Genomic DNA, 909,002 nt, shown 5'->3' with positions numbered 1-909,002 from the left:
TGCGCAGGTTGCGACTTGTGCGAAGAAGAACATTCCCGCGCTTGCAGCGGCTTACGGTCCAGCCGAGATCGACAAGGCGATCCTCGATGCGCTGCTGCGCGCTGCCGAGACCAGCTTTTTCGACGGGATGGCCGCTAACATCGCGGGCATCGATGCGCGGCTGTCGCCTGACCTGAGCGAGAGGGACATCAGGACGTTTCTCTCCGGCCGGACGCGGCTGGAGCGTGTTGCCATCAGGCATACCGTCGGACTTGATGATGCGATGGAAGGTGAGGGCGGTGTTGCCGATCCCCGCGAGAACGCCGGTGCTCGCTATTTCAAGCTCAAGCTCTCGGGAGATCCCGCAGTCGATGCAGCGCGGCTGGCGCGGATCGGCAAGGAGCTCGAGACGTTGGGACTTGGTTACAAGGTGACGCTCGATGCCAACGAGCAGTACGCCGATCTCGCGGCGCTGCAGGCGCTGATGGCTCGACTCGATCATGACGCCGCGTTGCGGCCGATCGCCAAGCGCCTGCTCTATGTCGAGCAGCCGATGCCGCGCGACATCACAAGGCAGTCGCCGTTGGGCTCGCTGGCCACACGTGGCTTCATCATCGACGAAGCGGATGATTCCTATGACGCCTTCCGGGCAGCGCGGGCGCTCGGCTATCGCGGCATCTCATCGAAATCCTGCAAGGGCCTCTACAAGTCCATCATCAATGCCACGCGCGCGGCGAGATGGAGCGCGGAAGGCGAGACGTTCTTTGTGACCGGTGAGGATTTGACCTGCCAGGCCGGCCTTGCCGTGCAGCAGGATCTCGCGCTCGGTGCCCTGATCGGCGTCACCCACGCGGAGCGGAACGGCCATCACTATGTCGACGGCTTCGGCGACACGCCGGCCGCAGAAGCGCAGGCCTTCGCCGCCGCGCATCCCGATCTCTATGCCGATGCCGGACAGGGCATCCGGCTGTCCATTCACGACGGCGATCTCCGGACGGGATCGCTTCATGCTGCGGGCTTCGCCAGCTCGGTCCATCCGGACTGGTCGGCGCTCCGCCCGCTCGAACAGCCAAAATCACTTCAGGAGCAATTGTCATGACCACCCAGCGCCTCGGCCTCATCATGAACGGCATCACCGGCCGCATGGGGCTCAACCAGCATCTGATCCGCTCGATCGTCGCGATCCGCGAGCAGGGCGGCGTCCGCTTGAAGAACGGCGACCGCGTCATGCCCGATCCGATCCTGGTCGGCCGCAGCGCCGAGAAGGTCGAAGCTCTGGCCAAACGCTACAACATCACGCGCTGGACCACTGATCTGGATGCCGCGCTCGCCGACAAGAACGACACCATGTTCTTCGACGCCGCGACCACGCAGGCCCGACCCGGCCTCCTGACCCAGGCGATCAATGCCGGCAAGCACGTCTATTGCGAGAAGCCGATCGCGACGAACTTCGAGGAAGCCGTCGAGGTCGTGAAGCTCGCCAACGCCAAGGGCGTCAAGCACGGCACGGTGCAGGACAAGCTGTTCCTGCCCGGCCTGAAGAAGATTGCTTTCCTGCGCGACTCCGGCTTCTTCGGCCGCATCCTCTCGGTGCGCGGCGAGTTCGGCTATTGGGTGTTCGAAGGCGGCTGGCAGGAGGCGCAGCGGCCGTCCTGGAACTACCGCGACGAGGACGGCGGCGGCATCATTTTGGACATGGTCTGCCACTGGCGCTATGTGCTCGACAACCTGTTCGGAGAAGTCGAGAGCGTGAGCTGCATCGGCAACACCGATATTCCCGAGCGCTACGACGAGCAGGGCAAGAAATACAAGGCGACCGCGGACGACTCGGCTTACGCGACGTTCCAGCTCAAGGGCGGTGTCATCGCCCACATCAACATGTCCTGGGTGACGCGGGTCTATCGCGACGACCTCGTCACCTTTCAGGTCGACGGCACGCTGGGCTCGGCGGTCGCAGGGCTCACCGACTGCATGATCCAGGCGCGGCAGGCGACGCCCCGTCCGGTGTGGAATCCCGACGAGAAGCGGCTGCACGATTTCTACGGCGACTGGCAGAAGATGCCCGACAACGTCACCTACGACAACGGTTTCAAGGAGCAGTGGGAGATGTTCATCCGTCACGTCTACGAGGATGCTCCTTACAAGTTCACGCTGCTCGAAGGCGCCAAGGGCGTGCAGCTCGCCGAATGCGCGCTGAAGAGCTGGAAGGAGCGGCGCTGGATCGACGTCGCCCCGATCAAGGCCTGAGGTCTATTGGATAAGCCCCGATGTCTACTAAGCCGTCATTGCGAGGAGCCCGCGACAAAATTGCGAAGCAATTTTGCGCTGGCGACGAAGCAATCCAGATTGTTGCCGCGGAGGCATCCTGGATTGCTTCGCTTCGCTCGCAATGATGAGGAGAGGTTCGAAGTCATGAACAAGCCCGTCCAGCCCAAGCCTGTCCCTTCAAAGTCGTCATTGTCGCTAAAATTGCCGAAGGCCGACCGGTCGATCGAGACCTATCGGCTCGCGGCCTCGCGCACGTTCCCCGCAAAGCTCGAGGGGCCGCTGAACCGCATCGCCTTCTCGGCCGTGCACACGGTGGCCGATCCCTTCGCGGACAATGATCCCTGGCTTTCGGTCGCTGTCGACTGGGACAAGACCATCGCCTTCCGCGAGCACGTCTGGGACCTCGGCCTTGGCGTCGCCGAAGCGATGGACACCGCGCAGCGCGGCATGGGGCTGGACTGGCCGACCTCGCTGGAGCTGATCACGCGATCGGTGTCTGCCGCAAAGCGCCGCAACGCGCTGGTGTTCTCCGGAGCCGGCACGGACCACCTCGCAGTCGAGGATGCCAAGAGCCTCGACGACGTGATCCGCGCTTATGAGGAGCAGATCTCGGCAGTCGAGAAGGCCGGCGGCCGCATCATCCTGATGGCCTCGCGTGCGCTCGCCAAACTCGGCCGCAACGCCGACGACTACGCAAAGGTCTACGACCGCGTGCTGTCGCAGGTTCGGGAGCCCGTGATCATTCACTGGCTCGGCGACATGTTCGATCCGGCGCTGACGGGATATTGGGGCACCAAGGATCTCGACAAGGCGATGGATACGGCCACGGCCATCATCAACGGCAACGCCGCCAACGTTGACGGCGTCAAGGTGTCGCTGCTCGACAAGCAGCGTGAGATCGACATGCGCCGCCGGCTCGACAAGCGCATCAAGATGTACACCGGCGACGATTTCAACTATGCAGAGCTGATCGCCGGCGACGATCAAGGCTTTTCGCATGCGCTGCTCGGCATCTTCGATGCGATCGCGCCGGCAGCCTCCTACGCGCTGTCGCGGCTGGCAGCCGGCGACGAAGCCGGCTTCCATGACGTGCTGGGGCCGACCGTGCCGTTGTCGCGCCACATCTTCAAGGCGCCGACGCGCTTCTACAAGACGGGCGTGGTGTTCATGGCGTATCTCAACGGCCACCAGGACCACTTCACCATGGTCGGCGGCCAGGAGAGCGCGCGCTCGATGTTGCATCTGGCCGAGTTGTTCCGTCTGGCCGATCAGGCCGGCCTGCTCGCCAATCCGGAACTGGCGACACAGCGGATGAAGACTGTGCTGGCCTCGCACGGACTGGAAGACTGATGCGCGATTTTTCGTCCGACCATCGCTGGCTGTCGCTGAACACGGCGACGGTCCGCAAGCAGGGTGACCTCGTCGAAATCATTGAAGCCTGTGGCAGGCAAGGCATCCGCGCCATCGATCCCTGGCGCGACCAGGTTGCCGCCGTCGGTCTCGACCGTGCCGCACGCGCGGTGCGCGATGCCGGTCTCGATCTCTCAGGCTATTGCCGCGGCGGTATGTTTACTTCGGATGCGTCGCGTCGGAGCGAAGTGCGCGACGACAACCGCCGCTGCGTCGATGAAGCCAAGGCGCTCGGCGCGCCCTGCATCGTGCTTGTCGTCGGCGGCCTGCCGCAATATTCGCGGCCGGGCAGCGAGGCGTCGAAGGACATCGCCGCAGCGCGGGGGCAGGTCGAGGAAGCGCTCGTCGAGATGCTCGACTACGCCAGACAGGCAGACCTGCCGCTGGCGATCGAGCCGTTGCATCCGGCCTATGCAGCCGACCGCGCCTGCGTGAACACCACAAAACAGGCGCTCGACATCTGCGACCGGCTCGACCCCGGCCGCAGCGGCATGCTCGGCGTCGCGCTCGACGTCTATCACATCTGGTGGGACCCGGAGCTGATGGGGCAGATCGCGCGCGCCGGCCAAGATCGCCTGCTCGCCTTCCACGTCTGCGATTGGATGGTGCCGACCAAGGACATCCTCAACGACCGCGGCATGATGGGCGACGGCGTCATCGACATCAAATCGGTGCGTCAAGCGGTCGAAGCACAGGGCTTTGCCGGCTATTCGGAGATCGAAATCTTCTCCAATGACTGGTGGGCCAAGCCGATGGACGAGGTGCTGCGCACCTGCATCGCGCGGCATAAGACGGTGGTGTAAAGCGTTTTCGAGCGAAGTGGATATTCGAGCGAAGTGGATACCGGTTCGCGTGAAGAAAACGCGTCAAAACAAAAATCTAGAGCGCCGGTTCTGATTCAATCAGAACCGATAGTGCTCTAGCAGGCTGTTGAAGAAGTCTCTGGCGGGATGGCAGTGGACGTGATTCTCTCGATAGTTGAATCGGGAGGCCATGATGCGGGGATCGGACGAGCGGTCTGGATCGCTCTTCAGTTACGTGGATCTTGAAGCGCGGGTTCGCCCGGATCACGCCTTACGGAAGATCCGAGAGATTGTGAACGCTGCGCTGGACGATCTATCGAAGGCATTTGCGGGGCTTTACACGGACTTTGGCCGACCCTCGATTGCACCGGAGAGGCTGCTTCGGGCGATGTTGTTGCAGGCGTTCTATGGCATCCGCTCGGAACGACAATTGATGGAGCGGCTGGAGTTCGAGCTGTTGTTCCGCTGGTTTGTCGGTCTTGGCGTGGACGATCCGGTGTGGGACCACTCGACCTTTTCCAAGAACCGCGACCGGCTGCTAGAGGGTGAGATCGCCGCTAAGTTCCTCTCCGCGGTAATGGCTCAGCCGAAAGTGAAGCGGCTATTGTCGAGCGACCACTTCTCGGTGGACGGCACGCTGATTGAGGCGTGGGCTTCGATCAAGAGCTTCCGCAGAAGGGATGGAGGCGACAACGACAGTGGGGGGCCGGGACGTAACGCTGAGCGCAGCTTCCACAAGGAGAAGCGTTCAAACAAGACGCACCAAAGCACCACCGATCCGGAGGCTCGGCTGTACAAGAAGGGCGATGGGCAGCCGGCCAAGCTCTGCTACATGGGGCATGCTCTGATGGAAAATCGCCATGGTTTGGCGGTCGGCGGCATTGTCAGCCAGGCCACCGGTACGGCCGAACGAGAGACAGCGCTGGCGTTGATTGATAATTGCCATCCCAGAGGCCGGCGGGTCACGCTCGGCGCGGACAAGGCTTATGACGTTACGCAGTTCGTGCACGACTTGAGAGAACGATCGGTGACGCCGCACATCGCAATCGACGGACACCTCAGCAAGACAGGCGTCCCGCGCAAGACGGCGGTCGATGCCCGCTCCACCCGCCATGCCGGCTACGAGATCAGCCAACGCTGCCGCAAGCGGATTGAGGAAGTGTTCGGATGGATCAAGAGTTCCGCCGGTCTGGCCAAGGTAAAGCTGCGAGGGCGCGAGCGTGTGGACGCCGTCTTTACGTTGGCGCTTGCCGCCTACAATCTGATCCGCCTGCCCAAGCTGCTGGCGGTGCAGCTATGAGCGTGCGGGGCAAATGGCGCGTCGTGGAAACGCCCGATCACGACATGGCCGGGTCGGGCTCTTACATCCTGTTCACAAACGACGGTGGCGAGTTCGCCCTGGATTGTCTCACCGGGGCAATATACGGCCGTTGCGAAGGCGATGCCGTCGAGTTCACATGGGATGGCAACGACGAGATGGAGCCCGCAAAAGGCCGTGGTTGGGCAGAAGAGCTCGCCGATGGCTCGCTCGAAGGTAAGATATGCCTCGAAGGCGGCGACGACATTCCTTTTATCGCCCGCCGATTGGCTACTTCTTCAACAGCCTGCTCTCATGTTTGCTGTCAAGGGACTCGATCAAGCGGAGCCGCTTCCGGCTGAGCGCCCGGACGCTGGACTTCGAAGGTGCCCACGGTAGGAGGCAGAGCCAAAGACGACGGTTGATCAAGCTCTCATGCGCGGGTTGGGTACCGCATGACCGTGGTTTCGTCTTGGGGCTGCCTCGGTCTAGGGGGCGAGCGTCGGCGATGCCGGCTCATAACAGGCCACGAGGATTCCCCACCGCGCCCTGCCTCCTGCCCTGGGCACCGATATGGTCGAGCAGCGCTCTTCAGGCGGCCGGCCCGAGTTGTACTTGGCGAGTGATCGCCCACAGGAAGCCGACCATCTCGCGTGCAATGGCGGTGGTGACGATCACCTTAGGTTTGCCGCTCGCCGACAAGCGGCGATAGCGGGCGCACAGCCTGACCTGGGCCTTCCAGGCGATATCGCGGATAGCTTGTGGCAGACGCTCGTTACGGTCATGGAGCTTGCGACTGACGCGGGCTTGCATGCGATAGGTCCATGCCCCCTCGATCAGAGCCCGCCTGGCCAGAGCGTTGCCAGCCTTGGTGATGCCGCCGCGTCGGATGGTGGCGCCGCTCGAATGCTCCGACGGCACGAGACCGAGAAAGGCCATCAACTGGCGGGGATTGTCGAAGCGGGAGAAGTCGCCGACCTCAGCAACCACCGTCACGGCAACGATGAAGGCGACGCCGCGCATGGCCTGCACGGCCTCAACGAATGGCGTCATCGACCATTGTGGCGCCAGCTCTTCGATCCGCTTGGTCAAGCAATCCACACGGGCCTCAGCGTCGGTCATGGCATGAATGTAGTCCTGCAGAACGATTTGGCTTGCCGGGTGATCGAAGCGCACCGTGGTGAGCCAGCGACGATAAGCCAGGGTCCACCCCTTCTTCCCGGCATAGATGCGCCCATGCCGCAGCAGGAAGCCTTGGAGATGTTGCCGCGCCTTGCCGAGCACACGCATCGCTGTGGCGCGGGCTCTCACCAAGTCGCGCATGGCCTCATGCGCCGCATCCGGAACCCACACCGCTGTCAGCTCGCCGCTCCGGTGCAGCTTGGCCAGCATCGCCGCATCGCGCCGGTCGGTTTTTATCCGATCCCCGGCCTTCATTGGGATCAGCGAGGGGGCTACCACGATGCAATTGTGCCCCAGTCCCGTCAGTTGGCGATGCAGGCCATATCCGCAGGGTCCGGCTTCGTAGCAAAAACTTACCTGCCGGTCACCCTTGCCAAGCTTCTTCGCCAGCTTGTCGATCTGATCCGCGTGATTGGGGATGATCCCGAAGTTACGAACTTCCCCGCCGCGCATCCCTTCGGCCACCGCAACCGAAATCGTCGCCTTGTGCACATCCAGCCCCACGAAAATGCTATCGTTCATCAGGCCCGCTCCCCATGCTTGAGGCTCGGCGCCGGACCATCCGGCGCAACCCTCGATAGGAGCTTGCCGCGGGGCGGGCCGCCCGTCACCTCAGAGGGCGAACATAGGGTCTAGGTCACGCGCGCGCTGCCCTCACGGGCTTGCGACCTGTTGCAGCGTGTTGAAGCGCGCCTTCTGCTCGCTGCTCAGCGTGGCGTAGAACTCGTCCAGCGCAGGTTCGACCAGCTTGGCGGCCGTCAGCATGGCCTCGAGCCGGCGCTGCATTGCCTCGAGCCGTCCGACCGGCGTTAGCGGCACATCGTTCGGGCAGGCTGCCTGCAAGTCCTGAACGCCCTTCGCCGTCGCTTCGCCCAGGCGGTCGAGCGCCTCCTTCTGCTTGCCTGCGGGGTGGAGCACGGCCTCGATCCTCTGGATCGGCAACTGGGTCAGGCTGGACTTGGGATCACCGCAGCCCTCGGCACTGGCTTGCTGCTGCTGTGACGAGCGGTCGCCGACATTGGGGCCGAGCGCGTTGAAGCGGGCCTGCTGTTCGTCACTGAGCGAGTTGTAGAACTTCTCCAGCGCCGGTCGCACGATCTTGACGGCTTCCAGCGTCGCGCTGATGCGGTTCATCATCGCGCGCAAGCGGCCAGGCGGCGTCAGTGCATAAGTCTCCGCGCAGGAATCCTTGAACACACCGGCAGCTTCGGCCGCCGCAGTCTTCAACTCGTCGAGCAGCGCGCGTTGCTCCGGCGTGGGCTGCACTGCTTTCGCGATATCGGCAAGCGGCCAAGCGGTGATGCCCTTGTCCGGCGTGCCGCACAATTGCTGTAGCGTTTGCGGGCTCACGCTGGCGCGCGGACGCGCGCGGCCACCGCCGCCGGCTTGCGGATAGTCATACGGGGTGGTGCTGGCAAAGGCGGAATAGGGGCCGCCACCGCCCCAGAACACGGTGTCGACGAAGTCGTCATACGCGTACGCCCAATAGCCGGGCTCATAAGCATAGGACCAGAACGTGTAGTCAAAAATGTCGGAGTAAGCGTATGGCCAGAACACCGGCCCAAGCCACGCCACGAATACCGCGGGATGGCGGTGACGCCAGGCCTGCCGGGGAGCCCAGCCGCTCTGGCGAGTGAGGAGGGCGGCTTGGGTCTGCGGAGCGGCCTGCTCACGGAAGCGCTCCGCAAACCGCCCGCGCTCGGCGGCCTGCACAGCGGCGGCCGTGGCGGCTCGCCCAACTGTCGTCGGCTCAGGTCCCAACCGCTGCAGGCGCGCCTGATCACTTTGCTGCAAGCGCTGTTCGCGCTGCAGCAGCCGGTTCTGCGTCTGCAGCATCTGCTCCTGCGCGCGTTGCGCCCGCAGGCCTTCCGGCTTCTGCGACTGCAGTTGCTGGACGCGCTGCTGCAAGCGGTCGATGCGGGTCTGCCGTTCTGTGCTCTGGCGCGACAGCATCTCGCGCTGCCGCTGCTCGACGTGCTGCTCGCGCTGTTGCACTCGCTGCTCGCGTTCAAGCAGCCGGCTCTGCGACTGCAGCAACCGCTGTTGCTCGCGTTGCGCCCTTGCGCCTTCTGGTGGCTTTTGCGACTGCAATTGCTGCACGCGCTGCTGCAAGCGGTCGATGCGGCCCTGGCGTTCCGCGGACTGGCGCGACAGCGTCTCGCGCGGCGGTCCCGGTCGCTCACTCACGGCCGGGGGTGCACTTGGGCGCGAGGGGGCGGCGATATGCGGCGTCCGCTGGGGTGCCATGGCCGGACGCTGCGTTGCTGCCGGCGCCCGATGGATTTCAGGCCGCGGAGCCGCCACGTGCGGCGCCGCCCGCGACGGCGGTGCAGCGAAATGTGGTGTCGGGCGGGACGGCGGTGCAGCGAAATGCGGGGTCGGGCGCGATGGCGGTGCGGCGATATGCGGCGCCGAATGTTGCGGCATGGCCGGTCGTTGCGACATGGCCGGGGGATGGAATGCCGGCGCGGCGGGACGCGCCATGGCTGGCGGCGCCGCCGGACGGGCCATGGCCGGTGGTGCTGCTGGCCGAGCTGCCGGCGCTGCGCCCGCACCGGGTGGTCCGCCCCTTCCGTGTCCCTGGCCGGGTCCTTGGGCGAACGCACTGAGGCTCGCCGACAGCATCGAGACACCAACTAAAACAGCCGTAAGGCAAAAGCCACGCGGAAGCATGATTGCAGCTCCCAGCTCGTAATCGCCCACGACGTTTCAACGCGCAGCTGGCGGAATCGTTCGTTGTTGGCCGCTTCAGGCATTGCGATCTTCCGACGCAGGCGGGCTCAAGAGAAATCCTGCGTCAGGGTGGTGGCGAGCCGCTCCAGCGCCCAGTCGACCTGGTCGCTGGTGATCACCAGCGGCGGGGCGATGCGGATCGTATGCTCATGGGTATCCTTGGCGAGGATGCCCTTGGCCTGAAGCGCCTCGCAGTAGCGGCGGGCGCGGCCGGCCTCGGGATGTAGCTCGACCGCCAGCATCAAGCCGCGTCCGCGCACCTCGCGGATCGTGTTGGCACGAATGTCCTTCAAGCCTTGCAGAAAGCGCGCGCCCTGCCTGGCCGCGTTGTCGATCATGCCTTCCTCGACCAGCACGCGGATCGCCGCGCGCGCCACCGCGCAGGCAAGCGGATTGCCGCCAAAGGTCGAGCCATGCTGCCCGGGTCTCAATGTCCCGAGCACGTCGTTGTTCGAGAGCACGGCCGACACTGGATAGAAGCCGCCGGACAAGGCCTTGCCGAGCAGCGTCACGTCCGCCTCGATTCCCTCGTGCTGTTCGGCGAGCAGCTTGCCGGTGCGGCCGAGCCCGGTCTGGATCTCGTCGAGCACCAGCATCACGTTGTTGGCGGTGCAGAGCTCCCGCACCTCAGTGAAATAGCCGGCTGGAGGAATGACGACACCGGCTTCGCCCTGGATCGGCTCGACCAGAAAGGCGACGGTGTTTGGCGTGATGGCCTCTTCCAGCGCCGCGGCGTCGCCGAACGGGATGATCCTGAAGCCAGGCGCGAACGGACCGAAATGTGTGCGTGTCTCGGGATCGGTTGAAAAGCCGACGATGCCCAGCGTGCGTCCGTGGAAATTGTTGGCGCAGACGATGATCTCGGCCTGGCCGTCCGGCACGCCCTTCACCTCATAGCCCCATTTGCGGACCGACTTGATCGCGCTTTCGACCGCCTCAGCCCCGCTGTTCATCGGCAGCACCTTGTGGGAGCCGGTGAGCGCCGCGATCTCCTCGTAGAACAAGGCGAGCTGGTCGTTGTGGAAGGCCCGCGAGGTGAGCGTCAGCCTGTGCGCCTGTTCGACCATCGCCGCCAGGATCTTGGGGTGGCAGTGGCCCTGGCTGACCGCCGAATAGGCCGAGAGGCAATCGAGATAACGGTTGCCCTCGGTATCCCAGACCCAGACTCCTTCGCCACGCGACAGGACGACCCCGATCGGCTCGTAATTACGGGCCCCAAAGCGTGCCTCCGTTGCGATGAAATCAATGACCGACACGCTCATCTGTCGCCACTCCATTGCTGCGCGCAGGGCGTCAACCGACTGCACCGGCGGCCTTCAGCTTGATCTGGGGATCGGACTATCGCCTTGGAAGCCTTCGTGCGCCCGATTGCGTGCCGCGGCCTGATTTTCCTGAAATGTCAGGTAGTTCTGCGGAGCATCAGGGCATGGTTCGCCGACCCAGGGTCTACTGTGCATGGGGTTGTTTTCGTCATTTTTGTTTGGAGGCCTCAGCCGATCGCGCAGGGCACGCTCAAAAAGCCGCGAAACCGGACCCGTCCGCCCCGGACCGGCTGCCCGCTCACGGCATAGTTCGGGAAGCGCGCCAGGAAGCGCGCGATCGCGATCGCGCCTTCCAGCCGCGCCAGTGCCATCCCGGCGCATTGATGCGCGCCGGTGGCGAAGGCGAGGTGCCGGTTCGGCGTGCGCGCGATGTCGAAGCGTTCGGGGTCCGGAAACTGCGCGGGGTCGCGGTTGGCCGCCCCAATACACAGCGTCACCGACGTGCCGGCGTCGAGCACGACGCCGCCGAGCTCGACCCGTTCGGTCGTCATGCGGTTGCCGAGCTGGTTGGAGCTCTCGTACCGCAGCATCTCCTCCACGGCGGTCTTGATCATGTCGGGGTTGTCGATCAGGCGCTGCTTCTGATCCGGGTTCCGATGCAGCGCGACGAGGCCGTTGCCGATCAGGTTGGTGGTGGTCTCGTGACCGGCATTGAGCAGGAAGATGCAATTGTGCAGCAGCTCCTTCTCCGTCAGCCGCTCGCCGTTCTCCTCGCCGCTCCCTTCTCCTTGGATCAGGCGCGTCAGCACGTCGCGCTCGGGATTGCCGGGCTTTTGGCGTCGGCGCGCGACCAGCGTCTCGAGATAGGCGAGGAAGTCCTGTACCGCCTTGTTGCCGCGCGCAGCCGCTTCGGGCGTCACCACCGGTTCGAGCGCGCCCAGGATCGCCAGCGACCAGTCGCGCAGCGGCGCGCGTTCCTCGTGAGGCACGTCGAGCAGATTGCCGATCACCTCGATCGGAATGGAGGCGGCAAAGTCCTCGATCAGCTCGCAAGCCCCCTTGGCGTCGATGGCGTCGAGCAGGCCGTCGACCAGCTTGATGAGGTCGCCCTCCATTCCGGCGATGGCGCGCGGCGATAACGCGCCCATGATCAGGCGGCGCACGCGGGTGTGAGAGGGCGGATCGTTGAAGACGAGGCTCGTGGTGTGGTGCTCGTAGAGCAGGCTGTCGCCGTATTTCGGCGCGAACTCGCGCTTCTTGTCCGAGCTGAACGATTTGGTGTTCTTGTAGGTGGTGACGAGGTCGTCATAGCGGGTCAGGAACACGGTGCCGTTCGGCAGGCGCTTGACCGGCTCGTTCTCCCGCAGTGCACGATAGGTCGGATAGGGGTTGTCGTAGAACTCAGGCGTCAGCTTCTCGAGATCGAAGCTTGCCGCCAGCTCCTTCGCATCTGCGTTCATCCCGTTATACTCGCCGGTTAAAGCCGATATGCCGTTTTTGTTGTTCTGATCGACGCACGCATGCGTCTACAGTCGCGCCGTCTTTGCTAGCCGACCGGACAGGAAAATGCACGCGCGCGCTGACGCTCCCGACACGGCCCCGAATTGGCCCGACGATATTTTCGCGACATTGCAGCGCTTCGACGTCCGGCAGGTGCCGTATGTGCCCGACGCCGGTCACTCGAAGCTGATTCAGCGCGTTCTGGCCTCCTCCACGATGCGCGGCATTGCGCTGACGACGGAGGAGGAGGGCGTGGCACTTCTCGCTGGCGCCTGGGCGGGCGGACGGCGCGGCGTGTTGCTGATGCAGTCGAGCGGCGTCGGCAATTGCATCAACATGCTGTCGCTGATCCCGATCCTGCGCTTTCCCTTCCTCACCCTCGTCACCATGCGCGGCGAGTGGGGCGAGTTCAATCCGTGGCAGGTACCGATGGGATCGACCACGCAGGGCGTGTTCGAGCTCTCCGGCGTCAAGGTGCTGCGCGCCTCGAACGCGGCCGAGGTGCCGGCCGTGTTGGAGGCGGCTGCAGCGCAGGCTTACAACGCGCTCACCCCCACCGCCGTCCTGTTGTCGCAGCGCCTGATCGGCGCCAAGGTTTTCACCAAATGAGCAAGGCCAATCTTCTCGACCGCCGCCAGGTGGTGTCCACGCTGCTCGCGGACCGAAAGGACATCGTTGCGATCGGCGGCTTAGGTGCCTCCACCAACGACATGTGCGCGGCCGGCGACCACGCGCGCAACTTCTATCTCTGGGGCGGCATGGGTGGCGCGGCGATGATCGGGCTCGGGCTCGCACTGGCGCAGCCAAAGCTGCCGGTGCTGGTCATCACCGGCGACGGCGAGATGCTGATGGGCATGGGCGGCCTCGCCACGATCGGCCTGCAAAAGCCGGCCAATCTCTCCATCGTCGTGCTCGACAACGAGGCCTATGGCGAGACCGGCGGCCAGACCAGCCATACCTCCACGGCCGCCGACCTCGTCGGCATCGCCAGGGCCTGCGGCATCGAGGACAGCCGGGCCGTCACGACCATGGCCGAGGTCGAGGCCTTCGCAAAGGCCGTCCACGACGTCTCCGTGGGCCCCCGCTTTGCCAATGTGAAGATCGACAGCGCCAGCGTCGAGCGGATCTTGCCGACCCGGGATGGGACCTACATCGTCAACCGCATCCGTGGCGACCTGGGCTTCCAGCCGATCTAGGTCCAGCCTTGCCCGGCCCCCCATCCTGCTCGTGCGCCGTGTACTCTAGCCAGTTTCCACTGAATCCAGAGGTTGCGATGCAACATATTGCTTGACTTCTGCGTGGGTGAGTGCTTACTCACTAACATGAGCTCATTGCGTATGACGAGCGACCTGAGGCGTCAATTGATCCTCGGTGCCGCGAAACGTTGCTTTGCCCGACACGGCTATAACGGCACCACGACCAAGAGCGTGGCGGCCGCCGCTGCCATTTCCGAGGCGCTGCTGTTCAAGCATTTCCCGTCCAAGGCGGCGCTCTACGCCGAGATCCTGAGCGACGAATGCGAGGCCGATCCGGCCCTGATGGAGTTGCTCGAACGGGAGCCATCGACGGCTACCCTGGTCGAGCTGATCCGCGGCATGGTCCAGCATTTCCTCGCGATCGCGGACGGGCCCGACCAGGAAGAGGCGCAGCGCCTGCGGTTGATGGCCACGAGCCATTTGGATGATGGTGAATTCGCCCGTTTGCTTTACGCCAAGATCGAGACGCTGATCGGGGCTGTCTTCGTCACTTCGCTCGAGCGCGCGATTGCGGCCGGGGACGCGCGGCCGTGTACTGGCGATCCGCTCAACCTGTTCTGGTTCGCGCATCATTCGGTGATGACCGCGGCGCTGACGAGGCTGCCAGCCGCGCCCTGTCTCGCCTACGGTAAGGCAAACGATCTGGAGCGGCAGCTCTGTGAGTTTCTCCTGAGGGGTATCGGACTTAACGACGCCGCAATTGCTTCGCATCTGAGCCACAATCAGGCGGCGGATGCCGGCAAGACGGCAATTGCAGAAAGTGCATGACATGAACATCGTAGCCGAACACAAGATTTCGGGCCAACCGATCGACAACAAGGCTCCCAAGCGTCCGGTCAGGCCGGTGCGCTGGTTCATCATCGTCGGCACGCTTCTGGCCGTGCTCGTCGGTGGTCTCGTCTGGTTCAATTATTTCCGCGGCCAGATGATCAAGCAGTTCTTCGCCAACAACAAGCCGCCGCCGGTCGCCGTCAGCGCCGCCGAGGCGAAGTCGGAGGTGGTGCCGAACCTGCTCACCGCGGTCGGCGGCCTTGCCGCCGTGCACCAGGTCGACGTCTCCGCCGACGTCAACGGTCGCGTCACCGAGATCAAGTTCGAGCCGGGTACGCGTGTCGAAGCCGGCACGCCGCTGGTGCAGCTGTTCGACACGCCCGAGCAGGGCGATCTCGCCAACTACAAGGCGCAGGCGACCGTCGCCCAGCTGTCGCTCGACCGCGCCAAGCAGCTGGCCTCGCGTCAGTTCGGTCCGCAGGCGACCGTCGACCAGGCGCAGGCCGCCTACGACCAGGCGCAGGCGGGCATCGCCAAGACCGAGGCGCTGATCTCGCAGAAGCTGGTGCGCGCGCCGTTCTCCGGCGATCTCGGCATGCGCAAGGTCGAGGTCGGCCAGTATCTGACGGCCGGCACCGCCATCGTGTCGCTGACCGATCTGTCGGAGCTTTGGGCCAACTTCACGGTGACGGAAAAGGATTCCGGCAGCCTCAAGGTTGGACAGGTTGTGCGGTTGAAGGTCGATGCCTATCCGGGCCGCACCTTCGAGGGCAAGATCACCACGATCGAGCCGCAAATCTCGACCGACACCCGCAACATCCGCGTGCAGGCGACGATTGCCAATCCGGAGAGGATCCTGAAGCCGGGCATGTTCGTGACCACCACGGTGGTGTTGCCAGACAAGCCGGCCGTGATCACCGTGCCGGAGACGGCGGTCGACTACACGCTGTACGGCGACTCGGTGTTCGTGATCACCGAGAAGAAGGAAGCGGATGGCAAGACCAGCCTCTCCGCGGTGCGCACCTTCGTGCAGACCGGCAACCGGGTCGAAGGTCGCGTCGAGATCGTCAAGGGCCTGAAGCCGGGCGACAAGGTCGTCGCCGTGGGCCAGCTCAAGCTGCAATCGGGCGCGGCGGTGTCGATCTCGACCGATCCGGCCCCGGCAATCCCGGCGCAGCCGCCGCGCTACTGACAAATACATTCACGTGATCCGGCTCGGCCGGATCACGCCTCTTGAGACATAGAAATCGAGATCGCCGCGATGGCCTTTACCGACATTTTCATCAAGCGACCGGTCCTGTCGGTCGTTGTTAGCCTGCTGATCCTGCTGATCGGCTTGCGCGCGGCGATGGTGCTGCCGATCCGGCAATATCCCAAGCTATCGAACACGGTCATCAACATCACGACCGTCTATCCCGGCGCATCCGCGGACCTGATCCAGGGCTTTATCACGACGCCGATCGAGCAGGCGGTAGCTTCCGCCGAGGGCGTCGACTACATCACCTCGTCCTCGGTGCTCGGCACCTCGACGATCCAGGTCTACATCAAGCTGAACTTCGATCCGAACCAGGCGCTCACCGAGGTGCTGGCCAAGACGAACTCGGTCAAATACCTGATCCCGAAGGAATCCAACGACCCGATCGTCACCAAGACCACGGGCCAGACCACGGCCGTGATGTATCTCGGCTTCTCGTCCGAGGAGCTATCGGGCTCGGCGATCTCGGATTATCTGACGCGCGTGGTGCAGCCGGTGCTGTCGACCGTCGACGGCGTGGCCTCGGCCGACATTCTTGGTGGTCAGACCTTCGCGATGCGGCTGTGGCTTGATCCCGTGAAGATGGCCGGCCGCAATGTGTCACCGGCCGACGTCGCCGCCGCGATCACTGCCAACAACTTCCAGTCTGCGGCGGGCCAGGCCAAGGGCTATCTCATCGTCTCGAACGTCTCGACGAATACGGGCCTGACCGACGTCAACCAGTTCAAGAAGATGATCGTCAAGGCCAAGGACGGCGGCTTCGTGCGGATGGAGGACATCGCCACCGTCGAACTTGCGGCCCAGAGCACCGATGCGAGCGTTGCCTTCAACGGCGAGCACGCGATCTTCATCGGCGTGCAGGCAACGCCGCAGGGCAATCCGCTGACGCTGGTCAAGGGCGTGCGCGCGCTGTTCCCCGAGCTCGAACGCAATTTGCCCCCGTCGATGAAGATGAAGGTCGCCTACGACTCGACCAAGTTCATCCAATCCTCAATCGACGAGGTGGAGAAGACGCTGGGCGAAGCCGTGATCATCGTGATCGTGGTCATCTTCCTGTTCCTCGCCTCGCTCCGCTCGGTCATCATTCCCGTCGTCACCATCCCGCTGTCGATGATCGGCGTCTGCACCCTGATGCTGGCGTTGGGCTTCAGCTTCAACCTCCTGACCCTGCTCGCGATGGTGCTCGCGATCGGACTTGTGGTCGACGACGCCATCGTCGTGGTGGAGAACATCCACCGCCATCTGGAGGAGGGCAAGACGCCGGTCCAGGCGTCGCTGCAGGGCGCGCGCGAAATTGTGGGGCCGGTCATCTCGATGACCATCACGCTCGCCGCCGTGTACGCGCCAATCGGCTTCCTTGGCGGTCTCACCGGTTCGCTGTTCCGCGAATTCGCGTTCACCCTGGCGGGCTCGGTGATCGTGTCGGGCGTGATCGCGCTGACGTTGTCGCCGATGATGTGCTCGGTGCTGCTCAAGAACACCGAAGAGGGCCGCTTCGCCAAGCTCGTGAACCGGGTGTTCGGTGCAATCACGAGATGGTACGGGCGCAAGCTCGATCGCTCGCTGGACTACAAGGCCATCACCGGCCTGTTCGCGGTGACGATCCTCGGGCTGGTCGGCTTCCTCTACATGCACACCTCGAAGGAGCTAGCGCCGGAGGAAGACCAGGGCATCGTGTTTGCGGTGACAAAGGCGCCGAAATACGCCAACATCGACTATGTCGATTTCTATGGCGAGAAGCTCGACAAGGAATTCCAGAAATTCCCCGAGACCGATCTGCGTTTCGTGCTGAACGGCATCAACGGCCCGCAGGGCGGCATCGCCGGCATGCTCTTGAAGCCCTGGGACGAGCGCAAGCGTTCGTCGATCCAGCTGAAGCCGCTGGTGCAGGCCGAGCTCTCAAAGATCGAGGGCGTGCAGGCTTTCGCCTTCAACCTGCCGCCGCTGCCGGGCGGACCGGGCGGTCTGCCGATCCAGATGGTGATCAACTCCACCGCCGGGTTCCAGACGGTCTATGAGCAGATGGAGAAGCTGAAGGACGCCGCGCGCAAGAGCGGCATGTTCATCGTCTCCGACAGCGACCTCGCCTACAACCAGCCGAACGTGAAGGTCACGATCGACCGCACCAAGGCGCAGGACCTCGGCGTCAACATGCAGAACCTCGGCTCTACGCTCGCGGTGCTGCTTGGCGGCAACTACATCAACCGCTTCAACCTCGAGGGCCGTTCCTACCAGGTGATCCCTCAGGTGCCGCGCGGCAAGCGTCTGTCGCCGGAATCGCTCGGCGGCTACTATGTGACGACCAACACCGGTCAGCAGCTCCCGCTGTCGACGGTGGTGTCGATCGAGACCAAGACCGACCCAAATTCGCTGACGCATTATAATCAGCTCAACTCGGCGACGTTCTCGGCCGTGCCCATGCCCGGCGTGACCGTTGGTGCGGCGGTCGACTTCCTCGAAGGCGAGGCCAAAAAGCTGCCGCAAGGCTTCAGTCACGACTATCTGGCCGATAGCAGGCAATACGTGCAGGAGGGCAACCAGCTCGCGATCACCTTCGGCTTCGCGCTGATCATCATCTTCCTGGTGCTGGCCGCGCAGTTCGAGAGCTTGCGTGACCCGCTGGTCATCATGATCTCGGTGCCGATGGCGATCGTCGGTGCGCTGATCCCGCTGTTCTTCGGCGCGGCGACGATGAACATCTACACCCAGGTCGGCCTGCTCACCCTGGTCGGCCTGATCACCAAGCACGGCATCCTGATGGTGGAGTTCGCCAACGAGCTCCAGGTCAACGAGCGGCTCGACCGCCGCTCGGCCATCGAGATGTCGGCCCGCATCCGCCTGCGGCCGATCCTGATGACCACGGCCGCGATGGTGACGGGCCTGATCCCGCTCCTGACCGCGACCGGCGCGGGCGCGGCCAGCCGCTTCTCAATCGGTCTGGTCGTCGTCGCCGGCATGTCGATCGGCACGCTGTTCACGCTGTTCGTGCTGCCGGCGGTCTACGTGGTGCTGGCGACCGACCATCGCGCGGCGGCCGATTCGGAGCGGAACAAGCAGGTGGCCGATCTCGACCTCGGCTCCGACAAGGCCCTGCGGCCGACCTGAGGCCCATCCGAGCGAATCCAGAGGGCGGCAATGGGTTGCCGCCCTTTTTCGTTCTCGGCTCCAGCAAGAGTCCGTTCCCGCGCTTGCGAGAGACAAGGTCCGGTCTTCTTGCTAGGTTCCGAGGGATGAGCCTTTCCCTCCATCCCGACACCCCGCAAGCCAGGACGCTGCCGAGCGCGGCGCCGGGGGAGGGCGCGTCCGGCGAAGCGGCGGGCCGCGGCATCAGGACCCGGCTGTTCACCAAATATGTCGCGCTGTTCGTGGCAGTGGTCGCCGTCGCGCTGCTCGCCAACGGCCTGTTCGAGGTCTTCTTCTATTATCGTGAGCACAAGGCCTCGCTGATCCGGGTCCAGCACGAGCAGGCCGAGGCAGCCGCGGCCAAGATCGGCCAGTTCGTCAAGGAGATCGAGAGCCAGCTCGGCTGGACCACGCAACTGCCCTGGTCGGGGGGCTCGATCGAGCAGCGCCGCTTCGACGCGCTGCGGCTGCTCCGCCAAGTGCCTGCCGTCACCGAGCTCGCCCAGGTGGATTCGACCGGCAAGGAGCGGTTGCGCGTCTCGCGGCTGGCGATGAATGCGATCGACAGCGGGATCGACCTGTCGAACGATCCGAAATTCACCGAAGCGCTCGCACACAAGGTCTATTATGGACCGGTCTATTTCCGCCGGGAGTCCGAACCCTACATGACGCTGGCGCTGGGCGGCGCGCGCAAAGATGCCGGCGTCAGCATCGCCGAGGTCAATCTCAAGCTGATCTGGGACGTCGTGTCGCAAATCAAGGTCGGCGAGCACGGGCATGCGTATGTGGTCGGACCGGAAGGGCGCCTGATAGCTCATCCCGATATCAGCCTGGTCCTACGCAACACCGACATGTCGGGTCTTGCGCAAGTGCGCGCCGCGCAGGCCGGCAGTGGCCCCACCTCCGACGCGCTTCCCGAAGCGCGCAATATCCAGGGGCAAACGGTGTTGACCGCATCGGCCCCGATCGCGCCGCTGGGCTGGACCATGTTCGTAGAGCTTCCTGTCGAGGAGGCCTATGCCGCGCTTTATGCCTCGTTGCAGCGGCTCGCGATCGTGCTGCTGGCGGCTTCGATTTTCGCGGTGCTTGCGGGGATCTTTCTCGCGCGCCGCATGGTCGGGCCGATCCAGGCGCTGCGCAGCGGCGCCGAGCGGATCGGCGGCGGCGACTTCTCCCAGCGCATCTCGATCAAGACCGGCGACGAACTCGAAGGCCTCGCCAACCAGTTCAACGAGATGGGCGCGCGCTTGCAGGAATCCTATGCCGACCTCGAAAACAAGGTCGAACGGCGCACAGCGGAATTGAGCGAGTCCCTGCAGCAGCAGACTGCGACCGCCGACGTGTTGAAAGTCATCAGCCGTTCGGCGTTCGACCTGCAAGCCGTGCTGAACACGCTTGTTGGCTCGGCAGCTCGCTTGTGTGACGCGGACGAGGGGACGATTTTCCGGCCCAACGATGGCGTTTTCTATTTGACGGCAAGCTGCGGACTCGACGCGGAACAGGAAAACAAGCTTCGGACATTCGCCTCCGTGCCTGAACGGGGAAGTGTAGTCGGCCGCACGCTGCTCGATGGCAAGACGGTTCATGTCCCGGATGTGCAGGCCGACCCGGAATATGCGCCCTCGTCCGCCCGAAGGCGCGCCAACGTGCGTACGATGCTGGGTGTGCCCCTGCTTCGAGAGGGAGCACCGATCGGGGTGTTCGTTCTGACACGACACGAGGTGCGGCCGTTTAGCGCGAAGCAGATCGAACTCGCTACGACCTTCGCAGACCAGGCCCTTATCGCGATCGAGAATGTCCGATTGTTCGAAGAGGTCCAGGAACGGACCAGAGAGTTGTCGCAGTCGCTCGACGACCTCCGCGCCGCCCAGGATCGCCTGATCCAGACCGAGAAGCTCGCCTCCCTCGGCCAGCTCACGGCGGGCATCGCCCACGAGATCAAGAACCCGCTCAATTTCGTCAACAACTTCTCCGCGGTGTCGACCGAGCTGATCGACGAGCTCAAGGAGACCCTGCAGTCGGCCGCGCTCGATGGCAAGACGAAGGAGGGGGTCGAAGAGCTGACCGGCATGCTCAGGGCCAATCTCGAGAAGGTGGTGCAGCACGGCAAACGCGCCGACTCCATCGTCAGGAACATGCTGCTGCATTCGCGCGAGGGCTCCGGCGAGCATCGCGCGGTGGATATCAATGCAGTCGTGGAGGAGAGCCTCAATCTGGCCTACCACGGCGCGCGTGCCGAAAGACCGGCCTTCAACGTCACGCTTCAGCGCGAGCTCGACCCGGCCGCCGGCATGGTCGATATCTATCCGCAGGAGATCACGCGCGTCTTGCTCAACCTGATCTCCAACGGCTTCTATGCCACTGCCAAGCGCAAGGAGAGTGCGGGCGAGGCGTTCGAGCTGACCTTGCGTGCGGCAACGAAGAACCTCGGCGACAGGGTCGAGATCCGGATCCGCGACAACGGCACCGGGATTCCGCCCGAGGTGAAGCAGAAGATGTTCAATCCATTCTTCACCACCAAGCCGGCCGGCGAGGGCACCGGGCTCGGCCTTTCCATGAGCCATGACATCGTCGTGAAACAGCACGGCGGCACGATCGACGTGAACACCGAGCCCGGTGTATTCACCGAATTCATCATCACGCTGCCGCGCACGATGGCGGCAGGCGGAACTACTGGAGACGAGACTTGAACGTTTACATCCTGGTCGTCGATGACGAGCCCGACGTCGAGGCGCTGTTCCGGCAGCAGTTCCGGCGGGAGCTGCGCGTGGGACGCTTCCAGATGGAATTTGCGTCCTCTGCGCCCGATGCACTCAAGCGCGCCGCCGAGGTTCGCGATCCCTCGCTGATCCTGATTCTCTCGGATATCAACATGCCCGGCATGAGCGGGCTCGACATGCTGCCGAAGGTACGTGCCGCGCATCCGGACGTTCCCGTCATCATGATCACTGCCTATGGCGACGCCGAAACGCGCCGCAAGGCGATCGAGCGCGGAGCCGTCGGGCTCCTGACCAAGCCGATCGACTTTGCGCTGCTGCGGCAGGAGATCGACACGAGGCTCGAGCAAGCCGCATGACTGCGACCATCCTCTTCGTCGATGACGAGCCGGACCTTGAGGCGCTGATCCTGCAAAAATTCCGCAGGCAGATCCGGGAGGGGCGCATCGATATCATGTTCGCGCGCGACGGCCTCGAGGCGCTGCAATCGCTCGAACAAAATCCGCATGTCGATATGGTGGTCTCCGACATCAACATGCCCAGGATGGACGGACTGTCGCTGCTCGCGAAGCTCCAGGAGGCCGAGGAGAAGAAGTCGACCATCATCGTCTCCGCCTATGGCGACATGAGCAACATCCGCACCGCCATGAATCGCGGCGCATTCGACTTCCTCACCAAGCCGATCGATTTCGCCGATTTGGAAGCCACGATCGATAAAACCATTCGCCACGTCGAGATGCTGCGCGAGGTGCGGCGGCGCCAGATGGAGGCCGAGCGCGCCCATGCGTCGCTGTCGCGCTTCTTCTCGCCCGAGATCGCCAGGCGCCTGGCGGCGGATGTCGCCGGCGACGGCATGGACGTGCAGTGGCGCGAGGTCGCGACCATCTTCACCGACATCACCGGCTTCACGTCACTGGTGGAGAGCGCGGCGCCCCAGATGCTCGGCGAGCTCCTCAATGAATATGTCGGCGGTATGACCGAGATCGTCTTCGCGCATGAGGGGACGGTCACGAAAATCATCGGCGATGCGATCCAGGTGCTCTTCAACGCGCCGGGGGACCAGCCGGATTATGCGACGCGTGCGGTCGCCTGCGCCCATGATCTCGATGCCTGGGCGGAGGACTTCTCGGCGCGTTGGAGGGCGAGAGGCGTGAATTTCGGGACCACGCGGATTGGCGTGCATGCGGGCCCGGCGCTGGTCGGCAATTTCGGCGGCAATCGCTTCTTCGACTACACCGCCTACGGCGACACCATCAATATCGCGGCGCGGCTGGAGGCTGCCAACAAGCATCTGGGAACGCGCATTTGCGTCAGCGCCAGCGTCGCCAAGTCGGCTGAAAACTTCCAAGGCCGCCCCATAGGCGAGCTGATGCTGCGCGGACGCAGCGAGCCGCTGCGCGCGTTCGAACCGCTGCCGCAGGCCAAATTCGAAGCGCCTGAGACGGCGCTATATTCGGAGGCTTTTGCCAAGATGGAGGCCGGCGATGCCGCCGCTATGCCGGCCTTTGCTGCGCTGGTCGGCATGCACGCCGACGATCCCCTGGCCGGCTTTCACCTAAGACGCCTGCTCAACGGCGCCAAGGGCATTCGCATGCAACTGGAATAGGAGTCTGTCATGATCCGTGAGTTCTCTGCCGGCAACTATCGTTTCATTCCGTCCGTGTTCCAGTACTCGGCGGGTGCCGCCGCAGATGACGGCTACGAGATCGAGCGCGTCCGGTTCGACCGCCTGGTGCCGCTTGCGGAAGGATTTGCGCTGGCGGCGAAGTTCATCCAGCAGGCCGGGCGGCCGTTGACGGCATTCTGTGCCTGCGAATTGCGCTCGCCGGCGGCTTTCAGCGAGGAAGGCTTTCGGGCGTTCAACCTGCACTATGTGAAGACGCTGTCGGAATGGGGCATCTTCGACGGCACCACCAATCCGGTGGCACGCAGCAATGTCTGTCCCGAGATCGATCCGCCCTCCGAGCCGTCATTTTATGCGTTCTCCTTCACGCGCCCAACCCGCTCGACAGCGCCGAGCTTCGTGATCGCCGGCGGCGCCGAGGCACGCGAGGGCAGCGGGACCTATGTCGAGCGCACCGTGCGCTACCGCGATCTCAGTCCGGAGGGACTTCGCGAGAAGGTGCGCTTCACCACGACGTCGCAGATGGAGAACCGGATGGGGGCCTTCGGCTTCGGCTGGAAGGACACGACCGGCGTGCAGGCTTATTCGGTGCACGACTTCCACCACGCGCTGGTCGACGAGCTGGTCCGTCGCGGCGCGCTGCGCTCCGGCCTGACCTGGCATTTTGCCCGGCCTCCCGTGGTCGATCTCGAATATGAGATGGATTGCCGCCGCGTGATGCGGGAGGTGGTGATTTGAGATCCTCATCCTGAGGAGCGGCCGCCAGGCCGCGTCTCGAAGGATGGCTACAGGTGACAGTCGGGCCTTCATGATTCGAGACGCGCGTATCACCATGAGGGACAGCTAGCGCTGGCGCGGGTCGAGTGCGTCGCGCAGGCCGTCGCCGAGCAGGTTCAGCGACAGCACCACCAGGAAGATCGCAAGCCCCGGCCAGATCGCCATCCAGGGCGCCTGGGTCAGGAAGCGCTGTGCGGCATTGAGCATGCTGCCCCATGACGGTGCCGGCGGCTGCTGGCCGAGGCCGAGGAAGGACAACGCCGCTTCGGCGATGATGGCCGCCGCGATCGATAGCGTCGCCTGCACCAGCAGCGCCGGCAGGATGTTCGGCAGGATATGCGAGAACGCGATCCGCCACGGCGGATTGCCGAGCGCGCGCGCGGCCTCGACATAGTCCTCGGCCTTGACGCTGAGCACCTGGCCGCGGGTCAGGCGGATGAAGATCGGGGTCGCCGAGATGCCGATCGCGATCATGGCATTGCCGAGGCTCGGGCCGAGGAATGCCGCCAGCGCAATCGCCAGGATCAGGAACGGGCAGGCGAGCATCGCGTCGGTGATCCGGCTGATCAGCGCATCGGTGAAGCCGCCGCGATAGCCGGCGAGGAGGCCCAGCGGCAGGCCGATGCCGAGCGCGATCGCCACCGAGATCAGACCGGCGAGCAGCGAGGCGCGCGCGCCGTAGATGACGCGGCTCAGGATGTCGCGGCCGAGCTCGTCGGTGCCGAACCAGTGCGCGGCGGTCGGCGGCTTGCGCACCAGGCTCCAGCTCGTCGCGACGGGATCATAGGGAACGACGACCGGTGCAAGCACCGCAAGAAGGATGAACGCGATGATCACGATGAGGCCAAATACAGCGGCCTTGCGCTTGAACAGACGCCGCCGCGCGCGGCGTGCGGGGCTGTCCGGCTCGTGAGCTTGCGTGATGGAACTGGCGAGCGCCGTGTCAGTCATGGCACTAGCCCCGTAGCCGCGGATTGACGAGGATATAGGCGACGTCCGCAATGAGATTCAGCGTGATGTAGACCGTGGCCGTCACCAGCACCACGCCCTGCACGACCGCATAGTCGCGGTTGAACACGGCATCCACGATCAGCTTGCCGAAGCCGGGGATGGAGAAGATTTGTTCGGTCAGCACCGCACCCGACAAGAGTGTGCCGAGCTCGAGCGCGCCGAGCGTGATGATGGGCGTCAGTGCGTTACGCATCGCGTGCTTGAGGATGACCGACCGTTCCGACAGTCCCTTGGCGCGCGCAGTACGGACATAGTCGCTCTCCAGCACCTGGAGCATGGCGCTGCGGGTATGACGCATCAGGATCGCGGCAATCGCATTGCCGAGCACGAAGGCGGGCATGATGGTGGCCGCCAGGCTCGCGCGCCAGTTTTCGGTGAGCGGCACATAGCCCGAGGCCGGCAGCCAGCCGAGCTCGATCGAGAACAGGAAGATCAACATGATGCCGAGCCAGAAATTCGGCGTGGAGATGCCCCACAGCGCGAAGAAATTGGCGCCGTAGTCCCAGGCGGTGCCTTTCTTCACGGCCGCGACGATGCCGGCGGGAATGCCGATGCAGAATGCGATCAGGATCGCCATCGAGCCGAGCTGCAGCGTCACCGGCAGCTTCTGCGTGATCAGCTCGCGCACTGGCATCTTGTTGCGCAGCGACTCGCCAAAGTCGCCCGACAGGACGCCCTTGATCCAATAGGCATACTGCACGGGAACCGGTTGATCGAGCCGGTACTGATGCCGGATCTGCTCGATCACCGCAGGATCGCGCTCTTCGCCCGCCATCACCAGCGCGGGATCGCCCGGCAGCAATTGTTGCAGCGAGAAGATCAGCACCGACACGAAGAACAGCGTCGGCACGATCTGCACAAGGCGGCGGGCGAGGAAGTTCAGCATCCCTTCGGCGTCACTTCAGCTTGAGACCGACCACGCGCACGAGGCCGTCGGGCATCTGCCTGTAACCTTCGAGCTTGGTCGTGTGCGCGATGATGATGCGGCGATGATAGATGTAAAGGAGGGGCTCTTCCTCCTGGACCAGTTTCGCCAGAGCTTCGTAACTGGCCTTGCGCTTGGCGGGATCGGTCACCGCTCGCGCATCCTCCAGCGCCTTGTCGGCCTGTGCATTGTTCCACGCGCCGTAGTTCTGCGGCGCACCGCTGTGCAGGAAGACGTAGGTGTTGCCGTCGGGATCGACGCGGCCGCTCCAGGCGAGCATGTAAGCCTGGTAGTCGCCGGCCTCAGCCTGCTTGAGCCCGGTCGCGAATTCGGTGAGGCGGATCTTCATGTCGAAGCCGGCTTCGGCCGCCATCGACTGGATCACCTGCGCCGGCGTCTCCGTCTCGGCGCCCTTCGGCACCAGGAAGTCGACGCTGACTGGCGGCGTCACGCCGGCTTCCTTCAGCAGCGCCTTGGCTTTCTCGACATTGCGGGGACGGACCGGAAGGGATTTCTGATAATAGGGATGATCAGGATTGACCCATTGATTGCCAACCTGAAACTCGCCGTTGAACACGACCTGGTTGATCGCCTCGCGGTCGATGGCGAGATCGAGCGCCTGTCGCACCTTGGCGGACTGGCTGAGCGGCCCCTTGGCCTTGTCCTTGCCGATGTTGAGGGTGACCCCCTGATAGCCCAGCTCGATGGCGGTCGCGACCTTCAGCCGCGAATCCGCGCGAACCTCCTTGAGGTCGGTGGCGAGCACGCGCTCGATCAGGTCGAGTCCGCCGGACTTCAGATTCGCGAGCCGCACCGTGGCATCGACGATCGGCTGGAACACGATGCGGTCGATGAAGACGTTGTTCTTGTTCCAATAGTCGGCGAACTTCTCGAACACGATGCGGTCCTGCTGCACGCGCTCGACGAATTTGTAGGGACCCGCGCAGACCGGACGCAGGCCGAACTTATCGCCGGCTTCCTTCGCCGCCTTCGGCGACACCATCATGCCGGCACGATCGGTGAGCTGGGCGAGCAGCGGCGAGAACGGCGACTTCAGCACCAGCTTGATGGTGAGGGGATCGACGGCGTCGATGTGGTCGACCGAGGCCAGCTCTGGCTTGCGGAAGGAGCCCGGGAAGGTCAGGTGGCGCTCCAGCGAGAACTTGGCGGCCTCGGCATCGAACGGCTCGCCGTCGTGGAATTTCACGCCAGGGCGGAGCTTGATGACGAGCGCTTTGCCATCATCGGCCGTTTCGCTGGACAACGCGAGCTGGGGCACGATGTTGAGCTTCTCGTCGATGTCGAACAGCTTATCGCAGAACGCGGAGAACACGATGCGGCCGACATAGGTGCGCGCCATCGATGGATCGAGGATGTCGGGGTCCTCGGCAAGACCGATGCGCAGTGTGGTTTGGGCTTGCGCTGTTACGACCGACAGCAGGAAGGCGGTGGCCGTTGCGGCCAGGCGAAACATCTTCATCGGACAATTCCTATTGCTTCGGCTACGTCGCTGTGGGCGCGGTGTCTTGTATACCAACCCCGGAGACGGCTGTGCCTTCCGTCTTTTGGCTGAAGGCCGCGACCAATTTTGCAAGTGCTGGCGAAAACCCGCCGGCCGCCGGCAGGATGGCGTCGGCAGACGGCAGCTCGCCTACGCGGTGACAGGCGGCGGCGTGGCCCGCGCGGTCCGCCACGAGCTCCGGCGTCTCGGTGCGACAGCGCTCGATAACGAAGGGGCAGCGGGTGTGGAAGCGGCAGCCGGCCGGCGGATTGAGCGCGCTCGGGATCTCGCCCGTCAATAGGACCGCCGTTCGCTTCGCTTTCGGCTGTGGCAGGGGGATCGCGGACAACAGCGCCCGGCTATAGGGATGGCGCGGTGCTGCGAAGAGCGCGTCGGCCTCCGCGGTCTCGACGATCTGGCCGAGATTCATCACCGCCACGTGGTCGGCGATGTGCTTGACCACGGCGAGGTCATGCGAGACGAAGATGTAGGCGAGGCCGAGCCGGTCCTGGAGCTCGCACAGCAGATTAAGGATCTGCGAGCGGATCGAGACGTCCAGCGCCGAGACCGGCTCGTCGCAGATGATCAGCTTCGGCTCGACCGCGAGCGCACGGGCGATGGCAATGCGCTGGCGCTGACCGCCGGAGAATTCATGCGGATAACGCTGCGCCAGCCGCGGCTCCAGCCCGACCAGCCGCAGCAGCTCCACGACGCGCTCGCGCCGTTGCTTCGGCCGTACCAGATCGTGCAGCGCCAGCGGCTCGGTCAGGATCTGGCCGACGGTCATGCGCGGATTGAGCGAGGCGTAGGGGTCCTGGAAGATGATTTGAGCTTCGCGGCGGAAGGCGCGGAGTGCATTGGCGTCGAGGGAGAGAAGATCACGGCCGTCAAAGCGTACCGTGCCCGCATCCGGCTCGATCAGCCGCAGCACCAGGCGGCTGACGGTGGATTTGCCGCAACCGGACTCGCCGACCAGGGCCAGCGTCTTGCCGGCTTCGACCGAGAAGGAGACGCCATCGACGGCTTTGACATGCGCCCGAGCGCGGCCGAACAGCGAGCGTTCGGCGACGAAATGCTTGACCAGGCCTTCGACCTCGAGCAGTGCCATCACGACACCAGACGTTCGAGCGGCGCGCGGATGCAGCGCGACAGGTGACCGGGGCTGACTTCGATCAATGGCGGCGGCGCCTTGGTGCAGGCGTCCAGCACGAACGGGCAGCGCGGGGCGAAGCGGCAGCCGACGGGCGGCTGCGCCATGTTCGGCACCATGCCTTCGATCGTGGCGAGTTGCTCGGCGCGATGGTCGAGGCGCGGGATCGAGCCGAGCAGGCCGACGGTGTAGGGATGCTGCGGTGCCGAGAACAATTCGTCCACCGGCGCGCGCTCGACGATCTCGCCGGCATACATCACCGCGACCTCGTCGCAGACCTCGGCGACGACGCCGAGATCATGCGTGATCAGGATGATGGCGGCACCGCTCGCGGCCTTCAACTCCCGCATCAGCTCCAGAATCTGGGCCTGCAAGGTGACATCGAGCGCCGTGGTCGGCTCGTCAGCAATCAAGAGGCGCGGATCGCAGGCAAGCGCCATGGCGATCATCACGCGCTGGCGCATGCCGCCGGAGAGCTTGTGCGGGAATTCGTCGATCCGACGCTCGGGTGAGGGGATGTGGACGCGGCGCAGGAGCTCGATCGCCCGCTCGCGCGCATTGCGCTGCGAGCCGCCGCGATGGCGCAGGATCGTCTCGATGATCTGGTCGCCGATGGTCAGGCTCGGGTTGAGCGAGGTCATCGGCTCCTGGAAGATCATCGCCAGACGGTTGCCACGCAGGTCACGTAGCGTCTGGTCCGGCGTCTGCGACAGGTCGAGGCCCTCGAAGCGGATCGTGCCCGATATCTCCGCGCTTTGCTTCGGCAGCAGGCCCATGATCGCCAGCGACGTCACGCTCTTGCCGCAGCCGGATTCGCCGACGAGGCCGAGCGTGGCGCCATTGGCGACGCTGAGATCGACGCTGTCGACCGCATGGGTGATACGGCCATCGTCGCCGTGGAAGCGAATGCGCAGATCCGTGATCTCGATGAGGGGACTGGCGCTCATGACTGTCTTGCGCGGGCTGCTTTGATGCTGGCGTCGATGACGCTGCGATCGGTGTTGCCGGCCGGGTTCTGCCGTGTCGGCATGGAGGCGCGGAAGTGCACCCAGAGCTCGTGGCTGACCCGCTCAAGTCGTTCGAGTTCCCCGAGCGGATCGGGATGATCGTCAGCGCGAATGTCCAACGCCGGCCATTCCTCCTCGCCATGGATCAGCAGCGCCGCCGACTGCTTGCCCCGCTTGTCACCGCCGGCGGCTTCGCCTGCGCGCATCGCCGCGAGCAGACGGCGCGGGAAGGGCAGGCTGTCATTGGCGATGTAGGTCTTTGCGGTCTCGTCGAGCACGTCGGCGCCCGCAAGCATGTTGCCGGCGATGGAGAAGCCGCTGCCCGCGATGTGTCCGCACCAGTCGATACAATCGCGCCCGGTATGCGGGGCGATCTCGCCGCTCGCGTCCATGATGTGGATCTGGCGGCTTTCGCGGCCGTCGTCGGCAGCGAGCAGCGCGGCAAGCACGTCGTGTGCATTGAGGCCTTCGCGCAGCAGCTTGACGCCGTCGATGCCGTAATAGGGATTGACCAAGGCCTGCGTGGCGATTGCCCCGAGTCCAGCGGCAATGTACGGGACACGCGCGCCCACGGCGAAGAAACGCGTCGCAACGGCAATGCCGAACTGGTCGGTGGCAGGATCTCGCGCGATGATCGACCAGGTCATTTTCTGCCCATCAGCGTCCTACGGCGTAGCCCTGCATGCCGCGGGGATTTGCGGCAGCGCGCCGGCGCACGCCGACGCGCGAGGCCGCGGTGAGGCGGCCTTCCGACCAGTCGGGACCGACCTCGACGATGTGCCCGCGCTCGCGAAGGTTCTCGATCGTGGCCTTCGGCACGCGGTTCTCGACCACGAGCACGCCCGGTCGCGCGGTGCGCGGCCAGAACGAGATCGGAAAATGCTCGGAGTGCCAGGCCGGCGCGTCGATCGCCTCCTGGAGATTGAGGTTGCAATGGACGTGGCGCAGGAAGAACTGCGTGATCCACTGGTCCTGCTGGTCGCCGCCGGGCGAGCCCCAGGCCAAGTACGGCTCGCCATCGCGCAGCGCCATGGTCGGCGACAGCGTGGTGCGCGGCCGCTTGCCAGGCGCGAGCGCCGCGGGATGGTCCTCCTCGAGCCAGAACATCTGTGCGCGGCTGCCGAGACAGAAGCCGAGCTCGGGAATGATCGGCGAGGATTGCAGCCAGCCGCCCGACGGCGTCGAGGACACCATGTTGCCGGACTTGTCGATGATGTCGAAATGCACGGTGTCGCCGCGCACTTCGCCGAAGCGCCCCACGGTCGGCTCGCCGGCACCGAGCGCGCCGACCGCCTCGCGCTGGCCCTCGGCGCGGCGAAGCTTGACCACGCCGCCAAAGCCCTCGACCGAGCCGGGGCGGAAGTCGAGCGAGGCCTTTTCGGTGACGAGCTTGCGGCGCTCGTCGTTATAGGCATCCGACAGCAACGTCGTGATCGGGATCTCGTTGAATTTGGGATCGCCGTAGAACTTTTCGCGGTCGGCGAATGCCAGCTTGGCGCATTCGATCTGGAGATGGATGAACTCCGGCCCGGTCGGATCGAGCCCGTCGAGCGCAAAGCCTTTCAAGAGAGCGAGCTGCTGGAGCGTAACCGGGCCCTGGCTCCAGACGCCGGCCTTGCAGACGGTGTAGCGACCGTAATCGTAAGTGAGCGGCGCCTCGATCGTCGGCTGCCAGCGTGCCATGTCGTCGGCCGAGAGGACGCCGCGATGCGGCGAGCCGCTAACGTCCATGACCTCCTGGGTGCGGCAGAATTTGTCGATGGCTTCCGCAACGAAACCTTGCGACCAGGCTTTTCGCGCGCGCTCGATCTCGGCGTCGCGGCCGCCACCGCCGCTCTCGGCCTCGCTGAGAATGCGGGTATAGGTCGCAGCCAGCGTCTTGTTGGTGAACAACGTTCCGGGCCTCGGCACCTCGCCATTCGGCAGGTAGACGCCGGCCGAGGTCGGCCAATGCTTGCGGAACAGCTGCTCGACGGTCTGGATCGTGGCGCAAGCGCGCTCGACCAGCGGATAGCCGTCACGCGCATAGGAGATCGCGGGCTCCAGCACATCGCGCACACGCATTGTGCCGTAGTCGCGCAGCAGCATCATCCAGGATTCGAAGGTGCCGGGAACGCAGGCGGCGAGCAGACCGGTGCCGGGCACCATGTCGAGGCCTTCGCTCTTGTAGTGCGCGATGGTGGCGCGTGCCGGTGCCGGGCCTTGACCGCAGATCACTTCGGTGCGGCCGCGCTTGACGTCATGGACGATGACAGGCACGTCGCCGCCGGGGCCGTTCAGATGCGGCTCGACCACCTGGAGCGTGAAGGCGGTGGCGACACCGGCGTCGAAGGCGTTGCCGCCCTTCTCCAGGATGCTCATGCCAACGGCGGTCGCAATCCAATGCGTGGTGGCGACGACCCCGAAGGTGCCTTCGATCTCCGGCCTCGTCGTGAACGGATCGGGATTGATTTTGCTGGTCATGGGCTACCTCATTTGCGACGCGCGCAATTGATCACAGGGCCACGCCGCCGCCAAATGCGCAGGCTGCATGGCACGCGCGCGTCACGCCGGGACCGGCGCGGTGTTGACCGCGTGGCAGGCGACGCCGTCGATCAATTCCGGCGTGTCCTTGCGACAGAGATCGAACGCCAGCGGACAGCGCGGGTTGAAGGCGCAGCCGGAGGGGGGATGTATCGGGTTCGGGATCTCGCCTTTCACCGGAACGCGCTGGCGGCCGCTCATGGCGAGATCTGGCACGGCACCCAGCAGCATCTTGGTGTAGGGCATGCGCGGACGGGCGAACAGCTCGCGTCCTTCCGCGATCTCGACGATGCGGCCGAGATACATCACGCCGACCCGGCTCGCCATGTGGCGGACCACGGCGAGGTTGTGGCTGATGAACATGTAGGTCAGGCCGAACTTGTCCTGGAGATCGCGCATCAGATTCAGGATCTGGGCCTGCACGGAGACGTCGAGGGCCGAGGTCGGCTCGTCGCAGACGATGAACTCGGCGTCCGATGCGAGCGCGCGCGCGATCGCGATGCGCTGACGCTGGCCGCCGGAGAACTCGTGCGGAAATTTCAGCCTGTCGTCGGGGTGCAGGCCGACGAGGCTGAGCAGCTCGCCGACGCGAGCCTGGATGTCGCGTTCGCCCTGGATCAGGTCGAAGGCGCGGATCGGCTCGGAGATGATGGCGTCGACCCGGAAGCGAGGGTTCAGGCTGGCATAGGGGTCCTGGAAGATCATCTGGATGCGGCGGCGTAGCTTCCGCCGCGCCGACGCCTGTCGCGGATCGGTCATCGACACGCCGTCGATCAGCACATCGCCAGAACTCGGCGGCAACAGGCCGACGACCATGCGCGCCACCGTCGTCTTGCCGGAACCGGATTCGCCGACCAGGGCGAACGTCTCGCCCTTCCTGATCTCGAAGCTAACGTGATCGACCGCCTTGAGGTATTCGAGACGCCCACCTTCGAGCACGCGGTTGAGCCATGGCTTCGAGACGTCGAAGACGCGGCGCAGATTGGTGGCCTGGACGAAGGGAACGCTCATGCCGCGCTCTCCGCGGGCACATTGTCATAGAGGTGGCAGGCAACCGACTGCGCGCCACGTGGGAGCGGCTCCGGCCGTTCCACCCGGCAGCGGTCGAAGGCGAAGGCGCAGCGCGGATTGAACGAGCAACCCGGCGGAATCGCCGACAGGCGCGGCATGGAGCCGGGAATCTGCACGAGACGCTTGTCGTCTCCGGCCAGCGTCGGGATCGCGCCCATCAGCCCCCTGGCGTAGGGGTGCAGCGGATTCTTCACGACGTCCTGCACCGGACCGATCTCGGCGATGCGGCCGGCATACATCACCGCGACCCGGTCCGACGTCTCCGCGATCACGCCCATGTCGTGGGTCACCAGCATCACGGCGGTGCCGTGGTCGCGCCCGAGCCGTTTGATCAGGGAGATGATCTGCGCCTGCACGGAGACATCGAGCGCGGTGGTCGGCTCGTCTGCGATGATCAGTTCCGGCTCGGCGCAGATCGCCAGCGCAATCACCACGCGCTGGCGCATGCCGCCGGAGAATTCGTGGGGATAGCCGTCGATGCGCTTTTCCGGCGCGGGAATGCCGACTTCGGCCAAGAGATCGATGGCGCGGCGGCGCGCCTCTTGTTCGGAGAGATTGAGGTGGGTCCGGATCGTCTCCACGATCTGGTCGCCGACCCGGTAGAGCGGATTGAGCGAGGTGAGGGGATCCTGGAAGATCATGCCGATGCGCTTGCCCCGGATGCGGCGCATCTCCTCCGGCGGCAGATTGTCGATGCGCAGGCCCGCGAGATGAATCTCGCCGCCGGCGATGCGGCCGGGCGGATCGATCAGGCCGATCACCGAGAGGCCGGTGACGGACTTGCCGGCGCCGGATTCGCCGACCACGCCGAGCACCTCGCCCTTGGCGATGTCGAAGGAGACGCCGTCGATGGCGCGCAGCGTGCCGCGGCGGGAGGCGAACTCGACCTGGAGGTTGCGCACGGAGAGAACGGGTTCGGTCATGGGCGAGGCATACTCATCGAAGTTTTGGATTGAGCGCGTCGCGCAGCCAGTCGCCGAGCAGATTGATCGACAGAATCAGCGCCGCGAGCGCGAGCCCTGGAAAGGCGACGATCCACCATTCGCCTGCGAACAGATAGCCATTGCCGATGCGGATCAGCGTGCCGAGCGACGGCATGGTTTCGGGCATGCCCGAGCCGAGGAACGACAGCGTTGCCTCGGTGATGATGGCGAGCGCGAGATTGATGGTAGCGATCACGAGGATCGGTCCCGTGGTATTCGGCAACACGTGGCGCAGCATGATCACGGGGGCGGGCAGGCCGATCAATTGCGCTGCTGCGACATAATCCTTGTTCTTCTCGACCAGGACCGAGCCACGCACAGTACGCGCGTACTGCACCCAAAAACTCAGGCCGATCGCGAAGACCAGAACCGCCAACATGCTCATCTCGTCGAGCTTGTTGCCAAAGACCGATTTAGCGATGCCGTTGATCAAGAGTGCAATCAGGATGGCCGGGAAAGAAAGCTGCACGTCGGCGATGCGCATGATCAATCCATCCACTGCGCCGCCGAAATAACCCGCCGTCAGCCCGAGCAGGATGCCGAGTACGCCAGACAAGACCACGCCGAGGACGCCGACGAGCAGCGAAATGCGCAGGCCGTAGAGGATCGCGGACAGCACGTCACGGCCCTGCTCGTCGGTGCCGAGCAGGAACGGGCTCTGACCGTCGGCGGTCCAGAGCGGCGAGATGCGAGAATTCATCAACTGAAGCTGCGCCGGATCGAATGGATTCTGCACCGACAGCACCGAGGCGAAGATCGCGAGCAGGAAGAACAGAAGCGTTACCCCCGCAGCGATCATGGTGATCTTGGAGCGGCGGAACGAATAGAACAGGTCGCTGTCGAGCGCGCGCCTGAACCAGCCAGGTGCGGCCGCGGCGCGCTTCTCGACACTATGCGGAACGACGGCCTCACTCATGTCAGTGCGCCCGGCTGACCGTCGAGCGCAGCCGCGGATCGACGATGGTGTAGAGGATATCAACCACGAGATTGATGGTGACGAAGATCAGGGAGACCATCATCAGGTAGGCCGCCATGATCGGGATATCGACGTTCTGAACGGCCTGCACGAACAGGAGCCCCATGCCCGGCCACTGGAACACGGTCTCGGTGATGATTGCGAAGGCAATGACCGAGCCAAATTGCAGGCCTGCCACGGTGATGACAGGAACCAGCGTGTTGCGCAGCGCGTGACCGAAATGGATCGCCCGCGTGGTCAGTCCGCGCGCACGGGCGAAGCGGATGTAGTCCGTCCGCATCACTTCCAGCATCTCCGCGCGCACGAGGCGCATGATCAGCGTCATCTGGAACAGGCCAAGTGTGATCGCGGGCATGATCAACGCTTTCAAGCCCGACAACGTCAGAAGGCCGGTCGTCCACCAGCCGATATGCACGACGTCGCCCCGCCCGAACGAAGGCAACCAGCCGAGCGTCACCGAAAACAGGTAGATCATGAGAATACCGATCAGGAAGGTCGGCAGCGAGATGCCGATCAGCGAGACGGCTTGAAATATGTGCGCGAGCCAGCTGTCACGGCGCAGCGCCGAATAGACGCCCATCAGGATGCCGCTGACCATCGCGAAGATGGTGGCGCAGATCGCGAGCTCCAGCGTCGCGGGCATCCGCTCCATCAGCAGATTGTTGACGGGGAGGCGGAACTGGTAGGACACGCCGAATTTGAACTGCGCGGCGTTGCCGATATAGCGGCCAAACTGCACGAGAACGGGGTCGTCGAGGCCGAGCGATTTGCGGATCGCGGCGCGTTCAGCGCCCGACGTGTCCATCCCGACCATCTGGTTTACGGGATCGCCGGCAAATCGGAACATCGAGAACGCGATGATCCCGACGGCGATCATGACACCGATGGCCTGGATGGCCCGGCGCAGTGTGAAAGCGAGCATCTGTTCCTTTCACATCTCTTTAGCAGCACGCATCATTGCGTTAACCCGAAACGGCAAGTCCCGGAAGCCAAGGCTTCCGGGACTTCACAACTTGTCGACACTTACTCTTCCTGCTTGGTCGCCCAGTAGAGCATGACCATGTTGTCCGCACGCTGGGTCAGCTTCACCTTCTTCGACACGCCCCAGGCGAGCGCCTGCTGGTGCAGCGGCACGTATGCCCAGTCCTTCATCGAGAGCTCGAAGGCCTGCTTGATCAGGAGATCGCGCTTGGCCGTGTCGGATTCCACGAGAACCTTGTCGGCGAGCTCGTCGAACTGCTTGTTGCAATAGCCGGCGAGATTGGCTTCGCCGCGGTTGGGATCCTTGGGATCGTCCCGGCAACCCATGATGTCGTGCAGCACGTTCTGGGAATCGAGCGTATCCGGGGTCCAGCCCAGCATGAACAGCGAGGTCTTGTAGCCGCCGGGCTTGAGCACCTTGGCGAAATATTGGGCCTTGGGCTGCGCCAGAAGATCCACCTTGATGTTGATGCGGGCGAGCATGCCGACGATGGCCTGACAGATCGCGGCGTCATTGACGTAGCGATCGTTCGGGCAGTCCATCGTCACCTCGAAACCGTCGGCATAGCCGGCGTCGGCAAGGAGCTTCTTGGCGGCGTCGGGATCGAATTTCGGCCGGGTGAAGCCCTTCGACGGATAGATCTCCGGTGCGACCATCAATGCGGACGGCGTGGACAGCCCGCGCATGACGCGGTTCTTGATCAGGTCGACATCGATCGCCCGGTAGACGGCTTCACGGACGCGAACGTCCTTGAACGGGTTCTTGCCCTTGACGTTGGAATACAGGAGCTCGTCGCGCGCCTGATCCATGCCGACGAAGATGGTGCGGAGCTCAGGTCCCGTCAGCACCGTGGCGTTGGGGCTCGCTTTGACGCGCTCGATGTCCTGCACCGGTACCGGCTCGATCACGTCGACTTCGCCCGACAACAGCGCCGCAACACGGGTGGCGGGGTTGGCGATCGGCGTAAAGATGATCTCCTTCAGATTATGTTCCGGCTTGCGCCACCAGTTCGGGTTGACCTTGAAGACGGTCTTCACGCCCGGCTGATGGCTTTCGATGACGAACGGACCGGTGCCGTTTTCATGGAGCGACGCATAGCTCGGAGTCGTGGCGGCCGCTGGCGTCGGTGCCACCGCATCGTTCGCCTCTGCCCATTTCTTGTCCATGATGTACCAGGTCGCCCATAGCGCCGTCAGGATCGGATTGGGCGAGGTCAGGATGAAATCGACGGTGTAATCGTCGACCTTGACGACCTTGGCATCGGCGGGAACGCGGCTCTGGAAATTCGAGCCTTTTGCTCGTACGCGCTCGGCCGAGAACACCACGTCGTCAGCGGTGAAGGGGTCGCCATTGTGGAATTTCACGCCCTTGCGCAGGTGAAAACGCCAGCGTGTCGGTTCCGGCGTCTCCCAGCTTTCGGCGAGCGCCGGGACGATCTTCAGGTCCTTGCCGCGGGCGACCAGGCCCTCATAGACATGACCGAGATGCGCGCTGGTGGTCGACTCGTTCAGCGTGTAGGGATCGAGCGACTTGAGCTCACCCTGGTTGGCGTAGCGCAGCGTCTGGCTCGACGCCGGCGAGACCGCCAACGCAAGCGCACCGGCGAGCGTCGCCGCAAACAAACTTCGTCCGACTGACATTCTTGACCCTCTCCACTCGCCCCGACCGTCATTTTTGATTGTTCGGCGGGGCCGATCGATCCATGTTGCCCAGAGTTCACGACCCGTGCAAGCGCCATTCCAGCAAGGAACGCGCCAAGTTGCACCGCTGTGCAGCAATGCTGCCCGGCAATCTAGGGGAGGCTGGCGCGCAAACGACATCCGACTTTCGACCTGTGAAGTCCTCCGGAACGATGGAGATGGGCCCTGGCGGCCCTCTTCGTTTCAGCCGTCCGCTGCGGTCGCGCCGGACAATGGTCGCGCCGGACAATTTGATTGACCATTCCCGTCGATTGCGAAAGCCGGTCGCCGCAGCTTCCCCTCAGGTCGCTTGCGTCGCACCACAACTCGCGGCGATACTGGCGGCAGGCCGCTCGAATCTCATCAGGAGGGGATATGAAAGTTAACATCGAAATCGACTGCACCCCCCTCGAGGCCCGCCAATTCTTTGGATTGCCCGACGTGTCGCCGATGCAGACGGCGGTGATGGACAAGCTACAGCAGCAGGTCTTGAGCAACATCGACAAGGTCTCGCCCGAATCGTTGGTTCAGAGCTGGTTTACATACGATCCCAAGCTCGCCGAGCGATTTCAGGACATGTTCGTCGCGATGGCCGGCCTCGGCGGCACGCGCAGTAGCGACAAGAAGAAATAGTGTCGTCAGGGCCGGACGGGACGCTGGATCCAGGCCGGCTTCGTCCGCCGGGTGTCGGACTGCTGCTTGCCGAGGCGCGGGGCCTGTTCGAACTCAATGCGAGCCTGCTGCTGTCACCGCTGCTGATGCGCGCACCAAGGGGCGACGGCCATCCGGTGCTGGCGCTACCGGGCTTCCTCGCCAGCGATCTCTCGATGGCACCGATGCGGCGCTATCTCAGCGAGCTCGGTTACGAGACACATGCCTGGCGGATGGGCCGCAATCTCGGCGGGCTCGGACGGATGCGGGACGCCTTGCGCGTTCGTCTGGGCGAAATCCATGCCGCGTCCGGACGCAAGGTCAGCCTGGTCGGATGGAGCCTCGGCGGCGTCTATGCCCGTGATCTCGCACTTCAGGCGCCGGAAATGGTCCGCTATGTCGTCACGCTCGGTAGCCCTTTTGCTAACGACGTGCGGGCGACCAACGCCACGCGGCTGTACGAGGCGCTGTCCGGCGAGCGGGTCGAGGATTTTGCCGAACAGCGCGAGGCGATCGCCGGCGATCTGCCGGTGCCTACGAGCTCGATCTATTCGCGCGCCGACGGAGTCGTGAACTGGCGGACCTGTCTGCTCCGTCCCTCCGATCGTGCCGAGAACATCGAGGTGCACCTGGCGAGCCATATCGGGCTCGGGGTCAACCCCGCGGCGCTATGGGCCGTGGCGGACCGCCTGGCGCAACCGGAGGGAGAATTCTGGCCATTTGACCGGGCCGGGCCGTTTGCCATTGCATATGCCCCGCCGGAACAGGCAGTATCGGCCTGACGAGAAGCGCCGACCAAGGCGCCCGTCGAAATCCTGCGGGAGGGAACTATGGCTGACGGGAAGAAGCTGTCGTCGCTGGACGCGTCGTTTCTCTATCTGGAAACGCCGGAAATGCCGATGCATGTCGGCAGCATGGCGATCTTTCGCCTGCCCGACGATTACAAGGGCGACTTCTTCGAAGACTTCAAGGCGATGATCGTCTCGCGCCTGCACATCGCGCCGATCCTGAAGGCGCGGCTGGAGAAGGCGCCGCTCGACATCGATCATCCCTCCTGGGTCGAGGACGACCAGTTCGACATCGACCGCCACATTTTCCGCGCCAGCCTGCCGCAGCCACGCGACCGCGCCACGCTCGAACGCATTGTCGGCTGGATGCATGCCAAGCTCCTGAACCGGGCCCGTCCGCTCTGGGAGTTCTACGTGTTCGAGGGTATGAAGGACAACGAGGTCGGGCTTTATTCCAAGATGCATCATGCCGCCATCGACGGCGGCGCCGGTGCGGCCCTGACCAACATGATCTACGACATCTCGCCGATCCCGCGGAAAGTCGATCCACCGACGGCAGGGGCCAAGCCCGGACAGGAGCCGCGCGACATCGCCGCCAACCTGCTCGATTCCTATCAGCAGCTCTTCAGCCAGCCGCTCGATGCGTCGGCGGCCGCGAAGAACCTGCAATTGCCGCGCACCGGCAAGAGCGACATCGGCTCGATCCTGTTCGACAACGCGATGTACCAGATCGAGAGCGCGGTTCGCTTTGCCGGTAACATCCCGACCGTGCTCAAGAGCGTCTCCGACGTGCTCGGCAAGGTCGCCGACCCGAAGTCGCGCGAGAGCCTCGCCAGCATGGTATCGCCGCCGACCATGCTCAACAAGACCATCTCGTCGGAGCGCAGCTTCGCCGGCGTATCGATTTCACTTTCACGGGCGAAGGCGCTAGCCAAGCAGGCCGGCGGCAAGCTCAACGACGTGGTGCTGGCGCTCGCCTCAGGCGTGGTCCGCCGCTATCTGCAGCAATATGGCACGCTGCCGGCGAAATCCCTGACGGCTGCCGTGCCGATCTCGCTGCGCGAGGAGGGCAACACCGAGGCCAACAACCAGGTGTTCGGCATGATCTGCTCGATCGCGACCAACATCGCCGATCCAAAGGCGCGGCTCGAAGCGATCATCGCGCAATCGACCAAGTCCAAGGAGATGTCGCATCCGCTGCGGGCACTGATGCCGCAGGTCTCGAATATCTCGATGCTGGGCGCACCGATCATGGTGCAGATCCTGGCGCTGCTCTACAGCCGCTCCAACCTGTCGGACGTGCTGCCGCCGGCCGCCAACATCACGGTGTCCAACGTGCCGGGACCGCGGCAGACGCTCTATGCCGCAGGGGCCGAGCTGCTGCACATCTTCCCGGTGTCGATCGCGACGCATGGGCAGGCGCTCAACATCACCGTGCAGAGCTATCGGGACCAGCTCGATTTCGGCTTCATCGTCGGCGCCAACATCATTCCGCATGTACAGGTGATGTGCGACATGCTGCCGGAAGAGTTCGCCGCACTGGAGGCGGCCTATGTGCCGCCCGCGGCCGACGTCAAGAGCGCTGCCGAGTAGGAAGGTCGCCATGATTGAAATGCCACCGCTCAAGTTCGCGACGACGAACGGAATCCGCATGGGCTATTACGAGGCTGGCCCGGCCGATGACGAGCCGCCGATGGTGCTGTGCCACGGCTGGCCCGAGCTCGCCTTCTCCTGGCGCCACCAGATCAAGGCGTTGAGCGAGGCCGGCATCCGCGTGATCGCGCCGGACCAGCGCGGCTACGGTGCGACCGACCGGCCCGAGCCGGTCGAGGCCTACGACATCGAGAACCTGACCGGCGATCTCGTCGGACTGCTTGATCATCTGCAGATCGACAAGGCGATCTTCGTCGGTCACGACTGGGGCGGCTTCGTCGTCTGGCAGATGCCGTTGCGGCACATTGACCGGGTCGCCGGCGTGGTCGGCATCAACACGCCCCACACCAATCGCGCCTGGGCCGATCCGATCGAGCTGTTGCGTGCACGCTTCGGCGACAAGATGTACATCGTGCAGTTCCAGGATCCGGCGCGCGAGCCGGACAGGATTTTCGGCAGCCGTGTCGAACAGACCTTCGATGCGTTCATGCGTAAGCCGGTGCCGCGCCCGGCCGACGCGCCGCCGGAGGAGGTGGTCGCCGGTGTCGGTGCTTCGCCGCGGCTCAATCTGGCATTTCCGCAGATGATTGCCGCCTATGACGCGAAGCACGATCCGCGTACGCCGATCCTGTCGCCGGAAGAGAAGAAAGTCTTCGTCGATGCCTTCACCAGAACCGGCTTCACCGGCGGCATCAACTGGTACCGCAACATGTCGCGCAACTGGACGCGTGCCGAAGGGCTCGATCATACGGTCCGCGTGCCGTCGATGATGATCATGGCCGAGAATGACGCGGTGTTGCCGCCATCCTCCGCTGATGGCATGGACAAGCTGATTCCCGATCTCGAGAAGTATCTCGTCAAGGACAGCGGCCATTGGACGCAGCAGGAGAAGCCGGAGGAGGTCAGCGCCAAACTGATCGAATGGCGTAGAAGGCGGTTTGGCTAGGTCGTCATTGCGAGCGAAGCAATCCAGGAATGCGTCCGCGGAGAGACTCTGGATTGCTTCGTCGCGAGAGCTCCTCGCAATGACGAGGGTTACTGAGGGGGAAACGCTTTTCATGTCATCCAAGAACAGACTGGACCCGATCCCGCATCCGCCGACCAAGCCGGTGGTCGGCAACATGTTGTCGCTGGACTCGGCCGCCCCCGTGCAGCACCTGACGCGGCTCGCCAAGGAACTCGGTCCGATCTTCTGGCTCGACATGATGGGCTCGCCGATCGTCGTTGTCTCCGGCCATGATCTCGTCGACGAGCTCTCCAACGAGAAGCGCTTCGACAAGACGGTGCGCGGCGCGCTGCGGCGTGTGCGTGCGGTCGGCGGCGACGGCCTGTTCACGGCCGATACCAAGGAGCCGAACTGGAGCAAGGCGCACAACATTCTGCTCCAACCGTTCGGCAACCGCGCCATGCAGTCCTATCATCCGAGCATGGTCGATATCGCCGAGCAACTCGTCCACAAATGGGAGCGGCTCAACGCCGACGACGAGATCGACGTCGTCCACGATATGACCGCATTGACGCTTGATACGATCGGCCTCTGCGGTTTCGACTACCGCTTCAATTCGTTCTACCGCCGCGACTACCACCCCTTCGTCGAGTCGCTGGTGCGCTCGCTCGAAACCATCATGATGACGCGCGGTTTGCCGTTCGAGCAGCTCTGGATGCAGAAGCGGCGCAAGACCTTGGCCGAAGACGTCGCCTTCATGAACAAGATGGTCGACGAGATCATCGCAGAACGCCGCAAGAGTGCGGACGGGATCGACGACAAGAAGGACATGCTGGCCGCGATGATGACCGGCGTCGACCGCGCGACCGGCGAGCAGCTCGATGACGTCAACATTCGCTACCAGATCAACACCTTCCTGATCGCGGGCCACGAGACCACCAGCGGCCTGTTGTCCTACACGCTCTATGCACTGCTCAAGCATCCGGACATCCTCAAGAAGGCCTATGATGAGGTCGACCGCGTCTTCGGCCCCGACGTCAATGCGAAGCCGACCTATCAGCAGGTGACGCAGCTCACCTACATCACGCAGATTCTGAAGGAGGCGCTGCGGCTGTGGCCGCCGGCGCCGGCCTATGGTATCTCGCCGCTCAACGACGAGACCATCGGCGGCGGCAAGTACAAGCTCAGGAAGGGCACCTTCACCACCATCTTGGTGACGGCGTTGCATCGCGATCCCAGCGTCTGGGGACCGAACCCGGATGCGTTCGATCCCGAGAATTTCAGCCGCGAAGCGGAAGCGAAGCGGCCGATCAATGCCTGGAAGCCGTTCGGCAACGGCCAGCGCGCTTGCATCGGCCGCGGCTTTGCCATGCACGAGGCTGCGCTTGCGCTCGGCATGATCCTGCAGCGCTTCAAGCTGATCGATCACCAGCGCTATCAGATGCACCTCAAGGAAACGCTGACGATGAAGCCGGAAGGCTTCAAGATCAAGGTGCGCCCACGCGCCGATCGCGAGCGCGGTGCTTACGGCGGGCCCATCGCGGCTGTGGCCTCGGCACCGAGGGCGCCGCGCCAGCCGACCGCGCGGCCGGGCCACAACACGCCGATGCTGGTGCTGTACGGGTCCAATCTCGGCACCGCCGAGGAGCTGGCGACGCGTATGGCTGATCTCGCCGAGATCAACGGCTTTGCCGTTCACCTTGGCCCGCTCGACGATTACGTCGGCAAGCTGCCGCAGGAAGGCGGCGTGCTGATCATCTGCGCCTCCTATAACGGCGCGGCGCCTGACAATGCGACGCAGTTCGTCAAATGGCTCGGCGGCGACTTGCCGACGGATGCCTTTGCCAATGTGCGCTACGCCGTGTTCGGCTGCGGCAATAGCGATTGGGCTGCGACCTATCAGTCGGTGCCGCGCTTCATCGACGAGCAATTGTCGGCGCATGGCGGGCGCGCCGTCTTCCCGCGCGGCGAAGGCGATGCGCGCAGCGATCTCGACGGCCAATTCCAGAAATGGTTCCCGGCGGCTGCCCAGGTCGCGACCAAGGAATTCGGCATCGACTGGAATTTCACCCGCACCGCGGAGGACGATCCGCTTTACGCGATCGAGCCGGTGGCGGTGACTGCCGTCAACACCATCGTCGCCCAGGGCGGCGCGGTGGCGATGAAGGTGCTGGTCAATGATGAGCTTCAGAACAGGAGCGGGGCCAATCCATCGGAGCGTTCGACACGCCACATCGAGGTGCAACTGCCGTCCAACGTCACCTATCGCGTCGGCGACCATTTGAGCGTCGTTCCGCGCAACGACCCGACACTGGTGGATTCGGTCGCCCGCCGCTTCGGCTTCCTGCCGGCCGATCAGATCAGGCTTCAGGTGGCCGAAGGCCGCCGTGCGCAATTGCCGGTCGGCGAGGCCGTGTCGGTCGGCCGTCTGCTCAGCGAATTCGTCGAGCTGCAGCAGATCGCGACGCGCAAGCAGATCCAGATCATGGCCGAGCACACCCGCTGCCCGGTCACCAAGCCGAAGCTGTTGGGCTTCGTCGGCGAGGAGGTCGAGCCGCTCGAGCGCTACCGCGCCGAGATCTTGGCCAGGCGCAAATCGGTGTTCGACCTGCTGCTCGAATATCCGGCCTGTGAATTGCCGTTTCACGTCTATCTGGAAATGCTCTCGCTGCTGGCGCCGCGCTACTACTCGATCTCGTCCTCGCCGTCGGTCGACCCGGCGCGATGCAGCGTCACCGTCGGCGTGGTCGAAGGTCCGGCAGCCTCCGGTAGCGGCACCTACAAAGGCATCTGCTCGAACTATCTCGCCAACCGTCGCGCGGGCGATGCGATCTATGCGACCGTGCGCGAGACCAAGGCCGGTTTCCGGCTTCCCGATGATTCATCCGTGCCGATCATCATGATCGGGCCGGGCACGGGACTTGCCCCATTCCGCGGCTTCCTTCAGGAGCGCGCCGCGCGCAAGGCGAAGGGGGCCACGCTCGGTCCCGCAATGCTGTTCTTCGGCTGCCGCCACCCCGGCCAGGACTTTCTCTATGCGGACGAATTGAAGGCGCTGGCGGCAAGCGGCATCGCCGAGCTCTTCACGGCGTTCTCGCGCGCGGATGGACCCAAGACCTATGTGCAGCACGTACTTGCCGCGCAGAAGGACAAGGTCTGGCCCCTGATCGGGCAGGGCGCCATCATCTACGTCTGCGGCGACGGCGGTAAGATGGAGCCCGACGTGAAGGCAGCGCTCGTCGCGATCCACCGCGAGAAGAGCGGCAACGATGCCGCGGCCAGCGCACGCTGGATCGAGGAGATGGGTGCGAAGAACCGCTATGTGCTGGACGTCTGGGCGGGCGGATAGGGCGAGATTGTAGGGTGGGTTAGCCTTGCGAACGCGCGAAGCGCAGTTCGCTGGGTGTAACCCCATCAAGGTCTCTTACCGCGGATACAGAAGTGGTGGGTTACGCCTTCGGCTAACCCACCCTACGATTTCCGATCGTGCTAAAGCTCTCCCATGATTCCCTGGGAAAAGATCGACACCGCGCAAATCCCCGGTTCCGACGGTGAGCTGCGCCTGATGCGGCGCGGCAAGGAGTTCTCCATCAAGCTCGGCAGCAACGAGCTGATGAACAGCCGCTTGTCGGGCTCGGAGGCGGCGCTCGCGACGCTGGCGGCAAAGCAGATCGAGAATGTCTTAAAGCCCGTCGTCCTCATCGGCGGCCTCGGCATGGGCTTTACGCTGCGTGCGGCGCTTGCCGTGCTCGGAAGCAACGCGAAGGTCGTGGTCGCCGAACTCGTGTCTGCGGTGGTGGCCTGGGCATGCGGCCCGATGGCGCAGGTCTTCGGCGACAGCCTCGATGATCCCAGGGTGAGCATCCGGGAGACCGACGTTGGCGAGATCATCCGGGCGCAGCGGTCCGCCTTCGATGCCATTCTCCTCGACGTCGACAACGGGCCGGAAGGGCTGACCCGGAAGGGCAATGATGCGCTCTACGACGTGAGCGGGCTCACGGCGGCGAAGACGGCGCTGCGGCCTGGCGGCGTGCTCGCTGTCTGGTCGTCAGGACCCAACCCCGCCTTCACCAAGCGCCTCGGCCGTGCCGGCTTCGACGTCAACGAAGTCAACGTCCGCGCCACCGGCAGGGGCGGCGGCGCGCGCCACGTGATTTGGATCGCGCGGAAGCGCTAGGCCCGTATCCGCAGCGCCGGTTCTATCCGTCAGAACATCGTGTTGTTGTTTGCGGGATTTTCAGGAATGTCCTGAACGACGTCCCAGTGTTCGACGATCTTGCCGTTTTCGAGCTTGAAGATGTCCACTATCGCGCGCCCCTTGGTGCCGGGCTCGCGAACGGAGTGAACGTGGAGGATCACAAAGTCGCCATCCACGAAGCTGCGCTTGATCTCGCTATGCGAGTTCGGAAACTTTTCGTGCAGGAAGCCGATGAATTTTCGGAAGCCGTCCGGTCCATCGGCCGCGTTTGGATTGTGCTGGACGTAGCGGTCGCCGACATGGGTGAGGGCCGCATCAGCGTCCTTCTGATTGAGCCCCTTCTCATAGAAGGCCAGAACGGTTTTGCGATTGGCTTCTTCTTGCGCGCTACCGGCCATCGCGGCGCTACTGGCGAGCGAGAGCATGAGAATTGCAGCAGTGATCATTGCGCCTGGTCGGACGATCGAATGCATGTGAGCTCCGAGAGGCCGCAGCCTCTTTGCGATTGAGGAAGGCCTGTATAGCTTCCGTGCCGGCTTTCGTTAAGAGAGTAACCAGCCGCTCACATGGTCACCGTAAGGAGACCGGCGGTCTACGCCGCCTGCGCCGCTGCCCCATGCGCGTGCTTGTCGATGGCGCCGATGATCTCCGGCCAGAACCGCATCGGCAGCGCGTGGCCCATGCCTTCGATCATCAATAGCTTGGCGCCCGGAATTGACGCTGCCGTGTCCTTGCCGCCTTCGGGATGGACCAGGGGATCGACGGTGCCATGAATGACCAGCGTCGGCGTCTTCACGCCATGCAGCCGCTCCTTGCGGCTGCCGGAGGCGAGCACGGCGCGGAGCTGCCGGCCGACACCGGCCGGATTGAGTCCGCGCGCGAACACCCGCTCGGCACGACCAGGGTCGAGCGCTTCCTCCTCGGGAAAATGCCCGACGCGCAGCACCTTCCAGGTCTGGCCGAAGCGGACCATGAATTCCTCCTTGCTGCGTGGCGGCGGCGCCATCAGCATGGCGGCCGCCTCGCGTGTCGGCGGCGGCACGCGCGGATTGCCTGTCGTTGACATGATCGAGGTCAGCGAACGCACGCGCTCGGGGAACGATAGCGTCACTTCCTGCGCGATCATGCCGCCCATCGAGGCGCCGACCAGATGCGCCGACTTGATGCCGAGCGCATCCATCAGCCCGACCGTGTCCCTGGCCATGTCGATCAGCTTGTAGGTCGCTGCCACGGGAATCCTGAGGAAGCGCAGCTTCAACAGCTCGAGCGGCGTCAGCCGTTTGCCGCCAGTCAGGTGGCTCGACTTGCCGATATCGCGATTATCGAAGCGGATCACGCGAAAGCCGCGCGCGGCGAGCTGCTCGCAGAACGCATCGTCCCAATGGATCATCTGCGCCCCGAGCCCCATGATCAGCAGCAGCGGCTCGGCATTGTCGTTGCCGAAGATTTCGTAGCAGATGTCGATGCCGTTGGCGCGTACGGTCTGGGGCGGCTGATGGACGGTCACGGTCGCGATCCCTTGCTGCTGACCAATGTTGTATTGCACGGTTTCCCGCGGCAAAGAAGCCGCGTGTGCGGCACTGGGCCGCTTGCCGGTTGACCGGCCCCTCGCAACGGTGTGGTATGGCCAAAAAGAAGGGCATCGAAGCTCTCGATATCTGGAGGACGCCGATGACCGACAAGACCAACGACCCCGTCGCCGTGTGGCAGAAGATGGTGGGCGAGATGGAGAAGGGGTTCAACTCCTTCGCCAACCAGGCCATGTCATCGCCCGAGTTTTCACAGGCGATGAACCGTGCGGGAGGAGTTGCTGCAGGTGCTCAGAAGCAGCTCGGCGAGCTCGTGGAGAAATACCTCGTCGCAATGAACCTGCCGAGCCGGGAGCAGGTCACGGGTCTTGCGGAGCGGCTCCAGTCCATTGAAGCCCAGCTCGGCGAGATGAAGTCGATGCTGAGCCAAATGGCGGCGAGTTCGGGCATCTCGCAAGGCTCCGATGGGACGCCACGGCCGCCGCGGACGAAGCGTCCGCCCTCCGAAAACGGAGAGCAGAAATGAATGCGCCGACGGGACTTGATTTCGCATCTATCCCGGAGCGCATCCAGACCGAGGTGCAGCGCGCGATCCAGCGCAGCATCAAGGGTGTCGAATATTTCTCGACCTCCGGCCCCACGCTCGGCTCGACACCGAAGGACGTGCTGCATTCGCGCGGCACGATGAGCCTCTACCACTACCGGCCGATGTCGGACGAGATCTACCGCATCCCGGTGCTGATCGTGATGGCGACGACCAATCGCGGCTACATTCTCGACCTCGTCCCCGGCCAGAGCTTCATCGAGTTCCTGCTCAAGCGCGGTTACGACGTTTACATGCTGGACTGGACCGCACCGCGGCCCGAGGAGAAGAGCCTGCGGATGGAGGACTACGTCCTCGACTTCATCCCGGATTGCGTCCGTCGCGTCCAGCAGGATTCCGGCGAGCAGGACGTTTCCATCATCGGCTATTGCTTCGGTGGCGTGCTGTCGCTGCTCTACGGCTCGATCCACAAGGACGGGCCGATGAAGAATCTGATCTGCTTCACCACGCCGATCGACTTCCGCGAGATGAAGCTGTTCTCGAATTTCTCCGACCGCCGCTATTTCGATGTCGACCATCTCGTCGACAGCGTCGGCAATGTGCCGCCGGAGATGATCTTGTCTTCGTTCGAGATGCTGCGCCCCGCCTCGCGCACTGTTAGCCAGATCCAGCTTTGGGAAAACATCTGGAACGACGAGTTCGTCAAGTCTTACCGCATGTTCGACCGTTGGGCGACCGACACGCTGCCGCTGGCGGGCGAGTATTTCCGCACCATCACCAAGGACCTGATGTGGGACAACAAGCTGTTCAACGACACCATGTCGGTCGCCGGCCGCGCGGCGAAGCTCGAAAACATCAAGGTGCCGATCCTACACGCTGTCGCCGAGCACGATCACATCGTGCCTTATGACGCCGCAAAGCACCTGATCGCGAAGATCGGCTCCGAGGACAAGGAAGAGGTGATGTTGAAGGGCGGCCACGTCTCCCTCGTCGCCGGTGCCAACGCGGTGAAGCGGCTGTGGCCGAAACTGGACTCCTGGCTGGGAAAGAGATCGACATGAGTGAGCAGCGTTCCTATCCGCGTCACACCAAGACCGATGCTGGTGATATCGAGATCCGCCTGATGTCGCCTGGAGACGAAGCCGCGGTGCTCGCCTTCGGCCAAGGTCTTCCGTCCCACGATCTGTTGTTCCTGCCACGCAATATCAGTGAGCCGAAGGTGCTCTCCGCCTGGGTCAAGGAGATCGAGCGCGGCGCGATCACGAGCCTGCTCGCGGTGAGGGACGGCAAGGTCGTTGGCTGCGGCACGCTGGTGCGCGATCCGTATTCCTGGTCGCCTCATGTCGGCGAGATCCGCATGGTGGTCTCGTCCGACGTGCGCGGGCAGGGTGTGGGGAAGGCGCTCTCACAGGAGACCTTTGCACTTGCACTCGGTGCTGGCCTGGAAAAGCTCTCGGTGCAGATGACGGTCGACCAGCAGGCGGCGGTCGCCCTGTTCGAAGGCCTCGGCTTTAAGGCCGAGGCGCTGCTGCGCGACCACGTGCGGGATATCAACGGCAAGACCCATGACATTGTCGTGCTGGGGCACAACATCGCGCAGGTTCAGGCTCAGATGGAGGCCTATGGATTGCCAGGCGCGGTCCAGCACTAAGGCGAAGATCGGTCCGGTACGGACCTAATTTGTCCGAGACGGCCTCCAACTAGGGCAGTGTAGCGCCTTTTGTTAAGGCTTTTCACTATTTCGTGATATCGCAGTGCAATACGAATATTGCATCGCACAATTCACTATGCCATATAAGCCGTGCCCCGGGCCGATGCGGACGGGGTGAGCCCATAGCTCAGACCAATGAGGATGGAGAGAACCCCATGACCACTGAAACCAACACCGCTTTCGAGGGCTTCAAGGACGCTTTCAAGAACATCCAGAATCTGGAAGTTCCCGAGGCCGCCCGCGAGTTCGTCAAGAAGACCGCCAATACCGCCAAGGACCGTGCTGCCGAAGCTTTCGCCGGCTCCGAGCGGGTGACCGCCGCCGTCGAGAACGCGGTGACCGAATCCGTCGCCGAGGCCGGCAAGATCAGCCGCAACATCCAGCAAGCGATCTATGAGGACGCCGAGGCGTTCTTCTCGGGCATCGACAAGCTCGCGTCCGCCAAGTCGGTCAGCGAGGCCGTCGAGATCCAGTCGAGCCTGCTCCGCGCCCGCGGTGAAGTGTTCGTCTCGCGTGCCAAGGCGACCGCCGACTATCTCGGCAAGCTCGCCGCCAACGGCGCGAAGTCCGCTCAGGACAATTTCGCCAAGGTCTACAACAAGACCGCGTGATACGGCGCCCGACGACAAACTGAATTTGAGGCCCGCTTCGGCGGGCCTTTGTTTTGCGCTGCCGCAGTCGTCGTTGCGAGGAGCCCTTGCGACGAAGCAATCCAGAGTCTCTCTGCGGAAAGATTCTGGATTGCTTCGCTTCGCTCGCAATGACGGGTAGGGTGATGCAGTCATGGGTTCATCAGGCACCTATCTCTTCGACACCCCCGGTGACGCCGAACGCGCGGCGGAGCTACGGCGCGTGAAAGCGCTGGCGACGCTGGTGTTGGCCTCGACACTCGCTCTGTTCACTGTCGCAAAACTCCTGCTGAACGTGCATCCCGTGTTCGGCTTCATCGCGGCCTTCGCGGAAGCCGCGACCATCGGCGGGCTCGCCGACTGGTATGCCGTGGTCGCGCTCTTCAAACGGCCGCTCGGCCTGCCGATCCCGCATACCGCGATCATCCAGAGCAACCAGGCCCGCATCGCCGACAAACTCGGCGAATTCATCCAGGTGCATTTCCTCGAGACCGGTCCCGTCGAGGCCAAATTGAAGGAAATCGATTTCGGCTCCTTCGTTGCCGACTGGCTGCGTGATCGCAAGCGCAGCGACGATCTCGCGCGCTTTGCGCTCCGCCTGCTGCCGGAGGCGTTCTCAGCGACGGAAAGCTCGGGCCTGATGACCTTCATCATCCGCCGCATGTCCTCCCAGCTCCAGGCGATTGATCTTGCACCGCTTGCGGCCGGCACGCTGCGCGGCTTCGTGGCGGAAGGACGGCACCAGATTCTGTTCGACGATCTCCTGCGCGTGATGCACGACACGCTGAATCAGAAGGAGACGATGGCGATGATCCGCGAGAAGGTGCGCGCGGAATTGCCGACGTTGCTGCGGCTCTATCGCGCCGACAAGTTTCTGGTGAACAAGATCATGGCGTCTGCCACCGCTTTCTTCAATGAAGTGCGCAGCGACCCCAAACATCCGTTCCGCGGCGAGTTCGATCGCATGGTGTTGAACTTCGTCGACCAGCTCGGCACCGACCGAGCCTATATCGACCGCATCGACGGCCTGAAGCGCGATCTGCTGGCGCGGCCGGAGCTTGCCGATCTCGCCCGCACCGTCTGGGCTAACACGCGCTCCTTCATCGAGCGCAGCGCAAGCGGCGAGACGCAAGTGCTCCAGCATCATCTCGCCGGCATGTTCGTCGCGGCGGGCGAAGCGCTCGCCGGCGATGCCGAACTGCGCGGGGAGATCAACAAGGGCCTGGTGACCGTGCTGCGCAGCGTCGTCGCCGATCAGAAGGGCGGTGTCTCGACTTTCATCTCCGACCAGGTCAAGGCGTGGAATATGACGCAGTTGATTTCGCTGATCGAAATCAACATCGGCCGCGACCTGCAATACATCCGCTTCAACGGTTCGCTGATCGGCGGCCTCGCGGGACTTGCGCTCTACTCCGTAGAATTCCTGCTCCGATTGCTGTGACTTTTGCGTCACGGCCATTAGCATTAACGCGCGGGCCTATTGTCGCCTTGCGTCTCTCCCGCTTGAATGTCGGGAACCGGCCGCCTAGCTGATTCATGTTGCGCTGCGGAACGATCAAGAAGCCGGCGTATTGGAATTCACGCCCGTTTGCCGGCATCGCAGCCGGCGGCCTTTCCAGGAATTCGTCCCAGGGGAAACATTGATGACCGCAACTGCCCAGACGCTGCGTCCGCCGTCCCGCACCCTGATGTTTCTGGAGGGGCGTGCGATCCATGAGTTCGGCGCATTCCTCGGCGCGCTGCCGCTGTTGAGCCTCGCGCCCCGCGGCGATGGGCATCCGGTGCTGGTGCTGCCGGGCCTCGTGGCCTCCGATGCGTCCACGCGCGCGCTGCGTGCGTTTCTGACCAGCAAGGGCTATGCGGTGAGCGGCTGGCGCCAGGGTCGCAACTACGGCCTGCGCCCCGGCGTCCAGCACGCGATGGTCGATCTGGTCCAGGAGCTCAGCGACAGCCATGGCCGCAAGATCAGCCTGGTCGGCTGGAGCCTCGGTGGCCTCTATGCGCGCCAGCTCGCCAAGATGATGCCGGAGCGCGTACGCCAGGTGATCACGCTCGGCAGTCCCTTCGCTGGCAATCCGCGCTCGACCAATGCCTGGCGCGTCTATGAATGGGCGAGCGGGCGCAAGGCCGACGAGGTCGATCCGCATTTCGGCGGCGAGCTCGCCGTCCCGCCGCCGGTGCCGACCACCGCCATCTTCAGCCGCACCGACGGTGTCTGCGCCTGGCAGGGCTGCATGGAGAAATCGGGAGCGCAGACCGAGAGCATCGAGGTCGAAAGCAGCCATTGCGGCATGGGTCATCATCCCGCCGTGGTCTATGCGGTCGCCGACCGCCTCGCGCAGAAAGAAGGCCAGTGGCGGCCGTTCGACCGCAGCGGCTGGCGGAGCCTCGCCTATCCCGATCCGCACAGGTAGATCGCTTCCTTCGGAGGCCGACACGCGAAGCGTGGCGGGTGAGGGGGAATCTCCGCGAGTCCGTCTGCTACTGAGTTTGCTGATATAGCCCCTCACCCCAACCCTCTCCCCGTAAGAACGGGGAGAGGGAGAAGAGGAAGCGCCGTCTCGAAGGATCGAGCCTGGCTCTCGCCTCGTCGCTCCCGTCCATTGTCGCGCCCGCACCAAACGCGCTATGCCTCGCGCATGGCGCATCCGTTGTCCCGCATCATCGACCAGCTCAAGCGCGAGCCGTCGCGCACCGGCTCCATCATCATCACCGTGTTCGGTGACGCCATCGTGCCGCGCGGCGGTGTGGTGTGGCTCGGCACGCTGTTGGAGTTCTTCGAAAGCCTCGACATCGACAGCGGCGTGGTGCGCACCGCGATGTCGCGCCTTGCGGCCGATGGCTGGCTGACGCGTGAAAAGGTCGGCCGCAACAGCTTCTACCGGCTGGCCGAAAAGGGACGCCAGACCTTCGAGGCCGCGACGCGCCACATCTACGATCCGCCGCCGTCCGACTGGACCGGGCGCTTTGAGCTGCTCCTGATCGGCAACGGCGAGGACCGCGACGCCTCGCGCGAAGCGCTCCGCAATGCCGGCTTCGGCACTCCGCTGCCGGGCGTATGGGTCGCGCCGTCGGGCGTACCGGTGCCCGACGAGGCCGTGGGCGCGATCCGTCTTGAAGTCTCAGCGGAGGATGACAGCGGCCGCCGCCTGCTTAGTGCGAGCTGGCCGCTGGACCGCACTGCGGATGCCTATCTGAAATTCATGAAGACGTTCGAGCCGCTCCGTGCCGCGATCGCGCGCGGCACGGATTTATCCGAGGCTGACGCCTTCACCGCCCGCATCCTCCTGATCCACTATTACCGCCGCGTCGTGCTGCGCGATCCGCTCTTGCCCGAAAGCCTGCTGCCGGCGGATTGGCCGGGCAGGGCAGCGCGTGCGCTTTGTGGCGAGATCTATCGCGCACTGCTGGCTCCGTCGGAACAATGGCTCGACAGCCATGGAACCAACGAGAGGGGACCCTTGCCGGCGGCGCGGAAGCTGCTGGAACGGAGGTTCGGCGCCTGATCTATATGTTACAGAAATATCTTGCATAAACTAAATTCTGTTATATATTTCCTCCCAACAAATCGGGAGGATGCGCATGTACACGCAGGCGCTGAACACGGCCGAGACCGACGATCGCGGTCTTGAGGACGCGGCCAGGGCTGCGCAATTCCAGGCCCGCATCGATGCCGAGGAGCGCATCGAGCCGAACGACTGGATGCCGGCGGCCTACCGCAAGACGCTCACCCGCCAGATCTCCCAGCACGCCCATTCCGAGATCGTCGGCATGCTGCCGGAGGGCAACTGGATCACCCGCGCGCCGACGCTGCGCCGCAAGGCCGCGCTGCTCGCCAAGGTGCAGGACGAATGCGGCCACGGGCTCTATCTCTATGCCGCCGCCGAGACGTTAGGGACCTCGCGCGAAGAGCTGGTCGACGCCATGCTGGCGGGGAAAGCCAAATACTCTTCGATCTTCAACTATCCGACGCTGACCTGGGCCGACATCGGCACCATCGGCTGGCTGGTCGACGGCGCCGCGATCATGAACCAGATCCCGCTGTGCCGCTGCTCCTATGGCCCCTATGCGCGCGCGATGATCCGTGTCTGCAAGGAGGAGTCATTTCACCAGCGCCAGGGCTACGAGATCATGCTGACGCTGTGCCGCGGCTCCGACGAACAGAAGGCAATGGCGCAGGATGCGTTGAACCGCTGGTGGTGGCCGGTGCTGATGATGTTCGGCCCGCCGGATGCGACGAGCCAGCACAGCGACACCTCGACGAAGTGGAAGATCAAGCGCTTCTCCAATGACGAGCTGCGCCAGAAGTTCGTCGATGCCACGGTGCCGCAGGCGCAATATCTCGGCCTCACCATTCCCGATCCAGCCATGACGCAGGATGTGGACGGGCACTGGCGCTACAGCGAGATCGACTGGACCGAATTCAAGCAGGTGCTCGCCGGCAACGGCCCGTGCAATCGCGATCGCATGGCCGCGCGCCGCGAGGCGCACGAGGAGGGCGCCTGGGTGCGTGAGGCGGCAGCCGCTTACGCGGCAAAGCGCGAGCAGCGTCACACCGCACAAGCCGCGGAATAGGGAGATCACGATGGCCACGCCGAACACGCCGCTGTGGGAAGTCTTCATTCGCAGCCGCAACGGGCTTGCGCACAAGCATGTCGGGTCGCTGCATGCGAGCGACGCGACGATGGCGCTGCAGGCTGCCCGCGACATCTACACCCGCCGCGGCGAGGGCCTGTCGATCTGGGTCGTGCCGTCCACCGCGATCACCGCGAGCGATCCGGCCGACAAGGGCATGATGTTCGAACCGGCGGAGTCGAAGATCTATCGGCACCCGACCTTTTATGAGGTGCCCGAAGAAGTGGGGCACATGTGATGCCAGCCGCCAACATCCAGGTCTCCGAAACGCCGCTGGTGCGCTACGCGCTGCGCCGCGCCGATGATGCGCTGATCCTCGGCCACCGGTTGTCGGAATGGTGCGGGCACGCGCCGATGTTGGAAGAGGACATGGCACTGTCCAACATCGCGCTCGACCTGATCGGCCAGGCGCGCGAGCTTTACACTTACGCCGCCAAGGTCGAAGGCAAGGACAACGACGAGGACAAACTCGCTTATCTGCGCGACGTCAGGCAATACCGTAACCTACTGCTGGTCGAACAGCCGAACGGCGATTTCGCCCAGACGCTGGTGCGGCAGTTCTTCTATTCCGCTTTCGCCGACCTCTATTGGCGCGCGATGATGACCTCGCGCGATACGACGCTTGCCGCCATTGCGGCCAAGTCGGAGAAAGAGAGCGCCTATCATCTGCGCCATGCGTCGGAGTGGATCATCCGGCTCGGCGACGGTACGGACGAAAGCCACGCCCGGGCGCAGGCCGCGATCGATCATCTCTGGGCTTTTACCGGCGAGATGTTTGCAGTGGACGAAGCCGAGCGCGCCCTGATCCATGCCGATATTGCCATCGATCCGGCGAGCTTGCGCGGTCGTTGGTTGACGACGTTGTCTGATATCGTCAGAGAGGCGACACTTGAGCTGCCGCAGAACGACTGGATGCAGCAGGGTGGCCGCTCTGGCCGGCACGGCGAGCATCTCGGCCATCTCCTGTCCGAGCTGCAATCGATGCAGCGCACCTTCCCGGGGCTGACATGGTGACCGTGCTGGAACGCGATAGCGAGCTACGCCGGCGAGCTTGGGATGCCGCGGCGAGTGTGGTCGATCCCGAGATTCCGGTGCTGACCATCGCCGATCTCGGCGTGCTCCGTGACGTCATTCTGGACGGCGATCGCGTCGAGGTCGCGATCACACCGACCTATTCGGGCTGCCCGGCCATGAACATGATCGCACTTGAAATCGAGCTTGCACTAGAGCGCGCCGGCTTCCGTCGTCCGGAGGTGCGCACGGTGTTGTCGCCGGCCTGGACCACCGACTGGATGAGCGAGGAGGGCCGCCGGAAGCTGCGCGCCTACGGCATCGCGCCGCCGCAGGCCTCAAGCTCGCGCCGCGCGCTATTCGGCGGACAGGCCGTCGCGTGTCCGCAATGCGGCTCTGACAAGTCCGAACTCTTGTCCGAATTCGGCTCGACCTCTTGCAAGGCGCTCTGGCGCTGCAAGGCCTGCCGCGAACCCTTCGATTATTTCAAGTGTCATTGAGAAATGTGCGATGCCAACCTCATCGTCATTGCGAGCGCAGCGAAGCAATCCAGACTATCTCCGCGGTGGGACTCTGGATTGCTTCGCTGCGCTCGCAATGACGGCGGTGAGACTAGTGTAGGGTATCTCTGATGTCAGCAGCCGCACCGCGCTTCCATCGATTGGCCATCAACGACCTCCGCCGCGAGGCCTCGGATGCCATCTCGATGACCTTCGCCATCCCCGGCGAACTCGCCAGCGACTATGCCTTCACGCCCGGCCAATACCTGACGCTCCGCGCCACTCTCGATGGCGAAGAAGTGCGCCGTTCCTATTCCATCTGTTCCGGGCCCGACGACGGCGAGATCCGCATCGCCGTGAAGAAGGTCGACGGCGGCGCGTTTTCGAGCTGGGCGGCGGACGAGCTGAAATGCGGCGACGAGCTCGACGTGATGACGCCGACGGGGCGCTTCGGCTTGGTCCCATCAGCGGAGACCGGCCGTATCCATGTCGGCTTTGCCGCGGGCTCCGGCATCACGCCCATTCTCTCGATCGTGAAGGGCACGCTCGTGCGCGAGCCTGACAGCCGCTTCTTCCTGTTCTACGGCAACCGCGCCACCGACAACATCATGTTTCTCGAAGAGTTGGAGGAGCTGAAGGACCGCTTCATCGACCGCCTTTCGATCTTCCACGTCATCTCCGGCGAGGAACAGGATATCCCGATCCTGCATGGCCGGCTCGACGGCGACAAGGTGAGGGTGCTCTTGCGTTCACTGGTGCCGGCGGAAAGCGTCGATCATGTCTTCATCTGCGGTCCATCAGGCATGAGCGAGGACGTCGAGGCGACCTGCCGCGACCTCGGGATTGCGGAAGAGGGGATCCATGTCGAGCGCTTCGTCTCCGAATTCGGCGGCAAGCCGCGGCCGAAGAAAGCCGTTGCGCCCGACGCGCCGCCGAAGGCGGTCGCGTCCCTGATCATCGACGGCAAGCGCCGCGACGTGCCTGTTGCCGCGGACGAGGCGATCCTCGATGCCGCGCTGCGCGCCGGCGTCGATCTGCCCTTCGCCTGCAAGGGCGGCATGTGCTCGACCTGCCGCGCCAAACTGGTCGAGGGCGAGGCGCCGATGGACATCAACTACTCGCTGGAACCCTGGGAGCTGAAGGCCGGCTTTATCCTGACCTGTCAGGCGAAGCCGTCGTCGGAGCGGGTCGTGGTCGATTACGACCACGTTTGACAGTTTTGGCCAAGCAGCAGAGCATGATGGATAGACACTTGCCCGGGAGAAGCGCGTGAACGTCAAAGCCACCTTGTCGCCCGAGGATATCGCGCGGGCCTGCGCCGATGCAATGTGGGCGGAGGACGATGCCTCCAAGGGACTCGGCATGGAGATCGTCGAGATCGGCCCGGGCTTTGCGACGCTGGCGATGTTGGTGCGGCCGGACATGGTCAATGGCCAGCGTATCGCCCATGGCGGCTTCATCTTCACGCTCGCCGATTCCGCTTTCGCATTTGCCTGCAACTCGCACAATGAGCGCGTCGTCGCGGCGCAGGGGCAGATCACTTTCATCAGGCCGGGCAAGCTTGGCGATCGCCTGATTGCGATGGCAAGAGAGATCACCCGTGGCGGCCGCTCCGGAATCTACGACGTGCGTGTCACTGTAGGCGACACCGTGATCGCGGAATTCCGCGGGCATTCGCGTGTCATTCCCGGCACGTGGCTGCCGGCGCAGGATCAATAAGAGACCAAAGAAAAGAACAAACGACAATGTGGGGAAACGAGGATGGCTCTGACGAGACGCAAGGAAGGTGGCAACACCTATCGCGCCGAGATGGACGCGCAGGAGCGCGCCTCGCGCGACGAGATCATGGCGCTGCAAAAGCGGCGGCTGGCTTGGTCGCTGAAGCACGCCTATGACAACGTCGCGCATTACCGCAAGGCCTTCGACAAGGCCGGCGTGCATCCGTCTGATTTTCGCGAGCTCGCGGATCTCGCAAAATTCCCGTTTACCGTGAAGACGGATCTCCGCGACAATTATCCTTTCAACATGTTCGCCGTGCCGCGTGAAAAACTGGTGCGCGTGCATGCCTCCTCCGGCACGACGGGTAAGCCGATCGTCGTGGGCTATACGCAGGCCGACATCGACACGTGGTCCAACGTGATGGCGCGCTCGATCCGCGCCGCCGGCGGCCGCACCGGCATGATCATCCACAATGCTTATGGTTATGGTCTTTTCACCGGCGGCCTCGGTGTGCACTACGGCGCCGAGAAGCTCGGCTGCACCGTGGTGCCGATCTCGGGCGGCATGACCGAACGGCAGGTGCAGCTCATCAACGATTTCCGACCCGACATCATCACGGTGACGCCGAGCTACATGTTGGCGATCCTCGACGAGTTCAAGCGTCAGAAGCTCGATCCGCGCCAATGCTCGCTCAAGGTCGGCATCTTCGGCGCTGAGCCCTGGACCAACGCCATGCGCGGCGAGATCGAGGACGCCTTCGACATGGATGCGACCGACATCTATGGTCTCTCCGAGGTGATCGGCCCCGGCGTGGCGCAGGAATGCATCGAGACCAAGGACGGGCTCCATATCTGGGAGGACCATTTCTACCCCGAAGTGATTGACCCTGAAACGGGTGCGGTGCTGCCGGATGGTGAGAAGGGCGAGCTGGTCTTCACCTCGCTTACCAAGGAAGCCTTCCCGGTGATCCGCTATCGCACCCGCGACCTGACGCGGCTGTTGCCGGGCACGGCGCGGCCGGGCATGCGGCGCATGGAGAAGGTGACGGGGCGCTCGGATGACATGATCATCCTGCGCGGGGTCAATCTGTTCCCGACCCAGATCGAGGAGGTGTTGCTCGCGACCGATTGGTGCGGCGGCCACTTCATCCTGGAACTCACCCGCGAAGGCCGCATGGACGAGCTGACGATCATCGCCGAAGCGCGTCCCGAAAGCTGGGACGGTCGCGGTCTCGTCGATCACGCCGACAGGGTATCGACCCACATCAAGAACACGATCGGGATCAGCTCCAAGGTTCAGGTGGTCGCGCCGGCCACGCTGGAGCGCTCGCTCGGCAAGGCCAAGCGGCTCTACGACAAGCGGCCCAAGGACTGACTTGACGGATTGACTTGACCAGCCCCAAAGGCGACAAGGCCCGCAAGAAATCACGGGTCTTTCGATGTCGCCAGCCGATACCAAAACCGTCGAAGCGCGCTGCGTCCGCCTCAATGCCAAGGCCGAGAACGCCGCGGCACTTGCGCCGGTGGTCGAGCCTCAGACGCTCACGCGCGGTCCGAACGATCTCCTGATCGAGGTGAGGGCCGCTGCCGTCAATCCATCCGACGTCAAAGCCGCAACGGGGTTGATGCCTTATGCTGTCTTCCCGCGTACGCCCGGCCGTGACTACGCCGGCGTGGTGATCGACGGGCCGGCCGGGACGATCGGGCGCGAGGTGTTCGGTTCCTCCGGCGATCTCGGCATCCGCCGCGACGGCACCCACGCAACCCATCTCGTGGTCGAAGCCGATGCCGTGGTGGAGAAGCCGAAGACGGTGTCCTGGGAGGAAGCTGCCGGCATCGGCGTGCCCTTCGTCACGGCCATGGAAGGCTTTCGTCGCGCCGGCATTCCAAAGCCCGGCGAGACCGTTCTGGTCTTCGGCGTCAACGGCAAGGTCGGCCAGGCCGCCGTGCAGATCGCGACTTGGCAGGGCGCGCGCGTGATCGGCGTGGTGCGCAAAGCGGAGGCCTATGAAGGCCACACCAACGCGTCGCTCGAGGTGATCGATGCTTCGACGACCGATGTCGCCACGCGCGTGCGCGATTTGACCGGCGGCAAAGGCGCGGACATCGTCTTCAACACGGTCGGCGACCCCTACTTCCAGGCGGCGCACAAGTCACTTGCCCTGCGCGGCCGCCAGATCCTGATCGCCGCGATCGACCGCATCGTGCAGTTCAACATTCTCGAGTTTTACCGTGGCCAGCACACCTACGTCGGTATCGACACGCTCGGCCTTTCGTCGGTTGCGACCGGTGCGGTGCTTCGTGATCTCGGCCCGGGCTTCGCAAGCGGGCATCTGAAACCGTTCCCGATCAAGGCGAGCGCTGTTTTTCCGCTGGAGCGCGCCAGGGATGCTTATGTCGCTGTCGCTGGGTCGTCGCGCGACCGAGTGATCCTGAAGCCGTAACACACACCGTCATTGCGAGCGCAGCGAAGCAATCCAGAAATGCACCCGCGGAGACAGACTGGATTGCTTCGCTCCGCTCGCAATGACGGAGATTGGCGAGAGTTCTGAGAACAACCGATGGAATCCACGCAACTCGTCATCCTCGCAGGGCTCGTCATCGGCCTGATCTATGGCGCTGTCGGCCTGCTCAGCGGCTTCTGCCTGATGAGCAGCATGCGTGGCTGGCTGGCGCAGAGCGACGGGCGGCTGGTGCGCACCTATGCGCTGGCGGTTGCCGTTGCGATTGCCGCCAGCCAATTGCTGGTGGGCAGCGGCACGGTCGATCTCGGCAAGTCGATCTATCTGCAACAGACGTTCTCCGCTCCGGTGCTGTTCCTCGGCGGCCTGCTGTTCGGCTACGGCATGGTGCTGTCGAATGGCTGCGGCTCGCGGGCGCTGGTGCTGCTCGGCCGCGGCAATCTCCGTTCCTTCGTCGTCGTGATCGTGCTTGCGATTGCCGCGCAGATGACGCTCAAGGGCCTGATTGCACCGGCGCGTATCGCGCTGGTTCAGGCTTCTCAAACCACCATCAACGCCAATTCGCTGCCGGCGCTGCTGGCAACGCTTGGCCCGGCTGAAGCTCTTTCGCGCGCGCTGGCCGCTGCCGCGCTTGTCGTCGGGCTGATCCTGTTTGCATTCGCGCATCCGGCATTTCGTCGCTCGCCGGGCCAGATCGCCGCGGGCGTCGTCGTCGGCCTGCTCGTCGCCGCCGGCTGGTTTGTCACCGGCTCTCTCGGCGCCGACGATTTCAATCCGGTGCCGGTGACTTCGCTCACCTTCATCGCGCCGATCGCCGATAGCCTGCAATACGCCATGCTCTCGACCGGTCTGACACTCAATTTCGGCATCGCGACGGTTGCTGGCGTTTTTGCGGGGAGCCTGGTCACCGCGCTCGCCACAGGTCGTTTCCATCTCGAAGGCTATTCCTCGCCCCGACACATGCTGCGTTCGGCCGGCGGCGCCGCGCTGATGGGAATCGGCGGCGTGATGGCGTTCGGCTGCTCGATCGGGCAGGGACTCACCGGCATGTCGACGCTGGGGCTGGGCTCATTCGTCGCGGTCACCGGCATCCTGCTCGGCACGACGGCAGGCCTGCGCGGTGCGTTGCGCGTTCAACCCTTCGAGGCGGTAACCGGGGCAGGTTCGCCGGCCGCTTGAATTACTCCACGGCCTTCGTCACGATGCGAATCTCCGAGGTCAGCGTCCGGTGCACCGGGCACTTGTCGGCAATCTCCATCAACCTGTTGCGCTGCTCGGCATCGAGCGCGCCCTCCATTGCAATGTCGCGATCGATCTGGTCGAGCATGCCCTCGCGCGTCTCGCATTCCGCACAGTCCTTGGCGTGGATCTTGGAATGCTTCAGCGTGACGGTGACGCGGTCGAGCGGCAACGATTTGCGGTCGGCATAGAGGCGCATGGTCATGGAGGTGCAGGCGCCGAGGCCTGCGAGCAGGAAATCATAGGGCCCGGGACCAGCGTCCTCGCCGCCGGCAGCCACAGGCTCGTCCGCCACCAGACGGTGCGGACCGACCGAGATGATCTGGTTGAACTTGCTCTTGCGGGTCTCCTGCACCACGACCTGGCGCGGCGTCTCGGGGAGATCCATCGCCTTCGCGGGCTTTGCGGTATCGATGTAGCGGCTGGCCCAGGCCGCGATCACATCGGCCGCATAGAGAGCGTCGGCAGGCCTGGTCAGCAGATGGTCGGCGTGGTCGAGGGAGACGAAGCTCTTGGAGTGCTTCGCCGACACGAAGATCTTGGTCGCATTGTCGATGCCGACGGTGTCGTCGACCGGGGAGTGCATCACCAGAAGCGCCTTGTGCAGGCCGGTGACGTCCTTCATCAACTCATGCTCGATGATGTCGTCGAGGAATTCACGTCTGATCCGAAACGGGCGGCCCGCCAGCGAGACTTCCACTTCGCCCTGCGCGCGGATGTTATTGATGTGCTCTTTGAATAGCCCGGTGACGTGGGCGGGATCGGACGGCGCCGCGATGGTCGCAACCGCCTTGGCTTCAGGGATATGTCCTGCTGCCGCGAGGATCGCGGCACCGCCGAGGCTATGGCCGATCAGGACGGACGGCGCCTTGCGCGTTGCGCGCAGATGATCGGCGGCGCGAACGAGATCGGTCACATTGGAGGAAAAGGTGGAATTGGCGAAATCGCCCTCGCTGGAGCCGAGCCCGGTGAAGTCGAACCGCAGCACTGCAATGCCCTTGGCCGCGAGCGCGACCGAGATACGCTTGGCGGCCAGCGTATCCTTGCCGCAGGTGAAGCAATGCGCGAACAGCGCGAAAGCCGCGGGCTCACCGTCCGGCAGTTCGAGCGCGGCCGAAAGCTGATGGCCGCCTTCACCCGTGAATTGAAAGCGTTCCGTCGGCATTGGACTTCCCCCGTCCTTTGTTGAACCTAATCGCCTGAATAGCGCTGCTCGGCCCAGGGATCGCCGCGGTTGTGATAGCCGCGGACTTCCCAGAAGCCCGGCGCGTCCTCAGTCAGGAATTCGATGGCCTGGAGCCATTTGGCACTCTTCCAAAAATACAGATGCGGCACGACCAGCCGCACCGGGCCGCCATGCTCGGCCGACAGCGGCTGGCCCGACCAGCTGTGGGCGAGCAAAGCGTCCTCGGCGGCGAAGTCATCCAGCGCGAGATTGGTGGTATAGCCATCATAGGAATGCAGCACGACGAAGCGAGCATCCTCGCGCGGCTGGCAGGCCGCGAGCAGCTCGCGCGTTGCGAGCCCTTCCCACTCATTATCGTAGCGTGACCAAGTCGTCACGCAGTGGATATCGGAGGTGAAGCGGGCCTGTTTCTGTGCGGTGAATTCGGCAAAGGTCCAGAACACGGGGGCATCGACCGCGCCATAGACGTCGAGGCGCCAGCGTTCACGCGACACCGGCGGCACGACGCCGAGATCGAGCACAGGCCAATCCTTGGTGAGGTGCTGGCCGGGCGGCAGCCTTTGGTCCTCCGGTCGCGTGATCTTTCCCGTGAGGAAGCGGCCCTCGCGCGCCCATTTCTCCTTGGTGCGCGTCAGCTTGCTGTCGGGCGGCTCGTTGTCATCAACCATGGCCTACTCGTGCCGATGCATTGCGGAGGCGTGCTTGGTGTCGCGCATGGTAGCATAGATGATCAGCGACAGGCAGATGATGCTGGCAAGATAGAAATAGAACCATTCCTCGTGCCCGATGCTCTTGAAATAGAGCGCGATCGCCGGCGCCGTGCCGCCGAAGATCGAGACCGTAATGGCATAGGGCAGACCGACGCCGAGCGCGCGGACATTAGTCGGGAATAGCTCGGCCTTCACCACCGCATTGATCGAGGTGTAGCCGGCGACGAACAGCCAGGCGGCACAGATCAGGATGAACGCCACGAAGGGCGACTTGGTCTCCTTCAGCGTCATCAGCAGCGGCACGGTCGCGAGCGTGCCGGCGATACCGAAGAAGATCAGCAGCGGCTTGCGTCCGATCCTGTCGGAGATCGCGCCGTAGATCGGCTGGAGGATGGTCGCGAAGATCAACGTGCCGAAGATCACGAAAGTGGTCTGGTCCTCGGTCAGACCGACCGAGAGCTTGACGAAGGTCTGCATGTAGGTGGTGAACGTATAGAACGCCGCAGTGCCGCCGGCGGTGAGGCCGACCACCAGCAAGAGCTCGCGTGGATAACGCAGCAGGTTGGTGATCGATCCGGTCGGCTTCACCACCTTCTTGGCCTCCTCGAACGCCTCGGTCTCGTGCAGGCCACGCCGCATCACCGCAGCGAAGATCGCAAGCGCCGCGCCGATTGCGAAGGGGATACGCCAACCCCAGTCCTTCAGCTCCGCCGGCGTGAGGAAGACTTTTTGCAGGAGCAGCAGCACGATGATTGCGGTGAGTTGGCCGCCGATCAGCGTCACGTACTGAAAGCTGGAATAGAAGCCGCGGTGCTTGGGGTCGGCGACTTCGCTGAGGTAAGTGGCACTGGCGCCATATTCGCCGCCGAGGCTCAAGCCCTCGATCACGCGGGCGAGCGCCAGGATCACCGGCGCCGCAAAGCCGATCGTGGCATAGGTCGGCGTCAGCGCGATGATCAGCGAGCCGAAGCACATGAACACGACGGACAGCGTCAGCGAGATGCGGCGGCCGAAATGGTCGGCGATATAGCCGAAGAACCAGCCGCCCAGGGGGCGCATCAGGAAGGTCGCCGCGAATACGACGGCGACGTTCAATTGCTGGACGACGGGGTCGTTACCAGGGAAGAACGCGGGAGCGAAGTAGAGCGCAAACGCCGTATAGGCGTAGAAATCGTACCACTCGACGAGATTGCCGATCGAGCCGATGAAGATCGCCTTGATCCGCCGCTCGGCGTCGGCGAGGTCAAAATACGCAGAGGCCGGGTTCGTTGCTTGCTCTGTCACGTCCGGCCTCTCCGTATCGTTGTTTGGAGAGGCCTACATCGCCTTTCCAAGCAGAAATGGCAACTGGCGGGGACCTCTCACCGTGCCTTGCGACCAGGTTACGGTGCCTGCCGGGTCGAGGGCGAAATCCGGAATCCGCTTCAGCCATTCCTCCAGCGCAACCTGCATTTCCATGCGCGCAAGGTTGGAACCGACGCAGCGATGGATGCCGAGGCCGAAAGCGGCGTGACGGTTCTCGCGGCGGTCGATCACGACTTTGTCAGCGTCCGGAAACATCTTGGGATCGCGGTTCGCGGCGGGGAAGGATAGCAGCACCATGTTGCCCGACTTCACCGGGCAGCCCGAAATAGTCGTGTCCTTGACCACCTCGCGCGCCATCGTCACCGGGGAATAGGCGCGCAGCAGCTCTTCCACTGCGGTTGGAATCAACCCGGGCTCAGCGATCAGCCGCTCGCGATCGGCGGGCATTTTCGCAAGATGCCAGAGCGAGGAACCGATCGCGCTCCAGGTGGTGTCGATGCCGGCGATCAAGAGCAGGCGCAGCGAGCCCAGCACGTGGGAGTCCTCGAGCGGATTGCCGTCCTTGTCCCTGGCGTTCATCAGGTAGGAGATCAGGTCGTCGGTCGGCTTCGTCTTGCGCGCCTCGATATGACCGCTGAAATAGGCGCTCATCTCCTGTACGGCCTGGAGCAGCTTGGTCTCGTCCTTGATGCCGAGCTCCAGGATCATGTGGATCCAGTTGACGAAAAGATCGCTGTCGCTTTCGGGAATGCCGAGCATGTGCGCGATCGCGCGCACCGGAATGTGCTTCGTGTAGCGCGCCGCGGCGTCCACGCTCTTCTCGGCGATGAAGTCGTCGATCAGCTCGTTGCAGATGGCGCGAACCCTCGGCTCGAGCTTCTTCATCGCGTCCGGCGTGAACGGCGGCAGCAGCAATTGCTTGGCTGGCTTGTGCACGGGCGGGTCGGAGGTGATCGGCGGGGCCGCATTCCTGGCGATCTCCGGGCGCACGTCGCGGACGATGATGCGGCGGGAGGAGAAATGCTCGGTGTCGTTGGCGATCTCGCGCACGGCTTCATAGGTCGTCGGCAGATAGCAGCCGAGGAAGCGTTCTGTATGCACGACCGGGCTTGCGGCGCGCAGTTCGTCCCAGATCGGGAAGGGGTCGTCCGTCCATTGCGGATCGGTGTGGTCGAAATCATGGACCCAGTCGGTCACGGGCGGATGAGCGGCGGGTTGGCTGACGTCGGACATCTCGGAATCCCCAGGGGCTCGTGTTCGCTGAAGGCACGCACGACGCGGAAAGCGCGCTACTCTTCGATCACATCGATTGCGATCTCCGGACAATTGGACTTGGCAAGCCAGGCTTTGTCTTCCAGTCCCGGCGAGACGGTGCCGTCTCCAGCTTCATGGGCGTTGCCGTATTCGTCGAGCTCGAACAGCTCCGGCGCGAGCGCCTTGCAGCGGGCGTGGCCCTGGCATTTGTCGGGATCGACGTGAACCTTCAGTCGCTCTGTCATTGCGGCTTCCTCGGTCGTGTGCGCGCGAGGCCCGAAGGCGGCGCGTTTCCTCATCTGCGTTCTATAAGTTATATCCTATTACATTCGCGGTAGGCTTCCCCTGTCAAGCGCAAACTTATAGGCTCGCCCCGACATGCGCTCACAACTCGCCCGCAAGCCCGAGAAGACCTACCACCATGGCGATCTTCGCGATGCCTTGATCAAGGCCGCGCTGCGCGAAGCGGAACGCGGCGGCGCCGAGGCGATCAGCATCAAGGCGCTGGCCAAGCAGCTCGGCGTCTCGCAGCCGGCGCCATATCGGCATTTTGCCGACCGCGAAGCCTTGCTTGCGGCGGTGACGGCGGAGGCGTTCCGGCAGCTCAGTGCAACCTTTCGGGCGGCGATGGCGAAACCGTCAGAGCAGTCGAAGCTGTCGCGGCTGGCGCAGGCAATGCTCGACTTCGGATTGCGCCGCAACGGCATCTATCGCCTGATGTTCGCCTCGCGCATCGTGTCCTGCGCCGCCAAGGGCAGCGAGCTGCATGAGGCCACGCGCGAGACGTTTGCGCTCGTGATCGAGGCCCTGGAGGTGCCTGCCGTCGGCTATTTGCGCGAACGGCAGGCCCTCAAGATCTGGGCGGCGCTGCACGGCGTGGTGATGCTGGCCGAGCAGGGCCTGTTCACCGGCGAGGCCGCACATGCCACGCGCGAGGACCTCGTCCAGGATTTCGTGAGCGAAACGAAGGCCGCGCTCGCAGTCGCGATCAAGGATGCCCGGCGAAAAAAGAACGGCGCTTAAGCCTTCGCCGTCAGCAGGCTCATCAGCTTCTCGACGGCGCTGTCCGGCGTCGTCACGACAGGGCGGCCGGTGGCTTCCGCAACCAGCGGCGCCGTTGCCGCGATGCTGAACTGGGCCAACGCGATAACATCGCAATCGCGCAAATCGCGCGAGGCCTCCACAATCAGCCGGTCGTGCGTGGCGCGGTCGCCGCGGTCGAGAGCGGCCAGCGCGCCCTCGGCAAGTTTCGGCACGATTTGGACGGACGCAGGAAATTCCGGCGGCATCGAGACCAGGGTCGGCGGGAAGGTCGAGAGCAGCCCGATGCGCTTACCCATGGTCACGGCACGTTCGATCATCGCCTCGTTCGGCTTCAGCACCGGCATCGGCGCATGCGCCCGCGCGACCGCATCGATGCAGGGACCGAAGGCCGAACAGGTGAACAAGATCCCGTCCGCCCCCGTCGCGACGGCGTAATCGCCGAGCGCCAGGAAGCGCTCGGTCATGGTGTCGGTGAGCGCGCCGTCGCGCGCCAGATCCGCGGATAGGCTGTCATCGAGCAGGTTCATCAGCCGCGCCTCGGGCCACGCCTGCGCGAACGCCGCCTCGATCGGGGCGATGGAGTGCTTGAGGGCGTGGATGAGGGCGATGCGCATGGGATGTCTCGTCTCCCTCGCCCCGCTTGCGGGGAGAGGGTGGGGTGAGAGGGAGTCTCCGCGGGGACGGTGAGAGTTGGACTCGCGGAAGCTCCCCCTCACCCGGCCGCTGCGCGGTCGACCTCTCCCAGCAGGCGGGGAGAGGTTAAGCACCGTCTACTTGAACGGCAGCGCGTACATCAAGCCGCCCTTGCTCCAGAGGCCGTTGAGGCCGCGATCGAGCTTGAGCGTGCTGGCCTTGCCGACGTTGCGCTCATAGATCTCGCCATAATTGCCGGTGGCCTTGATCGCCGTGACCAGCCATTTGTTGTCGAGCCCAAGCCGCGAGCCGAGGTCGCCGGAGGCACCGAGGAGCCGCTGGATCGCGGGCGTCTGCGACTTCGCCATCTCGTCAACATTGGCTTGCGTGACGCCGAGTTCTTCGGCCTCGATCAGACCGTAATGCAGCCAGGTGATGATGTCGCTCCAGACCTCGTCGCCATTGCGGGTGAAGGGGCCGAGCGGCTCCTTGCTGATGGTCTGCGACAGCACGACGTAGTCGGCCGGGTTCGGCGCCGCGGTCGTCACGGCACCAGCCAGCGCGGAGGCATCCTGGGTCATGGCATCGCAGCGGCCGCCGAAGAAGGTCTGATACATGGTGTCGATGCGGTCGAACACCAGCGGCTTCCAGTCGATGCCGTTGGCGCGGCCGTAATCACCCAGCGTGACCTCATGCGTGGTGCCTTGAGCCACGCAGACGGTGGCGCCCTTGAGGTCCTTCAGCTCCTTCACACCGAGATCTTTCTTCACGACAAAACCCTGGCCGTCGTAGAAGTTGATCGGACCTTGCCGCAGGCCCAGCGTCACGCCGCGCAAGTATGTCTGGGTCGAGTTGCGGTAGAGCACGTCGATCTCGCCCGATTGCAGCGCGGTGAAGCGGTTCTGCGCGGTCAGCGAGACGTAACGCACCTTGTTGGGATCACCGAGCACGCCGGCCGCGAGGGCGCGGCAATAGTCGACGTCGAGACCCTTGTAGTTGCCTTGCGAGTCCGGCGCGGAGAAGCCGGCAAAGCCGGCGCTGACGCCGCACACCAGCGTGCCGCGGCTCTTCACGGTGTCGAGCGTCGCGGCCGAAGCGACGACCGTCGATGCCGCGAGCACGCCCGCTGCGATAACCACTTTCCTCATCATGCTAGTCTCCCCTCAGTGATTGACACTACGCAACACGTTGTCGACGGCCGTGCCGAGCCTGTCGACGATCAGATCGATCTCGTCTGCGGAAGCGATATAGGGCGGCGCCAGCAGCACGTGGTCGCCGCGCACCCCGTCCACGGTGCCGCCGCCGGGATAGCAGCCGAGCCCGTTGGCGAGCGCCTCCGCCTTGATCTTCTGGTGCAGCTTGAGCGTTGGATCGAACGAGGTGCGACTGGCGCGATCGGCGACGAGCTCGATCGCCCAGAACAGCCCGCGGCCCCTGATGTCGCCGACATGGCGGTGATTACCGAAGCGTTCGGTCAGCCGTTGCTCGAGTTGTCGTCCGCGTTCCCTGACCTGATCGAGCAGGCCATCTTCGCGGATCACGTTTTGCACCGCGAGCGCGGCCGCGCAGGCGAGGGGATGCGCCAGATAGGTGTGACCGTGCTGGAACGCGCCGGAGCCGGCGCGGATCGTGTCGACGATCTTGCCGCTCGCGAGCATCGCGCCGATCGGCTGATAGCCGCCGCCGAGACCCTTCGCGATGGCCTGGATGTCGGGCGCGACACCTTCCTGCTCCCAGGCGTGCGTTGTGCCGGTGCGGCCCATGCCGCACATGACCTCGTCGAGGATGAGCAGCGCGCCGTGGCGGTCGCAGATCTCGCGCATGGCCTTGAAGTAGCCGTCGGGTGCAGTCACGGCGCCGGCGGTGGCGCCGACGACGGGCTCGGCGAGGAACGCCGCGACGGTGCCGGGGCCAAGCCGCTGAAACTCGGCCTCGAGCTCGGCGGCAAGGCGCGCGACGAACTGCGCATCCGACTCGCCCTCGCTCTTCTCGTGATAGGCGAAGGCCGGCGTCACGTGGCTGAATGCCGCCGAGAGTAGCGGAGCATAGGGCGCGCGCCGCCAGGCATTGCCGCCGGCGGCAAGCGCGCCCAGCGTGTTACCGTGATAGCTCTGTCGCCGCGCGATGAAGTGTTGCCGCTGCGGCTCGCCGCGCTCGATGAAATACTGCCGGGCGAGCTTGATGCTGGCCTCGATCGCCTCTGATCCGCCGCTGACGAAATAGGCGTAGGCGAGCCCGCCAGGCTCATGTCCGACCAGCACCTCAGCCAGTGCCTCGGCCGGCTCGGAGGAGAAGAACGCCGTATGAGCATAGGCAAGCGTCGCGGCCTGCTTCGCCATCGCCGCGATCACGCGCGGGTGCTGGTGCCCGAGGCAGGAGACCGCCGCGCCGCCGGAGGCATCGATGATGCACCGGCCGTCCTCGGCGAAGAGATAGACGCCTTCGCCGCCAATCGCCTTGGGCGGCGTTTCGCGCAACGAGCGGTGCAGCACGCGGCTGGTGCGAGCGGCCATGGGTCAACCTTTCTCTGGGACGTAAGTGGAGGTCGCAGCGAGCCGCGCCTCGGTACTTTCCAGACGCTTCTTCGCGGTAACGCCGCCGAGCGCGAACGTGACCGCCGCGAGCGATTGCGCGATCGCAATCGCGCCCGTGAGGCTAGGAAAGAAGCCCGGAGAGGAGGCCGCCTCGAACAGCAGCACGTGGTCGGCGCCCTCGGCCATTGGTGCCGAGAGGCTATCCGCGATGGCGATCAGTGTCGCGCCGGCGCGATAGGCCGCCTGTGCGACGCGGACGCTTGCATGCGTGTAGGGTAGGAAGCCGACGACGATGACGGCTTCCCCGGGCCGGAACGCGCCGAGATCGAGGTCGTCGGGCCCGGAAGCACCGACGAGCTGGACCTGCTCGGGCCGAAACAGTCGCAGCTCGTAGTTCAGCAATTCCGCGACGCTGCGGCAGCTGCGATAGCCGGCGATCCAGATCCGCTTGGCATCGTGCAGCGCGCGGGCAGCTTCTGCGATCGGGTGTGCCGGGATCCGCGGAAGGCCGGCGGCCTCGGCCTCGAGCTTGTCGGTGACGAGCGCGACATCGGCGTTCGGCCCGTGGCGACGGCCTCTTGCGCGGCCGGAGAAGGGCGCGGTCTGCGACGGTCGCCGCGCCTCGGTCAGCGCCGCGCGCAACGCCTCCCAGCCCGAATAGCCGATCGCCTTCGCAAGCCGCGTGAATGCAGCAGGATCGGCGCCGGCTTCCGCCGCGAGATCGCGCATCGAACGGGTGGTGGCGTCGTAGTCGTTGGCGGCGACGAAGCGTCCGACCTCCTGCAAGCGCATCGGGAGCGATGGCAATGCAATACGCAGCTCGCTCAACGGCGAGGATTTCGCGGGCTCGGCCATGAAACATTTGTTGCATGAATCGAAGTTTGGTGCAACAGTTGACGTGCGCTGCCGGAAATCGCTGCCCTTTGAGAAGGATTTTTGTGCCGTGACCTCAGATGCGCCGAGACCGCCGCCGCGCCGCCGCTTCTTCGGCGCCTTCGGGCGCCGCGAGCTGAAGGGCCTGTTCTGGCAGGTCCTGGTCGTCGGCATCGCGGTTGCGGTCGTCGCCTTCCTCTGGTCCAACACCGTCACCAACCTCTCGGCCCGCCGCATCACCACCGGTTTTGCCTTCCTCGGCCGCGAGGCCGGCATGCCGATCGCCGACAGTCTGCTCGCCTATAGTCCGAGAGACACTTACCTCTGGGCGTTCGTCGTCGGGGTCGCCAACACCTTGCGCGTTGCCGTGATCGGGATCGTGCTCGCGACGATTTTGGGCACGCTAATCGGCATTTCGCGATTGTCGGCGAACTGGCTGCTGTCACGGCTCGCCGCGGTCTATGTCGAGACGCTTCGCGATATCCCGCTGCTGCTTCAGCTCCTGTTCTGGTACGTGTTGATGCAGGCGCTGCCGGCCGCACGCGCTGCGTGGCGACCTGTCGAGGGTGTGTTCCTCTCCAATCGCGGCTTGATCCTGCCGGCGATCCCGTTCGGCCCGCCGCAGCTCGCGGTCCTCGGCACCGCGGTGCTGGGTTGCGCGGTGTTCTATGTCGTCCGGCGATGGCTGGTCGCGCAGCAGATGCGCGATGGCAAGCCGCGGCCAGCGTGGCCCTTTGCGGTTGCGCTGGTGATTGCGTTGCCGGCGCTGGTGTCTGTGCTGCTCGGCGTATCCTGGCGGATCGAATGGCCTCAGCTGCGCGGCTTCAACTTCGTCGGCGGGCTGACGCTGGCGCCGGAATATTTCGCGCTGCTGATCGCACTCGTCACCTACACCTCGGCCTTCATCGCCGAGATCGTGCGCAGCGGCATCCAGTCGGTGCCGCGGGGACAGTGGGACGCCGCCAACGCGCTCGGTCTGCGCCGCAGCTTCATGCTGCGGCAGATCATCTTGCCGCAGGCCCTACGCGTCATCGTGCCGCCGATGACGAGCCAGTACCTCAATCTGACAAAAAACTCTTCGCTCGCGGTCGCGATCGGCTACCAGGATGTCGTTTCGATCGCGAACACCACGCTGAACCAGACAGGTCAGGCGATCGAGGCGATCGCGTTGATTATGGCGGTATTCCTAACCATCAGTCTCGGCATCAGCTTCTTCATGAACTGGTATAATGCGCGCATCGCGCTGGTGGAGCGCTGAGGATGACGGCGATCAGCGATATGCCGGACGTGCCGCGGGCCGCTCGCCGCCCGCAAGTTGGTAATCCGATGGTGCGCTGGCTGCGCGCCAACTTGTTCTCGTCGATCCCGAACGGCATCCTCACGATCGTGCTGCTGGCAGTGCTCGCGAAGGGCGTGATCAGTTTCGTGCAATGGGGCATTGCCAGTGCAGTCTGGCTTACGCCGGTGAATGATTCCAGCGCTTGCCGCGCGGTGCGCGGCATCGGCGCCTGCTGGGCGGTCATTCCTGAAAAGTACCGCTTCATCCTGTTCGGCACCTATCCGTTCGACGAGCAGTGGCGGCCGGCGCTGTCGGTCGTGCTGTTCATCGCGCTGTTCTATCTCTCGACCCGCCGCGCCCTGTGGCGGCGCGAGCTCGTTTTCATCTGGATCGGTGCGCTCGCACTAATCAGCGTCCTGATGTGGGGCGGGGTGCTGGGACTCTCTTTCGTCTCGCAGGATCGCTGGGGCGGATTGCCGGTCACGCTGATCCTGGCGACGTTTGGACTCGCGTTCGGCTTTCCACTCGGCATCCTTGTCGCGCTCGGCAGGCGTTCAAAGCTTCCAGCGATCCGTTCGCTCAGTGTGCTCTATGTCGAGCTGATCCGCGGCGTGCCGCTGGTGAGCCTGTTGTTCATGGCCAGCGTGATGTTTCCGCTGTTCATGCCCAGTGGGTTCAACATCGACAAGCTCCTGCGCGCACAGATCGCGATCATTCTGTTCGCGGGCGCTTATCTTGCTGAAGTCATCCGCGGTGGCCTTCAGGCCGTGCCGCGAGGGCAGTATGAGGCCGCCGACGCGCTCGGGCTGTCCTACTGGCGCAAGAACCGGCTGATCATCCTGCCGCAGGCGATCCGCCACGTCATCCCGCCGCTGGTCAACACCTTCATCGCCTTCTTCAAGGACACCAGTCTCGTGCTGATCATCGGCATCTTCGACCTGCTGACGACGGCTAAGACCGCGATCATCGATCCCGCCTGGCAGCAGTTTTCCGTCGAGGTCTATATCTTCGTCGCCGCAATCTATTTTGTCTTTTGCTTTGCGATGTCGCGCTACAGCCGGAGTCTTGAGGCGACGAGCGGGAGGTGAGGTCTCGTGTCCCGGACAAGGTGCAGCGCGTCAGCGCTGCGCCGCAGAGCAGGGACCCAGGAGATGCACGGGAGGTCTCGGCGAGGTGGGCCCCGGCTCTGCAGCGCACCGCTGAAGGAGCGCTGCGCTGCGTCCGGGGCACGAGCGTGAGATTAATTCTTCACCCTCGGATCGATCGGTGTCGTGCCGCGCAGGCCCAATATATCCTCCAGCACTTTCGCGCCTGCGATCACTTGCGCATCCGCTCGTGGTGCGCCGACCACCTGCACGCCGACCGGCAGGCCTGACGCCGTGAAACCGCAGGGCAGCGACAGTGACGGGCAGCATGCGAGCGTGATGGCGTAGACGATGCCGAGCCATTCGACGTAATTGTCAAATCGCTTGCCCGCGCATTCGGCGACATAGCGATTTTCGACTGGGAAGGGCGGCACGATCGTGGTCGGCACCAGCAGGAGATCGTAGGTCCTAAAGAACTCGACCGCGCGCGCGGTCATGCCGACGCGCTGGGCCTCGGCACGTTCGAGCTGCTCGACGGTGAGCTTGAGGCCTTCCTCGATGTTCCAGATCACCTCGGGCTTGAGCAGGTCACGCTTGGTGCGGAGAAGTTGTGCCTTGCTGATCGCGAAGTCGAAGGCGCGCAGCACGTGGAAGCATTCGTGCGCCTCGCGCCAGTCCGGATGCGCCTCCTCGACGGTGACGCCGGCCTCGGCGAAGCGTTCAGCCGCCTTGCGTGTGATCGCCTTGACCTCGGGATCGACCGGCGTGATGCCGAGATCGGGCGAATAGGCGATGCGCCTCGGCTTCTTGCCGGACTGGGCAGCTGACAGGAACGAAGTCAGCGGCGCCGGCAGCGACAGCGGATCGGCGGCATAGTCGCCGCTCATGGCATCCAGCAGCAGTGCGAGATCCTCGACATTGCGGGCCATCGGGCCCTGCACGCCGAGATTGCGGTCGATGCCCGCCTTGGGCGTATGCGCGACGCGGCCGATGCTCGGCCGCATGCCGACGATGCCGCAGAAACTTGCCGGACTGCGCAGGCTGCCGCCCATGTCGGAGCCCTGCGCGAGCCAGGCCATGCCGGTGGTCAGCGCCACTGCCGCGCCGCCGGAGGAGCCGGCGGCAGATTTCGAAGTATCCCAGGGATTGAGGGTCGCACCGAACATCTCGTTGAAGGTGTTGGCGCCGGCGCCGAATTCCGGCGTGTTGGACTTGGCGTAGACCACCGCGCCATTGGCTTCGAGGTTCTCGACCATGAGGTCGGATTTCGCGGGGATGTTATCCTTGAAGATCGGCGAGCCCTGCGTGTTCAGCACGCCCGCAACGTCGGTCAGATCCTTGATCGGCACCGGCAGGCCCGCGAGCAGCCCGCGCGCGCCGGCCGGCTTCTGCATCAGCGCCTTGGCGTTATCCCGGGCGCGATCGAAGCACAGCGTCGGCAGCGCGTTGACCCTGCCATCGACCTCGCTGATGCGCTTCTCCACCATATCCAGCAGTTCAAGCGGCGAGACGTCGCCAGACCGCAATTTGTCGACGACGGCGCACGCGGTTTCGCGGATCAGCTCTTGAGACAACTATTTTACTCCTATGCTTGTACTTGGTGCCGTCATTGCGAGCGAAGCGAAGCAATCCAGTCTTTTCACCGCGGGGGCATTTCTGGATTGCTTCGCTTCGCTCGCAATGACGGGGATAGAGTTAGCCCCACCCGGCGCTGATGCCGCCATCGACGGTATAGATCACCCCCGACGTATAGCCCGAGCGATCCGACGCCAGGAACGCCATGAGATCACCGATCTCGCGCGCATGCGCAGGGCGGCCGAGCGGCAGGCTCTTCTGGAATTCCCTGTAGCGGCTCTCGTCGCCGAACTGGTGCTTTGCCCGCGTCTTGAGCAGGGTGACGTGGCGGTCGGTGCCGACAGGTCCGGGATTGATGCCGACCACGCGGATGTTGTCGGCGAGACTTTTTCCACCGAGCGCACGGGTGAAGGCCATCAGCGCGGCATTGCCGGCGCTGCCGCAGATGTAATTGGCATCGAATTTCTCGCCCGCCGCGCCGATGTCGTTAACGATCACGCCACCACCCTTGGCCTTCATCTGCGCGTAGATCTGCCGCGTGAGGTTGATGTAGCCGAACACTTTCAATTCCCAGGCGTGCCGCCAGGTCGCTTCGTCGATCTTGTCGATGGACCCGCCAGGGATGTCACCGGCATTGTTGACGAGGATGTCGATGTCCGCAGCCTCGTTGGCGAGCCGCGCGATGTCCTCGGCTTGGCGTAGATCGACGGCACTCGTCGCAGCATCAACCTGGTGCGCGGAGCGCAACCGCTCCGCCAGCGCCTTGAGCTGCTCGCCGCTGCGGGCAGCGAGCAGCAGATGCGCGCCTTCCTCGGCAAACGCCTCGGCGGCGGCCGCGCCGATGCCCTTGGATGCGCCCGTGATTAGGACGCGCTTGCCACGCAGATGCAGATCCATGAAGGGACTCGCAGGATAGGAACAGCATCAAATCAGTAGGCGCTCGGTCGCGCCATGGTCAACATTGCAGTGCAGCGTTGCACTGCCGCCGCGTTTGGTCCATTGCAGTGCGATCAAAAGGCGGCGGCTGCCGAACCAATCAAGGACGTTCTCGATGAGCAAGAAACAATACCGGATCGCGGTCATTCCCGGCGACGGCATCGGCAAGGAAGTGATGCCTGAGGGCCAGCGCGTTCTGGAGGCGGCGGCGAAGAAGCACGGGGTGTCCCTGCAATTCGACCATTTCGACTTCTCGTCCTGGGACTATTACGAGAAGCACGGCCAGATGATGCCGGATGACTGGAAGGAAAAGATCGGCAAGCACGATGCGATCTATTTCGGTGCGGTCGGTTGGCCGGCCAAGATTCCGGACCACGTCTCGCTGTGGGGCTCGTTGATCAAGTTTCGCCGCGAGTTCGACCAGTATGTGAACCTGCGCCCGGTGCGGCTGATGCCCGGCGTGCCGTCGCCGCTGGCGAACCGCAGGCCCGGCGACATCGATTTCTGGGTGGTGCGCGAGAACACGGAAGGCGAATATTCCTCCGTCGGCGGCCGCATGTTCCCGGACACCGACCGTGAGTTCGTGACGCAGCAGACGGTGATGACCCGTATCGGCGTCGACCGCATCCTGAAGTTCGCCTTCGAGCTTGCCCAGTCGCGGCCGAAGAAGCACTTGACGTCGGCGACGAAATCGAACGGCATCTCCATCACGATGCCCTATTGGGACGAACGCGTGGAGGCGATGGCCAAGAAGTTCCCGGGCGTGAAGTGGGACAAGTATCACATCGACATCCTGACCGCGAACTTCGTGCTGCATCCGGACTGGTTCGACGTCGTGGTCGGCTCCAATCTGTTCGGCGACATTCTCTCCGATCTTGGTCCGGCCTGCACCGGCACCATCGGCATCGCGCCGTCAGGCAATATCAATCCCGAGGGCGATTTCCCCTCGGTGTTCGAGCCGGTGCACGGCTCGGCGCCTGACATCGCGGGGCAGGGCATCGCCAACCCGATCGGCATGATCTGGTCGGGCGCGATGATGCTCGAGCATCTCGGCGAGAAGGAAGCCGGCAAGTCGATCGTCGACGCGATCGAGCGCACGCTCGCCGAACGCACGCTCCGGACCAAGGACCTCGGCGGTAACGCCGACACGACGGCCTGCGGCAAGGCCGTCGCGGAGATGGTCGACTAGCTCGGTGCTTCACCCTCTCCCCTTGTGGGAGAGGGTGGCTTCGATGCGGAGCATCGAGGCCGGGTGAGGGGTCTCTATCCGCGGAGACAGGCCTCTCATTTGAAGGACACCTCGTGGAGCGAACCCCTCATCCGGCGCCATAGCCGATGCGAAGCATCGGCGTTCCCAAGAACGGCGGCCGAAGGCCGCCTATGCCACCTTCTCCCACAAGGGGAGAAGGGAGGGCAGCGCGGAAAATGACTCTTCCATTCCCGCGCAGCAGATTACTTACCCCACGATCTTCTCGATCGCGGCCCGATCCAGCCCGAACCGCTTCCCGGCATCCAGAATTTCCTGCCAAGTGTTCGGATCGACCTGAATGCCTTCGGCCAGCCGCTGCTTCTTGATCTCGCGTTCGGGCTCGCCGGCAATCTTCACCTTGTCGACGCCGGGGGCGGGTGGCGAGCCGGTGTGCCAGGCGACGAAGCTCTCGACTTCGCGAGCGAGGTTCTCGCCGGTGCCGAGCTTGTTGGGATCGATGATGATCGAGAGCATGCCGTTGAGGACGCGGCGCTTGCCGTCGGCCGGACCCTTGACAACCTCGCCACCCGAGAGCGCGCCACCCAGGATTTCGCACACCAGTGCGAGGCCGGAGCCCTTGTGCTCGCCGAACGGCAGGATGGCGCCGTGCGGCGCGATCACGGTGTAACGCGGGTTCGTCGTTGGTTTTCCCTCGTTGTCGATGATGGTGCCAGGCTCGAGCGCGACGCCTTTGTTGTGAGCGACGCGGGTCTTGCCCTGCGCGATCTTGCTGGTGGCGAAGTCGAGCACGATCGGCTCGTGGCCCGCGCGCGGGATGCCGACGCAGAAGGGGTTGGTGCCGTGGCGCGCATCGCTGCCGCCCCAGGGCGCCACGATCGGGCGCGAGATCACGTTGACGAAGTGGATCGAGACCAGCCCGTGGTCGATGCACTGCTCGGCCCAGTGGCCGATGCGGCCGATATGGTGCGAGTTGGAGAGGCCGACGACGCAGACGCCGTTGCGCTTGGCGCGCTCGGCGCCGAGCTCCATCGCCTCATGACCCATCACCTGGCCGTAGCCGGTCAGGCCGTCGAGGGTCAGCAGGGGGCCAGTGTCCATCACGATCTTGACGTGCTGGTTGATGGCGAGACCGCCCTCGGCGACCGCCTCGGCATAGCGCGGAATCATGCCGACGCCGTGCGAGTCGTGGCCTTTCAGATTCGCTTCGACGAGGTTGGTGGAGACCAGCTCGGCTTCGCGATCGGTGGATCCGCCGGCCTTGGCGATGGCATAGATGACACTGGTGAGCGGCTCTGCCTTGATGGTGCGATAGTCGGCCATTTGTTATTGCTCTTATCCTCTTACGATCCGGCGGGGGGCGTAGGGCGGGTTAGGCGAAGCCGTAACCCACCTCTTCTGCCCCAGCGGAAATAGACAGTGGTGCGTTACGCTTCGCTAACCCACCCTACGAACTTACGATTCGGCGGCAGTGCTCCCACGCCGCTTCAATCAGGTTCTCGCTCGCCTCCGGCGTGCGGAAGGCGGAATGCGCCGACAATGTCACATTCGGCAATTTTGTCAGCGGATGATCGCCTGGCAGCGGCTCGATGTTGAAGACGTCGAGACCGGCATGGCGGATGTGGCCCGACTTCAGCGCGTCGATCATCGCAGCCTCGTCGACGATCGCGGCGCGGGCGGTGTTGATGAGGATGACGCCGCGCTTCATCGCAAGGATCTTCTCGCGCGTGATCATGCCGCGCGTCTCATCGTTGAGCAGCAGATGCAGCGACACGACGTCGCTCCTTGCCAGCACGGTGTCGAGATCGGTGAATTCCACGCCACGACAGCTCTTCGGCGAGCGGTTCCAGGCGATCACCTTCATGCCGCTGCCGGACGCAATGCGTGCAACTTCCGCGGCAATGCCGCCGAAGCCGATCAGTCCGAGCGTCTTGCCGGTGAGCTGCATGCCGTCCTCGCGCAGCCAGTTGCCGCCGCGCATCTCGCGATCCATCATCGCGATGAGGCGGGCGGAGGCCCACATCAGCGCGATCGCGGATTCCGCCACCGCCGTGTCGCCGTAGCCCTTGATCAGATGCACGGAGATGCCGAGTTCGGCCAGTTCCTCCGGATTCATGTAGCTGCGCGCGCCGGTGCCGAGGAACACGACGTGCTTCAGCCCGGCGCACTTCTTAGCGACGTCGGTCGGCAGCGCGGTGTGATCGACGATGGCGATCTCGGCGCCGTCGAGAATATCAGGGTACTGCTCGGGCTTGATGTCGGGATTCCGGTGGATCCGCACCTTGGGATCGCCCGGCTTCTCCAGCCGCTCCATGATCACGGCAAGAGTTTCATTGGCGTCGACGAAAACTCCGCGCATGGCTCTCTCCGGTCAGGACGCGACGCCGGCGATCGCCAGCACGGTATGCATGAGAACGTTGGTGCCCGCGGCGCAGTCGGGCTGCGTCGCGTCCTCCAGCTCGTTGTGGCTGATGCCGTCCTTGCAGGGCACGAACACCATTGCCGCCGGCATGACGGTGTTGAGGTTGCAGGCGTCGTGACCAGCTCCGGAGGTGATGCGGCGAGACGAATAGCCGAGCGTCTTCGCCGCGTTCTCGACCGCCGCAATCAGCTTGGGATCGAAATGCGTCGGCGGCTTGCGCCAGACCAGGTCGATCTTGACCTCGACCTTGCGGCGCGCGGCGATCTCGGCAATCGCGGCGCGCAAATCGCGATCGAGCGCGTCCATGATGGCGCCATCCGCGCTGCGGCAATCCATGGTGAAAGCGATCTCGCCGGGAATGACGTTGCGTGAGGGGTTTGCGATCACGGCCTCGCCGATGGTGCCGACCGCGTTCGGCCCGTGCTTCTTCGCGATCTCCTCCATCGCCAGCACGATCTCCGACAGTGTCGCCAGCGCATCACGCCGCAGCGGCATCGGGGTCGATCCCGCATGGCTCTCGAAGCCGCTGATCTTACCGTCGTACCACAGCACGCCCTGACCGGAATCGACCACGCCGATGGTCTTGCCTTCGGCCTCAAGGATCGGGCCCTGCTCGATGTGCAGCTCGACGAAGCAGCCAAGCTTCTGGAAACCGACCGGCTTGTCGCCGCGATAGCCGATGCTGTCGAGCGCCTGGCCGACGGTCGTGCCCTCGGCGTCCCTGCGCGACAAAATGTCATCGGTGGTGAAATCGCCGACGTAAGCCGCGGAGGCCATCATCGCCGGTGCGAAGCGCGAGCCTTCCTCATTGGTCCAGTTGACGACACAAATCGGCGCTTCGGTTTCGATGCCGGCATCGTTCAGCGTGCGGATCACTTCGAGTGCGCCGAGCGTACCCAGAATGCCGTCATACTTGCCGCCGGTCGGCTGCGTGTCGAGATGCGAGCCGATGCCGACGGGCGGCTTCGACATGTCGCGTCCCTTGCGCAGGCCGAACATCGAGCCGAGCGCATCGACATGCACCTCCAGGCCCGCGTCTTCGCAGGCCTTGCGGAACCAGTCGCGGACCTGCTTGTCCTCGGAGCTCAGCGTCAGCCGCCGCACGCCGCCCTTGACCGTCGCCCCGAACTGCGCGGTGTCGTGGATGGAGCCCCAGAGGCGGGCGGAATCGATCTGCAGGTTGGTGGCGGCTCGGCTCATGCGGTCAGTCTCTCAATTGTCCGGCGCCTTTTTCAATGACGCGCCAGCGTGGGCGCGTCAACCGTGAGGCTGCTCTGCGCAATTTGCCGTGCCAGCTCGGCAACGCGCTCGACGGCCACGACGTCGGGCGAGGCGAGCCAGCTCGCGGTGAAGGTCAGCGGCGCGATCGCGAGATCGGTGTCGAGCAGTTGCAGCCGCCCGTCGGCAAGCTCGTTCTCGACGATGGCGTCGGGGATCACGGCGATGCCGAGTCCTTCGACCGCCATGTGGATGACGGTGGCCAGCGAGGCGGAGGCGTGCAGCCGGATCGGCGGCAGCTCAGGCCGGTCGAACACCTCGCGCACGACCTCGTAAGGCTTGGTCTTGCGCGGGAAGGTGATGATCGGAAATCGCGCGAGCTCCGCCGGCGTCACCGGACCCTGGCCGAGGCCGAGCGAGGGGCTTGCGAGGAAGCCGATCGGATAATCGGCGAGCACGCGATTGTGCACGCCGGAAGCGGACAGCGGTCCCACCACAAACGCAAGCTCGATCTCCTGCGCGAGCAGGCGCGCGGTGAGGTTCGGCGTGATGTCAACCTCGATCTCCAGCGACAGGTTCGGATAGACCTCGTTCACGCTCTTCACCAGGCGCGGCAGCCAAGTGTGCACGATGGTCTCGGCGACGCCGAGGCGCATGACGCCGCGCATCGCCGAGCGGTCGCCGATCTCCGCCATCATCGCGGCACGCAGGCCGATCAGCTTCTCCGCATAGACCATCATCTGCCGGCCGCTCGGCGTCGGCGAAGCGACGCGATGATCGCGATTGAGGAGCTTCACGCCCATCTCGCGCTCGAGCTGGGCGATGCGCTGGGAGATCGCCGGCTGGGTGGTGTTGAGCCGTTGTGCAGCGCCCCGAAAGCTGCCGAGCTTCACAACCCAGAGGAATGTCTCGATCGACCTGAAGTCCAGCATTGGAAGGATTTTCCCAGTCGATAAATCAGATTTATCGAGATTGATTAGAAACGACGATTAGACTTTATAGCACGCTTGGTGTTGGCTTGTCTTTGTCGAGTTTATAGGCAGGTCGATCCCATGACTGTTTTGGTGGCAGCGCAGCAAACTGAAACGCCCGACATGCTCCCGAGCCGCAAGGCCCGGCTTGCCTATCGCGAAGGGCTGGTCGCCTCCACCGCCGGTGTCGCCCCCGGCTTCGTTCAGGGCAATCTGGCGATCCTGCCGGCGGAATATGCCAGTGCCTTCCACCGCTTCTGCCAGCTAAATCCGAAGCCGTGCCCGATCATCGGCATGTCCGACGTCGGCAGCCCTTACATCCCTTCGCTCGGCGCCGATCTCGACATCCGCACCGACGTTCCGCGCTATCGCGTCTGGCGCGACGGCGAGGTCGTGGACGAACCGACCGACGTGACGAAGCATTGGCGCGACGATCTCGTCACCTTTGTGCTCGGCTGCTCCTTCTCGTTCGAAGAGGCCCTGCTCGAGGAGGGAATGCCGATCCGCCACATCGAGAAGAACGTGCGCGTGCCGATGTACCGCACCAACATCGCCTGCGGCGAGGCCGGACCGTTTGCCGGCCCGATGGTGGTGTCGATGCGTCCGTTCAAGCCGGCGGATGCGATCCGCGCGGTGCAGATCACCTCGCGCTATCCCGCCGTGCACGGCGCGCCGGTACATCTCGGCCATCCGCATCTGATCGGCATCAAGGATATTGCCAAGCCAGACTACGGCGATCCCGTGCCGGTCGCCGATGAAGAGATTCCGGTGTTCTGGGCCTGTGGCGTCACGCCGCAATCCGTCATCAACGCCGCAAAGCTGCCGTTCGCGATCACGCATTCGCCCGGCCTGATGCTGGTGACGGATCTCAAGAACAGGACCATGGCCGTGATTTAGCAGGCAGCGTTTGCTGCTTGTTCGGGCTTTACCGCAGCCATCAATCACTTCATTCGATCAGCCGAAATTCAGTAACAGGGGACTTTGCCATGACGATCTCTCGCCGCGACGTGTTGTTGGGAGCTACCGCTACAGCTGCGCTGGTGCCGCTGGCCGCGCGCGCACAGACTTCGGAAGTCGTGATCGGCGTGATCTATCCGTTCTCCGGCGGCAGCGCACAGCAGGGCGTCGATGCGCAGAAGGCCTATGAGACCGCGCTCGAGGTGATCAACAAGGACACCGATTTCGACCTGCCGCTGGCGAAAGGTGAGGGCCTGCCGGGCCTCGGCGGCGCAAAAGTGCGCCTCGTGTTCGCCGACCATCAGGCCGATCCGCAGAAGGGCCGCGCCGAGGCCGAGCGCCTGATCACGCAGGAGAAGGTCGCCGCCATCATCGGCACCTATCAGAGCGCGGTCGCCGTCACCGTCAGCCAGATCTGCGAACGCTACCAGATCCCGTTCGTCTCCGCCGACAATTCCTCGCCGAGCCTGCATCGCCGCGGCCTGAAATACTATTTCCGCGCCGCGCCGCATGACGAGATGTACTCGGCCGCGATGTTCGACTTCTTCGATGCCATGAAGAAGAAGGGCACCAAGATCGAGACGCTATCGCTGTTCCACGAGGACACTATCTTCGGCACCGATTCCGGCAACGCCCAGGCCAAGATCGCCGGCGAGCGCGGCTACAAGATCGTCACCGACATCAAGTATCGCGCCAACTCGCCGTCGCTCTCGGCCGAGGTGCAGCAGCTCAAGACCGCCAATGCCGACGTGCTGATGCCCTCGAGCTACACCACCGACGGCATCCTCCTGGTCAAGACCATGGCCGAGCTCGGTTACAAGCCGAACGCGATCGTGGCGCAGGACGCCGGCTTCTCGGAGAAGGCGCTCTATGATGCCGTCGGTGACAAGCTCGAAGGCGTGATCTCGCGCGGCACCTTCTCGCTCGACCTCGCGCAGAAGCGCCCGATGGTCGGCAAGATCAACGCGATGTTCAAGGCGCGGTCGGGCAAGGACTTCAACGACCTCACCTCGCGCCAGTTCATGGGCCTGATCATCCTCGCCGACGCCATCAGCCGCGCCAAGTCGACCGACGGCGAGAAGATCCGCGATGCGCTGGCGGCGACAGACATCCCCGGCGAGCAGACCATCATGCCCTGGAAGCGCGTCAAGTTCGACGAGGCGGGCCAGAACAACGATGCCGACCCGGTGCTGCTCCAATATGTCGGCGGCAAGTTCGTCACCATCTTCCCGCCGCAGGCCGCGATCGCCGAGGCGATCTGGCCGATGAAGTAAGCGGGACGCAGCGCCGGGGCAGGGAACCAAGCACTGTGAGAGCCGAGAAAATCGAGCCGCTAACCGCATTCTCCGTCATTGCGAGTGAAGCGAAGCAATCCAGGAATGAATCCGCGGAGACAATCTGGATTGCTTCGTCGCATCAGCACAAAATTGCTTCGCAATTTTGTCCCGAGCTCCTCGCAATGACGGAGCCCTACCGTGACGTTTTTCTGGTGGAGGCAAAGCAGTGACAGCCCAAGCCATTATCCAGAGTCTCGCGAGCGGCCTGCTCATGGGCCTGCTCTACGGACTGATCGCGGTCGGCCTCGCGCTGATCTTCGGCCTGATGGACGTCGTGAACTTCGCCCATGGCGAGTTCCTGATGATCGCGATGTATGCGAGCTTCTTTCTGTTCGCCTTCTTCGCCATCGATCCCTTGCTGTCGGCGCCATTGGTTGCCGCGGCGCTGTTCGTGTTCGGAGCGGTGGTCTACCTGCTCATTGTACGCTTCGCCATGCGAGCCAAGGCCAATGCCGGCATGGTGCAGATCTTCTCCACCTTTGGCCTTGCCATCGTGATGCGCGGCCTAGCGCAGTTCTTCTTCACACCGGATTATCGCAGCATTCCGCAGTCATGGCTCGGCGGCAAAACTATTTCGGTCGCCGGCATCTTCCTGCCGGAGCCGCAGCTGATCGGCGCGCTGGTTTCGATTCTCGCCTTTGCCGGCCTCTACTTCTTCATCCATCGCACCGATTTCGGCCGTGCGCTGGAAGCGACGCGTGAGGATCCCGGCGCGGTGGCCCTCGTCGGCATCGACAAGAACCGCGTGTTCGCGCTGGGCTGGGGTCTTGGCGCCGCGCTGGTCGGTCTCGCCGGCGCCATCATGGCGGTGTTCTTCTACATCTATCCCGATGTCGGCGCCTCCTTTGCGCTGATCGCCTATGTCACGGTGGCGCTGGGCGGCTTCGGCAGCGTGTTCGGCGCCTTCGCTGGCGGCATCATCGTCGGCCTCGTGGAAGCGGTCACCGCCTTGGTGCTGCCGCCGTCGCTGAAATCGGTCGGCATCTACGCCGTCTACCTGCTCGTCGTCTTCATCCGGCCGCGTGGCCTGTTCGGGTCGATGTGATGGACAAGAATTTTGCTGCGCGGCGCCGCCGCGACCTCATCATCGCCGCCGTGCTGGCCGGGCTCGCCGCGCTCGCGCCGCTGTTCATCAAGGATGTCTACGTCCAGAACATCCTGATCCTGACCTTGATGTATGCGGCACTGTCGCAGAGCTGGAACATTCTCTCCGGCTATTGCGGACAGATCTCGCTGGGCCACGCGCTCTATTTCGGCATCGGCGCCTACACCACCGAGCTCTTGTTCACCAAGTTCGGCGTGCTACCCTGGTTCGGCATGCTCGGCGGCGGCGTGATTGCCGCCCTGATCGCGATGGGCCTCGGCTATCCCTTCTTTCGCCTGCGCGGCCATTACTTCGTGATCGCGACCATCGTCATCGCCGAAATCGGTCTGCTGCTGTTCCAGAACTGGGAGTGGGCGGGAGCTGCGATGGGCATCACCATTCCGATCCGCGGCGACAGCTGGCTGAAATTCCAGTTCCTGCGCACCAAGCTGCCGTACTTCTATTTCGCGCTGGCACTCTGCTGCCTCGCCTGGTTCGTCACCTGGTGGCTGGAAGACTCCAAATGGGGCTTTTGGTGGCGTGCGGTGAAGGACAATCCGGAGGCGGCCGAAAGCCTCGGCGTCGTCGTGTTCAACTCCAAGATGGGCGCGGCGGCCGTCTCCGCCTTCCTCGTCGCCATTGGCGGTGCCTTCTATGCGCAGTTTCTCGCCTATATCGATCCAGAGAGCGTGATGGGCTTCCAGTTCTCGCTGCTGATGGCATTGCCGGCCGTGCTCGGCGGCATCGGCACCCTCTGGGGGCCGGTTTTAGGGGCCGCCATCCTGATCCCGATGACCGAGCTGACGCGCTCCTATATCGGCGGCTCCGGGCGCGGCGTCGATCTCATCGTCTACGGCGCCCTGATCGTGCTGATCTCGCTGGCGCTGCCGCAGGGTCTGGTGAGCCTGTTCTCGCGTACCAAGGCGAAGGGGGCCACGCGATGACCGCGCTCCTTGAAACCCGCGGCGTCTGGCAGCGTTTTGGTGGCCTCGTCGCCAACAGCGACGTCTCGATCTCGGTTGGACGCGGCGAGATCGTCGGCCTGATCGGCCCGAACGGCGCCGGCAAATCGACGCTGTTCAACCTCATCGCCGGCGTCTTGCCGCCGACGCAAGGCTCGATCTGGTTCGACGGCGAGGATGTCACCCATATGCCGGCGGCCGAGCGCTGCCAGCGCGGCATCGGGCGCACCTTCCAGGTGGTCAAGAGCTTTGAGACCATGACGGTTGTCGACAACGTCATTGTCGGCGCTTTGGTTCGTAACACCGTGATGCGCGAGGCGCGCCGCAAGGCGCATGAGGTGCTGGAGTTCACCGGCCTTGCCGCGCGCGCCGACGTGCTCGCAAGCGACCTGGTGCCGGCCGAGAAGCGTCGCCTCGAAGTCGCGCGTGCGCTCGCGACCGAGCCAAAGCTGCTGCTGCTCGACGAGGTTCTCACCGGCCTCACTCCGACCGAAGCACAGACCGGCGTGGCGCTGGTGCGCAAGGTGCGCGATGCCGGCATTACCGTGCTGATGGTCGAGCATGTCATGGAGATCGTGATGCCGCTGGTCGATCGCGCCATCGTGCTCGACCTCGGCAAGGTGCTGGTCGAGGGCAAACCTTCCGAGGTCGTCCGCGATCCCAAGGTGATCAGCGCATATCTGGGAGATCGTCATGCTGTCGGTGCGTGAAGTCACGACGGCCTATCAGGGCCTGGTCGCGATCTCCGCGGTCTCGATCGAGGTTCAGAAGGGCGAGATCGTCTGCGTCGCCGGCGCCAACGGCGCGGGCAAGTCGACGCTGCTCAAATCCATCGCCGGCGCCGAGCGCCCGCGTTCGGGCTCCGTGACGTTCGACGGCAAGCGCCTCGACGGCATGGCGCAGCACCACATCACCGCCACCGGCATCGCCTATGTGCCGGAGAACCGCCGGCTGTTTCCGCGCCTGTCAGTGCGCGACAATCTCCGCCTCGGCAGCTATCTCTATCGCGGCGAAGTAAACCGCGAGCAGCCGCTCGATCTCGTCTTCAACCTGTTTCCGCGCTTGTCCGAACGCCTCGAGCAGCGCGCCGAGACGCTCTCCGGTGGCGAGCAGCAGATGCTCGCGATCGGCCGCGCGCTGATGACGCGCCCGCGGCTGTTGATGCTGGACGAACCCTCGCAGGGCATCATGCCAAAGCTCGTCGACGAGATCTTTCAGGCGGTGAAGCGCATCCGCGACGCCGGCATGACCGTGCTGATCGTCGAGCAGCGCATGGCCGAGTGCCTCGAGATCGCCGACCGCGCCTACATCCTGCAGACCGGCCGCGTGCTGATGCGCGGCCCGTCCGCGGAGATCAAGGGCAATCCCGACGTCAGGAAGGCGTACCTCGGATTATAGCCGCTCGCTACGATCCCTATCCTGATTGCTTTTTGTTCCGGTTCTTGCTTGCGCCGCGCAGCGTTGACGCGGGTGCCGAGGGTTGCCCGAAGCCATTCATCTGGATGCAGGAGAGAAGGTCGACATAGCTTTCGATGCCACCGGCGGAGGCCTCGGCGTAGCATTGGGTGCGAATTTTCTCCGGCGTTGTCGTCCAGATGGACCCGAGCTGTTGCTGTGCGGTTTGCTCGTCGCTCATGCAGGCCTCGTAGGACTGCGGCTCGGTCAGCGACTTGTCGATCTCCTGAGTTGCCTTGCAATTGGCCTCGACCTTGAGATCGGGGACGCCGCCGCGCGCGGACGTCTGGGCGTTTGCGGAAAGTGGCAGGGCAATAAAGCAGGCGGCAGAGAGGAGGGCGCAGGATATTTTGAAATCCATGACAATTCTCCTAGCGATCGATGAAAAAACTCCTTCAGTCAATTACAGGGGGATCATGTGCTCGCGATCCCGGTGATGCAAATCAATTCCGGTCCGCTGGTCCCGCATATCGCTCCGCCCATGCCGGCTACTGTCGTCACCACATCCTCCGTCATTGCGATCGCAGCGAAGCAATCCAGAGTCTCCCGCGAAGGATTCTGGATTGCTTCGCTAAGCTCGCAATGACGGGGTTAGAGCCGGGCTAATGCCCATCCCCATGCTCCGGCAACGTCACCCCGAACACCTTCACCAGATCCGTCACCTGCTCCGGCGACAGGTAGCGCGGGTTCATCCCGCGCAGCAGCAGGTACAGCTTTGCCGTTTCCTCCAGCTCTTCCGTCGCGAACACCGCGGCTTCCAGCGTGTCGCCGGCGACGACAGGGCCGTGGTTGGCGAGCAGCACGGATGAATATTTCCCCGCCAGTCCCTTGATCGCGTCCGCCACCGCGGGATCGCCGGGGCGGTAATACGGCACGAGCGCGGTGGCGCCGCATTTCATCAGGTAATAGGCCGTCATCGGCGGCAGCGCGGCGCGCGGGTCGACCTCGGGCAGCATCGAGAGCGCGACCGAATGGGTCGAGTGCAGGTGCACGATCGCGCGCGCGCTCCCGCGCGTGTCGTAGAGCGCGGTGTGGAGCGGAACTTCCTTGGTCGGCGCATCCCCCGAAACCAGCCGTCCCCTTCTATCCAGCCGCGACAGCCGCGCCGGATCGAGGAAGCCGAGCGAGGCGTTGGTTGGTGTCACCAGCCAGCCGTCATCGTCCAGCTTGACGCTGATATTGCCGGAGGAGCCCGGCGTCAGTCCGCGCTCGAACAGCGACCGCCCGAAGCGGCAGATATCCTCACGCAGCCGTGTCTCGTTGTTCATGGCCGTCATGCCTGCTTGTCTCACGCTTTGGCAGCGCGGCCAAGCCGTGTTATCGGTGCGCCGAGCCGCCGCAAAGGGCGGCCGTCCGGGAAACGTTTCGCAAGGGTTAGTTGCATGTCCGCCTCCACGCCACAAAATCAGCGTACCGCCGTGATCGGGCTCGGCTCGATGGGTTTTGGTATGGCGACCTCGCTGAAGCGCGCCGGCCATGCCGTGACCGGCTGCGACGTTTCGGCGGATGCCGTCGCGCGCTTCGTGAAGGACGGCGGCGCAGGCGCCAGGACGCCGGCCGAGGCGGCCAAGGACGCCGATATCGTCGTCAGCGTCGTGGTCAACGCCGCCCAGACCGAAACCATCCTGTTCGGCAAGGACGGCGCCGCAGAGACCATGCCGAAGGGCAGCGTCTTCATATCCTCGGCGACCATGGACCCGGATATCGCGCGGCGCCTTGCCAAGCAGTTGGAGGCCACCGGCCGGCATTATCTGGATGCGCCGATCTCCGGCGGAGCCCAGCGCGCCGCGCAAGGCGACCTGACCATCCTCGCTTCCGGCAGCTCCGCCGCTTTTGCCAAGGCGCGTCCAGCGCTCGATGCCATGGCCGCAAAGCTCTATGAGCTCGGTGATGCCGCGGGGCAGGGCGCTGCCTTCAAGATGATCAATCAGCTCCTCGCCGGTGTGCATATCGCTGCCGCCTCGGAAGCGATGGCGTTCGCGGCCAAGCAGGGCCTCGACATCCGCAAGGTCTATGAGGTGATCACGGCCTCTGCCGGCAATTCCTGGATGTTCGAGAACCGGATGCCGCATGTGCTCGACGGCGACTACACGCCGCGTAGCGCGGTCGAGATCTTCGTGAAGGACCTCGGCATCATCCAGGACATGGCGCGCAGCGCCAGATTCCCGGTGCCGGTCTCTGCCGCCGCACTTCAGATGTTTCTGATGACATCAGCCGCCGGCATGGGCCGCGACGACGACGCGTCGGTGGCGCGGATGTATGCGCAGGTCACCGGCGTCAAGCTGCCCGGCGACAAGTAGAACTGAGAGGACTCCGATGCCCCGTTTTGCCGCCAACCTCTCGATGATGTTCACCGAGGTGCCGTTCCTCGACCGCTTCGATGCTGCCGCGCAAGCCGGCTTCGCCGCCGTCGAGTTTCTCTTTCCCTACGAGCATCCGGCCGAGGCGGTCGGCGAGCGCCTCAAGCGTAACGGGCTGACCCAGGCGCTGTTCAATCTGCCGCCGGGCGACTGGAATGCCGGCGAGAAAGGTTTTGCGGCGTTGCCAGCGCGCTTCTCCGATCTCAAGGCGAGCCTGGAGACGGCGCTGCCGTATGCCAAGGCGACCGGCGTCAAGCGCCTGCACCTGATGGCTGGTATCGCCAACCGCGGCGAGCGCGTCGCGATCGAGGCGTTCTACAAATCGGTGGCGTGGGCCGCGGAGTTCTTCGCGCCCCACGGCATCGATATCGTGCTCGAGCCGATCAATGCACGCAACGTGCCCGGCTATTTCCTCAACGATTTCGGCTTCGCCCGCGACCTGATCCAGGAGTTGCGACTTCCGAACCTGAAGCTCCAGTTCGACATCTATCACTGCCAGATCATCCATGGCGACGTCACCATGCGGCTGCGCGAGATGATGCCGATCATCGGCCACATCCAGATCGCCAGCATCCCCTCGCGCAACGAGCCCGACGGCGAGGAGCTGAACTATCCGTTCCTGTTCGAAGAGCTCGACCGGCTCGGCTATGCCGGCTTCGTCGGCTGCGAATACAATCCGCGCGGCAAGACAACGGATGGGCTCGCTTGGTTCAAGCCTTACGCTGGAGTGAAGCCGTGACACTTGCGTTGGGCTGCATCGCCGACGACTACACCGGCGCCTCCGATCTCGCCAACACGCTGACGCGCGCCGGCCTGCGCACTGTGCAGACCATCGGCGTGCCTGCCGATGATCTGGCGTTGCCCGAGGTCGATGCCGTCGTTGTGTCACTGAAGAGCCGCTCGATCGAGGCGGGCCTTGCCGTGTCGCGCTCACGCGCGGCGGAGACATGGCTGCGCGGCCGCGGCGCCGGCCACGTGCTGTTCAAGATCTGCTCGACCTTCGATTCCACCGACGCCGGCAATATCGGCCCCGTCATGGACGCGCTCCGCGCCGATTGCGGCGAGGCGACCGTGCTGGTGACGCCGGCCTTTCCGGAGACGGGCCGCACCGTCTATCAGGGCAACCTCTTCGTCGGCGCCGTGCCCTTGAACGAGAGCCCGCTGAAGGACCATCCGCTCAACCCGATGCGGGATTCCAACCTGGTGCGCGTCTTGGCGCGCCAGAGCAAGACGCAAATCGGCCTCGTCGATCTCGCCACCGTCACGCGCGGGGCAGATGCGGTGCGGGCGCGGCTGGTTGAACTCGCGGGCAAGGGTATCGATGCCGCGATCATCGACGCTGTGTTCGACCGCGACCTCGAGACCATCGGCCTCGTTGCCGCCGAGCATCGGCTGTCGGTCGGCGCCTCCGGCATCGGCCTAGGCCTGGCGCGGGCGCTGGTGTCGACCGGAAAGGTGCGGTCGAGCGCGGCGGGCAGCGACGCTGGTGCGGCGGTTGGCGGCCCGGCGGCCTGCCTTGCCGGGAGCTGCTCGCAGGCGACGCTTCAACAGATCGCCAATGCCGAGCGTGTCATGCCGGTGTTACATCTTGATCCCGAGCAGATCGTTGCAGGTACTGGCGAAGCGCAGCGCGCGCTCGCCTGGGCGCGGCCGCGCCTGGCGGATGGTCCTGTTCTGATCGCCTCGAGCGCGACACCGGAAGCCGTTGCCGCCGTTCAGGCGCGTCACGGCCGCGACGCGGCCGGGCATGCCATCGAGCAGGCGATGGCCGACATCGCCGAGGACTTGGTGCAGGCCGGCGTCCGGCGCCTGATCGTTGCGGGCGGCGAGACGTCGGGCGCCGTGGTCGACCGGTTGAGGATTCCTGGGTTTCTCGTGGGCGTGGAAATAGCCGCGGGCGTCCCGGTGCTGCGTGCGGTGGGTGCGCAGGCAGGCGAGATGTTGCTCGCTTTGAAATCCGGTAATTTTGGCGGTCCGGAGTTTTTCTCCGACGCGCTTGGGCTCATGCGCTGAGCGCAGAGCATTCTTAGTCGCCCGTTCCAGCGTCCGCGTGATCGGCGACCTCCGTGCCGGAGTCATCACCTACCGCAACGTGATCCTCGAGCACATGCTGTCGGAGACGCTGGAGGAAAAGCTTGCGGCCGAGAAAACCCTGGCAACAGTGGTCGAGGCGAACACAAAATTCCGCAAGTCTTACGAGGTATGATCACCTCGCCCGAAGAACGAGCTCTATACAGCGAGCGAGTGGTCCAAAAAGTGGGAAGAATACAAGAAGGGCACCCAGGAGTCCGTCGCTGCGATCCGGGAAATCGGCGGCTCCATCGCGCGCTTGTCCGAGATCGCATCGGCGATCGCGGCGGCCGTCGAAGAGCAGGGCGCGGCGACCCAGGAGATCGCCCGCAACGTCCAGCAGGCTGCTCAAGGCACCCAGCAGGTCTCCTCCAACATCACCGACGTCCAGCGCGGCGCCTCCGAAACCGGCTCGGCCTCGTCTCAGGTACTGTCAGCGGCACAGATGCTGTCGCGCGATTCCAACCGCCTCAAGCTCGAGGTCGGCAAGTTCCTGGACTCGGTCCGCGCTGCGTGAAGCACGTGCCGCATGGCTGCAATGTAGATTTCGCAGTGCGGTAGCAGGGAAGTGAATGCGCGAAGGCCGCCGGAGGTTAGCGTTTCCGGCGGTGCTCGGGTAAAGGGGGAAATGGGGATCGCCCGGGGGCGGATTCCACATCCTCGTTGACCTGGAATTGTCTGGCGCATGATTGCTCTGGTCCGTATTGCCCTGAGCCGGCCCTATACTTTCGTGGTGCTCGCGCTGCTGCTGCTGATCATCGGACCGCTCGCGGCACTGCGGACCCCGACCGACATCTTCCCGGACATTCGCATTCCCGTGATCGGCGTGGTCTGGCAGTACACCGGCCTGCCGCCCGACCAGATGTCCGGCCGCATCACGACGCCGTTCCAGCGCGCGCTGACGACGACGGTCAACGACATCGAGCACATCACTGCCAATTCCTATAACGGCTTTGGCATCATCAAGATCTTCTTCCAGCCCAACGTCGATATCCGCACCGCGAACGCGCAGGTTACCGCGATCTCGCAGACGCTGCTCAAGCAGATGCCGCCGGGCGCGACGCCGCCCTTGATCCTGAACTACTCCGCCTCCACCGTGCCGATCATTCAGGTGGCGCTGTCGGGCGAGGGGCTTACCGAGCAGAACCTCGCCGATATCGGCATCAATCAGCTTCGCACGCCGCTGGTCACCGTGCCCGGCGCGGCGATCCCGTACCCGTTCGGCGGCAAGCAGCGCCAGGTCCAGATCGATCTCGATCCGACCGCGCTGCAGGCCCGCGGCCTCTCGGGCCAGGACGTCGCCAATGCGCTGGCCGCCCAGAACCTGATCACGCCGGTCGGCACCCAGAAGATCGGCCAGTTCGAATACAACATCCAGCTCAACAACTCGCCGCTCCGGATCGACGAACTCGGCAATCTGCCGATCAGGACCGTCAACGGCGCCATGGTCTATGTGCGCGACGTCGCAAGCGTGCGCGACGGCAACCCGCCGCAGACCAACATCGTCCATGTCGACGGCAACCGCTCGGTGCTGATGATGGTGCTGAAGGCGGGCGCGACTTCGACGCTCGACATCATCGCCGGCATCAAGCAGAAGGTGATCGACGTCAAGGATCAGCTACCCGACGCGCTGAAGATCGGCTTCATCGGCGACCAGTCGGTGTTCGTCCGCGGCGCGATCCAGGGCGTCGCCTTCGAAGGCGTGATCGCGGCGCTGCTCACCAGTGTCATGATCCTCTTGTTCCTCGGCAGCTGGCGCTCGACCATCATCATCGCGGTCTCGATCCCGCTGTCGGTGCTGGGCGCCATCATCATGCTGTCGGCGATTGGCGAGACGCTCAACATCATGACGCTCGGCGGCCTCGCGCTTGCGGTCGGCATCCTCGTCGACGACGCCACCGTGACGATCGAGAACATCAATTACCATCTGGAGCAGGGCAAGCCGGTCGAGCAGTCGATCCTCGACGGCGCCAACCAGATCGTGACGCCGGCCTTCGTGTCGCTGCTCTGCATCTGCATCGTGTTCGTGCCGATGTTCTTCCTGACCGGCGTCGCGCGCTTCCTGTTCGTGCCGATGGCGGAAGCCGTGATGTTCGCGATGATTTGGTCGTTCATCCTGTCGCGCACGCTGGTGCCGACCATGGCGAACTACCTGCTGCAGGCGCATATCCATCACGACGGCGGGCCGCCGAAGTCGCGCAATCCCTTCGTTTGGTTCCAGCACGGCTTCGAGGCCCGGTTCGAGCGCATTCGCGGCGGCTATCGTGGTTTGCTCGGGTTCGCGCTGGCGCACCGTGCGGTGTTCGTGATCGGCTTCCTCTGCGTCGTCGGCGCGTCCTTCGCGCTGGTGCCGTTCCTCGGACGCAACTTCTTTCCTGCGGTCGACGCCGGCAACATTTTGATGCACGTCCGCACCCAGGTCGGCACCCGGGTCGAGGAGACCGCCAACCAGCTTGCCGACGTGCAGAAGGCCGTCCGCAAGCTGATCCCGGGCGAGATCGAGACCATGACCGACAATATCGGCATGCCGATCTCTGGCATCAACATGACCTACAACAACACCGGCGTCATCGGCCCGCAGGACGGCGATATCCAGATCAAGCTGAAAGAAGGCCACAAGCCGACCGAAGAACATGTGCGCGTGCTGCGTGAGCAGCTGCCGCGATTGTTCCCCGGCGTCAGCTTCGCGTTCCTGCCCGCCGATATCGTCAGCCAAATCCTGAATTTCGGCGCGCCGGCACCGATCGACCTGCAGATCCGCGGCGCCAATCTCAGCGCCAACTTCGCTTACGCGAATAATCTGCTGGCAAAGGTCCGCAGGATTCCCGGTGTTGCCGATGCGCGCATCCAGCAGTCGCCGAACAATCCGACCTTCAACATCGATGTCGATCGCACCCGCGCGCAATATGTCGGCCTGACCGAGCGCGACGTCACCAACAGCCTCGTGGTCAATCTCGCCGGCTCCTCGCAGGTGGCGCCGACCTACTACCTCAACCCCGACAACGGCGTGTCCTACTCGATCGTGATGCAGACGCCGCAATACCAGATCGACTCGCTCAGCGCGCTGCAGACGCTGCCGATCACCGCCGCCGGCAATGCGCAGTCGCCGATCCTCGGCGGCATCGCCGACATCAAGCGCTCGACCTCGAGCGCCGTGGTCTCGCAATACGACATCCAGTCGATGGTGCAGATCTTCGCGACCACGTCGGGCCGCGATCTCGGCGCGGTCGCCGCCGATATCCGTCAGCTGATCGCCGACACCGCCAAGGAGGTGCCGAAGGGGTCCTCCGTGGTGCTGCTCGGTCAGGTGCAGACCATGAACAGCGCCTTTACTGGTCTCCTGTTCGGCCTGCTTGGCGCCGTCGTGCTGATCTATTTCCTGATCGTCGTGAACTTCCAGTCCTGGTCCGATCCCTTCGTGATCATCACGGCGCTGCCGGCGGCGCTCGCCGGCATCGTCTGGATGCTGTTCATGACGGAGACGACGCTGTCGGTGCCGGCGCTCACCGGCGCCATCATGTGCATGGGCGTTGCCACCGCCAACAGCGTGCTCGTGATCTCCTTCGCGCGCGAACGCTACGCGGAGCTCGGCGATCCCGTCGCCGCTGCGCTCGAAGCCGGTTTCGTCCGGTTCCGGCCCGTCTTGATGACCGCGCTCGCCATGATCATCGGCATGGCGCCGATGGCCATGGGGCTCGGCGAGGGCGGCGAGCAGAATGCGCCGCTCGGCCGCGCCGTGATCGGCGGCCTGATCTTTGCAACCTTCGCCACGCTGATGTTTGTTCCTGTCGTGTTCAGCATGGTACACAAGAAACAAGGCGCCAAAGCCGCCGCCTCATTGGAGACCCCGCATGTCGCCCACTGAACCCCGCTCCCCGGTGTCGCGCCGGAAACTGGGCATCTTCGGCGTGGTGGCGCTGATCGCGGCTGGCCTCGTCGTGGGCACCGGCATCCGTGCCCGCGAGGAGCAGGGCTCCAAGCTAAAGGAATGGACCGATGATCAGGCCGTTCCCAGCGTTGCTGTGACCCAGCCCAACGCCAAGGTCCTCAACGCCACCATCGATCTGCCGGGCCGGCTGGAAGCCTATTACCGCGCCCCGATCTTCGCGCGCGTGTCGGGCTACCTGAAGAGCTGGAACGCCGACATCGGCGCCCGCGTCAAGGCAGGGCAGGTGATTGCCGAGATCGAGGCGCCAGACCTCGATCAGCAGCTCTTGCAGGCCCGCGCCGACCTCGCCAGCCAGCAGGCCAGCGCCAGGCTGTCCGAGGCAACGCTGAACCGGCGCAAGACGCTGGTCGCCTCGAACTTCGTCTCCGCGCAGGAGATCGACGAGCGCACCGCCGATCTCTCCAACAAGAACGCCGCCGTGCATTCGGGCCAGGCCAATGTGGAGCGCCTGGAAGCGCTGGCCGGCTACAAGAAGATCACCGCGCCGTTCGACGGCGTCGTCACCGCGCGCGACACCGACGTCGGCGCGCTGATCAATGCCGGCGGCGGGGCGGGCCCGGCGATGTTCGTGGTCTCCGACATCACCAAGCTGCGCGTCTACGTCAACGTGCCCCAGAATTATGTTCCGGCGATCAAGATCGGCGCCAAGGCCACCATCACGCTGCCGGAATATCCGAACCGGACGTTCCTGGCGACAGTGGAAGCCTCCTCCCAGGCCGTCGACGTCGCCTCCGGCACCACGCGCATGCAGCTCGGGCTCGACAATTCCTCAGGCGAGCTGATGCCCGGCGGCTATGCCAGCGTGAAGCTGAACCTCCAGCGCGATGCCGCGCCGCTCAGCATCCCCGCCAGCGCGCTGATCTTCAACGGCAGCGGCCTGCGCGTTGCGACCGTCGGTCCCGACGACAAGGTGCTGTTCAAGACCGTGACCATCGCCCGCGACCTCGGCCGCGAGATCGAGCTGGCTTCAGGGATCGCAGCGGATGATCGCGTCGTCACGGCACCGCCGGACGGCTTGTCGGATGGGGATGCGGTGCGCGTGGTTGGCGCCAAGGCCAAGCCGGCGACAGCTTCGGAGAAGCAGGCGCCAAGGAGCTGAGGCAGTATCGTAGGGTGGGCAAAGGCGCTCTTGCGCCGTGCCCACCATTACGTCCGCCATCGTGGCAAGATGGTGGGCACGCTTCGCTTTGCCCACCCTACGAGAGCTACGCCACCCGCCACTCCGGCACGCCATCGGCAGCCATCGCGATCTCGCCGAGCGAGCCCACCGGCGTGCGATCCATGTTGAGCAGATGCGCTAGCGTCGCGCTGTCGCTCGCCGGAATCCGCGCCAGCGTGCGCCGGTCATCCTCCGTGCGCAGCATCACCACGCCGTGCTCGACGTCGCCGCCGCGGCCGTAGAGCGCGGTAAAACTCTCGACCTTGCCTTTGCCAGTTGCCTCCGTGACGAACTCCGGCACCGTGCGTTTGTTGCGGTCCGCCACCGCCTGCACGCTCGTCTCCTGCACCAGCGCCTCGTGCGGCGGCGCCTTCGACACCACCAGCGCATGATGCTTGGTGACGAAGCCGCCCTGGCCGTAGAGCAGGCCGAGCCTGGCGCCGTCGCGCACGCGGCGGACCATCGCGCAGGCCGCGTGCGTCATGTAGGTGTTGAGCGGGGCGCCGAAGAAGGTGAGGCCGCCGGTCACGGTCGGCTGCACGTCGGCGCCCAGGCCCAGCGTCCGCCGCGCCATCTTGGGCACGCACGGAAAGCAGCTGTAGAGCTCGATGGCGTCGAACTGTTTGCCGTCGCCGCCGGCGAGGTCCATCACGGCCTTCAGCACCGCGTTCTGCGGGTGGCTCTCGTAGAACTGGTCGCGTAGGAGATAGTCGCGCGGCTCCTCCGCCGAGGCGCCGCCGAGCGGATAGACCAGTCTGTCCTCGGCGATCCCAGCGGCCCGCGCCTTGGCGAGGCTCGTGAGCAGCAGCGCGCCGCCCATGTTGACGCTGGGATTGGCGACCATGAGCTTGTTGTAGGGCCACGCGATCAGGCGGTTGTCCGCGGCCGGTGTCGTGATCTCCTCAGGCGCATAGCGCCGCTTCAGCCAGGCATTTGGGTTTTGCGCGGCAGCTTCCGAATAGCGCGACCACAGCGTGCCGGATTCCGCCATCGCCTCGCGTGGCGTCTGGCCCCAATGCGCGGAGGAGGCCGCCTCATAGAACGGATAGACGGTGACGGGGCGAAACACGCCGAGCTTCACAGCGAGCGGCTTCTGGAACGCCGCGCCGCGCTTGGGCTCCTCGACGTCGTGCGCGAACGGCGTCCACGGCAGCTTGACGCCGGCGCGCTCTGCCTTGGTCACGGTCGACTGCGCCTCGGCGCCACAGATGGCTGCCACGGTGCATTCACCCCGCGCGATGCGCTTTGCGGCTTCGTGGATGTAGCGGATCGGGCTCTCGCCGCCGACCGGGCCGTAGTAGCAATGCGACGGCGAGATGCCGAGCCGTTGCGCCAAAAGCCTCTCCGGATCGCGATAGCGCCAGCTCAGGAAGTTGACGACGTCGAGCGACTGCACCTCGCCGAGCAGCTTTGCGCCGGCGTCTGCTTCCGCGCGCCGCAGTGCCTGCTCCAGGAGATCGAGCGGCTCGAGGCCATCAGTGATCTCCTTGGGGCGGTCGACGATCTCGCCGATGCCGACGATAACGGGGATGCGGTCTGCGGGGATAGAGGAGTTGTTCATTTTCTTCTTGCTTCACGTTTCAGATCTTGGGCACGCCGTCGCCCTTCGAGGGCCGCTGAAGAAGCGGCCACCTCAGGGTGACGGCTACGGGGGAAGCGTCATCCTGAGGTGCGAGGCTGACGGCGCAACGCGCGGTCGGGCGAGCCTCGAAGGATGGGCCACGGGCGCTAGTGCGGCCACACACCATTACTCCGCCACCAGCGCATTCATGTGCTCGACGGCTTCGGCGAACTCTTCCTTGAACTCCTGCACCACGGCGCCGGCCGATTTCACGCTGTCGATCAGCCCGACGCCCTGGCCGACGAAATAGCTGACGAGATCGCGCGCCTTGGCGTTGCCGCTCGCCGCCGCGCGGTCGATGGAGTTGAAAGCGTCGCGGCTGATGATGCTCTGGAGCGGCATCGGCAGCGCGCCCGGGCTGTCCGGCGCGCGGTCCCAGGCATCGGTCCAGACCGAGCGGAGCTGTCGCGCCGGCTTGCCGGTCCGGCCCTTCGAGCGCACCGCGTCGCGCGAGGACGCCGCAATCATCTTCTCGCGAAAAATCTCCGTGGTCTCGGCCTCGACGGTGGCGAGCCACACCGAGCCGGTCCAGGCGCCGGCCGCGCCCATCGCCATGCAGGCCGCCATCTGCCGTCCGGTCATGATGCCACCGGCCGCCAGCACCGGCACGTCGCGGATCGGCTTAATCGCCTTGATCACCTCCGGCACCAGCACCATGGTCGAGACCTCGCCGCAATGGCCACCGGCCTCGGTGCCCTGCACGACGAGGATGTCGACGCCGGCCGCGACCTGGCGCAGTGCGTGCTCCTTGGCGCCGACAAGTGCGGCAACGGGCACGCCATGCTTTTTGCCCATCTCGATCATCGCCTTCGGCGGCACGCCCAGCGCATTTGCGATTAAGCGGATTGGATGATTGAAGGAGACCTCGAGCAATTGAAGTGCGGTCTTCCCGTCGAACGGTTGCGGCTGATTGTCTGCCACTTCAGTGGCGGTCAGCTCGATATCGTATTTCTTCAGAAGATCGCGTGTGTAGTCGCGGTGCTCTTGCGGCACGCGCGCCTCCAGGCTCTTCCAGGTGACGTCCTTTTCGCCCGCGGTGGAGATGTTTTCGGGGATCAGCACGTCGATGCCGTAGGGCTTGCCGTCGACGTGATCGTCGATCCACTTCAGTTCGCGTTCGAGCGTATCGGGCGTGTGCACGGTGGCGCCCAGCACGCCGAAGCCGCCGGCGCGGCTGACGGCGGCAACGACATCGCGGCAATGGCTGAAGGCGAGCAGCGGGAACTCGATGCCCAGCATGTCGCAGATCGGCGATTTCATGGCTCTCTCCCGGCGGCGGGCCTTCGCTTGCTCTTGTTGCTTTCCTCGGGCGAAGGCATCCCGACGCTAGCCCATCACCACCGGCGATGCCACGCCGGATTCTGAGGCGCATCTTGCGTGCAGGCGCCATGTGCAGGACGGGTTGCAGGGACGAGTGCCATGACGAAATGGAGAGCGACCCCGCCCGGCAATGCATGTCGGCGCCCTTGTCAATTTTACCGGTCTCGCTAGCTAACGTTGCACGCGCCCTTCCGCGCCGGAGCATTTTCATGACCGATACCCCCTACGTACCGCCCAAAGTCTGGACCTGGGACAAGGAAAATGGCGGGCAGTTCGCCAACATCAACCGCCCGATCGCCGGGCCCACCCACGACAAGGAGCTGCCGGTCGGCCGCCACCCGCTCCAGCTTTACTCGCTGGCGACGCCGAACGGGGTGAAGGTCACGGTGATGCTGGAGGAGCTTCTGGCGCTCGGCCATAAGGGCGCCGAATACGACGCCTGGCTGATCAGGATCGGCAACGGCGACCAGTTCGGCAGCGGCTTCGTCGACATCAATCCGAACTCCAAGATCCCGGCGCTGATGGACCGCTCCGGGCCCGAGCCGATCCGCGTGTTCGAGTCCGGCTCGATCCTGTTCTACCTCGCCGAGAAGTTCGACGCCTTCCTGCCGAAGGACGTCAAGACCCGCACCGAGGCGATGTCGTGGCTGTTCTGGCAGATGGGCAGCGCGCCCTATCTCGGCGGCGGTTTCGGCCATTTCTACGCCTACGCGCCGACCAAGATCGAATACGCCATCGATCGCTTCGCGATGGAGACCAAGCGCCAGCTCGACGTGCTCGATCGGCGGCTCGCCGACAACGAGTATCTCGCGGGCAGCGAGTACACCATCGCCGACATGGCGGTGTGGCCCTGGTACGGTGCGCTCGCCAAGGGGCTGGTTTATGGTGCCGGCGAATTCCTCTCGGTGCAGGACTACAAGAACGTGCAGCGCTGGACCGACCGGATCGCCAAGCGCCCGGCCGTGAAGCGCGGCCGCATGGTCAACCGCGTCTCCGGCGATCCCGCCAGCCAGCTCCACGAACGCCACGATGCGAGCGACTTCGAGACCAAGACGCAGGACAAGCTCGTGCCGGTGACGTAAGGCGGTTCTCGCCTCTCCCCGCCTGCGGGGAGAGGCCGACGCGCTCTGGGCGATGCGAGGCATCGTCCTGAGCGCGGCGGGTGAGGGGGAGTCTCCGCGAGTCCATCTGTCACCGTCCTTGTGGAGAGTCCCCCTCGCCCTGACCCGCTCCCCGCAAGCGGGGAGAGGGGAAAGATAGAGCGGCGCCTCACGCCATGCTCAGCTCGTGGCGCCCCACCACCATCCAGTGCACCTCGTCCGGACCGTCGGCGAAGCGCAGGTGACGGACGTCCTGGTACATCTCGGCCAGCGGGGTCCAGTGCGAGATGCCGGTGGCGCCGTGCATCTGGATCGCCTGGTCGATGATCTTGCAGGCGCGCTCCGGCACCATGGCCTTGACCATGGAGACCCAGACGCGGGCCTCCTTGTTGCCGAGCACATCCATCGCCTTCGCCGCCTTCAGCACCATCAGCCGCATCGCCTCGATCTCGCAGCGCGCCTGCGCGATGATCTGCATGTTGCCGCCGAGATGGGCGATCTTCTTGCCGAAGGCCTCGCGGGTGAGGCCACGCTGCACCATGAGGTCGAGCGCCTTCTCGGCCTTGCCAATGGTGCGCATGCAATGGTGGATGCGCCCCGGTCCGAGGCGGAGCTGCGAGATCTCGAAGCCGCGGCCTTCGCCGAGCAGCATGTTCTCCTTGGGCACGCGGACGTTGTTGAAGCGCATATGCATGTGGCCGCGCGGGGCGTGGTCCTGGCCAAACACGTACATGGGGCCGAGCACCTCGACGCCGGGCGTGTCGCGCGGCACCAGGATCTGCGACTGCTGCTTGCTCGGCGCCGCATCCGGATTGGTCTTCACCATCACGATGAGGATCTTGCAGCGGGGATCGCCGAGACCTGAGATGTAGTACTTCTCGCCATTGATGACCCATTCGTCGCCGACGAGCTTGGCCGTCGTCGAGATGTTCTTGGCGTCGGAGGAGGCGACGTTCGGCTCGGTCATGACGTAGGCCGAGCGGATCTCGCCGTTGAGCAGAGGCTTCAGCCACTTCTCCTTCTGCTCCTTGGTGCCGACGCGCTCCAGCACCTCCATGTTGCCGGTGTCGGGCGCCGAGCAGTTCATGGTCTCCGAAGCCAGCGGGCTCTTGCCGAGCTCGGCCGCGATATAGGCGTAGTCGAGATTCTTCAGGCCCTGGCCGGTCTCGTCGTCGGGCAGGAAGAAGTTCCAGAGGCCTTCCTGCTTGGCCTTGTTCTTGGCCTTCTCCAGCACCTCGAGCTGCTTCGGCGTAAAGCTCCAGCGATCCTCCTTGCTCTCGCCGGCCTTGGCAAACTCGATCGACATCGGCTCGACGGTGTCGCGGATGAACTTCTTGACGTGATCATAGAGCGGCCGGACCTGGTCCGACATCCTGAGGTCATTGAGCTCGTCGCCGGGATTGAGAGTGTAGTTGGTGGTGCGGGGAATGTAGGTGTGTTTTGTCATTGTTCCTCCCGGATCGTTGAGACTGCTGAGCCGGAGAATAGTCGCAGCGCTGCCAAAGTGCGAGCGCGCATTTCTCACGCGCGCCATGCCATGCGATGGAATTTCGCGAGGGCGTTTGAAATGTTGTTTGAATGGTGCTGGGCGAGAGGCGGCAGGCGCGCGCCTCACTCTCCGCTGTCATCGTCCGGCGAAGACCGGGCGATCCAGTATTCCAGAGACCGCAGTGATTGAATCGAGAAGCCGCGGCGTACTGGATTCCCCGCTTTCGCGGGGAATGACAGCGGTGGATGTAGCTAGCTCACGCCGGCAGCCGATGCATCGCGCAGATCTTGTTGCCGTCGAGATCACGCAAATAGGCGAGGTAGAGCTTGCCGCCGGGGCCCTGGCGGATGCCAGGCGGATCCTCGATCGATTTTGCACCGGCGGCGACTCCGGCCGCGTGCCAAGCCTCGACCTGCTCCGGCGAATTGCAGGCAAAGCCGATCGTGCCGCCATTCGCGCAGGTTGCCGGTTCGCCGTTGATCGGCTTCGACACCGAGAACACGCCGGTCTTGGTGATGTAGAAGATGCGGTGGCCGTCGACCCTGGCCGGCCGTACCTCGAGCGTGCCGAGCAGCTTGTCGTAGAACGCCTTGGCCTTGTCCAAGTCGTTGGTGCCGATCATGACGTGCGAGAACATTTGCCCATTCCCTTCTGCGCTGACAAAACGAGAAGCCGTAGGGTGGGCAAAGCGCAGCGTGCCCACCACGACATTGGAAGATGCCTATGGTGGGCACGGCGCAAGAGCGCCTTTGCCCACCCTACAAAAAATCAGAACGCCGTATAGCCGCCGTCGATCACGAACGTATCGGCGGTGTGATACGACGACGCCTTGCTCATCAGATACACGGCAATGCCGCCGAAATCGGATGCTTCGCCGAAGCGCCGCACCGGAATGCGCGGCATCACATTGGCGACGAATTTGTCGTTCGCCATGATGCCGGCGGTCATGTCGCTCTTGATCCAGCCTGGCAGGATCGCGTTCGCGGTGACGCCGTAACGCGCCAGCTCAACGCCGAGCGCGCGCACCAGCGCGTTGATGGCGGCCTTGGTCGCCGCATAGTGCTCATTGCGCGCGGTGCCGAAGATCGAGGCGAGGCTCGAGGTGGCAACCAGCCGGCCGAAGGGATCGCCGGCATTGGCGCGCTCGGTCATGTGCTTTGCCGCGGCCTGGAACGCATGAAACACGCCGTCGAGATTGGTCGAAAACATCGTGCGCCATTCCTCCTCGGTGCGCTCGATGAAGGAGCGCCTTCCGCCGCCGCCGATGCCTGCATTGGCAAAGCAGCCGTCGACCCGGCCGAACGTGTCGAGCGTCGCCTTCATCGCGGCATTGACCGAGGCCCGATCGGTGACGTCGCAGATGCGGGTGTCAACCTTGCCGGCAAGGCCGGCCAGGCTCGCGGCAGCGCTTCTGTTCTTGTCAGGATTGCGGCCCCAGATCGAGACGTTGCAGCCCTGGCCGGCGAGCGCCTGCGCGATGCCGAGCCCGATGCCGCCATTGCCGCCGGTGATCACGGCGACGCGGCCGGTGAGGTCGAAAAGGTTCATGGCGCGTTTCCCATATTTGGCATGGCGCGCGTCAGCCGCTGCGCACAAGATTGCTTGCTATGTCCCGATCACCATGGACAAGGCCGCGACAAAAATCAAATATGCGCCCCGGAACAGGCAAATTCCGGTCTGCGAAACATCGCGGCCGCAACTGACGAGGAAACAATGCAGTTCAAGCACGTCACGCTCGATTTCGATGGTTCGGTCGCGATCCTCAAGCTCGACCATCAGGAGGTGATGAACGCGGTCTCGATGGACATGCTCGGCGGCCTTGCCGAGGCGCTCGACACGATCGAGGAGAAGAAGGACGAGGTGCGCTGCGTCGTGCTGACCGGCGTGGGCCGCGCCTTCTGCACCGGCGCGAATTTGCAGGGCCGCAACAACCAGTCGAGGAAGACCAAGGCCGGCCTGACGCTGGAGACCGGCTTTCACCCGTTCCTGCGCCGCATCCGCAATCTGCACTGCCCCATCATCACTGCGGTCAACGGCCCGGCCGCCGGCGCCGGCATGAGCTTCGCGCTGCTCGGTGACATGATCCTGTGCGCGCGCTCGTCCTATTTTCTGCAAGCCTTCCGCCGCATCGGCCTCGTGCCGGATTGCGGCTCGACCTGGCTGCTGCCGCGCCTGGTCGGCCGGGCGCGCTCGATCGAATTGTCGCTGATGGGCGAGCGGCTGCCGGCCGAGAAGGCGCTGGAATGGGGCCTCGTCAACCGCGTCTACGATGACGGCGTGCTGATGGAGGAAGCGATGAAGCTCGCGCGCGAACTCGCCAACGGCCCGACGGTCGCGCTGTCGCTGATCCGCAAGCTCTATTGGGACAGCCCTGAAAACTCGTTCGAGGATCAGCTCAATCTCGAATTCCAGTGCCAGCTCCGCGCCGGCGACACCCAGGATTTTCGCGAGGGCGTCGGCGCGTTCCTGGAGAAGCGGCCCGCGCAGTTCAAAGGCAAATGATCGAGGCGGAGCTTTCACGCAGCGTCCAGCGCTGGTGCCCGGGCGCGACCGGCGTCACCGGCGCGGCAAAGCTCTCGGGCGGCGCCAGCCAGGAAACCTGGCGCTTCGACATCGTGCATCCCGATGGGCCGATCGGCGCGATCCTGCGCCGTTCACCGAAGGGGTATGGCGCGGCGCCAACGCGTGCGGCAGGCCTTGGCGCTGAAGCGCAGCTGATGCAGCTCGCCTATGAGGCCGGCGTGCCGTCGCCGCGGGTGATGCATGTGCTCACGCCGGAGGACGATCTCGGCACCGGCTTCATCATGCAGCGGGTCGAGGGCGAGACCATCGCCCGCAAGATCCTTCGCGATGACGAGTTCGCAGCTGCACGGCCGCATCTCGCGCGGCAGATCGGCGGCGTGCTCGCCGGCCTGCACAAGCTGCCGCTGGACAAGCTGCCCGAGCTGCGTCGCATGACCGCAACAAAGGAAATCGGCGAGTTCGAGCGCGACTATCGCAGCCTGAACTGGCCAAAGCCCGTGTTCGAGCTGGCGCTGCGCTGGCTGCGCGATCACGATCCCGGCCCATCGGCCGTGGAGACGCTGGTGCATGGCGATTTCCGCAACGGCAATCTCATCATCGGCGCCGACGGTGTCCGTGCGGTCCTCGATTGGGAACTCGCCCATCTCGGCGATCCCATGGAGGATCTCGGCTGGGTCTGCGTCAACTCCTGGCGCTTCGGCGAGATCGACAAGCCGGTCGGCGGCTTTGGCTCGCGTGAGGAACTGTTCGCAGGTTATGAGGCCGCCGGCCGCAAGGTCGATCCGGCGCGCGTGAAATTCTGGGAAGTGATGGGGACGCTACGCTGGGGCATCATGTGCGGCGGCATGATGCAGCGGTTCCGCGAGGGGCCCGACCATTCCATGGAGCGCGCCATGATCGGCCGCCGTGCCTCCGAGACCGAGATCGATCTGTTGCGGCTGCTCGCGCCGCGCGGGAGTTGACCATGCAGGACGAACCCACACCGATCGAGCTGACCAAGTCAGTCGCAGATTTCTTGCGCAACGACATCACGCCGCTGATCTCCGGCCACCAGGCCTTCAAGCTGCGCGTCGCCATCAACATCCTCGACCTCGTCACGCGGCAGCTGACACGGGAGGAGGAGAGCGATGCAAGGGAGGTGGAGCGGCTGCGCGCGCTGCTGGGCGTGGACGGCTCCGTCGCCGAGCTCAATCAAGCGCTCGCCGATCGCATCGCCAAAGGCGAGGTCGATCTCGCAACGCCGGGCCTTGCCGAGCACCTCTGGGCGACCACGATGGACAAGCTCGCAGTGGATCAGCCGAATTACGCGTCCTACAAGCGAGAGCTGCCGCGAGGCGGGTAGGCGTAGCCACCTGCTCCGTCATTGCGAGGAGCTCGCGACAAAATTGCGGAGCAATTTTGCGCTGATGCGACGAAGCAATCCAGACTGCTTCCGCGGAAAGATTCTGGATTGCTTCGCGGAGCCTCTCATCGGGCGGCGCTTCCCGCGGCGCTGGCTCGCAATGACGAGTTTGTGGTACTCGTCATCCAAGCTCTCAGCTGTCATCGCCCGCGCAGGCGGGCGATCCAGTATTCGAGAGACGGCAGTGACATACGGAGAAGCCGCGGCGTACTGGATGCCCCGGTCAAGCCGGGGCATGACATCGGTGATGTTGGGGCGCGCGGAATGACGGCGCCGAGCGCGGTCACTTCCCCACCCATTTCGGCGGCCGCTTCTCCGAGAACGCCTTCGGGCCCTCGATGTAATCCTGCGACGCCGCCATCGCCTTCACCGCCGGGTATTCGCGCTGCTCCTCGATCGCCTGCTCCAGGGAGACGCCAAGCCCCTTCTGGATCGCCTGCTTCGAGGCTCGGATCGACATGGGCGAGTTCTTGGTGATCATCTCTGCCCAACGCAGCGCGGCGTTGAGCGCTTCGCCTTGCGGCACCACCTCGTTGACGAAGCCGAGGTCAAAGCCTTCCTTGGCACTGACGTGGCGTGCGGTGAGGATCATGCCCATGGCGCGCTTGAGCCCGATCTGCCGCGGCAGCCGGTGCAGGCCGCCGGCGAGTGCGGCTAGGCCGACGCGCGGCTCGGGCAGAGCGAAGGTCGCGTTCTCCGAGGCGATAATGAGGTCGCAGGCCAGCGCGATCTCGAAGCCGCCGCCCATCGCCACACCATTCACCGCAGCAATGATCGGCTTGTCGCAGTCGAACCGCGAGGTCAGGCCGGCAAAGCCGCCCTTGTCCCAGCCGCGCTTGCCGCCCGCCGCCTGCCACTTCAGATCGTTGCCGGCGCAAAACGCTTTGTCGCCGCTACCCGTGACGATCGCGATCCATTGCTCGGGATCGGCGGAGAAGTCGTCGAACACCTTGTTGAGCTCGAAATGCGCATCGGTGTGCAGCGCGTTGTAGACCTCGGGGCGCGACAGCGTGACGATCGTGATCGGGCCCTTGCGTTCCACCTTCGAAAATTTCAGCTCCATGATCGCTCCCGCATTTTCTCGTGAAGGAATATTGCCGTCATACTAGCGCGCGGGTGCGTCTGAACACCATCGAATTGCGCAAGCGCGCCTTGCGCGCCTCACACGTCTCGGCTTGCTTGACTTGGATGCGCTCTTCTCCGCTTAATCATGCGAAGCAAGAATGCGCGTAGCGCCTTAACGCAAAACGGAAAAATCATTCCGGGAGAGAGCCCTTGGATTTCTCATTGCCTGCCGATCTCGTCGCCTATCTCGGAGAGCTCGACCGTTTCATCGAACGCGAGATCAAGCCGCTGGAAGAAGCCGACGACAACATCCGCTTCTTCGATCACCGCCGCGAATGGGCGCGCACCGATTTCGAGAATGGCGGCCTGCCACGCCACGAATGGGAGGTGTTGCTGCGCAAGGCCAAGGACCTTGCGGACGCCGCCGGCCATCTGCGTTTTCCAGTGCCGAAGCAATATGGCGGCAAGGACGGCTCCAATCTCTGGATGGCCGTGATCCGCGAGCACTTTGCCGCAAAGGGTCTCGGCCTGCACAACGACCTCCAGAACGAGCACTCCATCGTCGGCAATTTCCCCGTCGTTACCATGCTCGACCGCTACGGCCGCGACGACCAGAAGGCGATGATCGACGGCTCGATCAAAGGCAAGTACCGCATCACCTTTGGCTTGACCGAGCCGCATCACGGCTCGGACGCGACCCACATGGAGACGCGTGCGGTGCCGGCGACCCGCGATAACGTCAAGGGCTGGATCATCAACGGCGAGAAGATGTGGACGACCGGCATGCATGTCGCCACGCATTGCGCGCTGTTTGCGCGCACGAGCGGCAATGATGGCGATGCGCGCGGCATCACCTGCTTCCTGGTGCCGGCGAAGAGCCACGGCGTCAAGGTCGAAGAATACATGTGGACCTTCAACATGCCGACCGACCATCCCCGCGTCAGCTTTACCGACGTGTTCGTGCCGGAGGATGCGCTGTTCGGCGAGGTCGGCCGCGGCCTGTCCTTGGCGCAGTGCTTCGTGCACCAGAACCGTATCCGGCAGGCCGCGAGCTCGCTGGGAGCTGCGGTCTACTGCATCAACGAGAGCGTGAAGTACGCGCGCGAGCGAAGGCCGTTCGGGAAGGCACTTGCCGAGAACCAGGCGATCCAGTTCCCGCTGGTCGAGCTGGCCACGCAGGCCGAGATGCTGCGTCTTCTGATCCGCAAGACCGCCTGGGAGATGGACCAGCTCACCGAGGAGCAGATCGAGCGCACGCTCTCCGACCGCGTCTCGATGTGCAACTACTGGGCAAACCGCCTCTGCTGCGAATCCGCTGACCGCGCCATGCAGGTCCACGGCGGCATGGGCTACTCACGCCACAAGCCGTTCGAGCACATCTACCGCCACCACCGGCGTTATAGGATCACCGAGGGCAGCGAGGAGATCCAGATGCGGAAAGTGGCGGGGTTCTTGTTCGGCTATATGGGGCCGGGGAAACATTAGCCGTCATTGCGAGCGGAGCGAAGCAATCCAGAGATTTTCCGCAGAGACAGTCTGGATTGCTGCGAGCGAAGCGAAGCAATCCAGGAATGTCGCCGTGGCGGGATGCTGGATTGTTCATCGCTTCGGTTTCGCAATGACGATCAATTCACCCTTCGGTCCTTCCCCGCCCAATACGGCTCGCGCAATTGCCGCCGCAAGATCTTGCCTGATGGATTGCGCGGCAGCGCCGGCAGGAACTCCACGCTCTTCGGCGTCTTGTAGCCGGCGATGCGCTCGCGGGTGAAGTTGATGATGTCGGTGGCATTCGCCTGCTTGCCCGGCTTCATCACCACGACGGCCTTCACCGCCTCGCCCCATTTGTCGTCGGGCACGCCGATCACGGCGGCCTCGGCGACATCGGGATGATCGCACAACGCACTCTCGACCTCGGCGGGGTAGATGTTCTCGCCGCCGGAGATGATCATGTCCTTGATGCGGTCGTGGATGTAGAGATAGCCGTCCTCGTCCATGTAGCCGGCATCGCCGGTGCGCAGCCAGCCGTCCGAGCGCAGCGTCGCGGCGGTCGCCTCGGGCAGGTTCCAATAGCCGGCCATGTTCGAGCCGGAGCGCGTCGCGATCTCGCCGACCTCACGCGGCGGCAGTGGCTTGCCGTCCACGTCCAGGATCGCGATCTCGACGCCCGGCAGTGCCTTGCCGGCCGAACGCATCCGCTCCAGACCCTCGACGTGGTCTTCCGGCGGCAGGGCGACGATCGTGCCCGTGGTCTCGGTCATGCCGTATAGCTGCACGAAGCCGCACTTGAAAACCTCGATGCACTCCTTCAGCAGCGCCGCTGGTATCGGCGAGGCGCCATAGAGCATGTATTTCAGGCGCGAGAAATCGACCGTCCTGGCGCGTGGCTGCCGCACCACGAACTGCATCGCCGCCGGCACCATGAACAGCTTTGTGATCCCCGACTGCTCGAGGAAATCCAGCACTTTTGTCGGATCGAACTCGCGCGCGATCACGCCGCGGGCGCCGTGATAGAGCCCCATCACGCCCCAGCCCGAACCGCCGATGTGGAAGACCGGCATCGCCACCAGCGAGACATCGTCGGTTGACCATCGGTTCCACTCCGGCTTGTCTTCGGCATTGCCTGACTGCACCAGGTTGAGGAAGTTTGCGTGCGACAGCATCGCGCCCTTCGGCTTGCCCGTCGTGCCCGACGTGTAGAGCTGGATCGCGATGTCGCGGGTAGCGATCGGCACCTTCGGGTCCTCACCGCTCTGCGCATCGCGCCAGGCCGCAAAATCCGGCCATTCCGGCGCGCCGCCCTCGGTGGTGATGATTGTCCGTACGCTCGGTAGCTTGTCCTTGATCTGGCGGACGAGCGTGATGAACTCCGGCCCGACGAACAGCACCGGCGCCTTGCAGTCCTCCACGATGAATGCGACCTCGGGTCCCGCGAGCCGCCAATTCACCGGCGCCATCACCACGCCGGCCTTCATCGCGCCCATCAACAGCTCGAAATAGAAGTCGCTGTTCTTGCCGAGATAGGCGATGCGGTCGCCTTTCTTCACGCCCATGGCAATCAGTGCGTTGGCGACTTGGTTCGTCTTGATATCGAAGTCTGCAAAGCTGGTGAGGCGGCCCTCGAACTCGTAGGCGATGGCGTCGCCGCGGCTTCTCGCGCGCTCGCGCACCATGTCGGCGAGATTGGCCAATGGCTGTGTGGTCATGTTTCTCCCGTCGCGTCTTGTTTTTATGCGGGGAAGTGTGGCGTCATCCGCAGGTGAAGACAAGGTGGGGGAGGGAGAGTGCGCAACTCTCTCAACGCCGTCGTCCCGGCGACGGTCGGGACCCATAACCACTGAACGCAATTTGACGAAGACTGGTCGTGACCAATCTTCGCCAAACAAAATTCAGTGCGTATGGGTCCCGGCCTTCGCCGGGACGACCATCGAAAATTCTCGTTGTCCTGGACAAGCGCAGCGAAGCGGAGCGCCGATTCAGGACCCATTGCCACCGAGTGCAATTTGGTGGCTATGGGTCCCGGCCTTCGCCGGGACGACCATAACTACCCCCGCTTTGCCCGGTCCTTCTCGTTCTGCGCCATGATGCTCTCGCGCGCGGCTTTCCAGTCGTCGTCGCTCCAGTCGCGGAGCTGATAGAAATTGCCGCCCATCGCGAGCGCCTGCGCGCCATCCATGGCGATGGTCTCGCCGTTGATCCAGTCGCAGCCGCCGGAGATCAGGAACACTGCGAGGTTCTGCAGTTCCTCCATGGTGCCGACGCGGCCCATCGGGTTCATCGCCTTGGTGCGTGCGCCGGCTCATCACCGGGCTTGATCCGCTTGCTCATGCCTTCGGTCGGGATTTCGCCCGGCGCGATGGTGTTGAGGCGGATGCCGTAGCGGCCCCATTCGGTGGCGAGCGACATCGTCATGGCGTGGATTGCCGACTTGCTCATCGCCGATGGCACCACGTAAGGAGAGCCGTTGCGCACCCAGGTCACGGTGATCGAGACGACGTTGCCGGGCTGCTTCAAGGCGATCCAGCGCTTGCCGATCGCATGGGTGACGTAGAACGTGCCGTGCATGACGATGTTGGCGACCGCATCGAAGCCGCGCGGCGACAGTTCCTCGCTGCGCGAGATGAAATTGCCGGCGGCATTGTTGATGAGGTCGGTGAGGGGACCGTCGCGAAAGATGGTCTCGATCATCTCCTCGACCGCGAGCGCGTTGCGGATATCGACGCCGTGGCTGGTGACGCGGCCGCCATAGAGATCCATCAATTCGGTCGCGGTCTCGTCGCAGACGATCTTGCGCCGGCCGCAGATGTGCACCTCGGCGCCGAGCTGGAGGAACCGCGCCGCCATCGACTTGCCGAGCCCAGTGCCGCCGCCGGTGACGAGAATGCGCCGTCCGGCCAGAAGATTTTCCTTGAACATGGCTGTTTCTCCCGTACGGATTGTCAGTTAATTGGTCGATTGACTAAATCTGGCCGCCGGCTTCCTGTAAAGCGGCACTGAACAAGAACAGGGGAGAATTCATCCATGGAAGAGCGCGTCTCGATCTCGATCTCGGAAGGCGTTGCCGACGTCCGGCTGGTGCGCGCGGACAAGATGAATGCGCTGGATCAGGCCATGTTCGAGGCCCTTGTCGCCGCAACCGAGCGTCTCTCGAAGGACAAGAGTGTGCGCGTCGTCGTGCTCTCAGGTGAAGGCCGCGCCTTCTGCGCCGGGCTCGACATGGGGCGTTTCGCTGCCATGAAGGAAAAAGGTGGCAACGGAATTCCGGGTGGCGAAAATCGTGATCTCACCAAGCGCACCCATGGCCAGGCGAACTTCCCGCAACAGGCGGTGTGGGGCTGGCGCCAGCTTCCGGTGCCGGTGATCGCGGCCGTGCACGGTGTCGCTTTCGGCGGCGGCTTCCAGCTCGCACTCGGCGCCGACATGCGCTTCCTCGCGGCGGATGCGCGGATGTCGGTGATGGAGATCAAATGGGGCCTCGTCCCTGATATGGCGGGCACGCCGATCCTGGCCTCGCTCGTGCGCGACGATATCTTGCGCGATCTCACCTATACCGGCCGCATCTTCTCCGCGCAGGAGGCGATGACCTACGGTCTCGCTACGCGCATCTGCGACGACCCGCGCGCTAGCGCCCTCGAAGTCGCGCGCGAGATCGCCGGCAAGAGTCCCGATGCGATCCGCGCCGCCAAGCGTTTGCTCAACAATCTCTCGGTCGATCCGGGCCCCGCGCTGCTCGCCGAATCCGTCGAGCAGCAGAAGCTGATCGGCAGCGCCAACCAGACCGAGGCGGTCCGCGCCAATCTGGAGAAGCGCGCGCCGAAATTTGCGGATTAGCAACTTGTCATTCCGGAATGCGCCGTAGACGCAGGCCCGGAATCCATCGAGCCGCATTTTTTGAGGTGAAATGGATTCCAGGCTCGACGCTTCGCATCGCCCCGGAGCGACGGGCTGGTGGTCTCCACATTTCTTAACCCGACGAAAGATCGGAAAACAAAAATGAGCGAAACGTCCCACTTCCTCGGCATCGTCTCCGGCGAGCGCCGCCGTGCCCACGCCGAAATCGCAAGCCGCGCCGACCGCATCGCCTCCGGCCTCGCCAGGCTCGGCGTCAAGCCAGGCGATTGCGTCTGCATGCTGATGCGCAACGACATCGCCTTCCTGGAGGCCGCCTACGCCGCGATGCGGCTGGGCGCCTATGGAGTGCCGATCAACTGGCATTTCAAGCCGGAGGAGATCAACTACATCCTCGGAGATACCGGCACGTCCGTGCTGATCGGACATGCCGACATGCTGCACCCCTTGCGCGATGCGATCCCCAAAGGCGTCACCGTGCTCAGCGTGCCGACCCCGCCGGAGATCCTCTCCAACTACAGGATTGGTCCTGATCATCTGGCGACGCCGGACTTTGCGATCGATTTCGAGTCCTGGCTCACGCAGTACCAGCCTTATGACGGGCCGGTCGTGCCGCAGCCGATGAACATGATCTACACCTCGGGCACCACAGGTCATCCCAAGGGCGTACGCCGCAATGCGCCGATGCCGGAGCAGCAGGCCGCCGGCGAACGCATGCGCGCGATGATCTACGGGCTCAAGCCCGGCGCCCGCGCGCTGCTGCCGGGCCCGCTCTATCATTCCGCGCCGAATTCTTTCGGCATCCGTGCCGGCAAGCTCGGCGGCGCGCTGGTGCTGATGCCGCGTTTCGAGGCGGAGGAGTTTTTGCAGCTGATCGAGCGCTACAAGGTCGACACCATCTTCATGGTGCCGACCATGTTCATCCGCCTGATGAAGCTGCCGGAGCAGGTGCGCAAGACGTACGACGTCTCTTCGCTGCGCCACGTCATCCACGCCGCCGCGCCATGTCCGGCCGACGTCAAGCGCGCCATGATCGAATGGTGGGGGCCGGTGATCTATGAATTCTACGGCTCGACCGAATCCGGCGCCGTCACCTTCGCGACCTCCGAGGACGCGCTGAAGACGCCCGGCACGGTCGGCAAGATCTCGCCCGGCGCCGAGCTGCGCTTCCTCAGCGAGGACGGCCGCGTGCTCGGCGTCGGCGAGATCGGCGAGATCTATTCCCGCATGCCTGACATGGCCGATTTCACCTATCACAACAAGCCGGAGAAGCGCGCCGAGATCGATCGCGACGGCTTCATTACCTCCGGCGATGTCGGCTATATCGACGAGGACGGCTACGTCTTCATCTGCGACCGCAAGCGCGACATGGTGATCTCGGGCGGCGTCAACATCTATCCGGCCGAGATCGAATCCGTGCTGCATGCCGTGCCCGGCGTGCACGATTGCGCGGTGTTCGGCATCCCCGATGCCGAATTTGGCGAAGCGCTGATGGCGGTGATCGAGCCGCAATCCGGCGTCGCGCTCGATGCCGCCGATGTCCGCGCGCGGCTGAAGACGTCACTCGCCGATTACAAGGTGCCGAAGCACATCGAGATCCGCTCGGGATTGCCGCGCGAAGACTCCGGCAAGATATTCAAACGCCGCCTGCGCGATCCCTATTGGGAGCAGCTGGGACGGAAGATCTAGCCGCAGTTCGTAGCCCGGATGGAGCGAAGCGTAATCCGGGACCGTCGCAGCTTGTGGCACGACCCCGGATTGCGCTGCGCTCCATCCGGGCTACGTCCGTCTTAGCGGCGACAGATTTCGAGCCTATATAGACGTGGTCATCCACTTCCGGATCATCCCATGGCCCCCGTTTCCATCCTGCTCAACCTGCTCTGGATCCTCATCGGCGGCGCCTGGATGGCGTTCGGCTGGCTGGTCGCTGCGATTATCATGGCCATCACCATCATCGGCCTGCCCTGGGCGCGGGCAGCGTTCAACATCGCGGTCTACACGCTGCTGCCGTTCGGCTCGCGGGCGGTCAGCCGCTACGAGGTCACGGGTGTCGAGGATATCGGTACCGGCCCGCTCGGGGTGATCGGTAACATCATCTGGTTCGTGCTGGCCGGCTGGTGGCTGGCGCTCGGCCACCTGGTGACCGCGCTGGTGCTCGCGGTCACCATCATCGGCATCCCCTTCGCCTGGGCCCATCTCAAGCTTGCGGGCATCGCGCTCTGGCCGATCGGAAAGGTGATCGTGCCGGCTTAGGCGTAGATGTAGGATGAGTGGAGCGCCAGCGAAACCCATCGATTCGTCCGCTGCTTACGAAAGTCTAAGGACGCAATGCGTTTGATTTTGCACTTGGTCGTCGGATTGATCTGCGCGCTGGCCGTGATTGCAATAGGTGTTGTTAGTCACGGAGCTGCAGAGCCCGTTTTCGCAGTCGTCTGGATGCCAGCAACCTGGCTGGTTCGTCTGTCGAACGTGCTATGTCCACCGATAGGCGTGAGATGCGTTCTGGGGTCGGTCAGCCAAGGCGCACATCACCTTTGGTTCGGGCTCTGCCTCCTTGGCTTCTGGTGGATCGTAATGTCATTCGCGATCTGGCCACTCTTCCGCCTACGTCGATCGTCTTCGGAACCTTAGTTCGTAGAGCCTGTGAGCCAATTCGTTTGTTTCGGCATGGACCTCAAGGGGCGTTAGCGTCCCTTGAGGTCGAAGCCGGCGGCGTCAGGCCGTCGGTATGCTGCTGCGGTCTATGCCTTTACGAGACGGTGTCCCTGCAGGATGTTGTTGGTGAGGGCGTACCAGAGCACAACGGCACGGACCTTCGCGATACCGCGCACGGTTAATTGCCTGAGGTCCCAGTTCCGCCATCGGGCATGGATGCATTCGCAGATTGTGCGGGCTTGGTACTGTGCCTTGCCGGCTTCGCTGGCCATGCGAGCACGCCAGGCCGCTACGCCAGGACCGTCGTTGCTCCGGGGTAAAAAGGGATCGACACCGCTCCTGGATTTGGGAGGAGGACAGTAAACCTCGATACCTTCGCCATGCGCCCATTCGATGTCCTCGCCACTGCAAAACCCGCCATCGGCGAGGTAGCGGCGTGGCAAGCGCTTCAGCCGAGCGCGCGTTCGCTCCAGCATCGGTCGCATCAAGCCGCGATCTGAGCCGCTGTTGTCGACATCGATCGCGACCACGATCAGTTCGCCGGCCGCGCTAGCCACCTGCACATTGTAGGCTGGACGGAAGCCGGCATCCGCCATCTTCATCACCCGTGCCTGCGGGTCGGTGGTAGAGGCCCGTGGCTCTTTTGGCTTTTTGCCGTTGCCGCCCTTGTCATCGAGCTGTTTTCGCTTGCGCTTGATCTCAGCCAGCGCCGCTTGCGCGGCCTGCACCCGCTCGCTGCGTTCCCGCGCCGCGCGCTCCTTAGCGGCCCGGATACGCCGATTGCTGGCTTCCGGATCCGCATCGACCTCGCGCTTGAGCTCTTCCACCACGGCCCCGGCCTGTGCCATCTGCCGATCCAGCGTCGCCTCCCGCCGGAACGATCCGGTTCCCGCACTCGCCCGTATCCGCACCCCGTCCTGGGTCAGCTTCTCCAGATCAACCAACCCTGCCTCGTTCAGGGCCACCAGATGTTCGACCAGCAAACGGTCGAGCAAGTCGGCACAGCCGACCCGGAAGTCCGATAGCGTATGATGGTTCAAAGACACGCCGCCGCAGAGCCAGCGGTAGACGTCGTGACTGTCGCAGAGCCGGTCCAGCGCCCGCGCGCTGCCAACGCCATCGCTCGTGGCGTACAGCCAAAGCGCCAGCAGCAACCGTGGCGATGGCGCCGGATAACCCGGCCTGTTCTCCCGCGCCTTGACGCGATCTTCCAGCTCGCTCAAGTCGAGCCCTTCGACATAAGCCCAGATCACCCGCACCGGATGATCCTGCCCGATCAGGCTATCGATATCGACCGCTCGCAATTCGACCTGATCGCGCACAGGCTCGCGCAGCCGAGGTGCGCCCCGCGGCACCACTTCGGTGCATGGCGCCGACTGTTCCGGCAATTCGCCAAAAAGTCAGTCGTCAGCCATCATTCTCTCCAGCAAATCAATCTGCTTAGAGAATCATATCCGCCTGACGCTCGATACGGAAAAGAGTCACAGCCTCGTAGGATGGGTAGAGCGTAAGCGAAACCCATCAATCCGCCAGGCGATGACGAAGCGATGATGGGTTTCGTAAGGGCTCAACCCATCCTCCGTGCTAGATTTGCTCAGGTTGAGTTCTTCGCATTCGGACCCGTAGCCGACATCACTTCTCCGGCCCCCGGCGAGCCGCATTGAACTCGCCAGCTTCGCTCGCCATGTGTGGGAGACAGCTTGGAGCAGACAATGAAGAAGCTTTTCACCTGTGTGGCGATCCTGGGCTGCCTGGTCGCCTTCCACTCCGTCGCGCAAGCCCGCTCTGCATTCGACGGCTCCTGGGGCCTCGTTTTCGTGACGCAAAGAGGACCTTGCGATGCGACCTATAATTTCACGGTCAACATCACCAACGGAATAGTGACACATCCGAATTTAGTCAGGTTCAGAGGCTATGTGGCGCGTTCCGGCGCAGTTCGGGCGTCGGTGACAGTTCAGGATAAATTCGCCTCCGGCTCAGGGAGGCTCTCCAGCAATTTTGGCCGCGGGACGTGGAGCGGCCATTCAGGAAACGCGCGCTGTTCGGGCTACTGGATCGCACAGCGCAATTGAGGGCGCTGAGCCAAGGCCGGAGGTCGCCCGCAGGGCGCAGAGCTCGCAGGATGGGTAGAAGCGAAACCCATCAATTCCCGCCTTTGACGCAGCATGATGGGTTTCGCAAGGGCTCAACCCATCCTACGTGCTGCGTTTGAGGCCGTGGGCTCCCGCCTGCGCAGCGCCCGCTCATGAAAAGCGAAGTGGATCACCCCTGTTCCGAAGGCAGACTAAACAGAAACACGGCCCCGCGTGGTTCATTCGCACGGGTCCAAAGTCGTCCTCCGTGCGCCTCGATGATCGTTTGGCAGATCGACAACCCCATGCCGGTCCCGTCCGGCTTGGTGGTGTAGAAGGGCTCGAACAGGCGGTCAACCATTGCCACGTCAAATCCGGGACCGTTATCCCGCACGGCGACAACTACTAGACTTGAGGCATCTACAGCCGTGCTGATCCGCAGCTTCCGTCTCCCGACGTCGAGGCAGTTCATTGCCTCGATCGCGTTGAGGATCAAATTGAGAACAACCTGTTGCAGCTGGACGCGATATCCGTTCACGAGCGGCAAGCCCGGGGCGAGGTCAGTCTGGATCAAGACATCATGTTTGAGCAGTTCGCTCCGGGCTATGGTGATCACGTCCAGGATTGCACCATTGATGTCGACGCTCTCCTTCGGCGCCGGAGTTTTCTTGATCAGGGAACGGATCCAACCGATGATCTCGCCGCCTCGCTTGGCTTCTGCGACAATGGATGCGAGCGCCTGCCGTGCCTTTTCGAGATTCGGAGATTGAGTTCCTAGCCAGTTCAGTGCGGCTTCTGCGTTGCAGAGCATCGCAGTGATTGGTTGGCTTAATTCGTGTGTCACCGAAGCCGTGACCTGGCCCATTGCCGCCGCGCGATTGGCGCGTGTTAGTTCAGCCTGCATCTCGCGGAACGTCTCGGCGGTTCGCTTCCGTTCGGTGATGTCGCGGCTCAGACAAATGATCCGTGACTGGCCGCCTTCGCAGAATTCCCGCATACGCACTTCGACGGGAAACACAGTGCCGTCCTTTCGGCAATAGCGACTCTCGAGCGTAGCGATGCCGCCGGCCTTGAGGCGCTCGCGGTTGATCCGCCAGGTCGCTTCATCCATCTCCAGATCGAACAAGGACGCAGTTGCCCCGACCAGTTCGCTCCGGCTGTAGCCGAGGCTTTCGCAGGCATTTCGATTCACATCGAGAACGCGACCGTCTTCACTGTGGAGCATGAACGTATCGGTCGCGTGGTCCACGAAGGTACGGAAACGGGCCTCGCTCTCGATCAGCGCCTGTTCGGCGCGCTTGCGCTCCGTGATGTGGCGCCCCACACCGCGGTAGCCCATGAACTGCCCCATCTCGTCAAAGATGGGCAGCCCAGAGACGGAAACATAGCGCTTGCCGCCGTCGGGCGTCGGCCGCGCGAGCTCGAAATCACGAAACGGGAGGCGGGCATCGAGTATCTCCCGGTGCTTGCGCCAGCCCTCTGCACCAGGCTCCAGATAAGGGACCTCCCATCGTGTCCTGCCGATCTCGGAGACCGGCGGTTCGGGAAGTGTCTCAGCGAACTCCTGGCGGATGAAGCGATGCTGCGCGTCAGTTTCCCAGTACACATCAAAGGAGAATTGCACCAAAGTGCGAAAGCGCTCCTCGCTCTCGCGCAGTGCCTCCTCGGGGCGCTTGCGCCCATTCGAATCGAGCGCGACCGACGGCACTTGAATCGGATGTTGCATAATCACCTCTTGCTCACGAGCGATGAATCAACCGACGCATCTCTCGTACCGGCTTGCGGGGCTGTTTCTCGCCCCCGGAGTGGCAAATAGCGCCGGCGATCGCTAACGATGCACGGCGGGTCGAACCTGGCCTCGCAGCGGCCAATGATCGATCAGGAATGTGCCTTGTGACGACTATACTCACGTATACAAGGCTTCTCTGAGCCATATTGCTTTGACGCCCCCAACCCGAAAACAACGCGAGCTGAACTCCGGTTCCATCAACGCATGCGTGTGGGGCGGAGCCTGTTTCTTGTGCCGCTGGCATCGACCAATGTCCGCCGCCAGTGGCCGACCGAGTAAGGTCGCCTGTTGGCACTCACGCGAAGACCTTAGGGACCTCAGCTGATTGGGGGTGAATCAGACCTCATTCGTGGGCACTTGAGCCGGCGCTATTTTACCCGGAGCGGACCGTACCACGGGTGGTCGCCGCTCCGCCGTGTGCTATGAACACTCATGAGCCGCGAGACCACTTTGCGACAGCGCCTTTCATTTGGCCCGCCCGACTTGACCGCTGACTTGTATCTTTACCCGACCAGTGCGGGTGGAAGGAGGCAGCTCGGCCGCCCTTCGCTCCCAATCCCTCGCGCTGCCCGATGGGCAAAACACGCCACATGCAGGTCAAGGGACCGGGCCACAAAATATTCTGATTGACCGAATTCACGCTTTCGGTTAAACCGCAAGGCATCCCGGCTCGTCAAAGGGACGTTTCGCGATCGTCACGATACGTAGGCCGGGATGCGATGGACGCGGTAGCGCCGGCGCGTGACGAGGTGGCAGGGCGGGCTACGCCTGTGAGCCATCGCGATCCGCGCGATCGACACGGCGTGGTCACAGCGTTTCCTTTCGGCTTCGGGGGCGAGCACGCGCGAGCTTCCGAATGTTTGGGAGGGACGTCCGCGGCGGCAAAAGCGTGTGGTCCTGACGCCCGGGGTCTGTGCGTCAAGGCTTGCGGTGGTGAAGCGGCCCGACCGGGTGCGCGCATCGATCATCCGCAAGGCGACGGGGGCAATAGTGCATCGCTCCCCGGGGAGAGCGCGCCATAAGCCGTAAAACCGTTGCGCAGGGAAGGCCGGGATGTCCCGGCGTCACCTGTGGTCACCCCGCGTGCGTTTCTCGCGTGCGGACCCTGGGTGCCAGCCGGCGCCCGGCCTTCCCTGCGCCCTTTCTTCTCGATGAGGGCGAAACGGACAGCAAAGCTCGGGCGCCTGCGCCGCGAGACCGAGGACGTGTGTACGCTGTTCTGCCGCGCCGCCACCAAGTTCATCTTGCACTGCGGCAGAAAAATATCGCACACTCCTCCGGACCGAGGAGCCAGGGAGCTCTTAAAGGGGAGCGAGCCATGTCCCTCCAGACCATATCATCCGACGCCACTGAGCATCGTCCCAACCGCCCGGAGGACGTCCAGGCGATGGAAGCGGATGCGCGCCTGCGCGATGACATCCGCCTGCTCGGGCGCATCCTGGGCGATACCGTGCGCGACCAGGAGGGCGCCGACGTGTTCGATCTGGTCGAGCGCATCCGCCAGACCTCGATCCGCTTCCATCGCGACGAGGACCGGCTCGCCCGCCGCGAACTCGAGCAGATCCTCGATGGCATGTCGACCTCCGAGACGGTGCGGATCGTCCGCGCCTTCAGCTATTTCTCCCATCTCGCCAACATCGCCGAGGACCAGAACAACATCCGCCAGATGCGTGCCCGCGGCGCGGGCAAGAACGGCGGCTCTGGCGTGCTGGCGGAAACGCTCGCCCACGCCAAGGCGGCAGGCATCGGCCCCGACGCGCTGCGCACTTTCTTCAAGTCCGCGCTGGTCAGCCCGGTGCTGACCGCGCACCCGACCGAGGTCCGCCGCAAGAGCACCATGGACCGCGAGATGGAGATTGCAGCCCTGCTCGACCGCCGCGAGCGCGTTGCGCTGACCGCGGAGGAGGCAGCCGCAAGCGACGAGCAACTCCGCCGCGAGGTGCTGACGCTGTGGCAGACCAATCTCCTGCGTCGGACCAAGCTCACCGTGCTCGACGAGGTCTCCAACGGCCTGTCGTTCTACGACTACACCTTCCTGCGCGAGGTGCCGCGCCTGGTCAACGCGTTGGAAGACCGGCTGGAGGAGGGCGGCGAGCAGGCGGCAAGCGAGCTCGCCTCGTTCCTGCGCATGGGCAGCTGGATCGGCGGCGATCGCGACGGCAATCCCTTCGTCACCGCCGACGTGATGCGCGGCACGCTGCGGCTGCAGTCGAGCCGCGTGATGCAGTTCTATCTCAACGAGCTGCACGTGCTCGGCTCCGAACTTTCCATCGCAGCCCATCTCGCCGACGTCTCCGAAGAGCTGCGCACACTCGCGGAACGCTCGCCGGACACCTCGCCGCACCGAAGCGGCGAGCCTTATCGCCTCGCAGTTTCGGGCATCTATGCGCGCCTCACCGCGACCGCCGAAAAGCTCGAGGTCGAGATCACGCGGCGACCGGTCGGCAAGGGCAAGCCTTACGAGAGCGTCAAGGAGCTGCAAGCCGATCTCGACGTGCTGCACCGCTCGCTGATTTCCAACAATGCCCGCGTCATCGCCCGCGGCCGGCTGCGGCGCTTGCGGCGCGCGGTGGACTGCTTTGGCTTCCATCTGGCGCGGCTCGACATCCGTCAGAACTCGGCCGTGCATGAGCGCACCATTGCCGAGCTGATGGACGCTGCCAACCCTGGCATGTCCTATCTCGCGCTCGGCGAGGACGCCCGCATTTCGCTGCTCACCAACGAATTGCGCTCGACGCGCGCGCTGGTCTCGCCCTTCGTCAAGTACAGCGACGAGACCATGGGCGAGCTCAACGTGTTCCATGCCGCCGCGGAAGCGCATGCGAAGTTCGGTTCGGACGCCATCCCCCAATGCATCATCTCGATGTGCAAGGGTATGTCCGACATGCTCGAGGTCGCGGTGCTCTTGAAGGAGGTGGGCCTCGTCCATCCCTCCGGGCGCAGCGCCATCAACATCGTGCCGCTGTTCGAGACCATCGAGGATTTGCAGGCTTCCGCCGGCATCATGGACCGCATGCTGTCGCTGCACGATTACCGCCGTCTCGTCGACAGCCGCGGCAGCGTGCAGGAGGTCATGCTCGGCTACTCCGACTCGAACAAGGACGGCGGCTTCGTCACTTCGGGCTGGGAGCTCTACAAGGCCGAGATCGGCCTCGTCGAGGTATTCGAGCGCCATCATGTGCGGCTGCGTCTCTTCCATGGCCGCGGCGGCTCGGTCGGTCGCGGCGGTGGGCCGAGCTATGACGCCATCATCGCGCAGCCCGGCGGCGCCGTGAACGGCCAGATCCGCATCACCGAGCAGGGCGAAATCATCTCGTCGAAATATTCCAACGCCGAAGTCGGCCGCAACAATCTGGAGATCCTGGCCGCCGCGACGCTCGAAGCGAGCTTATTGCATCCGCGCCAGAGCGCTCCGCGCCGCGAATACCTGACTGCGATGGATGAATTGTCGAACCTCGCTTTCAAGGCCTATCGCGGCCTCGTTTACGAGACCGAGGGCTTTGTCGACTATTTCTGGGCCTCGACCGTGATCAACGAGATCGCCACGTTGAACATCGGCAGTCGCCCGGCCTCGCGCAAGAAGACCCGCGCGATCGAGGATTTGCGCGCGATCCCCTGGGTGTTCTCCTGGGCGCAATGCCGCCTGATGCTGCCGGGCTGGTACGGCTTTGGCAGCGCGGTCGAGCAGTGGATCGCTGATCATCCCGACCAGGGCATGCCGTTCCTGAAAGAGCTCTACAGGGAATGGCCGTTCTTCCGCATGCTGCTCTCGAACATGGACATGGTGCTGGCGAAAAGCTCGATCGCCATCGCCTCGCGCTATGCCGAACTCGTGCCGGACGAAGCCCTGCGCGAGAAGATCTTCGGTCGTATCCGCCGCGAATGGCATTCCTGCATCGAGACGCTGCTCGACATCATGGGCCAGGATCGGTTGCTTCAGAGCAACCCGCTGCTGGAGCGCTCCGTGCGCCACCGCTTCCCCTATCTCGATCCGCTCAACCATGTGCAGGTCGAGCTGTTGAAGGAGCACCGCGCGCAGAACCCGGATGAGCAGGTGCTGCGTGGGATCCAGCTCACGATCAACGGCATCTCGGCGGGGCTGAGGAATACGGGATAGGGTCGACGCAGGTGCCACACCCTCGCTCGTCATGGCCGGGCTTGACCCGGCCATCCACGTGCCTCTGCAACAGCGGAACAGGCGTGGATGCCCGGGTCAAGCCCGGGCATGACGAACAGGGTGCGGGGCAGTCAACAGAAATGCGCGCCCTGCGTCTCCACATACACGGCATAGAGTGACTGACTTGCGGTCATGAACAGGCGGTTGCGCTTCTTGCCGCCGAAGCAGACATTGGCGCAGGTCTCGGGCAGTAGGATCTGGCCGATGCGTGCACCATCGGTCGGCGCGAACACCTGCACGCCGTCATAGCCGGGTCCGACCCAGCCGGCGCCGACCCAGATGTTGCCTTCGGTATCGACGCGCAAGCCGTCAGGGAAGCCTGACTTGCTGTCGAGCTTCATGTCGATCAGCTTCTTCGGGTTCGACAGCTTGGCACCGTCGATGTCGTAGGACCACACCACGTTCTCGGCCTGCGGATAATGTGTGATGCCGGTGTCGCAGACATAGAGCTTCTTATAGTCGTGGCTGAAGGCGATGCCGTTCGGCTTGAACGGCTCGTCGGCGACTTTCGCGACCTGCCCGGTCTGGGTGTCCAGGCGATAGACAGCTTCCTTTTGATGAGGTTGGAGCGAGCCGGTGTTGGCAAGCTTGCCTTCGTAGATGCTGATCGCGCCATAACCGGGATCGGTGAACCAGATCGCCTTGTCGTTGGGATGCACCACCATGTCGTTCGGGCCGTTGAGCGGCTTGCCGCCTGCCTGCTCGGCCAGCGCCGTTACCGAACCGTCGTGTTCGTAGCGGACGAGGCGGGTCCGCTCGGCGCTGATCTGGCGTCCTTCGGTGTCGAACGAGTTGCCGTTGGCTTCGTTCGACGGCTTGTGGAACTGCTCGGAGATGTGACCGTCGTCGTCGAGATAGCGAAGCTGACGGTTGGCTGGGATGTCGCTCCAGACGAGATATTGCCCCTGCGCATTCCACGCCGGTCCCTCCGCCCACAGGCAGCCGGTATAGAGCCGCTTGATCGCGGTGTTGCCGACCTTGGCCTTGAAGCGCTTGGGGTCGATGACGACGATGTCGGGGTCGGGATAGCGCTGCGGCTCGGCATTGGCGCCGAAGTCGCGCGCGTTGGCCTGCGAGGCGAGGACGGTGGAGGCGGCGAGAGCCGCCGTGCCTTTGAGGAGAGCGCGGCGCCCAAGGCCGCCGGTGGCAGAGATGTCGGGGTTAGTCAGTATTCTTGTCATGGTTTCCTCCCAAAGTTTGTTGGGAGGGCACCATCCGCCCGCATTCGGGCGTAAAGCAGGGCGATCTCAGGCCGAGGCAGCCGGAGATCGCAGGGCAGGGATGCCGGAAACGCGGCTAGACGGGATCCCAGGTGAAGATGTCGGCGGAACGGTCGAGCTTGTAGAACGAGCCCTTCAGCGCCGGCATGCCATGTTCCGCGATCGACTGCGGCGTCCAGCCTTCGCTCCGCTGCACCGAGCGGATCGGACGGTTCTGGCTGAACAGGAAGATCTCGTTCATGCGCACGCCAAAGATCTGCCCGGTGACGTCCTTGGCGGGATCTGAGAGAAGATAGCCGCAGAGCGGGGCGATCTTCTCCGGTCCCATCTGCTTGATCTTCTCGACGCGCGCCTTCTCGGCTTCGGTCTCGGTCGGGATGGTGCCGATCATGCGGGTCCAGGCGAACGGCGAGACGCAGTTGGAGCGGACGTTGAAGCGGCCCATGTCGAGCGCGATCGATTTGGAGAGCCCGACGATGCCGAGCTTGGCGGCGGCGTAATTGGCTTGTCCAAAGTTGCCGATCAGGCCGGAGGTCGAGGTGAAGTGCACGAAGGAGCCCGATTCCTGCTCGCGGAAGATCCGCGCCGCGGCGTGGGACACGTAGAACGAGCCCATCAAATGCACCTTGATGACGGCCTCGAACGCTTCCACGCTCATCTTGTGGAAGATCATGTCGCGCAAGATGCCGGCATTGTTGACGACGCCGTCGAGCCGGCCGAAATGGTCGGTCGCGGTCTTCACGATCTTGCTGGCGGGAATTGCTTCGGCCACCGACTCGAAGTTCGCAACCGCAGTACCGCCGCGCTTCTTGATCTCCTCGACCACTTCTTCCGCGGGCGCGGCGTTCGAGCCGGCGCCGTCGGCGGCACCGCCGGGATCGTTGACCACGACCTTGGCGCCTTCCGCGGCGCACAGCAGCGCGATCTCCCGCCCGATGCCGCGGCCTGCGCCGGTGACGATGATGACCTTGTCTTGCAGTGATTTGCTCATGTGAACTACCTCTCGTTCGTAAACACGATCGTGCCTGATGCCGCGAACATGCCGCCGACGCCGTGACACACCGAAATCTTCGCGCCAGGGACCTGCGCCGGCGCGATGCCGCGCATCTGGCGCACGCTCTCCTGAAGCGCGTACATGCCGTACATGCCGGAGTGCATGTAACTCAATCCGCCGCCATTGGTGTTGAGCGGCAGCTTGGCCCCCGGCCGCGTGTTGCCGTCCGCGATGAACCCGCCGGTCTCCTCATAAGGCATGAAGCCGAGATCGCCGAGACCGAACAGCGGCAGATGTGCGAACGCGTCGTAGATCATGAGATGGTCGACGTCCCCGTGCACGATGCCGGCTTCCTTGAAGGCGAGGGGCCCTGCGGTCTTGAACGCGCGCGAGGAGTTGAAGGTCTCCATCTGGCTGACCATCGGCGTCTCGACGCTCTCGCCGGTGCCCATGATGTAGACGGGCTTGCGCGGAAAGTCCCTGGCCCGGTCGGCCGAGGTCAGGATCAGCGCGCCGCCGCCATCGGTGACCAGGCAGCATTGGAGCAGGCGGAACGGATAGGCGATCATGCGCGAGTTGAGGACATCGGCGACCGTGATCGGGTCCTTCATCATCGCGCGCGGATTCTTCGCCGCCCATTCCCGCTGCACCACTGCGACCGAAGCCAGCTGTTCATGCGTGATGCCGTAGGTCTTCATGAAGCGCAGCACGGGGATCGGGAACATGCTGGGCGGGCCGTAGACACCATAGGGCGCCTCGAACTGGCCGTTGAGGCTGTCTGCCGGTGTCGAGCGCGGCAATTTGCCGATCATCGACTTGCCGCTCTCGGCATGGGTGATCAGCACCGTCTTGCACAGGCCGGCCTCGATCGCCGCGGCGGCATGCCGGACGTGCAGCATGAAGGAGCAGCCACCAACCGAGGTGCCGTCCACCCAGGTCGGCTTGATGCCGAGATAATGGCAGACCTGCTGCGGTGTTTCGACCGCGGTGGCAAAGCCGTCAATGTCGGAGAGTTTCAGCCCGGCATCGGCGATGGCATTGAGCGCCGCGTCGGCATGGAGCTGGAGTTGCGAGGCGTTGGGGATGACACCGAGCTCGGTGGTCTCGGCCGCGCCGACGACGGCAACCTGGTTCTTGCGCATGGCTTACCCCTTCGCCGGACGGAAGACGGGGAGGGTGATCTTGTCGTCGAGTTTCTCAAAGGCGACCTCGAGCTTCATGTCGAGCTCGAGTGCTTCCGGCGTCTGCGGGCAGTCGATGATGTTGCTCATCATCCGCGGCCCCTCGGCGAGCTCGACCACCGCGATCGCGTAGGGCGGCGTGAATCCGGGCGCAGCGGGACGATGGTTGATCACGTAGCTGTAAAGAAAGCCCTTGCCGCTTGCCTTGAACACCGAGACCTTGCGCGAGGCGCAGGAAGGGCAGAACGGGCGCGGCGGGAAGTAGACATGCGCGCAGGCGTCGCAGCGCTGCAGGCGCAATTCGCCGACTTTCGTGCCGTCCCAGAAATGCTGGGTTTCCGGCGTTGGTTTCGGTCGCGCGCGCTGCGGTTCGGCCATATCGGCAGCTCCTCCCAAGAGACAGGCTTCGCGCCCGCCTGTTTCGATCTTGATGCGACAATCGACTATAGTGCGTCAACGGTCCAGCAATGCACATGCATGCCATCATGCGCACAATGCTTGTGTCGAACTGAGCCAGCGCTATAGATTGCGCGCGCCAATATTCCGTGAGACAGACATGCCCGATTTTCCGACGCTGGCGAAGCTCGCCGAAGACCTCGAAAGCGGCCGCACCACCTCCCGCAAGCTGGTCGAGGCGTGCCTTGCCAGGATCGCCGATCCCACCGGTGAGGGCCAGCGCGCCTTCATCCATGTCGATAAGGACGCCGCACTCGCGGCTGCTGACGCGATGGACGGCTTGCGCAAGGCCAAGGCCGCGCCATCGCGCTATGCCGGTATTCCGATCTCGATCAAGGATCTCTTCGACATCAAGGGGCAGACGACGCGCGCCGGCTCCCGCGCGCTCGACGATTCCGATCCGGCGGAGCACGACGCGGCGGCGGTTGCGCGGCTGCGCGGCGCCGGCTTCGTCGTGATCGGGCGAACCAACATGACCGAGTTCGCCTATTCCGGCATCGGCATCAATCCGCATTACGGCACGCCGAAGGGCGCCTGGAACCGGGCGGAGGGCCACGTCCCCGGCGGCTCGTCCTCGGGCGCGGCAGTGTCCGTGCTCGACGGCATGGCGCATGGCGCGCTCGGCACCGATACCGGCGGTTCCTGTCGGATTCCGGCCGCCTTCAACGGCATCGTCGGCTACAAGCCGACGCAGCGCCGTGTGCCGCTCGACGGCTCTGTGCCGCTGTCGTTCTCGCTCGACAGCATCGGCCCGCTGGCGCGATCGGTCAGTTGCTGTGCCATACTCGATGCGGTGCTCGCCAACGAGCCGATCACCGCGGTGAAGCCGCGCCCCGTAAAGGGCATGCGGCTCGCCGTGCCGACCACGATCGCGCTCGACGACCTCGACACAGCCGTCTCTGAAACCTTCGAGCGCGCGCTGAAGGCGCTCGCCGATCACGGCGCCATCATCGAGCGCATCGAGATGGCTGAATTCCACGACATCGGCCCGATGAACGCCAAGGGCGGCTTTGCCGCGGCCGAGAGCTATGCCTGGCACCGCTATCTCATCACGTCCAAGGGCGATGTCTACGATCCACGCGTCGCTGTCCGCATCATGCGCGGCGAGGCGCAGAGCGCGGCCGACTACATCGATCTGCTCAACGAGCGCCGCTCGCTGATCGCCCGCGTCAATGCACGCATCGCGCCCTATGACGCCCTGGTGCTGCCCACCACCGCCAACACGCCGCCGAAGATTGCCGATCTCGCCGACGACAAGGCGTTCACCACCCAGAACCTGCGTGCCCTGCGCAATTGCACCCTGATCAACATGATCGACGGCTGCGCCATCTCGCTGCCTGCGCATCGTCAGGGCGCCGTTCCCGTCGGCCTGATGCTGGCCGGCGCCGGCGGATCCGACCGCCGTATCTTCGAACTTGCTGCCGGCATGGAGGCCGTGATCCGTGTTTGACCTGACCTTCACCGTCGACGCCCAGGACACCACGACGCCGCTGACGCTGGCGATCGACCAGATGATCATCGCCGGCTGGACCGGCCGCGATCCTGTCGCGCGCGACAAGCACATCGCCGAGCTGCAAGAGATGGGCATCGCCCCTCCGGCCTCGACGCCGATCTACTACCGCGCCTCGGCGCGGCGGCTGACGATGGAAGACCGCATCGAATGTACCGGCGGCGAGTCGTCCGGCGAGGTCGAGTTCGTGCTGATCGGCTGGCAGGGCCGCATCTTCGTCGGCTGCGGCTCCGATCACACCGACCGCAAGGTCGAGGCCTATAGCGTCACGGTCTCAAAGCAGATGTGCGACAAGCCGATCGCCTCCACGCTGTGGGAGCTCGAGGACGTCATCGGCCATTGGGACAGGATGATTTTGCGATCCTACGCCACGATCAACGGCGAGCGCGTTCTCTACCAGGAGGGCACGCTCGATGCGATGCTCCCGGTCCCTGACCTCATCACGCGCGGCTTTCCGGGCGGGAAGCTGCCCGACGGCTGCGCCATGTTCGGCGGCACCTTCGCCGCCAAGGGCGGCATCCGCCCCGCCGGCCGCTTCGATTTCGAGCTGGAGGATCCCGTGCAGAAGCGCACGATCAAGCACGGCTATGACGTGGTGACGCTGCCGGTGCTGGGTTGATAGCTCTCCATCGTCATTGCGAGCGAAGCGAAGCAATCCAGACTGATCTTCCCCCAAAAAAGTGGACAGCGTTCAAGCCGATTTTAGCTCCATCTCGACTGGGCTGATATAGCCGATGGCCGAGTGTCTGCGGTGTTGATTGTAGAAGCCCTCGACGTAGGCGAAGATGTCGCGCTCAGCTTCATCGCGGGTCGGATATTGACGGTGATGGATCAGTTCGGACTTGAGCGTGTGGAAGAAGCTTTCCATCGGGGCGTTGTCGTAGCAGTCGGCTCTGCGGCTCATCGAAGGCCGGACGCCGGCGGCTTGCAGCGCTTGGCGGTACTCGGTTGAAGCATATTGGATGCCGCGATCGGAGTGATGGATCAGGCCGGCGCCGGGCTTTTGCCCCTTGATCGCCATCCTTAATGCGGCGAGCGGCAATTCGGCGCGCAGATGGTCGTCCATCGCCCAGCCCACGATACGGCGACTGTACAGATCCATGATGGCGGCCAGGTACAACCATCCTTGGCCGGTCCAGACATAGGTGATGTCGGCGAGCCAGACCTGATTGCGCATGGCGGCCGAGAAGTTCCGGCCGAGCAAGTTGGGCGCGATCGGGAAGCCATGCCCGCTATCGGTGGTGCGCCATCGTCGCGGCCCGGCCGAGATGGCTCGAACGCCATGGCAGCGCATCTGCCGCTCGATTCGGCCACGGCTTGCATGGTGTCCCTGGGCCTTGAGTTCGACATGAATGCGCGGGCTGCCATAGCGACCATGACTGTCGCGATGAACCCGCTTGATGTCCTGCAGCAACTCTCGATTGGCAGCGGCCCGGGGGCTTTCCGGGCGCGACCGCCAAGCATAGTAGCCCGCAGGCGAGACGCCGAGGACACGGCACATGATCTTAACCGGATAGTCGGCGCGGCGATCTTCGATGAAGCGGAACTTCATGTCCTGGGTCCAGCAAAGATCGCGATCGACTTTTTTAAAATGTCGCGCTCCATACGCAACTGTTCGTTTTCCCGCTGCAACCGGGCGATCACGTCAGCTTGGGCCGCCGACGGCACCGCCGCTTGCGACGTGGGCGCCGCGGCGCTGCCGCCGGCTGCTACCGTGCTCCGCTCCTTCACCCATCGGCTGAGCACGGAGCCGTCCAGCCCGAGCTCCTTCGATACCGACTTCGCCGAACGGCCGCTCGACAAAACCAGATCAACTGCCTGCCGCTTGTACTCGTCCGAATACGAGCGTCGCTGCCGTTTCGCCATCTGACACCTCTCGCTGCCTAAGCTATAGGTGTCCACCGATTTAGGGGAGGCTCAGACTGGTTCCGCGGAGGGACTCTGGATTGCTTCGTCGCAAGGGCTCCTCGCAATGACGGGAAGATAGTCGGAAATCGGGTGGCGGCGGAGGGCGGCATATTGCGAGAGTCGTAGCCATGACAGCAACAGCACGCAAATCAGCCCCTAAGCTATCCCTCGACATTGCCTCCCACGTCGACATCCTCGACTGGCCGCAGATCACCGCCGAACTCGACAGCCAGGGCTGCGCCGTCCTGAAGAACCTGCTCACGCCGGACCAATGCCGCGCCGTGACCGCCCTCTATCCCGACGACACACACTTCCGCAGCCGCATCGTCATGGGCCGCCACGGCTTTGGCCGAGGCGAGTACAAATATTTCTCCTATCCACTCCCCGACTTGATCGCGCAGATGCGTCCGGCGCTCTATGCGCATCTTCAGGGCGTCGCCAACCGCTGGAACGAGGCGATGGGGATCGACATCCGCTATCCCGCCGCGCACGCAGCTTTCCTGAAGCGCTGCCACGAGGCCGGCCAGAGCCGGCCGACGCCGCTGCTGCTGCAATATGAGGCCGGCGACTACAATTGCCTGCATCAGGATCTCTATGGCGAGCACGTGTTCCCGATCCAGGTCGCGATCCTGCTGTCAGAGCCTGGGCGCGATTTCACCGGCGGCGAGTTCGTCCTGACCGAGCAACGGCCACGCATGCAGTCCCGCGCCGAGGTGGTGCCGCTGGCACAGGGCGATGCGGTGGCCTTTGCCGTGCATCACCGGCCGGTGCAGGGGACACGCGGCACCTACCGCGTTAATCTCCGCCATGGCGTCAGCCGTATCAGGTCCGGCCAGCGCCACACGCTGGGTGTGATTTTTCATGATGCCAAATGAGCGCTGCGATTGATGGGTGATCTGTTCGACAGCGTCGCCGAGGCGCAGCCATCGCGCGAGGAGATCGCCGACGGCGCCGTGCTGCTGCGCGGCTTCGTCAAGCCGATCGAGAGCGAGCTGCTCGAAGCCGTGCGCGCCATCGTGGCGCAATCGCCGTTCCGGCGCATGACGACGCCCGGCGGCTACCAGATGTCGGTGGCCATGACCAATTGCGGCGAGCGCGGCTGGATCACCGATCACACCGGCTATCGCTATGATCCGATCGATCCGCGAACTGGCGCGTCTTGGCCCGCGATGCCGCCCGTGTTTCGGGCTCTAGCCCGCCGCGCGGCGGAGCAGGGCGGCTTCAAAGACTTCGCGCCCGATGCCTGCCTCGTCAACCGCTACGAGCCCGGCACGCGGCTGTCACTGCATCAGGACAAGGACGAGCTCGACTATTCGGCCCCGATCGTCTCGGTCTCGCTCGGCCTGTCCGCGACTTTCCTGTTCGGCGGCCTGGCGCGCAGCGACAAGCCGCGCCGCTTCCGCCTGGTGCATGGCGACGTCGTGGTCTGGGGCGGGGCTAGCAGGCTCGCTTATCACGGCGTTGCGCCGCTCGCCGACGGCGAACATGCGCTGCTCGGGCGGAAGCGGATCAATTTGACCTTCCGCAGGACGCGCTGACGCTTACGGCTTCGGTGGGTGAATGAACGCCCACGGACTGACTTCGGAGTCCCGCGTCACCTCGACCGAGATCAGATAGGGCCCGCCATGGGCGAGCGCCTTCTCCATCGCCGCCTTGAACTGGTCCGGCGCGGTGATGCGCGCCGCCGCAACGCCGAAGGATTCCGCGAGCTTGACGAAATCCGGATTGACGAGATCCGACGCCACCACGCGGCCGTCAAAGCGTTCGCGCTGGTCGCGGCGGACATTGCCGTAGGCGTTGTTGTTGAACACCAGCGTCACCACGCCGATGTTGAACTGCACGGCGGTCGAGAGCTCCTGCACGCCGAACATGAAGCCGCCGTCGCCGGTGATCGCCACCACCGGCTTGTCGGGGTTGGCGATCTTGGCGCCGAGCGCAGTCGGAAAGCCGGAGCCGAGCGTGCCCTGATAGCCTGACGTGATGAAGGTGCGCGGCTCATAGACCGGAAAGCCGTACCAGGAGGCGAAGCCGAACTGCGACAATTCATCTGTCACGATTGCATTTGCCGGCAGCACCTCGCGCAGGATGTTGAGATACGCCATCTGCGGCTGGATGCGCTGGATCTCCGCTTGCGCGGTTGCGGTGGCCTCGCGGATGTCTTCGCGCCGGCCGCGGCTTCGCGCATAGCCGGCCTTCTTCACGGCTGCGACGAGATCGGCTGTGCCGGTCTTCGCGTCGGCGACAATAGCGGTATCGGAAGCGAGCCGGCGCATCTCGGCCGGATCGATGTCGATCCTGACAGATTTCAGTCCCTTCGGCTGATAGGGCCAGCGGAAGCCCGAGGCCGGCAGCTCCGCGCGGGTGCCGATTGCGATCATCAAATCGGTCGTGGGCCACAGCTTGTAGGCGGCGGCCATGGTGAGTCCGAGCTCGTGCGCGTTGGAGATGATGCCGCGGCCGCTGCGGAAGGCAACGACGGGCGCATCGATCATCTCGGCGAGTTCGAGGATCTCCTCGCGCGCATCGATGGCGCCGCTGCCGACGAAAATCATCGGCGCTTTGCTGGTCTTGATCAGCGCGGCGGCCTGCTTGATCAGGTCAGGATCGGGCTGCGGCGCAGGCAGCGGTTCCAGCACCTGTGCGGCCGCGGTGTCGGCGCGTTGGGTGAAAACGTCCCAGGGCATCTCGACAGAAGCAGGCCCGCGGCGGCCGGAGGTCATCTCCTGGAACGCGCGCGCGACGACCGTCGGCGCGTTGCCGGGATATTCGATGCGATCGGCCCATTTCACATAGGTCCGCACGGTCGCGAGCTGGTCCGGCATCTCATGCAGATGGCCGCGGCCCTTTCCCAAAAATGGCGTCGGCACCTGGCCGGTGACGCAGAGCACCGGCTCGTTGCAGCCGAAGGCGGTGAGCAGCGCCGCGCTGGCGTTGAGCACGCCGGGGCCGGGCACCACGCTGAACACGCCGGGCCTGCCGCTGGAGCGCGCATAACCGAAGGCCATGTAGCCGCAGGCCTGCTCGTGCCGCGCGCCGATCACCTTGAGCTGGGCCTGATGGAAAGCGTCGAATAGGCCGTAGACCTGCGCGCCGGGCAGGCCGAAGACGGTGTCGACTCCGTGAGCAACGAGGCCGCTTACGATCGCTTCGCCGCCGGTGAGGGTGGTCATGGTGCTATTCCACTTCGAGTGTTGTCCGGGCTTCATCGACGACGCAGTTGCGCATGCTTGCGATGCCCTCGGCTTCGACGTCGATCACGTTCCCAAATGCGAGTGTGGCAAAGGTCGAGATGTCCCTGCCAGGGCAGGGAATGGGAACGTCAGCCGGGCTGCGCCTTCGCTTTCAGGGCGTCATGGATGTTGTTGCGCTTCCAGCTCGTATCCTTGTCGTTGATCTGCATGTCGAACGACAAGGCAAACCTGCTGGCCGCGAAGACGGGATCGAGATGTCTGGAGAGCGCCTGGAAGACGTGCTCGCCGGCCTTCTGACGCGTCTTGAGGTCGCGGCCCTCGCCGATGCGCAGCACCATGTCGAGAAAGCCGTATTCTTGCCGCGCATCCGCGATCGCGTAATGCTCGCACTTGACGGCGCGAACGCGGATGCCGCCGAGCGGGAAGATCCCGGTCTCGACCGCCGCCTTGCGCACGACTTCGCATACCAGGCCCATGTCGAGGCGGCCATCGAGATTGGCCGAATATTCGATCGTGAAATGCGGCATCGCGGTTTCACCCTGTCTTCTTGTTCGCCTAAGCGAAGTAGCAGCTCACCGAGCCGTAGGCGCCATAGTCGGCCTGAATTGTGTCGCCCTTGCGGGTCTCGATCGGGCGGATGAAGGAGCCGGCGAGCACGACCTGTCCGGGCTCCAGCGCTAGCCCAAGCGGCGCGATCTTGTTGGCGAGCCAGGCCACCGCAGTTGCGGGATGGTTGAGCACGCCGGCGGCAAGGCCCGTCTCCTCAAGCTGACCGTTCCGGAAACACAGCGCGCCGATCCAACGTAAATCGGCCTCCAGCGGCCGGATCGGCCGTCCGCCGAGCACGATGCCGGCATTGGCCGCATTGTCGGCGATGGTGTCGAAAATCTTTCGCGTCGCCTTGGTCTTGGCATCGACGCGCTCGATGCGCGTGTCCAAAATCTCCAGCGCGGGCACTACGAAGTCGGTGGCGTTGAGCACGTCGAACATCGTGCAGTCGGGTCCTGCGAGGCGCTTGCTCATGACGAAGGCGAGCTCCGCTTCCACGCGCGTTGCGATGAAGCGCTCGGTCGGAATGATGCCGCCGTCGGCAAAGAACATGTCGTCGAGTAGCACGCCGGAATCCGGCTCATCGATATTGAGCGCGTTCTGCATCGCCTTCGAGGTCAGGCCGATCTTGTGGCCTTTGACGACGCGTCCCTCGGCGATCTTGAGGTCGACCCAGGCCTTCTGAATCGCGTAGGCATCGGCAATGGTGATCTCGGGAAAATCCTGCGAGAGCTGCCGGATCTGCGTGCGGGTCTTCTCCGCCTGGTGCAGACGCCTCGCGCAAGCTTGGATATCGTCGGTGGAAAGCGCCATTTGTGATCTTACAAATCGTAGTGCCTGAAGATAGTTAACATGTTAAGTGAATGCGTCAAACACAAATTGGGCTTGCTGCACTGCAAACATTTTGCGGCTTGAAAGGGCGTTATGACGAAGAAATCCGCTGATCCCGCCAACGGAAGCTCGCCTGCCGCGCGCCAGGTGCCGATGCGAGACTTCTCGCGCTCGCTGCCGATGTCGTTGCTACGGGCGCGGGAGGCGGTGATGCGGCAATTCCGCCCTTCGCTGCGCGAGCACGGCTTGACCGAGCAGCAATGGCGCATCTTGCGCGCGCTCGCGGCCATCGAAGCGGTCGAGGTCACGGAACTCGCGCGCACCGCGTTCCTGCTCGGGCCGAGCCTGTCACGCATCCTGCGCGATCTCGAGGCCCGCAATCTGATCGAGCGCAAGACCGCGAAAGCGGACCAGCGCCGCAGCATGGTCTCGATCTCGAAAGAGGGCGTGAAGCTGATGGCCTCCGTGGCGCCGACGTCGGAGGCGATCTATACCGAGATCACGCGACGCTTTGGCGCGCGCAAGCTCGCCGAGTTGCAGGACATGCTCGGCGAGCTCGAGCAGAGTCTCGCAGGCCTCGGCGCCGGCGAGGAGGCAAGTGCCGAGGAGTGAAAGCAGATATGCGCGAGCGCGCGGCAACAGCCATGGACATAGCCGCGTTTTTTCGCTCAAAGTGCCGCCCAAGCCGATCGCTAGAAAGTCGGCGCCGGGACCGATGGCGCCTCTCCTGTTATCGCGAGCGTAGCGCGGCGATCGAGTTCGCGGTAATAACGGCATCGCCTTGTCGCGGCACTCGTCATGGTGACGACGGTCCAAACAACAAAGAAGGAAGGCAACGTGGCGAACAAAGTCAAAGAGATCTGGAAGTCGGGCAAGGCCGTGGTCAACGCGTGGCTCGCAATTCCCTCCGGCTTCTCGGCCGAGATGATCGCGCAATGCGGCTTCGACAGCGTCACCGTCGACATGCAGCACGGCGTGCAGGACTATCTGTCGATGGTCCAGTGCTTCCAGGCCATGGACAAGCATCCGATCACGCCGATGGTCCGCGTGCCCTGGAACGAGCCCGGCATCATCGGCAAGGTGCTCGACGGCGGCGCCTATGGCGTGATCTGCCCGATGGTCAACACGCCGCAGGAAGCCAGGAACCTCGTCTCCTATTCGAAGTATCCGCCGAAGGGCGTGCGCTCCAACGGTCCGATCCGCGCCGGCATGTACGGCACCGCGGGCTCCTACCAGAAGACGGCCAACGACGAGATCGTGCTGCTGCCGATGATGGAGACGAGGACCGCGGTCGAGAACATGGAAGCGATCCTCGACGTCGAAGGCATCGACGGCGTCTATATCGGTCCGTCCGATCTCGGCTTCTCCTACGGCCTCGAGCCCAAGCTCGATCGCAGCGAGCCGGAGATCCTCGCGATCTATGAGAAGATCATCAAGGAGTGCGGCAAGCGCGGCCTCAACCCGGGCATCCATTGCAGCGGCGCCGAAGGCGCAGCGCGCGCCATCAACATGGGCTTCAAGCTGGTGACGCTCTCGAACGAGGTCGGCCTAATGACGACCTACGCCAAGATGCAGGTCAACGCGACCCGCAAGGAGTCGGGCGGCAAGGCCTGATCTCTCTCCTTTCCCTCTCCCCGTTCTTACGGGGAGAGGGTTAGGGTGAGGGGCCTCTCTCAACACGGACTAATCTAACGATCGAGCGCGCAGCTCGCCCTCACCCGGATCGCATTGGACGATGCTTCGCATCGCCAAACGCGATCCGACCTCTCCCCGCAACAGCGGGGAGAGGTGAAGTAAGACCGAAGGAGATACCCATGACCATCAGCCCCGTCATCCGCCTGCATCCCGATGATGGCGTGGTGATCGCGCGCGCGAGCCTGCCGCCCGGCACGGTGGTCGCCGACGGCGTGACCACGATCGACCGCATTCCCTCCGGCCATAAGGTCGCGATCAAGCCGATCGCATTGGGCGAACCGGTCAAGCGCTACGGCCAGATCATCGGTTTTGCCACCCAGGCCATCGCGCCGGGCCAGCACGTGCACACGCAGAACTGCGGCATGGGCGATTTCGCCAAGGACTATGCCTATTGCGCCGACGTCAAGCCGACGCCGAACTTCGACCTGCCCGCGACCTTCGAGGGCATCCGCCGCCCTGACGGCCGCGTCGCCACGCGCAACTATATCGGCATCCTCACCTCGGTGAATTGCAGCGCGCATGTCGCGAGCCTCGTCGCCGACGTCTTCAAGAAGAATCCCTTCACCGGCGACAATCCGCTGGCCGACTTCCCCAATGTCGATGGCGTGGTCGCGCTGACCCACAAGACCGGCTGCGGCATGACGCAGAACGAGCCTCTGGCGCTGCTGCGCCGCACGCTCGGCGGCTATGCGCGGCACGTCAATTTCTCCCACGTCATCGTGCTCGGCCTCGGCTGCGAGGTGAACCAGATCGGCGGCCTGATGGAAGAGCAGAAGCTCGCCGGCCGCTTGCGCGCGATGGACATCCAGGAGGTCGGCGGCACCCGCAAGACGGTGGAGGCGGGCATCGCCTTCGTGCGCGAGGCGCTCGCTGACGCGAACAAGGTCAAGCGCGAAACGGTGCCGGCAAGCGAGCTCACGGTAGCCCTGCAATGCGGCGGCTCGGACGGTTATTCCGGCGTGTCTGCCAATCCGGCATTGGGTGCGGCGAGCGATCTCATCGTTCGTCACGGCGGCACCGTGATCCTCTCGGAGACGCCCGAGACCTACGGTGCCGAGCATCTGCTGACGCGCCGCGCCGTCAGCCGCGAGGTCGGCGAGAAGCTGGTCGACCTCATGCGCTGGTGGGACGCGTATACCGAGCGCGAAGGCGCCGAGATGAACGCCAATCCAAGCCCCGGCAACAAGGCCGGCGGCCTCACCACCATCCTGGAAAAGTCGCTCGGCGCGATGGCGAAGGCCGGCACCACCAATCTCGTCGAGGTGCTGCGCTACGCCGAGCCCGTCACCAAGAAGGGTTTCGTGTTCATGGACACGCCCGGTTACGATCCGGTCGCAGCAACCGGCCAAGTGGCAGGCGGCGCCAATCTCGTCTGCTTCACCACCGGGCGCGGCAGCGTGTTTGGCTGCAAGCCGGCGCCGTCGATCAAGCTTGCCACCAACACGCCCATGTACAAGCGCATGGAAGAGGACATGGACGTCAATTGCGGCACCATCCTCGAAGGCGAGGAGAGCGTCGAGAGTTGCGGCCAGCGCATCTTCGAACTCATCCTCAAGACCGCCTCGGGACAGCCGACCAAGAGCGAGAGCTTCGATTTCGGCGGCGCCGAGTTCGCGCCGTGGGTGTTAGGGGCGACGATGTAATCTCCTCATCGTGCGCCGGCGGTAGCTAAACACTGCACGGCGACGCACCTAGGTAATGATACGGAGGCGTCAAGTGATCGCGCTGGTTCCCGTGGTCACGCCTGATTAACATCTCTCGCCGTAGTTCTGCAGAGATGCGAGCTCCACTCACTCGGGGCATTCGCCCTTCGTGAGGATTCGTCAACGATGACGCGTGCGATACGGCCGACCGGCGTGGAAAATCTCCTCGGGGAGGAGGAGCTGATCGTATCGAAGACTGATCTCAAGGGCCGCATCACCTACGCCAACGACGTTTTCCTCCGCATGGCGAAGTACAGCTATGCCGAGCTGATGGGCGCTCCCCATAGCCTGATCCGCCACCCCGACATGCCGCGCTGCGTCTTCAAGCTGTTGTGGGATACGCTCGAGGCCAAGCAGGAAATCTTCGCCTACGTCGTCAATCTCGCCAAAGACGGCAGCCATTATTGGGTGTTTGCTCACGTCACCCCGACGCTGGACGATCGCGGCAATATCATCGGCTACCACTCCAACCGCCGCAAACCCGATCCTGCGCAGATCGAGCGCATCAAGCCGATCTACAAGGCGCTATGCGCCGAAGAGGCGCGCCACGCCAATGCCAAGAACGGCATGCGCGCGAGCTTCGAGATGATGGTCGGCCTGCTCAAGCAAAACGGTGTCGCCTACGATGAATTTGTGCTCTCTCTCTAAGGCGCAAGCCGCTGCTGGCCTTGCCTGCCTGCTCGCCGTCGTTGTCCTCACGTTGTCGATTGCGGGCGCATTGACTGCTGCTCCGGCCGCTGCGCTGCTCGGCGCCATCGTGCTGCTGCTCGGCTACACGGTCTGGAACCAGCGCCGTTCGCTGGCTGCGATCGAAGAGGTCGCGGAGGTATGCCGCAAGGCCGCCCATGGCGACCTCGAAGTGCGCGCGTTCGGCGATCGGCAACCCGGCCGCATCGGAATGATTCAGAAATCGGTCAACGACATGCTCGACGTCACCGATGCCTTCGTCCGCGAAGCTTCGGCGTCGATGGACTATGCGAGCCGCGGCAAGCATTTTCGCAAGATCCTGGCGCGCGGATTGCCCGGCTCGTTCCGCCGTTCGGCTTCCGTGATCAACTCCGGCACCGACAGCCTCGGCCGCCGCGTCGTCGAGATCTCAGAGCTCGCAAAGCAGTTCGGCACGCATCTCGACCAGGTCGCCGGCGGCCTGATGAGCGCCGCGACCGATCTCGAGGCCGACGCCGGCCAGATGGCCGCGGCGGCCGAGACGACCAGCCGCCAGACGTCCGGGATGCGCAGCGCGTCCGACCAAGCCTCGAACAACGTCGCGACGGTGGCGAGCGCGGCGGAACAGCTCGCGTCCTCGATCGCCGAGATCAGCCGCCAAGTGGCCGGCTCGACCACGAGCACGGGGCGGGCGGTGAACGAAGCCAATCGCGCCGGCAGCGAGATCCGCACGCTCGCGGACGCGGCGCTGCGGATCGGCGACGTCGTCAAGCTGATCAGCGAGATCGCCGAGCAGACCAACCTCTTGGCGCTCAACGCCACGATCGAGGCGGCGCGGGCGGGCGAAGCCGGCCGCGGCTTCGCGGTGGTGGCGTCCGAGGTGAAAAGCCTCGCCAACCAGACTGCGAGGGCGACCGAGGAGATCAGCGCCAAGGTCGGCGAGATGCAGCAATCGACGACCAACTCGGTTGCGGCGGTCGAGGCGATTGCGCAAACCATCGCAGAGATCGACGGGATCACCGCCAGCATTGCGGCGTCGATCGACCAGCAGGGGGCCGCGACGCGCGAGATCGCCCGCAACGTCCAGGAGGCCTCGTTCAGCACGACGCAGGTGTCCTCCAACGTCACCGGCATCAACGAGGCCGCCGCCGACACCGGCCGCGTCGCGAGCCGCGTCAACAGCGCCTCCGAACGCGTCCATGGCGAGGTCGAGACGCTCCGGCGCGAGGTGACGCAGTTCCTGCAGCGGCTGACCTCGGCGGCGTAACGCTGCGCCACCCACCGCTGTCGTCCCGGACAAGCGCGTCCTAAAGCGCGCGCCGATCCGGGACCCATAGCCACCGGCAGAACCGTAGTAGGGTGGGCAAAGGCGTTCTTGCGCCGTGCCCACCATCGATCCACATTGCAACAGAAGCGGTGGGCACGCTTCCGCCTTCGCTCTTCGAGCTACGGCGGACAAGTCGCTTTGCCCACCCTACGATACTGCCCGCGTAGCGCGGATACTTCCTAGGCACGGTCTGCCCGTTGTTAGTGCTTGATCGCATTGACATCAGGTGTTCTGCTCAAAAAAGCTGCTGGAGCACCGCACCCCGTGTCGATCTACGTCGCATTACACCACGTCACGCACTACAAATACGACCGCCCGATCGATCTCGGCCCGCAGACCATCCGCCTGCGGCCGGCGCCGCATACGCGCACGCCGATCCTGAGCTATTCGCTGAAGGTCACGCCATCCAATCATTTTGTGAACTGGCAGCAGGACCCGCAAGGCAATTGGCTCGCCCGCTATGTCTTTCCGGAGAAGACGACCGAGCTGAAATTCGAGGTCGATTTCACGACGCAGATGACCGTGGTCAATCCGTTCGACTTCTTCGTCGAGCCCTATGCCGACAGTTTTCCGTTCGACTATCCGAAGGATCTGAAGACGGAGCTTGCGCCGTATCTCGAGACCATCAAACCCGATCGCCTGTTTGCGAAATATCTCGATACGATCCCGCACGAAGCGCCGAACACCGTCAACTTCCTGGTCGAGCTCAATCGCGAGCTGCAGAAGAAGATCCGCTACATTATCCGCATGGAGCCGGGCGTGCAGACGCCGGAGGAGACGCTCGCCTCCGGCGCCGGCTCGTGCCGCGACTCCGCGTGGCTCTTGATCCAGACGCTCCGCCATCTCGGGCTCGCCGCGCGCTTTGTCTCCGGCTATCTCATTCAGATCCGTCCCGACATCGACCCGATCGAGGGACCGCCGGAAGTGGAGAACGATTTCACCGATCTGCACGCCTGGGCCGAGGTTTACCTGCCTGGCGCGGGCTGGATCGGTTTTGACGCGACCTCCGGCATGCTCGCAGGCGAGGGGCACATCCCGGTTGCGGCCACGCCGCACTATCGCTCGGCCGCGCCGATCTCCGGTGGCGCCGGCTTTGCCGAGGTCGAGTTCGCTTTCGACATGAGCGTGAAGCGCATCCGCGAGGCGCCGCGCATCACGAAGCCGTTCTCCGACGAAGCCTGGGCGCGGCTCAACGATCTCGGCGAGCAGGTCGACGGCGACCTCGCCGCGCAGGATGTGCGGCTCACCATGGGCGGCGAGCCGACCTTCGTCTCGGTCGACGATCTCGAGGCAGGCGAGTGGAATACCGAAGCCGTCGGCCCCACCAAGCGCGCGCTTGGTGATGATTTGATCCGCCGCCTGCGCACGCGCTTTGCGCCGGGCGGGCTGCTGCATTACGGCCAGGGCAAATGGTATCCGGGCGAGAGCCTGCCGCGCTGGGCCTTTGGTCTGTATTGGCGCAAGGACGCCGTTCCGATCTGGAAGAACGCCGACCTCATCGCCAGGATCGAGAATCCCAGGCGGCCGGAGGTCAAGGACGCCGAAGCCTTCATGGAAGGCACCGCGGCGCGGCTCGGGCTCGATCTCGGCTACATCATGCCGGCCTATGAAGACCCCGCCTATTGGCTTCAGAAGGAAGCCGAGCTTCCGATCAACGTCGACCCCACCGATTCCAAATTGTCAGATCCCGAAGCGCGCGCGCGGATGGCGCGCGTGTTCGACCAGGGCCTTACCACGCCGCGCGGCTTCGTGCTGCCGATCCAGCGCTGGAATGCGCCGCCGCGCTGGCGCAGCGAGCGCTGGCCGCTCCGGCGCAATCACCTGTTCCTGTCACCGGGCGATTCACCGCTTGGCCTGCGCCTGCCGATGGGCTCGCTCGGTCACGTCCCGCCGAACCAATATCCTTACATCGTCGAGCAGGACCCGATGGAGCCGCGTGGCAGGCTTCCCGTGTTCACCCGCATGGCGCGACCGCCATCGCCGCCGCGCACCGCCCCCGAGCATCTCAACACGGCAATTCCAGTGCGTACTGCAATGGCCGTGGAAATCCGCGACGGCGTGCTCTGCGCCTTCATGCCGCCGGTCGAGCGCATCGAAGACTATCTCGAATTGATTTCGGCGCTGGAAGACACCGCCGAGGAGATGCAGCTCCAGGTCCACGTCGAAGGCTACCCGCCGCCGTTTGATCCGCGCATCGAGGTGATCAAGGTGACGCCAGATCCCGGTGTCATCGAGATCAACATCCAGCCGGCGAAGAGCTGGCACGATGCGGTCGACATCACCACCGGTCTCTACGAGGATGCTGCGAAGGTGCGGCTCGGCGCCAACCGCTTCCTGGTCGACGGCCGCCACACCGGCACCGGCGGCGGCAATCACATCGTGGTCGGCGGCTCTAGCCCACAGGATTCGCCGTTCCTGCGGCGGCCCGATCTCTTGAAGAGCCTCGTGCTGTACTGGCAGCGGCATCCGTCGCTGTCCTATTTCTTCTCCGGCCTGTTCATCGGCCCGACCAGTCAGGCGCCGCGTATCGACGAAGCCCGTCACGACAGCATCTACGAGCTCGAGATCGCGCTCTCGCATGTGCCGCCGCCGGGCACCCAGACGCCGCTGTGGCTGGTGGACCGGCTGTTCCGGCATCTGCTCGTCGACATCACCGGCAACACCCACCGCGCCGAGATCTGCATCGACAAGCTCTATTCGCCGGAAGGTCCGACCGGCCGCCTCGGCCTCGTCGAATTCCGCGCGCTCGAAATGCCGCCCGATCCGCGGATGTCGCTGGCGCAGCAGCTCCTGATCCGCGCGCTGATCGCAAAATTCTGGAGCGAGCCGCAGGCCGGCAAGTTCGTGCGCTGGGGCACCGCGCTGCATGACCGCTTCATGCTGCCGCATTTCATCTGGGAGGATTTTCAGGACGTGCTCACCGAGCTGAAGCAGTTCGGTTATGCCTTCGAGCCGGAATGGTATCTGGCCCAGCTCGAATTCCGTTTCCCCGCCTTCGGCCGGGTCCATCATGGCGGCGTGACGCTGGAGCTGCGCCAGGCGCTGGAGCCCTGGCACGTGCTCGGCGAGGAGGGTTCGGCCGGCGGCACGGTGCGCTATGTGGACTCATCGGTCGAGCGGCTTCAGGTCAAGGCCGAGGGATTTATCGAGGGCCGCCACATCGTCACCTGCAACGGCCGCCGGCTGCCGATGACATCGACCGGCCGCTCGACTGAAGCCGTGGCGGGCGTCCGCTTCAAGGCCTGGCAGCCGGCCTCCGGCCTGCACCCGACCATTCCGGTCCACGCACCCCTGACCTTCGACCTGATCGACACCTGGAACGGCCGCTCGCTCGGCGGCTGCGTCTATCACGTCGCCCATCCCGGCGGCCGCAACTACGATACCAAGCCGGTCAACACCTATGAGGCCGAGGCGCGGCGGCTGGCGCGCTTCCAGGACCACGGCCATACGCCCGGTCCGGTCCAGCCGCCGCCGGAGGAACGCACAAATGAGTTTCCGCTGACCCTCGACTTGCGGACCCCGCTCCTGCAATGAGTATGATGGTGGGGCAGGGAGAGGCGCATGGGCGAGGGCGCAGCCGAACAGGACGACCAGGCGGGCAGGGCGCAAGGTCAGCGTGACGGCCAGCGCCGCCTGGCGCAATGGGTCCGCGACTATAGCCGCCTGCCCGGCATTCCCGACGAGTTCCTGGGACCCGACGGCGCCCCGCGCGCGGTCTGGAGCCGCTTCTTTGACGCCTTCGGCGCGCTCGCGCCGGACGAGGTCGAGCGTCGCTTCGGCATGGCCGACCGCCATCTCCGCGAGGCCGGCGTCACCTATCGTGCGCCCGGCGACAGCGCCGACCGGCCGTGGTCGATCAGCCATCTGCCGCTCTTGATCGACGAGGCCGACTGGCAGCAGCTGTCCGCCGGCATCATCCAGCGCGCCGAGCTGCTCGAGCTCGTGCTGCGCGACATCTATGGCGAGGGCCGTCTCGTCGCCGAGGGCGCGCTGCCGGCGGCCGCGATCGCCGGCAGTCCCGAATATCTTCGTCCCGTCTGCCGCGTGCCGCCGCCCGGCGGGCGGTATCTGTCGATCTACGCCGCCGATGTCGGCCGCGGGCCCGACGGCCGCTGGTGGGTGCTCGGCGACCGCACCCAGGCGCCCTCAGGCGCGGGCTATGCGCTGGAGAACCGCCTGGTGCTCTCGCGCGCCTTCTCCGACCTCTACAAGTCGATGAACGTGCCGCGCGTCGCGCCGTTCTTCGAGGCGTTTCGCGACAGCTTGCGTGCGCGGGCCGACCGCGACGAGCCGCGCATCGGCGTGCTCACCCCGGGTAGTTTCAGCGAGACCTATTTCGAACACGCGACGCTGGCGCGCTATCTCGGCTTCCTCCTGGTCGAGGGCGACGATCTCGCCGTCAGCGACGGCCGTATCCACATCCGCACTGTCGCCGGCCTGAAGCGGCTCGACGTGCTGCTCCGCCGCGTCGATTCCAACTCGCTCGATCCGCTCGAGCTTGATGCCTCCTCGCGGTTAGGAGTTCCCGGCCTGATCGACGTGCTGCGCAAGGACGGCGTCGTCGTCGCCAACATGCCGGGCTCCGGCGTGCCGGAAGCCCGGGCGCTACTGGGCTTCCTGCCGGCGCTGAGCCGCCGCCTGCTCGGCGAGGAGCTGAAGATGCCGCACATCGCGACCTGGTGGTGCGGCCAGCGCGCAGCGCGCGATGAGGTGCTGGCGCGGCTCGACGAGGTCGCGATCGAAGGCGCCTACCGGCGCGGCGTTCCCGGCTTCGACAGCACGGGGCCGGTGCTCGCGAGCGAGTTGGATGCGAGCGACCGCCAGCGCCTGATCGACGCCATCACCGCGCGGGGCATGGACTATGTCGGCCAGGAGGTGGTGCGGCTCTCGACCATGCCGGTGTGGGAGCACGGGCAGCTCACGCCGCGGCCCTTCGTGCTGCGCGTGTTCGCAGCCGCCACGCCCGATGGCTGGGTGATCATGCCCGGCGGCTTCTGCCGGATCGCCGAGCAGGCCGATGCGCGCGCGGTGTCGATGGGCGACGGCGCCCGCGCCGCCGACGTCTGGGTCGTCTCGGACAAGCAGGTCTCGACCGCGACGCTGCTGCCGGCGACCGACAAGGTGCGGATCCGCCGCATCGCCGGCGTGCTGCCGAGCCGCGCGGCCGACAATCTGTTCTGGCTCGGCCGTTATCTGGAACGCGCCGAGGCGACGCTGCGCCTGGTGCGCGCGCTGGGCTCGCCGAGCGGGCCCAACAAGGGCACCGCGGCCTCGCTGCAATCGGCCGAACGCATCCAGCGCCTGCTGGTGGCCTGGGGCGCGATCTCGCAGACCTCGCGCGCGGCGCCCGGACCTATCGTCGCCGAAGCGTTGCAGAGCCCGGAGCGTCTCGGCTCGGCACTGTCGCTGGTCCGCGCGGCCCAGCGCACCGCGACCTCGTTGCGCGAGCGCCTGTCGCCCGATGCCTGGCAGGTCATCACCGAGATGACCGAGCGTCTCGCCTACGAGGTCGAGGACGACGACAGCGTGCTGAGCGCTGCCGAACTGACCTTGCAGGAGCTTGCGAGCTTTGCAGGCCTCGCGCAGGAGAACATGAACCGCGCCGCCGGCTGGCGCTTCCTCGACGTCGGCCGCCGCGTCGAGCGCGCCATCAACACCACGCGCTTCACGCGTCAATTCGCCTATGACGAGGCCGGCGACGAGGATCTCGACATCCTGCTGACGCTGGTGGATTGCCAGATCACCTATCGCTCGCGCTATCTGCTGGCGCCGATCCTGGCGCCGGTGCGCGACCTCGCCGTGCTCGATCCCTACAATCCGCGTTCGGTGGCGTTCCAGGTGGCGGCGCTGAACGAGCACATCGCCGCGCTGCCGAGCCTTAAGGAGCACGGCCTGATCGAGAAGCCGCAGCGGCTTGCGGTGGCGATGCAGGCCATGCTCGCGACCGCGGAGGCCGAGAAACTCGAGGTCAAGATGCTGTTTGCGCTGGAGCAGGATCTGCTCAGCCTCGCCGAGGCGATCGGGCAGCACTACTTCCCGCACGGCCCCAATGCCAGCCGGCCGGAAAAGCTGACGGGGCTGGCGTGATCTACGACATCCGCCACGTCACGACTTACGAATATGAGAATCCGGTCAGCTTCGCCCGCTGCACGCTGCGGCTGGAGCCGAGAAGCGGCAATGGCCAGGAGCTGATCTCGCACAGCGTGGAGATCCGTCCGCGTCCGGTCGAGCGCAATGTCCGCCGCGATTTCTTCGGCACGCTCACCGAGAGCGTGGTGATCGAAGCTGCGCACCGCAACTTAAGGATCGATTCACGTTCGCGTGTGTCCGTCTCGCGACAGCCGCCGGCGCGCGATGCCTCTAGCCCGCCCTGGGAGACCATTCGCGACGTTGCCTTCGAGGCGACGAGTCTCGGGCCATCCTCGCCGGTCGGCTATGTCTTTGCGAGCCCGCTGGTGCCGGTGCTGCGTTCGGTCAGCGCCTATGCGGCGGTGAGCTTTGCGCCCGGCGCGGGCATCCTCAAAGGCGCGGTCGATCTCATGCATCGCATCCGCAGCGAATTTCGCTACGATCCCAAGGCGACGGTAATTTCGACGCCGCTCGGCGAGGTCTTCGATAAGCGTCACGGCGTTTGCCAGGATTTTGCCCATGTGATGATCGCAGGGCTGCGCGGGCTCGGTCTGCCCGCGGCCTATGTCAGCGGCTACTTACGTACCACTCCGCCGCCGGGCCAGCCGCGCCTGCAAGGGGCGGACGCCACCCACGCCTGGGTGTCGCTGTGGTGCGGGGCTGAGCTCGGCTGGGTCGATTTCGATCCGACCAATGATCTCCTGATCGCCAACGACCACATCGTGCTCGCGGTCGGACGCGACTTTTCCGACGTCTCGCCTGTCGATGGCGTCATCGTCGGCTCGCCGAAACAAAAGCTCGGCGTCGCCGTCGACGTGCTGCCGGTCGAATGACCTCAATCTTGCGGTCTGGACGCCGGCACCTCTAGGATGTGTCGCCCCATCGCTGCAATCGCGATATGGCGGAGCGCAACTGCAATATATTTTCGTGTTCTCGTTCCGGGATTTGGTCCCTCGGCCCAAGATGGGCTATGCTGACTGGTGCGCCGAGGACAAGAATGAAACGTCGGGAGTTGGCGTGGAATACCATCGACAGACGGGGCTGCATCCATGATGACGTTACCGCGACTGGCGGCCGAGACCCTGGAGAAGATGCTGGGCTCGTTCATGCGTCGCCGGTACGACGAGCCCTCTGCCCGGGTGCTAGAGGGTTCGACGCGCACCGCGATGGAATGCATCGGCAACAGCGACGCGCTGTACCACAACATCGAGCATACGATGCTGGTGACTCTGGCCGCTCAGGCGATCCTCACGGGACGCAATCTCCATGCGCATCTTGCGGCGGACGACTACCTCCATATCCTGATCGCCTGCCTTGCGCATGACATCGGTTATGTCCGCGGCTTGTTTCCGGAGGATGACGACGACGGTTTCATCATCAACGAGGCCGGGACCAAGGTGTCGCTGCCGCGGGGCGCGTCGGATGCCAGTCTGATGATGTATCACGTTGATCGCTCGAAACTCTTTGTGCGTCGGCGGCTGCCGCCGATCCGCGGCCTCGACTCTGAGCGCATCGCGCGCGCCATCGAAGGTACCCGCTTTCCGGCCCGCGAGGGCCAGGAGTACGACGACGAGGCCTCGATCCTGCGCGCCGCCGATTTCATCGGCCAGCTCGGCGATCCCAACTATCTGCGCAAGGCCAACGCGCTCTATTACGAGTTCGAAGAGGTCGGCATCAACCGCCAGCTCGGCTACGACTCGCCCGCCGACATCGTCAACCGCTATCCGCAGTTCTACTGGAACAGCGTCGCACCGCACATCCAGACCGAGATCGGCTATCTCAACAAGACCGAGATCGGCCGGCAGTGGATCGCCAATCTCTACAGCAACGTGTTCCGCGCCGAACGCGACATCTCGCTGTCCGGTCCGCAGAGATAGATCAGCTCGTCGTCTCTTGTGGCCCGCATGGAGCGAAGCGGAATGCGGGATGCCTGCATCCGCGAATCCCGTATTCCGCTGCGCTCCATCCGGGCTACGACATCGCGTCAATCGGTGAGCAAATCATGCAACAAAAAACTATCACCACCGATGTCCTCGACATCGCCTATCTCGACTACGGCGCGCCCGATGGCTGGCCCTGCATCATGGGCCACGGCTTTCCCTATGACGTGAACGCCTACGCGGAAACCGCGCCGTTGATCGCACAAGCCGGCGCACGGGTGCTGGTGCCCTGGCTGCGCGGCTACGGGCCGACGCGGTTTCGTGCGGCCGAGACGCTGCGCTCCGGCGAGCAGGCGGCGCTCGGCGCCGACCTGCTGGCCTTCATGGACGCACTTGGCATCAAGCGCGCAGTCGTCGGCGGCTATGACTGGGGCGGACGCGCCGCCTGCGTGGTATCAGCACTCTTTCCGGAGCGCGTGATCGGACTCGTCTCAGGCAATTCCTACAACATCCAGAACATCGCCCGCGCGATGGAGCCGGCCTCACCGCCGGAGGAGGCCGCGCTCTGGTATCAATATCTGTTCCACAACGAGCGTGGCCGCCGCGCGCTGGAGCGCAACCGGCGCGGCTTTGCGCGTCAGCTCTGGTCGATGTGGTCGCCGAAATGGATGTTCGACGACGCCACGTTCGAGAAGAGCGCCGCGTCGTTCGACAATCCCGATTTCGTCGATGTCGTGATCCACTCCTATCGCCACCGCTATGCACTGGTCGCAGGCGATCCCGCCTATGCCGCGATCGAGGCCAAGCTTGCAAGCCAACCGCCGATCCGCGTCCCGACGATCGCGATTGACGGCGACAGCGACGGCGTCAATCCCGGCACCGCCCATCACGCGCGTAAGTTCGAGGGCTTTTTCGAACGGCGCGTGTTCGCGGGCGCCGGTCATAATTTGCCGCAGGAGCGGCCGGCCGAATGGGCGCAGGCCGTGCTCGACGTCCGGAAGGCGGCCTCATAGAGCCGGGCTCTCGTCTCGCGGCTGGCTTGTCTGTCGTCCTTCCGATTTTTCCTGATCCTGGGAACCTTTTGCGATTGCAGCCGTCCAAGCTGTGGGGCCGCCTCTGTGTCGCGGCTCGTTGCAGGGAGGATCTAGATGAAGTCGCAAGTGCGCAAGCTGGAACGTGTCGCGGTGGCGCAGAGGCCAACCGAGCGACCTGATCGGGCGGAGGTCGAGCAAGCGGTCCGGACGATGATCCGCTGGGCGGGCGATGATCCCGCGCGCGACGGCCTGCGCGACACGCCGGATCGGGTTGCGCGTGCCTTCGAAGAATATTTTTCCGGCTATGCGCTGGATCCGACCGAAATCCTGCAAAAGACCTTCGAGGAGATCGAAGGCTATGACGAGATGATCGTCCTGCGCGGCGTCCGCTTCGAAAGCCATTGCGAGCACCACATAGCACCGATCGTTGGCCGCGCCTGGGTCGCCTATATCCCGCAAGGGCGCGTGGTCGGCATCTCCAAGCTGGCGCGGGTCGTGGACATCTATGCCAAGCGCCTCCAGATCCAGGAGAAGATGACTGCGCAGATCGCCAACACCATCAACGACGTGCTGGAGCCTCAAGGCGTCGGCGTCATCATCAAGGCGACGCATCACTGCATGACCACGCGCGGCGCGTACAAGCCCGGGACCGATCTCGTCACCAGTCGCATGCTGGGGGTGTTCCGTGACAATGCGCTGACACGACAGGAGTTGTTGGGGTTAGCCAATTCGGACACGTGAGCCACGCGGCGCGAGCCAAGGAGACGGTGCCATGACCGAGGACAACAAGCCGAGTGGACCCGATCTGACCAGGGGCGTGTCGCCCGCCGATTTCAAGGACGGCAAATTGCTCGGCCATGTCGGCGAGGAAGACGTCCTGCTGGTGCAGTTCGGCAGCGAGATTTTTGCGATAGAGCCGGCCTGCAGCCACTACCACGGCCCGCTCGCCGAAGGGCTGGTGGTCGGCGACACCATCCGCTGTCCATGGCATCACGCCTGCTTCTCCCTGCGCACAGGCGAAGCCTCCCGCCCGCCGGCGCTGAACGCGCTGGCGGTGTGGGAGGTCACGCGCGATCGGGACAACATCATCGTTCAGCGCAAGCAAGAGGCACCGAAGCCGTCGGCAGCACGTCGCAGCGCGCCGACGCCGGAGAAATTCGTGATCGTCGGCGGCGGCGCGGCTGGCTTCGCCGCGGCCGACACGCTCCGGCGCGAGGGCTTTGCCGGCGCCATCACCATGCTGAGCAGTGACGGCGCGATGCCGGTCGACCGGCCGAATCTCTCCAAGGACTATCTTGCCGGCAACGCGCCGGAGGACTGGCTGCCGTTACGGCCCGAGGATTACTATCGGGACGCCGGCATCGATCTCAGGCTCAACACGAATGCTTCTGCGATCGATCCCAAATCTCGCAGCGTCACGCTGGGCAATGGCGACAGGCTGCCGTTCGACCGGCTTCTGCTTGCGACCGGGGCCGAGCCGGTGAAGCTCCAGATCCCCGGAGCCGACCAGCCGCATGTCCACACCTTGCGATCCGTCGCCGACAGCCGCGCCATCATCACGGCGGCGGGCAGCGCAAAACGCGCGCTCGTGATCGGCGCGAGCTTCATTGGTCTCGAGGTCGCGGCTTCCTTGCGCGCGCGCAAGCTGGAAGTCCATGTGGTCGCGCCGGAAGAACGGCCGATGCAGAAGGTGCTCGGCGCCGAGATGGGCGATTTCGTCCGGTCACTGCATGAAGAGAATGGCGTCATCTTCCACTTGAAGGATACGGTGGAAAAGCTCGATGGCATGCGCGCGACGCTGAAGAGCGGCGCGGTGATCGAGGCCGATCTCGTCGTGGTCGGCATCGGCGTCAAGCCGCGCCTCTCGCTCGCCGAGCAAGCGGGCCTTGCCGCCGATCGCGGTGTGAGCGTGAGCGAATATCTCGAAACCAGCGTATCCGGCATCTTCGCCGCCGGCGACATCGCGCGCTGGCCCGATCCGCATTCACGGCAGACCATCCGCGTCGAGCATTGGGTGGTGGCGGAGCGGCAAGGTCAGACCGCGGCGCGCAACATGCTCGGCAGGCGCGAGCGCTTCGATGCGGTGCCGTTCTTCTGGTCCCAGCACTACGACGTGCCGATCAACTATGTCGGTCACGCCGAGAACTTCGACGACGTCGCGATCGACGGCAGCATACCCGGCAAGGACTGCCTGCTGAAATACCGCAGGGGCGGCCGGGTGCTCGCGGTTGCTTCGATTTACCGCGATCTCGACAATCTCAAGGCCGAGCTCGAGATGGAGCGGTCGCGCGCCTGACGCGCCGCATCCGATCTTGATTTGCGTCAATGTTGTTGCCGTCAGCGGCTGCTCTGCTGGCTGTCGTCCCGGATCGACCTGTGCTATCCTGGCGAGTGTCTCCGGGCTTCGCATGCAGGAGTGGCGTCATGACAAGTGCATCGGATACCTCCCATCGTCTTGGCCTTGGCTCTGGCATCGCGGCGCTGCATGCCAAATGGGGCTGGATCGTCGCGCTCGGTGTCATCTACCTCGTCGCCGGCTTCGTCGCGCTCGGCAGCGTGGTGATGGCGACGGTGGCGAGCGTGATCGTGGTCGGCGCGATGATGATCGTCGCCGGCGCGGCCGAGATCATCGGCGCATTTCAGATGAAGAGCTGGGGCAAGTTTTTGGTCTGGGCCTTGCTCGGCGTGCTCTATGTCATCGCGGGCTTCCTGACCTTCGAGAACCCACTGTTCGCGGCAGTCCTGCTGACGCTGTTCCTGGGCGCATCGCTGGTCGCCTCGGGCGTCGTCCGGCTGTTTCTCGCTTTCAGCATGAAGCGCGAAAGCCCCTGGGTTTGGGTAGCGCTGTCGGGTGCCATCACGCTGCTGCTCGGCCTTTTGATCGTGGCGCGCTGGCCGGTGAACAGCGTCTACATCCTCGGCCTGTTCCTCGGCATCGACCTGATCATGGCGGGTGCCGGCTGGATCAGCCTCGGTTTCAGCTTGAAGCGGCGCCGCTAGAGTGGAAGAGGCCATCAGCAACTCGACGCAAGACCATCTTGCGGAACTCCGCTGAGCTGGCGCGCTGACAAGAAGCAGCGCGCCGCGTGACCGCCTCGCGCGGACGAAAGATCACCGGGAGAAACCATGAAAGCCGCTTTGGTCTTGGCCGCAGCGCTGGCTGCCGCCTGTCTGTCCACGCCCGCTGCCGCGCAAAAATCCTACGGTCCCGGCGTCACTGACACCGAGATCAAGATCGGCAACACCATGCCCTATAGCGGGCCGGCTTCTCCGCTCAGCATCACCGGCAGGGTGATCGCGGCCTATTTCGACGAAGTCAACGAGAAGGGCGGTGTCAACGGACGCAAGCTCAATCTCGTCTCGCTCGATGATGCGTTCTCGCCGCCGAAGACCATGGAAGCGGCGCGGCGGCTGGTCGAGGGCGAGGGCGTCGCCTTCATCTTCGCCACCATGGGCACCGCGCCGAGCTCGGCGATCGCAAAATACCTGAACAGCAACAAGGTGCCGCAGCTGTTCTTGATCAGTTCGGCCTCGAAGTGGAACGATCCCGCCAACATGCCCTGGTCGATGGCGCTGCCCTGGGCGCCGAATTACACCAGCGAAGCCGCGATCGACGTCGCCTATGCCCGCGCCAAGAACCCGAATGCGCGCTTTGCGGTGCTCTATCAGAACGATGACGCCGGGAAGGAATATCTGCGCGGCATCAGGGAAGCGCTCGGTGCCGACGCCGACAAGGCGATCGCGATGGCCTCGAGCTTCGAGGTCGCTGACCCTACCGTCGATTCCCAGGTGCTGACGCTCGCCAATACCAAGGCTGACGTCTTCATGATCTATTCGGTGACGCCGCGCGCCTGTGCGCAGGCGATCCGCAAGGCCCATGAGGTCGGCTGGCAGCCGACACGCTTCCTCGCCTCCGGCTGCGCCAACAAGGCGACCGTGATGGTGCCGGCGGGCCTCGATGCCGGGAAGGGCGTGCTGTCGCTCGGCGCGCTTAAGCCTTTCGTCGAGCAGCCGAAGGACGATCCGGCGATGTCCGCCTATATCGACTTCATGAAGAAACGCCTGCCCAATGCCGACGTCAACAACGTCGCCGGCCTCTACGGCTACACCGTCGCCGAGGCGCTGGTGGTCCTGCTGAAGCAGTGCAAGGACAATCTGACGCGCGAGAACATCATGGCGCAGGCATCGAACCTGAAGAACGTGCCGCTGTCGCTGCTGATGCCCGGCATCACCCTCAACACCACGCCGCAGGATTTCCGCCCGATCAAGGACGGCTACATGCTCCAGTTCGACGGCAATGACTGGGTCGTGGCAAGCGAGCTGCTGCGCGGCACGTGAGCGGTGGCGAACGCCACAGAGGCCCTCTCCCCTTGCGGGAGAGGGTGGATCGCCGCGAAGCGGCGAGCCGGGTGAGGGGTATGTCTCCGCGGGTCCAACTCTTATTTGGACGCAAGGAGAGATACCCCTCATCCGGCGCTTCGCGCCACCTTCTCCCGCAAGGGGAGAAGGGAAGAGGAGGCCACCATGGACTTTCAACACTCTCCCCGTTCGCTCGAGCTCCAAGACCGCGTCCGCCAATTCATGCGGACGCATGTCGAGCCCGTCGAGGAGCTCTATTACGAGCAGGTCAAGCCGGAAGCTGCGCGCTACAAGACGCCGCCCGTGCTCCAGGACCTGAAGCGGCTGGCGCGGGAGCAGGGGCTCTGGAACCTGTTTCTCTCCGGTGAGCACGGCCCAGATCTTCCCAACTCAAGCCTGACCAATCTCGAATACGCGCCCGTGAAGGAGATCATGGGCCGTATCCTGTGGGCGCCCGAGGTTTTCAACTGCTCGGCTCCTGATGTCGGCAACATGGAGGTGCTGGCGAACTACGGCACGCCCGCCCAGCAGGAGCGCTGGCTGAAGCCGCTCTTGGAGGGACGCATCCGCTCCGGCTTCTCGATGACGGAGCCGCAGGTTGCCTCCAGCGATGCCACCAACATCCAGTGCGAGATCAGGCGCGACGGCGGCGACTACGTCATCAACGGCCGGAAGTGGTTCACATCTGGCGCGATGAACGAGGATTGCGAGATCCTGATCGTGATGGGCAAGACCGCGCCCGACCATCCCGATCGTCATCGCCAGCAATCCATGATCCTGGTGCCGAAGGCGACGCCCGGCGTGCGCATCGTCCGCGACATGCTGACCTACGGTTACGACGACGCGCCGGTCGGCCATCCCGAGATCGTCTACGACAACGTCCGTGTGCCCGCCGAGAACATCCTGCTCGGCGAGGGCCGCGGCTTCGAGATCGCGCAAGGAAGGCTCGGCCCCGGCCGCATCCACCATTGCATGCGGCTGATCGGCTGCGCCCAGCGTGCGCTCGAACTGATGTGCCAGCGCGCGGTTTCCCGCACAGCCTTCGGCAAGCCGCTGGCCGAGCAGGGCTCGGTGCGCGAGGACATCGCCAACTCCTTCTGCGAGATCGCGCAGGCGCGGCTGCTCACCCTGCAGGCCGCCGACAAGATGGACCGCGAAGGAAACAAGGCCGCACGCGATCTGATCGCGGCCGCCAAGATCGTGGTGCCCAGCATGGCCGCCCGCGTCATCGACCGTGCCATCCAGATCCACGGCGCGGCCGGCGTCTCGCAGGACACGTTCCTCGCCCGCGCCTACGTCTACGCCCGCTTCATCCGCATCGGCGACGGGCCGGACCAGGTGCATCTGGCGGCGGTCGGCAAGGAACTGATCAGGCGGGGCGGGGTGATGGCGGGGTAGGGCTGTTACCCTCTTTTAGGGCGCGTACGCTAAAGACGCAGATGCCCGATGGATGCGGATGTCCGCTTAAGGCTCCACGGGCTGCTTTGAAAGAGAAGGTCACGCCGTGGGTCTGCTAGATGACAAATTCAGCGCAAAACGACGTTGGATTGTCGTGGCTGCGATCCTCCTGGCGGCCTTGGTCATTCAAATCCCGCTCGTTCTCAACGCGGATTTGGGCTGGCTCCTGACTGCAAACGAAAAAATCCTGGATGGCCGGAAGCTTGGGGTCGACCTCTTCGAGTCCAACCCGCCCCTGTCGGTCTACATGTACATGCCGGCGGTGATGCTGTCCCGAATGACCGGCGTTGCAGCCGAATTCATCGTCATCGTCCTCGTGATTATCGAGATCGCCGGTGCGCTTCTGATGATGGACCGAGCAGCTGCGGCCGCAAAGCTGGGAGCCCGGGAGCGAAGTATTTCAACATGGTCGTTTGCGCTTCTGCTCGCAATTCTACCAGGTGCCATATTCGGACAACGTGAACACATCGCGGTCATCGCACTGACCCCGTTTGTCGCCATCACCGCACTGCGCTGGCGTGGGCTCGATCCTGGATGGATCGCGATCGTCGCCGGAGCGGGCGCGGGGCTGGCCATGAGTATCAAGCCCTTCTTTGCTCTGGTGGCAGGCCTCCCAATCCTCCTGGGCGCGCTCCGCCGGCGTTCTCTAAGGCCCTTGTTCACCTCGGAAGCATGCACGGCCGCCGCTGTTGTCATCGGCTACGGAGCGGTGGTCGTCGTCGTCTTCCCCGCCTATCTCTCCACCTATGCCCCGATGGTCGCCGAGGCCTATCTGCCGATCAGAAGGGAATTTGGTAGCCTGCTCCCCATTCCAATTGCCGTGATAGGGGCTTCCATCGGCTTCCTGTGCCTGTTTGGCCGTGAAACGCTGGAAATGCGGAGTGATGCAATCCCTTGGCTGGCCGCAGCGATCGGCGGAGCCGCGGGTTTCCTTGTTCAGGGCAAGGGTTGGCCATATACGGCTTTCGCGCTTTGCCTGTTTGCGATTGCGGCGCCGTTGCTACAGGTTTGCACGAAGTCGGTGCGAATGCCCATCGTGATCGGTGGCCTCGCTACGATTGTGGCCCTCGGGCTCTATTTGTCCTCACCGGCTCCGGGGTTTCCGCCGCTGCAGGAGCGTGTCGAGGCCGTCGTGAAGCAGCCGCGACTGCTTACGATCACCGACCACATCGGTCTGGGGCATCCGCTCGTCCGTCAGATCGGCGGCACTTGGGTGGGCAGCTCGTGTGCGCAGCTCTTGGCGGCTGGCGCAATACTGCGCGAGAACAGCTCGCACCCGACCGAAGAGGAGCGGGGAAAATTGGGCAGCATCATCAATTTCGAACGACGGCATTTGCTGGCGGATCTGCGAAACGGCCGGCCAAATGTCATTCTCGTGGATACCTATCTGCTGAGCACGTTCGAGTTCAACTGGTTGGCCTGGGCCAATTCGGATCCCGAACTGCAAAAGGAGCTCAGTCACTACCGCGAGATCGAGGACGTCGGCCGCGTTCGCATCTTCGTCGATCAATCACTGCAACGATAGGCCGCTCTCGTTTTCGACTTTTTCGCGAACGGGCCTTGCCGTGCGTTCAGCCGGCCTTGGCGTTGCGGCCGTCCGCCGCGCCCGAGCGCAGGTTCTGGAAGAATTTCTCCACCTCGCGCGACAGCGTGTCCGCCGTCTCCGTCAGGCTGCTCGCCGCCGTCAGCACAGAGGTCGCCGCCGTGTCGGTCTCGCCGATGGCGTCGCGCAGCGAGGTGATGTTGGCGACCAGGGTCTCGTTGCCCTGCGCGGCCGATTGCGCGTTGGAGGAGATCTCGCGCGTGGCGGCGTCCTGCTGGCCGATGGCGCCGGCGATCGCCGAGGTGACCTCGTTGATCTCGCGCACCGCGCCGCCGATCTCGCGGACGGCGTCGACCGCATTGCGGGTGGAGGCCTGGATCATCGAGACGTTCTCGCCGATCTCGGCGGTGGCCTTGGCGGTCTGGCCCGCGAGCGCCTTTACCTCATGGGCGACGACGGCAAAGCCGCGGCCGGCATCGCCGGCGCGGGCGGCCTCGATGGTGGCGTTGAGCGCGAGCAGATTGGTCTGCTCGGCGATCGCCTGGATCAAGTTGAGCACGCCGTCGATGCGTTGCGTGGCGGCGGCGAGGCTCTCGATCTCGGAGATCGACTTCTCGGTGCGCTGGCCGGTCTGCTCGACCGCGCCGGCGGATTGCCGCACCTGGCGGCCGATCTCTTCCACCGAGGCCGACAGTTCCTCGGCGGCGCTCGCCACCGCCGAGACGTTGTGCGAGGCCTGCTCAGTGGCGTTCGCCGCCGTGCCGGCGCGACTATTCGCATCCGCAGTGACGCGCGTGATGGTCTGCGCGGTCTCGCGCATGGTGGAGGCATTGTCGCTGAGGCCGCGCATGATGGCGCCGATCGCTTCGCGAAATGCCTCGACGGATCTTTCGATATGGCGGGCGCGCTCCTCGCGCGCGGCGGAGTCGTGCGAGACCTGGGAGGCGAGATTGCGGTTGCGGCCCATCGCCTCCTGGAAGACCTCGATTGCGCGTGCCAGCGCGCCGATCTCGTCGGCGCGGCGGCTGTAGGGCACCACGACGTTCTCGGTCCCGTCTGCGACCTGCTTGATGGTCGCGGTGATGGCCGAGAGGGGCCGTGCGATCGAGCGGGCGATGATGACGATGCCGATCACGACCAGGGCCAGCGCCACGCCGCCGAGGCAGGTCAGGACGAAAGACAGCGTGCGATTGGTCTCGGTCTGCTGGGCGATTTGCCTCGCGCGTTCGGCGTAGACCTTGGAGAGAGCTTCGAGATCCTTGTTCAACGCCGAGCGCACGCTGCGATTGGCATCGTTGTCGCCCCATTCGCGGCCCGCGGCCGCATTGATCTCGATGCCGCGGCGCACCAGCTCCTTGCGGAACTCGACGAACTGCTCGATGCGCTTCTTGAAGGTGGAAAACTGCTCGGCGTCGTCGGCCTTGACGATGGTCTCCCAGCGCTTCACGACGTCGAGGATCTGCGCGTTGAACTTGAGCAGGCCCTCGCCGTATTTCTTCACCACGGCGGGCTCTGTCGACATGTAGACGCCGCGCGATTCCATCACGACCGCATAGACCAGCGAGTTGACGCGCTCGACGTTCTGCGCGGCGGCGTTGGCCGTCTCGATCGCGCTCGTCAGCTCGGCGCTGCGGCGGCTGTTGTAGTCGGACAGCATTGCGATCGCCGCCGTGAGCAGCGCAAACAGCGCGAAGATCGCGTAGAGCTTGGTGGCAAGCGTGAAACGGCCGGCGAGCCCGGCGGCATTCCCAGATCGGTCTGATGTCATGGTGTTCAAGAAGCCCGAGATGGCCTGGAGCGGCCGGTGAGCGCGGTCGTTTGAATTTGATGCAAAATTATGCAGAACGAAGATGGATGCGGCGTTAACGCCGCAGCCTCCGGAAGAGCCGGCCGGCCGGCGGAAATACGAAATGTTTCAGCCGGTTGCGAATGCCTCATCGATCTCCGGCAGATCGCGCCCGGGGGGCCGGCGCGACGCCCCCAAAGATCGGCGTGCACTGGGGCTGCCAAGAGCGTATTCCCTGTCGTCGGGATCGCGCTCGAGATTGAGTTTGGACTCGGCCACTGGCCGATAACCCCTGGAGAGGCCCTTGGTCTACCGCCACACCATCGACGCCACGACCTACACGTTCCCGGACCTGCGCGACCTCCTCGCCAAGGCGACGCCGCCCCGCTCCGGCGACCGGCTGGCCGGGATCGCGGCCGCCAGCGCCGAGCAGATGATCGCGGCGCGGATGGCGCTCGCCGATGTCCCGCTCGGACAGTTTCTGCAGGAAGCCGTCATTCCCTATGAGGCCGACGAGGTCACCCGCCTCGTCATCGACAGCCACGACGCAAAGGCCTTTGCGCCGGTGGCCTCGCTGACGGTCGGAGCCTTCCGCGACTGGCTGCTGTCGGACGCCGCCACGCCCGAGGCATTGAAAATGCTCGCGCCCGGCATCACGCCGGAAATGGCGGCCGCGGTCTCGAAGCTGATGCGCAACCAGGATCTGATCCTGGCGGCGCGGAAATGCGAGGTCACCACCGCCTTCCGCAACACCATCGGGCTGAAGGGCCGGATGAGCACGCGGCTCCAGCCCAATCATCCGTTCGACGATGCCAGGGGCATCACCGCCTCGATCCTCGACGGCATCCTGTTAGGGGCCGGCGATGCCTGTATCGGCATCAACCCGGCGAGCGACGATCCCGCAGTAATCGCCCAATTGCTGCGGTTGCTCGACGAGATCATCGCGCGACTGAAGATTCCGACGCAGGGCTGCGTGCTCACCCATGTCACGACGACGCTGTCGCTGATCGGGCAGGGCGTGCCGGTGGATCTCGTCTTCCAGTCGGTTGCCGGCACTGAAGCTGCCAACCGCAGCTTTGGCGTCGACCTCGCGCTCCTGAAGGAGGCGCAGGAGGCCGGGCTGTCGCTGAAGCGCGGCACGGTGGGGCAGAACGTGATGTATTTCGAGACCGGCCAGGGCTCGGCATTGTCGGCGGGCGCCCATCACGGCGTCGACCAGCAGACCTGCGAGGCGCGCGCTTATGCGGTCGCCCGCGCCTTCGCTCCGCTGCTGGTCAACAGCGTGGTCGGCTTCATCGGCCCGGAATATCTCTACGACGGCAAGGAAATCATCCGGGCCGGGCTGGAAGATCATTTCTGCGGCAAGCTGCTCGGCCTGCCGCTCGGGGTCGACATCTGCTACACTAACCACGCGGAGGCGGACCAGGACGACATGGACAATCTCCTGACGCTGCTCGCCGCCGCCGGCGTCACCTTCATCATGGGCGTCCCCGGCGCCGATGACGTCATGCTGAACTATCAGTCGACGTCCTTTCATGACGCGCTCTATGTCCGTGACGTCTTCTCCCTGCGCCGCGCGCCGGAATTCGACGATTGGCTGGTGCAGGCCGGTATTGCGGGCGCCGACTTCCGCCTTGCCGGCGATGCAGGCCTATTGCCCGATTTTGCCTCACGGCTGATCGCGTGAGGCGGCGGAAACGCCAGCTCCCCAGGAAACAATTGGCGGCCCTCGCGAATTGAGTGGGTGCCACAATATTGAGAAATTCCAGCAGCCGCATTACGGTATGTGTCTGGCTGGCAATTTCCGCACCATCGGTCGAGCGTGGCGGGGGAGCATAGATGCGAGCTGAAAGTAACGGAACGTCCCGGCGGATTCTCTGTGTGTTTCCGCGTTACACCTCCTCATTCGGGACGTTCGAATATTCCTATCCCCTGACCGACGGCGTTCGCGCCTTCATGCCGCCGCAGGGGCTGCTGCTGATTTCCGCCTATCTTCCGAAAGAGTGGCAGGTCAAATTCGTCGACGAGAACCTTCGCAGCACGACCAGGGAAGAGTTCGAATGGGCGGAGGTGGTCTTCGTCAGCGGCATGCACATCCAGCGCCAGCAGATGAACGACATCTGCCGCCGCGCCCATGAATTCGATCTGCCCGTCGCGCTCGGCGGTCCCTCGGTCAGCGCCTGCCCGGACTATTACCCGACCTTCGATTATCTCCATGTCGGCGAACTCGGCGACGCCACCAATCAGCTGATCGAGATCCTGTCGCGCGACACGTCGCGGCCCGAGCAGCAGGTGGTGCTCGCCACCAACGACCGCGTGCCGATGACGGAGTTTCCGATCCCGGCCTACGAGCTCGCCGACGTGAAGAAGTACTTCCTCGGCAGCATTCAATATTCCAGCGGCTGTCCCTATCAGTGCGAGTTTTGCGACATCCCCGGCCTCTACGGGCGCAATCCCCGCATCAAGACGCCGGAGCAGATCATCGCCGAGCTCGACCGCCTGCGCGAATGCGGCATGACCGACACGGTCTATTTCGTCGACGACAATTTCATCGGCAACCGCAAGGCCGCGATGGATCTGTTGCCGCATCTGATCGAATGGCAGAAGCGGACCGGCTACGTGGTGCGGCTCGCCTGCGAGGCGACGCTCAACATCGCCAAGCGGCCCGAGATCCTGGAGAAGATGCGCGAGGCCTTTTTCATCACCATCTTCTGCGGCATCGAGACGCCGGATCCGGATGCATTGCATGCGATGCACAAGGACCACAACATGATGGTCCCGATCCTGGAGGGCGTGCGCACCATCAACTCCTACGGCATGGAGGTCGTGTCCGGCATCATCATGGGGCTGGACACCGACAAGCCGAACACGGCGGACGCACTGCTCGCTTTCGTCGAGGAATCGCAGATTCCGCTGCTCACCATCAATTTGCTCCAGGCGCTGCCCAAGACGCCGCTGTGGGACCGGCTGGAGCGCGAGGGGCGTCTGGTCCACGATGAGGGCCGCGATTCCAACGTCGAATTTCTGCTGCCCTATGACGAGGTCGTCTCGTCCTGGAAGCATTGCATGGAGGTCGCCTACGCGCCCGAGAAGGTCTATGCGCGCTATCAGCATCAGTGCGATTACACCTATGCCAACCGCCTCAACGTGCCGGTGGCACCGGAGATGAAGACCTGGCCCAACATCAAGCGCGGCCTGATCATGCTGCGCAACATCTTCTGGCAGATCGGGGTGCTCGGCGACTACAGGCGCGTGTTCTGGAAGTTTGCCTTGGGGCGAATCCGGCGCGGCGATCTCGAAGGCCTGATCGGCTGCGCCACGATCGCGCATCACCTCATCACCTTCGCGCGCGCGGCTTCGAGCGGCAAGCAGAACGCCTCGAACTACTCGATCCGCCTGCGCGAGGCCGCCGTTCCCGCCGAATGATGCGACATGTCTGATCCGGCCCCGCCGCGCCGTCCGACGCTCGATCTGCGGGCGTTCACGCCCGCGCGCGTTGCGCTGGGCCGCAGCGGCGCAAGCGTGCCGACAAGAGCGCTGCTCGACTTCACGCTGGACCATGCCCGCGCCCGCGATGCCGTGCATGCCGCCTTCGATGTGCCGCCTCTGGTCGCCGATCTCAGTGCACTTGGCCTGGTCGTGACCGAGGTGAGGAGCCGGGCGGTCGAGCGCAGCGACTATCTGCGGCGGCCGGACCTCGGACGACAGCTTGATGCCGGATCAGCGGAGCTTCTAGCACGAGGTGCCTCGGCGCCGTGCCAGCTGGCAGTCGTGATCGGCGACGGCCTGTCGGCGGCAGCGGTCCACGCCCATGCGGTGGCGCTGCTGACGCGTCTGCTGCCGCTGCTCGCGGCCGATGGCGCCGTCGCGATCGGCCGTGTCGTTGTCGCCTCAGGCGCGCGCGTCGCCCTTGGTGACGAGATCGGCGCGATTCTCGGGGCGCACATGGTCGCGATGCTGATCGGCGAGCGGCCGGGCCTGTCGGCGCCTGACAGTCTCGGCGCCTATCTGACCTTCGCGCCGAAGCCTGGGCGCACCGATGCCGAGCGCAATTGCGTGTCCAACATCCACCATGCTGGGTTGAGCTATGACGAGGCCGCCTTCAAGATCGCCTGGCTGGTGCGCGAGGGGCTTGCCCGAAAGGTTACCGGCGTGGCGCTGAAGGACGAGAGCGCGGACCGTGCGCCACGTCGAATTGGCACGGCTTGGCCCGAATGACGGGCGTTCCGGCAAAATCGCCGCATCTTGATCGATTTGGCCACATTTCGCCGGCTTGCGAGAGGGGTGATTGACCTGCTAAACCCTCGCGGCGATTTTCCGCGCATTTTCAAAGGGCAAGCCTCCCATTGGTATGGCGTTTTCAAGCCGTTCGCGGGGCGCAATAAGCTCACAAGACGAGCCGATTTAGGAACTGGACAAGGCATGCTCGAAAAGCACAGCGAGAATGAGGTTCACGTCGACAAGGTCGAGCAGGGACCTGCGTCCTCGATCGCCTTCGGGCTGGAGCGGCTCGGGCTGATCGCCGTCCGGACCCCGATCGTTTCCTGTATCGTCCTGCTCGCGCTGATCGTCGGCGCCGTGTTCGGCATCCAGCGGATCAAGATCGACGATTCCCTGTCGCAGCTGTTCCGCTCCAACACCCGCGAATTCCGCCAATACGAAGAGGTGACCAAGAAGTTCCCGGCCGAGGAGTTCGACGTTCTCGTCGTGGTTGAGGGCAAGAATCTGCTGGCGCGGGACAACCTTGAGAAGCTGCGCGACTTCATCACCGACATGCAGCTCGTCGAAGGCACCCGCGGACTGGTTTCGCTGTTCTCGGCGCGCCAGGCGCCGGCGCCGGGCAAGCTGCCGGCGGCACTGTTCCCGCCCGAGCTGCCCGAGGGCGCGGCCTATGACAAGTTCATCGAGACCGTCAAAAACAACGAGATCATCCGCGGCAAGCTGTTGTCGGAGGACGGGACACTTGCGTTGGTTGTGCTGTCGCTGGATCCGGAAGTGGTCGCCTCCAGCAAGCTGACCAAGACCGTCGCCGACATCCGCGCCCTGATGAAGGAGGACCTCGGCGACACCGGGCTCAACGTGCAGCTCTCCGGCGTGCCGGTGATGCAGCTCGAGATCCGCAACGCGGTCGAGCGCGACGGGCTCACCTACAACGTCCTCGGCATCCTCGCCGGCTGTATCATCGCCATCATCTTCTTCCGCAAGATCTCGTTCATGGTCGCGGCGGCATTCCCGCCGATGATCGCGATCCTGCTGGCGCTCGGTGTGCTCGGCTGGGCCAATTTCAATCTCAACATGTTCCTGAACGTGATGACGCCGCTCATCATGGTCATCAGCTTCTCGGACTCGATGCAGCTGACCTTCGCCGCGCGCGATCGGCTGATCGCGGGCCAGGACAAGTTCACCGCATTCAAGAACGCGGTGCTGGTGGTGGGCCCGGCCTGCGTGCTGACGCACGGCACCGCCGGGATTTCCTTCATCGCCCTGCAATTCTCCGACTCCGACCTGATCCGCAAGTTCGGCGAGGCCGGTCTTGCCGCCACCATCATCGCGCTGGTCGCGGTGCTGTCGCTGGTGCCGGTGTTCGGTGTGCTGTTCGTGCGCAATGAGAGGGTCTTTGCGGTCAAGTTCCAGGGCGCCGATGCCGGCGTCCAGGCGCTGCGCAATTTCTGCTACTGGATCGCGGTGCGCATGGTCGGCCGGCCCGGCCTGTTCAGCCTGATCGCGGTGCTGTTCGTCGGCGGCCTCGGCGTCATCTACGCCAATCTGGAGCCGCGCTACCGGCTCGCCGACCAGGTGCCGGACAAGCGCCAGGCGGTCGCTGCCAGCGATCGGCTCGATGCCAAGCTGACCGGCGCCAATCCGGTCAACGTTCTGATCGCGTTCCCCAAGGGCGAATCGCTCTATTCGCCGGAGACGCTCCAGACCATCGCCGACGTGCATGCGACCGTGGAGAAGGCGGCCGGTGTCGGCAACGTCTGGTCGCTCGAGACCCTGCGCCGCTGGCTCGCGGAAAAGGCCGGCAGCGCCGACGTCGCGACGCTCAAGGAATATGTCAACGTCATCCCCGAGCATCTGGTGCGGCGCTTCATCGACGCCGAGCAGGACGCGGTCGTGGTGGCCGGCCGCGTGCCGGACAAGGATTCCAGCCAGCTCCTGCCAATCGTCGACAAGCTCGATACCGAGCTCGACACCATCCGCAAGAAGCATCCCGGCTACGAGATTGCGGTGACGGGCCTCGCTGCGATTGCCGCGCGTAACTCGGCCAGCATGATCGAGAAGCTGAACCGTGGTCTCACCGTCGAATTCGCGCTGGTCGCGATCTTCATTGGCCTTGCCTTCCGCTCCTGGGTGGTGATGTTGGCCTGCATCCTGCCGGGCATCTTCCCGGTGGTGATGTCGGGCACGGTGCTGTGGGCGATGGGCGAGGGCCTGCAATTCGCCAGCGTCGTTGCGCTCACCGTCTCGTTCGGCCTGGGCTTGAGCGCCACCATCCACTTCCTCAATCGCCTGAGACTCGAGAGCAAGCCGGGCGTCGGCTCGGGGCTGGCGGTGGAGCGGGCGACCGTGCTGGTCGGTCCGGCGCTGATCCTGACCACGGTGGTGCTCGCCTGCGGCCTCGTCGTCACCGTGTTCTCCGATCTGCCGTCGCTACGGCTGTTCGGCTGGCTCAGCGCCTTCTCGATGGTCATGGCCCTCGTCGCCGACCTCTTCATCCTGCGCCCGACGGCGATGTGGCTGATCAATCTGCACGCCAGGCTTCAGGGACCCGACAAGCCGGCGATCTGAGCGCGCAGGGAGCGCTACAGCAAAAAGCCCCCGGCTCGCGAGAGCCGGGGGCTTTGTTGTTCGTGAGCGGAAAGGGCGTCAGCCCTTCGTCATCGTGATGTTGACGCCGCGAATCTCGCCCTTGGAGGAGATCTGCACCGTCTGCTTGCTGCCGTTGGTGCGCAGTGACAGATTGGCGGCGAAGCCGTTGGCCTCGACGAACACGTCGATCTGGCCGCCGCCGGCGGTGCCCTGCAGGTTGCCGAAGATGTTGCGGCTCGCCTCGCTCCAATTGCCGGAGATGCGGTCGCCCTGGCTCGTCACGTCGCTGGTGAGGTCGAACTTGTAGCTGTCGGACGCGCAGTGCAGCGCCTGTTTGAGGCTGAGGCCGCTGCCGGCGACCTTGTAGTCGGCCTTGCAGCGGATGCGCTCGGTGGAGCCGTCGGACAGCGACACCGTCCCGGTGCCGGTCCACGCGCCGTCGAAACCGGCAAATGGCCCGGACGATTGAGCATGGCTTGCCGACACCGAGAAGAGCAGCGCAGCCCCGATGCCCGCCGCCTTGATTGCCAGTCCAGATCGCCCAAAGAATGTCATCTCAAATATCCCGTTTTGGAACGACGCCCGCTTACGATTGAGAACGTCTCGCCACATCGAAAGTTTAGTGTTCCCAGCCCCTGTCAGGTTCAACGCCTGACTGCCTGAGATGGCGGTCCCACCCGGTCCTCGCACCGTGGTGCGACCCTGCAATTTCCTGTGTTTCGGTGTGTTTCTGGCTGTAACGGCGGGCGGAGAGATGCAGCTCTGCAACAGCCGTGCAGTAAAATGCGGCGTTCCTGAATTATGACGTAGTATCAAGCCCTTACATCTGCCAATGAAGGCGTAGGGAAGACCTGATTTGGTGGGTGTGGCGCCAATTTGGCCGCATTTGCCAGTGCTTGTGCCTTCTCTGAGGCCGCACCTCCCGCGGCGACTTGCCATCAGAACAATCCCGTTCCGGCCATCCGCCCTGTGCAGCCCGGGATCGGTGCGATTCTGTCGTCAGAATGAAGGAATACAATGCGTAAGCTTCTCGTCGCTCTCACCCTGCTGTCGGCCTCCCTTTCGACGGCTGCGCTCGCTCAGCAAGGGCGTGGCACGGACGCCGAGCAGAAGGCCTGCACGCGCGATGTGCAGAAGTTCTGCCGTCCGGTCATCGACCAGGGCGATTTCACCGTCCTGGCCTGCCTCAAGGAGAACCGGGCCAAGATCTCGCAGGCCTGCGACCAGGTCCTGAAGAACCACAACCAGTAAGCTCGGCCGCTGGCCCACAAAGGCGGCTCCCGGGCCGCCTTTTCGGGTGCGATCCACGAAGGGCAGCCATCGAGAGACAGGATTGGTTTTGCGGCCGTATTCCCCTATATGGGGGCCGCGGCGGCACTGCTGGCATGAGCCCGCGCGAGTGAAAAAGCCCTTCCTGTCCAAACGATTGTAAACCAGCCCTCGATGACCTCTGCGAGCGAATTGCGATCCGGTAAGGGTGACCGCGACGAGAATTTTCCCGTCGCGTCCTGGATCATTCATCCGCGTCATCGCGCGCTGATTCTGGCGTATTACAATTTCGTCCGCACCGCCGACGACATTGCCGACCATGCGACGCTGCCGCCCGACGAGAAGCTCGCTTATCTCGACCTGCTCGAGGCGGAACTGCTCGGCAAGGGCGACACCCAGGCCGAAGCCGTCACCCTGCGCCGTGCGCTGGCCGAGCGCGGCATGGCGCCGCGCCATGCGCTCGACGTGCTCATCGCCTTCCGCATGGACGTGACCAAGCTCCGCTACGAGAATTGGGACGACGTCATCCACTATTGCCGCTACTCGGCGATGCCGGTCGGCCGCTTCATGCTCGATGTCCATGGCGAGAGCACGTCGACCTGGGCTGCCTCGGATGCGCTTTGCGCGGCGCTCCAGATCAACAATCACCTCCAGGATTGCGGCAAGGATTTTCGCGAGCTCAACCGCGTCTATCTGCCGCGCGATGCGCTGGCTGCGAGCGGCGCCTCGGTCGAGCAGCTCGGGCTGACGCAGTCGCCGCCGGCGATGCTGGCCTGCCTTCAGGCGCTCGCCGTGCGCAACGAAGCGCTGCTGAACGAGAGCAAGTCGCTCAGCGCGGAGGTGAGGGACTTCCGCCTCGGCGTCGACATTTCGGTGATCCAGGCCTATGCCGATCGCATCGTGCGCCTGCTCAAGGTACGCGATCCCCTGCGCGAGCGCGTGCATCTGAACAAGCTCGAGCTGCTCACCTTCAGCCTCGCCGGCATGATCGGCGAAGTCGGCCGTCGCGCCATCGGACGTAAGGCCATTTCCAGACCGGGGACTGCACATGACGCTTGAGGCGACCTCGCCCGGCGCCAATTACGGCTCGACCGCGTCCGGCAGCTCGTTCTACGCCGCGATGCGCATCCTGCCGCATGACCAGCGCGAAGCGATGTTCCAGATCTACAGCTTCTGCCGTCAGGTCGACGACATCGCCGATTCCGACGGCCCGCGCGAGGAGCGGCTCGCCGCACTTCAGCAGTGGCGCAACGACATCGATGCGCTCTATCAGGGCAATCCGCCGCCGCGGCTGAGGGACTACGTCGCCTCGGTGAAGACCTTCGGGCTGAAGCGCGAGGACTTCCTCGCCATCGTCGACGGCATGGAGATGGACGTGCCGCAGGACATCCGCGCGCCCGACATGGCGACGCTCGATCTCTACTGCGATCGCGTCGCCAGTGCCGTGGGGCGCCTGTCGGTGCGGGTGTTCGGCCTGCCGGAAGAAGACGGCATCCTGCTCGCCCATCATCTCGGCCGCGCGCTCCAGCTCACCAACATCCTGCGCGACATCGACGAGGACGCTGGCCTCGGCCGGCTCTATCTGCCGCGCGAGGCGCTGCTGCATGCCGGCATCACCTCCGACGATCCCAGCCGCGTCATCACCGAGCGCGCGCTGCCGAAGGTCTGCCTGCCGCTGACGCAGCGTGCGAAATCGCATTTCGAGAAGTCAGACGAGATCATGAACCGCAACAAGCGCCGCACCGTGCGCGCGCCGCGGATCATGTCGAAATATTATCATTCCATTCTGGACCTCCTGATCGCGCGCGGCTTCAACGCGCCGCGCGAGCCGGTGCGTGTGTCGAAGATCACACGCATTCTGATCCTGCTCCGTTACGCTTTCATCTGATGCAAAAGACAGCTCACATCATCGGTGCTGGAATTTCCGGCCTCTCCGCCGCCGTGCGGCTCGCCAATGCCGGCTTCAAGGTCGCCGTGCACGAGGCGACACATCAGGCCGGCGGCCGCTGCCGGTCCTATTTCGACGGCGCCACCAATCTCACCATCGACAATGGCAATCATCTGCTGCTGTCGGGCAACAGCCATGCGCGCGCCTATGCGCGCGCGATCGGCACCGAAGCCGGCCTTGTCGGCCCCGAGCGCGCGCAGTTTCCCTTCGTCGACATCAAGACCGGGCAGCGCTGGCAGATCGACCTCGGCGATGGCCGGCTGCCGACCTGGGTTCTCGACGAAAGCCGCCGCGTGCCCGACACCGGCCTCACCGATTATCTCAAGCTGGCGCCGCTGGTCTGGGCGTCGGAGGAGACGCTGGTCGGCAAGTCGATTCCTTGCGAGGGCATCCTCTATCAGCGTTTGGTGCAGCCGCTGCTGCTCGCGGCGCTCAACGTCGATCCGCCCGAGGGCTCGGCCGGGCTCGCCGGCGCGATCGTGCGCGAGACGCTGCTCGCGGGCGGACAGGCCTGCCGTCCCCTGATCGCGCGCGACGGCCTCAGCGCCGTGCTGATCGAGCCTGCCGTGAAATTCTTGGCTGAGCGCGGCCACACGGTTCAGCTCGGCCATGAGCTGCGTTCGTTTGCAACCAGTGACGGCAAGGTTGGTGCGCTGAATTTCGGCGGCGAGGACGTGATCCAGCTCAGCGAGGGCGACGTCATCGTGATGGCGGTGCCGCCGCGCGCTGCCGCGAGCTTGCTGCCCGGCCTGAAGACGCCGACCGAATTCCGCGCCATCGTGAACGCGCATTTCCGCTTTGAGCCGCCGCCGGGCTCTGCGCCGATCCTTGGCGTGATCGGCGGCGTGGTGGAATGGCTGTTCGCGTTCCCGAACCGGCTTTCCGTCACCATCAGCAACGGCGACCGCCTGGTCGACATGCCGCGCGAGGAGCTCGCGCAGGCGATCTGGGACGACGTCTGCAAGGCCGGCGGCCTCTCCGGTGAGCTGCCCCCTCAATTGCCCCCTTGGCAGATCGTGCGCGAGCGCCGCGCCACTTTTGCCGCGACGCCGGCGCAGAATGCCTTGCGTCCGGCGCCGGTCACCGCGCTGAAAAACCTGTTCCTCGCCGGGGATTGGACTGCTACGGGATTGCCTGCAACCATCGAGGGATCGGTCCGATCGGGCGATCGCGCCGCCGATCTGATTCTCGCCGCACAGCGGCCCTGACGGGCAAATGTCCCGGTCAATTTCAATCGACTATCGGAGCAATCGAGCGACATGGATTCCGTGAACGCGACCAGCCGCGAAGCCCTGGATCCGAGCAGCTTGGAATCGAGCATTGCATCGGCAACGCAAGGCGTCCTCGGCTTCCAGCAACCGGACGGCCATTGGGTGTTCGAGCTCGAGGCCGACTGCACGATTCCGGCCGAGTATATCCTGCTGCGCCATTATCTAGCCGAGCCCGTCGACTCGGTGCTCGAGGCCAAGATCGGCAACTATCTGCGCCGCGTCCAGGGTGCCCATGGCGGTTGGCCGCTGGTGCATGACGGTGAGTTCGACATGAGCGCCAGCGTGAAGGCCTATTTCGCGCTGAAGATGATCGGCGATTCCATCGATGCCCCGCACATGGTGCGTGCGCGCGAGGCCATTCATGCCCGCGGCGGTGCGATTCATAGCAACGTCTTCACCCGCTTCCTGCTCGCGACATTCGGTGTGGTGACTTGGAGCGCGGTGCCGGTGCTGCCGATCGAGATCGTGCTGCTGCCGTTCTGGTCGCCGTTCCACCTCAACAAGATCTCCTATTGGGCGCGCACCACTATGGTGCCCCTGATGGTGATCGCCGCGCTGAAGCCTCGCGCGAAGAATCCGAAAGGGATCGGCATCGACGAGCTGTTCCTGCAGGATCCGCGCTCGATCGGCATGACCGCGAAGGCGCCGCACCAGAGCATGGCCTGGTTCCTGCTGTTCCGCTCGCTCGATGCGATTCTGCGCGTGATCGAGCCGATGTTTCCCAAGAGCCTGCGCAAGCGCGCGATCGATGCGGCGCTCGCCTTCATCGAGGAGCGGCTCAATGGCGAGGACGGCATGGGCGCGATCTATCCGCCCATGGCCAACATCGTCATGATGTACGACGCGCTCGGCAAGGACGCGAATTATCCGCCGCGCGCGATCACGCGCCGGGGCATCGACAAGCTGCTCGTAATCAGAGACGACGAAGCCTATTGCCAGCCCTGCGTTTCGCCGGTGTGGGATACGACGTTGACTGCGCATGCGCTGCTGGAAGCCGGCAATGCGCAAGCCGTGCCGGCCGCCAAGCGTGGCCTCGACTGGCTGATCCCGAAGCAGGAGCTCGAGGTGAAGGGCGACTGGGCGGCGAAGCGGCCCGACGTGCGTCCGGGCGGCTGGGCTTTCCAGTACAACAATGCCCATTATCCCGATCTCGACGACACCGCTGTCGTGGTGATGTCGATGGACCGCATGCGCCGGGAGCACGGGGTGACCGGCTATGACGCCGCGATCGCCCGCGGCCGGGAGTGGATCGAGGGCATGCAGAGCGACGACGGCGGCTGGGCCGCCTTCGACGTCAACAATCTCGAATACTACCTGAACAACATTCCGTTCTCCGACCACGGCGCGCTGCTCGACCCGCCGACCGAGGACGTCACCGCGCGCTGCATCTCGATGCTGGCCCAACTCGGCGAGACCGAGAAGTCCAGCAAGCAGGTGGCCGATGGCGTTGCCTATCTCCGCAAGACCCAGCACCCGGAGGGCTCCTGGTACGGCCGCTGGGGCATGAACTTCATCTATGGAACCTGGTCCGTGCTCTCTGCCCTCAACATGGCTGGCGTCGACCACAAGGACCCCATGATTCGCAAAGCCGCGGCCTGGCTGGCCTCGATCCAGAACGAGGACGGCGGCTGGGGCGAGGACGCCGTCAGCTACCGCCTGGATTACAAGGGCTGGGAGGCCGCGCCCTCGACTGCTTCGCAAACGGCATGGGCTTTGCTTGCCCTGATGGCGGCAGGCGCGGTTGATCACCCTGCCGTCGCCCGCGGGGTGGAGTACCTGATTGCAACACAAAACAAAAAAGGACTGTGGGACGAGCAGCGGTACACCGCCACAGGCTTCCCCCGCGTCTTCTATCTACGGTATCATGGTTACCCAAAGTTCTTCCCGCTGTGGGCGCTGGCGCGGTATCGGAACTTGCGGAACACCAACAGCAGGGTGGTAGGGGTCGGAATGTGACTTTGGGGACGGGGGACTATTTTACCGCGGGTAATGCCATCGACCCGCGGCCGATACTGATCGTGACTGGACTGGTTCAGGAGGCCCGCATTGCAGCCGGGCCGGGAATGGCGGTCATCTGTTCATCCAGCAGCCCGACCCAGTTGCGGGCGTTGCTGACGGTGGTAGATCCCGAGACGATTCGCGGCGTGATCTCCTTCGGTGTGGCCGGCGGGCTCGACCCGACGCTGCGCTCCGGCGACGTCGTGCTGGCAACCGAAGTGCTGTCCGGCGACACCCGCTGGGCCGCCGGGCTGTCGCTCGGCGACGATCTCATCGAACGCCTGACCTCGGGACGCCGCCGCGTGGTGCGCGGCAGCCTCGCCGGTGCCGAGGAAGTGGTCACCGGGCGCTCCTGCAAGGCGGCGCTGCATTCGGAGACCGGAGCCGCGGCCGTCGACATGGAAAGCCATATCGCGGCCGCCTATGCCGCCGAGGCCGGACTGCCCTTTGCCGCGGTCCGCGTCATCAGCGACCCCGCCCACCGTGCGCTGCCGGCACTCGCTCGCGCCGCGATCAAGCCGAACGGCCAGATCGACCTTGCGGCCGTGCTGCGCGGCATCGTGCGCAACCCGGCGACGCTGCATGCGCTGGTCTCGACCGGCCTCGACTTCAACCGCGCCCTGCGTAGCTTGCGCGGCTGCCGCGACTACCTGATCGGCACCGAGCTGGTCGGCAGCGAGGCCCTGGTCTCCGAGGCGGCCTGAGCGGGGTAGGCGCACTTTCTCCCGTCATTGCGAGCGAAGCGAAGCAATCCAGAGTTGTTTCCGCAGAGACAGTCTGGATTGCTTCGCTCCGCTCGCAATGACTATGCGGAGGCAGTAAGCGTCCCACTCTCCGCTGTCATCGCCCGGCGCCGTTCGCCGGCTGCGTTTCTACTGTGCATGGGGTTGTTTTTCACTTTTTTGCAGGAGGGCTCCTGAGCCGGCCACGCGAGGAACGAAGGGGCCTCGCCTACGCACCGCGCTGCTCTTCCCCTGGCGCCTGAGCTGAACAAAAGAAAAGGCCCGGTCGCGATTCGCGACCGGGCCTTTTTTCGTTGGTGCCGACCAGCGCGCTTACGCGGCGGTCGAAGCCTTCTGCGCGGCCTTCGCCTGCGCGGCAGCAGCCTCGTCCTTGCGGATCTCGGAGAGCTTCTTCTGGACCTGCTCCGAGAAGATGTACTGCGCCGGGCGCTGCTTGGACATGTCGATCTCCGGCGCCATCGGGCCCGACGTCTTGATGCCGCGCAGCGACACCCACATCGCCTTCAGCGGGTTGTGGAGGGCTGCGGTGGCCGCGGTCGGCTCGTAGCCGCAATGGGCCATACAGTCGGCGCACTTCTCGTATTTGCCGGTGCCGTAGCTGTCCCAGTCGGTGGTCTCCATCAGCTCCTTGAAGGTTTTTGCGTAGCCTTCACCGAGCAGATAGCAGGGCTTCTGCCAGCCAAAAATGTTGCGCGCGGGCATGCCCCACGGCGTGCACTCGTATTCCTGGTTGCCGGCGAGGAAGTCCAGGAACAGGCCGGAGTGCATGAAATTCCACTTCTTGCCCTTGCCCATCGCGAAGACGTCGCGGAACAGCTTCTTGGTCTTGGTGCGGTTGAGGAAGTGCTCCTGGTCCGGCGCGCGCTCATAGGCGTAGCCCGGCGACATCGAGACGCCGACGCCGAGCTCGACGGTGAGGTCGAGGAATTTCGCGATCTCCTCGGCCGGATGGCCGTCGAAGATGGTGGCGTTGACGTTGACAGTGAAGCCGCGCGCCTTGGCCGCCTTGATCGCGGAGACGGCGCGGTCGAACACGCCCTTCTGCGACACTGCCTTGTCATGGTGATCGCGCAGGCCGTCGAGATGCACCGAGAAGAACAGATACGGCGAGGGCTCGAACAGATCGAGCTTCTTCTCGAGCAGCAGCGCGTTGGTGCAGAGCGAGACGAACTTCTTGCGCGCGACGAGGCCGCGCACGATCTCGCCGATCTCCTTGTGGATCAGCGGCTCGCCGCCGGGAATCGCGACCATCGGCGCGCCGCATTCGTCGGCGGCATCCCAGCACTCCTGCGCCGTCATGCGGCGGTTGAGGATCGCGTCGGGATAATCGATCTTGCCGCAGCCGACGCAGGCGAGGTTGCAGCGAAACAGCGGCTCCAGCATCAGCACGAGCGGATAGCGTTTGCGGCCAAGCAGTTTCTGCTTGAGCAAATAGCCGCCGATACGCATTTCCTTGAAGAACGGGATAGCCATTACAAGTTTCTTTCTGGGCTTTGAATTCGGGTGAGTCAGCTCGCAGCCAATTGGGCCGGAAGCCGGAATTCGATGTTTTCCTCGCGGCCCGGCAACACCGAGACCTTCACTGGTCCGATCCGCCGCATCGCTTCAATCACGTCATCCACGAGTACCTCGGGCGCCGAAGCGCCGGCCGTGACGCCGACGGTCCTGGCATCCTTCAACCACGCCGGATTGAGCTCGCTGCCGTCGGCAATCAAATAACTCGCGACGCCGGCTTCGGTGCCGATTTCGCGGAGCCGGTTCGAGTTCGAACTGTTGGCAGCGCCCACCACCAAGATCACGTCGACCAGCTTGCTCAAATCCCTTACCGCAGTTTGGCGGTTCTGTGTCGCATAGCAGATATCCCGGATATCCGGACCTTGAATATCTGTAAAGCGGGCGTGGAGGGCCGCGATGATGTCCTTGGTGTCGTCGACCGACAGGGTGGTCTGGGTGATGTAGGCCATTGGCGTATCCGCCGGCAGCGTCAGGGCGTTAACCTCTTCAACGCTTTGAACAAGCTGCACTGGCCCCGGGACCTGGCCCATCGTGCCCTCGACCTCGGGATGGCCGGCATGGCCGATCAGAATCAGCGTGCGGCCCTTGGTGATGTAGCGTTTCCCCTGATTGTGAACTTTCGTGACCAGGGGGCAGGTGGCGTTCAGCACCGGAAGATCGCGCGCAGCGGCCTCTTCCTCGACGCTGCGGGCGACGCCATGGGCGCTGAAAACGGTCACCGCCTTCGGCGGCACTTCGGTCAATTCCTCGACGAAGATCGCGCCCTTGTTCTTCAGGCTCTCGACCACGTATTTGTTGTGCACGATCTCATGGCGCACGTAGACGGGCGGACCGTACTTCTCCAGGGCCCGTTCCACGATCTCAATCGCACGCACCACGCCCGCGCAGAAGCCGCGCGGCTGCGCCAGATAAACTTCCATTGGACGCCCATCACGCAAGTTGCATCAATCCGCTTCAAAGTTCCCGGCAGCACCTCGCTACTGACCAATGAGGTGCAATATCCGCACCATTGGTCTCGCGCAGCGGGTAGCCACCCACCCCCGTTTGGGCTCCGGCGCATGGAGGCGCAATACTTTGTGTCAAAAAATCGGCAGCAAGGGAAGTCGAACGCTCCTTGAGTTCCCAGAGAAAGGCAGTTCGATGGTATTTTGGTAGGTCATTCCCGGTGAGCAACATGGCGACATTTGGCTCACTCTTTCGTCACTTTCCCGCCTCAACTCCCCGGCTATACCGACCGCCCCGCATGATTTTGCCGCGGGTCCTCCGCCGTTTACCTCGAACCTTGTCGCGGCGAGAACCACTCAAACAGCAATAGGTTTCGCCCGGGAACTCCGATAAACAGCGGGCGTTTCCGGCAAGCTGTTAACCGCAGAAAGAAAAGAAGTGCTGCAAAGCGTCGTTGTTGCCATCGTCAGGGCCTGTACCCGGTTTGCCTCCCTCGTCGTCATTTTCGGGCTCCTGCTGTCGGTGGGAGCGGGCTATTACGCTGCGCGCCACTTCGCCATCAACACCGACATCAATTCGCTGATTGCCCAGAATCTGGACTGGCGCCAGCGCGACCAGCAGTTCGACCGCGCCTTCGACCGCGACGCGACCATCACGGCGGTCGTCGAAGCCAAGACGCCCGAGATGGCGAGCGCGGCAGCGGATGCGCTCTTTGCCAAGCTCAAGGACGACAAGACCAACTTCCAATCGATGCAGCAGCTCGGCAGCGGCGAGTTCTTCGAGAAGAATGGCCTGCTGTTCCTGCCGACCGAGGAGGTCGGCAAGATCACCGGTCAGTTCGATTCGGCAGCGCCCTTGATCGAGATCATGGCGGGCGACCCCTCGATCCGCGGCCTGACCGGCGCGCTCGAGACCGGACTTGCCGGCGTCAAGCGCGGCCAGGTCAAGCTCGACAACACGGAGCGGCCCTTCAACCTGATCGCGCAGACGGTCGAGACCGTGCTCAACAAGGGCAATGCCAGCTTCTCCTGGCGCGAGCTCGTCAGCGACGAGCCGTTGAAGGATTCGGACAAGCGCGCCTTCATCGAGTTCAAGCCGATCCTCGACTACAACGCGCTGGAGCCGGGCAAGGGCGCCACCGACGCGATCCGCAAGGCCGCAGCGGATCTGGATTTCCCGACCAAATACCAGGCGCGGGTGCGGCTGACCGGCCCGGTCCCGATCGCCAACGAGGAATACGCGACCGTCCAGGAAGGCGCCGTCGTCAACGGCATCGGCACGGTTCTCGTCGTGCTGCTGATCCTGTGGCTGGCGCTGCATTCGGCGAAGATCATCTTCGCGGTCTTCGTCAATCTCTTCGTGGGCCTCGCGATCACGACCGCGGCCGGTCTGATGATGGTCGGCTCGCTCAATTTGCTGTCGATCGCGTTTGCGGTGCTGTTCGTCGGCCTCGGCGTCGATTTTGGCATCCAGTACAGCGTCCGCTACCGCTCCGAGCGCTACAAGTACGACGATCTCTCGGGCGCGCTGGTGCTGGCGGCCAAACGCTCGGCGGTGCCGCTGTCGCTCGCGGCGATGGCAACGGCCGCGGGCTTCCTCTGCTTCATGCCGACCGACTACAAGGGCATCTCCGAGCTCGGCCAGATCGCCGGCGTCGGCATGCTGGTCGCGTTCCTCTCGTCGATCACCGTGCTGCCGGCGCTGTTGAAGCTGTTGAACCCGCCCGGCGAGCCGGAGCCCGTCGGTTACGCCTTCCTGGCGCCGCTCGATCACTTCCTCGAAAAGCACCGCGTGCTGATCGTCGGCGGCACGCTGCTGCTGGCGCTCGGCGGCCTGCCGCTGCTCTACTTCATGAAGTTCGACTTCAACCCGATGAACCTGCGCAATCCGCATGCCGAATCGATCGCGACCTTCCTCGACCTGCGCAAGGATCCCAACACGGGCGCCAATGCCATCAACGTGATGACGACGTCGGAAGAGCAGGCGAAGCAGGTCGAGGCGAAGCTGGAGAAGGTGCCCGAGGTATTGCGGGTGATGTCACTCGACAGCTTCGTGCCGCAGGACCAGCCGCCGAAACTGAAGCTGCTCGCGCAGGGCGCCAAGGTCTTGAACCCCGCGCTCAATCCCGACCAGATCGACGCGGCGCCGTCGGACCAGGAAAACGTCGAAGCGCTGAAATCCTCGGTCGACAATCTGCGCCGGACCGCGGGCGATGCGAAGGGACCGGGTGCGCTCGCCTCGCGCCGGCTGGCCGATGCGCTCGAGAAGCTCGCTAATTCCGATGAGGCCACGCGCAACAAGGCGCAGGACGTGTTCGTCACACCGATGAAGATCGTGTTCGACCAGCTCAAAAACGCGCTGCAGGCCGAGCCGGTGACCCTGAAGTCGCTGCCGCCGGATCTCGTCAGCGCCTGGAAGAGCAAGGACGGCGTCATCCGCGTCGAGGCGCTGCCCAAGGGCGATCCCAACGACAACGACACGCTGCGCAAGTTTGCCGCGGCCGTGCTCGCGGCCGAGCCGACCGCGATCGGCGGGCCGGTCTCGATCCTGAAATCCGGCGACACCGTGGTGAAGGCGTTCATCCACGCCGGCGTCTATGCACTGCTGGTGATCGGCCTGCTCTTGTGGATCACGTTGCGGCGGTTCGTCGACGTGCTGATGACGCTGGTGCCGCTTCTGGTTGCCGGCGCGGTGACACTCGAGATCTGCGTGTTGGTCGGCCTGCCGCTCAACTTCGCCAACATCGTCGCATTCCCGCTGCTGCTCGGCGTCGGCGTCGCCTTCAAGATCTATTATGTCGTGGCGTGGCGCTCGGGCAGGACGAATCTGCTGCAGACCAGCCTGACGCGTGCGATCTTTTTCAGCGCGCTGACGACGGCGACTGCGTTCGGCAGCCTGTGGCTGTCCAGCCATCCCGGCACGTCCAGCATGGGCAAGCTGCTCGCACTGTCGCTGGTAACGACGCTTGCCGCCGTGCTGCTGTTCCAGCCGGCCCTAATGGGCAAACCCCGCAATCTCAGGGAGTAGGCAGATGTCGCCGACGGGGTCGGCGGCGCCCTTCTGACCGGGCTTGACCGCGCCGGCGGCCTTCGGGGCTGCCGGGGCAGCTGCTGTGGCGCCCGTCGTGCCCTGGGCTTTCGGTGCCGCGCCGGTGGACTTCGGCGCGCCCTTGGCCATCGCGTTGGCGGGGCTCAAGGGGATCGGCGGACCAACCCGGGTCCAGGTCTCGCCCCCGCAGAGAAAGCCCATCACGCAGCCCTTGATTTCGAGCTGGTCAGTCCCGGCCGGCGTGATGGTCGCGCTGTAGAGCTGGCCGTCCTTGGCGTTGTAGACCTGTCCTTCCCACTGATCGACGCCGGGCTTCTTCTTCATGTCGATCAGGGTCGGCATGCCCAGCGTCGGCCTGTTCTTTTTTGACACATCCGGGTTATTCTCGTCGCGGCCTCCGGGCTGCTTTTCCCAGGAGACGGCACCCCACATGCTGCCACTGCATTGGGCGACACGGATGTTGGCGACGCCGTCGGCGACCCGCCAGTCGCCGGTCGGGTCTGTGGCGAGCGCGGGGGTCAGACAGGTGTAACCGCCAGCCAGTATTATTCCGGTGTAAAGGGCTAAACGCATGATAGTTCCTTGGCAGTGCAACATGGTTTAAAGCTGTGCTTGCGAAGATGGTCCGAAAAAGGGCAAAAGGCCGCACAGACCGTTTCGATAGCGGTCCGTTTTCAGTTGACTAGACGGCCCTCAACCGAAGTATGTAGCGGATGCACAGTCCAAATCCAGACATGTCTGAGCTCTTCGCGGACCGTCAGGCCCAGCGCAGCGCCCTGCATAATCGGTATCTGAACGAGCAGTTCGTTCGGGTTCTCAAGACCATCGGTTACGATGTCGGCTTCCAGAAGGGGCAGGGGCAGTACCTCTACGACCGCGAGGGCGCGCGCTATCTCGACCTGTTGTCCGGATTCGGCGTGTTTGCGATCGGGCGCAATCATCCGGTCATGCGCGAGGCGCTCAAGAGCGTGCTTGATGCCGACCTGCCGAACCTCGTCCAGTTCGACGTCTCGACGCTCGCCGGCGTGCTCGCCGAGCGCCTTCTGAAATACGTCCCCTATCTCGACAAGGCGTTCTTCGCCAATTCCGGCGCTGAATGCGTCGAGGCAGCAATCAAATTCGCGCGCGGCGCGACCGGCCGTCCCGGCATCGTCTATTGCGCCCACGGCTATCACGGCCTGACCTATGGCGCGCTGTCGCTCACGGGCGACTCGAACTTCCGCACCGGTTTCGAGCCGTTGCTGCCGGGCTGCACCCCGATCCCGTTCAACGATCTGGCTGCGCTCGAAAAGGCGCTGGCCTCACGCGAGGTCGCGGCCTTCGTCGTCGAGCCGATCCAGGGCAAGGGCGTCAACATGCCCACCGACGAGTTCCTGCCCGGCGCGGCCGCGCTCTGCAAGAAATACGGCACGCTGTTCGTCGCCGACGAGATCCAGACCGGCATGGGCCGCACCGGCCGCTTCCTTGCGGTCGAGCACTGGAACGTCGAGCCCGACATTGTGCTGCTGTCGAAGTCGCTGTCCGGCGGCCACGTGCCTGTCGGCGCGGTGCTGACGCGCAAGAGCATCTTCGACAAGATCTTCAATCAGATGGACCGTGCGGTGGTGCACGGCTCCACCTTCTCCAAGAACGACCTCGCGATGGCGGCGGGCATCGCCACGCTCGACGTCATGGAGTCCGAGAAGCTGATTGAGGCCGCGGCCAAGCGCGGCGCCGAGCTGCGCCTGGCGCTGACGCGCATGGTGCCCGGCTACGAACTGTTGAAGGAAGTCCGCGGCAAGGGTCTGATGATCGGCATCGAGTTCGGCCCGCCGAAATCGCTGCGCCTGCGTGCCTCCTGGAACGTGCTGGAGACTGCCAACAAGGGCCTGTTCTGTCAGCTCATCACCGTGCCGCTGTTCAAGGATCACAAGATCCTGACCCAGGTCGCCGGCCACGGCAGTCACACCATCAAGCTGCTGCCGCCGCTCACCATCACCGAGGAAGACTGCAGCTGGATCGAGCGCGCCTTCGACGACGTCATCGCCGGCAGCCACAAGGTCCCCGGCGCGATCTGGTCGCTGGGCAAGACCCTGGTGGACAACGCGGTGAGACGGTCGGCCTGATTTTTGGCCGAGCCATCTCGGCATTCGTCATTGCGAGCGAAGCGAAGCAATCCAGACTATCTCGGCGGAGGCAGTCTGGATTGCTTCGTCGCTTCAGCGCAAAATTGCTGCGCAATTTTGCCGCGAGCTCCTCGCAATGACGGTGCGGGGTGAATCTACCCCTCCACATTCGCCCTCATCGCCGCCTCGAACTTGTCGACGAACTCGGCGAGCTCGTCGGCGGCGATATCGCTGACGGCCCAGAAATTCAGGCCGCGATTGCCCCAGCGGCGGCAGTTGAAGCCTTGCATGGTCTCGGTCTTCGGCGCGCGATATTCCACGTTCGATGTCTGCGATACGAACAGGTTGATGACGTGCTGCCGGCGCCGGTAGACGACCGCGCCGATGGCGCGCGCGTCGATGTAGTCGAGCCGGCCGCCGACCAGCGTAAAGCCCTGCGCGGTGAGATCGATCACGGGCGGGGCGACGTCGAGCTTGCCGTTGAACCACGGCTTGACCGTGTGCTGGTCGGTCGAGACCACGTCGGTGAGGTGGCCGGCCTGCAGCGAGCGCAGATGCGCGGAGACGACCTCCGACAGGATGCGCTGCTGATCATCCTGGCGCAGTACCAATGCGACGACGCCGGAGGCGGCGAGCGCGGAGACGGCCGAGCCCATGGCAAAGCCGCGCAGCAAGGAGCGGCGAGTCGGTTGGTGCTGTGCTTGCGGCAGTGACGCCTCGATCCGAGCGCGGAGGCTCGCGGGCGCGGTGTAGCGCAAATCGGTGTCGGCGAGCACGCGCTGCATTTCGCGCTGCGCGGCGAGCTCGGCGGCGCAGGCCGGGCAGCTGACGATATGCGCTTCGACCTCGCGCGCATGGCCGGCATCGAGCTCATTGTCGAGCAGCGCGTGAAGCAGGATTCTTGCTTCGTCGCAGGTCATCTTGCTCGCTCCTCTTCCGCCGTCCAGGCCGCCCGCAGCATGGCGCGGGCGCGGGCGAGGCGGGACATCACGGTGCCGATGGGTGCACCGACCGTCTCGGCGATTTCACGATAGGACAGATTGTTGATCTCCCGCAGCACGAAGGTCTCCTTGAACGGTTCGGCGAGCGTGTCGATCAGCTTGCGGATCGCGCCGGCATCGCGGCTGCGCAGCACTTCGGTTTCCGGGCTTGCCTCGCTCTCCTGCCAGATCGGCGTCTGCTCCGCGGCGCCGGGTGTATCCTCGATCGCGCTGGGCCTGTGCGCCCGCCGCGCATATTCTGCGTTGCAGACGTTGCGCAGGATCGCGAACAGCCAGGGTTTCATCGCCGGCCCGCGATAACTGTCAAAGTGCTTCAGCGCGCGCAAATAGCACTCCTGCACCGCATCCTCGGCGTCGGAGGCATCGCGCAGAAGGTAGCGCGCGAGCGTGTAGACGTCGTCAAGATGGGGCAGTGCCGCTTCGCGGAAGCGCTGCGTCTTCTGCATATCGTCGGTGGCGGGCATCGCTCCTCGCTTTGCCTCTTGCTTTGCTGCTTCTTCTGCCGCGATCGAAGACGTCCGAGCCCGGCCGGCGTGGGACCACCGGCCGGGCAAGACGTTGATGTCTCGGCTCGAGATGTTACTCAACCTTGATCATCCCCGTCATGTGCGGATGCAACGAACAAAAATATTTGTAATCGCCCGCATTGGTGAAGGTGAACGAGAACTTGTCGTCGGTGTCCAGGGTCTTGGACCTGAACTTGCCGGCCGACACGATGGTGTGCGGAATGTCGTCCCGGTTGGTCCAGGTCACGGTGGTGCCGGCCTTGATCTTGAGCTCGGCCGGCTGGAAGACGAAATTGTCGATATGTACCTCCATGTCGTCGGCGCGGGCAGTCGTTGCGGGCAGCAGGATGGCCGCGGCCAAAGCGAGACCGAAGTCGACTCCGAAGTCGCGGCGATTAAGTGTCTTCATGATCAGCCTTTCTCTCAGCCCTGGAGCGGCGTATCGATGATGGCGAGGCGCTGCTCGTTCTGCTTGAAGTTGATGCTAGCAACGCCGAGCATGGACCGGAGTCTAGCGTCCTCGACCTTCATCGGCCCGGGCGAGGGAGCGGCCCCCGGCGCCGGCTGCGGGAAGGCGGTCGAGCGCGCGGTGTGGAAGGTGACGTTGCCCTCGACCTTCTGCATCACCTGATGGATGTGCCCGTTGAGCACGGTGACCGAGCCAAAACCCTTGACGTATTCCAGTGCGCGGCCGCCATCCTCGGTGCCCCAGCCCCATTGCGGGTAGACGGTCCAAAGCGGGATATGGGCGAACAGCACGATCGGCGTCGATTTCGACTTGCCGCGCAGATCGTCTTCGAGCCAGGCGAGCTGCTCGGCGCCGAGATTGCCAAGGCCGCCGGCCTTGAGGTCGACGACGTTGACGAGGCCGATGAAGTGCACGCCGCCGGCATCAAATGAGTACCAGCCGTGCCCCTTGGTGCCGCGACCGTAGCGTTCGCGATAGAGCTTAACCTCCTCGTCGATGAAGTCGTGCTCACCCGGCACGTAGTGCACGTCGAGCTTGGTCTGCGAGATGATGCGTTCGGCGTTATCGAACTCGGTGACCTTCGACAAATGGGTGATGTCGCCGGTATGGATCATGAAGGACGGCTTGATCGGCATCGCATTGATCTTGCCCACGGCTTCCTCCAGCGTGCCGAGCGCGTTGGGATTGGCCGGCTTGTCGAAGCCGACATGGCTGTCGCTGATCTGGAGGAAGGTCATGCCGGGCGCAGCCGCGGTTGCGGCTTGCGCGGTATCGATGATGCCCAGCGAGCGCGGCACCCCGCCGGTGATGGTCCAGAGCACCCCGGTGCCCGCCCAGGTCATGCATTCCAGCACCTTGCGGCGGTTGACGCCGTCTTCGCCATGGTCGTGTCCGCTCATCGCGCATCTCCTCTGGCCCGAAATTGGGCTTGCCGCGAGGTGATCGGGAGAGGGGCGGGTTTATTCCCGGGCTCCAGATAGAATGGATCGGGACCGGCTAATCAACTTTCCGAGAACCGGTTTACCCCGAAACAGGTGGTCTCCGCACCGCGGGACGCCAATGGTGGCGCAGCTGAGCAACCATCTCGCGCTGTGGAAGCCGTTGCCAGGCCGTCGTTTCTTGGTGCTTGTGCAACGATCAGGATGCAGCATTCAGCCGCAGCAATCATCCGCGAATCGACGAGACTGACTTCGGTGTCAGAAACTAACTCGCTCGAAGGTGAGCTCGCATCGCAAGAATAGGAACAGCTGGAGATCAACTGAATTCAAGGTTCGCCAATGACGCAGGCTGCCGAGTTTGACGCCTTGGCGAACGCAACTGAAGAGGAGTTGATGATGATGAGAACACTCGCGATCCTTGCGGCAGGCGCATCACTGCTTGCAGTCTCTTGCCCGAGCTATGCAGCAGACCATCTGTTCACCGCCGTGGCTGCGGGCGGACTGTCGAATACCCCCGGCCAAGAAAGCCAACCATTCCTGAATGGACTCAACAATCCGGGTCGACCGGGTGACGAAGTCCCAGGTCAAGGCAGCGTATTTCAGGGCGAGGACCATACCGTCCCGGCAACGGATACGACGACCGGGGTGAAGATGCTTAAAACGCCTCCGCCAGCGCAGAGCGGGACGAAGACTGTGCCGACGGGCAGCCCTTCGGTGCCCTAATCCAGCCACTGCGATCGCTTCGGGGCGGGCCAGAAGCGGCGCGTTCAGTCTCAGCTCTTCTGGTCTGATCACGCCGCCTGCGGCATCGTCAACGAGGGGGCAACGTTCAGCGTGGAGCGCCGCAAGAGCTAATGCGGCGAAATTATCATTCGCACGGATAATCAATTGACATCGCCCCGAAGCCTTCTGATGCGCGCAGCATTGGGGGGCTGCGTGGTTGCCGCTGCCTATCCGTTGTGGGCTCCGGACAGCTCGCTCACAGCTGCCGGCGGCGACCATGATGATCTGCGCTATGTTAGCATTGCCCGCGACAACGTCATTCAGAACGTCACCGCTGCCGGAACGCTCGAAGCCGTTGATACCGTCGAGGTCAGCTCGCAGCTTTCGGGGCAGGTCGCCAAGCTGATGGCCGACCACAATTCCATCGTTCGGGCCGGCGAGCCCCTTGCTGCACTCGACAGCGCCACTTTCGAAGTCTTGGTCAAGGAAGCAGAAGCCTCGCTCACCGTCGCGCTCGCACAACACGAGGAGGCCAAGGCAGCCGTCGATGGCGCGCAGGCGCACTACGATGACGCGTTGCGCGATCTTCAGGTCAAGAGCTCACTCAGCAAGAACGGCAGTGTTTCCCAACGCGACGCCGAGCGAGCGCAGATGACGGCTCGCTCGCTCGGCGCTGAATTGTCCGCGGCGCAGGCGCGCGTGCAGGTACGCGCGGCCGGTGTGATGGTTGCGCGTGCCTCCCTCGAACGGGCTCGACTTGATCTCGAACGAAGCACCGTCAAGTCGCCGATCGATGGAATAGTCATCCGGCGCAGCGTCGAGCTTGGCCAGACAGTGGCTGCAAGCCTCCAGGCGCCGACCCTCTTCACCATCGCGCGGGATCTGTCGGACATGCGCGTCAGTGCGTCCGTCAGCGAGGCCGACATTGGCGCGGTGCGAACCGGCCAGCGTGCGCTGTTCAGTGTCGATTCCTATCCGGGACGGACCTTCGAGGGCCGCGTACTCGAGATCCGGAAGGCAGCACGGATGGTACAAAACGTGGTGACCTACACCGTGATGATTTCGGCGCCCAATCCAGAAGATCTGCTGCTTCCCGGGATGACGGCTGATGTTCGCATCGTAGTTCAAGAGCAACACGATGTGATGGTTGTTCCCAATGCCGCACTCAGCTTTCGCCCGGTACGGGACGGCGCAACCGATCGCGGCCCCGGACAGGGAGTGATCTGGATCCGTACGAAGTCCGGCCATCTGGACCCAGCCTCGGTCTCATTGGGCGCCACCAGCGACTCTCTGACCCAGATCCTGTCGGAGGACGTCCAAATCGGTCAGCGGGTCGCCATCGGTTATCGTAGCAAGCCATGACATCGCTCGTCATCCTGGACCATATCCACAAGCGACACCGGCTCGGCAGCCAAAGCGTTCACGCGCTGTCGGACATAACCATGCAAATCGATCCGGGAGAGTTCGTTGCCGTCGTGGGCCCGTCCGGATCAGGAAAATCCACCTTGCTTTCGATCATAGGCTGCCTCGATCGACCCTCCTCCGGAGGCTACTTTCTTCACGGTCAGGATGTACTTGCGCAGTCAAGGCGCCGGTTGAGCGAACTGCGAAACCGGCGCTTCGGTTTTGTGTTTCAGAACTTCAATCTGTTGCCACGCCTGACCGCACTCGAGAATGTAGGGTTGCCCTTGTTCTATCGGCGTGACGGGCTGCGCAATCCGATCGCAAGGGCACGCGTTGCGCTCGAGCGGGTCGGTCTCGGCAGCAGGATGCAGCATATGCCTAGCCAGCTCTCGGGCGGTGAGCAGCAGCGAGTCGCCGTCGCGCGTGCGATCGTCAACGAACCCGACCTTCTCTTGGCCGACGAGCCGACCGGGGCACTCGATACGAACACACGCGATACCATCCTCTCGATACTCGCCGAACTCCGGCGTGGCGGCCTCACGGTCATGCTTGTAACCCACGACGCCGAAGTCGCGGGGCGCGCGCAGCGCACGATCAGGCTCCGGGACGGCGCAATCGTCGGCGACTCGATATCTCTCGGCGCGTCCTCAACTTCGACCATCGCGGAGGTTTGATGCGATCGCTCGGCTACGTCTATCTGGCGTTTCAGTCGATACGTGCGCACATATTGCGCTCTGTTCTCGCGATAACGGGCATTGTCATCGGCATTGCCGCCGTGCTGATCGTGGTCGCCGTGGCGGAAGGGGCGCGTGCCGAGATTTCGAGACAGATCAATTCGCTTGGATCGAATCTATTGCTGGTGCAGCCCGGTGCGCAAAACGCGCAAGGCGTGCGACAGCAGGCGGGCACCGTCCTGTCGCTGACGACAACCGATGCGCTCGCGGTTGCTCGCGAGGTATCCGACGTTGTCATTGCGGCGCCATTCGTGGGCGGACAAAAGACGGTCATCGCGAGAGACTTGAATTGGTCAACCCTTGTTGCCGGCGTGACCCCGGAGTTTTTTGAAGCCCGTGGGTGGCGAATAGGGGAGGGGCAGCTGTTCAATCAGGATCAGGTTGCATCAGTCGCAAAGATCGCGGTGATCGGAGGTACGGTCGCGCGCGAACTGTTCCGCGATAGCGATCCGCTCGGCCGCTTCATCCGTATCGACCGCACTTCATATGTCGTGATTGGGGTGCTTGCCGAGAAGGGGCAGGACTTCACCGGCCGCGACCAGGACGACGTCATCTTCATTCCCCTGTCGTCCGCAAGAATCTTCGCCACCGGACGGAGTCAAGCCAATCCGGATGCCGTGCATACGATTCTGGTGAAGACCGATTCCACCCAGTCAATGGCAGCGGTGGGAGGTGCGATTGCCCGCGTCCTGCGGCAGCGTCACAAGATCATGGGACACAAGGACGACGATTTCCGGATTCAGAACCTCATCCAGATCGCCCAGACGCGCGATCGGACCTATCGCCAGTTCACGTTGCTGGTATCCGCGCTTGCGGGAATCTCGCTCCTGGTCGGTGGCATCGGCGTGATGAACATCATGCTCGTATCGGTGACCGAACGGTTCAATGAGATCGGCATTCGCCTTGCGTTTGGCGCCCGGCCACAAGATATTCGGAAACAATTTCTGATGGAAGCGGTGCTCCTCTGCACCATCGGCGGCCTGTCGGGTCTCGTAGTCGGCTACGCCTGCACGCGCGTTGTGCCCTCCGCGTTGGGCTGGCCCGTCGAGTTCAACGCAGGGATGGCGCTGGTCGCCGTCGCCTGCTCCAGTCTCATCGGCATTATCTTCGGTCTTCTGCCGGCCGAGCGGGCTGCGCGCTTGGATCCGGCGGCGTTACTAAGGTCCGGTTAGAAGGACGAACCCCTCGAACAGCTGCACCGGCTCGCTTCAAGACTCTCGACCTGCTGGCTGACGGCTCCGGGCGTGACGCAGAGCTCGTCGGATGCCCGCTTGAAACTCAGGTGACGGAAACACCAATTTTCACGGCATAGAAAATCTCAGTCAACACGTCAGAAGATCTGGTTTGATCCGGGGATGGCGGCGTGAAACAAGCTCCCACCGAACCATGAAACAGGTGAGCGACAATGGTTGATGCGAGCGAAGTTGTTATCAGTCACCTGCAGCGCCGGAAGATCGAAGGGCGCGTGCTGATCCCGTTCATTCAGGTATTGCGTGACCGGTTCGGTCAAAGCGCAATGCGCGAAGTCGTTGACGAAACGATCCGCAGGCTCGCCGCCGAGGACGGCGCGAGATGGGCAGCAACCTACGGCAAGACGACTGCGTCGCTGCGAACCGTGGCACAGGAGCTCTGGGCGGGCGGCGGCAGCATGGACGTCGAGGTGGTCTCGGAGTCCGACGATCACCTCGATTTCAACGTTACGCGCTGCCAATACGCCGCGTTCTACAAGGAGCTGGGTCTCGCTGATCTCGGCATTCGCGTCCACTGCAATCGTGATCATGCCATGCTGGCCGGCTTCAACGACGAACTCGAACTGTCCCGAAGCCAGACGATCATGGAGGGCGGAGCCTGCTGCGATTTCAGGTTTCGCAAGCGGTCGTAGCGCTACGCCGAAAATTCCCGCACAGCCCGCACCACGACGGCCGGCGCTTCCTGCGCAACGCAATGGCCGATGCCGGCGAAGGCCTGCGTGCTGACGCACGGAATGAGTGACACGGCGCGCAAGGCCATCTCCTTGTAGATCGCACCCGAGGCCTCGGCGGTCGTCACGCGCACTGGGCAATCGATCTCGATGAGCCGCGCGAACGGGTTTCCGCGGGCGTCGCCGGTGTAGATCTGGTCCATTGCCTCGAAGATCGGCCGCAGGATCGCTGACTCGATCTCTGGCGTGCAGCAGAGCCGCACCCGGCCATTCTCCAGAGGCGCGAAGCCGTTCTTCACATAGGCCCATAGCGAGGTCTCGGTCCAATCCGCGAACGCCGGCGCGGCGCGGTAGCGCTTGAAGACCGCCTCAAAACTGTCGAACTCGGCCTGGCGCCGCAGCACGCCTTGCACGCCGGCGGCGGCCCATTCGCTCAATCCCGCCGACGCATCGCGCGCCGCGCGCGGGTTCATCACGGTCGGCTCCATCACGAACAGGCGCGTGAAGCGGTCCGGTCTCAATCGAGCGGCGAGCAGGAGATCGGTCGCGCCCGCGCCGTGGCCGATGCCGTAGATGTCGCGCAGCTCCAGCGCATCGATCACCCGGCAGACGTCGTCGGCGTAATCGAGGAAGTGATATGCGCCGGGCTTGTGGCTGGCGCCGTGGCCGCGGCGGTCGAGCGCATAGACCGTGTAGGTCGATGCAAGCTCGCGCGCGACCTCGTCCCAGACGTCGGCGACGAAACCGGTGCCGTGCAGAAGGAGGGCGGCCGGTTTGCCGCGCTCGCCCCACTGCAGCATGGCGATCTCGGAGCCGGCCGGGCCGATGGAAAAGCGGTGCGGATCGATCATTGTGGCAAGATGCTACTTCGCATCCTCCAGGATCATCGTCGCGCCTTTCTCGGCGATCATCGCGGTCGGCGTGTTGGTGTTGCCCGAGGTGATGGTCGGCATGATCGAGGCATCGACGATGCGAAGGCCGGAAAGGCCGTGGAAGCGCAGGCGCTCGTCGACCACCGCCATCGGATCGTTCGCCGCACCCATCTTCGCCGTGCCGACGGGATGGAAGATGGTGGTGCCGATGTCACCGGCAGCCTTCGCGAGCGAGGCATCGTCGTCACCGACGGAGGGGCCGGGCAGATATTCGCTCGGGCGGTACTTTGCGAGTGCCTTCTGCTGCATCAGGCGGCGCGTCGTGCGGATTGCGTCGGCGGCGACCTGGCGATCGTCATCGGTCGACAGATAGTTTGGCGCGATGATCGGCTTCTCGTCCGGGCTCGCCGAGCGCAGCCGCACGGTGCCGCGCGAGGTCGGCTGGAGATTGCAGGCGCTCACCGTGATCGCGGGGAAGCGGTGCAGGGGATCGCCGAACTTGTCGAGCGACAGCGGCTGCACGTGGAACTGAATGTTGGCGCGTGCGCGCGTCGCATCCGAGCGCGTGAAGATACCGAGCTGCGACGGCGCCATGGTCAGCGGACCGCGGCGGCGGAAGGCGTAGTCGAGCCCCATCAGGCCGCGGCGGAACAGGTTGTAATAGGTCTCGTTCAGCGTGCGCACGCCCTCGACCTTGTAGATCGCGCGCTGCTGCAGATGGTCCTGTAAGTTGCGCCCCACACCGGGCTTGTCCATGACGACGTCGATGCCGAGTGGCGACAGCCAGTCGGCGGGGCCGATGCCGGAGCGATGCAGCACTTGCACCGAGCCGATCGAGCCGGCCGAGAGGATCACCTCGCGCTTCGCCCGTGCCTCGATGATCTCGCCATTCTGGATGAAGCGCACGCCGACGGCGCGGCCCTGCTCGATGATGACACCGTCGACCAGCACATGCTTCTCGAGCCGCAGATTGGGGCGGTTCAGCGCGGGCTTGAGGAAGCCGCGGGCCGACGACCAGCGCCGGCCACGCTTCTGGTTGACGTGGAAATAGCTGGTGCCTTCGTTGTCGCCGGTGTTGAAATCCGGGATGCGCTTGATGCCCATCTCCTCGGCGGCATCGCCCACCGCGTCCAGAATCGTCCACGATAGCCGCGGCGCCTCGATGCGCCAGCCGCCGCCGGCGCCGTGATGCTCGCTCGCGCCCAGGAAGTGATCTTCCAGCCGCTTGAACAGCGGCAGCACGTCGTCATAGCCCCAGCCGGTCATGCCGAGCTGGCGCCAATGATCGTAATCGGCGGCCTGTCCACGCATCGAGATCATGGCGTTGATCGACGAGCAGCCGCCGATAACCTTGCCGCGGGGATAGGCGAGCGCGCGGCCGTTCAGGCCCGGCTCAGCCTCGGTCTTGAACATCCAATCCGAGCGCGGATTGCCGATGGCAAAGAGATAGCCGACCGGGATGTGGAACCAGATCCAGTTGTCGTCGCCGCCGGCCTCGAGAATGAGGACACGGTTCTTCGGATCGGCCGAGAGCCGGTTCGCGAGGATACAGCCCGCCGTGCCGGCCCCGACGACAATGTAGTCAAACTCACCTTCGAGCCGTCTTGGCATTCTGCGTCCACCCAAACAGGCGTCATGCCCGGGGCTTGTCCCGGGGCTCCAGCGCTTTCTGTCCTAATAGTCGGACGTGGATGGCGAAGACAAGCTCGCTACAAGCCCGGCCATGACGAGAGGACAGGGCTACCCTCGATCCGCGGCAGTTAGGTGGACCGGCGCTTGCATGGTAGACAGTCCTGTATTCCCAACAAAGCTTGAGACCCTCCATGCCCATCGTGAACCGCGTCGCCGACCTCCAACCCGATATTCAGGCCTGGCGCCGGGACATCCATCAGCATCCGGAGCTGCTTTATGACGTTCACCGCACCGCAGCATTCGTTGCGGACCGTTTGCGTGAGTTCGGCTGCGATGAGGTCGTGACTGGCCTTGGCCAGACCGGCGTGGTCGGCGTGATCAAGGGCAGCAAGCCGGCCGGCGAGGGGCTCAAGGTGATCGGCCTGCGCGCCGACATGGACGCGCTGCCCGTCGAGGAGCAGACCAACCTGCCTTACGCCTCCAAGACCCCGGGTAAGATGCACGCCTGCGGCCATGACGGCCACACCGCGATGCTGCTGGGCGCGGCGCGCTACCTCGCCGAGACCCGCAATTTCGCCGGCGATGCCGTGGTGATCTTCCAGCCGGCCGAGGAGGGCGGCGCGGGCGGTGCGGCCATGGTCAAGGACGGCCTGATGGAGCGCTTCGGCATTGAGCAGGTCTACGGCATGCATAACGGCCCGGGCATCCCCATCGGCTCGTTCGCGATCCGGCCGGGTCCGATCATGGCGGCGACCGACGAGGTCGACATCATGATCGAGGGCGTCGGCGGCCATGCCGCGCGTCCGCACAAATGCGTGGACTCCGTGTTGGTCGGCGCGCAGGTGATCACCGCCTTGCAATCGATCGTCGCGCGCAGCGTCGATCCCTTGGAATCGGCGGTGATCTCGATCTGTGAATTCCACGCCGGCAATGCCCGCAACGTCATTCCGCAGACGGCGACGCTGAGGGGCACCATCCGCACGTTGTCGCCGGAGGTGCGCAAGCTGGTCGAGAAGCGCGTGCACGAGGTTGTGGCAGGCGTGGCGCAGATCACGGGTGCGAAGATCGATCTGCGCTACAAGCGCAACTATCCGGTGGTGAACAACCACGCTGCGGAGACCGAGGTGGCAAGGCGCATCGCCAAGCAGGTCGCAGGGGACGCCAACGTGCACGAGATGCCGCCGCTGATGGGCGGCGAGGATTTTGCCTATATGCTGGAGGCGCGGCCCGGTGCCTTCATCTTCTGCGGCAACGGCGACAGCGCCGGCCTGCATCATCCCGCTTATAATTTCAACGACGAGGCGATCGTCTACGGCACGTCCTACTGGGTCAAGCTGGTCGAGGAATCGCTGGCTGCGTCGTAGTTCACCTCGCCCGCTCTTGTCCGCCGAAGCCTCGGCGAAGGCGGATGCGGGGAGGGTCGGAATGCGCGCGTAGCGCGGATTCCGGGTGAGGGGGACTCTCCGCGAGTCCGTCTCTCACCGTGATTGTGGATGCAGCCCCCCACCCTAACCCTCTCCCCGTAAGAACGGGGAGAGGGAAAGAAGTTCAGAACATCCGCGAGAAGATCACGTAGAGCGTGGCCGACAGCATGATCGCGCAGGGCAGGGTCAGCACCCAGGCCATCAGCAGGTTGCGGATCGTCGACCATTGCAGGCCCGAACCGTTCGCCGCCATGGTACCGGCGACGCCGGACGACAGCACGTGGGTGGTCGAGACCGGCAGGCCGAACACGTCGGCAGCGCCGATCGTGGCGGCGGCCACGAGCTCGGCCGAGGCGCCTTGCGCGTAGGTGAGATGGCTCTTGCCGATCTTCTCGCCCACGGTGATGACGATGCGCTTCCAACCGATCATGGTGCCGAGGCCGAGCGCGATGGCGACCGCGATCTTCACCCAGTTCGGGATGAACTTCGTGGCGGCATCGAGCGAGCCCTTGTAGGTGTTGAGCACCGCGATCTCATCCTTGTTGAGATCGTTCGCCTTGTCCTTCATCAGGAAACGGATCGCTTCCGACGTCAGGTACATGTCGTTGCGGGTGTTGCCGACGGCTTCGGCGGGGACCTTGCTCAGCGTGCCGTATCGGGCAACCTGATCGCCGACGTCCTTCACCAGCACGGCGAGCGAGGGATAGGTACCGTCGTTGAGCTCGTGCAGGGCGATGTACTGCGTCACCGCCGGACGAGGATCGCCGATGATGCTGTGGCCCGCGCCTTTCGCCGAGATCACCTTGGAGGCAGCCTCGGAGGTCTTCTGGAACTGGGCGACCTGGGATTCCGGCAGCGCGCGGTTGAGGGCGTAAGCCGTCGGCACGGTGCCGATCAGGATCAGCATGATCAGGCCCATGCCCTTCTGGCCGTCGTTCGAGCCGTGCGCGAAGCTGACGCCGGTGCAGGTTGCGATCAGAAGGCCGCGGATCCACAGCGGCGGCGCCTTGTTGCCTTCGGGCGCGGCATAAAGCGCCGGGTTGCGCACGATGAACTTGAGCAGCAGCAACAGCACGGCGGCGCAGATGAAGCCGAACAGCGGCGACAGCAGCAGCGCGTAGCCGATCTCGGTCGCCTTGCTCCAATCCACGCCCGAGGTGCCGTCGCGGCCGCGCATGACGGCGTTGGCAACGCCGACGCCGATGATCGAGCCGATCAGCGTGTGCGAGGAGGAGGCCGGCAGGCCGAAGAACCAGGTGCCGAGATTCCACAGGATCGCGGCGATCAGAAGCGCGAACACCATGGCGAAGCCGGCGCTGGAGCCGACCTGGAGGATCAGCTCGACCGGCAGCAGCGAGACGATGCCGAAGGCGACCGCGCCGGAAGACAAGAGCACGCCGAGGAAGTTGAAGAAGCCCGACCACATCACCGCGACTTCGGCTGGCAGCGAATGGGTGTAGATCACGGTCGCCACCGCATTGGCGGTGTCGTGGAAGCCGTTGACGAATTCGAAGCCGAGCGCGATCAGGAGCGCGACGAACAGGAGGATGTAGGGCAGGTAGGTCGTCACCCGCGTGCCGGTCGCGTTGATGTCGACATAGATGCTGTAGGCGACGAACAGCAGGCCGGCGGCGAGGATGCCGAAGAACAGGATCAACGTCAGCGGATTGAAGCCCTTGTCGAGATTTGGCCGCGAGGCCGGCTGGACGGGCGCGGGATCTGTTACCGCGCGGTCAAATGCAACATCGGTCATGTCTGGACGCCCCTTAACTTTCAAGTAAGGGTATTGTCCGCGATGGATTTGAAGGCCGGATGACAACTAAGGCGTGAAGGCCGTTTTTGCTGCCAGTATTAGGCAGCCCGTGCAGCCTTCTTCTGCAAGCCGGCCGCGATCTTCAAATCGTCGACAAAGCGCTGATATTCCAGCACCTTGGTCTCGGGATCTGGCAGCCGCAGCAGATAAGACGGATGCACTGTTACCAAAGCCTTGCGGCCGTCGGGTAGGTCGATGAGCCGGCCTCGGTTTTTGCCGATTGGGGTGATCTTGCCGAACACGCTTTGCGCGGCGGTGGCGCCCATCGCCACGATGAGATCGGGCTGGATTGCCGAAACTTCCCGCTCGTACCATTGCCGGCACGCCCGGATCTCCGGCGTAGTCGGCTTCTGGTGCAGGCGGACCTTTCCGCGTGGCACGAATTTGAAGTGTTTGACCGCGTTGGTGACATAGACCTTCTTGCGATCTACGCCGGCCTCCTCCAACGCGCGGTCGAGCATCTGGCCGGCCGGGCCGACGAAGGGATGGCCGGCCAGGTCTTCCTTGTCGCCGGGCTGCTCGCCGACCAGCATGATGTTGGCGGACTTCGGGCCTTCGCCGAACACGGTCTGGGTTGCGTCCTTGTAGAGATGGCAGGCGCGGCAATGCGCGGCCTCCTTACGGAGCGCGTCGAGATCATCGGCAGCTAGCTTGCGTTTCATCGGAGCCTCCGGCCGCGGGGTGATCCACCCGCCGGTCCAGCGTTCGGCATCGGCGAGCAGCGGTTCAAGTATCGAGGCTTTCGACAGGTTCCTGTGACTCTTCTTCGGCGCTTCCGGCATGATCGGTTGGTCTGGCCGAAAGTGGCGGCGCCAGGTTTCCTCCAACCGGTTTGGGGCGGGCATCTCCATCTGGCTGATGCCCGGGGTGAAGGAGATCGCGTGGCCGTCCCAATGGGCGCAAATATCGGGCGTGAGGATCGACCAGGGCATGTCGGCGTAGCGGCGCGCGAAGAAGGGGGCGGTGAATTCGACGATGTGATGCTCCGGCACGAACCAGGCCGCGTAATGTGCGTTGTGCTCGCGTCCGATCTCGCGGAAGCGAATGACATCGCGCATCCGCTGCATGTCGCGATGCACGCTGACGGCCATCGCTGTCGCCTGCGCGACGTCCGGATCGGCCCTGGTCTCGAGCAGATCGTGGTCGGTCCGTAACCGCCACAGCAGGCGATAGAGCAGCGCAAAGCGTTCACCGTCGCGGTGCAGGGCCGCGATGCGGGCGAGCTCGATGAAATTGGCCGGCACGCTGAAGGTGCCGTCGGTTTCGATCGGCGGAATGCCTGGCGCTTCGCATAGACCGGCCGGCACCGCCTCTTTCGCGCGGCCCTGCACGCTCCAGGTCACGTCGGCCGGTGCGATCTGATGCAGTGCGAGCGCGCGGGCGGTTTTGCGCCAGCTCTCGAAATCGGTCTGGCTGTCGAGAGTGATGAGGTACATGGCACTTGAATCCTCTTGATTCTGCTCATGAATCCGACTGAGCGCCAATTCGATTGACTCTCGGGGCGCCGTTAGCTTTATATTAGAACATATCATGAACAAATGAGCCAGCCGTTGGTTCTTCTTTTAGGACCACGGCATCAATCTCTGAAGGAGCGGCGAGCATGAGCGGCGCACGCATCAGCGCGCTTGCGACCTTGCGCAGCCAAATCGAGCGCATTGAGACGGCGGAGGTCGTGCATCATCGCGATCGCGTCGCGCTCGGCCACAGCGAGGCGGATACCGCGCTGAAGGGCGGGCTTGCACGCGCGGCGATCCATGAGGTGTTTTGCGAGGGCCGGCAGGGGACGGTCGCGACGGGCTTCGTCATGGGGCTTGCGGGCCGCGTGACGGCACGCAAGCCGCTGCTGTGGGTGCGGCAGGATTTTTCGGAAATCGAAACCGGCGCGCTGTCGATGAGCGGGCTTGCCGAACTCGGTCTCGATCCGCGCCGCGTGGTGATGGTGCGCGCCGCCGATGTCGAGAGCGCACTGCGCACTTCAGCCGACGCGCTCGCCTGCGATGCGCTGGGGGCCGTGGTGCTCGAGCTCTGGGGCGAGATCAGGCAGTTCGATCTCGTGGCGAGCCGCAAGCTGACGCTGGCCGCGCAATCTTCCGGCGTCACCGGGCTCTTGCTGCGCATGGCCGCGCAACCGATGCCCTCGACCGCGGAAACACGATGGATGCTGCGCGCGGCGCATTCACCGCCGGGCCCGGTGTGGAGTGCCTGGGGGGCGCCGCGCTTCGATGCCGAGCTCTTGCGCAATCGTCATGGCCCATGTGGCCGGTGGATCATGGAATGGAAATGTGATGAGTGCCAGTTCAGTGAGCCGTCGACGTGTCCTCAGCCTGTGGCTGCCGCGCCTGCCAATCGACCGGATTCAGCGGTTCTTTGGCAACGTCGGACTGCATAAGAGCAATGATCCAAGCATCGTCGTCATCAAGGACAACAATGCGCTGGTGATTCATGCGCTGGACGAGGCCGCCGAGCGCCTCGGCCTGTATATCGGTCAGCCGCTGGCGAATGCGCGGGCGATGTGCCCGGACTTACGTGTGTTCGACGCCGATGTCGTGGCCGATGCGAAGACGCTCAGCGATGTCGCGGACTGGTGCGACCGCTTCACGCCGCTGGTGGCGCTCGATCCGCCGCACGGGCTGTTCCTCGACATCACCGGCTGCGCGCATCTGTTTGGTGGTGAGGCCGCGTTGTTGCGGACGTTGGTCCGCGCATTGGCCCGGCAGGGGTTTACCGTCAGCGCGGCGATCGCCGGCACCTCGGTCTGCGCGCGCACGTTGACGCGGCAGGCCACGGGCACCATCGTGGCCGATGGCGAGGAGGCGGAGGCGATCAGCCGGTTGCCGATATCCGCGCTGGGCGCAGGCGAGACCATCACCACTGGCCTGCGCCGTGCCGGGCTGAAGACCATCGGCGATGTCGCCGCGCGCACGCCGAGCGAGATCACGGCGCGGTTCGGCGCGCGGTTCTCCACGCTGCTGGCGCATGCGCTGGGGCAGGGCGATGCGCCGATCAACCCGCGCAAGCCGCTGCCCGACTACATCGTGGAAAAGCGCTTTGCCGAGCCGATCGCGACCGACACCATGATCGCGATGACGCTGTCGCGGCTCGCCGACACGTTGATCGCGTCCATGGAGAAGCAAGGCAAGGGCGCGCGGCGCCTGGAAGCCGCCTTCTTCCGCACCGACGGCGTGGTGCGCGCGATCACGGTCGAGACCGGACATCCGGTGACGCGAAGCGCGGTCATTGACCGCCTGTTCCGCGAGCGCCTCGACGCACTCGCCGATCCGCTCGATCCCGGCTTCGGCTTCGACATGGTGCGGCTGTCGGCGAGCCGCACCGAGATCGTGGTCCAGGAGCAGCGCGATCTCGACGCTCATGTCCACGACAATGACGAGCTCGCCGCACTGATCGACCGCATTGCCGCACGCATCGGCGGCAAGCGTGTCGTCGTGCACCTGCCGCAGGACACCCATATCCCTGAATGCGCGGTGCTGGCCGCGCCGGCGCAGCATCATCTCGCCGCTGCCATGCAGGCCGAATGGCCGGCACGTGCCGAGAGCGAGCCGCCGCTGCGCCCCTTGCGGCTGTTCGACAAGCCAGAGCCAATCAAGGTGCCGTTCGCGACCGTGCCAGACGGTCCGCCACATCAGTTCACCTGGCGCCGCGCGCTACATGCGGTGGTGCGGGTGGAGGGACCCGAGCGCATCGCCATGGAATGGTGGCGGCAGGACGGCAAGCAGCTCACGCGGGATTATTTCCGTATCGAGGATGCCGAAGGCCTGCGCTTCTGGATTTTTCGCGACGGTCTTTATGAGGGGGAGTGCTTCGATCACGACGGCAAGCCCGTTCCTCCCAGCTGGTATGTGCACGGTCTCTTCGCATGAACACGCCTGCCTATGCCGAGATTGGCATCACCACCAATTTTTCCTTCCTGCGTGGCGGCTCGGATCCGCGCGCCTATGTGCATCAGGCCAGCATCCTCGGCATCCCCGCGATCGGCATCGCCGATCACAACACGCTGGCCGGCGTGGTGCGCGCCTACAAGGAGCTCGACAATGCCGAGGTGCTGCACAAGCCGAAGCTCCTGATCGGCGCACGCATCGTCTTCATCGACGGCACGCCTGATATCCTGGTCTATCCGCGCGACCGCGCAGCCTATGGCCGGCTTTGCCAGCTTCTCACCAAGGGCAAGCGCGGCGACGACATCACGCGGATCGAGAAGGGGGAATGCCGTCTCACCTTCGCCGATCTCCTCGCGTTTTCGGAAGGTCAGCTCCTGGTCCTGACGCTGCCGCATCGTTTCGAACCCGCGCAGGCGCTGGATGTTCTTGCGAAACTCAAGGACAGCCGCGCCGAGGGCGTGTGGCTGGCGGCGAGCCTGATCTATCGTGGCGACGACCGGCGCCGGCTGGCGCGGCTCGATGATCTCGCGGCAGAAGCACGAGTGCCGCTGCTCGCGACCAACGAGGTGCTCTATCATCATCCGGCGCGCCGTCCTTTGCAGGACGTGCTGACCTGCATCCGGGAAAAGACCACGATCGAGGCGGTCGGACGGAAGCTGGAAGCCAATGCCGAGCGGTTCTTGAAGACGCCCAGGGAGATGTCGCGGCTGTTCCGCGATTTCCCTGAGGCTATCGCGGAGACCATGCGCTTTGCAGACGCAATCGACTTCTCGCTCGATCAGCTCAAATACCAATATCCGGACGAGCCGGTGCCGCCGGGCAAGACCGCGCAAGGGCATCTGGAGGACCTGACCTGGGCGGGCGTCGACAAATATTTCGGCGGCATCACCAAAATCGACGAGAAACTGTACGCGACGCTGAAGAAAGAGCTCGCGCTGATCGCCGAGCTGAAATACGCGCATTACTTCCTCACCGTGCACGACATCGTGCGCTACGCGCGCAGCCAGAATATCCTATGCCAGGGGCGGGGATCGGCGGCGAACTCGGCCGTGTGTTACGTGCTCGGCATCACCTCGGTCGATCCGACCAAGGTCGATCTGTTGTTCGAGCGCTTCATCTCCAAGGAGCGGCTGGAGCCGCCCGATATCGACGTCGATTTCGAGCATTCGCGGCGCGAGGAGGTGATGCAATATGTCTATCGCCGCTACGGGCGCCATCGCGCCGCGATCATCGCCACCGTCATCCATTACCGCCCGCGCAGCGCCATTCGCGACGTCGGCAAGGCGCTGGGCCTGACCGAGGACGTCACTGCCGCGCTCGCCGACACCGTCTGGGGAAGCTGGGGCAAGGGCCTCAATGACATGCAGGTCAGGCAGGCCGGACTCGATCCCAACAATCCCATGATCAACCTCGCGGTCGAGCTCGCAACCGAGCTGATCGAATTCCCGCGCCATCTCTCCCAGCATGTCGGGGGCTATGTGCTGACGCAGGACCGGCTCGACACCTATGTGCCGATCGGCAATGCCGCGATGGACGACCGTACCTTCATCGAATGGGACAAGGATGACGTCGATGCGCTCAGCATGATGAAGGTCGACGTGCTGGCGCTGGGCATGCTGACCTGTATCCGCAAATGTTTCGATTTGATCGCGGAGCACAAGGGCGAGCGCTGGGTGCTGGCGAGCGTTCCGCAGGACGATCCCAAAGTCTATGACATGCTTTGCGACGGGGAATCCCTCGGCGTGTTCCAGGTCGAGAGCCGCGCGCAGATGAACATGCTGCCGCGCCTGAAGCCGCGCACCTTCTACGATCTCGTCATCGAAGTCGCGATCGTACGTCCGGGGCCGATCCAGGGCGATATGGTGCATCCTTACTTACGGCGGCGGAACGGTCAGGAGGAGGTGCGTTATCCCTCGCCGTCGCCCGAGCATGGTCCTGCGGACGAGCTCTACAAGGTGCTGCATAAGACCAAGGGCGTGCCTCTGTTCCAGGAGCAGGCGATGCGCATCGCGATCGAGGCGGCAAAATTCACCTCCGAGGAGGCCAATGGCCTGCGCCGCTCGATGGCGACCTTCCGCAATGTCGGCACCATCGGCAAATATGAGGACAAGCTGATCGGCAACATGGTCGCGCGCGGCTATGATGCCGACTTCGCCAGAAGCTGCTTCGACCAGATCAAGGGCTTTGGCTCCTACGGTTTCCCCGAGAGCCACGCCGCGAGCTTCGCGCAGCTCGTCTATATCTCTTCATGGCTGAAGCATTACCATCCCGACGCCTTCTGCTGCGGCCTCTTGAACTCGCAGCCGATGGGCTTTTATGCCCCGGCACAGATCGTCGGCGATGCCCGCAAGAACGGCGTCGAGGTGCGCGACATCGACGTGTCCTACAGCTTTGCGCAGAACACGCTGGAGCAGGGGAGAGACAAATATTGCGCCGTGCGCCTCGGTTTCCGCCAGATCGACGGATTCCACTGGCTGGATGAGGATGAGGAACGCCTGAAGCGCTCCCAGCTGTCATTCCGAGGGACGCGGCCTATCCGCCGAAGCTCTGAGAGTGAAGGCGGAAGCGCGAACGCGGAATCCATGAGGCCGCGTATGCCTGGAGGAGGAATGGATTCCGGGCTCGCGCCAAGTGGCGCGCCCCGGAATGACGATGGGGAGGTAGCTCAGAACAATACGGAGAGAGCCCAGGACTGGGTCGATCGCATCGTCGCCGCCCGCAACCGCCGTCCCTTCACCTCGCTCGAAGATTTTGCGCGCGATACCGGCCTGCCCAAGCGCGCGCTGATCCTGCTGGCGGATGCCGACGCGTTTCGCTCGCTCGGGCTCGACCGTCGCGAGGCGCTATGGCAGGTGCGGCGGCTGCCCGACGACGTGCCGCTGCCACTGTTCGAGGCAGCCACCGCGCGCGAGCAGCCGGACGAGCACGCAAAACCATTGCCGGTGATGCCGCGCGCCGAGCAGGTGGTCGCCGACTATCAGACCATCCGGTTGTCGCTGAAGGGACATCCGATGGAGTTCCTCCGCGAGATGTTCTCGCGCGAGCGCGTCATCGCCTGCAAGGATGTCAGCCATGAGAACGAGCGGCGCCGCGTTCGCTGCGCCGGCGTCGTGCTGGTGCGGCAGCGGCCGGGTAGCGCCAGCGGCGTCGTGTTCATGACGCTGGAGGACGAAACCGGCATCGCCAATGTCGTGGTGTGGCCCAAGATCATGGAGCAGTACCGCAAAGAGGTGATGGGCGCGCGCCTCATCCTGGTCGAAGGCTATATCCAGAGCAGCCCCGAAAAGGTGACGCATCTCATCGCCCAGCGCATGATCGATCGCTCGCACGATCTGATCGGCCTCGCCAACGATGCCTTAAGCCGCAAGCATCCGGTGCCGTCAGGCGCCGACCTGATCGAGCCCCTCAACGACGACCCCCGCGCTCACGCCGATACCCCCGCGCAAAAAATCCGCCATCCCCGCAACGTCCGCATCCTGCCGCCGTCGCGAGATTTTCATTGAGGTTTGTTCAGCTCGCGCAATCTCTCGCCGTCACCCTGAGGCGGCCGCTTCTACAGCGGCCCTCGAAGGGCGACGGCCCGGCTGCATCGTGGCCGTTCATCCTTCGAGGCTCAGCCTGCGATGCTTTGCATCGCAAGCTTCGCACCTCAGGATGACGGGCGGTTACGAACCTTGTCGCCCCTAAAAATTCACCCGGTTCGAAATCGCGCCATCCACGACGAGATTGGACCCGGTCGTGAACGATGACACCGGGCTCGCCAAGAACACCGCCGCGCTCGCGATTTCCTGCGGCGTGGCCATGCGGCCGGTCGGATTGCGGCTCATCGCATCCTTGTAGCGCTCGGGCATGTTCTGCTCGATCATGTTCCAGACGCCGCCCTTGAAATAGACGGTGCCGGGCGACACCACGTTGACGCGGATCTTCTTCTTCGCATATTGCCGCGACAGTCCCTTGGCCATGTGGATCAGCGCCGCCTTGATCGGGCCGTAGGAGCTGGCGAGGTCAGCCTGTGCGGCCGAGATCGAGGAGATGATGACGAAGGCCGCATCGCCGCTTCTCTCGCCGCTGGCTTCGAGGAATGGCCGCGCGGCATCGAACGCATGCACGGCGCCGAGCACGTCGAGCCGAAAATTCTGCTCCCAGGACGCGGCATCCTGGCCCTGCGCCATCGCGCCGGCATTGGAGAACAGCAAATCGATGCCGCCGAGTTCTTTCGCGACATTCTCGATCCAGCCTTTCAGCGCCGCGCCGTCGGTGACGTCGACGGGGCTGCCGATGGCGCTGACACCGCTTGCCTTCAGTTCAGTGACGGTGGCCGCAACCTGATCGGCGTTGCGAGCGCATACTGCGACATTGGCGCCTTCACCGGCGAGTGTCGCCGCAATCGCCCGCCCGATGCCGCGCGTGCCGCCGAGCACGATGGCGTTCTTGCTTTTGAGACCGAGATCCATTGTTTGGCTCCTTGTTTGTTTCTTGGTCGCAGGAAGTGTAGCTGCTTAAGTGGATACGCTGAAGCCTCCACATCGTCATTGCGAGGAGCTTTTGCGACGAAGCAATCCAGACTGCTGCCGCGGAAAGATTCTGGATTGCTTCGCTCCGCTCGCAATGACGATCCTCACTCCGGCGCCGCGCCCACCGGCGGGCCGCCGGGTGGGCGATGCAGGAAGGTCAGCGAGACGTAGGCACCGGCCCAGGAGCCGATCGCGGCGAAGGCGACATAGAAGGCGTTCTCGGTGTAGCTGATCACAGCGTAGGAGGAGAGCAGGTACCAGATCGCGCTCCAGGTCGCGGCCGGTACGCGCTTGCGAGCGACCACGGCCGAGGTGAACATCACATAGACCGCGTCGGTGGCCGCCGTTGCGACGAACACGGCGCCCGCGGTGAGGGGATCGATGGCGGCCATTGCAATCCTTTCTCTGAACGTGGGATGGTCGCGAAAACTAAAGGGAGAGAAGCGGCTATGCAAAGCTCCGCCGACGTTCTCAGGGATATCTGGACCTCCGCAGGCGGCGATCCGGCTGCGCTCGGCCGCGTGCAGCTGACGGGCGAGGAGCCGCAGATCCCATCCTCGTTTCGCGTCGCCGTCGCCGGCCAGACGACGATCGCTGCCGCCGGCCTCGCCGCCACCGAAATCTGGCGACTGCGCAGCGGCGAGGCGCAGGACGTCTCCGTCGACATGCGTCACGCGGTCGTCGAATGCCGATCCGAGCGCTATTTGCGCGTCGACGACAAGCCGCCGCCCCCGGCCTGGGACGCCATCGCCGGCGTCTACAGGACCGGCGATGGCCGCTTCGTCCGCTGCCACACCAATTTCCCGCATCACCGCGACGCTGTCTGCAACGTGCTCGGCTGCGTGCCCGAGCGCGAGAAGGTGCAGGCGGCGCTGATGCGATGGAAAGGCGAGGATTTCGAAACTGCGGCTTACGCTGCGGGCGGCGTCGTCGCCCTGATGCGCAGCTACGACGAATGGTCGGCGCTGCCGCAGGCGCGTGCGCTCGCCGAACTGCCGCTGGTCTCGATCGAGAAGATCGGCGAGGCCCCGGCGAAACCGTGGCCCCAAGGATTGTCGAACAGCGATCGTCCGCTCGCGGGCCTCCGCGTGCTCGATCTCTCCCGCGTCATCGCAGGCCCTGTCGCGGGCCGCACGCTCGCTGCGCACGGCGCGGACGTGCTGCTCGTCTCGGGGCCTGAATTACCCGCCATCCCCTGGCTCACCATCGACACCGGCCGCGGCAAGCTCACCACCTTCATCGAACTGAAGAGCGAAGCGGGCAGGGCGCAATTGCACGCGCTGTTGAAAGACGCCGACGTCTTCTCGCAAGGCTATCGTCCGCGCGCGCTCGCCGCTCTCGGTTTCGCACCGGAGGACGCGGCGCAAATTAGTCCCGGCATCGTCTATGTCACGCTGTCGGCCTATGGCCATGCCGGCCCCTGGGCGGAGCGGCGCGGCTTCGATTCACTGGTGCAGACCACGATCGGCTTCAACCAAGCGGAAGGGCTGGCTGCCGGCATCGACGGTCCCAAGGAATTGCCGGCGCAGATGCTCGACCACGCCACCGGTTATCTGATGGCGTTCGGCGCCATGGTGGCCAAGGCGCGCCAGGCCCGCGAAGGCGGCAGCTGGCACGTGCGCGTATCGCTGGCGCAGACCGGACGCTGGCTATGGAATCTCGGCCGCCTTGACGGCGGACTGAACACCCCGGATCTTACGGGGGACGCTGTACATGCAGCGTTCATCGAAAGCATGCCATCTGGCTTCGGCACGTTGAAGGCGGTGCGTCATTCGGCGGTGCTATCGACAACGCCGGCACAATGGAGCCGTCCGGCGATGCCGCTCGGCAGTCATCCGGCACAGTGGCCGGCGCGAAGCTGACATGAAGCTGACACGTCGCAAATTTTTAACGCCAACCGAGAGGCGCCCAGCGTTTTTTAGGTTGTCTGAAATCTGAATTCAGCACTATTAGCGCGACCGATGAGGCAGTCATTTGCCGAGATCGTCGCAGACACGACCGGGCTCAATGGTAGTTGAAAATACCAAGCGATTGCAGGTGCTTACAAAACCACGGGTGATCACCTCCGTAGTTTTACTAGCTCTCGTCGGTGCCGGGGCCTACGGCTTCCTCCAGGCGGGGCCCAAGGAAAAGAAGCACTCCGACATCTCCAGCCAATCGCGCAGGAATGCGCAGACCTTCACGCCGACGCCGTCCGAATGGGCAACGCTGACGATCGAGCCGGTCAAGGCCAAGAGCTTCCGGGCCGAGTATGTCACCGAGGGCAAGGTCGCGGTCGACGAGGACCGCTCGACGCCGGTGTTCTCGCCCTATGCGGGCCGGGTCACCAAGCTGCTCGCCAAGCCGGGCGAGACCCTGAAGCAAGGCCAACCGCTGTTCACGATCGAAGCCGCCGACACCGTGCAGGCCCAGAACGATTTCGTTGCGGCGATGACGTCGCAGAACAAGGCGAGGTCGGCGCTCGAGCTCTCCGACATCCAATTCAAGCGCGCCAAGGATCTCTATGAGGGGCATGCCATTCCGCTGAAGGACTATCAGCAGGCGGAAGCGACCCAGGTCCAGGCGCAGAACGACATGCGCTCCTCGATGACGGCGCTGGAAGCCGCGCGCAACAAGCTGCGCATCCTCGGTTTCACCGACGAGACCATCAAGGCGTTCCAGGAGAAGGGCGCGATCAATCCGGAAATCACGATCTATTCGCCGATCGCAGGCACCGTCGTGCAGCGCAAGATCGGCCCCGGCCAGTACGTCAGTTCCGGTGCCAGCGATCCGGTCTTCGTGATTGGCGACCTCTCCACGGTCTGGCTCACCGCGTTCGTGCGCGAGAGCGATGCGGCCGCGGTGTGCATCGGTCAGGACATCACCGTCAACGTGATGGCGCTACCGGGTCGGCCGCTGACCGCCAGGATCAACTACGTCGCCGCCGCGATCGATCCCAGCACACGCCGCCTCCTGGTCCGCGCTACCATCGACAACAAGGACGGCCTGCTCAAGCCGGAGATGTTCGCCAACGTCACGATCTACTCGGCCGGCGACCGTGCTGCGCCGGCGGTGCCGAAGCAGGCTTTGATCTATGAAGCCGACAAGGTCCGCATCTGGGTCGCGCGCGAAGACAAATCGGTCGAGCTGCGCCAGATCAAGATCGGCCTCATCAACGGCAACCTCGTCGAGGTCACCGGCAATCTGAAACCCGGCGAGCAGATCGTCACCAAGGGCAGCCTGTTCATCGACCGCGCGGCGTCCGGCAGCTGATCGACGACCCAAGAAAACTGAAGACCTGATGGATCGTCTCGTTGCTCTTGCCGTCAACCGGCGCTTCCTAATGGTCGGCATGTTCGTCGCCGTCCTGATCGGCGGCCTGATCGCGTTCAACCAGCTCAACATTGAAGCCTATCCCGATCCGACCCCGCCGATGGTCGACATCGTGACCCAGAGTCCGGGCCTGTCGGCCGAGGAGATCGAGCGCTACATCACCATCCCGATCGAGACCCAGGTCGCCGGCCTGAAGAACCTCACGACCATCCGCACCATCTCGCTCTACGGCCTTTCCGACATCAAACTCCAGTTCTCCTTCGCCTACACCTATGACGAGGCGCTGCAGCAAGTGCTGAACCGCCTGGCGCAGCTCGCGCCGCTGCCCGGCAACGTGCAGCCGCAGATCTCGCCGCTGAGCCCGATTGGTGAAATCTTCAGGTATCGTCTCGTCGGACCGCCGAACTACAGCGTGCTCGACCTCAAGACCATCCAGGACTGGATCCTGCAGCGCCGCTTCCGCGCCGTACCCGGCGTGATCGACGTCACCGGCTGGGGCGGCAGGAGCAAGACCTACGAGCTCCAGGTCGATTTCAACAAGCTGGTCGCCAACGGCCTGACGCTGCCGCAATTGCTCCAGGCGGTCGGCAATTCCAACGTCAATGTCGGCGGCAACACCGTCAATATCGGCCAGCAATCGGCCGTGGTGCGCGGCGTCGGCCTGATCCGGTCGATCGACGACCTCGCCAACACCATGGTGGCGCAGTCCGGCGGCAATCCGGTGCTGGTCAAGGACGTCGCCACCGTCACCGTCGGTCAGAAGCCCCGTCTCGGCATTGCCGGCCTCGACGAGTCCGACGACATCGTGCAGGGCATCGTCCTGATGCGGCGCGGCGAGCAGAGCTCGCCGACCATCAAGCGCGTCCACCAACTCGTTCAAACCATCAACAGCTCCAGCATCCTGCCGCCCGGCGTGCGCATCGAGCGCATCTACGACCGCGGGGACCTGATTGAGCTCACCACCCACACCGTGCTGCACAACATGGTGGTCGGCATTATGCTCATCGTGCTGTTGCAGTGGATCTTCCTCGGTGATTTGCGCAGCGCGCTGATCGTCGGCGCCACCATTCCGTTCGCGCTGTTCTTCGCCGTTATCATCCTGGTGCTCCGCGGAGAATCGGCGAACCTGCTGTCGGTCGGCGCCATCGATTTTGGCTTGATCGTCGATGCCACCGTCATCATGGTGGAGGCGATCTTCCGCCGCCTGACCCAGACGACGCCGATGTCGGAAACCGAGCAGATGTCGAATGAGACGCTGTTCGGCATGAAGAGCCATGCCATCCTCAGCGCCGCGGCGGACGTTTCGCGCTCAATCTTCTTTGCAGCGGCAATCATCATCGCGGCCTTCCTGCCGCTGTTCACGCTATCGGGCGTCGAGGGCAACATCTTCGGGCCGATGGCGCGCACCTACGCCTATGCGCTGGCCGGCGGGCTGCTTGCGACCTTCACCGTCACCCCGGCGCTATCCGCGATCATCCTGCCCGCCCATGTCGAGGAGACCGAGACGAAGGTGATGCTGATCCTGCATCGGTTGTATTCGCCGCTGCTGCATTGGGCGGTCGCCAACCGAAACATCGTGCTCGGCGGCGCCGTCGGCCTCGTGCTGATGACGGTGGCGCTCGGCCGGCTGCTCGGTCTCGAATTTCTGCCAAAGCTGGAAGAGGGTAATCTCTGGATCCGCGCCACGCTGCCGCCGACCATCTCGCTCCAGGAAGGCAACACCTACGTCAACGAGATGCGCAAGGTCATCCGCGCCCGGCCGGAGGTCGAGTCCGTGGTGTCGCAGCACGGCCGTCCCGACGACGGCACCGACGCGGCCGGCTTCTTCAACGCCGAGTTCTTCGCGCCGCTCAAGCCTGCGAGCCAATGGCCCGGCACGCGCGACAAGGAGGAGCTGACCGCCGAGCTGCTCAAGCAGCTCGACGACCGCTTCCCCGGTGTCGAGTTCAACTTCTCGCAATATCTCCAGGACAACGTCTCCGAGGCCGTCTCCGGCGTGAAGGGCGAGAACTCGATCAAGCTGTTCGGCAGCGACCTCCAAGCGCTGACCGACACCGCCAACAAGATCAAATCGGTGCTGGCCACCGTACAGGGCGTCACCGACCTCGCGGTGTTCACTTCGCTCGGCCAGCCGACCATCCAGATCGACATCGACCGTGCCAAGGCCGCGCGCTATGGCCTCGCCCCCGGCGACATCAACGCCACGATCAAGGTCGCGATCGGCGGCGACACTGCGGGCGATCTCTATGAGCCGGGCAGCGACCGCCATTTCCCGATCATCGTCCGCCTCGCGCCGGAATACCGCAGAAGCGCGGAGGCGATCCAGAATTTGCGGATCGGCGCGCCGGGGCCGAACGGCACCGTCACGCAGATCCCCCTGAGCGAGGTCGCCAATATCAGCCTCGTCTCCGGCGCCGCCTACATCTATCGCGAGCAGCAGGAGCGCTATCTGCCGATCAAGTTCTCGGTGCGCGAGCGCGATCTCGGCAGCGCCATCCGCGAGGCGCAGCAGAAGATCGCCGAGCAGGTGCAGCTGCCGCCCGGCTCGCACATGGAATGGGTCGGCGAGTTCGGCAATCTCCAGGACGCGATCCGGCGGCTGTCGATCGTGGTGCCGATCTCGCTGGCGCTGATCGGCATCCTGCTCTGGTTCAATTTCGGCTCGATGACCGACACGCTGCTCGCGATGAGCGTGATCCCGATGGCGATCTTCGGCGGAGTGCTGGGCCTCTTGATTTCCGGCACGGCATTCAGCGTCTCCGCGGCGATCGGATTCATCGCGCTGTTCGGCATTGCCGTGATGGACGGCATCATCATCCTGTCGCAGTTCAACCAGCTCATCGAGGAAGGCATGGACCGCATGAGCGCGGTGGTGCGGACCGGTGAATTGCAGCTTCGTCCAGTGCTGATGACCTGCGTCGTCGCGGGCGTCGGCCTGCTGCCGGCGGCGCTGTCGGAAGGTATCGGCTCGCAGGTGCAGAAGCCGCTCGCGGTCGTGGTCGTGACCGGCATGATGCTGGCGCCCGTGGTGATCCTCGTGACCTTACCGGTCCTGATCTCCTTCTTCTCCCGCCGCGCGCGCTGACCGTCAGAACCCGTAGAGCCGCGCCGGATTGTCGACCAGGATCTTCTTGCGCACATCCGCATCCGGCGCCCACACCGGCAGCTGATTGAGCAGCCGGCCGTCGTCGATCTGATAGAGCGGCGCGATGTCGGTGGGCTTGCGTCCCTCGACGCGGCTGGAATCCGGATGCGGCCAGTCCGTGCCCCAGACGATGCGGTCCGGGTTCGCCGCGATCAGCGCCTTCGCGAACGGCACCATGTCCTGATAGTCGGGAGCGAGCTTTGATGACCGGTAGGCGCCCGAAATCTTGACATAGGCCTTGCCGGATTTCACCAGCGCGACGAGATCGGAGAAGCCCGGCTGCTCCAGGCCCTGCGAGGCTTCAAGGCCGCCAAAATGGTCGAACACGACGGGCACCGGCGCCGTCTCGACGAGGTCCTTGATCGCCGAGATCATGGCAAGCGTGGTGTAGAGTTGCACGTGCCAGCCGCGCGCCTTCATGCGCTCGACTGCGGCAGTGAAGCGCGGTCGGCCGACATTGGGATCGTTCACGCCGCCGGTCGCCAGATTGAGGCGGATGCCGCGGAAGCCGTCCTGATGCATCGTGTCGAGCGCGCTCTCCGGTGTCTTATCGTCGATCACGGCCACCCCGCGCGCGGTCGCGCCGCGCGCCTTCATGCCGAACAAAGTGGAGGAATTGTCGGTGCCGTAGACGCTCGGCGTCACGATCACCACGCGCTCGATATGCAGCGCCTTGTGCAGCGCGGCCATTTCTTCGGGACTCGCCGGCTCCGGCGTGTAGACGCGTCCCGCGAAGAACGGAAACTTTTCGACGTCGCCATGGATGTGGGTGTGACAATCGCAGGCATGCGCCGGGACGTCGAAATTGATCAGCGTCGCGGGCTGCGCCGCACGGGCGTGGGCTTTGCTGGTCATGGCTACTCCGGCGGCAAGGGAGGCAAGCAGGACACTGCGTCGGTTGAGCACGGTTTCTCTCCCTGTTTATTTTTTTAGAGGCAAGCTCCATAAGAATATCACATCAGCCCGGCAACCCGCTCCGCTTCGCTGCATACCTGCTCGACAAGCTCGGCAAGCGGGCGTGAGCCGTCAACGCGTACGACCGGGCAAGACAAGCCCGCGAGCCACATTTCATGCTTTGCAAGATTGCGGCCTTCGCGATCACCGGCTTCATAATGGGAAGCCCATTCGATGAAGTCTTCGGTCTCATCATGACGCCAGCCGCCGGGCGCGACGGCGTCGGTGCCGAAATGGGCGGCCTCGCGAGCGCGCAATCGCTTCAGGCGCATTTCGCGCGGCGCGGTCACGAAGACGACGAGATCAAAGAATGGAACGAACTCGTCGCCCCAGCCGGTGACAGATCCGCTCAGCACCCAGTCTATACGCGGCAGAAACATCTCGCGCATCAAGCGTAGACGTTCGGAGGTGAGGCGCGTCGTCTGGTAGGGCGGCACGGTCGGCAGCCAGAAATAGTCATCGCTGTCGTGATGCGGCAGCGCAAGCCGATCGGCGAGCGCGCGACCAAGCGTCGTCACGCCGGATCCCGAAGCTCCCATCAGATGGATGCGGCGGCTTTTCATCGGTACCCCGCCAGGAGACTTGAAACTACTGCCCCGACAAACTACTGCCCCGACGGCGTGCGCAGGCCGTGCCAGGCGTCGCGGACCTGCTGGTAGTGCACCTCGGGCAGATAGTCCGGCGTGTTCAGATTGAGCGTCTTGACGTCGAGATGGCCGACGGCGCTGAGCAACGTGTAGGAGGCGATGACGCGATCGCGCAATGCGCCGATCAGGCGGGCCTTGGCCTGGATCAGGTCGGCCTGCGAGTTCAGCACGTCGACCGTCGTGCGTTGTCCGCCGGCGGCCTCGCGTTGCACGCCCTGGAGCGCGACGGTCGCCGCCTTCACCTCGGACTCCGAGGCCGAAACCGTGATCTTGGCGCCTTCATTGGCAACCCAGGCGCTGACCGCGGCCGTGCGCGTCTGGTTGCGCACCTGGTCGAGCACGAGCCGGCTCTGCGCCGTGATCTCCTTGGCCTGCCGGGTCTGCGCCGCGGCCTGGCCGCCGTCGTAAATCGGGGCTGTGACGTTGGCGACGATCGAGGCCTGGTCCTCGGCGAAGGTGCCGAGCGTCGGGTCGTTGTTCCGGCTCTTGCTGGCGCTGCCCTGGATGCTGGCGCTCGGCAGCAGCGTGCCTTCGGCGATGCGGATGTTGGTGGAGGCGACGTCGACGTCGAAGCTTGCGGCCATCACCGCCGGATGCTGGCGGATCGCCATCGTCATCGCGTCCTCGCGACTCTTCGGCAGATAGCGGTCGACGACCTCGGCGGGCCGAAGCTGCGACGGCGCATTGCCGATCACCTGCGCATAGGTTGCCTGGCTGACGGCGAGCGCGACTTCGGCGGCGTTGAGATCGGCAAGACCGCGGTTGAGGCGCGCCTCGGCCTGGGCGGTATCGGTCGGCGTGACATCGCCGGCGTTGAGCCGGCGCTGGGTGACGGCGAGTGTTTCGCGCAGGAAGGCGACGTTGGAGCGCTGCGCTTCGACCAGCGACTGGTTGGCGAGCACGTTGGTGTAGGCGGTGACCGCATCGAGCAGCACACCCTGGCCGACGTTGCGCAGCGCCTCGCGGCCCGACTGCACCTGGAGTTCGGCGGCCCGCACGCTGTTGGCGGTGCGGAAGCCGTTGAACAGGGTCTGCGTCACGGTGACGCCGATGATCCAGGGTTTCAGATTGGCGGTCTGGATGGTGTTGTCGGGCAGCAAATTGCGCACCGATTGCAGGCCGGCGCTGAGGCTGGCCACGATCTGCGGCCGATAGCCGGCAAGCGCCTGCGGCACGTTCTCGTCGGTGGCGCGCTGCCGCGCGCGCTCGGCATTGAGCTGGGGGTTGGTCTGGTAGGCCTTGGCCAGCGCCTCGGGCAGGGCTTCCGCCGATGCGGCCGAGGGCAGGGCGCAACAGAGCGCCAGCGTGGTCCATGTCGTAAGCACAGGAGCCACGCCCGATCGATGCCGCGTCATCACGCGACCAGCTCTGGCGGCACGCCCAATCATGTAATCCCGCAAAACCCTGGCTGTCCGCCCCCGCCGACGGCGGCCCTCTTAACTGTTTAACCAGCGCAGGTCCCGCAGGCAAACTGCCGCGGGGAAAACCCCCATGAAATGCGTGCTTGTTGCAGCTACGTCACAGGGGTCCTTAGGGGAGCGAGAGAGTCTTACACCAGCCTTGCAAGCCTTGCCGGGGTTTGGCTTTACCGGTTCTTGTTCACCGGCTTGCGCTTCTCGATGAACGCCGCCATGCCCTCGGAGCGGTCTTCTAGCGCGAAGGTCGAGTGGAATAGGTTGCGCTCGACGCTCATGCCTTCGGCGAGCGTGGTCTCGAACGCGCGGTTCACCGCTTCCTTGGCCATCGCAGCGGCAGGGCGCGACATCGCGGCGATCTTCTCGGCTGCCGCCATCACCTCGTCCATGAGCTTGTCGGCGGGCACGATGCGGCTGACGAGGCCGCTGCGCTCGGCCTCCGCCGCATCCATCATGCGGCCGGTGAGGCAGAGGTCCATCGCCTTCGACTTGCCGATCGCGCGGGTCAGGCGCTGGGTGCCGCCGATGCCCGGAATGGTGCCGAGCGTGATCTCGGGCTGGCCGAACTTTGCGGTGTCGGCTGCGATGATGACGTCGCACATCATGGCGAGCTCGCAGCCGCCGCCGAGGGCGTAACCCGCGACCGCGGCGATGGTCGGCTTGCGGCAGCGTGCGACGCGGTCGCCGCCGATCGCGGCAAAATCCTCGGAGAACATGTCGATGAAGCCTTTCGGCTGCATCTCCTTGATGTCGGCGCCGGCGGCAAAGGCTTTCTCGCTGCCGGTCACGACGATGCAGCCGATGGCCTCATCGGCCTCGAGATCATCGACGGCGGCCGCAATCTCGCGGAAGACGCCGAAGGAGAGCGCGTTGAGCATTTTCGGCCGGTTCAGCTTGATGATGCCGACCGCGCCTTTGCTCTCGACGATGATATGTTCGAACGTGCTCATGTTCCACCCACGCTTTTGATTGGGCGGGCAATGTGCCCGCTGGCGTGGTGGGCTTCAAGAGGGCCGGACGCAGGACGCGCGGGTCGCGCGTCCTGGCGGAACTGACGGTCAGGCCATGAACATGCGCGCGGCGGAGGCCAGCGTCAGCAGCGTGCCGACGCCGATGAAGATCTTGCCGATCAGGGAGCTCTGGTCCCAGGCCGAGCTCTGCTGGGCGCTTGCCATCACCGGTGAGGGGCGCGGCTGTGCTTCGGTTGCGGCGATCACAGCCTTCTGCGCCGGTGGGCTGTCCTGTTGCAGGGCGCGGTCGATGTCGTTGAGCTGATCGGGGGCCACCACTTGGGTGTCGGCGTTCGGCGCGGTGTTATTGGCGGTATCATCGGCCGCCGCCTGGACGTTGTCGTTGGCGCGGCCCGTCATCGCGGAGGCCGCAGCCGCGGTCGGCGTATCGGCGGCGACCTGCGCATTGGCGTTGGCGACTTCCGGCGGCATCTGGCTCGAGGCCGGCACGCCGTTGTCGGCCTTGGCCTCGGCGGTATTTGCCGCAGCATCGTTCTTGTCGGCCTTGTCGTCGGATTTCTGCGCCGTCTTGCTGCTGCTGGTGCGGCGAGACTCATGGCGCCGGTGCTTGCTCGGCTTGGCCGCGTCGGCTTGCTTGCCTGCGCTGTCGGAGTTGCTGCTTGCGGCTGAGCTCGGCGCCGCCTGTGCAATGCCCCCAAACAGCAAGAAAAGTCCGGCCAGAACGATCAGGGCCGCGCGCCCGATGGCTTTGATCATGTTGACGATCTCCCCAATTCCGCCCGTCCCAGGAACGAACAGAGACCCTGGGGCGTGACCACAGCGGGGCAGAAAATGGGAATCTTCTGGCTACACCGGGCAAAAGCGGGGCAAACCGCCCCTCGCGGCCGGCCGCCGGATGCGGGCCGGACTGATCGGTGTTATGAGCCGTCGCGGGCTCTTACGGCCGCACCGGATGCGGAGGCTCGGCGGCGATCACGAATTCGTGATAGCTCGGGTGCAGGGGTAACAAATTGAAAGAGCGGCCGAATTGCATGGTGAGGGGCGCGCGTGCGCGGACGTGAGGACGAATGGACCGGCCTGATGCGGTCGGCCATGGCTGGCGACGATGCGGCGTATCATCGCCTGTTGAAGGCGGTCACGCCGGTGCTGCGCGCTGCTGCGAGGCGTGGGCTGGCGCGGGCCGGCCAGTCTCCCGACCAGGCCGAGGATATCGTGCAGGAGATCTTGTTGGCGGTGCATCTGAAGCGACACACCTGGGACAGCGAAGCTCCCTTCGCGCCCTGGCTGTTCGCGATCGCCCGCAACAAGCTGATCGATACGCTGCGGCGGCGCGGCAGGCGCGTCTTCGTCAACATCGATGATTTCGTCGAGACGCTGCCGGGCGAGGCATCGCAGGAAACGGCTTCGGCGGGCGAGGTCGCCGCACAGCTGAGCACTCTGCCGCAGCGCCAGCGCGACGTGTTGCAGTCGATCGCGGTCGAGGCCGCCTCGATCAAGGATACGGCGGCAAAGTTTGCGATGAGCGAAGGTGCGGTGCGGGTCGCGCTGCATCGCGGACTTGCTGCGCTGACTGCCAAACTGCGGGACCACTAGGCATGGATACCGATCAACTCATTCGCTCGCTCGCGGCCGACAACGTCCATCGCGCGCCGCGCGTCGGCGCCGTGCTGACCATGGCGCTGCTGGTGGCCGCGCCGCTGTCGATCCTGATCTTCGCGACGTTCCTCGGCGTGCGCCCGGACGTGATGAGCGCGATGCGCAACCCGTTTTTCGACATGAAGTTCGCGGTGACGCTGTCGCTCGCGATCCCCGCGATCATCGTCAGCCTGCATCTGTCGCGTCCCGAAGCCCTGCTGCGCGGCTGGGGCTGGCTCTTGCTGCTTCCCGTCGGACTGCTTGCCGTGGCGATCGGCAGTGAGGCGATGATGGCGCCGGCCATGCCGATGACCATGCGCTTGATGGGCAAGAACTCCAGGGTGTGCCTGCTTGCGATCCCCGCGATGTCGCTGCCGCTGCTTGCGGGGGCGCTGTTCGGCCTGCGCCACGGCGCGCCCTCGCGCCCCGCGCTCGCCGGCGCGCTCGCCGGCCTGGTCGCGGCGGGATTGGCCGCGACGCTCTACGCCTCGCACTGCACCGACGATTCCCCGCTGTTCGTCGCGACCTGGTACACGATCGCGACCGCGGTCGTGACCGCGATCGGCGCGGCGGTGGGCTCCAAAGTCCTGCGATATTAAGGAGCCAGCTTCACGCCGCCGGCGTCGTGCCCCGCTGCATGCGGTGGAAGCGCAGCACCTGCTGCGCGGTCGAAGAGCGCAGGGCTTCGTAGGTGTCTCGCAGCGCCAGCATGTCGGTCTGCGAGCCGCCGGAGAGCTTCTCGCGCATGGCGATGATCGCGCGCACGCTCGACCACGACATCCCCGCGACCTTGGCGAGGATCATCACGCCCTCGGTCCGGCTGTCGATCATCATGGTCTCGGCGGTCTCGACCGCGACGCCTGCGAGCGCCGCCAGCCCCGCATTGGTCTCGTCGAACTTGCCTTGCTCGGCGAAGGTGCTGACCTGGAATTCGTTGAGGCGACCGTCCGCGTGCAGCGACTTCACCAGCGCACGCGCCATCTCGGTCTGCCTCGTCGTGGCGGCGGCACGGACCCGCTGGGCCGCTTCCTGGACCACGCTCGATACTTCGTCCGCAAGTTCGGGGTGTGCGGCCTCTAACTTCCTGCGCACACTCAAGGAGGCCTTCGCGACCAGCTTCAAATAATGATGACGCGGCAGGTCGGGCCGCAGGCCGATGCAGGTGGCGAGGTCGTCGTCGCGTTCGGCGCGGGTGACGAGGTCGGTGAGACTTCCCTCGGAGAGGCGCGCGCCCGGATTGCTGACGGTCGACTGCACCACGTCCTCGTTGCCGCGCGTCACCAGCAAATCGGTCAATGCCTCCGACAGCACTCGCCGCAGCGAGATCGCCTTGAGATGCGCCTGGCCCCTGGTGCGCGCGATCTCGATCAGGGTCGCCTCGTCCAGCCGTTCCGATTTCGACAGTACCGGGCTGGAGACCTCGATCACCTCGTCGAGCGCGAGCGTGCGGATGATCTTCGGCGGCGCGGAGGCGATCGGTGCGAGGCGTTCGGCGAGCAGTGCCTTAGCCGAAATCTCGATCTGCTCGATCAGGCACTGGAACACGTCGTCGAACACCCGGACGTGGTCGTCGGAATAATCCACCGCGTTGCCCACGAAGAGATCGGTGACGCGGCGCAGCGTCTCGACCCGGCGAGCCACGGTGCCGTGCGAGAGCGCGGCCTGCAATTCCTCGAGCAGGTTCTCGGATGGTGTTGCCGATTTCGATCTCATTGCCCTGTCCTGGAGCGTTTGGCCCGGCGGCGTCTTCTCACGCGCCGGAAAAATGAATTGGTCAGCCCGTTGCAATGCGGTTGCGCCCTTGCGCCTTGGCGGAATAGAGCGCGTGGTCGGCGCGTGCTAGAAACGTGTCGGCAGTATCGTTGTCGCGCAGCGTCACGACGCCCGCGGAAATGGTCACGCGCAGGCCGGGGGAAAATGCGCTCCAGTCGAGATCGGCGATGATTTGGCGCAAGCGCTCGAGCATGCGCGATGCCGCTTCGCCATCGGTTCCGGGCAGCAGCAGCAGAAATTCCTCGCCGCCGTAGCGGCCGAAGCAGTCGGCTTGGCGGATGTTGGCGAAAATGGTGATCGCGAAGGTGCGCAGCACCTCGTCGCCGATGGGATGGCCGTGGGCGTCGTTGACGCGCTTGAACCAGTCGAGATCGATCAGCGCGATTGCGCAAGGCGTTGACGCCTGCCGCGACTTTTCGATCGCGGCGTCGAGAAGCCGCATGATGCAGCGGCGATTGTAGGAGCCGGTGAGCTCGTCGAGCTCGGCCAGTTCCTCGATGCGCTGATAGGCGGCCTTCAGCTCGATGCTGCGCCGGTACAGGATCTTGCGCAGCGTGGCGCCGAACAGGCCGAGGAAAGCGCACTGGCCGATCACCAGCACGAAGCACAGCATGGAGGCGGTCCGCTGCAACCGGGTCGTAACCGGCAGGCCAATCGGCAGATCCGAACCCAGGAAGACAAAGGCGAGCCCGCAGGTGGCAAGACCCCAGGTGAGCATCGCCTGGCTCGATGTCATCCGCAGCGTACCGAACGCGAAGATCAGAAACAGCACGGCGACGAACGCGACCCCGACCGTCGGCACTGCGAGCAGGAATACCAGTTGCAGCGCCATATGCGCCGAGATCTGGAAGACGGTGAGGTAATGATCTTCGAACCGATCGCCGAAGCCGGCTTCCGACAGCACGGTGAACGTACCGATGATCAGGAGCCCGCCGAGCCAGAACAGCGACGGCACACCCATGGAGATCGCACCGTCATAGGCGTACAGCAGCAGGACGGAGGCGCCGAGCGAGTAGCTCGCGACCTGGCCGATATACATCTGGCGGCGCTGGCGGGCCCGGCGCGCCGGGACTTCCGGAGCCGCCGCCGCGGGCGCGAGGACGAGATCCGCGACTTCAGCGGCACTCCTCTGCGGAAAGGACGGCGCGGCCGTGTTCATTGTCCTGCCAATGGTGGATGTCAGCTCAAAAATCTACGTGGCAAGCCTTTAGGTTTGGTATCCTTCGAAATCGAATCCGAACCGTGCAGCGCGGAACAGGGGAATGTCGGCCGGCAGCGAAATTTGCCGGCGGTTAAGCATCGGTTTGCGATGCGGTCGAGCCAAAGCAGGGGTTCGTGAGACATACACCGTGCAGGGCTGCTATGGATCCAGGTTGACCGGGCTGCCTGTGCCGGACAGTCCTTCCGCAGGGAAATATTTCAGTATTATGTTACCGATCTGGATCGAGGCGGGTCGCCGCCGGTGGAACAAGAAAAATGCGCGTATGTGGGGTGGATCACATAAGCTCCCGTATGCGTGCGGTAGCTTGAAGAATTTCGCCCCTTTGGTCGAACCCTCCGCCGCACCGACCCGACCAACTTTGCGAGACGGCCTTTGAGCGTGACACAGGCGGCTTCGGACGAGGTCCTGATCGCCAGGATCGCTCAAGGCGACCGGCTCGCCATGCAGGTGTTGTACGGGCGGCACCATGTCAGGGTTTACAGGTTCGGGCTCAGGCTCGTGCGGACGAGCAGGCGGCGGAAGACCTCATCAGCGAGGTGTTTCTCGACGTCTGGCGTCAAGCCGGCAAATTCGAGGGCCGATCCGCCGTTTCCACCTGGCTGCTGGCAATCACCCGATTCAAGGCCCTGTCTGCGCTTCGGCGCAGGAAGGATTTCGAGTTGGACGAAGAGGCCGCCAACGCGATCGAGGATACGTCCGACGATCCGGAAACGGTGGTGCAGAAGAAGGATACCAGTGAGGCGTTGCGGGAGTGTCTGACGGGCCTTTCGCCGGAACACCGGGAAATCGTCGATCTCGTCTACTACCACGAGAAATCCGTGGAAGAAGTGGCCGAAATCGTCGGGATACCGGAGAACACTGTGAAGACGCGCTTGTTCTATGCGCGCAAGAAACTGGCCGAACTGCTGAAGGCAGCCGGCGTTGAGCGAGGCTGGCCATGATGGCTTTGAGCAAGAAGATGCTGGAGCAAGAGCCCAGTGAAATTGAACTGCTGCTGCCCTGGCACGCCGCCGGCACGCTGAACGCGCGCGATGCCCGCCGCGTCGAGGAAGCGCTGGCGCGCGATCCGGAGCTTGCGAAGCAATATGCCGCGATCCGCGGCGAGTACGAAGAGACCATTCATCTGAACGAGAGCCTGGGGGCTCCGTCGGCGCGCGCGATGCAGAAGCTGTTCGCCGCGATCGACGCCGAGCCGGCGCGGGCGACCGGTTCGCTGCCGCTGTCGGCGCGCATCGCGACCTTCTTCGCGAGCCTGTCGCCGCGGACGCTGGTCTGGTCGGCGAGCCTCGGCGCCGTCGCGCTCGTACTGCAAGCCGGAATTATCGGCGCCGTGCTGATGAAGAACCAGCCTGCGACCTTCCAGACGGCTTCACTCTCGACCAGTGCGCCGATCACACGCGAACTTGGTAGCACGGCCGCGCCGGCGCGCGCGCTGGTGCGCTTCACCCCCGAGGCGCGCATCGCCGACATCACCGCGTTGCTCGACAGCTATCAGGCGTCGATCATCGACGGAGCCAAGGGCGGCATGTTCCGCCTCCAATTCAACAAGGCGATGAGCCAGGACGAGCTCGCCTCGCTGCTCGGCAAGATGCAGCGCGAGAAGTTCGTCAATCTGGCCGTCGCGACGCCCTGAACGTGCCACTGAACCGATGACGCGCAAGTCCGAGAGCTGGGTACGCGCCGGGGCCTACGTTTCGTCGGTTGGAGCCGTGCTGCTGCTCACAGCCTGTCTCGGCGCCGAGCTTGCGCAGGCGCAGGCGATCATGCGTACGCCCACGATCAGCGTTCCCTCGCGCACGCCGACCATCTCTTCGAGCATTGCCCCGCGTGTCAGCCCCGGTGTTGCCGCACGTGCGGTCAGCGTCGGCCGCGGCCCGCGGACGATCGCGGCCATCCCCCGCACCACACCGTTGCGCATGCGGACGACGCCGGTGCTGCCCTATGCGCGCTATTCGCCGAACCTCTATCCGGCCTGCACCGCACCCTATCGCGATGCCGGCGGCGAATGCCTGGCGCAGCCGAACGCGGGCGGCGAGGGCGGTGGAAAATCAGGCAAGAAGAGCGCCGGCAAGGGGCGTGGCAACAGCACGCCGGCCGCGGTGAACCTGCGCAGCTTCGCCAACGAATTCGTCGCCGAGATCGACAGCGCGCTGTCGCCGGCCGAGGCCGACGAGCTTGCGCGTCGCCACGGCCTGACGCGCGTCGCCTCCGAGAATTTCCCGCTGATCGGCGCCACTTTCGGCCTGTTCCGCATCACCGACGGCCGGCCGTACGAGACGGTGCGGCGCGAATTCGCGGCCGACGGCAGTGTGCGCTCGCTTCAGCCGAACTTCCGCTATGTGCTCCAGGACCAGACATCGTCGGGGTCGAACGAGGGCGATCCTGCGCAATATGCACTGACAAAGCTCCGTCTGCCGCAGGCCCATACGCTGGCGCACGGCGTCAACGTCACGATTGCCGTGATCGACTCCGGCATCGACGCCAGTCATCCCGAACTCGCCAATTCCATCGCCGACAATTTCGATGCGCTCGGCAGCGCCGAGGGGGCGCACGTTCACGGCACCGGCATCGCCGGCGCCATCGTGGCGCATGCGCGGTTGATGGGCAGTGCGCCCGAGGCGCGCATCATCGCGATCCGCGCCTTCGGCGGCACCGCCGGCGGCGCCGAGAGCTCGTCCTACATCATCCTGCGCTCGCTGAACCATGCCGCCGAGCACGGCGCGCAGATCGTCAACATGAGCTTTGCCGGTCCGAAGGACGCGGTGATCGAGCGGGCCATCGCAGCGACCGCTGCGCGCGGGCTGGTGCTGATTGCGGCCGCCGGCAATGCCGGCGCGAAATCGCCGCCGCTCTATCCCGCCGCCAATCCCAACGTGATCGCGGTCAGCGCCACCGATCAGCAGGACCGGCTGTTCACCGCCTCCAACCGTGGCAACTACATCGCGGTCGCAGCCCCCGGCGTCGACATCTTCCTGCCGGCGCCCGACGGCAAATATCAGATGACGTCGGGCACTTCGTTCTCGGCCGCCTATGTTTCCGGCGTCGCGGCGCTGCTGCTCGAGCGCAACCACGCCTTGAAGCCCGAAGCGCTGCGCATGACGCTGGCGAAGACCGCGCGCGACCTTGGTTCACCCGGGCGTGATGATCTCTTCGGCGACGGCGAGGCCGATGCATTTGCCGCGGTCATGGCCGTTCCCCCCGACAGCGCGACGCCGGTTGCGGCGGCATCCGGTACAACAAAACGTGAAGACGCCGGCAAGCGTCGCGACGAGCCGGGCAGCCGCGCGATCGAGCAACCCTCGCTGTCGAGCGCAGACGAGAAATCCGCGATTTCTCAGGCGGATAGGCCGGCGACGCGATAGCCGCTGCGACAAAGATGCGCACGCGGCGAAGGTCAAAAAAGCAAACCCCGCGTTGAACGTTCAGCCAGCTGCCACGACCAAATTATGTGGGAGCGGTCATCCCTCCCCATCAGTCATATCAGGCGCGAGCGCCCATCCACCCCAAGCGCCCATATGGCTCGACCCGTCCGGTTGTCCCCCCGGACGGGTCTTTTCTTTTGGGCATCTGATCTTTTGAAGCTTGGCGCTCGTTCAGCTTCCGGTTGAAGGATCGCGCCCGCGTTCGTGCCGATCGTCGACTCGGCACGCCGCAAGCCCGTCATGCTTGTGCGAAGCTTGACTCGAAAACACAGGAAATCTCCGCACGACTACGGTGTTTGATGACGGGCGCGGCGTCGTTGCTGGACAAGTCAAAACTTTTCCACAAAATATTCATGTCGCGTCTAAATTGATTCGTGTGCGTTGCGTCCCCGCGTCCGTGTTTTCTCCTGACGGGCTGGTTCATGACACATCGCCAAGAAGTCGTTCGCGACGTGGCTGTTAGCCGCGACATCGCGGCACGCTGGTGCGTTCTCGCCGAGCAGCGGCTGCAACATCTGTCCGAAATGTTCGAGACCGGACGCTGGCGCCGCTACCACTCCGAGATCGCATTCCTCGAAAATATCCAGGAGGCCAAGCGCGCGGTCCAGACCTGGCGCGCACTTGCAACGGGCGCGGACGTCGCTGCGGCAGCCGCGAGCGTGGCGCCCGCCTTCGGCTGGTCGCCGGCGACGATGCCGCGCGTGTTTCCGCGTGAGCAACAGGCGCAGACCGTGCAGCCGAAGGCCGTCCACATCGCGCCCGAGACCGCCGTGCCAGTCAGGCTCGATCCCGAGCCGGACGTTCTCGCCGACATCACCGACGCCCCGATCGCACCGCTCTCCGCGCCGCCCGCGATGGCACCGATCACGGCACCTGCCGTGATGGCACCGCCGACGGCGCCGGCCACGATGGCAACGCTTCTGCCGCAGTTCTCCCCGCCCGCGGCCGAAATCGTCGCCGCCCCCGAGCGCGTCGTCGAATTCACCTTCAGCCTCGACGGCCTGCAGGCAAAATACCCGCTGCTGCGGAACGCGTTCTAACGCCGCACTGCATTCCCCCCGACCACCACCTGCGCGAACCGCTGCGCACCGTCGGCCGACAGGTCCGACGTCACCGCACGCGCGTGATCGAGGCCGACCACGGCGCCGCGCGGGGTCTCGGAGATCATGTTGTTGTTGACGAGCGCGGTGCCGGCGCCCGGCACCACGGAGACGCCGACGCCGGCCAGCGCCTTGCGGATCACGTTGCCTGTGATCGCGACGTCGCGCAAATATTTGCCCCAGCCGGCGACGATGCCGTAGGATGGCGCGTTCTCGATCACGTTGCCGGTCACCGATGAATCCGCTTCGATGTAGATGCCGACGCCGGCATCGTCGTCGGGTGCGGTGCCGATCGGGCGCTTCGGGAGCAGATTGCGGATAATATTGCCCTGGACAACGGCGATGCGGCCGCCCTCGTTGAAATTGCAGACGGAGACGCCGACGGCGGCGCCGTCGACGGTGTTGTTGGCAATCACCGCAGCTTCGAACGCGAACTCGGAATAGAGCGCGACCTCGCGCACGTCGCTGACACTGTTGCCGGTGATGTGGATGTTGGAGGCGGAGTTGCCGCGCACGGCTGAGTAGTCGCAATTCCTGATGCGGTTGCCGCGCACGATCACATTGCCGGCGCGAAAGGCGTTGATGGCGTTGCCGTACTGGCCGGAGCCGCCGGGGCCGGCCTTGATGTCCTCGATGCGGTTGTCAGCGACCAGCGTGCCGTCATCGCCAATCGCGGTGCGCAGGATCTCGATGCCGTTGTCGTTGGTGCCGGTGATGGTGTTGCGGGAAACGCTGAGGCCCCTGGCGTCGAACGAGACCACCGCCGTCACCGCGATATTTGTGAAGATATTGCTGGAAATGTCGCCCGAGACCTGCTCGAGCCAGATGCCGCTGCCGCCGGATCCGGTGATCGCGCAATCGGTGATGCCGACGTCGCGGCCGCCGAGGACGTGAATCAGGCCGCGCCGCGCCGGCAGCGGAATGTTGCCGCCGTCGAAGGTGATGCCGGTGAGGCCGATCGCATCGGAACCATCGCTCTGGATCGCCGAGGCGCCGCCGGTGAAGACGAGTTTCGTCGCACCGCGCACGCCGATCAGTTGCGCGCCGTTCGGGAGCCGCAACAGGCCGGTCCGGTAGATGCCCGGCGGCAAGGCGAGCGGCACCTGTGCTCGCGCGCTCTCGTCGATCGCACGCTGAAGCGCTCGCGTCTGGTCTTCGCTGCTGCCGGGCCGCACGCCGTATTGCGTGGCGTCGCGGCCGAGCAGGGATGTCAGGGGCGCCGCGCGGGCAGCGTCAGCCGGCATGGCGAGCGCGCCGGCGATGCCGGCGGTCGAGGCTCCGATGAGATGACGGCGATTGAGGTCCATGACGCGTCCTTCGGCGGACGCGGGAAGTGTCCGCGCCGACTAGGTAGCGCAGCGCGGCCGGTGGCGTGAGGATTGTTCGCGGTAGGGTTAAATGTTTACGCAAGCGAGGTGCGGTAGGGTGGGCAAAGCGCAAGCGTGCCCACCATTGTCACCTCGGATGAAGATGCATGGTGGGCACGGCGCAAGAGCGCCTTTGCCCACCCTACGAAATCGGCGTGTTCCGCTCCTTCCTTGCCAACCGCACCATCTCCATCAACATTGCTTCGCCAGCATCCACCAACTCGTCCAATGTGATCCGCGGCGCGCCCTTGCGGCGCACGGCGCCGCTGCGCGCGAGCAGGGGAATGTGGATGAACGCCGCAAGCCTCGGCCCGCCCGCTCTCACATTCTCGATCGCGCGCCAGCTCAGATAGTTGCAGAGATAGGCGCCGGCATCGCGCGAAGAGCGCGCATCGATGCCGGTGAGACGTGCGGCGCGCAGCAGCCGTGCGGTGTGCGGACCGAACGTCATCGCGTCCGCATGGCCAGCGATGCCGCGCTTGCTCGAACGGGTGTTGGCGGCATCCGGCCAGAGCATGGTGACGGCATTGCGGGCGCGGGTCTCGATGCGCAAGTAAGACGTGCGTGCGGCGAGGCCGAACATCAGAAGCGCATCCGGCTTCACCTTCGTGAGCACGTCAGGCAATTGCCGGTCGACCGCAGCATAGGTGACCGGGAAGATGTGACTTGCAATCGTGACATCGTCGAGTGCCGGGCGGCGCAGCTGCGCCAGTCGCGCCACCAGCGGCTGCGTTGGGTTATAGGGCGCGCCGGGAAACGGTCCGAATCCGGTCAGGAGAACGCGGAGCTTTTCGCTCATTGCAGCAACTCCAAGATCTGCTCGGCGGCAAGCGCCGGCGTGAGATGGCCGTCGGCCACCTCCGCCTCGATCTTCCGGACCTTGGCCCGCACCGATGCCTCGCTGCGCAGCCGCGCCAGCATCCGCTGCTCCAGCATCGACCACATCCATTTCACCTGCTGATCGCGCCGACGCGCGGCAAACTCGCCGGATGCGCTCATCGCCTTGCGGTGATCCAGAACCTTCTGCCAGAGCTCGGCGATGCCGGTGCCGGTGAGCGCCGAATAGGTCTCGACCGGTGGGTGCCAATGCTCTGACCGGGGACTGAGGATATGCAGCGCGCCGCGATAGTCGGCCGCGGTGATCTTGGCGCGCTTGAGGTTGTCGCCATCGGCCTTGTTGATGGCGATCATGTCGGCGAGCTCGACCAGACCCTTCTTGATGCCTTGTAGCTCGTCGCCGCCGCCCGGCAGCATCAGGGCGAGGAAGAAATCGGTCATGTCGCAGACCGCGGTCTCGGACTGGCCGATGCCGACGGTCTCGACCAGCACGACGTCGAAGCCGGCGGCTTCGCAGAGCAGCATCGCCTCGCGCGTCTTGGCGGCGACGCCGCCGAGCGTGCCCGAAGACGGCGAGGGGCGGATGAAAGCATCAGTGGAGGCCGCCAGCCGCGCCATCCGCGTCTTGTCGCCGAGGATCGAGCCGCCGCTGCGCGCCGAGGACGGATCGACCGCGAGCACGGCGACCTTGTGGCCCTGTTCAATCAGATACGTCCCGAGCACGTCGATCGTGGTTGATTTGCCGACGCCTGGCGATCCGGTGATGCCGACGCGGACCGCCTTGCCGGTGTCGGGCAGCAGCATCTGCACCAGCTGGCGCGCCAGCGCCTGATGGTCACCGCGTCGGCTCTCCACCAGCGTGATGGCCCGCGCCAGCGCCGCGCGGCTGCCGGCGCGGAGGTCGCGGGCGAGAGATTTGATGTCGAGCGTCTTGGGGCTGGTCATCGTTGCAGGCGAGCGGGTGGATGCATCATCAGTTGGATGCCCGAATGCACCGTTCAACGAAAGATTTCAACAGCGGAAGGTGATCTTGAACGATGGCTCACACAATTCCTACGTCTGTTGCATGGTACGCGTGGCGCAAGTGATTGCCGAAATCGACCATTCTCCGTCTTGTCTGCAGTGAAGAGGTCGAGGTTGTAGCCTGCCAGCAATGCCTCGATCTCAACGATGGCTTCGAGAATGTCTCGCAACCGGTCTTCCGCGGTCGGCGGCATCAAGGCGGGAGCAATCTTCTTGAGCTTCAGAACAATTGTCTGAAGCGGAATGTCGGCGACCTCGGTCATGGCTGGATACTAGCACAAAGCCGCCAAGCGGCCCAGCGCCGGACTTAGGGGCGTCTCGATCGGCAGGCGAGGGCCGCTCGCCTGGAATCACCGGGATGTTCCCGCGGCCGTCTGGAGCGGTTTCATCTTGCGCCAGATCCACACCATCACCGGCCACAGCAGCGCGCCGATCGCCATCGCGGCAAGGATCGCCGCGACCGGGCGCTCGAAGAACGGCAGGATGCTTCCGTCCGACTTGATCAACGACGTGACGAAAGCCTGCTCGACCATGGTGCCCATGACGATGCCGAGCACCATGGCTGCGACGGGGTAGCCGTTGGCCTCCATCACATAGCCGATCACGCCGAAGGCGGCGACGGTGACGACGCCGAACATGTTGTTGCCGATCGCGAACGAGCCGACCGCGCAGCACAGCATGATGATCGGCATCACGGTGGAGCGCGGCGCCAGCAGGATGTAGGCGGCAACGCGGATCATGGCGATGCCGAGCGGAATCATCAAAATGTTCGCGATGATGAACATCAGATAGATCGCATACATGCTCGACGCCTTCTCGGTGAACAGCGTCGGGCCGGGATTGAGGCCCTTCATGTAGAGCACGCCGATCGCGATCGCGGCGATGGTGTCGCCGGGGATGCCGAACAGCAGCGAAGGTACCCAGCCGGAGGCGATGCTGGCATTGTTGCTGGCGCCGGCCTCGACCAGGCCTTCGACGTGACCGGTGCCGAACTTTTCCGGCTCCTTGGAGAACCGCTTCGACATCGCGTAGGAGACCCAGGCGGCCATGTCGGCACCGGCGCCGGGCAGCACGCCAATGATGATGCCGACGATGTTCCCGCGCGTCATCTGCCAGTGATAAAGCTTCGTCAGCTTCCACTGGCCGGCCATGATGCTCCCGAATTTTCGCCGTGGCAGTGGTGGCGGCTCGGGTGTCAGCATCGCGCGCATCACCTGCGCCACCGCGAACACGCCGACCAGCGCCGGAATCGGCTCGATGCCACCGAACAGATCGGTGATCCCAAAGGTGAAGCGCGGGATGCCGCCGGGATTCTCGATGCCGATGCAGGAGACGAGCAGGCCGATGAACATCCCCGCGATCGCCTTCACCGGCGAGGAGCGCGCGACCAAAGTGGCGCACATCAGGCCGAGCAACGCCAGCCAGAAATATTCGAAGGTCGAGAACGACAGCGCGATCTCGGCGAGCGGCGGCGCCAGGATCATCAGCGACAGCACCCCGGCGATGCCGCCGACCGCCGAGAACCAGACGCCGGCTCCGAGCGCAAGCTCGGCCTGGCCCTTGCGGGTCATGGCATAGGCTTCGTCGGCATAGGCGGCGGAAGCCGGCGTGCCGGGAATGCGTAGCAGCGCGCCGGGAATGTCACCGGAGAAGATCGCCATCGAGGAGGCCGCAACGATGGTCGCGATCGCCGCGATCGGCGACAGGTAGAAGGTGACAGGGACGAGCAGGGCCGTCGCCATCGTCGCCGACAGGCCCGGCAGCGAGCCGATCACGAGCCCGTACACGGAAGCCGCGAACATCGCGATGATGACCTCCCAGGTGGAGATCAGTGCGAACGCATCAATCAGGGTTTTCAGCATGGGATTACCAGGGCGTCGGCAGCAGGCCGGCAGGCAGCGGCACGCGGAGCAGCTTGCCGAAGATGAGGTGAATCGCGAACGGCGAGAGCGCCGCGAGCGGCAACGCCAGCTTCCACTTCGCCCCTAACGCGGTCGAGGTCACGTAGACCATGATCGCCGCGGTGATGATGAAGCCGAGCCGGTCGGCGGCAAAGACGTAGAACAGCAGCAGCGCCGGCGGCAGCAGCGCGCGCAGGCCGTAGAGCTTGCCCTGCGGCGGCGGTCTAGCTGCCTGGCCGTCCTCGAACGGGATGAGCTCTTCCTCCTCCTCGAAGGAATGGCCGATGCCGAACACGATCGCGAGCCCGCATAGCGCGAGCCCCGTGCCGATCACCAGCGGAAACACGTTGGGGCCGACCGGTTGCCCCGGCACCGGCGGCAAGATCCAACCGCCATAGGCGGCGGCCGCGCCGAGTGCGACGAGAAACGATCCCGTGACGGAGTCGGGAAGACGCATGGGGGAGTCCTACAAAGAGTTGTTCTCCCGCTCCCCGCGCGCGGGGAGAGGGTTGGGGTGAGGGGGGCCCTCCGCGAGGACGGTGAGAGTTGGATTCGTGGAGAGTCCCACTCACCCGGAATCCGCGCTTTGCGCGAATTCCAGCCTCTCCCCGCAGGCGGGGAGAGGCGATCAGAGCGTCGCAGTACCAGGTCACGCCTTGCTCAGGCCGGCCGCCTTCATTGCCTCGCCCATCTGGGCGTCGCCCTTGTCCATGAAGCCGGCGAAATGGGCGCCATCGCCCCACACGGTGCCAAAGCCGCGATTGCTCATGAAGTCCTTGAACTCGGCGGAGTCGTAGACCTTCTTCAGGGCCGCGGTGAGTTTTGTTGCGATCTCCGGCGGCAGGTTCTTGGGTGCGCCGATGCCGCGCCAGGCGCCGGTCGCGTAATCGATGCCCATCGCCTCCTTCAGCGTCGGCACGTCCTTGAAGATCGGATTGCGCGCCGGTGCCATGATGGCGAGGCTCCTGGCCTTGCCGGCCTCGATAATGGCGCGCGCTTCCGGCACCGAGCAGGTGGTGAGGTCGAGGCCGCCGGCGGCGAGATCCTGCATGGCCGGCGCCGCGCCGTTCGAGGGCACCCAGGCGACCTGGTTGGCGGGCAGGCCCATCGCCTGCATCCAGCCGACCAGCGCCAGATGCCAGATGCCGCCCTGGCCGGTACCCGAAGCCTTGAACTTGCCTGGGGGCGCCGCCTTGATCGCCTCGGCGAGCTCCTTGACCGTCTTGTACGGCGAGGAGGAGGAGACCTGAATGCCGGGGGGATCCTCGTTCATCAGCGCCAGCGGCGTATAACTCTTCGGCGTCAGGTCGGTGAGGCCCTGCCAGTGCATCATCGAGATTTCGACCGTGAGCATGCCGATGGTGTAACCATCGGGCTGCGCAGTCGCGATTGCGCTATGGCCGACGACGCCGGAGCCGCCGGTGCGGTTGACCACGTTGAAGGGCTGGCCGAGATCCTTCTCCAGCAGCGCCGCGACGATGCGCGCGGTCGCGTCGGTGCCACCGCCTGCGCCCCAGGGCACGATCACGGTGACCGGACGCGCCGGATAGGTTTGCGCGCGTGCGGGCTTGAACCCGAACACGGCGGATGCCGCAACGGCGGCGGATGAAGCCGCAAAGGTGCGGCGCGAAATCTTGGACATTGAATGCCTCCCAGCGGCGCCCGTGACGTCGGGCGCTCTTGTCAACGGCGGCATTCTAGTCGGCTTTGCGGCGCCGCTGCAAGGTAGCGCTACCAACGAGATCGCAGTGTTGTGTGAAAGCTGGAGGCCCATCGGAAAGGGCAGTCGGAAATCGGGTGGGTTTTGTCCGCGCAAGTCGCCAACCTCAGCGCGTAACGAAAGCCAAAGGCACGCTTCCGATGACCCAAGCCTATTACAGCGCCGTGTTGGACCACCCGATGGACGAAGTCTGGTCGCTGATCCGCGATTTCAACAACTATCCCGCTTACATCGACGGGGTGAGCGAGAGCGTGATCGAAGACGACAAGCGCGGCGACGAAGTCGGCGCCATCAGGCGCTTCTGCTATCGCGGAAACTGGATCCGCCAGCGCTTGGTCGATCACTCGGACCGGCAGCACACCCTGACCTATGCCGGTCTCGAAGCGCTGCCATATCCGCAAGATGACGGCAGCCAAGCGGGGAGCCAAGCGCCAGCGCCGACGCGCTACCAGGGCACCATGCATCTGCGCCCGATCATCGAAGGCGACCGCACTCTCATCGAATGGTCGGTCGCCCTCGATACGGAACCTGCGGACGCCGATCGCTGGCAAGCGCTGTTTGGCTCCTGGATTCCCGATTGGACGGACTCACTTGCGCGGACATTGGCTCGCGTCAGTCCGCGATCGCGTTAGCGAGCACTCACTGCTCATCCGCGTCGTCCTTCGGCCGTGCGCCGCCGATAATCCGCAGACCTTCCGGCGTGAGATAGGGCTTCAGCGTTTCCCACGGCACAAAGGCGACGTATGCACCTTCGGCATAGGGGCCGACGGCGTAGGGGGGATAGTGGAAGGTGAGACCGGGGCTCTTTCCGATCTCAGTTGACGGCGCGAGCGTCACTGCGCCGATCTTCAAGAGACTTGGTTTGAGATTTTTGATCCACTCGTCGCTCGTGTCGGCCACATCGCGCTTCTTCTTCTCGATCGTGAGCGAGGCGATCACGGCTTTCAACATCGCTTTCATGGTGGGGCCGTTGTCGGCCGTTTCGATGAAGAACGGTCGGATCGAGATGCGCTTGCTCTCGGTTCTGTCCCACAGAATCGTGTCGACGTCGGAATTGGGATGTGCGCCGTGAGTGTCCGTATAATCGGATCTGACGATGCTGATATAGCGATCGCCCACCACCGAACGAATGCCATAATTGCGCTCGAACTCCCACGCACCATCCCTGAAGAGCACCGGATCGGTCTTGCGTGTGGCGGCCGCTTCCGCCGCGCTCTTGTCGAGCCACTTTCTCGCCTCAGTGAGACAATCGGCCGTGAGGACGGCATCGGCTCTGATCGTGTCGTCGAGCAGGACACGCGCCTCGATGTTCCTGTTCTTGAGGACGGCATCGGGCTTGGGACCGGTGGCGAGCGTCGGCGAGCACAGCAGCATCGTCGCCACAACGGTCGTGGCGATAGCGGCGCATCGCATCAAGCTTTTCCTCTGCGCGTACGCGCCATCCTGCAACTTAGCCAATTTATGAGTCCTCAAGCGTTGGTCGCGCGCCATCGGCAGCGTCATCAACCGGTATGCGGTTGGTCGCACCTCCGTGCTTCCGGTTCAATCCGGATGCGTTTATCGAGGGCTGACTTACTCCGCCGCCTCGCTATGCCCGAGCCGGGCGTTCAGCTTGCGGATCAGCTCCTCGGCTGCGTCCGCAATCACGGTGCCGGGCGGGAAGATGGCTTCGGCGCCGGCGGCATAGAGCGCGTCGTAGTCCTGCGGCGGCACCACGCCGCCTACGATGATCATGATGTCGTCGCGGCCCTGCTTCTTCAGCGCCGCCTTCAGCTCGGGCACGGCGGTAAGATGGGCGGCGGCGAGTGAGGAGACGCCGAGGATATGCACGTCGTTCTCGACCGCTTGCCGCGCGGCTTCATCCGCCGTGGCGAACAGCGGCCCGATGTCGACGTCGAAGCCGATGTCGGCGAAGGCTGACGCAATCACCTTCTGGCCGCGATCGTGGCCGTCCTGGCCGATCTTGGCGACCAGGATGCGCGGCCGGCGGCCCTCCGCCTCTTCGAAGGCGTCGATCAGCGCCTGAACCTTCTCGACCTGGTTACCCATGCTGGACGCCTCCCGCTTGTAAACGCCGGTGATGGATTTGATCTCGGCGCGGTGCCGGCCGAACACCTTTTCCATCGCCTCCGAAATCTCGCCGACGGTCGCCTTGGCCCGCGCCGCGTCGATGGCGAGTGCGAGCAGATTGCCGTTGCCTTCGCCGGCCGAGCGCGTCAGCGCGGCAAGGGCGGCATCGACGTCCTTCTGGTTGCGCTCGGATTTCAGCCGCGTCAGCTTGTCGATCTGCAAGCGGCGGACATTGGTGTTGTCGACCTTGAGGATGTCGATGGGAGCTTCGTCAGTCGGCTTGTATTTGTTGACGCCGATCACTGCCTGCTTGCCGGCATCGATCCGGGCCTGCGTCTTGGCCGAGGCTTCCTCGATGCGCAGCTTGGGCACGCCGGCCTCGATGGCCTTGGCCATGCCGCCGAGCTCCTCGACCTCCTGGATGTGGCCCCACGCCTTCGCCGCGAGGTCGCGCGTCAGGCGCTCGACGTAATACGAACCGCCCCAGGGATCGATGATGCGGGTGGTGCCGCTCTCCTGCTGGAGGAACAGCTGGGTGTTGCGGGCGATACGCGCCGAGAAATCGGTCGGCAGCGCCAAGGCCTCGTCCAGCGCATTGGTGTGCAGCGACTGAGTGTGGCCTTGGGTGGCCGCCATCGCCTCAACCGTGGTGCGCATCACGTTGTTGAAGACGTCCTGCGCCGTCAGCGACCAGCCCGAGGTCTGGCTATGCGTGCGCAGCGACAGCGAGCGCGGGTCTTTCGGGTTGAAGGGCTTCAGCAGCTTGGCCCAGAGCAGGCGCGCGGCGCGCAGCTTGGCGACTTCCATGAAGAAGTTCATGCCAATCGCCCAGAAGAACGACAGGCGCGGCGCGAACCGGTCGACGTCGAGGCCGGCGGCAAGGCCGGCGCGCAGATATTCGACGCCGTCGGCGAGCGTATAGGCGAGCTCGAGGTCCTGCGTCGCGCCGGCCTCCTGCATGTGATAGCCGGAGATGGAAATAGAGTTGTATTTCGGCATCCTCGTGGAGGTGTAGGCGAAGATGTCCGAGATGATCCGCATCGAGGGCGCGGGCGGATAGATGTAGGTGTTGCGCACCATGAACTCTTTCAGAATGTCGTTCTGAATGGTGCCTGAGAGTTTCTCCGGCGGCACGCCCTGTTCCTCGGCGGCCGCGACATAGAGCGCGAGGATCGGCAGCACCGCGCCGTTCATGGTCATGGACACGCTCATCTGGTCGAGCGGAATCCCTGCGAACAGCGTGCGCATGTCGTAGATGGAATCGATGGCCACGCCGGCCATGCCGACGTCGCCGCCGACGCGCGGATGGTCGCTGTCATAGCCGCGATGTGTAGCGAGGTCGAAGGCGACCGAGAGGCCTTTCTGTCCGGCAGCCAAGTTGCGACGGTAGAACGCGTTGGAATCCTCGGCCGTGGAGAAGCCGGCATATTGCCTGACGGTCCAGGGCTGGTTCACATACATGGTCGGGTAGGGACCACGCAGATAGGGCGCGATGCCCGGATAGGTGTCCAGGAAATCGAGTCCGGCGACATCGGCCTCGCCATAGGCGGGCTTCACCAGAATGCCCTCGGGCGTCAGCCACGGCTCGGCGCTGCCGGTCGGTGCGGCGGGGGTTGTCCGCGCGAAGGCCACGTCTGCGAAATTGGGAATGCGGCTCATGGTCTCAACCATATCATAGACGCTCAATCATGATCCGGATGCTGATGGCTGACGATGGTCGCCATCTTCTCCGGTCCGTAATTCTGTTGCGTGGTCTGGCTCGGCAGGTTGGCGATGCCGACCACCCAGCCGAGGCGGGACTCGGTGCCGAACTGCCGCGTCGGTATCACCCGGTCGGGATGGTCGAAAGCGCCGGTCATGATCTCGATCCGGTCGCCGTCGATGCGGCCAAAGCTCAGCGGGGTGCCGCAGGCGGCGCAAAAGCCGCGCTCGGCGATCGAAGAGGAGCGGAAGAACGAGGGTTGCCCCTTGGTCCAGGCAAAGTCCGTCTTGTTGATGTCGGCGAAGGAGGCGAATGGCGCGCCAGCCGCCTTCTGGCACATCCGGCAGTGGCAGATCGAGATCCTGGTCGGCGCAGTCATGACTCCAAAGCGCACGGCGCCGCATTGGCAGCCGCCGGTGAGAACGGGTTTGCTGGTTTCGGTCATGCCTGTTCCATCCGTCGATAGGCGTCTTGCAGCGTCGCAAGCGCATCGCCGCCGGCGAAGACGAAACCGGTGACGCCGGCCGCGCGCAGCGCCGCCTCGGTATCGGTCGGGCGGCCTGCCAGATAGATATGACGGCTGCCGGCCGATTGCAGGGCCTTCGCCGCAGCCTCGGCGTGTTCCGCATAGACCTTGTCGCTGGAACAAAGGCAGGCAAGCGCGACGCCGGAGGCCTTGAAGGCGGCGGCCAGCTTGGCCGGATCGGCAAAGCCCTCGCTGTCGACGGCCTGGATGCCGCCGGCTTCGAAGAAGCTCTTCGCAAAGGTCGCGCGCGCCGTGAAATCGGCGGGCGTGCCGAGATTGGCCAAGAACACTTTTGGCCGCGCGCCACGCGCCTTCAACGCGGCATCCGACTTGTCGCGCAGTGCCTCGAACGGTTCCGCCAGCCGGATCGGTGGCAGCGCATCGAATTTGTATTTTTGCTCACCGTAAGGCGGAAGCGCGACAGGCGTAGCCTTCAGCACGACCGTCTCGCTTTCATGCAGATTTGGAAACTCGCTGGCGCCTGTCAGCACGTCGCGGCGCTTTGCGATGTTGGCGTCGCGCGCCTTTCGCGTCGCCGCGACCTTGCCCTGGAACAGACCCTGCTGAAGCGCTGCGAAGGCGCCGCCCGCTTTCTCGCTCTCCTGGAACAGCGCCCAAGCGGCGTCGCAGAGCTGCGCCGTCAGCGTCTCGATGCCGCCGGCGCCGGCGGCGGGATCGCTGACCTTGGCGAGGTTGCTCTCTTCCAGCAGCAAAAGCTGCGTGTTGCGCGCCACGCGCCGCGCGAACGGATCGGGTAGCCCGAGCGCCAGCGTATGCGGCAGCACGGTGATCGCATTGGCGCCGGCAAGCCCCGCCGCAAAGGTCGCGATGGTCGCGCGCAGCATGTTCACGTAAGGGTCGCGCTGCGTCAGCATGCGCCAGGCCGTATCGGCGGCGATGAACAGCGGTTTTGGCGTGAGCCCGCACGCCGTCTCGATGCGCTCCCAGAGCAGCCGCAGCGCGCGGAATTTGGCCATGGTCAGGAACTGGTCGGCATCGGCGGACAGCCGCGCATAGACCATGCCCTGCGCCTGCTCCAGCGCAATGCCGGCGCCTTCGATCGCGCGCAGATAGGCAACGCCGCAGGCGAGCACGAAGGCGAGCTCCTGCACCTCGGAGCCACCGGCATCGTGGATCACGCGCCCGTCGGCCGACGCGAACGGTCCCTTGAAGCCGAGCGCCACCAGGCCCTTGATGGCGCCGGCGACGGCGGGAACAATTTCCTCCCACGTATAAGGGCTGTGACCCCACACGGCGCCAGCCGCGAGCGGGTCGAGCCCGAAACGGATGTTGCAGGCGGCGGGATCGAGGCCAGCGCTCTTCACATATTCCGCGACATGGATCGCGGCCATCCGCGATTGCGGACCGATCTGGAGCTCGAGGCCGATGCCGGCATCGAGATGGATGTCCTTCAAGACTTTTGCGACCGCATCGGCCGACGGTTCCAGGCCGAATCCATGGGCGCCGCTGCCGCCGGCGAACACCAGCGCAAGCCCCGTCGCGCCATTCTCGAGATCGGTCAGCGCCTGTGCGTTCGCGGCGGCCGCATCGGGATGATCGATCCGCTGCATGATCTGCCAGGGCGCAGCCAGCGGCCGGCCCGCCACGGGCGCAACGCCCTTGGCGCGCGGGTAGAGCGGTTCGATCTTCAGGCCATCATAGGTCTTGCCGACCAGCTTCTCGAACGGCGCGCCTTTCAGCACGCCGTCGACCAGCTTGCGCCAGTCTTCGATCGTGGCCTTGGGGAATTCCGCCGCCAGCGGCAGGTCGTCAGTCATGGAGGTCATGCGGCGAGGGGCTCCCGACAATCTTGTTATTCGCAGGCGAAATTGCCACGGCGGACCGTTCCTGCAAACGGTTGTTTTTGGTTAACCGGTATCCGGAAGCCGCTCAATGCCTTGCGTCGAGACGCTGGCGAGCCCGTCACGCACACGAATGCCTGATATCACGCGGTCGGGCGCGATCTCGGCCAGCGGCACCAGCACGAAGGCGCGCTCGAACAGGCGCGGATGCGGCAAGGTCAGATCGGGCTTCTGCAAGCTGACATCGTCATAGGCGATCATGTCGAGATCAAGCGTGCGCGGTCCCCAGCGCCGCTCCTTGTCCCGCGTGCGGCCGAATTTCTGCTCGACCTTCTGCAGCACGAACAGCAGCGCATGCGGATCGAGGCTGGTCTCGATCTCGATGCAGGCATTGATGAAGAGCTCCTGGTCCTCGTCGCCCCAGGGCGGCGTCGTGTAGTCCGAGGACCGCGCAATTAGTGCGGCTTGCGCCATGCCGCAGATATGGGCGATCGCCTTGCCGAATGTCGCGCGGACATCGCCGACATTGCCACCGAGTGCGATCAGCACGCTTGCCATATCAGGGATGCCGCGAGCGCGTCAGCATGATGCCGACGTCGTCGAAGATCGCGGCGATCGGCGCATGCGGCTTGTGCACGGTGATCTTCACGGCGCGGATGCGCGGGAAATGCGACAGGATGGCATCGGCGACCGCGCCGGCCGCGCGCTCCAGGAGCTTGTAGTTGGTGTTCTTGAACGCCGCCGTGGTGGTCGCCACGACCTCGGCGTACGAGACGGTGTCGGCGAGCCGGTCGCTCCGCGAAGGCTCCGACAGGTCGGTATAGAGTTCGAGATCGATGACGAAGCGCTGGCCGACTTCGGTTTCGTGATCCATGACGCCGTGGCGGGCATGGATCGACAGGCCGGTCACGAAGATCGTATCGGTCATGGCTTGCTCTCGATTGCGTGCGCCACCCGCAGGGCCTGCAAGGTTTCGGCGACGTCATGGGTCCGGATGATCTTTGCGCCGCGCTGCGCGGCGATGAGGTGCGCGGCGATCGAGCCGGCGAGCCGCTCTTTCGGCTCCGACGGCGACACCGAAGCGATGAAGCGCTTGCGCGAGGCGCCGACCAGGATCGGTAGGCCGAACATGTCGAGTTCACGCAGCCGCGCCAGAGCGATCATGCTCTGCTCGGCGGTCTTGCCGAAACCGATGCCGGGATCGAGCACGATTTTTTCCCGCGCGATGCCGGCCTTGGCCGCAATATCCAGCGAGCGCAGGAAGAAGGTCTTCATGTCCGTGACGATGTCGATGGTGGGGTCGGCATTGTCGCGGTTGTGCATGACGATGACCGGAACGCCTTTCGCAGCGACCAGCGGTGCCATGGCGGCGTCGCGTTGCAGACCCCAGACATCGTTGACGATGGCCGCGCCCTGGTCGAGTGCGAAGGCCACGACCTCCGCCTTCATGCTGTCGATCGAGACGGGCACCCCAAGCGCCACGACACCAGCCAGCACCGGCTTCAGCCGGGCGAGCTCGTATTCCGCCGTGACCGGCTGGGCGCCCTTGTAGGGTCGGGTGGACTCGGCGCCGATATCGATGATGTCGACGCCATCAGCGATCATCGCCCGGGCTCGCGCGAAGGCCTGCTCAGGCGCGATGAACTCGCCGCCATCGGAGAAGGAATCCGGGGTGACGTTGAGCACGCCCATCACAGCCGGAAGCGGCCGTTCCAGCAGTGTCCGCAGCACGTCGGCCCCGGCCGAGCCGGCCGGCGGGACGGATGGAGAGGGCGAGGCACTCATGCGGGTGGCTTTAGCGGTCGGGGAGGGGGAGTCAAGACGGAAGGGGGCATCCGGCCGTTCCGACGCGCTCAGGGGCACGAGAGGGAGGAGGTTCTTGCCCGCACTCCGTCATTGCGAGCCAACGGGTCCGCGCGAAGCGCGGCCCGATGACAGGCTCCGCGAAGCAATCCAGACTGTCACCGCGGAAAAATTCTGGATTGCTTCGCTACGCTCGCAATGACGATCTGGGAGCAGCGGTACCCTATCTCTCCAGCTTCGTCCTCGCTCAATACGTAATCTTCGGCGGCAGCTTCTTCGCTTTGGCGATGATGTCGCCGACCGACTTCTCGGAAGGCAGGATGCGGAGGAGCTTCTTCTTCTCGTTGGCGTCCCGCATGCTCTGGGCGAGCCTTGCCGGATTTCGATAAGCAAGCTCGCGCACCGTGGTGACGCCGGCGGCACGGACAAGGCCGACCTTGGCCCGGCCCATGCCGGGGATGCGCATGTAGTCCGAGACGTTGGCCCATTCCAGCAGCAGCTGCTCGCTGATGCCGGTCTTGGCGGACAGCGCCTTGCGGCCCTTCACGGTGGAGGCAGCCTCGAGCAGCGCGTCGGTGGTGCGGATTCCTTGCGCCTTCAATTTGTTGGCGGCGAAGGCCGACAGGCCGTCAATCTCGGAGATCGGATATGTCATGATACTCGAATATGAAATGCGTGGCTTCAGGCGAACTGGCTGAGGCCCGGCGTCCCCGCGATGATCTTGCCCATCTGATCCGCTCCGATTTTGTCTCGGCCGAAGCGGAAAAGTTCACGGGCGACGTTTTGAATCTCCGACATGCCCAGTCCAAGGCCCATCAGGCGCGAGCCGACGGCCATCAGGCCGCCGCCCATCAGCCGCGACAGTCCGCCGCCGCTCTTGCACGCCTCGATCGCGGCTTCTGCTCCGGGGATTTGATCAATCAGGGCCTGAACGCTGTCGGAAGGACCCTCGCTTCGGAGGAAGCCCAGGATAATGCCGACGGTCTTTTCCGCGACAGCACTATCTATGCTGGCGTTTGTCGCCAGCCGTCCGATCAGCTCGTCCATATGGCCTGCCCCTCAGCCGGTTCACATGCCGGAGTATTGCTTGCGAAAATGATCTTGAGCCGGTGCGATGTGAAATTCAAGCGATGAACGCACGCCTCGCCGCGATTCATCTCCGAACGCATAAACAGTGTTGCAGCGGTGCAAGAGCGGAGATGGAATCAGCAAAAAAATACCGCGGTGCGAACGCTCCATTCCGACTTTCGGCTGATATTTCCGCCAATGTCGCATGTTTGGGACGCGTTGAATGGTTTTAATCGACGCACAACATGCGTTAAACTACGGAACTAATGCATTCGAGTTTCGATACGCGAAACCTGCAGAGATCAGTGAGAATTATGACCGCACAGGACAGCAAGCTCGGTGACACCGACGCCAAGATTTTCGTCGGCAAGGGAGACGAGCAGGCCTGGCTGACGCTGGCGCTCGCCAATCGCCACGGGCTCGTCACCGGTGCAACCGGAACCGGCAAGACGGTGTCGCTGCAAGTGATGGCGGAAGGATTTGCGCGCGCCGGTGTTCCGGTCTTCGCCGCAGACATCAAGGGCGACCTCTCCGGCATCTCCGAGGTCGGCGAAGCCAAAGATTTCATCGTCAAGCGCGCCACCGAGATGGGGCTGACCTTCCAGCCCGACCAGTTCTCGACGGTGTTCTGGGACGTGTTCGGCGAGCAGGGCCACCCGGTGCGGGCGACCGTCACGGAAATGGGGCCGCTTCTGCTCGCGCGCATGCTCGATCTGAACGACGTGCAGGAAGGCGTGCTCAACGTCGCCTTCCGCGTCGCCGACGACAACGGTCTTGCCTTGATCGACATGAAGGACCTTCGCGCGCTGCTCGACGCCATCGTGCCCGATAGCGGGAAGAAGGCAGCGGACGCGGAGGAGGATCCGTTCGCCGTCATCCGCAAAGCCGCCCAGGGCTTCGGCAATGTCACCAAGGCGACCGTCGGCACCATCCAGCGCCAGCTCCTGGTGCTGGAGAACCAGGGCGGCACCAAATTCTTCGGCGAGCCGGCGCTGACGCTGAAGGACTTCATGAAGACCGATCGCGACGGCCGCGGCATGGTCAACATCCTGGTCGCCGACAAGCTGCTTCAGAGCCCGCGACTTTATGCGACATTCCTGTTGTGGATGCTGTCGGAGCTGTTCGAGGAGCTGCCCGAGGCCGGCGACCTGCCCAAGCCGAAGCTCGTGTTCTTCTTCGACGAGGCGCATCTGTTGTTCAACGACGCGCCCAAGGCGCTGATGGACAAGATCGAGCAGGTGGTGCGTCTGATCCGCTCCAAGGGCGTTGGCGTCTACTTCGTGACGCAGAACCCGGTCGACGTGCCCGACCGCGTGCTCGGGCAACTGGGCAACCGGGTCCAGCATGCGCTGCGCGCCTTCACCCCGCGCGACCAGAAGGCGGTCACCGCCGCAGCCCAGACCTTCCGGCCCAACCCGAAGCTCGACACCGCCAAGGTGATCACGGAGCTCGGCAAGGGCGAGGCGCTGGTGTCCTTCCTCGAAGGCAACGGCACCCCTTCGATGGTGGAGCGGGTGATGATCCGGCCGCCTTCGGCCCGGATCGGACCGATCACGCCGGAGGAGCGCAAGGCGATCATGGCGGCGAGCCCGGTCATGGGCAAATACGACACCGCCGTCGATTCCGAGTCCGCCTATGAGATCCTTCAGAAGCGCCTCGCCGGCACGGCGGCAACGGCCGACGGTTCGGCAGGCGGAAACGGTGGCGGCGTCCTCGGCCAGATCGGCTCGATCGTCGGCACCATCTTCGGCACCAACGTCAAGCGTGGCCGGCTGTCGACCGGCCAGGTCATTGCGCGCGACGTGACGCGATCGGTGACTAACCAGGTGATCGGGGGGATGGCCGCAAATATCGGCAAGTCGGTCGCCGGCCAGCTCGGCGGCTCGATCGGCCGCACCCTGGTTCGCGGCGCGCTCGGCGGATTGCTGCGGCGGTAGGCAGCAGATCCGGCCGTGACGCTGCGGAAGGTCTAGCGGCCATCGGGGAGGCCATCACCACCGGCACAAATTCCGGTGAGGGACTCTCCAAACATCCGTCCGTCTGCTACGTGGTAGTCCGCCGCCGACTGGACCCCACCGTGATCTCCACCGCCCCGTTAGCCAAACCCGAAGCGCCGAGACGCCTGTCGTTGCGTGCGCCGCTGGACCTGCTTTTCCTGTTCTGCTGCCTCCTCCTGACTGCCGACGTGCTCATTCCCGAGATCTTCGGCCACGGCAAGACCAAGGATTATGGGCTGTGGTACTGGGCCGGGCAGCAGGTCTTGCAGGGGCGGCCGCTCTATCCCGGTGACATCAGCGACTATTTCGAGTTCATCTATCCACCGCTGCCGGCGGTCCTGCTGGCGATCCCGAGCTGGTTCGGCAAAGTCCCGCTCTATGTCGTCCTGTCGATCCTGAATGCGATGGCGTGGTGGTGCACCGGGACGTTCTCCCAGGTGTTGGCCGGATCGGACCGCAGGGCCGGTCCGTGGCTGGAAGCGCTGCCCGCCTTCGTCACCGTCACCTTCGTGTTCGACATGTTCGACCTCGGCCAGCCGAACCTCGTCCTGCTCGCGATGATGCTCTACGGCTTCTGGAGCTTGCGGCATCAGCGCCCCTGGCTTGCCGGCTTCATGTTCGCGCTCGCGACGGCCATCAAGGTGTTTCCGATCGCGGTGCTGCCCTATCTGATCTGGCGGCGGAAGTGGGCGGCCGTGGTCGCGACCGTCGCCTTCATCGGCATTCTTCTTTACGTCGTGCCGGCGCCGATCCGCGGCTTCGAGCGCAACGCGGCCGAACTTGCGACCTGGTACCAGGCCATGGTCGGGAGCAGCTCGGAAAAAGGCTTTGGCCAGCGCGGCGAGCAGAACTGGTCGTGGGTCAACCAGTCCCTCATTGCCGTCACGCATCGCCTGGTCCGGCCGATCAATTACAATCTGGAAGATCCCAACAAGCCGCCGCGTACGATGAACGTCATCGACGTCGACTACCGCACGGCGAACTGGATCGTGCTCGCGCTATCGGCATTGCTCGGGCTCGGCTTCATCGCGATCATGCCTCGGCAAGCGCAGCGCACGGCGCGCTCCGATGCCGAGGAGCTCGGCATCCTGTTCTGCCTGATGACGATTGCCTCGCCTCTGGCGCGACAATACTATTTCATGTGGTTGTTCTTCCCGATGACGGTGCTGATGCATCGGGCTGCCTTCGACGCGCGGGCGAATGTGCGGCTTGGAACCTGGCTTGCTTTGGGCGCGGCCGGCATCCTCATGCTGCTGTCGCTGCCGTGGTTTCCCAATGTCATCCAGGCCTGGGGCAATAATCTCGTTGCGACCGCCATCCTTGCCGGCAGCCTCGCATGGCACATCCGGCACCCGCCGGTAGCGACTGGCCCCAAGGCCGCGCCGGCGCTAAAAGCGCAGACACCTTGAGCCCCGATTTCTTGAGACTCGAAAGTCAGGATCACGACCATGGCCAATGCGCAGCTTCAATCCGTGCTCGACCACATCGACAAGGATTTCGACAACAGCCTGGAGCGCCTGTTCTCGTTGTTGCGGATCAAGTCGATCTCCGCGGATCCGGCCTTCGCCGCCGATTGCAAGGCGGCGGCCGAGCATCTCGCCAAGGACATCGCGAGCCTCGGTGTCGCCACTGAAGTGAGGCCGACCGCGGGCCATCCCGCCATCGTCGGCAAGACCGGGGCAGGCGGACGGCCGCACGTGCTGTTCTACGGCCATTACGACGTGCAGCCGGTCGATCCGCTTGATCTCTGGCACCGTCCGCCGTTCGAGCCTGTCGTCACCGACCATGCCGATGGCCGCAAGATCATCGTCGCGCGCGGTGCCGAGGACGACAAGGGCCAGGTCATGACCTTCGTCGAGGCCTGCCGCGCCTGGAAAAAGGTGACGGGCTCGCTGCCGATCGACATCACCTTCCTGATCGAAGGCGAGGAGGAGGTTGGCTCGAAGAATTTCGTGCCCTTCATCGAGGCCAACAAGAACGAGTTCAAAGCCGACTACGTGCTGGTCTGCGACACCGGCATGTGGGACCGCAACACGCCGGCGATCACGACGTCGTTGCGCGGCTTGCTCTATGAGGAGCTGAAGATCACCGCCGCCAATCGCGACCTGCATTCCGGCGTGTTCGGCGGCAGCGCGATGAACCCGATCCGGGTGCTGACGAAAATTCTCGGCGGCCTGTTCGATGACGACAACCGCATCACGATCCCCGGCTTCTATGACGGCGTGAAGGACCTGCCGCCCGATATCCTCGAGCAGTGGAAGAAGCTCAATCTCACGCCGGAGATGTTTTTGAAGCCGATCGGCCTGTCGATCCCGGCGGGCGAGAAGGGCCGGCTGCTGATTGAGCAGGCCTCCTCGCGTCCGACCTGCGACGTCAACGGCATCTGGGGCGGCTATATCGGCGAGGGCTCCAAGACGGTGATCCCGTCGCATGCGTCTGCCAAGGTCTCGTTCCGTCTGGTCGAGGGGCAGGATCCCGCAAAGATCCGCAAGGCTTTCCGCGACTATGTGACGGCGCGCATTCCGGGCGACTGCAAGGTCGAGTTCGGCGACCATTCCGCCGCGCCCGCGGTCGCGCTCGACTGGAACATGAAGCCGCTTGCCGCCGCCAGCAAGGCGCTGACCGAGGAATGGGGCAAGGAGACCGTGCTGATGGGCTCGGGCGCCTCAATCCCTATCGTCGCCGATTTCAAGCGCACGCTTGGGCTCGACTCGCTGCTGGTCGGCTTCGGCCTCGACGATGACAACATCCATTCGCCGAACGAGAAGTACGACCTCCGCAGCTTCCACAAGGGCATCCGCTCCTGGGCCCGCATCCTCGCCGCGCTCGCCGAGGTGAAATAAAGGCGGTGTCGTAGGGTGGGCAAAGCGCAGCGTGCCCACCGCTTCCGAGGCGAGCTGCGAGATGGTGGGCACGGCGCTATGCGCCTTTGCCCACCCTACGAGAGCGCCTTCCGTCATCCTGAGGTGCGAGCCGTGGAGCGCAACGCGCTTCACGGTGAGCCTCGAAGGATGCACGGCCCCGATGCAGCCGGGCCGTCGCCCTTCGAGGCTCGCCGAAGAGGCGAGCACCTCAGGGTGACGGTGATGGTGATTGCGAACGCCGCCCCAAATAAAAACGCCGCCCGGAATTGGGCGGCGTTTCATTCCAAAAGGCGTAGAGGTTCGTTGATCGCTACCCTACACCAAACTTCGAAAATCTCAAGAGCGGTAGCCGGGAAGCTCGCGGTCGAGCTTGCGCAGCAGCGGCGGCCACACGAGGTTGGTGGCGCGCAGCTCGGCGCGGTCGCGGTTCGACAGCAGCTCGGTGTTCTTATCGATCGCGACGTGGTCGACCGGATAGACCGGCGTGCCCAGCGCGCGCGTGCGCACCTGCATCGAGCATGCGCGCTCGAGGTGATACATGCGCTCGAAGGCGGAGGCGACCGAGCGACCGAGCGTCAGCGTGCCATGGTTGCGTAGGAGCATGTGGTTGTGGTCGCCGAGGTCCTTCTGAAGCCGCGGCCGCTCGTCGTGGTCGAGCGCGATGCCTTCATAGTCGTGGTAGGCGAGGTCGTGGGTAACTAGCTGGGCGGTCTGGTTCAGCGGCAACAGGCCTTCCGCGCTGCTCGACACAGCGGTGCCGTCGAGCGTGTGGAGATGCAGCACGCAGATCGCGTCCTCGCGCACCTCGTGGATCGCCGAATGGATGGTGAAGCCGGCCGGGTTGATGCTGTATTCGCTCTCGGAGAGCTGATTGCCGTGCAAGTCGACCTTGACGAGGCTCGACGCCGTGATCTCGTCGAACATCAGTCCGTAGGGATTGATGAGGAAGTGATGGTCGGGGCCGGGCACGCGCGCGGAGATGTGGGTGTCGACCAGATCGTCCCAGCCGTACAGCGCGACCAGGCGATAGCAGGCGGCGAGATTGACCCGTTGTTGCCATTCGGCCTCCGTCATGTTCGACGGCACTTCCTTCCGGCGCGCTTCCGCTGGCGACATGGCTGATCTCTCCGAACATCGTTGTTGCGGGGTGGGAGCGTAGTCTTGGGCCGGGTTGACGGCAAGGCGCAAGGAGCGTGGCTGTCGCGCGCAGCCTGCATGGAGCTTCCGCCGTAGCTCGAAGAGCGAAGGCGGAAGCGCAATGCGGGGGCGCCTGATCCCGGATTTCGCTGCGCTCCATCCGGGCTCCGGTCGAAAGAAAATTATTACGGCGCCGGGATCGACAGCAGGCTGGAAATGCTGCGGCCGCGGATATCGTAGACGCGGGCGAACACCACGTCGTCGCGCTTGATCTCGACCATGACGGGCGCGGTGAGGCCCTTGCAGTAGAACTCGCCCAGCGTCATCGCGAAATCGGCCGCATTGGAATCCCAGCCGATGGTGAAGTCGGGTCCGAGCGCGACCTGGGCCGGACGCTGCGGACCGCACACCGCGACCTTCCATTTGCGATTGACGGGCGGCACTTCCTGGCGCTCGATCAACTGCTCGCGCAATTCATCGGAAGCCTGCTTCAGCGCCAGGCCCCAATAGTCCAGCATGAAGCGGTCGTCGGCGCCGCGCACGGTGCCGGCGATGTGGTTGAAGTGGGTGTATTGATAGGGATGCAGCCGGATCATCTCGGCGAGCGACAGCGCAAGGCCGAAGCAGAAGGTGGCGAGCACGACCGGCTGCCAGGTGCGGTGATTGGCGCGCAGGCGCTCCATGGCCCAAGCAAACGCGACGCCGCCGAGCACCGCCATCGGCGGGATCACGAAGACGAAATGGCGGATGCCATTGTACAGCGCCGGCCGCTTCACCATTGCGATCGCGAGCGGCAGGGTCGCGGCCAGCGTCAGCATCAAGAGGATCGTCTTGCGGCGCGCGGGAACCTCGCGCCGCGGCAGCAGTACGAAGGTGCCGATCACGGCGCCGGCCATCAGCACCAGCATCACCTCGGGCAGCTGCAGCGCGAACAGCGTCGGCAGATAGGACCAGGGCATGTCGGGCACGGACACGATCGCGCCGTCGAACATCTCCTTCCAGGGCTTCTCGAAGAAGTGCGAGAAGTAGGTCAGCGCCTCGAAGGGATTGCCGGGCTGCATGATCGACCACGGCCAGATCAGCCCCATCACGAGGTAGCCGAGCACGAGGCCGGGCAGCAGCACGTAGACGACATGGACGAAGCGGCGGATCGACTCGCGCGGGCCCTCGCTGCGCAGCTCCTCCAGGAACAGCGGCAGGAAGCCGAGCACGGCGTAGACCAGTGCGAGACCGCCGAGAACGCGGCAGCCCAGCGAAAGTCCGGCACCCAAGCCGACGATCAGGATCGTGCGTGGCGACGGCTGCGGATATTCCTCCGCGAGGCGGGCGAGGCCCAGCATCAGGATGATCATGGCCACCGCGAAGGGCGCATCCTTCGGGTTCATGAACATGTGGCCGTAGAAGATCGGGCAGAGCGCGAGCAGCAAGAGTGCCGCAAGACCGGCAAGGGGGCCGCCGATGCGGCGGCCGAGCCGCCACGTCACCGCAAGCCCGATCACACCGACGATGGCGCCGACCAGACGTCGCGTCTCGAACAGTTCGAGCGGAATGATCTTGTGCAGGAGAGCGGCGACCATGTCGAAGCCGCCGCCATACATGTAGAGATTGGCGAAGGAGAGCGCCGCCGTGTCCCTGAAGCCGGAACCGAACATGCGCAGCAACAGATCGGCATATTCAGCGTGGGTGTAATCGTCCCAGCCGAGCCCGTAGTCGCGGAAGGTCAAGCCTGCAATGACGGCAACCGCAGCCAGCACCAGCATGGCGAGATCGTCGCAAGTCCGTTCGACCGAGCGCCGCAGAGGCGTGTCGATCGCCGAAGTCGTGATGGATGTCATGGCTATTGGTGACCCGGAATCCCCTCTCGGCCCTGCTGGTGCGCGCGGGCCTGCTCCCCGGAATCCCTATAGCGCAGTTCCATTACCAAGTAATTGGGCATTATGGCTAAATTCCTGATGCGACGCAGCAAAAACCAGAAACTTGGAGCACTGTAGCAGTAGCGAGCCGCAGCTGAAGGGAATGTGAATAAGTCCCTGATTTCTTTCCCTTTAGGAACAGTGCCCACAATTGGCCGTTGGCGTGGAACGCCGTATGACGGTATCGTGGCGTGGCGAGTGTCGCGTGTGGATGCGCGGCCGGGGGTGAGTTCGATGACCTTGGCATTGTTGATCGTGGGGATTTTCGCCGTTCTGGCGGGCCTCCTTGCGATCCTATTTGGCTACACAGTCAGGGAATTCAGTGTCGGCAGCACCCTCATAATCTCCGGAACCATCGGCGTCTGCACTGGAATGCTACTGGTCGGCCTGCATCTCCTGCTGCTCGAGCTGAAGGGCATCGCCCGCCGGCTGGTCGCCGGAACAGCCGCATCAGAGGTTCCGGTCAGGCCCGTGCTGCCGGGGCTGGCGATGCCCGGCGCGCCTGCGCCCGAGCCGGCACTCGCCCAGCCTGCGAAGATCGAACCGGTGCCACCGCCGCCACCACCAGCCGCGGCTCCTCCGCCGTGGCAGAGCGAAGCCGCCGCGCGCGAGCGTTCGCGCGTCGAGGCGCCGGAAGCTCCAACGCCTCCTGCGGCCCCGGAAGCGCCGCGCCGCCGCAACCTGCTATTCGCTTCGACCTCGCGCAAGGAGCGTGAGCGCGCGGAGGCGAAGGCCACCGAGGGCCCACCGCCGCCTCATGAGGAACCAGCAGCACCCGCCGCCGCGAACGTTCCGCCTGCCAGTTTCGAGGACGCCTGGCCGAAACCGGAACGCATGCGCCCGCCGGAGCCGCCGGTCACCTCGCGCCGGCCGCCGCCGCACTCGCCCTCGACCTTTGCGGAAGCCGCTCCCACGCCGCCGCCTGCACCTGAGCCGCCGCGCGCACCTGAGCCGGCGGCTGCGGCCGAGCAGGCGCCCGTCACCGTGCTCAAGTCCGGCGTCGTCGATGGCATGGCCTATTCGCTCTATTCCGACGGTTCGATCGAAGCCCAGATGCCGGAGGGCATGATGCGCTTTGCCTCGATCGACGAGCTCCGCGCACATCTCGACCAGCGGGGCTGAGCGCCGCCGCGCAGAAAGTAAAGCGCCGCCGTTCGCCAGTAATCAGCTCTTCCTCGACAGTCGTCGTGGTTCCGCCGAACGTATTGTTGACAGGGAATACTCTGGCGTCGTCAATCCCGTGAGAAGGATGGCGGAGAAAGGGGGGCGCATGTCGGATGCAGGGAACAAGAATTTCATCGAGCTGACGGCGAGCATCGTGTCGGCCTATCTCAGCAACAATCCGACGCCGTCGGCGGAGATTCCCAACCTGATCAGCCAGGTGCATGGCGCGCTCCTGCGGGTCTCGTCGGGTCGTACCGAGACCGCGCCGCTCGAGCCGGCCAAGCCGGCGGTCTCGCTGAAGAAGTCGATCGCGCCGGATTATCTGGTGTGCCTGGAAGACGGCAAGCGCTTCAAGTCGCTGAAGCGCCATCTGCGCACCCAGTACAACATGACGCCGGAGCAATATCGCGAGAAATGGGGCTTGCCGGCCGACTATCCCATGGTCGCGCCGAACTACGCGGTGGCGCGCTCGCAGCTGGCGAAGCAGATGGGCCTCGGACAGCAGCAGCGGAAGCGGAAGTAAAGATTTTCGTAGGGTGGGCAAAGGCGCTCTTGCGCCGTGCCCACCATCTTTTTTCGATTGCACGCGAAATGGTGGGCACGCTTCGCTTTGCCCACCCTACGGCTTTTTGCTGCGTGGTTCGAGACCTGCGCTCCTCACCATGAGGATCTTACGACGCTTCCGCGAGCGCCTCTTTGGCGTCGGTCTTGATGCGCTCGACCATCGAGCGCAGGCCATTGGAACGCTGCGGCGTCAGATGATCGCGAAAGCCGAACTCGTTGAACACGGCGATCGCGTCGGTGTCGAGGATCTCCTGCGGCGTGCGGCCGGAATAGAGCGCGAACACGATCGCAACCAGTCCGCGCACGATATGCGCATCACTGTCGCCGCGATACTTCAGGATCGGCGCGCCATTGCCGCGCTCGACCAGCTTCTGGAGCCAGACCTGGCTGACGCAGCCTTGCACCTTGTTCGCGGCAGAATGCTCCGCCTCCGGCATCGGTTCCAGGGTGCGGCCGAGCTCGATGACGTACCGGTAGCGGTCGTCCCACTCGTCGAGAAGTTCGAAATTGTCCCTGATTTCGTCGATCGTCGTCATGCTGGCCCATGTTCCCTTTCAGGCCAATATAGGGACGCGAAGCCGCGAAATCGATAGGGTTTGGGGCTAATTTGCGGCCGCAGGTCCGCGCCATTCCAGCGCGAGGTCGTCCTGGGTCAGGGTGTCGCGCGGCGCCTCGCTCGCAACGGCATCGCCTTCGCCGGCCAGCGCGATCGAGCCGGTATGGTCGGGCGCCTTCTTGTCCGTCTTGTCGTTCTTGTCGTTCTTCTCGTTGGTGATCTGCTCTTTCTTGTCGTTGATGATCTGGTAGATCTTGCGCGCGCCGTCCTGGGCGCGCTGGCCGATGATGGTCGCGGCCTGTCCGCCGACCTCGCAGGCCGCCGGCTGGCGCTTGCAGAACTGGGTCACGTCGGAGACGGCTGCGGTCGCAGCCTGCACCGCATCGGCGGCGCCGATCTGCGGCAGCTTCTCCGATTCGGGCGTCTTGTCCCGCGGCAGCAGCACCAGCACCAGCCCGAGCCAGAATGTGATGCGGAGCAGAAAGCGCATCTTGCGACCTGTACGTTCGATCCCGCCGCGGCGATCTCCGCGGATGTCGGACCTAGCAACCCTCGATAAATCGCAAGTGATTGCCTTGAGCTTAATTCGCGGAAAATTTACGCAAAAATCTTCGGGATCGACGGTCTCGTAAATTTTCGATTGACGCCCGCGCCCGTGATTCTGCTGGCGCCCCGGATCCACCAATTCGAAACCATGCCGAGGAGAGTGAAACTCTGTGTTCACCATCCGCAGCGAAGACGTCGCCAAATCGTCTAAAAAGCCCCGCGATGCCGCGGTGTCCGGCCGCACGCCGCGCCGCCTTAGCACTCGTTTAAGGTCGCTCTGACACGGTGGCTCAACGATAAGGAGGCGTTCCGGCGCGTCTTCTAAAGACGATTGAGCCGAAGCGCGAGACCCGTGACCGTTTTGAGTATCATCCGCGATTGTCTCGATGCGCTGCTGCATCCCTCCGCGCGTTACGATGCGCTGACGCGAGCGCGCCATCGTGCCTTCATGGCGCCGCGGCTGCTTGGCAGCCTGGCCGCCTTCGCCGCATTCCCGATCTATCTCGTCCTGCGCGGCGCGCCGAGCGCGATCGAGGTCGCCGCCTTCGCCTGGCTGATCGCGCCGATCCTATTGTCCTGGTTCCTGTCGCGCACCGGTCGCTATGAAGGCGCGCATGTGCTGTCGTCGTTGGCGCTTGCCGGCCTGATCATGGCGGTGGCGGCCACCACCGGCGGCATCGAATCCTTTGCCGCGATCTGGCTGGTCGTGGTTCCGCTCGAAGCCGCGCTGTCGGCCTCGCGCCGCGTCGCGGCCTTCGCCTCGCTGCTCGCGCTGTCTTGTGCCGGGATCCTGATCCTCGTCAGCCAGCTCGGCTGGCTGCCGATCGACCTGCCGAGCGCCACAGAACGCGGCGTGCTGATGGCGCTCGGCGTCGCCTCGGCGACGCTCTACGCCGCGGGCCTCGCCTTCGGCGCGGAATCGCTCGCGCGCACCAGCGCTGCGCTGCTGTCACGCGAGGAAGAGCGCTATCGCCTGCTCGCGCGCAACATGAGCGACGTCATCTCGCGGCATCAGCGCAACGGAGCGGTGCAGTTCATCTCGCCGGCGGCGGAGACCATGCTCGGCATGCCGGTCACGCAACTGCTTGGTCACGGCCTGTTCGATCGCGTGCACGTCGGCGATCGCCCGGCCTATCTCACGGCTTTATCGGACGCGGCGCGCGGCGACGTGTGCAGCGTCGAGTTCCGGCTGCGGCGGGAACCTGCCGGCTCCGAGCGCGGCCAGATCGACTTCATCTGGGTCGGGATGCGTTGCCGCCCGCTCGACCCAGACAGGGTTCGCGACGTCGCCGGCGAGGCCGAAGTCGTCGCCGTGATGCGCGACATCACCGACCGCAAGCTTGCCGAGCAGGCGCTCGATCAGGCCCGCAGCGCCGCCGAGGCGGCCGACGCCGCCAAGACGCGCTTCCTCGCCACCATGAGCCACGAGCTGCGCACGCCGCTCAATGCCATCATCGGCTTCTCCGAGATGATCGCGCAGGAGCAGACTTTGATGCTGGGAGCGGCCCAGCGCAAGGAATATGCCCAGCTCATCAACGAGTCCGGCCAGCATTTGCTGTCGGTCGTCAACGGCATCCTGGACATGTCCAAGATGGAATCTGGCAATTTCGAGATTGCCTCGGAGCCGTTCGCGCCGCGCGCCTCGCTGATGCATTGCTGCAATTTGCTGGCACTGAAGGCGCGGGAGAACGGCATCGACCTCATCACCGATGCGCCGCAGGATCTGCCTGTCATGACCGGCGATCCCAGGGCCTTCAAGCAGATCGTGCTCAATCTCGTCGCCAACGCGATCAAGTTCACCGAGCGCGGCGGCCAGGTCACCGTGACGGCGGCGGTGTCGGGTTCGCAGCTCGCGCTGCGCATCAGCGACACCGGCGTCGGCATCGCGCCCGACGATCTCAAGCGCATCGGCGCGCCGTTCTTCCAGGCCGGCAAGACCTATCAGCGCCGTCACGAAGGCACCGGCCTCGGGCTTTCGATCGTGAAGAGCCTCATAGCGTTGCATCTCGGCGAATTGACGGTACAAAGCAGGTTAGGCGAGGGCACCGCCGTCACCGTCAAGCTGCCGCTCGTCTACACGCCGCCGCAGGCCAAGCCGGCGGAGAGCAAGATCGCGACGCTGATGCCGGTGCTGCGCCAGGAATCTCACAACCAATCTCACGAAGAATCTCACGACCAACTTCACGAAGAATCTCACGACCAACCTGCGCTGGTGAAGAAAAGTGCCTAAGAAGTCTGCAAAGGGCGAAGCCGCTCCGCGCCGTCGTGGTGCCAAGGCGGCGGTCATCGACGTCGAGACCGAGCGCAACCTCGTCATGCGCGTGCTGCTGCATAGCCCCAAGGATACGCTGGCCGGCCTCGTCGCCGTCGCCGCGATCGGTGCGATCGTTGCCAATGCGCTGTTCCTGCAGACCGGCCGGCATCCCGCGCCGATGTTCGGCACGGTGATCAATCTACCCGCGCCGTCGTCCGTGCCGCTGGCGAACCCCTTGCCGCGTCCGCGTCCCGTTGGCGCCGAGACGTCGCCGCTCGAGCCGCGCGCGACGGAGTTTCGCACCGAGCCCAAACCTGCCGAGCGCGCCGCCGAGAAGCCGCCCGAAAGGCCGGTCGAGGCGACCGCCTCGACGCGCTCGAACGATCCGATGACCAATCTGGTCAAGGCGACGACCTCGACGCCGCCCTCGGCCCTGCGTCCGCCGGCGCCGATCCCGGTGCAGAGCCCAGCCGCGCGACGTATCACCGGCGTGCAGCGCGCGCTGTCCGAATATGGCTACGGGAATTTGAAGATCACGGGCACGATGAGCGGCGAGACCCAGTCCGCGATCCAGAAATTCGAGCGCGAGCACAAGATGCAGGTCACCGGCCAGGTCTCAGACCGCCTGCTGCGCGAGCTCGCGGCCGCGATCGGTCATCCCGTCGAATAGCCGCACGAGCTGAGGCTGGCGTGAGACCGCGCGCTGGCCTATCGTCGGATTCATGCGTTTGAAATCCAACATATGGGTGGCGGCCTATTTGCGTCGCTGCCAGACCGAAGGCGTGTTCGGCGCGGTGCGCCGCCGCGGCGCCGAGGAGGCGGGCGCGGTGTTCGTGAAGGTCTCGCTGCTCGACGGCAATGCGATGCTGTATACGCCGGCGCCGCAGGCGGTCTATGACGACGGCCGTCCGGTCGATCGCTTCTTCGTGCCGGTCGCGCCGCAGCCTCTGCCGGAGCACACCATCGAGGAGCGGCTGACCAAGGAAATCCGCTTCGATCCGGACGCCTGGATCGTCGAGACCGAGGACCGCGCGGGCCGGCATTTTCTCGAGCTGGCGCGGGCGTGATGCGGGCGCGATAGCCGTTGTTTGCCACGATCAGCCCGCAGGCTCTTAACCTCTCCCGCTTGCGGGAGAGGGAGCGCACCGCCTTCTCAGCGACAAACCAATCTAAATCTTCTAGCGATCCGACGATCCGCCGGTGCCCCTGCGCACCGTCGGGCTCGTGCCCGGCTGCACGCCCGGCCGGGTGTGGCTCGCACCGGCACGTGCACGCTGGCGTTCGCCGTCATGTAGCGAGGCCTGGTACTTTGCGCGGGTCACCGCGAGCGTCGAGCCGCGCCAGGCCGCCAGCATCACCAGCGCGGAGCGGTCGCTGAGGCGGTCATAGAGCCGCGACAGCCGGTACACGTCGTTCACGGAGGTCCCGATCTCCGGCTTGAAGAACAAGAGGATGCGCTGGAACACCGGGCTCGGCATGTCGAGAGCGCGCGCGGCGACCGCGAGCGCCTCGCCGCCGGCATCGTCGACGATCTGGGCCGCGACGCGTGAGGGCAGGATCAGGCTGTCGCCGAGCTCGAAGGTGAAGTTCTCGATGTCGCCCGCGATCGCCGCCATCTCCAGGATCTGGATCGCGCGCTTGGCGCGCATGGTCGGAATCCGCGGCGCGGCCTTGAGCGGCGTCTGCGCCAGATTGTGCAGGATCAGCGCGCGCTCGGAGGTGCCGGCGCGGAAGAACATGTCGTGGATCTCGGCGGCATCCTTCGGCTGCATCGCCATGTTCGAAGCCAGCCGCTGCTCGGCCTCGGTGGGCGTGCGGGCCGGGGCGGGTGCCGGCGGCGAGGTGGGAATCTCTCGCGCCAGCGGAACCCTGCGGCCTTCCTGGGCGGCGACCAGTCCGAGCTTCTGGAGGATCGGGACCGGCGTCGTCGGATAGACCGCAAGCCGCGCCTTGACGGCCGCGCGCGTCGCGTCGTCGACCTGGTCGATCAATCGCGTGGCGAGCTCGACGAACTGCCGCTGTTCGTCGTCGCTGTGGACGCGCGTCTGCACATAGAGATCGGTCAGCACGCGCAGCAGCGTCGGGCGGATGTCGACGCCTTCGCGACGAGAGAGGGTCATCAGCCCGTCGAATCCGGGAAACAGCGACTTGGTCATGGAGGCGTACGCAACTCGGGAGAGATCCTTGTCGCGAGCCTATCGCAGGTTCTTTTAAAGCCTCGTTAAGGAAAATGAGGCGTGAAGCCGGCCCGGCAATTTAAGGCGTTGTCGTGCCGCAACGGGACGGCGCGGCACGCTCCGTGCGGTTACGGTCCGGAAAGGGCGTTTACATCCCGTTAACCATAACTGATCTTAATGAATGCATGTTGCATGAAGCGCCTTTGGTCGCACGGCAATTGATAGAGAGCTGGATATGGGGACGATCATCGAATTTCCGGCCGGTCGCCGGGCAGGCTCGTCGGGGGATGCCGCACCGCGCACGGAAACGGGAACGGTTCTGATCCTCCCGGCGATCCGTATCGAGCGCGAGGCGGACGAAACCAGCGGCGATCGTGGGCCGGAGCAGGGCACAGCGCCGGGGCGCCGTCGTCGCCGCCGCTGACTTCAGGCTTTTGCAATGCCGGACACCATCCGCCAGATCCGGCCCTTCGTATCGGCCGTCCTGCTCGCGCTGCTTGGCGCTGCGCTCGGCGCCTGTAGCGGCGGTGATTTCGGCCGCACCCGCGCCGACATGCGCAGCGACGACATGCATCGCTGGTTAGGGGCGGAGGTTACCTCCAGCGTCGGCCTGAAGCCCTCGCAATTCCAGCTCACCGACGAAGAACGCCAGCTCCGCGATCTCGCCTATCCCATGATCGAGCCGCCGCTGTCGCGCCCGGCGTGGAAGAGCGTGTTCGGCGACTACAAGCCGCTGCCCTCGCCCTGGCGGCAGAAGATCGTGTTCGACCGCACCATGTATGGACGCACGCTGATCGACGAGCCGCACCGCTCGCATTCCGCGCGCTATGCGCAGCTGATCGAGGACGTGCGCAACGACATCACCCGTTTCGAGCCGTTCTTCGCCAGCGCAATCCGCGTCATCGATCTCGACAGGAAGCGCGATGCCAGCATGGCGCGCGTCTCCGCGCTCTCGCCAAGAGAGAGGGACGACGCGGTCGCGCGCATGCAGGAGAACTCGTTGATCGTGCAGTGGGTGCAGCAGTGCCTGGAGCAGCGCGTCTCGTCCTATCGCTGGGCGCTGGAGCGGCTGGTGATCCAGGCTCCCGACGGCATGGCCGCCGACGCCGACCGCCTGATCGGCGAGCTCGCAGCCCAGACCGCCAACCCGCCGGTCGCAGCGCAGCCGCCTTACGGCCGCGCGGTGGTCTCGAAGGGCTGAGCGCGCAAGCCCGCTCGACTTACACGCCTCAACGCCGGCAATGTAGGTGAGATCCTCCAGTCGTTTCGAGCTGGTGGTTTGCGGTTCCGTTCGACGGTGAACTCTTCGTGACGCGCGGTGGCGATTTGAGGGTAAAGCTCGGATTGACAGCTCTGCCATCACGGTTTCTATTTGCGGTGACGGGGGTTCTGCGATCCCCCCGCGAGGCGACATGCCGAAGAATCGCGTCCTGATCTTCACCAGGGACGCAGCATGTCATTTTCGACCTCCAAACCATCTTCAACCTCCAGGCCGTCCCACAAATTGTCCCGACTGATCGGCGCGCCGCGCCGACACGCGATAGGCGAGGGCATCGCGTGCTGGTACCCTGTTGCGCGTCGTGGCCTTTGTCCGGAGACGATGTCACTGAGCGGGCTTCACCTGGGGCGGGGAATACCACCGGGAGAACGATCATGCGTACACCAGCGATCTTTCAAGCAGTCCTGCTTCTGGCGACTGCAGGCGGGCTCTCGAGCGCACATGCGCTGACACAGGAGGAGTTCGTCGCCAAACTCCAGGCCGCCGGCTATTCGCAGGTCAGCGACATCAAGTCGACCGCCGAGGGCACGACCGCAAAGGCCGTGAAGAACGGCAAGGACGTGCGGCTCGTCGTGGACAGTAGCGGACAGATCAAGGAGCAGAAGTGAACCCTTGGGGGCGCGAGAGCCTGAAACCAAGCTCAAGGAGTAGATCAATGCGAAAGACGATCTCGGCGCTGATCGGCGTCAGTGCCTGCTTCATCGCGAGCGCTCATGCGCAGGATGTTGACTGGAAGAAGGTCGACGAAACGCTGGGCCGGAAGCCCAGTGTTGCGGACGATGTCCACCGCTACGGCTTCCCTCGTAGCGATCTCACCGTGACGTTGGACGGAGTCACGATCAAGCCGGCGCTCGCGCTTGGCGGCTGGCTCGCGTTCAAGCCTGCGCATGGCGGTGCCATGGTCATGGGTGACCTTGTGCTCCTCGAGACCGAGATCAATCCTGTGATGGCGAAGATGATCGCGAGCGGTATCGAGATCACCGCCGTGCACAATCATCTCCTGCGCGCGAGCCCGGCGACCTTCTACATGCACGTCGCCGGACATGGCGATGCCGTCAAGCTGGCCTCGGCAATCCACGATGCCCTCGCCGAAAGCAAAACCCCCCTGACGGTCGCGGCGGCGGGCAACCCGCCTGCGATCGATCTCGACACGGCGAAGCTCGACCAGATCATCGGCGTCAAAGGGCAGGGCAATGGCGGCGTCTACCAGTTCAACGTCAAGCGGCGCGACCCGATCACGGAAGACGGCATGACGCTGACCCCCGTCGGCCCGATGGGTGTTGCGATCGCCATCAACTTCCAGCCGACCGGCGGCGGCAAGGCGGCCATCACCGGCGACTTCGTCCTCACCAGCGACGAGGTGAACCCGGTAATCGTGGCGCTGCGGACGCACGGCATCGAGGTGACGGCGCTGCATAGTCACATGCTGGACGAGCAGCCACGGCTCTTCTTCATGCATTTCTGGGCAAACGACGATGCCGTCAAGCTTGCTGAGGGCTTGCGGGCGGCGCTGGACAAGACCGCCAGCACGAAAAGCTGACGCGAAGCCGAGCTGGTGATTATCGCTCGCCGCGCGTGACGACTGCCGCCATCGTGGCCGCGCCTATCGCTCAAGCCGAGCGGCCGGCCGCAAGCTCGCGCGTGATCCACTCGGTAAAGGCGCGGATCGCCCGACGCTGCTGGCCAGCGCGGGGAAAGACCAGATGATGGCCGACATAGCGAATGTCGGTGGAACGTCTGGCAAGTGGCGCCACCAACAGCTTGGTCGCAATCTCGCGTTCGGCGAGTCGCGTTGATTCCAGCGTCACGCCAAGTCCGCTCGACGCCATCGCGATCGCCAGGAAGCTGCGATCGAAGCGCATGCCGTGGATGGCCGGCGCTTCGAGACCGTTGGCCGTGAACCATTGATGCCACTGCACCTGCTTGACGTCCGAGCGGATCAATACCTGGTCGAGCAGGTCTTTCGGCTTGCGGATTTTCTTCGCGAGCTCGGGCGTGCAGAGCGGCGTCACGGTCTCTTCGCCCAGCGGAATGATCTCGACTCCCTCGGCCCTCGGCTGGCCGTAGACGATGTCGATGTCGAAATCGTCGTTGCTGAACCTCGCATATTCCGTGTTGGCGGCGAGCCGAACCTCGAGCTTGGGCTCGGCGGCCATGAAGCGGGCGAGCCGCGGGGCGAGCCACTGGGCAGCGAAGCTCGGTGCGCAGTGCACCCGCAGCAATTGCGGGCCGCGGCCTGCGACCTCCTCGATACCTCGGCGCAGATTGTCGAACGCGGCGCCGGCATGACGCATCAGGTTCTCGCCCGCCGGCGTCAGCCGCACCGCCCGGGCGCTGCGCTCGAACAGGACGGTGCTCATCGCGCTTTCGAGCTTGCGGATGGCGTGGCTGACCGCGCTCGGAGTGAGATGCAGCTCGTTCGCCGCGTCCCGGAACGAGCCGGTGCGGGCGGCCGCCTCGAAGGCGCGGATGGACGATATCGGGATACTGGACAGCAGCATCCGACAAGTGAACCAAATTCACCCATGCAAGACAACAGCGCGTTTGTCCGAAAGCGCGCTGCCGCATAATCAAACGGGTCAAGAACGGCGGCGCCGTCGGGTGCCAGGCAACAGCCAATCAGGGAGGACCACAATGCTGCTACGCGGCAAGACAGCCATCATCACCGGAGCGGCCTCTCCGCGAGGCATTGGCCTTGCAACCGCCCGCCGCTTTGCGGCCGAGGGAGCCCAGGTCGCCATTCTCGACATCGATGGTGCGGCCGCGGAAGACGCCGCGAGCGGCCTCGAACCGGTCGCTGGCGAGCCGCATCTCGGCGTTGCGTGCAACGTCGCCGACAAGCAGGCCTGCATCAAGGCAGTCGAAGCGGTGATCGCGAGATTCGGCCGGATCGACATCCTCATCAACAATGCCGGCGTGACCCAGCCCGTAAAACTTCTCGACATCAAGCCGGAAGATTGGGACCGCATCCAGGACGTCAACCTCAAGGGCATCCTGTTCCTGTCGCAGGCCGTGATCCCGCACATGCAGAAGCGCAGAAGCGGTTCGATCGCGTGCATCTCGTCGGTCTCCGCCCAGCGCGGCGGCGGCATCTTCGGCGGACCGCATTATTCGGCGGCGAAGGCCGGCGTGCTCGGTCTCGCCAAGGCGATGGCGCGCGAATTCGGGCCCGACGGCATCCGCGTCAACTGCGTGACGCCCGGCCTGATCGGCACCGACATCACCGCGGGCAAGCTCACGGACGAGATGCGAGCGAAGATCCTCGAAGGCATTCCGCTCGGCCGGCTCGGCGAGGCCGCTGATGTCGCCGGCATCTACACCTTCCTCGCTTCCGACCTCTCGGCCTACGTGACCGGCGCCGTCATCGACGTCAACGGCGGCATGCTGATCCACTGAGCGGAGGAGGGGAGAGACGATCATGGCAACACCAACGCTCGCAAACGCGCCGACGCTTGCACAGCGCGCCCGCAACATCCGCCGCAACGCCCTGCTGATGGGCGAGGTCCAGGGCCAGGGCTATATCGCGCAGGCGCTCGACATCGCCGACGTCTTGGCTGTGGCATATTTTCACGCCATGCGTTTTCGCGCCGAAGATCCCGCCTGGGAAGGCCGCGACCGTTTCCTGCTGTCGAACGGGCACTATGCGATCGCGCTCTATGCAGCCTTGATCGAGGCCGGGATCATTCCCGAGGCCGAACTCGAAACCTACGGTTTCGACGAGAGCCGACTGCCGATGTCCGGCATGGCGTCCTATACGCCGGGCATGGAGATGTCGGGTGGCTCGCTCGGCCTTGGTCTTGGCGTCGCCGTCGGCATGGCGCTCGGGCTGAAGCGCAAGCGGTCGGCGTCGCGCATCTTCACGCTGTTCTCCGACGGCGAGCTGGACGAGGGCTCCAAATGGGAGGCCATCATGTCGGCGGCTCACCACCAGCTCGACAATCTGATCGCGATCATCGACGTCAACAATCAGCAGGCCGATGGTCCATCGAAGCAGATGCTGGGCTTCGAGCCGCTGGTCGACAAGCTCGAGGCGTTCGGCTGGTTTGTGCAGCGTGTCGACGGCAATGATCTCGACGCGGTGGTGGGCGCCTTCGATGCCGCGATGGCGCATCCCGAGCCAAAGCCCCGCATGATCGTCGCCGACACGTTGATGGGCAAGGGCGTTCCTTTCCTGGAGCAGCGTGAGAAGAATCATTTCATTCGCGTCGAGCCGCATGAATGGCAGCTGGCGCTGTCGGCGCTGAACGCGGGAGAGCAGTCATGAAGTCCGTGGGATCGACACCGTCCGGGAAGCCGCGGCTGACGACGTCGGCCATGATCGCCTCGATTGCGGCGGAAGGGCAGCGCACCAGGCCGGCGCCGTTCGGGCATGCGCTGGTCGAGCTTGCCCGCAGCCGCGAAGACGTCTTGGGCATGACAGCCGATCTCGGCAAATACACCGATCTGCACATCTTCGCGCAGGCCTTTCCGGATCGCTACTATCAGATGGGCATGGCCGAGCAGCTTCTGTTCGGCGCAGCCTCGGGTCTCGCCGCCGAAGGTTTCATGCCGTTCGCCACCACCTATGCGGTGTTCGCCTCGCGCCGCGCCTACGACTTCATCCACCAGACCATCGCGGAAGAAGACCGCAATGTGAAGATCGCCTGTGCGCTGCCTGGCCTGACCTCGGGCTACGGGCCGAGCCATCAGGCCGCCGAGGACCTCGCGCTATTCCGCGCGATGCCCAACATGACGGTGATCGATCCCTGCGATGCCCACGAAATCGAGCAGATCGTTCCGGCCATCGCCGCGCATCGCGGACCGGTCTATATGCGCCTGCTGCGCGGCCAGGTGCCGCTGGTGCTCGACGAGTACAGTTACCGTTTCGAGCTCGGCAAGGCGGCGCTGCTACGCGATGGCACCGACATTCTGATCATCTCTTCGGGCATCATGACCATGCGTGCACTGGAGGCGGCCCAGTCCCTCCAGGACGATCGTGTCAATGCGGCCGTCCTGCACGTGCCCACGATCAAGCCGCTCGACACCGAGACGATTCTGCGCGAAGCGGGCAAGCTCGGCCGCCTGGTCGTGGTCGCCGAGAACCACACCGTGATCGGCGGTCTCGGCGAAGCCGTCGCTGCGCTGCTGATGCGCGCGGGTGTTCACCCGGCGTTCCGGCAGATTGGGCTCCCCGACGAATTTCTCGCCGCCGGCGCGCTTCCGACCCTGCACGACCGCTACGGCATCTCGACCGCGGAAGTGACGCGGCAGATCAAGGAGTGGCTGCGCTAACGCAGCGGCCACCTTTCGTAACTGACCAGATCGACATGCTTCGCGGCAACGCTGTGGAGAACGAGAGCCGCTGTCCAATGCCGGCGCATCGAGAGCCGGCCAGCAGCAACAGCTGGTGGCGGAAGCCGTCGCTGCACATCAATCCATGCTCAACAGGAGGAAACGATGACCTTGCGCAAGCCGACCACCCTCAGCCGTCGCAGATTGCTGATGGCAGGCGTCGCCGTGCCGTTGTGTGCCGTTCTCACGCGCCCGGCGTCGGCGGCGGAGTTCACCTACAAGCTCGCGACGGGGCAGGACCCGACCCATCCGGTCAACGTTCGCGCAAAAGAGGCGATCGACCGCATTCGCGAGGCGACGAGCGGCCGGCTCGAGATCAACCTGTTTCCGGCCAACCAGCTCGGTTCAGACACCGATCTCCTGACGCAGGTGCGCAACGGCGGCGTCGAGTTCTTCAACCTGTCGTCCCTGATTCTCGCGACCCTGGTCCCGGCCGCAGGCATCGTCAATCTCGGCTTTCTCTTCACGAGCTATGACGCGGTCTGGAAGGCGATGGATGGCGAGCTCGGCGCCTATATCCGCGCACAAATCGCCAAGACGCCGATCATGGCGGTGTCGAGCCCATGGGACAACGGCTTCCGTCACGTCACCTCGTCGGGCCGCGAGATCAGGACACCGGAGGACCTGAAGAACTTCAAGTTGCGCGTGCCGGCCGCTCCCAATCTGACCTCGCTGTTCCAGGCCCTCGGTGCAGGACCTGCGCCGATCAATTTCAACGAAGTGTACTCGGCGCTCCAGACCAAGGTGGTCGACGGGCAGGAGAACCCGCTGCCGATCATCGCGACCGCCCGTCTCTACGAGGTGCAGAAGACCTGCTCCCTGACCGGTCATGTCTGGGACAATTATTGGATCCTCGGCAACAGGCGCGCCTTCGCGAAATTGCCGAAGGACGTGCAGGCGATCGTGACGCGCGAGTTCGATCGCTCGGCCAAGGACGAGCGCGCCGACATCGCGAAGCTGAGCGACTCGCTGCGCGCGGATCTGACCGCCAAGGGCATGCAGTTCATCGAGGTCGACCGCGGCGCGTTCCGGCAGGCGCTCGCCAAGACGAGCTTCTACGCCGACTGGAAGGGCAAGTTCGGCGAAGAGGCTTGGGCGCAGCTCGAGAAAGCGGCGGGCAAGCTGTCATGACGGCCGTCAACCATACGCCCAACATCGACGAAGGTGCCGCTGTCGCGGCACCTCAATCTGGTGTGCGCCTGTGGGCCGTCAGGGCCAACAAGCTGCTTGGTCATGTGGTTGCGATCCCGGCCGCACTCCTGGTGCTGGCCGAGATTGTCGTGCTGTCGGCCGGCATTGTCGGCCGATACGTGTTTCATGCCCCGATCATCTGGGCCGACGAGCTCGCCGGCATCCTGTTCCTGTGGCTCGCCATGCTGGGATCTGTGATCGCCTTCCAGCGCGGCGAGCACATGCGGATGACGGCCGTCATCGGCATGCTCCGCGCCGATGCGCGCGCATTCCTGGATGTCGTTGCCGCCGCGGCGTCACTGGCATTCCTGCTGCTGGTGATCCATCCCGCCTACGAATTTGCGGCCGACGAGGTGTTCGTCACGACGCCGGCGCTCGAGATCGTCAACAGCTGGCGTGCCGCGGCATTGCCCGTCGGCATCGGATTGATGCTGGTCGCGGCGGTGCTGCGGCTCGTTCGCATCGCGGGACTGCGAAGCTTGCTCGCGGCCGTGGCGCTCGTCGCCGGCGTCATCGCTGCGCTTGTGCTCGCGGCGCCGCTGCTGAAACCGCTCGGCAATCTGAACCTGCTCATCTTCTTCGTGGTCATCGTCGGCGCCATGGTGCTGGCGGCGGTGCCGATCGCGTTCGCGTTTGGCCTTGCCACCGTCGGCTATCTGACGTTGACGACGAGCACGCCTGATGTGGTCATCATCGGACGGATGGACGAAGGCATGAGCCATCTGATCCTGCTGGCCGTGCCTCTGTTCGTGTTCCTCGGCCTGCTGATCGAAATGACCGGCATGGCGCGGGCCATGGTCGGCTTTCTCGCCAGCCTGCTCGGCCACGTGCGCGGCGGCCTGCATATGTCCTGGTCGGGGCGATGTACCTGGTGTCGGGCATCTCGGGGTCGAAGGCGGCCGACATGGCGGCAGTGGCGCCGGTCTTGCTCCCCGAGATGACCAAGCGCGGCGCCAAGCCCGGCGATCTCGTCGCGCTTCTTGCGGCAACCGGAGCGCAGACCGAGACCATTCCGCCGTCGCTGGTGCTGATCACGATCGGCTCGGTCACCGGCGTGTCGATCGCGGCGCTGTTCACCGGCGGTCTGCTGCCTAGCATCGTGCTGGCGATCGGTCTCTGCTCCGTCGTCTGGTGGCGATATCGCGGCGAAGATCTGTCGCATGTGAAGCGCGCGACGGGGAGGGAGATCGGCCGCGCCTTCGTCATCGCAATTCCGGCCATGGCGCTGCCCTTCGTCATCCGCGCCGCGGTGGTCGAGGGCGTCGCGACCGCGACCGAAGTGTCGACCATCGGCATCGTCTATTCGGTTCTCACCGGGCTCCTGATCTACCGCCAGTTCTCCTGGCGCCGGCTTTATCCGATGCTGGCGGAGACCGCGTCGCTGTCCGGCGCGATCCTGCTGATCATCGGCGCCGCGACCGGAATGGCATGGGCCCTGACGCAATCGGGCTTCTCCGCATCGCTCGCCAAGTTCATGACCGCGCTACCGGGCGGAACGCCGGTCTTCCTCGGCGTGACGATCGTGGCCTTCGTCATTCTCGGCAGCGTGCTCGAAGGCATTCCGGCGATCGTGCTGTTCGGGCCGCTGTTGTTTCCGATCGCCCGCCAGGTCGGCGTGCACGAGGTGCACTATGCGATGGTCGTCGTTCTCGCGATGGGCATCGGCCTGTTCGCCCCGCCATTCGGGGTCGGCTATTATGCAGCATGCGCGATCAGCCGCATCAGTCCCGACGAAGGCATCAAGCCGATCGTCGGCTATATCGTGGCCTTGCTGATCGGCACGCTGGTGGTCGCCGCGATCCCGTGGATTTCGACCGGGTTCCTGTGATGCGGGAGATCTTGTCGGCGCGTGTCGCGGCTTGCCGCTACGGCTGCGGGGGAAAGCGGTCGAACGCCGGCAGTTCGTGCGCATGCTCCATCCAGCGAAGCCGCTCGGCGACCTGGATCTGCATCGTCGGCGGGACGGAATCGGGATCGTCATAGGTCGCGCTCTGGACGTCGATAATCCCAGGCATGCTGGCATTGACATAGAACAGGCCGGTTCCGCAGTCAGCGCAGAAGTGCCGCCGCACATGTTCCGAAGACCGGTACGCCTTGGGCTCACCCTTGGTCACCTTGACGGCATTCTCCGCGTACATCGTCCAGCCGACCACCGGCGCGCCGGCGTGAAGCCTGCAATCGCGGCAGTGGCACAGTGCGTGCACGATCATCTCGCCTTCGATCTGATAACGGATTGCGCCGCAGTGACAGCCGCCGGTGATGGTGCTCATGCGTTCCTCCCGATTGAAGGCATCGCCGATCGATAGCCCTCGAGGCTTGCTGCTTCAACGGCGCAATCGATTTGCGATTGCGTCCTACTGCCGCCTGACAGCCATGTCGAGCTTTACGGTGCCGTCGTCCGCTTCCCATATGCCGACGATCGCGTCAGGAGCGGTCGGCTCGCCATGGGCCATCGGAATGAGCGCGGTGTCAGCAGACTGAAAAGACCTGCCGAGTATGGCTAAGCGGTGTCCGGTCCAGCTCGTTCAACCTCTGCTCCCACATGAAAACACCCGCGACGGACTGCTCCGCGCGGGTGTGACGAACTCTCGATGATGCCAGTATGCCGGTGTTTTGCCCGACGTGTCAAATTTCCGAATTCTTGATGCGAGTCCGCAGCGTCGGTTTTTGGGTGGTCGGATAGCCCAACTATTTCAATGCCCCGCTACTGTGCATGGGGTTGTTTTCGCACTTTTTTGTGTTGCACCGCCGAAGCGGCCCGCTTCAACGCCGGCCGCGCGGCGCTTCGGCCTTGGCGGGCGGCTCGGTCTGCGGGGCGCAGGTCGCAGCCTGAAGCGTCGCCTGCGCCTGCTGCATCAGGCCGGGCTCGGGGGCGAGCGCCTTCATCACGATCAGGCCGGTGGTAGCAGGGGAGTCAATGATCAGCCGGTCGGCCGCGGTGACCTCCTCGTCCTCGGGCAGCTCGTTGTGCTGCGCTTCCGTCATCAGGTCGAGCTCGATCACCTTGCGGCCCGCCGAGCGGTCGTTGATGGCGTAATAGGCGATCTCGTTGCGGGTGTAGAACGACACCGAGGTGTAGGCCTGGCTCACCGGCACGGCCAGCTTGATCGGACCGCCCGACAGATCGTAGCGGCAGATCGCGAGCGCAAAGGCCGGGTCCATGAACGGCATCGGCGAGGTCTGCGGATCGGCGAGGGGCAGCTGGGTGACGGCGTTCACCTTCGTCATCGGCGTCAGCCGCGAATAGGCATCCTGGGTCGCGATCCGCGGCAGCGCCAGCACGCTGACGAGATGGACCACGAGGCCCAAAACGATGCCGGCAAGGATGGTGAACAGCAGCCGGATCATGAGCAGCCCACCGTCGTGATCGTAGGCATCGGCGCATCGCGCTGGGTACGGGTGGCAACGCCGACCGGGGTGTCATAGAGGCGCAGCATCAAGGCGTAGCGCTCGATGCCGCCGGTCGGCAGCCAGTTGCCGGCGCGCGAGCGCGAGGCGATGCGGATCTCGAACGAGCCGTCGGACTGGCGCACGATCTCCTGGCTGGTGAAGCCGTAGCGGGCAAGCGAATTGGCGACGAGATGGCCTTTGCGATCGTACAGCGTCAGCGTCCAGAACCGCGCCGGCGGTGTCACGCCGGAGACGACGACGTCACAGCGGCCGTCGAGCGCCTTCTTCTTGTCATCGGCGGTCGCGGTGAAGGCGACGCCATCGCCGGTGCCGATCGGCAGCTCGCCGTTGCGCACGATGGTGGCGCGTGAATACGGATCGACGTCGGCCGTGCCGGTGCGCGGACGGGCGGTCCAGGGGCCGATGGTCAGCGCGCCGATCTCGGTGCCGCGCGTCGTCGTCATCCAGGTCGCGCCGACGCCGACGACGGTGGCGAGCAGAAGGGCCGTCAATGTGATCAGGATCAGCCGCACGGGTTTCGATCAGTTCTTGCGCGGGGCAGAGGTGTTGGCGTTCTCTTCCGCATAATTCTGCGGGAAGGCGAGCGCATTCGTCGACGAGGCCGGCTTGGTATCGGCGGCCGCCGATTTGTTCGCAGTCTTGGCCGCATCATCAAGCAGCTTCTCGACGCGCACCAGAATGTCGGCGCCGCGCTTGGTCAGCACCGGCGGCGGACCGGGCTTGGTCTCCAGCACCTTCGGCGCCGCATTGGCCTGCGCGTTGGCGATCTGCTGCGGCGGCAGCTTCTGGCCCATGCCGATGCCGGGGATCTCCCGGACCTCGACGCCCTGATGCGCCGCGACCATGATGTCGTGCCAGGTCTGCGCCGGCAGCGAGCCGCCGGTCATGCGGTTGGTCGGCGAGTAATCGTCGTTGCCATACCACACCGCGCAGGTGAAATTGCCGGTGTAACCGACGAACCAGGCGTCGCGATACGCATTGGTGGTGCCGGTCTTGCCTGCGGTCGGAATGCCGTCCAGCGCGGCGCGGCGTGCGGTGCCTTCGCTGACGACGTGACTCATCATGCCCGCCATGTCGGCGGCGATGTTCGGCGGAATGGCCTGCTTCGGCTTCGGCCCGTCGCGATCCCAGCGCCACACGAGGTCGCCGGCGCCGGTGCGCACCTCCAGCACCGAATGCGGCGTCACCGCTTTGCCGCGGTTCGGGAAGGTCGCGTAGGCGACGGCGTGCTCCAGCACGGTGACTTCGTCCGAGCCGATCGGCAGCGACGGCGTGTCGGGCAGCGGCGCCTTGAGGCCGAAGCGGCGAGCGACTTCGACGATCTTGGCCCGGCCGATCTTGGCCGGGTTCGGCGCCTTCGGCTGCTCCTTCTGGCCGATCGCGATCGACAGTTTTACGGGCACCACGTTGATCGAGCGCGTGATCGCCTGCGTCAGCGTCACCGAGCCGGAATAGGAGTGACCATAGTTCTGCGGACACCAATTGCCGATGCAGACAGGGCCGTCGACCACGATCGAGTTCGGCGTGAAGCCGTTCAGGAGCGCAGTGGTGTAGACGTAAGGCTTGAATGAGGAGCCGGGCTGGCGATAGGCGTCGGTGGCGCGGTTGAACTGGCTGGCGCCGTAGTCGCGGCCGCCGACCATGGCGCGGATGCCGCCGTCGAGATCGGCGACCACGGTCGCCGCTTGCGTCGCGTGATAATCGCGGCCGAACTGGCGCAGCTGGTTCTCGATCGCGTCTTCGGCGGCCTTCTGCACATTGGTGTCGATCGCAAGCCGCACCACGAAGACGCGTTCGGTGTACGACTTCGGGAAAGTGTCGACCAGCTTGCGCATCTCGTCGAAGGCGTAGTCGAGATAATAGTTCGGCGAAGCCTCGTCGCGGCGGTCGACCGCGAAGGCCGGGTTGCGGCGGGCGCCGAACACCTGGCCCTCGGTCATGAAGCCGGCATCGACGAGGTTGTCGAGCACGACGTTGGCGCGCGCGCGCGCGGCCGGCAGGTTGATGTGCGGGGCGTATTTCGTCGGCGCCTTGAACAGGCCCGCGAGCATCGCCGCTTCCGCCAGCGTCACGTCGCGCGCCGATTTGTTGAAGTAGAAATGCGCAGCGCCATCGACGCCGAAGGTGCCGCCGCCCATATAGGCGCGGTCGAGATAGAGCTTGAGGATCTCGTTCTTGGTCAGGCGCCATTCCAGCCAGACCGCGAGGAAGGCTTCGTTGACCTTGCGCTCGATGGTGCGCTCGTTGCTCAAGAACAGGTTCTTGGCGAGCTGCTGGGTGATCGAGGAGCCGCCCTGGCGGACGCCGCCGGCCTGGGCATTGGTGACGAGGGCACGCGCCGTGCCGGCGATGTCGATGCCGAAATGGTCGTAGAAGCGGCGGTCCTCGGTCGCCAGCGTCGCCTTGATCAGCACGTCAGGAAAATCTTCCAGCGGGATCGAGTCGTTGTGCTTGATGCCGCGGCTGCCGATCGGGTTGCCGTAGCGGTCGAGGAAGGTCACCGCGAGGTCGGACTTCTTCAGCCAGTCCTCGTCCGCGGTCTCGCGGAAGGCGGGGATGGCGAGCGTCAGCATCACGACCAGGCCGCCGAGGCCGAGGGTCGCGGCCTCCGACAGCGGCTCGATGAACACCCAGCGCTTCCACCGGCCGACATAGAACCGGTCCATGAAGGTCGAGTAGCGCTCGTAGAGCTCACGGATGCCCTTGGCCGAGGAGAACAGCGAGGAATCGATGCGCGCATCGAGATCCAGGAAGAAATTCCGGACCTTCTGCTTCCAATGCGGTGGTATGATCTGGCGCACCTAGAACCCTTGCGGCTTGCTTCGAAAGCGTTCAAGCACCCGGCCGGGGGCGGCATCGGAACGTCTTGCGGGAATGTTGCGGCAAACCCAAGGCGCCCGGTTCGCGTCCTTCGGGGACTTGCTGTTCCTTCTAGCCGAGCAGGGCCCATAAACCAATGGCCACGCTCGCGATTTTGAACAACAGGCCTAATTGACCCCGGGACATTACGGGCCTTCCGAGGGCGTTGCTTGCACCGTCACGGCCGCTCGCTCTAGATGACTTCGCCGTAGCTCTTTCGAACCTTTGTTGAGGCGCATGACCGCAGCTCCCAAACGACCTTCAGGCCAGGAAGGATTCTTCTGGAAAACCAAGACGTTGGAACAGCTGTCGGCGGCCGAATGGGAGAGCCTGTGCGACGGCTGCGGCCGCTGCTGCCTGAACAAGCTCGAGGACGAGGACACCGGGCAGATCTATTTCACCCATATCGGCTGCAAGCTGCTGGATGGGGCGAGTTGCGCCTGCAAGGACTACCCGAATCGTTCCGACAAGGTTCCGGACTGCGTCCGCCTGACCCCGGCCAATGTCCGCACCCTGAACTGGCTGCCGCCGAGCTGCGGCTACAAGCTCGTCGCCGAAGGCCGCGACCTCTATTGGTGGCACCCGCTGGTGTCGGGCGATCCCAATACCGTGCATGAGGCCGGCGTCTCCGTGCGCGGCCGGGTCGAGGGCAGCGAGGAGGAGATCCCCGACGAGGATCTCGAGGATCACATCGTGCAATGGCCGGCCGTGCTGCCGAAACGGGCCCGTCTGAAGCGACGTCCGAAGGACTGATCCGCCGCGCGCCTCGGATCACGTGTTCGGGATGACCCTGCGGTGGGATGCACCCATGCGCCGCGGTGTCTGCCCGGGAAGGATTTTGCTGTCTACATTGGACTGCATAGAACGAATCCTTCGCGGCGTTGTGCCGCCCCACGACGTCCGATCGAGATGAACAAGTTCGACCGGCAGAGCAGTTCTGCCGACATCCAGCCGTTGCCTGACGACATTGCCGAAGAGCTGTCCCGCCTTCCGAGCGAGGTCATCAGCGTCGATGATGCGCCGTCCATCGCTCCGCCGGTGCCGCTGTCGCAGGACGAGGTCCGCACCATCGTCATCAGCCTGATGCTGACGATGTTCCTGGCAGCGCTCGACCAGACCATCGTTGCGACCGCGCTGCCGACCATCGGACGCCAGTTCCAGGACGTCTCCAGCTTGTCCTGGGTGATCACGGCCTATCTGCTCGCCTCGACTGCGGTCGCGCCGGTGTTCGGCACGCTCAGCGACATCTACGGCCGCAAGGCCATGATCATCACCTCGCTCAGCCTGTTCGTCGCGGGCTCGGTGCTGTGCGCGATCGCGCCGAACATGCCGATGCTGATTCTGGCGCGCGGCCTTCAGGGCCTCGGCGGCGGCGGCATCATGCCGGTGGTGCAGACCGTGATCTCGGACGTTGTGAGCCCACGCGAGCGCGGCCAGTACCAGGCCTATTTCTCCAGCGTCTGGATGGTCGGCGGCATCCTCGGCCCGGTCATTGGCGGCGTGTTCGCCGAGCATCTGCACTGGTCGATGATCTTCTGGATCAACCTGCCGCTCGCGGCCGCCGCGATCGCGCTGCTGCTGCCGAGGATGAAGAAGATCCCGGTGTTCCACCGCAAGCGCAAGGTCGACTGGCTCGGCGGCGTGTTGCTGATGGCCTCCGCCGTCGTCTTCATGCTGGTGCTGACCTGGGGCGGCACGCGCTATCCCTGGCTGTCGCCGACAGTGCTCGCGATGGTCGGCGGCGCGGTCGCACTCGTCGTCAGCTTCGTCTGGCACGCGCGGCGGGCGGACGAGCCGTTCCTGCCGCTGCCGCTGCTCGGCGGAAGTGTCGTACCATTTGGGCTGATGGCCGGCGGCTGTGCGCTCGGCGCGATCACGGGCCTCACGGTCCAGCTCCCGCTTTATTACGAATCCGTCTATCACCTCAGTGCCAGCGAGGCGGGCCTTGCGCTGATTCCGCTCGCGGCGGTGTCGACCTGCGGTGCGGCCATCGCCGGGCGTACGATGGCGCGGGCCAAGCACTACAAGCGCGTCGCCATCATCGGCACCTCCTGGGCCGCGCTGTGCGGCCTCGGGCTCACGTTGACGACGCTGCCGCTATGGGGCCTGCTGACGCTGATGGCCGCGTTTGCGCTCGGCCTCGGCACCACCTTTCCGGTCTGCGTGGTCTCGGTGCAGAATTCGGTCGCGCGGCCGCAGATCGGCACCATCACCGGTGCGTTGAACTTCTTCCGCTCGCTGATGTCGTCCTTCACGGTCGCGGCGTTCGCGGCCATCCTGCTGATCGCGCTCGGTGCCGATATCCCGCTCGGCGAGCATCACGCCGCCGTCAGCACGATTCCCGCCGACGACATGCGGCATGCGTTCCGCTACGTCTTCGGCGCCGCCACGGCGCTGATGACCGGAGCTGCGCTCTGCCTCATTGCGATGGAGGAGCGGGCGCTGGCCGGTCCCTCGGCGAAGCAACCCGTCGAGATGGCGGAGTAGGGCTTAGCCGCCGCCTGCATCCGCAAAACTGCTCTTCCGTGGCAGCCGGATCGTGAACTCCGTGAACGCGCCGGGCTCCGTCGCGACGTCGATCGTGCCGCCGTGCTGCTTCACCACGATATCGTGGCTCATCGATAGCCCGAGGCCCGTGCCTTCGCCGGCCGGCTTGGTGGTGAAGAACGGATTGAACATCTTCTCCCTGACCTCGTCGGGAATGCCGGTGCCGTTGTCGCGGATGCGGATCTCGATGCTGTCGCCGCGGTCGCGCGTCGCGGCGATCACCATCGGCTCGTAGTCGGCGGCGCCCTCCGCCTTGCGCTTGGTGACCGCGTGGAAGCCGTTCGAGATCAGGTTCAATAACACTCGTGTGATCTCCTGCGGAAACACTTCGGCTTGCCCGACCGCGGGATCGAGCTCGCGTTTCAGCGTTACGTCGAACCCTGCCTTCTCGGCGCGTGCGCCGTGATAGGCGAGGTTGAGGCTCTCTTCCACCAGCGCGTTGATGTCGCTCAGCCCATGCTCGCCGCCGCCTTCGCGCGAATGCAGCAGCATGTTCTTGACAATGGAATCGGCGCGGCGTCCGTGCTGCACGACCTTCTGCAGATTGTCCTTCAGAAGCCCCGTCAGCTCGTCGACCTCTGCGCGGATCTCGTCTGCGAGCTTAGCCGGCGCAAGCACCTCGTTCAGCTCGTCGGTCAGCTCGGCGGAGAGCGAGGCAAAATTGTTCACGAAGTTGAGCGGGTTCTTGATCTCATGCGCGATGCCGGCGGTGAGCTGGCCGAGCGAGGCAAGCTTCTCGGTCTGGATCAGCCGGTCCTGCGCGGCGCGCAGATCATCGAGCGATTTGGCGAGGTCCTGCGTGCGGTCCTGCACCTCGTTGAACAGGCGCGTGTTCTCGACCGCGATCACGGCCTGGTCGGCAAAGGTCTTGAGCAGGTTGATCGCCTTGTCGGGGAAATGACCGGGCTCCGGCCGCGTGACGGCGATGGTGCCGATCGCAACGCCGTCGCGCAGCATCGGCACCACGAGGATGCTGCGATAGCCTCGCGTCCGCGCCAGCTCCTTCATGGCCTCGGTGAGATCAGGTTCGCTCTGCATGTCGCTGCGGAACGCATATTGGCCGCTCCTTGCCACCCGGCTGTGAATGCCTGACGCCGACAGCGGCGTCGGGAACGAGCTGAGCAGGTCCGCATTGCCGGCCTCGTTGTCGGTGGTGAAGGCCGCCAGATGCAGCATGCGGTCGATGACGCGGGTGACGGTGGAGGAGTGCCCGCCGATCAGCGCCTTGGCGCTGTCGGAGATGGCCTGGAACACCGGCGTGACGTCGGCAGGCGAAGCCGCGATCACCTTGAGAATGTCGGCGGTCGCGGTCTGGCGTTCCAGCGCTTCCCTGGTGGCGTTGAACAGGCTGACATTCTTGATCGCGATCACTGCTTGGTCGGCGAAGGTCTGCAGCAGCCGCACGTGATGCTCGGCGAAGCAGCCGGTCGCGCGGCGTGTGGCGATGATGATGCCGATGGCTTCGCCCTCGCTCATCAGCGGCGTGAACAGCATGCTGCGATAGCCCCGGGCGCGCGCGATGTCGCGCGCGGCCGGCTCGAGCTCGGTGTCGGGCAGTTGCGCCGCGGCACCATTGGCCACGAGTTGGTAAGGCGGGAATTGTGCAAACGGCACTGGAAACGAGGCCTGGAGCACGCGATCGCCCGCGGGATCAGTCGGCGTGAATGCCGCAAGATGCGCGCCGCCGTCGACATAGCGCAGCACCGCCGTGGAGAAGCCGCCGATCAGGCGATTGGCGTTGGCAGCGATGGCCGCGAACACCGGCTGCACGTCCGAGGGCGAAGCGGCCATCACCTTGAGGATGTCGGCGGTTGCGGTCTGGCGCTCCAGCGCCTCGCGCGTCTCGTTGAACAGGTTCGCATTCTCGATCGCGATCACGGCCTGGTCGGCAAAGGTCTGGAGCAACTGCACGAGATCGGGCGCGAACGCGCCGGGCTCGGCGCGCGTGACGCTGATCATGCCGACCGGCGCGCCCCGGTTCATCAGCGGCATGAACAGCACGCTGCGGAAGCCGCGCAGCCGCGCCAGCTCCCGGTTCAGCTCTGGGACGTCGGCGGCCTCGCTGTCGGGAAACTGGATCGTCTCGCCGTCGCGCACGAGCGCAAAAGTCGGGAAGTCCGCGATCTTGCGCGGGAACGACGCCTTGAGTCCTTCGTCCGCCTCCGGGCTGGTCGGCGTGAACGCCACGAGGTGCAGCTCGTCACCGATGAACTGAAGTACGGTGGCGGAGAAGCCGCCGAGCAGGCGCTTCGAGCTGGACGCGATCGCCGCGAAGACCGGCCGAGCATCGGAGGGCGAGGCCGCGATGGTGCGCAGGATCTCGGCGCTGGCGCTCTGGCGATCACGTGCAACCGCAAGCTCGCCGCGCAGCCGTGCATTCTCGGCTGCAGCCGACTGCAATCGGCGCTCGAGTTCCTCGATTTCGTTGGAAGGGGCGGTCATTCCTAATCCGGCTTGATGCCGCGGTTTGCGCGGCACTGGGCCGGATTATCACATCTTGTGCGGCCGGAGCCAGCGCCTGCGGCCCCGTTCACGTGCCGGGCCGCGACACCTCGGTCTCCTTGCTGGTGATGAACTCCAGCAGCACCGGCACGCCTTCCTGCGTCTTCTGGATGCCGCGCTTGATCGCGGGCACGATCTCCTCCGGCCTCGTCACCCGCTCGCCATAGCCGCCGAAGGCGCGCGCCATCGCGGCGTAGTCGCCGGAGATGTCGGTCGAGCGATATTTCTCGGTCGAGACCGGCATCACCTTCAATTCGATCGCCATCGAGAAATTGTTGAGCAGGATCGACATGATCGGGATGCGCTCGCGCACCGCGGTCTCGAAATCCATGCCGGTAAAACCAATGGCCGCATCGCCCCAGACATTGATGCAGAGCTTGTCGGGCTTTGCGAGCTTGGCGCCCATCGTGAGCCCAAGGCCATAGCCGAGCTGCGTGGTCTTGCCCCAGCCGAGATAGCTGAGGGGCTCGACCGATTTCCAGAACGGCGAGAGCTGGTCGCGCGGGCTGCCGGCATCATGCGTGATGATGGTGTTGTGGATGTCGACGGTGTGCTGAAGATCCCACAGCACGCGATAGGGGTTGAGCGGCGCGCCATTGCTGGTGAGTTTCGGCATCCATTTTGCCAGCCACTCTTTGTGCGAGGCCGCAATCTCGGCCGCGACCGCCGAGGCGTCGCGATCGGATGTCACCGACTTGCCGATTTCCTCCAGCAGTGCATCGAGCACAAGACCGGCATCGCCGACGAGGCCGATCTTGGCTTCCACATCCTTGTTGAGATGGTTCGGGTCGAGCGTGGAGTGGATGATGGTCTTGCCCTTCGGCATCGCGATGCCGAAATTGGTCTCGGTGAAGGAGCAGCCGATGCCGAAGATGACGTCGGCCTCGGCCAGAAACTTCGGCACCGCGCGCGGCACCGCGAGCCCGCCCGAGCCGAGCGAGAGCGGATGCGTTTCCGGAAACGATGATTTGCCGCCGAGGCTGGTCGTGACGGGAATCGCCAGCCGTTCGGCGAGCCGCTTCAGTTGCGGCCACGCCTGCGCGTAATGCACGCCTTGGCCGGCATAGATCACCGGCCGTTTTGCGTTCACGAGCAGGTCGGCTGCTTCCTTTACGTGAACAGGGTCGGCGCCGTAGCGGGTGCGCAGCACCGGCGTGTAGTTCAGCGGCTCCGGCACCTCCTCGTTCCACATATCGGAGGGGATCTCGACGATGACAGGCCCGCCGCGGCCGTTCTTCAGCTTGGTGAAGGCGCGGCGAAAGATATTGGCGACTTCGGCGGCGAGAATGATTGGCTCGGAGGATTTCGCGAACGGCTTCATCGCCTCGCTGGAATTGAAGTTCGGCTCGATATGCGCAAGCCGGCGCTGATAGCCCATCGGCAGCACTAGCACGGGAACGGATTCGCCAAAGCACTGCGCAACGCCGCCCATCGCGTTCTCCGCGCCCGGCCCATGCTGCATGCAGAACGCGCCGATGCTGCGGCCCGACGTCACCCGCGAGATCGCATCCGCCATGTGGATGCCGACACGCTCCTGCCGCACCATCACGGGTCGGATCTCGGCTTTCGCCGCATGCTCGATCAGATGGTTGACTGGATAACCGCAGAGGATCTCGATCCCCTCACGCCGCATGATTTCTGCGATGGCGGTGCCGAGCTTCATGGCGTCTCTCTCCCTGGGCCGGCCGGTTGGTCCGGCTGATTGGAGGAGAGAGGATCAGGAAATTGGAGAGGCGTAAAGCGCAGTTGATCGCGCCTGCAGGTAGGTCAGCCATGCAGGAGGTGTACGGACCGTCATCGCAACTCTGCGGTTCGCAGTGTCGTCGCCAAATCGATCAAGCTGCCGCGCGACGAGAAGGCGTACTCACGCGATGCGCTGCTGTCGAAAGAGGCAGCTCAACGCATGCAGGCTGCCCCCAAATGCAAACTCGCTGCGGTTATCGTGCGAATTTGAAAGTAAGCGCAGATGCGGTGGGGATTCGGTTTGACAGTGTTGAAGCTTCGTAGGCACGCTTAGTTCCAACGTTGCGAAGGGACACGACGTCGTTCCCGAGATGCCTCTGCTCTGGGTGCTGCGCGACGAGCTCGGCATCACCAGTCCCAAATATGGCTGCGGCGTCGCGCAATGTGGCGCCTGCACCGTCCAGATCGACGGAATGGCGGTCCGATCCTGTCGGCGCGGAAGCGGTCCCGTGCTCGACCTGTCACATGACCTCCACCCAGGCGAACGAGCCGGCACCATCGCCGCCGCGCGCCGGCATCGACTGGCAGCTCGCTCCGGTCGATTTCATCTGGTTCGGCAAGAGCGGCGCCGAGATTTGCGCGCAGATGAAGGATCCCAAGCGGAATGGCGGTCGTGACGCTGCCGGTCTCGTCGAGCACTTGCGGCACGATGCGTCGCTGAGCGGCTTCATTCCGCGGGGCTGGGCCCCTGGAGCCGGCCGCGCGACGCCGCCGGGCATTTTCGAAGATCACGTCAAGGACATGGCCGTGTGGGGCGCCGCCGGACAACCCTGTCCGAACTGACGCGTTCGCCAGCCCCAGCAAGGCCCCGTGTGAGCGCAGACGCTTGACCCAGGTCAAGCCGGCAGCCGGTTGCGGCATGCCATGATGGCGTTGAGGGGCGAGTTGACGGCCCTCATCGTTCAATTGCTCCTAGGGACCCATGGACTTGAGCCTCGCGAGCTATCCTGACAGCCCCGTTGTCAACGGGAAACACAATGATAAGCCGCCGTGCCCTTCTCACACCGATGGCCGGCGATGCAGGGGCTGACCGCGCCCGAAGCGCAGGCACGGCTGAAGGCCGAAGGCTTCAATGAGCTGCCTCGCACGGAGCGGCGAACGATCGTGCAACTCATCCTTGAGGTGCTGCGCGAGCCCATGCTGCTGTTGCTGCTGGCGGGCGGGCTGATCTACTTCGTCCTGGGCGATCTCGGCGAAGCGCTGTTGCTCCTCGTGTTTGCATCGATCTCGATTGTCATCACCATCGTGCAGGAGGCACGCACCGAGCGCGTGCTCGAGTCGTTGCGCGATCTGACCAGCCCCCGCGCACTCGTGATCCGCGGCGGCGAACACATCCGCATTCCAGGCCGCGAGGTCGTTCGCGGTGACCTGATCATGCTCTCCGAGGGAGACCGCGTGGCGGCGGATGCTACGATCGTTCGATGCGACGATCTCCTGCTGGATGAATCGCTGCTGACGGGGGAATCCGTCCCGGTCCGCAAGCTGGCGCATTGCGCGCTCGATCAGCCGGTGGCGCCGCATGCTGGTGGCGATGACCATCCATTCGTGTTCTCCGGGACGCTGGTGGTGTGCGGAAGCGGCGTGGCTGAAGTCACGTCGACCGGAGTCCGAAGCGAGATCGGCAAGATCGGACAATCGCTGCATTCACTGTCGACGGAGGCGCCCCGCCTGAAACAGCAAACGACGCGCCTGGTGGCAATGTTTGCGATCGCCAGCGCCTTCGTGATCGCGTTGACCGTGCTCCTGTATGGACTCTATCGCGGCGGCTGGCTCGAGGGCGTGCTTGCCGGCATTGCGCTCGGCATGTCGATGCTTCCCGAGGAGTTTCCGGTCGTTCTGACGGTGTTTCTCGCCATGGGCGCTTGGCGCATCTCGCAGGCTCGCGTGCTGACGCGGCGGGCCTCGGCCATCGAATCGCTCGGAGCGGCAACCGTGCTCTGCACGGACAAGACGGGCACGCTGACCGAAAACCGCATGACTGTTGCTCGTCTGGTGCTGCCCGATGGTTCACAATACACGCCTGACATCGCGGCGCGCGCGGAGCATACGTTCGATTCATTGATTGAGACTGGCGTCCTGGCCTGCGTCCCGCAGCCGTTCGATCCCATGGAGAAGGCGCTGCATTCGCTCGGGCCGGGGACCGGCACCGGCCGACGACTTGTGCAAAGCTACGGCTTGCGTCCCGACCTGCTCGCCATGTCGAACGTGTGGCGCGGAGGCGACGGTGAATGCGTCGTCGCGGCAAAGGGCGCGCCCGAGACGATCGGCATGCTTTGCGGGATGAGCGCGGAAGAGCTGGCTGAATTGCGGGCACGTGTGGACGCCCTCGCGCGGGAAGGGCTTCGCGTGCTCGGCGTGGCGCGGGCGACTTGCGCGGAGACTGATCTTCCCGAGACGCAACGCGGCTTTTCCCTTGGCTTCTGCGGCCTGACCGGCTTTGCCGATCCGCTGCGGCCTGAGGTGAAGGGCGCCGTCGCCGAATGCCGGTCCGCTGGCATCCGTGTGGTCATGATCACTGGCGATTATCCCGCGACCGCATCTGCGATCGCGACGCGAGCGGGCCTCGATCCCGAACGCATCCTGACGGGGGCGGACGCCGAAGGCATGGCCGATGCCGAACTTGCCCAGGCGGCGCGGGGACAAGCCGTCTTCGCGCGAATTGCGCCGGCCCAGAAACTGCGCATCGTCAATGCGCTCAAGGGCGCCGGCGAAATCGTTGCCATGACCGGCGACGGCGTTAACGACGCGCCCTCGCTGAAGGCTGCCCATATTGGCGTCGCCATGGGCGGGCGCGGCACCGACGTGGCGCGCGAGGCGTCCTCGATCGTTCTGCTTGACGACGATTTCGGCTCCATCGTGAAGGCGATCCGCCTCGGCCGCCGGATCTATGACAATCTTCGCAAGGCGATGAGCTTCATCCTTGCGGTCCACGTTCCGATTGCCGGACTTGCGCTGCTGCCGTTGGTGACCGGACTGCCGCTCCTGTTCGGGCCAGTCCACATCGCATTCCTCGAAATGATCATCGATCCCGTCTGCTCCCTGGTATTCGAGGCAGAGACCGAAGAGCGCGACGTGATGCAGAGGCCGCCGCGCTCGCCGGACGAGCCGCTGCTGCCAAGGTCCCTGCTGGTCTGGTCGGCGCTGCAGGGTGCGCTCGCGTTGGCCCTGACCGGGGGCGTGATGGTGACGGCGAATGCCTACGGCATGCCGGCGAACGAGGTGCGTGCCCTGACGTTCTTCTCGCTGGTGTTGGTGATCGTGAGCCTGATCTTCGTCAACCGCTCGTTCTCGACGTCGCTTATCGAAGCCTTTACCCGGCCGAACCGGACACTGGTCATCATTGTCGTGTTCGTGACCACCGTGCTCTCCCTAAGCCTTGCGTGGCCGGCCGCCGCCGACCTATTCCGCTTTGGCCCGCTGCATTCCGACGATCTCGCCGTTACGGTGGTGGCAGCGCTTGTGTCCCTGGTGTTGCTGGAGCTATCGAAATACCCGTTGCGTCATCGCTGGCCTGTCTCAGTCCCGTAGCCCGGATTTCGCTGAGCTCCATTCGGGCCACGAGCTTGCCAGCCGCATGCCGCAGGTCGGTTTCACCAGCGGCTGACAAACCTGCTATTTGCAGTTCTTGCAAATCGTCAGCTTTCGTTGCAACGCCTCGTCTTCCTGATCGATCGACGATTGTCCGGCGAGGCCGTTCGTATCCGGATTGGACCTGGAGCCCTTTGCTGCGCGTGACCTCACGGGCGGCGTCACCCGACTTGGGGTGTCATTGTCGTCAGTGCCGACGCTGAAGCCATCGTAGTCGGCGGCCGGATTCGGCACCTGTGGAAGCCCGCCGACCACAGGTGGCGAAGCCTCTCTGCCGGATGTCGCCGGCGGAATTCTTGAATTTGTGGCGCTCCCGCGTGGCGGCAATGCATTGGGCGGGGCAAGCGAAACCGGCGGCGCGGCCGAGGTCTGTCCTCTCGCGCCGTCGCCCGACCAGACGCCGACAAACATGAGGCTGAGCGCCAACAGCGTCACGCTTCTCATCTGCATCCTTCAAGCAGCTCTGGTTCATCGTTAGACAGCATGGCTCGTCGAGCCAAGCCGCGGTTGCAGAACGAGAATCCCGTAAGCAGACATTCGAGTCAATGGAACCGCGGCGTCGCTCCACACTCTGTCATTGCGAGCGCAGCGAAGCAATCCAGAGTCTTTCCCGCCGAGGGATTCTGGATTGCTTCGCGGAGCCTGTCATCGGACCGCGCTTTGCGCGGACCCGGTGGCCCACAATGACGGAATTGGGGAGGTGGCATGCTCCGGCAAGGCCGCCGCGAGCCATGCTGAAGTCAACGCATAGGGACGTCGCCTCAGGCCAGGGCGGCCGTTACTTCAGCGACGAACTGATCGAGTTGAACTTGTTGTTGAGGAGCTGGCTGCCCGTGTTGTTCACTACGGTTACGATGGCCAGTGCAATGCCGGCGGCGATCAGGCCGTATTCGATGGCGGTGGCGCCAGTCTCATCGGCAAGGAAAGACCTAAGCAAACTCATTGCCAACTCCTCTTCATCCGAACCAATGTATGGCCGCGTCGTTTTCGAACTCGTAAATCGATCGAATAGATTTTCTGCGCGCCAAAAGAATTAAATCCGGGCGAACGCGCCTCTGTTTCATACGGTGACATTCATTAAATTAAGGTTCCCTCATCCCATCCAAATGGATCCAAATCGGCGCGCTCTCTGCGACAGCCGCAGCGTCCGCTAGGACGTGATCGCGGCGCCGGGAAGGCGGCGTTTCAACATGGCGGTGAGGCGGCCAACGAAGTCCTTTACCGCGCCCCGCTGCGAGCGCGCCCCCGTCCCCGCGGTCCGCTCGCTCTCGCGTGCGTCGTTCACGATGCTGATGTAGCTCTTTCTGACGTCCTGCTGCTGCACGGCACGCGTACCTTGGCTCGATCGGGGCTGGCACCATGCTGTGCGCAAGGACAACCGGTGCTTAATTTTGTCTCCCGTAGGAATACCCTGGTTCATGCGCAGAGCTCCGCCGTATCGGTAAACGACGGTCGCGCTTAACGGATTATTGAGCCTATTCGTCAACGGCCCGGCAAGCATGCTGCTGAAGGGGCCGACTATCGCCCTCATTCGCGCCGTCCGTCCGCATTCAGCGCCCGCAACATGGCGATGCGGGCGAACATCATCCAGCCCCCGCCGGTCTCGGCCGCATTGATCAAGGTCTCGATCGCGGTCTGCCAGTGCGCCTCGTGCTGGGCATCCTCAGGCAGCCGCATGACGTAGTCCGCCGCCTCTTGAAGCGTGAGCAGCTTGCGTTTGTTGCTCACGCGAACCGGATCGTCGAACTCCGCCGACCAGGGCATGTCAGTCCGGCCGACCGGCGAGGGGGGACATCACGGTGCGATTGTTAGGTGCGATGCGTCTAGCTGGCCTTCTTCGCCCGCGCCGGCGCGCGCACCGGCTTGTCGGCCTTCTTCGAAGCCTCCTTGGGCGCAGTCTTCGCCGCGGTGTCCTTGCCGCCCTTGCCGGCGATCGGCAGCAGCATTTCGCGTTGGCCCTCGACGCGCTTCTTCGGCTTCTTGCCCTTGACGGGCTCCTTGACGACCTTTGCCGCGGGCACCGCCTCCTTCTCGCTCGCGAGACTCTTCTTCAGCGCATCCATCAGGTTGATGACATTGCCGCCGGTCTTCGGCGCCGCCTTGGCGGTGATCGGCATGCCGCTGCGCTTCTTGTTGATGAGATCGATCAGCGCGGTTTCGTAATGATCCTCGAACAGCCCGGGCTCGAACGCGCCGGACTTCTTCTCGACGATGTGTTTTGCGAGGTCGAGCATGTCCTTAGTCAGCTTCACGTCCTGGATGTCGTCGAAATACTCGGTTTCGCTCCGCACTTCGTAGGGATAGCGCAGCAGTGTGCCCATCAACCCGCTCTCGAGCGGCTCCAGCGCGATGATGTGCTCGCGGTTGGTCAGCACCACGCGGCCGATTGCGACCTTGTCCATGCTGCGGATGGTTTCGCGGATCACCGCATAGGCGTCGTGGCCGACCTTGCCGTCGGGCACGAGGTAATAGGGACGGATCAGATAGCGGTTGTCGATATCGGCCTTCGGCACGAACTCGTCGATCTCGATCGTGTGCGTGGAGTCCAGCGCGATGTCGTCGAGTTCGTCCTTGGTGACCTCGATATAGGTGTCGGTGTCGACCTTGTAGCCCTTGACGATGTCCTCGGACGTGACCTCGTCACCGGTCTCGGCGTCGACCTTGAGGTACTTGATCCTGTGGCCGGTCTTGCGGTTGATCTGGTTGAAGGAGACCTTCTCGGTATCCGAAGTGGCCGGATAGAGCGCGACCGGACAGGTCACGAGCGACAGACGCAGAAAACCCTTCCAATTGGCGCGGGGGGCCATGGGCTACTCCAAACGCAACGGGGACAGATGACAAGGATACCATCGGGGAACAACGAATCATAGCAAGACGGGTTGCTCAATCTTGCAACTGCGTTAACCGGCCGCTGGGCCTGAGGTTGCTGCCGATCCGCGGGCAAAGGCCGGAACATCATATCCAATCACGCGTTGGCTCCGGATATCGGCTGCGAGGAGGTCGTGGCTATCTGAAGCGACATCCAAAGATTGAGGGCATCATGGCAACCACGCGAGAGCGGCATCAGATCGTGGAAACTCCGACCGAGGCCCGTCAGGGCGAGCCCGGGCCGTCGGTGGCGGCGCTGCTTGCCATCTCGACCGGCCTTGCGATCCTGATCCTCGCCGTCATCTGGTTCGTGTTCTTCCGGACCTGATCGGCCGGGTCCGAACGCCTCGGACCCTTCCTATTCGCCGCGTGACGCGGCACATTGCGCCCGCCATGCCGTCGGCTCGTCCGGTTGCCTGGCGGGCGCAGTCGCGTCGGCGCGTGGGAGGTCGTATATGACCAAAAAGTAACGTGCCGGTTCCCCGCGTTCATATTCAGTTCACGCCGGAATTGCTCATCTCTGGCCGTGGTCATGCAGCCTGTTCTTGCAGCCAATCTTTGGAGAGAAGCGTGCGCCTGCTCGTTGTTGAGGACGACCCCGATCTCAATCGCCAGCTCACCAAGGCGCTGACCGACGCTGGTTATGTCGTCGACCGCGCTTTCGACGGGGAGGAGGGGCACTATCTCGGCGACAACGAGCCGTATGACGCCGTGGTGCTCGACATCGGCCTGCCGAAGAAGGACGGCATCTCGGTGCTGGAGGCCTGGCGCCGCAACGGCCGCACCATGCCGGTCCTGATCCTCACCGCGCGCGACCGCTGGAGCGACAAGGTGCAGGGGTTCGACGCCGGCGCCGACGACTATGTCGCAAAGCCGTTCCACCTGGAGGAGGTGCTGGCGCGCATCCGCGCGCTGCTGCGCCGCTCGACCGGTCATGCCCAGAGCGAACTCAGCTGCGGCCCGGTCACGCTCGATACCAGGACCGGCCGGGTCAGCGTGTCAGGCAATCCCGTGAAGATGACCTCGCACGAATATCGGCTTCTGGCCTATCTGATGCACCATTCCGGGCGCGTGGTCTCCCGCACCGAGCTGGTCGAGCATCTCTACGACCAGGATTTTGACCGCGACTCCAACACCATCGAGGTCTTCGTCGGCCGCATCCGCAAGAAGCTCGACGTCGACATCATCCAGACCGTCCGTGGCCTCGGCTATCTCCTGACCCCGCCGCCCGCACCCGGCGCTTGAGTCCGTCTCGGGCTTGACGGGAGGCCGAACAGGGCCCTTGGTCCGGTCATGACGTCCAACGCCCTGATATCCTGCGCCCGCCGGGACCCTGCCGATGGCTGCTAGCTCACTCGCCAATCGCCTGTTCCTGTCGGCGACCGCCTGGCTCGTGGTGATCCTGGCCATCACCGGCGTGGTGTTGTCGTCGGTCTACAAGAACGCCACCGAGCGCGCCTTCGACCGTCGTCTCAATCTCTATCTCCGCACGCTGATCGCCGAGGTTGCGACCCCCGACGAGCCGCCCGACCGCCAGTTCCAGTCGCTCGGCGAGCCCTTGTTCGAGCTGCCGCTGTCGGGCTGGTACTGGCAGATCACGCGGACCGACACCGAGAAGCCGGAGGTGCGCTCGTCGCGCTCGCTCTGGGACAAGAAACTGCCGAAGCTGGAAGAGCAGGGGGCCGAGCTCACCGCCGCCGGCATCCGGCTCGCTTATGTCGATGGTCCGGAAGGGCAGAACCTGCGCATGGTGGAGCGGCCGGTCGATCTCGGTGCCGACGGCAAGTTTCTCGTCAGCGTCGCCGGCGACGACACCGAGATTTTCGACGAGACGCGGAGCTTCGACTACTATCTCGGCGGCACGTTTACGGCGCTCGGCATCGTGCTGCTGCTGACCACCGTGTTCCAGGTCCGCTTTGGCCTGGCGCCGCTCAAGCGCATCTCGGAATCCATCGCCGACATCCGCTCCGGGCGGGCGGAGCGGCTCGAGGGCGAATTTCCCGTCGAGATCGCGCCTTTGGCGCGCGAGACCAATGCGCTGATTGACGCCAATCGCGAGATCGTCGAGCGGGCGCGCACCCATGTCGGCAATCTCGCCCATGCGATCAAGACGCCGCTCTCGGTCATCGTTAACGAGGCCGGCGCCCACGCGGCCGATCCGTTCGCGTCCAAGGTGATGGAGCAGGCGGACGTGATGCGCGACCAGGTCGCCCATCATCTGGAGCGCGCCCGCATTGCGGCGCGGGTCTCGGTGGTCGCGACCGTGACGGAGGTGGCGCCCGCCATCGAGGCGCTGCGGCGGACCATGGAGAAGATCCATCGCGACCGTGGCATCGTGGTCGAGGCCAAGGCCGATCCGTCTGTGAAGTTCCGGGGCGAGCGGCAGGATCTGGAGGAGATGGTCGGCAATCTCGTCGACAATGCCTGCAAATGGGCGGCCTCGCGCGTCTTCATCGAGGTTCTGGTCGAGACGCCACACCAGACCGGCGCCGGCCCGCGCCTGCGGATCATCGTCGATGACGACGGCCGCGGCCTGTCGGAGACCGAGCGCGCCAAGGTCTCCCGGCGCGGCCAGCGGCTCGACGAATCCAAGCCCGGCTCGGGGCTGGGGCTGTCGATCGTGACCGATCTCGCCGCGCTTTATGGCGGCAGCCTCTCGCTCGGCGGGGCGCCGATCGGGGGCCTGCGGGCCGAACTGGTCCTTCCCGGGCTATAGTCCATTGTTCTTCCTGGATTTTTCGTTGCGTTCGATGCCCCTGCAGGAGAAAACCGGAGGCATTCGAGGCGACTTCCTAAACGGCTTCTTAAGTGGGGACCTCTTAAGATCGCGCCCGGACGCATCCCATGTCCGCCATTTTACCGTGCATGACCCGGGCGCATGAGCCAGACATCGATCGAGCGGCTGAGGGAATATCTCGCGCAGCTCCCGCCGCAGTCGCAGGCGCTGCTGATGCGGGAGTTCGAGCGCGCGCTGGAGCGTGGCCAGGACACGGCTGTCGCGACCCTCGTGCTCGAGCAGTTGCGCAAGATCGTCCGCAAGAGCGAAGCCGACGAGGCCCCGCCGCCGCGTACGGACGATCTGTCGCGCCTGCTGTTCCAAGTGTTGGAACCGTTCCTGGTCGAAGCGGGCGCTCCGATCCGGGTCGGACAAATCCGCCGCTCCTCGCTGCACCCGATCTGGCAATGGCTCGGCCGTGACGGCGCCCCGGACAAAGTGAATGAATTCGAGGCGGCGCTGGCCCGCATGCCGGCAGACAGTGCCGGCCAGGTCGAGGCGCTGGCCTCAAAGCTCCAGGCGGTGGCTGCGGACGCGATCTTCGCGCTGACGGGGCCCGGCGGCGGCGACAAGTCGCGCGCGCTGGCCCGTGTCGGCCCGCCCAACGTGATCGATGATCTCTATTCGATCGGTGCGGTGCTCCAGGTCCGGGAAGCCGTCGCGGCCCTGAACGAGAAGCTGCCGCGCTTCCTGCGCGCCTTCGGCGATTCCCAGATCGCCTCGGTGACGTCAGCGCTCAACATTCCCGTTCTCCAGACCCCGCAGATGCTGCCCTTCGCGCTGTCGATGGTGGTGCAACGGATGACCGCGCCGTGGCAGATCATCCGCCTTGCCATCAAGATTGCCGCATCGGACGACGAGATCCGCGTCGCGGCAACGCCCTACGGTGTCGCCGTCACGATCGCCCTGCACGATTTGTCCTGCGTTGCCGCGATCCTGCGCATGGACATCAAGCGCGGCCATTTCGACAATGTCGCCGGCAATCTCAAGGCGCTGCATGACGGCGTGCGCGGCCTGCGCACCGAGCTGGACCTGCGCAACGATTCCGCCTGGGGCAAGCAGTTGGTCTCGATCCGGGCCGACATCTCCAATGCGCTGCAATCCGAGATCGACAGCGTTCCCGGCCGCGTTCGCCGCATCCTGCGCCAGCGCGCCGAGAAGGACATTCCGCCGGGGGCGCGAATCGACAGCACCGAGGTCGAGGAATCCGTGGCGCTGATCGATTTCGTCGCGACCTGCCGCAACTATGCGAGCGAGCTTGCGATCAACGAGGTGACGCTGCGCACCTATTCCGACCTCCAGCAATATGTCGAACGCTCGACCGAACAGCTGGTGCAGTCGCTGCGCGCCGCCGATCACAAGGTCCGCACCTATCGACAGCAGCAGGTGCAGGCCGCGATCCGCTTCTGCCAGGTGCTGTTCGGCGACGATTACGCCTCGCTGATGAGTCGTGCGGCAGAAAACGCGCTCACGGGCGAGCGCAAATCGTCGCGCGCCAGCTGATATAAGCGCATATTTTCGTGATCACAATTTGAGGTTGACGCTGCCGGTAGCGAGCCCTACGGTCCCGTGCAAGTCCGGGGAATTTCTATTTGTGGGCGCATGAAACCCATTATCAGCTCCATCGAAATCGAGAACCGCGTCATCACTGCCAAATATCAACGACTGATGGTCGGCGCGAAGGTGGTGCTGGTCGAGAAGGCAAGCGGTCGGCAAGTGCCGGAGACAGTCACCAGGGTCGCCTCGCCGGTTCCGGTGGGGGCGTTGCGCATCAGAATGCCCGCTGCAATCCGGCCCGGAACATACTTCCTGAAGGCCTTCAACGGGCACGGCGAGGATGCCGCACAAAGTGCGGACTTCGAGATCGGCTAAGCCGTTGGAGTTTCACCGTTTCGGGACCGCGCGCGGTCGCGCCGAATTGACAATTGTCAATTGCCGCCTCGTCCGGCCGTGGTGTAAAGCCACCTGTGGGCGCGGATCGTGCGCCGCCGGAAGCTTGCCAGATGACGCTATGGTTCGTGTTCGCGCTGATGACGGTCGCGGCGATTTTCGCCGTGCTTCTGCCGCTCGGCCGCAGCGGACGCGCGCAAAATCAAGGCAGCGAGGTCGCGGTCTACAAGGACCAACTGGCCGAGATAGAGCGTGATCTCGGCATGGGACTGATCGCCGCTCCTGAAGCCGAGGCTGCGCGCGTCGAGATCAGCCGCCGGCTGCTCGCCGCGGCCGCCAGCGAACCCGCAACGGCGCCGAAATCGAGCCTGAAATGGCGCCGCGCCGCGGCCGTGCTGGCGCTCGCCGGTCTGCCGCTGGTTGCGATCGGCGTCTACATGCCGCTCGGTTCGCCCAAGCTTCAGGACTTTCCCTTGGCGCAGCGCGAGCGCGGATCCGGGTCCGGCATGGCGCAATCGCTCGAGAACCTCGTCGTGCAGGTCGAGCAACATCTGGAAAAGAATCCGGCCGACGGTCGCGGTTGGAACGTGCTCGCGCCGGTGCTGGAGCGGCTCGGCCGCTTCGACGATGCGGTGCGCGCCTATCGCAACTCGCTCACCTACAATGGCGAGAGCCCCGAGCGCCGCTCCGATCTCGGCGAGGCGCTCTCGGCCGCTGCCGGCGGCGTCGTGACCGCCGAGGCCAAGGTGGAATTCGAGCGTGCGCACGCGCTCAATGCCGACGATCCCAAGGCGAACTACTTCCTGGGGCTCGCCGCCGAGCAGGACGGCCGCAAGGACGATGCCGCCAATATCTGGCGCGCGCTGCTTGCGAAGGCGCCGGCGGATGCGCCGTGGCGTCCTTTGGTGCAATCTTCGTTGGCGCGGGTCGGCGGCGGCACGATGCCGGCGCTGTCGGATGAGACGATCGCAGCGTCCAAGGACATGGCCGAGGGCGATCGCAACGCGATGGTGCGCGGCATGGTCGAACGCCTCGCTACGCGGCTCAAGCAGAACGGCGATGACGTCGAGGGGTGGCTGCGCCTGGTGCGCGCCTATCTCGTGATGGGCGACCGTGGCAAGGCGGTGGGGGCATCGGCCGATGCCCGACAGGCGGTTGCGAGCGATGCCGAGCGACTGCGCCAGCTCAACGAAGGCCTGAAGACACTCGGGCTCGGCGGATGACGATGTCGGGACGGGACGAGCGGAGAACGGATACGCCATGACGCGCAAGCAGCGACGTATGACCATCATCGGCGGCTCGCTCGCCGTGCTCGCGCTCGCGGCCGCGCTGGTGCTCAACGCGTTGCGCGATTCCATCGTGTTCTTCTCGACCCCGACCATGGTTGCCGAGAAGCACGTCGAACCCGGCAAGCGGTTTCGCCTCGGCGGGCTGGTGCAGCCCGGCTCGCTCCAGCGCGGCGACAATCTCGCGGTGAACTTCGAGGTCGCCGACGGCAACGCCAAGCTGCCGGTCGCCTATAAGGGCATCCTGCCCGACCTGTTCCGTGAAGGGCAGGGCGTCGTCGCCGAAGGCGCGCTCGACGCAAACGGCGTGTTCAAGGCCGACACCGTGCTTGCCAAGCACGACGAAACCTACATGCCCAAGGACGTCGCCGATGCCCTGAAGAAGCAGGGGCACTGGAAGGACGATTACGGCGGCACAGCTTCGGGCGGCAGCAAACCTGCGGCCACGACCGCGCAGGGTAATCCGCAGGGAGCGGTGCGGTGATCGCAGAATCCGGACACTACGCGCTGGTGCTGGCGCTCGGGCTCGCACTGATCCAGTCCGTCGTGCCGTTGATCGGCGCGCGCCTGCGCGACGTTGCATTGATGAACGTGGCGCGCTCCACCGCGCTGGCGCAGCTGCTGTTCGTCGGCGCCTCGTTCACGGCGCTGGTGATGCTGCACGTGAACTCGGATTTCTCTGTCGCCAACGTCTACGAGAATTCCCACTCGATGAAGCCGCTGCTCTACAAGATCACCGGCGTGTGGGGAAACCATGAAGGCTCGATGCTGCTGTGGGTGTCGATCCTCGCTCTGTTCGGCGGGCTGGTTGCGGCTTTCGGCAACAATCTGCCGCTGTCGCTGCGCGCGCACGTGCTCGCCGTGCAGGCCTGGATCGCCAGCGCCTTCTATCTCTTCATCCTGGTGACATCGAACCCGTTCCTGCGCATCGCCAATCCGCCGATCGAGGGGCGCGATCTCAATCCGGTGCTCCAGGACATCGGTCTCGCCGTGCATCCGCCGATGCTCTATCTCGGCTATGTCGGCTTCTCGATCTCGTTCTCCTTCGCCATCGCGGCGCTGATGGAGGGGCGGATCGACGCGGCCTGGGCGCGTTGGGTGCGGCCGTGGACGTTGGTCGCCTGGATCTTCCTGACGCTCGGCATCGCCATGGGCTCGTACTGGGCCTATTACGAGCTCGGCTGGGGCGGCTGGTGGTTCTGGGATCCCGTCGAGAACGCCTCGCTGATGCCGTGGCTTGCCGGCACCGCGCTGCTGCATTCGGCGCTGGTGATGGAGAAGCGCAACGCGCTGAAGGTCTGGACCATCCTGCTGTCGATCCTGACCTTCTCGCTGTCGCTGCTCGGCACCTTCCTGGTGCGCTCGGGCGTCATCACCTCGGTGCACGCCTTCGCCACCGATCCGACCCGCGGCGTGTTCATCCTGCTGATCCTCTGCCTGTTCATCGGCGGCAGCCTGTCGCTGTTCGCGGGCCGCGCCACTTCGTTGAAGCAGGGCGGTCTGTTCGCGCCGATCTCGCGCGAGGGCGCCTTGGTGCTGAACAACCTGCTGCTCACGGTCGCCTGCGCAGTCGTGCTGTTCGGCACGCTCTATCCGCTGGCGATGGAGATGCTGGCTGACTTCAAGATGTCGGTCGGCGCGCCCTTCTACAATCTCACCTTCGCTCCGCTGTTTGCCCTGTTGCTGCTCGCCGTTCCGTTCGGCCCGATGCTGGCGTGGAAGCGCGGCGATCTGCTCGGCGTGACGCAGCGCCTGCTCGCGGCGGGCGTTGCCAGCCTCGTCGTCGTCGCCATCACCTGGGCCTGGACGCGGGGCGGCAGCGCGCTGGCGCCACTCGCGATCGGGCTCGGTATCTTCGTCGTCGCCGGCGCGGTCACCGACATCGTCGAGCGGACGGGCCTGGTTCGCCTGCCGTTCGCAACAGTGCTGCACCGGGCGCGCGGCCTGCCGCGCTCGGCCTGGGGCACCGCGCTTGCGCATGCCGGCCTCGGCGTCGCGCTGATCGGAATCGTCTGCGAGACCACCTGGAACAGCGAATATATCGCGACGATGAAGCAAAGCGACGTCGCCCACGTCGCCGGCTACGACGTGAAGCTCGACGGGCTGTTTCAGCGCCAGGGCCCGAACTACCGCGAGATGATCGCCGAGTTCAACGTCAGCCGCGACGGCGAGACACTCAGCGTCATGACGCCGTCCAAGCGCAGCTTCACCACCCGCGGCTCCTCGACCACCGAGGCGGCGCTGCTGACGCGCGGCGCGAGCCAGCTCTACATCTCGCTCGGTGACGCCACCGCCGAGGGCGCCATCGCGGTGCGCATCTATCACAAGCCGCTGGTGCTGCTGATCTGGTGGGGGCCGGTGCTGATGGCATTCGGCGGCGTGCTGTCGCTGTCCGACCGCCGTTTGCGGGTCGGTGCGCCGAAGCCGGCGCGGGCCAAGCAGCGCCTCCAGCCGGCGGAGTGATCCGATGCGCCGGATGTGGTTCGTGATCGTCGCGCTGATGCTGCTGACCTGGCCTGCGGCGCACGCGGTGCAGCCTGACGAGATCATGTCGGATCCCGCCAAGGAGGCGCGCGCGCGCGACTTGTCGCGCGAGCTGCGTTGCATGGTCTGCCAGAACCAGTCGATCGATGATTCCGACGCGCCGCTCGCGCGCGATTTGCGCCTGCTGGTGCGCGAGCGCATCGCCGCCGGTGACAGCAATTCGCAGGTGCTCGACTTCCTGGTCGCGCGCTATGGCGAGTTCGTGCTGCTGAAGCCGCGCTTCGAGCGCCAGACCATGCTGCTATGGCTGCTCGCGCCGCTTCTGCTGGTTGGCGGCGGTCTGGCGCTATGGTTGCAAATCCGGCGCCGCGCGCGAAGCGGTGCAGATCTACCGGCACCGCCGCTCTCGCCCGACGAGGAGGCCCGGCTCGCCGCGTTGATGTCGGATGATGCCAAATCTTCCTAGCGTCCTGGCTGCGCCATGATGCGGAGGCCGCCGGTCTCCTCTCCGTGTTTCATGCTATGTTGACCTTTGTCTGGAAACTTGTCGCGAGATTTGATTCCAGACTCTGAGTCCCCGATGTTCGCGAATAGCAATCTGACGATCCGCTTCCTGGTCGGCGCTGTCGTCGCTGCATTATTGTTCCTGCTGGGCATCGGCGGCGGCACCGGATTCGTCGCGGTGCTCTACCTCGACAACGAGATCACCAGCCTGTCGTCGGACTTCGCCGCGCTGAGCGGTCCGGCGCGCGATCATGCGATGCAGATCTACCAGCAGGCGCAGACCGCCTTCTCCTATTTCCTGATCGCCTGCGGCGTGATCGCGGTCGTCGCCGTCGCGATCTGCCTCACCACCTGGTTTGCGGTGCGCAACGGCATCCTGAACCCCTTGGCGGCGACCGTGCATGCCATGCGCGAGGTCGCCGATCAGAAATTCGAGACGCCGGTTCCAGGGCTCGGCGGCATAACGAGATCGGCCTGCTCGCCGGCGCGCTGGAAGTCTTCAAGACCAATGGCCTCGAGCGGCGCCGCCTCACCGAGCGGCAGTTGCATGAGGCGCAGCACCAGGCCGAGCGGTCGACATTTTTGGACGCACGGATCAAGCGCTTCAACGATCTCGTCGCCAGCGTCGTCGACAGCGTGGCGTCCTCGGCTGTGCACCTGAAGAGCAACGCCGAGACGTTGTCGCGGACCGCCAACGACACCAGCACCAAGGCCAATGCGGTGGCAAGCGCCGCGAGCCAGGCCAGCGCCAGCGTCCAGACCGTTGCGGGCTCGGCCGAGGAGATGACCAATTCGATCGGCACGATCAGTCGCCGCGTCACCGACGCGACCCAGCGTGCCGAGGGCGCAGCGTCCCAGGCCGAGAAGAGCCGCGACACCATCCACACCCTGTCCGATGCGGCCGACAAGATCGGCGAGGTCGTGCAGCTCGTGCAGGCGATCGCCTCGCAGACCAATCTGCTGGCGCTCAATGCCACCATCGAGGCGGCGCGGGCGGGGGAGGCCGGCAAGGGATTTGCGGTGGTCGCGTCCGAGGTGAAGAGTTTGGCGCACCAGACCAGCAAGGCGACGGAGGAGATCACCTCGCATGTCGCCAGCATCCAGGGCATCACCGCACAGACGCGCGGCGCGATCGACGGCATCTCCAAGACGCTGTCGGAGATTTCGTCGATCATGTCCGGTATCGAGGTCGACACCGCCCAGCAGCGCAATGCCACGCAGGAAATCACGCGCAGCGCCCAGGATGCCGCGCACGGCACGCTCGACGTTTCCAATCACATCGTCCAGATCACCTCGACCTCGGCCGAGACCGGGCGCATGGCCGCCGAGGCGCGCGATTCCGCGGTCGATCTGTCGCGGCAGGCCGAGACCTTGAAACGCGAAGTCGACGAGTTCATCGTCAGTGTCAGGGCAAGCTAAAATCGTCCAAGCAGGGTTCCACGCTCATCGCGGGAACTCGATTAAGTTCCTGTAGAACCACGATTTTCGGGCTGCGCTAAACTGCCGCATCCACGCCGCCGCTTCATTACGAAAGTTTAACCCCGCCGCCAGCGCACGGTAAGGCGGGAGCCCCCATGTTCAGGACCGTAAGGTGCCGCTATCCGGCGCCAAATGAATTTCAAGGCCCTGGAGATCTCTGCATGACCGACCGTCCCGACCTCTCGAATCTTCCGTCCTACCGGCAGCCGCGCCGGTCGGTGTTCTCCGCGCGCAAGATCGCGCTGATGGCTTCGGTCGTCGCCGGTCTCGGCGCGGCCGTCTATGGCTTCAGCCCGTCGACCTCGCCGGCTGACCTGTTCTCCAGCCCGGCGCATGCGCAGGTCAACCAAGAGGTTCGGAAGGTCGAGCGTCCGATCGGCTTCGCCGACATCGTCGAGCGCGTGAAGCCGTCGGTGATCTCGGTGAAGGTCAACATCAAGGAGAAGACCGCGAGCAACGATGACGGCGATGATTCCTCCTCGCCGTTCCAGCCGGGCTCGCCGATGGAGCGCTTCTTCCGCCGCTTCGGCGGTCCGGACGGTTTCCCGGGCCTGAAGGGCGGCCGTGGCCGCGTCGTGCAGGGCCAGGGCTCCGGTTTCTTCATCTCGCCCGACGGCTATGCCGTGACCAACAACCACGTGGTCGACGGCGCCGACAAGGTCGAGGTCACCACCGACGACGGCAAGACTTATACCGCCAAGGTGATCGGCACCGACCAGCGCACCGACCTCGCCCTGATCAAGGTCGAGGGCAGCTCGAACTTCCCATTCGCCAAGCTTGCGGATAGCAAGCCGCGGATCGGCGACTGGGTGCTCGCAGTCGGCAATCCCTTCGGTCTCGGCGGCACCGTGACCGCGGGCATCGTCTCGGCCAGCGGCCGTGACATCGGCAACGGTCCCTATGATGATTTCATCCAGATCGATGCGCCCGTGAACAAGGGCAATTCGGGCGGTCCGGCTTTCGACACCAACGGTGAGGTGATGGGCGTCAACACCGCGATCTACTCGCCCTCGGGCGGCAGCGTCGGCATCGCGTTCTCGATTCCCGCCAACACCGTCAAGAGCGTGGTGGCCCAGCTCAAGGACAAGGGCTCGGTCAGCCGCGGTTGGATCGGCGTGCAGATCCAGCCGGTGACGTCTGACATCGCCGACAGCCTCGGCATGAAGAAGGCCGAAGGCGCGCTGGTGGCGGAGCCGCAGGCGAACGGTCCGGCGGCGAAGGCCGGCATCGAGTCCGGTGACGTGATCACCTCGGTCAACGGCGAATCCGTCAAGGACGCCCGCGAGCTCGCCCGCACCATCGGCGGCATGGCACCCGGCGCGACCGTGAAGCTCAACGTGCTGCACAAGGGCCAGGACAAGGTCGTAAACCTCACCCTCGGCCAGCTGCCGAACACGATCGAGGCCAAGGCCGACACCGACAATGACAAGGGCAAGGGTGCGAGCCGCGGCACCGACGTTCCCAAGCTCGGCATGACGGTTGCGCCCGCCAATTCCGTGGCCGGTGCCGGCAAGGAAGGCGTCGTGGTCACCGAAGTCGATCCCAAGAGCGCCGCGGCTGAACGCGGCTTCAAGGAGGGCGACGTGATTCTCGAAGTCGGCGGCAAGAGCGTGAGCACCGCCGGCGAAGTCCGCGACGCCATCAACACGGCGCGGACCGACAACAAGAACAGCGTCCTGATGCGCGTCAAGAGCGGCGGCCAGTCGCGCTTCGTCGCCGTGCCCATCGCCAAGGGCTAACAAGGGCTGAAGCCTCAGGAGGCCTACGAGATGAAGGGTGTCGCCGGCATCAGTCGCCCCCGCCGCCGGCGCCCTTCGGGGGAGCAGCGCAACGTTTGCTTCCCTCATCTACCTTCCGGTGGAATTACGCCCCCCTCCGTCGGAAGGCCTAGGGCGGTGAAGTCCCCCCAGCTTCACCGCCCGCCTTTTCCCGATCCGAGATCGTTCCGCTTCGGCTTGCATGCGATTGCCGCTCGCGCCATGTTTAGAGAAGGTTCACACCCTTGACCGCCGCCGAACGCACGATGCGCCTCCTCATCATCGAAGACGACCGCGAATCCGCCGACTATCTCGTGAAGGCGTTTCGCGAAGTCGGACACATTGCCGATCACGCCGCCGACGGCGAGGAAGGCCTCGCCATGGCCGAGAACGGCGATTACGATGTGCTGGTGGTCGACCGCATGCTGCCCAAGCGCGACGGCCTGTCGCTGATCGGCGGACTGCGCGAGAAGGGCACCACCACGCCGGTGCTGATTCTCTCCGCGCTGGGGCAGGTCGACGACCGCATCAAGGGCCTCCGCGCCGGCGGCGACGATTATCTGCCAAAGCCCTATTCCTTCGCCGAACTGCTGGCCCGCGTCGAGGTGCTGTCGCGCCGCCGCGGCGGCCCGGCCGAGGACACGCTCTACCGCGTCGGCGATCTCGAGCTCGATAGGCTGTCCCATCGCGTTGCCCGCGGCAAGGACGAGCTGACGCTCCAACCGCGCGAATTCCGCCTGCTCGAATACCTCATGAAGCACGCCGGCCAGGTGGTGACGCGCACCATGCTGCTCGAGAACGTCTGGGACTATCATTTCGATCCGCAGACCAACGTGATCGACGTGCACATTTCGCGGCTCCGCTCCAAGATCGATAAGGGTTTCGAGCGCCCGCTGCTGCACACCATCCGCGGCGCCGGATACATGATCCGTGACGGCATTCGGTAAACTCGTCCGCACCACGGCGTTCCGGCTGACGCTGGTCTATCTGCTGCTGTTCGCGATGTTCGCGGCTTCGCTGCTCGGCTATTTCGCCTGGAATACGCGCCGGCTCATCACCGAAGAGATCACGGAGACGGTCAATTCCGAGACCTCGGAGATCAACGAGATCTACGGGCGCCGCGGTATGTTCATCCTCGTGCGCACGATCGAGTATCGGGCGCTGCGGCCGGGCGCCAACCTCTATCTCGTGACGACGCCGACAGGGCAGGCGATCGCCGGCAATGTCGGCTCGCTCGCGCCCGGCGTGATGGCGACGCGCGGCTGGTCGGAGACCGCCTATCGGCGGATCGAGGATGCCGACGAGCGCGATCATCGCGCGCTCGTTCGCGTCACCGAATTGGAGAACGGCTTCCGTCTCCTGATCGGCCGCGACCTCGACGAGCGGCGGCGGCTGTTCGGCATCGTCGCCAAGGCCGCGCAATGGTCGATCCTGATCGTCGTGGTGCTCGGCCTCGGCGGCGGCATCTTCGTAGCGCGACGTGTCTTGACGCGCATCGACGCGATGAGCGGTACGGCGCATCGCATCATGATCGGCGATCTCAGTGAGCGCCTGCCGGTTGGGCGCAGCGGCGACGAGCTCGACCGCCTCGCCGAAAACCTCAACGCTATGCTGGAGCGGATCGAGGCGCTGATGGCGGGGCTGAAGGAAGTCTCCGACAATATCGCACACGACCTCAAGACGCCGCTGACGCGCTTGCGCAACCGCGCTGAGGAAGCCCTGGCGAAATCGGGCTGCGAGGCCGATTACCGCGCCGCGCTGGAGCGCACCATCGAGGAGTCCGACGGGCTGATCCGCACCTTCAACGCGCTCTTGATGATCGCGCGTGCCGAGTCCGGGCAGGCGCGCGGCAACATGGACGATTTCGACGCCGCCGAGGTCGCGGGTGGCATCCATGAGCTCTATGAGCCGCTTGCCGAAGATGACGGCATGACCCTGAAGGTCAAGGCCGAGCCGACGCCGGTTCACGCCAATCGCGAACTGATCAGCCAGGCGCTCGCCAATCTCGTCGAGAACGCGATCAAATACGGCAAGCCGGCGGCTCAGGCCGCGGGAACCGTGGTCAGCATGGACGCCAGGCAAATCACGATCGAGGCGAGGCGCGAAGGCGACCAGGTGCTGCTCAGCGTCACCGATCGTGGTCCGGGGATACCCGAAGCGGATCGCAAGCACGTCGTCGAGCGATTCGTGCGGCTGGAGGCCAGCCGCACGCTGCCCGGCTCCGGCCTCGGCCTCAGCCTCGCCTCGGCGGTTGCGACATTGCACGGCGGCGAATTGCGCTTGGGCGATGCCCATCCCGGTCTCGTCGCCACGCTGGTGCTGCCGGCGCGCGCGGACGCCGGCGACAGGGTTGCTCCGCCAATACAGGATGTGCCACAGAAGGTGGCATGAACCACTCCGCGCCGGGAAACGCGGACAAGCATGGTAAGAGCCTCGCGGCACGCTTCGTGGAGGCTCCCTATGTTGCCGCTTCCACAACCGACGAAAGACGTTTTGGGAATTGGCTGGCCGAGCTCGAGCCGGCGCAATCGGCCCGTCTCGAATCCCTGCTGGTTCAACCCTTCGCTCGGGATATTTTGACCGGCATCGCGGAATTCTCGCCCTATCTGTTCGATCTGGTGCGCGCCGATCCCCTGCGCCTGATCCGGTTGCTCGAATGCGATCCGGATGTGCATCTGGCGGCGCTGATGGCGGAGGCAAGGGGCGCGGTGCTCGCGGCGCCGGATGAGCCCAAGGTGATGCGCCTGCTTCGCCGCATGAAGGCGGAGGCAGCGCTGCTGACCGCGCTATGCGATATCGGCGGCGTCTGGCCGGTGATGCGGGTGACGGCGGCGCTGACTGATGTCGCGGTGTTCTCGGTCCAGGCGGCGCTCCAATACCTGCTGCGACAGGAAGCCGCACGCGGCAAGCTCTCACCGCCCGATCCCGAGGCGCCCGAACAAGGCTGCGGGCTGATCGTGCTCGCGATGGGCAAGATGGGCGCGGGCGAGCTGAACTATTCCAGCGACATCGATCTCATCGTGTTCTTCGATCCCGATGCGACGACGCTTGCGCCCGATATCGAGCCGCAACCGTTCTTCGTCCGCGTGACGCAAGGCATGGCGCGCATCCTCCAGCAGCGCACCTATGACGGTTACGTGTTCCGCGTCGATCTGCGCCTGCGGCCAGATCCGTCCTCGACGCAGGTGGCAATCTCCCGCGACGCTGCGCTGAACTATTACGAGCGGGAAGGGCGCACCTGGGAACGCGCCGCGATGATCAAAGCGCGCGCCTGCGCTGGCGATCCCAAGGCAGGCGAGGCTTTGCTGGCCGAGATCGCGCCCTTTGTCTGGCGCAAGCATCTCGACTTCGCCGCGCTCGCCGACGTGCACGACATGAAGCGGCAGATGCAGACCTATCGCGGCCAGAGCGAGGTCGCCGTCGAAGGCCACAACGTCAAGGTCGGGCGCGGCGGCATCCGCGAGATCGAGTTCTTCGCGCAGACGCAGCAGTTGATCGCCGGCGGCCGCCATCCGGAATTGCGGGTGCGGCCGACACTCAAAGCGCTCGATGTGCTCGCCTCCAGCAACTGGATCACCTTTGCGGCGCGCGACGAGCTTACCGCGGCTTACGAATTCCTGCGCCGGGTCGAGCACCGTCTCCAGATGATCGCCGACGAGCAGACCCATACGCTGCCCGAGGACAAGGAAGCCGTCGAGCGTTTCGCCTGGTTCTTCGGCTATCCGGATCGGGAGGCGTTTGCCCGTGATCTGCTGCGCCAGCTCGAGATCGTGCAGGGCCATTACGAAAAACTGTTCGAGGGCGACGATCCGACTGGGACAGACAAACTGCTGCCGATGCTCGACTACAGTGCTGGTCCCGACGATCCGCGCCTGCTTCAGCACCTGGTGACGCTCGGCTTCAAGAAGCCGGCCGCCGTCGCGCAGACGGTGCGCGACTGGATCACCGGCGATTATCGCGTGTTTCGCAATGAGGCGACGCGCAGCGCCTTCATCGAATTCGTGCCGGCCCTGATCGACGGTCTCGCGCATGCCGAGGAATCGGATCGCGCGGTGGTGGCGTTCGATCAGTTCCTGGGGGCGCTCCAACGAGGTGGCCGGCTGATCACGCTGCTCGGCCAGAACCGTGAGCTCGTCGCGCTGGTGGCGCTGGTGCTGGGCGCGGCGCCCCGGCTCGGCGAGATGCTGGCGCGGCAGCCGCAGCTCATGGACGGTCTGATCGATCCGCGCTTCTTCGGCGCCATGCCCGACAGGCTGGAATTGTCGGGACGGCTTGCGACGACCGTGCAGGACGCGGGCTCATACGAGGAGTTCCTCGATCGCCTGCGCCTGTTCGGGCAGGAGAGCCTGTTCCTGATCGGCACGCGCATCCTGTCAGGCACGGTCTCGGCGCAGCAAGCGAGCACCGCTTTTGCCGACGTCGCCGAAGGCATCGTCCACACCGTGCATGGCCTCGTCGCCGATCGCTTTGCCGCCCAGCACGGCCGCATCAGGGATCAGCAGACCGCGATCATCGCGATGGGCCGGCTCGGCAGCCGGGAGATGACCGCCTCCTCCGATCTCGACCTGATCCTGCTCTACGATTTCGACAGCGACAATCCGGACTCCGACGGGGCGAAATCGCTCCAGGGGGCCCACTATTTCGCTCGATTCACCCAGCGCCTGATCAGCGCCTTCACGACGCGCACCAATTACGGCGTGCTCTACGAGATCGACATGCGGCTGCGTCCGTCGGGGCGTGCCGGCCCCGTGGCCTCGAGCCTCACTTCGTTCGCGGACTACCAGGCCAACGAGGCCTGGACCTGGGAGCACATGGCGCTGACGCGCGCCCGCGTGGTGTCGGCGTCGCCCGAATTCCGCGAACGGATCGAACGCGTCATTCGCGACGTCCTGACCCGCCGCCGCGATCCCGCAATCACCACCCACGACGTTGCCGACATGCGGCGCGCGATTGCCCAGGAGAAGGGCGAGGCCGATTGCTGGGATCTCAAACATGCCGCCGGCGGCATGGTCGACATCGATTTCATCGCACAATACCTCCAGCTCGTGCATGCCCACGACAAGCCGGAGATCCTCGACGTCAGCACCCTGCAGGTACTGGAAAATGCATGCAGGCTCGGCGTGCTCGCGCAATCGGAGACCGAGATATTGCGTGCCGCGGCGCGGCTCTATCACGACCTGACGCAGATCTTGCGGCTTTGCGTCAGCGAGCGCTTCAAGCCGGAAACCGCCGGCACCGATCTCCTGCGCGTGATGGCGCGCGCTGGCGACGCGCCGGACTTCTCGTCGCTGGAGGCGCGTGTGAAGGAAACGCAGAGCGAGGTGCGGCGCGTGTTCAGGGCGCTGCTGGAAGGGTTGTAGTTTGCTTCAGCGAGGTGAGGGCCTCGCGCACGTTTGGCTCGAGCCCCACTCCACCCGCATCGAGATGGACGAAGATCGCGCGCTTCATGCGGGGATCCCAGAACTTCTTGATGTGTTCGGCAATGCCAGGCACGGCCTTGTCATGGCCCTGGCTGTGGAAGAACTTGCCGATCTGGTTGGCCATGTAGATCAAGCGGTCAGGCGACATCGGCAACCTCCGTGGCATGGCGGGCGACGACCCGGTCACCATGCGAAAACACTTCGAACCCGTCCTGGCGGGCAATGGCAATCAGTGTGATGCCGGCGGCTTCTGCCGTGCGTACCGCGAGCGCGGTCGGCGCGGACACGGCGACCATCACGGGGGCGCCGATCGCGGCCGTCTTCTGCACCATCTCCACCGAGACGCGGCTCGTCAGCAGCACCATGCCGCCGCACGCATCCGTGCGGCTGCGCGCTAGCGCCCCGGCGAGCTTGTCCAGCGCGTTGTGGCGGCCGACATCCTCGCGCAGCGCGACGATGCCCCCGGCGGCGGACCAGAACGCGGCGGCGTGAACGGCGCGGGTTTGCAGATTGATCGATTGCAACGGCGCGATGGCCTGCATCGCCGCCATGATTTCGTCCGGCGTGAAGCTCTGCCCCTGCGGCACCACGGCCGCCGGCCGCACCGCCTCGGCAATGGACTCGATGCCGCAGATGCCGCAGCCGGTCGGGCCTGCGATGTGGCGCCGACGCTCGCTGATGCGCGCAGCATCTTCCGAGGCCAGCCACATGCGCAGCTCAATGCCGTCGTCGAGGCGGACCACTTCGAGCGAGCGAATGTCGTCGACCGATCCGACGATGCCTTCGCTCACGCTGAAGCCGACCGCAAAATCTTCCAGATTCTGCGGCGTCCCCATCATGACGGCGTAGGTGCCGCCGTTGTAGGTCAACGCCAGCGGCGTCTCCTCCGGGATCAGCCGCGCGCCGTCGGACGCGGCACCGTCGCGCCAGCTGTTGCGGTCGATGGCCTGGACCGGCACGTGCATCCCGCTACTCCGCAGCCTCGGCCGGCACGATGCGGCGGGATTGCCGCGCCTGCGCGTCATAAGCCTTCTGCCAGTCCGACGGGCCGTTCGAGGGCGAGACCTGCACCGCCGTGACCTTGTATTCGGGACAGTTGGTGGCCCAGTCCGAATAGTCGGTGGTGATGACGTTGGCCTGCGTGTCCGGGTGGTGGAACGTGGTGTAGACGACGCCCGGTGCGACGCGGTCGGTGATCTCGGCGCGCAGCGTGGTCTCGCCGGCGCGGCTCTTCAGCCGTACCCAGTCGCCGTCGCGCACGCCGCGCTGCTCGGCATCGTGCGGATGGATCTCGAGGCGATCCTCGGCATGCCAGACCACGTTGTCGGTGCGCCGGGTCTGCGCGCCGACATTGTACTGGCTGAGGATGCGGCCCGTGGTGAGCAGCAGCGGATAGCGCGGGCCGGTGCGCTCGTCGGTCGCGACATATTCGGTGACGACGAACTTGCCCTTGCCGCGGACGAAGCCATCGATATGCATCACCGGCGTGCCCTCCGGCGCCTTCTCGTTGCAGGGCCACTGCACCGAACCGAGCTCGTCGAGCTTCGCGTAGGAGACACCGGCGAAGGTCGGGGTCAGCGCCGCGATCTCGTCCATGATCTCGGAGGGATGGCTGTAGCTCATCTCGAAACCCATCGCCCTGGCAAGGCCGATGGTGACCTCCCAATCGGCCAAGCCGTTCTTCGGGGTCATCACCTTGCGCACGCGCTGGATGCGGCGCTCGGCGTTGGTGAAGGTGCCGTCCTTCTCCAGGAAGCTCGAGCCGGGCAGGAAGACGTGCGCGTAGTTCGCGGTCTCATTCAGGAAGAGATCATGGACGATGACGCATTCCATCGCCGACAGTGCCGCCACCACGTGCGAGGTATTGGGATCGGACTGGAGGATGTCCTCGCCCTGCACGTAGATTCCCATGAACGTGCCTTCGACTGCGGCATCGAACATGTTGGGGATGCGCAGGCCCGGCTCCGGGTTGAGCTTGACGTTCCACAGCGCCTCGAACTGGCCGCGCACGGCATCGCCGGAGATGTGGCGGTAACCGGGCAGCTCGTGCGGGAACGAGCCCATGTCGCAGGAGCCTTGCACGTTGTTCTGGCCGCGCAGCGGGTTCACGCCGACGCCGGGACGGCCAATATTGCCTGTCGCCATCGCGAGGTTGGCGATCGCGATCACGGTGGTCGAGCCCTGGCTGTGCTCGGTGACCCCGAGCCCGTAATAGATCGCGCCGTTGCCGCCAGTGGCGTAGATGCGGGCAGCCTCGCGCAGCGCCTTGGGATCGACACCGGTGAGGATCGCGGTCGCCTCCGGGCTGTTCTTGGGCTGCGCGACGAAGGCGGCCCATTCCTCGAACTCGCTCCAGTCGCAGCGCTCGCGCACGAAGGCTTCATTGACGAGGCCTTCGCTGACGATGACATGCGCCAGCGCGGTCATGACGGCGACGTTGGTGCCTGGCATCAAGGGCAGGTGCAGCGCCTTCACATGCGGCGATTCCACCATCTCGGTGCGGCGCGGATCGATCACGATCAGCTTGGCGCCCTGGCGCAGCCGCTTCTTCAGCCGCGAGGCGAACACCGGATGGGCCGAGGCGGGGTTGGCGCCGATGATGAGCACGACATCGGTGTCTTCCACGGAGTCGAAGTCTTGCGTGCCGGCGGAGGTGCCGAAGGTGGTGGCGAGGCCGTAGCCGGTCGGGGAGTGACAGACGCGGGCGCAGGTATCGACATTGTTGTTGCCGAAGCCGGCGCGGATCAGCTTCTGCACCAGATAGGTTTCCTCGTTGGTGCAGCGCGAAGAAGTAATGCCGCCGATAGCGTCGCGGCCGTACTTCTTCTGGATGCCGCGCATCTTCGCGGCGGCGAACGAGAATGCCTCGTCCCACGACACTTCGCGCCAGGGACCCTCGATCCGCTCGCGGATCATGGGTTTAAGGATGCGCTCCTTGTGGTTGGTGTAACCCCAGGCGAAGCGGCCCTTGACGCAGGAATGGCCGCGATTGGCCTTGCCGTCCTTGTACGGCACCATGCGTACGACTTCCTCGCCGCGCATCTCGGCCTTGAAGGCGCAGCCGACGCCGCAATAGGCGCAGGTGGTGACGACGGAGTGCTCGGGCTGGCCGATCTCGATCACCGACTTCTCGGTCAGCGTCGCGGTCGGGCAGGCTTGCACGCAGGCGCCGCAGGAGACGCATTCGGAGCCGAGGAAGCTCTCGCTCATGCCCGGCGAGACGCGGCTGTCGAAGCCGCGACCCGAGATCGTCAGCGCGAAGGTGCCTTGCACCTCCTCGCAGGCGCGGACGCAGCGCGAGCAGACGATGCACTTGGAAGGATCGTAGGTGAAATAGGGGTTGGACTCGTCCTTCGGCATCCAGTGGTCGTTGGTGCAGCCATCCGTCTTGGCGAAGACGTGGTTCTCGCCCTCATAGCCGTAGCGCACGTCGCGCAGGCCGACGGCGCCGGCCATGTCCTGCAACTCGCAATCGCCGTTGGCGCCGCAGGTGAGGCAGTCGAGCGGATGGTCGGAGATGTAGAGCTCCATCACGCCCTTGCGCAGCTGCTTCAGCCGCTCGGTCTGGGTGTGCACGACGAGGCCGTTCATCACGGGCGTGGTGCAGGAGGCCGGCGTGCCGGCCCGCCCCTCGATCTCGACCAGGCAGAGACGGCAGGAGCCGAACGCGTCGACCATGTCGGTGGCGCAGAGTTTGGGAATCTGGTGGCCCGCGTCCATCGCGGCGCGCATGATCGAGGTGCCCTCGGGCACCGTGACCTGGTTGCCGTCGATGGTCAGTGTCACCATCGTTTCCGATTTCGAACGCGGCGTGCCGAAGTCGATTTCTTCGATCAGAGACATTGTCGTTCTCCTATTCCGCGGCCTGAAGCGTGGTCGGCGCCGGGACGAAATCCTCCCGGAAGTGCTTCAATGCGCTGAGCACGGGATAGGGCGTGAAGCCGCCGAGTGCGCAGAGCGAGCCGAATTTCATGGTGTTGCAGAGGTCTTCGACGAGCGCGAGGTTCTCGCTCACGCGCTCGCCGTTGATGATCTTCTCGATGGTCTCGACGCCGCGGGTCGAGCCGATCCGGCACGGCGTGCACTTGCCGCAGGATTCGACGGCGCAGAACTCCATCGCGAAGCGCGCCTGCCTGCGCATGTCGACGCTGTCGTCGAACACGACGATGCCGCCATGGCCGATCAGGCCGTCGCGCGCGGCGAAGGCCTCGTAGTCGAACGGCGTGTCGAACAGCGCGCGGGGAAAATACGCGCCGAGCGGGCCGCCGACCTGCACGGCACGGACCGGACGGCCCGTGAACGTGCCGCCGCCGATGTCGTCGACGAGCTCGCCGAGCGTCACGCCGAACGCGGTCTCGAACAGTCCGCCATGGCGGATGTTGCCGGCGAGCTGGATCGGCATCGTGCCGCGGGAGCGGCCCATGCCGAAATCCGCATAGGCCTTGGCGCCTTCGGCGAGGATGAAGGGGATGGCCGCGAACGACAGCACGTTGTTGATGACGGTCGGCTTGCCGAACAGGCCGTGGTGCGCCGGCAGCGGCGGCTTGGCGCGCACGATGCCGCGGCGGCCTTCGAGGCTTTCCAGCAGCGAGGTCTCCTCGCCGCAGACATAGGCGCCGGCACCGACGCGCACCTCGAGATCGAAGGCTTGCTTCGAGCCTCCGATGTTCGCGCCGAGATAGCCGCCACGCTTCGCCGCTGCGATGGCGGCATTCATCGCCTCGACCGCGTGCGGATATTCGCTGCGGACGTAGATATAGCCCTTGGTCGCGCCGACGGTGATGCCGGCGATCGTCATGCCCTCGATCACCAGGAATGGATCGCCTTCCATGATCATGCGGTCGGCAAAGGTGCCGCTGTCGCCTTCGTCGGCGTTGCAGACGATGAATTTGCGGTCGGCTTTCGCTTGCGCGACCGTCTTCCATTTGATGCCGGTCGGAAAGCCGGCGCCGCCGCGGCCGCGCAGGCCGGACGCGGTGACCTCGTTGAGGATCGCATCCGTGCCGAGCGACAGGGCGTGCTCCAGGCCCTTGTAGCCGCCATGGGCGCGGTAGTCGTCGAGCGAGCGCGGATCGATCACGCCGCAGCGGGCGAAGGTGAGGCGGGTCTGGCGCTTCAGCCAGGGGATATCGTCGGTGGCCCCCAGCCGCAGCAGATGCGGCGTGTTGCTGGCGAGCGCGTCGAGCAGGGAGGGCACGTCGGTCTCGCTGACCGGGCCGAAGGCGATGCGGCCCTGTGGCGTCGCGACCTCGACCAGCGGCTCCAGCCAGTACAGGCCGCGCGAGCCGGTCCTGATAATCTCGATCGCAATGCCGCGCTTGGCCCCAGCCTGCTCCAGCGCCAGCGCGACCTCGTTGGCGCCGACGGCTACCGCACCGGCATCACGTGAGACGTAGAGACGCATGCTCATCGCTGCGCCTCCGCAACCAGCGCATCAAGGCGCTTCTGATCGAGCCGGCCAATGAGGCGGCCATCGAGCATCGCGGACGGGGCGGTGGCGCACAGGCCGAGACAGTAGATCGGCTCCAACGTGACGCGATCGTCGGCCGTGGTGTTGCCGAGCGCCACGCCGAGCTTCGCCTCGGCGCGCGCCGCCAGCGCATCGCCGCCGGCGGCCTGGCAGGCTTCAGCGCGGCAGAGCTTCAGCACATGGCGACCGGCCGGCTTGTGCCGGAAATCATGGTAGAACGTGAACACGCCGTGCACTTCGGCGCGTGACAGATTCAGCGCCTGCGCCACCATGGGAATGGCGGCCTCCGGTACGTAGCCGAACGCCTCTTGAAGAGCATGCAGGATGACGAGCGTCGCGCCTTCCTGCTGAGCATGTTCGGCGATGATCTCGGCGCCGCGCGTCTCGTCCCAATCATAAACCGCTGTCATTCTTCGTTCTCAACCTGAGCGTTTCTTCCGCCCAAACTATTTGGAATCATTCGAAGATCAATAAAGCTGTCCCGTGCTGCGATTGCGAACTCCGATCGATTGGCAAGTACGATCGGTCGATCTGAAAATGCAATTATGGGTGTTCTGCCCGGTGTTTTTGCGTGTTGGGAGGGGGCGAGCGTGCTAGCTTGCATGCCACGACAGAACTCGAGGGGACGACCGGTTGATCGACAAGCTTGAACTATTGCTGGCGCTGGCGAAGGAGCGGCATTTCGGACGCGCGGCGGAGGTCTGCGGCGTGACGCAACCGACGATGTCGACCGGGCTCAAGCAGCTCGAGGAGATCCTCGGCGTGATGCTGGTCCAGCGCGGGTCGCGCTTCCAGGGCTTTACGCCGGAAGGCGAGCGGGCGTTGGACTGGGCAAGGCGGATCGTGGGCGATGCCCGCGCCATGCGCGACGAGATCAACGGGCTGAAACATCAGCTCTCCGGCGAGATTCGCATCGCGGCTATCCCGACCGTGCTCGGCATGGTCGCCGCGCTGACGACGCCGTTCCGCGCCAAGCATCCCGAGGTGCGCTTCCGCATCCAGTCCACCACGTCATCCGAGGTGCTGGGACTGCTCGAAAATCTCGAGGTCGATGCGGGGCTGACCTATATCGAGAACGAGCCGATCGGCAAGGTGCGGACCATTCCGCTCTACAACGAGAGCTATCGCCTGTTGACCGCGCCCGATGCGATGTTCGGTGACCGCGAGACGGTGACCTGGACCGAGGTCGGGCAGGTGCCGCTGTGCCTGCTCACGCCCGACATGCAGAACCGCCGCATCATCGACCGTGCGCTGCGCTCGGTCGGTGCCGAGGCGACACCGACGCTGACCTCGAACTCGCTGCTGGTGCTGTTCACGCACGTCAAGACGGGACGTTGGGCGAGCGTGATGCCGGCCAAGCTCGCCGAGACGCTCGGCCTGTCCGACACGGTGCGCTCGATCCCGATCGTCGATCCCGACGTCAATTACAGCATCGGCATGGTGATCCCGCAGCGCGATCCGATGACGCCGCTGATCGCGGCGCTGGTGAACGTCGCGCGCGAGGTCGCGCCGACGCTGCAATTGTAGATTTATCGAGCGCAATGAGATCACGTTTGATTGCCATAACGGAGGTGCACTCCCTCTCCCGCTTGCGGGAGAGGGTGTTTCCGCAATGGGACAATCCCCTAGAGGAGACAGCCCTCACCCGGCGCTTCGCGCCGACCTCTCCCGCAAGCGGGAGAGGTGAACGAGCCGCGGCAATCGATTCAACCTAAAGCCAGCCGGATCTACATGAAGCTCTAAGCCGCGGCCGATATCCCGGAGGCCTTGATCGCGTCGCGCGGCAGCGTCACGCGCACCACTGTGCCGACATCGATCTTGGAGCGCAGCCGCATCGAGCCGCCGTGGAGCTGCGCCAGCGAGCGGGCGATGGCGAGGCCCAGTCCCGAGCCGTGATAGGTCTTGGTGAGCTGGCTCTCGACCTGCTCGAACGGGCGGCCGAGCCGCGCCAGCGAATGCGGCGCGATCCCGATGCCGGTGTCGGCGATCATCAACACGATCCGGTCGTCGAGCTGCCGGCTGCGCACCACGACGCGTCCGCCGTCGGGCGTGAACTTCACCGCGTTGGACAGCAGGTTGACGATGATCTGCTTGGTGGCGCGGCGATCGGCGACGACGGAGATTGATTTGGCGATGTCGGCGTCGAGCGTCAGGTGCTTGTCCTGCGCTCGGCCGGTGACGACCCGCAGGGATTCCGCCAGCGTCCGCGACAGGTCCAGCTCTTCCATGTCGAGCTTCATGCGGCCGGCCTCGATCTTGGACATGTCGAGGATGTCGTTGATCACCTCGAGCAGATAGTGGCCGCTGGTCAGGATGTCCTCGCAGTATTCCTGGTACTTCTCCGAACCGAGCTCACCGAACATGCCCGAGCCCATGATCTCGGAGAAGCCGATGATGGCGTTGAGCGGCGTGCGCAGCTCGTGGCTCATATTGGCGAGGAATTTCGACTTGGTCTGGTTGGCTTCCTCGGCGCGGGTCTTCTCGCGCTGGTACTTTTCGGCGAGATCGGCGAGCTCGACCGCCTGGCGTTCGAGCGCGGCCTGCGAGCGCTTGAGGTCGATGACGGTGGCGCGCAGGCGCAGATCGTTGTCGACCAGCTTCTGCTCGTGCTCCTTGATGCGGGTAATGTCGGTGCCGACCGAGACATAGCCGCCGTCCTTGGTGCGGCGCTCGCTGATGTGCAGCCAGCTGCCGTCGTCGAGCTGCGCCTCGAAGGTACGCGCGCCAGGGCCTTGGGCAGCGGTCTCGTTGTGGCGGGTGCGCACCTCCGGCATGCGACCGACCTCGAGCACGGTCTCGTAGGAGGTGCCGGGGATCACGGCGGTGTCGGGAAGCTTGTGCAAGCGCTGGAAGTGCGAATTGCAGAGCACCAGGCGGTCGCTCGCGTCCCACAGCACGAAGGCTTCCGGAATGGTCTCGATCGCGTCGCGCAGGCGAAGATCGGCTTCCACCGTCTTCTCGGCGAGGCTCTTCTGCTCGGTGATGTCGACGGCGATCCCGATCAGGTGGACGCTGGAATCGGTCGCCCCGCGCGTCTTCTCGCAGCGGACGCGGAGCCAGATCCAGTGGCCGTCGACATGCTGCATGCGGAAGGTCTGGTCGATGTGGTCGATCTTCTCGGAGATGAGCCGATCGGCGATCTCGAACAGATCGATGTCGTCGGACTTCACCAGCGCGTTGACCTCGCCGAAGGTGAGTAGCTCGTTGCGGCCGTCGAGGCCGAGCATCGAGAACATCGACTGCGACCAGAAGATCCGGCCGCGCGACAGATCCCAGTCCCACAGGCCGCAGCGGCCGCGGTTGAGCGCGGTGTCGATGCGGCCGCGCACGGCGTCGTTGATGAGGTCACCTTCGCGGGCGCGGGTCGACTGCCAGTGGAAGGCGAAGCCGAGGATCAGGACCACGAAGCCGGTGGTCGCCGACAGCGTCACCGAGAGCGCGGCGTCCGAGCCCCAGATCGGCTCGTTGCGTTCCTGAATCACGGTGACGAAGCCGGGCAGCGACTTGATCTGCCGCGAGGTCGCCATCGCGGCGTTGCCGTTCGGCAGCGTCATGTCGGCGATGTTGCCGTCGCGCGGCGGCGCCGCGATAAGTTGCGCCGTCGTGATCGCATCGAGCAGGCGGTCGTTGCCGGAGGGATCGCTCTCGACCGGGATGCGGGCGAGGATACGGCGGTCGATGCCGGCCGAGGTGACGATGACGTGGCGGCCCGAGGCCGTGCCCCAGGACGGAATGAGGTCAGGCAGCAGCGTCGGCAGGCTCTCGATGTTCCTGAGCCGCTCCTGCCGCACGGAGGTGAGGCGGTCGATGCGTTCGGCCAGCAAATCGGCGAGCGCCGAGATGTCGTGACGGGTCACCAGTCGCTTCTGGCGCGTCTGGTCGACGACCTGCACGAACGCGCCGAGGCAGATCGTGATCAGGAAGGCGATGATGAGCGTCGGCACGGCGCGGCGCAGCGCTGGCTCCGCGATCAGTAGCCGGTGATAGGCAGGTTTCGCGATCGATTGCGCCAATCCCTTGATCGAATCGGATTGGACGCACGCGCTCGCGGCGTCTGCACGCGACATGCCTTCGGCCCCCTGAAAACCTGCTTGCAACTAGGCTCGAAAGCAGCCCCACGTCGCTTTCGAATCACACCGATTTGAATCCAGTTTTCGCGGGCTGTCGAGAGTCAACGAATCGTTAACGCGAAATTATTCTTATCCAACGCGCAGTTTGCGCATCGAGAGTCCGCAAACTCACGTGCGCGAGGAGTCCGAAACGAGAACGTGTGACTCCTCGCGCACTAAGTCACCCACGCGGCGGCTCGGCGTGGCTGATGACGCGCTTCACGCTCGGGAACGCGCGCCGCAATGCGCGCTCGATCGCGTCGACATGCTCGTGCACCCTGATCACGCTCATCGATGGCGCGGCGCGGCAGTGGAAGTTGACGATCTCGCCGGCGTCGGTGTTGCGGACGCGCACATTGTGGATGTCGTGGATCTCGCCCTCGCCGGCAAACTCGGCCAGCGCGGCGGCAATTGTCTGCACCCGTTCCGGCGGGGCGTCGACGCCGAACGGCAACTCCGGTTCCAGCGGCTCGATATGGACGTCGACCTCGACGTCCTCGCCGAATTCCTCCTGGATGTTGCGTTCCAGCGTGTTGGCGACCTCATGGGCGGCCTCGAGCTGCATCTCGCCGTCGACCTCGAGGTCGATGCCGACGATCAGCTTGGTGCCGAGGTCGTGCACCGTGACGTGGTGGACGGCGAGGCCGGAATTGCGCGCGATCACCATGATACGGTCGCGCACGGTCTCGTTGTTGCGTGCGACGGGGACGGCGGTGAAGGTGAGGTCGGCGTCGCCGAACGCTCTTGTGACGGCGGCCTGCGCGTTGTGCTTGATGTCCTCGACGCGGTCGATCGGATAGGTCCGCGGCACCTTTGCGATGGTGTCGATGAACATGGTCGCCCCGACCATGCGCAGGCGCAGCCGCTCGACATCGATCACGCCGGGCACGCTGCGGATCGCGGCCGTGGCCTTCTCCTGGGCGCCCTCCGGCGCGCGGTCGACCAGCGTCTGCACGGTCGAGCCCGCCATGCGCAGGCCGAGAGCCGCGATCAGCACGGCGACGGCGGCGGCCGCGGCCGCGTCGCCCCACCAGAAGCCGAGCCCGGCGAGGACCAGCCCCACGATCACGGCAGACGAGCCCATGACGTCGGAGGCGAAATGCAGCGCGTCGGCGGCCAGCGCCTGGCTCCTGGTCTCCTGCGCGGCGCGGTGCAGCGCGCGGGCGCGCCAGAGATTGACGGCGATGTCGATCACCAGCACGACGAAGGGCACGGCCGAAATTGTCGGCGGCGGGGTTCCCTCGCGCAGCCGGCTATAGGCCTCGACCAGGATGCCGCCGGCGAGCACGTAGAGCAGGGCGGTAACGCCGAGCGCCGAGATGCTCTCCAGCTTGCCATGGCCATAATGGTGCTCCTCGTCCGCCGGCTTGTCGGACACCCGCACCACCGCCCAGGTGATGATGGTCGCGACCAGGTCGATCGAGGAATGCAGGGCTTCGGAGATTAGCGCCAGCGAGCCGATCGCGATCCCGACCACGAACTTGGCCGCCGCCATACCGCCGCTGGCGAAGATCGAGATCGCGGCGACCGTGGTCTTGTTGGGCTGGGAGGTCATGGCGGGGATTTAGCAGTCCGCGGGTGAACATCAAGCCACGATCCACAGCTGTAGTCGCAAGTGACTTGCAGGAGCGAAGTCGTTGCGAATGCTTCCGAATTGAATGCTCGCTCATGCCACAAGCTCAGTCTCGTAGGGTGGGCAAAGGCGCAAAGCGCCGTGCCCACCGACAAGTGTCTCCTAATCAAACGCTTGTGGTGGGCACGCTTCGCTTTGCCCACCCTACGAGACCGCCGATGCCTCACACCGTCACGACGATCTTCCCCAAATGCTTGTTCGCCTCCATGTGCTCGAACGCCTTGTCGATGTCGTCGAACGCGAACACCTTGTCGATCGGCAGTTGCAGTTTTCGCGCTTCCACCGCACTCCAGATATCCTTCCGAACCTCCTCAAAAATCTCGCGGACCTCCTCGATGGTGCGGGTGCGGAAGGTGACGCCGACATAGTCGATGCGGCGGGCGGCGTGCAGGTCGAAATTGAAGTCGGCATGGGTGCCGCCGAGCCGGCCGACATTGACGATGCGGCCCTTGACCTTCGCTGCAGCGAGGTTCTGGTTGGCGACCTTGCCCGAGACCTGGTCGACGATGAGATCGACGCCTTCGCCGTTCGTTGCCTTCAGGACGTCGTCGACCCATTTCGGATCGGAGCTATCGACGGCGAGATCGGCGCCGTACTCCTTCAGCCGGCCGCGGCGGGTGGCGTCGGTCGACGAGCCGATCACGAGCTTTGCGCCCTTGAGCCTGGCGATCTGCATCGCCATCAAGCCGACGCCGGAGCTCGCGCCCTGGATCAGCACGGTCTGGCCCGCCTGCACGCCGCCGACGGTGACGACGGCGTTGTGCATGGTCGCGAGCGCGACGGGCAGGGTGGCCGCCTCCTCGAAATTCATGTTCGAGGGCGCGTGGAACAGGCGGCCGTGATCGGCCAGCGTATATTCGGCAAACGCGGCGCCGCCCGATCCCATGATGCGGTCACCGACCCTCACGCCCTTCGCATCCGGCCCGAGCTCGGCGACTTCGCCGGCCCATTCCATGCCGAGCACAGTGCCGACGCCGCCGGCCGCGCCGTGGGCGTGACCCTTGCGCATGCCGGTGTCGGCGCGATTAAGGGCGCAGGCGCGGACGCGGACCAGCACCTGCGTGCCTTTAGGTTTTGGTTGAGCGACGTCGGAAATCGTAGCGCCATCAGGGCCGTAGACGTAAGCCTTCATAAGTTGCTTTCTGGCATTTGACGAACTGGTTTAACCGGAGGCGGTGCTCTTCGCCTCTCCCCGCTTGCGGGGAGAGGGGAGCATACCTTCGCGGTGGCGGGCGCCGCTTTCAAATCACATCGGCGATCACTCCGCAGCCTGCGCCGCTGCGCCTGCAATCATTCCCTCCAGCCGGCCGCGGATGATCGCCTCTGCCTCGCGAACGATGCGGGAGACCAGCTCGGCGCAGCTTGGGATGTCCTGGATCAGGCCCTGCACCTGGCCGGCCGACCAGATCCCTTCGTCCGAATTCCCCGTCGCGTAGACCATCTTGCCGCGGGCACCGGCAACGAGCTCGCGGATGTCCTCGAACTTGGCGCCTTCCTTCTCCATCGCGACGACCTTGGTCGAGATCTCGTTTTTCGCGACGCGCGAGGTGTTGCGCATGGTGCGGAAGATCAGCTCGGTCTCGCGCTCGTCATTGGCGACGATCTTCTCCTTGATGAGCTGGTGGATCGGGCTTTCCTTGGTGGCCATGAAGCGCGTGCCCATGTTGATGCCGTCGGCACCGAGCGCCAGCGCGGCGACGAGGCCGCGGGCATCGGCAAAGCCGCCGGAGGCGATCATGGGGATCTTGACCTTGTTGGCGGCGGCCGGGATCAGGATCAGGCCGGGGGTGTCGTCCTCACCGGGGTGGCCGGCGCATTCGAAGCCGTCGATCGAGATGGCGTCGACGCCCATGCGTTCGGCCGAGAGCGCGTGGCGGACGCTGGTGCATTTGTGCACGACCTTGACGCCGTGCCTTTTGAACTCGTCGACATGCTCCTGCGGCTTGTTGCCGGCGGTCTCGACCACCTTGATCCCGCTCTCAATGATGGCGGCGCGGTATTCGGCATAAGGCGGCGGCTTGATCGCCGGCAGGATGGTGAGATTGACGCCGAACGGCTTGTCGGTGAGGTCGCGGCAGCGCGCGATCTCCTTGGTCAGGTCCTCCGGCGTCGGCTGGGTCAGCGCGGTGATGAAGCCGAGCGCCCCTGCGTTCGCGACCGCGGCGACCAGCTCGGCCCGCCCGACCCATTGCATGCCGCCCTGGACGATCGGATGCTCGACGCCGACGAGTTTGGTGAACCGTGTCTGCAACATGATCTGTTTCCCCCGCCGGTGTGGCGATCTGTTATCGCGTGTTGGCGTCAGGATGCCGCCCGGGCCGGGAAATGTCTATTGTCGCGCCGTGCGGTGCAGGCGGGGCGATCATGCGACAGGTGAGGGGATTCCGCCGGGCGGATAATTGGGGTTTTGGATCCGTCGTCCGGAGTGCGAGGCATGGGATGCAACGCGTCCCATGGGGAGCCTCGAAGGATGAGCGGCCACGCTGCGAGAGCCGGGCTGTCGCCCTTCGAGGCTTGCTCAGCGCCGCGATGCGCCGCACAGCGCGCACCTCAGGGTGACGGTCAATAGATGAGTGCTCGCTGCTTCAACATCGTCATTGCGAGCGCAGCGAAGCAATCCAGGCCGCCTTTGCGGAGGGATTCTGGATTGCTTCGCTGCGCTCGCAATGACAGTGCTACGAGACTGGAGAGCTACTCCGCCGACAGCCGCACCATCTGGCGGCCGCCGTTCATTTCCTTGAGGCGGTTGACGAAGTTTTCCGGGCGCTGCCAGCGGTTGGGGACCTGCAGTCCCATGAATTCGGCGATGTCGCCGATGAAGCCGGTGCAGTTGGTGGTCTCGGCGTTCCACACCGGCGAGTTCGCCTGCAATTTCTTGATATACGCGAATACGCGCTTGGCGTCCGCCTCGTTCAGGTACACGCGATAGCTCGCGGTCAGATATTCCGGATCGAGATCGCCGTAGCTCGCGCCGGTCTCGGAGGGCACAAAGGTGAGGTGGCCGAGCACGTAAGCAAGCGTGTCGCCGGCGGGCGTGAGGCCCGCCACCTCGACCGCACGCTCGCTGGTCTTGCCGTACCAGACGAAGGCGTGGCCCCAGCTCGCGGCGGTTCGCGCCCGGAAATCGACGTAGTACGGACCTTTCTCCGCACGTGCGACGGGACGCCGCGTCGCTTGCGGCGCCGGTCGTGATGCGGTGTCGGTCGTAGCAAGCGCGTTCGCATCGGCAACGCGCTTGTTCGCTTCATGGGCCGAGGCCGAGGGCATCGTGCATGCGATCATGGCCGCGAGCGCGAAGCCCGCGAGGATGCAGGATCCGGATCGATCAGGTTTGTACGTCACGCTGTTGCCCCTCGACTCTCAGCCGCTCTACGCGAGATGCGTATCGTATTGCGCGTCAGTAACGCGCTGCGACCGGGCCGGGCGCCTTGCCGATCGGGGCCTTTCCAACCGGGCTCTTGCCAATCGGCATCTTGCCGATCGGAGCCTGCTCAGCCGGATAGACCGGCACGGGCTGGCGGCGCGGCAGATCCGCAGCGTTCGCAGCCGTCACCAGAGCAAGCGTGGCACCCAGAGCAATTACAATCTTCTTCACAGTTATACCCCTAGCAGGTTTGGTCCAAACACGGCGATGCCGTGCCCCCAGACACGCCTCACAGAAGGGCGGCCGAATACGTCCAAGTTGCGGCGAGCGCGGGACATGTTGGCGGCATATGTCGGGCGCGCGGAGATGTGATGTGTATGGATGTTTCGGAGCTGAGTGATGGCTGTCCGTAGCCCGTAAGGATGGGTAGAGCGAAGCGAGGGGAGAGCGTGATCCCGGATGTCGCTTCGCTCATCCGGGCTACGGGACGGTGCCTGCCTCTACAGCCGAAACTCGTTGGTCAGCTCGCCGATGCCGTCGATCGCGACGGTCACGGTGTTCACCGGCTCTTTCATCACGCCGACGCCGACCGAGGTGCCGACGGCGATGAGGTCGCCGGGGAGCAGGGTCATGTCATGCGAGATCTTGCTGACCAGCTCCTGCGCGCTGAAGATCATGTCCGAGATCGGATAGTTCTGCCGCTCCGCGCCATTGAGGATGGTGCGGACCACGAGCTTGGCCGGATCGAGGCCGGTGGCGATAACGGGGCCGAACGGGCCGTAATCGTCGATGCCCTTGGCGCGGGCCCATTGCGGGAAGGTGGGGTCGCTGGTCAGGATGTCGTTGGCGGTGATGTCGTTGACGCAGGTGTAGCCGAAGATGAAGCTGTCCGCTTCGCCAGGGGAGACGCGGGCGCAGGTCCTGCCGATGACGATGCCGAGCTCGCCCTCATAGGTGGTCTTGCCGTCGTAATAAGAGGGGCGGCGGATCACGGCGCCGGGCGTCGTGATGCTGGTGGTGGCTTTCAGCAGATAGAGCGGCTCCGGCGGCTCGGGCTGGTTCAGCTTGGCGGCGAGCGCGTGGAAATTATTCCAGAGCGCGACGATCTTGCTGGGTACGCAAGGCGCGAGCAGCTCGACGTCCGACAGCGCCAGAACCTTGCCAGTGGCTGCATGGCGGCCGAACATCTCGCCCTCGTGCACGCTGATGCCTGACGACGTCAGCGTGCCGAAGCCGGTCGCACCGGCGTGGCGGAAGCGCAGCCACTGTTTCATCTCGCCCGCCATCACGCCACCGCCAGTGCGCGAGGATCTGATGGTGTCGAGACGCCGTCATAGAGGCCGGCGATGCGGGCGCGCTGGGTCACCATCGCGAGCACTGAGTCGAGCGCGGGCGTGGCGATGCCGGTGAGGCGGCCCATCTCCTGCACCACGGTGACGAGCGGGTCGATCTCCATCGGGCGGCCGCGCTCGAGATCCTGCAGCATCGAGGTCTTGTGCGCGCCGACCTTGCGGGCGCCCTCGATGCGGCGCTCGACATCGACGCGGAATTTGACCCCAAACGTTTCGGCGATGGCTTGCGTCTCCACCATGATCGCGCGCGACAGCGCGCGCGTCGCCGGATCGGTGCAGATCACGTCGAGCGTTGCATGGGTCAGCGCGCTGATCGGATTGAAGCAGACATTGCCCCAAAGCTTCAGCCAGATCTCGTCGCGGATGCGGTCGAGCACCGGAGCTTTCAACCCGGCTGCGACGAAGAGATCGGCGAGGCGCTGCACGTCCGGCGTGATCTCGCCCGAGGGCTCGCCGAGCGGGAAATTGTTGCCGTAGACGTGGCGGATCACGCCGGGCGCCTCGATCTCGGTGGCGGGATAGACGATGCAGCCGATGGCGCGCTCGGCGCCGATTTCGCGCCACTGCCGGCCGCCGGGATCGATGCTCTCCAGCGTCGAATTCTCGTATTGGCCGCCGTGCTTGTAGAAGTACCAATAGGGGATGCCGTTGACCGCGGTGACGATGCGGGTGTGCGGGCCCAAGAGCGGCTGCATCTTCTCGATCACGCCGGTGATCGAATGTGCCTTCAGCGTGATGATGATGTAATCCTGCACGCCGAGCTCGGCGGGATCGTCGGTGCAGCGCGGATGCACGGTGTGCTTATCCTCGCCCGCGAGCAGCGTGAGGCCGCGCTCGCGCATCGCGGCAAGGTGCGCGCCGCGTGCCACCAGGCTGACATCGGCGCCCGCGCGCGCGAGCTGAACCCCGAGATAACCGCCGATCGCGCCGGCGCCGTAGATGCAGATCTTCATGAAGTCCTCGCGAAGGAGCAGAAGCCGGAATTTGGGACGAAAGATCCGGTCCGGCTCGGAAGCATCCGAGCCGGGGCCGGTAGTCGCAGGGGAAGGCTTGCCGCTTTAGGCTGCTTGCGGCGTCGAGTTGGTGGCCTCGTCAACGGCAGCGGCGATGTCGCGCATGCTGATGACCGAGACGAGGCTGTAATCGTCGATCACGGGCAAATGGCGGATGTGATGACGGTTCATCAGATGACGAACGTGCTCGATCGTATCGCTCGAGGTGCAGGAGACGAGCTGCTGTACCGAGACCAGCTGCGAGACCTTGACGTTGACGGCAGCCGCACCGTGCTCGGCGACGGCGCGCACCACGTCACGCTCGGTGAACATGCCGACCGCGGTGTTGCCTTCGGAGCGGACCACGTCCTTCACCACCAGCGCGCTGATGTTGTTGGCGCGCATCAGCTTGGCGGCGATACCCACCGTTTCGTTCATTCGCACCGTGACAACGCGCGGCGTCTTCTTGCGCAGAATGTCTCCGACCAGCATTGCAACCTCCCTCGGTGAATGACAGGGCAAGTGTGGTATACATAATGCCAACCGTCAAGCGCTGGATTTGTCTGATCCGAAAAATCTTGCGGCAGCAATGCTGACGTTTACCGCGGGCCAAAAAGAAAGGGGCGCATCGCTGCGCCCCTTCTCAAGCCCTGCAAGGCTTGTTGGTGGCTTTACGCCGTCTCGGTCTTGGCATTGCCGGTTGCGGTGTCAGCGCTCTCGGCTTCCTTGCCGAGGATGAAGGAGCGGCGGAGCGGCTTGATCACGAACAGCGCCATCAGCGCCGCCGTCGCGTTCAGCGCTACTGCGACCACGAACACGGCCTTCCAGCCATAGGCGGTCGAGATCACGCTCGCGAGCGGGACGAGCAGGGATGCCGTACCCTTGGCGGTGTAGAGCATGCCGTTGTTGGTGGTCGCGAACTTCGAGCCGAAGGTGTCGCCGCAGGTCGCGGGGAATAGCGAGTAGATCTCGCCGAACACGCCGAAATAGATCGCGGTGGCGAGCACGAAGACGACGGGTACGTGACCATAGGCCGACAGCGCCAGCAGCATCAAAGCCGCCGTGCCGAAGGCGATGAACATCGTGGGCTCGCGGCCGATCGTGTCGGAGACCCAGCCGAAGAAGGGACGTCCGAAGCCGTCGAAGATGCGATCCAGCGAGATCGCGAAGGTCAGTGCCGCCATCTGGAAGCCGGCGAGGGTGACCGGCGTGTCGGCGATCTTGAAGTCGTGCGCGATCGGTGCGATCTGCGCCGCGGTCATCAGGCCACCGGAAGCGACCATGACGAAAACGAGATACATCACCCAGAAAATAGGGGTCCGCAGCACCTGCGGCGGGGTGAAGTCGATCTTGGTCTGCGGCAAATTGAGCTGCTTCTTCTTCGGCGGGATCGAGATCCGCGGCGGCTGGATGAAGAAGGCGAGCACGAACACGATCAGGCCCTGGCCGATGCCGAAGGTGAGGAACGCGTGCTGATAGCCGCTCGAAACGATCATGCTCGCGATCGGCACGATGGTGAGCGCGGCGCCGGCGCCGAAGCCGGCGGCGGTCGCGCCCGCTGCGAGGCCGCGGCGGTCGGGAAACCATTTCAGCGCGTTGCCGACGCAGGTGCCGTACACCGCGCCCGCGCCCATGCCGCCAATGATCGCGGCGGCGTAGAGCAGGGTGAGGCTATCGGCGTAGGAGTTGAGAATCCACGAGAGCGCGATCATCGCGCCGCCGAACATGACCACGATGCGTGGGCCGTATTTGTCGACGAACCAGGCTTCGACCGGCACCAGCCAGGTCTCGGTGACGACGAAAATGGTGAAAGCGAGCTGGATCGCGGCGCGCCCCCAATGATGGGCCGCATCGATCGGATCGACGAAGAGCGTCCAGCCGTATTGTAGATTGGCGATCATCGCCATGCAGACGATGCCCATCACGAGCTGGAGCCAGCGGAAACCGGTGCGAAGAGGCGCGGCCGTGACGGCGCCGTCCAAGCTGGAAATCATCAAGAACCTCCCAACGCGCTGATTGACCGCGACGTGGGATTGCAAGATGACCCAGTGTCGCAAATGTTGTGGCTTATCGTCGCAAGCGCGGCGCGGAGCTTGGTATACCATATTCCAGATTGCAAGCCTTATCTTGGCTCCCCGTTCAACAAAATGCGCGGGTTCCAGCCGCTCTCCAGGGATCCACAGAGTCTTCGCATCAAACGAAAACGCCCGGCCGTGAGGCCGGGCGTCATGCTCAGTGAACTGTTGTGGAGCGGGTCAGACGGTCGATTTCGCGACCACGACCTTGCGCCAGGGCTTGAGCAGCACGATCGCCAGCAGCGAGGCCAGGATGTTGGCGCCTGCCGCGATGATGAACACGCTGTCCCAGGTGCCCGACGACTGCTGCATGTAGTTGGCGATCGGCACCAGCAGCGCGGCGGTGCCCTTCGCGGTGTAGAGCAGGCCGGCATTGGTGGTCGCGAACTTGGCGCCGAACGTGTCGGTGCAGGTCGAGGGGAACAGCGAGTAGATCTCACCCCAGGCGAAGAACACGAAGCCCGAGAGCAGCACGAACCAGATCGGATCGTGGCCCCAGAGGTAAAGAAACCAGATGCCGATCCCTTCCATGCCGAAGGCGATGAACATCGTGTTCTCGCGGCCGATCATGTCGGAGATCCAGCCGAAGAACGGACGCGTCAGGCCGTTGAGCACGCGGTCGATCGTCGCCGCGAAGGTCACCGCCGTCATCGTCACCGCCATCAGTGTGACCGGCACGTTGTCGACCTTCCAGTCGGCCGCGATCGGCTTCAGGTTCGCCGTCACCATGAGGCCGCCGGCGCCGACGATCACGAACATGAAGTACATCAGCCAGAAGATCGGCTGACGCAGCACCTCGGTCGGCTGGTAGTTGCGCCGGGACTGGAGCAGCGCGGCATTGACCACGACGTTCGGCACCTGGCCCGATTTCGGCGCCAGCAGGAAGAAGGCGAGCAGGCAGATGATGATGCCTTGCCCGAGGCCGAAATACAGGAATGTGGTCTGGAAGCCACTGTCCTTGATCATGGCCTGGATCGGCGCGACTGTCAGCGCGGAGCCTGCACCGAAGCCTGCGGCCGTGATGCCCGCGGCAAGACCGCGCTTGTCCGGAAACCACTTCAGCGCGTTGCCGACGCAGGTGCCGTAGACGCCGCCGGCGCCGATGCCCGCGATGATCATGCCGAGATAGTAGCCGTTGAGCGTTGTCGCCTGCGCGTTGATCGCCCAGCCGATGGCACAGAGCACGCCGCCGACCAGCACCACGATACGCGGGCCGTATTTGTCGACGAACCAACCTTCGACCGGCACGAGCCAGGTCTCGAACAAAACGAACAGGGTGAAGGCCCATTGAATCGAGGCGCGATCCCAGCCGAACTTCTTCTGGATGTCGGGGACGAAGAACGTCCAGCCGTATTGATAGTTGGCGATCATCACCATCGCGCCTACGCCGATGGCCAATTGCGCCCAGCGATAAGCATCGCTGACGCGCGCGGCACTTGGGGCCGCTGTTGACTGCACCATGTCCGTCATAAAAACCCTCCCGAACGCGCCAATCATTTTTTATGCATGCGCTGCCCGCATCCTGGTATTCATTATGCCAAGATTCAAGCTAAGGACTGGAGGTGCGGCGAAATATCGCGGGAGTCGTTCACATGCGCGATGGCGGAGGAATTGTAAAGCCCAAAACGCTGCGGTGTAACCGCGACGGCGGCGACCGGGTCAATTCAACAGATTGATTCCGTGAGAGATTTTCGTATTTGCGCAAAGCCGCAAAGAACTGCCCGCAAACCCGCTCAGCTCGGACTTTTAGGCTGCCAATGGGGGCGTGCGCTGCCCGCACGGCCCGAGGCGCGGGCGTTCGGGGACCGCCTATTTCCTGGAATTCTTTATTCCAGAAGCCTAGTGCGGAGAGATTCGGCCTTCGCTTTTCGGCGCGGATTGCGCCGGCGGCGCGCCTCGCGCCATCGACGTGCGCAGGCGGCTGTAGCCTTGCTGGATCGCGGACCAGAACAGGGCGACCAGACCGAGCGCCATGATGGTGCTGACGAGGCCGTTGGAGAAGAACACGCCGAGCGAGCCCTGCGATCCCAGCAGCGACTGTCGGAAGGCTTCCTCCGCCTTGTCGCCGAGCACGATGGCGAGCACCAGCGGCGCGAGCGGGTAGTTGCACTTCTTCAGGAGATAGCCGAGCACGCCGAACACAAGCATCAGCATCACGTCGAAGGTGCTGTTGTGCACGGAATAGGCGCCGATCGCGCAGAGCACCAGGATGAGCGGCGCGATGATGCCGAAGGGCACGCGGAGGATCGCGGCGAAGATCGGCACGCAGGTGAGCACGACGACGAGGCCGGCGAGATTGCCGAGATACATCGACGCGATCAGGCCCCAGACGAACTCCTTCTGCTCGACGAACAGCATGGGGCCGGGCTGCAGGCCCCAGATCAACAAGCCGCCAAGCAGGACGGCGGCAGTCGGGGAGCCCGGCACTCCGAGCGACAGCATCGGCAGCAGCGCCGAGGTGCCGGCGGCATGTGCGGCCGTCTCCGGCGCGATCACGCCTTCGATCTCGCCCCTGCCGAAATTGTTGCCGCGTCGCGCCAGGCGCTTGGCGATGCCGTAGCTCATGAAGGATGCGGGCGTAGCACCAGCGGGCGTGACGCCCATCCAGCACCCGATCAGGCAGGAGCGCAGCGAGGTCATCCAATAGGAGGGTAATTCCCGCCAGGTCTGAAGCACGACCCGAAGGTTGATGGTGGCATTGCCGCCGCGGAAAGCCAGCCCTTCCTCCATGGTCAGCAGGATCTCGCCGATGCCGAACAGGCCGATCACGGCGATCAGGAAGTCGAATCCGTTGAGCAACTCGGTGACACCGAAGGTCAGCCGCAACTGTCCCGTGATCGAGTCGAGGCCGACCGCCGCGAGCGCAAAGCCCATCATCATCGCCGCGATGGTCTTGAACGGCGGCTCCTTGCTGAGGCCAACGAAGCTGCAGAAGGCGAGGAAGTACACCGCGAACTTCTCCGCCGGACCAAATCGCAGCGCAAAGCCCGCGACGAGGGGCGCGACCAGCGTGATCATGATGACGGCAAACAGCGCGCCCACGAAGGAGGAGGTGAAGGCGGCGGTCAGGGCTTCGCCGGGCTTGCCCTGCTGCGCCATCGGATAGCCGTCGAAGGTGGTCGCCACGGACCAGGGCTCGCCGGGTATGTTGAACAGGATCGAGGTGATGGCGCCGCCGAACAATGCACCCCAATAGATGCAGGACAGCATGATGATCGCCGATGTCGGCGGCATGCTGAAGGTCAGGGGAAGGAGGATCGCCACGCCGTTGGCGCCGCCGAGTCCCGGAAGCACGCCGATGATGACACCGAGCGTGATGCCGATGATCATCAGCATGATGTTGTAGGGCTGCAGGGCGACCGCGAAGCCGTGAAACAAATTGGCCAACTCTTCCATATCGATATGTCCTGCAGCAATAACGGATGGCGGCGCGGCTCTTACAGGCCGAGCCATTCCTCGAATGGACCCTTGGGCAGCGGGACCAGGAACCAGCGCTCGAAAACAAGATAGGTCAGAACCGGCATGCCGATCGCCACTGCGATGGTCGTCAGCCAGCGATAGCCGCCGAGCCAGCGCATGAACCAGCCGATGAAGACCATCGAGGCGACGTAGAGGCCGATGAACGGCATCGAGCCGACATAGATCGCGGTGGGCACGACGACGCTCATGACTTGGCGAAGCTGTCCCCATGTTGCGAACAGCCGGCCGTCGCCGTCGCGTCGCGCGCTCCAGAGGTTGATGACGCTTGCGCCGACGATGATGGCGCCGACATAGAAGGGGAAGAAGCCGGCACGCGGGCCTTCCGCGCCCCAGTTGATGCCGGCCTTCAGGCTGCCGAAGATCACGACCAGGCCGAAGGCGCCGATCAATAGCGCCATGCCGATTTCCAGCGTCTTGTGTGCGGGGCCGGATGCGGATTGTTCAGTCATGGGACCTCCAGGCGGACGCAGTCTTTCGCGGTCGCGGCAGACGGGAGGACGACCAGCGTCCTTAGCCGTCGTCGATGTCGCGGGTCAGTTTCCCGATGCGAGGAAGCCGGCTTCCTTCATCAAGCCTTGGTGGCGCTTCTCCTCGGCCTCGACCCACTTCGCGTATTCGGCTCCGGTCAGGAATGTGGTGTTGAAGGCGCCGTTCTTCATGAAATCCTGCCATTCCGGCGTGGCGCGGACCTTCTTGAACAGCTCGACGTAGTATTCGATCTGATCCTTCGTGGCCTTGGGCGACATGAAGATGCCGCGCAACATCAGATATTCCATCGCCAGGCCCTGCGACTTGCAGGTCGGAATATCCTTCCAGGCCTTGCCCTCGGCGATCGGCTCGTCATAGGCCATCGGCTGGGCGTCGAAGACGCAGAGCGGACGGAGCTTGCCGCCGCGCCATTGCGCGACCGCTTCGATCGGATTGTTGACGGTCGAATCGACGTGATTGCCGACGAGTTGAACGGCAACTTCGCCGCCGCCCTTGTACGGGATGTAGGTGAACTTCGAGTCGATCGCCTTCTCGATGCCGACCGTGATGATCTGGTCTTCCTGCTTGGAGCCGGTGCCGCCCATCTTGAATGAGCCGGGCGGCGCTTTCTTCACGGCGTCGACGTAGTCCTTGACGGTGTTGTACGGCTTCTCTGCATTCACCCAGAGCACGAATTCATCGAGCGCCAGCATCGCCACCGGGCTCAAATCCTTCCAGTTGAACGGAATCCCCGTTGCCAGCGGTGTCGTAAACAGGTTCGACAGCGTGATGATGATCTTGTGAGGATTGCCCGACGACGTCTTCACATCCAGGAAGCCTTCGCCCCCTGCGCCGCCGGCCTTGTTGATGACGACCAGCGGCTGCTTCATCAGATTGTGCTTGGTGACGATGCCCTGGATGGTGCGCGCCATCTGATCGGCGCCGCCGCCGGTGCCCGCGGGCACGATGAATTCGACCGGACGGACCGGCTCCCAGGCAGCACGGCTTGTGGTGCTGTTGGCGCACGACATCGCGATTGCCGCCAAAGCGACATTCAGAACGAATGGCTTCATGTTTCTCTCCCTGTCGAACCTCGAACGCAGCCGCTCTTTGTCGGCTTGCGTCAGCCCATCTTGATTCACATGCCCTGGGGTCACCCTTGCGGTCGATCTCCCATGGCAGTCCCGATAGAAACTCTATGAGCAGGGACAACGCGCGGCATCCGCTCCTTTCGGCTAAGGCTCCGCCAAGTTCGCGGCACGCGTCTCCCCTCGGCCGTTCCCGTTCCGCGTTATGTTTCCCCGTCTTACACCTTTGATTGTGAAACCGTTCTTGGTTCCCGAATGGTATGCGAGATGCCAGCGGGCAAACAATTGGATGGGCGGGTCACGTCGGCGGACCAATCGTCGCAGATGCGGTCGCGAGCGGGGGCGAGGCCGCAAAAGAAAATGGCCCCGACATGCAGGGCCATTTGATCAAACGCAGCGTTTGCGGGTTTGCCAGCCCGCCGTTCGGCGGGGCGGGCAAGGCCTCGTTTACAGGCCGAAACGCGGCAGGTCGCCGTTGTGATTCGAAATCTCGGCGCTCGCCATCAGGAGGCTGTCGATCGCGGCCATCAGGCGGGCGAACAGCGAGGAGGAGGGGGCGAGAGCAACGGAAGCGGTCTTGGACATCGGAAATCCCCTTTCTTGAGAACAGTCAGTCTTGCTGTCTCATTTCGGGGGCAATCTATGTATACCAGATGCCAGTGTCCATGCTCTTGTTTGCATAGCAGCACGCAGCCTCTCGCATCGCAGCATAATGCCGGGTTAACGGGGGGCATTTCAGACATAAAGTTGCTGGCGCGGCGGGAAGTTGGGTCTTTTCATCGCCGAAAGGTGAGAAAAGCGGGCTGAAACGTCCGGCTGGAAGGGGAAATCTCCGCAGCAATCGACGCCAGGTTCCGGCCGCACTGCAGCGGGCAGGCCCTTGGCACAGCCATGCAAAGCGGCTAGTGGTCCGCCCCCTTATCCAATCAACTGTCAGAGTGGTTCATGTCGAGCGCCTCGCCCGCCGTCTCGATCGGCATCGATTTTGGGACCAGCAATACGGTCGTCGCGCTCGCGGCGGACGACCGCCGGGTCGAGGCCATCCGCTTCGATCACGGCGGTCAGCGCCACAGCGTCTTCGTGTCGGCGCTGTGCTTCTGGGAGGACCGCCCGGGAGCCGGCGCCCAGGCCGAGGGCGGGCCGTGGGCGATCGAGCAATTTCTCGAAGGACGCCACGTCTACCGCTTCCTCCAGTCGTTCAAGACGTTTGCGGCGAGCAGCAGCTTCAACACCACCCAAGTGTTCCGGCAGCGCTACAAGTTCGAGGATATCTTGGCGGCGTTCCTGCGGACGCTGGCGCGCCGTGGTGGGGACCGGTTCGGCTTCGAGGCCGCAAACATCACGGTCGGCCGCCCGGTGCGCTTTGCTGGCGGCAATCCCGACGAGGCGCTGGCAATGCAGCGCTATCGGGCCGCGTTCGAGCGCCTCGGCGCCGACCACGCCCGCTATGTCTACGAGCCCGTGGGCGCGGCGTTCTCCTTCGCCCGCCGGCTGGAGCGCGATGCCACCGTGCTCGTCGCGGATTTCGGCGGCGGCACCAGCGATTTCTCCGTGATGCGTTTCTCGCGCGCGGGCGGCAGCCTTCGCGCCGAGCCGCTGGGACACGCCGGCATCGGCATCGCCGGCGACACGTTCGATTACCGTATCGTCGACCATGTCGTCTCGCCGCGCCTCGGCAAGGGCTCCAGCTTCCGCTCGTTCGACAAGGTGTTGCCGGTCCCCAGCGGCCACTACACCAACCTCGCGCGCTGGCATCAGCTCGCGATGATGAAGAGCAACGGGGATTTGCGCGAGCTCCGCGAGCTTGCACGCACCGCGCTGAAGCCGGCTCTGCTCGAGGACTTCATCACCATCGTCGATCTCGACCTCGGCTTTGCGCTGTACCGCGCGGTGTCCGACGCCAAGGTGGCACTGTCGGCGCAGGACGAGGTGGACTTCCGCTTCAAAGGCGGCGGGGTCGACATCGGCGCGACCATCACACGGAAGAATTTCGAATCCTGGATCGCCGACGACATCGGCCGGTTGGGAGCCACCGTCGACAAGGTGCTGGGCGAGGCCCGCATCACCGCGCGCGAGGTGGAGAAGGTGTTCCTGACCGGCGGCACGTCCTTCGTGCCCGCCGTCCGAAAGCTGTTCGCCGAGCGGTTCGGCAACGAACGGCTGATGTCGGGCGACCAGTTCGAGTCGATCGCGTACGGGCTGGCGCTGATCGGACATAGTCCTGACCCAGACCGATGGACGGCAGGCGGCGGGCTCGCGAAGGAGGGCGCCTAACGATCGTTCGCAATGGTCGAATCTGCTTCGCTGGCAGCCGCAGTTCAATGGGGCTGTGTAGATATCTGCAGACTCGATGTGGGTTGTTCTCTCGGAGAGTTCCCCATTCTCCGTCATTGCGAGCGCAGCGAAGCAATCCAGAATCGTTCTGCGGAGGGACTCTGGATTGCTTCGCTGCGCTCGCAATGACGATGCGGGGAATTCTGCGCATTTGGTCGAACAGTGCCGTAGGGTGGGCAAAGGCGCGGAGCGCCGTGCCCACCATTTTTCCGGGTTGAGAGAGCATTGGTGGGCACGCTGCGCTTTGCCCACCCTACAATACTCATGTCGTCGCTATTGATTGATCTCCGGCTCGACGAGCCGTGCCAAATTGCGCAGCGATTCCTGCCAGCCGAGATAACAGGCCTCCGGCGGGATGACGTCGGGGATGCCGGCCTGCGTGATGTCGAGTTCGGTGCCGACCGAGACCTTCTTCAAGATCACGGTCACCTCGATCAGGCCCGGCAAGTTGGGATCGTCGAACTTGTCGGTGTAGCGGATGCGTTGGCCGGGCACGAGCTCGACATATTCACCGCCGAACGAATGGCCGTTGCCTGTGGTGAAATTCCGGAACGACATCTTGAACGTGCCCCCGACCTTGGGCTCGAAATGATGCACGGTGCAGGTGAAGCCGTTCGGCGGAAGCCATTTCGCCATCGCATCGGCCTCCAGGAAGGCGCGATAGACTTTCTCCGGGCTGGTGGCCAGGACGCGGTGCAAGCGGATCGTGCTGGGCATGGTTGTTATCCTCAGTGATTGATGGGCCCGAGTTTGGCGTCTATGGCCCATTCATGTCATGAGGACGACGGGGAAGCTGCCGATCCGACAGGGGAGCTCGGATTTTTTTGGTCGAGTCTTGTTCGGCCGGATTGCTAAGCATGATGGGATGAGGCTTGATCGCCGCCGCGACGGAGGTGCTTCGCCTCTCCCGCTTGCGGGAGAGGCCGACGCGCTCGCAGAGCGCGGCGGGTGAGGGCTCTTGCCACCCAGGGACAGCCTCCGCATTTCTCGACAATCCCGCTGCAGAGATATCCCCACCCGGCCGTCCCCCGCAAGCGGGAGAGGGAGCCGAGTCCCGACGCCGAAGCATCGTTCGCACCATATGCGAGAGCCCTCCCTTTTTGCGGACAGTTTGCCTCAACGCCAATAGCGGCGAAGGTGTGCCCGCGTGACAAGCTGAGCCACAATTCCGCTATCGTTCCTCGTTCAACTCCTGCGCGAAATCAGGGGGCTTCCGTTGCGCAGCACGCTTTGGGCTTTCGTCGTCACGCTCTGTTGTCTTGGCTCGCCCGCACAGGCCGCAGGCATTCAGCTCCTCGAGACCGATCCGGCGCTGTCGGGCGCGATCTGGTATCCGTGCGCGGCAGAGCCGACGCATGTGGCGCTCGGCAGGCTTTCAGTCGGCGCTGATTTCGATCTGAAGGGCGTGAAGGACTGCCCAGTCGCGGGTGTAAAGCTCCCGGTCATCATCTTCTCGCACGGCCGGGGCGGGTGGTTCGGCCAACACCACGACACAGTGGAGGCGCTGGCCGATGCCGGCTTTGTCGTCGCTGCCATCAATCATCCCGGCGACACATACAGCGACTCCTCGCGGCGCGATACGCTGTCGCTATGGGGATCACGTCCGGCGGACATGGTGCGCCTGCTCGATTTCTTGCTGAAGGACTGGAAAGATAGGGCGGTGATCGATCCGAAGGTCGGCTTTTTCGGCTTCTCGCTCGGCGCCTCAACCGGTCTCGTGCTGATGGGGACCAAACCGGATTTTGCGAGGGTCGCCAGCCTCTGCAAAGAAACGACCGGAGCATGCGCACAGCTTCACAACGGAGAGACGCCGCCTGACGCACGGCCGGACGCACGCATCCGCGCCGCAGTGATCGTCGACCCTCCGCCGACAGTTCTGACGCGGGAGAATCTCGCCGCAATCAAGATCCCTTTCCAGTTCTGGCGGTCGCAGTTCGGCGGTCCGGGAGTCGGCGACGGCGCGGGTACCGCGCGCGTCGCGGACAGTCTGCCCGGCAAGCCCAACATCCACGTTGTTGCGGCTGGCCACTATGCGTTCCTTGCCCCTTGCTCGCCTCAGCTTGCAGCGGCAGTCCCACGCATCTGCACCGACGTGCCCACGGGATTTGACCGCGCAACATTTCATCGCGAGTTCAACGCGGCTGTAGTGAAGTTCTTCCGTGAGCAGCTCGCTGGCGACGTACGTTGAGCACTCCACAACGCTGCTATTTGGAGTGGCTCTTGAGCTTGGCCTCGCGGGCTAATCGCTCGGCTTTCAGTCGCTCGCGATTCTCGTGGAAGGATTGCTGGTCCTTCGCATAGTCACTCATCGGTTTTTGGGTTTTGACGGGCTTGAACGCCTTGTTGGCTTCGCGCCTGGCGCGATCGCGATCAGAGGATTGATCTCTCAACATTTCGACCTCGATTTGATCAACGAGCGTGGTCCGGAGGACTGCTGAATGCCACGCCTCCGGCGCCTACGCTGACGGGGATAGACACCCTCCGGGCGAGACGGCGGCCAAGTCTTCAGCGTTGGACAGATCTCTTGCGAGGCGCTCAGTCACTCGCCGGAAGGAGGCGCGCCCGCACTTCCGAGAGCGCACCGGTCAGGAGAATAACCGTGGGTCATCGTATCGGTTCCTCCAGACCAATCTTAATTCAACGTCGGCTGGTCGAACATTCCCCGGGGCCAACGCCAAGACGCTACACTGCTCGGCGCAGTCGTTCTGGACATTCGCAGTGTCGCTTCAGACGATGGCAAAGGGCGGGTAAAGGGCACAAGCTCGTTGCCGAGCCTGGCATCCGTATCTTTGGACCTTGGCACAATACCCCTGTTTTGCCCCACGCGTCAAAGAGAATTTCGTAAAATCAGTAATCTCTGTTGGCCCAAGGGGTTAGCTACTGTGCATGGGGTTGTTTTTCGACTTTTTAGTTGGGGGGCCGGTGATGGCAGGTGTTCTCATGCAAAAAGGGCCGCCTCGACAGGCGGCCCTTTTGTCTCGCGTCAGAGTGCTTCCACTTACTCAGCGGCCTGCTTCTGCGGCGGATCGAGTGCGCCGGACTTGTGGATCTCGGCGACCTGGTGGTCGCTGAAGCCGAGCACCGAGCGCAGGATCTCGTCGGTGTGCTCGCCGAGCAGCGGGGAACGCTGCACGTCGCTCGGGCTATCCGACAGCTTGATCGGGTTGCCGACCGAGATGTACTTGCCGCGGGTCGGGTGATCGACCTCGACAACGGTGCCGGTCGCGCGCAGCGACTGGTCCTCGGCGATCTCCTTCATCGACAGGATCGGGCCGCAGGGGATGTCGTCCTTGTTGAGGATCTCCATCGCCTCGAACTTGGTCTTGGTCATCGTCCACTGTTCGATGCGCGCGAAGATCTCGTTGAGGCGCGGCAGGCGGGCCGGGGGCTTGGCGTAGTTCGGATCGGTCTTCCAGGTGGGTTCGCCGATCACGTCGCAGATCTTCTCCCAGACCGGGGCCTGGGTGATGAAGTAGATGTAGGCGTTGGGATCGGTCTCCCAGCCCTTGCACTTCAGGATGCGGCCGGGCTGGCCACCGCCGGAATCGTTGCCGGCGCGCGGCACGGCATCGCCGAACGGAATGCCTTCGCCGAACTGGCTGTATTCCTTGAGCGGGCCGTGGGCGAGGCGCTGCTGGTCGCGCAGCTTGACGCGGGCGAGGTTGAGCACGCCGTCCTGCATCGCGGCGGTGACCTTCTGGCCCTTGCCGGAATGCGTGCGCTGGTAGAGCGCGGTGACGATGCCGAGCGCCAGGTGCAGGCCGGTGCCGCTGTCGCCGATCTGCGCGCCGGTGACGAGCGGAAGGCCGTCACGGAAGCCGGTGGTGGAGGCGGCGCCGCCGGTGCACTGCGCGACGTTCTCATAGACCTTGCAGTCTTCGTAGGGGCCGGGGCCGAAGCCCTTGATCGAGGCGACGATCATCTTGGGGTTGATCGCCTGGATCTTCTCCCAGGGGAAGCCCATGCGGTCGAGCACGCCGGGGCCGAAGTTTTCCACCAGCACGTCGCACTTCTTGATCAGCTCGGTGAGGACTTCCTTGCCCTTGGGGTTCTTGGTGTCGAGCGTGATCGAGCGCTTGTTGTGGTTGAGCATGGTGAAATACAGGCTGTCCACGTTCGGAATGTCCTGCAGCTGACCGCGGGTGATATCACCGACGCCCGGACGTTCCACCTTGATCACGTCGGCGCCGAACCAGGCCAGCAGCTGCGTGCAGGTCGGTCCGGACTGGACGTGGGTGAAGTCGAGAATGCGAACGCCCTTGAGCGCTTTAGTCATCGTATTGCTCCTGTTACCACTCTGTTTCCGTCATGCCCGCGAAGGCGGGCATCCAGTATTCGCTGTCGTTTCGGTTCGGCTCAGTGCTCGCCACAATGGGTGGTCCGGCGAATACTGGATTCCCCGCCTGGGCGGGGATTGACCCGGAGTTACTTCTTCTTCTGCAGAACGCTCTGCGGATTGAGGTTGCCGATGCGGCCGCTCTCCGAGCCTGCGGCCGGATCGATCACGGCGTTGATGAGCGTCGGCTTGCCGGAGGTCATCGCCTCGTTGACCGCGCGCTTCAGTTCATCCGGCGAGGTCGCGTTGACGCCGACGCCGCCGAAGGCTTCCATCATCTTGTCGTAGCGCGCGCCCTTGACGAACACCGTCGTGGCCGGATCCGAGTTGGCGCCGTTGACGTCGGTGCCGCGATAGATGCCGTCATTGTTGAAGATGACGACGCAGATCGGAAGGTTGTAACGGCAGATGGTCTCGACCTCCATGCCGGAGAAGCCGAAGGCGCTGTCGCCTTCCACTGCGAGCACGGGATGGCCGGTCTCGAGTGCGGCCGCGATCGCCTGGCCCATGCCGATGCCCATCACGCCCCAGGTGCCGACGTCGAGACGCTTGCGCGGGCGGTACATGTCGATGACGCCGCGGGCGAGGTCGAGCGTGTTGGCGCCCTCGTTGACGAGGATCGCCTCGGGATGATCCTTGATGACATTCTTCAGCACGCCGAGCGCGCCGTGATAGTCCATCGGCGACTTGTTGTTCATGAGCTTCGGCGCCATCTTGGCGACGTTCTCCTCGCGCTTGGACGTAATCGCCTTGGTCCATTCGGCGGGCGGAGCGGTCCAGCTCGAGCCCATCGCCTGATTGAAGGCGGAGACGACCGAGCCGATGTCGCCGACGACGGGTGCGACGATCTCGACGTTGGAGTCCATTTCCTTCGGCTCGATGTCGACCTGGATGAACTTCTTCGGCGCTTCGCCCCAGCTCTTGCCCTTGCCGTGCGAGAGCAGCCAGTTCAGCCGCGCGCCGATCAGCATGACGACGTCGGACTCCTTCAGCACCGTCGATCGGGCCGCGCCGGCGCATTGCGGATGGGTGTCGGGGAGGAGGCCCTTGGCCATGCTCATGGGCAGGAACGGCACGCCGCTCTTCTCGACGAAGTTTTTGATTTCTTCATCGGCCTGCGCGTAGGCCGCGCCCTTGCCGAGGATGATGAGCGGACGCTTGGCGCTCTTCAGCACGTCGAGCGCGCGCTTGACCGAAGCGGGCGAGGGGATCTGCGCGGGCGCCGCGTCGATCACCTTGACCAGCGACTTCTGGCCGGCATCGGCATTCATCACCTGGCCGAACAGCTTTGCCGGCAGATCGAGATAGACGCCGCCCGGACGGCCCGAGACTGCGGCGCGGATGGCTCGGGCAAAGCCGATGCCGATGTCCTGGGCGTGCAGCACGCGATAGGCCGCCTTGCACAACGGCTTTGCGATCGCGAGCTGGTCCATTTCCTCGTAGTCGCCCTGCTGGAGGTCGACGATCTCGCGCTCGGAGGAGCCCGAGATCAGGATCATCGGGTAGCAGTTGGTGGTGGCGTGCGCGAGCGCGGTGAGACCGTTGAGGAAGCCCGGCGCGGAGACGGTAAGGCAGACGCCGGGCTTCTTGGTGAGGTAGCCAGCGATGCCTGCGGCGTAACCGGCGTTCTGCTCGTGGCGGAAGGAGATCACGCGAATACCGGCGGCCTGCGCCATGCGGCCCAAATCCGTGATCGGGATGCCCGGCACATTGTAGATGGTGTTGATGCCGTTCAGCTTGAGCGCGTCGATGACGAGATGGAAGCCATCTGTCAGTTCCTGCTCGGTGCCCGGTGCTTCGGACTTGGTCGCGGTATTCAGCATGGGCCTTGTCTCCCTGGTCTCAAGGTAGTGGGGCGAGTTGTTCGCCCTTCTGGTGAAGGTTGCTAAGTGAATAGTTCCTGGCCATGCGCTTCGACATAAGCGGCAAGGCCAAGGGTGTGGTCGCGGGCGCGCTTCTCGGCGAGCTCGGTATCGCGCGCTTCCAGCGCTTCGATGATGCCGAGATGCTCGGGCAGGGAGGTCGCGGTGCGGTCCTTGCGGCCGATGGTCAACTGCCGGTAGCCGCGCACGTGCAGCAACAGGTCGTTGGTGAGATCGACCAGCACGGGGGATTCCGACAGCGAGATCAGCGCCTGGTGGAAGGCGATGTTGGCGCGCGAATATTCCTCGACGTGATCCTCGGGCAGGCGGTCCTTGCCGAAGTCCTTGAAGAAGTCGCGCAGCGCCGTGATGTCTTTCTTGCGCGCGGTGGTGGTGATGAGGCGTGCGGCCATGCTCTCCAGCGCCGCCCAGGCGCGGATCATGTCGACGATCTCGCTCTTGGTCCTGCGCACCACCATGATGCCGCGGCGCGGCACCGTCTTCACGAATCCGTCCTGCTCAAGCATCGCGATCGCTTCGCGGATCGGGGTGCGGCTGACGCCCAGCCGTTCGGACAGCGCGCGCTCGTCGAGCATCACCGGCTCGGGCGTCGAGTAGATGTCCATCTTGAGGATGGCTTCCTTCAAGGCGTCATACGCCTTGTTCTTGAAGCTGCTCTCCGGGGCAATACGAACGATTGCGATGTCTGCCTCGGCCATGTTCGGCAACGCCTTGGTTGGTTTCCGTTGTGACACGACGAATCTCCTCCAGTGGGAGTCGTCTTTTACAGGAATATTTACGGGAAAGTTTTTGGCATACCACATGCCAGAATGTCAAGCTGGCTATTTTTTGCGGCGTTCCAAGCTGTGCACTGGCTTGACAAGTTGGCTTCTGGCATACCAAATGCCATCGCCAGCCATTTTTGATCCAAGCCGGCGGAGTAGTCTCAGGGCTTATGCCACTCCGTTCCGCCGCATGGAACAGAGCGCGGCGAATGGCAAGCATCACGGGCAGCCGCTAACCACGCGCGCGCTTTGCAAAGAACGAACTGAGGTCAAGGGAGAACCCACATGTCCAATTCCAAAGATGCCGTCCGCAAGGTGCTTGACCAGGTCAAGGCGGACAACCGCACCAGCCTGACGGCGCCGGAAGGCAAGCTGGTCTGCGATGCCTACGGCATTCCGGTGCCGAAGGAGGGCGTGGCCAAGTCGGCGGGCGAAGCCGGCAAGATGGCTGCCGCGATGGGCTTCCCAGTCGTGATGAAGATCGTCTCGCCGGACATTCTCCACAAGACGGAAGCCGGCGGCGTCATCGTCGGCCTCAAGACGGCCGAGGAGGCCGAAAAGGCCTACGAGACCATTCTCGGCAACGCCAAGAAATACAAGTCGGACGCCAAGATCGAGGGCGTCCAGGTGCAGCAGATGCTGGCCGGCGGCACCGAAGTCATCGTCGGCTCGATCACCGACGGCTCGTTCGGCAAGCTGGTCGCCTTCGGTCTCGGCGGCGTGCTGGTCGAAGTCTTGAAGGACATCACCTTCCGCCTCGCGCCCGCAACCAAGGAAGACGCGCTCTCGATGCTCGACGGCATCCAGGCGCATGAGATCCTGAAGGGTGTCCGCGGCAGCGAGCCGGTGAACCGCACGGCGCTCGCCGACGTCATCGTCAAGGTCTCGCAGCTCGTCACCGATTTCCCTGAAATCGTCGAGCTCGACCTCAACCCGGTGTTCGCGACCCCGAAGGGCGCAACCGCCGCTGACGTCCGCATCGTCGTCGACTTCGCTTATGTGCCCAAGCCGAAGCCGCGCCCGACCGAAGAGATCGTCGCGGCGATGAACCGCATCATGCAGCCGAAGGCGGTCGCCGTGATCGGCGCCTCCGCCGAGGACGGCAAGATCGGCAACTCCGTGATGAAGAACCTCATCAATGGCGGCTACAAGGGCGAGATCATTCCGATCCATCCCAAGGCCGCCGAGATCCTCGGCTACAAGGCCTACAAGAGCGTCAAGGACGTGCCGGGCGTGATCGACGTCGCGGTGTTCGCGATCCCCGCGAAATTCGTCGCCGCTGCACTGACCGAATGCGGCGAGAAGAAAATCCCGGGCGCGGTGCTGATCCCGTCGGGCTTTGCGGAGGCCGGCGCGCCCGAGCTCCAGGCCGAGATCGTCGAAGTCGGCAAGAAGTACGACATCCGCCTGATGGGGCCGAACATCTACGGCTTCTACTACACGCCCGCCAATCTCTGCGCGACCTTCTGCACCGCCTATGACGTCAAGGGCCACGCGGCGCTGTCGTCGCAGTCGGGCGGCATCGGCATGGCCATCATCGGCTTCTCGCGCTCGGCCAAGATGGGCGTCTCGGCGATCGTCGGCCTCGGCAACAAGTCGGATATCGACGAGGATGATCTGCTCGCCTTCTTCGAGCAGGACCCGAACACCAACCTGATCGCGCAGCACTGCGAAGACCTCAAGGACGGCCGTGCGTTCGCCGAAGCCGCAAAACGCGTCTCCAAGAAGAAACCGGTCGTCGTGCTCAAGGCCGGCCGCACCTCGGCCGGCGCGAAGGCGGCGTCCTCGCACACCGGCGCGCTTGCCGGTAACGACCGGATCTACGAGGACGTGTTCAAGCAGTCCGGCGTGATCCGCGCCCGCTCGCTGCGCCAGCTGCTCGAATTCGCCCGCGGCGTGCCGGTGCTGCCGACGCCGAAGGGCGAGAACGTGCTCATTATCACCGGCGCGGGCGGCTCGGGCGTGCTGCTGTCGGACTCCTGCGTCGACAACGGCCTGTCGCTGATGTCGATGCCGCCGGACCTCGATGCGGCCTTCCGCAAGTTCATCCCGCCGTTCGGCGCGGCCGGAAATCCTGTGGATATCACCGGCGGCGAGCCGCCGATCACCTATGTCAACACGGTCAAGCTCGGCCTGTCGGATGAGCGCATCCACGCGCTGATCCTCGGCTACTGGCACACCATCGTCACCCCGCCGATGGTGTTCGCCCGCAACATGGTCGAGGTGAAGAAGGAGATGGAGGCCAAGGGTTTTGTGAAGCCCATGGTCGCCTCGCTGGCCGGCGACGTCGAAGTCGAGGAAGCCGCCGAATATCTCTACCAGCACGGCATCCCGGCCTACGCGTATTCGACCGAGCTGCCGGTCGAGGTGCTGGGCGCCAAGTACAAGTGGGCGCGCGGGGCAGGGCTGCTCTAACGCTGTCTTCGCCTCTCCCCGCCTGCGGGGAGAGGCCGAATTCGAGCAAGGCTCGAATTGGGTGAGGGGGAGCTTCCGCGAGTCCATCTCTCACCGAATTTGCGGAGATAGCCCCTCACCCCGACCCTCTCCCCGTAAGAACGGGGCGAGGGAGAAGAGGCGGCTCGCGTCTTGTCTGATTGGCAAATGCAGGTCGCGATGAGCAAGAACGTGATCCGGCGCAAATCACTCGAGCCCAAATCGACCGCAGAGGTCGATCATGAGGGCCGCGACGGTGGCGTGCAGTCCGTCGACCGCGCGCTGTCGATCCTTGAAACGCTGGCCGAGGACGACGAAGGCTATCGCCTCAGCGATCTCGCGATCCGTACCGGTCTGTCGGCCTCGACCGTGCACCGCCTGCTGGCGACGCTGGAGAGCCGACGCTTCGTGCAGTTCGACCGCGCCGAGTCTAAATGGCATGTCGGCGTGCGCAGTTTCACGGTCGGCGCGAGCTTCGCGCGGCGGCGTAATTTCTCCACGCAAGCGATCCCTTACTTGCGCAAGCTGCGCGATCTCACCCGCGAGACCGCCAATCTCGCCGTCGTCGACGACGAATTCATCATCGTGCTGACCCGCATGGAGAGCCGCGAGATCATGCGCTCGCTGACCCAGGTCGGCGGCCGCGTCCCCATGGTAACCTCCGGCGTCGGCAAGGCGGTACTCGCGACCTATTCCGACGAGGACGTCGGCGCCGTCATCCGCCACCACGGCATGCCCCGCCTGACCGAGAAGTCGATCGTGCGGCCGAGCGACCTGTTTCGAGAGCTCGAAAAGATCCGCAAACAGGGCTACGCGCTCGACGACGAAGAGGCGTCCATGGGCCTGCGCTGTGTTGCCGCGGTCGTCTACAATGACTGCGCCGAGCCGCTCGCGGCGATTTCGGTCTCCGGCATGACCAGTCGGTTGACCGACCAGAGGTTGCCGGAAATCGGGCAAATCGTGCGGGATGTCGCCGCCGAACTGACGGCCGCGCTGGGCGGGACGGTCCCGACGCCCCGCTAACGGGACCACCAGGGGATGTCACTGGACAGCATCGGCCGTTTTGGCTGATATGCGACCAAACGACACAATGCGGCAAACGTCCGCACGAGCCTGGAGATGCCCCCATGTTTCAATTCCCCGCGCGCCTTGTCGGCGCAGCCGTCGCGCTGACCCTGGCGGCAGCCAATCCGGCTTTTGCCCAACAGCTCGAGCTCAAGCTGATGGCGCCGGCCGCACCGGGCGGGGGCTGGGACCAGACCGCGCGCTCGATGCAGCAGGCGCTGGTGGCCTCGGGCGTGGCCCGCAGCGTGCAGGTCACCAACGTTCCCGGCGCGGGCGGCAGCGTCGGCATCGCGCAGTTCGTCAACGGGGCCAAGGGCGACGGCAACCAGATGATGGTCAACGGCTTCGTCATGGTGGGCGCGCTCGCCATGAACAAGTCGCCGGTCACACTGGACCAGGTGACGCCGATCGCGCGCCTCACCGAGGAGATCCAGGTGATCGTGGTGCCCGCGAATTCGCCGATCAAGACCGGGCAGGATCTGGCCGCTGCGGTGAAGGCCGATATCGCCAAGGTGACCTTTGCCGGCGGCTCGGCCGGCGGCGTCGACCATGTCATGGCGGCGCTGTTCGCTGGCGCCGTCGGCGCCGACGCGAAGAAGATCAACTACATCCCGTTCTCCGGCGGTGGCGAGTCGCTCGCCGCCATTCTCGGCGGCAAGGTCACCGCGGGCATTTCGGGGCTGAGCGAATATGAAGGGCAGATCAAATCCGGCAAGCTGCGCGCGATCGGCGTGACCTCGGAGAAGCGCATCGCCGGCAGCGACATCCCGACCTTTAGGGAGCAAGGCATTGACCTCGTGATCGCAAACTGGCGCTCGGTGGTCGCGCCTCCGGGCATCACACCGGAGCAGCGCAAGACCTTGAGCGATGCGGTCGAGAAGATGGTGAAGTCGGACGCCTGGAAGGAGATCCTCAAGCAGAAGGGCTGGGAGGATGCCTATCTCGGCGGCGATGCCTTTGCCGACTTCCTGAAGAAGGAGACGGTGCGCGTCACGGACGTGCTGAAGTCGGTCGGCCTGGTCAAGTCATGACCTCAGGCGATTCCGTCCAGCCGTCGCGGCGCGTCGACCGCGCCGGGCTCGCCATCGCTGCATTGCTTGCGGTGCTCGCCGCTGTCCTGATCTGGGATGCGCGCGGCCTGCAATCCGCCGCGATGTACGGGATGGGGCCCGAGTCGATGCCGGTTGTGGTCGCCTCCGGCCTTGGGCTGCTTGCGATCGGCAATTTCATCGACGCGCTGCGCGGTAATTTGCCGGCGCGCGAGAGCTCCGATCCCGTGCCGGTGGTCTTGATCCTCATTGGCCTTGCGCTTCTGATCGCCATCATCGGCTTCGGCGGCGGCTTCATCCTGGCGACCTCGGCGCTGTTCGTGACGACCTCGGCGGCGTTTGGACGCCGTGCCATCCTCGTCGATTCCATCATCGCCCTCGTGATGTCGACCCTCATTTATCTCGCGTTCGACCGGCTGCTGACGCTGAGCCTTCCGGCCGGCCCCCTGGAGCGACTGCTGTGATGGACACTTTTGCCGCGCTGGCGCATGGCATGGCGGTCGCCGTCCAGCCGATGAATTTGCTGTATGCGCTGATCGGCGTCTTCCTGGGCACGGCCGTCGGCGTGCTGCCCGGCATCGGCCCGGCGTTGACGGTCGCGCTGCTGCTGCCGGTAACCTACAAGCTCGACCCCGGCGGCTCGCTGATCATGTTCGCCGGCATCTACTATGGCGGCATGTATGGCGGCTCGACCACTGCGATCCTCATCAACACGCCCGGCGAGAGCGCCTCGATGGCGACGGCGCTCGAAGGCAACAAGATGGCCAAGGCCGGCCGCGGCGGGCCGGCGCTTGCGACCTCCGCGATCGGCTCTTTCGTCGCCGGCACCATCGCCACCATCGGGCTGGCGTTCCTCGCGCCATGGCTGGTCGATTTCGCCGTGCGTTTTGGCCCGGAGGATTACTTCGCGCTGATGTGCGTCGCCTTCGTCACGGTGTCGGCGACGTTTGGGGATTCCCCGGTCCGAGGCCTGACCAGCCTGTTCATCGGCCTGACGCTCGGTCTCGTCGGCATCGACAAGCTGACCGGTCAGGCGCGGCTTGCGTTTGGCGTCCCCGAGCTGCTCGACGGCGTCGAGGTGACGACGCTTGCGGTCGGCCTGTTCGCGGTGGGCGAGGCGCTCTACGTCGCATCGCGCCGCCACCACACCGAGGAGAAGCTCGAGCCGGTGCGCGGCTCGCTGTGGATGACGAAGCAGGATTGGAAGCGCTCGTGGAAAGCGTGGCTGCGCGGCACCATGTTCGGCTTCCCGATCGGCGCGCTGCCCGCAGGCGGCGCGGAAATTCCGACCTTCCTGTCCTATTCGACTGAGAAGCGGCTCACGAAACATCCGGAAGAGTTCGGCAAGGGCGCGATCGAAGGCGTCGCGGGACCGGAAGCCGCGAACAATGCCTCCGCCGCCGGCACGCTGGTGCCGCTGCTCACGCTCGGGCTGCCGACGTCGGCGACGGCCGCGATGATGCTGGCGGGTTTCCAGCAATACGGCCTCAACCCGGGGCCGCTGCTGTTCGCGGAGCGGCCGGACCTGGTGTGGGGCCTGATTGCCAGCCTGTTCATCGCCAACGCGATGCTGCTTGTGCTGAATCTGCCGCTGGTCGGCCTGTGGGTGCGGCTGCTCGCGATCCCGCAGCCGTGGCTCTATGCCGGCATCCTCGTGTTCGCGACCATGGGCACCATCGCGGCAAAGCCGTCGGTGGTCGAATTGTCGATGCTGGCCGGCTTCGGCGTGCTGGGCTTCCTGATGCGCCGGTTCGATTTTCCGATCGCGCCCGTCGTCGTCGGCCTGATCCTCGGCCCGATCGCCGAGAGCCAATTGCGCAGGGCGCTCGCGATCAGCCTCGGCGATCCCATAGCGCTGGTTCAGAGCCCGATCTCGGCGACCCTGCTTGGCGTCGCGCTGATCGCGCTGCTGGCGCCCTTCGTGTTGAAGGGGCTCGGGCGGTTCAAGGCGAATGAGGATTAGTTAGGGCGTGTCCTCATAAAGTAATGTCGGCTCCTGAGGGCCGAGCGGAAATCTCTGATCGGCCAAAGCATTGGTGATCCTGAGCCGAAGTCGGATTTGGCCGCGCATCCATTGCCGGCGGAGCTTGCCCACGCTGTTGGCATCGGTCCTAGGCGGCGCGAACGTAGCCGTAGCGCAGGTTCGACGGTTGCTTCGAAGCTTGCGTGTACTCGTTCTTGAGCGCCGCGAGGCGGTCCTCGGAAAAGGCCGGCATCCTGGTATTCTCGGCCGATTTCAGCTTGATCTTGTAGAATCTGGTTGCGTTGCCCGCGAAGATCAGCTGCTTGGTAGCGCTGTTGGCATCGCCAAGCGCCGCAAAGCCGTACTTCTTTTGCATATCCTCGGGGATTTCGAGCCGGCGGAGCGCCTCGATCTGCCACTGTGGTGAGCCGTACCAGACCGAGTCGGTGCCCCACATGACGTGGTCAACACCCATCCCCTTTATCAGCGTGCCGATCAGCGCGGCGCAGAACTTCGGATGCGCCACCGCCGAGTTGGCAAAGGACGTGCCGAGCTCGGCATAGACGTTGGCGACACCGAACTTCTGCGGGACTTCCGCGAGATCGGTGGCCCACTGGATACGGCCGGTCTGCTCGAAATCCGCCCACGCGTGATCGGGTAGCTCGAGGAACGGCCGCAGCGCCGAGTGATAGATCACGAAGTTCATCTGCGGCCAATCCTTGGCGGCTTTTCCGATGTCCCACGCCGTTGCGTATTCCCAGACGCCGGCGAACGACTTCTCATAATCGGGCGGCAGCAACCCCTTGTGGATACACAGCGTGTTGATGCCGGCCTTCACTGCTTTCTCGTAGAACGGATACATCACCTGCTCGTCGTCGAGCCGCCATGGGAACTTCGAGGGCGCCAGCGGATCGCCAATCGTGTAGGACTTCCAGGAATCCGGTTTGTAGACCTCGATTGCCTTGTCCACCTCGTCCATCCAGCCGGGTTGCTTGGGGGTGATGACGCTATGCGCCAGCAGGCGGCGCGAACCGGCGAAGTCGTTGATCAGTTCTCGCGCCTTGACGATCTGCTCATTGGACAGCAGCCACCAACTCGGGTCGTCGAAGGGCGCGCCGCTCAGGAGCGCCATGTTGGTGTCGCTGTCGTAGTAGATCTCTTTCACATAGTTCTGGAACTTGTAGCGGGCGAGCGAAGAGACGCCTTCCTCCTTCATCTTCGGATTCCAGTGCTGGCTCGCAAAGTCCGCCAGCCCCAACAGCTCCTTATGGTCGAAGTCGTCCCGCACGAAATGAGTCTGGACGTCGAAGATGAATTGGCCTGCAAGGCTCTGCGCGCGGGCCAGCATCAGCTCGGGCTCGCGGGCTTCAGCGGGCGCGACCTGGAAAACATTGCCGTAGATGTCGTTCATGGCGAGGAACGCTGCCGCCATGCCGCAGCCCGTGTGCAAGAACTGCCTGCGGCTCAAGCCGAGGTGCCTGCCATTGACATCAGCGAGCTCGTTGATCCGTGCCTCGACTTTCTTTTGCGTATCGCTCTGCGGGGGCGGGAGATACTCGCCATTGGAGACAATCTGGGTCGGGATAGGCGTTGCCGCCGATGCCGCCTCCGCGCCTGCGACGAGACGCTGTTCTCGCTCACTAAGCCAGGTGCTCATTGTTCTCCTCCCCGTTTGTTGGCCGTCGACCGTGCTAGGCGCGCATGAGACGCGTGTGGCTACTCCCAATCAGTTGGCAGGACCGACTAGGCGTACACCTCTCCGGTTCAGCTACGCATGAAGCCATCATGCGCCCGAAGCCTAGGCGAATCTCTGCATCGCTTCATCTTGCGAGAGCGGCAGGCATACGAGAAATCACTTGGTATCCGCGCTGATTCAATGCTCAAACTTCTATTCGCGCAAGCGATGTGATCCGACAGTCACGCTGTCCCAACGCCGCATCATTTCTTTCATCTGATTTGATTTCAGCCGAAGTGAAAGGCTCGTTGCTCAAATGGACTGCGTCGGCTCATGCCCCCGAGCCGAACGCCGCAGCAGCGGCTGCCATCTCGACTCTCTGCCGGAGATCCTCGTACGGTGGCTGCGTTAACTGCTGCTTTTGGACCCATAGCCGACCTCAACGCGCAGTGTTCGAATAGCGCATCCGATATGGACCGCTTCAGCGCTTGAGTTGCTGGGCCGGCGGGTCATTGACCAGCGCTTTTGACCCGTTACGGACGTTGGGGTGGGAGATCCTCACCGCATTGGGCCGCAGCCCGGTCAGAAGGATGCGCATCCGGCGATGCTATTCGAGCATCGCGCTCGCCGGCTTTACCCGGACGCGCCGAAACGGCTAGCATCGCCCGTTTCATTTACTGGATCGGCAGATCGAAAACGCGAGCAGATGCCGCTGCACCCATAGAGAAGATGTTCTCGAGTTCGAGCCGCATGGTATCGCGGCATTCGCACGCCACCGCAGCGAGCCGCGATGAGTCGATCTCGATTTCACCTCGTCGCTCAGATCTGATCGCTCCGGAAGCGCGCAGATTGCGCATCAGGAGCGTCACCGTCGTTCGTCGCACACCCAACATCTGCGAAAGCGCGTCCTGGGTGAGAGGCAGGACGTCGTGGTTGATGCGGTCGTGAAGTTGAAGCAGCCAGCGTGCCATGCGGGCTTGGACCGGATGCAGTGCATTGCAAGCCCCGCCCAATTGAAACTGTATCAGCATCGCCTTGAAGTGAAGCTGGACTACGTGCCGGATCGCAGGACTCCGGCTGAAAGCGGCATGGAAACGCGCTGCCGGGATCCGCGAGGCCGTCCCCTCGGCACGAACGATAGCCGTAACGGCCGCAGGGGACGGCCCCAGCACGGAAAGAGTGCCCACTGCCCCCTCGCGCCCTATTGCGGCGCTGGCGACCGTCTGCCCATTCGCCATATCGACCATCACCGAAACGGCGCCACTATGAGGGAAGAGAACGTGCTCGGTGTGGTCCCCCATCCGCGAGACGACCTCTTCCCGATCGAGAGTAACCGTCTGCAGGTCGGGTGACAGAAGATCGAGGTCCGCGGTCGGCAGTGCTGCCAGAAGCCGGTTACCAACTCCGCTTACAAGCATCGCTGCAGCCCGATGCGAACCATCCGCCCCATCGCATTTCGAGCGGCATATGGCGACAACCTCAAACTTTGTTTGAATTCGCATATGCTTTTCGCCTCGAAATCCAATTCAGATGCGAAAGCTCTTAACCGCAAAAATGAAACTCCAAGCACATGCGACGCGGAGGCGAATTCTGCTGTTGCAGGATCATTCAATTAGATCCGAACGCCACGCGCATACAATTGCAAAATGGGTATGGGTAACATCATAAGGGGTTCCAATTTCGGGGCGTGGCAAACGCGACAATGGGTGATGCGTAACTCGGTACGATTACGCCGCAAGCTGGTTCCCAGTCTCAAGCCCCCGCCGAAATACCAGGCCACTGGACGACAGAACCCTCCGTCTGCCCAACGCGTAAGCACGGGTGCCGTTTTATTTGAGTTGCTCCTGCCTCCGCCGGAGGCAACCATCGCTGGGCTGTCCAATCTCCGCGAGAGCCCACATGACCAAACTCACCCGTTTCTCCGTCGCGCCGCTGCACAGCATGACACGGCGCCTCGCCGACGTCGCCTCGGCCCGCGTCGCGCCTGATCTCGTCATATCGGGCGCGCGGGCGCTCTCGACTTATTCGGAGCGCATCCATCCGGGACGGGAGGTCTGGATCACAGGCGGCCGCATCGCCGCGGTGAAGCCGGCCGGTGCAGCGAAGAAGGTGTGGAGTGGCGTGCCGCTCTATGACGCGGCCGGCGGCATCATCGCGCCCGGGCTCGTCGATCCCCACATCCACATCGAATCCTCGATGGTGACGGCTTGCGCCTATGCGGAGGCCGCGCTGCTCAACGGCACCACCACGATCTTCTGCGACAGCCACGAGATCGGCAACGTCATGGACGTCGCCGGTGTCGAGGCGATGCTCGAGGATGCGCGCGCGGCGCCGCTCTCCATCTTTTTGACAGTGCCGAGCACGGTGCCGGCAACGTCGGCGGAGTTGGAGACCGCGGGCGGCGATCTCACGCCGGAGAAGATCGCGGGGCTGTTCGATCGCTGGCCCGAAGCGGTGGCGCTCGGCGAGAAGATGGACTTTGTCCCGGTGACGATGGGCGACGAACGCAGCCACGCCATCCTGGCGGCGGCATTGAAGCGGGGCCGGCCGGTGTCCGGTCACGTCTATGGCCGCGAATTCGTCGCGGCGTATGCGGCGAGCGGCGTCACCGACACGCACGAGGCGATCGACCGCGACATCGCCGACGACCTGCTCGACGCCGGCGTCTGGGTATTTCTGCGCGGCGGACCGCCGACGACGCCCTGGCACTCGCTGCCGCAGGCGATCCGGACCATCACCGAGCTCGGAGCCTCGCACAAGCGCACGGCGGTCTGCACCGACGACCGCGACGCCGACGACCTGTTGCTGTTCGGCCTCGATTGGGTGGTGCGCGAAGCGGTGAAGGCGGGCATGTCGCCGGAGCAGGCCTGGTCGATGGGCTCGCTGCATGGTGCCACGCGCTTCGACATGGACGGCGATATCGGCGGGCTCGGTGGCGGCCGCCGCGCCGATCTCGTGCTGATGGACGATCAGCTCAAGCCGCAATGCACCTGGTATGGCGGCGAGCTCGTGGTCGAGCACGGCAAGATCACCTCTCGGCTCGATCAGGCACTGTCGGAGCGCTATCAGTATCCGAAGACTGCTTATGCCACCGTGAAACTGCCCGAGAAGGTCAAGCTGACCCCGGAACTGCCGGCAAAGGCTTGCACCGTCAATGCGATCAAGACTGCGCTGCCCGGCATCACGCTGATCCACGAGAAGGTCGCGATCGAGCCCGCCAAGGACTGGCCCTCGCTGTTCGCGCGCTACGGCCTGTGTTTCGTTACCGTGGTCGAGCGCCACGGCAAGTCCGCCGGCAACGTCGCGTACGGCCTGTTGAAGGATTTTGGCCTCAAGCGCGGCGCGGTCGCCTCAAGCGTTGGGCACGACAGCCACAACATCATCGTCGCTGGAACCAACGAGGGCGATATGCAGGTCGCGATATCAGCGATCAGGGAGCGCCAGGGTGGCGTCTGTGTGGTGGCCGACGGCAAGGTGAGGGCACTGGTCCCGCTGCCGATTGCGGGCCTGCTCTCGGATAAGCGCGTCACCGAAGTGGCCGAAGAGGTCAAGGCGCTCAAGAAGGAATGGGCCGAGGCCGGCTGCACCATCCCTTACATGGGCTTCAATTTGATTCCGCTATCGGTCATTCCGGAAATTCGTATCACCGACAAGGGCCTCGTGCTGGTGCCGCAGATGGAGCTGGCGCCGCTGTTCGAGTGAGGCGCTTTCACGCATTTCTTCATCTAACCAGTTGAGACCGCCGCGATTTTTCCGCGGCTGCCACATCGTGGAAAATAAAATCGATCTCGTTGAGATCGCATCTTGCGCGCCCGATCATCTCGCTCGCTGACGCAACCAAGCGAGGTCCGATATGGCGAAGATGCGAGCCGTCGATGCAGCCGTGCGTATTCTGGAGAAGGAAGGCATCTCCACTGCCTTCGGGGTTCCCGGCGCTGCAATCAATCCGCTTTACTCGGCGCTGAAGAAGCGCGGGTCGATCCGCCACATCCTGGCGCGCCATGTCGAGGGCGCTTCGCACATGGCGGAAGGGTATACGCGGGCCAAGGCCGGAAATACCGGCGTCTGCATCGGCACTTCGGGGCCGGCCGGCACCGACATGATCACCGGGCTCTATTCGGCCATCGCCGATTCCATTCCGATCCTCTGCATCACCGGACAGGCGCCTCGGGCACGGCTCTACAAGGAAGACTTCCAGGCGGTCGACATCGAGTCGATCGCAAAGCCGGTGACCAAATGGGCAGTGACGGTGCGCGAGCCCGCGCTGGTGCCGCGCGTGTTCAGCCAGGCCTTCCATGTCATGCGCTCCGGCCGCCCGGGTCCGGTGCTGATCGACATGCCGCTCGATGTGCAGCTCGCCGAGATCGAGTTCGACGACGAAACCTATGAGCCGCTGCCGGTCTACAAGCCGGCTGCGACGCGCAAGCAGGTCGAGAAGGCGCTGGAGATGCTCAACGCTGCCGAGCGTCCGCTGATCGTCGCGGGTGGCGGCATCATCAACGCCGATGCTTCGGATCTGCTGGTGGAATTCGCCGAGATCGCCAACGTGCCTGTGGTGCCGACGCTGATGGGGTGGGGCGCGATCCCCGACGATCACGTGCTGATGGCCGGCATGGTCGGGCTTCAGACCAGCCACCGCTACGGCAACGCGACGTTGCTGGAATCCGATTTCGTGCTCGGCATCGGCAACCGCTGGGCCAATCGCCACACCGGCTCGGTCGAGACCTACACCAAGGGTCGTAAATTCGTTCACGTGGATATCGAGCCGACGCAGATAGGGCGCGTGTTCAATCCCGACCTCGGCATCGTCTCGGACGCGAAGGCTGCGCTCGAATTGTTCGTCACCGCCGCCACGGAGTGGCGCCGGTCAGGCAGGCTCCGCGAGCGCCAGGCGTGGCCCGCGTCCTGCCGCGATCGCAAGAAGACGATGCTGCGCAAGAGCCATTTCGATAATGTCCCGATCAAGCCGCAGCGCGTCTATGAAGAGATGAACAAGGCCTTCGGCCGCGACACCACTTATGTCACCGTGATCGGCTTGTCGCAGATCGCCGGCGCGCAATTCCTCGGCGTTTACAAGCCGCGCAACTGGATCAATGCCGGGCAGGCCGGGCCGCTCGGCTGGACGCTGCCGGCAGCGCTCGGGGTGCGTGCGGCGTGTCCGGAGCGTGAGATCGTCGCACTGTCGGGCGATTACGACTTCCAGTTCCTGATCGAGGAGCTTGCGGTCGGCGCGCAGTTCAATCTGCCCTACATCCACGTCGTCGTGAACAATTCCTATCTCGGCCTGATCCGCCAGGCACAGCGCGGCTTCGACATGGACTATCACGTCCAGCTCTCTTTCGAGAACATCAACGCGCCCGAGATCGGCGTCTATGGCGTCGACCATGTTGCTGTCGCCGAAGGCCTCGGCTGCAAGGCGATCCGCGTCACCGACCCGAAGGACACGCAGGCTGCGTTCGCGACGGCGCGTGAACTGATGGCAAAGCATCGCGTGCCCGTCGTGGTCGAATTCATTCTCGAACGCGTCACCAACATCGCCATGGGCACGGAGATCGACAACATCGTCGAGTTCGAGGAAGTGCTCGATCTGCCGCTCGACGAGGTCGGAAGCGCTCGACCTGGCGTATTGCAGCCGGCAGAATAAGGGGACGGCATCATGCCGAAATTCGCCGCCAATCTCACCATGCTCTTCAACGAGATGCCGTTTCTCGACCGCTTCACTGCTGCGAAGGCGGCGGGCTTTTCCGGGGTCGAGTATCTCTTTCCCTATGATTTCGACAAGGCGCAGCTGCGTGAGCAGCTCGAGGCGCACGGCCTCACGCAGGTGCTGCACAATTTGCCGGCCGGCAACTGGGCGGCGGGCGAGCGCGGCATCGCGATCCTGCCCGAACGCACCGCCGAATTCCGCGACGGCGTGTTCCGCGCCATCGACTACGCCAAGGCGCTCGATTGCGAGCAGCTCAATTGCCTCGTCGGCATCGCGCCTGCCGATGCCGACCGTCGCCAGCTCAATGAGACGCTGGTTGGAAACTTGCGCTTTGCGGCCTCGACGCTGGCGCGGGAGAACATCAAGCTGCTGGTCGAGCCGATCAACACGCTCGACATTCCCGGCTTCTACCTCAACGGCACCGAGCAGGCGGTGCAGCTGATCTCCGAAGTGCGGTCGAACAATCTGTTCATCCAGTACGACATCTATCACATGCAGATCATGGAGGGCGATCTCGCCCGCACCATGCAGGAATATCTGCCCCAGATCGCCCACATCCAGCTTGCCGACAATCCCGGCCGCCACGAGCCCGGCACCGGCGAGATCAACTATCCCTTCCTGTTCCGCCACCTCGACGCGATCGGCTATCGCGGCTGGATCGGCTGCGAATACAAGCCGCGCACCACGACGCTGGAAGGACTCTCGTGGCACGCGGCGCAGACGTTCGAGACGTGAGAGCGTAGCCACAGCGACGGTGCACTCCCTCTCCCGCTTGCGGGAGAGGGCCGGGGTGAGGGTTCTCCCCGCGATGGGGTTCGTGCATCGAGAATCCCCAAGCGGATAGAACCCTCACCCGGCGCTCCGCGCCGACCTCTTCCGCAAGCACCGACCGCAGAGATGATATTTCGCTAATTCAACTGAGAGAGATGGATATGACCAACATCGGCTTCATCGGACTTGGCACCATGGGACGGCCGATGGCCGGCCATCTCCTGGCGGCGGGCCATCGCGTTTTCCTGCATGATGCCGCGCCGGTCGCGCCCGATCTGATCGCGGCCGGTGGCGTCGCGTGCAAATCCAGCAAGCAGGTCGCCGAAGAGGCGGAGGCGGTCATCATCATGGTGCCGGACACGCCGCATGTGGAAGCCGTGTTGTTCGGCAAAGACGGTGTGGCGAGCGGCATCTCCAAGGGCAAGATCGTTGTCGACATGAGCTCGATCTCGCCGCTGGCAACGAAGGAGTTCGCCAAGAAGATCGAGGCGCTCGGTGCGGATTATTTGGACGCGCCAGTGTCAGGTGGCGAGGTCGGCGCCAAGGCGGCGAGCCTCACCATCATGGTCGGCGGGCCCGAGCGGGCCTTCAACACCATGAAGCCGGTGTTCGACAAGATGGGCAAGAACGTCACCAGGGTCGGGGCCAATGGCGACGGGCAGACGACGAAGGTCGCCAACCAGATCATCGTCGCGCTGACGATCGAGGCGGTGAGCGAGGCGCTGTTGTTTGCGTCGAAAGCCGGCGCGGATCCGGCGCTGGTGCGGCAGGCGCTGATGGGCGGTTTTGCATCATCGCGGATTCTCGAAGTGCATGGCGAGCGCATGGTGAAGCGCAATTTCGATCCCGGCTTCCGCATCGAGCTGCACCAGAAGGATCTCAACCTCGCGCTCGAAGGCGCGCGTGCCCTCGGTCTCTCGCTGCCGAGCACGGCGGTGGCGCAGCAATTGTTCTCGTCCTGCACAGCTCATGGCGGCAAGGCCTGGGATCATTCGGCGATGGTGCGGGCGCTGGAACTAATGGCGGGGCACGAGATCGCCGCGGCCTAGTCTGTTACCGGCTAACAGTGTCCAGAATTGACGCGTCCGGAACCGGAACAATGCTCCGGCCCCGCGGTTGAAGGCGCATAACAATCACTGGAGACATAAGGACATGAAAACCCGTCTTGCGATCGTGTTGGCTGCCGCCTCGCTGCTGGCCTCGAGCGCAGCCTTTGCTCAGTCGACGACCGCCCAGGGCGCTGCGGACGGCGCGCGCGCGGGTGGCGACATCGGCGGGCCGGTCGGCGCGATAGTCGGCGGCACCGTCGGTGCGGCCGTTGGCGCCGGTTTGGAAATTCCGAATGCGATTTTGGGCGGAATCCCGCGCGATGATTCAGTGGTGATCCACGAGCGCGTCGTGGTTGGCGAGCCGCTGCCGCCGACCGTGGTGCTGCGTCCTGTGCCGAATTACACGGAGTATCGCTACGCGGTCGTGAACGATCGCCGCGTGATCGTCGAGCCGCGCACGCGCCGTGTCGTCAAGATCATCGACTGATCTGCGCAAGCTGCGCGCTGATAAGATGGGCCCTGCGGAGCGTCACTCCGCGGGGCCTTCGCTCGTCAGGATCGAATTTGCGCGAAGCCGGGCGGTGGCCCAATCGGCGGCGGCCGCGAGCGCAAAGCCGAGGCAAGCCGTGAGCGCGTCGACCAGAAAATCCTCCAGCCGTGCATGGCGCCCGGGTGCCCAAAATTGCATCAGTTCGAGGACGCCGATCAGTACGACCGCGGCCGCTGCGGTCAATAGGCGTCGCTGCCGATAGGCAAGGCCGAAGGCCAGTCCCACCAGGATGAAGGCGAGCGCATGTTCGCCGTCCTGGCCGAAGTCGGAATGCGGCCGGAGGCCGGGGGGACCAAGGGTTGCGAATGTGACGGCGGCCGCGAGCAGCCAGGCAAATGAACGAACCAAAAGGGACATCCGGCTCGCTTAGCACAGATTTGCACCGGGCCGTATAGTCCCGCTATCAGATCGACGTGTAGTTAATGACGAAATATTAAAGTGGCTCGCGCACGCCGAGGCCGTGCATGAAGCGTTCCCGTATCTGCACGGGGTCGCGCCGGGTGGTGCCGACGCCCGGCTTGTCGTCGATCCGGACCGCGATCAGGCTCGGCTCGGCAGCCGCCATCGCATTCTCGACCAGGCGCTCGAAATCCTCCTCGTCCGCGGCCCAGGCGCTGTTGGCGAGGCCGGACCCGACGGCGATGGCGACGATGTCGGCGACATCAGCGGCCGGTGTCGGTTGCGCGCCGGTAATTTGGTAGATGCCATTGTCCATCACGATCATCGTGAGGTTCTTCGGCTTCAGGGCTGCAATCGTCGAGAGTGCGCCGAGCTGCATCAGCAGCGAGCCGTCGCCTTCCAGCGCGAAGACGCGGCGGTCGGGCTGCGCCAGCGCGACCCCGAGCCCGATCGGAAAGGCGAGGCCCATGCTGCCCAGCATGTAAAAATTCTGCGGGCGGTGGCCGGCGGCCCAGAGATCGAAATTGGTGTTGCCGATGCCGCCGATCACCGCTTCCTCGTTTCCGAGCTTGGCGATCAGGCGCGAGGTGACGTGGAAACGGTTCATCACCTTGGTGTTGCGCGCATTCAGATTTGAACTCATTTCGCCTGCCTCACTTGTCGAACACCTTGCCGCCGGTGAGTAGCGGGCTCAGGATCAGTGCCACCGGCGCCTGCGTGGTGACGGCCTGCTTGATCGAGCGGTCCGTGATGAATTCGAGCTCATCGAGCCGGGTAATGGTGTGATGCTCCAGCGCCAGCGAGTCCAGGACCGGGCGCATGGTGCGGCAGACCAGCGACTGGCCGTAGTTGAACTCGCCGAGCGTGCCGCGCTCGGATACGAACATGATCAGCGGAATCTGGTAGGGCACTGCGAGCGAGGCCAGCACGTTGGCGAGCGTCGCAAAACCCGAGGTCTGCATCAGCACCGCGCCGCGGCGGCCGCCCATCCAGGCGCCCGAGACGATGCCGACCGCTTCCTCCTCGCGGGCGGTGGCAAAGGTGGTGAAGAAGGGATCGGCGTGCAGGTTCCTGATCAGCGGTGTCAGCACCCGATCGGGCACGTAAGGGACGAGGCTGATCTCGTTCCGCTTCAGGGTTTGCAGCACGATGTCATGCCAGCTTCTTTCGCCGGCCCCATGCGTCGCCTGCGGCGAGGTCTGCTGCTCCGCAATCGCCATTGCGTTCTCCCTTGAGCCGCGTTGTATGCTTATTGGTCTTCGGCCGTCGCGGCGCTCCGCTGAACTTGACGCAGCGGGCGGGATTGTCAACATGTCCAGGCCGGCACCGTGATCTGCGCCAGACGGCCTGCCGTGGCCGGCACCGCCATGTCATAAGTGCGGCAACGAAAAAGTAGGAGGAAGCACCGAGGGCGCGCGCGCCGCGCTGGCCTTGCTGATCCCTGGAGAGCCGGAAGGGTCCTGATGTCGGTCAACAGTAAGCGTGTCGTCTACTCCAATTATTTGGCCAATCCGATCTATATCGACATCCTCAAGGCGCGGTCCGACGTCCGGCTCGATCGCATCGAGAACGGCAGCCCCGAAGAGGTCTATGCGCCGCTCCTCGGCGCTACCCATGTCTACCAGGTCGGCGCCGCCCGCGACGAGCTCGCCCCGCATTTCCATGTCGATGCCGCTTTCCTGAAGCGCGCGCCGAATTTGCTGCTCGTCTCCAGCAACGGCGCCGGCTTCGACCCGGTCGACGTCGAGGCCTGCACGGCCGCCGGCGTCGTGGTCGTCAATCAGTCCGGCGGCAACGCCCATTCGGTCGCCGAGCATGCGCTGGCGATGATGTTGACGCTGTCCAAGCGCATCATCCAGTCGGACCGCAGGCTGCGCCGCGAGCGCGACGTCAACCGCAACGAGCTCGTGGGCAACGAGGTCGAGCACAAGACCGTCGGCATCATCGGGCTCGGCAATGTCGGCCGCCGCATCGCCGCACTGTGCAAGAGCCTGCTCGGCATGAAAGTGCTGGCCTATGATCCCTATCTGTCGGCCGAGGTGATGGCCGAGCGGGGCGGGGAGAAGGTCGAACTCGACGAACTCCTGCGCCGCGCCGATTTCGTCTCGATCTCCTGTCCGCTCAACAAGGGCAGCCGCAACATGATCAGCGTGCGTGAATTCGCGCTGATGCAGCCGCATGCCTATTTCATCACCACGGCGCGCGGCTTCATCCACGATGAGGACGCGCTGCTCCAGGCGTTGCGCGACAAGCGCATCGCCGGCGCCGGCCTCGACGTCTGGTCCAAGGAACCGCCGCCGCCGGAGCATCCGCTGCTCCAGCTCGACAACGTGCTGGCGAGCCCCCATACCGCCGGCGTGACGATCGAGGCGCGCCAGAACATGGGCCGCATCGCCGCCGAGCAGGTGCTGGATGTGCTGGACGGCAAGCGCCCGCCGCGCATCATCAATCCCGAGGTCTGGCCGCACTATGCGGATCGCTTCAAGCAGGCGTTCGGCGTGACGCCGGGATAGGACAGCTACCTTCTCTTCCTCGTCATTCCGGGCTCGGCCCTGCGAGCCGCCCCGGAATGACGGAGCGAAGAAAACAGCGTCCCGACCTTGATCCGCGTCAAAATCTCCTTTCCCTGTCCGGCCTAAATGGGATTAGAGTGCCGCCGGGGCTGACCGGGGGCACCAGGAGGTCCCATGTCAACTTATGTCGTCAGGTTCATGAAGGACGTGCTCGGTCAGTACGGCCGGCAGATCGAGGTCTGCCAGGGGACGCTCGAGATCGACGCCGCCGACGAGGACGAGGCCAAGGAGCGGGCCAAGGCGAAGTTCTGCAAGGATCAAGCCTTGCATCATTGGTCCCTGCATGCCGACCGCATCCAGGTCAGACCGGCCGATTTTCCGTCGTGAAAGCCTACCGGCCGGGCGCCGTGATGGGCGGAGGTGCTGTCGTGCCCGCGCCGAGCGACCGCTGCACCATCACGGTATCGGACCAGCGGCCGTGGCGATAGGCGACGCCGCAGAGCAGGCCGGCGCGCGCGAAGCCGAACTTCTCGTGCAGCGCCAGCGAGGGCGCGTTGTCGGCATCGATATAGCCGATCATCTGGCGGAATCCGGCCGCCGCACAGGCATCGATCAGTTCCTGGAGCAGCAGCCGTCCGATCCCGCGGGCGAGATGCCTGTGGTGGACGTAGATGGAATGCTTGGCGGTGTAGCGATAGGCCGGCCGTTTGCGGAACAGCACGGCATAGGCATAGCCGACCACTTCGCCGCGAGAGGTCGCGACCAGATGCGGCAGGCGGGTCTGCTTCAGGTTCTTGCGTCGGTCGCGCAGATCGTCCGGCTCGGGCGCGCCGGTTCCCTCGACATCGCGCGGCACGCCATTGCGGACGTGATCGCGGTAGATCGCCAGCATCGCCTCGACATCGCTTTCGCGTGAGGCGCGGATCCGGACCTGTTCGTCACCTGTGTGCGCGATCGCTGTTTCGTTCATCGGCACCTACTCGGCAACGACATAAGTATAGAGCCCGATGCGGCCGTTCGCATCGATCTCCTTGTAGACGCCTTGGATTTCGACATCGAATCCTCGGAACGTGTTGAAGCAGGTCTCGAACATCCTGAGATAGTCGATCATGGGCTTGGCTCGTTCCGTAAGCCTTTCGCCCGGAACGATGGTGGCGATGCCGGGCGGATAGACCACGAAGGGCGTGGTGGCGATGCGGCCCGCGATCGCTTCGATCGGCAGATAATCGACGTCGTTGCGGAACAGATAGCGCGCGGCTTCGCGGGGCGGCATCGCTATCTCAGGCATGTGCTCGGGCATGAACTGCCGCGCCTGGAGCGCGCTGACATCGGCGGCGCGGAAGAAGCGGTGCATCTCGCCACAGAGGTCGCGCAGTCGCACGCCGGCATAGCGCGCCTGCCGCCGCTGGTTGAACTCAGGGATGACGTCGGCCAGAAGCGCATTGTCGTCGTGCAGCTTCTTGAACGCGACGAGACCGGAGATCAGCGTGCCGGCCTTGCTGGCCTCGACGCCGGGCGTGAGCAGAAAGAGCAGGGAGTTGAGGTCGTTCTTCTCGGGGACGATGCGGTTCTCGCGCAGATATTGCGCGACGACCGGTGCGGGGATGCCGTGCTCGGCATAGGCGCCGGTGCTGCGATCGAAACCAGGCGTCAGCAGCGTCAGCTTGTTCGGGTCGGTCATGGCAAAGCCTTCGGTGAGGCCGGGGAAACCATGCCAGGTGCTGTCGGGGGAGAGCTGCCACAGCGCGGGATTGGTGGCGAGCTCGTCGGTCGAGAGCGTTTCCCACGCGACGTTGTGCGCAGCGCCAGGGCGGCTGACATCGGGAATGGCGACGCGATCCGGCACGAACGGCTCGAAGAACCAGCGCCGATCCGGATTTTGCTCCTTCTCCTCGAACTCCCGGCGCATCGCGCGGATCTTCTTGCGCAGCTCGATGCCGAGGCGGATCGTGTCGTCCCACAGCACTTCGCCGGAGCGCCCCTTCATCATCTGTGCGCCGACGTCGAGCGAGGCGAACAGCGGATAGAACGGTGACGTGGACGCGTGCTGCATGAAGCTCTCGTTGAAGCGGCGGTGCTCGACGCGCCGCTTCTGGCCGCGGATATGGCGGTCCTTGATGTGGATTTGGGATGCCTGCGAAAAGCTTGCGAGCTGCTTGTGGGTCGACTGCGTCGCGATGATGCCGGGCGCCTCGGGCGGAAGGTTGGCCAGGCCCATGGCGAAGCGGCCTGCATAGAGCGGGTGGAATTTCATGAAGCCGGCCCAGGCCTCGTCGAACAGGATGTACTCGCAGAGATGGCCGATCCGTTTCAGGATCATGTCGGCGCTGTGGATCGAGCCGTCATAGGTGCACTGCTCGACCACGGCGACGCGGAACGGCCGCTCCTTGCGCCAGGCGTCCTTGTCGGTGACCAGCGGGTGATTGCGGATCGTCTCGCGCAAGGCCCTCTCGTCGAGCATGTCCCAGCGCATCGGGCCGATCAGGCCCCAGGCGTTGCGGATGGTCGGCACGTAGATCGGGACACCGCCATTGATCATCAGTGCGCCGTGATGGGCGGCCTTGTGGTTGTTGCGATCGAACAGCACGAGGTCGCCATCGGTGACGAGCGCGCCGAGCGCGACCTTGTTCGAGGTCGAGGTGCCGTTGAGCACGAAATAAGTCTTCTCCGCGCCGAAGATCTGGGCAGCTTCCTTCTGCGCCTTCAGCGCGGGCCCTTCATGGGTGAGGAGGTCGCCGAGATCGAGCACGGAATTGTCGAGGTCGTCGCGGAATACGGACTCGCCGAGATGCTCGACGAAGACGCGCCCGATCGGGCTGCGGTTGTAGAACACGCCGCCGTTGTGCCCCGGACAGGTCCAGAGCTGGTTGCCTTCCTCGGCATAGTCGACCAGCGCACCGAAGAACGGCGTCTTCAGCGTCTCGGCATATTGCTTCAGCCGGCTGATCAGGTTCTTGGCGATGAAGGTCGGCGTCTCCTCCGACAGGAAGACATAACCGTCGATGAAATCGAGCACTTCGACCGGCAAATCCTCGAACCGCTTGCGACGGATCAAGAGGATGATGGGGAAATCGAGGCCCCGGCGCCGCATCAGATTGATCAGCGCCGAGGTCCTGCCCTCGAGGCCCTTCTTGCCCCAGTCCACCACCATGCAGCCGATCGCGGCATCGGTCTGCACCGCCATCTCGGCATCCTCCAGCTTGCGGGCTCGGACCACCTCGAAGCCGGAGCGCTGGATCTCCTCGATGATCTGATTGAAACGGACGCCTTCGAGATCGTCGGCGTCGAATACAGGTGCGGCGAACAGGAAGTTGAAGCGCTTGAAATAGTCCATGTCGGGTCCCGAATGTGCGAGAGATACAGCTCTCGGCACATTCGATGACAGCTGGATGACAGGAGCGAGACCGGCCTGCGGCGCCTAAACTCGATCCGTCATCCTGAGGCGCGAGCGATGGGGCGCGGAGCGCCCTATCGGGAGCCTCGAAGGATGAACGGCCGGGATGCAGCGGCTGGGCTGTCGCCCTTCGAGGCCGATATGCGGTGCGTCCGCACCGCATATCGGCACCTCAGGGTGACGATCATCTATTCGGGCTCGTGTGGAGATACTCGTCGCAAACAGCACGACGACGCGCCCGCTCAGTCGATCAGCTTGTCCAGCGTGATCGGGAAGCGCCGGATGCGCTTGCCGGTGGCATGATAGACGGCGTTCGCAATCGCCGCAGGCACGCCGACGATGCCGATCTCGCCGAGGCCCTTGACGCCGAGCCTGTTGATCCGGTCGTCGGGCTCGTCGACGAAAATGACGTCGATGTCGTGAATGTCGGCATTCACGGGAATGTGGTACTCGGCGATATTCGCGTTCATGATGCGGCCGAAGCGGTGATCCATCACCGTCTCCTCGTGCAGCGCCATTCCGATTCCCCAGACCACGCCGCCCATGATCTGGCTGCGGCCCGTCTTGGTGTTCAGGATGCGCCCGGCGGCGACCGCGCTCACGACCCGCGCGACGCGGATGACGCCGAGCTGCTCGTCGATCTTCACCTCGGCGAAAACCGCCGAATGCGTGTTGCGGGCATGCGACTTGTCCTCGGCGAACTCGTTGAGCTTCTCCCTTTCGATCCGCTCGAGCTTGCTGTGGCGCATTGCATCGGCGATCGAGACGGCACGGTTCCTGTCGCCGGCCTTGGCGATAGTTCCGTCGACGAGAATGAGGTCCGACGCATCGACGCCGCCGAGTGGCGAGGCAGTCATCGCCTTGGCGTGACGCGCGAGCTCCCGGCGAATCTCCTCGGCCGCTCCTAACACGGCGTGCGCGCTCGAGGCGGCCATCCACGAGCCGCCTTCCACCGGCGCCTGCGGCAGGGTCGAGTCCGCGAGCTTGACGCTGATGTTCTCGATCGGCAGCCCGAGGGCATCGGCCGCTACTTGCGACACGATGGTGTAGGTGCCGGTGCCGATATCAGATGCGGCACAGGAGACCTCGGCATGGCCGTTCGATGTCAGCACGATGCGGACGGCGACCGGCATCTGCAGCGCCTCCCAGACGCCTGTCGCCATGCCCCAGCCGACCAGGTCGTTGCCGTCGCGCATGGAGCGCGGCGCGGGATTGCGCCGGGCCCAGCCGAAGGCCTCTGCGCCCCTGGCGTAGCATGCGCGCAACTGCTTGCTGGTGTAGGGCAGGTCCCCGCTCTGGTCGCGATCCGAGTAGCACTTCAGCCGCAGCTCGATCGGGTCGAGCTTGAGCGCGACGGCCAATTCGTCCATGGCGCATTCGAGCGCGCAGACGCCCGATGCCGCGCCCGGCGCGCGCATGTCGCAGGGGGTGGCGACGTCGAGGTGGACGAGCTTATGGGAGAGGCGGCTGTTGTGGCTCTTGTAGAGCTGCTCCCCCCAGCCGGTATCGTTGCGCGAGAAATCCTCAAACCGCGAGGTGACGGCAATGGCTTCGTGGGTGACGGCATCGAGCGTGCCGTCCGGCTTTGCGCCAAGCGCAACGTGCTCGATGGTCATGGGACGATAGCCCAGGCCGTACATCTGCTGCCGTGTCAGGACGACACGGACGGGCCGCTTGAGCGCGAGCGCGGCGAGCGTCGCCAGCACCACCTGGTATTGCGGCCGCAGACCGGAGCCGAAGGCGCCGCCAACATAGGGCGAGAGCACGCGGATGTCGTCCGGCTTCTTTCCGAAAACGCTGCAGAGAAACTTCTGGACGTTCTGCACGCCTTGGGTCTTGTCATAAACTGTAAGCCTGCCGTTGCCGTCCCAGACGGCCGTCGTCGCATACAGCTCCATTGGGTTGTGATGCTCGCTCGGAATGACATAGTCCGCCTCGTGATGGACGGCCGCCCGCGTCAGCGCTGCTGCCGCGTCACCGCGTGGCTTGTGCGGCTGATCCACTTTGGCAGCCTTGCCGCGTTCGGATTCGAGATCGGTCGCAAACGCCTCCTGCTTGTATTCAACGCGAACGCGGGTTGCGGCAAACTTGGCGGTTTCCCAATCCTCCGCCACGACCAGCGCGATCGGCTGGCCGTTGAACTTGATCCTGTCGTCATAGAGCGGGCGGAAGGGCGAGCCCTTCTCCGGTGCCACCTCGTCCTTCCAGGCTTCGTCCTTGTCGGCGAGGGGCGGGCGATGAGCATGGGTGAGCACGTCGACCACGCCCTTCACCTTCAGCGCCGCGCTGGGGTCAAGCCGAGCGATGCGCCCGCGCGGAATGGTGGCCTCGACGACGAAGCCATGCAGGAGATGGTCTGCGGCGAATTCGCCGGCATATTTGGCGGCGCCGGTGACCTTGGCCCGGCCATCGACGCGGGAGGTTGGTGTTCCGACATAGGCGTTCATCGGGCCCTCACGCGATCTTCTTGTAAGCTTGTGATTGCGGTGTGGCGCTTGCGGCCTGCATCAGCGTACGCACGACGGCTCGGCGCGCGAGTTCGATCTTGAAGCCGTTATGTGAGCGAGCGGTTGCTCCCTGCAGCAACAGATCTGCGGCGTGCCCAAAATGGTCCGGCGTTGCCGCCTGGCCGCGCAGAGCCGCTTCGGCCTCGAGGCTTCGCCACGGCTTGTGGGCCACGCCGCCGAGCGCCAGGCGCGCTTCGCTGATTGCGTTTCCTTCCAGCTCGAGCGCGGCCGCGACCGAGACCAAGGCAAAGGCGTAGGACAGCCGGTCGCGGATCTTCAGATAGCTGTAATTCTGCGCAAAGCCGCGCGGCGGCAGCTCGATTGCGGTGATGATCTCGCCGCTGCCGAGATTGGTATCGACATGAGGCTTGTCGTCCGGAAGCCGATGGAAATCCGTCAGCGCGATGGTGCGCTGACCGGTGGGGCCTGCGATATGCACGAGCGCGCCGAGCGCGGCGAGCGCCACGCTCATGTCGGATGGATTGGTCGCGATGCAGGACGTGCTGGTGCCGAGGATTGCGTGGTTACGGTTGAGGCCATCGAGTGCCGAGCAGCCGGAGCCGGGGCTTCGCTTGTTGCAAGGCGTCGCCGTGTCATAGAAGTAGGCGCAGCGCGTTCGCTGCATCAGATTGCCGCCGACCGAGGCCATGTTGCGCAATTGCGCGGAGGCGCCGGCCAGGATGGCGCTGGCGAGCAGGGGATAGCGTTGCTCGATCAACGGATGGTAGGCGAGATCCGAATTCGGCACCAATGCGCCGATGCGCAGCCCACCGTCGGGCGTTTCCTCGATGTCGCGGAGCGGCAGGCGGGAAATGTCGATCAGCCGGGAGGGCCGCTCGACATTCTGCTTCATCAGGTCGATCAGGTTGGTGCCGCCGGCAATCAGCTTCGCGCTCGGATCGGCGGCCAGCAGGCGAATGGCGTCAGCGACATCGGTTGCGCGGGAATACTGGAAGTTGTTCATGACCGGCCCATTGCCTGCTCGATCGCAGCCACGATGTTGGGATAGGCGCCGCAGCGGCAGAGATTGCCGCTCATCAGTTCACGGATCTCGTCGGCGTCCCTGGCGTGGCCTTCGGCTAGGAGGCCGGCCGCCGAGCAGATCTGCCCTGGCGTGCAATAGCCGCATTGGAATGCGTCGTGATCGATGAAGGCCTGTTGCAGGGGATGCAGCGCGCCATTCTTGGCCAAGCCTTCGATCGTGGTGATCTCGGCGCCATCCTTCATGATGGCGAGCGTCAGGCACGAATTAACGCGCCGACCGTCGACGAGCACGGTGCAGGCGCCGCATTGGCCGTGATCGCAGCCTTTCTTCGTACCCGTGAGCGCAAGATGATCACGCAAAGCGTCTAGCAGCGTGGTCCAGGGCAGAAGATCGAGGGTGCGACTGACACCATTGACGATGAGATGAATCGGAGTGCGTTCGGGAATTTCATGCGTGACATCGCCCATGTCCTGCTCCCTGCAGGCGATCGAGCCGAGACGTCAGCCGTGCTGACGCGGGGGCACGTCGCTTCCGCTGGCCAATGGCGTGCAACGGACAAGCGGCCGCTTGGTTCCTTGACGGGAATTGGGTGCGCCCGCGGCGCAGCGGTCAGCGCTTCGCCTCGCCGAACACCACGGTCGGCACGGCGCGGTTGACGATCTCGCGCAGCGCGAAGCTCGATTGCACCCGTGCGACGCGCGGCAGGCGCGACAGCTCGGTACGGTGGATGCGCTCGAAATCCTGGATGTCGCGGGCGAGCACGATCAGGATGTAGTCATCTGTGCCCGACATCAGGAAGCAGCGCACGACGGAGGGGCACTTCACCACCTCCGCCTCGAACGCCTTCAGCGCGTCGTCGCTCTGGCTCTCCAGCGCGATCCGGACCAGCACTGTCGTCGTGAGGCCAAACTGCGCCAGATCGAGCGTGGCTTGATAGGCCTGGATGTAGCCATCGTCCTCCAGCGCCTTCTGCCGCCGCGCCATCGCCGTGCTCGACAAGCCGATCTTGTTGGCAAGCTCGGTGTGGCTGGCCCGCGCATTGGTCGTGAGTTCCGCGAGGATGGCGAGGTCTTTCCGGTCGAGGGCCAAGGTTTTGTTTCCAGCGTGAAAGGACATTTCCGCGCCCGAAACCGGCGCGCCAGGCGCGAACCTAGCGGATATTTGCACGAAACCAAACTGCCGCCATCGCTACGATGATGAACGGAATCAATGCTTTGGAGGAGGGGTTCAAAGATGCGCGTCGGTGTTCCCAAGGAGATCAAGGTGCAGGAATATCGCGTCGGGCTCACCCCAGGCGCGGTCCGTGAGTATGTCGCGGCCGGCCACCAGGTGACGGTCGAGACTGGCGCTGGCAGCGGCATCGGCGCCTCCGACGACGTGTACCGCCGGGCAGGGGCCGCAATCGCCGAAAGCGCCCGCGAAATCTTCGCCAAATCCGACATGATCGTGAAGGTGAAGGAGCCGCAGAAAAGCGAATGGGCCCAGCTCCGCGAAGGCCAGATCCTGTTCACTTATCTCCATCTTGCGCCGGACCCGGAGCAGGCCAAGGGCTTGCTTGCCTCCGGCTGCACTGCAATCGCCTATGAGACCGTCACGGACGCGAACGGTCACCTCCCGCTGCTCGCGCCGATGAGCGAAGTCGCCGGCCGCCTCGCCATCGAGGCCGCCGGCGCCGCGCTCAGGCGGTCGGCCGGCGGCCGCGGGCTGCTGCTCGGCGGCGTGCCGGGCGTGCAGCCGGCGCGGGTCGTCGTGCTCGGCGGCGGCGTGGTGGGAACGCAGGCGGCACGGATGGCCGCAGGGCTCGGCGCCGAAGTCACGGTGATCGATCGCTCGATTCCGCGGTTGCGCCAGCTGGACGATCTCTTTATCGGCCGCGTGCGCACCCGCTTCTCCACCATCGAGTCGGTCGAGGAGGAGGTGTTCGCTGCCGACGTCGTGATCGGCGCGGTGCTGGTGCCGGGCGCCAGCGCACCGAAGCTTGTCACGCGCGCGATGCTCACATCGATGCGGCCGGGCGCGGTGCTGGTCGACGTCGCGATCGACCAGGGTGGCTGTTTCGAAACCTCGCATCCGACCACCCACACCGAGCCGACCTATGAGGTCGACGGCGTCGTGCATTACTGCGTCGCCAACATGCCGGGCGCGGTGCCGGTGACCTCGAGCCAGGCGCTGAACAACGCGACACTGCCGTTCGGATTGATGCTCGCGAACAAGGGCTTTGCCGCGGTGCTGGAGAATCCGCACTTGCGCAACGGGCTCAACGTGCATCGCGGCCGAATTACCAACAAGGCGGTGGCGGAAAGCTTAGGTTTGGAATTCGCGCCGGTGGAGAGCGGGCTGGCGGCCTGAGCAGGCGCAACCTCCGTCATTGCGAGCCAACGGGTCCGCGCGAAGCGCGGCCCCGTTGGCTCGCAATGACGATGTGGTGAGAGGGTGCGCTGACCCTACAGCCGATCCGCGTTGGCAGAAGAGTCACACCCTCGTCAACTTGTACTGGCCCAAATCCGGATCGTGGGTCATGCGCCAGTAGTCCACGAACCGCCACGGCATCGCCGAAAATACGCGGCCGCTTGCATTGCGGTAATAAGTGCTCATGCCCGGATGGGTCCAGATCATCGCCTCGTGCTCGACGTCGACCTTGCGGACGTAGTCGTCGAGCACGTCCTGGCGGACGTCGATGGCGGCGACGTCGTGCTCGATCATGTCGACCAGACACGCCGAGATGTAGCGGCTCTGGCATTCCGACTGGAAGATGACGCTGCCGCCGTGGGCGGGGCCGGAGTTCGGCCCGAGCATGCAGAAGAAATTCGGGAAGCCCGGCACGGTGAGGCCGAGGAACGCGGTCGGATTGTCGTTGGCCCAGGCTTCACGTAAATCCTTGCCGGCGCGGCCGCTGATGTTGAGGCGCGAGGCCATCTCCGTGACCTTGAAGCCGGTGGCGACCACGATGATGTCGGCCGGACGGTGCTTGCCGTCGGCGGTGACGATGCCGTTCTGGTCGAAATGGTCGATGGTGTCCGTGACGAGCTCCACATTGGAGCGCGTCAAAGTCTTGAACCAGTTGTTGTCGAGCAGGATGCGCTTGCCGTAGGGCGGATAGGTCGGCACGCATTTTTCGATCAGGTCGGGCCGGCCCTGTAGTTCCGACAGGATGAAGTCGGTCAGCTCCTGGCGGTGCCGGTCATTGCCTTTGTTGACGGCGCGCTCCGGATGCGGCCAGGCCGGGTCCTTGCGCAGGAAGGGTAAGAGACCGTCGCCATAGCGCCAAAACATATTGAAGCGGTACCACTGCACATAGAACGGCAGGTGCGCGAGCAGCCAGCGTGCGCTCTCGCTGATCGGATCGGCATAGCCCTTCACCGGCCGCGCCCATTGCGCGCTGCGCTGGTAGACGGTGACGGAGGCCACACGGCTGGCGATCGACGGCACGAGCTGCATCGATGTCGCGCCGGTGCCGATCACGGCGACATGCTTGCCGTCGAGATCGATATCGTCGGACCATAGTGCCGAGTGCAGGATCGTGCCCTTGAAGTTCTCCTCGCCCTTGAAGCGGGCGCGCGAGGGATCGTTGAGCTGGCCGATGGCCGAGACCAGCGCGGTGGATTCGAAAGTCTCCTCGCCATCCTTCGTCTTGAGTGTCGAAATCCAGCGTTGCCTTCCTTCATCCCAGCGTGATGAGGTCAGCTCGGTGTTGACGCGCAGATGCTTGCGGATGCCGTATTCGTCCGCGACCTTCAGCAGATAGCCGAGCAGCTCCTCACGCGGGCAGAAATAGCGCGTCCATGCGTTGCGCGAGCCGAAAGAGTAGGAATAGGAATGGTTCGGCGTGTCGACGCCGCAGCCGGGATAGCGGTTGATCCACCAGGTGCCGCCGAGCTCGGCGTTCTTCTCGACGATGGTGTAGGGGATGCCGAGGTGGCCGAGCGCCACGCCGAGCGCGATGGCGCAGACGCCGGCGCCGACGATCAGCACATGCTGATCGGCAAGCGTTTCGTCGGAGGGGCGCTTCGTCCAGCGCGCCTCGCGCGGCACAAAACCCATCTCCTCGCGCATCAAAGGCGCATATTCCGGCGCGACATTCTCGCCGAGGCAGGCGCGCATCATCTTCAGCAGCAGCTCTTCGCCCGGATCGGTGATCACGGGTTTCGGCGTGCCATTGGCGAAGAGCCTGACGACGGCGGCGCGGATCTCGTCCTGGATGTCCCGGGGCACGCCGGCCTCCGGATCGGGAATGAGGCGGATGTCGCGCTTGGGCAAATAGGGCGGTTCAAGCCACTTCTCGTCGCCGGTCATGTGCACCAGCACCATCAGAAGGCAGCGGATGTCGCCCTCGGCGATGGCCGAGGCGAGGTCGAGCGGCTTGTGCGGAGACGAGATGTTCATGGCGTGTCCTGATCTCCGGAGGCAGTGAAGAGGCCGCGCGTCATCAGCTTGCGATAGGCGGAGATGACGTGCTCGGGCACGGCGGTGACGCCGGCTTCCGAATAGGAGTAGCGCCGGCTGAGATAGCCGCGCGCGCCCATCAGCATATGGACGATCGCCTCGAATTCTTCGTCGCTGTAATCCTCGATCGCGCCGGCAAGCCGCGCGCGACGCAAAATGCGGACATAGGCCGTCGAGATGTTGTCGAGATGCTTCTGGTAGCCGGTCGGTGCGAAGAATTCGGCCTCGTTGAGAATACGCAGGAACTCCGGCACCTCGCGGATGAAATCGAAGAACGCCGCGAAGCGCTCGATCTCCTGCCGTGCTGCATGCGCCGTGCCGGTGCGGGCACGGATGAACTCGACCATGTCGAGGCCGATCTTGGGCAGCAGCTGGTTCAGCAGCTCCTGGCGGTTCTCGAAATGATTGTAGAACGTGCCCTGCGCGACACCGGCTTCCTCGGTGATGCGCGCGACCGAGGCCTCGGCATAGCCATGCTTGCCGACCACCTTAGTGGCAGCCTCAAAAATCTTCTGCTTGGTCCAGGCGTTGCGCTCGACCCGGTTCAGCTTGGTTATTTTTGCGGTCGCTTGAGTCATTCGGAGGTCTCCAGCTCGGCGCGCAGCACGCGCTTGAGGATCTTGCCTGACGGGTTGCGCGGCAGGCTGTCACGGAGGACGAGCTGTTTCGGCACCTTGAAGCTCGCCAGCCGCGCGCGGCAATGCTCGGTAAGGGCGGGGAGGTCGAGGCTCGCGCCCGCAGTCAGCACGACGATCGCGACCGGCCGCTCGCCCCAGCGCGCATCGCGCAGGCCGATCACCGCGACCTCGCGCACTTCGGGCAGATCGTAGATGACGCGCTCGACCTCGGAGGAGGCGATGTTCTCGCCGCCGGAGATGATCATGTCCTTCTTGCGGTCGGTCAGGTACAGGAAGCCCTCGTCGTCGAGATAGCCGACGTCGCCGCTGCGGAACCAGTCGCCGAAGAAGGCGGACGCCGTCTTGTCCGGATCCCTCCAATAGCCGCGCGTGATCTTCGGGCCGCGCAGGCAGATTTCGCCATTCACGTTTGCCGGCAGCGTGTTGCCGTCCTCGTCGCGGATTTCGATCTCGACATGGGCAATGGCGCGCCCGGTCGAGCCGATCTTCTCGATCTCGCGGCCCTTCTCCATGAATGTGTCGCCGCCGACGGTTTCGGTGAGACCGTAGGCGTCGATGTAGCGCGCATTGCGGAAATATTCGGAGAAGGCGCGGATGCGCGCCTCCGGAGTCTTCTCGCCACCGCCGATCGCCCATTGCAGGCTGGAGACATCGTAGCGGTCGCGGGTGGGGCAGGTGAGTATCGCGGTGGTCATGACAGGCGCGAACCAGGCCGCGTTGAGCTTGTCTTCTGCGATAGCCGCCAGCGCCGCCTCGGGCTCGAAATTGCGCTCGATGCGAATGAACCCGCCATGCCAGAGCGCTGCGATGCCGGGCAGGTCGAGCGCGCCGACGTGATAGAGCGGGCCGACGACGAGAAGGCGTGTGTCGGCGCTGAGGCCAAGCGCGATCGTCTGGTCGGCGGACTTCCAGTAGAAATTATCGTAGGTGAGCATCACACCCTTGGGGCGGTCGGTCGTGCCCGAGGTGTACATCAGCCGCATCAGGTCGGAGGGCTGGCGCACATGCATCGGTGCTGCCGTCGTGTTGCCTGCGAGATGGGTTATGCTCTGCTGTGCGGTCTCGTCGAGCACGACGATGTTCGCGCCCGCTGCATTCGCGGCCAATTCCTGATCGACGGCCAGAAGGCGCGCGCCGGCATTGCCGGTGATGTAGCCGACCTCGTCGCGGGACAGACGAAAATTGATCGGCAAGAACACCGCGCCGAGATGGCTGGTGGCGAAGACGAGCTCCAGGAACGCCGCGCTGTTCTTCATCAGCACGGCCACGACATCGCCGGCACGGATGCCCTGCGCGGCGAGCCAGCCGGCGACCGTCCCGATGCGCGCGCCGAAAGCCGCGTAGGAGATCTCCTCGCCGCGGTATTTCAGCGCGGGCCGGTCCGGCGTGCGCCGGGCATGAAAGGCGATGAAGCTCGAAAGGTTGATCATTTGCCGGGTTTTGGGCCGTTGCCGGCCTTATTTCCTCCCTCGATGAATTCTGACTCGTAATTCATCTTTGGCTTGACGTCACCCCCCACCCTCTGAAATCCTTGGCATCACGGAGACGAGACGATCTCCGGCAGGGACCAGGACACGCCGACCCGAAAGAGGGAGGGGAAAATGACGAGAACCCGCACGCCGGGCATCAGCCGCCGTTCCACGCTGGCGCTGATGGGCGCCGGTGCGATGACGTTTGCCGCGCCCTGGGTGGCGCGTGCGCAGGCCAAGACCATCAAGATCGGCATGCCGACGATTTTATCGGGGCGCGTCGCGCAGCTCGGCACGTCTTCGCGCAATGCGGTGATGCTCGAGGTCGAGAAGGTCAACGCCGCCGGCGGCCTTGCCGGCCGGCAGATCGAGATGGTGATCCGCGACTCCAAGGGCCAGCCGCAGGAAGCTGCCCGCGTCGCGCGCGAGCTCGTCAACACCGACGGCTGCGAGTTGATGATCGACGCCGAGGCCTCCTCCGGCGCCTTCGCGGTGCACGAGGTCGCGCGCGATCTCGGCGTGTTCTGCATCCACACCAATTCCGAGACCTCGGCACTGACCGCGGATCCGAAGCAGCACATTCCCAATGCCTTCCGCACCGCGCGGCAGGGCGTGCACGACTCCATAGTCGGCGGCAGCTATGCCGCAGCGATCGCCAAGGCAAAAGGCCTGAAGAAGTGGGCGACCTGCTCGCCCGACTATGCCTATGGCCGCGACACCACGGCGGAATTCACGCTCTACCTGAAACGCTTTGCGCCCGAGGTCGAAATCATCAGCGAGTCCTGGCCAAAGCTGTTCCAGCCCGATTACACCGAGGTGGTCACCAAGATCCTGCAGGCCAAACCGCAGGCGCTGTACTCCTGCCTGTGGGGCGGCGATCTCACCTCCTATATCGACCAGGCCAACATCTACGCGATGTTCAGCCAGATGGAGGTGTTCGCGGTCAATATGGCCGACTACACCGCGCTCACCGTGGTGAAGAACCTGCCCAAGGGCATTCACTCCGGCAACCGCTACATCAAGACATTCCCGTCGACGCCGGAGAATGCCGCCTGGGGCGATGCCTACAAGGCCAAGTACAATGAATATCCGACCAACTGGTCGTGGGAAAACGCAACCGCCATCATGCTGATGGCGGAAGCCGCCAAGAAGGCGAACTCGGCCGACGGCAAGAAGATCGCGGAGGTGCTGAAGGGCCTTACCATCAAGTGCCCGTTCGGCGCCGACGGCACGGTGACGATGCGCGGCGACGACCACACCCTCGTCGGCTACGCCATCGGCTGGGGCACCACCATCCCGCAAGAGCCTTATGTTCCCGAGGTCAAGGCCGGCGACTGGAAGACCATCTTCGAGTTAGAGGCCGAGTGGAAGAAGAGCAAGGGCTACACCTGATCTGACGCGCGGCGGAGACGGGCGATCGCCTCCGCCGTTCGTTTCGTTTTCCGCGCCATACCGCGCGCTGCAATGAAAGTGCTTCTGTGGATCTCGACGCGCTCGCCGGCTGCCTCTCCAGCTCCGCCTGCCTGGTGACGCAAACCACCAGCGGCCTCATCATTGGCATGCTCCTGTTTCTTGTCGCGGTCGGGCTGACCCTGATCTTCGGCGTGCTCAAGGTGGTCAATTTCAGCCACGGCGCGTTCTACATGTTCGGCGCCTACTTCGCGATGACGGCCTATCAGCTCACCGGCAGTTTTGCGCTCGCCATGCTGGCGGGCGCGGCCGGAACGGCGATCCTCGGCCTGATCTTCGAGCGCGTCTTCATGAGCCGCGTCTATGGCGCGGACGTGCTGATGCAGCTGCTCGTCTGCTATGCCTTCGTGCTGATCTTCGATGATGTCGTGCGCATCATCTGGGGACCGGAGTTCAAGTCGATGGGCATGCCGTCCGCGTTCCAGGTGATGCCGTTGTTTATCGCCGGTGGCGTGGTGCCGCCTTACTATCTCTTGCTGATCGGCGTCGCGCTCGTCGCGGCCATCGTGCTCGGCATCGGATTGTCGCGCAGCCGCATCGGCAAGGTGATCCGCGCCGCCGCACATAACCCTGGCATGGTGTCCGCGCTCGGCATCAACACCGGCCTGATCTATGGCGGCGTGTTCGCGCTCGGCGGCATGCTGGCGGGCCTTGCCGGCGCGCTGGCCGCGCCAGTGCGGTCGCTGACACCGGGGATGGGATTTTCGGTGCTGATCGAATCCTTCATCGTCACCGTGATCGGCGGCATGGGCTCGATCCTGGGCGCGCTGATCGGTGCGCTGCTGCTCGGGCTGATCCGCTCGTTCGGCTCGCTCGGCTTTCCCTTGTTCACGGAAGGCTTGATGTACCTCTTCATGGTGATCGTGCTGGTCTCCAAGCCTACCGGCCTGTTCGGCAAGGAGGCGGCATGACCGAGCTGGAGGCCGGACGCGCCGAAACGCTGGCGCCAGTGCGCAGCGGCGCGGCGGTCCAACGCTACCGTGACGTCCTGATCGCGCTGATCGCCTTCATCGTGCTGGCGAGCCTGCCGCTCTTTACCGGCAGCAAGGCGCTGCTCGACTTCGTCATCCGCTGCTCGGCCTACGGCCTGTTTGCGACGTCGCTGAATTTACTGGTCGGCTACACCGGCCTGACCTCGTTCGGTCATGGCATGTTCTTCGGCCTTGGCGCGTACAGCTACGGCTTGATCATGCAGAAGCTCGGCGTGCCGATTCCCGTCGCCTTCGTCGCGACGCTGGCGATCACCGCAATGTTTGCCGCGATCATCGGCGCGATCTGCGTGCGACTGAAGGAGATCTACTTCGCCTTCGTGACGCTCGCCTTCCAGATGCTGATTCACTCGACCATTTTGTCCTGGGCCTCCTTCACCGGCGGCGACCAGGGTTTGCGCGGCGGCATTCCGCGGCCGCCGTTCCTCGGCATTGACCTTGCCAACCACGTCCATCTCTATGTCGCGAGCTGCGCGCTGCTCATCCTCGGCCTGCTCGCGATGCGCCAGATCGCGCAATCACCGTTCGGCTACACGCTGCGTATGATCCGCGACAACGCCGCGCGCGCCAGCTTTCTCGGCATCGACGTCTGGCGTGCCAAGCTGACCGTCTTCGTGCTGGCGGCTCTGTTCGCGTCAATGGGAGGCATGGTGATGGCGCTGTTCGTCTCCGGCGCCTATCCGGAGTTCGCCTATTGGACGATCTCGGGCGAAGGCATCTTCATCAACATGCTTGGCGGCGTCTCGACCTTCCTCGGCCCGATGGTCGGCACCGTGCTGCTGCTTCTGCTCAACGACACTGTCACGCGTTTCACCGAGTATCACGGCATCGTGCTCGGCGTGGTCATCCTGTTCTTCGCGCTGGGCCTGCGCAAGGGCCTCTTGGATTTCGTCGCCGAATGGTTTGCGCAGCGGCGCGATGCAGGCGAGGGGCGCTAGCGATGCTTGAGATCCGCAACCTCGCAAAATCCTTTGGCGGCGTGAAGGCGACCAACGATGTCTCGCTCGACTTCCCCGACGGCTCGCTCACCGCGGTCATCGGCCCGAACGGCGCCGGCAAGAGCACCTTCTTCAACCTGATCACCGGTGCCTTGAGGCCGGATTCCGGCCAGGTGCTGCTCGACGGCGTCGATCTCGCCGGCCGATCGCCGCCCGAGATCGTGCGCCATGGCATCGGCCGCGCCTTCCAAGTGGCCAGCATCTTCAAGTCGCTCACGGTGCAGGAGACCATGCTTGCCGCCGTCAGCGCCGACCAGCGCACCTCCGCGGTCCTGCATAAGCGCTTTCCTTTGCCCGAGACGCGCGACCGCGCCGAGCATGTGATGGAGCTGCTAGGGCTCGCCGGCAAACGTCATCGTACCGCCGCGACCCTGTCGCATGGCGATCAGAAGCTGCTCGATATCGCGATCGCGCTGGTGCTCGAACCCAAGGTGCTGCTGCTGGACGAACCCACCGCCGGCATGGGCCCGGAGGAGCGCTGGCGCATGATCGACAAGGTGCGCGAGCTCTGGGAGACGCAGAAGATTACGGTTGTCTTCATCGAGCACGACATGGACATCGTGTTCAAGATCTCGCCAAAAATCGTGGTGCTTTGCTACGGCCGCATCCTGGCAACCGGCACGCCGGACGAGATCCGCAACAACAGCACCGTGATCGACGCCTATCTCGGCACCGAACATGCGGGAGCTGCCGCATGAGCGCAGCCGTCATCGAAGTCGCCGATCTCGATGTCTATTATGGCACCAGCCAGATCCTGTTCGGCGTCGGCCTGTCGGTGCGGCAGGGCGAGACCATGGCGCTCTTGGGCCGCAATGGCGCCGGCAAATCGACGACCATGAAGGCGATCATGGGGCTGGCGCCGCCGCGGAGGGGCAGGATCAGCCTGCGCGGCGCGGTGATCTCGGGCCTGAAGCCGCACACCATCGCGCGCGCCGGCCTCGGCTTCGTGCCGGAGGATCGTCAGATTTTTCCGGAGCACACGGTCGAGGACAATCTCGTCATCGGGAAGAAGAAGGGACCGGACGGCCAGGACGAGTGGCCGATCAAGCGCATTTACGAGGTCTTCCCGCTTCTGGAGCCGCTGCGCCATCGTATCGCTGGGCGCCTCTCGGGCGGTGAGCAGCAGATGCTCGCGATCGCGCGCACGCTGATGGGCAATCCGGCGCTCCTGCTGCTCGACGAGCCGAGCGAGGGCCTCGCGCCGATCATCGTGCAACGGATCGGGGAGTTGTTGCGGCAACTCCGCCAACTCGGATCGACGGTGCTGATCGCTGAGCAGAACATGCATTTCTGCCTGGGGCTGGCGAGCCACGCCACCGTCATCGACAAGGGCCAGATCGTCTATGCCGCCGGAATCGACGAGCTGAAGGCCAACGACGCGATCCGGCGCAGGTATCTGGCCCTGTAAGCCGGGCCGCCGGTGTCCAAATAGGCCGAAGAAGAAAACTATTGTCCTGGGGTTGCCAGACGGAAGGAGTTTTCTCTCGGGAGGGCAAAAACGCCAATCGCTTCCATTGCCGTTTGAGGCCGAAAAGACGACATTCCCATCAGGATTTGATGGGTTGGCCAGAGCCATGGAACGTACCGGATTTGAACCCTTCGGCGAGCGATTGGTGTCCGCGACGGACACCCGGCCGCGCTCGCGTACGTCAAAGCTCCTGCTGCGGGCCGGCACCGGCCTGTTCTGGTCGCTGGTTGCGGGTATCGTGCTTGCCCGTGCCGCCTTCTTCGAGCCCGGCATCTATGACGGCTTCAGCCGCGTCGCTTCGCTGGCCAAGAGCCTGATCTTCTAAGGCCGATTATTCCGGCCTGAGGATAGAACTTCCTTCGGGCCTGATATGTCGAAAACTTATTTCCCTACGGAAGTCCGCTGCGTATAAATCTTTCTCCTCTGGGAGAGATTTGTGTCGCAGAATCAAGCATCCAGCCCGGCCGATACCAAGCCAGCTACCGCCGCGAGCCGTATTGCGGCACTGATTCCCGGCATTCTCCTCTGCGTTCTCGTCGCCGGTGTCTCGGCTCTGCTCGAGCGGGCGGAACTCGGCGTGTTCGAGCATCCCTATGTCGAGGCGCTGGTGATGGCGATCCTGCTCGGGATGGCCCTGCGCAGCTTCTGGAAGCCCGCGCCGCGCTGGCAGGCCGGCATCGCTTTCAGCGCCAAACAGCTCCTCGAAGTCGCGGTCATGCTGTTGGGGGCCTCCATCAGTTTCGCCGCCATTGCCGCCTCGGGCATCGCGCTGCTCGCGTCGATCGCGGCCGTCGTCGTGATCGCACTCTGCGTCTCCTTCGGCCTCAGCCGCATGCTCGGTCTGTCGACGCGTTTGTCGATCCTGATCGCCTGCGGCAACTCGATCTGCGGCAATTCGGCGATTGCGGCCGTGGCGCCGATCATCGGCGCCAACAACGACGAGATCGCATCCTCGATCTCCTTCACCGCGATCCTCGGCGTGATGATGGTGCTGGGCCTGCCGCTGTTGATTCCACTGTTGCAGTTGTCGGCGACGCAATACGGCATTCTCGCCGGCCTGACCGTCTATGCGGTGCCCCAGGTGTTGGCGGCGACGGTACCGGCCGGACTCGTCTCCACGCAGATCGGCACGCTCGTGAAATTGATGCGCGTATTGATGCTCGGGCCGGTCGTCGTCGGCCTCTCGCTGGTTGCCTCGCGCTGGCACAGCGATGCCAAGAAGACCAATGTCGGCTTCTTTCGCCTCGTGCCGTGGTTCATCCTCGGCTTCCTCGCGCTCGCGACCCTGCGCTCCCTGGAGATCGTGCCGGCCACGGTGGTCGGGCCAGTGACGAAGATCACCGGCTTTCTCACGGTGGTCTCCATGGCCGCCCTCGGCCTCGGCGTCGACGTGCGCGTGCTGGCGAATGTCGGCGGTCGCGTGACGGCCGCCGTGACGCTGTCCTTGATGCTGCTGCTCGGCATCAGCATCGCGCTGGTGCATTGGTTCAAATAATTAGAGCAAAACTGCCGTAGGGTGGGCAAAGGCGCGAAAGCGCCGTGCCCACCACTCGGTTCGGCGTGCAACTAAGTAAGATGGTGGGCACGCTTCCGCCTTCGCTCTACGAGCTACGGCGGACAAGTCGCTTTGCCCACCCTACGAGACTGAGCGCGCTCACTGCGCCTAAATCACATCCGCCAGCGAGTGGCCGTGCAGCTCGATGTTCAAGCCCTGCATGCCCATGTCGTTGATCTCGCCGCCCATTGCCTTGAGGCTTTCCTCGCGGATCAGCGACATCAGCCCGCGGCGCAGAGCCAGAAACTCCGACGACATCATCATCGATTGCTGCCGCGGCCGCTCCAGCGGGATCGGAATCTCCGCCTTGATCGAGCCGGGGCGCGCTGTCATGCAGTAGACGCGGTCGGAGAGGAAGATCGCCTCGTCGATGTCGTGGGTGACGAACAGCACCGAGATCTTCAGCCGCTGCCACATGTTGGTGAGGATCTGCTGCATGATGACGCGCGTCTGCGCATCAAGCGCGCCGAAGGGCTCGTCAAGCAGTAGCACTTTCGGCCCCGTGGCGAGCGCGCGGACGATGCCGACGCGCTGCTTCATGCCGCCAGACAGCTTTTCCGGATAGTGCTTCTCGAACGCCTCCAACCCCGCGAGTCCGAGCAGCGTGCGTGCCGCACGCTCGCGCTGCGAGCGCGGCATGCCGCGCATCTTCAGGCCGAATTCGACATTTTCCCGCACCGTCTTCCAAGGAAACAGCGAATATTGCTGGAACACCATGCCGCGCTCGGCGCTGGGACCGTTCACGGGCTCGCCGTCGACGGTGACGATTCCGGTGGTCGGCTTGAGGAAGCCGGCGACCGCATTGAGCAGGGTCGACTTTCCGCATCCGGAGGGCCCGACGATCGAGACGAACTCGCCGGGCTTCACATGGATCTGCGTATCGGTCACGGCCTGCACCGCTCCCTCGATGGTCTCGTAGGCGAGGGAGAAGTTCTTGACCTCGATATGGCCCTTCGGCTCGCTCGCAAGCACCTCGCTCATGTCGACCTCCACGGCATCACCAATTGCCCCGCGCCTCTGATGAGCAGGCTCGATCCAAGGCCGAGAACGCCGATCGCGATCATGCCGAGCGCGATGTCGGCATACTGGACCAGCGAATAGGCCTCCCAGGTGAAGTAGCCGATCCCGTATTGCCCCGAGATCATCTCGGCAGCGATCAGCGACACCCAGGCAACACCCATGCCGACCGTGAGGCCGGTGAAGATGTGCGGCAGCGAAGCCGGAAAATACACCTCGCGGAAGATCGAGCGCTCGCGTGCACCGAGACATTGCGCGGCGCGGACCAGCACTGGATCGACCAGCGACATGCCGTGCAGCGTATTGACGAGGATCGGGAAGAACGAGCCGAGGAAGGTGATGTAGACGATGCTCTGCTCGTTGGTCGGCCACAGCATGATTGCCATCGGTACCCAGGCGATCGCCGGTATCGGGCGCAGCACTTCGGCGACCGGGAAGATCACCTCATGCACCAGCTTGAAACGACCCATGATCAGACCGAGCGGCACGCCCACGATCGCCGCGAGCGAGAAGCCGATGAAGATGCGCCGGCAACTGAGCAGGATGTGCAGCAGGAATTTGGGATCGTGGATCGCCTTGGTGAAGCTCGCATAGACCGCGAGCGGCGATGGCACGTTGGTGAAACGTACGAAGAACACCACGCGATAGGTCGTAAGCAGGTGCCAGACCAGCAGGAAGGCGAGCAGCGAAATCACGCCGATCGCGGTAGCGCGAAGCCGGCCCTGATTCAGCCGGTACCAGCGCCGCGCGAGCGTGCCGAACGAAGGGGGTGTTGCGGGCGGAGTGACGGCGGACACGGGAGCCGTCTCTGCAATGGCTGTTGCCGGCATGCTGTTCTCGGAATGTCTGAGGAGGGCGGGACTGCTCACGTCTTGCCTCCGCCGACCGCCGCCTTCACCGCGTCATCGAAGCCGAGCACCTTGCCGCTGATCTTGGCGGCGTAGGCTTCGGCATCCTTCTTGAGCAGGAACGGCGCCACGTCGCCATTGCCGACCGCGAAGAAAGCCTGGTCGGCGAACAGCTTGATGCCGCGCGTGGTGTCGAAGACATAGGCGACATTGATCTTCTTGCCCTTGGCCTTGTAGTCGGCATAGGCGCCGAGGGTGCAGGCTGCGGATGAGAAGGGCATGATGCCGACATCATCCACCCAGACCTCGCCCGCCTTGCGCGGATCGGCGATCGGCTTCTTGCAGAAAGAATCTTCGCCGGAAATCTCGTAGTTCTTGGTGCTCGCAAGCTGCGCGTTATAGTCGAGCTTCATCTCGGCGTAGGCCTTGCGGATGTAGCTGTCGTCGACCCACTTCTTCGGATCGAACTCCTTCATGCGACCGAGGTTTTGCAGCACCTTGACGTCGGCGGTCGCGGCATCGATCAGCGCCGGCTTGATCGTTGGGTCGGTGGTCATGTTGCCGCTCGGGCCGAGGAAGATATAGACGACTTCCTTGCTGATGCCTGTCCATTCCTGGATCTTTTCGGCGGCGAGCTTGGGATCGTCGCGCAGCCACTGGTTGGCGGCGATCACCGCCTTGAAGTAGGCGACGACGACTTCCGGATATTTCTCCGCGAAATCGGTGCGGACGACAATGCCGTGGAAGGTCGGCAGATTGGTCTCGACGCCGTCAAAAATCTTTCGCGCGAAGCCGCGGAAGGGCAGCAGCTCGGCGAACGGAACGAAGTCGGCATGCGCGTCGATCTTCTTCTCCTGGAGGTTGGTCGAGCCGACTTCGGGGCTCTGGCTGACCAGCTGGAAGAAGTCAGTGGGATAGCCACGGTCCTGCATCGCCTTCAGCACCATGCCGTGCGCGGCCGAGCCGAAGGGAACGCTGACGAGCTTGCCCTTGAGATCGGCGAGATCGTAGTAGGGCGAATCCTTGTGAACGACGATGCCGTTGCCGGAGCCTGACAGGCTGTAGGCAGCGATGCCGATCAGTCGGCTCTTGCTCTCGGGATTGCTCTCGAAGGTGAAGCCGTTCACGATCAGCGGATAGTCGCCCATCATGCCGATCTGGAGCTTGTTCGCCATCATCGCGTTCGTGACGGGTGGGCCGGACGTGAAATTCTGCCACTCCAGCTCGAATTTGATGTTGGCGTACTTGCCGTCCTTCGGCAGGTATTTTTCGAGCAGATGCAGCTGCCGGATGACGACGCCGGCGGTCACCGTGTTGGTCGTGGTGTCCTGCGTTCCGATGCCGAGCGTGACGGTTTCCGCCGAGGCCGGCTGCGCGAGCAAAAGCGCCAGCGAAGTCATCGACATCGCGATCGAGAGCGTGGGAAGATGGCGGACCATTCTCATCCTCATTCGGTTGGATGTGCTGTGGTTGCCATGATTGGGTGAGGGCCCGGACAGGGCAAATCCGGAATGACACCCGCAGTCGATTAGTTGCCGGGAAAAACTGATTGCATACTCCTTGGGCAGTCCTGCACTATAAAGCCGCTTGCCTGTGCACCGGCCCTGGTCGCAAGCTCATTCAGTCAGACGCGTGTCCACGCATCTCCTCCAGCACGTCGGGCCGGCAGACCACGATCTGCGAGCGCTTCGTCAGCACGATTCCCTTTTCCTGCATGCGCTTCAGGCTGATCGTGACCCATTGCCGGGTGGCGCCGACCATGTGCGCGATGTCGGCATGGGTGAAGGCGGCTGCAATCACTCGGCCATCGGCATCCTCGACGCCATAGAGCTCGACGAGGTGCAGCAGCAGGTGTGCGAGGCGCTGCGTGATAGAGCGCGTTCCCAGCATCTGGGCCAGCGCCGAATAGCATTTGCCCTTGAAGGTCAGTCCCTCGATCAGGCCGATCGCAAGGTTGGGGATCTCCACGGCAAGGGATCGCAGCTCCTTTCCGGGCAGGTGCACCACGCTGCAATTGCTGGATGCGACACCGGACCATTGGTGAACGGTGCCTTCGAACACTTCGGGCCCGCCGACGAAATTGCCGACATGCCAGTAGGCCAGCGTGATCTCCCGCCCGAGCGGGGAGGTGTAGAAGACGCGAATGCGGCCGCTCTCGATCAGCCAGATGCCGTCATGCTTGCCGCCCTGGCTGAACAGCGTCTGGCCGCGGTTGAGCACTTTTCGGCGGCCTTGTTTCAAGACCAGCTCACGCTCGCGCGGCGACAGCTTGTCCATCAGCGGCGGCGGGCCGCCGATCCATTGCTGGTTCTCGGTGAGCAGCAGCGAGGAGCTGCCGGCAGGCCGGACTGCCGGGGGAACAGTCCCACGAACTGCATTCGCCGCCTGCAACATCATCTGCCTCCGGAACGTTCAAATCGTTCTAAAGAGGAGCAATGTCCGTGCCAGATCGGAGGGAATGCTGCTATCGGAGCCTACGCGCGCCACACATTCAGGTGTCATCGCCCGGCCGACCCAATATTCCAGAGACAGCAATGAGTTACGGAGAGGCCGCGGCGTACTGGATTCCCCGCCTTCGCGGGGAATGACAGCGGAGTTTGTGGCCACTGTCCCCCTATCTCAAGACTGCGTCGGCTTAACGCCCCACCAAACTCAGCAAATAAGGCTTCGGGTAGATCCCCCTGTTATGGCCGTCCGAAAACGAGATATTCAGCCCATAGCCGAGATCGCCGATCTCGGTGATCGCAATGCCCGGAAATGCCTTAGGAAAGCGGCCATCGAACCGGGCGCGGGTGCAGTGGGCGCATTTGCAGGAGAGGCGGAGCGTTTCCGCGGGTAGGCTGATCGCCTCATCCTGCGTGGTGCGGACGAGGAGCGAGGCGAGATCGGCGCTGGCTTCATAGTCGGCCACGGTCGGTGCCACCAAGGTCATGGTCATGACGTATCTCCGACCTTGCTCTACGTTTCGCAGCGCCGCTGCGATAGCAACTAATTGCCGGCGCAGGCATGGGCCGCCGATCTTCGATACCTGCATTCAAGCATCGCCCCCGAAATGTGAAACTAATCGACCGGGAATTTCACTTCCGCGTTGCCGTAGTCCCCGCTCTCCGAAACCTTGGGCGCAATCGAGCCAAGGAGAGACGGCGGATGAGCGCATTTCAAAAGGAAACGGTTTTGTCGGTCAGGCACTGGACCGAGTCTCTGTTCAGCTTCACTGCGACGCGCGATCCCGGCTTCCGCTTTCAGAACGGCCAGTTCGCGATGATCGGCCTCGAGGTCGAGGGCAAGCCCTTGATGCGGGCCTACAGCATGGCCAGCGCCAATCACGAGGAGGCGCTCGAATTCTTCTCGATCAAGGTGCAGGACGGCCCGCTCACCTCGCGCCTTCAGAAGATCAGGCAAGGCGACATCATTCTGGTCGGTCGCAAGGCGACGGGCACGCTGATCACCGGCAACCTCATTCCGGGAAAACGCCTCTTGCTGCTCTCGACCGGCACGGGGCTCGCGCCGTTCGCCAGCCTCATCAAGGACCCCGACGTCTACGAGAACTACGAGACCATCGTGCTTGCCCATGGCTGCCGCCAGGTTTCGGAACTTGCCTATGGCGAGCACGTCGTCGAAGGCCTGCGCAATCACGAATTTTTCGGACCGCTGATCCGCGACAAGCTCATTTATTACCCGACCGTGACCCGCGAGCCGTTCAGGAATCGCGGCCGCATCACCGACCTGATCGCATCGAACCAATTGTTCGACGACATCGGGCTACCAGGCCTCGATATCCGGACCGACCGCATCATGCTCTGCGGCAGCCCGGCGATGCTGGAGGAACTCCACGCAATGTCCTCGGCGCGCGGCTTCGTTGAGGGCAATCACAGCCAGCCCGGCCATTTCGTGATCGAAAAGGCCTTTGTCGAGCGCTGAAGCGCAAATCGCACCCCGTCGACAACTAATTGCTATCGCCGGGACGTCACCTGAACAAATCTGACGCAAAGGCGCCGCCCATCGGCGAACCAGGAGCAAGCGATGGCACTAGATCAGATCGTCGACGGACTTTCGGAGGTTTCCTGCGATGTGCTGGTGATCGGCGGCGGCACGGCCGGCCCGATGGCGGCGCTGAAAGCGAAGCTGAAAAACCCGAAGGCCAACGTCGTCCTGCTCGAAAAGGCCAACGTCAAGCGCTCCGGCGCGATCTCGATGGGCATGGACGGGCTGAACAATGCCGTCATCCCCGGTTACGCGACGCCCGAGCAGTACACCAAGGAAATCACCATCGCCAATGACGGCATTGTCGACCAGAAGGCGGTCTATAAATACGCGCAGAACTGCTACAAGGTCATCGAAGAGCTCGACAGTTTCGGCATCCGCTTTCTCAAGAACGAGAACGGCGATTACGCGGTCAAGAAGGTGCACCACATCGGCACCTATGTGCTGCCGATGCCGAACGGCGAGACCGTGAAGAAGGCGCTGTATCGCCAGCTCCGCCGCGCCCGCATCCTGATCTCCAACCGCTACATGGCGACGCGGCTCTTGAAATCCGCCGACGGCCGCATCGCCGGTGCGGTCAGCGTCAATACCCGCACTGCCGAGATGCTGGTGATCAAGGCCAAGGCGGTGATCCTGTGCATGGGCGCCGCCGGCCGTCTCGGCCTGCCGACCTCCGGTTACATGTTCGGCACCTACGAGAACGCCGCCAATTCCGGCGATGGCTATGCCATGGCCTATCACGCCGGCGCCGCGCTCGCGAACCTCGAATGCTTCCAGATCAACCCGCTGATCAAGGACTACAACGGTCCGGCCTGTGCCTATGTCGCGGGCCCCTTCGGCGCTTACACCGCGAATAACGAAGGCTCGCGCTTCATCGAATGCGACTATTGGTCCGGCCAGATGATGCTGGAGTTCTACAATGAACTCTTGTCCGGCAAGGGGCCGGTGTTCCTCCAGCTCAAGCATCTCCACCCCAATACCATTTCCGAGATCGAGTCGACGCTGCACAAGGTCGAGCGCCCGACGCGCGGCCTGTTCCAGCAGGGGCGCGGGGTCGACTATCGCAGCGAGTCGATCGAGATGCACATTTCCGAGATCGGCTTCTGCTCCGGTCACAGCGCTTCGGGCGTGTTCGTCGACGACAATGCCCGTACCACCGTGCCGGGCCTCTACGCCGCCGGCGACATGGCGAGCGTTCCGCACAACTACATGCTGGGCGCCTTCACCAACGGTTCGGTCGCCGGCATCGACGCCATGGAGTTCGCCGACAGCCACGACTTTGCGGAGTTCGATGCCGCGGACGTCGCGATGGAGCGCGACCGCGTGATGGCGCCGACGAAGCGCGAGGACGGCATTCCGCCGAACCAGATCGAGTACAAGACCCGCCGCCTCGTCAACGATTATCTCCAGCCGCCGAAGGTCACCCGCAAATACGAGCTTGGCATGCGCCGTCTCGCCGAGGCGAGGGAAGACATGCAGGAGCGCATGATTGCGCGCAATGCGCACGAGCTGCTCCGCGCGCTCGAGGTGCAATCGATCATGGATTGCGCCGACATGGCTGCGCATGCCTCGCTCTACCGCGAGGAGAGCCGCTGGGGCCTCTATCACTGGCGCACGGATTTCCCGGAGAAGGACAATGAGAACTGGTTCTGCCACACGCTGCTGTCCAAGTGGAACGGCAGGATGACCATCGAGAAGCGGGCGGTGGAACCCTATGTCGTCCCGATCGCCGACGACGAGAAGGACCTTTACGACAAGCAGCGCATCCGGGCCACAGCCTGAGCCCTCGTCACAGCAAGCAACAGGAGATAACGATGCCTCTCGCGTCCTATCAGACATCGGTTCCGGTGGTCGTCGACGACGCCAAATGCATCGCCGACAAGGGCTGCACCGTGTGCGTCGACGTCTGCCCGCTCGACGTGCTGCGCATCAGCGACATGACCAACAAAGCCTACATGGCCTATGACGAGTGCTGGTACTGCATGCCCTGCGAGGCGGATTGCCCGACCGGCGCCGTCACCGTCAACATTCCGTATTTGTTGAGGTGACCATGTCGAGCCCGTTCGAGTCCTATGACGATCTCGACGACGCTGATGAGCGGCTCCAGGCGGCCGATCCCGCCGAGCGCCGTGTCGCCATCATCGCACTCGGCCATTCCGGCGATCCCGCCGCGGTCGCTCATCTCGCCAACATGGTGGCCGATCCCGACGCAGGCGTGCGCCAGCAGGTCGCGATGGCGCTCGGCGAGTTCGACGGGCCGGAAGCCGCGAGCGCGCTGGTGAAGCTGCTGGTCGACCCCGAGAGAATCGTCGCGGGCGCCGCGGCCGACAGCATGGCCGAATTCAAGGATCCCGCTTGCGCCGATGTCATCCTGCCGCTGGTGAGGCATCCCCACGCCTTCGTCCGCATGGGCGCACTGCGCGCGCTCAAGGAGCTGCGTCGCAAGGACACGCTGAAGCCGGCGCTGGAAGCATTACAGGATTCCGATGCCGCCGTGCGCGTGCAGGCGATCGGCGTGATCGGCTTCCTGAAGCTGGAAGAATCCATCCCCGCGCTGACGGCGCTGATCAACGATCCCGACGCCCATGTGCGCCGCGCCGCCGTGAGCGCGCTTGCATTCTCGCAGATGAAGCCTGCCGCGGAGACGATCACGCGTGCGTTGAAGGACTCGGACTGGATGGTGCGGGAGATGGCTGCGGAAACGCTGGGCCTCAACGTCAACGGTTCGCTCGCGGCCGATCAGCTCGTCGCCTGCCTTGCCGACGAGTTTTGGCAGGTGCGGCTGAAGGCGATCCGCAGCCTCGGCAAGATGAAGATCGAACGCGCGGTGCGCCCGATCGGCAATTGCGTCAATCACGACCAGGCCAATTTGCGCAAGGAGGCCGCCGCGGCGCTCGGCGAGATCGCCCATCCCGATGGCGAAGCATTCTTGGCTGTGATCGCCGATGATCCCGATCCCGATGTTCGCAAGAACGCACGCTGGGCGCTTCAGCAGATTGCGGCGCGGAAGGCGCGGGCGGGGGCATAGCCGCCGCTCTGGACTTCCCTCGCCAGACGTTTATTGGTCTTCGCCAAGGGGACCAGCCGTCGAATGATGCGGCCGGTCCGAAAAACAGCGAGGACGCGGCCATGACGACATTGACGGTTAAAGACCTTCTCCCCGAGGACGGCACGCAGGGAACGCTGGCCGGCCGCGTCTGGCTGCCGCAGGCGAATGGGCCCGCCGTCGTCGCCGTGCGGGGCGACGGCGTCTTCGACGTCACGGCGAAATTCCCCACCATCAGCGCGCTCTGCGAAGAGGACGATCCAGCCAAGGCGCTTAGCTCGACCAAGGGCGAGCGCATCGGCGATCTCGAAGCCATCGTCGCCAACACCGCGCCCGATGGGCGCGATCGTCAGAAGCCGTGGCTGCTTGCACCCGTCGATCTCCAGACGCTGAAGGCCGCCGGCGTCACCTTCGCGATCTCGATGCTGGAGCGCGTGATTGAGGAGCGCGCCAAGGGCAACCCTGCCTCGGCTGAAGCGATCCGCAAAGAAGTGACGCGGCTGATCGGCGACGATCTGTCGAAGCTCAAGCCCGGCTCGGACCAGGCGATGCATCTAAAGCAGGTGCTGATCGACCAGAACGCCTGGAGCCAGTATCTCGAGGTCGGCATCGGTCCCGATGCCGAGGTCTTCACCAAGGCGCCGACATTGTCGTCGGTCGGCACCGGCATGGATGCCGGCCTGCATCCGAAATCGACCTGGAACAACCCCGAGCCCGAGCTCGTGCTGTTCGTCTCGAGCCGCGGCAGGATCGTCGGCGGCGCGCTTGGCAACGACGTGAACCTGCGTGACTTCGAGGGCCGCTCGGCGCTGCTGCTGTCGAAGGCCAAGGACAATAACGCCTCTTGCGCGATCGGCCCGCTGCTACGCCTGTTCGACGACACGTTCTCGCTGGACGACGCGCGCAGGCTGGACATCAGCCTCAACGTGAAGGGCGCGGACGGATTCGTTCTCAACGGCCATTCCTCGATCAGCAAGATCAGCCGCGACCCGACCGATCTCGTCGCGCAGACCATCGGCAAGGTGCATCAATATCCAGATGGTTTCGTGCTGTTCCTCGGCACGATGTTCGCGCCCGTCGAGGACCGTGATGCGCCGGGGCAGGGGTTCACCCACAAGCGCGACGACATCGTCACGATCGCCGCGCCCCAGCTCGGCAAGCTCGTCAACCGCATGCGCACCAGCGACGAGTGCGAGCCGTGGACCTTCGGCATCGGCGCACTGATGAAGAATCTCGCGCAGCGGAAGCTGATCTAGCTCTTCGCCTCTCCCGCTTGCGGGGAGAGGCCGGATTTTGCGAAAGCAAATTCCGGGTGAGGTGGACTCTCCACGAGTCGATTAGGCCGACATGCGCACAGCTCTCGCCACATCGTCATTGCGAGCGCAGCGAAGCAATCCAGAGTCATTCCGCGGAGGGATTCTGGATTGCTTCGCTGCGCTCGCAATGACGGGGAGGAGAGGTTACGAGTCCGTCTCTCACTGTTTTCGCGGAGATCCCCCTCACCCCAACCCTCTCAGCGCGAGCGAAGCTCGTCGCGCCCCGTAAGAACGGGGCGAGGGAGCGCGCTGTCGCTGCCCACAATTTCTCCTTCATCTCCGCGTTGCATGTGTGGAACAAAATCGCGCTGTGCGTGTCATCTATGCGGCCAGCCGCTTCCGCCGCTCTTTCCACTAAATAGTCAAATAATATGACTATACGGAACCATTCTTCCGTGAAATAGTGCCTTCCGCCGCCTCGAAGGCCGGCCTGTGGGTGTCATGCTACCATCGGCGCCCCGGATAAAACCATCTTGGGAGACACGCCTGATGACCCTCAAAGCCCTTTTTGCTGCCAGCGCCACGGCCGCGTTGCTGCTCGCCCTCCCGGCGAATGCCGCCGAGCTCACCATCGGCTTCTCGCAGATCGGATCGGAATCCGGCTGGCGCGCGGCCGAGACCTCGGTCTCCAAGCAGGAAGCCACCAAGCGAAAGGTCAATCTCAAGATCGCTGACGCGCAGCAGAAGCAGGAGAACCAGATCAAGGCGATCCGCTCCTTCATCGCGCAGAATGTCGACGCGATCTTCCTTGCGCCTGTCGTCTCGACCGGTTGGGATTCGGTGCTGAGGGAAGCCAAGGAGGCCAAGATCCCGGTCGTGCTGCTCGACCGCGACATCGATCCCTCTGGCAAGGAGCTCTATCTCACCGCTGTCACCTCCGACAGCGTGCACGAAGGCGAGGTCGCCGGCGACTGGCTGGCCAAGACCGTCGGGGCTAAGGCCTGCAACATCGTCGAATTGCAGGGCACGGTCGGCGCGAGCGTCGCGGCCAACCGCAAGAAGGGTTTCGACACCGCCATCGCCAAGCATGCGAACCTGAAGGTGGTGCGCAGCCAGACGGGCGACTTCACCCGCGCCAAGGGCAAGGAGGTGATGGAGAGCTTCATCAAGGCCGAAGGCGGCGGCAAGTCGATCTGCGCGGTCTACGCCCACAACGATGACATGATGGTCGGTGCGATCCAGGCGATGAAGGAAGCCGGCCTCAAGCCCGGCAAGGAGATCCTCACCGTCTCCATCGATGCGGTCCCGATATCTTCAAGGCGATGGCCGCCGGCGAAGCCAATGCGACCGTCGAGCTGACGCCGAACATGGCCGGCCCGGCGCTCGATGCGATTGCGGCATTCAAGGGCAAGGGCACGGTTCCGCCGAAGTGGATCCAGACCGAGTCCAAGCTCTATACCGCTGCCGACGATCCGCAGAAGATCTACGACAGCAAGAAGGGCCTCGGTTACTGAGGCGGGCGCTGCGCCGGACCGCCATGTTTCGGTGGTCCGGCGATACCCCCTTCGAAATCGCTGTGCGAACGAATAGGCTGGGTGACCGCATCATCAGCGGGCACCGGCGGGAGTGACGTTGTCATGGAGAACAGCCCCGATCCTGCTCCGGCCCTTCTGGAGGTGCGCGGGATCAGCAAAAGCTTCGGTGCTGTGCGTGCGTTGCAGGAGGTCGACTTCACGCTGCGGGCCGGCGAGATCCATGCGCTGCTCGGTGAGAACGGCGCCGGCAAGTCCACGCTGATCAAGGCGGTCACCGGCGTGTTCCCGCGCGATGCCGGCATCGTCAGGATCAGTGGCGAAGCCATCGCGCCGCGCTCGGCCAAGGCCGCGCTTCAGGCCGGCATTGCCACCGTCTACCAGGAAGTCAATCTGCTGCCGAACCTCTCGGTGGCACAGAATCTGTTTCTCGACCGCCAGCCGATGCGTTTCGGCATTGTCCGCGAAGGCGAGATGCGTCGCCGCGCCAAGGCCTTGCTCGCGGACTTCGGCCTCGATATCGATGTCGCCGCGCCGCTCGGCAGCTATTCGGTTGCCGTGCAGCACGTCACCGCGATCGCGCGGGCCGTCGATCTCTCCGCACGCGTGCTGATCCTGGACGAGCCGACCGCGAGCCTCGACCGCCACGAGGTCGAGATTCTCTTCGGCATCATGCGCCAGCTCGCAAAGCGTGGCATCGGCATCGTCTTCGTCAGCCACTTCTTGGACCAAGTCTACGAGATCTCCGACCGCATCACGGTCTTGCGCAACGGCCGCCTGGTCGGGGAGCGCGAGACGGCTTCGCTGCCGCGGCTGGAATTGATCCGGATGATGCTCGGTCGCGAGCTGGCCGAGACCACCAGCGCGCGGGCTTCTGCCACCGAACACAAGGCGCGCGAGATCTGCGCGAGCTTCGAGGGTTACGGCAAGGCCGGTTATGTCGCGCCGTTCAATCTCGAGCTGCGCCATGGCGAGGTCGTTGGTCTGGCCGGCCTGCTCGGCTCGGGCCGGACCGAGACGGCGCGGCTGGTGTTCGGCGCCGAACGCGCCGATCGCGGGCAGGCGAGGGTGGAGGGCACCCCCGTGCGGCTCCAGTCGCCGCGCGACGGCGTCCGCCACGGTTTTGGCTATTGCCCGGAGGAGCGCAAGACTGACGGCATCGTCGCCGAGCTCAGCGTGCGTGAGAACATCGTGCTCGCGCTCCAGGCCAAGCGCGGGCTGCATCGCCCGCTGTCGCGCCGCGAGCAGGACGAGATCGCGCGCCGTTACGTCAAGATGCTCGACATCCGCCCGGCAGATCCCGAACGTCCGGTCGGCCTGTTGTCCGGCGGCAATCAGCAGAAAGTGCTGCTGGCGCGCTGGCTCGCGACATCGCCGCGCCTGCTGGTGTTGGACGAGCCGACCCGCGGCATCGATGTCGGCGCGCATGCCGAGATCATCCGTCTGATCCGCGAGCTCTGCGACGACGGCCTCGCACTGCTCGTGATCTCCTCCGAGCTGGATGAGATCGTGACCTATTCCGATCGCGTCGTGGTGTTGCGCGACCGTGCCCATGTCGAGGAGCTCGCAGGCGAGGCGATCGACGTCGGCAACATTCTTGCGGCCATCGCCGCGGACGGCGCCAGCGTTGCGCATGAGGGCCGGGCATGACAGCGCTGTTGCCGCGCCGCGGCCTTGCCCAGATCCTTGCGCTGGTCGTCATCCTGGCGGTCGATCGCGTGGTGTCGCCGCAATTCTTCGACCTGCGTCTCCAGGACGGCCGGCTGTTTGGCAGCCTGATCGACGTGCTCAACCGTGGCACGCCGGTGGCGCTGCTTTCGCTCGGCATGGTGCTGGTAATCGCCACGCGCGGCATCGACCTGTCGGTCGGCGCCGTCATGGCGATCTCGGGCGCGATCGCGGCGAGCCTCGCCGACAGCCACGGTCTGCCGATCGTGCTGGGGGCTGCGCTCGGTGCCGGACTCGTCTGTGGGCTCTGGAACGGCTTCCTCGTTGCGGTGCTCGGCATGCAGCCGATTGTGGCGACGCTGATCCTGATGGTGGCCGGACGCGGCATCGCCCAGCTGATCACCGAGGGGCGCATCGTGACCTTCTCTTCGTCGGATCTGGTCTGGCTCGGCAATGGCGCCATTCTCGGCCTGCCCGTGCCGGTCGCGATTGCCTTGGGCATGCTGATCCTCACCGGCGCGGTGGTGCGCGGCTCGGCGCTGGGGCTGCTGATCGAGGCGACCGGCGGCAATGCGCGCGCAAGCGAGCTCGCCGGCGTCGGCACGCGGGCCATGATCTTGTCGGTCTATGTCTGGTGCGGCGTCTGCGCGGCGCTCGCCGGCGTGATCGCAGCCGCCGACATCATGGGCGCGGATGCCAACAATGCCGGCCTCTGGCTCGAGCTCGACGCCATTCTTGCGGTGGTGATCGGCGGCACCTCGCTGTTCGGCGGCCGCTTCAGCCTGTTGCTCGCCGTGCTCGGCGCGCTGATCATCCAGACCATGAATACCGGGATCCTCTTGTCCGGCTATCCGCCGGAGTTCAATTTGCTGGTCAAGGCGGTGGTGGTGCTCGCGGTGCTGTTGCTGCAATCGCCGAAATTCGCCGGCATTGCCGGAATCGCCGCGCGGGTGCGGAGGTCCAAAGCATGAAAGGCCTGCCGCCCGTCCTCATCACGGCCATCGTGCTCGTCGCCGGCTTTGCGCTCTGCGCGATGCAATTCCCCAACATTGCCTCGACCCGCGTGGTCGGCAATCTCCTCACCGACAACGCTTTCCTCGGCATCGTCGCGATCGGCATGACCTTCGTCATCATCTCCGGCGGCATCGATCTCTCGGTCGGCTCGGTGATCGGTTTCACCACTGTGTTCGTGGCGCTGGCCATCGAGCGCTGGGGCGTGCCGCCACTGGTCGCTTTCGCCGCCATCCTGGTGCTCTCGGCTGGGTTCGGGGCTACAATGGGCGCCGTGATCCATGTCTTCGACCTGCCGCCCTTCATCGTCACGCTCGCCGGCATGTTCTTGGCACGCGGTGCGAGCTTCCTGCTCTCGACGGAATCGGTGCCGATCACCGCGCCGGTCTACTCCACCGTGTCGGACTTCGCGCTGCGGATGCCCGGCGGCGGACGGCTGACGGCGATCGCGATCATCATGCTGGTGATCGTGATCGGCGGCGCCCTGCTGCTGCATCTCACCCGGTTCGGCGCCAATGTCTATGCGCTCGGCGGCAGCCGGGCGACCGCGAGCCTGATGGGCGTTGCAGTCGGCAAGATGACGGTGAAGATCTACATGCTGTCGAGCCTGCTGGCGGGCATCGCCGGCATTGTCTTCTCCTTCTACACCAGTGCGGGCTATTCGCTCTCCGCGGTCGGCGTCGAGCTCGACACCATCGCGGCCGTCGTGATCGGCGGCACGCTGCTCACTGGCGGACAGGGATCGGTGATCGGCACCTTCCTCGGCGTGCTAATTCAGGGCCTGATCCAGACCTACATCAATTTCGATGGCACGCTGTCGAGCTGGTGGACTAAGATCGCGACCGGCGTGCTGCTGTTCGCCTTCATCGCCTTGCAGCAGGGGCTGGTCGCGCTTGCACGACGGCCGGTGAGGAAGAGTGCAGGAGCAATCTCATGACCTCGCGCATCGTCGTCATCCCGACGCGACGGGCCCACTCCAACCATGCGGAGGTGGCCCGCTCGATCGGTGTCGACATCATCGCCGGCCGCTATGCGGAGGGGACGCGGCTGCCCGGTGATGCCGAGATGATCGCGATGTTCGGCGTGTCGCGGCCGGTGCTCAGGGAGAGTGTGAAGACCCTGGTTGCCAAGGGGCTGCTCACCACCAAGGCGCGGGTCGGTACCGTCGTACGCGAGCGCGGCGCCTGGAACATGTTCGACGCCGACGTGCTGGCCTGGCATCTGGACGCCGGCATCGACAAGCGTTTCCTCAACGACCTCGCTGAGATCCGTCTGGCCGTCGAGCCGCGCGCCGCCGCTCTCGCAGCTATGCACCGGTCCGACGAGGACGTCGCTGAGCTCCGTCGCTGCATGGATCGCATGCGGCTTGAAGCGTCCGACTCCGTCGGCTTTGCCGATGCCGACCTCGCGCTCCATGTTGGGGTGGCGCGTGCCTCCGGCAATCTGTTCATGCGCTCGATCGGGCATGTCATCGAGGCTGCGCTCCGCGCCTCGTTCCTGCTGAGCGCCCCGGTCGAGTCGGAGGACCGCGACACCGTGCTGCTCTGGCATCAGAAGATCGTCGATGCCATTGCGGCGGGCGATGTCGACGCCGCGTCGGAGGCGATGGTCTACGTCATTCACAACGGCATGCGCCGCCACGAGGACGCGGTGATCGAAACCGCGCCGGCCGAGCCGCTGTCATCTGCGAAATCCGGAGAGAGATCGTGACTGAACTTCGTATCGCCATCGTCGGCTTCGGCAAGATCGCGCGCGACCAGCACCTCAGTGCGATCGCGGCGACACCGGGTGCGACGCTCGTGGCTGTCGCTAGTCGCAACGCCTCGCTGCCAGGGCTGCCGCATTTCGCCACCATCGAGGAGTTGCTGGAGAAGGGGCCGCCGATCGACGCGGTGTCGCTCTGCACGCCGCCGCAGGTGCGCCGTGCCCAGGCGGCCGCGGCGCTCGCCGCCGGCAAGCATGTCATGCTGGAGAAGCCGCCCGGCACCGGCGTTGCCGAGCTCGATCCGCTGATCGCGATGGCGGCGGGTGCGAAGCGGACGCTGTTTGCGACCTGGCATTCGCGCTACGCGCCGGCGGTCGAGCCGGCGCGGCAATGGCTCGCCGAACGCCGCATCACCTCCGTGCACATCAGCTGGAAGGAAGACGTCCGTGTCTGGCATCCCGGGCAAGGCTGGATCTGGGAACCGGGCGGGCTTGGCGTGTTCGATCCCGGCATCAACGCGCTGTCGATCCTGACCAAAATCCTGCCGCAGGCGGTGTTCGTCACGGCGGCCGAGCTGGCTTTTCCCGCCAACTGCCAGGCGCCGATCGCCGCGAAGCTGACGCTGACGGACATCGGCGGCCTGCCTGTCACCGCCGAGTTCGATTTCCGCCAGACCGGACCGCAGAGCTGGGATATCCTCGTGGAAACCGATCAGGGCCAGCTGACTCTGTCCGGTGGCGGCAGGCGCATGGCGATCGACGGCAAGACCGTTGCCGAGGCGCCCGATGAGGAATATCGGGAGCTCTACCGGCGCTTCGTCGATCTCGCTGCGACCTGCGCGAGCGACGTCGATCTGGCGCCATTGCGTCTCGTCGCCGATGCTTTCCTGCTCGGCAAGCGGACGATCGTCGAAGCATTTGTGGACTGACAATGGCTGGCTCGAAAATAACAAGAGACGTTTTCGGAACGCTGCCGGACGGCCGCGCGGTCGAACGCATCGTACTGCGCGGAGCGGGCAAGTTCGAAGCGCGGATCATCACCCATGGCGCGGTGATCCAGGCGCTGATCGCGCCGGACGCGAAGGGCGGCTACGACGATGTCATGCTCGGCCACGATGCGTTCGCGGGCTATCTCGCCGAGCGAAAGTTCTTCGGCGCCACCGTCGGCCGTTATGCCAACCGCATCGCCAAGGGACAGTTTTCGCTCGACGGCGAGACGGTGCAGCTTCCCGTCAACAACGGTCCGAATGCGCTGCACGGCGGCCTCGATGGCTTCGATCGGAAACTCTGGGAGATTGCGGAGATCGACGAGGGCGCCGAGCCCGCCGTGATGCTCACCTATGTCAGCCCGCATGGCGAAGAAAATTATCCCGGCCGGCTCGATGTGCGTCTGACCTATCGCATCACGGGGCCGACTGAGCTGTCGCTCACCATGGAAGCCCGCACGGACCGGCCGACGATCGTCAACCTCACCAACCACAGCTTCTTCAATCTAGAAGGTGCGACGTCGGGTACCCCCATCCTTGATCATAGACTGACGGTCGCCGCCGAGCATTTTCTCGCGATCGATCCCACCGCCATTCCGCTGCCGGAGCCGCCGCGTCACGTTGCCGGCACGCCGTTCGACTTCCGCGAAGCACGGCCCGTCGGTGCGCGCATCCGCGAGAGCGATCAGCAATTGCAGAGCGGCAGGGGCTACGATCACACCTACTGCCTCGCGCGTGATGGCAAGCTTGCTTTCGCGGCCCGGCTGGAGGCCCCGCGCTCGGGGCGCATCATGGAGCTGTTCACCGATCAGCCCGGACTTCAGGTCTATTCCGGCAATTATCTCGATGGCACGATCTCCGGGAAGGGCGGCAAGCTCATCCGGCAGTCGGATGCGATGTGCCTGGAACCCCACATCTGGCCCGACGCGCCGAACCGGCCGGATTTCCCGAGCCCGCGGCTCTCACCCGGTGAGGTCTATCGCCATCACACGGTCTATCGCTTTTCGGTGAGGACGACATGATGGAAGAGGTACCGACGTCTGTGCTCTCGGACCATCCTTGCCATCTCGGCGAGGGACCGACCTATGATGCGACCACCGACACCGCCTGGTGGTTCGACATCCGCGAAGGGCTGCTATTCGAGGCGCAGCTCAGCGGCGGTGAGGTCCGCATCCATGCGCTCGGCCGGATGGCGAGCGCGCTCGGACGCATCGATGCCGAGCGTCAGTTGATCGTCGCTGAGGATGGGCTTTACATCCGCAAGCTTGGCGATGGCGCGATGAAGCTGTTCTGTCCGCTCGAAGCCGACAATCCCGCCACGCGTTCCAACGACGCCCGCGTGCATCAATCCGGCACGTTCTGGATCGGCACCATGGGACGCAAGGCGGAAGCAGGGGCGGGCGCGATCTACGCGTTTCATCGCGGCAAGATCTCGCTGCTGTTCCCCCGCATCAGCATTCCCAACTCGATCTGCTTCTCGCCGGACGGTGCGATCGGCTATTTCGCCGATAGTGCGCGCGCCGTGCTCTACACGGTGCCGCTCAATCCGGCGACGGGCCTGCCGCGCGGCGAGCCGGAGGTGCTGCTGCGCCACACCGGCATCGGCGGCCCCGACGGCTCGGTGTGCGACGCCGAGGGGCAGATCTGGAATGCCTGTTGGGGCGCGGGCCGTATCGATGTCTACTCTCCGCAGGGCGAGCGCCTGCGCTCCTTGAGCGTTCCTGCGAAGCAGGCGAGCTGCCCGGCTTTCGTTGGCCCCGATCTGTCCCGTCTCCTCGTCACCTCCGCCTGGCAGGACATGGACGCGGCTGCGCGCGCCGCCGATCCGCAAGCAGGCCAGACCTTTCTGTTGGATGCATCCGCGCGCGGTCGTGCGGAGCCCGACGTCAAGCTCGCATAGGAGATCGAAGCAGCCCACCCACGTTCTCGACGACACGAAGAAACAGTCTGACACCCAAAGGGAGTGAAATATGCTGAAACTGAAGACGACGTTCCTCGCACTGGCGCTGGCCGGCGCCGCCACGATGGCCACAGGCGTGACCGCCTCCGCCCAGAAGGCGACAGTCGGCATCGCCATGCCGACCAAATCCTCGGCGCGCTGGATCGACGACGGCAACAACATGGTCAAGGTGCTGAAGGAGCGCGGCTACAACACCGACCTGCAATATGCCGAGGACGACATTCCGAACCAGCTCTCGCAGGTCGAGAACATGGTGACCAAGGGTGCGAAGGCGCTGGTGATCGCGGCGATCGACGGCACCACGCTGTCCGACGTGCTCAAGCAGGCCAAGGCCAAGGGCATCACCGTGATCGCCTATGACCGCCTGATCCGCGGCACGCCGAGCGTCGACTACTACGCGACGTTCGACAATTTCCAGGTCGGCGTGCTCCAGGCGCAGTCGATCGAGCAGGGGCTCGGCCTTAAGGAAGGCAAGGGGCCCTTCAACATCGAGCTGTTTGGCGGCTCGCCCGACGACAACAACGCCTACTTCTTCTACAACGGCGCGATGAGCGTGCTGAAGCCCTACATCGACAGCGGCAAGCTCGTCGTCGTCTCCGGCCAGATGGGCATGGACAAGGTGGCGACGCTGCGCTGGGACGGCGCCACCGCGCAGGCCCGCATGGACAACCTGCTCAGCGCCTATTACGGCAACAAGAAGATCAATGCCGTGCTGTCGCCCTATGACGGCATCTCGATCGGCATCATCTCCTCGCTGAAGGGCGTCGGCTACGGCAGCGCCGATCAGCCGATGCCGATCATCTCCGGCCAGGACGCCGAGGTGCCCTCGATCAAGGCGATGCTGCGCGGCGACCAGTATTCGACCATCTTCAAGGACACCCGCGACCTCGCCAAGGTCACGGCCGACATGGTCGACGCGGCGCTCGCCGGCAAGCAGGTCACCGTCAACGACACCAAGACCTACGAGAACGGCGTCAAGACGGTGCCGTCCTATCTGCTCAAGCCGGTGGTGGTCTACAAGGACAATTGGGAGAAGGTGCTGGTCGACAGCGGCTACTACAAGAAGTCGCAGTTCCAGTAAGAACTCTTTCTTCCTCCTCTCCCCGCGTGCGGGGAGAGGGTTAGGGTGAGGGGGCTCTCCACGGGTGCGGTGAGAGTTGCCCTCGCGGAGACTCCCCCTCACCCGGAATTCAAGCTGCGCTCGAATTCCGGCCTCTCCCCGCACGCGGGGAGAGGCGAAGTAACGCAAGGGACACCAAAGCCATGACCGCCATGCTGGAGATGCGCAACGTCAGCAAGAGCTTTGCCGGTGTGCAGGCGCTGCGCGACGTCAATTTCTCGGTTCACGCCGGACAGATCCACGCGCTCGTGGGCGAGAACGGCGCCGGCAAGTCGACGCTGATGAAAGTGCTGAGCGGGGTCTATCCGCATGGCAGCTACGAGGGCACCATCGTCTTCGAAGGCGAGGAGCGGCGCTTCCGCGACATCAACGATTCCGAGGCGCTCGGCATCATCATCATCCATCAGGAGCTGGCGCTGATCCCGCTGATGTCGATCGCCGAGAACATCTTCCTATCGCATCCGCCGTCGAAGTTAGGGGTGATCGATCGCGACGAGGTCTACCGGCGCACGCGGGAACTGCTCGCGCAAGTCGGCCTGAGAGAATCGCCGGATACGCTGATCACCGATCTCGGCGTCGGCAAGCAGCAGCTGGTCGAGATCGCCAAGGCGCTCTCCAAGCGGGTGCGGATGCTGATCCTGGACGAGCCGACCGCGAGCCTCAATGAGGCCGACAGCGCCGCGCTGCTCGAACGCCTCATGGCGTTCCGCGAGCAGGGTATCGGCTCAATCCTGATCTCGCATAAGCTGAACGAGGTCGCCAAGGTCGCCGACCACATCACCGTGCTGCGCGACGGCCGCACGGTCGACAGTATCGATTGCCATGCCGAGGCGATCCAGGAGGACCGCATCATCCGCAGCATGGTCAATCGCGATCTTGCTCACCGCTTCCCGGAGCGCAGCGCGAAGATCGGCGAACCCGTGCTCACCGTCGAGAACTGGTCGGTCTATCACCCCATTCATCCCGAACGGCAGGTGATCAAGAACGTCAATTTCAGTGTCAAGCGAGGCGAGGTCGTGGGCATCGCCGGCCTGATGGGGGCCGGCCGCACTGAATTCGCCATGAGCCTGTTCGGCCGCTCCTGGGGCACCACCATCAGCGGCAGCCTCCGGCTCGAGGGCAGGGGGATGATGCTGCCGAGCGTCGCGGCCGCGATCGATGCCGGCCTTGCCTATGTCACCGAGGATCGCAAGCAGCTCGGCCTCATTCTCGCCGACGACGTCCGCAAGAACATCACGCTGGCGAGCCTCGACCAGGTCGCGCCCGGCCGTGTCATCGACGACATCGCCGAGCTGAAGGTCGCCAGCGACTACCGCAACCGGATGCGGATCCGCTGCTCCGACGTCTACCAGGAGACTGGACAGCTCTCCGGCGGCAACCAGCAGAAGGTCGTGCTGTCGAAATGGCTGATGACCGATCCGAAGGTGCTGATCCTGGACGAGCCGACGCGGGGCATCGACGTCGGTGCCAAGTACGAGATTTACTGTATCATCAACGAGCTGGCGGAAGCCGGCCGCGGCGTCGTGGTGATCTCCTCGGAAATGCCAGAGTTGCTCGGCATCTGCGACCGCATCTGCGTCATGAATGACGGCGCCTTTGTCGGGGAGTTCAGGGGATCCGAGGCGACGCAGGAAAAGATCATGCGCGCCATCATGCGCAACGAAAGAAAAATTGGGAACGCCGCGCCCGCGGCCGTCGAGATGGGAGGAACGCAGCCATGACCGACAAGACGGTGTCGCTGCCCGAGGAGCGCCGGCACGGCAGCTTCATCAAGAACAATTTGCGCAATTATGGCATGCTGATGTCGCTGGTCGCGATCATGCTGTTCTTCCAGGTCGTCACTGGCGGCACGCTGCTGCAGCCACTCAACCTGACCAATCTGGTGCTGCAGAACAGCTACATCGTCGTCATGGCGCTGGGCATGCTGCTGGTGATCGTCACCGGTCATATCGACCTTTCGGTCGGTTCGGTCGCGGGCTTCATCGGCGCGGTGGCCGCCGTGCTCATGGTGACCTACAAGATCGACTACACACTCGCGTTCATCGCCTGCCTCCTGGTCGGCGGTGCCATCGGCGCCGCGCAGGGCTATTGGGTGGCCTATTTCAAGATCCCGTCCTTCATCGTCACCTTGGCGGGCATGCTGGTGTTCAAGGGCCTCGCGCTCGCGGTGTTGCAGGGTCAGTCGCTCGGGCCGTTTCCGGCGACCTTCCAGAAATTGTCGTCCGGGTTCATTCCTGAACTGTTGCCCGAGGCCGGCACGCTGCATCCGACCTCCATGCTGATCGGTGCCGTGCTCGCGCTCGGACTGGTCTATGCCAGCGCCAAGGGCCGTTCGCGCGAGCAATTGCACGGCATCGAGGTCGAGCCTTATGCGTTCTTCCTGGGCAAGAGCGTTCTCTTGGCCTGCGCCGTGCTCTATTTCACCTATCTGATCGCCTCGCATCGCGGCCTGCCGAACGTGCTGGTCATCATGACGGCGTTGATCGCGCTCTACGGCTTCGTCACCCGGCGCACCGTGATCGGCCGGCAGATCTATGCCGTCGGCGGCAACGCCAAGGCGGCAAGCCTATCGGGCATCAAGACTGAGCGGCTGACCTTCCTCACCTTCGTCAACATGGGCGTGCTCGCCGCGCTCGCCGGCCTCGTCTTCGCCGCGCGCCTCAACACTGCGACCCCGAAGGCCGGTCTCGGCTTCGAGCTCGACGTCATCGCCGCCTGCTTCATCGGCGGCGCTTCGGCCTATGGCGGGGTGGGGCGCGTCGGCGGTGCCGTGGTCGGCGCCATGATCATGGGCGTGATGAACAACGGCATGTCGATCCTCGGCATCGGTATCGACTACCAGCAGGTCATCAAGGGCCTGGTGCTGCTCGGGGCGGTCTGCATCGACGTGTATAATCAGCGGCGATAGTTTCGCTGATTTCGTAGGGTGGGCAGAAGCGCTCTTGCGCGGTGCCCACCCTTTTCAACGATTATGGCGAGCGCGGCCACCTGACTCGACCGCTCGCGCTGCACTCATCCTCAGGATTGCATCACCGGAACCAGCCCGTAGCGCAGCATCGTTTCCTTCATTTTGGCCGGATCAGGCTTGCCGGCCAATAGCAGGGCCGCCATTTCCTTGAAGTATTGCGGGCCGAGTACGCCGGGGCTGAGGATGCACAGGCAGGTCGCCGGTCGGGGCGAACGGTTGATGAAACCGTGCACGACGCCGCGCTTGATGAAGAGGCTTTCGCCCGGCGCCACGTCGATGTCCTTTGCGTCGATCCGCCAGGTCGAGATGCCGCTGAGTCCATAGATCGTTTCGTCCCAGCCATCGTGATAATGGGGAATCGGCATGCGCGCGTTCGGCTGCAGCGTCATCTCGAACAGATCGAGGCCGCCGGCGGTGTCATCCTTGCTCTGTAGGAACGTCAGCTGCAGCGCGCCAAGGTTGATGATCTCAGGCATGGCGAACTCATCCAGTCGTGTGGAGCGCAATATTAGCGCACGACGCAAGGAAGCCAAGACGGGGGAATCGGACCCCAGCTGCAGCAGGCGCCCCTTGCTGTGCAGTGCCGCAACGGCGCGCTGAGGCGCCTGCCGCTACTGCGTCGTGAACAGCAGCGCCGCGATCGCGACGGAGAGGCTTATCGCTGACACGGTCGCCACGGTCGACAGCACGCCCATTCGCCGGAGCGCGATGGCAAACGCGATGATAATGGGGGTCGCGGTCATCAGGCCGATTTGTGCATCGCTCATCTGGTCGCTTGCCGTCTTGTGGAACCGCCGGGTTGATCCACCCTATGGCGGAAGGGCCGCCAGGATGTTGCGGTAGCGCAAACACCCTATGGCCTGCCGCTTCTTTGTCCGGCGTCAAAGTCGGAACAGCGCCGTCGAGGTAGTGGCTGGACGTCTTGGTTTGGAAATCAGATGTCGGCGACGGATTGCGAGCAACAAGAAACTGGCTGGGGAATCCTCGAAGATCTCCCCGGCGATCCCATGATCTGGGTACTGATCTTCAGCGAGCTTGCCGCCTTCGGCCTGTTCCTCGGCGCCTTCATTGTCGCTCGTGCGATTCATCCCGCGATCTTCGCGGCCGGCGAGACCACCCTCGATGCGCATCTCGCCGGGATCAACACCGTCGTTCTGGTGACCAGCGGATGGGCCGCGGCGCGCGGCACGGCCGCCGCCCGTGCGGGCCGCAGGCCGGCCGCGCGCGGTTGGCTCTTCGGCGCCATGGCGCTTGGCGCTCTCTTCATCGCGGTCAAGCTGTTCGAATATGCCGGCGAGATCGGTCAGGGAAACGGTCTGGAGACCAGCCCGTTCTTCACCCTCTACTTTCTCCTCACCGGCTTTCATCTCCTGCATGTCGGCCTCGGCATCGTGATCCTGGCCGTAGTTTCCCGGAGTGCCGAAGCCTCGGGGGTCGAGACGGGAACCGCCTTTTGGCACATGGTCGATCTGCTGTGGATCGTCATGTTCCCGATCATCTATCTGGTGCAGCAGTGATTCCGGATCGTCTCGACATCACCTGGATCGCGCTGATCGGTCTCGCGCTCGCGACCATTCTGGTCCCATCATTTGTGGCGCATCCGCTGCTCGGAAATGCCCTGCTGCTGGCGTTCGCGGCCGTCAAGGGCCGCCGTATCGTGCTCGATTTCCTCGATCTTCGGGCCGCGCCGGCGCTCTGGCGCGGCCTCGTGAGCGCCTGGGTCCTCGCCGTGGTGCTGTTCGCCTGGCTCGCATCCGCTGTCGTCACCCTGATCTGACGCGGCGCCTCGCGGATCGTCGCGCTGCTTGCGCTTCGTCAAAGAGTGATCCGCGTCGTTCGGCAATAAATCACCGCATCGCTTCTTCGCAGGAATCAAACGGAAAGGATTGGCAATGGCTGAACGCCTGACCAAGTCGGCCGCTCGAAACGTCTTCTACGGCGGCTCGGCCTTTTTCTTCGCCATCTTCATAGGGCTGACGGCGCACAGCCATTACTACATGGCCACGACCTCGACGGATGCGACGACACTGACGTCGTCGGTCGCCCGCGGCAAGCATGTCTGGGAGAAGAACTCCTGCATCAACTGCCACACCCTGCTCGGCGAGGGCGCCTATTTCGCTCCCGAAGTCGGCAACGTCTGGGATCGCTGGGGTGGCAACGAGGACCCGGCGGGTGCGCGCGAGACGCTGAAGGCCTGGATGCAGGCGCAGCCTTCGGGCGCGCCGGGTCGGCGGCAGATGCCGCAGTTCAACCTCACCGACCAGGAGCTCAACGATCTCGCCGACTTCCTGCAATGGACCTCTACGATCAAGCGCCAGGAATGGCCGCCGAACAAGGCCGGCTGAGCGTATCGCCTCGTGAATCCCTAAAACACAGAGAGCCTGAGATGAAATATCAGACCCAGAAAGTCGCGATGCTGTATTTCTACGGCGCGCTGACTCTGTTCCTCGCGCAGGTCCTGTTCGGCCTCCTCGCGGGGACGATCTACGTCCTGCCCAACACGCTGTCGACACTCCTGCCGTTCAACATCGTCAGGATGATCCACACCAACGCGCTGATCGTGTGGTCGTTGATCGGCTTCATGGGCGCGACCTACTTCCTGCTTCCGGAAGAGACCGAGACCGAGCTCTACAGCCCGCTGCTGGCAAAAATCCAGTTCTGGATGTTTTTTGGCGCCGCAGGTGTGGCCGTGGTCGGCTATCTCTTCCACTACCACGAGGGCCGCGAGTTCCTCGAGCAGCCCTTCATCATCAAGGTCGGCATCGTCGTCGTCTGTCTGATGTTCCTGTTCAACGTGACGATGACGGCGCTCAAGGGCCGCAAGACCACGGTCACGAATATCCTCTTGTTCGGCCTGTGGGGCGTTGCGATCTTCTTCCTGTTCGCCTTCTACAATCCAATCAATCTGGCGGTCGACAAGATGTACTGGTGGTACGTCGTCCATCTCTGGGTCGAAGGCGTCTGGGAGCTGATCATGGCCTCCGTGCTGGCCTATCTGATGATCAAGCTCAACGGCATCGACCGCGAGGTGGTCGAGAAGTGGCTCTACGTCATCATTGGGCTGGCGCTTTTCTCCGGCATCCTCGGCACCGGCCACCACTTCTACTGGATCGGCGCGCCCGGCTATTGGCAGTGGATCGGCTCGCTGTTCTCTACGCTGGAGGTCGCCCCCTTCTTCACCATGGTGATCTTCACGGTGCAGATGACCTGGAAGGCCGGTCGCAAGCATCCGAACCGCGCAGCTCTGCTGTGGTCGGTCGGCTGCTCGGTGATGGCGTTCCTCGGAGCCGGCGTCTGGGGCTTCCTGCACACGCTGTCCTCGGTGAACTACTACACGCATGGCACGCAGGTCACCGCCGCACACGGCCATCTCGCCTTCTTCGGTGCCTATGTGATGCTGAACCTGTCGGTAATGGCCTACGCCATCCCGCAGATCAGGGGACGTGCGCCCTACAACCAGTGGCTCTCCATGGCGAGCTTCTGGATCATGTGCACCGCTATGATGGTGATGACCTTCGCGCTGACTTTTGCCGGCGTGGTCCAGGTCCATCTCCAGCGCGTGCTCGGCCAGGGCTACATGGACGTGCAGGACCAGCTCGCGATGTTCTACTGGGTCCGGCTCGGCTCCGGCGTATTCGTGGCGATCTCCGCGCTGATGTTCGTTTGGGCCGTGCTGGTGCCGGGCCGCGCCAGGCAACCGGTCATCCCCGGCGCGCTGCAGCCGGCCGAGTAAATGCAAATGGCGGCCGCGGTTCGCCGCGGCCGCCTGCTTCCTGGAAAGTCCGGAGAGACATCATGAAACCCGCTCTTCACACCGTGACCTCGGCGCCCGCGCTGCCGGCCTATGTCGCAAGCGCCAACGAATGCGCGCTGTTCGAGCACGCCTGGCGGCATCAGCTTCCGGTGCTGCTGAAGGGACCGACCGGCTGCGGCAAGACGCGCTTCGTCGCGCACATGGCGGCGCGGCTCGGATTGCCGCTGCACACCGTCGCCTGCCATGACGATCTCACCGCCGCAGATCTCACCGGCCGCTACCTGCTGAGGGGCGGCGACACCGTGTGGACTGACGGTCCGCTGACGCGCGCGGTGCGCGAGGGCGGCATCTGCTATCTTGACGAGGTCGTGGAAGCACGCAAGGACGTCACCGTCGTGCTGCATCCGCTCACCGACGACCGCCGCATCCTGCCGCTGGAGCGCACCGGCGAGGAGATCGCGGCGCCCAACAGCTTCATGCTCGTCGTCTCCTATAATCCCGGATACCAGACGCTGCTGAAGGCGTTGAAGCCGTCGACACGGCAGCGCTTCATTGCCATCGAATTCAGCTTCCTGTCGCCCGAGCAGGAGATCGCCGTCGTGTCCGCCGAAAGCGGACTGTCGCCGGAGCGCGTGCGGCCGCTTGTCGGGCTGGCTGGCCGGCTGCGCGCGCTGAGGGGCCACGACCTGGAGGAGGGAGTCTCGACCCGGCTCGTCGTCTATTGCGCGACGCTGATTGCCGCAGGCACGCCGACTGCCGATGCGGTGCTCGCCGGCATGATCGAGCCGCTCACCGACGACGCCGACGTGAAGGTGGCATTGCTCGATGTCGCGCGCGCCGTGATCGGGTGAGGCCACTGCCATGCTCGACTTCCTCGAACTGGAGGAGACGGTCGGACGGGCCTGGCACAGAATGGTCGGTGGCACCGCGAGCTATCCGGTTCATAAGGATCAGGCTGTCACGCTGACGGAGATGAAAGGCCGGCTCGCGGTGATGTTCCGCGCGCTCGGCGGCGAGACCGGCGTGCAGATCGCGAGCGCAGGGGCCCGAAAGTCCGCTCACCGGCTCGGCTGGCGACAGCGCATCGGCCTCGGCGACGAGCGCCTCGAGCAGCCGGGCCGCGACGCTGCGACCATCTTCCTTCCCGGCCGCATCGCGATCTTTTCCGATCGTGCGCTGAATGCATCGCTCTATCGCTGGCTTGCGGCATGGTTCGCGGCTGCGCCGGTCGAAGCGATCGCGGAGGCGGATCCGCTCAGGCGCGATCTCCTAATGCTGCGTCGCGCCAGCGAGACGGCGGTCTGGGTGCTCGCGCAATTCCCGGGGCTTGTCGCCGATTACGCGCAGCTAGCTGCGGCCACCGCCGAGGTTCGGCCTCAGCGCCCACTGCCGCGCGTCGAGCGCGAGGTGGAACAGATCGTCCTGGCCTTGCTTGGAACTGGAAAGGCGCCCGCAGGCCAGCTGTGGCCGGCGATGATGGGGACGGGCCCGCTCCCGGACAAGGCGCCGCCGGGCTATCGTTCGATCCTGCCGTGCCCACTCTGGGGCGATTGCTGGACCCGCGAGCTCTCGCCCGCGCATGCCGGCGAGGACGAGTGCGCGCCGGGCGCGGCATCTGCGCCGCCTGACGATCGCAGACGGTTTGCGGTGCGCGAGCGCGAGGACAATGCCAATCGTCGCGATCCCTTCGTGCTCAATCGATTCGAGAAGATCCTCGCCATGGCCGAGATGGTCAATGTCGATCGTCCTGCCGATGACAGCGAGGACGAGGATGCGCAGAAGGCGGCCGACGATCTCGAGGAGATCACGCTCAGCCGCCGCAGTGGCAAGCCCGCGAGCCGGCTCAAATTCGATCTCGACCTGCCGCCGGAAGCCCTCGATACGTCGCGCCTGAACGCGGTCCTGAGCTATCCCGAATGGGACTATCGCAGCGGCTCCTATCTGCCGGATCATTGCCGCGTACTCGCGGCTGCGGCGTCCGAACAAGGTGAGAGCTGGACGGCGGATGACGCCATGCGCCGCCATATCCGCCAGGTGCGTCGCCGCTTCGAAGTCTTGCGTCCGCGTCACGAATTGATGCGCGCCCAGGCCGACGGCCACGACCTCGATCTCGACGCGCTCGTGCGCGCGCGCTGCGACCTTCGCGCCGGCAGCAGCAGTGGTCTCGATCGCATCCATGTCGCAATGCGCCCGCAGGGGCACGATCTCGCGGTCACGCTGCTCGTCGACGTCTCGCTCTCCACCGACGCCTGGGTCGACGGTTATCGCGTGCTCGATGTCGAAAAGGAGGCGCTGCTTGTGCTCGCGCACGGGCTATCGGCTTGCGGCGACCACCACAGCATCCTGACCTTCACCTCGCGCCGGCGCTCATGGGTGCGGCTCGAGACGGTCAAGGCCTTCGGCGAGCCGATGAGCGGGGCGGTGGAGCGCCGCATCGGCGCGCTCAAGCCCGGCTATTACACGCGGATCGGCGCCGCGGTGCGCCACGCCGCGGCCGAACTCGCGCGCCAGCCGCAGCGCAAGAAGCTGCTGCTCGTCCTTACCGACGGTAAGCCCAACGACGTCGATCACTATGAGGGCCGGTTCGCGGTCGAGGACACCCGGAAATCCGTGCAGGAGGCGCGCCGGCTCGGCATCGCCGCATTCGGCGTGACCGTGGACGCGACGGCACAATCCTATTTCCCGACCCTGTTCGGCCGCGGCGGCTACGCCATCGTCGGCAACATCAAGCGTTTGCCGGCGGCGCTGCCGGCGATCTACCGGCAGGTGGCACATTGAGGCACAGGAAGTGCCCCCCGAGGGCTTGCTCCGGCTGAGCTATTGCTCATACGATGGGTATATGATCGAATGGCCGGATGGACCTGGACCGGCCAAAACCCGATCTGATCATCTTCGACTGCGACGGCGTGCTCGTCGACAGCGAGCTCTTGAGCTGCCGCTGCCTGTCTGAAGTGCTCGCCGAATTCGGCTTCGCGCTCAGCGAGGCGCAGGCGCTCGAGCTCTTTCTCGGGCGCAGCACCAAGGCGATCGAGCAGCATTATCGCGATCTCGGGCAAATCGTGCCGGACGGCTTCCTGCCGCGCTTGAAGTCGCGCGTGCTCGAGACATTTGCCGCTTCGCTGGAACCGATCCCCGGGGTGGGGGCGGTGGTGTCGGACCTGACGGTGCCGTTCTGCGTGGCCTCGTCGAGCGATATCGACCGCGTATCGCTCTCGCTTGATGTCACCGGCCTCAAGCCGCTATTCGACGGCCGCATCTACACGGCGCAGATGGTCAGGCACGGCAAGCCGGCGCCCGACCTTTTCCTCCACGCGGCCGAGAAGATGCGCATACCGCCCGCGCGCACACTCGTGATCGAGGACAGCGTCAGCGGCGTGCAGGCCGGCAAGGCGGCCGGCATGACCGTCTGGGGATTTGTCGGTGGAGGCCATTACAGCGGCCGGGACGGGCACGCTATATTGTCGGACGCCGGGGCCGATCGCGTCTTCGGGCGCATGAGCGATTTCTGGAAGGGGGCGTAAGGCCCGCATGGCCGCCGAGAACGAGAAATCAAGGCTGGACGACGCCGCGCGCGCGGGCTGGCTCTATTTCATTGCCGGTCATACCCAGGACGAGATCGCAAAGATGCTCCAGGTCTCGCGCGCGTCGGCGCAGCGGCTGGTTTCGCTGTGCCTCGCCGAGCGGCTGATCACGTTTCGACTCGAGCATCCCATCGCCGCCTGCATGGAGTTGGCGGCGCGGCTGAAGCAGCGCTTTGATCTCGTTCATTGCGAGGTGGTGCCGGCCGATCCTGCCGCACCGCAGGCCACCGCAGGCATCGCCGAGCGTTGCGCCAACCTGCTCGATTCCACGCTGCGCTCGGAGACACCGGTCATCGTCGCGCTCGGCACAGGCCGCGCGGTGCGCGCCGCGGTCGAGCGCGTCACGCCGATCGACCGGCCCAACCACCAGATCGTCTCGTTGGTCGGCAACATCTCCGCCGACGGCTCGGCGAGCTTCTACGATACCGTTGGCCGGCTCGCCGACCGCACCGGCGCGCGGCACTATCCGATGCCCTTGCCGTTCCTGATGTCGTCGGAGGACGAGCGCAACAAGATGGTCCGCATCGAGCCGATCGCCAAGGTGAAGGCGGTCGCGGCCAAGGCGGACCTTCGCCTCGTCGGCATCGGCCAGATGGACCAGAAGGCGCAGGTGCATGTCGACGGCTTCGTCACGCGCGATGAATTATTCGAGATGATGCGGTTAGGTGCCATCGGCGAGATCACCGGTTGGGCCTATGATTCCAAGGGCCGCCTGCTCAAATCCGGCACCAATAAGCGCCTCACCAGCATCCCGCCGGAGGTCCCGGCCAACACCACGACGATCGGTGCGGCGGTGGGCGCCGCCAAGGTGCCAGCGATCGCGGCGGCACTGAACGGGCGGTTGATCAATGGGCTGATCACGGACGAGGCGACGGCAAGGGCGATCCTGGAACGGTAGGGCGAGGTCGCGTGGCAGCGGGAGACGATTCCCTCTCCCGCTTGCGGGAGAGGGCTGGGGAGAGGGTCTCTCGACTGGCAAGACTCTCCAAGAGGAGAAAAACCCTCACCCGCATCGCATCTTTCGATGCGATGCGACCTCTCCCGCAAGCGGGAGAAGAGAACGCCGCCACCCCTGTGCGCGACATTACAAAGCCTCCCGCACCGCAGCACTCATAAGTTGCCTGAATGCTCGCGCGCCTGCTTGACAACCGTCTTCCTTGAGCTGAACATACGCCCAACGCGTGGGCATATGCTCAAAACGCGACTCTTTAGGGAGGTCACCGTGAAACACGTCCTGGGCGCCGTCTGCGGCGCGTCTTGCCTGCTGTTGGCCATCCCCGCGATGGCCGAAACGACCCTGACCATCGCCACCGTCAACAATGGCGACATGATCCGCATGCAGGGGCTGACGGGTGAGTTCACCAAGAAGAACCCCGATATCACCGTGAAATGGGTGACGCTGGAAGAGAACGTGCTGCGCCAGCGCGTAACCACCGACATCGCCACCAAGGGCGGCCAATTCGACGTGCTGACCATTGGCACCTATGAGGTGCCGATCTGGGCCAAGAAGGGCTGGCTGGTGCCGCTCGCCAATCTCGGCGCCGATTACGACGTCGCCGACCTCTTGCCGAAGATCAAGGATGCGGTCTCCGTCGACGGCAAGCTCTACGCCGCGCCGTTCTATGGCGAGAGCTCGATGGTGATGTACCGCACCGATTTATTCGAGAAGGCCGGCCTGAAGATGCCGGAGAAACCGACCTGGGATTTCGTTATCGACGCCGCCAAGAAGCTCACGGACAAGAGTGCCGGCGTCTACGGCATTTGCCTCCGCGGCAAGGCCGGCTGGGGCGAGAACATGGCGTTCCTCTCGGCCATGGCCAATTCCTACGGCGCGCGCTGGTTCGACGAGAAGTGGGAGCCGCAGTTCAACACGCCGGAATGGAAGGCGACGCTCACCACCTACGTCAATCTCATGAAGGAAGCCGGTCCTCCCGGCGCGAGCTCCAACGGCTTCAACGAGAATCTGGCGCTGTTCAACGCCGGCAAGTGCGCGATGTGGATCGACGCCACGGTTGCGGCGTCCTTCGTCACCAACCCGAAGGATTCCAAGGTCGCCGACAAGGTCGGCTTCGCGCTCGCACCCAACACCGGGCTCGGCAAGAACGCCAACTGGCTGTGGGCCTGGAATCTCGCGATCCCCGCCGGCTCCAAGAAGACGGAAGCCGCCGAGAAGTTCATCGCCTGGGCCACGAGCAAGGACTACACCAAGCTCGTCGCGTCGAAGGAGGGTTGGGCCAACGTGCCGCCGGGCACGCGGACCTCGCTCTACCAGAACCAGGACTATCTGAAGGTCGCTCCCTTCGCCAAGCTGACGCTGGCCTCGATCGATGCCGCCGATCCGAACAAGCCGACGGTGAAGCCGGTGCCTTACGTCGGCGTACAATACGCCGCGATCCCCGAATTCCAGGGCATCGGCACGCAGGTGGGCCAGCAGTTCTCGGCCGCGCTTGCGGGATCAATGACGGTCGATGCCGCGCTGACCGCCGCGCAATCCTCAACCGAGCGCGAGATGAAGCGCGCCGGTTACATCAAGTGAACCCGAGCTCTCCCTCCTGAGCTCAAACTGGCGGCCATCCGCCGTACGGATGGATGGCCGCCTTCTTCCCCGAAAGGAGAAGCCAGGGATGGCAACCCGGCAGACGCAGTTCCTTGCGCGCTCGCTCCTGACGCCGGCCGTCGGGCTGCTGTTCATCTGGATGATCGTTCCGCTCGCGCTGACGATCTATTTCGCGACGCTGCATTACAGCCTGCTCGATCCCGGCTCGGAATCGTTCGTAGGTCTGGAAAACTTCCGCTACTTCCTCACTGATCCGGCCTTCCTTGCCTCGCTCCAGAACACCCTGGTGCTGGTCGGCTCCGTGCTGGCGCTGACCATCCTGCTCGGCATTCCCCTGGCGCTGCTGATGGACCAGCCCGTGATCGGCCGCAATTTCGTCCGGCTGATGGTGATCGCGCCGTTCTTCGTGATGCCGACGGTGAGCGCGCTGGTCTGGAAGAACCTGTTGATGCACCCGGTGTCGGGATTGTTCGCCTGGCTCACTTCGCTGTTCGGCCTGACACCGATCGACTGGTTCAACGATATGCCGCTGTTTGCGGTGATCCTGATCGTGACGTGGCAATGGCTACCGTTCGCGACGCTGATCCTGCTCACCGCGCTGCAATCGCTCGACGAGGAGCAGAAGGAGGCCGCCGAGATGGATGGCGCGAGCGCCGTCTCGACCTTCATCTACATCACCCTGCCGCACCTCGCACGTCCCATCACGGTAGTGATCCTGATCGAGACCATCTTCCTGCTCACCGTGTTCGCCGAGATCTTCGTCACCACCGGCGGCGGGCCCGGCTTGCAGACCACCAACATCGCCTTCCTGATCTATTCGCAGGCACTGATCCAGTTCGACGTTGGCAGCGCCTCTGCAGGCGGCCTCGTCGCGGTGGTGATCGCCAACGTCGTCGCCTTCTTCCTGGTCCGCATCGTCGGCCGCAATTTGGAGGCCTGAAATGGCACGGATGGCGACGACGCGGCGGGTGGCGATATCGACGGCGGCGGCCTGGCTGTTCGGATTTCTGATCTTCTTCCCGATCCTGTGGATGGTCTTGGCGAGCTTCAAGACCGAGCTCGAGGCATTCGCGGTACCGCCATCCTTCCTGTTCTTCCACTGGACCACGGAAAACTACGCGACGGTGCAGGAGCGCAGCGACTATTTCCACCACGCGATGAACTCGATCATCATCGCCGGCGGCTCGACGCTGATTGCGCTCCTGATCGCCATTCCCGCGGCCTGGTCGATGGCGTTCTCGCCGACCAAGCGCACCAAGGACATCCTGCTCTGGATGCTTTCGACCAAGATGATGCCGCCGGTCGGTGTGTTGGTGCCGATCTACCTGATCTACAAGTTCTTCGGCCTGCTCGATTCCCGCATCGGCCTCGTCTTCATCCTGTGCCTCGGCAATTTGCCGATCGTGATCTGGATGCTGTTCACCTATTTCAAGGAGATCCCGCGCGATATCCTGGAGGCCGCGCGCATGGACGGCGCCACAATAGGCCGCGAGCTCGTCTACGTGCTGACGCCGATGGCGATCCCGGGGCTCGCCTCGACGCTGCTGCTCAATCTGATCCTGGCCTGGAACGAGGCGTTCTGGACGCTCAACCTGTCGACCTCGAACGCCGCGCCGCTCACCACGTTCATTGCTTCCTATTCGAGCCCGGAAGGGCTGTTCTGGGCAAAGCTGTCGGCGGCCTCGACGCTGGCGATCGCGCCCATTCTCGTCCTCGGTTGGTTCAGCCAGAAGCAGCTCGTGCGCGGGCTCACCTTCGGCGCGGTGAAGTAGAGGGGCTGCCGGATCATGGGTCAGATCACACTTCAGGGCGTGCAGAAATCCTTCGGCCCTGTGCACATCATCAAGGGCGCCGATTTGGACATCGCCGACGGCTCCTTCGTGGTGTTCGTCGGTCCCTCCGGCTGCGGCAAGACCACGCTGCTGCGGCTGATCGCCGGGCTCGAGGACGTCTCCGGCGGCAAGATCCTGATCGACGGCAAGAACGTGGTCGACACCCCGCCGGCCAAGCGCGGGCTTTCGATGGTGTTCCAGTCCTACGCGCTCTATCCGCATATGAGCGTGCGCGGCAATATCGGTTTCGGCCTGAAGATGGCGGGCCTTGCCAAGGACGAGATCAACCGCAAGGTGGAGGCGGCGGCCGCGACGCTCAACCTCACGCCCTATCTCGACCGCAAGCCGCGCGAACTCTCCGGCGGCCAGCGCCAGCGCGTCGCGATCGGCCGCGCCATCGTGCGCGAGCCCAAGGCGTTCCTGTTCGACGAGCCCTTGTCCAATCTCGACGCGGCGCTGCGCGTGCAGATGCGCATCGAGGTGACGCGGCTGCAGAAGCAGCTCGGCACCACTGCGATCTACGTCACCCACGACCAGGTCGAGGCGATGACCATGGCCGACAAGATCGTCGTGCTCAACGGCGGCAAGATCGAGCAATATGGCTCACCACTGGAACTCTACGAGCGGCCGGCCAACCTGTTCGTCGCCGGCTTCATCGGCTCGCCCAAGATGAATTTCGTCACCGGCGAGCTGGCCTTGCAGAAGGGTGCCGCGACGATCGGCGTCCGGCCGGAGCACCTCAAGATCGAGCGCGACGGTGCCGGCGGCTGGCAGGGCACGATCGCGGTGGCCGAGCATCTCGGCAGCGACACCTTCCTTTATGTCGATGCCGGCCCGCTCGGCATGCTGACGGCGCGCTACATCGGCGAATTGAGCCTGCATGCCGGCGACCGCGTGTCGCTGGTGCCGGATCCCGCGCGCATCCATCGCTTCGACCAGGGCGGCAACGCGCTTCGAGGCTGACAAGAAACGGCAAGAAAACGGAAAGACCACCATGTACCTGGAAAAATTCAAGCTGAACGGCAAGACTGCGTTCATCACCGGCGGCGGGCAGGGCATTGGGCTCGCCTGCGCCGAGGCGCTGGCCGAGGCCGGCGCAAGGGTCGTCATCGGCGATCGCGACAGCAAGGTCGCCGACAGCGCGAAAGCCAGCCTGAAGGCTAAGGGCTACGACATCGAGACCGCGATCATGGACGTCACCGATACCAGGCGCGTAGCGGAGGTCGCAAACGACCTCGTCGCCCGCCACGGCAAGGTCGATATCCTCGTCAACAATGCCGGTATCGCGCGCAGCGAGACCCCGGCGGAGACCGTCACCGACGAGCACTGGCTCAACGTCATCGACGTCAACCTCAACGGCACTTTCTGGTGCTGCCGCGAGTTCGGCAAGCATATGCTGAAGGCCAAGAGCGGTGCCATCGTCAATGTCGGCTCGATGTCCGGCTTCATCGTCAACAAGCCGCAGGAGCAGTGCTTCTACAACGCCTCCAAGGCCGGTGTGCACCACTTGACCAAGTCGCTGGCCGCCGAATGGGGCGCACGCGGCATCCGCGTCAATGCGGTGGCGCCGACCTATATCGAGACGCCGCTGAACGCCTTCGTGAAGAGCAACCCGAAAATGTACGACGCCTGGATCGGCGGAACCCCGATGGCCCGGATGGGGCAGGTCGAAGAGATCGCCTCCGTCGTGCTGTTCCTCTCGTCCGAGGCCGCAAGCCTGATGACCGGCAGCATCGTGCTGGTAGATGGCGGCTACACTTGCTGGTAGGCTTGCGTCAAGACTGACGAAGCGACCGGGAGCGACAATGCCGCGAGCGTATATCGGCGTCGATGTAGGGACCACAAGCACGCGGGCAGGGGTGTTTGACGAGGCGGGCACGCTGCTCGCGGTGGCGCGGCACCCGATCCGGATCTGGCACGAGGCCGGCGATATCGTCGAGCAGTCGTCCCAGGACATCTGGGACGCCTGCGCGACATCGGTGCGCGCGGCGGTGACGGAAGCTGGTATCACGCCCGACAGCGTCGGCGGTATCGGTTTTGATGCCACCTGTTCGCTGGTCGTCCTCGATAGGCAAGGCGAGCCACTTACGGTCAGCGGCTCCGGCGACAAGCAGCGCAATGTCATCGTCTGGATGGACCATCGCGCCACCGCCGAAGCGCGGCTGATCAACGAGACCGAGGATGCTGTGCTGCGCTATGTCGGCGGCTCGATCTCGCCCGAGATGGAGATGCCGAAGCTGCTGTGGCTGAAGCGGCATCTTCGCGCGAGTTTCGACGCTGCTGGTCACTTCTTCGATCTGGCGGATTACCTGACCTGGCGCGCGACCGGCTCGCTCCAGCGCTCGACTTGCACCGTCACCTGCAAGTGGAACTACCTCGCGCATGACGGCGGCTGGAGCGCGCCGTTCTTCAAGCGCATCGGGCTGTCGGATTTCGTGGCCGAGACATATGCCCGCATCGGCACCGAGATCTTCGCCCCCGGCACGCGGCTCGGTGCAGGTCTCACCCCGACTGCTGCGGCTGATCTCGGTCTGTCGCCGGGCATACCGGTCGGCGCGTCGCTGATCGATGCCCACGCCGGCGGCATCGGCGCGATCGGCGGCCGCGACGGCTCGGGCGGGGCGACCGACGCGTGCGATCGCCTCGCCTACATCATGGGGACTTCGGCCTGTATCATGGCGACCACCCAGGAACCGTGCTTCGTGCCCGGCGTGTGGGGGCCTTATTACTCCGGCATGGTGCCGGACTTCTGGCTCAACGAGGGCGGCCAGTCGGCTGCGGGCGCTGCGATCGATCACCTCCTCAAATCGCATCCGGGGTTCGGTGAGGCCAGCGCGGCGGCGCGCAGCGACGGCCTCGACCTCATCGACTTCCTCGAGCGCCGCATCATCGCGCGCGCGGGCGATGCCAGCCGCGCCGCGCTGCTCGCCCGCGACATCCATGTGCTGCCTGAATTCATCGGCAACCGCTCGCCTTACGCCGATCCTGACACGCGCGCGGTGATCGCGGGCCTCGATCTCGACACCGATATCGCGTCGATGGAGCGGCTGTTCGTCGCCGGTCTCTGCGGTCTCGCCTACGGGCTTGCCGAGGTTATCGAGGCCTTTGCCGCGCATGGCGTGCGCTCCAGCATCATGATCATGGGCGGCGGTGCCAGCCGCAGCCCGTGGTGCGGCAGATCATGGCCGATACGACCGGCCTCACGGTTGCGCTGCCGCAGACGAAAGAGCCGGTGCTGCTGGGCGCCGCGATGCTCGGCGCGGTGGCCGGCGGCGCCTATGCCTCGATCGGCGAGACCATGGCAAAGATGTCGGCGCTGGGACGTAAGAGCGAGCCGACCGCGCCCGACATGGCGGCGTTTCACGCCCGCAAGCGCGAGGTCTACAAGCTGCTGCGCGAGGTCGATCGCAGCAGCCGCGCGGCGATGCGCGACATCGCGAGAGACTGAAAGACATGCTGATTGCCTGTGGCGATGCGCTGATCGATTTCGTGCCGACGCGGAACGGGGAAGGGCGCGAGGCGGTAATGCCGGCGGTTGGTGGCTCCTGCCTCAACGTCGCGATCGGCATGGCGCGGCTGGGCGTACCCACCGGCTTCGTCGGTGGCATCTCGACCGATCTGTTCGGCAGCATGATCGCAGATCATGCCGCGGCCTCGCATGTGGAGCTCAGTTTCGCCACCCGCAGCGATCACCAGACCACGCTCGCCTTCGTCCGCATCGTCGCGGGCGAGTCGCATTATGCGTTCTATGATGCCGGGACCGCGACGCGGAACTGGAGCTATCGGCGCGGATCGATTCCGTTCGATAAGGTCGAAGCCATTCATGTCGGTTCGACCACGCTGGTCAACGACCAGGGCGCGGCCGAGACGAAGGCCCTGATCGCGGACGCGCGGGCGTCGTCGACCATCTCCTTCGATCCGAACTGTCGCCCCAATCTGGTCAAGGACAAGCCGGCCTATCTCGCGCGCATGGCCGGCTTCGCTGCCAGCGCCGATCTCATCAAGATGTCGGACGTCGACTTTGCCTATCTCTTCGGGGACGAGCCATATCAACAACGCGCGAGCGCGCTGCTGGGGCAGGATACGAGCCTCGTCGTCATCACCCGCGGCAACGACGGCGCGGTCGCTTGGCACGCGCGCGCAGGGCAGATTGAGGTCGCCGCGCCAAAGGTCGAGGTGGCCGACACGATCGGGGCCGGCGACAGCTTTCAGGCTGCGCTGCTGTTCGCCTTGCACAAGCAGGGTCGCATTGCCCGGCAAACCCTAAAGGACATCAGTGCCGACGAGCTTCGCCGCGCGCTGTCCTTCGCCGCCAATTGCGCCGGCCTCACTTGCACCCGTCCGGGCGCCGATCCGCCCTGGAGCTTTGAGGTGAGTTGGAGCTTGTAGCGCGGCCTCACATCCGCGCGACGGCCTTCTCGGCGCATTTGAGGAAGGTTCCGATCAGGGGACTCTGGGAATCCCGCCGCCAACAGACTGCGATGTCGAGGGAGTCGGTGACGTCACGTAAGGGTCTGAACACGATGCCACGTGGCGCGCCGAGCTGCGCGCAGGCTGGGAGGATGGCGAGACCTTCGCCGGCCAGAACCAGGCTCATCGCCGAATGCACCGTCTCCACTCGGCTGGCGATCGGCATCACGACTTGGTGCCGACGCAACAAGGGGACGACGGCGGAGGAGGCGGGCCCATGGTCCGGATGCGGGAGCGCGATCAGCGGACGGCCCTGCAGGCGGGCCATTGGCACGGAGCTCAGACGGGCGAGTGGCGAGCGGATCGGCATGGCCAGCATGAAGGGCTGCGCACCGATCCGTGCCACCTGAATCTCAGGATGATTGATTGCCGGCATGCACAAGGCGACCGTGACGCTGCGGTCGAGCACGCGGGCCTCGCGCGTCGAGGCGCTGAGCTCGGCGAAGCCGAGGTCGACGCCGGGAACTGCGCGGCGCAGTTCGGGGATGAGCCGCGGCAGCATCGCATTTGCCAACACGAACATGTAGCCCACCGACAGCCGCCCGCGCCGTCCCGAAGCAACCGCGCGCGCGGCTTCAGCCCCGTCGGCCGCAAGGGCGAGCGCTTCGCTGGCGCGCGCCAGCAGCGCCTGACCCGCCTCGGTCAGGTCCATGCCGCGGGTGCCGCGGCGGAACAGCGGTGCGCCAATCTCGGCCTCGAGCTTGCGGATTTGGACCGAGAGCGGCGGCTGCGCCATCCGGAGCCGCTCAGCGGCCTTGCCGATGCTGCGCGCCTCGGCAACGGCGACGAAATAACGGAGCCGGCGAAGATCCATTGGCATACCGAAAACGTATGGGTTGGCGACAAAAATCGTATTGGACGGCGAGTTAACAAAACTGTCATTCTCGCTGTCAATGTCTTTGGGCCAACGGCGGCCCCGCTTCGGAGCGCGATTTGACGATGAACGGCGATCCTTGTCTCTTGTCCGCAACCGAGCTGCGCGGCCTCGTCGCCGGAAAGCGGATTTCGCCGGTCGAGATCGTCCGCGCGGTTCTTGCGCGCGCCGAGGCGCTTCAGCCCGCATTGAACTGCTTCATCACGCTGTGCGGTGATGAGGCGATCGCAGCGGCGCGCGAAGCCGAGCGCAAGGTGATGGCCGGCGAGCCCCTCGGCCTGCTGCACGGCATCCCCGTCAGCGTCAAGGACATCGTCAATACCAAAGGCATCAAGACCACCTTCGGCGCCGTTCCCTACAAGGACAACGTGCCGACCGAGGATGCCGTCGCCGTTGCGCGGCTGCGCGCCGAGGGCGCGATCCTGATCGGCAAGACCACGACGCCGGAATTCGGCAGCAAGTGCCTGACGGATTCGCCGTTGTTCGGCCGCACCCGCAATGCGTGGAGCGCGGAGCGTTCCTCCGGCGGCTCCAGCGGCGGCGCGGCGGTGGCGGTGGCGAGCGGTATCGCGCCATTTGCAATCGCGACCGACGGCGGCGGCTCGACGCGGATTCCGGCCGCCTGCAATGGCGTGGTCGGGCTGAAGCAGAGCAACGGCGTCGTCCCGCACAGCCAGGCGCTGGACGTGTTCGGCAACCAGACCTATGTCACGCCGACCACCCGCACCGTCGCCGACACCGCGTTGATGATGCAGGCGATGGCCGGTGAGGATTCTTGCGATCCCTGGTCGATCGGCGTCCCGGTACCGGATTTCATCGGCACCGCCGCCCCGCGCGGCGATCTGCGCGGGCAGAAGATCCTGTTCTGTGCTTCCCCGCCCGGGCGCCCGGTGTCATCGGACGTCGCGGCCAGCTTCAAGGCGAGCCTCGATCGGCTGGCGGGGCTCGGTGCCGAGCTCGAGGAGTTCTCCGGCGACGGCTTCGACATCGAGCCGATCTGGCGCGCCATCAACCACACGGTCTGGCGCACGCGCTTTGCAAAGCTCGCGGCCGAGCACAAGGACGAGTTGAGCGAGGCGTTTCTCAAGCAGCTCGCGCTCGCCACCGAGGTCAGCGGCGTCGACTATCAGGAGGCGATGTTCGCGCGAACCGTGCTGTTCCGCCGGGTGCAATCGCTGCTTGCGCGCGGGCACCTGCTGGCGATGCCGACACTGACGCGCACCGCGCTGCCGATCGACCAGGACCTGTTCGGTACCATCGAGATCGACGGGGCGCATTTCGGCAGCGTCCGCCCGCATTGGTTCCCCTGGACCATGCCGTTCAACATGACCGGGCATCCCGCCGTCAGCCTGCCCTGCGGCTTCGGCCGCGACGGCCTGCCGATCGGGCTCCAGCTCGTCGGCCGCTTCCGCGGCGACGCCGAATTGCTGCGCGTGAGCGCGCTGTTTGAGGCCTCAAGCGACCTTCTGTCCCGCTGGCCGGCTTGAGGAGATGGACATGCAGCAAAGAGCTTGCCTCCGGCGTCCAGACATGTTGATCGTGCCGCGGGTGAGCCCTGAAGCCGAGCACGCATGAGCGTCTTTGTCCTCCGACGTCTGTTGACCTTGCTGGCGACGCTGGTCGGCGCCTCGCTGATCATCTTCCTGGTGCTCGACGCGCTGCCCGGCAACGCCGCGCAGATGCTGATGGGTGCCGATGCCTCGCCGGACGCGGTCCGGGCGCTCACTATCAAGCTCGGGCTCGATCAGCCGCTGGCGGTTCGCTATCTGCAATGGATCAAAGGCCTCCTCGTCGGCGATCTCGGCAACTCCTATGTCTACGGCACGCCGGTCGCGAGCCTGATCGCGGAGCGGTTGGTGCTGACCATTCCGCTCGCGATCATGGCCATGACGGTCACGGTGACGCTGGCGCTCTCCGCCGGCATCTACACCGCCGCCAACCACAACAAGCTCGGCGACGTCGGCGTGATGTCGCTGACGCAAGTGGGCATCGCGCTGCCGAACTTCTGGTTCGCAATCCTTCTGGTGCTGTTGTTCTCGGTGCGGCTGCAATGGCTCTCGGCGGGCGGCTTTGCCGGCTGGGACGATGGTGTCTGGCCGGGCATCAAGTCGCTGCTGCTGCCGGCAATCTCGCTTGCGGTGGTACAGGCCGCGATCCTCGCGCGGGTCACCCGCTCGGCCGTGCTCGAGGTGCTGCGTGAGGACTTCGTTCGCACGGCGCGTGCGAAGGGCCTCGGCAAGCGCGAGGTGCTGTGGCGTCATGTGCTGCGCAACGCCATGATCCCCGTGATGACCGTGATGGGGCTACAATTCGCCAATCTGCTCGCCGGCACCATCGTGATCGAGAACGTGTTCTACCTGCCGGGCCTCGGCCGCCTGATCTTCCAGTCGATCGCCAACCGCGACCTGATCGTGGTGCGCAACTGCGTGATGCTGCTCGCTGCCATGGTCGTCATCGTCAATTTCGTGGTCGATGTGCTCTATGCCTTCATCGATCCCCGCATCAAGGTCCACGACCTGTGAGCACGCCCCTGACCATTGACGCGCCGGTTGCAACGCGGCCGCTGCCGGCCCGGACGTTCTGGCGCCGCGCACTGCGCCATCGCAGCTTCGTGCTCGGCGGTGCGCTGAGCCTGCTGGTGCTGGCCTCGGCGCTGCTGTCGCTGGTGTGGACGCCGTGGTCGCCCTATGAGATCGACATCGCCTCGAAACTCCGGCCGCCGTCGGCATCGCACTGGCTCGGCACCGATTCCTTCGGTCGCGATATCGTCTCGCTGCTGCTTGCCGGCGCGCGTTCGACCATTATGGTCGGCATCATCGCGGTGAGCATCGGTCTCAGCTTCGGCGTCTGCCTCGGCCTGATCGCCTCGGCAAGGCGCGGCTGGACCGAAGAGATCATCATGCGCTTCGCCGATTTCAGCTTCGCCTTTCCGGCCGTGCTCTCTGCGATCATGCTCGCCGCGGTGGTCGGGCCGGGCATGGTAACCTCGATCGTCGCGATCGGCATCTTCCAGATCCCGACGCTGACGCGGCTGACCCGCGGCTCTGCCAACGCGATCTGGGCGCGCGAATTCGTGCTGGCCGCCCGCGCGGCGGGCAAGGGACGCTTCCGCATCACCATCGAGCACGTCCTGCCCAACATCCTCTCGATCCTGATCGTGCAGGTCACCATCCAGTTCGCGCTCGCCATTCTCGCCGAAGCCGCTTTGTCCTATCTCGGCCTCGGCACGCAGCCGCCGCAGCCGTCATGGGGCCGCATGCTGAACGATGCGCAGACGCTGCTGTTCCAGTCGCCGATGCTCGCGGTCTATCCGGGCGCTGCGATCGCCATCGCGGTGCTCGGTCTCAACCTGCTTGGTGACGGACTGCGCGACCTGCTCGATCCCAGACTGGCGCGGGGGCGGTGACGATGGCTGACCCCGCAAACATGCCGCTGATCGAGGTCGCCAATCTTGGCGTGCGCCTCAACACCAGCCGCGGGCCGGCGCAGGCCGTGCGTGGCGTCAGCTTTGCCCTCAAGCGCGGCGAGACGCTCGGGCTCGTCGGCGAGTCCGGCTGCGGCAAGTCGGTCACGGCACTCTCCCTGATGGGGCTGCTGCCGGACAGCGCGGTCGTCAGCGGCAGCATCAAGCTGGACGGCGGCGAGCTCGTCGGGCTCTCGGATGCCGATTATTGCCGCCTGCGCGGCAACCGTATCAGCATGATCTTCCAGGAGCCGATGACCGCGCTCAATCCGATGCACACGATTGGTCATCAGGTCGCCGAGCCGCTGCGGCGTCACAAGAAATACTCCGCGTCGCAGGCGCGGCGCGAGACCATCGCCTTGCTCGACCGCGTCGGGCTGCCGGATCCGGCGCGGCGCGTCGACGCCTATCCGCACCAGTTCTCCGGCGGCCAGCGCCAGCGCATCACCATCGCGATGGCGCTCGCCTGCGAGCCGGACCTGTTGATCGCAGACGAGCCGACCACCGCGCTCGATGTCACCATCCAGGGCCAGATCCTCGACCTCATCGCCGATCTCGTCGAGGAGCGCGGCATGTCGATGATCCTGATCTCGCACGATCTCGGCGTCATCGCCGAGAACGTGCAGCGCATGATGGTGATGTATGGCGGCACCGTCGTCGAGAGCGGGCCGACCGACGAGGTGTTCCGGCGCATGGGGCATCCCTATACGCAGGGCCTGTTCCGCGCCCGGCCGAAGCTCGGCGCGCGCAAGGGGACGCGGCTGAAGACGATCTCGGGCACGGTGCCGGAGCTCGCCGATCTGCCGTCCGGCTGCACTTTCTCCGATCGGTGTCCGCTGGTGATCGATCGGTGCCGCGCCGCGCTGCCGCCGATGGTGGACGTCGGACCCGGCCATTTCGTGCGCTGCATCCGGACGGATGTCTCGATGGCTGAACGTGTCGGAGCGCTGACCGCATGATTGCCGCAGCCGAGCCGCTTCTCGACGTGAAGGATCTGGTGCAGCGTTACACGCTGCCGCGTGAAAGCCTGTTCCGGCCGCCGGGGCAGGTGCGCGCGCTCAATGGCGTGAACGTGAGGGTCGCCGCCGGCAAGAGCCTTGGCGTGGTCGGCGAGTCCGGATCGGGCAAGTCGACCTTCGCACGGCTGGTGATGGCGTTGGAGCGGCCCACCTCGGGCCAGGTCGCGCTGCTCGGCCGCGATCTCAACCGCATCTCTGCGGACGAGCTGCGCCGCGCCCGGCGCGATTTCCAGATGGTGTTCCAGGACCCTTACGGCTCGCTCGATCCGCGCCAGACCATCGCCCGCATCGTCGCCGAGCCGCTCACCGTGCTGGAGGAGGCCGATCGCACCAAATTCCGCGAACGCGTCGCCGCGGTGCTGCGCCAGGTCGGCTTGCGCGATGCGGACATGGACAAGTATCCACATGAGTTCTCAGGCGGTCAGCGCCAGCGCATCGCGATTGCGCGTGCGCTGATCACGCAGCCGAAGCTCATCGTGGCGGACGAGCCGGTCTCCGCGCTCGACGTCTCCGTGCAGGCGCAGGTGCTGAACCTGATGCAGGACCTCCAGGAGCAGTTCGGCCTCAGCTACATCCTGATCAGCCATGATCTCGCCGTCGTCGACTATCTCTGCGACGAGGTCGCGGTGATGTATCTCGGCCGGATCGTCGAGCAGGGGCGGCCGGAGGATCTGTTCGAGCGCTGCGCCCATCCCTACACGCGGGCGCTGCTCGATGCCGTGCCGCGGGCGCGCGCCGGCGGCGGCCGGCGGCGGCGCGGAGCCCAGGCGATCGCCTCACAAGCGGCGGCCGCGGCCGGATGCCCCTATGTGGCGCGCTGCCCGCTTGCCGACCAGCATTGCCGCGACGTGTCGCCTGAGCTACGCAAGGTGGGCGAGGGGCACCTTGCCGCCTGCCACAAGGCCGAAGTCGTGATGGCGTTGCCGCGGGCGGCCATGGAAGGTTAGTGTCCGGGGCAGGATTGGCGTAGGCTGGAAACAGAGATGGCCGGGGAGTTACGCATGTTGAGGAAACTATCGATCGTCGCCTTTGCCGCCGCGCTCGTCGCGGCGCCGCTGCCGGTGCTGGCGCAGAGCAAGAAGGACAGCGTCGTCATGGCGATGGCGCTGGAGCCCCCCGGGCTCGATCCCACCAATGCCGCCGCCGCTGCGATCGCCGAGGTCACGCTCTACAACATCTACGAGACCCTGACCAAGATCAACGAGGACGGCACCACCTCGGCCCTGCTGGCGGAGAGCTGGACTGCTTCGCCCGACCTGAAGACCTATACGTTCAAGCTGCGCAAGGGCGTCAAATTCCACAATGGCGAGCCGTTCAATTCCGCCGCGGTGAAGTTCTCGTTCGAGCGCAACGCGGTGCCCACCAGCACCAACAAGGACAAGAGCCTGTACCAGAGCTTCGAGTCCGTTGCCGCGCCCGACGCCGAGACGGTCGTGATCACCTTGAAGAATTCGGAGCCGAACCTGCCATTCCTGCTGGGGCAGGCGAGCGGCTCGATCGTCGAGCCGAAGAGCGCAGCCACCAATGTCACGCAGCCGATCGGCACCGGGCCCTATCAGTTAGGGGGCTGGGCCAAAGGCTCCTCGATCACCCTGACCAAATGGGCCGACTACCGCAACGCCGCTGCGGTCAAGCTGTCGAAGGTAACGATCCGCTTCATCTCCGATCCGGCGGCGCAGACCGCCGCGCTGCTCTCGGGCGACGTCGATGCGTTCCCACGCGTCTCGGCCCAGCGCACCATCGCCCAGTTCAAGGCCGACCCGCGTTTCACGGTGCTGGTCGGCGGCTCCAGGGCCAAGACCATCGTCGCGATCAACCACCGCAAGAAGCCGCTCGACGACGTCCGCGTTCGCCGCGCCATCCTCGCTGCGATCGACCGCAAGGCGATGATCGACGGTGCCGTCGATGGCTTCGGCACGCCGATCGGCAGCTTCTACGTGCCGGGCGCGCTCGGCTATATCGACACCACCGGTATCAACCCCTACGACCCAGAGAAGGCCAAGAAGCTGCTCAGCGAGGCCGGCGTCACCACGCCGCTCGAATTGTCGCTCAAGCTGCCGCCGCCATCCTATGCACGGCAGGGCGGCGAGATCGTCGCAGCCCAGCTCGCCAAGGTTGGCATCGTCGCCAAGATCGAGAATGTCGAATGGGCGCAGTGGCTGTCGCAGGTGTTCGCCGGTAACGGTCCGCATAATTTCGACCTCACCATCGTCAGCCATGTCGAGCCGTTCGACCTCGTCAAGATCACCGAGCCGGACTACTACCTTGGCTACAACAACGAGAAGTTCAACGCGCTCTACAAGCAGATCGTCGCGACACCCGACGAGGCCGGCCGCGCAAAACTGCTCGGCGACGCCCAGCGCATGCTGGCCACCGACGCCGTCTCCGCCTACCTCTACCAGCCCCAGCTGATCACCATCACCAACAAGAAGCTGAAGGGTGTCTGGAAGGACGTGCCGCAATACGAGAACGATTTTTCGACCTGGGCCTGGGAGTAGGATCGCTCGATCAAGTCGAGCCTGTCGCTTCAATTTTTGGCCTCTCCCCATCAGGGAGAGGCCAATCGTTTGGCAGGTCCAAAACAAAACCTGAAAAACAACCCCATGCACAGTAGGCGAGGATAGTCATTTCAATGGTTTACACGTTGCGCGGCTCAAAGGTCGACGCGATGCGCTGAGACATTGACCCGTCGGGCAAAACACCGGCATTATGCCATCGTTGCGGCTTCATGGTTCGGAACGCCGTCAGGCGAGGCACGCCATGGAGAAGCCATCCCGCCGCGATGCTGGCACCGCCGCGGCGGCCCCTGGCGCCGAGGCGCCGATCCCTCTGAAGCTCGACGATGCGCCGCTGAGCGATATCGCTCAGGCCTTGGCCAGTGGGCAGGTCACTGCGACGGCGCTGACCAAGGCTTACCTCGTGCGCATCGAGGCCTACGACCGCAATGGGCCCGCGCTCAACGCCGTGCGCGCGCTCAATCCCGACGCGCTCGCGATCGCGGGCAAGCTCGACGGCACCAAGCCATCGGCCAAGCGGCCGCTGGCGGGCATTCCAATCCTGGTGAAGGACAACATTGCGACCGGCGACGAACAGCCGACGACCGCGGGCTCGCTGGCGCTGGAAGGCGCGCGTGCCCGGGACGATGCCACAATCGTCAAGCTGCTGCGGGACGCCGGCGCGGTGATCCTGGGCAAGGCGAACCTGACTGAGTTTTCCAACATGCTCGCGATCGACATGCCTGCGGGCTATTCATCGCTGGGCGGTCAGGTGAAGAATCCTTACGCGCCTGCGCTGGTGGACGATCACGCCATCCCGGTCGTGTCCCCGGGCGGCTCGAGCTCGGGTTCGGCGGTCGCGGTGGCGGCCGCTCTTTGTGCGGCCTCGATCGGCACCGAGACCTCGGGCTCGCTGCTGTTTCCTGCCAGCCAGAATGGCCTCGTCACCGTGAAGCCGACGGTCGGGCTGATCAGCCGTGCCGGCATCGTGCCGATCGCGCATAGCCTGGACACCGCAGGACCGATGACGCGCAACGTACGCGATGCGGCGCTGCTCCTTAACGTGCTGGCGGCGAAGGACCTGCGCGATGCGGCGACAGAGCTGCAACGGCGGCCAGCCGATTACACCGCCGACCTCACGCGCGACGCGATGAAGGGCGCCCGCATCGGCGTGCCGAGCGACCCCGCCGACCCGCTGAACGATCCCTTCTACGGCAAGCTGCCACCCAAAGGGGCGGAGGTGATGGCGGAGGCGATCAAGGTGCTGGAGGATCTCGGCGCCGTGATCGTGCGCGCCAGCATGCCGACGGCCGGCTGGATGAGCGGACCAGGTACGATCATGGCTGTGCTCAACCGCAATCCGCTGAGCGGTAACAAGGGCAATCCAGTCACGCAGCGGATCGTCTTCCTCTACGAACTGAAGCGCGATCTCAATCTCTACCTGAGGGACTGGGCGACCAATACCGCCATCAAGACCATCACCGACATCGTGGCCTTTAACGAGGCGAATGCAGGCAAGGCGCTGCGTTTCGGCCAGGACCTGTTCCTCGCCGCCGACCTCACCAGGGGCGACTTACGCGAACGCGAGTACAAGTCGGCACTTGCCATGGACCTGCTCAGCGCCAGGACCCGCGGCATGGATGCTTACATGAACCAGCACAAGCTCGATGCCGTGCTGTTCCCCGGCAGCGGAGGCGCCGCGATCGCCGCCAGGGCAGGTTATCCCAGCGTCATGGTGCCCGGAGGCTTCATCTCGGGGGCGACCGACGGCAAGGACACGCCCGACTATCCGCTCGGCGTCACCTTCGCAGGCCGTGCCTGGAGCGAGCACAAGCTGCTGCGTCTGGCCTACGCCTATGAGCAGGCCTCCAACATGCGCAAGCCGCCGCCAGGGTTGAGTGCGCTTTAGACTTCATTCCTTGCGCGCTTGTTAGCGCGCATGTGCTCCGGACGGCATGCACTGACAAAATCGGATGTCTGCTTTTGCAGACAATGCGGACACGCGGTCCCGCCCGCGGAAGGTCATCTTGGACCCTTAGCGAACCTTCAGCAGGTCTGCTTTTCGGCGGCCAGTGTAGCTCCGCCGCGGCGCGGCCGCTGATGACTTGCGCACAGGTTCATAGAGTAACGCTGTCTGCCACAGTCGAACGTCGCCATGGCGTAACCTCGTTCCTCAAGACTTCGCTGTTGCGGGTATCTGACCGGGCTCGAACGGACCCGGCTCGAAAAAGCCCTCGATCGATTCGACCTTTGCGTAGTTCTCGGCGATGCTCTCGGGTGTCAGATGTGGATCGTAGAAGCCAGGTCCCATGACGATAGCGATACGTTGGATTACTCCAGCTTCCACGTTGTAAATCCTGTTCGTCTCCGAACAACTATCGCTTGCAAGCCAGACCATCGCTGGCGCAACAGCCGCAACCGGCATTGTGGCTTCGCTCTGCTTCAGCCAAGCGGGATCCGCAACCGCCGCCGGGTGCATCCTCGTGTACCCGGCTGGCGAAATGGTGTTCACGAGAATCCCATGCTCAGCACCTTCAATTGCAAGAATGCGCATCAATCCAACTACGGCGCACTTGGCCGCAGCGTAGGTGGCTTGGCCACGTATTCCAAACAGGCCGCTGACTGACGTCGTAAGGATGATCTTCCCGTAGCGCTGTGCGACCATATACGGCCAGGCAGCCTTCACTGTGTTAACCGGCCCGCCGAGGTGCACCCGCCAATAGTGATCGAAATCGTCAAGGGTGGCGGCCTCGAATAGCTGGCTTCCGCAGATACCAGCGTTGTTCACGAGGAGGTCTATTCTCCCGAAATGCTCGATGGTCGTCGCGATCAGGTCACTGCCACCTTCAGCGGTTGAAACATCGCTGTCATTCGCGATTGCCTCGCCTCCACGGGATCGAATGAAATCGGCCACCTGTTCCGCGATCGTGGAATCCTTCCCGAAGCCCGATACGTCGCTTCCCAGGTCGTTCACAACGACCTGGGCGCCGCGCTCGGCGAGAAGTTCGACGTATGCCCGCCCAAGCCCGCGACCTGCGCCAGTCACAACCGCGACCTTTCCCTCCAACGAAATTCGCTCTGTCATCTCGCTACCCTCCTTCCGGCAAGATTGAATGCGTCTGCGCGCAACCGTGACACCAACTGCCGGGGCGCTATGTCCCTTTGGCAAAGCCAGACCCACGTCCCCCCGCAATCGACAATGCGTCCGCTTTCGGGAAGTTCGCTGATGTCCGCTCATGGCTCTTCTCGACCGCCCACGAAACTTGCTCGATGTCGGCTGTCAGAGGTGATCCCGACGTGATCGGCATGGGCCCAAATCTCCGCTCGTGACCCACAAGAGACATCGATTGCTCGGAGTGCTACATACCAGCCGTGGATGCGGGAACCAGTTGCTTGTGCGGTCACCGATAGCTGCCGACGCTTTGAGCCTGTTGCCGTTTCTTGACGCCGGGATTGACAGTCGCGCCTATGACAAGGCGCAGCATCGGCAAAGGCTTTAAGGCGCAGCATCGGCAAAGGCTTTGCGCACGCAAAGCCCATTGCCCGGAGGCCTTCCGCCTCCGGGCTTTTTTTAATTGTCTTGGCGATCGCTAGTTTCAGTGTTCGACGAGACTTGGCGCTATTGCGCCTTCATGGTCCCGTTCGCATTGAAGTCGTTCTTCCGATCATATCCGGAGTCGTGCAAATTTTTCATATACTGAGCGTGGTCCTTGCTGCTCACACCGCCCGGAGCCATGGCGTAGGAATTAGCCGGGTAATAGCCATAGGAATTAGCCGGCCGGAATGGTGCCGTTGCAATCGCGCCTGCGGTATTGACTGCGCCAGCGGCGATCGCTCCGGCCGTTCCAATCGCGGCGCCGGCTGCATCGGCCGGCCAAAAGCCTGAACGCGCATAACCCGGACCATAATAGCCGTTGTTGTAAGCGCTATAAGCGCGGTTGTTCATGGCTTCGCGTTGGACGGCCCTGGTCGCGCCGTAGGCGGAACCATAGTGAGGCCGGTGGCTATTCCGGTAGCTTTGATGAGTCCATGCCGAAGCGGCAGAAGTGGAGACAGTGAGGATAGCAAGACCAACAAGAATGGTTTTCTTCATGCTCAGCTCCTCTGAAGCGACGCATCATTCGCGCTAAACCGCCTCAGAGAGCCTTCGTTCCGATGCGCTAAAAAGTTTAGGTCCAGCTTGCTGCGTACTTGATTCTCATGCCGGGTTTTAGGGCCCAAATACTCGGACCCGCCGTTCCCTTGGCAGGATGACGATTGAGGCTACCTCAGTGTCGGCCTCCTCAGCGCGTCGCCGCGATGTCGCCTACTGGCCCCAAGCAGCGGTTGGTGGATGTCTGCTATTCAACCGCTATCAGGGGAGGAGCAGACATCCGGCAAACGGGCCAAAAATGACGCTAGTGACCCACACCGGACCTCGTGCTGCTTCATTCAAAATAGAGCATCTGGCGCAAGAGTAGAGATTGTTTGGCTTATAGAATTGGCGCGATCTGTTTGGCTGCCAGGCATTGCAGCCCCGCGAGACAAGAAAAAGTGGGAGCTTGATCCAAAATGGGGGGAACTATTCGCGCTTCACTTCGACGAAGCCAATTGCCGTGCCAAAGTTTTTTGTTGGGGCAAGAACATGTCGGCTCCCCGCTTTTGCAAGAGGTAATTCCGCCAATTGACCAAGGGTATGGCAAGCAACGGTGAAACCGGCGAGGTGGGGGCCGTCCTTGGAGTGAGGCGGACTTACTCCGAATGCCGCTTCGAAAGCTTGCGGACGGGCTAGCACGACCGCGCCGGTGCGAGTTTGGAAGACGATACGGCCTGTGTCTTCATTAAAGCTGTTTGCTCCTGTAATAGTGCCTATGTAGCTTGCGAGATCGAACGCCCCTTCGCCCGCAATCCAGACGTCCTGAATGGTTGAAGCGCTATTGGGATGTTTCAGATACTGCGGCTGCGCATAGTACTCAGGTCGGAAGTGCTGGCAAGCAAACAGGCCAAGCCATGGCGCCGCCGGGTGGCTCACAAAAGCGAGCGAGAAGCCCACCTTTACATCTGCGCCGTCGGGCATTTTAGCCATTCTCGAAAAGTCATATGGCTCATAAGTTTGTAAGCCGGCGGCGCGCCAAGCCTCAATATCAGCGCGGGCATCCGAGGTGTCGAGCACCATCATCGAAAACCCCTCGTGTCGCGCAAGATAGTCGCGATTGAAAGCGGCAAACGAAAAGTTATCAGTGCGGTGCTCGGGAACGTCCTGTGGACTCGTAACTGAAAGTAGTTCGAGATACGTGCCGTGTAGTTGAATGATAGAGTTGCCCGTTCCGAAAGGATGCTGACCGGGCGCCGTAATCGTAAATCCCAACTCCTGATATTTCGCGCGCATCGCCTCCAAGTCGTGACCCGCGAGCACGAGATGGTTGATGCCTTTCATTTGTGATCCCAATCATTAGCAAAGCCAGACTCTTAGCATGAGAAGGCTCCGGCAGTCCATCGACCAGCCAATATAGTGATCCTGAACAAGCCGACGCATGACAGCTCCCGGCTCTTTCCGACGGAATCCGGCATTCGTCCGGTTGTCGGCTGACGGGGGTAATCCGACCCCTAGCAGCAGCTAGATCGACGCAATGGATCCGTCGCCGACATAGGCATCCATTCGTCAAACCGGTGATGACATCGGCTCAGTTCCGGATATGATTTTGCTGGTCGATCATCTTGCGCTAGTCTCATGAAACATTCACCGGGGGGCTGGCATGCGGATCGCAGTCTTCGGAACAGGTGGTGCTGGCGGATACTTTGGTGCGCAACTCGCGCTCGCCGGAGAGGATGTTGTTTTTATCGCTCGAGGTGATCACCTTCGCGCCATAAGGGCTAATGGTCTTCGCCTTGAAACGCCTTCAGGCGAGACCCTTGTGCGGGCGCAGGCAACCGACAATCCGGCCGAAGCACGTAATGTGGGGGCTGTTCTTGTTGGCGTAAAGGCTTGGCAGGTGACCGACGCAGCTAATGCTATCCGTCCACTGGTAGGTCCCGACACTGTTATCGTGCCCTTGCAGAACGGCGTTGAAGCCGCCAGCGAACTGATGGCCGTATTCGCGTCCAATACGCTCGGTGGCATGTGCGGTACATTGAGCTTTATCGCAGGACCAGGCCATATCCGGAGCGTCGGAGGTCAGAACTTCATCAAGTTTGGTGAGATGGATAACAGACGAACCGAACGCGTCGAACGACTGCGGCAATGCTTCGCGCATGCGAAAGTTTCTGTGGAGGTGCCCGCCAATATCGTCAAGGCATTGTGGGACAAGTTCTTGATGGTGACCTCATTTGGTGGCGTGGGTTCAATCACGAGAGCGCCTATCGGGGTGACGCGTGCCATCCCCGAGACCCGAAGGCTGTTGGAGCACTGCTTGCAGGAAGCACTTACGGTAGCGAAGGCTCGTAACGTACCGATGGCAGACACTGCCGTCGCAGATACGATGAAATTCTATGACGCTTTACCCACGAACGCTACTACGTCGTTGCAGCGCGACATTGCAGTCGGAAAGCAGAGCGAACTGGACTACTGGAACGGAGCCATCGTTCGCCTCGGGCGTGAGGTTGCCGTGCCGACGCCCGCCAATCAATTTATCTATGACTGCCTGCTGCCTTCGGAATTGCGGGCGCGGGGGAAGATCAATTTCTCCATCTGATGTTCAGATGTGCGTTCAGCCGTGTAGCGAGTTACGGCTGGTCGCGTCCCAAAAAAGCGGAGATATGTCGGCTGTTGGCCCCTGAGCTGAACAATGAACGAGCCGCCGCCATGTCGGCTGTCTGCGGGAGACCGGACGTTGCACGAAAGTTGCGGTGACCGCCGCTCATGACCCGCAAGAGACATCACTCAGCTTCGGGCAACGAAGATAATTGACGGTTCAACCTCGATTAAGAATTCCTCTCGCGCTAGGCTCGGCACACCTATCCAAGTAGCACACGGTGGCCGGTCACCAAAGGTTTCCATCAGCGCGTCGCTGATCGCCTTGCCTTGGTCGATATGGCTTTGCCGGATGTAAAGTCTTATTGCCCCGACTTGATCGAGTGTCGCGCCGACCGACGCCAACGCTGTGGCTAGATTCTCCAGACTTTTCTTCAGTTGAATGCCGATGTCATTCGCACCCACTATGTTGCGGTCCGCGTTCCAGGCAACCTGTCCCGAAACATGAACTGCATCGCCGAAGGGCGTGGGCACGATGGAGACCTGGGCGAACCCAAATGGCAGGCTATCGAAGAGTGTTAGTGGAGACTGGACGGAACGTCCCATTGCATGTCCTGCGGTGTTGATTGATAGATGGCCCAGTTTAGCTCATACCCCAGCGCATTGTCCGTTCTTGGCCCTAAAGCGAAGGTACGGCGCCAGGCGCTGAGGTCGGCTCACGGTGACACAACGGACGGGATTTGCTTGGTCGGAGTTCTTCGCAGTTTGACCTGGGCGGCCGATGCGCAGCTTCGTGCTGAGCAAAAAGTTTTAGCTTAGCTGATCGACCAGCGAAGACCATAGGACCCATGGCTCGTCTCCATATGCAGCGTCCTCAATTGCAGTATGGACCATGACGATCTTTGAGGCCCGGTGAATCCTGCCCTACGACATGGAACGAGTTCTTGCCGATATCGATGCCGATCACGGCGATCGCTGCGTTGAGTTTCTGAGACATGGCGTGCTCCTTGTCTTGAGCGCCCCTTGCCAGCTTCTCGTGCTGGCAGGGCCGGAGCACGGCCGGACCATCCCATTAGCGGAAATATTTGGGGCAGCCAGAGAGCTGCAAATCGACCTTGCACCGCTGCTGCCTTCTTTCGTGTCTCATGAGCGCAGATGCGGATGTAACGTGCCGGCGCGCCGCCTCAGGCAGCGCGCTGGCTGCGTCGCGAGGAGAGATCCGGGCAAAGAACGAGCTTGCCTTCAAGACCGCCAGCCTCGAGGCGACGGTGAGCATCGGCGACCTCCTCGAACGAGATCCGCTCGGCGATGCGCGGCCGGATGGCGCCAGTTGCCAGAAGCTCGAACAGTTGCTCCAAGTCCTCCTTGAACCAAGCGGGATGTCGCGCCCGCATGGCATTTACCGAGTAAAAGCGGGCTCGCTTGCCGCCGGGCAAGAGTCTCCACAGGTAGAGGCGCGCGATCTCCATCAAGATAGGCAGCATTCGACGCTGTGCCTGCACGCTCGCCGAAAAGCCGATGGCACAGAGCAGGCCACCCGGTTTGAGCGCCGCGTATGAGCGGCGATAGCCGTCTTCGCCAACGCCGTCGACGATGACGTCGAACCCACCCGGCACAACCCGCGTGAAGTCCTCATGCTGGTAATCGATCGGCGTTGCCCCGAGGTCTTGGACGAGCGTCATGTGCTCGCGGCGTACAGTGCCCCATAGCTCGAGGCCGGCCAGTCCCCCAAGCACGAGCAGCGCCTGGCCGACCGCGCCGGCAGCCCCGTGCACCAGCACACGTTGGCCCCGCTGGACCTTGGCGGCGCGGTGCAGAAGCTGGTGCGCAGTCGTCCAGCTCAGGATCAGCGCAGCCGCTTCAGCCGCGTCCACATCCACCGGCACGCGGGCCACGTTGCTCGCCCGAAGCGTGCGATAGTCGGCGTTTGACCCGACCACCGTCATGTCGGCCACGCGATCGCCAATCTGAAAGTCGTGCACGCCTTTGCCGAGCTGATCGATTGCCCCCACCACGTCGTAGCCCATTACGAACGGCGGCCGGAGGCGCATCGTTTGCGGATATAGATGGCGCCTGATCAACACTTCGGTGTAGTTGAGGCTCGACGCGAGTACGCGAACGCGCACCTCGCCCGGACTGGCTGTCGGCAGGGGAGCGTCTACCACCTCCAACCTCTCGGGATCACCGAAGCGGCTGACCTGAACAACTCGGTTGCGCTGCACCATCATGACCGATCTCCTTGCATGCCGACCTTCAGCGCAGAACGGTCAGGCTGCCGCCAGACCACAGCAATGGAATTGATCCAGATCAAGCTTGAGGCCGCACTCTTTGGAATTCTCCTCTAGCCAAATGACCAACCCGGTTGTTTGGCGCCATCATTGCTCATCGGAGGGGAAAATGCCTGCAGTCATTATGCAGTTCGTTTCGCATCCAAGACCCGGTAGTGATCTTGCAACCGTCTTACAGCTGGCAAAGGACGGCGCGTCACTTTGGAGGAAACACGGGGCCGATGTCAGCTATTGGTCCGTGATCGGTGGCGAGATCGGAAACTATGCCTTCGTCGCTCGCTTCGATAGTGTAGAAGCTTATGGGCGTACCTTGGCGTCACTGGGCGCCGATCCGGCCTTCGTTGAATTTCAAGCCAAGCGGCTGAAGGCCGGGCAATCGGATTGGGTGCGCTCCAATGTTGCCGTCCAAGTCGATCTTTGACGGAGCGCCTTCGCCCAAATGCGAGACCGCCCTCGGGCGGTCTCCTGCTACGTGGTCGATGTCGGTTGTTGGCCCTCAACTGAACAACGAAAGAGCCGCCGCCATGTCGGCTGCCTGCCGGAGACCGCGCAAGCTGCCAGGGTTGAGTGCGCTTTAGACTTCACTCCTTGCGCGCTTGTTAGCGCGCAGGTGCTCCGGACGGCATGCACTGACAAAATCGGATGTCTGCTTTTGCAGACAATGCGGACACGCGGTCCCGCTCGCGGAAGGTCATATTGTGACCCAGAACGGAGTGCGCCCTTTGCTCGCGCCCGATCAACGTCATGCGCAGCTACCGGGGCAGCCTTTGACCCATAGCTGTCTTGGTCGAAAGCGCGCTCTCCAAGACCTCCCACGATATTTTGCGGCGGGCCTTGCAGAATGCGGGTGGACGGTCGCTGCAGGAGTGCAAGCCTTTAGCTGATGATCTCCTTGGCCTTGATGCCGCGCAAGGCCTCGATGCAATCAGCTACCAAATGCAAGAACTCTTGCCGCTTTATGCTTTTCACCTGACGACCTTCCATATTGATGAGAATGAATCTCGCCATGTCGTAGGCGACTTCAAACTGCGATTTGCCGGTAACCTCGACATCGATTCTTTCTGCCATTTCGCTGCCCGCTAGTTGTAGTTGGAAAGCAGGAGCCTATTGGAAAGCGCGTGGCCAAGTCGAGTCGGTCTTCCTTTGTGGTTAGATCATATCGGCTTAACGTCCGCTGGCGCCGCAACCTCGAAATGCAGAGCATTAAACTAGTCCGCTTCTGGCCCGCAACGGACCTGCCAGGCCCGCCGGATGATCTCCGCCTTAAGCGTGTGTGGCAAAATCAAGGAGTAAACCGAAAGGCCGGACTGTCCAGGCCAGTGAGCGGGCGCTCGCCGCAAGGACATTGAACGTTTGGAACCCTCATGCGTTAGCCGGGCGGATGAAGGCCGGATGCGCCATCCGGCATGACGATGCGGCCACGGAGTTTGGTTCTTGCTCAAGCTGTACAGATGGCCGTCCGACAACTGGCAGAGCATCGGCGCGGAAATGCCCTCGGAGGTCATCTGGGCTGATCTCTTGAACGCGACTGAAGAGGAAAAGCAGTTCGTCGAACGGCTGCTCAGGATATGTATTCCGTCCAAGGAATCCCTGAGCGCGATCGAGGCGTCGAGCCGGCTGATCCTCGACCACGGCACGCTCTATCTCAGCTCGCCGGCGGTCCGGCTCTCCGAGGACAACGAGGCCGAGATCACGCCGGTGGGATTCGTCATCGGCCCGCGCGTGCTGGTGACGGTGCGCTTTGCCGAGCTGCCGATCTTCGACGATGTCGGCAAGCGCATCGGCTCCGACGACAGCCTGGAGAACGGCATGTGCGTGTTCACCAGCCTGCTCGAAGCCATGATCGAGCGTGGCGCCGATGTTCTGGAGCATCTCGGCGCCAAGGTCGACAGGCTCTCGCGGGGCGTGTTCAAGGGCGGGCTGGTTCGCACCCAACGGCCGGTGCGCTCCAGCCGGAGGATGCGCGAGGCCCTGGAAACCATCGGCGAGTTGGCCGATCGGCTGGCCAAGGCGCGTGACGTTCTGCTCGGCGTCGGCCGCATCGCCTCATTTGCCGGCGATGTCGGCAGCGAATGGATCAAGGCCGCGTCGAAGAAGCGCCTCGAGGCGGTGTCGAAGGACGTCGTTTCGCTCAGTGACTACGAGACGCGACTGTCCGACAAGATCCAGCTGCTGCTTGATGCGGTGCTCGGCTTCGTCAACATCCAGCAGAACGAACTGTTCAAGATCCTGACGATCGTGTCCGTCGTCGGCGTGCCGCCGACCATCCTGGTTGGCATCTGGGGCATGAACTTCAGGCACATACCCGAGCTGGACTGGACCTTCGGTTATCCGCTGGCCTGGCTCGCGGTCATTGCCAGTGGCGTGCTGCCGCTGATCTGGTTCAAGCGGCGCGGCTGGTTCGATTGAAGCGGCGGCGCACCATTTGAAAACGATGCGCCGCCGTTTGATCACGCTGCCTTGGCGTCGACATTGCCGATCCAGTCACGGGCCAGCGTCACGTCGGCTTGCGACAATTGATGGCCCGCCGGCAGGACCTTGTGGGTCACGCTCGCACCTGCTTGCGAGAGCAGAGCCGCGAGACGGGCTGAATTGCTCGCCGGCACGATCGGGTCGGCCTGTCCTGAGAGGAGCAGAACGGGTTTGCCGCCAAGCGCGGCCTTGATCGGATCATTCTTGGGCGGATCCGACAGTGGCACCATGGCGCGCAGCAGGATCGCGCCCGCCAGCACCTCCGGCTTCAGCAGCAACAGCGCTGCGGCGATGTTGGCGCCATTGGAGAAGCCGACCGCGACGGGCGCCGCAAGGCCGTAACGTTGCCGCGCTTCCGTGACGAAGTCGCCGAGTTCGAGCGCGCGGTGGCGCACGTCATCCTCGTCGAACACGCCCTCGGCGAGGCGGCGGAAGAAGCGCGGCATGCCGTGTTCGAGCACGCGGCCGCGCGGCGAGAGCAGGGCGGAGCCGGGCGAGATCATGCGGCCGAGGCCGAGCAGGTCGTTCTCGTCGCCGCCAGTGCCGTGCAGCAGCAGCAGAGGAGGGGAGCCCGCGTTGGCCGCGGGCTCGAAACGATGGATGAATGCGCTCTCGGTCATGACGCGGTCTCTTCCAGGTTCGGCAGCACGCCCTCGATCTGCTTGCGGTGTTGTTCGAGGAAGCTCGGCAGCTTGAGGTCGCGTCCCAAGATCGCGACGGGTTCGTCGACGGCGAAGCCGGGGATGTCGGTCGCGATCTCGAACAGCACGCCGCCGGGTTCGCGGAAGTAGATGGAGCGGAAGTAGTTGCGGTCCCTCTGCTCGGTCGGGTGCAGGCCGTGATTGTTCACGAGCCTCTCGGCCATCTTGCCCTGCTCGGCGTCATCGGCCGCGCGGAAGGCGATGTGATGGACAGAGCCGCCGCCCTGATGCCCGCGCAAAAAGCCCTTGGCTTCGTAGATATCGACGACGCTGCCTTCGGCATCTCCCGGCGCCTTGAAGCGGATCACCGAGCCCTCGCGTCCGGTCTCCTTGAAGCCGAGCACGTCGGTGAGGACGGCCGCCGTCTTTGCCGCGGTGTCGAGCAGCAGCGTCACGCCATGGAAGCCGCGGATCGCATGCTCGGCCGGCACCTCGCCATTGCTCCAGCCGGGCTCGTTCTCGGCACCGGGAATGCCGACGAGCGCGAGCGCCATGCCATCAGGGTCGGTGAAGGGCAGCACGGACTCGCCGAAGCGCTTCTCCAGGGCTTCGTGAGCGATGCCCCTCTCGATGAAGCGCTGCGTCCAATAACCGAGCGAGCGCTGCGGCACGCGGAAGGCGGTCTGATGGGTTTCGCCGACGCCGCGGCGGCCGGCCGAAACGCCCGCCCAAGGGAAGAAGGTCAGGATGGTGCCGGGCCGGCCGGTCTCGTCGCCATAATAAAAGTGGTAGGTGCCGGGATCGTCGAAATTGACCGTCTTCTTGACGAAGCGCAGGGCGAGGTCCCGGGTGTAGAAGCCAAAATTGCGGATGGGGTCGCCGGCGATCGCGGTGACATGGTGCAGTCCAGACATTGTCGTCCTCCAAAATTCGGGGAGCGGTCTTGCTCTGGCCGGAAATATCGTTCCGCTTTGGATTGGGGACAATCCATGCAAATATGACGGCTATGTCTACGATTTGGAAACAATCGCCGAGGCCAACTCTTGGATAAGCTCGGCAGCCTCCAGGCCTTCGTGAAAGTGGTCGAGAGCGGCAGCTTTGCGGAAGCCGGCCGGCAGTTGCGGCTGTCGCGCTCGGCGATCAGCAAATACATCGCCGACCTCGAGGAGAGCCTCGGCGTCCAGCTTCTGAACCGGACCACGCGGCACGCGAGCCCGACCGAGAATGGCCAGCGCTATTTCGAGCGCGCGGTGGTGATCCTCTCGGAGATCGAGGCGGCCGACCAGGCCGTGACGCAGGCTCAATCCGCGCCGCGGGGCCTGTTGCGCGTCAATGCGCCGATGTCGTTCGGCACGATGCGGCTCGGCCCGGTGCTCGCCGATTTCATGGCGCGCTATCCCGAGCTTCAGCTCCAGATCGTGCTCAGCGATGATCTGCTCGATCCCGTCCAGGACGGCTTTGACGTGACGTTGCGGATCGCGGAGCTGGAATCCTCCAGCCTGATCGCGCGCAAGATCATGCCGGTGGCGCGCATGATCTGCGCCTCGCCGGATTATCTTGCGCGCCATGGCACGCCAAAGCATCCGCAGGATCTGCGCGAGCACGCCTCGCTGACCTACGGCTTCCTGCTCACCGGCAATCAGTGGAAGCTCACCGGGGCCGACGGCGATCACTGGATCCAGCCGGCCTGGTCGCTCTGCGTCAACAACGCGGAGGTGCTGCGCGACGTCGCGATCAAGGGCAGGGGGCTCGCGCTGCTGCCCGAGTTCATCGCCGCCGATGCCTTGCGGAAGGGTGAGCTGCGGACGGTGCTGGACAATTATTTCGCGCCGCCGCTCGCGCTCTATGCGGTCTATCCGCCGACGCGGCATCTGTCGGTGAAGGTGCGGCTGTTCATCGATTTTCTGGTCGAACGTTTTGGGCGCGACGAGGGCGAAGCCGGCGGACGCAGACGTGCGGAGGCTAAGTGACCGGATACTATTATACCGTGACGGAAAGCTGAACTTTATTCCGATCTCTCGGGACTCATACTTGCGTCCCGACTTCGCGCCTTAGGACCAGAGAGCTTCAGCCGCTGCCGGGGCGTCGCCGAGGGCTCTCTTTCATGCCGCTGCGAATAGCGGCGACATGATGTGTAGCTCGCCGGCCTTCTCGACTTGATTTCAACAAGCGCAGGAGGAGCCCATGCGGAAGTCCCTCACCTTTTTCCTTTCTGGCGTGGCATTGACCGTCGCGGCGTCAACCGCCGTAGCCGGCGAGCGGGTGCTGGAGTTCAAGCTGGTCACGAAGCCGATTGACCTCAAGGTCATAGAGGCCGCAAACGTCGAAGGACAGACGGTTGTGTCCGGTAAATTCTTTGGAGTCGCCGTCTTTAGCGATGGCCGTATCGGAGTGAAGGAGTTCGTCAATACTTCGGACTTGCTCAAAGGGTCGGGCCCCTTCTTCGGCTATAGCACCTACACGTTCGAGGAAGGCTCGATTACGGCGCGCTACACCGGTTCGGCCAAGGACGGCAAATCAACGGGCGAATACACGATCCTATCGGGCACAGGTGCTTATGCGAACGCCACGGGCACGGGCACGATCGAAAGCGCGCCGAACCCGTTCAAGGGCGTCAACCTGCTCAACATAAAGCTCGTCGTTAAAACGCCCGGCTCATGACAGCGCAATGTTCACAGCTCGCCGCACGAAGGAAGTTGATCCCTTGTGCGGCGTGTTGGCCCGGCCGGCGGCACCTTGCCGGCCGGGCGACCTGACATCGCGCCAAGCGCGCCGGCTGGCTCGTCCCGCATAGCACCCGAAGACTGTTAGTGCTTGAGCGATGCTGAAAAGGCGGCAAGCGCGATCATGTCGTCGACGCTGAGATTCTCGACAACCAGTTTCATGAGTTCGCTATTGGCGCCCTTCCGCGCCCCCGATTTGAAGTCATAGAGCTGCCGGAACATGTAGGTGGGCGAACGGGACGCGATCCCTGGCGCGATGGCCGTCCCGTTGAGGTCAGCACCGTGACAGACCGCGCACCGGACGCGCGGATCGCTGTTCGCTGCCAGCGTTCGTCCTTTCTGAATGCTGCCTGGCGGAACGTAGGCGATGAAACGAGTGCGCGAGTCCCGGCTGACAAAGTGTTCAACGTTTTCCGGTATCTCGATGATGCGCTGACCGATGGGTTCTTTCTCGGTGCCGTCCAGCGGAGCCAAGAACAAGTCTCGCACCTGCGTTCTTGGCACCAGCTCGGTCTCTACGACGGCAATATTCGATCTCGGCTTGATGGAGGCGAAGTAGGCTGCGGCGTCGCCGAGGTCCTGATCGGTCACCGCTTTGGACAGCTTGATCATCAGGTCGGTGGCGACGCGAGGCGCCGAGTTCGTGCGCAGGCCCGTCTTGAACTCCGCCGTTTGCTGAATGATGTATTCCGCGGAGAGGCCAAATAGGCTGGCATTCTCAGGACCGCCCGGTCCGTCTGCCCGATGACAGACGCCGCATGCGAACACCTCTGGCTTTCTCCCCCTTGCCACGATTTCCGGCATTGGTGGATGATCGTCCGGATGCCAGTCGGGCGCGGCGAACAGATCGCGCACTTGCGTGAGTGTAAAACCGGCGGCGCTGTCAGGAACGCGCCTGATCGTGCCATCGTCGGGGGTGCGTTGAAAATTGGGCGGGTTTACCGGGTAGGCCCATGCCGGCGGACCCTCCTGGATTTGCGCACGCGCCCCTGCCGCGGTGAGCAATGCCATCGCGAACGCCCATAGAGCGATCGGAAATCTCATGGCTCTCGACCTTCCAGCGTGTCGGTGAAGCCAGACTGTACTTTCCGAAGGCGAGGATCAGGAGCGGCTAACCGACCGCTCATCGGGCGACGGACGCCTCAGTTCCTCCGCCACATCGAAAACACCATTCAACGCCCGGGATTCGCAGACGTCAACGTGCAATTCAGTTGTCGTGATCAACGGACGTGGTCGCCCCACTGGTCCTGATCGTAGGCCTGCAGGATGCGGACAAAATCGGCCATGCTGGATCGATCTCGGTTTTCGGCCACCGCCGCAACCTGAGTATCGGATGCGGGCTCGGTCCCTTGCCAAAACCGCACAAGGAGATCGGCGATGTTTCTCACGGCGTACTCTCTGCAGCCAACTGTGAAAGTAGACATCAAGTACTGGAGCGGCATCGCGCCGTTCGATCAGGAGAAAGGCCGGCGGGCGCTACGCCGCCGGACTTGTCCTGCAACTGCCGGCTCGCGGGGCCGGTTCCGTTGCTTTTCACTCTGCGTTCATAGCTAGCACGACGTAGTTGGTTGTCGCCATTGTGCGCGGGTATGACGTGACCATACTGAGGTAGGGTCAGATCGATGACTCGGGATCAGTCGACCCCGGGGGTCGGCTAGCTCCCCGAATGCTGCTCGGCCGGCCGGAGCAGATCGTTCAGCGTGCGCATCGACGCCTGTTGAAGCTCGGCGAGTTCGCGGGCAGCGTCCTCGCACTCGGGCAGGGACATTGAGGGCGCCGCCAGCTCGATCTCTCGGCTGCGATCGAACAAGCGGACAAGCCCGAGTGCACCGGCGGCACTGCCGAGTTGATGCGCGGATCGCGCCAGCCGCTTGGAATCGCCGGCCGTCGCTGCTCTGTCTATGTCCTCGATCAGCTTTGCGCTCGTCGTTTCCAGCAAGTGGTGGAGCTTTTCGATTTGCGCCGGGCCCAAAAGTTCTTTTTGGTCGTCGAGAAAATGCCGGTCGATCAACGCGCCGGCCGCAAGCTGTGTTGCGGTCGTCTCCTGCGCAGGATCATCCTCGATCGCTTCGCGCAGCGCGTTGATCAGGATCGGCTTGCTGACGACCTTGGCGATGCCGGCGCCGGCGAGCCGTTCGCGGGCGCTGCGCGACACGTCTGCGGTCACCGCGATGATGCGCGGCATCTTCGGCAGACCGAGCTTGCCGATCCGCGACGCCGCCTCCACGCCGTCCATGTCGGGCATGTGCAGGTCCATCAGGATGATGTCGAAGGCGTGATCGCGGGCGAGTGCGACCGCTGAGGCGCCGTTCGTGGCGATCATGGGGCGATGGCCGAGCCGGTTCAGGATGGAGCGGCAATGCGGTCAGCGAAGCGACGATCCGCATGCGATCCGACGTCGCGCCGAGCGCGAGCCATCCCGCGGCGGTCGCGCCGGCAAGGCGAATGAAGCCGCGGCGGTCGACCGCGAAAGCGGGAGGCCGTTCAGTCATGAAATTCTTTGCATGATGGCCCTGTCCCAATCCGGATGCTTAGCGCGAAAGCCGGGTGCCCACAATTGACGAAAGGAGCGCATGTGAACGTTCATTCGCAGCCTCGGCGGCCCAGCACGGAAGTTCAGATGTCGCTACTTGGCATAGGCCTTGACTAACGCCGCAACGTGAACTCGTCCGCACTGCGCCGGTGCTCCCATTTCGCCTGCTCAAGCTCCGGCTGATCGCATTCGATTTCCGGATAGCCGATGCAGAGATAGGCGATGAACTTCCAGGTTTCAGGCACGTCGAGAGCGGCGTGAATGCGCGCGGGGGTCAGGATCGAAACCCAGCCGATACCGATGCCCTCGGCGCGCGCGGCGAGCCACATCGCGGTGATGGCGGCGACCACGGAATATTCCGTCGTCTCCGGCATGGTGGCGCGGCCGAGGCCGTGGCCGATATCGCTGGCCTTGTCCGCGAACACCGCGAGATGGCCAGGCGCCTGTTCGAGGCCCGACAGTTTCAGCGTCGCATAGCGCGCCGCGCGCTCTCCGGAGTAGCAATTGAGCGCATCGGCATTGCATGTCCTGAAATCGTCGATTACGGCACGGCGCCGTGCGGCATCGTCGACGGTGACGAAACGCCAGGGCTGGCTGAGCCCAACCGACGGCGACAGGCAGGCGGTCTCGATCAGTCGCGTGATGGCACCCTCCGGCAGCGGACCGCTGCGGAAGCGGCGCACGTCGCGGCGCCACACGAACAGCTCGCGCAAATGCTGACGGAAGGTATCGTCGAACTCGACCATGAGGTCAGCGTCCTATCTGGAAGGCTGCTGCGACCAGCAGGATCAGGATCTCACCGAGCTGCTCGAACGCGCCGAGGATGTCACCGGTCTGTCCGCCGATCTGGCGGATGGCAAGCCGTGCCAAAAGCACACCGGCGAGCGACAGCAGGATCAGGCCGACCAGCGCCTTGCCCGGCCCGAGCGCGAGGACGAGAGCGAGCGTCCCAAGCGCGAAGGCGATGGCGACACTGCGGTCCGGCGGCGGCCCCGCGCTCGCCGAAAGCCCATCCGGCCGCGCCGGAGGGACCAGCGACATGAAGGCCGGCACGCCGGCGCGGGCAGCGATCTGCGCCGCGCACAGCGCCAACGTGACCGCCCAGGGACTAGCGATCGTGGCGAGCGCACTCCAGCGCAGGCCGAACGACAGGATCAACGCGCAGACGCCATAGGTCCCGATCCGGCTGTCGCGCATGATCTCCAGCTTGCGCTCGCGCGTCCGGCCGCCGCCGAGCCCGTCGGCGGTATCGGCAAGTCCGTCCTCGTGCAGCGCGCCGGTGATGAGGGCGGTCGCGGCCAGCGCGAGCAGGGCGGCAATGTTTGGTGTCAGTCCGAACCGGCTGGCGACCTTATAGACCAACGCGCCGGCAAGGCCGACCAGCAGTCCCGCGACGGGCAGGGCCCAGGTTGCACGCGCGATGGCGCCATCGCCTGCGGGCTTCGACGATGCCACGGGGAGGATCGTGACGAACGATGCTGCCATCCTGAGATCGGCGACGACGTCTTTCAAAAGTTCGGCGCGCGGCATCATTTCAATTTCATCGGCAGGCCGGCGACGACGAACTCGACCTCGTCCGCGACACCAGCAATGATCTGATTCATGATTCCGGCGGCGTCGCGGAAGCTGCGCGCCAGCGCGTTGTCGGGCACGATACCGAGGCCGACCTCATTGGTGACGAGCACGACCGGGCTCTTGAGATGGAGCAGGGCGCCGGCAAGGTCCTTTACCTCGCTCTCCCAGTCGCGCTCCGCATGCATCAGATTGGAGAGCCAGAGTGTCAGGCAGTCGACCAGCCGTGCGCCGCCGCCATCGGTTGCGACCAGCACCTGCACGAGATCAAGCGGCACCTCGCGCTCGATCCAGTCGGTTCCGCGGCGCGCACGATGCCTGGCGATGCGCGCCTCCATTTCAGCATCGAGCGCCTCAGCCGTCGCGACATAGACGGGCTGGCCGGGAAAGGCGCGCGTGCGCATTTCCGCTCGCGTGCTTTTGCCCGATCGCGCTCCGCCCGTGATCAAGATGACGGCCATGAAGGTCTCCTATCAGCCCTGACTAATCACCAAACACGGCCAAAGACAAAGGCGAAATCAGGCCTGTAGGGGCTTGCGCTCTGCCTTCGCTTTGCGCAACAGGGGCGGGACAGGAGGCAGGCGTGGGCTTTGCGGGCGCGATGGTGGTGGCGATGGCGGTGGATGCCCTCTTGGGCTGGCCGTCGTGGCTGTTCGCGCGGATCGGCCATCCCGTGACCTGGCTCGGCCGCCTGATTGCGGCCATCGACATGGCCTGGAATCGCGTGTCCGATCCGTCGGCTCTTCGCCGCGGCGCGGGCATTGTCGGCGCACTTCTCGTGATCGCGCTCTCAGTTACGGTCGGCTGGGTGATTCAATCCTTGCTTTGGTTGGGCTGGACCCAGATCGTGCTGGTCGGCGTCCTCGCCTGGCCCCTGGTCGCGCTGCGCTCGCTGCACGATCATGTCGCGGCGGTCACAAATCCCTTGCAGGCCGGCGACATCACCGCTGCACGTGACGCGGTCTCGCGTATCGTCGGCCGTGATCCCGCGGCGCTCGATGAGTCCGGCATCGCGCGCGCGGCGATCGAGAGCCTTGCCGAGAACGCCTCCGACGGTATCGTGGCGCCGGTATTCTGGGGCGCGTTGTTCGGCTTGCCCGGCATCCTCGGCTACAAGGCCATCAACACGCTCGACTCCATGATCGGCCATCGCAGCGAGCGACACGAAGCTTTCGGCTGGGCCGCAGCGCGCATCGACGATGTCGCCAATTTCATTCCGGCGCGCCTGACCGGCTTCCTCTTCGTGCTGCTGGCGCCGCGGCGATCGGAGGCGCTGTCGTGCATGAGCCGCGATGCGCGCCGCCATCGCTCGCCCAACGCCGGTTGGCCGGAAGCGGCCATGGCGGGGGCGCTCGGTGTGCGGCTCAGCGGTCCCCGCATCTATCACGGCAGCATCACGAACGAGCCCTGGCTCAACGAAGGCGCGCGCGATCCGCTCGCTGCGGACATCAATCACGGATTGGCGGTCTATCGTAGGTCCATGCTGCTTCTCGCGGGGGTGCTTGCGATCCTGGCCTTCGCGTGAAACAACGGGGCATGCGCGAGCACGGTGGAAATCTCGATCAGGCCCAGCAGCGTTTTGGCGGACGCGCTGAGGATTGGATCGACCTCTCGACAGGAATCAACCGCCTGCCTTATCCCGTGGGCGAGGTGAGCCCGCGCGCCTGGAGCGCGTTGCCCTCGCGCGCCGAGGTCGATGCCTTGCTTCAAGCCGCGCAGCACGCCTATCGCACGAGCGCACCTGTTGCTGCGATGGGCGGTGCACAGGCCGCCATTCAATTGCTGCCGCAACTGGCGCCAGCCGGCCGCGCGCGCATCCTCGCGCCGACCTACAATGAATATGCCGGGGTCCTGTCGGCTGCGGGCTGGGATGTCCAGGAGGTCTCGGGGCTCGACGCGCTAGCCGGCGCAGACCTCGCGATCATCGTCAATCCCAACAATCCCGATGGACACCGCCATATGCCGAAGGACTTGCTGGCATTGCTGCCGCGCGTCGGCCGTCTCGTGATCGACGAGAGCTTTGCCGACGCCGTTCCGCAGCTGTCGCTTGCTTCGGAAGCGGATCGGCCGGGGCTGCTGATCCTGCGCTCGTTCGGAAAGTTTTATGGCCTTGCCGGCCTGCGGCTTGGGTTCGCGCTCGGCAATGCGGCCGATATCGGCAAGCTTGCATCGATGTCGGGGCCATGGCCGGTCTCGGGGGCAGCGATCGCGATTGGCTGCCGCGCCTTGCGCGATGATGCCTGGGCCGAGGCGACGTCAGCGCGGCTCGCACGCGACTGTGCTCGCCTCGACGCCATGGTGCAGTCGCAAGGCTGGACGCTTGTCGGCGGCACGCCCTTGTTTCGTCTTTATGGAACGCCTGACGCGCGCGCCGCGCAGGAAAAACTCGCGCGTCGCCAAATCTGGTCGCGTGTCTTCGCGAGAGAGCCGACATGGCTGCGCCTCGGGCTTCCCGGCAGCGAAGCCGAATGGGCTCGCCTTGCCGAGGTGCTAGCGCGCTAACGCGAGCAATCCTTCGACGTCGAGATGCTTTTCGATGTGATCGGCGAGGGCATCGAGCGCGCTCTCGACCCTGGCGTGATAGGGCTCGTCGCCCGCGGGAATATCGAGTTTTGCCAAGAACGCCTTGCGGAAATCATCCGACGTGAACAGGCCGTGCAAATAGCTGCCCTGCACGCGGCCATCGCGCGAGATCGCGCCTTCCGGCTCGCCGTTCAGTTTCGCAAATGGCCACGCGCGGTCGGGCCCATCAGTGCGGCCGATGTGGATCTCGTAGGCCTCGATCGGCTTGTCGGTGGCGGCATGCACGGCCGCGACACGCGTCAGCGTCTTCTGCGGGCTCATCACCGTTTCTACATCCAGCAGCCCGAGACCCGGCGTGTCGCCCGCAAGTCCCTCGATGCCATCGGGATCAGCGACTCTATGTCCGAGCATCTGATAGCCGCCGCAGAGACCGAGCACATGGCCGCCGCGGCGGTGATGTGCGAGCAGATCGATGTCCCAGCCCTGCGCCCGCAAAAAGGCGAGATCGCCGCGGGTGGATTTTGAGCCGGGGATGATGACGAGCCTGACATCGCCAGGAATCGCTTCGCCCGGACGCACCATGACGAGATCGACGCCCGGTTCGAGCTTGAGCGGATCGAGATCGTCGAAATTGGCGATCCGCGATAACGCGAGACAGGCGATCTTGCATTGGCCCGGCTTTCGCGCATCGCGCAGGCCCAGCGCATCCTCTGCCGGCAGCTCGCCGGCGCGTGCGAACCAGGGCAGCACGCCGAGACCGCGCCACGCAGTCCTCGCTTCGATCAGCTTGTAGCCGTCATCGAACAGCGTGGGATCGCCGCGGAATTTGTTGATGACAAAACCCTGGATCATCGCGGCATCATCGGGGTCGATCACCGTCTTGATGCCGACGAGCTGCGCGATGACGCCGCCGCGGTCGATGTCGCCGACCAGCACGACCGGCACGTCGGCCTTGCGCGCAAAGCCCATATTGGCGATGTCGGCCTTGCGCAGGTTCACCTCGGCCGGGCTGCCGGCGCCTTCCACCAGCACCAGATCAGAGCGTGCCTTCAGCCGCTCAAAGCTCTCCAGCACGGCACTCATCAGCGAGGGCTTCATCGCGGCATAGTCACGTGCACGGGCGGTTGCGATGCGCTTGCCGTGGACGATGACTTGCGCGCCGACATCGGTCTCCGGCTTCAGCAGCACCGGGTTCATGTCGGTGTGCGGCTCGACGCCGGCGGCGAGCGCTTGGAGCGCCTGGGCGCGGCCGATCTCGCCGCCATCGACGGTGACGGCCGCATTGTTCGACATGTTCTGCGGCTTGAACGGCAGCACGCGCAGGCCGCGGCGTGTGAAGGCGCGCGCCAGGCCGGCAACGATGAGCGACTTGCCCACGTCCGAGCCGGCCCCTTGGATCATCAGCGCGCGCGCCATAGCGAGATCGTCTCAGAACTCGACGCCGGCCTGCGCCTTGATGCCGGAGCGGAAGGGATGCTTGACCAGCGTCATCTCGGTGACGAGGTCGGCGATCTCGATCAGCTCGTCCTTGGCGTTTCGCCCGGTGAGCACGACATGCGTCATCGGCGGCTTCTGCGTGGTGAGGAATTCGACGACCTCGGCGATATCGAGATAGTCGTAGCGCAGCGCGATGTTGATCTCATCGAGCACGACCATGCGCAGATTGGAATCTGATATCAGCTCCTTGGCCTTCTCCCAGCCGGCGCGCGCGGCGGCGATGTCGCGGGCGCGGTCCTGCGTCTCCCAGGTGAAACCTTCGCCCATGGCGTGGAACTGGCAGAGATCGCCGAAATGACCGGTGAGCAGGCGCCGCTCGCCGGTGTCCCAGGCGCCTTTGATGAACTGCACCACCGCGCAGGGGAAGCCATGGGCGACGCAGCGGACGATCATGCCGAAGGCGGAGGACGACTTGCCCTTGCCGGCGCCGGTGTGGACGATGATGAGGCCTTTTTCGCCGCTCTTGGTCGCCATGATCTTGTCGCGGGCGGCCTTCTTCTTCGCCATTTTCGCAGCGTGCCGGGCGTCGGTTTCCTCGCCCGTTTGGGTCTCCGGTTCAGGCGTCATCGTACCAGTCCTTCGGCTTGACAAGTGGCGGCCAGCGGCAAATGGTGGGCCCGCGTTGGTTCCTGTCCTATGACAGGCGAAGAGGGAATGCGATAGGGTCCGAATCGGCAAGATTTGGGTCCAAAATGCAGCCGCCCCCGCGACCGTGACCGGAGAGATGCCCGAAGCCACTGATCCCCCAGGGGATCGGGAAGGCGGGGATCGAAGGGCAAGACCCTGCTCCGCAAGCCGGGAGACCTGCCAGCGCGGACGATTTTGGACCGGCGGACGGGGTGTTCCGCGACGGGGAAACGGGCCCCTGAAAAGTGGTCCGTGCGCCTCTTCGCCTCCCGCTGTTTATTCTGGAAGAGGCGATGACGGTCACACTTCACGTCTGCATTACCTGCCGCGCCGGCGAGACGCTTGGCGAGGGCGAGACGACGCCAGGCAAGCGGCTGCATGGCGCGATCCTGGACGCCGGCGTGCCCGATGGCGTCAGCGTGGTTCCCGTCGAATGCCTGTCGGCCTGCAGCCAGGGCTGCTCGGTCGCGCTCAGTGCGCCCGGCCGCTGGTGCTATGTCTATGGCCGCCTGTCGGATGCGAATGCGCGCGACGTGATCGCGGGCGCTGCGGCCTATGCGGCCGCGCCCGACGGCCTCGTGCCCTGGCGCAGCCGTCCCGAAATCTTCCGCAAGCAATCGCTTGCGCGCATTCCCCCCATCGCCGTCGTGCCGGAGGCCGCCGAATGAATTCGCTCGCAAAAGTCCCGGTTACGGTGGTCACGGGCTTTCTCGGCTCCGGCAAGACGACGCTGATCCAGCATCTGCTTGCCAATGCGGGCGGCAAGAAGCTCGCCGTGCTCGTCAACGAGTTCGGCAGCGAGGGCGTCGATGGCGAGATCCTGAAGTCGTGCGCTGACGCCAATTGCCCGGAGGAGAACATCGTCGAGCTCGCCAATGGCTGCATCTGTTGCACCGTCGCCGACGATTTCATTCCGACCATGGAGCAGCTCTTGGCGCGCCCAGTGCGGCCCGATCACATCCTGATCGAGACCTCGGGCCTGGCGCTGCCAAAGCCGCTGCTGAAGGCGTTCGATTGGCCGGAGATCCGCTCGCGCATCACGGTCGACGGTGTGATCGCGCTGGCCGATGCCGAAGCCGTCGCTGCTGGCCGCTTCGCGCCGGATCCCGCTGCGGTCGAAGCGCAGCGCGCGGCCGACGAAAACCTCGATCACGAGACGCCGCTGTCGGAAGTGTTCGAGGACCAGATCGCCTGTGCCGACATCGTGCTGTTGACCAAGGCCGATCTTGCGGGCGCCACGGGTATCGAAGCGGCCAAGGCGGCGATCACGGCCGAGATGCCGCGCCGCGTGCCGATGTTGCCCGTCACCGACGGCGCGATCGATGCGCGCGTCATTCTCGGTCTCGGCGCTGCCGCCGAAAACGATCTTGCCGCGCGCCCTTCGCATCATGACGGCGAGGAGGAGCATGAGCACGACGATTTTGCCTCGGTCGTGATCGATCTTCCGGAAGTGTCTAATGTCGATGCGCTGGTCGCCTCCATCCAGCGCCTGGCGCGCGAGCAGAACGTGCTGCGTGCCAAGGGCTATATCGCGGTCGCGGGCAAGCCGATGCGCCTGTTGCTGCAAGCGGTCGGCGAGCGCGTGCGCCACCAGTTCGACAAGCCCTGGGCTGCCGGCGTACGGCAATCAAAGCTCGTCGTGATCGGCGAGCATGGCGACATCGACGAGGCCGCGATCAGGTCAGGACTTGGTCTTTCAGGATCTGGCATCTGATGCACGTCGTTTTCCGCGAGAGCCGCGGTCTCGAGGAGACCGCGACGCCAAGGGACATCGGCCAGGACCCGGCCGATCTCGTGGTGCTCTCGTATTCGGATTCCGACCTTGCCGCGTTCGCGGCCGGCTGGCGGCGCGGCCGCGACAGCCTGCCGTCGCTGCGGCTCGCCAATCTTGCGGAGCTGCGTCATCCGCTCTCGGTCGACACCTATATCGAGCGCACGCTGTCGCAGGCGCGCGGCATCCTGGTGCGGTTGATTGGCGGTGAGTCCTACTGGCCGTATGGTCTCGCGGCGCTCCAGCAACTTGCCAAGGACCGCAACATCGTGCTGGCCGTGCTGCCGGCCGATGGCCGTGACGATACGCGGCTGGACGCGTATTCGACCTTGCCGGTCTCGACGCTGCGCCGGCTCAAGGTGCTCTGCGACACCGGCGGCCCGGTCGCGGCGCAAGCTGCGATCGCGCAGCTCGCGCTGGCCTCGGGCCTCTATGCCGGGCCAGTCGTCGGCGAGATGACCGTGCCTGAGATGGGATTTTATGATTCCGCGCGTGGCGTCATTGCTGCGCCGGTAGGCGGCGAGGGGAAGCCTCGCGCGCTGGCGACGTTCTATCGCTCCTATCTCACTGCTGCGGACACCGGCCCGGTCGATGCCTTGATCGCCGCGCTGCGCGAGAAGGGTTTTGACGCTTATGGTGTCTTCGTTACCTCGCTGAAGGCCGCGGGCGTTGCCGATTGGCTGCGTGCGCATCTCGTGCAAGACCCTCCGGCCGCGATCGTCAATGCGACGGCGTTCTCGGCAATGAGCGATGACGGCACGACGCCGTTCGATACCGCATCATGTCCGGTGTTCCAGGTCGCGCTCTCCACGGCGCAGCGTGAGGACTGGGCTACCTCGCTCCGTGGTCTTTCGCCCGGCGATCTCGCGATGCATGTGGTGCTGCCCGAGGTCGACGGTCGCCTGTTCGCGGGCGTGGTGAGCTTCAAATCCGCTGGGATGCGCGATCCCGATCTGCAATTCTCGCATCTTGTCCATCGCGCGGATGAGGAGCGGGTGCAGGTCATCGCCGCACGCGTTGCCGCCTGGCGGCGGCTCGCGGAGACGCCGGCCGCCAGGAAGCGTCTGGCGATCGTGCTCTCGAACTATCCGGGACGTCCGCACCAGATCGCGCATGCGGTCGGTCTCGATGCGCTGGCCTCGGTCGAGGCCTTGCTGTCTGATCTCGCGGAGGCCGGCTTCGATGTTGCGCCGGTCGATGCGCTCGGCGAGACGCTGCTGAGGCAGCAGCTTACCTGGAGCGTCGCTGAGTACCGTGCTGCGCTCTTGCGCCTGCCGCAAGTCTTGCAGGATGATCTCGCACAAGCCTGGGGCGCGCCGGAGGATGATCCGAGCTGTCGCGACGGCGCGTTCCACTTCTCGGCGATCCATTGCGGCGCGTCGATCATCGCGGTCCAGCCCGAGCGCGGCGATGCAACGACGCGCGATGCCGACTATCACGATCTTGCCCGCACGCCGCGCCATGCCTATGTCGCATTCTATCTCTGGCTCCGAGGGCAGGGCATCAATGCCGTCGTGCACATGGGCGCGCATGGCACGCTGGAATGGCTGCCCGGCAAGTCCGTGGCGCTGTCGCAGGCATGCTGGCCGGAAGCCCTGACCGGCGATCTCCCCGTCATCTATCCCTTCATCGTCAATGATCCCGGAGAGGCCGCGCAGGCCAAGCGGCGCATCGCTGCCGTCACGATCGGCCATCTGCCGCCACCGCTTGCGGCATCCGTCGTGCCGGAAGGCCTGCGCCGACTCGAACGTCTGCTCGACGAATATTCGACTGCCGATGGTCTTGATCCCGCGCGCCGCCAGCGTCTGATCTCAGCGATCCGCGACGAGGCGCGCGCGGCGGGTCTCGAAGACGATCTCGGCCTCGATGCATCGGCCGCACCAGCCGAAGCCATTCCGCGGATCGATCGCTTCGTCTGCGATCTCAAGGAAAGCCAGTTCGGTGACGGCCTGCACGTGTTCGGCCGCGGCGCCTGCGGCGGAGCGGAGCGGGAGGCGCTGCAGGCGGCGCTTGCAGGCAAGCGCGTTGCGCCGGGGCCGTCGGGCTCACCCTATCGTGGGCGCCAGGACGTGCTGCCCACCGGGCGCAATCTCTTCGCCGTCGATCCACGCGCGGTGCCGACGCCGTCGGCCCATGCGCAAGGCATCAAGCTCGCCGAAGAGTTGCTGCGCCGTCACTTGCAGGATCATGGCGACTGGCCGAAGGGGCTCGTGGTCGATCTCTGGGGGTCGGCGACGATGCGCACCGCGGGCGAGGAGTTCGCGATGGCGCTGCATCTGGCCGGCCTCGCGCCGCGCTGGGACCACGCCTCCGGCCGCGTCACCGGTTACGACATCATCGCGCCGGCCGAGCTTGGCCGTCCCCGCATCGACGTGACACTGCGCGTGTCCGGCTTGTTCCGCGACGTGTTTTCGGGGCTGGCGCAATTGTTCGAGGCCGCATCCGAGGCACTCGCAAGCCGCGACGGGGAGGGCGAGGAGAATCCTTATCGCCACCGAGCGTCACGCGTATTTGCGCCGCGGCCCGGACAATACGGCGTTGGCTTGTCGGCGATCCCGGATGCATTCACGCCCGAGACGCGTGATGCCGCCGGCGAAGCCTGGCTGTCGGCATCGTCCTGGGCATTCTCGGCGGATGGCGCGCTGCAGCCGGATCGCGCCGGCATCGAGGCGCGGCTTGCGTCGGCGGATGCCTTCGTTCACGTCCAGGATCTGCCGGAGACCGATCTTCTGCTCGCTGCCGACTATGCCGCGCATGAAGCCGGCGTCGCCGCAGCTGCGGCACATCTCGGTGCGAGCGGACCATCGCTCTATCACATTGACACGACTCGCCCCGAGGAGCCGCATGCGCGCACGCTGACGGAAGAGATCTCTCGCGTCGTCCGCGCGCGCGCGGCCAACCCGGCCTGGATCGCCGGCATGATGCGCCACGGTTTTCGCGGCGCGGCCGAGATCACCGCGACGCTCGAGTACATGGCTGCCTTCGCCCATCTTGCCGGCGCCGTGCCGCCGCATCTGTTCGATCTCTATTACGATGCGACGCTCGGCAACGATGATGTCCGCGCGTTCATGGTACGCGAGAACCCGATGGCGCTCGTCGCAATGGAGACGTGCTTCACGCGGTTGCATGAGGCCTCGCTCTGGCAGACGCGCCGTAATTCGATCGCCGCTGCGCTGAAGGAGGCGTCATGAGCGCTTCCGCGATCAAGGGCTGGTGTCCCGGCGCGCTGCGGCCGATGCGATCGGGCGACGGGCTCGTGGTGCGCGTGCGTCCGTTCGGTGGACGCCTTGAAGCGGCACAGATTTCCGGCCTTGCCGGGCTGGCCGAACGCTTCGGCAGTGGTCTCATCGACGTGACGAGCCGCGCCAATCTCCAGATCAGAGGTGTCAGCGACGAAAGCCACGGCCCGCTGCTCGATGGCCTTGCGCGACTGGCGCTGCTCGATCCCGACGTCGATATCGAATCCCGGCGCAACATCCTGGTGACGCCGTTCTGGAACGAGGGCGACGACACGCAGGCACTCGCCGCCGAGCTTGAGGAGGCGCTTGCCGACAGCGCGCTCAAATTGCCCACAAAATTCGGCTTCGCGATCGATGACGGGACCTCGCGCGTGCTGGCCGGCGATTCCGCCGACGTGCGCATCGAGCGCGATCGCAGCGGCCGGCTCCTGGTCCGCGCGGATGGTGCGAGGCTCGGTCGCTCCGTCGGGCGCGGAGGCACCGTGAGCACGGCGCTGGCGATCGCAAACTGGTTCATAACGTCCGGCGGCGTCAGCGGCGGGCGAGGGCGCATGGCGGCCCACATCGCTTCCGGTGCGGCATTGCCCGGGACCTTGCGCGGCGAGACCGAACCGGCCCCCGTGATGGCCGCGCTGCGGCCCGGACATTATCCGCAGGGCGCCATGGTCGGGGTTGCGTTCGGACAGATGCTGCATTCAACGCTGCATCAATTCGCGGCTTGCGGACATGCCCTGCGCATGACGCCATGGCGGATGGTTCTGAGCGAGGGCAAGCGTGCGATGCCGAAGGGGGCGGGTCTCATTACGGAGCCGTACGATCCCGCGCTACGCGTCATCGCCTGTAGCGGTGCGCCGCGCTGCCGCGAGGCGCATGCCGATACCCGCGCGCTCGCCGCTGCGCTCGCGCCACGCATTGCAGCCGATACGCGGCTTCACGTCTCCGGCTGCGCCAAGGGCTGCGCGCATTCCGGCGCCGCCGCTGTGACGCTGGTTGCGACCCGCACCGGATTCGATCTCGTCCGCGGTGGATCGACCCGCGATGAGCCCGCTCTGCGCGGCCTGAACGGTGATGACATCGTCAGCGATCCCTCCATCCTGGTCGGAGGGCACTGATGCCCTACACTTACGAGACCGACGGTGCGGCGATCTACCGGCAGTCCTTTGCGACCATCCGCGCCGAGGCCGATCTTGCGCGCTTCACGCGGGACGAGGAGCAGGTCGTGGTGCGGATGATCCATGCCGCCGGCATGGTCGGCCTGGAGGCGCATATCCGCTTCACGCCCGGCATGGCGGCCGCTGCGCGCACAGCATTGCAGAAGGGAGCGCCGATCCTGTGCGACGCGCGCATGGTCTCCGAAGGCATTACGCGCGCGAGACTGCCCGCAGCCAACGCCGTGATCTGCACGCTCGGCGATGCCGCCGTTCCCGCACTCGCGCGATCCATGCGCAACACCCGCTCGGCGGCAGCGCTGGAGCTGTGGCGGCCGCATCTGGGCGGCGCGATCGTCGCCATCGGCAACGCGCCGACCGCGCTGTTTCATCTGCTCAACATGCTGGAGGACCGCGACTGCCCGCGGCCCGCGGCGATCATCGGCTGTCCCGTCGGCTTCGTCGGCGCCGCCGAATCCAAGGCCGCGCTGATGGCCGATCCGCCGGTGCCGGCGCTGACGGTTGAAGGCCGCCTCGGCGGCTCCGCGATCACGGTGGCGGCCGTCAACGCGCTGGCGAGCCGGAGCGAATAGTCATGGGGCGCATCATCTGCTGCGGTCTCGGCCCCGGCGATCCTGATTTGATGAGTGTGCGCGCCGATCGGACGGTGCGCGGCGCCAAGCACGTCGCCTATTTCCGCAAGAAGGGCAGGCCGGGCCAGGCGCGCCGCATTGTCGAGGGCATGCTGGCTGCCGACGTCACCGAATATCCCATGGAATATCCGGTCACGACTGAGATCGCTTTCGACAGCCCTGAATACGTGCAGCTGCTCGCCGGCTTCTACGACGAATGGGCCGAGCGCCTGGCGCGGCTTTCGCGCGCGGTCGACGTCGTCGTGCTATGCGAGGGCGATCCTTACTTCTACGGCTCGTTCATGCATCTGCACACGCGCCTGCAAGGCCGCGTCGAGATCGAAGTGATCGCGGGGATTCCCGGCATGGTCGGCTGCTGGAATGGCGTCGGCCAGCCGATCGCGCTCGGCGACGACGTCACGACGGTGCTGATGGGAACGCTTGCCGAAGACGAGCTCGAACGGCGCATGCGTGATTCCGATGCGCTCGTCATCATGAAGACCGGGCGCAATCTCGCAAAGGTGCGCCGCGCGCTCGCGTCGGCCGGCCGACTGGATGATGCCTGGCTGGTCGAGCGCGGCACCATGCCGGGTGAGCGCGTTACGCGCCTCGCAGAGATCGATGCCGCCGACTGCCCTTATTTCGCGATTGTGCTGGTGCACGGCAAGGGCCGGCATCTGGACGCCGCCGAATGACGGGCACGCTGACCATCGCGGGTCTCGGGCCCGGCAGCGAGGCGCTGGTGACGCCCGAGGTTTCCGCCGCACTTGCCGCCGCGACCGATATTCTCGGCTATGCGCCCTATGTCGCCCGCGTGCCGCCGCGAGCAGGGCTCACCCTGCATCCGTCGGACAATCGCGAGGAGTTGCAGCGCGCAAGCGAAGCCCTGCGGCTTGCCGCCGAAGGCGGCCAGGTCGTCGTCGTCTCCTCCGGTGATCCCGGCGTCTTCGCGATGGCCTCTGCCGTGTTCGAGGCGCTCGAGCAGGCACCGCAATGGCGGGACCTGCCGATCCGCGTGCTGCCCGGCATCACCGCGATGCTGGCGGCGGCTGCCCGCGCCGGCGCGCCGCTCGGCCATGATTTCTGCGCGATCAATCTCTCCGACAATCTGAAGCCTTGGGCCGTGATCGAGAAGCGCCTGCGGCTCGCCGCGGAAGCCGATTTTGCCATCGCGATGTACAATCCGCGCTCAGCCAGCCGGCCGGAAGGATTTGGCCGCGCGCTTGCGGCGCTTCGAGAGGCCGGCTGCGGCGAGCGGCTCGTGATCTTCGCGCGCGCGATCAGTACGCCCGATGAAAAGATCGAAACCGTCACGCTGAACGAAGTGGCGCCCGAGATGGCCGACATGCGCACGCTGGTGATCGTCGGCAATTCGCAGACGCGGCGCGTCGGCCGCTGGATCTATGCGCCGAGGCAGGTGCGATGACTGAGCCACTGCATGATCTCAGCCGCGCTCTCGACCCGCTGACGTTCGGGCAGCTCTGGTCGCGAGATCATGATCACGGGCAGGCCGAGCATGCGCGCCGCGTCGATCTTGGCGCGCGCACCATCGCCGCCGGAATTGCGGGCGACAATGCACATGATGCCGCGCATGCGCATCATCTCCAACTCGCCGTTGAGGGTGAACGGCCCGCGCGACACGATCACGTCGGCCGGAAAGGGGAGGGTCGTTTCGGGTGGATCGACGAAACGCAGCGTGTAGGTGTGCTGCGGCTTCATCGCGAATGGCGCGATGTGCTGACGGCCGATGGCGAGGAACACTTTTGCCGGAGCCTCGGGCAGCGCGGCGACGGCGGCATTGACGTCGACGACCTCGATCCAGTCGTCGCCAGGCGCTTTGCTCCAGGGCGCGCGCTCCAGCGCAATCAACGGTGTGCCGGTCTCCGCGCATGCCTCGACCGCGTTGCGGCTCATCTCGGCGGCGAAGGGATGCGTCGCGTCGATCACATGCGTGATGGCCCCGCGACGAATGTAGTCGGCAAGCCCGCTCACCCCGCCGAATCCGCCGATGCGTATCGGCAGCGGCTGATCGGCGGGCGCGCGGGTGCGGCCGCCATAGGAATAGATGGCCTGGATGCCGGCGCGCGCGACCGCCGCGGCGAGCAGGCTCGCATCGCTCGTTCCGCCCAGAATGAGGGCGCGTGTCATGGCTGATCCCTGGCTGATCATCATCGGTATCGGCGAAGATGGCCTTGCCGGCCTGTCGGAGGCAAGCCGAAAGGCGCTTGCCAAGGCAGAAACCGTCTTCGGCGGCGAGCGTCATCTTGCGCTCGCGGAAGTTGGCAGCCGCGGCCGTCCGTGGCCGGTGCCGTTCGATGCGGACATCGTGCTGAGCTGCCGCGACCGGCCGACCGCGGTGCTCGCCTCCGGTGATCCGTTCTGGCATGGCGCCGGGGCGGGCCTGGTCGAGAAGCTCGGTAGCGACGAGTGGATCGCGCACCCCGCGCCATCGACCTTCTCGCTCGCCGCCGCACGGCTCGGCTGGCGGCTCGAGTCGGTTGTGTGTCTTGGGCTTCATGCCGCACCATTCGAGCGTCTGGTGCCGCATCTGGCACGAGATGCGCGTATCATTTGCCTCGTGCGCAACGGGAAGGCGGCAGATGATCTCGCGAAATGGCTGACGGAACGCGGATGGGGCGCTTCAATCCTGTGGACTCTTGCTGCGCTTGGCGGCCCAAGGGAATACATTGACCAGCATCGCGCCGATCTCTTTGCTGATGATATTGCTGGAAATCTGGTTGCGGTGGCGGTGCTGGCGAGGGGGACGCAGGGCATTCCCCGCAGTTCGGGCTTGTCGGACGATCTCTTTGTCCATGACGGCCAGATCACCAAGCGTCCGGTGCGTGCGCTGGCGCTGTCGGCCTTGGCGCCGCGTCCCGGTGAGCGGCTGTGGGATGTCGGCGCCGGCTCAGGTTCGATCTCCATCGAGTGGGCGCTGTGTGGCGGGACAGCGATCGCGATCGAAGCGCGCGAGGATCGCGCTGCGAACATCCGCAGCAATGCGACGGCGTTCGGGCTGGCGCATCGGATCACCGTCGTCACGGGGAATGCGCCCGAAGCTCTGGCTGCGCTGGAAGCGCCCGATGCGGTCTTCATCGGCGGCGGTTTCGACGCCGCGATGTTCGATGCCATCTGGCCCCGGCTCGCGCCGGGTACGCGGCTTGTTGCACATTCAGTCACGCTGGAGACGGAGGCGCTGCTCGGCGAGCTGCAGCAGCGCCACGGCGGCGAGCTGATGCGCGTCGAGATCGCGCATGCCGGCCCGCTCGGCCGCTACCGCTCTTGGGAGGCGGCACGTCCGGTGGTGCAGTGGAGTGTGGTCCGATGAAAGTTGCCGGGCTCGGATTCAAGCGCGACGTTACGCTGGCTTCGCTGCGTGAGGCGCTGCTGGCGGCCGGCGGTTTTGAAGACCTTTCTGCCGTGGCGACTGTCAGCGACAAGGCTGATGCGGAAGCACTGAAGCAGCTTGCGCGCGAATGCGGTGTGCCGATCAGAGCCGTCCCGGCCGAATTGCTGGCCGGCATCGACACCCCGACGCAGTCGAAGCTTATTGCGGAAAAGTTCGGCACGGGATCAGTCGCCGAAGCGGCGGCGCTCGCAGCGGCCGGCCCTCGTGCGCGGCTGATTGCGACGCGGGCGGTCTCGCAGGATCGCACAGCGACCGCGGCGATCGCTGAAGGAGACGGCGCATGACGGTGCATTTCATCGGCGCGGGGCCGGGCGCTGCCGACCTCCTGACGTTGCGCGGACGCGATCTGATCGCCGCTTCTCCGGTCTGCCTCTATGCCGGCTCGCTGGTGCCGGAGGGCGTGCTGGCGCATTGCCCGGCCGGTGCGCGGATCGTCAACACCGCGCCGCTGTCGCTCGACGAGATCATCGCCGAGATCGCCGCTGCGCATGCGGACGGCAAAGATGTCGCGCGGCTGCATTCCGGTGATCTCTCGATCTGGTCGGCGATGGGCGAACAGCTCCGCCGCCTGCGCGCGCTCGGCATTCCCTATTCGGTGACGCCGGGCGTTCCGTCGTTCTCGGCTGCTGCAGCGGCACTGGAGGCCGAGCTGACGCTGCCTGGTCTCGCTCAGACCGTGGTGCTGACGCGCACGCCGGGCCGTGCCAGCGCGATGCCTGAGGGCGAGAAGCTTGCTGCGTTCGCTGCCACCGGCGCGGTGCTCGCGATCCACCTGTCGATCCATCTGCTCGACAAGGTCATCGCCGAGCTCACGCCGCATTACGGCGCGGACTGTCCGGTCGCCATCGTCTGGCGCGCGAGCTGGCCGGACCAGCGCATCGTGCGCGCGACGCTCGCAACGCTCGATGCGGCTGTGGGCGGCGAAATGGAACGCACCGCGCTGATCCTGGTCGGCCGGACGCTTGGCGCCGCGGATTTTGACGAGAGCCGTCTCTATGCCGCCGATTATGATCGCCGCTATCGGCCGGTCGGCGCCGAGCCACGCTTTCCGGAGGGGTCATGATGGCGGCAGGCCTCGTCATCTCCGCACCGGCCTCCGGCGTCGGCAAGACCACGCTGACGCTGGCGCTCGCGCGCGCCTGGCGCAATCGCGGATTGAATGTGCAGTGCTTCAAGAGCGGGCCCGACTACATCGATCCCGCCTTCCACGCCGCCGCCACGGGACGCGCCTCCGTCAATATCGATAGCTGGGCGATGGACCGCGCAGAAATCGCGCATCTCGTCAGCCGCGGCGCGCATGCCGATGTCATGCTCGCCGAGGGTTCGATGGGCCTGTTCGACGGTGTCGCCGCACGCGGCGTCTCCGGCACCGGTGCGACCGCCGACATCGCGGAGATGCTGGGCTGGCCGGTGCTGCTGGTGATCGATCCCTCTGGCCAAGCGCAGACCGCGGCGGCGATCGCCGCAGGTCTTCGTGATTATCGCGCCGGGGTGCATCTTGCCGGCGTCGTGCTCAATCGCATCGCCAGCCCGCGTCACGAAGATCTCGTGCGGCGCGCGCTGAACGATGCCGGCATTGCCGTGTTCGGTGCACTGCCGCGCCATGCCGAGATCAGCCTGCCGAAGCGCCATCTCGGCCTGGTGCAGGCCGAGGAGCAGGTCGAGATCGGCAAGCTGATCGACGAGGCCGCGCGCTTCGTCGCCGAGCATGTCGATCTCGAGGCGGTGCTGCGAGCGGCAGCCAGCTGGGCGCCGCAATCCGGGGCGAACGGCCTGAACGTGACGCCGCCGGGCCAACGCATCGCGCTGGCCCGCGATGCGGCGTTCTCTTTCCTGTATCCGCATATGCTGGAAGCCTGGCGCGCGGCCGGCGCCGAGATCTCGACATTCTCGCCGTTGGCCGATGAAGCGCCTGACGCAAGCGCCGATGTCTGCTGGCTGCCAGGCGGCTATCCCGAGCTTCATGCCGGCAAGATTGCGGCTAGTGCACGCTTTCGCGACGGCTTGCGCGTCTTTGCTGAGACGCGCCCCGTGCACGGCGAATGCGGAGGCTATATGGTGTTGGGAATCGCTTTGACCGACGCCGACGGCGTGCGCCATGAGATGGCGGGGTTGCTCGGCCTGGAGACCAGCTTTGCCAAGCGCCGCATGCATCTGGGCTATCGTCTCGCCGAACTGGCCGCACCGATGCCGGGGCATCAGGTCGGCGCACGCCTGCGCGGCCACGAGTTCCATTATTCGACAATCATCGCCCAGCCGGACACGCCGCTGGCCGTGGTTCACGATGCAACCGGCACGGTCATTGCCGAGACCGGCTCGCGGCGGGGCCAAGCCACCGGCACGTTCTTCCATCTGATCGCGGAGGATCGGTGAGCGGTTTTGTTTCTTTCGTCTCCGCCGGCCCTGGCGACCCAGAACTCCTCACGGTGAAGGGGACTGCGCGGCTGCGTGAGGCCGACGTCGTGCTCTATGACGATCTTGCCTCCGGCGCGATCCTCGATCTCGCCCGTCCCGGCGCCAATCTCGTCGCGGTGGGGAAACGGGCAGGGCGGCCCTCGACCAAGCAGCACCATGTCAACCGCCTGCTCGTCGATTATGCCGCAACCGGCGCGCGGGTGGTGCGGCTGAAGTCGGGCGACGCCGGAATTTTCGGCCGGCTCGAGGAGGAGCTGGAGACGCTGCGCGAGGCCGGCATCGGCTACGAGATCATTCCCGGCGTCACCTCCGCCTGCGTTGCCGCCGCGCAAGCCGGCATCCCCCTGACCCGGCGCCACACCTCGCGGCGGGTGCAGTTCGTGACCGGGGCCGACGTCACCGGCGAACTGCCGCCAAACCTGAATTGGGCGGCGCTGGCCGATCCCGAGGCAACCACCGTGGTTTACATGGGCCGGCGCACCTTTCCGGCGCTTGCCGCAAAATTGATCGACCATGGCCTCGCCGCAGATACGCCGGCGCTGTTTGCGGAATCACTCGGCCGTTCCGACGAGCGGCTGGTCCGCACCACGATTGCCGAGCTCGCCGAGCAGCTTGCGCGGGGCGGCGCCGCCTCGACGGCCGCCGTCATCCTGTTCGGCGCCCTGGCGGGAGACGATCCGTCATGATGGCCGCCGTCGCCCTTCGCCCCTTGACGCCCGGCTCGCGAAAGGGGCACACAGGAGAGGCATGGTGCTCGACGCGGCGCAAAGCGCCTGAGCATAATCGGGAATGGGGATGGGCGGACCCAGTTGCGGCGTCCAAAACCCCAGCCGCCCCCGCGACTGTAAGCGGTGAGGGGCTCCGATCAGCCACTGGGCCGCAAGGCTCGGGAAGGCCGGAGAACCCCAGTGAACCGCGAGCCAGGAGACCGGCCCTGCACGTTTTGAGGCCAAGGCCGTCGGGTGTGACGGCAGGAAGGATCTGAACCATGCATATCGAACCAGGGATCGTGACGGGCGCCAAGCTCGTGTTGAGTTACGCAACCGGCATCGCCGCAGGTGGTGTTGCCTTGAAACTCGCAGTCGAGACCGTGCGCGAGCAGGGTGTTGGCTCGCTCGCGACGCGCACGCTCGCCACCACCGGCCTCGTCTTCACTTTCTTCCAGGTGCTGCCGCACTTCCCGGTCGGCGTCTCCGAGGTGCACTTCATCCTGGGCTCGACCTTGTTCCTGCTGTTCGGTGCTGCGCCCGCCGCCTTCGGCCTTGCGTTCGGCCTGCTGCTCCAGGGCGTCTTCTTCGTGCCGACCGACCTGCCGCAATATGGCATGAACGTCACCACGCTCCTGGTGCCGCTGTTCGCGATCCAGGCGCTGGCGACGCGGATCATTCCGCGCAACACGGCCTACGTCGATCTGCAATACCGCCAGGCGCTGGCGCTCTCGACCGCCTATCAGTCCGGCATCGTCGCCTGGGTGGCGTTCTGGGCCCTCTATGGCTCCGGCTTCGGCGCGACCAACCTCGCCAACATCGCGACGTTTGCGGCATCCTATGCGCTGGTCATCGTGATCGAGCCGCTCGCCGATCTCGCCGTGCTGGCGCTGGCGAAGTCGCTGCGTGGCGTCACCGCGCCCGGCCTCGTCACGCCGCGCCTGCATAACGCCGCTTAAGAGACAAGCGAACGGGCGGCCGGCGCGGCCGCCCTTCGCGCTCGCGATGCTCATGCTCTCCCTGATAGGCATCGGTTGCGGCGATCCCGGGCAGCTCACGCGCGCCGCGATCCAAGCCATCAACGCCGCCGATCTCGTCCTGATCCCGCGCAAGGGGACGGCGAAATCCGATCTTGCGGATCTGCGGCGGACGATCTGCGCGGACGTGCTCACCAGCGCGAGCCCGCGCATCGCCGAGTTCGACTTGCCGGTGCGTGACGCGACTGAGGCGGACTACCGCAAGGGCGTGGACGATTGGCACGATGCGGTTGCCGCGACCTGGTCGCAAACGATCGCAAATCATCTCGCCGGCGAGGGCAAGGTTGCGCTGCTGATCTGGGGCGATCCTTCGCTCTACGACTCCTCGCTACGCATCGCGCGGCGGCTCGATCCCTTGCCTGATATCGAGGTCGTGCCCGGCATCACCTCAATCCAGGCGCTGTGCGCCGTGCATGCGCTGCCGCTCAATGACATCGGCGAGCCGTTCCTGGTCACGACGGGGCGGCGCTTGCGCGAAGGCGGCTGGCCGCAGGGCGTCGATACCGTGGTGGTGATGCTCGACGGCGGCACGGCGTTCCAGTCGCTCGATCCGGCTGGGCTTCAGATCTGGTGGGGCGCCTATCTCGGCATGCCCGATCAGATCGTCATGTCCGGCGCGCTGGCCGAAGTGGGCTCGCGTATTGTCGCAATGCGGCAGGAAGCGCGCGAGCAGCATGGCTGGATCATGGACAGCTACATTCTCAAGCGCACGCGTTAAGCGAGGCAGCATGCTCCCCGAATGGGTCTACCAACAGTGCCCCGAGATCTCCGCGATTCACCGCGAGGCGGCGATCGATCGGCAGGCGCAACTGACAAAACCGACCGGCGCGCTCGGCCGGCTCGAGCAACTCGCGATCGAGCTTGCGGGACTGCAAGCGACGGAATCTCCTCGTGCCGCGCGCGTGCCGATCATCGTCTTCGCCGGTGATCACGGCATCGTCGCGCAGGGCGTGTCGGCCTATCCGCAAGCGGTGACCATCGCGATGATGGCGAACTTTGCCTCCGGCGGCGCCGCGATCTCTGTGCTGGCGCGTGAGCTTGGCTCCAGCCTGGAGGTGGTCGACGCCGGCACGCTGGCGCAGGAGGAGATGGCGGGCGTCGTCACCGACAAGCCGCGCTCTGGCACGCGCGACTTCAGCGTGGAAGCTGCGCTCGAACCTGCGGAACTGGCATTCGCCTTCGCAGCCGGCCAGCGCGCTGTTGCACGCGCGGAAGTCGGTCAGCCCGATCTCCTGATCTTCGGCGAGATGGGCATCGGCAATACCACGACTTCCGCGGCGATTGCGGCGAGCCTGCTCGGCATCAGTGCCGAGGAGATCGCCGGCAGCGGCACCGGCATCGATGCGGCCGGACGCGCGCACAAGGCGCAGGTGATCGATGCCGCGATTGCGCGCCATGGCATTGCGGGGGCTTTGCCCGAAAACATCCTGTGCGCGGTCGGCGGCCTCGAGATCGCGGCGATCTCAGGCGCGATCATTGCAGCTGCGCAGCGCCGCATCCCTGTATTGATCGACGGCTTCATCGTGTCGGTGGCGGCGCTGGCGGCGGTGCGGATCAACCCGTCCTGCCGGCCGTTCCTGCTGCCGTCGCATCAATCGGCGGAGCAGGGGCATCGGCTGGTGCTGCGTGCGCTGAACGTGCAGCCGCTGATCAGCCTCGATCTCCGGCTTGGTGAGGGATCGGGTGCGGCCATCGCGCTGCCGCTGGTCCGCTCGGCTTGCGCGCTCCACAACGGCATGGCGACGTTTGCGCAGGCCAATGTGCCGGATCGCCCGGCCTGATCCGGCTCAGGCCATCCGCTGATTGACGGAAACGACGCGCCACCCGGTCGCGAGCCGGTCGATCCGGGTGAGCGACAGCGGATCGATCACGAAGCGCAAGGCGGCTTGCGGTGTCAGGTCCAGCGCGATGCAGAGCGCAGCGCGGATCGTGCCGGAATGCACGACGAGCGCTGCGGAGCCCGCGCCGATCCGCGAGAGCCCAAGCCGGACGCGCGTGACCTGATCCTCAAAGCTCTCGCCGCCCGGCGGACGTCCGCGCGCCGGATCGCTCCAGAATTGCGCATAGGCCTCGTCGCCAGCCGCGCCGATCTCGTCATGCCGACGGCCGGTCCATGCGCCAAAATCCTGTTCGCTGAATTCGGGCATCAGCTCGGGCGTGAGTCCCAGCGCGTGCGCGGTTTCGACCGTGCGCCGCGACGGGCTGGCGTAGCTCGCTGCGCCCCGCGGCAGGCACTGCCGCAGGGCCTGCAGTTGCGCGCGATCGCCGAGGTCAGCCGGCGCGTCAGCCGCATGGATCGTCCCCGCGACGCCGTCGACCGGTGCATGCCGTATCAGCCAGAGGAAGGTCTCGCCTTCCATGCTCATCTCCGAGGAAGTTGGTTGCTGTGGCAATAGCGCCGCAGCTTGCACATTGACTCTGTCTTGATCGTAATCCTAGATGGCTTCGACGGTTTCCCCGAGAGGGGATGAAAAGGGAATGCGGTGCGGGGAATTTGTCCCCAATGCCGCGGCTGCCCCCGCAACTGTAAGCGGTGAATCCTTCGTCAGAAGCCACTGGGTCCTCGGTCCCGGGAAGGCGACGAAGCGGTCACGACCCGCGAGCCAGGAGACCTGCCGTCAGCCGTGGTCACACGCGAAGATGTCGGTCGGGGAGTACAGACATTCGGCTTCATCGGACGGCTGATTAGCCCAGGGTGAGACCTCGTTCGCTGTGACGTGCCACTGACGTCATACCGAGGTTTCGAACCGTGTCTTCCATCCATATTGTCCGACAGCGCCGCTTCCTGCTTGCCTCCGCGGCGCTCACATCCTTTGCCGTTTTTGATCTGCCCGTGGCGCTGGCGCAGCAGGCCCGTGAACCCCTGCCGCCGGTCGAGGTGTCGCCGGCGCAATCCCGCAAGCAGGCCAAGCCGGCGGGCCGGGAGGCGCAGAGCGCCCGCCGTGCAGCTGCACGCAGACCGGCGGCCGCATCCGCAGCGCCCAAGCCTGTCGTGCCCGCCGCCGCGGCAGCAACGCCGCTCAACAGCAATGCGGTCGCCGAAAGCGCTTCGCGGCTCGGCCTCACCGTGCGTGAAACGCCGGCGACCGTTGAGGTGATCTCGGCCGAGACGATGCGCGAGCAGGGCTATCGCACTGTCTCCGAGGTGGCGCAGGGCGCAGTCGGTGTCACCTCCGGCGACAATCCGGCTGAACCTTCGGCCTTCTCGATGCGCGGATTCACCAACAGCCAAATCAACACGCTCTACAACGGCATTAAGATCGGTCCGCAGAACATGACCTCGCGGATCGCGGATACCGCCAATCTGGAGGCGGTGGAATTCCTGAAAGGTCCGGCCTCGCTGATCTCGGGCGAGGGAGCCGCCGGCGGTGCCATCAATTTCGTCACCAAGCAGCCGCATACCGGACCGATCCGGAATGAAGCTGATTTTTCCTGGGATTCCCTGAACTCGTTCCGCATTCACTATGGTTCGGGCGGCAGCACCAACGTGCAGGGGCTGGACTATCGCTTTGACATCAGCCGTTCCACGCTCAACGGCTTTGCCGACGATACCAATGTCAAGACGTTCGACACGTCCGGCCAGCTCAATTACCGCATCTCCGACAGTCTCAAGATCTGGGGCGCGATCGAGTACCGGGAGGATCGTTCCAAAGCCTATTGGGGCGCGCCGCTGGTGCCGATCGCCTTCAGCGGCTCGCACGCGACGACGGGGATCGTCTCCGGCAATTACGTCTCGAACTACAACGGAACCAATCTCGGTGCCGTCACCATCGATGATCGTACCTTCAACACCAACTATAACGTCCTCGACAACCGCAACGTCGCGCAAGAGGTGTGGCTGCGCGGCGGTTTCGAGCTGAAGCTGGCGCCCGATCTGACGCTGAAAAGCCAAGCCTATGGCTACGGCGCAGAGCGCACCTGGTTCAACAACGAGATCGAGGCGTTCAATTCCACGACGAACATGGTCAACCGTGAACGCTTCTATGTCGCGCACAGCCAGCGGCTGGTGGGCAATGTCACCGACCTGATCTGGGATGCGAACATCGCTGGCTTCGACAACCGGCTGGTCACGACTCTCTCGTCAAGCTATCTCGATTTCGTCAGGCCGGGCGCGGCGAACTTCCCTGGCGATTCCGTTTCGCTCGTCGATCCCAACCGCGGCTTTTACGGCCCGCTGACGATCCAGCAGCAAACCGCGCGCATCGACAACGAGGCGCTGTCGTTCGAGGACCGGCTGAAGCTGACACGGACCTTCGCTCTGATCGGCGGCCTGCGCGTCGAGCATATCGGGCTCGACCGCAACTCGACCGATAAGAACGGCCTGGAGAAGGCTGGCTTCCCGCTCACGAAAGACTGGGCGCCGGTGACGGGACGCATCGGCTATACCTGGGAGGCTGTTCCTGGCCTGACCTTCTTCAGCCAGTACGCCACCGGCGCCGACATCGCAGCCAACAACATCTTTCTGCTCGGGCCGACCCAGCCGCTCGACCTGACCACCGCGCGCACCTATGAGACCGGCGTCAAGCACCTGTTCTGGGACAACAGGGCGGAGTGGTCGTTTTCCGCCTACGACATCGTGCGCAAGAACGTCTATGCCGCAGCTGGCGGCATGCAGTTGAATATCGCCGGACGGCAGGAGTCGAAGGGCGTGGAGCTCGCGGCGGCCGTGCGCCCGATCGACCCCCTGCGTCTCTGGGGTAACATCGCCTATGTCGATGCGCGCTACGCCGACTACAACTTTGTCGGTGGCTCGTTCTCCGGCAATACGCCGCCGAACGTGCCGCGCATCGTGGCCAACGCCGGCGCATCCTGGCGCTTCTTCACGCCCTGGCCGGTGGAGCTCGGCATCGCCGGCCGTCATGTCGGCGACCGTTACAACACCGATGCCAACGTGGTGACGATGAAGGCCTATACCGTTGCCGACGTCTATGCCTTCGTCGACATCCCCAAAACGGTGTTCAATGCGGTCGACCAGGTTCGCCTGACCTTTCGCGTCCGCAACATCACCGACAAGCGTTACGCAATCTGGGGTGATCCGTTCTACCCCGATCAGATCCTCCTGGGCGCGCCGCGCACCTATGAGATCTCGGCGGCGTTCAAATGGTGAGGCCGCGAGCATAAGATGAGCGCGATCGTCCTGCTGCACCGCTGGCTCGGGATCGCGTTCTGCCTGCTGTTCGCGATGTGGTTCGCGAGCGGAATCGTGATGCACTTCGTTCCGTTTCCGTCGCTGACGGAAGCGGAGCGATTTGCCGGACTCATGCCGGTGGATCGCGGAGAGAGGAGGATTTCGGTCGCGGATGCGGTCGCTGCGAGCGGGATCGTGGATGCCACGCGCGTTCGGCTGATCCAGCGGAGCGACGGCGCGGTCTACATCGTCTCGGGTCCATTGCGTCAGCGCGCGATCCGCACGGCCGACGGGAACGACGCGTCGGTGAAATCCGCTGATGTCGCACTGGCTATTGCGCAGGCTCATGCGCGCCAGCGCGAGATCAATGCCTCGCATGCGACGATTGTCGGCCGTGCGGATTACGATCAGTGGAGCGTGCCGAATGGCTTCGATCGTCATCGCCCGCTGTTTCGCGTGGCCCTCGGCGATGCCGCGGGGACGGAGGTCTATGTCTCGTCGCCGACCGGCGAGATCGTGCTTGATACGACGCGGAGCGAGCGCGGCTGGAATCTTGTCGGCAGCGTGCTGCACTGGATCTATCCGACCATCCTGCGCAGCAATTGGACCCTGTGGGACCGCGTGGTCTGGACCTTGTCGCTGCTGGCGCTGATCGCGGCTGTGCTGGGTGCGGTGCTCGGGATCGTGCGGATCAGGATTGGCAAAAGGCAAATCTCCTCGCCTTACCGTGGCTGGCATGCGCTGCATCACCTGATTGGCCTCGCGGCAACGGTCTTCGTGCTGACCTGGATCTTCAGCGGCTGGCTCTCGATGGATCACGGCCGGCTGTTCTCGCGCGGGCAGTTGACGCCGGCAGAGGCCAGCGTGGTGAACGCCGCGCCGGATTGGCGGGAGGCCTCATCGCTCGATCTGCAGCCAATATCTGCCGCGGCGCGCGAGGCGGAATGGTTCGCGTTTAACGGCCATGTCTATCGGCGCGATCGGGTTGCCCTCGGTGGTCAGACCTTGAGCAGGAGAGGGGATGCGCTGCGCGATGGACTGGCGGGATTCCTTGACGTGCACGAGATTCAGGCTCTGACGGGGCGCCTTACAGTCGGCTGCGGCCCACCGTCCGTCCTTCCTGATAGCGACGACTACCCCGCGCTATCCACAATGCCCGGTGCACCGGTCTACCGCTCGCGCTGTGATGGCGACCTCTGGTTCGACATCGACGGGGCCGATGGCAACGTGCTGCAAAGACTGGATCCGTCGCGGCGCGCCTACCGCTGGCTTTACAGCGCGTTGCACACGCTCGACTTCCCGGTCTTGCTGGCCCACCCGCGGCTGCGTGATGTCGTGATCGTCAGCCTCTGTACGCTCGGGCTGACCTTCTCCGTCACCGGCATCGTCATCGGCTGGCGGCGCTTGCGGTCCTCGCTGGCAACTTGAATTGAGGCGCAACTGCGGCTCGATACGGTCGGGTCAGCAGATCAGCAATGCCTTGCCCCATCATCATTGACGCCTTTTCGCCGGCTGCCTTTCAGTGTAGCTCTGCGCTCACTCGAAACGGCGGCAGCAACCCCGTCGGAGACCGAAAATCATGCAGGAGACCCCAAGGATGTACCCGAAAGTTCAGATGTTCATCGCCGGCGAGTGGACCGACGGCACGTCCGGCAAGTCGGAGGACATCCTCAATCCCGCCACCGGCCAGCCGATCGGCAAGACCCCGCACGCCTCGCGCGCCGATCTCGACCGCGCGCTGGAGGCGGCCAAGGCCGGCTTCGAGGTCTGGCGCAAGACCTCGCCGTTCGACCGCTACAAGCTGATGCGGAAAGCGGCCGACATCATCCGCTCGCGCGCCGCCGAGATCGCGCCGGTAATGACCATGGAGCAGGGCAAGCCGGTGGTCGAAGCGCAAGGCGAGACCATGCTGGCCGGCGACCTCATCGACTGGTTCTCAGAGGAGGCCCGCCGCGCCTATGGCCGCATCGTGCCGCCGCGGATGGGCAACGTCTCCCAGCTCGTGACCAAGGAGCCGGTCGGCCCGGTCGCAGCGTTCACACCCTGGAATTTCCCGATCAACCAGGCCGTGCGCAAGATCTCGGCCGCGCTCGCCGCCGGCTGCTCGATCATCGTCAAGGGCCCGGAAGAGACGCCGGCGAGCTGCATGGAGCTGGTGCGCGCCTATGCCGACGCGGGCATTCCCCCCGGTGTTGTCCAACTGGTGTTCGGCGTCCCGGCGGAAGTGTCGGAATATCTCATTCCGCATCCGATCATCCGCAAGATCAGCTTCACCGGCTCGACTGCGGTCGGCAAGCATCTGGCTGCGCTCGCCGGCCTGCACATGAAGCGCGTCACCATGGAGCTCGGCGGTCATGCGCCGGCGATCGTGTTCGCGGATGCCGATCTCGACAACGCTGCAAAAATTCTGTCGGCCAACAAATTCCGCAATGCGGGCCAGGTCTGCGTCTCGCCGACGCGTTTCCTCGTGCATGAAAGCGTCTACCAGCCCTTCGTCGACAAGTTCGTGGCGGCGGCCAAGAGCCTCAAGGTCGGCAACGGCCTCGACAAGGACACCCGCATGGGGCCGCTGGCGAACCCGCGCCGCGTCGACGCCATGGAGGGCTTGGTCTCCGACGGGGTCCAGCGTGGCGCCAAGGTGCAGGCCGGCGGCAAGCGTATCGGCAATGAAGGCTTCTTCTTCGAGCCGACCGTGCTGACCGACGTGCCGCGCGATGCGCGCATCATGAACGAGGAGCCGTTCGGACCGCTGGCGCCGATCACCTCGTTCCGCAGCTACGACGAGGTCGTGGCGGAAGCGAACCGTCTGCCTTACGGCCTTGCAGCCTATGCCTACACCACCTCGACCAAGACGATGCAGGCGATCGGCGCCGACATCGAGAGTGGCATGGTGTCGATCAACCACCATGGCCTCGCGCTGCCGGAAGTGCCGTTCGGCGGCATCAAGGATTCTGGTTACGGCTCCGAAGGCGGCCTCGAGGCGATCGAGGGCTACCTCAATACGAAGTTCGTCACCCAGGCGAGCGCGTAAGGATAGTGTACGGGTTAGCCTTGCGACTGTGCGAGGCGCAGTCTGCAAAGGCTAACCCCTGCGATCCTGTGCCCGCGCGGACAGCTTGACGGGGCACATCAGCGCGGCCGGTGGCCGTGACCGTCGCCACCGCAAGTCCCTTCACGGATGCATATAGCGTTGCCTGCATCCTTCTGGCGAGCGCTTAAGGAAACGAAAAGCTCCGGCAAGACATGCCGTGACAGCGATGCGCCGCGCTTGATCGCGGCAGCGTCTGCAAGGAGGCGCGAAGTCCCCCCAAATCGCCGCTGGCGAAGGCGCAGTTAGTGGCATACCATTTGCACGCCAACGGGCAGGTTTCACCTGCCCTTGGCCAATGATGGCCGGCATCACGGCAATAGTGGGAGGACTTCATGGATCGCAGGACCGTATTGAAGGGACTGGCTGGCGCGGGCAGCCTGGCGTTGACGGGTGGCCTCTCGGCCCCTGCGCTGTCGCAAGGCGCAGCGGCGCGCACGTTGCGCTTCGTGCCGCAAGCGAACCTCGCCAATTTCGATCCGATCTGGGGCACCCAATACGTCGTGCGCAATGCCGCCGCGATGGTCTGGGATACGCTCTATGGCATCGATTCCTCGCTCCAGCCGCAGCGGCAGATGGTCGAGTCCGAGGAGACCTCCGACGATGGCAAGATCTGGACATTCCGCTTAAGACCCGGCCTCAAGTTCCATGACGGCGAGCCGGTGCTGGCCAAGGACGTCGTTGCGAGCCTATCGCGCTGGGCCGCGCGCGATCCGATGGGGTTGATGATCATTGCGATCCAGCAGGAATTGACTGCTGTCGACGACCGCACGTTCAAATGGGTTTTGAAGCAGCCCTTCCCGAAAATGCTCTATGCGCTGGCCAAGAATAACGCGCCGTGCTCCTTCATCATGCCCGAGCGTATCGCGAAGACCGATCCTTTCAAGCAGATCACGGAATATGTCGGATCCGGGCCGATGAAGTTCGCCAAGGGCGAATGGGTGCCGGGCGCCAAGGCCGTCTTCGAGAAGTTCACCGACTACGTCCCGCGGCAGGAGAAGGCATCCTGGCTTGCCGGCGGCAAGCAGATCCTGATTGATCGCGTGGAATGGGTGGTGATGCCGGACCCGGCGACCGCAGCGGCTGCGTTGCAGAACGGCGAGGTCGACTGGTGGGAGAACCCGATCGCCGATCTCGTGCCCGTGCTGAAGAAGAACAAGAACATCAGCGTCGACATCGGCGATCCCCTCGGCAATATCGGCTCGTTCCGCATGAACCATTTGTTCGCGCCGTTCAACGACGTGCGGGCGCGGCGCGCGGTGCTGATGGCGCTCAGCCAGGAAGACTATATGCGCGCGATCGTCGGCGACGACACCGCGCTGTGGAAGTCGCTGCCGGGCTTCTTCACGCCGGACACGCCACTCTACAGCGAACTGGGCGGTGAGATTCTCAAGGGCAAGCGCGATTTCGACGCGGCCAAGAAGTTGCTGGCCGAGAGCGGCTATTCCGGCCAGCCGGTGACGTGTCTGGTGGCGCAGGACCAGCCGATCACGAAGGCGCAAGGTGACGTCACCGCGGACCTCCTGAAACGGCTTGGCATGAATGTCGACTTCGTCGCGACCGATTGGGGCACGGTTGGCTCTCGCCGGGCGCAGAAGACGCCGCCGGGGCAGGGCGGCTGGAACATGTTCCACAGCTGGCATGCCGGCGCCGACTGCATCACGCCCGCCGCCTACACCGCCATTCGCGCCAATGGCGACAAGGCCTGGTTCGGCTGGCCCAATAGCCCGAATACCGAGAAGGAAATCACGGCCTGGTTCGAGGCCAAGAATCTCGAGGAAGAAAAGGCAGCGATCGGGCGAGTCAATAAGGCGGCGCTCGAGGATGTCGTCTATGCGCCGACAGGCTTCTTCTTGACCTATACGGCGTGGCGCAAGAACGTCTCCGGCATCACCAAGGGGCCGCTGCCGTTCTTCTGGGGCGTGTCGAAGTCCGCATGATCGTGCGCTGAAGCCAGATGCTCTCTTACATCCTCCGTCGCATCGTCGCGACCTTGCCGGTGATGGCGATCGTCGCGCTGTTCGTGTTCAGCCTGCTCTACATCGCGCCGGGTGATCCGGCCGTGGTGATCGCGGGCGACCAGGCGAGCCCGGAGGATGTGGAGCGCATTCGCCAGAGCCTCGGCCTCGACCGTCCCTTCCTGGTCCAGTTCGGAAGCTGGGTCTGGCGCATCCTGCACGGCGATCTCGGCACCTCGATCTTCACCAATCTGCCGGTGTCGGCGATGATCGGCCAGCGCCTCGGACCGACGCTGTCGCTGATGATCGTCACGCTCCTGCTCACGATCGTGGTCGCGGTGCCGCTCGGGGTGGTGGCGGCTTGGAAGGCCGGCAGCCTGATCGACCGCGCCATCATGGGCTTTGCCGTGTTCGGCTTTTCGCTGCCGGTGTTCGTGGTCGGCTACATGCTTGCCTACGTCTTCGCGCTCGAATTGGAATGGCTTCCGGTGCAGGGCTATACGCCGCTCACGGCGGGCTTCTGGCCATGGCTCGAGAACCTGATCCTGCCGGCGATCGCGCTCGGCTGCGTCTATATCGCGCTGGTCGCGCGCATCACCCGCGCGGCTATGCTCGAAGTGTTGCAGCAGGACTATATCCGCACCGCACGCGCCAAGGGCCTCGGGCAGGGCGGCATCCTGTTCATTCACGCGCTCAAGAACGCGGCGGTGCCGATCGTCACGGTGATCGGGATCGGCATCGCGCTGCTGATCGGCGGCGCGGTGGTCACGGAGAGCGTGTTCGCGATCCCCGGCCTTGGCCGGCTCACGATCGATGCGATCCTGCGCCGCGACTATCCCGTCATCCAGGGCATCGTGCTGCTGTTCAGCTTCGTCTACGTTCTCGTCAATCTGATGATCGACGTCATCTACACGCTCGTTGACCCGAGGATCCGCTATTGACCGATACGACCGTCAATTCGCAATCGCTTCCCGCCGGCCTCGTCGTCGCGCCGCAACTGCCCGAGATCCTGCGGCCGGTCACGATCCGGCGCGGTTTCATCGGGCTCTTGCGCGGCCACCCCACCGTCGCGATTGGTGGCGCGCTGCTGCTGACGTTGGTCCTGATCGCGATTTTCGCAGCCCATCTCGGAACGGTCGACCCGACCGCGCTGGCGCCAGCCAAGCGCACGCGGGCGCCGTCGGCCGATTTCTGGTTCGGCACCGACGTGCTCGGCCGCGACATCTATTCGCGCGTGCTGTTCGGCGCGCGGGTCTCGCTCACGGTCGGGCTTTCAGTTGCAATCTTCGCATCCGCGGCCGGCCTTGCCATCGGCATGGTCTCCGGTTTCCTCCGCTGGGCCGATGGCATTTTGATGCGCTTCATGGACGGGCTGATGTCGATCCCCCCGATCCTGCTGGCGATCGCGCTGATGGCACTGACGCGCGGCAGCGTCGGCAACGTCATCCTGGCCATCACCATCGCGGAAATCCCGCGCGTCTCACGCCTCGTCCGCAGCGTGGTGCTGTCGCTGCGCGAGCAGCCTTATGTGGACGCAGCCGTCGCCTGCGGCACGCGCACGCCGATGATCATTTTGCGCCACATCCTGCCCAACACGGTGGCGCCGATGCTGGTGCAGGCGACCTATATCTGCGCCAGCGCCATGATCACGGAGGCGATCCTGTCTTTCATCGGTGCCGGCACGCCGCCGACCATTCCGTCCTGGGGCAACATCATGGCCGAGGGCCGCGCGCTGTGGCAGGTCAAGCCCTACATCGTGTTCTTTCCGGCGGCATTCCTGTCCGTCACCGTGCTCGCCGTGAACCTGCTTGGCGATGGCCTTCGCGATGCGCTCGATCCGCGCATGGCCAAGAGCCTCTGATGTATCGAGGCTGATCGCGATGGCTTTGCTCGAAGTCGAGAACCTCCAGACCCATTTCCGCACCCCCGGCGGCATCAACCGCGCCGTCGACGGCGTGTCCTTCCATGTCAACGAAGGCGAGACGCTCGCCATCGTCGGCGAATCCGGCTGCGGCAAGTCGGTGACCTCGATGTCACTGATGCGCTTGGTCCCGGAGCCGCCGGGCAGGATCGCAGGCAGCATCCGCTTTGCCGGCAAGGATCTCCTGAAGCTGTCCGATCGTGAGATGCGCGCCATCCGCGGCAACGACATCTCGATGATCTTCCAGGAGCCGATGACGAGCCTCAACCCGGTGCTCACCGTCGGCCGCCAGATCCGCGAGACCTTGATGATCCATCAGGGCCTCGACAAGCAAGCCGCCGAGACACACGCGATCGAGATGCTGACGCTGGTTGGCATTCCCGAGCCGAAGCGGCGCGTGCGCGAATATCCGCACCAGCTCTCCGGCGGCATGCGCCAGCGCGTCATGATCGCCATCGCGCTCGCCTGCAATCCGAAGCTCCTCATTGCGGACGAGCCGACCACGGCGCTCGACGTGACCATCCAGGCACAAATTCTCAAGCTGATGCTGGACCTGAAGCGCCGGGTTGGCGCGGCCATCATCCTGATCACCCACGATCTCGGCGTCGTCGCCGAAATCGCCGAGCGTGTGATGGTGATGTATGCCGGCCGCAAGGTCGAGGAAGCGCCGGTCGCCGAGCTGTTTCGCTCGCCGCGCCATCCCTATACGCAGGGGCTGCTCGGCGCGGTGCCGAAGCTTGGCTCCTCGCTCGCCGGGACGGCAACGCGGCTTGCCGAGATCCCGGGGCAGGTGCCTGATCTGCGCAAGCCGATCACCGGCTGCGTCTTTGCCGGGCGCTGTGCGCTTGCGACCGATCTCTGCCGGCAATATGCGCCGGGGCTCGAAGAGAAGGGGCCCCGTCACATCGCCGCCTGCCACTATGCGGCCAAGGGAGCTGTCGCGGCATGAGTCCTCCGCTGCTCCAGGTCAACGACCTCAAGAAGCACTTTCCGGTCAAGACCGGCCTGTTCGGCCGCAAGTCCGAATTCGTCTATGCAGTCGACGGCGTGTCGTTCGAGATCGCGCGCGGCGAGACACTGTCGCTGGTCGGCGAGTCCGGCTGCGGCAAGTCGACGGTCGGCCGCGCCATCCTGCGGCTGTTCGACATCACTGCGGGACAGGTCATCCTCGACGGCCAGCGGATCGACGATGCTGCGCCGAGCACGATGCGTCAGATGCGCCGCCGCGTGCAGGTCGTGTTCCAGGATCCGTTCTCGAGCCTCAATCCGCGCATGCGCGTGCGCGACATCCTGGCCGAGCCGATCCGCAATTTCGGTCTCGCCAAATCCGCGGAAGACCTCGAGGTGCGCGTCACCGCGCTGATGGATACCGTCCGCCTGCCGCGCGAGGCGTTGAACCGCCGGCCGCACGAGTTTTCCGGCGGCCAGCGCCAGCGCATCGGGATCGCGCGAGCGCTGGCGGCCGAGCCCGAACTGATCGTGTGCGACGAGGCGGTCTCCGCGCTCGACGTCTCGGTCAAGGCGCAGATCGTCAACCTGCTCCAGGATCTCCAGCGCGAGTTTGGCCTCGCGCTCTTGTTCATCAGCCATGATCTCGCGATCGTCGAGCATATGACGCACCGCGTCGCGGTGATGTATCTCGGCAAGATCGTCGAGGTCGCCCCGCGCCGCGAGATCTTTGCGGCACCGAGACATCCTTACACCAAGGCGCTGCTCTCCGCGGTGCCGCTGCCCGAGCCCGGCGCCCAGCGCAATCCGATCATTCTTCGGGGCGACGTGCCGAGCCCGATCAATCCGCCGCGCGGATGCCGCTTCCACACCCGCTGCCCCTTCGTCTTCGATCGCTGCCGGACCGAGGAGCCGGCGCTTCGCGCGATTGGAGCCGAGCAGTGGGTGGCCTGTCATCTCGAAGAGGGCGTTGCCGCGACGAGCGGCTAAAGCGTGATGAGATCAGGCTTGTTGCTCCACCGAAGGTGCGCTCCCTCTCCCGCTTGCGGGAGAGGGTTGGGGAGTGGGTGTCTCCGCAATGGACAGTCCCCTAGAGGAGAAAGCCCTCACCCGGCGCTGCGCCGACCTCTCCCGCGAGCGAGGTGAACGAGCCGCCCCGGAATCGATTCAACCTGAAGCCATTGCGCTTTGCGATCGACGAGCGCTCGACGCGACGGAAATTTGTATGCAAAAACAACCCCGTTCTACTGTGCATGGGGTTGTTTTTGCGTTTTTGATTTGGCCGGCCTCAACCTTGCCGGCGCAGGAAGCCCGTGATCGTGACCTTTTCCCAGATGCCGGCGGCAGCAAAGGGATCGGCGCGGTTGAAGGCCTCGACTTCGCCACGGCCGGGCGCCTCGATCAGGAACAGGCTGCCGATCATGGTCGCGCCGTCGTCGGAAACGAGCGGCCCCGACATCACGATCTTGACGCCGAAGCGCGATGTGTCGCTCAGGAAAGCCTTGTGGGCGTCGTAATTGGCGAGCCGGGTCGGCAGAGCGCCGGCGCGGTCGACGGCGTGAATGGCGAACAGCATGGTGGTCTCCGTTTCTTGCTTCAGTTCTTGGGACGGCCGCGGCGGCGGCCGTCCGTGCTTGACGTGATCGGTTAGTCTACTTGGCGCCGAGCTTGCCCGCTTCCTCGAAGGTCGGACAGGTCCGCTGCTCCAGCGGCACGTCGAACGGCCCAAAATTGTCCTTGGTGATGACGGTCGGCTTCAGCACGATCTCGCTGATGACAGGCTGGTTGCGCAAGGAGCGGATCGCCATCATGGTGCCGAGGCACCCTTGCGCAAATCCGTTATAGTCGCCGCTCGCGAGCAGCTTGCCGGATTTGATCGCGTCGATCGCTTCCTTGGTGCCGTTGATGCCGATCACCTGGGCCTTGCGGTTCGCGCCGTCGAGCGCCTCGATCGCGCCGACCGCCATGGCGTCGTTGGCGGCGAGCACGCCGTCGATCTGCGAATTCGACTGCATCAGGTTCTCCATCACCTGGAGCGCCTGCAGCCGCTGGTAATTGCCGGGCTGCGAGGCCAGCAGCTTGGCCCCCGGAGCCTCCTTCAGCGCAGCGTTGAAGCCGCGGACGCGGTCGACATTGGTCAGCGAGCCCTTGACGCCCTCGATGATGACGATGTTGCCCTTGCCGCCCAGCGTCTTGAGCAGGTAGCGCGCGGTCTCGAGCCCAAGGCTGTAATCGTCGGCGCCGACGAAGGAGAGGAACTTGCCGCCGGCCGAGCGGTCGGTGATGTTGACGACCGGGATTTTGGCCTCGTTGATCTTCTCGACCCCCGGCACCATCGCCTTGTAGTCGACCGGCGTGAAGACGATCGCGCTCGGCTTCTTCACGACGACGTCCTCGATCTGGCTGAGTTGCTCGGGGATGCTGTCGGGCTTGGTCGGGATGTACTGCAGCGTCTTCGCGTTCAGCGTCTTCGCCATGTTGTCGGCGCCGACCCGCACCGTCTGGAAAAACGGGTTGGTCTGGTTCTTGGTGAAGACGGCGATGGTCTCGCCGTCGGCGCGCGCTCCCGTAGTGAACGCAGCCGCCATCAGCAGCGGCAGCGTCAGATAGCCAAGTTTCAGTTTCATGTAGCCTCCATCCCTCATTTTGCTTGTTGGATTTCTAAAAGCTCATTGCGCGCGGCGGCGGGTCTTCATGTCGAGCCAGACCGCGAGAATGACGATGATGCCTGTCACCAGCGGCTGCCAGTTGGCGCTGACCGACAAGAGGTTCATGCCGTTCAGCACCAAGGTCAGGATCAGTGCGCCGATGAAGGTGCCGAACACGGTGCCGACGCCGCCGAACAGCGAGGTGCCGCCGATCAGCACCGCCGCAATCGCCGGCAGCGTCAGGCTTTCGCCGATGTCGGCCTCGGCCGAATTCAGCCGCGACAGGAAGATGATCGAGGCGAGCCCCGCCATGGTGCCGGAGACGGCGTAGACCAGCAGCAGGCGGCGCGCGACCGGAATGCCTGATAGCCGTGCCGCGACCGGATTGGCGCCGATCGCATAGATCTCCTGGCCCCAGATCGTCCGTTGCGCGAACAGCGTCCCGATTCCGAGGAACACCAGCAGCAGATAGACCGGGATCGGCAGGCCGAACAGATAACCGCTGCCGATCTGGCGGAAGCCGGCCGGGAAGCCGTGAAGGGTCTCGCCCGCCATGTACCAATAGGTGAGGCCGTTCAGCACCCAGAGCATGCCGTAGGTGGCGATGAAGGAGGGGATGCGGAGCGCGGTGACCATGACGCCGTTGAGGAGGCCAACGATGCCGCCGCAGGCAAGCCCGGTGAGGATGCCGAGCGCCGGCGAGCCGGTCTTGTGGATCACGGTACCGGCGATACAGGCAGACAACGCGACATTGGCGCCGACGGAGAGATCGAGGCCGGCGGTCAAGACCACCAGGGTCAGGCCGGAGGCGATGAAGAAGGTCAGGCTCGCCTGCCTCAGCACGTTGAGGATGTTGCCGAGGCTCAGGAAGGAATCGCTGAGCACGGCCAGTACCGCACAGATCAGCAGTGCCGCGAGCAGGCGATAGAACACCTGGATCGCGTCCTGCGACAGGAACGAGCGGGGCGGCGCGATGGCGTCTTTGGTGATGTCGGTCATGCGCGGCTCCTGAGGCCATCGAGGAACAGCGCGACGATGACAAGCACGCCGACGCTTGCGACCTGCACCGAGGACGGCAGCGAGATCAGGTTCAGCCCGTTGCGCAACACGCCGACCGCGATGACGCCGAGCACGGTGCCGAGCAGCCAGCCGTTGCCGCGCTCGAAGGACGTGCCGCCAACGGCGACGGCCGCGATGGCATCGAATTCGAGGCCGAGCCCGGCGGTGGGATGGCCGGAATTCATCCGCGCGGTCATCAACAGGCCGGCGATTCCCGCCATGGCGCCGCCGATCGCGTAGACTGCGATCAGCAGCTTGTTCGGCGAGAGTCCGGCATAGCGCAGCGCCTCGCGATTGCCCCCGAGTGCGAAGATGTAGGTGCCGAAGCGGGTGTGATAGAGCAGGCCGTGAAAGGCCGCATAGGTCACCAGCGCCATCACGATCGGCACGGGAATGCCGAGAAGCGTCGCCGAGTAGATGTCGCGCACGCTGTGGGGAATGCCGACCACGCTTTGGCCGTCGCTGACGATCAGCGACAGGCCCTGCGCCATGCCGAGCGTGCCCAGCGTCGCGACGAAGGGCGGAATGCCGAGGATCGCGACCAGCCAGCCGTTGACGATGCCGAAGCCCGCGCCGACCAGCAGGCCGGCACCTAAACCCAGCAACATCGATTTCGTCGCGAGCGACACGATCGCGACGCAGAGGGAGGTCAGCGTCAGCACCGCGCCCATCGACAGGTCCAGCCCCTCGGTCATGATGATCAGTGTCATCGGCAGAGCGAGCATGGTCAGGATTGTCGACTGCACAAGCACGTTGGAGAGATTGGCGACCGACAGGAAGCCGGGCGCGATTGCGCTGAACAGCGCGATCAGCAGCACCAGCACCATGGCAACGCCGGGAATGCGTTGCAGTGGATTGGGTTGAGAGACGACCGCGGCTTCACGCATGATGCATCCCCAGTCGCACGATGTTCTCCTCGGTCAGTTCGTTGCGTGTCAGGTGCCCGGCGATGCGCCCCTCGCGCATCACATAGGCGCGATCGCAGACATGGCAGATCTCGACCTGTTCGGACGAAATCATGAGGGCCGCTGCGCCTTCGGCCACCAGTCGGTCGATCAGGGCGAAGATCTCCGACTTGGCGCCGATGTCGATGCCGCGCGTCGGCTCGTCGAAGATGAACAGCTTCGAGCCGGCCGCCAGCCACTTGCCGATCACGACCTTCTGCTGGTTGCCGCCCGAGAGCAGGCCGACGGTCTGGCGCGCACTCGGTGTCGCGATCCTCAATTGCCGGATCAGTCCGTCGGAGGTGCGCTGCGCATTGCGCTGGTCGAACAGGCCGCTCGGGAACAGCTTTCGCAGCGCCGACACCACCAGATTGTCGCTGACTGATCGCAGCAGCGCGAGGCCCTCGCTCTTGCGGCTCTCGGGGATCAGCGCGATGCCGCGGCGGGCGGCAAGGTCAGGCTCGCCGGAGATGGTCTTGCCGTCGAAGACGATCTCGCCGGATGTTACGGGATCGGCGCCAAAGATGGCGCGGGCGACCTCGCTGCGGCCGGATCCGACGAGGCCGCACAGGCCGACGATCTCGCCCCGGCGCACCTCGATGTTGATGTCGGAGATGCCGGTCGGCGCGGTCAGGCCCTTGACCTCGAGCAGCACCTCGCCGGGCTTGTCGGCAAAGTTGCGCGGATAGGTCATGTCGACATTGCGGCCGACCATCATGCGGACCAGCTGGTCCGGCGTTACGTCGGCGGGGCGGACGCCATCGATGCGGCGGCCGTCGCGTAGCACGGTGATCCGGTCGCCGAGCGCGAACACTTCGGCCATGCGGTGCGAGATGTAGACGATCGACACGCCATCGGCTTTCAGCCGCGCGATCAGCGCAAACAGCAGCTCGGTCTCCCGGTCTGACAGCGCTGCGGTCGGCTCGTCCATCACGAGGATGCGGGCGTTCTGGCTGATCGCCTTGGCGATCTCGACCATCTGCTGCTGCGCGACGCCGAGCTTGTCGACGGTGGTGGAAGGATCGATGTCGAAACCGATGGTGCTGAGGACACGACGCGCGTCTGCCAGGATCTTGCGGCGGTCGATGGTGCCGGGAATGCGGCCCTCAGGCTCGCGGCCGAGGAAGATGTTCTGGGCGATATCGAGATAGGGGACCAGCGAGAATTCCTGAAAGATGACGGCAATGCCAAGCTTCTGCGCATCCGCGGTCGAGCTGATCTCGACCTTCTCGCCCTTGTAGAAGAATTCGCCGGCATCGGCGCGGTAGGCGCCGCACAGCACCTTCATCAGGCTCGACTTGCCGGCGCCGTTCTCGCCCAGCAGCATATGGACCTCGCCGGGATAGACAGCGAAGGACACGTCATCCAGCGCCTTGACACCTGGAAATTCCTTGCTGATGCCGCGCAGCTCCAAGAGCGGTGTGGGCGAGGAGGGCTCAACGGCCAATGCTGCGCTGCTCATGCCTGCGCTCCGCTGGCAAAGATCTTTCCGGGATTCATGAGACCGTTCGGGTCGAGCGCGGTCTTGACTTGCCGCATCACGTCGACTGCCTCGCCGAGCTCGTCGGTGAGATAATCGATCTTGCCGAGCCCGATGCCGTGCTCGCCGGTGCAGGTGCCGTCCATGGCGATGGCCCGCGCGACCATGCGGGCCTGGAGCGCCTTGGCACCTTCGGTCTCTTCGGACTTTGCCGGATCGATCAGGATCAGCATGTGGAAATTGCCGTCGCCGACATGGCCGACGATCGGGGCTGTAAACCCATGCTCGTCCGCATCGCGCCGCGTCTCTATCAGGCATTCGGCCAGCCGCGAGATCGGCACACAGACATCCGTGATCACCGCGCGTGCACCGGGTCGTAGGCCCAGGCCCGCATAGAGCGTGTTGTCGCGGGCGTGCCAGAGCCGGCTGCGGTCTTCCGGTGCCTTGGTCCAGGCGAAGCCATGGCCGCCATGGTCGGCCGCGATGGCCTGCGCGGCCTCGGCCTGCTCGGCGACGGAGGCCTCGGAGCCATGGAATTCGAAAAACAAGGTCGGGGCCTCGCGATAGCCGAGCTTGGCGTAGGCATTGATGCCGCGCATCATGACGTCGTCAAGCAACTCGATGCGCGCGACGGGGATTGCCGACTGGATCACGGAGATCGCGGTATCGACGGCGTTGTGCAGGCTATCGAAGCTGCACACCGCGGCCGAGATCGCCTGCGGCACGGGATGTACCTTCAGCGTGATCTCGGTGATCACGCCGAGCGTGCCTTCGGCGCCGACGAACATGCGCGTCAGATCATAGCCGGCCGCCGATTTCCGCGCGCGCTTGGCGGTGCGGATCACGCGCCCATCCGCGAGCACCACCTCCAGCGCCATGACATTGTCCTTCATGGTGCCGTAGCGCACCGCCATGGTGCCGGAAGCGCGCGTCGACGTCATGCCGCCGATCGAGGCGTCCGCGCCCGGGTCGATCGGAAAGAACAGGCCGGTCGCCCGTAGCTCCGCATTGAGCTGTTTTCGCGTTATGCCGGGCTGCACCACGACATCCATGTCGCTGTCGTGCACGGCAAGCACCTTGTTCATGCGCGCGAAATCGAAGCAGACGCCACCGGCGACCGCGGCCGCGTTGCCTTCGAGTGAGGTGCCAGCGCCGAACGGAACGATCGGCATCCCCGCGCTCGCGCAGAGTTTCACGATCTCGGCGACTTCCTGCGTCGTTTCGGGGAAGACGACGATGTCGGGCGGCAGATTACGGTAGTGCGACTCGCTCTGCCCATGCTGATCGAGCACGCCGCGCGCAATGCTGGCGCGCGGGCCGATCATGCCATTGAGGCGATCGGCCAATGCTGCCGTGCTGACCCGCGGTCCCATCCTTGCTCCCTCTCTGCCCCGATGGCGGACTCTTTGTCGGTCCGCTGCGTTGTCATTCGGCTTAGGCGGCTTGCGCGTTGCTCGCAACCTGCTTCAGGCCGAAATCATAGTTGAGATGAAAATACGCGCTGTCCACCATGCGACCATCCGGCGCACGGCCGGCAGGGTGGCGGACGAACTCGCGGATCAGGCTGTCTTTGACGCCGAACACCACGTCGCTGTCGAGATACTGGTCGCCGGCGACGAACACGTGCGTTACGAGCTTCTCGAAACCGGGCGACGAGATCATGAAGTGCACATGGGCGGGACGCCAGGGATGGCGGCCCTGGACCTCCAGCATCTCGCCGACCGGGCCGTCATGCGGGATCGGATAGGCGGCCGGCTTGATCGACCAGAAATGGAAGCGGCCGTTCTGGTCGGTGTGGAAGCGGGCACGCATCGCGAGATCGCCGATGGCGTCGAGCTGCTGCACGTCATAATAGCCGTCGTCGTCGGAATGCCAGACGTCGACCACGGCGCCTGCAAGCGGCTTTCCGTCCACGGTCGAGACCGAGCCGGTGACCAGCATCGGATCGCCTTCCATCGGACCCGAGATATCGGCGCCGCTTTCCTTCTCCGGCGCGGCCTGGACGAAGAACGGCCCGAGCACCGTGGTCTCGGTCGCGCCCTCCGGCACCGGATGATTGATCGCGTCGACCAGCATGGAGACGCCGAGCGTATCCGACAGCAGGATGAACTCCTGGCGCTTGTCGTCGCACATGTGCCCGGTGCGGGTCAGGAAGTCGATGCCGTATTCCCATTCCTTCTGGGTCGGCCGCACCTCTCGGACGAAGGCATGAAGGTGACGGACCAGCGCCTCGCTGATTTGCTTGATGCGCGGATCGGTCGCGCCCGCGATCCGCTCCAGCACCGCGTCTGTGATCGTGTTCTCGTTGAAGTTACGCATGTGTGCCTCCGTTGATCACAGCTTCGGCTCGCCGAGGCCGGACAACCGTTCGAGATGCTTGACGGTCGCAATGAAGTCTGTCTCGCCGTCGCCCTGCGCGACCAACGAGCCATAGGTCTCGCGCACTTGCGCCGCGAGCTGCAGCGGCACGCCGACGGCGTGGCCGGCGCCGAGGATGAGGTCGAGATCCTTGGCCATCTGCTTGCAGGAGAAAGTGGACTCGAAATCGCGGTTGCGCAGCGGCGCGGTCTTGTACTTCACCATCGGCGAGGCGATCGCGCTGTCGTCGAGCACCTTCAAGATGTCTTGCCAGGCGATGCCGCCCTTGCGCGCCAGCGCCAGGCTCTCCGCCATCATCGCCGCGGAGACCGCGATCATCAAATTGACCGAGAGTTTTGCGTAGCGTGCTTCCTCGGCCGGCCCGAGATAGGTCTGCGCACGGGTGAAGGCCGCGAACAGCGGCTTTGCCTTGTCAAAGGCATCCTTCGGCCCCGAAACGAAGCAGGTCAGCGCGCCCGTGTGCACGATGCTGGCATTGCCGGAGACCGGCGAGCGAAGATAGGCAATGCCGCGCGCCTGCGCGGCGGCCGCAACCTCGGTAGAAGCCTCGACACTCACGGTGCTGGTCTCGATGAGAACAGCTCCGGACGCCATCGCGGCGATGAGGCCGGCAGGGCCGAGCAGCGCGCCGCGCAAGGCGGCATCGTCTGGCAGGGACGTGACGACTGCGGTCTTGCCGCTCACGACCTCGGCCGGCGAAGCGGCAATCGCAATACCTTGCGCGCGTGCCTCGTTGATCCGCGCCGCGCTTTGATCGAACGCGGTGACGGCGTAACCAGCCTTGGCGACGAGCACCGACATCGGCAGGCCCATCTTGCCGATCCCGATGAAAGCGACATTCCTCGAAGCATCACTCATTGTTCTTGTCCATTGGCGCCTTCAGGCGGCGCGTCCCTGTCGTTCGATGTCCTGCACCAGCCGCCGGCCGGATTGCGCCAGCAGCTCTTTCTTGCTCTCGAGCGCTTCGACCAGCAGCCGGCCGTTTCGCTTCTTCCAGGCGCCGCCGATCATGACAGCTTCGATATTGGCGAGGCTCGTCTGCATCACCACCGTCGCGACGGGATCGTGCACCGGGAAGAGGTTGAGATCGGAGGCGTTGATGATGACGAGGTCGGCGAGCTTGCCTGGCGTCAACGAACCGATCTGGTTCTCGCGGCCGAGCATGCGGGCGCCTTCGGTCGTGATCCAGCGCAGCGCCTCGCGCACCGGAATCGTGGTCGTTGCCGGGATCATGCCGCTGGCCTTGCGCGTTTCCGCATTGTCGAGCGCCCGCTGCATCGACAGTGCGACGCGGGCGGCGGAGAAGAGGTCGCCGGCCAGCACGGATTCGAGATCAATGCCGATCGTCGGCCGCACGCCGCGCTTCAGCAACCGTCCGGTGATCGGAAAGCCATGGCCCTGGATCATCTCGTTCTCCGGCGTCACCGAGAAGGACACGCCGAGATCGACCATCCGGTCCAGCAGCTCGTCGGGCAGATCGTTGCCATGGACGATGTTGATGCCGGCGCCGACGAGGCCAGCCTCAATCAGCTTCTCCCAGCCACCAGGCGTCTTGGCGGGACCGCCGCCCTGATGCATAGAGGCGATCAATTTGAGCTCCCGTGCCAGGCGGAAATCATGCATGGCGACGTCGAGCGTCGAGTAATGCGGGCCGAGAATGGCGAGCCCGAGCGTGACGAGCCCGTCGCGGTCGGCGAGAGGGCCCGCCAGCAGCCGCTCCACCTCGCGGCGCGGATGCGGGATCCCCGAGAAATGCGGCTCGCCGGGCTTCGGCTCCGGTTTCGGCGAGCCATGAAAGAAGGCGGCGCGGATGCCGCTCTCGATCAGGCCACGAACCGCAGCGTCGGTGTGATCTGGCGTCGGATTGTTGTGGCACCAGTCGACGAGTGTCGTCGTGCCGCAGTTGATCTGGTTCAGCGCGCCGACCAGCGTCGCGATGTGGATGTCGTCGGACCTGAACACAGTTGCGAGGCCCGCATGCATGCGGTGGAAATATTCCAGCAGCGTCCAGTTCGCGGCATAGCCGCGTAAGCCCGTCTGCCAGGTATGCATATGCGCGTTGATCAGGCCGGGGATGACGATGCGTCCCGTGCCGTCAATGATCTCTGCCTCGCCGCTGCCGACGTCGATCGATGGCCGCACATCGGCGATTCGGCTGCCCTCGACCAGCACGTCGCCGGTCGAGAGGTCGCCGATCGCGTCATCCATGCTGATGACAGTGGCCGACTTGATCAGCGTGCGCCGCATCGCTTCACGCCGCCGGTTTGATAGCGCCCGGCGGCTCGCCGGCCCAGGCGCGCGCGATCAGGTCGCGGATGGCGCTCCGCTCGAGCGGACGCGGATTCCAATAGGCGTTGGTGACGGCGAGATCGGCCGCCTTGTCGATGCCGCTCTCGGGCATGCCGACGTCGCGCAGCGCAAGCTTTGCATCCAGCCGCTTCGCAAGGTCGTACAGTCCTTGGGAGGCATCGGCCGCGCCAATCGCGCGCGAGACGCGCGCCATCGCATCCGGCACCGCCGGTGCATTGTAGGCTAGCGCATGCGGCAGCACGATCGTGTGCGTCTCAGCGTGCGGCAGATCGAAGGTGCCGCCGAGCGTGTGGCAGAGCTTGTGATGCAGTGCCATGCCGACGGTGCCGAGGCAGACGCCGCACAGCCAGGCGCCGTAGAGCGCCTCGGTGCGGGCCTCGCGGTCGTCGCTCCTCGCGGCAATGGCGGGCAGGGCACGGGCCAGCGCGCGGATGCCTTCTTCCGCCATCAGCGATGTCACGGGATTGGTATCGCGCGCGTAGAGCGCTTCCACCGCATGTGCGATCGCATTGATGCCTGAAGTCGCAGCTAAGCTCGCCGGCAGCGTCAGGGTCAGGTCGACATCGTAGATCACGGTCTCCGGCAGCACGGCGGCATCGCGCACCGTGGTCTTCAGGCCGTTCTCGGTCTGGCCGACGATCGGCGTCATCTCGGAGCCGGCATAGGTGGTGGGGATGCAGAGCTGATTGACGCCGGTGCGCAAGGCGAGCGCCTTGCCAAGGCCCGTGGTCGAGCCGCCGCCGAGCGAGACGACGCAGTCGGCCTCGCATGCCTTCATGGCGGCGAGCGCGCGCTCCGTGACCTCGACCGGGGTATGCATGGTGGCGCCGGAAAACAGGCCCGCATAGAGCGGCCCGAGCGACGCACCGAGACTCTTGCCCTGCGTTTCCTGCTGCGGCGTCGTCAGCACCAGCGCGCGCTTGCCGCCGAGCCGCTCGACTTCAGCCTTGGCGGAGGCAAGCGTTCCGCTGCCGAACACAACACGGCAGGGTAGGTTTTCAAAGGTGAACGAACCGATCATGCGCCGGTCTCTTTGATGGGATAATCGACCTGGAAACGTCCGATCCGCAAGTCGCCCAGCGCCTCGCGAACGCGCAAATGTTCGGGGTGATTGGCGTAGGCGCTGAGCGCGGCCTCGTTGGTGAACTCGGAGAACAGGACGACGTCGCAGGCGTAATCGACCGCGCTGACATCCATGCCGACCTCGATATGGGTGAGGCCGTCGATCCGGCCGCGTAGGCCTTCGAACAGGGTCTTGACCTTGATCCGGGCGGCGGAGCGCTCCGCCGGGGTCTCCCCGCGCAGCCGCCACATCACGATGTGCCTGATCGGGCCCGACATTTCCCTGTTTCCTCGCCTGCTATCTTGCTTGTGTCGAGGCCATTTTGACTTGCGGGAGGCGGAAATAAAGGTCAATAATCGTAACTCTCTTTTCCTAAAAGTGGAAAAATGGATCGCCTGGCGCAATTGGAGGTCTTTTCCAAGACGGCCGAGCTCGGCAGCCTGTCCAAGGCCGCCGAAGCGCTGCGCATGTCGAACGCAGCCGCGAGCCGCCATCTCAGCGCACTCGAGGAGCGGCTCGCCGTCCGGCTGATCGAGCGGAATACCCGCCGCCTGTGGCTGACGGAGGCGGGGCAGGAGCTGCTGGAGCGTTCCAGCCGGGTCTTGAACGAACTGGCTGAGGCCGAGGACATCGTCAGCGATCGCGCGCTGTCGCCGCAGGGCACGCTGCGTGTCACGAGCTCGCTGTCCTTTGCGGTGATCTATCTGGCGCCGATGCTGCCGGCCTTCCGCGCGCGCTATCCGAAGCTCAACATGCAGATCACCACCGCCAACCGCTACCCGGATTTCATCGAGGCCGGCATCGACGTGGCGATCCGGACGCGCGAGCAGGAGCCGGATTCGAACATCATCGTCCGCCGCATCGGCCAGATGCGTCGCGTGCTCGCGGCCGCACCCTCCTATCTCGCAAGCTGCGGCGCGCCGGAACAGCCCGCCGATCTCGCGCGTCACAACATGCTGGTCTACAATCTCGCCAACGATCCCTATTCGCTGCGCCTGCGCAAGGGCCATGGCGCGCAGGCGGTGCGCATCACGCCGACGCTCGACAGCAATGACGGCCAGGTCATCCGCGGCGCGGCATTGGCAGGTCTCGGTATCCTCATCCAGCCGCTCTACATCGTCCAAAGCGATATCGCAGCGGGCCGGCTCGTTCCGGTGCTGATGGACTGGGAGCTGCCACTGCTCACCATGAACATCGCCTATCAGAACCGCGCCGGGCTGCCGGCCAAGATCCGGGTGTTCTCGGACTTCCTGGTCAGCCACATCCGCGAGCATTCGGAGCCGGGGATCTGGATCGACACGGCGAAGTGAGCGGGAGCATCCATGTATCTCGGCATCGATCTCGGCACCTCCGCAGTCAAGACCGTTCTCGTCGACGGTGCGCAGCGCGTGATTGCAAGCGAGAGCCGGCCGCTCACGACCGTCTCGCCGCAATCAGGCTATTACGAGCAGGATCCCGCGCAGTGGATCGATGCGACCTTCGCCACGCTGGATGCCCTGAAGGCATCGCATGCCGGCGAGCTGGCGGCGGTCGAAGGCATTGGACTATCCGGCCAGATGCACGGTGCCACGCTGCTCGATGCGAGCTTAAGGCCCTTGCGGCCCTGCATCCTCTGGAACGACGGGCGCTCGGCCGCCGAATGCCTTATCCTGGAGCAGCGCTGGCCCGCCTTGCGCGCGACGTCGGGCAACAAAGCGATGCCGGGGTTCACCGCGCCGAAGCTGCTCTGGATCGCGACGCACGAGCCTGACATCTTTGCGGCGATCAAGCTCGTTCTGCTTCCAAAGGCCTATTTGCGCCTGGTGCTGAGCGGCGAGGCCATCGAGGATGTCTCCGACGCATCGGGATCGCTGTGGCTCGACGCCGCGCGTCGGGACTGGTCGGATGCGGCATTGGCGGCGACCGGCCTGTCGCGCGATCACATGCCGCGTCTGGTCGAGGGATGCGCGCCCGCAACGACCCTGCGCGGCGAGCTCGTGCGGCGCTGGGGTATGACCCGGCAGCCGGTGATCGCGGGCGGTGCCGGCGACAATCCAGCCGGCGCCGTCGGCATCGGCGCGATCCGGCCGGGCACCGCGTTCATATCGCTGGGAACCTCCGGTGCCCTCATGGCACCAACCAGCAGAATCGCCGCTAACCCCGACCGCGCGGTGCATACATTCTGCCATGCCATTCCCGCCATGTGGATTCAGGCCGGCGCGATCCTCTCGGCCGCCTCTTGCCTCGCTTGGCTCGCGCGCCTGTTCGGCGTCGGCGAGGCCGAGCTGCTGGCGCCGCTTGGAGCGCGTCCGCAGGCGCCGTCGCCTGTGAGCTTCCTGCCTTATCTCGCAGGCGAGCGGACGCCGCACGACGATCCCGCCGTGCGCGGCATGCTGGATGGTCTGAGCCATGGCACCGACCGCGGGACGATCGTGCAGGCGGTGCTCGAGGGCGTTGCCTTCGCGCTTGCCGATTGTCGCGACGCGCTCGCGGATGCCCGCATTGCGATTGCGGAAGCCGATGTCATTGGCGGTGGTTCGCGGTCCCCATTCTGGCTCTCGGTGCTGGCAAACGTGCTGAATGTTCCGGTCCATCGCTTCGTTGGAGGTGAGACCGGCGCCGCGTTCGGTGCGGCGAGATTGGGGCGGCTTGCTGTCACCGGTGAGGCAATCGCTGCCGTATGCACGCGGCCAGAGCGCATCGAGACGTTCGAGCCCGACGCCGAACTTGTCGATACCTATGCCGGGCGGCTTCCCGCATGGCGCGAACTGTATCGGCCGCGCCACTAGCTGACCCAATCTGGATTTCCATACTTCGGTATACTCGCCTTCGGTATTGCCCTGCGTCACCCGCTTTTGTTTAATGACCAAACCGCGCTGGGCAAGAAACGAGACGCGGGTGGGAAACGCATTGTGCGCGGGAGGCACGATGAACGATCCGATCCTCGAGATGCGCGGGGTCTCAAAATCCTTCTTTGGCATCAAGGCGCTGCGGGCCGTCGATCTCACCGTCTATGCCGGCGAAATTCATGCCCTGATGGGCGAGAACGGCGCCGGCAAGTCGACGCTGATGAAGATCCTGTCCGGCGCCTACCGGCCGGATCCGGGCGGCGAGATCCGCATCGAGGGCCGGCCAGTGCGGATCGAAGGCCCGCTCGGTGGCCGCGCGGCGGGCATCTCCATCATCTACCAGGAGCTGTCGCTCGCTCCCAATCTCAGCGTTGCCGAGAATATCTATCTGGGACGGGAGATCTCGCGATCAGGTTTGCTGGCGCGCGGCGCCATGCGCGAGGGCGTCGGCCCGATCCTGAGACGGCTGGGTGCGGACTTCCTGCCATCGACGCTGGTGGCGCATCTGTCCATGGGCCAGCGGCAACTGGTCGAGATCGCGCGTGCGCTGCACGCGAGGTCAAAAATCTTGATCATGGATGAGCCGACCACCTCGTTGTCGGCCGCGGAGAGCGAGCGGCTGTTCGCGCTGATCCGCCAGCTTCGCTCCGAGGGGCTTGCCATCATCTACATCTCGCATCGCATGGACGAGGTCTATGCGCTCGGCGACCGCGTCACCGTGCTCCGCGACGGCAGGCTGGTCGGGTCGCTCGACAAGCCTGAGATCCGCGCCGACACCATCGTCCGGCTGATGGTCGGGCGTGACGTCTCGTCGTTTTACAAGAAGGATCACGATCCGGAGGCGGGACGGGGGCATCCGGTGCTTGCAGCGATCGACATGGCCGATGGCCAGCGCGTCAAGGGTTGCTCACTGACCGTGCATGCAGGTGAGGTCGTGGGGCTTGCCGGCCTGATCGGTGCCGGTCGCACCGAGCTTGCGCATCTCATCATCGGTGCCGCACCGAGAACGTCGGGCCGTCTCGAACTCGAGGGGCGTCCGATCGACATCCGCAGCCCCGGCGCGGCACTCGAGGCCGGCATCGCCTATCTGACCGAGGACCGTAAGGCGCTCGGCCTGTTTCTCGACATGTCATGTCTGGACAACATCAATCTCGCGGTGCTCGCGCGCGACGCGAAGCTCGGCTGGTTTCTGGATCGCGACAAGGCGCGCGAGCGCGCCGACCGGGCTTTCGCGGGGCTCAGCATCCGCGCCGCCGATGTCGCCGTCCCCGCCGGTGGCCTGTCCGGCGGCAACCAGCAGAAGGTGCTGCTGTCGCGGCTTCTCGCCATTGCGCCGAAGGTTCTGATCCTCGACGAGCCGACGCGTGGCGTCGACGTCGGCGCCAAGTCCGAGATCTATTCGATCATCGACAATCTGGCCAAGGCCGGCACCGCGATCCTCGTCATCTCGTCCGACCTGCCCGAGATCATCGGCATCTGCGACCGCGTCATCGTGATGCGCGCCGGACACATCGCCGGTGAGATCAGGCGCGAAGCTGCGGCTCCCCTGAACCAGGAAGACATCATGACGCTCGCCACCGGGATGGAGCAACTCGATGCATGACGGCTCTCCGAAGGCGGACACTGCCACAGCTGCCGGCCTTGCGGCTGCGCAAGAGACGAAGCGTCAACGCATAAGGGTGCTGATCAGCGCGCTCGGCATGCTGCCAGTGCTGTTGATCCTGTGCGTCGGTTTCCATTTTCTGTCCGAGGGCCGCTTCTTCACCGGACAAAATCTCGGCATCGTGTTGCAGCAGGCCGCAGTGAATACAGTGCTCGCCGCGGGCATGACCTTCGTCATCCTCACCGGCGGCATCGACCTCTCGGTCGGCTCGATCCTGGCGGCCTCCGCGATGGCCGGGTTGACGCTCTCCAAGCTGCCGGAGCTCGGGATGCTGTGGCTGCCGGCCGCGCTGCTCACCGGTCTTGGCTTCGGCGTCATCAATGGCGCGCTGATCGCGCTCCTGCGCCTGCCGCCTTTCATCGTCACGCTCGGCTCTCTCACCGCCGTACGCGGCCTGGCGCGACTGCTCGGGGCCGATACCACCGTGTTCAATCCTTCCATTCCTTATGCCTTCATCGGCAATGGCTCGCTGACGCTCGTCCCCGGCGTTGCCTCGATCCCGTGGCTCTCGGTGATCGCCTTGCTCGTCATCTTCGTCTCCTGGCTGGTGCTGCGCCGGACCGTGCTCGGCGTGCACATCTATGCGGTGGGCGGCAATGATAGCGCGGCGCGGCTTGCCGGCATCAAGGTCTGGGCCGTGCTGATCTTCGTCTACGGCGTTTCCGGACTTTTCGCCGGACTCGGCGGCGCCATGCAGGCGGCGCGGCTCTATGCGGCCAATGGCCTCCAGCTCGGTCAATCTTACGAGCTCGACGCGATCACCGCCGTGATCCTCGGCGGGACCTCGTTCGTCGGCGGCATCGGCTCGATCTGGGGCACGCTGGTCGGCGCGCTGATCATCGCCGTGCTGTCGAACGGCCTCATCCTCATCGGTGTCTCCGACATCTGGCAATATGTGATCAAGGGCCTGGTGATCATCGGCGCCGTGGCGCTGGACCGTTACCGGCTGCAGGGGTCTGCCAGGACTTGAAGGGCTCGGCGCGCACTTGGAGTGCGCATGGCGTGATGCGAGGTTCCGTTGCGGCAACTGGTCTGCCGTGCCGGGGACGAAGACAGACCAGGGAGGAAACCATGTTGAAGACGATCATGCTCGCCGGCGCCGCGATGGCGCTTGCCTTAAGCACCGCGCCATCCTTTGCCAAGGAGCTCAAGTCGATCGGCGTCTCGCTGGGGTCGATGGGTAACCCGTTCTTCGTCGCGCTGTCGAAGGGCGCCGAGTTCGAGGCGAAGAAGGCCAATCCCAATGTGAAGATCACGACGGTCGGCTTCGAATACGACCTCGGCAAGCAGGTCACCCAGATCGACAATTTCATTGCCGCCGGCGTCGATCTGATTCTGTTGAACCCCGGCGATCCCAAGGCGATCGGGCCGGCGATCAAGAAGGCGCAGGCCGCAGGCATCGTCGTCGTCGCGGTCGATACCGCGGCCGAAGGTGCCGATGCCACCGTGACCACGAACAACGTGCAGGCCGGCGAGATCTCCTGCCAGTACATCGTCGACAAATTGGGCGGCAAGGGCGACGTCATCATCGAGAACGGGCCGCAGGTCTCCGCCGTGATCGACCGTGTCGTCGGCTGCAAGAACGTCCTCTCAAAGAATGCCGGCATCAAGGTGTTATCCAGCGACCAGGACGGCAAGGGCTCGCGCGAAGGCGGCCTCACCGTCGCGCAGGGCTATCTGACCCGTTTCCCGAAGATCGACGCCGTCTTCGCCATCAACGATCCGCAGGCGATCGGCACTGATCTTGCCGCGCGCCAGCAGAACCGCAGCGGCATTGTCATCACCGCGGTCGACGGCGCACCGGATATCGAGGCCGCGCTGAAGGATCCGCAGTCCCCTCAGATCCAGGCGTCGGCTTCGCAGGACCCGTTCTTCATGGCGCGGCGGGCCGTGCAGGTCGGTGTCGGCATTCTCAATGGCCAGAAGCCGGCCTCGACCGTCGAGCTGTTGCCTTCGAAGCTCGTGACCCGGGACAACGTCGCCGAGTACAAGGGCTGGACGTCGGATCGTTCTCAGTAGAACACCGTCCCTGCCGGGTGCGCGCGACACACGAAACGACGGGCGGCGTCTTGACCCACGCCGCCCGTATGCATAGCGCGTACACGCGCTGATCGGCCGTACGAGCGCGCGGGCGGCCCGAGTTCGACACGCTCGATACTGATTAGTCAGGCTACTTGACGATATCGTCATGCAGGCGCATCGCCCTCCCGGAATCGACTTGCCCGGGCTCGACTTCGTTGCGCTCGCCAAGGGAATGGGTTGCGTGGGGTGGCGCGTCACCGATGCCGGCGATGTCGACCCCATCTTGTCGGAAGCGTTGGCGTCAAGCGGCCCCGCGCTGGTCGAGATCGCAGTCGACGACGCCACGACGGACCTGTTCAATCATCCGCGCTAGCAGGCGGCGGAGGGATTGGTTCGCGGAGCCAAAGCGGTCGATGGAAATTTGCTCGCGAAGGCATGGGCCTTGGGTTGAACGCGCGACCCGTCGATCACCTCGAGCCGGCCGCAGCGGTTCAGCGTGTGTAACTTCCGGCCGGGCCATGCCGGCCCGGGCTTGAGCGAATGCTGGACGCTCTGCTTGAACGTCGTCGGCGACAGTTCGACGATTTCCGCTAGCGCGAGCGCTGCGCCGTAACCGTCGGCACAATCCTGGACCGGGCGCCACAATTTGTTATCGATGGTGACGAAATTCCCCGCCGGTCGCGTGCTCGCACGATCGATCAGGACCGGATTGCTGGCATGGGGCAACCACGGGCCAAAGAGGCGGTCCGCGTAGTAGATCGCCAGCGAATCCGAATAGCCGCCCGTTCCGTCGCGCCAGGCTCCAAACAGATAGTGCAGGCCGTTGTGCTGCGTGATCGTGACATCGGCGAGTTCGAGGCCGGAAAGCAGCGTCGCGTGCCGCTCCCATTTGTCCGGAAAACGAACGCATTTGTAGAGCGCGACGTCGCCGTGAACCGAGCTCTCCGGGATCATCCACAACGCGCCGTCGCTCTCGATCAGAAACGGGTAGGAGAGGTGCCAGGGCTCCTCTAGCACCGGCACGACGTCTCCCACCGGGCCCGCATCGTTGAACTCGATCGCGGAAATGATCCCCTTTCCAATCCGGTGATCGAGATCTTCGAAGAAGACGAATGTCCGTCCCTGCCACGTGATGGGAAACGGATCGGCGTAGAAACGATGGCCGGGATCGGCGAGGACATTCCAGCCTGGTCCCGATAGATTTCCGGTCTGCCAGACACCTGCGCCGTCATTGAAGCGCCATCCGATATGCCAATGCGGGGCATAGCAGCAGAGCCGATAGATCTCCTTGGCGATCGATACGGCGAGGCCGTGCGCAACGTAGGCCGCCGGCTGCAGGCCGATGCGATTTCCGGCGGGACGTGCCAGCTGCGGCACGATGCGCGGGCGTTCCGACAGGATTGCCGCCACCATGGTCAGGGTTCGCGCCATCACCGTTTCGAGCGCGCCGCTTAGGCCGGCCGCGATTTCTCCGGATGGGTGGCCGCGATCGAGCACTGTATTGTCGACCTCGTTGACGATCTCGATCACCGGCAGGTCGCCGGCGAGAATGGCGGCGAGCGCGGCATTTTCGCCTGCGGCGCCGTTGAAGAGAGGGCGCAGATACAGCCGGGCAGAACAGTTGGGGTCGCGCGCGGCGCCCGTAAAATCGACGATCACGTCGGCCGTGCCGGCGCGAGCCTGCGTCCGTTCCGGGATGATCTTCAGCTTGCCGGCGCCGCTGTGTTGGCCCCTGTGCAACACCATGCGTTCGAGTTCGAATAGCGCGTCGAGACCTGTGGGGCGCGACTCCGCCGTTGCGGTCCAGGCGATTTGAAGCGGCGCGTCCCGGCCGTCGATCGACAGCGTCTCGCGGTCCATCCACCGCCGCGCATGCTCACGTTCACAGCGAAACTCGATGATCATGTCGAGCCCATCTATTCCAGCGTGCCCCGTCAAACGACTTGGCTGAGAAGCCGAACGTATTCCTCCACCATGGCATCTACCGAATAACGCAGCCGCAGGCCTTTGGCGTTTTGTCGCAGTTCGTCGCTCAGGGTTTGATTCGTCAGAATTGTCGAAACGGCTGCCGACAGCTTCGCATGATCGGAGGCGTCGACGAAGAGTGCGGTTGGTTTTCCCTCAAAGGACAGCACCTCGCGCAACACGGGAAGATCGGTGACCACGGAGGGGACACCGGCGTTTGCGGCCTCGACCGCGGCCAGACCGAAGGTTTCGGCCTGCGTCGGGAATACGAACACGTCCAGACAGGCGAGGAAGTCCGCCATCCGGCGCGGCGGGATCTCGCCGAGCAGGTACAGCCTATCCGATACTTTCAATTCGTCGGCCAACTGCCTCAGCCGGGCCTCATCAGCTCCCTGTCCGGCCAGTGCAAGGTGCCAGGATGGTTGATCCGGCAACAAGCGTATCGCCGCATCAAGCCGCTTGTGCGGATGCAGCCTCGCCGCGCAGCCGAGCAGGATGCGATCCGGCGGCAGGTTGAATGTCGCTCGTGCCGCGTCCTTCGACAAGGTGAGGGCCTTGTCGTCGAAGCCGTGCGGGACATGCACCATGCGTGACCGATACGCCGCGGGGTAGCGCGAATATTCGCGCTGCATGTCCTTCGAATTGAGCGTGATGCGATCGAAGAAGCCGAGGCTGCCCATGACGATGTCGGCCGTGCGAACGGGCCGGCTCATCGACAGCGCGGACGAAACCTGGTTGGCGATGACAGGCGCGCGGCAGACGAGGCGCGACACACCGGCGCCGATCACGTTGCCAAAATGCTGAAAGGTCAGAATGGCGTCGGGCTTGCTGGTCCTGATATGGCGGCCGAGCGTCCTCAGCATTCGCAGCAGTGCCAGCGGATTGCTCGGCCGGCTCGAGGCGCAGTAGAACGTATCGGGCGGCTCGTCGAACGAATCCGACTTGCGGAAGAAGAACAGATTGGTGACGCGATAGCCGCGCGCGGTAAGGCCGGCACCGAGCAGCCTGGAGATCTCCTGCGCGCCGGCGTTTTCGGCCTGGGTCTGGACGAGAAGGACGTGCAGCTTCCGTCCGTTTCCGTTGGACGGCGTGAGTGCTGTCGCAGTCGTCTCGCCCAACTCCTTGTTTGGCTGGTAATGGAGCACGGATCCCGACCCACTGAAGAAACGAAGTTTTCACCTTCTTGACCCCGTACCTACCATGCGAGCATCGCGCGGACACCGACTAGCAATAAACGGAGTTAATGCGCAGCCTGCCGGAACGGCATCCTTCGCGAGAGAATTCTGGCAGTTTCCAAAGGAAGTGAAGCGACCGCGTTAACCAATTGGTCATGGTCGCGCGAGGGTCGGGTAACCGCGGATTAACCATAGATATTTACGGTGGAGCGGGCCACTGAACAGTGTTCGCCAGTTGAATCCGAGTAGAGTCCATGACGTTCGGTCGCCGCGCAGACCCGACAAGTTCCGGATCGACCGGCGTTGCCGCGTCGTGGAGCCGGAATTCGTCGAGCGCTGAGGCTGCCGGAGCCGCTGCACGCTTTGGCGGTGTGTTCACTGCCGCCGGTGCGCTCTCCTTCCTTCGCCAAAACGCTCGGCGGCTCTTGATGCTCGCGCTCGCGATCTTCGCGCTTGGCGCCGTCGTTCTCCTGGTGCTTCCGGTCCGGTTCGCAGCGACCGCGCTGGTCGTCGTCGATCCCCGCGAGCAGCGCGTGACCACGGAGCAGGACGTTTTGCCGGGCATAGGGCAGGATAGCGCCGCGCTGCAAAGCCTGGTCGAAGTGGCGAAGTCCGACGGCTTTCTCGAGCCGCTGATCGAGCAGCTCAAGGTCCGCGATGACGAAGACATTTCCGGCGGCTACACCGCCCCCGCGCGCCTGCTCGAGCGCTTCCGCAACCGTCTCGACATTTCCCGTCGCGGGCTGACCTATGTCATCGCCATCCGCTTCACCTCGAACCGGCCGGAGCGGGCTGCCTACTATGCCAACGCCATTGCCGAGGCGTTCGTCGCCAGACAGAGCCGCATTCGCACCGAGGCGACCGACGAGGCTGCCGACTGGCTCGGCAGCCGGCTCAAAACACTGAGCGACCGGTTGAAGGCGTCCGAAGACGCCGTTGCCACATTCAAGCTCGAGCACAGGATCGTCAACGCCGGCAAGGACGCCACGACCCAGCAATTGCGGGTGACCGAGCTGTCGCAGCAGGTGGCAGCTGCGCGCGCGCGGACCGAGGAGGCCAAAGCCCGTTACGAGCAGGCGCAGCGCGACGTGAAGGCGAAGATCGAGGGCCCCGTAAAGCAGGATCTCCTAAGCGCATTGCGAGCCCAGCGGTCGGCGCTCAATGATCAAATCGCGCAGAAGCGGGCGGTGCTCGGCGATCGCCATCCCGACCTCGTGATGTCGTACGGCCAGCTGAACGATCTGAACAGGCAGATCGAGATCGAGCGGACCAAGAGTATCGACACCGCGAAGTCGGAATATGAGGCGCAGCGCGATCAGCAGAAGGCTCTGGAAGGCCAGATGAAGGCGGCTGAATCGCAGCTTCTGGTCGACGGGCAGGCTCTGGTCCGGCTCCAGGAGCTACAGCGCGACGCCGAGGCCAACAGAAATATCTACGAGCAGTTCCTCTCGCGGTCCAAGACGACGAATGAACAGCGCCTGTTGCAGAGTTCTCAGACCAAGGTCGCCTCGCCCGCCATTCCGCCGCTTCGCTCGACCCTTCCGCCGCTGTCTTTGCTGCTCGCTGCGCTCGCGATCGGTTCGCTGCTGACATCGACGGCGGTCGTGGCGGCAACGGGACGCAGATCGGACAAATCCGCTCCGGACGTTCGCGCCCCCGATCCGGCTCCGCGCCAGCCCGGGGCGTGGTCACGTCCGCCCGTGTGGGCCCGCGTTCCCGACCTGCCACCTGGCGAGGTCCCGAGAAACATCTGGCAAAGCCCGGTGTCTGCGACGAGTGAACTAAATCTCGGTCCGCATCTGCGTCCGCTGCTCGACATGCTGGAGAAATTGCCGGAAGGCCGGGGCAAGGTTGCGCTTGTGATGTCGGTCGGGAAACGCGCCGGCGGCAACACGGTCGCGCGGTCGCTGAATCGGTGGGCGCTGAACGGGGGAAAGCTGAGCGTCCTGATCCGGGTCGAGCCGGATCTCGGTGGTGCCGCGACCGGCCTCGCCAAGGCGCCGGCGGATGGCGCGACCGCGGCGGATTTTCGCAGCATCGACGAGCTTCTGAACGTCAGCAAGGGGCCCGAATCGTCGCCCGCAGACGATATTCGTTCAGAGTTCGATCTGATCGTCGTCCATGCCACCTCTCTGGCCTTGCAGCCGGAAGCGGCTGCTCTGGCCGCTCATGCTGATCTCGTCATCCTGGTCGCCCGCGAAGACGCAATCGATTCAGCCGCAATGCGCAGGGTGACGGCCGCGCTCTCACGCTTTGGCGGCGTGCCGACCGGGATCGTCGTCAATCGTGTGCCGGCAGACCCGTCGTCGGCTCAACGTCGGGGTGAAGCGCTCGGCCTGGCTGGTTGACGGTCGTTCGGCGACGCGCGGCCGAGCCGTGCCTGCCGCGGTTGAACCGGAGCCTAGTCGCCCGCGTCGGCGCCGCGGACTGCATAGGTGCCGCGTTTCGATCCACCGAAGCGCAAGAGCACGAGAATTGAAGGATCAACCCCGGTTCGCCTGCGACAGAGAACGTTGAGCGCGATGGTCGCAAGCGCCAGCGACACCGTGGCGGAGATTGCTGCGCCAAGCACGCCGAGCCAGGGAATCAGCACGAGAAATCCGACCAGCCGCAACGCCACGTTCGCCGCGACGACGGGGACATAGATGCGCTCATGGCCGGTGAGCTGCAATATCGCCGCAGAGGGACCGCCCGCTGCCTGAAACGCCGTTCCGATCGCGAGCACGATCAGGACCCAATGCTGTGCGGCGAAGTGGGGTCCGAACAGGTTGAGAAGATGGGGGCCGCCAATCCAGATCAGGAAGAGCCCGCTGACCACGCAAAGCGCGGTCACTTCCGCCATCAGCTGCAACGTCCGCTCGAATTCCTGAAGGTTCTTGCTGAAGTGCAGCGAAGGAAGCCGGCGCGCCCCGAAACTGTACAGCGCGGCCGACAACATGGCGAAGATGTTGGCAAGGCGCGAGGCGGCGAAATAGATGCCGGCGGTCGCGGGATCCAGCATCCAGTAAACCAGAATGACGTCGAAATACTGGTTTGCGGCTTCGAGGACGGAGGCGATCCAGAAATGAAGCGCGCTCGATCTCCAGCGGCCCGTCTCGGACTGCGCCGCCGTGCCGCGGAGATCCGGCAGAGCTCGCGCGATCGAAACGACCTGCGCGACCAGGCCAACCGACATCGCGATCGTCATCACCGCGAACAATTCGGCGGGGTCGAGTTGGCGATGGCCGAACATGATTGCGAGCAGAAACAGGACGACGCCGACCCGCCAGAAGAACTCTCTGTTTCCCTCCCCCATGAGGATGCTGACCAGCGAGCGCGCAACCTGGCTGCCGAGCATCACACCTGCATTCACGGCGGTGTAGGCGGACACGGCGAGGATCAGCAGCCACCAGTCGCCCTTCACGTTCGCCGCGATCGCGATTGCACCGATCACAACCAGCATCGCGACGGAGGAAAGCTTCAGGCTCGACAGCAGCACGCCCTTGGTGAGGTCGGGCCGATTTCCCACCTGATACTCGTTCAGGAAGCGCACGAGGAGCGATTCCTGGCCGACCAGGCCCACGACCGATGCGATCTGGGCGACTGAAAGCCAAGTCGCAAAGATGCCGAAGCCATCGGGCGACATCGTTCGTGCCGCAAGCGAGAACAATGCAAACGCAAGTGCGCCGCTACCAACCTTGAGAAGGATGGTTCCGACGACACCGCGCGTCACGTCGCGCCGCATGAACTGGATGATGGATTCGATCATGAATGTTAAGGAGCAACTCTCCCCGAAAGAGCTACGTGCCGATACGGGCACCAGCCTAGCATGCCGAAAAACCGCGAGTGTTAATGAGCGGCCTCGAGGATCTTGCCGGCCACGACGACGTCGCGGCCAGGTCAGTTGCTTCACGGTGGTACATCGCCGTCTCCATTGTCCCACATAGAGCAAAGCCCGGCTCGGCCGAATGGCGGCATAGGGCCGCATCGACGGCCGAAGACAGCACGATCAGCCGTTCGAATGCGGAATGGCTCGCCGGAATGGCCGCCGATCTGCCCAAAACGCGGACTTTGCAGAGTCTCCTGAGCAAAGCTCGTGCCGGGACATCGCAGCTCCAGATCAGTCCTCCCTTCATTAACCTCGATCTGCGGAAATGATCGCGTTTGGTCCTGCGATGCGACATCAGGCGAGAAAATTGCAGATGGAGCCACGTTAACCGTGGGAGCCTGGATATGACGACGGACAGAACCGTGAGCGAGCCGATCGCCGCTGCCGGGGGCGTGACGATCGCGACGGACGTTGCGATCGTCGGCGGCGGCCTTGCTGGATCGCTGGCGGCAGCCGTTCTTGCGCGGGCAGGGCATCGCGTTGTTCTGGTGGATAAGCGCGCGGTCTATCCGGACGAATTCCGGGTCGAAAAGATCGGAGGCCACCAGCTGGAGGCGTTCCGCAGGCTGGGCTTCATCCGTGGTCTCGAAAGCGCCGCCTGTCCATACGATCGCGTGCTCAACATAAGGGAAGGCAAGGTGGTCGATGTCAGCGTCGGCCAGGCTTACGGGCTTCCCTATGCCGATCTCGTCGCCATGGCGCGCAGCGAGTTGCCTGATCCATCCAGTCTGATCGTCGACGAGGTCACTGCGATCAGCTGTAGCGACGACGTCCAGCATCTCGAGCTTGCCTCCGGACGGTGCGTCACTGCGCGCCTCATCGTTCTGGCCACGGGCATGGCAGGAGTTCTCGGCTACAAACTCGGTATCAGGCGGCATGTGCTGGCCGTGGGTCACTCGGTCTCGTTCGGCTTCACGATCGCCCGCCGTGATGGCGCGCCGTTCGATTTCAAGGCGCTGACCTGTTACGGCGAACGCACCGCTGATGGCGTCGACTACCTCAGCCTGTTTCCGGTACGCGCAGGCATGAGGGCGAACCTCTTCATGTTCCGCGACCCGGCCGATCCGATCATGCGCGATCTGCGTCGCGAGACGGAAGCGACGGTTCTGCGCCTGCTGCCGGGATTGCAGACTTATCTCGGCGATTTTCGTGTGATCGACCGGATACGGAACTGGGTGATGGACCTCTCCGTCGTCGAGGGGCACCTTCAGCCTGGTGTCGTGCTCATCGGTGACGCGTTCCAGACCAACTGTCCTGCCGCCGGCACCGGCGTCGCGCGCCTGCTGGTGGACGTCGAGCGTCTTTGCACCGAATATGCGCCGCGGTGGCTCATGACTCCCGGCATGAGCCGGGAGAAGATCTCGGAATTCTACGCCGATCGCGACAAGATCGCGGCAGACCAGCAGTCACTGAAGATGGCGCGATTCCGCCAGGCCCTGACCTCGCGCGACGATATCGGCTGGGATGTACGGCGGCGGTTGCACTTCCTGCGACGCAGTATCACCCATCGGGTCGATCAAATGCGGCCAGGCTGGCTCGCGCATGTCCGCAGCGCACTTCGTGCGTGACTGCCGCGACCGTCGGCGCCTCGCGCTCGTCAGCGCGTCGGCGTTGAGGTGCGGGGCGGCAGGAGCCTGAACTCCGACATGCGCTTGACGGCCAGTTTGAGCCAGGGTGCCTGCTTCAGCGCGAACAACGCGACGGCGCCTGCGGTGCTGTCGGCCTGCGTGACCGCCCACATCGGCGATGGCTGCCCGCCGAACAGTTTCTTGTACGGCTCGTCACCTATGGTGAAGTCGAGCATCTGGTCCCTGCGCTCGATGCAATCCCTCGCCACCTGCTCGAACATCAGCGCCCCCAGGGACTGGCTCTTGTATCCCGCAATGTCGAACGCGCTCATGATGACATGGTAGGTGCCGCGGTGGCACAATCCCAGCACGGCGGCGATCACGTCGCCGTCCATCTTCATGGCATAGAGCCGCACAAAGGAGCCGAGGCCGCGAAGCGCCACCTCGGAATAGAAGTCGAAATATTCGGGGCGCTGGAGCAGGTCGCCGTCGCCTTGTGATTGAAATCGGGGACCGCGAAATTTCTTCATTACCTCCAGCGCGTCAAGCGTGGAGGCGCTGTCATTGCAGCACGAGAAGCTCAACGCGCCCTTTTTCTGGAGCTGACGATATTTCTTCGCGAGCTCCTTCTGATAGGAGCGATCCATCGCACTGGCCCGCCATTGCTCGAACGGCGCGACGAGGACGGTCGCGTAGGCATTGGTGTCCATCGAGACGCGGCGGGGTGCAGCCAGCAGGTTCTCGATCGGAAGCCGTCCGTCTGGAATCTTGGTCATGCGGAGCAGGTCGAAAGGACGGAGGAGGCCTCGAAGCTCCGCGCATGCGCTCTCGTCCGCGAGCAGTTGGGAGAATATTGTCGGGCTGCAAACCGGCGCCAGATAGTCGGAGACGCGGAGGTCGGCGAATTCCACGGTCCCTATCGGACCGCGCCGGATCCGCAGCAGGGGCAGCACCATTGCAAGGGCACGCGTCGTGCGGTGACGGACCACGACAATCAGAGGGGTTGCCCCCGCATGAGACGCCAGCCTGGTGTAGAGGCTGTGCAGCCAGAGTGGGTGCTGGAACGCGGTAGCGGCGGAATTGTCGAACAGTTCTGCGTATTCCGGAGAGAGAAAGTCGAGCGCCTGCTCGATGGCGATATCGAACGTGCTGCTGGATCTGTTCATGCGCAACCAAGGAAACCAGATAATTCGTGAAATTCGATCGAGCTCGATCCGCGCTTTATAGCAGGGTCGTTACGGGCGAGACACCGGCGGGGTGCGAATTGCATTAATGCTGCGCGCCCGGTCTCTTATCGTTACCAAATTCTTAAACTCCGGCATCGTGTGGGCTGGGAGCGCCGGAGATCGACCCGCGCTAGCAAATTATTAACCGCGCTTAAGGAAGGTCGGTTCATGGCCAGCCTGCAGACCGAGGTGGATTCCGGAGCACTCGAGAGCGCGTTCTGGGAGACGCGCAGCGTTGGCGTTGAGAAGATTGCCAGAATTGCAATCAGCTGTTCGATCACCATCAATGTGGTCGCGTCGATGGGCATCTTCAACGCCGCGCTCCTGCCGCCGGAGCTGAGCTTTGTGCAACAGGCCGTGGCGCTCCTGATGTGGGGCGTCCTCATCTACGCGAGCGCATTCGTGCGCCCGCGCCTGCGCTTGCAGTTCAATCCCGATTTGATCGCGCTGCTCGCATTCTACACCTTCGCCGTCATCTCCGTGTTCTGGTCGAGCCTGAGCGCGGCAGCGCTCATGAAGAGTGCGGCGCTTGCCATGACGACCTTCGGCGCATTCTGTCTCGTCACGCGCCTCGAGATGGACGAGATTGTGAAGGCCACGGCCCTTGGCCTGTTCATATTGGTCGCGGCATCGGCCTTCTGTGCGCTTGCCGTGCCCGATATTGGGATAGACCAAACCTGGATGCACAGCGGCCAATGGCAGGGCGTCTATGAATCGAAGCAGACGCTCGGCTTTGTCGGCGCGTATCTGATGTTTTTTGCCTGTTATCTTAAGATGAAGGGGCAGGGGTGGCCGACGTTCCTCGTCGTGTTCCTGCTGGCCTCAACTTGCGTCCTCGCGTCGGAATCGCGCGGTGCCGGCGCTGTTGCCCTGGCGGCCTGTGCACTGCTCGTGACCTCGATGTGGTCGGTCGGCTGCATGAGGGTCTATGCGGTCCTGCCGTTCGTCATGTGCATCCTGGCCGGGATCCTGTTTCTCTATTTTTACGTGACGGGCTATGACGCCATCCATGTCGGCGATGCGACCATCGATTTCACCGAGCGAACGTTCATCTGGCACTACGCCATCAGCCATTTCGACGATGCGCCGTTGCTCGGCTTCGGGATCAACGGCTTTTGGACGGTCCCGTCGATCTACGATTATTTCGAACAGAACCACGGCTGGGTGCTGGACAATTATCACAGCGGCTACATCGCGATCCTGATGGAAACAGGGTTTCTGGGATATGTGCTTTTCGCTGCGAGTGTTGTTCTGTTCTCGAGCAAGATTCTCGATCTGATTTCGACCAGATCCATCGATCGTTCGCACTGCGCTCTCATCATTGGATTTGTCGTGCTCAGCTTTCAGACCAATTTTACGGAGACGACATTCCTCCGTTCGACGATGTTCACGTCGGTGCTGCTCGTCTCGTTCTTCTTTGCGACGTGCAGGTCGATGCCACAGGCCGACTTCCAGTCCTTGCAAATGGACGCAAGATGACCGTCATGCGCGCTCGGCGGCCGGGGAGCGTCATGCTGGCAGCAACGACGCTCTTCGCTGCATCGCTCTTCTCCGAGGTCCACGGAGCCGAGCGGGCCAATTCCCGCGATGTGCCGAGACTGGGGCGCGGTATCAATATTCTCGGCTACGATGGAATCTGGGAAGGCGGCCAGAACGCGCCGTTCCGTCTGGACAATTTGACGACGATCAAGAAGGCCGGGTTCTCGCACGTCAGGATCAATTTCTTCGGCTTCAAGTTCATGAGCCCGGAGAATGTCCTGGATGAGATCGTCCTGAGGCGGCTCGATGCCGTCATCGAGGAGGTCCTCGCGAGGGGCCTCATTCCTGTCGTCGACGAGCATGACACGCACATTTGCCAAAGCGACGTTGCCGGATGCACTGAGAAGCTCAAGTCGTTCTGGCGGCAGATATCCGAGCGCTATGCCGGGAAGTACCCCACGCTCGTCTTCGAGGTCCTGAATGAGCCTGGTGGGCACATGACGTCCGCCAGCTGGAATTCACTGCTCAACGAGTGTCTCGGCATCATCCGCCGCACCAACCCAGAGCGGCCGGTCATTGCCGCCGTTCTCAACACGGATGATATTACTGTCGACGAGCTGGTTCTGCCGGCCGAGGACAGGAATCTCATCATCACCTTTCACTACTACGCGCCCATACGATTCACGCACCAAGGGGCGCCATGGTCTGCAACTTTCTCGAAAATCGGTCCCCTGGATTGGGGCACTCCGGATGACGAAGCGAAAGCCGCCGCCGATTTCAGGAAGATGAGTCTCTGGGCGGACAGAGAGAAGCGCCCCATCTATCTCGGCGAATTCGGGGTGTATGAGCGCGCGCCGTCCGACAGTCGCTTGCGATACCTCTCCTTCATGGCGAGAAGCGCCGACAGACTTGGCTGGTCATGGGCCTATTGGCAGTTCGACCATGATTTTGCGGCCTTCGACAGTGCGCGTCAGGCCTGGAAGCCGGGCATCCTGCGCGCCTTGATCCCGCCGCCGCATTGAAGCGGCGGTCCGTTCGCAACGGCATCAGAAATTCGCAGCCATTGCAGCGAGGCGTTTAGAGGCCCGTTCTCGGGCGGCTTCAAGCGATTGCCGCGGCCCGATGGTCGGCCCGATCGCGACGAAACGGACATCATTGATGCCAATGAAGCGCAGGATTTCCCGCAAGTAGGGCGTCGCCATGTCGATACGGCCGCGGTTCATGCCGGTGGAAAAGTCGCTGCCGCTGGCGAGGACCACCAGTGTCGGCCGGTCCTTCAGCAGCGGGATATATCCCTGCGACGGATCGAAACGAAAGGTGAGCCCGGGCTGGACGATGATGTCGATGAACTGCTTCAGCTTGTAGGGGATGCCGAAGTTCCACATCGGCGTCGAGATCAACACGCGATCGGCGAGTGAAAAGCGCAGCGCCATGCGCTCGGCCTCGGCAAACCTGTCGCGTTGAGGATCGTTGAAGCGATGGCCGTTCATGCGTGCGTATTTGGCTTCGAGGATGGGGCCAGCGAACTCAGGCAACTGCTCGCGCCAGAGATCCATGACGTCGATGTCCCAATCGGGATGGGCCTGACGAAAGTGCTCAATGAAGGCTAGCGCGCCGGCACTCGATTCCGAGTCGGGGCGGGGCGAGCAGCAGAGGTGCAGGAGCTTCGGCACCGCGCGTCATCCCAGCGCCCTGATGACCGTATCCGCCCTGGTCACGACCGCGACGTTCTGCATGGCAAAGTTGATCGAGGCGTTGTGCCAGTCGGCGTTCATTGTCGAGCAGCAATCCTCGGGCACGATCATGAAATAGCCCTTGTCGGCGCCGGTGCGCGCGGTGTGTTCGACCGACATGTTGGTCCAGGCACCGGTATTGATGATCATGTCGCGCCCCGTCGCTTTCAGGATCGTCTCCAGCCGCGTGCCCTCCCACGCGCTCATGCGCATCTTCTCGACGACGAAGTCGCCGGGCCGCGGCTCGAGGCCCGATACCGGCGCCGCACCCCAGCTTCCGCGCACCATCGCCTTGCTGTCGACGAGGCCCTCGAACAACGGCGCATTCAACGTGACGCCGGGCGCGCCGGGTTCGACGATGAACCAGACATGGATGATGGCGACGCCGCGGGCACGCGCGGCCTCGGCGAGGCGGCGGACGTTGTCCACCACGTGCTGTTGCCGCGCATGTCCGGGGGCGCCGGATTCGGTGAAGGCGCCGCCGTCCATGATGACGTCGTTCTGGAGGTCCTGGATGATCATCGCGCAACGCTGGGGATCGAGCCGCATCTCGCCCTCGGCGAGGATGGGTGCCGCTGGCGCGGAGCTTGGCGTCGCGCCGCCGCCGCTTCGCTGGCCACTCATATAGGGCTCATGCCGCGGGCCGACCTTGGTTGGGATCGCGTAAACCGAATGGGTCGAGGTCAGATACAGCGTGCGGAAGTCCGGACCGCCCCAGGCGAGATTGGCGACGAGCTCGGGCACGCGAACCTTGCCGAGCAGTTCACCGCGCGGCGAATAGATCCAGACGCCGCCGGGCGCGGTGACCCAGACATTGCCGTGCTGGTCGCACTTCATGCCGTCGGGCACGCCCGGCTCGAGCTCGGAGCGGATGCCGCTCGCGAACACGCGCGCGTTCGACAGCGAGCCGTCACTGTCGACGTCAAAGACGCGGATCAGCGCCTGCACGGTGTCGTTGACATAGAGCAGCTTCTCGTCCGGCGAGAAGCACAGTCCGTTCGGCTGATCGAACAGGTTACGGTCGACGACGAGCTTCGGCTCGCCGCCGGGCACGACGCGATAGACGCCCTGAAAGCCGAGCTGGCGCGGCCGCTCGACGCCATAGACCGGCATGCGGCCATACCAGGGATCGGAGAAATAGATCGCGCCGGAGGAGTGGACGCAGACATCGTTCGGGCTGTTAAGCTCCTGACCCTGGAAATGCGAAGCCAGCACCTCCCGCCGTCCGTCCGGCCGCTCGCGAACTAGCGACGATGTCGCGTGCTCGCAGACGATCAAATTGAGCTCGGCATCGAAGGTCATGCCGTTGCACTTGTTCGACGGACGCTTGACCTCCACGACACCACGCCGCACATCCCAGCGCCGTCGCACGTCGCCCGGCATATCCGAGAACAGGAGGTAGTGATCGACCGGGTGCCAGACCGGTCCTTCCGTGAAGTCGAAGCCGGTGCCGACTTGCGCGACGGGCGCGTACGGGTCGATCAGGGTCTCGAATTCGGAGCGCAAGGTGACGTGCGTCATCGGTCGATATCCTCAGGTCACGTCAGGCCGGGAACCAGTTGCGTGCTGGCAAGGATTGCACGATCGGTCCGGGGACCTGGTCGTGCAGCCGCCCGACGACATTGCCGCCTTCGATCTTGGCGGGGCGATCGTGCACCGGCAGCAGATAACGCGAGTTGCTGAGCAGCTTCTTGATCGCCGCCTTTTCTGCGCGCTTGCTGGTACCGTGGTTGCCGGTGGTGCGCGGTTCCCAATCGTGGATCTCGTTGAAGGGCGTGACGATCTGGTCGTTGAAGTCGTAGATCACGTCGCCACAAATGGTGGCGATGCCGTCGGCGGTGTGAACGATGATGTTCGTCGAGCCCTCGGTATGGGCGTTGGCGGCATCGCAATAGACGCCAGGCATCAACTCGATCGGGCCGGTGACCTCGAGATCCAGAAAGCGCAGCGCGCTCTTGGTGTGCAGGCGGTCGATCAGGTGCTTGATGTCGGGTGCGGGATATTGCGGATGCATCAGGCCGGAGACGGAATATTCGAGCTCCCTGCGGTTGAGGACGACAGTCGTGTTCATCGGGAACAGATCGTCCTTACCGGCATGGTCGATGTGCAGATGGGTGTGGCAAACGAAGCGGACGTCGCCCATGCGCACGCCGTGGCGCGCGAGCTGGTTCTCGATCATGTTTTCATGATATTGCAGGCCGCGCATGCCCAGCGTTTCCATGATCTGGTTGGAGCGATAGCCGGTGTCGACCACGACCGGATAGGGACCGCCGAGGATCAGGAAGCCCAGGGTGAGGACGCGGCGCGTGCGGCCGCAGTCGCGGCCGAGCACCAGGAAGCTCGATTCCAGCTCGATGTCGCCATAGTCCAGGATCTTGATCTCCAGCGCCATTCGTTGCCCTCCCTCATCTGTTTCTTGTCTGTCAAAGCTGATAGATGCGCGCCGCGGTGGTCCCGAAAATCGCGTCCTGCTGCACCGGTCTCAACGGCGCGGCCGCCGCGCGAAACGCATCGACGAGCTCGCGATAGCTGGTCCACAACTTCTCGATCGGGAAATTGGAGCCGAACAGGCAGCGCTCGGCGCCGAAGATCGCAACGGTGTCGGTGAGCACGGCGGCGATGTGTGCGGGCTCGTTGCGATGGATGAAGGTGCCGAGGCCGGAGAGCTTTGAGACCACGTTCGGGCAGGTCGCAAGGCGGGCCATGCCGGCGCGCCAGGCGGCGCGGCCTGCCGGCGAGAGGTCCTCCAGCATGCCGGCATGCTGAAGGATGAAGGTCACCTCTGGACAAGCTTCGGCCAGCTCCGCTGCCGCTGGCATCTGCGGCGTGAACACCTGCAAATCAAAGCTCCAGCCATAGTCGGCGAGATGCGCGATGTTGCGGCGGACCACTGGATCGGCGCAGAGATCGGCGCGGGCCGCAAAGCGGTAAAGGGGGTTCTCGTGCCAATGCAGCTGCATGCGCGCGCCGCGCACGAGCGGATAGCGCTTGAGGCGATCGAGCTGGGGCCGGACGTCCTCGACGGCAAAATTGGCATAGGCGACGATCGCGTGCGGCCAACCGTGGTCGTCGGCGGTCTGCTGCACCCAGGCGGCCTCGTCCTCGAAACGGTCGTTGGCCCAGTTGGTCTGCACATAGACCGAGCGGGTGACGCCGCTGCCCTTGAGGTCGTCGAGATACTCCTGGATCGGATAGTCGCGCCGGATCGGTTCATAGGGGCCGAAGATGCGCGGCTGCATGGGGCCGATCAGCCAGGGCAGGTCGGCCTGCCGCCAGATGTGATGATGGCCGTCGACAATATCGCTCACGCCGCTCTCCTTCGTCCCAATGCCAGAATGTGCGCGACGATCGACCCGCTCGAACCGCCATCCACGAGGTCATCGACGAAGCGCTCGATGGCCATGAGCGCTTCCGTCTGCGGGCGGAAGGCCGGGCTCGTGGCAAGCGGCGTCAACCAGCTCAAGCGCCAGGCCCGCCGCGACAATTTAGCGACGGCGTCGCGAAGTGCGTCACCTTCGCCGCGCTCGAGCCCGTCGGAGACGATCACTACGGCGGCGCCGCGCGCATAGCCGCCGAACCGTGGCACGGCGAGGAAGGCTTGCAGTGCGTCGCCGATGCGGGTGCCGCCGTCCCAATCGCTGACGAGGCGGGCGGCCGCGTTCAATGCCTGCTCACGACGCTTCAGCCGCAACGGACGGGTGACGCGCGTCAGCCGCGTGCCGAAGGTGAAGACCTCGACATTGGGCGCCGCCTGCACCAGCGCATGCGCGAGCTTCATGTTCTCTTCGGTGCGACTCTTCATCGAGCCAGACACGTCGATCAGCAGCAATATTTTGCGTGGGCGCCGCCGCCGCTCGAGGTGACCGAGCCGCAAGATCTCGCCGTCGCTGCGGACAGTATCGCGCAACGTGCGGCGAAGGTCGGCAAACGGTCCGCGGCGAGTGCGCATGCGCCGGTGACCACGTCGTCGCGGCAGACGTCGCGGTGCTTCGCGCGCCAGGCGGCGTAGCGCGTCCATGGTCGAACTCGCCCCAAAGCGGCGCTCGACCAGGGCCTCGGTCCTGGTCGCGGTGAGGCCGGACTCGCTCGCCTCGTCGGAGAGCAGGGGCTCCTCGTCGCCGCGGCCCTCTTCCTGGAGCCGGACCGTCTCATCCTCCTCGCCCTGGTCATCGCGCGCAATCGTCTCGCTGCCGCGGAAGTGCAGATCGAACAGCCGGTCGAAGGTGGCACGACGTTCGGGCGGCGGAGCCAGCGTCGCCAGTGCAGCTTGTCGGATATCCTCGATGCTATCAGGGCCGAGCAGCTCGATAGCCGCCAGGAACGTCGTGGTCTGCTCCGGTGCCACGGCAAAGCCGTTCGCGCGCAGCAGCGGGACGAAGGCGACGAAGACGCGTGCGGCACGCGGAAGCTGCAGATCGGTGCTCATACCGTCGCCTCCGCGAGCATGGCGTCGAGCCGCGGCGAGATGAAATGCAGGTCTTCTTCGTCCTTCAGCGCGACGCCGATCGAGCGCTTGAATGCGTCTGGCCAGCGGGCGCCGCCCTTGTGAAGTAACGTCGCGGCCTCGGCCCAGTCCACGGCTTCGGCGATCCCTGGGGCCTTGCTGAGCGGTTCGCGCCGCAGCCTTTCGACGGCTGCAACGACGGCGCGCGCCGTGGCCTCGGCAACGCTGGAGGCGCGCATCATGATGATGCGTGCTTCGCGCTCCGCGGTCGGATAGTCGATCCAGTGATAGACGCAGCGGCGGCGCAGGGCTTCGTGCAGGTCGCGGGTCCGGTTCGATGTCAATACGACCACGGGGCGCTCCGCCGCGCGCACCGTGCCGCGCTCGGGAATCGAGATCTGGAAGTCGGAGAGGAATTCGAGCAGGAAGGCCTCGAACTCCTGATCGGCGCGGTCGATTTCGTCGATCAGCAGCACGGTGGAATCGGGCGCGCGGAGCGCCGCCAGCATCGGCCGCTCGATCAGGAACGTCTCGCCGTAGATGTCGATGCTCTCGTCGCCGGCCTGGCGGATCGCCAGCATCTGGCGCGGGTAGTTCCACTCATAGAGCGCGGCGGACGCGTCGATGCCCTCGTAGCATTGCAGGCGGATGAGGCGGCGGCCGAGCACGGCAGCGATCGCCTTTGCGGCCTCCGTCTTGCCGACGCCCGGCGCACCCTCCAGCAGCAGCGGCTTGCCAAGGGCGAGCCCGAGATAGGCTGCGGTCGCCAGCCCCTCGTCGGCGAGGTAATAGGCCGCGCGCAGCGCCTTCTCCAGCGCCTCCGGGCTGTCGATGCCGACGATGTTGCTGCGAACCGCCACGACGATACCTCTAGCGCCGCGCCTGCGGCCGTGCGCCGCCCTGGGCCTTGATCGCGCGCAGCACTTTCTCGGGCGTGATCGGCAGATCGTCGATGCGCACGCCGACTGCGTTGAAGATCGCATTCGCCACGGCCGGCAGTACCGGGTTGGCGCACATCTCGCCGGGGCCCTTGGCGCCGAAGGGACCATCGGGAGCAGGACGTTCCAGCACCGCGATATCGTGCGGGCAAATATCGCCGGGGCCCGGCATGAGATATTCGACGAAGTCGCGCGGGCCGTGAGCGGGATCGGGATAGTAAGGCTCGGGGGTCTCGTAGAGTGCGTGGCTGACGCCCATCCAGGCGCCGCCGACCAGCTGCTGCTCGACAAGCCGTGGGTTGAGCGCGCGGCCGAGCTCATAGGCGGAGTCCATCCGGACCATCGCGACCTCGCCGGTCTCGTCGTCGACCTCGACTTCGGCGACGAGGCAGGCATGGGCGTAACACGTTGCCGGTGACATCTCTCCGGTTTCGGGGTCGACGTCGGACAGCGGGACCAGGAAGATGCCGCGACCCGAAATGGTCTTGCCCTGCTTGAACTGCGCGGCGATCGCGACATCCTTGGTCGAGATCGAGCGATGCGGCGCGCCTTTGACGTGGATGTTGCCGCGCCCGTCAGTCTCGAGATCGGCCGCATTGACTTCCAACTCCTCGGCCGCCGCCTCCATCATCACGCCGCGCGCTTCGCGGGCGGCGGCCATCACGGCGTTGCCGACGCGATGCGTGCCGCGCGAGGCGAACGAGCCCATGCAATGCGGGCCGGTATCGGAGTCCGCCGTGTCGACATAGACGTCCTCGACAGGCACGCCGAGCGTCTCGGCGCAAATCTGCCGCGTCACCGATTTCATGCCCTGGCCAAGGTCGATCGACGACAAGGCCACCGTGAACTTGCCGCTGGGATTGGAATGCACCAGCGCCTGGCTGGGATCGCCGCCGAGGTTCATGCCGATGGGATAGTTGATCGATGCCATGCCGCGCCCGCGATGCCTGGTCATTAGCGCCTCCTGGTGCCGAAGACGGAGGAGAAGCGGGTGGCGCCGTGCGACGGTGACGCCGGGCGCGGCGCAGGAGGTGGCGGTGCCGGCGGAGGTGGTTCGCGCGGCGGCTCTCTTGTCGCGTTCACGGGCGCGCGGTCATAGGTCGTGCGCTGCTGCGCGGGCGCGGCGGGCCGGGCGCGCGGCTCCGTCGGCGTCGGCGGGATCGCGGCGCGGCTGCCGCCGCCATCCTTGCGGGAGGAGGCGCGCCTGAACTCGTCGCGGATCGGCCATTTGGCCTTTTCGGCGGCGACCTGAACGCATTCGATCAGCGCCGTGTTCTTGGCCTCGCGCCGGTGCGCCTTCATGTCGCCGTCGCGATAGGCGTTCAGAATCCGGAACTCCATCGGATCCATGCCGACGAGGTTTGCGAGCTTGTCCATCTGGCATTCGATGGCGAAGTCCATTGCCGTGACGCCGAAGCCGCGCATGGCAGTCGCCGGCGTGCGGTTGGTGAAGACGCAGTAGACGTCGCCATAAACGTTCGGGATGGTGTAGGGGCCCGGCAGATGCGCCGCGCATTTCACCGCGGCGTAGCTTGAGAGGCGCGTATAGGCGCCGCTGTCGAAATAGGCACGGATCTTGCGCGCAACGATACGGCCGTCGCGCATCACCCCATCCTTGATGTAGATGCGCTCGGCGCCGCGGGGCGGGCCGTATTGCATCTCTTCCTCGCGACCGAACACGTAGCGCACGGGACGCCCGGTCAACATGGCGCCGAGAATGGCGAGCGGCTCGGTCAAGGTATCCACCTTGCCGCCGAAGCCGCCGCCGACGGTGCCGCCGATGAAGTGGAAGGTGTTGGACGGCACGTCCAAAATCTTGGCGCAGGTGTCGACCGAGAAGAACAGCGCTTGCGTCGACGTGTAGACGACGTAGCGGCCGTTGGTGTCGGGCGCCGCAATCGCGCCATTGGTCTCTGTCGGCGCGTGCTCGATCGGCGACATCTGGTAGCGCTGTTCGAGCACGTGATCGGCGCTCGCGAGCGCCGCGTCGGCATCGCCGAACCGCAGACGCTGGTGATCGTAGACGTCGTGATAGATGAAGGCGTTCTTCGGATAGGTCTCGTTGACCACGGGGGCGCCGGGCTTCAGCGCATCCTCGACGTCGAACACGGTCGGCAGCGGTTCGTAGTCGATCCTGACCTTTGCGATGGCCTCAAAAGCCTCACGCTCGCTGTCGGCCACGATGGCAAGGATCGGCTCGCCCTTGTAGCGGACCTTGTCGACAGCCAGCGACGGCTCGTCGTCCTTGCCGAAATTGATCAGGCTCAGCAGCGTGTTGAGATTGACCGGAACGTCCGCACCGCGAATGATCCGGCGCACGCCGGCCGAGCGTTCTGCCTCCGTGGTATCGATGTGGCGCAGCCTCGCATGGGCCTGGGTCGAGCGAACGACCTTGAGGTGCAGCATGCCCTGGAGCTTATGATCGCCAAAATAGCTCGACGTGCCCGTGATGTGACCGAGCATGTCCTGGCGCTGTGTGCCCTTGCCGATCTCTTTGAGATTGTCGTCGCGCTCGTCGGCGAAGATGTCCTTGCGTAGTTCCAGCATGGTCTGACCTCAGGCGCTGGCCTGGCCGCCTGCGGCGACGAGGATGGCATTGATGATCGGCTCGTAGCCGGTGCAGCGGCAGATGTTGCCGGAGATCGCCTCGATCACGTCGGCCCGGCTCGGGGAGGGATTGCGGTCGAGCAGCGCCTTTGCGGCCATCAGCATGCCCGGTGTGCAATAGCCGCATTGGGCGGCAAAATTGTCGGCGAAGGCGCGCTGGAGCGGGTGCAGGTTCGGGCCCTGCTTGAGGCCGTCGAGCGTTTCGACGGAGCGGCCGGCGACGGTCTCGGCGAGCGTCAGACAGGAGAGGTGGAGTTCTCCGTCGATCAGCACGCTGCAGGTGCCGCAGCCGCCCTGGCCGCAACCGAATTTCGGGGTCATGTCGCCGATCAGCTCGCGTAGGGCGACCAGCAGGTTGGTGCCGCCATCGACGAAGATAGCGACGTCGCGGCCGTTGTGACGAAATTGCAGAGGCGTCTTGGACATGATGATCCCAGTCTATTCCTGGCCGGACAGCAAACGGCGGAGATGGACGCCGACGATCTCGCGGCGATACCAGGCGCTGCCGAGCGCATTGTCGGCGGGCGATGTTCCCTCGACTGCGGCAGAGGCGGCAGCATTGATGTTTGCGACATCGAGCGCGCGTCCTTCGAGAGCGCGCTCCGCCGCCTTGGCGCGGATCTGGGTCGGCGCCATCGAACCGAGCGCAATGCGAGCACCGGCAATGCGCCCGCTGCTGACCGGCAGGTGTGCGGCCAGCGTGATGACCGAGCCGCCTTTCGGCTTGATGCGGGCAACCTTGCGGTAGCGAAAGGCCTCAGCGCTGGCCGGCCGTGTGCATGAGACCGAGAGCACCAGCGCGCCGGATTGCCGCTCGCGCGATTGCAGGAACTCCTCGATCGCGATGTCGCGGGCGCCGAAGCCGCCTTGCACTGCGACCGTGGCGTCGAGCGCCAGCAGCGCCACGGTGAAATCGCCATAGGGGTTTGGCGCGAACAGATTGCCGCCGACAGTGCCCATGTTGCGCACGGCAGGGCCTCCGATCGAACGAGCGGGCGCGTGCAGGAAAGCGAGGTCGCGCTCGCCGAGAATTCTCGCGAACGTGACGCCAGCGCCCAGCGTGATGCGCGGTCCGGACGCATCGATCCGGGTCAGCGTCTGGTCGCTGGCGCGGACGACGGTCGAAATCGAAACGTCGCCCTCGTTGAGCGCTCGCATCACCAGCGTGCCGCCGCCGAGATAGCGTGCGCTGCGATCTGAGGATATTGCCCCGGCCGCTTCGCCGGCGCTGGCAAAGGTTTTTACGGTTACGGCCATGGCTAGGCGGCCTCCTTCAGATGGCGGCGGATCGCCTCGAACCCCGCCTGATAGATATCTTCAGCGACCATGTGGGTGATACGGTCCTTGTCCTCGGGCTTCGTGGTGAAGCGCGATTCCCAATGCCAGAAAGTGCGGTCGCCATCGGTCACCGGCAGCAGGCGGACATGGGCGACGTAATTGAACATCGGGATCGGGGTATCGAGCAGGCAATAGCTGAAGGTCTGTTCGAGGTCGGAAAGAGCCAGCAACTGTTCGCGCAGCTCGGAGCCGTCCTTGAGCTTGAAGCGCCTGACGCAGCCGATCTTGTCGGAAGCCTGAGCGCGTTCGATCGAGGAGGTCGCAACCGCCGGATGCCACCGGTCGTGCCCGTTGAAATCGCGCAGCACGTTCCATACCGCATCGGTCGGTGCGCTCAGGATCGTGCTCTTGACGATATGCGGCACGGCTAACCTCCGAACACGCGCTTCAGGGCATCGAAGCCGCCCTGGAACACGCCGCCGCCGATGTTGCTGACGAGCTCGGTCTCGCGCTCCGGCGCGCAATCGAATTCGGCGGTCCATTCCATGAAGGTCTGGTCGCCGTCGGTGACGGGTGTCAGCCGCAAGGTTGCGACGTAGTTCTCGACACCCATCGGGGATTCCAGGATCGAGTAGGTGCAGAACATGTCGTAGTCGGAGAGGCCCAGCAGCTTCTCGCGGATGCGGTCGCCGTTGCGCAGACGGAAATCCCTGACGCAGCCGATCTTGTCGGCGGGCTCGCCGCCCTCGATCCGGCTTTCGGCGATGGCCGGATGCCAGTTCGGCAGACCGTTGAAATCGCGCACCCGCGCCCAGACGCGGTCGTTGCGGGCGTTGACGACGGTTGAGACGTAGACGCGGGCCATGGTTCGGACCTCAGCTCTTCTTTCGCGGCCCGCGCTCGGCCGGCGGCTCACCGCCTTCGGCCGCAGGCGGGGAGGCCGCCGGCTTGTCGCCGCCACCGCTCTTGCGCGCGGAATCCTTGATCCCCTGCATGTCGCGGGCCTCGCGGATCAGGCCCGGCATCTTTGCAAGACTGCCGCCCTCGACGCCGATGTCCGACAGGATCGAGTCGATCAGCGGCGCCTGGACGCGGTAGCGCAGCGCCGAATCGATCACCTCGTCGGTGGCGCTGCGGCCGCCATTGCCGTTTCCGTGTCCGTTGCCGTTGAGGCCGTCGACCTGGAGGATGCGGATGCCCTCGATCTTCTCCATGGGCTTGACGCTCTCACGCACGATGCCTTCGATGCGGTCGAGCAGCTTGCGGCGGAACAGCGAGTAGCGCGCCTGGTCGGTGAGCACGTTCTCGGCCTCGTTGAGCATGCGCTGCGCCTCGGCCTCGACCGCGGCGCGCACGCGCTCGGCTTCCGCGGCGATCCGGGTCTCCTCGGCCTGCTTCTCGGCGAGCAGCACTTCGACGGTCTTGCGGCGTTTTGCGATCTCGCTCTCGCGCGCGGTGACCACGCGCTCGGCGGCTTCAGTCGCCCGCATGCGCGCTTCCTCGGCGGCGGCGCGTGCCGCCGACTCCTCCAGCGACTTCTGATGGATGGCGATGGCCTTCTCCATCAGCACCGTCTCGACGTCCTTTTCGCGATTGACTTCGAGCTTGCGCAGCTCGCGCTCGCGGCCGATGCGGGCTTCGTCGAGGCCGCGATCCGACGCGATGCGGGCGCGCTCCACTTCCTCGCGGGAGGCGATTTCGGCTTCCTGCAAGGATTGCACGCGAGCGACCTCGAGCTGCTCGATGGCGCGCCGCCGCTCGATACGGGCGGCTTCCAGCGCCTGCTCGCGCGAGACGTCGGTGGTCTCGACCTCCTTGCGCGCGACGATCTCGGCCTGACGGACCTGGCGGTCGGCGTCGATCCGCTCGGACTTCTTGGTCGACAGCGCGATGACGCGGTCCTCATCGGCGATCTCGATCGCCTTCTTCTGCTCGATGTTGAGCACTTCGCGCTTCTTCGAGGAGTTGATGCGCTCGGCCTCGAGCGCCAGATCGACCGTGATGCGCTGGCGCTCGATGGCGTCGCGCCGCTTCAGCTCGGCCGCTTCCAGCACGCCGGTCCGCTCGATCTCGAGCGCGCGGGTGTCGCGCTCGGCCTGGATCCGCTCGGCCGCAACCGCCTTCTCCTGGGCGATGCGGGCCGCCTCGATCGCCTCGCGCGAGGCGATATCGGCTTCCTCGACGGCGCGGTTGCGGGCGATCTCCAGCGAGCGCACGCGCTCCTCCTGCGCGATGCGCGTGGCCTCGGTCGTCTCGCGCGCGGCGATGCCGGCGACGTCCAGCGCCTGGTTGCGCTCGATCTCGAGTTGCCGCGTGTTCTGCTCGGCGGCGATGCGCTCGGCGGCGAGCGTCCGCTCGCGGGCGATGCGGGCGGCTTCGACCGCGCGCTGAGCCTCGATCTCGGCCTCCTGGATGGTTCGCACCTGCTGGATCTCGAGCGCGCGAGTGCGTTCGTCCGAGGAGATGCGCTCGACATTGACCGTCATGGTTTGGGCAATGCGGGCCTTCTCCGTTGCCTCGCGCGCGGCGATTTCGGCCTCGTCCACGGCGCGCGTGCGTTCGATCTCGCGGCGCCTCGTCTCTTCTTCGTTGGCAATGCGGGCGTCGGTGACGACTCGGTCCTGCTGGATCCGCGCCTTCTCGATCGCTTCGCGCGCGGCGATCTCGGCTTCCTCGACCGTGCGCATCCGCTCGATCTCGCGCTGGCGCACCTCGCGCTCCGAAGCGATGCGGCTGGTGTCGATCGAGCGCTGGTTGGCGATCCTTGTCTTCTCGATCTCCTCGCGCGCCAGCAGCTCCTTCTCCTCGATGGTGCGAGTCCGTTCGATCTCCTTCTGGCGGGTCTCGCGCTCGGAGGCGATGCGGGCCTCGGCGATCGCCTGGTCATTGGCGATACGGGCGCGCTCGATGGCCTCGCGGGCGGAAATCTGCGCCTGTTCGGCCTCGGTCTCGCGCAGCGCGCGTTCGCGGGCGACTTCCGTGCGCTGGAGCGCGCGGCGCATCTCGATGTCGCGCTCCTGCTCGAGGCGTGCGGTCTCGCTCTCGCGCTCGATCTCGAGTGCCTGTCGCTCGGCTTCCAGATTGCGCGAGCGGATCTTGATCATCGAGTCCTGCTCGATGTCGTTGCGCAGCTTTCGCTTGGCCTCGATATCCTCCATCAGGCGGGTCAGGCCTTCGGCGTCGAACCGGTTCGAGGGATTGAAGAACTCCAGGTCGGTCTGGTCGAGATCGGTGATCGCGACCGATTCCAGCTCGAGGCCGTTCTGGGCGAGGGCCTCGGCAGCATTGGTCTTGACGCGCGCGACATAGTCGCCGCGCCGTTCGTGCATTTCCTCCATGGTCATTTCGGAGGCGACCGAGCGGATCGCGGAGATGAACTTGCCGGCCAGCAGCGCATGCAGCTGCTCGGGTTCCATCGTGCGGCGGCCGAGCGTCGCGGCCGCAATCGAGACCGCCTCGCGGGTCGGCTGCACCCGGACGTAGAAGTCGGCCTCGATGTCGACGCGCATACGGTCGCGGGTGATCACGGCGTCCTGCCTGGAGCGGACGATGCCCATCGGCAGCACGTTCATGTTGACAGGCGTGTAATCGTGGATGAACGGCAGCACAAAGGCGCCGCCATTGATCACCACGCGTTCGCCGAGGAAGCCGGTGCGGACGAACGAAATCTCCTTGGAGGAGCGATGGTAAAGCCAGTTCACGATGTAGACGCCAACCACGATCACGACGATCGCGACGATCAGCCAGAGGATCAATTCACCGACCAATATCCCCGACATCTTTCCCTCCCTCGTACCTTCGGCGTTACCGCGCGCCGATCGCCTTGAATTGACGCACCTGTTCCGTCAGCGCCCGCTCCACGGGCAGTCGCTCCATCGAGGAGGCGCCGTAGAAGCCGTGGCAATGGCGGGTGTTCTTCATGATGAAATCGGCGTCGGCGGGATCCGCGATCGGGCCGCCATGAGCCAGCACCAGGATGTCCGGATTGACGCTGAGCGCAGCGGACGCCCAGGTGTCGATCTGCGCCGGACAGTCCTTGAGCTTTGGCGCGGTCTGCGCACCGATGGTGCCGCCGGTCGTCAGGCCCATGTGACAGACGATGATGTCGGCGCCGGCGATCGCCATCGCGGCGGCCTCTTTCTCGCTGAACACATAGGGCGTGGTCAGCATATCCTTGTCGTGCGCCTTGGCGATCATGTCGATCTCCAGCGCGTAGGACATGCCGGTCTCTTCGAGATTGGCGCGGAACGTGCCGTCGATCAGGCCGACGGTCGGAAAGTTCTGGACGCCGGCAAACCCGAGCGCCTTCAACTGGTCGAGAAACACGTCCATGTCGCGGAATGGATCGGTGCCGTTGACGCCCGCCAGCACCGGCGTCCTGGCGACTACGGGCAGCACTTCGTTCGCCATTTCGAGCACGATGGCGTTGGCATCGCCGTAAGCCATCAGACCCGCGAGCGAGCCACGGCCGGCCATCCGGTAGCGGCCGGAATTGTAGATGACGATGAGATCGACGCCGCCGGCTTCCTCGCACTTGGCTGACAGACCGGTGCCGGCGCCGCCGCCGACGATCGGCTCACCGCGCCTTGCCATGTCGCGAAACGTCTTCAGGAGCGCTGCGCGTTCAAACCTTGCCATCGGTCACCTCGCTACTCTTCGGCGCGCCCCGGCGCGGCCGAACAGGGTCCGGAACGCACCGACTATGGCGGCGACGAACTCGGGATCGTTGATGTTCTTCGGCGCGCGAATGAGCTGACGGTTGCCGGTCTGGCGCACCGTGCGCTCCAGCGTGCGGAACAGCGCCGCATCGGCGTCCGGATCCCAGAATGGCTGGCCGCGCGCATCGAGTGCGGACACGCCGCCCTCGGGCAGGAAGAAGCGCACGGGGCCGTCCATCTGGTTGAGCCGTTCGCCGATCCAGCGGCCCATGCGCTCATTCTCTTCGGCAGTGGTCCGCATCAACGTCACCTGCCGATTGTGGACGTGAAACTTGCGGCCGCGGTAGCGTTCGGGAATGGTCTCGGGCGCGCCGAAATTGACCATGTCGAGCGCGCCGACCGAGCCGACATAGGGCAGGCGGCTGCGGATGATGGCGCCAAAGCGGTCTTCCGTCGCGGGAAACACGCCGCCCATGAGCAGATCGCAGATCTCGGTGGTTGTGAGGTCGATGACCCCGGCGAGCTGCCCGGAGTCGACGAGCTTCTCCATGGAACGACCGCCGACTCCGGTGGCATGGAAGACGAGACATTCGAAATCGTCGCGCAGCTCCGCTGCGATCCTCTGCACCGCGGGCGTGGTGACGCCGAACATGGTGATACCGACCGAGCGCAGGCCGCCGGCGTCGCGCGCTGTTGCGGCGCGTGTATCGAGCCGTGCCTTGACCATGCCGGCGAGCGCATTGGCGCCGTTGGCCAGCACCGCCCGCGAGATCGAGTTCAGCCCCTGCACGTCAGTGACCGAGTACATCATCGTGATGTCGGCGGGGCCGACATAGGGCCCGACATCGCCCGAGGCGACGGAGGAAATGATCAGCTTGGGCACGCCGACGGGAAGCGCGCGCATGCCCGGGGCGACGAGCGACGCCGCGCCCGAGCCGCCGGCCGAGATCACGCCTGCGACATTGCCCTGGCGCCGCAGCCAGTTGGCAAATGCATCAGCCATCGCGGTCACGGCGGCCCCGCGATCGGGACCGAATACAGCGGAGCCGCCGCGGCCGTGGTTGAGGGCGATCTCCTGCGCAGAGACATCGCACGACGAATGCTTGCCACTGGTCGAAACATCGACCAGCCGGGTGCGCAGGCCGCTTTCCGCGATGATGTCGCGGATGAAGCGTAGTTCCTGGCCCTTGGTGTCGAGCGTGCCGACGACCAGCACGATGGGTGGACCGGCGGCCTGCACCGCCAGCGGCTCGCGCTTGCGCCGCGCCGTCTCGTCAAGCCGCGTAACTTGCGTCGAGAGCGTGCGCGCGGCGGCCTCGATGCGGGCGATCGGCGCCGGTTGCGACCATCGGGTCGGGAGCGTCGGGTTGGAGATGTAGATGCGGATCGGTCCGTCGCGGCGTGGCGGCGGTGCCGGCTGGGGATCGTCAGCGGATGCGGCGATGTCGATATCCGGCTCGAGCTCGGCGTGAAGCCCGACGCCGAGCAGGCGCTGCTGGAGCTCGCGGTCGGCGGCGAGGCGCGCGGAGTCGATGATGCGGTTGATGCGGCCGTTGACCATGATCGCGACGTTGCGCGAGATCGCGGTGGCAACGCCGATGTTCTGCTCGATCACGAGCACGGACATGTCGCCGTCCTCACCAAGCCGCAACAGCATCTCCTCGACCTGCGCCACGATGACGGGCGCTAGCCCCTCGGTCGGCTCGTCCATGATGAGAAGATGCGGATTGGTGAGCAGCGCGCGTGAGATCGCCAGCATCTGCTGTTCGCCGCCGGAGAGCTGGCCGCCGCCGTGATCCTTGCGTTCGGCCAAACGCGGGAAAGTCTCGTAGATGCGATCGACGGTCCAGGCGCCGGGCCGCAGGCCGCCGGCCAGCCGCAAATGCTCGTCGACGCTGAGCGAGCGCCAGAGACGGCGTCCTTGCGGCACATAGCCGACGCCGAGCCGGGCGATCTGCGCCGGTGCCCGCCGCGTGATGTCCTCGCCGCGGACGCGGATCGAGCCGCCGCTCACGCCCACCAGACCCATGATCGCCTTGCACAGCGTGGTCTTGCCCATGCCGTTGCGGCCGACGACGGAGAACACGCCGCTCTCCAGGGTGAGGTCGACGCCTTGCAGGGCGTGCGAGTGGCCATAGTAGACGTCGAGGCCGCGGACCTCGAGCGCGGCCTTGCCGCGGCGGACCTCATTCATGGCCGCCTCCGAGATAGAGCTCCTGCACCTCGGGATCGGATTGGATCTCCTGCGGCAGGCCTTCCTTGAAGATGCGGCCGTTGTGCATCATCGTGACGCTTTCGACGACGCGTAAGGCGACGTCCATGTCGTGCTCGATGATGATGTAGCCGATATGCGCCGGCAGTGAGGTCAGGATCTCGATGAGCTCGGCCCGTTCGGTCGGCGACAGGCCGGCCGCCGGCTCGTCGAACAGGACGAAGCGCGGTGCGCCCGCGAGCGCGAGCGCGATCTCGAGCTGGCGCTGCTGGCCGTGCGCGAGCTCGGCCACGCGCTGGTCCTTCACGGCGGCCAAATGGACGGCCTGCACGAGATTGTCCGCCGCATGCATCAGGGCATCGTTCTGTCCCGGACGCAGGAACGAGAAGCGTCCGCGCGAGACGCCGCGGCAAGCGAGATAGACATTGTCCTGCACGGTGAGGCCGGGAAACAGTGCCGAGATCTGATAGGTCCGCCGCAGCCCGCGCCGGATGCGTTCATAGGGCGGGAAGTGCGTGACGTCCTCGCCGAAGAAACGGATGGTGCCGGAGGAGGGCGGGAAGTCGCCGGTGATGCAATTGAACAGCGTGGTCTTGCCTGCGCCGTTCGAACCGAGCACCGCGCGCCGCTCGCCCGGACGCACGGTGATGGTGACGTCGGTCAGCGCTGCCAGCGCGCCGAACAGGCGCGTCACGCCGCGCAGCTCCAGCGCGGCGCCGGCACCGACGGCGGAGAGGCGCTGGGCGACGCTATCCATGGCGGCGGCCTCCACCGGAACTGTCGGCGCTGCGGCGCTGACGGTTGCGCCAGCGCTGCCATAGGCCAATGACGCCGTCCGAGGACCAAAACACGATGGCGAGGAAGCCGAGCCCGATCAGCAGGCGGAAGCGGTTGCCATCGAGCCCAAGCCTGACCAGGAAGTCGAGCGCGAAGGTGCGCAACAGCACGAAGATCAGCGCGCCGATGAAAGGCCCGATCGGGCGCGTGATGCCGCCGACGACGGCGATGATCAGCACGTCGATGCAGGCGCCGACGCTGACCGAGCCCGGCGAGATCTGGCGGTAGTTCCAGACCTGGAGCACGCCGGCCAGCGCGGCCACGAAGGAGGCGAAGGCGTAGGCCGCGACGCGGTGCGCATTGACGTTGAAGCCGAGTGCAGCCATGCGCCGCGGATTGTCACGCACACCCTGAAGAGCAAGACCGAAGGGAGCGCGGGAGAGATATTCGACCGCGAAATAGCAGAGCGCGGCGACCGCGAGCACGACGTAATAGAAGGGTATGTCGGCGCGCCAGTTCACGCCCCAGAAGTGCGGGGTGGCCACGGTGTTGATGCCGGTATGGCCGTTGAAGATCGCCCAGTTCTGGTTGGTGAAATAGTAGAAGGCCGCGCCGATCGCGAGCGTGATCATGATGGTATAGATGCCCTCGGTGCGGACCGCGAGCGCGCCGCCGAGCGTGCCGAAGGCGGTCGCCAGCGCCAGGGCCATCGGGACCGCGAGCCACCACGGCCAGCCCAGGCTGATATTGGCGTTGCCGCTGACGCCGAACACCGCGACCATGTAGGCCGAGAAGCCCGCGATGGTGAGCTGCATCAGGCTGACCATGCCGCCATAGCCGGCGAGGAACATCAGGCTCAGCGCCATGGTGCCGAGGATCAAGGTGGAGGCGAAGATCTCGATCAGGAAGAAGCCGCTGGCGATCAGCGGCATGATCAGGAGAATAATTGCCACGACCCAGGCGGCGGGATTGTTGATTTCGGGCCATGTCCGCGCGGCGCGCTGCGCAATGGTAGCGGGAGGAACGGCAACGCGGGTATCGTGGGCGAGCGACATCTCAGCGCCTCGCCAATAGGCCTTGCGGCCGGATGGCCAGCACCAGCACCATGATGAGGAAGGTCACGACGATGGCGTAGGTCGGGATGTAGACCGAGCCAAGCTGTTCGGCGAGGCCGATGATCAGCGCGCCGAGCGCGGCGCCGGGGATCGAGCCCATGCCGCCGACGATCACGACGACGAGGGAAGCCAGCAGGAAGCGGATGTCCTCGCCGGGCGACAATGACTGGAAGGTGCCGCCGACCACGCCGGCGATGCCGGCAAGTCCTGCGCCGAAGGCGAACACCAGCACGAAGACGAGCTGGATGCGCACGCCGGTCGCGGCAAGGATATCGCGATCATCGACGCCGGCGCGGATGATCATGCCGATCCGTGTGCGGTTGAGCGCGAGCCACATGGCCACGCCGATGATCACGGAAGCGGCGAAGATCACGAGCCGCACCAGTGGATATCTGAGATAGACCGGCTCGCCCGAGGATTTGATCGCGGTGATCAGCGGCAGCTCCACCGGGCCGATCAGCCAATTCGGTGTCTGGATCTGATAGAAGTCGCCGCCGCAGGCCCACAGCATCAGGTCGGCGAATACGATCGAAAGCCCGATCGTCACCATGGTCTGCCTGAGATCTTGTCCCTCCATCCGGCGGAACACGATCACCTGGAGCAGGACGCCGACCAGGGCGGTCAGGATAAAAGCGACGATGAAGCTGAGGATCCAGGAGCCGGTCGAGGCGCTGATGGCGTAGCCGACATAGCCGCCGAACAGATAGAGCGAGCCGTGCGCGAGATTGACGTTGCGCATCAGGCCGAAGATCAGCGTGAAGCCGCTGGCGACGAGGAAGTAGAGCCCTCCGAGCGTGATGCCGTTGAAGACGGCGTTGAGGAAGACACGCTTGCGGCCGATGGCCTCTTCGAGGCCCGGCGGCCAGACCGCGAAGATCAGCCAGAGCCCGACGGCAATGGCAATGATTGCGATCAGCGCCCAGGCGGGATGGCGTTCGACAAAGCGGCTCATGTGCGCCGCCCGTTCGCCCAGGCGGCACGCCGAAGGCTCATCGAGTGTAGGTCAGACAGCCTCGCGGCGGCTGCGTACCTCGCCATGGGCGAACGTCCTCCCTGGACTCGCAATCCTCTAGCGGGATCGCGTTGCCCACATCCTAGCCGGGCTGCGAGGAGGACATTTGATCGTGAGTATCTTTTCGCGCAGCGATCAGGCGCGCAAAACCTTGGCCGCACGACGATAATCTGTCGGAGCCATCCCGACATTGGCGGCGAAGAAGCGGGTGAAGCCGCTTTGCGAGGAGAAGCCGAGATCGAAGCCGATATCGGCTATCGGCGCCTCGCTCGCCACCAGCGCTTCGAGCGCCTGTTCCATGATCAGCGTGTTGAGAAAGAGGTTCGGCGTGACGCCCGTCTGGACCCGGAACAGCCGGTAGAAATGCGGCCGAGACAGACCGGATTCCCGCGCAATCGTATCGAGCTCCATCTCGGCCCCGGGACTCTCCGACATCAGCCTGATGCATTTGCGCACACGGAAGTCGGTCACGGCGCCATTGGCGCGCGGATCGCGCGCGATCTCAGCTTGCTGCCAGCTTTCGTCGTAGCAGATGTCGATCAGCCGCCGCAGCTCGGAATCGAGGCTGGAAAGCGATGGTGCGCCGCACACGAGCGCGGCGGTCCGCCTGATGTGCTTGTCGAGCGCAGGCGTGCGCCTGAATTGGGTGCGGCCGAAACGCATGCGATCGGAGCCGGATGCATCCGGCGCAAACCATTCGGCATTGACGTACAGCACGAAGAAGATCGCGCCGCCGTCGAGATCGGCCGGCAGGAAGTTATGCGGCTCCCATGGATTGACGGCGACCACGGAGGATTCGGTGAGATCATAATGCCCGTTGGAGACATCGATGCATGCCGGCATGCCGCCGACATGGAAGATCAGATGACCTTCACGATGGGCGTGAATATTGAAAGGGCGGTTCAACTGATAAACCGTCGCCCGGCCGAAGCGGCCGTGGAAGACGGCGAGCGCACGGCTCATGCCTTCCCCTCCCGAATGTTCTTGTCTTTTCGGCCAGCGTTCAACAACGCCGACGAGATTGCAAGAGCGGAGAGCGACCGCGTCAGCAGGTCGCTCTCCGCCTGCGCAGGCGTGATGCGTCAGTACTTCTTACATTCCGGTACTGTGCGGCCCGGCAACCCGATCTTGGAGAACACGGCCGGATCATAGCCGAGCGTCTGGTTCACGTTCGGGATCACCTTCACGACCTTGCTGAACAGCGCGCCCTTGCCGTCATCGACGACTTCGGTGACGAAGTTGGTGCCGATCGCCTGGCGGTTGGCGTCGAGCTTGATCTTGCCGTTCGGCGCATCGAGCTCGATCTTCGCCAGCGCTTCCTTGAACTTCGCCTGGTTGTTGGAGAGGTCGCCATTGACCTGACGCAGTGCGAGGATCAGCGCCATGGTTGAACCATAATAGTTGGTCGCGAGCAGCGACGGGCTTGGGAAGCGCTTGTTGGGCGGGAAGGCGTCCTGATAGGCCTTCACGAACTTCTGCCAGCCCGGATCCTCCCAGGTATCGGCCTGGCCGCTCGCGGCGATGGTGCCGATCAGCGCATTCTTGGCGTTGCCCTTCGACGACAGGATGGTCTGGTCGATCATGATGGAACCGCCCATCAGATGCGCCTTGCCGCCGGCCTGCTGATACTGGTTGAGGAAGTTGACGGCATCCGCGCCGCCAAGCCCGAGATAGATGGCGTCGACGTCGTCGGGCAGGGCGGCGATGACGGAGGCGAAATCCTTCGTTCCGAGCGGCACCCATTGCCGGTTGGTCACCTGTCCGCCCATGCCGCAGAACTCGAGCACCAGCCCGAACACCTGGGTGTAGATAAAGGAGTAGTCCTCGCCGACGGTTGCGATTTTGCGATACTTCTTTTCCTCATAGGCGTATTTGCCGAGGCCGACCTGCCACTGCGCGCCGTCCATGTTGTAGCGGAAGAAGTTCGGGGCCGGATCGACATAAGTCGTTTCCTGGGCGCCGGAGGCCGCATTGATGAAGGTCAGCTCTGGGTGAGTCTTCGCAAAGTTCTTCACCGCGATGCCCTCGTCGCCGGAGAGCGGCGAAAGCAGGATCTGCACCTTGTCTTGCTCGATCAGCTTGCGCACGGCGCGCACGGCGGAGTCCGGCGTTGCATCGGTCGAGGCCACGATGAATTCAAGTTCCTTGTCGCCGACCTTCTTGCCGAGCACGTTGAGGGCGGTCTGATGGCCGCGCATGCCGTCCTCGCCGAGCACCGTGTAGGTGCCTTCGAGCGTTGCGGTCACCCCCACCTTGATCTTTTCCTGCGCGATCGCGGCGCCTGAAAGAAACAGGCTGCTCAGCGCCAGCAGCCCCACACTGCATTTCGACATTGTGCTCCTCCCTGTGTCGTCGATTTGTCGCCGCGCCGGACCGGCGCTGCGCCCGCAGCTCGAAGGGCTCGCGGATTTGACGGGGAGGCTAGCCGAAGTCGCACGCGGTGCATGCGTGGACGCCTCGTTCGGCTTGACGGGCAGTCTCATTTTGGATGTTGCGGCGCAAATGGTTTCGCGGTGCAACAGGTCTGGGATGCGGGGTCATCCCGCGAGGAATCCCCCGTCCACCGCGACCACGGTGCCGGTCGCATATTGCGAAGCCGGCATGCACAGGAAGGCGACTGCCCCGGCGATGTCCTCCGGCTGTCCCCAGCGCTTGAACGCGGTCCGGTCGGCAATGCGCTGATAATGGGCACGGTCGGTGCGGCCGGCGGCGTTGATCGCCGTTTCGATATAGCCGGGCGCCACCGCATTGACGCGGATGCCTTCGTCGGCCCACTTCAAAGCCAGCGCCTTGGTCAGCATCACGACGCCGCCCTTGCTGGCGCAATAGGCGGGAATCCGTGGCAGCGCCAACGTCGCGTTCATCGAGGCGATGTTGACGATCGAGCCCTTCGTCTCCACGAGCCGCGGGTGGAACGCCATGCAGGTCCGGAACGTGCCGGTGAGATTGACGTCGAGCACCTTCATGAAGGTCTCGATCTCGAATTCCCTGTCGCGCGCGAGAATGCCGGCCAGTTGACTAGCGCGTCGACGCGCGTGTGCTGCCGCGCGAAGGACGTGACGGCGGCATCATCGGTGACATCCAGCGTCGCGAGCGTGAGCCCGGTGCGTGGCTTGAGCAGGGTGCGGGCAAGATCGGCCTCGTTCGCGCCGGTTGCGGTCACCGTCGCGCCGAGGTCGCAAAACTGGTTGCTGATCGCCGCGCCAATATCGCCGGCGCCGCCGATTACGACGGCATGAAAGCCGGTTGCGAGGGAGAAATTCGAATTCATCGGGAGTGTCTCACTTCAGCGATTTCGGAGGCGGAGCTGTCGATTCGCGGACCACCAGCGAGAAGTCGATTTCGCGATGCATGATGGTCTGCTCGCCGGCGAGGCTGCGCACCAGATATTCTCCGGCGCGCTGCCAGGTTTCTGCGGTCGGGACGTGGATCGTGGTCAGGCTCGGCCGCAAATGGCGACTCCAGTCGAGGTCGTCGAAGCCGACCACCGAAAGATCGCGCGGCACGGAGAACCCGTCGCGCTCCGCCTCGAGCAACACGCCATAGGCGATGACGTCGTTGCCGCACACCACGGCCGTCGGACGGTCTTTGAGGTTGAGGAGATAGCGCGCCGCCTCGCGTGCGTCGTCCAGCGTATAGGGCACCTCGACATGCCATTGCGGCGGAAGCTCGAGCCCCTTCTCGGCCAGCGCACGGCGAAAGCCGGCGACGCGGGCGCTGGCGCGGTCGTTGTTGCGCTGGAGGGCCGAGACGATCCCGATGCGGCGATGGCCGAGCTCGATGACGTGAGCGGCGGCGCGATGGGCGGCTGCCTCATTATCCGTACCGACGCAAGGGTAGGGCCGGTCGGGCTGATAGATGCCGACATTGATGAACGGCACCGCGTTGTCGGCCAGCAGCTTGCGCAATCCGTCGTGATGGCAATCGCCGCGCAGCACGAGGCCGTCGACACCGCGGCTGATCAGGTTGCGCGCCTGCTGCAATTCGACATCGAGATCATATCCGCTCGTGGTGAGAAACAGCATGTACCCGACCGAGGAGAGATATTGCTGGAGCGAGGCGATGCCGCGCGCGAACATCGTGTTGTCGATCGTCGGCACGATCGCGCCGAGGGTGCGCGAGCGCCGCGACGACAGGATGCGCGCCGGTGCATGCGGGATGTAGCCGAGCGCGTCGATGGCCTGTTCAATGCGCGCACGCAGGGATGGGCTCACCGCATCGGGATTGTTGAGAGCGCGCGAGACCGACGCCGTCGACACGCCGGCGCGGGCCGCCACGGCGCGGATGCCCTGTTTCACGGACTTGGCGTTGGTCAGTCTCATGAATGTAACGTTACATCCTGCGTGGTGAGCCGTGAAGTCACGAAGATGATGCAAATCTGCCGCAGATTGTGACGCCTGTCCATCGCTTGACACCGTGGATGTGAGGTCTAGATTGTAACCGTTTTCAAGTGGTGCTCAAAGGTGTTCAAAAAGGTCCGCCAGCTTAAGGCGGCCAGCCGGGAGGAGAGTTCGATGAAGGCTAGGATGCTCGCGACCCATGTCGCGTTGCCCGTTCTCGCGATTGCGGCGGCCAGTGCGCAGGCGCACGCGGCCGATTTCGACTGGATGAAGTTCAAGGGCAAGACCGTCACCTTTCTCGCCAACAACAATCCGGTCGCGCAGGCGCTGCTGACCTACAAGGCCGATTTCGAGAAGCTGACCGGCATGACCCTGAAGGTCGACGGCTATCAGGAGCAGCAGATGCGCCAGCGCCTGGTCACCGTCATGAACGCGAACAGCGACGAGGTCGATGTGTTCATGACGCTGCCCTCGCGCGAGGGCGAGCAGTTCGCCGCCGCCGGCTGGTACGGCGATCTCACCGCGATGGCTAAGAACGAGGTGGCCAAGGAATACGATCCGGCAGGGCTGAGCCAGGCGCTGCTGAAGGCTGCGACATTCGGCGGCAAGCTGACCAGCATGCCGATGAACATCGAGGGGCCGATCTTCTATTACCGCACCGACATCTTCAAGAAGTGCGGCCTCGAGCCGCCGAAGAACATCAAGGAGGTCGAAGCAGCCGCCGCGAAGATCAAGACCTGCGATAGTGCGGTGACGCCGTTCGTCTCGCGCGGTCTCAAGCCCGCGGTCGCCTACACCTTCAGCAACATGCTGCACAATATCGGCGGCAGCTACATTGCCGGCGGCAAGTCGAACCTCTGCTCGGCCAAGGGCAAGGAGGCGCTCGACACCTATAGCCGGCTGCTGCGCGAATTCGGACCGCCCGGCGTCGTCAACTACAGCTTCCAGCAGATTTCCGCGCTCTATCGCGGCGGGCGCGCCGCGATGGCGTTCGAATCCTCGAATGAATTGCGCACGGTGATGGAAGGCGGTGCGCGCCTGAAGGACACCGGCCTGTTGCCGTTCCCGGCGGGCGAGGCCGGCCAGGTGCCGACCACGATCGGCTGGGGCATGGCGGTGTCCTCGCATAGCAAGCAGCCGGAGGCGGCCTGGTACTTCGTGCAATGGGCGACCAGCCCCGAGGTGCAGAAGAAGATGGCGCTCCAGGGCATTGCCCCGCCGCGTCCGTCGGTCGCTAAGGATCCCGACTATCGCAAGTGGATCGACGAGGAGCCGGTCCGCAAGGAATGGCAGGCCGCGCTCGACGTGCTCGCCACCAAGGGCTCGTCCGAGGTCGGCTATCCCATCGTAGCCAACCCGGAATCGCGCGAGTTCATCGGCCAGGCGGTGCAGGATCTGATCCTGAAGCAGAAGCCGATCGATCAGGCCTGCGCAGATGCCGACAAGGCGTTGGATGCGCTGATCGCCCAGAAGTAATCGCTTGCTGTCGGCAGGCTTGCCTGCCGGCACCTCGTCATTTTCAAGGAAACGCACGCATGTCTGATGCGGCTGCGACCCAGGACCGGCAGAAGCTGGAAATGTCGGTGCTTTCGGCACCGGCCGTGATCTTCACGGTCGCGATGATCGCGTTTCCCGTCGTCTACACGGTCTGGCTCGGCTTCCAGAATTTCTCCTCGACCGGCAAGCAGTCTTTCGCGGGCCTTGCCAATTATTCCAAGCTGGTCTCCGACTACGAGTTCTGGCACGGGCTGTGGGTCACCATCGCGCTCTATGTGCTGTCGCTGGTGCTGCAGCTCGTCTTCGGCGTCTGGCTCGCGCTGGTGTTGTTTCACGCCAAGCGCCTGCCGGGGATCGTGCGCTCGTTGTTCATCTCGCCGTTCATGATGCCGCCGGTGGTGGCGGGCATGATGTGGCTGGTGATCCTCGATCCCTCACTGGGGGCGGCCAACTACATCCTGCAATCGTTCGGCCTGCCGCCATCGGAGTGGCTGGCCTCGCCGTCACTTGTCATTCCGACGGTTGCTCTGATCGACAGCTGGCAGTGGACGCCTTACGTCGCCTTGATCGTGCTGGGGGGCCTGCAATCTCTCCCGCCGAGCGTCTATGAGGCCGCGCAGATCGACGGCGCATCCCCGTTCAGGACCTTCCAGCGCATCACGCTGCCGCTGCTGCTGCCCACCATCGTCACCGCGGCGATCCTGCGCAGCGTCGATCTCCTGCGCTTCTTCGACATCATCTACATCACCACCCAAGGCGGTCCGGGGAACGCGTCGAATACGCTCAATATCTACGGCTTCCGGGTCGGCTTCGAGTTCTTCAACATCGGCTATGCCAGCGCCTTGATGCTGACGCTGACGGCGATCGTGTTCGGCGCGGTGCTCGCCTTCAACCGCCTGCGCGGCGCAGTCGCCTGGTGACGCCATGACCGACGCTGCCAATACCGATCGCTGGATCCGCTGGCTCAACCTGGTGCAGCTCGTGCTGGCCGGGATCATCATCATGGCGCCGACGGTCTGGATGGTGCTGTCTTCATTCAAGCCGTCCTTCGAGGTCACCGCCTATCCGCCGACGCTGATCTTCACGCCGACCTTGGATAATTATGTCGAGCTGACCAAGACCACGCCGTTCCTGGGCTATGCGCTCAACAGCCTCATCGTCACCGTCGGCTCGACCGCGCTTGGACTGCTGTTCGGAATCCCCGCCGCCTTCGCGGTCTCCTGGACCCGAATTTCGTGGCCGGCGATCCTGACGCTGGCCGCCCGCATGGCGCCCGGCACGCTGTTTCTGCTGCCATGGTACGTCATGTTCCGGCAGGTCGGCATGATCGGCTCCTACACCGCGCTGATCCTCAGCCACGCGGTGATCACGTTGCCGATCGTGATCTGGGTCCTGCTGCCGTCCTTCGACGGCATCCCGCGCAGCGTGTTCGAGGCGGCGCAGGTCGATGGATGCAGTGTGACGCGCATCCTCTGGCGCATCGCGCTGCCGCTGGTGGCGTCCGGCGTCGCCGTCGCGGCGATTCTCGCTTTCGTGTTCTCGTGGAACTACTTCCTGTTTGCGCTGGTGCTCTCCAACGGCGACACCAAGACGCTGATCGCGGCGGCCTTCAACTTCATCGGCGAAGGCTCGACGCAGTGGGGCGCGCTGATGGCCGCGGCGACGTTGATCGCGTTGCCGCCGCTGGTGCTGGCAGCTCTCGTGCAGCGCTGGCTGGTGTCCGGGCTGACGCTCGGTGCGGTGAAAGGTTAGGTATCTGAAATGAACTTGTCACCTCGTCCCAATTCGATCATGCAAGCCGCGGTCTTTCACGGCAACGACCGCATCACCATCGAGCGTGTGGCGATGCCCGATGTCGGTACCGACGAGGTGCTCGTGCGCGTCTCGCGTACCGCACTGTGCGGTTCGGACTTCAAGCTCTGGCACAAGGGCGCCGAGTTCACCGCGGGCCACGAGATCTTTGGCGTCGTCGAGCAGCCCGGTCATCGCCTGCACGGCCGCCGCTGCGCAATCTATATCCCCTTGCACTGCGATCATTGCGCGGCCTGCAAGCGCGGCGACACCCAGATGTGCCTTGAAGTCTCCAGCCTGATCGGCTGGAACAGGCCGGGCGGCTATGCCGAATATGTGCCGGTGCCGGAAAACTGCCTGCTGCCGGTGCCCGACGATATCGAGGACAGCCTTGCGCCATTGCTGCTCGACACCATCGGCACGTCCGGTCACGCCGTGCGCTTCGTCGGCCGTGTCGTGCCGCCAGCCGAAGCCGGCCCGGTTCTCGTGATGGGGGCAGGGCCGGTCGGCCTCGGCGTCGTGTTGGCGCTCCGCGCACTCGGCTACGACGACGTCTATGTCGCTGATCCCAATGCCGCGCGCCTCAAGATCGCGCAATCCTTCGGCGCGAAGGCGCACGCCGTCGGCGATACCTCCAGGCGCTTTGCCCTCATCATGGAATGCTCCGGCGCGCATGCGGCGCGCAACCTCGGCATCGAGCTGGTGCTGCCGCGCGGCGCGCTGGTGCTGGTCGGCGAGAACGCCGCGCCCTGGACCATCGAGGAAGGCAAGGTGTTCCGGCGCAAGGATTTCTACATGGTCCGCACCTTCTATTTCCCGGTGTCGGATTTCGAGCCGAATGTCGAGTTGCTGCGCAAGTACAAGGACGAATACCGCGTCCTCGTCGATGGTGAGTTCGGCCTGTCGGCTCTGCCCGAGAATTTCGCGCGCTTCGCCAAGGGCGAGCTGATCAAGCCGGTTCTGGCGCTGGACTGAGCGATCATGGCCTCGATCTCGATCCGCAATCTCGTCAAGCGCTACGGCAATTTCACCGTGATCCCCGATCTCAACCTGGAGATCGCGGACCATGAATTCGTCGTCTTCGTCGGCCCGTCCGGCTGCGGCAAATCGACCTTGCTGCGCATCATCGCAGGGCTCGAGCCGATTTCGTCGGGAGACCTCTATATCGGCGACAAGCGCGTCAACGGCGTGCAGGCCGCGCAGCGCGACATCGCGATGGTGTTCCAGGACTACGCGCTCTATCCGCACATGAAGGTCTACGACAACATGTCATTTGCGCTGGAGTTGCGTGGCGTGCCGAGGGCGGAGATCGACGCGCGCGTCAAGCGCGCCGCGGCGCTGTTGCACATCGAGCCATATCTCGACCGCAAGCCGAAGGAACTGTCGGGCGGCCAGCGCCAACGCGTCGCCATGGGCCGCGCCATTGTGCGCAATCCCAAGGCGTTCCTGTTCGACGAGCCGCTGTCCAATCTCGACGCGAAGCTGCGCGGGCAGGTGCGGGCCGAGATCAAGGCGCTGTCGCAGGAGCTGAAGACCACCATGGTCTTCGTCACGCACGACCAGATCGAAGCCATGACCATGGCCGACCGGATCGTTGTGCTCCAGAGCGGCACGATCCAGCAATACGACACGCCGGAGACGGTCTACGAGCGGCCCGCCAACCAGTTCGTCGCCGGCTTCATCGGCTCGCCCGCCATGAATTTCTTCCCGGTCGAGTGGCGCCAGGAGCGTGCGCTCCTTTCGCAAGGCGGAACGGCAGTGCCGCTCGACGGCGCGGCCGCAGGCCGCCTGCGTCAGGCCGGCAATGCCGTTCTCGGCATCCGCCCTGAACATTTCACCGTGGCCGCGGATGCCGCCGACGGTCTTGCCATCAATGTCAAGCTGGTCGAACCGCTCGGCTCGGATACGCTGATCCATTTCGATCTCGCCGGTGCCTCCGCGATCGCGCGGGTCGATCCATCGCTGCGGCCGAAGGTCGGCGATCGTCTCAGCCTTCGTCCGCAAGCGGGCAAGACGCATTTGTTCGATGCGGCCAACGGACAGGTCCTGCGGTGAGTGCATCCGCGCACATCGGTGATCTCAAGGCGCTGGCGGACGTGGCGTCAAAGGCGAGGTCCGTGCACGTGATCTGCCTGGGTCTGTCGGCGCTCGACCAGGTCTGGCGCGTCGATCGCCTGTTCGCGGGTCAAAGCGAGAAGATCAAGGCCTTCGGTTACGGCACGCTTGGCGGCGGCATGGCTGCCAACGCGTCGGTCGCGATAGCAAGGCTCGGCGCGTCCGTCGCGTTCTGGGGGCGGGCAGGGAATGACGCCGCCGGCCATGAGATGAAATCGGCCTTCACCGCCGAAGGCGTCGATGTCGAGAATTTTCGGCTGTTTCCCGACGGCCGCTCGTCCGTTTCCGGGATCATCGTCGACAGTTCCGGTGAGCGGCAGATCGTCAATTTCCGCGGGCTCTTTCCGGAAGCCGCGGATTGGCTTCCGCTCGAAGCCGTCGCGGGCGCATCCTCCGTGCTGGCCGATCCGCGCTGGGTCGAGGGCGCAGCGACGCTGTTTAGCGAGGCCCGCGCGCGCGGCATTCCGACTGTGCTCGACGGCGACATGGCCGACGCCGAGGTGTTCGAGCGGCTGCTGCCGCTGACCGACCACGCGATCTTCTCGGAGCCCGCGCTCACATCTTTTGCCGGCTCGGCCAAGGATGACTCTCTCGCGGCGCTCGCGCGCTTCGGCTGCCGGGTCATCGCCGTCACGCGCGGCGAGGGAGGCGTGAGCTGGTACGAGAACGGCCAGTCGCATCGGCAGGCGGCCTATGCCGTCGAGGTCGTCGACACCACGGGCGCCGGCGATGTCTTTCACGGCGCCTATGCGCTTGCGATCGGCGGCGGCCTCGATGTGCGCGCCGCCATGGCGTTTTCGGCGGCGACAGCCGCCATGAAATGCCGCCATGCCGGTGGCCGCAACGGAATCCCCGATATCAACGAGTGTCTTGCATTCATGAGGACGAAGCCATGAGAACGATTGGAAAGAACCGCGGCTTGGCACGGCTGGCTGACGCGGATGGCCACTTTCGCATGGTCGCGCTGGACCAGCGGCCGCCACTGTTCGACGCCATCGCCAAGGCAAAGGGCATCACGCGGGATCAGGTCGAATATTCCGATGTCACGGCGGCCAAGCGTCTTCTCGTCGAGAACCTCGCGCCGCATTGCAGCTCGATGCTATTCGACCCGAACTTTGCCGTGCCCGCCGCGATCGATCTCTTGCCGCCGCGCTGCGGCCTGATCATGACGCTCGAGGAGCACCGCGTCGAGGAAACGGCGGGCGGCCGCAAGTCGCGCGCGATTACCAATTGGAGCGTGGAGAAGATCCGCGCCATGGGCGGCGACGCCGTCAAGGTGCTGGCCTGGTACCGGCCGGATGCCGACGCTGCGGTGAACGAGCACCAGAAGCGTTTCGTGCGCGAGATCGGCGAGGACTGCGCCCGTCACGACATTCCCTATGTCCTCGAGCTGCTGGTCTACCCGTTCCTCGGCAGCGCCAATCACACCGCCGACTATGTGGAATCGCCGGGCAAGCTGCCGGGCCTTGTCATCGACAGCGTGCGCGAGTTCGCCAAGCGCGAATACGGCGTCGATCTCCTCAAGCTGGAGAGCCCGCTTGCGGCGGGCAGCCTGCCGGCCCGCGACGGCAGCGCGGAAGCGAAGGCCGCACAGAAGGAGTTCGATGCGATCGGCGATATCTGCCGCGAGCGCAGCATCCCCTGGGTGCTGTTGTCGGGCGGCGCTGCGCCGGAAAAGTTCGAGCGCGTCCTCGACTTCGCCTATGCGGCGGGAGCGGGCGGCTTCCTCGCCGGCCGCACCATCTGGCTCGATGCCGTCCTGAAGAATTTTCCGGATCGTGCGGCGGTGTCGGCGAGCCTGCGCAAGGACGGCCTCGGCGTGCTGGAACGGCTCAACAAGCTGACCACGGCCAAGGGCACGCCGTGGAAGGCGCGCTTTCCGGTGTTCACTGACATCAAGCAGGAAGGTGACTTCGCGCGCGCCTATTGAGATAGTGGCTCTGCGTGGTTCATCCCGATCGCAGGATCCGCAACATGACTGACAGCTTCACCATCCGCTCGATCGAGGCGTTCTGCTATCGCTATCCGTTGGCGACGCCGGTGGTGACGTCGTTCGGCAAGATGCTCAACCGTCCCGCCGTTTTCGTTCGCGCTGTCGACGAAGACGGCGTTGAGGGATGGGGTGAGGCCTGGTCCAATTTTCCAGCTCCGGGCGCGGAGCATCGCGCCCGGCTCGTCAACGAGGTGCTCGCCCCCGGCCTCGTCGGACGCAAGTTCGACGGTCCTGGCCAGGCCTTCGAGGCGCTGACCAAGGGCACCGAAGTTCTGGCGCTTCAATGCGGTGAACCCGGTCCGTTCGCGCAGGCGATTTCGGGCATCGATCTCGCGCTGTGGGACCTCTCGGCGCGCCGCCGGCGCTTGCCGTTGTGGCGGCTTCTCGGCGGTCAGTCGCGCAAGATCAAGGTCTATGCCAGCGGCATCAATCCCGGCGGAGCCGCGCAGACGGCGGAGGCCGCGCTCAAGCGCGGCCATCGCGCGCTGAAGCTGAAGGTTGGCTTCGGCGCCGAGATCGACCTCGCCAATTTGGCCACGCTGCGTCAGATCATCGGTGCCGGCATGCTTGCCACCGATGCCAATCAGGGCTGGTCGGTCACGCAGGCGATGGAGATGCTGCCGCGGCTTGCGGAGTTCGATCTGCGCTGGCTGGAAGAGCCGATTCGCGCCGATCGGCCGCGCGAGGAATGGCGAAGGCTGCGCGCCGCAGCGAAGATGCCGATTGCCGCCGGCGAAAACATTTCGAGCGTCGAAGGCTTCAAGGAGGTTTTGGCCGAAGACGTGCTCGGCGTGGTTCAGCCTGATATTGCGAAATGGGGCGGCCTCAGTGTCTGCGCCCCACTGGCGCGCGACATTCTGAAGGTGGGCAAGACGTTTTGCCCGCACTATCTCGGTGGAGGCCTCGGCTTGCTCGCATCGGCGCATCTCCTTGCCGGTATCGGAGGTGATGGCTGGCTGGAAGTCGATGCCAACGACAATCCATTGCGCGATCTGATTTGCGGCCCGGTCCTCAACGTGAGGGAAGGCATGATTGAATTGGACCAAGACCCGGGACTCGGAGTGTCGCCTGATCTTTCAGCTATCGAGCGTCACCGCACCATTTAGATGAGAGACTCGTATCGTGATGGCCGCGATCTTGAATCCGGCCTGGAAGATCGGTGCGGATAGGGCGGTGAAGTTCGGCAGCAGGGCGTCACGACAGCGGCTGATGCCGTCGCGCGCTTATTTGACCTCGTCATATGTATATGACCAAATAAAACGTCTCGCATTTGGCTGCGGGGCGCAACTTCTCAGCCGTCAGCTCCGTTCGCGCGCGCAATTGAGGGACCGATGCTCTTCGATATGGGTCAGCTTCCGGCGGATATCCGCTACAAGATCCTTACCGCCACCGTTACGCCGCGACCCATCGCGTGGGTGACGACGAGGTCCCGGGACGGGATCGCCAATGCGGCGCCCTTCAGCTTCTTCAACGTTCTCGGGCATGAGCCGCCGACGGTGGTGCTCGGCTTGCTGCGTCATCCGCAGCGAGGTTTGAAGGACACGGCGCAGAATATCGTCGAGATGGGTGAGTTCGCCGTCCACCTGGTGCCGCACCAGATGGCAGAAGCGATGAACGCGACGGCGGTCGATGCTCCCTCCGAGATCGACGAGATTGAGATTGCGGGGCTGGAGACGCTCCCCGCGCAGATGATTTCGCCTCCGCTCATCAAGGGATGCCCGGTTGCGTTCGAATGTCGCTCCCTTTCGGTCCATGAGACCGGGCCCCGGCAAATCGCCGTGATCGGCGAGATCGTCTGCGCTCACGTGGCCGAGCAGTTCGTGATCGACGCGCGCCGAGGCCATATCGATACGGTCAACCTCGACCTCATTGCCCGCATGCACGGCTCGGGCTGGTATGCGAGGCCTCGCGAGCTCTTCCAGCTGGTGCGGCCGGCGCCGATCGAATCGGGGCGGCCGGCGCCAGGCCTCGGGTTGGGGGTCCAGCGCGTGTCGACCCGAGCGAGCGATTGACATCCAAATTATTATATGTCTAAAAATATGCAAATTCATATATTGCAAGACCCGGCCAATGGACACGCATCCGCTGAGGCTCAAGGTGCAGTCGGTCGCGGCGGAGACGCCGACGATCCGAAGCCTTCTGTTCGGCGTGGAAGGCGGTGCGGCTCCGCGATGGCAGGCGGGAGCGCATATCCGCGTGTCGCTGCCAAGCGGGGGAGACCGGCCTTACTCGCTGATGGCCCTGCCGGGCCTGCCTGAGGGAGTCCTTGCGCTCGGCGTTCTGCGCGAGCGGACGTCGACCGGCGGCTCGGCCTTCATGCATGCGCTCGAGATCGGCGATGTCGTGACGGCTTCGGCGCCCGTCAACAATTTCCCGCTGCATGAGGACGATGCGCCTGCGCTGCTGTTCGCCGGCGGCATCGGCATCACGCCGATCCTGTCCATGGCGGCCGAGCTCAAGGCGAGGGGCGTTGCCCACCATCTTCACTACGCCGGGCGGGCGCCAGGTCTGCTGGCATTCCTGCCGCAGCTGGAGACGGTGTGCGCGAGCACCCTGTCCATCCACTACGACAACGACGCCTCGTGCCTGGACATCGCCGCCGCACTGCACGGCTCGCCTGCGAACGCCCATGTCTATGTCTGCGGTCCTGCAGGCATGATCGAAGCGGTGAAGACCGCGGCTCTCGCCAGCGGCATTGCCGCCAATCGTATCCACGACGAGCGCTTCAAGGCCGAGCTGCCGGGCGCGCCGAACCGTCCGTTCGAGGTGGAGCTCAGATCGACGGGCGAGGTCATCACGGTCGCGGCCGATCGCAGCATCATCGAAGCGCTGGAAGCAGCGGGGCACGAGGTTCTCTCCGACTGCCGGCGCGGCGATTGCGGCATCTGCCAGTGCGGCGTGATCGCAGGCGTTCCCGATCATCGCGATGTCATCCTGAGCGACGCCGAGAAGGCGTCCAACAAGGTCATGCAGATCTGTGTGTCGCGCGCAAAATCGGAACGGCTGGTGCTGGATCTCTAGGACGAGGACAGGAACGTCATGGCTGGATACGCTGGAAATGCGCGGTCGATCGCAGCGCTGGTGCGCGAGGCGGAGGTGCATCGCGACGTCTACGTCGATCCTGAGATCTTCGAGCTCGAGATGGCGCATCTGTTTCCCAACAGCTGGGTCTATGTCGGTCATGCGAGCCAGTTGGCGAAGCCCGGCGATTTCATCACCGCCAATATCGGCCGGCAGCCGGTGATGGCGAGCCGCCATACCGACGGTTCCATCCATGTTTTCTACAACCGTTGTCCGCACAAGGGCGTCAAGATCGCCTCGGAGCCTTGCGGCAATACCGGAAAGTTCTTTCGTTGTCCCTATCACGCATGGTCGTTTAGGACCGACGGCTCGCTGCTCGCGATCCCCTTGAAGAAGGGCTATGAGAGCACCGGTTTCGGCGACACCCAGGCGAATGAAGGCCTGTCGAGAATCAAGAACGTCGCGATCTATCGCGACTTCATCTTCGCGCGGCTGAGCGAGACCGGCGTGTCCTTCGAGGACTATTTCGGCCCGAGCCTTTCGACCATCGACAACATGGTCGACCGCTCGCCACAGGGCAAGCTCGAGGTCGTGGCCGCGCCGATCCGCTATATGCACACCTGCAATTGGAAGATGCTGGTCGAGAACCAGACCGACACCTGCCATCCCATGGTCGCGCACGAGAGCTCGGCGGGTACCGCTGTCAAGGTCTGGAAACGCGAGCAGGGCGATTCCACGGAGACGCCGATGGCGGTGCAGCTCTACGGCCCGTTCATGAGCCCGTACGAATTCTACGAGCAGAGCGGCATCCGGATCTGGCCCAACGGCCATGGCCACACCGGCGTCGCCAATTCGATCCATTCGAACTATTCCGACGTCGACGGCTATCTCGAGCAGATGGTCGCGGCCTATGGCGAGACACGGGCTCACGAGATCCTGGGCGATATCAGGCACAACACCGTCTATTTCCCGAACGTCATGGTCAAAGGCGCCGTCCAGATCCTGCGCAATTTCATCCCGATCGCGGTCGACAGGACGCTGGTCGAGAGCTGGGTCTATCGCCTGGTCGGCGCGCCCGACAAGCTCTACGAGCGTGCCCTGATGTACAACCGCTTCATCAACGCGCCGACCTCGATCGTCGGGCACGACGACCTCGAGATGTACGAGCGCGCGCAGGAAGGCCTGAAGTCCAACGGAAATCAGTGGATCAATCTGCGCCGCCTCTACGAGCCCGACGAACAGCCTGATGTCACCGCCGTCATCAACGGCACCTCCGAGCGGCAGATGCGCAACCAGTTTCACGCCTGGGCCAAATTCATGGCCATGGGCATGGACAAGCATGCCGAGGTCGCGGAATGATCGACGAGAAAGCCGTCACGGATTTCATCTATCGGGAGGCCGAGCTGCTCGACACCATGCAGTGGCAGAGCTGGCTCGATCTGTTTCATCCCGAAGGGCGCTATTGGATGCCGCTCGAATGGCAGCAGCAGGACCCGGTGCTCCAGCCCTCCCTGATGTACGAGGATCTGCTGCTGCTCAAGGTGCGGGTCGAACGCCTCGCCGGGGAACGCACCTTCAGCCAGAAGCCGAAGAGCCGGTGCCACCATCTGCTTCAGGCGCCACGTATCATCGCCTGCGATGCTGCGGCCGGCGTGTTCAGGGCGCGCACGTCCTACATCTACACCGAGACGCGCGGCGACTTGCTGGAGCGCTATTCGGGATGGGCATCGCACGATCTCGTGCAGGTCGGCGACGGCCTGAAGATCAAGCTCAAGCGCGTCGATCTCGTCAATTTCGACGCGCCATTCGGCAATATTCAGCTTTTCATGTGAGTGTATCTTGACCGCTGCGACCACAGTCTACGCCCGCTTTCGCGACACCGCGCTACGCCGCGGCGAGGCCGGCTTCCTCAACGTGTTGCCGGAGACCGCCGGCATCTACGGCATCGCAGCCGGCGAGATCTCCTACCGCGCAATGCTCGCGCGGATCGAGGCCCGGCGGCAGGCGTTCGCGGACCGCGGCTATGGCGAAGGACACAGGGTCGGGCTTCTGCTCCAGAACCGGCCGGTGTTCATCGAGCTGTGGTTTGCGCTGAACGCGCTTGGCGTTTCCGTGGTGCCGATTAACCCCGATCTGCGCATGAGCGAGCTCGAATACATCATCTCCCATTCCGAGATGAATGCCGCCTTCGTTCTCGCCGAGCGCTGCGCCGAGGTGGCGACGGCGGCGCGCCAGGCCGGCCGGCCGATCCCAGTCGTCACCGACGACGGCGACGTTCCCGCGCCATACGACGGTGCGCGGCCGTTGCGGCCGGCGGGCAGCGCAACCGAATGCGCGCTGCTCTACACCTCCGGCACAACAGGGCAGCCGAAAGGCTGCGTCCTCACCAATGAATATTTCCTGCACAGCGGAAACTGGTATCGCGACGCCGGCGGGCTGATCGGCCTGAAGCCGGATGGCGAGCGCATGATTACGCCGCTGCCGCTGTTCCACATGAACGCGATGGCGGTCTCGCTGATGGCGATGGTCTCGGTCGGCGGCAGCCTGACCATGCTCGATCGATTTCACCCGCGCAGCTGGTGGAGCTCGGTCAGGGAGAGCCGGGCCACGTGCCTGCACTATCTCGGTGTCATGCCCTCGATGCTGATGAGCGCCGCGCCGTCCGAACAGGACCGGCAGCACAATGTGCGCTTCGGGTTCGGCGCCGGCGTCGACAAGCTGCTTCATGCCCCCTTCGAGGCGCGCTTCGGCTTCCCGCTGATCGAGGCCTGGGCGATGACCGAGACCGGCAGTGGCGGCGTGATCGCCGCCAACCTTGAGCCGCGCAAAGTCGGCACCAGCTGCTTCGGCCGCCCGGCCCCTGAGATCGAGGTTCGCATCGTCGATGATCGAGGTGTCGATACGCCCGGGCAAACGCCGGGCGAGCTGCTGGTGCGGCGGGCAGGCGCGGACCCGCGCTACGGCTTCTTCCGGGAATACCTCAAGAACCCCGAGGCCACGGCGGAGGCCTGGGCCGAAGGCTGGCTGCACACCGGCGATATCGTCTCGTGCGATGCGGATGGCGATCTGCATTTCGTCGACCGCAAGAAGAACGTCATCCGCCGCTCCGGCGAGAACATCGCCGCGGTCGAGGTCGAATCCGTCCTCAATCGTCATCCCGCGATCCGGCAGGCCGCGATTGCGCCGACCCCGGATCAGGTGCGCGGCGACGAGGTCGCGGCCGTCATCATCGCCGAGCAGGCCGGCGCCGACCGCGCGCTGGCCGAGGCCATCGTGCGCTGGAGCCTGGAGCAGATGGCCTACTACAAGGCGCCCGGCTGGATCTGCTTCGTCGAGCGGCTGCCGCTCACCGCAACCGAGAAGATTCAGCGCGGCGGCTTGAAGGATCTCGTCGCCAGGCTGATGCAGGATGGCGTGTTCTTCGATCTCCGCGAGATGAAGCGGCGGCAGGTCTGACCCGGAAAGCCCGCAGGACAGCGATCATGAGCCAGATACGCACCACACTCATCACCGGGGGAAATTCCGGGATCGGCGAAGCGCTGGCGAAGAGGCTGGTCGACAAGGGACAGCGCGTCGTCTCGGTGGGGCTGGAGAAGCCGGGCTGGACGCACGATCTGCTCGCGGCCTATTGCGCGGACCTGACCAGCCTTGAGGAGGCGCGGGCCATCGCGCAGGAGATTGGTGCCAACCACGCGATTGATTGCCTCGTGCACAATGCCGGCATCATCCTGCCGAACCTGTTGCCGGATGCGAAGCCCGAGGACATCCTGGAGCTTGCGCAGCTGCATCTCGGCGCACCGATGCTCCTGACTCAGGCCGCTCTGGAAGGCATGATCTCGCGCCGTTTCGGCCGCATCGTGTTCGTCAGCTCGCGCGCGGCGATGGGCGCCGTGACCCGCTCGGCCTATTCCGCCACCAAGGCCGGCGTGCACGGCATGGCGCGGACATGGGCGCTGGAGCTGGCGTCCAGCGGCATTACCGTGAACGTCGTCGCGCCGGGCCCGATTCTGACCGACAATTTCTGGGGCATCATCCCCAAGGATTCCGAGCGGCAGGAGCGAATGGCGCGCAACGTCCCCGTCGGCCGCCTCGGTGCGCGCGAGGACGTGGCGCACGCGGTCGAATTCTTCCTCGACGAGCGCTCGGATTTCGTGACCGGACAGGTGCTGTATGTCTGCGGCGGCACCAGCCTGGTCGGCCTCGGCCCCTGATGGATCAGATCTGGTTCTGCTTGATGTTTTCGACCATCCTGGCGAGCACCCGCGCGCAGATCTCGATCTCGTCCGGATCGATGCCGGCGGTCAGCCGCTCATAGTTCTTTTCCATGATGGGCCAGATCTTGCGCAGCAGAGCCTCGCCGTCCGGCGTCAACGCCACCACCCGGCGGCGCTGGTCGTCCTCGGCGATCTCGCGCTTGACGAGACCCGAGGACACCATCGACTCGACCATCCTGCTGGCGGTCGATTGCTCGGTCACGGCGAGAACGGCGACCTCGTTGACGGTGAGAGTCTTGTAGATGAACAGGATCGACAGTGTTCGAAACACGACATTGTTGATGCCGTGCTCGCTGAGATCGCGGTTCTGGTCGAGGTTCCAGCGATTTGCCAGCCGATTGAACAGATAGGGGATGTAGGCTTGCAGCTGGTCCCTTGATCGCGGCGGGCCGGATTTCCACCTGCTCTTGGATTCTCTCGCCATTATTTCTTGCGACTTTGCTTCTTGCTCTGGGTACGAATTTTTGCCGAAAGCGACCGCAGCACCGACAGCGCGGTGTCCAGTTCGCCGGCCGAAATGGTCTCGAGCCTTTGGCTGAGATGTCTCTTGTGCATGTCGGCGGCCTTCCGGAACAGGGCTTCGCCCTTCGGCGTGAGGCGGACGATGAAGGACCGACGATCCTCGCTGGACATCTCCTTGCTGATGAGATCGTCGGCCAGGAGACGCTGCACCAAACCCGAGACGTTTCCGCCGGAAACCTTCAGGTTCTGCGACAACTGCCCGAGCGCGAGGCCGTTCCTGTCGCGGTCGAGTTGAGCCAGCACGTCGAACTTCGCCAGCGACAAGCCGAACTCCGAGTTCAGGAGCGCGTTCAGCGACGCGAAGATGTCACCGTGCAGCGACAGCAGCTGCAGCCAGAGCCGGGTCTCGATCTGCCCGAGGGGAACGGTGTTCTCTTTCAGTGCTGCCGGCATTGCGTGACCAGGGGTCCGGTTCGTCTGGCGGAGGTATTCCGAAGATCGTCAGCCCCGATTAGCGCACCGGGAATCGCAGTCAAGCAGCTCGATTCTGACCCGCGTCAGCTTGAACGGCAATCCGGCGCTAAGGTCAATCTCATGAGGCGAAGCTCTTGATGGTCTGGATCACGCCGTCGAGCTGCTTGCCCGGGCCGTCCTTCAGCGCCGCCTCCCGCAGGCGGCGCGCCCAGTTGGCGGCGTCCTCGCGCTGCGCAACCAGCGTGATCGCAGCCAGCGTTCTGTCGAACTTCGACAGGCCGCGGCTGTGGGTATCGGAATAGCCCTTGACTAGCCGGCGGCATTGCAGGATCTCGACGCCGAGCTGGTAATTGGTGCGGACCGCCGCAGTGGCAGCCTTGAGCCATTCGTCGCGATGCGCCGTCTCGATGGCGTGGCGGCGCGAGCGGCGGCGCATGCCCCGCAGTCCGCCCACGACATAGAGCGCCAGAAACCAGGGCAGCGAATAGGTCCGCACCCGGCGTCCCCTGTTGATGCGGCGATCGAGCCAGCCCATCAGGCGCGGCCTGGTCTCGAGCCAGCGACCAAAGCCCGCGGGCAACACTCCCAAGACCTCCTCCATGCGGGGATGCATGAATTCGGTGGTCTGCAGCACCTGACCTTGCGCCAGTTCCAGCTCGCCCTCGATCCGCGCGCGGCGCGCCGAGCGTGTCTTGAGGTCGGCAACGCGAATGACGTCGTCATAGGTCATGGCATTGGCGAGGTACTTTGCAGCCATCCGTGTGAAGGCAAAGCCTCTGTCCGCGCCACCGGCGCTGCGATCGGCGGCGTGCAGCCCACTGAGAATGTCGAGATATTCGGCGCCGTACGCGATGTCCTGGAAGTCGACCACTTTTTTCAGGCCGGCATGGGCCAGGTCGCGTGCGGGCTGCGGCAGCTCGTGTTTGAGCCGTTCGAGCAGTTTGGCCAGCCGGGGATCGAAGCGCGCAGGCGAGGGGCTTTGCTTGTTTTTCTCCGGCCGGGGGGCTGCGGCGGCATCGGGCGCCCCGACGCGGACACGTTCAAAAGCGGCTTCGAAGGTGCTAACGCTCGCCTTGGCTCCCTTCTCGCCGGCGCGAATTACCGCGAGATAGCTGTCGCGGTCGAACGGCAGCACGCTTGTGGCCGCGAGCGCGCCGAACATCGCAGCGGAAATGACGCTGCCATGTGCGATGGCCAGGGCGTTCATGTCGAAGATGATTTCGGCCTTGGCGGCAACACCGATCGCCCCTCGCACGGCGCCGTTGTCGGCGATGCCGTCGCCCGGCGCGATCTTCTCGCCGATGGCAAAGGACCGGTGATTGGAGGCGATCAGGGTGGTGCGGTCCGGCGTCACCAGGCCGCGCAGGATCGAGCGTCCCGCTTCCATGAATTCGGCGGCCATCACGACGTCGACGTCGCCGGGTGTCGGCATCAGCGACAGGATTGGCTTGCGCCCATCGAGCGGCGGCATCGCCTCGATGTAGTAGATCGTGGCGCCGGTCCGCTGCGCGACGCCGGGCACCGAGGTCGACTGCGCGACCCAGCCGTGGTTCTCCGCGAGCTGGACGATCCAGTCGGTCAGCACGCCGCCACCCTGGCCGCCCATGGCGAGGATCGCGATCGAGATCGGGCGCTCGGTCGCTTCGCCGGCCGCGGGAAGCGCAAGTCGAACCGTCTCGTCTCTCATGTCAGCGCCTCGAGCGCCGGTCGGCGGCGCTCGCGCCGCCGTTGCAGCCAGCCGATCACCGTCATCGCGATGTTCGACTTGAACCTGTCCCAGCGGGTCGGATTGTGAATGACGTCGGCGCGGTAGAACGAGGGACACAGCACGGCGGCCTCGGCGACCTCGCCGCAATTGCCGCAGCCGACACAGGAATTGTCGATCGCGGCGACCGGATCGTCGCGCAGGGGGTCGTCGAGCTGTTTCACCGAGAGGGATGGGCAGCCCGACAGGCGGATGCAGGCGTGGTCGCCCGTGCAGACGTCTTCATCGACACCGAAGCGCTCTTTGACGATACGCAGCCCGTCCTTGATCGCCTTGCTCGTCTGCGGCTTCACGCGCCGCTGCTTGTTCAGCATGCATTCGGACGAGGCGACGATGACCTTGGGACCCTCATCCTTCGTCGTCAGCGCCTCCTTCAGCGTGTCGCGCATCCTGCCGACGTCATAGGTGCGGTCGATCTGCCGCACCCATTGGGCACCGATGCCTTTCACGGCCTGCACGATCGAATTGTTGGTCTTGCGCCGCTTGTTGACCGCGCGGGACGACAGGATGTCCTGGCCGCCGGTTGCCGAGGTGTAAAAATTGTCGACGATGACGAAGACACCGTCATGCTTGTTGAAGACGGCGTTGCCGATGCCGCTGGTCAGCCCGTTGTGCCAGAAACCGCCGTCGCCCATGACCGCGATCGAGCGCTTGTCGGCCTTGACGTTGAATGCGGAGGTCGATGCCGGACCGAGGCCGAAGCCCATCGTCGTCGCGCCGATGTTGAAGGGCGGCAGGATCGAGAACAGATGGCAGCCGATGTCGGCCGAGACGTGGTGCTCGCCGAGTTCTTCTTCCACCAGCTTCATCGCGGCGAAGATCGGCCGTTCCGGGCAGCCGGTGCACAGGCCCGGCGGCCGGGCCGGCACGACCTGCTTGAGCTTCTCGACCGCCGGATGATTGAGCACGGGAACGGCATCCGGTGCCGGCGGCCTGTTGCCGAGCAATCTCGGCTCCGTCTTCTCGAGGAATTCCCTGACACCGCCGAGCAGCACCTGCGCGGTGTAGTCCCCGCCCATCGGCAGCACGTCCTTGCCGTGGATGCGCGCCTGGATGTCCTTGCGCCGCAGCACGGTATTGATCGCCTGCTCCAGATATTCCGGCTGGCCTTCCTCCACGATCAGGACGGCGTCCTTGTCGAGGCAGAACTCCGCAACTTCCGTGTCGATCACGGGGTAGGTGACGTTCATGACGTAAAGCGGGATCTGCGTATTGCCATAGGCATCCGAGAGCCCGAGATATTGCAGCGCACGGATGACATTGTTGTACATGCCGCCCTGCATGATGATGCCGACCTTGCCGCGCTTCGGTCCCATCCATTCGTTTAGCTTGTTGTCGCGGATGAAGCCGATCGCCGCGGGCATGCGCGTCTTGATCTTCTCCTGCTCATGCTCATAGGCCGCCGGCGGCAGCACGATGCGGCCGACGTCGCGCTTGGGATTATTGAGCGCGTCCTTGATCGTGTACGCCGGCCTGACATTGTCCTTGCAGGCAAAGCTTCCATGCATGTGGCAGGCGCGAACGCGGACTTCCAGCATCACCGGCGTGTTCGAGCATTCCGAGAGCTCGAAACCCTTCTCGATCAGGTTGACGATGCAGTCGTGGTCGGGCCGTGGATCGAGCAGCCACATCTGCGATTTCATGGCGAAGGCGTGGGTGCGCTCCTGCATGATGGAGGAGCCTTCGCCGTAATCTTCGCCGACGATGATCATGGTGCCGCCGGTGACGCCGCCGGAGGCGAGATTGGCGAGCGCATCGGAGGCGACATTGGTGCCGACCGTGGACTTCCAGGCCACCGCACCCCGCAGCGGATACATCACCGATGCCGAGAGCATCGCCGCGGCGGCCGCTTCGTTGGCCGAGCTCTGGAACACGACGCCGAGATCGTCGAGCACGTCCTTGGCGTCGGCCAGCACGCCATCAGATGCGAGATCGGCGAGCCCTGGTAGCCGCCGACATAGGCCACACCGGATTGCAGCAGCGCCTTGGTGATGGCGAGGATGCCTTCGCCACGGAAGATGTCGCCCGCGCCGAGCCGGAGATCTTCGACCTCGCGAGCGAAAGACCGTTCAGCCATTGCGTCCTCCAGAAATATGCATTACCATAATTTTACATATGAAGTAAGTCAACGCCGGACATGCCGCCATCCCAGTTCGGGCGCGGTCGTGACCAGTGACAGGGTAGGGCCGATGCTCAAGCTGCCTCGCGTCAAGGCTGCCGCCATGCAGGCTTCATCTCGGCATCTTAGCGCGAGCGCAATGGCCGACAAGCCGGCGCAGATCTCGTTGGCCTTCTACGACGATGTTCCCGGCCATCTCCGTTTGGAACTGGATGGTCGATCCCTGGCGACGGCCATCAATGGATGGCACGCTTCGATCCGACGAACGCCCTAAGACGCCACGACACAGGACTTGGAGCACAGGACTTGGAGGATGAGATGCGCGACAACGTGATCGGCCGGGCCAATGTCGAAGATACTCCGGAGCTCAGGGCCTATTACAAGGATCTCGAGAAATACGAAGCCGGTGCTTTGTGGACGGTCGCCAACAAGATCGAGCCATGGCAGCCGCAATCGGCGTCCGTTCCCGTGCTCTGGCGCTACGGCGATCTGCGCGAACATGTGCTGCGCTCGGTCGAGCTGGTCTCTCCCGAAAAAGCCGGGCGCCGTGTGATCTATCTCAACAATCCCGGTCGTCGCGACGTATCGGCAGCCGTCGGCTGGCTCTATTCGGGCTTGCAGGTCATGCATCCCGGCGAGGTCGCCTCGGCCCACGCGCACTCGGCTTCGGCCCTGCGCTTCATCATGGAAGGCTCGGGTGCCTACACCGTCGTCGACGGCCACAAGATGACGTTAGGAGCCCGCGATTTCGTGCTCACACCAAACGGCACTTGGCACGAGCACGGGGTCGACGCCGGCGGCTCGGTGTGCATCTGGCAGGACGGGCTCGACATCCCGCTCGTCAACGCGCTCGAAGCCAATTTCTTCGTGGTGCATCCCAACATCCAGCAGGAAGAGTCCGGCTACCCCGTCGACGACATGACCAAGACCTGGGGCAACCCCGGGCTTCGCCCGGTGAACGCGCCGTGGTCGAAGGGCTATTCGCCGATGTTCAAATATGAGTGGGAGCCAACCTACGAAGCCCTGCAGAAATATGCGGCTGCGACCGACGGCTCGCCTTACGACGGCATCCTCATGAGTTATGTCAATCCGGTCACCGGCGGGCACGTGATGCAGACGATCGGCGCGAGCATGCAGATGCTGCGGCCGGGCGAGAAGACGACATCGCACCGGCACACCGGCAGCTTCATCTACCAGGTCGCCAAGGGCAGCGGCTATTCCGTCATCGCAGGCAAGCGCTTCGAATGGCAGGAGCGCGATATCTTCTGCGTTCCGTCCTGGGCCTGGCATGAGCACGGCAATGCCTCCGCGAGCGAGGACGCCTGCCTGTTCTGCTTCAATGACCTGCCTGTGATCGAAGGTCTCGGGCTCTATCGGGAAGAAGCCTATGGCGACAATGCCGGCCATCAGCCGGCGGCCTGACATCACGTTGCTCGCTGCGAATTTCAACGGAAAGAGTCGGATCAAGCTTCCATGCGTCTCGTGACCTATACCTTCGGCTCCGGCGGTACCCGGCTTGGAGTGCTCGTCAACGGGCTGGTCGTCGATGTCGAGCGCCTCGGCGCATCGTGCGGTCTGGCATGGCCGAACGACATGCTCTCATTCATCGACAACAACGCGACGCTGTTGCCGGCGCTCAAGGATGGCCTCGAAAGCGCCAATGGGCGCTTGCCGGCCGGCGCTGCCGTTCCCCTCGAGGACGTGAGGCTCCAGGCGCCAATCCCGCGGCCCCGCAAGAACATCTTCGGCATCGGGCTGAATTATCGCGCGCATGTCGCGGAGTCCGCCAAGAGCCTGGACACGGACAAGGATCTGCCGAAACAGCCGGTCGTCTTCTCCAAGCCGCCGACCTCCGTGATCGGTCCGGGCGCGGCGATCCAGCACAACGCGAAGATGACGCAGCAGCTCGACTGGGAGGTCGAGCTTGCCGTCATCATCGGCAGGACCGCGACGCGCATCGCGGCCGAGAAGGCGATGGACCACGTGTTCGGCTATTCGGTGATGATCGACATTTCCGCGCGCGACAATCGTCGGGCTGGGCAGTGGATCTTTTCCAAGGGCATGGACACCTATGCGCCGTTCGGCCCCTGCATCGTGACGGCGGACGAGATTGCCGATCCACATGACCTGCGGCTGTGGCTGACGAAGAACGGGGTCACGAAGCAGGACTCCAATACCAAGTACATGATCTTCGATGTTCCGGCCCTGATTGCCGACATTTCGTCCGGAATGACGCTGGAGCCGGGCGACATCATCGCGACGGGAACGCCGGAAGGGGTGGGCGCAGGCATGACTCCGCAGGAATGGCTGTGGCCGGGCGACGTGGTGGAGGCCGGGGTCGACGGCGTCGGTGTCATCCGGCACCCGGTCGTCGCGATCTGATGACGGCGTTCTCGTTCGACCGCAAGCTGCGGTTCGCGGACTGCGATCCCTCCGGAATCGCCTACTTCCCGGCCTATCTGAACATGCTCAACGGAGTCGTCGAAGATTTCTGGGAGGCGATCGGATTTCCCTGGCCCGGATTGATCACGCTCCGCTTGATCGGCACGCCCACGGTGCATCTCACCTGCGATTTCTCCCGCCCATCGATGTTCGGCGATCTCTTGACGTTCAAGCTGCGCATCGGCCGGGTGGGCGGATCATCGCTGCATTTGGCTCATGTCGTCTCGGGCTCGGATGGCCTGCGCTGGCGTGCCCGTCAGATCCTTGCCGCAACCTCGCTGGTGGATCACCACGCCATTCCGTGGCCCGACGATGTTCGGGCTGCGCTTGTCGCGCATCTGAATGTCGATGAGGAAATTGAAGCAGCGCCATCATGATCTCCTTGTTCATGACATTCGTCGACCCGACGGGCGGACGGCGCGTCGCATCAGACGCACTGGATGCCGTCGCAGTACTGGTCGGGGCAGTTACCGAGATGACCGAGGGCCTGCTGTTCACGCCGCTGGAGCAATCGGTCGATCATCCCTACAAGGCCGACGGTCCGGGGCCAACCTTCGCGCTGCAATTGCGGTTTCCGGATCTGTTCGCTTGCGAAGCTGCGCTGGGGCGCGACGGAGCGCTCGCCAGCCTCGCAACCGGCGGCGGATTATCGAGCCTCACCGGATTGGACGTCACCCACCAGGTGATGCTGACACGCTCCTTTCCGGTCGATGTCGCCGCGCATCCCCCCGGCAAGGCCACCCCGTGCAGCTACCTCGTGCACTATCCCGGGCCGGCGGACGACATCAACGCCTGGCATCTGCACTATCTCGAGCATCACCCGTCTATCATGCGGACCTTCCCGGACGTCCGCCAGATCGAGATCTATACCCGGATCGATTGGGTCGACCGGCTGCCGTCGCGACGGGTCGAGCACATGCAGCGAAACAAGCTGGTGTTTGACAGCCCGGCGGCCCTCTCGCGCGCGCTAAGCTCCGACGTGATCAAGCGCATGCGCGCGGACTTCGTTCAGTTTCCGCCGTTCGCAGGCGGCAACAAGCATTTTCCGATGCTGACGCGAACGGTTGCATCTAAATCTTAGAGCCGAGAGCGCACGCAAAGCGGACATCGGCGGACAACATACAAATAGAGCAGGCAGCTCCGCCCGAGAGACTCCGAGATCATCATTCAAGGCTTCGTCGGCATGATATCGGCTGCGATGCAACAAGCAGCGGTACGTCCGTCGGCGCGGCCGACGCAAGAAGGCGCCACGCTGCGGTAACCTGACGCTTGCTGCGGCTAGAAAGCAAGATGACAACTTGCGGCCATGGTGGCAGAATGGTGGCAGACGTGGTTTGAAGTTAGGCGACCAAGAACAACGAAGAAAAAGCGATCGCCCCGGTCACGTCGACCAAGGGAGGAGATGGCTCATGAAACGCATGTTTCTGGGGTTAGTCGCCGTTGCCCTGATCGCTTCGGCGTTTGTCTTATCCACCACTGCAGTCATCGCGCAGACGAAAGTGTTGAAGATGCAGGCCACATGGCCGGCGTCGCTCACGCTCTATGACAACTTCACCTATTTCGCCGACCGGGTGAACAAGCTGTCGGCTGGCGCGCTGAAGATCGAGGCAATGCCCGCTGGCCAGGTCGTGCCGGCGTTCGAGGTGCTGGACGCAACCCACAAGAGGGTGCTCGACGGAGCGCATGCGTGGGCCGGCTACTGGACCGGCAAGAACAAGGCCGCGATCCTGTTCACCGGCGGTCCCGGCGGCACCTTCGGCATGGACTTCATGGACGTGATGGGTTGGCTCTATCACGGCGGCGGCCTCGACCTATACAATGAGTTCTATCAGAAGGAGCTCAAGCTCAACCTCGTCGTGTTCCCCATCCTGCCTGCGGGGCCGCAGGCGTTCGGCTGGTTCAAGAAGCCGATCCAGACGGTCGAGGACATGAAGGGCATGAAATGCCGCCAGACTGGCATGGCCGGCGAAGTGTGGCAGGCCCTCGGCTTCACGGTGGTCAACATGCCGGGCGGAGAAATCATTCCCTCTGCGCAACGCGGCGTGATCGATTGCGCAGAATGGGTCGGCGGCATCGAGGACCTGCAGCTCGGCTTCCACAACGTCTGGAAGTACCATTATTCGCCTGGCTTGCATGAGAACGTGACGATCGGCGAAATCGTCATCAACGGCGATGTGTGGAAGGAGCTCAGCCCGCAGCATCAGGAGATCATCAAGTCGGCGGCCAATGAGACATTCCTGGTCTGGTGGACCAAGTGGCAGCGCCAGAACGCCGATGCGCTGATCGAGATGCAGCAGAAGCACGGCGTGCAGATCCTGCGCACGCCGACGGAGATCCTGCTGGCCTTCATCAAGAAGTGGGACGAGATCGCGGCGGCCGAGAGCGCCAAGAACCCGTTCTTCAAGAAGGTGCACGACTCGCAGAAGGCCTATGCCAGCGCCGTGGTGCCGTACAAGCGGTCCTATTTCCCGCCGTACTCCTTCATGGCGAACTACTACTTCCCTCTCGAGAAATAGGGCTTCCTCCGAGGGCGGCCGCTCAGGCCGCCCTCCATTGATGCGGCTCATGCGCCCGCTCTGCGTCGCGCCGCAAATGCGCCGCCCGGACGGTCAAGGGAAGGGGCGAGGGATGGCTGAGATAACAGGCAGGCAGCCGCCGGCACTGCTGGCCATAATCAGGATCATCGACGGCTTCACGGACCGGACCGGCACGATCATCTCGTGGCTGTCGGTGCCGCTGGTCCTGGCCGTCGCTTACGAGGTTGGGGCGCGTTACCTGTTCAACGCGCCGACCATATGGGTCTACGACGCAACATACATGCTGTACGGCTCGCTATTCATGCTTGGCGCCGCCTACGCGCTGCACAAGGGCGCTCATATCCGCACCGACTTCTTCTGGGAGAAGTTCTCGATCCGCAGGAAGGGCTGGATCGATACGATCTCCTATGTCGTCTTCTTCTTCCCGAGCCTGATCATGCTGTTCCTGATCAGCTGGAACGAATTTCACTACGCCTGGCTGATCAACGAGACTTCGGACCAGACGCCGTGGCGGCCCGTGCTGTGGCCGTTCAAGTTCATCGTGCCGTTCGCCTGCCTCCTGCTGCTGATTCAGGGTGTGTCCGAACTGATCAAGAGCATCTACATGGCGCGCACCGGCGTCGAGCTCGAGCACAAGGAGAAGGTCGAGATATGACCGCAGAAGCGCTCATCGGCGTCGCCATGCTGCTGGTGCTGCTCGGCGCGATCTTCATCGGTGTGCCGATCTCATTCACGCTGCTTTTTCTCGCCTTTTCGTTCGGCTACTGGGGCATGGGCGCGACGGTCTTCGAGCTCGGCTACTTCCAGACCATCGGCATGATGAAGGAAGAACTCCTCGCCGCCGTGCCGCTGTTCATCTTCATGGGCTTCATCACCGAGCAGGCGGGACTCATGGAACGCCTTTTTACGGCGTTCCGCATGATGCTTGCGCCGGTGCGCGGCGCACTCTTCCTCGTCGTCATCCTGACCTCGACCGTGTTCGCGATGGCGACAGGCATCGTCGGCGCAGCCGTCACCGTTCTTGGCATCATGGCCTCGCCGATCATGACCAAGGCGGGTTATGACGCCAAGCTTTCAGCGGGCACCATCACGGCGGGCGGCACGCTCGGCATTCTCATTCCCCCGTCGGTCATGCTGATCGTGATGGGCCCGGTGCTCGGGGTGTCGGTCGCCGATCTCTATGCTGCAGCCTTCGGGCCGGGCTTCCTGCTGGCCGGCATCTACATCGTCTATCTGATGGGCCGCGCCTTCCTGAATCCCAAACTAGGGCCGCCGGTGCCAAAGGATGAGCGGATCTACTCCGTTGGCTACATTGCGCGCGAGGTGGTCGTCGGCACGCTGCCGCTGCTCGGTCTCATCACGGCGACGCTCGGCTCGATCATCGGGGGCCTTGCGACGCCGACGGAGGCCGCTGGCATCGGCAGCGTCGGCGCTCTGGTGCTGGCCATCGCATATGGCAGGTTCTCGTTCGCCGGACTGCAGCGCGCGCTGACCTCGACGATGGCGACGTCGAGCATGGTCCTGTTGCTGGCGGTCACATCGAACATCTTCGGTGCGGTGTTCGCTCGCCTCGGCTCGGCGAACTGGATTACCGAGACGATGCTCGGCCTGCAGTTGCCGCCGAGCTTCATGCTGATTGTCGTGCTCTTTCTCATTTTTCTGCTGGGTTGGCCGTTTGAGTGGCCAGCCATCGTCCTGGTGTTCCTGCCGATCTTCTATCCCGTTGTGAAGGGCATGGGCATCGACCTCATATGGTTCGGCGCGTTGGTCGCGGTGGTGCTGCAAACCGCCTTTCTGTCGCCGCCGGTCGCCATGTCGGCCTACTATCTCAAGCAGGTGGTCAGGGGCTGGAGTCTCGCGACGATTTATGCCGGCATGTTCCAGTTCATGATCCTGCAGGTATTATGCGTTGCGCTTATGATCGCTTTCCCCGGCATTGCGACCTGGTTCCCGCAGACGCTGCACGAGACGTCGCGCAGTCAGGTCATCCCCGAGGAGTACAGGAAAATCCTGGAGCAGCAGAAGCAAGCACCGTCCCTGGAAGACGAGGATTGGTTGACCCCAAAAAAGAAGTAGCCGGACGTCTGCGTGCGCTGCGCTGCTCGAGGATTACGGATTTATGACGGGGGGATGTCGATCCATCTCATCCCCCATGCGAATTGAACACTTGGCAGAAGAAAGGGGCCATATCGGTCGGTATCCGAGCGTGGAGTACATTTTCTGTCGTGTGTGTACCGTTTCACATCTTGTACGCGAAACGATGCTACCGTTGGCCTGAAAGTCCCGTTTATTTCCCGGCCCAACGTCAGCATTTTTTGGCAATTGTAGTTCTAGGGGCTCGTAAATGAGTAGTCGTGATGGGGTCTGCGACCGCATGGTCATTCTGCACCAACGTGTCTGGTCGCTCAATTCTCAACTTGCGGAGCTTCGAACCCTTAGCGCTCGGGTGCAGAAGGCGTTGGAAAGAACCAACGGCAAACGTTCAAGAGTCCCACGTGTGGGAGCAGTGCGGCGTCGATCTCGAAGATGACTGCAAGCTCGAGAGCCATGAGCCGTAGCTGGGCCATGGGCCGTAACCCGAAGGGTGGGCTCTCTGTCAAAGGCCTGGCTCTGGGTCAAAAGCATCGCAAGGTGGAAAGCGCATGAGAGACTTGGCTGGACAGACCGCATTCGTGACAGGCGCTGCCTCGGGGATCGGACTGGGGATCGCGACCGCGCTGTCACAGGCGGGGGTGAAGGTCATGCTCTGCGATATCGAGGAAGAGGCGCTGAAGAAAGCGGTCGCGGACCTGAAGACACGGACCAACGTCGATGTCGATGGCGTGAAAGCTGATGTCTCGCTCAAAGGCGAACTTCAGGCGGCAGCGGACGCGACTGTCGCGCGGTATGGCAGAATCCACATATTGGTCAACAATGCGGGCGTGGGCGGCGGCGGCACCTATGGTGAGTGGACTGATGCTGGCTGGAACTGGGTCCTCGGCGTCAACCTGATGTCGGTGATCTGGGGCTTCGAGATTTTCGGTCCGCTGATCGAAGCGCACGGCGAAGGAGGGCAGGTTGTTTCCACGGCGTCCGTCGCCGGACTGATTACGGGACCAAGTCCGGCGTACGATGTGAGCAAATATGGAGTGGTGGCGCTGTCCGAGGGGATGCGTAACGTGCTCGCGCCGAGGAAGATTGGGGTATCCGTTCTGTGTCCGGGCGTTATCCGCACGCAGATCATGAACTCTCGGCGCAATGTGCCGCAGCGATTTGCTGGAGCTGTCGGCAATCCTCCGCCGACAGAAGGACCCCGCGCCGAGTTCATCAGAGCATTGCAGGGACGGATCAACAACGGCATTGATCCGCTCTATGTGGGCGAACTGGTTCGCGAGGCCATCGAAAACGACTGGCCCTATATTTTCACCGATACTGAGCACGAACCGTTCATCGACAGGCGCTTCGCAGCGATCAAGCAGGGCTTCGACCGTATACGCGGACGAACGCCGCGACGCTAGCTCTCGCATTTGCTCATCGCTACATTTTGCGGTGCCGCACAACTTCGGCCGCTATAGGGGCAAAGCAGACTTTGCCTTCGCACCACGCCGCTGGGTTTATGGGTACACGCCTAGCTGCCCGCCAGTCACTTCCGGTCTGCGCCGATCGGCGGACGATTTTGGAGCCCGGCCATGGGCAGTCTCGTGGGGTTGATCCTTGGGACGGTCCAATCGCGTACCGCTCTATTTCCATGTGTGCTATCTAGTTGGGTAGCAAAATGTAGCGGGAAAAGCAGATCATGACTGACGATCAGGTCAATCTTGTCGTTCAGCACCTTTGCGAGCAATTGCACTTGGCGCTCCGATTGAAGGGCAGCGAGGCGCATCCACCAAACGCCAAGGATATTGGATTCGATCCTGCCTCTGTAAGAACTGTGCTGCTGACCGGGTTGCGGTCGGCGGGTATCACGATCCATGACGACGCAGCCGGGCCGAGCGAAGAGCCGCCGCGGTCCTAAACGCAAGATGCGAGACAAAAGCTCCGCGCCGAAGTCTTGGTGGCGTCACGAGCGGCCGTCGAGGTAACCGCGGCCCCGCGTCCCGTTTACCGTCGACAGCTGACGTCACAATAGCTTCAGCGTTGTTCGGCTCGGGTTCAAAGGCGGTCCTAGCTCAAAGGCAAGGAATAAGTCAGCTACGGGCCATAGGCGACATCCGGGATTCTGCCATTAACCGGCACACGGTGGTCCGACCTTCGGAACCTCTGGGGCCAGCGGCTGTTGTAGCGCACGAGGGCCTTATGCATGGACATGGTCACGCGCGCTGACAGTGCGGAAGCCGACCCAACGAGCCGAGCTGCTCCGGTGAACTCACACAACGAGTGGGACCCGCTAGAGGAAGTGATAGTCGGAAGGCTCGAGGGTGCGGCAATCCCCTCCGACCATCCGGTGGTCACCTGCAACATTCCGGGCATGGCTGCGCGAGCCCAGTCGCTGCTCGCAGGATTCCATTACCCAAAGATCATGATTGAACCCGCGCAGCGCGAGCTTGACCACTTTGTCGCTCTGCTACAATCGCTGGGCATCGTGGTAAAGCGGCCGGAAGCGGTCGACCACAAGAAGCGCTTCGGCACGCCGGAATGGTCCTCGTGGGGCTTCTGCAATTCCTGCCCGCGCGACAGCCTGCTTGTGATTGGCGGGGAGATCATTGAAACGCCGATGGTTTGGCCATGTCGCTACTTCGAAACGCACTCCTATCGTCCGATCCTGAAGGACTATTTCCGACGTGGCGCGCGCTGGACCGCCGCGCCCAGGCCGCAGCTGACGAACGAGCTGTTCGATCCAGAGTTTCACGTGCCCGAGAAAGGCGAGCCGATCTCGTACATCCTCACCGAATTTGAACCGGTCTTTGACGCCGCCGATTTCTTTCGCTGCGGGCGCGACCTGTTCGTGACCCGCAGCAACGTAACCAATGCGTCCGGCATTGAATGGCTGCGTCGGCATCTTGGCGACGGCTATCGCATTCATGAAATCAAGAGCCGCTGTCCCACTCCGATGCACATCGATACCACCATTCTGCCGCTTGGGCCCGGCAAGATTCTGATCAATCCCGAATACATTGACGTCGACCAACTTCCGGCCGTCTTGAAAAAATGGGACATCCTCGTGGCTCCGGAGCCCGACCCGATAACCGATCCTATGCTCAGGATTACCTCGCTATGTGGGAAATGGCTCAACATGAACGTGCTGATGGTGGACGAGAAGCGAGTCATCGTCGATCCGCATCATACCGCAACAATGCGTGCGTTGGAGAATTGGGGATTCGAGCCCATTCCCTGCGAGTTCTTACATTATGCCGCATTTGGCGGAGCCTTCCATTGCGCCACCCTCGACATCCGGCGGTGCGGCACGTTGCAAAGTTATTTTTGAGCGCCGACCTTCCGTCCGGTTGACGGTGCAGTCGTGAACTTAGGGAATACCCTTCGGCAGCTCCCGTTGCGCAATGACCCGTACGGGTGGGAAGACGACGCAATCCACCACATCGAAAATCACTTCGATACATCGGTCGAAGGACTTCGCAAAGGCAATGGCGTCCTTGGTCTTTGTGTCGGCGATACGTGTGCCGAGTGTACAATGGGGGTCCAGGCGCCTGGCCGATAATGTGGCCGACAATGGGCCGGGTCGATGGCGGCGCTGATTGAAGCGTGCCACCTTCCAATGATCTCGTTTGCTTCGGGCTCAGCCCACAGCACAAGTGGTGGGCCTACGAACCACTTAATTCGTCTGAATGCGATAGGCAATTGCACTCCGCCTGCGCTCGCGGACAGCATCGCATTCCACGCCGTCTTCTCTTCGATTTCGGTCATAGATCGCGAATGTCAGATGTGGTCGGTACGCCAAGGTACGCATCGACGGCTTGTCCTCAAAGGCAGCAACTTGGTCCCATAGCCGTTCGATTTCGAAAGCGGAAACGTTATCGGCCCGGAGATCGATTGCGAGTGCCATCGAGCGCCCTGCTAAAGCTGGAAAGTCCATCATCTTGATCGGCGTGTCGAAGATCTGCAACAGATGCCAGCAAAGTTGGCGAAAGGCAGCACAACGATGGAAAGGCGAGCAGCCTTCGGCTTCCGGCAGTGCCAAGGCGTCGAACGAGGCGCCACTCAGCATCGCCCGAATAATCAAAACAACAGGGTTAGTGCACGACACGAATAAAATAGTAGCTGACGCCACCGATAACGAGAACTGTAGGCACGACCCAAAGCAGTAGGACTGGCATTGGTTTCCTCCTCCTCCTCCTTCTTCTTCTTCTGCCCGCTAGCGAAAACTGGCGAAGGAGGGTTGCGGTTCCTGGCGCACGAACACGCCGTCCGTTCCTTCCGGCTGCTCACAGCGCCATAGAGAGGAGGGCAAGCAAGCCGACAATGTCCAGCGCCCACGCCAGCGCATGCGGCACCCATGGTCGGTCAGGCGTCACGACGACATCCTCCGCTCGGATGTTTCATCGCAAAACTCAACCCGCTGGCGCTCATTGACCTGTATCGATGGCTCTTCATTCACTCTCTCGGATGCCGGCTCATAGCCTTCAGGTTCGGGTTCGCTGCCGTCAAGGCAGCGAAGGTGCGCTAAGAGTCCTCACCCGGAATAACTCGCGGCGAGCACAACAAGTCCGCTTTGCCCGAAAGGGCGGACGCTGGAGCGGACCTCAAAGAGGTCTGCATCGGGCCAGGAACGGACTCATGCACCGCAGTAACTGGCAGTTCTATTCGATCACCTCGTCGGCGCTTCGGGACGCCACCCCTCGACGTAGATTACTGTATTGCTTCTCCGTGCAACGCGAGGTCGAGACCTTCGCGCTCCATCTCCTCCGACACCCGCAAGCCGACGAACAGCTTGACCCCGTACAGGATGATCAGGCTGACGACGGCGTCATACACAAAGACCGTGGCGACGCCGATGCACTGATTGATGAACTGTCCCGGATTTCCTTCCAGAGCACCCGCGGTGCCGCCATACTGCTCGACGGCAAATATGCCGGTGAGCAGTGCGCCGACGATGCCGCCGACGGCGTGGACGCCGAAACAATCGAGAGCGTCGTCATAGTTGAACATACCCTTGAGCCCGGTGCATCCCCAGTAGCACAAGACACCGGCCGCGATGCCGATCACGAAGGCGCCGATCGGGCCGACGAAACCGGACGCAGGCGTGATGGCGACGAGGCCTGCGACCGCACCCGAGCAGATGCCGACGACCGTCGGCTTGCCCTTCAGCGACCACTCGACCAGCATCCAGGTGAAGCCGGCGACCGCCGTTGCGATCTGCGTCACCAGCATCGCCATGCCGGCCTGCATGCCTGCCGTGACCGCGGATCCCGCGTTGAAGCCGAACCAGCCGACCCAGAGCAGCGAGGCGCCGATGAAGGTCAGCACCATGTTATGGGCCGGTCCCGTCTCCTTGCGTTTGCCAAGCATAATGGCGCACATCAGGCCTGCCACGCCGGCATTGATATGCACGACGGTCCCGCCGGCGAAATCCAACACCTTGACCCAGGCGGCGTCGTTGCCGGAGGCGAAGATACCGTCAGGTCCCCACACCCAATGCGCGATCGGCGCATAGACGAAGATCGCCCACAGGCCGATGAACCAGAGCATCGCGGAAAACTTCATCCGCTCGGCGAAGGCCCCTGCGATCAGCGCCGGCGTGATGATCGCAAACGTCATCTGGAAGCAGATGTAGACGCTTTCGGGAATCGTCGCCGCGAGCGGGTTGGGGTTGCCGATCCCGCCTTTGCCGATGTCGCTTACGATGTCCTTCAGGAACATGCGGTCCAGCCCGCCGACGAACGGCGTGCCGGCGCGGAAGGCCAAGCTGTAGGTCAGGATGGCGAACAGGATCGTGACCAGGCACGTCACGGCAAAGCTGGTCATTACCGTGTCGCCAGCGTTTTTCTTGCGCACCAAGCCGCCATAAAACAGCCCAAGCCCCGGGATCGTCATCATCAGTACAAGCGCAACAGACGTGAGCATCCACGCGGTGTCGCCGGAATTGGGAGTGCACTTTTCCAAAACCTTGCCGCCGCAGGCTGCCGGGGCCGCGTCTTGTGCGAGCGCGACGTCACCGAATGCAAGATAGAGAAGCTCAGTCCCCAAGAGAGCCGTCACAAATAGCACGAGTCTTTGGCGCGCGTTTGCCATTGTCTCCCTCCTGGTCGCAAGAGGTGTCGGTGAAGGCTTATACAGCCGCTTCGTCCGTCTCTCCGGTGCGAATGCGAACGGCGCGCTCGACTGGCGAAACGAAAATCTTGCCGTCGCCCACCTCTCCGGTTCTTGCGGCATTTTGTATCGCCGCAACAACCCTGTCCGCCTGCTCAGAGGTGACCACAAGATCAATCCTGACCTTCGGCACAAAGTTCACGGCATACTCGGCGCCGCGATAAATCTCCTTGTGGCCCTTTTGTCGGCCGAATCCCTTGATCTCGGTCACGGTCATGCCTTGCACGCCGAGAACCGTCAGCGCGCCCTGCACCGCGTCGAGCTTGAATGGTTTGATAATGGCGCTGACTAGCTTCATGGCTTACCTGCCTTTCCCTGATGCCAGGGTTGGACAACGCCAATGACAATTTCCGCATCCACTTTAGTTAAGTTTTAAACAAGATTCATGCCATTGGCGACCCGCGGGTAACCCACTGAAACACGGTCGATTCCAACCCACCAGCTCGGAACGGTCTGGTGCTTTTGCCATTTCTGATGGCAGCCCGCGCCCATAAAACGGTCAGGGCCTGCGGGGATCGAGCCTAGCGCCGTCCTTCCGCTCCGGGGCCGTAAGCAGAAGTGAACCCGATTACAGCGAGGCCAACGACCGGCGTGCCATCGAAAACAGGCCTATAGACCAGCAGACCGGGCATCCTCGAAAGGCCATTAATGATACTAGCCCCAGAATGACGGAACCTAGTACTGCAGGCCAACCTGCGTCTGTCCCGACCCACACCGCCGTCGAGAGAGCTCCAATTCCGACAAGACCTCGGATAAGGTGCTCGGTGAGTGAACTGCTGGCGAACATTTTGACTCCTCAGCGCTTTATATATTCACGCACGAGCGCTCGACCGCGATGCAGTCGAGCCTTCACAGTTTCTCGGGTTAGCTCCAGCGATTGCGCTATTTCGCTGATCGTCATTTCGTCCACATCCCGCAAAATGAGCACCTGCCGGTAGTGGCTCGGCAGCGACTGGATCGCGGCAGCTATATCGATGCGAAGTTCTGATTCTGGCCTCTCCGAACGCTGCAGGTCATTTTCCAACGAAGAGACGTCATCGGGAAGGCCTATATGCTGCTTTGCCAATCTTAAGCAGGTTCGATGAACTATCTGAAAAAGCCAGATGGAAAAGGCTCCGGCACGTTGGAGACGACCAATGCGACGATACACGATCCATAACGTTTCCTGAACCGCGTCTTCCACATCGCTTGTCGTGCGGCAGGTTCTTCGCGCGTACCGGCGTATGTCGGGCTGCGACGTTTTGAGCAGCGCCAGGATGGCGTCAGCGTCCCCGCCTATTGCCGCTTCCAACGTGCTCGGCGATGAAAAAGGTGTGCTCATGGTTCGGCGCGGAGCTTCCGACCTCTTACTGCGCATGCCGGGCAGTATCCGAAAACGCCTGTAAGCGCGGTCAGGACCCCGACACCGGCGATCAGGTATCCAACGGGCATACCTTTAAGGCCTAGTAGCCCACAAGCGATCATAATTGCCCCAGCCAAGAGCCGGACCCAACTTTCCCAGCCAGCCACGTTCTTCTTGTACAGCATAGCAACCTCCTGCCTTTGTAGCGTCGTTTCTGACGCCCTAGAGACTTAGAGGCTTAAAAAATGAGAAACGGTTCGCGGCTCCGAAAAAATAATCTAAGTTCGGCTGGCGTCAAAAGCCGGCGGTCGGCGGGCTGCGTGAAAAGGTCTGCTCCGGTCACAAGCAGACGGTCGGCGGGCTGCGCGACAAGGTCTGCCACGGGCCAATAGGCGACATCCTGCGCTTAGACTGATATAGGAAATGCAAACTGACGCGACTTTCCGAGTGAACGTGACCGAGAAGCTTGACTACCTTGACGCTCTGAGGGGATTGACTTGGCGTCGTTCGATCTGGACGCGCCCTAAGCTCGATTGGGACCATGACCATTGTGCGGCTTGCTGGGCCAAGTTCTCTGACACCATGCCGGATACCTTGAGAGAAGGCTACACCACAGGACCGGATTACCAACTTGGTGCTGGTTACGAGTGGGTATGCGACGAATGTTTTTCAAAATTGAAGGATCAAATGGCGTGGTCCGTTGGCGATCAAAGCGGATGCTAGCTAGCCGCTACTCGTGCTCCGATCGGATGTCCGCCCTGGGTCCATGAGCGGCGGTCACCGCAACCTCCGTGCAACGTCCGGTCTCCCGCAGACAGCCGACATGGCGGTGGCTCGTTCTTTGTTCAGCTTGGGGCCACTAGCGGAACTACCTTGCTTATTTATTTCGCTTCAGCTCGCGGAATTGTTCAAAATCCCACTACGTCAAACGGTTGGCGATCGTCTCTTTGCCTGTGAGACTGGATCCGTCGAGACGCAGATTCTCTTGGAAGTAAGTCGATATCCAGGGCAACTTTTGCTCAATGCCCTTTGTGATCGGTTCGTCGGTGCTCTCGATTGTAATGTCATTCCAACTAACGTCAGCACCTAGAGATGCTTGGAGATCGTTCCGGTCAACTTCGATCACGCTACTCGGTTTATTTACGTCCGCAAACGTCACCAGATTCGGCAGATCTTTTGAAGCAATCTGGCGCGGACCGCGTAAACGCGCGAGACGTGGCACATCGTCCATAAAATCTGGCGACCAAGATTCCCCGTATGCCTGCAATATAAGTACTGTTCCCGGCCCGGCCTCCTCAGTCCAACGGATTTCATCGTCGTATCTCCGGTGGAGCCTGCTTGTAAGCAGGGCGATCAGGGGACGCATCCCGGGGCCGAGATCCAGGTAGAGAGCTTGACCATCGAGCCTATGCATCGTTCCTTTGGCGGGAAACGAAACATCCCAAAAGGTCACCTGGACCACACTCGAACCGCGCTTAACGCCCTCCGGCGTGTTGACAGCCAATGTTAGCTTGTAACGGTAGCTCTCTGTTCTTCCGCATGCCGCAAGACAGAGACTGATAACGATGAGTGCCCCGAACCGAGTAACCGGGAAGATCGTCGACATTGTGCGATGACCAAATGGGGGAAAAAACGCATCATTAGGTTGTGTGGCTAAACAATGTCAACCTTGTACCTGGCAGATGCTCAATTTTGAATGAAGCGGCCCCGATTTCCGCTTCGGGTCCAAAACGCGAAGAACTCAGGTTGAGCAAATCTGGTCCGCTCTGGCTCAACGAGCGGACTTCCGACCGCCTAGGCGCAACTTCGGACATGGGCCCCAGAAGCGGACTTTGACCAGGACGGCCTCCAAAGACAGCTCAAGGCAAGAGCGGAAGTCGGCCGATTAGGGCACGGATCGCCGTGAGTGCGAAAGCCCTAATCATTTCGCGTCCTTCTGAACTTTGGCCACGCCGGTGAAGATCTGATAAGCGCGCACGCGCATGAGGGAAACGCCATATTCTACGGCCCTCTCATCCTCGGCGCTCCACTGTTTGTTCGGGTTCGCGCCGCGCAAAGTTTCTATGACCGCTTGGCGGGCTTTTTGCGCCTCCTCCGGGCAAGCACTGGCGAGTATCTTCCTAAATTCGGTCTCCGACAGATTGATCTGCTTCGCTTTTTCCACTTCGATGAGCAAGCAGTCCAAGAAAGCCACTCCAGCCTTCGCCCCAGGTGTGTTTCGCGCATCCTCGGCCGCCTTTTTGGCAGCTTCACTCGCCGCAAGAGCATGCGAAGCGTTTGCGATCGAGACGGCTGCTGCAAGCAGAAGCACTTTTTTCAGATCAGCGATGCCCAACATACTTTCGTTCCATTTTGGGTGCCCACGGACCAAACGGATGCCCTCGTAACATGAATTGATTGCTAAGACGCATCGGGGCTCAGAGAGCGAATGACCGCTCTGGAGCAAGGCGATCATTGGGAGGAAGAACCGGCTATGCGTCGTGTGAATCGGCGGATTCCATAGGATAAATCTCTCGCCCTAAACAACAGAGCTATGACCCATTCCGGCGCTCCAAGATGACGGAGTGCGTCCGCGTTGCCCTGATCAATTTCCAGCAACATGTTTTGGTCAGTGTAGTGCGTGTTTCCGTCACGGCACCAGTCGAGCCTCTGCGCAATCTGTTCTTGCAAGGCATCGGCGTCGGGCAGATGCCGAGCAAAATTGAGCTCGCTTCGAATGCAGATTCGCTCGACCCGGAGACGAGCCGCTTCCTTGTAGCGGATACCCCACCTATCAAGCCTTGCATGGGTCGCCTCATGCACGATAGCGGATGCGATCCATGCGACCGTTGTGGCTTCAGCAGCGACAACACGCTCGTCTAGCAAGCAGGCGTTCAAGCGATCTAGGTAACAGCCGGCTCCGTGCGGAACCAGCGTGACCCAGACTCGAGAAAGGCTATTTTTGACACGCCGGTACTGAAGTGGAGCAAAGCGTTCGATCAGCCGAAGCGCGGCTTCAACGCGTTGCAGGGCTGGTTCGGAATCCGATTGAAAGCTTCCGATCCAAAGACCATCGATCACGCGGCTGTCCGACAACCACAGCTCAAACTTATCGACAAGGGAGGGCCTTTTCACTGAGGAGCTGCGAGACACGGTAGTACCATTGCTTCCGACAACGCTAAACCTATCCCCGAACTGATAGTTGGGCGTCCACTTCGGCGCGTTTAAGAACTTGACTCAACATTTATCGATTGCCCGAGCCGATGTCCGCTTCGGGTCTGGGCTGTGTGAAAACGCCGCGACGGTTGAACGCGATGGGACAAGTTGTTCGTCGAAGGCCGATCTAGCGCTCATGCTCGCAAGCAACTTCAAGCCAAAATGTCAAACTGAAGAACGGGGTTCTAGCCGGCTTTCGCCTGCTCGCGTTTTTACACAGCCAGGGTCATTAGCGTTGTTTTGAAGGTCGGCTTGTTATTTCCGGTCTACCCCCAAGTTCAGACATGTCGCTGCACTGTTATGTGCCAACAACTGACCTTCGTTTTGATTCGCGTTAGCTTACGCAAGTCCCGCGATGATCTTGTCAAAGTCCGCTTCCGGGAACACCTTGACCGAAGTCGTTCGTACGTTCCCGATGGCGGCCAGCGACAAGAGAAACTTGGCCATGGCCTCATCGTCGGTGGCCTCGGCGTGGATGATGAGGTCGTATGTTCCCATGGCGAGATAGCCGGCCTTGATGTCAACGCCAAACTTTTTGCCCAACTCCCTGGCGGCCGCTCGTCGCTGCGGCATGTCCTTGATGGTCCGAACACCTTGCTCGGTGAAATTGCAGAGAAGCATGTACGTGGACATGGCGATTCTCCTTTGACAACGAAGCAATGGACTTAACGGGTCCACGTCGTGGATTATGCCACACTGCCTGACCCCGCCCAACCACCAAGATCCCTCAGGGCGGCTCGAAGTGGCTAGGGGTCAAAACGCGAAGAACTCTGGTTGAGCAAATCTGGTCCGCTGTGGCTCAACGAGCGGACTACCGACCGCCGAGGCGCAACTTCGCCGATGGGCCAATAGCGGCGGTGGGGGAGTTGCGGCCGCAGATTGTGCTCTGCCCGACCGAGGAATAAAATGCCCTCCAACTTTCCGAGTTTGCAACAATCCAGTGCGCAAGCTCATCGCGGGCAACGCGAGGGAAGAACCTCATCATCGGAGGTCCACATGGCAGCGGAAGATCTTGATCGCGCAGTCGAGCGAAGCCATCGAGCCGTGGCAGCGGTATTCCGGGGCGATCCGGGCCCGGCGAAGGCTCTTTTTTCAGAAATTGATGACGTCACTTTGGGCAACCCTTTTGGGCCCTATGCACGCGGCCGTAAAAAGGTCGAAGAAACGATTGCCCGTGCCGCCTCGAACTATCGCGATGGCGACGTCACCGGCGTGGAACTTGTAGCGAAATATGTGTCCGATGGGCTTGCCTGTGTCGTCGAAGTGGAGCGAGGGCATGCCAAGGTTGGCGGGAGCGATAAAACGGCCACACTGGCTTTGCGTGTGACCAGCCTCTTTCGCTTGGAGCACGACGTTTGGAAACTTGTCCACCGGCATGCCGACCCGATCACGACACCACGCCCAGCAGCGTCTGTGATCAGCCAATAGCAACGCGTTATCATTCCTCGGCCTTCTCATTTTCGGCGACAACAATCTGCTTGCCGTCGTGCGCGGCCGCGACTTCTGTTGTGGGTAACAAGCGGCGGTCGAAGCGGGCGAGGCTCCGCGTGGAGGCACACATGCTCATTCTCAATGGAGGAGCCACAGTCGCGAATTATCTAGTCGTCTTTGTAGTTTCCGCTAAGGGGCAAAAGCGGCCCTCGACCAGCCGCATTCGATAGCTCTGCTACCGGTCTAAAGCCGACCTCGCCTTCACCGAAAGATACGTCTGCTTCGACGCAGTCGCATCGGCTTGGACATTTCTGCGGCATATCCGCTTAATGATTGCGGAGACATCCGAGAGTGTTCCAGGACGCCGGTTGAAAGACTGTCGCAAGGCCCCGCGATGATGACACTATGCCACTGTTTTGCCCGACGCGTCAACTTTGTATTCGAAAAATCAGAATATGCTGCGTCAGTTTGCTAAGCCATTGATATCGTGATCACCGGCTACTGTGCATGGGGTTGTTTTTCGACTTTTTGTTGTGCGGCGCCCCAGAGCTCCGCCGCGCCTGATCGCGGCCGCCGCTAATGTCCGCCGAGATAGGCCGTGATCAGTCGGGGATCGTGGATGAGATCCTTGGCGGGTCCTGACTGCACGATCTCGCCGGTCTCCAGAACGTAGCCGTAGTCGGCCGTCTCCAGTGCGGCGCGGGCGTTCTGCTCGACCAGCAGGATCGACACGCCGAGATCGCGGAGCGATGCGATGGTGCGGAAGATCTCGCGCACGATCAGGGGCGCAAGGCCGAGGCTCGGCTCGTCCAGCATGAGCAGCTTGGGCCTCGCCATCAGCGCGCGTCCAAGTGCGAGCATCTGGCGCTCGCCGCCGGAGAGCGTGCCGGCGGCCTGGCGCTGCCGCTCCTTCAACCGGGGGAAGCGATCATAAACCTCATCGAGCGTCTTCTGGACACTGGTGCGGTCGCGCAGGCTGTAGGAGCCCAGCAGGAGATTGTCGGCAACCGACATGTCGGAGAACAGCTCGCGCTTCTCCGGTACCAGACACAATCTGCGTTCGACGCGATCCTCGACCGACATCCTGCCGATGTCGCTGCCCTGAAAGACCATGCGGCCTCTCGAGGAGAGCAGTCCGATCGCGGCCATCAGCAGCGTGGTCTTGCCGGCGCCGTTCGGGCCGATGACGGTGACGATTTGCCCTTCCTCGACCGACAGCGAGACGTTGCGGACCGCTTCGACATTGTCATAGCAGACCGTGACGTCCGACAGGGTAAACATCGAGCTCACGCGACGCCTCCGAGATATGCCTCTTGCACCCTTGCGTCGCTGCGGATAGCAGCCGGCGCGCCCTCGCAGAGCTTCGAGCCGAAATCCAGCACGACGATGCGGTCGACCAGCGACATCACGAACTCCATGTCGTGCTCGACGATCAGGATGGTCAGGTGGTCCGCCCGGAGCGAGCGCAGCAGCTCGGCCAGCCTGAGCTTCTCCTGGCGGCGAAGGCCCGCGGCGGGCTCGTCCAGCACCAAGAGGGTCGGGTCTGCGGCAAGCGCGCGCGCGATCTCCAGGATGCGCTGATTCCCGAGCGGCAAATTGCCGGCGAGCTCGAACGGCTTCTCGCCGAGACCGACGCGTTCGAGCTGCATCAGCGCCTCATGACGCGCGCTCGCTTCCTCGCGCCGGTTGAGCCGGAAGGCGCCGGCGAGCAGACCTGCACTGGTGCGGCCATAGGTACCGAGCATCACGTTCTCCAAAAGGCTCATGCGCGGCCGCAGCTTGACGTGCTGGAACGTGCGCGCGATTCCGGCCTTGGCGATTCGCGACTGCTCGTCACGTGTGATCGGGCGTCCGGCAAAGACGATCTCGCCCTTGTTGACCCGCAGCGCGCCGGTCAGGCAATTGAACATCGTGCTCTTGCCGGCTCCGTTCGGACCGATCACGGCGAGGATTTCACCCGACCGCACTTCGAAGCTGACATTGTTGACGGCGACCAGGCCGCCGAACCGGCGCTCGGCGCCGTCCACCTTCAAGAGCAGCTCACCGGGCTTCGGTTGCGAACGGCGGGGCAGGGGCGATGCCGGCCGCGGCCGCTCGTGCTGCAGTTTCGGCAGGTAGCGCGCGATGAACGGCACGATGCCCTGTCGGGCCCATTGCAGGAACAGGATGAAGAGAGCCGAGAAGGCGACGATCTCGAGCTGTCCGGAGGCGCCCTTGGCGATCAAGGGCAGATAGTCCTGCACGCTGTTCTTCAGCAGCGTCACGATGGCGGCGCCGACGACGCCGCCGAGAAGGCTGCCGGCACCTCCGACCATCGACATCATCAGATATTCGATGCCCATGCCGGCATCGAACGGGCCGGGGCTGATGAAACGGCTCATATGCGCGTACAGCCATCCCGACAGCGAGGCCAGGAAGGCCGCGATCACGAAAGTCACGAGCTTGATCCGGAACGCGTTGATGCCGAGGCTTTCGACCAGCATGTTGCCGCCGCGCAGCGCGCGCATGGCGCGGCCGAGCCGGGAGTCTAGCAGGTTGTAGCCGAGCAAGAGGATGGCGGTCACGATGCCCCAGATCAGGAAATAGATCTGCGCGCTGGAGACGAGGGCGAACGATCCGAAGCTGATCGGCGGGATCGACGAGATGCCGTTGAACCGGCCGAGCCCCTCGACATTGCCGAACAGGAAGCCGATCGCCAGACCCCAGGCCATGGTGCTGAGCGAGAGGAAGTGGCCCTGGAGCCGCAGCGTGACGAGGCCGAGAATGGTCGCAACGCCGCAGGTCAGGGCCACGCCGAACAGCAGGCCGAGCCAGGGCGAATGGCCATTCAATGCCGAGACCCAGGCGGTGGCATAGGCCGCGACCCCGACGAAGGCCGCCTGTCCGAACGACACGATGCCGCCGACGCCGGTGAGGAGCGCGAGCCCGATGGCGACCAGCGAATAGATGCCGATGTAGTTCATTAAGGTGATGCTGAACGGGCCGAGGACGAAGGGAGCCGCAGCGAGGCACAGGACAGCGGCGCCAGCGGCGATCTGAACGTGAAGGCGCGTCATTCCTCGATCTCCTCCTCGGAATGCAGCGATGCGAGGGATCGCCAGATCAGCACCGGGATCAGCAGCGAGAACACGATGACGTCCTTCAGTGCGCTGCTCTCGAAGGATGCGAAGCTTTCGAGGATGCCGACGCCGACGGCACCGATCGCCGCGCCCGGATAGCTCGTCATGCTGCCGATGATGGCGCCGACGAACGCCTTGAGGCCGATCAGGAAGCCGGAATCGTAGAACACCGTGTTGACAGGCGCGATCAGGATGCCCGATACGCCGGCCATGAGAGAGCCGAGGAGATAGGCGATCGTGCCGGCACGTGCCGGTCGTATTCCCATCAGCCGCGATCCGGTCCGGTTCACGGCGGTGGCGCGCAGGGATTTGCCGACCAGCGAGAAGTCGAAGAAGAGATAGAGCAGGCCGCTGAACACGAGCGCTGCGATGACGATCAGCATGGTCTGGCCTGAGATCAGCACGCCGGCGAGCTCCATCGAGAACGAGGTCAACGGCTCGGTGCGGACACCCTCGGGGCCGAAAAACAATAGGCCCAGCCCCACCAGCGCAAAATGCAGGGCCACCGACACCGTCAGCAGCAGCAGCACCGTGCCGTCCGCGATCGGGCGGAACACGATGCGATCGAGCAGCGGCGAGATCGGCGTGATCAGCATCAGTGCGAGCACGAGCCTGACGGCGAGGGGCGGGTCGAGGCGCATGGCAAGCCAGGCGCTACCGACCACAGCCAAGGGGAGTACGAGATAGAAGAGCAGGGCGCGCGGAGCGAGACGAAGCTCGCCAGAGCGCGTCAACGAAACGATCTCGATCAGGGTTGCGAGGCAGGCCAGCACCACGACCAGCGCGCCCGTCCCCGGAAAGCGCTTCGCATCAAGGGCGGCCAGCGTCAGCGCAGTGAACGCCGCGATGTCGCCGAAGGGGACGAAGATGACCCGCGTCACGGTGAATATGAGCACGGTCCCGATCGCCACGAGCGCATAGACCGCGCCGGTGGCGATACCATCGATCGCGAGTATGGCCGCGATATCGCTCGTCATTGAGACGCTGTCCCCCCTTCTGATTGCCGCCCCTTGGTCCTTCTTTACGGCGCGTACTTCCAGGCGCCGCCGGTGAGGCGAACGACGACGAGGGAGCGCTCGTCGACACCGGTCACGGCGCCCGGCTTGAAGTTGTAGACGGCATGCACGCCCGGAAGCTCCTTGGTGCTGAGGATCGCATCGCGCAGGGCAGCGCGGAATTCGACCGTGCCGGGTTTCGCGGTCTTGAGCGCCCGCTCAGCGGCATTGGCGAAGATCAGCCAGGCATCGAAGGAATAGGCCGAGAAACCGTCCGTGGTCGGAATGTTGTGGGTCTTCTGGTAGACGCTGCGGAAATCCAGCGCGATCTTCTTGGCGAAATGCTCGTCGGGCAGCTGCTCGGCGACGATCACGGGCCCGGCCGAGACTTGAATTCCGTCCGCGGCCTTGCCGCCTACGTTGACGAAGTCCGGATTGACCAGCGCCACCGTGCCGTAGGTGTTGCCCTTGAAGCCGCGCTCGGCAAGGCTGAGCAGCGGCAGCGCACCTTGCGTGCCAGAGCCTCCAATTAGCACGGCGTCGGGCCGTGCGGCCATCACCTTGAGGATCTGCGCGGTGACCGAAGTGTCGGTGCGGGCATAGCGCTCGTTGGTCTGGATCTTGAGATCGTCAGTCGCCTCGGCTGCCTTGGCGCCGTTGTAGACGAGGTCGCCCCATGCATCCGAGAAGCCGATATAGCCGATATTCTTCTTGCCATCGCGCTTCATGCGATCGGCGATGATCTTGACGAGCAGCGACGCCGGCTGCGGTACCGAGACCACCCACTGCTCCGGCGTATCGGGCAGCTTGACGATCGGCGAGACCGCGATCATCGGCACTTTCAATTCGCTCGCCACTGCCGCCATCGCGATCGTCGATGGTGCGGTTGCGGTGCCGATCAGCAGGTCCACCTTCTCTTCTTCCACCAGCTTGCGCGCGTTGCGCGTCGCAGCCGACGGATCGGAGCCGTCGTCGAGCTGGATCAGGCGAATGGTCTCGCCATTGACCGACTTCTTGTATTCATAGGCGGCGTTGATGCCGCGCCCGTAGGGGATCCCGATCGAGGAGCCGTTGCCGCTCAGCGAGGTGACAAAGCCGATGGTGATGTCGGCCTGCGCGGCCGGTGCAGCGACAATTCCAGCCACAAGTGCAAGTAAGCTCACGGTCTTGCGCATTGCCTTCTCCTGCTTCGATAGGGATGTGAGTGACTGGATGCTGCCGGGCCCGAGCCCGAACTTCGAACGAATTGATCGAAAGCGATGCTGCAGCGCCGAATGTCGGCGCGACTGAAAAGACCTTGCCTTGCGGGCGGCGCAATCATGCCCGGGCTTGCCGCTGCAGGTTAGCGCAGCCGCGCTCTGTCGCGCGTCGTTCAGGTTCGAAGACTGTCCACACGATCGAGTCTCTCAAGAACGGTACCCTGCAACACTATTGTTACGCCGCCCCAGCGCCGGTCGGCGAAGTATTACTTAAAGCCTAAAGTATATTCCGCGGAGGCGTCAACAGCATGGGGCGGCTGTCTTCAAAAAAATGCTGTTGCATACAATTCCGGCACCGGCAGCCAAAACTCGCGCCTCCTGTTCGCCCGAAATGGGCGCGGCGGCGGTGGCGCCTCGGACCACAATCTTCGATGCGCCGCACACATTTGACGCGCCAATTAGTTTATGGTTGAAATATTCGTATCGACAGTCCCGCGACCGATCCTCCCATACCCGCTCGAGGAGAAGGACGATGCGCATCTTCTGGCAGAGCTTCGTTGATGCGAGCCTGAACGCGCCGTACATGGCGCTGCTGTCCGAGTATCTCAACAACATCGCTGCGCCGGGTACGACGGTCCATGTCGAGGGCATTTCGCCGCCGGATCGGGAGTTTGGACGACTTGCCGAACTGCGTTGCGCCGTCCAGGCGATCGACAATGGTATCGCAGCGGAGGAGCAAGGCTTCGATGCATTCGTCATGGGGCACTTCCAGGATCCCGGTCTGTACGAGCTTCGCGCGACGCTCGATATTCCCGTGATCGGGACCGGTGAGGCGACGCTGCTTGCCGCCTCGCAGCTTGGTCGGCGGCTCGGCCTCGTCACGCTCGATACCGTCTTCGAGGTCTGGCACTACGAGCAGGCCGAGCGTTATGGCCTCGGCGATCGCGTCGTTCACGTGACGGGCCTCGACTGCAAGCCCGAGGATTTCGCAGACGCCTTCGCAGGCAATCAGGCCGCGCACGCCCGCATGATCGAGGATTTCGTTGCCTGCGCGCTGCCCCTCGTCGAGCGCGGCGCCGATGTCGTGATTCCCGCCGGCGTGCTACCGGGCCTGCTGATCGGCCGGGAGCATGGTCTCAAGGTTGGGCACGCCCCGGTGGTCAACTGCGCCGCGGTGGCGCTGAAGAGCGCCGAGATGTGGGTGCAGCTCAGGCGCCTCAATGGTACCGAGCCGAGCCGCGGGCCGAGCTTCAAGCGCGCCAGCGCGCTTGCTCGTGACGATTTCCGCGCGATGCTCGCGCGCAACCGACGTTAGGGCCCGGTGCAGCGTTTGGAGAAGACGACATGATGACGCCTGACAAGATCCTATACGAAACCGAAGTCACGGCCACCGGAGGCCGTGACGGTCAGGCAGCGAGCTCCGACGGATTGCTATCGGTGTCGCTGTCATTGCCGACAGCGCTGGGCGGTCCCGGAGGCGAGGGCACGAATCCCGAGCAGCTCTTTGCGGCCGGCTATGCCGCGTGCTTTCTCGGTGCGGTCAAGCTCGTCGCGCGCACCAGGAAGGTCGTGCCGGCCGCGGAGCCTTCGGTGACGGCGAAGGTCGCGATGGGCCCCGTGCCGGTTGGTTATGCGCTCGCCGTCGAGCTGAAGGTCAGGCTGCCCGGTGTCGAGACTTCGGTGGCGGAAGCCATCGTTGCGGGCGCGCACGAGCGCTGTCCCTATTCGAACGCGACGCGCGGCAATATCGATGTGAAGCTGACGGTGGTCTGAGGCGGATGGACAGGACAGGCGGCCGGTGACGAATTCGCTGCGCGTACCCTATGACGGCATCGTGATGGCAGCTCCCGTCACGATACCCTATGTGCGCTACTCCATCGAAAGCGCGCAGTGGTGGATCGGTCGCGCCTTGCGCTCGCTCGTCACCGAGTCCGGCATCAAGGTCTCCGATTTCGATGGTCTGTGCGTCTCCAGTTTCACCATGGGCACGGACAGCGGGATCGGCCTGACGCAGCATTTCGGACTCTGCGTGCGATGGTTGGATACGATTCCGCTCGGTGGCGCCAGCGCCATCGCCGCGCTGCGAAAGGCGGCGCGCGCGGTTCAGGCGCGCGATGCCGATATCGTGGCATGCATCGCCGGCGACACCAACCACGTCGATTCCTTCCGCTTGACGCTCGAGAATTTCTCCCGCTTCAATCAGGATGCGGTCTATCCTTACGGCGCGGGCGGCGCGAATTCGAGCTTCGCTCTCATTGCACGCAACTACATGCGGAGTTTCGGAGTCACGCGTGAGGATGTCGGCAGGATCGCGGTCGCCCAACGCGCCAACGCCTTGCGCAATCCGCACGCGCTGATGAAGACGCCGTTGTCGATCGAGCAGTATTTGGCGGCGCGCCCCATCTCCGATCCCATTCATCTGTTCGACTGCGTGATGCCTTGCGCCGGCGCCGAGGCCTTCCTCGTGATGCGGGAGGATATGGCCGCCTCGCTGCGGCTGCCGGCGGCAAGGCTGCTGTCGACGATCGAGCGCCACAATGCCTTTGCTGATGATCCGATGCAGGTTCGTGGCGGCTGGGCGATGGACGTCGGTGAGCTCTATGCGATGGCCGGCGTCAAGCCCGACGATCTGAACATCGTCCAGACCTACGACGATTATCCCGTCATCTCGATGATGCAGTTCGAGGATCTCGGCTTCTGCGGGAAGGGCGAGGGGGCCGAGTTCGTGCGTCAGCACGATCTCACGATCGACGGGGACCTTCCGCACAACACATCTGGCGGACAACTCTCGGTCGGGCAGGCGGGAGCAGCCGGCGCCTATCTCGGTCTCGTCGAAGGGCTGCGGCAGGTCTTGGGAGTTGCGGGCCCGACACAAGTCAGGGATGCAAGCCTCGGCCTGGCGTCAGGCTTCGGTATGATCAACTATGATCGCGGACTTGCCTCCGGCGCCGCGATTTTTGCCGGGCCTTCGCGATGATCGATCCGATTGAACCGCCACGGCGCAAGAATCCGCTGCTGCGGACGCGCCTGCCGACCGCGCCGCCGCGTGCGCGCAGCAGGACGTCGCACGGCTTCACGCGCGCCGCCGCCGAAGGGCGCTTCATGCTGCAGCGCTGCCAGGGCTGCGGCACCTTCACCTATCCGGCGCGAGAGGCGTGCCCCTCATGCCTGTCGGCCGCGCTCGCTTTCGTCGATGCGCCGGCTCGCGGCTTGCTGCTTGCCGAGACCACGGCGCGCGTGCCGAGTGACGTCTATTTCCGCGAGCGGGCGCCCTGGCGCGTCGGCCTCGTCAAGATGGATTGCGGGCCGACCATCGTGGCGCATCTCCATGCCGACTGTATCGAAGGCGCCCCCGTCCGCATGTCGTTCCAGCTCGACAAGAGCGGTCAGGCGGTGGCCTTTGCCCGACCCGAAGGGGAGACCCCTGACATGGCTGACGACAGGCAGTGGCGTGAAATGACCGCCGATCCCAAGTTTCGACGCGTGCTCGTGACCAACGGCCGCAGCGCTATCGGCCGGGAAGCTGCCTTGGCGTTGAAGGCCGCAGGGACCAAGATGGTTTTCGTCGGCATTGCAGAGCCGTGGCGGCCGTTTGCCGGCGAAGAGCTGTTGCGAAGGCAGGACGGCATCGAACTCGTGACCCTCGACGCCGCCGATGAAAAGTCAGTTGGCGATCTCGCCGCCGACATCGGCGGCAAGGTCGACATCCTCGTGAATACGACGGAGTATGTGAGGCCCGGTGGCCTATTGGACCGCAAGGGCACCAGCATTGCACGCGACGAGATCGACCAGGCCTATCTCGGCTTCATCAATCTCGCGCAGGCCTTCGGGCCCATCATGCGGATGCGGGGCGCGGACGGCATCAATAACAGCGTCGCCTGGGTCAACATCCTCTCCGTCCATGCGTTGGCGAACTGGCCCGCCTTCGGCGCTTACTCGGCCTCGCAGGCCGCGTGCCTGTCGCTCTCGCATTGTCTTCGCGCCGAACTCCGGCCCGGCGGCATCAAGTTGATGAACGTCTTCACGGGGCCAGTCGACACCGAGTGGTTTCAGACCGTGCCTCCGCCGAAGGTGGCGCCGCGCGCCGTCGCGCAGGCGGTCGTCGCCGGGCTCAGGGACGGACTTGAAGAGATGTATGTCGGAGACGTCGCCGAGGAGATCCGGCAGCGCCTTGCGGCCAATCCAAAAGCACTCGAGCGCGAGCTCGACCGCTGAGCAGCAAATTCGATCAAGCTGGAGGACGCGACGATGCAAGGCAGGGCTCTTCTGGAACTGGCGGATGCGATCGCTTCGGACGCGGTGCGCGTCATTGATCTGAGCTTCACGCTCAGTCCCGACTTTCCGGTGATCGTGTTGCCGCCTGAATTCGGCCAGGCGGCGCCGGTGCGCATCCAGGAGATTTCACGTTATGACGCGCGTGGTCCGGCCTGGTACTGGAACAATGTGACCTTCGGCGAGCATACCGGCACGCATTTCGACGCACCGATTCACTGGTTCACCGGCAAGGATCTCGCCAACAATGCGGTTGATACCATGCCGGCCAAGGACATGATCGCGCCCGCCTGCGTCATCGACTGCTCCGCGCAGGCGGCGCAGGATCCGGACTTCGTGCTCACGGTGCCGATCGTCGAGGCCTGGGAGGCCCGGCACGGACGGATTCCTTCCCGGCACTGGGTGCTGCTGCGGACCGACTGGTCGAAGAAGGGGTGGCGCGACTATTCCAACCTCCGGGATGACGGCGCTCACACGCCGGGCCCGAATCCGGCGGTGATGAGATGGCTGGTGGAGGAGCGCGGCATCATCGGATTCGGCACCGAGACGATCGGCACCGATGCAGGGCAGGCTGGGCATTTCGAGCCGCCTTATCCCGCGCATCACTTCCTCCATGGCGCGGGCCGCTATGGCTTGCAGTGCCTGTGCAACCTGGATCAGCTCCCCGCCACTGGGGCGATCATCGTGGCCTCTCCGCTGAAGATCAAGAACGGTTCGGGCAGTCCGCTACGCGTGATCGCGCTGGTCTCCTCGACGTGAAACGCGCGCATGGCGCTTGCCCGACATTGATAGACACGAAACGAAAGACAGGTGCCATGATCTCGATGAAATCACTGCTCGGCTCCGCGCTGCTACTTCTGGCCGTTCCTCAGGGAGCGCGAGCCGACATCCTTGTCGGCTTCGTCACCGGTCTCAGCGGGCCGGTATCCTCGATCGGCATTCCGAACGCGAAGGGGATTGCCGCGGGAGAGACGTATGTCGGCGAGATCGGCGGCGAGAAGGTGCGCCTCATCCAGCTCGACGACGCCTCCGATGCCACCGCCTCGGCGCGCAACGCGCGCAAGCTCGTCGAGCAGGAGAAGGTCGACATCCTGATGGGGACGTCGGGGGCGCCGCAGACGCTGGCGATGGCCACCGCCGCGATCGAGATGAAAGTGCCGATGATCGCTGTCTCTCCGATCGCAGCGGTTCCGGCCGGCGAGGGCGGCCCCTGGGTCGTGCAGACCCCGCAGCCGATGCCGCTCCTGGTCCAGGGCGTCGTTGATCACATGAAGGCGCGCGGCTTGAAGACAGTCGCGTTCATCGGGTTTTCGGATGCGCTCGGCGACCTCCTGTATGACTCGTTATCGCAGAGCGCCAAGGCGGCCGATATCAAGGTCATTGCCAACGAACGCTACGCCAGATCCGACTCGTCGGTGACCGCGCAGGTGCTGCGCGCGCTTGCGGCCCGCCCCGACGCCATCATGCTCGGCGGCACCGGAACGCCGGGTGCGCTGCCCGCCATCGCCTTGTCCGAGCGCGGATACAAGGGGCCGCTCTACGGCAACAACGGGATGATTAGCGCCGATTTCCTTCGCCTCGCCGGCAAGACCGCCAATGGCATCATCTGCCCCACGGGGCCGGTGATCGCGGCCGAACAGCTTCCGTCGAGCAATCCTATTCAGAAGGTCGCCTTGGCCTACCGGACGGCTTACGAAAAGGCGAACGGCGAGCAGCCGACGGACGGGTTCTCCTCCTACTCGTTCGATGGCTGGGTGGTCTTCGTCGACGCAGCCACGCGCGCGTTGGCGACAGGGGCCAAGCCGGGCTCGCCGGAATTCCGCAACGCGCTGCGCCAAGCCTTGTTCACCACCAAGGAGGTCGTCGGCACGCAGGCAATCTACAATTTCACGCCGGCGGATCGGCACGGCGTCGATGCACGTTCGCGTGTCCTCGTTCAGATCGAGGACGGGAAGTACAAGCTCCTGCCTTGACGTCGGGCGGGCCTGGTCGAGCCGGATTTGACGGAGCATTGCATGCGGGATGACGCCGGGCGGCAGCAGGAAGCGCCGGCCTGGGCGCGTGCGGTCGAGCTGTTTCCACCTTGCGACCGCGTGCTCTCGACCATCCTCGCCCGGCAGGCGGAGCGCTACGACGATCGCGTTCTGCTGGTTGCTGGGCAGACGCGCTGGACCTATGCGCAGACTGCGGCGATAGCGGCTGCATCGGCGCAGACGTTGATCGAGGCCGGCATCAAACCGGGAGACCGGGTCGCGTTGATGTGCTCGAACCGACCGCAGTTTCTTCAAGTCTATCTCGGCTGCGCCTGGCTCGGGGCCATCACGGTGCCAATCAACACGGCGCTGCGGGGGCTGCAGCTCGCGCATATCTTCCGCAACTCGCGTCCTGCGCTCCTCGTCGCCGAAGCCGGGTTTCTCGCCGCACTCGAGACCGTTGGCACCGAGGCCGCTCTGCCGCCGCTCGTATGGACGATCGATCAGGTCGTGGAGGCGCCACGGATCGCAGCGGTGCCGTTGCCCGCGCTCGCATCCATGGCGCCGGCTGGTGCCGTGCGGCCGGGGGATACCGTTGCCATCCTCTACACCTCCGGCACCACGGGGCCGGCCAAGGGCGTCTGCTGTCCGCAAGCGCAGCTGTTCTGGTGGGGCATCTGCTCGGCGCGGGCACTCGGCATTCGCGAGGGCGACGTGCTGTTCACGACCTTGCCGTTGTTCCACACCAACGCGCTCAATGCATTCTATCAGGCCGTGCTGAACGGATGCACTTATGTGCTCGAGCAAAAATTCTCCGCTTCAGGCTTCTGGGCGGCCGCGCGAGCCCACAATGCGAGCGTGGGTTACCTGCTCGGTGCCATGGCATCCATGCTACTGGCCCAGCCTCGGAAAGAGGATGACACCGCTCATCGCGTTCGCGTCGCTTTGGGTGGGGGCGTACCGCCGCAGAATCATCGGCCGTTTCTCGAGCGGTTCGGCGTGCCGCTGGTTGACGGCTATGGGTCGACGGAGACGAATTTCGTGTTCGCAGGCGCCATTCCCTCCGACCGTCCGGGAACCATGGGATATCTGGCCGGAGGCTTCGAGGCCCGGATCGTCGACGAAGATGATTCAGAGCTGCCTGACGGACAGGCTGGCGAACTCGTCCTGCGCGCCAAGGAGCCGTTTGCGTTCGCCACCGGATATTTCGGCATGCCGGAGAAGACGGTCGAAGCGTGGCGAAATCTCTGGTTTCATTCCGGCGATCGCGTCGTCCGAGACGCGGATGGACATTATCGCTTCGTTGATCGCATGAAGGATTCGATCCGCCGGCGCGGCGAGAACGTGTCCTCCTGGGAGGTCGAGCAGATCATCCTTGCCCATCCGGCGGTCGCCGCGTGCGCGATCTACCCGCTGCCGTCCGAACTGGGCGAGGATGAGGTTGCGGCGGCGATCTTGCTGGAGCAGGAGCAGTCGCTGGAGCCCGCCGACATCGTCAGGCATTGCGAGGGGCAGATCGCCTATTTCGCAATTCCGCGTTATGTCCGCATCGTAAGCGAGATGCCGCTAACGGAGAACGGCAAGATCAAGAAGGGCGCGCTGCAGCAGGCCGGTGTGACGACGGATACCTGGGACCGCGAAGCCGCCGGCATTCGAGTCCGGCGCTGAGCCTCACGTCCGCTCGCGATGCTGCAGAGCGTCCCTCACGGCGCTCTTCACATCGTCGAGCGCGCCGACGAGGCCGTCGAGACGGTCCATCGGGAATTCGGCCAGCAATTCGGCGAGCCAGGCGCCGTGACTCTTCGCCATCCGCCTGAAGGTCTTTCGGCCCTCCACCGTCATGCAGACGATCTGCACGCGCCGGTCCAGATTTGACGGCGTCCGGGTGATATATCCATCTTCGACCAGGCGATCGACGATCGGCGTCAGGTTGCCGGCCGAAACCATCAGGCGCTTGGGCAGTTCTCCCAGCACCAATCCGCTCGGCTCCCGATCGAGTTGAGCGAGAACATCGAAGCGCGGCATCGTAAAATCGTATTCCTCGCGAAATCGGCGCCGCAACTCACCCTCGATCAGTGTCGTGCAGGCCAGCAGCCGGAGCCAGAGCCGCGTCTGAGCCCTGTACTCGGTCTCCGCATCGGCCGCGTTCCTGGTGGACGCCGGCGAGGACTCCTTTGCGAGTGCCAAATCGATCTCCTGAGCCTCGTGGCGCGTTGAAGGCGAATGCAATTCCATTCGATGCGCAACAGAATAGTTCGTGCCAAAACTAAATTCAAGGCAGGGACCGGAAGAGCAGGGCGTCCCCTGATCCGGGGCGGGTTTGGTCCGCGTTTTCTGCCAGCGCCGCCAGGCAAGCACCGGAAATCGTCTGTGCGCCGGCGCCTTGACAAGGTCTTCAGGGAGGGAAATAGTTTATGCTTAAAGCAATTCGAGGGCGCCGGCTGCATTGGCGGATTTGCTCGCAGGCACGCCACAGAACATGCCGGCCGCCGGCAGGCAACCGACCTTGTGGAGCGACAGATGAGCTCACTGGCAAAGACAATCTCCCGCGACTGGCTGGATTGGCCGTTCTTCGAGCCGCGTCATTGCGCAATTTGCGAGGCGCTCGACCGCTTCGTCACGCAGGGTGGTCTTCAGGCGGCCGACCACAGCGACGTCGATGGCGCCTGCCGCAAGCTCGTTCGCGCGCTTGGCTCGGCGGGACTGCTCGACTGCGCCGTTGCGGCGCCGGACGGTGACGTGGCGAGCATCGATTCCCGCTCGATCTGCCTGTCGCGCGAGACGCTGGCCTATGCCGATGGTCTTGCCGATTTCGCCTTTGCAATGCAGGGCCTCGGATCCGGCGCCATCGCGCTTGCCGGCTCGGCGGAGCTGCGAAACGCCGTGCTGCCGAAAGTCCGTTCCGGCGAATGGCTGGCTGCCTTCGCGCTTTCGGAGCAGGCGGCGGGCTCGGATGTGGCGGCCATGACGTGCACAGCGCGCGTGGACGGCGACAGCTACGTTCTGGAAGGCGAGAAGACCTGGATCTCGAATGGCGGGATCGCCGACGTCTACACGCTGTTCGCGCGAACCGGGGAGGCGCCTGGCGCACGCGGCATCTCCGCCTTCGTGGTGTTTCCCGATGATCCCGGCTTCAGCGTGGCCGAGCGCATCGACATCATCGCGCCGCATCCGCTCGCAACGCTGCGTCTGGACAACTGCCGCATCCCGATCAGCCGCCGCATCGGTCCGTCCGGCGGTGGATTCAAGATTGCGATGCAGACCCTCGATATCTTCCGATCATCGGTTGCCGCAGCGGCACTGGGTTTTGCCAGACGCGCGCTGGAGGAGGCACGACTGCACGCGCAGACACGGCGCATGTTCGGAACGACGCTGTCGGACCTGCAGCTGACCCAGGCCGCACTCGGCGACATGGCGACTGAAACGGATGCCGCGGCGCTGCTGACCTATCGTGCCGCGTGGCGCCGCGACGTTCAGAAGCTTCCCACCACGCGTGAAGCGGCAATGGCAAAACTGGCCGCCACCGAAACCGCCCAACGGGTCGTCGACCGCGCGGTGCAGATGTTCGGCGGTCGCGGCGTGCGCAAGGGCGAGATCGTCGAGAGCCTGTATCGCGAAGTCCGTGCGCTTCGCATCTACGAAGGGGCGACCGAGGTTCAGAAGCTGATCGTCGCGCGCGAACTCCTCAAGCCGCGCTGACGGGGGCTCTCAGCGCAGAGCGTGACGGCAGCGGTCACTACGACACATCCGGCGCTCGCTTGCGTTTGGGCACCGCCGGTCGGTCAGGTCGTCGGGCTCCACGCGTCCTGGGGCGCAGCGCCATTGTCCCGCTTGCGCGCGGCATGCGAGGCCCGCGCGCCGGGTGTCTTCTCCCGATGCAAGAGCTTGCGAAGCGTAGAGGGGTCGGCATACCCAACCTTCTCGGCGATGTCATCGAGGCTGAGCCGAGTGGTTTCCAGAAGCTCCATTGCCTTATCGACGCGCAACCTCTGGACAAATCGCACCGGCGAAAGCCCAGTGGCGCGCTCGCATCGGCGCGCAAAGGTACGCGCACCCAGGGACCCGCGGTCATCGTCATGACCGAGATGCCAGGCATTACCCCGCATGTCGCGCGTTTCGCTCGCTGGGTTCGCGACGCCGGCTTCCGCGTCTACATGCCGTCGCTTTTCGGAAAGGATGGCGATGTTCCCGACGCCGAAACTGCGGCCCGCGTTTTTCGGCGCGCGTGCGTCAGTGCTGAATTTCGAGCGCTCGGGGGCGGATCATCGAGCCCTGCATCCAACTGGTTGCGGGCACTCGCGAGGCTGGCCCATGGCGAGAGTGGCGGGCCGGGCGTCGGTGCTATCGGCATGTGCTTTACCGGCAACTTCGCGCTGAACATGATGCTGGAGCCGGCACTGCTGGCTCCTGTCTTGTCCCAGCCGTCGCTCCCGTTGGACAATCCCGCAGGCATCGAGAGTTCTGCTGACGAACTGGCGCAAGTCCGTTCAAGGCTGGAACGCGAAGATCTGACTGTCCTTGCCTACCGGTTTGCGGGCGATTCATTCTGCCGTGCCGAACGGTTTGCTGCCTACCAGTCCGCGCTCGGCGATCGCTTCATTGGTCGTGTTTTGCCTGACACGGCCGCGAATACCGGGCCCAAGCCACCGTTCTTCGAGCAGTTCGTCAAGACGCCCCATAGCGTCGTCACAGTTCATCTTGTCGATGAGTCGGGTCAGCTCACGCTCGCAGCCCGGGACGAGATTCTTGCATTCTTTCAGAAGCGCCTGAAATCGGTACCCCCCACCATTGGGCATCGATGAACTTGTCCAATGAGAGCGTAGGAATTCAGTCAGCAGGATGCATGAATCTGCGATCACTGATCACGCTTGGGGACCCATTCTTCCGCGATTGAGTCCCAACGGTGGCTCTCGTCGAATTCTTTCCAGAGTGGCTGCCTTGGTTTGGTTTCAGCCTTCCGTCGTGTCGCATTGCGGGCGCTGAGTTGGACGACAAGCGTGCCAGCCATCATCACCCATTCGCGAGCCTTATTTCGGGAGTTCCATTTGATTGTCGCGAACATCGGCTGCCTCCTTCAAAGTGAGAAGCCTTCGTCATTCTAGACTCGACCACGGACAAAGGGATGTAAAGTACTTCACAGCCGCCAAGATCTTTGACACGAACCTGCGGCCCATAGAGGCGCCGCGAGGTCGGAGTTTCGACGCTCGGGCCGAGATCATCCAAACCGCCGAACTGAGGCGCCGGGATTGGCAGGCGGGGCGGAAGAAGGCCGCGTCGCCCTTGCGTCAGAGTCGCATCGGAGCCGCTCGCGATCCAGGACCTATTCGCGCCCTGAGATTTGGGGGTCTCAGAGGCGTACCCCGGTCGTAGCAAACGCTTGCGCGACGGGCTCCTGAACTTGATTCAAGATCTCCATCCCCGCAATCGCGATCACCACGGCCGCGACGCAGCCAAGAAGAAAAGCCTTCATCCGCAGCCTCCCTCGATCGAACCGTCAAGCCAATCATACGACACGGCTTGCCGCGAGCAAACTCGTTGATCGCATCAAGGCACAGGCGGCCTACGGGCTCTTGAACATGGGATCGACGGAAAACGCATCACCCATCAAGCCGAGAGACTGAAGTGCGGCGCGATTCAGGTCGATTTCCAATATTGCAAGAAGAAGCGCAAGCACGACGGCAACGAGGATCAGGAACGGCGAGGCGTCTCGGGAATCGGGATCTTGCGATCCACCAAGCGCGCGCAAAGCGCTCAGTCGCGCCAGCATCTGCAGAAATGGCCGCGGTCGCCCCTGCATGCCGTCATCCTTGACGTGACCAAACAAAGACTAGTGTCCGGGCCACCGGCATTCAAGCAGGATGCGCAAGGTTAGCCTGTTGCGACGCACACTCCGGAACGGAATGCAGCGTCACCCCGTTTAGTACGCGCATCGGAGGATCCGACGTGAGATTGTTGACAACGATTTTGTGCTTCGCAGCACTTTGCCTCTTCGAGAGTGCCTCTGCCCAACCCGCACAAACCAACTCATCTGGGGCGCAAACCCGTCCCGAGGAGAAGGGCCAAGCACAGCCGCAAGGTTGGACGGGTCCAATCAATACGGGGTCGGGTGGTGCGCCCGCCGAAAGTCCCCAAGGTCAGAGTCCGCCTGGAATGCAGGCCGCGCCGGAAGGCTCGTCCAAGAGCATGAGGGCACCAGCCAAGTAGATAGGTTCGGATATTCATCTCCAGTGGCTCTTCTGGCAATCTTGAGGGCGTGAATGTGACCAGGGCCGGTGAGGGTCAATGAGGCTACCTTTCTGCGCGCGTGGCGCCGCGGCCCTGTGGGCCATTTTCGCGGTATCATCCGTGCACGCCGACATGGTGGGGCATGGCGGCCCCGTACGAGCCCTCGCTATTTCCCCCGATGGGAGCGGCCTCCTGTCCGGAAGCTTCGATACTGCCGCCATTCGCTGGTCTTTGAAGGCGGATACGGCAGAGCAAGTGCTGCGGTATCATGCTGACGCGGTCAATGCTGTCGCCTTTCTGAGCGGAGGCCGCTTGGTCACGGCCGGCGCCGATGCACGGATTGCGGTATGGACGGCGGGCCGGCAGCGGCCGGATCGGGTGTTCGAGGGACATGGAGGTCCAATCGTCGCGCTTGCGGTTTCTCCCGATGGTGCGCTTCTCGCATCCGGTTCATGGGATCGGACGGTGCGGCTCTGGTCGCTGTCGGACGGCGCGTCGCGCGTGCTCGAAGGTCATTCGCAGAACGTCAACGGCGTCGCTTTCACGCCGGACGGCAGGTCGCTCCTCAGCGTCGGTTATGATCTCACGTTGCGCATCTGGCGTTTGCCGGATGGCCAGCCTGAAGTCGTAACGTTGCCGGCGCCGCTCAACGCGGTGGCTGTTGCGCCGGATGGTGAAATCGTCACGGGCGCGGTCGATGGCATGCTGCGGATGCTGACCACCGACGGCAAGGTCAGCGGCGAAGTCGCGGCCGGTCCCACACCCGTGGTGGCCTTGACGATATCGGGAGACGGCACGTTGATTGCTGCGGCCGGCATCGGCGGCACGGTGGCGATCATCGATCGCAAGTCGCGCAGCCTGCTACGAACGCTGGTTGTGTCCGGCTTGCCGGTATGGTCGGTCGCCTTCCTTCCGGATCGAGAGACACTGATGACGGGTGGTGCGGACGGCAAGATCAGGCGCTGGAATGCGCGCACCGGCGATCCCATTGGTTCGAACCTCTCGGGAACGCCGGCCGATCCGCTCGCCGCCTATGCCGGCGATCCTGGCGCCGATGTATTTCGGGCATGTGTTGCCTGTCACACGCTGTCGGACAAGGAGGTTCAGCGTGCGGGCCCGACGCTTGCGGGATTATACGGCCGCAAGATCGCTTCGCTGCCGGGCTATCGTTTCTCCGAAGCGCTGAAGACGATGGACATCGTCTGGACGCCGGAGACGGTCGCAAAGCTGTTCGAGATCGGGCCGAATGCCTACACCCCCGGCACCAAGATGCCGGAGCAGCGCATCGGCTCGGCCGAGGACCGCCGTGCGTTGACCGACTTCTTGGGCCGCGCAACGTCGCGATAATTGCCGCTTTCGATCCTGCGAAGATATCCGCTTCGTCTAGTCCTTGCCATCGCGCTGGCGGAGATAGTCATCTGTCGTTCGCGGTGGCGTTCGTTCCGGCACGCCCTTGAACGGATCGAATTGCTGTTCGCTCATGACGATGACGCGGCAGTCTGCGCACATCCGGAGTGCCGCGATCCGCTTGTCGCCGGCCGGATACATCCAATGCCGGCCTTCGAGCTTGGCGGCGATGCGGTCGATCGTGCTCTTGACGCCGAAGGCCGTGCCGCAGCGGACGCAGAGTGCGGGCTCCTCTTCCTTGATAATCACGGCGGAGGCACGGGCCGCGCGGAAATCGATCTGCGGCTTGAGGCTGATGACTTTTTCCGGACAGGTGCTCTGGCACAGGCCGCATTGCACGCAGGCGTCCTCGACGAACTTCAGCACTGGCCGCTCGGGATCGTCGCGAAGCGCGCCGGTCGGGCAGGCCGAGACGCAAGAGAGGCATAGGGTACAGCCGCTGGTATCGACGCTGATTGCGCCCACAGGCGCACCCTGCGGCAGGGCGATCACGTCGACCGGTTTCGGCGCCAGGCGATGCAACTCGCTGAGCCCGAACCGCAAAAGGTCGCGCCGCTTGCCGACGGTCTTGAAGGTCGCGGGCGCAGCGACGGCCGCGAGCATGCCGATAGCAGCCAACTGCTCGCCGAGCGCGTCGGGATCATCCGTTTCGATGGTGGTGACGCGGTGGCCCTCAAAGCCGAGGCCGCCAAGGATCGCTTCAGCCATGGCGATCGTCTGCGACAGTCCGGTCACATCGTGGCGCGGCTTTGCGCGCAGCAGGAACCGTACCGCCGATACGCCATAGGCAAAGGCGCCGACGACCGCCTCCAGCCCGAGCTGCGTGATCTCGTTGACGGCGAAGGGAAGCACGTTCGCTGGCAAGCCGTCGCCATGACGCGCCAGGGCATCGATCAGGGGCGTGCCGTGCGGGCTGTCATGAAAGAGCAACACCGCATTCGTGCCACCGGCCTCATGGTAAGTGAGTAGCATGGCACGAATTCTTTGAAGCTGCGTATCGGCGGGCGGCAGTGCATAAGATGCCGCGCCGGTCGGGCAGGCAGCGGCGCATTGGCCGCATCCCGCGCAGATGTTCGGATCAATTGCGACATGATCGCCGACGGGCGTGATCGCCCCGGTTGGGCAGAGATCGAGGCAGCGATGGCAGCCCGTGCGCTTCGAGCGCGAATGGGCGCAAAGAGCGGGCGTAACGTCGACATATTTCGGCTTGTCGAAGCTGCCGACGAGGTCTCGCGCGGTCAGCACGGCGCGGAGCACGGCGGCGGGATCGTTCGGATCTGCGCGCAGATAGCCGTCGCGTAGCTCGTGGGCAGGAAACAATGGCATCCCGCCGGAAAGATCGAGCACGATATCGCAGCGCGAGGTGACCCCGCTTCGCGGCGCGTCCAGTACGAAGCGATTGCGCGAGGAGGGGCGGGGACGCGCATAATCGTCGATCGCAAATTCGAAAGCGCCGAAATGTCCCTTTGCGGAGCGGATCGTGCCCTTCACGATCGGGAAGACCGTTGCAGCGGACGGCATCATCTCGTCGAGCTGTTTCAGCATCACCGTGACGTCGAGGTGATCGGCAAGCAGGCGGCCGGCTTCGATTGCGGCCTCATCGCGCCCGTAGATCAGGACCACGCCCTCGCTCGACAAGGTGACGAGCGGATAGTCCGGGGCCGGGATGGAGGCGGATGCGAGCAGGGCAGCCATTTTCGCGCCGGCGCGCGCGCCGTCGCGAGACCAGCCGGCGGTTTCGCGGATGTTGACGAAGCTGATCGCATCAGGCCGTTCGCCGGCCTCCTCAGTGAATTGCGCGGCCTGCTGCGTGCAGGCGACCGTCAGTGCGCCTCCAGCGGCCGCTGCGCTGCGGAAGTGATCGAGCTCGGCGCCGCAGAGATGGCGAAAGCTTTTGATCTCGCAGTTGGGACATCCGCGCTGAATCGCGGCCGCGTCGAGACGCATCGTGTCTTCGCACGAGCAGATCAGGACGGTCTTGGATGGCTGCTCCAGGTTAACCCCTCCGCCAATCCGGTACCGACGACGGACTCGCGCCGGCCCTTCGCCTCGTATAGAACATTATCCATCGGGAAGAAAAGGAAAGCGGAGGACGGCCTGCCGTCGATCCCAGTCAGCCACGTTTCCCTGGTGGAACCGATCCACCTGCCGCCGCCGTTCACATTGGTGCGGCTGCGCGAGAATGGCGACGCTTTTGCCCACGCATGCCGCATTGCACCGGAGAGCGGCGCCGGAACGCTCGTCTATGTCGGGCGCTTTGATCTGGCGGAGTTCGCCGTGGTGCTGGAGCCAGCCGAGCCCTTCCGTACGGCGCGGCGCGCGTTCTACGCCGGCATGGTCGCGCTCACCGATGCCTTGCGTGCCTACGCACCGCCGAGCAAGCCCATCACGATCGGATGGCCGGATGCCGTCAGGATCGACGGAGGGCTGGTCGGCGGCGGGCGCATGGGTTGGCCTCTCGCGGCCATTGAGGAGGAGCCGCCGCCATGGCTGGTGTTCGGCGCGATGATCCGGACGGTTGCCATGAACGAGGACGAGCGGGGTGTTCACCCGCTCGCCGCGGCGCTCGACCAGGAAGGCTTTGGCGAGGCTGGTGCGGCGCAGATTACGGAGAGCTTTGCCCGGCACCTGATGCTGGCATTCGATGACTGGCAGGCGGGCGGTTTTGATGGCGTCGCGCGCGAATATCTTTCCCGTATGCCCCGCGAACGGCAGACCGTCCAGCGCATCGACGATCGCGGCGATCTCCTCACGCGCCGGATTGGGGCGGGCGAGATCGAACGTGGCGACCTCGTGCAGGCGCTTCTGGCTCCATCCTGGCTCGATCCGGCGCTCGGAGGGCCGCGGCTGTGAAGCTCTTGCGTACTATCGCGCTCGATCCCTCCGACACCTTCCTTTTCGATGTGGCGGCGGAGCCCGGTGAATGGGCCGTCTCCGGTGCTTTCCGCTTCTGGGATTGCGATAGTGCGAAGCTCGAGGGCAAGGCGCGCGCGGCGTTTCGCGGCGGGTTCCTCGGCGTGCAATCCTGGGGCTGGTCGACGCTGGCGCAGATCGTTCCGGCGACCGAGGATGATTGCCGCAGCCTGGTCGATCTCCTTGCCAGGCAGCTCGTCGATCGTTTCGGTGCGCCGGACATGGCGACAGCGATTACCGCCGCGGAAGAGGAGGTGGCATTCTCGCAGTCGCTGTGCACCCATCCCGTCAGCTCGCTTATTGCAGTGCACCGGGCTTCAAGCGATGGCGAGGTCCGGGAGTCCTTTCGCCGACTAAAGCTTCGCGAAGGGCAGGGGCACGGCAAGGCGTTCTCGTTCATGGAAGTGGACGACGACGTCCAGCCTGACGGCGAGCTCAGGCTTGCGGATCTGGGCCGGGAGCCGACTGTCAGATGAACGATTTCTGGATCGCCTGCGGCCATCATCTGCTCGATCGCGACGAGGGCGGTGGGCTGTGCGTCACCGACGAATTCCTCAAGGCCTATTTTGCCCGTCCCGAACTGATGCCGCCGGCCGATGCATGTCCGATCGAACGCCGGTTGCACCGCGAACTGCTCGCCGATCCGCGTCAGGCGGTCGGCGCCGACGAAATTGCCGCAATTTCCGATGCCGACGCACGGGAGAACTGGCAATTCGTGCTGGCATTCCGCGATCTCCTGTTGCGGCATCCGACGCTCGAAGCCGCCTATCTTGCATCGGTGCGATCAGGCGCGAACGGCCTGCCGCCACTGTTCGTCAACCAGCTCGTACATGTCATCCTGCGCAACGCGCTCGATGGCTGCGACGATCCGTTCGTGCTGCGCGCGGCCGAGCTGTTCTTCCGGGTCCAACGGATTTTGCCGCATGAGCAGGCCCTGCTGCTTGGCGACGAGGAGATAGTCGGCGGCCGGAGTCCGACCCCGGTGCTCTCCCTGATGTCGATGCTGGGCGCCACCACCGATGCGGTGCTCGATGTGCTGAACGAAGAGAATGCCGGGGCCTATTGGCAGCGCAGCGACCAATTCGACATGGCCCTTGACCTCACGGCCGGCGGACGTGGACCAGCTGCGCTGGCGCAGGCGATGACGCGATGGATCTCCCACCTGCTTGGCTTCGACGTCACGATCGAGCCGCTGCGTGCGTTGCAGGAGGCAAAGCTCACCTGGTATGTCGGGCTCGATGCCGACGCCACTGGGCTCGGCGACCGTCTGTGGCACGGCGAGGAACTCGACCAGCGCAGCGCCGACCGAGTGCTCGCGCTGTTCCGGCTGACTTTTGCGGATTCAAGCCGCGCGCATGACGATGTCGGGGACGAACCTATCTACCTTATCCTGTCGATGACGGAGGATCAGAAGCTCCGGATGAAGCCACAAAATCTGCTGACCGGCCTGCCGGTGAAGCGCCTGGAGATGATGACATGAGCCCGGCGGTATCGCCACTAGCGTCCATCTCCGTCGGCGTCGTCGTCGAGCGGAGCAAGGCCGACTCGCCCTGGGTTGATTTCGTCTGGCGCGGAATTGCCGTTCTGCCGGACGAGCCGGCGGCACAACCCTGGACCGTGCTTCGCGAGCAGGACGGCACTACCCTGTTCTATGCGGGAAGCGCGACCGTGGATCTCTATCCGTCCGAGACGGCGCGCTATCGCGACAACCTCGCCTCCGGCAGTCCGAGCATCTGGACTGTGCTGTCGCCCTCGGAAGGCGCCTGGCCTTATACCCTTACTGCGGTTACCGCCGACCCCGCTGAGGGCGAGGGCTTTACCGAAGCCGCCGACAATCTCGTCGAGGCCGTGCCGATGCCGGAGGTGTTGCGCGAAGCAATTGAAAGGTTCGTGGCCGAGCACCATGTCGAGCGGGAGTTCGTCAAACGCAAGCGGGGCCGCGCTGATCCGGAGGCGCTGGCGCGCCGCGACCATGAAGGCGGACAGGAATGAGTGAGGAGGAGTTCCTTGCACGTTGGTCCCGCCGCAAACGCGAAGCGCGGGCGGAGCCGGCGAAGCCTGCCGCGGTGCAGCCCACGCTGCCGCCCGAGCGCAAGGACGATGATAGCGAGTTCGATCTCTCAAGCCTGCCGTCGATCGATGAGATCAATGCTGCGACCGACATCACCGCCTTCCTGAGCAAGGGTATTCCACCGGAGTTGAGCCGTGCGGCTCTTCGCCGCGCCTGGGCGACCGATCCCGCCATTCGCGACTTCGTCGGGCTTGCGGAGAATGCATGGGACTTCAACGACCCGACCGCAATGCCGGGTTTTGGGCCGCTGGATTGTTCGCCGGAACAGCTGGCCGCACTCGTCGATCGCATCGTCGGTGGGGTGCGTGAGGTGGTCCAATCCCTCCCCGAGACTTCAATTGAAACAGCGAATCCTTCGGCGGAATTGCATCAAGCCGACGCGACGGCCGCATCCGACGTTGTCGAGACATCGGACGCGACGGAACGGCCGGCAATCTCTGTTGCGGTGCAACCGACAGTCGCGGACGGATCTGCGGATTTCGCTGAGCCCGTGAGGCGCCGTAATCACGGTGGTGCACTGCCGCGCGAGCAGCACGACTAAAGGCTATAGGCTCAGGCTATGGACGGATTATTGACCGTCCACGGAACCGGGGTTACGATTTCCTTAGCGCTTTGTAACAAAAGCAATAATCAAGCAGACGGGACTCGGATGGGAGGTCCACGTGCGGGATGACGGGCTTGATCGCGCAATCGATGCTGCAGGCGGCATTGCCCAGCTTGCGCGCAAAATCGGTATCAGCCAACCCTCCGTCTCGAATTGGACCCGCGTGCCTGCACAACGGGTGGTTGCAGTCGAAACCGCGACCGGTATTCCGCGCAACGATTTGCGGCCCGATCTCTACAGCGAACAAGCCGTGTCAGCAGAACTCGTCGATGCCCTCGATGCTGCGCGCGCGCAGGAATATGCGTTGCTAGCAACGTTGCTGTCCGCGCCGCCGTCGAAACGATTGCTCGAGCAGCTTGCGGCATTGAGTGGTGACGCAACGCCACTCGGCCGCGCGCATGCGGCGCTCGCCGACGTCGCCTCAAGCGCGGTCGCAGCGAAAGTCGAGCGCGAATATTTTGATCTGTTCGTGGGGCTCGGTCGCGGCGAATTGCTGCCTTATGCCTCGTACTATCTCACCGGCTTCCTCAACGAACGGCCGCTGTCGCGCCTGCGAGGAGACTTGACGACGCTCGGCATCGAGCGGCTGACCAACAATTCCGAACCCGAGGATCACGCCGCGATCATTTGCGAGATCATGTCGGGCCTTGCCGGCGGGCACTTCGGTGCCTCGCCAGAGGCACAGTGCACTTTCTTCGAGAAACACGTATCGCCCTGGATGGGGCGGCTGTTCGCGGACATCGAGAGCGCCGGGAACGCCCATTTCTATCGGGCGGTCGGCGCGCTCGGTCGCACCTTTATCGAGATCGAGATGGAAGCATTCACATTCGCCAACTGACCGGCACGCGCAGGTCCAGGAGAGATGCGATGAGTGAAGACAAGAAGGCCACAGTGGGACGCCGCGACTTCCTGCGCAAGGTCAGCATCGGCACGGTCGGTGTCGGTGCGACACTCGCGACACCGTTGGTCGGGTCGGCGCAGGCCGACAGTGAGACCAACGATGAGAAGCGCAAGGCGCGCTATAAGGAATCCGACCACGTCAAGGCATTTTATCGCGTCAATCGTTATCCGGCCAAGGGAGGCTGACCGTGCTGATCAAGCGAACACACCAGCATTCCCCGCGCCACGGCTCCGTTGTCGAGTCCCTTGCGGGGCAGGCCGGCGGTCTCGACCGCCGCAGCTTCTTGCGCAAATCCGGTCTTGCCGGCGGTGCGCTTGCCGCGCTCGGCAGCTTGCCGGTCGGCAGCGTGCGCAAAGCGGACGCAGCAATGGCTGGTCCGCTCACCGCAGGTGCGACCATCCGCAAGAACATCTGCACGCATTGCGCCGTTGGCTGCACGGTGACGGCCGAAGTCTTGAACGGCGTTTGGATCGGCCAGGAGCCGAGCTGGGATTCGCCGATCAATCGCGGCTCGCATTGTGCCAAGGGCGCCTCGGTGCGCGAACTCGTACACAGCGAGCGGCGGCTGCGCTATCCGATGAAGCTGGTAAATGGGCAGTGGACCCGCGTCTCCTGGGATTCCGCGATCAACGAGATCGGAGACAAGCTTCAAGCTGTACGTGAGAAGTCCGGCCCCGATTCCGTCTATTGGCTCGGCTCGGCCAAGATGACCAACGAAGGCGCCTACCTGTTCCGCAAGCTCGGTGCGTTCTGGGGGACCAACAACACCGATCATCAGGCTCGCATCTGCCATTCGACCACCGTGACCGGCGTCGCCAATACCTGGGGCTACGGCGCGATGACCAACAGCTACAATGATATCCGCAATGCGAAGACACAGGTCATCTTGGGCGGCAATCCGGCCGAAGCGCACCCGGTCTCGCTGCAACACCTGCTCGAGGGCAAGGAGCTGCAAAAGGCCAACTTTATCGTCATCGATCCGCGCCTGACGCGTACGGCGGCCCACGCGACCGAATATGTGCGGATGCGCCCTGGCACCGACATCCCGGTGCTCTACGGCATGATGTGGCACATTCTCCAGAATGGCTGGGAGGACAAGGAGTTCATCCGGCAGCGCGTTTACGGTTTCGACGACATCAAGAAAGAGGTTGAGAAATGGCCTCCGGAAGAAGTCGAGCGAGTCACCGGCATTCCCGGCGAGCAGCTCAAGCGCGTCGCCAAGATGTTCGCCACCGAGAAGCCGGCAACCCTCATCTGGGCCATGGGCCAGACCCAGAAGACCGTCGGCACCGCCAACGTGCGCGCAAGTTGCATTGCGCTCCTGATGACCGGCAATGTCGGGAAGGCCGGCGCAGGCGCCAACATCTTCCGTGGTCATGACAACGTGCAGGGCGCGACCGATGTCGGGCTCGATATCGTCACGCTGCCGTTCTACTACGGCCTCGCCGAAGGCGCCTGGAAGCATTGGTCGCGGGTTTGGGAGGTCGATTATGACTTCCTGAAGTCCCGCTTCGACTCCAAGCAGATCATGGAAACCCCCGGCATTCCGCTGACCCGCTGGTTCGAGGCAGTGACATTGCCCAAGGATCAGGTCGCGCAGAAAGACAACGTGAAGGCGGTGTTCGTGCAGGGACACGCCTCCAACAGCATCACCCGCATTCCTGAGTCCCTCAAGGGTCTGAAGGCCCTCGAGCTGCTCGTCATTGCCGACCCGCATCCGACGACCTGGGCCTCGCTCTCCGTGGAGGCGGGCCGCAAGGATGGCGTCTACATTCTGCCGGTCGCCACGCAATTCGAATGCAAGGGGTCGCGCGTCGCCTCCAACCGCTCGCTGCAATGGGGCGAGCAGATCGTGAAGCCGATCTTTGAATCGAAGGATGATCTTGAAGTCATCTATCTGATGGCGAAGAAGCTCGGCTTCGCCGACCAGATGTTCAAGAAAATCAAAGTCGAAAACAATCTTCCTGAAGCCGAGGATGTGCTGCGCGAGATGAACCGCGGCAGCTGGTCGACTGGCTATTGCGGGCAATCGCCCGAGCGCCTCAAGGCGCACATGAAGAACCAGGCCAAGTTCGACATGCTGAGCATGCGGGCACCGAAGGACGATCCCGAGGTCGGCGGCGACTATTATGGTCTGCCCTGGCCGTGCTGGGGATCACCTGAGGTCAAGCATCCCGGCACGCCGCTGCTCTACAACACCAATCTGAATGTGATGGACGGCGGCGGCACGTTCCGGCCGCGGTTCGGCATCGAGCGTGAGGAGAAGCTGCCGGACGGCACGACGCGGAAGGTGAGCTTGCTCGCGGACGGCTCGTACTCGTTGGGTTCGGGAATTCAGGACGGCTATCCGGAGTTCACGCTGGCGAGCCTGAAGAAGCTCGGCTGGGACACCGAGCTCACCGAAGCGGAAATGGCCGTGATCAACAAGATCAATCCCGCCAATCCGGACACGGTGTCGTGGGCGCTCGACCTGTCGGGAGGCATCCAGCGTGTGGCGCTGGCGCATGGCTGCGTTCCCTACGGCAACGGCAAGGCGCGCATGAATGCCTTCGGCTTGCCCGATCCTATCCCTGTTCACCGCGAGCCGATCTACACGCCGCGCGTCGACCTCGTCGCCAAGTATCCGACGCTGCCCGACGCCAAGCAGTTCCGGATGCCGAATATCGGGTTCTCCGTGCAGAAGGCAGCGGTCGAGAAGGGAATTGCAAAACAGTTCCCGCTCATCCTGTCGTCCGGCCGTCTGGTCGAATATGAGGGCGGCGGCGAGGAGACCCGCACCAACCCGTGGCTTGCCGAATTGCAGCAAGACATGTTCATCGAGATCAATCCTGCCGATGCCGCCGAGCGCGGTGTCAAGGACGGTGGCTGGGTGTGGGTCACGGGTGCAGAGAACAATTCCAGGGCGAAGATGAAAGCGCTCGTCACCGAGCGCGTTGGCAAGGGCGTCGCCTGGATGCCATTCCACTTCGGCGGCTGGTTCGCGGGCAAGGATCTTCGCGGCAATTACCCGAAGGGCACCGACCCGATCGTGCTCGGCGAAAGCGCCAACACGATCACCACGTACGGATACGACCCCGCGACGGGCATGCAGGAGCCCAAGGTCACTCTCTGCCAAATCGCGGCGGCTTAGGAGTAACGACGATGGCACGTATGAAATTTCTCTGCGACGCCGATCGCTGCATCGAGTGCAACGCTTGCGTCACCGCCTGCAAGAACGAGCACGAGGTGCCCTGGGGCATCAACCGGCGTCGCGTTGTGACCATCAATGACGGCAAGCCGGGCGAACGCTCGGTCACGATGGCCTGCATGCATTGCACCGATGCGCCGTGCGCTGCGGTGTGCCCGGTGAACTGCTTCTACACCACCGCTGACGGCGTGGTGCTGCACTCCAAGGATCTCTGCATCGGCTGCGGCTATTGCTTCTACGCCTGTCCGTTCGGCGCGCCGCAATATCCGAAGGTCGGCAATTTCGGCTCTCGCGGCAAGATGGACAAGTGCACCTATTGCGCCGGCGGTCCGGAGGCGGACGGCAGCAAGGAGGAATACGAGAAATACGGCGCGAACCGGCTGGCCGAGGGCAAGCTGCCGCTGTGTGCCGAAATGTGCTCGACAAAATCGCTGCTCGCAGGCGACGGCGAGATCATCGCGCAGATCTACAAGGAGCGTGTGATGAAGCGCGGCTACGGTTCGGGTGCCTGGGGGTGGAAGACGGCCTATCGCGAGACGATCGAATCCTGACGAAGGTCGCGCGAACATTGAGGAGGAGCTCATGGTGTCGTTTGCAAAACTCGTTCGGGCGGCTGTCGGGGCCGGTGCTTTATTCCTCCTCATCGTGGCAGCTCCCGCACCGGTAGGCGCCCAGCAGGTCAATCCGACCGCAAGCTCGGTCAAGGAGCAGCAGCTCTTGCAGGAGCTGAACCGGATCCAGGGCCGCGTCAGCATCCCTGATCAGAGGTCCGGCGTTCTCGAGCAGCCGCAGGGGCGGGAATGGCGCGAGTTCCACAATGTCACCCTGCGCTGGATCGCGGCATCGCGATCATCGGCATGCTGGCGGTGATCGTGATCTTCTATCTCACCCGCGGCATGGTGCGCCTTGAAAGCGGACGGTCCGGCCGCACCATCGTGCGCTTCAACATCTATGAGCGTTTCGTGCATTGGATGACCGCCACCTGCTTCATCATTCTGGCGATCTCCGGACTAAACATCACCTTTGGGCGACCGCTGCTATTGCCGCTGATCGGCTTCGAGGCCTTCTCCGAATGGTCGCAATGGGCAAAGTACGCCCACAACTATCTGAGCTTCCCGTTCACCATTGGGGTCGTTCTGATCTTTCTGATGTGGATCGGCGGCAATATTCCGAACAAGGTGGACGTCGCGTGGATGAAGCGAGGCGGCGGCATCGTCGGGCATGATCATCCGCCGGCCTACCGCTTCAACGCCGGCCAGAAGGCGATCTACTGGATCGTCGTGATCGGCGGCGGTCTCGTCGCTGCGAGCGGCTATGTCCTCATGTTCCCGTTCTACACGACGGGGATCGAAGGCATGCAGCTGGCCCAGATCGTCCACTCCATCGTGGCTGTGCTGTTCGTCGCGGCGATGATCGCGCACATCTATATCGGCACCATTGGAATGGAAGGTGCGTTCGAGGCCATGGGCTCGGGCGACGTCGACGTCAATTGGGCCCGCGAGCACCACCGTCTCTGGCTCGACGAGCAGACGGCGCGAACGGGTCCGAACGACGGACAGCCTCAACCCGCGACCGCGGCGGCCGAGTAAGGCGGACAGCCTGAAAGCGGAGATGCGTTCTACTGAGCCGGCTCTCTCGCAAACAGGACAGAGCGGTCCTGCATCTCCAGCTCAGGCAGCTTGCTGGCCTGACCGGTCTGCAGTTCCTTGATGGATGGCATGCTGCTCTGACCGATATGCAGTACGTGCGATCTGAGCACGCTGCTGGCGGCACCGGCGAGAAGCAAGGCTGCGATGAGCGAGGGCATGAGACGTTTCATGCGCATCTCCGTCTGCCATTCCACCCGCCATGAGGGATACACCTCAACCGTCTTGCGCGGTGTGAGCCACTTCACAGCCAGCGGTTCCATAGTATGGCCGCGCGCCGCGAGGCCCGCGCGGGCAGGAGCCCGCAGAGTGGCCGATACCGCGCGAAGCTTCGCGACCAAAGTTACGGAATTGTTCCGTTTCAGCCGGTCAGCGATTTGCGGTCAGTTGCTGACGATATCGCTCGGCATCCCAATTCAGCAGCGCGCACTCATTCTCCCGCGTCAGATAGCGAACCTGCGCGGTCAGAGGTAGGCGGCCGGTCACCAGGGCGAGACAGCTCAGCATCGCCTCGGCGCCGTCGCTCGCGTCCTTGCGAACGATGCAACCGAGACCCGGTACGAGCAGCGCGACCGGCTGCGGCATCCCGTCCGCCTGCATCCGCGATGCCTCGGCGCGAAGATCCTGGCCTTGTTTCAGAACTGGCAGGCCCGGACCGAGAAAGACCACATGGTCCGGATAGAGCGACCCGTCGGTCGCAATGGCGCGGCTGTAAGAGTCGATTGCGATGCTATGGGATCGCGGATCCTTTGGCAGCCGATACCGTGTGCCGCCGCAGATTGAACGAAGCGCGTCTTCATCTGCGCCAATTGCGGAGCGCGGCGCAAGCGCGAGGCGGCTCTCGACCTCGTCGACCAGCGCCTCTGCGCCGGCACAGGTCTTGGCGCCGACCACCAGGCCATGATTGCCGAGGACCAGTACATCTACTCTGTCCTGCGTCAGCGCATGGTCTACGGCCTTGGCCAGTGGCAGTCCCGGATGATGATAATCGAGCCAGCGCCAGGCCAGTCCATCCAGTCGCTCGGCGAACTCGGCGCGCGCATCGGTCCGCACCGCCCAGGCGATGGTGTTGACCGAATGGACGTGCAGCACGACCGGATGCGGCATGAGCGCATGGAGGGAGGTCTCGATCGAGGCGCGCAAGGCCGTGCCGGCGCCAGGCGCGAGGGGCACCCGTTCGTCGCCTTGCGACAGCGCCGCGCGTGCCGCACCGAGCGAGACCGGCACGAAGATGTCCTTGTGCTCGGCATCCGCAAGCCAGGTGCCGGAGGCCTTTACCCACAGCAGGTCGTCATGCTTGATCGACGAGTTGCCGCCGGCGCCCTGGACCAGGAGGATGTTGCGGCCGACGCGCGCCGACATGCGGCGAAGCTCATGGAGCAGGGCAGGTTGCTGTTGCATCGCGCGCCTCTCACCAGGCCAGATGGTCCATCGTCCAGTGCGGCATCCGCGCATCCGCTCCGGGCGGTGGTCGTACCAATTCACCCGGCGTCTGATCGCGGTGCACGCCGGACCTGAGCAGCAGTGTCAGCATGCCGGCGCGGCGGGCGCCGGCGACATCGTGTTCAAGGCTGTCACCGATCATCAGCACGCGCGCCGGATTCGGTTGGCCCAACCGTTCGAGCGCTGCCGCAAAGATCGGCGCGTGCGGCTTGCCGACATAGGTCACACGGCCGCCCAGCGTCTCGTAGAAGCGGGCCAATGCGCCGGGGGCGGGGATCAATCCAGTGGCGCCGAACATTGCGAGGTCGGGATTGGCGCACAGCATCGGCAAGCCGCGTGCAGCGGCTTCAGTCAGGCATGCGCGCCAGTGCTCGGGCTCGGCGACGGCATCGTCGAGACCTGCGAGCAGAATGAAGTCGGCCTTGCCGACGTCTGCGACGAGATTGAGGTCGAGCCCATCGACGATCGCATGATCGCCGCCGCGAGCGATCAGGAGGCAAGTGCGGCCGAACGCGATGAAGGGCTGCTGCACACGCGCCTTCAGACCGTGCCAGGTGACCTCACCGGACGTCAGGATGCCGTCATAGGCGTCCGCTGGAAGGCCGAGCGAGGCAAGCCGTGCGGCGTTGCTGCTCGCGCGCTTGCCGGAGTTCGACAGCACAAGGACGCGCTTGCCGGCCTGGCGCACCCGCACAACGCAGTCGCGCGCTAGGGGAAAGACGGCCTGGCCTTCGTGCAGCGTGCCCCATTGATCGAGCAGCACGTGATCGAAGCGGTCAGCGATCGTGCCGAGACCTTCGATGTCGACGAGATCGGCGATCATGGCGGGCCGCCTCGCAGTGCCAACAGCGCCGCGCCGTAACTTGCCTCCGTCTCTTCGGCAACGCTCACGGGAACGCCAAGGGCGCGCCGCCTGATCTCGGTCCAGGCCGCGTTCTTCGCCCCGCCGCCGATGCTAATGACGCGTCGCAGCCTTGGCGCTCCGAGCTGGGCCAGGCGCCGATAGGCGAGCGCTTCGATCCCCGCGATGCCTTCGAGCAGCGCCTGGAAGAAGCGGTGGTCGTCCGCTGGGCGCGGTGCGACCCTTGCCGGCAACGCTGGATCGGCGATTGGAAAGCGCTCGCCGGGCTTGGGCAGTGGGTAGTAGTCGAGCCCGGTCGCCGTCTCCGGCTGCAATTGCGGTGTCAATCGGTCCATATCGGCGGCGGTGAAATGCGCGAGCAGTACTCCGCAGCCGGAATTGGAGGCGCCGCCTGCGAGCCAGCGCTCGCCAAGCCGGTGCGAGTAGACGCCCTGATTGGCGGCGAAGATCGGTCGTGTCGCCAGCAGCTTCACGACCAGCGTCGTTCCGAGTGAAGTGACGGCATCGCCGGGTGTATCGGCGCGGGTCGCAATGAAAGCCGCGACACCATCGGTGGTGCCGGCCGCGATGCGCACTGTCGGTGACAGGCCCAGCGTGGCTGCGATTTCGGGATCGATATCCGCAAAGGGAGTTCCGGGCACCAGGACGTTCGGCAGCAGCTCGCGGGATACGCCGAGCTCGTCGAGCCAGGCCGGCCAGGTGCGTGTCACGGGATCGTAGCCGAGCTTCAGGACGTTGTTCTCATCGCTGATGCCGTGACGTCCGGCGAGCCGCCCTGCGATCCAATCGGCCTGATGCACAGCAAAACGCGCCTGGCCCGCTTCCGCGCGATCCGACAGATACAGCAGCTTCGCCAACGCGCTGCTCGCGCCGTGCGCACCGCTGTCCGCGGAGGCAACGGCCGCAATGCGGGCGGCCTCCGCTGCCGCGCGCGCATCGTTGTACATCAGCCCCGGCGTGCAGGGCCGACCCGCGGCGTCGATCATCAGCAGCGTGCCTGACGTGCCGTCGACGCTGACGCGCTCGACGGTCTGGAGATCGATCGTGCGGCCGAGCTTGCGGATCGCGACAGCCGTCGCGTCCCACCAGAGTTCCGGATCCTGATCGATCGCGTTGCCGTTCTGTCGTGGCGGGGGAAGAGGCGCCGATTCCATTCCGAGCTTGGCGCCGCGCGCATCGACGGCGCAGGCGCGAACGCCGCCGGTTCCGACGTCGATGCCGAGGAACACGCCTGCCATTCGACCTCCACAGCGTGATGGCAACCATTGCTGATAGCGCAACAAGATTGCACCGCAGCACGTTTGGGGGATTGACGTTCCAATCCGCCTCTGCAATTTTTTGCAAGACGTGAAGAAAATTGCAAGCGGGCTTTTCCGGCGTGGCGATACCTTCCGACAGGCTGCCGATGGTTGACGGTGAGGCGTCGCTCGCAACGCGGGCGGCGTGGCTCTATTTCGCCGCCGGGCTGACCCAGTCCGAGGTCGCCGATCGCCTCAACATCCAGAGCACAAAGGCGCACCGGCTGATCGCGCGCGCGAGCCGCGAGGGCATGATCCGCGTCTTCGTCGAGGGGCCCGTGGCCGAATGCGTCGCGCTGGAGAACACATTGGCCGAGCGCTACGGCCTTTCTTTCTGCCGCGTCGCGCCGGATCTCGGCGAGGGCGACCTGCCGCTGAAGGCGCTGGCGCTCGAAGGCGCGAGCTTCCTGCGGCAGGTCCTGGAGCGCGGCGAGGACAAGATCATCGGCGTCGGTCACGGCCGCACGCTCGCCGCGGTCGTCGAGCAGTTGCCGCAGACGCCGGCGCGGGACGTGCAATTCGTCTCTTTGCTCGGCGGATTGACGCGGAAATTCGCCGCAAATCCGTTCGACGTCATTCATCGGCTGGCGGAGCGCACCGGGGCGGAGGCTTATCTTCTGCCGGTGCCGGTGTTCGCCAATTCGGTCGCCGATCGTGCCGTGTTGATGAAGCAATATGGCATCGCGGACGTGTTCGCGCTCGCGCGCAAGGCCTCACTCCTGTTCGTCGGCATCGGACAAATCCATGCCGAAGGCTTCCTGGTTTCGAGCGGCATGATCAGGCCGGACGAGGTCGTCGAATTGAAGCGTGCCGGCGCTTGCGCCGACCTGCTTGGGCATTTTTTCAACGCCGATGGCGAAGTGCTCGACATCGACCTGTCGGCGCGCGCAACTTCGATGGAAGCGGCAGACCTCAGGAAGCATCGCATCGTCGCCATCGGCGGCGGGCTGGCCAAGGTCACGGCTCTGCGCGCGGTGCTGCGCAGCCGTCTCCTGCACGGTCTCATCATCGACGAGGCAACCGCTCAGGCCCTCGCGACGGAAAAGCCGGAGGCAACATCCGGCAAGACTACCAAGACCAGGAATAAAGGTCGGAAGGGAAAGTAAACGCTCATAACGGGAGGTTACTCATGCACGATCGCGAGAAGAATCTATTCGATTCCTACGCCGCCAAGCGCATCAGCCGGCGTGATCTGCTGGATGGTGCCGCAAAGCTCGGCATCGCCGGCGTTGCCGCCAACTCCGCCTACGTCGCCGCGATGTCGCGGGCCATGGCGGCGGACTTCAACTGGAAGGCCTATAGCGGCAAGACCGTCAAGCTGCTGTTGAACAAGCACCCCTACGTCGATGCGATGATTGGCGATATCGAAGCCTTCAAGTCGCTTACGGGGATGAACGTCGCCTACGATATCTTCCCGGAGGATGTCTATTTCGACAAGGTCACCGCGGCGCTGTCCTCGAAATCGGACCAGTACGACGCCTTCATGACCGGTGCCTACATGACCTGGACCTACGGTCCGGCCGGCTGGATCGAGGATCTCAACGCCTATATCAAGGACCCCGCAAAGACTAACCCGGCCTTTGCCTGGGACGACGTGCTCCCCGGCCTTCGGTCCTCGACGGCTTGGGACGGCGTTGCCGGCTCCGAGCTCGGCTCGGGCAAGGCCAAGCAATGGTGCATTCCCTGGGGTTATGAGCTCAACAATATCACCTACAACCGCAACATCTTCGACAAGGTTGGTGTCAAGCCGCCGAAGAATCTCGACGAGATGCTCGATGTCGCCGCCAAGATCACCAAGGATGCAGGCGGGCCTTATGGCGTCGGCGTCCGCGGCTCACGCTCCTGGGCCACGATCCATCCCGGATTCCTGTCCGCCTACTCGAATTTCGGCCAGAAGGATTTCGTGATGGAAGGCGGCAAGCTGAAGGCCGCCATGAACACCAAGGCCTCCAAGGAGTTCCACGAGAAATGGGTCAAGATGATCCAGACCTCGGGCCCGAAGAACTGGTCGACCTACACCTGGTACCAGGTCGGCACGGACCTTGGCGCCGGCGCCTCCGGCATGATCTTCGATGCCGACATTCTCGGCTACTTCATGAACGGCGGCGAGAATAAGGAGAGGGGTCATCTCGGCTACGCGCCGTTCGCGGCAAATCCGGCCGCCAAGGCGCCGACGCCGAACGTCTGGATCTGGTCGCTCGCGCTCTCCAGCTTCTCCAAGCAGAAGGACGCGGCCTGGCTGTTCATGCAATGGGCAGCCTCGACCGAGCACGATCTGTTCGGAGCCCGCAAGATGGATTTCGTCAATCCGGTGCGCGCGTCGGTGTGGAAAGACAGCGAATTCCGTGACCGCATCGCGAAGTCCTATCCGGGCTATCTCGAGCAGCATGATCTGTCCTCGCCTGGGGCCAAGATCTACTTCACGGCCCAGCCGTTGTTCTTCGACCTGACGACGGAATGGGCCGCCTCGCTCCAGAAGATGGTGGCGAAGGAGGTCAGCGTAGACGAGGGGCTCGACAAGCTAGCCGACAGCATCAATCGTCAGCTCAAGCAGGCAGGTCTTGGCTGACTTTGCCGCCATCGACGCCTCGCGTGGTGCCCGATTCCTCCGCGCCACGCCAACCCGCCGGTTCGGAACGCCTATCCGATCCGGGCCGGCGGTGTTGAAGCCAATGCGTGATCCGGTATCGTCATGAGCATGGTCCAATTGTCCCAGACGAATGTGCTACCGCGCCGCACCACGAGGCTGCGCGGGCGGATGCTGCCCTATGTGCTGAGCCTGCCGGCTCTGCTCGTCTGCATCGCCATCCTGGTTCCCTTCGTGACGGCGGCAGTTTATTCGCTCCAGCGCTACCGGCTGAACCTGCCATATCTGCGCGGCTTCATTGGGATCGACAATTACATCGATTTTCTCTCCGATCCCGCGTTCTGGAATACGCTTCGCATCTCGCTCATCTATACCGCACTGACAGTGGTGCTCGAACTGCTGCTCGGCCTCGGCATCGCCTTGCTGCTGCGGCGTCCCACACGCTTCCATAACGCAGTGTCGATCGTCCTGCTGTTGCCGCTGATGACGGCGCCCGCGATCGCCGCGCTGATGTGGAAGCTCATGACCAACCCGAGCTTCGGCATCCTATCCTATCTCGTGAGCCTGTTCGGCGTGCATGATTTCAAATGGGCATCCGATCCCTCGACTGCATTGTTCACGGTGGTGCTGGTGGATGTCTGGGTCTATACGCCCTTCATCATGATCCTGCTCCTGGCGGGCTTGCGCTCGTTGCCGCGCCAGCCGTTCGAAGCCGCGGCGCTCGATGGTGTCCCGGCAAGCTTTGTCTTCTTCCGCATCACACTACCGATGCTTGCGCCCTACATCATCACCGCCTCGCTGTTTCGCCTACTGGATTCGATCCAGCAGTTCGACATCGTCTACGCGATGACACAAGGCGGCCCCGGCGATCGGCTGATGGTGTTCCAGGTCCAGGCCTATCTCGAATTCTTCCAATATACCAATGTCGGACGTTCGGCGGCGTTGCTGATGATCCTGTGGCTGATCACCAATATCCTCTCGAACATCTTCATCAAGAACTGGCTGCGGCTGCGGGCGCGCGCCCACGGCCACGCGTGAGGGACGGGAAGACGGCGATGGATCATTCCAGTCTCGCAGGTCGTATCTTCCGCGGCGTCGCGCTCGCGCTTGTGCTCGTCTTCTTCATGTTTCCGATCGTCTGGATCTTCCTGATGTCGTTCCAGACCAATGAGCAGATCCTGCGGATTCCGCCGCGCATCCTCTTCGAGCCGACGCTCGCCAATTACCAGGCGCTGATTTCAGGACAGCTCCGGACCGCCGCCGGCAATCTCGAAATATCGTTCATGCGCAACCTCGTGAACAGTTTCGCGCTGTCGAGCGCAGCCGTGGTCCTTGCCTTGCTGCTTGGCGTGCCCGCGGCCTACGCCTTTGCGCGGTTCAAGTTTCGGCTCGGCGAAACCATCGCATTCACGCTGTTGTCGTTTCGCTTCGCCCCTCCACTGCTGGTGTTGCTGCCACTGTCGCTCTACTACCAGCAGCTCGGGCTCAACGACACGTATTTCGGCATCGTCTGGGTTTATCAGCTCATCGCGCTGCCGCTGATCCTGTGGATCGTGCGCGGCTATTTCGAGGACATTAGTCCGGACATCGAGCACGCCTATCGTCTTGCCGGTCATACCTGGCGCGAGGCGTTCACACGGATCGCGGTGCCGCTCGCCGGGCCCGGCATCGCGGCGGCCGGTCTGCTCTCCTTCATCTTCTGCTGGAACAATTTCGTGTTCGCGCTGATCCTGGCCTCGGCCGACAAGCAGCCGGTGACTGTTGGTGCGCTGGCTTTCGTCACCGCCTCAGGCATTCAGTACGGCCAGATCGCAGCGGCGATCGTGCTCTCCGTCACGCCGACCCTGCTGCTCGCGCTCTATGCGCAGCGCTATCTTGTGGAAGGCTTGTCGCTCGGTGCGGTGAAAGGCTGAGGCCATGGCGCGTCTTGAGCTCAACGCTGTCGGCAAGTCATTCGGCCCGGTCCGCTGCGCCGAGGATGTTTCGCTGGCCGTCGAACCCGGCGAGATCGTCGCTGTGTTCGGCCCGTCCGGCAGCGGCAAGACCGTGCTCTTGCGCATGATCGCCGGCATGTTCGAACCGGACGAAGGCGACATTCTGGTCGGCGGTCAATCGATCGTGGGGGCGCCGCCCGAGCACCGTGGGATCGGCATGGCGTTCCAGAACTTCGCCCTGTTTCCTCACATGAGTGCGCAGGCCAATATCGCAAGCGGCTTGCGTGCCAGGGCGGGCGCGGCCGAAGTCGCGAGCCGGGTCAAGTCGATCAGCCGGCTTCTGAAGATCGAGCATGTGCTTGGCCATATGCCCCGCGAATTGTCGAACGGGCAGAAGCAACGCACCGCACTTGCCCGCGCGCTGATCGGCAATCCCGATGTGCTGCTGCTGGATGATCCCTTGCGCAACGTCGATGCCAAACTCCGCTACGAGATGCGGCTCGAACTGCCGAGCCTGCTCCGGCGGAGCTCGGCTGCGGTGCTCTATGTCACCCAGGACTATCGGGAGGCGATGGCGATCGCCGACCGGATCGCGGTCCTGGTCGACGGGTATCTGGTGCAGGTCGCGCGTCCCGAGGAGATCTATGTCAGGCCGGCATCCGTTGCCGTCGCGCGCCTGTTCGGCGATCCCAGCATCAATCTGGCAGAGGTCGAGCCGGCCGCAGGGCAGGGCGGTCTCAGCGCGGAGGTGGCGGGGACGTTCGTTCGTCTCGATACCGCCGACCGTGCGGCCGTCGATCATGGTCCGTGCTGGCTTGGCGTGCGCCCGGATGATCTCGTCATCACCCGCCAACCAAGCGAAAATGCCATTCCGGCGCGCATCGTCGCCATCACACCGATGCACGAAAAAGCCGTGCTGCTTCTACGCTTCTCCGACGGGACCGAATGGCTGGCCGCCCTGCCACAGGACTCCGCCATGGCAAGTGCGGAGGATGGCGTCTTCGTTCGCTTCGCGCCCGAGGCGGCTCTCTTGTTTGACCGCACGACAGGCCTGCGTTTGGACCTGTCGCCTCGGCGGCAGGCGGCATGATGGGAGCGCTGTGAGGATGGGCGTGCTGGAGATCAGGAAGGTCGACAAGGTCTACCAGAGCCGCGGCAAGCCGCCGGTTCACGCCGTGCGCGCGCTGGATATGGAGGTCGACAAGGGGGAGATCGTCGCGCTGTTGGGGTCGTCGGGCTGCGGCAAGACCTCGACCCTGCGGATGATCGCGGGCTTCGAGAGCGTCACCGCGGGGACGATCAGGCTCGGCCAGCGCCGGATCGACGAATTGCCGCCGGCGAGGCGCAAGGTGGCGATGGCCTTTGAAGGCTATTCGCTCTACCCGCCGCTCACGGTTCGCGAAAACATCGCCTTCGCCTTGAAGGCGCAGCAGCTCTCGCATGGCGAGGTCTCCCGCCGGGTCGAGGCGATCGCGCGGCTGGTGGAAATCGAGGACATTCTCGACAGCTATCCGCGCTCGATCTCCGGAGGGCAGCAGCAACGGGTCTCGCTGGCGCGCGCCTTGGTGCGCGATGCCGATCTGTATCTGCTGGACGAGCCGATGGGCCAGCTCGAGCCGCAGCTCCGCGCGGTGCTGCGCGGCCGGATCAAGGGGCTGCTTGCCGAGCGCGGGATGACGGCGATATTCGTCACCCATGATCAGACCGAGGCGAGCGCGCTCGCCGACCGTATCGCGGTCATGGAAGATGGTGTGCTTCAGCAGTTCGCAAGCGAACGGGAGTTGAAGGATCATCCCGCGAACCTGTTCGTTGCGAGCTTCATCGGCGAGCCACCGATGAACCTGCTCGAGACCGAAGTCGCCCGCGCCGACGGCGGCTTTCGTCTCTCGATCGGCCCGGATGTCGCGTTCCAGCTCGACGGGCAGACGCTCGACCCGGCCGCGCGCCGCGCGCTCGAGGAGAGCCCGCGCGTCCGGATCGGCATCAGGCCGCAGAAGATCTCCGTCGGCAACGGGGATGTACGCGTGCGCGTCGTCTCCAACCAGTGGCTCGGCGACCAGTCGCATGTCGCAGGGGAACGCGAGGGCCGTCTCCTCATCGCGGTGACGCCGAACAAGATCGCCGCGCGACCCGGGGACATTATTCCCTTCGCGCTGGAGACGCGGCACCTTCATGTGTTCGGCGCCGACGGCAACTGCATTCGCCACGCGGAGGCAGCCTGATCATGAGCACCGCGCGGGGCCGCGACGTCATCATCGGCATTGATGCCGGCACTTCCTTGATCAAGACGGTCGCGTTCACGCGCGATGGCCGGCAGCTCGGCGAATACGCGCTTCCGAACAGCTACACGACGTCGGCCGGCGGACATGTCGAGCAGGACATGACGCGGACCTGGAACGATACCGTCGCCGCACTGCGCGGCCTGGGAGCGGCGATACCCGATCTTGCCTCACGGCTCGCCGCCATCGCGGTGACAGGGCAGGGCGATGGTACCTGGCTGATCGACGATGATGGGCGTCCCGTCGCGCCGGCGCTGCTCTGGCTCGACTCGCGCGCGGCCAGTCTCGTCGGGGACATCCGCGCCAGCGAGCGCAATGCGGCGCTCTATTGGCGGACCGGCTCGGGGCTGAACGCCTGCCAGCAGGGGCCGCAACTGGCCTGGTTGCAGGCGCATGCGCCCGAGAGCCTGTCGCGCGCCCGCACGGCCTTTCATTGCAAGGACTGGCTCTATTTCCTGCTCACCGGCGAGCGTGCAACCGATCCGTCGGAGGCGACCTTCTCCTGCGGCGATTTCCGCAAGCGCCGCTTTGACGCGGAAACGGCGCGCCTGATCGGAATCGCCGATTGCATGGCCCTGTTTCCGGACGTCGTCGACGGCGTCGTGACCACGCATCCGCTGAATGCCGGCGCAGCGCTCGAGATCGGACTGCCGCAGGGCGTTCCGGTCTCGCTCGGCTATGTCGACGTCATCTGCAATGCGCTGGGGGCCGGGCTCTACGATCCGGCGCCGGATGTCGGCTGCACCATCATCGGCTCGACCGGCATGCATATGCGGCTGGCGCCAAGCGCCGATGCGGTGGTCCTCAACGCCGAGGCGACCGGCTATACCATGCCGTTTCCGGTCCCCGGTCACTATGCCCAGATGCAATCGAACATGGCGGCGACGCTGAACATCGACTGGCTCCTCGACCTCGCGCGCGACCTGCTCGCCGCCGAGGGCATTACGCGTTCGCGCGCCGACCTGATCCGTCGACTCGACGACCACGTGCTCGAGGCGCGGCCCGGCGAGCTCCTATTCCATCCCTTCATTTCCGATGCCGGCGAGCGCGGTCCATTCGTCGCCCATGAAGCCTGTGCGCAATTCCTGGGCTTGCGCACACGCCACGGCTATTGGGATCTGATGCGCGCGGTCATGGAAGGGCTCGCCTTCGCCGCCCGTGATTGCTACGCCGCGATGGGCGCGCTGCCGCGGGACGTGCGCATCACCGGTGGCGCGGCGCGAAGCCGGGCGCTCGGCGCGATCCTTGGCGCTGCGCTGGAATGCAACGTTCGTGTCTGTAGTCGCGGCGAAGCGGGAGCTGCGGGCGCCGCCATGATCGCGGCAGTGGCGACCGGCCTCTATCCGGACATGGCGGCCTGTGCGGATGTGTGGGTGCGGCCGTATCTCGCTGCGCCGCAAACGCCGGATGCGGCCTTGGTGTCGCGCTATGCGCGGCTGTTTCCGGCCTATCTCGAGGCCAGGCTCGCGACGCGGCCGGTCTGGAAGCAACTCGCGGCCGTGCGTGCGGGAGCCGGTCATGCCTAAGACCATTGCCATCGTCGGTGACCGCTTCATGCTGCCGAGCGTCTTTGCCGAACGGATCACGGCGGCTTGCGGCAACGGCATCGACATCCGCGTCCTGGAGCAACCCTGGCCGGACGAGCCGATGGAGCACGGCTATGCCGGCTCCAAGCTCGACGGATTGAAGGAGTTCATGGGCGACCCCGACGAGGTCGCGGATTTCATCGGCGACGCTGCGCTGCTGGTCACGCATCTCGCGCCGATCTCCCGATCGATGCTGCAGCGCCTGCCGAACCTCAAATTCATTGCGGTGTCGCGCGGCGGCCCGGTCAACATCGACATGCAGGCAGCGCGCGATCACAAGGTGCTCGTGGTCAACACGCCCGGCCGCAATGCCAGTGCGGTGGCCGAGTTCACCATCGGCGCCATTCTCGCCGAAACGCGCCTGATCCGCAGCGGGCACGAATCCTTACGCGGCGGCGAATGGCGCGGCGATCTCTATCGCGCCGATCGCACCGGGCGTGAGCTCGGCGAGATGACCGTCGGCATCGTCGGCTATGGCGCGATTGGCACCCGCGTGGTGAAACTGCTCAAGGCATTCGGGTGCAGGATCCTGGTGACGGACCCATACGTCCAGCTCAGCGCGCAGGATCGCAATGACGGCGTCGAGCACGTCGGCTTGAGCGAGCTCTTGGCGCGCGCCGACGTGATCAGCCTGCATGCGCGGGTGACCGCCGAGACTACCGGCTTCATCGATCGCGCGGCGTTGGCGCAGGTCAAGCCGGGCGCCATCTTCATCAATACGGCGCGGGGGCCACTGGTCGACTACACGGCGCTTTACGAGGCGCTCTCCGCCGGACGGCTCGGCGGGGCCATGCTCGACACCTTTGCCGTGGAGCCGGTGCCGGCCGACTGGCCGCTCCTGCAGCTGCCCAACGTCACGCTGACGCCCCACATTGCGGGGGCCTCGTTGCGCACCGTCACCATTGCTGCCGATCAGGCAGCCGAAGAGGTTCGCCGCTATCTCGCCGGCGAGCCGCCGCTCAATCCGTGCTGAAGACGAAAGGTATCTTGCCATGACCCGTGAGGAGCGACAGTTGCGCGAGGCGATCATCGCCAAGTGCCGATGGATGAACGCTTCAGGGCTCAATCAGGGGACGTCAGGCAACATCTCCGCTCGCTACAAGGATCGGATGCTGATCACGCCGTCGGCGACGCCCTATGACGCGATGAAGCCGGAGATGATCGCCTCGATGCCGCTTGAAAGTGACTACGGCTCCTGGGATGGGCCGTTGCAGCCGTCGACCGAATGGCGCTTCCATCTCGACATCATGCGCGGCCGCCCCGACGTCGGCAGCGTCGTTCATACCCATTCCACCTACGCCACGGTGCTTGCGATCGCGCGCAAGCCGATCCCCGCCTGCCACTACATGATGGCCGCGTTCGGAGGCAATGACATCCGCTGCGCCGGCTACGCCCGCTACGGCACGGCGGAATTATCCGAGCTGGCGCTCGCCGCGCTCGAAGGCCGCAACGGCTGCCTGCTGGCCAATCATGGCATGATCGCGGTCGGCGCCAACCTCGACAAGGCGATGTGGCTGGCGGTCGAGCTCGAGACCATCGCGCGTCAATATTACCTCTCGCTGGCATTGGGATCGCCTCACATTCTCAACGAAGCGGAGATCGCCGACACGGCGAAGGGCTTCTCAACCTATGGCCTCCAGCAACCCAAATCCAAGGCGTCGAAGGCAAAGCCGGGTAAGGCAGGCGCATCGGCAAGGGCGGCCGCGCGACAACGGATCGAGAAGAAGCGCAGCAGGACGTGATGACGGAGGCTGCGCCGCACGCGGGCAGGGATCGTGGGCTGGTCGACATCGCGATAATCGGCGGTGGCATCAACGGAGCCGGCATCGCGCGCGATGCGGCGGGCCGCGGCCTGAAGGTCCTGCTGTGCGAGAAGGGTGACTTTGCGGAAGGCACCTCGTCGCGCTCGGGCAAGCTCGTTCACGGCGGTTTGCGCTATCTCGAATATTATGAATTTCGCTTGGTGCGCGAAGCCTTGATCGAGCGCGAGGTGCTGCTCGCGTCCGCGCCGCACATCATCTGGCCGATGCGCTTCGTGCTGCCGCACTCGCCGGAGCAGCGGCCGGCCTGGCTGATCCGCACCGGCTTGTTTCTCTACGACCATCTCGGCGGCCGCAAGCGGCTGCCGTCGAGCAGGGGTCTCGATCTTGCGCATTCGCCGGAGGGCGCGCCGCTGCGCTCCGAATTCAGGCGTGGCTTTGAATATTCGGACTGCTGGGTCGATGACGCACGGCTCGTGATCCTCAATCTGGTTGATGCCGCGCGCAACGGCGCCATCATCCTGCCCCGCACCCGCGCCCTAAGTGCGCGCCGGGAAGGTGACGCATGGCAGCTGGAGATGCAGGGGGATGACGGCGGCGGCAGGCACACCGTCCGGGCGCGCGCGCTGGTCAATGCGGCGGGGCCGTGGGTCCAGGACGTTGTGCAAGATGTCGTCGGGCTGAATTCGTCGCACAATGTGCGGCTGGTCAAGGGCAGCCATATCGTGGTGCCGAAATTCTGGAGCGGAGCGCAAGCCTATCTGCTCCAGAACGAGGACCGTCGCGTCATCTTCGTCAATCCTTACGAGAAAGACCTCGCACTGATCGGCACGACGGACATCTCCTATGATGGCCGCGCCGAGGACGTCGCGATCGATGACACCGAGATCGTCTATCTGCTCGGCGTGTTGCGCCGTTACTTTCGTGTCCCCCCGTCGGAGCAGGAGATCGTCCATGCATTTTCCGGTGTTCGGCCGCTCTATGACGACAATGCCGAAAACCCGTCTGCGGTGACGCGCGACTATGTTTTCGAGGTTCACGGCGAGCAGGGCGTGCCGCCGCTGCTCTCGATCTTCGGTGGCAAGATCACGACCTACCGTCGGCTCGCGGAGCATGCGTTGCAGCGACTTGAGGCATGGTTTCCGAAGATGTCGCCGGGCTGGACGGCGGGAAGGCCGCTGCCCGGCGGCGACATCGGTGGTGACTTCGACGCCTTTATCGTCCAGCTGGCAGGCGAATATTCCGACCTTCCGCGCAAGCTGATCCACCACTATGCGCGCCTGTATGGCACGCGGGCGCGCGAACTGCTTGGTTCGGCCCGTGTCTCGGCCGATCTCGGTCGACATTTCGGTGGAGACTTTTACGAACGTGAGGCCACGTTTTTACGCGAGAGCGAGTGGGCCAGGGAGCCTCAGGACTTTCTGGATCGGCGTACCAAACATGGCTTGCATCTGACGGCGGCGCAACAGGACGCCTTTGCGAGCTTTATCTAATGCGCCTGTGCCCGCGCGAGGCCGGGCGAAAGCTGCCCGACGCGAGCCGACCCTCTTTCATCATCTCGACACATATGTCATGATAGGAATACAAATGTAAAAGCCGGGCGTCCTGCCTGGCCAGGGAGGGCCGCCCATGGGTAGGAAAGTCGCATTCATTGCGGCCTTGTTCGGCGCGTTGGCATTGGCCGGTCCGGTACAGGCCCGGGTCGAGGTGCAGTGGTGGCACGCCATGAGCGGTGTCCTGGCCGACCGGCTCAATGAGCTTGTCGAGAAGTTCAACACATCGCAGGACAAATACACCGTCGTCGCCGTCGCCAAGGGCAACTATGACGAGGTGACCAACGGGGTGATCGCCGCCTATCGCGCCAAGCGGCCACCGGAAATGGTGCAGATCGCCGAGCGCGGTTACATGACGATGCTGCTCTCGGGGGCCGTAGTACCCGTTCAGGACTTGATGGACCAGAAGGGTTACAAGATCGACTTCTCGGACTTCATCAAGCCTGTGGCAAGCTTCTGGAGCTACAAGGGTCGGATGTCGGCGATGCCGTTCAACTCATCGACGCCGATCTTCTGGTACAACAAGGATCACTTCCAGAAGGCCGGTTTCGACAAGCCGGCTGACACCTGGCAGGAGTTGGAGAAGCAGCTCTACACCATCAAGTCCAAGAGCATTAGCGAATGTGGCACGGTGCTGCCCGGCGATTTCTACTGGAGCCTGCTTGAGAACTACAGCGCCATCAACAACCAGCCTTACGGCACGCTCGCAAACGGCTTTGACGGGCTTGGGACCGAGTTCGTCTACAACAAGACTAAGGTGGTCTCGCAAGTCGCGCGCTTGAAGAAGTGGCTCGACGACGGCGTGATGCAGATCGCGGGCCAGGGCTTCAGCCCAGAGCAGTTGTTCACGTCGGGACGGTGCTCGACGTTCGTCAATTCGACCGCATCGCATGGCAATATCGAGCGCAACGCGACCATCAACTGGAGCGCGACCTTCCTGCCGCACGAGAGCGATGTCAATCCGCCCCTCAACAGCACCATCGGCGGCGGCGCCATCTGGGTCCTGAAGGGCCACACGCCGGAGCGATACGAAGCCGTCGCGGCCTTTCTGAACTTTGTCGCCCAGCCGGAAACTCAGGTGTGGTGGCATGGCGCAACCGGCTACGTTCCCGCCACGAACCGGGCCTATGCGCTTGCGCGGGAACGTGGCTACTACAAGGATCACCCGACCAGAGAAATTGCCGTGCTACAGCTCTCGCGTGGCACGCCGAATGAGAACTCGCGCGGCTTCCGCTTCGGCAATTTCGTGCAGACGATGCTGGCCCAGCGCCAGGAGGTGGAGGCTGTCTTTGCCGGTCAGAAGCAGCCGCAGCAGGCGATGGATGACGCGGTCAAGCGGGGCAACGAGATCTTGCGGCAATTCGAGAAGCTCAACGCCGGGAAGACTCCGGAAACCGAGCGTCCATGACTTTACGACTATCCATTCCTTGGCGTGATGGGCGCGCACCCGTGCTTCAGAGAAGGCACGGGGGCGGCCAGTCCAAGGTCGGGACGGGTGCGGTGGTTGGCGGATCCCGCGCATCCGCAAAGGCGCGGCGCCGTGAGCAAGAGGCAGGACTGAAGCGAGCCAATTTCGGCGATGGCCCCGGCCTGCCGACGTTGCTGTTGCTGCCGCAATTGCTGATCCTGCTGTTCTTCTTCTTCATCCCGTCGCTGCGGGCGCTGATGCAATCCGTCCTGCTCAGTGATCCCTTTGGAACCAACGTCCAGTTCGTGTGGTTCGACAATTTCAAGATGCTGTTTGCGAGTAGCGAGTATCGCCAGTCGATCGCGGTGACGTTCTGGTTCACGGTGGCGCAGAACGTGCTCACGCTGGGGAGCGCGCTGGTGCTTGCCTTCGCCACCGACAGGATCGTGCGCGGTCGTTCGATCTATCGCACGATCATTCTGTTGCCCTATGCGATTGCGCCCGCGATCGCCGGTATCCTGTGGGCCTTCCTGTTCAATCCGGCGGTTGGCCCGCTCGCGCAGGTGCTGCACAGTTTCGGCATTGCCTGGGATCCCAACCTCAATCCGACCGACGCGCTGATCCTGGTTACACTCGCAGCGTCATGGAAGCACATCTGCTACGACTACATCTTCCTGGTCGTGGGTCTGCTCGCGGTGCCGGTATCGCTCATGGAGGCCGCCGCGGTGGACGGCGCCGGTCCGATCCGACGCTTCGTCTCGATCGCGCTGCCGATGCTCGGGCCTACCATCTTCTTTCTCACCGTGATGAACTTCATCTACGGCTTCTTCGAAACCTTCGCCATCATCGATGCCGTCACCAAAGGCGGTCCGGCCGGCGCAACCAACATCCTGGTCTACAAAGTCTTCGTTGACGGCTTCGTCAATCTCGACCTCGGCTCTTCGGCCGCGCAATCTGTTCTTTTGATGAGCTTCGCGCTGATCTGCACGCTGCTGCAGTTCCGCTACTTCGACCGTAAGGTCAATTACGGAGTCTAGCCGTATGGTCGAGCGCTCACCGGTCCTTAGCATGGTCTGTCACGCGATCCTGATCGCCGGTGCGCTGGCAGTCTGCATTCCGCTGTATTTCGCGTTCGTAGCGGGCTCGCTTACGGTCGCCGAGGTGCAGAAGGTGCCGCTGCCGTGGCTTCCGGGCAGCCAGTTCTTCGACAACCTGCAATTGGCGTGGAGCAAGGGCAATTTCAGCCGCACCTTCACCAACTCTATCGTCGTGGCGCTCGGCATTACCGCCGGAAAGATCGCGGTATCGCTGCTGTCGGCCTTCGCGATCACCTACTTTCGATTCCGCTACCGAATGCTGGCATTCTGGCTCATCTTCGTCTCGCTGATGCTGCCAATCGAGGTTCGGATCGTGCCGACCTTCGAAGCCGTGGCCAATGCAGCGCTGCCTCTGCAATGGCTCGTCGACACCCTGCATTTGGCGGATCTGTTGGGCCGGATCAGCGGTCACGACATCGCGATCGCGCTCGAATGGAACATGGTCAACACCTATCCCGGGCTGATCCTGCCGCTGATCGCCTCGGCCACGGCCACGTTCCTGTTTCGCCAGTTCTTCCTGACGGTCCCGGACGAGCTGTGCGAGGCGGCGAGGCTGGACGGAGCGTCGCCGCTGCACTTCTTCTGGAGCATCCTGCTGCCGCTCTCCGTTCCGAACATGGTGGCGCTCGCCATCATCCTGTTCCTGTTCGGCTGGAATCAGTATCTCTGGCCGTTGCTGTTCACGACCGACAAGGACATGGCCACGGCGGTCATTGCATTGAAGGGTCTGATTCCGCGCTCCGACAGCGAGCCGGCCTGGAACATCGCCATGAGCGGCGCGCTCCTCACGATGTTGCCGCCAGCGCTGGTCGTCCTACTGTTGCAGCGCTGGTTCATCAAGGGTCTTATCGACAGCAGCAAGTAGGGATCGATCATGGTTTTCATCGCCGGGCATCGCGGCGCGCGCAATCTTTGGCCGGAGAACAGCCTGACGGGCTTCCGCAACCTATGCAAGGAGGGGGTCGATGCGGTCGAGTTCGACGTCCATCAAAGCGCGGATGGCGGGCTGGTCGTGATCCATGATCCGCTGCTGGACCGCACCACGTTCGATAGCGGACCCGTTGGCGAGCGCAGTCTGAGGCGCTTGACGGCGACGCGTCTTCGCGACGCCGGCGATGAGTGCATTCCGACCTTGGACGACGTGCTCGACGTGTTCGTCGAAACGACGCTCGAGCTCCACATCGAGATCAAGACGGATGCGCTCGGTAATCCCTATTCGGGTCTGGAGGCGCGGCTGATCGACGACATCAGGCGCCGGGGTCTGGAACGGCGTGCCGTCATCACCTGCTTCGTGCCGGGCGTGATCGAGACCGTGCGCCGGCTATGGCCGGAGGCGCGGGTGCTTGCCTCGCTCGACCGCCGTTCGGCGGAGATGATGGGTGGGATAGCGTCGGCGCTGGCGCAATTTGCCGCCATTCCCGGCTGCATCGTCGCGGTTGAAAAATCGCTTCTGGGGCTCACGCTGCCGCTCGCCCTTAAAGTGCTCGGATCCGAGCGTCTCGGCGCATGGGTGACCAATGAGCCAGAGGATATCGCCTACTGGCTTGCCCAACCGGTGCGGCAGATCACGACCGACCGGCCCGATCTCGCCGTGAGCATTCGCCGCAAGCTCGCAACCGCGCCCGCGCGTCCATGATTGCCCGCCGCAGCTTTCTCGCGGGATCGCTGGCGAGCGTCGCCTTCGCTGCGCCGGCCGGCTTCGTGCGGGGAGCACCGGTCTCGTTCAGTGCAGATCCGTTCACTCTCGGTGTTGCGTCCGGATGCCCGCGACAGGATGGCGTCATGCTGTGGACCCGCCTTGCGCCACAACCTCTCGAAGGCGGCGGCATGCGGGATGCTCCGGTGGACGTCGAGTGGCAGGTTGCTGAGGACGAGGCCTTCTCGCGCATCGCCTCCCGCGGCGTCGTGCGTGCGGCAGCGGAGCTTGCGCATTCCGTGCATGTCGAGGCGACGGGATTGCGGCCCGATCGCGTCTACTGGTACCGCTTCCGCGCCGGTCCGGCGCTTAGCCCGGTCGGTCGCACCCGAACCGCACCGGCCGAGTCCGGGCGTCCTTTCCGCTTTGCCTTCGCATCGTGCCAGCAATACGAGCAAGGCTATTTTACCGCTTACCGCGACATGGCCGCACGCGATCTCGACCTGGTCGTGCATCTCGGCGACTACATCTATGAGAAATCCTGGGGATCGCACCACGTCCGCCAGCACGGCGTCGGAATCCCGACGACGCTCGAGGAATTCCGCAACCGCTACGCGCTCTACAAGAGCGATCTTGACCTGCAAGCGGCGCACGCTGCCTTTCCTTGGCTTTCGGTCTGGGACGACCACGAGGTGATGGACGACTATGCCAATGATCGCTCCTACACCGTGCGCGATCCCGGCCAGTTCCTCAAGATCCGTGCGGCGGCCTATCAGGCCTATTACGAGCACATGCCACTGCCGCCTTCGGCCCGTCCACGGGGCGCGGATGCCACGATCTACGAGCACTATCGCTTCGGCGACATGCTCGACGTGCTGCTGCTCGACGACCGGCAATATCGCTCGGCATCGGCCTGTGTCGGAAGCAAGCGTCCGACTTGGGCGACCGACTGTGCAGGTCGGACGGACGAGGCGCGGACGATGCTGGGCGAGCGACAGGAACAATGGCTCGATGCGCGCCTGCGCGACTGTCGCGGCCGCTGGACGATCGTCGCGCAGCAGACATTGATGGCGCAGGACAAGCGGGAAGGGGATGATGGCGCGCATTTCTGGATGGACGGCTGGGACGGCTATCCCAATGCCCGCGGTCGTCTCCTTGATTCGCTCGTCACGCATCGCCGGCGCAATCCGATCGTGATCGGCGGCGACCGTCACGCCTTCTTTACCGCCGATCTGAAGCATGATTTTGCCCGGCCGGATGGTCCGACCATCGCGACCGAATTCGTCGGCACCTCCATCAGTTCGGACGGACCGAGCGAGACCGGTGTGCGCAAGGCGCTGGCGGAAAATCAACATCTTGTCTATGCGCGTGGCGACAAGCGCGGCTATGCGACCGTCGAGCTCGACACCCGGCATTGCACCGTGGGATTCGAGGCGCTCGACGACGTCCAGGACGTCAAGAGCGCCGTACGCCGGCTGACGACCTTTGTGGTCGAGGACGGCGTGCCGGGGGCGAAGGCCGCATGACGAGCGTCCGGATGGCCCCGCATTTGACGACCACGGAAAGATCGCCTCAAATGCTCCGACGTCTGATTATGCCTTGAGGCCGCTGCGGGGGGCTGCGCCGTGACTGATCAAACCATCCTGCGGGTCGCCTGGCTCTACTACATGGAGAACCTGACCCAGGCCGAGATCGGCGAGCGGCTGGGGCTGACGCGTGCCCGCGTCAACCGCATGTTGTCGGATGCCCGGCAGACCGGCATCGTCAACATCAGCCTCAACTCCGCCTTCGCGAGCTGCACGGAGCTGGAGCACCGGTTGCGTCGCGAGTGCGGCCTCGAGGATGCAGTCGTCATCCCGACCCCGGAGAACCCCGAGCAGGTCGGAAGCCTGATCGGGATGGCGGCGGGAGCGTATTTGTCGAAATTCCTTGAGCAGAAGCGCCCGCGTATCATCGGTATCGGCTGGGGCGCGACCTTGCGCGAGACCATCCGCTACGTCACGCCGGCGGACTACCCCGAGCTCTCCATCGTCTCCATGATGGGCGGCCTGTCGCGCGGACTCGAGCTCAACACCTTCGAAATCGCGGGCGAGCTCGCCCACCGGCTGCACGCCCAGTGCAGCTATCTGGCCGCCCCGATTTTTGCCAGCAGCCGGCGCTCGCGTGACACCTTCCTGGCCCAGGAGGTCTATCAGGAGGTGCTGAACAGCGTCGAGCGGATCGATCTTGCGCTGTTGAGCATGGGAGATCTGACCCCGCGATCGCTGCTGGTGCGGCACGGTCTGCCGCCGGACGTACGTATCGAGCATTTGCGGGCCGCAGGCGCCGTCGGCGACGTGCTCGCGCAGTTTCTCGACAAATCCGGCCGGCCGATCGATCACGGCATCAACAGCCGCGCCATCGCGCTGCCGCTCGAAAAGTTGGCGCGCGTGCCGACCTCGATGCTGATTGCCGGGGGCCTCAACAAGGCGCCGATCATCGCCGCGGTGCTGCGCGGCCGGATCGGTAAGGTGCTGGTGACGGACGAGAACGCCGCCGTCGCCGCGCTGAAGCTGATCGACAAGCAAAAATAGCCCTGTTTTCGCAACGAGTGTCAAATCTGTGCCCCGGCGCGATGCCGGCGCGATCGCACCGTGCTGTCCAGGAGAGATGCAAAAGCATTTGTCACGTCATGATTACATATGTAATATCACGAAGACAATTGCTCAAAGAGAGATGGCGTCGACATGCGCGCTGCGGTGCTCCAGGACATTCGCGATATCCGCGTCCTCGATATTCCCGAACCGAGGCCTGTGGCGGAGGACGATCTCATCGTCCGCGTCAAGGCGGTCGGCGTCTGCGGCAGCGATCTGCATTCCTACCTCGAGGGCGGAACGACCGGCCCGACGCGCGTCAGGCCGTTCGTCCTCGGCCATGAATTCTCGGGCGTCCTCACGCCGGACTCGGCACGCAAGGCGGGACTCTCGGCCGATGCGTTGGTGGCGGTCGATCCTTCCATTCCATGCGGCCATTGTGAATGGTGTCACCGCGGCCATACCAATCTTTGCCCCAACGTGAAGTTTCTCGGCTACGCGCCACACAATGGCGCCATGGCCGAATTTGTCTGCGTGCCCAGATCCGCCGTGCATTTGGTGCCTGACAGCATCGACCCGGCCGGTGCAGCAATCCTGGAGACGCTCGGCGTCGCCATCCACGCCATGGACTTGGCGCGTCCGCGACTTCTTGAATCCGTGGCGGTGCTTGGCTGCGGGCCGGTGGGGTTGTTGTTGGTGCAACTCGCGCGCCTCGCCGGTGCCGGAAAGATCATTGCGATCGACCCGGTCGAGCAGCGTACTACGCTGGCGTGCGACCTCGGTGCGGATGTGGCGTGCCGTAGCTACGCCGGGGTCGGGGACATCACCGAAGGCCGCGGCGTCGATCTGGTGATCGAGGCGACCGATTCCTCGCACGGCTTCGAGCATGCGGCGCGCTGTGCGCGTATCGGCGGCCGGCTCGTTCTCGTCGGCATTCCCGAGAACAACCAGTACGTCCTGAGCGGTGCGGAGTCGCGCCGAAAGGGCTTATCAATCAAGTTTTCGCGTCGCATGCCGGAGGTTTATCCGCGGGCCATCGCGCTTGCGCGGGGAGGGCAGGTCAAGCTCACGCCGCTGGCGACGCACCACTTCTCGCTTGACCAGACGCCTGCCGCGTTCGAGCAACAGGTCGCGCGACGAGATGGAATCATCAAGGCGATCATTTGCCCGTAGATGAGCGCTATCTTGCCAAGAGCTTGGTGTAGCGGGTGCAGCAGGACTGGTCGTGATGGCGAAATCGTCGAAGCTGGTCGTCGCAAAGAAAGGCCGCGTCCTGATGGTAAGACGCAGGCGCGACGGGCTCTGGATGTTTCCAGGCGGCCGCCGGCGAGCCGGCGAGAGCGACAGGCGCTGCCTTCGTCGTGAGATCAAGGAGGAGCTCCCCAAGCTGAAGCTTGGGCCGCTGAAACTCTGGAAGGAAGTGAAGGCGAAGAATCGCCGGTCCGGTCGCCGCATGAGTGATGCGATTTTCCTGGCAAAGAAAGTGTCAGGGCGCTTGAAGGTCGGCGACAAGAAGGAGATCGATAGAGCAGTTTGGCGTAAGCCGCATCGCGCGAGATTGACTCCGACCTCGCGCTACATTCGCGATAGGCTGTTTCCAAGGCGAGGGCGTCGCTAAATTGTTGGCGACCGTTCTGCGATGGTGGGTGCCCCGGTGAGCCCGAGCCGTTCCCGATTTCCTCCCTGGTGAAGTTCTCCAAAAAAACATCACGGCGCGAAGCTAGGGCTCGCGTTCGACATGTGCTCGGATTGCATTGCTCGTCGTTTCGATCCACCCGTGCTCACGAGCCTTCGCAACCATGTCGGCGTATGCCGCATCCCACGTCCTTTCGTCGGGGCGTCCGGGCAGGGTCGGGGCAAGATCGATGGGGACAAGCACGTTGTTGTCATCGACGAAGATGATTCCCCTCGTCGTGGCGGCTCGCGCGGCGGCTTCGCCCTTCAGCACCAGCTTGAATTTGCGGAAGTCGGACGGCTCGGCCAGCCGGACTTCGTTGGACGAGCATGCGATGATCATGGTTCTGCCCTTTCGCGCCGTCTCTATCACGAATGCAGCAGGGTGCGCAGCGCGCCCTGGAAATTGACCAGTGGGCCGCCGTCGCCGCCGTGCGTCGCCACGATTCGGCCGATGAAGATGCCGTGAGTGCCGACCGCCTGGTGCTGGTAGAGCTCGCATTCGACCGCGCCGATCGCATCCCGCAGCACAGGAACGTCGAGCAGGCCCTGGTCCCAGGGCGCGGTCGCAAAACGTTGGGCGCCCTTGACGCCGTCGCGGCCGGCGAAGCGCAGGGCCAGATCCTGCTGGCCGCTGCCGAGCAGGCTGACGGCAAAGCTGCCATTGGCGAGGATCGCGTCATGGGTCTCGGAGCTCGCATTGATGCCGACCAGCAGGCAGGGCGGATCCATGCAGAGCGAGGTGACCGAGCTGACGGTCAGCCCTCGCCGGTCGGCATCCGCGCCGGTCGCCACGATGGCGACGCCGCCGGCCAGATTTCCCATGGCACGGCGGAACTCCGCCGCATCGACCGAGTCACGATCGGCTCCTTGCGGAAACTTCTGGTGAGCCATGGCCAACACCTCCGGACTTGCCGACGTCAAGCCGACACTGCTTCGCCGGCGACCCTCGCATCCTTGCGGCCGCTGCGCAGTTCCTTCCGGATCGCGGGGATGATCTTGCTCCCCCACAGCTCGATCTGCTTCAGCATGGTGCGCTGGTCGAAGTCGCCGAGTTGGGTCTGCACCGCGATATGCGACGGCTTGAGGATGCTGATCTCCTCCAGCATGCGGTCGATCACCTGGTTGACGCTGCCGACCGGCAGGTTGTTGCGCATGGTCTCCAGGCTCATATCGTTGGGCCCGGCCTGTTCCTTGATCAGATAGCCGTCGTCGCTCTGGGCGCGGCGGAATTTCAGGCTTTCGGAGAGCCGGCGCTGGAAGCGGGCATTGTCGAGATAGGAGGTGACCTCGCTGTCATTGTCGCTGGCATAGGCGCAGCGCAGGAAGCCGAACCGGGTGGCGTCGATCGACCGGCCTTCCTGGGCCGCAATGCCTTCGAGCCGCTCGCGCAGTGCCTTGATGGCATCGGTGCCATTGAGGAGAGCGGTCACGAACAGATTGTGGTTGTCGCGGATGGCGCGGCCGAGGGTCTCGGCATGGCCGGACGTTACCCAGATCGGCGGCATCGGGGTCTGCACGGTGCGCACGGCAATCGAGGTCGGCGGAATCTTCAGGTGCTGGCCGGCGTAGGAAAAGATCCGCTCCTGCATGCCTGCATGCAACACGTCGTAGAACTCGGCAAACAGCGAGTGCGAATCCTTGAGGTCGACGCCGAAGCGGTCGAACTCGAATTGCTGATAGCCCGAGCCGATGCCGAGATCGAGGCGGCCGTTCGAAACGGTATCGGCGAAGCCGATCTCGCCGAGCAGTCGCGCCGGATGATACAGCGGCAGCACGCAGACCGCGGTGCCGAGCCGGATGCGCTTGGTGAGGCCGGCGCAGTGCGCCACCATCATCAGCGGCGAGGGACACAGGCTGTAATTGTTGAAGTGGTGCTCGGCGTACCATGCGGTATCGAAGCCGGCCTCTTCAGCCGCCACGGTCTGTTCGACAGCGTTGTGGATGACCTGCTGCGAGCTTTGATGATAGCCGCGCTGCTGAGCCAGAATGAATACGCCGAATTCCATGGATGCATCCTCCGCCAAACTGACCAGTCGCTTTTGCGACCTGTTCTCATCAAGCTACCGACTTGAGGTTTTTCGAACAATTGGCGTAATCTGATCATGTCTTTTGCAGAATTTGAAAAGATCAATGAATCGCCTCCAGGCCATGGAATTGTTCGTCTCCGCCGTCCGCGAGGGCAGCTTTTCCGCGGCCGGACGCCGCGCGGGGCTCTCGCCGGCATCCGTGTCGCGCTATATCGGCGAGCTCGAGGCGCAGCTTGGCGTGCAATTGCTCAACCGCAGCACGCGCCATCTCGGATTGACCGATGCCGGCAAGATCTTCTTCCAGCGCACCGAGCAGGTGCTGCACGGGATCGAGGACGCGGAGGCTGCAGCGCTCGCGCTGCAGACCGCGCCGCGCGGGACGCTGCGCGTTCATTCTCGGACGCTGTTCGGCATCAAGGTGCTGTCACCATTGATCCCGCAGTTCCAGGAGCTATACCCGGAGCTGAAGGTGGAACTGCGGCTGTCGGAACGGCGCGTCCAGCTTCGTGAGGAGGAGTTCGACATCGATTTCCAGATCGCCGCGCCCAAGGATCCAGGCCTGATGCAGCGCCGGCTGGTGCGGAGCGAACGCATCCTCGTGGCGTCACCCGACTACGTCGCGCGGAAGCCAAAGTTGCGCGGACCGGATGATCTCGTCGGCCACAATTGCCTGACCTACTGGATGGGGCCCGACGATGTGGTCTGGAAGTTCATGCGCAAGAGCAGGCTGCGCGAGATCGTCGTGCCGTCTTCGTTCAGCAGCAATAATGGCATCATCCTGTGCGACCTCGCGGTGCGCGGGCACGGCATTGCGCTGCTCGACGACTACACGGTCGCGGACGAAGTGAAGAACGGGAGGCTGGTGCGTCTGTTACCGGGCTTTCGCGTCACCAACTCGACCTTCGACGAAGGCATCTACGCCACGTTCCAGCAGAGCAGCTATCTGCCTGAAAAAATCAGGGTGTTCGTCGACTACATGGCCGAGAGCGTGCCGCGGCTGATCAAGCGATCCGGCTAGCACCACGCGCCGCCTTCAGCGTGTGCCAAACCTGTGGGCAGGCAGTCCCGTCACGCCGAGATTCTCGATGGCGAACAATCCGCCGGCGTCCGGGCTGTCATCGAAAAGATGCGTGCTGCGCGAGATCGAGGTCACATAAAGCACGTCGAGACCGGGGCCGCCGAAGGTCACGCTGGTCGGATGCCGGACGGGCATCTCGATCTTGCGCACCATCGTTCCGTCGGGTGCGAACCGTGCGATGGCGCCGATCCGCACCAGTACGGTCCAGAGATAGCCGTCCGCATCGACGGTCGCACCGTCGCCGCCCGAGCTATGCGCGTCCATCTCAGCGAACACGCGCTTGTTCCTCAGCGGGCCGTCGCGGTGATAGTCGTAAGCCCAGATCATACGTCGTGCCGTGTCCGCGAGATAAAATATCCGGCCGTCCGGACTGAAGCAGGGGCCGTTGGTCACTGCGAGATCGGATTCGAGCTGCTCGATCGCGCCCGCCGCATCGATGCGATACAGACCGCCGAGCGGCTTTTCATCCTCCGCGCGGCCGCCGTGCATTGTCCCCGCCAGGAAGCGCCCGAACGGGTCGGCCTTGCCGTCGTTCAGGCGGAGCATCGGATGATCGAGGCCGATCGAGGGGCCCTCGGCCCATTCCCGCGTGCTGAAATTGTAATGCGCAAAGCCGTGGCGCAGCGCCAGCACGGCGCGGTCGTCATGCGCGAGCGCGAGCGATCCGATCGGGGCGGGCACCGAGAATTCATCGATCGCGCCGGTCGCAGGCAACAGCCTGCGGATCAGTCCGGCGAGCGAATCGATCCAGTAAAGCGACTGGGTCTTGTCATCCCAGACCGGGCTCTCGCCAAGCCGGTCCCTGGTCTTGCCGATACGGGTGATGCGAGGGAGCGCGTTCATGGGAGCACCTCGTTGATCCCTTCTGCAGAGCGGGCTTGACCGATCGGTCGGCGAAAAACTACGTTGGTTTGCACATGAAGATCAGTGTTCGGCCGACCCAGATGTTCGGCCAGATTTGCGGGTTCGATGGTTGAATTGTCGACGACAAAGGACGGGGTTGCCAACCAGGCGGAGGCGTCCGATCGCGTCCTGCAGATCCTGAGCGAGGCCGGTCGTCTGTTCGCCACCAAGGGCTATGACGGCACCTCGATGCGCGACATCGCGGTGGCCTGCGGCATCTCGAAGTCGCTGCTGTATCATCACTTCTCCAACAAGGATGAGATCTACGCGCGCGTCGCTGTCGGCTCCACGCTCGAATTGTACCTGTTCGTGCGCGACCGGATTCCCGACGGTCCGCCGTCGCAGAAGATCCGAGCCTTCATGGTTGCGACGGCGGAATATTTCCGGCGCTATCGCTGGGCCTGGATAGCGTCGACGACCGCCTTCTGGAACGATCCCGATCGCCACCGGCAAAAGGAACGGATGACGCGCCGCGACCGATTCGAGCACTTTCTGCGCGGATTGATCCAGGAAGCGATCGACGCCGGCGAGATCCGCAAGCTCGATGTTGCCATGACGGGGCGGCTGATCCTGTCGTCGCTGAATTGGATGCATCGCTGGTACAATCCCAATAAATCGGCAACACCCGAGCAGATCGCCGACATCTTTTTTGACATGGTATTCAACGGCCTTCGGACCGACGGTCCTGCGAGGCCGCCAACCATCGAGCCGCCGAAGTCGCCCCGGCGAAAGCCGCGCTAGAGGCGCCTGCCTTCAATCGAGCGCGATGTGCTGCGCCGTGATGACCGGTCCCCACAGGGCGGCATCCTTGCTCAGCTGGGAATCGAGCAATTGAGGCGGCCCGAGATCGGCCTGCAGGCCGTCGATCACGAGCTGCCTGGCGATCTCCGGCTTTTGCATCGCCGCGTTGGCGGCGGTGTTCAGCCGGTCGATCGCCTCGCGTGGTGTGCCAGCGGGCGCGTGCAGCGCAGTCCAGAACGATGCCGAAAGCTCGGGATAGCCTGACTCGGCAAAGGTCGGGATATCAGGCAGGTTTGGCATGCGCTGGTCGGAGGAAACGGCGAGCAAGCGGAGCTTGCCGGCCTTGACGTGCTCGATCACGGCAGCCGGCGTCGCAAAGTTGAGGTCGCACTCGCCCGACAGCAGTTCCATCACCGAGGCCGGATTGTTGCGATAGGCGACGTCGGTAACTGCAAAGCCCATCGATTTCCCCATCATGATCCCAAACAGGTGCGTCACGCTGCCCGGTCCCAGCGTGGCATAGAACATCGGCTTGTCGCGACCCTTGGCGTAACCGACAAAACTTTTCATATCCGTGACCGGCATCTTCGCGTTCACGGTCAGCGACAGCGGGCCATTGCAGAGCATGGCGACGGATGCGAAATCCGCAAGCTTGTACGGCAAGTTCTTGCGCAGCAGCACGTTGAGCGAGATCGGACCAGTGCCGCCGGCGAGGAGCACCGAACCATCCTTGGCCGCACGCGCCACATATTGCGATCCGACGATGCCGTTCGCACCTGGCTTGTTGTCGACCAGCACGGGCTGATCGAGCGCCTCGGACATGCCCTTGGCGATCGCGCGCATCAGGCTGTCGATCGAGCCGCCGCTCGCATAGGGCACGATGATGAAGACGGTCTGTGACGAGCGCGCGCTGACGATCGCAGGTGCAGCAAATGGCGCAACGATAGCGCTGGCCATGAGCGTTGCGGCCTGACGTCGGCTGATAGGTGCCACGGCGGTTCCTCCCTCATTTGATTTGATCGAAATCTACGTCCCGACCGATCGGTCAGTCAACAGGTCAAACATCGCAGCTATTGCAAGACGATGAGCTTGGTGTTATCAGTCGCATCGACTGACCGATCGGTCAGGTGGCTTGAAGCTACCGTCCGAGGTCGCGGAAATAAGATCAAGCAAGCGCCAGGAGGAAGCCATGTCCGATGACATCGTGACGCTCGAAGTATCCGACCACATCGCAATCGTGACGCTGAACCGTCCTCCGGTGAACGCGCTCAACCGCGCGATGCGCGATCGCATCGTCGCGGTGTTCGATCAGATTTCGGAGCGCAGCGATGTTCGCGTGGCGATCCTCACCGGCAACGGCAAGGTGTTTTGCAGCGGCGCCGATCTCAAGGACCGTCCAGACCCGGCCAAGGTCGGCGCATTCCATGATCACAACCGCATCACCCGCGAGACCGGCAACTGCATTCGCGAGTGCTCCAAGCCGGTGATCGCAGCGATCAACGGCGTCGCGCTCGGCGCCGGCCTCGGTCTGATGGCATCGTGCGACATCTTCTACGCGTCCGAAGAAGCTGTGTTCGGCATGCCCGAGATCAATGTCGGCCTCGCCGGCGGTGCGGCGATGCTCAACACTTTGTTCGGCCGTTCGCTGATGCGCCGGATGTTCTTCACCGGCGTCCGGATTTCCGCGGCCGAGCTCTATCGCCTTGGCATCATCGAGGCCTGTACCAGCAAGGAAGATCTCATTCCCGAAGCAATGAAGATCGCGCGTGAGATCGCAGCCAAGAGCCCGATTGCGATGGAGTACGCCAAGAATGCGGCCAACATGGTCGAGCTGATGCCGCCGCGCGATGCTTATCGCTTCGAGCAGAACATCACGATGGCGCTGTCGAAGACCGAGGATGCCAAGGAAGCGCGCATGGCGTTCCTTGAGAAGCGCGCGCCGGTGTTCAAGGGGCGCTGACGATGCGGCCGGGAGAGGGTCTCGATGCGCTGATGGCACCGCGCTCGATCGCGATCATCGGCGCGTCGCAGGATGCGACCAAGATCGGCGGCCGACCGGTGGACCTGTTGCGCCGCTACGGCTACGCGGGCAAGATCTATCCGGTCAACCCAAAAGCCGCGATGGTGCAGGGGCTGCAGGCCTATGCGTCGGTAGGCGCGCTACCCGAGGCGCCCGATCTCGCCGTCATCGCCGTCGATGCCGAGCGGGCGCCCGAAGCGATCGAGCAGTGCGCCGATCGCGGTGTCCGCAGCGTCGTCGTGTTCTCTTCCGGTTTTGCCGAGCTTGGCGAAGAGGGGCGCGCGATGCAGGATCGGCTTCGCACGGCTGCGCGACGCACCGGCATGCGGCTGCTCGGCCCGAATTGCCTCGGCGCGATCAGCATTCCCGAAAAGGCCATCGCGACATTCTCGATCGTGCTCGAACACAGCATGCCGGCGGCCGGCTCGCTCGGCATCGTTTCGCAGAGCGGCAATCTCGGCAGCTACACCATGCGCATGGCGAGCGATCGCGGCGCCGGCATCAGCCGTTTCATGACCACCGGCAATGAGTGCGACATCGATATCGCCGACGGTATTGCCTGGCTGGCCCGCGATCCCGCGACCAAAGTCATTCTTTGCTGCTTCGAGGCCTGCCGTGATGCCGGCCGGCTCATCGCTGCACTGACCGAGGCGCGCGATGCCGGCAAGCCGGTCATTGCGCTGAAAGTCGGCACCTCAGAGGCCGGGCAAGCCGCGGCGGCTTCCCATACTGGTGCCATGGCGGGATCGGATGCGGTGTTTGATGCGCTGTTGGCGCGCTACGGCGCCGTACGGGTGCGGAGCATCGAGGAGCTGATTGATCTCGGTCATGCCGCCTCTATCCTATTGCCGGATCGGTTGCCAAAGGGGCGGCGTCTTGCGGTCGTTACGGCATCGGGCGGTTTTGGCGTGCTGCTTGCGGATGCCGCGCAGGCGGTCGGCCTGTCGTTGCCGGAACTGAGCCAGGCGACACAGCGCGCGATCCTCGATCTCGTGCCATTTGCGTCCGCGCGCAATCCGGTCGATGCCACCGCGCAGATGTCCAGCCGGCCCGATATGCTGCAGAAGATCCTGTCGGCGGTCGTGGCCGACGACCGCACCGATGCGATCGTGCTGCCGCTGCCGTTCTCGCTGCACATGCCGCGCCTGCGCTCGGTTTACATGGAGACATTGCGCACCATCCGCGCGCAGTATCCCAATCGTCCCGTCATTCTGTGCGTGGAGGGCCCGCCGGATGCGCTCGCCGAACTGCACGCCCTGGGTTATCCCACCGTTGCGAGCTTTGACGGCTGCTGCGCCATCGTCGCGGCGCTGGCGCGATTGCAGGCGCTGGCGACCGCACCAAGGGCTGGGAGCCAGCCTGCCGTTGCGAAGGCTGCACCGCTCGCGGCTGATGCGTTCCGCCATGAGCTCGGCGCCAAGCGCGCGTTGGCGGAGGCCGGCATCCCCGTGCTGGCCGAGCAGCTGGTATCTGACGCCGAGGCAGCCGCGCGTGCAGCGCGCGAGATCGGTTTCCCGGTCGTCTTGAAAATCGCCTCGCCCGATCTGTCGCACAAGACGGAGGTGGGTGGCGTTGTCGTGGGTCTTCGCTCCGAGGAAGAGGTGCGGCAGGCCCATGCCCGGATGCTGGCGCGTGTTGCGGAGAAGGCGCCACGCGCGGTGATCGACGGCACGATCGTTGCTCCCATGGCGCATGGCCTGTCCGAGTTGATCCTCGGTAGCCGGATCGATCCCGTGTTCGGGCCGGTCGTGATGGTCGGCCTGGGGGGCATCTTTGCCGAGATCGTACAGGACACCGCCGTGCAGATGGCGCCGGTGAACGAGACGGAAGCAATGGCGATGCTGAGGTCGCTGAAGGCGTTCGCCGTTCTCGACGGCGCACGCGGGCGGCGTCGCACCGACCTCGAGGCCGCAGCGCAAACGATCGCGGCGCTCTCGCGTTTTGCCGTCGCGCATGCCGATACCGTGTCGGAAATCGACATCAATCCGTTGCTGCTGAAAGCGGACGGCGAGGGCGCCGTCGCGCTCGATGCGCTGCTGATTCCACACGCGGGCAAGGCAACGCAACACCACTGAACACATCGAACAAAAAGAACCGCGAAGTCGGCTCAATGATTGCTGGGAGGATTTTGTGATGAAGCTCAATACCCGTCTCCTCGAAATCGCCGTGATGCTGGGAGCTTTGCTGGTCCTGGCGACGCCGCTGCGCGCCCAAGGCGTGTCCGGCGATGTGATCAAGATAGGCATCATGAACGACCAGAATGGTCCGTATGCCGACAATTGCGGCCCCGGTGCGGTGGCCGCGGCAAAGCTCGCAGTCAGCGACTTCGGTGGTGCGGTCAACGGCAAGAAGATCGAGCTCGTTGTCGCCGACGACCAGAACAAGCCGGACATCGGCGTTGCGGTGGCACTGCGCTGGCTCGACAATGAGGGTGTCGATGCCATCGTCGGCTGCTCGGCCTCGTCGATTGCGCTCGGCGTGCAGGACATCATGAAGGCGCGGAAGAAGCCCTACATGCTGGCGGGGACAGCAGGTTCGTTCTTCACCAACGACAAGTGCTCGCCGATGACCACGCAATGGATGGTCGACACCTATGCGCAGCCGAAGGCCACCGTGAAGGCGCTGCTGTCCCAGGGCGTCGACACCTGGTTCTTCCTGACCGTCGACTACGCCTTCGGCAAGGGATGGCAGGCCGACGCCACCAACTTCATCAAGGCCGGCGGCGGCAAGGTCGTGGGATCGGTGCTGCATCCGCTGAACTCGTCGGACTTCTCCTCGTTCCTGCTGACGGCGCAGGCGAGCGGCGCCAGGGCGATCGCGCTCGCCAATTCTGGTTCTGACTTCGGCAATGCCATCAAGCAGGCCCAGGAGTTCGGCCTGTCGCAGAAGCAGCTGCTGGTGCCGCTTGGACTTATGATCAGCCAGACCCACGGGATCGGTCTGCGCGATCTGCAGAACGTGCGCCTGACCACGCCGTTCTACTGGGACATGACGCCGGAGACGCGGGCCTTCGCCAAGCGCTTCACCGAGGTGTCCGGCGGGCAAATTCTGAACGAGGCCAAGTCCGCCACCTACAGCGCCATCACGCATTACCTGAAGGCCGTCGCAGCGACTGGAACGGATGATGGCGAAGCCGTGATGAGGCAGATGAAGAATACGCCGATCAACGACTTCGAAATGAAGGATATCAGCATTCGCGCCGACGGGCAGGTGATGCGTCCGCTCTATGTGGCCCGCATCAAGACGCCGCCCGAGTCCAAATACGCCTTCGACTATTACGAGATCACGGGGACGATTGCCCCCGAGGACGCATGGCGTCCGGCCTCGGAGAGCGCGTGCGATCTGCTCAAGTCGCAGTGATCGGAAAGAAAGGGCGTCCGGCCGATGCATGGCTGGCGCCCGACGGTACAGCCAAAGCGAGAGATCCACGATGACAGTCATTGAAACAGAGCCGCCGGTAACCGCCACGGCCGGAGAATTATCCGGCGAGGCCTATCGGGTGGCGATGCGTCGCTGGCTGCGCGCCAATCTGCCGGCGAGCTTTCGCGGTGACAGCGCGGCGTTCTCGGCGCCGGGCCTGCAAGAGCAGATCGCCTGGGAAGAGGCGATGTATCGCGCCGGCCTGGCCGGCATCACTTGGCCAAAAGCGTATGGCGGGCACGGTCGCACCTTGCGCGAGCACCTGATCGCCAACCAGGAAATCGGCGCGCTCGCGATGCCGGAGAGCGTCAATTCGATCGGCAAGGAGCTTGCCGGTCCAATCATCCTCGCGGTCGGCACTGAGGAGCAGAAGCACCGCTTCCTGCCGGCAATCCTGGAGATGCGCGACATCTGGTGCCAGGGCTTTTCCGAGCCGGAAGCAGGTTCCGATCTGGCGGGCCTGCGGACGCGCGCCATGCGCGATGGTAATATCTGGCGGATCAGCGGGCAGAAGATCTGGACCAGCGGCGCCTATCGCGCCCAGCGCTGCCTGGTGCTGGCGCGTACCGGCCCGCTGGAAGACCGGCATCGCGGTCTCGCCATGTTCGCGGTACGGCTCGATGCCAAGGGCGTGCGCGTGCTGCCGATCAGATCGATCGACGGACGCGAGAGTTTTTGCGAGGTCTTCTTCGACGACGTGGAGGTCTTGCAATCCGATGCGCTCGGCGCGCCCGATGAAGGCTGGAACGCGGCAATCCGCGTGCTCGAGATCGAGCGCGCAACCAACCGCATGTACCGGGCCTGGCGCTTCGAGAACGAGCTGCGTCATCTGATTGCGGCCTGCAAGGGTGATCCGGCGCTGGCGCAGCTGGTTGCGAACCGATGTTACGAGGCCAAGATTGGCGAGGTCGTCGTGGATATCGAGGTGCTGAAGGCGCATGTCGAGACTGCGGTAGAGGCGCTCGTCAAGGGTGACAGGATCGGCGCACGCGGAAGTTTGGCAAAACTGCACTGGAGTGAGGCGCACCAGCGTTTTGCCGCGCTCGCGATCGAGCTGTTGGCGCAGGCCTCGTTGCCGCAGCTCCCGGCCGTGCAGGTCGCGCGGCGTCGCTTCGAGGCGATCTATCTGCAGGCGCGCGCCGAGACTATCTACGCCGGCACCACGGAAATTCAGCTCGGCATCATTGCCGACAGGATCCTGCAGCTCTCGAAAGGCAAGTGATGACGACATTGACCGGCGATGGATTGCAGCCGAGCGAGTTCGCGGTCACCGCGGCACGAGCCGTGGCGGATTGCGCGGCGTTGGGGCCGCGGGACCAAGCGAAACACCTCGCCGACGATGGATTGCTCGGGGTGCTTGCCTCGCAGGACGTCGGCGGGCTCGACCTGCCACTGGCCTTTGCGGTTCCGGTAGTGACCGCCGCCGGCTCGGGCCTGCTCGGCTTTCCGCTGATGGAAGCACTGCTGCTGTCGCGTGCCCTGCAGGACGCGCTGCCGCGCGTGGCGGAGGCGATCGTGTCCGGCGGGATGCTGGCGACTATCGCTTGGCAGGGCACCCTGAGTGCCGAGCGCGAGGGTGAATCTGTGGTGCTCAATGGCTGGGTTGCGCGCGCGGCCTGCGCCCGCGACGCCGATTGCATCCTGGTACGGATTGGCACGGCCGCGGCGGCGCTGGTTCCGACTGACAGCGAAGGAGTCGTTGTCGAGGGCGCGGCAGGGCTGGATTTGACCGTGCCCGAACACTCCGTTCGCTTGCAGGGCGTCACCATACCGGCCGCAAGTGTCTTGCCTGACAGCACTTGGGCTCTCTTAAGCTCCGATGCCAACGTGCTGCGTGCCGCCGCCATTCTCGGCTCGGCCGAGACGTGCCTCGCACTCGCACAAGAGCACGTCTCGACGCGCCGGCAGTTCGGTCGAGCGCTGTCCTACAATCAGGCGCTGCGGCATTCGCTGGCGCGGCAGAAGCTGGCGCTCGAAGGCATCAGGCATGCGATCACCCGCAGCGTGGGTGAGGCGGCAGGTCCGGTCGAGCACGAGTCTGTGTTTCTAGCGGCAGCCGCCTATGGCTGTGCAATCAGCGAAGGTGCGCTGCAGGTTCACGGCGGCATGGGATTCACGTGGGATGTGCCGGTGCATCGACACCTGCGTCGCGTCCGCGCCTTACAGGCGCAAGGCGATGCCAGCGGAAGCCTGGCCGCGCTCGGCCGCCGTACCATTGCCGCAATAGCTCCGGCGTCCGATCTCGCCGTGTCGGGATAAGAAAGGAAGACCGCAATGACTGATGCCAAGGACAAGCCCCTCGCTGGCCGTGCTGCGCTGGTCACCGGGGCCGGAAACGGAATCGGACGCGCGGCTGCTCTTCTGCTGGCCTCGCGCGGTGCGATCGTCGGCGTCAACGACCTCAAGCCCGAGTTCGTCGCCGGGACCGTCGATGCGATCAAGGCGGCCGGCGGCGAGGCCGTCGCAATCACGCAGGATGTCGCGAGCCGCGACGGCATGCGCACGGCGGTGCTCGGTTTTGCCGAGCGGCAGGGCCGGCTTGATATTCTCGTCAACAATGCGGCGTGGGTCCGCTATCAGTCGGTGGCCGACATCGCGCCCGAGACCGTCGACCGCATGCTCAATATCGGCTTCAAGGCGATCATCTGGGGCATTCAGGCCGCGGCTGAGGTGATGGATGCCGAGCGCGGTGGCGCAATCGTCAATGTCGCCTCCGTCGCCGGATTGATCTCGGCGAAGAACAGCATCGTGTATAGCGGCATCAAGGCCGGCGTGATGGGGATTACGCGCGCCGCGGCAGCCGAGCTTGGCGAGCGCAAGATCCGGGTGAACGCAGTGGCACCGTCTGCCATTCCGACTGAAGGGACGATGCGTAACCGCAACGCCGAACTCGACGCGCGGCGGATCGCGCGCACGCCGCTCGGTCGGCTCGGCACGGTGGACGATATTGCCAAGGCAATCGCTTTCCTCGCCGGCGACGACAGCGGCTTCATATCGGCGCAGGTGCTGACGGTCGACGGCGGGATTGTCTTCACCAACATCGCCTAAGGGCCACCGAGGCCGCTGCAGGATACGCCATATGATTCTCTCCGCAGAAGAGCAGGCGCTGAAGCAGCAATTCATTCGCGCCCGCGGTTACTGGCGGCCGTGGACGGAGGGGCTGCTGCGGCTCGATCCGGCATTTCTTGCCACCTATGCCCGCTATGGCGCCTATCCCGCTGAAACCGGCCCGCTGTCGCGCAAGATGTGCGAATTGATCTATGTGGCGCTGGACGGATCGGCGACGCATCTGTTTCGCTCCGGGCTCGCGCTGCACATGCAGCTGGCCCTTGAGCACGGTGCGACCACGCAGGAGATCGTCGACGTGCTGCGGCTGGCTACGGCGCAGGGGCTCGACGGCTGTAATCTCGGCATCGGCATTCTCGCCGAGGAACTGGCGTTGGCGGGGCTGGATTCGGACCAGGCGCCGCTGTCGCGCGAGCAGACGGCGCTTCGCGACGCCTATGTCGCACAATTCGCCGATTGGCCGGACTTCTGCGATCTCTGGCTGCGCGCCGATCCCGGCTATTTCGCGGTGATGCTCGACCTGCTGACGGCGGGCGACAAGTCCGGCGGTCTCGATCAGCGCTCGCGCAGCCTGATCTCGCTGGCCCTGAACGGATGTTTTACAGCGCTCAATCCACACGGCCTTCGCCTGCAGATCAGGCGCGCCTTGCGGCTCGGGATCGACAAGCGGGAGATCCTTCAGGTTCTGCAGATGACGGCGCATCTGGGCGTGCATGCCTGCGCAATCGGGGTGCCGATTCTGATGGAAGCGATCGGTCCGGCGGCAGGCAAGTCGTCTTCCGTCGACGTAGCGGGATAGCAGGAAGGTCGACGACGATGGCGAGGCCAACCATCAGAAATCAGCGTGCCTTTGCGTCGGGCGCATTGTTTCTTGCCTTTGCGATCTTCTTCTTCGTGATGGCACTGAATTATCCGGCCGGCACCGCGGCGCGGATGGGGCCCGGCTATTTTCCGCGGCTGTTGGCGATCGTGCTTGCGGCCATCGGGCTCGCGGTGATGCTGGGTGCCGTGCTGAGGACGGCAGAGCGGCAGAGGTTGCGGAGTTGGGACATAAAGGGCCTTGCCTGGGTCACGGGCTCGGTGGTTCTGTTTGCGCTTCTGCTGTTTCCGATCGGTCTGATCGGTGCGCTGCTGGCCCTGATCGTGGTGTCGAGCAGGGCTAGTCCCGAGTTTGCCTGGAAGGGCGCGTTGGCCAATGCGGCCGTCCTGATCACGCTGTGTCTCCTCGTATTCGTCTATGGCCTCGGGCTGCAGCTGCCGGTGTGGCCGGCGCTGCTCAATTGACGGGCCGTGACGATGGACCTGTTTCATAACCTGGCGATCGGATTCTCCACCGCGGCCCAGCCGGCCAATCTGCTCTACGCCTTCTTCGGCTGCCTGTTGGGGACGCTGATCGGCGTCCTCCCGGGCCTGGGCCCGCTCGCCACCATCGCGATGCTGCTCCCGATCACCTACGCGCTGCAGCCGGATTCGGCCCTGATCATGCTCGCCGGCATCTATTACGGCGCGCAATATGGTGGCTCGACCACCGCCATCGTGGTCAATCTGCCCGGCGAATCCTCCTCTGTCGTCACCACGATAGACGGCTACCAGATGGCCAAGCAGGGCCGGGCGGGTGTCGCGCTCTCGACAGCCGCGATCGGTTCATTCTTCGCCGGCTGCGTGGCGACACTGGCGCTGGCGGCGCTGGCCGGGCCGCTGACGGCGGCAGCGTTGCTGTTCGGGCCGAAGGAGTTTTTCGCGCTGATGCTCCTCGGCCTCATCCTCGCCTCGGTGCTATCCAGTGGACCCTTCATTGAAGGCATCGGCATGGTCGTACTCGGCATGCTGCTCAGTCTCGTCGGCACCGATCTCAGCACGGGCACGCAGCGCTTCGCGTTCAGCATCCCGCAGCTGTTCGATGGCCTCGATTTCGTGCCGTTGGCGATGGGCATTTTTGGCTTTGCCGAGATCGTGAAGAATCTCGAGCAAGACGACAAACTGTCGCTGGTGACGCAAAAGATCACCAATCTGTTTCCGACGCGTGAGGATTTCCGCCGCATGATCCCGGCGATGCTGCGCGGCACCGCGCTCGGCACGCTGCTCGGCGTGCTGCCGGGCGGCGGTGCGGTGCTGTCGTCGTTTGCCTCCTACACGCTGGAGAAGAAGCTCTCGAAGCACCCCGAACAGTTCGGCAAGGGTGCGATCGAAGGCGTTGCCGGGCCGGAATCGGCCAACAACGCAGGCGCCCAGACCTCCTTCATTCCGCTGCTGACACTTGGCGTGCCCTCCAATGTGGTTATGGCGCTGATGGTCGGTGCGATGAACATCCACAACATCCAGCCCGGTCCGGAGGTCATGACCAAGAACCCGACCTTGTTCTGGGGCCTGATCGCCTCGATGTGGGTCGGCAATCTCATGCTGCTCGTTCTCAATCTGCCGCTGGTTGGATTGTGGGTCAAACTTCTCACCATTCCCTATCGCTATCTGTTCCCGGCGATCATGGTGTTTTGCTCGATCGGCGTCTATTCGATCAACAGCGGGACCTTCGAGGTGCATGAAGCGGCGGTGTTCTGCGTCTTCGGCTATGCCCTCATTAAGATGCAGCTGCCGGCCGCGCCACTGCTGCTGGGCCTGGTGCTTGGGCCAGCGATCGAAGAGAACTTCCGCCGCGCCATGGTGCTATCGCGCGGCGATGTCAGCGTGTTCGTGACCTCGCCATTGTCGGCAACGCTGCTGGCCGCAGCCGCAATCGCGATCGTCATGATCATGCTGCCGACGATCCGGTCGCGGCGGGAGGAGGCGCTGCAGGAGTAGGTGCCGCGGGCCCGCCCGGCGTCAAACGTCTGTGTCGCTGTCGCCGGCTTTGACCGATCTGGCGGCCTGCCGCAGAACATTCAGGTAGCGGCTGGCGTTTTGCTTGATCCGCTCAGCGACGCCGCCAAGCCCGAGAGCGACGGGCTGATTCTGAATTGTGATTGGGAGCAGGACGCAGATCGTCGCGCCGCCCAGCATCGGGACGTTCTCCGCCGAGCAATGTCCCTTGCCCCGGATCTCCCGAATCCGCCGGATCATGTCCTGAGGCTTGACCCTGTCAGCTGCGTTCGCCGTCGCGATATTGGCGCGGCGCACGATCGTGTCGAGCTTCTCGTCGGACATCGTCGACATCAACAGCCAGCCGAGCGCGGACTGCGTCAGCGGCCGCAGCGTTCCCTCGTCGACGTGGAAGCGTAGCGGGTGGGTCGACTGGACGATCTTGACGTATTGCAGATACACGTCGTTGGTCGTGCCGATTGAAACGGCTTCGCCCGTTGCGGCGTGCACGTCGCGCATGGCCTCCAGCACGCGGCTGTTGCCGAACAGGGATTTGGGAATCCAGTCGCCCAGTGATGTCACTTTTGGGGTTGGGAAGTAGAGTTTCGTCCTGCGGTCGAAATTCAGGTAGCCGAGACCTACCAGGGTTTTGAGCAGGACTGTTGTGCTGGATGCCGGATAGCCCAGCGCCTCGCCGATTTCGGACATCGCACGCGGCTGCCGCTCCCGCATGAAGAATTCGAGAATTTCGATGGCGCGCAGCGCGGATTTCACGGTCGATCCGGCCGCGGAAATCGAAGCGGAGGTCGTCAGCTGCGATGGCAATCGTCCCTCCCTCGGCCCTAGCAAATTCACGGATGTGAAATTCAGCTTCACATATGAACATTTGTTGGTGGCCTCCCACTGCACATGAGATGGTCGCTGCCGTCAAGGGAGGGCCGGTCCGCCGGTGGCGGATCGAGCCGGAGCTTCGAGGCTCGAAAATGACCGTAACGCACGAGAAGATCGCGGAGCTGCTCGACAGGGAGGCGATCCGCGATAGTATCTATCGCTATTGCCGCGGCGTCGATCGCGCGGATGAAGCCGCGCTCCGCAGCGCCTACTGGCCGGATGCCACCGATCAGCATGGACCATATTCGGGTCCGGTCGAAGGCTTCTTCGACTGGGCCAACGACAACTTCAAGACCGACGCGCGCAATGTTCATACGGTCGGCAATATCCTGATCGAATTCACCGCGCCCGAAGAAGCTGTTGTCGAGACCTACTTCCTCGCCTTGCAGCGCGGGCCTGCGACAGACGGCGGCGTTCGACAGTTTCAGATCGCCGGCCGGTACTGCGATGTCTTCAAAAAGCGCGATAGCGAATGGCGCGTTGCGCGCCGTGTCGTCGCCTACGACTGGGTGGACGAGCAGGTCGCGGCGACCGAGCCCGAGGCGGTCCGCTTCGGCCTGCGGTTGCCGTTGGGTGCGCGATATCCCGACGATCCCATCTACGATCTGCTCCGCGGAGCTAGGCGGACACCGACTTGAACGATCCAGTCTTGAGGGAATGCCAATATGAGCCATGCAGATGTGAAGGGACGGCGCCTGGACGTGGTCGTCATCGGCGCGGGATTCGGCGGTCTCTACGCCGTCTATAAGCTACGCGAGATGGGTCTGAACATCGCGGCCTACGAAGCGGGCGGCGATGTCGGCGGCGTGTGGTATTGGAACCGCTATCCGGGCGCGCGCGTCGACCTGCCGAGCATCGACTACAGCTATTCGTTCTCGCCCGAGATCGAGCAGGAATGGACCTGGTCGGAAGAATTCGCCTCGCAGCCGGAACTCTTGGCCTACTTCAACTTCGTCGCCGATCGCCTCGACCTGCGCAAGCACTACCAGTTCAACACGCGCATCGTTAGCGCCGTCTGGGATAAGTCGCGAAAACTCTGGTCGGTGACGACAGATCGCGGCGAGATGGTCGAAGCGACCTACTGCGTGATGGCGACCGGCCCGCTCTCGGTGCCCAGGGATCCCGAGATCCCCGGCGTCGCACGCTACGCGGGCGAGTTGTTGCGGGCCGGCCGCTGGCCGCATCATCCCGTCAGCTATGAAGGCAAGCGCGTCGGCGTGATCGGTACCGGATCGACCGGCATTCAGATCGTGCAGGAGGTGGGCCGGCAGGCCGGCGAGCTCTACGTGTTCCAGCGCACGCCGAGCTTCACGATGCCGATGCGCAACCAGAAGCTCGATCCCGACTACGTGGCCGAGGTCAAGCGTAACTATACCGGCATTCGCGAGGCGGCCCGTAACAGCCCGAATGGCGGCGTGCGCCCGTGGACGACGCGGGCCTTCTTCAGTGTGACGCCGTCGCGCCGCCGCGAATTGCTCGAAGACGCCTGGAAGGCCGGAGGGCTGGCCATGCTCGGCACTTTCACGGATCTTCTGAGCAACGAGGAAGCCAACGAGCACGTGGCGGAGTTCGTGCGCGGCAAGATCAACGGCGTCGTCGCCGATCCCGTCACTGCGGAGAGGCTGAAGCCGCGCGGCTATCCGATCTTCGCCCGTCGTCCGTGCCTGGATACAGGCTACTACGAGACCTTCAACCGGCCGAATGTCCACCTGATCGATTGCGTCACCGATCCGATCGTGGAGATCACGGCGCAAGGCGTGCGGACGCAATCGAGTGAAACCGCACTCGACATGCTGATCTTCGCGACCGGCTATGACGGGCTGACGGGAGCGTTGACTGCCTTCGACGTCGTCGGCCGCGACGGCCGGACAGTCAATGAGAAATGGAAGGCAGGAGCACGGTCGTATCTCGGTCTCATGATGGAAGGGTTTCCGAACCTCTTCATGACCACCGGACCCAACGGCCCCGCCGCGCTCGCCAACATCGTCAGGATCAGCGAGAACGACGTCGACTGGATCGCGCACACGATCACGCATATGGCGGACCAGGGTCTCGACACCATCGAACCGACCAGGCAGGCGGAAGACGAATGGATGACGCTGGTATTCAAGCTTGCCCAGCGTTCGCTGCTGACCAAGGCGAAGACCTGGTACGTCGGCACCAATGTTAAGGACAAGGCGCAAGGGCTGTCGCTGTTCACGGGCGGCTTTCCAAAATACCGGGAGTATTGTGCCGCCGCGATCGAGGCCGGGTACCGCGACTTCGTGTTCGAGCGCGGACGAACGATGGTCGCGGCCTGACAGCCGCAACCGAGGAGACCGCATGCACGCTGCTTACCGCCCCCGTTCAGCAAACTCCTGCTTGCTGTCGTGGCCGCCGACGAAGACCAGGAGGCCGGCGATCAGCGGCAGGACGGCGAGCACGAGAAGACCAGTCGAGGTCTGGCCGGTGGCTTCCTTGACCCAGCCGATCAGATAGGGCCCGCCGAAGCCGGCGAGATTGCCGATCGAGTTGATCAGCGCGATGGCGCCGGCCGCCGCCGTGCCGGACAGCCAGGCGGTCGGCAGCGTCCAGAACACGCCAAAGCAGCAGAACACCCCGATCGCGGCCACCGTCAGCACCACCATCGTGAGGGTGGGGTCGGTGAGATAGGAGGAGATGCCGAGCGCAACGGCGGTGAGCAGCAGCGGCGCGCCGACATGCATCACGCGCTCGCGGCTCGCATCCGAATGCCGCGCCCACAGGATCATGGCGATGGTGCCGAACAGATAGGGGATCGCGGTGACGAAGCCGGTCTGCGCGTTGGTGAGGCCGAACGCCTTGACGATCTGCGGCAGCCAGAACTGCATGCCATAGAGTGCGCCGACGAAGCCGAAATAGATCAGGCTGAGCGCGATCACCTTCGGCGACGACAGCGCCTGGCCGAGCGAGGGATGCTTCACCGCCTGCTTGGCGGCGATCTCGGAATCGAGCTTGGCCTTGAGCCAGGCCTTCTGCTCGGCCGAGAGCCAATTCGCCTTTTCCGGTCTGTCGGTGAGATAGAACCAGGTGACGAGGCCGAGCAGCACCGAAGGGATGCCCTCAATGATGAACAGCCACTGCCAGCCCTTCAGCCCCATCATGCCGTCGAGCCCGAGCAAGAGGCCCGAGACCGGCGCGCCGATCACGGTCGAGACCGGCACGGCGATGGCGAAGGCGGCGAGGAAGCGGGCGCGATATTCGGCCGGATACCAATAGGTCAGATACAGGATGATGCCCGGGAAGAAGCCGGCCTCGGCGACGCCGAGCAGGAAGCGCAAAACGTAGAAGCTGGTGACACCGCTGACCAGCGCCATCAGCGCCGAGATGACGCCCCAGGTCACCATGATGCGGGCGATCCAGCGGCTGGCGCCGAATTTTTCCAGCGCAAGGTTGCTCGGCACCTCGAAGATGAAATAGCCGATGAAGAAGATGCCGGCGCCCCAGGAGAAGATCAGCGGCGTGAACTTCAGCTCCGCATTCATGGTCAGCGCGGCGAAGCCGAGATTGACGCGGTCGAGATAGGAGAAGAAGTAGGCCAGCACCAAGAACGGAATCAGGCGCCAGGAGATGGCGCGGATGGTCGAGGTCTCGATGCTGCTTCTCGCACCGCTTGCAGCGTCGGCAAAGGTCGTGGTCTGGCTCATGGTTCCCCCTATGTTTTAGACATGAATTGCATGGCCTAGTGATCTCAGCGCGGCCTCATGAAAGCCCTCGCTCAGAGTCGGATGGGCATGGATGGTCAGGGCGATGTCCTCGAGGCGCGCGCCCATCTCCAGCGCCAGACTGAACGCCGCTGACAACTCGGCGAGGCCCGGGCCCACGCCCTGAATCCCGAGCAAGACATGATTGTCGGCACGCGCCACTGTGCGGATGAAGCCGTCGTCCCGATCCAGCGTGAGCGCACGACCGCTGGCCTTGAACGGAAACAGATCGGACTTGACCTCAAGACCCTTGTCCCGCGCCTCGCTTGGTGAGAGGCCGACCGTGACGATCTCGGGATCGGTGAAGCAGATCGCGGGAATTGCGACGCGGTCCCAGGCGCGACGGTGGCCTGCGACGATTTCGGCGACCATCTCGCCTTGCGCCATGGCGCGGTGCGCCAGCATCGGCTCGCCCGTGACGTCGCCGATCGCGAATACGCCGCGCATCGAGGTTCGGCATCGATCGTCGATGCGGATGTAGGGGCCGTCCATGTCGAGATCGAGCAGCTCGAGGCCGAAGCCTGACGTCGCTGGCTTACGGCCGACCGTGACCAGGATCTTGTCGGCTTCGACCGTTGTCTGTCCGCCGTCGGCGGTTTCGATCAGAAGCGCCGTGCCTTCCGCGACCAACGCTTTGGCTTTCGCGCTTGTCAGGATCGTAACGCCCAGCGCACGGAGTCGCCTGGCAACGGGGTCGCTCAGCTCGCCGTCATATTGCGGCAGAATGCGCGGTGTGGCCTCGACCACGGTGACGTCGGCGCCGAGTTTGGCAAAGGCCGTGCCGAGTTCGAGGCCGATGTAGCCGCCACCGACGACGATCAGCCGCTTGGGCACCTCGGCAAGCGCCAGGGCATCTGTCGATGAGATGACGCGGCCGCCGAAAGGAAGGGACGGTAGCTCGATCGGCGCCGAACCTGTGGCGATCACGATGGTTTCGGCATGGATCAGCTGAACGCCGTTGGTCGTGTGAACCTCGACGGTCTTGCCGTCGTGAAAGCTCGCGTGTCCGGCCACATATCTGACGCCGGCGCGCTTCAACAGTCCGCTCACGCCGCCATTGAGACGCCGCACGATATCGTCCTTCCAGGCGATGGTTTTGGTGAAGTCGAGTGACGGCTTTAGGGCGGAGATGCCGAGCTGAGCCTTGCCGCCGGCGGCACGTGCGACCGTCTCGTAAGTGTCGGCCGCGTGGATCAGGGCCTTCGAGGGGATGCAGCCGATGTTGAGGCAGGTTCCTCCCGGCTTTTCGGACTCGACGACCACGGTGTCGATGCCGAGCTGGCCCGCCCGGATCGCACAGGTGTAGCCGCCGGGGCCCGCGCCTATGACGAGAAGCTTACAGGTGGTGTCGTTCATAGTCTTATGCGTCAATGAAGATCATGGCGGGCGTTTCGAGTTGCGTCTTGATCCGCTGCACGAACAGCGCGGCGTTGAAACCGTCGATCACGCGGTGATCGAAGCTCGACGACAGATTCATCATCTTGCGCGGCACGAAGCCTGCGCCGTCCCAGTGCGGACGTATTGCGATTCGATTGACCCCGACGATTGCGACCTCGGGGTGATTGATAATCGGCGTCGTCGCAAGCCCACCTAGCGCGCCGAGTGAAGTGATCGTGATGGTCGAACCGATGAGCTCGTCGCGCGTAGCCGTGCCGTTCCGCGCCGCCTCGGTGACACGGATCACCTCGGCCGCGCAGTCGAAGAGATCGCGCGCCTCCGTGTGGCGGACGACCGGCACCATGAGGCCAGCCCCGGTTTGCGTCGCAATCCCCATGTGGACGGCGGCGTGCTGGTGCACGATGCCGGCCTCGTCATCGAAATGGGCGTTGAGCTCGGGCTGTGCGGCGACGGCACGCACGATAGCTTGCATCAGGAACGGCAGCAGCGTCAGCTTGGGCCTGTCGGTGCGCTTCTGCTCGTTGAGCTTTGCGCGAAGATCTTCGAGCGCGGTGACGTCGACCTCCTCGACATAGGTAATGTGCGGGATCCGCGCATTTGCGATCGACATTCTCTCGGCGATCTTGCGGCGCAGGCCGACGACCTTGGTATCCGCGACGGCCGTCTTGGGTCGGCTCCGCAGCGCGGGCGCGTCGTCGGAGCCACGTGCGATGTAGCTGTCGAGATCGTCGTGGGTGATTCGACCGGCCGGGCCGGAGCCGTGCAACTGGCGCAGGTCGATTCCCGCCTCGCGCGCGCGGAGACGGACCGCGGGCGCTGCCAATGGCCGTTCGCCTTCGCGACGGGCCGGTGTCGCCAGAGGCTGCGGGGAGGGTGCAACATGCGCGGGTGCGATCGCTGGCGTGGCGCGCGCCGCATGACCCGCTTTTCGTGCTGGCGCGCTCGTCGTTTGCACTGCCGGCGCCGCAGTCGTGGTGGACGTTTCGCCCTTGCCGTCCACGTCGAGCCGGACGAAGTCGGAGCCGATCGCAAGCATGTCGCCAACCTTGCCGGCGAGCCAGACCACACGTCCTTCGGCTGGAGAGGGAATCTCGACCGTGGCCTTGTCGGTCATGACGGCGCCGAGCACAGCATCCTCGCGCACGAGATCGCCGACCTGTACCTGCCACTCCACCAGCTCGGCTTCGGCGATGCCTTCGCCGACGTCGGGCAACCTGACGACACGCTCGGTCATCTCAGGCCTCCAGCGTTTCGGCCAGCGCGCGACTGACTCGCGCCGGGCCCGGGAAGTAGTCCCATTCCTGGGCGTGCGGGTAGGGTGTGTCCCAACCCGCGACGCGCGCGATCGGCGCTTCCAGATGATAGAAGCAGCGCGTCTGCACCAGCGCGCAGAGCTCGGCGCCGAAGCCGGACGTCAACGTTGCCTCATGCACGATCACGCAGCGCCCGGTCTTCTTGACCGAGGCTTCAATGGTGTCGAGGTCGAGCGGCAGAAGGGTGCGGAGATCGATGATCTCGGCATCGATGCCGGTCTCGGCTGCCGCGCTTTCGGCGACATGGACCATCGTGCCATAGGCCAGGATCGTGACGGCTTCGCCCTGTCGGCGGATCGCGGCGCGGCCGAGCGGCACGGTGTAGTGCCCCTCGGCGACTTCACCGAGATCGTGCTTCGACCACGGCGTCACGGGACGATCATGGTGGCCATCGAACGGGCCGTTGTAGAGCCGCTTCGGCTCAAGGAAGATGACCGGGTCGGGATCCTCGATCGCGGCGATCAGGAGGCCCTTGGCGTCGCTTGGATTCGAGGGCACCACGGTCTTGATGCCACAGACATGGGTGAACAGCGCTTCCGGGCTTTGGCTGTGTGTCTGTCCACCGAAGATGCCGCCGCCTGTCGGCATGCGCACCACAACCGGACAGGTGAACTGGCCGTTCGAGCGATAGCGCAGCCTCGCGGCTTCGGAGACGATCTGGTCGTAGGCCGGATACATGTAGTCGGCGAACTGGATCTCGACGCAGGGTTTTAGGCCGTAGGCCGCCATGCCGACTGCAGCGCCGACGATGCCGAGCTCGCTGATCGGCGTATCAAAGCAGCGGCTCTTGCCGTATTTCGCCTGCAGCCCTTGGCTCGCGCGAAATACGCCGCCAAAATAGCCGACGTCCTCGCCGAACACGACGACGTCGTCATCGCGCGACATCATCACGTCCATGGCCTCGCGGATCGCCTCGATCATGGTTCGGCGCGGCATGGCTTAAACTCCTGCTTCCTGGCGCTGCCGGCGCAGGTGCGGCGGCATCTGCGAAAACACGCCTTCGAACATATCGCGCGCCGACGGACGTTGCTCCGAATGAAGCGTGCCGAAGGCTTCGGCTTCCTTCTGCGCTGAGATCACGGTGTCCAGGATTTCCGCCTCAGTCTGCTTGTGCCGCTCTTCCGACCAGGCGCCGCGTACGATCAAATGGTTCTTCAACCTGATCACGGGATCTCCCAGCGGCCACGCCTCGGATTCCGTCTTCGGCCGATAGCCCGCGGGATCATCCGAGGTGGAGTGCGCGCCGACGCGGTAGGTCACGTGTTCGACGAGAGTCGGGCCGAGATTGCGGCGTGCGCGCTCGCAGGCCCATTTCGCCACGGCATGGACCGCGAGATAGTCGTTGCCGTCGACCCGCAGCGCCGGAATGCCGAAGCCGAGACCGCGCGCCGCGAAGGTGCCGGAGCCGCCGCGCGCGATGCCCTGGAAGGTCGAGATGGCCCATTGATTGTTGACGATGTTGAGCACGACCGGCGCGCGATAGGTCGAGGCGAATACTAGCGCGGCATGGAAGTCAGACTCGGCGGTGGCGCCGTCGCCGATCCAGCCGACGGCGATCTTGGTATCGTTCTTGATCGCGGACGCCATCGCCCAGCCGACCGCCTGGATGTACTGGGTGGCGAGATTGCCGGAGATCGAGAAGAAGCCGTGCTCCCTCGAGGAATACATCACGGGCAGCTGGCGTCCCTTCAGGGGATCATGGGTGTTGGAGTAGATCTGGCAGGCCATATCCACCAGCGAATAGCCGCCCGCGATCAGCAGTCCCGCCTGGCGATAGGTCGGAAAGTTCATGTCGCCCGGCGACAGCGCCTTGCGGAAGGCGCAGCTCACGGCTTCCTCGCCCATGTGCTGCATGTAGAAGGACGTCTTGCCCTGCCGCTGCGCCATCTGCATGCGCGCATCGAAAGCGCGCAACGTCATCATGTGACGCAGGCCTTCCAGCAATTCGTCGTCGGAGAGCAATCCCGCCCAAGGGCCGACGGCTTCGCCGTCGCGATTGAGCACGCGGATGACGGAGAAGGCGAGGTCGCGGATCGCCTCGGCATCGACGTCGACCTCGGGGCGTGCGACCTGGCCGGCGCGAGGGATGCGGATGTTGGAGAAATCGGGCGTGTCGCCCGGGCGCACGGCCGGTTCGGGGACGTGAAGGGAAAGTGGCGCGTTGTCGGTCATGGGCGCGACCTCATTTCAAGCGAGAGATGCGGCGCCGGGCTCGGCAGCGCGACGTCGCATTCGCCGCGCACCTCGACGGCACCAATGCAGACCACAGTACCAACGCGGCGGGCGAGACGGTCAATAGCGTCACGATCCGTGATGTCGATGGACGCTGATATCCGGTACACGTCCGCTTCGGCTTGGGCGCTGACGGCCGCGAGCTTAAGGCCGGCGACGCGCGCCTGATCGAGCAGCCGGCCGAGGGCGGCATGCATATCGCTGCTCCTGAGCTCGAGAAAAAACACCGTCCGCTCCTCCCTAAACGTAGTATGTTTGTACTGGCCAATAACTGGATTTTTGTTCCAATTATCTGGGTAATTCGGTCATTCGAGGTGGAATCATTCTGGCAATTGTGCCGATAAATAGAATGGAGTTCTGGATATGGCGAAGGTCAGACGTGCGGCGCGGCCAGCTAAGGCTCCGCGCAAGGATTCGCTTCGCCTTGACGAGATCGACCGCAAAATCCTCCGCGCACTGCAGCAGGATGCGCGACTGACGACAGCGCAGCTTGCCGACGAAATCGGGCTCTCCACCACGCCGTGCTGGAACAGGCTGAAGCGGCTCGAAACCCAAGGCTATATCGATGGCTATGTCGCACTGCTCAATCAGGAGAAGCTCGGCCTGCCCGAAACGGTCATCATAGAAGTGACGCTCGACCACCACGACGAGGAGGTGCTCGAACGTTTCGGCCAGCTGCTCACGAACCTGCCGGAGGTGATCGAAGCCTATCTCACGACCGGCGACTACGATTACGTCGTGAAGGTGGCTGTCGAAAGCACCGCCGGATACGAGCGCTTCCTGCGCGAAAAGCTCTATCGCATTCCCGGCATTCGCCACAGCCGATCGTCCTTCGCGTTGCGCTGCCTGAAGAAGCTGACCTCGGTCCAGGTCTAATGTGTGCGGCTCATCAGCGCGAGGGTGTCGGGCTGGTCGCCCTTCGGCTCGGGCGCCGTCGCGAAGGCCAAATCGCGCCGATGGCGATGTGAACACGCAGACGCCACTCGGTTTGACGTCTGCTCCTTGCGTTCACTCCGAAAGGTCGTTCGTCAGAAGGCGGTCTTCTTGCCGATGATGCCGACGTAACTCGATCGTACCAGAGCTCCCCAGCGGCCATCTCTCTTGACGATCACGTAGAAAGAGTCGGCGGATAGTATCGGCTTGTCATTGGCGTCATAGCGCGTGAATCTCGTGACAAAGTGGAGTTTGTCGTCGGATTTCTGCACCAATTTGCGAGACGTCCACGCTGAGCGAGCCCATGTCGAAGCCTGCGCCAACTGTTTCGCATCGTTCGATTGCGCATATTCTTCCGGCGTGTTCCAGACCTGCACCTGCCCGCCAGCGATTCTTATATGCGGATAGTGAACCGTCTTGGACCAGGCTTCCGCATCTCGCGAGTTGAACGCTTTCATGAACTCGTCGAGATAAGCGCATCCTTGCTTCAGAAGCTCGTCGTTTCCCGGATTTTGGCACTCGTCGTCGGCTTGACTTTGAGCCAGTGCAACCGTGCTCATGCCAAAGAACACGCCCGCAAGCGCCAGCAGCCTGCGAATTTTCATGCCGGTACCTCCCTAATCGACCAAGTCAGCTTGGTTCGTTTTGATTGACAGACACGTCGATCGAGAGCCGATCTTAGATGGACAGAGCGCCGAGGCAACGCCGAAGCAGCGCAGTATTTCTGAAGGGGGCGTCAGTTTTTCTCGATCGCTGAAGGCCGGAAGGTGACTCGAGCTCGCGCGGGCCGAAGCGCGCGGCGGCCGCTCCAAGCGAGTGGTCTCCTGCTTCCTTGGTGGTTCGTATCAAAACACCGGTACATCAGAAAAGCCAAACAGGGGGTCAGAAAATGCGCCTTGCAAGAAACGGGGTGGCGTCGCTCATCTTGCCGCACAAACAACAACCAAATGCAGGCAGGAAACGATGGTCGCGAGCGATCAATCTTGCGCAACAGTGCGGCTCGGTCGCGTCTTCGCAGAAGGTGGTCATCGCGAGATCGCTGATCCAGAAGCCGAGGCTCATCATCTTCGATGAACCCACCCGCGGCGTCGATGTCGGAGCTATCGTCGAGATCCACCAGTTCATCAACGGCCTCGCCGACGAAGGTTTGGCCGTGGTCGTGATTTCGTCCTACCTGCCGGAAGTCTTGGCGCTCTCAGACCGCATCCTGGTCGCCAAGCGCGGCAAGATCGTCGAGGAAATCAAGGCGACTGATGCGACTGAGCAGCAGATCATGTACGCGGCCGTCCACTAAATGATGGATTTTCCAACACGATCGTGCGGCAGGCAACGCCGTCAAGTCCAACCAGAGATGCGAATGATCAGCGAGGTATCGCGATGAAGGTGGGCGTTATTGGTGTCGGCCTGATGGGGCACGGAATTGCGAAGAACGTTCTGGTGCGGGGCGGCTATCCCCTTGCCTTTCTCGACCATCCGGGCAATCAGCCGGTCGACGATCTCGTCGATCTCGGCGCTACAGCCTGCAAGACTCCGGGCGACGTGGCAGACGTATCCGATGTCATCATCCTTTGCGTGACCGGCTCTCCGCAGGTCGAAGCAATTCTTACCGGCGATGCCGGCGTCTTGCCCCGGCTGCGAAGGGGGACAATCATCGTCGATTGCTCGACCGCGCTGCCGGAATCGACGTTGCGGATGGCCGCTGCGGTCCGGGCCGCCGGCGGAAGCTTCCTCGATGCGCCGATGACACGCACGGCCAGGCATGCGGAAGAGGGAACGTTGAACCTTCTGGTTGGCGGCGATGAAGCAGACTTTCAAAGCGTCCGTGCCGTCCTTGCCGCTTTCACCGAGAGCCTCGAACGGGTCGGCCCCGTGAGCTTCGGCCATCGGCTCAAGCTGCTCCACAACTACGTTTCGATCGGCTTCATGGCGCTTCTCAGCGAAGCAGCCGCGCAGGCGGCCGATGCAGGCGTCGATCCCGCGGTTTTCGTCGATGTTCTCGCCAAAGGCGGTGGCGCCGGCGTGGCGCTGCAGCGGTTGGCGCCGGCCATCGTGGCTGGCGACGTCGAGACGGTCCCGTTCTTCATCGCCAATGCGTTGAAGGACATCAACTACTACAGGACGATGGCGGGCACATCCGGCGCGTGCGGGACGATCGCCGACGGTGTTGCCGGCGCGATGGCAGCGGTGGTCGAGAGCGGGCACGGGCAGGCCTATATTCCGGAACTGGCACGCTTACTCCGCAAACAGCAGCCCGCTGCATAGAACCCATTCCCGAGACGATCGCTGCAAGGTAAGCACGACATCAAACGAGGCGCACATCCGACAATCGCCTCTGCGAGACAGGAGTAGACCGATGACAAAAGCTGAGATCCGATTTCCCATCGACGGCCGAACCCGAAAGATGTTCGTGGACGGCGCGTGGGTGGAAGCCCGCTCGGGTAAAGTCTTCGAGACGCGCAACCCCGCGACCGGTGAGGTGATCGGACGCGTGCCGCGGGCAGACGAGGCCGACATCGGTCTTGCCGTCACCGCGGCCCGCCGCGCCCTCGAAGGCCCGTGGAGCCGCTTCAAGCCCTTCGAGCGGCAGGCCCTGCTGTTGCGGATCGCCGACCTGTTCGAGAAGCACTGGGAGGAGATCAGCCAGTCCGATACGGCAGACATGGGAATGCCGATCGTCAGGACGCGGGCGAACAAGCTCCGCGTGCTCGGCATGCTCAGATACTACGCCGGCATGGCAACCGCGATCCACGGGCAGACGATCGACAATTCGCTGCCGGGCGATATCGTCTCGTTCACGCGCAAGGAGCCGGTCGGCGTCGTTGGCGCCATCATTCCCTGGAACGCGCCGACGGCTGCGTCGGTCTGGAAGATCGGGCCCGCGCTGGCGACCGGCTGCACCATCGTGCTCAAGCCCTCCGAAGAGGCGCCGCTGACGCCGTTGCTGATCGCTGATCTGATGAACGAGGCAGGGGTGCCGCCTGGCGTGGTCAATGTCGTGACGGGGACCGGGCCGGAAGCCGGGGCGCCGCTGGCCGAGCACTCCGGTGTCGACAAGATCGTCTTCACCGGATCCACCGCAACCGGGCAGGCAATCGTTCGTGCCTCGGCCGGCAACCTCAAGCGGGTGTCGCTCGAACTCGGCGGCAAGTCACCGGTGATCGTCTGCGCGGACGCGGACCTCGACAAGGCTGTCCCGATTGCCGCGATGGCGGCGTTTGCCAATTCGGGCCAGATTTGCATCGCCGGCTCCCGCCTGTTCGTCGAGCGCACGGTCCACGACGAACTGGTCGAACGGCTCGGGAAATTTGCCGCGGCCCTGAAGATCGGTGATGGTGCCGATCCCACGACGGAGATTGGACCGCTGGTCTCCGAGCGGCAGCTCGACAAGGTCGAAGGCTTCCTGCGGAGCGGGCGCGACGAGGGTGCGAAGGTCGTGACCGGCGGCAACAGGCTGAGGGAAGGCGCCCTCGCAAAGGGCAATTTCGTCGCGCCGACCGTGTTCGCCGGCGTCTCCGACAACATGCAGATTGCCCGTGATGAAATCTTTGGTCCGGTCATTTCCGCGCTGCCGTTCGACACGCTCGATGAGGCCGTGACGCGCGCCAATGCGACGCCATACGGGCTTGCAGCGGGTGTCTTCACGCGCGACGTGAGCAAGGCCCACCTCATCTCGAGGAGCCTCCGCGCCGGATCGGTGTGGGTGAACACCTATCACGCCATCGATCCTGCGTTGCCGTTCGGCGGCTACAAGATGAGCGGATATGGCCGCGAAGGTGGCACCGAACAGCTCGACGAATATCTGAACACGAAGGGCGTCTGGATCAAGCTGGATTGATCGATCGTCCCGGCGCGGCCGATCGTGGCAGTGGCCGCGCCGCCGGACGAGAGCAGCGAGAGGCCATGCCACATCGTGCATGTCCTGCCACGGGCGAAGTGACGTCACCAGCGTTAGGATAATTTGTCGAGCGAGCATCATGAAGGATAGTTACAAGATCGCCGTCGTGCATGGAGACGGCATCGGGCCCGAAGTCGCTGGTGCGGCGGTCGCGGTGCTGCAAGCCGGTGTCCAGGCCGGGACGCTTCATTTTGCGGAATATCCCGCGGGCGCCACGCATTTTCTCGAAACCGGGGATTCGTTTCCGTCCACCTCGTTCGAGGGCTGCCGCACAGCCGATGCCATTCTCCATGGCGCGGCCGGCATTCCCGGTGTGGTTCACCGTGACGGAACCGAAGCCGGACTCGATTTCACGCTCTCGCTTCGCTTCAAGCTCGACCTGTTCGCCAATGTGCGGCCGATCAAGCTGTACAAGGGCGTGCCGTCCCCGCTCGGGCGGCCGGGATCGATCGACTACGTCATCGTCAGGGAGAACAGCGAGGGCCTCTACGCCGCGCGCGGCGCCGGCGCGCTGCTCAGGGAGGAAGTCGCAGTCGACACGCTCGTCCAGACCCGGAAGGGTATCGAACGTATCGTCCGGTTCGCATTCGAGCTTGCGAGAACACGGAATGGTTCACCAAAGGACGGTCGGCGCCGGGTGACCTGCTGCGACAAGGCCAATGTGTTGCGCACATATGCATTCTTTCGCGCTGTCTTCGACGAGGTCGCCAAAGACTATCCCGACATCGAAGCCGAGCACGTCCTCGTCGACGCGATGACGGTTCATCTGATCAACAAGCCCTCGCATTTCGACGTGATCGTCACCGAGAACATGTTCGGCGACATCATTTCCGATCTCGGTGCGGCCACGGTCGGCGGCATGGGCATGTCGCCATCGGAAGAGGTTGGGGACGGGATCGGTTTCTTCCAGGCCTCGCATGGCTCGGCGCCAGACATCGCAGGTAAGGGGCTCGCCAATCCCTATGGGACGATCTTGGCGGCGATCCTGATGCTGCGGTGGCTGGATCAGCGCTATCGGGACAATCGGCTGCGGCTTGGTGCCGACAGGATCGAGGCCGCGGTCCGCGCTGGGCTGGAGGATGCAGCGCTGAGGACCCGTGACATCGGCGGCAGTGCGACGACAGGTCAGGTCGTCGATGCGCTTCTGAAGTTACTCTAAGCGCGGCGTCAGCGCAGCTGGGCCAGGCTCGAGCGGATCAATGAAATCAATTGCTCGGTGTTCGGGCGCCTGACAGGGCCGCGCGGGGTGATCAAGCCGATCTGGCGGAGCTTGACGTGGTCGGAGATCGGGACGACACGAAACTGCTGCACGCCGGCCTGCACCAGAGCGACCCGCGGCACGATTGCGATGCCGAGGCCGGACGCTGCTAAGGCCAGCGCCGTCGTGGCGGCCTGGACCTCGAATTGCACATCGAGGCGGACGGCGAGCGTCTCCAGCGTCTCGTCGATCAGCCCTCGGACCGCCGTCGTCTTCGACAGCAGGATAACCGGCTTTTCGACGAGATCAGCGAATCCGATGCTTGATTGTCCCTCGTCGAATACCGGCGGTACACAGGCAAAAAGGGGATCTTCAAGGATAGGCTCGAACTCATAATCCCCCATGTCGGGGACTTCCGGACCAATGCCGAACTCGACATCTTGCCGCTTCAGCAGTTCAAGCATGGGCGTCGTGGAGAGCTCCATGAGCTGGACCTGGCTCCGCGGATAGCGGACCTTGAATGTCGCCAGGATGTTGGGCAGCCATCCGGACGCAAGTGTCGGAACGCAAGCCATTCGAATGTGACGGCTGCGGGATTGCGCTGATTCGGTCAGCAGATCCAACCCGGACTGAACTTCCTGGAGGGCTCGCTTTGCCTGTTCGAACAGGATCCGACCCTCAGGCGTAAGCAACACCTTCTGCGGTGTCCTGCGAAAGAGCAGGACGCCGATCTGCTCCTCCAGGTCGCGAACCTGCATGCTGATGGCAGACGGCGACCGGTTCGATTCCTCCGCAGCCTTTCGGAAGCTTTCGTGCTCGGCCGCGAGCAGGAAAGTATGGAGAAGCTTCAGGTTGATGTTCGGCAAGTCCGAATACCTCGTTCAGCGCTCATGCGCTCCATGCGGAATGACCCCAACGCGGATGGACATGTATATCTGGCCAAGAAGGCGGCAGTCTTGATCAAACCAGATCATCGCGGCCTGGCTCGACGAACCTACGATCTTCCATATCGCTGCTGCCTTTGAGGCGGCGCAATTCTGGGCGGAGTTCTGGCCGTCGCTGGCGTTACGTGGGCTGGCCGGGGGGCGTGCCAAGGGGTGAAGCGGGCATGATGGAATAATGCCGGTGTTTTGCCCGACGTGTCAAATCTCCAGACCACGATCCGGAAGAGTGCGTAGCAGTTCTCCGAAGAATGGCGCGCGAAAACCCCTTTGCTGACAATGCCATGTCTACTGTGCATGGGGTTGTTTTCGATGTTCAGTTGGCCCAGCCAAGCTCGATCGGCGCGGCGCGGCCGCTGAGCTCTTCGTCGAGACGAAGATAGTGCGCGAGATAGTCGTGCAGCGCGGTTGCGGCCTTCGAGGTCGCGCCGCTCGACTTGTAGAGCTGCAACTCGCGATAAATATTTCTGGGTGGTAGCCGGACCAGCTACGACGTCGGCTTCTGCAGTCGGCAGTACGGTGCCCTGATCATTCCAGTTGTCGGCTTGCTCGGCGGACTTCGTCGAGGAACGCTCTAGCAAGACGCGAGAGCGGCTCCGCTTTGGACCACAGCATGTATGCTAGCGCAGGGGTTACGGGAAGGAAGGGGCGTATGACCAGCTCCTGACTGCCAGCCTGGTGCGGCGAGAACGGATCCACCACCGCCGCGCCGACGCCTGCTGCGGCGAGCACGCAGGCGGTGTTGCAGTATCGCACCTCGACGGTTGGCTGGAATGGAGCGCCGGCCGAAGCAAAACTCGCACGCACGGCTTCACCCAACTGCGTTCCGCGCTCGAGCCCGATGAAGGGGCGATCGGCGAGATCGGACGCGGTGATCACCGCGCGGTCCGCCAGCGGATGCCGCGGCGGCATGACGCAGACCATCTCGCCGGTGTGTACCACTTCATGCGCGATGCCCGGATGATGCGAGAAGCCGAGCGCGAAGCCGAGCTCGGCGACCCGGCTCAGGAGTCCGTCGATGATGCCCTCATAGCGGCGGACGTCGAAGAACATCCGCGTCTGCGGCCGCCGGCGCAGGAAGTCCGACAATGCGGGCGGGATGATGCTGTAGGCCAGCGGCGGCGTTGCGACGATCGACAGATGCCCCGTGCGACATTCCCTGAGATCACGGACGCGGTTTTCCAGCTTGGCATGCAGCGCAAAAATCGTCTCGCTTTCCTTGTAGAGCGCCATCGCCTCGGCGGTCGGAAACAGGCGGTTGTTGACGCGCTCGAACAAGGCGAAGCCCGCCTGCGTCTCCATCGCCTTCAACGCGTTGCTGATCGCCGGCTGTGACAGCGACAGCTCCTCGGCTGCTGCGACTGTCGTCCGGTGTCGAACGACCGCACGCAAAATTTCGAGTTGGCGCAGGTTCATCTATTCGTGCTCGTTATAGTCCGACCGAAAATATCATAGCACGAGTGATTGCCAACGCCGCTCTCATTTCTTGTAATGCGGTGCGGAATGAGCGCTGCCGAGGGAATATCGGTCCGCCTATCGAGGCAGCAGTCCGCATCATTTGGAGGCAATGTTGACTCGCGTTCTTCGTGCTGCCGCTGCCCAAATGGGGCCGACGCAAAGAGCTGATGCCCGCGCGCACACACTTGATCGCATGCTCCGGTTGCTCGAAGAGGCGGCCGGGCGAGGGGCGCGGCTGGTGGTGTTTCCCGAACTCGCCTTCACGACATTCTTTCCGCGCTGGCTGCTCGAGGGCGATGGGCTCGATCAGTATTTCGAGCGCGGCATGCCGAATCCGGCTGTCCAGGCGCTATTCGACCGAGCCTGCGAACTGCGCGTCGGCTTCTATGTCGGCTATGCCGAGCTTACCCCGGATGGCCGTCGTTACAATTGTGCGATCCTGGTTGGCGACAGCGGCGAGATCATGGGCCGATATCGCAAGGTGCATCTGCCCGGGTCGGTCGAACCCCGGCCAGGCGCGCGCTACCAGCAGTTGGAAAAACGCTACTTCGAATATGGCGATCTCGGCTTTCCCGCCTTCCGCGCAGGATCGGCGTGGAGCCACGCCATCATGGGCATGATGATTTGCAACGATCGCCGCTGGCCGGAAGCCTGGCGCGTGCTGGGCCTGCAGGGAGTCGAACTGGTCTGCATCGGCTACAATTCGGCGGCCTACGATCCGAACGGCGGCGCCACCGAGGACGCGTCACTGCGCACCTTCCATTCGACGCTGGTCGCGCAGGCCAATGCCTACATGAACGCGACCTGGGCGATTGCAGTAGCGAAGGCCGGCGAGGAAGATGGCTCTGGCCTGATCGGAGGCTCATGCATTGTCGATCCGAACGGCAGGATCGTCGCACAAGCGAAGACACTGGCGGACGAGGTCGTTGTTGCCGACATCGATCTCGATCTCTGCCGCCAGGGCAAGGACAAGATGTTCAATTTTGCCGCCCACCGGCGGCCCGAGCAATACAGGATGATCACTGAACGCGCCGGCGTGGTCGAGCCGGCCGTTCTCGACATGGACTGACATGCGGCCAGTCGCGCGTTGGCAAAGGAGCTGACATGACACGCCTCTCGCTTTTCCTCGGCCTTGCCGCATTCGCTGCCGCCTCCGTGCGGGCGGGTGAACTACCGGCGGAGATCAAGCAGACTGGGACATTGAAGCTGACGGTCAATTCGACCTATGCTCCGATGGAGTACCGTGATCCCACGACGAACGAACTCGTCGGCCTCGACATCGATCTGGCCAATGAGCTTGCCAAGCGGCTCGGCGTCAGAATCATCTGGAGCGAAACGCCGTTCGCCGAACTCATCCCGTCGCTGCAGACCAAGCGCGCCGATTTCATCATCAGCGGCATTTCCGACCGTAGCTCACGGCGCGAGACCGCCGACTTCATCGACTACCTGACCACCGGACCGCAGTTCTTCGTTCTGGACGGGCATGAGGCAAAGGTCGCCGCCGATCTCTGCGGCAAGAAGGTCGGCACCACGCGCAGCACGAGCTTCCCGGTCGAGATCGAGAAGTGGAGCAAGCAGAACTGCGAGGCTGCAGGCAAGGCGGCCATTCAGTATGTTCCGGGCGAGAACTCGATCGACGTCCGCAACCAACTCAAGCAGGGCCGCATCGACGCCGCCGTGCAGGGCAGCGAGACGCTGCCCTATGCCCAGCAGCAGGAAGCAGGCAAGTACCGTGTTGTCGGCGAGCCCTTCGCAATCGGCTATCAGGGCATCATGTTCCGCAAGGACGATGCTGCGCTCCGCGAGGTGGTGACGGAGCATCTCGCGGCGATGATCGTTGACGGCTCCTACAAGAAGATCCTCGCCAAATTTGGTTTGGGGGCGAATGCCGTCGCCAAGCCGATGATGAATGCGGCGCCGCAATGAGGGCGGCCCCGACGCTTGCGGAAGGCTTTCCCGATCTCTCGCAGATCCAGATCGCGCGGGAGATCCACTGGCGGCGGTGGCTGGCTGCGGCCGCGATCGTCGTGGTGCTGGCGGCCATCGCCCGTGCCTTTGCCGCCGGCCAGATCGAATGGTCCTATGTCAGCCGCTTCCTGACCGCGAAGGTGATCCTTGAGGGTATCGTCAACACCATGGTGATGGCGGTGCTCGCCATGGCGCTCGGCATCATCCTCGGCGTGGTCGTGGCGATCATGCGGCTGTCACCCAATCCGGTGCTGAAGTCGGTCGCTGCAGGCTACACCTGGCTGTTCCGTGGCACACCGCTGATCCTGCAACTGCTGCTCTGGTTCAATCTCGCACTGGTGTTTCCGACCATCGGCATTCCCGGCCTGTGGACGGCACGCGCCGTCGACGTCATGACGCCCTTCCTCGCAGCGCTGCTCGGACTAGGCATCAACCAGGGCGCCTATACGTCGGAGGTGATGCGCGCCGGCATGCTGTCTGTCGATGCCGGGCAGTATGAGGCGGCGCAGGCGATCGGGATGGGGCGGCTCCGCGCGCTGCGGCGGATCATCCTGCCGCAGGCGATGCGCGTGGTGATACCGCCGCTCGGCAATGAATTCATCGGCATGGTGAAGGCGACCTCGCTCGCCAGCGTGATCCAGTATCCCGAGGTGCTGCATAACGCCGAGAATATCTACTACGCCAATTCGCGCGTCATCGAACTCCTGATCGTCGCCGGCTGCTGGTATCTGCTGGTGGTGTCTATCCTGACCCCGCTGCAGATGCTGCTCGAGCGCCGTTTTGCGCGTGGAACGGCACGGATCAACCGATGACGAAACCCCTCGTTGCGATCCGCTCCGTCAGCAAGGCCTTTGGAGAGTTCCAGGCTCTCAAGGATGTCTCGCTCGACGTGTGGCCCGGCGAGGTGCTTTGCCTGATCGGTGCGTCGGGCTCGGGCAAGACGACGCTGCTTCGTTGTATCAACCAGCTCACCATGATCGACAGCGGCGGCATCTGGCTGGATGGTGAACTGCTCGGCGTACGCGAAGAGGGGGGCAAGCTGCGCCGCCTGACCGAACGGCAGATCGCGCGCCAGCGGCTGAAAACCGGGATGGTGTTCCAGCGATTCAACCTATTCCCGCACAAGACGGCGCTGGAGAACATCACGGAAGGACCGGTGCAGGTGCAGGGCCGCTCGCTGGATGAGGTCCGCGCCGAGGCGATCGAGCTGTTGCGCCGGGTCGAGCTTGCGACGAAAGCAGACTCCTATCCGTCGCAGCTCTCAGGCGGTCAGCAGCAGCGCGTGGCGATCGCGCGCGCACTGGCGATGAAGCCGATGCTGATGCTGTTCGACGAGCCGACCAGCGCGCTGGATCCCGAGCTCGTGGGCGAGGTGCTGTCGGTCATGAAGGAGCTCGCGCAGAGCGGCATGACCATGATGGTGGTGACACATGAGCTTGGTTTTGCCCGCGAGGTCGCTGATCGCGTCGTCTACATGGACCATGGCGCCATCCTGGAGTCCGGGCGCGCCGCTGATGTTCTCGGGTCGCCGCGCGAGGCGCGCACGCAGGCATTTCTGGCAGCGGTGATTTGATGGGGGGAGTTTGATGATCAGACTGATTGTCGCGGGCGTGCTTGGATTGGTCCTGGCCGGGCCGGCCTTTGCGATCGAGCTGCCAGCGGAGATTGCGAAGCGCGGCAGCATCAAGGTCGCAATCGTGCCGAACTATCCGCCGATGGAGTTCCGTGACCCCGCCACCAATGCGCTGGCCGGATTCGACATTGATCTCGGTGAGGCGCTCGGCCGCAAGCTCGGCGTCAAGCTGGAGTGGGAAGAGACCAGCTTCGCGCAGTTCATGCCGTCGATCTCGTCCGGGCGGGTGGATGCGATCCTGTCCGGCTTTACCGACTATGCGACGCGGCATGAGGCGGCAACCTTCGTCGATTATCTGCGCAGCGGCCCGCAGTTCTTTGTGCAGAAATCTCGTGCGGCCGAGTTCAAGGACATGGCGGCGCTGTGCGGCAAGAAGGTCGGCGCCAGCCGCCGCACCATGTTTCCGGATCAGATCGCGGCGTGGAGCACGGCGCATTGCGGCAGCAACGCGATCGTATTCGTCGGCACGGAGGGCTCCGCCGACGCGCGCACGCAACTGAAGCAGGGGCGGATCGACGCGGCGGTCCAGGGCAATGAGACGCTGCCCTACATTGTGGACCAGGAACCCGGCGCCTATGCGCCGGTTGGCCAGGCGATCGCGGCGCAGTTCACCGGGATCGCGTTGCCGGTCAAGGAGAAGGCACTGCAGCAGGCCTTTGTAGAGGCACTCGATGCGTTGATCGCCGACGGCACCTACCGCAGCCTGCTTGCAAAGTGGAAATTGACCGACAACGGCGTAGAGAAGGCGACCATCAATGCTGGACAGTAAGGCACTCCAGAGCATCCCGCTCGTCCCGGCGAACACCGCGGACCCGGCACCGAACTATCCCTGGCCGAAGCCGTGGACGTCGGCCATGTTCCTGTCGTTCGACGTCGACGCGGAAAGCGCCTGGACCAGTAAGGACGCCGTCCACGCGCAGCGTCTGATCACCATGAGCTATGGCGGCTATGAGGCGCGGGTCGGCACGCCGAAGCTTTTGGAGTTGCTCGACCAGCTCGATCTGAAGGCGACGTTCTTCGTTACGGGATGGTCGGTTGACGCGCATCCCGCAATGGCGGAATCCATCCTCAAGGCGGGCCATGAGATCGGCCATCATGGCTACCACCATCTGCTGCCCGACCCCGGCGATCCCTGGATCGAGGAGGAGCTGGAGCGGGGGTTTGAGGCGCTGAAGCGCCGGCTCGGCGTGAAGCCGATCGGCTATCGCGCACCCTATGGCGAGTTCACTGAGGAGCTGCGCCGGGCGCTGGTCCGGCACGGCATCGTCTACACCTCTTCGTTCCGCGACGACGTCCGCCCCTATCGCCATCGCCTCGCGGACGGCAAGCCCGGCACGATCGAGCTGCCGGTCACCGCGAGCTATGACGACTGGATGCACGGCCTCTCGGCGCGGTTCAGCCCGCGCTCGATCTTTCCCAAGGAGCATGTGCTCTCGATCTGGAAGGACGAGCTTGACGAGGTCCGCGACTGGGGCGCGATGGTGACCACCGTGCTGCATCCGCAATGCAGCGGCCGTCCGATGCGACTCCGTTTGCTCCGCGAGTTCCTGACCTACGCCAGATCCTGCCCGGACGTGTGGATCACGACCGGGGAGGCGATCGCAGCAAACTTCCAGCACCACGAAACGGCGGGTCAATCGCGCTGATGAGCAGGGGCAAGTCGTCGACGCAGCTCTCTCGCCGGTCCCTGTTACGCGCTGCGGCGGTGGCGCCCGCGCTGTCGTTTCCGGGTATCGTGCGCGCGCAATCGCAGACCACGCTGCGCTTCATCCCGGTGATCGATCTGGCGTTCGTCGACCCGATTTATTCCACCGCACAGGTGTCGCGCAACCATGGCTTCGTGGTCTACGACACGCTCTATGGCATCAACTCGGCGCTGGAAGTCTCGCCGCAGATGGTCTCGGGCCACGTCGTCTCCAATGACGGCAAGCAATGGGACCTGACGCTGCGCGACGTGCTGTTCTGGCATGACGGCGAGCGGGTGCTGGCGCGGGACTGCGTTGCCAGTATCCGCCGCTGGGCCTCGCGCGACGGGTTCGGCGGCGAATTGATGGCGGCAACCGAAGAGCTGTCCGCGCCGGATGACCGTACCATCCGCTTTCGCTTGCGGCGGCCGTTCCCGCTGCTGCCGCAGGCGCTCGGCAAGGCCGCGGTGCATGCCGCATTCATGATGCCCGAGCGGTTTGCGAGCCAGGATCCACTCAAGCCGATCACCGAAGTGATCGGCAGCGGGCCGTTCCGCTTCATCGCGGATGAGCGCGTGCCGGGCGTACGCAACGCCTATGCCCGGTTCGAGCGCTATCAACCTCGCCAGGACGGCAAGCCGGATTGGACCGCCGGTCCCAAGGTCGTGCACTATGACCGCGTCGTGTGGACCACGACGCCGGACCCGGGGACCGCCGTGGCGGCCCTCCAGACTGGCGAGCAGGATTGGCAGGAAACCACACCACACGATTTGCTACCCGTGCTGAAGCAGTCCGATGAGGTCGAAACGCGTGTGCTCGATCCCCGCGGCTATGCGTGCATGCTCCGCGTCAATCACCTGCAGCCGCCGTTCGACGATCCGGCGATCCGCCGTGCGCTGCTCGGCGCGATCGATCAGGCCGACTTCATGACCGCGGTCGCGGGCGGAGATCCGGCGTATCAGCTCTCGCCGATCGGCTATTTCGCACCGGGAACGCCGATGGCCAATGACGTCGGGCTCAGCGCCTTCCGCGGCCCGCGCGATATGGCTAAGGTGAAGGCCGATCTGGCGGCGGCCGGCTACAAAGGCGGGAAGGTCGTGCTGCTGTCGCCGAGCAATTCGGCCGCGCAAAAGCCGCTTGGCCAGATCGCCGCCGACATGCTGCGGAGGGCCGGGATGAATGTCGACCATCAGGCGCTCGACTTCGCGGTCGTGCTGCAGCGCCAGCTCAAGAAGGATCCAATCGACAAGGGCGGCTGGAGCGCTGCCGTCGGCAATTGGCAAGGCATCGACTGGCTCAACCCGGCCGGTAACACCAATCTGCGCGGCGAAGGCAAAGTCGCCGGATGGTACAGCAGCGAGAAGATGAGCGGCCTGCGCGGCCAGTGGCTCGCGGCTTCCTCGCTCGAAGAGCAACAGCGGATATGCCGCGAGATCCAGGCGCTGGCGTTTGAAGAGATCCCGTATTTTCCGATCGGCCTGTACAAGCAACCGACTACCTACCGCAAGAGTATCACCGGCATTCTCGACGGCACCGCGGTCTTCTGGAATGTGCGTCCATCATGAGCAGCATCGCGATCTTCGGCAGCTACGTGTTATCCCGCCGCGACGATACGCAGGATGTGCTTCGCGATCATTGGGTGCTGATCGAAGGCAAGAAGGTCGCGGCTATCACCAAGGACAGGCCGTCCGCCGCCGAGGTACATGATCGTCCGGGCCGTTTCATCCTGCCGGGCCTGATGAACTTGCACAATCATTGTTTCAGCGAGGCGGTGGCGCGCAGCCACACCGAGGATGGCAACGGCCGGCGCAACAATCAGAGCATCGTCTACACGGTGCTGTTGCCGCTGACCAAACGCGGCGCCGATCTGCTCTCGGCCGAGGAACGCCTTGCGGTCGCGCGGCTCGGCATCCTGCAGTTACTCAAGGGCGGGGCGACCACGGTGATGGAGCCGTTCCGCAACACAATTCCCGAGATGTTCGACGCCGCCGAGGAGATGGGAATCCGATTCTATGGCGCGCCATATCTGTTCTCGACCTCGGACGCCAAGGCCGGCTCGGACGGTGTGGTCAGATACGCCGGTGACGACGGCGCGGTCGACCTCGCCACCTGGAACGTGCTCTATCAGCGCTGGAACGGGTGTGGTGAGGGACGGATTGGCCTCGCGATGAGCCCGCATGCGACCGACACCTGCGGACCCGATCTGCTGCGTGCTTGCGCGGCACGGGCCCGCGAGCTCGGCGTTCCCATCACCACCCATCTGGCGCAAAGCCGTGCCGAGGTGGAAACGATTGGCAAGCGTTATGACGGCCGCACGCCGGCCGAATATCTCGATTGGCTGGGCCTGCTGGCTCCTGATCTTCTCGCAGCGCATTGCATCGCAAGCTCCGACAGCGATCTGAAGCTGATGGCGGTGCGGGGCGCTGCGGTGTTGAATTGCCCGCGGGTGTTTGCGCGATCCGGCGTCACGGCGGCGTTCGGCCGGTTTGCCGAACATGGCGTGCGCACCGTGGTCGGCACCGACGGCTACAACATGGACCTGCTTGGCGAGCTCAATGCGGCCTCGATGATCTCCAAGCTTGCGCTGCAGCGGGCCGAGGTCGCGAGCGCGCCCGACCTGATCGAAGCGGTGACTGCGACCGCGGCTGCGCTGGTGAAGCGTCCGGATCTCGGGACAATTGCGCCCGGCGCAACGGCCGATCTGACCGTCATTGACATGACCCATCCGCACCTGCAGCCGCTGTTCGATCCGCGCCGCGCGCTGATCGCGCTCGGCAACCGCGCCAATGTCGATCAGGTCATAGTCAACGGCCGCTTGCTGATCGATGCGGGACGCTATGTTCACGGCGACGAGGCTGCGATCACCACCGCGGGGGCTGCAGCGATCGGCAAGATCTGGGATCTGCCGGAAGCGCAGGCCGCGTTCAATGGCTGAGGTCCCGCCGCACGATTTGCAAGGAGAACAACAACCATGCGCATGATCAACGTTGCCGCGGCCCAGATGGGCCCGATCCAGCGCGCGGAGGGGCGCGATGTCGTGGTCAGGCGCATGCTCGCGCTGATGGATGAGGCCAAGGCGAAAGGCGCGGACTTGATCGTCTATCCCGAGCTCGCGCTGACCACTTTCTTCCCGCGCTGGTACATGGAGAATCGCGCCGACGCCGATGGCTGGTTCGAGCGCGAGATGCCCAATGACGCCGTGCGGCCGCTGTTCGATCGCGCGGCCCGCCACGAGATGGCGATGAGCTTTGGCTATGCCGAACTGACGCCGGACCGCCATCATTTCAACACCGCGATCCTAACCGACCGCACCGGCAATATCGTTGGCAAATACCGCAAGATCCATTTGCCCGGCCATGCCGAGTTTGATCCGGAACGTACGCACCAACATTTGGAGAAGCGCTATTTCGAGCCGGGCGATCTCGGCTTTCCGGTCTGGCGCAATCTCGGCGGCATCATGGGCATGGCCGTCTGCAACGACCGCCGTTGGCCGGAAACCTATCGCGTGATGGGGCTGCAGGGCGTCGAGATGGTGCTGATCGGCTACAACACGCCGTCGGTCAACGCGCAGAAGGGTGACGAAGGGCCGGAGAAGCGGCTGTTCCACAACCGCCTCTCGGCGCAGGCCGGTGCCTACCAGAATTCCTGCTGGGTGATTGCGGTCGCCAAGGCCGGTGACGAGGACGGCCATCGCTTGATCGGCGGCAGCATCATCGTCAATCCGGACGGCGAGATTGTCACCGAGGCCAAGACGGAGGATGACGAGCTGCTGGTGCATCCCTGCGATCTCGACGCCACCGCGTTCGGCAAAGAGACGATCTTCAATTTCGCCGCCCATCGTCGCACCGAGCATTATGGCCTGATCACCAGCCGTACCGGCGCGATCCCGCCGCCGTGAGCTGAAGGTCGTGTAGCGATGACGAGCCTTTCCTTTCGCGACCTTGCGCCTCGGGACCGCTACAAGCTGCTGTGCGGCGTGGTGGTACCGCGACCGATCGCCTTCGTCACGACGATGGACGAGAACAGCGCGCTGAACGCGGCGCCGTTCAGCTTCTTCAACGTGTTCTCCGAGGACCCGCCGTTGATCGTGCTCGGCCTGCAGCATCATCCTGACGGCCGGTTCAAGGACACCACGCGCAACATTCACCGCACCGGCGAATTCGTCGTGCATATGGTGGACCAGGCGCTGGCGAAAGCGATGAACGACTGTGCGGTGGACTTCCCCTCCGGCGAGAGCGAGGTGGCGGCCGTGGGTCTGATGACGGAGGCCAGTACCGAGGTCAAGGTGCCGCGGCTGGCTGCGGCACCCTTTGCGCTGGAGTGCCGGCGGCAGGTCTCGCTCGCATTTGGTCCAGGCCGCGAGTTGCTGGTCGGCGAGGTCTTGCATCTGCATGCCCGCGAAGGTCTGCTCGATCCGGCGCGGATATATGTCGACATGGCGACCTATCAGCCCATCGGACGGCTGTTCGGCAATCTCTATTCGACCCAGCGCGACGTGTTTGCGATGGACCGCGAGAGCTACGACGATTGGCAGGCGAGGCGGGCGCGTGAAGCACGCTAGCCCGCCAATCACTGCATCACGACGCGCCGAATTGCACGGCGCCGAGCGCCATGGTGACGGCGGCCTGGGTCGGATCGATCACGGGAATGCCGAGTGCATCCTCGAGCGGCTTGCGATGGCGCGCCATGCCCGCGCAGCCCATCACGATGGCGCCGGCACCATCTTCTTCTTTCAGGGCGCTGCCGACCGTGATCATCTTCGCGAGCGTGCCTTCGCCCGATGCGGTTTCCGCAACGCTCATGTCGAGCGGACGCTCGCCGGCCAGCCGATCCATCAGGCCCATCTGGCGCAGATAGCGCATGTGCCGGCGGATCGAGCGCTGCGCGATCGCAATCACGCCAAAAGTCTCGGCGCGGGTCAGTGCAGTCAGCACGCCGCATTCGGCAATGCCCAGCACCGGCCGCGTGGTCGCCTCGCGGCAAACATGCAGGCCGGGATCGCTGTAGCAGGCGATCACGAAGGCTGCCGACTCGTTGTCGCCGGCGACGGCGCGCCGCAGCGGCATCACCACGCTTTCGGCATCGGCCTGGCTTTCGATGCCGTAGGGTCCTTCGGCCAAGGTCTCGCACACGATCTCTGGACCGTCGGCAAAGGACAGCGGCTTCAACGCATCGGCAAGGCCGGCGGTGACCACGCGGTTGGAGTTCGGATTGATGACCATGATGCGCGGTCGGGGCATGGGAGGTTCCTGTTTGGGCAGTGTTGACGGTGCGAAACAGAGGCAATCACTATGCCATGGACAGCATGAAGCGGTCATGCGCAGGGCGCAAGGGCGCGCTGCGACGAAAACAGGCGCTGATGAATTTCGAAAGTTACGCAAGGAGACACCGTCATGACCGAACCCGCCTATGACCTGATCATCCGCGGTGGGCGCGTCGCCACGACCACCGACGTGTTCGAGGCAGACGTGGCGATTGCAGGCGAGGCCATCGTTGCGGTCGGGCGCGGGCTCGGTCCGGCCAAACGCGAGATCGACGCGCGCGGCAAGCTCGTGCTGCCCGGCGGCGTCGACAGTCATTGTCATATCGAGCAGTTGTCTGCTGCCGGCATCATGAATGCCGACACCTTCGAGAGTGCCACGACGTCGGCGGCCTTCGGCGGCACGACCTCGGTCATCTCCTTTGCCGCGCAGCATATCGGGATGCAATTGGGGCAGGTGCTGGAGGACTATCACGCGCTGGCGCGCAGAGGCGCGGTGATCGACTACGCGTTTCACATGATCATCGCCGATCCGACCAAGGAAACGCTGGAGCGCGACGTTCCGCTGCTGATCCGTCAGGGCCATGGCTCGATCAAAATCTTCATGACCTATGACCGACTGAAGATCGACGACGAGCCGCTGCTCGACATTCTCGTTGCCGCGCGCGAGGGCGGCGCGATGCTCTGCGCCCACGCCGAGAACCACGGCATCATCTCCTGGATGGTGAAACGGCTGTTGGCGCGCGGCTACTCTCACCCGAAATATCACGCGATCAGCCATGCGCGCTTTTCGGAGGCCGAGGCGTTCAACCGTCTGATCGGCATGGCGGCGCTGGTCGACCAGCCGATCATGATCTTCCATGTCTCGACCGCCGAGGGCGCGCAGACGATCCGCGATGCCCGCGGGCAGGGGTTGAAAGTATTTGCCGAGACCTGCCCGCAATATCTGTTCCTCACCGCCGACGATCTCGACAAGCCGGGCGCGGAGGGTGCCAAATGGATGTGCAGCCCGCCACCGCGCCGCAAGGACGACCAGGAGGCGCTGTGGAAGGCGTTGGCGCTCGGCGACTTGCAAACCATCTCCTCCGACCATGCGCCGTATCGCTTCGACGAGACCGGCAAGCTGCGCGCCGGGCCGAACCCTAACTTCAAGCAGGTGGCCAACGGCCTGCCGGGCCTCGAGATGCGGCTGCCGCTGCTGTTCGACGCGATGGTTTCCAAGGGGCAGCTCGGCCTAGAGAAATTCGTCGAGCTGACCGCGACCGCGCCGGCCAAGATCTACAATCTGCATCCGCGCAAGGGCTCGATCGCCGTTGGCGCTGACGCCGATATCGCGATCTGGGATCCCGATCGCCGTATTACCGTCACCGACGCGATGATGCATGATCTGGCCGGCTACACGCCGTTCGCCGGCCGTTCGCTGCAGGGCTGGCCGGTGACGGTGCTCTCCCGCGGCCGCGTCATCGTCGAGAGCGGTAAACTGAACGCGTCGCCGGGCTCCGGCCGCTTCCTTGCCCGCAGCGGCGGCGAGGCGGCGAAGCCGACCGGTCGATTGGTCGCGGACATGAGCCCGGAGCAGAATTTTGGCGCCAAGCTATTGTGAGCGGTCAGCGCGATGAACGTCGTGATCTTCGGCGGCGCAGGTTTTGTCGGGCTCAATATCGCGGAGCAGCTGCTTGCCCGCGGCCATGAGGTCACGCTGTTCGATCAGGCCGAATTGCCGGCGGAGGCGCGCTGCGCCTTTGCACCTTACGGTGAACGCTTGCGTGTGCTGCGAGGGGACGTGACAGACCGCAGCGCGGTTGATGCCGCAGTCGGGGCGGCATGCGATGCCGTGGTGCTGGGCGCCGCGATCACGGCAGGCGCAGCGCGAGATGCCGCCGAGCCGGAGCGCATCCTGGCCGTCAATCTGCTGGCGCAGGTGCCGATCCTGACCGCTGCGAGCAAAGCAAACGTGCGGCGTGTGATCAACCTGTCGTCCGCTGCAAGCTATGGCGCGAGCGGCCGGCATTATCCGCTGCTCGAAGAGACGACGCCCTGCGATCCGCAGTCGCTGTATGCGATCACGAAATTCGCCTCCGAGCGTGTGGTGGCGCGGCTCTCCGACCTCTGGCAGGCCGATGTGATCAGCGTCCGGCTCTCCGGCGTGTTCGGCCCGCACGAGCGTGCCGGCGGTGTCCGCGACACGCCGTCGCCGCAGGCGCTGATCGTGGATTGCGCGCGGCGGGGCGCGCCGGCGTTGCTCAGCGAGCCCGGCGCGCGGGACTGGGTCTATGCAGCCGACGTCGCCGATGCCGTCGGCGTGCTGCTCGATGCCGCCCAGCCTCGCCACAAGCTTTACAATATCTCGAGCGGCGTAACCTTCACCGCCGAAGCCTGGGGCAGGGCTTTTGCTGACCCGGACGGCGGTTTCGTTTGCCGCGTGGCTGTCTCCGGTGAGACACCAACCGTGACGGTGCACGGCCTGACCCGGGCGCCGCTATCGGTACAGCGCATGGCCGACGAATTCGGATGGCGCGCCAAATATGGCTGCGAGGAGTCCGCGGAGCATATGCGGCGCTGGTTGCATGATCATGATCGGGGAGGCGCCTGAGATGAAGCTGGCGGGCAGGGTGGCCATCATTACAGGCGGCGGCTCCGGGATCGGCCGGGCCAGCGCCGTTCTGTTCGCCCGCGAAGGCGCCTTCGTTGCGCTGGTCGATCGCGATGCCGACGGTGCGGCCGAAACGCTGGCCATGATTCGCCAACAGGGTGGCAGCGGCAGCGTCCATGTCGGTGATGTCGGTGACGCCGATTTTGCAAGCGCCACCGTCGGAAGTGTCGCAACAAGCCGCGGCAGGCTCGACGTGCTGATGACCTCTGCCGGCTTCTCCCGCGGCGGCACCGTGATCACGACCTCACCAACGGATTGGGACGCGGTATTCCGCGCCAATGTCGGCGGCACCTGGTTGTGGGCGCGAGCGGCCGTGCCGGTCATGCAGCGGCAAGGCAAGGGCGCCATCGTCACGCTGGCGTCGCAGCTGGCGATCGCCGGCGGCAAGGGCAACAGCGCCTATATTGCTGCCAAGGGGGCCATCGTCAGCCTGACCCGCACCATGGCGGTCGATTTCGCCACCGATGGCATCCGCGTCAACGCGTTGGCGCCCGGCGCGATCGACACGCCGCTGCTACGCCGCAGTTTTGCACGCCATGCCGATCCCGAGCCGGTGCGCGAAGCCTCGCGGCAGCGTCACGCCATGAAGCGATTCGGCAGCGCCGACGAAGTGGCCGCCGCCGCGCTCTTTCTCGCCGGTGACGATTCCTCCTTCGTCACCGGTACGGTGCTTGCAGTCGATGGCGGGTGGCTCGCGGCATGAGTGATGGTCTTGCAGCACTCGCGGTTCAGGTCCGCGCCGATCTTGCCAAGACGGCGCATCCGAGCATGCCCTGGCTGACGCCGATGACTGCTCACGATGGCGGCCGCGCTCTGGATGTGCTCATTGTTGGGGCCGGTCAATCGGGTCTTGCGACGGCTTTCGGCCTGCAGCGCTCACAGGTCACCAACATCCTCGTGCTCGACAAGGCGGATGAGGACTTCGAAGGCCCCTGGCTGACCTATGCGCGGATGCCGACCCTGCGCAGTCCGAAGGATTACACCGGACCGGATCTCGACCTGCCGAGCCTGACCTATCAGGCCTGGCATGAGGCCAAGTTCGGAATGGAGAGCTGGCGCGATCTTGGTCTGATCCCGCGCGAATATTGGGCGGCCTATTTGTTGTGGTACCGCAAGGTGCTTGATTTGCCGGTGCGCAATGGCTGCGAGGTGACCGATATCGCACCCGGGGTAAACGGCCTGCTGCAGGCAACAGTGAGGACTGCCCGTGGCGTGGAGATGCTTTACGCCCGCAAGATCGTGCTGGCGACGGGACAGGAAGGCATGGGCGATTGGGGCATTCCCGAACCGTTGCAGCATCTGTCGGCGTCGCGATGCGTCACCTGCGCGGCGCCGATAGATTTCACCGCGCTACGCGGCAAGCGAGTCGCGGTGATTGGCGCAGGCGCCTCGGCCTTCGATAACGCTGCGATGGCACTCGAGGCAGGTGCGGGCGCCGTGCATTTGCTGTGCCGGCGCGCTGCGATCCAGCTGGTGCAGCCCTATCGATGGCTGACCTTCCGCGGCTTCCTCAGGCATTTCTCCGAGCTCGACGATTCCTGGCGCTGGCGCTTCATGCGTGCGATCCTCGAGCTGCGCGAAGGATTTCCGCAAGCCACCTATGATCGCTGCGCCCAACATGCGACATTCCATCTGCACGAGGGCGCACCTGTCGAGGGAGCGCGGGACACCGTTGACGGCGTGCTGCTGCGCACGCCACGTGGCGAGATCGCGGTCGATTTCGTTATCTGCGCCACCGGCGTCATGATGGATTTCGCCGGTCGCCCCGAACTGAAGCGGTGCGCCGATAACATCGCGCGCTGGGCCGACTGCTACACGCCGCCGCCGCGGGAACAGAGCCCGCGCCTTGGCGCCTTTCCTTATCTGTCGGACGATTATGCCTTCCGCGAGCGCGCGGCTGGGCGAACGCCGTGGATCTCCGACATTCACCTGTTCGCCATCGCCTCGACCATGAGCTTTGGTCCGTCCGGCTCCTCGATCAATGCGATGACGACGGCGGTGCCGAAGCTGGTCCACGGCCTCACGCGCGGCCTGTTCCGCGCCGATATCGACAAGCACTGGGCGGCATTCCAGGCCTATGATGTACCTCAGGCTGTGATCCGGCGCACGCCGGCGACTGCGGCGGGGGACGCGTGACGACGGCAAGCAAACGAGCATCCTGCCGATGCATTCCACTGCGACGAAGAAGCATGCCAAACTGCCCGTTTCTGGCACACGATTTGCTGCCATTTCGGGCGTGCACGGCCTAACAAAGGACAGAAGCGATGTACCCCGTGATTTCCAGGCATCTGATTTCGGCGTCCGCCGTTCTTCTTTCGGTGACATTGATTGCGCCCGCGGCCTACGCGCAGAGCCGCGCTGAGACCTTGCGCTACGTGACGGCGGCAACGGTCAACACGCTCGATCCCAACATTCCCGGCTCGACCCGCGAAGCCTTCGCGCTCAGCATGAGCAGCTATGACCGGCTGGTGTCGTTCGGCCGCAAGCAGCTCAACGGCAAATGGGTGTTCGATCTCGATACCATCAATGGCGAGCTCGCCGAGTCCTTCAGCGTCAGCCCCGATGGCCTGAAGCTCACCTTCAAACTCCGTCCCGACGCCAAGTTCCATGACGGCTCGCCGGTCACTGCAGAAGACGTGAAATGGTCGCTCGACCGTTGCGTCACCGCGCCGGTGCTCGGCAAGGCGCAATTGCTGACGGGCTCGATGACCAGCGCCGACCAGTTCAAGGTGATCGATCCCCTGACCTTTGAAGTGACATTGCCGCGGCCCGACAAGCTGGCGCTGCCGAACCTTGCGACCGTCTATCCCATCATCATCAATTCCAAGCTCGCCAAGTCGCACGCGACGCCTGAGGATCCCTGGGCGCTGAGCTGGCTGAAGGAGAACGAGGCGGGCAGCGGCGCCTATATCGTCGAAACGTTCAAGCCGGGCGAGCAGGCGATCGCAAAGCGCAACGAGGCCTGGAATCGCGGCTCGTCGGACAAACCGGCGTCCTTCAAGCGGCTGATCATCCAGTCGGTACCGGAGCCGGCGACGCGCGCCAATCTGGTCGAGCGCGGCGACGCCGACCTCGTGATCGACCTGCAGGCCAGCGACGTGCAGGCGCTGGAAGCCAAAGGCAAGCTGAAGGTGATTTCGACGCCGCAATACAATGCGGTGACCTTCATCTCGATGAACAACAAGATCCCACCGTTCGACAACGTCAACGTCCGCCGGGCAGTCGCCGCGGCGCTACCCTATGATGACATGTTCAAGGCGGCGCTGTTCGGCCGTGGTGCGCCGCTGTTCGGTGCCAGCTGGGCCGACGGCAAGCCACCGAGCGGCGGCTATCCGATTCCGCAACCGGTCAAGCTCGATCTGGAGAAGGCGCGGGCTTATCTGAAGGAGGCTGGCGTGCCCGAAGGTTTTGCCACGACCTTCAGCTTCAACGTCGGCCAGGCCTCGACTGCCGAGCCGATGGCCTCCCTGGTTAAGGAATCGCTGGAGAAGATCGGTATCAAGGTCGATATCCAGAAGCTGCCAGATGCGCAGATGTCCACTGCGATCAATGAGAAGAAGCTGCCCTTTTTCACCGAAGGCATCGTCGCCTGGCTGCCGTCGACCGATTATTTCTACCGCAACTTCTACACCGGCAATCAGCGCTGGAACTATTCCTCCGCGGACAATGCCGAGTTGGAGAAGATCGCGCAGGCGGCGCGCTTCGAGCCGGACAAGGCGAAGTACGAGGCGGAAGGCAAGGAGCTCAACGCCATCCATTTCGAGCAAATGTTCCAGGTCCCGCTCTGGCAGCCGGCGCAGGACGCGGTGATGGCCGCCAATCTCGACGGCTACGTCTACCAATTCACCCGTCAGGTGGATTATCGTAATCTGAGCCGCAAATAGCAGCGGAGCTGGGAGCGCGGCGGAGACCATGGGCACGATCGGTGCAACTTTGATCCGGGCCGGGAGGCGGTTTCTCTCGTCGCTGCCGGCGCTGTTCGGCGTGCTGGTCTTCACCTTCCTCCTGATGCGGGTGTTGCCAGGCGATCCCGCCGTGTTCTTTGCCTCCGGTCCCAGTGCCGGCAAGGAGGAGATCGAGATCGTCCGCAAGCAGCTCGGGCTGGACCGGTCGTTGCCGGAGCAGCTCGGCATCTATCTCTACGATGTCGGCCGCGGCAATCTCGGTCGATCCATGATGACGGGGCAGCCGGTCGCCAAGGATCTGCGGCAGCGGCTGCCGGCCTCGCTCGAGCTCACGCTGACTGCGCTCGTGATCGCGCTGGTCGCGGCGGTGCCGCTCGGCGTGCTGGCCGCGCTGCGGCCGAACTCGCTGATCGATCACGGCGTACGGCTGTTCTGCTCGCTCGGTGTCTGCGTGCCGACCTTCGTCTCCGGACTGCTGCTGATCTATGTGTTCTACTATCTGCTGGGCCTTGCCCCCGATCCGACGGGACGGCTCGACATCTTCGCCTCGGTGCCGCCGGCGCGCACCGGCTTCCTGATGGTGGATTTCCTGCTCGCGGGTGACTTCGAGGGCTGGTGGGCCGCGGCACGTCAGTTGATGCTGCCGGCCTTCACGATGGCGCTGTTCGTGATCGCGCCGCTCGCCCGCATCACCCGCGCCTCGATGCTGGTGTCGCTCGGCAGCGATTTCGTGCGTACCGCGCGCTCGATCGGCCTGTCGCGCTGGCAGATCGTGGTGACCTATGCGCTGCGGAATGCAATCCTGCCCGTGATCACCATCGCCGGCATCGTGTTCTCGACCATGCTCGGTGCCAATGTGCTGGTCGAGAAAGTGTTCTCCTGGCCGGGCGTTGCGTCCTACGCGCTCGATGCGCTGTTGGTCTCCGACTATGCGCCGGTGCAGGGCTTTGTGCTATTGATGGCCAGCATCTTCGTCGTGGTCAATCTCCTGGTCGATGTGCTCTACGGCATCGCCGATCCCAGGGCGACGGTCGCATGAGCCTGACAGAAACATCGTCGGGGCTCCGTCACGCCGTGTGGGTGCTGCGCGGCAATCTCGTCACCGCGACCGCCGCCGCCGGGGCGATATTGCTGGCGCTGATCGCGATCTTCGGCCCCATGCTGGTGCCCTATGATCCCGTCGCTTCGGACGTGCCACGCGCGCTGCAGCCGCCGAGCGCACTACACTGGGCCGGCACCGACCAACTCGGCCGCGATGTCTTCAGCCGATTGATCGTCGCCACGCGGCTCGATCTCGCCATTGCCGTGACGGCCGTCAGTGTGTCCTTCGTGATCGGCGCGGTGATCGGCTCGCTCTGCGGCTATGTCGGCGGCAAGCTCGATCGTGCGATCGGCCGGTTCGTCGACGTGCTGATGGCCTTTCCGCTGTTCGTGCTCGCCATGGCCATGGTCGCCGCGCTCGGCAATCGGGTCGAAAATATCGTCATCGCGACCGCGATCATCAATCTGCCGTTCTACATCCGCTTCGCTCGCGCGGAGGTAAACGTCCGCCGCAATCTCGGTTGGGTCGAGGCGGCGCGTGCCTGCGGCGACGGGCATGTCTCCGTCGTGCTGCGCTTCTTGCTACCCAACGTGCTGCCGGCGATGGCAGTGCAGATGTCGCTCAATCTCGGCTGGGCGATCCTCAATGCCGCGGGCCTCTCCTTCATCGGCCTGGGCGTCAAGCCGCCGACGCCGGAGTGGGGCATCATGGTCGCCGAGGGCGCGCGCTTCATCTCGACGGGCCGCTGGTGGCTGGTGTCGTTTCCGGGTCTGGCCCTGATGCTGGCCGTGCTCTGCTTCAATCTTCTCGGCGACGGGTTGCGCGATATCCTCGATCCGCGCATGCGCACATGATGTCGCCACTGCTCGAAATCGATAATCTCGGCGTGACGTTCTCGACCCGACGCGGGCTCGTCGAGGCGCTGCGGGGCGTCTCGCTGTCGCTGCAGTCGGGTGAAATGCTCGGCCTCGTCGGCGAGAGCGGGTCCGGTAAATCCGTGACCGGATTCGCGGTCACGGGCCTGCTCGACAAGGCGGGCCGCATCACGGCCGGTCGTGTCAAGTTCAAGGGCCAGGATATCACGCGCGCGTCGGGGGCGGAGCTCCGCAACTTGCACGGCGCCAACATGGCGATGATCTTCCAGAATCCGCGCGCCGCGCTCAATCCGATCCGTCCCGTCGGTGCCCAGATCTCCGATGCCATCCTTTCGCATCGGCGGCTCTCGAAACAGGAGGCGCGGGCCGAGGCGCTGAAGCTGTTGCACGCGGTGCAGATCCGCGATCCGGAGCGACGGCTGGACGCCTATCCGCACGAGCTCTCCGGCGGCATGTGCCAGCGCGTGATGATCGCGATCGCGATTTCCTGCAATCCATCGCTTCTGATTGCCGACGAGCCGACCACCGGCCTCGATGTTACGACACAGAAGGTGGTAATGGACCTTTTGGCGCGCGTCGTCGCCGAGCGCGGCATGACGACAATCCTCATTACCCACGACCTTGGTCTCGCGGCACACTATTGCCGACGCGTGGTGGTGATGGAGCAGGGGCGGCTCGTGGAAGAGGGCGCGCCACAGACATTGTTTCGGGCGCCGCAGCACGCCTACACCAAGCGACTAGTTGCGTCATCGCCGACCGCGACATCGCGTGTCGGCGACCTCGTGCCGGCTGACGAAGCTCTGTCGGTTGTCGAGGTGAAGGAGCGGCCGACGCCCGCGCCGGGCACACCGCCGCTGCTCGACGTCCAGCACATCGTCAAGCGTTTTGACGATGGCGCCGCCGCAGTGGCGGATTTCTCGATGACCATGGCGGCCGGCGAGAGCGTCGGCCTGGTCGGTGAGTCCGGCTCCGGCAAGAGCACCACCGCGCGCATGATCTGCCGGCTGATCGATCCGAGCGAGGGCGATATCCTGTTCGACGGCTATTCGATCGCAAAGTTGCCGGCGCGCGATTTTCATCGCTCGTCGCTGCGCAAGGAGATCCAGATCGTCTTTCAGGATCCGCATGAGAGCCTCAATCCGCGCTTTACAGCGTTCGACTGCATTGCCCATCCGCTGCTGCGGCTCACCGGCCTGCGCCCCGGCGACGCGCTGCGTTCCCGGGTCGAGGAGTGCGCCGACCGCGTCGGTCTGCCGCGAGAGATGTTGTCACGCTTCCCGCATCAATTGTCGGGTGGCCAGAAGGCACGTATCGGCATTGCCCGCGCCATTGCGTGCCGGCCGCGTTTGCTGGTGCTCGATGAACCCACTGCGGCGCTCGATGTCTCGGTGCAGGCCGTGGTGCTGCAGCTGCTCGACCGGCTTCGGCGCGAGGACAATCTCGCCTTCCTGTTCGTTAGTCACGACCTCAACGTGGTGCGCATGATGTGCAGCCGTACTATCGTGCTGCGCGCCGGCGGCATCGTCGAGCAGGGCGAGAGCCTCGCTCTGTTTACCAATCCGCAGACTGATTACACGCGCGAACTGATCGAAGCTATTCCACACATTGATTCGCCTGCTTCGCTTCTGCCCGCCTGATTTCGTGATCTCGTGTTTCGTTGATGGGCCGGCGCTCACCCGACCGGGACACGCATCGATGGTACGCGGTTCCCTGAGGTCGCCCGCTTCGATCAGGCTCTCCGACCGAGTTCGCAACACGATTAGTCTCCGGCTACTTTCCGGCTCCTGTAGTCAAGCCGCTGACGATGTAGCGCTCAAGGAAAATGCCGACCAGGACGAGCGGTGCGATCGCCGCCGTCGACAGCGCCGCCATCGACCACCAATTGATGCCTTGCGAGCCGGTCTGGCTCGCCACCATAACGGGGAGCGTCTTCGCATCGGTGCTCGTGAGCAGCGCCGCGAAGAAATATTCGTTCCAGCACAGCACCAGCGAGAGAATGAATGCGGCCATCATTCCGGGGACAGCGAGCGGCAGAATGATCCGCAGAAAGGCACCCCAGGTCGACAGGCCGTCCACGAAGGCGGCTTCGTCGAGCTCGATCGGAATCGCATTGAACTGATCGCGCATGATCCAGATGACGATCGGAAGCACGGTCAGCGTGTAGAGCAAGACAAGGCCAAGTCGCGTGTCGAGCAGGGCCAATGCCTTGTAGAGCACGAGGAACGGCAGCGCGAGCACGACCGGCGGCAGGATCAGCTGGGACATGAAGAAGAACAGGATGTCATCGTTGCGCATCCAGGCGAACTTGTAGCGGAAGCGGCTCAGGCCGTAGGCCGCCAGAGATCCAAGGATCAGTGCCAGCAAGGATGCGCCGACCGAGGTGATGATGCTGTTGACGAAGCGATTCGCGAATTCGGAGCGTGCCGTCGAGGTTCCGAACAGTGTATCTGGCGACAGGCCGAGCGAGCGCCATCCCTTCCAGTCCGGCTGAAAATCGACCCAGGGAACCAAGTGGGCTTGTGTCACATCGACCGCCGATTTGAACGACGTCGTGACGGTCCAGTAGATCGGGAACAGGCAGATAATCGTCCAGAACAGGAGTGCTGCGTAGATCAGTACGCGGCTTAGCGTCCGCTTTGCGCGGGGGGCCGCCGGACGCCTCTGAACGGGCTTCAATGCCAAGGTCGATCTAGTCAATCGAGAAACTCCGTTTGAAGCGCTAGACGACCTTCTGCGTCCAGCGCTTGGACAGGCGCAACAGGACGGTCAGGAGCACGATGATCATAAGCAGGTAAACCATAGCGAGCGCTGTGCCGTATCCGACGTTCGAGCGGTCGCGGTAGACGCGGTAGATGAAGCTCGACACCGTGTCGGTTGCGCCTCCCGGCCCGCCAGCGGTGACGTTGATCACGAGGTCGGCGAGCTTCAGCTTGAAGATGATGCGGATAATGAGGACGGTGATGCTCACCGGCAGCATGATCGGAAACGTGACGTGCCAGAACGACTGCCAGCCATTCGCGCCGTCGACTTTGGCCGCCTCCTGCACCTCCTTCGGCATCGCCTGCAGGCCTGCGAGAAGGATGATCATGATGAAAGGGATCGACACCCACGCGTCCATCGCCTGGATGCTGAAGCGCGCCATCCACGGCGAGGCGAAGAAGGCCGGGTTGTCCCAGCCGAGATAGCGCGCCAGCGTCGCCGCCGGTCCGAAGCGATATTCCATCAGCGACTTGCCGATCATCCAGCTCACGGCGACGGGGCTGAGCATCATCGGCAGCAGGAAGACCACGCGGAAGAATTTTCGCGCACGGATCTCGGCGCTGAGCAAGAGCGCCAGTCCGAACGCGATCGCGTATTCGCCAAGCACTGCGGCGGTGTAAAAGACCATGTTGCCGAGCGCATTCCAGTAATAGGTGTCGTTCAGCATGCCCCTGACGTTGTCGAAGCCGCTGAAGCGCGGCCCTTCGATCGAGCTCAGATTCCAGTCGAGAGAGGCGATATAGATCCCGAAGATCGTCGGGAAGATCACGACGGCGACGGTGAAGAACACCGCCGGCAGCAGGAACAGCGCGCGCTGGCCACGTTCGCCGCGGGTCAGAACTTGTCCGATGCCAAACGCAACGGCCCAGACGAGATAGGCGATGAGGATCGGCCGCCAATCGGAAAATCCGGCAGTCGGCGTGCCGGTCGTATGCAAGATCTGAATGAAGAGGACAAGCAGGAAGCCGAGAGACGCCAGCAGGACGAGCGCCCGGCCGGCGATCTTCCTGCTGCCGCGTGCGCGCTTCGCCGCGGGCTGGTGGTGCAGGTCGTCGCTCACGGGTACGGAATTCTGCATCGAGATGAGCCGCATTCTGTGCCGGCTCTGTCGCCGGGCAAGTCTTCGGCTGGCGCCGGATGCGCCAGCCGAAGGGGATGGCTTCGCGCAAGCGCCACTATACGCCGAGCGAGGCCTTGTAGAGCCCGATCTGCCGCTCGCGGCCGATCTGGTCGGTCAGCTTCTCCCAGGCGGCGGCGATGTTGTTCGCGCCGGTTTGCGCGTCAACCTTGCCGGCGAAGATCTTGGTGAGCTCGTCTTCCGCGATACTGTAGTACTGGAAAATGCCGGGGATGCGCGGCTCCACGGCGCGGTTTGGATGATTGTAGGAGGCGAGCTGCGAGTTCAGGTAGGAGGTGATGTATTTGCGGTCATAGCCCGCCGCTACCCATTCGTCGTATTGGAAGTGGCTGGTGCGGTGAGCCTGGAAGCCCGAAGGATACATCACCATCCAAAGCGACAGATCCTTGCCGCCGAGATGCGCGGCCGCGCTCCACGCCGCCTTATGCTTCTTCTCGTCGCCATTGACCCGCGCCATGACGTAAACGCCCCAGCCGAGATAGGCGCAGTTCGGCGCATGGTTCGGGCCGCTCGAGAGCTTGTCCCACTTTCCGGTCTTGGAGTTGTAGACATCGTCCGAGCCCGGCAGGATGTCGAAGGCGACGACGTCGCCGATGACGGAGGTGTCGCTCGCCTTCGCGACTTGGCCGATGTCGCCCCACCAGGGGATCATCGAGCCGATGCCGGCGAGGAACTGCTGGAAGCCGGTCGTGTTCGGATCGGCGTTGAGCTGATCGGCAGGTTCGAACGGCAGCGCGTCAATCACGTCTTGGATGGCGCGGACCCAGGCCGGATTGTTGATGCGCGGCTTCATCGTGTCGATGTCGAACAGCCAAGCCTTGTCGTCGGGATGCTTGGCATAGGCCGAGGCGCGGCTGCCGAGGAAATAGAAGCCGAACCCGCCCCAAGGCTTTGGTGCGTCGAGATAGCCGAACGCATTCTGGTTCTTGATCTTCTTGCCCTTGAGGAATTTCGTCACTGCCTGCACCTGCTGCCAGGTTTTTGGCACGCCCCAGTCGGTCGAATTTCCAGCGTCCTTCCAGGCCTTGGCAAGGGTTGGGTCGGAGAAGATGTCGGTGCGGTAGTTGAAGTTGTGGCAGTCGCCGTCGATGGTGACCCGATAAGTCTTGCCGTTCCAAGTTCCAACCGGCGGCTTCAGGTAATCGACATAATCGTCAACATCTATCTGCTTCTTGACCCAGTCCGGCATCTCCGACGCCAGTCCCTTGCCACAGACGTCGCCCTCGAACGGCGCTCCCATCTCGAGGATGTCGAAGTCGACCGTGCCGGTCGCGATCGCCTGTTGCAGGCGTGGGTTGTAGTCGGCCTGCGCCAGATCAATCCAGGATATTCTTGCGCCCGTATAGGCCTCCCACGGCTTCAGGAAGCCGCGGAACAACAGATTATGCAGATTCTGATTGTTCAGTCCCATGAAGGAGAGTTCGACACCTTTGAACTCGCCCTCCTTGATGCTGGCCTTGGTCGGGCCAAGGCAGAGCTCACCGACCTTTTGCCAGTCGGCGTCGGTCGGAGCGCCCTTGCCGACGCCTGGAATTTTCGTGATCTCGGCGCGCAGATTGGCTTGCGCGAATGCAAGCTCGGAGAAGGCGCCAAGCGCGCCGCTCGTGCCAAGTGCGGCGGCTCCGGCCGCGCTCTTGAGCACCGTGCGCCTGCTGGGGTGCATTGCGGGATGCTGATCATGCTCTTGCTGCTTCACCACGAAATCCTCCCGTTTTTTGACGTTGCTTATGTCAAAGTCTTGGTCAGGTCAGATTGGGCTGCCGAAGCACCGTAGAGAAGTGACGCTCGCGGAAGTTCATGTCGCGGCGGCGGTGCGGGAAGCCGCGTCGAGTATGCAACGGCACCGATCAATGTCAACGAATCCGCGCAAAGCGGACGCGGTCGACCGCATGCGATGCAAACGATGCTGTCGATCTTGCGCTGCAGTAGCCTATCATGTGTGAGCTGGCTCCGGCGAAGGATGTCGCGTCGCCGTCACATTTGCGCCGAATGCGTCGCGCGGCCCGTGCTGCCGCCAATGCCTTGGCGCGACTTAAGGCGCATCAGGCGCGATCACGCCCTTCTTGAAGATAAAGCAGCCATAGAAGCGCCGTTCGCCGGTCTGGACCACGCAGTAGGACTTTTTCGCAAGCTCGTAGAAGGCAAACCGCTCGATCGACGCCAGGGGAAGCGAGCGGCCTTCGGCGGCGTCGATCTCCTTCTGCACCTCGGCTTGCACGTCCGGGATTTCGTTCGGCTGCCCAACGATCTCCATGCGCAACGCCGGCTTGTCGACAAAGGAATCGAGCGGTAGCACCGACAGGATCGCGCGCGCGGCGCGGCCCGCGCTGACGTTATCAATGCGGAGTAGCTTTCCGAGGGCGGTCTGGCGGGCGACGGAGTCGGCCGGGAAATTCGTATCGCAGAGCACGAGGTCGTCGCCATGCCCCATGGACCGCAGCGCATAAAGCACATCAGCATTCAGAACAGGATCGATCGACTTCAGCATAGCGCGCCTCCCTTGAAATGTTCAGGCCTCTCTGATCGGCCCAATATCCGACGTCTCCGCGCTGTCGTCCATATCGACCGCTCGGCATGGCCTTCAATGCCGACCAGATCGCGCTGTTACGAGCCAAGCAAGGAGCTGACGCGCAGTGTGATGGCCATCGCCTCATCGCTGTTTGTCCCTGCCTCGGGTTGCCGGACTTGCCCGACCACGACGTGTGCACCGGGAGACCAAGAAAAATCTAGTGATAGCGAGCTTGAGCAGTCGAGGCTCGACGCGATCGAATTGACGGGCAGTGCAGCCGTCAGCGACCGAGAAGCTGATCTCGTTTGTCGGCATGGTGAGCGGACCCGCGTTGGTGTCGTTCAGCGTAACGGAAAAGAATGTGATCTCGGGGGGAGTCGCTGGACCCCGGCTCCAAACGGCAAATGGTCCCCCAGCTCGAGCTCAAGGAGTTCCAGAATCTCGCCCCCAGCTTGATTATCGTTGCTCGGTACCGCGCCTAATAGAGATGCCGGGGACCGTACGGCTTTCGCTGCACTCCGACTGGAAAGCGGCTCGTGCCCGTGGAGGAGCCGTCCACAGCATCAAGAGCGGACCTCCGAGCTCCCCGTGCGGACCGGATTTTCTTGGTTTGGTTTGCAGGTGACGGGAAGCGCGACCCGCGCGGGCTTGTCCGCGCTCCTCATCCGCGAGACACTCTGTCGCAGAACCATTCGTTTTGCCGGAGGACTAACCTCTAGGCGGAAATCTACCGTTCGCAATGTCGAACGGCGTGCAGCGGGGTGATTCTGCGCCGCGTCGGTTGCAAGAGCCGTGGGCGTGGCCGCCCCTTCTGCTGATCCGTCCAAGAGCATGAGAGCTGACTGCCGAAATTCTGACCGCTAGTCACGGAGGATGCCATGACGGAGATCCGGCTGGCCTCGCTGCAGGGCGGGGCGATTACGCTTGAAAGCGATGCAATTGCTGCCCTTCGCCAAACCTTGCGAGGCAACGTCTGTCTGCCCGAGGAGCCGGGCTATGACGAAGCGCGCACGATCTGGAATGCGATGATCGACCGCCACCCAGGCGCGGTCGTGCGCTGCAGAGGGACCGCAGACATCATTCGTGCCGTACGGCTTGCGCGTGAGCACGGCCTCTTGGTCGCTGTGCGCGGCGGCGGCCATAACATCGCGGGCAACGCTGTTTGTGACGGCGGGCTCCTGATCGATCTTTCGCTGATGCGCTCCGTCCGGGTTGATCCATTTCACCGCACCGCGCGCGTGGACCCGGGGGCAACGCTTGGCGACTTCGACAAGGAGGCGCAAGCTTTCGGCCTTGCTACCCCGCTCGGGATCAACTCGACGACCGGCGTTGCGGGATTGACGCTGGGCGGCGGCTTCGGGTGGCTTAGCCGCAAGTTCGGGCTTGCCGTCGACAACCTGATCTCGGCCGACGTGGTGACGGCCGAAGGCGAGCTCGTCCGGGCAAACATCGCCGAGAAGACCGACCTGTTCTGGGCGCTGCGCGGAGGCGGAGCCAATTTCGGGGTGGTGAGTTCGTTCGAGTTCCGCCTGCATCCTGTTGGTCCGATGGTTCTGGCCGGACTCATCGTCCATCCGTTTGCGCGGGCGAAGGAGCTGCTGACGGGCTATCGCGACGTCGCCGCCAAGGCGCCCGACGAACTGACGGTGTGGGTGGTGCTCAGGCAGGCACCGCCGCTGCCGTTCTTGCCCGCTGAGGTTCACGGCAAGGAGATCGTCGCGTTCGCCGTCTGCTGTGCGGGAGATGAGAACGAGGGCAAGCGTGCATTGGAGCCGTTGCGCGCGCTCGGAGAGCCGATCGCAGACGTGGTCGGCATGCAGCCCTTCGCGGCTTGGCAGACCGCGTTTGACCCACTTCTCGCGCCCGGCGCCTATAATTACTGGAAGTCGCACAATTTCGTTGAACTCAACGACGGTCTTCTCGATACGCTGGTGAGCCATACGACAAGCCTGCCGACCGGGGAGTGCGAGATTTTCATCGGTCAGCTTGGTGGCGCCACCAGTCGCGTGGCCGTCGACGCCACGGCGTTCCCTCACCGCGATGCGAAGTTTGTCATGAACGTTCACACGCGATGGCGCGATCCGGCGGATGAGCAACGTTCGGTCGCCTGGGCGCGCAGGCTCTTTGCTGAGACTGCGCCTCACGCAACCGGCGGCGTCTACGTCAACTTCATGCCGGAGGACGAGACCGATCGCGTAGCCGGCGCCTACGGCCCGAACTACGCTCGTCTTGCCGCGCTGAAGGCCAAGTACGATCCCAGCAACCTGTTCCGGCTAAACCAGAACGTCAGGCCGGCAGCTGCACAGCGACCGGCCGCCTGACAAGAGGAGGAGGGGATCCGTAATCGAGGGGGCTACGGAGACGAAGTTGGACATCGGAGAATGGCTGCGCAGCCTGGGCCTGCAATCCTATGAGCAGACGTTCCGCGACAACGGAATTGACCTTGAGATCCTGCCCCACCTGACGGTTGAAGATCTCAAGGAGATTGGAGTCCTGGCTGTCGGCCACCGGCGGAAGCTCCTCGATGCAATCGACCTGCTACCAGCGGACCTGGCGGCGGCGCGGCCCTCCGCGTCGGTGGAGCGCCGTCAGCTCACGCTCATGTTCGTCGACCTCGTCGGCTCGACCGACCTCAGCCGCCGTCTCGATCCCGAGGAGTTGCGCGAGGTCATGCGGGCCTACTCGAACACGGTGGCGGGAGAGATTGCGCGACTGGAGGGCCACGTCGCGAAGTTTCTGGGAGACGGCGTGCAGGCCTATTTCGGCTGGCCGCGCGCAAGCGAAGATGCGGCAGAGCAAGCTGTCCGGGCGGGACTTGCGGTCGCAACAGCGGTCAGCGGCATGTCGTCAGGTGCAGGAGGCCTGCTGGCAGCACGCGTCGGCATCGCCACCGGGCTTGTCGTGGTGGGTGATCTGCTCGGGGAAGGTGCTGCGAAGGAGGAAGCAATCACTGGGGAAACGCCTAATCTCGCGGCCCGTCTGCAACAGGTTGCGGAGCCCGGTACGGTCGTTATCGCCGACAGCACGCGCCGCCTGGTCGGCGATCTCTTCGACTTTATTGAGCTCGGTTCCCTTCGGCTCAAGGGCTTTCCCGATCCGGTGCAAGCTTGGCGGGTCATCGGCGAAGGCCGGGCAGAGAGTAGGTTCGAGGCTTTGCATGGAGCCCACGTCACGCCACTCGTGGGGCGCAGCGAGGAGCTCGATTTGACGCTGTCACGGTGGCAGCTTGCCAAAGGAGGGGCTGGACAGGTCGTCTTGATTTTTGGCGAGCCAGGAATCGGAAAATCACGATTGGTGCTCGCGCTGCGAGAACGGCTGCAGGCCGAACAAATCACGCTCGTTAGCTACGCCTGCTCGCCGCATCACCTGAACAGTCCGCTCTTTCCCTTCATCTCGCAGCTCGAGCGGGAGGCGCGGTTCGCACCTGAGGACGCCGCGGAAACACGGCTCAAGCGGCTCGAATTACTCCTCGGCGAAAATGGTGAAGGGCTGTCTAGCGATGCAATCCAGCTTATTGCCGATCTGCTCGGCATTCCAACTGAGAGGCCGAGCACCCAGCCGGAGATGTCGCCGCAGCAAAGGAAGGCGCTCCTGTTCCGCACCTTTCTGGCCCGACTCGATCGACTTGCCGCTCGCGGCCCGGTGCTGATGGCGCTTGAAGATGCGCACTGGCTCGATCCCACTTCGCGCGAGCTGTTCGACCAGATCGTGGATCGTCTTCAGGACCTGCCAGTGCTGGTCGTGGCCACGTTCCGCCCGGAACTCCCGCCACCATGGATCGGGTTTCCGCACGTCACGTTGCTCATGCTAAACCGCCTGCCACAGGCGCAGGTGGTTGCACTTGTCGACCGGATCACCGAAGGCAAAGCGCTTCCCGCCGAGGTCCTCGACCAGATTCTGGCGCGGACCGAGGGTGTGCCGCTCTTTACCGAGGAGCTCACGAAGGCCGTTCTTGAAGCCGGGATCCTCCGCTACACCGGCGCTCGCTACGTGCTCGCCGGCGCATTCCCGTCCTTGGCGATCCCGGCGACGCTGCACGATTCGTTGATGGCGCGGCTTGACCGTCTTGCTCCGGTCAAGGAGGTCGCCCAGATCGGAGCCTGTATCGGCCGTGAGTTCGATCACGAATTGCTTGCTGCGGTCGTGTCGATGCCAGACGGGGAGCTTGCCGCGGCGCTTGACCGCTTGGTAGCGGCAGAGCTCGTTTTCCGGCGCGGCCTCGCGCCTGCCGCGACCTATGTCTTCAAGCACGCCCTGGTGCGCGATGCCGCCTACGAAAGCCTGCTCAAGCGGCGCCGCCAGGAGCTGCACGCGCGGATTGCCACATCGATCGAAGCGCTCTTTCCGCAACTTGTCGAAGCACAGCCGGAGCTGGTCGCTCGTCACTTTGGCGAGGCGGGATTGGCCGAGAAGGCCATTCCATACTGGCTGAGGGCCGGCCGCCTCGCAGCCGCCCGATCGGCGAATATGGAGGCAATTGCCCATCTGAGATCGGGGCTCGAGTGCGCCCAAGCACTTCCTCCTGGAGCATCACGCTCGCGCTTCGAGCTTGCCCTGCAGCTTGGGCTTGGCGGCCCGCTGATTGCAACAAAAGGATTTGCTTCGCGCGAGGCAGAAGCGGCGTTCCAGCGCGCACAGGAGCTCAGCCGCGAGCTGCAGAGCGAGGCTGATCTCTCCGCCGCGTTGAAGGGGCTCGGCCACGTCTACCACGTGCGCGCCAACCTGCGCGAGGTCACAAGCCTCGTCGAGGAGACGGAGGCGCTAGCGAAACGAAGCGGTGATCCCGTGCGTCAAGCCGAAGCCGATCATCTTGCGGGAGTGCTCTCATTCCACCTCGGCCAGTTTCAATTCTCGCGCGACCGGTTCGAGAGAAGCGCACAAGCCGGCGAATACCGCGGCCGCTATTATTCCGAGGTCTACGGAATTGATATGAGCGTATTCTGCCGCGCCTACATGAGCCATTGCGATTGGCATCTCGGCTATCCCGTTCGTAGCCTTGGGATTGCTGAGAAAGGGCTCGCCGTCGCGCGTGAGATTTCACATCCATTCAGCATCGCGCTCGCGCTCAACTATCTGGCGATGCTATATCAATTCCGGCAAGAGCCCGATGCCGCACTGAAAGCCGCTGAAGAGTCACGCGACATCTGCACCGAGTACCGCTTCGACTACTATGGCGCATGGGCCAGCCTCGTTCGCGCCTGGGCGATCGCTGAATCCGGCAGGCTTGAGGAAGGTCTTGCGGACTTTGATGCGGGGCTTGAGGATTTCCGACGTACAAGTGCGGGGCTACGTATTCCGCACCATCTTGGCTTGCTCGCGGCGCTTCATCGCAAGGCTGGAAACGCCATGGCCGGGCTTCGGGTCATCGACGAAGCGGTGGCAATTGCGGACGCCAGTCTCGAGAGCTGGTGCGCCGTCGAACTTCACCGGGAGCGCGGTGAACTGCTGTTGCTGGCAGCCGAGGAGGAGGCCGAAAATCAAGCGGACGCGGAGTTCCAGGCCGCGAGTGAAATTGCCGCTGTCCAGGGTGCAAGGCTGCCCGAGCTTCGCGCAAGCGTTGCGCGCGCCAGACTCCAGGCGGCACGCGGCATGCGGCGAGAGGCGCGCGACGCTCTTGTGCCGATCTACAGCTGGTTCAGCGAGGGCTTGGAAACACGCGATCTCGTGGAAGCGCGCAAGTTGCTGGCAGAGCTGTGACGAAGTTGCCGCAATAGCGCCCCATCTCCCCGTCCGCTAGCGCGCCGCGCCATCGTTCTGCGATGCGGTGATCAGTTCGGTAAGGGTTGTGCGCTGACCTGGGTTGAGCAGCAATCGGGGAAGATTTCATCCCCCGGCTGTCGCTCGGCGAGATGACAAAACGGGCTTTCCGCATGGCCTGGAGCCGGACCGGCCCGCCCAGGCAGATGCCGGGCAACCTTCCGCGCTTAATGAGCGCTTAACGCTTTTGCGCAACAGATAGATCACCAGCGCGGAATTAGTCCTAGTTACGATTGCGAGCCGAGCTCCCGAGGAGGGGAATCGGATGGGACTGCTTTTTGTTGGAGTGCTGGCAGGAATTCTGGTCGGCTTTGGCTGGTTCGCGCCGTCCCGAGGATATTTCCTTGGGTGTGCGGCGCGACCCTGTTTCGACACGGTTGCAGTCGCCCGACCCGCAGAGCCAACGCCGGCGGCATTGGCGCCAACTCCTGCGATTGTCAAATCGAATTCTGCAACCTCGGCAAAGTCCGGCAAGAGGCCATCCCCGAAGAGACGCGGATCGGCCGATCTCGCCAAGGCTGCTGCCCCGCGCACGAGGATCAGCGACCCGGCGCCCGAACGCCCGGCGGCAAGGTCAGATACTGTCCTGGACAGGGCAAAGGTCACGATCGCATCGAAGATGGACGATCCAGGATCGGCCGAGTTCAGCGATATGAAGCGCGCAATGCGATTGAACATGTTTGGGCGCGCTGTGGATACGATTTGCGGTCGTGTGAAAGGAAGACGCGCGTCAGGCGACGAGACTGGAGAGAAACCGTTTCTGTATCTCGTGAAGGAGGATGAAGCATACGTCGTCGACGGCAAGTCGGGGTCGGCGGCGTCAACCGCGTATCGAAATATCTGCAATTGAGGGGATGCGTCGACCGCGCCACGGTGCGGCACGCGTCCATGTGATTTGAGCGGAAAGAATTTCCACCCGGGCGTCAGACTATCCCGCAGTGGATGCGATCCTAATGTTGGCACTGCGCGTGACGATGTATTCAGGATGAATGCCGCAACGGGAATACACAGCACGGATCGTGGGACTGTGGCAGAGATTCTTTTCATTCCGAGGAAATCATGGATGACCTAACCAACTTCTCAAAACGGCTCAATGGATCGCTTCACTTGCCGGTTCTGGTGATCATCGAGCCCCTTCTATTGCCTCGCACATGCATTCTGAACGTCTTCAGGCGGGAATTGGCCGAATTCGAGATCCTTGACATGGCAACGGTCCAAAGCTTGGACAGCGCGTCAGCTCGCGATGTTCGTCTGGTGTTGCTGAGTATCGCGGACAAGCCTATCGGCGATCCCTCGGTTGAGGACGATCTCGCCTTCGTCGCGGAGTGCTGTCCCAACGCGGCCATTGCAATCCTGTCAAACCATGACGACGAGCCGACCGCGCAGGCCGCGATGCAGCGGGGTGTGCGCGGTTTTCTCCCCACCTCGCTGCCAATAGAGGTCGTCATCGCCGGCCTGCGCCTTGTTCTTGTCGGAGGCTGCTACAGGCCGTTACCCATCGCTGGAATAAACAGGATACCGGGTTTCGAGCCACCGGATGCGCGTCGGTTCGCGTCCGCATATCTGACGAACGAAGCAGCCAGGGCGGCTATCGACAGGAGCTTGACCGATTTCACGCCTCGAGAGCAGCAGGTTCTGGCGGAACTGGAGCTCGGCCTGCCCAACAAGCTGATCGCCGCCAAAATGAACCTCTCGGAGAGCACCGTTAAAATGCACATTCAGCATATCATGAGGAAATGTGCCGCTCACAATCGCACGGAAGCGGTCCTCCGCTGGCGCGGCCGGTTGCCCGCGCAGAGTCGCGATCACGATCCGGGCGCAGCCTCAACGCCGGAGACCTAGTCACGGGGAGCTGAATCAATCCTCCCTGAATGCACCGCGGAAGCTGTCGAGCAGGGGGCTCAGCGCGTAAAGTGCAACGGTGCCGCGCCCCGTGGTGATGAACACTTGAACGGGCATACCGGGAACGATCTGGATGCCATTTGCAGCCATCTGTGCGTCGTCGATCCGAATCCTGGTCGCGTAGTATGGCTGGTCGGTACGCTTGTCGAGGAGCCGGTCCGCGGATACGTGCACGACGGTTCCCTTCAGGCGCGGCACGCGACGCTGATTATACGGTACGAGATGCACCTCGGCATTGAGGCCGGGATGCACCACGTCGATGTCCTCCGGCCGCAGGCGGGCGGTCACGATGAGGCGGTCTTGCCGGGGCACCAGGTCCATGAGCGGAGCGCCAGCCCCGATGACGCCGCCGGTCGTATGAATCCGCAGGTCAGTTATCACGCCGTCCTCGGGCGCCTTGACCTCCGTTCGGGTTAGTTGGTCCCTGGCCGCAAGCAACCGTTCGCGGAGTTGGAATATCTGGTTCTGTGCTTCGCGAAGCGATTGTGCGATCTCGTTCTGCCTTTCGCTCTCGAGCTTGAACAAATTTGCCTGCGACTCGTTGATGACCTGCTCGGCGCGGGAAATCTGCGCCGCGATCTCACCACGACGTCCCTCAACATCGGCCAGTTCACGCTGCAGATTCAGAAGCCGTGGCCGCCGTTCGAGTCCCTTGTTGACGAGGGTCGTGACCATATCGAGTTCTTCCCGGACGATGTCGCTTCGCTGCCCGGTGGCGCTCTCCTGAGCCTTGAGACCTTCGATCTCCTTCTCGACCTGATGCCTCCGCTCGCGAATGACCGCAAGCTGCGACTCGTGAACCTGCCGGCGTGCCTGGAAAATGAACTGCTGCGCCGACAGCGCAGCGGCCGCTGCCCCATTCTGTTGGCTGTCCTGGTCCAGCGTGCTCGGGACTGCGATCCTCTCAAATCTCTGCTGCTCGGCCTGAAGCCGCGCGGCACGAGCAATTGCATCCCACAACTGGCCTTGCAGACTTTGCACCTCCGAATCGGCGCGGGTGTCGTCCAGCGTGATCAACGCTTGTCCGCTTCGCACGACATCGCCGTCCGAAACCAGGATCCTCCTGACGATACCGCCTTCCAGATGCTGAATTGTCTTGCGGTTCGATTCCGATTCCACGACGCCGGACGCGATTGCGGCGCTCTCAAGTGGCGCGAAGCTCGCCCATGTGCCAAGCCCTAGCATGAAGCCGAGCACCAGCAGATTGCCCGCGAGGGTGATCCCGCGAAGCCTGGCGCGCGGAGAGACCGGTGTGGGGGTCGAGCACCATGGAAATTCGAGAGGCTCGAAATCGTCGATTGCGGTGACAACGTCTCCAAGTCGCCCGGCGAGCGGGGGGCGTACGGGTGTTCGCGTGATCTGGTCCCAGATCATGGGAAGTTGCGAGACCGCGGGAAGCTTCCAGCTTGTGGGAAAATGCCAGGTCATGGCGCAACTTGCGACGTAACCTGGGGCCGAGCCAAGTGCCGTTCAAAGATTTCCTCGCTGTCGCCGAACGCGACGACCGCACCGTCTTCCATGATGGCGATCTTGTCCGTGGCTGCGAGGAGACCCATCCGGTGAGTGACGACGACCAGGACGACATTTTCGCGCTTCATGCGCTCGATGGCATCCAGCAGCATTCGCTCGCCCCCGTAGTCGAGGCTGGCGTTCGGCTCGTCTAGAACAACGAGGCGCGGACTGCCGAAAAAGGCTCGGGCCAGACCGAGGCGCTGCCGATATCCGCGCGAGAATGATTTTTCACTGTGAACCACCGTGTCGTACCCGAGCGGTAGGCGCATGATCGCCTCATGGATTCCGACGAGCTTGGCCGCATCGACGACCTTCCGCCGATCGACAGCATCAAGCCGCGCGATGATGTCGTTTATGGTGTCGCCGAGCAGATTGATGTCCTGGGGCAGATATCCCAGATGTTGGCCGCTTCGTTGCTCGCGAAGCAGCGAGACGTCGGTATTATCGAGGCGGACACCGCCATGCGTTGGCATCGACAGCCCGGCGATCACTTGGCCAAGCAGGGACTTGCCAGAACCGGACGGACCGATAATGCCAAGGCACTCTCCGGGCGCGAGGCTGAACGAGACATCTTTCAGCAGAAAGTGGTCGGGCCCCGGTAGCTTTACACCAACGTTATCGACGAGGAGACCGCTCCGCGCTTGTTGCGGCGAGATCTCCGTATCCTGCTGCTCGGTGGCGGGGAATGCGGCGAGAAGAGCGCCGAGCCGCTGACAGGCACTCACGGCCGTAACGAGTGATTTCCAGCCTGCGATTGCACTCTCGACTGGCGCGAGCGCCCGGCTGAACATCAGCGTAGAGGCAAAGATGATCGCCGGACTTTTCCCGTGATCAAGGACGAGCCACGCGGCTGCTCCCATGATCAGGACTTGCGAGAGCGCGCGGACCGGTTTGGTGGCAAGCATCACGATCTCGCCTCGGCGCAGTGCCTCGTCGTGCTCTCTGCGGGCGTCCTGCGCGTCGTGGTAGATCGCTCGCGCTGCACTATCGAACATTCCCATGGCGCGGATCATGTGGACGTTGCCGGCGGCAGCCTGAAGGCGGCCGTAGCTTCTGGACAGCGCAGCGCTGGATTTGAGCAGAACGTTCTCGGTCACCAGATCTCCGACAACCGTGAGAGCGAACAGGAAGGCCACGCAGCAGGCGCCCACCACGCCAAGCAGGGGATGGATCAGAAAGAGGACCAGGAGGAACAGGGGCGCCCAGAGCGCGTCGAACAGCATCGGACATGCGCCGGATTCCACGAACTGGCGCAGGATCGTGAGATCCCGATATGCGTCCGAGGCCCGCGTCCAATCGCTGCGAAGCGCGGATTCGAGGCTGGCCGAAAGTACGCAAGCACGAAGCCGATCGTCGAGCCAGGAACCAAGCCGGCCCAGGACAGCACGCCGCAATGCATCGAACACGCCGCCGACCACGACCGTGATCGCGACAATGAGCGTGAGCAGAAGCAGTGTGTCGCCGCTCCGGCTCGACAAAACCCTGTCGTAGATCTGAAGAAGGTAGATGGAGGGCGCAAACAGAAGCAAATTGTAGCTGCAACTATATGCGAATACGAGACCAAGCGGTCCCGCACAGGACCAGAGGGCCGCGTGCAGCGGCGTACGGATTGGCGGCAGGATGGGCAATCGAATGGGCGGCACCAGCATGATCGTCACCGCCTGAAATCGAGGTCCGGCGCACTTGCCCGACGGCCAATGCAATCTGGCAACGGCATCACGGGGGTATTGACGTGAAATCCAGGACCGGCGGCAGTGGCCGCCGGTCCCGCCAGTCGGACGAGTCGCTGGTCAGAGCGTATCGAGATGGAAGGTCACTCCTCCACCCCACGCGAAGTTGCCGTCTCCACCATCGCCGCCGATGCCAGCCACGACTTCCTGGTGCTGGTCCACAATGAGCTTGTTGATCTGGGTGGCATCCGTATTGGCGTATACCTTGGAGGTATCGTGGCCGCTGTAGGATTTCTGGCTTCCATTCGACTGGGCGTCTCCGCCATGGGCCTTGGAAAACCATGAGGCCTTGGTGTTTGCGCCCCCGGCGTCCCAATCCGCCGTCTGTTTGACGTGATCACCGGTGTTCACATGCACATCGGCACCGTCGGCTTTGTTGGTTGGATCGAAGTTGAGAGTCGGCTTGCTGATGATGGCTCCCTTGAAAGTACCGTCGCCGCCATTTCCGGCACTTTGACCACCGGTGTTGATCGATTTGAAGTCGATCGTATCCGTGATGTTGATTGCCTTTGGCATCATTTGAGGCCTCCGTCGTTCTGTTGGCTGTCGTGCAACATCCATCCCGATCAGGCGGACGCGCGCGGCAAGTCTGATCCGCCCGTGCGCGAGTGCGATAGATGTCAAATCGGATACAATCCGGCTTTGTCGGCCTACGTACGAAAGTACGCCGTTCGTCAGGCGGGGGTGCCTCTACGCGGGGCTTTGCAGGCGAGGAGTAGCAACTGCACGTGCCGCCATGCGATCGATCATGCAAGCGGTACGAAGTGTCGCTATGCCACCAGGTGAAGGTCTGACAAGAGATGCGCGGCATCGTCAGCTAGCGCAAGATTGCCATAGCCGCCGTCCCCGCCAACTCCGGCGATCTGAACCGCACTCTGGTCGATGTGCACGTTGTTGACCTGATCGGCCACAGCCGTCGAATGTGGACCTGCGATGGCTATATTAATGGGCGCATAGATCGCGACGCTGACATCGATCAGACTGCCGGCAAAATAGCCGTTGCCGCCATTGCCTGCGCTGTTCGAGCCGGTCGCGATCGTGTCGGAGCCGCCCCACAGATTATGGGAGAGAAGGTTTGCGTTGCCGCCCGCTGCGGCGTTGTCGTTGCCGCCGTGTCCGCCAATGCCGGCGATCTGAACCGCGGATTGATCCACGGAAACATCATTTGTCTGGACCGCGTAAGCGCTGGAGCCATAGCCAGCGATCGCGATGTTGATCGGATTATACAGCACGAACGAGGTATGGACGAGCTCCCCGTAAAACGCGCCGTCCCCGCCATTGCCGGCCTGGCTCCCGCCGGTTTGAACGTCCCAGGCGCTCACTTCGTTGCTTGATCCCCAGCTAGGGTCGAGCGTGAGGATGCTACCGCCGGCGGCCACATTGCCATGTCCGCCATTTCCGCCGACGCCCGCGATCTGCGTGACCGATTGATCGATGTCGACCGTGTTCGATTGACTCGCATGAGCTGAGCCGCCCGAGCTCGCCAACGCAATGTTGATCGGATGATAGATCACCACGGGAGCGTCCACCAACGCACCGGAGAAATAGCCGCTGCCGCCGTTACCGGCACTGTTGTCGCCGCTGGCGATCACATTCGTCCAAGAGGAAGTACTGACGCTCCCTCCCGATGCAATATTTTCACTGCCGCCATGTCCGCCGACGCCGGCGATCTGAAAAGCGGATTGATCGACGTTCAAATTGTTGGACTGGTTGGCCAGGGCGACCGAGCCGTATCCTGAACTCACCGAGATGTTGATCGGCTCATAGATCAGCAAAGACGCGTGAACGATGCCGCCGTAGAAGTAGCCGTCTCCGCCGTTCCCAGCCGGGTTCGTTCCGCTCTCGACCGTGGCGGCGCCCATCCCGAAATGGTATGCGCCGCAAGCCGACTCGGTGGCCGAAGGATTCTGGCCCGCCGCAGTGTGGTGGCCGAAGTGACCCACCGATGTGGTGAGATGTTCGAATTGAATTGGGCCAGAGTCATGGGACAGGGCATGAGCGCTCGCGGGATGCGCTCCATGGCTCGCAAACGGGCTTGGACCATGGACTTTGACGCCACTGTCGATCAGGTGCGGGGCACGCGGTGCCGGACCGGAGTCGTCGTCACAATCGTAGCCATGGTGGCGATGGGAGGCGTGATGCAGCCGGATTCCATCCGACACTCGTGAAAAATCCATTGTAACCTCCCTCATCACAATCGCTCCGCGCAATCGGAGGGGCTCTGCACTCCGGACGGAATGTCATCCTGGGAAGATCGAAAGCCCAGTCGTCAGTTCGGATATAGCGCTTCGGGTGGTAGCCGTAACATCGGCTACATCCGTTCGAGTGAGGCTACAGCCTTTGTAACTTTTGCGCCGGCCGATGCTGGAAAGTACGATCTGGGGAGGGGCTGCTCTTGGCGCGCAGAGCCGACTAAGTTTGATATCGAGCGGACGGGTAGCAATTCGATCTAAGTAGCTAGCGATCGCATCGTCGAGCGGTACGATTTGATGCGTGTCGCGCCCGAGGCACTTCGCCTCGAGACAACGATAGCCGGCGTTCTGTTGCCGAGCGCAAAGGAGAGTTGGCCGACTCGCTGAAAGCTGAGCATGCGTGCAATCCAGGCCTGACAGGCCAAGCCATCCGCATCCTTGCGCGTGTCTCGTAAACGCGGTGCTTCGGGGGGACGATGTTCTTGGCTTTTGCGGCATCTTTCGCCGCGATGATCGCAGCGACTGTACCGGCAGCCGGTCAGAAACGTATGGACCGGGCGCCTCCGATACTGAGGTCAAAATCGGCAATACGATGCCATACTCAGGTCCAGCGTCTTCCTACAGCAGCATCGGCAGGCTATGGCTGCATATTTCGACAAGATTTAATGCGGAGGGGTGGTCAACGGACGCAGGATCATCTTTATCCGAATTGAAATTAGAGTTCCGAAAACGTTAATTGCACTGCAGCTAACACTCAGGATTAAGTTTACATAACCAAAAATATCATTCATGAACTTGGCATAAGTATGATAGCATCACCCTGAGTCATTTTCCGAATCCCGGCGTATATGTTATTTGACGCTGGTCAGGTCACCCCCCTGGCCAAGCCAGACAGCGAATTCTGCGCGAGCTTACGGGCCGCAACGAATACTAGGCGCGAATATGAAGAAGCATTCTCACGAAGAAATCATGCTGAAACTTGTCCAGGCAGACGAGCTGGCCCGAGCGGGCAATTCCCAGGTGGAGATTTGCAAAGCGCTTGGGGTGAGCATCATGACACTGCATCGTTGGCGGAAACTGTCGCTAGGCAAGGACGAGGCGCAATCTTCGAACCTTCGCGAAGCTGGCACGAACGCGCCCACCGATCTCCCGACTATGGGTGAAATGCGTCGTGTCCTGGAAGAACTCACGGTCGAGAACCAGCGCCTGCGCAAGCTTGTCACGGATCTTATGCTCGAGAAGATGAGGCTCGAAGAGACTTCGACACCGGCGCTCCGCGCTGGCCAGGCACGCAAAGCCTGATTCGAATATCATTCATCTCACTGGTCGAACGAGTACCTGCATCTCTGCGGATCATGCAGTGGATGTGCTGAACGCGCGTCGTGCGATTGTCGGCTGCTGCTATCGCGCGATTCCGACGATTTTCTCGATTTCGTCTGCCAGGGCTTGAATTTCTCGATCGGCCGGATCGCCAGCCACGAAGCTCGCGACCGACTGTCCGTAAGTGAAGGACCGAACGAACGCGAGGCGGCTTGCGATCGGAGGCCCAACAATCTCGCCGAATTCACTCAGTTCCTCGACAAGCTGGCGCCCCTCGAGGGTACGGCCATCGACCCGGTTCGGAACCAGAATGACCTGAACTCGATCTCGCCGGCGCTCGCGCGCCGCCTCAATGATGGCCAGCGTCTGCGTCGTTGCATCGAGATCCAGCCCTGAGGCGGTGCAGGGGACTAGGATCAAGTCTGCCACCGCGATCGATGCTCCCATTCCGCGCGCGTTGGGGGCAGTATCGATCACCACCATACCGGCCTCGACGTTTCGGACCTCCTGCGCCCAGGTGGATACGGAAATGTCCTCCAGGGCCATCTCGTAGACCGGGAATTCCAGATTGCCCAACTCCGCCCAATGAGCGGCGGAGCGCTGAGGATCGCTGTCGATCAGCGCGACATCGTGACCCCTGCGCGTCAGCTCGGCGGCGATGCAGATCGCGATCGTCGTTTTGCCAACCCCTCCCTTGCGTTGGGTGACTGTGATGGTTGTCCGCATCGGTCGGGGAGAATTCATGCGGCGCTACAATAACAAGTGATCGTATTCTCGGCAGATTCGGTCGGTGCCTTCATCTCGCGGGCTGCCGACCGCTTGCTCCTCGTGCAGTGAGGCGGGCGAAGCTCGTACATATGGTCTCCACACATGCCTCGTCGACGAATTTCGTATGGGTACGGATCAAAACCGCCGGCACATGGCGAGAAAAGCGTCATTCGATCGCGGATTCCCCCCGCATCGCCGCGCGATAGTTAACACAATATGACATTGCCTCAAATTCGAGTTATCAGCGCGTGAATTTGATCCTTGACAGTGATTGTGCGCCGCGACTAACATTCATCATAACAAAAGTAGCCAGCGCCTTAACATTCTAACATAAGGCGCGGGTGAGCCGGGCGGATGCAACCTGTTTGCTCCCGTTCAAGTCGCAGCACATTCAGCCTCAAGCACCTTTGCCGCTGATTGGCGCGTCGGATCATCATCAGTAAAACTTGAAAGGGGGTACCATGGCCGTCTCGTACCTGACGAAGACTGAGCTGGGCCAATTTCTTCACCAGAACGGAAACCACATCGAGGCGAGCGTCAGATCGGCGTTGATCGACTCGCTCGAGCAAAGCGGTGTATTCAGTGACGATCCCGGGGATGCTTCGAGAGCATGGTTCGAGTCCGGACCGTTCTCCGGAGGGAGCGTTCCGCCGGTCGTTAACGTCCTCGACGTTTCGCAGTCCACCACGGTCGAGACCACGCCGAACCTGAAGGCGATCATCCTCGATGACGCCGGCGGCAAGACGCTCGATGTGATCGGCGGCGATAACGACGTGTTCGTCGCCATGGGCAAGGGTTCCGACAGCGTGAACCTGTACGATAGCGGCGACGACACGGTCTATGGCGGCAGCGGCAACGATGCGATCCATGGCGGGCACGGCAATAGCTCGCTGTTCGGCGGCGCCGGCAATGACAGCATCTATGGCGGCACTGGCAACGATACGTTGACCGGCGGCACCGGCAACGACCGTCTCGAGGCGGGCTCCGGCGCTCAGTTGCTCGAAGGCGACGGTGGCAACGACTTCCTGAAAGATCTGGCGTCGGGGCACAGCACGCTGTCCGGTGGCGACGGCAACGATACGCTGGTCGGCGCGCAGGGCGATGTCTTCCAAGGCGGTGACGGCAAAGACGTGTTCTGGGTCTACGGCGGCGGGGCTGCTGCGAACTCGACGCTGCAAGGCGGAAGCGGCGACGATACGTTCCATGTCCAGACCCACACCGGAAACGACACGATCGTTGGCGGCACCGGCACGGACACCGTGGACTTCGCCAATCGCTCCTTCTTCGATGTCACGAAGATCGACGTCGACGCGAAAACGAGCACCTACACGCTACACTTTAGCGACAACCAGACGGTCGCGGTCAGTGGCGTCGAGGATCTCCACTTCACCGATCAGGACGTCCATCTGCCGAAGCTTTGATCCGGCTCATGCAAGCTACGCGAGTGAAAGCCCCGCTCACGGCGGGGCTTTTGCTTTTGAAGTTCGAGAGTTAAGACGTCTTTCGCCTTCTGACGTCTTATCATTGCCATGTCTTGCTTCGATGCTGGAGAAGTTGTGATTTGCTAATATCGTCACCTGGCGCTCACCGGGCGCCCGATGCCAGGAACGGATCTTGTCTGCCAAGATGAAACGCTTGCTCAATGCGGGCTCCGGGCCTGGTACGGCCCAGCGCATTGCCCGGATGATCGTCGATCATGGCTGGGAGGAGATTCGGTTCGACATCGACCCCGACGTCAAGCCAGATGTGCTCGGCTCGATTCTTGGTTTGAGCGGCGCGTTCGAGTCTCAGTCTTTCGACGCGGTTTGGTCATCGCACGTGCTCGAACACCTCTATGCCCACGAGATCTATCCGACGCTGCGTCAGTTCCACCAGGTCCTGAAGCCTGGAGGATTCGCCTTGATCATGAGCCCGGACGTAGAATCGATCGCTCAGTTCATCGTTGAGCATGGCATTGCCGCGATAGCCTATCATTCGCCGGCGGGGCCGATCAGGCCGCTCGACATGCTCTACGGCCATTCGCGCGCGATCGAGGAGGGGCGCGTTCACATGGCCCACCGAACCGGATTTACGGCCGAGCGACTCGGTAATCTCCTGCTGATGGCTGGGTTTCCGACCGTTTCGGTCAGCACCCAAAATTTCGAGGTCTGTGCGCTCGCGCTGATGCCCGAGGCCGACGCCGAGGCCATCCAGAGGTCTTTGTTAGAATCCGGCTTCAATTTTCAGGAAGCCTAGGCCTGACATATCTGTGAGTGCGGCCAGCCATTCCTCACAATTTCAACGATAAGTGCTGCTGGCCTTTTTGTCGCAAAATGTTATGCTCACAGTCGAACGTGAAAGTATTAACATAGATGGCAGGTAGCTTGACATCCACGACCGTCCACGATGTCGATGACCAGAACCTTGCCGATGCGCCACCCGCATCGGCACTGGGGTGCCTGATCATCGTCGCACGACAGCACGGGCTGCACCTCACGTCCTCACAGCTCATTCAAGACAACCTTCTGCCGGACGAGAACGTCACACTCCATCAGCTTGTCCGCTGCGCGGAGAAAGCGGGCATGCGCGCGAAGTGCGTCAAGCTCGATTGGGGCGGACTGTCTCATCTGAAGAAGGCGCTCCCGGTCATCGTTCGGCTGCGCAATGGGAGCCATATGGTGCTCCTGCGTGTCGAGGGAGACGCGCACAATACGCGCATCGTGCTGAGGGATCCGAATGCCGCGGAAGACGCGCTGCTCGTGATCGACCAACCACGATTTGAAGATATCTGGTCCGGCGATCTCGTCCTGATCAAGCGCAACTACGAGATATCGGACGAAGCGCAGCCGTTCAGTTTCGGCCTGGTAGCCGCGCTGTTGTTCCGCGAACGCCGCATGGTTCGCGACGTCGCGATTGCCGCCGTGATCCTCGGGCTTCTCGGCCTGGCGCCGATCATGTTCTGGCGCTTGTTGTCGGACAAGGTGATCTTCTACAAGGCGTACAACACGTTCTATGTGCTCTGCGTCGCGATGCTGGTGGTCATAGCCTTCGAGGCGGCGTTCTCGTTCTTGAGACAGTTCCTTGTCCATCGTTTGACGACCAGGCTGGACGTCAAATTGTCGACCTACGTCTTCGAAAAGGTCCTCAATCTTCCCATCGACTATTTCGAGCAGACGGCCGTCGGCCTCGTCGCGCGCGACATTCGCGAAGTCTTTCGCATTCGCTCGTTCCTGATGGGGCAATTGTTCGGCACCATTCTCGACTCTACAACGCTGATATTCTTCCTGCCCGTCATGTTCTTCTTCAGCCCCGTCATGACGATCGTGGTTCTCGCCTTGTCGGCATTGATCGTCGCGTGGCTCGTCCTGATGTTGCCGAATTACCGCAAGGCGTCGACTGCCGTGCTGGCCGCGGAGGGCGCGCAGGGCGCATTTTTGGTTCAGACCTTGAATGGCATCCGGACGATCAAGTCGCTCGCGCTCGATACGCGGCAGCGCCACATGTGGGATGTTCTGGTCGCACGCGTTGCCAAGGCCCGGCTCGTGGAAGGCATGACTGGAAACGCCATCCAGTCGGTGGTGCGTCCGCTGGAGCGGCTGGCCGTCAGCGGCTCCTATGCGCTCGGCGTCTATCTCGCGCTCGAAAGCAACGATCCCGTCTATATCGGGGCCCTGTTCTCATTCCTGCTGCTATCGCAGCGCGTCTCGGGTCCGCTGATGCAGATGGCGCAGCTCATCAATCAATACGACGAGGCGCGAAGTGCGGTTGCAGTCGTCGGCAATCTCGTCAACCGGCCGGCGGAAGAGGGACGTTCCGGCCATGGCGTGCGTTCGCCGCTCGAGGGCAAGGTGGAGTTCTCCGGCGTCACATTCAAATACAAGGGAGCGCTATCGCCCACGCTGAACAAGATCTCCTTCGAAATCCCGCGGGGGACTACTTTGGGCGTGATGGGCAAGAGCGGATCCGGCAAGACCACGATTACGCGTCTGCTGCAGCGGCTGCATTCCGATTATGAGGGATTGATCAAGATAGATGGTATCGACGTTCGCGAGTACGACATCGACCATCTCCGTCGTAACGTGGGTGTGGTGCTCCAGGAGAATTTTCTCTTCAGTGGAACCATCCGCGAAAACATCACCGCGGCCAAGCCGGACGCGTCATTCGATGATGTGGTCAGGGCGGCGAGGCTGGCGGGCGCGGAAGAATTCATCGACAAGCTGCCGCGTGGCTACGAGACGCATATCTATGAAGGTTCGCCGAACCTCTCGGGAGGGCAGCGGCAGCGGCTTGCGATCGCGCGCGCGTTGATCGTCAACCCGCCCATCCTGATTCTCGATGAAGCGACAAGCGCGCTCGACGCCGACAGCGAGGCGATCGTGAACGCCAACATAACGCGCATCGCGCATGGCCGGACGCTGATCATCATCTCGCATCGCCTGTCGTCCCTGACAAAGGCGGACGCAATTCTCGTGCTTAATCGTGGTGTGGTCGACGATATCGGGCGGCATGAGGAGCTGCTGGCGCGCAACGATATCTACAGCTCACTGTGGTATCAGCAGAACACACATTTGGCGCCGGCAGCACGCAACGATCGGTCAAGATTTGGGAGTCCGACGCTTGTCTCCTGATGGTGCGCTTGCGACCGTTCGCCAATTTCAATCGGAAACGGATGCGATCCGAGAGGAGGCTGAGCCTCTGATCGCGCGAGCAACGCTGTTTGTGCTCTCGGCCTTCCTGGTCACGATCGTTGCCATTCTCGCTCTGACGCGGATAGATCGCGTCATCACCAGCGTCGGGGGGCGGATCGTGCCGGTGGGACAGATCAGCGTCCTTCAGGCGCTGGATCCATCGATCATTAAGACGATTGACGTGCGGGAAGGCGAGCAGGTGCAACGGGGACAGCTTATTGCGACCCTGGACGCGACCTTTACGTCGGCGGACCTGACCCAGGCGAAGTTGCAGATCGCTAGTCTCGAGACTCAGGTGGCGCGCGATGAAGCCGAGCTGAATCAGCATCCGCTGGTCTTTGCGAGCAAGCCCGACCCGGACTACCAGAAATACGCAGCCTTGCAGAAGGCGCTCTATGATCAGCGGATGGCGCAATATACCGCGCAGATCAATAGTTTCGATTCGAAGATCAAGCAGACGCAGGCGACGATGGAGAAGCTTCGCGGGGACGATGCGAGATATCGGCAGCGTGACGAGATCTTGCAGAAGATCGAGACCATGCGCACGACGCTGGCCGAGCACGGCACGGGCTCGCAGCTCAATATGTTTATCTCCCAGGACACAAGGCTTGAATTGCTGCGGACCCTGGAGAACACCCATAACAGCCTAATCGAAGCCCAGAATACGCTCGCCGCGTCAATCGCGGACCGTGACGCCTTCAAGCAGCAATGGTTTGCGCAACTGAGTCAGGATCTCGTGACGACCCGCAACAAGCTCGACGAGGCGAGAGTCTCTTATGAGAAGGCGCTCAGGCACCAGGATCTGGTCCGATTGACCGCCGCCGAAGACTCGGTCGTGTTGACGATGGCAAGGCTCTCGGTCGGGTCGGTGCTGAAGCCCGGCGATCCCTTTATTACTCTGATGCCGACCGACACCAAGCTCGAGGCTGAAATTCGCATCGCCTCGCGCGATGTCGGTTTTATCCGGCCCGGAGACCCCTGCACGATGCGGATCGATGCGTTCAATGCCGCGGAGCATGGTACAGCGGAGGGCAAAGTGCGCTGGATCAGCGAGGGCGCCTTCACCACCGACGACGATGGAAAGCCTATCGAAGCCTACTACAAGGCGCGTTGCTCGGTAGACTCGACCAACTTCAAGGATGTCCCGAAAAACTTCCGCCTGATTCCTGGCATGACGCTTGCGGGAGACGTCCAGGTCGGCACGCGGGCGGTCGGAATGTATTTGCTTGGCGGAATGCTGAAGGGCATCCGGGAGGCCATGCGTGAGCCATGACCGCATTGACCCGATCGCTCCTCCAATGGCTTCGGCCCGCTCACGGATCTGACGAAAGGCGGCTTGGTCCGGCGGAGGCAGCGTTCGAGCGCGGTCACTATCTGGAGGCACTAAAGCTCTGGAAACGTGCATCGCAAAACGGCGACGCGGAAGCGGACTATCGGATCGGCATGCTCTACGCCAAGAACCAGGGAGTGGCGGGCAGCATTCCCGATGCCGCGGTGTGGTACGAGCGCGCGGCGCAGCGAGGTCACGCCGAGGCGCAATATCAACTCGGCCTGATCTATCTGTACGGTGTCAACGCCAGCCTCGGACCGAATAGGCCGGAGACCTGGCGTCAATCCTCCGCCGCGCGATTGGGTGATACCGCGTCGAATGTGCATCACCTGATATTCCCGCACGGGACCAGTGTCGCTAAGGATATTTGCGCCGCGTTTCGCTGGATATCGGCCGCGGCCGAAGCCGGCAAAGCGGATGCTCAGACCATCCTGGGCAATCTCTACAGCGAAGGGCAGGGGTGCACGAAGGACCTTGCTGCTGCACTTCGTTGGTATCAGGCGGCGGCCGATCAGAAATTTGCGCCGGCCGAGTTCGCGCTCGGCGATGTCTATTATCAGGGACGCGGCGTACTCGTCGATTTCGCGCAGGCCGCGATCTGGTATGGCAAGGCCGCCGCGCAGGATCACGTGAGGGCGCAGATTGGGCTCGCATTCATGACGTTGAAGGGTATGGGCTTGCCCGAGAACCCGACTGAGGCCGCTCGCCTGTTCCAGAGTGCGGCCACGCGTGATGATCCGATCGCACTCTACAACATCGGCCTGTTACGGCTCAGCGGCAAGGGCATCGCCAAAGACCTCGATCGCGCCGAGACCGCGCTGCGCAAGGCGGCGCGGAAGGATTATCTTCCGGCAATTCAGGCACTCGCGGAATTCTATTCGAACGGAGCCGATGCCGAGCCCAATTTGCGGGAGGCGGCGGTTTGGTACGAGAAGGCCGCCGAGCGGGGCGATGTGCAGGCGCAATTCTTCGTCGGCCGGTTCTATGCGACTGGTGTCGGTGTCTCGCCCAACATTCGCCAGGCCGCGAAGTGGTTCGAGCGCGCGGCCGAAAATGGCCATGCCACTGCGGCATTCAACGTCGCGATCTTCTATCTCAACGGCTCCGGCGTTCAGCGCAACGTGGAGGCTGCAATCAAATGGTTCGTACGTGCCGCAGATGGCGGCATCGGCGCTGCACAGGTGCAGCTCGGGAAGCTCTATTCGACCGGTGCGGGCGTTCCCAAAGATCAGGAAATGGCGTCGGAATGGTTGAGCAGGGCCGCCGGCAGCGGAGATCCTGACGCCAAGACCGCCTATGCCCTCTTCCTGCTTCATCAGGATACGTCTGATGATAACGTTGCACGCGCGCACTCTTTGCTGGGAGAGGCCGCGGAGGCTGGTCATCCTCCGGCAGCGTTTCAACTGGGCGCGCTGAAGATGGGTAAGTTCGGCGGAACCGCCGATATGCTAGGCGCCACTCCATGGCTCACGCGCGCGGCCGATGCCGGCCATGTCGAGGCGCAGTACATGCTGGGACTTCTTCATCTGGATCCGAAGAGCGGCGTGGGGGATGCGCAGGCAGCGTCATCGTGGATGGCCAAGGCAGCGCGCGCGGGGCATGCGGCGGCGCAATTCCAGCTCGCCGTCATGTACTGCACGGGCGCCGGAGTGGGCCTGGATCTTGCAGAGGGTGTGAACTGGTACGAGGCCGCTGCGGAGCAGGGGCACACGGTTGCGCAGTACAACCTCGCCGTGATGCTCGGGAAGGGACAGGGGCGCCAGGCTGACGTGACGAAGGCGACGGAATGGTTTCAGAGGGCCGCCGAGCGAGGCATGGCGGAAGCACAGGTTGCGCTGGGCGACGCGTTGATGTCGGGCCGAGGCACCGCGCAAGATCGCGACGCGGCGGTCAATTGGTATCAATACGCGGCGCGGCAACGCAATGAAGGCGCCGTGCGGCGCCTCCAGTCGATCGGCGCGACACGCGATCGGGCCTTCACACCGGAGACAGAAACTTTGCGCTAGTCTGCCAGTGCGGAACGAAGCGTCCAATGCATGAATGAGTAACAATGGCTGATTTCCTTTCGAAGCTCGCGCGCGACGCCGGTCAGAGAGAACCACGGGCAAGGCGCAGTGCTGCCGCAAGGCTGCAATCCAAGCCAGAACCGGGCGCCACAAAGCCAAACAGTTCTGCGAAGGAGCTCGCCGCCGAGGGACCGGCGAGCAGACAGCCGTCGCGCGAAGTCGAGCAGCCAGCGCCGGCCGCCGACCTTGCAGATGCCGCGCGCACCCTCAGGGGCCTCGGTCTGTTCGACGAGGACTTCTACGCCGCGAGTTATCCGGACGTGATCGCGGTCGGCGCTGATCCATTCGAGCATTTCTTCCTCTATGGCTACAGGGAAGGTCGTAAGCCAAATCCGATCTTCGACCCGATCTGGTACGTCACGACCTATCCCGATGTGCAGGAGGCGGATGCACATCCGTTCCTGCATTATGCGACGGTCGGCGAGCGCGATGGACGGCGGCCAAGCCCCTATTTTCAGCCGGCCTGGTATCGGGAGAAGTACGGCATTCCGGAAGGCGAGAGCCCGCTCGCGCACTATCTGAAGAACCGCTTGGGCCCGTTCAGCCCGATCCCGGAATTTGACGCGCAATACTATCTTCAGGCCTACCAGGACGTCGCCGCGGCCGGCGTCGATCCGTTCGAGCATTTCATCTTTCATGGCTACAAGGAAGGGCGCAACCCGTCAGCGGATTTCGACACCAAGTTCTATATTCAGCGCTACTTCAAGGGTAAGACGGATCAGAATCCGCTTCTGCATTATCTCGAGCATCGCCATGAGGATGGCATCTATCCGTCACCTCCGGAGGACGAAGCCACCATCCCGGCGGAGATCAAGCGGTTCACCCGGCCGAGCCCGCTGTTCGAGGAGCTGCGTCCATTGCCGGCCGGCGCCAAGCCGCGCGCCAAGGTGCTGGCCTACTATCTGACGCAGTTTCACGCCTTTCCTGAGAACGACAAATGGTGGGGCACCGGCTTCACCGAATGGACGAACATCGCGCGCGGCATTCCGCGGTTCAAGGATCACTACCAGCCGCGGATTCCGCGCGACCTGGGCTTCTATTCGCTTGCCGACATCGAGACCATGCGCAAGCAGGCGAAGCTCGCCAAGGCGGCGGGTGTCCACGGCTTCGTGTATTATTACTACTGGTTCAACGGCAAGCGCCTCCTGGAAAAGCCGCTGGAGCAGTTCCTCAAGACGCGCGATATCAACATGCCGTTCTGCCTGATGTGGGCCAACGAGAACTGGACACGGCGCTGGGACGGCATGGAGGGCGAGGTCCTGATCTCGCAGGACTACCTCTCCGATGATGACGAGCGCCTGTTGTCCGACTTCAACCGGCACTTCAAGGACAAGCGCTACATTCGTATCCAGGGCCGGCCGCTCCTGATGATCTATCGGCCGCGCCTCATTCCGAATACGGCAAGTGTGATCGCGCGCTGGCGATCGATCTTCGCGAAGAAATTCAACGAAGATCCGATCATCATCATGAGCCAGAGTTTTGATGATTATGATCCGGCTGCGAGCGGCATGGACGGCGCGATCGAGTTTCCGCCGCACAAGCTGACCAAATACGTGCCGTTGGTGAACTCCGAAGCCAAGATCCTGGACGACACTTATGCGGGTCAGATCTATAGCTATGACGATGTCGCCAAATATTCGCTCGAGGAGCCGCGTCCGAAGTTTCCACTGATCAAAACGGTGGTGCCGAGCTGGGACAATGATGCCCGCCGGCAGGGCTCGGGCCTGGTGATCCAGGGTTCGACCCCGCAGAAATATGAAGCCTGGTTGTCGGCGCTGGTCGACCAGGCGCAGACTCACACCTTCTTCGGCGAGTCGTTCGTCTGTATCAACGCCTGGAACGAATGGTGTGAAGGCGCTTATCTCGAGCCTGATCTGCATTTCGGCTCGGCTTACCTGAATGCCACTGCGCGTGCGGCTACCGGTCTGACCCGGGACCTGTCATTGCCCAAGGTTCTATTGGTCGGACATGATGCGTTCCCCAGCGGCGCGCAGCATCTTTTGCTCAACATCGGCAAGACGCTGCGCAGCGCCTTCAACATCGAGGTTGAATATCTCCTGCTTCAGGGCGGAGCGATGGAGGCCGAATACGCCTCGGTCGCTCCACTCACCGTGCTCAAGCAGGCCTCGGAGATCCCTGCGACGCTGCGACACTTCCGGGAAAAGGGCTTTACGGCGGCCATCGCCAACACGGCGGCGAGCGGGCGCGCCGCGAAGTTCCTCGTTGAAATGGGCTTTCGGACCGTTTCCCTGGTGCACGAACTGCCGCGGATCCTGCATGAGAAGCACCTGGAGGAGATCGCACGGGCGGCGATCGGGAGTGCGCATAATGTCGTGTTCGCCTCGGACTTCGTACGCGACAAGCTCGTCGAAGCGCTCGGGCTTGATGCGACTGACGAGCGTTTCCTCATTCGCGCGCAGGGTAGCTACAAGCAGATCGAGCCGGCGCCGACGGAGGCCGCGCTCGTTCGCAAGGAATTTGGCATTGCGCCCGCCGACAAGATGGTGCTCGGCGTCGGCTATGCCGACCTGCGCAAGGGCTTTGACCTGTTTCTGCAAGTCTGGAACCTGGTGCGACGACGCGATGCAAATGTTCATTTCTGCTGGGCCGGCGGCATCGATCCAAGCCTGCAGGAATGGCTGGGGCCGGAGATCAAGCGGGCCGAGGCCACCGGCCATTTCCATCTCGCCGGCTATCGTTCGGACATGCAGGCGCTCTATTCCGCCTCCGACGTCTACGCGTTGACCTCACGCGAGGACCCGTTCCCGACAGTGGCGCTGGAGGCGCTCAGCGTCGGCGTGCCCGTCGTTGCGTTTCAGGACTCCGGCGGCATTCCGGGCTTCCTTCTCAAGGAGAACGTCGGCCGTGTCGTGCCCTATTGCGATGCGCCGTCGATGGCACAGGCCGTGGAGAATTTTCTGCGCTGGACGCCATCGGACGCCGAGCGTGCCCGCATGGCTGAGATCATCCAGACCAAGTTCGCCTTCGCAGACTATGTCCGCGATCTCCTCCGGCTTGCCGTTCCATCCGTGCCCACCGTCTCGGTCGCAGTGCCTAACTACAACTATGCGCACTGCCTGCCGGAGCGGCTTTACACTATCTTCGACCAGAACCATCCGGTCGAGGAGATCATCGTGCTGGACGACTGCTCGTCCGACGACAGCATTTCCGTCATCATGAAGCTTGCGGACCAGCGCCAGCGTGATCTCACCCTCGTCATCAATGAACAGAATTCCGGCTCGGTGTTCGCGCAATGGGCGAAGGCTGCCGAGATGGCGAAGGGGGAGTTCCTTTGGATCGCCGAGGCCGACGATCTCTCGGAGCCGACCTTCATCTCCAGCCTGCTCGCGCTCATGCAGGGCGATCCGGACATCGCCATCGGTTTTACCGACTCGAAGTCCATTGATGCCGACGGCGCGCATCTCTATGCGAGCTATAAGCCGTATTACGCCACGATCGAGCCTGGTGCGCTATCGCGCAACGAGATCTTCGGCGGTCGCGACTTCGTAACCCGTTACCTCGGTGTCCGGAATACGATTCTGAATGTCAGCTCGGTTCTGTGGCGTCGGGAGGCGCTATTGCGCGCGCTGAGTGCGTGCCACGACCGTCTAACGAACTTTCGGATGGCTGGTGATTGGCTGCTCTATCTCGAGGCGCTTGCGGCACCGGGCGCGAAAATTGCCTATGTCGCCGATCCCCTCAACGTTCACCGTCGCCATGCGGCGAGCGTCACCCATTCGTTGAAGGCGCAAAAGCACATCGAAGAGATCGATACGATGCACCGCCTCGCGCGCGAGCGGTTCGGCTTCGGAGAGCGGGAAATCGGAGCGCAGGCTGCCTACCTCGACGAGGTGTCGGTGCAATTGCTGGGAACAGCCAGTGACGCCGAGAAGCCGAAGCGGACAGCAAAAGCTGCGGCGCGCGCTGCCGCCGGGATGTGATCGTGGTGACTGCAACTAAGGGCGTTTTTGGGTGATTTGATGTTTGTGCCTTCTGCTGAATCGTTGATGAGTGCCTTAAACCTCGACAAGTCCGCTTTGGATGGTTCCGGCTATGTCAAGGTGCCGGCAGGCTTGCTCAAGCTGTTGCTACAGATCGCCGTAGCCGCTGCCGATTTCGACGAGGACAGCTATTTGCGGGAGAATCCCGACGTCGCAAAGGCCATTTCTCGTGGGGAGCTCGAAAGTGCACACATGCACTACATAGGCTTCGGCTACTTTGAGGGCCGCCGCGGAGGAGGGCCGGCCGTAGATGCCGAATGGTATCTCGGCAAATATCCCGACGTCGCGGCAGCCGTTAGAGATGGTCGGGTGAAATCGGCGGAAGCACACTTTCTATCGATTGGTGGCGGAGAAGGGCGGTCGCCTGCGGCTGACTACGAAGCCGAGGCGGCGCAATGGAAATCAGCGATCAGAGAGAAGGTAGGATGAAGATGCGGTGACGATCCTTGTTGTGGCCGCAAAGTTATTTGGATGATGGTGGTGGAGAGCAATATGGGTGGGAATAAGCGCGCTACATATTGGTTTAGGATCGATATCGCCGCCGGAGGAGCACAGTGAAGATTTTTCTGCTTGGAGCAACGCCGAGCTTTTCCGCGGAAGTTGGCGAAGATCCAATTTCAAAGCTGGCGAAGACCGGAGGCAATACCGGGAACCAGTTGATTGCGCGCGGGCTGCTTGATCGTCTCGTGTATGACGACCTCTCGTGGGATCACAGTATCGATCCCAGGGCAGTGCATGAGCGCTTCGACATAATCGTCGTTGCGGCGGCCAACTTCCTGTTTCCCAAATTTGATTTGGGCGGCATGGCGCAATATATCGAGCGGGCCGACCTGCCGGTGGCGATAGTGGGTCTCGGAGCTCAATCAAGCAACTACGACCCGAACATAAGCTTGATGCCTGGCACCGAGCGGTTCGTGAAAGTTATTGCCGAAAGAGCCGTCAGCATCGGCGTTCGCGGCCCCTACACTCAAGAAGTTCTTGCGCTTCGCGGTGTGCACAATGTGACTGTGACCGGATGCCCTTCCTACTACATGGGAGGACCTCACGGCATGAACATCCCCCGGCGGCCGTTTGAAGAGGTCAAGCGCCTTTCCATCAACGCGTCGCGAGACGTCGTCGGTCATTCGTTCGACAAGGAAAGGATGCTCCGGCTCGTGCGCGAAATCTACGGCACGGGAATAGTCTGGAAAGCGGATTTCGTTGCTCAAAGCGAGCAGGCCGAAATCAGATTGGCAGACAAGCAGGCTCGGAATTCTGAAGAAGCGTTGAAGGAAATTTCAACATTCTTGGCGAACGTCGCCCCCGAGGTCGACGTACGGAAGTGGGCGGCCGATCACGTGCGGGTCTTTTTCGACGTGGATGACTGGCTCGATACCGTTCAGAACTATGATTTCGTGTTCGGGAGTCGCTTTCACGGCTGCATGGCCGCTCTACAACGCGGCGTTCCTGCTCTTGTCATCTGTCACGATACAAGGACCGAGGATATGTGTCGGTTCCTAGGTATGCCATTCGTCTCCATCGTTGATCTTGATAAAATCGATGTGGCGCAACTCTATAGTCGTGTCGGGCTCGGAAGTCTCGCGCGACGCTATCAAGGGCTCTATCCAGCATACACGCGATTTCTCTCGGCTAACAAACTCATCGTCAAGAACTGACCGTCTCTAGCCTCAGATTCCGGAACTGCAGCGGGCATGTAAGCGCGTCCAGAGTGACCGATGAACTGATCACTCATTCCGGCATCAAGTACAAATCAGTAAAGCCTTATCGTGGTCCTTATGGTTGAACGGGATCTCTAGACTGAGATACCAAAATGGCGTCATGGCATGATGCCGTGCGGTAGCATTGCGGTTGATCCGTCGTTCCAGATCGAACAGCCGGTCATAAGCGGAAAGCGTGTGTGCTTACAGCGACGAGTGGCCGCTTCCTTGCCGGGTACATCGACGCAGTATATTGCAAGTGTTTGCTATCGTACGATCTGATTTGTACAGCCGAGGCTGATCGCGGGTGCCGTCGTTGGACCTGGACCGCGTGTGATGTTTAGTTCTCTCCCGCGCGACAAGCCTTCAGAACCTCGCTCGCAGTTCTCAACAATGAGGCGGACGGATCACCCAAGGTCGGGGCCAGTGCTCCACCTTCGCTGTATTCATTCCAGGAATAGATCAGCGCAATCTGATAGGGGCATCGATCCGGATGGTTCGACATGAAGCGCGACGCCTGTCGGCAGGCGAAAGAGAACTCGCTAGGGGTTGCGATCGCGACATGCGCACTCTTGTCGATGCGCGTGTAATCCCGTTTGTCATACGCGGGAGGGGTCTCCTTTCGCGGTCGCGAATCCCAGCCGACCATGACGGTCGGCACCACACTGCCCGAGGTGTGGGCCAACTCATTTTCCCAATATTGTTCTACGTGTCGTTGGAGCTCGGGATAAGTGCCAGACCTGTTTGGCCCGAAATTTATCCCATATGCCGAAACGGCATCGGCGCCTATCTGCTTTCGGATCGTTTCAGCTGTAGCAGGTGGTGTGTGCAAAAGTACGATGTAGGGAGTTCTACCACCCGAAGAAGTCGTCTGATTTCGCAGGTGAGACAGCGATTTCCCGAGCTCGGCGAGCGAACCGTTCCAGTAAGAGGGCAATAGGGCATCGAGGTAGTAGAGGAACAGAAGCGGTCTGCCGTCTTGCGTTCTCTGGTAGTTGTGGTCCGAAAAGAGACCGTGAATGCGCTTTGTTGCTTCGTCGAATCCGTTAGCGCGACCTAGCGTGTCCAAGGTCGCTATCAGACAATAGTTCATCTGATCGGCAATGCCGCTTCGACGATGGTACTTCAGCCCCTGCATCATCGAGTGCGCGAGATCCAGTTTGCCATCGCCGCCGTACGCTAGATATGCCCAATAGCCGAGACCGGCCGCATGAGCGACCCGTATCTCTTGGTCGAACGAGGCCTCGGTAGCGTTGAATTGCAACGTTTTGGAATCAGTCAGACGGCTATGGAGCGGCGCACGAAACTGCCAGCGTTGGGGACTCAGAGCTTTTTCTTCTTCATAACAGGGTTCCCCCCTCGTGTCGCAGTATTGTGCGTCCCACCTTATGGCTCCGAAGATCGGGCATCGAGTTCTTGCGTAACTGCGGGTGGGAAGCAGAAGGCTGGCGAGAAACGCTCGCAGAAGAGTCCGACGCGTTGATAGGTACGAGATGGCTGACATCTACGGTTACGACCAGATAGGTGGGGCCATTCATTTGCCTCGGGAGACATCCGCGGAGCTGCTGATCGTTCCAGAACAAGCTGCACACGCCTCGTAGACGTGAGGGACAAGAACTCGCGCCACGGGAGTTTGTTCCACGCTTGGAGGCATGCGCGGTTCCCGTTTCAGGTCATGAAGCTCCCCGTTCGGACTTGCGAACGCAAGACAGACTGAAGTTTGTTGGTCGCATGGCGCCTGATATCGATGTCATCCATTGGTATGACGCGGACAAATCGCTCCGCAATCTCTGTCAGGAGAATATCCGGCTTGAACTCGTCGACCAATTTCCAGTCGATGGCGGCCGACCAGACAAACATCACGACATCGACGGTCTCGGCAAACATTCCGGTGAGCATATGAGGCCGATACTCAAAAAAGGAATCACCGAACACGAGCATCCGCACTTTCGCCAGAGGGTGTCTTTCATTGCGATATTCGACGATCGATCCGACGTGCAGTAACAGATCGTTCGGCACTTGGGCGGTTTCACGCGCGGTCACGATATCGTTGGCCTCGACCCGGGATGCTCCGATGCCAAAACGTCCGAACCGGATCGTCTCGAACCGTTTTGGCGTCAACTTAGAGCCGAGATCCCAGCTACCCTCGCGGGCTGGTGCGTTCCGCGTGATCAGATCTGCCTTTTGCGGTATCACCATGTAAGAGCACAGCATCTGATAGGCGCTGAAACAGCCCTCCACCGTCCAATGAGTATCGGTCCGATGGAATATTTCGTAGTTGCCTGCCTGCTTTCTGAGATACTTGGTTAGCGGCACCAAGATCCCGCGCAACTCGGCATCATCGCTTTCTTCCAGGATTTCGGCCGGAAATCTCATTTGAGCTGTGACGGCGAGTGCCTTCGTCCTGAGAATCGAGAGTTTGTCCGGAACAAAACAATGAAGATATTTGATTCTTCTATCCGTAGCAGCTCTCTTTCTGCTGGTCAGGAGAGCTTTCCATGCAGAACAGATCAATTGGAGATTGTGGTCGGATTCGGAGAAAAGATGTGCGACGTCGTTGCTGCCACCGACCAGGAAGAGATGGCCGTCGTCTCCCTCGAAAACGTCTTTTGAGAGCTGCGGCACCACGCTCTACTTTCGTCTCAGTGCTATGCAATCTTGGGCTAACTGTCCGTGATCAGCATAGTCGATGACAGCGAATAGATTGGAGAACTTATCGGAGAGATATCTGTCCGTTACGAAGCATTCTGCAAACTCGCTGCGCGCCACTGAGTCCGAGGGCAGCCAAAAGAAATTGCCGGACCTGACTTCCGCTATTGCGGTGTCGATCGCGTCATGGGGAAGCCGCTTCAGAATGAGATCTATCCAGAAGTGTATCTCTTGACCATTGATCTTTTTTCGGTGTGCTTCCTTCAGGTCCTCTAAGAACCGAATGCCGAGAGTCGTTATGAAGCAAATGCCACCTGGTCTGAGAATGCGGGCAATTTCGGAAATCCACCGATCAAAATAGTGCTGGTTAAAGTGTGAAAAAGTCGACCACGTGACGAAGTGGGTCGCAAATCCGTCACGGAACGGGAGCGGTGGCAACGGATCGGTTTTGACGAAGCTGATATAGCTGTTCGCCTTGCGCGCTTCGACGATGAAGTCGAACGGTTCAATCGCGTAGATGTTCGCCGCGGGCACATCCTTCATAAAAGCGCGCGCGATGCGGCCCCAGCCGGTTCCAAAGTCGATCAGGATGCTGTCCTTGGAGAGGGAGGCGCCGTTGGCGTTCAAGACGCCGACGCAGTGCTCGCGAAAGCTGAGCGCACCTCTGATCGCCATCTCATTCGAGTTTCCCTGCAGATGGCGCTGCAGGTCCGCTGACGGAAATGAGGGGAAGGCGATGCCTCGTATCGAAGGCTCTCTGATGCTCCTGACCAGATCGGACCGCCATTCCTGGTCGGTAAGAGGCGCATAGGTCTCATATATCTTGTTGATCTCGGTGTTGTGCATCTCGTCCTCGATTGAGAAAACGCCGGGTTTTGAGGCAGAATGCCGCCTCTTTCAGACCTGCTGGGCGAGTCCAACCCGCTTGGTCTGATATCCGCGCTCCAGGATCGCCTGCCACCACGGCTGTTGATCGACGTACCAGTGCACGACCTTGCGAATGCCGGTCTCGAAAGTCTCCTCTGCGCGCCATCCGAGATCGCGTTCGAGCTTCGAGGCATCGATCGCGTAGCGGCGATCGTGGCCGGGACGGTCGGCGACGAAGGTGATGAGATCGCGGCGCCGCCCGCTTTGACCCGGACTAATCTCGTCGAGGAGATCGCAGATACTTTCAACCACATGGAGATTGGTGCGCTCGTTCCGACCACCAATATTATAGGTCTCGCCGACGGCTCCGTGCTCTAGCACGAGTGTGAGGGCCTTGGCGTGATCCTCGACATAGAGCCAATCGCGAACATTTTTTCCGTCGCCGTAGACGGGAAGCTGCTCTCCGGCTAGGCCCTTGATGATCATGTGCGGGATCAGCTTTTCAGGGAAGTGATAGGGGCCGTAATTGTTCGAGCAGTTGGTCAGGAGCGTCGGCAGCTCGTAGGTCTCATGCCAGGCGCGCACCAAATGGTCGGATGAAGCTTTGCTTGCGGAGTAGGGTGAACTGGGGGAGTAGGGCGTGGTTTCCGTGAATATGCCTTCCTCGCCGAGCGAGCCGAACACTTCGTCCGTGGAGATATGCTGGAAGCGGAACCGCGCCCGCTTGTCCGGAGATAGTGTCCTCCAGTAGCGCAGGGTCTCCTGGAGCAGTGTGAACGTCCCCACGATATTGGTCTGGATGAATTCGCCGGGGCCGTCGATCGAGCGGTCGACGTGGCTCTCTGCGGCAAGGTTCAACACAGCGTCGGGCTGATAGTGCTCGAACAGTCGGCGCAGACCCGGCGCGTCGCAGATACATTGCTTCTCGAAGGCGTAGTTGAGGTTTTCCATCGCGCCGGGCAGGGAACCAAGGTTCGCGGCGTAGGTGAGCTTGTCGAGGTTGACGACGCGTGCATGGCTGTTGCGAAGGAGATGTCGTACGACCGCGGAGCCGATGAACCCGGCTCCGCCCGTCACGAAGATGGTCAATCCCTTCAAGCGCATGATCAATCAACTCCGTGTGACGAATCAGGCTGCTCTGTGCGCGCGTGCGACAGATTGTAGATATTCGCCGTAGCTGCTCTTGGCGGTTTTCGCGGCCACTCGCTCGAACGCTTGAATCGTAATGTAGCCCTGTCGCAACGCGATTTCTTCTGGGCAGGCGATGCGCAGGCCCTGGCGTTGCTCGAGGATCTGGACGAAATGGCTGGCTTCGACGAGCGAGGAATGCGTACCGGTGTCGAGCCAGGCAAAGCCGCGACCGAGCACGTCCACATAGAGATCGCCCCGATCCATATAGGCCTTGTTGACGTCCGTAATTTCGATCTCGCCGCGAGCCGACGGCTTGATGCGTGCGGCAATGTCGACCACGTCGTTGTCGTAGAAGTAGAGGCCGGTCACCGCGACGTTGGACTTCGGCTGTCTCGGCTTCTCCTCGATCGAAAGCGCGCGGCCGGCCTGATCGAGCTCGACCACGCCATATTGCTCGGGTGTGTTGACGACGTAACCGAATATGGTAGCGCCTTTATTGCGCAGGGATGCCTTAGTTAACATACCAGGCAGGCTGTGCCCGTAGAAAATGTTATCGCCTAACACAAGGGCGACCGGATCGTCGCCGATGAAATGCCGTCCGACGATGAACGCGTCGGCAAGTCCGCGCGGAGTCGCTTGCGTAGCGTAGGAGAAACGCAAGCCGATTTCGCTGCCATCGCCGAGCAGGCGCTCGAAAAGCGCTTTGTCCTGCGGCGTGGAGATGATCAAAATTTCCCTGATTCCGCCGAGCATTAGCGTCGAGAGCGGATAGTAGATCATGGGTTTGTCGAAGACCGGCAGAAGTTGCTTCGAGACGACGGTCGTCACGGGATAGAGGCGAGAGCCGGTGCCGCCTGCGAGAATGATGCCTTTCATTGCTCCTCACAGTTTACTTATCACAACCATAACATATAATGTGAAGAGTACAAGTTAGTGACGACGCCGAAACACCGGTGTCGGTCGGCAAGAATTCGCAGTGCTACGAAAATGAATGTGATCCGGACCGAGCTTCCTGAAGTCCTCATCATCGAGCCCAAGTTCTTCGGCGACGACCGTGGCTTCTTCGTCGAGAGCTATCAATTCACTCGTTACATCACATACGGCATCACGCGGCCCTTCGTGCAGGACAACATGTCCCGTTCGCGCTGCGGCGTGCTGCGGGGTCTGCATCTGCAAAATCCCCTTACACAGGGCAAATTGGTCGCCGTGCTGCGGGGCAAGGTGCTCGACGTCGCCGTCGACATCCGCGTCGGGAGCCCGAATTTCGGACGTCACGTTGCCGTCGAGTTGAGCGAGCAGAATCGGCGGCAGCTATGGGTTCCGCGCGGCTTCGCGCATGGTTTCCTGGTGCTCTCAGAGACCGCGGACTTTTTCTACAAATGCGATGATTTCTATAGTCCGGAGAACGAGGTTTCGATCCGCTGGGACGACCCGGCGATCGGTATCAACTGGGGTATCGAAAAGCCGTCGCTCTCGGCCAAGGACGCGGACGCGCCGCTGCTTGCCGACATAAAAAACCTTCCATTGTATGGGCAAGTCTGATGCGGATACTGTTGACGGGAACCGGCGGGCAGGTCGGAGGTGCATTGAAACCACTCCTGGCTCGACTAGGCACAATCATCGCGCCTAACCTCAATGAGTTCGATCTGTCGAAGCCTGACAGACTCGTCGGGGCGCTCGACACGTTCCAGCCGGATCTCATCATCAACCCCGCGGCCTATACCGCCGTGGACCGCGCGGAAGACGAGCGCGAGCTCGCATTCCGCATCAATGCGGGGGGACCCGAGGCGATCGCCAAATGGGCTGCGAAACGTCGCGTGCCGCTGGTACATTTTTCCACGGACTACGTCTTCGACGGCTCCGGGAAGGCGCCATGGCGCGAGGATAGTCCAACGGGGCCGTTGTCGGTCTACGGCGCGAGCAAGCTCGCCGGTGACACCGCCATTTGCGCAGCAGGCGGTCCGCATCTGATTGCACGTACCTCTTGGGTCTACGCCGCCAAGGGCGCCAACTTCCTACGCACGATCGCGCGGCTTGCGGCAGAGCGCAAAGAGCTGCGCATCGTTGCTGACCAGATCGGCGCGCCGACCACTGCGAGGACGATCGCCAACGCGATTGCAGATATCGTGCTGCCAAATCTGTCGAACCTTAATGAGCTCTTCGCCCGCAAAGGCGGCGTCGTCAATCTCGTCTGCGCCGGCGAGACCAGTTGGCATGGCTTTGCGAGCGCGATCGTTGCCGGCCTGAGGTCGCGCGGCCTAAGACTCGAGGTTGAAAGCGTCATTCCGATCGCAACGGCCGATTTCCCGACCAAGGCGATACGGCCCGGCAATTCGCGGCTCGACCTGTCGCGCCTGAAGAAACAGTTTGGAGTGACCACGCCGAATTGGCAGGACGCGTTATCGATCGAGCTCGACGATTTCGTTGCCTTGCAAGAAAAAGCAGCAAGCGCCGAGCCGGCGCGCCAGCTCCAGCAGCGAGCCTATTCGTGACTGAACGGCGGATCGAGCGAAGGGGGCGCACGGCGGCCTGAAGGACGATGAGGCGCCGCCTCAGAACCCCAACGGCACGTCGCGCGCCGGTTTGAGATGATTGTAGCGAGGGGCGCGTGGCCCGGGCGGCCAGGCGAGGCCGCTGTAGGGAATCCCGTCGCGCGAGAGCTGCGGATTGTAGGTAGGGTCCTCGTTGAGCCATTCACCCCAGCGCGCCCGAAGCAGATTGAGTTCATGCTCGAACCGGCTGCGCCGGTCGGCGCGATCATCCCGCCCGCGGCTAGCTGATTCGGCGTGAACCAACTTCGCATGCGGCGTGAAAACGATACGCTTGCCCGCTTGGCGCAACCGTAAGCAATAGTCGACGTCGTTGAAGGCGACCGCGAAGCGCGACTCGTCCATCCCGCCAACGGCAAGATAGTCGCTGCGTCTGGTTGCGAGGCAGGCCGCTGTCACGGCGCTGCATTGGTGCGCGACAAGGAGCTGATCGAGAAATCCGGGATCATCACCGAATCTGTCGGTAAAGGCGTGAGTCGCCGCGAAATTCATTCCCAGGACGACACCGCCATGCTGAACGACGCCGCCAGGCCAAGTCAGGAGCGCGCCGACCGCACCGACATCAGGCTCGGCGAGCCGCGTGAGCATCTCCTCGAGCCAGTCTTTGGAACTCGCCTCGATGTCATTGTTGAGGAGACAGAGCACGTCACTGTCGAGTGTTGCTGCAGCTTGATTGTTCAGCCTCGCGAAATTGAAGGGACCTTCGACCCGCAAAGTCCGCACGCCGCGTCTCGCCAAGCCTGCAAGATAGGCGATCGTCTTGGGGTCGACACTGTCATTATCAACGACGAGAATATCTGCGCGGCAGCACTCGACCGCCGGCGCGATGCTGTCGATACAGGTGCGCAAGAGCGGGAGACGGTCTCGGGTCGGGATGACCACTGTCACGCGCTGGCGCGGAATCGCTCGACCAACTCGAACCGCAGGAAAGAGGTTAACTTGTTGTGGGGTGACGTCGGCACTGACGGCACGTGCGTCAAGGTGCATTTGGCTCGCCGCGGCAAGCTGATGGCTGGCATACGTTCGATCGAGTTTAGGAAGCGTCGCCACTGCTCCGGGCAGATGAAGGATGTTGTCCTCACGTGGACCAGCGTGGTCGAGCAGGCAGTTGAAGAGGCGGTAAAGATTGTCGGGACGAACCTCAAGGCCGGTGAGCAGGGCGTCTCGTCGAACAGCAAACAAATGCGCACAATAGCCTTGCTCCAGCATCCTTTCGTAGTCGAATGCAGGAAAGGCCAGCGGCCAGAGCCGGCCATCCTCGGCGAGAAAATCGAGGTCTCCGTACAGGGCGATCGCATCCGGATAGGCGTCGAATGCTGCGGCAATGCGGGCCAGGGCATTCGGCTCGAGCACCACACCCGCCATCGCGATGACGATGTGATGTGAATCGGAGGCGGCGCCGTCCAGAAACTCCAACAGAGCGTCGCTGTCGACGGAGAGTGGCTCCCCGTCAATGACGCCTGCCGTCCAGCTTTCGTGGGTCTGGGTCTCCAGCGCGGCAAGCGTTTGCTCTGCGCCGGGGGCGCCGGCGACGACGACCGCGAGCGAAAGGGCACTTACTCGCGGCATCGGCAGCGGGAAGCGATCGCGCCAATTCACGTAGTCGGAGAACGGAAGCGAGGCGGGAATCAGTTGATCATACAGCTGGCCGCGCAGGCGCTCGGCACCGTAGCCGCCGAGCGCGTCGATCATTCCGGCAAGGCCGTCGGGAAAGGCGACAAAGACGGCCGTCGCTGGAATTGGCTCACCGTCCTCCCTGCGCAACGAAACGCGGTGAACGCGCCCGTCGGCAAAGCGTTGCGGGACGTGGAAATCAAAAGCGCGCGCATTCCGGTGTGCCGCAGCTTCGCCAACATGCGTCCAGGCGGTTGCATTAACCTGGGCGACAGCCTCTCCGTCGACGATTGCCTCCAGAAAGAGCGCGGAGTCGCTATCGATCCAGCCCTGGAAATGCAGCCCGCCGAGCCAGCGCAACTGGCACGTCTTGCGCAGATCGGCGCGATTTGCGTACTCGCTCTCCAAATCGAACGGCTGGCCGACGGGCGTGCCGAGATTGGCGAGGCGGGCCTCGAGGGTGCGTGCGGCGCGCAGCAGATCGGGCTCAATCGTGATCGCGAATCCGCAACTCGCCTGATGCGCTTGTTCAGCAAGTTCGGGAACGAAGGCGTCGGCATAGGTTGTGCTGAACACCAGGCCGTCGAGCAAAATCTCGACGCTATAGCGGCGCTCCGGCACCTGCGCGTCGTAGACGAAGCCGGACAACGTGCCATCGCGCGCGAGCTCAAGCCGGCTGACGAGCTTTGGTCTGATCGACAATTCGGATGGGTGGCGAGAGAGACGCGACATACTCAGGACCGCGTGACCCAGTCGACCACGAGATCGGCAAGCGCTGCCGCGTTCACAATGGCAGAAATGGCAAGGTCGCCTTTGCGGGGCTTCAGCGCGCCGCCGGACCAGTCGCGGTAGGCGACTGGCCTTGTCGCCTGTCTGGCGGTCTCGACGAGAGGATGGCCGAAGACGGGCTGCTCAAAATCGGTGAGGATCCAGCCCGGATTATGCGGTCTCAGGACATCGCCAAGTTCGTCTGCGGCAATCGCGCCCGTGACGAAGATGTTGGGCCGTGACATCAGGCGATCATCGCCGCAGGTCGCCCCGGCGACGACGATCGGTAGCGATGGTTCGCGCCGCCACAGACGATCGGCCAATGTTTTTATCATGCGCAGGGATGCGAGCGTTGGCGTCGAGGGAACGATTACAAGGGATTTGTCATTGGCGGAGATTGGCGGCAGTGTCACGAAACATGTGGGCCAGTCATGCAGCACGATCTTGCGATCGGGCCACCTGCTTTGTGCATAGGCTTCTGCCATTTTGCTAGGCACGAAAAGTGGAGTTGTACCGGAGGGCAGGGAAGCAATCTCGCCAATGCTCTCCGATATCAGCCAGCGATCGATCGGAACATCGAGGCACTGTATCAGCTCGATGAGCCGCGGCGGCGGGTTTGGCTCAAGGATCTCGACACGCGTTGGGGATAGTCGCCTCAGGATGTCGCCAGCGCTGGCGAGATTTGCCTCTGTGTCGAGCCTCAAACGCGTGGTCTGCGGCAAACCTCCGTCGGCAGCTCGGAGGTGAAGCACGTTGTCGTCCCGCGAGAGAAGTACCGTGCGCTCGCCATGCAGGCGCAGATGGCGTATCCGCGCGTCGGTCACGGCAGGGCAGGTCCGCGCTCCCGCGAGAACTAGTACCGATGGCTCAGCGGGCCATGGCAGCGCACGCTCGAGCGCAGCGCGCCCCGGCCGTAATGGATCGGCGATTTCAAAGGCGCGGCATTCCTCCCGGTAGTCCGGGAATCGCTGGTCCAAAAAGTTAAGATTGCGAAGTACGAGACCGCGCTTCTCCTCTTGAAAAGATTTGGAGCCGTGATGTCCGACATAGATCGACGGCGCGCAAACATTCCGGAAGCCGTTGGTCCGCGCGCGGAGGCAGAGATCGATGTCTTCGAGATAACCGCGATCGAAATTGTCCGAGAGCTTGCCCACACTGTCGAGGCAGGCGCGTGTAACATAGAGGCAGAATCCGATGCCGGTTGCGACATCGATCGCTTTCCCCGCATTAGCTGCGCTGGCGGCGCGATCGATTGCGACAATCTCGTCATAGCGCGGCATCGGATTAACGTCGTTCGGCGTTGGAAAGGAAAAGATGTCGCCGTTGTTGGAAAGTGGTGTGACGGTTCCGATGTTTGGCGCCGAATATGCCACGTTGGCTAACCGATCGACGAAGCCGGGCGGAACGAGCGTGTCGGAGTTGAGCAGTACTACGTCACCCCTCTGGATCTCGTTCAGCGCCCGATTGATCGCGCCGACAAAGCCGAGATTGACCGGGTTTATAAGGAGACGAATCTTGCCTGCCTCCGCAAGCTTGCTCAGATGGGGCCGCAGCTCCACTTCCGGACTGGCATCGTCGATGGCGAGAACCTGAAAGGCGTCCTTACCAGTCCCTCGTGGACGCCTTGCCTTGTCGAGGCTCTCGAAGCATTCGATCGTTGCCCGCGTATCCCCATAGACGGGGACAATAACGGTCGGCAGGTCGACGTCCGGTCCGATTCTGATGGAAGAATCGCGAGCGGCTCGGAGGTTCATCGTCGAGGTGAGGTTGGGCGCCACGCGTCGAACCTGGACGACGTCTTCGCCGCATCTCAGCGTCACGATTTGAGCTGTAGTGGACGGTGGCCGCCGAACCAAGAAGGTTGTTGCCTGCACATCTGCGCTCGCCAGGGGGTGAAACGGATTGGGTTCGAGAATGCTCGTCAGCGTGCCGTCTTCGGTTGCAAGGCTAATTTCGACGGAAAGGGCGTTGGTCCAGGCGACCCAGCCCGTCACGTGATTGTCGAACACAGAGCAGGCCGCCCAATGGCGGCCCCCGGCACGCCTCAGCTCCGCGATGGCAGCTCGAAGGATGGCCGGATTGCCTTCGCGGCGTATTAGTTGAGCGGCTGCGGCCAGTCGTCGTTCGTCGACAGCCCACGCCAGCATCCGGCGGTTGGCGCCGACATCGTAAGGATCGACAAGAAGCGCCCGTGCAAGATCGGACAGGGCAGCTTCGTTAAGTCCAAGCCTCCAAGCGGCTTCGGCGCGGAGAACGAAGCAGTGCGCTGCTGGTGGAGGCGAAACTCGAATGCGTCGATCGGCGTATTTGAGCGCCGTCGCGAACTCCTGCGTGGTCAACGCCTCGGCTGCGAGGCGTTCGAGCGCGATATGCGCGTGAGGCCCGACAAGGAAGGAAACATCGGGAATCTTGCGATGGTGGTCCGACCCAGCCGATCGCTCACCCACGCTACGCGGCTCCATTTTCGGATTGCCCCTAGCCGATGGAGCTCTCTTGGCGCGCCCGGCTGCGGAAGACGCGGACCCGGCTGGAGCCGGCCGGTTTTCGTGACGGTTTTGCGGGAACGACGACATTGTCCGAGGCTGCTAACTGGTTGACGCCGATGCGAATGCCAACCAGAGGCTCGCGGCTAGTCGGCCCCGACAGAACGACGCGTTTGCCGACGGCGCGCAAGGTCGGCGCGTTCAAGAACGTCGCTTCCGCCACGAACTCGAATCCCCCGGCGCCACTGATTTCCAGCACGACGCCTGTAATCGGCAAGGCACGTCCACGCGTGCCGGCATAGGTCCCGAGCGACACCATTTTGCCGCTCCCCGCCTGGCTAATGGGGAATTGGACCGCATAGCGAATATCGAGACCCGCCGGCTTCTCCGGCCATTCAAGGGCAATTCCTTCGATGCGCGATGGAGCCGCTGGACCTGCAATCCAAGCATTAGACGCGACGACAACATCGCCGCGACCTGCGACGTGGCCGAGGATCTTGAGACCGTCCATTGCAACATTTGCGTGCATGGCCAGGCTCTCATTTTGCGCGCCGAGCGGCGCTTGGCCGGACTGAATCGGTTCGATACGAACCATGGCCGCGCGCGATCCGCCGGGTCGCATCGGCTGAACCTGAATCTGCAACGTGCCGGGGGTGTTGACCCGGACCATCAGACCCGAATTCGGCTCCCAAAGTGTCGGCTCGGTTGCGTCGGGATGCATGATGAGCTCCATGCGCCCTTCATGTCCCTGCGTCGGTACAACCGTCACGTGCGGCGGCGAAGCGAGATCGTCCGCACTCTTGTAGCTCACGAGGAAGAGTCCCCGATCTAGACTTACGACCTTCTGCTGCTCAACATCATCCATCATTGCCCCCAATCAGATTCGATGAATCAAAGATTGCTTCTTCTCGCTCGACGATTTTGCGTGATCCCCTGAGATTCGGAGCGTCGGGACGACGAACCGGTCCGCGAACAAGAGCCCTAGGGAACGCTTCTCAAGCGAACGGCGGGACGCCAATCCGGCGGCAATAGAGATCGGCGCATGTATTCGGTTTCTGCACTGAGCAGCTCCGCAATCTGACGAAGCCTTTCATTCTCGTCTCTCAGCAGCGCGATGAAGTCCGCGATATCATCGACGCCGATCAAGTCAGGATGCCAGTTGCACAACTCAGGGTCGAAAGGGGGTTGCTTAATCGTCATCGGATCGCTCACCGCGCGCTTGGATTTGGGTCTCTAAGGTTAAAGCAATCATCAAAAACTCGCGTGGGGAGAACAAAACCCAAAGTGGCATACGTTTGAAGTTAATCGCGCTAATTTGGGGCAGGAAAATGTCAGGCGCATCGAAAGCTTCGAGTTTGAGTCTGTTCAATCAGATGGCGCCTTTGCTCATGGAGCGAGCAAGACGAGAACAGATAAAGTTTAAACTCAATTACCTGTTGGAATCTGCGTGCTTCGCTGTCGCCAACTCTTGCTATAGATATCTCCTAGGCTTGCACTCGTTCCCGATTGATTGCATGCCACAAGGGACTGGGCCGAGAGCGGCGTCGATGAAGATCCTAATCGTTCACAACAATTTCCCGGCACAGTATCGCAACATTGCGGCTGCTTTGGCCAAGGAGCCTGGCTTCGAGGTCGTAGCCGTCGGTGCATCGACTGCAAGATCGATGCCGTCCGTACGATTGATCAAATACGCGCTTCCTGACGCTGACGTTTCAGGAACGCATCCGTTTGCACGACGCTTCGATGTCGAGTGCCGGCGTGCCGAACAGGTGCTGTACAGTCTTTCGAGTCTAGCGACGTCTGGGTTCAAGCCGGATCTGATTCTCGCCCATCCCGGGTGGGGTGAGACGCTGCCATTGCGTACGATGTTTCCCGAGGCACGTTTGCTCATCTATTGTGAATTTTTTTACGGGGCCGAGGGGCGTGACATCGGATTTGATCCGGAATTTCCAATGCCTGGGCTCGATGGTCACATCGGGCTCCAGTTGAAGAATGCGACGACCCTGCTCGCGCTTGAGGATTGCGAAATGGGCATTTCGCCAACGAAGTGGCAGCAATCGACGTTTCCCGCACATTACCAGGGCAAGATCGACGTAATTCACGAGGGCGTCGACACGGCGCGCATGCGGCCGAATCCGCAGGCGCTCCTGCTGCTGCCGAATGGACAGCACGTCCGACCGTCCGACGAGGTCGTGACGTTTGTCGCGCGCAATCTCGAGCCGCTTAGGGGCTACCACATCTTCATGCGCGCGCTGCCTGAGATCTTGAGACGGCGGCCGAACGCACAGATCGTCATCATCGGCAGGGATGGCGTATCCTACGGACTTCCGCCCCCGGCGGGCACAACCTGGAAGTCGATCTTCCTTGACGAGATGCGCGATCGCCTGGACCTGTCGCGAGTTCATTTCATGGGAGGAGTCTCGTACCAGACCTTCATTGCAGCCCTTCAGGTATCATCGGCGCACGTCTATTTTACATACCCCTTCGTGCTGTCCTGGTCGATGTTGGAGGCGATGAGCACTGGCTGCCTCGTCATCGGTTCTGACACGGCGCCGGTGCGCGAAGTCATCAATTCGGGCGAAAATGGCCTGCTGGTCCCATTCTTCGCAGTTGACGAGCTTGCCGGGCGGGTCGTCGAAGTGCTCGAGCGGCCGGCAAAATTTTTCGTGCTCCGCGAAAGCGCCCGCCGCTATGTTGTCGATCATTATGACGCGGAGCAGGTCTGCGTGCCCCGAATGCGCCGCCTTATAGATCTGAGGGGAAAGGCCGCGTCATCACCGCGCGTATTCTGGCCAGCGCGTCCGGTTTCTGAGTGGCGGACCAAGAGCGCCAAGCGCGCGTCGCGCAACATGCCGGCAGGTCGCCAACTGTGATGCAGTCGCCTGCGATGTCGTTCTTAATCCGTTGTCAAGTTGCAGATCAGGACGCGCTTGGCGAACGTGAGCCATCGCTCGAAGAGGCGGCGGAGGGGGCGAGCATCTGGTTGCCTATCACGTCACCCGACAAGGGCGATCGCGCAATCTCCGCGAGAATTCTGCCCATACTGGCAGTTCTCGCCGAGCTGGACGTTGAAGAGCGTATCGCAGCTCCGACATGTACGACGAAATGAGGCAACGCACTCTCGACTTGAACCTATGGCGAGTTATCCAGTCTATATACTTTATCGCTCGCTTCTTGAAGGTTGCTCATGTTGCCTCTGTTTTGCTCAAGTTAGCCCATGATGGACTGGAGCGAGAGTTCAAGTTTCTCAATGAGTTAAGAGGCGTCGTGTGCACGACGTGTGCACCGGGAAATCAAGAAAAATCTCATCAGAGCCAACGCAAGCAGGGACTGGGGTAGCCTCCTGCTTGGAGCGACCGGCATTACAGAGGGCAGGGGATATCGCCTGCCGGATCCTGACCTATGCGGTCGAAGCCGCACTGTCGAAAGCAACCCCGCCCATGGCCTCCGCAAGCCAAGGGACCAGGCGCGAAAGCGTCGGCTATCGGAGGCGGAGTACCGAATACTGGGTCGGATGCTCCGCGAGGCTGCCAAGCAGGAGAAGTACACCACGATTGTGGACATCGTTCGCCAGCTTGCGCTGACCGGCTGCCGCCGCAGCGAGTTGATCGAGTTGAAATGGACGGCGCTTCAGCTCAAGGCGTGACCGGCCAATCCGTAGACCCACGGCTCGTTTTCCTTCCGGTTCAGAAATCGCTTTCCTTTGGACATGGTCGAGACGGTGTCGTTCACCCCGAGGCGGCTCTGCTGAAGGAAGTCCGCAAACAGACCCGTCTGCTCCCGCGTATCGACGCGGACGAATTGCCCCGCGAGGTCTTTGAGATGTACAGCCGTGAGATGGACCGCGTCCCAATCATTGCTGGCCACGATCGGGCCGATCACATGACCGCGCCCGAATTCTCGCTTCATGGAAAAACCGACGGCCTCTCCGCCGCGGCGCAAGACGGAGATTGAGGCACCTTCAGAAAGCAATGCTAGCAGCTTCTGCCGGTTAGCTCCGAACGCGCGTTCATCCAGTGCCGTGATCTCTCCGATGTTCGCAGTGGACAGCGAGCTCAATTCACCGGCCAGAGCCGGCACCGGCGGAGGTGGTGAGACGGCCTCTCCTTGCCACAGATACACCGTGGCTTCCTTCGTGAACCCCAGCGACAGATACAGATGATAGGCGGCATGGGTTGAGTTGAGGGCCAAATTCCGATCGCCACACCGCTCGAAGACCTGCTCCATGAGCCAGCGGCCTGTACCTTGTGCCTGGGTTCGGGGCGATGTGATCACCAGGCCAATCGTCGCGAATTCGTGGCCATAAGGGAACCACATCGCGCTGCCGAAGACGCGCCCTATGCCATCCACGGCAACGATGCCGTGGCCGGCGCGGCGCAGGAAATCCCAATCCTTGGGGCGGTGCGGCCAGCCGACACCGATCGAAAGCGCGTGGAGCAGCTTCACGTCAACGTCGTTGATGTCCTTGGCCACCAGTTCAAAGGACTTCACGCGTACCGTTCGTCCCATTCAGCTCATCCGTTCCTTTGCGGCACCCAAACTTGGGGCCTCGCCGGCCTTCTGCTTCGCGCCGCACAAGCCTGTTTTGCAGCAGCATAACGCGGAAGGCCAGCAGGTTTCGCCTGTTTGGCAGGCAGTATTCGGAATGTTCCGCCGCAAGCGCAACTCGATTCAGCAGGGAAAGCTCCTGGTTGCCGCCTATCGATATCCGGCAACAGCAGGCAGGGTGAGCCCCAATGAATATTGAAGGCTTCGCGGGAGGGCTCGCCGCCCTTCCAGACCTCAGTGGCCGGCCAAGCCGGTCTCAACGCCCAGCATCCCCGGCGAGGACATGAGAGGAATACGTCGATGGCGTTTCTTTTCAATTCCGATGCCGCTCGCGGGGCCATTTTCCGGCAGGCCTTGGCGCGCGAGCTCCCTGATCTGGAATTCTATCATTCCGGTGAATGCGTCGAACCGGAAAAGGTACGCTACCTGCTGACCTGGAACGTACCCAATGATGTCGCGCGGTTTCGAAATCTGGAAATGCTCTTTTCCATCGGTGCGGGGGTCGATCAATTCAAGCCTGAGACCATGCCGGACCGCGTGAAACTCGTGCGCATGGTTGAAGACGGCATCATACGCATGATGCAGGAATATGTCGTGCTCGGCGTTCTGACGCTCCATCGGGAGATGCTGGCCTATCGGGAGCAGCAGGGAAGGGGCCTATGGCAAGCCCATGCAAGTGTACAGTCGACCGATCGGCGCGTGGGCTTCCTCGGGCTTGGGATCCTGGCGCAAGCTGCGATCGATCGCCTGACGCCGTTTCGATTTCCGCTTGCCGCCTGGAGCCGCACGAAGAAAACGGTCGAGGGAGTCGCCTGCTTTCATGGCGACGACCAGCTTGGCGACTTCCTGCGAGGAACGGATATCCTCGTCTGTCTTCTCCCCCTGACGGAGCAAACAAGCGGCATCCTGAACGCAAGACTTTTCTCGCTTTTGCCAGTCGGAGCGAGGCTGCTGCATGTCGGCCGCGGCCCGCAGCTTGACCAGGGCGCGCTCATCGAGGCGCTGGATAGCGGGCATTTGGCAGCAGCGATGCTCGACGTCACCGATCCCGAGCCGCTGCCGGAAAATCATCCACTTTGGTGCCATCCGAAGGTGATCATCACGCCGCACATCGCGTCCGTGACGCAACCGCATACGGCAGCACAATCCGTCATAGAGAACATCCGGCGGCACCGCGCTGGACGAAATCCGATCGGCCTTGTCGATCGAACGCTCGGCTACTAACAGGAAAAGCGCCATGTCACTTCTGGTCACCATCGACACCAATCCGGACTTCGCGCCGAAGAACGCCTTGCCTGCTCCGGAACGGCTCATCTCCGGCAATCCATCGTTCAAGACCTGGGCCCAGGACGCCTCGAAAGGCGAGAAGGTACTGACCGGCGTCTGGGAAGCAACGCCGGGCGAGACCCATTCCATCAAGGGCACCACCTTCGAGTTCTGCCACATTCTTTCGGGCCTCATCGAAATCGAGGAAAAGGGTGGTGAGACCAGAAGGTACCGCGCCGGCGACAGCTTTGTGATGAAACCCGGCTTCGTCGGCGTTTGGCGCACGATCGAGACCGTGCGAAAGATCTACGTTTGCCATTACGACTGAGACAATGCTGAGGGCAGCACTAGCAGCCCTCAGAATATTCGACCTCGGGGGCCGCGCCTATCCAGATTCAAGGCGGCGATACACTTCATTCTCAACGAAAAATGCGGCGTGCGGTCCTGTACTGCTCGCATGAGACGGCTTCGTCTCGCCACTCACAAATCAGGCAGTGGTGGTGAGGCCGGGCCCGAAGCCAAGGAGCAAACTCATGATTGCATTGAAGGACAAGGATCTGTTTCGCCAGCAAGCGCTGATCGGCGGCACCTGGCGGGATGCGAGCACGAAAGCCAGGGTCGATGTCATCGATCCTGCCAGCCAGAAAGTGCTTGGCACCATCCCCGATATGGGCCGAGACGAGACCAGGGCAGCAATCGACGCAGCGGCGGCTGCGTTCAAGCATTGGAAGACCAAGGCTCATGCAGAGCGTGCTGCGCTGCTGGAGCGTTGGCATGAGCTCATGCGACGCCATGAGCAGGATTTGGCCCTTCTGCTGACGCTGGAACAGGGCAAGCCGCTTGCTGAATCGCTCGGTGAGATCCGTTATGGGGCATCCTTCGTCAAATGGTTTGCCGAAGAGGCCCGCCGCATCAACGGATCGACAATCCCGGCACCTACCGTCGATCGCCGCATTCTGGTGCTGAAAGAACCAGTCGGCGTCTGCGGGATCATCACGCCCTGGAATTTCCCCAACGCGATGATAACGCGCAAGGTGGCACCAGCGCTTGCCGCGGGCTGCACAGTCGTCATCAAGCCATCTGAGTTTACGCCTTTTTCAGCTCTCGCCATCGCTGTTCTGGCTGAGCGGGCCGGAATCCCGGCTGGCGTGATCAACATCGTGACGGGCATGCCGGCGGAAATTGGCGCGGAGCTGATGGCCAACGAAACCGTGCGCAAGATCTCGTTCACCGGATCGACGCGCGTCGGCGCTTTGCTGATGAAGGGCGCGGCGGACAACATCAAGAGGCTCAGCCTCGAGCTCGGTGGCAACGCGCCGTTCATCGTCTTTGACGATGCCGATATCGACCGAGCGGTCGAGGGGGCGATTGCGTCAAAATTCCGCAATGGCGGGCAAACGTGCGTCTGCTGCAATCGCATCCTGGTGCAAGCTGGCATCTACGACGCCTTCGCCCAGAAGCTAGCCAGCCTTGTTTCGAAAATGAAGGTCGGTGCCGGTACGGAAGAGGGGGTCGCAATCGGTCCGATGATCAACGGCGCGGCGATCGAGAAGATCAAGCGGCACGTCACCGACGCCCTGAATAAGGGTGCAAAGATCATCTCGGAGAGTGAGGCGGTGCCGGAAGGTCGGCAATATGCCCGCCCTGTCGTGCTCGGCGGCGCGACTACTGAGATGCTGTTGGCTTCGGAAGAGACCTTCGGACCGGTCGCACCGCTTTTCCGCTTTGAGACCGAGGACGAGGCGATTGCGATCGCCAACGGCACGCCCTTTGGCCTTGCCGCCTATTTCTACACGGAAAACCTCAAGCGTTCCTGGCGTGTTGCCGAAGCGCTGGAATTCGGCATGGTCGGCCTGAACACCGGCCTGATCTCGACGGAGGTGGCGCCTTTCGGCGGTGTCAAACAGTCGGGCCTCGGACGCGAGGGATCCCAGCTCGGGATCGAAGAATATATCGAGACCAAGGCGCTCCATATCGGCGGGCTGGATTGAGCGGCCCATCAGATCAATATCTGAAACAAGAAAAGGGGGCGGTCGAACCGCCCCCTTTTCCTTCACAGTGCTCCGATTTCTATTGGAGCTCTCCAAGAGCTGAAACGCCGCGAGTGAACCTGAAAAGAATACGCTCACGCGCTCTTGCGCAGGGGCTCCAGGCCGACTGCCGCCGCAAGCCCGTCGATGCCAGTGACCTCGGTGTACTCATAGAAGGGGTTTGCGGGCTCGTGACCGCGGTTCACCCAGACCTTGCTCTTGATGCCGAGGTCGTAGGCGGTCATCAGGTCGTAGCGGAAGGAAGAGGAGACGTGGGTGATATCCTCCGGGCCGCAGCCCAGCTTGTCCAGCATATACTCGAAGCCCTTCATATGCGGCTTGTAGGCGCCGGTCTCCTCCGCGGTGATGACCATGTGGAACGGAGCGCCGAGCTTCTCCACATTCGACATGATGAGATTCTTCATGGAGTTCGACAGGATGACCAGCGGAATCTCCCTGGCAACTTTGGCGAGACCCGCCGGGACGTCCGGATGCGGACCCCATGTGTGGATCTCCTCATTGATGCGCTGGGCATGTTCCGCTCGAAACGCGATGCCGTTGCGCTTGCATGCGCGCTCCAGCGCATTGTGCACGATCTCGAAGTACGGCTTCCACGCGCCGAGAACCTCGTCGAGGCGATAGGCTGAAAAATCCTTGATCAGCTTTGCCATAGCCGTCGACGAGAGTTCGGAGCCATAGACTCTCCTTGCCGCGCCGGCCATGTCGAAATTGGTCAGCGTGCCGTAACAGTCGAAGGTGATGTACTTGGGTCTAAACGTTGCCATGGCTCGATCCTTTTTCGGTCCTCACGCACCGCGTTCCGGTACGATATGGATCATAGCGGGCAGGCGACCGGATAAAGCACCGCTGTCGCGGCGACCGAGAGCAGATTGTGTCGTATCGGATCGGCGCCGTGGCAGAGAGTTGTGTGAAAAGGCGCCTCCGACTTGTGCGCCAATGTCTTGCGCACCCCGATGCCCGCATAAGATGCGGCGCCGGTCGTCAATGATAGTCAAAATGCCCTTCGTCCATGTTCAGCCCGGGAGCAACTGCTGTCCTGGGCGTCTTACGTTGAGCTCCGAAGATATCGGGAGTGCCGCACAAGCATTGCGGTCGATCTGGAGGACGACATGTTGAGCAACTCGCTGATTGAACTCGATCGCGCGCATTTGATTCATCCGGTCTCATCCTATCGCAGCCACGAGGCGACGGGCGTCCGTGTGCTGAAGTCAGGGAAAGGCGCGACGCTGACCGATGTCTCGGGCCGTCAATTGCTGGACGGCTTCGCCGGCCTGTGGTGTGTCAATGCGGGCTACGGGCAGGACAGCATCGTCAATGCGGCGACCAGGCAGTTGCGCGAACTTCCCTATGCGACGGGATATTTTGGCTTGGGCTCCGACCCGGCTATCCGGCTGGCCGCGAGGCTGGCCGAATTGGCGCCTGGCGATCTGAACCACGTCTACTTCACGCTGGGCGGCTCCGACGCCGTCGACAGCACCATCCGGTTCATCCGGTACTATTATCATGCCAAGGGTACGCCGCAGAAGGACCAGTTCATTTCGGTCGAGTCTGGCTACCATGGATCGTCGACGGCAGGCTCCGGCCTGACTGCGCTACCGGCCTTTCATGCGGGCTTTGGAGTGCCGTACGACTGGCAGCACAAAATTCCGTCGCACTACGCCTATCGCAACTCAGCCGGTTCGCATCCCCGGGCAATCATTGCAGCGTCGGTCGCGGCTCTGCGGGCCAAGATCGCCGAACTCGGCGCGGAATGCGTCGCCGCCTTCTATGTCGAGCCGATACAGGGGTCAGGAGGCGTCCTCGTTCCGCCGCCATCCTGGCTGAAGGCCATGCACACGGTTTGTAGGGAGCATAATGTTCTTTTCGTCGCCGATGAGGTCATCACCGGCTTTGGCCGAACCGGCCCGCTGTTTGCCTGTGAAGAGGACGACGTCGTGCCGGATCTCATGACCACGGCAAAGGGGCTGACCTCGGGCTACGTGCCGATGGGGGCCGTTCTCATGTCCGACGGCGTCTACAACACGATTGCCGATGGCGCCGGCAAGGCGGCCGTCGGCCACGGCTACACCTACTCCGCTCATCCCGTCAGCGCAGCCGTTGGGCTCGCCTGCCTTGATCTCTATGAAAACGGCTTGCTGGAAAACGGCCGGAAGGCCGGGAACCGCCTGATGGAAGGTCTTCGCGCGCTTGCCGATCATCCGCTCGTCGGCGATATCAGGGGGCGCGGCATGCTGGCTGCGATCGAGCTCGTGACTGACAAGGAGCGCAAGACGCCGCTGCCGGCGGAAGCCGACGCGGCGCGTCGTATTTTCGACCGCGCATGGGACAACGGCCTCGTCATCCGCGCCTTTGCCCAGGGCGTGCTGGGCTATGCGCCGCCGCTCTGCTGCACGGATGCGGACATCGACGGCATCATTGAGCGAACCAGGATGACGCTCGACCAGACGCTCGAAGACAAGGACATCCGCGCGGCCATGAAAGGGTAAGGACCGAGCCTGTCCTTTAGCCGTTGAATATGCTTTCGAGAGGCAGATGAGATTTCACGATCGGCGACTTGAGCACGACGAAACTGAAGTATTTGTCGATACCGATATCCATCTCGACCAGGCGCTCCATCATCGCCTGGTATTCGCTGATCCCTGCCGTGATGAACTTGACGAGATAGTCGTACCCGCCCGAAACGAGATGGCACTCGACCACGGAATCGATCTTTTCGATCGTCGTGAGAAAGCGCGCGAAATCGATCTGACGATGATTCTTGAGGGTGATTTCGGCGAAGACAGTCAGAGTTTGGCCGAGCTTGGAAACGTCAATCTGAGCGGAATAGCCGGTGATGAAGCCTTCCGTCTGGAGCCTCTTCACGCGCATCAGGCATGGGCTCGGAGAAAGATTGATCAGCTCTGCGAGCTCGACGTTGGAGATCCGCCCGTTCTTCTGCAGTTCGCATAAAATCCTGATGTCGATCTTATCAAGCTTCATAGCAATGCCATGAGATGGGGGCGACAACGGTGTCAAGGATTTGAGACTTCTGCGTCATATACATTGTCATAACATCAACCAGCATCTTTTCCCACCGGACGGTGGAAACTGCCTTTAGAACTCACTGACCTTGCCCCAGGCGCTCATTTTCAGCCGCTCCGGCCTGTAAGGGCGCGGGTCGACAATCGGCGGACTGCCCGTGATGATGTCGGCGATCACATGCCCCGCGCCCGGGCCAATTCCAAAACCGTGGCCACTGAACCCCGCCGCAAGGATGAAGCCTGGAATCGATTCAACTTCGCCGATTGCCGGAATGCCGTCCGGTGTGCTGTCGATGTAGCCGGCCCAGACGTTTGAGATGGCGAGGTGCCGCAGCTCGGGCACCAGCTTGCACGCGCGCCGATGCGTCAGCCGAATCTGCCTCATGTCGGGGCGGGGATTGAGCGTTCGGTTCAGCTCCATCGGCGTCACCTCGTCGAGCCTCCATTTCGCCAGGGATTCGTGGCCTTGCCGCATGCCCTCGAAGGCCCCGGGGCTGAGGCTTCGCCAGCGGCGGGCGAACATGGGGAGGAATTCGCGGCCGAACCTGACCTGCTGCGGCGTCGGATCGACTCGCGCGCGCCCGCTGATGGCAAGCGTGTATCCGCCATTGCCGCGTCGCGTGGCCGACACGAGCCCTGCGTAAAGGGCATCAGGCAGGCCGGCCGCGCCCGGGCCCAGGGCGAGAATCGAAGAGCGCACGGACGCCTGCGGGAAGCGAATTCCCAGCTGGTTGCAGAACGAAGATGCCCACGCGCCTCCTGCCATGACGACCGTCTTCGTCCGGATCGTGCCCGCCTCGGTCACCACGCCGCTGACGCGGCCGGCACTGAGCTCGATGCCGCGCGCGGCGCAGAGCTGGTGCACCGTGCCACCCGCCGCCATGATCGCACGCGCGGCGATGGGGACGGCCTTTGAAGTATCCGCCGTCCCGTCTGTCGGCGAGAAGACGCCGCCCTTCCACTTGCGACCCGTCGCCTTGCCCCGACCGCTCGCCTCTTCCGAGCTCAACATATGCGTCGTGACGCCAACGGTCCTGGCGAAGTCGCGCCACTTGGCCCAGCCTGCCAGCTCATTCTCGTCGTTCGACAAATACAATAGGCCGCAGCGGCGAAAGCCCGTGTCTTCACCCGTTTCCTGGGCGACTCGTTCCCAGAGATCGAGGCTCTTGGTCGCAAGCGGCAGCTCGCGTGCGTCGCGGTTCTGTTGGCGGCACCATCCCCAGTTGCGGCTGGACTGCTCGGCGGCGACGCGGCCCTTCTCGAGCAAGGCAACCTTGAGGCCGCGACGCGCGAGATAGTAGCTTGTGAACACGCCTACGACGCCGCCGCCGATGACGACGACGTCCGCTTCACGAGGAAGGGATGGACTGGATTCGATATGCAGGAGCGGCGCGCTCATCCGACAGGGATCTCCGATGGTCGCCGTAGCGTAACCGAGGAATTGCGGCAGGCCCCGCGGACTTTCGTCGTGAGACCGAATATCCTGCGGTTTACTGCCTTTGACGCAGGCAAATATTGCGAAAATACCTTGCTTGCGTCGCAGCTTGCAGGCGGCGAGACTGATGCACGTGCTCCTGCGATCCGTCGCGCGCCCTTCCTGGCAGGCCTGGCGGTGCAGATTGAAATGCCAAATCGGACTTCGTTTTCAGAAGTTCGTGCTGCCCGGATGCTGCCTTTCGGCGACTCCGCGGTGATTGAAATCATCAAGATCGGCAGAACGGATCGAAGTCCATAGAGGCAACCCGCATGAGCCTTATCCAGGAGCAGATCTTGGCGGAAGCGATCAAGCTATGACGTCGGCGCCTCCGATGGCCTCTGGCAAGCCGGCTGCAGCCCCCGCCGATGTCGCGCTCTCGGTGCGGGAGCTGAGCGTAAGTCTGCCGCAAGGAATGGAACGGGCCTACGCCATCGAGAACATCTCCTTTGATCTGAAGCGCGGACAAATTCTCTGCATCATCGGGGAATCTGGATCGGGCAAGTCGGTCACCGCCAATGCGATCATGGGGCTTCTGCCGAAGGTGATCAGAGTCACCTCGGGGGCGATCCACCTGAATGGGACGAACATCGTAGGCCTCGCGCCTGAGAAGCTCCGCAGCCTGCGCGGCCGAGTCGTCTCGATGATCTTTCAAGACCCTCTCTCAGCGCTCAATCCGCTGATGACCGTGGGCGCGCAGATCGAGGAGGTGATGGCCTCGCACGACGTTGGCATGCCGGCCTCCCGTCGCAGCCGGGCCATAGACTTGTTGATTGAAGTGGGTCTGCCTGATCCGCAGCTCATGTATCACCAATATCCCTTCCGGCTTTCGGGCGGGCAGCGGCAGCGGGTGATGATCGCCATGGCTCTGGCCCTCGAACCTGCGATCCTGATCGCGGACGAGCCGACCACCGCACTCGACGTGACGACCCAGGCGCAGATCCTGCAATTGATCCGCGACATTCAACGCCGCAAGGGAATGAGCGTCATGTTCATCACCCATGATTTCGGCGTCGTCGCGGAGATTGCCGACCACGTTGTGGTGATGGAGAAGGGCCATTGCGTGGAGCAGGGGAGTGCCGCGCAGGTGCTGAAGTCGCCCGGTCATCTCTATACGCGCCGTCTGATCGCAGCCGTGCCCCACCTGACCGGCAAGGACCGCGTTCCCTCGGAAGCCGGGGAGCGAGCGTCGATCCTGAAGGTCGAATGCCTGGCAAAGACTTATCGCAGCGGCAGCGCGCTTTTCCGTACGCAGCGCATCGTGCCTGCGGTCAATGGGGTCAGCTTCGACCTCACGTCGAGTCGCACGCTCGGCGTCGTCGGGGAAAGCGGTTCGGGCAAGTCGTCGCTCGGTCGGCTGCTGATCAAGCTCATGGAGTGCGACGGCGGCTCGATTCTGTTCGAAGGCCGCGACATCGCCGGGCTTTCCGAAGCCGAGTTTCGGCCGCTACGGCCGAAGATCCAGATGATCTTTCAGGATCCTTTCGCATCGCTCAATCCGCGATCGACGGTCGGGCAAATTCTCACAGTCGGCCCGGTCGCGCATGGCATGCCTTATGACGAAGCTTGCGGGCGCGCGCGGGAGCTCCTGTCCCATGTCGGCTTGGATGCAGGCGCCTTTGAGCGCTATCCGCACGAGTTCTCCGGCGGGCAGCGCCAGCGCGTCGGCATCGCTCGAGCGCTGATGTTCAAACCAAAATTGCTGATTGCCGACGAAGCGGTCTCAGCGCTCGACGTATCGATCCAGGCCCAGATCTTGAAGCTGCTTGATCAGATCCAGCGGGAGACCGGCGTCTCGATGATCTTCATCACGCATGATCTGCGCGTCGCAAGCCAAATCTGCGATGAAATCGCCGTCATGCATCGAGGGCAAATCGTGGAACGCGGACCGCCGTCCCAGATATTCCTCGATCCGAAATCCACCTACACGCGAGAGCTGGTGGCAGCGATCCCGGGCGAGCATGCCCGGACCATGCCCGAACATGCAGACTACGGCGCACAGCACAAGGGAGGAGAGACGTTATGACCAAGGGTTCTGCGACGACATCGAGCTACTCGCGGCGTGATGCTCTGCGCATGATGGCGATCGGCGGAGCTGCCGGTCTGATCGCGCCCAATCTATTGGGCAAGCCGGCCCACGCGCGCACTCCGACAAAGCCAACTGGCCGCGTGATCGTCGGCCTTGGACAAGAGCCGACCGTCTTCAATCCGCTGATGGCACACATTGAAGTCGATGATGGTGTGCATTTCTCGGTGTTCGACGCGCTCTTCCGCATCGACCCTCAGGGCGTCATTCAGCCCAATCTTGCCGTGGAAGTGCCGGACCAAAAGAACGGGGGTATTTCGGAAGACGGTCTCAAATGGCGCATTCGTTTGCGTGATGACGTCCGGTGGCACGACGGCAAGCCTTTCAGCGCCGAGGACGTCAAATTCACACTGGAACTGATCACGAGTCCCAACTTCCGGAGTTGGCGCACGGCTGGCCATGCTCTCGTGCGCGACATTACGGTGCTCTCGCCGACGGAGATCTCGTGGCGAATGGAGGAGGCCTTTGCGCCCTATCTGTCGTTCCTGACCGAAACCTTCATCGTCCCCAAGCACATCCTCGAGAAAGAGGCCAATCCGAACAACGCCGCCTTCAACCAGGCCCCGGTCGGCACCGGCGCCTTCAAGTGGGGCAAGAGGGTTGCTGGTGATCATCTCGAACTCGTTGCGAACACCGAATACTTCGGTGATGGCCCTCACATCGAGAGGCTGGTCTTCAAATACATTCCCGATCTCACGGTCCTCTACACCCAGTTCAAGAGCGGCGACATTGATCTCGTAGGTCAGCCTTACATCACGCCCGATCATTACGTGGAAGCCAAGACGCTGCCGAATCGGGTTGTGACGCTACTCCCGAGGACCTCGTTCGAATCCTTCTACCTGAACCTCGAGCGCCCGCAGTTCAAGGAGCTTGCTGTTCGCGAGGCGCTCTACGCGGCGATCGACAAGGAGGCGATCATTCAGGGGCTCTATTACGGCGTGCCGACCCCGACGGAGACGTTCATGCCGAGGCAGTCCTTCTTCTTCAACGCCAACCTGCCCTTGCACCAATTCGACCTGAATCGCGCGGGCAAGATCCTCGATCAAGCCGGCTGGGCAAAGGGCGCGGACGGCATTCGTGCCAAGAACGGCGTTCGCCTGTCCTTTTCCAATTCGACCACGTCGGGCGATCCGCTTCGCGAGCAGCTGCAGCAGTTCCTGCAGCAGACCTTTGCGCAGCTCGGCGTCGAGATGAAGATATCGAACCTGCCGGCCGCCGTGATGTGGGGCGAGTTCTGGATGCAATCGCAGTTCGATTCCGTGATCGTCGGCAGCTCGTATCTAATTGGCGCCGATCCGGATGTCACCAATCGCTTGCACTCGCGCTCGATCGGAGCGAAGGGCGGCCGCGGCTCGAACAACGCGCAGTATGCAAATCCGGAGGTCGATGCACTCCTTGACAAAGGCGCACGCACCTTCGATCCCGAAGCGCGTCGCGCGATCTACTCTCGCGTGCAGGAACTCGTGCGCCGCGACCTGCCTTTCCTGCCGCTGTATCAGAGCAACTCGGTCGAAGGTCTCAAGAAGGGGATCAACGGATTCGTGCCGAATGGCAATACCCGCACCGAGTCCTGGAACGCGCTTGCCTGGTATTGGGCGAGCTGATGTCTTGCCGGACGGACCACGGCGGACGGCATTGTCACGCTAATGGAGGACTCGAATGTCCGCCTTCCTGCTGAATCGTCTCTTCCAGAGCATCGTGCTGCTGGTGATCGTCTCGATCATCGGCTTCACGGTTCTCAACCTCATGCCGGGCGGGCCCCTCGCCCAATTCGGGCTGGATCCCGGCATGACCCAGAAGGACGTCGAGCGGCTCGCTGCACAGTTGGGCCTCAATCGCCCACTGTGGATTCAGTATCTCGATTGGGCCTGGCGACTGATGCAGGGCGACTGGGGACACTCTTTCCGGGACGGCTCTTCCGTGCTTGCAGTGATCGGTCGCCATCTGCTGGCGACGCTGCTGCTGATGGGCACATCCACCGCATTGGCGATCGCGGCCGGCACGTGGATCGGGATCCGCGGTGCCACCCACCGCTATTCCCTCTTCGACTACTGCGCGACTGTCGGCGCCATGGTGGCGCTGTCTGTTCCGACGTTCTGGTTCGGCCTGATCGGCATCTACATCTTCACCCTGAAGCTGGGGTGGGTGCCCGCAGGCAACATGTACACGATCGGCGACGGCTCCGTCCTGGACTATCTGCATCACCTGATCTTGCCGAGCATGGTGCTGTCGCTCGTTCATGTCGCGATCTGGAGCCGTTACATGCGGACGGCGACGCTCGATGCGTTGAGTCAGGATTTCGTCAAGACGGCGCGGGCCAAGGGCGTGAGCGAGCGCCGCATCTTGCTGAAACATGTCATCGGCAATGCGCTGTTGCCGATGATCACGCTGGCAGGGATGCAATTGCCCAGCATTCTCACCGGCGCGCTGGTCACGGAGACCGTGTTCACCTGGCCGGGCATGGGGCGGCTGTTTCTCGACAGCCTTGGCTACAGCGACTATCCGGTCGTGATGGGGCTGTTGATCTTCTCGGCCATCTTGGTCGTGTTGGGCAATCTGATCGCAGACATCGTGATCGCAACCGTCGATCCGCGCATTCGCCTGGCCTGAGCCTGCGGACCCACGCCAGATAAGAGGAGCGAGTAGATATGACCGCCATCGTCGCGCACGCAGCTCCGACCCGCTGGTGGAACAGCCGCGCTGTTAACCGCTTCATGCGTCACCATCTGGCACTCCTGGGAATCGCGATGATCAGCCTGCTCGTGCTGGCGTGCGCCATCGGTCCCTATGCCTTGCCCTACGACTCGCTCCATATCGATCTGCGCGCCCGCTTTGCTCCGCCCCTGACAGGCCACCATTACTTCGGCACGGATCCTTTGGGGCGTGACCTCGCGGTGCGGCTGTTGATGGCCGGGCGCGTCTCGCTGGCGGTGGGATTCTCCGCGATGTTGCTGTCGACGTTGATCGGTACGCTCGTCGGCGTGACGGCCGGCTATCGCGGGGGCTGGGTCGGGGCCGCACTGATGCGGATGGTGGATGGCTTCCTATCCTATCCCTCGATCTTCCTCGTGCTGGCGCTCGCCGCAACGCTGCGCCCGAGCCCGGTGATGATCACGGTGATCATTGCCGTCACGAGCTGGATGGAGACGGCGCGAATTGTCGAGGCCGAGGTCCGTTCGCTGCGCGAGCGCGAGTTCGTCCAGGCTGCGCGCATGGTCGGGCTTAGCAGGGCGCACATCATGTTCCGCGAGATCCTGCCAAATGTCATGGGGCCAATCATCGTCGCCGCAAGTCTGGCCGTCGCACGCGCGATCCTTCTGGAGGCCTATATCAGCTTTCTCGGCTACGGCATCCAGCCGCCGCTGCCCAGCTGGGGCAACATGCTCAATGGCGCCCAGCAATATCTGGCGAGCGCTCCCTGGCTCGCCATCATTCCCGGTGCCGCGATTACGATGGCGGTAACGAGCTTCAATTTCATCGGTGACGGTCTGCGAGATGCCCTCGACGTTCGAAACGACCACATCTGAACGATTTCAACCGAGTCGCGGCTGAACCCAGCAACCATACGAGAAGAAAAGCCATGCACGCGCCGAGAGTTGCCGAGAAGGCCACGCCCTATTGGTGGGAAGCCGCGCCGCTTAAGCCGCCGCCTCAGCAGCCAATGGCCAAGAAGCTCGACGTGTTGATCGTGGGCGCGGGCTATGCAGGGCTCTCGGCCGGTCTGGTGCTGGCGCGCGAGGGCCGCTCAGTTGCGGCCTATGATGCTATGGACCCTGGCGAAGGAGCTTCGACGCGCAACGGCGGTATCACCAGCGGATCCATTCGGCCCGACTACGCGACGCTCACGCGCCGGTTCGGAGAAGAGAAGGCGCTGGCGATCGAGGCGGAAGGCAAGGCCGCGCGCGCGTTCCTGTACGATTTCATCAGGACGGAAGGCCTCGCCTGCGACTTCCAGCCGGTGGGGCAGTTCAAGGGCGCCTTCGGCTATGAACAATACGAAGCCATGGCGCGGACCGCGGAGCGGCTCGCAAAGAAACTTGGGATCGAAGCGTACGCAGTTCCCTATGCCGAGCAGCGCAAGTACATCGGCACCGATGTCTACCGCGGCGGTTCGGTTCGGATGGATATCGGCGGACTGCACCCGGCGAAATTCCACGCCGAACTGCTGCGGGTCGCGCTCGCTTCCGGATTGACAGTCCACGCGCGGACGCCCGTGATCTCGATCGACAGAGATGGCTCCGGCTTCCGCGTCTTCACCGCTGCCGGTCCGGTGCAGGCGCGTCAGGTGCTGGTGTGTACCAACGGTTACACCGATGGCGCCGCGCCCTTCCTGCGCCGTCGGCTGGTCCCGGTTCGCAGCCGGATCATTGCGACGGAGGAGCTTGCGCCCGAAGTCATGGCGCGGCTGATGCCGAAACGCATGATGATCACCGAGAACCGGGAGGTCGGCTTCTATTATCGGCCCTCGCCTGATGGCAAACGCATCTTGCTCGGCGGCCGCGACAGCTCTCGGGTCGGCGACCCCGTCGCCCCGAAGCTGCTTCTGCGCAATGGCCTGGTGAATCTGTTCCCTGAGCTGGATGCCGTTCGCCTCTCACACAGTTGGTTCGGCAATGTGGCCATGAACCGCGACATGATTCCGCGCATCTTCGAGAAGGAAGGTATCGTCTATGCCAGCGGCTTCTGCGGGTCGGGCGTGGTCTGGGCGCCATGGGTCGGTATGCATGCGGCCCACAAGCTCATGGGACACGAGGAGCGGGCGCGCACCGCGTTCGACTTCAGGCCTCCGGCCTTCATCCCGTTCTATCGAGGCAATCCGTGGTTCATGCCTGCCTTCATTCAGGGCTACCGGATGCGTGACCGGATCGCGATGTGGCGCGCCAGCCGTTGATGGCCGGCAGTGCAGCTTACAACCCAGGGCGTGAATTCCGGAGGCACTTCCGCCTCTCGAAAGAAGATTGACGATGCAGTACGTGTCCACGCGTGGCCATTCAGGCCGCAAGCAATTCTGCGAGGCATTGCTTGAAGGCCTCGCCCCGGATGGCGGGCTGTACGTCCCGGAGACCTATCCTCGCGTGGACCATGCCACGCTGGATGCGTGGCGTACGCTGTCCTACGCCAACCTGGCTTTCGAGATCCTGTCACTCTATGTCGGCGATATTCCCTCCGCCGACCTGAAAGCCATCTGTGCAAAGACCTACACGCCGGAGATATTCGGAAAGCCTGACATCGCGCCGCTGCGAAAGCTGGAGAGGGGACTTTATCTCCAGGAGCTGTCGAATGGTCCCACGCTGGCGTTCAAGGACATGGCCATGCAGTTGCTCGGCAATCTGCTCGAGTACGAGCTGACGCGCCGGCAGGAGAACTTGAATATTCTTGGTGCGACCAGTGGCGATACTGGAAGCGCCGCAGAATACGCCATGCGCGGCAAGAAAGGGGTGCGGGTGTTCATGCTCTCGCCCCGCGGACGAATGAGCGCCTTTCAACAAGCTCAGATGTTCAGCCTCCAGGACCACAACATCCACAACATCGCGATAGATGGCGTCTTCGACGATTGCCAGGACATCGTCAAGCGGGTGGCGAGCGATCTGGAGTTCAAGCAGCAATACAAGATCGGTGCGGTGAACTCGATCAACTGGGCGAGGCTGCTTGCGCAGGTCGTCTATTACTTTTCCGGTTACCTGCAGGCGTTCGAACGGGGACCGGCAGGCGTAAGCTTTACGGTACCTTCAGGGAACTTCGGAAACATCTGCGCCGGCCATGTTGCGCGCATGATGGGACTTCCGATATCCCGCCTGGTCGTTGCGACCAACGAGAACGACGTGCTCGACGAGTTTTTCCGCACCGGCGTGTATCGCGCTCGGAGCCGGGCCGACACTCTCGAAACGTCGAGCCCCTCGATGGACATTTCCAAGGCATCGAATCTCGAGCGGTTCGTCTTCGACTTGGTCGGTCGCGACGCCGGTCGGACGAAAGCGCTGTTTGATGGTCAGCTCAGGGAACGGGGTGGGTTCGACCTGAGTGGAGATCCCCGATTCGCGGAGGCGGCCGCCAGGTTTGGCTTTCGAAGTGGCAAGAGCAGCCATGCTGATCGGGTGGCGGCGATCCGCGATACGTGGGAGCGTTACCACACTGTGATCGACCCGCACACGGCGGATGGTGTCACAGTCGCGCGCACACACGCCTCCGCCGAGGAGGCAATGATCGTGCTCGAAACTGCACTGCCAATCAAATTCGCGGCGACGATCAAGGAAGCGTTGGGGCGCGAGCCGGATCTTCCAGAACGGTACAAGGGCCTGGAAGAACTGCCGAGGCGCGTCAAAGTCCTCCCCCCGGACGCACGGGCAGTCAAGGACTACATCGCCGAGATTGTGACCAGCTGAACGGCTGCTTGGGATCGAGGACAATCATGGCCGTCCGCCGCTTTCCTGGGTGCTTATGAGAGCTCCGGCGGCTGACTTCCTCCGAACACAAGCTGCTTCCTGCGATGCAGCGCGCTGCGGCATTCCGGTTTTGGCTGTCGCGCCTGTGGGATGTGCACCTGCCTCGGCAGGCTGCGCTCCTTAAGCGACATGATCCCAGCCACTTCGAGCGAATCTTGCTCATGCTCCGGGGGGAGTTCGTATTATCATGATCGTCCAATTTGCGGCAGCGAGGATGGGGGTACGATGGCGCCGACCTTAGAAGGCCGAATTCGCGAGCTTCTTTCGCAGATCCAGGCGGAGGGCCTCTACAAGCATGAGCGGCTGATCACTGGCGCGCAAGCGGGCCGGATCCGCGTCGTTTCCCAGTCCTCCGAGCGCGAACTCGTCAATCTTTGCGCGAACAACTATCTGGGTCTTACCGATCATCCCGAAGTCATCGCAGCCGCAAAGCGAGGCCTGGATGAGTTCGGGTTTGGCATGGCATCCGTGCGCTTCATCTGCGGTACGCAAACCCTGCACCGCGAACTCGAGCGCACGATCGCTCGCTATCTGGACAAGGATGACGCCATCCTGTTCGCGGCCTGCTTCGACGCCAATGGCGGGGTCTTCGAACCGCTTCTAGAGACCGACGACGCCATCATTTCTGATTCTCTCAATCACGCTTCCATTATCGACGGAGTGCGTCTTTGCAAGGCGAGGCGCTACCGCTTCGCCAACGGCGACATGAACGAGCTCGAGGATCGGCTCAAGGAGGCGGACAGGGACGGAGCCCGGTTCAAATTGATCGCCACTGACGGCGTGTTCTCGATGGACGGATACGTGGCCAAGCTCCCTTCCATTTGCGCCTTGGCCGAGAGGTACGGTGCTGTCGTCATGGTCGATGATTGCCATGCCACCGGTCATCTCGGCGAAGCAGGTCGCGGCACGCCGACGCTGACGGGCACAAGGAGGCAGGTCGAGATTGTCACGGGGACGCTCGGTAAGAGCCTCGGCGGCGCGATGGGAGGCTTCGTCGCGGCGTCGCAACCGTTCGTCGATCTGCTTCGACAGCGAGCGCGTCCATATCTCTTCTCCAACAGCCTCGCCCCGGCAGTGGCGGCGGGATCGATCAAGGCGATCCAGATCGCGGAAACAGCCGACGACCGCCGGCAGCTTCTTGCTGCGCATACACGGCGCTTTCGGTCGGGCTTGGAAAAGGCTGGATTCGAGCTGCTCGCGGGAGAGACGCCAATCATTCCGGTCATGCTGCACGACGCGCGCCTGGCGCAGGATATGGCAGCCGCGCTGGATGAACGCGGCATCTACGTCGCCGCGTTCTTCTATCCCGTCGTCCCCAAAGGAAAGGCGCGGATCAGGACACAGATGTCCGCCGCCCTGAGCGAAAAGGACGTTGAACAGGCCGTCGACGCTTTCGCCGACGCCGGCAAAGCGCTTGGCGTGATTTGATGGTTACAAAGGTGCTCTCATGAAAGCTCTTGTCAAAGCAGCCGCCGAACCCGGGCTCTGGCTCGACGAATGGGGGATTCCGCAGATCGGACCGGATGACGTTCTCATCAAGATCAACAAGACCGGGATCTGCGGCACGGATATCCATATCTACGCCTGGGATGAGTGGGCGCAGCGGACCGTCCCTGTCCCGATGGTCGTCGGCCATGAATATGCAGGCGAGATCGCCGAAGTGGGCGCGAACGTCACGAAGTTCGCGATTGGGCAGCGCGTTTCGGGTGAGGGCCATGTTGTCGGCATGAGCAGCCGCGCTGCGCGAGGAGGGCGGTTTCACCTGGATCCTGAAACGAAGGGGATCGGCGTCAATATTCCCGGAGCTTTTGCTGAATATCTGCGTTTGCCCGCCTTCAATGTCGTGCCGCTCCCTGATGCGATCGATGACGAGATCGGGGCCATCCTCGATCCGCTCGGCAACGCCGTCCACACCGCGTTGTCGTTCGACCTCGTCGGCGAGGATGTGCTCATCACCGGGGCAGGTCCCATTGGCATCATGAGCGCCGCCGTTGCCACGCATGTCGGGGCGCGGCACGTCGTGATTACCGACGTCAATCCGCACCGCTTGGCATTGGCAACGGATATCGCTGACGTTGTTCCCGTCGACGTGACAAGGGAAGATCTTCGGTCCGTGACGCAGCGCCTCGGCATGAAGGAAGGATTCGATATCGGGCTGGAGATGAGTGGTGCGCCGGCCGCGTTCGACCAAATGGTTGAAAATCTGGTGATGGGCGGCAAGATCGCCATGCTTGGTATCCCTGCTCGGCCCGCGACTGTCGACTGGACCAAGCTTGTCTTCAAGATGCTCACCGTCAAGGGAATCTACGGTCGAGAGATGTTTGAGACCTGGCACAAGATGCTCGCAATGCTCGAGAGCGGTCTCGACATCCGCAAAATCGTAACGCACCGCCTGCCGGTCACAGAGTTCAAGACCGGATTTGAGATCATGCGCACCGGCAACTGCGGCAAGATCGTGCTGGACTGGAAGGCGTGAGTACGCCCTTCGAGAGGGCTCCTGTCGCGGAACAGCAGATTGATCCTGCTGCCGCATCATCAATGAAATTATATGCCGAACTTTGCGCCAGTCCGGCTGCGTAATGCTGTCGGACCGAAGTTACGCTGCGAACTGCGCGGGGATCATGAGATGGCCTCACGCGGTCAGGCGCTGGCCATCAGGCCTGCAACCCGAGCAAGAGACGTTGACCGATCATGACAGCCGCAGCTTATCCAGTCGGGCAGCGCGACAATGAGGACGTGGCCCTGCTTCCTTTCGCCAGAGCGCATTTGGAAGGCGCCCTGAAGCTCTCGCAGGAGATGTCCTGGCCCTACCGCATCGAGGATTGGGATGTCGCGCTGCAGTTGGGCCATGGCTTTGTTCTGCAGCGCGACGGGACGGTGATCGGAACCGCGGGGTGGTGGCCATACGGCGAGACTCATGCGTCCGCCGGCATGATCATCGTTGCCAAGGCCGCTCAGGGCCGTGGCTATGGGGCCCGGCTGATGGATGCGTTGCTGACGTCCGCGCGCCCCCGAACCATCGCGCTGAATTCGACGCCGGAAGGCAAGACGCTGTATCGCCGCCGTGGCTTCGTCCCGATCGGGATCATCCACCAGCATCACGGAATTCCCCGCCAAAGCCAAGGAACGCCGCGATCAGGCCTCAGACCAATGGCCGCATCGGAGTTCGAGGCGATCGCGCGGCTCGACCGCGCGGCTACAGGGTTGGAGCGGCGGCAGTTGCTGAATCGGCTGTTTGACAGCGGTGACGGCTATGTCCTGGTGCGTGACGGCTTGCTTTGCGGCTACGCCATCTCTCGCCTTTTCGGGCGTGGGCATGTCATCGGTCCCGTCGTGGCCGAAAGCCCGACCGATGCGCGCGCGCTGATCGAATTCACGATCGCGCGGCTCGGGCCTGTCTTCGTCCGGATCGATATTCCAGCCTCCTCGCAGCTCGGGGAATGGCTCGAAAGCATCGGCCTTCAACGCGTCAGCGATGCCACGACAATGGTGCTGGGAACGCCGGCTCCATGGGTTGGGCCGGCGCGCATATTCGGTCTCGCCAACCAGTCATTCGGCTAGAGGACATCGGGATGCTGCGGGTGGAGATGGACAGGGCAGATGCCCCGGACGCCGGTCCGGGCGAAACGGCCGCAACGATCGGCGCGCTGGCAACACCGGCTCTCCTGCTCGACAAGGACCGGCTGGATCGCAATCTCGCGCGCCTGTCCTCTCGTATGGCTCGGCAAGGCGTCGTGTTGCGTCCCCATCTGAAGACAGCAAAATCCATCGACGTTGCCCGACGCGCCCATCGGTCCGGGGCGGGACCAATCACCGTCTCCACCTTGGCGGAAGCGGAATATTTCGCGCAGCACGGCTTCCGGGACATGACCTATGCCGTAGGACTTGCTCCTCACACCGCCGACAGAGCAATGCGCCTGCGGAAAGCAGGCATCGACATCAAGGTGCTGCTGGATTCGCCTGAGCAGGCCGCCATGCTCGCCGCGGCCGGTCGCGCAGCCGGTGTGACACCATCCGCCTTCGTCGAGATCGACTGCGATGGTCACCGCGGCGGGCTGACGGCGACCGATTCCAAGCTCATCGCCGTCGCGGCGGCGCTCGCCGAGGCCGGCGTCAAGATCGCCGGCGTTCTCACCCATGCCGGCGAGTCCTATGGTCTCAGCACGCCCGCGACCCTTGTCGCCGCTGCGGAGAACGAGCGCGCCGTGGCCATCGCCGCCGCAACGACGTTGCGCGCGGCCGGCCATGAGTGCCCCGTCGTCAGCGTCGGTTCGACGCCGACAGCGCATTTCGCCGAAGACCTGACCGGCGTCACGGAAATGCGGGCCGGCGTCTACATGTTCTTCGATCTGGTGATGCACGGCGTCGGCGTCTGCACCACCGATGACATCGCCATCTCGGTGCTCGCCACCGTGATCGGCAAGAAGCCCGAGAAGGGTTGGATTTTGGTCGATGCAGGCTGGATGGCGCTGTCGCGCGACCGTGGCAGCGCGGCGCAGCGGGTCGACCAGGGGTACGGTCTGGTCTGCGATGTGGCCGGCAAGGTCTATTCCGACCTGATTGTTTCGCATGCGAGCCAGGAGCACGGCATCCTCGCCATCAGGCCCGGCTCGAGTCAGGCTTTGCCCGACCTTCCGATCGGCGCGAAGGTCAGGATTTTGCCCAATCACGCCTGTGCAACGGCGTCGCAACACGAACTGTACAACGTCGTCTCCGCCGGCAGCGACGCGATCGAAGCACGATGGCCACGGATGCGCGGCTGGTAGGCTGTCGAAAGGATCGCTTCCAATGACCTCGGCCCTTCGACACCTGACGGAAGCCGGCTTCCTCGGAAAATTCTACATCGACGGAGAATGGCGGAAGCCGATCGGATCAGTCGCGGCAGCAGCAACCGTCGTCAATCCGGCGACGGAACAGCCGATCGCTGAGGTCGCGCTCGGCGATGACGATGACGTGGACTGCGCCATCGCAGCCGCCAGACGAGCCTTCGCCGGCTGGTCCATGACCGCGCCTGCTGAGAGAGCGGCGCTGCTCGACCGGATTCACGCCTTGCTCCTTGAGCGGCTGGAGCTGTTCGCGCAGGCGCTTACGTGCGAGATGGGAGCTGCCATCACCTATGCCCGGCGCGCTCAGGTGCCGCTGGCCGCCGAACATATCCGTGTCGCCCGCGACAATCTCGCGAATTATCCGTTCATCGCCGCGCGCGGCAGCACGGCGATCATGCGCGAGGCGATCGGTGTCTGCGGGCTCATCACCCCCTGGAACTGGCCTCTCTACCTGATCACGGCCAAGGTCGGCCCCGCGCTCGCGGCCGGTTGCACGGTGGTGTTGAAGCCGAGCGAATTGTCGCCGCTGAGCGCCTTGCTATTCGCTGAGGTCATCGACGATGCCGGTTGTCCGCCCGGCGTCTTCAACCTCGTCAATGGAACAGGTCCGATCGTCGGCACTCGTCTGGCGTCGCATCCGCAGGTGGACATGATCTCGATCACCGGCTCGACGCGCGCCGGCGTTCTCGTCGCGCAAGCGGCAGCGCCCACCGTCAAGCGCGTTGCCCAGGAGCTCGGCGGCAAGTCGCCGAATATCATCTTGCCGGACGCCGATCTCAGCCGTGCCGTTCCGCTCGGCGTCGGTGCCGCCTTCCGCAATCTCGGTCAATCCTGCAGCGCACCGACGCGCTTGCTCGTGCCTCGCTCACAGATGGAAGAGGTCGAGACCTTGGCGACCGCGGCCGCTTCAGAACTGGTTGTCGGCGATCCCCTTGCGGAAAGCACGACTCATGGCCCGATTGCCAACCGGCCGCAGTTCGAGCGCGTGCAGACCATGATCGATGTCGGTCTGAGGGAAGGCGCCAAGCTCGTCATCGGCGGGCCGGGGCGGCCCGACGACCTTCAGATTGGCTTCTATGCGCGACCGACCATCTTCTCGGACGTCCATCGCGACATGCGGATCGCGCAGAAGGAGATCTTCGGCCCGGTGCTGTCGATCATTCCCTACGACTCGGTGGACGAGGCGATCGCGATCGCCAACGACACCGTCTACGGCCTCGGCGCTCATGTGCAGGGCACTGATATGGAGAAGGTGCGGATCGTCGCCGGGCAGATCCAGTCGGGTCAAGTTCATCTCAATTATCCTGACTGGGACCCCAATGCTCCCTTTGGCGGCTACAAGCGTTCCGGCAACGGTCGCGAATACGGCCTCGAGGGCATGGAGGAGTATCTGGAGACCAAGGCCGTCCTCGGATTTTACCGATGAATGCCAGCGATCTACCGGAGCAATCGATTCAGATCGGGGAATTTCAGCATGTTTCCGAAAGGATCGAACGCGGCGAATTGGTTTTGAACGCAATCGACGCGGTCCTCGAAGGGTCCCGCCGCCCTCCGCCGAACTGGGACTCGGTCGGGCTTGAGCAGCTTCGTTCAATCAAGCGGCCAAAAACCCGAACATCTTGCGAAGTCCTAGATGATTTCAGCACATTCTATCGGGCGCACCGTGCGATGAAGGGCTGATCGGAAATTTGCTTCCGCATTCTTGGCAGCCGAGGTTCGTTGGAACATGTCGCCCCACGTCGAGCGCATTCACAGCGATGAGCGTCTCCCGGCCGAGGCCGACGTCGTCATCGTCGGCGGCGGCATCCTCGGCTCTACGGCCGCCTATTACTTGGCGAAGCGCGGCCTCTCTGTGGCGCTCCTCGAGAAGGGCCACGTCGCCTGTGAACAATCGAGCCGAAACTGGGGTTGGTGCCGCCAGCAGAACCGCGACCGGCGCGAACTGCCGCTCTCGGTGCTGTCCATGCGGCTGTGGGACGAACTCACGCGCGATATCAATCGGGACCTCGGATTTCGTCGCTGCGGTCTCGTCTATGCGACCCACGACGAGGCTGTGCTCGCCGGCTGGGAAAGGTGGCGCGAGGTCGCCAGGGAGTACGACGTCGACACCCGCGTGCTGAGCCGGGCGGAGGTGGCCGAGCGCGTCCCCGAAGCGCGCGACAAATGGGTCGGCGGGACCTATTCGGAGCGGGACGGAAAGGCCGAACCTGCGCTCGCCGCGCCGGCTATCGCTGAGGGGGCCAGAGTTCTGGGCGCCACGATCCACCAGGGATGTGCCGCGCGGGCGCTCGACTTGGCCAATGGCAAGATTGCGGGCGTGCACACGGAAAAGGGCTACATCAGAACCAACGCGGTGCTGTGCGCCGCCGGCGCCTGGTCCTCGCGCTTCCTTCGGCCGCTTGGGGTCAGTTTCCCCCAAGCGAGCATCCGGCAGACCGCGCTGCGTTCTACCCCGACAATCAACATCGGCGAGGCGGTCTCGACGCCCTACTGCACGATTACGCGCCGACTGGATGGCAGCTACACGCTTGCGATCAGCGGCAAGGCGAACCTCGAAATCACGCCCCAGGCTATCCGGTATAGCCGGGAATTCATGCCGCAGTTCTTGCGTCGCCTGAAGAACGTCAGGCTCGGCATCGGCCAATCGTTCGTCTCGGGGCCGGATTCAATGCCGGCGCTGCTGACCAACGACGACCGGATCTTCGAACAGAATCGCGTGCTGGATCCCGCGCCCTTGAAATGGCTGGTGAGCCAAGTGGTGGAGAGTGTCCGGAAAACCTTCCCCCAACTCGGCGAGATTAAGATCGACAGCGCGTGGGGCGGCTTCGTCGATTGCACGCCGGATGCAGTGCCCGTGGTGTCGCAGGTGGACGGGGTGGAAGGCCTCGTCCTCGCGGCAGGCTGCTCGGGTCACGGCTTCGGTTTGGGCCCGGGGCTCGGCTATCTGGCCGCACAGCTCGTCGTCAACGACACGCCTTGCGTCGATCCCACACCGTTCCGGCTGTCGCGTCTGGTCGACGGCTCGAAGCTGGACATCGCCGCCATATGAAGATCGAGCCGGCGATCGAACAGGTCGCGGCCTGATCGCGATTTAGCAGTTCCTAAAGGGCGTTTCCTCCCCAACTTGAGCCACTCCTTTGGGAGTGGCTCTTTCTTTATGGCAAGACGATTCGGCTGATCGAGGTGACTCGGCCGAAGATGCATCGTTTGAGCGTCGACGTAAGCACCGCCGGCTCGCCGGCCGATGGTTCAACGGGCAGACTTCTCTCCCAACGGACGGACGACCGCGCCGGCGTTCATGATGTCCGCCGGATCAAAGGCGGTCTTGATCCGGCGCATCGCCGCGATATGCCCGACATCGCCGTACCGCTCCAGAAGGTGCCTCTTGAAACGGCCGACGCCGTGCTCTGCGCTGAACGTGCCGCCGAGCGCCGCGGCGGTGTCGTAGAGTTGCAGCGACAGGCTGCCTTCGATTCGCTTGGTGAACTCCAGCCGGTCGACATCGGGAGAAACGAGCACGTTGTAGTGCAGATTGCCGTCGCCGACATGGCCGTAGACGGACAGTTCAAGGTCGGCGTCGTACGATCGCACCTGCGAGCCGGCCAGATTGAGAAAGCGCTGAATGGAGGAAAGCGGTACCGAGATGTCGTGCTTGACCGATCCGTTCCGGCGCTTCTCGCCCTCGGGGATAGTCTCGCGGAGCCGCCACATTGCGGTCCGCTGCGATCCGCTCTGCGCCAGCAAGGCGTCCTCGATCCATCCGGACTCGATCGCCTCGGCCAGAACAGCTTCCATCAGTTCGTCGAGATCGAGATGGCGTGAGGAAGACGCGAACTCGACGAGGACGGTGCCTGCTGGGCCTGCTCGAAGGGAGGGCGGGCCAGTCATTGCTGCGGTCGCGAGCGCGATGGATCTGGCCGCCATGAATTCGAACGTGGTCAGCAGGTCTGCGGATTCGCGACGCACCAACGCGAGAAGCTCGGCGAGCGGCGCGCCGTTCGCGAGCTTCAGCCACGCAGTCGCGCGGCGGGCCGGCAAAGGCGCGAGACGCAACACTGCGCCGGTGACGATGCCGAGAGTCCCCTCGCTTCCGACGAAGCACTCTAGCCGGCGTTGTTCTTCCGCAGCTTGCGCATGTCGGAGACCACCACCGTGCCGTCCGCCAACACCGCCTCGATCCCGAGCAGCAGATCGCGCGTCATCCCGTACCTGACGACTGACAGCCCGCCGGCGTTCGTGCCGATGTTACCGCCGATCCGGCAACTGCCTTCCGCGCCGAGGCTGAGCGGCAACAGAAACCCGACATCCGCCGCGGCGTCCTGCACATTTTTCAGGATGGCGTCGGCGTCGACGGAGATCGTCATGGAGATCGGTTCGATTTCGCGGATCATGTCCATCCGCTCGAGGCTCAAGATGATCTGCCCTCCGGAAGCATCTGGCGTCGCGCTTCGGCTATCAGTGTAGGCCGAAGTTTTCGGTGGCCTTTCTGAGAAAGCTAGCATCCGCCACGAACAGCAATCCGCAAGCCTTCTTTCTCTATCGTAGCCAAAACTACGATCCGGGCCATGCAATGCTAGGCGTGTGAAGAGCAACGCGGTACTTTCCGGCCGAAGCAAATAGATCAACAAAGGTTGGGCGCGATCAGCGGCGGTACTGCGCGCAGTCACCCGGTACTGCAACGCAGTACCGGGCCGTCCGAAAAAGACCGTAGTCTACCTGGCGAGGCAATCACGCAATCTCGGCAACCGATTGGAAAAGTAAGAGAATACATCGACGATGAATATCTGAACTGCTGTCGACCGAAAAAAACGAATGGACTGATTGATGTCCGAAGTGCTAACAGAATCAGCATGTTAGCGCATCGCTTTTGCATTGCACCTATGATGGACTGGACGGACCGGCATTGCCGGGTGTTCCACCGTCAACTGACGCGGCGGGCGCTGCTTTATACGGAGATGCTGACCACGGGCGCCATTATTCATGGCGATCGGGAGCGGCTGCTTGGGTTCGACGCGTGCGAGCATCCGGTGGCGCTTCAGCTTGGCGGGTCGGATCCGCACGAGCTAGCGCTGGCTGCGCGGATCGGTGAGGCGTTCGGCTATGACGAGATCAATCTCAATGTCGGCTGCCCGTCCGATCGCGTGAAGGATGGCCGGTTCGGCGCCTGCCTCATGGCAGAGCCGGAACTGGTGGCGAGGTGCGTCGACGCCATGAAGCGCGCGGTCGCGATTCCCGTCACTGTGAAGTGCCGTATCGGGATCGACGACCAGGACCCTGAAGTGGCGCTCGATACGCTCGCGCGCGCGGTGGTGGCGTCCGGCTCCGATGCACTGATCGTGCATGCTCGCAAGGCCTGGCTCAACGGCCTTTCGCCGAAGGAGAACCGCGACATCCCGCCGCTCGACTATGATCGCGTCTATCGGCTCAAACGCGCAATGCCTGGTGTGCCCGTCATCATCAATGGTGGCATCCCGGGCATCGACGATGCGAAGGCGCATCTTGCCCATGTCGACGGTGTGATGCTCGGCCGCGCAGCCTATCAGGAGCCGTGGCGGCTGCTCAGCGTCGATACCGACATCTTCGGCGAGGCGGCGCCGCACGCGTCCATGCAGGACGCGCTCGAGGCGATGATGCCCTACATCGAACAGCAGCTCGCGCGCGGCACCCGGCTGCACGCGATCACGCGGCATTTCGTCGGCGCATTCCACGCCGTTCCCGGCGCGCGCGCCTTCCGCCGCCATCTTGCCGAGCAGGGGGTGAAGCCGGGCGCCGGTCTCGAGGTGCTGCGCGAGGCGATCGCGCGTGTCGGTGCACCTGCGCCAGCGGAGGCGGCGTAGCTCGTCTAGTCGATCGCGATGCGCGAGCGGCGGGGGCCCTTCTGGAGCTCCGGATAACCTGTCAGCATCAGCGTGTCCGCGCGCACGCCCCAGCTTTCCAGGCGGTCGAGGAAGCTCATGCCGAGCAGATTGGTCTTCATCTGGCCACGTTGCACGACCAGGGCCGGCACCGACTTCTCGACCAGCTTGCCGACCGCGAGACGGTCGAGCGTGAGCCGCGCCGCCTTGGTGTGGCCGCCCGCGGTCTCCAGGTCGACGTCGTATTCGAGCATCTCGAGCGGCAGTCCGATCGCTTTCGCGGTTTCCCAGGTCAGCACCACAGAGGTCGCACCTGTATCGATCACCATCGGCGCGGTGACGCCGTTGATCTTCGCACGCAGTGCGAACTCGCCACCCTGGCCGCGCGGGATATGCACGGCGGGGGCCGGGGCGGCGGTCTGCGCGCGGAAGATGTGCGAGACCCTGTGGCTGGCGCGCGCGATCTGGTCGGGATCGCCATAGGCGACGACCGCACCTGCGGTGCCGGCGAGCATGATGAGTACAAGCAGGAAGCGGATCATTGCGCGCCTCCAGATGCGCGCGTGCCGATCAGGTACGTTTCGGCGATGCCGCGATCGGTACGAGTCCTGCCTGATCCATGCGCGCCGGCAACAGCGCCATGACCGTCAGCCGCTCCGCGCTGTCCATGGCGTGCCAGCGCGCGATCTCCGGCAAAGTCCGGCCGCAGCCGAAGCAAAGCTTGGTCTTGGGATCGATCATGCAGACGGCGACGCACGGCGTTTCTTTGCTCATACGGACATTGTGAGGGATCGTCGGGCATGTCTGCAAGCATCTCGTTAAGAGCCCGTGCCTGCGCTCATGATCGGCTTGTGGCGCGGCCGGCGCTTCTCGTCGGGAACGAGCGAACTCTCGGGCTGCAGCGGCGGAGAATCATCCGACAGCGGCGCCAGCGCGCTCATCACGCGCTCCGGCGGGAAGGTGACGATGACCTCGGTGCCGATGCGCAGCTTCGATTTCAGCGTGAACGTGCCGCCATGCAGGTCGATCAGATTCTTGGCGATGGGCAGGCCGAGGCCTGCGCCCTGTTCGGCCGATTTGATCGAGTTGGAGCCCTGACCGAACGAGGCGAGCACGACCGGGATCTCGTCCTCGGGGATTCCGGAGCCGGAGTCTTTCACCGAAAGATATTGTCCACCCGAAGCGGTCCATCCCGCCTTGAGCCAGATCTCGCCGCCCTGCGGCGTGAACTTGATGGAGTTGGAAAGCAGGTTGAGCACGACCTGGCGGACCGCACGCTCGTCGGCCCAGAGCCGCGGCATGGCCTGCTCGAATACTTCGTGGATGGTGATGCCACGGCTCGAGGCGCGCAGCTTCATCAAATGATGGCAGTCGGCGACGATGGCGACCAACGACACCGCTTCCTCGTTGAGTTCGTAGCGGCCGGCCTCGATCCGCGACAAATCGAGGATCTCGTTGATGAGGTTGAGCAGGTGCACGCCGGAATTATGGATATCCGCCGAGTACTCCTTGTAGACCGGCACCGCGTGTGCGCCAAAAATCTCGCTCTTCATCACCTCGGAGAAACCGAGGATGGCGTTCAGCGGCGTGCGCAGCTCGTGGCTCATCTGCGCAAGGAAGCGTGACTTGGCGACATTGGCGGATTCGGCGCGGTGACGTGCTTCGTCCGAGATTGCCTTGGCCTGTTCGAGCTCGCCGATTAGTGCGTCCTTCTCGGCGCGTGCCTCGAGCGTGGCGAAGGTCGAGGAGTGCAGGCGGTGGGCCAGCAGGACGAAATAGCCTTCGGCCGCGAGCGCGAGTGCCGCCAGGATGTAATTGTCCAGTGAGCCGGTCATCACGAAGCTCAGGGCCATTGCGACCGCGACCGGCGCGGTGGCGGCAACGGCGGCGATCGGCAGATTGGCGGCCAGCATGCTCGATACCGCGATCACCAGCAGCATCAGGAACATCATCAGTGTTTCCGTGACCATGTCGAGCACGGGGTGGATCAGGATCGCCATCCAGCACAGGCCATAGAGCAGGTCGAGCACGACGAAACGCGTTCGCCATGCGCGCGTTGCGGCCGGAGAGGCGGCCTCAGTCAGGAACCGCCGGCAGCTGCGGATCATCGCGCTGTGGATGCAGAGCATGCCCGCGGTCCAGGCCGCGGCCGGAATCGGCAGCATCCAGAGCCCGAACAGCACGCCGGTGGCGACCACCAGCAGCATCACGACATAGGAAGCCGACAGCCGCGTCTGCGCATATTGGCGCAGCATCTCGGCGTCGAAGGCCGGCCGGGTTCCGCTGGTCGAGGTTAACTTGTCGCGCGCCTCGCGCACCCGCTGCGCCGCAGCCCTGCGGCTGCTCGCCGATGGAGCGCTCACCGGCTCGGCCGGAAGCTGCACAACCTCGGGCTTTTCAGCGGGGTTACTCATCAAGCAACACGATTCCTGCCCACGCCGGACGCGGGCCTTCTGCATTGTCTATCTCTGGCAAGAAATCCTTAAGAGGTGACTTAAGGAGCTAAAGAATTACGTTAACGGATGATTAAGAAACACCTCTGCCGGAACCGGCAGTGCCGAACGGCCGGTCACGGCGGATCAATGCAGCAGCGAGTGCTGGGCAATGTAGACCAGTGCACCCGCGAGATATCCCACAAGCGCGGGACCTGCGATCCGGCGGGCGTACCAGAAGAATTCGATCTTCTCGAGCCCCATCGCGGCGACGCCGGCCGCCGAGCCGATGATCAGGATCGAGCCGCCGGTGCCGGCGCAATAGGCGATGAATTCCCAGATGAAGCTGTCGGGCGGGTATTGCACCAGATTGTACATGCCCATCGTCGCCGCGACGAGCGGCACGTTGTCGATGATGGCGCTCAAGAGGCCGAGCAGGATGACGATGATGTCGAGACGGCCGACCGTGTTGTCGAGCCATTTTGCCAACAGCTCCAGCACGCGGGCGTGCTCCAGGCAGGCGACGGCAAGGAGAATGCCGACGAAGAACACGATGGAGCTCATGTCGATGCGCGTCAGCGCATGGACGAGGGTGAGGGGGCGACGCGCATCCTCGTCCTTGTGGCGGTGAACGATCTCGCCGACCAGCCAGAGGATGCCCAGCCCGAACAGGATCCCCATGAAGGGCGCGAGGTGCGTCACGGCCTTGAAAACCGGGACGGCGACCAGCGTGCCGAGGCCGAGATAGAACATCAGATTGCGCTCGAACAGCTCGACCTTGAGAGCCTGCGCTTCTGGTTGCAGCGGCGGGACGATGTCCTTCCCCTTGACGGAATAGCCAATGATGAGCAGCGGTATCAGCAGGTTGAGCAGAGACGGCAGGAATACCGCTCCCATGATGCTGACAGGCGAGATCTGCCCTCCGATCCAGAGCATCGTTGTCGTGACGTCGCCGATGACGGTCCAGGCGCCTCCCGCATTGGCGGCGATAACGATGAGGGAAGCGAACAGCAGGCGGTCGCTCCTGTTGCCGATCAGCTTCTGAACCAGCGAGACCATCACGATGGTGGTCGTGAGGTTGTCGAGGATCGCGCTCAGGAAGAACGTCACGAAGCCGATGATCCACATCAGCGTGGTCTGCTTCGTGGTGCGGATGACCGAGGTGATGACTTCGAAGCCGTTGTGGGCGTCGATCACCTCGACGATCGTCATGGCGCCGATCAGGAAGAAGACGATCTGCGCAGTCGAGGCGACGGATTCGTCGAGCTGGTGGTTGACGAGCGAGGCGTCGCCGACGGACATCGCGTAGATGGTCCAGAGCAGGCCCGCTCCCAGGAGAGCCGTAGCGCTCTTGTTGATGCCGAGCGGGTGTTCGAGCGCGATGGCAGCATACGCAACGATGAAAACGGCGGCGATCACGCTCAGCAAGTCAGGTCCCCCGGAATTCGTTCTTCTCAATGCGGCCCACGTCGCGGCGCAGGCCCGCGTCGAGGCTGGTGACGGTCGCAGCTGCCCGGCCGCGACCGTCGACACGTTCCTCAGCGTTGCAGGCGTGCGAGCAAACTGGACGTATCCCAGCGCTTGCCGCCCATCTTCTCGACTTCGGCGTAGAACTGGTCGACCAGCGCAGTCACCGGCAGATTGGCGCCGTTGCGGCGGGCTTCAGCCAGCGAGATCGAGAGGTCCTTGCGCATCCATTCGACCGCGAAGCCGAAATCGTACTTGCCCTCGTTCATGGTCTTGTAGCGATTCTCCATCTGCCAGGACTGCGCGGCCCCTTTTGAGATGGTCTCGATCACTGCGGCGACGTCGAGGCCACTCTTCTTGGCGAAGTGGATGCCTTCGGAAAGACCCTGCACCAGACCGGCGATGCAGATCTGGTTGACCATTTTCGTCAGCTGGCCGGAGCCGGCGGGGCCGAGCAGTTTGCACATCCGCGCATAGGCGCCCGTGATGATCGGCTCGGCGCCGGCATAGGCGTCCTGCGCGCCGCCGCACATCACCGTCAGCACGCCGTTCTCGGCGCCGGCCTGGCCGCCGGAGACGGGGGCATCGATGAACTTGAAGCCGGCCTTGGTCGCGGCCGCATCGAGTTCGCGCGCGACTTCGGCCGAAGCGGTGGTGTGGTCGACGAAGGTTGCGCCCTTCTTGACGCCGGCAAACGCGCCGTCGGGGCCGATCGTGACCGCGCGCAGATCGTTGTCGTTGCCGACGCAGCACATCACGAAATCCTGGCCTTCGGCGGCGGCCTTCGGGGTCGGTGCGGTCTTGCCGCCGAACTTGTCTGCCCACTCCTTCGCCTTGGCCGCGGTGCGGTTATAGACGGTGACCTCATGGCCCCCTTTTTTCACGAGGTGTCCGGCCATGGGGAAGCCCATGACACCGAGACCGAGGAAAGCGACTTTTGCCATGTATGGTACCTTGTCCGTAGTTTGGGTTTTACGGTTCTTGCCGGGCGAGTAGGGCGCCTGGTTCCGCCGTGAGGGCGGATTGGGGCGCACCATAAACCCTTGAGGCCAGAGGGCAACGGCTTCGTTTGGCGGTCCCCTGTGCTAGGATGGCGGACCTCAAGGACTTCAAAAAAGGGAGCGAAGGCATGGGCATCGGTTTGGGCGGCGTGAGCGTGGGCGTGCTCGATCATTTCAACATCCGAACCCGAAAACTGGCCGAGACGGTCCGCTTCTACGAAGACGTGCTGGGCCTGGAAAATGGCGCCCGGCCGAATTTCGCCTTCCCGGGCGCCTGGATGTACAGCGAGGGGAAACCGGTGGTGCACCTCGTCGATATTTCTCCGACCGCCGAGCCACAAAAGCCGGATTCCGGCGTTGTCCACCATGTCGCCTTCGTCAGCCGCGGCTTTGACGGTATGAAGCAGCGGCTAGCGTCCAAGGGGATGAAGTTCGAGTCCCGCCAGGTGCCCGGCGGCGAGCTTTGGCAGATCTTCGTCTACGACCCCAACGGCGTCATGATCGAGCTGAATTACGAGGCGGCCAGGGAGCAGGGGGCGGCGCCCGCGGAGATGGCTGACGATATCGGCAGGCAGTAGCCTTTTGGGCGTTTCCGCTCTAATGGGGCATCTTGAAATCAGGAGATGCGCTTTGAGCGTGACGCAGCAACAGGTTCTCGACAGCCTTGCCCGGATCAAGTCGCCGCGCGGGGTCGCGCTCACCAATGCCAACGTGCTGAGCGCGATCAGCGCCTCCGACGGCAAGGTGTTCTTCTCGATCAATGTCGATGCCGCCGAAGCACGGGCCTGGGAGTCCATCCGGGCCGAAGCGGAAGCCGCCGTCCGTGCCATTCCCGGCGTCACCACCGCGATGGTGGCGCTCACCGCCGAGCGCAAGCCGGGCTCCGCGCCGCCGCCACCCCCGCAGCCGAGCCGTGGCACGCCCGGCGTGCAGCCGGTCCATGCTCATAAACCGCCGCAGGGCGGCCAATCGCCGATGGCGCGGCAATCGGAAATCCCGGGCGTTGCCGCCGTGATCGCGGTCGCCTCCGGCAAGGGCGGGGTGGGCAAGTCGACCACCGCGCTCAATCTGGCGCTCGGCCTGCGCGACCTCGGCCTCAAGGTCGGGCTGCTCGACGCCGACATCTACGGCCCCTCGGTGCCGCGGCTGACCGGCATGCGCGACAAGCCGGAGCTGAACGACGAGCGCAAGATGATTCCGCTCCGGCGCTTCGGCCTCGCAATCATGTCGATCGGCTTTTTGGTGGAGGAGGAGACCGCGATGATCTGGCGCGGTCCCATGGTGATGTCGGCGGTGACGCAGATGCTGCGCGACGTCGAATGGGGCAAGCTCGACGTGCTGGTCGTCGACATGCCGCCGGGCACCGGCGATGCCCAGCTCACGCTGGCGCAGAACGTGCCGTTGAAGGGCGCCGTGATCGTCTCGACTCCGCAGGACCTGTCCCTGATCGACGCAAGACGGGGGCTTGCCATGTTCAAGAAGGTCAACGTGCCCGTGCTCGGCATCGTCGAGAACATGAGCTACTTCCAGTGCCCACATTGCGGCACCAAGTCGGACATTTTCGGCCATGGCGGGGCGCGGCACGAGGCCGAGAAGCTTGGAGTCCCGTTCCTGGGCGAGATCCCGCTGCACATGGCGATTCGCGCCACCTCGGATGCCGGCAATCCCGTGGTCGACAGCGAGCCGGACGGACCTCATGCGGCGATCTACCGCGCCATTGCAGGCCAGGTCCGGGACCAGCTCAAGGGTGTCATCGCCGCGGCCTGAATTGGCCGCCGCGGCAAGCTGCGGGGACATGCGACTTTCGTAGAGCCCCGTCATGCCATTGTCGCGTTCCGCAAGCGGGGCTTCCGTGTTAAAGGCCCACGGCAGTCAAGCCCCTTCGGTTCGACGCGGCCTTCACGCGTCGCCGGAATGAGCGGCAGCAAAAGAGAAGTTGAGGGGAAACGCCCCAGCAAGGAGAGAGATGAAGATGAAGCGTCGTGATTTTCTCAAAGTGTCGGCAGCAGGCGCGGCGGCGACCGCAGTGGCCTCGCCGGCAATCGCGCAGTCCTCGCCCGAGGTGAAGTGGCGCCTGACTTCGAGCTTCCCGAAGTCGCTCGACACCATCTATGGCGGCGCCGAGCAGGTGGCGAAATACGTCGCCGAGATGACCGACAACAAGTTCCAGATCCAGGTGTTTGCCGCCGGTGAAATCGTCCCCGGCCTGCAGGCGCTGGATGCGACCTCGAGCGGCACGGTCGAGATGTGCCACACGGTGTCCTACTACTATGTCGGCAAGGACCCGACCTTCGCGATCTTCGCCTCGGTGCCGTTCGGCCTCAATGCGCGCCAGCAGAATTCGTGGCTCTATCAGGGCGGCGGCAACGAGCTCGCCAACGAGTTCTTCAAGAAGTCGAACGTGATCGGCTTCCCCTGCGGCAACACCGGCACCCAGATGGGCGGCTGGTTCCGCAAGGAGATCAAGACGGTTGCCGACCTCTCCGGCCTGAAGATGCGCATCGGCGGCATTGCCGGCCAGGTGCTCCAGAAGGTCGGCGTGGTGCCGCAGCAGCTCGCCGGCGGCGATATCTATCCGGCGCTGGAGAAGGGCACCATCGACGCGGCCGAGTGGGTCGGTCCCTACGATGACGAGAAGCTCGGCTTCGCCAAGGTCGCCAAGTACTACTATTATCCGGGCTTCTGGGAAGGCGGTCCGACCGTCCACGCCTTCGCCAACCTGGAAAAGTGGAATGCGCTGCCGAAGAACTATCAGGCGATCCTCACCAACGCGACGGCCAACGCCAACAGCTGGATGGCCGCACGTTACGACATGCAGAACCCGGCGGCGCTGAAGCGTCTGGTCGCCGGCGGCACCCAGCTGCGTCCCTTCACCAACGAGGTGCTGGAAGCATGCCTCAAGGCGACCAACGAGCTGTGGGCTGAGATCTCGGGCAAGAACGCCGATTTCAAGAAGTCGATCGACGCCATGCAGGCCTACCGCTCCGACGAATATCTGTGGTGGCAGGTCGCCGAATATACCTACGACAGCTTCATGATCCGCTCGCGCACCCGCGGCTGATCTACGGCTTAAGTCGTAAGACGAGTAGCCCGGCCTCCTCAAGGAGGCCGGGCTTTTTCTTTGCCGCAGTGCGATCGGGATGGCATTCGGCGGAGCGATGATCCATGCTGTCCCCAAGCCTCGGCAAGAAGGCCCAACAAGCAGATCCATCAGGGTAGGAAATCATGAAGAGAAGAGACTTCATCAAGGTCACGGGACTTGGTGCGGCCGGCGCCGCCACGCTCGCGGCGCCCGCGATCGCGCAGTCGATGCCGGAAATCAAATGGCGCATGCCGACGAGCTGGCCGAAATCGCTCGATACGCTGTTCGGCGGCGCCGAGATGATGTGCAAGATGGTCGCAGAAGCGACCGACAACAAATTCCAGATCCAGATCTTCGCCGCCGGCGAAATCGTGCCGGGTCTCCAGGTGCTCGACGCCGTGCAGAACGGCACCTGCGAGATCGGCCACACCGCGTCCTACTACTATTTCGGCAAGGACCCGACCTTCACCTTCGGCTCGGCCGTGCCGTTCGGTCCCAACATGCGCATCAACCAGGCCTGGTACATGCTGGGCGGCGGGCGCGACGTGCTCAACGAGTTCTACAAGGGCTACAACGTCGTCTCGCTGCTCGCGGGCAACACCGGCTGCCAGATGGGCGGCTGGTTCAGGAAGGAGGTCAACACGCCCGACGACATGAAGGGCATGAAATTCCGCATTGGCGGCTTTGCCGGCCGCGTGCTCCAGAAGCTCGGCGTGGTGCCGCAGCAGCTCGCCGGCGGCGATATCTATCCGGCGCTGGAGAAGGGCACCATCGACGCCGCCGAATGGGTCGGCCCCTATGACGACGAGAAGCTCGGCTTCTACAAGATCGCGCCGCACTACTACTATCCCGGTTGGTGGGAAGGCGGACCGATGCTGCTGGCCTTCGTCAACCTCGACAAGTGGAACGCGCTGCCGAAATATTACCAGAGCGTGCTGGAGCAGGCCGGCCACTACGCCAACAACTACATGATGGCGCGCTACGACAACGCCAATCCGCTGGCGCTGAAGAAGCTGCTTGCGAGCGGCACCAAGCTGCACGCCTTCTCGCCGTCGATCATGGATGCCTGCCACAAGGCCGCCAAGGAGCTGCACGCCGAAGTCGGCGCGACCAACGCCAGCTTCAAGAAGGTGCACGATTCCCTCGCCAAGTTCACGAGCGACGGCTACGCCTGGTTCCAGGTCGCCGAGGTCGGCTACGACATCTTCATGGCGCGGCGCTCGCAGAGCTGATCACGCCAGCTGTTGCCTGCAACGCCCCGGAGCGAAGGCTCCGGGGCGTTGTCGTCTCCGCGTTTGGAGAGTGCCAGACTCAAAATATGCAAAAACAACCCCATGCACAGTAGACGAGGAGTCACGGCGGTACTTCCTGTCGATGCTGCTAAAAGACTGATACGTCGACGTAAATCACCGGGATGCTACGATCCTGGCGCAGCCGCGGCCCGCGCTGCGTTTTGAGAGCGCAAGTGGGGTAGGGACCGCCGAGCGACGGATTCGTTTCGGCATCTCCCGATGCTGCGAATTGCGAAGCCGTTTGACACGTCGGGCAAAACAGTGGCAAAAAGGGATAATCGCATAATCCGAAATTTCGCCCTCGGCCCATCCCGCGAGCTACGGACCACTCACCAGATGCGTTCGGAAGAAGGCCAGGGCGGCGGCGTTGAGCTGCTCGTGAAAGGCGGCGCGGTCGAACCCCGGTCTGTCGGTGCAGATGTCGGGACGCTTCTTCGCCAGATCCGGCGTGCAGGGCGGAAGGAATGCGTAGTGACCGGCATTCGGCACGAGATGATAGTCGGGTCTGACCGGCAGGTCGCGCTCAATCAGTGAAACATAATCCAGCGTGACTTCGCCGCCGGTCTTGTCGTCTCCACTCAGCGCCGACGCCCAAAGCTGGATCGGAATTTCTACGTCCTTCAGAGCCTCCCGGTCGAACAATGGACCGAAGGCGGGGTCGGCAACGACAAGGGCCTTGACGCGCGGGTCATGCGCCAATGCTTGTGCCGGGATCTCGCTTCGTCGCAGTTCGGCGCAGCTGGGTTTCGGAGAATTTTCCGGGCACAAGGCGATGGCCTTTCGCAAATCGGGATTGGCGCCCGCGACCACCAGGCCGGTGTAGCCGCCCCTCGAAAAACCAAAGAACCCAACATGGTCGCGGTCAGTTTCGCATGATCGGACCATGCGGTGAGCATATGGTCGATCAATCTCGTGACGTCGGACGGACGCTCCGTCAATGCGGCGAGCGTGTCCGCGCGGCTCATGTCGCCGCCGCCGGCGTCGACCGGATGGTCGAGGGCGACGACGACGAACCCGGCATCGGCGAGCACCTCGGCCGTGTCATGATGGCCGATGAAGGATCCCCCATAGCCATGCGAGATCACGATCAATGGCAGCTTGTCACCTGAGACAGCGCAGTCCCGCGTCGCAAGTAAAGTGATCGCGCGAAGTTTGACCTCGCCCGCCTGCTCCTGGCACGGCGACCACACGGCCGCCTGGAAGGCTGGCAAACCTGCCCCGGCCGGCACCGTGATAAAGCGAAAGCCGGCCGCCTGGGCGAACGTCGTCATCAGACAGAGGGCGAATGCGAGTGTAAATCTGAGGAGGTGCATGCGTTGCTCTCGTTTTAGTTTTGCCGGAGTCTCTGTTTGGAGCGGATCGGTCATGCAGGACGGGGTTTGGCTGCGCTCTATCCATCCCTACGACCTATGCGCGGCCATGGCTTACACGAACCTGACAAGAGCGCTCTGACCTTTCGATGTCCGCTCATCAGCAATGCGGCAGCAGAGGCTGTCGACGTCAATCGAACGCGCGAGATTTGGTGCCATCTCAACGCTAGCGTGATGCGTAGTACTTCGGTGTTCCTTTCGTGGAACGATCAGGCTATCGGAATCCGGCAATCGGGCTGAAGTCGCGGCGGTGCGTTCACCGTCGTTCCGACTTCACGGTACGGTATACCGGACTCAACCAGTCCCGACGGGAATTCAGCTTTCACCCGACACGGCGGCTCTCGATCTTTGATCGAGATGCCAGGGCGGCCGTTTCCCGTGGGGACTTATCGATGAGCCTGGCAATTGAGATCGTACAACTCCTGATACAATCTGCCGACAGTTGGCTTTTTGAAGGTAGTCGTTCGGGTCTTAGCGATCGCGAATGGATGGCTTTGCGCTTTCTCGCTCGCGCAAACAGGTTTTCGCGGACGCCGACTGCTCTCGCCAGCTTTTTGGGCACGACCCGCAGCGCCGCATCGCAGATTGCCGCCGTACTGCAGAGTAAGGGGCTGATGGTCCGCAAGCCATCTGCAGAGGATAAGCGCTCGATTTCGCTTTGCCTTACAAGTGAAGGCGAGAGGTTCCTGGAGCGCGATCCGATTAACGCCCTGCGGGATCAACTTGTGGCCCTTGAGCTCCCCGATCAGTCTCGGCTGCGTGATACGCTTCGCCGCGTCCTGGATGGGCTCGATGTGGCCCAGCGCCGCCACCGGAGTGACGTTTGCAGTGAATGCATGTTCCTGATCGAGAGCGGAGAGGGGAAGGACCGCCGTTTCAAGTGCCGGCTCTTTCGGAAATCCATAGCCCAAAAGGAGACGACCCTGCTTTGCGCCTATTTCGAGGGGCGGGGCTAAAAGGGCCAGCTGCTACGAACGTCCGCCGTTCCCGCCTTACGAGCGCATACCTGATTGGCTTACACGAACCTGACCGGTGACCAGTTCCGCCGGGTGCTTTTTTGCTGGCCGAGGCGTCCCGAATGCTGGAAAAGGGCGCAGATGCGGCGCGAGCCGCGCGGTGACACACCGGAACATCCGGCGGGAGTTTGATGCGCCTTCTGATCGTCGAGGACAATGTCGAGCTGTCGCGGCTCGTGGCCGGCGGGCTGGCGGCAGCCGGCTATGAGAGCGACATCGTCGGAAGCGCCGCCGAGGCGCGCGAGGCCGTGAGCAGCGTCAGCTATGCCGCGATGATCCTCGACCTCGGCCTGCCCGACGGCGACGGCCTGTCGGTGCTGCGCGATCTGCGCCTAAAGATGGAGCCGCTGCCGGTCCTGGTGCTGACCGCGCGCGGCGGCCTGCAGGACCGCGTCAGCGGCCTGCGCAGCGGCGCCGACGACTATCTCGCAAAGCCGTTCGCGATGGAGGAACTGGTGGCGCGGCTGGAGGCGATCCTGCGCCGGCCGGGCCAGCTGCTCGGACGCTCGCTGCGCCTTGCCAATCTCGTCTACGACACCGAGAGCCGTCAGATCTTCGTCGACGACCAGCCGCGGATCATCTCCGCGCGCGAGACCTCGGTGCTGGAGATCCTGCTGCGCCGGCAGGGGCGGGTGGTGCCGAAGAAGAACGTCGAGGATCACATCTTCGGGCTCGAAGGCGAGGTCGCCTCCAATGCGGTCGAGGTCTACGTCTCGCGGCTGCGCAAGCAGCTTACCGAGCACGGCGCCAAGGTGGTGATCCACACCATCCGCGGCGTCGGCTATCTCATGGCCGAGGAAAAATAGCGTGGCTGCCGGCGGCCATGTCAGATCGCTCACGTTCAAATCGCTGATCTGGCGGATCGTCTTCCTGCACATCGTGGCGGTCGCGATGGTCGCGATCGTCCTGCCGCTGGTGCTGTTCTGGCTGCTCAATTCCGAGATCGACCAGTTGCACCGTGACGGCATGCGCGCCCAGGCCGAGGTACTGGCGGAGCGCATCGTCGCCCAGCCGGACGGCTCGCTGACGTTCAACTTGCCCGACAGCCTGCGCGGGCTCTATTCGGACGCTTACGGCCGCTATCAATACGACATTCGCGATGGCGAAGGCCGGCTGCTGTTTTCCTCGCACCGGCGGACCGGCGCCGCAGCTCTTCGGCCGTCCGAAACGATTTCCGGCGCTGGCGTCACCCGGATCATCGACGGCAAGATGGTACGCATTCGGGTCGCCGAGGATCTCGCGCATCGCGACGTCATCATCGACGACATCATTTCGAATTTCTTCCGGCGGGTCGGGTGGATCACCATCCCGATCCTTCTGGTCCTGCTCGCAACCGACATCATCATCTTCCGCCGCGCGATCGCGCCGCTGTGGAGGGCCTCGGAGGAGGCCAGCAATATCGGCCCGGCGCGCACCGACATCCGCCTGCCGACCAAGCGGATCCCGCGCGAGATCATGCCGCTCGTCACCGCCGTCAACCAGGCGCTCGACCGCCTCGAGGACGGCTTTCGGGTGCAGCGGCAGTTCACGGCCGACGCCGCGCATCAACTGCGCACGCCGCTCACGATCCTGCGCACGCGGATCGAGACGCTTGGCGACGGCGCGGCACGCCAGGCGCTGCATGCCGACATCGAAGCCATGAGCCGGATCGTCGCCCAGCTGCTGGAGATCGCCGAACTCGACACGCTGGTGCTCGATCCCGGCGAGACCGCTGACTTGCGCGCCGTCTGCGCCGATGTGGTCGGTTCGATCGCCCCGCTCGCGATCGCCCAGCACAAGGAGATCGCGCTGCGGGGCAGCGACGCGCCGGTCATGATCCACGGTAATTCGGAGATGCTTCAGCGCGCAATCTTCAACCTCGCCGAAAACGCCATCAAGTTCACGGCCAGGGATACCGCCGTCGAGGTCGAGGTGGGCGAGGACGGCTCAGTGCGGGTGCGCGATTGCGGTCCGGGCATCGCCGAGGCCGAGCGCGAGCTGATCTTCCAGCGCTTCTGGCGCCGTGACCGCCAGCGCAGCGACGGCGCCGGCCTGGGGCTCTCGATCGTGCGCGGGGTCGCGGACGATCATGCGGCGACGGTCGCAGTGGAGAATCTCCCCGGCGGCGGCGCAGAGTTCACGCTGCGGTTTTGGCTGGCGGACGAGACAGTCTCTTTTCCCTCTCCCCGTGTGGGAGAGGGTGGCTCGCCGCGATAGCGGCGGGTGAGGCGCTCGCTCCGCGAGTTTCCTTAGCCATGAAGTGCGCGGAAGCAACCCCTCTCCCACAAGGAGAGGAGGAAGAAAACAACCGCTATTTCAGCTTGCCGGTGGACAGATCCATAATCATGCGTGTGGCCAGATACAAACGCGGCACAATGCTGTTGAGCTGCACATATTCGGCATCATTGGAGTGTGCACCGAAGCCTGACAGGCCCATGCCTTCCACCACGGCTCCTCTGGTCTTGAGCGCAGCAAACGCGGCGTCGGTGCCGCCGCCGGTCGCCTTCTCGTCGACCTTGAGGGACATTCCGAGCTCCTGATAGATCGTCTTGCCGTAGGCCGCCACATGGCGCGAGGCCTCGTTGGCCTCCAACGGCGGGCGACGCACCTCGAACTTCAGGTCGACCTTGGAGTTGGGCAGCAGGCGATTCTTGATCTTGTCCTGAAGCGCCTTCTCCAACTCGTCAAAGTCGGCCACCTTGAGCGCACGCGCATCGGCCTGGGCCGTGGCGTCGGCAGGGATCACATTGCGATTAGTACCGGATTTGGAGACCGTCCAGTTCAGCTTCAGGCCTTGCTCGGGCTTGGACAGGTCCTTCATCTGGAGCACCTGGTGCGAGAGCTCGTACAGCGCATTCACGCCGCCCTCAGGCCTTGCGCCGGCATGTGACGACTTGCCGTGCACGGTGAGATAGGCCGAACCGATGCCGCTGGTGGCGAGGCGCAGCGTGCCGTCGGTCCCGCCGCCTTCGAACGAGAACACTACGTCCTGATCCGCGGCGAACCGGGTGATGGTGCTGCGCCAGCCGGGCGAGGAGATCTCCTCGTCGCCGTTCGTGAGCACCGTGAGCGTGCCGTAGTCTTTGAAGTTCAGCTTCTGGAGCAGGGCCACGGTATGGAGAATGAGCGCGACGCCCTGCTTGTCGTCGGCGATGCCGAGGCCGTAAGCCTTGTCGCCGTCGATGCGGAACGGCTGGTCCTTCAGCATGCCCTTCAGGTACACCGTGTCCATGTGGGCGATCAGCATGATCTTCTTGCTGCCCGTGCCCTTGAACACGGCGTGCACGGCAGGCCCGACCTTCTCAGGCGTGTCGTCGAGGCGATAGATGTCGGTGGGTTGCAGGATCTCCACCGTGCCGCCGAGCTGCCTGAGTTGGCCGGCAACGCGCTCAGCGATCTGGTTCAGGCCTTCGATGTCCTTGCTGCCGGATTCGATGTTGACGAGATCGCGCAGGGTGTCGAGCAGCGGCTGCTGCTCCTTTTGCGCCAGCGTATGGATATCGGCGATCGGCTCGGCCTGCGCCGTCGTGGCGGCACATGCCAGCCAGAGCGAGGCGATCAACGGGCCAACGAGCGATGTAGCAAGGGGCAAGCGGGACATGAGCGGCCATCCATGGGGTGGAGGATGGCCCGGTATGCCTGCGTTTCCGGTGCTTGTCACGCGCGCCGTTGTGCGTCATGCGCCGCTTGAGCGGAGCATGACGGCGAGTGTCGTCCCCGCTATTTCTGCGGTGGTCCCAAATCCAGCGGCGGCAGCTCGATCTGCGGCACCTCGATCTTGATCGTGTTGGGGTCGATGTTGGTCTGGACGCCCTTGTAGTGCATCACCATCGCGGGGAACGCGATCACCAGACCGACCATGATGATCTGGATGACGACGAACGGGACCGCACCCCAATAGATCTGGCCCGTGGTGACAGGGTCCATCCGCTTGCCGGTGACGCGATCGGTGTAGCGCTCCTTCGGCGCGACCGATCGCAGATAGAACAGGGCGAAGCCGAACGGCGGATGCATGAACGAGGTCTGCATATTGACGCCGAGGATGACGCCGAACCAGATCAGGTCGATGCCGAGATGCTCGGCGGCAGGTCCGAGCAGCGGGATCACGATGAAGGCCAGCTCGAAGAAGTCGAGGAAGAAGGCCAGCACGAAGACGAAGGCGTTGACGAAGATCAGGAAGCCGACCTGGCCGCCGGGCAGGGAGGTGAGCAGGTGCTCGACCCAGACGTGACCGTTGACGCCGTAGAAGGTAAGCGAGAACACGCGGGCGCCGACCAGGATGAAGACGACGAAAGCCGACAGCTTGGCGGTCGATTCCGTGGCCTGCCGGATCAGATCCCAGCTCAGCCGCCGCTTCGCGGCACCGAGGATGAGGGCGCCGGCCGCACCCATAGCGCCGCCTTCGGTCGGGGTCGCGATACCGATGAAGATCGTGCCCAGCACCAGGAAGATCAGGAACAGCGGCGGCACCATCACGAAAGTGGTCTGCTGCGCCATCTTCGAGAGAAAACGGAAGCCGGTGAGCTTGTCGATGACCCAGTTCACCACAGCGACGACGAATGCGAAGATGATGCCGTAGAACATGCTGAGCACGACGTAATCGGCGCCATGCACGCTCGAATCGCGCATCATGAACCAGCCGAACACGCCGCTGGCGAGGAACAGCACGCCGAGCGAACCGAGGCCGCGGCTGCCACTCTCCTCGCGGAAGCCGATGGCCTCCTTCGGGAGGCCCGGCGTGGCCTTCGGGAAGATCATGCTGACGAGGAAGGCGTAGGCGGCGTAGAGGCCGGCGAGCACGAGGCCCGGGATGAAGGCGCCCTCGTACATGTCGCCGACGGATTTGCCGAGCTGGTCGGCCATCACGATCAGAACGAGCGAGGGCGGAATGATCTGCGCGAGCGTGCCGGACGCGGCGATGACGCCGGCTGCCACGCGGCGGTCGTAGCCATAGCGCAGCATGATCGGCAGCGAGATCAGACCCATTGAGATCACGGAGGCGGCGACCACGCCCGTCGTCGCGGCGAGCAGCGCGCCGACGAAGATCACGGCATAGGCAAGGCCGCCGCGGATGGTACCGAACAGTTGGCCGATGGTGTCGAGCAGGTCCTCGGCCATGCCCGACCGCTCCAGCACCAATCCCATGAAGGTGAAGAACGGAATGGCGAGCAGCGTGTCGTTGTTCATCACGCCGTAGACCCGCTCCGGAAGGGCCTGGAGGAAGTCCGGGCGGAACTCGCCGAGCTCGATGCCGACCACAGCGTAGAACAGGCCGACGGCGCCGAGCGAGAATGCTGCGGGATAGCCGAGCAGCAGCATGACGACCAGCGACGCGAACATGATGGGCGCCATATTGGCGATGATAAACGCGGTCATAATTCCCCCTAAACCGTCGCCAACGGCTACTTCTTCTCGATCGCTTCGACGAGATGCTCGACTTCCGCCTCCAGCGCCGACACCTGGGATTCATGCGGGTCCGGCATCATTCCGCGCATGACCGCAATTCGCTTGATCAGCTCGGAGATGCCTTGAACGAGCAGCAAAGCGAACCCGATCATGATCAGGGATTTGGCGGGCCATTGCGGCAGGCCGCCGGCGTTGCCGGATTGCTCGTTGATCTGGAACGAGCGCTCGAAGAACGGCACGCCCGTAATGATCATGACGATGCACAGCGGAATGAGGAAGAACAGGTGACCGATCACGTCGATGACATTGCGAGCCGTCTTCGGCAGCGCATTGTTCACGATGTCGATGCGGATGTGCTCGTTATCGAGCAGCGTCCAGGGCGAGCACAGCAGGAAGACGATGCTGAACAGCACCCATTGCAGCTCGAGCCAAGAATTGGACGACGTGTCGAACGTCTTGCGGACGATCGCATTGACCGCCGAAATGATGACGGCGAGCACGATCAGCCACGCCAGGCGTTTGCCCGTCCAGCGCGTGAACGCGTCAATTCCTTGGCTCAGCTTTAGGAGCGCTTGCAACGATAGGTCCTCCCCGATTGTGCCCCGGCCGTCTTGACTGCGCCGAGTTGGCGCGTGGCTTGTCTCGCCGCGCAGGCATAAGGCAGCCGCACCAAACCAGCGGGCGTGCCGCCAGTCAATCGGAAGTTTGTTGATAGTTAAGGGGAATAAGACCGTAACCCCACGGGGTCAGCCGCCGGTGACGCTCATGTGCCTGGAGACGCTGGGACGGTTGTGGCGGCGGTCGATGATGAAATCGTGGCCCTTGGGCTTCAGCCCGATGGCGCGGTCGATCGCATCCGCAAGCAGCACATCCTCGTTCGATGCACGCAGAGGTTTGCGTAAATCCGAGGCATCCTCGTGTCCGAGGCAGGTGTGCAGCGTTCCCGTGCAGGTGATGCGCACCCGGTTGCAGGACTCGCAGAAATTATGGGTCATCGGCGTGATGAAGCCGAGCTTGCCGCCGGTCTCGGCGACGCTGACATAGCGCGCCGGTCCGCCCGTGGTCTCGGCCAGATCCGTCAGCGTGAATTGCTGGGCGAGGCGGGCGCGCACCAGGGACAGCGGCAGATATTGGTCGATCCGTCCCGATCCGATCTCGCCCATCGGCATCACCTCGATCAGCGTCAGGCCCATGCCCTTGCCGTGGGCCCAGCGCATCAGCTCGGGCAGTTCGTCCTCGTTGAGGTTCTTCAGCGCCACCGCGTTGATCTTCACGCTGAGCCCTGCGGCTCGTGCGGCTTCGATGCCTTCCAGGACCTTGTCGATCTCGCCCCAGCGGGTGATCTCGCGAAACTTCCGCGGATCGAGCGTGTCGAGCGAGACGTTGATGCGGCGGACGCCGCAATCGGCAAGCTCGCTCGCATGTTTCGCAAGTTGGGTGCCGTTGGTGGTCAGCGTCAGCTCGTTCAGGGCGCCGCTGGAAAGATGCCGCGACAGCGAGCGCACCAGCGTCATCACGTTGCGGCGGACCAAGGGCTCGCCGCCGGTGAGCCGCAGCTTCTTCACGCCTTTGGCGATGAAGGCCGAGCAGAGCCGGTCGAGTTCCTCAAGTGTCAGCAGGTCCGCCTTGGGCAGGAACGTCATGTCCTCCGACATGCAATAGAAGCAGCGCAAGTCGCAGCGGTCGGTGACGGAGACGCGCAAATAGCTGATGGTCCGCCCGAACGGATCGGTCATGGGGCTCGACAGCGCGGCGAGGGGACTCGCGGTGGCGAGGGGACTCGCGGAAGATCCGTTCATACGGGAGGCCTTGTCACTTTGGGCGACTCGCACACCGATGCTTTAGCGGTGCTCGGGAAGCAATCTAAGCATCGGGCTGGCCGAGGACAATCGGGTTGTCAGCGCTTGCCCGCGTTCGGATCGGGGAACGGCGAGGCCGCGGTCTGTGCGGCATCCGCCGGCGCTGCGGCAGCGGCCGGTTTCGGCTTCTTCGGCCGGTGCGGCTTGCGGACCGGTTTGGGCGGAGTGGCCGGCTGGAGCTCCGCGAACACCGGATTCGGGTCGGTGGTCACCGAGGCGGGGGTGGTGAAATCGCCGGGATTCTTGATCACGTTCACCGGCACGTTCGCCGGCTGGTACTTGGCCAGCGCGAAAGCGACCGTAAACGGAGCATCGGGGGCGGGAACCGAGACGGAGCAGGGGGTCTTGCAGCCCGGACCGAGCGAGGTTGTGGCGTCAGCCCCCGGAGGACTTGATTCGAGCCTGACCTGGACGGTCGGCGGGGCCGATTTGAACATGTCCCAAGACATCGAGGAGCAGCCACCAAGGCTCGCCCCTGCTAAAGCAATCGCGATGACACGACGCATGACCACCCATTTCTGCGACGAACCGCCACCTACCCCAGCCGGACCTTAGGAGTGTCGTTTGGGGCAGGCAACCGGCGGGCTGCGCATAGATAATAGATGGTTAATGCGAGGGTTCTGCGGAATAATATAGCTTAATCAGTGGCTTACGGGAGTCCGGGTATTCATCAGGCTGTGCGCTGCGGCGGGCAGGTCGCGCATGTGATGGATCAGCCGGTCCGGCTTCAGCTCGGCGATCGGCACGTCCGTATAGCCGAAGCTGACCCCAATGACGGGCACGCCGGCCCGCCGGGCGACGCCAACGTCGGTTCCGGCGTCACCGACCATGATACTGGCTTTGACCTCTCCGCCGGCGCGGGCCACGGTCTCGCGGAAAATGGTCGGATCGGGCTTCTGGACACCGAACGTGTCGGCGCCGCAGATCGCCGCAAAGCGGCGACTGAGGTCGAGCTGGTCCAAAAGCCGCTTCGACAGCCATTCCAGCTTGTTGGTGCAGACCGCGAGGCGATGGCCCTGGGCGGCAAACTGGTCGAGCGCGGCTTCGAGTCCCTCGAAGGGGCGGGATTCGACAGCGATATGGTCGGCATAATAGGCGATGAAATCGGCCGTCATCCGGTTCATGTCTGCGGGGGTGACGGTGCGACCCTCGGCCTCCAGGCCCCGTTCGATCAGCTTGCGGGCGCCGGCGCCGATCATGTTGCGAGCCGAGGCCATCGGCACGGGCGGCAGCCCTGCGCGGTCGAGCACGTGATTCAGCGCGGTGATCAGGTCGGGCGCCGTATCCACAAGCGTGCCGTCGAGATCGAAGACGATGGTGTGAGGGGAGGTCATGGGCGAAGCGCTACCGGCGCGGTCGCGTCGAAGCAAGGGGCGGGGCCATAATATCCGCTTATAGACCTGTTCCCAGACCCTGTTCTCCGGGGAAAAACGAGGCTACATAGGCCGCCGCAACCGGCCACACCGGCGGCACATTCTCGATCCAAAGGCGGGCGCAAACGTGAACATGGACCAGTTGAAGCGGCAGGCTGCAGCGCGCGCCCTCGAGGAAGTGCGCGACGGCATGCAGCTCGGGCTCGGCACCGGCTCGACTGCAAAACATTTCGTCGAGCTGCTCGGCGAGCGCGTTGCCGCCGGGCTCAAGGTGATCGGCGTGCCGACCTCGGAGGCGACGCGCGCGGACGCAATGCGTTGCGGCGTGCCGCTGACCACGCTGGATGAGATCGACCATCTCGACATCACCGTCGACGGCGCCGACGAGATCGATCCCGAGCTCAACCTCATCAAAGGTGGTGGCGGCGCGCTGCTGCGCGAGAAGATCGTGGCGGCCGCCTCGGATCGCATGATCGTGATTGCCGACGACAGCAAATGGGTGCCGGCACTCGGCAAGTTTCCGCTGCCGGTCGAGGTCATTCCGTTCGGGCTTGGCGCGACGCGCCGCGCGATCGAAAAGGCATTTGCCGAATGCGGCGTTTCCGGGCAAATGGCGGTCCGCAAGGCCAAGGACGGCCACGTTTTCGTCACTGACGGCGGCCACTGGATCGTCGATGCCCAGCTCGGACGTATTGTGGATCCACCCAGTCTCGCCAAGGCGTTGAGCGCCATCCCCGGTGTGGTCGAGCATGGCCTGTTCATCGGCCTGGCCAGCTCGGCCGTTCTGGCGGGCGGCGAGGGAATCCGCGTGATTGAACGGCGAAAGCCCTAAGGAGACTAGGAATGAAGAGCGTTTTGAAATTGTTGCCGGCCGCGACCCTTGCTGTGGGGCTGGCCCTCTCGGTCTCCCCGGCTGTGGCCCAGCAGGGCGCGCCCAAGGCCGCCGCGCCGGCCCAGCCGAAGGTCTCGCCGGCGGCGATTGCTGCGGCCAGGGAAATCCTGCAGATCAAGAACGCCACGGCGATGTATCAAGGCGCCGTGCCCGGCCTCGTCGAGAAGACCAAGATCGCGCTGACGCAGCAGAACCTCAACTACCAGAAGGACCTCAACGAGGTCGCGCCGATCGTGGCCCAGCAGCTCGCCGGCCGCCAGAACGAGATCGGCGAAGGCATGGCGCAGATCTATGCCAGCGAGTTCACCGAGCAGGAGCTGAAGGACCTCGTCACCTTCTACAAGTCGCCGCTGGGTAAGAAGCTGATCGAGGCCGAGCCGCGCGCCATCGGCCTCAGCATGGCCTTCATGAACTCCTGGGCCCAGAACTTCTCCGAAACCGTGATGGGAGCCTTCCGCGCCGAGATGCGCAAGCGTGGCAAGGAGATCTGATCGATACTATCTGATCAGAGATCGCTGAAAGGGGTCGGAGTGGACAATGGCTGAATTCGACGTCGACCTCTTCGTCATCGGTGGCGGTTCGGGCGGCGTGCGTGCCGCCCGCATCGCGGCCGGCCATGGCGCCCGCGTGACGATCGCGGAAGAGTACCGCATGGGCGGCACCTGCGTGATCCGCGGCTGCGTGCCGAAGAAGCTGTTCGTGATCGGCTCGCATGTCCGCCACGAGCTCGAGGACGCCGCCGGCTTCGGCTGGACCATTCCGCCCGCCAGCTTCGACTGGCCGACCCTGATCGCCAACAAGGACAAGGAGATCGCGCGGCTGGAGGCGGCCTACACCGCAAACGTCGAGAAGTCGGGCGCGCAGATCGTGAAAAGCCGCGCGGCGATCGAGGACGCGCACACCGTCCGCCTGCTCGAGAACGACAGGAAGATCACGGCGAAATACATCCTGATCGCCACCGGCGGCGCGCCGAACCACGGCGCAGCAATTCCCGGCATCGAGCACGTGATCTCCTCCAACGAGGCATTCCACCTTGCGAGGCTGCCGAAGCGGATCGTGATCCAGGGCGGCGGCTACATCGCGCTCGAATTCGCCGGCATCTTCGCCGGCTTCGGCTCCGACGTCACCGTGATCTATCGCGGCGACAACATCCTTCGCGGTTTTGACGAGGATGTTCGGACCCATGTTCGTGCCGAGATGGAGAAGCAGGGCATCACCATCCTCACCGGCTGCACCGTGACCAAGGTCGACCGCCACGGCGAGGAATTCACCACCCATCTGTCGAACGGATCGAGCCTCGCTTCCGAGCAGGTGATGTTCGCGATCGGCCGCCATCCCAACGTCGCCAATCTCGGGCTGGAGAATGCCGGCGTCGTCATCAATCCGAGGAATGGCGGCATCGCGGTCGATCATTTCTCGAAAAGCTCGGTCGACAGCATCTATGCGATCGGCGACGTCACCCACCGCTTCAACCTGACGCCGGTCGCGATCCGCGAGGGCCATGCCTTCGCCGACACCGTGTTCGGCAAGCGCGAGGTCAGGGTCGATCACGCCAACATTCCGACCGCCGTGTTCTCGCAGCCGGAGGTCGGCACCGTCGGCCTCACGGAAACCGAGGCGCGGGCGCAGTACAGCCACGTCGACATCTACAAGACGACGTTCCGCCCCATCAAGGCGACGATGTCGGGCCGCGACACGCGCGTGCTGATGAAGCTCGTCGTCGACGGGGCCACCGACCGCGTGCTGGGCTGCCACATCGTCGGCGATGCCGCCGCCGAGATCACCCAGGCGGTCGCGATCGCCGTGAAGATGAAGGCGACCAAGGCCGATTTCGACGCCACGATCGCGCTGCATCCGACCGCGGCCGAAGAGCTCGTCACCATGCGCACGCCGACCGCACGCTACGTGCGTCAGGCGGCGGAGTAGCCCTTCACCCGTGCGGCCTTGGTTTTGGGGGCTTGACGTTTTGAGGTCTTGACGCGTTGTTCACGTTTTGTTCTTATGCTGCAACCATGATTGGGAGGCAGCGATGGACAACCGCATCAACGAAATCCGCAGAACCATTCGAGCGCTTCGTGTCAGCATGCTCGAGGCCGAAGCCATCATGCGTGAGCAGGTCGACCGGGACGAGGACTGCAGCTTCGTCGCGCAGGAAATCCTCAAGATGCGTTCGGTCATGAGCCTGCTCGTCAGGGAGCGTATAACGCTCGGCGATGACGAGCCGATCCTCGTCAACTGCCTCTACGTGCGGCGGCGCCGGCCGCCCCGAAAGTCATCGGCTGATCGTCTCCCGGAGTCGGGTAATATGCCTCCGCAACGCGTGGCGGCGGGAATCTGACCGGAGCAGGACGACCGTCATTCGAACGACTGGCGAGCGGCCCGTTCAGGTTTGCCGGACGGACTGTCCGCCCACTTCGCCATGTCCATCGTTCGCACGTCGATGCCTTCGCACCAGAGGCAGCTGAGCTCCGCGAGGCCCTTTGCCGAAAGCATCGGGACAAGTCCGTGGCCGCAGCCGGCGCAAGGCGTGACATGATTCATGCGGTTCTCCACGATACCCGAATTCGGGACGACATTTCGTTGCCGAAGCTTGCGTGGGCGTTATGACGGAGCAGGAGCACTCGTGCCTGAGATCGTCGAGGCTGCGATCCAGCGCGCCCCTTAGACGTTCATTTACCCTTCAGTGCTGGAACCCACACATAAGTTACATCTCTTAACTCGACACGGCTAGGTTGCGCCCGATATTTGGGTGCAGATCATGGGCCGCTTCGTTCTTTTCACATGTATGGCGTTCGTCACGACCTTCGTAGGCATCTCCTGGGCGATGCGTGGCTTTCCCATGACCGTCTCTTCCTCTTCGCCGGTCGGCCAGTTGAAGCCGACACTCACGGCCTCGTTTGGCGACGAGAGTGCCAAGGCCTATGAACGCAAGGCGTGGGAAGCCAAGCACACGCTGCAAAGCGACAAGGATCCGCAACTCGATGCGCTGCGAATGGACGCGCTGCAGGCAGGCGCCGCCTACGCAATGTCGCCGTGCGACAGGATGATGAAAGCGAACCTCATCGCGGCAACGTCAGCCTATGCGCGGGGCTACATGAAGATTCTTGACTGTCCAAATCCGCTACTGGCGATGTTCTGTAGCGAAAAGAAGCACGATCGGGCCAACGCCGCGTACTCGACGCCGCTGGACGTTCGCGTCCAGGCGCAGCTCGCCGAGGCGTTTGAACAAAAAGGTATCGTCGAGGAGGATTTTCCGGAGGAGATCCGCCTCACGGTGCTCCAGTTTGCCGGGCCCGGCCTATGGTCCGATCCGTCTCCTGTATGCCTGCCGAAGCAACGCGGGACGAACGCGAGATGAGCCGTGCCTGGTTCATCCTCTGGGCCCTCGTCGTCTATCAGGTCGCCGCATGGGCATTCGCACCGCAAAAGTCACCTCAGCCCGCACCTCCAATCGACGGTCCGGGCTACGGGTCCAACGAAGCGATCTTCGTGGAAGGGAGAGTAAGCAAACGCCGTGCGGTCGCGCGGGCATTGGAGCGCCCCTATGGATCGCGCTGCGCCGGCGAGGGGCGGAAGCAGTTCATCAGCTCGGTCGGCGAATATTACTACCATCGTCAGAACGACGCCGAACGTTATCCTGAAACCTTCGGCAAACCCGGTGCGGACTACATCGCCATGCAATGGTCGACCGGCGAGGACAAGCGCATCGATCGCCTGACGCAGGAAGCTTATGCCCAAGGCTATCTGCAACCGTCGGACTTTGGCGCCGTAGCGCGCAAGGCAGTCGAAACCGTCGTCAGGAGCGAGCGCGTCACGGTTCGATCCTGCGCCAGCTGAAATCGGCGGAACGGCCTCCCAGTCCTGCGTTGTATTACAAGCACGAGCCGTCATCCTTCGAGGCTCGGCTTGCGATGCGTTCGCATCGCAAACCTGCCTCAGGATGACGGTTCGGTAACGGTGCCGCGCGACTCGGCCTGCTCGCCGCCCCATGGAACCGATGCGGCGGCTGGTCGCAGTCGTGTCGCCTTGATTCCGACAGGTCCGTCTTTATTTCTTGCGTGAACAAGAATCCGGGCCCCTCTGGCGAGGACGCCGACGATGTCGGCAAACCTCGTGATGTCGGATGACCTGTCCCGCGCGAATGCGATGGATCGGCCGATCGTCGGGCCTTCTTCGGTTCTCTCCGACCAGTCGCTCCATCGCAGCTCCGTGCGGCCATTTCGCAAGATCGAGGAGCAACGATGTCTGACGCCAAGCATTCAAATCCGAACGAGATCGAGATCGCGGATCCGTCCAGCCTGAACGAGCAGGCTGCGGCGGCGCTGGTCATTGCCGGCGCACTGGTCGCCGTGGCCGACCGGCGCGTTTCGCCGGTCGAGCGCGACGAAGTGATCCGCTTCGTCCGGGATCGCGGATTGGCGCCTCATATCGACGACGAAAGGCTGCTTGCGATGTTCGACGCACTCGCCGAACGACTCGAGGAGCCGGATTTTGCCAACGTCGTGATCGAGACGCTGCGGCCGGTATCGGACATGCCGCTGTCGTCTCATCTGATGGAGTTGTCGGAGCGCGTCGCGGCCGCTGACGAAGACGTCCATCCTCATGAGGTGCAGGCGATCAAGCTGTTGCGCCTGCTGACGCTGGCGCTGCCGCGCGCAAAGCGGGTCGTACCGGCCGCGCACCGCGCCGCCGCCGAGGAATGAACATGACTACTGCCTCGGACGAGCGTACGACGGGAGCCGAGGGGGCTGCCAGCCAGATGGCCGGCGGCGATCCGCGCCTCGACAAACTCGTCAATTGCCTGCCGCCGCGCGTGGGCGACACCGTCACCTATCTGCTCAAGCCGTCGAGCCGCTGGGTCAGGATCCCCTCGGGCGCACTGCTCGTCGTCGGCGGCGTGTTCTCCTTCCTGCCGATACTGGGTGTCTGGATGCTGCCACTCGGCCTCGCGCTGCTTGCGGAGGACGTGCCCGCGTTGCGCTCCTCACGTTCGAAGGTCCTGGACTGGGTCGAGCGGAAGAAGCCGCAATGGCTCGATCCGTCCGCATCGAAGCATGATCGATCATGACTGAACTCATCACCACAGAGGCGCTGGCCGCGCTGCTTCAGGTCGTCCTGATCGACCTTGTGCTGGCCGGCGACAACGCCGTCGTCATCGGCCTTGCCGCGGCCGGGCTGCCGGCCGAGCAGCGCCGGCGCGCCATCGTGGTCGGCATCGTCGCCGCTACTGCGCTCCGCATCGTCTTCGCCGGCGTTGCGACCCAGCTCCTGCAAGTGATCGGCCTCCTGCTCGCCGGCGGCGTGCTGCTGCTCTGGGTCTGCTGGAAGATGTGGCGCGAGCTGCGCGAGCGGGCCGCGCATTCGCGTCAGCTTGCATTCAGCCATGGCGGCGGCGCGAGCGACGCACCTGTGCCGCATAAGACTTTCGGGCAGGCGGCCTTGCAAATCGTCGCCGCCGACGTCTCGATGTCGCTCGACAACGTGCTCGCGGTCGCGGGCGCCGCGCGCGAGCATCCCTACATCCTTGCGTTCGGCCTGCTATTGTCGGTGGCGATGATGGGCGTTGCCGCAGACCTGCTCGGCCGCGTGCTGCAGAAGCAGCGCTGGATCGCCTATGTCGGTCTCGCCATCATCGTTTACGTCGCCTTCGAGATGATCTATCGCGGCTCGCTCGAGCTCGCGCCTGTCATCGCGAGTCTCTAAGGCGCGTTTCCTGTCTCACTCCGGAGTGATCAATGACGTCTGAAACCAAAGCACTTTCGGCGCATTCCGCGCCAGCGCCGCAGATCGGTCCGTTTGCGCAGCTCATCTTTGGCTCGCGCTGGCTGCAAGTGCCGCTCTATGTCGGCCTGATCATCGCGCAGGGCGTTTATGTGCTGCTATTCCTGAAAGAGCTCTGGCACCTGGTCGCGCACTCGTTCGACGCCAGCGAGCAGCAGATCATGCTGGTCGTGCTCGGGCTGATCGACGTCGTCATGATTTCGAACCTGCTGGTGATGGTGATCGTCGGCGGCTACGAGACCTTCGTCTCCCGGCTGAACCTGACCGGTCATCCCGACGAGCCGGAATGGCTGAGCCACGTCAATGCCAGCGTGCTCAAGATCAAGCTGGCGATGGCGATCATCGGCATTTCCTCGATCTCGCTGCTCAGGACCTTCATCGAGGCGGGCAATCTCGGCACGACGCGCAGCAATTTCACCGAGAGCGGCGTGATGTGGCAGGTGCTGATCCACCTGACCTTCATCATCTCGGCGATCGGCATCGCCTGGGTCGACCGCCTCAGCGAGAGCGGCCATCGCAAGGAGGCACGCCACGGCTGACGAACCTGGCCGTTTGATACCTCCCGAGCGGCCAAGCCTGGAGCCCGCCTGATCGCGCGATCAGGCGGGCTCACTTTTCCGGATCGATCAAATTGTCTGCAATCCGCACAGTAGCGGCAAACCCTGCGAACAAGAAACGTGCGGCCTTAAACCTTGACTTTGGAACGCGCGTGCATCCTCCCGGCAAAAGGGCAGGGCATCCGCATGTCTATTCTCAGGGAGATCGTCGCCGCGATCGCAGGAGTGTACGCGCTTCTGTTCGTCTGCGACGCATTGTTCGGGGTCGGCGAGGCACGCTTCGACGACGCCTATTTCCGCGCCAGCTTCTACGCGCCGCGGCCGAAGGAATTTCGCTTTGCGAGCGATACGCCGCCGGCGGTGCGTGTCAGCGAGGCATTTGCGCAATTCGCGCCGGGCGAAACGAGGCCGAACAGGCGTTACTCGTCGCTGACGACGATCATCCGCTGACGTCACTCACCCTGGATCCATTCCGCGACGCCGTGCCACAGCGTATCGCGGTGATCGGGGCGGAAGAAGCCGAAATGGCCGATGGCCTTGGCGCCGACATCGGACGGTTTGACGGTCAATACCTCCGGCTTGATCGCGGTGAACCCGCTCGTGAGCAACTCGACCGCGGGGCGCGTCGCCCAGGGATCGTCGGAGAAGCACAGCGCGCGCAATTGGCCCTTGAACCTGGCAAAGTTATCCAGCGCCGGCAGCCGTGAATCGAAGAGGTAGCGGGGGCTCGAGACCCACTGGGCCCATTGCAGGAAAACGCCCTTGGGCAAATCCTCGCCAATGCCGGCCCAGCCGGGCGCGTAGCCGAGCGCGTGGACCAGCGGCACGCCGACAAAATTCATGAAGGCGAAGACGCGATATTTCTCCGGCGAGGTCATCAGCCGCCAGGTCGCGGCCTGCGAAGCCACGAAGGCGGCGCGCGAGATGTCCGTGTTGTTGGCGATCAGCCCGAGCGCCTGGCCGCCGAACGAGTGGCCGACATAGGCAAGGGGCAGGGTGTGGTAGCGCTCGCGCATCCAGCCTACCGCGGCGGTGACGTCGAGAGCGGCCCAGTCGGACATCGAGGCCTTGAAGCCGACCAGCGATTTCGGCCGGTTGTGGCCGACCATCGCCGGCAGCCGGGAATCGCCGATGCCGCGATAGTCGTAGGTCAGGACGGCGCAGCCGCGATGTGCGAGATAGGAGGCGAAGCCGCGGTAGATTTTTCGCGGGACGGCGGTGGCGGAGTTGATCAGCACGGCATGGCGCTTGGCGCCGCGCGGCACAAACAGGGTGCCGGTCAAGGCATACCCGTCGGTCGCCGGGAAGCTGATCTCGTCGATGAAAACGTCGTCCAGTGCCGCGTCCATGGGCAGAAGGTGTCCTGCCGGTTTACTTACCAGTTTCCTTGCCGTTCCCAGCAAATGCGAATTTGGCTTTGCCCGCAAGGGTTTGCAATGCGGAATGGATTTACAACTGGCGGGCCGGGGCCAGCCTGTGTATAAGGCGGCCCTCGCAACCCACAGATCAGGTTGCACTTTTTTGCTTCACGGAGAGATTGCGATGTCCGAGCGGTGGACGCCCGAGTCCTGGCGCAGCAAGCCGGTGCTACAGGTGCCCGATTATCCCGACGCCAAGGCTTTGGCTGACGTCGAGGCGCAGCTTGCGACCTTTCCGCCGCTGGTGTTCGCCGGCGAGGCACGCAACCTGAAGAAGGCGTTGGCGCGGGTTGCGGCCGGCGAGGCCTTCCTGCTCCAGGGCGGCGACTGCGCCGAGAGCTTTGCCGAGCATGGCGCCAACAACATCCGCGACTTCTTCCGCGTGCTGCTCCAGATGGCGGTGGTGCTCACTTACGCCGGCGCCGTCCCCGTGGTGAAAGTCGGCCGCATCGCCGGCCAGTTCGCAAAGCCACGGTCGTCGCCGACCGAGAATGTGAACGGCGTCGAGCTGCCGAGCTATCGCGGCGACATCGTCAACGACATCGCCTTCACCAAGGAAGCGCGCGTGCCGGATCCGCAGCGCCAGCTGATGGCCTATCGCCAGTCGGCCGCGACGCTGAACCTGCTCCGCGCCTTCGCCACCGGCGGCTATGCCAATCTCGGCAGCGTGCACCAATGGATGCTCGGCTTCCTGAAGGATAGCCCGCAGTCCCGCCGCTACAAGGAATTGGCCGACCGCATCTCGGACGCGCTGAACTTCATGCGCGCCTGCGGCCTCGACCTCGAGGCCCATCCCGAGTTGCGCGCCACTGACTTCTACACCAGCCATGAGGCGCTGCTGCTCGGCTACGAGCAGGCCCTGACCCGCGTCGATTCCACCACCGGCGACTGGTACGCGACCTCGGGCCACATGATCTGGATCGGCGACCGCACCCGCCAGCTCGATCACGGCCATATCGAATATTTCCGCGGCATCAAGAATCCGATCGGGCTCAAATGCGGCCCCTCGCTCAAGCCCGACGAATTGCTCAAGCTGATCGACGTGCTCAACCCCGACAACGAGCCCGGCCGGCTGACGCTGATCGGCCGCTTCGGCGCCGACAAGATCGGCGAGCATCTGCCCAACATGATCCGCGCCGTGCAGCGCGAGGGCAGGGTGGTGGTCTGGTCGTGCGATCCCATGCACGGCAACACCATCACCTCGACATCAGGCTATAAGACGCGCCCCTTCGACCGCATCCTGTCCGAGGTGAAATCGTTCTTCGCGATCCACGGCGCCGAAGGCACCCATGCCGGCGGCGTGCATCTGGAGATGACCGGCCAGGACGTCACCGAATGCCTCGGTGGCGCCCGCGCCATCACCGACGAGGATCTCAACGACCGCTACCACACGGTTTGCGATCCCCGCCTCAATGCCGAGCAATCCATCGATATGGCTTTCCTGATCGCCGAGCTGCTGAAGCAGGAACGTGCCGGCAAGGCCAAGCCGATGCCGGCCGCAGCGGGGCTCTAAGATCTTGCTGCGGATCTGGAAGGCCACGATCAATTCCCGGAACGGTCTGGCCTTTGCGTTTCGATCGGAGCAGGCCGTCCGCGAGGAGATCTTTGCGCTCCTGCTGTCGCTGCCGCTGGCCTGGTTCATCGGCGCGACCGCGATGCGCGCGGTCGAGCTGGTTTGTGCGGTCGCGTTCGTGCTGGTGGTCGAGCTGCTCAACACCGCGATCGAAAAACTCGCCGACCGCCTCACCATGGACCACGACAAGCAGATCGGCCGGGTCAAGGACATGGGCTCGGCCGCGGTCGGCGTTGCGCTGCTGATGGCCGGCGCGTTCTGGATCTTTGCGCTCGTCGAGCGATTGGGTTTCGTCTAACGAGGATCGAATAAGGGCGCCCATGACCGAACGTCTCAACGCATTCGCGGTCACGCTCGCCCAGCTCAATCCGAGCGTGGGCGATATCGAGGGCAACGCCGCCAAAGCGCGCTCGGCGCGCGCGCGAGCCGCCGCCGACGGCGCCGATCTCGTGCTGTTTCCGGAACTGTTCATCGCCGGCTATCCGCCGGAGGACCTGGTGCAGAAGCCCGCGTTCCAGGCCGCCTGCCGCGCCGCGATCGAGACGCTGGCGCGCGAGACCGCGGACGGTGGTCCGGCGATGCTGGTCGGCGCGCCCTGGGTCGAGGAGGGCAGGCTTTACAATGCCTGTGCGCTGCTCGAGGGCGGCCGTATCTCCGCGCTGCGCTTCAAGTGCAATCTGCCGAACTACGGCGTGTTCGACGAGAAGCGGCTGTTTTCGCAGGGCCCTGCCGCCGGCCCTGTGACGGTGCGCGGCGTGCGCATCGGCGTGCCAATCTGCGAGGACATCTGGCTGGAGGAGTCCGAGGACTATGAGAACGTGGTCGAGACGCTGGCCGAAACCGGCGCCGAGATCATCCTGGTGCCGAACGGCTCGCCTTACGCCCGCGACAAGAACGACGTTCGCCTGTCGGTCGCGGTGGCGCGGGTCACCGAAAGCGGGCTGCCGCTGGTCTATCTCAATCAGGTCTGCGGCCAGGACGAGCTGGTGTTCGACGGCGCCTCCTTCGTGCTCAACGGGGACCTCTCACTTGCGGCACAGTTGCCGGCGTTCGAAGAGAGCATCGTCACGCTGCGCTTCACCAGAAACGGCGACGACTGGCGCTGCACGGGTCCGATCGCCGAGCAACCCGAAGGTGACAAGGCCGATTACGCCGCCTGCGTGCTGGGCCTGCGCGATTACGTCGCCAAGAACGGCTTTCCGGGCGTGCTGCTCGGTATCTCCGGCGGCATCGATTCCGCGCTGTGCGCCGCGATCGCGGTCGATGCGCTCGGCGCCGATCAGGTGCATGGCGTGATGCTGCCTTATCGCTACACCGCAGCACACTCGGTTGCGGATGCCGGCGAACTCGCCGGCCATCTCGGCATCCGCTACGAGGTTTTGCCGATCGCCGAAGCCGTCAACGGGTTCGAGACCATCCTGTCCGGCATCTTCAAGAACCTGCCGCCTGACATCACCGAGGAGAATCTCCAGGCCCGCACCCGCGGCACGCTCTTGATGGCGATCTCCAACAAGACCGGCTTGATGGTGGTGACGACCGGCAACAAGTCCGAAATGTCGGTCGGCTACGCCACGCTCTATGGCGACATGAACGGCGGCTTCAATCCGATCAAGGACATCTATAAGACGCAGGTGTTTCGGCTGGCGGCACTGCGCAATTCCTGGAAGCCGGAAGGCGCGCTCGGGCCCGCCGGCGAGATCATTCCGCCCGATATCATCACGCGGCCGCCGACCGCGGAGTTGCGCGAGAACCAACGTGATGAGGACTCGCTGCCGCCCTATGACGTGCTCGATGCCATCCTGGAACGCCTGGTCGAACGCGAGGAGCCGCTTGATCAAATCATCGCGGCCGGCTTCGACCGCGACACCGTCACCCGCATCGACCATCTCCTCAATGTCGCCGAATACAAGCGCCGCCAGGCCGCACCCGGCGTGAAGGTGACACCTAAGAATTTCGGCCGCGATCGCCGCTATCCCATCACCAACCGTTTTCGTGACAAGGGCGATCCCTTGCCGGCGGCGGATGAGGCGCTGGTGTCACGTGGGAGCCGCGCTTCGATTGACGCGTTCGAGGGGTAGCACTGGAGAGAGACGGGCAGTCTCGCTACAAGTCCATCTGTCATCATCCGCGAAGGCGGATGATCCAGTACTCCGCGGCGGACATTGTAGAAACCGACTTCTCCCGCGGAGTACTTGATGCCCCGCCTTCGCGGGGCATGACAGTGAGAACTCGGATTGCCGCTACGACGGGGTTGCGAAGAAGAGCACCCGAAGGAAGTGGGTGTATTCGGATTCGAGCACCATGATCGACACAAATACCAATACCGCAATCGGCGGCAGCAGGATGGCATAGGCCAAGGCCAGTCGCTCCCAGGCCATGTGCATGAAGACCGCGACGATCAGGCCGGCCTTCAACACCATGAACAGCAGGATCAGCGACCATCTGAGATAGCCATGTAGGCCAAAGTAGTCGACGAGGTAGGAGCACGTGCTGAGGACGAACAACCAGCCCCAGACCACGAGGTAGAGCTTGATCGGGTGCTGTTGACCCTTGGCGTGAACGGCTCCCGTTGCGATTGCGCTATGCACCGGAGCGTGAAGCTGTCCTTCCATGTGTACCGCCGCGTTTGTCATGCGCCGACCTCACCAAAGATAGAAGAATGCAAAGATGAACACCCACACGAGATCGACGAAGTGCCAGTACAGGCCCATGATCTCGACGATCTCGTAGTACCCCTTGCGGCTCGTGAAGAAGCCGCGCCTCTCGACGTCGAAGTCGCCGCGAAAGACCTTCCGCGCAATGGCGATCAGGAAGATCACGCCGATCGTCACATGGGTGCCGTGGAAGCCGGTGATCATGAAGAAGCTCGCACCAAACTGCGGGGCACCCCATGGATTGCCCCAGGGACGAACGCCCTCCATGATCAGCTTGGTCCATTCGAAGGCCTGCATTCCGACGAAGGTTGCGCCGAAGGCTGCCGTGGCCAGCATCAAGGCCGCGGTTCTGACGCGATCGCGGCGGTAGCCGAAATTGACGGCCATCGCCATGGTGCCGCTGCTGCTGATCAGGATAAACGTCATGATGGCGATCAGGATCAGCGGAATGTGCTTGCCGGCGATGTTGAGGGCGAAGACCTCGCTGGGATTGGGCCAGGGCACGGTCGTCGACATCCGCGCCGTCATGTAGGAGAGCAGGAAGCAACTGAAGATGAAGGTGTCGCTGAGGAGGAAGATCCACATCATGGCCTTGCCCCAGGACACGTTCTTGAAGGCGCGCTGATCGGACGCCCAGTCGGCGGCGATGCCGCGCCAGCCTTCAAGCCGCGCAGGCGATTGGCCCGGATTTGTCAGCATGGTCGCAGCCATCTGGTCTCGCCTCCCTAGCTCAGCAATTGGCGGCAGATGTTGACGAAATCGTCGGTCCAGCCCGTGAGAAGACCGAGCAGGACGAGCCAGACCAGCAGCAGGAAGTGCCAGTAGATGGCGCACAGCTCCACGCTCAAGCGCATGTCGGCGATCTCGGCGCCGCGCCACATCTTGGCTGAGGTTCGGCCCAAGGCCACCAGACCGCCCGTCAGATGCAGCCCGTGCACTGCGGTCAACAGGTAGAAGAAGGAATTCGCCGGATTGGACGCCACGAAATATCCGGCAGCCCCGAGCCGTTGCCAGGCCAGGAGCTGTCCGGCAAGGAAGATCACGGCAGATGCTCCGCCAGCGAGCAGGCCGATCATGACGCCTTCAGCATCGTCTCGGCGTGCCGCCACATACGACCATTGCAGCGCGACGCTGCTCAGGACCAGGACGCCGGTGTTGACCCACAGCAGTCGCGGTATCGGCAGCGGCCGCCAGTCCACCACGCTCATGCGCATCGAGTAGGCGCTGATGAAGAGGACGAATAATGCGCTCGCGACGGCGAGAAACACGCCAAGTCCGACCTTCGCTGCCGGCCAGGTCATGGCATCGCCGCCCGGGAAGTCACCGATCGGGCCTTCCTCCAGCCATGGCTTGGCCGTCAGCCGCTGCTGCGACAGCCACCATCCGGCGATCACCGCAAGCACAGCCAGGAACAGGATGATGGCGCTCACGAAGCAGCTCCCTGAACGCGCTGCGTCGCGTGCGGCGGCTGGTTCTGCGGTATGAAGTCCTCCGCGGCTCCGGGCACACTGTAGTCATAGGCCCAGCGGTACACGACCGGGAGCTCCTTGCCCCAATTGCCGTGCCCTGGAGGCGTCTCCGGCGTCTGCCACTCCAGCGTCGTCGCCCGCCAGGGGTTGCCGCCCGAGGCCTCACCTTTGAACAAGCTCCAGGCCAGATTGAACAGGAACACCATCTGGCTGAAGCCGACGGTCAAGGCCACCACGGAGATGAAGGCGTTCAGCGAATGGGCCGAGGACGGGATGAAGGCCGCATCCCCGAGTTCGAAATACCGGCGCGGAACCCCGAGCAGTCCAAGGTAGTGCATGGGGAAGAAGATCAGGTAGGCGCCGAGGAAGGTGACCCAGAAGTGAAACTTGCCGAGAGCCTGGTTCAGCATCCGCCCCGTGATCTTGGGGTACCAATGATAGATCGCGCCAAGCACGACCATGATCGGCGCCACGCCCATCACCATGTGGAAATGCGCGACCACGAACATGGTGTCCGAGAGGGGCACGTCCACGACGACGTTGCCGAGGAAAAGGCCGGTGAGCCCGCCGTTCACGAAGGTGATGATGAAGCCGAGGGCGAACAGCATCGGCACCGTGAGATGGATGTCGCCGCGCCACAGGGTCAGCACCCAGTTGTAGACCTTAATCGCGGTGGGGATTGCGATGATGAGCGTCGTGGTGGCAAAGAAGTACCCGAATTGCGGGAACATGCCGCTCACATACATGTGGTGCGCCCATACGATGAAGCTGAGCGCGCCGATGGCCACGATGGCCCAGACCATCATGCGGTAACCAAAGATGTTCTTGCGCGCATGCGTGCTGATCAGATCGGAGACGATGCCGAAGGCGGGCAGGGCGACGATATAGACTTCGGGGTGGCCGAAGAACCAGAACAGGTGCTGGAAGAGCAGCGGGCTGCCGCCGCCATATTTCGACAGCGTGCCCATCTCGACGAGCGAAGGCATGAAGAAGCTGGTTCCGAGCAGACGGTCGAGCAGCAGCATGACCGAGGCAACGAACAGGGCAGGGAATGCCAAGAGCGCCATCACGGTCGCCGTGAAAATGCCCCACACCGTCAGCGGCAAGCGCATCAACGTCATGCCGCGGGTGCGCGCCTGGAGCACCGTGACCACATAGTTCAGTCCGCCCATGGTGAAGCCGATGATGAACAGGATCAGGGACGACATCATGAGAATGATGCCCCAATCCTGCCCGGGCGTTCCGGAGAGGATCGCTTGCGGCGGGTATAGCGTCCAGCCGGCGCCGGTGGGGCCGCCGGGCACGAAGAAAGTCGAGGCCAGCACCAGGACTGCGAGCAGGTAGACCCAGTAGCTCAGCATGTTCACATAAGGGAAGACCATGTCCCGGGCGCCGACCATCAGCGGGATCAGGTAGTTGCCGAAACCGCCCAGGAACAACGCCGTGAGCAGATAGATCACCATGATCATGCCGTGCATGGTGATGAACTGGAGGTACTGGTTGGCATCGATGAAGGAGAAGGTGCCGGGAAATCCCAGTTGCAGCCGCATCAGCCACGACAGCACCAGGGCCACCAGCCCAATAGCCGTGGCCGTCAGCGAATACTGGATGGCGATCACCTTGGCGTCCTGCGAGAAGACATATCGCGTCCACCAGCTCCGCGGATGATAGAGCTCGACATCAGGCACTTCGGCAGGCGGAATGCCGGGGATCCCTTCATATGGAATATCGACCATAGAAACCTCCTCGGTCGTTTCCATCGGGGCGAGGCGTTGGCCTCATGCTCCCGATCTATTTTCGCGGCGGCAGCTTGCTACTTGCCGCCGGATTGGTACGTCGCCTTCACGACGGCTTTTGCCGGCGACAATTCTGCAAACGTTTTTTGTTGCTCCAGCCAAGCGTGATATTCACGCTCTTCGTCGACGATGACCTTGGCGCGCATCTGATAGTGAGCAGCGCCACAAAGCTCCGCACAGAGAACATCGAACGTTCCGGTTCGGATCGGCGTTATCCAGAAATAGGTCACCATGCCTGGAACCATGTCCATCTTGGCCCGGAATTCGGGCACGTAGAAATCGTGCAGGACATCAACCGAGCGGAGGAGAACCTTGACCGGCTTTCCCACTTGAAGGTGTAGCTCGCCGTTCTCGATCACGACGTCGTCCTGCGCGTGTTGGTCGTCATGATTGAGTCCCATCGGATTGTCGGAGGCGATGTTGCGGACATCGGATGTGCCCAATTGCCCATCCTTGCCCGGAAGGCGGAAGCTCCATTGCCATTGCTGCCCCATGACCTCGACCTCGGTGGCACCCGCTGGCACCGTCACGAACTGGTGCCAGACCACGAGGCCAGGCGCCAGCATGGCCGCGACGCCGACGCCGGTCCCGACGCTCAGCCACCATTCGAGCTTTTTGTTTTCCGGATTGTAGTCGGCCCGTCTTCCCTCTTTGTGGTGAAAGCGGAAGACGCAGTAGGCCATGAAGGCGATGACCGCGACGAAAACAAAGCCCGTGATCCAGAACGTGATGTTGATGGTGTGGTCGATATAGGCCCAGTTCGTGGCGATCGGTGTCCACCACCACGGGCTGTAGAGGTGAAACAGCACGGAGCCGATCGCGACCAGAAGCAATATCAGTGCGACAGCCATCCTGATCCATCCTTGCCACTGAAGGCTACGGATACGAATCCAGGGCGGAGCTCATGTCTGTCGCGATGGCTGGCCTTTCTTGGTCGGCATTCGTGCCATCGCCGGCCTCTTGCTTCGCCCATTCCACTGGTCGCAAAATCAAGGGAACGCTCGCGACCATCAATCTCATCGGAGCTAAGGGCGTCTGTGTCTAAAATGATCCCAGCCTAATCCGGCGTCAATAGAGCATATCGGCGTGTCAACGCGCGGCGTGGGCGTTGCCGTCGCCCGGCAAGTCGACAAAAGCATCAGGTGCGCTCAGCGTCCGGGGTGATGCAACGCACAAATCAGGTCGCACAATTCACCCAACCGTGAGTGCAGCCGTGCTCCGCGCGCGCTAAGCTTGCGGGGCAGGTCGCGACGGGTTCCGTCCGGCCAGGCTCGTTCGATGAACCTGGGTTGCCGTACTCGACCCATCGCGTTTCCTGCTCATCCGGCGGACACGCGTGGCTGGAAAGCGCGTGTTATCGAAACCGCGATTTTCAGCACGGAGGTCCGTTCATGGCCACTCTGTACTCCCACGACATCAGGCGGCACGTATTCGGCGAAGCGGCCTCCTATCCCATTCGCAAGATCAGCTTGTCCGACCTGTCCGACGCCCTGCGCCTGGGTTGGGAGGACTTCCAGGCGATGCCGAGTCACGCGATCGTCGTGTGCGTGATTTATCCCGTTCTCGGTCTCGTCCTGTTCAGGATGGTGCTCGGCTATTCGGTGCTGCCGCTACTGTTTCCGCTGGCCGCCGGCTTTGCCTTGGTCGGACCTTTTGCCGCGATCGGTCTCTACGAGCTCAGCCGTCGGCGCGAGCGCGGTGAGGAGGTCGATGCATGGGATGCGATCAAGGTGCTGCGCGCACCCTCGTTCGGCGCCATGGTAGAACTCGGCGTGCTCCTGCTGGTCCTGTTCGGGGCCTGGATCGGTGTCGCGAACGCAATCTATGTTGCAATCTTCGGTCACGCGGCGGCCGCCAGCATTCCCGACTTCACAACGCGCGTGCTGACGACACCGGAAGGCTGGTCGCTCATCATCGTCGGTTGCGGTGTCGGCTTCCTGTTTGCGGTTGTGGCGCTGTGCGTCAGCGTCGTGTCATTTCCGTTGATGCTCGACCGACATGCGACTGCGATCGACGCGATCCGCACGTCGCTTCGAGCGGTCGCTGCGAATCCGGTTGCGATGGCCGGATGGGGCCTCATCGTGGCGGCGCTGCTCGTGATCGGCTCGCTGCCGCTCTTCGTCGGCCTCGCTGTCGTTCTGCCAGTGCTCGGTCATGCCACCTGGCACCTCTATCGGCGGGTGGTCGAGCCGAATCCGAACCCACCGGACGCACCGCCGCCGCCCCCGAAGGGAAAGCGCTACGCAGCAGACTTCCCGGCCAATCTCTTCCCGTGGAGCCGCGAGGGCGAGTAGTAGCGCGCGTTTGAGGGATAACGGTTGCGCGTGAGACGGGCGATTGTGCCCCTGGATTGCTGTCATCATCCGCGAAAGCGGATGATCCAGTACCCTGCGGCGCTGCTTGTGTGCACGACTGGCGTCACGGAGTACTGGATGCCCCGCCTTCGCGGGGCATGACAGTAAAAGCAGGGCTGCCTACTTCTGCTGCTGCGGCAGGAAGGTCGGGCCGACCGAGCGGATCGGCTTGTTCTCGGAGTTGGCAGTGGCGGCGGTATCCGCCGGCGGCGGCGCGGCCGGCGCTGTGGCGGTCGTCGGCGCCGGAGCTGGGCCCTTCTTGGCATTCGCAGGCGTGCCCTTGTTGAGCCGCTGCTGCTGCATCTTCCTGGCGCTCTCTTCGGTGACGATGATGTCGCCCTGCTGCTCGGCCGCCGCCTTGTCGTCCGCCGATTTCAACGCATCCGCCCAGGTCTGGCCTGCGGCCTTACAGGAGCAGGACGGGTTGAACTCGCTGCGGAACTTGAATGCGGTCGGCAGCGCCGTGTAGGGCTGGCCGCCGATCGAGACCGCCGAGTTCATGTCTTCGCCGGGATTGCGATGGGCGTAGAGCACGGCTTCCGCGGCCGGGCACAGCGCCTTGCAGGTCTTCTCGTCATCGGGGAAGCGTGCCGGCACGGTCGCAAACGAGATCGGGAAATAGGCGCCGTCGCAGGTGCGCACGCACACGGTGCGGAAGGTGCCGGATTGCGGGCCGAGATCGGCGGGCGGCACGGCTTGCGGATTGCCCGCGCTATTGCCGCCGAACAAATTGCTGAGGAAGTTGCCGCCGCCTTGTGATTGCGCAGCGTTGGCATATTGGGGGCCGCAGTTGTTCTGCGCCAGCGCCGCCAGCACCGAGCGGCGCTGGTTGTCGCGCTCGGGGCTGAAGCCGCCGGGGCCGCCGCCGCGCAGCCGCTCGAGATTGCCGGTGATCTGGTCCAGATTGGCGCGCATCTGCTGGATCTGGGTGTTGACCGGGCCGCATTGCGCCGACTGGCCGTTGAACAGCGAGAAGAAGCCGGAGGAATCGCAGCCCATGCGCTTGGCCTGCATGGTGACGCGGTCGAGCTCGGCCTGCTGACGGCTCTGCGAATCCTGGTAGCGGCGGATCTGCTCTTCGCGCGCGGGGTCACCGCCGCCGCCGCGGTCGAGCGCGGCGAGCTGGCCTTCCAGCCGCACGCACATCGGATTGGGGCCGAGCCCGTTCTGGCCGGGCTGAGGCGGCGGCCCCGGCGGGCCCGCCTGCGCGAAAGCGTCGGTGGCGAGCACGACCGTGCTCAGGAGCAGGGTGCAGGCAAGGAGGAAGCGGGCACGAGGCAGGGACAACAATTCAGGCATATCCGCCATTCTAGCGAGGTCACGGCCCAATGTGACTTTCCAAGTGACTTTGGAGGGCCGAAGCGCGCCATCCAATAGCCGCTTCCTGCGGCATCGTCACGTCGTTTCAAGGGCCAAAGATTGGGCCTAAGGTCCGCCAGCTCCGAGCGAATTCAGCGCTGGCAGGTGATTGCGACATATACGTCGCAACGGCGATGGGAGCAGTTTGCGCCGGATTTGGGGACGGAGCCGGTAATTTCGTCGGGATCGACCCGGCGATAGGCCGAGGCCTGGGCAAAATCCCGTGACTGGCAATAGGTGCGCGCGACGGAGGCGCCGCATTTGTCGCCCTTGGCCAAGCACTGGTCGACGCCGTAGCCGTCCGCCTGGTTGGCGATGATGAAGACGCGGGTCTCGGCACAAGCGCTGGATGCCGCAATGATGGAGGCGCCGAAAATGAGCGCGAGCAAGGATCGCATGAAAACACCGGGGGCAAAAAAGGAACCGCCAGTTCCAGAATGGGCTCAAATGGTTAAGGATCATGAACCATCAGGACGAGCCGGGCGCTTTGCGGAGATAAAACGGCGTTTTCGCGGCTCTCTTGACGCGGGGCCGCCTCATAGCCCATATGTGGCCGCATGAACGGTCTCCTCGCCATTTGCGCCATTTGCCGCGAGATTACGAGCTAGCGATTCGCTGGCTGGAGCCGTCTTTTCTCAAAAAACATTGAGAGCCCTGGACGCCCGGCCAACAGCCGACGGGTATCCATATGGAATTGCGCCTTTACGACACGTTGAGCCGGGAAAAGCGGACTTTTGTACCGCTCGATGCGAAGAATGTCCGTATGTATGTCTGCGGACCGACCGTCTATGACTTCGCCCATATCGGCAATGCACGGCCGGTGATCGTGTTCGACGTGCTGTTTCGGCTGCTGCGCCATCTCTATGGCGAGGCGCATGTCAAATATGTCCGCAACATCACCGACGTCGACGACAAGATCAACGACCGCGCCGCGCGCGATTTTCCCGGCCTGCCGCTGAACGAGGCCATTCGCAAGGTCACGGAGGAGACGGGCCGGCAGTTTCATGCCGACGTTGATGCGCTGGGCGCGCTGCGGCCGAGCGTCGAGCCGCGCGCGACCGAGCATATCGGCGAGATGCGCGAGATCATCGAGAAGCTCGTCGCCGGGGGCTTTGCCTATGTCGCCGAAGACCATGTGCTGTTCTCGCCGCAGGCGATGAACGCGGCCAATGCAGGCCTGCCGCGCTATGGCGCGCTGTCCAATCGCTCGCTGGACGAGATGGTCGCCGGCGCCCGTGTCGATGTCGCGCCCTACAAGAAGGGCAATACCGACTTCGTGCTGTGGAAGCCGTCCAAGCCCGGCGAGCCGTCATGGCCGTCGCCGTCCGGCATCGCCGCGCAGGGACGCCCGGGCTGGCACATCGAGTGCTCGGCGATGGCCTGGAAGCACCTCGGCGAGCATTTCGACATCCATGGCGGCGGCATCGATCTCGTGTTTCCGCATCACGAGAACGAGGTCGCGCAGACCTGCTGCGCTTTCCACCAGCAGCGCATGGCGAACTACTGGATGCACAACGGCTTCCTCCAGGTCGAGAGTGAGAAGATGTCGAAGAGCCTCGGCAACTTCATCACCATCCATGAGCTGCTGCAGGATTGGCCGGGCGAGGTGTTGCGTCTGAACATGCTGAAGACGCATTACCGCTCGCCGATCGACTGGACCATGAAGTCGCTGGAGGAGAGCGCCAAGACGCTCGACGATTGGTATCGCGTCGCGGCCGACGTCGAGCCCGGCAGGCCGGCGGCATCCGTGGTCGAGCCGCTGCTCGACGACCTCAACACGTCCCTGGCGATCGCGGCGCTGCACGGCCTCCGCGGTACCGACGTGAACGCCTTGGCAGGATCATTGCGGCTACTCGGTTTCCTCTCCGAGAGCGCTGCGCAATGGGAAGGCCGCAAGCAGCAGGCGAGCGGCATCGATGCGAAGGAAGTCGAGCGCCTGATCGCGGAGCGGACGGCTGCGCGTGCGCGCAAGGACTTTAAGGAATCCGACCGCATCCGCGATCTGCTCACCGCGATGGGCGTTGCGATCAAGGACTCCAAGGAAGGAACCACCTGGGAGATTGCGCGATGAAGCGGCCCGACACGCCTTTCCCGCGGCACTGGCTCTATTACATCGTACTGAAAATCGCGCTGCTCGCTGGCGCCGTAGCGCTGGTGCTGAAACTCTATGGGATGTGGTGAAGACCGATGGGACAGACTTTGCCAAAACCCGGCTTGCGGCCGTTCCTGCCTGATGATGTGCCGGTGCTCGCCGCGATCTTCGCCGCCAGCATCGAGGAGCTGACCGGTGACGACTATAGCGAGGCGCAGCAGCAGGCCTGGATGGAGACGGCGGAAAGCGAAGAGTTCGGCAAGCGGCTCGCCGCCGACCTAACCCTGGTCGCGACGCTGGAAGGCTCGCCCATCGGTTTCGCCTCGTTGCGCGGCAACGATCACATCCGCATGCTCTATGTGCATCCGGGAGTGAGCGGGCAGGGCGTTGCGACCATGCTGGTCGATGCGCTGGAAAAGCTTGCCGGCGGCCGAGGTGCCACGAGCCTCTCGGTCGACGCCAGCGACACCGCGCAGGGCTTCTTCGCCAAGCGCGGCTACATCGCCCAGCAGCGCAACAGCGTCACCATCAACGACGAGTGGCTCGCCAACACCACCATGAAGAAGACGCTCGGAGCGGGGCAATGAGCAGGGAGCGTCTCTATCTCTTCGACACCACGCTGCGCGACGGCGCGCAGACCAACGGTGTCGATTTCACGTTGGCCGACAAGCAGGTCATCGCGGCGATGCTCGATGACCTCGGCATCGACTATGTCGAGGGCGGCTATCCCGGCGCCAATCCGCTCGACAGCGAATTCTTTGCGACCAAGCCCAAGCTCGCCCATGCGCGCTTCACCGCCTTCGGCATGACGCGGCGGGCCGGGCGCTCGGTTTCCAACGATCCCGGCGTCGCCGGGCTGCTGGAAGCAAAGGCCGACGCGATCTGCTTCGTGGCGAAGTCATCGGCCTATCAGGTGCGCGTCGCGCTGGAGACGACGAAGGAGGAAAACCTCGCCTCGATCCGCGACAGCGTTGCGGCGGCGAAAGCCGCCGGCCGCGAGGTCATGCTCGACTGCGAGCATTTTTTCGACGGCTACAAGGAAGACGCGGCATTCGCGCTCGCCTGCGCCAAGGCCGCTTATGAGGCCGGGGCACGCTGGGTGGTGCTGTGCGACACCAATGGCGGCACCATGCCTGATGAGGTCGAGGCCATCGTCACCGAGGTGACGAGGCACATTCCCGGCGATCATGTCGGCATCCACGCCCATAACGACACCGAGCAGGCGGTGGCCAATTCGCTCGCCGCGGTGCGCGCTGGTGCGCGGCAGATCCAGGGCACGCTGAACGGCCTTGGCGAGCGCTGCGGCAACGCCAATCTCTGCTCGCTGATCCCGACTCTGAAGCTGAAGAAGAATTTTGCCGACGCCTTCGAGATCGGCGTCACGGCCGAGAAGCTGGCAACGCTGGTCAAAGTCTCGCGCACGCTCGACGACATGCTCAACCGTGTGCCGAACCGGCACGCGGCCTATATCGGCGAGAGCGCCTTCGTCACCAAGACCGGCATCCATGCCTCCGCCGTGCTGAAGGATCCGCAGACCTATGAGCACATCCTGCCGGAATTGGTCGGCAATCACCGCAAGGTGCTGGTCTCCGACCAGGCCGGGCGCTCCAATGTCATCGCCGAGCTCGATCGCGCCGGCATTCCTTACGAGAAGAGCGATCCGAAGCTGACGCGCCTCGTCGAGGAATTGAAGGCACGCGAGGCGGCGGGATACGCCTATGAATCCGCAAACGCCTCGTTCGAGCTTCTGGCGCGCCGGACGCTCGGCAAGGTGCCGCATTATTTCGAGGTCGAGCAGTTCGACGTCAATGTCGAGCAACGCTACAATTCGCACGGCGAGCGCGTCACCGTCGCTTTGGCCGTGGTCAAGGTCGACGTCGCCGGTGAGCGCCTGATTTCGGCCGCCGAAGGCAACGGTCCCGTCAACGCCCTCGACGTCGCCTTGCGAAAGGACCTCGGCAAGTACCAGAAGTACATCGAGGGCCTGAAACTGATCGACTATCGTGTGCGTATCCTCAATGGCGGCACCGGCGCGGTCACGCGCGTCTTGATCGAGAGCGAGGACGAGAACGGCGACAGCTGGACCACGGTCGGCGTGTCCCCGAACATCATCGACGCCTCGTTCCAGGCGCTGATGGATTCGGTGATCTACAAGCTCGTGAAGTCGGGCGCGCCGGCGTAAGCGACGGCGGCGCAACAGCGCCGTCATTGCGAGCGAAGCAATCCAGAATCCCTCCGCGGACACACGCTGGATTGCTTCGCTACGCTCGCAATGACGAGGAGGAGAGAGGGAGCGCGACCAATGATCGACCACATCTCCGTCGGCGTCAGCGATCTCGATCGCGCCGCGAAATTCTATGAAGCCGCGCTTGCCGCGCTCGGCCTCACGCGCCTGGTGACCCGGCCGCGGACTATCGGCTTCGGCAAGGCCTATCCGGAGTTCTGGATCAACTTGCGTGAGGGCATGCCGCGCGTCGCGCCGGAGAGCGGCGTGCACATCTGCCTGCGGGCGAAGACGACTGGAGAGGTCGACGCGTTTCACGCCGCCGCGCTGTCGGCCGGTGGTGCCTCCGACGGCGCGCCGGGCATCCGCCCGCACGATCGCGTGCGCTATTATGCGGCCTTCGTCACCGACCCCGACGGTAACCGGATCGAGGCGGTGACGTTTCCGAGCGAGTAGCCGTTAAAGCCTGCGTGCCACTTCCGGTGCGAGCTGCTTTTCTGCCTCGGCGACCTGGGCGGCTGCCGTCTTCAGCTTCGGCAGAATCTCTTCGACCCGATCGGCCTTGAGGATGTCGATCGAAAGGCCGGCGCGGATGAACTCGGTCTGGCGCATGTGCGACAAGAGCGAGAACAGCGGCTCCCAGAAATTGTCGATGTTGGCGAGCAGCACCGGCTTGGCGTGACGGCCGAGCTGCTTCCAGGTCATTTGCTCGACCAGCTCCTCCAGCGTGCCGACGCCGCCCGGCAGCGCCACGAAGGCGTCGGAGCGTTCGAACATCAGCCGCTTGCGCTCGTGCATGTCGGGGGTGACGATCATCTCCTGCACGCGCGTCAGCGCGTTTTCGCGCAGCCGCAGGAAGTCGGGGATGATGCCGGTGACGGTGCCGCCGTGATCGAGCACGGAGGTTGCGACCGCGCCCATCAGGCCGAGCGAGCCGCCGCCATAGACCAGGCGGATGTTGTTTTCGGCGAGTGCCTTGCCGAATGCCTTGGCGCCTTCGGTGAAGCGGGGATTGGTTCCTGGGCCGGAGCCGCAATAGACACAGACGGTTTTGATTGTGCTCATTGGTGCCATGATGCATTGCAACGAAGAGGCGTCAAGCCCAATCGGTGATTCGGATCACCCGGAAATCTACCGGTAAATGGCGACAAACAATCAAAGATTCGCCATCTGGTGGGGTGCGCGGACATCGGGAAGGCTCTATATGACGAGCGAAAATCGTTAATGGTAGCGACGCCCGCATCCGGCGGGCTTTCAGGCTTCTTGATGGACCAACCTCAATCGTTCGACGGCGCCGACGTTCCTGATCCTCCTGCGGGGGGACCATTGGAGCGGGCCACGCTGATGGGCACGTTGGCGCATCTGTGGCCCTATATTTGGCCGGGCGACCGCTTCGATCTGAAGATGCGGGTGGTCTGGTCGCTGGTGCTGCTGCTCGCCGCCAAGCTGATCACGCTCGCCGTGCCGTTCAGCTTCAAATGGGCGACGGATGCGCTGACCGGCGCCAACACCGCGCCGGTGCAGGCGGACAACTGGCATCTCTGGGTGATCGCCCCGCCGCTGCTGCTCACCGCGAGCTACGGCGCGATGCGCATCCTGATGGCGGTGCTGACGCAATGGCGCGACGGCATCTTCGCGCGCGTCGCCATGCATGCGGTGCGCAAGCTGGCGACCATCACCTTCATTCACATGCACGAGCTGTCGCTGCGCTTCCACCTCGAGCGCAAGACCGGCGGCCTGACGCGCGTGCTCGAGCGCGGCCGCGAGGGCATCGAGGTCATCGTGCGCATGGTGATTCTGCAGCTGATCCCGACCATCGTCGAGGTCTCGCTGCTGATGGCCGTGCTGCTCTGGCAGTTCGATTGGCGCTACGTGGTCGCGACCCTGATCACGGTCACGTTCTACATGTACTACACCTACATCGCGACCGAGTGGCGGATCGGCATCCGCCGCAAGATGAACGATTCCGACACCGAGGCGAACACCAAGGCGATCGACTCGCTGCTCAATTACGAGACGGTGAAGTATTTCGGCGCCGAGGCGCGCGAGGCACGACGCTACGACAAGTCGGTGGAGCGGTACGAGGAGGCGAGCGTCCGCACCTATACTTCGCTCGCAGTGCTCAACACCGGCCAGGCCGTGATCTTCACGCTCGGTCTGACCACGACCATGCTGATGTGCGCGATCGGCGTGCGCAACGGCACCAACACGGTCGGCGATTTCGTGCTGGTCAACGCCATGATGATCCAGCTCTATCAGCCCCTGAACTTCATGGGCATGGTCTACCGCGAGATCAAGCAGGCGATCATCGACATCGAGAAAATGTTTGGTGTGCTGGGCCGCGAGGCCGAGATCAAGGACGCGACCGATGCGCAGCCGCTGGTCGTCTCCGCCGGCACCGTGCGCTTCGAGGACGTGCGCTTTGCCTATGAGCCGACGCGGCCGATCCTGAAGGGCATCAGCTTCGAGGTGCCGGCCGGCAAGACGGTTGCGATCGTGGGACCGTCGGGCGCGGGCAAGTCGACAATCTCGCGTCTGCTGTTCCGTCTCTACGACGTCTCCGGCGGTAAGATCCTGATCGACGGCCAGGACATTCGCGAGGTTACGCAGGGTTCGCTGCGCGCCTCGATCGGCATGGTGCCACAGGACACTGTGCTGTTCAACGACACCATCCGCTACAACATCCGCTATGGCCGCTGGGACGCCAGCGATGCGGAGGTCGAGGAGGCGGCGCGGCTGGCGCAGATCGACCACTTCATCCGCCTGGCGCCGAAGGGCTACGAGACCCAGGTCGGCGAGCGCGGCCTCAAGCTGTCCGGCGGCGAGAAGCAGCGCGTCGCGATCGCGCGCACCGTCTTGAAGGCACCGCCGATCCTGGTGCTCGACGAGGCCACCTCGGCGCTCGACACCCACACCGAGCACGAGATCCAGGGCGCGCTCGACCGCGTCGCCAAGAACCGCACCTCGCTGGTGATCGCGCACCGGCTCTCGACCATCGTCGGCGCCGACGAGATCATCGTGCTGGACCAGGGCCGCATCGCCGAGCGCGGCACCCACGCAAAACTGCTCGCACAGGCCGGCCTCTATGCCAGCATGTGGAACAGGCAGCGCGAGGCCGAGGAGGCACGGGAGAAACTGGCCAAGATGGCCGACGCCAGCGAGGCGCCCAACCGGCAGCCGCCGCCGGTCGATGACGTCCTAACGGCGCCTGCGGCGGCGGAGTGACCTTGTCTCCGGTCCCAACTCTGGCCTAAACAACTCCACCGCGCGGGACGGCCCCGTGCGCCGTCAACCCTTCAGCGGCAGAGAGCGATGTCCATTCTCGATTCGATCCAGCGTCAGATCCCGCCGATCCACAAGGAGGGCTATCCCTTCATCGGCGGCTTTGCGCTGGCAAGCCTGATCCTGTTCTGGCTGTGGTCCCCTCTGGGGTGGATCGGCACGATCCTGACCGTCTGGTGCGCGCTGTTCTTCCGCGATCCTGTCCGCATCACGCCCGTGCGCGAGGGGCTCGTGGTGTCACCGGCGGACGGCCGCATCTCGATGATCACCATGGCGCTGCCGCCGGCCGAGCTCGGGCTCGGCGACCGGCCGCTGCCGCGCATCTCGGTGTTCATGAGCGTATTCAATTGTCACGTAAACCGCAGTCCGATCGCGGGCAGGGTGGACCGTATCGCCTACCGGCCCGGCCTGTTCATCAATGCCGAGCTGGACAAGGCGAGCGAGGACAATGAGCGCAACTCACTGGTGATCACGACACCGACGGCGCGGATCGGCGTGATCCAGATCGCCGGCCTCGTGGCCAAGCGCATCGTCTGCTTCGTCAAGGAGGGGCAGGCGATCGGTGCCGGTGAGCGCTTCGGCCTGATCCGCTTCGGCTCGCGCCTCGACGTCTATTTGCCTGTTGGCACCAAGGCGCTGGTATCGGAGGGGCAGACCGCGATCGCCGGCGAGACGATTTTGGCCGATCTTGCCGGGGATGACCCGAGCCGCAGCTATCGCGCCAATTAACCAATAGTCGGTGCATGTGGCCCTTCCGCGGCAATGGCGGAGGGGAGCGCGGCTTGCTATATCTCGCCCTGAGGTGAGGACGAGCCATGACGCCCTACGATTTGAGAGATCCTGACACGCGCCGGCGGAGGTTCCGTCCGATTCCGGTGCGGATGCTGGTGCCCAACGTCATCACGCTGCTGGCCATCTGCGCCGGGCTGACCTCAATCCGGCTGTCGATCGAGGGGCGGATGTCGCTCGCCGTCTACGCCATCGTGTTCGCGGCCGCGCTCGACGGCATCGACGGCCGCATCGCGCGCATGATCAAGGGCCAGTCCAAATTCGGCGCCGAGCTCGACAGCCTCGCCGATTTCGTCAATTTCGGCGTGGCGCCCGGCCTGATGCTGTATTTCTGGCAGCTGCACGAGCTCGGCAATGCCGGCTGGATCGCCGCGATGGTGTTCGCGATCTCTGGCGGCCTGCGCTTGGCGCGTTTCAACGCCACCATGGACGATCCCAACAAGCCGGCCTTCGCCGCCAATTTCTTCACCGGCGTGCCGGCGCCGGCCGGTGCGATCACCGTGCTGCTGCCGATCTATGTCGCGTTCCTCGATCTCGGGCGCTGGCCGGCGGCGGTAACGGCGGCCTATACGCTTTTGATCGCGTTCCTGATGGTGTCGCGCCTGCCGGTGTTCTCCGGCAAGACCAAGCGCATGCGCGTGCCGCCCGAATTGGTGCTGCCGGCGTTCGTCGCCGTGATCGTCTTCATTGCGATCTTGATCGCCTATCCCTGGCACGTGCTGTCGATCGGCACGGTGCTTTATCTGCTCTGCCTGCCGCTCGGCTACAAATCCTACCGCGATCAAGCGCGTGCGATGGAAACCACCGCGCCAGCGGGAGGCGAGGTCGCATCACCGCCTTCGGCGCCGACGCTGGCGAATTTGTCGGAGCCGCCGCACGACGACGACCGGCCCGGACGGCTGCACTGAGCGGTCACACGCGGATATCTGCCATGAGGCGCGCCGAGTTGGGTTGAAGCCTGATCTCGGCTATATCGCCCTGTGCCGGCGGCACCGCGCCAACAGCGGCCGCCAATCTGGGAGAGAACGCTGTGACCACTTCCGCGACCGGGCCGCTGCCCGCTTCCGTCCTCGAAGCGCTGGGCCGCTACGATACTCCGACGATCTGCAATGCCATGGAGATCGTGGCGCCGGAGCGGCGGCTGATCGGCTACACCACAAAGCAGCTGGTCTGTCCGTTCCCCGATTTGCCGCCGATCGTCGGCTATGCCCGCACGGTCGCGATCCGCTCGGTGCTGAAATCCTCGCTCCCGGCGGAAGAACAATCCAAGCGCCGCATCGACTATTACGAATATGTCGGCACCGGCCACGGCCCGCGCATCTCGGTGATCCAGGATATCGACGGTCCTGATGTCGGCTATGGTGCGTTCTGGGGCGAGGTGCAGAGCAATGTGCACAAGGCGCTCGGCTGCCTCGGCGTCATCACCGACGGCTCGATCCGCGACATCCCACAATGGGCCCCTGGTTTCCAGGCGCTCGCTGGCTCGATCGGTCCCTCGCATGCCTGGGTGCATGCCGAGAGCTTTGGCGGCGAGGTGCGCGTCGCCGGCATGACCGTGAAGTCGGACGATCTGATCCATGCCGACCAGCACGGCGCCATCGTGATTCCGCTCGACGTCGCGGCAAAGCTGCCCGAGGCCGCCGAGCTCTGCGGCCGCCGCGAGACGCCGATCCTGGAGATTGCGCGCAGTCCCGACTTCTCGCTGGAGAAGCTGAAGGCCGCGCTGAAACGTTCGGCGGAGATTCACTAGACGCGTGACGAAGCGGCCTACGGCGGCGATGCCGGCCGTGGGTCGCCTTGTTCCGTCAGACGCAGGGCGGCCTGATCCGGCTCGCCGAACACCGCGGCGGCGCATCCGATCAGGGTGAAGCCGCCGGCAAGATCCCACAGGGTGATGTTGTCCGCATTGTCCGGAAGATGAATCAAGCGCGCCGCGATCACGGCGAAGCCGGCCTCGACAAAAAGCAGGACGCTGAATGCCGGCAGTACAAGTTCCGGCTCGAGCAGATGGAGCGCTAGCACTGCGGGCAGCGCGGTGAGAAGACTGAACAACGTCAACATGGCAAATCGGCTCCTGCGATGGAGCATGCCGCACGGCCACAGGATACCGCATGATGGCGCGTCACGGATGTGACGCAGGGCCGCAGTCGGAGGACGCGCAATGAGGATGAAGGGCAAGACGGTTCTGATCACCGGCTCGACCGACGGCGTCGGCCGCTACGTTGCGCGCCGGCTGGCCGAAGAAGGTGCGAGGGTCCTGATCCATGGCCGCGACGCGGCGCGTGCAAAGACGTTGAGCGACGAGATCGTGAAGGCCGGCGGTATCGCGCCGACTTTCTACCAGGCGGACCTGTCATCGATGTCGGGCACGCGTGCGCTCGCGGAGGCCGTGACGCGTGACCACCAGCGCCTCGATGTCCTGGTCAGCAATGCCGGCATTGGCTCGCAGAATGACGGGCCGCAGCGGCAGGTGAGTGCCGACGGTCACGAGCTGCGATTTGCCGTGAACTATCTCGCTGGTTTCCTGCTCGTCCATCTGGTCATGCCATTGTTGAAGACGGCGGCGCCGTCGCGCATCATCAACGTCGCCTCGCTCGGACAGCACCCGATCGATTTCGACGACGTCATGATCACCAGGAGCTACAGTGGCTCGCGCGCCTATGCGCAGAGCAAGCTCGCGCAGATCATGTTCACGATCGATCTGGCGCGGGAATTGAAGGGCACCGGCATCACCGTGAACGCGCTGCATCCCGCGACCTACATGAACACCACGATGGTGCGCGCCGGCGGCATCACGCCGATGTCTACGGTGGAGCAAGGTGGCACGGCGATCCTGCACCTCGTCGAGGGCGACGACGTCGCTGATAGAAGCGGATTGTTTTTCAACGGCATGAACGAGGCACGCGCAAATCCGCAGGCCTACGATGCCGACGCACGCAAGCGCCTGCGCGCGCTCAGCCTGGAGCTGACGGGGCTATCGCCCTAGCGCGGCCGGTTATGGTTAGCGAAATGTTGAGATTCCGCCGCCGGCCGGCCATCGCAGCGTCTGCAGCACGGCGTACCACACTGTCCGGACTTAACCTTTACGCGGCTTTAAGGGCGGCGCTCTAGGGTTTCCGCTGCGGTTCGGGGTTGGGCCGCGCCAGCGGCCAGGACGGCCGTTGTTGCGTACGCGTTGGAGTCTCCCATGGATATCATGACGGGCGTTGGGCTCACGGCCGGCATCATCGTCATCACCGCGATGATCTTCATGGGTGGCGATCTCCACATGTTCATCTCCGAACATGCCATGATCATCATCTTCGGCGGCTCGATCTCCGCCACCATGATCCGCTTCCCGCTCTCGGCGCTCCTGCATGGCCTTCCGCTCGGCGCCAAGTTCGCCTTCACCATGAGCCGCCTGTCGGCCCACGACCTCGTCGACGAGCTAGCCCGCATCGCCGAGATTGCCCGCAAGCAAGGCCCGGTGGGTCTGGAAAAGGTCGAGACCGACGAGCCCTTCCTCGCCAAGGGCATCCGCTACGTCGCCGACGGCTACGACCTCGATTTCATCCGCGACAATCTCGAGCGCGACCGCGACAACTTCCTGATGCACCTCGACGAGGGCAGCAAGATCTACCGTGCCATCGGCGACTGCGCCCCGGCCTTCGGCATGATCGGCACGCTGATCGGCATGGTGCAGATGTTCGCGAACATGACCGATCCCTCCAAGCTCGGCCCGTTCATGGCGACCGCGCTGCTCGCCACCCTCTACGGCGCGCTGGTCGCGAACCTGTTCTGTCTGCCGATCGCCGACAAGCTTCACGGCAAGCTGCTCGATGAAGAGACCAATCGCACCCTGATCATCGACGGCATCCTGATGATCCGCGACTCCAAGAGCCCGACCTTGGTGCGTGAAATGCTGCTGGCCTATCTGCCGGAGAAGCATCGTCACGCCGAGGGTGAGCCGGTGCCGGCCTGATCGCGCGCATCCGGATTTAGGCCATGGCCAAGAAGAAACGCGGCGATGCCCACGGCGGCGGTCACGGCTGGTTCGTGACCTTCGCCGACTTGATGGGCCTGATGATGAGCTTCTTCGTGATGCTCGTCGCGTTCTCGACCCAGGATGCCAACAAGCTGAAGATCGTCGCCGGATCGATGCGGGACGCCTTCGGCGTGCAGAGCGAAGCGCGCTATGCCGGCATCGTCGAGTCCGACGGTCTGCCAACCCGCCCGCGGCTGAAGAACGTCGACCACATCCAGCCCGAGGACGCCTCCAACACGCCGACGCCCGACCAGGAGGACCGCGACCGCACCTCGGGGGCGAAGATCAAGGTCGACCGCAATTTCGCGCTCGCTGCGGCCTCGCTGCGCCAGGCGTTGCAGGACATGCCGGAACTGACCGAGATGTCCAAGCACATCATGTTCGAGGAGACCAAGCAGGGCCTCAATCTGGAGATCGTCGATCAAGACGGCCGCTCGATGTTCGCCGACGGCTCCAAGGTGCCGTATGACCGCACCCGCCGCCTGGTCGAGAAGCTCGCTGTCCCGCTCAAGGCGACGCCGCTGCGCGTTTCCATCGCCGGCCACACCGCCGCCGGATTCGTGCCGGTCCGCAGCGACTACGGCGCCTTCGATCTGTCGGCCGACCGCGCCAATGCCGTGCGCCAGATCCTCGAACGCGAGGGCCTGCCGCCGTCCCACATCTTTGCTGTTTCCGGCAAGGCGGACACCCAGCCGCTGTTTCCGGACGATCCCTCGCTCGCAGCCAACCGGCGGGTGACCATCACCTTGATGCGCGAAGATCCGCCGCTGCCGCCGAATCTGAAGCCGTAAGCCTCTTGCGCTACCATCTTACCTGAGGCATGTCGTCGCGCAGGTAACGGCGTGGCCGCGTCGTCACAGCATCCGCCTCGGCGCCTGCTAAGGTGGGGTGCCGATTGACAGGCGCGCCGGAAGCGTCAAAAGGCGCCGGATCAAATTCAGGGACGAAGCGTTTTCCACCCTCATGACGGCGAGCATCACATCGACTGAGACCCAGGAAGGGCCGGTCACCGCGGGCTTTTGGTCCCTCACGCTCGGGAGCATCGGCGTCGTCTTCGGCGACATCGGCACCTCGCCGCTCTACGCATTCCACGAGGCCGTCAGGGGCGCGGCCCATGGCGAGCCGGTGTCACGGGTCATGGTGCTCGGCGTACTCTCGCTGATCCTGTGGGCGCTGCTGATTGTCGTCACTGCCAAATATGTCCTGCTGCTGCTGCGCGCCGACAACAACGGGGAGGGCGGCACGCTCTCGCTGATGGCGCTCGGCCAGCGCGCGCTGGGGCGGCGGAGCTGGTTCCTGCTCGCGCTCGGCGTGGTCGGCGCCTCCATGTTCATCGGCGATTCCATGATCACGCCGGCGATTTCGGTGCTGTCGGCGGTGGAAGGCCTCAAGCTCGCAACCCCCGCGTTCGAGCACTATGTCGTGCCGCTCACGGTTCTCATCCTGGCGCTGCTGTTCGCGGTCCAGAGCAAAGGTACGGCGCTGGTGGCCTCCGCCTTCGGGCCGGTGATGGTGGTCTGGTTCACCTGTCTTGCGGTGATGGGCGCCGTCCACATCGCCGACGATCCCTCGGTGCTTGCGGCGATCAATCCCTACTACGCGCTGCAATTCCTGCTGTCGCACGGCACGATTGGCCTTGTGACGCTCGGCGCCGTGTTCCTGGCGGTCACCGGCGGCGAGGCGCTCTATGCCGATCTCGGCCATTTCGGCCGCAAGCCGATCCAATCGGCCTGGATGTTCTTCGTGCTGCCCGCGCTCTTGATCAACTATTTCGGGCAGGGCGCGTTGGTGCTGTCCGATCCCAGCGCGATCGAGCATTCCTTCTATCGCATGGTGCCTGAAGGTCTGGTGCTGCCGCTGGTCGGGCTTGCGACCGCCGCGACGGTGATCGCGAGCCAGGCGGTGATTACCGGCGCCTATTCGCTGGTCTATCAGGCGGTGCAGCTTGGCCTGCTGCCACGCTTCGAGGTTCGCTACACCTCCGAGACTCACGCTGGCCAGATCTATCTGCCGCGCGTGAATCGGTTGCTGCTGATCGGCGTGATGCTGCTGGTGCTGCTGTTCCACACCCCCAGCAATCTGGCTTCGGCCTATGGCATCGCGGTCTCCACCACCATGGTCGCCGACGGCATCATGGGCTTTGTCGTGATCTGGAAATTGTGGAACTGGCGCGCCGCCACCGCCGCTGCCGTCATCGTGCCCTTCGTCGTCGTCGATATGAGTTTCTTCAGCGCCAACCTGCTCAAGCTGCTCGAAGGCGCCTGGGTGCCGCTGCTGTTCGGCGTGCTCATGGCGGGGACGATCTGGACCTGGCGGCGCGGCTCGGGAATCCTGATCCAGAAGACGCGCCGGATCGAGGTGCCGCTGGACGATCTGATCCGGAGCCTGGAGAAGCGGCCGCCGCACATCGTCAAGGGCACCGCGGTGTTCCTGACCAGCGATCCCTCGTTCGTCCCGACCGCGCTGTTGCACAATCTCAAGCACAACAAGGTGCTGCACGAGCACAACGTGATCCTGACCATCGAGACCGCGCATACGCCGCGGGTCGACCTGTCGGAGCGGTTCCGCATGGAGAAGATCAGCGACAAATTCTCGAAGGTCCGCCTGCGCTTCGGCTTCATGGAGCAGCCGAACGTGCCCAAGGCGCTCGCGATTGCGCGCAAGCAGGGTTGGCAGTTCGACATCATGTCGACGTCGTTCTTCGTGTCGCGGAGGTCGCTGAAGGCCTCGGCGCAATCTGGCATGCCGCTCTGGCAGGACCATCTCTTCATTGCGCTGAGCCGGTCCGCCAATGACGCTACCGACTATTTCCAGATTCCCACCGGGCGGGTGGTTGAAGTCGGCACCCAAGTCACCATTTGACCGCAATTGGCGGACCTATGCTAATTTGCATGGTAAGGGCCCAGAATCGGGCTAGGCTATGCCAGCAGCGCAGGACTATAAGCCCGCGCGCTCTTCCGCCGTTGTGCAGTGAAGCATTTTGAGGCCATCGGGCTCTCCCATGACCAGTGACGTAGCAGTTCCCGCCCCGGAGACGGCGGCGGCCAACGGGCATGGCGACGCCCACACCACAGCCGGCTTCGGTGCGCTGACGCTTGGCAGCATCGGCGTGGTCTATGGTGACATCGGCACCAGCCCGCTCTACGCATTCCGCGAGGCGGTGATGGCCGCCTCGGGCGTGGAGGGGGTGCCGACGCCTGCGGCGGTGCTTGGCGTGCTCTCGCTGATCCTGTGGGCGCTCATCGTGGTGGTGACGCTCAAATACGTCGTGATCCTGCTCCGCGCCGACAACAATGGCGAGGGCGGCACGCTCGCGCTGATGGCACTGGCCCAGCGCGCGGTTGGCACGGGCGGGGCGACTATCGTCCTGCTCGGCATCATCTCCGGCGCCCTGTTCTACGGCGATGCCGTGATCACACCGGCACTCTCGGTGCTGTCGGCGATCGAAGGCATGAAGGACGTCACCCTGACGTTCGAGCCTTACATCGTTCCGCTGACCGTCGTGATCCTGGTTTGTCTGTTCGCCGTGCAGTCACGCGGCACGGCGCGCGTTGCGGCCTTCTTCGGGCCGATCATGTGCGTCTGGTTCGCAGTCCTCGCGGCGGCGGCGATCCATCCGATTATCCAGCAGCCGCAAGTGCTGCTCGCGTTGAACCCCCTCTACGCCGTGTCATTCATGCTGCACCATGGCATCATCGGCTTCATCACGCTGGGTGCGGTGTTTCTGGCTGTGACCGGCGCCGAGGCGCTCTATGCCGACCTTGGTCATTTCGGCAAGCGGCCGATCCAGACCGCCTGGCTGTCGATCGTGCTGCCATCGCTGGCGCTGAATTATCTGGGGCAGGGCGCTCTCGTGCTCGGCGATCCCGGCGCGATCGTCAGCCCGTTCTTCCAGCTGTTTCCGCAAGGCTTTTTCCGCGGCAGCATGGTCGTGCTGGCCACCATGGCGACCGTGATCGCGAGCCAGGCGGTGATCACCGGCGCCTATTCGCTGACGCGCCAGGCGATCCAGCTCGGGCTGCTGCCACGCTTCGAAATTCGCCATACGTCGGAAGCCCATTCCGGCCAGATCTTCATCCCGCGCATCAACCAGTTGCTGCTGGTAGCGGTGGTGCTGCTTGTGCTGCTGTTCCGCTCCTCCAGCGCGCTGGCGTCGGCCTACGGCATCTCCGTCACCGGCACCATGGTGGTCACCGCGATGATGGGCTTTGTCGTGATCTGGAAGGTCTGGCGGTGGTCGCCGGTCGCGGCCGCCGCCCTGATTGTGCCGTTCCTGTTCCTCGACCTGACCTTCCTCGCCGCGAACTTGCTCAAGGTCTTCGAAGGCGGCTGGGTGCCGCTGGCGCTCGGCGCGCTCATGATCCTCCTGATGTATACGTGGCGGCGCGGCAGCCGGCTCCTGTTCGATAAGTCGCGCAAGCTCGAGTTCCCGCTTGCCGACCTCGTGGCAATGCTGGAGAAACGGCCGCCCCAGCGCGTGCCCGGCACCGCCGTGTTCCTGACCTCGGACCCGCTCAGCGCGCCGACCGCGCTGATGCATAGTCTGAAGCACTACAAGGTGCTGCACGAGAAGAACGTCATTCTCACCATCGAGACCGCGCAGACCCCGCGGATCGACCCGGCCGAGCGGGTGAGGTTGGAGCAGATCTCACCGACTTTCTCCAAGGTGACGCTGAAGTTCGGCTTCATGGAATCGCCCAACGTGCCGAAGGCGCTGGCGATCGCGCGCAAGCTCGGCTGGCAGTTCGACATCATGTCGACCTCGTTCTTCCTGTCGCGGAGGGCGCTGAAGCCCGCGGCGCATTCCGGCATGCCGCGCTGGCAGGACCGGCTTTTCATCTCGCTGAGCCGCTCGGCGAACGATGCCACCGACTATTTCCAGATCCCCTCAGGCCGTGTAGTCGAGGTCGGAACGCAGGTGACGATCTAGCGTCAAGCCGGCGCTCCGTCCGCCTCCACGGCTGTCATCGCCCGCGAAGGCGGGCGATCCAGTATTCCAGAGACAGTGCGAAGATACCGCGAGGCCGCGGCGTACTGGATTCCCCGCTTTCGCGGGGAATGACACCGAGTTTGATGATAGAGATCACAGCTTAGGTAGGACCAAGACGGGACCTCCGGGCTTCATTCCGAAACCCGCACTTCAAGTCGCTGCGATTTAGCTTTAACTTGCGCCGCGTGGCTCAAGCCTTTGTAGCGCTTGATTTTCGTGTCCCGAGAGGCGAGGTTGCCCGCCGGCCGGGGGGCGCCCCGGCATATGCCTGCGACGTTGGAGGATGATGTGGCAAATCAGGTACAGGATCTGACCCCGGACGAGGTCTCCAAGGGTGTCGCGGAAGGGCGCTATCTGCTTGTCGACGTCCGTGAGCCGAACGAGGTCGAGGCCGAGGCCTATCCCTACGGCGTCGTGGTTCCGCTCTCGACCTTCGATCCCAAGGCGATCCCCGATCCCCAAGGCAAGGACGTCGTGTTCGCCTGCCGCTCGGGCAAGCGCTCGGTGACGGCCTCGCTCGCGGCGCAGGCGGCGGGCCTGCCATACGACAAGCATCTGGCCGGCGGCATGCTCGGCTGGAAGGCGGCCGGTCTTCCCAGCAAGGTCGGTGGCTGACCCACCCGATGACCAAGAGCTCTTCGCTGAACAAGGTCTTCGCCGACCTTCCCGTCACCATCTTCGAGGCGATGTCGCAGGCCGCGCGCGACAATGCGGCCATCAATCTCGGCCAGGGCTTTCCCGACGATCCCGGCCCCGAGGACATCCGCCGCGCCGCGGCCGACGCCTCGCTGAACGGCTACAACCAGTACCCCTCGATGATGGGCCTGCCGGAGCTGCGCCAGGCGATCGCAACCCATTACGGGCATTGGCACGGGCTCAAGCTCGATCCGATGAGCGAGGTGATGGTGACCTCCGGCGGCACCGAGGCGCTGACCTCGGCGATCCTCGCGGTGGTCCAGCCCGGGGACGAGGTGGTCTGCTTCCAGCCGGTCTATGATTCCTATTTGCCGATCATCCGCCAGGCCGGCGGCATTCCGCGCCTGGTGCGACTCGAGCCGCCGCACTGGCGGCTGAATGAGGACATGCTGAAAAGCGTCTTCAATTCAAAGACCAAGGCGGTGCTGTTCAACAACCCCTTGAATCCCTCCGCGGTGGTGTATCCGCGCGAGGACCTCGAGCTGCTGGCGCGCTACTGCCAGGAGTTCGACGTCATCGCGATCTGCGACGAGGTCTGGGAGCACGTCACTTTCGACGAGCACAAGCACATCCCGCTGATCACCATCCCCGGCATGCGCGAGCGCACCATCAAGGTCGGCTCGGCCGGCAAGATCTTCTCGCTGACGGGCTGGAAGATCGGCTTCGTTTGCGCCGCGCCGCCGCTCTTGCGCGTCGCCGCCAAGGTGCACCAGTTCCTGACCTTCACCACCGCGCCGAACCTCCAGGCCGCCGTCGCCTACGGCCTCGGCAAATCCGACGACTACTTCCTGTCGATGCGCAAGGATCTGACGCGGAGCAGAGACCGTCTGACAAGGGGCCTCGAAAGCCTCGGCTTCCCCGTGCTGAAGTCGCAAGGCACCTACTTCCTCACCGTCGACCTGTCGCCGCTCGGACTCAACGAGAGCGACACCGAGTTCTGCTGGCGGATCGTCAGGGATTACAAGGTCGCGGCGATCCCGGTGTCGGCCTTCTACGAGCAGGACCCGGTGACATCCGTGGTCCGCTTCTGTTTTGCCAAGAAGGACGAGACGCTCGACACCGCACTTGAGCGGTTGTCGGACGCGGTGCGCGGCCGCAAGAGGTAGATTTGAGATGACGAACGTCGGCCGCTCCAGGCTTTGCCTCGGTCTCGCAGTCGCCGCAGCGCTGACGTTGCTCTCCGCTCCCGCCAAGGCCGAGGAGCGGGTCGTCAACTTCTACAACTGGTCCAACTACATGGCGCCGGATGTCCTTGAGGCCTTCACCAAGGAGACAGGCATCAAGGTGGTCTACGACACGTTCGATGCCAACGAGACACTGGAAACACGCCTGATGGCCGGCAAGTCCGGCTACGACGTCGTGGTGCCCACCGCCTATTTCCTGCAGCGCCAGATCAAGGCCAACATCTTCCAGAAGCTCGACAAGTCGAAGCTGCCGAACCTCGCCAATGCCTGGCCGATGGTGACCAAGCATCTTGCGACCTACGATCCCGGCAATGTCTACGCCGCCAACTACATGTGGGGCACAACGGGCATCGGCTACAACGTCGCCAAGGTGAAGCAGATCCTGGGACCGGACGCGAAGATCGACAGCTGGGACATCGTCTTCAAGCCGGAGAACCTCGCCAAATTCAAAGACTGCGGTGTGCACATGCTCGACTCCGCCGACGACATCTTTCCGGCGGCGCTGAACTATCTCGGGCTCGATCCGAACTCGACCAAGCAGGCCGACCTCGAGAAGGCCGCCGAAATCGTCGCAAAAGTCCGCCCGTCCGTGCGCAAGTTTCACTCGTCCGAATACTTAAGCGCGCTCGCCACCGGCGAGATCTGCTTCGTGGTCGGCTGGTCCGGCGACATCATGCAGGCTCGCGCCCGCGCTGCGGAAGCCAAGAGCGGCATCGAGATCGGCTACACGATCCCGAAGGAGGGCGCGCAGATGTTTTTCGACAATCTTGCGATCCCCGCCGATGCCAAGAACGTCAATGAGGCCTACGCGCTGATCAACTATCTCTACCGGCCCGACGTCGCCGCCAAGAACTCGGACTTTTTGTCCTACGCTAACGGTAACCTCGCCAGCCAGAAGCTGGTCGATCCGAAGATACTGAATGACAAGAACATCTATCCGGACGAGGGGACGCTCTCAAAACTGTTCGTCATCACGGCGCGCGAGCCGGCGACCCAGCGGATCATCAATAGGCTCTGGACCAAGGTGAAGACTGGGCGCTGAGCGGCACGTCCGTCATTGCGAGCGAAGCGAAGCAATCCAGAATTTCTCCGCTGGGGCACTCTGGATTGCTTCGTCGCTTCGCTCCTCGCAATGACGGTGCAACTACCGCCACCGCCGGTGCAGCCAGAGCCACTGCTCGGGATGCTCGCGGACCCAGCTTTCCACCACGCTCGTGATCGCCTGGGTCGTGCCCTGGATGTCGATCTTGCCGTCGGCGTCGCGCACCGGCTGGACTTCTTCCGTCAGCTCTCCGCGGAAGCGGCCGCCGGGCAGGCGGATGATGCGGACGCCGTGGATCGGGCATTCGATCTGGCGGAGCAGCCGCGCCAGCATCGGATTGGCGCGGGTCTTGCGGCCGAAGAAGGTGACCTCGACGCCGGCGGTCAGATATTGGTCGATCAGCATCGCGACGTGCTTGCCGTCCTTCAGCGCCTGCGCAAGGCGCAAGGGCGCGTCGCGGCCGGCCGGGATCAGCGTGCCCATGTTGACCTGGCGCATCTCCTGGATGATGCGGTCGGCAGACGCAATGTTCGGCCGGCGGTAGAGGATCGCGGTATCCAGCTCGTGCGCGACGGCGGCAAGCGCCGGCAATTCCCAATTGGCCAGATGCGCTGCAAAGATCAGCGCCGGCTTGCCGTCGTCCCTGATCTGGTCGAACAGCTCGATGCTGCGTTGGGGAATCTCGATCCGACTCTTTTCCGGATGGTCGCGATCGTAGTCCCAGACCTGGTCGATATGGGCGAACTCGGCGCCGACGCGGCCGAGATTGTCCCAGACGCCCATCAGGATCCGTTCGATCTCCTCCGGCGACTTCTCGGGGAAGGCGGCGGCGAGGTTGGCGCGGCCGATGCGGTGCTCGCGCAGGCGCGGGCCGATCATCTTCACGACGCGTGCGAAGAAGTCCGAGGTTTTGACCGGATCGAAATAGCGCGTGGTGCGCAGCATGCCGACGGTAGCGGCGCCGATAAGGCTGCCGCCGATCGATTTGGCAGCCGCCTGCGCGCGGGCCTTCGTGCTCGCAGTCAGCAGAGCCATGCGTCCGGTCAGGCCGGTTCGCGGGTCAGGATCAGCGAGGCGTTCTGGCCGCCGAAGCCGAACGAGTTCGACATGACTGCGGTCACGCGGGCATCGCGCGCCTTGTTGCCGACGACGTTGAACAGGATCGTGGGATCCGGGGTCTCGTAGTTGATCGTCGGCGGGATGCGCTGGTGCTCGAGCGTGAGCAGCGAGAAGATCGCCTCGACCGCGCCTGCCGCCGAGATGGTGTGGCCAACCATCGATTTGTTGGAGGTGACTGGAATCTTCTGCGCGAGCTCGCCGAACACCGCCGATGTCGTGTTGAACTCCATCTTGTCGTTCTCGGGTGTCGAGGTGCCGTGCGCGTTGATGTGGTCGATCTGGTCCGGCGTCATGCCGGCATCGGCCAGCGTCTTGTTCATGCAGCCGATGATCGGCTTGCCGTCGGGCGAGGAGCGGGTGCGATGGAAGGAATCGGTGAGCTCGCCGCAGCCGGCGATCACGCCGAGGATCTTTGCGCCGCGCGCAGTCGCCGCCTCGTAGCTTTCGAGCACCAGGGCGCCGGCCCCTTCCGCCATCACAAAACCATCGCGGTTCTTGGAAAAGGGGCGGGAGGCCGCCTGCGGCGGATCGTTCTGGGTCGACAGCGCCGAAAGCAGCGAGAAGCGCACCAGCGCTTCCGGGTTCACGGTGCCGTCGGTCGCGACGCACAGCGCGGCGTCTGTCTCGCCGCGGCGGATCGCCTCGACGCCGAGCTGGATCGAGGTCGCGCCCGAGGCGCAGGCCGTCGACAGCGAGATCGGCGAGCCCTTGGTGCCGAACGTCTCGGCGAGATGCGCGGCGACAGACCCGAACATGAAGCGATGATGGTAGGCGCTGTACTTGCCGCCGCCGGAAATGCGCAGCAGATCGTCATAGGTGATGTCGAGCTGGCCGACGGCGCGACCGAGTTCGCGACGTTGCGGCCATTCGACCTCGACCGGTGCAACCGCGAGGAAGAGGGGACCAGGGAAATCCGCCTTGGCGCCGATGCCGGCCTGCTCAAGCGCTTCCTCCGTCACCAGCTCGGCCATCCGCTCCGAAAGCGCGGTGGAGGAGAACGGATCGACGCTGACGAAATCCACCGTACCGGCCATCGTGGTCCTGAGGCCGTCGATCGGAAAGCGCGTGATGGTGCGAATACCGGATTCGCCGGCGACCAGCTTCGCCCAATTGTCGGCCTTGCCGGCGCCGAGCGAGGTCATGATGCCCATGCCGGTGACGACGACGACGGGACGCCCGAATTTGTCGCGTGGTGCAGTCATGTCGTTCCCCGCTTCAGCTAGCTCACTGCCTCGACCAGCGCCATGCCTTCGCCGCGCCAGTGTCCGGCCCCTACCACCACGATCTGGGTGGGTGCGCCAAGCATTTCAATCTCGGTCCCCGTCGAATCATTCGGCGGGAACAGCGCGCCGCGCGAGATTGACAGTGCCGCGAGGGCAATGCCGAGCGGGAATTGCGTTTCCATGGTGTGGCCGAACATCGTGCCGGTCGAGCGCACCGGGAGATCGGCATGGCTCTTCAGGAAGCTGCGCTCTTCCGAGGTCGCGGGCTCGGCGCCGGTCGCGCCCGATATGATCGCGCCCTTGCCCGCGCGCTTGGGCAGCTTTTCCCAAAGTTTCTCCAGCGTCGCAGTCATGTCGCCACCCTGCTTGCGCCGGGCGAGGTCGGCAACGACGCTCGACAGCTTCGCGAACGGCTTGGCGCCGCGCGCCTCTGCATGCGCCCGCGATTCCAGCACCAGAAAGGCGCCGGCCGAACCGAGCGCGAAGCCGGGATGCTCCTTGCGTGCCCAGACGGGCGCGAACTTGTCCTTCAGGTTGAAGTCGCCAAATTCGTAGAGAACCAGCAGGTCCTTGCGCTCGCCATTGTGCGAGCCGCCGACGAGCGCGATGTCGCTCTCGCCCGAGGCAATGCGCGCGAGCGCAATGCGGGCGGCATCGGCGCCGGCGACCTCTTCACCCATGAAGGTGCGCGAGGTGCCGCCGAGGCCATGAACGATGGCGATGTTGCCGGCCAGCAGGTTGGAAAGCTGGGCCAGGAACAGGGTGGGGCGCAGATCGCTCATCAGCCGCTCGTTGAGGAAGCCGGACGCGTTGGCGCCCTTGGCCTCGGCCGTAAGCACGCCGGTGTCGACGTTGAGGTCGCGCTCGCCGCCGCCTGCGGCGATCACCATGTCGATCTTCGACAGGATGTCCTTGTTGCCCTTGATCCCGGCGGAGTCGAGCGCAAGGCCCGCGGCATAGGTGCCGATACGCTGCCAGGCTTCCATCTGCCGCTGGTCGCCCTTCTTCGGAATCTGGCTGTCGAAAGAGACCGGCATCAAGGGATGCACGATGTAGGGCGCAAATCCCTTCTCGTCGACATTGATGCGCTTCTCCTGGAGCGCGGCCCAGTTGGCGTCGAGCCCTTCGCCGAGCGAGGTGGCAAGGCCAATGCCGGTGATCCAGACTTCCGTCTGGGCGGGCTTCGAAGCAGTCTCAGTCATGGCGATACAGTCTGTTGCGGAAAGCCGATGCGCTTGGCGAACGCGTCCATGTAGCCGCGCATATCCGCATTGGGGAAGGGGATCAGCGTGAAGGTGAGTGCCGAGTTTGCGCGTAGCTTGCCGCCGACCCTGATCTTGGCTTCGGTCATGGCATAGCCCGAGCCTTCATGGGTAAGGCTCGCTTCGATGCTCATGAGATCGCCCGGGTAGACCGAACCGCGGACCTTGGCCTCCTTCACGGCGGCCAGGATCGGCATGCGCTCGAACTTGAACACGCCGAGCTGAAGCCAGCCGGAGGCTTGCGCCATCGATTCGATCAGGAGCACGCCGGGCATCAAGGGATAGCCCGGGAAGTGCCCCTCGAAGACGGTGCTCTCCTTCGGGACTTGGGCTTCGACAACGATCGTCTTCTCGTCGACCTTGAGGTCGACGATCCGATCGATCATGTGAAAGTATTCGAGTTGCATGGCCGCGCGCTTAGGCGCTCGCGCCCTTGGCCGCGACGAGCTCGTCGATGCGCGCGCACAGGTTCTTCAGCACGAAATACTGCTCAGTGGTCGCCTTGCCGTCGTTGACCTCCTGGGTCCACTTTTCCAACGGCAGCTTGATGCCGAACTGCTTGTCGATTGCGAAGGCGATATCAAGGAAATCGAGGCTGTCGATGCCGAGATCATCGATGGCATGACTATCCGGCGTGATCGTGTCGCGCGGGATGTCGCAGGTTTCAGCGATGATCGTGGCGACCTGATCGAATGTGGAAGACATCACTAAGCCTTTGATATATTGCAGGTATTTGTCAGATTTCCAGAGTGGCGCGGTGGGTGGGCATCGCGCCCCTGATGACGCCCTCAAACCCCCCTCTGGCCGGGTCGAAAGCCCGTATATCGGAGCGCCGCCCTGAGTTCAATGGAGCCGGGCAGGCGAGCAGACAGGGCTGGGGATGCCCGCCACAGCCCGTCCGCCAAGGGACGGGCGGCGAGCCGGGCCTAGATATGCGGCGTCGTGATCTTGACGCAGTCGCGGCGGCCCATCAGCACGCAATCCTGGGTCCGGCGCAGGTCGGCGATGCTCACGGCGAGCCAGATCCCGATCGCGGTCAGCGCGATGGTGAAGGCGAGCGCCGCGATATTGGCGAGCATGCGGTGGCGGAAATCGTCCGGTTCGGTGCGGGGCTGCTCGTAGCGGGTCAGGTCGAGTGGCTCGGGTGCGCGCAATTGCTGCACGGTGCCGTTGCCCCGGCGAACCACCGGGGAAGGCGAGGTGCGCGGCCTGAACTGGAGCACCCGGTGCTCGTCATCTGAGCTTATGGGCCGCTGGGTTGTCATGGGGCGGGGGATCACTCCGAAGCAGCGATTTTTAGATAGCACACAGGACGAACCTGTTGCAGAAAATCTTCTCAACGCGTAGCTGCATTTCCTGTTCGCACTATTCTGCATAGGCGCTGTCAAAAAGCCGGCCGCGACCCGGTCAGGAATGCGCGGATTGCGTTGCAACAACGGCCGCGGGGCTCATGCCCGCGTCCACATCGGCTTGCGATCTCCGCCTGCAGCCCGACGCATTTTGCCTCCCCACGGACCATGGCATAGTCCAGGGAACCTGTTTCCACCCATTTGCAACCATGAAGGGACCGTTCGACTATGACCAATACGCGCGAGCCGAGAGTGCATCCGGTCCCGATTCTGTCGCTTCGGCCGACGCAGATGACGGTCGGCATGCGTGAGGTCAAGGAGAAGCGCAAGCGCTGGCGCCAGCGCGACAGCAAGAAGCAGGCCGACCTGCTCGGCAAGCACATGATCCCCGTCGTCTACGGTCCGGACCTGCGCTATTACGTGATCGACCATCATCATCTCGGCCGCGCGCTGCATGACGAGGGCGTCAAGGACGTGCTGGTGACCATCGTTGGCGACCTCAGAATGGTCGAGCGCGAGGCCTTCTGGGGCGTCATGGACAACAAGCGCTGGGTCTATCCCTACGACGCCAAGGGCGAAAGGCGGCCGTTCCGCGACCTGCCGAAATCGGTGGCCGACCTCAAGGATGACCCGTTCCGCAGCCTCGCCGGCGAGCTCCGCCGCATCGGCGGCTTCGCCAAGGATACGACGCCGTTCTCCGAATTCCTGTGGGCCGACTATCTGCGCCGAAAACTCTCGCGCAAGGTGATCGATGCCGATTTCGACAAGGCGCTCGAGAAGGCCCTGTCCTCGGCTAGAAGCAAGGATGCGATCTATCTGCCCGGCTGGTGCGGGCCGGCGGACGATGATTAGGGGCGCATCTGTACCGCATGCGGTACCGCAATCCGGACCCCATCACAGCCTCTTGAGCGAAATCATTTTCCGTCCGCATGAAGCGCTCCTGAAACAGAGCCGTCCCATCTTGGCGCAATCGGGCTCACACAGGAGGCAGGAATGCGCCGTCTGTTTTTCGCTGTTGCCTTGCTCGCCCTCGCGTCAGCAGGGGTTTCGGCCTCGTTTGCCGCAGTTCACCACGCCAAGACATTGACGTTCGCCGAGCGCTTTGCTCCGGCACTTGAGTTGATGGCAAAGCACTAGCGGCATAGCGCTTCGCAGCCGCACGAACGCATCGGTCGCGCGATCAGTTCGGGCCTTGCGCGCCGGAGAGCGGCGGCGAGCTGCATCCGTGGGTTCTCAGGTCCTGCGTCCTGATGGCGCGCAGGTCCTTGATATGTCGCAAATCCTGTCTGGCGCAGGCCGCTAGGGTCACGATGCATGAGGGGCGAACACGCATTGTGTCCAATGCGCAAGGCTAGTGGGCTCCGGATCATGCCGACCCGGAGACGCGGCGATGAGCCTGATCCTTCGCATTCTGTTTGTTGTCGCCGGAGCCATCACCGCGCTATTCGTCGCGCGGGATGCGCTGAACTTCACCATCATCCAGACCTTCGTCGCCATCCTGCTCGTGACCGCCGTCCTGCTCGCCGGGAGTCTCTGGAGCCTGCGGCGCAAGACCTGAGCGGCGCGGAGAGCGCGAGGTTAGCCGGACCCGCCTAGGCGCTGCTCAGGCCCCTGCTCTGAGGCCGCTTCGTGCGATTCGTCCTTGCCACCGAGGATCCGGTGCAGCCAGCTCTCTACGCGGCGGCCGACCGTCAGCAAAACGAAGGCGAGCGCCAGAGCGGCTGCGACGATCTTCCACTGTCCGGCGCCGCAGATAATGCCGAGGCAGGCGGCGAGGAACGTGCAGGCCGCACTGGTCAGGCCGCTCACGCGAAAACCTTTGCTCTCGTGGACAATGACGCCAGCACCGAGGAAGCCGATCCCCGTCAGGATGCCCTGGATCACCCGACTTGCCGCATCGTTGATCCTGCCGGGCTCGGCGAACTCGACGGCGAGCAGCACGACGGCCGCGGTGGAGAGCCCGACGATGCCGAGTGTCTTCAGTCCGATCGGCTTACCTTGCAGGTCGCGGTTCAGGCCGATCGCGCCGCCGGCGAGCGTGGCGCTGCCGAGACGCAGCAGGATTTCGAGCCAGTCGAGTTCGGTCATAGCCTGTCGATCACTTCTTCGGCAGTCGTCCCCGTTCGGTCGCATGCCCGTGAAATTCGCCAGCCGGTACGACAGCGCGGCTTGGGCCGGCAAACATAATCGATGCGCGCGGCCGTCTCAACGTGCCACATCCTGGCTGTCATCGCCCGACCTCGGGCGATCCAGTATTCCAGAGGCCGGCGTGATTGAACCGAGAAGCTGCGGCGTACTGGATGCCCGCCTGCCGCCTACGCTAAAGCTTCGGCGCCCCTAGACCACAACCTCGGCGAAGCGTTGGCGTAGCCGGGTCGCGGGGCATGACAGTGTGCTTGAAGCGCGAGCGCGCCCTTACCGCAACGGCTTCTTCAATAGCGAGAAGCGGTCGGGGTCGAGGCCCATCGAGGGTTGCAGCATCGGGGCTTCGAGGCTGGACATCGTCTTGGCAGGCGGTGCCGCGAACACCGGATCGTTCGGCACGTCGCGCTGCGAGGTGGCGCCGCGCCAGCGTTCGAGCACGGCGCTGACGAAATGCATGTCGTGTCCGGAGGTGACCGAGGGCACGCTCGAGATGGTGGCTTCGCCGCGCGGCAATTGATGCGGCGGCACCTCCTTGAAGCGCAGTCGCGTTGGCAGCGCGACGCCTTCGCCGAACGCCAGCACCTCGCGGGTGCCGAGCGAGGGCACGAAGGACAAAAGGTTCGCGGCCGCGTCCGACACGGCGGCGCGGAGCAGCGCCTGGTCGCGGTCGTTGGCAAGACGCATCGTGAACAGCGTGTTGCACTGGGAGATGATGGTGGCGTCGAGCTCTGCGGGGCGCTGCGTGATGAGGCCGAGATAGACGCCGTATTTGCGGCCCTCCTTGGCGATGCGCGACACCGCCTTGCGGGTCGGGCCGAAGCCGATGTTGCGGTCAGCGGAGGCGTAGCGGTGCGCTTCCTCGCAGACGAACAGCAGCGGCGAGACGCCGTCGCTCCACAGGCCGAAATCAAAGGCCATCCGGCACAGCACCGAGACGACGGAGTCGATGACCTCGGCCGGGAAGCCGGCGAGCTGCATCACCGTCATCGGCTTGCCGTTGGCCGGCAGGCGGAACAAATGGCTGATCACCTCCGCCATGGTGTCGCCGCCGACATTGGCGTTGTCGAACATGAAGGCGTAGCGCGGGTCGTTGCGGACGGCCTCGATGCGCGAGATCAGCTTATGATAGATGATGCGCGACGAGCGGTTCTCGAGCTTGCCCATGCGCTCGTCGATCAGCGACAGCAGGTCGACCAGGCGATAGGGCACCGGCGTGTCGACGGTGTAGCCGATCTGCTTGGGATCGATGCGCTTGAGACCGATGCGGTCGGCGTTCTGGTACTGGGTGTAGACGCCCTTGGCGAGCGGGATCACCTCGGCGAGGATGTCGAGCTCCTCGGGCACGCCGGCGCGACCGCCGAACAGCACGTCGACGATTTCCTCGAAGTTGAACAGCCAGAACGGCAGCTTCAGGTTTCGTGGGTTGAGCACCAGCGCGCGATCGCCGAAGCAGCGGCCATATTCGTTGTGCACGTCGAGCAGGAAGATGCGCAGGTTCGGGCGCGCCTTCAGGATCTCGTTGAGCAGGAGCGAGACGCCGGTCGATTTGCCGACGCCGGTCGATCCAAGCACCGCGAAGTGCTTGGACAGCATTTCCTCGACGTCGACATAGGCGACGACCGAGCGGTCCTGCTGGAGGAAGCCGACATTGATTTGGTCCGACCCGGTCGGCGCGTAGATCGTGCGCAGCTCCTGGCTCGTGATGAGGTCAACGGCATCGCCGATGGTCGGATAGTTGGTCACGCCGCGCTGGAATTTGGCCTTGTCGGCGGCATTGAGGATCTCGCCGAGCAGGTCGACCGAGGCGATCGCGATGTAATTGTCGGTGCTCGATAGGTTTTCGCAGGAGACCTCGGTGATCATCGCGACGATGACCGAGCTGGCGCAGCGTATACTGACGAAACGGCCGACGGTCGCCCGAACCTCCGAGATCGGCATCCGGCCTTCCGCCAGAAGCCCGACCCGGGCGAGCGATCCGCGAACCGAAATCACGCGTCCAAAGGATGTCACGATCAATGAACCTGGCAAGAGCAAGGGATTTGATCCGGACTATGCGTGGCCGTCGCTGCACAAACGGTTAAGCCGCAGGCGCGGCCGCTTCGTTAAATCCGCCGTAATTCGGTCGGGAGCCGTGTCGCCAATACATAGTTATGGGCGGAATCGTCGGGAAAAATGCTGCAATTTCTACGTTCCGTTGGGGTGGCGCGGCGGTCTTAGGGAATATTTTACCATTCGGGCATCAGGCGCGACGCGCGGGGAACAATTGTCTCCCTGCACGTCGGGTCATCCGGTTCGACTCAGATTTGTTGACGAGACCTAACCATTTGTACATTAGTACAAATAGGCGCGCCATTTGCGTCCCTCGCGCCGCGGATCGCAGCCACGCTTGGCGGCCACGTTTGGAGGCCACGTTTGGAGGAAATCATGCAGCCCGAACCGATCCTCGATCTCGCCCATCTCGGCCACATGGAGCTCTTGACGCCCAAGCCTGACGAAAGCCTGAAGTTCTTCGTCGATGTCATGGGCATGACCGTCAGCGGGCAGAAGGGCGAGTCGGTCTACTTGCGCGGCTGGGACGATTACGAGCGCTATTCGCTCAAGCTCACGGCGTCGAAGACCTCGGGCATGGGCCACATGGCGCTGCGCGCGCGCAGTCAGCAGGCGCTGGAACGTCGGGTCGCCGCGCTGAAGGGCTCCGGTTTCGACATCGGCTGGATCGACGGCGACATGGGACAGGGGCCGACCTTCCGCTGCCGCGATCCTGATGGCCACATCGTCGAGCTCTATTACGAGACCGAATGGTATCAGGCGCCGCCGGAGCTGAAGCCCGCACTGAAGAATCAGGCCCAGCGTTTTCCGGCGCGCGGCGTCAACGTCCGCCGGCTCGACCATCTCAACTGCCTCGCGGTCGATATCAAGGCCAACCGCGAGTTCTTCGAGAATTATCTCGGCTGCCGTCTCACCGAGCAGATCGTGCTCAACGACGGTCGTGAAGCCGCGATGTGGCTGACGATGTCGAACAAGAGCTACGACTTCGCCTATTCACTCGATCATTCAGGCACGCCAGGCCGTTTCCACCACGTCACCTACGCGCTCGACAGCCGCGAGGAGATTCTTCGCGCGGCAGATATCTTCCTGGAGAACGGCGTGCATATCGAGACCGGCCCGCACAAGCACGCGATCCAGCAGACCTTCTTCCTCTATGTCTACGAGCCCGGTGGCAACCGCGTCGAGGTCGCCAATGCCGGCGCGCGTCTCATCCTCGCGCCGGACTGGAAGCCGATCGTGTGGACCGAGGAGGAGCGCAAGAAGGGCCAGGCCTGGGGCCTGAAGACGATCGAGTCCTTCCATACGCATGGTACGCCGCCGGTGGAGATCAAGAAGCACGGCTAATTTGCGGATGCGCGTGCGCGCGCGATCGTCTCGCGCACGCCGGACCACGCCGGCTTGTCCGGCGCGAACTGCTTGCGCAGGAAGGTGACGAGCTCCTCGACCTGCGCGTCGCTCATGCTGCCCTTGAAGGCGGGCATGTAGCCGAGATCGCTGGAGACGGGTTCGGTGATGCCGTGCAGGATGACCTGCACCAGATTGTCCGCGGTTGCGCTGTGCAGATTGCTGTTGAGCGCGAGCGGGGGCCTGGTGCCGAACAGCGGCAGGCCGCCGACCTCGTGGCAGACGGCGCAGGCGCCCTGATAGAGCCGCGCGCCGGTGGACGCGGCGACGGTGACTTGCGTCGCGTTCTCGAGTTTCGTTGCGAGCGCGTCTTGGGTTTGTCGGTCGCTCGCGGTGTCATTGAACGAATTGAGATAGACCGCCATCGCGCGGATGTCCTGGTCGGGCAGGGCCTTGAGGTCCCGGACGATCGGCGCCATAGGGCCGGCCGCGACGCCATGATAGCGGGAATGGCCGGTGCGCAAATACGCGAACAGCTCGTCCTCGCTCCACGGGATCGGTGCGCGGGAGAGCGAGGTCAGGGCCGGCGCTTCCCAGCCCTCGGCAAAGCCGCCGGCGAGATAGGCCCCGCGCTGCTCGGCACCGAGCGCATTGCGCGGCGAATGGCAGGCGCTGCAATGGCCGAGGCTTTCGACCAGATAGGCGCCGCGATTCCAAAGCTCCGACTTCACGGGATCGGGCTTGAATTCACCCGCCTCATGAAACAGCGCGTTCCATCCCGCGAGCAGCGGCCGAAGATTGAAAGGGAAGGCGAGCGTGTTCGCAGGCTGTGTCGCGCGCACCGCAGGCTGTGCCACCAGGTAGGCATAGAGCGCCTGCAGGTCGGCTTCGCTGGTCCTCGAAAAATGCGTGTAGGGGAAGGCGGGATAGAGCTGCCGTCCGTCGCGATGCAGCCCATCGCGCATCGCGCGCTCGAAGGCGGGGTAGGACCAGGCGCCGATGCCGGTCTCGACGTCGGGCGTGATGTTGGTCGAGTAGATCGTGCCGAACGGCGTTTGCAGCGCACGGCCGCCGGCATTGAGCGCACCTCGAACCGCGGTATGGCACTCCGCGCAGTTGCCGAGCGCTGCAAGCTGCTGGCCGCGGGCGATCGTTGCTGCGGAATAGATCGACGCGTCGGGCCGCGCGATGGGCGCGATCGCGCGCGCCGGGAGCAGCGCTGCGCCGACGCCGATTGCGGCGGTGCAGACGGCCGCGATTGTCGCGAAGATGCCGGCGCGTTTGGCGAACGGATTCTGCCAGATGCGTGATGGCGGCGGCGGGGTGGCGGGCGCGGGCAGGGCCTGCGGCGTGGCCGCTGCATCGCCGTGCAATCCCCTGAGAATGCGCTCCGGCGTGAATGGCGGCTCGCGAAAGCGCACGCCGGTGGCATCGAAGATCGCGTTGGCGATCGCCGCCGCGCTCGGCACCGAGGCGGACTCGCCGACGCCGAGCGGTGGCTGGTCCTGACGCGGCAGCATCAGCACGTCGATCTTGGGCATGTCGGGGAAGGGGATGATCGGATAGGCGCCCCATTCGCGCGCCGCCACCGCGCCGCGCTCGAACGAGACCTCCTCCATCAGCGCGCGGCTGGTGGACTGGATGACGTTGCCGTGGATCTGGTGGCGCACGCCGTCCGGATTGATCATCAAGCCGGAATCCTGTCCGGCGATCACGCGCGTGACGCTGACGTCGCCGGTGGTCTTGTTCACCGCGACGTCGGCGATCCAGGCCGACCACGCCGCGCCATAGCCGGGGAACTTGCTGTGGACATAGAGCGCATAGGCAAAGCCACGCCCATGCACGACCTCGCCGTCCTTCTCCTCGCGGACCGGTCGTGGCGTCCAGCCTGCGCGCTCCGCGACCGCATTGACGAGATCGATGGCGCGCTGGTCCTTCAGGTAGCGCAGGCGATACTCGATCGGGTCGACGCCAGCCTCGGTCGCGGCCTCGTCGATGTAGGATTCATGCGCAAAGGTGTTCGGTAGCGCCGAGACGCCGCGGAACCAGGACGCGCGCACGATCGGCGGCATGTCGTGGGCGACGACACGCAGGTTGTCGTAGTCGTAAGGCGGGATCGCGGTGCGATCGCCCATCTGGAGCACGGCAGGCTCGGGCGAGATCCGCCCCGTCAGCAGCAGCGCCAGCGTCGGCGCGGCGTTCGAGGGATAGCGCGTGGCGAGATCGTAGGCAGCGACGTCGCCGTCGGCGTCGAGGCCGCCATTGACGTCAATCAGCTGCGCGGTGCCCTTGGGTTCCCAGGCGTGCTCCTGCTCGCGCGTCAATTGCACGCGCACGGGCCGGCCGACGGCGCGCGACAGCAGCAGGGCGTCGGCGGTGACGTCATCGGCGCAATTGCGGCCGTAACAGCCGGCGGCCTCGAGCCGGATGACCTCGATCTCGCTCTCGGGACGTTCGAGGAGGAGTGCAAGGTCGCTGCGCAGCACATGCGGGCTCTGCGTCCCGGACCAGACGCGGATATTGCCGTCCTGGAAGTCGGCGACCGCGCAGGACGGACCGATCGAGGCGTGCATCTGATACGGCCAGACATAAGTGCGCTGCATCGACTTGGCCGCGCCTGATATCGCCGCATCGACGTCGCCCTTGTCGATCAGCGTGCGCGGGGTCGATGGATTGGCGCGCAACGCGGTCTCGACATCGGCGAGATCGGTCAGCGCAGGCGTCGGCTTCCAGCTCACCTTGAGCCGCTCTGCCGCACGGATCGCATTCTCCTCGCGCTCGGCGACGATTCCGACGAAATCGCCGATGCGCACCACGGCCACCAGGCCGGGAATGTCGCGCACCGAAGTCTCATCGACGGCGATCAGGCTGGTGCCGACGAACGGACCGGCATCGACGCCGGCATAGGGCGGACGCACCACGCGGCCATGCAGCATGCCGGGCAAGCGGACGTCGTGCACGAAAGTCAGCTCGCCCGTGGCCTTGGCCGGCACGTCGACCCGCGGCATCGACTGGCCGACGATGGCATAATCGCTGGCCGCCTTGACCGTGACGTCGTCGGCAAGCTCGAGGCTGATCGTCTCATTGCCGATCAGCTCGCCATAGCTGACGCTGCGATTGTCGGGCCCGCGGACGAGCCCGTCGTCGATCCTAAGGTCGGCCGCCGGCAGCTCGAGCCGCTCGGCCGCGCGTGCGATCAAGAAGTGCCGCGCCTGGGCTGCGGCCTTGCGCAACGGCACGGCCGTGATCTGGATCGTCTCGCTCGCGATCGTCGCGCCCTGGTTCGGCACCAATGCGGTATCGCCGAGCACGACGACGACGCGCGCAAAGGACACATCCAGCTCCTCGGCGACGATCTGGCCGAGCGCCGTGCGGATGCCGGTGCCGAGATCGACATGGCCGTTATAGGCCGTGACCGCGCCGTCCGCGGTGATGCGGACATAGGTCTCGGTCGTGACCTCGTCCACGGTGCTGATGACGACGAGCGAACCGGATGGCCGCTCAGCTCCGTTCGGATGCGGGGAGGCCATCAATCAACGGCCTCGGTAAGCTGGCCGGAGGCGCGCATCACGGCGCGCAGGATTTCGACATGCGTGCCGCAGCGGCAGAGATTGTAGCGCAGCGCCGCCAGCGCCTCCTGTTCGGTCGGACGCGGATTGATCGCGAGCAGCGCCTTGGTGGTCATGATCATGCCGTTGAGACAGTAGCCGCATTGCGCGGCCTGCTCGTCGATGAAGGCTTGTTGCACGACATCAGGCTTATCGCGCGTACCGAGGCCTTCGAGCGTCACGATGTCGCGGCCGGCGCAGCCGCTCACGGGAATCACGCAGGACCGCGCCGCGGCCCCGTCGATCAGGACAGTACAGGTGCCGCATTCACCGAAACCGCAGCCATATTTCGGCCCGTTGAGTGCGAGGTCGTTGCGCAGCACATAGAGCAGCGGCGTGTCCCGCGCCGCAGTGACCTCGTGGATCCTGCCGTTCACGGTGAGACGGATCGGTGTCTGCGTCATCCTCGTTCCCAAGCCCTGTCAGCGCGCGATTTGTAAGTCGCGACGATACCGTTTGTACACAAACGTGCAAGCCGTCATGCCGCACTGCAGCGCGACTGCCTTCTTTGTGGACAGAGCGGATAGGCATATGAGGTTTTATGCGGCAGGCGCATCTTTTGCGCCGCACCGCCGCTTGACAGCTATCGGGACCGCGCGCAACATCGTTCGTATACGAATGATAACCGCGGTCTCCGCTGGCTCTGACATGGTGATGGAAACAACGAGCGCTGCCGTCGACAAGATCCGCTGCGATGCCTGTCCGGTGATGTGCTACATCAAGCCGGGCGCGGCGGGCGCCTGCGACCGTTACGCCAATCACGACGGCAAGCTCGTCCGCGTCGATCCGCACGTGATCCTGGAGCGCACCGTCTCGCACGGCGGCAAGCTCGTCCCGTTCAGCCGCACGGAGGACTGGGATGGCAAGATCGTCCACGAGCCTTCAACCTTTGTGACGGCGATCGGAGCGGGCACGACCTATCCCGACTACAAGCCGGCGCCCTTCATCGTCTCCGCGGAGGTCGACGGCGTCGACATGGTGACTGTCGTCACCGAGGGAATCTTCTCCTATTGCGGCATCAAGGTGAAGATCGACACCGACCGCTATCTTGGGCCCGAGACCGCGACCGTTCGCGCGCAGGGCGAGGCGGTGGGCCACGTCACCACCAGCGAATACGGCTCGCAGATGCTCTCGCTCGGCGGCGTACATCATCTCACCGGCGGCTCCAAGAAAGAGGGGCGCGTCACCTGCGACACGCTGATGGATCTCGCTAATTGCAAGGCGGTCGAGCTCACCATCGACGGTGGTGCGAGCGTGATGGTGCAGGCCGGCCAGCCGCCGGTCGTCAATGGCGTGAAGGAAGAGCGCATGCGGGTCGGCTGCGGCTCGGCGACGATCGGCATGTTCGCCAAGCAGTGGCATGGCAAGGTCGATGAGGTCGTCGTGGTCGACGACCACATCACCGGCGTGCTCTCGGAACATCAGGCCGGCAAGCTGCTCGACATCGCCGATACCGGCATCAAGATGAGGGGCCGGCGTTCGACGCCCGGCCGCTATTTTCAGGTCGCCGATCCCGGCACGGGCTGGGGCGGCACCAATATCTCGGATCCGCTCTCGATCCTCGGCCCGTTTGATGCCAAGGAAGCCAAGCCCGGTCTGACCATGCTGATGGTCTCCACCACCGGCGAGCATTCGTCCTATTATGTGCTCGACGAGGCCTTGAAGCCGGTCGAGACCGAGATGCCCGATGACCTGAAGTTTTCGGTCGAGCGCATCCAGGAGAACTGCGAGCCGGCGCTGTGCACGGTGCTGTTCATGGCGGGCGCCGGCGGCTCGCTGCGCGCGGGCGTCACCGACAATCCGGTGCGGCTGACGCGCTCGGTGAAGGACGCGCTGACGCGCGTCACCAGCGGCGGCGCGCCGGTCTATGTCTGGCCCGGCGGCGGCATCACCTACATGGTCGACGTGACGCAGATGCCGGCGGGCGCCTTTGGTTACGTGCCGACGCCGGCGCTGGTCGCGCCGATCGAGTTCACGATGAAGCTGTCGGACTATGCCGCGCTCGGCGGGCACATGGATTATGTGAAGCCGCTCTCGGAGGTGAAGGGCGGTGACGATGTCCGCCAGCTGCCCTGGCAGAACCCGATTCCGGGACGTCGGGCATGACACGGAGCCCGCAGATCGCATTGCTGTCTGATGGCCGGCGGCTGCATTTGCAGGATGGACCGATTGATTTGATCGTGGAGGCGAGTGGCCGCGCGGACGAGGTGCGTGCCGCCTACGAGGCGGCAGCGCGGCGGTTCACCGGTCTGCTCGACGAGCTTTGCGCGGAATTGCCGGAGCTGCGGACGGCCGCTGAGGGGCTGACTTCGCTGAGGGGCGTGGTGGCGCGGCGCATGCACGCCGCTGTCGCGCCCTATGCCGCCGATTGCTTCATCACGCCGATGGCCGCGGTAGCCGGCAGCGTGGCGGAGGAGATCCTTAGCGCAATGCTCGGAGCCGCGACGCTCAATCAAGCCTACGTCAACAATGGCGGCGATATCGCGCTTCATCTCGGCGAAGGCGAGCATTTCTCTGTCGGTTTGATGGATCGGCCCGATCGCTCCGGCGTGATGCGGACGCTGAGGGTCGATTCAGCCGACCCCGTACGCGGGATCGCGACCAGTGGACGCCACGGTCGCAGTTTTTCGCTCGGGATCGCGGACGCGGTGACCGTATTGGCTGCAACTGCATCGCGGGCCGATGCGGCGGCCACCATCATCGCCAACGCGGTGGATCTGCCGGGACATCCGGCCATCATCCGCAAGCCCGCCAACGAGCTTCAGCCCGACAGCGATCTCGGGGTGCGCCTTGTCACCCGCGAGGTCGGCGAGTTGTCGCACAATGAGATCGCGGCCGCGCTGGAATCTGGCGCGGAATGTGCACGGCATTTATTCGATCGCGGATTGATCGAGGGTGCCGTGTTGCAGCTTTGTGGTGATATGCTTGTCATCGGACCGAAAGATATTGAACGGCAACGATCGCGCCGGCCTATGCTGGAGAACGCGGTTCATGCCTGAACAGGGAAGAGCCTGAGGAAGCAATCATGAGCGCGATCATCCGCAAGATCGTCACCGTCGTCGAAGAGACCCAGATGGAGATGGGGCGTCAGGTGTCGCCGCCGACCCGGCGCGCCGCGGCGATCGCCGTGATTGAGAATCCCTTTGCGGGGAAATATGTCGAAGACCTTTCCCCGCTGATTGCGATCGGCGAGGAGCTGGGCGAGCTGCTGTCGAAGCGCGCGGTGGCAGCCCTCGGTATCGATGGCGCAAAGGCGCAGAGCTATGGCAAGGCCGCGGCCGTCGGCGAGAACGGCGAGCTGGAGCATGCCGCCGCGATCCTGCATCCGAAGATGGGAGCGCCCGTGCGCAAAGTGCTGAGCAAGGGCGCGGCGCTGATCCCGTCGTCGAAAAAACGCAGCGGTCCCGGCACGACGCTGGACATCCCTCTGGGGCACAAGGACGCAGCCTTCGTACGCAGCCATTTCGACGGCATGGAGGTACAGATCAACGATGCGCCGCGCGCCAACGAGATCATGGTCGCGGTTGCCGTCACCGACAGCGGCCGTCCGCTGCCGCGCGTCGGCGGGCTGACGGTTGCGGAGATCAAGGGCGAGGACGGTTTGAGATAACGCGATCCGGAGAGCCGGGCACGGGTTCTCCGATCAAATCGTGTGCGAGCGAGAGAAGTTCAAAACTGGAGGTTGGGATGCGAGCAAGAAACGTTTTTGTCGGCGCGGCCTTCGCGCTTCTGGCCGGCGGCATGGCCCATTCGGCCCTGGCGCAGGACATCAAGATCGGCGAGATCAACAGCTATTCGCTGCTGCCGGCCTTCACCGAGCCCTATCGCAAGGGATGGCAGCTCGCGGTCGAACAGATCAACGCGGCCGGTGGCATCAACGGCAAGAAGCTCGTCGTCATCTCCAAGGACGATGGCGGCAAGCCGGCCGATGCGCAGACAGCGGCCAATGAGCTCGTCTCGAGCGAGGGTGTCGCGATGCTCACGGGCACGTTCCTGTCGAACATCGGCCTCGCCGTCAGCGACTTCGCCAACCAGAAGAAGGTGTTCTTCCTCGCGGCCGAGCCGCTCACCGACGCGATCACCTGGTCGAAGGGCAACAAATACACCTTCCGCCTGCGTCCCTCCAACTACATGCAGGCGGCGATGCTGGTGGAGGCAGCCAGCAAGCTGCCTGCGAAACGCTGGGCGACGATCGCGCCGAACTACGAATACGGTCAATCGGCGGTCGCGGTGTTCAAGAAACTGATGTCGGAGAAGCGCCCGGACATCCAGTGGGTCGACGAGCAATGGCCGCCGCAGGGCAAAATCGACGCGGGCCCGGTGGTGCAGGCGGTGGCCGCCGCCAATCCGGAAGCGATCCTCAACGTCACCTTCGGCGCCGATCTCGTTAAGCTCGTGCGCGAAGGCAACACCCGCGGGCTGTTCAAGGGACGCGAGGTCGTCTCCTTCCTGACCGGCGAGCCCGAATATCTCGATCCGCTCAAGGACGAGACGCCCGAGGGTTGGATCGTCACCGGCTATCCCTGGTACTCGATCAAGACGCCCGAGCATGACGCGTTCCTGAAGGCCTACCAGGCCAAGTACAACGACTATCCGCGCCTCGGCTCGATCGTCGGCTACCAGACCATCAAATCGGCGGCTGCAATTCTCGCTAAGGCCGGCTCGACCGATCCGGAGAAGCTGATTGCCGCGGCTGAAGGCCTGTCGATGCCGTCGCCCTTCGGCGAGATCACCTTCCGCAAGATCGACCATCAGTCGACGCTCGGTGCCTATGTCGGCAAGACCGCGCTGAAGGACGGCAAGGGTGTGATGGTGGATTCATCCTACAAGAAGGGCGCGGACTACCTGCCTGGCGACGCCGAAATTGAGAAGCTGCGTCCGAAGGATTGATCTGGCTTCACTCTCCGCTGCCGTAGGGTGGGTTAGCCGAAGGCGTAACCCACCACCTTCGGTGCCACAAGAAATGGTGGGTTACGCCCGGCGAACTCCGCTCCGCGTAGCCGCTGGACTAACCCACCCTACCGAATTCATCTAACCCGGACCGCCGATGGCCTTTTATATCGTACAGTTTCTGACCGGTCTCGCCAGCGCAGCGTCGCTGTTCCTGGTGGCCTCGGGCCTGTCGATCATCTTCGGCGTGACGCGGATCGTGAATTTCGCGCATGGCGCCTTCTACATGATCGGCGCCTACATCGCCTTCACGCTCACCGAGCGGCTGTCGGGTGCGTTCGGCTTCTGGGGCGGGATCGTGCTGGCGGCGCTGGCAGTGGCGCTGATTGGAATCATCGTCGAGATGGTGCTGCTGCGGCGCATCTATCACGCGCCCGAATTGTTCCAGCTGCTCGCGACCTTCGGCCTGACCCTGATGGTCGAAGATCTCGTCGTGCTGATCTGGGGGCCTGACGATCTCGTCGGCCGCCGCGCGCCCGGCTTCAAGGGCGCGATCGATTTCTTCGGCCAGAACATTCCGAGCTATGATCTGTTCCTGATCGTGCTCGGACCCGTCGTGCTCGGCATTCTCTGGCTGCTGTTCCAGCGCACGCGCTGGGGCGTCTTGGTGCGCGCCGCGACGCAGGACCGCGACATGGTCGCTGCGCTCGGCGTGAACCAGAAGTGGCTGTTCACGAGCGTGTTCGCGGTCGGCGTCTTCCTTGCAGCCCTCGGCGGCGCGCTCCAGATTCCGCGCGATGCCGTGCATCACGCCATGGATCTTCGGATCATCGTGGAAGTGTTCGTTGTGGTCGTGATCGGCGGCCTCGGCAGCATCGTCGGCGCCTTCGTTGCGGCGGTGCTGGTGTCCGAGCTCAACGCCTTCGGCATCCTGATCTTCCCGAAGATCTCCATCATCCTGGTCTTCCTGGTGATGGCCGTGGTGCTGATCGTGCGGCCCTGGGGCCTGTTCGGCAAGCCCGAGGCGGCCGCGCGCAAGACGCCGGGTCTGACTGTCAATCCATGGCGCCCGATGACGTCGAACGAGCGGCTGGCTGCGCTGGCCGCGCTCGTCATCGCAGCGACGCTGCCCCTGTTCGCCGGCAATTACGCGCTGACGGTCGGCTCGGAGATCGCGATCTTCGTCATCTTCGCCGTCAGCCTGCACTTCCTGATGTCCGTCGGCGGGCTCGCATCGTTCGGCCATGCCGCCTATTTCGGGCTTGGTGCCTACGGCATCGCCTTCCTCGCCAAGATGGCGGGGCTCCCGATGATCGTGTGTCTGTTGCTCGGCCCGCTGCTCGGCTGCATGGGCGCGGCCGTGTTCGGCTTCTTCGCGGTGCAGCTGTCCGGCGTCTATTTCGCCATGCTGACGCTCGCCTTCGCGCAGATCGTGTGGTCGATCGCATTCCAGTGGGTGAACGTGACGGGCGGTGACAACGGCATTCTGGGCCTTTGGCCGTCGAGCTGGGCCGCGAGCCCATCGCATTTCTATTGGCTCGCGCTCGGCGTCGCGGCGCTGGTGACCATCGCGCTGCGGGCCATGGTGTTCTCGCCGTTCGGCTATGCGCTCCGGGCGACGCGTGACTCGGCGCTGCGCAGCGAAGCGATCGGTATCGACGCGAAGCGCATCCAGTGGACCGCCTTCGTGATCGCAGGCACCACTGCCGGTATCGGCGGCGCGCTGTTCGCCTACCTCAAGGGCAGCGTCTTCCCTGACAATCTCGGCATCTCGCTGTCGGTCGATGCGCTGGTCATGGTGCTGCTCGGCGGCGTCGAAACTGTATCGGGCGCGGTGATTGGCGCCATCGTCTACAAGGCTCTGAACATCTGGCTGGTCAGCCAGACCGATCTGTCGAAGCTTGTGCTCGGCGGCTTCATCATGCTGATCGTCGTCGTCTTCCCCAAGGGCATCGTCGGCATGCTGGAGCTGCTGGCGCAGCGCCGTAAGAAAGCATCGCCGCCGGGATCCCCCTTGCTTGCCAAGCCGATCGAGTCCGCCGAATGAGCGTCGCACCCCCACTTCTCGCGGTCGAAGGCCTGACCAAATCCTATGGCGGCATCCATGCCGTGCGCGGCGTCTCGTTCTCGCTGCGTGCCGGCGAGATCCTGGCACTGATCGGCCCGAACGGCGCCGGCAAGAGCACTTGCTTCGACATGCTCAACGGCCAGAACAAGCCGGATTCCGGCCATGTCCGTCTGCTCGGCGAAGAGATCACCGGCAGGAAGCCGCGCGATGTCTGGCGCCTCGGCGTCGGGCGCACGTTTCAGATCACTGCGACCTTCGCTACCATGACTGTGCGCGAGAACGTGCAGGTCGCGCTGATCTCGCACGGGAAGCAGCTGTTCAATCTGTTCGGCTCGGCGCCGAAGTTCGACCGCGGCGAGGCCGGCCGTCTGCTCGAGCTGGTCGGCATGAGCGGCTACGCGGATCGGCCCTGCGGCGAGCTCGCCTATGGCGACCTCAAGCGGCTCGAGCTTGCCGTCGCGCTCGCCAACCAGCCAAAGCTGCTCTTGATGGACGAGCCGACCGCGGGCATGGCACCGCGCGAGCGCGTCGACCTGATGCGGCTGACCGCGCAGATCGCGAGGGAGAAATCGATCGGCGTGCTCTTCACCGAGCACGACATGGACGTCGTGTTCGAACATGCCGACCGCATCATCGTGCTCAACCGCGGCACGCTGATCGCCGAGGGTTCGCCGGCCGAGGTGCGCGGCAATCCGCAGGTGCAGGCGGTCTATCTCGGCGAGGGCCTCGTCTACGATGCCCGCCATCGCGAGGGAGCCTCGACATGAAGCTGACGGTCGAAGCGCTCAACAGCCATTATGGTCCGGCGCATATCCTGTTCGATATCGGCTTCGAGGTCGGCGAGGGCGAGGTCGTCGCGCTGCTCGGGCGCAACGGCGCCGGCAAGTCGACGACCTTTCGCTCCATCGTTGGCCTCGTCGCGCAGCGAACCGGCCGCATCATGTTCGAGGGCAAGGACGTCTCGGTGCGTCCGACGCATGAGATCGTGCGCGAGGGCCTCGGCTATGTGCCGGAGGAGCGGCGCATCTTCACGGACCTGACCGTTGAGGAAAATCTCGAGGTCGGCCGCCAGCCCAAGCGTCCGAACGCTCCGCACTGGACGCGCGAAAAACTGTTCACGCTATTTCCAAACCTGGGTGAGATGAAAAACCGTCCGGGCGGGCGCATGAGCGGCGGCGAGCAGCAGATGCTCACCATCGCGCGCACGCTGATGGGCAATCCGTCGCTGGTCCTGTTGGACGAGCCTTCGGAGGGCCTGTCGCCGAAGATCGTGGAACAGATGGTCGATGCCATCCTGACCATGAAGAAGGAAGGCGTCAGCATCGTCGTCTCCGAGCAGAATCTGCATTTCGCGCGGCTGATTTCCGATCGCGCCTACATCATCGAGCGCGGCCGCATCTGCTTCGGCGGCACCATGGCCGAGCTCGACGCACGTCCGGATATCCGTGACGCGCATCTGTCGTTGTGAGGGCAAAGGGAAGGGCAGCGAACGGATGGCGAGAAGCGTTGCGGCAAAGAAAAACGGCAAACCAGCAAAACCGCCTTACGTGCTCGACGAGCAGGTCGGCTTCATCCTGCGCCAGGTGTGGCAGCGCCACAGCTCGATCTTCTCCCGCGACATCGGCACCAATTTGACGCCGACCCAATGGGCGGCGCTGTCGAAGCTCGCCGAGACCGGGCCGTGCTCGCAGAACCAGCTCGGACGTCTGACGGCGATGGACGTTGCGACCATCAAGGGCGTGATCGACCGCCTGACGGCGCGCGGCCTGACGGAAACGAGCCAGGATCCCGAGGACGGGCGGCGCTTGTTGGTCACCCTGACTCGCGCCGGTCAGCAGCTTGCCGAGAAGCTGGCGCCGAACGCGCTCGCGATCACCCGCGAGACGCTGGCGCCGCTCGACGCGAAGGAGCGCGAAACGCTGATGGCGCTGCTCAATAAGCTCCGGTGAGGAAGGTGCCGTAGGGTGGGCAAAGGCGCAACGCGCCGTGCCCACCATCTTCATCGCATTTGCAGGCGCAATGGTGGGCACGCTTCGCTTTGCCCACCCTACGATACCGAGCAAGGTGTCTCACCGTCACCCTGAGGTGGCCGCTTCTTCAGCGGCCCTCGAAGGGCGACGGCCCCGCTGCGTCAGCTCGGCCGTTCATCCTTCGAGGCTCGCACACGGCGCCTTCGCGCCGTGCACTCGCACCTCAGGATGACGGGTTTGGTGTTTTCGCGAGCCTACTTCGCCACCACCTCCGGCACCTTGCCCGCCGGCGGCGTGTTGCGGCTGCGCTGGGTCCGGACGATGCCGTCGATGATGGTCATCCCGATGCCGGGGAGATCGCCGAGCTGAACGCTCTCCAAAATGGTCTTGCCGGGCGAGTGTTGCGCCTTGTCCATGATGACGAAGTCGGCGGAGCGGCCGACTTCGATCAGGCCGCAATCGAGCTCGCGCATCCGGGCGGTGTTGCCGGTGGCAAGGCAGAAGGCGATCTCGGCCGGCAGCTCGCCGAGCGAGGACAGCATCGAGACCATGCGTAAGATGCCGAGCGGCTGCACGCCGGAGCCGGCCGGCGCGTCGGTGCCGAGGATGACGCGGTGCAGATCGCCCATCTCGCGCGCGGTGCGCAGCGTGAACAGGGCCGAGCGCTCGTTGCCGTTGTGCACGAGCTCGAGGCCGCGCTTGCAGCCCTCGCAGATGCAGCGGATCTGGTCGTCGGGAAGCGCCGTGTGGCCGCCATTGATGTGGCCGACCACGTCGGTATCGGCCTCCAGCACCACGTCCTTGTCGATCAGGCCGGAGCCGGGGATCGACGGGCCGCCGGTATGGATCGTGCTCTGGATGCCGTATTTACGCGCCCAGCCGACCATTTTCCGCGCGGTCGGACCATCCTTGACGCCACCGAGCCCGACTTCGCCGAGGAGCTTGACGCCGTTGGCGGCCATCTCCTTGAAATCCTCCTCGACCATCTCGCATTCGATCACCGGCGCGCCGGCGTGAACCTTCACGCCGCCAGGGCGCAAGGTCCAGAACGCACGCTGGGCGTATACGGCCATGGCCTTGAGACCGACGACGTCGCGGGGGCGGCCAGGCATATGCACTTCGCCGGCCGAGATCATGGTGGTGACGCCGCCGTGGAGGTAGCTGTCGATCCAGTTGATCTGGTTCTGCCGCGGCGTCCAATCGCCCGCGACGGGATGGACGTGGCTGTCGATCAGGCCCGGCGCGACCGTGGTGCCGTGGGCGTCGACGATGGTGGTCGCGCCTTCGGTATCGACGTCCTTGAAGCGGCCGATCGCGGTGATCTTGCCGTTCTCGGCAACGATGGTGTCGCCGTCCAGGATCGGCTTTTCCAGGGCGCCGGACAGGATCAGGCCGATATTCCGGATCACGAGCTTCGAGGGTCCGGTGGCCTGGGGTGCATCATGCGCCATGGAAGGGGCTCCTTATTCCTAACTGCAACGCTTCCGATCTTGGGCAGCCTTGACCGCGGGATCAAGCCGGATTATTCATTAGTATACGAATGATCGTGTACAAACGACGCATAGCTGCCCCGCCTCGGAACCGCATTGGAAGCGACAGGGAAGGTGAGATGAGCAATTTTAATCAGGAAAGCGTTTTGAGCGTCCACCACTGGACCGACACGCTGTTCTCCTTCAAGACCACCCGCAGCCCGACCTTCCGTTTCCGCAACGGAGAGTTCACCATGATCGGGCTCAAGGTCGGCGAGAAGCCGCTGCTGCGGGCCTACAGCGTCGCCAGCGCCAATTACGAGGACACGCTGGAGTTCTTCTCGATCAAGGTGCCGGATGGTCCGCTGACCTCGCGGCTTCAGCACCTGAAGGAAGGCGACGAGATCATAGTCAGCCGCAAGGCCACCGGCACGCTGGTGATCGACAATCTGGAAGAGGGCCGCAACCTCTACCTCATCGGCACCGGCACGGGGCTCGCGCCGTTCCTGAGCGTGATCAAGGACCCCGAGACCTACGAGCGCTTCGAGAAGGTGGTGCTGCTACACGGCTGCCGGCACGTCAGGGAGCTCGCCTATGGCGAGATGATCACCGAGACGCTGCCCAAGGACGAGCTGATCGGCGAGTACATCCGCAATCAACTGATCTACTACCCGACCGTGACGCGCGATCCCTTCCGCAATCGCGGCCGCATTACCGACCTCATCACGTCAGGTAAGCTGTTCACCGACATCGGCCTGCCGGCCCTGGAAGCCGCCCACGACCGCGTCATGATCTGCGGCAGTCCGGCCCTGGTCGCGGACACGCGCGTGCTGCTGGGCGAACGCGGCTTCATCGAGGGCAATCACGGCGAGCCGGCCCAGTTCGTGGTCGAAAAGGCCTTTGCCGAACGCTAGAGACCATTTTCGATGAATCGGAACGGGGCTCTGATTCCTATTTTTGATGCGTTTTCTTTACGCGAACCGATGTCCGCTTCGCTCGAAAACGCTATAGGCCCGTAATTCCTGCCCAATAAGGTCGCATTTTCGCCGCCGGGCGCCCGTTGCGGCGCCGATTCGGCGCACGATACTATATGGGAGCGAATCAGCGGAGTTCCACATGGTTGCGGACAGCGACAGCAACATCGCCTGGCACCGGGTCCAGTTGAAGAAGAACCGCGCCGAGTTGAAGGCGCTCGAGACTGCGCGCTTCACGATGGGCGAGATCGCCTCTTCGAAGCGGAACGGCGACACCCAGAAGACCATCGCGGAACTCAAGCGCAAGATCGCGCAGTCCGAGCGCGTGATCGCCGATCACGACAAGCGCACGCGCCGACCGCTCGCGACCGACCTGCAAAGTCTCAGCAATGGCAGCTGGAGCCATTGGGACGCCTACACCAGCCAGCAGCAGCGCAAGACCGGGCAGCGACCTCCGGGACGCGGATAGGTCTTTCGACGTCTGCGGCCGAAGAAGGTGCACGTTCCGCCCTTGCACCGGCCGCGCCGCGCACCATCTGGTTGAGACGCCAGCAATCACTCCGGTGAACCCATGACAGCGCGCCTCGATTTCACCAGCGAGGCCTTTTTTCGCGATCCGCCCAAGGCGATCGCGACGCTGCGCATGTCCGGCCCCGTAGTCGCGACGCGATTTCCTCTCATCGGCGAGGTCTGGATCACCACGACCCATGACGCCACCGCGCAGGTCCTGAAGGACGGCACCACCTTCACGCTGCGCAAGGAGGATGGCGACGTCGCCGGTCTGCGCTGGTGGATGCCGAGATACGTTAGGACCATCGCCAACAACATGCTGACGATGGACGAGCCGGATCACACCAGGCTGCGCAGCATCGTGGACGAGGCTTTTCGTCGGCGCGCCATCGTCGCGATGGAGCCGCGCATCCGCGCCATCGCCGACGATCTCGCCGACGAACTCTTTGCGAACGGAAGTCGGGCCGATCTCGTCCAGCGCTACGCGCGTATCCTGCCGCTCGCGGTGATCTCCGAGCTCCTGGGCCTGCCTCCGGCGAACCGTCCGCAATTCATCGCCTGGGCCAACGCGATGTCCTCGCTGACCAATGCCGTCAGCTTCTTCCGCCTGCTGTTCGCGTTCCGCAAGATGCGCGCTTACCTCGAACGGCAGTTGCAGATCGCGCGTGTACAGGGCGGCGAAGGCCTGATCGCGGAGCTGGTCCAGGTCGAGCGCGAGGGTGGCCAGATCACGCCGGACGAAATGGTCTCGATGGTTTTTCTGCTGCTCGCGGCCGGCTCGGAGACCACCACGCATCTCATCAGCGGTTCGGCTTACGAACTGCTCAGGAACTCCGGACTGCGCGATTGGCTCGAAGAGGACTGGAGCCGCGTCCGCCTTGCCGTCGAGGAATTCCTGCGCTTCGTCTCGCCAGTGCAATTCTCCAAGCCGCGCTATGTGCGGCGGGATGTCGAGGTCGAAGGCGTGCGCCTGAAGAAGGGCGATCGCGTCATGGTGATGCTCGCCGCGGCGAACATGGATCCCACGGTGCACGATCGTCCCGAGAAGCTCGATCTCGAACGCAAGCCTAACCGCCACCTCTCGTTCGGAACAGGAATCCATTTCTGCCTTGGCCACCAGCTCGCGCGCATCGAGGCGGCGTGCGCGTTGGAAGCGCTGTTCGTGCGATGGCCGAAGCTTGGCTTGGCCGTCGATCCCGCCGAGATCCGCTGGCGCAGGCGGCCGGGTTTGCGCGCGATTGCGAAGCTTCCCGTCTCGACCGAGGGTCGCGGAACACCGGCGGCGCGCGCGGAAACGATGATTGATCGTTCCGTCACCGCGGCGGGCTGAGATCGGCTCCCTTCGGAAAATCTTGGTCGAGAGTTATCAGTCAGGAACGGTGTGCCGTTGGTCCTGTTGTCATTAGGACGTCGGAGACGACGGAAGTTCCTGGGCCGCAAGTCGCAGATCGACGTCTTAACGGGAGACAAGATCATGGCCAGCAAGATGCCACCTGTTCCGCCGGAAAATCAGAGCCCGAAGGGAACCGGCGATACCAAACAAGAGTCGCCCAATCAGACCCCGCACGGTCAACAGCGCGTGGAAAATCCGGACCAGCAGGGACAGCAGGGCAACATCAAGCAGAACACGACCAATCAAGGCTATCAGCAAGATCGCTGAGGAGGGCGACATTCATGTCGACATCCACCAAGACACCGAACAGCATTCGTCAGGGCGGACCGGGTGCTTCGCATGAGAATGCGAAGGCCCCGTTGGAGGTGAAGAAGCCGCCGGCGGACGATTTGCAGCGCAGCCATAGCCGGATCTCCGGCGGAGGCGGCGAGCGCGATTCTCATCACAGTCATGATGAAGCCGGAAAGGGCGGAGGCAGGTAGTTCATGAGCAGCAAGCAACCCAAATTGTACACGCCGAGCGAAAAGGACATGCGTGACAATCCTCTGATCGGAGGATCGAAGGGGGCCACCATGGCGGGCGTGTCACCCGACGATCTCGAAGATGCTCTCGGCGAGAACACGATCGAAGGCGATCGCGAGAACGATGTGGGCATCGGCGGCGGCATCGACAAGGACGTCGCACATGGCGGCGCGCACCGAAGAGGTCGGTAGCTTCGGAGAACGAGCATGCAAGGCAAAAAGACCCACGAGCAGCAGGTTCGTATCCTCGAGCGCAAGCCCGATGTTCCGAACGCGCGCGAGCTCGATCAGGCGATCGGTCGCAAGTCCGGGGACGCTGTCCATCACGCGCGTCCGGACGCGAGGCACAGCGAATACGCGGTAAGTCGCGGCGGCCTCAATCAGGAGAGCGACCACAACAAGCACAACGATCCCGGCCAGAGCGGCCACAAGCCGCCGAAGCCAATGCCGGCACAACAGAAACACTGAGCGTTCAAAGGGGGCGATCACTGCAAGAGGAGAAACCGATGCCAGCTGGGCACGGCAGTAAGACGCACTTCAGATCGGGCATGCATGGCAAGGGCGATGGCACTGGCGCCATGGCCGATATCCCCAAGGACAAGATCGGCGACAACATGGTGCTGTCCAATCGCGACAAGACGCAGCATTCGGACATTCGCGGCATGGATGGCAAATTCATCCAGACCGAGCAGTATCAGGATCACGCAGCCAACCGGCTCGACGAGGAGCCAGGGACTGACGAGACCTGATAGGAGGCGTTCCTCCCGATCAACTGGCGGACCGGTGTTCAGCCGGTCCGCTTTTTTGTCGGCGCGAGATCGCGCTCCCAGCCGAACACCGAGCGGCCGTCGAGATCGGGCGAAGCGGCGCGCTCGCCGGCGATGTAGGCTTCGACCGAGGGTCCTCGTGCAGTCCGCTCCAGCCGCCGCGCCTGATCGTCGAGGCGCTTGATTGCCTGCATCTCTTCTTCGCGCCCGAGCTTGGCGTTCTGGATCGCGCCCTTCAACACGCGGATGGTCTCGTCATAGACTTTGATCGGAACGGGGTAGGGATGCCGGTCCTTGCCGCCATGGGCGAGCGAAAAGCGCGCGGGATCTTTGAAACGATAGGGCGCGCCGTGCACGACCTCGGCGACCATCGCAAGTGAGCGCACGGTGCGCGCACCGACGCCGGGCGTCAGCAACAGCTCCGGGAAATCGACCCAGTGATAGCGGCGGGCCTGCCGCTTGTCGCCGTTCATGCCCTGCTGCACGACCGTCCATTTGCCATCGGCGGTGACGAAGAATCCATGGAGATAGAGGTCGAAGCCGTCTTGCACCGCCGCGCTGTCGACTTTCGCCACCAGGCGGCTGGCACGCGTCAGCTTGACGCCGTCGAAGCCGACGCGCTCGCCGAGCTGCAACAGCTCGTCCGGCGTCTTGCGCGAATGCCGGCCGCGGCCGCCACAGACATAGATGCCGAGCTCGTCTTGGAGCGGTCCGAGTCCACGCTTCAGCGCGCCGATCACGGAGGTCGTGATGCCCGAGGAGTGCCAGTCCATCCCCATCACGGCGCCAAATGATTGAAACCAGAACGGATGCGACAGCCGCTGAAGAAACGCATCACGGCCGTAATGATGAACGATCGCCTGGGTGACGATCGCGCCGAGGGAAGCCATGCGGCTCGCAAGCCACGGCGGAACCCGCCCGGTGTGGAGAGGAAGATCGGCGCTGCCGGTACGTCGAGTCATGAGTGCCTCAAACCTAGCGCAATTCGGCAACGGTTGCATCAGCGGAATGATGCGTTGCACTGGATGGGGGAGCCAAGCTGACCGGCAGGCGTTGAGCGGGCTACGCGAATGCAGTGATGGGGACAACAATGAGCTGGCAGGCCCTCATGGCCGACATCGACGGGATGTTCGGCTGGATACCGTCTTGGTTTGTCGGCCTCAGCCTGGTTGCAGGCGCGATCCTGCTTGCCCTGTCCCTCTATCGGTTCGCGGCCTGGCTGCTCAAGCGCGCCTTCGGAACTCGTCTCCCGCTTCTGAGCGTGTTCATCGACCGGACCGCCGGTCCGGCCCAACTCGCCCTATGCCTCGCCGCCGTCGCGCTGGTGCTGCCGCTTGCGCCACTCGACGATATGATCCGAACGCCGTTGATGCGGCTGTTCGTCGTCGCCGTCATCGCGCTGATCGGCTGGATCTCGATCCGGATCGTCGACATGAGCGCGGCGCGCTATCTCCAGAACTTTCGCGACGTCACCGAGAACTTCATCGCGCGCAAGCACGTCACGCAGGTCCGCGTGTTCAAGCGCGTCACCGACACCATCATCGTCATCATCTCGGTGTCCACCGCGTTGATGACGTTCGATTCGGTGAAGCAATATGGCGTCAGCCTGTTCGCCTCCGCCGGCGCCGCCGGTATCATCGTCGGTCTTGCCGCGCGGCCGCTGCTGAGCAATCTGATCGCGGGCTTGCAGATCGCCATCACCCAGCCGATCCGCATCGAGGATGCCGTGATCATCGAGAACGAGTGGGGATGGGTCGAGGACATCGCCGCGACCTATGTCGTGATTCGGCTATGGGACTGGCGCCGCATGGTGGTGCCGCTGTCCTATTTCATCGAAAAGCCGTTCCAGAACTGGACCCGTGACACCGCTTCCCTGATCGGCGTCATCGCGCTCCACGTCGATTACCGTGCCGATGTGGCGCGCATCCGTGGCTGGCTGGAGGAGGCTGTGAAGCAATCCAAGCTCTGGGATGGCGCCGTGGTCAATCTCCAGGTGGTCGACGCGGATTCGCGCACCATCGAGCTTCGCGCGCTGGTCAGCGCGCGCAATGCGCCGCAATCCTGGGACCTGCGCTGCGAGATCAGGGAAAAGCTCGTGGCGTTCATCCGCGACGAGATGCCGGAGGCACTGCCGCGCGAGCGTGCGATCTTGATTCCGTCGGGCGACGATGACGGCGATCTTCTCCAACGCGTGGCACCACCGAAGAAGGTGAGGGCGAGCGCGCGCAATTGACTCCCGACGCGATCAGCCGGCACCAACCACGGCCGCGTCGGTTTGCCGCTCGGAGCGCGGTCGCCGCTTACGCAATTTCCGCCGCGCCCAGATCAGGAGGCCGGTCGAGAGCAGCATGAGCAGTGCGATCGACGTCACGACGTTGAGCGGCGAGGCGATCAGCGCCGACCAGTTTCCCTCATGGATCAGGCGCGGCCAGTTGCGCGGCAGCGGTGTGACGTCGGACGACGTGACGGCATAGGCGCGCAACTCTCCGCCGTGCGTGCGAGCACGTCGACCGTGCCGCCCGCGGCGTAGGGGACCAGAATGTGGACCGGCTTGTTCGGGTAACTTTCGGCGGCCTGCGCGGCGCCGCCCGCCAGCAGCAGACCAGCACCCAGCATCAACCCGCCGATCTTGTTCAAACGCAGCATTTGCCAGCACTCCTTAAGGGCATTCGCGCGCCTGCCGGCGGTCTCCATGCCGTTCCCGGACGCCGCCCGTGGTTTTTGTTGACGAGACCTGATCTTTTGTACGATAGTACAAATCACATGGTACGCAAGCCCACCAGCAAGGAAACGGTCCGCAAGCCGAACATGCGCGAGGCGATCCTCGCCGCGGCCGAGGAGCTGTTCGCCACCAACGGCTTCAATGCCGTCTCGGTACGCGACATCGCGCAGGCTGCCGGGGCCAATCCCGGCAGCGTGACCTATCATTTCAAGACCAAGGACGGCCTGCTGCTGGAGATCTACCGGCGCCATTGCGGGCCGATGAATTTGCGCCGATCGGAGCTGCTCGCGGCCGCCAAGCGCGTGCGCGATCTCCAGGACCGGCTGGAGGCGATCGTGCGCGCTTATGTGGTGCCGGCCTTCACCTCGGGCAGCGATCTCGCCGGCGGCGGGGCGCGCTTCACGCGGTTGCGCGCCGTGATGTCGGCGGAAGGCAACGAGGTCGCGCGCAAGATCATCGCGCAGACCTTTGACGACACCAGCCACGCCTTCATCGACGCGATCCACGAGAGCCTGCCGCATATCCCGCGCACCGACATCGTCTGGCGCAGCCACTTCCTGCTCGGTGCACTCTATTATTCATTGGTGACGCCCGAGCGCGTCTCGCGCCTATCGCGTGGCGAAGCCGATGGCAGCGATGCCGCCATTGCCATCGAGCAACTGGTGCAGGCCACCGTTGCCGCGTTCCAGGCACCCGCGCTGGATCAAGCCGCGCCGGCGCGGCGGCGGCCGGTCGTCAGCAGCAAGACTTGAAAGAAGCCGCCCGAGCGGAGGCGCCTCGCGCTTCCGCTCGCAAGTGGACCATGTGATGGGGTGTTGAGGATATGAACAGGCGGGAGTGCTTGCATCTCTTGACCGGATTGGCCGGCGCAGCGCTCGCGAGCGAAGCGCGCGCGCAAGGCGGCGAGCAGAGATCGATTCCGATCATTGAACCGCCGGACCCAAGTCCGAAAACGCCGTCGTTCAAGCTGCCGGCAAAATCCTGTGACAGCCATACCCACATTTTCGGCCCGGCGTCCCGCTATCCGTTCTCCGAGAAGTGCTGGGTCAAGATCACCGGCCTCGAACGTGCGTCACCGGCCGGCAAGCCGTTCCACGACGCTGTGCCGTTCGCCAAAACGCTGATCGACAACGCGCCCGATCGCGTGCTGTGGGGCACCGATTGGCCGCATCCAAATGTCAAGGTCATACCGAATGACGGCGAGATCGTCGACTTCATCCCGCTCTACGCGCCCGACGCAAAGCTCCAGCAGAAGCTGCTGGTCGACAATCCCGCGCGCCTGTTCAGGTTCACCTGATGACGATGATGTACACGCCGACCATTCCGCCGCCCGATCCGAACACGCGCACGCCGAAATTCAAGCTGCCGAAGCTTTCGTGTGACGCGCATTGCCACATCTTCGGACCCGGCGCGAAATATCCGTACGCGCCGGACCGCTCCTACACGCCGCCCGATGCGCCGCTGGAGGATTTCAAGGCGTTGCATGCCAAGCTCGGGGTGGAGCGTGCTGTCATCGTGAATGCCAGCGTGCACGGCACGGACAACACGGTGGCGCTTGATGCTATCGCGCAGAGCAACGGCGCCTACCGCGCCGTGGCCAATATCGACGACACCATCACCGAGCGGGGCCTGCGCGATCTGCATGACGGCGGCTTCCGCGGGTGCCGCTTCAATTTCGTCCGCCATCTCGGCGGCGTCCCTGATAAGGGCGTGTTCAACCGCGTCATCGCCATGGTCGCGCCGCTCGGCTGGCATATCGATCTGCATTTCGACGCGATCGACCTGCCTGACTATGCCGACATGCTGGCAAAGCTGCCGCTGAGCTACACTATCGACCACATGGGACGAGTGAAGGCCTCCGATGGGCTCGACCAGCTTCCGTTCAGGATCTTGATCGAGCTGATGCAGCGCGACGAGGAATGCTGGGTCAAGATCTGCGGCTCGGAGCGGGTGTCCTCGGGCGGTCCGCCCTTCACGGACGCGGTGCCGTTCGCGCGTAAGATCGTCGAGACCGCGCCCGACCGCGTCATCTGGGGCACGGACTGGCCGCATCCCAATGTCAAGGTGATGCCGAATGACGGTGACCTCGTCGATCTGATCCCGTTGTTCGCGCCGGAGCCGGAGTTCCAGCAGAAGATCCTCGTCGACAATCCCGCGCGCCTGTTCGGGTTCGACCAATGACGGCGCTCGCGATCGACAAGCCGCGCGGCCGCGCCTGGTGGCAGGAGCTCTGGATCGAGGTGCTCATCGCCATGGCGGCCGGCATCGCGCTTGGGATCGCCAGCCCCGAGGCGGGCGCCAAGATGCAGCCGCTGGGCGATGCCTTCATCAAGGCGATCCGGATGCTGATCGCGCCGATCATCTTCTGCACCGTCGTGCATGGCATCGCGCATATGGCCGACATGGCGCGCGTCGGGCGCGTTGCGGTGAAGGCGATCGTCTATTTCGAGGTCATGACGACGATCGCGCTGATTATCGGCCTCGTCGCGGTGAACCTGCTCAAGCCCGGCGTCGGCATGAACATCGATCCCGCCAGCATCAATGCCAGCGCCATCGAGCCTTACGTCAAGCAGACCGGTGCGATCGGCTTCGTGCCGTTCCTGATGAACATCGTGCCCGCGACGTTCGTCGGCGCCTTTGCCGAGGGTAACATTCTCCAGGTGCTGTTCATCTCCGTACTGTGCGGTTTCGCGCTGGTACAGCTCGGCGAGCGTGCCGCGCCGCTGGTCCATTTGATCGACATCGCTGCCAAGATGGTGTTCGCCGTCGTCGGCTTCGTGATGTGGGCGGCGCCGATCGGCGCATTCGGCGCCATCGCCTTTACGGTCGGCAAGTTCGGCGTCGGCTCGCTAGCCTCGCTTGGCAAGCTCCTCGGTGGCTTCTATCTCACCTGCGTGGTTTTCATCGCCGTCGCGCTGGGCCCCGTCGCGCGGCTCTGCGGCTTCTCGCTGCTCAAGCTGATCCGCTACATCTGGGAAGAGCTGCTGATCTGCATCGCCACGACGTCGTCGGAGACGGTGTTGCCGCGGATGCTGACCAAGCTGGAAAAGGCCGGCTGCGAGAAGAGCGTCGTGGGGCTCGTGATCCCGACCGGCTATTCCTTCAATCTCGACGGCACCTGTCTCTACCTCGCCGCGGCCTCGGTGTTCCTGGCACAGGCGACCAACACGCCGTTCGGCCTTGCCGAGCAGATCGAGCTGCTGCTGATCCTGCTCGTGACCTCCAAGGGCGCGGCGGGAATCGCGGGCGCGGCCTTCGTCGTGCTGGCGGCGACGCTATCGGCCACCGGCACCATTCCGGTGACGAGCGTTGCGCTGGTGCTCGGAATTCATCGCCTGATGTCGCAGGGGCTGACGCCGACCAATCTGATCGGGAACGCGGTTGCGACGATCGCAATTGCCAAATGGGAGGGCGCGCTCGACGGCGAGCGTCTCCGGCGTGTGCTCGACGGCGAGGAACAAGCGGCCGCCGTGGCGTGATGAACCGGCTTCCTGCCTGAGGCAGACTGCCTATGATGCGTACGAACGAAAGAGGGGAATTTGTCCCATGAAAACCGGTCTCGTGATCACCGCCCATCCCGGCGATTTCGTCTGGCGCGCCGGCGGCGCCATCGCGCTGCATGCGAAGAAAGGCTATCGCATGAAGATCGTGTGCATGTCCTTCGGCGAGCGCGGCGAGAGCCAGTTCGCCTGGAAGGAGAAGGGGGCGACGCTGGAATCGGTCAAGGCCGGTCGCAAGGACGAGGCGGAGCGGGCAGCAAAGCTGTTAGGTGCCGAGATCGAGTTCTTCGATTGCGGCGACTATCCGTTGAAACTCACCGAGGCGCATTTCGACCGCATGGTCGACATTTACCGCGAGCTCAATCCGAGCTTCGTGCTGACCCACGCACTGGAAGACCCTTATAATTTCGACCATCCAAACGCCGCGCATTTCGCGCAGGAGACCCGGGTGGTCGCGCAGGCGATGGGCCACAAGCCCGGTGCGCAGTACAAATATTCGGCGCCGCCGGTGTTCCTGTTCGAGCCGCACCAGCCGGAGCAGTGCAATTACAAGCCGGACCTGCTCCTCAAGATCGACGAGGTCTGGAAGGAGAAGTACGAGGCGTTCCAGATCCTGGCCGCGCAGAAGCATCTCTGGGGCTATTACGAGCGCGTCGCGCTCAACCGCGGCATCCAGGGCAGCCGCAACACCGGCGTGCCCATGACCTATGGCGAGGCCTATCAACGTCTGTTTCCGACCGTTGCGGAGGAACTCGCATGAAGCCGGTCGTCGTTCGCAACATCACGCGTGCCGATCCCGCCGGAATGGCGGAGTACGGCGTCTCGACCGTGCACGAGGCCTATGGCCGCATTGGCCTGATGAAGCCGTATTTGCGGCCGGTCTGGCCGGGCGCGGCGATTGCCGGCCCCGCGGTCACCGTGCTGGCGCAGCCCGGCGACAATTGGATGATCCATGTCGCGGTCGAGCAGTGCAAAAAGGGCGATATCCTCGTCGTCGGCTGCACCACCGACAACACTGACGGAATGTTCGGCGAGCTGCTGGCGACCTCGCTCCAGGCCCGCGGCGTGCAGGGATTGATCATCGATGCCGGTTGCCGCGACGTCAAAGCGCTGCACGAGATGAAGTTTCCGGTGTGGTCGCGCGCGGTCTCAGCCAAGGGCACGGTGAAGGCCACGCTCGGCTCGGTCAATGTCCCCGTGGTCTGCGCCGGCGTCAATGTTGATCCCGGTGACATCATCGTGGCCGACGACGACGGCGTCGTCGTCGTGCCGAAGCGGTACGCGGCCGAAGTCGCCGAGAAGGCGAAGAAACGCAATGCCGATGAAGGCGGCAAGCGCACGCGTCTCGCCTCGGGCGAGCTCGGCCTCGACATGTACAGCATGCGCGAGGCGCTGGCGAAAGCCGGCCTCGTCTATGTCGACAGTCCCGAGGACGTCTGAGGTAACGGCGGGAGCGGGCGGATGGAACGTCTCAAGCTGAAGGCCGTGCTCGGCAGTCACCCTCATGTCCGGGCGGTGAAGAGCGGCGAGCTCCGCTCCGACCTTTTCGACCTCGACTTCGTCGAATACGCGCCGACCAACACGGCATTCAAGCCGATGGTGCGCGAACAGGCCTTCGACGTCTGCGAGATGGCAATCGTCACCTATCTGATGGCGAAGGCGCACGGCAAGCCGCTGATGCTATTGCCGGCCACCATGCTCGGCCGTTTCCAGCATGCCTACGCGCTCTACAATCCCGCGCGAGGAACGCTCGGCCCGTCCGACCTCGAAGGCAAGCGCGTCGGCATCCGCTCCTTCACGACCACGACCGGCGCCTGGATCAGGGGCATCCTCGCCAACGACTACGGCGTCAATCTCGACAATATCCGCTGGGTGACGTTCGAGGATCCGCACGTCGCCGAATATGTCGACACCACCGAGCGCGCCCCGAAGGACAAGAAGATCCTGCAGATGCTGCTCGACGGCGAGCTCGATGCCGTCCTCGGCGAGACCTCCAACGATCCCAAGCTGAAGCCGCTATTCCCTGATCCGGCCGCGGAAGCCGCCAAGTGGTACGCCCGGCGCGGCGTCGTGCCGGTCAATCATCTCGTGGTCGTGACCGAGCAGCTCGCCAAATCACGCCCCGACGTGGTCGCAGGCGTCTATGATCTGCTCAAGCGGAACAAGGAGCTGGCGGGGCCCGCGGCTTCGCCGGACCTGATTCCGTTTGGCATCGAAGCGAACAAGAAGCCGTTGGAGCTGATCGTCGACTACGCGTTCCAGCAGGCGCTGATCCCGCGCCGCTACGCGGTCGAGGAGCTCTTCGACGAAACGACACGAGGATTGAACTGATGGCAGATCCGAGGCGATGGCAGATCGGGCTGGTCGGCTATGGCGAGGTCGGCAGGATCTTGGCCGAGGATTTGCGCCAGCAGGACATCAAGGTCGCCGCCTACGACATCAAGCTCGGAGGCGAGCAGGGCGCTTCGCTGCAGGAGCATGCGGCGAAATTCGGTGTGGTGCTTGCAGCCTCTCATGCCGAGCTGACCGCGAAATCCGATTTCATCGTCTCGGCAGTCACGGCAAGCCAGGCTGTTCCGGTAGCAAAAGCCTGCGCGGCCGCGGTCAACCAGGGCACTTGGTTCCTGGACTTCAATTCGGCTTCACCGGGCGCCAAGCAGCGCGCTGCTGCGCTGATCGATGGCGCTGCCGGCCGCTATGTCGAGGGTGCGGTGATGACGTCGGTGCCACCGTATCGCATCAAGGTGCCGCTGCTGCTCGGCGGTCCCGGCGCGCGAGAGCTCGCGCCGCTTCTGAATGCGATCGGCTTTGCGGCGAAGGTTGCCAGCGACAAGCTCGGTGTGTCCTCGGCGGTGAAGATGTGCCGCAGCATCATGATCAAGGGCCTGGAGGCCATGGTCATCGAAAGTTTCACCACGGCGCGTGCCTATGGCGTGGAGGATGCCGTGCTGGCGTCGCTCGCGGAAACCTTTCCCGGCTTCAATTGGGAGAAGCAGGGTGCTTATTTCTTCCAGCGCGTGATCGAGCACGGCCGCCGTCGCGCCGAAGAGGTGCGTGAGGTCGCCGAGACCGTACGCGAGGCGGGACTGACGCCGTGGTCGGCGCAGGGCACGGCCGAGCGGCAGGCCTGGGTGGCCGATCTCACCGATGAAGGGCTGTTCGGCGCCAGGGGCACCAAGGAATTCGCCCGCAGCGCCGATTGGCGCACCGAGGCGGACCGGATCCTCGCGAAGATCAATCGCCCAAAATAATTAGCCTACGACCGCATCGCCGGCCTGGAAGCTCACGACCTGGTCGCGGGCGCGTTCGATCAGGTCGATGAGATTTCGTGCTTTGCGGGCGAGCTGCTCCGTGGCCGGTTGCGTGCGGAATTCGGCCAGCACCGCGCGAACGCATTTGTTGGCAGCGTCGAGCGTCCAGAGCGTACGGGTGACGTCGTCCTGTGTCTGGATTCCCGAGATATCGAGATCCGACAGAACAAGGCCGATGCCGTCGAGCCGCTTCACCGCGCGATCGGTGGGCGTTCTGGCCTGGATGGAATGATAGTCGATGCTGCTGAATGCGCTGAACATATCCATACTTTCCCGATCGCACGCAAATGATCAGTGCAAAGTCGTAGTTATGGTCAGCGCGGTGCGCCTTGCAACGCGTGGGGCTACGGTCCGGGATTCTACTGGACTCGCTGGATCGGTGGTATGATTGAACGGAAGCGGTCAATCTCCAGGCCCGCATCCCGACAATCTTACCGCTGGACGCGGCGAGCCGGCCTTGCCTGTGAATGGACGGCGTCGCGACGTCAGCTCCGGGGGCGGAACAGATTCGGCCGCTGCCGCTCAAATGTCTGTCGGCCAGCCTTGAAGCCCATCAGGACGTCAGGCAGCTCCGCGATGGCGAAGCGGCTGTCTCGCGTATCGAGCACGACGAGATCGGCGGGGTTGCCGACCTTGATGCCGTAATCGGCAAGGTTCATCAGCCGTGCCGGCAGCTCGGTCACGAGATCGAGGCAGGTGTCGAAATCGCTCACCGAGGCGTGCGCGACATTGGCGTAGAAGTTCGCCATCCGCAGCAGCGAAGCGTCGCCGAACGGCGTGAAGGGATTGAGCACGTTGTTGGTGGCGACCGAGCACAACACGCCGTTGCCTGCGAGCTTGTGGGCGAGCGTCAGTCCGCGCGGCGCATTGTGGGTGGCCTCGCGCCCCATCAGATAGAGATCGGTCGCGGGCAGCACGGTGACGGCAACGCCTGACGTCGCCAGCTGCGCGGTGGCAGCCTTCATCCGCTCGGGCGGCAACGCCGAGAGCTTGGTGGCGTGACCGATCGCTACACGCCCCCCATAGTTGCGCCGCTCGGTCTGGCGGCAGACCTCATCGAGATGCCACCAGGAGGGATCGAGATCGAAGTCGAGATGGAGGTCGACGTCGATATCGAATTCCTGCGCGAGATCGAAAATGCGTTCGAGATGGGCGATCGGGTCGGTGTCCGTATAGGGACAGCCGCCGATCACCTCGCCGCCGTCGCGCAGCGCCTGGATCAGCAACTCCTCGGCTCCGGGGTCGTTGGTCAGGCCTTCCTGCGGGAAGACGCAGAGCGACAGGTCGATCGCCCAGGCATAGTCGCGCTTCAGCGCCTTGACAGCCGCGAAGCCGCGCAAGGCGATGCGCGGATCGATCTCGACATGGGTGCGCATGCGCGTCGTGCCGTGCACGATCGCACGTTCGAGCACCCAGGCACCGCGGGAATAGATGTCCTCGACCGTGAATTCGCGCTTCATCCCGGCAACGGCGCGGATGGCGTCCGAAACGCTGCCGTGGTCATGCCCGCAGCGGCCGAGCAGGCAGGCCTTGTCGAGATGGATGTGAGTATCGACGAAGCCGGGCAAAGCCAGGTGGCCGCCGAGATCAACCTCGACCGCGTCGCAGACGAGCCGCGGTTCGATCGCGGCGATGCGGCCATCCTTCACGCCGATATCGACGGGTGCGGCGGATGATCGCAACAACGCGCGGCGAAGGATCAGGTCGAAGGCAGTCTGCGTGCTCATGGCAGCGACTTTTGCGGCGGGAGAATGCCGCAGTCAATCGCGACACAGGCCTCGGAGGGCCCCAGAGCAGCAGGGCAGATGTTCAAAATATATGCATGCATTCCGAGAGGTCGGCGATAGTATCCGCCAAAGTAAGGAGAACGCGCCATGTCCGTAGCCGCCGAAGCCGAGACCGGATCGTTGTCGGACGCCGAGATCGTGAAGGCCTATCTCACGGCATCGATGATTCCTGATCCCGATGCCGCGGCAGCCTATGTCGCGCCGGGCACGATCATCACGTTCACGGGTGGCCGCGAGTTCGACCATCCCCGGGGGCCTACCGCGTTCAATGCCAAACGCTACCGCTGGGTCAAGAAGAAGATGGACCGGTTCGACGTCTGTCCGGGTCATGGCGAGACCATCGTGTACAGCGTCGGAACGCTGTATGGCGAATGGAAGGATGGGACCGCCTTCGAAGGCAACCGCTACGTCGACCGCTTCGTGGTGCGGAACGGCAAGATCACTAAGATGGATGTCTGGAACGACAGTGCCGAGCGCATCCTGCTCCAGCGCGGCATCGACGCGTAAGCCCTTCTCGGGGCCGAGGCGAATCCCGCTTTACGCGGAGACGAACTGCCGCGCATCGTATCGAAAGCCGCGATAGCTGATAGTCGCAAGCCCGTCTGGCGGCTGGCGTGTGCCTGCGCTATCAACGCTCGTGATTGCGCCCGGCATGGAGGCGCAAGCGCCTTGAGGAGCACCCGATGCGTCTACCCACAATTATCCTGGCCCTGACATGTCTTGCGGGCGCAGCGTCAGCCGAAGACCTGTCGGGCACGCTCCAGAAGATCAAGGAGACGAAGAAGATCACGCTCGGCTATCAGGAGGCCTCGGTCCCGTTCAGCTATCTCGACGGCAACCAGAAGCCGGTCGGCTTTGCCATGGATATCTGTCTCAAGATCGTCGACGCCGTGAAGAAGCAGCTCGGCATGCCCGACATCGCCATCGACACGCTCGCGGTGACGTCGTCGAACCGGATTCCGCTGATGGTCAACGGCACGCTCGATCTGCATTGCTCGGCGACCACCAACAATGCCGATCGTCAGAAGCAGGTCGCCTTCACCAACACGCACTTCCTCAGCGCGACGCGATTCGCGGCGAAGAAGGCCACCAAAATCAACACCATTGACGATCTCAAGGGCAAGGCCGTCACGGCGGTGGCCGGCTCGGTCAACCTGACGCAGCTCGCCAAGGTCAACACCGAACGCAATCTCGGCATCAATGTGATGCCGGCCAAGGATCAGGCCGAGGCCTTCCTGTTGCTCGAGACCGACCGCGCGCAGGCCTATGCGCTCGACGATGTCCAGCTCGCGGTCGCGATCGCGCGATCGAAGGAGCCGCAGCTCTACATGATCAGCGAGGAAGCGTTCTCGAAGCCGGAGCCCTACGGGATCATGCTGCGGCGGGAGGATGCGCCGTTCAAGGCACTCGCCGATCGCGCGACCGCGGAGCTCTATGCAAGCCCCGAGATCGAGGTGCTCTACAAGAAATGGCTGCAATCGCCGACCCCGCCCAACGGCCTCAACTACAACGTCCCGATGTCGCCGGCCTTGCGCAACGCCTTCAAGAAGCCGAGCTCGAGCGCCGATCCTGATGTCTATGTGGTGAACTGAGGCGAGGGCGGCTTTCACCTCTCCCGTAAGGAGAGGTGAAGACAGTGCGCCGGGCTGAGGATCAGCGCGCCGCTCGCCAGCGAGCGCTGATATTCGCGACGTTCGACGACGATAGAGGTATTGGACTAACGCAGCGAGCAGATTGATCACGCTTGGCTTGGGGAAAACCGGCAACAAGCGTTTCAATGCCAAATCGTAGGGCTAATCCTGACTGGCGTATGTGAGTCGGGGAAGCTGTATGGGCGTTTGGTTTTTAGTCCTAGCAACCTGCGTCGTCGGCACGTTGCTCCTTTTGGCATTCTGCCGATAGGGCCGACAGCGGATGCACTTGTTGCTGCGAAGCATCAGCGAGCCGCTGAATAGCGGTTCCAGGCCGATGGCTTTTGACTGTGCATGGATGAGCGCGTTCACTTCCGGGATTGGAGGCGGACGTGAGTTGGTTGGTTGCGTTTCTCATTGCCGCGAGCGCAGTCGTTCTGATCGCTCATGCGATTGATGCGATGCGTTCCTGATACTCGCTGCGGTTCGGGTCGCTAGCTATTGCAAACGACGACAATGTTCCGAGGCGGGCGAATTTCAATTTGAGGAACTTGACCTGTAGGTCAAGGTTGTCACAGCAGGAGGAATACGATCATGCTTGCATTCTATCTGCCGATCATAATCTTCGGAGCGATACTCGACGGAATTTCGAAGCCGCGTGCGTCTGCATCGATCCAGGAGCCGCCAAGCGTCGATTAGACTGCGATCCTCAATGCGTATTCTCCAGCACCATGAGCCAACGCCTCCTTAGGCATTCGAGTATTTCTTCAGCTCGAATCGCGCAATCTGGTTCCTGTGCACCTCGTCCGGCCCGTCCGCGAGCCGCAGCAACCGTGCGGTGGCGTAGGCTTGCGTCAGCCCGAAATCGTTCGAGGTGCCGCCGCCGCCATGGGCCTGAATGGCCCAGTCGATGATCTGGCAGGCCATGTTCGGCACGGCGACCTTGATCATCGCGATCTCGGCCTTCGCCACCTTGTTGCCGACCGTGTCCATCGCGTAAGCCGCGTTCAGTGTCAGCAGTCGGGCCTGCTCGATCATGATGCGGGCTTCCGCGATGCGTTCCTGCGTCACGGTCTGCTCCGAGACCGGCTTGCCGAAGGCGACGCGACTGCGCACGCGGCGGCACATCTTTTCCAGCGTGCGTTCGGACAGCCCAATCAAGCGCATGCAGTGGTGGATGCGGCCGGGGCCGAGACGGCCCTGCGCGATCTCGAAGCCGCGGCCTTCGCCGAGCAGCATGTTTTCCTTCGGAACCCGCACATTGGTGAAGACCACCTCGGAGGCGCGGTCGGGCACGCCGTAGAAGCCGAACACGGGGAGGGGACGCTTCACCTCGATGCCCGGTGTGTCCATCGGCACCAGGATCATGGATTGCTGCTTGTGCCGGTCCGGATTGTCAGGATCGGTCTTGCCCATGAAGATGCAGATCTTGCAGCGCGGGTCGGTCGCGTTGGTCGTGTACCATTTGCGTCCGTTGATGACGTAATGGTCGCCGTCGCGCACGATCGAGCTTTCGATGTTGGTCGCATCGGATGATGCGACCGCCGGCTCGGTCATGGCGAAGCAGGAGCGGATTTCGCCCGCGAGTAGCGGCTTCAGCCAGCGCTCCTTGTCCTTCTCGGTGCCGTAGCGTTCCAGCACCTCCATGTTGCCGGTGTCGGGCGCCGAACAGTTGAATACTTCGGGCGCCAGATGCGAGCGGCCCATCACTTCGCAGAGCGGGGCATATTCGAGATTGGTGAGACCCGCACCGCGGTTCGACTCCGGCAGGAACAGATTCCAAAGCCCCTCGGCCCGTGCCAGCGGCTTCAGCTCCTCGACGACGGGATAGACCTTCCATGGTCCGAGCTCTTCGGCCTCGCGATAGAAGCGGTCCTCGTTCGGATAGATGTGCCGGTCCATGAAGCTCTCGAGCTTGCGCTTGAGCTCGACGACTTTTGGCGACATCGGGTAGAGCATCTTTCATCTCCTTGATCGGTGGACGTCGGCTGGATCAGCCGATTTCGAGATAATCGGGCCCCGGAAGCTTCGGGAAGGGCGCGGTCGGTAGCGTCTGGTACCAGAACGCGACCGAGGCGATGTCGTCCTGCAACGGCAGGTATTTTGCCTCCTTGACGCCGGGCAGCCAGCCCAGTGCCTGGATGGTCACGCGCAGATCGGAGCGGAAGCGCACGGGATCGGGGATGTGCCAGCGATATAGGCCGAAGCGCTGTTGCGACTTGTAGACGCCGTCGGGGCGGATCACCTGCGGCAGGCCGGCATAGGGCGTGGTGAACTCCTGGTAGCGCGATTGCTGCGCCGGGCCCTGGCCGGAATGGGCGACATAGGGATCGAAATTGTAGGCGCCGCAAAAATAGTCCTCGGTGCCGGTTCCGCAGATGGTCGGGAATGCGCCGTCGCCGTCGATGTAGAACTTGATCTCGCCTTCGCCCCACCAGCCATTGTTGTTGACGCCCCAGGCCATGTAGGTACCGACGTAATGGCCGGCGCCGCTGACGCCATCGAGAATGGTGTAGACCTCCTTGTAGGGCAGCGGATTGGTGCGGCGGAATTGCGCATGGAAATAGGCGCAATCTTCGGGCACGTCGGTCAGGGTGTAGTTGATCTGGTAGTAGACCGTGAGCTGCTCCTCGCTGCGGTTCTCCAGCGTGAAGCGCGCGCGCTTGCGGAACGGCATCTCCCAATAACAATTGAAGGCGCGGCCGGGATTGACGCAGACCGCGAGCGAGGACACCTGCGCATATTCTTCCCAACCGCAGGCGAAGAAATCGCCGGCCGGGCATTCGACGCTCGGCTGCGTTTGGTCATCCCAATAGACGCGCAGGATCGAATGGCGCAGGCGCCCGCGCGCCAGCGTCATCCAGATCTGCTGGATCGCGCCCTGGCCCTCGATGTCGGCCAGCGTGAAGGTCGCGCCGGGCTCGATGACGACATAGGGCGAGACCTTCCAACCCTGTCCGAGATCGCGGGCCTGACGGGCCGCGGGGCCGTCGACGGACATGCCGCCCTTGCCCTTCTCGCCGGTAAAGTTCTCGGGGCTGATCGAGCGCGTCTGCGCATGCGACAGAAGCGAGAGATTGCCGAGATGCAGGCCCAATCCGGAAAACGCCATGGGATCCTCGATGAGGGGTTAGCGACATCCCGCTATATCGCCCGCGCATTGACCAAAAGGTGAAGACCGCACGGAATGAACCCAGGCGTGATCGGCCATCGGTTCAAGCGACGCGGTATTCCCTGAACTTCTCGCGCAGCGCCGATTTGAGCACCTTGCCGGTCCCGGTCATCGGGAATTCGTCCAGGAATTCGACGGCGTCCGGCAGCCACCAGCTCGCAATCTTCGGGCGCATGTGGTCGAGCAGAGCCTTGCCGTCGACGGTCGCTCCCTTCTTGCGGACGACGAGGAGCAGGGGGCGCTCCTGCCATTTGTCGTGCGATATTGCGACCACGGCGGCCTGAAGCACATCGGGATGAGACAAGGCGACGTCCTCGAGCTGGATCGAGGAGATCCATTCGCCGCCGGACTTGATCACGTCCTTGGAACGATCGGTCAGCGTGACGTGGCCTTGGCTGTCGATCACGGCCATGTCGCCGGTGATCAGCCAGCCGTCGCGGTCGAGGCCTTCCTCCAGCTTCATGTAGCCGGACGCGACCCACGGGCCGCGAGCACGCAGATGGCCGACGGTCTTGCCGTCACGCGGCAATTCATTGCCGGCATCATCGACGATGCGCAAGGCGGTGCCAAAGCAGGCGCGGCCGGACACCTGGCGCCGGTCGAACTTCTCCTTGTCGCTGAGGTGCTCCGAGCCCGGCCGCAGGCCCGGCATCGAGCAGCCCAAGGCCTCGGTCATGCCCCAGGCCTGGATGTAGTCGATATTGTAGTCGCGCTTGAGCTTCTCGACCATCGCGCGCGGCGGGGCCGAGCCTGACGACAGCGTTGCGCGCAGCGTCGAGAACTTGTTGCCGGTGCGCCCGAGCCAGTCGAGCAGGATCAGCCAGAAGCTCGGCACGCCCGCCGACAGCGTCACCTTCTCGCCTTCGAGCAACTCATAGAGCTTATCCGGCTCATAGTTGCGGCCGGGCAGCACCAGCTTGGAGCCGGTATAGGGCGCAGTGAACGGCATGTTCCAGCCGTTGCCGTGAAACAGCGGCGCCATCGGCATCATCACCTCGCGCACGCCTTCGACATGACCCGGCAGGAAGTCGAAATTGCAGCAGGTCATGGTCTGCAAGATCGCGGCGCGGTGCGAATAGATCACGCCCTTGGGATTGCCCGTCGTGCCGGACGTGTAGCAGATGGTGGAGGCGGACTTTTCGTCGAACTCAGGCCAGGCAAAACCGGCCTCGTTCTCCTTGTCCAGAAGCTCCTCGTAGCAATGGACGTTCGCCAGCTTCGTCTCCGGCATTCGCTCGCGCGAGGACATCACGACGTAGGCCTCGATCGTCGATAGTTGCGGCGCGATCGCCTCGACGATCGGCAGCGTGGCCCGGTCGATGAACAGCAAGCGGTCTTCGGCATGATTGATGATGTAGACGAGCTGCTCGGGAAACAGCCGCGGGTTGACGGTGTGCAGCACATAGCCCATGCCGGGCGCGGCATAGAACATCTCGAAATGGCGGTGGGTATTCCAGGCCAGCGTGCCGACGCGATCGCCGGATCTCATGCCGAGCCGCTTCAAGGCGAGCGCCATGCGCTTGATGCGCGGATGGGCGTCAGCATAGGTGTAGCGATGGATATCGCCCTCGATCTCGCGCGCGACGATCTCGGCCTCGCCGTGGTAGTCGGCGGCATACTGGATCAGGCCGCTGATCAGGAGCGGCATGTCCATCATCAATCCCTGCATGGTCTCCTCCAGACGCCACGTCGTTGCATGGCGTACGCTTGTGATTGCGCGCGAGGTTAACGGAACGTCACGCGACGTTCACGCAAAAAAGAAGCCGCGTGATTGCATGCCGGACTTTTTCAGGGCTAACTTCATGCGAACGGCCGGCGCAGCGGTGTCTGCCGTGGAGGAGACGAATGTCAGCGGAAAAACACAAGACCAGTGCTGCCGGCGAATCTACGGTCGATATCTCCGCCCTTCGTGCGCGCTATCGCGACGAGCGCGACCGCCGTTTGCGCAGCGAAGGCAAGGCACAGTATGTCGAGGTATCAGGCGATTTCGCTCGCTATCTCGACGATCCCTGGGCTGATCCCGGCTTCACACGCGCAGCTGTCAGTGAAGAGACCGAAGTGCTCATCGTCGGTGGCGGCTTCGGCGGCCTCTTATGCGGTGCGCGCCTGCGCGCGGCCGGCATCGACGATTTCCGGATCGTGGAAAAGGCCGCCGATTTCGGCGGCACCTGGTACTGGAATCGTTACCCTGGAGCTGCCTGCGACACCGAGAGCTACATCTACCTGCCGCTGTTGGAAGAGACCGGCTACATGCCGGTGCGCAAATACGCGCGGGCTCCGGAGATCTACGAGCACTCCCGCCGCATCGGCCGTCATTTCGATCTCTACGCGCGTGCGCTGTTTCAAACCATCATCTCGCGGATGGAGTGGCAGGAGCAGGAGGCGCGCTGGCTGGTCGAGACCGATCGCGGCGATCGCATTCGCGCGCGCTTCGTCATTCTCGCCGGCGGACCGCTGAGCCGGCCGAAGCTGCCGGGCATTCCCGGCATCGAGACGTTCAAAGGCCACAGCTTTCACACCAGCCGCTGGGACTATGACTACACCGGCGGCACTGCTGAGGGCGGTCTCACCGGTCTTGCCGACAAGCGCGTCGGCATCATCGGCACCGGTGCGACCGCCGTGCAATGCGTGCCGCATCTCGGCCGTTCGGCAAAGGCGCTTTACGTCTTCCAGCGCACACCGTCCGCGATCGGCGTGCGCGACGACCGACCGACGGATCAAGCCTGGGCGCAAAGCCTCAGGCCGGGCTGGCAGCGCGAGCGCATGGACAATTTCACCGCCGTGATCTCGGGCGAGCCGTTCGAACGGGATCTGGTGCAGGACGGCTGGACCGGTCTGCTCGGCGAGATCCTGCTGGCGCCGCGTCGCCAGCCGCAGCCGGTGACCTCGCTGGAAGAGGCGCTCAGGGTGATCGAGCAGGCCGACTACCGCAAGATGGAGGAGATCCGCGCCCGCGTCGATGCGATCGTTAAGGACGAGGCGGCCGCGGCGGCGCTCAAACCCTGGTACAAGGCGTTCTGCAAGCGGCCGTGCTTCCACGACGAATATCTCGACACGTTCAATCGTCCCAACGTGCATCTCGTCGACAGCAAAGGGCAGGGCGTCGAGCGCATGACCGAGAATGCGGTCGTGGTCGACGGCAAGGCCTATGAGCTCGATTGCCTGATCTATGCCAGCGGCTTCGAGGTCGGCACCGATTACGCCCGCCGCATGGGCTTTGAGGTCTATGGCCGCGACGGCACCAGCCTGTCCGAGCGCTGGCGCGACGGCGTCAAGACGCTGCACGGCTTCTACAGCCGCGGTTTCCCGAACTGCTTCCTGATCGTCACGGTGCAGGCCGGCCAGAGCGCCAACTTCCCGCACATCATCGACGAGCAGTCGCAGCACATTGCCTATGTCATCGCAGAAGCGCGCAAGCGCAAAGCGCGGACCCTGGAGCCGACGCTCACGGCCGAGAGGGCCTGGGTCGACGAGGTCGTCAAGGCCGCGCTCGGCCGCCAGACCTATCTCGCCGAATGCACGCCCGGCTATTACAACAATGAAGGCGTGCTCGATCCGATCGCGGCAAGAAACAGCCAATATTGGCGCGGGCCGGTGGCGTTCCTGCGGCTGCTCGACACGTGGCGGAAGGAGGGCAACCTGGAAGGCCTCGAATTGTCCTATGATCGCGCCATGGAGTCGGCGCTTTCGAGCGGGTAAGATCGCGCCCGGATCGGTCAGGACGGGAGACAGTGGGTATGATCAGGGGCAGGGCTGTTGCGGGGGCGGTTTTTGGCGCGATGGCGCTGCTTGGTTGCCTGGCCCCCGCCGCCGAGGCCGCGCAATGCGGCAGCTCGCCCGCCGGCTTCGAGGCCTGGAAGCGCGAATTCGGTGCGGAGGCGCAGGGCAAGGGCATCGGCCCGACCGCGCTGTCGGCCCTGATGCAGGCCAATTATGCCAGCGCAACCATCGCAGCCGATCGCGGCCAGCGCAGCTTTTCGCTGACACTCGACCAGTTCCTTGCCAAGCGCGGCGCCACCACCATCGTCGCCAAGGGACGGCAGCTCAAGCAGTCGCAGGCCGCCTTGTTCGCCTCGATCCAGCAGCGCTACGGGGTCCCGCCGGGGCCGCTGATCGCGATCTGGGGCATGGAGACCGGCTTCGGCAGCCAGCGCGGCAACCAAAACATGCTGTCGTCGATCGCGACCCTTGCCTATGACTGCCGTCGTCCCGAATTCTTCACCGACCAGCTCTATGCCGCCTTGAAGCTGATCGACCGCGGCACGCTGTCGGGATCGACCCGCGGCTCCATGCATGGCGAGGTCGGCCAGACCCAGTTCATGCCCAAGAACATCCTGGCCTATGGCACCGGCAATCTCGATGTGGCTGCCAACGCGCTGAATTCGACGGCGAATTTCCTTAAAGCCCATGGTTGGCGCGCAGGAGCCGGTTACCAGCCGGGCGAGCCGAATTTCGCCGCTATCGAGGCTTGGAATGCGGCCGGGGTCTATCAGAAGGCGATTGCGCTGATGGGTCGGCAGATCGACGAAGGAGGTGGGGCAGCGGCCTCGCGCTAAGTCGTTCAGCAAGGCGTGATGCGCCGGCGCGAGAAAGTTGTTGCCATCGGGAACTGACGGCACGACGTTTGCTTTGATCAGGTTCAGGGGTGGGCATGAGGAGACTCAACATGGCAACCCAGATTGTGATGGACCAGACCGGCGATACACGCCACGAGTTTGATCCTGGCAATGCCGAAGCGCTGGCGCGAGCCGAACGGCGCTTTCGGGAGCTGACCGGAGCCGGCTTCACCGCTGCGCTGCGAACCGGACCCGGCGAGGTCACCCGTATCAGATCGTTCGATCCGACCGCGGAGGAAACGCTGTTCTATCCGCGCCTGGTCGGCGGTTGATCTGAGCTGATCATGATCGCGGCAGTTTGGCTCCGCGGCCCGGCGCGTGCGCGTCTGCACGCGCTGCGCGAACTCTATCGGCGCTTCTTCGGCGAGAACACGCCGGATGCCCGTGGCCGCCGGCTGCTCGCCGAATGGCTCGCGCCCGCTCAACGCGCGCAATTCGAACAGCACCGGTATTTCGACGTCGTCGGCTGCGACACCGGCAAGACTTATCGCATTCACTACGGTACCGCAGCCAACGTCCACGAAGTCGACGATGAAGGCCGAGCGACGATGGGATGGTGCTTCGTTCCGTCAGGCTTCCTCGTGCCCGGCGACGTGATGCTGGCGCAGAAGATTGCGCTCGAGACCGACGAAAGGGGCGCGCTTGCGCTCGCCAATCGGTTTCCTGCTGCAACGCATTCCGAGCACTTTTACCGGCGGCCATTCTAGCGCCGGGAGGATGGATTCGTGCCGGCTACGAGGCTCCACCTCTCCTTCGGAGAGGTGGAGCGAGCTCGGCAACGATGTCTGTCAGAAGTGTGTGGTGCGGTAGGCATCCAGCGCATGCGCCGCGAAGACGCCGATGCTGCAAAGGGCGAGCAGTGCAGAGATCAATTCGATCATAGCGCGTCCTCCCGCAGCGGGTGGGCGACGAGAGTCTGGCAGCAGGCGTAATCCAGGATGATGTCGAGGAAGAATTGCATGGTGGCCGTCCCTGTATTTATTTTGACAACCACTTAACCGGCCATCTGTTTCAGGCGTGTTTCGTCGCATCGGGAAAGGGGTTTCGCCGGGAACCCCGTGGCCTGTTTTGTGCGCCGTGGACCCGCTACATCTGGTCCTTCTCCATTCCCTTTCGCCGTACGCCTCCGGCGGGCGTGGCATCATGTTGCGAAGCAAAAATCATGGCGCGGGTCGCCGGGTCCGCGCTCGGCGCGAGCGCCTTTCATCGCGTCGAGACCGTGTTGTTGCTGCTCTCGGGGATTTCCCTGATCTAGTGACCCACAGTCTGGACCGGCGCCGCGCTGGTGTCGCTGCCGTGATGCGTCAGCGGCTTCATGCCGGTGACGGTCCGCAGCAGCACATAGAACACTGGCGTCAGGAACAGGCCGAACACGGTGACGCCGATCATGCCGGAGAACACGGCAACACCCATGGCGCGCCGCATCTCCGAGCCCGCGCCGGTCGAGAGCACCAGCGGCAGCACGCCCATGATGAACGCCATCGATGTCATCAGGATCGGACGCAGCCGTAGCCGGCTGGCCTCGATCGCGGCGCGGATCGGCGTACGCCCGGCGAATTCGAGCTCGCGCGCGAATTCGACGATCAGGATCGCGTTCTTGGCGGAGAGTCCGACGAGCACGATCAAGCCGATCTGGGTGAAGACATTGTTATCGCCCTTGGAGATCCAGACGCCGAACATCGCTGCCAAGAGGCCCATCGGCACGATCATGATGATCGAGAGCGGCAAGGTCAGGCTCTCATAGAGGGCGGCCAGCACCAGGAACACCAGCAGGATCGCCAGCGGGAACACCCAGATGCCGGAATTGCCGGCGATGAACTCCTGATAGATCAGGTCGGTCCATTCGAAGGCAAAGCCCGGCGGCAGCACTTCCGCTGCGATCCGCGTCGCCGCTTCCTGCGCCTGGCCCGATGAAAAACCGGGCGCAGCCGCCGCGTTGATGTCGGAGGACAGGAAGCCGTTGTAGCGGATCGCGCGCTCCGGCCCCGCGCTCTGGCGGATCTTGAGCAGCGCCGACAATGGCACCATGTCGCCCGAGGACGAGCGCACCTTCAGCTGCCTGATGTCGTCGGCGCGAGCGCGGAACGGTGCGTCGGCCTGCACGCGGACGGAATAGGTGCGGCCGAACTTGTTGAAGTCGTTGACGTAGTAGGAGCCGAGGTAAATCTGGAGCGTGTTAAACACCTCCGTCACGGGCACGCCCAATTGGAGCGCCTTGGTGCGGTCGATATCGGCGAACAGCTGGGGCACGTTGACCTGGAAGCTCGAGAACACGCCGGCGATCTCCGGTGCCTTCTGCATCGCCGCCATGAATGCCTTGGTCGCTTCGTTCAGCGCCTCATAGCCGAGACCGGCACGGTCCTCGATCTGCAGCTTGAAGCCGCCGATGGTGCCGAGGCCGTTGACCGGCGGCGGCGGGAACATGGCGATGAAGGCTTCCTGGATCCCGGCATATTTCTTGTTCAACTCGGCCGCGATCGCGGGCCCGCTGAGCGAGGGATCCTTGCGCTCGTCGAACGGCTTGAGTGTCGAGAACACGATGCCGGCGTTGGACGAGTTGGTGAAGCCGGAGATCGACAGGCCGGGGAAGGCGACCGAGCTCTCGACACCGGGCTGGGTCAGCGCGATGTCGCTCATCTTGCGGATCACCTCTTCGGTGCGATCGAGCGTCGCGCCATCGGGCAGGCGCGCGAAGCCGACCAGATATTGCTTGTCCTGGCCCGGCACGAAGCCGCTCGGCACCTGCTGGAACAAGAGGGCGGTGAGGCCGACCAGCACTGCGTAGAGGCCCATCACCGCGGCCTTGCCCGAGATCACCCTGGTGACGCTGCCGCTGTAGTTCTCCGAGGAGCGTGTGAAGGCCTTGTTGAAGCCGCGGAAGAACCAGCCAAGGCTCTTTTCCATGATGAGCGTCAGCCGGTCCTTCGGCTCGTTGTGGCCCTTGAGCAGCAGCGCCGACAGCGCCGGGGACAGCGTCAGGGAGTTGACGGCCGAGATCACAGTCGAGATCGCGATCGTCAGTGCGAACTGCTTGTAGAACTGCCCGGTGAGGCCGGAGATGAAGGCGAGCGGCACGAACACCGCGATCAGCACCATCGCGATCGCGATGATCGGCCCCGAGACCTCACGCATCGCCTGATAAGTGGCATCGCGCGGCGACAGCCCGGCCTCGATGTTGCGCTCGACGTTCTCGACCACGACGATGGCGTCGTCGACGACGATGCCGATCGCGAGCACGAGACCGAACAGGCTGAGCGCGTTGATGGAGAAGCCGAACACGTGCATCACGGCGAAGGTGCCGACGATCGACACCGGAACGGCCAGCAGCGGAATGATCGAGGCGCGCCAGGTCTGGAGGAACAGGATCACGACCAGCACCACCAGCGCGATGGCTTCCAGCAGCGTATGGATCACAGCCTCGATCGAGGAGCGCACGAACTGGGTGGGATCGTAGACGATCTGGTAGGACACGCCCTCCGGCATGTTCTTCTTGATCTCGGCCATGGTGGCGCGGACGTTGTCGGAAATCTGCAGCGCGTTGGAGCCCGGCGCCTGGAAGATCGGGATTGCCACCGCCTGCTTGTTGTCGAGCAGCGAGCGCAGGCCGTATTCGGACGCGCCAAGCTCGATGCGCGCGACGTCGCGCAAGCGCACCACTTCACCGTGCGCGCCGGTCTTGACCACGATGTCGCCGAACTGCTCCTCGTTCGCGAGCCGCCCTTCGGCATTGACGGACAGTTGCAGGTCGATACCCCTGACGTTCGGGGAGGAGCCGACCACGCCGGCGGCGGCCTCGACGTTCTGCGCCTGGATCGCTTTGACGATATCGCTCGCGGTCAGGCCGTGCTCGGCGGCCTTCTGCGGATCGACCCAGACCCGCATCGAATAGTCGCCCGCACCATAAAGCTGCACGTCGCCGACGCCGTCGATCCGCGCCAGCCGGTCCTTGACGTTGAGCACCGCGTAGTTGCGCAGATACGTCATGTCGTAGCGGCCGTTCGGCGACAAGAGGTGCACGACCATGGTGAGGTCGGGCGACGATTTCTTGGTGATGATGCCGAGCTGGCGCACCACGGCGGGCAGGCGCGGCTCGGCCTGCTGCACGCGGTTCTGCACCAGCTGCGTCGCCTTGTCGGGGTCGGTGCCGAGGCGGAACGTCACCGTCAGCGTCATCGCGCCGTCGGTGGTTGCCTGGCTCGACATGTAGAGCATGTTCTCGACGCCGTTGATCTGCTCCTCGATCGGCGTCGCCACCGTCTCCGCGATCACCTTGGGATTGGCGCCGGGATAGGTCGCGCGCACCACGACGGACGGCGGCACGACATCGGGATATTCCGAGATCGGCATCGCGAACAGCGAGATCAGGCCGGCAAGGAAGATCAGGATAGAGAGAACGCCGGCGAAAATCGGACGATCGATGAAGAATTTTGACAGATTCATGGCTTTGCCCCTGCGCGAGAGACAACTCTCCCGTTGTCCGGGACGCAGGTGTCGCCCATGAACCCGGAATCGAGATGCGATGTCTTGGTCGTTATGACTTCGTCATTCCGGGCGCGCGGCTCCGCCTTCGCTCTTCGAGCTTCGGCTCGACAAGCCGCGCGAACCGGAACGACGTAACTAGCGTTGCACCACGTCCTGATTGCTGTGGTTGGATGCCTGCTGCCCTCGCGCGCCCATCGTCGCCACCTCTGTCTTGAGGAGGGCGCCGGGACGCACGTGCTGCAAGCCATTGACCACGATGCGGTCGCCGGACTTCAGGCCCGCGGTGACGATGCGCAGCCCATCGACGGCACCGCCGAGCGTGACCGGCCGGTAGACGGCGCGGCTGTCGTCACCGACCGCCATCACGAACTTCTTGTCCTGGTCGGTGCCGATCGCGCGCTCGTCGATCATCACCAGCGTCTGCTGCTTCGGTTGCCCCATGCGCACGCGGGCGAACTGGCCGGGGATGAGACGCCCGTCCTCGTTGCGGAAGACCGCGCGAACGCGGATAGTGCCGCTCTGGCCGTTGACCTGATTGTCGATTAACTGGATGTGGCCCTTGGCCGAGAGGCCATCGGACGTCCCCATCTCCACCGGGATCTGGTCGAGCTTGCCGCGCTGACCGGAGCCATCTGCAATGGAATTCAGCGCGCGCAGCACGACCTCTTCGTCCGCATCGAACGAGGCGTAGATCGGATTGACGGAGACCAGCGAAGTCAGCACCGGGGATGCGGTGCCGGCGGCAACGAGATTGCCGACCGTGACCTCGATCTTGCCGACGCGGCCGTCCACGGGCGCGCGCACCTCGGTGTAGTCGAGATTGAGCTTTGCAGTCTGGAGCGTTGCCTCGGCTGCCTTTACGTTGGCGATCGCTTCACGATTGGCATTCTCGCGCTGGTCGAAATCGCGCCGCGTCACCACGGCGTTGCCGACCAGCTGAGCGCCGCGCTCGAGCTCGCTCTGGGTGAAGACGACGCGCGCTTTGGCGGCCTCGAGCTGGGCTGCGGCCTTGTCGACCTCGGCCGCGTAGGGCGCGGGATCAATCTTGAACAGCACGTCGCCGGCCTTCACCAGCGCGCCTTCGGTGAAATTGGTCGACAGGATCGCTCCTGCCACGCGCGGGCGCAGCTCGACGCGGTTGATCGCCTCGAGCCGGCCGGAGAAATCGTCCCACAGCACGGTCTGCCGTGGCTCGATCATCGCGACGGTGACGGAGACGGCTTGCTCGGCCGCGGCCGCCGTTGCGGTCGCCTGGGCCGTACGAAAATAGTGACCGGTCGCGATCGATCCGGCTACGGCGAGGGCGCCCACGATGGCGACGCCACCGAGAAGGCGACGAAAGCGGCCGGTACGGGCGGTATTTTGGGAGGGGGGCATTTGCGCGCTCCAGATATGTAGTGTTCACTACAGATGTGGAGCTGGATATCGCAGCGCAAGATACTTATGTACCGTTCGCTAAGAAAATTGTAGCTGCATACCGCAAGAATTGGAAGACAGCAGAGAAAATAAAGCTAGAACAAATAGATAGGATTTGGCGTTAAGCTTCCAGCAGAACGCGAATTCGGAGGAGAGAGGCAGATGGGCATGGGACGCCCCCGCGAATTCGACGCCGAAACGGCGTTGGACCAGGCGATGGAAGTGTTTTGGCGCCATGGCTATGAGGGCGCCACCATTGCTCAGCTCACAGAGGCCATGGGCATCAACCCACCCAGTCTCTATGCCTGCTTCGGCAACAAGGAAGGCCTGCTGAAGGCCGCGCTCGACCGCTACACCAAGCTGCGCGGCGTCTGGATGGACGAAGTGGTGGCAGCACCGACTGCCCGCGCCGTCGCCGAGCGGATGCTGATGGGTATCGCCGACAAGCAGACCGATCCGGCCAATCCGCCCGGCTGCCTGCTCGTGCAGGGCGGGATTGCCTGCGGCACCGGCTCCGAGAACGTCCCGTTCGAACTCGCCGCCCGCCGTGCCCAGAACGAGGACCAGCTCCGCGACCGCTTTGTTCGCGCCAAGGCCGAAGGCGATCTCAGGGAAGGCGCCGATCCCGCCGCACTCGCGCGCTATGTCTCGGCCGTCGCGGTCGGCATGGGCGTGATGGCGTCCTCAGGCGCGGATCGCGAGGCGCTGCGGCAGGTGGCGAACGTCGCGGTGCAGGCGGTCGAAGCGCAGTCGGCTGACAAAACGTAACGGCCTTGTTATTTCGCAAATTGCGTTGAAGACAGCGCCGGCGGCGGGACGAAGCCACCGAACTCGCGTTCGAGCAGTTCGGCGAGAGCAATCGTCGTGCGGTCCTCGAGATAAGGCCCGATGATCTGGACGCCGATCGGCAAGCCCGCAGGCGTGCGCTCGATCGGCATAGCGGTTGCCGGCAGTCCGCAGATCGAAGCGGGGTCTGCCCAGATGAAGCACGCGTCGGCGTAAGGATAGAGCTTCCCATCGATGTCCAGTTGCCGCGCGTCGAACGGCTCGGACTGATCATGTGGAAACGCCGGCACGGCGGCGGCCGGGTAGATCACTGCGTCGAACTCGCGGAAGAACTCGTGCCAGCGTTGCTGCAGCTGAAGCCGCGCCGCGTCCGCCGCCAGCCACTCGCGGTGGATCATGGCCCAGCCGCGCGCGCGCTCTGCCGCCAAGCTGCGGTCGTCGGGCGCCAATGCGGCGGCAAGGCCTTGCGCCTCTGCAAGGGCGGCCGGTGTCAGGCGTGGACTTCGCGCTGCGTTCAGCAGCTTCATGTAGAGCCGCGCGGACTGGGCGAGATCGGGTAGCGACGCACTTGAACGCGCGACTCGTGCGCCTGATCGTCCGATCCGCTCGGCCAATCGTCCAATGGCTGAACGCACGGCCTCGCCCGTCGGCATCAGCGGGTGGGTATCGATCACGAGGATCCTGAAATCCCTGAGCTGGTCATGTCGCGGAGCAGGCAGCGCAAGGCGATAGCCGATCCCGTCGCGCATTTCGTCGGGGCCGGCAATCACGCCGAGCGCCAACGCCAGATCCGCGGCAGTGCGCGTCATCGGCCCAATGACAGCCAGGTCCCCCTGGCTAGGGACGGGCGGTGCCGGCGGCAGGCTGTATCCGCGCAGCGGGACCAGACCGAGACTCGGCTTATGTCCGAATACACCACAGAAATGCGCGGGCACCCGGATCGAGCCGCCGATATCCGAGCCGATCGAGAGCGGACCGAATCCTGCGGCCAGTGCCGCGCCCGATCCGCCTGAGGAGCCGCCGGGCGACCGGCCGAGGTCCCACGGATTGTTCGTCGTCCCATGGATATCGTTGTAGCTCTGGAAATCCCGTAAGCCGATCGGGATGTTGGTCTTGCCGATGATGACGGCGCCCGCCGCCTTCAGTCGCGAAACGACCAGGGCGTCCTCCGCTGGCTGAAAATCCCTGAAATGCGGAAAGCCCCATGTCGTCGGCAGGCCTGCGACGTTGAACGGTTCTTTCATGGTCACGGGAATGCCGAGGAGCGGCCGCCGCTCGCCGCGGCCAAGTGCGGCGTCGGCGGCGCGTGCGGCGTTTCGCGCGCGCTCGAAATCGCGGACGATGACGGCATTGATCTGCCCGTCCAACGCCTCGATGCGCGCAATCGTATGCGCGAGCAACTCTGACGCAGAGATCTTGCGCGCGTGCAGGGCGCTCAGCAGTGTGCTGATCGAGCCGTAGTCCAAGTCAGCGGCATCTGCGGCCGGCGCTCGTTGCATCACGGTCTCCATTGTATCTCACGTCGCGTCGAGGCTTTTCCGGCCGCAAACTGGACTGGGGGATCGAACATGCAATCTCGGGAATGGGATGAGAAGGCGGCCGTTGTGGGAACCAGATCTGCCCGCCGGTCGGGGCGGAGGCGGTCGCGATCCGCGATGCCTTCTGAGCGGTTAACGGCGCCGGCTCGACTTGCGAATTCACAATCGGCGATCATGCAATTCTGCGCCTGTTTTGCTCGACGTGTCAAACGTTCCCCCCGCGCAGGGCTCGCGCCGCGTGGTGCGAAATTCTTCAATGATTTGTACTGTGCATGGGGCTGTTTTCGCGTTTTTTGTTTGAGCGCCTGGCTGGCAACAAAGATCGCAACGTCGGCCAATCAAAATCGGTGCCGATACGGGAACGCCTAAGAGTTTTTACACACAGTTCTGGCACGCTCCACGCGTCAAGACCGCAGCCTGCATCGTCGCATCTCATTGCGCGCACGAAAAGACAGGCCCGCGGCCATCGAGGGGCGTAAGCCATGACTGCAGTTGCGTCGGACGCCGGTCGCGCGAAGCGGGGGATCGTGCCGATCCTGCTGTGCGTCGTGCCGTTCAGTCAGATTCCGCTCGACGCCTATACGCCGGGCCTGCCGCAGATGGTGGTGGACCTCGCAACTGACGCGGCCTCGATGCAGAACACCGTCACCGCCTACATGCTCGGCATGTCTCTCGCGCTGGTGCCGGTCGGCATCGCCTCCGATACGCTCGGCCGTCGCAGCGTCCTGCTCGCAGGCCTGTCGGTGCTCATTGCGATGAGCATTGCCTGTACGCTGGCCACCAGCGCCTCGCTGCTGCTTGCGCTGCGCTTCCTGCAAGGCGTCGGCGGCTGCACCTGTCTTGTCGTTGCCTATGCGGTCGGAGCTGATTGCTTTCGTGGCCGCGAGCTCACGGCGATCTCCGGGCTGCTTGGTGCTGCCTGGGGTCTCGCGCCCGTGCTGGCGCCTGCAGCCGGCGGCTTCATCGTCGAGCTGACGTCGTGGCGCGGAGTCTTCGTCGTCATTGCCATCGCCGCGGCAATCGTCGCCGCGATCGTCATGCTGCTGCTGCCGGAAACATTGCCGGCGGAGCGGCGAGCGCCGTTCGATCCGCGCCGCACCGCCGGCATCCTGCGCGAGGCTCTCGTTCGCCCGGGCTTTCTCGCCTTCGTGCTGGTGTTTGCTGCCGCAGCAAGCGCGCAGTTGGCGTTCGGCGTCGTCGCGCCGTTCTTCTACCAGACCGGCCTCGGTTATTCCGCCGCCATCTATGGCCTCGTCGCGCTGGGACTTGGCGGTGTCAATCTCGCCGGCGAGCTCGGCTGCGCGCATTTCGCGCGCTTGATGCCGGCCCGCATGCTGGGCTTCGGCGCCTTCGCGCTGTTTCTCGCCGGCGCCGCGCTCCTGACCGCAACCGGCATGGTCTTTGGTCTCGATTTTGCGTCGATCACGATCGGCGGCGCGCTGGTGCTCGGCGGCTGCGGCGTGCTGTGCCCGATGATGTACGGCATGGCGCTCGGCCTGTTCGAGCGCGACCACGGCCTGATCGGCGGCCTCATCAGCTCGCTCTGCTACCTCGCCGTGAGCGGCGCCATGGCAATCGCGGCGGTGTTGCCCGAGGCGACCCAGGCACCGATCGGAGGGCTCTACCTCGGCCTCTGCGCCATCGCGGGCACGCTGCTTGCGATCTCGCTGCCCTCGGCGCGCCACGCCACACAGAATTAAGGAAGGAGCCAAATCATGACCACCGTCGGTATTCGCGGCACGTTCTTCGACTTCGTCGACGATCCCTGGAAGCACATCGGCAACGAGCAGGCCGCCGCGCGCTTTCACCAGGACGGCCTCATGGTTGTCACCGACGGCGTCATCAAGGCTTTCGGTGCTTACGAGAAGATCGCCGCCGCCCATCCCGGCGTTGAGATCACCCATATCAAGGATCGCATCATCGTCCCGGGCTTCATCGACGGCCACATCCATCTGCCGCAGACCCGCGTGTTAGGGGCCTATGGCGAGCAACTGCTGCCGTGGCTCCAGAAGTGGGTCTATCCGGAAGAGCTCAAATACCGGGATCGCAACTACGCACGCGAGGGCGTGAAGCGTTTCCTCGACGCGCTGCTGGCGTCCGGCACCACCACCTGCCAGGCGTTCACGAGCTCGTCGCCAGTGTCGACCGAGGAACTGTTCGAGGAAGCGGCCCGCCGCAACATGCGCGTCATCGCGGGCCTCACCGGCATCGATCGCAACGCGCCGGCCGATTTCATCGATACCCCGGAGAATTTCTACCGCGATAGCAAGCGGCTGATCGCGCAGTACCACAACAGGGGCCGCAACCTCTACGCCATCACGCCGCGCTTCGCCTTCGGCGCCTCGCCGGACCTGCTGAGGGCGTGTCAGCGCCTCAAGCACGAGCATCCGGACTGCTGGGTCAACACCCACATCTCCGAGAACCCGGCCGAATGCAGTGGCGTGCTCGTCGAACACCCGGACTGCCAGGACTATCTCGGCGTCTACGAGAAGTTCGATCTGGTCGGACCGAAATTCTCCGGCGGCCACGGCGTCTATCTCTCCAACAACGAGTTCCGCCGCATGTCGAAGAAGGGCGCGGCGGTGGTGTTCTGCCCGTGCTCGAACTTGTTCCTCGGCAGCGGCCTGTTCCGGCTCGGCCGCGCCACCGATCCCGAGCATCGCGTGAAGATGTCGTTCGGCACCGACGTCGGCGGCGGCAACCGCTTCTCGATGATCTCCGTGCTCGACGATGCCTACAAGGTGGGCATGTGCAACAACACGTTGCTCGACGGGAGCATTGATCCGGCGCGCAAGGATCTCGCCGAAGCCGAGCGCAACAAGCTCTCGCCGTATCGCGGCTTCTGGTCGATCACGCTCGGCGGTGCCGAAGGCCTCTACATCGACGACAAGCTCGGCAATTTCGAGCCCGGCAAGGAGGCCGATTTCGTCGCGCTCGATCCGAACGGCGGGCAAGTCGCGCAAGCGTGGCACCAGTCGCTGATCGCCGACGGCGCCGGGCCGCGCACGATGGACGAGGCCGCGAGCATGCTGTTCGCCGTCATGATGGTCGGCGACGATCGCTGCGTCGACGAGACCTGGGTGATGGGCAAGCGTCTCTACAAGAAGGACTGAGGCGGACCGCTGCCAATGAGCGCATCTTCTGACACGGCCGGCCAACCGGTCGCCCTCGTGATCCAGCGCCGCATCGCCGACGATGGCTTTGCCGCGTTCGCGCGGTGGAACGGCGAGGTCGGCGAGGCGCTCAAGGCCTGGCCCGGCTTCCTCAGCCAGGAGGTGGTGCCGCCGCAGCCGCCGGCCCATGTCGACTGGGTGACGATCCTGCGCTTTGCGAGCCCGGCCGCAGCCCGCGCCTGGCTTCAGAGCGATGTGCGGGCGCGGCTCATCGCAAAGGTGCAGCACTTCTTCGTCGGTTCGGAGGACGTCCATATCCTGCCCGACAGCGGCGTGCAGCGCGACAGCGCGGTCTCCGCCGTGATCTCCTTCAAAGTCCCGGACGGACTCGAAGATGCTTTCCTCAAATGGCAGCAGCGCATCCAGGCCGCAGAAGCCGAGTTCAAGGGATTTTTGCGCCACAAGATCGAGCGGCCGATTCCAGGCCTGCACGACGAATGGATCATCATCTTGTCGTTCGACAGTGATGCCAACCTCAATGCATGGCTGGACTCGCCGTTGCGGCAGTCGCTGCTGAGGGAAGGCGAGCGCTTCAACGCCGGCATGAATGTGAGGCGGGCGAGCTACGGCTTCAATTTCTGGTTCCCGGCCGGCAAGGCGCAGGCTCCGGAGCAAGGGCCTGGCCTGATCTGGAAGAGCAACCTCATCGTCCTTCTGGTGCTCTATCCCGTGGTCTACCTCTGGGGCTACTTCATCAGCGCGCCCTTGATCGACAACCACGGCGTGCCGGTCTGGCTGTCGCTCTTTGTCGGCAATCTCGTCAGCACCCAGCTGCTCGGCTGGTGGCTGGTGCCCGCCGCCTTCAAGATGCTCGATTGGTGGATCTCGCCGAAGGCGACTATCGGCCGCCAGATTGCGGGATACGCACTCCTCGCCGCGCTGTATGCCGCGTCGATGGGCCTGTACGCGATACTGATCGCGTGGCATTGGGGACGGTGAGACCGTCCACAAGTGGACACGTGACGACCATGTTCGCCCTGACGTTTCTCGGAACCTCGGCCAGCGTTCCGTCGGCGGAGCGCAACCATCCGGCGCTCCTGGTGGAGGCGGCGGGCAAGCGCATTCTGGTCGATTGCGGCGAAGGCACGCAGCGTCAGTTGCTGCGCAGCGGTGCCGGCTTTCGGCGGCTCGACCGCATCCTGCTGACGCATGCCCATCTCGATCACGTGCTCGGTATTCCCGGCCTCTTTTCAACGCTGGGCTTGCGGCAGACCTCCGACGTGATGACCATTCATGGCGGGCAGGGCACGCTCGATCTCGTCATCCGGATGCTTGCGGGCCTGTGGGGTGCGGGCAGGGCGCCGATCGCGGTGGAGTTCTCAGCCCTGACCGAAGGGCAGGTCATGGACGCCGGCGACTTCATCATCGACTGCTTTCCGGTTCGCCATCGCGACACCGACAGTTTTGGTTTTTCCTTCAAGAGCCCCGCACGCCGCCATCTTCGGCCAGAGCGCCTTGCCGAACTGGGCGTTCCAGATGGACCGATGCGCGGAGAGTTGGCCGCGGGACGACCGGTCGTGATCGCCGATCGAACGATCGAACCGGGAGACGTCCTGGGGCCGCCGAGCGGCGGCAGGAAGCTCGTCGTGATCGGCGATACCGAGACCACCGAAGACCTCTCCAAATACGTTTCTGCCGCCGATCTGCTGGTGATCGAGGCAACGTTCCTCGATCGCGACGCATCGACCGCGCGGGACTATGGGCACCTCACTGCGCGCGATGCGGCTGCGTTTGCGGCCGCGACCAACGTCGGCCAGCTCGTGCTCACGCATCAGTCGGGCCGCTATGAGGACGATGAGGTCCTTGCAGAGGCAGCCAGGATTTTTCCGAACACCCGGATCGCTGCCGACTTCGATCGCATTGCCATCTAGCCTCGAGAAGCCGTTCAGCTCGTCAATCCGGACTTGATAGCGAGGTCCTGCACCTGGCGCGTCAGCTGCATCAGGCGCGGCAGCGCCTGGTCGCGAAAGGCCGGCATCTCCATGCGCACCGCATCGATGGTGACGCTCAATCCGGCAATCACGAGACCCTGGGCATCGAAGATCGGCGCTGCCAGCGTGCGCAGGCCATAGGCGTTCTCACCGTCGGAGACGGCGTGCCCTTTCTTCTTCACCTGATCGAGCCGGGCGAGCAGGGCGTCGAGATCGGTGAGCGTTCGCTCCGACAGTTTGACGCGCGGTCGCGACTCCAGCCGCGCGATCTGCTCGTCCCGCGCCAGATGCGCCAGCATGACATGGCCGAGCGCGGCGCTATAGGCGGGGATTCGCGTGCCCGGCCGGCGATCCATCTTGTGGCGGTCGAGGCCAGCGCCGACCCGTGCGAGATAGACCACGTCGCCGCCGTCGAGGATGCCGAGCGAAGCCGCATCGCCGACATCAGGCACGAGGTCGCGCAGGAGCGGCTCGACGATCTGTCGCAGCGACCCGTGCGACAGCACGGTGTAGCCGAGATCGAGACAGGCAACGCCGAGGCGGAACCGGCGGCTCTGCGGAACGGCCTGGAGGTAGCCGAGTTCGATCAAGGTCTGGATCAGCCGGAACGCCGTTCCGCGATCGAGGTCGGCCCGTGCGGCAATCTCACTCAAGGTCAGCTCGAAGGCCTCGCTGGTGAAACTCTTGAGCACAGCAAAGGCCTTGCCGACGGAAGCGACGTAATTCTTTGGATTTTTCGCGTCAGTGTCCGATACGCGCTTCGTGGCCTTCTTTTCGACCTTGGCCAAGCTCGAATGTCTCGCCATGACATGTCCCCTTGACGTGGCGGCAAGCTGATTTTACGACGGGACAATCCAATAACAAATGTTCGCATTCCGAACAACATCGATTTTGACGATCGGAGGAAGTTTGTCGACATCATCGCTGCACCCTCATGGCGTGTTCTCCGCCGCGCTGACTCCGCTCGATGCCGAGCTCGCCCCTGATCATGCGCGCTTCGTCGCGCATTGTCGCTATCTGCTCGACGAAGGCTGCGACGGCATCGCGCTGCTCGGCACGACCGGTGAGGCGAACTCGTTCTCGGCCACTGAGCGCACCGCGCTGCTCGAAGCGGTGGTTGCGGCCGGCATCGCGCCGCAACGGCTTCTGCCGGGCACTGGTGTCACCGCCCTCAACGAGACCATCGCCCTGACGCGTCATGCGCTCTCGGTCGGCGTCGACACCGTGGTGATGCTGCCGCCGTTCTACTACAAGGGCGTCAGCGACGACGGCATTTTCGCGTCGTACAGCGAGGTCGTGCAGCGCATCGGCGATGCCAGGCTCAAGATTGTGCTTTATCACATCCCGCAGATGTCGGCGCAGCCGATCTCGCATGCGCTGATCGAGCGGCTGCGCGCGGCTTATCCAGCGACGTTCACCGGCATCAAGGATTCCTCCGGCGACTTCGCCAACATGACCGCGATGGTCGAACGCTTTCCCGGCTTTTCGGTCCTGGTCGGCGCCGATCCTTTGTTGCTGCCGCTGCTCCGCAAGGGCGGCGCCGGCTGCATCACCGCGACGTCCAATCTCGTGGCGCGCGACCTTGCCTACGTCTACAAGCACTTTGGCGACAGCGACGACGACGCAGCGCTCAAGGCCGCGCAGGCGCGCATCGTCAGGGCGCGCGAATTGGTCTCGCGCTTCCCGCAGATGGCCTCGCTGAAGGCGCTGGTGGCCGCACGCACCAGCCATGCCGGATGGCAGCGGCTGCGTCCACCGCTGGAATCCTTGCCATCGGCTCAAGTGAAAGAGCTGCTTGCGGATGCCACTGCATTCGCAGCCGCCATTTAGCCGCGAGGCCGGCGGCGAGGCGGTCCGATGTCCGACTCTTTCCAGGATGTGCTGTCCGGGCTCGCCGACATCGTCGGCGACAAGCACGTCATCGCCTCCGGAGCCGACCAGGAGCCCTATGTGGTGGACTGGCGCGGCCGCTATCACGGTCGCGCGGTCGCGGTGGTGAAGCCCGGCTCGACCGCCGAGGTCGCCGCCGTCGTCAAATACTGCGCGGCGAGGCAGCTTGCGATCGTGCCGCAGGGCGGCAACACCGGCATGTGCGGGGCCGCGACGCCGGACGATCGTGCGGGCAATGTCGTGATCCGGCTCGACCGTATGCGGGCCGTGCGCGACGTCAGCCCGCTCGCCAACACGATCACGGTGGAAGCCGGCTGCATCCTCGCCGAGGTGCAGAATGCGGCCCGTAGCGTCGATCGCTATTTTCCCTTGAGCCTGGGTGCCGAGGGTTCCTGCCAGATCGGCGGCAACATTTCCACCAATGCCGGCGGCACGGCCGTGCTTCGCTACGGACCGACACGCGACCTCGTGCTCGGGTTGGAGGTCGTGCTGCCCGACGGGCGCGTCTTCAACGGCCTGCGCGCGCTGCGCAAGGACAACACTGGTTACGCGCTCAAGCAGCTCTTCATCGGCGCAGAGGGCACGCTCGGCATCGTCACGGCGGCGGTCCTGAAACTGTTTGCGCCGCCGCGCAGCTCAGCGCTGGCGCTGCTGAAACTGCAAGGCGTCGAGCAGGCGCTCGAGGTCATGCAGCGCCTGCGCGGTGTGGTTGGCGACCGGCTCGGCAGCCTCGAGATCATGTCGCGCGCGCAGATCGAGGCGATTGCGGAGACCGTGCCGCATGTCACGATCCCATTCGAGCTGACGACGCCGTGGTATCTGATCGTCGAGTTGACCGATACGCTCGCAGGCGTTGACCTCAACGAGCCGCTCGCCACGGTGCTCGCGGAGGCGATGGAGGCCGGGCTCACTGACGACGTGATCCTGGCGTCCAACCTGGCGCAGGCCAAGGCGATCTGGGCGGTCAGGCACAGCGTGTCCGAAGGCAACAAGCGCAGCGGCTATGTCGTGTCGCATGACAGCGTGGTGCCGTTGGAGCGTCAGGCGGCCTTCGTCGCCAATGTCGAGGCCCGGATCAAGGCTGCCGTGCCGCATGCGCGCGTCGTGATGCACGGCCATATCGGCGATGGCAATCTCCACGTGATCGCGCTGATCGACCGCGCGCATTGTCAGGACCCTGCTGCAACGGCCGCGCTGGTGGCTGAGATCAACGAGATCGTCGATGACGAGACCGCAGCGCAAGGCGGAGCCATCAGTGCCGAGCACGGCATTGGCATTACGAATCGCGGCCGGCTTGCGCGCGTCACCGATCCTCTCGATATCGAGCTGATGCGAGACATCAAGCAACTGCTCGATCCGAACGGCCTGATGAACCCGGGCAAGATCTTTACTGCCGGAGGCGCGCGACGATGACGAGCGTCCGCCTGCTTGCCGACGACCTCACCGGTGCGCTCGACACCGCGGCGGAGTTCGTCGGCCTCTGCGGGCCGTTCGACGTCACCTGGCCGGAAGCGTCTGCGGCGCAGGGCTTTCAAAGCCTGGCGATCGACAGCGGCACACGCGAACGCTCCAAAGCCGAGAGCATCGAGATCGTTGGACGACTGGCGCCGCTGCTCCACGGGGCGACGATCGCCTACAAGAAAGTCGATAGCCTCCTTCGCGGCGCGTGGGCGGCCGAGCTCAGCGCCTGCCTGCGCGGTGGCGATTGGGCGTCCTGCGTGGTCGCGCCCGCCTTCGACTATCAGGGGCGGCGCACCGTGGGTGGCCAGCAATTTGCGCGCACGGTGCAAGGCGAGTGGCACCGCGTCGGCGACAATCTGCTAGCCCAGCTGCGGCAGGAAGGCATCGAGGCCCGGCAGGGCGGGGCCGACACGCTGTCGCAGGCCGGCGTTCAGGTCTTCGACGCCGAAAGCGACATCGACCTCGATCGGGTCATCGAGATGGGACGGCGCATGCCAGGACCCGTGCTATGGTGCGGCAGCGGTGGGCTCGCCGGCGCGCTCGCCCGCAGCCATCGCGCCGATGCGCCGAGCCAATTGAAGCTGCCGGTGCTGGGGCTGTTCGGCTCGGATCAACCCGCGACTGCGTCTCAGCTGGCTGCGTGCGGCGAGGCAACCATCGCGCTTGCGGAAGGCGAGGGCGCGGCGCCTGTGCGGCGCAAGCTGGCCGATGACGCCGTGGCACTGGTTAAATTCTCTCTCGCCGACGGCCTGACGCGCGCGGAGGCGGCGCAGCGGATCGCGCGCGAAATGGCGGCGCTGATCGCGGCGCTCCAACCTCCGGGCACGCTGATCGCTGCTGGCGGCGAGACCCTGAAGGCGGCGTGCGTTACACTAGGCGCGCATGCGCTCCAGGTGACGGGACGTATCGTGCCGGGGTTGCCGCGCTCGATCTTGCAGGGCGGCCGGTGGGCCGGAGTGGACGTCATCTCGAAGTCCGGTGCATTCGGCCCCAGCGAGCTCTGGCGCGATCTGCTTCGGGACAATCATTTGCTCAACATGAGGAGTCCGACATGACCTCTCGTCATCTTGCCATCACCATGGGTGATCCCGCCGGGATCGGACCGGAGATCATCGTCAAGGCTTGCGTCGGACTGAAGGACCGGATCGCGAAGGGCGATCTGCGCCTGCTGATCATCGGCAGCGGCGCGGCGCTTGATGGCGCAAAGGCCTCGCTCGGCGCTGACATTGCCATCCCCGAGGTGAGCGACAAGGATGGCGATTGGCCAAATCTGTGTTTCCTCCAGGCCGACGCCGAGGGCGAACCGATCAAGCCCGGCGTGCTCAGCGCGGATGGCGGCCGCTTTGCCTACAAGGCGATCGAGCAGGGCGTGCGCCTGACGCAGGCGGGCCGCACCGCGGCCATCGTCACGGCACCGCTCAACAAGGAAGCCCTCAACAAGGCCGGCTATCATTTCCCTGGACATACCGAGATGCTCGCGCATCTCACCGGCGTGCGCGGCTCGGTGATGCTGCTTGCCCATGGCAACATGCGCGTCAGCCACGTCTCGACTCATGTGGCGCTGGAGGACGTGCCGAAGCGTCTGACGCCGGAGCGCCTGCGCATGGTGATCGACCTCACCAACGACGCGCTGCGCCGGCTCGGCATCGAAAGGCCGAAGATCGCGATCGCCGCGCTCAATCCGCATGCCGGCGAGGGCGGCCTGTTCGGCCGGCAGGACATCGATGTGTCTGCGCCGACGATCGCCAAGGCGGTCGCTGATGGTCTCGACGTCGTCGGTCCGGTGCCTGGCGACACCATCTTCGTCAAGCTGCGCGCCGGCCAGTACGATGCTGCGGTCGCGATGTATCACGACCAGGGCCACATCCCGGTCAAGCTGCTCGGCTTCCAGGTCGATCCCGCGACCGGCCGCTGGCAGGAGCTCTCCGGCGTCAACATCACGCTGGGCCTGCCGATCATTCGCACCTCCGTCGATCACGGCACCGCCTTCGACATCGCCGGCAAGGGCATCGCCAACGAGCACAGCCTGATCGAGGCCATCGACTATGCTGAGCGGCTGGCCGTCGGCGCTTCTACATCCAAGTCATGAGATCGAACGCACGATGACCAACGCCTTCACGCCCATTGAAATTCTTCGCCCCTCTGTCCTGGAGTTCGGCTGCGGTACGATCGCCGCCGCGGCACGCTTCGCCGAACGGATCGGCGCCAAACGGCCGCTGGTGATTTCGGACCCGTTCAACGCGCGTCGCGTCGACACGCTGGCGCTGCCGGGTGCCGTGAAGGTGTTCGGCGATGTGAAGCCCGAGCCGGACCTGCCTAATCTTGAGAAGGCGGTCGCGATAGCGCGCGACGTCAAGCCCGATCTCGTGGTCGGCTTCGGCGGCGGCAGCGCGATGGATCTCGCCAAGCTGGTGGCGGTGATGTGCACGAACGACGTGGTCTTCGCCGACATCGTTGGGCCGGAGAAGGTGGCCGGTCGCAGCGTGGCGCTGATGCAGATTCCCACCACCTCGGGCACCGGCAGCGAAGCCGGCACCCGCGCGCTCGTCACCGACCCCGTGAGCCAGAACAAGCAGGCGGTGCAGAGCCGCTTCATGCTGGCTGACATCGCCATCGTCGATCCGGATCTGACAATGACGGCGCCGAAAGAGGTCACCGCAGCGACCGGCGTCGATGCGCTGGCGCATTGCGTCGAGGCCTACACCAGCCGCAAGGCGCATCCCACGATCGACCTCTATGCGCTCGAAGGCGCGCGGCTGGTTGGGCAGTATCTCAAGCGGGCGGTGGTCGATGGTAGCGATCGCGAGGCGCGTGCCGGCCTGGCGCTGGCCTCGCTCTATGGCGGCTATTGCCTCGGGCCGGTGAATACGACCGCCGGCCATGCGGTCGCGTATCCGCTCGGCACGCGTCACCATGTGGCGCATGGGCTCGCCTGCGCGGTGATCTTCCCGCACACGCTGGCCTTTAACATGCCGGCCGTGGAGGCGAAGACCGTCGCGGTGCTCCGGGCGCTTGGATTGCCGAAGCAGGGCGATGCAAAGCTGGCGTTCGACGCAACCTACAAGTTCTGCGCCGATCTCGGTATCGAGATGCGGCTGTCGGCTCTCGGCGTGCCCAGGGACGACCTCGGCGTCATGGCCGACGAGGCGCACGCCATTCGCCGCCTGCTCGACAACAATCCGCGCGACCTTAGCCGGGATGCGATCCTGAACATGTACGAGGTCGCGTTCTAAAGCATGATCCGGATAGTGGTTTTCCGAAAAGATCATGCTCAAACAATAAGCTAAGGCGCGATGCATCGCGCTTTAGCCATCTCCGCCGCTCGTTCGCGGCACCAATCAACAACACTGAAAACAGAGGAAACTTCGATGAGATCGATGTGGCTTGTTCTTGCCTCACTCATGCTGCTGGCGACGTCGCCGGCAAAGGCCCAGGACGGTTATCCATCCAAGCAGGTGACGGTGATCGTTCCGTTCGCCGCCGGCGGGACCGCCGATATCTTCGCCCGCATGGTCTCCAACCATTTGCAAGCGAAGTTCGGTAAGCCGTTCGTGGTCGAGAATGTCGGTGGCGCCGGCTCGATCCTCGGCGTGACGCGGCTGGCGAAGTCGGCGCCTGACGGCATCACGCTCGGGCTTGCGAGCACGTCCGCGCTCGCGATCAACCCGTCGCTCTATGGTCCGAAGCTCAGCTACCAGCCGGACAAGGATCTTGCGCCGGTTGCCCAGATCAGCGTCGTGCCAAACGTGCTTGTCGTGAACCCCAACAAGATCAAGGCACGCACCGTGCCGGAGCTGATCGCTTATCTGAAGGCGAATCCGGACAAGGTCTCGTTCGGCTCGGCCGGCGTCGGCACCTCGCAGCATCTGGCCGCCGAGCTGTTTCAGCAGATGACCGGCACCAAGATGGTGCACGTACCCTACAAGGGCTCCAGCCAGATGCTGACGGACCTGTTGAGCGGCCAGATCGATCTCGCCTTCGACAACGTGCCGCTGCTGCTGCCGCAGGTGAAGACCGGCCAGCTCGCACTGCTCGCGACCGCGACGCCGAAGCGGGCCGCCTTCGATCCCGAAGCTCCCGCCGTCGCCGAATTCCTGCCGGGCTTCGAGGCCGTGGCCTGGCACGGCTTCTTCGTCCCGGCCGGGACGCCGAAACCGATCGTCGAAAAGCTCTCGGCCGAGATTCGCGCCTTCATGCAGCAGCCGGACACGGTGCAGAAATTGGCCGAGCTCGGCGCCACTGCGGTCGCGGTGGATTCCGACCCGTTTGCGGCCTACATCGCCGCCGAGACGGCGCGCTGGAAGAAGGTGATCGAAGCCGCGAACATCAAGCTGGACTAGGCGCCAAAGGCTCGCTGCTTGGCGATGGAAGCTCCCGGTTTGTCGTCCTCAGGAAGAGGAGTTCGACGATGGACGTCATTCTCCGCCACTCAGTCGCGAAGAAAACGGCCCGCCAAGCGGGCCGTTGACGTCACAAGTCGATCAAATCCTTACTGCTCGGTGCAGACCTTGACGGTCTTCACGGCGGACTCGGCTTCCGTCTTGGTTTTGTAGACGCCGTCACCAACGACTGTCGTGGTGGTCGTCGTCGGCTTAGTATCTACGACTGTGCACTTCTTAGTCGTAGCATCACGCGCAATGTAAAATTCGGCAGCCAGCTGCCTGATTGCCAAGAGCGAAAGAGGCAAGGGCTCCGCACACGATCAGTTTCTTCATAAGCGCTCCTCCATTCAATCAAGAATAGTCACGCAACTGGAGAGTAGTAAAAGTTCCGAATGTTCCCGGTCGTGCTGAGGCGGACTGCTGCGAGAGGGGATTAATTCTCTTGGCAGAGTGTGCGCGAGGTGCCGAATTTTCCCGATAAAGGAACCCGCGATCCTGTCGGGTGTTGTAGGCTACCTGCATTCTGGAGGTCTCCAGATTGCCGTACTCGGGCCGCTCCACGGCGATGTCCAGGCGCGCCCTGTCTCGGGAGCAGTGGACCACAGGCTGCACGGTGCGTACCGAAAGCCGCACGGGCGAAAGCGTGCTCGAAGGCATGGAGATCGAGGCCTTCCCGAGGAGGTCTGCGCCGACGTTGCGGGAGTATCGGTAGATCGATCGGGAGAGCGGACCTACATCGCGCCCCCCGTGAGCGTCGCATCATCGAAGAGATCGACTGATCTTGCCAAATAGGAGAAACGACTATGAAAGCTATCGGACTGGGATTCCTCGCAGCCACCCTTTTGGGATCCGCCGCGGCGGCCGCCCCGCTCAATCCGACCGCCGTCGGTTCGACAGAGGTCTCGGACATCCAGCAGGTGCGCCTAGTTTGCAACGAGTACGGCCGCTGCTACCGGACCCGCGGCCCTCGTTACGTCCAGCGCTACTACGGCGGTGACGACGGCTATGTGGTCCGCCGCAGCTATGGCTATTACGGCGGTCCAGGATATTACGATCGCGGCTACGGCTACTATGGCGGCGGCCCGAGCATCGGCTTCAGCTTCGGCACCCGCAGTTGGTGAACGACGAAGGGCCGCTTTCGAAGCGGCCCTTCAATGCCGGATTGGGAATCGTGAGATGTCGAATCTTGCCACGCTGATCGGCAAGAAGCAGCAGCTCCGGGGCCGTCCTCTTGATAATCGGTGATAATCGGCTTGATCAGAAATTAGTTTAAACGGATCTCATAGCGACGTTTGAGCCGGTCGCTTGTAGTCTTTGCTGCGTATTGAACGCGTGCAAGATCGCAGCCTTCCTGTGCGATGACATGCAGCTTCCAGTCCGAGGTACCGGGTCGGTAGTCTGGCCCGAATTCAACTTCGATGGAGACGACCTTTTCTGTGCCTGGAAAACTCCGGATCTCCTGCAGCGCAATTCGCTCAAGCTCGTCCCTCGAAACCGGTGATCTCGACACCGTTCGCTCCTAAAGGTGGAGGCGGCTGCTTGAGCCGCGCTTGACTCAATGCAGTCAATGACCTCGACGTTCCTCTCAAGATGAGACGGCGCATCGCGATCGCTCCAAGCTCGCGCCGATCTTATGAGCTGATCAGCGCAATTGCCGCAGAGCCTCCGGAGTCAGCGCGTATCGACTCCCCACCTTTTCTAACCAGCGTGCTTTAAGCATACGCCTTGCCGTGTAGAACCCACACAGTGGACGGTTGCCTCCTGGTTGAAGCTGGCCGTCGCGTTCGAGCAGATAACCATAGAGGGTCGATGAGGGGGTGGACCTCTCGATTTTTAGGAACGAGCGCCCCCCGCAGCCAGTCGAATGATCAGTCTTGCGTGCTATCCTTTCGCAAGACCGGTGCGATTGCCAAGTTTTCCCGATGCCCTTCCCAAAGGGTGACCCCGATTGGCCCCAGCTCCAATGCCCCCCAATATCCCCGCGAGCTGGGGCCATTTTTCTGGAGGCCTCAGCTCATCCCATTTCCCGGAGCTGAGGCCTTTTCGTCGCATCCGTGAGCGGAATTAAACAGGACAAGGCCGCCAACTAAGGCGCTCCTACTTACAGCCCCGATGTTCACAGAAGGACTAGACCGCCAACGCTGGCGCAGCTATATGACCGGCCTGCGAGCCGCTGATTTGCAAAACTTTCAGCCGGCCTTGCAAAACTTCCGAAGAAAGCTTAGGGATATCAAGCGCTTCGGTGGGGAATGGTGTAACGGTAGCACAACAGACTCTGACTCTGTTTGTCTTGGTTCGAATCCAGGTTCCCCAGCCAGTTCCGGCGCTCTTTCTCTAGTCGTAAACCTCTCGGCATCTGCGCGGCAGGGACGGTTCGTTGGCGGCACCGCCGCTCGCGAGCGTTTGCCTCATCTGAAAAATCGCGTTTCCGGGTCGGATCTCCGCGCACTCCATCGTCCTTGAGTTACACAACCCAAGGAGAATCCGTGATGTCCTATGTCGATGGTTTCGTGCTGGCCGTGCCGAAGGACAAGATCGAGGCCTACAAGACGCTGGCAACGACCGCCTGCGCACTCTGGCTGGAGCACGGCGCGCTCGACTATGTCGAATGCATCGGTGACGACGTCCCCTATGGCGAGCTCACCTCGTTTCCGCGCGCGGTGATGGCAAAGGAGGACGAGATCGTGGTTTTCTCCTGGATCGTCTACCGCGACCGGGAGACCCGCGATGCCGTCAACAAGAAGGTGATGGCGGACCCGCGGCTGAAAATGGACGGCATGCCGTTCGACGGCAAGCGCATGATCTATGGCGGCTTCACGACGCTGCTTCGGGCAGGCGACATCGCGACCTGACGCTGCCCGTTACTTGATCTTGTCGTAGGCCGCGGCGAAATCGTTGAGTGGCATCGGGATCGCGATCGTCTCCTTGGCCATGTTCTGGAAGGAGACCTTCAACTGCTTGCCCGACCTCAAGGCGGCCAGCAGGTCCGGCGCGACCGGCGTCGAGGCGTAGCAGCCGCGGTTCTCGCAGGTCTGGATCTGGAGATCGAACGCCTTGCCCTCGTCGACCTGGAGCTTGGCGCCGACGGGCAGGTTGAGGCCGAGCGGCAATTGCAGCAGCGCAATCGGCGTGCGGGTGTCGGGAGCGATGCGGATGTTGATCAAGATGACGGTCTGGCCGGTCTTGGTGAGCACCGCGTTCTGCTCCATCGCGCATTCGAGCGGCGCCTCGCGGCTTGCGCTGGTGCAGCGCACGATCCAACCGGGCTGCCCCGGAGCGCCGTCCGCCTGTGCTTGCGTCGGGGCAGGCACGGGCTGCGTGGCCGGGGCAGGAGAAGCGGCGTTCTTCTTGGCGCCTTGCTGGGCATGTGCGGCGCTGGTCGACAACAGGACAGTGGCGGCGAGGGCGACAAGTCTGGATTGCATGAGCATGGCGAAACCGCGTTAGCTTGAATCGAGGTCTCGCTGTAGCGTCGCGGAAGGTGCGGCGCAAGCTTACTCGGCGGCTTGCTTGACGCTGCGGCGCTCGGCCGCCTCGTCGCCTTCGCCGTCACCCGAACGGCCCCAACCCGAGAACCAGTTGTTGAGCTCGTCGAGATAGAGATAAACCACTGGCGTGGTGAACAGCGTCAGCGCCTGGCTGACGATCAGGCCGCCTACCATGGCGTAGCCGAGCGGTTGGCGGATCTCGGCGCCGGTGCCGTGGCCGAGCATCAGCGGTACGCCGCCCAGCAGCGCGGCCATCGTCGTCATCATGATCGGGCGGAAGCGCAGCAGCGCGGCCTGGCGGATCGATTCCGCCGGTGTCTTGTGTTCGTCGCGCTCGGCGGCGATCGCGAAGTCGACCATCATGATGCCGTTCTTCTTCACGATGCCGATCAGGAGGATGATGCCGATCAGCGCGATCAGGCTGAAGTCGAAGCCGGCCGCCATCAGGATCGCGAGCGCGCCGACGCCGGCCGAGGGCAGGGTCGACAGGATCGTGATCGGATGGATGTAGCTCTCGTAGAGGATGCCGAGGATCAGGTAGACCACGACGAGCGCAGCGAGGATCAACAGCGGCACGGTGCCGAGCGATTGCTGGAACGCCTGCGCGGTGCCCTGGAAGCTCGAATTCAGCGTCGGCGGCGCGCCGAGCTCCACCATCGCCTGCTGCACGGCCTCGGTGGCCTGGCCGAGTGCGACGCCTTGCGCGAGGTTGAAGCTGATCGTGATCGCCGGGAACTGACCCTGATGGCTGATCGAGAGCGGGCGGACCGGATCGGTGGTCCAGGTCGCGAAGGTCGACAGCGGCACCTGTTCGCCGGTCAGCGGCGACTTCAGATAGAGCTTATTCAGGCTATCGAGATCGCCCTGCATCTCCGGCAGGATCTCGAGGATCACCTTGTAGGTGTTGAGCTGGGTGAAATACTGCGTGACCTGCCGTTGGCCGAAAGCGTCATACAGCGTGTCATCGATCATCTGCGGCTGGATGCCGTAGCGCGAGGCGGTGTCGCGGTTGATCTTGAGCTGCACGGTTGTGCCCTGCGTCTGCTGGTCGGTCGCGACGTCGCGCAGCTCCGGCAGCGTCTGCATTTTGGCGAGGATCTTTGGCGCCCAGTCATTGAGCTCGGCGAGGTCGGCGTCCTGCAGGGTGAACTCGAACTGCGTGCGGGTCGGCCGGCCGCCGAGCCGGACGTCCTGGGCCGCCTGCATGTAGAGGCGAGCGCCCTCGACCTTGTCGAACTGCGGACGCAGGCGCGCGATGATCTGCTGAGCCGAGGCCTCGCGCATGTCGCGAGGCTTGAGCGTGATGTACAGGGCGCCGTTATTGCCGGCGCGTCCGCTGCCGCCGATCGCCATGGCAACGCTGGCAACATCGGGATCGGCCAGGATGATCTTGCCGAGCTGCTCCTGGCGTCTGACCATTTCCTTGAACGAAATGTCCTGCGAGGCTTCGGACGTGGCCGTGATCAGGCCGACGTCCTGTTGCGGGAAGAAGCCCTTCGGGATCAGGACGAACAGGTAGATCGACAGTCCGAGCGTGGCGAAGAAGATCGCGAGCGTGGTGCGGCGCCAGGCCAGGGCGTGGTCGAGCACATATTCGTAGCCGCGCAGCATCCCGTCGAAGGTGCGCTCGCTCCATTGGTAGAACTTGCCGTGGGTCACTTCGCCATGCGCGCGTAGGAAGCGCGAGGCCATCATCGGCGTCAGCGTCAGCGACACGAACATCGAGACGAAGATCGTCATCGCCAGCACCACGGCGAATTCGCGGAACAGGCGTCCGATGATGCCCCCCATCAGCAGCAGGGGGATCAGCACCGCCACCAGCGAGATGCTGATCGAGACGATGGTGAAACCGATTTCCTTGGAGCCCTTGAAGGCGGCCGCGAGCGGGGATTCCCCTTCCTCGATGTAGCGGGTGATGTTCTCGAGCATCACGATGGCGTCGTCGACCACGAATCCGACCGCAATGGTGAGCGCCATCAGCGACAGATTGTCGAGCGAATAGCCGGCCACCCACATCAAGGCGCAAGCGCCCAATAGCGCCAATGGCACCGTGACCGTGGGGATGACGGTGGCCCAGAAGCTGCGCAGGAAGATGAAGATGACCATGACCACGAGTGCGATGGTCAGCAGCAGCGTGAACTGGACGTCCTCGACTGCGGCACGGATTGTCGTGGTGCGGTCGCTGATCAGCTCGATCTTGATTGCGGGCGGAATGGCGGCCACCAGCCGGGGCAGGGTGGCCTTGATCCGGTCGACAGTCTCGATGACGTTGGCACCGGGCTGCTTGAAGATCACCAGGAACACGCCGCGCTTGCCGTTGGCCCAGGCCGCCTGCTTGGCGTCTTCAGCGCCGCTGACCGCCTGGCCGATATCGCGGATTCGCAACGGGCCACCATTGCGATAGGCGATGATGACGTCGTTCCAGTCCTTGGCGTGGGTGAGCTGGTCGTTGGCGTAGATCGTGTAGGCGCGCTTGGGCCCGTCGATATTGCCTTTGGGGCTGTCGACCGTGGTGATGGCGATCTGGCTGCGGACGTCCTCCATCGACAGGCCCTTGGCGACGAGTTTCGCCGGATCAATCTGAACGCGGATGGACGGCTTCTGCTGGCCGCCGATGAAGACCTGCGCGACGCCGGAGAGCTGGCTGATCTGCTGGGCGAGCTGGGCGTCGACGGCGTCACTGACGCTGGTCAGCGGCAGTGTCTCGGAGGTTGCCGACAGCAGCAGGATCGGGGCGTCCGCCGGGTTGACCTTGCGGTAGGTCGGCGGCGAGGGCAGGTTCTTCGGCAGCTGGCCGCTGGCGGCGTTGATGGCACCCTGAACGTCGTTGGCTGCGCCGTCGATGCTGCGATTGAGGTCGAATTGGATGGTGATCGACGCCGTGCCCAGATAGCTGGTCGAGGTCATCTGGGCGATGCCGGGGATCTGGGCGAATTGCCGCTCAAGCGGCTGCGCCACCGACGAGGCCATCGTCTCGGGGCTGCCGCCCGGCAGATTGGCGGTGATCTGGATGGTCGGGAAGTCCACCTGCGGCAGCGGCGCGACCGGCAGCAGGGGGTAGGCGACGAGGCCGACGAAGAGGATGCCGGCCATCAGCAGCGAGGTGCCGATGGGATAACGGATGAAGGGTGCCGAAATCCCGCCCGCGATCATTCGTGTCGAACCTTGTTCTGGGTCGGATCCGAGCTCGCCACCGCTGTCGAGACGAGGCTTCCAGGCTGCACCTTGAACTGACCGCCGGTGATGACCTGCTGCCCGGGCGTGAGGCCTTCATCGATGACCGAACGTCCATCGATGCCATAGCTGACCTTGATCTTGTGCACTTCGGCCTTGTTGTCCTGATTGACGGTATAAGCGTACAGGCCGTTGGTCGAATGCTGGACCGCATCATCGGGAACCACGGTTGCATCCTTCAGCGTCCGCACCAGAAGACGCGTTGAAACCGACTGGCCCGGCCACAGCGTGTGGTCCTTGTTGTCGAACACCGCCTTGAGCCGAATAGTCCCGCTGGTCGTGTCGACCTGATTGTTGATGACCGCGAGCTTGCCTTCGGCCAGCGTCTTCTTGCCGTCGGTGGTGAAGGCGATCACCTTGAGCGCGCCGGCCTGCTGGCCTTCGGTGATGTAGGGGAGCTGGTCTTCCGGTGCCGTGAAGATCACGGCGATCGGCTCGACCTGCGAGATCGTGACGATGCCGGTCTGCGTCGAGGCGTTGACGATGTTGCCGATGTCGACTTGGCGCAGCCCTGCGACGCCCGTGATCGGCGCCTTGATCTGCGTGTAGTCGAGTTGGGTCTGGGCGTTGGCGATTGCCGCTTCGTCGGCCGCGATCTGGGCGGTGAGCTGGGCGACAGTGGAGCGCTGGGTATCGACCCGCTGCGCGGTCGCGAATTCGCCGAGCCTCATGGCGCGCTGCAGCTCGAGATTGGCGTTGGCGAGGTTCGCCTCGTCCTGCGCCTTCTTGGCTTTGGCCTGATCGAGCGCGGCTTGATAGGGGCGGGGATCGATCGAGACCAGAAGGTCGCCCTGCTGGACGATCTGGCCTTCGCGGAAGGCGAGCTTGTCGATCTGACCATCCACTCGGCTGCGGACTTGGACGGTGTTGAAGCCCTGCACCGTGCCGAGACCGGTCAGATACACTGGGAAGTCGGTCTTCTGAACCGGCGCAACGCTGACGGGAACGGGCTGCTGGCGAGGTGGAGCCTTCTGGGCTGTCTGGGTTTTTCCGGCCCCGGGCGAGCCGTATTTCTGCCAGCCATAGTAACCCGCGGAGGCCACGGCCGCGATGATCAGAATCCAGAGGATCGGCCGTGTTTTTTTCATATCGGCTCGGCGGCGCTCGTGCCCCCAAGCTACGAATTATGGGGCAATCATAGGGTTCCAGCGCGCTTGTATAATACACGCCAAGTTCCAGTGTAAACAGCACTATCGGTCGAGAATCCTAAACAATTGGAAAGCTTTGCACCGCATGCAGCAGGCTGGCGCGGCGGTGTGCAAGGCTGCATTTTCCGGAGCCCGGATGATGCGCGGGCGAACTTTGTACAATGCGCGCGGGCCGTGTGTGCGGCGATGAGGGGCGCCGCGCGGACGAACACCACGCCGGTGCGTCACGAGAACGGTTCTAAATCGCGCGCAGGCCGTTTCGGTTGTCAGGAAAATCAGCATCGGTCATATCGGCGCCGCCACAACGGGAGCGCAGGGATGGACGAACTGAACGGCAAGTTGATCGCATGTCAGATTCTGATCACAGGATTGATCGCGCGTGTCGCCAACGAGCAGCGCGATCCCTTGCGCTTCCTCACCGACTTTCGCGACGAGATCAAAGCCGTCGTGAACGGCGTCAATATCGCCGGTATGGACAGTACCGATCGCGTGCGCGCCGTCGCGCAGAAGACCGTCGACGAATTGTTCTCGCTGATGAAGCCGCCGAGCAGCGACTGAATCCGTGAGCATCACCGCCGATTTCGCGGCATTTTTCGCGTACGTTTTAGAACGAGTCCAATCTATCTTTAGAACCGTTTGAAGCTTCAGTTTAGAATCGTTTTGATCTGGACTTATTCAAGCGTTCTCGCGGCTTGCGCGCATTGACCCACTATTTTGCCGCCGATACCAACAGCCCAATCGCTCGTCGAAGTGAGTGAGCGAACATGAAGATGGGGCGTGTTGTAATGGGGCAGGTGGTCGCACCGAAGTCGTTGCGTTCGGTGGCAGCATTCGATCCGATGGATGAGAGGTCCGCGGGCGTTTCCGGCAAAAAGGTTTCAGCGGTCGCGAGCTTGATCGCGGTGGCATCGGTGTCGAGCGGCGCGCAGGCGCAGCAGTCGAACCTGCCGCCGGTGACGGTCGATGCCCCGGTCGAGCGTCCGCGTCCGACGGCATCGAAGCCGACACCTGATCAGGTCCGCGCGCGCAACGCGCTTCGCCGCGCAGCGCAGCGGCAGCAGGCGGTACAGACGGCTCCGACAACGCCCTCCGGTCCCGCCGACGCCAATCCCTATGCCGACCCGGCCGCGCCCTACAAGGTCGATCACGTGCAGGCCGGCGGCAAATTTCCGGAGAAGCTGGTCGACACGCCGAAGTCGATCACAGTTCTCAGCAAGGAAGTGCTCGAGGACAAGAACGCCACGTCGCTGAAGCAGGCGATCCTCAGCACGGCCGGCGTGACGCTTGGCTCGGGCGAGGGCGGCAACGCGTTCGGCGACCGCTTCTTCATCCGCGGCTTCGACGCCCGCAACGACATCTTCATCGACGGCGTGCGTGACGCCGGTGTCAGCGTGCGTGAAAACTTCTTCACCGAGCAGGTCGAGATCCTGCGCGGTCCCGGTTCGACCTTCGCCGGCCGCGGTGTCGCCGGCGGTGCGATCAACATCGTGACCAAGCAAGCGACGACCGGGGGCAGCTTCTACAACATGGACAGCACGTTTGGCACCGACCAGACCAAGCGTGTCACGCTCGACGTCAACCAGGTGATCGACCCAACGCTCGCAGTCCGCGTCGGCGGCTTGTTCCAGGACGCCAATGTCGCGGGTCGCGACTACGTCACGGATAACCGGAACGGTGCTTTCGTCGCGACGACGTGGACGCCGACCGACACGATCAAGGTCACCGGCAACTACATCCACACCGAACTGACCGGTCTTCCGGACTTCGGCGTGCCGTATTATCGACCGAGCACCGCGTCCACCGCTGGCGGTCCGTTCCCGGATTTTGGAGCGAGCCGAAGGAACTGGTACGGGTTCGTCAATCGCGACTTCTTCCGGACGGGCCAGGACATCGGTACGATCAATGCGGAAGTGCAGATCACGCCCGATCTGATGATCAGCAACAAATTCCGCGCTTCGCGCTCGACGCAGAATTACATCGGGACGCTGCCGGAAGCGCCGTCGCTGAAGAATCCGCTCTCGGCTTCGACGCTGACCTCCAATCCGCAGAGCCGTTTTCAGATCACCGACGTGCTCGCCAACCAGACCGAGGCGACCTACAAGTTCCAGGATGGGGTCGGGTTCAAGCACACCGCGCTGGCGGGTGTCGAGGTCGATCGTGAACGGTCTTCGATCGACAGGTATCTTGGGCTGACCTCGGAGGCCACCGGCATTCCCTCCACCCCATCAGGCTCGCCGACCAACACAAGCGTATTCTTTCCTCAGAACACGTATCTGCCCTTCGGAATCCCGTCGCTCTCGGGCTTGCCCACCAAGATCAGCATCGACACCGTCAGTGGCTACGTGATGGATAGCGCGAACTATCGCGATCTCCTGATCCTCAATGGTGGATTCCGCTATGACGATTACAGCATCAAGTCCACCGGCTATGCCGCGAACGGCGCGTTCGGTCAGCAATCGGCGGAATTCCTGATTCCCAACTTCAATCTCGGCCTTACGCTCAAGCCGTTGCCGAACGGCAGCGTCTATGTGGCGTACGCGACTTCAGCGAATCCGGTCGGTGCCGAGTTCGACGGTACAAGCACAGCGTACGGCGGCCTCAATCCGACCCTGCCCGGCGGCAACACGCAGATATTTGGCCCTGAGAAAAACAAGGCGATCGAAATCGGCACCAAATGGGAGCTGTTCGATCGTCATCTGCTGCTGACCGCGGCGCTGTTTCAGACGACAAAGGAGAACGCGCGCGAATCGCAGAACGTTAGTAGTGCGGCTGCTGCCGCCCCCTTGGGCTGTGTGTATCCGACCGGAACGACCGGCAATATATCCTGCATCACTGCAGGTGCCGCCTATCGCATCCGTGGCATCGACCTTGGTATCGGTGGCAACATCACTGACAAATGGAGCGTGTTCGGCGGCCTCGTGCTGATGCAATCGGAAGTGACGCAGTCGCTGGCGCCATCAGCCAATAAGACGTTGTATCCGACCAATGTCGGGCGTCCGCTCGCCAATATCGCGCACGAGTCGTTCAGCCTGCTGTCGAAATATCAGCTCAACGACACCTGGGAACTGGGCGGGCAGGCGGTATACCGCTCCAAGATCTATGGCGGCACTTTGCTTGCGGCCAATCAGGGCACGTCGCTGCCGAGCTACTGGCGCCTTGACGCGTTCGCGGAGGCGAAGCTCGATCAGCACTGGAAGCTCAAGCTGTTCGTGAACAACATCTTCGACAAGCGCTACTACGACGCGCTGTACCAAAGCGCAGCACCGTTCGTGCTGGAAGCACCGGGCCGTGCCGCCTATGTGGTGCTCTCCGCGCGCTACTGATGGAGCAACAACGAGTTTCATGCTGACATGCATAGAAAACGTTCTCAGCAAGGATGATGTGGCGGATTTCCGCCGCATCATGGACGCCAGCGACTGGGAGGACGGCCGCTCCACCGCCGGCGCGCAGTCGGCGATGGTCAAGCGCAACGAGCAATTGCCGCCGGACAGCGAGGTCGCGCGCAAGCTCGGCAACCGCATCATCTCGGCGCTGACGTCGAACCCGCGCTTCATCGCGGCGGCGATCCCGCTCCAGATCTTCCCGCCGCTCTTCAACCGCTATGCGGCGAGCAGCGGCCACCATTTCGGCCTGCATGTCGACAATGCGATCCGCGGCGACCGCCTGACCGGCCTTCGCATCCGCACAGATCTGTCGGTCACGCTGTTCCTCGCCGAGCCGGATGAGTACGATGGTGGCGAACTTGTGATCGAGGACGCCTACGGTTCGCACGAAGTCAAGTTGCCAGCCGGCGACTGCGTGCTCTATCCCTCGACCAGCCTCCATCTGGTCACGCCGGTGACGAGGGGAACGCGGGTTGCGTCTTTCTTCTGGCTTCAGAGCATGATACGGGACGATCAAGCCCGAAGCATGATCTTTGACCTCGACACCGCGATTCAGGCGCTGGTGGAACGGCTCGGGCGTGACGATCCCGAAACGGTCAAATTGACGGGTATCTATCACAACCTCATTCGCTACTGGGCCGAAGTATGAAGAGCATGACCTTCCAAGCCAGCCTTGCCGCCGCCGCCATGCTGGCGGCCGCCTGGCTCGCATCTCCTGTTTCCGCCCAGACACAAACCCAGCCGGCCCCGGCGCAATCGGTGGCTCAACCGGCCCCGGCCGGTCCGGCGCCAGCGGCCACCGCGCCTAGCGCCCTGGCGCCTTCGGCCTCGACGGCAGCCGCGCCAGCTGCTCCGGCGGCGCCCCCCGCGGCCGCCGGTCCGACCATCCCCAAGCCCGATGTGGCGACCGCTGTCGCACCGGCCATGAAGGAATTGTCGCCCTGGGTGATGTTCATGTCGGCGGACGTCATCGTGAAGGCGGTGATGATCGGGCTCGCCTTTGCCTCGCTGGTGACCTGGACCGTCTTCATCGCCAAGTCGATCGAACTGTCGGTCGCCTCCACCAAGCTTCGTTCGGCGCTGAAGAAGACCGCAGAGGCACGTTCGCTCGCGGAAGCCCAGATGGCGCTCGGAGCCAAGGAAGGGATCCTGCCGTCCTTCCTCGTGGCGGCGCTGCGTGAGGCGCGGATGTCGGCCGGCCTGTCCAGCGATGCCGGCATCAAGGAGCGCGCGGCCTCGAGCTTTGCCGAGATCGTGCGCGCGGAACAGCGCCGCATCCGCATCGGCATGGGCGTGCTCGCGACCATCGGCTCCACCTCGCCCTTCGTCGGCCTGTTCGGCACGGTCTGGGGCATCATGAACAGCTTCATCGGCATCTCGAAGTCGCAGACCACGAACCTCGCCGTGGTCGCGCCCGGCATCGCCGAGGCGCTGCTCGCCACCGCAATCGGTCTCGTCGCCGCCATCCCCGCCGTCATCATCTACAACCATTTCGCACGCGTGACGAAAGGCTATCTCGAGCTCGTCAGCCGCGCCTCTGGCGCCGCGGGGCGGCTGCTCTCGCGCGATCTCGATCGCAGCCACGGCAGCGTGCATTCGCGCGCAGCGGAGTGAACCATGGGCGTTTCGCTCGCAGACAACGACGGCGAAGACGACGATTTCTCGGAAACGCATGACATCAACGTCACGCCGTTCATCGACGTCATCCTGGTGCTGCTGATCATCTTCATGGTCGCAGCGCCGCTCTCGACCGTCGACCTGCCGATCGATCTGCCGACGTCGAGCGCGACGCCGCAGAAGAAGCCGGACAAGCCGACCTATCTCAGCATCAAGCCCGATCTGACGCTCGCGATCGGAGAGAACCCGGTTCAGCGGGCCGAGTTGATCGGGACCCTCGACGGCCTGTCCGACATGAGCAAGGACAAGTATGTCTTCCTGCGCGCCGATCGCTCGGTGCCGTATGGCGAGTTGATGGGTGTCATGGAGCTCTTGCGCTCAGGCGGCTATACGCGGGTCAAGCTGGTCGCGCTGGAAGGCGCTCCGGGGGCGCCCGCGGCAGGCGCCGCTCAGCCTTAAAGGGCCGCTATGTCGGACGAACTCAGACCATCCCGGAAGCTCTGGATCTTGGCGGCAGTGGCAGCGCTCGTGCTCCATCTGGGTGGTGCTGCGCTCGCGCTGGCTCACCTGCGCGCCGATGACGGCGACGATGGTCTGGGGGCGGCGGGCGCCGAGTTCGCGGTCGAGATGGCCTCGCCAAAGGCGCCCGAAACAGACCTTCCGCCGGGGCCCGACAGCGAAGCAATGCAGGAGCAGCAGGCGCTTCCCGAGCAAAAGGCCGAGACCAAGGAAACCGAGCTGCCAAAGGATCAGTCGCAGCAGGTCGACGATCCCGATCGGGTCGTCACTGAGAACATCTCGAAGAAGCCGCAGGACGAGGATCCGAAGATCGCGGCGGTCGAAACTCCCGCTGCCGAGGCATCGCCGAAGTCGGTTGCGACGGCACGGCAGACACTCGATGAAGACGCGCGAGAGGCCGAGAAGGCCCTGGCGCCGGTGCTTGGGCTTGGCAAGGACATCCTGAAGATTACGGCGGACTGGAACCGCAAGATCAGCGCGCATCTGACGGCCCACAAGGTCAATCCGGAGGGCAAAGAGCCCAATAATCAGAAGGTCAAAGTGAGCTTTGCGATCAACCGCAAGGGAAACGTGCTGTCGGTCGACGTCGTGGAGTCGTCGGGGGATGCGGCTTACGATGCGGCCGCGGTCTCGATTGTCCGCAAGTCCGATCCCATTCCGCAGCCGCCGGCCGGGCTGACTGACGACCGGTTCGAGCGCACTGTCGACATCATCTTCACGCCGCCGGACGCGAAGAAAAAGAAGAAGACGGCTCAGCGCCAGTAGAGCCGGATCCCGACATAGACCACGACCAGGCAGGCGAAGATCAGCGCCACCGGCAGCGGCCGCTTCTGGGTTCCGGCGAATGCCGCCGCTCCGAAGGAGGCGGACTTCTTCGGCTTGGGGGCGGGGCGGCGGAAGGCGGTAACATTGTCCGTCGCCGTTTCAGGCGGACGGGTGCGGACGTCGGGCGGGGTTCCCGCGCCGCCCATCTCGGCATAATAGGCCTTGTAGATCGCGCCGATGGTGGCCTCGGTGGCCTCGCCCTCGCTCATCTGCGCCAGCAGGTTCTGGTAGCTCGCGAGGAACTCCTGGGCTTCCGGGGGCAATGCGGACGTCCCGTTGAGCTTGGCCATCATCTTCCAGGTGGCGAAATCGGCGCGGGCGCGGGTGTCGGCGCGTCGCGCGATCAGCATATCGGCAGCTTTGACCAAGTCGGCCTCTGGCCCTTCAGGCCTACGTTCGGATGTCGCTGTTCAACTACACATTGCCGGTCAGGAACAGAACAGCCTGAATCACATAACCGGTCAACGTTCGCAGTATTGCTGAAATAACATCAAGATTTAGACCGAACTGCGAACCTGCCAGCGGTAGCAGGATCAGGAGGCCGATCAGGATCAGCATTCCGACCGGCTCGAGCCGGGCCAGCGGCACGGCGAGTGCCCGGGGCAACAGCCCGACCGCGACCCGCCCGCCATCGAGCGGCGGGATCGGCATCATGTTGAACACCGCCAGGATCGCGTTGATCACGAGGGCATTCTTGAGGTTGTCCGCAACCCATTTCGCCGAGGTCGCAGGCACCAGGGGCAGGGCATGGAAGGCGAGGGCGCCAGCAGGATGTTGGTCGCCGGCCCGGCCAGCGCCACCCAGACCATGTCGAGCCGGGGGTTATTGAGCTTGCGGAAGTTCACCGGCACCGGCTTGGCGTAGCCAAACAGGAACGGCGAATGCGCGAACAGCAGCATCGCCGGCAGAATCAGGGTCCCGAAAGGGTCGATGTGGCGGAGCGGATTGAAGCTGACGCGACCGAGCTGCGAGGCCGTGTTGTCCCCGAGCCGGTCCGCGACGAAGGCGTGCGCAGCCTCATGGAAGGTGATGGCAAGCACGAGGGGGAGCACCCACACGGAGAGGTCATAAATGGAAATGTTCACGGCTCGTCCGTCCCGGTTTGCCTGCTGCCTTGCAGCCATCCAGCCAGAGCGGTGGTGCAGCAACGCTTCAGCTCAACATAGGGGGACCCGTTCCGAAATGCCACGCTGCAAACGGTCCGCCAGTGGCACGCCGCCGTGCCATCGCGCAATTTATGGAATCGTGGTCTGATATTGCATCAAGCCGTCGTCGAGCTTCACCCAGGCGAGCTTTTCCGAGACCCAGATGTGCTCGGTCGGCGCAAAGGCGTTGCGATCATCGAAGGTGGCCAGCGCGACGCCGGCGAGCGTACCGTTGCGGCGCCAGGCGAACAGCCGCGTGCCACAGCGCTTGCAGAACACGCGGTCGATATTCTCGGAGGAGGCGTAGCGGGCGGTCTCGCCCTCGACCGTCAATGCGCGCTGATCGAACTGCGCGCGCGCGAAGTAGGGCGAGCCCATCGCCTTCTGGCAGAGGCGGCAATGGCAGATGCGGACATTGAGCGGCTCGCCCTCCGCCTTGAACCGCACCGCGCCGCACAGGCATCCCCCTTCCCGGATCATGATGTCCTCAATAGGTCGCGCGTCCGCCCGAGATGTCGAAGACGGCGCCGGTCGAGAACGCGCAGTCCTCGGATGCGAGCCAGCTCACCATCGCGGCCAGCTCTTCGACCTGCACGAAGCGCGCTTTCGGGATCTTCGACAGCATGAAGTCGATATGCTGCTGCGTCATCTGATCGAAGATCGCGGTCTTCGCCGCCGCCGGCGTCACCGCGTTGACGAGAATGTCGTGCGCGGCGAGCTCCTTGCCGAGCGACTTGGTCAGGGCGATCAGGCCGGCCTTGGACGCCGAATAGTGCGAGGCGTTGGGATTGCCTTCCTTGCCGGCGATCGAGGCGATGTTCACGATGCGCCCGTATTTCTGCTTGAGCATGGCAGGCACGATCGCCTTGCAGCAGATGAAGGGACCGTCGAGGTTGATGCGCAGCACCTTGCGCCATTCCTCGAGATCGGTCTCCCAGACCGGCTTGTTGACGCCGGCGATGCCGGCATTGTTGACGAGGATGTCGATCTTGCCGAAGGCGCCGAGCGTGGCATCGCGGGCCTGCTCGACCGCCGCGGTGTCGGTGACGTCGACCTTGAAGACGCGCACGCTGTCGCCGATCTCCTTCGCCGTCTTCTCGGCCAGCACGGCATCGAAATCCCAGATCGCGACCTTGGCGCCGGAGCTGACGAAGCGCTCGGTGATCGCGCGGCCAAAGCCCTGCGCGCCGCCGGTGACGACGGCGACGCGGCCGTTGAGATCGATCTTGTTCATCGAGAAATCCCTCTCTCTATCCCTCATGGTGAGGAGCGCGCACGCGGCGCGCGTCTCGAACCATAGAGCCCGTGGCCCATCCCTCGAGACGGCGCTGCCGCGCCTCCTCGGGATGAGGAGTGATCAGAGCATGTAGCCGCCGTCGACGACGAGATCGACGCCGGTGGTGAAGGCGCTTTCGTCACTGCCGAGATAGACCGCCATCGCCGCGATCTCGTCGGCGGTGCCGAGCCGGCCCATCTTCTGGCGGGAGATGAACATCTCCTTGCCCTGCGGCCCCTGCGCGGCGGCGCGGTCGAGCATTGAGGGCGTCTCGACGGTGCCGGGGCAGATCGAGTTGCAGCGGATGCCCTTGGTGATGAAGTCGAGCGCCACCGCGCGCGTCAGCAGCGACACCGCCGCCTTCGACGCGCTGTAGACATAACGGTTGGCCGGCGGCCGCAGCGCCGCGCAGGACGAGATGTTGACGATGCTGCCGCCGCCGCCTGCCAGCATCTCAGGCAGGAAGGCCCTGATGGTCCGGTGCATGGACTTGACGTTGAGGTCGAACGAGAAGTCGAAATCCTCTTCCGAGCACTCCAGGATGGTGCCGTGATGCACGAAGCCCGCCGCGTTGAGCAGGATGTCGATCTTGCCGACGCGCTTGGCAAAGGCGTTGACGTCGGCCGTGTTGCGGACGTCGAGTTTTGCGACTTCGGCGATGCCTTCCTTCGTCAGGCTCGCGATGCCGCTCTCGTTGATGTCGGTTGCGATGACGGTTGCGCCCTCACGCGCAAATGCGACGGCGCATGCGCGCCCGATGCCTGCTGCCGCAGCCGTGACGACGGCGCGCTTTCCCTTGAGGCGGTCTGCCATTTTCTTGTTCTCCCTTGTGAGTTCGTCATTCCGGGGCGCGCCTCTTGGCGCGAGCCCGGAATCCATTATGCGACGAGTTCTATGGCCAGATGGATTCCGGGCTCGCGACTACGTCGCGCCCCGGAATGACAGTGCCTACTCAGTGATTATCCCGCGCCACACCAAACGTGCCGGCGACGTTCTGGTAGCGCGTGGCGAGCTCCATGCAGGCGCCGGTCGACTGCTGGCCGACCGTGTTGCGGTAGATCTCCTGCCACGGCGTCTGGTTCGGCGGATGCTTGAAGCCGCCATTGGCCTTGAGCTCGGCATGGCGCTTCTTCAGCTCCTCGTCCGAGATCAGGATGTTGGCGCTGCCCTTGTTGAGGTCGATGCGCACCTTGTCGCCGGTCTTCAGGATCGCAAGACCGCCATTGGCGGCGGCTTCCGGCGAGGCGTTCAGGATCGAGGGCGAACCCGAGGTGCCGGACTGGCGGCCGTCGCCGATGCAGGGCAGGGACAGGATGCCGCGTTTGATCAATGCCGCGGGCGGCTGCATGTTCACGACCTCGGCGCCGCCGGGGTAGCCGATCGGCCCGGTGCCGCGGATGAACAGCACGCAGCGCTCATCGATATCGAGCGAGGGATCGTCGATCCGCTCGTGATAATCCTCGGGGCCTTCGAACACGACGGCGCGGCCCTCGAAGGCATTGAGGTCCTTCGGGTTGCTGAGATAGCGATCGCGAAACTCCTTGGAGATCACGCTGGTCTTCATGATCGCGGAATCGAACAGATTGCCCTTCAGCACCAGGAAGCCGGCGTCCTTCACCAGCGGCTTGTCATAGGCCCAGATCACGTCATTGTCGGGCGCGGGCGCATTCTTGCAGTTCTCGCCGATGCCACGGCCGTTGACGGTGACCGCATCCTCATGGATGCGCTTGTGCTTCATCAGCTCGCGCACCACGGCCGGCACGCCGCCGGCGCGGTGGAATTCCTCGCCGAGATAGAAGCCGGCCGGCTGCATGTTGACGAGCAGCGGCACGTCGTGGCCGACCTTCTGCCAGTCGTCGATCGACAGCTCGACCCCGATGTGGCGGGCGAGGGCATTGATGTGGATCGGCGCGTTGGTCGAGCCGCCGATCGCCGAATTGATCACGATACAGTTCTCGAACGCCTTGCGGGTCAGGATGTCCGAGGGTTTCAGATCCTCCCAGACCATCTCGACGATGCGCTTGCCGGTCTCATAGGCGATCTGGCCGCGCTCGCGGTAGGGGGCGGGGATCGCCGCGCAGCCTGGCAGCGAGAAGCCGAGCGCTTCGGCGAGCCCGTTCATGGTCGAGGCAGTGCCCATGGTGTTGCAATGGCCGACCGAGGGCGCCGAGGAGGCCACGATCTCCATGAACTCTTCATAGTCGATCTCGCCGGCGGCCAGCCGCTCGCGCGACTTCCAGACGATGGTGCCGGAGCCGGTACGCTCGCCGGCATGCCAGCCGTTCAGCATCGGGCCGCCCGACAGCACGATCGCGGGCAGGTTGACGGTCGCCGCGGCCATCATGCAGGCCGGCGTGGTCTTGTCGCAGCCGGTGGTCAGCACCACGCCGTCGAGCGGATAGCCGTAGAGGATTTCGACCAGGCCGAGATAGGCGAGGTTGCGGTCGAGCGCCGCGGTCGGGCGCTTGCCGGTCTCCTGGATCGGATGGGTCGGAAATTCCATCGCGATGCCGCCGGCTTCGCGGATGCCTTCGCGGACGCGGTGCGCGAGCTCGATATGGTGGCGGTTGCAGGGGGAGAGGTCGTTGCCGGTTTGCGCGATGCCGATGATCGGCTTGCCGGATTGAAGCTCGGCGCGGGTGAGGCCGTAATTCAGATAGCGCTCCATATAGAGCGCGGTCATGCCCGGATTATGCGGATTGTTGAACCAGTCCTGCGAGCGAAGGTGGCGGCGAGCGCCGTTGCCGGCAGCATGCCCATTGGTTGGCTTTTTTGTCATTGGTCTCTCCTGCAATGCAAACGCACTGGCGTCCGTCTCAATGTGTCGGCTGGTGCGATGCCCAGCGGCGCGAGCGATGGTCGGCAGGCCCGCTGGCGGGTCATTTCCTCACAAATGCGATACTAGTCATGGCTACTTGGTAACGCTACCATTTTGTTCGCGGCGCCGGCGCCGGAAGCGGCCGACCTATTGTCCGAACGCCGCGACGACGAGCTTTGCCGCTCGATCACCTTGAAGCCGAGATCGAGCACCGGCTGCTCCGGCCGCCGTCCGTCGATCGCGTCGATCAGCATGGTCGCGGCGGTTTTTCCCATCTCGTAGCGGTTGGTGCGCACGCTGGTGAGGGTGGGGACGGCGGAGGCCATGAATTCGAGGTCGTTGAATCCGACGATCGCGATCTGCTCGGGGACCGCGATCTCCCGGCGCCGGCATTCGAACAGCACGCCGAGCGCGAGGTCGTCATTGGCGCAGAACACCGCATCGAGGTCGGGATCCCGCGCGAGGAGGTCGGTGAACAGGGCGCCGCCGAGCGTCACCGATGTCGGCGTCGCCGTCGTGACCACGAGGCGCGGCTCGAACAGCGCGGCGTCCTTCATGGCCGAGACATATCCGTCCAGCCGCCGCTGCACCCGCGGGTCCATCCGCGCGCCGACGAAGCCGATCTTGCGGTGACCTTGCGCGAACAGGTGGGCAACCGCCGCGCGCGCTGCATCATAGTGCGAAAAGCCGATCATCATGTCGATCGGATGGGGGCCGATCTCCATGATCTGCACGATCGGGCAGTCGGCGGCCTCCAGCATCGCGCGCGATTCCGCGGTCTGGTCGATGCCGGTGACGATCAGCCCGGCCGGCTTCTGCGCCAGAAAGAGGCGCAGCAGCTTCTCCTCCTGCAGGATGCTGTAGCGCGTGTTGGACAGTTGAATTGAGTAACGGCCGCCCTCGGAGGCGTCATAGATGCCGCGCAGCACGTCCGAGAACACGTTATTGGTGAGGGATGGGATCAATACACCGATCACCTCGGTGCGTTGCGAGGCCAGTGCGCGGGCCGCAAGGTTCGGCACATAGCCAAGCTCCTTGGCGGCGCTCTCGACCCGCGTCCGCTTGGCAACCGACAGCGCTTCCGGATTGCGGAAGAAGCGGGACGCCGTGATCGGGCTGACGCCGGCAAGCTCGGCGACTTCCGCCAGCCGGATTTTGCCTGACTTGGTGCGTTTTCGACCCATTTGTTGGTCTTAACACAGTCACGGTCGCAAACAAAGGAACGTTGACAGCGCTACCAGCAACGACTAACCAAAGACAAATTGCCAAAACCGCACAAACTGCCGACAATGTCGCCCGCTATTGATCGGGCTTCGTTCGGTGAAGTCTGAAAAACAAGACGGTCGCGGCGCGAGAGGCGCCGTGGACTACGAGGAGGGAGCTAGATGTCGTCTGTGCAAATCCGCGATGTGCGGAAATCGTTCGGCAACTTTGAAGTCCTGCACGGCGTGACGATTCCGATCGAGGACGGCCAGTTCGTCGTTCTGGTTGGCCCCTCCGGCTGCGGCAAGTCGACGCTTCTGCGCATGCTTGCCGGTCTCGAGAACATTACCTCCGGCACGATCTCGATCGGCGACCGCGTCGTCAACAATGTCCAGCCCAAGGAGCGGGACATTGCGATGGTGTTCCAGAATTACGCGCTCTATCCGCACATGACGGTGGCCGACAACATGGGCTTCTCGCTGAAGCTGCGGAACGCCAGCTCCGACGAGATCAACAAGCGCGTCAAGCGCGCCGCCGAGATCCTGGCGCTGTCGCCGCTGCTCGATCGCTATCCGCGCCAGCTCTCGGGTGGCCAGCGCCAGCGCGTCGCCATGGGCCGCGCCATCGTGCGCGATCCGCAGGTCTTCCTGTTCGACGAGCCCTTGTCGAACCTGGATGCCAAGCTGCGCGTCGCCATGCGCACCGAAATCAAGGAGCTGCATCAGCGGTTGAAGACGACGACTGTCTACGTCACCCACGACCAGATCGAAGCCATGACCATGGCCGACAAGATCGTCGTCATGCATGATGGCATCGTCGAGCAGATGGGCACGCCGCTCGAACTCTACGACAAGCCCGACAACCAGTTCGTCGCCGGCTTCATCGGCTCGCCCGCCATGAACTTCCTGAAGGGCCATGTGCGCGCCAACGGCGTTGCCACCTTCGAGGGACCGAACGGCGTCAAGCTGCCGCTCAAGAATGCGCCGACGGCGTCCGACGGCCGTCCTGCCGTCTACGGCGTGCGGCCTGAGCATTTCACCATCGCCGATGACGGCGCCGAGGCCGAGATCATCGTGGTCGAGCCGACGGGCTCGGAGACGCAGGTGTTCGCCAATGTCGGCGGCGAGCAGGTCGTCGCGGTGTTCCGCGAGCGCCACCAGTTCAATCCCGGCGACAAGGTGCGGCTGAAGCCCGACCCGTCGCTGGTGCATTTGTTCGACGAGGCGACAGGCAAACGCCTCAACGCCTAGCGCAAGACGTAAGACAAGAAAAAGCATCACAGGGAGGACGATATGCAAGACTTTACCCGCCGGACTCTGCTTCAGGGCGGAACGGCTCTGGCTGCAACCGGCATGCTGACCGGGCCGGCGCTGTTCGAGTTTGCGAAGGCCTGGGCGCAGAGCGCGCCCTGGAAGGCCGAGCCCGGCGCCAAGCTGACTGTGATGCGGTGGAAGCGGTTCGTGCCGGCGGAGGACGATGCGTTCAACGCGATGGTTGCGGCGTTCAAGGCCGCGACCGGCACGGAGATGAACGTGTTCAGCGAATCCTTCGAGGACGTGCAGCCGAAGGCATCGGTCGCGGCCAATACCGGCTCCGGCCTCGATCTCGCCTGGGGCCTGCACACGCTGCCGCAGCTGTTCCCGACCAAAGTGCTGAAGATGAACGACGTCGCCGATTATCTCGGCAAGAAATATGGCGGCTGGACCGATGCGGCCGCCAAGACGTGCAAGCTCGGCAACGACTGGCTGGGCATCCCCGTGGCGACGAACGGCGGTTACATGACCTACCGCAAGTCGGCGCTCGACAAGGCGGGTTTCAAGGAGTTTCCGAAGGACTTCCCCGGCTTCCTCGAAATGTGCAAGGCGCTGAAGGCGAACAACACGCCGGCCGGCTTCGCTCTCGGGCATGCCTCGGGCGACGGCAATTCGTGGCTGCACTGGGTGCTGTGGGGGCACGGCGCCTACACGGTCGATCAGAACGACAAGATCATCATCAATTCGCCGGAGACGGCGAAGGCGCTGGAATATTGCAAGGCGCTGTACGAGAGCTTCATCCCGGGTACCGCGTCCTGGAACGATTCCTCCAACAACAAGGCGTTCCTGGCCGGCGAGCTCTATTGCACGGCGAACGGCATCTCGATCTACGTGGCCGCCAAGACCGATCCGTCCAAGAAGGAGCTTACCGCGGACACCTATCACGCGCTCTGGCCGGTTGGTCCGGTCGGCAAGCCGACCGAGCTGCAGCTTGCGCTGCCGATTCTCGCCTTCAACTTCACCAAATATCCGAACGCGGCGAAGGCCTTCGTCGCCTTCATGCTGGAGAAGGAGAACTACGAGAAGTGGCTGGATGGCGCGCAAGGCTATCTGACGCAGACCTTGAATGCCTATGAGTCGGCACCGATCTGGACGGCTGATCCCAAGAATGCCGTGTTCTCGCAGGCCTCCAAGCGCACTCTGCCGGCATCCGGTATCGGCACGGTCGGCGAAAAGGCGGCAACTGCAATCGCCGATTTCATCGTCGTCGACATGTTCGCCAACTACTGCACCGGCGCCAAGGATGCGAAGGGCGCGATGGCCGAAGCCGAGCGCCAGCTGAAGCGCATCTATCGCTGACGGTCACGGGGCGGGCGGCCGTCCGGCCGCCCGCTCGTCAACATTTCGATCAGGGATATCGGGCATGGCTGATGTCGCAATTCCCCGGGCCAAGCCTCAGATGAGCGAGGCGAGCGCCTGGACCCAGCTCAAACACAATCGTAACTGGCTCGGCTTCTGGTTCATGGTGCCGGCCATGGCGTTCCTGATCTTCTTCCTGGCCTATCCGCTCGGGCTCGGCATCTGGCTGTCCTTCACGGACACGCGCATCGGCAGGGTCGGGCACTTCGTCGCCACCGAGAACTACGAGTGGCTCTGGGACGACTCCATCTTCTGGCTGTCGGTGTTCAATACGCTGCTCTACACCTTTGTCGCCAGCGCTCTCAAATTCGCGATCGGGCTCTATCTCGCGCTGCTGCTCAACGAGCACATGCCCTTCAAGGCGATGCTGCGCGCGATGGTGCTCGTCCCTTTCATCGTTCCGACCGTGCTCTCGGCACTCGCCTTCTGGTGGATCTTCGACTCGCAATTCTCGATCATCTCCTGGTCGCTGAGGCATCTCGGCCTGATCAGCCAGAACATCAACTTCCTCGGCGACACGACCTGGGCGCGCATTTGCGTGATCTTCGCCAATATCTGGCGCGGCGTGCCGTTCGTGGCGATCACGCTGCTCGCAGGCCTGCAGACCGTCTCGCCGTCGCTCTATGAAGCAGCAACGCTCGACGGCGCCACGCGTTGGCAGAATTTCCGGTACATCACCTATCCGCTGCTGACGCCGATCATCGCTGTCGTGATGACCTTCTCCGTGCTCTTCACCTTCACCGACTTCCAGCTGATCTGGGCAATGACCCGCGGCGGCCCGGTCAACGCCACCCACCTGATGGCAACCCTGTCCTACCAGCGCGCGATCATCGCCGGGCAGCTGGGCGAGGGGGCCGCGATCTCCAGCGCCATGATTCCATTCCTGCTCGCTGCGATCATGGTTTCCTGGTTCGGCCTGCAGCGCCGGAAATGGCAGCAGGGAGAGAGCAATGACTGACCTGCCCACCAGATCCATCGATCTCAAGAACGTGCTGTCGGGCTCGGCGCCTACGGCCGATCACAGCGAGGGCATGAGCTATCTGCAGTCGGTGCCACGCAGGATCGTGACGCTCTATCTGCCGCTGGCGATCATCGTCTTCATCCTGCTGTTCCCGTTCTATTGGATGGCGCTGACCTCGGTGAAGCCCGACGAGCAGCTGCTCGACCTTGACAAGTACAATCCGTTCTGGACCTGGAATCCGACTTTCAAGCATTTCCACAAGCTGCTGTTCGAGAGCTATTATCCGCACTGGCTCTGGAACACGATGTACGTGGCGATCTGCGCCACGGTGCTCTCGATCGTCGCATCCGTGTTCGCGGCCTACGCTATCGTGCGGTTGCGTTACAAGGGCGCCAATCTCGTCGGGGGGCTGATCTTCCTCGCCTATCTCGTGCCGCCGTCGATCCTGTTCATTCCGCTCGCCACCGTCGTGTATCAGTACGGTCTTTTCGACTCGCCGCTGGCGCTGATTCTGACCTATCCGACGATCCTGATCCCGTTCTCGACCTGGCTGTTGATGGGCTATTTCAAGACCATCCCGTTCGAGCTCGAGGAATGCGCACTGATCGACGGAGCGAGCCGCTGGCAGATCCTGATCAAGATCGTCGTGCCGCTCGCAATCCCCGGTCTGATCTCCGCCTTCATCTTCTGTTTCACGCTGTGCTGGAATGAGTTCATCTACGCCCTGACCTTCCTGCAGTCGACCAGCAACAAGACGGTGCCGGTCGCGATCGTCAACGAGTTCGTGGATGGTGACATCTACCGTTGGGGCTCGCTGATGGCGGGAGCGCTGGCCGGCTCGCTGCCGCTCGTCATCCTTTACGCCTTCTTCGTGGAGCATTATGTGTCGGCGATGACCGGCGCCGTGAAGGAGTGATCGCGGGGCTTGCCGAGAACGCGTCAGGAGCGGCGCGCTCCGGCCAATAAGAAGGAGTAGGCTCTTGCACATTCTGGTTCTGGGCGCCGCCGGCATGGTCGGCCGCAAACTCTGTGAACGGCTGTTGCGCGACGGTCGGCTCGGCAAGAGCGACATCACCAGGCTGACCATGCATGACGTGGTCGAGCCGAAGAAGCCGGAAAAGGCCGGCTTCCCTGTCGAGACCGTTTCGGGCGATTTCGCCGTGCCCGGCGCGGCCGAAAAGCTGATCGCCGGCCGCCCCGACGTGATCTTCCATCTCGCTGCGATCGTCTCCGGCGAAGCCGAGCTCGATTTCGACAAGGGCTATCGGATCAACCTCGACGGCACGCGGATGCTGCTGGATGCGATCAGGCTCGTCGGCGGTGGCTACAAGCCGCGCGTGGTGTTCACGTCCTCGATCGCGGTGTTCGGCGCGCCGTTCCCCGATGCCATCGGCGACGAGTTCTTCCACACCCCGCTGCTCAGCTACGGCACCCAGAAGGCGATCGGCGAACTCCTGCTCGCCGACTATTCGCGCCGCGGTTTCCTCGACGGCATCGGCATCCGCCTGCCGACCATCTGCATCCGCCCGGGCCTGCCGAACAAGGCAGCATCGGGCTTCTTCTCCAACATCCTGCGCGAGCCACTGGCCGGTAAGGAAGCGATCCTCCCGGTGTCCGAGGACGTCCGCCACTGGCACGCGACGCCACGTTCCGCGGTCGGCTTCCTGCTCCACGCCGGCACCATGGACCTTGCCACGGTCGGTCCGCGCCGCAACCTCACCATGCCGGGCCTGTCGGCCACGGTCGGCGAGCAGATTGCGGCCTTGAAGCGCGTTGCGGGCGAGAAGGTCGCCGCACGCATCAAGCGCGAGCCGGATCCCTTCATCGTCGGCATCGTTGGCGGCTGGCCGCGCAATTTCGATGCGAAGCGTTCGCGCGAGCTCGGCTTCACCACCGCCGAGAAGAATTTCGACGACATCATCCGCATTCACATCGAAGACGAGCTCGGCGGCAATTTCGTCGCCTGATCGCGCACTGAGCGGGTCACATGATGGCGAGCGTTGCTTGCATCGGCGAATGCATGGTCGAGCTCCGGCAGGCCCAGGGCGGACATTCCACCGGATCGTCCGCGGCGCAAGGGCAGGGCGGCGGCCTGTACTCGCGCGGCTTCGGCGGCGACACGCTCAACACGGCGGTGTACCTGGCGCGGCTCGAGGTCAAGGTCGACTATCTCACCGCACTCGGTGATGACGCCCTGAGTGATGAGATGATCGCGGCCTGGAATGCCGAGGGCGTCGGCACGAGGCGCGTCGTGCGGCTGCCGGGCAAGCTGCCCGGCCTCTACATGATCCAGCTCGATGCAAAAGGCGAGCGCCAGTTCTTCCACTGGCGCGACAGCGCGGCGGCGCGCCAGCTGATGAGCCTGCCGGAGACCGACGAACTCCTCAACTCGCTGATGAGCTACGACATCGTCTATCTCTCCGCGATCACGCTCTCGATCTACGACGCGCCCGGGCGCGAGCGCCTGTTCGCGGCGATCAAGCGCGCGCGCCTGCTCGGCACCCGCTTCGTGTTCGACACCAATTTTCGCGCGCGCGGCTGGCCGGACCGCGATGTCGCGCGCGAGGTGTTTGCCGCGGCCTTCGCGGCCGCCGACATCGTGCTGACCTCGACCGAGGACCTGCTCGCGCTCTATCCCGGCGAGAGCCACGAGCAGCTGATGGCCCGCATCCCATCTCCGGAGCTGGTGTTCCGGCTCGCCGAGCCGGTGAGCCTGTTGCGCCTTCCGGGGGCTACCCAGGAGGTCCGCGCCGAGCCCATGACCAAGCCGGTGGTGGACACCACGGCCGCCGGCGACAGCTTTGCCGCGGCTTACATCGCCGCCCGGCTCGCCGGCTCCGAGCCGGTGGAGGCCGCCCAGGCCGGGCATCGCCTCGCCAGCCTCGTGATCTGCTATCCCGGCGCCATCATTCCGGGCTATGCCATGCCGCCGAAGAAGCGGCATCGCCCGGCGGCCTCACGCCAGGCGACCAAGTGAAGAAGCGACAACAACGATGACCACCAGTGCCCAACAGAATCACCTCGTCGCGCTGTTCAAGGCGGCGACCGTCATTCCCGTCCTCACCATCGAGCGTATCCAGGATGCGGTGCCGCTGGCACGTGCGCTGGTCGCCGGCGGCGTCCGCACGCTGGAGGTGACCCTGCGCACCCCCGTAGCGATCGAGGCGGCGAGGGCGATGATGGCCGAAGTGCCCGAGGCGGTCGTCGGCATCGGCACGATTCTCAGTCCGGCCGACTTCACCCGCGTCGAGAAGCTCGGCGTCAAGTTCGGCATCAGCCCGGGCTTGACCCCCGATCTCCTCAAGGCCGCTGCCGACAGCGCCTTGCCGTTCGCGCCGGGCATCGCCACCGCCTCCGAGCTGATGATGGCGCTGGCGCAGGGGTTCGACGTCGCCAAATTCTTCCCGGCCGAGCAGGCTGGTGGCATCAAGGGCCTCCGCGCCCTCGGCGGCCCGTTCCCGAACGTGCGGTTCTGCCCAACCGGCGGGGTCGGCGAGGCCAATGCAGCGACCTGGCTCGCCGAGCCCAATGTGGTCGCCGTCGGCGGTTCCTGGCTGTGCCCGACGGCCGAGATCAGGGCCGGGAACTGGGCCGGCATAACTGCCATCTGCCAGCGCACCCTCAAAGCCCTGAAAGCCGCGTGAAGTCTTGCCATCCCTGGGCTAAGACTTAACTCAGGAAGAGACCCCAGGGAGAAATGACCATGACCGCCAGCATCGTCGGATGGGCGCATACGCCGTTCGGCAAGTTCGACACCGAAACCGTCGAAAGCCTTGTCACCCGCGTGGCCAATGAGGCGCTGGCGGATGCCGGCATATCGGCCGGCGATGTCGACGAGATCGTGCTCGGCCATTTCAACGCCGGCTTCTCGCCGCAGGATTTTACCGCCTCGCTGGTGCTCCAGGCCGACCCCAAGCTGCGCTTCAAGCCGGCGACCCGGGTCGAGAACGCCTGCGCCACCGGCTCGGCCGCCGTGCATCAGGGCCTGCGCGCGATTGCCGCAGGCGCGGCCAAGATCGTGCTGGTCGTCGGCGTCGAGCAGATGACGCGCACGCCGGGCCCGGAGATCGGCAAGAACCTGCTCAAGGCGTCTTACCTGCCCGAGGACGGGGACACGGTCGGCGGCTTCGCCGGCGTGTTCGGCAAGATCGCCAGCTCCTATTTCCAGAAATACGGCGACCAGTCCGATGCGCTGGCGCTGATCGCGGCCAAGAATCACAAGAACGGCGTCGCCAACCCCTTCGCCCAGATGCGCAAGGATTTTGGCTTCGACTTCTGCCGGGCCGAGAGCGAGAAGAACCCGTATGTCGCCGGTCCCTTGAAGCGGACCGATTGCTCGCTGGTCTCCGACGGTGCCGCCGCGCTGGTGCTGGCCGACGCCGAGACCGCCAAGGGCATGAGCAAGTCGATCGGCTTCCGCGCCACCGCCCACGCCCAGGACTTCCTGCCGATGAGCAAGCGCGACATCCTTCAGTTCGAGGGCTGCACGGTCGCCTGGCAGCGCGCGCTGGAGCAGGCGGGCGTGACGCTCTCCGATCTCTCCTTCGTCGAGACCCATGACTGCTTCACGGTTGCCGAGCTGATCGAATATGAAGCCATGGGCCTGACGCCGAGGGGGCAGGGTGCCCGCGCCATCAAGGAAGGCTGGACGCTCAAGGACGGCAAGCTGCCGGTCAATCCGTCCGGCGGCCTCAAGGCCAAGGGCCATCCGATCGGCGCCACCGGCGTCTCCATGCATGTGATGACCGCGATGCAGCTCGCCGGACAGGCTCCCGAGGGCATGCAGCTCAGGAACGCAAAACTCGGCGGCATCTTCAACATGGGCGGTGCGGCGGTCGCCAATTACGTTTCCGTGCTGGAGCCGTTGAAGTAAGCTCGGTCCTGTAGGGTGGGCAAAGGCGCCATGCGCTGTGCCCACCTTCTTTCTTGCGCTAGATCATGGTGAGCACGCTTCGCTTTGCCCACCCTACGGCTCCTGGTTGGTTTGCGGGAAAAGCATCATGAGCAAGGACTACGAAAC

Annotated in this window: 817 protein-coding genes, 1 tRNA gene, 16 pseudogenes and 3 riboswitches (2 of these 837 cut by a window edge); of the genes and pseudogenes, 494 read left to right on the top strand and 340 right to left on the bottom strand. The window is 64.0% G+C overall.

Going from position 1 to position 909,002, the window contains the following annotated elements; genetic code table 11:
* The 6 genes from ACNJX8_RS28940 to ACNJX8_RS28915 all read left to right on the top strand — a co-directional run.
* A protein-coding gene (locus ACNJX8_RS28940) for a hypothetical protein (RefSeq protein ID WP_439357577.1) crosses the window boundary here: on the top strand, window positions 1-1,078 show its 3' portion. It extends 320 nt beyond the left edge of the window; 1,078 of the gene's 1,398 nt are visible here — the last part of the coding sequence; the start codon falls outside the window, past its left edge; it ends in the stop codon at window positions 1,076-1,078.
* Complete coding sequence (locus ACNJX8_RS28935) at window positions 1,075-2,226, top strand: Gfo/Idh/MocA family protein (RefSeq protein WP_091891634.1); 1,152 nt, start codon at window positions 1,075-1,077, stop codon at window positions 2,224-2,226. Before ACNJX8_RS28940 ends, ACNJX8_RS28935 begins: the two co-directional genes overlap by 4 nt.
* A gap of 165 nt (window positions 2,227-2,391) precedes the next feature.
* Window positions 2,392-3,597, top strand: a complete 1,206-nt coding sequence (locus tag ACNJX8_RS28930) for a dihydrodipicolinate synthase family protein (RefSeq protein WP_439357576.1) — start codon at window positions 2,392-2,394, stop codon at window positions 3,595-3,597.
* A complete protein-coding gene (locus ACNJX8_RS28925) occupies window positions 3,597-4,460 on the top strand; it encodes a sugar phosphate isomerase/epimerase family protein (RefSeq protein ID WP_439357575.1) in 864 nt (287 codons plus the stop codon). The genes ACNJX8_RS28930 and ACNJX8_RS28925 overlap by 1 nt, the downstream gene beginning before the upstream one ends.
* 193 nt (window positions 4,461-4,653) lie before the next feature.
* Window positions 4,654-5,760, top strand: coding sequence for an IS5 family transposase (locus ACNJX8_RS28920; protein WP_439361995.1), 1,107 nt, complete (start codon window positions 4,654-4,656; stop codon window positions 5,758-5,760).
* Complete coding sequence (locus ACNJX8_RS28915; RefSeq protein WP_128943089.1) at window positions 5,757-6,119, top strand: hypothetical protein; 363 nt, start codon at window positions 5,757-5,759, stop codon at window positions 6,117-6,119. Before ACNJX8_RS28920 ends, ACNJX8_RS28915 begins: the two co-directional genes overlap by 4 nt.
* Before the next feature lie 229 nt (window positions 6,120-6,348).
* On the opposite strand, the gene ACNJX8_RS28910 is transcribed toward ACNJX8_RS28915, so the two are convergent.
* The 4 genes from ACNJX8_RS28910 to ACNJX8_RS28895 all read right to left on the bottom strand — a co-directional run bounded on the left by ACNJX8_RS28910 (window position 6,349) and on the right by ACNJX8_RS28895 (window position 12,394).
* A complete protein-coding gene (locus ACNJX8_RS28910) occupies window positions 6,349-7,461 on the bottom strand; it encodes an IS110 family transposase (RefSeq protein ID WP_128943091.1) in 1,113 nt (370 codons plus the stop codon).
* 132 nt (window positions 7,462-7,593) lie between these two features.
* Window positions 7,594-9,051, bottom strand: coding sequence for a Spy/CpxP family protein refolding chaperone (locus tag ACNJX8_RS28905; protein WP_439357574.1), 1,458 nt, complete (start codon window positions 9,049-9,051; stop codon window positions 7,594-7,596).
* Window positions 9,052-9,719: 668 nt separating this feature from the next.
* Window positions 9,720-10,934, bottom strand: coding sequence for an ornithine--oxo-acid transaminase (gene rocD / locus ACNJX8_RS28900; RefSeq protein WP_439357573.1), 1,215 nt, complete (start codon window positions 10,932-10,934; stop codon window positions 9,720-9,722).
* 227 nt (window positions 10,935-11,161) lie between these two features.
* Window positions 11,162-12,394, bottom strand: a complete 1,233-nt coding sequence (locus ACNJX8_RS28895) for a cytochrome P450 (RefSeq protein WP_439357572.1) — start codon at window positions 12,392-12,394, stop codon at window positions 11,162-11,164.
* A 106-nt stretch (window positions 12,395-12,500) separates the two neighbouring features.
* On the opposite strand from ACNJX8_RS28895, the gene ACNJX8_RS28890 reads away from it, so the two are divergent.
* From ACNJX8_RS28890 to cnbZ, 9 genes are all read left to right on the top strand, one after another.
* On the top strand, window positions 12,501-13,043 hold the full coding sequence (locus ACNJX8_RS28890; RefSeq protein WP_439357571.1) for a phosphonopyruvate decarboxylase: 543 nt from the start codon (window positions 12,501-12,503) through the stop codon (window positions 13,041-13,043).
* Entirely contained in the window at window positions 13,040-13,630 is a 591-nt protein-coding gene (locus ACNJX8_RS28885) for a thiamine pyrophosphate-dependent enzyme (RefSeq protein WP_128944915.1), read from the top strand. Before ACNJX8_RS28890 ends, ACNJX8_RS28885 begins: the two co-directional genes overlap by 4 nt.
* A 141-nt stretch (window positions 13,631-13,771) precedes the next feature.
* Window positions 13,772-14,458 (top strand): TetR/AcrR family transcriptional regulator, encoded by a 687-nt coding sequence (locus ACNJX8_RS28880; RefSeq protein WP_164939989.1) that lies wholly within the window; start codon window positions 13,772-13,774, stop codon window positions 14,456-14,458.
* Window position 14,459: 1 nt separating this feature from the next.
* A complete protein-coding gene (locus tag ACNJX8_RS28875; protein ID WP_249760456.1) occupies window positions 14,460-15,653 on the top strand; it encodes an efflux RND transporter periplasmic adaptor subunit in 1,194 nt (397 codons plus the stop codon).
* 69 nt (window positions 15,654-15,722) lie between these two features.
* Window positions 15,723-18,821 (top strand): MexW/MexI family multidrug efflux RND transporter permease subunit, encoded by a 3,099-nt coding sequence (locus ACNJX8_RS28870; protein ID WP_128935129.1) that lies wholly within the window; start codon window positions 15,723-15,725, stop codon window positions 18,819-18,821.
* A gap of 125 nt (window positions 18,822-18,946) precedes the next feature.
* The gene (locus tag ACNJX8_RS28865) at window positions 18,947-21,529 is read left to right on the top strand and encodes an ATP-binding protein (protein ID WP_439357570.1); all 2,583 of its coding nucleotides are present in this window, start codon (window positions 18,947-18,949) and stop codon (window positions 21,527-21,529) included.
* Window positions 21,526-21,915 carry a response regulator gene (locus ACNJX8_RS28860; RefSeq protein ID WP_439357569.1) on the top strand — a complete coding sequence of 130 codons (390 nt, stop codon included), beginning with the start codon at window positions 21,526-21,528 and terminating at the stop codon, window positions 21,913-21,915. The genes ACNJX8_RS28865 and ACNJX8_RS28860 overlap by 4 nt, the downstream gene beginning before the upstream one ends.
* A complete protein-coding gene (locus ACNJX8_RS28855; protein WP_439357568.1) occupies window positions 21,912-23,162 on the top strand; it encodes an adenylate/guanylate cyclase domain-containing protein in 1,251 nt (416 codons plus the stop codon). Before ACNJX8_RS28860 ends, ACNJX8_RS28855 begins: the two co-directional genes overlap by 4 nt.
* Before the next feature lie 9 nt (window positions 23,163-23,171).
* A complete protein-coding gene (cnbZ, locus tag ACNJX8_RS28850) occupies window positions 23,172-23,918 on the top strand; it encodes a 2-amino-5-chloromuconate deaminase CnbZ (RefSeq protein ID WP_249760459.1) in 747 nt (248 codons plus the stop codon).
* 105 nt (window positions 23,919-24,023) lie between these two features.
* Here cnbZ and ACNJX8_RS28845 read toward each other — a convergent pair whose 3' ends face one another.
* From ACNJX8_RS28845 to ACNJX8_RS28790, 12 genes are all read right to left on the bottom strand, one after another.
* Window positions 24,024-24,908: an ABC transporter permease gene (locus tag ACNJX8_RS28845; protein ID WP_439357567.1), complete on the bottom strand. Its 885-nt coding sequence runs from the start codon at window positions 24,906-24,908 to the stop codon at window positions 24,024-24,026.
* 4 nt (window positions 24,909-24,912) lie between these two features.
* Complete coding sequence (locus ACNJX8_RS28840; RefSeq protein ID WP_439357566.1) at window positions 24,913-25,854, bottom strand: ABC transporter permease; 942 nt, start codon at window positions 25,852-25,854, stop codon at window positions 24,913-24,915.
* A 10-nt stretch (window positions 25,855-25,864) separates the two neighbouring features.
* A complete protein-coding gene (locus tag ACNJX8_RS28835; RefSeq protein WP_439357565.1) occupies window positions 25,865-27,373 on the bottom strand; it encodes an ABC transporter substrate-binding protein in 1,509 nt (502 codons plus the stop codon).
* Between the two features lie 22 nt (window positions 27,374-27,395).
* Window positions 27,396-28,502, bottom strand: coding sequence for an ABC transporter ATP-binding protein (locus ACNJX8_RS28830; protein ID WP_439357564.1), 1,107 nt, complete (start codon window positions 28,500-28,502; stop codon window positions 27,396-27,398).
* A complete protein-coding gene (locus ACNJX8_RS28825; protein WP_439357563.1) occupies window positions 28,502-29,491 on the bottom strand; it encodes an ABC transporter ATP-binding protein in 990 nt (329 codons plus the stop codon). Before ACNJX8_RS28825 ends, ACNJX8_RS28830 begins: the two co-directional genes overlap by 1 nt.
* Window positions 29,488-30,198, bottom strand: coding sequence for a DUF1028 domain-containing protein (locus ACNJX8_RS28820; protein WP_439357562.1), 711 nt, complete (start codon window positions 30,196-30,198; stop codon window positions 29,488-29,490). The genes ACNJX8_RS28825 and ACNJX8_RS28820 overlap by 4 nt, the downstream gene beginning before the upstream one ends.
* 10 nt (window positions 30,199-30,208) lie before the next feature.
* On the bottom strand, window positions 30,209-32,014 hold the full coding sequence (locus tag ACNJX8_RS28815; protein ID WP_439357561.1) for a gamma-glutamyltransferase family protein: 1,806 nt from the start codon (window positions 32,012-32,014) through the stop codon (window positions 30,209-30,211).
* A gap of 81 nt (window positions 32,015-32,095) precedes the next feature.
* A complete protein-coding gene (locus tag ACNJX8_RS28810) occupies window positions 32,096-33,085 on the bottom strand; it encodes an ABC transporter ATP-binding protein (RefSeq protein ID WP_128939706.1) in 990 nt (329 codons plus the stop codon).
* The gene (locus tag ACNJX8_RS28805) at window positions 33,082-34,068 is read right to left on the bottom strand and encodes an ABC transporter ATP-binding protein (protein ID WP_439357560.1); all 987 of its coding nucleotides are present in this window, start codon (window positions 34,066-34,068) and stop codon (window positions 33,082-33,084) included. Before ACNJX8_RS28805 ends, ACNJX8_RS28810 begins: the two co-directional genes overlap by 4 nt.
* A gap of 13 nt (window positions 34,069-34,081) precedes the next feature.
* On the bottom strand, window positions 34,082-35,044 hold the full coding sequence (locus ACNJX8_RS28800) for an ABC transporter permease (RefSeq protein WP_128935116.1): 963 nt from the start codon (window positions 35,042-35,044) through the stop codon (window positions 34,082-34,084).
* A 1-nt stretch (window position 35,045) separates the two neighbouring features.
* The gene (locus ACNJX8_RS28795) at window positions 35,046-36,026 is read right to left on the bottom strand and encodes an ABC transporter permease (protein ID WP_128935115.1); all 981 of its coding nucleotides are present in this window, start codon (window positions 36,024-36,026) and stop codon (window positions 35,046-35,048) included.
* A 101-nt stretch (window positions 36,027-36,127) separates the two neighbouring features.
* Window positions 36,128-37,726, bottom strand: coding sequence for an ABC transporter substrate-binding protein (locus ACNJX8_RS28790; protein WP_439357559.1), 1,599 nt, complete (start codon window positions 37,724-37,726; stop codon window positions 36,128-36,130).
* A 414-nt stretch (window positions 37,727-38,140) separates the two neighbouring features.
* On the opposite strand from ACNJX8_RS28790, the gene ACNJX8_RS28785 reads away from it, so the two are divergent.
* The 6 genes from ACNJX8_RS28785 to ACNJX8_RS28760 all read left to right on the top strand — a co-directional run bounded on the left by ACNJX8_RS28785 (window position 38,141) and on the right by ACNJX8_RS28760 (window position 45,980).
* Window positions 38,141-38,398: a DUF6489 family protein gene (locus tag ACNJX8_RS28785; protein WP_091891548.1), complete on the top strand. Its 258-nt coding sequence runs from the start codon at window positions 38,141-38,143 to the stop codon at window positions 38,396-38,398.
* Complete coding sequence (locus ACNJX8_RS28780) at window positions 38,398-39,198, top strand: alpha/beta fold hydrolase (protein WP_128939707.1); 801 nt, start codon at window positions 38,398-38,400, stop codon at window positions 39,196-39,198. The genes ACNJX8_RS28785 and ACNJX8_RS28780 overlap by 1 nt, the downstream gene beginning before the upstream one ends.
* Before the next feature lie 48 nt (window positions 39,199-39,246).
* Window positions 39,247-40,797, top strand: a complete 1,551-nt coding sequence (locus ACNJX8_RS28775; protein ID WP_128935112.1) for a WS/DGAT/MGAT family O-acyltransferase — start codon at window positions 39,247-39,249, stop codon at window positions 40,795-40,797.
* Between the two features lie 10 nt (window positions 40,798-40,807).
* Window positions 40,808-41,803, top strand: coding sequence for an alpha/beta fold hydrolase (locus ACNJX8_RS28770; protein ID WP_439357558.1), 996 nt, complete (start codon window positions 40,808-40,810; stop codon window positions 41,801-41,803).
* Between the two features lie 112 nt (window positions 41,804-41,915).
* The gene (locus tag ACNJX8_RS28765) at window positions 41,916-45,152 is read left to right on the top strand and encodes a bifunctional cytochrome P450/NADPH--P450 reductase (protein ID WP_439357557.1); all 3,237 of its coding nucleotides are present in this window, start codon (window positions 41,916-41,918) and stop codon (window positions 45,150-45,152) included.
* A 153-nt stretch (window positions 45,153-45,305) separates the two neighbouring features.
* The gene (locus tag ACNJX8_RS28760; protein ID WP_439357556.1) at window positions 45,306-45,980 is read left to right on the top strand and encodes a spermidine synthase; all 675 of its coding nucleotides are present in this window, start codon (window positions 45,306-45,308) and stop codon (window positions 45,978-45,980) included.
* Between the two features lie 29 nt (window positions 45,981-46,009).
* Here ACNJX8_RS28760 and ACNJX8_RS28755 read toward each other — a convergent pair whose 3' ends face one another.
* Entirely contained in the window at window positions 46,010-46,474 is a 465-nt protein-coding gene (locus tag ACNJX8_RS28755; RefSeq protein ID WP_439357555.1) for a nuclear transport factor 2 family protein, read from the bottom strand.
* 119 nt (window positions 46,475-46,593) lie between these two features.
* Window positions 46,594-47,508, bottom strand: coding sequence for an alpha/beta fold hydrolase (locus ACNJX8_RS28750; RefSeq protein ID WP_439357554.1), 915 nt, complete (start codon window positions 47,506-47,508; stop codon window positions 46,594-46,596).
* Window positions 47,509-47,672: 164 nt separating this feature from the next.
* Between ACNJX8_RS28750 and ACNJX8_RS28745 the strand changes: the two genes are divergently transcribed.
* From ACNJX8_RS28745 to ACNJX8_RS28670, 16 genes are all read left to right on the top strand, one after another.
* Window positions 47,673-48,056: a hypothetical protein gene (locus tag ACNJX8_RS28745; RefSeq protein ID WP_091891717.1), complete on the top strand. Its 384-nt coding sequence runs from the start codon at window positions 47,673-47,675 to the stop codon at window positions 48,054-48,056.
* Window positions 48,053-49,135, top strand: coding sequence for a PHA/PHB synthase family protein (locus ACNJX8_RS28740; protein ID WP_128935105.1), 1,083 nt, complete (start codon window positions 48,053-48,055; stop codon window positions 49,133-49,135). Before ACNJX8_RS28745 ends, ACNJX8_RS28740 begins: the two co-directional genes overlap by 4 nt.
* Window positions 49,132-49,725: a GNAT family N-acetyltransferase gene (locus ACNJX8_RS28735; RefSeq protein WP_439357553.1), complete on the top strand. Its 594-nt coding sequence runs from the start codon at window positions 49,132-49,134 to the stop codon at window positions 49,723-49,725. The genes ACNJX8_RS28740 and ACNJX8_RS28735 overlap by 4 nt, the downstream gene beginning before the upstream one ends.
* A gap of 215 nt (window positions 49,726-49,940) precedes the next feature.
* Window positions 49,941-50,396: a phasin gene (locus tag ACNJX8_RS28730; protein WP_128935103.1), complete on the top strand. Its 456-nt coding sequence runs from the start codon at window positions 49,941-49,943 to the stop codon at window positions 50,394-50,396.
* Between the two features lie 172 nt (window positions 50,397-50,568).
* Window positions 50,569-51,855, top strand: coding sequence for a DUF445 domain-containing protein (locus ACNJX8_RS28725; RefSeq protein WP_128939715.1), 1,287 nt, complete (start codon window positions 50,569-50,571; stop codon window positions 51,853-51,855).
* A 202-nt stretch (window positions 51,856-52,057) separates the two neighbouring features.
* Window positions 52,058-52,828 (top strand): lipase family alpha/beta hydrolase, encoded by a 771-nt coding sequence (locus ACNJX8_RS28720; RefSeq protein WP_439357552.1) that lies wholly within the window; start codon window positions 52,058-52,060, stop codon window positions 52,826-52,828.
* A gap of 225 nt (window positions 52,829-53,053) precedes the next feature.
* Window positions 53,054-53,920: a phenylacetic acid degradation operon negative regulatory protein PaaX gene (gene paaX / locus ACNJX8_RS28715; RefSeq protein WP_439357551.1), complete on the top strand. Its 867-nt coding sequence runs from the start codon at window positions 53,054-53,056 to the stop codon at window positions 53,918-53,920.
* A gap of 76 nt (window positions 53,921-53,996) precedes the next feature.
* Complete coding sequence (gene paaA, locus ACNJX8_RS28710) at window positions 53,997-54,989, top strand: 1,2-phenylacetyl-CoA epoxidase subunit PaaA (protein WP_439357550.1); 993 nt, start codon at window positions 53,997-53,999, stop codon at window positions 54,987-54,989.
* A 10-nt stretch (window positions 54,990-54,999) separates the two neighbouring features.
* Window positions 55,000-55,287 (top strand): 1,2-phenylacetyl-CoA epoxidase subunit PaaB, encoded by a 288-nt coding sequence (paaB, locus tag ACNJX8_RS28705; RefSeq protein ID WP_106942621.1) that lies wholly within the window; start codon window positions 55,000-55,002, stop codon window positions 55,285-55,287.
* Window positions 55,287-56,063, top strand: coding sequence for a 1,2-phenylacetyl-CoA epoxidase subunit PaaC (gene paaC / locus ACNJX8_RS28700; protein WP_439357549.1), 777 nt, complete (start codon window positions 55,287-55,289; stop codon window positions 56,061-56,063). The genes paaB and paaC overlap by 1 nt, the downstream gene beginning before the upstream one ends.
* Window positions 56,057-56,560 carry a 1,2-phenylacetyl-CoA epoxidase subunit PaaD gene (gene paaD, locus ACNJX8_RS28695; protein WP_439357548.1) on the top strand — a complete coding sequence of 168 codons (504 nt, stop codon included), beginning with the start codon at window positions 56,057-56,059 and terminating at the stop codon, window positions 56,558-56,560. The genes paaC and paaD overlap by 7 nt, the downstream gene beginning before the upstream one ends.
* Before the next feature lie 131 nt (window positions 56,561-56,691).
* The gene (paaE, locus tag ACNJX8_RS28690; RefSeq protein ID WP_439357547.1) at window positions 56,692-57,774 is read left to right on the top strand and encodes a 1,2-phenylacetyl-CoA epoxidase subunit PaaE; all 1,083 of its coding nucleotides are present in this window, start codon (window positions 56,692-56,694) and stop codon (window positions 57,772-57,774) included.
* 55 nt (window positions 57,775-57,829) lie between these two features.
* Window positions 57,830-58,279 (top strand): hydroxyphenylacetyl-CoA thioesterase PaaI, encoded by a 450-nt coding sequence (gene paaI / locus ACNJX8_RS28685; protein ID WP_128944890.1) that lies wholly within the window; start codon window positions 57,830-57,832, stop codon window positions 58,277-58,279.
* 42 nt (window positions 58,280-58,321) lie between these two features.
* Entirely contained in the window at window positions 58,322-59,653 is a 1,332-nt protein-coding gene (gene paaK, locus ACNJX8_RS28680; RefSeq protein ID WP_439357546.1) for a phenylacetate--CoA ligase PaaK, read from the top strand.
* A gap of 64 nt (window positions 59,654-59,717) precedes the next feature.
* Complete coding sequence (locus ACNJX8_RS28675) at window positions 59,718-60,722, top strand: quinone oxidoreductase family protein (protein ID WP_439357545.1); 1,005 nt, start codon at window positions 59,718-59,720, stop codon at window positions 60,720-60,722.
* 117 nt (window positions 60,723-60,839) lie between these two features.
* Window positions 60,840-61,919 (top strand): YeeE/YedE family protein, encoded by a 1,080-nt coding sequence (locus ACNJX8_RS28670; protein ID WP_439357544.1) that lies wholly within the window; start codon window positions 60,840-60,842, stop codon window positions 61,917-61,919.
* Window position 61,920: 1 nt separating this feature from the next.
* Here the strand turns inward: ACNJX8_RS28670 and ACNJX8_RS28665 are convergent, their stop codons facing one another.
* From ACNJX8_RS28665 to ACNJX8_RS28645, 5 genes are read right to left on the bottom strand one after another with little or no spacing between them, the layout of a single operon-like run.
* On the bottom strand, window positions 61,921-63,144 hold the full coding sequence (locus ACNJX8_RS28665) for a bifunctional alpha/beta hydrolase/OsmC family protein (RefSeq protein ID WP_439357543.1): 1,224 nt from the start codon (window positions 63,142-63,144) through the stop codon (window positions 61,921-61,923).
* A 26-nt stretch (window positions 63,145-63,170) separates the two neighbouring features.
* The gene (locus tag ACNJX8_RS28660) at window positions 63,171-63,833 is read right to left on the bottom strand and encodes a sulfite oxidase-like oxidoreductase (RefSeq protein ID WP_439357542.1); all 663 of its coding nucleotides are present in this window, start codon (window positions 63,831-63,833) and stop codon (window positions 63,171-63,173) included.
* Window positions 63,834-63,836: 3 nt separating this feature from the next.
* Window positions 63,837-65,159 (bottom strand): MFS transporter, encoded by a 1,323-nt coding sequence (locus ACNJX8_RS28655; RefSeq protein ID WP_128935088.1) that lies wholly within the window; start codon window positions 65,157-65,159, stop codon window positions 63,837-63,839.
* 33 nt (window positions 65,160-65,192) lie between these two features.
* Window positions 65,193-66,413: a cytochrome P450 gene (locus ACNJX8_RS28650; protein ID WP_439357541.1), complete on the bottom strand. Its 1,221-nt coding sequence runs from the start codon at window positions 66,411-66,413 to the stop codon at window positions 65,193-65,195.
* Between the two features lie 56 nt (window positions 66,414-66,469).
* Window positions 66,470-66,679, bottom strand: a complete 210-nt coding sequence (locus ACNJX8_RS28645) for a ferredoxin (protein ID WP_439357540.1) — start codon at window positions 66,677-66,679, stop codon at window positions 66,470-66,472.
* A 133-nt stretch (window positions 66,680-66,812) separates the two neighbouring features.
* On the opposite strand from ACNJX8_RS28645, the gene ACNJX8_RS28640 reads away from it, so the two are divergent.
* Window positions 66,813-67,457: a TetR/AcrR family transcriptional regulator gene (locus ACNJX8_RS28640; protein ID WP_128944882.1), complete on the top strand. Its 645-nt coding sequence runs from the start codon at window positions 66,813-66,815 to the stop codon at window positions 67,455-67,457.
* On the opposite strand, the gene ACNJX8_RS28635 is transcribed toward ACNJX8_RS28640, so the two are convergent.
* The 4 genes from ACNJX8_RS28635 to ACNJX8_RS28620 all read right to left on the bottom strand — a co-directional run bounded on the left by ACNJX8_RS28635 (window position 67,454) and on the right by ACNJX8_RS28620 (window position 71,500).
* Complete coding sequence (locus ACNJX8_RS28635; protein ID WP_439357539.1) at window positions 67,454-68,092, bottom strand: aspartate/glutamate racemase family protein; 639 nt, start codon at window positions 68,090-68,092, stop codon at window positions 67,454-67,456. The genes ACNJX8_RS28640 and ACNJX8_RS28635 overlap by 4 nt on opposite strands.
* Before the next feature lie 156 nt (window positions 68,093-68,248).
* Window positions 68,249-69,262: an amino acid ABC transporter substrate-binding protein gene (locus ACNJX8_RS28630; protein ID WP_091895341.1), complete on the bottom strand. Its 1,014-nt coding sequence runs from the start codon at window positions 69,260-69,262 to the stop codon at window positions 68,249-68,251.
* A 12-nt stretch (window positions 69,263-69,274) separates the two neighbouring features.
* Entirely contained in the window at window positions 69,275-70,624 is a 1,350-nt protein-coding gene (locus tag ACNJX8_RS28625; RefSeq protein WP_439357538.1) for an aspartate aminotransferase family protein, read from the bottom strand.
* 3 nt (window positions 70,625-70,627) lie between these two features.
* Window positions 70,628-71,500: a MurR/RpiR family transcriptional regulator gene (locus ACNJX8_RS28620; protein ID WP_249760490.1), complete on the bottom strand. Its 873-nt coding sequence runs from the start codon at window positions 71,498-71,500 to the stop codon at window positions 70,628-70,630.
* A gap of 88 nt (window positions 71,501-71,588) precedes the next feature.
* On the opposite strand from ACNJX8_RS28620, the gene ACNJX8_RS28615 reads away from it, so the two are divergent.
* Window positions 71,589-72,776 (top strand): amino acid ABC transporter permease, encoded by a 1,188-nt coding sequence (locus ACNJX8_RS28615; protein ID WP_128944877.1) that lies wholly within the window; start codon window positions 71,589-71,591, stop codon window positions 72,774-72,776.
* Window positions 72,777-72,778: 2 nt separating this feature from the next.
* Entirely contained in the window at window positions 72,779-73,885 is a 1,107-nt protein-coding gene (locus tag ACNJX8_RS28610) for an amino acid ABC transporter permease (protein WP_128935080.1), read from the top strand.
* 152 nt (window positions 73,886-74,037) lie between these two features.
* Here ACNJX8_RS28610 and ACNJX8_RS28605 read toward each other — a convergent pair whose 3' ends face one another.
* From ACNJX8_RS28605 to ACNJX8_RS28595, 3 genes are all read right to left on the bottom strand, one after another.
* Window positions 74,038-75,456 carry an amidase gene (locus ACNJX8_RS28605; protein ID WP_439357537.1) on the bottom strand — a complete coding sequence of 473 codons (1,419 nt, stop codon included), beginning with the start codon at window positions 75,454-75,456 and terminating at the stop codon, window positions 74,038-74,040.
* Window positions 75,457-75,577: 121 nt separating this feature from the next.
* The gene (locus ACNJX8_RS28600; RefSeq protein ID WP_439357536.1) at window positions 75,578-76,354 is read right to left on the bottom strand and encodes an SDR family oxidoreductase; all 777 of its coding nucleotides are present in this window, start codon (window positions 76,352-76,354) and stop codon (window positions 75,578-75,580) included.
* A gap of 27 nt (window positions 76,355-76,381) precedes the next feature.
* Window positions 76,382-76,516 carry a hypothetical protein gene (locus tag ACNJX8_RS28595; RefSeq protein ID WP_276484778.1) on the bottom strand — a complete coding sequence of 45 codons (135 nt, stop codon included), beginning with the start codon at window positions 76,514-76,516 and terminating at the stop codon, window positions 76,382-76,384.
* Here ACNJX8_RS28595 and ACNJX8_RS28590 point away from each other — a divergent pair.
* Window positions 76,509-77,582, top strand: a complete 1,074-nt coding sequence (locus tag ACNJX8_RS28590) for a tartrate dehydrogenase (RefSeq protein ID WP_439357535.1) — start codon at window positions 76,509-76,511, stop codon at window positions 77,580-77,582. The genes ACNJX8_RS28595 and ACNJX8_RS28590 overlap by 8 nt on opposite strands.
* 267 nt (window positions 77,583-77,849) lie before the next feature.
* On the opposite strand, the gene ACNJX8_RS28585 is transcribed toward ACNJX8_RS28590, so the two are convergent.
* From ACNJX8_RS28585 to ACNJX8_RS28570, 4 genes are all read right to left on the bottom strand, one after another.
* The gene (locus tag ACNJX8_RS28585) at window positions 77,850-78,923 is read right to left on the bottom strand and encodes a malate/lactate/ureidoglycolate dehydrogenase (protein ID WP_439357534.1); all 1,074 of its coding nucleotides are present in this window, start codon (window positions 78,921-78,923) and stop codon (window positions 77,850-77,852) included.
* Window positions 78,924-79,047: 124 nt separating this feature from the next.
* Window positions 79,048-79,959 carry an NAD(P)-dependent oxidoreductase gene (locus tag ACNJX8_RS28580; protein WP_439357533.1) on the bottom strand — a complete coding sequence of 304 codons (912 nt, stop codon included), beginning with the start codon at window positions 79,957-79,959 and terminating at the stop codon, window positions 79,048-79,050.
* 12 nt (window positions 79,960-79,971) lie between these two features.
* Complete coding sequence (locus tag ACNJX8_RS28575) at window positions 79,972-81,222, bottom strand: Zn-dependent hydrolase (RefSeq protein ID WP_439357532.1); 1,251 nt, start codon at window positions 81,220-81,222, stop codon at window positions 79,972-79,974.
* A 32-nt stretch (window positions 81,223-81,254) separates the two neighbouring features.
* Window positions 81,255-82,172: a LysR family transcriptional regulator gene (locus tag ACNJX8_RS28570; RefSeq protein ID WP_128935073.1), complete on the bottom strand. Its 918-nt coding sequence runs from the start codon at window positions 82,170-82,172 to the stop codon at window positions 81,255-81,257.
* Between the two features lie 120 nt (window positions 82,173-82,292).
* On the opposite strand from ACNJX8_RS28570, the gene ACNJX8_RS28565 reads away from it, so the two are divergent.
* The 6 genes from ACNJX8_RS28565 to ACNJX8_RS28540 all read left to right on the top strand — a co-directional run bounded on the left by ACNJX8_RS28565 (window position 82,293) and on the right by ACNJX8_RS28540 (window position 87,949).
* Window positions 82,293-83,108: a putative hydro-lyase gene (locus ACNJX8_RS28565; protein ID WP_439357531.1), complete on the top strand. Its 816-nt coding sequence runs from the start codon at window positions 82,293-82,295 to the stop codon at window positions 83,106-83,108.
* Window positions 83,109-83,197: 89 nt separating this feature from the next.
* Window positions 83,198-84,442, top strand: coding sequence for an ABC transporter substrate-binding protein (locus tag ACNJX8_RS28560; RefSeq protein WP_128935071.1), 1,245 nt, complete (start codon window positions 83,198-83,200; stop codon window positions 84,440-84,442).
* 229 nt (window positions 84,443-84,671) lie between these two features.
* Entirely contained in the window at window positions 84,672-85,550 is an 879-nt protein-coding gene (locus tag ACNJX8_RS28555) for a branched-chain amino acid ABC transporter permease (protein ID WP_091895304.1), read from the top strand.
* Window positions 85,550-86,533 (top strand): branched-chain amino acid ABC transporter permease, encoded by a 984-nt coding sequence (locus ACNJX8_RS28550; protein WP_128939743.1) that lies wholly within the window; start codon window positions 85,550-85,552, stop codon window positions 86,531-86,533. Before ACNJX8_RS28555 ends, ACNJX8_RS28550 begins: the two co-directional genes overlap by 1 nt.
* Window positions 86,530-87,261, top strand: a complete 732-nt coding sequence (locus ACNJX8_RS28545) for an ABC transporter ATP-binding protein (protein WP_128955474.1) — start codon at window positions 86,530-86,532, stop codon at window positions 87,259-87,261. The genes ACNJX8_RS28550 and ACNJX8_RS28545 overlap by 4 nt, the downstream gene beginning before the upstream one ends.
* Window positions 87,245-87,949, top strand: coding sequence for an ABC transporter ATP-binding protein (locus ACNJX8_RS28540; RefSeq protein ID WP_439357530.1), 705 nt, complete (start codon window positions 87,245-87,247; stop codon window positions 87,947-87,949). Before ACNJX8_RS28545 ends, ACNJX8_RS28540 begins: the two co-directional genes overlap by 17 nt.
* A 16-nt stretch (window positions 87,950-87,965) precedes the next feature.
* Here the strand turns inward: ACNJX8_RS28540 and ACNJX8_RS28535 are convergent, their stop codons facing one another.
* Together ACNJX8_RS28535 and otnC are read right to left on the bottom strand one after the other, a co-directional pair.
* Entirely contained in the window at window positions 87,966-88,367 is a 402-nt protein-coding gene (locus ACNJX8_RS28535; RefSeq protein WP_128935067.1) for a hypothetical protein, read from the bottom strand.
* Window positions 88,368-88,608: 241 nt separating this feature from the next.
* The gene (otnC, locus tag ACNJX8_RS28530) at window positions 88,609-89,283 is read right to left on the bottom strand and encodes a 3-oxo-tetronate 4-phosphate decarboxylase (protein ID WP_164934652.1); all 675 of its coding nucleotides are present in this window, start codon (window positions 89,281-89,283) and stop codon (window positions 88,609-88,611) included.
* Window positions 89,284-89,388: 105 nt separating this feature from the next.
* On the opposite strand from otnC, the gene ltnD reads away from it, so the two are divergent.
* The 7 genes and pseudogenes from ltnD (at window position 89,389) to ACNJX8_RS28495 (ending at window position 97,484) form a co-directional block, all read left to right on the top strand.
* Window positions 89,389-90,306, top strand: a complete 918-nt coding sequence (gene ltnD / locus ACNJX8_RS28525; RefSeq protein ID WP_439357529.1) for an L-threonate dehydrogenase — start codon at window positions 89,389-89,391, stop codon at window positions 90,304-90,306.
* 16 nt (window positions 90,307-90,322) lie between these two features.
* Window positions 90,323-91,105: a 2-oxo-tetronate isomerase gene (gene otnI / locus ACNJX8_RS28520; protein ID WP_128935064.1), complete on the top strand. Its 783-nt coding sequence runs from the start codon at window positions 90,323-90,325 to the stop codon at window positions 91,103-91,105.
* Entirely contained in the window at window positions 91,102-92,379 is a 1,278-nt protein-coding gene (gene otnK / locus ACNJX8_RS28515) for a 3-oxo-tetronate kinase (protein ID WP_439357528.1), read from the top strand. The genes otnI and otnK overlap by 4 nt, the downstream gene beginning before the upstream one ends.
* A gap of 37 nt (window positions 92,380-92,416) precedes the next feature.
* Window positions 92,417-92,572, top strand: a complete 156-nt coding sequence (locus ACNJX8_RS28510; RefSeq protein WP_439357527.1) for a hypothetical protein — start codon at window positions 92,417-92,419, stop codon at window positions 92,570-92,572.
* Between the two features lie 72 nt (window positions 92,573-92,644).
* Window positions 92,645-92,953 (top strand): annotated as a pseudogene (locus ACNJX8_RS28505) (methyl-accepting chemotaxis protein); the annotation flags it as partial.
* A 168-nt stretch (window positions 92,954-93,121) separates the two neighbouring features.
* Complete coding sequence (locus tag ACNJX8_RS28500) at window positions 93,122-96,301, top strand: efflux RND transporter permease subunit (RefSeq protein ID WP_439357526.1); 3,180 nt, start codon at window positions 93,122-93,124, stop codon at window positions 96,299-96,301.
* Window positions 96,288-97,484, top strand: coding sequence for an efflux RND transporter periplasmic adaptor subunit (locus ACNJX8_RS28495; RefSeq protein WP_439357525.1), 1,197 nt, complete (start codon window positions 96,288-96,290; stop codon window positions 97,482-97,484). The genes ACNJX8_RS28500 and ACNJX8_RS28495 overlap by 14 nt, the downstream gene beginning before the upstream one ends.
* A 106-nt stretch (window positions 97,485-97,590) precedes the next feature.
* On the opposite strand, the gene ACNJX8_RS28490 is transcribed toward ACNJX8_RS28495, so the two are convergent.
* The gene (locus tag ACNJX8_RS28490) at window positions 97,591-99,105 is read right to left on the bottom strand and encodes an acetyl-CoA acetyltransferase (protein WP_439357524.1); all 1,515 of its coding nucleotides are present in this window, start codon (window positions 99,103-99,105) and stop codon (window positions 97,591-97,593) included.
* Between the two features lie 186 nt (window positions 99,106-99,291).
* On the bottom strand, window positions 99,292-100,425 hold the full coding sequence (locus ACNJX8_RS28485; protein ID WP_439357523.1) for a nitronate monooxygenase: 1,134 nt from the start codon (window positions 100,423-100,425) through the stop codon (window positions 99,292-99,294).
* A 269-nt stretch (window positions 100,426-100,694) separates the two neighbouring features.
* Here ACNJX8_RS28485 and yghU point away from each other — a divergent pair, with 269 nt between their 5' ends.
* On the top strand, window positions 100,695-101,567 hold the full coding sequence (gene yghU / locus ACNJX8_RS28480) for a glutathione-dependent disulfide-bond oxidoreductase (protein WP_439357522.1): 873 nt from the start codon (window positions 100,695-100,697) through the stop codon (window positions 101,565-101,567).
* A gap of 187 nt (window positions 101,568-101,754) precedes the next feature.
* On the opposite strand, the gene ACNJX8_RS28475 is transcribed toward yghU, so the two are convergent.
* The 3 genes from ACNJX8_RS28475 to ACNJX8_RS28465 all read right to left on the bottom strand — a co-directional run bounded on the left by ACNJX8_RS28475 (window position 101,755) and on the right by ACNJX8_RS28465 (window position 104,622).
* Window positions 101,755-103,032 carry an acyl-CoA dehydrogenase family protein gene (locus ACNJX8_RS28475; RefSeq protein WP_176945975.1) on the bottom strand — a complete coding sequence of 426 codons (1,278 nt, stop codon included), beginning with the start codon at window positions 103,030-103,032 and terminating at the stop codon, window positions 101,755-101,757.
* Window positions 103,033-103,330: 298 nt separating this feature from the next.
* A complete protein-coding gene (locus tag ACNJX8_RS28470) occupies window positions 103,331-103,711 on the bottom strand; it encodes a VOC family protein (RefSeq protein WP_128935056.1) in 381 nt (126 codons plus the stop codon).
* A gap of 131 nt (window positions 103,712-103,842) precedes the next feature.
* Complete coding sequence (locus ACNJX8_RS28465; protein ID WP_439357521.1) at window positions 103,843-104,622, bottom strand: SDR family NAD(P)-dependent oxidoreductase; 780 nt, start codon at window positions 104,620-104,622, stop codon at window positions 103,843-103,845.
* Window positions 104,623-104,787: 165 nt separating this feature from the next.
* On the opposite strand from ACNJX8_RS28465, the gene ACNJX8_RS28460 reads away from it, so the two are divergent.
* The 3 genes from ACNJX8_RS28460 to ACNJX8_RS28450 are packed head-to-tail and all read left to right on the top strand — an operon-like array spanning window position 104,788 to window position 106,939.
* Window positions 104,788-105,576, top strand: a complete 789-nt coding sequence (locus tag ACNJX8_RS28460) for an enoyl-CoA hydratase/isomerase (RefSeq protein ID WP_439357520.1) — start codon at window positions 104,788-104,790, stop codon at window positions 105,574-105,576.
* Window positions 105,573-106,559 carry a phosphotransferase family protein gene (locus tag ACNJX8_RS28455; protein WP_439357519.1) on the top strand — a complete coding sequence of 329 codons (987 nt, stop codon included), beginning with the start codon at window positions 105,573-105,575 and terminating at the stop codon, window positions 106,557-106,559. The genes ACNJX8_RS28460 and ACNJX8_RS28455 overlap by 4 nt, the downstream gene beginning before the upstream one ends.
* A 2-nt stretch (window positions 106,560-106,561) precedes the next feature.
* The gene (locus ACNJX8_RS28450) at window positions 106,562-106,939 is read left to right on the top strand and encodes a DUF6285 domain-containing protein (protein ID WP_249760513.1); all 378 of its coding nucleotides are present in this window, start codon (window positions 106,562-106,564) and stop codon (window positions 106,937-106,939) included.
* 343 nt (window positions 106,940-107,282) lie between these two features.
* Here the strand turns inward: ACNJX8_RS28450 and ACNJX8_RS28445 are convergent, their stop codons facing one another.
* A complete protein-coding gene (locus tag ACNJX8_RS28445) occupies window positions 107,283-108,062 on the bottom strand; it encodes an enoyl-CoA hydratase-related protein (RefSeq protein ID WP_439357518.1) in 780 nt (259 codons plus the stop codon).
* A gap of 212 nt (window positions 108,063-108,274) precedes the next feature.
* Between ACNJX8_RS28445 and ACNJX8_RS28440 the strand changes: the two genes are divergently transcribed.
* Entirely contained in the window at window positions 108,275-109,549 is a 1,275-nt protein-coding gene (locus tag ACNJX8_RS28440; protein WP_439357517.1) for an acyl-CoA dehydrogenase family protein, read from the top strand.
* A gap of 140 nt (window positions 109,550-109,689) precedes the next feature.
* Here the strand turns inward: ACNJX8_RS28440 and ACNJX8_RS28435 are convergent, their stop codons facing one another.
* Window positions 109,690-111,267: a fatty acid--CoA ligase gene (locus ACNJX8_RS28435; RefSeq protein WP_439357516.1), complete on the bottom strand. Its 1,578-nt coding sequence runs from the start codon at window positions 111,265-111,267 to the stop codon at window positions 109,690-109,692.
* Window positions 111,268-111,605: 338 nt separating this feature from the next.
* Window positions 111,606-112,477, bottom strand: a pseudogene (locus tag ACNJX8_RS28430) (SDR family oxidoreductase).
* Window positions 112,478-112,582: 105 nt separating this feature from the next.
* Between ACNJX8_RS28430 and ACNJX8_RS28425 the strand changes: the two are divergent.
* The 3 genes from ACNJX8_RS28425 to ACNJX8_RS28415 all read left to right on the top strand — a co-directional run bounded on the left by ACNJX8_RS28425 (window position 112,583) and on the right by ACNJX8_RS28415 (window position 115,663).
* Window positions 112,583-113,392, top strand: coding sequence for a crotonase/enoyl-CoA hydratase family protein (locus tag ACNJX8_RS28425; RefSeq protein WP_249760517.1), 810 nt, complete (start codon window positions 112,583-112,585; stop codon window positions 113,390-113,392).
* A gap of 162 nt (window positions 113,393-113,554) precedes the next feature.
* A complete protein-coding gene (locus tag ACNJX8_RS28420; RefSeq protein ID WP_439357515.1) occupies window positions 113,555-115,099 on the top strand; it encodes an acyl-CoA synthetase in 1,545 nt (514 codons plus the stop codon).
* 159 nt (window positions 115,100-115,258) lie between these two features.
* Entirely contained in the window at window positions 115,259-115,663 is a 405-nt protein-coding gene (locus tag ACNJX8_RS28415) for a YccF domain-containing protein (RefSeq protein WP_439357514.1), read from the top strand.
* A gap of 488 nt (window positions 115,664-116,151) precedes the next feature.
* Here the strand turns inward: ACNJX8_RS28415 and ACNJX8_RS28410 are convergent, their stop codons facing one another.
* Window positions 116,152-117,453 (bottom strand): IS1182 family transposase, encoded by a 1,302-nt coding sequence (locus tag ACNJX8_RS28410; protein ID WP_439357513.1) that lies wholly within the window; start codon window positions 117,451-117,453, stop codon window positions 116,152-116,154.
* A gap of 324 nt (window positions 117,454-117,777) precedes the next feature.
* Between ACNJX8_RS28410 and ACNJX8_RS28405 the strand changes: the two genes are divergently transcribed.
* On the top strand, window positions 117,778-118,137 hold the full coding sequence (locus tag ACNJX8_RS28405) for a hypothetical protein (RefSeq protein WP_439357512.1): 360 nt from the start codon (window positions 117,778-117,780) through the stop codon (window positions 118,135-118,137).
* A 190-nt stretch (window positions 118,138-118,327) separates the two neighbouring features.
* Here ACNJX8_RS28405 and ACNJX8_RS28400 read toward each other — a convergent pair whose 3' ends face one another.
* The gene (locus tag ACNJX8_RS28400; protein ID WP_439357511.1) at window positions 118,328-119,863 is read right to left on the bottom strand and encodes a PAS domain-containing sensor histidine kinase; all 1,536 of its coding nucleotides are present in this window, start codon (window positions 119,861-119,863) and stop codon (window positions 118,328-118,330) included.
* A gap of 1,381 nt (window positions 119,864-121,244) precedes the next feature.
* On the opposite strand from ACNJX8_RS28400, the gene ppc reads away from it, so the two are divergent.
* Window positions 121,245-124,043 (top strand): phosphoenolpyruvate carboxylase, encoded by a 2,799-nt coding sequence (gene ppc / locus ACNJX8_RS28395; RefSeq protein ID WP_439357509.1) that lies wholly within the window; start codon window positions 121,245-121,247, stop codon window positions 124,041-124,043.
* A gap of 131 nt (window positions 124,044-124,174) precedes the next feature.
* On the opposite strand, the gene ACNJX8_RS28390 is transcribed toward ppc, so the two are convergent.
* From ACNJX8_RS28390 to ACNJX8_RS28375, 4 genes are all read right to left on the bottom strand, one after another.
* Window positions 124,175-125,284 carry an SMP-30/gluconolactonase/LRE family protein gene (locus tag ACNJX8_RS28390; protein ID WP_128935039.1) on the bottom strand — a complete coding sequence of 370 codons (1,110 nt, stop codon included), beginning with the start codon at window positions 125,282-125,284 and terminating at the stop codon, window positions 124,175-124,177.
* A 115-nt stretch (window positions 125,285-125,399) separates the two neighbouring features.
* Entirely contained in the window at window positions 125,400-126,314 is a 915-nt protein-coding gene (locus ACNJX8_RS28385; protein ID WP_128935038.1) for an SDR family oxidoreductase, read from the bottom strand.
* 5 nt (window positions 126,315-126,319) lie between these two features.
* Window positions 126,320-127,459, bottom strand: a complete 1,140-nt coding sequence (locus ACNJX8_RS28380) for a thiolase C-terminal domain-containing protein (RefSeq protein ID WP_439357508.1) — start codon at window positions 127,457-127,459, stop codon at window positions 126,320-126,322.
* A gap of 3 nt (window positions 127,460-127,462) precedes the next feature.
* Window positions 127,463-127,876, bottom strand: a complete 414-nt coding sequence (locus ACNJX8_RS28375) for a Zn-ribbon domain-containing OB-fold protein (RefSeq protein ID WP_091897396.1) — start codon at window positions 127,874-127,876, stop codon at window positions 127,463-127,465.
* 178 nt (window positions 127,877-128,054) lie between these two features.
* Here ACNJX8_RS28375 and ACNJX8_RS28370 point away from each other — a divergent pair, with 178 nt between their 5' ends.
* Window positions 128,055-129,404: an amidase gene (locus tag ACNJX8_RS28370; protein ID WP_128935036.1), complete on the top strand. Its 1,350-nt coding sequence runs from the start codon at window positions 128,055-128,057 to the stop codon at window positions 129,402-129,404.
* Window positions 129,397-130,083: a DUF2848 domain-containing protein gene (locus ACNJX8_RS28365; RefSeq protein WP_439357507.1), complete on the top strand. Its 687-nt coding sequence runs from the start codon at window positions 129,397-129,399 to the stop codon at window positions 130,081-130,083. Before ACNJX8_RS28370 ends, ACNJX8_RS28365 begins: the two co-directional genes overlap by 8 nt.
* A 72-nt stretch (window positions 130,084-130,155) precedes the next feature.
* Here the strand turns inward: ACNJX8_RS28365 and ACNJX8_RS28360 are convergent.
* Window positions 130,156-131,330 (bottom strand): IS3 family transposase gene (locus tag ACNJX8_RS28360; protein ID WP_439357506.1). Its coding sequence is split into 2 segments (ribosomal slippage): window positions 130,156-131,036 and window positions 131,036-131,330, totalling 1,176 coding nucleotides; the frame shifts between segments, so codons are not numbered across the junction.
* 170 nt (window positions 131,331-131,500) lie between these two features.
* On the opposite strand from ACNJX8_RS28360, the gene ACNJX8_RS28355 reads away from it, so the two are divergent.
* Both ACNJX8_RS28355 and alkB read left to right on the top strand, forming a co-directional pair.
* Window positions 131,501-132,247 carry a 2OG-Fe(II) oxygenase gene (locus ACNJX8_RS28355; protein ID WP_439357505.1) on the top strand — a complete coding sequence of 249 codons (747 nt, stop codon included), beginning with the start codon at window positions 131,501-131,503 and terminating at the stop codon, window positions 132,245-132,247.
* A gap of 9 nt (window positions 132,248-132,256) precedes the next feature.
* Window positions 132,257-132,910: a DNA oxidative demethylase AlkB gene (gene alkB, locus ACNJX8_RS28350; RefSeq protein WP_206734796.1), complete on the top strand. Its 654-nt coding sequence runs from the start codon at window positions 132,257-132,259 to the stop codon at window positions 132,908-132,910.
* A 3-nt stretch (window positions 132,911-132,913) separates the two neighbouring features.
* On the opposite strand, the gene ACNJX8_RS28345 is transcribed toward alkB, so the two are convergent.
* The 3 genes from ACNJX8_RS28345 to hpaH form a co-directional block, all read right to left on the bottom strand.
* The gene (locus ACNJX8_RS28345; protein ID WP_439357504.1) at window positions 132,914-134,542 is read right to left on the bottom strand and encodes a thiamine pyrophosphate-dependent enzyme; all 1,629 of its coding nucleotides are present in this window, start codon (window positions 134,540-134,542) and stop codon (window positions 132,914-132,916) included.
* Window positions 134,543-134,691: 149 nt separating this feature from the next.
* A complete protein-coding gene (locus ACNJX8_RS28340) occupies window positions 134,692-135,090 on the bottom strand; it encodes a 5-carboxymethyl-2-hydroxymuconate Delta-isomerase (RefSeq protein WP_439357503.1) in 399 nt (132 codons plus the stop codon).
* A gap of 28 nt (window positions 135,091-135,118) precedes the next feature.
* Window positions 135,119-135,925, bottom strand: a complete 807-nt coding sequence (hpaH, locus tag ACNJX8_RS28335; protein ID WP_439357502.1) for a 2-oxo-hept-4-ene-1,7-dioate hydratase — start codon at window positions 135,923-135,925, stop codon at window positions 135,119-135,121.
* Window positions 135,926-136,036: 111 nt separating this feature from the next.
* Between hpaH and hpaR the strand changes: the two genes are divergently transcribed.
* The 16 genes from hpaR (at window position 136,037) to ACNJX8_RS28255 (ending at window position 157,719) form a co-directional block, all read left to right on the top strand.
* Window positions 136,037-136,555 carry a homoprotocatechuate degradation operon regulator HpaR gene (gene hpaR, locus ACNJX8_RS28330; RefSeq protein WP_439357501.1) on the top strand — a complete coding sequence of 173 codons (519 nt, stop codon included), beginning with the start codon at window positions 136,037-136,039 and terminating at the stop codon, window positions 136,553-136,555.
* Between the two features lie 225 nt (window positions 136,556-136,780).
* Entirely contained in the window at window positions 136,781-137,557 is a 777-nt protein-coding gene (locus ACNJX8_RS28325; protein ID WP_028179613.1) for an HpcH/HpaI aldolase family protein, read from the top strand.
* A 200-nt stretch (window positions 137,558-137,757) separates the two neighbouring features.
* Complete coding sequence (locus ACNJX8_RS28320; RefSeq protein ID WP_128944845.1) at window positions 137,758-139,281, top strand: UxaA family hydrolase; 1,524 nt, start codon at window positions 137,758-137,760, stop codon at window positions 139,279-139,281.
* A 186-nt stretch (window positions 139,282-139,467) separates the two neighbouring features.
* Complete coding sequence (locus ACNJX8_RS28315; protein ID WP_439357500.1) at window positions 139,468-139,989, top strand: PAS domain-containing protein; 522 nt, start codon at window positions 139,468-139,470, stop codon at window positions 139,987-139,989.
* Window positions 139,967-141,274 (top strand): methyl-accepting chemotaxis protein, encoded by a 1,308-nt coding sequence (locus ACNJX8_RS28310; RefSeq protein ID WP_439357499.1) that lies wholly within the window; start codon window positions 139,967-139,969, stop codon window positions 141,272-141,274. The genes ACNJX8_RS28315 and ACNJX8_RS28310 overlap by 23 nt, the downstream gene beginning before the upstream one ends.
* A gap of 324 nt (window positions 141,275-141,598) precedes the next feature.
* The gene (locus ACNJX8_RS28305; protein WP_439357498.1) at window positions 141,599-144,868 is read left to right on the top strand and encodes a DUF2126 domain-containing protein; all 3,270 of its coding nucleotides are present in this window, start codon (window positions 141,599-141,601) and stop codon (window positions 144,866-144,868) included.
* A gap of 27 nt (window positions 144,869-144,895) precedes the next feature.
* On the top strand, window positions 144,896-147,421 hold the full coding sequence (locus ACNJX8_RS28300) for a circularly permuted type 2 ATP-grasp protein (protein ID WP_439357497.1): 2,526 nt from the start codon (window positions 144,896-144,898) through the stop codon (window positions 147,419-147,421).
* A complete protein-coding gene (locus tag ACNJX8_RS28295) occupies window positions 147,418-148,296 on the top strand; it encodes a transglutaminase family protein (RefSeq protein WP_439357496.1) in 879 nt (292 codons plus the stop codon). Before ACNJX8_RS28300 ends, ACNJX8_RS28295 begins: the two co-directional genes overlap by 4 nt.
* Window positions 148,297-148,512: 216 nt before the next feature.
* Window positions 148,513-149,340 (top strand): HD domain-containing protein, encoded by an 828-nt coding sequence (locus tag ACNJX8_RS28290; RefSeq protein ID WP_128935023.1) that lies wholly within the window; start codon window positions 148,513-148,515, stop codon window positions 149,338-149,340.
* A 125-nt stretch (window positions 149,341-149,465) separates the two neighbouring features.
* Entirely contained in the window at window positions 149,466-150,356 is an 891-nt protein-coding gene (locus ACNJX8_RS28285; RefSeq protein ID WP_439357495.1) for an alpha/beta fold hydrolase, read from the top strand.
* Window positions 150,357-150,491: 135 nt separating this feature from the next.
* The gene (folE, locus tag ACNJX8_RS28280; RefSeq protein WP_091897446.1) at window positions 150,492-151,118 is read left to right on the top strand and encodes a GTP cyclohydrolase I FolE; all 627 of its coding nucleotides are present in this window, start codon (window positions 150,492-150,494) and stop codon (window positions 151,116-151,118) included.
* Between the two features lie 31 nt (window positions 151,119-151,149).
* Window positions 151,150-152,673 (top strand): FAD-dependent oxidoreductase, encoded by a 1,524-nt coding sequence (locus ACNJX8_RS28275; RefSeq protein WP_439357494.1) that lies wholly within the window; start codon window positions 151,150-151,152, stop codon window positions 152,671-152,673.
* A 128-nt stretch (window positions 152,674-152,801) separates the two neighbouring features.
* Window positions 152,802-153,377 carry an HdeD family acid-resistance protein gene (locus tag ACNJX8_RS28270; RefSeq protein WP_128939008.1) on the top strand — a complete coding sequence of 192 codons (576 nt, stop codon included), beginning with the start codon at window positions 152,802-152,804 and terminating at the stop codon, window positions 153,375-153,377.
* A 126-nt stretch (window positions 153,378-153,503) separates the two neighbouring features.
* A complete protein-coding gene (locus ACNJX8_RS28265) occupies window positions 153,504-154,715 on the top strand; it encodes an ABC transporter substrate-binding protein (RefSeq protein ID WP_439357493.1) in 1,212 nt (403 codons plus the stop codon).
* Window positions 154,716-154,901: 186 nt separating this feature from the next.
* Window positions 154,902-156,134 (top strand): acyl-CoA dehydrogenase family protein, encoded by a 1,233-nt coding sequence (locus ACNJX8_RS28260; RefSeq protein ID WP_439357492.1) that lies wholly within the window; start codon window positions 154,902-154,904, stop codon window positions 156,132-156,134.
* Between the two features lie 106 nt (window positions 156,135-156,240).
* Window positions 156,241-157,719 (top strand): hypothetical protein, encoded by a 1,479-nt coding sequence (locus tag ACNJX8_RS28255; RefSeq protein WP_439357491.1) that lies wholly within the window; start codon window positions 156,241-156,243, stop codon window positions 157,717-157,719.
* A gap of 46 nt (window positions 157,720-157,765) precedes the next feature.
* Here the strand turns inward: ACNJX8_RS28255 and ACNJX8_RS28250 are convergent, their stop codons facing one another.
* Window positions 157,766-159,505, bottom strand: coding sequence for a methyl-accepting chemotaxis protein (locus ACNJX8_RS28250; protein ID WP_439357490.1), 1,740 nt, complete (start codon window positions 159,503-159,505; stop codon window positions 157,766-157,768).
* 322 nt (window positions 159,506-159,827) lie between these two features.
* On the opposite strand from ACNJX8_RS28250, the gene ACNJX8_RS28245 reads away from it, so the two are divergent.
* The 4 genes from ACNJX8_RS28245 (at window position 159,828) to ACNJX8_RS28230 (ending at window position 166,312) form a co-directional block, all read left to right on the top strand.
* The gene (locus ACNJX8_RS28245) at window positions 159,828-161,210 is read left to right on the top strand and encodes an ethanolamine ammonia-lyase subunit EutB (protein WP_439357489.1); all 1,383 of its coding nucleotides are present in this window, start codon (window positions 159,828-159,830) and stop codon (window positions 161,208-161,210) included.
* 152 nt (window positions 161,211-161,362) lie between these two features.
* Complete coding sequence (locus ACNJX8_RS28240) at window positions 161,363-162,949, top strand: B12-binding domain-containing radical SAM protein (RefSeq protein ID WP_439357488.1); 1,587 nt, start codon at window positions 161,363-161,365, stop codon at window positions 162,947-162,949.
* Window positions 162,950-162,955: 6 nt separating this feature from the next.
* Window positions 162,956-163,741: an ethanolamine ammonia-lyase subunit EutC gene (eutC, locus tag ACNJX8_RS28235; protein WP_128939012.1), complete on the top strand. Its 786-nt coding sequence runs from the start codon at window positions 162,956-162,958 to the stop codon at window positions 163,739-163,741.
* A gap of 204 nt (window positions 163,742-163,945) precedes the next feature.
* Complete coding sequence (locus tag ACNJX8_RS28230) at window positions 163,946-166,312, top strand: efflux RND transporter permease subunit (RefSeq protein WP_439357487.1); 2,367 nt, start codon at window positions 163,946-163,948, stop codon at window positions 166,310-166,312.
* Window positions 166,313-166,390: 78 nt separating this feature from the next.
* Here the strand turns inward: ACNJX8_RS28230 and ACNJX8_RS28225 are convergent, their stop codons facing one another.
* Window positions 166,391-166,888 (bottom strand): hypothetical protein, encoded by a 498-nt coding sequence (locus tag ACNJX8_RS28225; protein WP_128935014.1) that lies wholly within the window; start codon window positions 166,886-166,888, stop codon window positions 166,391-166,393.
* Window positions 166,889-167,350: 462 nt separating this feature from the next.
* On the opposite strand from ACNJX8_RS28225, the gene ACNJX8_RS28220 reads away from it, so the two are divergent.
* The 6 genes from ACNJX8_RS28220 (at window position 167,351) to ACNJX8_RS28195 (ending at window position 173,523) form a co-directional block, all read left to right on the top strand.
* Window positions 167,351-167,584: a hypothetical protein gene (locus tag ACNJX8_RS28220; RefSeq protein ID WP_128935013.1), complete on the top strand. Its 234-nt coding sequence runs from the start codon at window positions 167,351-167,353 to the stop codon at window positions 167,582-167,584.
* A 192-nt stretch (window positions 167,585-167,776) separates the two neighbouring features.
* Entirely contained in the window at window positions 167,777-168,661 is an 885-nt protein-coding gene (gene hpnC / locus ACNJX8_RS28215; RefSeq protein ID WP_439357486.1) for a squalene synthase HpnC, read from the top strand.
* Window positions 168,651-169,490, top strand: coding sequence for a presqualene diphosphate synthase HpnD (gene hpnD, locus ACNJX8_RS28210; RefSeq protein ID WP_128935011.1), 840 nt, complete (start codon window positions 168,651-168,653; stop codon window positions 169,488-169,490). The genes hpnC and hpnD overlap by 11 nt, the downstream gene beginning before the upstream one ends.
* The gene (gene hpnE, locus ACNJX8_RS28205) at window positions 169,490-170,758 is read left to right on the top strand and encodes a hydroxysqualene dehydroxylase HpnE (protein WP_128935010.1); all 1,269 of its coding nucleotides are present in this window, start codon (window positions 169,490-169,492) and stop codon (window positions 170,756-170,758) included. Before hpnD ends, hpnE begins: the two co-directional genes overlap by 1 nt.
* A gap of 51 nt (window positions 170,759-170,809) precedes the next feature.
* Complete coding sequence (shc, locus tag ACNJX8_RS28200) at window positions 170,810-172,777, top strand: squalene--hopene cyclase (protein WP_439357485.1); 1,968 nt, start codon at window positions 170,810-170,812, stop codon at window positions 172,775-172,777.
* Window positions 172,774-173,523: a phosphorylase gene (locus tag ACNJX8_RS28195; protein ID WP_164934534.1), complete on the top strand. Its 750-nt coding sequence runs from the start codon at window positions 172,774-172,776 to the stop codon at window positions 173,521-173,523. The genes shc and ACNJX8_RS28195 overlap by 4 nt, the downstream gene beginning before the upstream one ends.
* Window positions 173,524-173,874: 351 nt before the next feature.
* Here the strand turns inward: ACNJX8_RS28195 and hpnH are convergent, their stop codons facing one another.
* Both hpnH and ispH read right to left on the bottom strand, forming a co-directional pair.
* On the bottom strand, window positions 173,875-175,035 hold the full coding sequence (gene hpnH, locus ACNJX8_RS28190; RefSeq protein WP_128935007.1) for an adenosyl-hopene transferase HpnH: 1,161 nt from the start codon (window positions 175,033-175,035) through the stop codon (window positions 173,875-173,877).
* A gap of 35 nt (window positions 175,036-175,070) precedes the next feature.
* Complete coding sequence (ispH, locus tag ACNJX8_RS28185; protein WP_128944830.1) at window positions 175,071-175,997, bottom strand: 4-hydroxy-3-methylbut-2-enyl diphosphate reductase; 927 nt, start codon at window positions 175,995-175,997, stop codon at window positions 175,071-175,073.
* Between the two features lie 463 nt (window positions 175,998-176,460).
* Here ispH and ACNJX8_RS28180 point away from each other — a divergent pair, with 463 nt between their 5' ends.
* Window positions 176,461-179,049: an MMPL family transporter gene (locus ACNJX8_RS28180; RefSeq protein WP_439357483.1), complete on the top strand. Its 2,589-nt coding sequence runs from the start codon at window positions 176,461-176,463 to the stop codon at window positions 179,047-179,049.
* On the opposite strand, the gene ACNJX8_RS28175 is transcribed toward ACNJX8_RS28180, so the two are convergent.
* Complete coding sequence (locus ACNJX8_RS28175; RefSeq protein ID WP_249760546.1) at window positions 179,017-179,643, bottom strand: DUF2147 domain-containing protein; 627 nt, start codon at window positions 179,641-179,643, stop codon at window positions 179,017-179,019. The two genes, ACNJX8_RS28180 and ACNJX8_RS28175, sit on opposite strands and share 33 nt — an antisense overlap.
* 140 nt (window positions 179,644-179,783) lie before the next feature.
* Between ACNJX8_RS28175 and hpnO the strand changes: the two genes are divergently transcribed.
* A complete protein-coding gene (gene hpnO / locus ACNJX8_RS28170; protein WP_128935004.1) occupies window positions 179,784-181,175 on the top strand; it encodes an aminobacteriohopanetriol synthase HpnO in 1,392 nt (463 codons plus the stop codon).
* A gap of 155 nt (window positions 181,176-181,330) precedes the next feature.
* Here hpnO and ACNJX8_RS28165 read toward each other — a convergent pair whose 3' ends face one another.
* The 4 genes from ACNJX8_RS28165 to ACNJX8_RS28150 form a co-directional block, all read right to left on the bottom strand.
* Entirely contained in the window at window positions 181,331-182,095 is a 765-nt protein-coding gene (locus ACNJX8_RS28165; protein ID WP_439357482.1) for an anti-sigma factor family protein, read from the bottom strand.
* Window positions 182,092-182,640, bottom strand: coding sequence for a sigma-70 family RNA polymerase sigma factor (locus ACNJX8_RS28160; protein WP_439357481.1), 549 nt, complete (start codon window positions 182,638-182,640; stop codon window positions 182,092-182,094). Before ACNJX8_RS28160 ends, ACNJX8_RS28165 begins: the two co-directional genes overlap by 4 nt.
* 115 nt (window positions 182,641-182,755) lie before the next feature.
* Complete coding sequence (locus ACNJX8_RS28155; RefSeq protein ID WP_439357480.1) at window positions 182,756-183,091, bottom strand: cupredoxin domain-containing protein; 336 nt, start codon at window positions 183,089-183,091, stop codon at window positions 182,756-182,758.
* A 14-nt stretch (window positions 183,092-183,105) separates the two neighbouring features.
* The gene (locus ACNJX8_RS28150; RefSeq protein ID WP_439357479.1) at window positions 183,106-184,050 is read right to left on the bottom strand and encodes a metallophosphoesterase family protein; all 945 of its coding nucleotides are present in this window, start codon (window positions 184,048-184,050) and stop codon (window positions 183,106-183,108) included.
* A gap of 378 nt (window positions 184,051-184,428) precedes the next feature.
* On the opposite strand from ACNJX8_RS28150, the gene ACNJX8_RS28145 reads away from it, so the two are divergent.
* From ACNJX8_RS28145 to ACNJX8_RS28130, 4 genes are all read left to right on the top strand, one after another.
* Window positions 184,429-184,812 (top strand): hypothetical protein, encoded by a 384-nt coding sequence (locus ACNJX8_RS28145; protein WP_128935000.1) that lies wholly within the window; start codon window positions 184,429-184,431, stop codon window positions 184,810-184,812.
* Window positions 184,813-185,001: 189 nt separating this feature from the next.
* On the top strand, window positions 185,002-186,174 hold the full coding sequence (locus ACNJX8_RS28140) for an efflux RND transporter periplasmic adaptor subunit (protein WP_128944823.1): 1,173 nt from the start codon (window positions 185,002-185,004) through the stop codon (window positions 186,172-186,174).
* Window positions 186,171-186,890 carry an ABC transporter ATP-binding protein gene (locus tag ACNJX8_RS28135; protein ID WP_439357478.1) on the top strand — a complete coding sequence of 240 codons (720 nt, stop codon included), beginning with the start codon at window positions 186,171-186,173 and terminating at the stop codon, window positions 186,888-186,890. The genes ACNJX8_RS28140 and ACNJX8_RS28135 overlap by 4 nt, the downstream gene beginning before the upstream one ends.
* The gene (locus tag ACNJX8_RS28130; RefSeq protein WP_439357477.1) at window positions 186,890-188,122 is read left to right on the top strand and encodes an ABC transporter permease; all 1,233 of its coding nucleotides are present in this window, start codon (window positions 186,890-186,892) and stop codon (window positions 188,120-188,122) included. Before ACNJX8_RS28135 ends, ACNJX8_RS28130 begins: the two co-directional genes overlap by 1 nt.
* Here the strand turns inward: ACNJX8_RS28130 and ACNJX8_RS28125 are convergent.
* Window positions 188,119-188,232 carry a hypothetical protein gene (locus ACNJX8_RS28125; RefSeq protein WP_439361994.1) on the bottom strand — a complete coding sequence of 38 codons (114 nt, stop codon included), beginning with the start codon at window positions 188,230-188,232 and terminating at the stop codon, window positions 188,119-188,121. The two genes, ACNJX8_RS28130 and ACNJX8_RS28125, sit on opposite strands and share 4 nt — an antisense overlap.
* A 123-nt stretch (window positions 188,233-188,355) precedes the next feature.
* Between ACNJX8_RS28125 and ACNJX8_RS28120 the strand changes: the two genes are divergently transcribed.
* Complete coding sequence (locus ACNJX8_RS28120) at window positions 188,356-188,832, top strand: L-2-amino-thiazoline-4-carboxylic acid hydrolase (protein ID WP_249760552.1); 477 nt, start codon at window positions 188,356-188,358, stop codon at window positions 188,830-188,832.
* Window positions 188,833-188,834: 2 nt separating this feature from the next.
* Here the strand turns inward: ACNJX8_RS28120 and ACNJX8_RS28115 are convergent, their stop codons facing one another.
* Together ACNJX8_RS28115 and ACNJX8_RS28110 are read right to left on the bottom strand one after the other, a co-directional pair.
* Window positions 188,835-189,722, bottom strand: a complete 888-nt coding sequence (locus ACNJX8_RS28115; RefSeq protein WP_439357476.1) for an alpha/beta fold hydrolase — start codon at window positions 189,720-189,722, stop codon at window positions 188,835-188,837.
* 12 nt (window positions 189,723-189,734) lie between these two features.
* Complete coding sequence (locus ACNJX8_RS28110) at window positions 189,735-191,354, bottom strand: GMC family oxidoreductase (RefSeq protein ID WP_439357475.1); 1,620 nt, start codon at window positions 191,352-191,354, stop codon at window positions 189,735-189,737.
* Between the two features lie 212 nt (window positions 191,355-191,566).
* Between ACNJX8_RS28110 and ACNJX8_RS28105 the strand changes: the two genes are divergently transcribed.
* On the top strand, window positions 191,567-192,739 hold the full coding sequence (locus ACNJX8_RS28105; protein WP_091890768.1) for a M20 aminoacylase family protein: 1,173 nt from the start codon (window positions 191,567-191,569) through the stop codon (window positions 192,737-192,739).
* Window positions 192,740-192,923: 184 nt separating this feature from the next.
* On the opposite strand, the gene ACNJX8_RS28100 is transcribed toward ACNJX8_RS28105, so the two are convergent.
* Window positions 192,924-194,552, bottom strand: a complete 1,629-nt coding sequence (locus tag ACNJX8_RS28100; protein WP_128944816.1) for an inorganic phosphate transporter — start codon at window positions 194,550-194,552, stop codon at window positions 192,924-192,926.
* 98 nt (window positions 194,553-194,650) lie between these two features.
* Window positions 194,651-196,048 (bottom strand): UdgX family uracil-DNA binding protein, encoded by a 1,398-nt coding sequence (locus ACNJX8_RS28095; protein WP_439357474.1) that lies wholly within the window; start codon window positions 196,046-196,048, stop codon window positions 194,651-194,653.
* Between the two features lie 164 nt (window positions 196,049-196,212).
* Here ACNJX8_RS28095 and ACNJX8_RS28090 point away from each other — a divergent pair, with 164 nt between their 5' ends.
* Genes ACNJX8_RS28090 through ACNJX8_RS28080 form a run of 3 tightly spaced genes read left to right on the top strand, consistent with a single transcriptional unit; the run spans window position 196,213 to window position 202,011 of the window.
* Window positions 196,213-197,001 carry an ImuA family protein gene (locus ACNJX8_RS28090; RefSeq protein ID WP_439357473.1) on the top strand — a complete coding sequence of 263 codons (789 nt, stop codon included), beginning with the start codon at window positions 196,213-196,215 and terminating at the stop codon, window positions 196,999-197,001.
* Entirely contained in the window at window positions 196,898-198,490 is a 1,593-nt protein-coding gene (locus ACNJX8_RS28085) for a Y-family DNA polymerase (RefSeq protein ID WP_439357472.1), read from the top strand. Before ACNJX8_RS28090 ends, ACNJX8_RS28085 begins: the two co-directional genes overlap by 104 nt.
* Window positions 198,487-202,011, top strand: coding sequence for an error-prone DNA polymerase (locus ACNJX8_RS28080; protein WP_439357471.1), 3,525 nt, complete (start codon window positions 198,487-198,489; stop codon window positions 202,009-202,011). Before ACNJX8_RS28085 ends, ACNJX8_RS28080 begins: the two co-directional genes overlap by 4 nt.
* 180 nt (window positions 202,012-202,191) lie before the next feature.
* Here the strand turns inward: ACNJX8_RS28080 and ACNJX8_RS28075 are convergent, their stop codons facing one another.
* Window positions 202,192-202,962: an SDR family NAD(P)-dependent oxidoreductase gene (locus tag ACNJX8_RS28075; RefSeq protein WP_439357470.1), complete on the bottom strand. Its 771-nt coding sequence runs from the start codon at window positions 202,960-202,962 to the stop codon at window positions 202,192-202,194.
* A 164-nt stretch (window positions 202,963-203,126) separates the two neighbouring features.
* The gene (locus tag ACNJX8_RS28070; RefSeq protein WP_091890782.1) at window positions 203,127-203,414 is read right to left on the bottom strand and encodes a hypothetical protein; all 288 of its coding nucleotides are present in this window, start codon (window positions 203,412-203,414) and stop codon (window positions 203,127-203,129) included.
* A gap of 57 nt (window positions 203,415-203,471) precedes the next feature.
* Between ACNJX8_RS28070 and ACNJX8_RS28065 the strand changes: the two genes are divergently transcribed.
* The 3 genes from ACNJX8_RS28065 (at window position 203,472) to ACNJX8_RS28055 (ending at window position 209,419) form a co-directional block, all read left to right on the top strand.
* The gene (locus ACNJX8_RS28065) at window positions 203,472-204,884 is read left to right on the top strand and encodes a CoA transferase (protein WP_439357469.1); all 1,413 of its coding nucleotides are present in this window, start codon (window positions 203,472-203,474) and stop codon (window positions 204,882-204,884) included.
* 145 nt (window positions 204,885-205,029) lie between these two features.
* Window positions 205,030-206,274: an efflux RND transporter periplasmic adaptor subunit gene (locus ACNJX8_RS28060; RefSeq protein WP_439357468.1), complete on the top strand. Its 1,245-nt coding sequence runs from the start codon at window positions 205,030-205,032 to the stop codon at window positions 206,272-206,274.
* Window positions 206,275-206,302: 28 nt separating this feature from the next.
* Window positions 206,303-209,419 (top strand): efflux RND transporter permease subunit, encoded by a 3,117-nt coding sequence (locus ACNJX8_RS28055; protein WP_439357467.1) that lies wholly within the window; start codon window positions 206,303-206,305, stop codon window positions 209,417-209,419.
* 3 nt (window positions 209,420-209,422) lie between these two features.
* On the opposite strand, the gene ACNJX8_RS28050 is transcribed toward ACNJX8_RS28055, so the two are convergent.
* The 5 genes from ACNJX8_RS28050 to ACNJX8_RS28030 form a co-directional block, all read right to left on the bottom strand.
* Window positions 209,423-210,385: an amidohydrolase family protein gene (locus ACNJX8_RS28050; protein WP_439357466.1), complete on the bottom strand. Its 963-nt coding sequence runs from the start codon at window positions 210,383-210,385 to the stop codon at window positions 209,423-209,425.
* 47 nt (window positions 210,386-210,432) lie between these two features.
* Complete coding sequence (locus ACNJX8_RS28045) at window positions 210,433-210,996, bottom strand: hypothetical protein (RefSeq protein WP_439357465.1); 564 nt, start codon at window positions 210,994-210,996, stop codon at window positions 210,433-210,435.
* 41 nt (window positions 210,997-211,037) lie between these two features.
* Window positions 211,038-212,468 (bottom strand): TolC family outer membrane protein, encoded by a 1,431-nt coding sequence (locus ACNJX8_RS28040; protein ID WP_128934982.1) that lies wholly within the window; start codon window positions 212,466-212,468, stop codon window positions 211,038-211,040.
* Window positions 212,469-212,665: 197 nt separating this feature from the next.
* Window positions 212,666-213,445, bottom strand: a complete 780-nt coding sequence (locus ACNJX8_RS28035) for an enoyl-CoA hydratase (RefSeq protein ID WP_128934981.1) — start codon at window positions 213,443-213,445, stop codon at window positions 212,666-212,668.
* 108 nt (window positions 213,446-213,553) lie between these two features.
* The gene (locus tag ACNJX8_RS28030) at window positions 213,554-214,222 is read right to left on the bottom strand and encodes a hypothetical protein (protein ID WP_439357464.1); all 669 of its coding nucleotides are present in this window, start codon (window positions 214,220-214,222) and stop codon (window positions 213,554-213,556) included.
* A 291-nt stretch (window positions 214,223-214,513) separates the two neighbouring features.
* Between ACNJX8_RS28030 and ACNJX8_RS28025 the strand changes: the two genes are divergently transcribed.
* Window positions 214,514-215,059, top strand: coding sequence for a sigma-70 family RNA polymerase sigma factor (locus ACNJX8_RS28025; RefSeq protein WP_439357463.1), 546 nt, complete (start codon window positions 214,514-214,516; stop codon window positions 215,057-215,059).
* 2 nt (window positions 215,060-215,061) lie between these two features.
* Window positions 215,062-215,700, top strand: a complete 639-nt coding sequence (locus tag ACNJX8_RS28020; protein WP_091890811.1) for an NrsF family protein — start codon at window positions 215,062-215,064, stop codon at window positions 215,698-215,700.
* A gap of 10 nt (window positions 215,701-215,710) precedes the next feature.
* Here the strand turns inward: ACNJX8_RS28020 and ACNJX8_RS28015 are convergent, their stop codons facing one another.
* Window positions 215,711-216,814 (bottom strand): DUF2336 domain-containing protein, encoded by a 1,104-nt coding sequence (locus tag ACNJX8_RS28015; protein WP_128939041.1) that lies wholly within the window; start codon window positions 216,812-216,814, stop codon window positions 215,711-215,713.
* 61 nt (window positions 216,815-216,875) lie between these two features.
* Window positions 216,876-218,033, bottom strand: a complete 1,158-nt coding sequence (locus ACNJX8_RS28010; protein ID WP_439357462.1) for a GGDEF domain-containing protein — start codon at window positions 218,031-218,033, stop codon at window positions 216,876-216,878.
* 435 nt (window positions 218,034-218,468) lie between these two features.
* On the opposite strand from ACNJX8_RS28010, the pseudogene ACNJX8_RS28005 reads away from it, so the two are divergent.
* From ACNJX8_RS28005 to ACNJX8_RS27990, 4 genes and pseudogenes are all read left to right on the top strand, one after another.
* Window positions 218,469-219,037 (top strand): annotated as a pseudogene (locus ACNJX8_RS28005) (sigma-70 family RNA polymerase sigma factor).
* A complete protein-coding gene (locus ACNJX8_RS28000; protein ID WP_439357461.1) occupies window positions 219,034-219,729 on the top strand; it encodes a hypothetical protein in 696 nt (231 codons plus the stop codon). The pseudogene ACNJX8_RS28005 and the gene ACNJX8_RS28000 overlap by 4 nt, the downstream one beginning before the upstream one ends.
* A 16-nt stretch (window positions 219,730-219,745) precedes the next feature.
* Window positions 219,746-221,458, top strand: a complete 1,713-nt coding sequence (locus ACNJX8_RS27995; protein ID WP_439357460.1) for a S8 family serine peptidase — start codon at window positions 219,746-219,748, stop codon at window positions 221,456-221,458.
* A gap of 512 nt (window positions 221,459-221,970) precedes the next feature.
* Window positions 221,971-222,558, top strand: coding sequence for a TIGR03809 family protein (locus tag ACNJX8_RS27990; protein WP_439361993.1), 588 nt, complete (start codon window positions 221,971-221,973; stop codon window positions 222,556-222,558).
* Here ACNJX8_RS27990 and ACNJX8_RS27985 read toward each other — a convergent pair.
* The 7 genes from ACNJX8_RS27985 to ACNJX8_RS27955 form a co-directional block, all read right to left on the bottom strand.
* Entirely contained in the window at window positions 222,555-223,925 is a 1,371-nt protein-coding gene (locus ACNJX8_RS27985; protein ID WP_439357459.1) for a TIGR03808 family TAT-translocated repetitive protein, read from the bottom strand. The genes ACNJX8_RS27990 and ACNJX8_RS27985 overlap by 4 nt on opposite strands.
* Before the next feature lie 202 nt (window positions 223,926-224,127).
* Window positions 224,128-224,784: a pyroglutamyl-peptidase I family protein gene (locus ACNJX8_RS27980; protein ID WP_439357458.1), complete on the bottom strand. Its 657-nt coding sequence runs from the start codon at window positions 224,782-224,784 to the stop codon at window positions 224,128-224,130.
* The gene (meaB, locus tag ACNJX8_RS27975; protein ID WP_439357457.1) at window positions 224,781-225,767 is read right to left on the bottom strand and encodes a methylmalonyl Co-A mutase-associated GTPase MeaB; all 987 of its coding nucleotides are present in this window, start codon (window positions 225,765-225,767) and stop codon (window positions 224,781-224,783) included. Before meaB ends, ACNJX8_RS27980 begins: the two co-directional genes overlap by 4 nt.
* A gap of 53 nt (window positions 225,768-225,820) precedes the next feature.
* Window positions 225,821-226,108, bottom strand: a complete 288-nt coding sequence (locus tag ACNJX8_RS27970) for a hypothetical protein (RefSeq protein WP_439357456.1) — start codon at window positions 226,106-226,108, stop codon at window positions 225,821-225,823.
* Window positions 226,109-226,195: 87 nt separating this feature from the next.
* Complete coding sequence (locus ACNJX8_RS27965) at window positions 226,196-227,707, bottom strand: tripartite tricarboxylate transporter permease (protein ID WP_439357455.1); 1,512 nt, start codon at window positions 227,705-227,707, stop codon at window positions 226,196-226,198.
* Window positions 227,708-227,711: 4 nt separating this feature from the next.
* Window positions 227,712-228,203 (bottom strand): tripartite tricarboxylate transporter TctB family protein, encoded by a 492-nt coding sequence (locus ACNJX8_RS27960; protein WP_439357454.1) that lies wholly within the window; start codon window positions 228,201-228,203, stop codon window positions 227,712-227,714.
* A 192-nt stretch (window positions 228,204-228,395) separates the two neighbouring features.
* The gene (locus ACNJX8_RS27955) at window positions 228,396-229,388 is read right to left on the bottom strand and encodes a tripartite tricarboxylate transporter substrate binding protein (RefSeq protein WP_249760568.1); all 993 of its coding nucleotides are present in this window, start codon (window positions 229,386-229,388) and stop codon (window positions 228,396-228,398) included.
* 218 nt (window positions 229,389-229,606) lie between these two features.
* Between ACNJX8_RS27955 and ACNJX8_RS27950 the strand changes: the two genes are divergently transcribed.
* Window positions 229,607-230,098, top strand: coding sequence for an SRPBCC family protein (locus ACNJX8_RS27950; RefSeq protein ID WP_439357453.1), 492 nt, complete (start codon window positions 229,607-229,609; stop codon window positions 230,096-230,098).
* Window positions 230,099-230,105: 7 nt separating this feature from the next.
* On the opposite strand, the gene ACNJX8_RS27945 is transcribed toward ACNJX8_RS27950, so the two are convergent.
* The 9 genes from ACNJX8_RS27945 to ACNJX8_RS27905 form a co-directional block, all read right to left on the bottom strand.
* Window positions 230,106-230,840 carry a DUF3298 domain-containing protein gene (locus tag ACNJX8_RS27945; RefSeq protein WP_439361992.1) on the bottom strand — a complete coding sequence of 245 codons (735 nt, stop codon included), beginning with the start codon at window positions 230,838-230,840 and terminating at the stop codon, window positions 230,106-230,108.
* Between the two features lie 198 nt (window positions 230,841-231,038).
* Window positions 231,039-233,195: a methylmalonyl-CoA mutase gene (gene scpA, locus ACNJX8_RS27940; protein WP_439361991.1), complete on the bottom strand. Its 2,157-nt coding sequence runs from the start codon at window positions 233,193-233,195 to the stop codon at window positions 231,039-231,041.
* Window positions 233,196-233,218: 23 nt separating this feature from the next.
* Complete coding sequence (locus ACNJX8_RS27935; RefSeq protein WP_091890856.1) at window positions 233,219-233,683, bottom strand: GFA family protein; 465 nt, start codon at window positions 233,681-233,683, stop codon at window positions 233,219-233,221.
* The gene (locus tag ACNJX8_RS27930) at window positions 233,680-235,551 is read right to left on the bottom strand and encodes a methylmalonyl-CoA mutase family protein (protein WP_439357452.1); all 1,872 of its coding nucleotides are present in this window, start codon (window positions 235,549-235,551) and stop codon (window positions 233,680-233,682) included. The genes ACNJX8_RS27935 and ACNJX8_RS27930 overlap by 4 nt, the downstream gene beginning before the upstream one ends.
* A gap of 81 nt (window positions 235,552-235,632) precedes the next feature.
* Window positions 235,633-236,124, bottom strand: a complete 492-nt coding sequence (folK, locus tag ACNJX8_RS27925) for a 2-amino-4-hydroxy-6-hydroxymethyldihydropteridine diphosphokinase (RefSeq protein ID WP_439357451.1) — start codon at window positions 236,122-236,124, stop codon at window positions 235,633-235,635.
* 1 nt (window position 236,125) lies between these two features.
* A complete protein-coding gene (gene folB, locus ACNJX8_RS27920) occupies window positions 236,126-236,494 on the bottom strand; it encodes a dihydroneopterin aldolase (protein WP_008553485.1) in 369 nt (122 codons plus the stop codon).
* The gene (gene folP / locus ACNJX8_RS27915; RefSeq protein ID WP_439357450.1) at window positions 236,491-237,351 is read right to left on the bottom strand and encodes a dihydropteroate synthase; all 861 of its coding nucleotides are present in this window, start codon (window positions 237,349-237,351) and stop codon (window positions 236,491-236,493) included. The genes folB and folP overlap by 4 nt, the downstream gene beginning before the upstream one ends.
* A 265-nt stretch (window positions 237,352-237,616) precedes the next feature.
* Window positions 237,617-238,024, bottom strand: a complete 408-nt coding sequence (locus ACNJX8_RS27910) for a DUF4332 domain-containing protein (RefSeq protein WP_128934964.1) — start codon at window positions 238,022-238,024, stop codon at window positions 237,617-237,619.
* A 26-nt stretch (window positions 238,025-238,050) separates the two neighbouring features.
* Window positions 238,051-238,416: a hypothetical protein gene (locus tag ACNJX8_RS27905; protein WP_091890866.1), complete on the bottom strand. Its 366-nt coding sequence runs from the start codon at window positions 238,414-238,416 to the stop codon at window positions 238,051-238,053.
* Window positions 238,417-238,751: 335 nt separating this feature from the next.
* On the opposite strand from ACNJX8_RS27905, the gene ACNJX8_RS27900 reads away from it, so the two are divergent.
* From ACNJX8_RS27900 to ACNJX8_RS27890, 3 genes are all read left to right on the top strand, one after another.
* A complete protein-coding gene (locus ACNJX8_RS27900) occupies window positions 238,752-240,374 on the top strand; it encodes a helicase HerA-like domain-containing protein (protein ID WP_439357449.1) in 1,623 nt (540 codons plus the stop codon).
* 140 nt (window positions 240,375-240,514) lie between these two features.
* A complete protein-coding gene (locus ACNJX8_RS27895) occupies window positions 240,515-241,843 on the top strand; it encodes a glycosyltransferase family 87 protein (RefSeq protein WP_439357448.1) in 1,329 nt (442 codons plus the stop codon).
* Between the two features lie 39 nt (window positions 241,844-241,882).
* Window positions 241,883-243,277, top strand: coding sequence for a M20/M25/M40 family metallo-hydrolase (locus tag ACNJX8_RS27890; protein ID WP_439357447.1), 1,395 nt, complete (start codon window positions 241,883-241,885; stop codon window positions 243,275-243,277).
* Between the two features lie 357 nt (window positions 243,278-243,634).
* On the opposite strand, the gene ACNJX8_RS27885 is transcribed toward ACNJX8_RS27890, so the two are convergent.
* Complete coding sequence (locus ACNJX8_RS27885) at window positions 243,635-244,414, bottom strand: class II aldolase/adducin family protein (RefSeq protein WP_439357446.1); 780 nt, start codon at window positions 244,412-244,414, stop codon at window positions 243,635-243,637.
* A gap of 206 nt (window positions 244,415-244,620) precedes the next feature.
* Entirely contained in the window at window positions 244,621-246,270 is a 1,650-nt protein-coding gene (locus ACNJX8_RS27880; RefSeq protein ID WP_439357445.1) for a glycosyltransferase family 39 protein, read from the bottom strand.
* 312 nt (window positions 246,271-246,582) lie between these two features.
* Between ACNJX8_RS27880 and ACNJX8_RS27875 the strand changes: the two genes are divergently transcribed.
* Together ACNJX8_RS27875 and ACNJX8_RS27870 are read left to right on the top strand one after the other, a co-directional pair.
* Window positions 246,583-247,470: a DUF308 domain-containing protein gene (locus ACNJX8_RS27875; RefSeq protein ID WP_439357444.1), complete on the top strand. Its 888-nt coding sequence runs from the start codon at window positions 246,583-246,585 to the stop codon at window positions 247,468-247,470.
* A gap of 148 nt (window positions 247,471-247,618) precedes the next feature.
* Window positions 247,619-248,035 carry a MucR family transcriptional regulator gene (locus ACNJX8_RS27870; RefSeq protein ID WP_091890880.1) on the top strand — a complete coding sequence of 139 codons (417 nt, stop codon included), beginning with the start codon at window positions 247,619-247,621 and terminating at the stop codon, window positions 248,033-248,035.
* Window positions 248,036-248,183: 148 nt separating this feature from the next.
* Here ACNJX8_RS27870 and ACNJX8_RS27865 read toward each other — a convergent pair whose 3' ends face one another.
* On the bottom strand, window positions 248,184-248,612 hold the full coding sequence (locus ACNJX8_RS27865) for a SufE family protein (RefSeq protein ID WP_128934958.1): 429 nt from the start codon (window positions 248,610-248,612) through the stop codon (window positions 248,184-248,186).
* A gap of 66 nt (window positions 248,613-248,678) precedes the next feature.
* On the bottom strand, window positions 248,679-249,122 hold the full coding sequence (locus ACNJX8_RS27860; RefSeq protein ID WP_128934957.1) for a DUF5330 domain-containing protein: 444 nt from the start codon (window positions 249,120-249,122) through the stop codon (window positions 248,679-248,681).
* Window positions 249,123-249,530: 408 nt separating this feature from the next.
* On the opposite strand from ACNJX8_RS27860, the gene ACNJX8_RS27855 reads away from it, so the two are divergent.
* From ACNJX8_RS27855 to ACNJX8_RS27845, 3 genes are read left to right on the top strand one after another with little or no spacing between them, the layout of a single operon-like run.
* Complete coding sequence (locus ACNJX8_RS27855; RefSeq protein ID WP_439357443.1) at window positions 249,531-251,408, top strand: PAS domain-containing sensor histidine kinase; 1,878 nt, start codon at window positions 249,531-249,533, stop codon at window positions 251,406-251,408.
* Window positions 251,401-252,102 carry a peptidoglycan-binding domain-containing protein gene (locus tag ACNJX8_RS27850; RefSeq protein WP_128934955.1) on the top strand — a complete coding sequence of 234 codons (702 nt, stop codon included), beginning with the start codon at window positions 251,401-251,403 and terminating at the stop codon, window positions 252,100-252,102. Before ACNJX8_RS27855 ends, ACNJX8_RS27850 begins: the two co-directional genes overlap by 8 nt.
* A gap of 52 nt (window positions 252,103-252,154) precedes the next feature.
* Window positions 252,155-252,499 (top strand): DUF1491 family protein, encoded by a 345-nt coding sequence (locus tag ACNJX8_RS27845; protein WP_128934954.1) that lies wholly within the window; start codon window positions 252,155-252,157, stop codon window positions 252,497-252,499.
* A 111-nt stretch (window positions 252,500-252,610) separates the two neighbouring features.
* Here the strand turns inward: ACNJX8_RS27845 and ACNJX8_RS27840 are convergent, their stop codons facing one another.
* Window positions 252,611-253,588, bottom strand: coding sequence for a DUF2336 domain-containing protein (locus tag ACNJX8_RS27840; protein WP_439357442.1), 978 nt, complete (start codon window positions 253,586-253,588; stop codon window positions 252,611-252,613).
* Between the two features lie 256 nt (window positions 253,589-253,844).
* Between ACNJX8_RS27840 and ACNJX8_RS27835 the strand changes: the two genes are divergently transcribed.
* The 4 genes from ACNJX8_RS27835 (at window position 253,845) to ACNJX8_RS27820 (ending at window position 256,428) form a co-directional block, all read left to right on the top strand.
* Window positions 253,845-254,033: a hypothetical protein gene (locus ACNJX8_RS27835; RefSeq protein ID WP_439357441.1), complete on the top strand. Its 189-nt coding sequence runs from the start codon at window positions 253,845-253,847 to the stop codon at window positions 254,031-254,033.
* A gap of 15 nt (window positions 254,034-254,048) precedes the next feature.
* Complete coding sequence (locus ACNJX8_RS27830) at window positions 254,049-254,810, top strand: hypothetical protein (protein WP_439357440.1); 762 nt, start codon at window positions 254,049-254,051, stop codon at window positions 254,808-254,810.
* Between the two features lie 452 nt (window positions 254,811-255,262).
* Complete coding sequence (locus ACNJX8_RS27825) at window positions 255,263-255,496, top strand: hypothetical protein (protein ID WP_128934952.1); 234 nt, start codon at window positions 255,263-255,265, stop codon at window positions 255,494-255,496.
* Between the two features lie 47 nt (window positions 255,497-255,543).
* Window positions 255,544-256,428, top strand: a complete 885-nt coding sequence (locus ACNJX8_RS27820; RefSeq protein ID WP_439357439.1) for a DUF1259 domain-containing protein — start codon at window positions 255,544-255,546, stop codon at window positions 256,426-256,428.
* 70 nt (window positions 256,429-256,498) lie between these two features.
* Here the strand turns inward: ACNJX8_RS27820 and ACNJX8_RS27815 are convergent, their stop codons facing one another.
* Complete coding sequence (locus ACNJX8_RS27815; RefSeq protein WP_439361990.1) at window positions 256,499-257,386, bottom strand: LysR substrate-binding domain-containing protein; 888 nt, start codon at window positions 257,384-257,386, stop codon at window positions 256,499-256,501.
* A gap of 136 nt (window positions 257,387-257,522) precedes the next feature.
* Between ACNJX8_RS27815 and ACNJX8_RS27810 the strand changes: the two genes are divergently transcribed.
* From ACNJX8_RS27810 to ACNJX8_RS27790, 5 genes and pseudogenes are all read left to right on the top strand, one after another.
* A complete protein-coding gene (locus tag ACNJX8_RS27810; RefSeq protein ID WP_439357438.1) occupies window positions 257,523-258,284 on the top strand; it encodes an SDR family NAD(P)-dependent oxidoreductase in 762 nt (253 codons plus the stop codon).
* Between the two features lie 22 nt (window positions 258,285-258,306).
* The gene (locus tag ACNJX8_RS27805) at window positions 258,307-259,152 is read left to right on the top strand and encodes a transketolase (RefSeq protein ID WP_439357436.1); all 846 of its coding nucleotides are present in this window, start codon (window positions 258,307-258,309) and stop codon (window positions 259,150-259,152) included.
* Window positions 259,149-260,159 carry a transketolase family protein gene (locus ACNJX8_RS27800; protein WP_439357435.1) on the top strand — a complete coding sequence of 337 codons (1,011 nt, stop codon included), beginning with the start codon at window positions 259,149-259,151 and terminating at the stop codon, window positions 260,157-260,159. Before ACNJX8_RS27805 ends, ACNJX8_RS27800 begins: the two co-directional genes overlap by 4 nt.
* 165 nt (window positions 260,160-260,324) lie before the next feature.
* Window positions 260,325-261,350 (top strand): TRAP transporter substrate-binding protein, encoded by a 1,026-nt coding sequence (locus ACNJX8_RS27795; protein WP_439357434.1) that lies wholly within the window; start codon window positions 260,325-260,327, stop codon window positions 261,348-261,350.
* Window positions 261,347-263,238: pseudogene (locus ACNJX8_RS27790) on the top strand (TRAP transporter large permease). Before ACNJX8_RS27795 ends, ACNJX8_RS27790 begins: the two are co-directional and overlap by 4 nt.
* Before the next feature lie 37 nt (window positions 263,239-263,275).
* Here ACNJX8_RS27790 and ACNJX8_RS27785 read toward each other — a convergent pair.
* The 4 genes from ACNJX8_RS27785 to ACNJX8_RS27770 all read right to left on the bottom strand — a co-directional run bounded on the left by ACNJX8_RS27785 (window position 263,276) and on the right by ACNJX8_RS27770 (window position 267,622).
* A complete protein-coding gene (locus tag ACNJX8_RS27785) occupies window positions 263,276-263,680 on the bottom strand; it encodes a GFA family protein (protein ID WP_128934945.1) in 405 nt (134 codons plus the stop codon).
* Between the two features lie 493 nt (window positions 263,681-264,173).
* On the bottom strand, window positions 264,174-264,758 hold the full coding sequence (locus tag ACNJX8_RS27780) for a DUF1254 domain-containing protein (RefSeq protein WP_439357433.1): 585 nt from the start codon (window positions 264,756-264,758) through the stop codon (window positions 264,174-264,176).
* Window positions 264,755-265,333 (bottom strand): DUF1214 domain-containing protein, encoded by a 579-nt coding sequence (locus ACNJX8_RS27775; RefSeq protein ID WP_130214238.1) that lies wholly within the window; start codon window positions 265,331-265,333, stop codon window positions 264,755-264,757. The genes ACNJX8_RS27780 and ACNJX8_RS27775 overlap by 4 nt, the downstream gene beginning before the upstream one ends.
* 9 nt (window positions 265,334-265,342) lie before the next feature.
* Window positions 265,343-267,622 (bottom strand): transglycosylase domain-containing protein, encoded by a 2,280-nt coding sequence (locus ACNJX8_RS27770; RefSeq protein ID WP_128934942.1) that lies wholly within the window; start codon window positions 267,620-267,622, stop codon window positions 265,343-265,345.
* Between the two features lie 295 nt (window positions 267,623-267,917).
* Here ACNJX8_RS27770 and ACNJX8_RS27765 point away from each other — a divergent pair, with 295 nt between their 5' ends.
* Window positions 267,918-268,433, top strand: a complete 516-nt coding sequence (locus ACNJX8_RS27765) for a YcgN family cysteine cluster protein (protein ID WP_128934941.1) — start codon at window positions 267,918-267,920, stop codon at window positions 268,431-268,433.
* Between the two features lie 156 nt (window positions 268,434-268,589).
* Window positions 268,590-270,167, top strand: a complete 1,578-nt coding sequence (locus ACNJX8_RS27760; RefSeq protein WP_439357432.1) for an MDR family MFS transporter — start codon at window positions 268,590-268,592, stop codon at window positions 270,165-270,167.
* 3 nt (window positions 270,168-270,170) lie between these two features.
* On the opposite strand, the gene ACNJX8_RS27755 is transcribed toward ACNJX8_RS27760, so the two are convergent.
* Window positions 270,171-272,669, bottom strand: a complete 2,499-nt coding sequence (locus ACNJX8_RS27755) for a GAF domain-containing protein (RefSeq protein ID WP_439357431.1) — start codon at window positions 272,667-272,669, stop codon at window positions 270,171-270,173.
* 88 nt (window positions 272,670-272,757) lie between these two features.
* Window positions 272,758-274,398, bottom strand: a pseudogene (locus ACNJX8_RS27750) (thiamine pyrophosphate-requiring protein); the annotation flags it as partial.
* A gap of 385 nt (window positions 274,399-274,783) precedes the next feature.
* Here ACNJX8_RS27750 and ACNJX8_RS27745 point away from each other — a divergent pair.
* The 3 genes and pseudogenes from ACNJX8_RS27745 to ACNJX8_RS27735 form a co-directional block, all read left to right on the top strand.
* Window positions 274,784-274,903 (top strand): annotated as a pseudogene (locus tag ACNJX8_RS27745) (2Fe-2S iron-sulfur cluster-binding protein); the annotation flags it as partial.
* 34 nt (window positions 274,904-274,937) lie between these two features.
* A complete protein-coding gene (locus ACNJX8_RS27740) occupies window positions 274,938-275,255 on the top strand; it encodes a hypothetical protein (protein WP_439362064.1) in 318 nt (105 codons plus the stop codon).
* A gap of 234 nt (window positions 275,256-275,489) precedes the next feature.
* Window positions 275,490-278,000, top strand: coding sequence for a cation-translocating P-type ATPase (locus tag ACNJX8_RS27735; RefSeq protein ID WP_439361989.1), 2,511 nt, complete (start codon window positions 275,490-275,492; stop codon window positions 277,998-278,000).
* Window positions 278,001-278,084: 84 nt separating this feature from the next.
* Here ACNJX8_RS27735 and ACNJX8_RS27730 read toward each other — a convergent pair whose 3' ends face one another.
* The 5 genes from ACNJX8_RS27730 to ACNJX8_RS27710 form a co-directional block, all read right to left on the bottom strand.
* A complete protein-coding gene (locus ACNJX8_RS27730; protein ID WP_439357430.1) occupies window positions 278,085-278,504 on the bottom strand; it encodes a hypothetical protein in 420 nt (139 codons plus the stop codon).
* Between the two features lie 334 nt (window positions 278,505-278,838).
* On the bottom strand, window positions 278,839-279,003 hold the full coding sequence (locus ACNJX8_RS27725) for a Flp family type IVb pilin (RefSeq protein ID WP_091890949.1): 165 nt from the start codon (window positions 279,001-279,003) through the stop codon (window positions 278,839-278,841).
* A gap of 207 nt (window positions 279,004-279,210) precedes the next feature.
* Window positions 279,211-279,480, bottom strand: a complete 270-nt coding sequence (locus tag ACNJX8_RS27720; RefSeq protein WP_128946270.1) for a hypothetical protein — start codon at window positions 279,478-279,480, stop codon at window positions 279,211-279,213.
* Between the two features lie 107 nt (window positions 279,481-279,587).
* Window positions 279,588-279,824, bottom strand: a complete 237-nt coding sequence (locus ACNJX8_RS27715; protein ID WP_128934934.1) for a hypothetical protein — start codon at window positions 279,822-279,824, stop codon at window positions 279,588-279,590.
* 59 nt (window positions 279,825-279,883) lie between these two features.
* Window positions 279,884-280,867, bottom strand: coding sequence for a Ku protein (locus ACNJX8_RS27710; RefSeq protein ID WP_439357429.1), 984 nt, complete (start codon window positions 280,865-280,867; stop codon window positions 279,884-279,886).
* A gap of 233 nt (window positions 280,868-281,100) precedes the next feature.
* Here ACNJX8_RS27710 and ACNJX8_RS27705 point away from each other — a divergent pair, with 233 nt between their 5' ends.
* From ACNJX8_RS27705 to ACNJX8_RS27640, 14 genes and pseudogenes are all read left to right on the top strand, one after another.
* On the top strand, window positions 281,101-281,256 hold the full coding sequence (locus ACNJX8_RS27705) for a hypothetical protein (protein WP_164934544.1): 156 nt from the start codon (window positions 281,101-281,103) through the stop codon (window positions 281,254-281,256).
* Window positions 281,257-281,498: 242 nt separating this feature from the next.
* Window positions 281,499-282,173, top strand: a complete 675-nt coding sequence (locus ACNJX8_RS27700; protein WP_011085905.1) for a response regulator transcription factor — start codon at window positions 281,499-281,501, stop codon at window positions 282,171-282,173.
* A 94-nt stretch (window positions 282,174-282,267) separates the two neighbouring features.
* Complete coding sequence (locus ACNJX8_RS27695) at window positions 282,268-283,644, top strand: ATP-binding protein (protein ID WP_439357427.1); 1,377 nt, start codon at window positions 282,268-282,270, stop codon at window positions 283,642-283,644.
* Window positions 283,645-283,806: 162 nt separating this feature from the next.
* Window positions 283,807-285,207 (top strand): hypothetical protein, encoded by a 1,401-nt coding sequence (locus tag ACNJX8_RS27690; protein WP_439357425.1) that lies wholly within the window; start codon window positions 283,807-283,809, stop codon window positions 285,205-285,207.
* 99 nt (window positions 285,208-285,306) lie between these two features.
* Window positions 285,307-285,576 (top strand): hypothetical protein, encoded by a 270-nt coding sequence (locus ACNJX8_RS27685; protein ID WP_249760603.1) that lies wholly within the window; start codon window positions 285,307-285,309, stop codon window positions 285,574-285,576.
* Window positions 285,577-285,707: 131 nt separating this feature from the next.
* Entirely contained in the window at window positions 285,708-286,817 is a 1,110-nt protein-coding gene (gene ccmI, locus ACNJX8_RS27680; protein ID WP_439357423.1) for a c-type cytochrome biogenesis protein CcmI, read from the top strand.
* Window positions 286,818-286,854: 37 nt separating this feature from the next.
* The gene (gene ccmE, locus ACNJX8_RS27675; protein WP_439357422.1) at window positions 286,855-287,364 is read left to right on the top strand and encodes a cytochrome c maturation protein CcmE; all 510 of its coding nucleotides are present in this window, start codon (window positions 286,855-286,857) and stop codon (window positions 287,362-287,364) included.
* Complete coding sequence (locus ACNJX8_RS27670; protein ID WP_439357420.1) at window positions 287,361-289,343, top strand: heme lyase CcmF/NrfE family subunit; 1,983 nt, start codon at window positions 287,361-287,363, stop codon at window positions 289,341-289,343. The genes ccmE and ACNJX8_RS27670 overlap by 4 nt, the downstream gene beginning before the upstream one ends.
* A gap of 4 nt (window positions 289,344-289,347) precedes the next feature.
* A complete protein-coding gene (locus ACNJX8_RS27665) occupies window positions 289,348-289,830 on the top strand; it encodes a cytochrome c-type biogenesis protein (RefSeq protein ID WP_439357419.1) in 483 nt (160 codons plus the stop codon).
* Window positions 289,831-289,944: 114 nt separating this feature from the next.
* Window positions 289,945-291,287 (top strand): annotated as a pseudogene (locus ACNJX8_RS27660) (methyl-accepting chemotaxis protein).
* A gap of 221 nt (window positions 291,288-291,508) precedes the next feature.
* A complete protein-coding gene (locus ACNJX8_RS27655; protein WP_128939080.1) occupies window positions 291,509-293,086 on the top strand; it encodes a Do family serine endopeptidase in 1,578 nt (525 codons plus the stop codon).
* Between the two features lie 284 nt (window positions 293,087-293,370).
* The gene (locus tag ACNJX8_RS27650; RefSeq protein ID WP_091891039.1) at window positions 293,371-294,051 is read left to right on the top strand and encodes a response regulator transcription factor; all 681 of its coding nucleotides are present in this window, start codon (window positions 293,371-293,373) and stop codon (window positions 294,049-294,051) included.
* Window positions 294,035-295,495, top strand: a complete 1,461-nt coding sequence (locus tag ACNJX8_RS27645; protein WP_128946281.1) for a sensor histidine kinase — start codon at window positions 294,035-294,037, stop codon at window positions 295,493-295,495. Before ACNJX8_RS27650 ends, ACNJX8_RS27645 begins: the two co-directional genes overlap by 17 nt.
* Window positions 295,492-298,464, top strand: coding sequence for a bifunctional [glutamine synthetase] adenylyltransferase/[glutamine synthetase]-adenylyl-L-tyrosine phosphorylase (locus tag ACNJX8_RS27640; RefSeq protein ID WP_439357416.1), 2,973 nt, complete (start codon window positions 295,492-295,494; stop codon window positions 298,462-298,464). The genes ACNJX8_RS27645 and ACNJX8_RS27640 overlap by 4 nt, the downstream gene beginning before the upstream one ends.
* On the opposite strand, the gene ACNJX8_RS27635 is transcribed toward ACNJX8_RS27640, so the two are convergent.
* Genes ACNJX8_RS27635 through ACNJX8_RS27615 form a run of 5 tightly spaced genes read right to left on the bottom strand, consistent with a single transcriptional unit; the run spans window position 298,439 to window position 304,404 of the window.
* Window positions 298,439-298,672 (bottom strand): formate dehydrogenase subunit delta, encoded by a 234-nt coding sequence (locus ACNJX8_RS27635; RefSeq protein ID WP_439357415.1) that lies wholly within the window; start codon window positions 298,670-298,672, stop codon window positions 298,439-298,441. The genes ACNJX8_RS27640 and ACNJX8_RS27635 overlap by 26 nt on opposite strands.
* Window positions 298,662-299,489 carry a formate dehydrogenase accessory sulfurtransferase FdhD gene (fdhD, locus tag ACNJX8_RS27630; RefSeq protein WP_439357414.1) on the bottom strand — a complete coding sequence of 276 codons (828 nt, stop codon included), beginning with the start codon at window positions 299,487-299,489 and terminating at the stop codon, window positions 298,662-298,664. The genes ACNJX8_RS27635 and fdhD overlap by 11 nt, the downstream gene beginning before the upstream one ends.
* Before the next feature lie 4 nt (window positions 299,490-299,493).
* A complete protein-coding gene (gene fdhF, locus ACNJX8_RS27625; protein WP_439357412.1) occupies window positions 299,494-302,367 on the bottom strand; it encodes a formate dehydrogenase subunit alpha in 2,874 nt (957 codons plus the stop codon).
* Window positions 302,368-302,377: 10 nt separating this feature from the next.
* A complete protein-coding gene (locus tag ACNJX8_RS27620) occupies window positions 302,378-303,934 on the bottom strand; it encodes a formate dehydrogenase beta subunit (RefSeq protein ID WP_439357411.1) in 1,557 nt (518 codons plus the stop codon).
* A complete protein-coding gene (locus ACNJX8_RS27615; RefSeq protein WP_128934919.1) occupies window positions 303,931-304,404 on the bottom strand; it encodes a formate dehydrogenase subunit gamma in 474 nt (157 codons plus the stop codon). Before ACNJX8_RS27615 ends, ACNJX8_RS27620 begins: the two co-directional genes overlap by 4 nt.
* A 223-nt stretch (window positions 304,405-304,627) precedes the next feature.
* On the opposite strand from ACNJX8_RS27615, the gene ACNJX8_RS27610 reads away from it, so the two are divergent.
* A complete protein-coding gene (locus ACNJX8_RS27610; RefSeq protein ID WP_128934918.1) occupies window positions 304,628-305,521 on the top strand; it encodes a LysR family transcriptional regulator in 894 nt (297 codons plus the stop codon).
* A gap of 212 nt (window positions 305,522-305,733) precedes the next feature.
* Here the strand turns inward: ACNJX8_RS27610 and ACNJX8_RS27605 are convergent, their stop codons facing one another.
* The 15 genes from ACNJX8_RS27605 to ACNJX8_RS27535 form a co-directional block, all read right to left on the bottom strand.
* Window positions 305,734-308,061: a PAS domain-containing sensor histidine kinase gene (locus ACNJX8_RS27605; RefSeq protein WP_439357410.1), complete on the bottom strand. Its 2,328-nt coding sequence runs from the start codon at window positions 308,059-308,061 to the stop codon at window positions 305,734-305,736.
* Between the two features lie 223 nt (window positions 308,062-308,284).
* Entirely contained in the window at window positions 308,285-309,658 is a 1,374-nt protein-coding gene (locus tag ACNJX8_RS27600) for a cation-efflux pump (protein ID WP_439357409.1), read from the bottom strand.
* 241 nt (window positions 309,659-309,899) lie between these two features.
* A complete protein-coding gene (locus ACNJX8_RS27595; RefSeq protein WP_439357408.1) occupies window positions 309,900-310,868 on the bottom strand; it encodes a zinc-binding dehydrogenase in 969 nt (322 codons plus the stop codon).
* A gap of 126 nt (window positions 310,869-310,994) precedes the next feature.
* Window positions 310,995-311,990: an NAD(P)H-dependent flavin oxidoreductase gene (locus ACNJX8_RS27590; RefSeq protein ID WP_128939089.1), complete on the bottom strand. Its 996-nt coding sequence runs from the start codon at window positions 311,988-311,990 to the stop codon at window positions 310,995-310,997.
* A gap of 437 nt (window positions 311,991-312,427) precedes the next feature.
* On the bottom strand, window positions 312,428-313,078 hold the full coding sequence (locus ACNJX8_RS27585) for a hypothetical protein (protein ID WP_128939090.1): 651 nt from the start codon (window positions 313,076-313,078) through the stop codon (window positions 312,428-312,430).
* 55 nt (window positions 313,079-313,133) lie between these two features.
* Window positions 313,134-313,331, bottom strand: coding sequence for a hypothetical protein (locus ACNJX8_RS27580; RefSeq protein ID WP_018315845.1), 198 nt, complete (start codon window positions 313,329-313,331; stop codon window positions 313,134-313,136).
* A gap of 269 nt (window positions 313,332-313,600) precedes the next feature.
* Entirely contained in the window at window positions 313,601-314,374 is a 774-nt protein-coding gene (locus ACNJX8_RS27575) for a fumarylacetoacetate hydrolase family protein (RefSeq protein ID WP_439357407.1), read from the bottom strand.
* A gap of 11 nt (window positions 314,375-314,385) precedes the next feature.
* On the bottom strand, window positions 314,386-315,405 hold the full coding sequence (locus tag ACNJX8_RS27570; RefSeq protein ID WP_439357406.1) for a 2-dehydropantoate 2-reductase: 1,020 nt from the start codon (window positions 315,403-315,405) through the stop codon (window positions 314,386-314,388).
* Window positions 315,406-315,510: 105 nt separating this feature from the next.
* On the bottom strand, window positions 315,511-315,936 hold the full coding sequence (locus tag ACNJX8_RS27565; RefSeq protein ID WP_091892232.1) for a CBS domain-containing protein: 426 nt from the start codon (window positions 315,934-315,936) through the stop codon (window positions 315,511-315,513).
* 179 nt (window positions 315,937-316,115) lie between these two features.
* On the bottom strand, window positions 316,116-317,438 hold the full coding sequence (oxlT, locus tag ACNJX8_RS27560; RefSeq protein WP_091892234.1) for an oxalate/formate MFS antiporter: 1,323 nt from the start codon (window positions 317,436-317,438) through the stop codon (window positions 316,116-316,118).
* A gap of 261 nt (window positions 317,439-317,699) precedes the next feature.
* Window positions 317,700-318,989 (bottom strand): oxalate/formate MFS antiporter, encoded by a 1,290-nt coding sequence (gene oxlT, locus ACNJX8_RS27555; protein WP_128934908.1) that lies wholly within the window; start codon window positions 318,987-318,989, stop codon window positions 317,700-317,702.
* Between the two features lie 369 nt (window positions 318,990-319,358).
* Entirely contained in the window at window positions 319,359-320,915 is a 1,557-nt protein-coding gene (locus ACNJX8_RS27550) for a tripartite tricarboxylate transporter permease (RefSeq protein ID WP_128934906.1), read from the bottom strand.
* Between the two features lie 41 nt (window positions 320,916-320,956).
* On the bottom strand, window positions 320,957-321,448 hold the full coding sequence (locus ACNJX8_RS27545; RefSeq protein WP_439357405.1) for a tripartite tricarboxylate transporter TctB family protein: 492 nt from the start codon (window positions 321,446-321,448) through the stop codon (window positions 320,957-320,959).
* An 84-nt stretch (window positions 321,449-321,532) separates the two neighbouring features.
* Window positions 321,533-322,540, bottom strand: a complete 1,008-nt coding sequence (locus ACNJX8_RS27540) for a Bug family tripartite tricarboxylate transporter substrate binding protein (protein ID WP_128934904.1) — start codon at window positions 322,538-322,540, stop codon at window positions 321,533-321,535.
* Between the two features lie 462 nt (window positions 322,541-323,002).
* Window positions 323,003-323,140 carry a hypothetical protein gene (locus tag ACNJX8_RS27535; RefSeq protein WP_164934547.1) on the bottom strand — a complete coding sequence of 46 codons (138 nt, stop codon included), beginning with the start codon at window positions 323,138-323,140 and terminating at the stop codon, window positions 323,003-323,005.
* Between the two features lie 360 nt (window positions 323,141-323,500).
* Between ACNJX8_RS27535 and ACNJX8_RS27530 the strand changes: the two genes are divergently transcribed.
* Window positions 323,501-324,829 carry an Hsp70 family protein gene (locus tag ACNJX8_RS27530; protein ID WP_439357404.1) on the top strand — a complete coding sequence of 443 codons (1,329 nt, stop codon included), beginning with the start codon at window positions 323,501-323,503 and terminating at the stop codon, window positions 324,827-324,829.
* 333 nt (window positions 324,830-325,162) lie between these two features.
* Here the strand turns inward: ACNJX8_RS27530 and ACNJX8_RS27525 are convergent, their stop codons facing one another.
* Window positions 325,163-325,606: an SRPBCC family protein gene (locus ACNJX8_RS27525; RefSeq protein ID WP_128946295.1), complete on the bottom strand. Its 444-nt coding sequence runs from the start codon at window positions 325,604-325,606 to the stop codon at window positions 325,163-325,165.
* A gap of 499 nt (window positions 325,607-326,105) precedes the next feature.
* Here ACNJX8_RS27525 and ACNJX8_RS27520 point away from each other — a divergent pair, with 499 nt between their 5' ends.
* Window positions 326,106-327,077 carry an alpha/beta hydrolase family protein gene (locus tag ACNJX8_RS27520; RefSeq protein WP_249760693.1) on the top strand — a complete coding sequence of 324 codons (972 nt, stop codon included), beginning with the start codon at window positions 326,106-326,108 and terminating at the stop codon, window positions 327,075-327,077.
* A gap of 16 nt (window positions 327,078-327,093) precedes the next feature.
* On the opposite strand, the gene ACNJX8_RS27515 is transcribed toward ACNJX8_RS27520, so the two are convergent.
* The 4 genes from ACNJX8_RS27515 to ACNJX8_RS27500 form a co-directional block, all read right to left on the bottom strand.
* Window positions 327,094-327,282: a hypothetical protein gene (locus ACNJX8_RS27515; RefSeq protein ID WP_128939100.1), complete on the bottom strand. Its 189-nt coding sequence runs from the start codon at window positions 327,280-327,282 to the stop codon at window positions 327,094-327,096.
* Window positions 327,283-327,887: 605 nt separating this feature from the next.
* Window positions 327,888-329,165 (bottom strand): formyl-CoA transferase, encoded by a 1,278-nt coding sequence (frc, locus tag ACNJX8_RS27510; protein WP_128934900.1) that lies wholly within the window; start codon window positions 329,163-329,165, stop codon window positions 327,888-327,890.
* A 149-nt stretch (window positions 329,166-329,314) separates the two neighbouring features.
* Window positions 329,315-331,048, bottom strand: coding sequence for an oxalyl-CoA decarboxylase (gene oxc / locus ACNJX8_RS27505; RefSeq protein ID WP_249760694.1), 1,734 nt, complete (start codon window positions 331,046-331,048; stop codon window positions 329,315-329,317).
* Between the two features lie 62 nt (window positions 331,049-331,110).
* Window positions 331,111-331,806, bottom strand: a complete 696-nt coding sequence (locus tag ACNJX8_RS27500; protein ID WP_162250091.1) for a GntR family transcriptional regulator — start codon at window positions 331,804-331,806, stop codon at window positions 331,111-331,113.
* Between the two features lie 351 nt (window positions 331,807-332,157).
* On the opposite strand from ACNJX8_RS27500, the gene ACNJX8_RS27495 reads away from it, so the two are divergent.
* The 5 genes from ACNJX8_RS27495 (at window position 332,158) to ACNJX8_RS27475 (ending at window position 338,382) form a co-directional block, all read left to right on the top strand.
* Window positions 332,158-334,287, top strand: coding sequence for an acetate--CoA ligase family protein (locus ACNJX8_RS27495; RefSeq protein WP_128934898.1), 2,130 nt, complete (start codon window positions 332,158-332,160; stop codon window positions 334,285-334,287).
* A gap of 198 nt (window positions 334,288-334,485) precedes the next feature.
* Complete coding sequence (locus ACNJX8_RS27490) at window positions 334,486-335,328, top strand: IclR family transcriptional regulator (protein WP_164934574.1); 843 nt, start codon at window positions 334,486-334,488, stop codon at window positions 335,326-335,328.
* Window positions 335,329-335,432: 104 nt separating this feature from the next.
* A complete protein-coding gene (locus ACNJX8_RS27485) occupies window positions 335,433-336,401 on the top strand; it encodes a Bug family tripartite tricarboxylate transporter substrate binding protein (RefSeq protein ID WP_128939103.1) in 969 nt (322 codons plus the stop codon).
* Window positions 336,398-336,883 (top strand): tripartite tricarboxylate transporter TctB family protein, encoded by a 486-nt coding sequence (locus ACNJX8_RS27480; protein WP_439357403.1) that lies wholly within the window; start codon window positions 336,398-336,400, stop codon window positions 336,881-336,883. The genes ACNJX8_RS27485 and ACNJX8_RS27480 overlap by 4 nt, the downstream gene beginning before the upstream one ends.
* Window positions 336,883-338,382, top strand: a complete 1,500-nt coding sequence (locus tag ACNJX8_RS27475; protein WP_439357402.1) for a tripartite tricarboxylate transporter permease — start codon at window positions 336,883-336,885, stop codon at window positions 338,380-338,382. Before ACNJX8_RS27480 ends, ACNJX8_RS27475 begins: the two co-directional genes overlap by 1 nt.
* A 148-nt stretch (window positions 338,383-338,530) precedes the next feature.
* Here ACNJX8_RS27475 and ACNJX8_RS27470 read toward each other — a convergent pair whose 3' ends face one another.
* A complete protein-coding gene (locus ACNJX8_RS27470) occupies window positions 338,531-340,039 on the bottom strand; it encodes an amidohydrolase family protein (protein WP_128934894.1) in 1,509 nt (502 codons plus the stop codon).
* 692 nt (window positions 340,040-340,731) lie between these two features.
* Entirely contained in the window at window positions 340,732-341,475 is a 744-nt protein-coding gene (locus tag ACNJX8_RS27465) for a Crp/Fnr family transcriptional regulator (protein ID WP_249761752.1), read from the bottom strand.
* Between the two features lie 481 nt (window positions 341,476-341,956).
* Between ACNJX8_RS27465 and ACNJX8_RS27460 the strand changes: the two genes are divergently transcribed.
* From ACNJX8_RS27460 to ACNJX8_RS27440, 5 genes are all read left to right on the top strand, one after another.
* Complete coding sequence (locus ACNJX8_RS27460) at window positions 341,957-343,759, top strand: adenine deaminase C-terminal domain-containing protein (protein WP_439357401.1); 1,803 nt, start codon at window positions 341,957-341,959, stop codon at window positions 343,757-343,759.
* Between the two features lie 151 nt (window positions 343,760-343,910).
* The gene (gcl, locus tag ACNJX8_RS27455; RefSeq protein WP_439357400.1) at window positions 343,911-345,701 is read left to right on the top strand and encodes a glyoxylate carboligase; all 1,791 of its coding nucleotides are present in this window, start codon (window positions 343,911-343,913) and stop codon (window positions 345,699-345,701) included.
* Window positions 345,702-345,713: 12 nt separating this feature from the next.
* Window positions 345,714-346,499 carry a hydroxypyruvate isomerase gene (hyi, locus tag ACNJX8_RS27450; RefSeq protein WP_128946303.1) on the top strand — a complete coding sequence of 262 codons (786 nt, stop codon included), beginning with the start codon at window positions 345,714-345,716 and terminating at the stop codon, window positions 346,497-346,499.
* A 182-nt stretch (window positions 346,500-346,681) separates the two neighbouring features.
* On the top strand, window positions 346,682-347,584 hold the full coding sequence (locus ACNJX8_RS27445; protein ID WP_283811047.1) for a 2-hydroxy-3-oxopropionate reductase: 903 nt from the start codon (window positions 346,682-346,684) through the stop codon (window positions 347,582-347,584).
* Window positions 347,585-347,687: 103 nt separating this feature from the next.
* Window positions 347,688-348,071: a DUF1236 domain-containing protein gene (locus ACNJX8_RS27440; protein ID WP_439357399.1), complete on the top strand. Its 384-nt coding sequence runs from the start codon at window positions 347,688-347,690 to the stop codon at window positions 348,069-348,071.
* Window positions 348,072-348,113: 42 nt separating this feature from the next.
* On the opposite strand, the gene ACNJX8_RS27435 is transcribed toward ACNJX8_RS27440, so the two are convergent.
* The 3 genes from ACNJX8_RS27435 to ACNJX8_RS27425 form a co-directional block, all read right to left on the bottom strand.
* Complete coding sequence (locus ACNJX8_RS27435) at window positions 348,114-348,491, bottom strand: VanZ family protein (protein ID WP_128934888.1); 378 nt, start codon at window positions 348,489-348,491, stop codon at window positions 348,114-348,116.
* A gap of 76 nt (window positions 348,492-348,567) precedes the next feature.
* Window positions 348,568-349,176 (bottom strand): thiamine pyrophosphate-dependent enzyme, encoded by a 609-nt coding sequence (locus ACNJX8_RS27430; RefSeq protein WP_128939112.1) that lies wholly within the window; start codon window positions 349,174-349,176, stop codon window positions 348,568-348,570.
* Window positions 349,177-349,186: 10 nt separating this feature from the next.
* Window positions 349,187-349,753, bottom strand: coding sequence for a thiamine pyrophosphate-binding protein (locus ACNJX8_RS27425; protein WP_439357398.1), 567 nt, complete (start codon window positions 349,751-349,753; stop codon window positions 349,187-349,189).
* 243 nt (window positions 349,754-349,996) lie between these two features.
* On the opposite strand from ACNJX8_RS27425, the gene ACNJX8_RS27420 reads away from it, so the two are divergent.
* Together ACNJX8_RS27420 and ACNJX8_RS27415 are read left to right on the top strand one after the other, a co-directional pair.
* Window positions 349,997-351,046: a hydroxyacid dehydrogenase gene (locus ACNJX8_RS27420; protein WP_439357397.1), complete on the top strand. Its 1,050-nt coding sequence runs from the start codon at window positions 349,997-349,999 to the stop codon at window positions 351,044-351,046.
* Window positions 351,047-351,220: 174 nt separating this feature from the next.
* Window positions 351,221-351,433: a hypothetical protein gene (locus tag ACNJX8_RS27415; RefSeq protein ID WP_164934549.1), complete on the top strand. Its 213-nt coding sequence runs from the start codon at window positions 351,221-351,223 to the stop codon at window positions 351,431-351,433.
* Between the two features lie 4 nt (window positions 351,434-351,437).
* Here the strand turns inward: ACNJX8_RS27415 and ACNJX8_RS27410 are convergent, their stop codons facing one another.
* The 6 genes from ACNJX8_RS27410 to ACNJX8_RS27385 all read right to left on the bottom strand — a co-directional run bounded on the left by ACNJX8_RS27410 (window position 351,438) and on the right by ACNJX8_RS27385 (window position 359,021).
* On the bottom strand, window positions 351,438-352,016 hold the full coding sequence (locus ACNJX8_RS27410; RefSeq protein ID WP_164934550.1) for a GNAT family N-acetyltransferase: 579 nt from the start codon (window positions 352,014-352,016) through the stop codon (window positions 351,438-351,440).
* Between the two features lie 6 nt (window positions 352,017-352,022).
* Entirely contained in the window at window positions 352,023-354,380 is a 2,358-nt protein-coding gene (locus ACNJX8_RS27405; protein WP_439357396.1) for an Orn/Lys/Arg decarboxylase N-terminal domain-containing protein, read from the bottom strand.
* Window positions 354,381-354,682: 302 nt separating this feature from the next.
* Window positions 354,683-356,887 (bottom strand): xanthine dehydrogenase family protein molybdopterin-binding subunit, encoded by a 2,205-nt coding sequence (locus ACNJX8_RS27400; RefSeq protein ID WP_439357395.1) that lies wholly within the window; start codon window positions 356,885-356,887, stop codon window positions 354,683-354,685.
* A 7-nt stretch (window positions 356,888-356,894) separates the two neighbouring features.
* The gene (locus tag ACNJX8_RS27395; RefSeq protein WP_439357394.1) at window positions 356,895-357,911 is read right to left on the bottom strand and encodes an FAD binding domain-containing protein; all 1,017 of its coding nucleotides are present in this window, start codon (window positions 357,909-357,911) and stop codon (window positions 356,895-356,897) included.
* The gene (locus tag ACNJX8_RS27390; protein ID WP_439357393.1) at window positions 357,908-358,399 is read right to left on the bottom strand and encodes a (2Fe-2S)-binding protein; all 492 of its coding nucleotides are present in this window, start codon (window positions 358,397-358,399) and stop codon (window positions 357,908-357,910) included. The genes ACNJX8_RS27395 and ACNJX8_RS27390 overlap by 4 nt, the downstream gene beginning before the upstream one ends.
* Window positions 358,400-358,541: 142 nt before the next feature.
* Window positions 358,542-359,021: an Lrp/AsnC family transcriptional regulator gene (locus ACNJX8_RS27385; protein ID WP_164934551.1), complete on the bottom strand. Its 480-nt coding sequence runs from the start codon at window positions 359,019-359,021 to the stop codon at window positions 358,542-358,544.
* 144 nt (window positions 359,022-359,165) lie between these two features.
* On the opposite strand from ACNJX8_RS27385, the gene ald reads away from it, so the two are divergent.
* Complete coding sequence (gene ald, locus ACNJX8_RS27380; RefSeq protein ID WP_091892307.1) at window positions 359,166-360,281, top strand: alanine dehydrogenase; 1,116 nt, start codon at window positions 359,166-359,168, stop codon at window positions 360,279-360,281.
* 123 nt (window positions 360,282-360,404) lie between these two features.
* Here ald and ACNJX8_RS27375 read toward each other — a convergent pair whose 3' ends face one another.
* The 3 genes from ACNJX8_RS27375 to ACNJX8_RS27365 are packed head-to-tail and all read right to left on the bottom strand — an operon-like array spanning window position 360,405 to window position 364,443.
* Window positions 360,405-362,315, bottom strand: coding sequence for a flavin-containing monooxygenase (locus ACNJX8_RS27375; RefSeq protein WP_439357392.1), 1,911 nt, complete (start codon window positions 362,313-362,315; stop codon window positions 360,405-360,407).
* A complete protein-coding gene (locus tag ACNJX8_RS27370) occupies window positions 362,312-362,953 on the bottom strand; it encodes a TetR/AcrR family transcriptional regulator (RefSeq protein WP_128934877.1) in 642 nt (213 codons plus the stop codon). The genes ACNJX8_RS27375 and ACNJX8_RS27370 overlap by 4 nt, the downstream gene beginning before the upstream one ends.
* Entirely contained in the window at window positions 362,950-364,443 is a 1,494-nt protein-coding gene (locus tag ACNJX8_RS27365; protein WP_439357391.1) for an AMP-binding protein, read from the bottom strand. The genes ACNJX8_RS27370 and ACNJX8_RS27365 overlap by 4 nt, the downstream gene beginning before the upstream one ends.
* 171 nt (window positions 364,444-364,614) lie before the next feature.
* Here ACNJX8_RS27365 and ACNJX8_RS27360 point away from each other — a divergent pair, with 171 nt between their 5' ends.
* The 7 genes from ACNJX8_RS27360 (at window position 364,615) to ACNJX8_RS27330 (ending at window position 370,902) form a co-directional block, all read left to right on the top strand.
* Entirely contained in the window at window positions 364,615-365,874 is a 1,260-nt protein-coding gene (locus ACNJX8_RS27360) for an ABC transporter substrate-binding protein (protein ID WP_128957215.1), read from the top strand.
* A gap of 86 nt (window positions 365,875-365,960) precedes the next feature.
* On the top strand, window positions 365,961-366,863 hold the full coding sequence (locus ACNJX8_RS27355; RefSeq protein ID WP_091892316.1) for a branched-chain amino acid ABC transporter permease: 903 nt from the start codon (window positions 365,961-365,963) through the stop codon (window positions 366,861-366,863).
* Window positions 366,860-367,879, top strand: a complete 1,020-nt coding sequence (locus ACNJX8_RS27350; RefSeq protein ID WP_128939123.1) for a branched-chain amino acid ABC transporter permease — start codon at window positions 366,860-366,862, stop codon at window positions 367,877-367,879. The genes ACNJX8_RS27355 and ACNJX8_RS27350 overlap by 4 nt, the downstream gene beginning before the upstream one ends.
* A 2-nt stretch (window positions 367,880-367,881) precedes the next feature.
* Window positions 367,882-368,637, top strand: coding sequence for an ABC transporter ATP-binding protein (locus ACNJX8_RS27345; RefSeq protein ID WP_439357390.1), 756 nt, complete (start codon window positions 367,882-367,884; stop codon window positions 368,635-368,637).
* Window positions 368,634-369,347, top strand: a complete 714-nt coding sequence (locus tag ACNJX8_RS27340) for an ABC transporter ATP-binding protein (RefSeq protein WP_128934871.1) — start codon at window positions 368,634-368,636, stop codon at window positions 369,345-369,347. The genes ACNJX8_RS27345 and ACNJX8_RS27340 overlap by 4 nt, the downstream gene beginning before the upstream one ends.
* A gap of 205 nt (window positions 369,348-369,552) precedes the next feature.
* A complete protein-coding gene (locus ACNJX8_RS27335) occupies window positions 369,553-369,732 on the top strand; it encodes a hypothetical protein (RefSeq protein WP_439357389.1) in 180 nt (59 codons plus the stop codon).
* Between the two features lie 111 nt (window positions 369,733-369,843).
* Window positions 369,844-370,902 (top strand): YeiH family protein, encoded by a 1,059-nt coding sequence (locus ACNJX8_RS27330; protein ID WP_091892326.1) that lies wholly within the window; start codon window positions 369,844-369,846, stop codon window positions 370,900-370,902.
* Between the two features lie 168 nt (window positions 370,903-371,070).
* On the opposite strand, the gene ACNJX8_RS27325 is transcribed toward ACNJX8_RS27330, so the two are convergent.
* The 5 genes from ACNJX8_RS27325 to ACNJX8_RS27305 all read right to left on the bottom strand — a co-directional run bounded on the left by ACNJX8_RS27325 (window position 371,071) and on the right by ACNJX8_RS27305 (window position 375,759).
* Window positions 371,071-371,943, bottom strand: a complete 873-nt coding sequence (locus ACNJX8_RS27325) for an ABC transporter ATP-binding protein (RefSeq protein WP_164934553.1) — start codon at window positions 371,941-371,943, stop codon at window positions 371,071-371,073.
* Window positions 371,940-372,848 carry an ABC transporter permease gene (locus ACNJX8_RS27320; RefSeq protein ID WP_439357388.1) on the bottom strand — a complete coding sequence of 303 codons (909 nt, stop codon included), beginning with the start codon at window positions 372,846-372,848 and terminating at the stop codon, window positions 371,940-371,942. The genes ACNJX8_RS27325 and ACNJX8_RS27320 overlap by 4 nt, the downstream gene beginning before the upstream one ends.
* Window positions 372,845-374,266: an ABC transporter substrate-binding protein gene (locus ACNJX8_RS27315; RefSeq protein ID WP_439357387.1), complete on the bottom strand. Its 1,422-nt coding sequence runs from the start codon at window positions 374,264-374,266 to the stop codon at window positions 372,845-372,847. The genes ACNJX8_RS27320 and ACNJX8_RS27315 overlap by 4 nt, the downstream gene beginning before the upstream one ends.
* A 181-nt stretch (window positions 374,267-374,447) precedes the next feature.
* Window positions 374,448-375,224, bottom strand: coding sequence for a Crp/Fnr family transcriptional regulator (locus ACNJX8_RS27310; RefSeq protein WP_128934865.1), 777 nt, complete (start codon window positions 375,222-375,224; stop codon window positions 374,448-374,450).
* Between the two features lie 238 nt (window positions 375,225-375,462).
* A complete protein-coding gene (locus ACNJX8_RS27305) occupies window positions 375,463-375,759 on the bottom strand; it encodes a gamma-butyrobetaine hydroxylase-like domain-containing protein (RefSeq protein WP_439361988.1) in 297 nt (98 codons plus the stop codon).
* Between the two features lie 215 nt (window positions 375,760-375,974).
* Between ACNJX8_RS27305 and ACNJX8_RS27300 the strand changes: the two genes are divergently transcribed.
* From ACNJX8_RS27300 to mmsB, 16 genes and pseudogenes are all read left to right on the top strand, one after another.
* Window positions 375,975-376,748, top strand: coding sequence for a ferredoxin--NADP reductase (locus tag ACNJX8_RS27300; protein ID WP_439357386.1), 774 nt, complete (start codon window positions 375,975-375,977; stop codon window positions 376,746-376,748).
* A gap of 102 nt (window positions 376,749-376,850) precedes the next feature.
* Window positions 376,851-378,593, top strand: a complete 1,743-nt coding sequence (locus ACNJX8_RS27295) for a fumarate reductase/succinate dehydrogenase flavoprotein subunit (RefSeq protein WP_439357385.1) — start codon at window positions 376,851-376,853, stop codon at window positions 378,591-378,593.
* A 32-nt stretch (window positions 378,594-378,625) separates the two neighbouring features.
* Window positions 378,626-378,859: a 4Fe-4S dicluster domain-containing protein gene (locus ACNJX8_RS27290; protein ID WP_007593252.1), complete on the top strand. Its 234-nt coding sequence runs from the start codon at window positions 378,626-378,628 to the stop codon at window positions 378,857-378,859.
* A gap of 2 nt (window positions 378,860-378,861) precedes the next feature.
* Window positions 378,862-379,839, top strand: coding sequence for a HEAT repeat domain-containing protein (locus ACNJX8_RS27285; protein WP_439357384.1), 978 nt, complete (start codon window positions 378,862-378,864; stop codon window positions 379,837-379,839).
* A gap of 101 nt (window positions 379,840-379,940) precedes the next feature.
* Entirely contained in the window at window positions 379,941-381,113 is a 1,173-nt protein-coding gene (locus tag ACNJX8_RS27280; protein ID WP_128934860.1) for a fumarylacetoacetate hydrolase family protein, read from the top strand.
* A gap of 549 nt (window positions 381,114-381,662) precedes the next feature.
* Window positions 381,663-382,627: pseudogene (gene ytfQ / locus ACNJX8_RS27275) on the top strand (galactofuranose ABC transporter, galactofuranose-binding protein YtfQ).
* Between the two features lie 123 nt (window positions 382,628-382,750).
* The gene (locus tag ACNJX8_RS27270; protein WP_439357382.1) at window positions 382,751-384,295 is read left to right on the top strand and encodes a sugar ABC transporter ATP-binding protein; all 1,545 of its coding nucleotides are present in this window, start codon (window positions 382,751-382,753) and stop codon (window positions 384,293-384,295) included.
* On the top strand, window positions 384,292-385,284 hold the full coding sequence (locus ACNJX8_RS27265; protein WP_439357381.1) for an ABC transporter permease: 993 nt from the start codon (window positions 384,292-384,294) through the stop codon (window positions 385,282-385,284). Before ACNJX8_RS27270 ends, ACNJX8_RS27265 begins: the two co-directional genes overlap by 4 nt.
* Window positions 385,281-386,261, top strand: a complete 981-nt coding sequence (gene yjfF / locus ACNJX8_RS27260) for a galactofuranose ABC transporter, permease protein YjfF (RefSeq protein WP_091892347.1) — start codon at window positions 385,281-385,283, stop codon at window positions 386,259-386,261. Before ACNJX8_RS27265 ends, yjfF begins: the two co-directional genes overlap by 4 nt.
* Window positions 386,258-387,034, top strand: coding sequence for a FadR/GntR family transcriptional regulator (locus ACNJX8_RS27255; RefSeq protein ID WP_091892349.1), 777 nt, complete (start codon window positions 386,258-386,260; stop codon window positions 387,032-387,034). The genes yjfF and ACNJX8_RS27255 overlap by 4 nt, the downstream gene beginning before the upstream one ends.
* Window positions 387,031-387,957 (top strand): Gfo/Idh/MocA family protein, encoded by a 927-nt coding sequence (locus ACNJX8_RS27250; protein WP_439357380.1) that lies wholly within the window; start codon window positions 387,031-387,033, stop codon window positions 387,955-387,957. The genes ACNJX8_RS27255 and ACNJX8_RS27250 overlap by 4 nt, the downstream gene beginning before the upstream one ends.
* A gap of 2 nt (window positions 387,958-387,959) precedes the next feature.
* Window positions 387,960-389,036: an aldose epimerase family protein gene (locus ACNJX8_RS27245; protein ID WP_439357379.1), complete on the top strand. Its 1,077-nt coding sequence runs from the start codon at window positions 387,960-387,962 to the stop codon at window positions 389,034-389,036.
* Window positions 389,036-389,914, top strand: a complete 879-nt coding sequence (locus ACNJX8_RS27240; RefSeq protein ID WP_439361987.1) for an SMP-30/gluconolactonase/LRE family protein — start codon at window positions 389,036-389,038, stop codon at window positions 389,912-389,914. The genes ACNJX8_RS27245 and ACNJX8_RS27240 overlap by 1 nt, the downstream gene beginning before the upstream one ends.
* Window positions 389,915-389,984: 70 nt before the next feature.
* Window positions 389,985-391,055 (top strand): multiple monosaccharide ABC transporter substrate-binding protein, encoded by a 1,071-nt coding sequence (chvE, locus tag ACNJX8_RS27235; RefSeq protein ID WP_128934853.1) that lies wholly within the window; start codon window positions 389,985-389,987, stop codon window positions 391,053-391,055.
* A 182-nt stretch (window positions 391,056-391,237) separates the two neighbouring features.
* A complete protein-coding gene (gene mmsA, locus ACNJX8_RS27230; protein WP_439357378.1) occupies window positions 391,238-392,815 on the top strand; it encodes a multiple monosaccharide ABC transporter ATP-binding protein in 1,578 nt (525 codons plus the stop codon).
* The gene (mmsB, locus tag ACNJX8_RS27225) at window positions 392,812-394,002 is read left to right on the top strand and encodes a multiple monosaccharide ABC transporter permease (RefSeq protein WP_128947514.1); all 1,191 of its coding nucleotides are present in this window, start codon (window positions 392,812-392,814) and stop codon (window positions 394,000-394,002) included. Before mmsA ends, mmsB begins: the two co-directional genes overlap by 4 nt.
* A 110-nt stretch (window positions 394,003-394,112) precedes the next feature.
* Here mmsB and ACNJX8_RS27220 read toward each other — a convergent pair whose 3' ends face one another.
* Together ACNJX8_RS27220 and ACNJX8_RS27215 are read right to left on the bottom strand one after the other, a co-directional pair.
* Complete coding sequence (locus tag ACNJX8_RS27220) at window positions 394,113-394,538, bottom strand: cupin domain-containing protein (RefSeq protein ID WP_091892363.1); 426 nt, start codon at window positions 394,536-394,538, stop codon at window positions 394,113-394,115.
* A gap of 135 nt (window positions 394,539-394,673) precedes the next feature.
* On the bottom strand, window positions 394,674-394,829 hold the full coding sequence (locus ACNJX8_RS27215; protein ID WP_164934557.1) for a hypothetical protein: 156 nt from the start codon (window positions 394,827-394,829) through the stop codon (window positions 394,674-394,676).
* 171 nt (window positions 394,830-395,000) lie between these two features.
* Here ACNJX8_RS27215 and ACNJX8_RS27210 point away from each other — a divergent pair, with 171 nt between their 5' ends.
* The 15 genes and pseudogenes from ACNJX8_RS27210 (at window position 395,001) to ACNJX8_RS27140 (ending at window position 410,175) form a co-directional block, all read left to right on the top strand.
* Window positions 395,001-395,579 carry a cytochrome c oxidase subunit 3 family protein gene (locus tag ACNJX8_RS27210; RefSeq protein WP_439357377.1) on the top strand — a complete coding sequence of 193 codons (579 nt, stop codon included), beginning with the start codon at window positions 395,001-395,003 and terminating at the stop codon, window positions 395,577-395,579.
* Entirely contained in the window at window positions 395,579-395,839 is a 261-nt protein-coding gene (locus ACNJX8_RS27205) for a cytochrome C oxidase subunit IV family protein (RefSeq protein ID WP_249761755.1), read from the top strand. Before ACNJX8_RS27210 ends, ACNJX8_RS27205 begins: the two co-directional genes overlap by 1 nt.
* 115 nt (window positions 395,840-395,954) lie before the next feature.
* Entirely contained in the window at window positions 395,955-396,407 is a 453-nt protein-coding gene (locus ACNJX8_RS27200) for a c-type cytochrome (protein WP_091892374.1), read from the top strand.
* A 41-nt stretch (window positions 396,408-396,448) separates the two neighbouring features.
* Complete coding sequence (locus ACNJX8_RS27195; protein WP_128947426.1) at window positions 396,449-397,795, top strand: cbb3-type cytochrome c oxidase subunit I; 1,347 nt, start codon at window positions 396,449-396,451, stop codon at window positions 397,793-397,795.
* 62 nt (window positions 397,796-397,857) lie between these two features.
* Complete coding sequence (locus tag ACNJX8_RS27190; RefSeq protein WP_439357376.1) at window positions 397,858-398,667, top strand: CbbQ/NirQ/NorQ/GpvN family protein; 810 nt, start codon at window positions 397,858-397,860, stop codon at window positions 398,665-398,667.
* Between the two features lie 10 nt (window positions 398,668-398,677).
* The gene (locus ACNJX8_RS27185; RefSeq protein WP_439357375.1) at window positions 398,678-400,594 is read left to right on the top strand and encodes a nitric oxide reductase activation protein NorD; all 1,917 of its coding nucleotides are present in this window, start codon (window positions 398,678-398,680) and stop codon (window positions 400,592-400,594) included.
* A gap of 77 nt (window positions 400,595-400,671) precedes the next feature.
* The gene (locus ACNJX8_RS27180; RefSeq protein WP_439357374.1) at window positions 400,672-401,337 is read left to right on the top strand and encodes an HAD family hydrolase; all 666 of its coding nucleotides are present in this window, start codon (window positions 400,672-400,674) and stop codon (window positions 401,335-401,337) included.
* Window positions 401,338-401,344: 7 nt separating this feature from the next.
* Window positions 401,345-402,295, top strand: a complete 951-nt coding sequence (locus tag ACNJX8_RS27175) for a sugar-binding transcriptional regulator (RefSeq protein WP_091892384.1) — start codon at window positions 401,345-401,347, stop codon at window positions 402,293-402,295.
* A gap of 324 nt (window positions 402,296-402,619) precedes the next feature.
* Window positions 402,620-403,933, top strand: coding sequence for an ABC transporter substrate-binding protein (locus ACNJX8_RS27170; protein WP_091892386.1), 1,314 nt, complete (start codon window positions 402,620-402,622; stop codon window positions 403,931-403,933).
* 88 nt (window positions 403,934-404,021) lie between these two features.
* The gene (locus ACNJX8_RS27165) at window positions 404,022-404,894 is read left to right on the top strand and encodes a carbohydrate ABC transporter permease (RefSeq protein WP_128934842.1); all 873 of its coding nucleotides are present in this window, start codon (window positions 404,022-404,024) and stop codon (window positions 404,892-404,894) included.
* Window position 404,895: 1 nt separating this feature from the next.
* Window positions 404,896-405,726 (top strand): carbohydrate ABC transporter permease, encoded by an 831-nt coding sequence (locus ACNJX8_RS27160; RefSeq protein ID WP_128934841.1) that lies wholly within the window; start codon window positions 404,896-404,898, stop codon window positions 405,724-405,726.
* Between the two features lie 15 nt (window positions 405,727-405,741).
* The gene (locus ACNJX8_RS27155) at window positions 405,742-406,749 is read left to right on the top strand and encodes an ABC transporter ATP-binding protein (RefSeq protein ID WP_439357373.1); all 1,008 of its coding nucleotides are present in this window, start codon (window positions 405,742-405,744) and stop codon (window positions 406,747-406,749) included.
* Between the two features lie 31 nt (window positions 406,750-406,780).
* On the top strand, window positions 406,781-407,554 hold the full coding sequence (locus tag ACNJX8_RS27150; RefSeq protein WP_439357372.1) for an SDR family NAD(P)-dependent oxidoreductase: 774 nt from the start codon (window positions 406,781-406,783) through the stop codon (window positions 407,552-407,554).
* Between the two features lie 37 nt (window positions 407,555-407,591).
* Window positions 407,592-409,234 (top strand): annotated as a pseudogene (locus ACNJX8_RS27145) (FGGY-family carbohydrate kinase).
* A gap of 5 nt (window positions 409,235-409,239) precedes the next feature.
* The gene (locus tag ACNJX8_RS27140) at window positions 409,240-410,175 is read left to right on the top strand and encodes a carbohydrate kinase family protein (protein ID WP_128934837.1); all 936 of its coding nucleotides are present in this window, start codon (window positions 409,240-409,242) and stop codon (window positions 410,173-410,175) included.
* Window positions 410,176-410,182: 7 nt separating this feature from the next.
* Here the strand turns inward: ACNJX8_RS27140 and ACNJX8_RS27135 are convergent, their stop codons facing one another.
* Window positions 410,183-411,070, bottom strand: coding sequence for a LysR family transcriptional regulator (locus tag ACNJX8_RS27135; RefSeq protein WP_128939147.1), 888 nt, complete (start codon window positions 411,068-411,070; stop codon window positions 410,183-410,185).
* 125 nt (window positions 411,071-411,195) lie between these two features.
* Here ACNJX8_RS27135 and ACNJX8_RS27130 point away from each other — a divergent pair, with 125 nt between their 5' ends.
* The 7 genes from ACNJX8_RS27130 (at window position 411,196) to ACNJX8_RS27100 (ending at window position 420,016) form a co-directional block, all read left to right on the top strand.
* Window positions 411,196-412,617 (top strand): amidase, encoded by a 1,422-nt coding sequence (locus tag ACNJX8_RS27130; protein WP_439357370.1) that lies wholly within the window; start codon window positions 411,196-411,198, stop codon window positions 412,615-412,617.
* 84 nt (window positions 412,618-412,701) lie between these two features.
* Entirely contained in the window at window positions 412,702-413,652 is a 951-nt protein-coding gene (locus tag ACNJX8_RS27125; RefSeq protein ID WP_439357369.1) for an ABC transporter permease, read from the top strand.
* Window positions 413,649-414,536 (top strand): ABC transporter permease, encoded by an 888-nt coding sequence (locus ACNJX8_RS27120; RefSeq protein WP_439357368.1) that lies wholly within the window; start codon window positions 413,649-413,651, stop codon window positions 414,534-414,536. The genes ACNJX8_RS27125 and ACNJX8_RS27120 overlap by 4 nt, the downstream gene beginning before the upstream one ends.
* A gap of 2 nt (window positions 414,537-414,538) precedes the next feature.
* On the top strand, window positions 414,539-415,552 hold the full coding sequence (locus ACNJX8_RS27115) for an ABC transporter ATP-binding protein (protein ID WP_249760730.1): 1,014 nt from the start codon (window positions 414,539-414,541) through the stop codon (window positions 415,550-415,552).
* A complete protein-coding gene (locus ACNJX8_RS27110; protein WP_439357367.1) occupies window positions 415,549-416,559 on the top strand; it encodes an ABC transporter ATP-binding protein in 1,011 nt (336 codons plus the stop codon). The genes ACNJX8_RS27115 and ACNJX8_RS27110 overlap by 4 nt, the downstream gene beginning before the upstream one ends.
* A 54-nt stretch (window positions 416,560-416,613) precedes the next feature.
* Window positions 416,614-418,110, top strand: coding sequence for an ABC transporter substrate-binding protein (locus tag ACNJX8_RS27105; protein WP_439357366.1), 1,497 nt, complete (start codon window positions 416,614-416,616; stop codon window positions 418,108-418,110).
* A gap of 262 nt (window positions 418,111-418,372) precedes the next feature.
* Entirely contained in the window at window positions 418,373-420,016 is a 1,644-nt protein-coding gene (locus ACNJX8_RS27100) for an amidase family protein (protein WP_439357365.1), read from the top strand.
* Window positions 420,017-420,280: 264 nt separating this feature from the next.
* Here ACNJX8_RS27100 and ACNJX8_RS27095 read toward each other — a convergent pair whose 3' ends face one another.
* From ACNJX8_RS27095 to ACNJX8_RS27085, 3 genes are all read right to left on the bottom strand, one after another.
* Window positions 420,281-421,192 (bottom strand): SDR family NAD(P)-dependent oxidoreductase, encoded by a 912-nt coding sequence (locus ACNJX8_RS27095; RefSeq protein ID WP_439357364.1) that lies wholly within the window; start codon window positions 421,190-421,192, stop codon window positions 420,281-420,283.
* A gap of 534 nt (window positions 421,193-421,726) precedes the next feature.
* Entirely contained in the window at window positions 421,727-422,200 is a 474-nt protein-coding gene (locus ACNJX8_RS27090) for a hypothetical protein (protein WP_439357363.1), read from the bottom strand.
* A 468-nt stretch (window positions 422,201-422,668) separates the two neighbouring features.
* Window positions 422,669-423,523 carry a VOC family protein gene (locus ACNJX8_RS27085; protein WP_439357362.1) on the bottom strand — a complete coding sequence of 285 codons (855 nt, stop codon included), beginning with the start codon at window positions 423,521-423,523 and terminating at the stop codon, window positions 422,669-422,671.
* A gap of 319 nt (window positions 423,524-423,842) precedes the next feature.
* Between ACNJX8_RS27085 and ACNJX8_RS27080 the strand changes: the two genes are divergently transcribed.
* Window positions 423,843-424,778: a ketopantoate reductase family protein gene (locus ACNJX8_RS27080; RefSeq protein WP_439357361.1), complete on the top strand. Its 936-nt coding sequence runs from the start codon at window positions 423,843-423,845 to the stop codon at window positions 424,776-424,778.
* A gap of 188 nt (window positions 424,779-424,966) precedes the next feature.
* On the opposite strand, the gene ACNJX8_RS27075 is transcribed toward ACNJX8_RS27080, so the two are convergent.
* The 3 genes from ACNJX8_RS27075 to ACNJX8_RS27065 form a co-directional block, all read right to left on the bottom strand.
* Window positions 424,967-425,383, bottom strand: a complete 417-nt coding sequence (locus tag ACNJX8_RS27075) for a RidA family protein (RefSeq protein WP_439357360.1) — start codon at window positions 425,381-425,383, stop codon at window positions 424,967-424,969.
* A gap of 268 nt (window positions 425,384-425,651) precedes the next feature.
* Window positions 425,652-425,774, bottom strand: coding sequence for a hypothetical protein (locus tag ACNJX8_RS27070; protein ID WP_439362063.1), 123 nt, complete (start codon window positions 425,772-425,774; stop codon window positions 425,652-425,654).
* A gap of 187 nt (window positions 425,775-425,961) precedes the next feature.
* Window positions 425,962-427,005 carry a medium chain dehydrogenase/reductase family protein gene (locus ACNJX8_RS27065; RefSeq protein ID WP_439357359.1) on the bottom strand — a complete coding sequence of 348 codons (1,044 nt, stop codon included), beginning with the start codon at window positions 427,003-427,005 and terminating at the stop codon, window positions 425,962-425,964.
* Between the two features lie 169 nt (window positions 427,006-427,174).
* Between ACNJX8_RS27065 and ACNJX8_RS27060 the strand changes: the two genes are divergently transcribed.
* From ACNJX8_RS27060 to ACNJX8_RS27050, 3 genes are all read left to right on the top strand, one after another.
* Entirely contained in the window at window positions 427,175-427,486 is a 312-nt protein-coding gene (locus ACNJX8_RS27060; protein ID WP_245473470.1) for a hypothetical protein, read from the top strand.
* Window positions 427,487-427,848: 362 nt separating this feature from the next.
* Window positions 427,849-428,148 (top strand): hypothetical protein, encoded by a 300-nt coding sequence (locus ACNJX8_RS27055; RefSeq protein ID WP_128939160.1) that lies wholly within the window; start codon window positions 427,849-427,851, stop codon window positions 428,146-428,148.
* Window positions 428,149-428,499: 351 nt separating this feature from the next.
* Window positions 428,500-429,474 carry a magnesium transporter CorA family protein gene (locus ACNJX8_RS27050; RefSeq protein ID WP_439357358.1) on the top strand — a complete coding sequence of 325 codons (975 nt, stop codon included), beginning with the start codon at window positions 428,500-428,502 and terminating at the stop codon, window positions 429,472-429,474.
* Between the two features lie 41 nt (window positions 429,475-429,515).
* Here ACNJX8_RS27050 and ACNJX8_RS27045 read toward each other — a convergent pair whose 3' ends face one another.
* Both ACNJX8_RS27045 and ACNJX8_RS27040 read right to left on the bottom strand, forming a co-directional pair.
* Window positions 429,516-430,157: an alpha/beta hydrolase gene (locus ACNJX8_RS27045; RefSeq protein WP_439357357.1), complete on the bottom strand. Its 642-nt coding sequence runs from the start codon at window positions 430,155-430,157 to the stop codon at window positions 429,516-429,518.
* The gene (locus ACNJX8_RS27040) at window positions 430,154-431,092 is read right to left on the bottom strand and encodes a ring-cleaving dioxygenase (RefSeq protein WP_439357356.1); all 939 of its coding nucleotides are present in this window, start codon (window positions 431,090-431,092) and stop codon (window positions 430,154-430,156) included. The genes ACNJX8_RS27045 and ACNJX8_RS27040 overlap by 4 nt, the downstream gene beginning before the upstream one ends.
* Window positions 431,093-431,221: 129 nt before the next feature.
* Between ACNJX8_RS27040 and ACNJX8_RS27035 the strand changes: the two genes are divergently transcribed.
* Complete coding sequence (locus tag ACNJX8_RS27035) at window positions 431,222-432,148, top strand: LysR family transcriptional regulator (protein WP_439357355.1); 927 nt, start codon at window positions 431,222-431,224, stop codon at window positions 432,146-432,148.
* 214 nt (window positions 432,149-432,362) lie between these two features.
* Window positions 432,363-432,839 carry a hypothetical protein gene (locus ACNJX8_RS27030; RefSeq protein ID WP_370988683.1) on the top strand — a complete coding sequence of 159 codons (477 nt, stop codon included), beginning with the start codon at window positions 432,363-432,365 and terminating at the stop codon, window positions 432,837-432,839.
* Window positions 432,840-432,985: 146 nt separating this feature from the next.
* Here ACNJX8_RS27030 and ACNJX8_RS27025 read toward each other — a convergent pair whose 3' ends face one another.
* From ACNJX8_RS27025 to cobU, 6 genes and pseudogenes are all read right to left on the bottom strand, one after another.
* Complete coding sequence (locus ACNJX8_RS27025; RefSeq protein WP_439357354.1) at window positions 432,986-433,945, bottom strand: c-type cytochrome; 960 nt, start codon at window positions 433,943-433,945, stop codon at window positions 432,986-432,988.
* Window positions 433,946-434,121: 176 nt separating this feature from the next.
* Window positions 434,122-434,289, bottom strand: a complete 168-nt coding sequence (locus ACNJX8_RS27020; protein ID WP_164934562.1) for a hypothetical protein — start codon at window positions 434,287-434,289, stop codon at window positions 434,122-434,124.
* 266 nt (window positions 434,290-434,555) lie between these two features.
* A pseudogene (locus ACNJX8_RS27015) lies at window positions 434,556-435,254 on the bottom strand (response regulator); the annotation flags it as partial.
* Window positions 435,255-435,547: 293 nt separating this feature from the next.
* Complete coding sequence (gene bluB / locus ACNJX8_RS27010) at window positions 435,548-436,180, bottom strand: 5,6-dimethylbenzimidazole synthase (RefSeq protein ID WP_439357353.1); 633 nt, start codon at window positions 436,178-436,180, stop codon at window positions 435,548-435,550.
* 4 nt (window positions 436,181-436,184) lie between these two features.
* Complete coding sequence (gene cobS / locus ACNJX8_RS27005) at window positions 436,185-436,967, bottom strand: adenosylcobinamide-GDP ribazoletransferase (protein ID WP_439357352.1); 783 nt, start codon at window positions 436,965-436,967, stop codon at window positions 436,185-436,187.
* A complete protein-coding gene (cobU, locus tag ACNJX8_RS27000; RefSeq protein WP_439357351.1) occupies window positions 436,964-437,467 on the bottom strand; it encodes a bifunctional adenosylcobinamide kinase/adenosylcobinamide-phosphate guanylyltransferase in 504 nt (167 codons plus the stop codon). Before cobU ends, cobS begins: the two co-directional genes overlap by 4 nt.
* Window positions 437,468-437,589: 122 nt before the next feature.
* Here cobU and cbiB point away from each other — a divergent pair, with 122 nt between their 5' ends.
* Window positions 437,590-438,531, top strand: a complete 942-nt coding sequence (gene cbiB, locus ACNJX8_RS26995; protein WP_439357350.1) for an adenosylcobinamide-phosphate synthase CbiB — start codon at window positions 437,590-437,592, stop codon at window positions 438,529-438,531.
* 11 nt (window positions 438,532-438,542) lie between these two features.
* A complete protein-coding gene (cobD, locus tag ACNJX8_RS26990; RefSeq protein ID WP_439357349.1) occupies window positions 438,543-439,508 on the top strand; it encodes a threonine-phosphate decarboxylase CobD in 966 nt (321 codons plus the stop codon).
* On the opposite strand, the gene ACNJX8_RS26985 is transcribed toward cobD, so the two are convergent.
* Both ACNJX8_RS26985 and cobO read right to left on the bottom strand, forming a co-directional pair.
* Window positions 439,497-440,945 (bottom strand): cobyric acid synthase, encoded by a 1,449-nt coding sequence (locus ACNJX8_RS26985; protein WP_439357348.1) that lies wholly within the window; start codon window positions 440,943-440,945, stop codon window positions 439,497-439,499. The genes cobD and ACNJX8_RS26985 overlap by 12 nt on opposite strands.
* Window positions 440,946-440,957: 12 nt before the next feature.
* Complete coding sequence (gene cobO, locus ACNJX8_RS26980) at window positions 440,958-441,593, bottom strand: cob(I)yrinic acid a,c-diamide adenosyltransferase (RefSeq protein ID WP_128934810.1); 636 nt, start codon at window positions 441,591-441,593, stop codon at window positions 440,958-440,960.
* A gap of 39 nt (window positions 441,594-441,632) precedes the next feature.
* Window positions 441,633-441,852, top strand: a riboswitch (cobalamin riboswitch).
* Between the two features lie 94 nt (window positions 441,853-441,946).
* On the opposite strand from cobO, the gene ACNJX8_RS26975 reads away from it, so the two are divergent.
* Genes ACNJX8_RS26975 through cobJ form a run of 7 tightly spaced genes read left to right on the top strand, consistent with a single transcriptional unit; the run spans window position 441,947 to window position 449,869 of the window.
* The gene (locus ACNJX8_RS26975; RefSeq protein WP_439357347.1) at window positions 441,947-442,321 is read left to right on the top strand and encodes a DUF1636 family protein; all 375 of its coding nucleotides are present in this window, start codon (window positions 441,947-441,949) and stop codon (window positions 442,319-442,321) included.
* Window positions 442,318-443,367, top strand: a complete 1,050-nt coding sequence (cobW, locus tag ACNJX8_RS26970) for a cobalamin biosynthesis protein CobW (protein ID WP_128934808.1) — start codon at window positions 442,318-442,320, stop codon at window positions 443,365-443,367. The genes ACNJX8_RS26975 and cobW overlap by 4 nt, the downstream gene beginning before the upstream one ends.
* Window positions 443,367-446,615, top strand: a complete 3,249-nt coding sequence (gene cobN / locus ACNJX8_RS26965) for a cobaltochelatase subunit CobN (protein WP_439357346.1) — start codon at window positions 443,367-443,369, stop codon at window positions 446,613-446,615. Before cobW ends, cobN begins: the two co-directional genes overlap by 1 nt.
* Entirely contained in the window at window positions 446,612-447,775 is a 1,164-nt protein-coding gene (cobG, locus tag ACNJX8_RS26960) for a precorrin-3B synthase (RefSeq protein WP_439357345.1), read from the top strand. The genes cobN and cobG overlap by 4 nt, the downstream gene beginning before the upstream one ends.
* The gene (locus ACNJX8_RS26955) at window positions 447,775-448,404 is read left to right on the top strand and encodes a precorrin-8X methylmutase (protein WP_439357344.1); all 630 of its coding nucleotides are present in this window, start codon (window positions 447,775-447,777) and stop codon (window positions 448,402-448,404) included. Before cobG ends, ACNJX8_RS26955 begins: the two co-directional genes overlap by 1 nt.
* A 2-nt stretch (window positions 448,405-448,406) precedes the next feature.
* Window positions 448,407-449,138, top strand: a complete 732-nt coding sequence (locus tag ACNJX8_RS26950) for a precorrin-2 C(20)-methyltransferase (protein WP_439357343.1) — start codon at window positions 448,407-448,409, stop codon at window positions 449,136-449,138.
* On the top strand, window positions 449,135-449,869 hold the full coding sequence (gene cobJ, locus ACNJX8_RS26945) for a precorrin-3B C(17)-methyltransferase (protein WP_128939173.1): 735 nt from the start codon (window positions 449,135-449,137) through the stop codon (window positions 449,867-449,869). The genes ACNJX8_RS26950 and cobJ overlap by 4 nt, the downstream gene beginning before the upstream one ends.
* Here cobJ and ACNJX8_RS26940 read toward each other — a convergent pair.
* On the bottom strand, window positions 449,845-450,591 hold the full coding sequence (locus ACNJX8_RS26940) for a cobalt-precorrin-6A reductase (protein WP_439357342.1): 747 nt from the start codon (window positions 450,589-450,591) through the stop codon (window positions 449,845-449,847). The genes cobJ and ACNJX8_RS26940 overlap by 25 nt on opposite strands.
* Here ACNJX8_RS26940 and cbiE point away from each other — a divergent pair.
* The 8 genes from cbiE (at window position 450,590) to cobT (ending at window position 457,792) form a co-directional block, all read left to right on the top strand.
* On the top strand, window positions 450,590-451,771 hold the full coding sequence (gene cbiE, locus ACNJX8_RS26935; RefSeq protein ID WP_439357341.1) for a precorrin-6y C5,15-methyltransferase (decarboxylating) subunit CbiE: 1,182 nt from the start codon (window positions 450,590-450,592) through the stop codon (window positions 451,769-451,771). The two genes, ACNJX8_RS26940 and cbiE, sit on opposite strands and share 2 nt — an antisense overlap.
* Entirely contained in the window at window positions 451,768-452,136 is a 369-nt protein-coding gene (locus tag ACNJX8_RS26930) for a cobalamin biosynthesis protein (RefSeq protein ID WP_439357340.1), read from the top strand. The genes cbiE and ACNJX8_RS26930 overlap by 4 nt, the downstream gene beginning before the upstream one ends.
* Entirely contained in the window at window positions 452,133-452,915 is a 783-nt protein-coding gene (cobM, locus tag ACNJX8_RS26925) for a precorrin-4 C(11)-methyltransferase (RefSeq protein ID WP_128939177.1), read from the top strand. The genes ACNJX8_RS26930 and cobM overlap by 4 nt, the downstream gene beginning before the upstream one ends.
* Entirely contained in the window at window positions 452,915-454,225 is a 1,311-nt protein-coding gene (locus tag ACNJX8_RS26920; RefSeq protein WP_439361986.1) for a cobyrinate a,c-diamide synthase, read from the top strand. Before cobM ends, ACNJX8_RS26920 begins: the two co-directional genes overlap by 1 nt.
* On the top strand, window positions 454,222-454,953 hold the full coding sequence (gene cobA, locus ACNJX8_RS26915; RefSeq protein WP_091887719.1) for a uroporphyrinogen-III C-methyltransferase: 732 nt from the start codon (window positions 454,222-454,224) through the stop codon (window positions 454,951-454,953). The genes ACNJX8_RS26920 and cobA overlap by 4 nt, the downstream gene beginning before the upstream one ends.
* Before the next feature lie 45 nt (window positions 454,954-454,998).
* A riboswitch (cobalamin riboswitch) is annotated at window positions 454,999-455,218 on the top strand.
* Between the two features lie 37 nt (window positions 455,219-455,255).
* Window positions 455,256-455,933 (top strand): energy-coupling factor ABC transporter permease, encoded by a 678-nt coding sequence (locus ACNJX8_RS26910; protein WP_439357339.1) that lies wholly within the window; start codon window positions 455,256-455,258, stop codon window positions 455,931-455,933.
* A gap of 46 nt (window positions 455,934-455,979) precedes the next feature.
* Entirely contained in the window at window positions 455,980-456,729 is a 750-nt protein-coding gene (gene cobF, locus ACNJX8_RS26905) for a precorrin-6A synthase (deacetylating) (protein ID WP_439357338.1), read from the top strand.
* 10 nt (window positions 456,730-456,739) lie between these two features.
* A complete protein-coding gene (gene cobT / locus ACNJX8_RS26900; protein WP_439357337.1) occupies window positions 456,740-457,792 on the top strand; it encodes a nicotinate-nucleotide--dimethylbenzimidazole phosphoribosyltransferase in 1,053 nt (350 codons plus the stop codon).
* Window positions 457,793-457,798: 6 nt separating this feature from the next.
* Here the strand turns inward: cobT and ACNJX8_RS26895 are convergent, their stop codons facing one another.
* Window positions 457,799-458,371 carry a histidine phosphatase family protein gene (locus ACNJX8_RS26895; protein WP_439357336.1) on the bottom strand — a complete coding sequence of 191 codons (573 nt, stop codon included), beginning with the start codon at window positions 458,369-458,371 and terminating at the stop codon, window positions 457,799-457,801.
* 72 nt (window positions 458,372-458,443) lie between these two features.
* Window positions 458,444-458,645, top strand: a riboswitch (cobalamin riboswitch).
* A gap of 115 nt (window positions 458,646-458,760) precedes the next feature.
* Here ACNJX8_RS26895 and ACNJX8_RS26890 point away from each other — a divergent pair.
* From ACNJX8_RS26890 to ACNJX8_RS26855, 8 genes are all read left to right on the top strand, one after another.
* A complete protein-coding gene (locus ACNJX8_RS26890) occupies window positions 458,761-461,118 on the top strand; it encodes a TonB-dependent receptor (protein ID WP_439357335.1) in 2,358 nt (785 codons plus the stop codon).
* A gap of 15 nt (window positions 461,119-461,133) precedes the next feature.
* Window positions 461,134-462,567 carry a PepSY domain-containing protein gene (locus tag ACNJX8_RS26885; RefSeq protein WP_439357334.1) on the top strand — a complete coding sequence of 478 codons (1,434 nt, stop codon included), beginning with the start codon at window positions 461,134-461,136 and terminating at the stop codon, window positions 462,565-462,567.
* Window positions 462,568-462,736: 169 nt separating this feature from the next.
* Window positions 462,737-464,170, top strand: a complete 1,434-nt coding sequence (locus ACNJX8_RS26880) for an NAD-dependent succinate-semialdehyde dehydrogenase (RefSeq protein ID WP_439357333.1) — start codon at window positions 462,737-462,739, stop codon at window positions 464,168-464,170.
* 392 nt (window positions 464,171-464,562) lie between these two features.
* Complete coding sequence (locus tag ACNJX8_RS26875) at window positions 464,563-466,167, top strand: ABC transporter substrate-binding protein (protein ID WP_249760766.1); 1,605 nt, start codon at window positions 464,563-464,565, stop codon at window positions 466,165-466,167.
* Between the two features lie 17 nt (window positions 466,168-466,184).
* Window positions 466,185-467,126: an ABC transporter permease gene (locus ACNJX8_RS26870; RefSeq protein WP_128934789.1), complete on the top strand. Its 942-nt coding sequence runs from the start codon at window positions 466,185-466,187 to the stop codon at window positions 467,124-467,126.
* Window positions 467,123-468,046, top strand: coding sequence for an ABC transporter permease (locus tag ACNJX8_RS26865; protein ID WP_128934788.1), 924 nt, complete (start codon window positions 467,123-467,125; stop codon window positions 468,044-468,046). The genes ACNJX8_RS26870 and ACNJX8_RS26865 overlap by 4 nt, the downstream gene beginning before the upstream one ends.
* Window positions 468,047-468,065: 19 nt before the next feature.
* Window positions 468,066-469,055 (top strand): ABC transporter ATP-binding protein, encoded by a 990-nt coding sequence (locus ACNJX8_RS26860; protein WP_164934568.1) that lies wholly within the window; start codon window positions 468,066-468,068, stop codon window positions 469,053-469,055.
* Window positions 469,052-470,044: an ABC transporter ATP-binding protein gene (locus ACNJX8_RS26855; protein WP_128939186.1), complete on the top strand. Its 993-nt coding sequence runs from the start codon at window positions 469,052-469,054 to the stop codon at window positions 470,042-470,044. Before ACNJX8_RS26860 ends, ACNJX8_RS26855 begins: the two co-directional genes overlap by 4 nt.
* Before the next feature lie 298 nt (window positions 470,045-470,342).
* Here ACNJX8_RS26855 and ACNJX8_RS26850 read toward each other — a convergent pair whose 3' ends face one another.
* From ACNJX8_RS26850 to ACNJX8_RS26800, 11 genes are all read right to left on the bottom strand, one after another.
* Complete coding sequence (locus ACNJX8_RS26850; RefSeq protein WP_128939187.1) at window positions 470,343-470,630, bottom strand: YciI family protein; 288 nt, start codon at window positions 470,628-470,630, stop codon at window positions 470,343-470,345.
* 76 nt (window positions 470,631-470,706) lie between these two features.
* Window positions 470,707-471,681 carry a sugar ABC transporter substrate-binding protein gene (locus ACNJX8_RS26845; protein WP_164934569.1) on the bottom strand — a complete coding sequence of 325 codons (975 nt, stop codon included), beginning with the start codon at window positions 471,679-471,681 and terminating at the stop codon, window positions 470,707-470,709.
* 42 nt (window positions 471,682-471,723) lie between these two features.
* A complete protein-coding gene (locus ACNJX8_RS26840) occupies window positions 471,724-472,701 on the bottom strand; it encodes an ABC transporter permease (RefSeq protein ID WP_249760769.1) in 978 nt (325 codons plus the stop codon).
* Window positions 472,698-473,648: an ABC transporter permease gene (locus ACNJX8_RS26835; protein ID WP_091887688.1), complete on the bottom strand. Its 951-nt coding sequence runs from the start codon at window positions 473,646-473,648 to the stop codon at window positions 472,698-472,700. Before ACNJX8_RS26835 ends, ACNJX8_RS26840 begins: the two co-directional genes overlap by 4 nt.
* Window positions 473,641-475,167: a sugar ABC transporter ATP-binding protein gene (locus ACNJX8_RS26830; RefSeq protein ID WP_439357332.1), complete on the bottom strand. Its 1,527-nt coding sequence runs from the start codon at window positions 475,165-475,167 to the stop codon at window positions 473,641-473,643. Before ACNJX8_RS26830 ends, ACNJX8_RS26835 begins: the two co-directional genes overlap by 8 nt.
* A complete protein-coding gene (locus ACNJX8_RS26825) occupies window positions 475,164-476,558 on the bottom strand; it encodes an FAD-linked oxidase C-terminal domain-containing protein (RefSeq protein WP_439357331.1) in 1,395 nt (464 codons plus the stop codon). The genes ACNJX8_RS26830 and ACNJX8_RS26825 overlap by 4 nt, the downstream gene beginning before the upstream one ends.
* Before the next feature lie 61 nt (window positions 476,559-476,619).
* Window positions 476,620-477,504, bottom strand: coding sequence for an intradiol ring-cleavage dioxygenase (locus tag ACNJX8_RS26820; RefSeq protein WP_439357330.1), 885 nt, complete (start codon window positions 477,502-477,504; stop codon window positions 476,620-476,622).
* Between the two features lie 15 nt (window positions 477,505-477,519).
* Window positions 477,520-478,422: an NAD(P)-dependent oxidoreductase gene (locus ACNJX8_RS26815; RefSeq protein ID WP_439357329.1), complete on the bottom strand. Its 903-nt coding sequence runs from the start codon at window positions 478,420-478,422 to the stop codon at window positions 477,520-477,522.
* Between the two features lie 21 nt (window positions 478,423-478,443).
* Window positions 478,444-479,811 (bottom strand): amidohydrolase family protein, encoded by a 1,368-nt coding sequence (locus ACNJX8_RS26810; protein WP_439357328.1) that lies wholly within the window; start codon window positions 479,809-479,811, stop codon window positions 478,444-478,446.
* Between the two features lie 4 nt (window positions 479,812-479,815).
* On the bottom strand, window positions 479,816-480,895 hold the full coding sequence (locus ACNJX8_RS26805; protein WP_128939193.1) for a maleylacetate reductase: 1,080 nt from the start codon (window positions 480,893-480,895) through the stop codon (window positions 479,816-479,818).
* Complete coding sequence (locus ACNJX8_RS26800; RefSeq protein ID WP_091887674.1) at window positions 480,892-481,215, bottom strand: Dabb family protein; 324 nt, start codon at window positions 481,213-481,215, stop codon at window positions 480,892-480,894. The genes ACNJX8_RS26805 and ACNJX8_RS26800 overlap by 4 nt, the downstream gene beginning before the upstream one ends.
* A gap of 108 nt (window positions 481,216-481,323) precedes the next feature.
* Between ACNJX8_RS26800 and ACNJX8_RS26795 the strand changes: the two genes are divergently transcribed.
* The 6 genes from ACNJX8_RS26795 to ACNJX8_RS26770 all read left to right on the top strand — a co-directional run bounded on the left by ACNJX8_RS26795 (window position 481,324) and on the right by ACNJX8_RS26770 (window position 487,823).
* Complete coding sequence (locus ACNJX8_RS26795) at window positions 481,324-482,247, top strand: LysR substrate-binding domain-containing protein (RefSeq protein WP_439357327.1); 924 nt, start codon at window positions 481,324-481,326, stop codon at window positions 482,245-482,247.
* Between the two features lie 12 nt (window positions 482,248-482,259).
* Window positions 482,260-483,705: a xylulokinase gene (xylB, locus tag ACNJX8_RS26790; protein WP_439410288.1), complete on the top strand. Its 1,446-nt coding sequence runs from the start codon at window positions 482,260-482,262 to the stop codon at window positions 483,703-483,705.
* A 139-nt stretch (window positions 483,706-483,844) separates the two neighbouring features.
* Window positions 483,845-485,368, top strand: a complete 1,524-nt coding sequence (locus ACNJX8_RS26785) for a sugar ABC transporter ATP-binding protein (protein ID WP_128934775.1) — start codon at window positions 483,845-483,847, stop codon at window positions 485,366-485,368.
* On the top strand, window positions 485,361-486,398 hold the full coding sequence (locus ACNJX8_RS26780) for an ABC transporter permease subunit (RefSeq protein WP_439357326.1): 1,038 nt from the start codon (window positions 485,361-485,363) through the stop codon (window positions 486,396-486,398). Before ACNJX8_RS26785 ends, ACNJX8_RS26780 begins: the two co-directional genes overlap by 8 nt.
* A 101-nt stretch (window positions 486,399-486,499) precedes the next feature.
* Window positions 486,500-487,447: an ABC transporter substrate-binding protein gene (locus ACNJX8_RS26775; protein WP_439357325.1), complete on the top strand. Its 948-nt coding sequence runs from the start codon at window positions 486,500-486,502 to the stop codon at window positions 487,445-487,447.
* Between the two features lie 169 nt (window positions 487,448-487,616).
* The gene (locus tag ACNJX8_RS26770; protein WP_439357324.1) at window positions 487,617-487,823 is read left to right on the top strand and encodes a thiamine pyrophosphate-dependent enzyme; all 207 of its coding nucleotides are present in this window, start codon (window positions 487,617-487,619) and stop codon (window positions 487,821-487,823) included.
* On the opposite strand, the gene ACNJX8_RS26765 is transcribed toward ACNJX8_RS26770, so the two are convergent.
* Entirely contained in the window at window positions 487,820-489,355 is a 1,536-nt protein-coding gene (locus ACNJX8_RS26765; protein WP_439357323.1) for a glucosamine inositolphosphorylceramide transferase family protein, read from the bottom strand. The two genes, ACNJX8_RS26770 and ACNJX8_RS26765, sit on opposite strands and share 4 nt — an antisense overlap.
* 29 nt (window positions 489,356-489,384) lie before the next feature.
* Entirely contained in the window at window positions 489,385-490,560 is a 1,176-nt protein-coding gene (locus ACNJX8_RS26760) for a glycosyltransferase family 4 protein (RefSeq protein WP_439357322.1), read from the bottom strand.
* Window positions 490,561-490,844: 284 nt separating this feature from the next.
* Between ACNJX8_RS26760 and ACNJX8_RS26755 the strand changes: the two genes are divergently transcribed.
* Window positions 490,845-492,938: a GumC family protein gene (locus tag ACNJX8_RS26755; RefSeq protein WP_439357321.1), complete on the top strand. Its 2,094-nt coding sequence runs from the start codon at window positions 490,845-490,847 to the stop codon at window positions 492,936-492,938.
* 53 nt (window positions 492,939-492,991) lie between these two features.
* Here ACNJX8_RS26755 and ACNJX8_RS26750 read toward each other — a convergent pair whose 3' ends face one another.
* Window positions 492,992-494,338, bottom strand: a complete 1,347-nt coding sequence (locus ACNJX8_RS26750; RefSeq protein WP_439357320.1) for a lipopolysaccharide biosynthesis protein — start codon at window positions 494,336-494,338, stop codon at window positions 492,992-492,994.
* An 83-nt stretch (window positions 494,339-494,421) separates the two neighbouring features.
* Here ACNJX8_RS26750 and ACNJX8_RS26745 point away from each other — a divergent pair, with 83 nt between their 5' ends.
* Entirely contained in the window at window positions 494,422-494,727 is a 306-nt protein-coding gene (locus ACNJX8_RS26745) for a hypothetical protein (RefSeq protein ID WP_439357319.1), read from the top strand.
* Window positions 494,728-494,802: 75 nt separating this feature from the next.
* On the top strand, window positions 494,803-496,026 hold the full coding sequence (locus ACNJX8_RS26740) for an FAD-dependent oxidoreductase (protein ID WP_439357318.1): 1,224 nt from the start codon (window positions 494,803-494,805) through the stop codon (window positions 496,024-496,026).
* A gap of 29 nt (window positions 496,027-496,055) precedes the next feature.
* On the opposite strand, the gene ACNJX8_RS26735 is transcribed toward ACNJX8_RS26740, so the two are convergent.
* Window positions 496,056-497,192 (bottom strand): GNAT family N-acetyltransferase, encoded by a 1,137-nt coding sequence (locus ACNJX8_RS26735; RefSeq protein WP_439357317.1) that lies wholly within the window; start codon window positions 497,190-497,192, stop codon window positions 496,056-496,058.
* Window positions 497,193-497,420: 228 nt separating this feature from the next.
* Here ACNJX8_RS26735 and ACNJX8_RS26730 point away from each other — a divergent pair, with 228 nt between their 5' ends.
* On the top strand, window positions 497,421-498,731 hold the full coding sequence (locus ACNJX8_RS26730) for an O-antigen ligase family protein (protein WP_439357316.1): 1,311 nt from the start codon (window positions 497,421-497,423) through the stop codon (window positions 498,729-498,731).
* Window positions 498,728-499,753, top strand: a complete 1,026-nt coding sequence (locus ACNJX8_RS26725; RefSeq protein WP_439361985.1) for a glycoside hydrolase family 5 protein — start codon at window positions 498,728-498,730, stop codon at window positions 499,751-499,753. Before ACNJX8_RS26730 ends, ACNJX8_RS26725 begins: the two co-directional genes overlap by 4 nt.
* Window positions 499,754-499,777: 24 nt before the next feature.
* Here the strand turns inward: ACNJX8_RS26725 and ACNJX8_RS26720 are convergent, their stop codons facing one another.
* The 23 genes from ACNJX8_RS26720 to ACNJX8_RS26610 form a co-directional block, all read right to left on the bottom strand.
* Window positions 499,778-500,404, bottom strand: coding sequence for an FMN-dependent NADH-azoreductase (locus ACNJX8_RS26720; protein WP_439357315.1), 627 nt, complete (start codon window positions 500,402-500,404; stop codon window positions 499,778-499,780).
* A gap of 6 nt (window positions 500,405-500,410) precedes the next feature.
* Entirely contained in the window at window positions 500,411-501,985 is a 1,575-nt protein-coding gene (locus ACNJX8_RS26715; protein WP_439357314.1) for an isochorismatase family protein, read from the bottom strand.
* Window positions 501,986-502,007: 22 nt separating this feature from the next.
* On the bottom strand, window positions 502,008-502,856 hold the full coding sequence (locus tag ACNJX8_RS26710; protein ID WP_439357313.1) for an MBL fold metallo-hydrolase: 849 nt from the start codon (window positions 502,854-502,856) through the stop codon (window positions 502,008-502,010).
* A 31-nt stretch (window positions 502,857-502,887) separates the two neighbouring features.
* A complete protein-coding gene (locus ACNJX8_RS26705; protein ID WP_439357312.1) occupies window positions 502,888-503,772 on the bottom strand; it encodes an amidohydrolase family protein in 885 nt (294 codons plus the stop codon).
* Window positions 503,769-504,890, bottom strand: coding sequence for a vWA domain-containing protein (locus ACNJX8_RS26700; RefSeq protein WP_439357311.1), 1,122 nt, complete (start codon window positions 504,888-504,890; stop codon window positions 503,769-503,771). Before ACNJX8_RS26700 ends, ACNJX8_RS26705 begins: the two co-directional genes overlap by 4 nt.
* Window positions 504,887-505,768, bottom strand: a complete 882-nt coding sequence (locus ACNJX8_RS26695; protein WP_128956247.1) for an AAA family ATPase — start codon at window positions 505,766-505,768, stop codon at window positions 504,887-504,889. Before ACNJX8_RS26695 ends, ACNJX8_RS26700 begins: the two co-directional genes overlap by 4 nt.
* A gap of 10 nt (window positions 505,769-505,778) precedes the next feature.
* Entirely contained in the window at window positions 505,779-506,801 is a 1,023-nt protein-coding gene (locus ACNJX8_RS26690) for a xanthine dehydrogenase family protein molybdopterin-binding subunit (protein ID WP_091887626.1), read from the bottom strand.
* A complete protein-coding gene (locus ACNJX8_RS26685) occupies window positions 506,801-508,393 on the bottom strand; it encodes a xanthine dehydrogenase family protein molybdopterin-binding subunit (protein WP_439357310.1) in 1,593 nt (530 codons plus the stop codon). Before ACNJX8_RS26685 ends, ACNJX8_RS26690 begins: the two co-directional genes overlap by 1 nt.
* Before the next feature lie 9 nt (window positions 508,394-508,402).
* Entirely contained in the window at window positions 508,403-508,879 is a 477-nt protein-coding gene (locus ACNJX8_RS26680; protein WP_439357309.1) for a (2Fe-2S)-binding protein, read from the bottom strand.
* A 12-nt stretch (window positions 508,880-508,891) separates the two neighbouring features.
* A complete protein-coding gene (locus ACNJX8_RS26675) occupies window positions 508,892-509,710 on the bottom strand; it encodes an FAD binding domain-containing protein (RefSeq protein WP_439357308.1) in 819 nt (272 codons plus the stop codon).
* Window positions 509,711-509,712: 2 nt separating this feature from the next.
* Window positions 509,713-510,156 (bottom strand): SRPBCC family protein, encoded by a 444-nt coding sequence (locus tag ACNJX8_RS26670; RefSeq protein ID WP_439357307.1) that lies wholly within the window; start codon window positions 510,154-510,156, stop codon window positions 509,713-509,715.
* 2 nt (window positions 510,157-510,158) lie between these two features.
* Entirely contained in the window at window positions 510,159-510,596 is a 438-nt protein-coding gene (locus ACNJX8_RS26665) for an SRPBCC family protein (RefSeq protein WP_018318067.1), read from the bottom strand.
* Between the two features lie 10 nt (window positions 510,597-510,606).
* Complete coding sequence (locus tag ACNJX8_RS26660; RefSeq protein WP_249760793.1) at window positions 510,607-513,510, bottom strand: flotillin family protein; 2,904 nt, start codon at window positions 513,508-513,510, stop codon at window positions 510,607-510,609.
* Window positions 513,511-513,535: 25 nt separating this feature from the next.
* Window positions 513,536-514,369, bottom strand: a complete 834-nt coding sequence (locus tag ACNJX8_RS26655; protein WP_439357306.1) for a phosphoenolpyruvate hydrolase family protein — start codon at window positions 514,367-514,369, stop codon at window positions 513,536-513,538.
* Between the two features lie 3 nt (window positions 514,370-514,372).
* The gene (locus tag ACNJX8_RS26650) at window positions 514,373-516,583 is read right to left on the bottom strand and encodes an ABC transporter permease (protein ID WP_439357305.1); all 2,211 of its coding nucleotides are present in this window, start codon (window positions 516,581-516,583) and stop codon (window positions 514,373-514,375) included.
* The gene (locus ACNJX8_RS26645; RefSeq protein WP_091887608.1) at window positions 516,576-517,358 is read right to left on the bottom strand and encodes an ABC transporter ATP-binding protein; all 783 of its coding nucleotides are present in this window, start codon (window positions 517,356-517,358) and stop codon (window positions 516,576-516,578) included. The genes ACNJX8_RS26650 and ACNJX8_RS26645 overlap by 8 nt, the downstream gene beginning before the upstream one ends.
* Window positions 517,351-518,433, bottom strand: a complete 1,083-nt coding sequence (locus tag ACNJX8_RS26640; protein ID WP_439357304.1) for a branched-chain amino acid ABC transporter permease — start codon at window positions 518,431-518,433, stop codon at window positions 517,351-517,353. The genes ACNJX8_RS26645 and ACNJX8_RS26640 overlap by 8 nt, the downstream gene beginning before the upstream one ends.
* 1 nt (window position 518,434) lies before the next feature.
* Window positions 518,435-519,445 (bottom strand): branched-chain amino acid ABC transporter permease, encoded by a 1,011-nt coding sequence (locus ACNJX8_RS26635; protein ID WP_438109552.1) that lies wholly within the window; start codon window positions 519,443-519,445, stop codon window positions 518,435-518,437.
* A gap of 195 nt (window positions 519,446-519,640) precedes the next feature.
* Window positions 519,641-520,468, bottom strand: coding sequence for a helix-turn-helix domain-containing protein (locus ACNJX8_RS26630; protein ID WP_439357303.1), 828 nt, complete (start codon window positions 520,466-520,468; stop codon window positions 519,641-519,643).
* Between the two features lie 119 nt (window positions 520,469-520,587).
* Window positions 520,588-521,838: an ABC transporter substrate-binding protein gene (locus tag ACNJX8_RS26625; RefSeq protein ID WP_128934746.1), complete on the bottom strand. Its 1,251-nt coding sequence runs from the start codon at window positions 521,836-521,838 to the stop codon at window positions 520,588-520,590.
* Between the two features lie 204 nt (window positions 521,839-522,042).
* Window positions 522,043-522,471: an SDR family NAD(P)-dependent oxidoreductase gene (locus ACNJX8_RS26620; protein ID WP_439357302.1), complete on the bottom strand. Its 429-nt coding sequence runs from the start codon at window positions 522,469-522,471 to the stop codon at window positions 522,043-522,045.
* Complete coding sequence (locus tag ACNJX8_RS26615) at window positions 522,468-522,776, bottom strand: SDR family NAD(P)-dependent oxidoreductase (RefSeq protein ID WP_439357301.1); 309 nt, start codon at window positions 522,774-522,776, stop codon at window positions 522,468-522,470. The genes ACNJX8_RS26620 and ACNJX8_RS26615 overlap by 4 nt, the downstream gene beginning before the upstream one ends.
* A gap of 10 nt (window positions 522,777-522,786) precedes the next feature.
* Complete coding sequence (locus ACNJX8_RS26610; RefSeq protein ID WP_439357300.1) at window positions 522,787-523,827, bottom strand: LacI family DNA-binding transcriptional regulator; 1,041 nt, start codon at window positions 523,825-523,827, stop codon at window positions 522,787-522,789.
* Window positions 523,828-524,019: 192 nt separating this feature from the next.
* On the opposite strand from ACNJX8_RS26610, the gene ACNJX8_RS26605 reads away from it, so the two are divergent.
* The 14 genes from ACNJX8_RS26605 to ACNJX8_RS26540 all read left to right on the top strand — a co-directional run bounded on the left by ACNJX8_RS26605 (window position 524,020) and on the right by ACNJX8_RS26540 (window position 538,473).
* Window positions 524,020-525,321, top strand: a complete 1,302-nt coding sequence (locus ACNJX8_RS26605; RefSeq protein ID WP_439357299.1) for an ABC transporter substrate-binding protein — start codon at window positions 524,020-524,022, stop codon at window positions 525,319-525,321.
* Between the two features lie 59 nt (window positions 525,322-525,380).
* Entirely contained in the window at window positions 525,381-526,262 is an 882-nt protein-coding gene (locus tag ACNJX8_RS26600; RefSeq protein ID WP_439357298.1) for a carbohydrate ABC transporter permease, read from the top strand.
* A 4-nt stretch (window positions 526,263-526,266) separates the two neighbouring features.
* Window positions 526,267-527,094 carry a carbohydrate ABC transporter permease gene (locus ACNJX8_RS26595; protein WP_439357297.1) on the top strand — a complete coding sequence of 276 codons (828 nt, stop codon included), beginning with the start codon at window positions 526,267-526,269 and terminating at the stop codon, window positions 527,092-527,094.
* Between the two features lie 9 nt (window positions 527,095-527,103).
* Complete coding sequence (locus ACNJX8_RS26590; protein WP_439357296.1) at window positions 527,104-528,108, top strand: zinc-dependent alcohol dehydrogenase family protein; 1,005 nt, start codon at window positions 527,104-527,106, stop codon at window positions 528,106-528,108.
* Window positions 528,109-528,114: 6 nt separating this feature from the next.
* A complete protein-coding gene (locus ACNJX8_RS26585; RefSeq protein ID WP_439357295.1) occupies window positions 528,115-529,188 on the top strand; it encodes an ABC transporter ATP-binding protein in 1,074 nt (357 codons plus the stop codon).
* Window positions 529,185-530,144 (top strand): sugar kinase, encoded by a 960-nt coding sequence (locus ACNJX8_RS26580; RefSeq protein WP_439357294.1) that lies wholly within the window; start codon window positions 529,185-529,187, stop codon window positions 530,142-530,144. The genes ACNJX8_RS26585 and ACNJX8_RS26580 overlap by 4 nt, the downstream gene beginning before the upstream one ends.
* Complete coding sequence (locus tag ACNJX8_RS26575) at window positions 530,141-531,178, top strand: tagatose 1,6-diphosphate aldolase (RefSeq protein WP_439357293.1); 1,038 nt, start codon at window positions 530,141-530,143, stop codon at window positions 531,176-531,178. The genes ACNJX8_RS26580 and ACNJX8_RS26575 overlap by 4 nt, the downstream gene beginning before the upstream one ends.
* Window positions 531,179-531,222: 44 nt before the next feature.
* Complete coding sequence (locus ACNJX8_RS26570; RefSeq protein ID WP_439357292.1) at window positions 531,223-532,347, top strand: mandelate racemase/muconate lactonizing enzyme family protein; 1,125 nt, start codon at window positions 531,223-531,225, stop codon at window positions 532,345-532,347.
* A gap of 225 nt (window positions 532,348-532,572) precedes the next feature.
* Window positions 532,573-533,253 (top strand): flavin reductase family protein, encoded by a 681-nt coding sequence (locus ACNJX8_RS26565; RefSeq protein ID WP_439357291.1) that lies wholly within the window; start codon window positions 532,573-532,575, stop codon window positions 533,251-533,253.
* 58 nt (window positions 533,254-533,311) lie between these two features.
* A complete protein-coding gene (locus ACNJX8_RS26560; RefSeq protein ID WP_439357290.1) occupies window positions 533,312-534,262 on the top strand; it encodes a PDR/VanB family oxidoreductase in 951 nt (316 codons plus the stop codon).
* An 18-nt stretch (window positions 534,263-534,280) separates the two neighbouring features.
* Entirely contained in the window at window positions 534,281-535,621 is a 1,341-nt protein-coding gene (locus tag ACNJX8_RS26555; RefSeq protein ID WP_439357289.1) for a Rieske 2Fe-2S domain-containing protein, read from the top strand.
* Window positions 535,618-536,094 carry an aromatic-ring-hydroxylating dioxygenase subunit beta gene (locus ACNJX8_RS26550; protein ID WP_091887573.1) on the top strand — a complete coding sequence of 159 codons (477 nt, stop codon included), beginning with the start codon at window positions 535,618-535,620 and terminating at the stop codon, window positions 536,092-536,094. Before ACNJX8_RS26555 ends, ACNJX8_RS26550 begins: the two co-directional genes overlap by 4 nt.
* 7 nt (window positions 536,095-536,101) lie before the next feature.
* Window positions 536,102-537,718: an ATP-dependent acyl-CoA ligase gene (locus ACNJX8_RS26545; RefSeq protein WP_439357288.1), complete on the top strand. Its 1,617-nt coding sequence runs from the start codon at window positions 536,102-536,104 to the stop codon at window positions 537,716-537,718.
* 26 nt (window positions 537,719-537,744) lie between these two features.
* Complete coding sequence (locus ACNJX8_RS26540; RefSeq protein ID WP_439357287.1) at window positions 537,745-538,473, top strand: SDR family NAD(P)-dependent oxidoreductase; 729 nt, start codon at window positions 537,745-537,747, stop codon at window positions 538,471-538,473.
* Window positions 538,474-538,477: 4 nt separating this feature from the next.
* On the opposite strand, the gene ACNJX8_RS26535 is transcribed toward ACNJX8_RS26540, so the two are convergent.
* The 4 genes and pseudogenes from ACNJX8_RS26535 to ACNJX8_RS26520 form a co-directional block, all read right to left on the bottom strand.
* Entirely contained in the window at window positions 538,478-538,960 is a 483-nt protein-coding gene (locus ACNJX8_RS26535; RefSeq protein ID WP_128934731.1) for a MarR family winged helix-turn-helix transcriptional regulator, read from the bottom strand.
* The gene (locus tag ACNJX8_RS26530; RefSeq protein ID WP_439357286.1) at window positions 538,960-539,451 is read right to left on the bottom strand and encodes a MarR family winged helix-turn-helix transcriptional regulator; all 492 of its coding nucleotides are present in this window, start codon (window positions 539,449-539,451) and stop codon (window positions 538,960-538,962) included. Before ACNJX8_RS26530 ends, ACNJX8_RS26535 begins: the two co-directional genes overlap by 1 nt.
* 139 nt (window positions 539,452-539,590) lie before the next feature.
* Entirely contained in the window at window positions 539,591-541,159 is a 1,569-nt protein-coding gene (locus tag ACNJX8_RS26525) for an indolepyruvate oxidoreductase subunit beta family protein (protein WP_439357285.1), read from the bottom strand.
* Window positions 541,156-543,314, bottom strand: a pseudogene (locus tag ACNJX8_RS26520) (thiamine pyrophosphate-dependent enzyme). The gene ACNJX8_RS26525 and the pseudogene ACNJX8_RS26520 overlap by 4 nt, the downstream one beginning before the upstream one ends.
* Window positions 543,315-543,426: 112 nt before the next feature.
* Here ACNJX8_RS26520 and ACNJX8_RS26515 point away from each other — a divergent pair.
* The 11 genes from ACNJX8_RS26515 to ACNJX8_RS26465 all read left to right on the top strand — a co-directional run bounded on the left by ACNJX8_RS26515 (window position 543,427) and on the right by ACNJX8_RS26465 (window position 553,739).
* Entirely contained in the window at window positions 543,427-543,630 is a 204-nt protein-coding gene (locus ACNJX8_RS26515; RefSeq protein ID WP_439357283.1) for a hypothetical protein, read from the top strand.
* Window positions 543,631-543,674: 44 nt separating this feature from the next.
* On the top strand, window positions 543,675-544,778 hold the full coding sequence (locus tag ACNJX8_RS26510; protein WP_439357282.1) for a cupin domain-containing protein: 1,104 nt from the start codon (window positions 543,675-543,677) through the stop codon (window positions 544,776-544,778).
* Window positions 544,779-544,829: 51 nt separating this feature from the next.
* On the top strand, window positions 544,830-545,738 hold the full coding sequence (locus ACNJX8_RS26505) for a fumarylacetoacetate hydrolase family protein (RefSeq protein WP_439357281.1): 909 nt from the start codon (window positions 544,830-544,832) through the stop codon (window positions 545,736-545,738).
* Window positions 545,738-546,175 (top strand): acyl-CoA thioesterase, encoded by a 438-nt coding sequence (locus ACNJX8_RS26500; protein ID WP_439357280.1) that lies wholly within the window; start codon window positions 545,738-545,740, stop codon window positions 546,173-546,175. Before ACNJX8_RS26505 ends, ACNJX8_RS26500 begins: the two co-directional genes overlap by 1 nt.
* Window positions 546,172-546,879 carry a hypothetical protein gene (locus tag ACNJX8_RS26495; RefSeq protein WP_439357279.1) on the top strand — a complete coding sequence of 236 codons (708 nt, stop codon included), beginning with the start codon at window positions 546,172-546,174 and terminating at the stop codon, window positions 546,877-546,879. Before ACNJX8_RS26500 ends, ACNJX8_RS26495 begins: the two co-directional genes overlap by 4 nt.
* A gap of 328 nt (window positions 546,880-547,207) precedes the next feature.
* A complete protein-coding gene (locus ACNJX8_RS26490) occupies window positions 547,208-548,314 on the top strand; it encodes a TRAP transporter substrate-binding protein (RefSeq protein WP_439357278.1) in 1,107 nt (368 codons plus the stop codon).
* Window positions 548,315-548,426: 112 nt separating this feature from the next.
* Entirely contained in the window at window positions 548,427-548,990 is a 564-nt protein-coding gene (locus tag ACNJX8_RS26485) for a TRAP transporter small permease subunit (RefSeq protein WP_091887550.1), read from the top strand.
* Window positions 548,987-550,411, top strand: coding sequence for a TRAP transporter large permease (locus ACNJX8_RS26480; RefSeq protein WP_439357277.1), 1,425 nt, complete (start codon window positions 548,987-548,989; stop codon window positions 550,409-550,411). Before ACNJX8_RS26485 ends, ACNJX8_RS26480 begins: the two co-directional genes overlap by 4 nt.
* Before the next feature lie 566 nt (window positions 550,412-550,977).
* Entirely contained in the window at window positions 550,978-551,832 is an 855-nt protein-coding gene (locus tag ACNJX8_RS26475) for an SDR family NAD(P)-dependent oxidoreductase (RefSeq protein ID WP_128945440.1), read from the top strand.
* 278 nt (window positions 551,833-552,110) lie between these two features.
* Window positions 552,111-552,329: a hypothetical protein gene (locus ACNJX8_RS26470; protein WP_439357276.1), complete on the top strand. Its 219-nt coding sequence runs from the start codon at window positions 552,111-552,113 to the stop codon at window positions 552,327-552,329.
* Between the two features lie 285 nt (window positions 552,330-552,614).
* Window positions 552,615-553,739: an amidinotransferase gene (locus tag ACNJX8_RS26465; protein WP_439357275.1), complete on the top strand. Its 1,125-nt coding sequence runs from the start codon at window positions 552,615-552,617 to the stop codon at window positions 553,737-553,739.
* Between the two features lie 345 nt (window positions 553,740-554,084).
* Here ACNJX8_RS26465 and ACNJX8_RS26460 read toward each other — a convergent pair whose 3' ends face one another.
* The 9 genes from ACNJX8_RS26460 to ACNJX8_RS26420 all read right to left on the bottom strand — a co-directional run bounded on the left by ACNJX8_RS26460 (window position 554,085) and on the right by ACNJX8_RS26420 (window position 561,749).
* Window positions 554,085-554,477: a hypothetical protein gene (locus ACNJX8_RS26460; RefSeq protein ID WP_439357274.1), complete on the bottom strand. Its 393-nt coding sequence runs from the start codon at window positions 554,475-554,477 to the stop codon at window positions 554,085-554,087.
* Window positions 554,478-555,118: 641 nt separating this feature from the next.
* Window positions 555,119-556,501 (bottom strand): ammonium transporter, encoded by a 1,383-nt coding sequence (locus ACNJX8_RS26455; RefSeq protein WP_439357273.1) that lies wholly within the window; start codon window positions 556,499-556,501, stop codon window positions 555,119-555,121.
* A gap of 37 nt (window positions 556,502-556,538) precedes the next feature.
* Complete coding sequence (locus ACNJX8_RS26450; protein WP_130220560.1) at window positions 556,539-556,877, bottom strand: P-II family nitrogen regulator; 339 nt, start codon at window positions 556,875-556,877, stop codon at window positions 556,539-556,541.
* A gap of 498 nt (window positions 556,878-557,375) precedes the next feature.
* Entirely contained in the window at window positions 557,376-557,900 is a 525-nt protein-coding gene (locus ACNJX8_RS26445; RefSeq protein WP_439357272.1) for an RNA polymerase sigma factor, read from the bottom strand.
* Entirely contained in the window at window positions 557,897-558,106 is a 210-nt protein-coding gene (locus ACNJX8_RS26440; RefSeq protein WP_084299007.1) for a YgaP family membrane protein, read from the bottom strand. The genes ACNJX8_RS26445 and ACNJX8_RS26440 overlap by 4 nt, the downstream gene beginning before the upstream one ends.
* Window positions 558,107-558,840: 734 nt before the next feature.
* A complete protein-coding gene (locus ACNJX8_RS26435) occupies window positions 558,841-559,527 on the bottom strand; it encodes a hypothetical protein (RefSeq protein WP_439357271.1) in 687 nt (228 codons plus the stop codon).
* A gap of 315 nt (window positions 559,528-559,842) precedes the next feature.
* Complete coding sequence (locus ACNJX8_RS26430; protein ID WP_439357270.1) at window positions 559,843-560,259, bottom strand: hypothetical protein; 417 nt, start codon at window positions 560,257-560,259, stop codon at window positions 559,843-559,845.
* A 113-nt stretch (window positions 560,260-560,372) separates the two neighbouring features.
* Window positions 560,373-560,996, bottom strand: a complete 624-nt coding sequence (locus tag ACNJX8_RS26425; protein WP_439357269.1) for a hypothetical protein — start codon at window positions 560,994-560,996, stop codon at window positions 560,373-560,375.
* 459 nt (window positions 560,997-561,455) lie between these two features.
* A complete protein-coding gene (locus tag ACNJX8_RS26420) occupies window positions 561,456-561,749 on the bottom strand; it encodes a GYD domain-containing protein (protein ID WP_439357268.1) in 294 nt (97 codons plus the stop codon).
* Window positions 561,750-562,112: 363 nt separating this feature from the next.
* On the opposite strand from ACNJX8_RS26420, the gene ACNJX8_RS26415 reads away from it, so the two are divergent.
* The gene (locus ACNJX8_RS26415; RefSeq protein ID WP_439357267.1) at window positions 562,113-562,544 is read left to right on the top strand and encodes a YybH family protein; all 432 of its coding nucleotides are present in this window, start codon (window positions 562,113-562,115) and stop codon (window positions 562,542-562,544) included.
* Between the two features lie 10 nt (window positions 562,545-562,554).
* Here the strand turns inward: ACNJX8_RS26415 and ACNJX8_RS26410 are convergent, their stop codons facing one another.
* The 5 genes from ACNJX8_RS26410 to ACNJX8_RS26390 all read right to left on the bottom strand — a co-directional run bounded on the left by ACNJX8_RS26410 (window position 562,555) and on the right by ACNJX8_RS26390 (window position 567,836).
* Window positions 562,555-562,677, bottom strand: coding sequence for a hypothetical protein (locus tag ACNJX8_RS26410; protein WP_439357266.1), 123 nt, complete (start codon window positions 562,675-562,677; stop codon window positions 562,555-562,557).
* A 446-nt stretch (window positions 562,678-563,123) separates the two neighbouring features.
* Window positions 563,124-563,828, bottom strand: a complete 705-nt coding sequence (locus ACNJX8_RS26405; protein ID WP_439361984.1) for an ABC transporter ATP-binding protein — start codon at window positions 563,826-563,828, stop codon at window positions 563,124-563,126.
* A 5-nt stretch (window positions 563,829-563,833) separates the two neighbouring features.
* A complete protein-coding gene (locus ACNJX8_RS26400) occupies window positions 563,834-565,603 on the bottom strand; it encodes a branched-chain amino acid ABC transporter ATP-binding protein/permease (protein ID WP_439357265.1) in 1,770 nt (589 codons plus the stop codon).
* Window positions 565,600-566,643, bottom strand: coding sequence for a branched-chain amino acid ABC transporter permease (locus ACNJX8_RS26395; RefSeq protein ID WP_128945436.1), 1,044 nt, complete (start codon window positions 566,641-566,643; stop codon window positions 565,600-565,602). Before ACNJX8_RS26395 ends, ACNJX8_RS26400 begins: the two co-directional genes overlap by 4 nt.
* Window positions 566,644-566,687: 44 nt before the next feature.
* Window positions 566,688-567,836, bottom strand: a complete 1,149-nt coding sequence (locus tag ACNJX8_RS26390; protein WP_439357264.1) for an ABC transporter substrate-binding protein — start codon at window positions 567,834-567,836, stop codon at window positions 566,688-566,690.
* Window positions 567,837-568,392: 556 nt separating this feature from the next.
* On the opposite strand from ACNJX8_RS26390, the gene ACNJX8_RS26385 reads away from it, so the two are divergent.
* From ACNJX8_RS26385 to ACNJX8_RS26355, 7 genes are read left to right on the top strand one after another with little or no spacing between them, the layout of a single operon-like run.
* Entirely contained in the window at window positions 568,393-569,175 is a 783-nt protein-coding gene (locus ACNJX8_RS26385) for an aspartate/glutamate racemase family protein (protein ID WP_439357262.1), read from the top strand.
* A 29-nt stretch (window positions 569,176-569,204) separates the two neighbouring features.
* The gene (locus tag ACNJX8_RS26380) at window positions 569,205-569,633 is read left to right on the top strand and encodes an organic hydroperoxide resistance protein (protein ID WP_346016215.1); all 429 of its coding nucleotides are present in this window, start codon (window positions 569,205-569,207) and stop codon (window positions 569,631-569,633) included.
* Window positions 569,634-569,658: 25 nt separating this feature from the next.
* Window positions 569,659-570,837 carry a thiolase family protein gene (locus ACNJX8_RS26375; RefSeq protein ID WP_439357261.1) on the top strand — a complete coding sequence of 393 codons (1,179 nt, stop codon included), beginning with the start codon at window positions 569,659-569,661 and terminating at the stop codon, window positions 570,835-570,837.
* Window positions 570,834-572,075 carry an SDR family NAD(P)-dependent oxidoreductase gene (locus ACNJX8_RS26370; protein ID WP_439357260.1) on the top strand — a complete coding sequence of 414 codons (1,242 nt, stop codon included), beginning with the start codon at window positions 570,834-570,836 and terminating at the stop codon, window positions 572,073-572,075. The genes ACNJX8_RS26375 and ACNJX8_RS26370 overlap by 4 nt, the downstream gene beginning before the upstream one ends.
* 33 nt (window positions 572,076-572,108) lie before the next feature.
* On the top strand, window positions 572,109-572,891 hold the full coding sequence (locus ACNJX8_RS26365; protein ID WP_439357259.1) for a cyclase family protein: 783 nt from the start codon (window positions 572,109-572,111) through the stop codon (window positions 572,889-572,891).
* A gap of 56 nt (window positions 572,892-572,947) precedes the next feature.
* Entirely contained in the window at window positions 572,948-574,105 is a 1,158-nt protein-coding gene (locus ACNJX8_RS26360) for an ABC transporter substrate-binding protein (RefSeq protein WP_128934701.1), read from the top strand.
* 42 nt (window positions 574,106-574,147) lie between these two features.
* Window positions 574,148-575,773 (top strand): ATP-dependent acyl-CoA ligase, encoded by a 1,626-nt coding sequence (locus tag ACNJX8_RS26355; RefSeq protein ID WP_439357258.1) that lies wholly within the window; start codon window positions 574,148-574,150, stop codon window positions 575,771-575,773.
* Between the two features lie 3 nt (window positions 575,774-575,776).
* On the opposite strand, the gene ACNJX8_RS26350 is transcribed toward ACNJX8_RS26355, so the two are convergent.
* Complete coding sequence (locus tag ACNJX8_RS26350) at window positions 575,777-576,292, bottom strand: MarR family winged helix-turn-helix transcriptional regulator (protein WP_128934699.1); 516 nt, start codon at window positions 576,290-576,292, stop codon at window positions 575,777-575,779.
* A 333-nt stretch (window positions 576,293-576,625) separates the two neighbouring features.
* Here ACNJX8_RS26350 and ACNJX8_RS26345 point away from each other — a divergent pair, with 333 nt between their 5' ends.
* A complete protein-coding gene (locus ACNJX8_RS26345) occupies window positions 576,626-577,804 on the top strand; it encodes an acyl-CoA dehydrogenase family protein (RefSeq protein ID WP_439357257.1) in 1,179 nt (392 codons plus the stop codon).
* Between the two features lie 83 nt (window positions 577,805-577,887).
* On the opposite strand, the gene ACNJX8_RS26340 is transcribed toward ACNJX8_RS26345, so the two are convergent.
* Entirely contained in the window at window positions 577,888-578,211 is a 324-nt protein-coding gene (locus tag ACNJX8_RS26340) for a helix-turn-helix domain-containing protein (protein WP_439361983.1), read from the bottom strand.
* Between ACNJX8_RS26340 and ACNJX8_RS26335 the strand changes: the two genes are divergently transcribed.
* Window positions 578,095-578,907 carry a dienelactone hydrolase family protein gene (locus tag ACNJX8_RS26335; protein ID WP_439361982.1) on the top strand — a complete coding sequence of 271 codons (813 nt, stop codon included), beginning with the start codon at window positions 578,095-578,097 and terminating at the stop codon, window positions 578,905-578,907. The two genes, ACNJX8_RS26340 and ACNJX8_RS26335, sit on opposite strands and share 117 nt — an antisense overlap.
* Before the next feature lie 53 nt (window positions 578,908-578,960).
* Here ACNJX8_RS26335 and ACNJX8_RS26330 read toward each other — a convergent pair whose 3' ends face one another.
* The 3 genes from ACNJX8_RS26330 to ACNJX8_RS26320 all read right to left on the bottom strand — a co-directional run bounded on the left by ACNJX8_RS26330 (window position 578,961) and on the right by ACNJX8_RS26320 (window position 579,902).
* Complete coding sequence (locus ACNJX8_RS26330; RefSeq protein ID WP_439357256.1) at window positions 578,961-579,167, bottom strand: hypothetical protein; 207 nt, start codon at window positions 579,165-579,167, stop codon at window positions 578,961-578,963.
* Between the two features lie 285 nt (window positions 579,168-579,452).
* A complete protein-coding gene (locus ACNJX8_RS26325; protein WP_256477661.1) occupies window positions 579,453-579,575 on the bottom strand; it encodes a hypothetical protein in 123 nt (40 codons plus the stop codon).
* Window positions 579,576-579,665: 90 nt separating this feature from the next.
* Entirely contained in the window at window positions 579,666-579,902 is a 237-nt protein-coding gene (locus ACNJX8_RS26320) for a hypothetical protein (RefSeq protein WP_245473173.1), read from the bottom strand.
* Between the two features lie 485 nt (window positions 579,903-580,387).
* Here ACNJX8_RS26320 and ACNJX8_RS26315 point away from each other — a divergent pair, with 485 nt between their 5' ends.
* Complete coding sequence (locus tag ACNJX8_RS26315) at window positions 580,388-581,677, top strand: c-type cytochrome (protein WP_439357255.1); 1,290 nt, start codon at window positions 580,388-580,390, stop codon at window positions 581,675-581,677.
* A 36-nt stretch (window positions 581,678-581,713) separates the two neighbouring features.
* Here the strand turns inward: ACNJX8_RS26315 and ACNJX8_RS26310 are convergent, their stop codons facing one another.
* On the bottom strand, window positions 581,714-583,684 hold the full coding sequence (locus ACNJX8_RS26310) for a 4Fe-4S binding protein (protein ID WP_439357254.1): 1,971 nt from the start codon (window positions 583,682-583,684) through the stop codon (window positions 581,714-581,716).
* 198 nt (window positions 583,685-583,882) lie between these two features.
* Between ACNJX8_RS26310 and ACNJX8_RS26305 the strand changes: the two genes are divergently transcribed.
* The 10 genes and pseudogenes from ACNJX8_RS26305 (at window position 583,883) to ACNJX8_RS26260 (ending at window position 593,002) form a co-directional block, all read left to right on the top strand.
* Window positions 583,883-584,590 (top strand): biotin/lipoate--protein ligase family protein, encoded by a 708-nt coding sequence (locus ACNJX8_RS26305; protein WP_439361981.1) that lies wholly within the window; start codon window positions 583,883-583,885, stop codon window positions 584,588-584,590.
* A complete protein-coding gene (locus ACNJX8_RS26300) occupies window positions 584,587-585,126 on the top strand; it encodes a DUF6505 family protein (RefSeq protein WP_439357253.1) in 540 nt (179 codons plus the stop codon). Before ACNJX8_RS26305 ends, ACNJX8_RS26300 begins: the two co-directional genes overlap by 4 nt.
* Window positions 585,123-586,130: a DUF6352 family protein gene (locus ACNJX8_RS26295; protein WP_439357252.1), complete on the top strand. Its 1,008-nt coding sequence runs from the start codon at window positions 585,123-585,125 to the stop codon at window positions 586,128-586,130. Before ACNJX8_RS26300 ends, ACNJX8_RS26295 begins: the two co-directional genes overlap by 4 nt.
* Window positions 586,127-586,642: a DUF3305 domain-containing protein gene (locus tag ACNJX8_RS26290; RefSeq protein WP_128945423.1), complete on the top strand. Its 516-nt coding sequence runs from the start codon at window positions 586,127-586,129 to the stop codon at window positions 586,640-586,642. The genes ACNJX8_RS26295 and ACNJX8_RS26290 overlap by 4 nt, the downstream gene beginning before the upstream one ends.
* On the top strand, window positions 586,639-587,262 hold the full coding sequence (locus ACNJX8_RS26285; protein WP_439357251.1) for a DUF3306 domain-containing protein: 624 nt from the start codon (window positions 586,639-586,641) through the stop codon (window positions 587,260-587,262). Before ACNJX8_RS26290 ends, ACNJX8_RS26285 begins: the two co-directional genes overlap by 4 nt.
* Window positions 587,263-587,383: 121 nt before the next feature.
* Window positions 587,384-588,163, top strand: coding sequence for a molecular chaperone TorD family protein (locus ACNJX8_RS26280; protein WP_439357250.1), 780 nt, complete (start codon window positions 587,384-587,386; stop codon window positions 588,161-588,163).
* Between the two features lie 29 nt (window positions 588,164-588,192).
* A complete protein-coding gene (locus ACNJX8_RS26275) occupies window positions 588,193-588,411 on the top strand; it encodes a twin-arginine translocation signal domain-containing protein (RefSeq protein ID WP_091887502.1) in 219 nt (72 codons plus the stop codon).
* Window positions 588,412-588,413: 2 nt separating this feature from the next.
* On the top strand, window positions 588,414-591,356 hold the full coding sequence (locus ACNJX8_RS26270) for a formate dehydrogenase subunit alpha (protein WP_439357249.1): 2,943 nt from the start codon (window positions 588,414-588,416) through the stop codon (window positions 591,354-591,356).
* A gap of 11 nt (window positions 591,357-591,367) precedes the next feature.
* Window positions 591,368-591,964, top strand: a complete 597-nt coding sequence (gene fdh3B / locus ACNJX8_RS26265; RefSeq protein WP_091887497.1) for a formate dehydrogenase FDH3 subunit beta — start codon at window positions 591,368-591,370, stop codon at window positions 591,962-591,964.
* Window positions 591,965-591,995: 31 nt separating this feature from the next.
* Window positions 591,996-593,002: pseudogene (locus tag ACNJX8_RS26260) on the top strand (formate dehydrogenase subunit gamma).
* A gap of 29 nt (window positions 593,003-593,031) precedes the next feature.
* Here ACNJX8_RS26260 and ACNJX8_RS26255 read toward each other — a convergent pair.
* The 4 genes from ACNJX8_RS26255 to ACNJX8_RS26240 all read right to left on the bottom strand — a co-directional run bounded on the left by ACNJX8_RS26255 (window position 593,032) and on the right by ACNJX8_RS26240 (window position 596,602).
* Window positions 593,032-593,232: a hypothetical protein gene (locus ACNJX8_RS26255; protein ID WP_245473177.1), complete on the bottom strand. Its 201-nt coding sequence runs from the start codon at window positions 593,230-593,232 to the stop codon at window positions 593,032-593,034.
* Between the two features lie 196 nt (window positions 593,233-593,428).
* Complete coding sequence (locus tag ACNJX8_RS26250; RefSeq protein WP_439357248.1) at window positions 593,429-594,460, bottom strand: class II aldolase/adducin family protein; 1,032 nt, start codon at window positions 594,458-594,460, stop codon at window positions 593,429-593,431.
* Between the two features lie 10 nt (window positions 594,461-594,470).
* On the bottom strand, window positions 594,471-595,325 hold the full coding sequence (locus tag ACNJX8_RS26245) for a TIGR01459 family HAD-type hydrolase (protein WP_439357247.1): 855 nt from the start codon (window positions 595,323-595,325) through the stop codon (window positions 594,471-594,473).
* Window positions 595,322-596,602 carry an FGGY-family carbohydrate kinase gene (locus tag ACNJX8_RS26240; protein WP_439357246.1) on the bottom strand — a complete coding sequence of 427 codons (1,281 nt, stop codon included), beginning with the start codon at window positions 596,600-596,602 and terminating at the stop codon, window positions 595,322-595,324. Before ACNJX8_RS26240 ends, ACNJX8_RS26245 begins: the two co-directional genes overlap by 4 nt.
* Before the next feature lie 167 nt (window positions 596,603-596,769).
* On the opposite strand from ACNJX8_RS26240, the gene ACNJX8_RS26235 reads away from it, so the two are divergent.
* From ACNJX8_RS26235 to ACNJX8_RS26150, 18 genes are all read left to right on the top strand, one after another.
* Window positions 596,770-597,768, top strand: a complete 999-nt coding sequence (locus ACNJX8_RS26235; RefSeq protein WP_128934685.1) for a sugar-binding transcriptional regulator — start codon at window positions 596,770-596,772, stop codon at window positions 597,766-597,768.
* A 23-nt stretch (window positions 597,769-597,791) separates the two neighbouring features.
* Entirely contained in the window at window positions 597,792-599,231 is a 1,440-nt protein-coding gene (locus ACNJX8_RS26230; protein WP_128934684.1) for an extracellular solute-binding protein, read from the top strand.
* Window positions 599,232-599,360: 129 nt separating this feature from the next.
* On the top strand, window positions 599,361-600,287 hold the full coding sequence (locus tag ACNJX8_RS26225; protein ID WP_176945595.1) for a carbohydrate ABC transporter permease: 927 nt from the start codon (window positions 599,361-599,363) through the stop codon (window positions 600,285-600,287).
* 17 nt (window positions 600,288-600,304) lie between these two features.
* Window positions 600,305-601,162, top strand: a complete 858-nt coding sequence (locus ACNJX8_RS26220; RefSeq protein ID WP_091887484.1) for a carbohydrate ABC transporter permease — start codon at window positions 600,305-600,307, stop codon at window positions 601,160-601,162.
* Between the two features lie 4 nt (window positions 601,163-601,166).
* On the top strand, window positions 601,167-602,273 hold the full coding sequence (locus tag ACNJX8_RS26215) for an ABC transporter ATP-binding protein (RefSeq protein ID WP_439357245.1): 1,107 nt from the start codon (window positions 601,167-601,169) through the stop codon (window positions 602,271-602,273).
* A 16-nt stretch (window positions 602,274-602,289) separates the two neighbouring features.
* Window positions 602,290-603,405 carry an ABC transporter ATP-binding protein gene (locus tag ACNJX8_RS26210; RefSeq protein WP_439357244.1) on the top strand — a complete coding sequence of 372 codons (1,116 nt, stop codon included), beginning with the start codon at window positions 602,290-602,292 and terminating at the stop codon, window positions 603,403-603,405.
* A 2-nt stretch (window positions 603,406-603,407) separates the two neighbouring features.
* A complete protein-coding gene (locus tag ACNJX8_RS26205; protein WP_439357243.1) occupies window positions 603,408-604,988 on the top strand; it encodes an FGGY family carbohydrate kinase in 1,581 nt (526 codons plus the stop codon).
* A complete protein-coding gene (locus ACNJX8_RS26200) occupies window positions 604,981-606,021 on the top strand; it encodes a 2-hydroxyacid dehydrogenase (protein WP_439357242.1) in 1,041 nt (346 codons plus the stop codon). Before ACNJX8_RS26205 ends, ACNJX8_RS26200 begins: the two co-directional genes overlap by 8 nt.
* A gap of 19 nt (window positions 606,022-606,040) precedes the next feature.
* Window positions 606,041-606,790, top strand: coding sequence for a class II aldolase/adducin family protein (locus ACNJX8_RS26195; RefSeq protein WP_439357241.1), 750 nt, complete (start codon window positions 606,041-606,043; stop codon window positions 606,788-606,790).
* Window positions 606,790-608,301: a glycerol-3-phosphate dehydrogenase gene (locus ACNJX8_RS26190; RefSeq protein ID WP_439357240.1), complete on the top strand. Its 1,512-nt coding sequence runs from the start codon at window positions 606,790-606,792 to the stop codon at window positions 608,299-608,301. Before ACNJX8_RS26195 ends, ACNJX8_RS26190 begins: the two co-directional genes overlap by 1 nt.
* A 136-nt stretch (window positions 608,302-608,437) precedes the next feature.
* On the top strand, window positions 608,438-609,769 hold the full coding sequence (locus ACNJX8_RS26185; protein WP_439357239.1) for an extracellular solute-binding protein: 1,332 nt from the start codon (window positions 608,438-608,440) through the stop codon (window positions 609,767-609,769).
* 92 nt (window positions 609,770-609,861) lie between these two features.
* The gene (locus ACNJX8_RS26180; protein ID WP_439357238.1) at window positions 609,862-610,806 is read left to right on the top strand and encodes an ABC transporter permease subunit; all 945 of its coding nucleotides are present in this window, start codon (window positions 609,862-609,864) and stop codon (window positions 610,804-610,806) included.
* A 4-nt stretch (window positions 610,807-610,810) separates the two neighbouring features.
* Complete coding sequence (locus ACNJX8_RS26175) at window positions 610,811-611,731, top strand: ABC transporter permease subunit (RefSeq protein WP_439357237.1); 921 nt, start codon at window positions 610,811-610,813, stop codon at window positions 611,729-611,731.
* Window positions 611,732-611,740: 9 nt separating this feature from the next.
* On the top strand, window positions 611,741-612,502 hold the full coding sequence (locus tag ACNJX8_RS26170; RefSeq protein ID WP_439357236.1) for a glycerophosphodiester phosphodiesterase family protein: 762 nt from the start codon (window positions 611,741-611,743) through the stop codon (window positions 612,500-612,502).
* Entirely contained in the window at window positions 612,499-614,028 is a 1,530-nt protein-coding gene (locus ACNJX8_RS26165) for an alkaline phosphatase D family protein (protein ID WP_439357235.1), read from the top strand. Before ACNJX8_RS26170 ends, ACNJX8_RS26165 begins: the two co-directional genes overlap by 4 nt.
* A 99-nt stretch (window positions 614,029-614,127) precedes the next feature.
* Window positions 614,128-615,075, top strand: coding sequence for a sugar-binding transcriptional regulator (locus tag ACNJX8_RS26160; RefSeq protein WP_206734330.1), 948 nt, complete (start codon window positions 614,128-614,130; stop codon window positions 615,073-615,075).
* Between the two features lie 153 nt (window positions 615,076-615,228).
* Complete coding sequence (locus ACNJX8_RS26155; protein ID WP_128934671.1) at window positions 615,229-616,248, top strand: zinc-dependent alcohol dehydrogenase; 1,020 nt, start codon at window positions 615,229-615,231, stop codon at window positions 616,246-616,248.
* 55 nt (window positions 616,249-616,303) lie between these two features.
* Window positions 616,304-616,693 carry an NUDIX hydrolase gene (locus ACNJX8_RS26150; RefSeq protein ID WP_439357234.1) on the top strand — a complete coding sequence of 130 codons (390 nt, stop codon included), beginning with the start codon at window positions 616,304-616,306 and terminating at the stop codon, window positions 616,691-616,693.
* A gap of 102 nt (window positions 616,694-616,795) precedes the next feature.
* Here the strand turns inward: ACNJX8_RS26150 and ACNJX8_RS26145 are convergent, their stop codons facing one another.
* From ACNJX8_RS26145 to ACNJX8_RS26135, 3 genes are read right to left on the bottom strand one after another with little or no spacing between them, the layout of a single operon-like run.
* Window positions 616,796-617,092 (bottom strand): hypothetical protein, encoded by a 297-nt coding sequence (locus ACNJX8_RS26145; RefSeq protein WP_128938390.1) that lies wholly within the window; start codon window positions 617,090-617,092, stop codon window positions 616,796-616,798.
* A gap of 26 nt (window positions 617,093-617,118) precedes the next feature.
* On the bottom strand, window positions 617,119-617,643 hold the full coding sequence (locus ACNJX8_RS26140; RefSeq protein ID WP_439357233.1) for a flavin reductase family protein: 525 nt from the start codon (window positions 617,641-617,643) through the stop codon (window positions 617,119-617,121).
* Window positions 617,644-617,669: 26 nt separating this feature from the next.
* On the bottom strand, window positions 617,670-618,758 hold the full coding sequence (locus tag ACNJX8_RS26135; RefSeq protein ID WP_439357232.1) for an LLM class flavin-dependent oxidoreductase: 1,089 nt from the start codon (window positions 618,756-618,758) through the stop codon (window positions 617,670-617,672).
* Between the two features lie 124 nt (window positions 618,759-618,882).
* On the opposite strand from ACNJX8_RS26135, the gene ACNJX8_RS26130 reads away from it, so the two are divergent.
* The gene (locus ACNJX8_RS26130; RefSeq protein WP_439357231.1) at window positions 618,883-619,797 is read left to right on the top strand and encodes a LysR family transcriptional regulator; all 915 of its coding nucleotides are present in this window, start codon (window positions 618,883-618,885) and stop codon (window positions 619,795-619,797) included.
* Window positions 619,798-619,812: 15 nt separating this feature from the next.
* Here the strand turns inward: ACNJX8_RS26130 and ACNJX8_RS26125 are convergent, their stop codons facing one another.
* Window positions 619,813-620,700, bottom strand: coding sequence for an SMP-30/gluconolactonase/LRE family protein (locus ACNJX8_RS26125; RefSeq protein ID WP_439357230.1), 888 nt, complete (start codon window positions 620,698-620,700; stop codon window positions 619,813-619,815).
* A gap of 126 nt (window positions 620,701-620,826) precedes the next feature.
* Here ACNJX8_RS26125 and ACNJX8_RS26120 point away from each other — a divergent pair, with 126 nt between their 5' ends.
* Entirely contained in the window at window positions 620,827-621,501 is a 675-nt protein-coding gene (locus tag ACNJX8_RS26120; protein ID WP_128934664.1) for a TetR/AcrR family transcriptional regulator, read from the top strand.
* 12 nt (window positions 621,502-621,513) lie between these two features.
* On the opposite strand, the gene ACNJX8_RS26115 is transcribed toward ACNJX8_RS26120, so the two are convergent.
* Complete coding sequence (locus ACNJX8_RS26115; RefSeq protein WP_439357229.1) at window positions 621,514-622,494, bottom strand: Bug family tripartite tricarboxylate transporter substrate binding protein; 981 nt, start codon at window positions 622,492-622,494, stop codon at window positions 621,514-621,516.
* A 196-nt stretch (window positions 622,495-622,690) separates the two neighbouring features.
* Between ACNJX8_RS26115 and ACNJX8_RS26110 the strand changes: the two genes are divergently transcribed.
* From ACNJX8_RS26110 to ACNJX8_RS26070, 9 genes are all read left to right on the top strand, one after another.
* Window positions 622,691-623,461: an enoyl-CoA hydratase/isomerase family protein gene (locus ACNJX8_RS26110; protein WP_091887778.1), complete on the top strand. Its 771-nt coding sequence runs from the start codon at window positions 622,691-622,693 to the stop codon at window positions 623,459-623,461.
* 2 nt (window positions 623,462-623,463) lie between these two features.
* Window positions 623,464-625,596: an acetate--CoA ligase family protein gene (locus tag ACNJX8_RS26105; protein ID WP_439357228.1), complete on the top strand. Its 2,133-nt coding sequence runs from the start codon at window positions 623,464-623,466 to the stop codon at window positions 625,594-625,596.
* Between the two features lie 58 nt (window positions 625,597-625,654).
* Window positions 625,655-626,881, top strand: a complete 1,227-nt coding sequence (locus ACNJX8_RS26100) for an ABC transporter substrate-binding protein (RefSeq protein ID WP_439357227.1) — start codon at window positions 625,655-625,657, stop codon at window positions 626,879-626,881.
* Between the two features lie 70 nt (window positions 626,882-626,951).
* Complete coding sequence (locus ACNJX8_RS26095; protein WP_439357226.1) at window positions 626,952-628,163, top strand: acyl-CoA dehydrogenase; 1,212 nt, start codon at window positions 626,952-626,954, stop codon at window positions 628,161-628,163.
* On the top strand, window positions 628,163-629,200 hold the full coding sequence (locus ACNJX8_RS26090; RefSeq protein WP_249760869.1) for an acyl-CoA dehydrogenase family protein: 1,038 nt from the start codon (window positions 628,163-628,165) through the stop codon (window positions 629,198-629,200). The genes ACNJX8_RS26095 and ACNJX8_RS26090 overlap by 1 nt, the downstream gene beginning before the upstream one ends.
* A 15-nt stretch (window positions 629,201-629,215) precedes the next feature.
* Complete coding sequence (locus ACNJX8_RS26085; RefSeq protein WP_439357225.1) at window positions 629,216-629,989, top strand: SDR family NAD(P)-dependent oxidoreductase; 774 nt, start codon at window positions 629,216-629,218, stop codon at window positions 629,987-629,989.
* 31 nt (window positions 629,990-630,020) lie between these two features.
* Window positions 630,021-630,806 (top strand): carboxymuconolactone decarboxylase family protein, encoded by a 786-nt coding sequence (locus ACNJX8_RS26080; protein ID WP_439357224.1) that lies wholly within the window; start codon window positions 630,021-630,023, stop codon window positions 630,804-630,806.
* A 17-nt stretch (window positions 630,807-630,823) separates the two neighbouring features.
* Window positions 630,824-631,291, top strand: coding sequence for a tripartite tricarboxylate transporter TctB family protein (locus ACNJX8_RS26075; protein WP_439357223.1), 468 nt, complete (start codon window positions 630,824-630,826; stop codon window positions 631,289-631,291).
* Between the two features lie 12 nt (window positions 631,292-631,303).
* Window positions 631,304-632,803 (top strand): tripartite tricarboxylate transporter permease, encoded by a 1,500-nt coding sequence (locus ACNJX8_RS26070; RefSeq protein ID WP_439410287.1) that lies wholly within the window; start codon window positions 631,304-631,306, stop codon window positions 632,801-632,803.
* A 21-nt stretch (window positions 632,804-632,824) separates the two neighbouring features.
* Here the strand turns inward: ACNJX8_RS26070 and ACNJX8_RS26065 are convergent, their stop codons facing one another.
* On the bottom strand, window positions 632,825-633,574 hold the full coding sequence (locus ACNJX8_RS26065) for an IclR family transcriptional regulator (protein ID WP_439357222.1): 750 nt from the start codon (window positions 633,572-633,574) through the stop codon (window positions 632,825-632,827).
* 209 nt (window positions 633,575-633,783) lie between these two features.
* Here ACNJX8_RS26065 and ACNJX8_RS26060 point away from each other — a divergent pair, with 209 nt between their 5' ends.
* Both ACNJX8_RS26060 and ACNJX8_RS26055 read left to right on the top strand, forming a co-directional pair.
* Complete coding sequence (locus ACNJX8_RS26060; RefSeq protein WP_439357221.1) at window positions 633,784-634,329, top strand: nuclear transport factor 2 family protein; 546 nt, start codon at window positions 633,784-633,786, stop codon at window positions 634,327-634,329.
* Window positions 634,330-634,356: 27 nt separating this feature from the next.
* Window positions 634,357-635,991 (top strand): flavin-containing monooxygenase, encoded by a 1,635-nt coding sequence (locus ACNJX8_RS26055; RefSeq protein WP_439357220.1) that lies wholly within the window; start codon window positions 634,357-634,359, stop codon window positions 635,989-635,991.
* Between the two features lie 33 nt (window positions 635,992-636,024).
* Here the strand turns inward: ACNJX8_RS26055 and ACNJX8_RS26050 are convergent, their stop codons facing one another.
* The 6 genes from ACNJX8_RS26050 to ACNJX8_RS26025 are packed head-to-tail and all read right to left on the bottom strand — an operon-like array spanning window position 636,025 to window position 642,553.
* Window positions 636,025-637,356 (bottom strand): MFS transporter, encoded by a 1,332-nt coding sequence (locus ACNJX8_RS26050; protein WP_439357219.1) that lies wholly within the window; start codon window positions 637,354-637,356, stop codon window positions 636,025-636,027.
* Window positions 637,357-637,371: 15 nt separating this feature from the next.
* Window positions 637,372-638,769 (bottom strand): dihydrolipoyl dehydrogenase, encoded by a 1,398-nt coding sequence (gene lpdA, locus ACNJX8_RS26045; protein ID WP_439357218.1) that lies wholly within the window; start codon window positions 638,767-638,769, stop codon window positions 637,372-637,374.
* A gap of 4 nt (window positions 638,770-638,773) precedes the next feature.
* Window positions 638,774-640,045, bottom strand: a complete 1,272-nt coding sequence (locus ACNJX8_RS26040) for a dihydrolipoamide acetyltransferase family protein (protein WP_439357217.1) — start codon at window positions 640,043-640,045, stop codon at window positions 638,774-638,776.
* A 1-nt stretch (window position 640,046) separates the two neighbouring features.
* A complete protein-coding gene (locus ACNJX8_RS26035) occupies window positions 640,047-641,060 on the bottom strand; it encodes an alpha-ketoacid dehydrogenase subunit beta (protein WP_091883788.1) in 1,014 nt (337 codons plus the stop codon).
* A gap of 3 nt (window positions 641,061-641,063) precedes the next feature.
* The gene (locus ACNJX8_RS26030; RefSeq protein WP_439357216.1) at window positions 641,064-642,296 is read right to left on the bottom strand and encodes a 3-methyl-2-oxobutanoate dehydrogenase (2-methylpropanoyl-transferring) subunit alpha; all 1,233 of its coding nucleotides are present in this window, start codon (window positions 642,294-642,296) and stop codon (window positions 641,064-641,066) included.
* A complete protein-coding gene (locus ACNJX8_RS26025; protein ID WP_128934648.1) occupies window positions 642,293-642,553 on the bottom strand; it encodes a hypothetical protein in 261 nt (86 codons plus the stop codon). Before ACNJX8_RS26025 ends, ACNJX8_RS26030 begins: the two co-directional genes overlap by 4 nt.
* Before the next feature lie 166 nt (window positions 642,554-642,719).
* On the opposite strand from ACNJX8_RS26025, the gene ACNJX8_RS26020 reads away from it, so the two are divergent.
* Window positions 642,720-643,232, top strand: a complete 513-nt coding sequence (locus ACNJX8_RS26020) for an Lrp/AsnC family transcriptional regulator (protein WP_091883780.1) — start codon at window positions 642,720-642,722, stop codon at window positions 643,230-643,232.
* 152 nt (window positions 643,233-643,384) lie between these two features.
* On the opposite strand, the gene ACNJX8_RS26015 is transcribed toward ACNJX8_RS26020, so the two are convergent.
* Window positions 643,385-643,894, bottom strand: a complete 510-nt coding sequence (locus tag ACNJX8_RS26015) for a hypothetical protein (RefSeq protein ID WP_128934647.1) — start codon at window positions 643,892-643,894, stop codon at window positions 643,385-643,387.
* Between the two features lie 395 nt (window positions 643,895-644,289).
* Between ACNJX8_RS26015 and ACNJX8_RS26010 the strand changes: the two are divergent.
* The 4 genes and pseudogenes from ACNJX8_RS26010 to ACNJX8_RS25995 all read left to right on the top strand — a co-directional run.
* Window positions 644,290-644,583: pseudogene (locus ACNJX8_RS26010) on the top strand (sugar ABC transporter ATP-binding protein); the annotation flags it as partial.
* 23 nt (window positions 644,584-644,606) lie between these two features.
* Window positions 644,607-645,551, top strand: coding sequence for an NAD(P)-dependent oxidoreductase (locus ACNJX8_RS26005; RefSeq protein WP_439357215.1), 945 nt, complete (start codon window positions 644,607-644,609; stop codon window positions 645,549-645,551).
* Window positions 645,552-645,642: 91 nt separating this feature from the next.
* Complete coding sequence (locus tag ACNJX8_RS26000; RefSeq protein ID WP_439357214.1) at window positions 645,643-647,124, top strand: aldehyde dehydrogenase family protein; 1,482 nt, start codon at window positions 645,643-645,645, stop codon at window positions 647,122-647,124.
* A 139-nt stretch (window positions 647,125-647,263) separates the two neighbouring features.
* Window positions 647,264-648,343, top strand: coding sequence for an isocitrate/isopropylmalate dehydrogenase family protein (locus ACNJX8_RS25995; RefSeq protein WP_128934644.1), 1,080 nt, complete (start codon window positions 647,264-647,266; stop codon window positions 648,341-648,343).
* 8 nt (window positions 648,344-648,351) lie between these two features.
* Here ACNJX8_RS25995 and ACNJX8_RS25990 read toward each other — a convergent pair whose 3' ends face one another.
* The 3 genes from ACNJX8_RS25990 to ACNJX8_RS25980 form a co-directional block, all read right to left on the bottom strand.
* The gene (locus ACNJX8_RS25990; RefSeq protein ID WP_128934643.1) at window positions 648,352-649,248 is read right to left on the bottom strand and encodes a LysR family transcriptional regulator; all 897 of its coding nucleotides are present in this window, start codon (window positions 649,246-649,248) and stop codon (window positions 648,352-648,354) included.
* A 391-nt stretch (window positions 649,249-649,639) separates the two neighbouring features.
* The gene (locus ACNJX8_RS25985) at window positions 649,640-649,774 is read right to left on the bottom strand and encodes a hypothetical protein (RefSeq protein ID WP_256477662.1); all 135 of its coding nucleotides are present in this window, start codon (window positions 649,772-649,774) and stop codon (window positions 649,640-649,642) included.
* Between the two features lie 77 nt (window positions 649,775-649,851).
* Entirely contained in the window at window positions 649,852-650,739 is an 888-nt protein-coding gene (locus ACNJX8_RS25980) for a LysR family transcriptional regulator (protein ID WP_439357213.1), read from the bottom strand.
* A gap of 187 nt (window positions 650,740-650,926) precedes the next feature.
* Between ACNJX8_RS25980 and ACNJX8_RS25975 the strand changes: the two genes are divergently transcribed.
* From ACNJX8_RS25975 to ACNJX8_RS25930, 10 genes are read left to right on the top strand one after another with little or no spacing between them, the layout of a single operon-like run.
* A complete protein-coding gene (locus ACNJX8_RS25975) occupies window positions 650,927-651,850 on the top strand; it encodes an N-carbamoyl-D-amino-acid hydrolase (protein ID WP_245509183.1) in 924 nt (307 codons plus the stop codon).
* A 35-nt stretch (window positions 651,851-651,885) separates the two neighbouring features.
* Window positions 651,886-652,707: an ABC transporter substrate-binding protein gene (locus tag ACNJX8_RS25970; protein ID WP_439357212.1), complete on the top strand. Its 822-nt coding sequence runs from the start codon at window positions 651,886-651,888 to the stop codon at window positions 652,705-652,707.
* Window positions 652,704-653,561 carry an amino acid ABC transporter permease gene (locus ACNJX8_RS25965; RefSeq protein ID WP_128934639.1) on the top strand — a complete coding sequence of 286 codons (858 nt, stop codon included), beginning with the start codon at window positions 652,704-652,706 and terminating at the stop codon, window positions 653,559-653,561. The genes ACNJX8_RS25970 and ACNJX8_RS25965 overlap by 4 nt, the downstream gene beginning before the upstream one ends.
* Window positions 653,558-654,322, top strand: a complete 765-nt coding sequence (locus ACNJX8_RS25960) for an amino acid ABC transporter ATP-binding protein (RefSeq protein WP_128945378.1) — start codon at window positions 653,558-653,560, stop codon at window positions 654,320-654,322. The genes ACNJX8_RS25965 and ACNJX8_RS25960 overlap by 4 nt, the downstream gene beginning before the upstream one ends.
* A 13-nt stretch (window positions 654,323-654,335) precedes the next feature.
* The gene (locus ACNJX8_RS25955; RefSeq protein WP_439357211.1) at window positions 654,336-655,151 is read left to right on the top strand and encodes an ABC transporter substrate-binding protein; all 816 of its coding nucleotides are present in this window, start codon (window positions 654,336-654,338) and stop codon (window positions 655,149-655,151) included.
* Window positions 655,138-656,028 carry a polysaccharide deacetylase family protein gene (locus tag ACNJX8_RS25950; protein ID WP_128938417.1) on the top strand — a complete coding sequence of 297 codons (891 nt, stop codon included), beginning with the start codon at window positions 655,138-655,140 and terminating at the stop codon, window positions 656,026-656,028. The genes ACNJX8_RS25955 and ACNJX8_RS25950 overlap by 14 nt, the downstream gene beginning before the upstream one ends.
* A complete protein-coding gene (locus tag ACNJX8_RS25945; RefSeq protein ID WP_439357210.1) occupies window positions 656,028-657,632 on the top strand; it encodes an ABC transporter substrate-binding protein in 1,605 nt (534 codons plus the stop codon). Before ACNJX8_RS25950 ends, ACNJX8_RS25945 begins: the two co-directional genes overlap by 1 nt.
* Window positions 657,629-659,002, top strand: coding sequence for an amidohydrolase family protein (locus tag ACNJX8_RS25940; protein ID WP_439357209.1), 1,374 nt, complete (start codon window positions 657,629-657,631; stop codon window positions 659,000-659,002). Before ACNJX8_RS25945 ends, ACNJX8_RS25940 begins: the two co-directional genes overlap by 4 nt.
* Before the next feature lie 36 nt (window positions 659,003-659,038).
* Window positions 659,039-659,965 carry an N-carbamoyl-D-amino-acid hydrolase gene (locus ACNJX8_RS25935; protein WP_439357208.1) on the top strand — a complete coding sequence of 309 codons (927 nt, stop codon included), beginning with the start codon at window positions 659,039-659,041 and terminating at the stop codon, window positions 659,963-659,965.
* An 18-nt stretch (window positions 659,966-659,983) separates the two neighbouring features.
* Window positions 659,984-660,628: a flavin reductase family protein gene (locus ACNJX8_RS25930; protein WP_439357207.1), complete on the top strand. Its 645-nt coding sequence runs from the start codon at window positions 659,984-659,986 to the stop codon at window positions 660,626-660,628.
* 16 nt (window positions 660,629-660,644) lie between these two features.
* Here ACNJX8_RS25930 and ACNJX8_RS25925 read toward each other — a convergent pair whose 3' ends face one another.
* Window positions 660,645-661,307 (bottom strand): aspartate/glutamate racemase family protein, encoded by a 663-nt coding sequence (locus ACNJX8_RS25925; RefSeq protein ID WP_439357206.1) that lies wholly within the window; start codon window positions 661,305-661,307, stop codon window positions 660,645-660,647.
* A 153-nt stretch (window positions 661,308-661,460) separates the two neighbouring features.
* Between ACNJX8_RS25925 and hydA the strand changes: the two genes are divergently transcribed.
* The 8 genes from hydA (at window position 661,461) to nikE (ending at window position 671,439) form a co-directional block, all read left to right on the top strand.
* Complete coding sequence (hydA, locus tag ACNJX8_RS25920; protein WP_439357205.1) at window positions 661,461-662,930, top strand: dihydropyrimidinase; 1,470 nt, start codon at window positions 661,461-661,463, stop codon at window positions 662,928-662,930.
* 12 nt (window positions 662,931-662,942) lie between these two features.
* Window positions 662,943-663,920 (top strand): NAD-dependent epimerase/dehydratase family protein, encoded by a 978-nt coding sequence (locus ACNJX8_RS25915; RefSeq protein ID WP_439357204.1) that lies wholly within the window; start codon window positions 662,943-662,945, stop codon window positions 663,918-663,920.
* A 1-nt stretch (window position 663,921) separates the two neighbouring features.
* Complete coding sequence (locus tag ACNJX8_RS25910; RefSeq protein ID WP_439357203.1) at window positions 663,922-664,683, top strand: SDR family oxidoreductase; 762 nt, start codon at window positions 663,922-663,924, stop codon at window positions 664,681-664,683.
* Entirely contained in the window at window positions 664,680-666,116 is a 1,437-nt protein-coding gene (locus ACNJX8_RS25905) for an NAD(P)-binding domain-containing protein (RefSeq protein WP_439357202.1), read from the top strand. Before ACNJX8_RS25910 ends, ACNJX8_RS25905 begins: the two co-directional genes overlap by 4 nt.
* 128 nt (window positions 666,117-666,244) lie before the next feature.
* Window positions 666,245-667,864: an ABC transporter substrate-binding protein gene (locus ACNJX8_RS25900; RefSeq protein WP_439357201.1), complete on the top strand. Its 1,620-nt coding sequence runs from the start codon at window positions 666,245-666,247 to the stop codon at window positions 667,862-667,864.
* Window positions 667,865-667,892: 28 nt separating this feature from the next.
* On the top strand, window positions 667,893-668,924 hold the full coding sequence (locus ACNJX8_RS25895; RefSeq protein WP_439357200.1) for an ABC transporter permease: 1,032 nt from the start codon (window positions 667,893-667,895) through the stop codon (window positions 668,922-668,924).
* Entirely contained in the window at window positions 668,921-669,781 is an 861-nt protein-coding gene (locus ACNJX8_RS25890) for an ABC transporter permease (protein ID WP_128934626.1), read from the top strand. The genes ACNJX8_RS25895 and ACNJX8_RS25890 overlap by 4 nt, the downstream gene beginning before the upstream one ends.
* Complete coding sequence (gene nikE / locus ACNJX8_RS25885; RefSeq protein ID WP_439357199.1) at window positions 669,778-671,439, top strand: nickel ABC transporter ATP-binding protein NikE; 1,662 nt, start codon at window positions 669,778-669,780, stop codon at window positions 671,437-671,439. Before ACNJX8_RS25890 ends, nikE begins: the two co-directional genes overlap by 4 nt.
* 133 nt (window positions 671,440-671,572) lie before the next feature.
* Here the strand turns inward: nikE and ACNJX8_RS25880 are convergent, their stop codons facing one another.
* The 4 genes from ACNJX8_RS25880 to ACNJX8_RS25865 form a co-directional block, all read right to left on the bottom strand.
* On the bottom strand, window positions 671,573-672,478 hold the full coding sequence (locus tag ACNJX8_RS25880; RefSeq protein ID WP_245508637.1) for a carbohydrate ABC transporter permease: 906 nt from the start codon (window positions 672,476-672,478) through the stop codon (window positions 671,573-671,575).
* A 43-nt stretch (window positions 672,479-672,521) separates the two neighbouring features.
* Complete coding sequence (locus ACNJX8_RS25875) at window positions 672,522-673,622, bottom strand: carbohydrate ABC transporter permease (RefSeq protein WP_245473182.1); 1,101 nt, start codon at window positions 673,620-673,622, stop codon at window positions 672,522-672,524.
* Window positions 673,623-673,737: 115 nt separating this feature from the next.
* Window positions 673,738-675,363, bottom strand: a complete 1,626-nt coding sequence (locus ACNJX8_RS25870) for an extracellular solute-binding protein (protein WP_128945612.1) — start codon at window positions 675,361-675,363, stop codon at window positions 673,738-673,740.
* A gap of 369 nt (window positions 675,364-675,732) precedes the next feature.
* Entirely contained in the window at window positions 675,733-676,188 is a 456-nt protein-coding gene (locus tag ACNJX8_RS25865) for an RbsD/FucU family protein (RefSeq protein WP_439357198.1), read from the bottom strand.
* Between the two features lie 899 nt (window positions 676,189-677,087).
* Here ACNJX8_RS25865 and ACNJX8_RS25860 point away from each other — a divergent pair.
* The 4 genes from ACNJX8_RS25860 to ACNJX8_RS25845 all read left to right on the top strand — a co-directional run bounded on the left by ACNJX8_RS25860 (window position 677,088) and on the right by ACNJX8_RS25845 (window position 683,808).
* Window positions 677,088-678,530, top strand: a complete 1,443-nt coding sequence (locus ACNJX8_RS25860) for an FAD-binding oxidoreductase (RefSeq protein ID WP_439357197.1) — start codon at window positions 677,088-677,090, stop codon at window positions 678,528-678,530.
* A 46-nt stretch (window positions 678,531-678,576) separates the two neighbouring features.
* Entirely contained in the window at window positions 678,577-681,906 is a 3,330-nt protein-coding gene (locus ACNJX8_RS25855; protein WP_439357196.1) for an AAA family ATPase, read from the top strand.
* A gap of 325 nt (window positions 681,907-682,231) precedes the next feature.
* Window positions 682,232-682,816 (top strand): hypothetical protein, encoded by a 585-nt coding sequence (locus ACNJX8_RS25850; RefSeq protein WP_439357195.1) that lies wholly within the window; start codon window positions 682,232-682,234, stop codon window positions 682,814-682,816.
* A gap of 209 nt (window positions 682,817-683,025) precedes the next feature.
* Window positions 683,026-683,808: a LuxR family transcriptional regulator gene (locus ACNJX8_RS25845; RefSeq protein ID WP_249760906.1), complete on the top strand. Its 783-nt coding sequence runs from the start codon at window positions 683,026-683,028 to the stop codon at window positions 683,806-683,808.
* Between the two features lie 15 nt (window positions 683,809-683,823).
* Here ACNJX8_RS25845 and ACNJX8_RS25840 read toward each other — a convergent pair whose 3' ends face one another.
* The 4 genes from ACNJX8_RS25840 to ACNJX8_RS25825 form a co-directional block, all read right to left on the bottom strand.
* Window positions 683,824-685,296: an HlyD family type I secretion periplasmic adaptor subunit gene (locus ACNJX8_RS25840; RefSeq protein WP_439357194.1), complete on the bottom strand. Its 1,473-nt coding sequence runs from the start codon at window positions 685,294-685,296 to the stop codon at window positions 683,824-683,826.
* Window positions 685,293-687,029, bottom strand: coding sequence for a type I secretion system permease/ATPase (locus tag ACNJX8_RS25835; RefSeq protein WP_249761763.1), 1,737 nt, complete (start codon window positions 687,027-687,029; stop codon window positions 685,293-685,295). The genes ACNJX8_RS25840 and ACNJX8_RS25835 overlap by 4 nt, the downstream gene beginning before the upstream one ends.
* 141 nt (window positions 687,030-687,170) lie before the next feature.
* A complete protein-coding gene (locus ACNJX8_RS25830) occupies window positions 687,171-687,629 on the bottom strand; it encodes a hypothetical protein (RefSeq protein WP_249760908.1) in 459 nt (152 codons plus the stop codon).
* A 251-nt stretch (window positions 687,630-687,880) separates the two neighbouring features.
* Window positions 687,881-689,287, bottom strand: a complete 1,407-nt coding sequence (locus ACNJX8_RS25825; RefSeq protein WP_439357193.1) for a hypothetical protein — start codon at window positions 689,285-689,287, stop codon at window positions 687,881-687,883.
* A gap of 957 nt (window positions 689,288-690,244) precedes the next feature.
* Between ACNJX8_RS25825 and ACNJX8_RS25820 the strand changes: the two genes are divergently transcribed.
* Complete coding sequence (locus ACNJX8_RS25820) at window positions 690,245-690,604, top strand: transposase (protein WP_439357192.1); 360 nt, start codon at window positions 690,245-690,247, stop codon at window positions 690,602-690,604.
* Window positions 690,605-690,703: 99 nt separating this feature from the next.
* Here the strand turns inward: ACNJX8_RS25820 and ACNJX8_RS25815 are convergent, their stop codons facing one another.
* Window positions 690,704-691,348, bottom strand: coding sequence for an AAA family ATPase (locus ACNJX8_RS25815; protein ID WP_439357191.1), 645 nt, complete (start codon window positions 691,346-691,348; stop codon window positions 690,704-690,706).
* 503 nt (window positions 691,349-691,851) lie between these two features.
* On the opposite strand from ACNJX8_RS25815, the gene ACNJX8_RS25810 reads away from it, so the two are divergent.
* From ACNJX8_RS25810 to ACNJX8_RS25775, 8 genes are all read left to right on the top strand, one after another.
* On the top strand, window positions 691,852-692,811 hold the full coding sequence (locus tag ACNJX8_RS25810) for a calcium-binding protein (protein WP_249760912.1): 960 nt from the start codon (window positions 691,852-691,854) through the stop codon (window positions 692,809-692,811).
* Window positions 692,812-693,016: 205 nt separating this feature from the next.
* Window positions 693,017-693,625: a class I SAM-dependent methyltransferase gene (locus ACNJX8_RS25805; protein ID WP_439361980.1), complete on the top strand. Its 609-nt coding sequence runs from the start codon at window positions 693,017-693,019 to the stop codon at window positions 693,623-693,625.
* Between the two features lie 128 nt (window positions 693,626-693,753).
* Window positions 693,754-695,997 carry a peptidase domain-containing ABC transporter gene (locus tag ACNJX8_RS25800; protein WP_439357190.1) on the top strand — a complete coding sequence of 748 codons (2,244 nt, stop codon included), beginning with the start codon at window positions 693,754-693,756 and terminating at the stop codon, window positions 695,995-695,997.
* On the top strand, window positions 695,987-697,330 hold the full coding sequence (locus ACNJX8_RS25795; protein ID WP_439361979.1) for an HlyD family type I secretion periplasmic adaptor subunit: 1,344 nt from the start codon (window positions 695,987-695,989) through the stop codon (window positions 697,328-697,330). The genes ACNJX8_RS25800 and ACNJX8_RS25795 overlap by 11 nt, the downstream gene beginning before the upstream one ends.
* On the top strand, window positions 697,327-699,393 hold the full coding sequence (locus tag ACNJX8_RS25790; protein WP_439357189.1) for a tetratricopeptide repeat protein: 2,067 nt from the start codon (window positions 697,327-697,329) through the stop codon (window positions 699,391-699,393). The genes ACNJX8_RS25795 and ACNJX8_RS25790 overlap by 4 nt, the downstream gene beginning before the upstream one ends.
* Window positions 699,394-699,437: 44 nt before the next feature.
* The gene (locus ACNJX8_RS25785; protein WP_439357188.1) at window positions 699,438-703,394 is read left to right on the top strand and encodes a glycoside hydrolase family 99-like domain-containing protein; all 3,957 of its coding nucleotides are present in this window, start codon (window positions 699,438-699,440) and stop codon (window positions 703,392-703,394) included.
* A 27-nt stretch (window positions 703,395-703,421) separates the two neighbouring features.
* Window positions 703,422-703,883, top strand: coding sequence for a hypothetical protein (locus ACNJX8_RS25780; RefSeq protein ID WP_249760916.1), 462 nt, complete (start codon window positions 703,422-703,424; stop codon window positions 703,881-703,883).
* 125 nt (window positions 703,884-704,008) lie between these two features.
* Window positions 704,009-705,109: a polysaccharide pyruvyl transferase family protein gene (locus ACNJX8_RS25775; protein WP_439357187.1), complete on the top strand. Its 1,101-nt coding sequence runs from the start codon at window positions 704,009-704,011 to the stop codon at window positions 705,107-705,109.
* 382 nt (window positions 705,110-705,491) lie between these two features.
* On the opposite strand, the gene ACNJX8_RS25770 is transcribed toward ACNJX8_RS25775, so the two are convergent.
* The 5 genes from ACNJX8_RS25770 to rfbA all read right to left on the bottom strand — a co-directional run bounded on the left by ACNJX8_RS25770 (window position 705,492) and on the right by rfbA (window position 710,674).
* Window positions 705,492-706,415 carry a hypothetical protein gene (locus ACNJX8_RS25770; RefSeq protein ID WP_439357186.1) on the bottom strand — a complete coding sequence of 308 codons (924 nt, stop codon included), beginning with the start codon at window positions 706,413-706,415 and terminating at the stop codon, window positions 705,492-705,494.
* Between the two features lie 404 nt (window positions 706,416-706,819).
* Complete coding sequence (locus ACNJX8_RS25765) at window positions 706,820-707,779, bottom strand: alginate O-acetyltransferase AlgX-related protein (RefSeq protein WP_439357185.1); 960 nt, start codon at window positions 707,777-707,779, stop codon at window positions 706,820-706,822.
* A 3-nt stretch (window positions 707,780-707,782) separates the two neighbouring features.
* Complete coding sequence (locus ACNJX8_RS25760) at window positions 707,783-708,646, bottom strand: class I SAM-dependent methyltransferase (protein ID WP_438109385.1); 864 nt, start codon at window positions 708,644-708,646, stop codon at window positions 707,783-707,785.
* 51 nt (window positions 708,647-708,697) lie between these two features.
* Window positions 708,698-709,771 carry a dTDP-glucose 4,6-dehydratase gene (gene rfbB, locus ACNJX8_RS25755; protein ID WP_439357184.1) on the bottom strand — a complete coding sequence of 358 codons (1,074 nt, stop codon included), beginning with the start codon at window positions 709,769-709,771 and terminating at the stop codon, window positions 708,698-708,700.
* Window positions 709,772-709,795: 24 nt separating this feature from the next.
* Window positions 709,796-710,674 (bottom strand): glucose-1-phosphate thymidylyltransferase RfbA, encoded by an 879-nt coding sequence (gene rfbA, locus ACNJX8_RS25750; RefSeq protein WP_249760922.1) that lies wholly within the window; start codon window positions 710,672-710,674, stop codon window positions 709,796-709,798.
* 111 nt (window positions 710,675-710,785) lie between these two features.
* On the opposite strand from rfbA, the gene rfbC reads away from it, so the two are divergent.
* Entirely contained in the window at window positions 710,786-711,340 is a 555-nt protein-coding gene (rfbC, locus tag ACNJX8_RS25745) for a dTDP-4-dehydrorhamnose 3,5-epimerase (RefSeq protein ID WP_439357183.1), read from the top strand.
* Window positions 711,340-712,290, top strand: a complete 951-nt coding sequence (gene rfbD, locus ACNJX8_RS25740) for a dTDP-4-dehydrorhamnose reductase (RefSeq protein ID WP_439357182.1) — start codon at window positions 711,340-711,342, stop codon at window positions 712,288-712,290. The genes rfbC and rfbD overlap by 1 nt, the downstream gene beginning before the upstream one ends.
* 60 nt (window positions 712,291-712,350) lie before the next feature.
* Here the strand turns inward: rfbD and ACNJX8_RS25735 are convergent, their stop codons facing one another.
* The 4 genes from ACNJX8_RS25735 to ACNJX8_RS25720 all read right to left on the bottom strand — a co-directional run bounded on the left by ACNJX8_RS25735 (window position 712,351) and on the right by ACNJX8_RS25720 (window position 718,412).
* Window positions 712,351-714,609 (bottom strand): glycosyltransferase family 2 protein, encoded by a 2,259-nt coding sequence (locus ACNJX8_RS25735; protein WP_439357181.1) that lies wholly within the window; start codon window positions 714,607-714,609, stop codon window positions 712,351-712,353.
* Between the two features lie 86 nt (window positions 714,610-714,695).
* Entirely contained in the window at window positions 714,696-717,176 is a 2,481-nt protein-coding gene (locus ACNJX8_RS25730) for a glycosyltransferase (protein WP_439357180.1), read from the bottom strand.
* Window positions 717,177-717,204: 28 nt separating this feature from the next.
* Window positions 717,205-718,080: a hypothetical protein gene (locus tag ACNJX8_RS25725; RefSeq protein ID WP_439357179.1), complete on the bottom strand. Its 876-nt coding sequence runs from the start codon at window positions 718,078-718,080 to the stop codon at window positions 717,205-717,207.
* Between the two features lie 113 nt (window positions 718,081-718,193).
* Window positions 718,194-718,412 carry a hypothetical protein gene (locus ACNJX8_RS25720; protein WP_439357178.1) on the bottom strand — a complete coding sequence of 73 codons (219 nt, stop codon included), beginning with the start codon at window positions 718,410-718,412 and terminating at the stop codon, window positions 718,194-718,196.
* A gap of 347 nt (window positions 718,413-718,759) precedes the next feature.
* On the opposite strand from ACNJX8_RS25720, the gene ACNJX8_RS25715 reads away from it, so the two are divergent.
* Window positions 718,760-720,085 carry a glycosyltransferase family 4 protein gene (locus tag ACNJX8_RS25715; protein ID WP_439357177.1) on the top strand — a complete coding sequence of 442 codons (1,326 nt, stop codon included), beginning with the start codon at window positions 718,760-718,762 and terminating at the stop codon, window positions 720,083-720,085.
* Window positions 720,086-720,726: 641 nt separating this feature from the next.
* Entirely contained in the window at window positions 720,727-720,858 is a 132-nt protein-coding gene (locus ACNJX8_RS25710) for a hypothetical protein (protein ID WP_439357176.1), read from the top strand.
* Here ACNJX8_RS25710 and ACNJX8_RS25705 read toward each other — a convergent pair.
* Window positions 720,843-721,721 (bottom strand): GNAT family N-acetyltransferase, encoded by an 879-nt coding sequence (locus ACNJX8_RS25705; RefSeq protein ID WP_128955438.1) that lies wholly within the window; start codon window positions 721,719-721,721, stop codon window positions 720,843-720,845. The two genes, ACNJX8_RS25710 and ACNJX8_RS25705, sit on opposite strands and share 16 nt — an antisense overlap.
* Here ACNJX8_RS25705 and ACNJX8_RS25700 point away from each other — a divergent pair.
* The 4 genes from ACNJX8_RS25700 (at window position 721,678) to ACNJX8_RS25685 (ending at window position 725,017) form a co-directional block, all read left to right on the top strand.
* Entirely contained in the window at window positions 721,678-721,959 is a 282-nt protein-coding gene (locus tag ACNJX8_RS25700; RefSeq protein ID WP_249761999.1) for a hypothetical protein, read from the top strand. The genes ACNJX8_RS25705 and ACNJX8_RS25700 overlap by 44 nt on opposite strands.
* Window positions 721,960-722,060: 101 nt before the next feature.
* Window positions 722,061-722,984, top strand: coding sequence for a 2-hydroxyacid dehydrogenase (locus ACNJX8_RS25695; protein ID WP_439357175.1), 924 nt, complete (start codon window positions 722,061-722,063; stop codon window positions 722,982-722,984).
* A 13-nt stretch (window positions 722,985-722,997) separates the two neighbouring features.
* On the top strand, window positions 722,998-723,354 hold the full coding sequence (locus tag ACNJX8_RS25690) for a cupin domain-containing protein (protein ID WP_027544597.1): 357 nt from the start codon (window positions 722,998-723,000) through the stop codon (window positions 723,352-723,354).
* Window positions 723,355-723,559: 205 nt separating this feature from the next.
* Window positions 723,560-725,017: an NAD-dependent succinate-semialdehyde dehydrogenase gene (locus ACNJX8_RS25685; protein WP_439357174.1), complete on the top strand. Its 1,458-nt coding sequence runs from the start codon at window positions 723,560-723,562 to the stop codon at window positions 725,015-725,017.
* A gap of 134 nt (window positions 725,018-725,151) precedes the next feature.
* Here ACNJX8_RS25685 and ACNJX8_RS25680 read toward each other — a convergent pair whose 3' ends face one another.
* Window positions 725,152-725,841 (bottom strand): haloacid dehalogenase type II, encoded by a 690-nt coding sequence (locus tag ACNJX8_RS25680; RefSeq protein WP_439357173.1) that lies wholly within the window; start codon window positions 725,839-725,841, stop codon window positions 725,152-725,154.
* 345 nt (window positions 725,842-726,186) lie between these two features.
* On the opposite strand from ACNJX8_RS25680, the gene ACNJX8_RS25675 reads away from it, so the two are divergent.
* Window positions 726,187-727,563, top strand: coding sequence for an aspartate aminotransferase family protein (locus ACNJX8_RS25675; RefSeq protein ID WP_439357172.1), 1,377 nt, complete (start codon window positions 726,187-726,189; stop codon window positions 727,561-727,563).
* A 16-nt stretch (window positions 727,564-727,579) separates the two neighbouring features.
* Here the strand turns inward: ACNJX8_RS25675 and ACNJX8_RS25670 are convergent, their stop codons facing one another.
* Both ACNJX8_RS25670 and ACNJX8_RS25665 read right to left on the bottom strand, forming a co-directional pair.
* Window positions 727,580-728,056 carry an Lrp/AsnC family transcriptional regulator gene (locus ACNJX8_RS25670; protein ID WP_128934601.1) on the bottom strand — a complete coding sequence of 159 codons (477 nt, stop codon included), beginning with the start codon at window positions 728,054-728,056 and terminating at the stop codon, window positions 727,580-727,582.
* Between the two features lie 114 nt (window positions 728,057-728,170).
* A complete protein-coding gene (locus ACNJX8_RS25665; protein ID WP_439357171.1) occupies window positions 728,171-729,496 on the bottom strand; it encodes an NAD(P)/FAD-dependent oxidoreductase in 1,326 nt (441 codons plus the stop codon).
* Window positions 729,497-729,565: 69 nt separating this feature from the next.
* Between ACNJX8_RS25665 and ACNJX8_RS25660 the strand changes: the two genes are divergently transcribed.
* From ACNJX8_RS25660 to ACNJX8_RS25595, 14 genes are all read left to right on the top strand, one after another.
* Window positions 729,566-729,832: a hypothetical protein gene (locus ACNJX8_RS25660; RefSeq protein WP_439357170.1), complete on the top strand. Its 267-nt coding sequence runs from the start codon at window positions 729,566-729,568 to the stop codon at window positions 729,830-729,832.
* Between the two features lie 73 nt (window positions 729,833-729,905).
* Window positions 729,906-731,597, top strand: a complete 1,692-nt coding sequence (locus ACNJX8_RS25655; RefSeq protein ID WP_439361978.1) for a dipeptide ABC transporter ATP-binding protein — start codon at window positions 729,906-729,908, stop codon at window positions 731,595-731,597.
* Window positions 731,594-733,261, top strand: a complete 1,668-nt coding sequence (locus ACNJX8_RS25650; RefSeq protein ID WP_128945529.1) for a peptide ABC transporter substrate-binding protein — start codon at window positions 731,594-731,596, stop codon at window positions 733,259-733,261. The genes ACNJX8_RS25655 and ACNJX8_RS25650 overlap by 4 nt, the downstream gene beginning before the upstream one ends.
* Window positions 733,262-733,316: 55 nt before the next feature.
* Window positions 733,317-734,267, top strand: a complete 951-nt coding sequence (locus tag ACNJX8_RS25645) for an ABC transporter permease (RefSeq protein ID WP_128938452.1) — start codon at window positions 733,317-733,319, stop codon at window positions 734,265-734,267.
* 38 nt (window positions 734,268-734,305) lie between these two features.
* Entirely contained in the window at window positions 734,306-735,184 is an 879-nt protein-coding gene (locus ACNJX8_RS25640; RefSeq protein WP_439357169.1) for an ABC transporter permease, read from the top strand.
* 53 nt (window positions 735,185-735,237) lie between these two features.
* Window positions 735,238-736,548, top strand: a complete 1,311-nt coding sequence (locus ACNJX8_RS25635; RefSeq protein WP_439357168.1) for an NAD(P)/FAD-dependent oxidoreductase — start codon at window positions 735,238-735,240, stop codon at window positions 736,546-736,548.
* Between the two features lie 73 nt (window positions 736,549-736,621).
* The gene (gene thrC / locus ACNJX8_RS25630) at window positions 736,622-738,040 is read left to right on the top strand and encodes a threonine synthase (protein WP_439357167.1); all 1,419 of its coding nucleotides are present in this window, start codon (window positions 736,622-736,624) and stop codon (window positions 738,038-738,040) included.
* Window positions 738,041-738,325: 285 nt separating this feature from the next.
* A complete protein-coding gene (locus ACNJX8_RS25625) occupies window positions 738,326-739,528 on the top strand; it encodes a glycine C-acetyltransferase (protein WP_439357166.1) in 1,203 nt (400 codons plus the stop codon).
* A 19-nt stretch (window positions 739,529-739,547) separates the two neighbouring features.
* Complete coding sequence (tdh, locus tag ACNJX8_RS25620; RefSeq protein WP_439357165.1) at window positions 739,548-740,576, top strand: L-threonine 3-dehydrogenase; 1,029 nt, start codon at window positions 739,548-739,550, stop codon at window positions 740,574-740,576.
* Window positions 740,577-740,791: 215 nt separating this feature from the next.
* Window positions 740,792-741,661, top strand: coding sequence for a GNAT family N-acetyltransferase (locus tag ACNJX8_RS25615; protein ID WP_439357164.1), 870 nt, complete (start codon window positions 740,792-740,794; stop codon window positions 741,659-741,661).
* A gap of 11 nt (window positions 741,662-741,672) precedes the next feature.
* On the top strand, window positions 741,673-742,866 hold the full coding sequence (locus ACNJX8_RS25610) for an alanine racemase (protein ID WP_439357163.1): 1,194 nt from the start codon (window positions 741,673-741,675) through the stop codon (window positions 742,864-742,866).
* 22 nt (window positions 742,867-742,888) lie between these two features.
* Entirely contained in the window at window positions 742,889-744,352 is a 1,464-nt protein-coding gene (locus ACNJX8_RS25605) for an aldehyde dehydrogenase family protein (protein WP_439357162.1), read from the top strand.
* Window positions 744,349-744,606 (top strand): hypothetical protein, encoded by a 258-nt coding sequence (locus ACNJX8_RS25600; protein ID WP_439357161.1) that lies wholly within the window; start codon window positions 744,349-744,351, stop codon window positions 744,604-744,606. Before ACNJX8_RS25605 ends, ACNJX8_RS25600 begins: the two co-directional genes overlap by 4 nt.
* Before the next feature lie 46 nt (window positions 744,607-744,652).
* Complete coding sequence (locus ACNJX8_RS25595; RefSeq protein ID WP_439357160.1) at window positions 744,653-745,975, top strand: NAD(P)/FAD-dependent oxidoreductase; 1,323 nt, start codon at window positions 744,653-744,655, stop codon at window positions 745,973-745,975.
* 200 nt (window positions 745,976-746,175) lie between these two features.
* Here ACNJX8_RS25595 and ACNJX8_RS25590 read toward each other — a convergent pair whose 3' ends face one another.
* Window positions 746,176-746,979 (bottom strand): FAD-binding oxidoreductase, encoded by an 804-nt coding sequence (locus ACNJX8_RS25590; RefSeq protein WP_439357159.1) that lies wholly within the window; start codon window positions 746,977-746,979, stop codon window positions 746,176-746,178.
* Window positions 746,980-747,029: 50 nt separating this feature from the next.
* The gene (locus ACNJX8_RS25585) at window positions 747,030-747,338 is read right to left on the bottom strand and encodes an FAD-binding oxidoreductase (RefSeq protein ID WP_439357158.1); all 309 of its coding nucleotides are present in this window, start codon (window positions 747,336-747,338) and stop codon (window positions 747,030-747,032) included.
* A 438-nt stretch (window positions 747,339-747,776) separates the two neighbouring features.
* Here ACNJX8_RS25585 and dusA point away from each other — a divergent pair, with 438 nt between their 5' ends.
* A complete protein-coding gene (gene dusA, locus ACNJX8_RS25580; protein WP_439361977.1) occupies window positions 747,777-748,763 on the top strand; it encodes a tRNA dihydrouridine(20/20a) synthase DusA in 987 nt (328 codons plus the stop codon).
* Window positions 748,764-748,768: 5 nt separating this feature from the next.
* Here the strand turns inward: dusA and ACNJX8_RS25575 are convergent, their stop codons facing one another.
* The 5 genes from ACNJX8_RS25575 to ACNJX8_RS25555 all read right to left on the bottom strand — a co-directional run bounded on the left by ACNJX8_RS25575 (window position 748,769) and on the right by ACNJX8_RS25555 (window position 753,624).
* Window positions 748,769-749,323: a TIGR02281 family clan AA aspartic protease gene (locus ACNJX8_RS25575; RefSeq protein WP_128934512.1), complete on the bottom strand. Its 555-nt coding sequence runs from the start codon at window positions 749,321-749,323 to the stop codon at window positions 748,769-748,771.
* A 28-nt stretch (window positions 749,324-749,351) separates the two neighbouring features.
* A complete protein-coding gene (locus tag ACNJX8_RS25570; protein ID WP_128938519.1) occupies window positions 749,352-749,555 on the bottom strand; it encodes a DUF1289 domain-containing protein in 204 nt (67 codons plus the stop codon).
* Between the two features lie 44 nt (window positions 749,556-749,599).
* Window positions 749,600-751,195 carry a sensor histidine kinase gene (locus ACNJX8_RS25565; RefSeq protein WP_439357157.1) on the bottom strand — a complete coding sequence of 532 codons (1,596 nt, stop codon included), beginning with the start codon at window positions 751,193-751,195 and terminating at the stop codon, window positions 749,600-749,602.
* 165 nt (window positions 751,196-751,360) lie between these two features.
* Window positions 751,361-752,641, bottom strand: coding sequence for a sodium:proton antiporter NhaD (gene nhaD, locus ACNJX8_RS25560; protein ID WP_439357156.1), 1,281 nt, complete (start codon window positions 752,639-752,641; stop codon window positions 751,361-751,363).
* Between the two features lie 110 nt (window positions 752,642-752,751).
* Window positions 752,752-753,624: an NAD(P)-dependent oxidoreductase gene (locus ACNJX8_RS25555; protein WP_128934508.1), complete on the bottom strand. Its 873-nt coding sequence runs from the start codon at window positions 753,622-753,624 to the stop codon at window positions 752,752-752,754.
* A 197-nt stretch (window positions 753,625-753,821) separates the two neighbouring features.
* Between ACNJX8_RS25555 and ACNJX8_RS25550 the strand changes: the two genes are divergently transcribed.
* The 4 genes from ACNJX8_RS25550 (at window position 753,822) to ACNJX8_RS25535 (ending at window position 757,995) form a co-directional block, all read left to right on the top strand.
* On the top strand, window positions 753,822-754,259 hold the full coding sequence (locus tag ACNJX8_RS25550) for a VOC family protein (protein ID WP_128937455.1): 438 nt from the start codon (window positions 753,822-753,824) through the stop codon (window positions 754,257-754,259).
* A gap of 52 nt (window positions 754,260-754,311) precedes the next feature.
* Window positions 754,312-755,448: an Mrp/NBP35 family ATP-binding protein gene (locus ACNJX8_RS25545; protein WP_164939466.1), complete on the top strand. Its 1,137-nt coding sequence runs from the start codon at window positions 754,312-754,314 to the stop codon at window positions 755,446-755,448.
* Window positions 755,449-755,653: 205 nt separating this feature from the next.
* Window positions 755,654-756,742, top strand: coding sequence for a TRAP transporter substrate-binding protein (locus ACNJX8_RS25540; protein ID WP_091888831.1), 1,089 nt, complete (start codon window positions 755,654-755,656; stop codon window positions 756,740-756,742).
* A gap of 164 nt (window positions 756,743-756,906) precedes the next feature.
* Window positions 756,907-757,995, top strand: a complete 1,089-nt coding sequence (locus tag ACNJX8_RS25535) for a TRAP transporter substrate-binding protein (RefSeq protein WP_128934506.1) — start codon at window positions 756,907-756,909, stop codon at window positions 757,993-757,995.
* 378 nt (window positions 757,996-758,373) lie between these two features.
* On the opposite strand, the gene ACNJX8_RS25530 is transcribed toward ACNJX8_RS25535, so the two are convergent.
* Both ACNJX8_RS25530 and ACNJX8_RS25525 read right to left on the bottom strand, forming a co-directional pair.
* Entirely contained in the window at window positions 758,374-758,697 is a 324-nt protein-coding gene (locus ACNJX8_RS25530) for a hypothetical protein (RefSeq protein ID WP_439357155.1), read from the bottom strand.
* Window positions 758,676-759,368, bottom strand: a complete 693-nt coding sequence (locus ACNJX8_RS25525; protein ID WP_439357154.1) for an alpha/beta hydrolase family protein — start codon at window positions 759,366-759,368, stop codon at window positions 758,676-758,678. The genes ACNJX8_RS25530 and ACNJX8_RS25525 overlap by 22 nt, the downstream gene beginning before the upstream one ends.
* A gap of 449 nt (window positions 759,369-759,817) precedes the next feature.
* On the opposite strand from ACNJX8_RS25525, the gene ACNJX8_RS25520 reads away from it, so the two are divergent.
* The 3 genes from ACNJX8_RS25520 to ACNJX8_RS25510 all read left to right on the top strand — a co-directional run bounded on the left by ACNJX8_RS25520 (window position 759,818) and on the right by ACNJX8_RS25510 (window position 762,637).
* Window positions 759,818-760,381, top strand: coding sequence for a MarR family winged helix-turn-helix transcriptional regulator (locus tag ACNJX8_RS25520; protein WP_439357153.1), 564 nt, complete (start codon window positions 759,818-759,820; stop codon window positions 760,379-760,381).
* A 191-nt stretch (window positions 760,382-760,572) separates the two neighbouring features.
* Window positions 760,573-761,247, top strand: a complete 675-nt coding sequence (locus tag ACNJX8_RS25515) for a response regulator transcription factor (protein WP_439357152.1) — start codon at window positions 760,573-760,575, stop codon at window positions 761,245-761,247.
* 1 nt (window position 761,248) lies between these two features.
* Window positions 761,249-762,637: an ATP-binding protein gene (locus ACNJX8_RS25510; RefSeq protein ID WP_439357151.1), complete on the top strand. Its 1,389-nt coding sequence runs from the start codon at window positions 761,249-761,251 to the stop codon at window positions 762,635-762,637.
* 94 nt (window positions 762,638-762,731) lie between these two features.
* Here ACNJX8_RS25510 and ACNJX8_RS25505 read toward each other — a convergent pair whose 3' ends face one another.
* The 6 genes from ACNJX8_RS25505 to ACNJX8_RS25480 form a co-directional block, all read right to left on the bottom strand.
* Complete coding sequence (locus ACNJX8_RS25505) at window positions 762,732-764,021, bottom strand: M20/M25/M40 family metallo-hydrolase (protein ID WP_439357150.1); 1,290 nt, start codon at window positions 764,019-764,021, stop codon at window positions 762,732-762,734.
* 119 nt (window positions 764,022-764,140) lie between these two features.
* Window positions 764,141-765,796, bottom strand: coding sequence for a TRAP transporter large permease (locus ACNJX8_RS25500; RefSeq protein ID WP_128934500.1), 1,656 nt, complete (start codon window positions 765,794-765,796; stop codon window positions 764,141-764,143).
* A gap of 26 nt (window positions 765,797-765,822) precedes the next feature.
* Window positions 765,823-766,404, bottom strand: a complete 582-nt coding sequence (locus tag ACNJX8_RS25495) for a TRAP transporter small permease subunit (protein ID WP_128934499.1) — start codon at window positions 766,402-766,404, stop codon at window positions 765,823-765,825.
* A 168-nt stretch (window positions 766,405-766,572) separates the two neighbouring features.
* A complete protein-coding gene (moaA, locus tag ACNJX8_RS25490; RefSeq protein WP_439357149.1) occupies window positions 766,573-767,625 on the bottom strand; it encodes a GTP 3',8-cyclase MoaA in 1,053 nt (350 codons plus the stop codon).
* Window positions 767,626-767,723: 98 nt separating this feature from the next.
* Window positions 767,724-768,191 carry a hypothetical protein gene (locus tag ACNJX8_RS25485; protein ID WP_370986697.1) on the bottom strand — a complete coding sequence of 156 codons (468 nt, stop codon included), beginning with the start codon at window positions 768,189-768,191 and terminating at the stop codon, window positions 767,724-767,726.
* Window positions 768,192-768,326: 135 nt separating this feature from the next.
* Complete coding sequence (locus tag ACNJX8_RS25480) at window positions 768,327-769,019, bottom strand: HAD family hydrolase (protein WP_128938532.1); 693 nt, start codon at window positions 769,017-769,019, stop codon at window positions 768,327-768,329.
* Between the two features lie 166 nt (window positions 769,020-769,185).
* On the opposite strand from ACNJX8_RS25480, the gene rpiA reads away from it, so the two are divergent.
* The 4 genes from rpiA (at window position 769,186) to ACNJX8_RS25460 (ending at window position 772,288) form a co-directional block, all read left to right on the top strand.
* Window positions 769,186-769,890, top strand: coding sequence for a ribose-5-phosphate isomerase RpiA (gene rpiA / locus ACNJX8_RS25475; protein ID WP_128934495.1), 705 nt, complete (start codon window positions 769,186-769,188; stop codon window positions 769,888-769,890).
* An 11-nt stretch (window positions 769,891-769,901) separates the two neighbouring features.
* Window positions 769,902-770,441, top strand: coding sequence for a DUF2059 domain-containing protein (locus tag ACNJX8_RS25470; protein WP_439357148.1), 540 nt, complete (start codon window positions 769,902-769,904; stop codon window positions 770,439-770,441).
* 46 nt (window positions 770,442-770,487) lie between these two features.
* Complete coding sequence (gor, locus tag ACNJX8_RS25465; protein ID WP_249761020.1) at window positions 770,488-771,876, top strand: glutathione-disulfide reductase; 1,389 nt, start codon at window positions 770,488-770,490, stop codon at window positions 771,874-771,876.
* Between the two features lie 103 nt (window positions 771,877-771,979).
* Window positions 771,980-772,288, top strand: a complete 309-nt coding sequence (locus tag ACNJX8_RS25460) for a hypothetical protein (RefSeq protein ID WP_245508636.1) — start codon at window positions 771,980-771,982, stop codon at window positions 772,286-772,288.
* 17 nt (window positions 772,289-772,305) lie between these two features.
* On the opposite strand, the gene ACNJX8_RS25455 is transcribed toward ACNJX8_RS25460, so the two are convergent.
* Window positions 772,306-772,491, bottom strand: coding sequence for a hypothetical protein (locus ACNJX8_RS25455; RefSeq protein WP_128955451.1), 186 nt, complete (start codon window positions 772,489-772,491; stop codon window positions 772,306-772,308).
* A 217-nt stretch (window positions 772,492-772,708) separates the two neighbouring features.
* Here ACNJX8_RS25455 and ACNJX8_RS25450 point away from each other — a divergent pair, with 217 nt between their 5' ends.
* From ACNJX8_RS25450 to ACNJX8_RS25420, 7 genes are all read left to right on the top strand, one after another.
* Entirely contained in the window at window positions 772,709-773,308 is a 600-nt protein-coding gene (locus ACNJX8_RS25450; protein WP_245473218.1) for a hypothetical protein, read from the top strand.
* Window positions 773,305-773,787: a hypothetical protein gene (locus tag ACNJX8_RS25445; protein ID WP_439357147.1), complete on the top strand. Its 483-nt coding sequence runs from the start codon at window positions 773,305-773,307 to the stop codon at window positions 773,785-773,787. Before ACNJX8_RS25450 ends, ACNJX8_RS25445 begins: the two co-directional genes overlap by 4 nt.
* 404 nt (window positions 773,788-774,191) lie before the next feature.
* The gene (locus tag ACNJX8_RS25440) at window positions 774,192-774,653 is read left to right on the top strand and encodes a TerB family tellurite resistance protein (protein ID WP_128938538.1); all 462 of its coding nucleotides are present in this window, start codon (window positions 774,192-774,194) and stop codon (window positions 774,651-774,653) included.
* A gap of 2 nt (window positions 774,654-774,655) precedes the next feature.
* Window positions 774,656-775,018: a hypothetical protein gene (locus ACNJX8_RS25435; RefSeq protein ID WP_164939469.1), complete on the top strand. Its 363-nt coding sequence runs from the start codon at window positions 774,656-774,658 to the stop codon at window positions 775,016-775,018.
* On the top strand, window positions 775,015-775,653 hold the full coding sequence (locus tag ACNJX8_RS25430; protein ID WP_128934489.1) for a TerC family protein: 639 nt from the start codon (window positions 775,015-775,017) through the stop codon (window positions 775,651-775,653). The genes ACNJX8_RS25435 and ACNJX8_RS25430 overlap by 4 nt, the downstream gene beginning before the upstream one ends.
* Window positions 775,654-775,685: 32 nt before the next feature.
* The gene (locus ACNJX8_RS25425; protein ID WP_091888732.1) at window positions 775,686-776,270 is read left to right on the top strand and encodes a TIGR00645 family protein; all 585 of its coding nucleotides are present in this window, start codon (window positions 775,686-775,688) and stop codon (window positions 776,268-776,270) included.
* A gap of 204 nt (window positions 776,271-776,474) precedes the next feature.
* Window positions 776,475-776,738, top strand: a complete 264-nt coding sequence (locus ACNJX8_RS25420) for a hypothetical protein (protein ID WP_439357146.1) — start codon at window positions 776,475-776,477, stop codon at window positions 776,736-776,738.
* 2 nt (window positions 776,739-776,740) lie between these two features.
* Here the strand turns inward: ACNJX8_RS25420 and ACNJX8_RS25415 are convergent, their stop codons facing one another.
* The gene (locus ACNJX8_RS25415; RefSeq protein ID WP_439357145.1) at window positions 776,741-777,637 is read right to left on the bottom strand and encodes an alpha/beta hydrolase family protein; all 897 of its coding nucleotides are present in this window, start codon (window positions 777,635-777,637) and stop codon (window positions 776,741-776,743) included.
* 193 nt (window positions 777,638-777,830) lie between these two features.
* On the opposite strand from ACNJX8_RS25415, the gene ACNJX8_RS25410 reads away from it, so the two are divergent.
* From ACNJX8_RS25410 to ACNJX8_RS25400, 3 genes are read left to right on the top strand one after another with little or no spacing between them, the layout of a single operon-like run.
* Window positions 777,831-779,219, top strand: coding sequence for a class II 3-deoxy-7-phosphoheptulonate synthase (locus tag ACNJX8_RS25410; protein ID WP_439357144.1), 1,389 nt, complete (start codon window positions 777,831-777,833; stop codon window positions 779,217-779,219).
* A 4-nt stretch (window positions 779,220-779,223) separates the two neighbouring features.
* Entirely contained in the window at window positions 779,224-779,577 is a 354-nt protein-coding gene (locus ACNJX8_RS25405) for a diacylglycerol kinase (protein ID WP_128934485.1), read from the top strand.
* A gap of 22 nt (window positions 779,578-779,599) precedes the next feature.
* Window positions 779,600-781,357 carry an NAD+ synthase gene (locus tag ACNJX8_RS25400; RefSeq protein ID WP_439357143.1) on the top strand — a complete coding sequence of 586 codons (1,758 nt, stop codon included), beginning with the start codon at window positions 779,600-779,602 and terminating at the stop codon, window positions 781,355-781,357.
* A 162-nt stretch (window positions 781,358-781,519) separates the two neighbouring features.
* Here the strand turns inward: ACNJX8_RS25400 and ACNJX8_RS25395 are convergent, their stop codons facing one another.
* From ACNJX8_RS25395 to ACNJX8_RS25375, 5 genes are all read right to left on the bottom strand, one after another.
* Window positions 781,520-781,912 (bottom strand): cytochrome C oxidase subunit IV family protein, encoded by a 393-nt coding sequence (locus ACNJX8_RS25395; RefSeq protein WP_164934451.1) that lies wholly within the window; start codon window positions 781,910-781,912, stop codon window positions 781,520-781,522.
* A 9-nt stretch (window positions 781,913-781,921) separates the two neighbouring features.
* Complete coding sequence (locus ACNJX8_RS25390; RefSeq protein ID WP_128934483.1) at window positions 781,922-782,644, bottom strand: heme-copper oxidase subunit III family protein; 723 nt, start codon at window positions 782,642-782,644, stop codon at window positions 781,922-781,924.
* A 14-nt stretch (window positions 782,645-782,658) separates the two neighbouring features.
* Window positions 782,659-783,363 carry a cytochrome c oxidase subunit 3 gene (locus ACNJX8_RS25385; protein ID WP_128934482.1) on the bottom strand — a complete coding sequence of 235 codons (705 nt, stop codon included), beginning with the start codon at window positions 783,361-783,363 and terminating at the stop codon, window positions 782,659-782,661.
* Window positions 783,360-785,138 carry a cbb3-type cytochrome c oxidase subunit I gene (locus ACNJX8_RS25380; protein WP_128934481.1) on the bottom strand — a complete coding sequence of 593 codons (1,779 nt, stop codon included), beginning with the start codon at window positions 785,136-785,138 and terminating at the stop codon, window positions 783,360-783,362. Before ACNJX8_RS25380 ends, ACNJX8_RS25385 begins: the two co-directional genes overlap by 4 nt.
* A 77-nt stretch (window positions 785,139-785,215) precedes the next feature.
* On the bottom strand, window positions 785,216-786,049 hold the full coding sequence (locus tag ACNJX8_RS25375; RefSeq protein WP_128934480.1) for a cytochrome c oxidase subunit II: 834 nt from the start codon (window positions 786,047-786,049) through the stop codon (window positions 785,216-785,218).
* 540 nt (window positions 786,050-786,589) lie between these two features.
* On the opposite strand from ACNJX8_RS25375, the gene ACNJX8_RS25370 reads away from it, so the two are divergent.
* Window positions 786,590-787,492: a DUF2189 domain-containing protein gene (locus ACNJX8_RS25370; protein ID WP_439357142.1), complete on the top strand. Its 903-nt coding sequence runs from the start codon at window positions 786,590-786,592 to the stop codon at window positions 787,490-787,492.
* A gap of 180 nt (window positions 787,493-787,672) precedes the next feature.
* On the opposite strand, the gene ACNJX8_RS25365 is transcribed toward ACNJX8_RS25370, so the two are convergent.
* The gene (locus ACNJX8_RS25365; RefSeq protein WP_249761029.1) at window positions 787,673-788,860 is read right to left on the bottom strand and encodes a DUF2865 domain-containing protein; all 1,188 of its coding nucleotides are present in this window, start codon (window positions 788,858-788,860) and stop codon (window positions 787,673-787,675) included.
* A gap of 143 nt (window positions 788,861-789,003) precedes the next feature.
* Window positions 789,004-789,309, bottom strand: a complete 306-nt coding sequence (locus ACNJX8_RS25360; protein WP_439357141.1) for a hypothetical protein — start codon at window positions 789,307-789,309, stop codon at window positions 789,004-789,006.
* 290 nt (window positions 789,310-789,599) lie between these two features.
* On the opposite strand from ACNJX8_RS25360, the gene cysS reads away from it, so the two are divergent.
* The 4 genes from cysS to ACNJX8_RS25340 all read left to right on the top strand — a co-directional run bounded on the left by cysS (window position 789,600) and on the right by ACNJX8_RS25340 (window position 793,683).
* Window positions 789,600-790,982, top strand: coding sequence for a cysteine--tRNA ligase (cysS, locus tag ACNJX8_RS25355; protein WP_439357140.1), 1,383 nt, complete (start codon window positions 789,600-789,602; stop codon window positions 790,980-790,982).
* Between the two features lie 116 nt (window positions 790,983-791,098).
* Window positions 791,099-791,590 (top strand): GNAT family N-acetyltransferase, encoded by a 492-nt coding sequence (locus ACNJX8_RS25350; protein WP_128945596.1) that lies wholly within the window; start codon window positions 791,099-791,101, stop codon window positions 791,588-791,590.
* The gene (gene cimA, locus ACNJX8_RS25345) at window positions 791,587-793,185 is read left to right on the top strand and encodes a citramalate synthase (protein WP_439357139.1); all 1,599 of its coding nucleotides are present in this window, start codon (window positions 791,587-791,589) and stop codon (window positions 793,183-793,185) included. Before ACNJX8_RS25350 ends, cimA begins: the two co-directional genes overlap by 4 nt.
* A gap of 120 nt (window positions 793,186-793,305) precedes the next feature.
* Complete coding sequence (locus tag ACNJX8_RS25340) at window positions 793,306-793,683, top strand: VOC family protein (RefSeq protein WP_091888700.1); 378 nt, start codon at window positions 793,306-793,308, stop codon at window positions 793,681-793,683.
* Between the two features lie 3 nt (window positions 793,684-793,686).
* Here the strand turns inward: ACNJX8_RS25340 and ACNJX8_RS25335 are convergent, their stop codons facing one another.
* The gene (locus ACNJX8_RS25335; protein WP_164934453.1) at window positions 793,687-794,292 is read right to left on the bottom strand and encodes a TIGR00730 family Rossman fold protein; all 606 of its coding nucleotides are present in this window, start codon (window positions 794,290-794,292) and stop codon (window positions 793,687-793,689) included.
* A 201-nt stretch (window positions 794,293-794,493) separates the two neighbouring features.
* Here ACNJX8_RS25335 and ACNJX8_RS25330 point away from each other — a divergent pair, with 201 nt between their 5' ends.
* The 4 genes and pseudogenes from ACNJX8_RS25330 to ACNJX8_RS25315 all read left to right on the top strand — a co-directional run bounded on the left by ACNJX8_RS25330 (window position 794,494) and on the right by ACNJX8_RS25315 (window position 799,048).
* Window positions 794,494-796,452, top strand: a complete 1,959-nt coding sequence (locus ACNJX8_RS25330; RefSeq protein ID WP_128945626.1) for an ABCB family ABC transporter ATP-binding protein/permease — start codon at window positions 794,494-794,496, stop codon at window positions 796,450-796,452.
* 72 nt (window positions 796,453-796,524) lie between these two features.
* A pseudogene (locus ACNJX8_RS25325) lies at window positions 796,525-797,238 on the top strand (phosphatidylserine decarboxylase); the annotation flags it as partial.
* Between the two features lie 86 nt (window positions 797,239-797,324).
* Window positions 797,325-798,206, top strand: coding sequence for a CDP-alcohol phosphatidyltransferase family protein (locus tag ACNJX8_RS25320; RefSeq protein ID WP_091888693.1), 882 nt, complete (start codon window positions 797,325-797,327; stop codon window positions 798,204-798,206).
* Window positions 798,207-798,328: 122 nt separating this feature from the next.
* The gene (locus ACNJX8_RS25315; protein ID WP_439357138.1) at window positions 798,329-799,048 is read left to right on the top strand and encodes an RraA family protein; all 720 of its coding nucleotides are present in this window, start codon (window positions 798,329-798,331) and stop codon (window positions 799,046-799,048) included.
* Between the two features lie 17 nt (window positions 799,049-799,065).
* Here the strand turns inward: ACNJX8_RS25315 and ACNJX8_RS25310 are convergent, their stop codons facing one another.
* On the bottom strand, window positions 799,066-799,359 hold the full coding sequence (locus tag ACNJX8_RS25310) for a hypothetical protein (RefSeq protein WP_439357137.1): 294 nt from the start codon (window positions 799,357-799,359) through the stop codon (window positions 799,066-799,068).
* Between the two features lie 100 nt (window positions 799,360-799,459).
* Here ACNJX8_RS25310 and ACNJX8_RS25305 point away from each other — a divergent pair, with 100 nt between their 5' ends.
* The 8 genes from ACNJX8_RS25305 to ACNJX8_RS25270 all read left to right on the top strand — a co-directional run bounded on the left by ACNJX8_RS25305 (window position 799,460) and on the right by ACNJX8_RS25270 (window position 809,234).
* On the top strand, window positions 799,460-800,284 hold the full coding sequence (locus ACNJX8_RS25305) for an SDR family NAD(P)-dependent oxidoreductase (protein WP_439357136.1): 825 nt from the start codon (window positions 799,460-799,462) through the stop codon (window positions 800,282-800,284).
* A 201-nt stretch (window positions 800,285-800,485) separates the two neighbouring features.
* Window positions 800,486-801,259, top strand: coding sequence for a motility protein A (locus ACNJX8_RS25300; protein WP_018645542.1), 774 nt, complete (start codon window positions 800,486-800,488; stop codon window positions 801,257-801,259).
* Between the two features lie 23 nt (window positions 801,260-801,282).
* Window positions 801,283-802,113 carry an OmpA/MotB family protein gene (locus ACNJX8_RS25295; protein WP_091888688.1) on the top strand — a complete coding sequence of 277 codons (831 nt, stop codon included), beginning with the start codon at window positions 801,283-801,285 and terminating at the stop codon, window positions 802,111-802,113.
* 172 nt (window positions 802,114-802,285) lie between these two features.
* A complete protein-coding gene (locus ACNJX8_RS25290; RefSeq protein WP_164934454.1) occupies window positions 802,286-804,184 on the top strand; it encodes a potassium transporter Kup in 1,899 nt (632 codons plus the stop codon).
* 139 nt (window positions 804,185-804,323) lie between these two features.
* Complete coding sequence (locus tag ACNJX8_RS25285) at window positions 804,324-806,252, top strand: potassium transporter Kup (RefSeq protein WP_128934468.1); 1,929 nt, start codon at window positions 804,324-804,326, stop codon at window positions 806,250-806,252.
* Between the two features lie 348 nt (window positions 806,253-806,600).
* Window positions 806,601-806,927 (top strand): rhodanese-like domain-containing protein, encoded by a 327-nt coding sequence (locus tag ACNJX8_RS25280; protein ID WP_026202463.1) that lies wholly within the window; start codon window positions 806,601-806,603, stop codon window positions 806,925-806,927.
* Window positions 806,928-806,935: 8 nt separating this feature from the next.
* A complete protein-coding gene (locus ACNJX8_RS25275) occupies window positions 806,936-808,114 on the top strand; it encodes an aminotransferase (RefSeq protein WP_128945601.1) in 1,179 nt (392 codons plus the stop codon).
* 7 nt (window positions 808,115-808,121) lie between these two features.
* Window positions 808,122-809,234, top strand: a complete 1,113-nt coding sequence (locus ACNJX8_RS25270) for a polyamine ABC transporter substrate-binding protein (RefSeq protein ID WP_439357135.1) — start codon at window positions 808,122-808,124, stop codon at window positions 809,232-809,234.
* 102 nt (window positions 809,235-809,336) lie between these two features.
* Here the strand turns inward: ACNJX8_RS25270 and ACNJX8_RS25265 are convergent, their stop codons facing one another.
* From ACNJX8_RS25265 to ACNJX8_RS25240, 6 genes are all read right to left on the bottom strand, one after another.
* Window positions 809,337-810,269 (bottom strand): lipid A biosynthesis lauroyl acyltransferase, encoded by a 933-nt coding sequence (locus ACNJX8_RS25265; protein ID WP_439357134.1) that lies wholly within the window; start codon window positions 810,267-810,269, stop codon window positions 809,337-809,339.
* An 8-nt stretch (window positions 810,270-810,277) separates the two neighbouring features.
* Window positions 810,278-811,555, bottom strand: a complete 1,278-nt coding sequence (locus ACNJX8_RS25260) for a beta-ketoacyl-ACP synthase (RefSeq protein WP_128934463.1) — start codon at window positions 811,553-811,555, stop codon at window positions 810,278-810,280.
* 17 nt (window positions 811,556-811,572) lie between these two features.
* A complete protein-coding gene (locus tag ACNJX8_RS25255) occupies window positions 811,573-812,778 on the bottom strand; it encodes a beta-ketoacyl-ACP synthase (RefSeq protein ID WP_128938558.1) in 1,206 nt (401 codons plus the stop codon).
* Window positions 812,775-813,245 carry a 3-hydroxyacyl-ACP dehydratase FabZ family protein gene (locus tag ACNJX8_RS25250; protein WP_091888665.1) on the bottom strand — a complete coding sequence of 157 codons (471 nt, stop codon included), beginning with the start codon at window positions 813,243-813,245 and terminating at the stop codon, window positions 812,775-812,777. The genes ACNJX8_RS25255 and ACNJX8_RS25250 overlap by 4 nt, the downstream gene beginning before the upstream one ends.
* A gap of 10 nt (window positions 813,246-813,255) precedes the next feature.
* Window positions 813,256-813,543, bottom strand: a complete 288-nt coding sequence (locus ACNJX8_RS25245; protein ID WP_007592476.1) for an acyl carrier protein — start codon at window positions 813,541-813,543, stop codon at window positions 813,256-813,258.
* Window positions 813,544-813,764: 221 nt separating this feature from the next.
* Window positions 813,765-814,103 carry a hypothetical protein gene (locus ACNJX8_RS25240; RefSeq protein WP_091888663.1) on the bottom strand — a complete coding sequence of 113 codons (339 nt, stop codon included), beginning with the start codon at window positions 814,101-814,103 and terminating at the stop codon, window positions 813,765-813,767.
* A gap of 312 nt (window positions 814,104-814,415) precedes the next feature.
* Between ACNJX8_RS25240 and ACNJX8_RS25235 the strand changes: the two genes are divergently transcribed.
* The 3 genes from ACNJX8_RS25235 (at window position 814,416) to ACNJX8_RS25225 (ending at window position 815,745) form a co-directional block, all read left to right on the top strand.
* Window positions 814,416-815,039, top strand: a complete 624-nt coding sequence (locus ACNJX8_RS25235; RefSeq protein WP_128938560.1) for a ParB-like protein — start codon at window positions 814,416-814,418, stop codon at window positions 815,037-815,039.
* A gap of 141 nt (window positions 815,040-815,180) precedes the next feature.
* Window positions 815,181-815,324 (top strand): hypothetical protein, encoded by a 144-nt coding sequence (locus tag ACNJX8_RS25230; protein WP_164934455.1) that lies wholly within the window; start codon window positions 815,181-815,183, stop codon window positions 815,322-815,324.
* 253 nt (window positions 815,325-815,577) lie between these two features.
* A complete protein-coding gene (locus ACNJX8_RS25225) occupies window positions 815,578-815,745 on the top strand; it encodes a hypothetical protein (protein WP_164934456.1) in 168 nt (55 codons plus the stop codon).
* A gap of 20 nt (window positions 815,746-815,765) precedes the next feature.
* Here ACNJX8_RS25225 and ACNJX8_RS25220 read toward each other — a convergent pair whose 3' ends face one another.
* Entirely contained in the window at window positions 815,766-816,275 is a 510-nt protein-coding gene (locus ACNJX8_RS25220) for an MgtC/SapB family protein (RefSeq protein WP_128934460.1), read from the bottom strand.
* Window positions 816,276-816,602: 327 nt separating this feature from the next.
* A complete protein-coding gene (locus ACNJX8_RS25215; RefSeq protein WP_164939471.1) occupies window positions 816,603-818,342 on the bottom strand; it encodes an ATP-binding protein in 1,740 nt (579 codons plus the stop codon).
* A gap of 414 nt (window positions 818,343-818,756) precedes the next feature.
* Here ACNJX8_RS25215 and ACNJX8_RS25210 point away from each other — a divergent pair, with 414 nt between their 5' ends.
* The gene (locus tag ACNJX8_RS25210; protein WP_439357133.1) at window positions 818,757-819,725 is read left to right on the top strand and encodes a catechol 2,3-dioxygenase; all 969 of its coding nucleotides are present in this window, start codon (window positions 818,757-818,759) and stop codon (window positions 819,723-819,725) included.
* Here the strand turns inward: ACNJX8_RS25210 and ACNJX8_RS25205 are convergent.
* Together ACNJX8_RS25205 and ACNJX8_RS25200 are read right to left on the bottom strand one after the other, a co-directional pair.
* Window positions 819,722-823,255: a molybdopterin cofactor-binding domain-containing protein gene (locus ACNJX8_RS25205; protein WP_439357132.1), complete on the bottom strand. Its 3,534-nt coding sequence runs from the start codon at window positions 823,253-823,255 to the stop codon at window positions 819,722-819,724. The genes ACNJX8_RS25210 and ACNJX8_RS25205 overlap by 4 nt on opposite strands.
* Window positions 823,255-823,737, bottom strand: coding sequence for a (2Fe-2S)-binding protein (locus tag ACNJX8_RS25200; RefSeq protein WP_439357131.1), 483 nt, complete (start codon window positions 823,735-823,737; stop codon window positions 823,255-823,257). The genes ACNJX8_RS25205 and ACNJX8_RS25200 overlap by 1 nt, the downstream gene beginning before the upstream one ends.
* Before the next feature lie 244 nt (window positions 823,738-823,981).
* Here ACNJX8_RS25200 and ACNJX8_RS25195 point away from each other — a divergent pair, with 244 nt between their 5' ends.
* The 8 genes from ACNJX8_RS25195 to ACNJX8_RS25160 all read left to right on the top strand — a co-directional run bounded on the left by ACNJX8_RS25195 (window position 823,982) and on the right by ACNJX8_RS25160 (window position 832,240).
* Window positions 823,982-825,439, top strand: a complete 1,458-nt coding sequence (locus ACNJX8_RS25195; protein WP_439357130.1) for a 6-hydroxynicotinate reductase — start codon at window positions 823,982-823,984, stop codon at window positions 825,437-825,439.
* Window positions 825,436-826,332, top strand: coding sequence for a UPF0280 family protein (locus ACNJX8_RS25190; protein ID WP_439357129.1), 897 nt, complete (start codon window positions 825,436-825,438; stop codon window positions 826,330-826,332). Before ACNJX8_RS25195 ends, ACNJX8_RS25190 begins: the two co-directional genes overlap by 4 nt.
* Before the next feature lie 26 nt (window positions 826,333-826,358).
* Window positions 826,359-826,943: an amino acid synthesis family protein gene (locus tag ACNJX8_RS25185; protein ID WP_084803796.1), complete on the top strand. Its 585-nt coding sequence runs from the start codon at window positions 826,359-826,361 to the stop codon at window positions 826,941-826,943.
* A 77-nt stretch (window positions 826,944-827,020) separates the two neighbouring features.
* Window positions 827,021-828,223, top strand: a complete 1,203-nt coding sequence (locus ACNJX8_RS25180) for an ABC transporter substrate-binding protein (protein ID WP_128938567.1) — start codon at window positions 827,021-827,023, stop codon at window positions 828,221-828,223.
* A gap of 157 nt (window positions 828,224-828,380) precedes the next feature.
* On the top strand, window positions 828,381-830,270 hold the full coding sequence (locus tag ACNJX8_RS25175) for an ABC transporter permease (RefSeq protein ID WP_439357128.1): 1,890 nt from the start codon (window positions 828,381-828,383) through the stop codon (window positions 830,268-830,270).
* Entirely contained in the window at window positions 830,267-831,058 is a 792-nt protein-coding gene (locus tag ACNJX8_RS25170; protein WP_128934453.1) for an ABC transporter ATP-binding protein, read from the top strand. The genes ACNJX8_RS25175 and ACNJX8_RS25170 overlap by 4 nt, the downstream gene beginning before the upstream one ends.
* A complete protein-coding gene (locus ACNJX8_RS25165; RefSeq protein WP_128945611.1) occupies window positions 831,055-831,759 on the top strand; it encodes an ABC transporter ATP-binding protein in 705 nt (234 codons plus the stop codon). The genes ACNJX8_RS25170 and ACNJX8_RS25165 overlap by 4 nt, the downstream gene beginning before the upstream one ends.
* Before the next feature lie 25 nt (window positions 831,760-831,784).
* Window positions 831,785-832,240 carry a MarR family winged helix-turn-helix transcriptional regulator gene (locus tag ACNJX8_RS25160; protein WP_249761050.1) on the top strand — a complete coding sequence of 152 codons (456 nt, stop codon included), beginning with the start codon at window positions 831,785-831,787 and terminating at the stop codon, window positions 832,238-832,240.
* Window positions 832,241-832,515: 275 nt separating this feature from the next.
* Here the strand turns inward: ACNJX8_RS25160 and ACNJX8_RS25155 are convergent, their stop codons facing one another.
* A complete protein-coding gene (locus ACNJX8_RS25155; protein WP_091888636.1) occupies window positions 832,516-833,712 on the bottom strand; it encodes an amidohydrolase family protein in 1,197 nt (398 codons plus the stop codon).
* A 158-nt stretch (window positions 833,713-833,870) separates the two neighbouring features.
* On the opposite strand from ACNJX8_RS25155, the gene ACNJX8_RS25150 reads away from it, so the two are divergent.
* From ACNJX8_RS25150 to ACNJX8_RS25115, 8 genes are all read left to right on the top strand, one after another.
* On the top strand, window positions 833,871-834,644 hold the full coding sequence (locus ACNJX8_RS25150; RefSeq protein ID WP_128946496.1) for a ferredoxin--NADP reductase: 774 nt from the start codon (window positions 833,871-833,873) through the stop codon (window positions 834,642-834,644).
* A gap of 202 nt (window positions 834,645-834,846) precedes the next feature.
* Complete coding sequence (locus ACNJX8_RS25145; protein ID WP_128938571.1) at window positions 834,847-835,173, top strand: hypothetical protein; 327 nt, start codon at window positions 834,847-834,849, stop codon at window positions 835,171-835,173.
* A 102-nt stretch (window positions 835,174-835,275) separates the two neighbouring features.
* Window positions 835,276-836,544 carry a cytochrome P450 gene (locus ACNJX8_RS25140; protein WP_439357127.1) on the top strand — a complete coding sequence of 423 codons (1,269 nt, stop codon included), beginning with the start codon at window positions 835,276-835,278 and terminating at the stop codon, window positions 836,542-836,544.
* A gap of 144 nt (window positions 836,545-836,688) precedes the next feature.
* Window positions 836,689-836,874, top strand: coding sequence for a hypothetical protein (locus ACNJX8_RS25135; protein WP_128934446.1), 186 nt, complete (start codon window positions 836,689-836,691; stop codon window positions 836,872-836,874).
* A gap of 14 nt (window positions 836,875-836,888) precedes the next feature.
* Window positions 836,889-837,089, top strand: a complete 201-nt coding sequence (locus ACNJX8_RS25130) for a hypothetical protein (protein ID WP_091888628.1) — start codon at window positions 836,889-836,891, stop codon at window positions 837,087-837,089.
* A gap of 48 nt (window positions 837,090-837,137) precedes the next feature.
* Window positions 837,138-837,320, top strand: a complete 183-nt coding sequence (locus ACNJX8_RS25125) for a hypothetical protein (protein ID WP_245471220.1) — start codon at window positions 837,138-837,140, stop codon at window positions 837,318-837,320.
* A 15-nt stretch (window positions 837,321-837,335) separates the two neighbouring features.
* Window positions 837,336-837,596, top strand: coding sequence for a hypothetical protein (locus ACNJX8_RS25120; RefSeq protein ID WP_249761052.1), 261 nt, complete (start codon window positions 837,336-837,338; stop codon window positions 837,594-837,596).
* Window positions 837,597-837,634: 38 nt separating this feature from the next.
* The gene (locus ACNJX8_RS25115) at window positions 837,635-837,877 is read left to right on the top strand and encodes a hypothetical protein (RefSeq protein WP_128934443.1); all 243 of its coding nucleotides are present in this window, start codon (window positions 837,635-837,637) and stop codon (window positions 837,875-837,877) included.
* Window positions 837,878-837,915: 38 nt separating this feature from the next.
* Here the strand turns inward: ACNJX8_RS25115 and ACNJX8_RS25110 are convergent, their stop codons facing one another.
* A complete protein-coding gene (locus ACNJX8_RS25110) occupies window positions 837,916-838,857 on the bottom strand; it encodes a DUF763 domain-containing protein (protein WP_439410286.1) in 942 nt (313 codons plus the stop codon).
* A 128-nt stretch (window positions 838,858-838,985) separates the two neighbouring features.
* Here ACNJX8_RS25110 and ACNJX8_RS25105 point away from each other — a divergent pair, with 128 nt between their 5' ends.
* Window positions 838,986-840,128, top strand: coding sequence for a mechanosensitive ion channel family protein (locus ACNJX8_RS25105; protein WP_439357125.1), 1,143 nt, complete (start codon window positions 838,986-838,988; stop codon window positions 840,126-840,128).
* A 12-nt stretch (window positions 840,129-840,140) separates the two neighbouring features.
* Here the strand turns inward: ACNJX8_RS25105 and ACNJX8_RS25100 are convergent, their stop codons facing one another.
* Window positions 840,141-840,377, bottom strand: a complete 237-nt coding sequence (locus tag ACNJX8_RS25100) for a hypothetical protein (RefSeq protein ID WP_439357124.1) — start codon at window positions 840,375-840,377, stop codon at window positions 840,141-840,143.
* Entirely contained in the window at window positions 840,314-840,541 is a 228-nt protein-coding gene (locus tag ACNJX8_RS25095) for a hypothetical protein (protein ID WP_439357123.1), read from the bottom strand. Before ACNJX8_RS25095 ends, ACNJX8_RS25100 begins: the two co-directional genes overlap by 64 nt.
* Before the next feature lie 117 nt (window positions 840,542-840,658).
* Between ACNJX8_RS25095 and ACNJX8_RS25090 the strand changes: the two genes are divergently transcribed.
* The 8 genes from ACNJX8_RS25090 to ACNJX8_RS25055 all read left to right on the top strand — a co-directional run bounded on the left by ACNJX8_RS25090 (window position 840,659) and on the right by ACNJX8_RS25055 (window position 847,368).
* Window positions 840,659-841,369: a TetR/AcrR family transcriptional regulator gene (locus ACNJX8_RS25090; RefSeq protein WP_128938575.1), complete on the top strand. Its 711-nt coding sequence runs from the start codon at window positions 840,659-840,661 to the stop codon at window positions 841,367-841,369.
* Window positions 841,370-841,467: 98 nt separating this feature from the next.
* Window positions 841,468-841,914, top strand: a complete 447-nt coding sequence (locus ACNJX8_RS25085; protein WP_439410285.1) for an amidohydrolase family protein — start codon at window positions 841,468-841,470, stop codon at window positions 841,912-841,914.
* A complete protein-coding gene (locus ACNJX8_RS25080) occupies window positions 841,914-842,798 on the top strand; it encodes an amidohydrolase family protein (protein WP_439357121.1) in 885 nt (294 codons plus the stop codon). Before ACNJX8_RS25085 ends, ACNJX8_RS25080 begins: the two co-directional genes overlap by 1 nt.
* On the top strand, window positions 842,795-844,096 hold the full coding sequence (dctA, locus tag ACNJX8_RS25075; protein ID WP_439357120.1) for a C4-dicarboxylate transporter DctA: 1,302 nt from the start codon (window positions 842,795-842,797) through the stop codon (window positions 844,094-844,096). Before ACNJX8_RS25080 ends, dctA begins: the two co-directional genes overlap by 4 nt.
* Before the next feature lie 67 nt (window positions 844,097-844,163).
* A complete protein-coding gene (locus ACNJX8_RS25070) occupies window positions 844,164-844,877 on the top strand; it encodes a PIG-L deacetylase family protein (protein ID WP_027517331.1) in 714 nt (237 codons plus the stop codon).
* Window positions 844,874-845,557, top strand: a complete 684-nt coding sequence (locus ACNJX8_RS25065) for a 4-carboxy-4-hydroxy-2-oxoadipate aldolase/oxaloacetate decarboxylase (RefSeq protein WP_128934436.1) — start codon at window positions 844,874-844,876, stop codon at window positions 845,555-845,557. Before ACNJX8_RS25070 ends, ACNJX8_RS25065 begins: the two co-directional genes overlap by 4 nt.
* Window positions 845,558-845,578: 21 nt before the next feature.
* Window positions 845,579-846,448: a hypothetical protein gene (locus ACNJX8_RS25060; protein ID WP_128934435.1), complete on the top strand. Its 870-nt coding sequence runs from the start codon at window positions 845,579-845,581 to the stop codon at window positions 846,446-846,448.
* Window positions 846,448-847,368 carry a DUF1932 domain-containing protein gene (locus ACNJX8_RS25055; RefSeq protein ID WP_439357119.1) on the top strand — a complete coding sequence of 307 codons (921 nt, stop codon included), beginning with the start codon at window positions 846,448-846,450 and terminating at the stop codon, window positions 847,366-847,368. The genes ACNJX8_RS25060 and ACNJX8_RS25055 overlap by 1 nt, the downstream gene beginning before the upstream one ends.
* Here ACNJX8_RS25055 and ACNJX8_RS25050 read toward each other — a convergent pair whose 3' ends face one another.
* Complete coding sequence (locus ACNJX8_RS25050; RefSeq protein ID WP_164934459.1) at window positions 847,369-847,689, bottom strand: hypothetical protein; 321 nt, start codon at window positions 847,687-847,689, stop codon at window positions 847,369-847,371.
* Window positions 847,690-847,913: 224 nt separating this feature from the next.
* Window positions 847,914-849,155 (bottom strand): amidohydrolase family protein, encoded by a 1,242-nt coding sequence (locus ACNJX8_RS25045; protein WP_249761061.1) that lies wholly within the window; start codon window positions 849,153-849,155, stop codon window positions 847,914-847,916.
* Window positions 849,156-849,302: 147 nt separating this feature from the next.
* Between ACNJX8_RS25045 and ACNJX8_RS25040 the strand changes: the two genes are divergently transcribed.
* Both ACNJX8_RS25040 and ACNJX8_RS25035 read left to right on the top strand, forming a co-directional pair.
* The gene (locus tag ACNJX8_RS25040) at window positions 849,303-849,722 is read left to right on the top strand and encodes a nuclear transport factor 2 family protein (protein WP_439357118.1); all 420 of its coding nucleotides are present in this window, start codon (window positions 849,303-849,305) and stop codon (window positions 849,720-849,722) included.
* 176 nt (window positions 849,723-849,898) lie between these two features.
* On the top strand, window positions 849,899-850,807 hold the full coding sequence (locus tag ACNJX8_RS25035; protein WP_439357117.1) for an amino acid ABC transporter substrate-binding protein: 909 nt from the start codon (window positions 849,899-849,901) through the stop codon (window positions 850,805-850,807).
* A gap of 786 nt (window positions 850,808-851,593) precedes the next feature.
* Here the strand turns inward: ACNJX8_RS25035 and ACNJX8_RS25030 are convergent.
* The 3 genes from ACNJX8_RS25030 to ACNJX8_RS25020 all read right to left on the bottom strand — a co-directional run bounded on the left by ACNJX8_RS25030 (window position 851,594) and on the right by ACNJX8_RS25020 (window position 855,687).
* Window positions 851,594-852,805, bottom strand: coding sequence for an acyl-CoA dehydrogenase family protein (locus ACNJX8_RS25030; RefSeq protein WP_128938586.1), 1,212 nt, complete (start codon window positions 852,803-852,805; stop codon window positions 851,594-851,596).
* Window positions 852,806-852,839: 34 nt separating this feature from the next.
* Complete coding sequence (locus ACNJX8_RS25025) at window positions 852,840-853,958, bottom strand: glycoside hydrolase family 172 protein (RefSeq protein WP_439357116.1); 1,119 nt, start codon at window positions 853,956-853,958, stop codon at window positions 852,840-852,842.
* A 103-nt stretch (window positions 853,959-854,061) separates the two neighbouring features.
* A complete protein-coding gene (locus ACNJX8_RS25020; RefSeq protein ID WP_439357115.1) occupies window positions 854,062-855,687 on the bottom strand; it encodes a long-chain fatty acid--CoA ligase in 1,626 nt (541 codons plus the stop codon).
* A 176-nt stretch (window positions 855,688-855,863) separates the two neighbouring features.
* Between ACNJX8_RS25020 and ACNJX8_RS25015 the strand changes: the two genes are divergently transcribed.
* The 5 genes from ACNJX8_RS25015 to ACNJX8_RS24995 all read left to right on the top strand — a co-directional run bounded on the left by ACNJX8_RS25015 (window position 855,864) and on the right by ACNJX8_RS24995 (window position 859,889).
* The gene (locus tag ACNJX8_RS25015) at window positions 855,864-857,717 is read left to right on the top strand and encodes a flavin-containing monooxygenase (RefSeq protein ID WP_439357114.1); all 1,854 of its coding nucleotides are present in this window, start codon (window positions 855,864-855,866) and stop codon (window positions 857,715-857,717) included.
* 38 nt (window positions 857,718-857,755) lie between these two features.
* Window positions 857,756-858,574, top strand: coding sequence for a lytic murein transglycosylase (locus ACNJX8_RS25010; protein ID WP_128934425.1), 819 nt, complete (start codon window positions 857,756-857,758; stop codon window positions 858,572-858,574).
* A 110-nt stretch (window positions 858,575-858,684) separates the two neighbouring features.
* Window positions 858,685-858,906, top strand: coding sequence for a hypothetical protein (locus tag ACNJX8_RS25005; RefSeq protein ID WP_091888574.1), 222 nt, complete (start codon window positions 858,685-858,687; stop codon window positions 858,904-858,906).
* A gap of 12 nt (window positions 858,907-858,918) precedes the next feature.
* Complete coding sequence (locus tag ACNJX8_RS25000; protein WP_128934424.1) at window positions 858,919-859,341, top strand: hypothetical protein; 423 nt, start codon at window positions 858,919-858,921, stop codon at window positions 859,339-859,341.
* A 194-nt stretch (window positions 859,342-859,535) separates the two neighbouring features.
* Window positions 859,536-859,889 carry a hypothetical protein gene (locus ACNJX8_RS24995; protein ID WP_439357113.1) on the top strand — a complete coding sequence of 118 codons (354 nt, stop codon included), beginning with the start codon at window positions 859,536-859,538 and terminating at the stop codon, window positions 859,887-859,889.
* On the opposite strand, the gene ACNJX8_RS24990 is transcribed toward ACNJX8_RS24995, so the two are convergent.
* On the bottom strand, window positions 859,886-863,074 hold the full coding sequence (locus ACNJX8_RS24990) for an efflux RND transporter permease subunit (RefSeq protein WP_439357112.1): 3,189 nt from the start codon (window positions 863,072-863,074) through the stop codon (window positions 859,886-859,888). The two genes, ACNJX8_RS24995 and ACNJX8_RS24990, sit on opposite strands and share 4 nt — an antisense overlap.
* A gap of 177 nt (window positions 863,075-863,251) precedes the next feature.
* A complete protein-coding gene (locus ACNJX8_RS24985; RefSeq protein WP_439357111.1) occupies window positions 863,252-864,493 on the bottom strand; it encodes an efflux RND transporter periplasmic adaptor subunit in 1,242 nt (413 codons plus the stop codon).
* 201 nt (window positions 864,494-864,694) lie between these two features.
* On the opposite strand from ACNJX8_RS24985, the gene ACNJX8_RS24980 reads away from it, so the two are divergent.
* Window positions 864,695-865,300, top strand: coding sequence for a TetR/AcrR family transcriptional regulator (locus ACNJX8_RS24980; protein ID WP_128938593.1), 606 nt, complete (start codon window positions 864,695-864,697; stop codon window positions 865,298-865,300).
* 8 nt (window positions 865,301-865,308) lie between these two features.
* Here the strand turns inward: ACNJX8_RS24980 and ACNJX8_RS24975 are convergent, their stop codons facing one another.
* Window positions 865,309-866,817, bottom strand: coding sequence for an amidase (locus ACNJX8_RS24975; protein ID WP_439357110.1), 1,509 nt, complete (start codon window positions 866,815-866,817; stop codon window positions 865,309-865,311).
* Between the two features lie 521 nt (window positions 866,818-867,338).
* Here ACNJX8_RS24975 and ACNJX8_RS24970 point away from each other — a divergent pair.
* From ACNJX8_RS24970 to rnz, 4 genes are read left to right on the top strand one after another with little or no spacing between them, the layout of a single operon-like run.
* Complete coding sequence (locus ACNJX8_RS24970; protein ID WP_439357109.1) at window positions 867,339-868,556, top strand: multidrug effflux MFS transporter; 1,218 nt, start codon at window positions 867,339-867,341, stop codon at window positions 868,554-868,556.
* A gap of 15 nt (window positions 868,557-868,571) precedes the next feature.
* Window positions 868,572-869,969, top strand: a complete 1,398-nt coding sequence (gene guaD, locus ACNJX8_RS24965; RefSeq protein ID WP_439357108.1) for a guanine deaminase — start codon at window positions 868,572-868,574, stop codon at window positions 869,967-869,969.
* 15 nt (window positions 869,970-869,984) lie between these two features.
* Window positions 869,985-870,968 (top strand): antibiotic biosynthesis monooxygenase, encoded by a 984-nt coding sequence (locus ACNJX8_RS24960; protein WP_439357107.1) that lies wholly within the window; start codon window positions 869,985-869,987, stop codon window positions 870,966-870,968.
* A 29-nt stretch (window positions 870,969-870,997) separates the two neighbouring features.
* Complete coding sequence (gene rnz, locus ACNJX8_RS24955; protein WP_439361976.1) at window positions 870,998-871,900, top strand: ribonuclease Z; 903 nt, start codon at window positions 870,998-871,000, stop codon at window positions 871,898-871,900.
* A 14-nt stretch (window positions 871,901-871,914) separates the two neighbouring features.
* Here rnz and ACNJX8_RS24950 read toward each other — a convergent pair whose 3' ends face one another.
* Window positions 871,915-872,766: an IclR family transcriptional regulator gene (locus ACNJX8_RS24950; protein ID WP_439357106.1), complete on the bottom strand. Its 852-nt coding sequence runs from the start codon at window positions 872,764-872,766 to the stop codon at window positions 871,915-871,917.
* A gap of 103 nt (window positions 872,767-872,869) precedes the next feature.
* Here ACNJX8_RS24950 and ACNJX8_RS24945 point away from each other — a divergent pair, with 103 nt between their 5' ends.
* From ACNJX8_RS24945 to ACNJX8_RS24920, 6 genes are all read left to right on the top strand, one after another.
* Window positions 872,870-873,790 (top strand): dihydrodipicolinate synthase family protein, encoded by a 921-nt coding sequence (locus tag ACNJX8_RS24945; RefSeq protein ID WP_439357105.1) that lies wholly within the window; start codon window positions 872,870-872,872, stop codon window positions 873,788-873,790.
* A gap of 27 nt (window positions 873,791-873,817) precedes the next feature.
* Complete coding sequence (locus ACNJX8_RS24940) at window positions 873,818-875,263, top strand: FAD-binding oxidoreductase (RefSeq protein WP_439357104.1); 1,446 nt, start codon at window positions 873,818-873,820, stop codon at window positions 875,261-875,263.
* Window positions 875,260-876,366 carry a four-carbon acid sugar kinase family protein gene (locus ACNJX8_RS24935; RefSeq protein ID WP_439357103.1) on the top strand — a complete coding sequence of 369 codons (1,107 nt, stop codon included), beginning with the start codon at window positions 875,260-875,262 and terminating at the stop codon, window positions 876,364-876,366. Before ACNJX8_RS24940 ends, ACNJX8_RS24935 begins: the two co-directional genes overlap by 4 nt.
* Window positions 876,363-877,400 (top strand): 4-hydroxythreonine-4-phosphate dehydrogenase PdxA, encoded by a 1,038-nt coding sequence (gene pdxA, locus ACNJX8_RS24930; protein ID WP_128934413.1) that lies wholly within the window; start codon window positions 876,363-876,365, stop codon window positions 877,398-877,400. Before ACNJX8_RS24935 ends, pdxA begins: the two co-directional genes overlap by 4 nt.
* A gap of 13 nt (window positions 877,401-877,413) precedes the next feature.
* A complete protein-coding gene (locus ACNJX8_RS24925; protein ID WP_439357102.1) occupies window positions 877,414-878,544 on the top strand; it encodes an iron-containing alcohol dehydrogenase in 1,131 nt (376 codons plus the stop codon).
* Between the two features lie 135 nt (window positions 878,545-878,679).
* Window positions 878,680-879,651 (top strand): Bug family tripartite tricarboxylate transporter substrate binding protein, encoded by a 972-nt coding sequence (locus ACNJX8_RS24920; RefSeq protein WP_439357101.1) that lies wholly within the window; start codon window positions 878,680-878,682, stop codon window positions 879,649-879,651.
* A gap of 149 nt (window positions 879,652-879,800) precedes the next feature.
* Here ACNJX8_RS24920 and ACNJX8_RS24915 read toward each other — a convergent pair.
* Window positions 879,801-880,026: pseudogene (locus ACNJX8_RS24915) on the bottom strand (hypothetical protein).
* A 470-nt stretch (window positions 880,027-880,496) separates the two neighbouring features.
* Between ACNJX8_RS24915 and ACNJX8_RS24910 the strand changes: the two are divergent.
* The 3 genes from ACNJX8_RS24910 to ACNJX8_RS24900 all read left to right on the top strand — a co-directional run bounded on the left by ACNJX8_RS24910 (window position 880,497) and on the right by ACNJX8_RS24900 (window position 882,545).
* On the top strand, window positions 880,497-880,814 hold the full coding sequence (locus ACNJX8_RS24910; protein WP_128934411.1) for a hypothetical protein: 318 nt from the start codon (window positions 880,497-880,499) through the stop codon (window positions 880,812-880,814).
* Between the two features lie 1,122 nt (window positions 880,815-881,936).
* Window positions 881,937-882,010: transfer RNA gene (locus ACNJX8_RS24905), tRNA-Gln, on the top strand.
* 172 nt (window positions 882,011-882,182) lie between these two features.
* Window positions 882,183-882,545, top strand: coding sequence for a DUF1428 domain-containing protein (locus ACNJX8_RS24900; RefSeq protein WP_164939832.1), 363 nt, complete (start codon window positions 882,183-882,185; stop codon window positions 882,543-882,545).
* A gap of 9 nt (window positions 882,546-882,554) precedes the next feature.
* Here ACNJX8_RS24900 and ACNJX8_RS24895 read toward each other — a convergent pair whose 3' ends face one another.
* The 3 genes from ACNJX8_RS24895 to ACNJX8_RS24885 form a co-directional block, all read right to left on the bottom strand.
* Window positions 882,555-883,124: an invasion associated locus B family protein gene (locus ACNJX8_RS24895; protein ID WP_439357100.1), complete on the bottom strand. Its 570-nt coding sequence runs from the start codon at window positions 883,122-883,124 to the stop codon at window positions 882,555-882,557.
* 63 nt (window positions 883,125-883,187) lie between these two features.
* Window positions 883,188-886,334 (bottom strand): multidrug efflux RND transporter permease subunit, encoded by a 3,147-nt coding sequence (locus tag ACNJX8_RS24890; protein WP_439357099.1) that lies wholly within the window; start codon window positions 886,332-886,334, stop codon window positions 883,188-883,190.
* A complete protein-coding gene (locus tag ACNJX8_RS24885) occupies window positions 886,331-887,503 on the bottom strand; it encodes an efflux RND transporter periplasmic adaptor subunit (RefSeq protein WP_439357098.1) in 1,173 nt (390 codons plus the stop codon). The genes ACNJX8_RS24890 and ACNJX8_RS24885 overlap by 4 nt, the downstream gene beginning before the upstream one ends.
* A 378-nt stretch (window positions 887,504-887,881) precedes the next feature.
* On the opposite strand from ACNJX8_RS24885, the gene ACNJX8_RS24880 reads away from it, so the two are divergent.
* The 6 genes from ACNJX8_RS24880 to ACNJX8_RS24855 all read left to right on the top strand — a co-directional run bounded on the left by ACNJX8_RS24880 (window position 887,882) and on the right by ACNJX8_RS24855 (window position 893,847).
* Window positions 887,882-888,121: a hypothetical protein gene (locus tag ACNJX8_RS24880; protein ID WP_027571757.1), complete on the top strand. Its 240-nt coding sequence runs from the start codon at window positions 887,882-887,884 to the stop codon at window positions 888,119-888,121.
* 227 nt (window positions 888,122-888,348) lie between these two features.
* A complete protein-coding gene (locus tag ACNJX8_RS24875; protein WP_439361975.1) occupies window positions 888,349-890,886 on the top strand; it encodes a TonB-dependent receptor in 2,538 nt (845 codons plus the stop codon).
* A 19-nt stretch (window positions 890,887-890,905) separates the two neighbouring features.
* On the top strand, window positions 890,906-891,595 hold the full coding sequence (locus ACNJX8_RS24870) for a Fe2+-dependent dioxygenase (protein ID WP_128934406.1): 690 nt from the start codon (window positions 890,906-890,908) through the stop codon (window positions 891,593-891,595).
* A complete protein-coding gene (gene exbB / locus ACNJX8_RS24865) occupies window positions 891,592-892,560 on the top strand; it encodes a tonB-system energizer ExbB (RefSeq protein WP_439357097.1) in 969 nt (322 codons plus the stop codon). The genes ACNJX8_RS24870 and exbB overlap by 4 nt, the downstream gene beginning before the upstream one ends.
* A gap of 3 nt (window positions 892,561-892,563) precedes the next feature.
* Window positions 892,564-893,022: a TonB system transport protein ExbD gene (gene exbD, locus ACNJX8_RS24860; RefSeq protein ID WP_128946431.1), complete on the top strand. Its 459-nt coding sequence runs from the start codon at window positions 892,564-892,566 to the stop codon at window positions 893,020-893,022.
* A gap of 9 nt (window positions 893,023-893,031) precedes the next feature.
* On the top strand, window positions 893,032-893,847 hold the full coding sequence (locus tag ACNJX8_RS24855) for an energy transducer TonB (RefSeq protein ID WP_128934403.1): 816 nt from the start codon (window positions 893,032-893,034) through the stop codon (window positions 893,845-893,847).
* Here ACNJX8_RS24855 and ACNJX8_RS24850 read toward each other — a convergent pair.
* The 7 genes and pseudogenes from ACNJX8_RS24850 to ACNJX8_RS24820 all read right to left on the bottom strand — a co-directional run bounded on the left by ACNJX8_RS24850 (window position 893,835) and on the right by ACNJX8_RS24820 (window position 900,330).
* A complete protein-coding gene (locus ACNJX8_RS24850; protein WP_439361974.1) occupies window positions 893,835-894,257 on the bottom strand; it encodes a hypothetical protein in 423 nt (140 codons plus the stop codon). The genes ACNJX8_RS24855 and ACNJX8_RS24850 overlap by 13 nt on opposite strands.
* A 64-nt stretch (window positions 894,258-894,321) precedes the next feature.
* Window positions 894,322-894,992 (bottom strand): annotated as a pseudogene (locus tag ACNJX8_RS24845) (site-2 protease family protein).
* Between the two features lie 150 nt (window positions 894,993-895,142).
* Entirely contained in the window at window positions 895,143-895,532 is a 390-nt protein-coding gene (locus tag ACNJX8_RS24840; RefSeq protein WP_439357096.1) for a GFA family protein, read from the bottom strand.
* A 7-nt stretch (window positions 895,533-895,539) separates the two neighbouring features.
* Window positions 895,540-896,286 carry an SDR family NAD(P)-dependent oxidoreductase gene (locus ACNJX8_RS24835; protein WP_128934400.1) on the bottom strand — a complete coding sequence of 249 codons (747 nt, stop codon included), beginning with the start codon at window positions 896,284-896,286 and terminating at the stop codon, window positions 895,540-895,542.
* A 123-nt stretch (window positions 896,287-896,409) separates the two neighbouring features.
* Window positions 896,410-897,141 (bottom strand): SDR family oxidoreductase, encoded by a 732-nt coding sequence (locus ACNJX8_RS24830; protein WP_128934399.1) that lies wholly within the window; start codon window positions 897,139-897,141, stop codon window positions 896,410-896,412.
* 139 nt (window positions 897,142-897,280) lie between these two features.
* Window positions 897,281-899,107, bottom strand: a complete 1,827-nt coding sequence (locus ACNJX8_RS24825; protein WP_128946435.1) for an IlvD/Edd family dehydratase — start codon at window positions 899,105-899,107, stop codon at window positions 897,281-897,283.
* Window positions 899,108-899,229: 122 nt separating this feature from the next.
* On the bottom strand, window positions 899,230-900,330 hold the full coding sequence (locus tag ACNJX8_RS24820; RefSeq protein ID WP_128934398.1) for a LacI family DNA-binding transcriptional regulator: 1,101 nt from the start codon (window positions 900,328-900,330) through the stop codon (window positions 899,230-899,232).
* Between the two features lie 201 nt (window positions 900,331-900,531).
* Here ACNJX8_RS24820 and ACNJX8_RS24815 point away from each other — a divergent pair, with 201 nt between their 5' ends.
* The 9 genes from ACNJX8_RS24815 to ACNJX8_RS24775 form a co-directional block, all read left to right on the top strand.
* Window positions 900,532-901,599, top strand: a complete 1,068-nt coding sequence (locus tag ACNJX8_RS24815; RefSeq protein WP_128934397.1) for an ABC transporter ATP-binding protein — start codon at window positions 900,532-900,534, stop codon at window positions 901,597-901,599.
* A 42-nt stretch (window positions 901,600-901,641) separates the two neighbouring features.
* Complete coding sequence (locus ACNJX8_RS24810) at window positions 901,642-902,961, top strand: ABC transporter substrate-binding protein (RefSeq protein ID WP_091888517.1); 1,320 nt, start codon at window positions 901,642-901,644, stop codon at window positions 902,959-902,961.
* Between the two features lie 100 nt (window positions 902,962-903,061).
* Window positions 903,062-903,979, top strand: a complete 918-nt coding sequence (locus ACNJX8_RS24805) for a carbohydrate ABC transporter permease (RefSeq protein WP_439361973.1) — start codon at window positions 903,062-903,064, stop codon at window positions 903,977-903,979.
* Window positions 903,972-904,898 (top strand): carbohydrate ABC transporter permease, encoded by a 927-nt coding sequence (locus tag ACNJX8_RS24800; protein ID WP_128934395.1) that lies wholly within the window; start codon window positions 903,972-903,974, stop codon window positions 904,896-904,898. The genes ACNJX8_RS24805 and ACNJX8_RS24800 overlap by 8 nt, the downstream gene beginning before the upstream one ends.
* Window positions 904,899-904,962: 64 nt before the next feature.
* Window positions 904,963-905,949, top strand: a complete 987-nt coding sequence (gene denD, locus ACNJX8_RS24795; RefSeq protein ID WP_128934394.1) for a D-erythronate dehydrogenase — start codon at window positions 904,963-904,965, stop codon at window positions 905,947-905,949.
* 23 nt (window positions 905,950-905,972) lie between these two features.
* A complete protein-coding gene (locus ACNJX8_RS24790) occupies window positions 905,973-906,959 on the top strand; it encodes a sugar kinase (protein ID WP_439361972.1) in 987 nt (328 codons plus the stop codon).
* Between the two features lie 16 nt (window positions 906,960-906,975).
* Window positions 906,976-907,626 (top strand): bifunctional 4-hydroxy-2-oxoglutarate aldolase/2-dehydro-3-deoxy-phosphogluconate aldolase, encoded by a 651-nt coding sequence (gene eda, locus ACNJX8_RS24785; protein ID WP_164934465.1) that lies wholly within the window; start codon window positions 906,976-906,978, stop codon window positions 907,624-907,626.
* A 59-nt stretch (window positions 907,627-907,685) separates the two neighbouring features.
* Complete coding sequence (locus ACNJX8_RS24780; RefSeq protein ID WP_128934392.1) at window positions 907,686-908,855, top strand: acetyl-CoA acetyltransferase; 1,170 nt, start codon at window positions 907,686-907,688, stop codon at window positions 908,853-908,855.
* A 127-nt stretch (window positions 908,856-908,982) separates the two neighbouring features.
* Window positions 908,983-909,002, top strand: the 5' end (the start) of a protein-coding gene (locus ACNJX8_RS24775; RefSeq protein WP_091888505.1) for a hypothetical protein. Its footprint extends 187 nt past the window's final position; 20 of the gene's 207 nt are visible here — the first part of the coding sequence; the start codon lies at window positions 908,983-908,985; its stop codon lies off the right edge, out of view.

The organism is Bradyrhizobium sp. SPXBL-04, assembly GCF_051853035.1.
Classification (GTDB): Bacteria; Pseudomonadota; Alphaproteobacteria; order Rhizobiales; family Xanthobacteraceae; genus Bradyrhizobium; species Bradyrhizobium zhanjiangense.
This window is presented reverse-complemented; position numbering and strand designations above follow the sequence as displayed.

Bases quoted from the DNA above. Each gene is read 5' to 3' on its own strand.
- ACNJX8_RS26055 (WP_439357220.1), top strand. From the start codon at position 634,357: ATGAGCCATGCAGATGTGAAGGGACGGCGCCTGGACGTGGTCGTCATC.
- ACNJX8_RS27725 (WP_091890949.1), bottom strand. From the start codon at position 279,003: ATGAGTTTGCTTAGGTCTTTCCTTGCCGATGAGACTGGCGCCACCGCC.
- ACNJX8_RS25205 (WP_439357132.1), bottom strand. From the start codon at position 823,255: ATGGCCTCCCCGCATCCGAACGGAGCTGAGCGGCCATCCGGTTCGCTC.
- ACNJX8_RS26415 (WP_439357267.1), top strand. From the start codon at position 562,113: ATGGCAGCGGAAGATCTTGATCGCGCAGTCGAGCGAAGCCATCGAGCC.
- ACNJX8_RS25915 (WP_439357204.1), top strand. From the start codon at position 662,943: ATGAACGTCGTGATCTTCGGCGGCGCAGGTTTTGTCGGGCTCAATATC.
- ACNJX8_RS27085 (WP_439357362.1), bottom strand. From the start codon at position 423,523: ATGAAAGGCATCAACCATCTCGTGCTCGCGGGTCACGACTTGGAGGCG.
- ACNJX8_RS28030 (WP_439357464.1), bottom strand. From the start codon at position 214,222: ATGATCAAAGCCATCGGGCGCGCGGCCCTGATCGTTCTGGCCGGACTT.
- ACNJX8_RS26550 (WP_091887573.1), top strand. From the start codon at position 535,618: ATGATCGACGAGAAAGCCGTCACGGATTTCATCTATCGGGAGGCCGAG.
- ACNJX8_RS27025 (WP_439357354.1), bottom strand. From the start codon at position 433,945: ATGAGATTTCCGATCGCTCTATGGGCGTTCGCGATGGCATTGCTCACC.
- ACNJX8_RS25135 (WP_128934446.1), top strand. From the start codon at position 836,689: ATGGCCAGCAAGATGCCACCTGTTCCGCCGGAAAATCAGAGCCCGAAG.
- ACNJX8_RS27175 (WP_091892384.1), top strand. From the start codon at position 401,345: ATGGCCGCCGAGAACGAGAAATCAAGGCTGGACGACGCCGCGCGCGCG.
- ACNJX8_RS28045 (WP_439357465.1), bottom strand. From the start codon at position 210,996: ATGAAAAGCCGCCGCATCCATCTGATGGGAGCTTCGGGATCCGGCGTG.
- ACNJX8_RS26480 (WP_439357277.1), top strand. From the start codon at position 548,987: ATGACCGCAGAAGCGCTCATCGGCGTCGCCATGCTGCTGGTGCTGCTC.
- ACNJX8_RS27860 (WP_128934957.1), bottom strand. From the start codon at position 249,122: ATGCGCTTTCTGCTCCGCATCACATTCTGGCTCGGGCTGGTGCTGGTG.
- ACNJX8_RS26930 (WP_439357340.1), top strand. From the start codon at position 451,768: ATGAAAGTTGCCGGGCTCGGATTCAAGCGCGACGTTACGCTGGCTTCG.
- ACNJX8_RS28220 (WP_128935013.1), top strand. From the start codon at position 167,351: ATGCGTAAGCTTCTCGTCGCTCTCACCCTGCTGTCGGCCTCCCTTTCG.
- folB (WP_008553485.1), bottom strand. From the start codon at position 236,494: ATGACCGATACGATCTTCGTGACCGGCCTGTCGATCCATGCCCGCCAC.
- ACNJX8_RS25895 (WP_439357200.1), top strand. From the start codon at position 667,893: ATGGGCACGATCGGTGCAACTTTGATCCGGGCCGGGAGGCGGTTTCTC.
- ACNJX8_RS28035 (WP_128934981.1), bottom strand. From the start codon at position 213,445: ATGAGCACGTTCGAACATATCATCGTCGAGAGCAAAGGCGCGGTCGGC.
- fdhD (WP_439357414.1), bottom strand. From the start codon at position 299,489: ATGCACGTGCCGGTCCAGGCCATCGACCGCAACAGCTGGCGCGACGGT.
- ACNJX8_RS27965 (WP_439357455.1), bottom strand. From the start codon at position 227,707: ATGCTGAAAACCCTGATTGATGCGTTCGCACTGATCTCCACCTGGGAG.
- ACNJX8_RS26485 (WP_091887550.1), top strand. From the start codon at position 548,427: ATGGCTGAGATAACAGGCAGGCAGCCGCCGGCACTGCTGGCCATAATC.
- paaE (WP_439357547.1), top strand. From the start codon at position 56,692: ATGTCAGCAGCCGCACCGCGCTTCCATCGATTGGCCATCAACGACCTC.
- ACNJX8_RS27820 (WP_439357439.1), top strand. From the start codon at position 255,544: ATGCGAAAGACGATCTCGGCGCTGATCGGCGTCAGTGCCTGCTTCATC.
- ACNJX8_RS27755 (WP_439357431.1), bottom strand. From the start codon at position 272,669: ATGACCGCCCCTTCCAACGAAATCGAGGAACTCGAGCGCCGATTGCAG.
- ACNJX8_RS25940 (WP_439357209.1), top strand. From the start codon at position 657,629: ATGAGCAGCATCGCGATCTTCGGCAGCTACGTGTTATCCCGCCGCGAC.
- eda (WP_164934465.1), top strand. From the start codon at position 906,976: ATGACCACCAGTGCCCAACAGAATCACCTCGTCGCGCTGTTCAAGGCG.
- ACNJX8_RS28790 (WP_439357559.1), bottom strand. From the start codon at position 37,726: ATGTCAGTCGGACGAAGTTTGTTTGCGGCGACGCTCGCCGGTGCGCTT.
- ACNJX8_RS26330 (WP_439357256.1), bottom strand. From the start codon at position 579,167: ATGTTCGCGACAATCAAATGGAACTCCCGAAATAAGGCTCGCGAATGG.
- ACNJX8_RS26675 (WP_439357308.1), bottom strand. From the start codon at position 509,710: ATGGCCGTAACCGTAAAAACCTTTGCCAGCGCCGGCGAAGCGGCCGGG.
- ACNJX8_RS25960 (WP_128945378.1), top strand. From the start codon at position 653,558: ATGACGAAACCCCTCGTTGCGATCCGCTCCGTCAGCAAGGCCTTTGGA.
- ACNJX8_RS28540 (WP_439357530.1), top strand. From the start codon at position 87,245: ATGCTGTCGGTGCGTGAAGTCACGACGGCCTATCAGGGCCTGGTCGCG.
- ACNJX8_RS28665 (WP_439357543.1), bottom strand. From the start codon at position 63,144: ATGCCGACGGAACGCTTTCAATTCACGGGTGAAGGCGGCCATCAGCTT.
- ACNJX8_RS26565 (WP_439357291.1), top strand. From the start codon at position 532,573: ATGCTCTTCGATATGGGTCAGCTTCCGGCGGATATCCGCTACAAGATC.
- ACNJX8_RS26105 (WP_439357228.1), top strand. From the start codon at position 623,464: ATGCGGCCGGGAGAGGGTCTCGATGCGCTGATGGCACCGCGCTCGATC.
- ACNJX8_RS28930 (WP_439357576.1), top strand. From the start codon at position 2,392: ATGAACAAGCCCGTCCAGCCCAAGCCTGTCCCTTCAAAGTCGTCATTG.
- hpaH (WP_439357502.1), bottom strand. From the start codon at position 135,925: ATGGCGCTTTCCACCGACGATATCCAAGCTTGCGCGAGGCGTCTGCAC.
- ACNJX8_RS26360 (WP_128934701.1), top strand. From the start codon at position 572,948: ATGATCTCGATGAAATCACTGCTCGGCTCCGCGCTGCTACTTCTGGCC.
- ACNJX8_RS27415 (WP_164934549.1), top strand. From the start codon at position 351,221: ATGTCAACTTATGTCGTCAGGTTCATGAAGGACGTGCTCGGTCAGTAC.
- ACNJX8_RS28270 (WP_128939008.1), top strand. From the start codon at position 152,802: ATGACAAGTGCATCGGATACCTCCCATCGTCTTGGCCTTGGCTCTGGC.
- ACNJX8_RS27300 (WP_439357386.1), top strand. From the start codon at position 375,975: ATGAGCGCATTTCAAAAGGAAACGGTTTTGTCGGTCAGGCACTGGACC.
- ACNJX8_RS27870 (WP_091890880.1), top strand. From the start codon at position 247,619: ATGTCGGATGCAGGGAACAAGAATTTCATCGAGCTGACGGCGAGCATC.
- ACNJX8_RS27245 (WP_439357379.1), top strand. From the start codon at position 387,960: ATGGCTGGCTCGAAAATAACAAGAGACGTTTTCGGAACGCTGCCGGAC.
- ACNJX8_RS28670 (WP_439357544.1), top strand. From the start codon at position 60,840: ATGGAATCCACGCAACTCGTCATCCTCGCAGGGCTCGTCATCGGCCTG.
- ACNJX8_RS25420 (WP_439357146.1), top strand. From the start codon at position 776,475: ATGTCTATTCTCAGGGAGATCGTCGCCGCGATCGCAGGAGTGTACGCG.
- ACNJX8_RS25625 (WP_439357166.1), top strand. From the start codon at position 738,326: ATGGCGCCGACCTTAGAAGGCCGAATTCGCGAGCTTCTTTCGCAGATC.
- ACNJX8_RS28645 (WP_439357540.1), bottom strand. From the start codon at position 66,679: ATGACAGAGCGACTGAAGGTTCACGTCGATCCCGACAAATGCCAGGGC.
- ACNJX8_RS25435 (WP_164939469.1), top strand. From the start codon at position 774,656: ATGACTACTGCCTCGGACGAGCGTACGACGGGAGCCGAGGGGGCTGCC.
- ACNJX8_RS27475 (WP_439357402.1), top strand. From the start codon at position 336,883: ATGGACACTTTTGCCGCGCTGGCGCATGGCATGGCGGTCGCCGTCCAG.
- ACNJX8_RS27970 (WP_439357456.1), bottom strand. From the start codon at position 226,108: ATGACCGAGGTCGCCGACATTCCGCTTCAGACAATTGTTCTGAAGCTC.
- cobO (WP_128934810.1), bottom strand. From the start codon at position 441,593: ATGACGCCTGAACCGGAGACCCAAACGGGCGAGGAAACCGACGCCCGG.
- ACNJX8_RS26780 (WP_439357326.1), top strand. From the start codon at position 485,361: ATGCATGACGGCTCTCCGAAGGCGGACACTGCCACAGCTGCCGGCCTT.
- hyi (WP_128946303.1), top strand. From the start codon at position 345,714: ATGCCGAAATTCGCCGCCAATCTCACCATGCTCTTCAACGAGATGCCG.
- ACNJX8_RS25360 (WP_439357141.1), bottom strand. From the start codon at position 789,309: ATGCGATCCTTGCTCGCGCTCATTTTCGGCGCCTCCATCATTGCGGCA.
- ACNJX8_RS27130 (WP_439357370.1), top strand. From the start codon at position 411,196: ATGAACGGCGATCCTTGTCTCTTGTCCGCAACCGAGCTGCGCGGCCTC.
- ACNJX8_RS28225 (WP_128935014.1), bottom strand. From the start codon at position 166,888: ATGACATTCTTTGGGCGATCTGGACTGGCAATCAAGGCGGCGGGCATC.
- ACNJX8_RS28375 (WP_091897396.1), bottom strand. From the start codon at position 127,876: ATGGCCGAACCGCAGCGCGCGCGACCGAAACCAACGCCGGAAACCCAG.
- ACNJX8_RS25645 (WP_128938452.1), top strand. From the start codon at position 733,317: ATGTCCGCCTTCCTGCTGAATCGTCTCTTCCAGAGCATCGTGCTGCTG.
- ACNJX8_RS25450 (WP_245473218.1), top strand. From the start codon at position 772,709: ATGGGCCGCTTCGTTCTTTTCACATGTATGGCGTTCGTCACGACCTTC.
- ACNJX8_RS27710 (WP_439357429.1), bottom strand. From the start codon at position 280,867: ATGGCCCCCCGCGCCAATTGGAAGGGTTTTCTGCGTCTGTCGCTCGTG.
- ACNJX8_RS25505 (WP_439357150.1), bottom strand. From the start codon at position 764,021: ATGTCCCGCTTGCCCCTTGCTACATCGCTCGTTGGCCCGTTGATCGCC.
- ACNJX8_RS24840 (WP_439357096.1), bottom strand. From the start codon at position 895,532: ATGATCCGGGAAGGGGGATGCCTGTGCGGCGCGGTGCGGTTCAAGGCG.
- scpA (WP_439361991.1), bottom strand. From the start codon at position 233,195: ATGAGCCGCATTCCCAATTTCGCAGACGTGGCCTTCGCGCGGACAACC.
- ACNJX8_RS28840 (WP_439357566.1), bottom strand. From the start codon at position 25,854: ATGCTGAACTTCCTCGCCCGCCGCCTTGTGCAGATCGTGCCGACGCTG.
- ACNJX8_RS28500 (WP_439357526.1), top strand. From the start codon at position 93,122: ATGATTGCTCTGGTCCGTATTGCCCTGAGCCGGCCCTATACTTTCGTG.
- ACNJX8_RS26250 (WP_439357248.1), bottom strand. From the start codon at position 594,460: ATGCAACAGCAACCTGCCCTGCTCCATGAGCTTCGCCGCATGTCGGCG.
- ACNJX8_RS27410 (WP_164934550.1), bottom strand. From the start codon at position 352,016: ATGAACGAAACAGCGATCGCGCACACAGGTGACGAACAGGTCCGGATC.
- ACNJX8_RS28385 (WP_128935038.1), bottom strand. From the start codon at position 126,314: ATGAGCAAATCACTGCAAGACAAGGTCATCATCGTCACCGGCGCAGGC.
- ACNJX8_RS26215 (WP_439357245.1), top strand. From the start codon at position 601,167: ATGGCGCGTCTTGAGCTCAACGCTGTCGGCAAGTCATTCGGCCCGGTC.
- ACNJX8_RS25190 (WP_439357129.1), top strand. From the start codon at position 825,436: ATGACACGGAGCCCGCAGATCGCATTGCTGTCTGATGGCCGGCGGCTG.
- ACNJX8_RS27290 (WP_007593252.1), top strand. From the start codon at position 378,626: ATGCCTCTCGCGTCCTATCAGACATCGGTTCCGGTGGTCGTCGACGAC.
- ACNJX8_RS27345 (WP_439357390.1), top strand. From the start codon at position 367,882: ATGCTTGAGATCCGCAACCTCGCAAAATCCTTTGGCGGCGTGAAGGCG.
- ACNJX8_RS28895 (WP_439357572.1), bottom strand. From the start codon at position 12,394: ATGAACGCAGATGCGAAGGAGCTGGCGGCAAGCTTCGATCTCGAGAAG.
- ACNJX8_RS25555 (WP_128934508.1), bottom strand. From the start codon at position 753,624: ATGGCAAAAGTCGCTTTCCTCGGTCTCGGTGTCATGGGCTTCCCCATG.
- ACNJX8_RS26530 (WP_439357286.1), bottom strand. From the start codon at position 539,451: ATGCCGGCAGCACTGAAAGAGAACACCGTTCCCCTCGGGCAGATCGAG.
- ACNJX8_RS27155 (WP_439357373.1), top strand. From the start codon at position 405,742: ATGGGTCAGATCACACTTCAGGGCGTGCAGAAATCCTTCGGCCCTGTG.
- ACNJX8_RS28825 (WP_439357563.1), bottom strand. From the start codon at position 29,491: ATGAGCGCCAGTCCCCTCATCGAGATCACGGATCTGCGCATTCGCTTC.
- ACNJX8_RS28300 (WP_439357497.1), top strand. From the start codon at position 144,896: ATGGGCGAGGGCGCAGCCGAACAGGACGACCAGGCGGGCAGGGCGCAA.
- ACNJX8_RS25965 (WP_128934639.1), top strand. From the start codon at position 652,704: ATGAGGGCGGCCCCGACGCTTGCGGAAGGCTTTCCCGATCTCTCGCAG.
- ACNJX8_RS26100 (WP_439357227.1), top strand. From the start codon at position 625,655: ATGAAGCTCAATACCCGTCTCCTCGAAATCGCCGTGATGCTGGGAGCT.
- ACNJX8_RS25220 (WP_128934460.1), bottom strand. From the start codon at position 816,275: ATGACCGAACTCGACTGGCTCGAAATCCTGCTGCGTCTCGGCAGCGCC.
- ACNJX8_RS27060 (WP_245473470.1), top strand. From the start codon at position 427,175: ATGCCTGCAGTCATTATGCAGTTCGTTTCGCATCCAAGACCCGGTAGT.
- ACNJX8_RS28010 (WP_439357462.1), bottom strand. From the start codon at position 218,033: ATGAACACGGCCGCGCCGTCCTTTCCGCAGAGGAGTGCCGCTGAAGTC.
- yjfF (WP_091892347.1), top strand. From the start codon at position 385,281: ATGAAAGGCCTGCCGCCCGTCCTCATCACGGCCATCGTGCTCGTCGCC.
- ACNJX8_RS27425 (WP_439357398.1), bottom strand. From the start codon at position 349,753: ATGGCGATTGCGGAGCAGCAGACCTCGCCGCAGGCGACGCATGGGGCC.
- ACNJX8_RS27550 (WP_128934906.1), bottom strand. From the start codon at position 320,915: ATGGAAGAGTTGGCCAATTTGTTTCACGGCTTCGCGGTCGCCCTGCAG.
- ACNJX8_RS25230 (WP_164934455.1), top strand. From the start codon at position 815,181: ATGCGCCGTCTGTTTTTCGCTGTTGCCTTGCTCGCCCTCGCGTCAGCA.
- ACNJX8_RS26240 (WP_439357246.1), bottom strand. From the start codon at position 596,602: ATGGCAGGCGTGTTCCTCGGCATCGACGTCGGAACCGGCGGCGTTCGC.
- ACNJX8_RS26285 (WP_439357251.1), top strand. From the start codon at position 586,639: ATGAGTGAGGAGGAGTTCCTTGCACGTTGGTCCCGCCGCAAACGCGAA.
- ACNJX8_RS25055 (WP_439357119.1), top strand. From the start codon at position 846,448: ATGGCAGATCCGAGGCGATGGCAGATCGGGCTGGTCGGCTATGGCGAG.
- oxlT (WP_128934908.1), bottom strand. From the start codon at position 318,989: ATGACGGACATGGTGCAGTCAACAGCGGCCCCAAGTGCCGCGCGCGTC.
- ACNJX8_RS25480 (WP_128938532.1), bottom strand. From the start codon at position 769,019: ATGACCTCCCCTCACACCATCGTCTTCGATCTCGACGGCACGCTTGTG.
- ACNJX8_RS25160 (WP_249761050.1), top strand. From the start codon at position 831,785: ATGGCGAGAAGCGTTGCGGCAAAGAAAAACGGCAAACCAGCAAAACCG.
- ACNJX8_RS27830 (WP_439357440.1), top strand. From the start codon at position 254,049: ATGCCGGACACCATCCGCCAGATCCGGCCCTTCGTATCGGCCGTCCTG.
- ACNJX8_RS26860 (WP_164934568.1), top strand. From the start codon at position 468,066: ATGGCTTTGCTCGAAGTCGAGAACCTCCAGACCCATTTCCGCACCCCC.
- ACNJX8_RS28550 (WP_128939743.1), top strand. From the start codon at position 85,550: ATGGACAAGAATTTTGCTGCGCGGCGCCGCCGCGACCTCATCATCGCC.
- ACNJX8_RS25835 (WP_249761763.1), bottom strand. From the start codon at position 687,029: ATGCTGGTGCCGCCCATTCGATTGCCCATCCTGCCGCCAATCCGTACG.
- ACNJX8_RS28165 (WP_439357482.1), bottom strand. From the start codon at position 182,095: ATGACCTGCGACGAAGCAAGAATCCTGCTTCACGCGCTGCTCGACAAT.
- ACNJX8_RS26600 (WP_439357298.1), top strand. From the start codon at position 525,381: ATGTCTGATGCGGCTGCGACCCAGGACCGGCAGAAGCTGGAAATGTCG.
- ACNJX8_RS26430 (WP_439357270.1), bottom strand. From the start codon at position 560,259: ATGTTGGGCATCGCTGATCTGAAAAAAGTGCTTCTGCTTGCAGCAGCC.
- ACNJX8_RS27695 (WP_439357427.1), top strand. From the start codon at position 282,268: ATGGCTGCTAGCTCACTCGCCAATCGCCTGTTCCTGTCGGCGACCGCC.
- ACNJX8_RS26000 (WP_439357214.1), top strand. From the start codon at position 645,643: ATGACAAAAGCTGAGATCCGATTTCCCATCGACGGCCGAACCCGAAAG.
- ACNJX8_RS27220 (WP_091892363.1), bottom strand. From the start codon at position 394,538: ATGCCTGAGATCATCAACCTTGGCGCGCTGCAGCTGACGTTCCTACAG.
- ACNJX8_RS27760 (WP_439357432.1), top strand. From the start codon at position 268,590: ATGAACAAGTTCGACCGGCAGAGCAGTTCTGCCGACATCCAGCCGTTG.
- ACNJX8_RS27685 (WP_249760603.1), top strand. From the start codon at position 285,307: ATGAAACCCATTATCAGCTCCATCGAAATCGAGAACCGCGTCATCACT.
- ACNJX8_RS28880 (WP_164939989.1), top strand. From the start codon at position 13,772: ATGACGAGCGACCTGAGGCGTCAATTGATCCTCGGTGCCGCGAAACGT.
- ispH (WP_128944830.1), bottom strand. From the start codon at position 175,997: ATGGAAGTTTATCTGGCGCAGCCGCGCGGCTTCTGCGCGGGCGTGGTG.
- cobF (WP_439357338.1), top strand. From the start codon at position 455,980: ATGCTCATGCTCTCCCTGATAGGCATCGGTTGCGGCGATCCCGGGCAG.
- ACNJX8_RS28855 (WP_439357568.1), top strand. From the start codon at position 21,912: ATGACTGCGACCATCCTCTTCGTCGATGACGAGCCGGACCTTGAGGCG.
- ACNJX8_RS28870 (WP_128935129.1), top strand. From the start codon at position 15,723: ATGGCCTTTACCGACATTTTCATCAAGCGACCGGTCCTGTCGGTCGTT.
- rfbC (WP_439357183.1), top strand. From the start codon at position 710,786: ATGAATGTGATCCGGACCGAGCTTCCTGAAGTCCTCATCATCGAGCCC.
- ACNJX8_RS26075 (WP_439357223.1), top strand. From the start codon at position 630,824: ATGGCGAGGCCAACCATCAGAAATCAGCGTGCCTTTGCGTCGGGCGCA.
- ACNJX8_RS27070 (WP_439362063.1), bottom strand. From the start codon at position 425,774: ATGTCTCAGAAACTCAACGCAGCGATCGCCGTGATCGGCATCGATATC.
- ACNJX8_RS25970 (WP_439357212.1), top strand. From the start codon at position 651,886: ATGACACGCCTCTCGCTTTTCCTCGGCCTTGCCGCATTCGCTGCCGCC.
- ACNJX8_RS25425 (WP_091888732.1), top strand. From the start codon at position 775,686: ATGACGTCTGAAACCAAAGCACTTTCGGCGCATTCCGCGCCAGCGCCG.
- ACNJX8_RS27575 (WP_439357407.1), bottom strand. From the start codon at position 314,374: ATGAAACAGTGGCTGCGCTTCCGCCACGCCGGTGCGACCGGCTTCGGC.
- ACNJX8_RS27030 (WP_370988683.1), top strand. From the start codon at position 432,363: ATGCGGAAGTCCCTCACCTTTTTCCTTTCTGGCGTGGCATTGACCGTC.
- ACNJX8_RS26745 (WP_439357319.1), top strand. From the start codon at position 494,422: ATGAGCGGCCTCGAGGATCTTGCCGGCCACGACGACGTCGCGGCCAGG.
- ACNJX8_RS26340 (WP_439361983.1), bottom strand. From the start codon at position 578,211: ATGCGGGGTAATGCCTGGCATCTCGGTCATGACGATGACCGCGGGTCC.
- ACNJX8_RS25725 (WP_439357179.1), bottom strand. From the start codon at position 718,080: ATGATGGATGATGTTGAGCAGCAGAAGGTCGTAAGTCTAGATCGGGGA.
- ACNJX8_RS26870 (WP_128934789.1), top strand. From the start codon at position 466,185: ATGCTCTCTTACATCCTCCGTCGCATCGTCGCGACCTTGCCGGTGATG.
- cbiE (WP_439357341.1), top strand. From the start codon at position 450,590: ATGGCTGATCCCTGGCTGATCATCATCGGTATCGGCGAAGATGGCCTT.
- ACNJX8_RS26770 (WP_439357324.1), top strand. From the start codon at position 487,617: ATGCAGGCGCATCGCCCTCCCGGAATCGACTTGCCCGGGCTCGACTTC.
- ACNJX8_RS28490 (WP_439357524.1), bottom strand. From the start codon at position 99,105: ATGAACAACTCCTCTATCCCCGCAGACCGCATCCCCGTTATCGTCGGC.
- ACNJX8_RS27735 (WP_439361989.1), top strand. From the start codon at position 275,490: ATGCAGGGGCTGACCGCGCCCGAAGCGCAGGCACGGCTGAAGGCCGAA.
- eutC (WP_128939012.1), top strand. From the start codon at position 162,956: ATGTCTGATCCGGCCCCGCCGCGCCGTCCGACGCTCGATCTGCGGGCG.
- ACNJX8_RS27720 (WP_128946270.1), bottom strand. From the start codon at position 279,480: ATGAACCAGGGTATTCCTACGGGAGACAAAATTAAGCACCGGTTGTCC.
- ACNJX8_RS27110 (WP_439357367.1), top strand. From the start codon at position 415,549: ATGATTGCCGCAGCCGAGCCGCTTCTCGACGTGAAGGATCTGGTGCAG.
- ACNJX8_RS26815 (WP_439357329.1), bottom strand. From the start codon at position 478,422: ATGAGTGATGCTTCGAGGAATGTCGCTTTCATCGGGATCGGCAAGATG.
- ACNJX8_RS28320 (WP_128944845.1), top strand. From the start codon at position 137,758: ATGACCATCAGCCCCGTCATCCGCCTGCATCCCGATGATGGCGTGGTG.
- ACNJX8_RS28240 (WP_439357488.1), top strand. From the start codon at position 161,363: ATGCGAGCTGAAAGTAACGGAACGTCCCGGCGGATTCTCTGTGTGTTT.
- ACNJX8_RS24815 (WP_128934397.1), top strand. From the start codon at position 900,532: ATGTCGTCTGTGCAAATCCGCGATGTGCGGAAATCGTTCGGCAACTTT.
- ACNJX8_RS26355 (WP_439357258.1), top strand. From the start codon at position 574,148: ATGCGGGATGACGCCGGGCGGCAGCAGGAAGCGCCGGCCTGGGCGCGT.
- ACNJX8_RS25195 (WP_439357130.1), top strand. From the start codon at position 823,982: ATGGTGATGGAAACAACGAGCGCTGCCGTCGACAAGATCCGCTGCGAT.
- cobG (WP_439357345.1), top strand. From the start codon at position 446,612: ATGAGCGCTTCCGCGATCAAGGGCTGGTGTCCCGGCGCGCTGCGGCCG.
- ACNJX8_RS27655 (WP_128939080.1), top strand. From the start codon at position 291,509: ATGACCGACCGTCCCGACCTCTCGAATCTTCCGTCCTACCGGCAGCCG.
- ACNJX8_RS26725 (WP_439361985.1), top strand. From the start codon at position 498,728: ATGACCGTCATGCGCGCTCGGCGGCCGGGGAGCGTCATGCTGGCAGCA.
- ACNJX8_RS28135 (WP_439357478.1), top strand. From the start codon at position 186,171: ATGACATCGCTCGTCATCCTGGACCATATCCACAAGCGACACCGGCTC.
- ACNJX8_RS28250 (WP_439357490.1), bottom strand. From the start codon at position 159,505: ATGACATCAGACCGATCTGGGAATGCCGCCGGGCTCGCCGGCCGTTTC.
- ACNJX8_RS25000 (WP_128934424.1), top strand. From the start codon at position 858,919: ATGATCGCGGCAGTTTGGCTCCGCGGCCCGGCGCGTGCGCGTCTGCAC.
- ACNJX8_RS26040 (WP_439357217.1), bottom strand. From the start codon at position 640,045: ATGACCGAGCGTGTCGTCAGGTTGCCCGACGTCGGCGAAGGCATCGCC.
- ACNJX8_RS26450 (WP_130220560.1), bottom strand. From the start codon at position 556,877: ATGAAGCTAGTCAGCGCCATTATCAAACCATTCAAGCTCGACGCGGTG.
- ACNJX8_RS27315 (WP_439357387.1), bottom strand. From the start codon at position 374,266: ATGGTCCGCCATCTTCCCACGCTCTCGATCGCGATGTCGATGACTTCG.
- yghU (WP_439357522.1), top strand. From the start codon at position 100,695: ATGACCGATACCCCCTACGTACCGCCCAAAGTCTGGACCTGGGACAAG.
- ACNJX8_RS25535 (WP_128934506.1), top strand. From the start codon at position 756,907: ATGAAGAGAAGAGACTTCATCAAGGTCACGGGACTTGGTGCGGCCGGC.
- ACNJX8_RS26460 (WP_439357274.1), bottom strand. From the start codon at position 554,477: ATGCTGAGTGGCGCCTCGTTCGACGCCTTGGCACTGCCGGAAGCCGAA.
- ACNJX8_RS26610 (WP_439357300.1), bottom strand. From the start codon at position 523,827: ATGAGACTGACCAACGCCAAGTCCGTGAAACAGGGCATCCGCGCCGTG.
- ACNJX8_RS28475 (WP_176945975.1), bottom strand. From the start codon at position 103,032: ATGACAAAACACACCTACATTCCCCGCACCACCAACTACACTCTCAAT.
- ACNJX8_RS25610 (WP_439357163.1), top strand. From the start codon at position 741,673: ATGCTGCGGGTGGAGATGGACAGGGCAGATGCCCCGGACGCCGGTCCG.
- oxlT (WP_091892234.1), bottom strand. From the start codon at position 317,438: ATGATTTCCAGCTTGGACGGCGCCGTCACGGCCGCGCCTCTTCGCACC.
- ACNJX8_RS25930 (WP_439357207.1), top strand. From the start codon at position 659,984: ATGACGAGCCTTTCCTTTCGCGACCTTGCGCCTCGGGACCGCTACAAG.
- ACNJX8_RS26225 (WP_176945595.1), top strand. From the start codon at position 599,361: ATGGTCCAATTGTCCCAGACGAATGTGCTACCGCGCCGCACCACGAGG.
- chvE (WP_128934853.1), top strand. From the start codon at position 389,985: ATGCTGAAACTGAAGACGACGTTCCTCGCACTGGCGCTGGCCGGCGCC.
- ACNJX8_RS27515 (WP_128939100.1), bottom strand. From the start codon at position 327,282: ATGTTGAGAGATCAATCCTCTGATCGCGATCGCGCCAGGCGCGAAGCC.
- cobT (WP_439357337.1), top strand. From the start codon at position 456,740: ATGCTCCCCGAATGGGTCTACCAACAGTGCCCCGAGATCTCCGCGATT.
- ACNJX8_RS27785 (WP_128934945.1), bottom strand. From the start codon at position 263,680: ATGAGCACCATCACCGGCGGCTGTCACTGCGGCGCAATCCGTTATCAG.
- ACNJX8_RS25365 (WP_249761029.1), bottom strand. From the start codon at position 788,860: ATGGCGGATATGCCTGAATTGTTGTCCCTGCCTCGTGCCCGCTTCCTC.
- ACNJX8_RS26400 (WP_439357265.1), bottom strand. From the start codon at position 565,603: ATGACGCGCCTTCACGTTCAGATCGCCGCTGGCGCCGCTGTCCTGTGC.
- ACNJX8_RS26640 (WP_439357304.1), bottom strand. From the start codon at position 518,433: ATGTCGCTCGCCCACGATACCCGCGTTGCCGTTCCTCCCGCTACCATT.
- ACNJX8_RS28055 (WP_439357467.1), top strand. From the start codon at position 206,303: ATGGATCGTCTCGTTGCTCTTGCCGTCAACCGGCGCTTCCTAATGGTC.
- cobS (WP_439357352.1), bottom strand. From the start codon at position 436,967: ATGATGCCGCGCGCCGAACTTTTGAAAGACGTCGTCGCCGATCTCAGG.
- ACNJX8_RS27620 (WP_439357411.1), bottom strand. From the start codon at position 303,934: ATGAGCATGCGTCTCTACGTCTCACGTGATGCCGGTGCGGTAGCCGTC.
- ACNJX8_RS27955 (WP_249760568.1), bottom strand. From the start codon at position 229,388: ATGTCCAAGATTTCGCGCCGCACCTTTGCGGCTTCATCCGCCGCCGTT.
- ACNJX8_RS26245 (WP_439357247.1), bottom strand. From the start codon at position 595,325: ATGATCGCCGATCTCGTCGACATCGAAGGTCTCGGCACGATCGCTGAC.
- ACNJX8_RS25515 (WP_439357152.1), top strand. From the start codon at position 760,573: ATGCGCCTTCTGATCGTCGAGGACAATGTCGAGCTGTCGCGGCTCGTG.
- ACNJX8_RS25340 (WP_091888700.1), top strand. From the start codon at position 793,306: ATGATCGACCACATCTCCGTCGGCGTCAGCGATCTCGATCGCGCCGCG.
- ACNJX8_RS26290 (WP_128945423.1), top strand. From the start codon at position 586,127: ATGAGCCCGGCGGTATCGCCACTAGCGTCCATCTCCGTCGGCGTCGTC.
- ACNJX8_RS28275 (WP_439357494.1), top strand. From the start codon at position 151,150: ATGACCGAGGACAACAAGCCGAGTGGACCCGATCTGACCAGGGGCGTG.
- ACNJX8_RS26405 (WP_439361984.1), bottom strand. From the start codon at position 563,828: ATGTTTACCCTGTCGGACGTCACGGTCTGCTATGACAATGTCGAAGCG.
- ACNJX8_RS25935 (WP_439357208.1), top strand. From the start codon at position 659,039: ATGCGCATGATCAACGTTGCCGCGGCCCAGATGGGCCCGATCCAGCGC.
- ACNJX8_RS28105 (WP_091890768.1), top strand. From the start codon at position 191,567: ATGCCCATCGTGAACCGCGTCGCCGACCTCCAACCCGATATTCAGGCC.
- ACNJX8_RS26020 (WP_091883780.1), top strand. From the start codon at position 642,720: ATGGCGAAGGTCAGACGTGCGGCGCGGCCAGCTAAGGCTCCGCGCAAG.
- rfbB (WP_439357184.1), bottom strand. From the start codon at position 709,771: ATGCGCTTGAAGGGATTGACCATCTTCGTGACGGGCGGAGCCGGGTTC.
- ACNJX8_RS27105 (WP_439357366.1), top strand. From the start codon at position 416,614: ATGTTGAGGAAACTATCGATCGTCGCCTTTGCCGCCGCGCTCGTCGCG.
- ACNJX8_RS28415 (WP_439357514.1), top strand. From the start codon at position 115,259: ATGGCCCCCGTTTCCATCCTGCTCAACCTGCTCTGGATCCTCATCGGC.
- ACNJX8_RS27530 (WP_439357404.1), top strand. From the start codon at position 323,501: ATGTCGAGCGCCTCGCCCGCCGTCTCGATCGGCATCGATTTTGGGACC.
- ACNJX8_RS26090 (WP_249760869.1), top strand. From the start codon at position 628,163: ATGACGACATTGACCGGCGATGGATTGCAGCCGAGCGAGTTCGCGGTC.
- cysS (WP_439357140.1), top strand. From the start codon at position 789,600: ATGGAATTGCGCCTTTACGACACGTTGAGCCGGGAAAAGCGGACTTTT.
- ACNJX8_RS26130 (WP_439357231.1), top strand. From the start codon at position 618,883: ATGAATCGCCTCCAGGCCATGGAATTGTTCGTCTCCGCCGTCCGCGAG.
- ACNJX8_RS25900 (WP_439357201.1), top strand. From the start codon at position 666,245: ATGTACCCCGTGATTTCCAGGCATCTGATTTCGGCGTCCGCCGTTCTT.
- ACNJX8_RS24835 (WP_128934400.1), bottom strand. From the start codon at position 896,286: ATGAACAAGATCGATCTCAACGGCCGCGTCGCCGTCGTCACCGGCGGC.
- ACNJX8_RS28575 (WP_439357532.1), bottom strand. From the start codon at position 81,222: ATGAGCCGAGCCGCCACCAACCTGCAGATCGATTCCGCCCGCCTCTGG.
- hydA (WP_439357205.1), top strand. From the start codon at position 661,461: ATGACCGAACCCGCCTATGACCTGATCATCCGCGGTGGGCGCGTCGCC.
- ACNJX8_RS26320 (WP_245473173.1), bottom strand. From the start codon at position 579,902: ATGCAGGGGCGACCGCGGCCATTTCTGCAGATGCTGGCGCGACTGAGC.
- ACNJX8_RS27465 (WP_249761752.1), bottom strand. From the start codon at position 341,475: ATGCTTGTAAGCGGAGTTGGTAACCGGCTTCTGGCAGCACTGCCGACC.
- ACNJX8_RS25040 (WP_439357118.1), top strand. From the start codon at position 849,303: ATGTCCGTAGCCGCCGAAGCCGAGACCGGATCGTTGTCGGACGCCGAG.
- ACNJX8_RS27140 (WP_128934837.1), top strand. From the start codon at position 409,240: ATGCTGATTGCCTGTGGCGATGCGCTGATCGATTTCGTGCCGACGCGG.
- ACNJX8_RS25570 (WP_128938519.1), bottom strand. From the start codon at position 749,555: ATGAGCAAAGAAACGCCGTGCGTCGCCGTCTGCATGATCGATCCCAAG.
- ACNJX8_RS27525 (WP_128946295.1), bottom strand. From the start codon at position 325,606: ATGCCCAGCACGATCCGCTTGCACCGCGTCCTGGCCACCAGCCCGGAG.
- ACNJX8_RS28610 (WP_128935080.1), top strand. From the start codon at position 72,779: ATGACGGCGATCAGCGATATGCCGGACGTGCCGCGGGCCGCTCGCCGC.
- pdxA (WP_128934413.1), top strand. From the start codon at position 876,363: ATGACCTCTCGTCATCTTGCCATCACCATGGGTGATCCCGCCGGGATC.
- ACNJX8_RS26715 (WP_439357314.1), bottom strand. From the start codon at position 501,985: ATGACGCACGTCACCTTGCGCTCCGAATTCGAGACCCTGATCGACCCG.
- hpnD (WP_128935011.1), top strand. From the start codon at position 168,651: ATGACGCTTGAGGCGACCTCGCCCGGCGCCAATTACGGCTCGACCGCG.
- ACNJX8_RS27040 (WP_439357356.1), bottom strand. From the start codon at position 431,092: ATGTCTGGACTGCACCATGTCACCGCGATCGCCGGCGACCCCATCCGC.
- ACNJX8_RS24885 (WP_439357098.1), bottom strand. From the start codon at position 887,503: ATGAAAAAAACACGGCCGATCCTCTGGATTCTGATCATCGCGGCCGTG.
- ACNJX8_RS28345 (WP_439357504.1), bottom strand. From the start codon at position 134,542: ATGACCACCCTCACCGGCGGCGAAGCGATCGTAAGCGGCCTCGTTGCT.
- ACNJX8_RS28405 (WP_439357512.1), top strand. From the start codon at position 117,778: ATGAAGAAGCTTTTCACCTGTGTGGCGATCCTGGGCTGCCTGGTCGCC.
- ACNJX8_RS27095 (WP_439357364.1), bottom strand. From the start codon at position 421,192: ATGACAGAGCGAATTTCGTTGGAGGGAAAGGTCGCGGTTGTGACTGGC.
- gor (WP_249761020.1), top strand. From the start codon at position 770,488: ATGGCTGAATTCGACGTCGACCTCTTCGTCATCGGTGGCGGTTCGGGC.
- cobU (WP_439357351.1), bottom strand. From the start codon at position 437,467: ATGGCCGTCATCTTGATCACGGGCGGAGCGCGATCGGGCAAAAGCACG.
- ACNJX8_RS27875 (WP_439357444.1), top strand. From the start codon at position 246,583: ATGACCTTGGCATTGTTGATCGTGGGGATTTTCGCCGTTCTGGCGGGC.
- exbB (WP_439357097.1), top strand. From the start codon at position 891,592: ATGAAGAGCATGACCTTCCAAGCCAGCCTTGCCGCCGCCGCCATGCTG.
- ACNJX8_RS26030 (WP_439357216.1), bottom strand. From the start codon at position 642,296: ATGACCGACAACGCGCCACTTTCCCTTCACGTCCCCGAACCGGCCGTG.
- ACNJX8_RS26195 (WP_439357241.1), top strand. From the start codon at position 606,041: ATGACCCGTGAGGAGCGACAGTTGCGCGAGGCGATCATCGCCAAGTGC.
- ACNJX8_RS25720 (WP_439357178.1), bottom strand. From the start codon at position 718,412: ATGACGATTAAGCAACCCCCTTTCGACCCTGAGTTGTGCAACTGGCAT.
- ACNJX8_RS24970 (WP_439357109.1), top strand. From the start codon at position 867,339: ATGACTGCAGTTGCGTCGGACGCCGGTCGCGCGAAGCGGGGGATCGTG.
- ACNJX8_RS27805 (WP_439357436.1), top strand. From the start codon at position 258,307: ATGGCAACACCAACGCTCGCAAACGCGCCGACGCTTGCACAGCGCGCC.
- ACNJX8_RS25010 (WP_128934425.1), top strand. From the start codon at position 857,756: ATGATCAGGGGCAGGGCTGTTGCGGGGGCGGTTTTTGGCGCGATGGCG.
- ACNJX8_RS27795 (WP_439357434.1), top strand. From the start codon at position 260,325: ATGACCTTGCGCAAGCCGACCACCCTCAGCCGTCGCAGATTGCTGATG.
- ACNJX8_RS25470 (WP_439357148.1), top strand. From the start codon at position 769,902: ATGAAGAGCGTTTTGAAATTGTTGCCGGCCGCGACCCTTGCTGTGGGG.
- ACNJX8_RS25300 (WP_018645542.1), top strand. From the start codon at position 800,486: ATGGATATCATGACGGGCGTTGGGCTCACGGCCGGCATCATCGTCATC.
- ACNJX8_RS26125 (WP_439357230.1), bottom strand. From the start codon at position 620,700: ATGAACGCGCTCCCTCGCATCACCCGTATCGGCAAGACCAGGGACCGG.
- ACNJX8_RS25605 (WP_439357162.1), top strand. From the start codon at position 742,889: ATGACCTCGGCCCTTCGACACCTGACGGAAGCCGGCTTCCTCGGAAAA.
- ACNJX8_RS25350 (WP_128945596.1), top strand. From the start codon at position 791,099: ATGGGACAGACTTTGCCAAAACCCGGCTTGCGGCCGTTCCTGCCTGAT.
- ACNJX8_RS24880 (WP_027571757.1), top strand. From the start codon at position 887,882: ATGGACGAACTGAACGGCAAGTTGATCGCATGTCAGATTCTGATCACA.
- ACNJX8_RS27905 (WP_091890866.1), bottom strand. From the start codon at position 238,416: ATGGACGAGCTGATCGGACGGCTGGCGACAAACGCCAGCATAGATAGT.
- ACNJX8_RS27810 (WP_439357438.1), top strand. From the start codon at position 257,523: ATGCTGCTACGCGGCAAGACAGCCATCATCACCGGAGCGGCCTCTCCG.
- ACNJX8_RS25520 (WP_439357153.1), top strand. From the start codon at position 759,818: ATGAGCCTGGCAATTGAGATCGTACAACTCCTGATACAATCTGCCGAC.
- ACNJX8_RS28110 (WP_439357475.1), bottom strand. From the start codon at position 191,354: ATGCCAAGACGGCTCGAAGGTGAGTTTGACTACATTGTCGTCGGGGCC.
- cobN (WP_439357346.1), top strand. From the start codon at position 443,367: ATGCACGTCGTTTTCCGCGAGAGCCGCGGTCTCGAGGAGACCGCGACG.
- ACNJX8_RS28015 (WP_128939041.1), bottom strand. From the start codon at position 216,814: ATGAGATCGAAATCGGCAACACCATCCGAGAACCTGCTCGAGGAATTG.
- ACNJX8_RS28720 (WP_439357552.1), top strand. From the start codon at position 52,058: ATGACCGCAACTGCCCAGACGCTGCGTCCGCCGTCCCGCACCCTGATG.
- ACNJX8_RS28805 (WP_439357560.1), bottom strand. From the start codon at position 34,068: ATGACCGAACCCGTTCTCTCCGTGCGCAACCTCCAGGTCGAGTTCGCC.
- ACNJX8_RS27635 (WP_439357415.1), bottom strand. From the start codon at position 298,672: ATGTCGCCTGACCGCTTGATCTACATGGCCAACCAGATCGGCAAGTTC.
- ACNJX8_RS27995 (WP_439357460.1), top strand. From the start codon at position 219,746: ATGACGCGCAAGTCCGAGAGCTGGGTACGCGCCGGGGCCTACGTTTCG.
- ACNJX8_RS28580 (WP_439357533.1), bottom strand. From the start codon at position 79,959: ATGCGCGGAGTTTTCGTCGACGCCAATGAAACTCTTGCCGTGATCATG.
- ACNJX8_RS28340 (WP_439357503.1), bottom strand. From the start codon at position 135,090: ATGCCGCATTTCACGATCGAATATTCGGCCAATCTCGATGGCCGCCTC.
- ACNJX8_RS26325 (WP_256477661.1), bottom strand. From the start codon at position 579,575: ATGAAGGCTTTTCTTCTTGGCTGCGTCGCGGCCGTGGTGATCGCGATT.
- ACNJX8_RS26710 (WP_439357313.1), bottom strand. From the start codon at position 502,856: ATGGCGCTGGAGATCAAGATCCTGGACTATGGCGACATCGAGCTGGAA.
- ACNJX8_RS26650 (WP_439357305.1), bottom strand. From the start codon at position 516,583: ATGAATGAGGTCCGCCGCGGCAAGGCCGCGCTCGAGGTCCGCGGCCTC.
- ACNJX8_RS26095 (WP_439357226.1), top strand. From the start codon at position 626,952: ATGACAGTCATTGAAACAGAGCCGCCGGTAACCGCCACGGCCGGAGAA.
- ACNJX8_RS25125 (WP_245471220.1), top strand. From the start codon at position 837,138: ATGCGTGACAATCCTCTGATCGGAGGATCGAAGGGGGCCACCATGGCG.
- ACNJX8_RS26820 (WP_439357330.1), bottom strand. From the start codon at position 477,504: ATGCGTAACTTCAACGAGAACACGATCACAGACGCGGTGCTGGAGCGG.
- cobJ (WP_128939173.1), top strand. From the start codon at position 449,135: ATGACGGGCACGCTGACCATCGCGGGTCTCGGGCCCGGCAGCGAGGCG.
- ACNJX8_RS25865 (WP_439357198.1), bottom strand. From the start codon at position 676,188: ATGCTGAAGTCGATCGATCCTGTTCTGAATGCTGATGTGCTTTATGCG.
- ACNJX8_RS26955 (WP_439357344.1), top strand. From the start codon at position 447,775: ATGCCCTACACTTACGAGACCGACGGTGCGGCGATCTACCGGCAGTCC.
- dusA (WP_439361977.1), top strand. From the start codon at position 747,777: ATGTTAGCGCATCGCTTTTGCATTGCACCTATGATGGACTGGACGGAC.
- ACNJX8_RS27420 (WP_439357397.1), top strand. From the start codon at position 349,997: ATGTCGGTCAACAGTAAGCGTGTCGTCTACTCCAATTATTTGGCCAAT.
- ACNJX8_RS27950 (WP_439357453.1), top strand. From the start codon at position 229,607: ATGACCCAAGCCTATTACAGCGCCGTGTTGGACCACCCGATGGACGAA.
- ACNJX8_RS25565 (WP_439357157.1), bottom strand. From the start codon at position 751,195: ATGAGTAACCCCGCTGAAAAGCCCGAGGTTGTGCAGCTTCCGGCCGAG.
- ACNJX8_RS25210 (WP_439357133.1), top strand. From the start codon at position 818,757: ATGCAGCCCGAACCGATCCTCGATCTCGCCCATCTCGGCCACATGGAG.
- ACNJX8_RS27405 (WP_439357396.1), bottom strand. From the start codon at position 354,380: ATGGACTATTTCAAGCGCTTCAACTTCCTGTTCGCCGCACCTGTATTC.
- ACNJX8_RS27590 (WP_128939089.1), bottom strand. From the start codon at position 311,990: ATGTTGCAGACACGGTTCACCAAACTCGTCGGCGTCGAGCATCCGATC.
- ACNJX8_RS27115 (WP_249760730.1), top strand. From the start codon at position 414,539: ATGGCTGACCCCGCAAACATGCCGCTGATCGAGGTCGCCAATCTTGGC.
- ACNJX8_RS28140 (WP_128944823.1), top strand. From the start codon at position 185,002: ATGCGCGCAGCATTGGGGGGCTGCGTGGTTGCCGCTGCCTATCCGTTG.
- ACNJX8_RS24980 (WP_128938593.1), top strand. From the start codon at position 864,695: ATGGGCATGGGACGCCCCCGCGAATTCGACGCCGAAACGGCGTTGGAC.
- ACNJX8_RS26590 (WP_439357296.1), top strand. From the start codon at position 527,104: ATGAACTTGTCACCTCGTCCCAATTCGATCATGCAAGCCGCGGTCTTT.
- ACNJX8_RS25400 (WP_439357143.1), top strand. From the start codon at position 779,600: ATGACCGAACGTCTCAACGCATTCGCGGTCACGCTCGCCCAGCTCAAT.
- ACNJX8_RS26875 (WP_249760766.1), top strand. From the start codon at position 464,563: ATGGATCGCAGGACCGTATTGAAGGGACTGGCTGGCGCGGGCAGCCTG.
- ACNJX8_RS25150 (WP_128946496.1), top strand. From the start codon at position 833,871: ATGAGCAATTTTAATCAGGAAAGCGTTTTGAGCGTCCACCACTGGACC.
- ACNJX8_RS27890 (WP_439357447.1), top strand. From the start codon at position 241,883: ATGGCCAATGCGCAGCTTCAATCCGTGCTCGACCACATCGACAAGGAT.
- ACNJX8_RS26410 (WP_439357266.1), bottom strand. From the start codon at position 562,677: ATGTGTGCCTCCACGCGGAGCCTCGCCCGCTTCGACCGCCGCTTGTTA.
- ACNJX8_RS25295 (WP_091888688.1), top strand. From the start codon at position 801,283: ATGGCCAAGAAGAAACGCGGCGATGCCCACGGCGGCGGTCACGGCTGG.
- ACNJX8_RS24985 (WP_439357111.1), bottom strand. From the start codon at position 864,493: ATGCCCCCCTCCCAAAATACCGCCCGTACCGGCCGCTTTCGTCGCCTT.
- ACNJX8_RS24935 (WP_439357103.1), top strand. From the start codon at position 875,260: ATGACGAGCGTCCGCCTGCTTGCCGACGACCTCACCGGTGCGCTCGAC.
- ACNJX8_RS27480 (WP_439357403.1), top strand. From the start codon at position 336,398: ATGACCTCAGGCGATTCCGTCCAGCCGTCGCGGCGCGTCGACCGCGCC.
- ACNJX8_RS28290 (WP_128935023.1), top strand. From the start codon at position 148,513: ATGATGACGTTACCGCGACTGGCGGCCGAGACCCTGGAGAAGATGCTG.
- ACNJX8_RS28635 (WP_439357539.1), bottom strand. From the start codon at position 68,092: ATGCGCATCGCCCTCATCCACGCCCTCAAGCACTCCATCGCCCCGATC.
- ACNJX8_RS27570 (WP_439357406.1), bottom strand. From the start codon at position 315,405: ATGAAGATCTGCATCTACGGCGCCGGCGCGATCGGCGGTTATCTCGGG.
- ACNJX8_RS25980 (WP_439357213.1), bottom strand. From the start codon at position 650,739: ATGAACCTGCGCCAACTCGAAATTTTGCGTGCGGTCGTTCGACACCGG.
- ACNJX8_RS25655 (WP_439361978.1), top strand. From the start codon at position 729,906: ATGGCCTCTGGCAAGCCGGCTGCAGCCCCCGCCGATGTCGCGCTCTCG.
- ACNJX8_RS26605 (WP_439357299.1), top strand. From the start codon at position 524,020: ATGAAGGCTAGGATGCTCGCGACCCATGTCGCGTTGCCCGTTCTCGCG.
- ACNJX8_RS26630 (WP_439357303.1), bottom strand. From the start codon at position 520,468: ATGAGCCGTGCGCTCGCCGTCTTCCACGGCCGCTTCGGCCGGGCGACG.
- ACNJX8_RS28470 (WP_128935056.1), bottom strand. From the start codon at position 103,711: ATGTTCTCGCACGTCATGATCGGCACCAACGACTTGGACAAGGCCAAG.
- ACNJX8_RS25335 (WP_164934453.1), bottom strand. From the start codon at position 794,292: ATGAGCACAATCAAAACCGTCTGTGTCTATTGCGGCTCCGGCCCAGGA.
- ACNJX8_RS25445 (WP_439357147.1), top strand. From the start codon at position 773,305: ATGAGCCGTGCCTGGTTCATCCTCTGGGCCCTCGTCGTCTATCAGGTC.
- ACNJX8_RS27825 (WP_128934952.1), top strand. From the start codon at position 255,263: ATGCGTACACCAGCGATCTTTCAAGCAGTCCTGCTTCTGGCGACTGCA.
- paaK (WP_439357546.1), top strand. From the start codon at position 58,322: ATGGCTCTGACGAGACGCAAGGAAGGTGGCAACACCTATCGCGCCGAG.
- ACNJX8_RS26435 (WP_439357271.1), bottom strand. From the start codon at position 559,527: ATGTCGACGATCTTCCCGGTTACTCGGTTCGGGGCACTCATCGTTATC.
- fdhF (WP_439357412.1), bottom strand. From the start codon at position 302,367: ATGTCTCTGATCGAAGAAATCGACTTCGGCACGCCGCGTTCGAAATCG.
- ACNJX8_RS27935 (WP_091890856.1), bottom strand. From the start codon at position 233,683: ATGACCGAAACCAGCAAACCCGTTCTCACCGGCGGCTGCCAATGCGGC.
- hpaR (WP_439357501.1), top strand. From the start codon at position 136,037: ATGACGAAGAAATCCGCTGATCCCGCCAACGGAAGCTCGCCTGCCGCG.
- ACNJX8_RS28925 (WP_439357575.1), top strand. From the start codon at position 3,597: ATGCGCGATTTTTCGTCCGACCATCGCTGGCTGTCGCTGAACACGGCG.
- ACNJX8_RS28085 (WP_439357472.1), top strand. From the start codon at position 196,898: ATGAGTGCCAGTTCAGTGAGCCGTCGACGTGTCCTCAGCCTGTGGCTG.
- ACNJX8_RS27160 (WP_128934841.1), top strand. From the start codon at position 404,896: ATGGCACGGATGGCGACGACGCGGCGGGTGGCGATATCGACGGCGGCG.
- ACNJX8_RS28745 (WP_091891717.1), top strand. From the start codon at position 47,673: ATGACCGACAAGACCAACGACCCCGTCGCCGTGTGGCAGAAGATGGTG.
- ACNJX8_RS28315 (WP_439357500.1), top strand. From the start codon at position 139,468: ATGACGCGTGCGATACGGCCGACCGGCGTGGAAAATCTCCTCGGGGAG.
- ACNJX8_RS27595 (WP_439357408.1), bottom strand. From the start codon at position 310,868: ATGAAGGCTTACGTCTACGGCCCTGATGGCGCTACGATTTCCGACGTC.
- ACNJX8_RS24825 (WP_128946435.1), bottom strand. From the start codon at position 899,107: ATGACAAAAAAGCCAACCAATGGGCATGCTGCCGGCAACGGCGCTCGC.
- ACNJX8_RS25145 (WP_128938571.1), top strand. From the start codon at position 834,847: ATGGTTGCGGACAGCGACAGCAACATCGCCTGGCACCGGGTCCAGTTG.
- ACNJX8_RS28810 (WP_128939706.1), bottom strand. From the start codon at position 33,085: ATGAGCGTTCCCTTCGTCCAGGCCACCAATCTGCGCCGCGTCTTCGAC.
- ACNJX8_RS25820 (WP_439357192.1), top strand. From the start codon at position 690,245: ATGAAGAAGCATTCTCACGAAGAAATCATGCTGAAACTTGTCCAGGCA.
- ACNJX8_RS26510 (WP_439357282.1), top strand. From the start codon at position 543,675: ATGCGCGACAACGTGATCGGCCGGGCCAATGTCGAAGATACTCCGGAG.
- ACNJX8_RS25260 (WP_128934463.1), bottom strand. From the start codon at position 811,555: ATGACTGCACCACGCGACAAATTCGGGCGTCCCGTCGTCGTCGTCACC.
- ACNJX8_RS26615 (WP_439357301.1), bottom strand. From the start codon at position 522,776: ATGAATTCGAATTTCTCCCTCGCAACCGGCTTTCATGCCGTCGTAATC.
- ACNJX8_RS26395 (WP_128945436.1), bottom strand. From the start codon at position 566,643: ATGACGAGCGATATCGCGGCCATACTCGCGATCGATGGTATCGCCACC.
- ACNJX8_RS28230 (WP_439357487.1), top strand. From the start codon at position 163,946: ATGCTCGAAAAGCACAGCGAGAATGAGGTTCACGTCGACAAGGTCGAG.
- ACNJX8_RS25265 (WP_439357134.1), bottom strand. From the start codon at position 810,269: ATGGCTCTGCTGACTGCGAGCACGAAGGCCCGCGCGCAGGCGGCTGCC.
- ACNJX8_RS27190 (WP_439357376.1), top strand. From the start codon at position 397,858: ATGAAACCCGCTCTTCACACCGTGACCTCGGCGCCCGCGCTGCCGGCC.
- ACNJX8_RS28675 (WP_439357545.1), top strand. From the start codon at position 59,718: ATGTCGCCAGCCGATACCAAAACCGTCGAAGCGCGCTGCGTCCGCCTC.
- ACNJX8_RS26070 (WP_439410287.1), top strand. From the start codon at position 631,304: ATGGACCTGTTTCATAACCTGGCGATCGGATTCTCCACCGCGGCCCAG.
- ACNJX8_RS25525 (WP_439357154.1), bottom strand. From the start codon at position 759,368: ATGCACCTCCTCAGATTTACACTCGCATTCGCCCTCTGTCTGATGACG.
- ACNJX8_RS28625 (WP_439357538.1), bottom strand. From the start codon at position 70,624: ATGGCCGCTCGCACCAGCCGCGTGCTGCACCGCTCGTTGCGCGAAACG.
- ACNJX8_RS26855 (WP_128939186.1), top strand. From the start codon at position 469,052: ATGAGTCCTCCGCTGCTCCAGGTCAACGACCTCAAGAAGCACTTTCCG.
- ACNJX8_RS25305 (WP_439357136.1), top strand. From the start codon at position 799,460: ATGAGGATGAAGGGCAAGACGGTTCTGATCACCGGCTCGACCGACGGC.
- ACNJX8_RS26345 (WP_439357257.1), top strand. From the start codon at position 576,626: ATGAGCTCACTGGCAAAGACAATCTCCCGCGACTGGCTGGATTGGCCG.
- ACNJX8_RS27800 (WP_439357435.1), top strand. From the start codon at position 259,149: ATGAAGTCCGTGGGATCGACACCGTCCGGGAAGCCGCGGCTGACGACG.
- ACNJX8_RS26880 (WP_439357333.1), top strand. From the start codon at position 462,737: ATGTACCCGAAAGTTCAGATGTTCATCGCCGGCGAGTGGACCGACGGC.
- lpdA (WP_439357218.1), bottom strand. From the start codon at position 638,769: ATGAACGACACCACCTGTAAGCTTCTCGTCATAGGCGCGGGCCCCGGC.
- ACNJX8_RS28795 (WP_128935115.1), bottom strand. From the start codon at position 36,026: ATGCTCGCTTTCACACTGCGCCGGGCCATCCAGGCCATCGGTGTCATG.
- ACNJX8_RS27495 (WP_128934898.1), top strand. From the start codon at position 332,158: ATGTCCAATTCCAAAGATGCCGTCCGCAAGGTGCTTGACCAGGTCAAG.
- ACNJX8_RS25760 (WP_438109385.1), bottom strand. From the start codon at position 708,646: ATGCACAACACCGAGATCAACAAGATATATGAGACCTATGCGCCTCTT.
- ACNJX8_RS28370 (WP_128935036.1), top strand. From the start codon at position 128,055: ATGCCCGATTTTCCGACGCTGGCGAAGCTCGCCGAAGACCTCGAAAGC.
- ACNJX8_RS26665 (WP_018318067.1), bottom strand. From the start codon at position 510,596: ATGGCCCGCGTCTACGTCTCAACCGTCGTCAACGCCCGCAACGACCGC.
- ACNJX8_RS28640 (WP_128944882.1), top strand. From the start codon at position 66,813: ATGCGCTCACAACTCGCCCGCAAGCCCGAGAAGACCTACCACCATGGC.
- ACNJX8_RS28355 (WP_439357505.1), top strand. From the start codon at position 131,501: ATGACAGCAACAGCACGCAAATCAGCCCCTAAGCTATCCCTCGACATT.
- ACNJX8_RS25410 (WP_439357144.1), top strand. From the start codon at position 777,831: ATGTCCGAGCGGTGGACGCCCGAGTCCTGGCGCAGCAAGCCGGTGCTA.
- ACNJX8_RS27340 (WP_128934871.1), top strand. From the start codon at position 368,634: ATGAGCGCAGCCGTCATCGAAGTCGCCGATCTCGATGTCTATTATGGC.
- ACNJX8_RS25950 (WP_128938417.1), top strand. From the start codon at position 655,138: ATGCTGGACAGTAAGGCACTCCAGAGCATCCCGCTCGTCCCGGCGAAC.
- ACNJX8_RS26445 (WP_439357272.1), bottom strand. From the start codon at position 557,900: ATGAGCACACCTTTTTCATCGCCGAGCACGTTGGAAGCGGCAATAGGC.
- ccmE (WP_439357422.1), top strand. From the start codon at position 286,855: ATGACGCGCAAGCAGCGACGTATGACCATCATCGGCGGCTCGCTCGCC.
- ACNJX8_RS26660 (WP_249760793.1), bottom strand. From the start codon at position 513,510: ATGTCGGGGATATTGGTCGGTGAATTGATCCTCTGGCTGATCGTCGCG.
- ACNJX8_RS27135 (WP_128939147.1), bottom strand. From the start codon at position 411,070: ATGGATCTTCGCCGGCTCCGTTATTTCGTCGCCGTTGCCGAGGCGCGC.
- ACNJX8_RS27150 (WP_439357372.1), top strand. From the start codon at position 406,781: ATGTACCTGGAAAAATTCAAGCTGAACGGCAAGACTGCGTTCATCACC.
- ACNJX8_RS26220 (WP_091887484.1), top strand. From the start codon at position 600,305: ATGGATCATTCCAGTCTCGCAGGTCGTATCTTCCGCGGCGTCGCGCTC.
- ACNJX8_RS28535 (WP_128935067.1), bottom strand. From the start codon at position 88,367: ATGGATTTCAAAATATCCTGCGCCCTCCTCTCTGCCGCCTGCTTTATT.
- ACNJX8_RS25815 (WP_439357191.1), bottom strand. From the start codon at position 691,348: ATGCGGACAACCATCACAGTCACCCAACGCAAGGGAGGGGTTGGCAAA.
- ACNJX8_RS28660 (WP_439357542.1), bottom strand. From the start codon at position 63,833: ATGGTTGATGACAACGAGCCGCCCGACAGCAAGCTGACGCGCACCAAG.
- ACNJX8_RS25320 (WP_091888693.1), top strand. From the start codon at position 797,325: ATGACGCCCTACGATTTGAGAGATCCTGACACGCGCCGGCGGAGGTTC.
- cobW (WP_128934808.1), top strand. From the start codon at position 442,318: ATGAATTCGCTCGCAAAAGTCCCGGTTACGGTGGTCACGGGCTTTCTC.
- ACNJX8_RS25020 (WP_439357115.1), bottom strand. From the start codon at position 855,687: ATGCAGGGATTGATGATGGACATGCCGCTCCTGATCAGCGGCCTGATC.
- ACNJX8_RS25005 (WP_091888574.1), top strand. From the start codon at position 858,685: ATGGCAACCCAGATTGTGATGGACCAGACCGGCGATACACGCCACGAG.
- ACNJX8_RS26680 (WP_439357309.1), bottom strand. From the start codon at position 508,879: ATGTCCAAGACGCCTCTGCAATTTCGTCACAACGGCCGCGACGTCGCT.
- ACNJX8_RS25685 (WP_439357174.1), top strand. From the start codon at position 723,560: ATGATTGCATTGAAGGACAAGGATCTGTTTCGCCAGCAAGCGCTGATC.
- ACNJX8_RS27210 (WP_439357377.1), top strand. From the start codon at position 395,001: ATGTCGGCGACGGATTGCGAGCAACAAGAAACTGGCTGGGGAATCCTC.
- bluB (WP_439357353.1), bottom strand. From the start codon at position 436,180: ATGGTCGAGTTCGACGATACCTTCCGTCAGCATTTGCGCGAGCTGTTC.
- ACNJX8_RS25850 (WP_439357195.1), top strand. From the start codon at position 682,232: ATGGGACTGCTTTTTGTTGGAGTGCTGGCAGGAATTCTGGTCGGCTTT.
- ACNJX8_RS24910 (WP_128934411.1), top strand. From the start codon at position 880,497: ATGAAAGCTATCGGACTGGGATTCCTCGCAGCCACCCTTTTGGGATCC.
- ACNJX8_RS25595 (WP_439357160.1), top strand. From the start codon at position 744,653: ATGTCGCCCCACGTCGAGCGCATTCACAGCGATGAGCGTCTCCCGGCC.
- ACNJX8_RS26620 (WP_439357302.1), bottom strand. From the start codon at position 522,471: ATGAAGGTGCTCGACGTCAATCTCACCGGCACGTTCCGGACCTGCATG.
- ACNJX8_RS28075 (WP_439357470.1), bottom strand. From the start codon at position 202,962: ATGGATCTCGGTCTCAAAAGCAAGAACGCCATCGTGCTCGGCGGCACG.
- ACNJX8_RS25785 (WP_439357188.1), top strand. From the start codon at position 699,438: ATGGCTGATTTCCTTTCGAAGCTCGCGCGCGACGCCGGTCAGAGAGAA.
- ACNJX8_RS27215 (WP_164934557.1), bottom strand. From the start codon at position 394,829: ATGAGCGATGCACAAATCGGCCTGATGACCGCGACCCCCATTATCATC.
- ACNJX8_RS25120 (WP_249761052.1), top strand. From the start codon at position 837,336: ATGCAAGGCAAAAAGACCCACGAGCAGCAGGTTCGTATCCTCGAGCGC.
- ACNJX8_RS25310 (WP_439357137.1), bottom strand. From the start codon at position 799,359: ATGTTGACGTTGTTCAGTCTTCTCACCGCGCTGCCCGCAGTGCTAGCG.
- ACNJX8_RS26755 (WP_439357321.1), top strand. From the start codon at position 490,845: ATGACGTTCGGTCGCCGCGCAGACCCGACAAGTTCCGGATCGACCGGC.
- ACNJX8_RS26205 (WP_439357243.1), top strand. From the start codon at position 603,408: ATGAGCACCGCGCGGGGCCGCGACGTCATCATCGGCATTGATGCCGGC.
- ACNJX8_RS25270 (WP_439357135.1), top strand. From the start codon at position 808,122: ATGACGAACGTCGGCCGCTCCAGGCTTTGCCTCGGTCTCGCAGTCGCC.
- ACNJX8_RS27195 (WP_128947426.1), top strand. From the start codon at position 396,449: ATGAAATATCAGACCCAGAAAGTCGCGATGCTGTATTTCTACGGCGCG.
- ACNJX8_RS25140 (WP_439357127.1), top strand. From the start codon at position 835,276: ATGACAGCGCGCCTCGATTTCACCAGCGAGGCCTTTTTTCGCGATCCG.
- ACNJX8_RS28115 (WP_439357476.1), bottom strand. From the start codon at position 189,722: ATGATCGATCCGCACCGCTTTTCCATCGGCCCGGCCGGCTCCGAGATC.
- ACNJX8_RS25650 (WP_128945529.1), top strand. From the start codon at position 731,594: ATGACCAAGGGTTCTGCGACGACATCGAGCTACTCGCGGCGTGATGCT.
- ACNJX8_RS26420 (WP_439357268.1), bottom strand. From the start codon at position 561,749: ATGTCCACGTACATGCTTCTCTGCAATTTCACCGAGCAAGGTGTTCGG.
- ltnD (WP_439357529.1), top strand. From the start codon at position 89,389: ATGTCCGCCTCCACGCCACAAAATCAGCGTACCGCCGTGATCGGGCTC.
- folP (WP_439357450.1), bottom strand. From the start codon at position 237,351: ATGAGTGCCTCGCCCTCTCCATCCGTCCCGCCGGCCGGCTCGGCCGGG.
- ACNJX8_RS28265 (WP_439357493.1), top strand. From the start codon at position 153,504: ATGAAAGCCGCTTTGGTCTTGGCCGCAGCGCTGGCTGCCGCCTGTCTG.
- ACNJX8_RS28585 (WP_439357534.1), bottom strand. From the start codon at position 78,923: ATGGCCGACTATCGCACCATCAAGGCAGAGCCGCTCACCAGTGTCATC.
- ACNJX8_RS24990 (WP_439357112.1), bottom strand. From the start codon at position 863,074: ATGAATCTGTCAAAATTCTTCATCGATCGTCCGATTTTCGCCGGCGTT.
- ACNJX8_RS26385 (WP_439357262.1), top strand. From the start codon at position 568,393: ATGCGCATCTTCTGGCAGAGCTTCGTTGATGCGAGCCTGAACGCGCCG.
- exbD (WP_128946431.1), top strand. From the start codon at position 892,564: ATGGGCGTTTCGCTCGCAGACAACGACGGCGAAGACGACGATTTCTCG.
- ACNJX8_RS27435 (WP_128934888.1), bottom strand. From the start codon at position 348,491: ATGTCCCTTTTGGTTCGTTCATTTGCCTGGCTGCTCGCGGCCGCCGTC.
- ACNJX8_RS27945 (WP_439361992.1), bottom strand. From the start codon at position 230,840: ATGCTGCTGTGCTCGCCGACGCTCGCCACCGGTCCCAAGCCCGATGCC.
- ACNJX8_RS27305 (WP_439361988.1), bottom strand. From the start codon at position 375,759: ATGACCTTGGTGGCACCGACCGTGGCCGACTATGAAGCCAGCGCCGAT.
- ACNJX8_RS28485 (WP_439357523.1), bottom strand. From the start codon at position 100,425: ATGAAATCGCCGATCTGCGACATGCTGGGCATCGAGTTCCCGCTGCTC.
- paaB (WP_106942621.1), top strand. From the start codon at position 55,000: ATGGCCACGCCGAACACGCCGCTGTGGGAAGTCTTCATTCGCAGCCGC.
- ACNJX8_RS27730 (WP_439357430.1), bottom strand. From the start codon at position 278,504: ATGAGAAGCGTGACGCTGTTGGCGCTCAGCCTCATGTTTGTCGGCGTC.
- ACNJX8_RS26800 (WP_091887674.1), bottom strand. From the start codon at position 481,215: ATGTCGGGCCCGATCAGGCACATCGTGATGTGGCGGCTGCGCGGGGAG.
- ACNJX8_RS25805 (WP_439361980.1), top strand. From the start codon at position 693,017: ATGAAACGCTTGCTCAATGCGGGCTCCGGGCCTGGTACGGCCCAGCGC.
- hpnC (WP_439357486.1), top strand. From the start codon at position 167,777: ATGACCTCTGCGAGCGAATTGCGATCCGGTAAGGGTGACCGCGACGAG.
- ACNJX8_RS25430 (WP_128934489.1), top strand. From the start codon at position 775,015: ATGACTGAACTCATCACCACAGAGGCGCTGGCCGCGCTGCTTCAGGTC.
- otnI (WP_128935064.1), top strand. From the start codon at position 90,323: ATGCCCCGTTTTGCCGCCAACCTCTCGATGATGTTCACCGAGGTGCCG.
- ACNJX8_RS28545 (WP_128955474.1), top strand. From the start codon at position 86,530: ATGACCGCGCTCCTTGAAACCCGCGGCGTCTGGCAGCGTTTTGGTGGC.
- ACNJX8_RS25715 (WP_439357177.1), top strand. From the start codon at position 718,760: ATGAAGATCCTAATCGTTCACAACAATTTCCCGGCACAGTATCGCAAC.
- ACNJX8_RS25090 (WP_128938575.1), top strand. From the start codon at position 840,659: ATGGTACGCAAGCCCACCAGCAAGGAAACGGTCCGCAAGCCGAACATG.
- ACNJX8_RS24805 (WP_439361973.1), top strand. From the start codon at position 903,062: ATGAGCGAGGCGAGCGCCTGGACCCAGCTCAAACACAATCGTAACTGG.
- ACNJX8_RS27900 (WP_439357449.1), top strand. From the start codon at position 238,752: ATGACCGCACAGGACAGCAAGCTCGGTGACACCGACGCCAAGATTTTC.
- otnC (WP_164934652.1), bottom strand. From the start codon at position 89,283: ATGACGGCCATGAACAACGAGACACGGCTGCGTGAGGATATCTGCCGC.
- ACNJX8_RS25705 (WP_128955438.1), bottom strand. From the start codon at position 721,721: ATGGGACGAACGGTACGCGTGAAGTCCTTTGAACTGGTGGCCAAGGAC.
- ACNJX8_RS28495 (WP_439357525.1), top strand. From the start codon at position 96,288: ATGTCGCCCACTGAACCCCGCTCCCCGGTGTCGCGCCGGAAACTGGGC.
- ACNJX8_RS28450 (WP_249760513.1), top strand. From the start codon at position 106,562: ATGCAGGACGAACCCACACCGATCGAGCTGACCAAGTCAGTCGCAGAT.
- ACNJX8_RS27045 (WP_439357357.1), bottom strand. From the start codon at position 430,157: ATGACCGAGAGCGCATTCATCCATCGTTTCGAGCCCGCGGCCAACGCG.
- ACNJX8_RS27740 (WP_439362064.1), top strand. From the start codon at position 274,938: ATGACCTCCACCCAGGCGAACGAGCCGGCACCATCGCCGCCGCGCGCC.
- ACNJX8_RS28830 (WP_439357564.1), bottom strand. From the start codon at position 28,502: ATGGCACTGCTCGAGGTCGAAGGCCTGGTCAAGCATTTCGTCGCCGAA.
- ACNJX8_RS26840 (WP_249760769.1), bottom strand. From the start codon at position 472,701: ATGACCGACATCACCAAAGACGCCATCGCGCCGCCCCGCTCGTTCCTG.
- ACNJX8_RS28845 (WP_439357567.1), bottom strand. From the start codon at position 24,908: ATGACTGACACGGCGCTCGCCAGTTCCATCACGCAAGCTCACGAGCCG.
- ACNJX8_RS25185 (WP_084803796.1), top strand. From the start codon at position 826,359: ATGAGCGCGATCATCCGCAAGATCGTCACCGTCGTCGAAGAGACCCAG.
- ACNJX8_RS25115 (WP_128934443.1), top strand. From the start codon at position 837,635: ATGCCAGCTGGGCACGGCAGTAAGACGCACTTCAGATCGGGCATGCAT.
- ACNJX8_RS25180 (WP_128938567.1), top strand. From the start codon at position 827,021: ATGCGAGCAAGAAACGTTTTTGTCGGCGCGGCCTTCGCGCTTCTGGCC.
- ACNJX8_RS26315 (WP_439357255.1), top strand. From the start codon at position 580,388: ATGAGGCTACCTTTCTGCGCGCGTGGCGCCGCGGCCCTGTGGGCCATT.
- ACNJX8_RS27080 (WP_439357361.1), top strand. From the start codon at position 423,843: ATGCGGATCGCAGTCTTCGGAACAGGTGGTGCTGGCGGATACTTTGGT.
- ACNJX8_RS26950 (WP_439357343.1), top strand. From the start codon at position 448,407: ATGGGGCGCATCATCTGCTGCGGTCTCGGCCCCGGCGATCCTGATTTG.
- ACNJX8_RS24855 (WP_128934403.1), top strand. From the start codon at position 893,032: ATGTCGGACGAACTCAGACCATCCCGGAAGCTCTGGATCTTGGCGGCA.
- ACNJX8_RS24925 (WP_439357102.1), top strand. From the start codon at position 877,414: ATGACCAACGCCTTCACGCCCATTGAAATTCTTCGCCCCTCTGTCCTG.
- ACNJX8_RS25925 (WP_439357206.1), bottom strand. From the start codon at position 661,307: ATGCCCCGACCGCGCATCATGGTCATCAATCCGAACTCCAACCGCGTG.
- ACNJX8_RS28800 (WP_128935116.1), bottom strand. From the start codon at position 35,044: ATGAGTGAGGCCGTCGTTCCGCATAGTGTCGAGAAGCGCGCCGCGGCC.
- ACNJX8_RS28760 (WP_439357556.1), top strand. From the start codon at position 45,306: ATGATTCCCTGGGAAAAGATCGACACCGCGCAAATCCCCGGTTCCGAC.
- ACNJX8_RS24875 (WP_439361975.1), top strand. From the start codon at position 888,349: ATGGGGCAGGTGGTCGCACCGAAGTCGTTGCGTTCGGTGGCAGCATTC.
- ACNJX8_RS27535 (WP_164934547.1), bottom strand. From the start codon at position 323,140: ATGTCCAAGACCGCTTCCGTTGCTCTCGCCCCCTCCTCCTCGCTGTTC.
- ACNJX8_RS25240 (WP_091888663.1), bottom strand. From the start codon at position 814,103: ATGACAACCCAGCGGCCCATAAGCTCAGATGACGAGCACCGGGTGCTC.
- ACNJX8_RS28765 (WP_439357557.1), top strand. From the start codon at position 41,916: ATGTCATCCAAGAACAGACTGGACCCGATCCCGCATCCGCCGACCAAG.
- ACNJX8_RS26700 (WP_439357311.1), bottom strand. From the start codon at position 504,890: ATGAGCACCGATCTGCAGCTTCCGCGTGCCGCACGCGTCTTCGTCGCC.
- ACNJX8_RS26440 (WP_084299007.1), bottom strand. From the start codon at position 558,106: ATGCTGTACAAGAAGAACGTGGCTGGCTGGGAAAGTTGGGTCCGGCTC.
- ACNJX8_RS28380 (WP_439357508.1), bottom strand. From the start codon at position 127,459: ATGCGCAAGAACCAGGTTGCCGTCGTCGGCGCGGCCGAGACCACCGAG.
- ACNJX8_RS28885 (WP_128944915.1), top strand. From the start codon at position 13,040: ATGAGCAAGGCCAATCTTCTCGACCGCCGCCAGGTGGTGTCCACGCTG.
- ACNJX8_RS28420 (WP_439357515.1), top strand. From the start codon at position 113,555: ATGAGCGAAACGTCCCACTTCCTCGGCATCGTCTCCGGCGAGCGCCGC.
- ACNJX8_RS27370 (WP_128934877.1), bottom strand. From the start codon at position 362,953: ATGACTCAAGCGACCGCAAAAATAACCAAGCTGAACCGGGTCGAGCGC.
- ACNJX8_RS25255 (WP_128938558.1), bottom strand. From the start codon at position 812,778: ATGACTGAGACTGCTTCGAAGCCCGCCCAGACGGAAGTCTGGATCACC.
- ACNJX8_RS27545 (WP_439357405.1), bottom strand. From the start codon at position 321,448: ATGACTGAACAATCCGCATCCGGCCCCGCACACAAGACGCTGGAAATC.
- ACNJX8_RS26470 (WP_439357276.1), top strand. From the start codon at position 552,111: ATGACTGACGATCAGGTCAATCTTGTCGTTCAGCACCTTTGCGAGCAA.
- ACNJX8_RS24790 (WP_439361972.1), top strand. From the start codon at position 905,973: ATGGCGAGCGTTGCTTGCATCGGCGAATGCATGGTCGAGCTCCGGCAG.
- ACNJX8_RS25575 (WP_128934512.1), bottom strand. From the start codon at position 749,323: ATGATCCGCTTCCTGCTTGTACTCATCATGCTCGCCGGCACCGCAGGT.
- paaX (WP_439357551.1), top strand. From the start codon at position 53,054: ATGGCGCATCCGTTGTCCCGCATCATCGACCAGCTCAAGCGCGAGCCG.
- ACNJX8_RS26555 (WP_439357289.1), top strand. From the start codon at position 534,281: ATGGCTGGATACGCTGGAAATGCGCGGTCGATCGCAGCGCTGGTGCGC.
- ACNJX8_RS28650 (WP_439357541.1), bottom strand. From the start codon at position 66,413: ATGTCCGACGTCAGCCAACCCGCCGCTCATCCGCCCGTGACCGACTGG.
- ACNJX8_RS25840 (WP_439357194.1), bottom strand. From the start codon at position 685,296: ATGACCTGGCATTTTCCCACAAGCTGGAAGCTTCCCGCGGTCTCGCAA.
- ACNJX8_RS28460 (WP_439357520.1), top strand. From the start codon at position 104,788: ATGCAGTTCAAGCACGTCACGCTCGATTTCGATGGTTCGGTCGCGATC.
- ACNJX8_RS27470 (WP_128934894.1), bottom strand. From the start codon at position 340,039: ATGAGCACCTGGCTTAGTGAGCGAGAACAGCGTCTCGTCGCAGGCGCG.
- ACNJX8_RS27780 (WP_439357433.1), bottom strand. From the start codon at position 264,758: ATGATCCGGCTGCTGTTCACCATCCTTGCCGGCATCGTTTTGGGCCTC.
- rnz (WP_439361976.1), top strand. From the start codon at position 870,998: ATGTTCGCCCTGACGTTTCTCGGAACCTCGGCCAGCGTTCCGTCGGCG.
- ACNJX8_RS27185 (WP_439357375.1), top strand. From the start codon at position 398,678: ATGCTCGACTTCCTCGAACTGGAGGAGACGGTCGGACGGGCCTGGCAC.
- ACNJX8_RS26985 (WP_439357348.1), bottom strand. From the start codon at position 440,945: ATGGCGCGCGCGCTGATGATCCAAGGGGCCGGCTCGGACGTGGGCAAG.
- ACNJX8_RS26210 (WP_439357244.1), top strand. From the start codon at position 602,290: ATGGGCGTGCTGGAGATCAGGAAGGTCGACAAGGTCTACCAGAGCCGC.
- ACNJX8_RS26310 (WP_439357254.1), bottom strand. From the start codon at position 583,684: ATGCGTCTCGACGCGGCCGCGATTCAGCGCGGATGTCCCAACTGCGAG.
- ACNJX8_RS25015 (WP_439357114.1), top strand. From the start codon at position 855,864: ATGTCAGCGGAAAAACACAAGACCAGTGCTGCCGGCGAATCTACGGTC.
- ACNJX8_RS25165 (WP_128945611.1), top strand. From the start codon at position 831,055: ATGAAGCTGACGGTCGAAGCGCTCAACAGCCATTATGGTCCGGCGCAT.
- paaA (WP_439357550.1), top strand. From the start codon at position 53,997: ATGTACACGCAGGCGCTGAACACGGCCGAGACCGACGATCGCGGTCTT.
- ACNJX8_RS25290 (WP_164934454.1), top strand. From the start codon at position 802,286: ATGACGGCGAGCATCACATCGACTGAGACCCAGGAAGGGCCGGTCACC.
- ACNJX8_RS27390 (WP_439357393.1), bottom strand. From the start codon at position 358,399: ATGGGCGATGTCACGCATGAAATTCCCGAACGCACTCCGATTCATCTC.
- ppc (WP_439357509.1), top strand. From the start codon at position 121,245: ATGTCCCTCCAGACCATATCATCCGACGCCACTGAGCATCGTCCCAAC.
- ACNJX8_RS25370 (WP_439357142.1), top strand. From the start codon at position 786,590: ATGGCCACTCTGTACTCCCACGACATCAGGCGGCACGTATTCGGCGAA.
- ACNJX8_RS28390 (WP_128935039.1), bottom strand. From the start codon at position 125,284: ATGACAAGAATACTGACTAACCCCGACATCTCTGCCACCGGCGGCCTT.
- ACNJX8_RS24870 (WP_128934406.1), top strand. From the start codon at position 890,906: ATGCTGACATGCATAGAAAACGTTCTCAGCAAGGATGATGTGGCGGAT.
- gcl (WP_439357400.1), top strand. From the start codon at position 343,911: ATGGCGAAGATGCGAGCCGTCGATGCAGCCGTGCGTATTCTGGAGAAG.
- dctA (WP_439357120.1), top strand. From the start codon at position 842,795: ATGACGGCGCTCGCGATCGACAAGCCGCGCGGCCGCGCCTGGTGGCAG.
- ACNJX8_RS28445 (WP_439357518.1), bottom strand. From the start codon at position 108,062: ATGGAGCTGAAATTTTCGAAGGTGGAACGCAAGGGCCCGATCACGATC.
- ACNJX8_RS25670 (WP_128934601.1), bottom strand. From the start codon at position 728,056: ATGAAGCTTGATAAGATCGACATCAGGATTTTATGCGAACTGCAGAAG.
- ACNJX8_RS28735 (WP_439357553.1), top strand. From the start codon at position 49,132: ATGAGTGAGCAGCGTTCCTATCCGCGTCACACCAAGACCGATGCTGGT.
- ACNJX8_RS25285 (WP_128934468.1), top strand. From the start codon at position 804,324: ATGACCAGTGACGTAGCAGTTCCCGCCCCGGAGACGGCGGCGGCCAAC.
- ACNJX8_RS25045 (WP_249761061.1), bottom strand. From the start codon at position 849,155: ATGAGCACGCAGACTGCCTTCGACCTGATCCTTCGCCGCGCGTTGTTG.
- ACNJX8_RS27640 (WP_439357416.1), top strand. From the start codon at position 295,492: ATGAACCACTCCGCGCCGGGAAACGCGGACAAGCATGGTAAGAGCCTC.
- ACNJX8_RS26585 (WP_439357295.1), top strand. From the start codon at position 528,115: ATGGCCTCGATCTCGATCCGCAATCTCGTCAAGCGCTACGGCAATTTC.
- ACNJX8_RS26120 (WP_128934664.1), top strand. From the start codon at position 620,827: ATGGTTGAATTGTCGACGACAAAGGACGGGGTTGCCAACCAGGCGGAG.
- ACNJX8_RS26255 (WP_245473177.1), bottom strand. From the start codon at position 593,232: ATGAAACGTCTCATGCCCTCGCTCATCGCAGCCTTGCTTCTCGCCGGT.
- ACNJX8_RS28160 (WP_439357481.1), bottom strand. From the start codon at position 182,640: ATGCCCGCCACCGACGATATGCAGAAGACGCAGCGCTTCCGCGAAGCG.
- ACNJX8_RS27650 (WP_091891039.1), top strand. From the start codon at position 293,371: ATGCGCCTCCTCATCATCGAAGACGACCGCGAATCCGCCGACTATCTC.
- ACNJX8_RS25130 (WP_091888628.1), top strand. From the start codon at position 836,889: ATGTCGACATCCACCAAGACACCGAACAGCATTCGTCAGGGCGGACCG.
- ACNJX8_RS27540 (WP_128934904.1), bottom strand. From the start codon at position 322,540: ATGAAGCCATTCGTTCTGAATGTCGCTTTGGCGGCAATCGCGATGTCG.
- ACNJX8_RS24850 (WP_439361974.1), bottom strand. From the start codon at position 894,257: ATGCTGATCGCGCGACGCGCCGACACCCGCGCCCGCGCCGATTTCGCC.
- ACNJX8_RS25995 (WP_128934644.1), top strand. From the start codon at position 647,264: ATGAAGGATAGTTACAAGATCGCCGTCGTGCATGGAGACGGCATCGGG.
- ACNJX8_RS27600 (WP_439357409.1), bottom strand. From the start codon at position 309,658: ATGACCTCCCAGCCCAACAAGACCACGGTCGCCGCGATCTCGATCTTC.
- ACNJX8_RS28145 (WP_128935000.1), top strand. From the start codon at position 184,429: ATGACGCAGGCTGCCGAGTTTGACGCCTTGGCGAACGCAACTGAAGAG.
- ACNJX8_RS25675 (WP_439357172.1), top strand. From the start codon at position 726,187: ATGTTGAGCAACTCGCTGATTGAACTCGATCGCGCGCATTTGATTCAT.
- ACNJX8_RS27490 (WP_164934574.1), top strand. From the start codon at position 334,486: ATGAGCAAGAACGTGATCCGGCGCAAATCACTCGAGCCCAAATCGACC.
- ACNJX8_RS27885 (WP_439357446.1), bottom strand. From the start codon at position 244,414: ATGTCGCCAGCGGAAGCGCGCCGGAAGGAAGTGCCGTCGAACATGACG.
- paaC (WP_439357549.1), top strand. From the start codon at position 55,287: ATGCCAGCCGCCAACATCCAGGTCTCCGAAACGCCGCTGGTGCGCTAC.
- tdh (WP_439357165.1), top strand. From the start codon at position 739,548: ATGAAAGCTCTTGTCAAAGCAGCCGCCGAACCCGGGCTCTGGCTCGAC.
- ACNJX8_RS25890 (WP_128934626.1), top strand. From the start codon at position 668,921: ATGAGCCTGACAGAAACATCGTCGGGGCTCCGTCACGCCGTGTGGGTG.
- folE (WP_091897446.1), top strand. From the start codon at position 150,492: ATGAAGTCGCAAGTGCGCAAGCTGGAACGTGTCGCGGTGGCGCAGAGG.
- ACNJX8_RS28400 (WP_439357511.1), bottom strand. From the start codon at position 119,863: ATGCAACATCCGATTCAAGTGCCGTCGGTCGCGCTCGATTCGAATGGG.
- ACNJX8_RS25175 (WP_439357128.1), top strand. From the start codon at position 828,381: ATGGCCTTTTATATCGTACAGTTTCTGACCGGTCTCGCCAGCGCAGCG.
- ACNJX8_RS24800 (WP_128934395.1), top strand. From the start codon at position 903,972: ATGACTGACCTGCCCACCAGATCCATCGATCTCAAGAACGTGCTGTCG.
- ACNJX8_RS26505 (WP_439357281.1), top strand. From the start codon at position 544,830: ATGCGTCTCGTGACCTATACCTTCGGCTCCGGCGGTACCCGGCTTGGA.
- ACNJX8_RS26110 (WP_091887778.1), top strand. From the start codon at position 622,691: ATGTCCGATGACATCGTGACGCTCGAAGTATCCGACCACATCGCAATC.
- ACNJX8_RS25095 (WP_439357123.1), bottom strand. From the start codon at position 840,541: ATGCTGCGTTTGAACAAGATCGGCGGGTTGATGCTGGGTGCTGGTCTG.
- fdh3B (WP_091887497.1), top strand. From the start codon at position 591,368: ATGGCACGTATGAAATTTCTCTGCGACGCCGATCGCTGCATCGAGTGC.
- ACNJX8_RS27360 (WP_128957215.1), top strand. From the start codon at position 364,615: ATGACGAGAACCCGCACGCCGGGCATCAGCCGCCGTTCCACGCTGGCG.
- ACNJX8_RS26455 (WP_439357273.1), bottom strand. From the start codon at position 556,501: ATGGCAAACGCGCGCCAAAGACTCGTGCTATTTGTGACGGCTCTCTTG.
- ACNJX8_RS25500 (WP_128934500.1), bottom strand. From the start codon at position 765,796: ATGACCGCGTTTATCATCGCCAATATGGCGCCCATCATGTTCGCGTCG.
- ACNJX8_RS25540 (WP_091888831.1), top strand. From the start codon at position 755,654: ATGAAGCGTCGTGATTTTCTCAAAGTGTCGGCAGCAGGCGCGGCGGCG.
- ACNJX8_RS27125 (WP_439357369.1), top strand. From the start codon at position 412,702: ATGAGCGTCTTTGTCCTCCGACGTCTGTTGACCTTGCTGGCGACGCTG.
- ACNJX8_RS27485 (WP_128939103.1), top strand. From the start codon at position 335,433: ATGTTTCAATTCCCCGCGCGCCTTGTCGGCGCAGCCGTCGCGCTGACC.
- ACNJX8_RS25155 (WP_091888636.1), bottom strand. From the start codon at position 833,712: ATGGCGCATGATGCACCCCAGGCCACCGGACCCTCGAAGCTCGTGATC.
- mmsB (WP_128947514.1), top strand. From the start codon at position 392,812: ATGACCGACAAGACGGTGTCGCTGCCCGAGGAGCGCCGGCACGGCAGC.
- ACNJX8_RS26645 (WP_091887608.1), bottom strand. From the start codon at position 517,358: ATGGATAGCGTCGCCCAGCGCCTCTCCGCCGTCGGTGCCGGCGCCGCG.
- ACNJX8_RS25200 (WP_439357131.1), bottom strand. From the start codon at position 823,737: ATGACGCAGACACCGATCCGTCTCACCGTGAACGGCAGGATCCACGAG.
- mmsA (WP_439357378.1), top strand. From the start codon at position 391,238: ATGACCGCCATGCTGGAGATGCGCAACGTCAGCAAGAGCTTTGCCGGT.
- ACNJX8_RS28755 (WP_439357555.1), bottom strand. From the start codon at position 46,474: ATGCATTCGATCGTCCGACCAGGCGCAATGATCACTGCTGCAATTCTC.
- ACNJX8_RS26525 (WP_439357285.1), bottom strand. From the start codon at position 541,159: ATGAGAGACGAGACGGTTCGACTTGCGCTTCCCGCGGCCGGCGAAGCG.
- ACNJX8_RS26390 (WP_439357264.1), bottom strand. From the start codon at position 567,836: ATGCGCAAGACCGTGAGCTTACTTGCACTTGTGGCTGGAATTGTCGCT.
- cnbZ (WP_249760459.1), top strand. From the start codon at position 23,172: ATGATCCGTGAGTTCTCTGCCGGCAACTATCGTTTCATTCCGTCCGTG.
- ACNJX8_RS28875 (WP_249760456.1), top strand. From the start codon at position 14,460: ATGAACATCGTAGCCGAACACAAGATTTCGGGCCAACCGATCGACAAC.
- ACNJX8_RS24960 (WP_439357107.1), top strand. From the start codon at position 869,985: ATGAGCGCATCTTCTGACACGGCCGGCCAACCGGTCGCCCTCGTGATC.
- ACNJX8_RS27090 (WP_439357363.1), bottom strand. From the start codon at position 422,200: ATGAAGAAAACCATTCTTGTTGGTCTTGCTATCCTCACTGTCTCCACT.
- ACNJX8_RS28060 (WP_439357468.1), top strand. From the start codon at position 205,030: ATGGTAGTTGAAAATACCAAGCGATTGCAGGTGCTTACAAAACCACGG.
- ACNJX8_RS26235 (WP_128934685.1), top strand. From the start codon at position 596,770: ATGGTTGACGGTGAGGCGTCGCTCGCAACGCGGGCGGCGTGGCTCTAT.
- ACNJX8_RS28835 (WP_439357565.1), bottom strand. From the start codon at position 27,373: ATGAAGATGTTTCGCCTGGCCGCAACGGCCACCGCCTTCCTGCTGTCG.
- ACNJX8_RS28065 (WP_439357469.1), top strand. From the start codon at position 203,472: ATGCAAAGCTCCGCCGACGTTCTCAGGGATATCTGGACCTCCGCAGGC.
- ACNJX8_RS26685 (WP_439357310.1), bottom strand. From the start codon at position 508,393: ATGCTGGAACTACGCAAGGACATCTTCGCCGACGAGCGCGACGACAAT.
- ACNJX8_RS25060 (WP_128934435.1), top strand. From the start codon at position 845,579: ATGGAACGTCTCAAGCTGAAGGCCGTGCTCGGCAGTCACCCTCATGTC.
- ACNJX8_RS26495 (WP_439357279.1), top strand. From the start codon at position 546,172: ATGATCTCCTTGTTCATGACATTCGTCGACCCGACGGGCGGACGGCGC.
- meaB (WP_439357457.1), bottom strand. From the start codon at position 225,767: ATGACCAGCCCCAAGACGCTCGACATCAAATCTCTCGCCCGCGACCTC.
- ACNJX8_RS25110 (WP_439410286.1), bottom strand. From the start codon at position 838,857: ATGACTCGACGTACCGGCAGCGCCGATCTTCCTCTCCACACCGGGCGG.
- ACNJX8_RS24975 (WP_439357110.1), bottom strand. From the start codon at position 866,817: ATGCAACGAGCGCCGGCCGCAGATGCCGCTGACTTGGACTACGGCTCG.
- ACNJX8_RS25105 (WP_439357125.1), top strand. From the start codon at position 838,986: ATGAGCTGGCAGGCCCTCATGGCCGACATCGACGGGATGTTCGGCTGG.
- ACNJX8_RS27840 (WP_439357442.1), bottom strand. From the start codon at position 253,588: ATGACCAAGTCGCTGTTTCCCGGATTCGACGGGCTGATGACCCTCTCT.
- ACNJX8_RS26845 (WP_164934569.1), bottom strand. From the start codon at position 471,681: ATGAAACTGAAACTTGGCTATCTGACGCTGCCGCTGCTGATGGCGGCT.
- ACNJX8_RS28815 (WP_439357561.1), bottom strand. From the start codon at position 32,014: ATGACCAGCAAAATCAATCCCGATCCGTTCACGACGAGGCCGGAGATC.
- ACNJX8_RS25485 (WP_370986697.1), bottom strand. From the start codon at position 768,191: ATGCGTCGTGTCATCGCGATTGCTTTAGCAGGGGCGAGCCTTGGTGGC.
- ACNJX8_RS26850 (WP_128939187.1), bottom strand. From the start codon at position 470,630: ATGCTGTTCGCCATTCACGCCGTCGACCGCGCCGGCGCTCTGCCGACC.
- ACNJX8_RS28920 (WP_439361995.1), top strand. From the start codon at position 4,654: ATGCGGGGATCGGACGAGCGGTCTGGATCGCTCTTCAGTTACGTGGAT.
- ACNJX8_RS28100 (WP_128944816.1), bottom strand. From the start codon at position 194,552: ATGACCGATGTTGCATTTGACCGCGCGGTAACAGATCCCGCGCCCGTC.
- ACNJX8_RS26170 (WP_439357236.1), top strand. From the start codon at position 611,741: ATGGTTTTCATCGCCGGGCATCGCGGCGCGCGCAATCTTTGGCCGGAG.
- ACNJX8_RS25905 (WP_439357202.1), top strand. From the start codon at position 664,680: ATGAGTGATGGTCTTGCAGCACTCGCGGTTCAGGTCCGCGCCGATCTT.
- ACNJX8_RS26655 (WP_439357306.1), bottom strand. From the start codon at position 514,369: ATGGCAAGGTTTGAACGCGCAGCGCTCCTGAAGACGTTTCGCGACATG.
- ACNJX8_RS28890 (WP_439357571.1), top strand. From the start codon at position 12,501: ATGCACGCGCGCGCTGACGCTCCCGACACGGCCCCGAATTGGCCCGAC.
- ACNJX8_RS25330 (WP_128945626.1), top strand. From the start codon at position 794,494: ATGGACCAACCTCAATCGTTCGACGGCGCCGACGTTCCTGATCCTCCT.
- ACNJX8_RS25455 (WP_128955451.1), bottom strand. From the start codon at position 772,491: ATGAATCATGTCACGCCTTGCGCCGGCTGCGGCCACGGACTTGTCCCG.
- ACNJX8_RS28020 (WP_091890811.1), top strand. From the start codon at position 215,062: ATGGATACCGATCAACTCATTCGCTCGCTCGCGGCCGACAACGTCCAT.
- ACNJX8_RS28820 (WP_439357562.1), bottom strand. From the start codon at position 30,198: ATGACCTGGTCGATCATCGCGCGAGATCCTGCCACCGACCAGTTCGGC.
- ACNJX8_RS25790 (WP_439357189.1), top strand. From the start codon at position 697,327: ATGACCGCATTGACCCGATCGCTCCTCCAATGGCTTCGGCCCGCTCAC.
- ACNJX8_RS27440 (WP_439357399.1), top strand. From the start codon at position 347,688: ATGAAAACCCGTCTTGCGATCGTGTTGGCTGCCGCCTCGCTGCTGGCC.
- ACNJX8_RS28935 (WP_091891634.1), top strand. From the start codon at position 1,075: ATGACCACCCAGCGCCTCGGCCTCATCATGAACGGCATCACCGGCCGC.
- ACNJX8_RS25245 (WP_007592476.1), bottom strand. From the start codon at position 813,543: ATGTCTTCCACATTCGATCAGGTCGCCACGATCATCGCTGAAACCTGC.
- ACNJX8_RS28725 (WP_128939715.1), top strand. From the start codon at position 50,569: ATGGGTTCATCAGGCACCTATCTCTTCGACACCCCCGGTGACGCCGAA.
- ACNJX8_RS25600 (WP_439357161.1), top strand. From the start codon at position 744,349: ATGAATGCCAGCGATCTACCGGAGCAATCGATTCAGATCGGGGAATTT.
- ACNJX8_RS27270 (WP_439357382.1), top strand. From the start codon at position 382,751: ATGGAGAACAGCCCCGATCCTGCTCCGGCCCTTCTGGAGGTGCGCGGG.
- ACNJX8_RS26635 (WP_438109552.1), bottom strand. From the start codon at position 519,445: ATGAGCCGCTTTGTCGAACGCCATCCCGCCTGGGCGCTGATCGCAATC.
- ACNJX8_RS26035 (WP_091883788.1), bottom strand. From the start codon at position 641,060: ATGCCGCGCCGAACCATGATCGAGGCGATCCGCGAGGCCATGGACGTG.
- ACNJX8_RS26185 (WP_439357239.1), top strand. From the start codon at position 608,438: ATGGGTAGGAAAGTCGCATTCATTGCGGCCTTGTTCGGCGCGTTGGCA.
- ACNJX8_RS28155 (WP_439357480.1), bottom strand. From the start codon at position 183,091: ATGAAGACACTTAATCGCCGCGACTTCGGAGTCGACTTCGGTCTCGCT.
- ACNJX8_RS27985 (WP_439357459.1), bottom strand. From the start codon at position 223,925: ATGGACCTCAATCGCCGTCATCTCATCGGAGCCTCGACCGCCGGCATC.
- ACNJX8_RS28785 (WP_091891548.1), top strand. From the start codon at position 38,141: ATGAAAGTTAACATCGAAATCGACTGCACCCCCCTCGAGGCCCGCCAA.
- ACNJX8_RS26575 (WP_439357293.1), top strand. From the start codon at position 530,141: ATGAGAACGATTGGAAAGAACCGCGGCTTGGCACGGCTGGCTGACGCG.
- ACNJX8_RS28465 (WP_439357521.1), bottom strand. From the start codon at position 104,622: ATGAACCTTTTCGACCTCACCGGCCGCGTCGCCGTGATCACCGGCGGC.
- ACNJX8_RS28770 (WP_439357558.1), top strand. From the start codon at position 40,808: ATGATTGAAATGCCACCGCTCAAGTTCGCGACGACGAACGGAATCCGC.
- ACNJX8_RS24895 (WP_439357100.1), bottom strand. From the start codon at position 883,124: ATGCTCATGCAATCCAGACTTGTCGCCCTCGCCGCCACTGTCCTGTTG.
- ACNJX8_RS26690 (WP_091887626.1), bottom strand. From the start codon at position 506,801: ATGACCAGGCATCGCGGGCGCGGCATGGCATCGATCAACTATCCCATC.
- ACNJX8_RS28095 (WP_439357474.1), bottom strand. From the start codon at position 196,048: ATGTACCTCATCACTCTCGACAGCCAGACCGATTTCGAGAGCTGGCGC.
- ACNJX8_RS27615 (WP_128934919.1), bottom strand. From the start codon at position 304,404: ATGACAGCGGTTTATGATTGGGACGAGACGCGCGGCGCCGAGATCATC.
- ACNJX8_RS27460 (WP_439357401.1), top strand. From the start codon at position 341,957: ATGACCAAACTCACCCGTTTCTCCGTCGCGCCGCTGCACAGCATGACA.
- ACNJX8_RS25710 (WP_439357176.1), top strand. From the start codon at position 720,727: ATGCTCCGCGAGGCTGCCAAGCAGGAGAAGTACACCACGATTGTGGAC.
- ACNJX8_RS28565 (WP_439357531.1), top strand. From the start codon at position 82,293: ATGACTGTTTTGGTGGCAGCGCAGCAAACTGAAACGCCCGACATGCTC.
- paaD (WP_439357548.1), top strand. From the start codon at position 56,057: ATGGTGACCGTGCTGGAACGCGATAGCGAGCTACGCCGGCGAGCTTGG.
- ACNJX8_RS27960 (WP_439357454.1), bottom strand. From the start codon at position 228,203: ATGCGTCTTCCCGACTCCGTCACGGGATCGTTTCTCGTCGCACTCGGC.
- ACNJX8_RS28600 (WP_439357536.1), bottom strand. From the start codon at position 76,354: ATGGATCTGCATCTGCGTGGCAAGCGCGTCCTAATCACGGGCGCATCC.
- ACNJX8_RS24900 (WP_164939832.1), top strand. From the start codon at position 882,183: ATGTCCTATGTCGATGGTTTCGTGCTGGCCGTGCCGAAGGACAAGATC.
- ACNJX8_RS26230 (WP_128934684.1), top strand. From the start codon at position 597,792: ATGCACGATCGCGAGAAGAATCTATTCGATTCCTACGCCGCCAAGCGC.
- ACNJX8_RS25275 (WP_128945601.1), top strand. From the start codon at position 806,936: ATGACCAAGAGCTCTTCGCTGAACAAGGTCTTCGCCGACCTTCCCGTC.
- ACNJX8_RS26975 (WP_439357347.1), top strand. From the start codon at position 441,947: ATGACGGTCACACTTCACGTCTGCATTACCTGCCGCGCCGGCGAGACG.
- ACNJX8_RS26380 (WP_346016215.1), top strand. From the start codon at position 569,205: ATGATGACGCCTGACAAGATCCTATACGAAACCGAAGTCACGGCCACC.
- ACNJX8_RS27930 (WP_439357452.1), bottom strand. From the start codon at position 235,551: ATGACCTCCATGACTGACGACCTGCCGCTGGCGGCGGAATTCCCCAAG.
- ACNJX8_RS25810 (WP_249760912.1), top strand. From the start codon at position 691,852: ATGGCCGTCTCGTACCTGACGAAGACTGAGCTGGGCCAATTTCTTCAC.
- ACNJX8_RS26825 (WP_439357331.1), bottom strand. From the start codon at position 476,558: ATGGGACCGCGGGTCAGCACGGCAGCATTGGCCGATCGCCTCAATGGC.
- ACNJX8_RS27065 (WP_439357359.1), bottom strand. From the start codon at position 427,005: ATGATGGTGCAGCGCAACCGAGTTGTTCAGGTCAGCCGCTTCGGTGAT.
- ACNJX8_RS28425 (WP_249760517.1), top strand. From the start codon at position 112,583: ATGGAAGAGCGCGTCTCGATCTCGATCTCGGAAGGCGTTGCCGACGTC.
- ACNJX8_RS25870 (WP_128945612.1), bottom strand. From the start codon at position 675,363: ATGCACCCCAGCAGGCGCACGGTGCTCAAGAGCGCGGCCGGAGCCGCC.
- ACNJX8_RS25380 (WP_128934481.1), bottom strand. From the start codon at position 785,138: ATGGTCGATATTCCATATGAAGGGATCCCCGGCATTCCGCCTGCCGAA.
- ACNJX8_RS26165 (WP_439357235.1), top strand. From the start codon at position 612,499: ATGATTGCCCGCCGCAGCTTTCTCGCGGGATCGCTGGCGAGCGTCGCC.
- ACNJX8_RS27715 (WP_128934934.1), bottom strand. From the start codon at position 279,824: ATGCCCTGGTCGGCGGAGTTCGACGATCCGGTTCGCGTGAGCAACAAA.
- rocD (WP_439357573.1), bottom strand. From the start codon at position 10,934: ATGAGCGTGTCGGTCATTGATTTCATCGCAACGGAGGCACGCTTTGGG.
- ACNJX8_RS26830 (WP_439357332.1), bottom strand. From the start codon at position 475,167: ATGAGCAGCGCAGCATTGGCCGTTGAGCCCTCCTCGCCCACACCGCTC.
- ACNJX8_RS28630 (WP_091895341.1), bottom strand. From the start codon at position 69,262: ATGATGAGGAAAGTGGTTATCGCAGCGGGCGTGCTCGCGGCATCGACG.
- ACNJX8_RS26085 (WP_439357225.1), top strand. From the start codon at position 629,216: ATGACTGATGCCAAGGACAAGCCCCTCGCTGGCCGTGCTGCGCTGGTC.
- ACNJX8_RS28175 (WP_249760546.1), bottom strand. From the start codon at position 179,643: ATGCGTTTAGCCCTTTACACCGGAATAATACTGGCTGGCGGTTACACC.
- ACNJX8_RS24830 (WP_128934399.1), bottom strand. From the start codon at position 897,141: ATGGCAGACCGCCTCAAGGGAAAGCGCGCCGTCGTCACGGCTGCGGCA.
- ACNJX8_RS28080 (WP_439357471.1), top strand. From the start codon at position 198,487: ATGAACACGCCTGCCTATGCCGAGATTGGCATCACCACCAATTTTTCC.
- ccmI (WP_439357423.1), top strand. From the start codon at position 285,708: ATGACGCTATGGTTCGTGTTCGCGCTGATGACGGTCGCGGCGATTTTC.
- ACNJX8_RS25025 (WP_439357116.1), bottom strand. From the start codon at position 853,958: ATGGCGTTTTCCGGATTGGGCCTGCATCTCGGCAATCTCTCGCTTCTG.
- ACNJX8_RS27375 (WP_439357392.1), bottom strand. From the start codon at position 362,315: ATGAACATCTCGTCTCCGCACAAGCCGCTCGACCTCGCCTCGGCCATC.
- ACNJX8_RS26500 (WP_439357280.1), top strand. From the start codon at position 545,738: ATGACGGCGTTCTCGTTCGACCGCAAGCTGCGGTTCGCGGACTGCGAT.
- ACNJX8_RS27500 (WP_162250091.1), bottom strand. From the start codon at position 331,806: ATGGCCGAGGCAGACATCGCAATCGTTCGTATTGCCCCGGAGAGCAGC.
- hpnH (WP_128935007.1), bottom strand. From the start codon at position 175,035: ATGGCTATCCCGTTCTTCAAGGAAATGCGTATCGGCGGCTATTTGCTC.
- ACNJX8_RS24890 (WP_439357099.1), bottom strand. From the start codon at position 886,334: ATGATCGCGGGCGGGATTTCGGCACCCTTCATCCGTTATCCCATCGGC.
- rfbD (WP_439357182.1), top strand. From the start codon at position 711,340: ATGCGGATACTGTTGACGGGAACCGGCGGGCAGGTCGGAGGTGCATTG.
- ACNJX8_RS26365 (WP_439357259.1), top strand. From the start codon at position 572,109: ATGCAAGGCAGGGCTCTTCTGGAACTGGCGGATGCGATCGCTTCGGAC.
- ACNJX8_RS25690 (WP_027544597.1), top strand. From the start codon at position 722,998: ATGTCACTTCTGGTCACCATCGACACCAATCCGGACTTCGCGCCGAAG.
- ACNJX8_RS27910 (WP_128934964.1), bottom strand. From the start codon at position 238,024: ATGACATATCCGATCTCCGAGATTGACGGCCTGTCGGCCTTCGCCGCC.
- ACNJX8_RS25070 (WP_027517331.1), top strand. From the start codon at position 844,164: ATGAAAACCGGTCTCGTGATCACCGCCCATCCCGGCGATTTCGTCTGG.
- ACNJX8_RS27605 (WP_439357410.1), bottom strand. From the start codon at position 308,061: ATGTCGCGTGCAGACGCCGCGAGCGCGTGCGTCCAATCCGATTCGATC.
- ACNJX8_RS25945 (WP_439357210.1), top strand. From the start codon at position 656,028: ATGAGCAGGGGCAAGTCGTCGACGCAGCTCTCTCGCCGGTCCCTGTTA.
- ACNJX8_RS28775 (WP_128935112.1), top strand. From the start codon at position 39,247: ATGGCTGACGGGAAGAAGCTGTCGTCGCTGGACGCGTCGTTTCTCTAT.
- rfbA (WP_249760922.1), bottom strand. From the start codon at position 710,674: ATGAAAGGCATCATTCTCGCAGGCGGCACCGGCTCTCGCCTCTATCCC.
- ACNJX8_RS25065 (WP_128934436.1), top strand. From the start codon at position 844,874: ATGAAGCCGGTCGTCGTTCGCAACATCACGCGTGCCGATCCCGCCGGA.
- ACNJX8_RS25640 (WP_439357169.1), top strand. From the start codon at position 734,306: ATGACCGCCATCGTCGCGCACGCAGCTCCGACCCGCTGGTGGAACAGC.
- ACNJX8_RS24920 (WP_439357101.1), top strand. From the start codon at position 878,680: ATGAGATCGATGTGGCTTGTTCTTGCCTCACTCATGCTGCTGGCGACG.
- ACNJX8_RS26920 (WP_439361986.1), top strand. From the start codon at position 452,915: ATGGCGGCAGGCCTCGTCATCTCCGCACCGGCCTCCGGCGTCGGCAAG.
- ACNJX8_RS25910 (WP_439357203.1), top strand. From the start codon at position 663,922: ATGAAGCTGGCGGGCAGGGTGGCCATCATTACAGGCGGCGGCTCCGGG.
- ACNJX8_RS24780 (WP_128934392.1), top strand. From the start codon at position 907,686: ATGACCGCCAGCATCGTCGGATGGGCGCATACGCCGTTCGGCAAGTTC.
- ACNJX8_RS27880 (WP_439357445.1), bottom strand. From the start codon at position 246,270: ATGACATCCATCACGACTTCGGCGATCGACACGCCTCTGCGGCGCTCG.
- ACNJX8_RS27765 (WP_128934941.1), top strand. From the start codon at position 267,918: ATGACCGCAGCTCCCAAACGACCTTCAGGCCAGGAAGGATTCTTCTGG.
- ACNJX8_RS25955 (WP_439357211.1), top strand. From the start codon at position 654,336: ATGATCAGACTGATTGTCGCGGGCGTGCTTGGATTGGTCCTGGCCGGG.
- ACNJX8_RS26730 (WP_439357316.1), top strand. From the start codon at position 497,421: ATGGCCAGCCTGCAGACCGAGGTGGATTCCGGAGCACTCGAGAGCGCG.
- ACNJX8_RS25680 (WP_439357173.1), bottom strand. From the start codon at position 725,841: ATGGCAACGTTTAGACCCAAGTACATCACCTTCGACTGTTACGGCACG.
- ACNJX8_RS26625 (WP_128934746.1), bottom strand. From the start codon at position 521,838: ATGTCGAAATGCAGTGTGGGGCTGCTGGCGCTGAGCAGCCTGTTTCTT.
- ACNJX8_RS25460 (WP_245508636.1), top strand. From the start codon at position 771,980: ATGGACAACCGCATCAACGAAATCCGCAGAACCATTCGAGCGCTTCGT.
- ACNJX8_RS26560 (WP_439357290.1), top strand. From the start codon at position 533,312: ATGGACACGCATCCGCTGAGGCTCAAGGTGCAGTCGGTCGCGGCGGAG.
- ACNJX8_RS26175 (WP_439357237.1), top strand. From the start codon at position 610,811: ATGGTCGAGCGCTCACCGGTCCTTAGCATGGTCTGTCACGCGATCCTG.
- ACNJX8_RS27200 (WP_091892374.1), top strand. From the start codon at position 395,955: ATGGCTGAACGCCTGACCAAGTCGGCCGCTCGAAACGTCTTCTACGGC.
- ACNJX8_RS26515 (WP_439357283.1), top strand. From the start codon at position 543,427: ATGCTCAAGCTGCCTCGCGTCAAGGCTGCCGCCATGCAGGCTTCATCT.
- ACNJX8_RS26785 (WP_128934775.1), top strand. From the start codon at position 483,845: ATGAACGATCCGATCCTCGAGATGCGCGGGGTCTCAAAATCCTTCTTT.
- ACNJX8_RS27565 (WP_091892232.1), bottom strand. From the start codon at position 315,936: ATGCTGGTCGGAGACATTCTGCGCAAGAAGACGCCGCGCGTTGTCACG.
- ACNJX8_RS27705 (WP_164934544.1), top strand. From the start codon at position 281,101: ATGGCAACCACGCGAGAGCGGCATCAGATCGTGGAAACTCCGACCGAG.
- ACNJX8_RS26370 (WP_439357260.1), top strand. From the start codon at position 570,834: ATGATCGATCCGATTGAACCGCCACGGCGCAAGAATCCGCTGCTGCGG.
- ACNJX8_RS27285 (WP_439357384.1), top strand. From the start codon at position 378,862: ATGTCGAGCCCGTTCGAGTCCTATGACGATCTCGACGACGCTGATGAG.
- ACNJX8_RS25845 (WP_249760906.1), top strand. From the start codon at position 683,026: ATGGATGACCTAACCAACTTCTCAAAACGGCTCAATGGATCGCTTCAC.
- ACNJX8_RS25830 (WP_249760908.1), bottom strand. From the start codon at position 687,629: ATGATGCCAAAGGCAATCAACATCACGGATACGATCGACTTCAAATCG.
- shc (WP_439357485.1), top strand. From the start codon at position 170,810: ATGGATTCCGTGAACGCGACCAGCCGCGAAGCCCTGGATCCGAGCAGC.
- ACNJX8_RS28435 (WP_439357516.1), bottom strand. From the start codon at position 111,267: ATGACCACACAGCCATTGGCCAATCTCGCCGACATGGTGCGCGAGCGC.
- ACNJX8_RS28590 (WP_439357535.1), top strand. From the start codon at position 76,509: ATGAGCAAGAAACAATACCGGATCGCGGTCATTCCCGGCGACGGCATC.
- moaA (WP_439357149.1), bottom strand. From the start codon at position 767,625: ATGAACGGATCTTCCGCGAGTCCCCTCGCCACCGCGAGTCCCCTCGCC.
- ACNJX8_RS26155 (WP_128934671.1), top strand. From the start codon at position 615,229: ATGCGCGCTGCGGTGCTCCAGGACATTCGCGATATCCGCGTCCTCGAT.
- ACNJX8_RS28740 (WP_128935105.1), top strand. From the start codon at position 48,053: ATGAATGCGCCGACGGGACTTGATTTCGCATCTATCCCGGAGCGCATC.
- oxc (WP_249760694.1), bottom strand. From the start codon at position 331,048: ATGCTGAATACCGCGACCAAGTCCGAAGCACCGGGCACCGAGCAGGAA.
- nikE (WP_439357199.1), top strand. From the start codon at position 669,778: ATGATGTCGCCACTGCTCGAAATCGATAATCTCGGCGTGACGTTCTCG.
- ACNJX8_RS26015 (WP_128934647.1), bottom strand. From the start codon at position 643,894: ATGAAAATTCGCAGGCTGCTGGCGCTTGCGGGCGTGTTCTTTGGCATG.
- ACNJX8_RS26025 (WP_128934648.1), bottom strand. From the start codon at position 642,553: ATGCATGCCGCCCTCGGCCGGCTGCTCGATCAGGCGCGCGTCGCCGGC.
- ACNJX8_RS26795 (WP_439357327.1), top strand. From the start codon at position 481,324: ATGGATCGCCTGGCGCAATTGGAGGTCTTTTCCAAGACGGCCGAGCTC.
- ACNJX8_RS27100 (WP_439357365.1), top strand. From the start codon at position 418,373: ATGGAGAAGCCATCCCGCCGCGATGCTGGCACCGCCGCGGCGGCCCCT.
- ACNJX8_RS27365 (WP_439357391.1), bottom strand. From the start codon at position 364,443: ATGATCAACCTTTCGAGCTTCATCGCCTTTCATGCCCGGCGCACGCCG.
- ACNJX8_RS26200 (WP_439357242.1), top strand. From the start codon at position 604,981: ATGCCTAAGACCATTGCCATCGTCGGTGACCGCTTCATGCTGCCGAGC.
- ACNJX8_RS25375 (WP_128934480.1), bottom strand. From the start codon at position 786,049: ATGGCTGTCGCACTGATATTGCTTCTGGTCGCGATCGGCTCCGTGCTG.
- ACNJX8_RS26805 (WP_128939193.1), bottom strand. From the start codon at position 480,895: ATGATCGGTTCGTTCACCTTTGAAAACCTACCCTGCCGTGTTGTGTTC.
- ACNJX8_RS25030 (WP_128938586.1), bottom strand. From the start codon at position 852,805: ATGCTCTACCCGATGTCGCCAAAAGTCGTCGAGCTCAAGCGCAAGCTC.
- ACNJX8_RS25635 (WP_439357168.1), top strand. From the start codon at position 735,238: ATGCACGCGCCGAGAGTTGCCGAGAAGGCCACGCCCTATTGGTGGGAA.
- ACNJX8_RS27400 (WP_439357395.1), bottom strand. From the start codon at position 356,887: ATGAACGCCTATGTCGGAACACCAACCTCCCGCGTCGATGGCCGGGCC.
- ACNJX8_RS25250 (WP_091888665.1), bottom strand. From the start codon at position 813,245: ATGCAACTCGAATACTTTCACATGATCGATCGGATCGTCGACCTCAAG.
- ACNJX8_RS26475 (WP_128945440.1), top strand. From the start codon at position 550,978: ATGAGAGACTTGGCTGGACAGACCGCATTCGTGACAGGCGCTGCCTCG.
- ACNJX8_RS27665 (WP_439357419.1), top strand. From the start codon at position 289,348: ATGCGCCGGATGTGGTTCGTGATCGTCGCGCTGATGCTGCTGACCTGG.
- ACNJX8_RS27980 (WP_439357458.1), bottom strand. From the start codon at position 224,784: ATGAGCGAAAAGCTCCGCGTTCTCCTGACCGGATTCGGACCGTTTCCC.
- ACNJX8_RS25615 (WP_439357164.1), top strand. From the start codon at position 740,792: ATGACAGCCGCAGCTTATCCAGTCGGGCAGCGCGACAATGAGGACGTG.
- ACNJX8_RS26060 (WP_439357221.1), top strand. From the start codon at position 633,784: ATGACCGTAACGCACGAGAAGATCGCGGAGCTGCTCGACAGGGAGGCG.
- ACNJX8_RS28040 (WP_128934982.1), bottom strand. From the start codon at position 212,468: ATGATTGGGCGTGCCGCCAGAGCTGGTCGCGTGATGACGCGGCATCGA.
- ACNJX8_RS26775 (WP_439357325.1), top strand. From the start codon at position 486,500: ATGTTGAAGACGATCATGCTCGCCGGCGCCGCGATGGCGCTTGCCTTA.
- ACNJX8_RS25860 (WP_439357197.1), top strand. From the start codon at position 677,088: ATGACGGAGATCCGGCTGGCCTCGCTGCAGGGCGGGGCGATTACGCTT.
- ACNJX8_RS28120 (WP_249760552.1), top strand. From the start codon at position 188,356: ATGGTTGATGCGAGCGAAGTTGTTATCAGTCACCTGCAGCGCCGGAAG.
- frc (WP_128934900.1), bottom strand. From the start codon at position 329,165: ATGACTAAAGCGCTCAAGGGCGTTCGCATTCTCGACTTCACCCACGTC.
- ACNJX8_RS24950 (WP_439357106.1), bottom strand. From the start codon at position 872,766: ATGGCGAGACATTCGAGCTTGGCCAAGGTCGAAAAGAAGGCCACGAAG.
- cobD (WP_439357349.1), top strand. From the start codon at position 438,543: ATGCGCGAGCACGGTGGAAATCTCGATCAGGCCCAGCAGCGTTTTGGC.
- ACNJX8_RS27865 (WP_128934958.1), bottom strand. From the start codon at position 248,612: ATGACGACGATCGACGAAATCAGGGACAATTTCGAACTTCTCGACGAG.
- ACNJX8_RS25440 (WP_128938538.1), top strand. From the start codon at position 774,192: ATGTCTGACGCCAAGCATTCAAATCCGAACGAGATCGAGATCGCGGAT.
- ACNJX8_RS27165 (WP_128934842.1), top strand. From the start codon at position 404,022: ATGGCAACCCGGCAGACGCAGTTCCTTGCGCGCTCGCTCCTGACGCCG.
- ACNJX8_RS27325 (WP_164934553.1), bottom strand. From the start codon at position 371,943: ATGAGCGAGGTGCTTGCGAGCGAGCCGAAGGGCCATATCGAGGTCAAG.
- ACNJX8_RS26595 (WP_439357297.1), top strand. From the start codon at position 526,267: ATGACCGACGCTGCCAATACCGATCGCTGGATCCGCTGGCTCAACCTG.
- ACNJX8_RS27240 (WP_439361987.1), top strand. From the start codon at position 389,036: ATGGAAGAGGTACCGACGTCTGTGCTCTCGGACCATCCTTGCCATCTC.
- ACNJX8_RS27265 (WP_439357381.1), top strand. From the start codon at position 384,292: ATGACAGCGCTGTTGCCGCGCCGCGGCCTTGCCCAGATCCTTGCGCTG.
- ACNJX8_RS26540 (WP_439357287.1), top strand. From the start codon at position 537,745: ATGAGCCAGATACGCACCACACTCATCACCGGGGGAAATTCCGGGATC.
- ACNJX8_RS24810 (WP_091888517.1), top strand. From the start codon at position 901,642: ATGCAAGACTTTACCCGCCGGACTCTGCTTCAGGGCGGAACGGCTCTG.
- ACNJX8_RS28910 (WP_128943091.1), bottom strand. From the start codon at position 7,461: ATGAACGATAGCATTTTCGTGGGGCTGGATGTGCACAAGGCGACGATT.
- ACNJX8_RS26750 (WP_439357320.1), bottom strand. From the start codon at position 494,338: ATGATCGAATCCATCATCCAGTTCATGCGGCGCGACGTGACGCGCGGT.
- ACNJX8_RS26895 (WP_439357336.1), bottom strand. From the start codon at position 458,371: ATGGAAGGCGAGACCTTCCTCTGGCTGATACGGCATGCACCGGTCGAC.
- ACNJX8_RS28130 (WP_439357477.1), top strand. From the start codon at position 186,890: ATGCGATCGCTCGGCTACGTCTATCTGGCGTTTCAGTCGATACGTGCG.
- ACNJX8_RS27295 (WP_439357385.1), top strand. From the start codon at position 376,851: ATGGCACTAGATCAGATCGTCGACGGACTTTCGGAGGTTTCCTGCGAT.
- ACNJX8_RS25225 (WP_164934456.1), top strand. From the start codon at position 815,578: ATGAGCCTGATCCTTCGCATTCTGTTTGTTGTCGCCGGAGCCATCACC.
- ACNJX8_RS25825 (WP_439357193.1), bottom strand. From the start codon at position 689,287: ATGGATTTTTCACGAGTGTCGGATGGAATCCGGCTGCATCACGCCTCC.
- ACNJX8_RS28620 (WP_249760490.1), bottom strand. From the start codon at position 71,500: ATGGCCGAGCCCGCGAAATCCTCGCCGTTGAGCGAGCTGCGTATTGCA.
- ACNJX8_RS28150 (WP_439357479.1), bottom strand. From the start codon at position 184,050: ATGAGCGGACACGACCATGGCGAAGACGGCGTCAACCGCCGCAAGGTG.
- ACNJX8_RS25665 (WP_439357171.1), bottom strand. From the start codon at position 729,496: ATGAGCGCGCCGCTCCTGCATATCGAATCCAGTCCATCCCTTCCTCGT.
- ACNJX8_RS26535 (WP_128934731.1), bottom strand. From the start codon at position 538,960: ATGGCGAGAGAATCCAAGAGCAGGTGGAAATCCGGCCCGCCGCGATCA.
- ACNJX8_RS28260 (WP_439357492.1), top strand. From the start codon at position 154,902: ATGGACTTTCAACACTCTCCCCGTTCGCTCGAGCTCCAAGACCGCGTC.
- ACNJX8_RS26150 (WP_439357234.1), top strand. From the start codon at position 616,304: ATGGCGAAATCGTCGAAGCTGGTCGTCGCAAAGAAAGGCCGCGTCCTG.
- ACNJX8_RS26490 (WP_439357278.1), top strand. From the start codon at position 547,208: ATGAAACGCATGTTTCTGGGGTTAGTCGCCGTTGCCCTGATCGCTTCG.
- ACNJX8_RS27075 (WP_439357360.1), bottom strand. From the start codon at position 425,383: ATGGGACGTTCCGTCCAGTCTCCACTAACACTCTTCGATAGCCTGCCA.
- ACNJX8_RS24820 (WP_128934398.1), bottom strand. From the start codon at position 900,330: ATGGGTCGAAAACGCACCAAGTCAGGCAAAATCCGGCTGGCGGAAGTC.
- ACNJX8_RS26735 (WP_439357317.1), bottom strand. From the start codon at position 497,192: ATGAACAGATCCAGCAGCACGTTCGATATCGCCATCGAGCAGGCGCTC.
- ACNJX8_RS26465 (WP_439357275.1), top strand. From the start codon at position 552,615: ATGGACATGGTCACGCGCGCTGACAGTGCGGAAGCCGACCCAACGAGC.
- ACNJX8_RS27310 (WP_128934865.1), bottom strand. From the start codon at position 375,224: ATGATGTTGCAGGCGGCGAATGCAGTTCGTGGGACTGTTCCCCCGGCA.
- hpnE (WP_128935010.1), top strand. From the start codon at position 169,490: ATGCAAAAGACAGCTCACATCATCGGTGCTGGAATTTCCGGCCTCTCC.
- ACNJX8_RS26570 (WP_439357292.1), top strand. From the start codon at position 531,223: ATGACTGACAGCTTCACCATCCGCTCGATCGAGGCGTTCTGCTATCGC.
- ACNJX8_RS26910 (WP_439357339.1), top strand. From the start codon at position 455,256: ATGCATATCGAACCAGGGATCGTGACGGGCGCCAAGCTCGTGTTGAGT.
- guaD (WP_439357108.1), top strand. From the start codon at position 868,572: ATGACCACCGTCGGTATTCGCGGCACGTTCTTCGACTTCGTCGACGAT.
- ACNJX8_RS26295 (WP_439357252.1), top strand. From the start codon at position 585,123: ATGAACGATTTCTGGATCGCCTGCGGCCATCATCTGCTCGATCGCGAC.
- ACNJX8_RS28865 (WP_439357570.1), top strand. From the start codon at position 18,947: ATGAGCCTTTCCCTCCATCCCGACACCCCGCAAGCCAGGACGCTGCCG.
- ACNJX8_RS25080 (WP_439357121.1), top strand. From the start codon at position 841,914: ATGACGATGATGTACACGCCGACCATTCCGCCGCCCGATCCGAACACG.
- ACNJX8_RS26740 (WP_439357318.1), top strand. From the start codon at position 494,803: ATGACGACGGACAGAACCGTGAGCGAGCCGATCGCCGCTGCCGGGGGC.
- ACNJX8_RS27835 (WP_439357441.1), top strand. From the start codon at position 253,845: ATGGGGACGATCATCGAATTTCCGGCCGGTCGCCGGGCAGGCTCGTCG.
- ACNJX8_RS26835 (WP_091887688.1), bottom strand. From the start codon at position 473,648: ATGCGTGAAGCCGCGGTCGTCTCTCAACCCAATCCACTGCAACGCATT.
- cobM (WP_128939177.1), top strand. From the start codon at position 452,133: ATGACGGTGCATTTCATCGGCGCGGGGCCGGGCGCTGCCGACCTCCTG.
- ACNJX8_RS27280 (WP_128934860.1), top strand. From the start codon at position 379,941: ATGACGACATTGACGGTTAAAGACCTTCTCCCCGAGGACGGCACGCAG.
- ACNJX8_RS26145 (WP_128938390.1), bottom strand. From the start codon at position 617,092: ATGATCATCGCATGCTCGTCCAACGAAGTCCGGCTGGCCGAGCCGTCC.
- ACNJX8_RS25695 (WP_439357175.1), top strand. From the start codon at position 722,061: ATGGCGTTTCTTTTCAATTCCGATGCCGCTCGCGGGGCCATTTTCCGG.
- ACNJX8_RS28455 (WP_439357519.1), top strand. From the start codon at position 105,573: ATGATCGAGGCGGAGCTTTCACGCAGCGTCCAGCGCTGGTGCCCGGGC.
- ACNJX8_RS26190 (WP_439357240.1), top strand. From the start codon at position 606,790: ATGACGGAGGCTGCGCCGCACGCGGGCAGGGATCGTGGGCTGGTCGAC.
- ACNJX8_RS26140 (WP_439357233.1), bottom strand. From the start codon at position 617,643: ATGGCTCACCAGAAGTTTCCGCAAGGAGCCGATCGTGACTCGGTCGAT.
- folK (WP_439357451.1), bottom strand. From the start codon at position 236,124: ATGGCAAGCGTGCTGATCGCACTCGGTGGCAATGTCGGCGATGTCCGC.
- ACNJX8_RS26885 (WP_439357334.1), top strand. From the start codon at position 461,134: ATGAGCGCGATCGTCCTGCTGCACCGCTGGCTCGGGATCGCGTTCTGC.
- ACNJX8_RS26940 (WP_439357342.1), bottom strand. From the start codon at position 450,591: ATGACACGCGCCCTCATTCTGGGCGGAACGAGCGATGCGAGCCTGCTC.
- ACNJX8_RS27845 (WP_128934954.1), top strand. From the start codon at position 252,155: ATGCGTTTGAAATCCAACATATGGGTGGCGGCCTATTTGCGTCGCTGC.
- ACNJX8_RS25170 (WP_128934453.1), top strand. From the start codon at position 830,267: ATGAGCGTCGCACCCCCACTTCTCGCGGTCGAAGGCCTGACCAAATCC.
- ACNJX8_RS25415 (WP_439357145.1), bottom strand. From the start codon at position 777,637: ATGGACGCGGCACTGGACGACGTTTTCATCGACGAGATCAGCTTCCCG.
- ACNJX8_RS25035 (WP_439357117.1), top strand. From the start codon at position 849,899: ATGCGTCTACCCACAATTATCCTGGCCCTGACATGTCTTGCGGGCGCA.
- ald (WP_091892307.1), top strand. From the start codon at position 359,166: ATGCGCGTCGGTGTTCCCAAGGAGATCAAGGTGCAGGAATATCGCGTC.
- ACNJX8_RS28915 (WP_128943089.1), top strand. From the start codon at position 5,757: ATGAGCGTGCGGGGCAAATGGCGCGTCGTGGAAACGCCCGATCACGAC.
- ACNJX8_RS28730 (WP_128935103.1), top strand. From the start codon at position 49,941: ATGACCACTGAAACCAACACCGCTTTCGAGGGCTTCAAGGACGCTTTC.
- ACNJX8_RS26810 (WP_439357328.1), bottom strand. From the start codon at position 479,811: ATGCGGCGCACGCTGATCAAGTCGGCCACTGTCATCAGCATGGATGAC.
- ACNJX8_RS25975 (WP_245509183.1), top strand. From the start codon at position 650,927: ATGGGGCCGACGCAAAGAGCTGATGCCCGCGCGCACACACTTGATCGC.
- ACNJX8_RS28090 (WP_439357473.1), top strand. From the start codon at position 196,213: ATGAGCGGCGCACGCATCAGCGCGCTTGCGACCTTGCGCAGCCAAATC.
- ACNJX8_RS27430 (WP_128939112.1), bottom strand. From the start codon at position 349,176: ATGAGTTCAAATCTGAATGCGCGCAACACCAAGGTGATGAACCGTTTC.
- ACNJX8_RS28070 (WP_091890782.1), bottom strand. From the start codon at position 203,414: ATGGCCGCCATCGATCCCCTCACCGCGGGCGCCGTGTTCGTCGCAACG.
- ACNJX8_RS25235 (WP_128938560.1), top strand. From the start codon at position 814,416: ATGACCAATACGCGCGAGCCGAGAGTGCATCCGGTCCCGATTCTGTCG.
- ACNJX8_RS25395 (WP_164934451.1), bottom strand. From the start codon at position 781,912: ATGACAAACGCGGCGGTACACATGGAAGGACAGCTTCACGCTCCGGTG.
- ACNJX8_RS25390 (WP_128934483.1), bottom strand. From the start codon at position 782,644: ATGGCTGCGACCATGCTGACAAATCCGGGCCAATCGCCTGCGCGGCTT.
- ACNJX8_RS28000 (WP_439357461.1), top strand. From the start codon at position 219,034: ATGATGGCTTTGAGCAAGAAGATGCTGGAGCAAGAGCCCAGTGAAATT.
- xylB (WP_439410288.1), top strand. From the start codon at position 482,260: ATGTATCTCGGCATCGATCTCGGCACCTCCGCAGTCAAGACCGTTCTC.
- ACNJX8_RS26275 (WP_091887502.1), top strand. From the start codon at position 588,193: ATGAGTGAAGACAAGAAGGCCACAGTGGGACGCCGCGACTTCCTGCGC.
- ACNJX8_RS25050 (WP_164934459.1), bottom strand. From the start codon at position 847,689: ATGTTCAGCGCATTCAGCAGCATCGACTATCATTCCATCCAGGCCAGA.
- ACNJX8_RS27180 (WP_439357374.1), top strand. From the start codon at position 400,672: ATGGACCTGGACCGGCCAAAACCCGATCTGATCATCTTCGACTGCGAC.
- ACNJX8_RS24940 (WP_439357104.1), top strand. From the start codon at position 873,818: ATGTCCGACTCTTTCCAGGATGTGCTGTCCGGGCTCGCCGACATCGTC.
- ACNJX8_RS26050 (WP_439357219.1), bottom strand. From the start codon at position 637,356: ATGAGCCAGACCACGACCTTTGCCGACGCTGCAAGCGGTGCGAGAAGC.
- ACNJX8_RS28310 (WP_439357499.1), top strand. From the start codon at position 139,967: ATGAATTTGTGCTCTCTCTCTAAGGCGCAAGCCGCTGCTGGCCTTGCC.
- ACNJX8_RS27395 (WP_439357394.1), bottom strand. From the start codon at position 357,911: ATGAACAACTTCCAGTATTCCCGCGCAACCGATGTCGCTGACGCCATT.
- ACNJX8_RS28570 (WP_128935073.1), bottom strand. From the start codon at position 82,172: ATGCTGGACTTCAGGTCGATCGAGACATTCCTCTGGGTTGTGAAGCTC.
- ACNJX8_RS26135 (WP_439357232.1), bottom strand. From the start codon at position 618,758: ATGGAATTCGGCGTATTCATTCTGGCTCAGCAGCGCGGCTATCATCAA.
- hpnO (WP_128935004.1), top strand. From the start codon at position 179,784: ATGCACAGTCCAAATCCAGACATGTCTGAGCTCTTCGCGGACCGTCAG.
- cimA (WP_439357139.1), top strand. From the start codon at position 791,587: ATGAGCAGGGAGCGTCTCTATCTCTTCGACACCACGCTGCGCGACGGC.
- ACNJX8_RS27690 (WP_439357425.1), top strand. From the start codon at position 283,807: ATGAGCCAGACATCGATCGAGCGGCTGAGGGAATATCTCGCGCAGCTC.
- ACNJX8_RS26080 (WP_439357224.1), top strand. From the start codon at position 630,021: ATGATTCTCTCCGCAGAAGAGCAGGCGCTGAAGCAGCAATTCATTCGC.
- ACNJX8_RS27350 (WP_128939123.1), top strand. From the start codon at position 366,860: ATGACCGAGCTGGAGGCCGGACGCGCCGAAACGCTGGCGCCAGTGCGC.
- ACNJX8_RS28560 (WP_128935071.1), top strand. From the start codon at position 83,198: ATGACGATCTCTCGCCGCGACGTGTTGTTGGGAGCTACCGCTACAGCT.
- ACNJX8_RS28285 (WP_439357495.1), top strand. From the start codon at position 149,466: ATGCAACAAAAAACTATCACCACCGATGTCCTCGACATCGCCTATCTC.
- ACNJX8_RS26765 (WP_439357323.1), bottom strand. From the start codon at position 489,355: ATGATCATCGAGTTTCGCTGTGAACGTGAGCATGCGCGGCGGTGGATG.
- ACNJX8_RS27255 (WP_091892349.1), top strand. From the start codon at position 386,258: ATGACCTCGCGCATCGTCGTCATCCCGACGCGACGGGCCCACTCCAAC.
- thrC (WP_439357167.1), top strand. From the start codon at position 736,622: ATGCAGTACGTGTCCACGCGTGGCCATTCAGGCCGCAAGCAATTCTGC.